This window comes from Streptomyces sp. Xyl84 (assembly GCF_059731885.1).
On record NZ_AP029182.1, the window covers coordinates 1 to 914048 of the forward strand.

Sequence of the window (914048 nt, forward strand, 5' to 3'; positions counted from 1 at the left end):
GCAGACACGACGCGCCGCCGCTACGCGGCGGTCCAGGGAATTGCTCCGCAATTCCGTATTCCGGCTCCGCCGGAATACCCGGCCAACTCCGTTGGCCGAGGTCCGAATTCGCTCCGCGATTCGGACTGGAATGGAATTCGCTCCGCGAATTCCATTCGGCTGGCCACAGGTGGGGTGCGGTCCTTCGACTCTCCCGCATTCCTGAGCTCCCGTCAATTTAGTCACGCCTTGGCGAAATTGACGGGCCCGGCCTCTCGGCCGGCCCTTTCCCGCGCCCGCTCTTCAATTTTAGAACACGGGAACCATAGCGCGCTCCTGCGGGCCTGCGCTACCCCTACCAGGGGCCGATCACTTCGACCTTGCGCCGCCGAGACGGGGTCTGACAGCCCCTCTGGCGACCTGCGGGAGTCGATGCCTCCAGGGGGCGCAGCGGCCTCTCCGGGGTCCTGTGGCCGGCGCAAGGTCAACTCACCATGCGCGGCATACCCCTGAGGACCTTTCATGTCCTGTTTCGTTGTGCAGCGCTACTCGTTGTCGAAATGCGATGTGTGAGTGCTGATTTCAGGAAGATTTTCACCGCCAACAACATCAAGTAACTGAATCGGCAACGCACCTCGCTATCCCCAGTGCGAGTGTCCCGGCACGGGAAACTGGCCACACTGATCGTGCCGGTATTCCTCGGCCCGGACGAGGATGAGAACGAAATGCTCACGTCGGACGCTTACGGGACCCTGGCGAAGGTCCTCGGGGGCTGCGGGCGCACGACACGGACACCGTGAAGCGCTGGCCGACCCGAGGCCGCGCAGCGGCCGGCAGGAGCCGGACTTACCGGTGACGAAGGCGAGTTGGGCGACGGGGGCGAGATCGGCGCTGAGGGCCAGGAGCAGGAGGACGAGGGGTCGGCGCGGGTGAGTGCGGCGGCGGCCGGTGTGCTGCGGTTCAGCACCGAGCGCGACCCCGCGACGGTGGCCGCGTTCGTACGGCTGCGCGTCATCGACCCCGAGCACGCGTACCGGCGGCGCGACATCGCAGCCGCGCAGCGGTGGCTGCGGGAGACGAGGTCGGTCATGTTGTCGGTGCCGGTCGCCTACTGGACCCCGCAGGCCTGGACAGGGCCCGGGCCCTCCTACCCGTTGGGGGCGTGGCTGGCGGATCAGCGCCGGTACTACGCGGCCGGGACGCTGGAAGCCGAGCGCGTGGTCGAGCTGGAGACGCTGGGCATGGTCTGGTCGGTCTACACCGAGTGGGACGGCATGCTCGCCGTCGCCCGCGCCTACGCCGCCGCGCACGGGCACTTCGTCCCTCCAGCCACCGCCGTGTGGGAAGGGCAGCCCATCGGCACGTGGGCGAAGAACCAGCGGCAGGCGGCCCGGAAGGCGGCTGTGAACGCCGCTCGGCGCGCGGCAGGGGAGTCGGGCGTGCCGAGTACGGGGGAGCTGCCAGAGAGCCGCAGGGAGGCGCTGGAAGCGATCGACGCGGGGTGGTGCCCGGTGTGGGATGCGGGATGGCAGCGGGCCTACCGGCTGTGTCAGGCACACGTCCGCGCCGGCGGCCCGCTCCCTGACGCTCCGGGCCAGGTCATCGTGCAGGGCGAAGACCTCGGAGCATGGACGGCAGGGCAGCGCACCGGGCGGGACCGGCTCATGCCCGCACAGCAATACCTCCTGGAGACCCTGGGCCTGGAGCCCGCGCCCGCCGGGGCCGAGGCGGCGGCGCGGCCGGTAGGCGGCGGGAGGCCGCCCGGGCGGTGAACCTCGCGGCGGTGCGGCAGTTCTACGAGCGCGAGGGACACCTGCGGGTGCCGCGCAAGCACGTGGAGGTACTGCCGGACGGGACGACCATCAAGCTCGGTGCCGTCATCGACAACACCCGCCGCCGCGCCGACAAGCTGACCGACGAGCAGCGCGCGGCATGGACCGCCCTCGACATGCACTGATAGACGGTCAGGGCACGAGACGAAGAGGGTCGGTCACCACCTGGTGGCCGCCAGGTGGTGACCGGCCCCCCTTTCGGCGTGCGGGGAGGGCTACCGCAGTTCCACGGGCGGCACGCGGCGGGCGGAGGTCATCCACCCGGCCCGCGCGTTCAGCGCGGTTTCCATCTCGGGGCCGGTGGGGTGGTGCAGGTGGGGGACCAGACCACCGCCATCTGCGCGCGCTGCCGGGCGAGATCCCACCACAGGGCCGGGGGGCTCGGGCAGCTCCGTCACGACGTGGACGGCCCCGTCCTCGCCCGGCTTGTTGAGCGCCAGGACCACGGCGCCGGCCTGGTCCTGCCAGAAGTGCCACGGCCCCCCGTCCGCAGAAGCCTGCCCGGTGAGCGGAGCGAGGGAGGCGTACTGCGAGAAGGCATCGATCCCGTCCTGCCCGGCGCCGGCTGTATGTCAGGTTTCTCCTGGTCCGCCGTGCTGGTCGTGGGGATGAGCTGGCTGCGGTCGAGGCCGAGCTGGGTGAGCTGACGCCCGTCCGTGGAACTGGAGTGGGGGGCAATCCGGGAGAGCTGCGCCCAAGGTGCGATCACCCATGCGGCGACTAGCGTGGGGTGCGTGAGGGGGCTGCCACGGAGGCATACGCGATCCGGCAGATTCCCTCCCACAACGCGGCCATCACAGCGCGGTCGGCGAAACTCGTACTGCGGGCCAGTGGCTCTATCGATCAGTAGTGACGTCGCTTGTCGATGAGTTTGGGAGGCGCCCCGTTCCACGGACGGGTGGTGTTGATGAGTTTGGGAGGCACCGCGCATCACGCAGCTGCTCGTCACCGCCGGCGGCGTCTACGGCCCGGAGACCGATGCCGTCGTCCAGGACGAGCTCACCGCCGACCAGCGTGCCGAGGAAGCCGAGCAGCAGCGCCTCCAGAAGCAGCAGCTCGCCGCCCGCGCCGTCGAACTCTCCGCGCACATGCGAGCCGGCCGACTCGACCGGGCCGTGGAGATCCTGCCGGGAGACGAGGCCGCCCGCGAGGTCCTGGTCCCGGGGCGACTACCACCTGGTGGTCGACGGCTGGCTGGTGCAGGCCTTCGCCGACCGCTCCGGTCACTACGCTGATCCGGCCTGTCGGCGTACACGTGAACGGCCCCAGCCTCGTACGAAAGAAAAGGGACAGTTGCTGATGCGGTGAGACCTGCGGCTCGACACTCTGCTGCTTGGCCGATTCGGGCGGCGGAGGGGGCTGGCAGCGGTCTTGGATCCGCAGCGTTGGCTGGAGCTCCGGCGCTTTCGCGGCCTGCTGGAGTCCGGGGCGATGAGCCTGTCGGAGATCACCAGGGAGACCGGCCTGGACCGTAAGACAGTCCGCGAGTACCTGTCGGCACCGGGTCCGGCGACGCCTCCGCGGCGGTCGTCGAGTGGGGGGTCGCGAGCGAGGGTGATCGACGAGTTCGGACCGCTGATCGGCTCGATGCTCCGGGCCGAGGTCCTGATGAAGGCCGCGGTCATCCACGGATGGGGTCGCACCCCCGAACTACCAAGAGCCCCTCCTTCGACATCGAGAATGAATCCTCAGGCATGCTCGCCTCCCCACTTGCCGCAGACTTCAACGAGGGGTTGCGGCAGAGCCGGGAGTCCGGAGCCTTTTCTTGCTGGTCAGTCAGTCGTTACGCGGGAGCTGCGTCTCGGCGGGGAACAGGATCGGGCTGAGCAGGTGGCGGGTGCGTTCCGGTGAGGGGCCGTGGCTCATACGGGCCGTGATTGCCTCGCGCATCTCGCCGATCATCTCGATGAGTTCGTCTCGGCTGAGCCAGAGTGCGTGCTGGCGGAAACCCACCAAGTCGGCGACCGGGTCGGCCCCGTCTCGGTCAAGGTAGGCGTTGAACTCGGCAAGCAAGGTGGCCATCGCCACGGCGAAGCCCCGCCGGTAGTCCTCCGGCGACAGCGACGCGGGCCGTTCCGGCGTCGATCACGGCCCGGTCGCGATGCAGCTGGTAGCGGCGCTCGACAGAGCCGCGCACCCGCTGTTCGCCCTCCACGGCCAACAGTCCACCGTCGGCCAGGAGGCCGACGTGCCGGTAGACAGTGGCCTTCGAGACGTCGGGCAGCAGGGCGCAGAGCTCAGTGGTCGTGCGTGTCCGCCCGTCGTGCATGGCGTGCACGATGCGCATCCGTACCGGGTGCAGAAGGAGCTCAACCGTGTCCATGGATGTATATTCTCAGTCTCAATACCTTTCTCAAAATTGAGACCCCCCAGAATAATGAGGTCACCGACCATGTCGCACTCGTCACCCACTCCCGGTCCCCAAGCCGCCCTGGCCGAGCCTCCGCTGGGGCACCTGTACGAAGTCGGGGGACGGCGGCTGATGCTGCACCGCACCGGTACCGGGGGCCCGGCCGTGGTGTTCCTGCCGGGAGCCGGGCAGGTCGGCCTCGACTACCTGAACATCCACGACCGGGCGGCGGAGCTGACTACCAGCGTGATCTACGACCGTGCCGGCACCGGCTGGAGCCAGGGGGCCCAACTGCCGCGCACCGCCGCGGAAGTCACCGATGAACTCCGCGACCTGCTGCGCGCCGCCGGCGTACCTGCCCCGTACCTGCTGGTGGGCCATTCCCTGGGCGGAGCCTACGCACGCCACTTCGCCCAGCGTTTCCCCGACGAGACGGCTGACGGCGGGGCGGGACCGCCGGCCGGGGCCTGGGCGCCAGACGGGTTCTGGGACACCTCGCCGTTGAGGCCGGACCGGAAGTCGAGCACCCAGGACCGCCGGCCGCGGTGAAGACGATGTCGTCCCGGGCGCTGGCGTCGGTGACGTCGCCGGTGCGCGGGTGGTCCTCCAGGACGTCGGCCAGGCGCACGGCCTCTTCGTCCACGGCGGTCAGGTAGCTCTTGTCGGGCCAACGGCAGGGGACCCCGGCGGTGGCTACTTACGGAGGTTTTCACGGCGGGGTCGGTGGTGTGAGGACGAGACCGGTGGCGGTGAGGCAGCTGTCGATCAGGTGGGGTCGAATGACCTACCAGTCCGTGGGACGCCTCGCCGCCTCGGTCGAGACGATGACGTTCGGCCGCCTTCGCGATCTCAACGACGGCGGTACGCAGCGCGCCGACTTCCACGTGCTTGCCGTCATCGACGCCGGACCCGGCTCAGTCACCGTCGTTTTCCACCGTCACCCGCTCGAAGACCGATCCGCGGCGTGGATTCCGCCCGGCGCCGTGCACCGATGGGGCGACTCGCCGGCGTGACAGGGCACCTGGTGCTGTCCATGCCGACCGCGCCGGTCACCCACGCCACCCGAGAGCTGGTCGCCTCCCCTGCCCCGGCCGCGCACTGGCGCATCCCCGACGCCGACTGGCCCTTCGTCGACACGGCGCGCAGCCATCTCCTCCTCGAAATATCCGCCCCGCCCAGTGACTCCCGGACAGAGAGTCCTTGGCGGCTTCTTCCACCAAGATTCGCTCAATGTGAACGAACCACTGTTCCGCCGGTGCCGGTCTTTGGTGCCGATGCTCAGGAAGCGGCGCGGCATGCGGGTCGTCCGGCCTCTCGTGCAGAACGCGCGTGAAGGCAGCCGTCATGCGCAGGTCGGCAGCGAGGCGGCCGACAAAGGCGGAGGCGGCTGATGTCCGCGGCCGTCAACCGGTCGGGCTGTCCGAGGGCTGGGGCTTGCCGAGCATCTGGCAGGTCGCGGCGTCGACGAGGGCCTTGTTCGTGGTAGCGGCCTTCCTTTCCTTGATGCCGAAGTTCGTGATGGTGAAGACGGCGACGCTGCGGGTGCCGGTGGCGTCGGTGTAGATCTCACTGGAGTAGCCGGGCAGGCCGCCGGTGTGCCCCCAGACCGTGCCGCAGGGAGTGTCCACCTTCATCAGGCCCAGACCGTAAGCTCCGCCTTCCTCGGGCGCGTCCACGGTGGTGCGCATCTGCTTCATCTGGGCCTCGGGCAGCAACCGGCCGGACATGAGCGCGGTGAGGAAGCGCTGCCAGTCCTGAGCGGTGGAGACCATACCGCCCGCCGCCCACGACCAGCTCGGGTCGATTGCGGCGGTGTCGACGTTGTGCCGGGGCGTTCGGGCCCGGCGAATCCGACGCCCTCGGGCAGGTCCACGGTCCCGGAAAGGAGGGCCTTCAGGCGCTTGGCGTCCGGCTCGTAGCCGGTCGCGTGGCGTTTCCCGGCGGGCCAGGCCGCGTCCGTGGCCAGGAACGAGTCCTTCATGCCGAGCGGCTCGGTGATCTTCTGCTCGATCAGCTCGGCCAGACTGCTTCCGGTGGCCTTCTCCAAGATCAGTCCGAGAGCCTCATAGTTGGCGTTGCTGTAAGAGTATTTCTCGCCCGGCTCGGCCGGCGGGTCCTGCTCGGGAGTGGTGGCGAGAAGTTCCTCCGGCTTCCACGTGCGCTGCTCCTGACCGGTGAGCGAGGGCAGGAACCGGGGCGTCAGCAGGAAGTCTCCCAGGCCGCTGGTGTGGTTGAGCAGCATCCGTACCGTGATGTGCGCACCGCCCTTGACCAGGCCGGGCAGCCACTTCTCGACCGTGTCGTCGAGGCTGATCTTCTGCTGGGCGACCTGCTGCAGGACGAGGGTCGCGGTGAGCGTCTTGGTGTTGGACCCGACTCGGAACCGGTCGCCGACGGCGAGGCGGTGGTCGTCCTTGGTCCAGGCGGCTTGCCTGGCGATCTCGACGGGCTTCCCGTCGCCGGAGTCGACCCGGACGATGACGCCCAGGGAGCCGGTGTCTGCCGCCTGCTGCGCGAGTCGGGCCAGCCGCGCGTCGGCCGCCGGGCTCGCCGCGACTTGCCCAGCCGCCGGTTCGGCCTCGTCCGAGCAGCTCGCGAGCGCCGCGGCCAGACAGGTCGTCAGGGCGACGGTCAGCGCTCCGCGCCGGATTCGGTGGCGGCGGGACAGTGTGGGTGCGGACATGGCGGTTCCCTTCGGCGCGTGACGATGTGCTGCGTGCGTCGAGGGACCGGACGATCGCCTGGTGGTCGGCCGTTCGGCGGGTCCCGCGCACACCATCCATTCAGTCAGCGGCGCGCCGCTGGTACATCGCTCGATGGCGGCTTCCCACCGGCGCGGGGTCACTCCAAGGAGTGACCCCGCAGGGGTACGGCGCCCCGCCGGCCCGCCCTCCGACGGGGGCAGGTCAGGACAGGGTGTTCCTGGCCAGCACCGCCGCCTGCGCCCTGCTCTGGCAGCCGGTCTTCGTGAGCACGCGGCTGACGTGCGTCTTGACCGTGTGCAGGCTCACCACGAGCCGGTCGGCGATCTCGGCGTTGCTCAGCCCGTCCCGGATCAGACGCAGCACGTCGACCTCCCGCTCGGTGAGGTCCCTCAGCCGGGCCAGTTCCTGGCCGTCGGGGCGGCGCCGGCCGCTGAGATGGCCCTCGATGATCCGCTGGGTCACCGCGGGGCTCAGCGCGCTGTGCCCGGCCGCCGCGGCACGCACGGCCCCGGTCAGCTCCTCGTACGAACTGTTCTTCAGCAGGAAGCCGGAGGCCCCGGCCGCGAGCGCGTCGTCGACGTACTCGTCCAGATCGAACGTCGTCAGCATGAGCACCCGGCTGCGCCCCGGCCCGAGGAGTCTGCGGCGGCCCAGCTCGGCCAGCGCCCACAGGCCGTTGCGGCGCGGCATACGGATGTCCATCAGCAGTACGTCCGGCCGCAGCCGCGCGCACGCCTCGACGGCTTCCTCGCCGTCGTCGGCGGTGCCTGCAACGGTGATGTCCGGCTGGCTGTCCAGGATCGCGCTCAGTCCGGCGCGGATGACCGGCTCGTCGTCCACGACGAGCACGCTGATCTGCTCATGCATCCGCGCGCTCCCACGGCATCGTGACCACGACTCGGAAGCCGCCGTCCCCGGTCGGGCCCGCGGTGAGTTCGCCGTCCAGTGCCCCCACGCGTTCCTCCATGCTGACCAGGCCGAGCCCGACACCCGCGCCGGCCGCGGCCTGCCGCACTCCGCGGCCGTTCACGATCTCACACCGCAGCTCTCCCCCGTCCTTGCCACGGACGCTCACCTGGACGGGCGCTCCGGGCGCGTGTCGACGGGCGTTGACCAGTGCCTCCTGCACGACGCGGTATACCACCAGCTGGACCGGCCCCGGCACGGACTCCGTCGCGACGTCCATCGTCAGCCCGACCGTCCCTCCCGCGGCACGGTGGCTGTCCAGCAACGCGTCCAGCTCCCCGAGGTCCGGCACGGGCTGGAGCGGGACGGCGTCCTCGGGGTGGCGCAGCATCCGCAGCAGGTCACGCAACTCGCCGCTGCTCTGCCGGGCCGCCGCCGCCAGGCCGTCGGCCTGGGCCCGGGCCCAGTCGGGCAGCTCGCCGCCGCGGGCCCGCAGCGTCTCCGCATGCACGACGAGCAGGGTCAGCGAGTGCGCGACCACGTCGTGCATCTCACCCGCGATCCTTGTCCGCTCGCGTTGTGTGGCCTGTGCCGCCTCCAGGACCTGTGCCCGGCGCGCGTCGGCCGCCCGACGCTCGGCCGCGGCCAGCAGTTCCTGCCGGGTCCGCGCGGCGAAGCCCATCGCCCACGCCAGCGGCATCGGGGCCAGCGCGGCGAGGACGTCCAGACCGCCCTGGAAGTCACCGGAGTCGGTCGTCACCCGGTTCAGCCACAGGCCGGCCACGCTCAGCACGATGCCGCCGACGACCGCCGACACGGTCCGCCGCCAGCTCGCGCCGTGGTGGCCCAGGTTGTAGAGCAGCACCGCCAGCGGCAGGAAGACCAGCGGCGACAGTTTGGCCCCCTCACCCGCACTCCCCCACCAGCGCCGCCAGAAGAGCCCCGAAACCCACGACGAAGGCGGTGGCCGGCAGCCGCCGCCGCAGCAGCAGAACCACCACGCCCACCGTCTCGTACGCCATGAGCGATACCCAGGCCGACCCGGAGGTGTCCACGTACGGCTGCGACAGCAGCGCCGGCACAAACGTCAGCACGACCAGCCCGGCATCGGCACCCCACCCGGGCCACCTGCCGTCCATCACTCTCATCCGCCCGACACTACGACCTCGCACACAGGTCATCGTCACTCCAAAGAGCCACTCGCACGCCAGCGTGGCCCGACCCGCCTCAGTCGTGGACGGGTTCGCGCGCCAGAGCGTCGACCATCTGATGGTGGTGACCCGCTTCCAATGAGTGGCCAGCGGCGACCTCTCCACGGTGGGGCAGGCGTTGCGCGAGCACGCACGCCTCTCCCTGCTCGGCGACGGTTGCGATCAGTGAGCCCAAGAACACCCCGCTGGGCACCGCATTTCCATCTCCGGTCGCATGGTGCTTCGCATGGACCCACCCCGCTCCCCGCGGCGCTGGGGCGGGCTCTCACAACCTGGGTCAGACCCACGTCCGGCCCGCCGCCCCCCTTCCCGAGGCTGCGGGTGAGGTCATCGTGCAGGGCGAAGACCTCGGGGGCATGGGTGGCGGCGCAGCGCGCCGGGCGGGACCGGCTCATGCCCGCACAGCAGTACCTCCTGGAGACCCTGGGCCTGAAGCCCACTCTCCCCGAGGCCGAGACGGCTGCGCGGCCGGCGGGACGGCGGGAGGCGGCACGAACCGTGAACCCCGCGGCGGCACGGCAGTTCTTCGAGCGGGAGGGACACCCGCGGGTGCCGCGCAAGCACCTGGGGGTACTGCCGGACGGGACAGAGATCAAACTCGGCAACGTCGTCGACAACGGCCGCCGCCGCGCCGACAATCTCACCGACGAGCAGCGGGCGGATTGAACCGCGCTCGGAATTCGCTGGTAGGGATCGGATGCAGGGCAGACGGAGGGGGCCTGTCACCACCTGGTGGTGACAGGCCCCCTCCGTCTCGTGCCTCAGACCGTCATCCGGGGGCGGTGCGGGCCAGGACGTCCGCCACCTCATCGGCGACGCCGAGCAGCAGGGCGGTCTGCTCCGGGTGGGAGTCCGCGGCCTCCCGGCCGGCGTAGAAGCTGAGCAGGGGCAGCACGCGCTAGAGTGCGGCTCGCAGGTCTGGGATGTGCTGCTACCGCGACCGGGTGCGCGCCGCGCGAGCCGGGTCGAAGCGGGCGGGAGGTTCGCGCTCAGCGAGGGCGGTTCCTGGAGATTGCGGCCAGGGCTTCCTGGACGGTGGTGAAGTTCTCGGTGCCTGCCTGCGTCAGGTCGACCAGGGATTCCGAACTGCCGGACACTTTTACGAACATCACGCCACGGGAGGGGTTGTACACGCCTGCCCTGTAGTGGCCGCGGTGGACGTCGCTGGGGATGACCTCACCCACCGCCTGGCGGGTCGTGGTGTCGACGGCGTAGTAGCAGCCGGTTCCGTCACCGCGGTCCACTGCGCTCAGCTGTCCCATCCCGGCCCTCCCTCAAGTCGCGGCTCCTCCTGAAGTACGTCGGATGAACCAGCGCGACTCGGAGGAGACTTGATGGGCCAGTCTACTTCCGACGTGAGCCACAGCCCCCCCGATGTCACTTCTCGGAGGTTTTACGGACTCGCCCGGAGCCGCGGACCGCACGACGGCGACCTGGCCGGCGCCGCCCGCTGAACCAACCCCGCGGGCGTGGCCTTTGTTGCTGCGGGGTTCGTCAGACGATGCCGCCGACCGCCGCCGGTGGCATCGGCCAGCAGACGGCATCCGGCGTGGTTGACCACTCCGCGAACGTCCGCAAACCTCACCTTCCCAGCTAAAGAGGGCGCTTTCACTTACCTGATCAAAGCTCTGCATGACAAGCGAGGAGGGCTTGGGTTTGCTCTGGTGCTGACCTCCGGCCTCGGGAGCGGGTCATAAGGGCTGTCGACCGGCCGGGGCTCCGCCGGGGTCGTCGGCTAGTACTGCGACGGTGCTTGTTCTGAGTGCTGGGCAGCTCAGGGGCTGTGGCCACGTCGTTTGTAGTGGCTGGTGCGGGCCTGGTGTTGTCGTTTGCGGCGCCAGGCCGACCAGTGCAGGACGTGCTCGACGGGTGTGGGCCGGCGGTCGGTGAGGCGGGTGATCAGCCGTCGTATCTCGGCGAGGCTGAGGTGGATGAGCTGGGAGGATCCGTTTCTGCTTTCCCGGCATCCAGCTGGCGGGCCCGCAGGACGGTCAGGCAGGCGTGGACGGCCATGGCCAGGGTCATGTGGCGGTGCCAGCCGGGGTAGCGGCGGACCTGGTAGTCGTCCAGGCCGCATTCCTGTTTCGCGCTCTGGAAGCACTCCTCGATGGCCCATCGGCTGCCCGCGACGCGGATCAGCTGGTCGAGTGTGGTCTCAGCGGGGCAGTAGGCGATGCAGTACGAGATCTCCTGCGGGCGGGGCGACGCTGCGGCGGGCGATCACCCAGTGACGGCGGTCGTGCCGGTGCCACGGCCTGACTTCGACGCGGGCCCAGTCGTAGATCCGCAGGCCGTGAGCTCCGCTGCCGCAGGAACGCCGCTTCCATTTCTGCCGGGCAAGGCCGTTGAACAGGTCGTGGACGGGGTGGTCGATCGCCCAGCGGGTGACCACGGTGTCGTGCCGGGTGGTGGCCATGACGTGGAAGACGTCGGCCCCTTCCAGCTCGGACCGCCAGCCCTTGGAGAAGCCGTAGGCGGCATCCGCGGTCACCCACCGGAACGGGATCTTGTCCTTGATGGCGCGGCGGACCATCGCCTTGGCCATGGCCACCTTGGTTGCGAAGGCGACCTCATCGCTGATGCCGGCCCGGCGGCATCTTCCGCGGTCGTCGGTCCAGGAGGTGGGCAGATACAGACGCCGGTCGATCAGTGTCCGCCCGCGCTCGGTTGCATAGGCCAGGAAGACGCCCGACCTGGCAGTTCTCCGTGCGTCCGGCGGTGCCGGAGTACTGCCGCCGCACCCCGGCCGACCGCGTTCCCCTCTTCAGGAAGCCCGTGTCGTCCACGACCAGGACGGCGTCGGGATCGCCGAGGTCGTCGACCACGTACTGACGCACGTCGTCGAGTACCTCGTCGGGCGTCCCACTCGATCCGGTTCAGCATCCGGTGGATGCGGTCCGGGCCCGCATGACCGGCTTCCTCCGCCAGCGTCCAGCCGTTCTTCCGCTGCAGCGGAGCAATCAGACCACGCATATAGGCCAGTGCCGACTCACGCGGCTCCGACCTGCTGAAACGGTGCACGAACCGCTCATGCACTGCGTCCAGTTCACTCGCCCACAACCTGACATCAGCAAGATCCCCACCCATAACCACACCAACGACCGACCCGGCCATCAGTCACGGCAAACACCGTTACAGTACTAGGAATCGAACCGTGTCGGTTCGCCCTGCTCTGTGTGGTGGTGGGTGAGTGATGCGTGAGGGTCTGTGCCGTGTGGGAGGTGGTCGGTGTGAACGGTGGCGGCGGTCAGGCGGGGGACGGCGTGGATGAGGGTGTGTTCGGCGGCCACCGCGCGGTCGTGAGCGGCGATGACGGTCAGGTGGGGATCGACGACGATGTCGGCTTCGGCGCGAAGCGTGTGGCCGATCCAGCGCATGCGGACCTGGCCGACGTCCAGGACGCCGTCGACGTTCCGGAGGGCGGCTTCGGCGGTGTCGACCAGTTCGGGGTCGACGGCGTCCATCAGCCGCCGGTAGACCTCGCGGGCGGCATCGCGCAGCACCAATCAGGATCGCGGCGGTGATGAGGAGGCCGACGACGGGGTCGGCCCAGCGCCAGCCGAGCCCAGCACCCCCGGCGCCCAGGAGGACTGCGAAAGAGGTGAAGCCGTCGGTGCGGGGCGTGCAGGCCGTCGGCGACCAGGGCGGCGGAGCCGATGCGTCGGCCGGTTGTGATGCGGTAGCGGGCCACGCACTCGTTGCCGGCGAACCCGACCAGGGCAGCGATGGCGACGGCCCATAGGTGGGTGATGTCGCGGGGGTTGAGGAGCCGGTCGACGGCTTCGTAGGCGGCCAGGGCTGAGGAGGCGGCGATCGTGAGCACGATGGCGATGCCGGCCAGGTCTTCGGCGCGGCCGTAGCCGTAGGTGTAGCGGCGGTTCGCCGCCCGCCGACCGAGTACGAACGCGATGCCCAGGGGAAGGGCGGTCAGGGCGTCCGCGCCGTTATGGATGGTGTCGCCCAGCAGCGCCACCGATCCGGACAGGGCCACGATCACCGCCCTGGACGACGGCCGTGGCCCCCAGGATGCCCAGCGACAGCCAGAGGGTGCGCATCCCTTCCCGCGAGGTCTCCATGACCGAGTCGACCTTGTCCATCGCCTCATGGCTGTGCGGCCGGACCAGGTGCGCGACCTCGTGCCGGGCCCTGGCCCACCACCCCGAACCGTGCCGGTGGCCGTGATCGTGGTCACCCGGGTTGGTGCGCCCCCCATGAGGGTGATCGCCGTGCGCGTCTGAGTGAGCGTGGGAGTGGTCGTAGTGGGTGTCCATCCGGCCACAGTGTCAGGTGAATCCCGTCGCAGCTACTACCGAAAAACCCCCGGTGACCAGGTGCGATGTCCTCGCAATTACGCAATGGCCGCCTGGTCGGCCGGGGGTGGAACACCCCCTGGAGACACCGCCGTGATCGCTACCGTCATCGACAAGTGGCGCAAGAGGCCTGCCCAGTCGGAGCGGCCCGGTCCGGCTGCGTACGGTGGTGGACATGTCGGCGCCTCCTGATCCGGCTGCGCCCGGCTCCGTGCCGGTGCGGGTCGTGCTGCCTGCCGACCCGGTCCTGGGGCATCCCGAGCAGGCGATCACGGCGCGGCTGTGGAGGCGGCAGACTGCGACCGGCTGGGTGTTTCTCGTCGGGTCTGCCGTCGTACGAGGGCAGTGAGGACGGCACCGTGCAGGCCGCGGAGTACCGGGTGTGAGTCCGCGCCCCCGAGCACGTGCGGCCGGTCGACGGCGTCGACTACGACCAGGCCCCCACCGACCGGCTGGAATCGCCGGCCCCGTAATCGTCGGCGCCACCCTCTCGCCCCTCGCGTCGGGAGGTCGACGATCAGTCTGGGGAGGCTGGGGCTAGTGTCCTGAGTCGTTGATTCGTGTGCAGTATGCGGCGAGGGTTGTCGAGGATGTCGTCGGCGGTCTTCGTCCAGACGAACGGCCTGGGGTTCTTGTTCCACTCGTTGATCCAGCCGCGGATGTCCCGTTCGAGTTCGACGACGCTTCGGAGGGCCGAGCGGCGGAGTTTGCGGCAGGTCAGCTCGGCGAACCAGCGTTCGACGAGGTTGAGCCAGGACGCCGAGGTGGGGGTGAAGTGCAAGTGGAAGCGGGGGTGTCGGAGCAGCCACTTCTTGACCGGTTCGGTCGTGTGGGTGGCGTAGTTGTCCAGGATCAGGTGGAGTTCGAGGTTCTTGGGGACGGCGGCGTCGATGACCTTCAGGAAGCGGAGGAACTCCTGGTGGCGGTGGCGGCGGCAGTGCTGGGCGATGACCGAGCCGGAGACGATGTCCAGGGCGGCGAACAGGCTGGTCGTGCCGTGCCGGACGTAGTCGTGGGTCATCTTCGCCGACGTGGTTGGTGCCATCGGCAGCACCGGTTGAGTTCGGTCCAGGGCCTGTATCTGCGACTTCTCGTCCACCGCGAGGACCAGGGCGTTCTCCGGCGGAGAAAGGTAAATACCCACCACGTCACGGACCTTGGTCACGAACTGCGGGTCGGTCGACAGCTTCCACGTCTCCACGATGTGCGGCTTGAGGCCGAACGCCCGCCAGATCCGCGAGACGGCCGACTGCGACATGCCCGCTGCCCCGGCCATCGAGCGCGTCGACCAGTGCGAATCACCCGTCGGCGGCGCCTGGCCGAGCGTCCTGGCGACCAGGGCTTCGACCTGCTCGTCCGTGATCTTCCGCGGGGCTCCCGGACGCGGCCGGTCCACCAGACCTTCCAGCCGGTCCGTGGCGAACCGGGACCGCCACTTGCGCACCGTCTCCCTCGAGACACGCAGGTCATCCGCGACCTGCGCGTTCGACAGGCCCTCCGCGCACGCCAGCACGATCCTCGACCGCAGCACCAGCGCCTGAGAGGCGGTCTGCTTGCGCAACCAGCCTCGCAGCACTCGGCGTTCGTGATCGGACAGTTCCAGCGGCAACGGCTTCGGGCCAGGCATCACCCCACCCTACAACCGCAAGCGAACTAACGACTCAGGACACTAGTAGTGCTTCGTTAGGTTCTGGGTCTCGTTCTGCTTCTGCTGGTCGGCAGGGGTCGGCCGCAGGTGGTGCAGGTGCCGGTCCAGCACCTCAGCAGGTCCTGGAGGACATCGAGGACCTGGTAGAGGGTCAGGCCGGCATCTGGGCTTTTGGGTCGAGCCGCCGCAGGGTGAGGAAGGCCTGGGCGGCGGTGACGAGGGTGACGTGGTGGTGCCAGCCGCGCCAGGTGCGGCCCTCGAAGTGGTCCAGGCCCAGACCGTGCTTGAGTTCGCGGTAGTCGTGCTCGATCCGCCAGCGCATCTTCGCCCATCGCACCAGGTCGGCGATCGGGGTGGTGGCGGGCAGGTTCGATATCCAGTAGCCCGTCGGGGCGTCGTGGCCTGCGGGCCACTCCACCAGCACGGTGCGTGTGGGCAGGACGCCGTCCCACCGGCTGCGGCCGCCGCCTGCCGCCTGAGCCGCGGCCAGGGCCTGCTTGCCCGCCGGCCTCACCGTCAGCACCGCGAACTGAGAGGTCATCGCGCCTTTGCTGCCCTGCCGCCAGGTCACCTCGGTGAGCCGGTCAGCGCCAGCCTCGATCGCGTGGACTGAGAGGGATCGTGGCTCGGTGCGGTAGCGGGGCAGGGTCGGCGGCCCGAGCCCGCCATAGGCAGGGCGGTGAGGGGCGACGTCACGGGCATGGGCGATCTCCTTGCCCGTCAGCGCGAGCACGTAGGACAGACCGCGTTCTTCCAGGCCGGCCCGGAAGGGTGTGCTGACCCCGTATCCGGCGTCGGCGACCACGACCGGCGCCTTCAACTGCCAGTCGGCGAGCGCGTCGAGCAGTCCGAGCGCGAGGCGCCATTTCTCCTGGTGGCCGGTGCCGTCCGGGACTCCGGCCCTGCGGCATCGGTCCGGCTCGTCCGTCCACTCCTTGGGCAGGAACAGCTCCCACTCCAGCGGGCAGGAGGCCGTGTCGGTGGCCCCGTGGACGCTGACCGCGACCTGGCAGTTCGCCCGTTTCCCCAACGCTCCGCAGTACTGGCGGGCCACCCCGACCGACGCCGTCCCGCACTTGGGGAACGACACGTCGTCGATCACCCACACCTCCGGGACGATCACCTCGCACAGCCGCCGGGCGATCCGCCGCCGCACCGGCAGCGGATCCCACGGCGACTGGTTCACGAACTGCTGCAGGGCCTGCATGTTGCCGTCCGGCAGCCGCTCGGCCATCGGCTGGATCGACTTCCGACGGCCGTCCAGCATCAAACCCCGCAGATAACACTCACCCCACCGCCGCTGATCCCGCCGCGGCAATGAACCGAACACATCGGCAACGAACTCCGATAACTCGCCCCGGAGCCGTTCCACCTCCCCCAGCCTCATACCAGAGAAGATGCCCACCACCAGCCGAGATCACCCAAGGTAACGAAGCACTACTAGAGGTCAGCACGATGACCGCACCTGACAGAGTGCGCCTTCACGCCCTCGCGGAAGACGACCTCGCCGCGGCGAGTACGCCGAGGTCGACCGCTGCCCCGCCACCGCCCCTCGGGGACAAGCTGCGGGTGGCGCGGCCCCTGGGCATCTCCCGGACGACGATCTACCGCAAGATCACGGCATATCGGATCCGGCTCGCCCCCGGCCACGACGACTCAGTCTGAGACACGGCGCCGCCCCTCACCCGGCGACGGGCTCCTGACGGCGCGTGTCCCCGAGACCGGTCCAGGTTGCCGCCAGTTTCGCGAGGTCGAGCATGTCGCTGAGGGAGCGGACACCCGGGACGTCCGCCTCGTCGGGCCGCGGACCTGGCCGATACCAGAGGACCGGCATGCCCGCGGCCGCGGCGGCCTCGACGCCGATGCGGCTGTCCTCGATCACCAGCACGTCCGCGGGATCGACCGACACCGCCTCGGCGGCGGCCGCGTACAGGCCCGGGTCGGGCTTCCACACCTTCAGCTCGTAGGCGGAGAAGTGCCTGTCCCCGAAGTAGCTGTCGAGCCCGGTCGTCCGCAGCCGGTCGCGGATCATCTGCAGCGGCGAGTTCGACACCACGTACGTGGGAAGGGTGATCGCGCGCAGCGCCTCCTCGACTCCGGGCACGGCCGTCAGGCGCCCGGCGATCAGCTCCTCGCCCCGGGCGCGCAGCACCCCGACCGGGTCCGGCGGCATCGGTTTCGTCGCGAGGCGGGCCAGGATGTCGACGCTGTCCTGGACGCGGCGTCCGTTGAACAATCGTTCCACGTCGGCCGCCGTCACGGGGGCACCGACGAGACGGGCCAGGTCGAGCAGGGCGTCGTTCTCGGCGTCCTGGCTGTCGACGAGGACCCCGTCGAGGTCGAAGAACACGACGGCCGGGGTCATCGGGCCACCACGTCCGCCCAGGCCTGGCGCTCGGCGAACTCGGCGTACTTTTCGGAGAGTTCACGCGCGAGCGGCAGCGCGTCCTCGACGAGCATCTCCGGGCAGTCGTAGCCGAGCAGGCGCTGCATGACGGACATGCTCTCCTTGGCGAAGACGATCCGCCCGCCCGGATGGACGGCGTCGATGCCGTCGATGCGCTGGCACTCCTCGTTCACGGCGACGGCCGCCTGCTCGGTCAGCCCGGCCGGCAGGTCGAGCCGGATGCCGGCCGCGGACACGGCGACGGGATAGCCGCCGACGCGGCCGTGCGGGGCCGGCGCGTGCAGCCGGCGTTCCTCGGCGGACGTCAGAGCCCGGACGACCTGGAGGGCCGAGGCCGAGGTCAGCTGCTGGCCCTGCGTGCCGCCCTGCCGCTTCAACGGCCCCGTCAGGTGGGCGAACATGCGCTCCGGCCGTGGGCACAGGATCTCGCCCGTGACCGCGTCCGACACCTCGAGCACGAACGGGACGCCGTCCGCTTCGCCGAACCGGTGCACGTGGTGGCTGAAGTAGTGGTGGGCCACCACCCGCACCCGCACGCTCGCCGGATCGCGGTCGAGTTCGAGGGCAGCCGCGAAGGTGAGCGCGGGGACGATGTTGCCGACGTTCCCGATGCCGATGTGCGGCGCCAGACCGATCGAGGCCAGGGCGGGACCGACCGCGTCGGGGTAGGCGGTGTTGACGGCGAGCGCGGCGGAGCCGGCCCGGCGCAGTGCCAGCATCAGCCGGTGGTTCAGCGCCAGGTGCATCGGGAGCCACGGGCCGAGCTGGGCCTCGTCGAGTTCCCGGAAGGTCTTGTCCGGGAGGTCCAGGATCGCGCGGGCGGCCTGGAGGGAAGCCGCGTTGACGACGATGTCCGGCCGGATCCCGGCGAGGGTCTCCGCGGTGCGGTCCACGTCCTCGAGGTCGATCTCCGCGCTGCCCACAGAGGTGACGCGGCCCAGATTCGCGGCTGTGTACCGGCCCAGGTTGGCGAACCGCAGGGCGCGTTCCCCGGAACGGGCCGCGACGACGACCTCGTACGGGGAACCGTGCTCGCCGACCAGCATGTGCAGCAGGCGTTGGCCCAGATCACCGAGGCCGATGATCAGTACTCGCGTCGTTCCTGCGTCGTCGTTCATCGTCAAGGAATCCCCCGTATCGGTGCCAAATGCGCCACGGAAAAGGCTGCCGAGAATGTGCGTGTTAGACGTGGAAACGAGCGGACGAATTCGCTTCGCGGGCCCTGCGTCTTTGCTCCCATAAACGGTTCAAGCGTTCGCGTAAGGACCGATCTCTGACTCGGAGCAGCGCTCAGCATAGTCACAAGTGCGGCGTCCTGTTGAGCCGTTCGGCAACGCCGACGCGCACTGCCTTCGCGTGGACATCGTCAAACCCCAATTTTCCGGGCGAGGGCTTGCGGGAGCCATTCCTTTTGCGGGTATTGGTCCCTTGACCCTTCCCTCGTGGGTGTGCAACTGTTCCCCCGTCCAGGACGGGGGGATACGCAATGGACCGATCGATGCCTGCCGTCTCCGGCTACTTGCTGGAGGAGGTCGGGGCCATCTGCCAAGGACGGTCGGGGAACGCCGTTCCCGGCGACTGCGCCCGGATAGCGGACGAGATCAACGCCCTCTTCGGCCTGCGGATCACCCCGCGAGAAGTCAACGGCGCGCGCTCCGTCCCCGAACTCTCCGCTCTCGTCCAGGCCGCCCTGTCGGGCCCGGCGAGCGCGCCACCGACCGACGACGCCGGCCGCGCCCCGCTCTCGGCGGCGCAACAGCGGATCTGGTTCATGCAGCAGTTCGCGGGCGATTCCGTGCTCTACAACGTACCGACCCGGCTGGAGCTGACCGGCCCCCTCGACGAGAACGCCCTGCGCGCCGCGCTCGCCGACATGTGGGCCACGCACGAGATCCTGCGCACCGTCTACCCCGTCGCCTCCGGCGTCCCGTTCGCGCGGGTCGGCGCGGCGACCGCGTTACCCCCGGTCCCCGTCGTCGATCTGACCCGCGCCGCCGACCCGACGGCCGCGCTCGACCGTCTCGCCGCGCACCAGGCGGCGCGCCCCTTTCTCATCGACCGAGATCCGCCCGTCCGCCTGCTGATGGCGCGCCTCGGCCCCGATCGCCTCACGCTGCTCGGCACGTTCCACCACATCGCCGTCGACTGGGTCGCGGTCAATCTCCTCGTCCGCGACCTCGGCGAGCGCTACACCGCACACGTGCGGGGCGTACCCGAAGCGCCTGTCCCACCGGCGTGCGAGTACTCCGACGTGGCGCGCAGCGAGGCCTCCCCACAGATGTCGGCGGCCGTCGACCGGGCCGTCTTCGAACGGAGCGCCGCCCTGGCCGACGTCCCACCTCTCGCCCTGCCCACGGACCTGCCGCGCCCGCGCTCCTCACGCTTCAAGGGTGCCGCCGTGCACGGCGGCCTCTACGCGGCCGACGTCGCCGCCGTGCGACGGCTGGCCCGACGAGTCAGGGCGACGCCCTTCGCCGTCCTGATGGCGGCCTTCGTGACCGTGCTCGGCCGGGCCGGCCGGCAGCGGGAGATCCTCATCGGCACCCCCGCGTCGGGCCGCGTCCGAGCCGAATGGCAGGACACCGTCGGCTGCTTCGTGAACGTCGTCCCGGTCGTCGCCCGCCTCGACGGATCTCCGTCGGGCGCCGACCTCGTCGCACGCGTCAGCGAGGCGGCCTGGCAGGCGCTGGACGCGCAGGACGTGCCCTTCGACCGCCTCGCCCGCGCCCTGGGCCGCCGCGCCGCACCGCTGGTCAACGTCCTCTTCTCCTACCAGCCGAACCCACCGCTCGTGCCGTTCGAGCACCTGGCAGAGACCGCACCGGCCTTCTTCAGCCCGCCCGGAACGGCCAAGTACGACCTCAGCCTGTACGTCATCGGCCGCGGCGCCGAGCTGCGGCTGGAGGTCGAGTACGACACCGACGTCTACGCACCGGACACCGCCGCGGCGGTGCTGCGCGCCTACGTCGACACGCTGCGCTCGCTCGTCGGGGATCCGGACGCCCCGGTGGACCGGTCGGCGACGAGCGGCTTCGAATCCGCCGCACGCCGCACCCGCGAGCGCACCGACGGCATCGAAAGGCCGGCATGGTGACCGCGCGGAAGAACCCCGGGCCCAAGGCGTGCCTGCACGACCTGTTCGCGCAGCAGGCACAGGCCCGCCCGCACGCCGTCGCCGTGACGCACGACGGGCGCCACGTCACCTACCGGGAGCTGGACCGGCGGGCCAACGCCCTGGCCCATCGGCTGCGCGCGGCGGGCGTCGGCCCCGACGTCCCCGTCGCTGTGCGCTTCCACCGCTCACCGGAAGCGGTCGTCGCCATGCTGGGCGTGCTCAAGGCGGGCGGTGCCTACGTGCCGCTCGACCCCGCCCACCCCACCGAGCGGCTCGCCTTCGTCTGCGCCGACTCCGGGGCGCGCCTGCTTGTCACCGACGAACCCGCGCGGCCGCTCGCCGCGCTGCCCGCCTTGGAGGTCGGCACCGCCGGACAGGAGACACCGGTGCCTGACACCGGCGTACGGCCCGACCACCTCGCGTACGTGATCTACACCAGCGGCTCGACCGGAGTGCCCAAGGGTGTCCAGGTCGAGCACACCAACGTCGCAGCCCTTCTGGACGCGACCACCGACCGGTTCGCCTTCACCGCCGACGACGTGTGGACGCTGTTCGCCTCCCTCGCCTTCGACGTGTCGGTGTGGGAGATGTGGGGCGCGCTGCTGCACGGCGCCCGGCTCGTCATCGTCGACGAGGACACCCGCCGGTCGCCATCGGGCCTGCACGCACTGCTGCGCGACGAGAACGTCAGCGTCCTGAACCTGACGCCCGCGGCGTTCCGCCAGCTGTCACGCCATGAGGAGGACACTGACGCGGCCGCGCTGCCCGACCTGCGCTGGGTCGTCTTCGCCGGGGAATCGCTCACGCCTGCCATGCTGCGGCCCTGGCTGCTGCGGCACGGCGACGAGCGGCCCGCGCTGGCCAACATGTACGGCATCACCGAGACGACGGTGCACTCCACCTGGCGCCGGATGACCACGGCCGACCTCGCCGAACCCGAGGCCAGCCCGATCGGCGTCCCGCTCGCGAACTGGACGGCGCACGTCCTCGACGAGCAGGGCCGGCCCGTCCCCGCGGGCACGCCCGGCGAGCTGTACGTCGGCGGGGCGGGCGTCGCCCGCGGATACGCCGGACGGCCCGAACTCACCGCGGCCCGGTTCGTGTCCGGCCCCTCACCGTCCGACGGGCGGCTCTACCGCTCCGGCGACGGCTGCCTGGTCCGCCCCGACGGCGAACTGCAGTACCTGGGACGCCTCGACCACCAGGTGAAGCTCCGGGGCTACCGCATCGAGCTCGGCGAGATCGACGCCGCGCTCTGCGGCCACCCCGCCGTCCGAGAGGCGGTGGTGGTCCTCGATCGGCCCGACGACTTTGAAGGCCGGCTGGTCGCGTACGTGGTGACCACGGACGCGGCCGAGATCGCACCGGACACCTTGCGCGCGCATCTGGGCCGCACCCTGCCCGAGTACATGCTGCCGGCCGTGTTCGTCACGCTGGACAGGCTGCCGCTGACGGTCAACGGCAAGGTGGACCGGGCCGCGCTGCCGGCCCCCGGGTCGCAGCGCCCCGCCCTCTCCTCACCCCTGGTCCTGCCGCGCACCCCGCTCCAGGAGCAGCTGGCCGCGGTCTGGGCCGAGGTGCTCGGCGTGGCCGAAGTCGGCCTGGACGACGATTTCTTCGACCTCGGCGGCCATTCGATGCTCGCCGTCCGGGTCATCGCACTCGCCCAAGAACGGCACGGAATCACCCTCTCGCTGCGCACCCTCTTCGACGCCCCGACCGTCGGCCTGCTCGCCGAACAGGTCGAGGGACGACCGGCATGACCCCTGCTTGGCCCCACCTGTTCCCGAGCACCGCCCTGGAGTCAGAAACGTGAGAGAACTGCTGCGCGACAAGGTCTACATCCGGTACTGGCTGGCGGTGGTCGTCTCCTTCCTGGGAGACGGCATCGCGAAGGTCACCGTGGTGTACGTGGCGGCCACTCTCACCGATGCCCCGGCTCTGTTCATCGCCGCCGTGGTCATCGCCCAGCTGGTCCCCTCCGGAGTCCTGGGCACCTTCATCGGGCCGCTGGTCGACCGCATGTCACCGCGCGTCCTGCTGGTCGGCGCCGACCTGGCCCGCGTCGTCATCGTGCTGGCGATGATCCCCGCGGTGCACAGCGCCGGACTGCTGCTCGCCCTGATCTTCCTGGAGGGCATCGGGAAGTCCGTCTTCGAGACGGCCCGGATGGCGGCCATCCCGAAGGTCGTCGGTAACCACAGCCTTCCCGCGGCGATCGGCCTGTTCCAGAGCACGGTGCAGACCCTGAACCTGGTCGGGCCGCTGATCGGCGGCGTGCTGATGGCGACGGCGGGGGTCCGTCTCTCGTTCGTCATCGACGCCGTCACCTTCGTCGTCAGCGCGCTGCTCCTCGGCAACCTCGCAGTCCTCAAGGGCGCCTCGGTCACGGCCACATCGCCCGGCCAGTACTGGAGCTCCCTGCGCAGCGGCGTCACCGGCGCCCTCAGCATCCCGACACTGCGGACCGTGGCGTGGATGATGGTGCCGGTCATGATCGCGATCGGTGTGTTCACGACGAACGTGAACACCCAGCTCCTCGTCTCCTTCGACCTCTCCGCCTTCGACTTCGGCCTGGCCCAGGCCATGCTCGGCGCGGGCGCGATCCTCGGGGCGTTCTTCGGCCCCGTGCTCGTCAAGCGGTTCGCGCTGGCGGAACTGCTGGCCGCGGCGGTGGGCCTCTTCGCCGTGTCCCTGCTGGTCCTGTGGCCGATCGACCGGTACGGGGAGTCCGGGCTCGCCGTGATCTGTGCCTGGTGCGCGCTGGCCGGCCTCGGCATGAGCCTGGTCCAGGTCCCCGTCGCGAACATCCTGCTGCGCGATCTGCCGGAGGACCTGCGGGGGCGGGGGATCGCGCTGCTCAACGCACTCATGGTCAATTTCACGATCGTCGGTGTGCTGCTCGGCGGCGCCATCGCCAACTGGGGCGGCACCGCCGCGTCGATCATCGTGACCGGCGCGATCCTGCTGATCCCCGCCGCGGCGCTGACGCTCAGGACGCGCCGCATCGACCGAGCCGACGATGCCCAGGAGGATGCAGTGAGGATTCGCCGATGACCGCGCGGACGACCGTCCCCGTGCCTCTGCCCCCGGCGCCCGGCGGCGCCGCCGACGACGCGACCGTCCTGGCCGCCTGGGCGATCGTCCGCGCCGCTGCCCTGCGCACCGGCACGGTCACCGTCCCGCTGAGCGTCGGTGACCGCACCGGCGTGGTGACGGTCGACCTGGATGCGCTCACCACCGGCGCCGATCTGCTGGCCGTCTGCGTGAAGCAACTGTCCGACCCGGACGCAGCGCAGGACGAGCCGCTCGACCCGTTCACCGTGGTGCTGGGCCCGGCCGGGGCGGCGCTGAGCTGGCGGACGTCGTCCGTCGACCCCGTACAGGGGGAACTGCTGGCGGCCCTGCTGGCGCGCACCGCCGGCCGCCTCGACGCGGAGCCGTCGGCACCGCTCGACACCCTGCGCGCGTTCACCGGTGAACGGACCGCTCCGCCCGACGCGTGGCGCCGGGCCGCCGAGCGCGGCGCCGCAGACGCGCCGCTCGACCGCCAGCGGGCCGTCCGCGCGTGGGCGCGCCGTGAACCCGGCCGTCTCGCCCTCGTGCACGGCAGCCGGCGGATGACCTACGCCGAACTCGACGAGCGGTCCGACCGGCTCGCGAACCTGCTGCTCGCGCACGGCGTGGGCCCCGACGTCCCCGTGGCCGTGTGCTTCCCCGCCGGGATCGACCTCGTGGTCGGGCTGCTCGCCGTCCTCAAGGCGGGCGGCTGCTACCTGCCCGTGGACCCCGGCTATCCGGCGGCCCGCATCGCCTACCTGCTCGACGACGCCGCCGTCCGCGTGGTGCTGGCCGGCGACGGCGTGCGCGTGCCGGAGGGTGAGCGGCCGGTGATCCGGCCGGGCACGACGGAGGGCGAGGCGCTCATATCCCGGTCCCCGGCCGCGGCCCCGGCCGATCCCGAGGACCCGCAGCGGCTGGGATACCTGCTCTACACCTCGGGCTCCACCGGCGAACCCAAGGGCGTCGCCGTCACCGAGGACGCGGTCGTCCGGCTCCTGAAGGCGGCGGGCCGCCACCTGTCCGTGGAACCCGGTGACGCCGTCCTGTTCAGCTCGTCGCCCGCCTTCGACATCTCCACCGTGGAGATCTTCCTGCCGCTGGTCAGCGGCGCCCACGTCGTGATCGCCGACCGCGACCAGACCCGGGACCCCGCCGAGCTGGTCCGCCTGATCGACCACCACGAGGTACGTCTCGTCCAGGCCACCCCGTCGGCGTGGTGGCAACTCGCCGAGGCCCTCGCGGCGGGCGGCCGCCGCGACCGGCTCCAAGCCGTCACCGCGGGCGAGCCGCTCGCCCCCGACCTCTGCGGCCGTCTGCTCGCCGTGGCGGGAAGCGTCGTCAACGGCTACGGCCCGACCGAGACGACCATCTACTCCACGATCGCCACCGTCACCGCACCGGACGACGTGACCGTGGGGACGCCGGTGGACGGCACGTCGCTGTACGTCGTCGACGCGCACGACCGCCCCGTGCCCGCGGGCGTGCCGGGAGAGCTGCTGATCGGCGGCCGCAACGTCGCCCGCGGCTACCTCAACCGGCCGGAGCTGACGGCCGAGCGGTTCGTGCCCGACACCTGGCGGGACCCGGCCGTGCCGGAGCCGTCTGCGGTGTACCGGACCGGAGACCTGGCCTGGTGGGCACCGGACGGGCGGCTGCGGGTGACGGGCCGCATCGACTCCCAGGTGAAGGTCCGGGGGCACCGCATCGAGCCCGGCGAGGTCGAGGCCCGGCTGAACGGCCACCCGGACATCACGGCGTCCGTGGTCCGGGCCCGCGCCTTCGGCCCGGGCGACACCAGGCTGGTCGCCTATCTGGTGACCGCGGACGAGCGGCCCTTCGCCCTCGCCGCGCTGCGCGACTGGTGCGCTCTCGCCCTGCCCGACCACCTCGTCCCCACGGTGTGCCTGACCCTGCCGCGACTGCCGCTGACCGGCAGCGGCAAGCTGGACGATGCCGCGCTGCCGGGCCCGGCGGAGATCCTCGCCCGCCAGAGCGAGGGGCCCGGCCAGAGCGACGCGGGACGCACCGCGCCCCGTACGCCCGCCGAGCGGGCGGTGGCCCGGATCTGGCAGAAGGCGCTCTGGGCCGACGATCTCGACGTGGACGACGACTTCTTCGCCCTGGGCGGCGACTCGCTCCTCGCCACCCAGGTCACCCGGGAGTTGCAGCGCGAGTTCCTGCTGGAGGTTCCGATCCAGGCGATCTTCCGGTTCCCGACCGTCGCGGAGCTGGCCGCCGCCATGGTCCGGGCCCGGACCACAGGCCGGGTGGACGTGAGCGGCGCAGCGCAGTCCCTCACCGCCGGGGCGGGGGAGGTGGCGGGCCGTGGCTGACCGTTCGACCCTCGTGGTCGTCTACGACCGCGGCAGCCTGGCGCCGACCCGGCTCGCCGAGGTCGCCGCCGAGGACGACGTCGAGCTGCTGTTCGTGGCCGGCGCCGAGGCCGCCACAATGGGCACCGCCGACCCGGCCACGACGGCGCACATCGAGGAGATGATGCCGGCACTGCGGATGGTCGGTGAGGTCGTGACGGCGCGGCCGGGAGAGGAGGACGACCTGCTCACCGCGATCGACGCCCACCGTCCCGCCGGGATCGTCACCTTCAGCGAGTTCCAGCTCGGGCCGACGGCCCGGCTGGCCGCCCGGCTCGGCCTGCCGCACCACGCACCGGACGACATCCCCGCGATCACGCTCAAGGACGCCCAGCGCCGGCGGCTCGCCGAACGGGACGTCGACGTGTTGCGGACGGCCGTCGTCACCGCGCCCGCCGAACTCGACGCCGCACTGGAACAGGTCGGCCTGCCCGCCATCATCAAGCCCGTTCGGGGAGCCTCCAGCCGCAACACGAGCGCCGTGCACACCGCCGCCGAGGCCCACGCGTTCGTCGCGGTCGCGCTGTCCGGCGCCGGGCCCGGTCCGCGCGAGAGCGCCCTGATCGTGGAGGAGATGCTGATCGGCCGCCCCACACCGGCCCCTTGGGGCGACTACATGGCGGTCGACTGCGCCGTGCGGCAGGGCCGGGCCGAAGCGCTGTTCACCAGCAGCAAGTTCACGCTCGCGGAACCGTTTCGCGAGCGCGGGGCCTTCGGCAGCCGCCCGGTCGAGGACGCCGCGCTCGTCGCCGAGGTCGAGGCCCTCGCCTGCCGCGCGGTCGAGGCTGTCGGCGTCACGGTCGGCATCGCCGACGTCGAGGTCAAACTGACCGCCGACGGCCCCCGGGTCATCGAGGTGAACGGCCGGCTCGGCGCCTGGGTCGACGACCTCGCCGTACGGTCCGAGTGCTCGGTCCCGGCGCGGGTGGCCGTCCGGGCCGCGCTGGGCCTGCCGTTCGAGGGGCGCAACGCGCCAATGCCGGACAGCCCGATCGCGTTCCACTACTTGCTCGTGCCGCCCGTCGGCGTCACCCGGGTCCGTGACATCCACGCCGTACCGGCCCTGCGTCGCGTCCCGCACGCCGACCGGGTCACGGTGCTGACCAGCCCGGGCAGCCCCGCCGGATGGGAGATCGGGGCAGCGGCCAACGCAGCCGCGATCTCCGGAACGGTCGCCACGCACACGGAGCTCGCCGACACCGTGGCCGCCCTGGAGGAGGTGCGATGGATCACCTACGAGTGAGCACGCCCTGGCTGCGTCCCCTTGTCACACCGTCGCTGCCGACGCTCCAGCTGATCCTGCTGCCCCACGCGGGCGGGAGCGCGCACGTCTACGGCGACTGGGCGTCGTTCCTGCCCGGCGACGTCGCGTTGGCGGCCGTCGAGTATCCCGGCCACGGCGCCCGCGTCACCGAGCCCGTGATCGACGATCCCGCCGTGATGGTCGCCGAGGTGACCGACGTGCTGAGGGAGGTGCGGGAGCGGCTCGACGGGCGGCCCCTGATCATCGGCGGGCACAGCCTGGGCGCGTTGCTGGCCCACGAGGCTGCCACCGTGCTCCAGGCGGCCGGCCGGCCCGTGGACGGGCTGCTGCTGTCGGGCGCGCTGCCCGCGCACCGGCGGACCGTGATCGCGGACCTCAGCACCCTGACGGACGACGCGCTGGCCGTCGCGCTCGGCGCCGACGGCGACATCCCCGCCGAGATCCTGGAGGACGCCGAGGCCCGCGCCTTCTACCTGCCGATGGTGCGGCAGGGGCTCGTCTTCGCCCGCGAACTGTGCCGGGCCGTAGTGAAGGACCCGTCGGGGCGGGAGCCGGTGCACGCCCCGACCGTCGTCATCGGCGGCGCCGACGACGCGCGGTGCCCGGCGGCCGGACTCGACGCCTGGGCCGAGGTCGTCGACGGCCCGCTGGAGACGGCCGTGCTGCCCGGCGGCCACTTCTTCTACCGCCAGGAGCTCGACACCGTCGGCCGGCTCGTCGGGGGCCTCGTCGACCGGGCCCGCTGTCGCCGGGTCAGGAGCTGACCGTGTCCGGACGCTTCAGGTCGCCGCACGGCGCAGGCTCGCCGGCCGCATGTCGGTCCACACCTGATCGACATGGGCCAGGCAGTCGTCCTTCGGGCCCCAGAAGCCGGTGGCCGCCCAGCCGGGCGGCAGGTCGCGATCGGCCGGCCAGACCGAATACTGCTCCTCGTCGTTCCGGACCACCTGGAAGATCACGTCAGCCATTCTTTTCCTCACCGGGATTACGGAGGCGGGACATTTCCACGGCATGCGCCGAACCGATTCGGCGCGCCCTCCTGATTATTACCATGACCGCTCCGAGGCGTGAGTCTTTTGAGCGATTGAAACGTGCACACATGAAGTTCAGGTATTGAAGTGGGTTCGCTGTCTTGGGTAGTGTCCTCACACGCGACGACCGTACGGCTCACAGATGTAAACAAGGGACATCATGTTGCGGACTGCTTTCTGAACAGCAGCCGTTTCGGCCCGATTCCTTTGTGATTGTGTGATTCCTGTGCTCTGCCGCGACGAGCTGATCCCGGCCGATTCCCTTCTTTACTTCCCGTGCGATCTCGGCAAAGCGCCCGGAAAAAGACCTGAAAGAGGACTGCATGGCTGAGTACGGTGACGACGGGCTCAGGATCGCGATCGTCGGCATGGCCGGACGCCTGCCGGGAGCGGCCGACCTCGACGCTTTCTGGTCCGCCCTGGTGTCCGGCGAGGAGGGCCTCACCCGGTGGTCCGCGCGCAGCCTCGAGGACGCGGGCGTCCCGCGCGAGGTGCGTGACGACCCGGCGTACGTCCCGGTGGTGGGCGCCCTCGACCGTCCCGCCCGCTTCGACGCCGACTTCTTCGGCTACACCCCGGCCGAGGCCGAACTCACCGACCCGCAACAGCGGCTGCTCCTCGAAACCGCCTGGCACGCCCTGGAGGACGCGGGCCACACCGCCGAGAGCGTCCGCGGCCGGGTCGGCGTCTTCGCCGGCGGCAGCACGACGGGCTACCGCTCGCAGCGCATCGACGCCGACCCCGAGCGCCGCCGCGGCACGATGCCGGTGCAGGCCGCCGTCAGCACCGACCCCGACATGCTGGCCCTGCGCGTCGCGTACAAGCTGGGCCTGCGCGGGCCCGGCATCACCGTGCAGACCGCCTGCTCCTCGTCGCTGGTCGCTGTACACCTGGCCGCCCAGAGCCTGCTGCTGGGCGAGTGCGACGTCGCCCTGGCCGGCGGCGCCGCCGTACGGCTGCTCGAACCGGTGGGCTACCACTACGACGAGGGCGGCATCCTGTCCCCGGACGGGCGGTGCCGGCCCTTCGACGCGGACGCCGCGGGCACCGTCGTCGGCGACGGCGTCGCAATGGTCGCCCTCAAACGGTTCGACGACGCCGTGCGCGACGGCGACCACGTGTACGCCGTGATCCGCGGCTCCGCGGTCAACAACGACGGAGCCGACAAGGCCGGTTTCACCGCGCCGTCGCCCCAGGGCCAGGCCGCGGTCGTCGCGGAGGCGCTCGCGGTGGCCGGAGTGGACCCCTCGACCGTGCAGTACGTCGAGGCCCACGGCACGGCGACACCGCTGGGCGACCCGATCGAGGTGCGCGCCCTGACCGAGGTGTTCCACCCCGCGGCCGCCCCGGGCAGCTGCCTGCTGGGCTCGGTGAAGGGCAACGTGGGGCACCTGGACACCGCGGCGGGCGTGGTCGGCCTGATCAAGACGGCCCTCGCCATCGAGCACCGGTACGTCCCGCCGACGCTGCACCACCGCACGGCCAACCCGGCGACCGGGCTCGACGGCAGCCCGTTCCGGGTGAACGCCACCGGCGAACCGTGGCCGGCCGCGCCGCACCCGCCGCGGGCCGGCGTCAGCTCCTTCGGCATCGGCGGCACGAACGTCCATGTCGTCCTGGAGGCGCCCCCCGAGCAGGCCGAGCACTCCGCACCGGAACCGGACGAGCGCCACGTCCTCCCGCTGTCGGCCCGCAGCGCGACCGCCCTCGACCGGGTCTGCGCACGGCTCGCCGACCGGCTGGCCGGCGACCCCGGCCTCCGGCTCGCGGACGTGGCCCACACGTTGCAGTCCGGCCGGGCCGCATTCGCCCACCGGCGCGCGGTCGTCGGCCAGGACACCGCCGAGGCGGTGCGGGCGCTGCGTACGTCCCGGCCGGCCACCCGGGCCGAGACCGCCGCCGCCGTCTTCCTGCTACCCGGACAGGGCAGCCAGTACCCGGGCGCGGGCGCGCAGTTGTACCGGTCGGAACCGGCGTTCCGCGCCGCGTTCGACGCGTGCGCCGCGGGGTTCGCCGACCGCCTCGGCATCGACCTGCACGGGGTCGCCTTCGCCGCCGGCGACGAAGACGACGGCGCGGCCGCCGAACGGCTGCGGCAGACCGTCCACACGCAGCCGGTGATGTTCAGTCTCGACTACGCTCTGGCGCGCGCCCTGACGGCCGCGGGCATCCGGCCCGCCGCCCTGCTCGGACACAGCCTCGGCGAGCTGGTGGCCGCGTGCCTGGCCGGTGTGTTCACCCTCGACGACGCGATCACCGTGGTGGCCGCACGGGCCCGCCTCATCCACGCGGCGCCGCCCGGCCGGATGCTCACCGTGGACGCCCCCGCCGGCACCGTCGCGCCGCTGCTCGGCGACGACGGCGTGGTGGCCGCCGACAACAGCCCTCTGTCCTGCGTGGTGGCGGGGGCCCCGGAGGAGATCGAGCGGGCCGAGCGCCTGCTCACCGCCGAAGGGCTGCGCCCCAGGCTCCTGGCCACCTCGCACGCCTTCCACACGGCGCTCGTCGAGCCCGCGCTGCCGGAGTTCGGCGAGGTGCTGCGCTCGGTCCGGCTCGCGGCCCCGCGCATCCCGTTCGTCTCGAACGTCAGCGGTACCTGGATCACGGACGAGCAGGCCACCGACCCCGAGTACTGGGTCCGGCACGCCCGTCGGCCGGTGCGGTTCTCGGAAGGACTGAGTACGGTCCTGGACCGCGGCGTGCTGGTGGAGGCCGGTCCGGGCGCCGCGCTGACCTCGCTGGCCGCGGCGCACCGCGTCGCCGGCCGTCCGGTCGAGGCGGTCGCCCTGATGCGGCGCCGCGGGGGCGTGCCCGCAGACGAGACGAGGACGTTCCGCGAGGGTGTCGCCGAGCTGTGGACTCGTGGCGTGCCCGTCGACTGGGAAGCGTGGCACGGCGCGTCCGCCGGCCGCAGGGTGTCCCTGCCCGGCTATCCCTTCGAGGGCGAGGACCACCTGCTGCCCCGGCCCGGGAACAGCGGCGCGCAGGGCCGACTCGACCCCGCGCGCTGGACGAGTGTGCCGGTGTGGCGACGCGCTCCGCGGCCCGCGACGGCGCAGCCCCGGCCTGAGACCTGGCTGGTCCTGCCCGACGAGGCGGGGCTCGCCAAAAGCCTGGTGCCGCTCCTTGAGGCGGCCGGTCACACCGTGGTCACCGCCCCGGCCGGGGAGAGCGGCGTCGACGGGGTACGGCCCGATCACGTCGTGGACGCCCGCGGCGTCGGCGGCGACGACCCCGCCGGCGAGGCCGCCCTGGACGCACTGTTGGACGTGGCGCGGCGCCTCGACGAGGCCGGCGACGGCAGGCCGGTCCGGATCGACGTCCTCACCGACGACCTGCACGACGTGGACGGCAGCGGCGCGACCCGCCCCGGCCGCGCCACCGTCCTGGGCGCAGCCCGGGTCCTCGGCCAGGAGTACGCGACCCTGCGCACCCGGTGCGTGGACGTCCGGCTCGGCGAGGCCGGGCTGCCCGAACAGCTCCTCGCCGAACTGTCGGCCGACGGCGACGGCGACGTAGTCGCCCTGCGCGGCGGGCGACGCTGGCTGCCCGCGTACGCGCCGCTGCAGCTCGCCCCCGCCGACGCGGCCACGGTCTGGAAGACCGACGGTGGCTATCTCGTCAGCGGAGCCGTGCACGAGCCCGGCCTGTCGTTCGCCGAGGACATCGTCGGGCAGGGCGCGCGCGCCGTACTGGTGGGTCCGCCGGACTTCCCGCCACCGGACCGCTGGGCCACGGCGGACCTGCCGACCGGGACCGCGGACCGGCTCGCCCGGCTCGTCGCGAGCGGGCGGGCGGCCTTCGTCAGCGCCGACCTGCGCCGACCCGACGAGGTCCGGCGCGCCGTCGACGCCGCCCGCGCGCACCTCGGGACGGTCCGCGGCGTCGTGCACACGGTCTCCGCGCGGGGGGCCGGGCTGATCGCGCTCAAGACCCGCGCACAGAGCGCCGAGGTACTCGACGCCTGGGTCCGCTCGACGCTGCTGCTCGACGAACTGCTCCCGGACGGTCTCGAGTTCTTCCTCACCATGTCCACCACGGTCGGCATGGTGGGCGGGATCGGCCAGGCGGAGAACGCCGCCGTGGCCACGTTCCTCGACGCGTTCGCCGAGACCCGCGCCGCCGCCGGACGCCCCGTCACCACCATCGACTGGGCGCAGTGGGCGTTCGACGACTGGCACGAACAGCAGGCCGGGACACCGCGGATGCGGGAGGCCTTCGCCCGGCACCGGCGCGCGTCCGGCATCCGCGCCGACGAGGGCGTGGCCGTCGCCCGCGCCGTGCTGGCCGCCGGCCTGCCGCGCGCCGTCGTGTCGGCCGTGGACCTCCAGGAGGTGCTCGCCGGCGGCGAGGCCCTCGGCGTCGACGCCGTCGCCGACGCCCTGCGGGAGGCGCCCGGCGCGCGCCCCGCCTGGGACGCGGCCGACGACTGGCCCGACGACGAGGTGGCGCGCAGCGTCGCCCAGGTGTGGCATGAGGTGCTCGGCCGCCAAGGCTTCGGCGCGGACGACGACTTCTTCGAACTCGGGGGCAACTCGCTGTTCGCCATCCAGATCGTCGCCCGGCTCCGCGAGCTGCACGGCGATCTGCCCATGAACGTCATCTTCGAGGCCGCGACGGTGTCCGGCGTCGCCGCGGCCATCCGCGCGCAGCAGGCCGAGAGCCTCGACGACGACGAACTCGAGGCGCTGCTGCGCGAGGTGGAAGCCCTGTCGGCCGACGAAGCCGCGGACCAGTTGGGGGAGGACCATGTCTGACATCGCCGGCACCGAGCGCGACCTGCGGCAACGGGTGGAGTCACTGGGCGCGCGACAGCGCGAACTGCTGGAGCGCAGACTCCAGGAGAAGCGCCGCACCCTGCCGTGGCTGCCGGCCCGGCCGGAAGCGGCGGCCGGGAGCGCGACGGCCCGTCCCGCGCGCGCCCGCCGCACCCGGCGGCCCACCAGCCGCATGGACTTCAGCCTGTTCTTCTTCTCCAGCGACGGCTCGGTCGAGGGCCCGGGCAAGTACCGGATGCTGCTGGACTGCGCCCGCTACGCCGACACCCACGGATACGACGGCATCTGGGTTCCCGAGCGCCACTTCGTCGACTTCGGCGGCCTCTACCCGAACCCGTCGCTGCTGGCCGCGGCGATCGCCGCGGTGACCGAGCGGCTGCCGATCCGGGCCGGCAGCGTGGTCGTGCCCCTGCACCACCCCATCCGCATCGCCGAGGAGTGGTCGGTGGTGGACAACCTCTCGGGAGGCCGGGTCTCCGTCTCCTGCGCCTCCGGCTGGCATCCGGACGACTTCGTCCTCGCCCCCGACCCGAGCCCGGAGCGCTACACGCAGCGCCGCGCCGAGATGTTCGACCAGATCGAGCTGGTGCGGCGGCTGTGGCGGGGCGAGGCCGTGCCGATGCGCCGGCCCGACGGCGAGACGGTGCACCTGCGCTCCATGCCGCGCCCCCTCCAGCCCGAACTTCCTGTCTGGATCTCATCGTCGGGGAACGTGGAGACGTTCATCCAGGCCGGGAAGGCCGGGGCGCACGTCCTCACCGGGCTTGTCGCGCAGCAACTGCCGGAGCTCGGCGAGAAGATCGCCGCCTACCGCGCCGCGCTGCGCGACAGCGGCCACGACCCGGAGCGCGGCAAGGTCGGCGCCATGGTCCACACGTTCGTGGGCACCTCCGACGACGAGGTGCGCGACCTGGTCCGCCGCCCGCTCATCAGCTACCTCACCACGTTCCTGGCGCAGCAGGAGAGCTTCGGCAGTACGTACTCCCAGATGGACGCGGCGGAACGGGAGGCCATGCTGAACGTCATGTTCGACCGCTACTTCGACACCATCGCGCTGCTGGGCACGCCCGACAAGTGCGAGACCCTGATCGAGGACCTGGTCGACATCGGCGTCGACGAGGTGGCCTGTCTCGTCGACTTCGGCGTGGACGACGACCGGGTGCGCGACAGCCTCGACCACCTCACCGAACTCAAGCGCCGCTACGCCGGTCCGCGAGGTGACGTGCTGTGACCGACATGGCGCAACGCCTCGCGAAACTGACGCCCCGGCAGCGGGCGCTGCTCGACCGGCGACTGCGGGAGCGCGGCGGCGCCGTCCCGACCGAACTGCCGATCCACCCGCGCGGCCATGACCGGCCGAGTCCCTGCACGGTCGACCAGGAGCGGATCTGGCTCATTCACCAGTTCGACCCGAGCGACCCCGTCTACAACGTCCTCTTCGGCTGGCGGCTGCACGGCCCCCTGCGCCTGGACGTGCTGCGGCGGGCGATCGCCGCGCTGGTGCGCCGCCACGAGGCGCTGCGCACGACGTTCCGCCTCGACGGACTGCGACCGGTGCAGGTGGTGCACGCCGATCTGCCGTACGAGTTCCGCGAGTTCGACCTGACCGGCCTGCCGCCCGCCGAGCGCGAGGCGCGGATGTGGGAGCTCGGCAACGCCGAGGTGCGGCGCCCGTTCGACATCGTGACCGGTCCGCTGGTGCGGATCTCCGTGATCCACCTCGCCGACGACGAGACGGTCATGGTCGGCACGATCGACCACCTCGTCTGGGACCGGCGCTCGTTGGGCATCTTCGGTGCCGAGGTGGCCGAGTTCTACACCGCGGAGATCACCGGCCGCGACCCGGTCCTTCCCGAACTCCCCCTTCAGTACGCCGACTACGCCGAGTGGCAGCCGCAATCGGTCGAGGAGCGGGTGAAGCGGCGTGAGGTCCCGTACTGGCGCGAGCGGCTCGCCGGCTCGTCGCTCGTGCTGGAGCTCCCGGCGGACAAGCCCCGGCCCCCGGTACAGACGTTCACCGGAGCCCGGTACGAGTTCCACCTCACCACTGAACTCACGCAGGCCGTACGTGAGTTGGCCGTGCGTGAGGGCAACACCGTCTACGTCGTCATGCTGGCCGCCTGGCAACTGCTCCTGCACCGCCTCACCGGGCAGGAGGACATCGTCGTGGGCACCACCTCCTCGACACGCAGCCGGTCCGAGGTGGAGAACCTCATCGGCTACTTCCTGACGATGCTGCCGCTGCGCACCGCCATCCGGACGGAGATGACCTTCCGGGAGCTGCTGCGCGCCGTGCGGCGGACGGTGGTGGACGCCTTCGACCACAAGGACATCCCGTTCGGGACGCTGCTCGACGAGCTCGACGTGGAGCGCGACCCGAGCCGCAACCCCGTCTACCAGACGTCGTTCATGTTCGTCGACTTCCACGAGGAGCCCGTGCGGCTCGCCGGCCTGCGGCTCGAAGCGCTCATCTTCGACAACCACACGGCGAAGGACGAGTGCATGCTCTGCGTCTTCGACGACGAGGTGCTGGCCGACCACCTCTTCGGGCTGTTCGAGTACAACACCGACCTGTTCACCGAAGAGACCGTCGCCCGCATGGCCCACTACCTGCGCCGGCTCCTCGAACAGGGCGTGGCCGACCCGGACCTGCCGATCGGCCGCCTCTCCCTGACCGACGACGCCGACCTGGCCACGATGCTGACGGAGTGGAACCGCACGGACGCGCCCCGGCAGGCCGGGCTCCCCCTCGACGCGCTGGTCCGCCGCCAGGCCGCGGCGACTCCGGACAGGGTCGCGGTGTCGAGCGGCGACGACCGGCTCACGTACGCCGAACTCGTGCGGCGCGCCGCCGAACTGGCCGCCTTCCTGCGCGAGCGGGGCGCGGGACCGGAACGCGTCGTGGCCGTCTGCCTGGAGCGCTCCTGCGACCTGTTGGTCGGCCTGCTCGGCGTACTGATGTCGGGCGCGGCCTACCTGCCCCTCGACCCGGTCCTTCCGCCGCTGCGACTGGCCGAGATGAGCGCCGACGCCGGGGCGGCCGTCCTGCTGACGGAGGCGGCCCTGCGCCCCGCCCTGGCACAGTGCGCCGGGGACGTGGTCTGTGTGGACCTCGACCGGGACGCCATCGCGGCGAGCGAGCCGTTCGCGGCGGACGCGACGGACGGGGAACTGGCCGACGAGCGCCTCGCGTACGTCATCTACACGTCCGGGTCCACCGGGCGCCCCAAGGGCGTCGAGGTCTCCCACCGCGCCCTGGTGAACCTGCTCCTCGGCATGAGCGACGAGACCGGCGTGGCGGCCGACGACGTCCTCGCCGCCGTCACCTCCGTCTCCTTCGACATCGCCGGCCTGGAGCTCTACATGCCGCTGGTGTGCGGCGCCGAGGTCGTCATCGTGCCGCGGGCCGTGGCCCAGGACGGGGGCGCCCTGCGCGGTCTGCTCGCCGACCGCGGTGTCACGGTCATGCAGGCGACCCCCGCGACCTGGCACCTGCTGACGGAGACGGGCTGGCGCAACACCGGCGGCCTGCGCGTCCTGGTCGGCGGCGAGGCCCTGCCCCCGGGCCTGGCCCGCATTCTCACGGACGGGCCCGCCCCGGTGTGGAACGTGTACGGCCCGACCGAGACCACCATCTGGTCGACGAGCTGGCCCGTCGAGCCACGAACCGACGAGGTCTCCATCGGCCGCCCGATCGCCAACACCCGCCTGTACGTCCTGGACGAGCACCTCGACCCGGTACCCGCCGGGGTCCCCGGCGAGCTGTACATAGGCGGCGCCGGAGTGGCGCGCGGCTACCGCGCCCGGCCGGGGCTCACCGCCGAGCGGTTCGTCCCCGACCACCTGGGCGGTCGCCCCGGCGCCCGGATGTACCGCACCGGCGACCGGGTCCGCTACCGTCCCGACGGCACGCTCGTCTACCTGGGCCGGGACGACGGCCAGGTCAAGCTGCGCGGCTACCGGATCGAACTCGGCGAGATCGAGACGCGCCTCGCCGAGCACCCGGGCGTGACCCGCGCCGTCGCCATGGTGCGCGAGGACCGGCCCGGTGACCGTCGTCTGGTCGCGTACGTACAGGTCCGCGCCGATGCCCCGCGGCCGGACCAGCTGCGCGACCACGTGCGCACCCACCTGCCCGACTACATGGTTCCGGCCGCCGTCGTCACGGTCGCCGGCTTCCCGCTCACCACCAGCGGCAAGGTCGACCGCAAGGCGCTGCCCGCGCCGGCCGTCGAGCGCGACAGCGCCGCCTTCGTCGCACCCCGCGACCCGGTGGAGCTGGCCGTGGCCGCGGTCTGGGAGGAGGTTCTCGGCACCCGGCCGGTCGGCCTGCACGACCGGTTCTTCGACCTCGGTGGCCACTCGCTCCTGGTGCTCAAGCTGATGACGGAGATCGAGCGGCGGTTCGGCCGGAAGCTGCCGGTCGCCGCGATCTTCCAGGGCGCAACCGTCGAGCGCTTCGCCCAGCTGCTGCGGGAGGGCTACCGCCCCCAGGAGGAGGCGCACCTCGTGGAGATCAGGGCCGCAGGCGCCGGCCGCCCGATCTTCTTCGCGCACCCCGCGGGCAGCGAAGTGGTCTGCTACATGCCGTTCGCGCGGCTGGTCGAGCCCGCCGACCGCCCGCTGTACGCGATCGCGCCGCCGCCACTGCGCGACGGATCCCTGCCGTACGCGACGTTCGAGGAACGGGCCGCCGTGTACGCCGAGTTGATCCGCGCCACGCAGCCGCACGGCCCGTACACGGTCGCCGGCTGGTGCTACGGCGGGACCAACGCCTACGCCATCGCCAAGGAGTTGGAGAGCCTGGGCGAGGAGACAGAGCTGGTCCTCTTCGACTCGCACCCGCCGGTGTACGTCACCGCCGAGGAGGAACCGGACCGCGCGGACATCGTGGCGGCACTGGCGCAGAACCTCCAATGGAACTACGGCGAGGGCCTGTTGACGGTCGACCGGCTGCGCGGACTCACCGACGAGGAGCACCTGGACTACCTGCTCGACATCGCGCGCCGAGGCGACTACCTGCCCCCCGACGCCGGACGCGAGCGAATGGCCCAGGTGATCGACCTGTGGATCGCGAACCTGCACCTCGTGTGGCGGTACCGGCCCGAACCACTGAAGGCGCCCTGCACACTGGTGCTCGCGCGCGACGAGGATCCCGAGCAGTACCGCAGGTGGGACGAGCTCGCCGCCGGCGGACTCACCGTCCGCACGGTCGAGGGCAACCACTACACGATGATGCGCGAACCGCTGGTCACCGCGGTCGCGGCCGTACTGAACGAGACGAAGGACGCACCCCGATGACCGCCGAGACACTGCCCGCGTTCGCCGCCCAGCAGCGACTGTGGTTCATGGCCGAGATGCGGCCCGGGGATCCGTTCTACAACATTCCCTTCACGGTGCGCCTCGACGGTGCCCTCGACCCCGTGGCGCTGCGCCGCGCCCTGACCGAACTGGCGCGGCGCCAGCCCGCGTTGCGCATCGCCCTGCGCGCCCGTGACGGCGTCCTGGAGCAGGTCGTCACTGCGCCCGCCCCCGTCGTGGTGGAGGACGCCGACCTCACCGGGCTGCCCGCGGCGGAGGCCGAGGAGCGCGCGGACGAGCTGGCCGCCGAGTTCACCGGCCGCGGCTTCGACCTCTCCGCCGGACCACCCGTACGGTTCCTGCTGACCCGGCTGGGCGAGGCGGACCACCGGCTGGTCGGGTGCGTCCACCACATCGTCTTCGACGGCGTCTCGCTTGAGCTGTTCCTCACTGAACTGACCGCCCTCTATGAGACGTTCGCGCGCGGCACGGAACCGGAGCCCCAGGAGCCGGCTGACTATGCCGGCTACGCCCGCCGCCGCGCCGCCGCCGTGGACGACACGTCGGCCCGGTTCTGGACCACGCACCTGACCGGCGCGCCGGAGGTGATGGACCTGCCGCTCGACCGCTCCCGCCCCGCGGTCACCTCGCACCGGATGGCGTACCTGAGCCGGGTGATCGGGCCAAAGACCGCCGACCGCCTCGCACCGGTGGCCCGGCGGCTGCGGGCCACCGAGTTCATGCTGACGAAGGCCGCCTGCGACGTCCTGCTGCGCCAGCACGGCGTGCCGGACGCGGTGACCGCCCTGGCCCTGTCCGGGCGCGACGACCCGGCGGTGGCGGGGCTGATCGGCTACCTGGCCAGGCCCGTCGTACTGCGCACCGAACTCTCCGGCGACCCGGGCTTCGACGAGGTGCTCGCGCAGGTGCGGGGCTCCGTGCTCGACGCGCTGGAACACCCCGACCTGCCGTTCGAGACGGTCCTCGGCAACCTCGGCGTCTCGCACGACGCCGGCTACTACCCCTACTACCAGGTGATGTTCGGTTACGAGGACCAGGTCGCGCCGCGCAGCGCGGGCGGGCTGACGTTCAGCACGTCGTACCTGCCCCTGCCGACCGCCAAGGTCGAGCTGGACTTCGCGCTGACGCGTACGGAGCAGGGCCTGCGGGTGCGGATCGGCTACCGCGAGGACCTGTTCGACACGGTCACCGCGGAGCGGCTCCTGGCCCGCCTGGAGACGATCCTCGGCCGGATCGCCGACGACCCGCGACAGCCGGTCTCGCGGCTGATCGCGGCCACCGACGCCGACGTGCGCCTGGTCCTGCACGACTGGAACGACACCGCGCGCGACGTACCCGACCTGCTCATCCACCAGCTCTTCGAACGGCAGGCCGCGCGGACCCCCGACGCGGTCGCGGCGCGCTGCGGCGACCGGGTCTGGCGCTACGACGAGCTGGAGTCCGCCGCGAACCGGATCGGCCACCTGTTGCGCGGCCTCGGTGTCGGCCCCGAGGACCGGGTCGGCGTGTGCCTGCCGAGGTCCCTGGAGATGCTCGCCACGATGCTCGGCGTGTTCAAGTCCGGTGGCGTCTGGGTGCCGTTGGACCCGACCCTGCCCCAGCGGCGGCTCGAACAGATCATGACGGACGCCGGCCTGTCGGTTGTCGTCGCGGCGCCGCAGTACGCGGACCTCGTCGCCGGACATCCGGCGCGCCGCGTGGAACTCGACGAGGGCGGGACGCGGGCGCTGGACGGCGTGCCCGACGGGCCGGTCGACTCACCGGTGCGGCCGGCCAACGCCGCCTACATCCTCTTCACCTCCGGGTCGACCGGCGGCCCGAAGGGCGTGGTCCTCGAACACCGCAACCTCATCAACCTCATCACCTGGGCCCACCGGGAACTGGGCGAGAAGACCTTCGCCTCGGTGCCGCTGATCAGCTCGATGACGTTCGACGTCTGCATGTGGGAGATCTTCACGGCACTCTCAGGCGGCGGGACCGTCGTCATCGCCGAGGACGCCCTCGCGCTGCCGCGCACCGCGGGATCCGAGACCGCTACGGTGGTCACCGCGGTGCCGTCGATCTGGAGCGAACTGCTCAAGATGGGCGGGGCCCCGGGTTCCGCCCGCACGGTCGTCTCCAACGGCGAGGTGCTGTCCCCGTCCGTGCTGCGCGGCCTGGCCGCGCTCCCCGGCGTGGAGACCGTCTACAACATGTACGCCCCCACCGAGACCACCACGTTCTCCCTCTTCAACATCGTGCACCCGGACGAACCGATCCCGATCGGCCGCCCGATGCTCAACACCCGCGCCTACGTCCTGGACTCCCTCAAGCGGCCGGTACCGCCCGGCGTGGTGGGCGAACTGCACCTGGGCGGCGCCGGGGTCACCCGCGGCTACCTGAACCGGCCGGGTCTGACCGCCGACCGGTTCGTCCCCGACCCGTTCTCGGCCGTGGGCGGTGAACGCCTCTACGCCACCGGCGACCTCGTGCGGCACGCCGCCGACGGCCGCATCCTCTACGTCGGCCGGGTCGACCACCAGGTGAAGCTGCGCGGCGCGCGGATCGAACTGGGCGAGGTCGAAGCCGTGATGCTCGCCCATCCGGCCATCGGCGAGGCGTGCGCCATGGTGCGGCGCGCACCGGGCGGCGACGAGCTGGTGGCTGCGGGCGCGCCCCGGCCCGGCGCGGCGGTGAGCGACGCCGAGCTGCGTGTCTTCCTCGCCGACCGGCTCCCCGGCTACATGGTTCCCGGTGTGCTGCGAGTGACCGACCGGCTGCCCCTGCTGCCCAGCGGCAAGCTGGACCGCAAGGCGGTGCTCGCCCTGCTGGCAGCCGAGCCGGTGACGCGCTCCAAGGAGGCGGCCGCCAGCGAGGCGGAGCACCGGGTCACCGCGTGCTGGAAGGCAGTGCTCGGCACCGAGGCCGGGGCGACCGACAACTTCTTCGACGCGGGCGGCAACTCGCTGCTCCTCATCCGCCTGCGCGAGACCCTGCGTGCCGAGTTCGACCGCGACGTGCACGTCGTCGACCTGTTCCGGCACCCGACCGTGCGTGCCATGGCGAGTTTTCTCGACGGCGAGGCCGCCTCCGCAACCGCCGCGGAGGGCAGCGAACGCGGCACGGCCCGGCGTGCGGCCCATCTCGCCCTGGCCCGACGGCGGGGCGCCACGCCCTGAATCCCGTCCGCCTTCGCGCCCCGACCTCAGGAGACACCTCACCATGCCCACGACCAGATCCGTCCGGCCCGACCTCGCGGCGGCCCGCGCGCGTACGCTCGCCGGCCTGCGCGACGCGATGTCCGCCGAAGACCTCGCGGGCGCCGAGAACTGCGCGCGGCGGCTGCACGCCGCGCTGCCCGCGCCCGACCGGCTCGGCGACAACGTCGTGCTCGTCGCCTACGGCGGCGGCAAGGACAGCACTTACACCCTGGCCTTCGTACGGATGGTGCAGCTGCTCCTTCGCGAGCGCCACGGCAGCACCTTCCGGCTCCGGTCGGCGACCAACCGTCAGGGCGGCATGACACAGGCCGTGATGGACAACATCGACCGCGCCTACCGCGCGCTGAGCCTCGCCGACGATCCGGACTGCACGGCGCTGTTGATCGACGACGAGGTGGTGCGGCCCTTCCGCCGGCAGGAGCCGATCCTGCCGCGGGTGCTGGCCCGCAACCGCCTGGACCTGCTGATGACCGGGCACCGGACGATGGCCGAGGCCCGCCCGACGTTCTGCAACTCCTGCAACCTGAGCATGGTCAACTCGTTCGGCATCGCCGCGGCGTACGACGGCGGTGTCGACCTCGTCATCACCGGCGACTCACCGGCCGAGCAGCGGGCCTACCACCTGTGGGTCAACCGGCTGGCTCGCGACCACGGCCGCACCGTACGACAGCGCGGCGCCACCGGGTTCGGCGGTTTCCTGCGTTCCGCCGACGCGATAGCGGGCGCCTACTTCACCGAGATCTTCGGTCCCGACGCACCCGCCGAGGTGGCCGCCCGCAGGGTCGTCTCCGACGTGCCGCAGGCGCTGCGGTTCTTCTCCATCTTCGAGGACACGGGATACAGCTCGTCAAACCACTGGCCGCTGCTCACCGGCTTCCTCGGCTTCGAGTTCGACGAGATCGCCTTCAGCTTCACCGAGTCCGACTGCGCCAACCCCACGCTGATGGCCCACCTGCGGGCCCTCAAGTGCGAGCGCCTGTACGGCCGGGACTACGGCGACGGACTGGCCGAGTACGTCGCCTTCGCCACGAAGCTGATGCGTGCCAAGGAGTTCCCCGAGTGGCTGATCGACCGGGTCCATCAGCGCTACGCCGGACCGGACGCGTCCGCGCTGATGCGGGAGCGGGCGGGCCGGTTCGCCGCCGAGGCGTACGGACTCAGCGAGGAACAGCTGATCTGCATGGTCCACTCACCCTTCTCGGGGAAGGGCGAGCGCCTGTCCGCGTACCTCTCCGCGGAACGGCCGCACCTGCTGCCGCGCCTCGCCGACGTCCACGACTTCCTGGCGGGCGGCGACGGCGACGGCGTGGCCGATGAGCTGTGCGAGATCAGCGGACTCGAACCGCACGAGCTGCGCGGCCTGTACCGCAGCCCGACGCTGCTCGGCACCGGCGAGGGGCCCAGGAACATCCTGCACGCCATCCTCGACGGGGATCCCCACAAGGAGATGATCATGACCCGCCGGTCGCCCGGCGGGCCGCTGGAACCCGAGCTGATCAGCGGCCGGTAGGCAGCAGGGCGATGAGCTCGCGCTCCCGGGCCCGGCTCAGACCGGCGCCGCGCTCGCGTTCGAGTCCCTGCGCACGCTCGAACTCCAGCGCGTCGGCGATCATTTCGGCGCGCGGGCGGTGGCGCAGGCCCACCCGCGTCGCCGCCGCGCCGTCGCGGGTGGACCAGCCCTCCCAGCCGGGCTCGACGAGCCACATGGCCAGGGAGTCGGCACCGGCCCACTGACCGACCTCCTGCTTGAGGAGCCAGTCCACCTCCGCGTACCGGACCGGGCCGGTGTGGCCGCCCGCGGCGCGGCAGAGGTCGATCCACTCGCCGAACGGCACCACCGGACCGACCGCGTTGAAGACGCCGGTGAGCCGCTGCTCGGCCGCGTCCAGCAGCCACGCGACGAGGTCGCGCACGTCGATGACCTGCGTGGGCACGGCAGGGGTGTCCGGCACCAGCATCGGTTCGCGCGGGGCCAGCGCCGCGCGGGCGGTCCAGGCCGCCGACCGGCCGGTCCTGTCGCCCGGGCCGCCGATGAGGCCCGGCCGCGCGATGAGCAGCCGGTCCCCGCAGGCGGCCGCGGACGCCTGCTCGCAGGCCACCTTCGCCGGCCCGTACTGCTCACCGTCCGCCTCGTCGCCGGCGATCGGCTCGGCCAGCGCGGCGGACTCGTCGGCGCCCGGGGTGTCGGTCGCCGCGTACGCGTTCACCGAGGAGACGTACGTCCAGTGCCGGGCCCGGCCCGCGAGCGCGGCGAGCGCCGAGCGGACCAGCCCCGGCTGCCAGGACACCTCGAGGACCGCGTCCCAGTCCCGGTCGGCGACCTCGTCGTACGCGCCGGGCTCGCGCCGGTCGGCGCGCACCAGCTCCGCGCCGTCGGCGACGTCACCGCTGTCGCCACGGGCCAGGCAGGTCACGTGATGGCCGCGGTCGAGGGCCTGCCGGGCGACCTCGCGGCCCACCCACGCCGTCCCCCCGAGGATCAGAAGATTCATGTGGTCATCGTAGCGAGACGGCCGGCGCGTCCGGGGCGCATGACGGATCACGTTGCGGACCAATTGCCGCTGTGCGCAAGGGGGTCGGTCGCGCGGATCACGTGGCGGGCCCTAGGATCCGGCGCCGCCGCCACCCGCTCTCCCAACGACGACGTGTCCGGCGCACGGTTCCCGGTGGTGGTCCGTCAGACCTCGGGTGTCGCGACGATCGATTGAGTCCGCCCTGGGCGGACTCAATCGGTCGTCGCAACTTGCTCCGCAGTCCGGCCGCTGCCCCCGGGATACCGTCGATGGATCGCGGCCGAGACGTCGCGCGGTCTCGCGGACTCCAATGTCCTGCGCTTGAGGATCGCGATCTCTTCACGCTCGTGAAAAGACACACCTCGCCGCCTGCGACGTCCTCGGCACCACCAGCGCGTACGCCGACCGGGTGCGCCAGGCCCGTGCCCAACTGCCGCCCATGAAGACCGGCGCCCTGGGGCAGCTGCAGGAGTGGCAGCAGGACTGGGACGCGGATGCGCCCGAGCAGCAGCACCGCCACATCTCCCACCTGCACGGCCTCCACCCCAGCAACCAGATCACCAAGCGCACCACCCCAGAACTCTTCCAGGGGGCCCTGAAGACTCTGCCCCGAGTGACCGTGAGATCCCACGTGCCGCGACCTGCACCAGCGGGGCGAGGGCGTGCGGGTTCACGGCGTCGGCGTGGGCGACGACCGAGACGGCCGCGACGACGGTGTTGTCCGGCCCGTACACGGGGGCCGCGATCGACACGGCGTCCATCGTCACCTGCCGGTCGCTGATGGCGACTCCGGTGCGGCGCACCCCGGCGAGGGTGCGGCGCACTTCGTCCGGGGTGCACAGGGTCTTCTCCGTGTGCCGGACGAGCGGCCGGGACAGCACCTGTTCCTGGACTTCCCGGGGCGCATGGGCGAGGAGGACGAGGCCGACGCCGGTGGGTGCGAGGTCGAACCGCCCGCCGACGCGGGTGAGGACCTTGACCGCGTCGCGGCCTGCGAGGCGCTCCACGTAGACGACGGACAGGTCCTCGCGGACGGCGATCTGCACGTTCTCGCGGGTGATGTGCCCGAGGTCGGAGAGATACGGCAGGGCGGCCTCGCGCAGGCCGAGGCCGCGCGGGGCGAGGGAGGCGATCTCCCACAGCCGCAGGCCGATGCGGTAGCCGCCGCTCGGCTCGCGTTCGAGAGCGCCCCAGCCGGCCAGTTCCCTCACCAGCCGGTGGGTGGTGGTGAGGGGCAGTCCGGTGTGGCGGGAGATGTCGGCGAGCCGCAGCACGGGCCGCTCCGGGGTGAAGGCTTCCAACACCTGCAGGGCCCTGGCCGTCACCGAGCAGCTGCCGGTCGGGGCTCGGCGCTGCATGCGGACCTCCTTGTCCGGGCCCCGGCCGCTCCACTGCGGGCTCGGGCACGTCACCGAAAAACTAGGCAGATCCCTGACGGCCGTCAATGCTCTGGTGAACATCACCGTTCCGCTGTCCGACGCCGTCCAGTGCGGGGCGATCGCGGCGGATGCACGGTCGATCAACGCGGCGGGGTCCTCGGCACCGTCGCCACCTGATCCCTGATGCCCGAAGCCGTCGCCGGTCCCCAGCACGCCGGCTGTCGAACCGGCGCGTCACGCCGGGCCCGCACCGCTCCGTCACGTGGGCCCTCGCGCGGCCGTCAGAGATCCAGGACGAGTCTGGGGCACGCAGCCCTGGAGACGCAGATCATCATCGTGTCGTGCGCCTCCTGCTCGGCGGGGGTGAGGAGGGAGTCGCGATGGTCGATCGTGCCCTCGATCACGGACGTCTCACAGGTGCCGCACGTGCCCTCCTGACAGGAGGAGAGGACCTGCACCCCGGCCTCCTCGACCGCCTGCAGCACGGACTTGTCCGGCGGGACGGTCACCGTGATGCCGGTCTGCGCCAGCTCGATCTCGAACGCCCGGTCCCTTACGGGGGCTTGAAGCTCCTTCGGCGCAAACCGCTCGACGTGGAGGGTGCCGGGCGGCCAGTCGGCGCACCGCTCCTCGACGCCCTTGAGGAGCGGTTCCGGACCGCAGCAGTAGACGAGCGTGCCGGGCCGCGGCGTCCCCAGGAGCGCGTCGAGGTCGAGGAGCCCGTACGCGTCCTCGGGCCGGACCCTCAACCGCTCCCCGTACCGCGTGACGAGTGCGTCGCGGAAGGCCATCGACGCGAGGGTCCGCCCTCCGTACACCAACTCCCACGCGGATCCCTGTCGTTCGGCCTGCTCCAGCATCGGGACGATCGGGGTGATGCCGATGCCGCCGGCGATGAAGAGGTACCGTTCGGCGCGCTCCAGGGGGAAGTGGTTGCGCGGGCCGCGCACCTGGACCGGATCGCCCTCGGCCAGCTTGTCGTGCACGTGGAGGGAGCCTCCGCGCCCGCCGTTCTCCCGAAGGACGGCGACGCGCCACACGTGGGCGTCCTCCGGCGAGGAGCACAGCGAGTACTGCCGTACCAGATCCGGGGCGAGCAGCAGGTCGATGTGTGCGCCGGGCGTCCAGGCGGGCAGGGGAGCGTTGTCGGCCCGGCGCAGGCCGAGGGAGACCACACCGTCGGCCTCGTCGGTGCGGCGGGCCACGACGAGGTCGAGTTCGGCCTCGGGTGCGGTGGTGCTTGTGGTCATCAGAGGGTCCTTGGGTACGCAAGTACGCGAGGTGCGCACGTACGCGAGTACGCGCGGTCAGGCGCCGACGAGTCGGCGAGGGGGCGGGGCGCGGGACCCGGGGCGGGGACGGTCCCCCGGCCCGGGTGCCCGTCGGGATGGGCGAGCAGCCACTCCCACAGCTCCACCGGGTCCTCGGACTCCCGGGATTCGCCGCACCAGCACCAGCCGCGCAGCCGGTCCGTGCCGGGGATCCACACGATCCGGTAGTCCGTGTCCCCGTCGAGCATCGTCGTGGGCTGCGGGCCCATCAGACGGCCGCCACGGACTCGGCCGCGCCGGCCTCGACGAGCCGCTTGAGAATGCGGCGGGCGGCCAGCCCACCGGCGTCGATGTTGATGCTGAGCTCCTGCGTCCCGGCCGGCTCGGAGGCGATGACCTGCTCCAGCTTGTTCAGGGCGACGACGTCCTGGAGGACGACGGTGCGGTTGTTGTCGTGCAGGAAGTCGGAGACCTCCTGGTCGTCCAGGGCGAAGTCGCGGGCCACGGCCCAGAAGTCGTGGGTGCTGTACTCGGTTTCGGGGGTGATGGCGTAGACGACCTCGACGTGGAAGGCGTCCGGGTCGCTGCCGTCGGCGCGGGGGCCGGGTGCGCCGACGGGGGCGATGCGCGAGTGCAGGAGGTACAGGCAGGGGGCGTGGTACTCGATGTCCTGCCAGCGCGTGATGCGACCGGTGATGCCGGTGGACCTGGCGTAGAACGGCGGGCAGGCCGCGTCGTCCATGTGCCGGCTGACGTACACGACGCCCGACTTCTCGTCGACCTCGGTGGTGATGGGGGTCTCGGCGACCTCGGGGGTCCCGATGTAGCCGCCGTGCAGGTACGTCTCGTGGGACAGGTCGAGCAGGTTGTCGACGAGGAGCCCGTAGCGGGCCGCGAGCGGTTCCATGCCGCAGACGGTGGTGTGGTCGGGCGAGTCCAGCCAGGGGGCGCGGGGGATCAGGGCCTCGTCGGCCTTGTCCTTCTCGCCGATCCACACCCACACGAAGGAGTCCTGCTCCTTGACGGGGTAGGAGGTGAGCCGGGCGGTGCGGGGCACGCGCTTCTGGCCGGGCACGCTCACGCAGACGCCGTCGGCGCCATAGGTGAAGCCGTGGTAGCCGCAGACGACCGTGTCGCCGTCCAGCCGGCTCGGCTTCTCGGAGAGCGGGAAACGGCGGTGTACGCAGCGGTCCGCCATGGCGGTGACCTCGCCCGCCTCGGTGCGCCAGAAAAGGATCGACTCGCCGCAGATCGTGCGGGTGAACAGCTCCCGCCCGATCTCGCTGCCGTAGGCGGCCACGTACCACTGGTTGCGCGCGAATGACGTCGTCGTCATCGTCAACTCCCTTGCGTTCGGGTGCGCCCGACGCATCGACGGACTGCGGACTGGGGGTGATGGGTTTCGGATTACGGGTCGGGGTTTGCGGGTTGCGGATGCCGGTTGCCCCGAGGGGCCGGGGTGGAACGCCGACGGTTCCCAGAGTGCTGCGGACACGGGCCTGGGAACAGGGCGCCTTCCGTTGAGCGGAAGGCCGAGGCGGGCCCCGTTCAGCGAGGCGGGCGGCCCATTGCCGCCGCCCTCGACGGTGAAGCTGGAGATCCAGCGTGCCTTGTCGCCGGCCAGGAACAGGGCCGCGTACGCCGGGTCCCAAGGCGTCCCCTCCGTGTTCGCCCGTATCCGCGAGCAGACCGGCCGGGACCCGGCCACCGTCCAGGCGGTCGGTGATCCTGCCCGTGGCCTGCGGCTCCGCCCGCCGGGAGTGGAGCCGCCACGCCGGCGTCGGACACCGCCAGACGGATCACCGCCTCAGCCGCCCGCCCCGCGCCGCAACGGGCACGGGGTGAGTACGTCGAGGCGGGGGCCGTCCAAGGCGCCGGCCGGCATCCGTCACTCTCGCAGCGGCACCGTCTCCAACAACTCCTCCGCCAGCGCCCGGGACGCCGCGTCCACACGGGCGTCGGCGCGGCGGAAGACGTCCTCGGCCACGGCGGCGGGCCAGTCGGCCGGGAGATGCTGGATCGGGAGGTGGGGGTCGGCGCGGACGATCTGGAGCCACTCCGTCAGCAGACGGAGTTTGACGGCGAGTTCGTCGACGTCCGAGGCGCCGCGGCCGTCCGCGAAGGCGGACCAGCGGTCGTGGAAGGCGGCGTAGCCGACGGCCGGGGTCGCGAGGTCCCAGGTCTCGTGCACCATGCGGGGGATGTCGGTGGCCGGGTCCGCGGTGGAGCGGAACACCCTGACGTGAGGGCCGAGTTCGGGGTCCTCCGTGATCGCGGTGACATCCGCCCGACCCGGCGCGATCCACAGGCCGCCGATGAGCGGGCCGAAGCCCGCCCAGGTCAGCTGGGAGCGCAGGTCGTGGCGCTGCCGCTGGCTGGCCTCGGGCAGGGAGAAGGCGAGCAGCGTCCACGTACCGTCCCAGTCGTCGTTGACGGCTCCCTGCTTCCAGATGCGGTGCTCGCCGTCGCGGAGGATCGCCGCCGCCCGGTCGGTGAGGCCGAAGTACATGCGGCGGCCCTCGCGGCGGCGCTGCAGCAGGCCGCGGCCCACCATGCGGGTCAGGGTGGAGCGGGTGGCGTGCTCGCCCACGCCCGTACGGCCGAAGACCTCGATGATGCTGCCGGAGTAGACGCAGACGTCGCCGCCCAGCACGAAGTTGCCGAGGAACGTGAGCATGAGGGACTGGGGGCGCAGGGTCACCTCGGATCCCGGACCCGTCCGGAGTTCGTCCCCCGTGGCCTCGTACACCGCGCTCTCGTCTCGCGCGGCGTCTCCGCCCGTCGCGCCACTGCTGCCGCCTGCCATGTCGCCCTCCCGCATCACACCACCGTCGTACGGACCGCATGTTACGCATTCTCTTGACCGTCGCAAGAAGAATGCCTAGCGTTGCGCAGGAATTGAACGAGCGGACGGGACCGGGCACGCCCCGTGGAACGGTGTCACCCCCGCCTCTTCCTCCCCCCGCTCCCCCCATCTCTCCGCCCCCCGAGGAGATACACCAATGGACCTTTCCGGCAAGGTTGCCGTCGTCACCGGCAGCGGGCGCGGCCTCGGCCTCGCCTACGCCCGCGCCCTCGCCGCCGCCGGCGCCTCGGTCGTCGTCAACGACGTGGACGCCGAGGCAGCCGAGGCGGCCGTCAAGCAGATCACCGAGGACGGAGGGCGCGCGGCCGCCGAGGTCGTCGCCGTCGGCACCAGCGAGGCCGCCGACGCCCTGGTGAACCGGGCCGTGGCCGAGTTCGGACGGCTCGACGTCCTGGTCACCAACGCGGGCGTGTTGCGCGACCGCGTCCTGTGGAAGATGTCGGACGACGACTTCGACACCGTCCAGCACGTGCACCTGCGCGGCACCTTCACCTGCGCCCGCGCCGCCGCGGTCCGGATGCGCGAGCAGGGCGAGGGCGGCCGTATCATCGTCGCCGGCTCCCCCGCCGGACAGCGCGGCAACTTCGGCCAGACCAACTACGCCGCCGTCAAGGCGGGCATCGCTGCGATGGTGCGTACCTGGGCCATGGAGCTGGCGAAGGCGGGCATCACCGCCAACGCCGTCGTCCCCAACGCGGCCACCGAGATGACGAAGACCATGCCGCTGTTCGCCCCCTACATCGAGGCGTACGAGAACGACGGCACGCCCTTCCCGGACTCCCTGCGCAAGGGCGTCGCCTTCGGCACCGCCGAGGACTGCGCGGGCCTGGTGGTCTTCCTCGCCTCCGACGCGGCGAAGGACGTCACCGGCCAGTGCGTCGGCATCGGCGGTGACAAGCTGTCGCTGTGGTCGCACCCGCAGGAGGTCTCGGCCGCGTACACCGACGGCGGCTGGTCGGCGGACGCGATCGCCGCCGCCTGGCCGACCTCGGTGGGCCGGCGTCCGGAGACGTACGGCATCCCCGCCCCGCAGCTGTAAGGAGGCCGCCATGACGGGCACCGACACCGGCATCGACATCGATGCGATCACCGCGATCGACGTGCACACCCACGCCGAGGTCTCCTCGCGTGGATGGGGCTCGCTCCCCTCCGAGCTGGAGGAGGCGTCCAGCAAGTACTTCAAGGTGGAGGACGGCCACCGCAAGCCGACGCTCACCGAGATCGCCGCGTACTACCGCGAGCGGAAGATGGCGTGCGTCGTCTTCACCGTCGACGCGGAGGCCGCGACCGGCGTCCCGGCCGTTCCCAACGAGGAGATCGCCGAGGCCGCCGCCGAGAACCCGGACGTCATCATCCCGTTCGCCTCGGTCGACCCCGCCAAGGGAAGGGCGGGAGCTCGGGAAGTCGGCCGCCTGGTACGGGACTTCGGGGTGCGCGGCTTCAAGTTCCACCCGAGCGTCCAGGCGTTCTACCCCAACGACCGGTCCGCGTACGTCCTGTACGAGGCGATCGAGGAGGCCGGTGCCGTCGCCGTCTTCCACACCGGCCAGACCGGCATCGGCGCGGGAGCACCCGGCGGCGGCGGCATCCGCCTGAAGTACTCCAACCCGCTGTACATCGACGACGTGGCCGCCGACTTCCCCGGTATGCCGGTCATCATGGCCCACCCGTCCTTCCCCTGGCAGGACGAGGCGCTGTCGGTGGCCACGCACAAGCCGCAGGTCTACATCGACCTGTCGGGCTGGTCGCCCAAGTACTTCCCGCCGCAGCTCGTCCAGTACGCCAACAGCTTGCTCAAGGACAAGGTGCTGTTCGGGACCGACTACCCGCTCCTCACCCCCGACCGCTGGCTCAAGGACTTCGCCGCGCTGCCGATCAAGGACGAGATCAGGCCGAAGATCCTCAAGGAGAACGCGGCCCGGCTGTTCGGCTTCGTCAAGGACTGATCCCGTCCGTCCCCGCAGCTCTCGGAGACGCACCCGCAGCTCTCAGGGACGCAAAGGAGCTCCCGCATGCGCAACCACGGCATCGGGTCCTGGACCGCACGACGCGCCCGCAAGACCCCGCACCGCCTGGCCGTCGTCCACCAGGGGGCCCGGTACACCTACGCCCAGCTGCACGACCGCATCACCCGCCTCGCCCACCACCTGCGTTCCCTCGGCGTCCGCCACGGCGACCGCGTCGCCTTCCTCGGCCCGAACCACCCCGCGTTCCTGGAGACCATGTTCGCGGCCGGCCAGCTGGGCGCCGTCTTCGTCCCGCTCAACATCCGCCTCGCAGACACCGAGCTGAGGCACTGCCTCACCGACTCCGGTGCGTCCGTGCTCGTCCACTCCCCCTCGTTCGGCGCGTTCGCCGCCACCTCCGGCACCGGCCGGCTCGTTGCCGTCGACGACACGTACGAGAAAGCGCTGGCCCAGGCTCCGAACTCCTCCGCCGACGAGGGCGTCGCCCTCGACGACCTCGCGATGATCATGTACACCTCGGGGACCACGGGCCGTGCCAAGGGCGCCGTGCTCAGCCACTCCAACCTCACCTGGAACAGCATCAACACACTCGTCGACGCCGACTTCGCCTCCGACGAGGTGACCCTGCTGTCCGCACCCATGTTCCACACGGCGGCCCTCAACATGACGTGCCTGCCTACGTTCCTCAAGGGCGGCACACTGATCCTCGAGGAGTCGTTCTCGCCCTCCCGCATCCTCGACCTGGTCGAGGAGCACGGCGTGACGGTCATGTTCGGCGTGCCGACCATGTTCCAGCAGATCGCCGCGGAGGAGCGGTTCGCGGCGGCCGACCTGTCGTCCGTACGGAAGATGATGTGCGGCGGCGCACCGGTTCCCCGGGCGCTGATCCGCACGTACGAAAAGCGCGGCCTGCGCTTCCTCCAGGGCTACGGCATGACCGAGGCCTCGCCCGGCGTGTGCCTGCTGGACGCGGAGAACGCCCTGGCCAAGGCGGGCAGCGCTGGCGTGCCGCACTTCTTCAACGACGTGCGGATCGCCGATCCCGACGGGCACGACGCCGAACGCGGCGAACTCCTCGTCGAGGGCCCCACCGTCATGTCCGGCTACTGGGGCCTGCCGGACGCGACCACGGCCGCCTTCACGGACGGCTGGTTCCGCACGGGCGATGTGGCCATCGCGGACGAGGACGGATACGTCACCATCGTCGACCGCGTCAAGGACATGATCATCTCGGGTGGGGAGAACATCTACCCGGCCGAGGTGGAGAAGGCCCTGTACGAACACCCGGCTGTCGCGGACTGTGCCGTGATTGGCGTACCCGACGAGAAGTGGGGCGAGGTGGGCCGCGCAGTCGTCGTCCTCGCGCCGGACGCGGAGGCCGGCGCCGACGAGATCCTGGCCTTCCTCGACGGCCGCCTCGCCCGCTACAAGATCCCCAAGTCCGTCGTCTTCGCCGACGCACTGCCCCGCAGCGGCGCCGGCAAGCTGCTCAAGCCCCGCATCCGGGAAACCTACGGACCCGCCAACTCTTCTGGAGCCCACGCATGACTGCCCTTCGTACCGCCACCGGCCTCGTCGAGATCAAGGCCCTCGCCGGCGCCGGCCTCGGCCGCACCGACTGGCTGGAGATCACCCAGGAGCGGGTGAACACCTTCGCCGACGCCACCGGCGACCACCAGTGGATCCACGTCGACCCCGAGCGCGCGGCGGCCGGCCCCTTCGGCGCCCCGATCGCCCACGGCTACCTCACCCTCTCCCTCGTCATCCCCCTCTTCAACGACCTGCTCGCCATCGAGGGCGTCTCGATGAGCATCAACTACGGCCTGGACAAGGTCCGTTTCCCCAGCCCGGTGAAGGTCGGAGCGAAGATCCGCCTGCACGGCGCCGTGGACTCCGTGGAGGAGGTCAAGGGCAACGGCGTAGAGATGCACCTGACCTTCACGATCGAGGTGGAGGGCTCGGAGAAGCCGGCGTGCGTGGCGTCGGCGATCTACCGGCACTACGCGTAGAACCGGCACTACACGGAGAACCGCCGCTATGCGGAGAAGTCCGCTCGCCCGCCCGAGCCGCCCGCTCCCCTGCCCACCGCATGCGAGGTCCTGTCCTGCCATCCCGTCTCTTCACCGAGGACCATGCCTTGGCCGGCGCCGGGTGACGCGGGATACCGGGCGCCGATGGTTGACCCGCCGCCCGTCTCACGGCAGGGCGAGCCCGCATCTTTAAGGTACCGGCCTACCGGGCACCTGCCGCTGCCGTCCGACGCTGAATACGAGTATGAATCATCGTAACAATCGCGGAGACTCTTTGGCGTCGCATTGGCCACCGTTGTCCCGCCGGTGAGTCCGACTATTGTCAGCGCGAGCACACTCTGGGCAGCAATAAGGCGGCCATTCCACTTTCGCACACTCACTGCGACCTATGACAGTGAATTTCATAGTAGGCAGCAGCGGCATGGATGTCGCTATCTCTGAGTGCACACCCGTTTGGCGATCCGTCTACTCCGCGATGCGTTGTGCTTGGTTCCGGTACTCCTTGGGTGGGACTCCGTAAACAGCGCGGAAGGCACGGGTGAAGTCGGCGGGGCGGGGGAAGCCCCAGCGGGCGGCGATGGCGTGGATAGGCGTGGTGCGCAGCGCCGCGTCGGCGAGGTCGCGGCGGGCGCGTTCAAGGCGCTGGTGGCGTATCCAGGCTGCAATCGTATCTTCCTCGTGTTGGAAGAGGCGATGCAGGTAGCTGGTGGAAATGTGGTGCGCGGCGGCGATGGTGCGTGGGGCCAGCTGCGGATCATACAAGTGGCTCCGGACGAAGGAACGGATGCGCAGGGCAAGAGTCAAAGTCTGACGGTGAGTTTCCGGCGTGAGCAGCTCCTCGGCCTCAAGGGCCTGAGCCAGGAACCCGGACAGCAGACCGAGCACGATTCCCCCTAACCGGGAGCCGTCGGAGGGATTGAAGGAGCCGGCGCCCGCCGTGATGCCGGCGAGGAACTGCGCCAGCAGAGAAGCAAAGCCTTCCCGTCCCGATATTGGGTGCCCGATCAGCTTGTTAACCGCGTTCCCGGCCGGTGCCAGCATTTTCTTGGGTACTACGACGCCCACTGATTCCACCGGACGCGCACGACCGATGGCGAGGCAGTCGAACGGTATCGAAGAGTCGAGCACACACAGGTCGCCAGGGCCGTATACGGCCTCCTGTCCACGCTGGACGATTCCCCTCCTCCCGTGGCTGACTACTGAGGTTGAACTCGTGGTGTCGTGGGTGCTGACGGGTCGACGCCTGTGCGGTATCACCGGTGCATGCGGTATCCACAAGGGGGCGGCCGGCCCCCGCGCGCCGCAGTCCGGCGGCGAACTGGTGCCGCCCACATCCAGTGGCTCGTGGGACGACTACGGCAGCGGCGACTACTACTACGTCGCCGGCTGCGGGACCAACTTGTACGCCCCCGTGTCGGCCGACTCGCTCACCGTCTACTACTGATCGGTAGTTCGCTGGGTCCCCGTGGCACACCGTGTCGCGGGGACCCAGCGCACAGAAGGGCTTCCCAATGCTGATGTCAAGCCGCTGCCGTGACAGGTGGTATGGCTTGGTAACACGCTCCGTCGCGGATCATGGCCCACAGGACATTGAGCCGACGGCGGGCGAGCGCCGGCAGCGCCTGCTTGTGTCCCTTGCCCTCGGCACGCTTGCGCGCATAGTAGGACTTCGAGGCCGACATGAGCACTCCTGCATCAGATGCCCGATGCTGCAGGTCTCACCACGCCAGCGGGCGCGTCTCGTCGAGATCATCCACAACCTCAACGACCGCATTGCCGAGGCCCGCATGAACGGGTGGCTTGGCGAAGTCCAGGGCCTCGAGGGCAGCCTGACCAAGGCCAAGGAGAAGCTCGCCGCTCTCGACAGGAGCCTGCGACGCATGCGCGGCAACGACCACGGTGTCACCGGTCTCGGTATGCCGAGCGTCGCGCGACCACGCTCATGACCACCACAGGACGGGTGCGAACCGCTGGTCAGGCAGGGCGCAATGAGGGATGCTGCCGGGCATGATCGACCGTGAGTACGCCAAGCGCGTAGCCCAGGAAGACCTGGACCGCAGATACTCGGGGCGCCTGATGGTGGCCGGGGTGGAGGCACATGAACTCGTCTGGATCGTCTACCAGACTGCGGAATACCTCCGAACCCGAGACCCAGGACAGTTTCTGGGCGGAAACGGGCCCTATCTGGTCGACCGCATCGACGGCGGTCCCCACCAGATCGGTCCGGTCTCCTACGCCACCGGAGAGTGGGAGGCCGACTACCGCCAGCGCATTCGAAAAATGCCCACACACACTGCCGTCGACAACCTGCACGACGAAGTCCGCCGAGCAGCGGAAGATCAAGGTCGGATCATCGCGATGCACCTGCTACGGCAGCGCGTCCCAAGCCTGGCTCACGGCGAAGTCATCGAGTACATAACCGCCTTGCAGACCGGTTCCGCGCCAGAGCATCTCGTTGCCATCGCCACCAGAGCCCTCGTTCCTCCTCTCCACCCGGTCCTCATGGTCGAGACGATCCAGCCCGGACGGAGCTGCGAGAGCTGAGCTCACATGGCCAGCCCGTAGTCCGGATAATCGTCACCCATCGCCTTGAATGCGACGCCCGGGCGGCGCAGCAGACCGCTGGCCACCTCGGCGGCGACGGTCTCGTCCCGGGTCAGCTCCTCGACCACCTTCACCTTGCCGGCGGGCGCGACCTTCGCGGCGACCGCGGGGCGCCGCAGGATGTCCGGAGCGATCGCTGCGGCGACCTCGTCCTCGCAGGACAGCTCCTCCACCGCCCTCACCTTGTCCGCGGGCTTGACCTGCGCGACCACAGCCGGACGGCGCAGCAGGTCCCCGGTCACAGTCGCCGCGACCTTCTCGTCCTTCGCAAGCGTGTGAATCTCACTGACCTTCTCCCGCGGGGTGACGGGCTTGACGACCTGGCGGCCCGCCCGCCGGTTCGCCTCGTCCGGCGTCCACCGCGACCACCCCTCCGGCGGGGTGCGGATCGCCTCGAACCGCTCCTTCTCGCCCGCGATCCCCGCCAGAATCCGGTGGACCGTGTAGCGCAACGGTCACCGTGCCCGTTCGCCGTACGTTTCCTTCCGGGCACGCCAGGCCCTCGGCACACACCGCCGCGAGCAGTAGACGGCGTTCGAGCGCCGGTCCACCCTCACCGCCCAAGTCGCCCCGCAGTCCGGTCGCACACCCGCCTTCCGGTCCGCCCGGCGCCCTCGGACACACGGCCAGCCTAGGCGCCAAGGCTACTGAACTTGATTGGATGATGTCGGTGCCGTTCGCCTGACAGCTGGCCGTCGGAGCCAGTAGCCGTGGGGTGTGAGGTACGCGCAGGGCGGCGGGCTGACCGACGCCGAGAGGACCACGCGGGAGCGATTGCGGCTCCAGACTGTGGAGCGTTTCGAGGGGGCTCCGTCGCGACCCCATAGTTCGACGGTGTACCGTCCGCTGACCGGGTCCTCGGGCAGTCGGCGTGCAGCACTGAAGCTGGGCAACGGCCCCAGGCCTGGGTCGCGTCCAGCCCTTCGGCTCGTCCTTGCGGCCCCGGTATTCACGGATCGCTTAGATCAGCCGGGACCGCCGGCCCGGCTTGTAGCAGGCCATACCCGCCATCGACACGCGTCCCGAGCCCCGGCCCCTCACCCTCACGACCGGGGACTATGGCGCGGAAGTGAGAGTCAGCAGGTGGGCGAGGCCTGTTCAGGCTTGGGGGAAGTCGGTGGTGGGGGCGGAGGCGGCGGTGGCGTCGAGGTTGGCTCGCAGGGCGTCGACCTTCGCGGTGGCGAAGGCGTGCGCGTCGGAGCCCAGCAGCTGACGCAGGGGGCCGTCTTCGAGGCCGGCGCGCTCGATGATGGCGGCGGCCGCCTTGACGGGGTCACCGAGCTGGTGGCCCTGAAGCCTGCGGTGGTCCTCGACCATGGCCCGAACGGCCGGGTAGTGCTCCGTGGTCTCGCTGGGCAGTGCCAGCGAGTCCGGAGTGAGGAAGGAGGTGCGGAAGTAGCCGGGCTCGACGACGGTGACCTTGATGCCGAAGTCCGCGACCTCGGCGGCGAGCGCCTCGCTCAGCCCCTCGAGCGCGAACTTGCCCGCGCAGTACAGCGCCCAGCCGGGCATCGTGGTCAGGCCCAGGATCGAGGAGACGTTGATGACGCGGCCCGCGCGCTGCTCACGCATGATGGGCAGCGCCGCGCGCAGCACGTTCCACACGCCGCCGACCTGGACGTCGAACATGTCTCGCACGGCCTTGTCGCTGGTCTCCTCGACGGCCGCGAGGTAGCCGTAGCCCGCGTTGTTGACGACGACGTCCAGCCGGCCGAAGCGCTCGGTGGTCCGGTGCACAGCACTTGCGACCTGGGTCTCGTCCGTCAGGTCCACGGTCAGCGCGAGGAGCCGGCTGGTGTCGACCGCGCTTCCCAGCGCGGTCGACAGGCGCTCGGCGGACCGGGTCGTAGCGGCCACGTTGCTGCCCTGGCCGAGCAGCTGCCGGACCAGTTCCAGCCCGATTCCGCGGGAGGTGCCGGTGACGAACCAGGTGGTGGGAGTGGTGGTGCCAGGCATGGGTGTTCCTCTTCCGTAGATGCCACGACGGGAAGCCGGAGCGGCTGCTGATCCGGCGCTGACTCGATCGTGGACCGCGGGACAGCGGTTGTGAGAGCCATGGCGGGCCCTGCGCACCCTAGGCCGCGCAGGGGTAGGACTGGCAGACCTTCCTTGGAGAGGCCGTCGTCGCTTTGTGCGGGACAGACTGTTCCTATGGCCTCCGTCAACCGCGAGCTCGCGGATTTCCTCAAGCGCTCCCGCGCCCAGTGCGATCCCGGGCGGGCAGGGCTGCCGCCGGACGACCGCGTCCGGCGCGTGCCCGGACTTCGGCGGGAGGAGGTCGCCCGCCTGGCGGGTGTGTCCGCTGATTACTACGCCCGCCTTGAACAGGGCCGCTCCATCAACCCCTCCCCCGCCGTGATCGAAGCTGTCGGGCACGCCCTGGGACTGGACGAGGCAGGCCTTGCTCACCTCAAGGATCTCGTCGGCGTCACCAGCAGCCGTCCCCCGTCGCGCACGCCCGGTGTCCAGCGCCTGCGCCCCGGGCTCCACCGGCTGCTGGACTGTCTGGACTCCGCTGTCCCCGCCCTGATCCTGGGGCGCCAGTCCGCCGTCCTGGGTGCGAACCAGATGGCCAGAGCCCTGTTCGCGGACTTCGATGCCATGCCGGCCGCCGAGCGCAACTACACCCGCTGGCTCTTCCTCGATCAGGACGCGCGCGACCTGTTCGTCGACTGGGACGTCCAGGCCCGCGCCGCGGTGGAGAACCTGCGTCTGGACGCGGTCCGCGAATCGGACCGGCAGGCCACGCAGGCGCTGGTCACCGAGCTGAGAGAGCGGAGCGGTGACTTCGGCCGCTGGTGGCAGCAGCACCGCGTGCACCAGCGCACTCATGGTTCCAAGCGGCTTCGGCACCCCCTGGTCGGTGAACTCACCGTGGAGTACGAAACGCTCTCGCTTCCCGGGGACAGCGAAACCACCCTGTTCCTCTACACCGCCGAACCCCGGTCGGCGTCCGCCCAGGCGCTGAGCCTGCTGGCCTCCTGGACGCTGGCGGGACCTTCGACAGCTCCGAGACGCTCGCGCGACTGAAACGCCGTTCATCGACGGTGATCCCACACCGAGACCGGCCAGGGGCCGTGCCGCCGCAGGCGACACCGACCGGACCCGCGGGTCAGGAGCGGCGGACGGCCACGACGCGGTAGGGCCGCCGCCGACCAGGCGGACCACGGTCGCGCCGTCCTGCACGCACGGGCGCCCTCCGCGTCCGGCGTGGGCCTGACGATGCGGCATCCGGTGTGTCCCGCGGGCCGGGTGCACTTCGCACGGTTCTCGAAGTCGATCGCGATCGAGGACGAGGTGGGGACCGGTAGGATGCCGTCGTCCTCGCGGCGTCCGCCTCGGGTGGGGGCCGGTCATGGGCGTCGGCGGTGAACGTCGACCGCGTCATTTCGCCCGTCACCGTCGCGGTCGCCCGTGCCTGCCGGGTGCCGCGGACCGTCACGAGACGCACCGCCGCAGCCGGCCCCGAGGGCTTGGTGGAGCGCCGGCACTGAGCAGTGTGTCCTGCGCCGACGGTTCAGAGCTGCGAACAAAAGTGGGCCCCGGCGCCCGGCACGCGCCCTCGCCGCGTTGCCGGAAGGCCCTGGTAGCTCCGCCACAAGGACCTTCCGGCGCCTTGCGACCGCACGCACCGGACACCGCCCGCTGACCGGAACCCACTTTTGTCCGCAGCTCTCAGACCGTGCCTGCCGGCTCCCCGGTGGGCTGGTGCTCGTCGAAATAGCGGACGATCGCGGGGTCGAGTGCGGGGACGTCGACCGGTGTGCCGTCGGAGCGCAGCGAGGTCGTCGCGGCGACCGCTGCGGCGACCGCCTCGCGGGCGGCCACGGGCGAGGTCTCCGTGGGGCCTCCGGCGGCGGCGAAGCGCAGGAACTCCTCGACAAGCGCCCGGTCCGCGCCGCCGTGCGTGTCCTCGGCCGGCGCCACGACCGGGACGGAGAGGTCGGCGTCGCCGCGGTAGCCGGAGCGGCGCCGGTTCCACACGTCGACCCGGGCGGGGTCGCCGTCGATGCCGTCGCCGAAGTTCTCCAGGCGGCCCTCGTCCCCGATGACCGTGTAGTTGCGCCAGTAGTCGGGCGTGAAATGGCATTGCTGGTAGCTGGCGAGCACGCCGTTGTCCAGCCGGGCCAGCATCATGCTGATGTCCTCGACGTCGACGACGGGGTTGAGGTCGCGCAGGGCGGACGGCGGCCAGATGTCCGGGTCGAACCAGTCGGGCATGCGCTGGCCGGGCGGTACGGTCTCGTGCGTGGCGCGGCGCGGGTTGTCGCCGTAGACGGCCAGGGCGCCCTGGGCGACGACGTTGCGGGAGTAGCCTCCAGCGAGCCAGTGGATGGCGTCGAGGTCGTGGGCGCCCTTCTGCAGCAGGAGACCGGTGGTGTTGGTGCGCTGCGCGTGCCAGTCCTTGAAGTAGAAGTCGCCGCCGTGGCCCACGAAGTGACGGCACCACACCGCGCGGACCCGGCCGATCGCGCCGTCGTCGATCAGGTCGCGCATCCGCCGCAGCATCGGCAGGTGGCGCAGGTTGTGACCCACGTAGAGCCGGGTGCGGGAGCGGAACGCGGCCTGAAGCAGCGCGTCGCAGTCGGGGACGGTGATGGTCAGCGGCTTCTCCACGAACACCGCCACGCCCGCGGCGAGGAAGAACAGCGCGGGCCGGGTGTGCAGATGGTCGGGGGTGAGGACGAACACGGCGTCCAGTTCGTCGTCGAGCATCCGCTCGTACCGGTCGTGCACCGCGACCTGGGCGCCGAACAGGCGCCTGGCGTCCTGCCGGCCCCTGGGGTCCGGATCGGCGCAGGACACGATCCGGGCGGTGTCCGAACGGTTCACCAGCGTGGCCAGGCCCGCGCGCTGGCCGACGCCGATCACGCCGACGCGCAGTTCCGGGGTCGCTGTCTGGTCACGGGTGCTCACTGGGTGGTCCCTTCGTTTCTGTTCACGTGACACGTACGGGCGCCGGCGCGCTCTGGTCCCACTGCTACCGGCGCGGCGCGGCCGGCGCGGCCAGGGCGTCGCTCAGCAGCCGCCTGTCGACCTCGTCGAGGGCCAGCCGCACCGCCCCCAGGGCCACGCTCTCGTCCCCGAGGGTGGAGGCGCGCAGCTCCGGCAGCCGCAGACAGTGCTTGGTGAGTTCGCGGCGCAGCGGGCCGAGAACGACGTCGGCGGATCGGGAGAACCCGCCGCCGTACACGACGACCTGGGGATCCAGGGCGAGTACGAGGGCGGCGACGCCGACCGCGAGGTCGCGGGTGTAGCGCCGGACGGCCGTGCGCGCGTTCCGGTCGCCGTCCCGGGCCGCCTGGAACACCCAGGCCGCCGCCTCGCCCGGCGCGGCCGTCGCCGGCACCCCGGGGCAGGACTGGAGATGGTTCGGCGCGCTGAGCCACCGTACGGCCTTGAGGGCGCCGATCTCTCCCGCGGCGCCGCCGTGTCCGCGGCGCAGGGTGCCGTCCAGGATGAGGCCGGCGCCGGTGCGCAGACCGGCGAGGAGGTAGACGATGTCGTCGGCGTCCTGCGCGACGCCGTTCCAGCGTTCGGCGACGGCTGCGAGCTTGCAGTCGTTCTCCACCTGGACGGGGCAGGAGAACCGGGCCGCGAGGTGGGCGGCCGGGTCGGCCTCGCTCCAGCCGGGCAGCGGGCTGGACAGCGAGGTCCTGCCGCTGCCGTCGACCGGACCGGTCACGCCGACGGTCACCGCCCAGATGTCGGCGGGGGCCATGCCCGCGCCGTGCAGCGCCTCGTCGATGACGCGGTCGACCGCGGCCAGCCGGGCCTCGGGCGGCGCTCCGGGATCGGCCGGGCGGCGCACGGTCCGCACCAGGTGGCCCTCCAGGTCGCTCAGGACGACGAGGATCTTGTGCACGCCGATGTCGATGCCGAGCACGTGCCCCGCGGTGGCGCGGAACCGGTAACGGCGGGCCGGCCGCCCCACCACGCTGCTGGCTTTCGGCTCCTCGACCTCCGCCCACCCGTCGGCGACCAGGCCCTGCACCAGGACGTCCACGGCGGGACGGGACAGCCCGGCCCGGCCGGCCAGTTCGGTGACCGTCGAGGGCGGGTTGCCGCGCAGTGCGCTCACGATCGACAGCTGGTTCATCTCGCGCATCCGGGACATGTCCGTTCCGGTCGTCGCCATGCTGGTGCTCCCTGGAGGTGTTGCCGTGACCATCGCCGGATAATGCTGAGCAGTTTACTAATAGGCGGCGGTCACCGTGTCCGCGTCCGGCGTCACGCGATCGGATACCGCTGCTCCGACTCCGGCGTCACGGCCGCGGTGAAGTCCACCTCCCGCCCGTCGAGCGCGAACCGGTAGCGGCCGAGTCTGCGCACCTCGGGGCGGGTGGTCAAGTAGGCCGTCATCGCCTCCAGTTCGTCGGGGTGCAGCCACCCCGGCGGGTCGGACACCGCCCGGAACCCGCAGATGTCGGCCAGGTCCCGCAGCAGGCCCTGCTGCTGCTCGGTCAGCAGGTTGAGGCGGCTGCGGAAGTACACGACGTCCGGGTCGACCTCCAGCAGCGGCGACTGCCACAGCCGGTGCAGGGTGTTGACGACGGCGTTGCGGGCGAGGGCGTCCGAGGGGTCCCGGGTGGCGTAGTGCTCCCACAGCGGGGCGACGTCCGGGCCGCTGCGGATGCCGTCGACCAGTCCCAGGGAGGGCAGCAGCGGGGCGCCGCTGCCGAGCAGGTAGGCGTCCGGTCCCGTCGCCTCCCGGATGATCTCCAGGCCGGTCCGGCAGGCCGCTTCGCGCCCGGTGTCCAGGGACCGGACGCCGGGTGCCGCGCCGGCGCCGACGAAGTCGAGCTTGAGATAGGTGTACCCCCACTCCCGGCTGACCCGGTGGATCGTCTCCCGCAGATGGTGCTGCGCCGCGGGCAGGGTGAGGTCGAGGGCGAAGTAGCCGGTGCCCCAGTTGTGGCCGGCCACCACCGGCTCCCCGGCAGCGTCGCGCAGCAGCAGCTCGGGCCGCTCCCGCGCGGTGCGGGAGCCGGGCAGCACGATGAACGGGGCGATCCACAGGCCGGGCCGCAGGCCGGCTTCCTTGATCCGGTCGGCCAGCGCCCGCATGCCGGAGGGGAACTTGTCGTTGGCCTGCCAGTCGCCCACCGCGCGCTCCCAGCCGTCGTCGATCTGGACGACGTCGAAGGGCAGGCCGCGCAGGGCGGCGATGTCTTTGGTGAGCTGCTCCTCGGTGATGTCCTCGTAGTACGCGTACCAGCTGCACCACACGTTGCCCGCGCGCTTGCGGCTGTGCCCCAGCCGCTGCCCGAGGTGCCGGGCGTAGGCGGCGAACACCTCCTGCTCGTCGCCGTGGGCGAGGAACCAGGGCGCCCCGTCGCGCTCGTACCAGCCGACGAGGGTGTCCCGGTCGGCGGTCAGGCGCGGGATGTCCGGGCCGAGCGCGCCCAGCAGCAGTACCCGTCCGTCGGGTCCCTGGAGGGCGGCGACGGCGGAGGAGTGGTGGCGGGCGGGGTCGTCCCACACGGTGTCGTCGGCGGTCAGCCGGCGCTCGGCGCTCTCGATGCGCAAGGGTGTCTCGGAGAGCCGGCGCCAGCCACACGGACTCCACGAGTTGTGTCCGTGCCGGTAGAACAGCGCGTCGCCGAGGCCGTGCAGGACGGCGGCGCGTCCGGGCGGCAGCAGCAGACCTCCGTCGACGGCCTGGGGCGGTGCGTCGCCTTCGAGCTCGACGGCGAGGGTGCGCCCGTCGAGTTCTACGAGCTGGGCCATGGATCTCCTTGGTGTGAGGGTGGGGCGGGCAGTGCCGGAGGCGCTACCGGGCTACCGGAGCAGGCCGTTGACCTTCTTGTTGGCCGATCTCAGCGCGGCCTCGGGGCTGTTTTGGCCGAGGATCGCCGACTGGATGGCGTCCTGCACGAGGGGGCCGATCTCGGTGCCGCGTTCGGTGACGGGCAGCAGGAAGGTGCCGTTCTTCGCCGTGGCGGCGTCGGTGAAGACGTGCACGTCCTCGCCCTTGGCCTCGTGTCCGGCGAGCGCCTTCCGGCTGGAGCTCTTGAGCGCGGGGAAGACGACGCCGTGTTCGGCGACGATGTCCTGGCAGTCGGCGGAGGCCAGGAACTTCACCCACTTCCAGGCCTCTTCCTTGTGCTTCGACCCGGCCCAGACGGCGTCCGACAGGCCGTTGATGGAAGTCTTGCGGCCCTCCGGTCCGATGGGCAGCGGGACGTAGGCGAACTTCCCCTTCAGCCGGGGGGCGAGGTAGGTGGACACGGTGAAGGAGCCCGCGACCGTCATCGCGCCCTTTCCGGCGATGAGCAGTTCGGAGTTGGCGAGGCTCGACTTCTGGTCCAGGCGGGGTGCGTACCCTTTGTCGATGAGCCGCTTGAACCAGGCGATGGTCTCGGCGAGCTTGGGGTCGTCGTACCGGTAGTGGGTGCCCCACGGGTTCTTGTCGAGGTAGGAGAAGCCGTTGGAGGCGGCGAGCAGGCCCCAGCCGTTCTGCCCCTGGGAGCCGTCGGCCCACTCGGTCAGGAAGCCGTAGGTCTTCACGTGGTTCTTGTCGAAGGCCGGATCGAGGCCGTTGCGGCCGTGGGTGTCGACGGTGGCCCGGGCGATGGTCTGCTCCAGGGTGCCGCCGTCGTCGGGGTTCCAGGTCAGGGAGTCGAGGCGGCCGGTGTCCACGCCCTGCTGCTCGAGCAGGTCGGTGTTGTAGACGATGGCCATGGTGTCCCAGTCCTTCGGCAGACCGTAGCGCTTGCCGTCCTTCACCCAGATGTCGGTGAGGCCCGGCTGGTAGGCGGACAGGTCGACCTGGTCCCGTTCGACGTAGGGCTGGAGGTCGAGGAGCTGTCTGCCGGCGGCGTACGTCGGATAGTAGGTGCTCTGGTCGGTCCAGACGTCGGGGGCCTCACCGGAGACCAGTTCGGTGGTCAGGTTCTGCCAGTACTGGGACCACGCGGTCTGCGTGATCTTCACGGTGATGCCGGGGTTGGCCCGCTGGAAGGCGTTCGCGCACTCCTGGTAGGCGGGCACCTGGAGGTCGTCCCACAGCCAGTAGTTCAGGGTCGTCCGCCCGTCGGCCGCGGTGCCGGAGCCGGCGCAGGAGACGAGGGTGGCGGTGGCGGTCAGGCACAGCAGGGCCGCGCCGACGCGCGAGTGTCTGGGGCTCATCGAGGGGCCTTTCCGGGACGTGCGGGGTGGGCGGCAGTCACTTCATGCCGGTGAAGTTGAGGGACTCGACCAGCCGGCGGCCGAGCAGCATCAGCAGCACCAGGACGGGCAGCACCGACAGGGCGGAGCCGGCCATCAGACCGGTCCAGTCCGGCTGGGCGTTGGGCGACTGCTGCTGGAAGATGCCGAGGGCGACGGTGAGCACCCGGGTCTGCTCCTCGCGGCCGGACAGCAGCGGCCACAGGTAGTCCTTCCAGGCCCACACGGTGGTGGTGAGCCCGATGGTGAGCAGCGGCCCGCGGGTCATGGGCATCACCACCCGCCAGAACAGCCCCCAGGGTCCCACTCCGTCCAGGACGGCCGCTTCCTCCACCTCGCGGGGCACGGACAGGAAGAACTGCCGCAGGAAGAAGACCGCGAACGGGGTCATCAGCACGCTCGGCGCGACCATGCCGACGAAGGTGTTCAGCCAGCCCAGGTCTTTCACCAGGACGAAGTTGGGCAGCACGGTGAAGATCGGAGGCACCATCAGCGCGGCGATCAGCACCCCGAACACCAGGTCCCGGCCGGGGAAACGCAGCCGGGCGAAGGTGTACCCGGCCATCGCGCAGAACAGCGTCTGCAGCACCGCGATCAGCCCGCTGTAGACGACGGAGTTGAGCAGGTAGCGCAGGAAGTCCACCTGGGCGCCCGACCCTCCGGCGGCCATCGCCTCCTTCTGACTGGTGAGTCCCAGCACCCGCAGGAAGTTGATCATCGTCGGATGGTCGGGGACGAGGCCGGTGGAGTCGGTGTAGAGGTCGGCCGCCGGGTGAGGGCGGTGCGGACCATCCAGTAGAACGGGAAGACGGTCAGGAACAGGGCGACGACGAGCACCGCCCACGCGACGACCCGGCCGGGCGAGAGCTTCTTGCGGGTGTGGGTACGAGTACGGCTCATGGTGTGCCTCTCCTCTCAGGCCAGGTCCGAGCGGGAGGCCCGCAGCAGGCGCATCTGTACGGCGGTCAGCAGGCCCAGGATCAGCGCGAGCACCACGGCGACGGCGGAGGCGTAGCCCATGTGGAAGTAGGTGAAGGCCTGTTCGTAGATGTAGAAGTAGATGACCTGCGTGGCTCCGACCGGGCCGCCCTTGGTGGTCACCGCGATCGTGTCGAAGATCTGGAAGGACCCGATGAGCGACACCACCAGCACGAGCGACAGCACCGGCCGCAGCAGCGGAAGGGTGACCTTGGTGAACATGCGCCACTCCCCGGCGCCGTCCAGTGAGGCACTCTCGTACAGGTACTGCGGGACCTGGAGCATTCCGGCGTACAGCAGCAGTGCCGTGTAGCCGGTGTACGCCCACGTGTTGACGCCGGCGACGGCCGGCATCGCCCAGTCCGGTGAGGTGAAGAAGCCGTTGGTGCTCAGGCCGAGCGCGCCGAGGACGTGGCTGACCAGGCCCAGGTTGGCGTCGAGCAGCCACATCCACAGCAGACCCACGGTGACGTTCGGCACCAGCCAGGGCACCAGCAGTATCGCGCGCAGCGCGACCGACCGGGTCAGCCGGTGCATGAGCGTCGCCAGGAGCAGTGCCAGCACGGTCTGCGAACCGATGTTGAGCACGACGTAGTAGGCGGTGACCTTCAGCGCGTTCCAGAACTGCTCGTCACCGATCAGCTCGCCGTAGTTGTCCGCGCCGACGAAGTCCGGTGCGGCGATCAGGCTGTAGTCGGTGAGCGAGTAGTACACGCCGCGCAGCGTCGGATACGCGTAGAACAGCGCGAATCCCACCAGTACGGGGGCCAGGAACAGCCACGCCGCCTTCCGGTCGTCGCGGGGGCGGCGGCTGCGGTCCGGCGCCCGGGGCGCCCCGCCCGGCGGAGGTCCGGCGTTCTCGTGCGGTGGCGGTCCGTCACTCTCGTGCGGTGGCGCAACTGCGGTCTCCGCGCCCATGGTTCCCTCCGAAGGGATCTGCGCCGCACCTCTTGCCAGTGGGGCACCGTGGACACATATTGATGAGCAACAGTGAAACTTTGTCAATGCTGCCGCATAACGAAGCGACACTGGGACGACATTCCCCTTCCGTCTCCGGAGGCCGTCACCATGCGCACCTTCGCACCCCGCGGCAGATCGCTGCTGGCCGCGCTCTGTTCGTCCGCCGTCGCCCTGTCCCTCGCCGTCGTGCCGTTCACCGCCGAGGCCTCCGACAGGGCCGGGACCGCCGCCGTGGCCGCGGCCGCCGCCCAGGGCGTGCCCGCCCGCCCGGCGCCCGGCCCGGCCCCGGACCCCTCCCTCCCGGTCCACGCCCTCACCCGCGCCGACGCGCCCCTGGACAACCCGCTCAAGGGATTCGCCCGCTTCTACCAGCCCGGCGCCGACCAGAACACCGGCTACCCGCACGCACTGACCTGGAGCTACTTCGGCCTGTCCGAGGTCATGACGGACCCGTCGGACTGCCGCAGTTACGACTGGAGCGTCCTGGACCGCGCCCTCGACGAGAGTGCCTCCTACGGCAACCAGACCGCGTTGCGCTTCTATCTGGAGTATCCCGGCGACCCGGGCAACCACCCCTCCAACGCGATTCCGCACTGCTTCGACGGGCACGTCGACTACCGCACCAACACCCGGTGGGACACCACCAGCCCCGACTACGACAACGCGTATCTCCTCGACGGACTGAAGGACTTCATCGCCGCGTTCGGCGCCCGCTACGACGGCGACCCGCGCATCGGCTTCATCCACATGGGCCTGATCGGCCTCTGGGGCGAGTGGCACACCTGGCCCTACGACACCGACACCAGCGCGGACTCCTACCCGGACTACATGCCCACCGACGCCCACGGCGCCGAGATCATACGGGCCTACACCGACGCCTTCCCCCGTACCAAGCTGGAGGTGCGGTACCCGGACTCGGCAGGCGGCGCCGCTGCCGGCCTGCCGTCCGTCGGCTTCCACGACGACTCCTTCTGCTTCCGCGAGGGCAGCCCGCTCGCCGGTGTCACCCTGCCCGGGTCGATGGGCGGCGCCTCGTACTCGCAGCTCCAGCGAGCCGTGGAACGAGGGGTGGAGAACCGCTGGACCACCGCCTCCATGGGCGGTGAGGTCCGCCCCGAAATCCAGTCCAGGGCGTTCAGCAACTGGCCCGCCGGCTCCGGTGACGTCGACGACATGAAGGCGTGCGTCGAACTGGAGCACACCACCTGGAAGATGAACGAGGGCAGCGCCGCCTACTCCGCCGGCGACCCCAAGGTGGGCGAGGCGGTCCGGCTGATGGGCTACGACCTCACCGTCGACCGTGCCTACTTCCACGACACCGCACAGGGCACCACCACCGTCGGCGTCCGCATCGGCAACGACGGTGTGGCCCCCTTCTACTACCCCTGGAAGGTCAGCCTCGGCCTCAAGGACTCATCAGGCAAAGTCGTCAAGACCTGGGACACCCCCTGGGACCTGCGCACGGTCATGCCGAAGAAGATCCGCGCCTTCCCCGACTGGGGCGTGGGCTCCGACCCCACCTACCTCGACTACGGCTACGACCGTTACTTCGACGCCGGCATCGACCTCACCGGGGTCACCACCGGCGGCTACCGGCTCGTCATGAAGGCCAGGAACCCGCTGGAAGGCATCAGTTCCAAGGCCAAGAAGCTGCGGTTCGCCGACGCCGGGCAGAACGCCGACGGCTGGCTGGACCTGGGCGCCATGACCGTCGGTGCCGGCGGCGGCACCGGCACCGCCTCCTACGAGGCCGAGGCCGCCGGCAACACCCTCACGGGCACCGCCGTGGTCGCCGACTGCGCGGGCTGCTCCGGCGGCGCCAAGGTCGGCTACCTCGGCAACGGCGCGACCCTCACCTTCCGGAACATCGACGGCGGCACCGGCGGCACCCGGCAGGTGACCCTGCACTACGCGACGGCACAGGCCCGCTCGGCCACCGTCCGAGTCGGCGGCGGCACCGCTCGGACCGTCTCCTTCAGCCCCACCTCCGACTGGACCACACCGGGCACCGTCACCCTCGCCCTCGACCTGGACAGCGGCACGGACAACACGCTCACACTCGCCAACGCCTCCGGCTGGGCACCCGACATCGACCGGATCACGGTGAGCTGACCGGCGCGGCGGCGCCGCTTGCCGCGGACACGCCCATCGCCCCGATCGGTCATGGAGGGTGAGGCGCCGCCACCCATCGCGAACTGCGGCGACCGTTCCTGGCCGTCGCTCGCCCAGAAGCAGGACGGCGGCCCTCCTGCCGCACCCGGATGCCGGCGAGTGAGAAGGGGTCGGATGTGACCTCGACGGCCGCGGCGGGGACCGATGCGGCGGAGGTCCTCACTCGGGCCGTACCAGGCTGCACGTCTCGCCCGGCCGGACGCGGACGGACCTGTCCCGCAGCCGGACTTCGATGGGTGAACGGTCGGAAGGCGGTACGGCGATCTCCAGCCGGTTCCAGGCGGAGCCGTACGCCCCAGTGCCCCCGGTAGCGCAGGCGGAATCCGTAGGACGACAGCTCCGGCAGCGGCACGGGGTCGAGCCGGACGGCGCCGTCGCGGGTCTCCAGGCCGGGCAGCCCCCGCTGGACGAGGTCGAGCGTGCCGGCCATGGCTCCCAGGTGGACGCCCTCACCGGTGGTGCCGCCCTGGACGTCGGCGATGTCACCGCGCAGCGCCTCCGGGAGGGGTTGGCAGGACGCGAGGGCGGGTCGGCCCATTCGGGCGTCCTGCGGCCCCTCGGCCCTGTGTGTGCCGGCAGTGCGGGCCCCGGTCCGCTGACCCGGTCCGCGGCGGGGATCCTGGCGGCACCGGGCCGGTCGGCCCCTCGTCCGTCCCGGGACGAGTCCGGTCGGCCCTTCGAATGTCACCTGACCGGCCCATGTGGCTCCTCCCCTGCCCTGGCACCTTCGCAAGGGTGGGGAGAGGCGGTGGAGGCCGATGAGCGGCAGGACGAGGAAGCGGCTGTGGCGGTGGCGCCGCAATCCCCTTCGACGCCACGACGACGACGTCGAGGCGTGGATCCTCCTGGTGGCGTGGGTGCTGATCCTCGCCGGTGGCGCGATCGTCTGGGCCGTGACGGCACGAGCCGTGGACCAGGACTTCTCCCGGCAGCGTGCCGACCGGCACGCGGTCGCGGCCGTCCTGCTCACCGACGCCCGGCCGGCCCTCTCGACCGCGAGCGAGACCTACCGGGCGTCGGCAGAAGTGCGCTGGACCGCTCCTGACGGCACCGCCCGCACGGCGCGGACGCAGGTGCCCGCAGGTCTGCCCGCCGGCACGGCGTTCACCGTCTGGCAGGACGGCCGGGGCACCCTGACCGGCGCGCCGGCCACTCCGGGCGAGGCACGCACCCAGGCCGCCCTCTTCGGCGCGGCGGCCGCCGGTGCCGTGACCGGTCTGGTCTACGGCACGGCCGCCCTGGCCCGGTGGCGGCTGGACGAGCGCCGCTACGCCCGGTGGGGCACGGAGTGGGAGACCGTCGGCCCGCGGTGGGACCAGAGGACTGGCTGACGAGCACCGGTCGAGCGGACGCGCCCCGTGGGCTCGGACGCCGCGTTGTCACCGGACAACAGGAGGCGGAACATGCGTTACGTGAACCGCGCGGACGCGGGACAGCGCCTGGCGCCGCACCTGGACCACCTGCGCGACTCGGACGTCGTGGTACTGGGCGTCCCCCGCGGAGGTGTCCGGGTGGCGTCCGAAGTGGCCCGCCACCTGGGAGCGCCGCTGGACCTGGCCGTCGTACGCAAACTGCACGTGCCCTGGCAGCCCGAACTGGGGTTCGGCGCTCTCGGTGAACACGGTGTGCGCGTCGTCGAACCGGACATCGTCCGGGAGAGCGGCCTGAGCACCGCCCAGCAGGAGTCCGTGGAGCGGACCGAGCGCGCCGAGCTGGAACGGTGGGTGCGCCGCTGGCGTGCGGACCGTACGCCGATCCCCCTGGTCTCGCGCAGCGCCGTGGTCGTGCACGACGCGGTGGCGACGGGCGCGGCCGCCGAGGCAGCCTGCCGGGTGGCACGGGCACGCGGCGCGGCCCGCGTGGTCCTGGCCGTGCCGGTCGCCCAGGAGGATTCCCTCACGCATCTGCGGGCGGTGGCGGACGAGGTCGTCTGCCCCCGGCCGGTGCACCACATCGGCTCCGCCGGCGCCTGGTACGAGGACTTCGCGCCGGTGGGCGACGCGGAGATCTCCGTCCTGCTCACCGCGGCCGCCGGGCCGGTCGCCGCCGCGGAACACGGTCTCCCGCCGAAGCGCCCGCCGCTCGGCCGGGCGGTGGAGGTACCGGCGGGCACGGTACGGATGCCCGCCCGGTTCACCCTGCCCCCGACGGCGCGGGGCGTGGTGATCATCGCCCGCGTCGGCGGCGGTGGCCCGGGCGGTGCACGCCACGACCCGAGCCACGGGCCGGGCCAGGACCACCTCGCCGGTGTTCTGCACCGGGCGGCTCTCGGAACGCTGCTGCTCGATCTGCTCACCGGGGAAGAGGGACGCACCCCGCACAACCTCTACGACATCACGCTGCTGGCACGGCGCCTGCACGCCGCGGCGGCCTGGCTCCGCAAGGAAACCGGACTGCCGGTGAGCTACTGGGCAGCGGGCACGGGTGCGGGGGCCGCGCTGGCGGCGGCCGCCGAGGACGGCGTGCGCGCCGTCGTCTGCGTCGGCGGCCGCCCCGAACTGGCCGGGCCCGCCGCGCTCGCCCGGGTGGACACTCCCACGCTCCTCGTCGTCGGCGCGCTGGACACACGCCGGCTGGGCTGCAACCGCCTGGCCGCGGACTGGATGCACTGCGAGCACCGTGTCGAGGTCGTGCCCGACGCCACCGACCTGGTCGCCGAGCCGGACGCGCTCCACGTCGTCGCGGAACTGACCCGCGACTGGATCACCGCCCATCTGTCCAGGACCGGCGCACAGGCGCTGCAAGGGACGCGCTGACCGGGCCGTGCGACGGAGACCGGAGGCGTCCGCGGGACCGGCCACGCCCGGCGCGGAGCCGCGCGGCGCCGTCACCGGCGCCCCGGCCGCCGCGTACGGCCGCCCGGGGCTGCGGTGAAGCGTCTTCGACGGCGGCGGTGTCCGCTCCGTGCGGGCCTTGCGGCCCACCGTGGGGGCCGGCGGTCCCTGTCGCTCGGGGGAGGGCACCGGCAGCCTGAAGGTGAGACCACCCACGCGTCCCGGCCGTGCTCGCCCGGTCTCCGCCGAAGGGCCCTCGGGCCAGGGACCCGAGGGGCGGCCGCCTGGACCGACTCAGGCGTGTGCCACCACGGCCACCGGCGCACCGGCGGGGTGCAGGACGGTGTGGGTGACGTGTCATGTGCGCGGCGGCAGGGCGGTGCGGCGAAGGCGCCGGCCCACCACCACGAGGGACGCGTGCCGGGAGGCCCCGACCAGCAGCTCGGCAGCGCTGCCCGACCGCGCCTTCCCGACGACCTCGACGTGCGGGTACCGCTGCCGCCGGGGGCGCGGCATGTCGGTCAGGCCGGCGGCCCGGCTCACCGTGAGGGGTCCGGCCGGCCAGGCGCCGGCAGGTGTGCCGTGGCCGTGGTGCGGCGGCGCGGACCAACCGTGCACGACGTGCAGCGCTGCCGCGGCGGCGGGCCGGCTCGAAGGCGAACCGGAGCGGTTCCTCGGCCGGGTGGCCGGTGTCGAGGCCCGGCACGACGGACCGGAAGGCGGTCCCGGCGGACGGGATGCCGACGGGGCACATCTCCCGTTCGTCCGTGGCCGGCTCCCCGAGACGGACCGGGACGACCGGCCCGGCCTCACGCGCCCTGTCCGGTCGTCGTGGTCCGCCGGGGCCGGGACGACGCGCGGTGACCGTTCTCGGCGGACGGCCGGTCCGGCAGCGGCCGGGGACCGTGTGAGCGTTCCGGCCGGGGCGCCGGACGGGCGGGATCCGGTGGCCGCCCGGCCTCACCCGTCGGCCGGTGTGATGCGGCGTCCCGTGAGGCGGGTGGGCACCACTCTCACCCAGAGGGTGCGTGCGCCGCCGGCCCACGGCCCGGTGCTGGCCCGCTCCCCCAGCCGCCGGGTCGTCTCCGGGTCGTCCACGGCTTCGGCGCGGCCCACCGCGAGCACGCTCCAGCCCCGGCTCATCGCCTCGTCGATGCGGTCCACCTCGAACGCGACCTCGTTGCCCACGGCCCCGGCGGGAGCGGAGCCGGCCGCGGTGCGGAAGAACACGGCGTCGTCCACCACGTCGTAGTTGACCGGGAACGCGGCGGGGCCCTGGGGGCCGGTGAACGCGATGCGTCCCACTCCGTGCGTGGACAGCAGCGCCCTGCACTCCTGCGGGGACAGGTCCGTCAGCCGGGGCCGCAGGAGTGCCCGCCCCTGGCCCGGTGGCAGTTCCTGGTCGTCGCCGCGCAGAGCGGCGAGTGTGGTGTCCAGTGCCTCGGCCAGGCGCAGGACGGTCGCGGTGCCCGGGTCGGACGGGCGCTGTTCCAGGTAGCGGAGGTACTGCGGGGACATCCGGGCCCGGGCCGCCGCCTCCTCCAGGCTGAGTCCGCGGCGCCGGCGGGCCACCGCCACCCGGCGGCCGAAGTCGCCCGGCCGCCCGGCCGCGGGTGCTTCGGGTTCGACGGAACCGGTCCCGCTCGCCGCCGCTTCTTCCCGTACCAGGTGCTGGACGTGCGCGTCCGGGCCGGGGAAGAGCAGCGTGACCTCCCCGGTGTCCGACCAGCGCACGTCGTACGGAGGTGTGCCGTCCTCGTGGTGCAGGCCGACGATCTCGCCGTCGCGGCGGGTGACGCCGGTGACCGGGCTTTCCACGAGCAGCCGATCGCCTATCTGAGCATGCATGGACGCGCCCTCCCTCATGGAGTCCGCTTCCCAGCATCACCCGGGTCCGGCGCCGGCACCAACGGCCGGAGGTCCCGGCCGGCGGGGACGTACGGCGGGGTTCCGGGCGCCCCTCCGGCACGCGGGGGCACCGGCGTCCCGCTGCGGTGCCCCGGCGGCTCAGCTCACGGCCGGGCCCTGCGCACCGGTGACCGGGGCGTGCCACGCCAGGGCGGTCCCGCCGCCCTCGGGCGTGGTGATGTCCAGCGCGCCGCCCGGTTTCCGGACGCGCTCGCCCAGGTTGGCCAGGCCGCTGCGGCGTCCGCCGGGCGGGATCCCCGTGCCGTTGTCGACGACGGTGAGGCCCACCGTCCTACCGTCGGTCTCCAGTACCGCTTCGCCGCGGTCCGCGTGGGCGTGCCGGGCCACGCATTCGAACGGTGGTGGCCTCTGGTGCTGCTCGTAGTCGTGAACATCCGCTGTCCGCTCTCGCGTGAACAAGGCCAACTCGTCCAAGGCCCGGGCCGTCCCCTTTCGTGCGTCGGCGGCCGCGGCCCCTGCGGGCTTCCGGGCGCGGCTGGTCCCGGACCATCTCCTGCGTCCGGGGCACGACCTCGGCGAGCAGGTCATCGGCTTCCGCCGGGGTGCACTGCCGCTCCAGGAACACGACCAGGCCCGTGGTGCCGCCCGCCCCCGCCGCCATGGTCACGCGCGGCCCGGCCGTGTCCGGGCGGGTCAGTGGGTGGCGGCCCTGGTGGAGGACCTGGCCAGCGCGCAGGACGGCGAGGCAGTCGGGTCCGGCTTCCGTGCCGGGTACCGCGGCGCGCCGGTCAGAGCGCTGTGCCCGCCGACCACCCGTCACCCTGTTCGATGTCCAGATGGATCGGACCGCGCAGAACGGGGCTGGGTCGGTACGGCGGCGGGTCGGTGACCAGCCTGGGGTGGTCGAGTCGGCGTACCAGCTCGGTCAGCGCGATCTGGGTCTCCCGGCGGGCCAGCGGGCCACCGAAGCACAGGTGGATGCCGCTGCCGAACCCCAGGTGCTGGTTGTCGCGCCGCTCCGGGTCGAAGCGGTCGGGATCGTGGAAGCGTTTCGGATCGCGGTTGCCCGAGGCCAACATGAGCATGATCCGTGACCCCTTGGGGATGACGGTGTCGGCGACGGTGATGTCGCTGTACGCCACCCGCCAGGGAATGATGTGCACGGGGGGCTCGTAGCGCAGCAGTTCCTCGACCAGCGGCACGACGAGATCCGGTTCGTCGCGCAGGCGCTGCAGCACGTCGGGGTGGCGCAGCAGTGTCAGCATGCCGTTGGTGATGAGGTTGACGACGGTCTCATGGCCGGCGACGAGAAGGAGTCTGGCGGTGGCGACGATGTCGGCGTCGGCCATCCGGCCGTCTGGCCCGTCATCGTTGGCCAGCCGTGACAGCAGGCCGTCGCCCGGTCGGCCGTGGCACTGTTCCACCAGCCCGGCAAGGCATTGGCGCAGCTCCTTGCGGGCCCGTACGCCCTTGTCCAGTTTCTCCTTCGGGTCGGTCTCGGGGTTGTAGTCGACCGAGTTCATGAGGTCGCTCACCCAGAGGTGGAACCTCGGTTCGTCCTCGGGGGGCACGCCGAGCAGGCGACAGGTCACGGTCACGGGGAGCGGGAAGGCGAAGTCGTCGACGACGTCGATCTGCTTCTTGCCCTCGAAATCGTCAATGAGCCTGCTGACGGTGGCGGTCAGGGCGTCTTCCATGCTGGTCACCAGGCCCGGGGTGTGCGGGGGGCCGAAGTGCCGCATCACCATGCGCCGCAGGCGGTCGTGCTCGGGCGGGTCCATGTGGATGAACGACGATGCGGCTGCTTCCCCGGGCGAGGGGACGGGACACGACAGATTACGCAGGTCGGAGCTCAGGTGCGGGTCGTTCAGCGTGTCGGTGATCTCACGGTAGGTGCTGATGACGTAGCTGCCGTCCTCCTGCCGGGCCACCGGTGTCTCGCGCAACTCGGCATACAGCGGGTAGGGATCAGCGCGGGCGGAGTGGTCGAAGATCCGTTGCAGCGTGCCGGACGTCTCGGTCGTGGCTGTCTGGCTTGCCACCTGCCGAGGCCGGCGCCGGCGCACGGCCGTGTCGCGGCATTCACCCGGGTCGTGTCCCGTGACGACCGCGGTGGCGCTCTGAGCGAGCAGGGCGGGGCCGGGGAAGTCGACGGGCACGGCTTTCATGTCGGTCGGCTGGTCCGGAGTGGGGCAGGGGGGCGGGAAAGGGGCGGCCCTCTCGATCAACCGTCGATAGTGGTCCAGCCACTTGGCGTTGTCGAAACTCACGGCAGCCGTGACGCGACCCCGGTATCCGTATGCGGCGACGAAACGGTGGTCCTCCAGCGACCCCTGGACGACGGCCACCTCGTCGGCGAAGGCCGGCACGCCGACGGACTTGATGTTGACGCCGAACTGGATCGACCAGAACAGTGGGACGGACACGTGGGGCCGGCGGTCCTCCGGGGCGCTGACCATGTTGTGGGCCGCCACCTCCGCCTGCTCAACGGCGTTGGCCCAGTGTTCCATCGAGACGAGCCGGTTTCCGTAGATGGGATTCGGGCAACGGGCCACGTCTCCCGCGGCGAAGACGTCGTCGGTGGCGTGGCCGTCGGTCTTGAGTGCGCGGCAGGTCCTGTCGCAGGTGATCCCCCACGCGCCGGATGCCAGTCCCGACTCCCGCAGCCACTCGGTGTTGCGGATGCTCCCGAGGGCCACCACCGCCATGTCGGCGTCGATGGTGGTGCCGTCGTCGAAGTGAGCACGGCGAAAGCGGCCTTGCGTGTCGCCCTCGAGCCGGGTGACCTTGACGCCGCAACGCAGGTCGACGCCGTGAGCGCGCTGAATTCCCGCCGTAACCTTGCCGATCACGGCACCCAGCGCCCCAGCCAGCGGGGCCGGCGCGAGTTCGGCGACGGTCACCGCGATCTCCCGCTCCCGGCAGACAGAGGCGATCTCGGAGCCGGTGAATCCCGCGCCGACGATCAGGACGCGGGAGGGCCCGGCCGCGAGGGCTCGGTGCAGGCTCTCGGCATGTTCGCGAGTACGGACGACGAACACCCCCTCCAGGGCCGCCTCGGACTCGACGAACCACGGCCGGGCCCGGACACCGGTGGAGATCAGCACCCGGTCGAAGGGGACGGCGCGTCCGTCGGCGAGCCGCACGTGATGCGTCGCGAGATCCAGCCCGACAGCGGGCACGCCCAACAGCCACTGCGCATCGATGTCGCGACGGCGAGGCAAGGCGGTGCTGTCGGCCGGTATCCACCCGGCCAGTACCTGCTTGGACAGGGGAGGCCGGTCGTAGGGCTCACCCGACTCGTCGCCGATCATGGTCAGTGATCCGGTGAAGCCCTCGTCGCGCAGCGCCTCCGCGGCCCGCAGTCCCGCCAGCGAGGCTCCGACGACCACGATGCGGCCATCTCGCCTGAGCGCCTTCACGTTGCCGGCACCGGTCATGGCGGTGACGCCTTCGGCGGTGCATGCCGTGCCTCGCGCCGGTCGACGAGGATCGCCGGGCCGGGGCGGACCGCCACGGCGCGCAGCACCTGGTCACGCCTGGTGTCATCGGCGTTCGGGTCGTACATGAGTGCTTCCTCAGCGTGCATCCGGTACACCTCCGGAGCCAGGAACGTGCAGTGCGCATACTTCGCGCGTCAGGAAAGATCAATGACAGCTTTTCACCCCGCCCCCCAGGGAATGGGAGCCGAAAACCGTCAAGCCGGCGCTCCCTGAGTCCGCAAGGGAAGATCCGGTCGATGCCCACCCTTGCAACGGATGTGAGGATGCGCTGCGCTCGTCGGGCTCCCATCAGAATGACTTGATCGTCGCGGCTCGGGCGATCGGCGTGTGCCTAGGGACGCAGTCCTGGTGTGGCGCATTCCGGTCAGACAAGCGGCGCCTCTTTTAGATTGCCGTTGGACGGAGCGGTACGCCGGAAAACCGTCCCGAAATCAGCGTAACAGCGGCGCCGGTACCGGGACCGGGACCGGCGAGTCTGATGGCCCAGGAGATGAACGCCTGATATGCAACGCTGAGAACAACGACGCGAGACAGTCGCGTACCTTCGCGGAGAGTCGGCGTACGCGGCACGGCAGCGAGACGCCGAGTCTGTAGAGGTCGGATCGAATTCTGGGGCTGGGGATTTTGTCCCTGGGGCCTCGACCCCGGATCCTGGACACGCTGACGATCGGCGGTGACACGGCGCACGGCGGGCGACGCCTGCCTCGGCGTGCCCGTCGGCGTCGCACGCGCCGCAGCGTGATCAAATGGGGCATGGCAACGTCCTGGACAGGCAATCGGGTACGCCTGCGCGCCGTCGAGCCCGACGACTGGACGGCGTTCGCGCGTTTCGCTGATGATGACGGGCCGCGAGCGGGTCGGCTGGAACTGCCGAGATCCGGCGAGAGCTACCGTGCCTGGGCCAAGGAACAGGCCGTTGCCGAGTGCGATGACGATCGCTTCCGGTTGGCTGTCGAAGCGACGGCCACGGGCGAGCTGGTCGGTACGATCGGTTCCCACCGCACCGGAGTTCGTTCAGGCTGGTTCGAGGTCGATGTCACCATCAGCGCCGGCCACCGGCGCAAGGGCTACGCGTCGGAAGCCGTGGTGCTCCTGCTGCGCTTCATGTTCGCCGAGCGGCGCTATCACAAATGCCTGGCGGCTGTTCTGGCCGGCAACGAGGCATCGCTGGCACTTTTCCGTGGGCTCGGCTTCACCGAGGAGGGGCGCCTGCGGGAACACGTCTTCTTCGCCGGACGGCACCACGACCTCGTCATGATGGGCATGCTCGTCAACGAGTTCGACCGGCTGCACACGATGAGCGAACCATGAGCCGGTGATCCGAGTGCGTGCGGAACTGCATTCGGACTTGATCAGCGTTCGCTCTTCGCGGCTGGAGTGGGCTGCCACCGGAAGCAGGACTGCCATCAGCCGCGCAAAGTGGCACGCAGGTGCAGGCCGGCGGTTGCAAGACCTTCGAAGGTGGTGACGCGGTAGCCGGCGGCCACGCCGGGCGGCTCGCTCAAGCGGTAGCGGCGGGCCGTCTGGGCGGTCATGAGCGTGAGCATGGCCATGGCCAGAGCGGCTCCCTCGCAGCCGTGCGGCCCGGTACCGAAGCCGAGGAAGACGCCGGGTTTCGCCGGCGAGCCCGCATCGTCGAGCCAGCGTTCGGGCCGGAACCGGTCCGGTTCGGGGTGTTCCCGTGCGTCGCGGTGGGCGGTGTACGGGCAGACGAGAACAGTGGATCCCGCGTCGATGGTGTAGTCGGCGAGCTGAGTCTGTCGCGGGGCGCGCCGGGTGAGCAGCCAGCTCGGGGGGTGCAGTCGGAGGACTTCGTGTACCAGTGCCTGGGTGTATCGCAGGTTGTCGAGGTGGGTGCTGGTCGTCGCGGCGGGGTCGGGAGGCAGCAGAGCGGCTTCGGCCGCCACGCGGTCCGCGGCCTGGGCGTATCGGGCCAGGTGGAGCAAGATCCATCCGGCTGCCCGGGAGGGTGTCTCGAAGGTGGCGACGGTGATTCCGGGGAAGGTGTCGAGGATGGCTTCTTCCGGCAGCGGGCCGTAGCGGGAGGAAGGCTGGAGCATCTGTCCCAGCACGTCGTCACCGAGCCGGCCCGATGAACGGCGCCGGCGGACGATGGGCCGCAAAGCGTCGGTGAAGGCGACTTGCCGCCGTGTGCGAAACCGCCGTGCCGGTGTGGGAACCCAGCGCGGCCACACCCAGCGCGAGGGGCGTACGAGCACCTCCCGGGCCACGAAGAGCTGCCAGGCGAAGGGCAGCAGGGCAGGAGCGTCCTCCGAGAAGAGATAGCGCACGCCGATCTCTGCCAGGACGGGCCGGACCAGAGGCAGAATCTCGACGTCCCGGCCCGTGGGCCACTGGTCGGCGAACCGAGCGGTCCCGGCCGCGATCTCGCCGATCCGGGCCGCAACCGCCTGCGGTCGCAGTCCGTGCATGCGGGCAGCGCGAGCGTGCAACCGTTCCTCGGGCACCGGCGCACCGCCGGTCCGCTTCAACGGCGGGAAGAGGGGTGATGACGGCTTGGGGAAGTCGTGCGCGCGGCGCAGGACCGCTTCACACACCCCGGCCGTAGCGGCCACGTAGACACCCGACTCCAGCTGCCACACGTCCCCGCACTCGTCAGCGCCCCGGCGCGCCAGTGCCAGCCGGTCGCGGCTCCAGGCCGCGAAGCTGCCTCCGGGCAGCCGCGGCGGCTCATTCACTCGGCCCATGGGCTTCCCCCTGACTTCTGGTACCAGTCAGGCCGATATCGGTCGGCAGCGTGGTCAGGAGTTCGGCGGGAGCCCGGGGCGCCCGCCGAGCATGTGGTCACACCCTCTCGTCGCCGGTGTGCGTGCCCCAGTCGTGAGCCCCGTACGCACCGTAGTTACGGGTGAAGGACAATTTGGCGAGCAGCTTCGCGATCATGAGGCAGTCCTCTCGCTTGCCTTCAGCACTATGTGCCGTACGTCCAATTTTTCTCGCATATGACACACGGATACAAGGCGTCGTGCTCGCGGGACGGCCCCGCAGCCGGCCAACGTCGCCCTGGATGTCGGCGCTCCGTGCCGCCCCGGCCGCGACGTGTGACGGCGCAGGGTGCCGGGGCTCGGGTCTCTCGCGGGCGGCCCCGATGCTCGCCGAGATCGGCGACGACCGATCGCGATTCACCGACGCGAAAGACCTCGAAAGGCCTTAGCCGGGGCCGCGTCGGTCACCCGGGCGTCCGGCATGAGCCTCGCGGTCCTGGCCCGCAGTTCAAGAACCAGCGTCTGGTCTCGGTCGGCTGTGTCTGGGCGTTCGCCGGCCTGACGTGGCAGTGGGGTGGCGGAGCGAGCGAGGGAGCGGAGCGAATCGGGGGAACGCCGTGCCGACGTGCCCGGCCACAGCGGGCCGGCCGGGTAGCCTCACGCCGGGCACAACTCCCGCCGCGCACACGGACGACAGGAAGCGGCCGATCCGTACAGGCCGACGACGGCGGCCGGCCCCACCCGCGCGGGAGGGGCCCGCTGATCTGCCCAGGGCACCGAGGCAGGGGAGCAGCGAGGAGGTCTGTGATGCCCCGACCGACCAGACGCGACGCCATTCCCCCGACCCCCGCCAACCGGCGTATGAGCCCTGTGATGTCCCGGACCGCCCGGCAGGAATCCCGGCTGCTGCGCCACCCTGCCTGGGGGATGGCGGTCGGTGCCCTGTGCGTGTCCGCTTCCGCGGTGCTGCTGGGACTGGCCCGGACCGACCCCGGGACGGCGTCGTTCTACCGTTGTGTTCTCGCCCTGCCCGCGCTGATGGTGCTGGCGGTGCCGGAGCGTCGCCGGCAGGGGCCGCCGTCCCGCGGACAGTACGGCCTCGCGCTGCTCGCGGGTGCCGCGTTCGCCTGGGACATGCTGCTGTGGACGCAGGCGATCGCCGAGGTCGGCGCGGGCCTGTCCACCGTGCTGGTCAACGTGCAGGTGGTGCTGGTCCCCTTGCTGGCCTGGGCGATCGACCGGGAGTGGGTGCCGCGGTCCTTCCTTCTCTGGGTGCCGGTCATCCTCTTGGGCGTTGTCCTGACCGGAGGGGTGGTCGAGGGCGGCGCGTCCGGCAGTGATCCGCGGGCGGGCACGCTGCACGCGGTGCTGGCGGCCGTGTGCTATTCGGTGTTCCTGTTCCTGCTGCGGCGCGGCGGCCACAGCGGGCTCGTCCGGCAGCGCTACGCCCTGGTGATCGCCTGCGCCGCAGTGGTGTCGCTGTTCGCCGGCCGGTTCGCCTACGGGCTGGATCTCACACCGGGCTGGAAGGTCATGGGCTGGCTGCTGACGGTGGCGGTCTCCAGCCAGGTGGTGGGGTGGCTGCTGGTCGCCTCGACCTCACCGATGCTGAGCAGTCACGTCGGCGCGGTCCTCCTGCTGCTGACTCCGGTGGGAGCTGTCGCGCTCGGCGCGGTCGTACTGGGTGAGCGGCCCACCCTGCTGCAATTGGCCGGCTGTGTCCTGATCCTGGTCAGCGCCTACTGCGCAGCCGTCCGCGAAATCCGCCCGCGTCACCGGCCTAACCGCGGCGCGGACGTGGGCGCCTCGGGTCCGGAGGGGACAGCGGACTGAAGCGTGTCCGATCCGGTCGCGGCTCGCTCGTCCGCGCGTCTCACATCACGACGCCGGTGTGCAGGGGGCCGGCGGTTATGTGGATGGTGGATGGTGCGGATCGTTCCGCTGTCGTCGAGGCGCTACGGGTGCATGAACGGAGCCCGGACGGTGGCGCACGGGTCGTTCCTCTTCGCCATGGTGGTCTCCCGGCGCAGGAACGGACCCCGTCGGGGCATCCCAGCACTCCAGGACGGTGTGACCGATGCGCAGCGGCCCATCGATCTCGGCGAAGAACGCCGGTCCCAATCGACTCCTGCCGTGCTGCCGCGCCAGGTCCCGTGACCGTCAGCCCTCTCGCGCCATGGCTGCCATCAACGCGTCCAGCAGGCCCGGTGCCGCTTCCTGGAGAGCGGTGCGGCGCAGGCGGTGTCCGCGGGAAGGGCCGACCATGACCGGGTGGAGGACGCCTGCCTCGACCAGAACCTTGAAGTGGTGGGTCGCGGTGGATTTGTTCAGGCCCTCGTAGAGGTCCGAGCAGGGGGCTTCGGCAGCGGGGTGTGTCGCCAGGCGGCGAACCATTTCCAGGCGTACGGGGTCCGCGAGCGCACGCAGCAGTTTCTGGACGGAGGCGACGGGCGGCAACTGGTCGGGCGGGGTCTCCCAGGACGGCATCAGACAACTCCACAAGTTTGACGTACGTCGTACTTCTCCCTAGTGTCCTCGAAGTACGATCCGCATCATACTTCAGGAGTCCTCGTGAAGGCACTCTCCCCGGACCGTCGTCCCCAGTCATGGAGCTACGCGGCCCTCCTCGCCCTGCTCATGCTGGGGCAGGCGACCTCCGCCATCCCCTCGCCGCTCTACTCCCTGTACGCCGAGAAGTGGGACTACCCGCCCTTTCTGACCACCGTCATCTTCGCCGCGTACGGGGCCGTGGCGGTCGTCGCGATCCTCGTCTCCGGGGCCCTGTCCGACCGGTACGGCCGTCGGCCCGTACTCCTCGTCGCCGTCATGCTGCTGCTTGCCGGGCTGGCCGTCTTCATCTTCGCCGCGGGGCCCGGCTATCTCGTCGTGGCGCGGATGCTCAACGGCCTGGGGATCGGCGCGGTTGTCGTGGTCGGCGGCGCCGCCCTGCTGGACGTGAGCCCGGAGCGGGCGGCGCGGAGCGGGACACTCACCGCCATCGCGTTCAACGTCGGCATCGCTGTTGCCGCGCTCGGCACCGCAGGCCTCGCCCAGACCGGCTTCCACCCCCTGCTCCTGCCCTATCTCGCCGACGCGCTCATCGCCCTCGTCCTGCTCGTCCTCCTCCTGGTGATGCGTGAACCGCATCCCTCGGCCGGTGCCGCGCCCCTCGGGATCCCGCGTCCGCAGGTGCCCAGGGAGATCCGCGGGCGCTTCGTCTTCGCCGTGATCGGTGCCGGTGCCGCCTGGGCCGTGCTCGGCGTCTGCTTCTCGCTGGAGCCATCGATCGCCGCCCACGCCGCGCACGTCGACGGGCCCTTCTTCGGCGGCGTCGTCATCGCTGCAGTGACTCTCTGCGCCGCGTTCGCCCAGGTAGCCAGCGCCCGCTACCCGGCCCGCACGGTCGCACTCGTCGGTGACACGGCGCTCGCCGTGCTCATGCTGGCCGGAGTGGGCGGCTTCGCGACCGGCAACGCCGCCGTCATCATCGTCACCGTCGCACTCCAGGGCGGCGCCTACGGGCTCTCCTTCGGCGGCTCCCTGCGCCACCTGACCGCCCACATCCCCGCCGAGCGGCGCGGAGCCGTCATGTCGATGTTCTACCTGCTCGCGTACGGTGCGCTCATCACGCCCACGCTCCTCGTGGGTATCGGCGCGACCGTCTGGGGCGGCACCGCGATCTTCCCCGTCTTCTCCGTGCTCGCGGCCCTTCTCTGCCTCTCCGCCGTGGTCGTCGAGCGCGTGCTGGGGCGTCGAGGAGGACACCTCACGGTGACGCGGACGTCGGCGGCTGAGGTGTCCCGGATGAGCGAGGTCGACTGACGGGCGATCCCTTGGCGCCCGGCACGCGTCCGTCGGGTAGGAGCGACCCGGCCGACCGCGTCCCCTTCTTCAGGGAGCCCGTATCGTCCACGACGAGCACGGTGTCACGGTCGCCGAGGTCGTCGACCAGGTCCTGACACACGTCATCGAGTACCTCGGTCCGCCACCCGCACAGCCTGACGCCCCCGCGCCATCCGGACCAGCAGCCGAACGGCGCGTCAGGTCACTTGTGAGCAGTGGCGGCGTGGAAGAGGAGGTGGGCTGTCTGGCTTCCGGCGCGTACGGCGTGGTCGGCGTGACCGGGTCGGCAGCGGCCGGACTCCGGGTCGTACTCGGTCATGATCACGCCCGCGTGGTCGGTGTCGGGCTCATCGAGCGAGGTCGGCCAGCCCCGGTGCTGAAGAGCCGCATGGAGTTGGCGTGACTGTCGGACGTCCACGACCGGATCAGCGGATCCGTGGATCAGCCGGACGGGGACGGCCGGCAGCAATTCCTCGGCGTCTGTCAGTTCGTCGATCGGGGCGCGGCCCGTCAGCGGTTCCGGTCGGGTGTATCCGCCGGCGATACCGACGACGGCACGAGGTCTCCAGCCGTCGAGTGCGCAGGGGTCCATGGCGGCGGCCATCGCAGCGTTGCCCCCCAGGGACCAGCCGGCCAGCGCGATCCGTCCGGTGTCCCCGCCGAATTCGGCCGCGTTCCGCTGGACGAACATGGCGGACTCGCGCAGGTGGGTTCGACCGCTGTCGTCGGCGTCCGGCCGCCAGTCCGGGACGAAACACAGGACACCCAGCGAAGCGGCGGCCCGGGCGAGCGGCGCGAGAACGTCCCGCTCCTCGGGACCTCTTCCGTGCCAGAGCAGCACGACCGGCGAAGCCTCCGATGCAGTCGCAGGCCGATACACGTCCAACCGCTGTCCACTGGCTCCGTACACGAGCCCGCTCACCACAGCGACATCAACTGCCAACACTGCCCGCCCCGTTCTCCATGACGTCCTGGCGCATCGCGCGCCAGGACCCGACCCTACCGATCAGGCTCCGCGCCCAGACGCTCACGGACACGGCGAACTCTGCCTGACGCGGCACTGGGTCGTGTCCCGCGACTTCGGTGGCGTACGGGGCCTGCGTTGATTCTCGTAGACTGATGACGTGGCATTCATGAGCACCCCGCACTGCTGCTTCCTGTGACCGGAAGGCGTTGAGGGCGATACCGAACGGCATCGCCCTCCTTGGTGTGCCTGCCGCGTGAACCACGCTCCGGTCGCTGCCCTTTCCTTCCTGATGCAGTGACCCGCTGAGCGCGCGTGCAGGCACGGACTCTTCCCTTCACCCTTGCCAGGAGTGCCTCGTGCCCGTGTCGATTCCCCCTGCCCTCGCACTGTCCCTCGACCTGCTGCGCTGCCCAACGTGCCGCGCGCGTCACCTGCGGCCCGACCGCGGTGCGCTGCGCTGCCCGGTGGGCCACACCTTCGACATCGCCCGCCACGGCTACGCCGGTCTGCTGACGGGCACCCGTCCCACCAGTGGCGACGACACCGCCATGGTCCAGGCCCGGGACCGATTCCTGTCGACCGGCGCCTACGCGCCCATCCGGGAAGTCGGGGCCCGCCTGGCGGCCGACGCCGTGTCCGAGCAGCCCACGGTTTTGGACGTGGGGTGTGGCACGGGCTACTACCTGGCCGGCGTACTCGGCCAGCTGCCCGGCGCCCGCGGTCTGGGTCTGGACACGTCGGTGCGCGCACTGCGATCAGCGGCCCGAGCCCACGACCGAGCCGCCGCGGTGGCCTGGGACGTCTTCCGTCCCCTCCCCCTGATCGACAAGGCGGCCGATGCCGTGCTGAACGTGTTCGCCCCGCGCAACCCGGCCGAGTTCCACCGGGTGCTGCACCCGACCGGCCGGTTGATCGTGATCCGTCCCACCGGGCGGCACCTGGCTGAGCTGCGCGGCCGGTTGCCCGCGATGGTCACGGTCGACCCGGCCAAGGAACAACGCCTGCACCGGGCGCTGGATCCCTTCTTCGAGGCCGCCGTCACCGAACAGGTGGAGTACCCGGCGCACCTGTCGAGGCCGGATGCCCTGGACCTGGTAGCGATGACACCGAGCGCACGCCACGTGAGCCGTGCGGACCTGAGTGATGGCCGGGTCCTGCCTGATCAGGTCACCGTCTCCGTGCTGGCCACCGCCTACCGGCCTCGGTGACCACGAGCGGGCAAGAGCCCGGCTCCTGCCACTGAGGGGCAGCACCTCCACGTCGTACGCCGGACAGCGGCGGCACCTGGTCGGCCGCCGCGGGCCGCGCCGAGGCAGGGGCGGGCGGGACCGCGTGGCGCAGCGGGACAGCCGCCGGGACCGGCGAGGCAGGGACGAGGTCGCGCGGGCGGCGGCGAGCAGCACGGCGGGTGGGCGCCGAGGGACGACCGCGCGGACCAGGGCCGGACGGCCCCCGGGGGCGGAGGCAGGGCAGCGGGCGGCCGGGACGGCGGGCGGGAGCGGGGGCGGCCCGGAACGAGCGCGCGGGACGGATCGGCGCAGCACGGCGGCGAGCCGGGCTCGATGGGCGGATCAGAGAGGTGAGCAGCAACGCCTCCCCCGGCACCCCGACCAAGCGGAGGCTTGGCACTTTTCCGTTGAAACCTGTCACTGGTGCCACTGGGCGATCATTGCGGCAGCCGGTTGACTTCGGAGCGTCCGATGGAAAACGACCCCGAAGGAACCTTCCATGCACATCCAGGTCGTCCTGTTCGACGGCTTCGACCCGCTCGATGCCATCGCCCCCTACGAGGTGCTGTACGCCGGCGGCTCGGCCTCGGACGGCGCTGTGACCGTCGAGCTGGTCACCGCGGAGGGCCCGCGGGAGGTGGTCAGCGGCACCGGAGGACTGGTGCTGCGCGCCGACGGCGCCCTCGACCTGGAGCGCGCGGACATGCTTGTGGTGCCCGGTGCCTCCGGCCGCGTGGGCGAACCCGGTGAGGTCCCGGAAGAAGAGGCAGGCGCCGGCGAGTGGAAGCAGGACGAGTTCATCCCGGTGCTGCTGGGCCGCACGCTGGTCACCGGGCTGCCCGCGCTCCTCAAGCAGGCGATGGACGACCCGGACATCACTGTCGCCACCGTCTGCGGCGGCTCGCTCGTCCTGGCCCTGGCAGGCCTGCTGGAGGGGCGTCATGCCACCACCCACCACATGGGCCTCGACATGCTGGACGCCACCGGTGCCCATGCGGTCCGCGCCCGCATCGTGGACGACGGCGACCTGGTCACCGGCGCCGGCGTCACTTCAGGGCTCGATCTTGGGCTGTACCTGCTGGAGCGTGAGGTGGGCCCCCGCGTCGCGCACGCCGTCGAGGAGCTCTTCGCCCACGAACGGCGCGGCACCGTCTGGCGCGCCCAGGGGCCGACGCCCAGCGCCTTGTGAACCCCGGCCCTTCGCCGACCCTCCGCTCACCATCCCCTCGCACAGGCAGGAAAACCCATCGTCATGTCCGTCGAAGGCACCTGGAACCTGTCCATCTCCACCCCCATCGGCAAGATCGAGGCTGTGGTCGAACTCCGTGACCAGGACGGCGTCCTGACGGGCGTCGCCCACGGAGCCGGCGAGAGCGTACCGCTCGCCGGCATCACCCTCGACGGCGAACGGCTCACCTGGAAGCAGGCCATCACCAAGCCCGTGCGGCTGAACCTGGCGTTCGACGTGACAGTCGACGGCGACACCCTCCAGGGCACCTCCAAGGCCGGCCGCCTTCCGTCCTCGAAGGTCACCGGCGAGCGCCGGACCGCCCCGGAACACCAGGCGTGAGCATACTCCTTCTGTCTCTGCACGTCCTCGCCGCCCTTATCGCCGTCGTCCCGGTCACCGTCGCCGCGAGCATGAGTCCCACGACGCTGCGCCTCGCTCTCGGCGACTTCGCCGACGGCGGCGTCCGCACCACCCTGGGGACCCTGCACCGTAACTCCCGGATCTACGCGGGCATCGGCACAGCGGTCCGGCGGTCCCCCTCTTCGGCCTCGCCACGGCCGCCGGTCCCCGTGTCCTCGGTGACGCCTGGCTGATCGCCTCGATCCGGCTGTCCGCGGCGGCCGCCGACGTACCGGCACCCCTGATCCTGCCCACCCAGGATCCCAGGACCGTTCTCCGGCGAGGCGACGGGCTCCGCCTCGCCGTTGCAAGCTCCCTCGACGCCGGGCCGTTTCGCCATGGTGACCGGCTTCTTCCACCTGCTCTGATCCACCGTCACCGTACTGATGACCATTCGTCCCGGCTCCACCACCGGAGTGTGACCATGCACCTGCGCTCTCCGCGCCATCTGCGCATCGCTGCTCACGCCGAGCTGATCTCCCTGATCGCGATGCTGGCCAACGTGTTCACCGTCCACCTCAAGCCCGTTTCCTCCTTGACGGGCCCCACCCACGGCTGCGCCTACCTGTTCGTCGTGTTCGCGACCTGGCGCCTCCCGCAGGCCCCGGCCGCCGTCAAGGTCCTGGCCCTCGTTCCCGGCGCCGGCGGGCTGCTCGCGCTACGGCGACTCGACCGCGGCGCTGCGGTCCGCGCCCGGGCGGAAGAAGAGGTCATCCCGTCATGAACTTCGTGTCACCGGTGGTCGTCGGCACCATCTACTGCCTGCTGATGTCCCTGATCGAAGAACCGCACCGGCGCCACTTCAACGCGATCATGGTGGGCGGAGCCGGCGCCGCCTATCTGAGCGGGGGCGGATTCGGCCCGTGGGAGCTGCCGTTCGTCGCGCTCATGGCCTACGTCGCCTACCGCGGACTGGAATCCTGGACCTTCATCGGCATCGGCTGGCTGCTCCACACCGCATGGGACGTGGCTCACCACCTCAAGGTCGATCCGATCCTGCCATTCGCCCACGACTCGTCCCTGGCATGTGCCATCTGCGATCCGGTCATCGCCCTGTGGTGCTTCCGCCAAGGGCCTTCCCTGATCGTGTTCGTCCGCCGCTGGTTCAGGCCCAGCCGGGCAGCAGAACACGCCCACGGCCGCGTCTCCAGTCCGTCCTCTCCCGACCGCACCGGCATCTGACCGTCGACCGTCGTCGAGCCGCTCCGGAGAATCATCCTGCAGCCCGCACCGGCCTGCCCCTGAACGCCCCGGTTTCACCCCGTCGAGCCGACGTCAGTCCGGGCGACCGCGCCTCCGGCATCGCTGTCGAAGGCGCGACCTGCCCGGGGTGCGGGTCTGCAGGAGGCGGCAAACCCCGACGGGACACCGGGTGCCGGAAGGTGCGTTCGGCCTACGGCACGCGTACGGCGTCACTGCCGTACAGCTCCCTGGTGAACGCGGAGACATCGGCGCTGCGGTCGGCGCCGTCCAGGTTGTACGTCAGGTAGACGCCGTACCCCTCCGCGACCGTGCGGCGGGCCAGGGCGGCCGCTGTGCTCTTCGAGGTCCCCCCGATCTCGACGGCCGCCGGCGAGAGCTTCGACTTGGGGAGTGCGATGCCGGGGACCTGCCAGGTGCCGTAGTACGGGTTCCATGCGTAGTCGAACATGGACGAGACGTCGACGCCGCCGTAGGACAGGCGCGACGCGGCCGGGCCGATGTTGTAGAGACTGATGATCTTGTCCGGCATGTTCGCGCGCAGCGCCGACACCAGGTACACGAAAGAGCTGGCGTTGGGCTGGCCGGTGCCGTTGTTGCCGTACTCGGCGTACTCGTCGTCGAAGTCGATGCCGTCGAGGCCGTACTTGGCCACAGCGTCCGAGAGTTGTTTCGCGAACGCCGAAGCCGCCTGCCGGGAGGGGAAGTTGGCGAAGCCCGCGCCCTGGTGGTTGCCCAGCACCGAGAGGACGACCTTGATGCCCTTCTGCTGCAACGGCCGTATCTGCGTGGCCGCGTTGTCGAGGACGCGTTGCACGTTCTCGTTGAAGTACAGGGTCCCCGCCTTCGTGCTCGTGTCGTAGTTGATGTTGGCCGCGAAGATCACGGCGATGTCGAAGACGTTGCCGCCGCCGTTGGCGAGGGTGTACTTGCCTACGTTGAGCATGCTGTTGTTGTTCACCTCGACATAGGCCACCGAGGTTGGTCCCTGTTTCGCGGGAGCGGGGGCCGCTGCCGCGCCGGTCGTGCCGGTCGCGCTGAAGGCGAGGGCCGTGACGGCCAAGAGCGCGAGCGCGGCCGTCCGCAGTCTGCTCCGCACCGGAGTGAACATCGTTGATCGGTCTCCCATCGCTTGGAGCGGCGCCCGGCCTGTCCGCAAGCGCCGAGTGCCCCGATCCTTCCGCTCCCGCGACGAAATCCCCAGAACCACGCGAGAGCTCTTCACGACTCCCACACCAACGGAAAACCACGGGGTATCGGCATGTCACAGGGGACGTGACCAAGCCCGTTACCGGTAATTGGTCAAATCCGGCGACAGGGGTCGATGCCGTGTCCGGTGGAGACCACGTCGATCAGTGACGCGCTCGCGGATCGGTGGAGGCTCTGTGCCTCGACTTTCAGCCGCCCGGTTCGGGCTGGTGTTGAGCGGAGTGGTCGCCCTCGTGCTCATGGGGTGAAGTCCAGTTCGGTCTTGTCCTGCTTCGCCCGACGCGAACCGCCGTCCCCCGTGGCCGACGTCGCCCTGGTGGCGCGCGCGGAGGCCGCACGCCGAACGGGCCCGGCACCGTGCCGCCGCAACCGGCATTCGTCACACCGAGATCGTTCCACGACCGAAATCAACATCCTCAAACGATCCCTAGGTCTTAACCATGGGTTCCCAAATTCCAGGGCAGCGCGCTGTTCCTGCCCCGCCAACCGTGACACGCTCCCTCCAGGGCCGTGCGCCCGCACGGTCCAAGGGGGAGGACTCGAAGCCTTGAAAATCCGCCACATCGCCCAGTTGGGCGTCGTCGCATGTCTCGCCTTCGCAGGTGTCACACTCGGGACCACCACCGCATCCGCCGAGGTCTGGGGTGGTGGCTGCCGCGCGTACGTCATGGAGCCGGGCGACGTCGAAATGGACTCCTGCGCCTACGCAGCGGATACCAGCAACAGCTGGAACAGCACGCGCATCTACCCGGCTGTCAGCACCATCGAGCATCAGTGGAACCCTGGTGACCCGGACCAGGTCGATCCGTGCGCACAGCTCATGCGCGTCAACCCCGACGGCTCGTTGACTCAGATCCACGACTTCGTGTGTGGAGGCTGGGTCGGGCCGGGGCAGGGCGGGCCGTCGCAGAACGAGTGGAGCGGTACGGACCGCGCATGGTCTGCCCCGGCCGGCGGCACCTACGTGGTGCAATCCGGATACTGGGCCACCGTCAACGGCCACTACGGCTACTACGGCAACGTGCAGTCTCCCCGCATCTACACCTGACACTCGTGGGTTGTCACGCCGAGTCAATCGCCACGTGCGAGGTTTCCGGCGCGGGACGGGTACGTCGGCGGCGTGGTGGGGGCGCGGTGTCAGGACAGGTCGATCTGCGCGGCGGCCTCTTCCAGGTCCGCGACGGTCCCCGACATGATCGTCCGTACGTGCCGGGTGATGTGCCGCACGGGCCAGTCCCACCACGCGGCGGCGAGGAGCCGGGCGATGTCCGCAGCGTCGTAGCGGGTGCGGATGAGCCGGGCGGGGTTGCCGCCGACGATGCCGTAGTCGGGGACGTCACCGGTGACCACGGCACCGGCGGCGATGATCGCGCCGTGGCCGATGCGTACACCGGGCATGACCGTGGCCCCGTGGCCGAACCACACGTCGTTGCCGACGACCGTGTCGCCCCGGCCGGGCAGGCCGGTGATCAGGTCGAAGTGCTCCGCCCAGGAGCCCCCCATGGTGGGGAACGGAAAGGTCGAGGGGCCGTCCATGCGGTGGTTGGCCCCGTTCATGATGAACCGGGTGCCCGCCCCCAGTGCGCAGTACTTGCCGATGACGAGCCGCTCGGGACCGTAGTGGTACAGGACGTTGCGCGTCTCGAACGCGGTCGGGTCGTCCGGATCGTCGTAGTAGGAGAAGTCACCGGCCTCGATCAGCGGCGACTTCACCAGCGGCTTGAGCAGCACCACGCGCGGGTGCCCGGGCATCGGGTGGAGCACCGTGGGGTCGGCGGGAACGGGCGGCATCGCGGGGGTCCCTCTCTGGTGGCACGCCTAGTGCGACAGATGTCGCGTTAGCATGCTGGCACGACCCTGCCGCCTTGATCAACCGGATACTGACTGCCGATGACAGAACCGCTGGAGACGACCTCGGACCGCCGTCCTGGCGGTCGCACCGCCCGCGTCCGCGCCCAGGTCCTCGACGCCGTGCGCGCGGAACTCGCCGAACGCGGTCACGAAGGACTCACGATGGAGGGTGTCGCGACGCGGGCCGGAGTGCACCGCGCCACGGTCTACCGGCGTTGGCGCGATGTCGGCGGCCTGCTCGTCGACGTCATCGACGCCGCCGGCGAGATCGACTGGCAGCCGCCGGACACCGGCTCCTGCACGACGATCTGACAGCCCTCAACCAGGAGATCCAGGAATCCCTGCTCGTACAGCCCTCGCTCGCCGTCGCCCTGATGGCCGCCTCGTTCCACTCCGAACAGGCCGCGCGGGCCCAGACACGGTTGTGGACGAACCGGTACGCCCAGTGCGAGATCCTCGTCGAGCGCGCCGTCGAGCGCGGTGAACTCCCCGCACGGCACGCGGACGCTCGAAGCCTGCTGATCGCCGCCACGGCGCCCCTCTATCACCAACTGGTGCTCCTGCGCGCCGGTCCGGACCCGCAGCTGCCGCGACGGGCCGCGAAGGCGGCGGTCCTGGCGGCTGCCGCGGGGGCCTTCTCGGTCCGCCGGGAAGAAAGCGCCTGAGCGAGGAGGCGGGGAGGGGACGCAAGCGCGGTCGACAGCGTGGCGGGACCTGGATCACCCTCCGGTGGCCGCCGCCCGCGCTGCGCACGGTGGCCGTCAACATTCTCCTGCGCCGCCACACCACGACGACCCCGGACAGCGGCGGTGCGGCTGAGTCGGCACCGAGGCACCCCGGCAGGCATGCCGAAAGGGGGGGGTGCCCTACCGGTTCAGAGCGCGGCGGGCTCGGCCCGCCCACACGAGTGAGGCGCGGGCGGCCCGGCGTGCCAGAGGTGCGGGGTAGGGGGACCCGGGCCGGGCGGGGGCGGTGCGGGCCCGTGCGGGGGCGGCGCCCTGGCGTCGGCGGCGGTGGTGGACGGAGAAGGCGCCGCCGATGCCGCCGGCGAGGACCAGCAGCTCGGCCGCGTGCTGAAGACCGAGGACGACGTCGTTGGAGGGCGAGCCCTTCAGCTCGGAGTTGTAGAGGTCGCCCTTCCACGGGCCGTACGAGACGACGAAGCCCACCTCGTAGGCGGGAATGAGCGGATCACGGTGGCCTGAGCAGAAGAAGGGGCCCCTTCGCCGCTCCTTGGTGAAAGGGTCCTTCCAGACGACTGTGCACGGGCCCGCCTTCGTCGAGCCGTCGACGACCGCGAGGTCGACCATGGGATCGTCGTCCATCCCCCACTCGCCCGCAAGGCCGAACCCGCCGGCGAGCAGGCCGGTCAGGAGGATCCACCGGAAGCACCCGCGACGGCGGGAGCGACGCACCCGGTGCCCGGCCGCAGGCCCACCGGACGGGCCGGCCCCCGCACCGCTGTCCGTGCCCGCCCCGCCGCCACGCGCCATCCGCGCCCCCGTCCCCGGTGGTCCAATTCCCCTGTGGCCAAGAATAGTTGGCTGGTCCACGGCCGTCAGGACCGGCCTCGGTCACCCTGCTGGCGAGCAGCCTGCCGCCGCCGTGCCGCCGGGTGGCGATCCTCGCGGTCGCGCCGGCATTCTTTTGAAACATCCTGGTCGAGCAGTACGGGGAAAGAGGGCACCTGGGGCAGCGAGGAACCGACCGGCGCCGCGTTCCTGCGGGCAGCGGCATCCCCGCCCCGAGACTGTTTCGTCCATGACGTCTTGATCCACTGCGCCGTGATGTCCACCGCACCTGCCCTTCGCTGAGAGCCTACGGTCAACATTTGCTTGACGTCGCCCGGGTTCCGGGGCAACTACCTGCTGCCAGTTCTCAGCAGCATTCCAGAGGGCCAGGGATCCAGACCGCTCTCCGAAACCGCCTGCAAGCGCTCTCCGATCACACCTGCGCAGCCAGAATGCTGCCGGGCGTGCTCCGCCCGCCGGGCCGGCCCCGAGCCGGCCCGGCGCGGCGGGCGGGCCACGGCGTCCAGCGGGACGAACGCGGGAGCCGCGCTCCGGGAACGGCAGCGTCGCCCCAGCTCAGGGCCGCCCCGGCCGGCTCGGCGCGCGTGATCGGCCGCGAGCTGATGTGCTGGATCGGGTGGGGGCCGTCGTACCCGTTCTCCGGAGAGACAGATGAGTACCTACCGAGTCGCGCAGGTGACCGCCCCGGACGGCGGCTTCGAGCTGGTCGAGCGCAAGGTCCCGCGGCCTGGTCCGGGTCAGGTGCGGATCGCCGTCGAGGCGTGCGGGATCTGCCACAGCGACGCCCTCTTCGTGAGTGGCGGACTACCGGGAGTGTCGTTCCCGGAGGTCCCCGGACACGAGATCGCCGGGCGCCTGGAGGAGCTGGGAGAAGGCGTGGAGGACCGCGGCTGGCGGACCGGCGACCGGGTCGCCGTCGGCTGGTTCGGCGGCAGCTGCGGCCACTGCCGGCCCTGCCGCGGGGGCGACTTCGTGGTCTGCCCGAACCTGAAGGTGCCGGGCTGGGCCTACGACGGCGGCTTCGCCGAGAAGGTGATCGCGCCCGCCGACGCCCTGGCCCGCGTCCCGGACGCGCTGGCCGCGTCCGACGCCGGGCCCATGGCCTGCGCGGGCGTCACCACGTACAACGGGCTGCGGCGCAGCTCCGCCCGGCCGGGCGACCTGGTCGCGGTGCTCGGCCTCGGCGGCCTGGGGCACCTCGGCGTGCAGTACGCGGCGGCCATGGGCTTCGAGACCGTCGGGATCGCCCGCGGCGCCGAGAAGGCCGACTTCGCCAAGCGGCTGGGCGCCCACCACTACGTCGACAGCACCTCCGGGACCCCGGTCGACGAGGCGCTGCGGTCCCTCGGGGGCGCCAGGGTCGTGCTGGCCACCGCCGGCAACTCCGCGGCCATCACCGCCACCGTGGACGGCCTGGCCCCCCGAGGGGAACTCGTGGTCATCGGCGCGGACACCGCGCCGCTCGGCATCAGCCCGGCCCAGCTGCTGATGACCGGCCGCGTCGTGCGCGGCCACCCGTCGGGCACCTCGCAGGACGTGGAGGACACGATGGCCTTCAGCGCCCTGCACGGCATCCGCCCCATGACCGAGACCGTCCCGCTGGACGACGTGGACGGGGCCTACCGCAAGATGCTCTCCGGCGGGGCGCGCTTCCGCATGGTCCTGACCCCCGGCTGACACGGCACCCGGACCGGCGCCGCGGCCCGCCGCGACGAAAGTCGGCGCTGTGCACACCGGTGAGTGCTGGGCAGCGGCCGAGAGCGGCTGCTGCCGGGTGGCCGGGCTGGCAGCAGCCGGTCAAGGCGTTGCGCCGGCAGGTTGCGGCGTGTGCCTACTGCCGCCCGGTACGGCCCTGGGCATCCTGGACCAGTACGCCACCGCCGCACGGTCACTGAAGGCGTGACCTTTCTGCACGCCCGCCGTTGGACACAGCGACGCGTACAGGACGTCTCCTCCCCGTGGACGCGTACGCAGGGGAGGGCCCGGCCGCACCCGGCTGGGCCCTCCCCCGCCCCGCCGCCGCTCCGGTCGCCGCCCGACCGCCCCCGGCGTACAAAGTCCTACTAGCGACGACAGCGGCAACGTGTTCCGCCCCGGCGAGATCGTGCCCGAATCCGGGATCTACGAGTGCGACTGCGGGCAGCGCCACCGGTACAGCACCGACGTGAAAGGGCACCGCTTCCCGCCCCCGCAGGACGGCTGCTCCGGCAGCGGCTGGAAACCGAAGGCGGCCTCGCACCCCAACCCCTGACCCCGCCCCCGGCCGGCAGGCGGCCACCGGCGGCCACCCCGAGCCACCCGGGTGGCCGGGCGGGCGCGGTGGAAGGCGGGGCCCCGTGACGTGGACGCTGCCAGACCCGCTACTCACCACCCCCTTACCCGGCCCTGCTCTGCTCTGCTCTGCCCGCCGGGTGGGCCGCCGAGCCGAAAGGGGACGACTACCGGGCTCAGCTCGCCGTGCACGCAGTCTCCCGATCTCCTGGTCGGGAGGCGCTGTCTGCCCGCCTGTGTCAGGTCCGTGATGAAACCGCATACCAGTTGTGAATATCACGGCCCCCTCCCGTGTTCTTCACCACAGCATTGCTGCAAAGCAACGCAGTCGAGGTGTGTCGATATGGTTGACCGATGTACTGATATGTGGCCCCGCATCCGCCGACAGGAGGGTTGAGCAGCTTCGACATCGGGTCGAGTCGCCTGCGCGTGGGGGGCTTTATGATCGTCGGCGAACTACTGGCTCCGCGTCCGTCCTCTCGTCGTCGACGGCTCTTGGCGACCGCGAACGTGTCCGACTCAGCGGGTCGCGTGACGGTGACGCAGGTGAAGAAGGGTGAACTCCATGGCTCTCGGGCTACTCCGTCGTCGGCGCTCCCGTGGTGCTTCCGGTGCCGGAGCGAGCATCTCGGTCCCCCTGCCGCCCGGCGCCGGAGCGTTCGGCTTCGAGGTCCTCGATCCCATGGGGCAGCCCATGGGCGGAGCCGAGGTCACCGTGACCGCCCGGGACAGCCACCGGGTTGCGACACGTGGCACCACGGATCCCCACGGCTACTTCATAGCGATGCTGCCACCGGGCTCCTACAGCGCGATGGTCGCGGCCGAGGGTCTGTCACCCGCCCGCGAGAACCTCGACATCACCGCGGGGGTGGCCCTGCCCCCGATGCGCGTCGCGCTCCAGACCGTCCGCCAGATGGAACTTCCGACAGCCGGAACCTGGCTGTTCGATCCTCCGCACACCGCGATCCGGTTCATCGCCAAACACGTGGGCATGGCCCATGTCCACGGGCGGTTCACCCGCTTCCAGGGCGGCATCCACGTCGCACCGGACATGGCCGACTCACACGTGTCGGTGCGCATCGACGCCTCCAGCGTCACCACGGGCAACAACACCCGCGACAACCACCTGCGTTCCGCCGACTTCCTCGACGTCGAACGCTACCCGCACATCGACTTCATCAGTACCCGGTTCGCCCACCGCGGCGGCTCCAAGTGGACCCTGCACGGCACACTCACCATGCACGGCACCAGCCGTTCCGTCGGCCTCGACACCACCTACCTCGGGACGGTCAACGGAGGCTACGACCAGGAACTGCGCTGCGCGGCCCTTGCGAAGGCCGAACTCCATCGGGAGGACTTCACCCTCAACTGGCGCTCCATGCTGGCCCGCGGTATCGCCGTCGTCGGTCCGACCGTCCAACTGGAGTTGGACGTACAGGCGATGTACCGCACCCACGACACGCCCACGCCACCGCAGTAGGCCCTCACACGGGGGCGTCTGACGCGGGTGCTGTCCGACAGGGGTGTCACGGTCATTCAGGGGGTGCTGATCGAGGCCGTCCGGCAGCGCACCTCCACATCGCGTCGCAGTTCCTCCGTCGGCCGCGCGCACCCCGGGCGGGACCACCGATCTCGCTGGGCAGCGCCCGGTGACTCCTTGACAGCACAGAGCGATCAGATGGGAATGGGCTCAGGATCATGGGTATCTTCAGCCGACGCCAGACCGCCCTCAGCGAACCGGCCCCCGCCGCCGGCACCGAAGCCTCCGCAGCGGAGGACACACCCGGGGCTGCCACGCTCGACCCGGCACTTCGAGCCTTGACCGGGCGATGGACCATCGACCGCCCGCACAGCCGCATCGGATTCTCCGTCCGGCACGCCATGGTCACGACAGTCCGGGGGGCTTTCACCGACTACGACAGCACGTTGTACTTCGACGGAGCCCGGCCCTCCGAGTCGCGGGCCGACCTCCTCATCCGGGTCGCCAGCGTCGACACGGGCGTGGAACAAAGGGACGCCCACATCATCGGCCCTGACTTCTTCGACGCGCGTCGCTACCCGGAAATGGTCTTCCGCAGCACCTCCACCCTCCACGAGGGCGGAGAGACTTTCCGCATGACCGGGGACCTGACCATCCGCGACGTCACCCGGCCCATCGACCTGCAACTCGACTACCTCGGCTCGGTCCTGGATCCTTTCGGCTACGAACGAGCCGGCTTCGACGGCACGACCACCATCGACCGCACCGAGTGGGGCCTGGTCTACAACCAGCGCCTCAAGACGGGAGGCACCATGGTGAGCGAGAAGGTCCGACTACAGTTCGACATCTCCGCGATCCGGTCGACGTCATAGGCGGCGTCGCAGTACCGACCCGGGGCGATGCCGCGATGCGCCGTCGTCCTTGGAGCTCCTCCAACCGCTTCTCTCAGTGGGGGCGTATGCCATTTCGGCGGCGGACCGAGACGGGTCAGTGAGCGAAGAAGTTGCCCAGGGCGGCGGAGAGCGGGCCGGGGGCTTCCTCGGCCACGTGGTGGCCGGCGTCGATGCCGTGGCCTTGGACGTCATCGGCCCAGTCGCGCCAGATGGTGCGCGGGTCGCCGTACAGGTCCTCCAGGTCGTCCCGAAGCGACCACAGAACCAGGACAGGGCAGTCGATCCGTGCGCCTCGGGCTCGGTCCGCCTCCTCGTGCCGGCGGTCCACGGTGAGCCCGGCACGGTAGTCCTCCAGCATGGCGCGGACGACGTCCGGATTTCTGGTGGCGGCCCGCCACTCGTCATGGTTCTCCTGCCCCATCACCTCTGGGTCGCCGCGGTACCAGGCATCGGGATCGGCGTTGATCACGCGTTCGGGGATCTCCGGCTGGGCGAAGAAGAACCAGTGCCACCACGCGGTGGCGAACCGGGCGTCGGCACGGACCAGGTGCTCGCTGAGAGGCAGGCCGTCCACGAACGCCACCCGGGTCACCGCGGAGGGATGGTCCAGCACCAGCCGGAGCGCCACTGCGACCCCGCGGTCGTGGCCGACGAGCCCGAAGCGCTGGTGCCCGAGCGCCCGCATGACCTCGACCATGTCCCCGGCCACGGCACGCTTGGAGTGTGGGACATGATCAGGAGCCGGCGCCGGGCCGCGCGAGCGCCCGTAGCCGCGCAGGTCGGGGCAGACGACGGTGAAGCCACGCCGCCCCAGGAGGGGAGCGACCCGGTGCCAGGTCGCCGACGTGCGCGGGTGGCCGTGCAACAACAGGAGAGGCGGGCCCTCGCCCCCGTACCGGACGAAGACGGATGCCTCACCGCTGCGCACCGTGCTGGTGGCGAACTCGTCGAACACGACATACCCCTTCCCGTTCCGAGGCCCGTTCCGCGGTACCCCGCCTCCCCGTGTGCCCCGGACGGGGCCCTGGCACCTCCTCTGAACGGTCGAGAAGGCAGAGCGTCCGCCTTGACACGGCCAAGGCCGGTGCTCAGATCGCCCCTCCCGTCCACGTCCCGCCGTAGGGGCTCAAACCCCCGAGCACTGGCCCCGCAAGCGAAATCGGCTTGCTCGCACCTTCGTCCCGTCAGGGAGGCCACTGCACTGGTCCGGCGCCCTGCACACGCGGGTCTTGCCCGTTCCCTCCGGCCCGCTGGGGAGAACTGGGTGCCGGCGCTGTGAGCGGTGTGGGTGGACGGTGTGAACTCACCTGGGGGCGGCGCACGTTGTGCAGATGACAGGATCAACCACCCCCCGTTCCTGGCCCAGGGCGGTGGCCGATGAGCCGCACCGACGCCGTTCCACTCCGGGGCGGCCGGTGCAGGCTCCGCCGGCCCCCCCCGGCCGGACAAGGAGAGTTCATGCGTAGCAAGCAGGGTCCGCGCCGGCGTTCCCTCATGGCGACGGGCGCCGTCGTCCTCGCCACCGGTGCCGCGGTCGTCGCGGCCGGGACCCCGGCCTCCGCGGCCATCAGCAACCACCGCGTCCAGCTGTGCGCCAAGGGTAATTATGACGCCGACATCACCTGGTCGGACGGCGTGCACTCCACAGCGGTCCGCCGCGGGCAGTGCCAGACGTTCGACATCTGGGCACCCGGCGGCTACACCATCGGCGGCTTCTACAACACCGGCGGAGCACACTTCGACATAGCCGGCATCGCCTCGCCCCGAGGCGGCTGGCAGGCCGGCACTCCCGGCCGCAAGTACGGCGCCGAGGGCACCACCAAGGCGCCCCGCATCGTGCGCTGGCAGTAGCGGTTCCCGGGACGCCGGTGCGCCGGTGATCCCTGCACCACGTACGCGGTCCTCCCGTGCTTCCGGCACGGGAGGACCGCGTACTCGACTCTGTCGAGATGCCCCGAGCAGCAGGGCGGCCTGCTGCCCGTTGGTCCGCCGCCTTCCGCCCGGCGCAGAAGGTGAGGTGCCACCCCGTGAGCGTGGCGAAGTCGCCCACGGGATGTGGCCGGCTGGTGAACCGCCAGGCGGGATGCCGATTCGCGGTCCGGGTGCCGGTCATGCCGTCAGACGCCAGAGGGACGTGGTTTCGGCGCTTCGTGCTGCGCGGAGTGGGTCGGTGGCGTCCGTGGCACGTGGGTGTCGGGGTTTGGTGTCGATCTTGTCCACGACGCGGAGGTGGGCTGTCCGGAGGGCGTCGAGCAGTTGCTGACGTGTCCGGAGGCCGAGGTGTTCTGCCAGGTCGGACAGGATGAGCCAGCCTTCGCCGCCTGGCCGGAGGTGGGCGGACAGTCCGGCGAGGAAGCTGTGCAGCATGGTGCTGTCCGGGTCGTAGACGCCTTGTTCGACGGAGTGGGTCGGGTGGGCGGGGAGCCAGGGCGGGTTGCACACGATGAGGTCGGCGCGGCCTTCGGGGAACAGGCCGGGGCCTGAGACCTCGATACGGTCGGTCAGTGCGAGCCGGAGGGCGTTCTCCCTGGCGCAGGCCAGGGCGCGTGGGCTGATGTCGGTGGCCGCGACGCGGTTGATTCCGCGGTGGGCGAGGACCGCGGCGAGGACGCCGGTCCCGGTGCCGAGGTCGAATGCTGTGCTGGTGGCGGGGCGGTTCCGGGTGGCCGGCGGGAGCGGCGTGTGGGCGACCAGGTCGACGTACTCACTTCTGACGGGGGCGAACACGCCGTAGTGGGGGTGGATGCGGGCGCCGAGAGCCGGAACGTCGATTCCTTTCAGGCGCCACTGGTGCGCGCCGATCACTCCCAGCAGTTCGCGCAGAGAGACCGCGATGGGTCCCTTCGAGGGGCCGTAGGCTTCCAGGCACGCCTGGCGGACGTCAGGAGCCCGGCGCAGCGCCAGCCTGTAGTCGTCGCCCAGCAGCACCAGGAGCTTTCCGAGGACCCGGGCGCGGTGACCGGTGGCGCGTCGGTGCAGGTGGAAGGACTCGCTCAGGGAAGTGCCGGGCCTGGGCGTTTTGCGGTCGATGCGGCGGCCCATCGCCTGGAGCAGTTGCCGGCCGTTGTGGAAGTCGCCCTGCCAGAGCAGAGCCGTTCCTTCGCACGCCCGGCGGTAGGCGTCGTTGGCCTTCATCCGGTCGTCGGCGACGACGATCCGCTGGGGAAGAGGGGCGGCGTTCTCGGAATGCCAGCGCGCGGACTGGCGGGTGTGGTTCTCGGTCCAGCGAATGGTGGACACCAGGTACTCCTCGTGGTCGAGCGTGCGGGGGCACGAAGAGCACTTCGACGAGGAGCAGGCTGAACCCACGCCTGTCCATCGGACAGGCGTGCGCGTCGAGGCAGGGGGCCGTTACCGCTCTCGCGTCGAAGCGCGAGAGCGGACGTCCCAGACAACCATGCCGAGCACCAGGTCAACCCTTCTGGAGGAGTGGCAGAAGGCTCGCACAGGTGCTGCTCCGCTGCAAAACGCACCAGTCGGGTCAGTCAGGCCAGGGCAACTGGCTGGGCTCCTCGTCCACTGGCTGGTCCGCGGGTTCTCGTGGGTGAGGCGCCTGTTCATCGTGGTGATGAGTGCCCTGTTCTTCAGGCGGGCTTCGCCGGGGTGACGTCAGGCGGCGCGCTTGACGTGGCGGGCCAGCCACGTCAGCAGGGCGTCGAGTTCGGTGGCGGCCGAGAGGACCCGCTCGACCGCGTCGGGAGTGTGCAGCCACTCCTCGCAGCCGAGGGAACGTGCGGCGATCAGCGAACGGTGGCGCAGCAGGTCCGCTCGGGAGTGGTCTGCCGGATAGCCGCGCGGGGGGCGTTGCATCACGTCCCCGGAGACGTCGTAACCCTTGTGTCGCAGGTCCTCGACGATGGGGGGCAGTTCGCGGCCGCTTCCCTCGGCGGCCACGGCCCTGCGGAACATGTCCACCTGGCCGGGGTCGGGGTACCACCAGGCACCCTGGATCCGCAGGCCGTCCAGGGAGAACCGGAGGCCGATCTCGACTTTGCGGCCGAGCCGGATCACCGCGCCCTGGTGCTGCCACCACCAGGAGCCGGTGCGGTAGTGCCACACGGAGAAGTCCTCGTACCGGGGGTCGGAGTCCGCGATCTCGTTGAGCAGGGCGATCATCGGCTGCCGGACCAGGCGTTCGCGGTCGGCTCGGCAGCGCTCCCTTGTCGCGTGGGTCGGTTCGCCCTGGAGCTGCCACAACACGTCCATGGCCTGCTCCGGCCAGCCGGTGAACTCTCCACGCATGCACGGAGGATAGCTCAGCCATGGCCCGGGTGACCGGAGCGGGAGACGAACAGGAGACGGCCCCCGGGAGGGGGGTGGGTGGCTCGGCTCGGAGGCGATCGTGCCGACGAATCCTCGCCGGTTTCGAGATCGACGTGCTCGAAGTCTGCGAGCCCTCCCCGGTCTACGGAGAGTCGGACCATGCGCTGAGGGTCCGGGGCACGGCGCTCCTGCGGACCACGCTCTTGGAGCACGCTGTGCAGCGCGACTCGCGCACCGTAGTGACCTCACCTCCCGTCAGGGGGCGAAGACGAGGACAGACGCTGCCCCCAGAAGTGAACGAAGCCGGCGCCGAAGGCCTGCCGTGCCCGATAATGGCGTGGTGATCAACAGGCGGCGTCTGCGCGTGGTACTGGCCGAGGACTCCGTCGTTCTCCGGGACGGCATGGTCGAACTGCTCGGCGCCCGCGGATGTGAGGTGGTGGCCACGGCCGGAACGGCGCCCGAGCTGCTCGCCGCGGTGGCCGAGCACCGGCCCGACGTGGCCGTGGTGGACATCCGGATGCCCCCCACACAGACCGATGAGGGCATCCGCGCCGCCGTGGAGATCCGCGCGAGGACGCCCGAGGTCGGCATCATGGTCTTCTCCCAGCACGTCGAGACCACCTGGGCCTCCCGGCTGCTGGCGGACGGCGCGGCGGGCATCGGGTACCTCCTGAAGGAACGCGTCGCCCGGACTTCCGAGTTCGTGGACGCGCTGTACCGGGTCGCCGACGGGGGCACGGCACTCGACGCGGAGATCGTCACCCAGCTGATGCGTGGTGGACGGCGCAGCCGGGTGGACGCCCTGACGCCGCGCGAGCGCGAGGTGCTGGAGCTGATGGCACAAGGGCACTCCAACCGCTCCATCGCCGCGCTGCTGGTGGTGTCGGAGCGGGCGGTGGAGAAACACGTGGCCGCTGTCTTCACCAAGTTCGGCCTACGGGCGACGGACACCGACAACCGCCGGGTGAAGGCCGTACTCACCTATCTGGCGGAGAACGGGAGTCAGCGGGCCGTCACAGACGCGTCGGCAGCTCGGCGGTGATGACCGTCGGTCCGCCGGGCGGGCTGTCGATCCGCAGAGCACCGTCCACCGCCGCGAGGCGTTCGGCCAGCCCCGTCAGGCCGGTGCCGACGCCGAGCGCCGCACCGCCGCGGCCGTCGTCGCGCACGGACAGGCGGACTCGGCCTTCGGCCACGCGCGCCTCGAGTTCGGCCGAGCGGGCATCGCTGTGCTTGGCAACGTTGGTGAGCAGCTCGGCGGCGCAGAAGTAGAGGGCCCGTTCGACCACAGGGTCCGGTCGTTCCGGCAGGTTCAGGCGGAGGGTGACCGGCACGGGCGAGGTGGCGGTAAGCCCTGGCAAGGCCTCGCCGAGGCCGCCGTCCAGCGCCACCGGATGAATGCCTCGGGTGAGCCGCCGCAGCTCGGTGACGGTGTCGTCGGTCTGGCTGCGGGCGCGGTCCACCAGGGTGCGCAGCCGGACGAGGTCCGGGCCGGAGTCGGGAGCGAGCGCGTCTTCGGCCAGCGAGAGGGTGATGGCCAGGGCGACCAGCCGAGCCTGGGTGCCGTCGTGCAGGTCACGCTCCAGGCGGCGGAGCTCGTCGGTGTTCTGCGCGAGAAGGGTGGCGCGGGCGGTCTCCAGCTCCCGGACGCGCCGCTGGGCACGGACCGGGCCGAGCAGCAGCCGGGCGAGCCGCCGGTTCACTCCGCTCAGCGCCCGGAGCGCGCTGGGCACTGCGGAAAGGATCAGCAGCCCGAGTGGTATGGACGTGGCGTCCAGCCAGGTGGCGTGCCGCGGGCCCGGTTCCAGCAGGCGTTCCCAGAGCGGGAAGCCGATCAGCCAGCCGCAGCCGAGGGGAAGCGCCACGGCGACGGCGAACCCGAGCACGCCGAGCGGCAACCGCAGCACCAGATAGAGCAGCGACCGCCAAGCGATCGGGTCGGTCAGGACGACACGGCCATGGGCGACCACGCCCACCGGGCGGGGCAGCCTGGCGGGCGCCTCGACGTGTTCGCCGAGCAGCCGGCCGACCAGTTGGCGGTGCAGCGCGCCGAGACCACGCGCACCCATCAACGCGGCGGCCACGAACGGCAGGCCGAATACGGTGAGCGAGAGCAGCGTCCCCGCGTAAAGGACAGCGAGTGCGTAGGCCCCGCAGAACAGGGCGAGCGGCAGTCCGACAACGGCGAAGGCCCATTCGCCGCCCCGGACGGAGAGGTATCGCCGCTGCTCAGCTCCGGTCGGCCCCGGGGATCTGAGCAGGCCCGCCCGAGGCGGGCGGCGCGCCCGCCACCGTTGCCGGATGGGCGCCTGTTCGCAGGCCGTACCGTCGGCAGCCGGCCCGTCGCCGCGCTCAGTCACGGCCGCCTGCCACCAGTTCCGCCGCCGGGCCGCGAACCGCTCGCAGGCCCGTGGCCAGGATGCCGGGAACGGTCAGCGTCGTCGCGCCCGCGGCGATCCACCAGCAGCCGGCCACCGGAAGGGACGGCATCGGCGATCCGGTCACCGCGGTGCTGAAGGCCGCCGACGCGGCGCCGGCGACCGCCGCGCCGAGCAGGAGCCCCACCGCCGTGGTCAGCACCGCCTCCACGGTCAGCATGCGCAGCAGTTGGGACCGGGTGGCGCCGACCAGCCGCAGCAACGCGAACTCGCGGCGTCGTTCGGCGGTCACGGCGACCAGGGTGTTGACGGTGGAGACGGCGGCGAAGGAGACGAGCAGCGCCAACTCGGCCTGGCGCAGCCAGGCGTCCCTGGCTGAAGTGACGCTGGACGCCACTGGGCCCGCAGCGTGCTCGGCAGTACTTGTCATGATCAGCATGGTGCCCGCCAGGCCCACGAGCAGCGCGACCGGGACGACGGCGGACGACAGTCGGCGCGCGTACCCGCGCAGGTTGGCGTCGGCCAGCCATCCCGCACCGGGTGCCAGCGCCCGTACCGGTGCGCCCAGCGCGGCCGCCAGGACGCGCGCCGCGAGCGGCCCCGCCAGAGCGACCGCGACCAGCAGCACCAGCGAGCCGAGCAACGCCGCCTGACCCGCCTTGTCCACCTGCTCCGCCGGCCTTGTCGCGGCCAGCCGCAGCAGCAGGCCGCCGCCCGCCAGCACGCCGGTCGCGGCGAGCAGACGCAGTGCACCCGTCCGCCCGTGCTCGGTCGAACTCGCCATGAGGGCGGCCGCAGGCGCGATCCGGGAGATCCGCCGCGACGCGACGGCCGAGGCCGCCAGGCCGACGGCCAGTGTGACGGCCAGCGCCACCAGCATCGGTATCAGAGTCCCCGGCACCCGCACGTCCGGCGCCGCCATCCCTCGCCGCTGCAACTCGGCGAGCAGGCCCTGGGCCGCCGCGGCGCCGGCGGCCCAGCTCGGCGCGGTCACCACCAGCGTGACCACGACGACCTGACCACGGACCAGCCGCCGCACCTGGCGGGGTGTCGCAGCGATGGTGCGCAGCAGGGCCAGCTCCCGGTGCTGCTGGCGGAGCGCGAAACCCGACGCATTGACCACCACGAAGAACGCGACCAGCACGGCGATCTCACCGAAGGCGCCGGCGATCACCACCAGGCTGGGCCCGGTGGTCGCCTTCCGGGCTGCTGCCGGGGCAGTGACGTCGGCGGCGAACAGCAGGCCGAACAGCGTCAGGGTGGTGACGGCGAGGAAGAGCGCGACCGCCAGACCGACGAAGGCAGCCGGACGGCGGCGCATCTGCCCGAGCGCGAGCAAGGTCACAGCTCTCCCCCGCCCAGCCGGCTCAAGCATGCGCCGACCTGGGCGGCAGTGGGCCGGTCGAGCTCGTCCACCACCACACCGTCGGCGAGCAGCAGCACCCGGTCCGCGTACCCGGCGGCCACCGGATCGTGAGTCACCATCACGCAGGACCCGCCGTCCTCGTCCACACCGGCGCGCAACAGGGCGAGGATCTCGTGCCCGGTGGCCCGGTCGAGCGCGCCGGTCGGTTCGTCGGCGAACAGCATCTGAGGACGGGAGACCAGCGCCCGGGCGATGGCCACCCGCTGCTGCTGCCCGCCGGACAGCTGCCCGGGCCGGTGCCGCTCGCGCCCGGTCAGTCCCACGCGGGCGAGTGCGTCCAGCACCCGGCCCCGGTCGGGCCGCTCGCCGGCCAGCCGGCCGGGAAGCTCGACATTCTGCGCGACCGTCATCGCGGGCATCAGGTTGAACGCCTGGAACACGAACCCGACCCGACTGCGCCGCAGCGCCGCGAGCCGCCGCTCCGGCAGCCGGGACACCTCGGTGCCGCCCCACCAGACGGAGCCGCGAGTGGGCCGGTCCATCCCCGCCAGGCAGTGCAGCAAGGTGGTCTTACCGGAGCCCGAGGGCCCCATCACCGCCGTGAACGTACCGGGCGCGAAGGCCACCGACACCCCGCGCAACGCTCGCACGGCGGCAGCGCCGCGTCCGTACTCACGGTGCAGATCCTCCGCCCGGGCGACTACGCCCGCCCCGATATCCGTCGCCGTCTCAGCCATGCCCTCATCCTCGGTGGGCGGAGCGCGGCGATCGATCGTGCCTGCCCCCGAATCGGGAGTTCGGGAAACCGCACCCCCGGTCGCCGGCGGACAGCCGAGCAGTCCGCCTCCGCTGGGGCCGAGGAGGCGCGCCAGCTCTTCCTGGATGCCTGATCGACCTGACCGACCTGACCGATCCCTGCGGGTCACTGGCCGGTTGGGCAGCTCAACACCCCCTGGACTAACCAGATATCAAGTCCACGGTCTGGTCGCGCGCCAGGCTGCGGAAGTCGTTGCGGGCCTGAGAGAGGCGGGCCAGGTACTCGGCGTAGAGGGCACGTCGTGCGCTGATGAGGCGGTCATCCTGCTCCCGTCGCCGGCGACTGCGGTCGAGTAACGCGGCGGAAGCGGCCTCGATCAAGGCGCCGACCACGACACCGGCCAGTGCTGTCCAAGGCATGGCCAGAGCGTAGGACGCGTGCCAGCATGCCGAAAGCGTGCTGGCCGCCGAACGCTCAGTCGGCCGACTCGACCGCTCACTCGGCCGGTGACGGGCAGTTACGACCGGTCTGACCGAGCACTCCGGTTGGTGGACTGAGCGCTTGAGTTGGCGGTCAGCTCGGGGCTCGTCCGCGCAGCACCTGGCCTGCAAGGACTCGTGGACCTTCCGGGAGCGGCCTCATGGAGATCACGTGGCGTCGGATCGATGGGCAGGATTTCCCGCTGTTGCGGAGGTGGCTTCAGCAGCCCCATGTGAAGCGTTGGTGGAACCACGAGACCACCGCGGAAGCGGTGGCGCGCGACTTCGGCCCCGCCGCCCGAGGTGAGGAGCCCTCGGAGGACCTGCTCGCATCCCTCGAAGGCCGCCCGGTCGGTCTCGTACAACGTTCACGCCTGTGCGACTACCCTGGCTACCTGGCCGATCTGGCGGCCGTCGTCCCCGTACCTGACGGCGCGATGACCATCGACTACCTGATCGGCGATCCCCGCCACACCGGCCAGGGCATCGGGACGGCGATGATCCAGTCGGTCATCGTGCGAACCTGGGCCGAGCACCCGGCCGCCCCGTGCATTCTCGTCCCGGTGGTGGCAGCCAATCAGCCGTCGTGGCGGACCCTCGAGCGAGCAGGACTGCGCCGGGTCGGGGTCGGAGAGCTGGAACCGGACAACCCGGTCGATGACCGGACCCACTACCTCTACCGCATCGATCGGCCGTGGAGCGGCGGCTGACGGACTCACCTGCCCGCCGACCAAGTTGCTCAGCCTCCCCAGTTCAGGCGCACGTCCGCCCGTCGGAGCGCTCAGTCACATTGATCTGCGTGACTGAGCACTTCAGTGGCCACTCTGAGTGCCACAGCCGGCTGGGGGCGGGGTCGATGGGGCGCACGGACGCCCCAGGTCCCGCCGCGTCACTGGCTGTCTGCGCACCGCCCTCACCATCGGACCCCCTTCTGGCGCCGGCGCTTCCGCCCCGCCGACTTCGTACACGAAGCCGGGACGACGAGCAGGACAGCCCGCAGCCGCGCAAGGTGGAGCCACCCCCGCGGGCACAGGGGCCACCCGGGCCCTGAGAGCGCCACGGTGAGTGAATCCGAGCTGCCCCCCGCGGGCGCATGGTCGCCATGCACGCCAGGGATCCGCAGCACCGGCCGGCCGAGCGCCCCACGCCCGCTACGGACGTGCCGGAGAGGCTTCGGGGTCAGGACCAGCGGCTCACCGCCCGGCCGGTCGATGACCCTGGGGGCGGCTGCCCCCAGGAAGCGGGATCGGCCGGGTCAGACTCAGCCGTCTGCGGAGGGCGGCTTGACTGCTTGGGCGAAGGTGAACAGTTCCTCGGGATCCCACACGGCCTTGACGCGTTGCAGCTTGTTACTCGCTACCCCTGGGTTCCCTGGTACGTCTGGCCGAAGCGGTCGAACCCTGACAGGGCGCACATGCCCCATGCCTCCGAATGTGCGTTAGAGCGCACCTCAACTCCTAGGTTCGGATGCATGCGATACATCAAACTCGGAACGACCGGGCTGGACGTCTCCGCCATCACCCTCGGCTGCATGAGCTTCGGCGAGCCGGACCGGGGCGGCGAGCCCTGGTCGCTGGGCGCGGACGCCAGCCGGGACATCATCAAGCAGGCCCTCGAGAGCGGCATCAACTTCCTCGACACGGCCAATGGTTACAGCGCCGGAAGCAGCGAGGAGATCGTCGGCCAGGCGGTCAAGGACTTCACCCGGCGCGAGGAGGTCGTTCTCTCCACCAAGGTCTGGATGCGGATGCGGCCCGGCCCGAACGGCGCCGGGCTGTCGCGCAAGGCGATCTTCGCCGAGCTCGACGCCTCACTGAAGCGACTGGGGACCGACTACATCGACCTGTACCAGATCCACCGCTGGGACTACGACACCCCGATCGAGGAAACCCTCAAGGCGCTGCACGACGCGGTCAAGTCCGGGAAGGTCCGCTACATCGGAGCGTCTTCCATGTACGCCTGGCAGTTCGCCAAGGCCCTGTATTTGGCTGACCTGAACGGCTGGACCCGGTTCGTGTCGATGCAGGACCACTACAACCTCATCCACCGGGAGGCAGAGCGAGAGATGCTCCCGCTCTGCGCCGACCAGGGCATCGGCGTGATCCCGTGGAGCCCGCTGGCGCGGGGCAGGCTGACGCGGCCCCAGGACACCGCCACCGCGCGTGCCGCGACCGACCCGGGCGGCAAGATCCTCTACCGCGACGGGGACCAGGCGGTGGCCGAGCGCGTCCACGAGATCGCGGGCAAGCGGGGTCTGTCCGCGGCCCAGGTCGCCCTGGCCTGGGTCATGCGCAACCCGGTGGTGACCTCGCCCATCGTCGGGGTCACCAAGCCGGCCCAGCTGGCCGACGCGGTCGCCGCGGTGGACGTCGAACTCGACGAAGACGAGGCCGCTTACTTGGAGGAGCCCTACCAGCCGCACGAGGCCGCCTACCTGGCGGAGTCCTTCTACAAGTCGCGGCCTGTGGCGGGCTCCCGGTAGCCCGGGCCACCGCCGGCCCTTCGACGAGTCCTTGGCCTCGGGCCTTCACAGCCCCGTGGTCGGCCCGGCGGTGCTTGCGGGCGCGGGCGGGGGGGGCGGGCGACTGCATGATCCGGCCGTTCCGACTGCCCGATGCCGATGCCGTGGTCGAACTCGGTCGGCCGTGCGGAGCACGCCGCTGAGCCACTGACGAAAGGGCCTGGAGAGTCGACGCGACGGGCGCCGCTCACGCCGGCAGCGGCCGTTCGTCGGGCTCGCACCGCGTTCGGCTGGTCAGCCAGATGCTCAGCACGGCGAGGGCGCTCGCCGGCCAGGTCGTGATGCTCAGCGGCCCGGCGAGCAGCGGGTCGACGAGGTGGCCCGAGACGGTGCGGGTCAGCGGCAGCGCGAACTCGTTGAGCGACAGGTGCGCCGCGACAGCCGCCCACACCGACCCGGTGGCCAGCCGGACGGTGGCGATCACCGTTCCGAGGAGCATGGCCGTCATCACGGCGACCGGTATGCCCAGGAGCACGGAATGGCCCGGGTAGCTGCCGCCGAGCGCGGTCATGGGAACGTGCCACGCCCCCCAGATCACGCCGCCGAGCAGGAGGCCGCGGGTCCTGCCGTAGCGCAGCAGACGGGGCAGCAGGTAACCCTGCCAGCCCAGCTCCTCTCCGAAGTACAGCGGAACGGACACCAGCGCGCTCACCGCGAGCGGTGTGATCGTCGCGGGCCCGGGCAGGTGCGCGGGGGTGTACCAGCCGACGAGCGTCGCCACGGTCAGACCGGCTGCGGTCAGGCCGAGCGGGACCGCGAACGCGACGGCGGCGAAACGGACTTCGTACCGCCACGGCCTGGCCCGGGCGAGCCCGAGGACCCGTAAGGTCTCGCGCGCCCCCCGGTGGCGCGCGGTGAGGCCGAAGGCGGTCAGCGCCGGCACCAGCATCATGAGGATCATGCACAGTGCCGCAAGTCGCGGGGTCCCCTGCGCCGCGCTCGTGCGACGCAGGCCGTCGATCCACAGGGGAATCATGGTGAGCCACGCGCCGACGAAGCTGATGACCAAGAAGGCGGCGAGACCGGGGCGGGAGCCGCCCGGTGGGTTCGTTCGTGTCATGGCCGTGACGCTACGAACCCCGCGGTGACCAGGTCGATCGTGCACACTCACCGGCCGATGGTGTAGCGCGCTCCACTGCGCTGCGACGCCGGAAGGGGAAGACTGGCCGCCGTGAACATGTTCTCGAAGGCCCGGGTGAGCGCGGCGCGTTCGGCCCGTGCGGCCGGATACTGCGCGGGTGTGTTCGCGCGCGGACCGGCCCTGCTCGTGCTGGTGCCCGTGCTGGTGTACTCGGCCGTGCTCTGCCTGGTCGGCGTGGGCCTGCTCGTCCTGCCGCTCGAACTGCGGCTGCTGCGCCGGCTGGCCGACCACGAGCGCGAGCGTCTGGGACGGTGGGCGGCGACACCCGCGGCACCGGCCGGACCGCACGCGCGAAAGCGCCTGATGGCGGTGTTGACGGACCCCGCGACCGGCCGCGACCTGCGCTGGGCGCCCTGCATGATGATCGCCGGCACCGTGCTCGGGTGCGTCGGCGCGGCGCTGTTCGTGTTCCCTGCGGCCGTGCTCGTGCTCGTGGGCCTGTGGTGGCTGTTCCCCGCGGACGAGCCGATCAGACTGATGCTGGACGTCCCGATCGACGGCTGGGGGGCCGTGGTCTACGCCGGAGTGCCTCAGTTCCTGCTGAGCGGGCTGCTCGCCCTGTTCGGGCCGCCCCTGTTCGCCAGGCTGCTGGCGGCCGTGAGCCGGTGGCTGCTGGCCCCCTCGGCCGCCGCGGTCCTCGCCGAACGCGTGTCGACGCTGGACCGGACGCGCGCCGGGGCGATCCACGCGCACGGCAGCGAGCTGCGCCGCATCGAACGGGACCTGCACGACGGCACCCAGGCGCGTCTGGTCTCCCTCGCCCTGCAGCTCGGGCTCGCCGAGCGGGCCCTCGGCTCCGACCCGGCGGCGGTGGGCCCCCTGCTGGCCCGGGCGCGCGAGGGAGCCGAGGAGGCGATGGCCGAGCTGCGCGACGTACTGCGCTCCGTCTACCCGCCGATCCTCGCCGACCGGGGTCTCGGCGGCGCGGTCTCTGCGGTCGCCGCCCGTTGCCCCGTCTCCGCCACCGTGGACGTCGGTGACCTCGGGGACCTACCGGCACAGGCCGAGGTCGCCGTGTACTTCGCCGTCACCGAGGCGCTCACCAACGCGGCCAAGCACGCCGACGCCCGTGCCGTTGCGGTGACCCTGGCGAGGGACGGAGACATCCTCCGCGCGGAGATCGCCGACGACGGCCGGGGCGGGGCGGCCGAGGGCGGCGGCACCGGACTGCGCGGCATGCGGCAGCGCGTCGAGGCGGTGGACGGCCGGGTGCGGGTGCAGAGCCCGCCCGGCGGCCCCACACTGATCACCGTGGAGTGCCCGTGCGCATCCTGATCGCCGAGGACAACGTGCTGCTCGCGCGGGGGCTTTCCGCGATGCTGGAGGCCCTGGGGAACGAGGTGGTCGCCACGGCAGAGGACGCCGATTCCTTCGTGGCCGCTGCCATCGCCCACCGGCCGGACGTGGCCGTCGTGGACGTCCGCCTCCCGCCGACCTTCACCGACGAGGGCATCAGGGCCGCACTGCACGCCAGGGAACGCGTCCGGGGCCTCCCGGTCCTCGTCCTCTCCCAGTACGTCGAGGCCACGTACGCCCGGGAGTTGCTCGCCGACGGCACCGGTGTCGGCTATCTGCTCAAGGACCGCGTCGCCCGCGTCGACGACTTCCTGGAGGCGCTGCACCGGGTGGCGTCCGGGGGCACGGTGCTGGACCCGGAAGTGGTGAGGCAGTTGCTCGTGACGCGCGGCAACCCCCTGGCCCGGCTCACCGACCGCGAACGCGAAGTGCTCGCGTTGATGGCCCAGGGGCACGGGAACTCCGAGATCGCCCAACGCCTCGTCGTGACCGAACGGGCCGTGCACAAGCACGTCGGGAACATCTTCCTGAAGCTCGACCTGCCGCCCGAGGAGAGCGGTCACCGACGCGTCCTCGCGGTTCTCACCTACCTCGGCGCTCCCCAGCGCGAACCCTGACGAGGCCGAGCACGTCGGAACGGCCGGAGGACGGCGCGGTGGCCCCGCGGCCACCGTCCCACGGGCAGGTCGTCGCCCCTGGGCCGCGGGGCGGACGACGCTCTCACCGTCGTCGACACCGGCAGGCGGCTCGACACTTGTACTCGACCGATGTGCGGTGGCGCATCGCCTCCGGGGCCGCTGGGTGACATCGCGGTCACCGCGTTCGACGTGGACGCGGCGGCGGCCACCCAGGGCGTGTTTCGGCAGCAGCGCCGTCCACCCGGAGGGCGGGCCCCGCAGGGTCCGGTACGTGCGATCGCGAGGCAGAGAGTCGTCCTCGTACGCGGGCGTACCGACGGTCCCCACGACTCAGCACGCGCTGGGGTGCGGCCCGCAGGTCTGCGATGTGCGGACGCGGGTGCCCCGGACGATCTCCTGTCCCCGGATTACGACCTTGGCGAGCACGTCATCGGCTTCCGGCAGAGTGCACTGACGCTCCATGACCACGGCGGCCCATCCCGTGGTGCCGTCCGCCCCCGCCGCCATGGTCAGTGCCTGACTCTGTCGGAGATCTTGCCTCCCACTCTGTACGTGAACCGTACGCAGTGGGAAGGTGGAAGGCCTGCGCCGGGGGGCGGGGGTCGGACCTCGGCCCTCACGTGTTCTACTCGCTCCAGGAGTCGACCGTGACCTGCGATCACGACGTGCTGTGGCGTCGTTGCGCGCACCTGGGCCGACTCCTGCTACCGGTGGTGGACGAGGAGGAATGGCGCCGGGGCCGCCGTCACGAGCGGCTGGATGCCTGGGGGATCGGCGTCGCGGAAGGCGAGCGGCTGATCGAGGTCCTCACGGCCCTGGCTGCCCATGCCGTCGCCGTCGATGCTTCCGTGTCTGCCGCCGAGCTTGACGTCCTGCCTCTGAGCACGGTGGCTGACGCCGCGACCGGTAAACACGACTTCGAGCTGCTCGCCGGGCTCCCGGACACCTTCGCCGACGGACGCGACGAACTGGCCGTCAACGTCATCCGGTTGTACACCTACAGAGACGGGCCCTACAGTCGTCGGCTTTCCCAACTGAGCGCAGAAGTGCGCCGTGCACTGAACGTCCTCGCCGAACGCTCGCGAATGCCCTCCCCGAGGTGCGGACACGTCTTCTTCCTGGCGGCTGCAGCAGGCCTGCCCCGTGGCCACGGAGATCCGGCGAACTGACAGTGCTTGCTGCTCCTTCACCACGATCGGCTCTGGCCGGTCCCCCCGCTCGGTAGCGTCACGCGCAGGCGTCAGCCGGTGGCGCCTGCGAAGTCCTGCCCATGTCCCCTGCCTCCCCCGCGCCCGCTTGGGCATCCCGCCTCGCCGGACGACAGGCCGACGCGCGGTCCGTTCCGGAAGTGGGCCCGTCGGGCGGGCGCCGCGCCGTCCACCGTGGCCGGTTCGTCCAGGTGGCGACGGACGGCACTCCCACCCGGTCGGGTGCGGCGGCCCGGTCCGCCGGGTGGGCGGTGGACGGCAGGCTCGGGCGGTGTGCGGTGCGCTGAGCGCTGAGCGCGGCGGCGGGGCGCGGCGGAAGCCCGGGGTGCCGGTGTCCGTCCCGCCGTGCGTCAGGGGCAGCCGCGGTCCCCCGTGACCGCTGCGCCGCACGCCTGAGCAGGGGGCCGGCGGAGGAGCCATCGACGCCCGCCGGCTCCCGCGCGTGCTGCGGGCTCCCGGCGCCGCGGGACCGTCACGCCCGCTGTGGGACCACCACCGCCGGACAGTTCGCGTGGTGCAGCAACGCGTGTGCGGTCCGGCCCAGTTGGAGTCCGAAGACCCGCGTCCTGTGCTGTGCGCCGACGATCACCAGATCGGCGGCGGCCGAGCGGCCCACGAGCACCCGGTGCGCCGGCCCCTCGACGGTCGCACGCCGCACCCGGACCGCCGGATGGTCGTTCATGGCCTCGCTCAGCAGCTGTTCCAGCAGTGCGGCGGCCCGTTCCTCGTGTCCCAGGGCGTCCCGGCCCGCCGGGGCGCCGCCGGTCGCGGGTGCCGGGCTGCGCCATGCGCGTACGACCTCGAGGACGCAACGGCGCGTCTCGGCCTCGCGGAAGGCGAACCGGACCGTCTCGCGGCCCATCCCGGCTCCGCCCGCGCCGAGCAGGATCCGCTCGTGCGTCCCGGCCAGGCCGGCGGCGTCCCCGCGGACCACGACCACCGGGCACCGTGCCCGGCCGGCCACCGCCAGGCTCACCGACCCCAGCAGCAGCCCCTTCAGCTCGCCGCGGCCCCGGCAGCCGGTGACCACGGCGAAGGCACTGTCCCCGGCGCCCAGCAGGGCGGAGACCGCGTCCTCGGGGAGGACGTCGGTGGAGACCTTCACCTCGGGGTTGCGGCGCTCTGCCCGCTCCCCGGCGGCGGTGACCACGTACTCCGCCATCACCTGCTCCGAGGGACGCCCGGGGCTCCCGTAGGGCACAGCCCCCTCGTAGTGCTCCCACAGGGAGCCGTACACCAGCCGCAGCGGCAGACCGTGCCGGGCGGCCTCGTCCACCGCCCAGTCGACCGCGGTCAGGCTCGGACCCGAACCGTCCACACCCACGACCAGGGGCAACTCCATCCTCACCACCGCCTCACACCGCAACGCCCGGGTCATGCGCCGGAACGTACTGCTGCCACCGTGGCACCCGACGCCGTCGTGGCGCGAGGGCCTACCGGCCCCCGGCACGGAGCACGGGGCCCGTGCTCCACGACGCCGTGCCGGCGGTCGGCACCGGCTCCGTGCTCCCGCACGGCAGCAGTCCCTATGCGACGGACGATGGCCGTTCGGCCCGCACCCGTGCCCGACCGGCCTCTGTGGCGCAGGGACGAGCGGCCGCGGGCTGGGGCCGGGAGCGCGGAGGGAGACGTACGCGATGACCGACACGGAGCAAGCACCGGTGCACGCGCTGCTGACCGACGGCACCACCATCCGGATCCGCCGCTCGAACCCCGGCGACCACGCCGGAGTACTGCACCTCTACGCGGAGATGTCCGACGCGAACCTGCGACTGCGGTTCTTCGCCATCAGCCCTGCCTCCGCCCGGCAGACGGCCGAACGCGTGGCCGCGGCGCCGCGCCCCGGCCACCGCGCCCTGGTCGCCGAGCACGCCGGCCGCCTGGCCGCGGCGGCGGCACGCCCACGAGGAGCGCTGGGCGCAGGCGTGGAGCGGATGCGCGGAGCGGATGCGTGGAGCGCAGGAGGGGCGCTGGGCGGATGCGCCGAGCGGAGGACGGGGCGTTTGGGGCCGAAGGGCCCTCGTCCCGGTCCGGGCGGCCCGTGGCGGCCCGCGTCCGGGCGACCGCACGCTGGAGGTGAGCCGCCCTCCCTACCAGGCCGGCACACGGAAGGAGCCGTCGATGACCTCCACCACCCTGGCCGCCGCCCTGCCGGCCGAACACCGGGCAGAGCTGATGTCCCTGGCCCACGACGTCTCCTTCCGTACGGGCACCCGCCTGTTCGAGGAAGGGCAGCACGCGGAGAGGTTCTGGATCATCCGGACCGGGACGGTCGCCCTCGACCTGCACGTCCCCGGCCGCCGCGCCGCCGTCATCGAGACCCTGGGCCACGGCGAACTGGTCGGCTGGTCCTGGCACTTCCCGCCGTACCGCTGGCACCTGGGCGCCGAGGCCACCAGCCCGGTACGCGCCCACGAGTTCGACGCGGCCACCGTACGGATGCTGTGCGAGCAGGACGCGGAGTTCGGACGGGCCGTCGCCCGCTGGGTCGGCCAGGTGGCCGCCCACCGGCTGCACGCGGCCCGGATCCGCCTCCTGGACCTGTACGCCCCCTACGGAAGCGGACCCCGGTGACACTCCGGCCGGCCCGGACGGGACAGCAGCACCCCGGCATCCCCGAGGAGGAGAACGAGACCATGCCCGCCAGCCCGCACTCCGTCAGCGACGTCATGACACAGACCGTCGTGGCCGTGGGGCGCGACGCCCCGTTCAAGGACATCATCAACCTCATGGAGCAGTGGAAGGTCAGCGCGCTGCCGGTCCTGGAGGGCGAGGGCCGGGTGATCGGTGTCGTCTCCGAGGCCGATCTGCTGCCGAAGGAGGAGTTCCGTGACAGCGACCCGGACCGCTTCACCCAGCTGAGGCGCCTGCCCGACCTCGCCAAGGCGGGCGCCCTGACCGCCGGGGAGCTGATGAGCACGCCGGCCGTGACCGTCCACGCCGACGCCACGCTCGCCGAGGCGGCCCGCATCATGGCCGTGCGCAAGGTGAAACGGCTTCCCGTCGTCGGCGCCGATGGCCTGCTCGAAGGAGTGGTCAGCCGCGCCGACCTGTTGAAAGTATTCCTGCGCTCGGACGACGACATCGCCGAGGAGGTGCGGCGTGAGGTGCTGTCACCCCTCTTCCACACCACCGGCGAGCCGGCCCGCGTCGAGGTCTCCGAGGGTGTGGTGACCCTGATCGGGCGCATCAGGGACACGTCGTTCGTGCCCGTCGCCGCCCGCCTCGTACGTGCCGTCGAGGGCGTGGTGGACGTCGAGTGCCGGCTGACGAGCGGGGCCGCCCCGGACGACCGGGACTGAGCCGCCGGCCCGGTCTGGCCCGGGGCTGAGCCGCCCAGGGCTCAGAGGCACGTACATCCTCCCGCGTGGTCGGCCGACCACTGGTCACGAGTCAGACCAGACCACTGGTCACGAGTCAACCACTGGTCACGAGTCAGAGGGAGGAACCGAGACCGTACAAGCTGTGACCACCGGTCAGTTCGCGGCCGGTGACCAGCTCCGGTTCGATGCGGATGAAGGCCTCCCGGGGCGAGGGCACCCAGGAGGGCGGCCAGTCCGTGACGAGGCGCCCCCGTTCGGCGGGGTCGGTCATCACGGAGGCGGAACCGGTCACGACGACGCTCCAGCCGGAGTGGGCCGCGGGGTCCACCTCGTCGGCCTCGAACGCCACGACCGCGCCGTCGATCGCGCGCGCCAGCTCGGAGGCGGCGGCGGTGCGCAGCAGCACCGCGCCGTCGCTGTCCACGCGGAAGTTCACCGGGAGCACCGCGGGCAGGGCGTGCCGCGTGTGGACGACCCGGCCCACCACGGCCGTGACCAGCAGCCGCAGGCATTCCTGCCGGTCCAGCTCCCGGAATCCGTCATTGCGGTACATCGGTCGATCCGCTCTCTCCGGTCCTGATCGAAGCGGCCGGCCGCTTCGGCATCGGCGCGCCGGCTCACTCGGCCGCCGTCACGGGGAGGACCTCGCTCCGCGGCGGCTCACCGAGGACGACCTTCAGAGCCCCGGTGTCGGCGGCCTGCGCGAAGACGTCGTACGCCTCCTGCATCTCCTTGAGCGGGAAGACGTGCGTCACCAGCTGGGAGGTCGGCAGCTTCCCGGCAGCGGCCATCTTCAGCAGGGTGGGCGTGGAGCTGGTGTCCACCAAGCCGGTGGTGACGGTCACGTTTTTGATCCACAGATCCTCCAGGTGCAGGGTCGCCGGCCTGCCGTGGACGCCCACGTTGGCGACCCGTCCTCCTGGCCGCACCATGCGGGTGCACATCTCGAACGTCTCCGGCACTCCGACCGCTTCGACGACCACGTCCGCGCCGAGCCCTCCGGTGAGGTCCGCGACCAGTTGCTCGGGAGCCTCCCGGGCATCCGCCACCGCCTCGGCTCCGAGTTTCCTCGCGGCCTCCAGCCTGGCCGGGGCGAGGTCCACCACGATGACGCGTTCGGGCGCGAACAGGCGGGCCGTGGCGACGGCCGCGAGGCCGACGGGGCCCGCTCCGACCACGGCGACGGTGTCCCCGGGCCGGACCCGGCCGTTCAGCACGCCGACCTCGTAGGCGGTGGGGAAGATGTCCGCCAGCAGCACGGCGTCCCTGCTCGCCACCGAGGCCGGCAGCGGATGCACGGACAGGTCGGCGAAGGGCACACGGACGTACTCCGCCTGAGTGCCGTCGATCAAGTGGCCGAGGATCCAGCCCCCGCCGCCCAGGCACTGGCCGTACACGCCCTCACGGCAGAAGCGGCACCGCCCGCAGGCGGTGATGCAGGAGACCAGCACCCGGTCCCCCGGCCGTACGCTCCGCACATCCGTACCGGTCTCGACGACCTCTCCGACGGCCTCGTGCCCCAGCACCGTGCCCGGGCGCACCTCCGCGACATCGCCCTTGAGGATGTGCAGGTCCGTCCCGCAGATCGTGACCGTGTCGACCCGGACGACGGCGTCGGTGGGCTCTTGGACGTCCGGGTCGGGCACCTCCTCCCAGGCCGAATGCCCGGGGCCATGGAAGACGTAGCCCTTCATACCGATCCTCACCCTCTCGGTGCCGGGTCCTGTCGCGGATTCGCCCGACGTGTCCAGGGTGGGCGGCGACGGCCGGGTCGCACATGGGCCGATCGGTCCCCCTCGGCCGACGGACCGGTGCCTGTTGGCCTGCACCGTGTGCCCGGCCCGGGCCGCGACGCGCTTCCCGCCCCCTCGGCCGCCCAGCGTCGTTCCTGACTGAAAGCCGCGGGTGCCGGGGTTTGTGTCGACGACTTCGACGTCGCTTCCGGGGCGGACGCGAGACCGATCGTGTCGGTGAGGATGCCGCGCTCGACGGGGCTGAGCGTCTGCTGTCGGCGAATACACCTGGCCGGGCGGTGATCCCGGTGCTTGGGTGCCGGTATGGAGATCCTGGTTCTGGGCGGAACGGCATGGGTGGCGCGGGACCTGTCGCGTCAGGCGATCGAACGCGGCCATGGGGTGACCTGCCTCGCGCGTGGCGAAAGCGGAGAAGTCGCGGACGGAGCGACACTGGTCGCCGCCGACCGGCGCGATCCGTCGGCGTACGAGCCCCTGCTCGACCGGGAATGGGACGCGGTCGTCGAGGTGTCGTGGCAGCCGGGCTTCGTCCGTGGAGCGCTCGATGCGCTGGGCTGCAGAGCCGGGCACTGGGTGTACGTCTCGTCCGGCAACGCCTACGCCTCCCACGCCGCGCTGGGGGCGGACGAGTCCGCGGCCCTGCTCTCCCCGACCGACCGGAGCGAGGTCGACCGCGAGTCGTACGGCGAGGCGAAGGTCGCCTGCGAGCAGGCGTCGACGGCCGCTGTGGGCGACCGCCTCCTCATCGCACGAGCGGGGCTCATCGGCGGCCCGGGCGATCACAGCGGGCGCTCCGGCTACTGGGCCGCCCGCGCGGCACGTGATCCGCGAGGGCCGATGCTGGTCCCCGACACACCGGCCATGCCCACCCAGGTGGTCGACGTGCGGGACCTCACCTCCTGGCTGCTCGACGCCGCGGAGAGGGGGACCACCGGCACATACGACGCTGTCGGCCCGGTCGTTCCGTTCGAGGAGTGGATCGAGTTGTCCCGCGCCTCCGGCGGGCACACCGGTCCGGTGGTCACCGCCGAGTCCGAGTGGCTGCTCGCCAACGGCGTGGCCCAGTACATGGGGCCGGAATCGCTGGCGATGTGGCTGGTGGAGCCGGGCTGGGAAGGGTGGTCGGCCCGGGACGGGTCCTCGGCGCGCGCCGCGGGGCTGCGTCACCGGCCCCGGGCTGAGATGCTGGCCGACACGCTGCGCTGGGAGCGCGAGCAGGGTCTGGACCGGGAAAGGCGCGCAGGACTCAGCGCGCAGCGCGAGCGCGAGTTGCTCGACGCCCTCGGTGGAGCGGGACGACGGCGGACGTGAGGCGGCGGCCGGCACGGTGCCGGCCGCCGCCCGACGGGAGGGACGCCCGGCCGGACACGCGCAGCGACGTGGGTGTCACCGGGTCGCGCTGCCCGCGACCCAGTCGTTCCACGACATGTTCCAGTCGCTGAAACCGTTGTCCGGGGCCGGCGTGGCCGTGTCCGCGGAGTTCTTGACGATCACGACGTCACCGATCAGCGAGTTGTCGAAGAACCAGGCGGCCGGCAGCGTGTCGTCCCCGCCACCCCTGAGATCCTTCAGCCCCACACAGCCATGGCTGGTGTTGGCCTTGCCGAAGACCGAGTCGGCACCCCAGTAGTTGCCGTGGATGAACGTGCCCGAGTCGGTCAGGCGCATGGCGTGCGGCACGGCCTGGATGTCGTACGCCGGCTTGCCGTCCTTGTTCGTGAGGCCGACGGTCGAGGCGTTCATGTGGATCTGCGGGTACTTCTCGGAGATGACCATCTGACCGTTGTACGTCGGGTGCTCGGGGCTGCCGGACGAGATCGGGACGGTCCTGATCGTCTTGCCGTCCCGTACGACGGTCATCTGCTTGGTCTTGGCGTCGACCGTGCTGATCTGGCTCCGGCCGATCTTCAACGTGACCGTCTTCTGCACACCGTGGGCGTTCATCCGCACGGTGACGGTGGAGCCGGGCTTCCAGTAGCTCTTCGGGCGGAAGTCCAGGCGGTGGCCGCTGAACCAGTGACCGACGACCTGCTGGCCGCTGCTGGAGCTGACCTGTATCTCCGACTGCACGGCGGCCTTGTCGCCGATCGCCTTGTCGAAGGTGAAGCTCACCGGCATGCCGACGCCGACGGTCGAGCCGTTCTCGGGGGTGAGGTGCCCGACGAAGTCGTTGGCCGGGGAGACCGTGGTGATCGTCGCGTTCTCGGTGACGGCGCGCCCCTTGGCGTCCTTGGCCTCCGCGGCGACCTGGTACCTGGTGGCCCGCTGCAGCCGGCCGGTCGCCTTCCAGGACGTGCTGTCCGCGGACAGCGTGCCCGGAACCTCGGTGCCGGCCGCGACCGCGGTCATGGTCACCTTGGTGAGCTTGCCGTTGCCGACGGTGACCTTGACGGGGGTGTCGGTTCCGACGTTGTGGACGCCCGGCCCGGGGGTGATCACTATTCGGGCGTCGGAGGCCTCCTGGGCGGGTGCCTGGGCCGTCGGCGCCTGCGAGGCCGACTGGCTCCCGGTGCCGTTTCCGCCGGTGGCAGCGCTGCTGGTGCCGCCGAGAGCGGTGAGGGCGACCACGCCGCCCAGCGCGCCGGCCGCAGCCACCATCCCGGTGCGTCGTTTACCTGCCGTGATCAAACGCTTCTCCCATGCCACTGGTCCTGGTTCCCTGGAGCAGGTCGCCCACAGGGAGCAACCAGCTATGAAACCAGCTATAGGCACTCATCCATCCTGAAAAGTCCAATTTGTGGCGAAGGGCACGTCTTCAGGGTGATCCCCGGCGTGCCGAGCCAGGACAGCGTCGGCCGGTTGCGCCTCCCGTCCGCGACGCGGCGATCCTGCTCGGCACCCTGGTGGACATCTTCGGCCGCGCCCCGGCGACCGAGGATGTGGCTGACGAGGGTGAGCGCATCGTGGTGCGGGCGCGGACTGCGCAAGCCGCTGCGATCACGCCGGGCGCCGCACCGCACTCGGACCATCGCCCGGCGGCCGTCCACCGGCACGTCGGCCGCTGTCCGCCGGCGGCAGGCGTGCGCCCTCCCCGCCGGTGCCCCGCACACCGGCCCCGCCCTGCGCGAGGTGAAGGCACACGGCAAAGGCCGAACATCGCTGCGGCGCCGTTTCAGCTCTGGGCGTCCGTGTCCCCCAGGCCCGCTTCGGCCAGCATGTGGCGCGCCACGACGCGTGCGCCCTCATCGCCCACGAGGATCGTGTAGTGGTTGACGCCGGGGACCAGCTTCGGCCGGACCAGGTGCGGGTCGAGGTGGGCGGCGGCGAGCCGCTGCTCGTCGTACAGGCCCTGCGGCTCGTCCATCAGACCGCGTTCGGCCCACAGCAGCACGGCCGGGCAAGGCAGCCGGTGGACGGCGCCGGACACCGCCCCGCCGAGCTGGTCGACACCGTCGGTGCGGACCGCCTCGATCCGGCAGGAGGACCGCAGTCCGGGCTCCTCCCCCACCAGGTCGCGCTGGATGTACGCGTCCACCCACGGCGACCACGCGGCGCGGAAGGCCGGGTGCTGCTGCCAGAACTCGCGGTAGGCCTGCCGGTCCGGGAAGGTCATCGACAGCCGTCGCATGGCCGGGCCGATCACCGAGGTGATCAGTTCGTCGGGGTCCAGGCCCTCCGGGACGGGGAAGCCCACGCCGCCGTCGACCAGCAGCAGCGCGGAGAGCAGGTCCGGGTGGCGCACCGCGGTGAGCGCCGCGGCGAAGGCCCCCATGGAGTGACCGGTCAGCACCACCCGCCCCAGGCCCAGCGTGTCCGCCACGGCGGCCATGTCGTCGGCGTGCGCCGCGATGCCGTACGGGCCGGGCAGCGTGCCGCTCGCGCCGCGGCCGCGCAGGTCGGGCGCGACCAGGGTGACCCGGCCCGCCAGGTGGTGGGCGACCCTGGCCCAGGTCAGGCCGTTGGCGGTGATGCCGTGCAGGGCCAGCACCGCCGGCGCGCCCGGGTCGGCCGCAGGCCAGCGCAGGACGGCCAGGTCACCGCCGGGCACCGGCACCCGCAGCTCCTCCGGCGGCACCGGGGCACCGCCCGGTTCCCCGGCTGAGGCGCCGCCGGCCGTCTCCTCGGACGGGGGTGTGCCGACGGCCCGGTCTTCGCTCACCTCGTGCTCGTCGCTCTTCGCTCGGTTCACGGGTTGGCCGCCTCCTTGTGAGCTGTGGTGGTGCGTGCGGCGCGCAGCCGCGCCGGCAGCCGGGCCATGCCGCCGGGCAGCAGGTATATCACCGCGACGAACAGCGCGCCGAGCAGGAACAGGGGCTGGGAGAGCGGTACCCGCAGCACGGCGGGCAGGCCGGCGACGGCACCGGAGTTGGCCAGGTCGCCGAGACGGTGGTCGGCCCAGGTGTAGAGGATGCCGCCGGCCATGGGGCCCCAGCGGGTGCCGGAGCCGCCCAGTACCACCATCACCAGCAGGGACAGGGTGAAGTCGGAGGTGGTGGTCTGCGGGGTGGCGCCGCCGGTCAGCAGCAGGTAGACGATGCCGCCGAGCGCGGCCAGAGTGCCGGCGAGGACGAAGGCGGTCAGTTTGAAGCCGTAGGTGTGCAGGCCGAGCACTTCCACGCGGCGCTCGTTCTCCTTGATGCCCTCCCAGACCCGCCCGGTGGGTGAGCGGACCGCCCAGTCGACGACGAGCAGCACCACTACGAGGTAGGCCAGCGCGATCCAGTACAGGTTCGCGGTGTGGTCGATGCCGACGAAGGCGCCGGGCATCTTGTCGGCGGGGGCGGCTCTGCCCTCCTCTCCGCCGGTGACGCCGCCGGGGTCACGCTGGACCAGGATCGAGCCGGCCTGCGCGAAGGCGAGCGTCACCATGGAGAATCCGATGCCGCTGACCCGCAGGCCGACCGCGCCCAGCAGGGCGGACAGCGCCACCCCGGCGAGCAGGCCGAGCAGTGCGGAGAGGGCGAACGGCAGGCCCGCCTCCAGCATCACGGTATTGGTGACGTAGGTGCCGGCGGCGAAGTAGAGGGCGTGGCCGAAGGAAAGCAGTCCGGTGCGGCCCAGCAGGAGGTCGTAGCCGGTGGCCAGGGCCCCGAAGAGCAGGCACAGGGCGAGGAGCTGGAGGTTGCCGGGGCTGCCGATGGGACCGTCCAGCAGGCCGGGGAGCGGCAGAGCGCTGTAGGGGGCGATGAGCAGGAGCGCCAGCAGCAGGGCCGGCCACCAGCGGGTGGCCCGGCGCAGCCGTTCGGTGCGGCCTGCGCGGGGGTGGTCCGCCGTGCGGGCCTCGCCGCGCGGCTGGGTGGCGGTGGTCATGCGAGTCTCCCGGTGAGCCCACGCGGCCGGACGAGCAGCAGGGCGGCGAGCAGGACGACGACGGCGAGGTCGCCGAGGCCTGCGGTGGTGTAGTAGTTGGCGAACTGCTGGACGAGGCCCACGGCGACCGAGGCCAGCGCGGCGCCGGTGAGCGAGCCCATGCCGCCCATCACGACGACCACGAAGGCGAAGATCAGCAGGGAGGTGCCCTGGCCGGGGTCGACCGAGCCGAAGTAGAGGCCGCCGATCGCCCCGCCGAGGGCCGCCGCCGCACCGCCGATGGCGAAGACCAGGGTGAAGGCCTTGCGTACGTCGATGCCGAGCGCGGTGACCATGGCGCGGTCCTCGACGCCCGCGCGGACCACGAGGCCGTGCCGGGTGCGGCCCAGGAACAGCTTGAGCGCGGCGAGGACCGCGAGGGCGGCGGCGATCAGCACCAGGCGGTTCAGCGGTACGTCGGCTCCCAGCAGCGCGAAGGTGCCGGACAGCGCCTCGGGCCCGGGGAAGGGCCGGGCGTCGGCGCCCCAGATCGCGGACAGCAAGGCCGGTACGGCCAGGCCGACGCCGACCGTGGCAAGGATCTGCTCCCGGGGGCGCATGTACAGCGGGCGGATGACGGCGAGTTCGAGCAGGACCGCGGCCAGGGTGCCGACGGCGGTGCCGAAGACCACCGCGAGGGCGAATCCGGCGCCTGCGCGTCCGGCGCCGGGCAGATGCCCGGAGGCGGCCCACCAGGTGCCGTACGCGCCGATGGACATGAGGGCGCCGTGGGCGAAGTTGAGCACGTCCATCAGGCCGAAGATGAGGGAGAGGCCCGAGGCGACCAGGAAGTACAGCGCGCCCAGGCCGAGTCCGGTCAGGGTGAGCAGGACGATGGTGGACATCAGGCGTCCGCCTCCGTGGTCCGGGCGGCGGGGTGTGCCGCGGTGTGTGCTGGTGCGGCGGGGGGTGACGTGCGGGCCTCGGCATGCTCTCGGGCCCCCTGGCCGCCTGCTGCGCCGTGTCCGACGCCGAGGAGGTTGCGGGTCGCCTCGGGGTCGGCGAGGAGTTCGGCAGCGGGACCGTGGTGCACGGTGCGGCCGTCCGCCAGTACCGCACAGTGCCGGGCGAGGCGGCGCACCACGGCGAGGTTCTGTTCCACGAGCAGTACGGGCACGGCCTCGGCGGCACGTTCCAGCACCTGGGCGACCTCGGTGACGACCTTGGGCGCCAGGCCCTTGGTGGGTTCGTCGGCGATGATCAGCCGGTTGCCGTTGAGGAGTGTGCGGGCGATGGCGACCATCTGCTGCTGGCCGCCGGACAGGGTGCCGGCGGCCTGCCGGGCGCGCTGCTTGAGCTCGGGGAAGAGTTCGTGCACCAGGCCGTAGGCGGGTTCGCCGGCTCCGGGGCGCTCGGCCAGGCGCAGGTTCTCGGCCACGGTGAGGGCGGCGAAGACGCCCCGGTCCTCGGGGGCGTAGCCCACGCCGCGGCGGACCAGGGCGTGGGTGGCGAGGCGTACCGTCTCCTGTCCGGCGAGCACGACGCTGCCGGTGCGCGGGACGAGACCGAGGATGCCGCGCACGGTGGTGGTCTTGCCGGCGCCGTTGCGGCCGAGCAGTGCGGTGGTTCCGCCGGCCGCCACGTCGAGGTCGACGCCGTGCAGGATGTGCCGGCCGCCGATGACGACGCGCAGGCCGCGCACGGTGAGCAGCGCTGTCGCCGGAGCGCTCGCGCGGGGTGCTGCGGGGGTGGTCACACCGCCTCCCCGAGGTAGGCCTGCTGGACGGTGGGGTCGGCCATCACGACGGTGGGCGTGTCCAGGGCCAGCAGCGTGCCGTGGTGCATGACGGCGAGCCGGTCGGCCAGGCCCAGCAGGACGTCCATGTGGTGCTCGACCATGAGTACGGTGCGGCCCTCTTCGCGGTGCAGCGAGCGGATCAGCTCGGTCAGGGCGGGCACCTCCTCGGCGCTCACGCCCGCCATGGGTTCGTCCAGCAGCATCAGCCGGGGTTCGCCGACGAGCAGGACCGCGAGTTCCAGTTTGCGTTTCTCGCCGTGCGAGAGGGAGTCGGCGGGGGTGTCGGCGCGGTGGGCCAGTTCGGTGCGTGCCAGCACCCGGGTGACCGGTTCGGCGTAGGTGTCGGCGCGCCGCCAGACGCGGTACGAGCCGCCTCCGGCTGCTTGGGCGGCCAGTCGCACGTGGTCGGCGACCGTCATGCCCGGCCACAGGCTGGAGGTCTGGAAGGTGCGGCCGAGGCCGCGGCGGGCGCGGGCGTAGGCGGCCTCCGTGGTGACGTCGGTGGCGTCCAGCTCGATCCTGCCGCGCGTGGCGGGGTTGATGCCGCTGATCAGGTTGAACAGGGAGGACTTCCCGGCACCGTTGGGGCCGATGAACGCGAGGAACTCGCCTTCGTGGACGTCGAAGGTGACGGAGTCGACGATGGTGGCGCCGCCGACGGTCCAGCCGACGTCGCGCAGTGCGAGGACGGGTGCGGGCGCCGGTGACGCGGTGGCCTCGCCGGCGGCCGGGGTCCCGTCGGCGCGCGGCGGCGCCGTGTTCGGGTCGGTCATCGGTTCAGCCCGCCGCCTTCTTCACGGGAGGTGCGACCGCCGCCATCTCCACGCTGTCGACCAGCTGCGGTTGCGCGGTGGCGCCTGCGCCCTTCAGCTTCGCCGTGAACATGGGCTGGAGCAGGGCGTGGTCCTCGGCGCGGATCTGCTCCTTGCCCTTGGGTCCGTCGAAGCTCCAGCCCTCCAGCGCCTTGACCATGGCGGAGGTGTCGGTGGCGCTGCCGGATTCGACGGCGTGGACGACCATCTGGGCGGCGGTGAAGCCGTCGGGGCTGAACAGGTCGGGGGTGCCGCCGGCCTTGGCGATGCCGTCGAGCATCGCCTTCTCCACCGGGTTGCCGCCGCCGGCGCCCGGGAAGTAGTGGGCGAGGAAGGAGACCTTGGCGCCCGCCGCGCCGAAGATCGGGTACGAGGCGGTGCCGGCGAGCCCGGTGACGACCTTTCCGGTGTCGAGCACGCCCTGCTGGTTCAGCGCGGTCCACAGCGCGGGTGCGGTGGCGCCCGCCCAGGCGACGAACACCAGGTCGGACTTGCCCGCCTTGGTCTGGCGGGCGAACGGAGTGAGGTCGGTGGCGCTCGGCGGAGCCAGCACGGAGTCGACCCGCGCGCCCTTCGCACCGAGCACGGCCTTCACCGCCGCCACGTTGGCCTGCCCGAACGCCGAGTTCTGGGCCAGCACGGTGACCTTCTTGCCCTTCGGGTCGCCGAGCAGCGAGCCGGCGGTCAGGGTGTCCTGGTAGGACTGGCGGCCGGAGCGGAAGGTGTAGGTGTTGACGCCGGTGAGCGCGTCGGTGGCGGCGGGGCCGCTGACGTACAGCACCTTGTTCTGCTCGGCCAGCGGCGCCATCTGCAGGGCCACACCGGAGTCGGTGGTCCCGGCGATGATCTTGTAGCCCTTGCCGACGAGTGTCTTGGCCGCGGCGACCGCCTTCGCCGGGTCGCCCGCGTCGTCCTGCTCGGTGACCTCGATCGGGTGACCGCCGGCCTTGTCGGTGCCGTGTGTGGCGTAGGCGAGGCCCGCTTTGAAGCCCTGTTCGTACTGCTTTCCGTAGGTGGCCAGCAGTCCGCTGCGGGAGTAGACCAGGCCGATCTTGACCGGGTCGGACGCCTTGTCGCCGGCGGAGGCGGTGCCGGCGGTGCCGGCCGAGGAGCAGCCGGTGACCAGGGCGCCCGCCGCGACCAGAGCGAGGATCGACACCGATCTGCTTCTGAGGGTGCCCGGAGTGTGAGAACGCATGATGGCCGGCTCCTGAGATGTGTCGCCCGCACGCGGCAGTCCGGGTGCCGTCTTCTGTCGAGGAGCGGCGTTCCGCGGTCCGCGGCGATGCAGTCGCGGTGGATGGTTGGCCGGAACGATAGGAGCGCTGTGCGACGGACGGCATGGTGTCGACCACCGTTGATGGAAGCGCAGTCATGGTGATGGCACACATGGCCGGGAGCGGCAACTGCCGCAAAGGTGAGGGCCACCGGTCTCCCCCGCCTGTCGGGCGGTGACCTGTCCGGCACACAGAACGGATCCCCGACGGGGAAGGGAACAGCATGGACAAGGTGGTGGACTCGGCCGCACAGGCGGTGGCGGACGTCCCCGACGGCGCGGTGCTCGCTGTGGGCGGTTTCGGCCTGTGCGGCATCCCGTCGACGCTGATCGGCGCGCTCGTCGAGGCCGGTACGTCCGGTCTGCGGGTGGTCTCCAACAACTGCGGCGTGGACGACTGGGGGCTGGGCCTGCTGCTGAGGGCGGGCCGGATCGCCCGGATGACCTCCTCCTACGTCGGCGAGAACAAGGAGTTCGCCCGCCAGTACCTCGCCGGTGAGCTGGAGGTGGAACTGACACCGCAGGGCACACTGGCCGAGCGGCTGCGGGCCGGCGGTGCGGGCATCCCGGCGTTCTACACACCGGCCGGCGTGGGCACGCAGGTCGAGTCAGGCGGCCTGCCCTGGCGCTACGCCCCCGACGGCAGCGTCGCGGTGGCCTCGCCGCCCAAGGAGGTACGGGAGTTCGGCGGCCGCCTCCATGTGCTGGAGGAGGCCATCAGGGCCGACTTCGGGCTGATACGGGCCGAGGTCGCCGACCGGCACGGCAACTGCGTCTTCCACGCGGCCGCACGCAACTTCAACCCGCTGTGCGCGATGGCGGGCCGGTTCACCGTGGTCGAGGCCGAACGCATCGTCGAGGCGGGCGAGCTGCCGCCGGACGCCGTCCATCTGCCGGGGGTCTACGTGGACCGGGTGGTCGCCGCCGACCCGTCGCTGGACAAGCGTGTCGAGCGCCGTACCGTGCGTCCCGCGCGGGCCGCCTCCGCGGGCGGCGCCGCTCACAGCCGTACGACCGCCACGCGCACCGCCACCGCCACCGCCACCGCCACCGCCACCGCCACCGCCACCGCCACCGCCACCGCCACCGCCACCGAGGAGAACTGACGATGCCGCTCGACCGGGACCAGCTCGCCGCCCGTGCTGCGCGGGAGCTGCGTGACGGCCAGTACGTCAACCTGGGCATCGGCCTGCCCACGCTCATCCCCAGTCACCTGCCCGAGGGTGTGCACGTGGTGCTGCACTCGGAGAACGGCATCCTGGGTGTCGGCCCCTACCCGCACGCCGGCGAGGAGCACCCCGACCTCGTCAACGCCGGTAAGGAGACGGTGACCACCGTTCCCGGGACGTCGTACTTCGACTCGGCGTTCTCGTTCGGCATGATCAGGGCCGGCCGGATCGACGTGTCGGTGCTCGGCGGCATGCAGGTGTCGGCCGGGGGCGACCTGGCCAACTGGATGATCCCGGGGAAGATGGTCAAGGGGATGGGCGGGGCGATGGACCTGGTCCACGGCGCGCGCCGGCTGATCGTGGTCATGGAGCACACCGCCAAGGACGGTTCCCCCAAGATCGTCGAGGAGCTGACCCTGCCCGCCACGGGCCGCCATGTCGTCCACCGGATCATCACCGACCTGGCCGTCATCGACGTCGTTCCCGGGGGACTGCGGCTGGTCGAGACCGCTCCCGGCGTCACGGAGGAAGAGGTCGCGGCCGCCACTGCCGCCCCGCTCCTGGTCCAGGACCATGCGGCCGAGGATCAGCCGGTGCGCGCGTAGACGTCTCGGCCGTTCGACGGAGCGCGGTCTGTCCGACGGAGCGCGGTCTGACGGGCCCGCACCGCAGCGAGCTTCCTCACGGGCACCGTCCATGAGGCGTGTCCGAGGTGTCAGTCGCTCCACAGCAGGTGCAGCCGGAGGGCGAGTTGCAGTTCCAGGGCTCGCTCGGGGCTGTTCCAGCCGGGTCCCAGCAGCGCCTGGATGCGGTCCAGTCGCTGCACGACCGTGTTGACGTGCACGTGCAGTTCTTCCTTGGCCCGGGTCAGGCTTCCGCCGCAGCCGAAGTAGGCGTGCAGGGTGCGGACCAGCTGGGTGCCGCGCTGGGCGTCATACGCCAGCAGCGGCCCGAGAGTGGCGTGGACGAACCCCTCCACATCGTGGTCCTTGCCCAGCAGCACGCCGAGGAAGCCGAGTTCGGCCGCGCACGCGCCGGTGCCGTCACGGGCCAGGACCCGCAGTGCGCGCAGACAGCGCGCCGCCTCGGCGTAGGCGTCCGCGATGGCCCTCGGTCCGGCGGCGGGCCCGGCGCCGGCCACCGTGACCGGGGCGCCGGTCAGCTGGGTGAGCTGCCCGGCGGCAGCGCGGGCGGCCTCGCCCGGCCCGTCGCCGTCGTGGGGAAGCAGCATCACCACCGCGCCGGCGTGTTCGGTGCTGACACTGCCACTGCCGAACACGTACTGCAGGGCGGCGCCCGCGAGCCGCTCCCGGACCGCGGCACCGGCCTCCGCGACCACCAGCAGATGGGGCCGGTTCAGTTCGACGCCCAGACGACGGCCACGGTCCACGAGGCCGACGGGGTCCCGGTCGGGCGCGTTGAGCAGATCGGTCATCAGGTCGCCGCGGACCCGGTTCTCGGTCTCGGCGACCGAGCGCCGCAGCAGGAGCAGCAGTGCCGTGACGACACCGCTGCGCTCGAACAGGCGCCTGTCGGGGCCGTCCAGGTCCGGCCGGCCGTGCAGCACCAGGCTGCCCAGCAACTCCTGCCCTGCCAGTACCGCACACACCCAGCGTCCGTCGCGCAGCACCGCGTGGGCCGTGGCGCGCGACTCCTCCGCGGCGGCCACCAGCGCGGCGGCCGTGTGGGCATCGCTCCCCTGGCTGCCGGCTTCCGCGCCACCGCCGCCCGGGCCGCCGTCACGGACGGTCGCGGTGAGCGGCCATCCGGCGCTGTCGTGGACGGTGACCTCCCCCTCCAGCAGACCGGCGACAGCGGCAGCCACGTCCGGGACGTCACCGCCCCGCAGCACCAGGTCGGTGAGCCGGTCGTGGGACTCCTCGGCCCGCTGCATGGCCGCGGAGTGCTCGCGGATCACGGCGTTGGCCTCGGCCAGTTCGGCCAGCGCGGCACGTGCGTCGGCCATGGCCTTGGCGGTGTCGATGGCGATGGCGGCGTGGTCGGCCAGCGAGCACAACAGGGCGACCTCGTCGGGCGAGAAGGTCCGGGGCGCGCGGTCGGCGGCGAAGAGCGCGCCGATGACCTTGCCGCCGCTGCCGGATCCCAGCAGCAGCGGCACGCCCAGGATGGCGACCAGACCCTCGTCCAGGACACCGGCGTCGATGCTGCCGGTGTGGCGGAAGCGCTCGTCGGTGCGGTAGTCCGGCGAGGCGTAGGGGCGCGCGGTCTGCGCGACCAGCCCGCCGAGGCCCTCGCCGAGCTGGAGCCGCAGGTTCTGGAACAGCTCGGACACCGAGCCGTCGGTGACCCGCATGTAGGTGTCCCCGGCCGTCTCGTCGGGGAGGGTGAGGTAGGCGGTGTCGGTGCCGAGCAGCATCCGGGCGCGCCGGACGATCGAGCGCAGTACGGCGTCCAGGTCGCGCAGTGCCGCGAGGTCCCCGGCGGTGTCGAAGAGGGCGGTCAGCTCCGCCTCCCGCCGCCGGTGCTGGCGCAGGGTGCCGCGCACGCGCAGCGCCGCGGCGGCGGCCTGCTCGACCTCCGTGACGTCCCGGGGGTCGGCGCCGCCGCTCCGCACCGCGGCGACGACGGCGCCGAAGTCGTCGGGCGGGGCGTCCGCGGCGAGGAGCTCGAACAGCCGGCGCAGGTGGGAGGCTGTGGAGGGGGTCTTGTCTGGCATGGGCGGACCGTCGGTAGGGGGTTGGCGGGGATGTGGTGCGGAAGGACGTCCGGGTGCCTGACCGGGCGGACGCAGTCCCTGGTCAGGCACCCTGCCCTCAGCTGTCAGCCGGCAGGGGAGGTCTGCCGGTCTCCGGCGGCTCGTGCGGTGTCCGCGTCCGGTTCGACGGCGGCCAGGTCGCTGCCCCGGGTCTCCCGGGCGACGGCGACGGCGACGACGGTGATCACGGCGGACAGGGCGACGTAGACCGAGATCGGGACGGAGCTGCCGTAGGAGCCGAGCAGCGCTGTGGCGATCAGCGGGGCGGGCGCGCCGGCGGCCACCGAGGAGAGCTGGGCGCCGATGGAGGCGCCGGTGTAGCGCATCCGGGTGGCGAACAGTTCGGAGAAGAAGGCCGCCTGCGGTGCGTACATGGCGCTGTGGAAGACGAGGCCGACGGTGACGGCCAGGACGAGCGCGGGGAAGGACCTGGTGTCCAGCAGACCGAAGAAGGCCCAGGACCATGCGCCGACGCCGACCGCGCCCACCAGGTAGACCGGCTTGCGGCCGATCTTGTCGGAGAGGGCGCCGAACAGCGGGATCAGGCAGAACTGCACGGCGGAGCCGATCAGAACCGCGTTGAGGGCGGTCTGCTTGCCGAGGTGGAGGTGCTCGACGCAGTACGTGAGGACGAAGGCGGTGATCACGTAGTAGGAGATGTTCTCGGCCATCCGGGCGCCCATCGCGACCAGGACGTCGCGCCAGTGGTGGCGCAGCACGGCGACGAAGGGCAGCTGGTCCTTCTTCTGCCGGGCCTTGCGCTGCTCGGCCTTGGCCAGTGCCTCTTTGAACAGGGGCGACTCGTCGACGGACAGCCGGATCCACAGCCCGATCATGACCAGCACCGCGGAGAGCAGGAACGGCACGCGCCAGCCCCAGGAGTCGAAGGCGTCGTCGCTGAGCGTTCCGGTCATCAGGGACAGGACGCCGACGGCGACCAGGTTGCCTGCCGGGGCGCCGCCCTGCGGCCAGGACGCCCAGAATCCGCGCCGCCGGGCGTCGCCGTGCTCGGACACCAGCAGCACCGCGCCGCCCCACTCGCCGCCGAGCGCGAAGCCCTGGACCAGCCGCAGGGTGGTCAGCAGCAGCGGGGCGGCGACGCCTATGGTGTCGTAGCCGGGCACGCAGCCGATCAGCGCGGTGGAACCGCCCATCATCAGCAGGCTGATCACCAGGAGCTTCTTGCGGCCGACGCGGTCGCCGAAGTGCCCGAACACCACGGCGCCGAGCGGCCGGGCGGCGAAGCCGATGGCGTAGGTGAGGAAGGAGAGCAGGGTCCCGGTCAGCGGATCGGAGTCGGGGAAGAACACGCGCCCGAAGACCAGGGCGGCGGCGGACCCGTAGAGGAAGTAGTCGTACCACTCGATGGTGGTGCCGATGAGGCTGGCCACGACGATCTTGGTCAGGCCGCCCGGTGTCCGGGGGGTGCCTGTTTCGTTCACGACGTTGTGAGCGCTGGGCATGATGTCACCGTTTCGGAGTGAGGGATGAGCGGACCCGGCCAGGGCGGGTGGAGCGGACCGGGAAAGGGGTGCGGCGCCGGGGCCGGCGGACGGACGCTGTCCTGGTGATCCGCCCGCCGGAGCCGGGTGACGCCGCCGGCGGCTCGCAGGCGGCTCGGGCCGGGGCCGTCAGTGGGCCGTCCAGCCACCGTCCAGGGGAAGGGAGACGCCCGTGACGTAACCGCTGCGTTCGGTGCACAGCCACAGGGCCGCCGCGGCGACCTCGGCCGGTTCGATCAGCCGCTTGATCGCGGTGCGCTCGAGGAAGACCTTCTCCATCACGTCCGCCGCCGAAATGCCGTGGGCCGCCGCCTGGTTGGCGATCTGGTCCTCCACCAGCGGGGTGCGGACGTAGCCGGGGTTGATGCAGTTGCTGGTCACGCCGTGCGGGGCGCCTTCCAGGGCCACCACCTTGCTCAGCCCCTCCAGGGCGTGCTTCGCCGTGACGTACGCCGACTTGTAGGCGCTGGCCCGCAGGCCGTGCACCGAGGAGATGTTGACCACCCGTCCCCATCCGCGGGCGTACATGTGCGGCAGGGTGCGTCGCAGGATGCGGAACGGCGCCTCCACCATCACTCGCTGTATCAGCGTGAAGCGCTCCGGCGGGAAGTCGTGGAGGGGAGCCACGTGCTGCAGGCCCGCGTTGTTCACCACGATGTCGGCATCGTCCGGCAGTGCGTCGACGGCATCGGGGACGGAGAGGTCGACGACCACAGCCGTGCCGCCGATCGCCTCCGCGACCTCCTTGGCGGCTTCCGCGGCCCGGTCCACGACGTAGACCTCGGCGCCGGCCGACGCGAAACCCTCGGCGCAGGCCCGGCCGATCCCACTGGCGGCGCCCGTGACCAAGGCCTTGCGGCCGGTGAGGAATCGGGTGGTGGCCGGGGCGGACGCGGCACCGGCGAGGGGTTCGGCGCACTGGGGCGAACTCTCGAGGGAGCTCTTGGTGCTTTCCATGGGGGAACACGGTAAGGAGGAACCCCTGGTCGAGACATGTGGGACGCAGACATATTTGCGAGGCCCGAAGTGGGTATCAGCGCCACGACTCAGGGATGTCTGCGCTGCCGGAGCCGACGGCTGCCCGGCCGGTCCGGGGTACGGGGGCCGTCCCCCGGATCCGGGGTACGCGGGCCGTCCCTGCGTTCGCGGAGCCTTCCGTCTGGCACGACCAGCTCGCGCACGCCATGTGCAGGCGCCCCACTCCCGGTGCGGTGCTGCTGGTTGTCCCTGCCATGTCGCGGGTCGGCGGCCGGTCGTACGGTCCGCTGTCAGCAAGCCGGTACGTCAGCCTGCCGGGGCACGGCATCGCGCCCTGACAGGCAGGGGACGAGCCCGGTCGTCCGTGTGCGCTGCCGTGGCATGACGGCGTGCCGCCCCCACCCCTCCCCACTCCCCTTCTTTGGAGCTGCCCCATGCCTTTCCCCACCGTGCGCAGGGTTCTCAGGCGCACCGCTGTGGCCGCCGCGCTCGCCGCCGGCGTCGCCGGCATGAGCCTCATGGCGCCCCTCGCCGGCACGGCCGCGGCCGCCGGCACCCTCCAGCAGGTCACCAGCTTCGGTTCCAACCCGGGCAACCTGGCGATGTACGAGTACGCCCCGGCCGGCCTGCCCGCCAACGCGCCGCTGGTCGTCGCCCTGCACGGCTGCACCCAGTCGGCGAGCGACTACCACTCCCATTCCGGCTGGCAGAAGTTCGCCGACCAGTGGGGCTTCGCCGTGGTCTACCCGCAGACCAGCCCGGCCAACAACAGCATGTCCTGCTTCAGCTGGTTCGACTCGGCCAAGGACACCCGCGGCAAGGGCGAGGCGGCGTCGGTCAGGCAGATGGTCGACACCGCCGTGGCCCAGTACGGCTCCGACCGCAGCCGGATCTTCGTCACCGGTCTCTCCGCCGGCGGCGGCATGGCGGCCGACCTGCTCGCCGACTACCCGGACGTGTTCGCCGGCGGCGCCGTCGACTCCGGACTCCCCGCGCAGTGCGCCACCACCCAGACCGCAGCGTCCGGCTGCCAGTACAGCAACCAGAACCTCACCGCGAAACAGTGGGGCGACAAGGTCCGCAACTCCTACCCCGGCTACACCGGACCGTGGCCGCGCGTCGCGATCTGGCAGGGCTCCTCCGACACCACCGTCGCCCCCGTCAACGGCACCGAACTGCGCGACCAGTGGACCGACGTCCGGGGCATCAGCCAGACACCGTCCGCCACCCGGAGCCTGCCCGGCAACACCACCGAGACCACCTACAACGACGCCACGGGCAAGCCCGCCGTCGCCCTCTTCACGGTCTCCGGCATGGCCCACGGCCTCGCCGTCGACCCCGGTTCCGGCGCGGACCAGTGCGGCAGCACCGGCACCTACTACCTCGACACCATCTGCTCCAGCTACCACACCGCGAAGTTCTGGGGTCTGGACAGCTCCGACGGCTCGGGCGGCGAAGGCTCGCTGCCGGCTCCTTCCGGAGTCTCGGTCACCTCGACCACCGACACCGGCACCTCACTGTCCTGGAACGCCGTGAGCGGCGCCGCCTCCTACAACGTCTACCGCAACGGCACCAAGGTCGCCTCGCCGACCGCGACCTCCTACACCGACACCGGGCTGTCCGCGGGCACGTCCTACAGCTACACCGTGGCCGCCGTCGACTCCGCCGGGGCCGTGGGCACCGCCTCCGCGCCGGTCACCGCGACGACCAGCGGCTCCGCCCCCGCGCCCGCGTGCTACACCGACGACAACTACCACCAGGCCAAGGCCGGCCGCGCCCACCAGAGCCTCGGCTACGCGTACGCCAACGGCTCCAACCAGAACATGGGCCTGTACACCCTGGCCGTCACCCACACGTTGAAGGAGACCGGCCCCGGATACTTCGTCATCGCCGACTCCGGCTGCTGAACGAAAGACGGACGGCCGGTCGCTCACGCGAGCCGTCCGACAGACCCTCGCTGGTGGCCACCGGCAGATCCGCCGGCCCACTGACCGCAGCACGGCACCGTGGCCGCCCGCCGGCCGGGCGGCCCCCTCATACCGGTCAGCTGCCTTCTGGAGTCCGCGGCTCTCAAGCGTCTCGTCGACCCCGAAGAGGTGGCCGGGGCGGTGGCCCTCCTGTGCGGTCCCCAGGCAGCCGCCATGACCGGCACGGACATCGTCGTCGACGGAGGCTGGAACGGCCCGCTGAGAAGGTCCGCCCAGGGATGACGGCCGGTCCGCCGCGGAACCACGACCGGCTCCCGGGCGCCCGCCGTGCCGCCCCGCCCGGGCCGGGGCCGGGTGCCGGCCCGGACCACCGCGATGACTGGATCTCCGCAGCACCGTCGGGCACTCTCGCCGGCCCCGGAACTCCGCTACGCGCGATTCGAGTGTGCAGACACTTGATTCGAGCGCTGGTACCCAGGATCATGCTTGAAACGAGCACGATCCTGCCGTTCGGGCAGGGGTGAGAGGTTGACCATGGACGACATCGACCGGGCCATCCTGCGGGAGCTGCAGGTCGACGGCCGGATTCCCTATGCCGAGCTGGGGCCGAAGGTGGGGCTGTCGCCCTCGGCGGCGAGGCTCCGGCTGCAGCGGTTGATCGACAGCAAGGCGGTGCAGGTCGTCGGCGTGACCGATCCGATGACCATGGGGCAGCAGGCGATGGCACTCCTCGGCCTGCGCGTGGACGGCGATCCCCGCGCGGTCGCCGATGAGCTGTCCCGGCACGACGAAGTCGTGTACACGGTCCTGACCTCCGGCAGCTTCGAACTCTTCGCGGAGGTCGTGTGCCGTCAGCCCCGTGACCTTCTCGACTTCATCAACGATGTCGTGCGGCCCGTCGAGGGCGTCGCATCCGTGGAGAACTTCCCTTACTTCGCGATCCACACGCACCGCTTCCTGTGGCACGTGGCCTGAAGGCACCGAACCGCCCGGCCCGCCCGCCCATCACACCAGCCGAGGAACGCGCATGCCGCACGACGAGCACCGCACCATCGACTTCTTCGCCGAGGGCGCTCTTCCCGCACCGCGGACGACCCGGGCCGAGGCCGAGCACATCGCTGCTCAGTGCCTCGGGATCGACGCACGAGCCGAAGCGCTGGGCAGCCAGCAGGACGCCAACTTCCTGCTCCGTGACGAGGCCGGGGCGACGGCGGCGATCCTGAAGATCGCCAACCCTGCCTTCGGCACTGCGGAGATCGAGGCCCAGGACGCCGCGGCGGACCTGGTCTCCTGCGTACACCCGGAACTGCGTGTCGCCACCGTACTGCGGCGTCCTGACGGTTCCCCGCGTCGTGCCGTGGTGGACACCGAGGGCGGGCCGGCCGTCGCGAGGCTGCTGCGGTACCTGCCCGGCGGGACCCTCTCGGGGCCCCGGCACCTGTCCCCCGGCACAGTGGCGGCCATGGGCGCGGTCGCCGGGAAGGTCAGCACCGCGCTGCGGGACTTCCGCCACCCTGGCCTCGACCGTGTTCTCCAGTGGGATCCGCGGTACGCCGATCGCGTCGTCGACCGTCTCGCCGGGCACATCGGCGAGCCCGAGCGGCGCGCCGCGGTCCGTGCCGCGACCGCCGATGCCTGGGCACACGTCCAGGAGGTGGCCGATGCGCTGCCGACGCAGGCCGTGCACCTGGACCTCACCGACGACAATCTGGTCCGTGCGCCCGAGGGGCATCCGCCCATGCCGGACGGTGTCATCGACTTCGGAGACGTGACCGAGAGCTGGGCGGTCGCCGAACTCGCCGTGTCGGTCTCCTCGATGCTCCATCACGACGGGATCGAGCCCCATCACGTGCTGCCGGCCGTCCGTGCCTTCCATGCCGTCCGGCCGCTCTCCCCGGTGGAGGCGGAGGCGTTGTGGCCGCTCGTGGTACTGCGCGCCGCCGGCCTGGTCGTCAGCGGGCGCCACCAGGCCGCTGTCGACGAGGACAACGCCTATGCCAAGGCGGCGCTCGGCCGCGAGTGGCGGATGTTCGAGCAGGCCACGTGTGTGCCCCTTGCGGTGATGATCCGCCTCGTCAAGGACGCGTCGGGCCTGACCGGCGTACCCGCCCGGGCCGTTGCACCTGCGCACCCTCTCGTACGGGACCTGGCCGCCGAGGACATCGCCCTCGTCGACCTGTCCACCGACGCCGATTCCATGGACTGCGGAGCCTGGACGGACTGCGGCACCGAGGCCCGGCTGGCGGCCACCGCGCTCGCGGGCGGAGCGGCTGCGGTCGCCACCCGGTACGCCCAGGCCCGGCTCACCAGGGCCCCGGCGCTGTCGGCCGTTTCCGCAGCCACGGTGCCCACCGGTGTCGACCTGTGGTTCGGCCGGGCCTGCCACGTACAGGCTCCCGCCGCGGGGGAGGTCCTCGTCGCCTCACCAGGACAGGTCGAGATGACCTGCGGCTCACGGGTGCTGTCCTTGTCCTTCCCGCGCACGGTCCGGCCGCTGGTCCCGGCCGGCTCGTCCGTCCGGGCAGGTGAGGACATCGCGCACCTCCCCGCCGGAGCGCCGGTGCGCGTCGCACTGCGCGAGTCCGCCGGCCCTGCCGTCCCTCCCCTGGTCCGTCCCGAGTACGCCGCAGGCTGGCTCGCGCTCACCGCCGACCCTGCCCCGCTCCTCGGGCTGCCCGCCACCAGCCACACGGGGCACCGTGACCTCCTCGACCGGCGTCAGGCGGCGTTCGCGACCGTGCAGGAGCATTACTACGCCGACCCTCCCCGTATCGAGCGAGGCTGGCGTCATCACCTTCTCTCCACCGACGGCCGCTCGTACCTCGACATCGTCAACAACGTCACTCCGCTGGGCCACGCCCACCCCCGCGTCGAGCAGGCAGCTTCCCGGCAGCTGCGGCGGCTCAACACCAACTCCCGTTTCCACTACGCGTCGGTGGTGGAGTTCACGGAGCGCCTGGCCGCCCTCCTCCCCGAACCCCTGGGCACCGTGTTCCTGGTCAACTCCGGTTCCGAGGCGGTGGATCTCGGCCTCCGGCTGGCGATGGGGGCCTCCGGACGGCACGACGTCGTGGCACTGAGAGAGGCGTACCACGGCTGGACGTACGCCTCCGACGCGGTGTCCACTTCGCTGCAGGACAACCCGAACGCCCTGGCCACCCGGCCGAACTGGGTGCACACCGTGGACTCGCCCAACTCCTACCGCGGCCGGCACCGTGGAGCGCACGCGTCACGCTACGCACCCGAGGCGGTCGCGGTGATCGACGCACTGGCCGCTTCCGGCCACCCGGCCGGGGCGTTCATCGGCGAGACCTTCTACGGCAACGCCGGCGGAGTCGCCCTGCCCGACGGCTATCTCGCCCAGGTCTACGCGGCCGTCCGCCGGCACGGGGGCCTGACCGTCGCCGACGAGGTCCAGGTCGGCTACGGCCGGCTCGGGCACTGGTTCTGGGGCTTCGAGCAGCAGCGGGTCGTCCCCGACATCGTCTGCGTCGCCAAGGCCATGGGCAACGGCCACCCCCTCGGTGCCGTCATCACTTCCAGGGCGGTCGCCGACCGCTACCGCGAGCAGGGCTACTTCTTCTCCTCCACCGGCGGCAGCCCGGTCTCCAGCATCGTCGGCCTCACCGTCCTGGACACCCTGCGCGACGAGGACCTCCAGGGCAACGCGGTGCGCGTAGGCGGTCACCTGAGACGTCGGCTGGAGGCACTGGCCGACCGCTACGGCATCGTCGGCGCCGTCCACGGCTCCGGTCTCTATCTCGGCCTCGAACTCGTCCGGGACCGCACCACGCTGGAACCCGCCACCGATGAGACCGCCGAGCTCTGCGACCGCATGCTCGACCTCGGCGTCATCGTCCAGCCCACCGGCGACCACCTCAACATCCTGAAGATCAAGCCGCCGCTGTGCATCGACACCCGTGCCGCGGACTTCTTCGCCGACATGCTCGACCTGGCCCTCACCCAACTCGGTCACGGCCGCACCTGGTGAGTCCGGACCCGGCGTCGGCGCTTCGCGGTCCGGCGCCGAGTGACGCTCCATCCGCCGGCCGGCGGCCCGCCGGGCGCACCGCCCTCGACCTCGCACACCGCCGATCTCAAGATCCTGGAGAAGAGAAGATGACGGACACCGTCGTCGTCGGCGCGGGAATCGCCGGCATCACCGCAGCGCGGCTGCTGCACGCCGCAGGACAGCGTGTGGTCGTGCTGGAGGCGCGGGACCGCGTCGGTGGCCGGATCCGGACCGACCGCACGGCGGGGTTCTCCGTCGACCGCGGCGCCTCCTGGATCCATGGCCTCACCGGCAACCCGCTCACACCGCTTGTCACCGCGCTCGGGATGGAGAAACGCGAGTTCACGGTGGGGAGCTTCCAGGCCGGCGGGCGGCCCATCGCCGACCACGACGAAGCGCGGCGTCTGCTGGACGACGTCGCGACACGTCGGTGGACCGACGACGTCGACACCGCAGACGGCCTGCTCCGGTCGGCCGTCGCGGCGTCCGGTCCCCACGAGAGCTACGCCGCTGTGGCCGAGCGCGCCCTTGCCTCGACGGGATGGGAACCCGAACGGGCCGAGCGGGTCCGGGCGTTCTACCGGCACCGCACCGAGGAGCAGTGCGGCGCAGAGATCGAACAGGTCGCCGCCCACGGCCTCGACGAGGACGCCGTGGAGGGGGACGAAGTGATCTTCCCGGGTGGCTACGACGTGCTCCCCCTGACGCTCGCGGAGGGCCTCGACGTACGTCCGGGAAGGGCCGTGACCGCCGTCACCAGGTCTGCCGCAGGAGTGCGAGTCGACACGGAGGACGAGTCCTTCGACGCCGCCCACGTGATCGTCACGGTGCCGCTGGGCGTCCTCAAAGCAGGGGCGATCGAGTTCACGCCCGCTCTGCCCGACGCCGTCGCCGGACCGATCGCCCGACTCGGAATGGGCGTGTTCAACAAGGTCTTCCTCCAGTTTCCGGACCGGTTCTGGCAGGACGACGTCTACGCGATCCGGCAGCACGGCCGCGCCGGCGTCCCCTGGCACTCCTGGTACGACGTCTCCGTGGTGAGCGGCCGGCCGATGCTGCTGACCTTCGCCGGCGGTGTTTGGGGACGGGAGATCGAGCAGAAGACCGACGAGGAAGTGGTCTCATCGGTGCTCGGCGCCCTGCGCGAGATCTACGGTGCCTCCGTCCCCGGGCCCGTGGCGCACTGGGTCACGCGCTGGGGCACCGACCCCTTCGCCCTCGGCTCGTACTCCTACGTCGCCGTCGGTTCCTCGCACGACGATCACGATGCGATGGCAGGGCCCGTCGACGGCGTTCTCCACTTCGCGGGAGAGGCGACCTGCGGGCGCGAGCCGGCCACCGTCCACGGCGCGCTCCTCTCGGGGCACCGGGCGGCCGAGCGGGTCCTCGGTTCGCCGATCTCCCTGGCCGGACTCACACGGGACGTGAGCCCTGCGAGGCGACACGGCCGGGGCCGGCGGTGAGGCTGACCGAGCGCCGCACTCGCAGCGGGCTGTCCCCTCACGCCCGGCGAACGGCAGACGGCGGCCCGGTCGCGGATCGAGGCGGATCAGCGGCATCCTCGCCCGCCCCGGCCTGCGGACGGTCGTTCAACAGCGGATGCGCCGCCTCGAGGTTGGTGACACGGTGGTGGTACGGCTCGAAGTCACGCCCTTGAGGGAGTGAGCCAGGCTCCCACCGCGGCAGCACGATGCCGTCTGCGCCGGCGCCCGGCCGCAGTGGCCCGGCAGCGCCGACAACCGCGAAGTCCCTCCGACCGGGCCGCAGCGGACGCTTCGACCCCTTTGGCACAACCGGTCCAGGGACACTCCCGGCCGGTCCCGCGCCGCTGCCCGGCCGATCACGCTGAAAGGTGCTGCCATGACCGGCGAGCACGGGAAGAACACCCTCACCGCACCCTCCGACATCCTGTGCGGAGACCCCGGCGACCCGGACTCTCTGTGGAAGATGGCCTGGGAGTGCCAGGAGAGGCCGGCCGGTACCTTCTGGCTCGTGTCCAAAGGGAAAAAGGGATACCTCCTCGTTCCCACCGATCGCGTCAGAGGTATCGAGTGCCCGGCCCTCATATCCGGCCCGCTCGCCAGGAACAACTACTGGCAGACAGCTGTGGAGCGAGCCGACTACTGGTTCAAGAAACCGCGATGGGGGACCGTCGGACTGGGCGTCAACGCGGCCGGGTCCCGCTCCCACGACCAGTTGCACATCCACATGTCCGCCGTACGCCAAGGGGTGAGAGCAGAGCTCGACAAAGCCCGTCAAGCGGGCACGGTCGCCGGTGATCTGAAGAGCTGGCCCAACCGGTTGACCACGGTGACCGGCTCCGACGAGGAGAAGAATCCACCGCAGCCGGATCCGCGGAGTTACCGCGTGGTCCACGTCGACAGCTTCCAGCTGTACAACCTCTTCATCGCACTGTACGACTCCGTCGTCACCCCCACGCACGAAGAGATGGGCGAACAGACGATGACCGTCATCGGTGCGGGATCCGGGCCGGCCGACGGGTATTACATTCTGAACAGCCGGAAAGACCTCCCGCACACCGCCCCCGCCCCCAAGGGGATCGGCTACTGCGACAGCATCCTCGTCTGCAAGTAGGAAGCCGTCCCATCCGGGGCGTCCGCGACAGCAGATCGTGCCGCTCGCATCCGCAGCGTGCTCAGCGCCGGTGGCCGCCGCCCTGCCGCGAGGTGCCCCGCCAGGTCGGGCCAGGTGTCCCCGGTCCACTCCGTGACCTCCGGCGCAGGTCGACGCCGTGCTCGCGGATCCAGGGGTGGTGGCGCAGCCGTACGCCCTCCGTGCGCCGGCGTACGGCTGCGGCGCGCACGGCGCGAACGGAGACTCGTTCGATGACGGCCAGACGAGGCGGCAGCGGTCCAGGTCGCCGCCGGCCACCATGTCGAACGGGGTGGTCGGGGTGCCGTTCTCCCTGCAGCCGCGCACGTGCAGGTGCCGGTGGCCACTGCGGTGGCAGGCCGGGCGGTGGATCAGCCAGGGGTAGCCGTGACAGCCGAGGATCACCGGCCTGTGCGCGATGAACAGCCCGTCGTACCCGAAGTCGGTCATGCCGTGCGGGTGTTCCTCCCGGGACAGCAGCCGGGCGATGTCCACGCCGTGCATGATCCGGCCCGACCGGACGCCCCTGCCCCGCCAGGGATGAAATCCAGCCGTTCGGCGGGCCCCTCCGGCCCGCTCGGCCACGGGCGGACCCAGGAGAACAGGAAGACATATCAGCATATCCCAAGGCCGCACATTGACCGGAAAGCGCCTTCTTTCGCATTGCACCCGTAGGGATCATGGACGGGAATTGCCTCAGACACCTTGAATTCCTATTGTGATTTTTCCGGTTTCCGGCGGTGCGGGGGATCATCGTGACGAATGAAGGCACCGAATTCGCAGGGCAAAGCGCAGCCGCAGCCGCCTTCGAACGGCATTCCATGATCGCACCGGAGCGGAGCGCGGTCCTGTATCAGGGGACCGTGATCCGCTATGCGGAGCTGAACCGGCGGGCCGAGGCGATCGCCGCGCGCCTGGCGGCCGCCGGGGCCGGCCCCTCGACGCTGGTGGCGGTGGTCCTGCCGCGCGATCCCGACCTCGTCGCCACCCTGTGTGCGGTGCTGAAACTGGATGCCGTGTGCCTTCCCGCCGACCCCCGCTCCCCGGCCGGGAGACTGCGCGAGATCCTCGCCGGCGCGGCTCCCGATGTCCTCGTCACCACCCGTGCCGCCGCTCCTGAATTCATCGGCGACGCAACCGTCTGTTTCCTGGACGACGAGCCGCAGACATCCTCCGTTGCCCCGTCGCGCCGCACCGCACGGACCGTGCCGGGAAGCGCCTGCATGCTTTATGCGGAACCCCCTGATGGAAGCACCGCTAATTCGGCGGTCTCCTATGCCGATTTGGCGCGCTATATCGACGATCCGGGCGCCGGGGTTCCGGCCGGGGCGGAGCTTCTCCACCTGATCGTGCCGCTCCTGTCCGGCAATCGCCTTGTGCTGGACACGGACACGGACGAGGTCGCACACCGGCCGGTCAGCCATGAGGCGCCACGCGATACGGTGGAGGAGGTCGTGGCGCAGGTCTGGTGCGCCGTGCTGGGCGTGGACCGGGTCGGTGTGCGGGACCGCTTCTTCGACCTGGGCGGCAAGTCGCTGCTGGCGGTCCAGGTGGTGGCGCGCCTGCGGAAGGTGCTCGGTGTCGAGCTGCCGCTGCGGGCCCTGTTCGACGCGCCGACGGTAGAGGAGCTGGCGGCCCTGGTGCGGGCCGAACAGGCCGGGGGTCAGGACGGCCGCGGGGAGCCGGCGTTCGGGCCGGTGGACCGCAGTGGGCCGCTGCCGCTGTCGTTCGCGCAGCAACGCCTGTGGTTCCTGAGCCGGTTGATGCCCGACAGCGCCTTCTACACGATGTGCGACGCCTTCCGCGTACGGGGACGGCTCGACCTGGACGGGTTGCAGCGGGCGCTGCGGATGCTGGTCGCACGGCATGAGACGCTGCGGACGGCGTTCGTCGAGCGGGACGGTGTGCCGTACCAGGTCATCGATGCCGCGGACGGCCCGGGCGCGCGGCGTGCGGCTGCCCTGACGCGGGTCGATCTGACATCGCTGCCGCCCGCCGGGCGGGAGGAGCCGGCGCGCAGGCTGGTGGCGGCGGAGGCGCAGACCCCGTTCCGGCTGGAGGACGGCGCGCTGCTGCGTGCGGTGGTGGCCCGGCTGGCGGACGACGAGCATCTGCTGGTGGTCACCATGCACCACATCGTCTCCGACGCATGGTCCGTGGGGGTGCTCGTCGAGGAACTCGGCCGGCTGTACCGCGAGTGCGTCACGGGCGCGCCCGCCGCACTTCCTCCACTCGACGTCCAGTACGCGGACTTCGCCGTGTGGCAGCGGGACTGGATGAGCGGCGCGGTGCAGGAGAAGCAGCTCGCTTACTGGAAGCGGGCTTTGGACGGCGCGCCCTCGGTGCTGCGGCTGCCCTTGGATCATCCGCGTCCCGCCGTCCAGTCCGAGCGGGGCGAGACGGTCGAGTTCGCACTGCCCGATGCGCTGGTCACCGCTCTGGAGGAGCTGAGCCGGGAGCAGGGCGTCACCCTGTTCATGACGCTGCTCGGCGCCTTCCAGGTCCTGCTGGCGCGACATGCCGGGCACGAGGACGTCGTGGTCGGTGTGCCGGCGGCGGGGCGCACCCGCACCGAGACGGAACCCCTGATCGGTTTCTTCGTCAACACACTCCCCCTGCGCGTGACCTGTGCCCCCGGTCTGTCCTTCCGGGAACTCCTGGAGCAGGTGCGTGAGGCCGCACTGGGTGCCTTCGCCCATCAGGACCTGCCCTTCGAGGCCCTGGTCGAGACGCTCGCACCCGAGCGCGACCTCAGCTACAACCCCCTCGTCCAGGTCACCTTCCAGCTGCTGAGCACGCCGGCGGCGCGGCCGGGGCTGCCCGGGGCGGAGGTGGAGCGGTACCCGGTCCGCGAGTCCGTCTCGCAGTTCGACCTGTCCTTGGACATCAAGCGGACCGACGACGGATCTTACCGGGGGATCCTGAACTACTGCCCCGATCTGTTCGACCGTCCCCGTATGGACGTGCTGGCCGGCCACTATCTGACGCTGCTCGGGGCCGCTGCCGCGGACCCGGGCCACCCGATCGGCGAGCTGCCGCTGTCCGGCGAGGCCGAACGGCACATGCTCCTCGGCCGGTCCGGGCGAGCGGAGGAGGTGCTCGGCGGGCCGGGCAGCGTCCCGGAGCGGTTCGCGGACGTGGTGCGGGCGACGCCGGACGCGCCCGCTCTGGCGTACGGGGACGCGACACTCACGTTCGCCGAGCTGGACGCTCGGGTGGCATCGCTGGCACGGACGTTGGCCGGCCTCGGGATCACCGCCGAGACGCCGGTCGCGGTGTGCCTGCCGCGCTCCGCCGACAGCATCGTGGCCCTGCTGGCCGTGATGCGGGCGGGTGGCGTCTACGTGCCCCTGGACCCGGAGTGGCCCGCCGACCGAACCGCCTACGTCCTGGAGGACACCGGGGCCCCCGTCATCATCACCCGTGACCTGCCCGCAGCCCCGGGCCGCGTCCACATCGACCCGCGGCAGCCCGTGGCCGACGGTCCGGTGCCCGCGCCGCATGTCCGCGCCGACCAGGCCGCCTACATCATCTACACCTCCGGCTCGACGGGCGCGCCGAAGGGTGTCGCCGTCCAGCACCGCTCCCTGGACCACCTCGTCAGCACCCTGCAGACCACCTTCCTCGGCCACGACCCGTATCCCGCCGGCGCCGACGGCGTGCCGCGCGAGGGCGGGAAGCAGCGCGTGACCCTCACCGCGCCCTTCACGTTCGACGCGTCCATGGAGCAGCTGAGCTGGATGCTGGCCGGACACGAGCTGTTCATCGTCCCCGAGGACGTGCGCCGCGACCCCTCGGCCCTGGTCCGGTTCGTCCAGGAGCACCGGATCGACGTCATCGACACGACGTCGTCGCAGCTCGAACTCCTGCTGGACAGTGGGCTTCTGGAGGGATCATGGGCGCCGTCCATGGTCATGGTGGGCGGTGAGGCGGTCTCGCCGTCGCTGTGGCAGGCGCTGCGCGGCCAGCGGCGTACTCGCTGTTTCAACCTCTACGGCCCCACCGAAGCGACGGTCGACGCCACCTGCCACGACCTGTCCCGCCCCGTCGACATCCCCGTCATCGGCACCCCCCTGCCCGGAGTCCGCCTCCACGTCCTCGACGAACGACTGCGACCCGCACCCGTCGGCGTCGCCGGAGAGATCTACCTCGGCGGCCCAGGACTCGCCCGCGGCTACCTCAACCGCCCCGCACTCACCGCACAGCGATTCATCGCCGACCCCTACAGCGACACCCCCGGCAGCCGCCTCTACCGCACCGGCGACCGCGCCCGCCGACGCCCCGACGGCACCCTCGAATACCTCGGACGCACCGACGACCAGATCAAACTCCGCGGCTTCCGCATCGAACCCGGCGAGATCGAAGCCGTCCTCACCCACCACCCCACCGTCAAGGAAGCCGCCGTCATCGACGACGAGCACGCGCGGCTGATCGCCTACGTCACGCCGGCGGACGCCGGCGGGGCCCGCCCCGCCGACATCCGCCGGTTCGCGCGGGGGCGGCTGCCCTCGTACATGGTGCCGTCGGCGGTGGTGGTTCTGGACGCGCTGCCGCTGACGCCGAACGGAAAGCTGGACCGCAGGCGCCTGCCGGTGCCCGAGGTGGGCAGGCCCGAGCTGGACGTCGGGTTCGTGGCGCCGCGTGACGTGGTGGAGGAGGTCGTGGCGCAGGTCTGGTGCGCCGTGCTCGGCGTCGACCGGGTAGGTGTGCACGACGACTTCTTCGACTTGGGCGGCCACTCGTTGCTGGTGATCCAGGTGGCGGCCCGGATCCGCAGGCTGCTGGGCGTCGAGGTACCGCTGCGGGAGCTGTTCGACGCCCCGACCATCGGACAGCTGGCTTCCCGCGTCCGCGCCGAACAGGCCAGGGGCCTCGGCGACGGGGCTCCGGCCCTTGAGCCGGTGGAGGACCGGAGCGGGCCGCTGCCGCTGTCGTTCGCGCAGCAACGCCTCTGGTACCTGGACCAGTTGATGCCCGACAGCGTCTTCTACAACATGTGCGACGCCTACCGGGTCCGCGGCCCCCTCGACCTGGACGCGCTGCAGCGGGCGCTGCGGATGCTCGTCGAACGGCACGAGACGCTGCGGACGGCGTTCGTCGAACGGGACGGCGTACCCTACCAGGTCGTCTCGGCCTGTGACGCGCCGGTCGCGCGGCGTGCGGCACAGGTGATGCGGATCGAGCCGGCCGAGCGGACCGAGGAGGGTGTGCGGGACCTGGTGGCGGCGCAGGCGCGCACCCCGTTCCGGCTGGAGGACGGCGCGCTGCTGCGCGTGGCGGTGGCCCGGCTGGCGGACGACGAGCATGTGCTGGTGATCACCATGCACCACATCGTGTCCGACGGCTGGTCGGTCGAGGTCCTGGTGGACGAACTGGGCCGGCTGTACCGGGAACACGTCACCGGCGCCCCCGCCGCGCTCGCCCGGCTGGACATCCAGTACGCCGACTTCGCCCTCTGGCAGCGGGCCTGGATGACCGGCCCCGTGCAGGAGAAGCAACTCTCCTACTGGAAAGGTGCGTTGGACGGCGCGCCGTCGGTGCTGCGGCTGCCCGCCGACCACCCGCGTCCCGCCGTCCAGTCCCACCGGGGCGAGACTGTCGAGTTCTCGCTGCCCGCGGCGCTGGTCGCGCGGCTGGAAGGGCTCGGCCGGGAGCAGGGCGTCACTCTCTTCATGACACTGCTCGGCGCCTTCCAGGTGCTGCTCGCACGGTACAGCGGCCAGGACGACGTCGTCGTGGGCGTGCCGGCGGCGAACCGCACCCGCGCCGAGACCGAACCCCTGGTCGGCTTCTTCGTCAACACCCTTCCGGTACGGGTCGGCTGTCCGCCGCAGGTGTCGTTCCGCGAGCTGCTCGACCGGGTCCGCGAGGCCGCGCTGGGCGCCTTCGCCCATCAGGACCTCCCCTTCGAGGCGCTGGTCGAGGCGCTCGCACCCGAGCGCGACCTCAGCCACACCCCTCTCGTACAGGTCACCTTCCAGCTCCTCGACGCTCCCGACGAGAAGCTCGTCCTGCACGGCACGGACTGCACCTCGCTCGGCTTCAGCGGCGTGACCAGCCGGTTCGACCTGTCCCTCGACATCGTCTCGGGCCGGGACGGGAAGCGGTGCCTGCTCACGTACTGCCCCGATCTGTTCGACCGGCCCCGCATGGAGGTGCTGGCCGGCCACTACCTGACACTGCTCGACGCGGCGGCGAACGACCCCGGCCTCCGCATCGGGGACCTGCCGCTGAGCGACGGCACCGAACACCTGCGCCCGCCGGCCGGGGCAGGGCCGCAGCACACGCCTGAAACGGACACGGGGACGGTTCCGGACGCCTTCGCCGCCCAGGTGCGGGCGACACCGGACGCGCCCGCTCTGGCGTACGGGGACACGACACTCACGTTCGCCGAGCTGGACACCCAGGTCACCGCCCTGACCGGGCAGTTGCTGCGCCTCGGCGTGGTGGCCGAGACACCGGTCGCGGTGTGCCTGCCGCGCTGCGCCGACAGCGTCGTGGCCCTGCTGGCCGTGATGCGGGCGGGTGGCGTCTACGTGCCCCTGGACCCGGAGTGGCCCGCCGACCGCACCGCCCATGTCCTGGAGGACACCGGGGCCCCCGTCGTCATCACCCGCGACCTGCCCGCAGCCCCGGGCCGCGTCCACATCGACCCGCGCCAGGCCCCCGCCGACGGCCCGCCGGCCGCACCGCGCCTCCACCCCGACCAGGCCGCGTACATCATCTACACCTCGGGATCCACCGGCGCCCCCAAGGGCGTCACCGTCCAGCATCGCTCTCTGCGCCACCTGCTGGGCCACGTACGGCGCATGGCGGAGGGCGGCCGCCGGCGCAATGTCGCGCACACCACCGCGATGACCTTCGACCCGTCGCTGGAACAGTTCCTGTGGCTGGTCGCCGGACACACCCTGCACGTCGCGTCCGAGAACGAGCGCCGCGACCCCGAGGCGCTGGTGGCTCTGGTGCGGCGGGCCGCGATCGACGTCCTCAACGTCACCCCGTCCCACCTGGACATGCTGATCCAGGCCGGGCTGCTGGAGGGCTTCCGGGTGCCGGAAACGCTCCTGGTCGGCGGCGAGGCCGTGTCCGCGGCCCTGTGGCGGACACTGCGCCACCAGGGCTCCGCCGCTCGCGCCTTCAACCTCTACGGCCCCACCGAAGCGACGGTCGACGCCACCTGCCACGACCTGTCCCGCCCCGTCGACATCCCCGTCATCGGCACCCCCCTGCCCGGAGTCCGCCTCCACGTCCTCGACGAACGACTGCGACCCGCACCCGTCGGCGTCGCCGGAGAGATCTACCTCGGCGGCCCAGGACTCGCCCGCGGCTACCTCAACCGCCCCGCACTCACCGCACAGCGATTCATCGCCAACCCCTACAGCGACACCCCCGGCAGCCGCCTCTACCGCACCGGCGACCGCGCCCGCCGACGCCCCGACGGCACCCTCGAATACCTCGGACGCACCGACGATCAGATCAAACTCCGCGGCTTCCGCATCGAACCCGGCGAGATCGAAGCCGTCCTCACCCACCACCCCACCGTCAAGGAAGCCGCCGTCACCGTGGCCGCCGACGACGGCACCGCCCGGCTGGTCGCCCTCGTCGCGCTCGGCTCCGGCTCCGGCTTCGGCTCCCCGCACGGCAGTCCCGCCGACGGCGACCAGGGTGCCCACGTCGAGGACTGGAACGCGGTCTTCGAGACGACCCACGCCGACGCCACCGACGGTGAACTCACCTTCAACATCAAGGGCTGGAACGACAGCCTCACCGGTGAGCCGATCCCCGTGGAGCACATGCGGGAGTGGGTCGACACCACTGTCGCCCGCCTCCTGGACCGGCCGGCCGGACGCGTCCTGGAGATCGGCTGCGGCACCGGGCTGCTCATGTGGCGGCTGCTGCCGCACGTCACCGAGTACACCGGCACCGACTTCTCACGCCCCGCCGTGGAGTGGCTCCGGGACGGACTGCGCCGGCGCCCCGCGCACCGGGCGCGGCTGCACCACCGCGAGGCCACCGACTTCACCGGTGTCGGCGCCGCGTCCACCGACCTCGTCGTCATCAACTCGGTCGTCCAGTACTTTCCCGACCGCGCCTATCTCGACGCCGTCCTGGACCGGGCCGTCGACGCCACGGCCGACCAGGGGCGCGTCTTCGTCGGAGACGTACGCAACCTCGCCCTCGCCCCGCAGTTCTACGCCCGCCAGGCCCTCGCCCACGCCGGCCCCGGTACCCCGGCGCAGGACCTGGCCCGTGCCGCGCGTGAACTCGCCGCCAGGGACAGCGAGTTGCTGATCTCGCCCGAGTACTTCACCGGGCTCGCCGCCCGCTCGCCCCGCATCACCGGCGTCGAGGTCCTGCCCCGCCGGGGACGGCACCACAACGAGATGAGCCTGTACCGCTACGACGTGGTGCTGCACGTGGGCGACCGCCCGGCCGCCCCGGAGGCAGAGGTGGTCGCCTGGGGCGACCAGGTGCACGACCTCGCGTCGCTGTCCGCCCGCCTGGACGGCGGGGGCCCGGACGCCCTGCTCGTGCGCGGTGTCCCCAACGCCCGCCTGACCCGCGACAACGAGCTGCTCCAGACGCCCGCGGACGCGACGGCCGTCGACCCCGAGCACCTGTGGGCGCTGGCGGACTCCACCCCCTACCGGGTGAGCGTCAGCTGGGCCGGCGCAGATCCGCGAGGCGCGATGGACGTCCTGCTGGTGAAGAAGGGCGTCCACGACGGCCGTCCGCTGCTCGTTCCCCACCCCGCGCCGGAGCCGTCGGCCCGGCTGACGAACACGCCGACCCGGCATCGGCGTACGACCGAGGAGGGCACGGCCGCCGAGGGACTGCGTTCCTGGCTCGCCGAACGACTGCCCGCCCACCTGCTGCCCGCGCGGATCATCGAGGTGGACGCGCTGCCCCGCACCGGCACCGGAAAGCTCGACCGCGGCGCACTCGGCGGGCTGGTCACCACAGGCCGAACCGCCGCGCAGAGCGACAACGCCGCCACCGCGCCCCGTACCGGCCTCGAACAGACCCTGGCCGACGCGTGGGCGCAGGTGCTCGGCCTCCCCGCAATCGGCGTGCACGACAACTTCTTCACCTTGGGCGGGGACTCGCTCCTCGCCGTCAGGGCCGTCGCCCGGTGCCGCCAGGCCGGCGTCCGGCTGACCGTCCGGCAGTTGCTGAGCCAACAGACCGTCGCCGCGCTGGCGGCGGCCCTCGACGAGGAGAACGATGACTGACCCTCAGCTGCGTACCGTCGCGCTCACCGAGGAGGAGAACGCGGAGGTCGAGGACCTGTTGCGCACCCTGTCCGGGGTACCGGTCGACTCCACCGTCGAGCTGCTGCACCGCACCCGCCTCGCAGCACAGCGGCTGCCGCTGCGCATCCGCACCGAACTGACCGCGATGCGGCTCTACGACAGCCCGCGCGCCCTGGTGGTCACCGGCTTCGGCATCGACGACGACCGGATCGGACCGACCCCCGCGACCCGCCCCGTCCCGGACCCCGAACGGACCCGGAACGAGGAACTGCTGCTCCTGCTGCACGCGGCCCTGCTCGGCGAAGCGTTCGGCTGGGCCACCCAGCAGAACGGCCGGCTCGTCCACGACGTACTGCCCGTCCCCGGCGAGGAGACCGAGCAGATGGGCTCCAGCAGCAAGGCCGAACTGCTGTGGCACACCGAGGACGCCTTCCACCCCCTGCGCTGCGACTACGTGGGCCTGCTGTGCCTGCGCAACCACCAGGGTGCCGCGACCACGCTGGGCTGGCCCGACCTGTCCCGGCTCACCGCCGAGGACCGGGCCACGCTCCTCGAACCGCGCTATCTGATCCGCCCCGACACCTCGCACACGCCCGAGCAGAACGCGGCGGCCGCACAGTCCTCCGAACGGTTCGCGGCGATCGCCGAGATGGACGACGCCCCGGAGCGCGTCGCCGTCCTGTTCGGTGCCCCCGACGCACCCTATCTGCGGATCGACCCGGCCTACATGAGCCCGGCGCCCGGGGACGCGGCCGCCCGGCGGGCGTACGACACCATCGCCGCGCTCATCGAGGACGGACTGCAGCACGTCACCCTGGACGCGGGCTCGCTGCTGCTCGTCGACAACTACCAGGCCGTGCACGGCCGCAAGCCGTTCGCCGCCGCCTACGACGGCCGCGATCGCTGGCTCAAGCGCGTCAACATCACCCGCGATCTGCGCCGTTCCCGGTCCGCCCGGCAGTCGGCCACCTCGCTGCTGGTGTGAGGGACGGCCGCCATGGACTTCCCGCTCACCCGCATCAACCGCTGGTACAGCGGCGGCTGCGACGGCCCGCCCCGGGTGCGGCTGTGCGCGCTGCCCTACGCGGGCGGCACCGCCGCCGTCTTCAAGGACTGGCCCGCCGCACTGCCCTCCGGAGTGGAGCTGCTCACCGCCCATCTGCCGGGCCGCGGCGACCGGTTCGCCGAACCGCCCCTGGCCACCCTGGAGGAGACCGCCGAGCAGCTGTGCGCGGCGCTGCCGGCCGGCGACGTGCCCACGGTCGTCCTCGGTCACAGCATGGGCGCCCTGCTGGGGTACGAACTGGCGGAGCGGCTCGCGGCCCTGGACCGGGCCCCGAGCCTGCTCGTCGCCGCCGGCTGCCGTCCCCCGAACGTCCCGCCGGACGCCTCGGGCCCCGCGACGCAGGACGAGCTGGCCGCCACGCTCCGGGAGGAACGACCGTGGGACGAGGCGCTGCTGAACGAGGAACTCAGGGAAGCGGTGCTGCCCACCCTCGTCGCCGACATCGCGGCCGGTGACCGCTACCACCGCCCGCGCCCCTGCGCGCTCGACCTGCCGCTGAAGGTCTACATCGCCGCGGACGACGACGGGACCGACTGGCGGACCACCCTGGGCTGGCGCGCCTGCACCACGCGGGACTGCGAGGTCGTCGTCCTGCCCGGCGGCCACTACTTCGTGGAGACCGAGCGCGCGGCCGTCCTCGCCCGCCTCGCCGTGGACCTCGCCGAGGTGGCGGCATGAGCACGCAAGCCGGCGCCCGGCCCACCTACCTCGCGGTGCTGGCCGTGCGCGAGGCCCGCTCGCCGCTCCTCGGCAGCTGCCTGGCCCGCATGTCCTTCGCCGTGCTGCCGCTGTCCCTGCTGCTGTCGGTCCGCGACGCGACCGGGTCCTTCGCCGTCGCGGGACTCACCTCCGGCGCGCTGTCGGCCACCCTCACCGTGTTCGCGCCCGCCCGCGCCCGCCTGATCGACCGCAAGGGCTCACGGACCGGACTGATCTGGCTGACCGTCCCCTATCTGCTGGGGCTCGCCACGCTGATCACGCTCGCCGAAGCCGGGGCACCCACCGCGGCCCTGCTCGTCGCAGCCGCCGCCGCGGGTGTCTTCGCTCCGCCGCTCGGGCCGACCATGCGCGTCCTGTGGGCCAAGATCCTGCACGGCCGCCAGCCCCTCCTGCACACCGCCTACGCCCTCGACTCGGTGACCGAGGAAGTGGTGTTCACCCTGGGTCCGCTGCTGGCGGGCGGTCTGATCGCGGTCGCCGCGCCCCTCGCTTCCATGATCACGGTCATGGTGCTGATCGCGGCCGGAACCGTCTGCTTCGTACTGTCCGCCGCGACCGCGGCCGCCCCCACCTCGGACCGGCCCGGCGAGGACCAGCCGCACGGCCGGCCCATGGCCCTGCCCGGGATGCGCACGATCGTGCTGTCCTTCGGCGGGGTGGGCCTGGTCGTCGGGGTGCTCCAGGTCGTGCTGCCGTTCATCGCCGACCGGGCGGGCTCGCCCGGCGCGGGCGGCGTCCTGCTGGCCCTGCTGTCCGCGGGCAGCGCGGTCGGCGGTCTCGCCTACGGGCGGATCGGCTGGCGCTCCACACCGGTGCAGCGGTTCGCGGTGCTCGTCACCGGGTTCACGCTGACGGTGCTGCCCCTGTGCCTGACCGGGAACCCGCTGCCGGCCGGGGCGTTCGCCTTCCTCGTAGGACTGTGTCTCGCTCCGCTGTTCACCACCGCCTACCTGCTGGTCAACGACCTGGTGACGGCGTCGAGGACCGCTCCGACCGAGGCCAACACCTGGGTGTCCACGGCCAACAACGGAGGGTTCGCCGCGGGCAGCGCCGCCGCCGGTGTGCTGCTCGACTCCCAGGGCCCCGCCCTCACCGTCACCGCCGCGTTCGCCGTGGCCGCCGCGACCGCCGTCACGACCGTGGTCCGCCGCCGGACCCTGGTCCTCGAAGCCGGCGACGCCGAACCGGCCGCCGCCGCATCCGTCGACCGCACCGCACCCGTCGAAGCCGAGGAGTGAACCGATCGTGTCCGAGAACGCGGCGAACTGGTCGCGCATACGCACAGGGGACGCACCCGTCGTGCTCGCCGTCGACTTCTACGGAACGGGCCGCCAGGAGGCCACCTTCAGCCACCTGTGCGACCTGCTCCCCGACCCGGTCGAGGTCTGGCACGCGGTCGCGCCCACCCCGGACGGCGACTGGTCCGCCGCCACCGGCGCCGGCTATCTGCGCTGGTGGACGGAAGGGCTCGACACGGTCCTGGCGGGGCAGCCGGCGCGGGCCGTCGTCGGCTACTGCGCCGGCGGCGTTTTCGCCTCGGCCCTCGCCGACGTCCTCGGCGAACGGGACGGCCGCCGGCCGCAGGTCGTGCTGTTCAACCCGGGCGCACCCGGCGTCGCCACGCTCACCCGTGATTTCCGCGGCCTCGTCGCCGGCATGGACGTCCTCACGGACGAGGAGCGCGCCGGTCTGCTGGCCGAGATGACCGCGATCCAGCAGGCGCACGCTCCCGACGCACTGGTCCCGGTCGCCGAGCAGTACGCCGCCCTGTACCGCAAGGGCTGCGACCTGCTCTGCGAACGGCTCGGGGTGGACGCCTCCCTCGGCGCCGAACTGGCCGCCATCCTCGACTCCTACCTGGCCTATCTGACGGCGGCGCTCGACGTGCCGCCCGCCCCGCAGTGGCGCACCGCCACCTCGCTCACCTCCCGTGAGCACCGGGGCGCCGGCTTCACCGACACCGAGCACGGCTTCGACGTCGCCCGCGCCGACCTGCTGAACTCCCCGCAGGTCGCCGACGCGCTGGCCGCGCTCCTTCACGAACACGAGGCGAGCCGATGACCCTGGCCCTGCGCGACGCCTTCCTCGACCAGGCCGCCCGGACCCCCGACGCCGAAGCCGTCGTCCACGGCGGCAGAGTATGGACGTACCGCGAACTGGAACGGCATGCCGGGCGCATCGCCCGGACGCTGGCCGCACGCGGCGCGGGCCCCGGCACGCTGGTGGCGGTGCGCCTGGCGCGCGGCCCCGAACTGGTCGCCGCGCTCCTCGCGGTCACGCTGACGGGGGCGGGCTATGTACCGCTGGCCGACGACGACCCGCAGGACCGGCAGCGGCACATCCTCGACGACTGCGCCGCCGCGCTGCTGCTGGCCGAGCGCCCCTCGGACGACGGACGCACCCTCACCCCGGACGAGGCGTCGGCGCCCGCCCGCCCGTTCGACGCGGCTCCCGTGAGGGCCGGTGATCCGGCCTACGTGATCTACACCTCCGGCTCCAGCGGCCGGCCCAAAGGCGTGCTGGTCGGGCAGGGCGCGCTCGGCACCTATCTGGCGCAGGCCCGCGCGCGCTACGACGGGTTGGCCGGACGGACGGTGCTGCACTCCTCGGTGTCGTTCGACATGGCGGTGACCAGCCTGTGGGGCCCGCTCGTGAGCGGCGGCGCGATCCACGTCCTGGACCTCAAGGCGATCGCATCCGGCGAACAGCCGCCGCCCGCCGACGCGGCACGCCCCACCTTCCTCAAGATCACCCCGTCGCACCTGCCCCTGCTGAGCCTGCTCCCGGACTCCTGCCTGCCCACCGGGCAGCTCGTGATCGGCGGCGAGGCGCTGACCGGCTCCGCGCTCGGGCACTGGCGCGCCGCGCACCCCGACGTCACGGTCGTCAACGAGTACGGGCCCACCGAGGCGACCGTCGGCTGCTGCGCACACGTCCTGCGCCCCGGCGACGCCGTGGGTCCCGGTGCCGTCCCCATCGGGCGGGCGTTCACGGGCACACGCCTGTACGTGCTCGACGCGCAGGGCGAACGCGTCGCCGCGGGCGCCGTGGGTGAACTGCACATAGCCGGACAGCAGTTGGCGCGCGGTTACCTCGGGCGCGCGGAACTGACCGACGAACGCTTCGTGCCGGACCCGTTCGCCGCCGACGGCTCCCGGATGTACCGGACCGGCGACCTGGTGCGCGAACGCCCCGACGGCGACCTCGAGTACCTCGGACGCGCGGACGAGCAGCTGAAGGTCTCCGGGTACCGGATCGAGCCCGGCGAGGTCGAGGCCGTGCTCCGCGGCCACGCGGGCGTGAGGGACTGCGCGGTCGCCGCGGTCGGCCGGGCGGACGCCCGTCGGCTCGTCGCCTACGTGGCTCCGGGCCCCGGCGCCTCGCCCGACGCCGCCGCGCTGGCCCGGCACGCGGCCGAGAAGCTGCCGCCGTACATGGTGCCGTCGGCGTTCGTCACGGTACCCGCACTGCCGCTCTCCCCCAGCGGGAAACTCGACCGTGCGGCGCTGCCCGAACCCCCTGCGCCGGACGTGGCGTCGGGCGCCCGCAGCCCGGCCGAGACCGTGCTGTGCGAGCTGCTGGCGCAGTGCCTGGGTGTCCCGGAGATCGATGCCGACGCCGACTTCGTGGCAGCCGGCGGGAGCAGCATCACCGCGCTGAAGCTGGTCGCCGGTGCCCGCAGGGCCGGGATCCGCCTCGAACTCACCACCGTCCTGCGCGAACGGACCGTGCGACGCATCCTCGCGGCCCAGCCGGACGCCGCCCCGCTCATCGCCGAAGGAGCGCCCAAGTGACCTGGCCAGTAACGCTCACTCCCCTCGGCGGGATCTCCCCCCGGCCCCGCGGTGAGGGACTCACCACCGGCGCCGAATACGACCTGGGGCCGCTCGGCGACGCGGGCCCCGACTGGGTGCGCTCCCACGGCCCGCAACTGCGCGAGCGTCTCGCCACCGACGGACTGATCCTGCTGCACGGCCTTCGCGCCGACGGCGACGGCATCGACGGCTTCCACGACGTGGTCGGGTCCGTCGGCGGCGACCTGCTGCGCTACACCGAGCGGTCCACCCCGCGCAGGGCGGTCAAGGGAAACATCTACACCTCGACCGAGTACCCTGCCGACCAGCCCATCCCGATGCACAACGAGAGTTCGTACGCGGCCAGTTGGCCGTCCACGGTGTACTTCTTCTGCCACACCGCGCCGGGCTCCGGCGGCGCCACGCCCATCGCCGACAGCCGCGTCGTCCTCGACCTGATCCCGGCCGGGGTCAGGGAGCGGTTCGCCAAGGGGGTCGTCTACACCCGTACGTTCCGCGCTGACATGGGACTGAGCTGGCAGGAGGCGTTCCAGACCGAGGACCGCGCCGACGTCGAACGCCACTGCCGCACGCACGGCCAGGAGTTCTCCTGGGACGGCGACGTCCTGCACACCCGCCACCACCGCCCGGCCACCGCCGTCGACCCGGGCACCGGGGCCGAGGTGTGGTTCAACCAGGCGCACCTGTTCCACCTGTCCAGCCTGGAACCGGACCTGCGCGAAGTGCTCCTGGAGACATACGGCGAGGACGGTCTGCCCCGCAACGCCCTGCTCGGTGACGGCAGTCCGATCCCCGACGCCGATCTGGCGGCCGTCCGCGCCGCCTACGACCGTGCCTCGCTCGCGCTGCCCTGGCGGCAGGGCGACATCATGCTCGTCAGCAACATGCGGATGGCACACGGCCGCGAGCCCTTCACCGGCGAGCGCCGCATACTCGTCGCGATGACCTGACCCGACCGTCCCTGGAGGACCTCCATGAGCAACCCCTTCGACGACGAGGACGGCACCTTCCTCGTGCTGCGCAACGAGGAGGGCCAGTACTCGCTGTGGCCGGACGACTTCGCCGTCCCCGCCGGGTGGAGCGTCGTGCACGGCCCGGACAGTCACCGCGCCTGCCTGGACCACATCGAACAGACGTGGACGGACATGCGCCCCCGGAGCCTGGCCGCGGCCCTGGACGGGGCCGACCGGGACACCCCTGTGTCCGGTGCCGCTGCACCTGAGCAGTAGGGCCACGGTCGCCGGGGCACCCACGGGAGGACGCCGGCGGCCAGCTCTGCTGTGAACGCGGGACCCGTCAGACGGTCCGCGGCTCGGCCGGCGATGCCGTGCGGGGGGATGCGTTCCGCGTGGCCTCCCGTCGCCCGGCGGGCCGCTGCGGCGGATGCCTCGACCGCACCGGCGGCGTGACCGGTTCGCCACCCCCGCGCGTACCCGGCCGGCTCGGCGTCCGCGGCTGGGCGGGTTCGCCAGCGACAGCTGGACAGCCGTTCTCGGGCCGCTCGCGGTGGGCAGGACCGGGCTCGCCCACCGTCCGGCCGCCGGGTGGACCGACCGGCTGAACTTCGGGCGTACGGGTGCGGCCCGCCTCGTGGCGTCCACCCCGTCGGCGGGCCACCGGGCCGTAGCGTGAGCGCATGGCACAGGAAGTATCGATCGTACGGCCGGGCGAGGGAGAGGTCATCGAGCTGGGGCCGATCCGGATCCGCGTCCTGGAGGACGGCGGCAGGACCGGACACCGGCTCGCGTTGTGCGAGGCGACCCTCGCACCGCGCAGCGGCGGGCCGCCCCTGCACCGCCACGCCGGGCACGACGAGGGCTTCTACGTCCTGTCCGGCACGGTTCGCTTCACCACCGGCGACCGCACATGGGACGCGCCGCCCGGGACCCTGGTCCTCGCGCCCACCGACGCGCCGCACACCTTCGCCAACCCGGGTGACGAACCGGCCTCCTTCCTGGCCACCTTCACCCCTGACCTGTTCGTGCAGTATTTCCGTGACCTGCGCGACGCCCTCGCCCGGGGCGAGGAACTCGACGAGCAGCTCGACCGCCGCATCTCCAGCCGGTACGCCACCGCCCCCGTCGACGGCCACGCCCCCTGATGAGGGCAGCGGCGGGCGCGGTCCCGCTCGCGCGGCTCCCGGGTACGGGAGGACAACGGCAGCCCTGCTGCCGGCCCGCACCGACAACCGGCAGGGCAGCTACGCCCTACGCCCTGGCCGCCTCTCCGAACGGCCGAGGCGGCGGACCGGGCCGTGAAGCCCCGCACAGGATCACCGGGCCGGTGAACTGTCATGTCCGTCGCGCCCCGGAGCCCGGCGTCTCCTCCGCAAGTGCCGGGTGGAGCGAGCCTTCTGCCCTGATGAGGGATGATCCCGTACGTGGCTGGAGAGGCAGGTGCAGATGCGGACGACGCCGGTGCATGGGCTGAGCGACTGGGTTGGGCGTTCGGGCTCATAGCGGAGGACCCCGCTGCGAGAGATGCGGCTCTCGTCCGTCTGGCGGAGGCCCGGAGGGAGGTCACGGACGCGCTCGCCCGGTCCAGGGAGACGTGGCTGCTGACGCGGCCCCTCGGGGCGGACGAGCAGTACCGGGAGCCGGCCTTCCTGCAGGCGCGCCGGAGGCATGAGGAAGCTCGGAGGCGTTCGCTGCCCGACGGGGTGTGGGGTGCTCCCGTGGACGGGGACCTGGCGGCGTGGCCGGGGCTGCCCTATGCGTTGCTCTTCCTGGAGTGGGAGGCGAGGTACCCGCTGGAGTGGACGCGGCATGCGAAGGCGTGGGGGACGAAGCAGAGCCTGATCCGCGAGGTGGCCCGTGCTCGCCGGGACGAGGCGGTCAGGGCGAAGCTCACCGACCTGGTCGAGATCGTCGTCCACCGGGCGTATCGCTGCAAGGACCGCGCATACGTGCGCGTCGCCCGGGCAGTCGACAGCGCTGACCTACGGGACAGGCTCGATCGGGCAGCCGATTCGGACAGTCCCTGGGCCCGGTGCCATGCCGGGTATGTGCTCTGGCTTCTCGACCGCCCTGACCTGCCGAACACCCGTCATGTCTGGCAGACCTGGGTGGCAGGCGAGGCCGCGGCGCTCATGTGACCGGCGACGCTGGGCAAGGTACCCGTGATCACGGGGTGCTCTACGCACCGTGACCTGCCTGGAAGGCCGTGCGTGCCGGCGCATCATCCCTGACCCCGTTGCCCTTGACCGGCTCCGCGAGCAGTCCGACCCCGGGCCTGGGGGGAGGTGCCCAGTCTGCCGGGTGCACGCGGGCGTGCGCTCGCTCACTCGGTCCCGAACCGGACGAGTACGCCGTTTCGCCTCGTGTCGGGCAGCGTCCTCTGCCACAGTGCACCACCATGACCAGTCAGCCGCAGCAGCAATCACCGCCGGACGACGCCCCCGCCGTCCGACCCGCCGCCCCGGTGGGGGTGACCGCTCCACTGACGGTGGGGGTGGAGGAGGAGTTCCTCCTCGTCGATCCCGTCACCCGAACCGTCAGTCCCCAGGGCCCGCAAGTCGCCGCCACGGCCGCCGGTCAGCTCGGCCACCGCGTCGGCACCGAACTGACCCGCTACCAGATCGAAGGCCGTACCGAGCCGCACACCCGCCTGAGCGAGGCAGCCGAGGAGCTGCGCGCAACGCGGGCGGTCCTGGCACGCGCGGCCGCAGGCCGCGGCCTGCGCATCGCCTCCAGCGGATCCCCCATCCTCGGCCTGGTCACCCCCGTGCCCCTCACGCCGGGCCCGCGCTACGCGGAAAGCCTGTCCCTCTTCCGCGCGCTGGACGACGAGCAGAGCGCGTGCGCGTGCCACGTACACGTCGGCGTGGCCGATCCTCGTGAAGCGATCGAAGTGAGCAACCACCTGCGGCCCTGGCTGCCCACGCTGACCGCGCTCACCGCGAACTCGCCGTACTGGGCGGGTCGCGACACCGGCTACGCGAGCTGGCGCACCACCACCTGGGGGCGGTGGCCGGTGGCCGGCCCACCGCCCTACTTCGAGTCCCCCGCCCATTTCCGGGACCTGGTGGAAGAACTCATCGGCACGGGGACCGTCATGGACCGCGGCGGCCTCTACTGGGACATCCGCCCCTCCCACCACCTGCCCACCATCGAGGTACGCGTCGCCGACGCAGGCCTCACCCCCGAGGACACCGTCCTGCTCGCCGCCGTCGTCCGCGCCCTCACCGCCACCGCCCTCACCGCCGTCCGCGCCGGGGATCCGGCACCCCGGCCCGCCCCCGAGATGCTGCGCGCGGCCTGCTGGCGGGCAGCACGCGACGGTCTGAGCGGACACGCCCTCGACGCCGTCACCCGCCGGCTGCTCCCTCAGACCACGCAGACCGAGCACCTGCTGCGCGCCATCTCCCCCGCCCTGCACCGCCACGGCGACCTCGACCTCGTACGCGCCCACTGGAACCGGCTGCGCACCCGGGGAAACGGAGCCGACCGGCAGCGCGCCGCCTACCGCCACCGCTCCAGCCTCCACGACGTCGTCGACCACGTCATCCACGCCACCTGCCCCCCGCAGGCTCACTGAACAAGTCGATCCGGTCCCGTTGCGCGCCTGGCTCAGTCCCGCCGCTCCCCCGTCCGACACGTGCCGGCGGCCGAGGCACCGACCGCCCGTACCGACGTCGCCGCCACCGGCGCGCTGTGCGCTCACGAGCGCGAGCACGCCCGGATGTAAGCAGACGGACGGCCCGTCGGCGAACCTGCGGCATCGAAAGCTTCCACCGCCTGCTCACCGTCCCCCGTCGAGGCCCGACAGCCAAGCCCTCTTGGCTGTCGGCGTCACTCACCGAACCGGAGGGCACAGATCCGGATCGTCGCGGGCGGAGGCGGGGCCGCCGGTGCCGCTCTGCCCGGACGACCGCCTCGTGGTTAGGGGGCAGGACCTCGGCCCGGGTCGGCGCGGAAGGCGATCAGGGCGATGTCGTCGCGGGCGTCGGAGAGGTTCTGCAGGTTGCCGAGCAGCTCGGGAAGAGGTTCGCCGCGGTGGTGGGGGGCGGCTCGCAGGAGGCACTGCTGCCCCTCGTCGAGGGAGGAGTTGGGAGTTTCGATGAGGCCGTCGGTGTAGTACAGGAGGGTGTCCCCGGGGGCGAGGGCTCGGGTGTGGGTGGTGCGGCGGGTTCTGGGGTCGACACACAGCGGGGGGTCCTCACCTGTGCCGGTGAGGAAGTGGGGCATCCCCCGGGCGGGGACGAGCAGGGGCGGTGGGTGTCCGGCGTTGGACCAGGCCATCCGCCAGGTGCCGTCGGGCCGCCGCCGGAGGTGGGTGTGGACGGCGGCGGCGAACGAGGCGATGGCCAGTCCGTCCGCGGCGTCGTCGAGCATGGCCAGCACGGTCCCGGGCTCGCAGCCGGGGCCCATGTTCCAGGCGAGGCCGCGGCACATACTGCGCAACTGGCCCATGGCGGTCGCCGCGGTAAGGTTGTGGCGGCGACGTCCTCGATGTCGAGGGCCAGGGTGCCGTCGGAGTGGACGATGGCGTCGTACCAGTCTCCGCCGATCTCGTTGGCCGAGCTGGCCGGCTGGTAGCAGGCGGCCAGGGACGCGCCGGGCACGGTCGGTGGCTCGATGAGATGGGCGCGCTGCAGGCGCAGGGCGATGCGGCGGGCGCGCTGGAGGTCGAGGACGCGGTGGATGGGCCGTTGTGCGAGGTGGAGGACCTTGCGCAGCAGTTCCACGTCGTCGGGGCCGGGCACCGGGGTGTCGCCGTTGGTGCTCGTGGCGGCGTAGCCGAGAACGATGCCGTCGACGACCAGCGGGACGAGGGTCAGGCTCGTGGCGCCCGCGGCGACCAGCCAGCGCTCGGTGACGGCCGGGAGCAGGCCGGCGGGGAACCGCCGCCCGGTGGCCGGGAAGCGGAAAGGCCGCGGGACCCGGCTCTCCAGCATCTCCCGGACCGTGCCCGTAACGGCGACGCTCTGCCCCGCAGTGCGGGGGCGGCCGGCAGTCCCGGGCGGATCGCGGAGGCCACCCGCCGGGCCGTAGCAGCCGACCCGGACGAAGCCCCGTCGGCCCGCGCATCCCCGCTGCCGCAGGAACTCCTCGCGGGGCCACCACGGTCGTGGGGCGGCCACCGCCGGCTGTCAGGCCGCTGTCTTCTTACGGCGACGCCTGCTGCCGGCCAGTGCGTCGATGAGCTGCTCGCGGCTCATCTTCGACCGGCCCGGCATGTCCAGATCGGTCGCCCGCTGGTACAGCTCCGCCTTGCTCAGCTTCCGCAACTCGCTCCTGCCGCCCGCACCCTGGCCGCGGGCCTGCACAGCCGCCCCGGCCTTCTTCGGCGGAGCCTTCCGCGCCCGCGTCTTCGCCGCCGTGTCTGTCGCCGAGGACCGGGTGGACGCCGCCTCACCGGGCGCGGCCCTTTCCCCGGCAGCGGGCTCCTTGCCGCCGCGGCCGGAGCGGGCGGCCTGGAGGCTGCCTTCGAGTACCTTCATCAGGTCGATCACATTGGTCGCCTCCGGCGGTTCCTCCGCCACGGCGATCTCCTGGCCCTCAGCCTTGGCCTCGACCAGCTCGCGGACCTTCTCCTGATAGGTGTCGTGGTAGCGGGACGGCTCCCAGTCGGAGCTGAGCGCGTCGACCAGTTGCAGTGCCATGTCCAGCTGCTTGCCGCGCCCCGCCCGGGCCGAGGGCAGCTCCGGCAGCTCCTGGCCCGGATCACGGACCTCGTCCGCCCAGTGCAGTGTCTGCAGGACCAGTACCTCGTCCTCGGCGCGCAGCGCGGTCAGGTACTGCTTGTTGCGCATGACGAAGGTGGCGATGCCGACCTTGCGCGCCTCCGCCAGGGCGGCGCGCAGCAGCTCGTAGACCTCGGTGTATTCCTTGCCGCGGGGGGCGATGTAGTAGGTGCGGTCGAAGTACACCGGCTCGATCCGGTCGAGGTCGACGAAGTCGGTGATGTCGACGGTCCGCGAGCGGCCCGGGGCGATGTCGTCGAGTTCGTCGGGTTCGACCACGACGTACTGGCCCTCGCCGAGTTCGTAGCCCTTGACGATGTCGTCGGTGCCGACCTCGTCGCCGGTGCGTTCGTTCACCCGCTTGTTGCGGATCCGGTCCGAGGTGCCGCGCTGCAGCTGGTGGAAGTGGAGGGTGTGGTCCCCGGTCGCGGTGTAGAGGCCGACGGGGACCGTGACGAGGCCGAACGTGATCACTCCTGTCCAGATCGCCCGAGCCATCGCCGTGCTCCATCCCGTCCGTGCCAGCTCCTGTGCTTGGCCTGTTGCCTTCCACGCTCGCACCACGGCCCGGCCCCCGCCCGCCGAGGCGGCACGCCAGGCACCCGAACGACCTCCGACGGCAGGCGCCGGCGCCCGGGACCCTCCCCATGGGGGCGTCGCGCGGGTACGGCTTCAGGAGCCGGGGCCACACCCCGCGAATGCCCTCGTCGCCGGCGGTGAGAAGGCGCGCGGCGGCACGTGGTCGCAGCCTGGTCGACGGCACTCGCCGCAGGGCCGGCGAGCTGAGCCACCGCAGCGGCGGAAGGGGGGCGGTACGGCGGAGCGGCGGCTCGTCGATCAGGTCTGGCGGGTTTCGCGGCCCGTGAGGGCGCCGTGGAAAATGGCCGCCGCCGTGGCCCGGTGGCCCTCGCTCAGGACGAGGACCGGCTTCGGCGGTGCACGGTGGCGACGGCCCCCAGAACCACGCCGACCGCGATGACACCCAGCCCGCGAAGCCACACCTCGGCCTCCACCTGTGTGGCAAGCACCACGCAGGACACTGCTCCGAGGACGGGGACGGCCGTGCGTGATCTGGTGAGAGCGGGATACCAGCAGGTCATGAGGTTGCTGACCGCAGTGCGCGAGATGGACCGCCGTCTGACCAAGCGGATGGCCTCCTGGCGGGAGCCCGCCCTTCACCGCACGCTGTCGGCGGTGGAGGAAGCCGCGGAAGGCAGCAAGTTGTGGTGCGGTGCCGCCGTGGTGATGGTCTGGGTTGGCGGACGGGAGCGTCGTAAGGGAGCGCTAGCGGGTGTGACGGCTCTGGCCTTGGCCCAACTGGTGTCCAACGGTGTGTGCAAGCAGGTGACTGACAGGCCGCGGCCGCCCAAGGAATGGATCCCGCACGACGAGGTCGAGGACCGCCCCGATTCGCCGTCGTTCCCCTCAGGGCACACCGCGGCTGCGGTGGCGTTCACCGCAGCGGTCGCCCCCTCGTGGCCGCTGGCCGGGACGGTCTGCGCGGTACCGGCCGCCCTGGTGGCCGTGGAGCGGGTGCAGTCCGGTGCCCACTACCCCAGTGACGTCGCCGCCGGTGCCGCTCTCGGTCTCGTCAGCGCGTGGCTGGTCAGGCACCTGCCGGAGCAGGCACTGCGCAGATGGCGGTGACAGGACCGGGACGGGTCCCGTCCCGGCCAGAGGTGACTGTCTCCAAGCCGCGGCCGATTCCTCCTCGACTTTCGCCGGCCAGGACGTACGCGGCGACGACCGCGCTTCCCGTGCCCATGCCGCCGATGGTGGCCCCGCAGGCGGCGTCACCGACGAGGCACACGCGCCCGGTGGACCAGGTAGCCACGTCCACCCGACTGATCGGGTCGAAGTACAGGTCGGGGGCCTGGTGCAGCGCGAGGAGCAGGCGGGGCACCTCCCGGCCGAGTCCGGAGAACGCATCGGAGATCAGACGCTTCTGCTGTTCGGGATCGTGGCGGTCGTACGACAGCTCCGGCGCCGCGAAGACGAAGAATGCCCCTGCCCGCGCAGGCACAGCGTTCGGGCTCTGCCGACACCTCGATGAACCGCTCCGGCAGCGCCAGCCGTTCCCCGCGCGGCGTCTCCGACAGGGCGATCTGCTGCCGTTGCTGTCAGAGCTGCGAACAACAGCGGGGTCCGGTCAGCGGGCGGTGTCCGGTGCGTGCGATCGCAAGGCGACGGAAGGTCCTCGTGGCGGAGCTACCAGGGCCTTCCGGCAACGCGGCGAGGGCGCGTGCCGGGCGCCGGCCGCCGGGGCCCACTTCTGTTCGCAGCTCTCAGCGCGTTCCGCTACCACCATGCGTGGTACAGACGCAGACGTCGGTGGACGAGGCCTCGCGCGGCCGGAGCTGCACGAGGTCGCCAGGATGCTTCAGTCGGGTCGCGCCTCAGCGGAAAGCAGCGACGTTGCGGGCGACCCAGCTGTCGAAGGGACGCGGGGCGCGGCCGAGGACTCGTTCCACGTCCGGACTGATCCGCAGTTCGGCCGGGTTCGGGGCGGAGGTGATGTCCAAGGTGTCGTCGGCGAGTTCCGCCGGTACGAACCGGGTCATCATGGCCTTGGCTTCGTCGCGGGTGAGTTCGTGGAACGCTACGGGCGAGCCGAGCGCGGCGGCGATCGTCTCCGCCTGCCGGCGTGGCGTGATCACCTCCGGGCCGGTCAGCTCGTAGACCTTGCCGGTGTGGCGGTCGTCCAGCAGGCAGGCCGCCGCGACCTCGGCGATGTCCGCCGGGTCGACGACCGGCACCCCGACATCGCCGAAGGACGCTGCGACCGTCTTTTGCGTGCGGACGGACTCCGCCCAGGCCAGGGCGTTGGACGCGAAGCCGCCCGGTCGCAGGACGGCCCAGTCCAGGCCGGACCTCCGCAGCGTGTCCTCCACCGCGCGCATCGCGACCCGTGACGGGCCGAGCGGCCTGGTCGCCACGCCCTGCGAAGACAGCAGGACGAGTCGGCGGACCCCACTGGCCGCGGCCAGGGCGATGATGTCGGACGGCCTGGCTTCGGAGGCGTGCAGGTCGCCGGACAGCAGGAGGAACAGCGCCTTCGCCCCGTCCAGGGCGGGTGTGAGGCTTGACGGCTCGGCCAGGTCGGCCGCCACATGCCGGACCCCGCCCGGCATCGCCCCCGTGTGCCGCGACACCGCCGTCACCTGCTCACCCGCGTCAGCCAGGGCCTGCGTCAAAGGTCGGCCCACATTCCCGGTGGCTCCGGTCACCACGATCATGTTCAACTCCTGGTCCGTTGTGAACTGCGCTGATCGACACTAGGAGCCGTTGTTACTTTTCGTAAGGACATACCCAGAGGTAAGCTCCCAACATGAAGGAAGGTGCGCAGTTGACGCAGGCCGAGGCGGGCAATCGGTATGAGGTGTTTCACACTGACTGCCCCGCGCGCGACATGGTCGACCACGTGACCAGCAGGTGGGGTATCTGGGTGCTGATCGCCTTGCGGAGCAACGACCTCCGGTTCTACGAGCTGCGCAACAGCATCCAGGGCATCAGCGAGAAAATGCTCACCCAGACCTTGCGCGCGCTGGTCCAGGACGGTCTGGTCCGGCGGGAGGTGGAGCCGACGACGCCGCCCCAGGTCACCTACGGACTGACCGAGTTCGGTCGGTACGTCAGCGAGCCGCTGACGGATCTGTTCAACCGGATCACACAGCGGCTGCCGCCGCACAGTCCGTGACGCGCCGCCCACCTGAAGTGTTCACTCGTCACTCTCCCCGGCCGTGCGGCCCGCGAGGAAGAAGCGCCCTCCCCCGGCTGGACGAGGAAGCCGGATATCGCCGGCCGGCCCCCCTTGCCAGGGGGACTTCCGGGTCTGCGGTGCCATAGGACGTTCTACTGGGCCTTGTAGCCGCCGTCGACGTTGAGGATGGTTCCGGTGACGAAGGACGCGGCCGGGGAGGCGAGCCAGGTGATGGCTTCGGCGACCTCGGTGGGGCGGCCTATCCGGTTGACCGGCTGGAGGGCGGCGATGGCGGCCTCGTCCCACGTGCCGGCCTCGATGGCGGTGCTGAGGATGTCGGTCTTGATCGAGCCGGGGGCGACCCCGTTGATGCGGATGCCGTCGGTGGCGTACTCCAGGGCGGCGGACTTGGTCAGGCCGACCACGGCGTGCTTGGTCGCGGAGTAGTTGGCCGCGTAGCGGATGCCGCCCAGGCCCGCGATCGAGGCAAGGTTGACGATGGCGCCACCGGGGTTGTCCTGGGCCAGCATCTGCTGGATCTGGTACTTCATGCCCCAGAAGACGCCGAGCACGTTCGTGGTGAGCATCTGCTGGAAGCGGCTGGTGGGCTCGTCGGCCATGCGACCGGTGTCGAGGGAGACTCCGGCGTTGTTGACCGCGACATCGAGGCGGCCGAAGCGCTCGACGGTGGCCGCGACCAGGGCGGCGACGGACTCTTCGGAGTCGACGTCGGCGGCGATGAATGCGGCTCGGCCGCCGTTGCCGCGGATCTCGCGGACGACGGCTTCGCCCGCTTCCTTGCGCCGGCCGGAGACGACGACGGCGTGGCCGGCGCGGGCCAGGGCCAGGCTGGCCTCCTTGCCGATGCCGGTGGTGGCTCCGGTGACCAGGGCGATGCGGGAGACGCTCATGACGGCGGACCTCTTCCTTGTACGAGTGGGCACGGCCGGCGGTGCGCTGTAGTCCCTTTAGGAGACCGCCGGTCTCTTGCGTTCGAGACTAAGAGACTGGCGGTCTGATGTCAAAAGACCGACGGTCTGTAACAAGAGGTGACGACCTCTCAGCGAGTACGCGGCGAAGGGCGCGAGACCCACTGGCGGGCGATCCTCGATGCCGCAGCGGCGATGCCCGCCGACGCGTCCGCGAGAGGGGAGAGAAGCAGGACTGCTGACCCGATGAGTGTCCAACGGGGACCGCTGGGGGCCTCCGTCATGTGACGCCGAGGAAGGCGACGGTGCGGACGATGATGCTCGGCGGTGTCTGCGGAGACATCTGTCAATCGACGTCAGGGAGGCGGCGGTGCTCACGGATGGAGTGCTCCGCCCCAGAAGCCGCCGGCCTCCCCCATCTGAGGACTACTGACGGTCCGATTTCAAAAGACCGGCAGTCTGTAACATGGGGGCATGACGACCTTCCAGCGAGCGCGCAGCGAGGAACAGCGCGAGATCCGGCGGCGGGCGATCCTCGACACCGCGGCGGCGATGCTCGAGGAGATGTCCGTGGGGGCACTCAGCCTGAACGAACTGAGCCGGCGCGTGGGCCTGGCGAAGTCCAACGTGCTGCGCTACTTCGAGTCACGCGAAGCCGTCCTGCTGGAACTGCTCGACCGCGACTGGCGGCAGTGGACCGCCGCCCTTCCCGAACAGCTCGCCCTCTCACTCACCCCCGACGCCCCGCCGACCCGGCGCGGTCAGGAGTTCGCCGCAGTCCTGGCCCGCTCCCTGGCGCAGCACCGGGTGCTGTGCGACCTGCTCAGCGCCCAGGCGGGCGTCCTGGAACACAACGTCTCAGCGGACGTGGCCGCCCGCAACAAACGAGCGGCCCTCGACAACGTCGCCGCTCTGGCCGCCCTCGCCCGCCGGCACCTCCCCGAACTCGGCGGCCACGCCGATCAGCTCTGCGCCCAGGCCGTCATGGTGAGCGGCGCGGTATGGACCCATGCCCGGCCCTCTGCCGCCATGCTCGCCGCCTATGAATCCGATCCCTCCCTCGCCGTCCTGCGGATGGACTTCACCACCACCCTGGAGGAGATGCTGACCACCCTCATCGTGGGCACTCTCGCCAGGGCAGAGGAATGACCACGCTCCCCTCCCCTCTGCCGCAGGCACCAGGGGCGAGAGCCGAGCACTGTCACGCCCCTGCCGGCGGAACGGGCGACTGCCCCTCGACTACGCGGAACCGCCATCGCAGCCCGCTCGCCGCGAGCGAGCACGCCGAACGACATCAACTACGCCACGCCGGCCGAAGCCGCGTGCCGCGTCTCCAGGATCGAGGGGCAAGGGCCGGGGTCCGGGGAGCCGAGTCCGCAACCGGCCGTTCGGACCGTTTGCCCTACGGCACGGCCCGGGTGGGCCAAGTCTTCGGGAAGGCCGGGGCGGGTCAGGCGGTGTCCGGCCATGTCAGGCGTCGGGCGTAGTGGACCCCTGCGGCAATGACCGTGAGGGCGGCTGTCATGCCGCCCAGGGTCATGACCGTCGAGGGTGAGCCGGCGTCGACGACGAGTCCACCGGTCAGAGCGCCCAGGGAGATCGTGGCCTGGAACGACGCGGTGAACATGACGGAAGCAGCTTCGGGGGTGTCGGGGCTCGCCTTGACGAACCACGTCTGGGAACAGACAGGGACTGCCCCGTATGCCACGCCCCAGACGATGAGGAGGGCGATCGTTCCCGCCTTCCCATCACCCACAACGGGCAGGAGCAAGGTGGCGGCGGCAATCCCGCCGGCGGCGGTGGCGAAGGTGGCCCGGGGGTGGCGCACGACCAGGGAGCCGCCCAGGAAGTTGCCGAGGATGCCCGCGGCTCCGTAGACGAGCAGGAAAACGGTGATGAGCCCCGAGCTGACGTCGGTGACCTGCTCGAGGAACGGTGTGACGTAGGTGTACGCGCCGAAGTGCGCCAGCACGACCAGAACCGTCAGGAGCAGGGCGAATCGGGTGGCAACGCTGCTGAGCATGCCGCGCAGCACGCGCAGGCGGGTGGTCCGGTGAGGTGGCAGTGGCGGCGTGACGATCAGCAGCATGATCAGGACGGCGACGGTGAGGCCGCCCATGGCGATGAATGCGGTGCGCCATCCGGCCAGGTCGCCAATGAGTGTGCCGGCCGGCACGCCGAGTACGGAGCCCAAGGGCACTGCGGAGAAGATCACTGCTGTGGCCCGGCCGACGGATTCGGCGGGTACCAGGCGTTCGGCCAGTGAGGCACCGATGGACCAGAAGCCGCCGATCACGATGCCGACCAGGACGCGGGAGACCAGGACCAGCCAGTAGTCGGGGGCTGCTGCTGCCAGGAAGTTCGCCGCGGCGAGCAGGACCATGAAGACGCACAGCATCAGGCGGCGGTCGATCCGCGCGGTCATGACGGTGACGACGGGGGCGGCGATCGCTGCGAGGAAGCCGGGCATGGTCATCATCAGTCCGGCCATGCCGTCGGAGACGGTGAAGTCGGCGCCGATCCTGGTCAGAAGTCCGATGGGGAGGATTTCTGTGGTGACGATGGAGAAGATGCCCAGCATGACCGCGACGACGGCCAGCCATCCGATCACCGGGGAGCGGGACGGTGAATCGGCCCCGCCGGGGTCGCGCCTGGTGGCGGTGGTGGATGCAGCCATGGATTCCGTCCTGTGATGGTGTGCTGTTGCACGATCAGTTCAGCAGGCGGAGCGGGGCACAGGCTGGCAGGTCTGCGACATCAATGCTGTCCGGAAGGGTGGTGTCGCAAATCTGCTCGTGCACGTCCCTACGGCCGGTCCGAGTAACGGGGTCGTGGCAGGAAACTGCCGACGGAACACAGGTCAAACTCGGCACCGTCATCGGCAACACCCGCCGCCGCACCCACAAGCTCACCGCCGAACAGCCGCGCGCACAGGCCGGCCCTCGGCATGCGCTGGTAGACCGCTTCGCATGGCGAACGTCCGGTCCGGTCAGTTCAGCAATGCGGCCGTGAACGCCTTGCGGTGGTCGGCCAGCCATGTCTGCACACGGTCCCAGCGCTCCCATCCACCACGCTCGGCCAACGCCCGGAGATAGAGAGGGTCACCGTCGGCCACCCGGCGGGCGACAAAGGCCCGGCAGACCCCCGTGGCCTGTTCGATGACACTGGGCAAGTCGGCGCGGTCCCCCGCCGAGAGGCCATAGCCGTCGGCAAGGATCCGCAGCCGTGCAGGCGCGTCGAGCGCCGAAGGATGGGCAGCGGCCGCGGAATCAGGATCCAGCACCGGAACCCAATAGCGGGCGCACATGGCGACGTCCCACAGGGGACGACCCGGGGCCGCCAGGTCGAAATCGATCAGGGCGGCGGCACGGCCGTCGCGGAAGACGACGTTCTCCGGGCACACGTCGTTGTGGCACAGCGTCGTTCCCCCCTCCGGATCGGCCAGATCCCGGGGCCACTCGGCATGGAGGTCGACCGCCACCGCCGCGCTGGTCTCATGCAGGCGCCGCAGCAGGCTCCCCACCGATCCAAGGGCGGTCTCGGTCATTGCCCAGTCCGGGTACGGCGGCAGAGCCACGTCACCCGGGACGAAGGTCAACTGCTCGCGACCGTCAGCGGTGAGACCGACAGGGGCCGGCGCAGCGTCGAAGCCGTGCTCCTGCAGTGCCAGGAGATAGGCGTGCAGGGCGGGCGCGTTGAGCGGTGCCGGACGCTCCACCAGTTCCCCCCGGCGGAAGACCGCTCCCGCGTTCATCATCCCGCCGACCAGCGCCTCGTCTTCAGCCGTCATGAGGATCACGCTACCGCCGGATCGCCCCGCGCGGGCCGGGCCGCGAACTCAGCGCGGACAAGCGCCCGAGGCCCACACACCAGACCATGGCCACCCGGGCCGACGTCTGTCACGGACACACTCGTGTACGCGCAGCCTGTGCTCTGACCGCATGGTTTCGCCGGGGCGGTGGTCGTCGTAGCGGCCTGAGCAAGACCCGGCGAACCCCTGTGCGCACAGCACTAGCCAGCCGAACTGACCAAGGTCTCGAAGCCTGAGCTGTCGCAGTAGGACACTGCACGACCCTCAGCCCCGACGTCGCCGCCGACCGCGTCGACGGTGTCATCGAGGATGTGGGTGTTACCGTGTTCCAAGCCTGCCTGGTCAAGCCTTTTCGAGGCCTCGATAACCGCGTGTCCTGCCGATTCGGTGTTGTCGAAGTCGGGCGACTGGGCACTCTGCCCTTCACCGGCATCGGCATCTGCCTCGCTGGTTGTTGTGGCGTGTGCAGCGTCCTGCCAGGACCCCAGCTTGGTGCAGTAATCCCGCTGCCACTCCTCGGCCTGCGCTGGATCGTCCGACGAACAACCATTCATCAGCACAGCGGCAACGACAACGGCCGCTGCTCGCTTGACTGCTCGTGTGATCCCACAGCTGTGCCGCATGTACATGCCCTCCCGACGCTGCCGACACAGAGTATGGATCACGCATGTGTCACCTTGCCGCCGGCCTCCACGCCGGCCCAGAGTCCGCGCCGAACAGCACACTGCTGCCGGACGGCCTGGAAACGGCGCATGCCGGGCCCTCTTTCACCGGCAGGGCGGCGGGCGATGCGGATACGGCACTCATCGGCCGCCTTCGGCCAACACGGCGGCGAGGAGTCCCGGGAAGCGGGTGTCGAGATCGGCGCGGCGCAGAGCCATCAGGCGTGCCTTTCCGATCCGTGCGGCACGCTCCTCGGCCACCCCGTGGCGTCCCGCGCTCGACGCGTCGACTCGGCAGGCCGGTCGTGCCACCGTGACCGGCGTGAGGATGCGTCTCGCGGGCACTTGAGTGTCATGAACGCGTTGATCAAGCGGCCGAGGAAGACATCGGACTCACCGTCACCGGGCCCGCACCCGTCGTGCGGCCGCTCCCGCCGGGGGAGGTGAGCATGCTCTTCCTGGTCGTCGCGCTGCTCCTGCTGGGGCTCCTGGTGGGGGCGGCCGCCTATCTCCCGTGGCCCGTCACTCTGGTGCTCGCAGCGGTCATTCTCGTCTGGCTCGCGGTCTTCACCGTGCGCGAACGCAGGCGCCGGCACGACCCGAGGAGGGCCCGGGCATGAGGCTGACCGCACCTGCCTCCCACGCGACGGGCCGCCGGGACACCGAGGGCATGGCGGTGGCCTCCTTCGTGCTCGGCCTCGTCGGACTGCTCGTCCTCAACGTCCTGCTGGGCCCGATCGCGATCGTCCTGGCCCTCGTCGCGCTCCGCCGGGGCACGCCCCGCCGCTTCCGCGCCCTGCTCGGACTGGGCCTGGGCATCGCCGACCTGGCCGTGCTGGGCATCCTGGCGTCCGTACACGGCTCGGCACCCTGGTCGGTGTGGGGCGGCTGACGGGAAGCGAGCAAGACCACGAGGACTTTCCGGCACCACCGCGAGCATGCGTGCCGGGCGTCGCGTGCCGGGCGCCGCTGGTGCCCGGGGTTCCAGATGCGGGGCGCGGCCCACGGCCTGTCTCGCGCCCCCCTCGACCCGTCGGGCTGCTCCGCGTCGGTCTCTGCGGGCCCCTCGGGCGCTCGGCGGCGGGGCCGGGCGCGTGCCGCCGCTGACGGTGCTCGCAACGACCGCCTCCTGCAAGTCAGTTGCCGGGGGCGCCCGGAACGTTCTGCGGTCATCAACGACGGCAAGACTCTGTCGCAGGTGCAGCCGGTGAACCGGTGGGCGGCCCGGGCGGCGTCCGTCCCGGTCCGCCGGCGCCCCGGGGTGCTCACCGTCCCGGGGCGCTCACCTCCCCTTCGCCGCCACTCGCCGCGCGACCACGACACCCTGCCCGCCCGCTCTCCCGTCATGACCGGCCTCACCGCGGGGCCGACCGCACCTGGACGGGCACGGGCGGCCACCGTTCGACGGTGGCCGCCCTGGATGCCGTGCCGCTTTGGGGCCCACTTCTGTCCGCAGCTCTTACTCGCAGGTGCCCGCGAACGTCGAGCGGGTCACGACGTCCGTCGTGGCGGCGGTGGTGTCCAGCCAGACGACGCGCTGGCCGTCACCGAGGGACGGAGCCAGCTGCGAGCCGGAGGAGCAGGAGACGCGGCTGAATGTGTTCAGCCCGGCCAGCACGTCGGAGGTGCGGGCGACCCGCACCTTGGTGGGGCCGCTCCAGGCGCCGAGGGCGCCCCAGAAGTCGTACGTCGAGTACGCCAGGTAGTTGTCGTTCACCGAGAACTGGGCGGCGTAGAGACTCGTGGGGAAGCGCAGGGTCGCCATCCGGGTCACGTCGTCGGCCGGCGCCGAACCGATGGTGGAGGACGGGAACAGGAAGCCGCCCGTGATGCGGTAGAAGACCCGGCCGGAGGTGAGCTGGATGTCCGAGAGGTAGTTGAACAGGAAGCCGGGGATGCGCTTGTTCTGCGTCCTGCCGGTGGCGATGTCGTGGACGTACAGGTACGTGCCGTCACCGCCGGCCCAGGCGATCGTGCCGTTCTTCATGGCGAGGTGGGATGCCTTGGTGCCGGGCTCGGGTGTCACGTCGACCGTGGTGCCGTCCGCCTTGCGGAGCATGACGTCCTGCTCGCCGTCGGGGGTGGTGCGGATGTAGGCGAGGGCGCCGTTCTCGGTGACCGGCTCGGTCTCGTCCACGCCCGGCTCGTCGACCAGCTTCTTGATCTCGCCCTGGCCCTTGCCGCCGGCCCGGTAGATGCCGACGCCGTCGGCGGTGATCCGGGTGAAGGCGATGCGGTCGTTGTCGAGGGACGGGTCGAGCAGGTAGGCGTCCTTCTGGGCCAGTTCGTGCCGCGGGTGCTTGGAGAAGCGGCCCACGGTGATGCCGAAGGCGGCGCTGCCCTGGTCCCAGGCGATGGCATCGCCGTGGGGGATGGCGTAGACGTCGCCGTTGATCTGGGCGGCCTGCTCGTCGACGCCGCCGTAGACCTCGTAGGCGGGCAGGACGTTGCCGGCGATGGTGGTGGCGTCGTGCGTGCCGCCCTTGTTCTCCCAGCCCTGCTCGATGCCGTGGGCGGCGAAGGCCTTGTCGATCGCGGCGAGGTCGGCGGCGGGGACCTTCATGGACTTCGCCGCGAGGGTCACCGCGTTGCGCATGTCGGTGAAGCCGGACAGCGGGGTGAGGTAGTTCTCCGCGGCCCGGTAGATGATCTGGTCCGCGAGCTTGGTGTCGATGCTCTTGCGGAGGTCCCACAGCGCGCCGCCGACGATGGTGGAGTTGGAGTGCACTCCGCCGTTGTCGATGTCGAGCGTGATGGGCAGGTAGTCCTTCTGCGCGTTGCGGCCGTCGTTCAGGTCGCGCAGGGCGCAGTCCTCGAGCGGCTTGGTGCCGTTGCAGAGGTACTCGCCGACGAGGCCGGACGTGGGGTCGCTCATGGCGATGCCCTTGTCGGCGGTCTCCATGGCGTTGCCGAAGTAGTCGGAGATCGCCTCGTTGAGGGCGCCCGACTGGTTGAGGTAGACCAGTCCGGCGGCGTGCTCGGTGACGCCGTGTGTCATCTCGTGGCCGACCACGTCCAGGCCCACCGACAGCGGCACGCCGTTCATGTGGCCGTACACCATCTTGGAGCCGTCCCAGAAGGCGTTGGCGTAGTCCTTGCCGCTGCTGGCGACGTTGACGACGGAGTAGATGCTGCCGCCCTTGCCGTCGACGCCGTCACGACCGAGCTGGTCCTTGAGGTACTCGTAGACCTTGGCGGCATTGACGTGGGCGTCGACCGCGCCGGAGGTGGTGTTCGCGCCGTCGAAGCGGTCGGTGGCGGACTTCACCAGAGGGATGTCGTCGGTGACCGGGCCGCCCGCCACGAGCGTGTAGTTCTTGCGCTGCGCGTCGTAGGTGCGTATCTGGCCGCCGGTCCGCGCGTACATGTCGCGGGTGGAATCGACCAGGGTGTACGAGCCGTCCGCCGCGTGATCGGCGTTCAGCCGCACCTCGGAGCCGTCCACGCGCACGCCCGTCCCCGTCGCGGGGGCGGCGTCGGCCGCGTCGATGTTGTTGTAGGACAGGGCTATGCCGCCGACGCTCGCGTCGACGTACACCTCCTGGCGCACGGGACTGCCGTCACCCCGGGCACCGGTCACGGTGAAGTGCCAGGTCAGTGTGCCGCCGTGGGAGTTGGGCAGGACGACGAGTCCGTGGCCGGCAGTCCGGGCGCCCCGGACGGCGCCCACGCGCGGGTCCAGGGAGAACATCCGCTGCCTGGCGGTCGCCTCGGTGACCTTCGGGGTGGTGGAGACGGTGAGGTCCGTGTACAGGGTGCCCGTGGCGGAGGTGACCTTCTGGCCGCCCTCGGCCGGCTCCGTCTGCACCGCGTACTCGGCGCCGAGGACCGGCACGCCGTTGTGCTTCTGCTGGAAGCGGACCGCGGACTGTCTGCCGGTCCTGGTGGTCTTCAGGGTCTGCAGGTCGGAGACCGGGACCTTGTACTTGTCCTGATGGGCCTTGAGGTGCGCGCGGGCCGCCTCGGCGGGAGTCCCCTCGCGGGCGGTCTTGTCCAGGCCCTCGGTCATGGCCGGGGCGACCGGTGTCCGGCCGGCCGTGACGTTCGCGGGCAGAGACACCTCGTCCTCGGCCCAGGCCGGCGCGCTCGGCAGCGCTGATACCGCGGCCGCAACCACCACTGCGGCGGCAACGGATCGGTGGAGCCGTCTTGTTCTTCTCGGGAACACAGGAACTCTCCCCATCTCACACGGGTACGTGGATCGGCACCGACACGCAGAGTCCGTGGTCCTGCGCGTTCGGTGGCTCGATGGTTCGGTATCAGGCGTTCCGCGGACAAGGGATCATCACAGGCGTGAATGCGCCTTGGCGCGAACACGCCCCAAGTCGTGCCGGACCTGCACCGGTTGGGCCGCTGCTGTCACCTTTCGTGGAGGAGAGTGCAGGCGGGTTCACCGCAGGGCCGCTCGACGAGGAGTGCGGGGGCGCGGTGGGTCCTCCGCGCGGATCGTCCGCTTCGCGGTGCCGGGTCGAGAGGGAGCGCTGACCGCGCTCCGGGGTCGTCAGGTACGCGGCTCGGCCGGCTGCGGTGAGCCGGTGTCCTCCGCCACCGGGTTCGGCGCCGGTGCGGACGTGGCGTCGTCGCCGCTCAGCCAGCCCGCGCGCACGGCCTGGCAGCCCAGCTGGAAGCGCGTCCGGGCGTCAGCCAGCTGCATCAGCCGACTGAGCCTGCGCTGCACCGTGCGATGACCGAGACCGAGCTGCCGGGCGATACTGACGTCCGTCAGGCCCACGTGCAGCAGCCCCAGGATCGACCGGTCCACCTCGTCGGGCCCGGCCTCGGGATCCGGGACGGGCCCTGTCTGCTCGGGGCCGACCAGCCGCCAGCCGCGCTCCCGGTAGGCGTGAAAGAGCGCCACCAGGGCTTCCAGCAGCCCAGTTTCATGGATGATCAGCGCTCCGGGATCGCGGCTGCCCGGCATGAGCGAGAGCCGGACCATGGCGATCTTGCCGTCCGCGATGGCCAGTTGTACGGGCACGGAGTCCACCACGGTGAGTTCCTGCCCGGCCCGCAGTGACTCCTCCACGAGGCCCCCGATCCCGGGCTCGTCGAGCCAGGCCCGTTCCAGGACCACCCGGTACCGCACGCCGCGCCGCATGGCCTCGGCTTCGGCGTCGTTCTCCTCCACCGGTACCACGGCGTTCCGCCGCCGGCTGACCGGCATCATCAGGCCGAGGACCTCGTGGTGCGCCGCGAGCTGCAGTTGCAGGAACCGGTGGCGCACCGCTTCCCGTCCGGACACCACCTCCACGGGCGCCCCAGGCTGGCTGCTCTGGGCCTCCTGGTACTGCTCGGTGAGCCAGGCTATGAGTCTCTCGGCCTGCCGCAGGCCGTCACGCCGGGCGGAGAGCAGCGGCTCCAGGGCGAGGGCCGGTGGCGTGGCCCGGTAGCGGGGTTCCTCGCCGGAGGCGGTGTCGGCGAGGGCCAGGCCGGTACTGACCAGCCGGTGCAGCACGTCGGCCACCCCGTGCTCCGACCAGGCGACGGCCCGGGTCGCGTCGGCGGGCGCGGCAGTCAGTGTCCGAGTGAGTTCGGCGGCCCGCACCCCCGGATGCGCGACGAGGACGCGGTAGACCGCGTCCTCCTCGTCCGCCAGTCCCAGCGCAGTCAGCACCCTCGGCCTCCTCGTCCTGGCGTCGGGCGACACCCCGCCCCCACCGCCGGATCCAGCCCTCCGGCTCCGGCATTCTCCCTCCCGCCGCAGGCCTGCCGCCAGCCTCACGCGGACGCGGCCCAGGGGCCTCCCCCTGAAGCGGCAGGCTCCAGGGCCGGCCCTCGCGGAGCGGCGCGGCGCCCTCGCGCCACCGTGCGGTGGGGAGTTCGGTTCGGTGTTCCCGACGGACGGCAGGTCTGTCCGGAATCGAACTCGGGCTCTGGGGGCCGGAGTTGACAGTCAAGGATGTGCGGTCAGGGTTCGACGGGAGGCTGACGAGGTGCCGCGAGTACGTCCTGGAGTACGTTCTCGAGCGTGACGCGGGCCAGTTCGCTTCTCAGGGTCTCCTCGATGCCCTCGTAGATGCCCTGCATCGCCGGCTGGATGCCGTGACCCACCACGCAGCCCTGGTCCGGGGTGGTGCGGTGCATCGCGAACAGCGGGCCGGGTTCCACTGCCTCGTACACGTCGAGCAGGGTCATCGACCCCAGCTCGCGCGCCAGCGACCAGCCCGCGCCCACGCCTCTGCGGGACTCCACGAGCCCGGCCCTGCGCAGTTCGCCGAGCAGGCGCCTGATCACCACGGGGTTGGTGTTCGCGCTGGCCGCGATCTGCTCGGAGGTGGCGACCTCATGGCCCTGGCGCTGGTAGAGGCCGATCCAGGTCAGCGCGTGGGCGGCGATGGTCAGCCTGCTGTTGGCACTCATGAACCCCTCCTCTCAGCCGCAGCGCTTCATGCTACGGCAGCGCAGTCGTAACAGCGAAGGTTGCATCAGACTGTCGTAACAATTAACGTTGCGACTGCCGGGAACGGTCAATCAACGAGGTGAGAAGAATGAGCAAGCCACTCACGGGCAAGGTCGCCCTGGTCACCGGAGGGTCGCGCGGACTGGGAGCCGCGACCGTGCGGCTGCTGGCCGAGCAGGGCGCCGACGTCGCCTTCACCTATGTCAGCTCCGAGAAGCAGGCGCAAACTGTCGTCGACGAGGTGCACGGCAAGGGGGCGAAGGCCGTCGCCTTCAAGTCCGACCAGGCGGACACAAGCCGGGCGCCGGCGCTGATCGACGACGTGGTCGCGCACTTCGGCGGCCTGGACATCCTCGTCAACAACGCGGCGATCTCGGTGGAGCAGGGCCGCAGGGTGGACGACCCGGACGCCGACACCGCCGCACTGGACCGGATGCACGCGACCAACTACCTCGGCGTGATCGCCGTCATCCGGGCCGCCTCCCGAGTGCTGCGCGCGGGCGGCCGCATCATCACGGTGAGTTCCGGACTGGGCTCCCGGGTGGGTGCCCCGGGTCTTGCCGACTACTCGGCGACCAAGTCGGGGATCGAGAGGTACACCATGGGGGTCGCACGGGACCTCGGGCCCCGGAACATCACGGCCAACGTCGTGGAGGCCGGACTGATGGAGGGCGGCATGGAAGGGCCGGACCCCGAGACCCTCAAGGCCCTGATCAGCTCGCTGTCCCTGCAACGCATGGGTCACCCCGACGAGATCGCCGCGGCGATCGCGTTTCTGGCGAGCCCCGCCGCGTCGTACATCACGGGTGCGGTGCTGGACGCCCACGGCGGCTACAACGCCTGAACCGGAACACCTGCCGCGCGCCCGGAGGACATCGCGCCTTCGGGCGCACCGCCGACGACCCGCGCGTGCGCGGACGGTCCCGCCTGCGTGCCAAAGGGGCAGCCGCGACCGGTCCGTCGCCGGCCGGGCTGCGGAAGACGGGCAAGCGGTCTTGCGGGACACCGTCCTCTTCCCGGCCGGAGGACGAGGCACTGCGTGCCGGAGGGAGTCACATGACCGCATGGGTCTCCAGCGGGCCCGCGGTGATGCGCAGTTCGCGGATGCGGAGCGGCCCCTCGTCCTCCGCCAGGTAGAAGATATGTGTGAACGGGGCGCGGACGACGCGGTCCGGTTCGCTCTTCTTGGCCATCGTGGCCTCGCCGCGCAGCAGCCTGACGCCGTTGTCCGCGCTCCAGAACTCCAGTACCTCGTGGGTGATGTCCAACGGCTCGTCGATCTTGACGAAGAATGCCTTGATGGCTTCGACGCCGCGGATGTGGGCGGTGCCGAAGTACAGGTCGGTGTCGTCGGTGAGCGGTGCGAAGCCTTCGTCGAACGACAGGGTGTCGATGGCGTCCATGAACTTCAGGACCCAGCCGGGGACGTTCGTCGGGTGTGCCGTGTTCGCCATGGCGTGGTTCACTCCGTCGTGGTCAGGCCGCGGTGGGCAGGGCGGCGAGAAAGGTGTCGATCTCGGCGTTGACCGCGGCGGGGTTCTCGCGCGCGGCGAGGTGGGCGGTGTGCTTGAGGACGCGGAAGGAGCTGCCCGGGATGGCGTCGGCCATCTTCCGGACCACGTGCACGGGGAACTGGCTGTCCTCCTCGCCGGCGATGACCAGGACGGGCACGTCCTTGATCGTGCCGAGGCGGCGGTGTTCGTCCTTGCGGCCGATCAGGATGCTGCGCAGTGCCCAGGCCACGGACTTCGGGTCGTCACGGAGCACCACCTCGGTGAACTCGACGAACTCGGGGTTCGAGGCCTCCGCACTGGGCCCGGCGAACGCGCGGCGCGCGGCCTTGGCGGCCAGCGCGGGCATCGTCGAGTTCAGCGACAGGAACGCGGCCAGAGCGGTGGCCCAGATGCTCTCGAACGTCGTGGGCAGCGAGGCGGTGCAGTTGATGCCGACCGCGGCCGCGGTCCGCTCCGGGTGGTAGGCCGGGAAGACGCCGGCGAGCATGCCGCCCCAACTGTTGCCGACCAGTACACACTTGCCGATGCCGAGCGCGTCGAGGATCTCGACGAGGACGGTGGAGCAGTCCTCCAGGTCGATGATCTTCCGCAGCGCGTCGGACTTGCCGTGTCCCGGGCTGTCGATGAGCACGACGCGGTGCGTCGGTGCGAAGTGCTCGTACTGGTACTCCCACATGGTGCCGTCCATCATCAGGCTCGGCCAGAACACCATGGGCGCTGGGTGGCCAGCAGGCCGCCCGCGTTCATCGCCGACTGCAGCAGGAACATCGCGCACGCCCCGACCGCGATCATGGACCACAGCTCCCAGCCGGTGAACACGGCGGCCAGACCGTGGGAATAGGTGTTCGTGACCGCCTTGATGAGTGCGGCGGTCAGCCCGAAGGCGCATCCGGTCGTCACTCCGAGCAGAGCGGCCCGGCGGGTGCCCGACGCCCGGCGCGCCCACAGGACACCGGCCACGATCAGCATCACGTTGGTTCCTCCGCCGATCAGCCAGGCGGTCCAGGAGACCGACGAGGACATGCCGTGACCGGGCCCCAGCGCGAGCAGCAGCCCGGCCACGCCCGCTGCCATGACCGCCGAGGCCGCCCACTCACGGCGGCCCAGCCGGGTCCCGAAGAAGAATCCGGAGAGGATCAGCGCCGCCGGCAGGTCCAGGGTGAGCAGCGGCTGCACCTCCGAGATCGGGCCCGACCCCAGAGCGACCGCCTGCAGCAGGAAACCCGCGATCAGCGACAGCACTCCGCCGAGCCACACGGGCCGGTGCAGCAGACGCCACACCAGGCGAAGGCGCAGGTTCTGCGTGGTGGACTCCTCCCGGGCGGCCTTGCGCTGGAGCGCGGACGCCAGGGCGTTCGCCAGGGAGGCCAGCACAGCGAGGAGGGGACTGAGCAAACCGGACCTCCTCGTCCAGCGGGTGGTGGATCACCGCGGTGGCCTCGCGGCTCTCACGTCCGGGCTGCTGTCCTGTCCGGTGAGGGACGCACCGGCCGTCCGGTCCCGGTCCCTCGTTCTCCGGGACGCCCCGGATCGGCGGCGTCCACACCGCTCCCTCCCGACCATGTCCCCTCCGCGCCTCCTGTCACTCATGGGGGTGCCGCCAGGCCGGTGGAGTCAGGCCGGTGCCTGGTGCGGGGCGCGGCCGGCGTCAGCGTGCCATGCGGTGGCGGACGGCGTCGCGGGCCCGGTCGAGGGGACCGAGGAGGGGCGCGGCCAGCTTGTTCGTCGCCTCGTTGTTGACCCAGCGGTGCGGCCGGGTCGGCGCGTAGGCCTGGGTGAGTTTCACCTCGGCGCCCAGCATCCGCAGCCGCTTCGCGCTCACCGCCTTGCGCAGGGCGGCGAACTCCTCGCGTTCCTCGCGCGCCGCGTGGCCGGTGACCGCGCGCCGGGCCTGGTTCAGCAACCGCAGGTATCCGCGTCCTTCCGGCCCGGTGCGCCACAGCGCCACCAGCAGTTCCTTGGCTTCCTTCTCCTCGTGCCGGCGGCGGGCGGCCAGCTCGCGGCCGTGCTCGAGGGCCCGGCGCGCGACCGGGTGAACGTGTGCCTCTTCCGCTGCTTCGTGGACGGCGAGCAGGCGCATGAGCCGGTCGAAGTTCCGGCGCCGCGGCGGTCCGGGCAGAGCGGCTCGCAGGAACCCGATCCTGATCTGCCGGTGCTGGCGGGTGAGCACGTCGACGGCGTCCTCGCCGCCCAGGACGCGTACCGCCTTCGCGGACCAGGCGGGGACGGTCTTCCCTGCCTTCGCGGCAGCCCTGGCGGTCCACAGGGGCTTGGTCGCCGTGGTCACGGCTGCCGTCCTGCCGAGCTTTCCCATGGTTGCCTCCTCACTCCCGGGTCAAAGGTGCTGGGTACCCCGGGCCGGGCGGTGTCACCCGCTGCCGGAGGGCTCGGCCGGTCCATCAGCGGCAGGCCGACGAGCGTGGGGAGCCGGGCCGCGCCGGCGGCGAGTCACACGAGGTGATCACCGGCGCGTCGGCGGTGGGGCCGGCGTGGTCCCGCCCTCACGGCCGGCGCCGAGCCCTGCGGCAGTCTCGGCCCGGGCGCGCCTCAGCGCGCGGTGCCGCGGCTCCCCGTCGAGGACGGGCTGCCCGGCCTGGACGTCCGGGCCCCGCTGGCACACGTCCCGCCGAGGAGCGCTTCCCGGACGGTCCCGAGGACCGCCTCGACGCGCTGCGCCGCGCCGCACGGCTGTCGGGCTACTGAATCAAGAAATCAGATCGCCTTCAACGGAAACATCTGTTGGACAGGTTTTCCGCCGGGCTCAAGGATGTCTCGTGCGGTAGCGCAGTCAACGCGACGCCGGGATGGACTACCGCCTGAGTGGAGGCTGAAGTGCCCAGTGAAGAAACTGAAGTAGTCGTCGTCGGGGCGGGCCAGGCGGGTATCGCGGTGAGTGAGCACCTCGGTGCCCACGGCATACCGCACATCGTCCTGGAGCGGCACCGTATCGCCGAGCGGTGGCGCTCGGAGCGGTGGGACTCCCTGGTGGCGAACGGGCCCGCCTGGCACGACCGGTTCCCGAATCTGGAGTTCTCCGGCGTCGATCCCGACGGTTTCGCCTCCAAGGAGCAGGTCGCGGACTACCTCGTCGCCTACGCCGAGAAGATCGGCGCCCCGGTGCGGTGCGGTGTCGAGGTCACCTCGGTGCGCAAGCGGTCCGGCCGGCCCGGCTTCCGGGTCGAGACCTCGGAGGGTGCCATCGACGCGCGCTTCGTCGTGGCCGCCACGGGACCGTTCCAGCGGCCCGTGATCCCGCCCATCGTCCCGGACGGCGCCGTCCCCGTGCAGATCCACTCCAGCGGGTACCGCAATCCCCAGCAGCTGCCCGAGGGTGCGGTCCTCGTGGTGGGGGCCGGTTCCTCGGGGGTCCAGATCGCCGACGAGCTGCGCCGGTCCGGCCGCCGGGTCCTCCTCTCCGTCGGCCCGCACGACCGTCCGCCCCGGCAGTACCGCGGACGTGACTTCTGCTGGTGGCTGGGCGTGCTCGGCATCTGGGACGCGCAGACGCCTCCCCAGGGTGCCGAACACGTCACCATCGCGGTCAGCGGCGCCCGCGGGGGTCACACCGTGGACTTCCGTGCCCTGGCCGGCACCGGCATCGAACTGGTCGGCATGACCGCGTCGTACGAGGACGGCGTCCTGCGCTTCGCGCCGGACCTCGCCGCGAACATCTCGCTCGGCGACGACAAGTACCTGGCGTTCCTGAAGGCGGCCGACGCCTACGTCGAGCGCAACGGGCTCGACCTCCCCGAGGAGCCGGAGGCGCATGTCCTCGGGCCGGACCCGGAGTGCGTGCGCAGCCCCCTCCTGGAACTCGACCTGGCCGCGGCCGGTGTCACCTCGATCGTGTGGGCGACGGGCTTCGCCACCGACTACGGCTGGCTGCAGGCCGACGCGTTCGACGAGAAGGGCAGGCCGGACCACCGGCGAGGAGTCTCCTCGGAGCCCGGCGTCTACTTCCTCGGCCTGCCCTGGCTGTCGCGCCGCGGGTCCAGCTTCATCTGGGGCGTGTGGCACGACGCCCGGTACGTCGCCGACCACATCGTCACCCAGCGGGGCTACCTCTCGTACGGCACCACCGACCGGCCCGGTCTCACGCCGGCGATCCAGAACAGCTGAGGAGCAGTCGATGACTTCCACGAACGAGGGCCGCGGCCGGGCGAAGGACCCGGTCGTCGCGGGCGGGCACACCCGGATCCGTCCGTTCAACACGCGTGACACGTATCCCGAGCAGAACCTCGACAACGACCTCTGCCAGGCCGTCGTCGCCGGCGACACCGTGTATGTGCGGGGGCAGATCGGCCAGGACCTGGACACCAGCGAGTCCGTGGGCATCGGTGACGCCGGGGCCCAGGCCGAGCAGGCCATGGCCAACATCAAGATGCTGCTCGAAGAGGCGGGCAGCCGCATGGAGCACCTGGTCAAGCTGACCATCTACCTCGTCGACCCGCGCTACCGCGAGGCGGTGTACCGCACCGTGGGCCGCTGGACCAAGGGTGTGCACCCCATCTCCACCGGCCTGGTGGTCTCCGCCCTCGCCCGCCCGGAGTGGCTGTGCGAGATCGACGCGATCGCCGTGATCCCCGAGGAGGACCGGGCATGACCATGTCCCTGGTGGTACGCGACGGCGCACGCTTCGGCATCGTGGCCTGCTCCTCGTCCCCGGCGGTCGCCGCCCGCGTCACCCATCTGCGGCCCGGCGTGGGCGCGGCGACCTCGCAGAACATCACCGACCCCACGCTCGGCACGGACCTGCTGGACGGGCTGGCGGAGCACGGTGACGCGCGACGCGCCCTGGCCGGCGTCACCGCCGCCGCGCGGAACGCGAAGACCATCGAGTACCGGCAGCTGACCGTGCTGGGCCGCTCCGGGCCCGGGTTCGCCCACAGCGGCGCGCGAACGCTCGGCACGTACGCCTCGGCCACCGCGGACGGCGCGGTGGCGGCCGGCAACCTGCTGTCCGGTGAGCACATCCCCGGCGTCCTCCTCGACGCCTACGCTGCGGCCACCGGGGAGCTGGAGGAGCGCCTGCTCGCCGCCCTGAAGGCCGCCGTCGCGGCGGGCGGCGAGGAGGGGCCCGTGCACTCCGCGGGCCTCGCGGTCGTCGCGGACGTGCAGTGGCGGGTGACCGACCTGCGGGTGGACTGGTCCGAGGACCCGGTGGACCGGCTCGCCGAACTCCTCGGCGTCTGGCTGCCGCAGCGGGACGACTACGTGCGGCGCGGACTCGACCCCGCCTCCGCTCCCTCCTACGGCGTCCCGGGCGACCTGTGAGGGGCGCGCGGGAAGAGCGGTCCGTGGAGGGCACGCCGGAAGAGCGGTCCGTGAGGGGCGCGCTGAAGGAGGCGGCCCGGCGGGCGGTCGGCCGGCGCGCCGAGGAGCTGGTCGCGCTGTCCGAGCGGCTGCACGCGGACCCGGAGACCGCCTGGGAGGAGCACCGGGCCGCCGCCGCCGTACCGGAGCCGCTGGAGCGCGCCGGGTTCGACGTCACCTCGTCCTACCTGGGTCTGGAGACCGCGTTCCTGGCCCGGTACGGCAGCGGGCCGGTGCGGATCGCGCTGTGCGCCGAGTACGACGCGCTGCCGGGCCTCGGCCACGCGTGCGGGCACAACCTCATCGCGGCGTCCGCGGTCGGGGCCGCGCTCGGCCTCGCGGCCGTGGCCGACGAGGCCGGCCTCACCGTCGAGGTCTACGGCACCCCGGCCGAGGAGGGCGGCGGCGGCAAGATCGAGATGCTGGAGCGGGGCGCCTTCGCCGGGGTGGACCTCGCGATGATGGTGCACCCGGCGCCGGTCGACGTCGCCGAGGCCCGCCCGTTCGCCGTCAGCCACTCCAGGATCTCGTACACCGGGAAGTCCGCGCACGCCGCGGCCTATCCGGAAGCCGGGGTCAACGCGGCCGACGCCTTCACCGTGGCCCAGGTCGCCATCGGCCTGCTGCGCCAGCAACTGCCGGCGTCGGCCAGGGTGCACGGGGTGGTGACCCACGCCGGGGACGCCCCGAACGCCATCCCGGAGCGGACGAGCGGCCGGTGGTACGTCCGCGCGGAGACGCTCGCCGAACTGGCCGAGCTGGAACCGCGGGTGATGCGGGCCTTCGAGGCCGGCGCCCTCGCCACCGGCTGCGAGCTGGAGATCGAGCCGGAGAGCAAGCCGTACGCCGAGTTCCGTACGGACGAGTCCGCCCTCGGGCACTACCGCGCCAACGCCCTCGCCCTGGGACGGGAGTTCGCGCCGCCCGGCCAGGCCGCCCGCATGAACCGCGCCTCCACCGACATGGGCAACGTCTCGCAGGTGGTCCCGGCCATCCACCCCTACATCGGCATCGGCTCCCTGCCCGCCACCAACCACCAGCACGAGTTCGCCGCGTACTGCGTGGGCGGGACGGCCCAGCGGGCCCTGCTCGACGGGGCGACGGCGCTGGCGTGGACCGGCGTGGACCGCGCCACGGCGCACGAGGGAGAGGTGGCATGACGGCAACGGACGGGTACCGCACCGAACACGACATGCTCGGTGCCGTCGACGTGCCGGCGGACGCCTACTACGGGGCCCACACCGCCCGGGCGGTGGTCAACTTCCCGATCACCGGGGAGACCGTGGCCGCCCGGCCGCACCTGATCGGCGCCCTGGCGGCGGTGAAGCACGCCGCGGCCCTCGCCAACGCCGAGGTCGGCGCCCTGGACCCCGCCCTCGCCTCGGCGATCGCGGACGCCTGCGCCGAACTGCGCAAGGGCGCGCTGCGGGAGGAGTTCGTGGTCGACCTCATCCAGGGCGGCGCGGGCACCTCGACCAACATGAACGCCAACGAGGTGATCGCCAACCGCGCCCTGGAACTGCTCGGCCACCCCCGCGGCGCGTACGCGGTCCTGCACCCCCTGGACCACGTCAACCTGGGCCAGAGCACCAACGACGTCTATCCGACCGCGGTGAAACTGGCGCTGGACGCGCACATCGCCGAACTGCTCACCGCCATGGCCCGCCTGCGCGAGGCGTTCGCCGCCAAGGGCGCCGAGTTCGCCGACGTGCTGAAGATGGGCCGCACCCAGTTGCAGGACGCCGTTCCGATGACGCTGGGTCAGGAGTTCGGCGCGTTCGCCGCCACTCTCGCCGAGGACGAGCAGCGGCTCGCCGAGGCCCGGGTGCTGCTGCACGAGCTGAACCTCGGCGGGACGGCGATCGGGACCGGACTCAACGCCCGTCCGGGCTACCGGGAACGCGCCCTGGAGCACCTGCGCCGGCTCACGGGGATCGGGACCCTCGTGTCCGCGCCCGACCTCATCGAGGCCACCCAGGACGTCGGTGTCTTCGTCCAGTTGTCCGGCGTGCTCAAGCGTATCGCGGTCAAACTGTCAAAGATCTGCAACGACCTGCGGCTGCTGTCCTCGGGGCCGCAGGCCGGGTTCGGCGAGATCAGCCTGCCCGCGCGGCAGGCCGGTTCGTCGATCATGCCCGGCAAGGTCAACCCGGTGATCCCCGAGGCGGTCAACCAGATCGCGTTCGAGGTCATCGGCAACGACGTGACGGTCACGCTCGCCGCAGAGGGCGGACAGCTCCAGCTCAACGCCTTCGAGCCGGTCGTGTTCCGGAGTCTGAGCGCCGGCCTCGCCCACCTCACCGCCGGGATCACCGTCCTCACCGAACACTGCGTACGCGGCATCACCGCCGACCGCGACCGGCTGGCGCGGACCGTGGCGGCCTCCGTGGGCCTGGTCACCGCGCTCAGCCCCGCCCTCGGCCACGAGACCGCCTGCGCCCTCGCGCTGGAGGCCCACCACACCGGCAGACCCGCCCTCGACCTCGTACGCGAGCGCGAGCTGCTGACCGAGGCGCAACTGCGCGAGCTGACCAGTCCCGCCTCCCTCACCGGCCTGCCCGTGCCCTGAAGGGCACGGCGTCGGCAGCACCCGCACAGCTCCGGCTTCTCCACCCATCCCCCAAGGAGGCGCGCATGCGCACCTACAACAGCGCCGGCCCGCACGACGGTGCCGGCACGACGACCGACGTCGAGGCGGCGACCGACGTCGTCGCACTGCGCAGGAGCGTCATCGCGGGTGCCGTCGGCGTGTTCGTGCACTGGTTCGACTGGGCGGCCTACGCCTATCTCGCCGGCACAGTCGCGACCGTGTTCTTCCCGGCCCAGGACCGTACGACCGGGCTGCTCGCGGTGTTCGGTGTGTTCGCGGTCTCGTTCGGCATCCGGCCCGTCGGTGCCCTGGTGTTCGGGCCGCTGGGCGACCGGATCGGCCGCAAACGAACCCTGTCGCTGGTCATCTTCATGATGTCCGGCGCGACCCTGACGATCGGCCTGCTGCCCGGCTACGCGTCGATCGGCATCGCCGCGCCGGTGCTCATGCTGGTGCTGCGCCTGGTCCAGGGGTTCGCGGCGGGCGGCGAGTTCGGCAGCGCGGCGAGCTTCCTCGCCGAGAGCGCGCCCCGGCGCCGCCGCGGCTTCGGGGTGAGCTGGCTGGAGGCCGGCTCCCTGCTGGGCTTCCTCGCCGGCTCGTTCGTCTTCCTGCTGCTGTCGGCCGGGCTCGACGAGAACCAGCTGACGTCCTGGGGCTGGCGCATCCCGTTCCTCGTCTCCGCGCCGCTGGGGGTCATCGGTTTCGTCATCCGCAGCAAGATCGAGGACACCCCGCAGTTCCGGGTGCTGGAGGCCGGCGACTTCGTCCCGCGCAGCCCGGTGCGGGAGCTGCTGCGCTCGCACAGGCGGCAGCTGCTGCAGGCGGCAGGCCTCATGGCGGCCATGCACGTGCCCTTCTACGCCGTGCTGACCTACCTCGTCACCTACGAGACGGACCACCTGGGCCACTCGGCCGACAGCGCCGCCCTGCTGTCCACGGTGATCTCCCTGCTGGGGCTGGCGCTCGTGCCGCTGTTCGGCATGCTGTCCGACCGGGTGGGACGCAAGCCGGTGTTCGTCGGGGCGACGGCGGCCCTGCTGGTCGTCTCCACCCCGGCGTTCCTCCTGATGCGGACCGGGCTCGCCGGGACCTGGGCCGCCGGTCTGCTGCTCGGCGTGATCCTGGCGGCGATCCTCGGCACGTACGCGGTGTGGTCGGCGGAGGCCTTCCCGACCCGGACCCGGCAGAGCGGCCTGTCCATCTCCTACAACATCACCGCCGCCCTGTTCGCCGGCACCGTGCCGTACCTGATGACCGTGCTCATCTCCGCGACCGGCAGCACTCTGGTGCCCGGCCCGTACCTGATGGTGTTCGCGCTCGCCGGCCTGGTCGCCGCCCTGACCCTGCGGGAGACCGCCGGGTGCGCGCTGCTGCACCCCGAGGACGTGGCCGAGGGGCCGGCCCGCGAGACCCCGGTGGACAGTGCCGCATAGGGTCGGCACCGGCACCGGTCACCAGGCGCGAGGGTCACGTATGACGGCACCAGTGGGTTTCACGCTCGTTCAGCTCCGCTACTTCCTCGTGGCGGCCGAACGCGGTTCGATGACGGAGGCGTCGGCACAGCTGCACATCGCGCAGTCCGCCGTCTCCACGGCCGTCTACAACCTGGAGCGGGACCTGCAGGTGCAGCTGTTCATCCGCCGGCGGGGGCGGGGCCTGACCCTCACGCCCGCCGGTGAGCGGCTGCGGCAGCAGGCGCGGGATCTGCTGGCCCGCGCCCGCGAGATCGAGCGGGAGGCCCGGGGAGACGGCGAGACCCTCTCCGGGCCGGTCGCCGTCGGCTGTTTCGTGACCCTGGCCCCCTCCTACCTGCCGCCGCTGTTCAGCGAGTGCACCCGGCGCCATCCCGGCATCGAGATCGACGTGGTCGAGGCGGAGACCGACCGGCTTGTCCAGGCCCTGGCGTCCGGGCGCATCGACTTCGCCCTCACCTACGGCCTCGGTCTGTCCGCCGATCCGGAGCTGCGCAGCGAGACGATCGCCCGTGCCCCGGCCTACGTCATCGTCGCCGCCGGCCACCCGCTGGCCGGCCGGGACAGTGTGGAGCTGGCGGAGTTGTCCGCGGAGCCCCTCGTCCTCCTGGACCTGCCCCACAGCCGCGACTACTTCCGCTCGCTGGTCGCCGCCACCGGCACCGCGCCCGACGTCCGCTACCGCACCCAGAGCTACGAGACCGTGCGCTCCCTGGTGGCCCGCGGACTCGGCTACTCGGTGCTCAACCAGCGGCCCGCGACCAGCCAGACCTACGGCGGCGGCGAGGTCGCGGAACTCCGGCTCCGCGACGGCGGCCCCGCCCTCGAAGTCAAGATCGCCACCCTCGGGGGCGTGAACCAGACCGCCCGCGCCCGGGCGGTGATGGACCTGCTGCGGGAGATCGCCGCCCAGGGCGGCGGGGCCTGAGCCGCCGGCCGCTCGCCGGACCCGCGGGGCCTAAGAGTTGCGGACAAAAGGGGCGCCCGGCTCGCGGCGCCCGGCACGCGCCCTCGCAAGGCGCCGGACACCGCCCGCTGATCGGAACCCACTTTCGTCCGCAGCTCTAAAGCCCGGCGCAGCCCGTCACCGCCCTCGCGTGGGCCAGGATCAGCTCCTGGGCCCGCTCGGGACGCAGCGCAGCGTTGCGGCTGACGACGTGCAGGCCGTACCCGTCCTCCAGGGCCACCAGCCCGTGCGCCAGGTCGTGCGCGGACGCGGCGAGCGAGAACGCCCCGGTCGCGGCGCCGACCTCCAGGGCGGTCGTGTAGAGCGCCACCTCCCGGGCGAACAGGGAGGTCATCAGCTCGGCGTGGCCCGGGCTGCGGCCGGCGCGCCGGTGCAGTTCGTACAGCAGCCCGTGGACGGGATCGTCCGTCATGGCCGGCAGGCCGCTGTGCAGCAGGGCCCGCAGCCGCGCCGCGGGCCCTGCCGCGGGTGCCTCGTCGTACGCCCGCTGCCGCGACTCCAGGTAGCTCTCGACCGCGCCCCGGTGCACCTCCAGGACGAGGTCGTCCAGCTCCGGGTAGTAGTACAGAACCGAGCCCTGTGAGACGCCCGCCGCATCCGCTATGTCCTTGATGCGCAGCCCTTCCAGCCCGCGCTCCGCGATGGCCCGTCCCGCGGCGGAGACGAGGGCCTGCCTGCGTGCCGTCTGGTTGCGTGGTCTGCCCGCTTTCCCCATGACGGCCCATTCTCTGCCACCAGAGTCAGTTTTCGCAACAAGTTGGTGCCGGGGGCATTGACGGTGGGTTCACCTATTGTTTGAATCTCGGCTCAAAGAAACCGAGGAAGCCGAAGAAGAGCCGGGGACCGCTCCGCCGGGCCCTGCCCCGCTCGCACGCCTCCGCCACCTCCGGGCGGCGCCCCCGGGACGGCCCGGCCGGCGCCGGCCCGCCCGCACCGGTTCGCCGCGGCCCGGCGTCCACGAAGCGATCGAAGGCCACAGCATGCAGACGTACGCCCACTGGCGGCAGCGCGCCGCCGACCTCACGCCCCGCACCCGTCTGTTCATCGACGGCGCGTGGGCCGACCCCGACGGCGACCAGTGGTTCCCCACCGTGAACCCCGCGACCGGCAAGACCACCGCCCAGGTGGCGGCCGGCTCGGCGGCCGACGTCGACCGGGCCGTGACCGCGGCCCGCGCCTCCTTCGAGGACGGCCGCTGGTCGCGCACCGCACCGGCGGAACGCAAGCGGGTCCTGCTCGCCCTCGCCCGCCTGATCGAGGAGAGCGGCGAGGAACTCGCCCTGTGCGACACCCTCGACATGGGCAAGCCCGTCGCGGAGTCGTACGGCACCGACGTGCCCGGCGCGGCCGGCGTCTTCACCTGGTACGCGGAGGCCGTCGACAAGCTCTACGACGAGGTCGCCCCGGCCCCGCCCGGCAACCTCGCCCTGGTGCGCCGCGCCCCGCTGGGTGTCGTGGGCGCGGTGGTGCCGTGGAACTTCCCGCTGGACATCGCCAGTTGGAAACTGGCGCCGGCCCTGGCCGCGGGCAACAGCGTAGTGCTGAAGCCGGCCGAGCAGTCCCCGCTGTCGGCACTGCTGCTGGCCGAACTCGCCTCGGCGGCCGGCCTTCCCGACGGCGTGCTGAACGTCGTACCGGGCCCGGGAGAGATCACCGGGCGGGCCCTGGGCCTCCACCCGGACGTGGACTCTCTGGTCTTCACCGGCTCCACGGCCGTGGCCAAGCGGTTCCTGGGTTACGCGGCCGAGTCGAACATGAAGCAGGTGTGGCCGGAGGCCGGCGGCAAGAGCCCCTGCGTGGTCTTCGCCGACGCGGACCTGGAGGCGGCCGCGGAGCGCGCCGCCTGGGGCTTCGTCTACAACGCCGGGCAGGTGTGCTCGGCCACCACGCGTCTGCTGGTCGAGGCGTCCGTCGCCGAGGAGTTCACGGCGAGGGTCGCCGAGCACGCCCGCACCTGGCTGCCGGGCGACCCGCTGGACCCGGCCACCCGCCTCGGACCGCTCGTCGACGAGGCCCAGGTGGACCGCGTCCTGCGGGCCGTGCACTCGTCGGGCGGCACCGTGGTGTGCGGCGGTACCCGTCCCGGCCGCGACGGCGCCTACCTCGACCCCACCGTCGTCACCGGCCTCGCACCCGGTGCACCGCTCGTCCGGGAGGAGCTGTTCGGCCCCGTGCTGACCGTGCTGCCCTTCCACGACGAGGCCGAGGCGGTCCGCCTCGCCGACGACTCCGTCTACGGGCTCGCCGCCTCCGTGTGGACCCGGGACCTGGGCCGGGCGCACCGCGTCGCCGACGCCCTGCGGGCGGGCACCGTCTCCGTCAACACCGTCGACGCGCTCAGCCCGTTCACCCCCTTCGGCGGCTTCAAGCAGTCCGGCCACGGCCGCGACCTCTCCCTGCACTCCTTCGACAAGTACACCGGCCTGAAGACGACCTGGATCACCCACTCCTGACCGCACCGGCCGCACCACCCGCCCACCGCCACGGACAAAGGACACAGCACTCATGACCCTCGGCACCGCAGATCTCACCCGTCTCGACCGGGCGCACATCATCCACCCCTACCTGCCGGGCAGCGCCACCGAGCGCGTCGTCATGACCGCCGGCTCCGGCTGCCGCCTCACCGACACCGAGGGCCGCGGCTACCTCGACGCCACCGGCGGCCTGTGGCTCGCCCAGGTCGGCCACGGCCGTACCGAACTCGCCGACGTCGCCCACGAGCAGATGAAGAAGCTGGAGTACTTCACCAGCTTCTGGGAGTTCTCCAACGAGCGGGCCATCGAACTCGCCGCCCGCCTGGCCTCCCTGGCCCCCGAGGGCATGGACCACGTCTACTTCACCTCCGGCGGCTCCGAGGGCAACGAGGCCGCCATCAAGATGGCCCGCTACCACCACCACCGGCGCGGGGAGAGCAGCCGGACGTGGATCCTGGCGCGCAGCAAGGCCTACCACGGCATCGGCTACGGCGGCGGCTCGGCCACCGGCTTCCCGGTCTACCACGAGGGCTTCGCCCCGATGATGCCGCACGTCTCCCACCTCACTCCCCCGTGGCCGTACCGCAGCGAGCTGTACGGCGAGCAGCCGCTGAGCCCCGAGCAGGTCACCGACTTCCTGATCCGCGAGCTGGAGGAGCGGATCGCCGAGATCGGCCCGCAGAACATCGCCGCGATGATCGGCGAGCCCATCATGGGCGTCGGCGGCATGCTCGTCCCGCCGGCCGACTACTGGCCCCGGGTGCGCGAGGTCCTGGACCGGCACGGCATCCTGCTGATCTTCGACGAGGTCGTCACCGCCTACGGCCGCGTCGGTGAGTGGTTCGCCGCGCAGTACTTCGGCGTCACCCCGGACATCATCGTCACCGCCAAGGGCATCACGTCCGGGTACGTCCCGCTCGGCGCGCTGCTGGTCGGCGACCACGTCGCCGAGGTGCTGCTGCGCGACCACGGCTTCCCGATGGGCTACACCTACAACGGGCACCCCGTCGCCACCGCCGTGGCCACCGCCAACCTGGACATCATCGAGAAGGAGGGGCTGCTCGCCCGCGCGACGAGCCTGGGCGCCTTCCTCCACGGCGAACTCCAGGCGCAGCTCGGTGAGTTGCCCGTCGTCGGGGAGATCCGCTCGGTCGGCATGATGCTCGCCGTGGAACTCGTCCAGGACCGCGCCACCCGCGCGCCCCTGCCGCTGCACCCCGACCGGATGCCGCACGACGTCATCCGCCGTGAGACCGGCGTGATCGTACGCGACTCCGCGCACAGCCTCGTGCTGTCCCCGCCGCTCGTGATGACCGAGGCCGAGGCCGGGGAAGTGGCCCGCGCGCTGCGCGGTGTGCTGGAGCGCACCGGGCCCACGGGCGAGATCCGCGCCGCCTGACGCCTGCGACGCGTCCGGCGCCTTCGGGGGCGGTCCGGCCCGTGACGACCGGGCCTCCCCCGCCGGTGCCCTGCCCCGCACCACCCGACACGGACCCCACACCGTAGCGGCGCCCGTCCATGCGCCTCCTCGCAGTCATTCCTCTCCCCTCCTAGGAACTGCCCGTGTCCTCCAACCTCTCGACGACCGGACCCCGAGCGTCGCGGCCCGAGACCGGCGGCGCCCTGCAGCGCAGCCTCAAGCGCTTCGACATCACCGCCATGGCCGTCGCCGCGGTCATCTCCTTCGACACCGTCGGGCAGATCGCCACCGGCGGCGGCGAGGCCGCCACCTGGACGGCGGTCATCGCCCTGTTCTTCCTCGTCCCCTACGCGCTGCTGTTCGCCGAGACCGGCGCCGCGTTCCCCCAGGAGGGCGGCCCGTACGTGTGGGTCAAGCTCGCCCTCGGCCGTCCGGCCGCCGCGCTGACGACCCTCATGTACTGGGTCACCAACCCCATCTGGCTGGGTGGTTCCCTGGTCTTCCTCGCCGCGCAGACCTGGGACGGCTTCGTCTTCCACCTCGGCTCGGGCACGGCGGCCGACTACGTCTTCAAGCTCCTCTTCGTCTGGGTCGCCATCCTCACGGCCGTGGTCTCCCTGCGGCGCGGCAAGTGGATCACCACGGCGGGCGCGGCGATGAAGGTCCTGGCCCTTGCCCTGTTCACCCTCACCGCGGTGCTCTACGGCGTGCGGCACGGCTTCCACGGCCTGACCGGCACCAGTTTCACCCCGACGACCGCCGGTTTCCTCGCCCTGGTGCCGATCCTGCTGTTCGCCTACGTCGGTTTCGAGGCGCCCAACGCCGCCGGTGAGGAGATGCACGACCCGCAGGCCGACGTGCCCGCCGCACTCGGCCGCTCGGCGACCGTCGCGGCCTGCTGTTACCTGCTGCCGGTCCTCGCCCTGCTGGCCGTCGTCCCCGCCCGCCAGGTCACCGGCATCGGGGGCTTCATGGAAGGCGCCCGCCTCGTCTTCGGCGTCTACGGCGCCGCCGCCGGCCCCCTGCTGAAGGTCACCGCCGTCATGTTCGTCCTCGCCCTGCTCACCCAGGGCAGCGCCTGGATGATCGTCAGCGACCGCATGCAGGCCATGGCCGCCGCCGACGGCGGCTTCTTCACCCGCGCCCTCGGCGCCTTCCATCCGCGGCTCGGCACCCCGGTGCGCACCAATCTGCTCTCCGGTGTCGTCGCCACGGTGTTCATGCTCGCCGCCATGCGGCTCGCGGACGGCGACGCGGCCGACGTCTTCGCCGTGGTGCTCACCGTCGCGGTCACCACCCTGCTGCTGTCCTACCTGGTGGTCGTGCCCGCCCTGGTCCTGCTGCGGCTGCGCCGGCCCGACGTCCCGCGGCCCTACCGCGTCCCCTTCGGCACCCGCGGCTTCCTGCTGTGCGCGGCGCTCGTGTACGCCTGGATCGTGGTCGGGTCCTGGTCGGCGCTCTTCCCCGGGGTGCTGGAGCACCTCTTCGGCATCGGCTACGCCTTCCATGACGTCTGGGGTGTCTCCCGCGCCTCGTTCGAGACCTTCACCCTGGGCACCGTCGCCGCGCTGCTGGTCGTGGGTGCCGTCGGGGTGGCGGTGGCCCGTCGGGAGGACGCCGTGGAAGGACGGTAGACGCAGGGGCACGTGACCGTGCCCGGCCGGGCGGCCGCCACCGCACCGTCCGGGCGTGGACGGTGCGGTGGCGGCCGCGGAGCCATCTCGCCGCGGCGCTCCCGGCCCGCCGGCACCCGGTGGCGCCTACGGAGAGGGAGTCTCGGCCGGGCGGTTCTGTGCGGGTGCCGGGGCCGCCGCCGTGGGGGCCGCGGGCGTCGCCGTGGGGGCCGCGGGCGTCGCCGTGCCGCGTCGTCCGACGTTCGCGGCGAGCGCGGTGAGAGCGCCGGCGAGCAGTCCCCAGAAGGCGGAGCCGATGCCCAGGAGGGTGACTCCGGAGGCGGTGGCGAGGAACGTGACGACGGCGGCCTCCCGCGAGTTCTTGTCGGACAGGGCCGTGGTCAGGGAGCTTTCGATGGTGGCCAGCAGACCGACACCCGCCGTCGCGAGCACCAGGGCGTGCGGCATCGCGGTGAGCAGGGAGGCGACGGTGGCGCCGAACACGCCGACGCAGAGGTAGAAGACCCCGGCCCACACGGCGGCGGTGTACCGCTTGTTCCGGTCCGGGTGCGCTTCCTCACCGGTGCAGATGGCGGCGGTGATGGCGGCGAGGTTCAGCCCGAACGCACCGAACGGGGCGAGCAGGACGTTGGCCGCTCCGGTCCACGTCATCAGTGGGGACACGGGGACGCTGTAGCCCGAGGCGCGGAGCACGGCGACTCCGGGCAGGTTCTGCGAGGCCATCGTGACGACGAACAGCGGTACGCCGACGCTGATCAGGACCTTCCAGTCGAAGTCCGGCGCGACGAGGACCGGTGTGGCGAGCGAGACCCGCAGCGTGTCCAGGCGCCATCCACCGGTGAGGACCGAGGCGAGGACGCCGCCGGCGAGGGCGAGCAGCACCGCGTACCGGGGAGCGAGGCGGCGTGCCAGCACGTAGAGCACGAAGACGGGGAAGGCGACCGTGAAACTGCCGTGCATCGTGCTGAACAGGCCGGTGCCGAACCGCAGCAGCACTCCGGCGAGCAGGGCCGAGGCGAGCGGTACCGGGATGCGGTCCATGGCGCGGGCGAACCAACCGGTCAGGCCGGTGAGGAGGACGAGCACGGCCGAGAGGACGAAGGCGCCGACGGCCCGCGCCATCGACACCCCGGTGAGGCTGGTGGCGAGGAGGGCCGCGCCGGGAGTGGACCAGGCGGTGACGACGGGTGCGCGATAGCGCAGGGAGAGGCCGACGCAGGTGAGGGCGAGTCCGACGCCGAGCGCGAGCATCCAGGAGCCGATCTCCCGGGGGCCCGCGCCGGCCGCCTTCGCCGCGGTGAACACGAGCGCGGCCGAGCTGGTGACGCCGACGGTCACGGCGATCAGGCCGGCCGCCACGGCCGAGGGCGGGGCAGCCGCGCGGACGCGGTAGGTGAAGGAGGGCATACGGGGCAACTTCCGGGGCGGGCGGGACGGCGGCTGACGGTGGGCGCCCGGCAGGGAGGGCCGGGCGTTCCGTAAACAGAACGTTCTGTTTGTGGAACACTAGGCAGGAGGGCCAAGACCCGTCAACCACGGCGACGGCGACGAGAGCGGGAGCGCGATCCGGCGATGGGGCTGAACGACGAAGTGGGGCGCAGGCTCCGCACGCTGCGCACCGCCCGGGGCCTGACGCTCTCGGAGCTGGCGCGGCGCTCCGGGGTGGGCAAGGGCACCCTCTCGGAGTTGGAGAGCGGCACGCGCAACCCCACGCTCGAAACCCTCTACGCGCTGACGACCGCGCTCAACCGGCCGCTGAGCGCGGTACTCAGCGACGACCTGCCGTCCGGCACCGGACAGCACGAGGCCGCCGTCTCCGGCAGTGCGGTCACGGCGGTCCTGATCGAACGGCACGAGTCCCCCGAGGCGGTCACCGACGTCTTCCGGATCACCATCGCCGCCGGTGCCACCCAGGAGTCCGCCGCGCACGTCGCGGGGACGACGGAGAGCCTGATGATCCTCAGCGGCACGGCCGTCGTGGGAGACCCGGCCGCGCCCAGCAGGGTCGGGCCGGGCGGGTCGGTGCGCTGGCCCGCCGACACCGTGCACCTCTACAGCGCCCCGCACGGCGACGTGCACGGCATCCTCTTCGTGCGCTACCCGGCGACCGCACTGTGATCTGAGGGCCGGCGGCGCGGGGCGGTGCCGCGCCCGCCCGGACACCGTCCGAGACTCCGGGCCCGGCTCAGTGCTCCGTGCCGTTGCCGGCCCAGACCGTGGGCGTCCGGCCCGACCACGGGCTCGCCTGCTCGAGCTGGCCGGCGAGGCGGAAGAGGAGGCCTTCCAGACCGAATCCGGCGGCGAACTGCATGCCGACCGGCAGCCCGGTCCCGGTGTCGGCCGTGACCGGCACGGACATGGCGGGCGTGCCCGCCACATTGAACGGCAGGGTGAACGGCGAGCGGCCGGCGACGCGGTCGATCCAGCCGAGGCCGTCGAGCGCCCGTGCGCCCTCGGTGAGGCTGCCGAGGAGCGCGGGAAGCTCCGGCAGGGTCGGGGTGAGCAGGAGGTCGTGGCCGGCGAAGAACCGCGCCAGGCTCCGGGCGACCTGGTTCCGGACGGCGAGAGCGGAGACGAACTGGGCGCCGCTGACCCGCTGTCCGTAGTGGTACCCGGCGAGGGTCACCGGTTCGAGGGTCGAGGAGTCGGCGGGCCGGCCGAAGGCGGCGGCCAGTTCGTCGACCGAGGCGGCGAGGTTGACCGTGAACACCCGCGCGACGGCCAGTACGAACTCCTCCCAGGTGGCCCCGAGGCCGACCGTGACCTCCTCCACCCGGTGACCGAGGGATTCGAGCAGCCGCACGGTGCGGGACAGGGCGTCCGCCACCGGTGCGGTGGTGCGGCGTCCACCCCACGCCTGAGCGAGGACACCGATGCGCAGGGAACCCGGAGGGAGGGTGACCTCCTCCGCGTAGGGCCGTGAGGGCCGCTGGGCGGAGTAGGGGTCACCCGGTTCCGGTCCGCCGATCCGGTCGAGCAGTGCCGCGCTGTCGCGTACGGTCCGGCTGACGCTGCCGTGGACGGCCAGGCCGTTGAAGGTCTCGTCGGCGTAGGGCCCCATGGAGACGCGGCCACGAGTGGGTTTCAGTCCGAACAGACCGGTGGCGGCGGCGGGGATGCGGAGGGAGCCGGCGGCATCGGTGGCGTGCGCGATCGGGACCACCCCGGCCGCGACAGCCGCGGCCGAGCCCCCGCTGGATCCGCCCGCGCTGCGCTCGGGGTCCCACGGATTGCGGGTGACGCCGTGCAGCACGGACTCCGTGCTGATGCTGTAGGCCAGCTCCGGTGTGGCGGTACGGCCGAACGTCACGAGGCCGGCGCTGCGGAAGCGCCGCATCAGGGAGGAGTCGGCCCCGGCGACGTTTCCGGCCGCGAGACGGCTTCCGAGCTCCATCCGCCGGCCGGCCATGGGGACTCCGATGTCCTTGACCAGAAAGGGAACCCCGGCCAGCGGCCCGCTGCCGGGGCTCGGCTCGTCGTCGGCCGCCCATGTCTCCACGACGGCGTTGATCCGCGGATTCACCGCCTCTACGGCCTGACGTGCCGCTGCTTCCAGTTCGGCCGGGGTCACCTCGCCCGCGGCCACCAGCTCCGCGAGCCCGACCCCGTCGAAGTTCACATACTCGGCTGTTTCCACTGCCACTCCTCATCGGACAGAACAAAGACGATACCGTTGGGTCCCAGACGATACCAGTCGGTATCACTCGGGCCTGAGTGGTATCGTGACGGAGGAGTCGGAGAGTGGGGCCGACCATCGACCGCAGTCCCGGAGTAGTCATGGCATCGACCGCCGGCAGGCCGACCCGGGTGGCGAAACTGCCGCCTCGTGAGCGCATCCTCGACGCCGCGGAAGAGCTCTTCCGCACGGAGGGCGTTCGTGGGGTGAGCGTGCAAGCGATCGCCGAGAAGGCCGAGACCACCAAAATGGCGATCTACCGGCACTTCGAGACCAAGGACGCACTGGTCGCGGAGTGGATGCGGATCGTCGCCGCCGAGTACCGGGCGGCCTTCGACCGGGTCGAGGCCGAGTACCCCGGCCGGCCCAGGGACCAGATCCTGGCTCTGGCCTCCTTCATCGCCGAGGGGCTGCCGGCGATCTCGCACCGGGGCTGCCCGTTCATCAACACCATCGCCGAACTGCCCGACCGTGCCCATCCGGCACGGCAGGTGATCGAGAAGCACAAGGCCGACCAGACGCGCCGGCTGGTCGGCATGTGTGCCGGGGCCGGGCTGCCCGACCCCGAGCAGGCCGCCGCCGAGATCACCTTCGCACTCGAAGGCGCGCAGGTCAGCACGCAGAACGGCAGCATCGACCGGACCGCGGACCGGCTGATGCGGATCGTCGGGGGAATCCTGGACCGGCATGGCACCGGAGGCGACGCATCACCGACGGGCGCGGGGTGACCAGCCCCGCACCACGCTCCTCACCAGGGCACCGGTGGAACTCGCGGCCGAGCCCGGTGGGCGACGGTGCGCACCGTCGGGGCCGCCCACGCGCCGAGTGCTGATGTCTTCCCCCCTCCCCCACCCCGGCAGGTCAGGTCACCCGGGGGTCCAGGGACGTGGACTGGGCAGCAGGTCCGGCTGCCAGATGACCCGGTGCGCATGGACGTGCGCCGTGGGGGACAGCTCGTAGGAACCGGCCGCGGAGTCCGCAGGAACCACCCAGCCCACCCCTTGATAGGCGATGTACACCGTCCGCCGGGGAACGGAACACCTCGCCGGGTCCGTGATGAACGTCCCGCGGGCCGGAACGGTGACGGCATAGGCGCCCGACGCCCGCGGGCACGCGTGGAACTCGCGGTGGTGGGCGTACTGCACACGCACCGTGGCGCCGACCGGGCGCGGTCCCGGATTGGTGATCTTGACGGCGAACGCGACGCGGTCGTCGGTGACCCGGGCGCACACCCGCCACACGGTCGGCTCGGGCCCCGCGAACGGGACGCTGCACCGGCTGTCGCTCCCCAGCGACCCTTTCTCGAGCGTCCCGGACGGAGCGGGCGCGGGCTGCGCGGGAGCCGCCGAGACGCGCCGGGACGGCACGGTGTGCTCCGCGACCGGCCGTTCGCTGTTCCAGATCGCGGCGCCGACGACCCCCAACGCGACGCCCGCCCCGAGGACCGCCGTCCGGGCTCGCGGCGCCGGCCGGCGCCGGCCGTCATGACGGGGTGACGAGCCGGTGTCCGCCCTGGCAGCGGCCGTACCGGGGACGGGACCGGTGGCCTCGCTCCGCGCGGTCCGCGGACCGGGCCGTGGCTCCGCCGGGTCCTCGGAAGGGGAGGCGGCCGGCCGGTCAGGGGCCGTCCGCTGGTACCGGCTGCGTCTTTGCGCACGGTGTGCCTGCTCGCGCAGCTCCTGCCACCGGGCGCTCTCCTCGGCCCCGACCTCGAACACGTCGGCCAGCGCACTCAGCACCGCCGCTGCGGGAAGCGCCGTCTCCGTCGGTTTCAGATAGCGGCTCAGGGCCGTGTCGCTGATCCCCCGCACCTTCTGCCCGCGCAGCAGGACCCGCAGCCGGTGCTCGACGCTCTGTTGCTTCAGACCCGACCGCGCCCATGCCGCGCGCAGGCCCTCGACGAGCTGCCGCCGCGGGTCCCCGTCCGCCGCGTCGGACCCGTCGACCGGTGCGGACCGCCCGCCCGAGTTCCCCGTCACTGTCCCTCCGTCATCCCGAACACGACGCTTCCTGCAGGCAGGAGCCGTATCGCGAGACCGGGAACGGAGCGGGACGTGAACGGGGCGAGGCGCGACCGCCACCCTCTGGTGTCCGCCCCCCGCCGCCCCCGACCCTGGGTGCCGTGGCGCTCGCACGGCCCGGCCCGATGCCACGACCTGACTCGATCCCTCGCGTACCGGCGTCCGCCGAGCGTAGCGAGGACGACCGGACGGGCCTCATCACGCATCTCCCCGGAAGGGTTCACCATGAGTGCTGTCATCACACGAACGGCGCGGTCCGCGACCGTTTCCCTCGTACTGACGTCCGCTGCCCTGCTCACCGGCCTGACGCCCGCGGCACAGGCCCAGGAGCCGGCTTCCCCCGCTGTGGCCGGCGCCGACGCGGCCGGCGCCGTCTCGTTGATGTTCGACAAGAACGGCAAGCATCCGACCTACTCCCGGCTGTCCGTCATCAAGGGGGGCAAGGTCTGGGCCGACTTCCGCGCGGGCTCGGGAATCACCCAGAACGAGTGCACGTCCGGCCGCGGTTGGCTGCCCAACGGCACCTACTCGGTCGGCTCGCACACCCGGACGTACAACGGCCGGCAGATCAAGGGCTATGCCATCCGCCTGGCCGACAAGCGCTGCCACAACGGCACCGGTCGGCTGCGCACGGAACTGTTCATCCACAGCGAGATGAACCGGGACGGCTCCCAGGGCCGCAGCGAGCCCCGCAAGTGGACCGACAACAACCCGAACGACTACCTCTCCAACGGCTGCATCAAGATGCGTCCCGAGGAGATCAAGAAGCTGTTCCGGCTGCTGGACCGGATCGGCTGGCCCAAGACCCTCAAGGTCGTCGGCTGACCGCCCGCGGCCGGTCCGACCGCTGAATCCGGCGGCGGGCGGGCCGCCCCCTTCTCCCCGCGGCAGCGGCGCCCGGCCGATGGACCGGGCGCCGCCTGCCTCGCCGCCGTCCTGCTCCGGACGCGTCTTCGCCGTTCCGCCACGCCAGTTCGTCGAGGGGGCAGCCGTGCTCATCGTCCCCCCGTGCGCGGGCGGCCCACTGCGCGCACGCCCGCCCCGCCCGGGGACCGTGGCCCGGACCGGGCTCAGGCGCAGGTGTTGCCGTCCGTCCAGGTCTTCGTCGTTCCTCCGCCGAGGTTCTGGAAGTGGATGACCGTGCACTGGAAGTTCTGGCGGATCTCGTTGCCCACCGTGTACTCGTAGCCGGTGGGATAGCCCGTCCATCCCGCCTCGCACCCCTGGCCGCACCAGTAGTCGCCGATGGCTCCCCACACCGGCCAGGCACCACTGCGCGCGGACCAGTAGACGGTTCCGTGCTCGAACTGCGATCGCCGGCCGAACCCGTCGGGGTTGACCAACTCGTCCGTGAGGGGGCATCCGAGTGCTCCGCCGGGACCGCCCATCCGGATGTATCTCTGCTCGATGTCGCCCACGACCTGGTGCGTCCCGCAGTAGGCCGTGGCCTGCGCGGGCACCGCGGCCGACACGAGGAGCACGTTCGCCAGCAGGGCCAGCGCACCCGCCACCGCGGCGATCCGGCCCCGAAGCCCCGGCAGGACAACCGCATCCCGACCCATCACACGTCCACCTTCCTCAGCTGAGCAGCCATTCCCCGAGTGCAACGAAGCACGGGCCAACCGGTCACGAGGTCGCACCGCTGCCCCGGTCCCGGGCGGCGGCTTTCGGACACGCGCCGAGTCGCAGGACGCCGCCGCGCGGTCTCACCCCGGCGAAGAACGGCTGGAAGCGGTTCCCCCGCCCGCGCCGCACACCGGCGGGCCTTCGCGGCCCGCTCGGCGATCTCCCGGGTGAGGGGGCGGCCCCTCGGGAACGGCTCCGGTCTCGGCGGCCGGGTTCCGGGTCTCTACTGTGCGCGGGGCCGCTGGGTGCGTTCGGCCAGTTCCGGGCTGAGCAGGGAGGTGACGGGTGCCATCATGTTGGCCACCCGGAGGAACGCCGTGCCCAGGACCGGGTCGATCGCGGCGGAAGCGCGGAACCGGTCGAGGTAGCCGTTGATCTCCTCGTCCTGCGGGCCGCGTTCGCCCTCGACCTCGGGGAAACGCAGGTCACCGCCGGTGGCGAGGGCCCACGGTTCGGCGAGCAGCGTGGCCGCCGCCTTGAAGAAGCGCGGCGCCAGGTCCTGCCGGTCGCCCTCCTGGAGCAGGGACTCCAGCAGCTCGGCCTCCATGACCGCCACCGTCATGCCCTGACCGTAGATCGGGTTGAAGCTGCACAGCGCGTCACCGACGACGAGGAATCCGCCGAGGTGACGGTCGAGTTCGTCGAAATGGTGGAGGGTGCTCTCCGGGTAGCGCATCTTGACGGCTTCGTCCACGGGTGTGGCGGAACGGAGCACGTCGGCGGCGTCCTGCCCCGCCAGGGTCGAGGCGAATTCGATCATCCCGGCGTCGTCCGTGGGAGGTTCCTCGCCGAGCAGCCCGGCCAGCAGCACCGCGATGCGGCCGGCTTCCTGCCGGATCACCACTCCGGCACGGGGCTGCCCGGGAAAGGGCACGACCGTCGTCCCGAGCCTTCCGTCCAGCAGGCCGGGCTCCTGCTCGTAGTGCCGCGTCACGTAGACGACGTTCGTCCTGACGGCCGTCCGCCGCGGGACCGGGTAGCCGGACTCGCGGAGCCAGGGCAGGGCGCGGGAGCCGCGTCCGGCGGCGTCCACCACCAGTTCGGCCGGCACGGCCTCCTCGGCGCCCGTGTGCCGCCGCACCCGTACCCCGGCCACCCGGCCGTCGTCGAGGAGGAGTCCGCCGACCTGGGTGTCGTCGACGAGGGAGACGTTCGGCAGGGCTCGGACGCGGTCCCGGATCATCTGCTCCGCCTGCGGCCTGCTCACGCCGAAGCCGCGCAGCCCGGACACCGCTCGGGCCATCCTGTGGCCGTCGAGGAACCAGGAGAAGTCCGCCTGCCCGTCACCACTGGGCACGCCGGCCGCGGTCATGGCGTCGATGAAGCCGGGGAAGAGGCCGTCCAGCCCGACCGCGCCGCGGGTGAGCAGCGCGTGCACCTGGCGGCCCTGCGGTACGCCGCGGCGGGAGACGGTCTGTGCGGGGAACGTGTCCCGTTCGAAGACGGTCACGTGCGTGAACGACGAACTCAGTGCGCGTGCGGCCAGGAGACCGGCGACGCTGCCGCCGATGACGACCGCGTGACCGGCGGCGGTGTGCGATTTCGTTTCCATGTCAAGGGGACGGGGATGAAGTGGATCTTTGTTCACCGATCGCCAGTGGCCTCCCTCACGTCCGGCGAAGACGGCCCGTCAAAGATGTTCGACGGGCCGTCGGCCAGGTCTCGGAGGAGCCGTCAGGCGTCGGTGATCGGGGCGGTGCCGAGGCGGACGTTGTCGATGGCCCAGAACCAGTTGTTGCCCGCGTTGAACATCCGGAACCGGACCTTCGCGGAGGTCGCGCCGGACGGCACGGGGCACGAGAGGCGCACCAGCCGGTTCTGCTGGTCCTGCCCCTGGTTGGTGTTGCCCGTGGAAGCGCCGCTGTAGTGGAGCAGCCGTACCGTCGCGCCGGAGTCGAACTCGACGCTCACCTCCGCCTCCTGGGGGCTCTCCTGCCGGTAGTGGGAGTCGAATCCCAGGTGCAGGGTGGAGGTGCCGGAGGGGATCGGCACGGGCGGGCTGGTCAGGGTCGAGTCGAAGCGGCCGCGGGCGGACGGGCTGCCGGTGTCGTCCCAGTCGTCGGGGTCGGCGACGGCGACGATGCCGAGGGAGCGGGTGAAGCCCGAGCGGTCCTGTCCGGCGGGGAACCAGAACTGCTTGGACAGGAAGGTCCAGCCCTGCAGTTCCCTGGTGCCCTGCGGCATGCCCGTCGCGTCGGTGACGGTCCACCCCTCGGGCGGGGTCCGGGTCCAGCCGAGCAGGCCGGGCCTGCTGAGATCGGCCGCCGGAGCGAGGGCGCCCACGACGGACTCGAAGTCCTCCGCGAGCAGGTATCCGGTCATCAGGGGACCGGTCCTGGCGGGCAGGGACGCCGACGCCGCCACGGGCCGGCCCTTCAGCTTCGCCGTGACATCGGCCTTCAGGCTGCCCGTGGTCCGGGCCGCCGAGGCGGGTGCGACGACGTCCCACGCCAGGGTCACGGACGAGCGGGCCGCGACGGACGTCGGTGCGGCGCCCTTCGCCGTGGCGCTCCAGCCCTCCGGCAGGGCCGGTGCGGCGGCCAGGCCGGTGAGCGGTGAGCTGCCGGCGTTGGTGACGGTGGCCGTCACCGTGGCGGGCCTGCCGGGTGAGAGCACGGTGCCGTCGGTCCCCGGCGAGCCCGCGGGCCCGGTCAGCGTGACGCTCAGGGCGGGGACGACCGTGGTCTGCACGCGCGTGTCGGCGAGCCTGAGCAGGCCGCCGCCCTCAGCGTGCGCGGCGACGGCCAGCCGGCCCGCGGTGGCGCCGTCCGCAGGGGTGACCGTGAAGCGCACGTCGGCCGAGTTCCCGGCACCGAGTTCGCGGGGGACCGTACCGGCCCGCTCCACCGACCAGCCGGTGGGAGCGAGCAGGGCGACGGAGAGTCCGTCGAGCCGACCGCTGCCCTGGTTCCGCACGGTGACGACGACCTCGGTCGGGTTGCCCTGCGTGAGCGGGGTGTCCAGGGGAGGAAGCGCGGCGGGCAGGGTGATCGCCGCGGTCAGCGCCGGTGCGGTACCGGTCGCCGGGTCGGTGACCCCGGGCTCGCCGTCGGCCAGCCGGCCGGTCGTGCGGCGCAGGAACGCCGGGTCGTCCCTGTCCAGGACCGCGATGTCGTACCAGCCGTGGTCCGGCAGGCGGAGCCGGACCGTACGGGACCTGCCGGGCGCGAGCGTGACGGTGCGGGCGGGTTCGCCGTGCCGGTGGGAGTAGACCGACTCGCCGACGAGGAGTGTGCGGGTGGTGGTCGAGGGGTTGGAGCACACCACGTCCACCTGGCCGGCGGCCGGATGCTCGACGAGATGCGCCTCGGCTCCCGCGCCGCGTCCGCGCACTTCCCAGGTGGACCAGCCGGGGCCATGGATCTGCAGGTCGTAGCCTTCGGTACCGTACTCGACCGTGGTGTCGGCGCTCTTGCGTGCGGGCACCGTCCAGGCGCGCGGCGCGGTGCCGTCTCCGGGATAGGCGGTGAGCGTGGCGGCGACGGTGCCCTGGTTGTCGAGCCGCAGGCGCACGGCCGAGCCGGTGACGTCGGTGCGCAGGCCGAGCCGGTAGGGCAGGGGGCGGGTCGGACGTGTGCCGCTCTCCTGCTGCGGCAGTGTCTGCTTCTGCGGCGGTACGGGGTTCCAGCGGGCGACCGCCGCGGGTACCGGTCCGGGCTGCCGGACCTCGGGCCGGCGGTGGCCGCGGTGGAAGTCGAAGGCCGAGGTGAGATCGCCGAAGACGCTGCGGCGCCAGGCACTGATGTTGGGCTCGTGGACACCGGTCCACTTCTCGAGGAACCGGATGACCGAGGTGTGGTCGAACGCCTGCGAGCTGACGAACCCGCCCGCGGTCCAGGGCGACACGATCGTCATCGGCACGCGCGGGCCGGGGCCGATGGGGCTGCCGTTGAACCAGTCGTCGCCGTTGCCGGAGGGCGGCTGGGGTGCGACCGGGGCGGGGACGTGGTCGAAGTAGCCGTCGTTCTCGTCGAAGTTGATGAACAGTGCCGTCTTGGACCAGGTCTCCGGGTCGCTCGCGATGGCGTCGAGGAGGTCGTAGACGAGGTTGGCGCTGCCGACGGGGGTGGAGCTGCTGGGGTGTTCGGAGAGCGCGGCCGTGGGAACCACCCAGCTGACCTTCGGCAGGGTGCCCTTGGCGATGTCGGACCGGATCCGCTGGACGAGCGTGTCCGGTTCGGAGCGGTAGGCGCCGCGCAGGAAGAGCCGGCGCTCCGCCTCGGTCAACGCGTCGACGCCCTGCTGGAACTCGGCGAGCGCGGACTCGCGCTGCTGCGGGGTCCTCTTCCAGAGGCTGTCGTAGAACTGCTCGGTGGTGGAGTAGGTGCCGGTGACCTTGGAGAGGATCTTCCGGCCGATCTCCTTCCACGGCCGGAAGTACTCGACCGCGTTGTCGGTGAAGTTGTCCCACTCCTGGTAGATCTGCCAGGAGACGCCCGCGGCCTCCAGGCGCTCGGGGTACGTCGTCCAGGTGTAACCGGGGTGGGCGTAGTCGTACGCGGCGTTGGTGACGGCCCGGTTGACGCCGTCCGCCTCGTAACCGGTCGTGCCGGACCACAGGTAGAGGCGGTTGGGGTTGGTCGAGCCGTAGACGGAGCAGAAGTAGGAGTCGCAGATGGTGAAACGGTCGGCCAGTTCGTACTGCAGCGGTATGTCGCGGCGGTCGTAGAAGGCCATGGTGCTCTGCGTCTTGGCGGCGACCCAGTCGTTCCACCAGCCCTTCGCCCGGGCCTGGTTGGCGTCGGAGAAGCCGTGCGCGAGTGACCCCAGGTACTGGATGTCGCTCTCCTGGCGGCCCGCGTCGACGGCCGCCCGGCGGGCGGAGAACGGCAGCACCTCGCCGCCCTGGCGCCGGGGCTGCTCGAAGACGCTCGCTCCGGTGGGCAGGCGCAGCGGGGTTCGGTCACCGAAGCCGCGGACGCCCTTGAGGGTTCCGAAGTAGTTGTCGAAGGAACGGTTCTCCTGCATCAGGACGATCACGTGCTCGATGGCGCGCATCCCGCCGCGCGGCATCGGCGCGGCCATCGCCCGGTGCAGCGACGGCGGAAGGAGGGAGAGCGCAGCGCCACCGGTGAGGGTGCCGAGGACCTTGCGACGGGAGACATCAGACATGCGCCGTAGGCTAGATCGTCTTCACCGCGCTCCATAAGCATGTGCGGCGGGATTTCTCCCGCCGTTCAGCCAACGACATCCGTCGTTCTCCTGCCGCCGGCGGCGGGCTCCGGGCAGGCGCTCCTCGCCGAGCCGATGGGGTCCACCGGGCCGCGCCGCCGCTGCCTCGGCATGCCCGGCCGTCACCTCCGCACCCGGAGCCGGCACCTCTGCGCTCCCGGCGCCGCCTCGGCGCCTGACGCGGACCGCCTCCCCGGGCCCCGGCGCTCGCCCGCCGGTCCATCACTCGGGTACCGGGGCCCGCCACCGGTTCCCGGGACGGATCGCGCGACACCCCGCAGGCGGCAGCCGGGGCGGCCCTCTGGCGGGAGGGGGAGCCAGGGGCGGGAGGGGGGCCAGGAGGCGGAGATATATACTTTCCATATGCACGTACCTTCCGACGCCCAGAGCGGCCTGCCGCCCGGGCAGCGGATCGAGAACGCCGCGCACGGCCTGTTGCGCGACCTGGGACGACTGAACCGGGCGCTGTTCCGCGCCGGTGACTTCGGGCTGACCCGCAGCGAAGTGTCCGTGCTCGACGCCCTGGCGGCCGGGCCGCTGCGCGTCACCGAACTCGCCGGGCGCACCGGGATGGTCCAGCCCCGTGTCACCGTGCTGCTCCAGAAGCTGGCGAGCCGGGAACTGGTCGTGCGCCGGCGGTGCGCGACCGACCGGCGCGCGGTGGAGACCGCCCTCACCCCCGCCGGACGGCGTCTGCTCGACCAGGGACGGCAGCGTATGGCCGAGGCCTTGCTGACAGCCCTGCGCACCACACCCGTCGACGACTGCGAAGCAGCCGTGTGCGCCGCCCGGCAGTCCGTCGCGGTGCTCGTCGAAGCCATGGAACCGGAGGCCACTTGACCAGCTCGGAAACCGCCCGCCGGCCACTGGGACAGGACACCGGAGCGGGCCCCGTCAGGGGTGGGCGCGCCGATGTCGCCCCACGACGGGTCACCGGTCCGCACCGATGGTGGGACCGGGTGCTGGTCGCCGATCCCGGGCTGGGGCAGCTGCAGGCCGGCTGGCGGACGCTGGTCGCCATGGTCACCTCCCTCTCGGTCGGCTACGGCATGGCCCACGCCCTCTCCGTGCCGACGATGACCGGCATGATGGTCGCCGGGATGATGGGCCTGATGAGCGCCTTCGCGGTGGCCGGGAACTCCTGGCTCCAGCTGGCCAGGCCCATCCTGTGGATGCCGTTCCCCTATACGGCGGTGCTCTGGCTCGCCGCGGCCCTGCACGACGACCGCGCCCTGGAGATCGGTCTCGACGCCGCCGCGCTCGCACTCACGTTCCTGCTGGCCCGGTTCGGCCCGCTGGCCCTGCTGACCGGCATGATGATGTTCAACGGCCTGATGGTCGGCATCATCGCGAAGATCCCCTCGGCGATGATGTGGCAGGCGTTCGTCGTCGCCCTGGTGTCCGCCGCGGCGGTGCTGGCCACGCGGCTGCTGCTGTGCTGTCCGATGCCGCGGGAGGACCTGCTGCGCACGCAGCGCGCCTTCGTCGTCGAGGCCCGCAGGCTGGCCGACACCATGGTCGAGGCGCTGGACCCCGACGCCGTCCCGGCCCGGGTCGAGCGCCGGACGAACCGCTCCCTGCGCCGCCTGAACATCGTGACGATCACCATCGACGGCCGTCTCGCGCAGCCCGAGACGGCCACCGATCCCGCGGTGGCCGAGCTGCTGCACCGGCACCTGTTCGACGCCGAGCTGGCCCTGCGGGGCATCGCCCAGGCGGTGCGGGTGCTGGCCGGCCAGTCGCCACCCGAACAACTGCGCCAGGCACTGACCGTGGGCATGCTGCTGGCGCGCGACACCCCGCCGGCCCGGGCCGGCGGGCTGCGGCCCGCGGTGGGGACGATCCGAGAGCAGGCCGACGCCATCCTGCGGGACCCGCGGGCCGACCCGCGGGCCGCCGAGTCCGCCGCGCTCGCCCGCAGGGTCGCCGAACTCCTCGACGCGCTCGCCGACTCGCTGGTCAGCTGGCTGGCCCTCGGCGAGCGGACGCCCGGGTCGCCCGGCGCGGTTCCCTTCCAGCCCGCCGTCGCGCTGGAGAACAACCGCATACCCGGCTCCGTCGCGCCGATGCGGCGCGCGCTCACCGCCCGGACGCAGAGCGGCTGGCAGCGTGCCGTGCCCTTCGTACGGGCTCCCCTGCACGCGGGGGTGGCCGCCGCGATCGTCTGCCCGATCGCGGACGCCATCGACCCCCAGCGTTTCTACTGGGGCCTGGTCGGCGTGATGATCACCCTGTTCGGCACGAACACGACGCACGAGCGGCTGCGCAAGTTCGGCCACCGCATGATCGGCACGGTCGCGGGCGCGGTGATCGGTGTGCTGCTGCTCCGTGTGACCGGCCACCACCACATCCTCTGGACGCTCGCCGTCATCGTCGCCGGTCTCTCCTTCGGCTCCTGGGGACTGCAGCGGGCCTACGCGCTGTGGGTGGTCGGGCTGGTCGCCGCGCTCGTGCAGCTCTACGGGCTGACCACCCCCGACAGCCGGATGGACCACCTGCTCGGTGAACGTCTGCTGGACAACGGCCTGGGCGTGCTGGTCGCGACGGCCTGCGCCGCGCTGATCTTCCCCCTGTCCACCCGGGCGGTCGTCCGCGAGGCCGAGCACGGGTACGTCCGGGCGGTGCAGAACCTGCTCACGCAGGTCTCCGCCCGCTGGGAGGAGCCGGACAGCCCGGTCCGGCTGCGCGGCGCGGCACGCGCCGTCGACGCCGCGCTGTTCCAGGTCGCGGAGGTGTCCCGGCCCGTGGTGCGGATGCCGCTCGGGGTGCGCGGGCGGGCGCCGCACGAACGCATGTCCCTGCTGAACACGGCCGCCGCGCACGCCCGGGCGCTGGCGGTCGCGGCGGACGTCGACATCGACCTCTCGTCCCCGTTGGCCGAGCGCGCCCGGCTCATCACGCGCACCCTCACCGATTCGCTGAGGGCGCTCGACCACCACCTCGCCAACGGCACCGCCCAAGGCGCCTGGCACCGCGTCGGCCCACTCGTACAGGAGTTCCAGAGAGAGCTTCGGCCCGCCGCGCCCGGCCCTCGCGCGCGGCGGCTGCAGACCGCCCTGCACGAGCTGGACGCCCTCGACGCGGCCCTGGCCGCCTTCGCCGAACGGTGCGGACTGCCGCCGGCCTCCGGCGCCGGCCAGGAGGACGGACCGGCGCCCGCCGCCCCGCCGCGGCAGACCCGCGCCTCGGCGGCGGACCGGGGCCGGCCGCAGCCGTCACGGCCCGCGGCCGCTCCCTCCGACGCGTACGCCCCCGGCCGCGGTGCGGACCGGACGGACGCCACGACAGGCGTGCCCGTGACCGGCGCGGTCTTCTGCGCCGCCCACCCCGGCGGCTGCTCAGCGCAGATCACCGTGGTGAACTCACGCGGCCGGCGCATCGCCCACACGTACACCGACGCGGGCCGCTACCGGCTCGCCCTGCGTCCGGGACACCACATCGTCGTCGTGTCGGCACCGGATCACTCCCCCCGCGCGGAACCCGTCACGGTGCACGCGGCACAGCCGGGGATACGCCTCGACGTCCGGCTGTAGTCGTCTGCCCGCAGGGCCGCTACGGCATCGGCCGCGAGGCGGGCTCGGCGGGCCGTCCCGGGGACGCGTGCGTGCGGGGCGCACCGATCGCCGGCCGGACGCGGTGCGCCGGTGGTGCGCCCGGCGCGGTTCCCGCGCGTTCGACGGGCGGCGGGCACGGCGCCCGCCCGGCTCCGCGGGGAGCGTTCCGCCGCCGCGGCCGGCCGGCGGAAGACGGGTGGCAGGGTCAGCTCGATCACCCGTCAGCGGGATCTGGAACCGGTGCGGCCGGCCGTGCAGGGCGAGCGAGAGGAGCCGGCCCGCGCCGGCACTCGCACGGAGCCGGTCGGCGCCCCTCGCCCCTCACGCTGACGCAGGCCGCGCCGTGTCCTTCGCGCGGACGCGCTGGGTGAGGAAGAGGGCCGCGCGGTCCAGTGCCTCGTCCGCCTCGTCCAGGACCCCGGCGAACGCCTGGAACACGTGCGGCACGTCGGCGGTGACGTCCAGGATGACGTCCGCTCCGGCCGCCCTCGCCCGCGCGGCGAGCCGCGTGGAGTCGTCCAGCAGGAGCTCGTTGGTGCCCACCTGGAGCAGCATCGGGGGGAAGCCGGTCAGATCGGCCAGGACGGCCGGGCTGAGCAGCGGCTGGTGCGGGTCGGCTCCGGCGAGGTACATCGCCCCGGTGTGGTCGAGGGCGCTGCGGGTGAAGACCGGGTCGATGCCTTCCTTGGTGTCCATGCTCTCGCCCGTCCGGGTCGCGTCGAGCCCCGGGGAGAACGCCACGAGGGCGGCGGGCAGCGGGAGGCCCGCGTCGCGTGCGGCCAGGCAGGTGGTGACGGCGAGGCCGCCGCCGGCGGAGTCCCCCGCGAACGCGATGGCCGAGGGGTCTTCCCCGCCGTCGAGCAGTGCGCGGTAGGCACTGAGGGCGTCTTCTGTCGCGGCGGGGAACGGATGCTCCGGGGCGAGCCGGTAGTCCAGCGAGTGCGCCTGGAAACCGGTCCTGACCACCAGGTGTCCGGTCAGCGACAGGGCGGTCTCCGGGGACCCGAACACCCAGCCGCCGCCGTGGAAGTACAGGATCGTCCCGGCCCGCCGCCCGGTCTCCGGCTCGACACGCAGCGCGGGCCGGTCGCCGAGCGTGGTGGGCGTGGTGCGTATGCCGCCGGGCACGGCCATCTGGGCCATCAGCGCCCTGAAGTCGGCGCGCAGCGCTTCGGCCGACCGGGGGCCCTCGGGCCGCGGCGTCCGCATCATCGCGTCCACCCGGGCACGCTGTTCCTTGCTCATGGGTGTGCTCCCCTCACTGAGTACCTTCCGATACACTATATGCCATGGAAGATAAATCAACGGGTGGCGCGGTCGACCTGCCGGTCCTCTTCTCCGACCTCGTCCGGTGCGAGACCCGTCTGTACAACGCCCTCAACGACCGCCTCCGTGAGCGGCACGGGATCGTCACCTCGCAGTTCGAGGCCCTGCGTCACCTGCGTGACCACCCCGGGGCCCGGGTGGCCGACCTCGCCGCCGAGTTCGCCGTCGGCATCGGGGCGACCAGCAAGAGCGTCGACCGCCTGGAGAAACAGGGGTGGGCCGCCCGGCAGCCGAATCCCTCCGACCGCCGGTCCTCCCTGCTGACCCTGACCGGCGCCGGCTCGCGGCTCGTCGACGCGGCGGAGGAGACGTTCAGCGACACGCTGGCCGAGCTGATCGGAGCCACTCTCGACGCCTCCTCGGTGGCCGCGGTCGCCCGGGCCCTCGCGACGCTGCGCTCCGCCCTCGAGGGCGGCCGGATCGGCGCGCCCACCGGCTGACCGCCTCCTGACGGTGGCACACCGGGGCGCGCGGGGCCGGGGCACGCCGGGCAGCCTTCGCGCCGGCCACCAGTCGCCGACCGCCCCTTGCGGATCACCGGTTGCGGCCACCGGTCGCCGGTCGCCGGTATCAACCCGCCCCGGAGGCAACGGATTCGGACCCCGAGGTCTACGACCAGAGCGGGCGGCACGACGACCCGACCGCCGTTCTCGTGCCCTCCGCCGTGGCAGGCGGGTCCACGGGCGAGCGCCGTGCGGAGGGGACGAGGTGGCCCGCCGGTGGAGGAGGACTTACCGTGGTGTCACGGAGCAGCGACCGGCGGCGTGACCGGCCGCCGGGTCACGACGGCAGCGGGCGGACCCCGGCGAGGGCACACCGCTGCGCCTGGAAGGACCACGCATGGCCGATGCCGCCGCGCGGCGCCCCGGGACCCGGCCGGCTCCGCTCCCCGGGGAAGCGGCCGCGCGCCGCCCGCCGCGTACGGGGATCGCCCTGACGGACGCCCGAGGGCGGGTGCACCACTGGGACGGCGGGGCCGAGGAGCTGACCGGGATCGGTGCGGGCGAGGCCCTGGGGCGGGAGCTGGCGGACGTGCTCGCGTCCTCGCACGGATTCCGCCACCGGCTGGCCCGTGCGCTCGACGGCGTCGCACGCTCGGGCGAGCCCGGTGATCCCCTGCCGCTCCCCCGCACCGCCGGACGCCGCGTCGTGCGGTTGCACCCGCTGCGTCCGCCCGGCACCGTGGCCGCCGTCTTCTCGGACGCCACCGGACCGGCGCGCGGGGACGAGCGCAGCGAGCTGCTGGCCGCGGCCTTCGAGAGGTCACCGGTTCCCACCGCCGTCTTCGACGCCGGCCTGCGCTACGTCGGCGTCAACCGCGCCCTGCAGGCGGTCAACGGCCTCCCCGAGCCGCCGCATCTGGGCCGGTCGATCACGGACATGCTGCTGTCCTTCGGTTTCACCGCCGAGCAGGCCGCCCGGGTGCAGGCCGTGGCGGCGGAGGTGAGGCGCACCGGCACACCGGCGCAGGACACCCTGTTCACCTCCGCACCGGACTCCGTGGCGCCGAGCGGCCGCTGGTGGAAGACCCGGTGGTACCGGCTGGAGGGCCCGCGGGACCGGGTCCTGGGCGTCGGTGTCGACGTCACCGACGTGACCGCACGCGAACAGGTCGCCGCCCAGGCGCGGGCCGGCCAGCAGCGCCTGGCGCTGCTGGCGGGCGCCGGCCGCAAGGTGGGGACCACGCTGGACCCGGACCGCACGTGCAGGGAACTGGCGGAGCTGTTCGTCCCCGCCCTGGCCGACCATGCCGCGGTCGACGTCGTCAGCTCGGCGCTGCGCCGGGGGCGGCCCCTGTCCGGCACGTGGGACGCGCCGCTGGAGCTGCGCAGGGTCGCCCTGCGCACGCACGGGCCGGCCGCGGAACGGCTGCGGGCCGCCGTCCACGGTGTCGGCCGCACGTTCACCGTGCCCGCCTCATCGGTGCTGCACCGGTGCGTGGCCGGGAACCGCCCGATCCTGCTGGCCGACCTGCGTGCCGCCGCACGGGACCGGGGTGTGCGCGATCTGCCGGCGATGAAGGCCGGCACGGACAGCGGCATGACCTCGATGCTGCTGGTGCCCCTGTACGCCCGCGCCACCCCGTTGGGCGTGGTCCTCCTCGCCCGGTACCAGGACCGTCCCGCCTTCGAGGAGGACGACCTCTCGCTGGCGGCTGAGCTGGCGGCGCGGGTGGCGGTGAGTCTCGACAACGCCCACCTGTACGAGCGCGAACGGGAGGTGGCCGCGACCCTGCAGCGCCGGCTGCTCCCGCAGGAAGCGGCGCACCGGCCGGGTGTGCACACCTGCCATCGTCACCTGGCCGATCCTCAGACGCCCGGTGCCGCGGGCGGTGACTGGCTCGACGTCGTGCCGCTGCCGGGTGTGCGGACCGCACTCGTCGTGGGCGACGCCATGGGCAAGGGCGTGGAGGCGGCGGCCCTGATGGGGCAGCTGCGCACCAACCTGCGCTCCCTGCTCACCCTGGGGATGCCCGCCGACGAGGCGCTGTGGAATCTCGACCGGCTGGTGTCCCAGGCCGAGGAGTCCCCGCTGGCGACGTGTCTGGTGCTGGTCTACGACCCGGTCAGCGGCCGGTGCACCGCCACCTCGGCCGGTCATCCCCCGCCGCTGGTCCGCTTCCCCGACGGCAGCACCTCCTACCTGGAGGTGCCCCCCGCCGTGCCGCTGGGTGTCGGCGGTGTGCCCTTCGACACCGTGGACATCGATCCCCCGGACGGAAGCCTTCTGGTGCTCTACACCGACGGCCTGGTGCAGGACGGCGGCTGCGACGTCGGCGGCGGCATGCGGTGGCTGCGGGACACGGTGCGCGGCCACCGCGGCGACGTGGCGGCCCTCTGCGACCGGCTGGTCGGCCCACCCGCCACCGGCCGGCGCGAGGACGACGTCGCCCTGCTGGTGGCACAGGTGCGGACACTGCCGCGCGGCGACGTCGTCTCCTGGGACCTGGCGGCGGATCCCGGCGCCCCCCGCCGGGCCCGGCACCTGGTCGGCCGGCAACTGGCCGCCTGGCACCTCGACGACCTCGTCGACATCACGGAGCTGCTGGTCAGCGAACTGGTCACCAACGCCGTACGCCATGGCACGCCGCCCATCACGCTGCGGCTGCTGCGTCTGGACCGGCTGCGCTGCGAGGTGTCCGACCACGGCCGGATGCTGCCCCACATGCGGCTGGCCGGGCCGGCCGACGAGGGCGGCCGGGGCATGCACATCGTCAGCATGCTGGGGTGCCGCTGGGGCGCGGACCGCACCAACGACGGCAAGACCGTGTGGTGGGAACAGGACCTCGGGACCGGCTCGGACCGGACGGGACCGGAGGCGCCGCTCAGGCCAGGAACTCCCCCAGCACCCGGTTGAGTCCGTCAGGCCGCTCGGTCGGGAGGGAGTGGTGCGAGGCGCCGGGCAGTATCCCGACGGTGGCGGCGGGGAGGAGACGTCGGGCCCGCGCGGCCACCCGTCGCGCGTCGTGGGCGCGGCTGCGCTCGGCCAGGAGTACCAGCGTCGGAACGGTGAAGTCCCTCAGATCCTGTGCCGCGGGCCGTCTCATGGCGACGACCTTCGACCGCCGGGCGGTGGCGGTGCTCTCCAGGAAAGCGGCCCACACCGGATCCTGCGGGTCACCTCCCGTCTCCCACCGGTGGAACGCCCGGATGCGTCCGGGAGCGGGCTTCAGCAGCATCGGCAGCGCCCGTAGGAGGTAGCGCGCCCCCAGACCGGCGAAGCAGCCGGTGGGATCGAGCAGCGCGAGCCGCCGGACCCGGTGGGGCGCGTGCAGTCCGTACATCAGGGCGATCCAGGCACCGTAGGAGTGGCCGCACATCTGGACGCCGTCCAGGCCGAGTTCGCCGAGGACGCCGTCGAGCCAGGCGGTCAGGTCGGCGGCGCCGCGCAGGGGTGCCCCGTCGTGCACGCTGCGGCCGATGTCGCCCATCAGGTCGAGGGCGTGGACCCGGTGGGTGCGGGCCAGGTGGCCGACGGCCGCGAACCACGCCACGGAGGTCGCACCGCCCCCGGGCAGCAGCACGAGGGGTGTGCCGTCCTCCGGCCCGCAGACGTGGACCCGGGTGCTGCCGTAGGCCGACGGCACCTGCCTGCTGAGCACCTCCACGGGCCACCGCCGCAGGACGGCGTCGTACGCCTCGGAGAAGTCCGGCACCCCCGTCACCTCCGAGTCGGCACCTTGACGTCCGGCACCTTCGACTCCGTCCTCTCGCCCACGGTCCCCACCCCCGACGCCTCGCCCCATGATTGCTCGACCTACGATAATCTCGATGCCCGAGATATTGAAGTCCGATCGGAGGAGACGGTGGACCACGACGCACCCGGTCTGCAACTGGTGCACCTGCTGCGCGCCGTGACCGTGGAACTGAACCTGTCCGCGGCGGAGTTCGCCGCGGACAACGGGCTGCACCCCACGGACGTGCGCGCGCTCATCCACCTGCTGGACGCGGACCGTGAGGGCGTCACCGCCACCGCCGGCCGGCTGGGTACGCAGCTGGGGATCAACTCGGCCTCCACCACCGCGCTCATCGACCGGCTGGAACGGCTCGGCCTGGTCCGCCGCGAGCGCGACACCCGCGACCGACGCCGGGTCCTGCTCACGGTCACCGACAAGGCCGTCGCCCTGGGCTGGTCCTTCTTCGGGCCGCTGATCAGGGAGATGATCGCCTCGATGGACTCCTTCGACGCGGCCGACCTGGCGGTGGTACGCCGCTTTCTGCTGGCCATGCGCGACGTCGCCGCCGCGGCGCGAGAGGCCGGGCGAGAGGACACCGCCGGGCGGTGAAGGCCGGACGGTGAAGACCGGGCGGTGAAGGCCGCGGCACCGGCCGGTGGAGACGGGACCGGGCGGTTAGGAGCGGCGCACGCGGCTGCCTGCGGGAGGCGCGCACGCGCCGTGGAGCCGATGATCGTACCCAACGGGCGGCATGCCGTCGGAGCGATCGGTGGGAGAGGCGCGCGTGGACACGGACTCGGAGCGAAGTGGTGAACGCCTGCACTGCCTGGTCACCGGGGCGTCCGGGTACGTGGGCGGGCGGCTGGTGCCGGAACTGCTGAAGGCGGGCCACCGGGTCAGGTGCCTGGCCCGGTCCCCCGGCAAGCTGCGCGACCATCCCTGGGCGCCGGACGTCGAGACGGTCCGGGGCGACGTCACCGACGCGGCCTCCCTCGCCTCTGCGATGCGCGGGATCGACGTCGCGTACTACCTGGTGCACGCGCTCGGTACCGGATCGGGGTTCGAGGACACCGACCGCCGTGCGGCCCGGACCTTCGCCGAGCAGGCGCGGATCGCCGGTGTGCGGCGGATCGTGTACCTCGGAGGGCTCACCCCGCAGGGCGTCCCGGAGCATGCCCTGTCCCCGCATCTGAGGTCCCGCGCCGAGGTCGGGCGGATCTTCCTGGAGGGTCCCGTCCCGGCCACGGTGCTGCGGGCGGCCGTCGTCATCGGCTCGGGCTCGGCGTCGTTCGAGATGCTGCGCTACCTCACCGAGCGGCTGCCGGTGATGGTGACCCCCAGCTGGGTGCACACCCGCATCCAGCCCATCGGGATCCGCGACGTGCTGCGCTACCTCGTCGGCTCGGCGGCCATGCCGCGGGACGTCGACCGGGCCTTCGACATCGGCGGCCCGGACGTCCTCACCTACCGTGAGATGATGGGCCGCTACGCGGCCGTCGCGGGGCTGCCACACCGGCTGATCCTGCCGGTGCCGGTGCTCACGCCGGGGCTGTCCAGCCACTGGGTCGGTCTCGTCACCCCGGTGCCCGCGTCGATCGCCCGGCCGCTGACCGAGTCACTGCGCCACGAAGTGGTCTGCGCCGAGCACGACATCTCCCGCTACGTGCCCGACCTGCCGGGCCGTCCGCTGCCCTTCGACGAGGCACTCGCCCTGGCTCTGCGCAAGGTGCGCGAGGCGCAGGTCGCCACCCGGTGGTCGTCGGCCGCGCTGCCCGGGGCACCCAGCGATCCGCTGCCCACCGACCCGGACTGGGCCGGTGGCAGCCTCTACGAGGACGAACGCGAGATGCCGGTGAACGCGTCCCGGCAGTCGCTGTGGAAGGTGATCGAGGGCATCGGCGGCGACAACGGCTGGTACTCCTTCCCGCTGGCCTGGGCCGTCCGCGGCTGGCTGGACCGCTTCGTCGGCGGTGTCGGCCTGCGCCGCGGGCGGCGTGACGCCGAGCGGCTGCGCGTCGGCGACTCACTGGACTTCTGGCGGGTCGAGGAGATCGAGCCCGGCCACCTCCTGCGGCTGCGTGCCGAGATGCGGCTGCCCGGCCTGGCGTGGCTGGAGATGCGCGCCGAGACGGACGAGGAGGGCCGCACCCGCTACCGCCAGCGCGCCCTGTTCCACCCGCGCGGCCTGCTGGGCCACGCCTACTGGTGGTCCGTCTCGCCCTTCCACGCCCTCGTCTTCGGCGGCATGGCCCGCAACATCACCCAGGCCGCCGCCAAGGGAATGAGCGCCCGGGGACCACGGCCGCCCGCCGGGCGCCTCCGCTCCTCCCGCTCGGGGCGGACAGGGCGGACAGGGCGAACGCGGCCGTAGGAGCGTCCACGGCGTGCCGTCAGGCGGCACCGGCCGGGAGCCGGGGTCACCTGTCGGCACACCCCGGCCCCGGCGACCCTCCGAAGGCTTCCGGGACAGCGGCGCCGAACCCCGCGTCACGCCTCCAGGGGACCGGGCCCGAAGGCCGCGCCGCCACCGGTCCGGCTACCGCCTGTCCGGGAGCTCGACGCCTGTCCGCTCCCAGGGCGCCGGTCCGGTGCCCTCGCACCACGCCCGCAGGTCACGGCCGTTGACGCAGATGATGCCGCACTGGCGTGCGTACTCCAGGGCGGGTGCGGTGAAGTCGCTGGTCGTCACCACCGCCGCGACGTCGGCCTCGTGGATGGTGAAGCAGGTCCCCCCGAACCGCTGCAGGTCCTGCGATCCGACCTTGTTCGCTTCCTCGTAGTGCTTGCACTGGATCACCACGCGCCGTCCGTCCGGTGCGACCGCGGTGACGTCCGCCCCCAAGTCGCCTGCGCCGCCGACCACTTCGGCCTCCCGGCAGGCGTCACGGGCGCACAGCTCGGCCACGGCCCGCTCGAAGCCGTCGGGGTCGAGCGCGGCGTGGACCGCCACCTGGTCGAGCGGAACCGTCCGCGCCTCTTCGTCCAGGTCCGGCGCGAAGGTGACCGCCTGCGCCGGGGCCTCTCCCGCGATGCTCTGCGTCCCGCCGCGGGCGGTCAAGGCGGGCTCGACGGCGTCCGGTGCGGCCGGCGCGCCGCCCCCCACGGCCGGCGGTGCGGCTTCCTCCACCGCCGTCTCGCCGAGGCTGTCGGACGCCCGCTCGGCCGCCTCCTCCAGCGCCCTCGCGGCCCGGCGCGCGCATCTCGCCGCGGAGAAGCGGCGCCACCGGGAACGGAAGAGCACCACGGCCACCGTGCCGGCCAGGGCCAGTTCACCGGCCCACAGCGGACGGCGCTCGACCACGCCCAGCAGGAGCCGTACCAGGAAGGCGAAGACGCACAGCAGGATCGCGAGCAGCAGGAAGAACAGGGCGGTCGTGCGCAGATCAAACCGTCGGTCGCGGCGCACGCGGGGTATGCGGCTCACGGGCTGGGTCATGCGGCTCTGCCTTCCTCCTGGGCGGCGGCGAAAGTCCTCCACGCCTGTCCGAGACGACGGCGGCCACGGCCGGCCGTGCTGCTGTGCGGGCGGCCCGGCGCCGCCTCACGCCTCGCCGGGACGGTCACCGCCGGACGGGTCCGGCGCCGGGGGCCGGAAGCACGCGGTGACCATCTTGCCGTCGGGGCACGGGTGGGCCTGCCAGGTGTCGGCCAGCGCGTCGACGAGGAACAGGCCGCGTCCACCGGTGCGTCCGGCACTGGGCGGGCGGGGCGTGGGCAGGTGCGGGGAGGAGTCGTGGACGCTCACGTGCAGGCACCGCTGGTCCCAGGTCATGACGAGCTGGGCACTGCTGCGTGCGTGGACGTGGGCGTTGGTCACCAGCTCCGAGACGGTGAGCAGGACGTCGTCCGCCGTCTCGGGCAGACCGGTGGTCCAGCCCAGGTCCTCCAGGTGGCCGCGGGCCCACTCCCGGGCCGTCCTGACCCCGCTCGAGACGGGCAGCGACCGTGCCCAGCCCACCGCGCGTACGGACGCTCCGCTCACAAGTTCCTCCTCGGTCGATCCATCCTGTGCCTGCGTGTGCCTGTTCCCGGCTCCTGCCCGGGAGGCGGTTCCTCCGCGCCCGGCCGGTGCTTCCGGGTGTCCTCACCGCCGGCGGTCGTCCTCACAGTCGACGCCAGCGCGCGTTGCACCACGAGAAGGCACCGAACGCGGCCAGCCCCAGAGCGATCAGGGCGAGCAGCCAGGGACCGGCCGGCAGGTCCCTGAACGAGCGCAGCGTGTCGTCCATCCCCCTGGCCCTGCCGGGCTGGTGCCGGACGGCGGCCACGACGGCGAACACCCCGGCGACGGCGAAGACGACGCCGCGGGCCGTGCCGCCCGCCACCCCGAGAAAGTCGGTGACCTGCCGGGCCCGGGGGGACATGGCCCCGGTGCGCAACCGCTCGCGGAACTTCTTCCGCACGGCCCGGACCGCGATCCACAGCCCGGCGGCCACCACGGCGGCGCCCGCCGCCCCGACGATCCACTGGCCGGTCGGCCAGCTCAGCACCGTGGCGGTGACGTCGTCGGTCCGCCGGTCGGACGATCCGCTGCCGCTGCCCTTGTCACCGGCCGCGTAGGAGAGCACGGAGAAGGACACGAAGGCGTAAAAGACGCAACGGGCCGCTGCCGCCGCCCGCTTGGCGGGCTTCGCGCCGTCCCGGCCGGCTCCGCCGACCACGGCCTCCGACAGCCGCCACAGCGCCATGCCCGCCAGCGCGACGCCCACGGCCCACAGCATCACCGAGCCGAGGGGCTTGCCGGCCAGCTCGCCCAGCGCGCCGCCGCGATCGGCCTGCCGGCCGTCGCCGTCACCGTGGAACGCGATCTGCAGCGCGATCACGCCCACGAGCACGTAGATCAGTCCACGGGCCGCGAACCCCGCCCGGGCCGCGACAGCCATCGCCGTGCTGTCGGCCGCACGGCGGGCCTGCCCCCGTCCACGCAACGCCATTGCCCCTGTGTCCATGGGTCCCCGATGCCCCCGGACCCGCGTGTGACACCCGTGCGCCCCGAAGTGCCCGGTGCACCGGCCTTCTTCGCGGTCCCGTCGTCGCGGCGCGCGGCCGGTCTCCGGCCCGGGGGTGCGTGAGGCCGCCCGAGCCGGCCGGAGGTCCGCCGCACGCGGAGCTGCGAACGAATGGGGAGCCGGGCGCCCCTTTCGTTCGGAACTCTCAGGCCGTGGCGGCGTCCAGGAGTTCCAGGACGTGCCGGTAGGGGCGGCCGGTGGCCCGGGTCATGCCCATCTCGCAGGTGCGGTTGCAGGAGGCGTACGCGTCGTGGGCGCGCGAGGTGACCTCGGCGGCCTGGGCGGCGGTGGCCGCGGCGGTGATCTCCGGGTGGAGCAGGCCGCGGTCGCCGGCGAACGCGCAGCAGCCCCAGCTGTCCGGGACGGTGACCTCCTCGCTCACGGCCGCGGCCACGGTGCGCAGGGCGTCGTCGGCGCCGAGGTGCACGGTGGAGCAGGTGGGGTGCAGGGCGAGGCTGCGCAGGCGGCGGGGCTCGGGCAGTGCGGGGAGCAGGTGCTCGGCGGTGAAGACGACGCTGTCGACGAAGACCAGGGCCGCGAAGCGGGACCGTTCCGGCTCCGTGAGGGCGCCGGCGAGTTGCCCGAGACCGTGCGTGCACGAGGAGGCGTCGCAGACCACGGGCAGCCTGCCGTGGCCGGTGGCCTTCCAGAGCGTGTCCAGGGTGCGGGCGGCCATGGTGCGGTGTCCGTCCGTGTACCCCTTGGACTGCCAGGGGGTGCCGCAGCACAGGCCGGACAGTTCGGGCACGGTGACGGGGACGCCCGCGCGCTCGCACAGCCGCAGGAAGGCCGCCGCCGAGCCCCCCGCCCCCTCGAACGCCCCTCCGGGAGCCCCCGGTGACGCCTCCTGCGACGCCGCCTGGGGAGCGAAGACGCTGCCGATGCACGCGGCGAAGAACACCGCCCGGGCGCCGGCGGGCCGCCGGGGGCCGGGACGGGCCGGGCCGCCGCGCGGGATGTCGTCGGCCCAGGCGGGCACCAGGTCCGACGCGCCGAGTCTGCGGGCCGCGCCGGTGGCGGCGCGCGCCGCGGGGCCGGGCACGGCATGGGCGGTGTTCAGCGCGGCCCGCACACCCTTGACGGCGCCTGCCCAGTGGCGGGCCACGGCGGTACCGGCCCGCTGCGCGGCGGCGCCGTGGCGCTCGGCGCGCAGCCTCTTCATGACCGCGCCGGTGTCGATGGTGACCGGGCAGGCGGTGACGCAGAGGCTGTCGGCCGCGCAGCTGTCGACGGCCGCGTAGGCGTAGTCGGCTTGCAGGGCCCGGCGCCGTTCGTCGTCGCCCGCGGCGGCGGCCAGCGCGATCTCGCGCCGCAGGGCGATGCGCTGGCGCGGTGTGGTGGTCGCGTCCGCGGTGGGGCAGACCGGTTCGCAGTAGCCGCATTCCACGCATGCGTCGACGGCCGGGTCGACCTCCGGGACGCTCTTGAAGCTGCGCAGGTGGGCGGTCGGGTCGTCCTCCAGGAGCACACCCGGGTTGAGCACGCCGTGCGGGTCGCACAGCCGCTTCAGCTCCCGCATGACGTCGTACAGCTCGTCGCCGTACTGGCGGCGGACGAAGGGGGCCATGGCGCGGCCCGTGCCGTGCTCGGCCTTCAGTGTGCCGCCGGCGTCCAGGACCAGATCGACCATGGCGTCGGTGAAGCGTGCGTAGCGCTCGATCTCCCGGGCGGAGTCGAAGTCCTGGGTGAGCATGAAGTGCAGGTTGCCGTCGCGGGCGTGCCCGAAGACCACCGCGTCCTGGTAGCCGTACCGGTCGAAGAGGCCGGTCAGGCCGTCGCAGGTGGCCGTCAGCCGCTCCATGGGCACCGCGATGTCCTCCAGCAGCGCGGTGGTGCCCGGACGCCGGGCCCCCGCGACCGCGGTGTACAGGCCCTTGCGCAGGTGCCAGAGCCGGGCCCGTACGCGCGGGTCGCGCACGAGCCGGGTGTCGCCGACGGCGGGCAGGCGGTCCAGGACCGGCCGCACGGCCGTCATCCGCTCCTCCAGCAGTTCGGCGCTGTCCTCGGCGAACTCGACCAGCAGGGCGGCGTGCCGCTCGACGCGCAGGCCGCGCAGCGCGTCGACGGCGTCCGGGGCGTGCTGCGCCACGCGCAGGGACGCCGCGTCCAGGAGTTCGGCGGTGCGCGCCCCCGCGGCCAGCAGCGCGGGCAGTGCGTCGGTGGCCTCGGCGAGGCCGGGCAGCACCAGCAGTCCGGTGGCGGTGTGCGGCAGCAGCGGTACGGTGCGGAAGACCGCCTCGCCCACGAAGCCGAGGGTCCCCTCGCTGCCGATCATCAGGTGGGCGAGCACGGCGGCCGGCTCGGTGTGGTCCAGGAACGCGTTGAGGCCGTAGCCCATGGTGTTCTTCATCGAGAACAGCCGCTCCACGGTGGCGCGGGAGGCGGCCGAGCCCCGTACGCGGTCGCGCAACCGCCGCAGCCCGGTGTGCAGTTCGGGCTCGCGGGCGCGCAGCGCCTCGTCCGCGTCGGGGGCGGCGGTGTCGACGACGGTGCCCGAGGGCAGCACGAACCGGAGGGACTCCATGGTGCGGTAGGCGTTGTCGCGGGTGCCGCAGTTCATGCCGCTGGAGTTGTTGGCGACCAGGCCGCCGATGGTGCAGGCGGACTCGCTGGCCGGGTCGGGGCCGAGCCGGCGCCCGTACCGGGCGAGCCGCGCGTTGGCCTGACGGACCGTCAGTCCCGGTTGCAGCCGGATGCGCAGGCCCTCGTCGAGGACCTCGGCCCCGCGCCAGTGGCTGCGTACGTCCACGAGGATGCCCTCGCCGCCCGCCTGCCCCGCGAGGCTGGTGCCGCCCGAGCGGAGCGTCAGGGGTACTCCCGCCGCGCGGGCGCCCGCCATCAGCGCGCCCACCTCAGCCGCGGTGGCGGCGCGCACGACGGCCTGCGGGGTGAACAGGTAGGGCGAGGCGTCGTGGGCGGCCGCGACGCGGCGGGGCACCTCGGTCGTCACCCTGGCCGGGTCGCCGACGCACCGGGCCAGCAGCGCTGCCAGCCCTTCGGCTCCGGTCAGCCCTCCGGCTCCGGCGGGTCCTTCGGCTCCGGTCAGCCCTTCGGTTCCGGCGGGTCCTTCGGTTCCGGCGCGGCGGGACGGGACGGCGGGGGGCGGGACGGCGGAGGTGCTCATGGTTCCTCGGGGGAAGGAGGTGGGCAGGGGGTGGCTCCGGCGGGTGCGCCGGGTCAGCCGGTGCGCGGTCGGCCGATCGCGGGGACGGGGCCGGTGATCCGCAGCCGGTGCGGTGGGCGGGACGCCGGCCGGGGCAGACGCAGGGGCCCGTGGCCGGGCGTGATGCTGCCGAGCAGCGTGGCCCGGCGGGCGCCGGTGGCCGACGGGAGCGTGCCGGGCAGGCCGTTGACGGTGAGATAGCCGAGGACGGCGAAGGCGAGGGCCTCCTTGGCGTCGGAGGGCACGCCCAGCTCGTCGCTGGGGCGCAGCCGCACGCCGGGCAGTTCTTCGGCGATCATGCGCATCAGCACCGGGTTGCGCAGACCGCCGCCGGAGACGACGAGTTCGGTGACCCCGTGGGCGCGGCAGGCGTCGGCGACGGTGACGGCGGTCAGCCGGGTCAGGGTGGCCAGGACGTCGTCGGTGCCCGGGGTGGGCGCCGCTTCCAGTGCGCGCCGGAGGTAGGGCAGGTGGAAGTGTTCCTTGCCGGTCGTCTTCGGCGCGGGCCTGCGGTAGTAGGGGTCGTCGAGGAGGACGCGGAGCAGTGCGGGGCTGGTGCGGCCGGCGGCGGCCCGGCGTCCGTCCTCGTCGTAGGCGGCGGCGCCGTCGGTGACGTGGCGTACGGCGGCGTCCAGCAGGGCGTTGGCCGGGCCGGTGTCGAAGGCCAGCGGTTCGGCACCGGGCGCGAGGACGGTGACGTTGGCGATGCCGCCCAGGTTGAGCGCGGCGGGTGTGCCGGCCAGGGCGCGCAGCAGCAGGGTGTCGGTCATGCCGACGAGCGGGGCGCCCTGCCCGCCCGCGGCCACGTCCCTGCTGCGCAGGTCGGAGACGACCGGGAGGCCGGTGGCCTCGGCGATCCAGGCCGGCCGGCCGAGCTGGAGGGTGCCGCGGACTATGCCGTCCTCGACCCAGTGGTGCATGGTCTGGCCGTGCGAGACGACGAGGTCCGCGGTGCCCTCGCACAGCTCGCGCAGGGCCCGGCCGGCGGCCTCGGCGAAGGCCCGGCCGACGCCGGTGTCCAGGGCGCAGATCGCCTGGGTCGTCGTGGCGGCCGGCGGCAGGGTGGCGGCGATCAGGTCCCGTACGTCCGCCGGGTAGGGGACGGAGAGGTGTCCCAGGGGCCGCAGGAGCAGGGTGTCGCCGTCCAGGGTGAGGTCGGCGGCGGCGGCTTCGATGGCGTCGTAGGAGGTGCCCGACATCAGGCCGATCACACGCACGGCGCCTCCCGGTGCACGGTGCGCCCCGGGGGCGGGGTGTGCTGCGGCATGGTCTCTCCCAGGAGGTCGTGGGGCCAATCGGGACGGGCGGCGCCCGGCGGTCGGGCGGCGGTGCGAGGGCGTCCGGGGACCGCCGGGGCGACCGGGGCAGGCGGGGTGGCCGGGGCGGTCCAGGTGGCCGGGGCCGTCGCTGCCGTCGGGGTGGCCCGGACAGTCGGGGTGGCCGAGGCGGCCGGGGCTGCGGCCCGGGCCGGGCGCGGGGCGCGCGCCGTCATTCCCGGCCCGCCGCGGCGGTGACGCGCTCGGGGCCGGCGCCCGGCTCGCCGTCGCCGGTGTCCGCCGCCGGGGCACGGTGCAGCAGGCTCGTCAGGCCGCCGACGGCCAGGGTGACCAGTACGCCGATGGGTACCAGCCACTGGGCGGCGATCCCGGTGGGCACGGTGACGCCGGCCACGGTGACGTCGATCTTCACCTCGCGCACGATGTACGTCATCACGCCGACCGTCACCAGGAACGCCACGACGGCGTCGGCCTCACCGGCCCGCCGGACGATCCGTCCGAGCAGGAACGCGCCGAGCAGCGCGCCGTAGGTGTAGCCCGCGATGGTGAGGCCGGTGAGGTAGACGTTGCCGGTGCTGGTGCTGAAGGCGCAGGCGAAGACCGCCATCAGCACCGCCCACACCAGCGTCATCACCCGGGCCAGCCGGAGCAGGAACTCCTCGGAGGGTGTGCCGCGGAAGAAGCTGTGGATGATGTCGGCGACCGTCGAGTTCGACATGGAGTTCAGCGCGGAGGACAGCGATCCCATCGCGGCGCCGAGGATGCCCGCCACGAGCAGGCCGGAGATCACCACGGGCAGCCCGTGCAGGATGAACTCGGGGTAGAGGTTGTCGGAGCTGCTCAGGCCCAGTGCCTTGAAGTCCTTGCCCTGGTTGTACGACCACAGCAGCGCGCCGACGAGGGAGAAGGCCGCGAACTGGAGGGTGACGAAGACACCCGAGGCGATCATGGCCTTCTGCCCGTCGCGCAGGGTCCGGGTGGCCAGGATGCGCTGCACCATCAGCTGGTCGGAGCCGTGGCTGGCCATGGCGAAGATGGCGCCGCCGATGATGGCGGTGGGCAGGGCGAAGGAGCTGGTGAGGATGTGCGCCGCGCCGAAGTCGGTGTCGAAGAGCTTGAACCGGCCGGCGTGCAGGGCGTCCGCGAAGCCGGCCCCGCCGACGTGGGCGGACAGCACGGCGATGGCGAGGACCGCGCCGCCCACGTACAGCGCCATCTGGATGGTGTCGGTCCAGATGACCGCCTTGATGCCGCCGAGGTAGGTGTAGACGACGGTGATCACGGTGACGGCGATGATGATGACCCGGTAGCTCGCGTGCACGCCGAACTCGTCGAGCAGCAGCTTGATCGGGATGGCCGAGGCGAACAGCCGTACGCCCTCGGCGAGCAGCCGGGTGAAGACGAAGGTCACCGAGGCGAGCCCCTGCAGTTTCAGCCCGAACCGGCTTCTCAGGTACTGGTAGGCGCTGACGAATCCGCCGCGCTTGTACAGCGGGATCAGCACGGCGGCCACGACGACGCGGCCGATCACGTAGCCGAGGGCGAGTTCGACGTTGCCGAAGCCCTGCCCGCTGTAGGCGCCGCCGGGGACGCTGATGACGGTGAGCACGCTGGTCTCGGTGGCCACCACGGAGAACGCGACGGTCCACCACGGCATGTGGCCCTCGCCGACGAAGTAGTCCTTCGCGGTCTTCTGCCGGCCCGCCAGTCTGAGGCCGATCACGGCGATCGCCACCAGGTAGACGACGACCACCACGAGGTCGAGTTGGCGCACGCTCAGCTCCTAGGCAACGACCGGCGGGGTCACCGGCGGGGTGGGGACGGTGGTGGAGGGTGCCGACCGCCGTACGCGGGCGACGTGGGGTTCGTGGGGTGCCGAGGCGTCCAGGGCCAGCAGGCGGGCGCCGTCCAGCGGGTCGCCGAGCGCGGGCCGCACGTCGAGGGCGAGCGGGGAGCCGGCGAGGGAGGCCCGCAGCGGGCCGAGCAGTGGTTCTCCAAGGCCGGTGAGCCCGCCGGTCAGGGCGACGGGCAGGGGGGCGGCTCCGGTGCCGGACGGGGGCGCGGTCGGGGCGAGCGGGGGCGTGCCGGGCAGCGGGCCGGACGGGGTGGCGGGCAGGGCGGTGGCGCCGCCGATGCGGCGGGCGGCGGCGAGTACGGCCTCGCCGAGTGCCGCGGCGGCCTCGCGCAGGACGGCCGCGGCGCTCTCGTCGCCCGCGGCGGCCACGCGGGCCACGTCGGGTGCGAAGGACGCGGCGGTACGGGCGGGGTTGCCGTCCCTGTCCAGGGCCGCGGGCAGCCGCTCGGGGTCGCCGAAGCGTTCCACGGCGGCGGCCAGCAGCGCGGTCGCCGGGCCGCGTCCGTCGTGGGCGCGCAGCGCGGCCCGCAGTCCGGCGGCCCCGATCCACGCGCCGCTGCCCTCGTCGCCGAGCCAGGGGCCCCAGCCGTCCACGCGGGCGTACGTTCCGTCGTCCCCGATGCCGAGCGCGACGGAGCCGGTGCCGAGCGCGAGCACGACACCGGGGCGGGTGCCGAGGGCGCCGGCGTGCGCGGTCACGGCGTCGCTGGTGACGGCCACCTCCTGCGCCGGCAGGTCCTCCAGGAGCCGCTGGGCCAGGTCGCGGGCGGCCTCCGGGGCGCTGGCGGCGCCCGCGGCACCCACGCAGAGGGCGTCGGGACGGAACGCGGGCACTCGTTCCAGGAGCGGGAGGACGGCGGCACGCACGGCGGCACGCGCCGCCGCGACCCCGTCGCCGGTGGCCAGGCCGGGGGCGCCGGGCACCTCGTGGACCCCGCCGAGCGGGCGGGCGGGAACGTCGTCGTCCCACAGCACGGCACGGCAGCCGGTCTTGCCGAGGTCCACCGCCACTGCTGATGTCATACAACACGCCTTCGTGTGCTCCGGGGATCCGTCGCGTCGGGCGGTCACGGCACGGCCGGGGACGGCCGGTGCGGTGACGGGCGCGGATCGCGGTCCAGTGAGTATCAGAACCCCGGCCTCCGCATGTCAATAAGTAACCTCTCGAAATTTGGTCCGTAACTTTTTGACGTCGCCCGCGCGGTGTGATTACCGTGTCGCTCACCCACCCAGGAGGGAACGGCCCCCATGCCCCAGCAGGAACCACCCCGTCCCGCCGCGCCGGCGCCGGACACCACCGCGGCCGGGACACTGGCGGGCATCAGGGCGGCGCTGCCCGCCCTGGCCCCCTCCGAACGACGGGTGGCCGAGGCCGTCCTGGCCGATCCGGCGCAGGCCTCGGAGCTGTCGATCAGCGCGCTGGCCGGGCGGGCGGACACCTCGGTGGCCACGGTGATGCGCTTCTGCCGGACCATCGGGATCGCCAACTACCCGCAGCTGCGCCTGGCGCTGGCCGCGGCGGCCGCCCGCGAGCACGCCCTCGGCGGGGAGCGCCCGGCACCGGTCACCGACATCAGCGCCACCGACACGCTGGACGAGATCGTCGGCAAGATCATCTACAACGAGGTGCACGCACTCCAGGACTCGGGGGCCGCGCTGGACACCGAGGTGCTGGGGCGGGCGGTGGACGCGGTCGCCCGGGCCCGGCGGATCGACATCTTCGGTGTCGGAGCCAGCGCGTTCGTCGGCCAGGACCTGCACCAGAAACTGCACCGCATCGGCCGTACGGCGTTCGTGTGGACGGACCGGCACGCGGCCCTCACCGCCACCGCCCTCCTCGGCCCCGGTGACGTCGCCCTGGCCATCTCCCACTCCGGGGAGACCGAGGACACCGTCGAACCGCTGCTGGCCGCCGCCGGACACGGTGCCACCACGATCGCCCTGACCAACGTGCCGCGCTCCACCCTGGCCAGGGGGGCGGACCTCGTGCTGACGACCTGCGCCCGGGAGACCCCCTTCCGCTCCGGCGCGACCGTCAGCCGCATCGCCCAGCTCGCCGTCATCGACTGCCTGTTCGTCGGTGTCGCCCAGCGGTCCTACGACGCCACGACGGCGGCGCTGGAGAAGACCTACGGAGCCGTCCAGCACCGCAGACGCTCCCCGTCGCAGCGCCGCTCCCCCGCCGGCGACTGACCCGGACCACTCCGTTCACCCCCCGCTCGCACCACCGCCGGCCCTCCTCACGCCCAGCCCCGCCCGCACCGAAAGGACGACCGCGCCGTGGACCTCAGCACACTCGGTACCGAGACCCGCAACGAGCGGACCACCGAACTGGACCGCATGCCGGTCCTCGACCTGCTCTGCGTGATGAACGCCGAGGACCAGAGCGTCGCCCTGGCCGTACGGGGCGCCCTGCAGGAGATCGCGGCGGCCGTCGAGGCGGTCACCGAGTCGCTGCGTCAGGGCGGCCGTCTGATCTACCTGGGCGCCGGCACGAGCGGCCGCATCGGCCTCCTCGACGCGGTCGAGTGCCCTCCGACCTTCGGCACCTCCCCCGACCAGGTCGTGGGTGTGCTCTCCGGCGGCCCGGGCGCCTTCGCCGTCGCGGTCGAGGGCGCCGAGGACGACCCGGCCAGGGCCGCCGCCGACCTGGACGAGATCGGCGTGGGCGACCGGGACACGGTCGTCGGGCTGGCCGCCAGCGGCCGTACCCCCTACGTCATCGGCGGCCTCGAGCATGCCGCCGCCAAGGGCGCCGTGACCGTGTCGGTCGCCTGCAACGCGAACGCGGCCGTCAGCCGCTACGCCGACATCCCCATCGAGGTGCCCACCGGCCCCGAGGTCGTCACCGGATCGACCCGGCTCAAGGGCGGCACCGCCGAGAAGATGGTGTGCAACATGCTCTCGACCGCCTCGATGGTGCGCCTCGGCAAGGTCTACGGCAACCTCATGGTCGACGTACGGGCCAGCAACGACAAGCTCGTGGACCGCGCCCGCCGCATGGTCGCGCAGGCCACCGGCACCGACCCGGACACGGCGGCCGAGACCCTGCGCCGGGCCGGCGGCCACGCCAAGACCGCCATCGTCATGCTCCTCGCCCGCTGCACCGCCGAAGAGGCCGCCCGGCGCCTGGAGCGGGCCGGCGGCGACACGCGGGCGGCCGTCGCCGCGGCCCCTTCCGGAGCATGAAGGGACGGCGCGCGGGCACCCGCCCGGCATGTCCCACACGCAGCAGTTCGCCGTCGGAGACCATGTCCGGTGGAATTCGGAGGCCGGACACGTCCAGGGCGTCATCATCGAGAAACACACGCGGGACGTGGACTGGAAAGGGCATGTGCACCGCTGCTCCGAGAGCGACCCGCAGTACGAGATCAAGAGCGACAGGACCGATCACATCGCCCTGCACAAAGGCGGCGCGCTGACGAAACTGTAGGGCGACGTCGGGGTGTTGCGGGCGAGGCGGCGGGACGACGGATGACGAACCGCATCTGCACGGTGGGGCACTCCACGCGTGGTTTCGGCGAACTGCTGGAGATGCTGCGCGGCAACGGGATCACCTGCCTGGCCGACGTCCGCTCGTTCCCGTCGTCGAGGAAGTACCCGCAGTGGAACCAGCCGGCGATCGTCGAGTCCCTGCCCGCCGACATCGGCTACCGGTGGATCCCTCGGCTGGGCGGCCGACGGCACACGCCGAAGGGGGTGGCGAGCGCGAACGGGGCGTGGCGGGTCAAGGCCTTCCGCGACTACGCCGACTACATGGCGACCGACGCGTTCGCGGAGGGGCTGGAGGAACTGCTCGGGCTGGCGGAGCACGGAAGACCGGCGATCATGTGCAGCGAGGCGGTGCCCTGGCGCTGCCATCGCAGGCTGATCACGGACGCTCTGATCGTCGCGGGCGCGGAGGTGGTGCCCATCATGTCGGCCACCACGGCGAAGCCCGCGGTGCTGAACCCGGACGCGCGGGTGCGGAACGGGCGTCTGACCTACCCGCCGGACCCGCCGGACCCACAAGATTCCCCGGATCCGCCAGGTCCGCCCGGCCCGTCGGTGAGGGCGCGATGAGCCTCGTCGAGGATGTCCGGGAAGCGGTCCTCGCCGTCCCGGCCGGGTCCGTCGCCTCCTACGGCGCCGTCGGCAGGAGGATCGGGGCGGGACCGCGGCAGGTGGGACGGGTCATGGGGCTGCTCGACGAAGGCGTCCCCTGGTGGCGTGTCGTCCACGCCGACGGGACCCCGGCCACCTGCCACGGCGGCCGGGCGCGGGAACTGCTCCTCGGCGAAGGCACACCGATGCGGGGGACGCGGGTGGACATGGCGCGGGCGCAGCACCGCTGGGGGCCCTGAGCGGGGGTGCTCCCGGGCGGTGACGTTCCGGACGCCCGTGCGGGCACGGTCTGCTCGGCCCTCCCCCGGGCGGGGAGGCGCTGGAACCGGTGGCGATGACGCCGAGCGCACGCCGTCCGCGCCGTGCGGACCGGGCCGACGACGGCCTCCCGTCCGGCCGGGTCACCGTCTCCATCCCGGCCACCGCCTGCCGGCCGCGGTGTCCGATCGGGCGTACGACGGGGGCGTACGTCTGCGGCCCACGCCCCGGTGAACGGCCGGGGGCGGGATGCCGGTCGGGGTCGTCAGGGGGTGAAGACCGGCGTTTCGGCCACCCGGGGCACCGCGGCAGCGGCCTGAGCACGGTGGCCGCGCGGCCGGGCCCTTGCCCTCCAAGGGGCCCAGGGCGTCCGAGACCGAGCGCGTTCGATTCACGTTCCTCCTCGTTGAGCCGGGCACCGCCGGGCCACGCGGGCGCGGCGCCGACCCACGAGGAGGAACCCGGATGTCCGCGACCGACGCCGGCGCACAGAGCGCTGAGACGCCGCCGCCTCCCCCGCCGGCCACCATCACCTTCGAGGGCCAGCACGGGAAGAACCCGCTGGCAGAGGCCAGTTTCGGCGCCCTGTGCCGGCGCCTTCCCGGGGTGCTCGGACGCACCGCGCGCATGGCCTGGGCCGTCGACAGGCCCGGTGTCGTCCTCCTCCTGGTGTGCCAGTGCCTCGGCGGTGTCACCGCCGCGCTCGTGCTGGCGTTCACCGCGCGGGCGATGACGCACATCCTCGGCACCGGCACGGTGCCCGAACGCCTGCACGGCGCCCTGCCCGCGCTGATCGTCGTCACGTCCGCCGCGGGCGTCGGCCGGATCAGCGGCGCCCTGTCCTCCTACGCGGACGGGCGGATCACCCCGCTGCTGACGACCGAGGCGGACATCGCCCTGGTCTCCGCCGTGTGCCGGGTCGAGGCGTTCGCCTACGGCGAGGACGGGTTCGCCGACCGGCAGGAGGCGGCCGAGGTGGGCGTCACCCGGACCCGGCTGATGGTCCAGGACGCGCAGCGGTTCATGGCCGCGCTGATCCGGATGACCGCCGCGGGCGGTGTCATCACCGCGCTGCACCCGCTGATGCTGCCGCTGCTCCTGCTGGCCGTGCTGCCGGCGGGCGCGGGCGCCGTGCTCACCGCGCGCGTCGACTACGAGACCCACTACCTGAACGTCGGTGACCGCAACGTACGCGGCATGATGCGCTGGTGGGCCACCTACTCCCGGCACGGGGACGAGGTCCGGGCCAACGGCATGACGGGCTACCTGATCCACTGGTACCGGGTCCTGTCGGACCGTATCGACGCCCGTGTGCTCGCCGCCGCGCCGCGCATGCTGCGCATCACCCTGGCGACGAGCGCCCTGGGCGGGGTGTTCCTGCTCGCCGCCTGGGCGACCCTCGCCTGGCTGGCGGCCACCGGGCGCGTGGCCCTGCCGGTCGCGGCGACCGCAGTCGTCGCCGTGCAGACTACGCTGGGCGCGCTCTCCCAGTTCGTCATGCACGGTGCCGCCATGTTCCACACCTCCCTGTACCTCGCCGACATGCGGTCCTTCCTCGACATGGCCCGCGCACGCGCCCCGCGCCGCGGCGAACTGGCCGTTGCCGAGCGCGTGGCGGAGATCCGCCTGGACGAGGTCACCTACCGCTACCCCGGTAAGGACGAACCCGCCGTGCACGGTGTGTCGCTCACGCTGCGCCGCGGTGAGATCCTGGCCGTCGTCGGTGAGAACGGTTCGGGCAAGTCCACGCTGGTCAAGCTCATCACCGGCATCCTGCTCGCCGACAAGGGCCGCGTCCTGTGGGACGGTACCGACCTCGCCGGCGCGGACCCGGACGCGGTGTGGCGGCGCACCGCCCTGGTCCCGCAGAACTTCGCCTGCTGGCCGTTGCGCGCCCGCGAGAACATCACCCTCGGCCAGCCGAGGACGTTCGACGACGGCCCGGTGTGGGAGGCGGTCGACGCCGTCGGCATGCGCGAGGCGGTCGAGAAACTGCCCCAGCGGCTCGACACGCTGCTCGCCCGGGAACTGTGGGGCGGGGCGGAGCTGTCCGGCGGCCAGTGGCAGCGGCTGGCCTGCGGGCGCGCGCTCTACCGGCAGACGCCGCTGCTGATCCTGGACGAACCGACCTCACAGATGGATCCGCGGGGCGAGCACGGCATCTTCGCGCGGATCAAGGCCATCGCCGCCGACCGCATCACCGTCATCGTCACGCACCGCCTGGAGAACACCAAGGTCGCCGACCACATCGTCGTCATGGAGCAGGGGCGCGTGACCGAGCACGGCAGCTACGAGGATCTCGTCCACGCGAGCGGCACCTTCGCCGCGCTCCTGCGCCTGTCCCAGGACCGCTGACCGACCGCCACCCCTGCCGCGCCCCGCCGGCGGCACCTGTCGTCCGGCGGGGCGTGTGTCAGAGGTTCAGCGGCGGCTGCCGGCGCGGCGGCCCCCCGACGAGCGCGGGGCCCTGGGGAGTTCGGCTCGCCGTACCGCGCCGGAGGCCAGGGTGACGGTCGCGCCCAGGGCGCCGAGGACGCCGCAGCCGACGAAGACCGGGGCGGCGCCCCAGGCGCCGACGGCGGCCCCGGCCAGCGGGTAGCCGAGGGGCGCGAGCCCGACCATGGTGAGCATGACGACGGAGGTGACCCGGCCGAGGAAGGCCGGGTCCGCCGCGGTCTGGATGAGCACGTTGTCCAGGCCGCCGAAGACTCCCGCGTTCAGCCCGATCACGGCCGCCAGCACCACCGCGGTCCACAGGTGCGGTACGAGGGCGATGGCCGCCGCTCCCGCCGAGCCCGCCAGGAGCGTCACGGACAGCACCAGGCCGGCCCGCGGCAGCCGCCCGGCGACGGCGAGCAGCAGCGCACTGGCGGCGGCTCCGGTTCCGAAGGCGCTGACGATCCAGCCGTAGCCGGAAGGGCCCCAGCCGCGCTCGGCGTTGAGGAGCACCAGGCCGACGTTGAGGGTGCCGGCCAGGCCGAGTTCGCAGATGGCGCCGGCGACGACGAGCGGGCCGATGAGGGGATGGCGGCGGATGTAGCGGAGGCCTTCCAGCAGGTCCGCCCGTGCGGTGCCGGGCTCCGGCCGTCGCCCGCCGCCCGGTTCCACGGGCCGTATGCGTATCGTCAGCAGCAACGGCAGGGACAGGGCGAAGAGCAGGCCGGCCAGGGCGAAGGCCGTGGCGGGTCCGCCGAGTGCCATGGCCAGACCGCCGGCCGGCGGGCCCGCGATCTGGCTCAGGCGCAGCGCGAGCGAGCGCATGCCGGCGACCCGGGCCAGCTGGTCCGGCCCGGTGATCCGCGGCGGGAGGGCGCCGACCGCGGGGACGAACAGAGCGTCCACGGCGCCGAAGAGGAGCGCCAGGGCGACGAGGATCCACAGGGCCGGGGCGGTCAGGGCGACGGCGGCGGCCACCGCCAGGATGAGCAGACAGCGCAGCGCGTCGCTGGCGAGGATCACCCGGCGCGGGTCGGTCCGGTCGGCCACCACTCCCCCGCCGAGCATGAGCAGGGCCCGTGGCAGAGCGCCCGAGGCCATGACGAGGCCGACCTCCGCGGGCCCGGCGGCCTTCTGGGCGGACCAGCCGAGGGCGACGAAGTACACGCTGTCGCCTACGAGGGAGACGGTGTACGCGCTGAGAGCTGCGAACAGAAGTGGGTTCCGATCAGCGGGCGGTGTCCGGTGCGTGCGATCGCAAGGCGCCGGAAGGTCCTTGTAGCGGAGCTACCAGGGCCTTCCGGCAATGCGGCGAGGGCGCGTGCCGGGCGCCGCCCGCCGGGGCCCACTTCTGTTCGCAGCTCTGAGCCAGCGCAGGACGTTGCGGTCGCGGTGGGCCGGTGCGGGGGCGCGTGCGGGCAGGGCTGTCTCTGCGGTGGCCATGGCGGGCTCCGTGGGCGTCGGGGAGGGCGGGGTCAGGGTCTGAAGGGGAAGCCGTACAGGTGCACGGAGACGTGCTCGCGTCCCTCGGTCCCGCCTGCCGCGCGAGCGGCCTTGCCGCGCTCGCGCCAGTGCCGGGCGAGCGCCTCGAACTCGTCGCTCATCTCGGCGAGTTCGTCCGCGGTCAGTTCGAGCAGCCACTCGGAGGCGAAGGCCGCGTCGGTCCAGGGCTTTCCCCAGGCGGCCTTCTGGTCGAGGTAGGCGCGGTACTGGGCGACGCGGGTGTCGAAGATGCTCCGGGTCACCGCGCCGACGGCGGCGGCTCCCTCGGGGGTGTCCGCGAAGTCCGAGTCGCGAAAGCCCCAGCCGTCCTCGGAGGCCACCTTCCACCACCGTTCCCGGCCGTCGGCGCCGCGGTCGCCCGCCTGTGTCACGAAGCCGTGCTCGGAGAGCTTGCGCAGGTGGTAACTGACCAGCGACGGCGTCTCGTCGACATGCTCGGCGAGCTGGGAGGCGGTCGCCGTGCCCGCGGCGTAGAGCAGCCGGTAGAGCTGCATGCGCAGGGGGTTCATGAACGCCCGCAGCCGCGCGAGGTCGGTGATCTGCTCGGGCTCGTGGTCACGCTTCGTCCGCCGCATGCCCTCACCGTAGATGTGAAGTGAAAACTTCGCAATATCGCCTTCAGATGTGCCGCCACGGGCGCGAGACGACTCCGAGAAGGACGACAGGGGGCTGGGGGCGGGAATCAGGGCAGCGGGCGGCAGGGGCATGCGCGGAGTGAGGGCCCGCGGGCTGCGGCACGGCGCGGGGTGTGCGGGACGTGCGGAGTTGTGGGGGGCGGGGGGTCACGGTCTGATCGAACCGGTGGTCAACGGCCGGTCTCCCGGGGCAGGATGGCCGCCATGACGGATGAAGGCCTCTCGATCGACCCCACCAAGCCGAGTATCGCGCGCGTCTACGACTACCTGCTCGGCGGCAAGGACAACTACGCCGTGGACCGCGGGATCGGCGACGTGTTCAAGCGCGACCTGCCCGGTTCGGTGGCCATCGCCTTCGCCAACCGGGCGGCCCTGACCCGCGCCGTCGCGGAGATCTCGACGTCCACCGGGGTACGGCAGTTCATCGACCTGGGCAGCGGCCTTCCGACCGCCGACAACGTCCACCAGGTCGCGCAGCGGCACGCCGAGGACGCCCGGGTCGTCTACGTCGACATGGACCCGCAGGTGCTGGTCCACGGCCGTGCGCTGCTCCAGGAGAACGAGCGGACCCGGGTCATCGCGGCCGACGTACGCGATCCCGAGGTCATCCGTACCCACCCGGACACGCTGGAGCTGATCGACTTCGACCGCCCCGTCGCCGTCGTGTTCAGCGCGATCCTCCACCACGTCAACGACGACGAGGACCCCGCGGGGATCGTCCGCTACTGGCGCGACCAGGTCCCCTCGGGGAGCTACTTCTTCGTCAGTCACTTCCGGTCCGGTCACAACGCGGAGACCGCGGAGGCCGAGAGGGTGCTCCAGCAGACGTTCGGCCGCGGCCGGTGGCGCACGGACGCGGAGATCGCCTCCCTGCTGGACGGCCTGGAGATCCTGGAGCCCGGGATCGTCCCGGCCTCCCTGTGGCGTCCCGGCACCACGGGCGGCCCCGGGGGGCCCGGCGGCGAGCCGGAACTCACCGTCTGGGAGCGGCTCATCGCCGCCGGGCTGGCCCGGAAGGCCTAGCGTCAGCGCTCGTCGGGACGTCCGCGCTGACGCCGAGGTGGTGCCGACGGGTGTCCCCTGCGGGTCATGGAAGGGTCCCGCCGGCGTCCCGAGGGGTCACAGAGGCGTGCCGCCGGTGTCACCCGGGGTGATCCGCCCGCGCCAGGCCCCGCTCTCGCCGCCGCGTTCCTCGATGTACTTCTTGAACCGCTTCATGTCGCCCTTGACGCGCCGGTCCATCACACCCAGCAGGTCACCGGCCTTCTCCGCCATGCCGCTGGGCTCGATGTCCATCACCAGCTCGACGCGCGTGTGCGAGTCGTCGACCCGCTCGAAGCGGACCGAGCCGCGCTGCCGGGTGTCGCCGCTGGTGGTGCGCCAGGTGATGCGCTCGTCGGGGAGCTGGTCGACGATCTCGGTGTCGAACTCGCGCGTGACGCCGGACACCTTCGTGACCCAGTGGTTGTGGCGGTCGTCCAGCTGACGGATCTCCTCCACCCCGTCCATGAAGTGCGGGAAGGACTCGAACTGCGTCCACTGGTTGTACGCGGTGTGGACGGGGACGTCGACTTCCACCGTTTCCTTGACCGTGCTCATATCCGTGCGCCTCCGGTTCTGCTGATCACTTCCTGCCGGTCACTTTCCGCCGATCAGGTCCTGCTGATCAGCTCCTGCTGACCAGGTTCCGCCTGATCGACCGCGGGGGACCCACGGCCCGCCCGTCCGGCATGGTCCGCGAGTACCCGGCCCGTACGGCTTTACGACTGCCCGTCGCACCGACCTGCCGTGCGTGACCGCCCGGAGCGGCCGCAGCGCGAGCCGTACGCCCCCGACGACCCGCCTCCCGGACCCCGCCCGGGCCTCCCATCCGTCCCCCTCCGCGGCGGTGGACCGCGGGCCGGAGGCGGGCGCCGAAGTACGGTGGGCGGGGGCGAGGTTGCGTGCCGCACTCGTGCGGTCTCCGGGCGGAGGCGCACCGCCCCGGGCGCGGCGGCCCGGGGACGCGACCTGCCGGCGGCCCGGCGCGGTGCCGCCGGAGACGGCCGGGACGGCCCACCCGGCACCGCGCCCACAATGCGGCTATGGCAGCAGATCGTCCGGTTCGCGGGCCTCTGACTCGTCTGTTCCGGAGAACCTCTTCGCCCCGGGGCCCGGCAAGCGGACTGCGCGCAGGCGGGCCGGCGGCGCCGAGCGTCGCCGGACAGGTCTTCGTCCTGCAAGTGGTGCTCGCGGCGCTGCCGGCCGTCGCGGCGGCGCTGTCCCTGATCCTCCAGGTACGGCGTGACAGCACGCAGGAGGCCCGGCAGCGGACCCTTTCGGTGGCGCAGACCTTCGCCGACACGCCCGGCACCGCGGCGGCACACCGGCGGGGCTGTCGGAGCGGTGACCGCCCCGAGTACCGCCTCCGCGGCGCCACCCGGTGACCTCGACGGCTTCTGTTATCGATGCCAAGCAAGGAGAGCGGCAGTCGTCATCTCCGCACGACCCCGATCAGACGGCCGCTCAGCGCACGAGGGAACGGGGTCACGGCCCTATTGTTATCGATAACTTTGCCTTACTGTCTTCCTCCCTCTCCCGTTCAGAGCCACGAGGAAGCCCCCAGGTGGATCCCATGCCCCTGCACCACTCCCCACGTCCGCGGCGCCGCGGACGCCCGAGACCCGGCGCCGCGACGGCCGCCGCGCTCATCGTCCTCGGCACGCTCTCGGCCGGCGCCCCGCCGGCCCGGGCCGGTCAGGCCGCGGTCCCGGCCACGGCCACGGCCGCGCCCGCTCCCCCGGACACCCCCGCGACACCGGTCGAACTCACCGGCCCGGGCCTGACCGTGCGGGTGGCCGAGGAGTTCCCCCAGGTCATCTCGTACACGATGGACGGCAGGACGCTCGGCGGCCAGGCACGCGCCCTGGACACCTTCACCGTCAACGGCAAGGCGCACACCGCCACCACGACCATGAAGGCGCACGGCGACCAGGCCGTCTACACCTCCACGTTCGCCGATCTGCCGGACCTGACCATCACCTCGACGATCACGGTGACCGACCGGCACACGGTCGTCTTCGCGGTGAAGAGCATCGAGGGCGCCGCCGCCCCGACCGTCGGCCAACTGGCCGTCCCCGACCAGTCGCTCGTCTCGGTCGACTCCTCCGCCGCGCGGGCGGCACTGGCCCGGACGCGGATCTCCGCGGACTCGACCACCACCGCCGACCAGTTCTTCCCGATCACCGCGGCGACGGCCCCCGACAAGACCCCCGTCGGAACGCCGTACGGGTTCGTGAGCGACGGCGCTCTGGCCGCCGGCGTCATCACCAACGCGACCGACGACTCCGCGCAGGACAACAACGACAACTGGAACACCCGTCTGCAGTCCCGGATCGTGGACGCCGGCAACGGCGCCCGCCGGGCCGAGCTGTCCGTCGGTTCGTACACCTACGCTCCCCGGGGCGCCACCGACCGGCGGGTGCGGACGTACGCGCTGCCCCGGGCCACCGTCGTGCTCTCCGGGGACGCCAACGGCGACGGGACGGCGGACTGGCAGGACGGCGCCATCGCCTACCGTGCCCGCATGACCCGCCCGCTCGGCGCGGACCGGGTGCCCGAGCGGGTCGTGCAGCACATCCCCTTCAACTTCGCCGGCCAGGCGACCAATCCGTTCCTGAAGACGCTCGACAACGTCAAGCGGATCTCGATGGCCACGGACGACCTCGGCCAGTGGGTGCTGGAGAAGGGCTACGCCGACGAGGGCCACGACTCGGCCCACCCCGACTACGGCGGCAACTACAACGTCCGGGCGGGCGGCCTCACCGACCTGAACAGGCTCACCGCGGCCGGTGCCGGCTACAACTCCGACTTCGCGGTGCACGTGAACGCCACCGAGGCCTACCCGCAGGCCCGGCACTTCACCGAGGCGCTGGTCAAGGGCCAGGCCGACGGCTGGAACTGGCTGAACCAGTCCTACCACATCGACCAGCGCACCGACCTGGGCAGCGGCGCGATCCTCGACCGGTTCGCGCAACTGCGCAAGGAGGCGCCGGGCATCAGGACCGTCTACCTCGACGCCTACTACTCCAGCGGGTGGCTGGCCGACGGACTGGCCGCGCAACTGCGGAAGATGGGCTTCGAGGTCGCCACCGAGTGGTCGTACAAGTTCGAGGGCAGCTCGGTGTGGTCGCACTGGGCCAACGACAAGAACTACGGCGGCGCCACCAACAAGGGCATCAACTCCCGCATCGTGCGGTTCATCGCCAACTCCGACCGTGACGTGTGGAACGTCGATCCGCTGCTCGGCGGCAGCAGCATCAAGGAGTTCGAGGGCTGGACCGGCCACGACGACTTCCAGGCCTTCTACCGCAACATCTGGACCGACAACCTGCCGACCAAGTTCCTCCAGCACTACCAGATCACCCACTGGGACCAAGGGAAGTCCGCCACCCTCACCGGCGGCGTGCGGGTCGGCCTCGACGACGGACGGCGCCGGGTGTCGATGGACGGCGCGGTCGTGCTCGACGGGGACACGTATCTGCTGCCCTGGGGCGAGGCGAAGGACGGGAACGGCACCTCCTCCCCGAGCCGGGCCGACAAGATGTACTACTACAGCGGGTCGGGCGGCACCCACACCTTCACGCTGACGAAACAGTTCGCCGCCACCCGCTCCTTCACCCTGTACCGGCTCACCGACCAGGGCCGCGTGAAGGCGGGCCGGGTGCGGGCCCAGGACGGGAAGGTGACGGTCACCGGCGACAAGGACCGGTCGTACGTCCTCGCACCGGACGGTGACCGGGCTCCGCACCGCTCAGCCCACTACGGTGAGGGCACCCCCCTGGCCGACCCCGGCTTCAACGCCGGGAACCTCGACGCCTGGAGCCCCCGGGGCACGGCGGCCCTCGCCCGTACCGGCACCGGCGACAACGTGGTGCGCCTGGGCAGCGGGGTGTCCGGCGTCTCCCAGCGGGTCAAGGGCCTCACACCCGGCAGGCGGTACACGCTGAGCGCCGACGTCGAGGTCGCCGCCGGGCAGCGCCGCGCCGTCGCACTCGGTGTGCAGGGGCACGGGGTGCGGGCCCGCAACGGTTTCGACACCACCCCGCTGCGCAACACGGTGGCCGCCGACGCCAAGCAGGGCACCTACGCGCAACGCGCGTCCGTCGCCTTCACCGCCCCGGCCGGCGGTCAGGTCACCGTGTCGGCCGGCGCGGGGGCCGGGGACGCGGCGGTCACGGTGGACGACGTCCGGCTCATGGCCGACACCTCGGCACCGGCGGCGGGCGGCGGCGTCATCGCCCGTGACGACTTCGAGGGCAACCGGCCGGGCTGGGGCCCGTTCGTGAAGGGCGACGCCGGAGGCGTCACCGACCCGCGCACCAGTGTGAGCCGCCTGCACGCGCCCTACAGCCAGAAGAGCTGGAAGAACACCCACTCGCCCTACGGCTCCGGTGCCCTCGCGGGGCAGGCGGTGGACGACGTCATCGACGGCGGCCACTCGCTCAAGGCGCACGAGGAGAACACGGGGCTGGTGTACCGCACCGTCCCCGCGACGGTGCCGTTCGTGGCCGGGCACAGGTACGCGGTCTCCTTCGAGTACCAGAGCAACGTCGACGGGCAGTGGGCCTGGGTGACGGGCGCCGACCGGGTCGGGGACGGCAAGGCCGTCTCCCGGGACATCACCCGTGACGCGCTCGCCCCGGCCCTGGACACCACGACGTACTCGAAGGAGATCGTGGCGGGCTGCGGCGACACCTGGGTCGGCCTGCGCAAGCTCGGCGGTGCGGCCGGTACGGACATGGTGCTCGACGACTTCCGGGTGACCGATCTCGGCCCGGCCGGCGGCGGCGCCGCCTGCGCGAGTGTGACCACGCCCGCCGGCACCGACCTGAGCCCGGGTGTGCCCGGCGAGTACGTCACGACGTTCACCGACAACGAGGAGACCGACGCCACGGACGTCCTCGTGCGGCTCGAGGGGCTGCCCGCCGGCTGGACGGCGGCGGTCAAGGACCGTGACGGCAACGCCTTCGCGCGTGTGCGGCCGGGCGCGACGGTCAGCACCACCTGGATCCTGACCCCGCCGGCCGGCGCGGCGGGCACGTCGGCGACGTGGAAGGTGACAGCCGCCTACACGGACTCCGGGGCCGCGAAGACGGTGTCGGCGCCGGCCAGGGCCGCGGTGGCGAGCGTGCCGGTCCTGTCCCCCGGCTCGATGCGGGCGAGCGCCGACTCGGAGAACCTCTCCTCGGGAGCGGCGGAGGGACCGGTCTCCAACGTGCTCGACGGCGATCCGGGCACCATCTGGCACACCGACTACACCGAGTCCGAGGCGCCCTACCCGCACTGGGTGACACTCCGGCTGGGCGGCCCGTCCGACGTGAACGGTCTCGGCTACCTGGACCGGCAGAGCGGCGGGCAGAACGGCCGCGTTGCGGGGTACGAGGTGGCCGTCTCCGACGACGGCAGCACGTGGACGACCGTGGCCGGGGGCTCGCTCGTCGACTCACCGCAGATGCAGCGGATCTCCTTCCCCTCGGTGCGCGCCTCCTACGTGCGCTTCACCGCGCTGAACGCCCTCAACGGGCAGCCGTTCGCGGCGGCCGCCGAGATGCGGGTGTACGGCACCGTGGCCGATCCGCCCACGGGCTACCCGCCGGCCGGCCGGGCCTAGCTAGGCCCTGTCGTGACCGACATCGGTGTCCGTCGGCCGCGGCCGGCCGTCCGGTGCGTGCCGCCGGCCTCGCGCGGGGTGACGTGAGGGCCCCGTGCCGCGCACTGCGGGCGGGCGGTGGGTGACGTGACGATCCCGGGCGTTGCGCGGCGGTCCTCCCGGACCCGGTCTTCCGCCGGATCCGGGAGGGCGTCCGTGTCAGTTCGCGTAGACCTCCGCCCGGTCGACGCTGACGTACGACGCCTGGGACTGCCCGTCGTGCTCGCCCGTCACCCGCACCCGGAGGGTGTGCTTCCCGTAGAGCAGGGCCGGGCTGAGGAACTGGAGCGTCTCGCCGGTGCGGATCGCGCCGTAGTAGTCGAGGCGCTGCTCGGGTCCGCCGTCGATGCTCAGGGCCGCGTAGCCGTTGCCGGTGTCACGGACGGACAGCAGGGCGATGCGGGTGCCGGTGAAGGTGAACGTGGCGGTGTTCCCGGCGGTCGCGCTCCAGTGGTCGTCGCCCCAGAAGCACTGGACGGCGCAGCCGGTGCCGGAATTCCAGGAACCGGTGTAGGTGACGGTCCCGGCGCCGCTGGAGCGGCCGTCGTCGTTGATCCAGTACGCGCCGGGCCCGGGGTCACCGGAGGGCAGGTCCTGGGTGGCCCCCGTCGCGAGCGGGACGCCGAGGGCGGGGCTGCCGTCGGCGTTCCAGCCGATGCGCTGCGCCCGCGTGGTGCGGTCGCCGTAGGTGTAGGCCGAGGTGGTCTTGGCGTGGTAGACGATCCAGTCCTGGGTGCCGTCGGGCGAGCGGAAGAAAGCGTGGTGGCCGGGCCCGAACACACCGTGGCCGTCGGCGCGGGAGAAGACCGGCCCCTGGTGCTGCGTCCAGTTGCCGGGGACGAGCGGGTCGGCGCCGGACGGCAGGGACATCATCCACACCTGGTAGTCGGGCTTGCCGGTGTCGCAGGTGGAGTAGGTCATCCAGGTGCGCCCGTTGCGGTACAGGAACTCCGGGCCCTCCCGGACCTCCGGGCAGCCGCCGGCCGCGTCGATGGCCACGGCGTCGCCGGAGACGGTGTAGGGATTCGACAGCGGCGCGATGTTGATGCCGTTGTGCTGGTACTGGTTGATGCCGCTGTAGGCGAGGTACAGGCGGCCGTTGTGCTGGAGGATGCCCGGGTCGATGGCGAAGTCGGAGGCGTGGTTGGGCGGTACGAGCTTCGCCTTGAAGTGCTAGGGGCCCGCCGGGTCGTCGCCGTCGGACTGCGCGACGTAGATCCGGTGGTGGTCGTCGGTGCCGTCGTCGGCGGTGTAGTACAGGTACCAGCGGTCGCCGAAGCGGTAGAACTCCGGTGCCCAGATGTCCCGGTCGCGAGAGCCGTCCGTGTCGGTCCAGACGGTCACGGGAGCGGTGGTGAGCAGCGTGCTCAGGGACGGCGAGCGCCACATGCGGATGCTGCCGCCCTGGGTGGTGGTGAGGTAGTAGTTGCCCTTCCAGTAGGTCATGAACGGGTCGGGGCCGGTGTTGAGCGGGTTGCGGAACGTGCCCGCCGCTGCGGTGCGCTGGGCCGCTCGGGCGGCGGCGGGGCGCAGGGCGCACGTACCGGCGAGGATCAGGCCGAGCACGGCGAGGACGCCGAGCAGGCGCAGGGCGAGAGGGGGGTACGGGGTTCGGCGGCGTTGCGTGTGCATCAGTTGCGTGGGCATCAGAGGCTCCTTCCGGGAGGCCCGTCCGCACGCCGGGTCGCGCCGCGCGTCGGGTCCCACCGCTTTGCATCGATGCAATGACGACGATGCGCCACCGTAGGGCTGGGCCGGCACACGGTCAAGAGGGCGTCAGCGGCAGCCGGCCGGAGTCTTCAGCCTGCTCCGCGACGCAGGGGCTTCCGCATCCCCGGGCACCCGCTCCGCTGTTACAAGACAGGGACAGAGCGCGGATGAACGCCCGCCCGCGCCGTGCCCTCATTTCCAGTGACTGCGCCAATCGGCACGTAGGTGCCCTTCGGCGCGAAAGACTCTTGTCACCCAGAAAGGGGCAGATCAGTGATGGTCTCGAAACGGGGTTCTCTGCGTACAGCCGTCGTCGGTGTCATCGGCGCGGCCTCCCTCGCCCTCGCGGGCACCGCGATGGCGGCCACTCCGGCGGCGCACACCGCGGCCCGCGGCGCCGTCACGCAGCAGGCCGCGCCCGCCAAGGCCGGCATCACCGCCAAGCCGTCGGTGACCTCGGTGCGTGCCTGGCAGCTCTTCCGGGTCACGGGCCGGACCACCGGTCTCAAGCCGGGCAGCAAGGTGACCCTCCAGCAGAAGCAGCACGGCAAGTGGGTCAGCCTGCCCGCGTCCGTGAACACCTCGCGCACCGGCTCCTACTCGCTCGGCGTCAAGCTGGGGCTCAAGGGCAAGAACGACCTGCGCATCGTCAGCGGCACGGCGGCCTCGGCCGTCTTCCAGGTGACGGTCCGCTGAGCCAGGGCGCGAACCCGGCGCCGCCACGGCGCGCAGACGCGCACGGGGCCCGGCCGTCACCGGCCGGGCCCCACCCGTCCGCGCATCCGCGCCAGGCCTACCACCGGTACCAGCGGCCCCTGCGGCCGCCGGTGCCGGCGGGCCTGACCACGAAGCCCAGCAGCCACAGCACCAGCACGATCACCGCGGCCCACCACAGGACCTTCAGGGCGAAGCCGGCGCCGAAGAGGACCAGGGCGAGAAGAAGAACCAGAAGCAGGGGAACCATCGTCATCGACCTCCTGGCCACCGGATGCCCTGGCTTCACCCGCGTACGCCCGCCCGACGCGGGCTGTTTCCACGCCGGGCAGGGCATACGCGCGGCCGACGTGGCCCCTCAAGGTGCGGACGGAGCGGCGCCGTGGTCCGGGCCCACGGAGAGGGTGGCGGTCCAGGCCGTGGGGGCCAGGCCGGTCTGGCGCCGGAAGAAGGTGGTGAAGTTTCCGGTGTCGGCGAATCCGAGGCGGTGTGCGCAGGCGCCGACCGGAAGGCCGGTGTGGGCCAGCAGCCGCTTCGCCTCCAGCAGGATGCGCTGGTCGAGGAACGCCTTGGCACCGGTTCCGGTGGCGGCCCGGGTCGCCCGGGTCAGGGTCCGTACGTCGTAGCCCAACGCCTGGGCGTACTCGGAGACTTGGTGCCGGTGGGCGAAGTGCTCCTCGACGGCGGTGCGGTAGGCGCGGAAGACCGCCGTCGCCCGGCCGCCTGCCGCCGGGAGAGCCGCGCGGCCGGCCGCGTCGCGGGGTGACGGCTCGCGGGGCAGGGGACGGACGCGCAGGACCAGCGCGGCCAGCAGGTGGGCGAGCAGTGCCGGGGAGGCCAGGCGCGGCGAGCGCACCGCGGCGCGGTGTTCGCGGGCGAGGTGCTCGGCGGCCAGCTCCGCCAGCGCGAGGACCTGCGGTGACAGGCGCCGGCAGACGGGCGCGGCGGCGTCCGCCGTCTCGAGGCCGGGGTCGGGCAGGAAGCCCGGCTGGAACAGGACCAGGGGGCCGTCCACTGCCTCGACGTCGCTCCAGCGGTGCACCGCACCGGGTCTGATCCACACGGCACTGCCCTCGCCCAGCTCGTGGCGTTCGAAGTCCGCCTCGTGGCTGCCTCTGCCCCGGGTGATCAGGGCGAGGACGTGGAAGTCGGGGCGCTGCAGCTGCGTGCGGCGCCGTGCGGTGTCCATCCTCCGCAGGGACTCGAAACTGAGGACCTCCACCCCGTAGGCGGCCCCGACGGCGGGGAGGTAGCGCAGCTGCCGCACGGCAGGCTGTCCGTTTTCCACAACCACTCGTTCTCTTTCCCGCAAGGAACACAGGCGCACCGGCATAGCGTCGTCCTCGTGAGCGAGGCAGGCAAGGCGCGCCGTTCGGGCCGGTTCCGGACGGGGCCCGTCTGCCGCGACAGCGGAAAGAGGACGTGAAGGTGTCGAATACTACAAGGACGGTGGCCGTGGCGGGCGGCTCGCTGCGGGTGCGGACCGGGGGCGGCGGCAGTGCGGTCGCGCTGGTGTTCACGCACTACTGGGGCGGCTCGGCGGGCACGTGGGACGAGGTGGTGCGGCGCCTGCCGCGGGAGCAGGCGACGGTCCGCTTCGACCAGCGCGGCTGGGGCACGTCGCGTGCGCTGCCGGGCCCGTACCACCTCGACCGGCTCGCCGACGACCTGATCCGGGTGGCCGGGGAATGCGTCGGAGGCCCCTTCGTCCTCGTCGGTCACTCGATGGGCGCGAAGGTCGCTCAACTGGCCGCGGCCCGGCGGCCGTCGGGGCTGGCCGGTCTGGTGCTGGTGGCGCCCGCTCCCCCGCTGCCGGCCGCCGCCGTGACGCAGGAGTACCGGCAGGGCCTGTCCCGCGCCTACGATTCACCGGAGTCCGTCGGCCATGCCCTGGACCACGTCCTGACCTCCGTCACGCTCCCCCGGGACACACGGGAGACGGTCGTCCGGGACAGCCTCGCCGCCGCGGACGACGCCCGCACGGAGTGGCCGCTGCGCGGGATCGCGCAGGACATCACCGCTCAGGCGCGGGACATCGAGGTCCCGGTGACGGTGCTGGCCGGGGAGCACGACGCGGTGGAGCCCCCCAGCGTGCTGCGTGAGTGTCTGCTGCCCTTCGTGCCGCACGCGGGCATGACCGTCGTCCCGGGCGCCGGGCACCTGCTGCCGCTGGAGGCTCCCGGGGCGGTCGCGGACGCGGTGGGCCGCTTCGTGGCGACCGTCCCCGTCCGGACCTGAGCCGCGCGTGGCACGTGCGGCGGGCGGCCGCCCACGGCGGCTCACGGTCGGTGCCGCCGGGCGGGACGGGCACGGGACCGCCTCGGGGCGGGCTCGCCGCAGGGGGCCGGAGGGCGGCCCTGCGGCGGCCGGTCCCGGCGGGTGCTCTCACCCGGCCGTGCCGTGGCCGGCGGCCGTGCCCGCGTAGGCCGCCAGGCCTTCGGCCATCCGTCGCATGTAGCGGGTCAGGTACCACTGCCACAGCCGCCCGGTGCCGGGCAGCCTCGGTTCGAAGTCGGCCGCCCAGGTGATGTCGGTTCCGCCGTGCGGTGCCTCGGCGAGTTCGACGGTGCCCCGGTAGGAGCGGAACGGCCCGCCCGCGTTCTCGTAGACGAACCGGCGGTCGGTGACCAGCTCGGTGATGCGTTCACGGGAGACGGCCCGGCCCGTGCGGAAGATCCGGGTGTCGCCGACGTCCTGGCGCTCGGCGGGGTCACCGCCGCCCTCGATCTCGACCGAGTCGATCGGTGACCAGGCGGGCCAGGTCACCCCGATCAGGAGCATGGTGTAGACGGTCCCGGGCTTCGCCTGCGAGCGCGCGGTGACGCGGTAGTGGTACGGCATTCCGTCACGCTAGTGCGGGCACGACGGTGGGGGGATGCGCGGGATTGCGCATCCGTCGGCCTCGTCTTGCGGTGCGCCCGTCCCGCCCCGGCCCGCCCTGCCTGACGGGATCCGGCCCCCTCACCGGCTCCGGATCCGGTTTCCTTGCCCGCCCTGTATCCGGCCTCCCTGCCGCCGCCGGCCCGCCGCCGGCACGGCACCTCTGCCGTCAGTACGCGACCGCCGTCGTCGGTACGGAAACACTGCCGTCGGCACGGACCCCGGGTACGGCACCTCCGCGGCCGGGAGCGGACGTGCGGCGCGCGCCTTGCCGACGTACCCGCGCCGGGCGTCCACGCCGGGCCGGGGCGCGGTTCCTCACGCCGGCGTGAACCGCACCGGTGTCCCCGCCGGGGCCTGGGCGGCCGATGCCAGGCCGGGCTCCGTGACGACCCCGATCACCGGATACCCGCCGGTCGTCGGATGGTCGTTCAGGAAGACGACGGGGCGCCCGTCCGGGGGGACCTGCACCGCGCCGAGCACCATGCCCTCGCTGGGCAGTTCACCGGGCCTCGCCCGCTGCAGCGGGGGCCCCTCGGTGCGCAGGCCGACGCGGTTGCTGTGCGGGGAGACGCGGTACGTCGCCGAGAACAGGGTGCGCAGCGCGGCCGCGGTGAACCAGTCGGCGCGGGGCCCGGGGCGCAGGGGCAGGACGAGTTCGCCGGGCGGGGCGGGCCAGGGTACGGCGCCGGGCAGCGCCGTCGGCCCGGTGGGGGCGCCCAGGGGGAGGACGTCTCCCGCGCGCAGGGGATCCGGGCCGAGCCCGGAGAGCAGGTCGGTCGAGCGGCTGCCGAGGACCGGTGCGACCGCGACACCGCCGGCGACGGCCACGTACGAGCGCAGTCCCGCCGTCACGGTTCCGGCGTCGAGGACCGCGCCGGCGGGCACGTGCACCGGTGTGCCCCAGGCGGCGGGGCGGCCGTCGACCGTCACGGGGCAGGGCGCGCCGCCGACCACGACGGTGACGGCCCGGCGGGCGCGCACGGCGCAGCCGGTCACCGTGGTCTCCAGGGCGGCGGCGTCGGGGTCGTTGCCGAGCAGGCGGTTGGCGAGGCGCAGGGCGGGCGCGTCCAGCGCTCCGGAGCGCGGGACGCCCAGGTGGGCGTGGCCGGGCCGGCCCGCGTCCTGGACCGTGGTGAGGGCGCCGGGGCGTACGACGGTGATCTCGGAACTCATGCCGTCCCGTCCTCGGCGACGAACCTCACCCGGGTGCCGGGGGTGAGGAGCGCCGGTTCGTCCCGGGTGAGATCCCACAGCCGGCCGGGGTCGGGCATGGTGCCGATCAGCTGCCAGCCGCCCGGGGTGGCGCGCGGGTACACGGCCGTGTAAGGGCCCGCGAGGCCGACCGCGCCGGCCGGTACCCGGGTGCGGGGGGTGTCGCGGCGCGGCACGTGCAGGGTCCCGGGCAGGCCGGTGAGGTAGCCGAACCCGGGGGAAAACCCGCAGAAACCGACGCGATAGGTGTAGGTGCAGTGACGGGCGGCGACCTCCTGGACGCCGATCCCCCACAGAGCGGCCACCTCGGCCAGATCGGGCCCGTCGTAGCGGACGGGTATCTCGACCACTCCCCCGGCGTCCTCCATCCGCGCGGGGACGTCCCAGTGGGCGAGGAGGCGGGCCAGCGCGGCGGGGTCGGGGACGCCGTCCAGGAGGACGGTCCGCTCTCCGGGCACGATCTCGCCCACCGGGGGCAGGGCGCCCGCCGCGCGGCGGCGCAGGAGTTCGGTGTGGAAGGCGGCGGTGCGCTCGGCGTCGGGCAGGTCGACGAGGAGGGCGTGCCGGCCGGCGGTGCGCACGGTCAGGAGCGGCTCGCCCGTCATGCGAAGGCTCCGACCTCCACGCCGGCGCTCTCCAGCGCGGCGCGGACCCGGGCCGCGATGAGGGCCGCACCCGGCGTGTCGCCGTGCACGCACAGGGAGCGCGCGGCGACGGTGACGCTCGTGCCGTCCACGGCCTGGACGACGCCGTCGACCGCGAAGGCGACCGCTCGGCGCACCACGGCGTCCTCGTCCGTGATGACGGCGTTCTCCCTGCGGCGCGGCACGAGGGTGCCGTCCGGCGTGTAGGCGCGGTCGGCGAAGGCCTCGGGCACGGCGGTGAGCCCCGCCTCTTCCGCGGCGGCGAGCAGGCGCGAGCCGGGCAGGCCGATCACGGGCAGGCCACCCCCCGCGAGGACCACCCCGGCCACGACCGCGGCGGCCTGCTCGTCGTCGTGGACGGTGTGGTTGTAGAGAGCGCCGTGCGGTTTGACGTAAGCCACGTCAGTGCCTGCCGCCTGTGCGAAGACGCGCAGCGCCCCGATCTGGTAGGCCGTCTCGGCCGCCAGTTCCTCGCCGGGCACGTCCATGGCGCGCCGTCCGAAGCCGGCCAGGTCACGGTAGGAGACCTGGGCCCCGATCCGTACTCCGCGTTCGGCGGCGAGGTCGCAGACGCGGCGCATCACCGAGGGGTCGCCGGCGTGGAAGCCGCAGGCGACGTTGGCGCTGGTGACGACCGACAGGAGGGCGTCGTCGTCGGTGAGGGTCCAGCGTCCGAAGCCTTCACCGAGGTCCGCGTTGAGATCGATCACGCCTCGAAAGTAGACGATTGTTGAACGATCCGACAAGGGGTGCCGTGGCCGCCCGGAGACAGCGACGTGAATTCACCCCTTGTTCGATCGTTCAACGATCGCCTAGGGTCCGTGCATCCCCCTGGAACCGGAAGCCCGGCTCCGCCCCTGCGGGGCACCCTGTCCCCAACGCCTGAAGAAGGCCGCGCATGATCGTTCTCCTCGGTGTGGTCGTGGTGATCCTCGGATTCGTCACACGCCGCAATCCCGTCCTGGTCGTGGGCGTCGCCGGGATCGTCACCGGACTGCTCGGCAGGATGAACCCGCTGGAGGTCCTCGCGGCCTTCGGCCGGTCCTTCGCCGACAGCCGCTCGGTCACCGTCTTCGCCATCGTGCTCCCCGTGATCGGCCTCCTGGAGCGCTACGGCCTGCGTGAGCAGGCCCGCAACCTCATAGGCCGTCTCGGCAGCCTCAGTGCCGGCCGCTTCCTCACCGTCTACCTGCTGGTCCGGCAGGTCACGGCGGCCTTCGGCCTCAACAGCATCGGCGGTCCCGCGCAGACCGTGCGGCCGCTCGTCGCGCCCATGGCCGAGGCGGCTGCCGAACGGACCACGGGCGCGGCGCTGCCCGAGCGCCTGCGCGAGAAGGTGCGCTCCTACGCGGCCTCGGCGGACACCGTCGGTGTCTTCTTCGGCGAGGACTGCTTCATCGCGATCGGCTCGATCCTCCTGATCACCGGTTTCGTGAACTCGACGTACCACCAGGAACTCGAACCGACCCAGCTGGCGCTGTGGGCGATCCCGCTCGCCGTCTGCGCCTTCCTCATCCACGGCGCCCGTCTGCTGCTCCTGGACCGGCAACTGGAGCGCGAGATGGCGCTCGCCGCCGCGGAGCACGACCTGCCGCTGCCGAAGGGAACCGCCAAGTGATCAAGGTCGAATGGCTCTACTGGCTGGTGGGCCTCGTCTTCGTCGTCATGGCCGTGCAGATGGCGGCCGACCGCAGCAACCCGAAGCGGTGGACGTCCGCGGCGTTCTGGGGGCTGCTCGGCCTCACCTTCCCCTACGGCACCGGCGTCGCCAACGGCGAGGCGCACAACGGCGGCTGGACCCTGCCCGCCGAACCGCTCGGTGTGGCGGTCCTGGTGCTGATCGTGCTCGCCGGGTTCAACTTCCTCGGCAAGGGCGTCCCGGTGACCACCACCGCCGAGCAGCGCGAGGCCTCCGCCGCCCGGCTGGGCAGCCGGATCTTCATCCCGGCCCTGACGATCCCGCTGGTCGCGATCGTGTGCGCCTCCGTGCTCGACGACTCCGGGCTGTTCGAGACGGGCAAGGCCACGCTGATCGGCCTCGGCGTCGGATGCGTCGTCGCCCTCGTCGTCGGCATGCTCGTCACGGGTGAGAAGAAGCTCTCCGTGCCGCTGCACTCCGGCCGCTCCATGCTGGAGGCGATGGGCTCCGCGCTGCTGCTGCCCCAGCTCCTCGCCGTCCTCGGGTCGATCTTCGCGCTGGCCGGGGTCGGCACCCAGGTCGGCAAGATCGTCGACGACGTGCTGCCGGACAACTCGAAGTACCTCGCGGTGATCGCGTACTGCGTCGGGATGTTCCTCTTCACGGTGATCATGGGCAACGCGTTCGCCGCCTTCCCGGTGATGACCGCGGCGATCGGCTGGCCCGTCCTGATCGAGCAGATGCACGGCAACGAGGCGGCCGTCCTCGCCATCGGCATGCTGGCCGGTTTCGCCGGCACGCTGTGCACGCCGATGGCCGCCAACTTCAACATCGTCCCGGCCACCCTGCTCGAACTGAAGGACCAGTACGGGCCGATCAAGGCGCAGATCCCGACGGCACTGCCGCTCCTGGTCTGCTGCACCGTGATCATGGCGGTCTTCGCCTTCTGAGCCGCCCGGCCGGCACCGCGCGCCGGGCCGCCGCGCCGGACCCGTCCCACCGTCGTCCCCCGTGAAGGAAGTCCCATGACCCGTGTGCTCGTCACCGGCTTCGCCCCCTTCGGCGGCGCGACAGTGAACCCCTCCTGGCAGGCGGCCTCCCTCCTGGCCGCCGAGCCGCCCGCCGGGCTCACGGTCACCGCCGCCGAACTCCCCTGCGTCTTCGCCACCTCCCTCGGCGCGCTGCGGGACGCCGTCCGCGCCTGCGCCCCCGACCTGGTCCTCTGCCTGGGCCAGGCGGGCGGCCGTCCCGGCGTCACCGTCGAACGCATCGGCATCAACCTCGACGACGCCCGCATCCCCGACAACGACGGCGCGCAGCCGGTGGACGAACCGGTCGTGCCCGGCGGCCCCGCCGCCTACTTCTCCTCGCTGCCCGTCAAGGCCTGCGTCGCCGCCGTGCGCGCGGCCGGGGTCCCGGCCGCCGTGTCCCACACCGCCGGGACCTTCGTCTGCAACCACGTCGCCTACGGCCTCGGCCACCTGATCGCCACCGAGTTCCCGCACGTCCGCGGCGGTTTCGTGCACGTGCCCTGGGCGCCCGAGCAGGTCACCGACGGCACCGCCCCGGCCCTGGAGCCCGCCACCGTCGCCCGCGGACTGCGCGCCCTGCTGGTCGCCGCCGCCACCACCCCGGCGGGCCAGGACCTGAAGACCACCGAGGGGGCCACCCACTGATGCCGCTCACCTCCTACGCGGAGCCCTTCGCCCGGCTCGCCCTCGCCAACATCACCCGCGAGTACCCCAACTTCCCCGCCCACCTGGTCACCTCGGCCGGACAGGACGTGCGGCCGAGCACCCTCCACCCGGCCTTCTACGGTGCCTACGACTGGCACTCCTCGGTCCACATGCACTGGCTGCTCGTGCGTATGCTGCGCCGTCACGGCGCGACGCCCGCCCTGGCCGGGACGGCGCCGTTCACCGAGGTGCTCGACCGGCACCTCACCCCGGACGCCCTCGCCGTCGAGGCCGCCTACCTCCTGGAGCGGCCCTCCTTCGAGCGGCCCTACGGCTGGGCGTGGCTGGTCGCGCTCGCCGCCGAGTGCCGGGCGTACGGGGGCGCCGCCGGCGCACGCTGGAGCGAGGCGCTGGCACCGGCCGTCGCCGCCGTCGACCGGCTGCTGGCCGACTGGCTGCCGAAGGCCACCTATCCGGTGCGCCACGGCAACCACCCCAACAGCGCCTTCGCGCTCGGTCTCCTCCTGGACACCGGGGAACTGTCGGCCACGACCACCGAGGCCGTGCGCGAACGCCTGCTGGCCTGGTTCGCCGACGACCACGACGCCCCCGCGCACTGGGAGCCCTCGGGCCAGGACTTCCTGTCGCCCGCGCTGAGCGAGGCCGACGCGATGCGCCGGGTGCTCGACGGGGAGCGGTTCGCGCAGTGGCTCGACCGCTTCCTGCCCGCGCTGCGCTCCGGCGCGCCCTGCCCGCTCCTGGACGTGCCCGTCGTCTCCGACCACGCCGATCCGCAGATCGGTCACCTGCTGGGCCTCGCCCTGAGCAGGGCCGCCGCACTGCGGTCGATCGCCGGGGCGCTGCCGGCCGGCCCGGTCCGCAGCCGCCTGGCGAAGGCGGCCGACGCGCACCTCGCCGCGGGCCTGCCCGCCGTGGAACGCGGCGACTTCACCACCGACCACTGGCTGGCCACCTTCGCCGTGCTGGCGCTCGACGTGCCGGACCCGGGCGAGGCCTGACGGCGGGCCGGGCTATCCTGGCGGCCGTACCTGGACACGGGGTGCCCCCGCAGGGGCTGAGATCACACCCGTCGAACCTGAACCAGTTAGGACTGGCGGAGGGATGTCACATGTCATGGCCGCATGCCCGCACCGAGCCGGCCGTCGCCGGCCCGCGGCACGTCTTCGACGGGCGGATGCCGACGGCACCCGGTGATCTGCGGATGGAGGCACGCGGCATCACGCCGGTGCCCGAGGACAGCCGCTACGGCGGTCCGGGACGGCTGTTCACCGTCTGGTTCGCCCCCAACCTGACCATGACCGGCGTGTTCACCGGCACCGTCGGCATCGCGCTCGGACTGGACGCCGCCACCGCTCTCGCCGCCGTGGTGCTCGGCACCCTGCTCGGCGCGGTGCCCACCGCCTACCTGGGCACCTGGGGAAGCCGTACCGGCGCGGCGCAGATGCCGCTGGCCCGGCTGGCCTTCGGCGGGGCCGTCACCGTGCCGGCCGCGCTGCAGTGGCTGTCGTCCATCGCCTGGGACGCGCTGATCGGCCTGTTCGGCGGGGAGGCGCTGGCCCAGTTGTGCGGCTGGCCGTTCTGGGCCGGCGTCCTGGTGATGATGGCCGGCCAGGGCGCCCTGGGCGTGCTCGGCTACGAGGCGATCCACCGGCTGCAGACGGTGATGACGTTCGCGCTCGCCGCGGCCTTCGCCGTCCTCGCGGTCAAGCTCCTGGACCACGCCCACCCGGCGGCCACGGCCGGCACCGCACACGGCGCCGACAAGGCCGGCGCGTTCGTCCTGACCTGCACGATCGCACTGAGTCTGGCCCTGTCCTGGGCCCCGTACGCCAGTGACTTCAGCCGTTATCTGCCCCGCTCGGCGTCCCGTCCGCGCATGTTCTGGTGCACCCTGCTCGGCATCGGCCTGTCCTTCGTGGCGGTGCAGGCGCTCGGCCTGTGGGGCGCCGCCGAGTTCACCGACCAGACCGCCCACGGTGTCGACGCACTGCTCGGCGGGGGCCCGCTGGGCGCCTTCGGACTCCTCTCGATCGCGCTCGCGGCCCTGTGCAGCAACGCCATGAACGACTACAGCGGGTCGCTGGCGCTGCAGACCATGGGCGTACGCCTGCCCCGGCCGCTCGCCGCCGCCCTCGCCGCGCTGCTCGGCTTCCCGCTGGTGCTGTGGATGCACGCGGCCGACACCACCGCCCGCTTCCAGAACGTCCTGCTGTTCGTCGGGTACTGGATCCCCGCGTTCCTCGCGATCGTCATCGTCGACTGGGCGGCCCGTGCCCGGGCCCGCGGCGGCCGCCCGGTCGAGCTGTCGCACGAGACGGCCCGCCCGCAGTCCTGGTGGCCGGCGCTCACCGCGTTCGTCGTCGCCTTCGCCGTGTCCGTGCCGTTCATGAACACCGGCCTGTACACCGGACCGGCCGCGCGGGCCCTGCACGGCGCCGATCTCGCCTACCCGGTCGGATTCGTGGCGGCCCTGCTCGTCTACGCGCCGCTGCGCGCACGGCGTCGGCGCTGAAGGCACGCGCGACGCGCTCGGGGCGGCGCGCCGGAGGGCGGGAACCGCGTTACCACCGCCGGGGGCGCCGCGCCACGGGAAGGCGCGGGAAGACGGCACCCTGGCCAGGACGCCCGGGACGCGGCACGGGCGCGCCGCTGCCGCCCCGGTCAGGGCCTCAGCAGTCACACCGGCAACGAAGTGCGCTTTAGCCCATTCGGCCCCACACTGAGAAGTGCCTCGCCGCGTGCGGCTCGCGGGGCCGGGTGAAGAGTCCGCCGGTGCTCCCCTCGGGAGGCTCCATGGTTCTGGTAGCGCTGTGCACTCCGATCGCGATGATGCTGCTCCTGCTGGGGATGGACGCCTTCGAGGAACTCCTGTCCCGCTGGTCGACCGATCCCGACGAGGAGCAGCCGGAGCCCTGACCCCGGCCGTCCTGGAGTGTCCTCAAGAGCTGCGGACAGTGATTCGTCGACACAGCGGAACAGCGCTCGGTAAGTCGTCCGGAGCGCTGTTCCGTCATGTGCGGGGCCGCGATGGAGCCGCCCTCGGGGGTCAGCTCTCCGGGGCCTCGGTGCTCAGTTCCGCCCGGTCGCGGTGCCGTCCTCGGGGGCCAGGAGGACGGCGATCCGGCTGGCGTGGGCGACGGCGTCGCTGACCCGCGGGCTGATGAATGCCTCCAGGGCGCTGCGGTGGTGGTGGCCGAGGACCAGGAGGTCGGCCTGGAACTCCTCGGCGGCGGCGGAGATGGCGGTGGCGATCTGCGTGGTCAGACCGCCCGCGACGGCGCCCTCGGCGTCGACGCCCGAGTCCCGCAGCGTGGTGACGGCCTCGTCGACGACGGTCTTGGCCTCCGCGTCGTTCTCCAGGGGGACGACGGCGGCGAGCGTGGCCGCGGTGGGGGCGACGTGCAGCACCCGGACCTTGGCGCCGGTCAGCCGGGCCACGTCACCGGCCAGCCGGACCGTGGCGTGGCGGGCGGGGCTCGGGTCGACGGCGACGAGAACGCGGTGGAACATGAGCTGACTTCCTTGTCTGTACGTGTTTCTGAGTGCTCTTCGGGTGTTTCTCCGGAAGTGTCTTCGGGTGTGGCCGCAGGTGTGCTTCCGGGTGGGGCCGTCCCGATCGCACCGGGGCCGGTGCGATCGGGACACGTCGTGAACAACGCGACAGCAGGGATCTGTTCCACGAGGCCGGCCCGTCTCGTCCCCCGCGCCGCCGCCCGGCCCGGTGGCGGGAAACGGCCACAGCGTAAAACCGCCTCGTCCCGTCCTCTCCCCCCAGCGGTCCGTCTGCCAGGGTGGTGCCCACCGCAGCACCAACCACCTTCCGCGATCCGGCTGTTCACGCATGCCCGCACGGGCGGATCGCGCAGACGTGACACCGGTACGCACGTGCCGGTGCACAGATTCGGGAGAGCGATGCGCTCGATATCGCGAACAGTCCTGGGGGTCACGACGGCCACGGTCCTGGCCGTCACCGCGGCCGTGCCCTCGATGGCCGCACCGCCCCGGGACACCACCGCACACGAGAGACCCGTCCTCGGCACCGCCGCGGCCGCGGCGCAGACCGCGCGCGGCACGGTCGTCACGCTCGTCACCGGCGACCGGGTCCTGGTCACCGGGGATCCGTCCGGACACAGTTCCGCGGTCGCGCTGCCCGCCGAGGACGGCAGCACCCCGCTCCTGCAGACCCGGCAGGTGGGCAAGGACCTCTACGTCTACCCGGAGAGCGCCGCCGCCGCCCTCGCCGCCGACCGCGTGGACCAGGAACTGTTCAACGTGAGCGGACTGGTGCGGCAGGGCTACGACGACGCGCACTCCGGCGTGCTGCCGCTCATCGCCGTCTACGACAAGGCCGCCGGCGTGACCCGCGAGGCCCCCGCCACACCGCGCGGGGCCCGGCGCGGACTCGTCCTGGACTCCATCGACGGCATCGCCCTCAAAGCCGGCAAGAAGAACGCCGCCGCCTTCTGGGCGGACATCTCCGCACCGCGCTCACGGGCGGCCCGGGGCCTGAAGAAGCTGTGGCTGGACAGCAAGGTGCAGGCCGCCCTGGACACGTCGACGCGGCAGGTGCACGCGCCGCAGGCCTGGGCCGCCGGGTACGACGGCAGGGGCACCAAGGTCGCCGTGCTCGACACCGGCGTCGACGCCGGACACCCCGATCTCCAGGGCCGTATCAGCGCCACGGAGAACTTCACCGACTCGCCCGACACGGACGACCGGCAGGGACACGGCACCCACACCGCCTCCACCGTCGGCGGCACCGGCGCGGCCGGCGGCGGCAGGCAGCGCGGTGTCGCACCGGGCACCGACCTCCTGATCGGCAAGGTCCTCGACGACTCCGGCTCCGGCGACACCTCGTGGATCATCGCGGGCATGGAATGGGCCGTCGCCCGGCACGCCGACGTCGTCTCCATGAGCCTGGGCAACCCGGCCCGCACCGACTGCTCCGACCCGATGGCCACCGCCACCGAGGAACTGGCCCGCACCAGCAGGAACACGCTGTTCGTCATCGCGGCCGGCAACACCGGACCGTCCCTCAATTCCGTCTCCTCGCCCGGCTGCGCGCCGAGTGTGCTGACCGTCGGCGCCGTCGACGGGAACGACGCGACCGCGTCGTTCTCCAGCCGCGGCCCGGCCTACGCCTCGCACACCCTCAAGCCGGAGATCGCCGCGCCCGGTGTCGGCATCCTGGCCGCCTCCGCCGGCGGCCGCGGCCTGTACGCGTACCGGGAGATGAGCGGCACCTCCATGGCGACCCCGCATGTCGCCGGTGCCGCCGCCGTCGTCCGCCAGCGCCACCCCGACTGGACCGCGCAACAGATCAAGGCCGCGCTGGTGTCCTCCGCGGACAGCACCGTCCCCGGGGACGTGCGCGAGACCGGCGGCGGCCGGCTCGACGTGAAGGCCGCGGTCGACGAGACGGTGCTCGGTGCGCCCGCCGTGCAGGGCGGCAGCTTCGACTGGCCGCAGACGGAGGCGGACCGCACCACCGTCGAGGTGCCCTACACCAACACCACCGGCCGGCCGGTCACACTCCGCCTCGGCGTGGAGCACGTCACCGGCAACGACGGCAGCGCCGTCCGCTCGGCCGTGGCCCGGCTGGACAGCGGGTCCGTCACCGTACCGGCGGGCGCGACCGTCGAGGTGCCGCTCCGGCTGGACCCGGCGGCCCCGCTCAAGGCGGGCCAGTACGGCGACGTCACCGGCCGCGTGACCGCCACCTCGGGCAAGGTCACCGTGTCCACGCCGTTCTCGCTCCACGTCCAGCCGCGAACCGTCAGCCTCCGCGTCCGGCTCGTCGACCGCGGCGGCCACCCCGCCGGCGGCTCCTCCTCCCTGGACCTCATCGGCACCGACGACGCCTCCGGCGAGCGCCGCTTCAACGACGGCGCCACCGAGCAGACGTACCGGATACGTCCCGGCAGCTACTTCCTGTCCTCCTTCGTCGTCACCCCCGACGGCGACGGCCCGGCGGCCGACTCGGTGACGTACGAGGGCCGCCCGCAGCTGGAGATCACCAAGGACACCACCGTCGTCCTCGACGCGCGCCGGGCGCACCGCCTCTCCGTGCGCACCGACCGGCCCACCGAGGACCGCGGCGCCACGCTGGCCTTCGCCCGGACCTGGGACAGCACCTGGCTGCACGCGGGCAGCATGAGCGGTGGCCGCGGCACCGCGAACTACTACGCGGACGTGCAGGGCCGCGCCCACGACGGCGGCTTCGAGTTCGGCAGCTACTGGCGCCGCTACGCCCCGCAGATCACGGACTTCGGCATCGCCGGCGGGCCGGACCTGCACCCGGTCACGGCCTCCACCGGCTCCGTGAACCTCGACGGCACCGGCCGGGCGGACGTGGTGGACGCGGGCGCGGGCACCGCCACCGAGCTGGCCGCGGCGCAGGTCAAGGGGAAGATCGCCCTGGTGCGGATCCCGGACGGCACCACCTCCGTGCTGGAACAGGCGCGGGCCGCCGCGGCCGCCGGAGCCGTCGCCCTCCTCACCCACCACGACACCACGGGCCGCTGGTACCCCTCGGTCGGCTACACCGGCGGCCCCCTGCCGGTGCTCGGGCTCCCCGCCGCGGAGGCGAAGGACCTGCGGCAGCGGCTGGCCTCGGGGCCCGTCGTCGTCCACTGGCGGGCCACCGCGGTCAGCCCGTACGTCTACAACCTCGCCCTCCCGGAGAGCGGCCCCGTCGCCTCCGACCGCACGTACCGCGTGCGGGACGCCCGCCTCGGCCGTACCCGGTCCGTCCTGCACGCCATGGGCGCGGCGGGTGACTACCTGTCCACCGTCGTCGCGCACCGTCCGGACACCGACATCGTGCTCGGCTCGGTCGACCCGGTCACGGCGCCCGGCGAGCGCACCGAGTACTACTCCGCGGGCGGCACCGGCTTCTCGCAGAGCGTCTCCAGCAGCTTCCCCTGGGGCGAGAGCATGACCAGCGCCGTCCGCACCCACCAGGCGGGCCGGCTGCTCACCGAGAGCTGGTACGGCGGTGTCCTGGCCCCGGCCACGCCGCGGGACGCCTCCGGCGGGGAACAGCTCGCCGCCGAGCGGCAGGGCGACCGGATCGGCATCGCGCCGGCCTTCTGGGGGGACAGCGACCACAGCGGCGTCCAGGGGTCCTTCGGCGACCTCGGGTCCATGACGCTGCGCATCGACGGCGAGGAGGCCGGCACCAGCTCCTACCCCTTCGGTTCCTTCACCGTCCCGGCGGCCGACTCCGCGTACGAACTGACCCTGACGACGACGAAGATCGGGCAGCCCGCGCAGGTCTGGAAGCGGTCCGTGGCGACCGAGACCACGTGGTCGTTCCGCTCCCGGCTGGAGGAGAACGTGTACTCGCGGGGGCTGCCGGTCCTCTTCCCGCGGTACGGACTGCCCGAGGACGGCATGAAGACGCTGGCCGCGCGGGACGGGCAGCGCATCACCCTGGGCGTCACCGGCCACGCCGGCTACCACCCCGGAGGGCTGCGCGCCGCTGAGCTGTCCTACTCCTACGACGGCGGTGCCACCTGGACCGAGGCGGCGACGGCCGAGCACGACGGCGTCTGGAGCGCGACCGTCGACCACGCCGGCGCATCGGGCCGGCAGGTCACCTTGAGGACCACCCTGACGGACACGAACGGCAACTCGGTCACCCAGACCGTGACCCGGGCCTACGACGTCCGCTGAACCGGGGCCCTCGACGCGGCGCCCGCCGGAGGAACTCCCCTCCGGCGAGCGCCGCTTGGCGCGCGGCGGCCGCGGAACGCCCGCGCCACAGGGCCCTTGCCCTGAAGCGGGCTCCAACTCGTAGGGTCACGCCCACCAGCGGACGACATCCAAGAGGAGAAGCGCATGCGCCACCGCGTTCTGGGCGGTACCGGCATCGAGGTCAGCCCCTACTGCCTCGGCACCATGATGTTCGGGTTCATCGGCAACCCCGACCACGACGAGTGCGCCCGGATCATCCACACCGCGCTGGACGAGGGGATCAACTTCGTCGACACCGCCGACATGTACTCGGCCGGGGAGTCGGAGACGATCGTCGGCAAGGCGCTGAAGGGCCGGCGCGACGACGTGGTGCTCGCCACCAAGGTGCACTTCCCCATGGGGGAGGGCCCCAACCGGGGCGGAAACTCACGGCGCTGGATCGTCCGCGCGGTCGAGGACAGCCTGCGCCGGCTGGGCACGGACTGGATCGACCTGTACCAGGTGCACCGGCCCGACCACCGGACCGACGTCGAGGAGACGCTCTCCGTCCTCACCGATCTCGTGCACCAGGGCAAGATACGGGCGTTCGGCTGCTCCACGTTCCCGGCGGACCAGATCGTCGAGGCCCACCACGTGGCCGACCGCCGCGGACTCCAGCGGTTCCGCACGGAGCAGCCGCCCTACTCGCTGCTGGCCCGGGGGGTCGAGCGGCACGTGCTCCCGGTGACCGAACGCCTCGGCATGGGGGTGCTGACCTGGGCCCCGCTCGCCTCGGGGTTCCTGACCGGCCGCTACCGCAAGGACCGGGCCGCCGATCTGAGCAGCGGGCGCCCGACCCTGCACCCGGACCGCTTCGACCCGTCGGCGCCGACGACCACGGCGAAGCTGGAGGCCGTCGAGCGGCTGGTGGCGGTGGCCCGGGATGTGGGCTGTTCGCTGCCGGAGCTGGCCGTCGCCTTCCCGCTCGCGCATCCGGCGGTCACCTCGGTGATCATCGGTCCGCGCACCCCGGAACAGCTGCGCGCCACCCTCAAGGGCCGCTCCGTGGTGCTCGACGACGCGGTGCTCGACCGGATCGACGAGATCGTGCCGCCCGGGACCGACGTGTACCAGCCGGACGGCGTGTGGGCTCCGCCGTCGCTCACGGTCCCGGCGCTCCGGCGCCGCCCGGCCGGTTCCCGCTCGGCGGCGTGAGCCGGGCGCCCATTTCGTCCGCAGCTCTCAGAGCGGGGAGGGCGTGGGCCGGACGGCGAGGACGGCGATGTCGTCCTCGCCGTCGGCGCCCAGTCTGATCAGGAGTTCGTCGCAGAACACGTCGAGGGGTTCGCGGGCCAGGGCCGCGGCGTGCCGGCTCAGCCGGTCCAGGGCGTGGTCCAGGGGTTCGCCGCGGCGTTCGACGAGGCCGTCGGTGTACAGCAGTACCGTCGCGTCGGCCGGGATCTCGTCCGACGCCCGGGTTCGTGGCACGCCGGGGTCCACGCCGAGCATCAGGCCCGAGCCGTCCTCCAGGAACCGGGTGGGGCCGCCCGGCACGGTCAGCAGCGGTGGCAGGTGCCCGGCCGAGGAGTGCACCAGCTCCCACCGGCCCTCCCCGAAGCTCCTGATCAGCCCGTAGACGCAGGTGGCGGTGGCCTCCCGGTAGAAACTGTGGTTCGCCGCGTCCAGACGGCGCAGGACCGTCTCCGGGGGCTCCTCCCGGCCCACGGCGATGCCGCGGAGCATGCTGCGCAGCTGACTCATGGCGATGGCCGCGTCGAGGTTGTGACCGGCGACGTCACCGATGACCACGGCCGTGTCGCCGCCGGGCAGCACGAAGCTGTCGTACCAGTCGCCGCCGACCTGCGCGGTGGTGGAGGAGGCCGCGTAGCGGGCGGCCAGCCGCAGGTTCGGCACCTGCGGCAGCACGGGCAGCAGCGAGCGCTGGAGGCGCTCGGCGATGTTGCGTGTCTCCTGGTGCAGGCGGGCGTTGTCGACACCCAGGGCGAGACTGCGGACGAGGTCGTCGACCAGGGGCAGGTCCGCCCGGGTGAAGGGCCTGCGCCGCCCGCTGCGGGCCACGGTGAGGGCACCGATGACCTCCCGGCGTGCCCGCAGCGGGGCGACGACGACGCTGTCGGCGCCCAGTTGGCGCAGCAGTCGCAGGTAGTGGACGTCCAGGGGGCTGCCGGCCTGGTCCGGCGGGGGCGGCTCGGTCAGCAGCAGGGGGCCCGCACCGCGCAGGGCACGCGCGAGCGGTCCGCGGGCGCTCGCGGAGACCGGCGGGAGCGGTCCCTCGTGCTCCTCGGGTGACACCTCGCCCGGGGCCCGGTGGACGACGCAGACGCGTTCCGCCTCCGCGTTCTCGGTGAACAGGTCGACCGCGCACCAGTCGGCCAGCCGCCGGGTGAGGATGCCGGCCACCCGCTGCAGGCCCGCGTCGAGGTCGGGAGCGCTGCTGAGCGCGGCACCGGTGTCGGCCATGAGGGCGAGCCGCTCCAGCGCCGAGACGCCCGCCGGGCCGCCGCCCCCCGCACGCGCGCCCTCATGGGCGGCCGGCTCCAGGGGCCCGCCCGGCTCCCGGGGCCACGGCGCGGAGCGCGGGCGGCCGAGCGGACTGACCGGTGCGACGGGCGCGGCCGCCCTGGGGGTGAGCTGGGCGACGAAGACGGTACGGCCGTCGGCGGTCTCCTGGGTCTGGATGAACAGGCGGACGGGGATCAGCCGGCCGTCACCGTGCAGGGCGGGCAGCGGCACGGAACGGCCCAGGATCCGGGGCTGTCCGGTGAGCAGCAGGGAGGTGAACGATCCGGTGTGGCGCCTGCGCAGGTGCTCCGGCATCAGCATGGTCAGCGGCTGTCCGAGGAGCTCGTCCGGGTGCCGGCCGAGCAGGTCCGCCGCGGCGCTGTTCGCGGCGATGATCACGTTCCTCTCGTCCGCGGCGATGGTCGGCACCCGCGCGGCACTGACCTGGCCGGCGTCCCAGGGCACCAGTTCGGACAGGCCGGCGCCCGGCTCCCGGGGCACCACGCTCCACGCCATGGGGTTCTCGCCGTCGAGCTGGCCGGCGATCTGGTCGAACAGCCAGTGGTGGAAGACGCGGTTGCGGGGCAGCGCCGGCAGGGTCAGCAGGCACTCCTCACGGGCCGCGTCCTCGGCCACGTCCAGCACCTCCCACAGGGTCCGCACGGCCGGCCCGGCGTCCGGCGGCATGCCCAGGCGCAGCGAGCGGAACCCGGCCTCGGCGGGCTGCTCGCGCAGCGCGGCGGTGATGCAGGCACTGATCACATTGCTGGTGTCGTGGGCGACGGCGAGGTCGTGCGCCGGCACGCCCACCAGGCCGGTTCCGGCGGCTGCGGCCAGGACGGCCTCGCGCAGCAAGGTGTTGCGGTGCTGCTGGGAGGCCGAGTACAGGGCCTCGGGCACGTCGATCAGTGTCACGGTGGCCCCGGCACGGCTGGACGGCGCGGTGACTTCCCAGCCGGCGGGCCGCGGCGGGCCGCCGCCGGGGCGCAGCTCGAACCAGACGCTCTTGTGCTCCTCGCCCGTGTCGACGCCGCAGCGGGAGGCCAGCAGCCCGACCAGGGCCAGGCCCTGGCCGGTGCCGGCGTATGGGGAACACTCGTGCGGTACGAGTCCGCGGTCCGGTCGCCGGTCGCTCACCCGCACCCGCACCGTGCCGCCCTCGGCGCAGGCGGTCACCTCGACCGGTGTGCAGGCGTGCAGCACCGCGTTGGTCACCAGTTCACTGACCAGGAGCTGAGCGGTCTCCACCAGGTCCGCGGCGACATGGTCGAGAGCGGCTCGTACGAACCGCCGGGCCTGCGGCACGCTCTCCGGCTCCGGGGGGAACCGCCGGGCGGATGCCCCCCGGGCATTGAGATCGCCCATGCACCCAGTGTGCCCCACCTGGGGCCCGCCCCGGCGTCTGCGTCCGCCTTCCGCCCGCCGGACGGGTGAGCGCCCGGGCCCGGCCCGCCCGGACGGCCCAGCGGACCGGCGCGGTGGCCGGCGCCGGCGGCGTGCACGCGGGGCGCACCGGCGCGTGGGCCGTATGCGGCGCACGGGCCGGCCGGCCGGGGGGCCGCCGTCTGCGGCAGGCGCCCGGAATCCTCCGGACGGTCGGGCACTGCCGTACGGTCGGGCACCTTCGTACGGTCGGACTTCTCCGGACGGGGTGCCTCCGTACGGTCGGACTTCTCCGGGCGGACCGGCTCCCTCGTACCGTCGGACTTCTTCTCCAAGCGGTCGGGCACCCCCGTACGGTCGAGGTTCTCCGGGCTGCGAGGACCGGATCCGCGGCGGGCTCCGGTTCTGCGCGGCGAGCGGCCGTTCCGTTCCTACGAAGTGAACCGCTGGGCGGCGGAGCCGTCGCAGGGCTGCAGGCGCAGCGGCTGACGGGCCGTCGTCTGGGTGAGGCACAGGCCGGTGGCGGCCGCCGGGCGGACGGTGGCGCCCTCGCGGACGAACTTCTGGTTGACCGCGCCCGAACAGTTCCAGATGATCAGCGCGGCGCCCGCCCGGTACTGGGCGCCGGGGACGTCCAGGCAGCGGTCCTGGGTGAGTTCGGTGTGGAAGGTCTGCCGTGCCGGGTCGTACCACCAGTCCTGGTTGCGTGTCCCGGCGCAGTCCCAGCCGAGGACGGCGGTGCCGTCGGCGCTCTGGGACGCCTCGACGTCCACGCAGCCCCCGGTCGCCTGGTTCTTCAGCGGCTTGAACACGTCGTCCCAGGCGTGCGGGAAGAGCGTGGGCGTGCCCGAGGAGGCGGTGTCGGCGCAGGACGCCTCGCGCAGCCCGGAGTCGTAGAACCGGGTGAGGCACTCGGCGAAGGCGGCGTGGCCGCGGGCGTTGGGGTGGAAGGACTGCCGGACGGAGTTCTCGTCCGGGAGCCCGGGCTTGGAGAGGTCGATGAAGAGTCCGCGGGCCCAGGTGTCCTCGGTGCACACCTCGTGCCCGTGGAAGAGGCGCGAGTTGTCGAGGTAGAGCGCACCGGTGCCGGCGGCGGCCTTGCGGATGCCGCGTTCGAAGGCGGGGACGGCGACGTCGCGGCCCCAGGCGGTGTCGGAGTCGTAGCCGAGGCCGCCGCAGGCGAGCTTGCCCGGGAATCCCGGGTTGTCGCGGAAGTCCGGTCCGATGGGGCTGGGGTAGCTCATGACGATCAGCTTGTAGTCGTCGTCGGCGTAACCGGCGTCGCGCATCACCGATTTCAGGTCGCGCACGGTCTGCTCGACCTTGGGGACCAGGGCGTCGACCCTGGCCTGCCAGCCCGGTGCGTACTTGGCCGCGCAGGGCCCCTGGGAGAGCAGGTACCGTTCGACGCAGTCGGTCATGACGGGGCCGAACTGGAGGTCGTCGTTGGCACCGGCCACCAGGAGGACCGCCTTGACGCGGGTGTTGCGCGCCTTGACGGCCAGGCTGTCGCTCTGGACGAGTTCGTCGGCGTACTGCTTCGAGCCGCCGGTCCTGATGTTGCCGGTGTAGGCGCCGGAGCAGGCGACGTTGAAGGTGAGGTCCGCGGGGATGCCGGTGCGGTGGACGGCGGCGTCGGGCGAGCGGTGGCACCAGTTGTCGGGGCCGTCGGTCGGCGGTTCGTAGGTGCCGACGCCCTCGCCGGAGATCTCGCTGTCACCGAGGGAGATCAGGGAGGTCCTGCGCTCGGCGGCCGGTCGTTCGGCGGGGTCGCCGTAGAGAGCGGTGGCCTCGGCCGCCCGGATCTTCTCCAGGCCGGGCGGGAGCGGGGCGGAGGACGTCTGGCGTGCACCGGTGGTGTCGGCAGCCGCCGCGGGGACGGCGGCGGGCGCCGTGCCGAGCAGGGCGGCGGTCGCGACGGCGGCGGTGACGGTCCACCGGAGTCTGTGCCTGGTGCGTCTCATCGGACCTCCTGGCCGAGTAGGGTCACCCACGGTTCTTACTGGCCGGTAAGGACTTTGGGAACACCCCGGACAGGACTTCCCCCTGAGCCCGGACCTCCTCGGGTCCGGAACCGGCCGTCCCGCCCCTGGGGTGCGCGGGCGGTCCCGTGCTCCGCCGGCCAGTGCAGGGTGGACGCGGCCGGGTCGGTGCCGGTGCCACCGGCCAGGCGCCCCGACTCCCGCCCGGTGGTGAGACGGGCGGGGGTCGGTGGTGAGACGGGCGGGGATCACGGCGGTGCGTCGCGCGGCCGGCCGCTGGCATAGTGCGGGCATGCTCCGACCCCTGCGTGCCGCCGGACGCCCGGCCGCCCCGGCCGCCGCCGTCCTCGCCCGCTCCACCACCGCGACCGCCGTCCTGGGCGCCGTCCTCGCTGTGGTTCTCGTACTGCTCCCGGCGCCCGCGGCGGCCGGCGGGAGCCAGGTCGCCTTGCGGTTCGAGGCCCCGGCGGTCTTCCGCATGTACGGCGCCGACGAGGGTGCCCGCGCCTCGAACAGCGGCTTCGCCGTGCCCGTCGCGGTCCCGGCCGGCGGCACGGGCCCGGCCCGCGACGTCCGGGTCGTCGTGGACACCTCGGGACTGTCCGGCGTCGCCCGGGCCGTCCGGGGCGGCGGCGGGAACTGCACGGGCGAGGGCCCGGTGTTCACCTGCGCGTACGGCGACGTGCAGAACGGCGACGGGGAGTCGCAGACGCCCTTCGTCCTGCACGGCGCGGACGGTGTCGAACCGGGCGACAGCGGGACGGTGACGTACACGGCCACGGCCGGCAACGCGGCCCCCGTCACGGGCTCCACGCGGATGACCGTGGGCGGCCCGGCGCTGCTCTCACCCGGGACGCAGACGACGGTACGCGGCGTGGAGCCCGGCGATCCCGTACCGCTGACCCCCCGGTTCGCCAACCGCAGCCGGTTCACCGCCGGGCGGGGCGTCGCCCTGCACCTCACCGCGCGGGACGGTCTGCTGCTGACCTCACGGCCGGGCAACTGCCTGTTCGACGCCTCCTTCACCTCCGCGTGGTGCACGTTCTCCACGAAGGCCGCGCCGGGCACCGCGTACCGCACCCGGTCCCCGCTCACCTTCACCGCGGCCCCCGGGAAGCTGACGGGCGCACTGTCGTACACCTGGTCGTCCGACCCCGGCGGACCGGACGGACCGGACGGACCCGGCGGTCTCACCGTGCGCGGCACGGGCGCCCCGCTGACGCTGGTCCCCACGGCCGGCCGCGGCCTCACCGGCGGCACCGGCCAGGTCGCCGTCGAGACCACCGTGCAGGACGACTACGAGCCCGTGACGGCGGCCGTGCGCGGCCGGGTCGGCGAGACGGTGACGGTGCGGCTCGGGCTGCGCGACCACGGCCCCGGCCGGCCCGGCACCCCCGAGTCGCTGGGCGGCTTCGAGGTGGTCCCGCCGGAGGGGACCACCGTCACCTCCGTCCCGTTCACCTTCGAGGACACGCACGGCACATGGGCGTGCGGGCGTCCGGACAGGCCCGGCGGGGCGTTCGTGTGCGACATCGGCAGCGAGAGCTTCTCCGAGGTGCGGCACGAAGGGGGCACGACGGTCATCGGGTTCCGCCTGCGCATCGACCGGCAGGTCCCCGGCGCCCACGGCACCGTCCGCACCCACAACCCGTACGACCGCACCCCCGGCAACGACACCGCCCTCCTCCCCCTCGACGCGTCGCCCGCCCTGCCCCGCCCGCCCTACCGGGACCCGCTGCTGTGGTGCGTGGCGGCCGGCACGGTGCTCGCCGCCGGGGCCACGGCCCGGTACCTGCGGCGCCGGCGCCGGGCCCCGGCCGGGGGCGGGCGGTGAGCCCGTGGCCGCGCGGGCGGCGGCCGGTGGGACACCGGTGAGCGCCCGGGAGGCGATGCGGTTAGCGTGGTCGCATGCGACATGAGGTGACCGACGCCGACACGGCGACGTCGGTGGGCAGTGGCGACGTGCCCGTGCTGGCCACCCCGCGGCTGATCGCCTGGCTGGAGGCGGCGACCGTACGGGCCGCCGCGCCGTTCACCGCGGCCGGCCAGACGACGGTGGGCACGGCGATCCGCGTCCAGCACCTGCGCGCCACCCGGGTGGGCGGCCGTGTGGACGTCGTGGCGGAGGCGCCCGCCGCCGCCGTGGGCCGTCGGCTCACCTTCCTCGTGCGGGCCGTCGACGGCGCCGGGGAACTCGTCGCCACCGGGGAGATCGACCGGGCGATCGTCGACCGGCAGCGGTTCCTCGCCACCGCGCCCGACCCTCAAGCGGGTGTGTGGCCCGCCAGGTAGTCCCGTACGGCACCGGGAAGGTCCGCCGGGACCGGCTCTTCCATGGGCACCCAGCGGATCCGCTCCGGTGCGAGCCGCGCCCCGGAGGAGGGGTCCTCGCTCAGCAGCTGGCACACCACCGCGGCCGGCTCCGTCCCCCTGGCCCCGCCCGGCGCACCGAGCGTCGCCGAACCGTCGACGAGGTACCCGGTGGACTCGTAGACGAGGCGTGCCGCGGTCGCCTGCGGTGTCTCGGCCTGCTCCGGGACGCCCGACGGCAGTCCCCAGCCGTCCTGGCCGTCTTCCGCCACCAGCAGCAGCCGCCCGTCGTAGACGACCACCGCCTGCACCGCGCACCCCGCGGCCTGCTCCGCTGTCATGGTCCAGCCCTCCCGCTGTGGTCCGTGCGGCCCTCCGGCAGGGCACCGTCGGTCGTCCGCCCCCCGGTTCTCCTGCCCCCTGCGCGGTGCGCCTACCCCTGGTCCGAGGCGCCGAAGGCGCCTGCCCCGGGGCGCCGTCGCCCGGCCCCGCACCCCGCCCGTCCCCATCCCCCCTCCCCCGTCCCCATGTTGTGTCACACCACGGTCACCGCGACGCCGGTGCCGGTGATCGCGGCGAGCGCGCCGGCGGGTGCGGCCTGGTCGGTGACGAGGTGGTCGATGTCCTTCAGGGAGCAGATCCGGGCGAAGGTGGCCCGGCCGATCTTCGAGTGGTCGGCGACGACGACGGTCCTGTCGCTGCTGGCGGCGAAGGCCCGGTCCGTCGCCGCCTCGAGCTGGTCGTGGGTCGTGCAGCCGTGCTCGGCGCTGATGCCGTCCACACCGAGGAACGTGATGTCGGTGTGGTGGTCGGCGAGCGTCTTCTCCGCGATGGGGCCCACGAGTTCGTAGCTCTCGGTGCGGGCGTAGCCGCCGACGACGACGAGCGTGACGTCGTGGTGCGGGACCATCTCGGCGGCGATGTTGACGGCGTTGGTCACGATGGTGACGGCGCCCCGGGCGGCCAGGACGCGCGCGATCTCGGTGACGGTGGTCCCGCCGGTCATCCCGACGACCGCGCCGCGGGGCACGAGCCGGGCCGCGGCCCGCGCGATGGCCTGCTTCTGCGGCCGGCTGCGCTCGGTGCGGTGCTGGACCGGGAGTTCGGGACCGGCGCTGCCCTGGACGGCTCCGCCGTGCGTCCGGCGCAGCAGGTTCAGCCGGCTCAAGTGCTGCAGATCGCGCCGGATGGTGGCTCCGGAGACGTTCAGCAACCGGGACAACTCGGTGACGTCGATGGCACCACGCGCGGAGACATGCTCAAGTATTCGCGCATGACGCTCAGTTTTCAGCATGCGATGAGCATAGACCGGACAGGGGCGGCACGAGGGCCGCGCGGCGGGGAGGCGTGACCGCCCGTCTGCGGGAACGAGGGGCGGCCCAGCCCCCTTGCCCATATGAACAAGATGCGCATCTTCGGTCTGTTGACATGGCGAAAGTTGCTCGCTTTACTCCTTCCAACGCCAGAGTTGAGCACCCGGCGTCAGAGGTACGCCCAGCCGGTAGCACGGTGCGCACACCGTAAGTCCGGACAAAGTCGCCAGGATCCGTCCGCACAGACGTGGGGTCCGAGGCGGGGACGTACCCTCGCATCTTCTGGAGCTCAAGATGTCCCTCTTCGATCGTGCCCGGCCGCACGGGCGTGCCACCGTGGCGGTGGCCGCCGCGGCGGCGGTCATCTGTCCGCTGTCCGCCTGCGCTTCGGCGAGTGCGGCCACATCCGCGGCCACCCCCGCGGCCACGGTGACCCTTCCTCCCGCACACGCCGCCTTCGACTACCAGATCGGCAAGGCCTATCCGCCGCCGTCCGGGGTGAAGGTCGTCACCCGCGACTACACGGCCGCCCCGGCGGCCGGTCTCTACAACATCTGCTACGTCAACGCCTTCCAGGCCCAGCCGGGCGCCGAGAGCCAGTGGGGCGACCTGCTGCTGCGGGACGCGAACGGCAAGGTCGTGTACGACGACAACTGGGGGGAGGCCATGCTGGACATCCGCACCGACGCCAAGCGGCAGCGGATCGCGGCGAAGGTGAACTCCTGGATCGACACGTGTGCGAGCAAGGGCTTCAAGGCCGTCGAACCCGACAACCTGGACACCTTCGACCGGACGAAGCTGATCAGCGAGGCCAACGCCAAGGCGTTCATCCGGCTGCTGTCCGCCCACGCGCACGACAAGGGCCTGGCGATCGCCCAGAAGAACACGTCCCAGTTCTCCACCGACCGCGCGGACACCGGGCTCGACTTCGCCGTCGCCGAGGAGTGCGGCGAGTGGGACGAGTGCGGCGACTACGTCGACGGGTTCGGTGACCACGTCATCGTCATCGAGTACCAGGAGAAGAACCTCAAGAAGGTGTGCGCCGCCTACGGTGACCGGCTCAGCGTCGTGCTGCGCGACGTGAACGTGACGGCTCCCGGCGACAGCGGTTACGTCCGCAAGACCTGCTGACGCGGCAGCGGCACGGCCCGCCCGGTGCGTGCGCTCCTGTCGCCGGCGCACCGGGCACCACTCCGGCTCCCGCCCCGCTTCCGGGTCGCCCGGCTTGCGGGGCACCCTCCCGTGAGCCGCGCCCTGATGAGCCGCTCCCCCGGCCGGGGCTCCCCGCCGCGCGGGAAGCGCGCTCCGGCGCACCCCGTCCTCCGCGGCGCACCCCGCCCTCCGCGGCAGGCGCCGGCCGCGCGTCCGGCGGCACCCTCCCGTGCCGCCCGCCCGGCGCGGCGGCACCCCTCCCACCGCACACCGTCCCGTCCGGCACCGGCCCGCCGTGCCGGCCCGTCCGTCCGGCGTGGCGTCCCGCGTCACGCGTCCTCCTGGGGGCTCACATGGCCGCAGCACACCGCCCGTCCGGCGCCGGCACCGGACTTCCGCGCCGTACGATCCTGCGCCGGGGCACCGCCCTGGCCCTCGGTGCCGCCGCGACAGCGGCGCTGCCCGGGTGCGGCGCGGCCACGGACGACGGCGTCGGCGCCGACGGCCGGGTCACCGTCGAACTCTGGCACGGCCAGACGGACACGGGCCGCGCGGCGATCGAGAAGCTGGTGGCGGAGTTCAACCGCACCCACCCCGGTATCCGGGTGGACCCGGGCGGCGGGGTCCTCGCCGACGCGATGCTGCAGAAGATCACCGCCGCGCTCGCGGCCGGTTCCTTCCCCGACGTCGCCTACGTCTTCGGTTCCGACCTGGCCAGCGTCGCCCGCAGCCCCTCGGTGGTGGACCTGACCGACACCGTGCGTTCGGGACCGACGCCCTGGAACGACTTCTGGGCGCCCGCCCGCACCGCGGTCACGCTCAACGGCCACGTCCGCGCCTCGCCCGCCCTGCTCGACTCCCTCGCCGTCGTCTGCAACAAGAAGCTCTTCCGTGACGCCGGCCTCCCGCTGCCCCGGCCCGGCTGGACCTGGGAGCAGTTCGTGGCCACGGCGGCCCGGCTCACCGACCGGCGGCGCGGGGTGTTCGGCACCGGCTGGCCCGGCGTCGGCGACGAGGACACCGTGTGGCGGCTGTGGCCGATGGTGTGGGACCTGGGCGGCGACGTCATCGGCCCGGACGGACGGCGCATCGGGTTCGAGGAGAGCGGCGTCAAGGCCCTCCAGACGGTGGCGGCCCTGGCCGGGGACAGGAGTGTCTACGTCGATCCGAAGCCGGGCAGCGAGCAGATGTACCAGGTCTTCGCGTCGGGCCGCATGGGCATGGTCGTCACCGGACCGTGGCAGCTGCCGGACATCCGCCAGGCCGGCATCGACCACCATGTGGTGCCGCTGCCCAGCTACAGCGGCCGCCCGGTCACCATCTCGGGCCCCGACACCTGGACCGTGTTCGACAACGGACCGGCCCGGGTCCGTGCCGCGCGCACCTTCGTGACCTGGCTGTCCCAGCCCGCCCAGGACGTCCGCTGGGACGTGCAGGCCGGCAGTCTCCCCCTGAGCCGCAGCACGCAGGCGCTGCCCGCGTGGCACGCGCAGGAGGCGCGGACCGAGGGCCTCGCGGTGTTCACCGAGGCACTGACCTCGGCCCGGGTGCGGCCCGTCCACCCGGCGTACCCGCAGATCTCGCAGGCCCTCGGCCAGGCGATCGCCTCGGTGCTCATCGGCCGGAGCACCCCCGCCAAGGCGCTGCGCGACTGCGCGCACGAGGCCAACGCCGCCCTGCTCATCCCGCGTTGAGAGGACCACCATGCCCCGCCTGCCCTCCCCCCTCACCCTCGCGGACCGCGGACCCGACCGGAAGACCCGCACCGGCCGCCGCCCCCCTGGCGACGACGACGGACACGGCACCGCCGCGGACACCCCGCCGCGCTCCGGGTCCGCGCGCCGCCGGGCCGGCCGGGAGTCCGCCACCGCCTGGGCGTTCGTCTCCCCCGCGGTACTGGTGATCCTGGGCCTGAGCGTCGTACCGGTGGCGTGGTCGCTGCTGCTGTCCTTCCAGGCCGACGACCTGGTCACGCCCAGCCGCTGGGTCGGCCTCGCCAACTACCGGGCGCTCGCGCAGGACCCGCACTTCAGCCAGGCGGTGCGCAACACCCTGCTGTACACGGTGCTGTACGTGCCGTTGAGCATCGGCCTCGGGTTGCTCCTGGCCCTGGCGCTCAACCAGCGGCTGCGGCTGGTCGCCCTGTACCGCACCCTCTTCTTCGTGCCGTTCGTCGTCTCGGCGACGGCCCAGGGAGTGCTGTTCTCCTTCATCCTCGACCCCGAGTTCGGCGCCGCCAACTCCGTGCTGCACAAGGTCGGGATCTCCCCGCAGGGCTTCCTCACCGACCCCGGCCAGGCGCTGCTCGCGCTCGTGGCGATCTCGCTGTGGAGCGGCACCGGCTTCTGCGTGGTGGTGCTGCTGGCCGCCCTCCAGGACGTACCGCCCTCCCTGGTGGAGGCGGCCCGGCTGGACGGCGCCGGCCGCCGCCACGTGCTGCGCCACGTGACGCTCCCGGCGCTCGCCCCGGTGCTGGTCTTCCTCCTGCTGTGGCAGACCATCAACGCCCTGCAGGTCTTCGACCTGGTGTACGTGACCACCAAGGGCGGTCCGCTCGGCTCGACCACGGTGATCGTCTACTTCATCTGGGAGCAGGCCTTCAAGAACTTCACCGCCGGTTACGGTGCGGCGGCGGCCTACGCCCTGGCCCTCGCCCTGATCCTGCTCGCCGCGGTCCCGCGGATCGCCCGGGCCGTACGGCGCCGGGCCCACGCCCACCACGGCACCGCCGGTTCCGCCGGTTCCGCCGGCCTGGAAGGAGCCGCACGATGACGGCCACGTCCCCCGCCCCGTCCTCGTTCCCCCCGGCCCCTGCCCCGGCGTCCCCGCACGGCCCGGCGGGTGCTCCCGGACGGCCGCGCAGGAGGCTGCCGTTCAGCCCCTGGCACCTGCTGCTGGCGCCGCTCGCCCTGGTGTTCGCGGTCCCGCTGATCTGGCTGCTGCTCAGCTCCGTCATGAGCGACGCGCAGATCAACCGGTTCCCGCCCGCCCTGTGGCCCTCCCGCATCGATCTGGGCGGCTACCGCTACGTCCTGGGCAACGCCATGTTCCCGCGCTGGTTCGCCAACTCGCTGCTGGTGTCGCTGGCCGCGGTGGTGTCCAACCTGGTCCTCGGCGCCCTGGCGGGTTACGCGTTCGCCCGGATGCGGTTCGCGGGCTCCCGGCTGCTGCTGGGGCTGATGCTGGCCACGATGGCGATCCCGTTCCAGCTGACGATGATCCCGACGTTCCTGGTGATGAAGCGGCTCGGGCTCATCGACACGCTCGGCGCGCTGATCGTGCCGTCGCTGGTCACCCCGTTCGCCGTGTTCCTGCTGCGGCAGTTCTTCCTGTCGCTGCCGAGGGAGCTGGAGGAGGCGGCCTGGCTGGACGGCTGCTCGCGGCTGCGGGTGCTGTGGCAGGTCGTGCTGCCGCTGTCGCGGCCGGCGCTGAGCACGGTGGCGGTGCTGACCTTCCTCACCACGTGGAACGACCTGAGCTGGCCCCTGATCGCCATCAACCACGACACCCAGTACACCCTCCAGCTGGGCCTGACCACGTTCCAGGGGCAGCACCACACCAAGTGGTCCGCGGTCATGGCGGGCAACGTGATCACCGTGCTGCCCGTGCTGCTCGCCTTCCTGCTCGCGCAGAAGTCCTTCATCCAGTCGATCACGTCGAGCGGCCTCAAGGGGTGACCGGCCTCCCGGCCGCCTCCCCCGTCCGCCGCTCCACCGCCGTCCGCCCGTCAGGGTCCTCACCGGGGCCCGTCAGGGTCCGCACCTCAAGGAAGACCGCATGCAGCACGCCTACGACCTCCTCGTCCTGGGAGACGCCAACCCCGACATCGTCGTCGGACCGCTGGAGGCGCCCCTCGCCTTCGGACAGCGCGAACGGCTCGTCGACAGCGGGACGCTCACCCTCGGGGGCTCCGCGTCGATCATGGCGTGCGGGGCCGCCCGGCTCGGACTGAAGGTGGCCTTCGCCGGACGCGTCGGCGACGACGACGCCGGACGGTTCGTGCGGGCGGCGCTGGAGGAGCGGGGCGTCGACACCTCCGCCCTGCGCGTCGACCCCGACCTGGCCACGCCGCTCACCGTCGTCCTGACCCGCCCCGACGGCGACCGGGCGATCCTCACCTCACCGGGCACCCTCCCGGCCACCGGGCCCGACGACGTGCCCGAGGCCCTGCTCACCGGCAGCCGCCACGTCCACGCCGCCTCCTACTTCCTGCTGCCGCGGCTCGCCGCCGCGCTGCCCGCCCTGTTCGCCACCGCCCGCGCGCACGGCGCCACCACCTCCCTCGACACCAACGACGACCCGGCCGACACGTGGGCGCCCGGCGCCCTGGCCGAGGTGCTCGCCGTCACCGACCACCTGCTGCCCAACGCGCGGGAGGCCACCGCCCTCGCGGCCGCCGCCGCCGGCGCTCCCCGGGACGCCGCCCCGGAGGCCGCGGCCGCCGCGCTGGCCGCCCTCGGCCCGCACGTGGTCGTCAAGGACGGCGCCCGGGGCGCCCTCGCGCACGACGGCCGAACGCTGCTGCGCACCCCCCGCCGTCCCCGTCCGGCCGCTGGACACGGTCGGAGCCGGTGACAGTTTCGACGCCGGTTTCGTCGCCGCCCGCCTGCGCGGCCTGTCCACCCCGCACGCCCTCGAGATCGCCGCGGCCTGCGGCGCCCTGTCCACCCGGGCCCACGGCGGAACGCCGGCCCAGCCCACCTGGGACGAGGCCGCGGCCGCCGTCACCCGCAACGGAAAGCACCTGTGATGACCACCCACACCTCCACGGCCGCCACGACCTCCCTCCCCTCCGGCTCCCCGAAGATCGCCTTCATCGGCGCGGGCAGCGTCGTCTTCACCCAGGGCCTCCTGGCCGACCTGCTGGCCTTCCCCGAACTCCAGGGCGCGCACATCGCCCTGCACGACATCGACGCCGAGCGGCTCGCCACCGCCCACGGCGCCGCCCGGTACATCGCCGACCAGCGGGCCGGCTCCGGCGGCTCGCGGGTGCGGGTCACCGCCCACGCCGAGCGGCGGGCGGCCCTGCAGGGCGCCGACTTCGTCATCAACATCGTGCAGGTCGGCATGCGCGCCGCGACCCGGACCGACTTCGAGATCCCCGCGCGCTACGGACTGCGGCAGACGATCGGCGACACCCTCGGCGTCGGGGGCATCTTCCGGGCGCTGCGCACCTTCCCGCTGCTCAGGTCGCTCGGCGAGGACATCGCCGAGGTGTGCCCCGACGCCTGGCTGCTCAACTACACCAACCCCATGGCGATGAACGTCCAGTACCTCACCCGTGCGACCGGGCTGACCCGCGTGGTGGGACTGTGCCACTCCGTGTACTGGACCGTCCACGACCTGGCCGAACTCCTCAAGGTCCCCCAGGAGGAGGTCGTCTACCGGGCCGCCGGCGTCAACCACCAGGCCTGGATCCTGAGCCTGGAGCACCAGGGGAGCGACCTGTACCCCCGGCTCGACGCCCTGATCGCGGACGACCCCCAGCTGCGGCGCCGCGTCCGCGTCGACATGTACCGGCGCCTCGGCTACTACCCCACCGAGACGAGCGAGCACTCCTCCGAGTACGTCCCCTGGTACCTGCACCACGCCGAGGAGGTGGAGCGCCTGCGCCTGCCGGTCGGGGCCTACCTGGACATCGTCGACGAGAACATCGCGGCCTACGAGCACACCCGCGACGCCCTCGCGCAGGGCGCCCCGCTCGCCGTCGAGGGCACCATGGAGTACGCCCCGCAGATCATCCACAGCATCACCACGGGCACGCCGCGCACGGTCTACGGCAACGTGCCCAACCACGGGCTGATCGACAACCTGCCGGCCTCGGGGACCGTGGAGGTCCCCTGCCTCGTGGACGCGACGGGTGTGCAGCCCACCCGGGTGGGTGCGCTGCCCGCCCAGTGCGCGGCGCTCAACCGCACCTACCTGAGCATGAACGACCTCGTGGTGCGGGCGGCCCTGGAGGACGACCCCCGTTCGATCCGGCAGGCGGCGATGACCGACCCGGCGACGGCCGCGGCGCTGCCCGTGGAACGCATCTGGGACCTGTGCGACGACATGGTCCGCGCCCACGCGGACCTGCTCCAGCCCTCGCTGCGCGCCACGCTCGGCCACTGAGGGATGCCGCACGCGCGACGCCCGGACGACGGGCACGGCCGTGGACCTCGCGGCCCGCGCGGGGCGGCCGGCTGAGGTGGGAGCCCGGCCGCGCGCCCGGTGGGCCGGTGCGTCCGTGCGTGCCCGCCGCGCTCGCTCAGGCGGCGGCGATCGCGGCGTCCGGGCGGACCCGGCCGCGTCCCCCGTCGCGACCGCGAGGACGGACCGGGCCCCGGCGAACGGGGCCCGGCACCGTCACATTCCGACGCCGTCACGTCCCCGCACCGTCACGTTCCCGACCGGGTGACGAGCATGACGACCAGGACGAGGACCAGCAGGGCCACGTACGCGGCGGAGTGGAGCCGGTCGGGGACCCGGCCCCCCAACCGCTTCACGACCGCGATGGCCGGCAGGGAACCGCACAGCAGCGCGGCGCCCGCGCCGAGATCGACGTAGCCGAGGCGGCCGGTGTGCGCCTGGGCGGCGGGGGCCAGGGCGTAGACGACGCTGCCCGCGAGGGCGACGGGGACACTGAGCGGGTTGGCCAGCGCGGTGGCGGTGGCCATGGGCAGCCCGCGGCGGCGCAGCAGCGGAACCGTCATGACACTGCCGCCGACACCGAGACTTGCGGCGACCGTGCCGATGCCGACGCCGCCGAGCGTCGTCGTGATCCGTCCGAGCGGACGCGGCGCGCCGTCGCCGGTGACCGCGAGGAACCCCTTGCGCAGCACGCTGTCGGCGATCGTGACCAGCAGGTACACGGCGAACAGCGCGTTGAGCAGGGTGTCGCTGATCCGGGTGGCGACGAGCGAGCCGAGGGCCGCGCCGAGCAGGACGTACCCGGCCAGCGGCCACAGGTACTCCCGGCGCAGCCGGCCGGCCCGGTGCTGGGCCACGGTGGCCCAGGCGGCGTTCACGACCATGACCGCGGTCGAGGTCGCGACCGCCACGTGCATGGCGCCGGCGCCGTCGCCGTGCGCGGTCGCGCCCAGGAAGCCGTAGACGACGGGGACGGTGACGAATCCTCCGCCGAAACCGAAGAGCACGGTCGTGACACCGGTCAGGCAGCCGAACAGCAGGAGGGTGAGGAACGAGGAGGTGGTGAGCACGGTGACGACGCTACGGACCCGCACGGGTGGCGGGCATTCGACTGTTCGCCAGCTTCTTACGCGCAGACGACAGCCGGGGTAGGCTCGTGCGGTGCGCAACATCTCCGTCGACGAGGTGGACGGCCTGGACCGTGCGGTGCTCGCCATCGGCACCGACTACCCGCACGACCATCTGCTGCCCTTCCACGAGCACCGGCGCGCCCAGGTGCTGTACGCGGCCACCGGCGTGATGGAGGTCGAGACGGCGGACGGCTCGTGGACGGTGCCCACGGCCCGCGCGGTCCTCGTCCCGCCGCGGGTGCGGCACCAGGTCACCATGACGGGCGTCAGCACGCGCAGCCTGTACATCGAGCCCGGCGCCGCGCCGTGGTTCCCGGACCGCTGCCGCGTGGTGGAGGTCTCCGCACTGCTGCGGGCGCTGATCCTCGATGCCGTCGACATGGAGCCGCGCTACGCCGAGCACGGGCGGGACGCGACGGCGATCGAGCTGATCCTGCACGAGCTGCGCACCCTGGCACCGCTCCCCCTCGACGTGCCGCTGCCCGCCGATCCGGGGCTGCGGCGGTTGTGCGAGGCGTTCCTGCGGGCTCCCGACATCCATGACCCGCCCGCCCGCTGGGCGGCGGCCCTGAACGTCAGCGAGCGCACCCTGGGGCGTCTCTTCCGGCGCGGCACGGGGCTCGGGTTCGCCCAGTGGCGGCAGCGGGCGTGCATCCTGCGGTCGGTGCACGCGCTGGCGGCGGGCACCCCGGTGACGCGGGTCGCGGTCTCGCTCGGCTACGAGAATCCGGCCGCGTTCACGACGGCGTTCCGCGGCCTGCTGGGCCGCGCCCCGTCCGCGTACCTGGCGCAGCCGCCGCCTGTGGCCGCCGGGCGGCGCGTCAGCGTGCGACCAGGCAGAAGGGATGGCCCGCCGGGTCGGTGAGGACGCGCCACTTGTCGCCGCCGGGCTGGTCCTGCGGCCTGCCCGCGCCCAGTTCGAGCAGCCAGGCCTCGGCCTCCTCCAGGTCCGCGACGGCGAAGTCGAGGTGGATCTGCTGGGGGACGCCCCGGCCGGGCCAGGACGGCGCCCGGTGGTCCTCGACCCGCTGGAAGCCGAGGCTGAGACCGTCGTCACCGGTGAGGCCCGCGAAGTCGGCGTCGGAGCGCGGGTGGAGGGCGTACCCGGTGGCCTGCTGGTAGAACGCCGCCAGGGCGAGCGGGTCGGGGCAGTCCAGGGTGACGGCGGTCGGTCTCATCCGCAGGGTCACGGCAACTCCGTCTCGTGCGCGGCCGGTTCGGTGCGGCTCAGCCTACGGGGCGCGGTCAGCCTGTGGGCCGGGGCTCAGCGCAGGCCCAGGCAGGGCAGCCAGGTGCGCGGGGCCGCCGCCGTGGCCGTCAGGAGCGCGCTCAGCACGCCGGGCAGGCCGTTCAGCAGGTCCGTGGTCCACTCGGCGGGCGGCTGCGCGGGGAGCCTGCCGCTCAGGTGGTGGACGAGGCGTCGCACGAGTGCGGCGGCGGCCGGCAGCCGGGCGTGGCGGTGCAGGGCGTCGGCGACGCACAGGACGCCCGCGGCACCGTGGCACAGTCCGAGGCGGTCGGCGGGGGTGTCACCGAAGAGGTGGAAGGTCTCGTCGTAGTGCTCGGCGAACCTGCGGAACACGGTGGCGGCCCAGTCGGCGGTCGCCGTGTCGCCGAGGGCGTCGCCCGCGTCCCACAGCGCCCAGGCGATCCCGGGGGCGCCGTAGCACCATGCCTGCCGCGGTTGCGCCGCCGCGGGCGGCGGCGCGTCGAGTCCCGCGCCGGGCCAGGTCCGGATGCCTCGGTCGTCGTCGTAGGCCTGGCGGACGAGCCAGCCGGTGGCGTGGGTGAGCGCCGTGGTCAGCGCCGGGTCCGGTCCGAGGCGGCGCAGCGCGGCGGTGAGCGCGGTGACGACACCGGCGACGCCGTGGCCCATGCCGGTGTTGATGCGCCCCTGCACCCAGGACAGGTACGGGTGCTGCGCGTACTGGCCGGTGCGCAGCCGGGGCAGTTCCGGTTCGTCGCACAGGAGGGCGAGGTGGGTGGCCAGGGGGCGCAGTTCCTCGGGGCCGGGGGTGCCTGTGCACAGGGCGAGCAGGGTGCCTGCGGGTCCGGAGATCAGGTCGTAGTCGGGGAAGGCGACGGCGTGCGTGCGGTACTTCGGCAGGCGCCGGCTCAGGGGGGCGGCGAGGCGGTCGCCGACGGGCCGGAGCGCCGGGTGGAGGCCTTCGCCCAGGCGCAGGCCGACGAGGGTCCCGGCGAGGCCGCCGTCGTGCAGGGCGGGGTGGGCCGGGCCGCGTCCGGCGGCGCGGGCCCAGACGGCCACGGCGTCACGGGCGGTGCCGCGGTCCGCGACCAGGTGTGCCAGTACGGGGATTCCGGGGTCGCCGGGGTGCCGGGCCGGGCGGGGCGCCGCGGTCCAGTCCTTGAGGTACCGGGCGGCAAGGGCGTGGACCTCGTCCCGGGCGGTGGCCGGTGAGGCGGTTTCGGGCGCCATCGGGCTCCTCGGATCGGCCGGGGCGGAGCCGCCCGCCGGGACGGGCGGCTCCTGTGGGGGGTGGTCAGGCGCAGATCACGACCGTGGCACAGACGATGATCGTGCACAGGCCGCTGCACCCGGCGGTGCTGGCGGACGACGACGGCAGGTCGCTGTCGCTGATCCGCTCGTCGAGGTCGCTGATGAGGGCGTCGAGTTCGGTGAGTTCGGTGGTGGGCATGGGACTTCCCCTTTCTCTCATCGGGTGATGGCCGCCCCGGCGGACCGCCTGGCGGGCGGGCCGGGGACGTCTTGCCGCTCGCCGCGGACCAGTGCGTCGGCGGCGGCCTCGGCGAGGTGGGCGGCGCCGCGGTCGTGCGGCAGGCGGAGCAGGACCTGCGCGGCGACGGCCGCTTGGCCGTGCACCGGGTCGCGCAGCAGCAGCTCGTCCGGGCCAGGGAGCATCTCCTCCACGAGCAGGGTGGTGCCCGCCTGCTGGGCGCACAGCCGCTCGACGAGGTGGAGGGCCGTCAGCGAGGCGAGGTCCACGGGCACCGGTTTGCCGCCGGGGGCGGTGCGGAGGAACGCGTGGCGGGGCAGTCCCGCGGCGCGGCGCAGCAGCGCGAGGGTGCGGACCTTGCCGAGCGTGTCGTCGCCGGGCTGCCACAGGCGGGAGCGGTCCACGCGCCAGGTGGCCGGGGCGAGGACGAGGTCGCCGCCCGCGGTCAGCCGCGGCAGTACGGGCCGGTCGGGCAGGGCCGCGTCGAGGGCGTCGAGGCGGAGCAGGTAGGAGGCGGCGGGGTGGCTCGCGGCGAGCAGGAGGCGCACCAGGGTGTCGTAGGGCGGCGCGGGTGACCGGGTGGCGTGGTACACGGGGACGATGCGCCGGCCGTCGGCCTCGGCGATGATGCGCCGGCCGCTGCGGCGCAGGCTGATGCGGTCCAGGGGGAGGTAGCGGGCGTGCCGGGTGTCCGGTCCGTAGTACGGGGTGGGGTCCGGGTCGCCGGTCCACCAGCGGGTGGTGACGGGCCGGCGTACGGCGTTCGCGGAGCGCTCGTTCAGGGGCGGTACGAGCAGGTCGACGAACCTGACCCCGGTGCGGCGTTCGACGGTGGCGAGGAAGTCGCGGTAGGCGTCGCTGTTGCCGTAGCCGCCGTACAGCGTGCGCAGCCCGTCGGCGAACCTGGCGTCGAGCACGCCCGCGGCCGAGGCCGTCTCCAGGACGGCGACCGGTCCTCGTCCCTCGGACGGGCCGAGCGGGCGCAGCAGGCAGTCGACGGGCCAGCACGGCAGGGCGGCTTCGGGCGGGGGCGCGCCCAGGTCGTCCAGCAGGTCGTCGTCCACGTCGACCTGCGCGGCGCCGGCGCGGGCGGCGGTGTCCAGGTGGCGCAGCAGGCGGGCGTAGGCGCCGGTGCGGTCGCGGGCCGGCACCCATCCGGTGGGCCGGCGCGGCGGGGGCTGGGGGGATTCGGCGGGCAGCCGGTCGGCGAGGAACTCGCTGACGGGGCGGGGCTGTTCGGTGAGGCCGGCCGGTTCCGCGCGCTGGGCGGGCAGGTCCGGGGGGCTGTCGGCGGCGCACAGGGCGGCGATGCGGGCCGCGGTCCGCAGGCCGCGCAGCACCCGGGCGGCGGCCCGGCCCGGAACACGGGTGGGGGCGGCCGGGCGGCGGTAGGAGTCGAGGAACCACTGGCCGCTGTCCTCGGCTCCGGGTGCCCGGGGAAGGGCGCAGTCGGGGGTGACGGCGCCGGGCGGGATCCAGTCGACGCGGTGCTGCCGGGGCGCCCGGCAGATCTGCAGGACGCCGAGGGCGAGCAGGTGCTGGAGGAAGCCGCGCAGCACGTCGGCGGAGGCCAGGGGCGGCCCGCCGGGCGGTGCCGCCGCGTGCGCCAGCGCCGCTTCGAGTTCGCCGAGCGGGCGGGGCCCGTCGGCGAGGAGGGCCAGGACGCCTTCGAGGGCGCGCGTGCGGCGCAGCACGATCTGCCGCAGCCGTCCGGGTTCGCGGGGGTCGACGACGTAACAGCGCACCTGGCCGGGGGTGTTGCCGGGGGTGGAGGCGGGGGGTTCGGTGAAGTGCAGGGGCGCCGGGGTCAGCAGGAGGCCGGGGTCGGCGGTGCGCAGTTCGGGCGGTGTCGCGCGGGTGCGGACCAGGTGCACGTTCTCCACGGCGACGGCGGCGAGCGCGCCGAGGCTGCCGCCGGGTTCCAGGAGCAGGGGGCTGCCGTCGTCCGCGGGGGCGACCGGGAGCGCGGCGATCTGCCCGGCCCAGCCGCGCGGCGTGGTCTTCGCCGCCGCCCGGCCCACGGCCCGCCACAGGTAGGCGGTGCGCTTGCGCAGTTGCCTGCCGGACCAGGACTGGCCCTCGTCGAGCCGCCTGCGGACGTCGTCGGCGAGTCCGGGCGCGGCGCTGTCGAGGAAGGCCCGCAGGAACGGGTTCGCGCAGGTGGTCCGCCAGGCCTGTGCGGCCAGGCGTTCCTGTTCGGCTGTGATCGCGTGCTCCAGTCCCGCCAGGGTCTTCGCGGCCTCCTCGTACCCGCGCAGCAGGTGGTGGACGTCGGCGGCGACGCCGGCGGGGACGGCGGGCGACCGCAGCAGAGTGGCGTGGTCGGCCGCGCGCGGCGGGAGACCGGAGTGCAGTCGTCGCCGCAGGGCGAGCACGGCGCCGCGGTCGGCGGCCCTGAGCGCCGGGTGCGGTACGACCTCCTCGCCCAGCCGGTCGGCCAGCAGCCGGCCCTGTTCGGCGAGCCGCCCGGTGGCGTCGGCGTGCCGCACCACGCTGTCGAACAGGCGGGGTGCGCCGGCCGCCGTCCAGGCGTCGCAGGGCATCCCCGCGATGCGCAGCAGCGCGGTGTTGCCGAGCGCCTGCCCGGCCGTGCCGGTGGTCCCGGGCGGGTTTGCGGGAGGCTGGCCCATGCTCAGTACGCCTCCTCGTGGCCGCCGGCGGCGAGCGCCTCCGTGAGCAGGCACTGCCGTGCCGTGGAGAGCCGGCCGCGGTTCCAGTGGAAGATCACGTGGTGTGCGGCGGCCCGGCGCGGGCCGACCGAGGCGTCGCCGGACGCGAAGTAGCGGTCGCGCCAGCGCTCGGCGGCCCGCCGCACGTCGTGCGTGTGCCGGCCGAGCACGTCCTGCCAGTCCTTCGGCAGCGCCGCGAGACGGGCGCCGGGCTCCTGCTCCCAGTACGCGCGGATGCCGTCGGCGGCGCGCCGGCGGTCCGGGTCGCGCAGTCCACCGGGCAGCCGGCGGCCGGTCTCGTCCCGTACGGCCTGCCAGACTCCGCGGTGTTCCCAGCCCACCACGCCGAGGCCGTCGAACACCGCGTCCAGCAGCGGCAGGGACACCCGCCAGTCGGCGGGGACCGGCGCGCCGGCGACGGCGGTGTGGACGTCCAGCCAGGCCAGGGAGTCCGCGGTGAACAGCTCGTGCACGTGGGGCATGGAGCGGGGACCGCCGAAGAGGTACGTCTCCGGCTCGTACACCTCGGCGACCGGCAGCGCCCAGGAACCGTCGGCCGCGGGGGCGAGCCGGCGGACCAGGGTGGCGCGCAACCGCGGGGCGCGGGCGGGTTCCGCCGCGTGGAAGCGGATGCGCAGTCCCGGCGGCTTGTGCATGAAGAAGAAGCCGCGGGCCGCTCCGGTGCCGAGCACCTCCCGGGCCGTCTCGGCGAGGCGGGCGTACAGGCGGGGCCAGCCGGCCGGCTCGGCCCGGACGTTGAGCTGGACCCATCCGGCGTCGGGCGCGTGCTCGCGCAGTGCGTGCAGCCCCGCCGCCAGGAAGGTCCGGCGAGCGTCCGCGTAACCGGCACCGTCGGCGTCCAGCGGGACCGCGCCCATCGGCCGGGTGCGTGCGTCGTCCAGGCAGTCGGCCAGTAGTCGCTCGACCTGCACCATGCGGCCTCACCTCGCAAGCGGCGGAAATCCACCGTGGTGATGTCCGTGCCGCGGCTACGACAAAGCCTGAAAAGACTTCTTCATATCATCAACAGAAGTGCGCGAGCGTACGTCGGGCCCCACGGGTGACAGCGGGATGCGCCCCGGCCCACCGGCGCCCCGGGGTACGCCCTCCCCTCCCTGCCGCTGCCCCTGTGCACCGGGGCAGCGCGGCAGCACGAGCGCCGTGTGGGCGGCGGGGCCTCACGGCCCACGGGTGGCCGGTCGCACAGGGCCGCGTGCCTGGCGTCCGGGACGTGCGGGCGGCGGGGTCAGGGCGGTGCCGCCCTCGGCCGCCGGGGCCCGTGCCGCCACGTCCGGAGGGTGGGTCGTGGCTCCACCGGGTCCGTGGGTCCCGCCGCCGCGGAAACCCTTCGACGGTCCCGCGGCGCTGAAGCCCTTCGACGGCCCGTCACGCGGCGCCGGGGATGCGTTCCTTCACCAGCGTGTACAGCGCCACGGACACCGCCATCACCCCGGCCGCGGTGAACACTCCCGGCGCCCAGCTCCCGGTGGCGTCGCGCAGGACTCCGCTGATCACCGGGCTGGCCACCGCACCGGCCTCCGCGACCAGGTTGAAGAGCCCGAACAGCGCGCCGCGGTCCTCCGCGTCCGCCAGGTCGCCCAGGAGGCTGTGCACGATGGGCTGGAGCGCGTTGAAGAAGAGGCCGGAGAAGAACAGGATCAGACCGAGCAGCAGCAGGGAGGGCCTGCCGTCCAGCAGGCTGAGCCCGAAGGCCGTCGCCAGCACCGTGTGGACGGCCGCGCAGGCGACGGCGAGCGGCTTGCGGCCCTTGCCCGCACGTACGCGGCGGTCGGCGATCCAGCCGCCGACCGGGAAGCCGATGATGCCGGCGCCTGCGTTGAAGGCGGCGGTCAGGGCCGCCGCGCCCAGGCTGCTGTGCGCGCTCTCCTTGACGATCTGGACCGACCAGAAGGAGAAGAACCACAGGTTCCACATCACCGCGACGAACGCGACGCAGACCAGCCACACATTGCGGTTGAGCAGCGCCGCCGAGCGCCCCTCGCGCACGATGCCGCGCACGACGACCGCGAGCATCCCCGCGAACAGCACACCGGAGCCCACCGCCGTCAGCCAGTCGGGCCAGCCGAAGGCGTCGGCACACAGGAAGAGCGCCACGATCACCGCGGCCGTGGGCAGGGAGTAGCCGATCAGCCGCAGCGTGGGGGGCCCGAGCCGCAGCGGGCGGTCTCCGCGCCCCCGGAAGAAGACCCAGGTGGCGGCGGCGATCAGCAGCGAGACGACACCGAACACGTACAGCGGCATGCTCCAGGCCCGGCCGCCCAGGCCCAGCGAGCCGCCCCAGTCGATCAGGTGCGGGGTGGCGAGGACGCCGACGGTCAGTCCGATCGACAGTCCGGACAGGACGATGCCGAGGCCGGCCGTGCGCCGGGCAAGCGGGGTGTGGGCGATCACGAGCACCCGGTCGTTGGAGTAGAAGACCCCCTCCCCCAGGCCGGTGAGGACCCGGGCCACGACGAAGGCGACGAGTCCGCCCGCGAGTCCGGACACCAGGGTCATCAGTCCGGCCCACAGCAGGGACACCACCAGCATCTCGCGGTGGCCGTAGCGGTCGCCGAGCCGGCCGCCCGCGTACTGGGTGAGCATGTAGCCGGTGAAGAACATCGAGCCGATCAGGCCGCCGAGGGTGGCGGGATGCGCGGCGTCCCCGATGAACCCGGCCTTGTTCTCGATCATCCAGGAGACGACCGGTCCGGTGACCGTGCGGTCGGCGTAGCTGATCAGCCAGCCGGCGAGCAGGAAGGCCCACAGACGGGTGTGCCGCCCGGAGAAGACCGGGCGCAGGTCGCCGGACCCCGGGACGGCGCCGGTCCCGGATCCGGCGACCTCGGGAGCTGCGGCTGCTTCCTTCATACGTCCCCCTCGACGTGAAGGCTCCCGGCGGGGCCGGGTGCTGTGCGGATGACCTGGGGAAAGCCCACTAGAAAGCGCTTGCTAACATGGCAGCGCGTTTCGGCCAAGTCAACCGTTGACTTTCCGCCGGACAAGCCGTAGGAGCGAGGGCCCCGGCGGGGTGACGACATGACAGGGTGACGGGGCCACAGGTCACGCGCAAGGGGGGCGGCTCCCGGCTGACGGGTCTTCATCGCCGCGCGTACCGAAACCGGGGCGCGTATCGAGGCGTGATCGCCGGCGGGCCGCGGTGGGCGGGACGGCAGGTCCCCGGGGTCCGGCCGCCCGCACTGCGGACCGGGCGGTCCACCTCCCGCCGTCGAGAAGGAGAGCGGTGTCAGACCCCGCCGATACGGTCGTGCCCATGAGAGCCACAGGAACGTTCACGGCCAAAGGGTTCGTCCCGGCCGAGCTGAAACCGGACCCGGCCGTGTCCACCGGGCTTCCGGTGGGTGCCGCGACGATGGAGAAGCACTTCGACGGCGAGGTGGCCGGCCGCTCGGCGACCCTGTTCGACGCTGACGGGACGCATCGGATCCGGTTCGACCACGGGTGGGGACCGGGCCGATGACAGACGACAAGCGGGAAGCAGGGGCTGTCGGCCTGCGCATGTACGAGGCATTCAACGGCCGGGACCTGGCCGGCCTGGACACGGTCCTCGCACCGGACTTCGTGAGTCATCCGCTGGGAACGACCGGTATCGGGGCCGTCGCAGACGCCTGGTCCAGGATGTTCGCAGCCCATCCCGGCGTTCAGGTCACCGTCGAGGACATGCTCGTGGACCACGACCGGGTCGCCGTCCGTTCCGTGCTGCGCGGGCTTTCGGCCTCCGTGCCGGACGGCGCGGAGCCTGCACCCACCATGATGGAGATCTTCCGAGTTCAGCACGGCCTGATCGCCGAGCTGTGGGGACTGTCCGGTCTCGGCCGACCGGCCGGCCAGGCCGCCCTTCCGGTCGCAGGCGATCCACGGGATCCGTCGTCACGGCAGGGCTGATCCGGTAGATCGTCTTGCCCGAGGTGCACGCAACTGAGCGACTCGGCGGGGAAGTTCATCGGTCCGTACCTGCCGATCGGCAGGTACGGACCGGCCCCGAGCGGTTGCGGCCGCAGTTCGAAGACGTGATCCGGCGGTTCAGGACCGGCGGCCGGTGGCGGGAGACACCGCAGCAGTTCGGCGCCTGGCCGACTGTCCATGCCCGCTTTCGGCCGCGGCGTGCCACGGGCGTCTTCGAGGCCCTGCCGGAGCGCCTGATCCCGGCAGCAGGACGGCGGGGCATCGTGGACCCGTCCCGGCTCCTCACGCGCCCTAGTAGGCTCCACTCCCCAGCGAAGGCCGCATCACACTCTCGTCCGGAGGCCCGTGTGACACGCACCCACCGCTCGTTCGTCCGCCGCGTCCTGACCGCCGTCGCGCTCGGCGCCGCCGTCACCCTCGCCGCCGCGTCCCCCGGGGACGCGGCGGCGCGGCCGGCGGCTCCGCCCGTGCCGTTGCGGGTGGCCACGTACAACATCCATGCCGGAGCGGGCGAGGACAACGTCTTCGACCTCGGCCGGACCGCGCGGGCCATCCGTGACCTGCACGCGGACGTGGTCGGCCTCCAGGAGGTCGACGTGCGCTGGGGTGCGCGCAGCGAGTTCCGCGACGAGGCCCGGGACCTGGCCCGGATGCTGCACATGCGGGTGTTCTTCGCGCCGGTCTACGACCTGCCCGCCGAGCCGCCGCGGACGGAGCGGCGCCGGTTCGGTGTCGCGGTGCTGAGCCGCCACCCGGTGGTGAGCGCCGAGAACCACGAGATCACACGGCTGTCCACCCAGTCCTCCGACCCGGTGCCCGAGCCCGCGCCGGGCTTCGCGGAGGTGACGGTACGGGTCCGGGGCGCCCTCGTGCACGTGTACACCACCCACCTGGACTACCGCGCCGATCCGTCCGTGCGGCGCGCCCAGGTCGACGACATGCTGGCCGTGCTGGCGGCGGACGCCGGGCCGAAGGTCCTCGTCGGGGACTTCAACGCCGAACCCGGTGCGCCTGAACTGGCGAAACTATGGGGGCCGCTGGCCGATGCCGCCCCGCACGGCGGCATGACCTATCCGGCGGCCGCACCGGACCGGCGCATCGACGTCGTGGCGGTCTCCCCGCGGATCGCGGTCGCCGGGGTGCGTGAGGCCGTCACCACGGCCTCGGACCACCGCCCCGTCGTCGCCGATCTCCTCGTCCCCCGGCCGCGCTCCTGACCCCCGCGTCCCGGTCGCCTCTCAGGAGCGGGAGCTGGATTCGAGGTGGGCGAAGACGACCACGTTGGACTCGTAGTCCTTGCTGGTGCGGTTGAACGTGCCGCCGCAGGTGATCAGCCGCAGTTCGGGCGTCGGCGTGTCTGCGTACACCTCGTCGTCGGGGAAGTCCGCCTTGCTGAAGGTGTCCACCGCGTCGATCTGGAACCGGGCGACGATGCCGTCCTCGCGGGTGATCTCCACGTGTTCGCCGGCCTTGAGGGCGTCGAGGCCGACGAAGACCGCCGGGCCGGTCGTGGTGTCGACGTGGCCGACCACGACCGACGTGCCGCGCTCGCCGGGCGAGGCTCCGCCCTGGAACCATCCGACGAGATTGGTGTCGTCGGCGGGCGGCGGGGTCAGGTGCCCGGTGGAGTCCAGGGACAGCTTGGTGAACGGCGCGTCCACGGAGATCGCCGGAATGGAGATCCGGGTGGGGGCCGACCGGGGCAGCGCTCCGTCGTCGGGCCCGGTGGACGTGGGCGGCGTGGCCTGGGGGGTCCCGGCCGCCCGGGTGGCGACCGTGGTCGGCCGGTCCGGCTGCCGGGGGCTGGTCACCGGCGCGGTGCCCAGCGATTGGTGAATGAGCACCAGTCCGAGCCCGACCGCCGCCACCGGCCACAGCAGGCGCAGCCGGCCGCGACGAGGTGCGGTCCCGGTCCCGGACTGTTCCGTCTGAGGCGGACGCTGGAAAGCCATGGACGGTGCCTTTCGTCAAGAAGGTGGTGCGGGCCCCGCGTGGCGGGGTGGGGCGCCGCCGCCGCGGCCCGCGCGTTCCTCACGGGGAGGGACGCAGGCCGCGGCAGCGCACCGACGGTGAACAGGTTCTGTTCAGGCCACGGGAGTGCCCGACGCCTTGCGGCGCCGCAGCATGTAGGCACCGGCTCCGACGCCGCCGAGCACGAGAGCGGCTCCCAGACCCATGGTGTTCGAGGACTGGGCCAGGCCGCCGCCACCGGCGTGGACACCACCGTGCGGCTTGTCGCCACGGTCACCACCGCGGTCGCCGCCACGGTCACCACCGCGGTCGCCGCCACGGTCCCCACCGCGGTCGCCGCCACGGTCGCCGCCACGGTCGCCGCCACGGTCGTCGTTGCCCTTCGACGAACGGTCGTTGCCGTTGTCGTTGCCGTTGTCGTCGGAGTCGTCACCGGTGGTGCGCAGCGCCAGCGCACCGCCACCGGCGTGAACCCCACCGTGCGGCTTGTCACCGCGGTCACCACCGCGATCACCGCCACGGTCGCCACCGCGGTCGCCGCCACGGTCACCGCCACGGTCCCCGCCACGGTCGCCGCCGCGGTCGTCGTTGCCCTTCGACGAACGGTCGTTGCCGTTGTCGTTGCCGTTGTCGTCGGAGTCGTCACCGGTGGTGCGCAGCGCCAGCGCACCGCCACCGGCGTGAACCCCACCGTGCGGCTTGTCACCGCGGTCGCCGCCACGGTCGCCACCGCGGTCCCCACCGCGGTCGCCGCCACGGTCCCCACCGCGGTCGCCGCCACGGTCCCCACCGCGGTCGCCGCCACGGTCCCCACCGCGGTCGCCGCCACGGTCGTCGTTGCCCTTCGACGAACGGTCGTTGCCGTTGTCGTTGCCGTTGTCGTCGGAGTCGTCACCGTGGACGACGGTGGCCGCCTGCGCGGGCGCCTGGGCGGTCACGCCCAGGGCGCCGGCGGCGGGAGCGGAGAACGCGACGGCGGAGGCGATCGCCGCCGAGACGAACAGAGTACGGGAGATACGCATGGTGATCCTTCCGTCGCGACTGCGAGAACGGGCACGATGCCCGCTCTTCGGGATCGCAGGTGCGACGTGATCACTGTCAGCGGGATGCGCGGCGCGCACCATCGGAGCGCCGCATTCGGACTACTGACGCCCCCTCGGCGCGTCCACGCGGGGGAACCGCGGGCGTGTCCGCGCCGAGGTGAGAGCGGGTCACCTGACGATCCCTACGGGGTCACTCCGGCGGCCCCGTGCCGCGCCGGTGACCGGGTCACGGTTTGCGGGCGAGGCCGCCGTGCTCCCCGATGGGCTCCGGGGCCGGGTCCGAGGGGTCCGGCCGCCACCGGTTCACCGGCACGACGCCGGGATCCACGAGGTCCAGGCCGTCGAAGAACGCCGTGATCTGGTCGACCGTCCGCAGGATGTAGGGGGCGGCGCCGCTCTCGTTGTAGGCGTCCTGGGCCTGCTCGAAGACCGGGTCGGTACCCCGGGAGCCGTCGTTGACGGAGAGGTAGCTGCCGGAGGGAAGCGCGTCCATCAGCCGGGTGACGAGGGAGCGCGCCCGGTCGTAGTCGGGGACGTGGCCCAGGATGTTGCTGAGGATCAGGGCGGTGGGGCGGGAGAGGTCGAGGGTGGCGGCGGCGGCCGTGAGGATCCGGTCCGTGTCCAGCACGTCGGAGTCGATGTAGGCGGTCGCCCCCTCCGGCGTGGAGTACAGCAGGGCACGGGCGTGGGCCAGGATCATCGGGTCGTTGTCGACGTAGACGATCCGGGCCTCGGGGGCGAGCCGCTGCGCGACCTCGTGCGTGTTGTCGGCCGTCGGCAGGCCCGTCCCGATGTCGAGGAACTGCCGGATGCCCGCCTCGGTGACCAGGTGGGTGATGTTGCGGCGCAGGAAGGCCCGGCTGCTGCGCGCGATGGTGACGATGCCGGGGAAGACGGCGGTGTAGGCGTCGCCGGCCTCCTCGTCGACGGGGTAGTTGTCCTTGCCGCCCAGCCAGTAGTTCCAGATCCGGGCCGAGTGCGGCACCGAGGTGTCGATCTTCGGGTGCGCCGCCGGCCCGGGAGTGTTCGCGGGGTGGGTCATGGATACCGTCCGTCCGTGTGCGGTGGAGATGTCGAGCAGTCGAGCGTGAAGCGTCCGCAGCACAAGATACGTGCCAACCGGCTTACGGTGCACACCAGTTCACCGGCGCATCGGTGCGGCGCCGACGGGTGTCCCACCGGCGCCCGGTCTGGCACCCCGCCAGGCCCTGCGGACGCACCACCGGGCAGGCCGGCCGACTCGCCGGGCGCGCGCCGGCAACCCGGGCCGGGGTCGCGGCGGGGTGCGGGAATCCCCCGCGCGGACCGGACCCGTACCCTGCTCGCGTGTCACCCTCTCGTCTGCGACGCGTCGCCGTCCTCGTGCTCGACGGTGCGAAACCCCTCGACGTCGGTATCCCGGCACAGGTGTTCACCACGCGCGCGAGCATGCCGTACGAGGTACGTGTGTGCGGCGCCGTCCCCGGGCTGGTCACCGGCGGTGACGGTCTGTCGTACCACGTCGCGCACGGCCTGGAGGCCCTGGTCTGGGCCGACGTCGTGTTCATCCCCGGCTACCGTTTCCCGGACCGCGACGACCCGCCCGCAGCGGTCGTCGACGCGCTGGTCGCCGCGCACCGGCACGGCACGCGGCTGGCCGCCATCTCCACCGGAGCCTTCGCGCTGGCCGCGACGGGCCTGCTCGACGGCAGACGGGCCACGACGCACTGGCACTACACACGGGCGCTCGCGGCGAAACACCCGCTCGTCCGGGTGGACGAGAACGTGCTGTTCGTCGACGAGGGCGGTGTGCTGACGTCGGCCGGGGCGGCCTCCGGCATCGACCTGTGCCTGCACATGCTGCGCGGCGACCTCGGGGTGGCCGCCTCCAACCACGCGGCGCGGCGGCTGGTCGCGGCGCCCTACCGCAGCGGCGGCCAGGCGCAGTACGTGCCGCGCAGCGTGCCCGAGCCGCTGGGTGAGCGGTTCGCCGCCACCCGCGAGTGGGCGCTGCACCGGCTGGGCGAACCGCTCTCCCTGGAGGTGCTCGCCCGGCACGCGGCGGTGTCGCCGCGCACGTTCTCGCGGCGGTTCGCCGAGGACACGGGGTACACACCGATGCAGTGGGTCATGCGTGCCCGCATCGACATGGCCCGTGAGCTGCTGGAGCGTTCGGAACTGAGTGTCGAGCAGATCGCCGCCGCCGTCGGCCTGGGCACCGGCGCGAACCTGCGGCTGCACTTCCAGCGCGTCCTCGGCACCACGCCGAGCGAGTACCGGCGCACCTTCGCCCGGGGCGAGTAGCGCCGGCGCCTGGCACGATCCTTGCGAACCGTGGCGCTCACGCCGCTGTCCGGGCCGGTCGCCGCTGGCGAAGCTGGTGGTGAACGGAAGGGATGCCACTCATGACGCGTATCGCCATCAACGGATTCGGCCGCATCGGACGCAACGTGCTGCGTGCGCTGCTGGAGCGCGACAGCGCCCTGGAGGTCGTCGCCGTCAACGACCTCACGGAGCCCGCCACGCTGGCGCGCCTGCTCGCCTACGACACGACGGCCGGCCGGCTCGGCCGCCCGGTGACCGTGGACGGGGACACCCTCGTCGTCGACGGGCGCCGCATCAGGGTGCTGGCCGAGCGGGAGCCTGCCCGGCTGCCGTGGGCGGAGCTGGGCGTCGACGTCGCGTTGGAGGCGACCGGCCGGTTCACCTCGGCCGGGGCGGCCCGTGCCCACCTCGACGCCGGTGCGCGCAAGGTCCTCGTCAGCGCGCCGTCGGACGGCGCCGACGTGACGCTGGCATACGGGGTGAACACCGGCGCGTACGACCCGGAGCTGCACACGGTCGTCTCGAACGCCTCCTGCACGACCAACGCGCTCGCGCCGCTGGCCTCGGTGCTCGACGAACTCGCCGGTATCGAGCACGGGTTCATGACGACGGTGCACGCCTACACCCAGGAGCAGAACCTGCAGGACGGCCCGCACCGCGACGCCCGCCGGGCCCGCGCCGCCGCCGTCAACATCGTGCCGACCACGACCGGCGCCGCCAAGGCGATCGGCCTGGTGCTGCCGGGTCTGGACGGGAAGCTGTCGGGCGACTCGATCCGGGTGCCGGTGCCGGTGGGCTCGATCGTGGAACTCAACACCACCGTCACCCGTGAGGTGACCCGTGACGACGTGCTGGCGGCGTACCGGGCCGCCGCGCAGGGCCCGCTCGCCGGGATCCTGGAGTACTCGGAGGACCCGCTCGTGTCGTCCGACATCACGGGCAACCCGGCCTCGTCGGTCTTCGACTCGGCGCTGACCCGGGTGGACGGCCGGCACGTCAAGGTGGTCGCCTGGTACGACAACGAGTGGGGTTTCTCCCACCGTGTGATCGACACGCTGGAACTGCTGGGCGGCCGCTGACGGCGCCGGACGCCCGCCCGGCCCGGCGGTGCGCGGCGGACGGCCCGGCCCCGCGGCTCACAGCTCGCGGCGGACGTGCCCCGGCCTCGCCGCTCGCGGTTCACGCCCGGGTTCCCGCGGTGCGCGGGGACCCGGCCGCAGACGCCCCCGCCCGCCGCAGGGCGGCGGGGGCACGTGACCGCCGGGGTCAGAGGTTGATCATGTGGCCCGCGATGCCTTCGACGGCCTCCTTCATGGCCTCCGACAGCGTCGGGTGGGCGAAGATGTTGCGGGCGACCTCGTCGGCGGTGAGGTCCCACATCTGGGCGAGCGTCAGCGCGGGCAGCAGTTCGGTCACTTCGGGACCGATCATGTGGGCGCCCACGATCTCATTGTGCCGGGCGTCCGCCACGATCTTGACGAAGCCGACGCCCTCTCCCATGCCGCGGGCCTTGCCGTTGGCGGAGAAGGGGAACTGCGCCACCTTGACGTCATAGCCCAGCTCCCGGGCCTGCGCCTCGGAGTAGCCGAACGAGGCGATCTGCGGCTGGCAGAAGGTCGCCCGCGGGATCATCGCGAAGTCGATCTCCTGCGTCTCGGCACCGGCGATGGTCTCGGCGGCCACGACGCCCATGGCCTCGGCGGTGTGGGCCAGCATGAGCTTGCCGGTCACGTCACCGATGGCGTAGACGCCCTCGACGTTGGTGCGGCCGCGGGCGTCGACCGCGATGGCGCCGCGCTCGGTGAGCTGGACGCCGGCCGCCTCGAGGCCGTAGCCCTCGACCCGGGGCGCGAAGCCGAACGCGGCGAGCATCCGGTCGGCCTCCAGGACGCGCGCCTCGCCGCCGCCGGCGGGGCTGACGGTGACCCGGACGCCCGAACCGGTGTCCTCGACCGAGTCCACCTTGGTGGAGAGCAGCACCTCGACGCCCAGCTTGCGGTAGTGCCGCAGCAGTTCCTTGGAGACGTCGGCGTCCTCGGTGGGCACCATGCGGTCGAGGAACTCGACGATGGTCACCTCGACACCGAAGTTCCGCAGCACGTAGGCGAATTCGACACCGATCGCGCCGGAGCCGCCGATGATGACGGAGCGCGGCAGATCCTCGTCCAGGATCTGCTCCTCGTAGGTGACCACGTTGGCACTGCGGCTCATGCCGGGCAGCATCCTGACCTGCGCGCCGGTGGCGATGATCAGGTTGTCGCAGCTGTACGACGTCATGGTGCCGTCGGCGCCCCTGACGTCCACCGACTTCGGGCCGGTGAGGGTGCCCCAGCCGTCGATCTCGGTGATCTTGTTCTTCTTCATCAGGTAGTGCACGCCCTTGGCGCTGGCCTCCGCCACGGAGCGGCTGCGCCGGTGGGTGACACCGAAGTCCATGGTGGCGTCACCGGTGATGCCGAAGGTCTTCTTCTCCTGGGTGAGGATGTGGGCGATCTCGGCGTTCCTGAGCAGGGCCTTGGAGGGGATGCACCCCACGTTCAGGCAGACACCGCCCCAGTACTTCTCTTCGACCACCGCGACCGACTTGCCGAGCTGGGCCGCGCGGATGGCGGCGACGTATCCGCCGGGGCCTGCGCCGAGGACGAGGACATCAAAGTGCGTCATGCCGTCAGCGTAGTACCCCGCCAGGGCCGCACGATCTTACGCCCGTCCCCGAGGGGTCACACCGTTCCCAGGTCGGAGGAGACCCAGTGTTCCGGCCGCATGCGGACGACGACCTGCTCCCCGTGGTTCTTCCAGGCGAAATCGACGTAGGCGTCGACCTTCCCGGCCGGCAGGTACCTGGCCGCCATCTCCCTGAGCTGCTCGACCGTGGCGGGCGAGGTGCCGGTGACCGGGCCCTCCACCGACACGTACCGGACGGTGGGTTCCACCCGGTCGATCATGAGCGAGAACCGGCCGGCCGCGCGGATCAGCCTGTTCTTGCGGGAGTCGAGCCCGGTCATGATCCACACCTGGCCGCCGGGCTCGTACTGGTACCAGATGGGAACGGTCAGCGGGCCCCTGCCCGCCTCGCCGTCGACCGCCAGCGCGGCCACGTGCGGCTCGGCGAGGAAGCTCTCGCGTTCTTCCCGGGTCAGCGCCATCTCGGTGTCCTCCGTGAGGTGTGGGGGTTCGTCGGACGTCCCGGTCATCCTTCCCCGTCCGGGGCGGACTTCGGCATCCCGCCGGTGTCGTCCACAGTTCCTGGCCGCCCTCGGCCTCCTGCGCGTCACCGGCGAGGGTGGCGAAACCCCGGCGGCCGGGGCACGGTCGGAGCGGCCCGGCGCCGCAGGACGGTCGCGACTGCGGCGGCAGCGTGAGGAGAACGGGCAGGACGATCTCCATGGGCCCACCCTGCGCGAGGGGGCGGCCCCGTTCCCGGCACGACACGGCAATACGGCAGCCGCTCCACCAAAATGGGCAATTGCGAAGCCATCGGCCGTTTCCAAGACAAGACCCGTCCCCGCTCCTGGATTTGCTGTTTCTTTACATGACCTTATGGTTTTGGCACACCCCCGGACGGTGATGATCGCAGCAGTGCGTGACGCGCCGGAAACGACGATCTCGGAGGCCGCAGGGTGACGTCGGGAAGCATGGACCGGGTCGCGGGAGACCTGGCGCGGGCCGACGGCACGACTCCGGCCTTCGACCCCGTGGCGGTCCTCACACCTCTGCTGCGGGAGCGGAACCGGGCTGGTCACGCGTGGCGCATCACCCGTGATCAGCTGTGGTGCCGGGTGTCGCCGGCCGGCGGGGACCTTCCCGGCCAGGGCTGGAAACTCCATGTCTCGGCCACTCCGGTGGCCGCCGCGGAAATTCTGGAAAAAGTCGCGCCGGTCCTTCTGCGGCACGGCCTGGATTTCAAGGTCGCGGCTTCCGCGGATCGCGTGCGGGAATTGGTTTCCCGGCAATACGACCGGGCTTCCGCGGGGAAATTCATCACGGTCTATCCGCGGGAGACGGAACACCTTCGGGCCATAGCGGCCGAGTTGCACGACGTGACGGCCGGGCTGCCGGGGCCGCGGATCCTGTCGGACCGGCCCTTCCGTCCGGGCAGCCTGGTGCACTACCGGTACGGAGGGTTCCGGCCGGTCCTGGTCCTCGGTGACAACGGTGTCTACCGGCCGACCCTCGTGGATGCCGAAGGCAGGCGGGTGCCCGACGTGCGCGAGCCGTGGTACACACCGCCGGCCGGGGTGGCCGACCCCTTCGAGACGTCCCCCGCCGCCGCGGACCGGCCCGCCTGCGCGGCGGAGAAGGACCGGCCGGCGCGGCCCGTCGTCATCGGTGACCGCTTCGTCGTGCAGGCCGCCCTGCGGCTCAGCACCAAGGGCGGTGTCTTCAGGGCGACGGACCGGAACACGGGCCGCCGTGTCGTCGTCAAGCAGGGCAGGGCGCACATCGACGCCACCGCGCTGGGCACCGACGTACGCGATCTGCTGCGCAACGAAGGGGAGATGCTCGACCGGCTCGCACCGCTCGGCCTGACCCCCGAGAAGGTCTCCTTCCTCACCGAGGACGGCCATGTCTTCCTGGTGCAGGAGCAGTTGGACGGCGTCCCGCTCCGGCTCTGGAACCTCCGTGCCCGCGCGCGCGGCGGGGCACCGGCGCAGGAGACGGTGCTGGACCTGGCCCGGCGGCTGACGGACCTGCTCTCCCGCGTGCACGCGAGCGGCGTGGTGCTGCGCGATCTGACCCCTGACAACGTTTTCGTGGCTCCGGACGGCGAACTCCGTCTCATCGACCTCGAACTGGCCGCGCGCGCCGGAGTTCCCGCCCCCGGCGGCGGCACGGCGGGCTACGGCGCCCCGGAACAGCTGGACCCGGGCCCCGGCCGCCGTGCCCTGCCCGACCCCTCGGCCGACCTCTACTCGCTGGGCGCCGTGCTCTTCCTCGTCGTGACGGGCACGGAGCCGCTGCTGGCGCCCGACCGGCCGGCCGGACGGCCCGCGTGGCGGCGCCTGGAGGGCCGGCTCGCCTCTCTGGCACCGCACAGCCCCGTCGTACGCCGTCTCGCGCCGCTCGTCCTCGGCCTGCTGCACGACGACCCGCGGCGCCGCTGGTCCCTGGAACGCGTGAGGACCTTCCTCACCGACGGCCCGGCCCCCGGCGCCCCCCGGTCCGTGCGCGCACCGCACGGACCGGCCGCCGCGCCCGGCGCGGACGCGGAGCGCCTGCTCCGCGACGGCCTGCGCCACCTTCTGGACACCCTGCGTCCGGACGACCCCGAACGGCTGTGGCCCGCCGAAGGGTTCGCGGCCACCACCGACCCCTGCAACGTCTACTACGGCTCGGCCGGGCTGCTCGGCGTGCTGACCCGGGCCGCGCGGACCCATCCGCGGGACGGGCGGCTGCGCGAGACGGTGGGCACCGTGGCCGCGTGGACGCTGGAGCGCGCCGCGCGCGAGCCCCGGCTGCTGCCCGGACTGCACTTCGGGCGGTCCGGTACCGCGTGGGCCCTGCTGGACGCGGGACTCCTGCTCGCGGACGACGCCGTCGTGGCCGCCGCCCGGGACATGGCGCTGCGTGTTCCGGTCACCGGGCCGGTCCCGGACGTCGTCCACGGAACCGCCGGCGCCGGACTGGCCCAGGCGCACTTCCTCGCGCGCACCGGGGACGAGCGCTTCCGGGAGCGGACGGCGCGCTGCGCCGACGCGATCCTCGCCGCCGCGGACGACCGGGCGGGTCCGCGCTGGACGGTGCCCTCGGAGGACGGCCCGGCGGCCCGGCCGGTGGTCCACCACGGGTTCGCGCACGGCGCGGCGGGCATCGGCACGTTCCTCCTCGAAGCGTTCCGGGCCGTCGGCGACCCCCGGTACCTGGCCACCGCCGTACGGGCGGGTGACGCCCTGACCGAGGCCGCCGTCGAGGACCGGGGCGCGCTGCGCTGGACGGCGGGACCGGACGACACCGTGGCCCTGACCAACTGGTGCAGCGGCTCCGCCGGCGTGGGCACCTTCCTGCTGCGGCTGTGGCAGGTCACCGGCGACCCCCGTCACCTGCGGGCGGCGCGCGGCGCGGCCGAGGCCGTGCACGCCGACCGTTGGATGCTGCCGCCCGCCGCCTGCCACGGCGTCTCGGGCAACGCGGAACTGCTGCTGGACCTCGCGGACGCCACGGGCGAGAACCGCCACCGGCGGCGCGCGCACCAGGCCGTGGAGGCGGTCCTGAGCCGCACGGCACTGCGTGACGGGCTGCTGCTGCCCGCCGACGACACCCTGCGCGGGGTGAGCACCGGCCACCACACCGGTGTGGGCGGAGTCGTCGGCTTCCTGCTGCGGCTCCTGCGCGGCGGCCCGCGCGCCTGGCTGCCCGACACCCTCGCGGCGGCCCCTTCGACCGCGGTACGCGCACCAGGGCGCGCACCGTGTGACGTCCCGCTCCCGACCGGGAAGTCCGGGACCCTCACGAAAGGAGATCGGCCATGACCGACAACCTCGACGAGCTGCAGCGCATGCCCCAGGAGACCGCCGCCGAGGAGGACACCCCGTGCATCCCCCGGGCCGCGGCCCAGGTCCCCACCTTCACGACGGTGTGCTGAGCGTCCTCTCCGGGCGCCGCTGACCGGGCGGCCCGTACCGGCCTCGGCCGGTACGGGCCGCCGTCACGCGCAGGGACGGGGAGGACGGTCGGCCGGACCGGCAGCCGGGCGCCGCACCCCCGCCACCTCCGGGGCCCGCGCGGCGAGGCACCGGGCGAGGAAGCGGACCGCGCTGCCGGCCGCGTACCGGGGCGTCGAGGGCTTGCTGGGCATCCGGGGGCGGACGGCTGCATGCCGACAGAGCGATCATGTTCTCGGCCAGGCGTTGTTCACCGGCCGGGCCTTGCGGCCGGGCCTTTTCCACCGGCGGACTTTCCACCGGCGGCGGAGTCACACTCCGGCGCGGAGCCATGTTCCGGGGGTGGGGTCACACTCCGGGGGCGGAGCCACGTTCCGGCGGCGGGGTCACACTCCGGGGGCGGACCGTACGGTGATGCCGTTGCGCTCCAGCAGGGCCGCCGTCACGCCGTCCCCCGGCACCAGTTCCCCGGCGAACGAGCCGTCGTACACCGTGCCCCGTCCGCACGACGGGCTGCGCGGCATCAGGAGTGCCTGGGTGCAGCCGGCGTGCCGGGCCGCCGCGAGGGCGCGCCGGGCACCGGCCACGAACTGCTCCGTCACGTCCCGTCCGGTGTCCTCCACCACCCTCGCCGTGCCGTCGAGCACAGCGTGCCCGTCGCCGCCCACCAGCTCCGCCGGCCGGCGCGGTGTCGCGAGTCCGCCCGCTACCTCCGGGCAGAAGGAGACGACGTGGCGGCCGGCCACCGCCTCCTCGGCCGCGGCCGACGCCTTGTGACGCGCGTCGAACCGGCAGGGCACCCCGCGCAGACACGCGCTGACCAGGATCGATTCCATGGCGTAAGCCTAGGTTGGGTCCTGCCGTCCCCGCCCGCCGCCCGGCCGTCGCCCGCGGGAGGGAGGCACTCGCGGCGTCAGGTGCGTACTCCGTACTCCGGGAGGAGACCCGACACCTGCTCGAAGAGCTCGGCGCAGGGCCGGGCACTCGCCCTCGTACCGGGTGCCCGTTCGCGTGGAATAGTGGAGGGGTGGGAGCCGGGCCCCGGTCCGGCGACCGGCCACGGCCGGATGTCCGGCCCCGCGGCGGCCGCAGGGTGGTGGTGCCTATGTGCGACGACTCCGCTGCGAACGGTGCCCCGGACGGCAAGGGCTCCCCCGCCGCCGACGCCCGACAGGGGCTCCAGGAGCTGGGCGTGTGCCTGTCCGGCGTGGTGTCGGGGCTCGGTGCGTACGGCGGCGGGGTGTACCTGCTCGATCCGGCCGGGGACGCACTGGCGCTGTCCGTGTACACCGGGCTGCCCCCGCAGTTCGCCGGGCCCTGGCGCCGGATCCGCCTGGACGCGCCGGTCGGGGCGGCCGAGGCGGCCCGCGAGCGGAAGCTGGTGTGGGTGGCCGACGCGCAGGAGATGGCCCGCCGCTATCCGCGGACGGCGCTGCTCCTGCCGTACCGCCTCGCGTTCGCCTGTCTGCCCGTCCTGACCGACGGCGCGGTGCACGGCACGCTCTTCGTGAACTGGGCCGGATCCCGCCCACAGCGGCTCGAGCGCTCCGAGCGCGACCGGCTGGAGGCGGCCGCCTCGGCGCTCGGCCGGATCCTCGCGCACGCCGAGGGCACCGGGCTGCCGGTCCGTCCGGCGGCGGAGCCCCTGGTGCTGCCCGGCCCCGCGCCCGCCACGGGCGGGCTCCTGGAGGGCTCGGCGCTGGCGCGCCTGCCGGAAGGGGTGTGCGTGCTGGGCGTCGACGGCCGCGTCCTGCTCGCCACTCCGGCCGCCGCCGCCCTGCTGGACGCGTCCCCGGACGACCTGGTGGGCCGGGTGCTGTGGCGGGCGCTGCCGTGGCTGGACCATCCGGTGTACGAGGAGCGGTACCGCGCGGCGGCGATGAGCCGGCAGCCGACCGCGTTCACGGTGCTGTGCCCGCCGGACCGTTGGCTGTGCTTCCAGCTGTACCCGGACGCCTCCGGCATCACGGTGCGCATCACCGGCGCCGGCCCCGACCCCCGTCCGGCCGGCCCGCCCCACCCGGCGGTGCCGCTCCACCGCCCGGGCGGGCCCCCGGCGCCCGCACGCCTGGACGGCGTCTACCACGTGCTGCACCTGGTGGGCGCCCTGGCCAACGCGACGGGCGTACGGGACGTGGTGCGTCTGGTCGCCGAGGAGATGCTGCCCGTCTTCGGCGCCGCCCGCGCGGTCCTGCTGGCCCTGGAGGGCGACGGACGGCTGCGGGTGATCGGCGCGCACGGCTACCCGGCCGACGTCCTGGGGCGCATCGACAGGCCGCCCGCGGGCGCCGAGACCCCCGGCACCCGGGCCCTGGCGGCGGGCGCGCCGCTCTTCCTGGAGAGCCGCCACGAGATGGCCCGGCTCTATCCGCGGCACGCGGCGCTCGGCCACGGCTGCGCCTGGGCGGTGCTGCCGCTGCTCGCTCCCGACCGGGACGTCGGCGCCTGTGTCCTGGCGTACGACCGGCCCCGCCGGTTCCTGCCCGAGGAGCGCGCCACGCTCACCGCCCTGGCCGGTCTCATCGCCCAGGCGCTGGCACGGGCCCGCCGCTACGACGACGCCAGCGGCCTCGCCCGCGACCTGCAGGACGCCCTCCTGCCCCGCCGGGTGCCGCGGATCCACGGCCTGGAGAGCGCGGTCCGCTATCTGCCGGCGGCCGAAGGCATGGCCGTGGGCGGCGACTTCTACGACCTCATCGCCCTCGGCCACCACCGGGCCGCCGCCGTCATCGGCGACATCCAGGGGCACAACGGGCCGGCCGCCGCGCTGATGGGCCAGATCCGCACGGCGGTGCGCGCCCACGCGGCGAGCGGCGCCGATCCCCGCCGGGTCCTGGCCCTCACCAACCGGCTGCTCACCGCGCTCGACACCGAACTGCTGGCCAGCGCGGTGTACTTGCGTCTGGACCCGCGCCGCCACCGCGTCCTCCTCGCGCGGGCCGGGCATCCCCACCCGCTGCTGCGCCACCCGGACGGCCGGGTCGAGGCCCTGGACCTGCCGGGCGGTCTCCTGCTCGGCATCGACCCGCGGGCCGCCTACCCGCACGTGCGGCTGTGCCTGCCCGAGGGGGCCGTCCTCGCGCTCTACACCGACGGGCTGACGGAGCTGCCCGGCGCCGATCCCGACCGGGCGCTGGCCGCGCTGGCCGGCCGTCTCGCCGCCGCCGGGACGCCGGGCGCACCGCTCGACGAGATCGCCGGTGCCCTGCTGCGCGACCACCGCCCGGGAGCCGACGACACGACCCTCCTGCTGCTCCGGGCCACGCACCGTGCCTCCGGTCCGCCGCCGCGGGCACCCGGGAGGCACCAGCGGGCCGTGCGGGAACAGGAGAGCACCGCGCTCGACGGGTGAGGGTCCGCCGCGCACCCGCGCGCGGGCGGGTGTCCCCGCCCCCGCGGTGCGTGCCTCAGCCCTCCCGTACGCGCCGTGCCGTGGCGAGCAGGCCCTCCAGGGCGAGTTCGAAGGCCTGGTCGGTGCGGCTGCCGCGGACCGCGCCCAGTGCCTCGGCCAGGCGCGGGGTGGCGGAGGCGTCGGCGATCTCCCACATGGCCTCCGGTGCGGCGAGGTCGAGCGCGGACCCGAGGACGACATTCTCCAGGGCGGTGATGACCCGCATGACGTCGGCGGTGGCGAAGCCCGCTTCGAGCAGGAGGGCGACGGCCCGTTCGTACTGTGCCAGTACCCGGGGGGCGCGCACCGCGTTGGCCATGAGCAGGGGGATGGCCCTCGGGTGCGCGGCGAAGGCGGCGCGGTAGGAGCGGGCCCAGCCCGCGAGGGCGGCGTCCCAGGGCCGCACGTCCAGGGTCGCGGTGTCGATGGCCTCGGCGATGCGCTCGCGCACCAGCTCCACGATCCCGTCCCGGCCGTCGACATGGTGGTACACGGAGCCGGTCTGCACCCCGAGGCGCCGGGCGATCTGCGGGACGCTGAACTCGCCCTGCTCGTCGAGGAGTCCGAGTGCGGTCGCGGTGATGCGCTCCTGGTCGAGCAGAGCCGTGCGCGGGCGCCCCATGGCGTGCTTCCCCCTTCAGGGTCTTCCCATCCGTACGAACGGAAGGTTACATTGCGGAAACCGAAAGCCTTTAGATTTACGGCTCCGGAGATCCCGCACGCCTGCCGTCCGCCGTCATCCCTCCGCGCCCGCCGCCAGAAGGGCTCTTTCCCCATGCCCGTCACCACCCCCAGCCCCCGCCCCTCCGAGAGCGCCGCTCCCCCGGCCCCGACCCTGCGCCCGGGGTCGCTCGGCACCACCGACATCGCCTTCTTCGTGGTGTCCGCCGCCGCACCGCTCACGGTCATGGCCGGGGTCGCTCCGCTCGCCATCATGCTCGGCGGGATCGGCGCCCCGGCCGGCTATCTCCTCGCCGGGATCACCCTGGCCGTCTTCGCCGTCGGCTTCACCACCATGAGCCGCCACGTCCGGGGCGCGGGCGCCTTCTACGCGTACATCACCCGCGGGCTCGGCCGCCGCGTCGGCATCGGCGCCGCGCTGCTGGCCCTGCTCGGCTACAACGGCATGGAGATCGGCGTCTACGGGCTCCTCGGCACCGCCACGCAGGACACCGTGCACGCGCTGACCGGCGGCCACGTCCCCTGGCTGCCGGTCTCCCTCGCGGGTCTGCTGGTCATCGGTTACGGCGGCTACCGGTCCATCGACTTCGGCGCAAAGCTCCTCGGCGTCCTGCTCACCGCCGAGACCGGCATCCTGGTCCTCCTCGCCGTCGGCGTACTGGCCAGGGGCGGGGCGCACGGACTGTCGGCGGCCTCCTTCGCCCCGGGCCACGTACTGGTGCCGGGCATGGCGGCGGTGCTGGCCTTCGCGTTCGCGGCGTTCACCGGCTTCGAGTCGACCGTCATCTACCGCCGCGAGGCCCGCGACCCCGCGCGCACGGTCCCGCGCGCCACCTACCTCGCCGTCGGATTCCTCGGCCTGTTCTACGCGTTCGTCGTCTGGATCGCGATCCAGGCCTTCGGGGACGCCCAGGTCGTGCGGGCCGCGGGCGGCGACCCCGCCGGACTGTTCTTCTCCGCGATCACGACGTACGTGGGCGGCTGGGCCGCCGACGCCATGCACGTGCTCATCGTGACCAGCGTCCTGGCCTCCCTGCTCGCCTTCCACAACGCCATCAACCGCTACGGGCTCGCCCTCGCCGAGGAAGGGATCCTGCCCAGGGCACTGGCCCGCGTCCACCCGCGCCACCGTTCCCCGTACGTCACCGGGGCCGTCCAGACCGTGCTGGGCGCCGCCGTCGTCCTCGTCTTCGCGGCCGCCGGCGCGGACCCGTACCAGCAGCTGCTGCTGTGGGTGAACACGCCCGGCATGCTCGGTCTGCTGGTGCTGCAACTGCTGGCCGCGCTGGCCGTTCCGCTGTACTTCCGGCGGGTGAGGCACCGCGAGGGCGTCCTGCGCACGGTGGTCGCGCCCGTGACCGCCGCCGTGCTCCTGGCCACCGCCATCGTGCTGGTCGTCGCGCACCTCGACCTGTTCACCGGTGCGTCCGCGACGGTGAACACCGTCCTGGCGGCCGTCGTCCCGCTCGTCTTCCTCGCCGGCCTCCCGCTCGCCCGGTGGCTGCGCCGCAACCGGCCCGCCGTCTACGAACGGTTCGCCGCGGAACCGGCCGCCGCCCCCGCGCCCGCCACCCACTGAGCAGCCCCCGGCAGCCCCCCGAGCCGCCCCTTGGGCCGGCCCTGGGCGTAACCACCTTGCCACCGGCCGGTGTTACGGCCGCCCCCCCTTCCAACCCGTTTCTCCCCGACCAGTGACCCGCCGACCAGACCAGGAGCCCTCCTCATGCCCGCAGCCGACCTCGTCCTCACCGGTGCCCGCGTCCGCACCCTCGACGCGGAACGTCCGCACGCCACCGCCGTGGCCGTACGCGACGGCCTGATCGCCGCCGTCGGCGACGAGGACGACGTACGGCACTGGCGGGGACCCGGCACCGAGGTCGTGGACCTGGCCGGCGCCCATCTCGTGCCCGGCCTGGTGGACTGTCACAGCCACCCCGTGATGGGCCTGGAGATGACCACCGGCGTGGACCTGTCCGCCGTGCGCGACCTCGACGGGCTGCGGTCGGCGCTCGCCGCGGCGGACCGGATCGACGGGTGGGTCGTCGGCTTCGGCCTGGACCACAACGTGTTCGGCGGCCGACCCGTGGACCGGGCCCTGATCGAGGACGTCCTGGAGGGGGCGCCCGCCTTCCTGCGCCTGTACGACGCACACTCGGCCCTGGCCACCGGAGCGGCGCTGAAGGCGGCGGGGATCACCGGACCACGCGCGTTCGCGCAGCGGGCGCACCTCGCGACGGACCCCGACGGGCGCCTGACCGGACACCTCGTCGAACACGCCGCGATGGACCTGGTCACCACGGTCATGCCACGGCCGTCGCGGGCCGCGCGGCGCGCCCGGCTGACCGAGCTGCTGTCCGCCATGGCGGCCACCGGGCTCACCGGGGCCCACGTCATGGACATCGGCGACCCGGACCTCGTCGGCTCCGTCGCCGAGGACACCGTCCTTCCACTGCGGCTGCGCTTCGCCCCGTGGTGCATGCCCGGGGCGGCCAAGGAGGACCTGGAGGAACTGGTCGCGCTGCAGGGGCGCGGCGGCAGGCACTGGGAGATCGGCGGGGTGAAGTTCTTCATGGACGGCACCGTCGAGGGCGGCACGGCCTGGCTCGAACACCCCGACTGCCACGGACAGGGAACCGAGGCGTTCTGGCCGGACCCGGCCGCCTACGGCGAGGCCGTGCGCTTCCTGGACCGCGCGGGAGTACGCACGGCGACCCACACGATCGGGGACGCGGCCGTGCGGCACGTCCTGGACACCGTGGCGGCGCTGGGCGAGGGCGCCCGCCTCACGCACCGGGTGGAGCACATCGAGTCCGTCCCGGACGACATCGTCGGCCGGTTCGCCCGGACCGGCGTCATCGCCTCGATGCAGCCGCCGCACACGGCCTACACCCGGGCCGACCGGTCCGACGAGTGGTCCGTGCGCCTGGGAGAGGAACGCGCCCGGCGGGCCTGGCGGCTGCGCGACCTGCGGGACGCCGGCGCGGTCGTCGCCCTCGGCTCGGACTGGCCCGTCGCCCACCATGACGTCCGCGCCGTCCTGGCCACCGCGCGGGCGCCCCGGGGAGCGGCCTCCGCCCGTGCGGGGCTCACCGGTGCCCAGGCGCTGGAGGGCTGCACCACCCACGCGGCCGTCGCCGCCGGTGAGAGTGCCGTCGCCGGGCGCATCAGGCGGGGGTTCCGGGCCGACCTGACCGCCCTGGGTGCCGACCCCGTCGAAGCGCCGGCCGACGAGGTCGCCGAGGCCCCGGTACGGCTCACGGTGACCGGCGGCCACATCGTGCACCGCGGGGCGTGAGTCTCCGCCGGCGCCCGCAGCGGTGAACGGCGGGCACCGCCGTGTCAGGGCCTCGTCCCCGTAGTCCCGGTCCTCGGGCCGGTCGGCGCCGGCCAGGCGGAAGGCCGCAGGGCCGGCGGGGACGCGGTCGGCGGTGTGCCGGCAGGGGGCGGCCGCGGCCCCCGGCGGGCGGCGACCGGCGCCGGGCGGGCTCGCGGGCGGGGGCGCGGGCTCCGGGGCGGAGCGGCCGGCCCGCCGAGTCGCGCCGGCCCACTCCGGCCGCCATGTCACGTCGGCCCACCGTTTCATGTCGTCAGGAGGCGGCGGACGGCCCGGGTGGTCCTGGTCCCGCCGCGACCAGGACCACGGGGGCACTGGCAGGCCGTCGGCGCCCGCGCGCAGGGTGGGACGGTCAAAGCCGTCGAGGCGTCCGCCTCACCTATCCCGTACAGGAGCCGTCATGAGCAAGCTCGCACTCGTCACCGGGGCCACCTCCGGCATCGGCAGGGCGTTCGCCCGGCGTCTCGCGGGCGACGGGCACGACGTGATCGCCGTCGGCCGCCGCGCCGACCGGTTGGCGGAACTGGCCGCCGGCTTCCCCGGCGACCGGGTCCGTCCCGTGGTGGCCGACCTGTCCACCGACGACGGTGTGGAGGCGGTCGCCGCCCTGTGCGCCGGCGAACCGCTGTCGATGCTGGTCAACAACGCCGGGGTGGCGCACTACATGCCCTTCGCGGACCTCCCCGCCGAAAAGGCGCGCGAACTGCTGCACGTCAAGGTGGCGGCTCCGACCCTGCTGACGCGCGCCGCGGTCCCCGGGATGCTCGCCCGCGGCGCCGGCGCGATCGTGAACGTGGCCGGCATGATCGCGTTCAGCGGACCCGCCCCGGCGGAGCAGATGCCGCGCCGCGCCGTCTACGCCGGAACACTCGCCCACCTCGTCACCATGTCCCAGGTGCTGCACGCCGAGCTGAGCGGGACCGGGGTCCGGGTGCAGGTCCTGTGCCCCGGCGTAGTGGCGACGGAGTTCCACGAGCGTCAGGGCCTCGACCTCAGCGCCGTTGCCCGTATGTCCGCCGAGGACGTGGTCACCGCCGGTCTGCGCGGTCTCGAACTGGGCGAGGTGGTCTGCGCCCCCGGTGTCGAGGACAGCCGGCTGCTGCGTGCCGTGTCCGAGGCCCAGCTCGCGGCGTTCGGCGCGCAGAGCCCCCGTCTCGCCGAGCGCTACCGGCACGCCTGAGCCCGCGGATCGCACCGCGCGGCGCCCCGGGGAGGACCGGAGAGGACCGGGGAGGGCCGGGGAGGGCCGGGGAGGGCCGCACGGTCCGGCCGCAGGGGCACCTCGCAGAACGCCGCGCCGACCCCGCCACGGGGGAACACCCCCGGCTCAGCCGGCCGCCGGCAGGCGGACCTCGAAGCGGCAGCCGCCGGGCACGTTGCGTACCGTGGCCCGGCCCCGGTGGGCCTCCACGATGCCGCGCACGATGGCCAGCCCCAGGCCCGCCCCGGCGGGCGGGGTCCGGGCGTCACTGCCCCGCCAACCGGTCTCGAAGACGCGCGGAAGGTCCTCGGGAGCGATGCCCCCGCAGCCGTCGGTCACCGACACGACGACGTCGTCCGCCTCCCTGTGGGCCGCGACGGCGACGGCCCCGTCCGCGGGTGTGCGCCGGATGGCGTTGACGAGCAGGTTGGCCAGGACGCGGGACATCTCACGGCCGTCGACCTCCACCGGCACCGGCTCCACGCCCTCCCCCACCAGCCGTACCCCGTGCTCCCTGGCCAGTGCGCCCGCGCCCGCGAGGGCGTCGCCGACGAGGTCGTAGACCGACAGGCGGGTCCGGTCCAGGGTGAGGACGCCGGCCTGGATGCGGGAGAGTTCGAACAGGTCACCGACCATGTCGCTCATGCGCTCGACCTCCCCGCGGATCCGGGCGTGGTACACCCGCGGGTCGTCGGCCAGGCCGTCCTCCAGCGCCTCGGTCATCGCCTGCAGACCGGCCAGCGGGGTGCGCAGGTCGTGGGAGATCCAGGCGACCAGTTCGCGCCGCGAGGCCTCCAGAGCCCGCTCCCGCTCACGCGAGGCGGCCAGCCTGGCGCTCGTGGCGGACAACTCACGGCTCAGTTCCGCGAGTTCGGCCACGGGCGGCTCGGCGGGCGGGGTGAATCCGCCGTCGTCACCGATGGCGCGGGCGGCCCGCGCGAGGGCCCGGCTGCCCTTGACGACGCCGCGGCCCAGGACGAGCGCCACCGCCAGCGAGACGACCGCCGCCATGGCGCACACGACGGTGACGACCCACAGGTCGTGGTCGGACAGGAGCATAGCCGACGACACCAGCAGGGTGCCCGCGAACATCGCCGTCACGGTGACGGCCGCGACCACCGCCAGCGACAGCGCGACCGACCGGTGGCGCAGCAACCTGAGTGCCACCGCGCCCGCCAGCCCGGCCGCCGCCGCGCCGATCGCCGCGTAGAGGGCGATGAGCAGCATGTCACCGGCCATCACGCGCCCCGCTCAGGTCCGGCCGGCGGCGCCGGAGGGTCGAAGCGGTAACCCACGCCCCACACCGTGCTGATCAGCCGGGGGCGCGCCGGGTCGTCCTCGATCTTCTCCCGCAGCCGCCGTACGTGCACGGTGACGGTGGACAGGTCGCCGAACTCCCAGCCCCACACCTCACGCATGAGTTCCTCCCGGTCCGTGGCCCGGCCGGGGTGCCGAAGGAAGTACTCCAGCAGGTCGAACTCCCTTGCGGTCAGCGGCAGTTCGGATCCGTCACGGGTGGCGCGCCGGGCGGTGCGGTCGAGGGCGAGCGGGCCCGCGCTCAGCCGGCCCCCGGCCGCTCCGCCCCCGGCCTCCGCGCCCCCGCTCGCTGCGGCGCGGCGCAGCACGGACGCCACGCGCAGCACCAGCTCGCGCGGGCTGAAGGGTTTGGTGACGTAGTCGTCCGCGCCGACCTCCAGGCCGAGGATCCGGTCCTCCTCGTCGCCGCGCGCGGTCAGCATGATCACGGGCAGCGGGCCGTCGCGGCGCAGCCGGCGGCAGACCTCCAGGCCGTCCATGCCGGGCAGCATGAGGTCCAGGACCACCAGGTCGGGCGGCCGGGTGGCGGCCCGTGCCACGGCGGCCGGGCCGTCGGCGGCCACGTCGACCGCGAAGCCCGCCCGGTTCAGATACCCGGCGACGACCTCGGACACGGTCGGGTCGTCGTCCACGACGAGTACGCGTTTCACACCAGCGAGTCTGGCACCGCTGCCGCCGCCCCGGAGACCGCGCGGTGACGGGCGTCAGCGATCCGTAAGGGACCGGCAGGGCGCTCGGCGCGCCGTGCGGTGCCGGTCGTACTCAGGAGTCCGCCCGGGCCGCGGAAGGCACCGCGAGCGAAGGCGAGCCCGCCGTCGGGCGGGCCGTCCGGGGTGCCGGCCCCGGCCCGCCTCCTCGCCGCCGCGCCACACCGGTCACGGCACACCGCCCGGAGCCCGGCGCACCGCCGCACACCGTCCGGCACACCGCCGCTCCGGCTACCGCGCCGGAGGCCGGGCCGAACGCCGGATCCGCGGAATCTCCCACGGTCCGGCCACCGGGGCGGCCGGCGAGCCGGTTCCCCCTGACGGACGCGTGCGCCGCACACCGCCGCACCGTCCCTGCCTCCCGGCCGTCGGCCTGCCCCCGGGTCTCCGCCTCCTCCCCGCCGCTCCCTCTCGCCGCCTCCCTCCCCAGCCTCTCCGTCTCTGCGCCTCCCCGCGCCCCGCGTGGTCGGAGCGGGCCGGTGGTGCGACGCTGGGGGGACAGGTGTCCGAGGAGGGGCAGAGTCGACCGGGGAGCGCCGATGGGACGGGACGTCCCGGCAATGGTCTTCACCCGCGAGGACCGCCGCCGGTACCGGATCAAGATGCAGGACTGTCTCGACGCGTTCGCGCAGATGCTGCGGGAGGCGCGGTTCGAGTCCGAGCGTCCCCAGGTGGGGCTGGAGATCGAGCTGAATCTCGTCGACGACCGGGCCGAGCCGACGATGCGCAACGTCGACGTGCTGGAGGCGATCGCGGATCCGGCGTGGTCCACCGAGCTGGGCCGGTTCAACCTCGAGACCAACATCCCGCCCCGGGCGCTGACGGCGGGCGGCCCCGACTCCTGGGAGACCGAGATCCGGGCCGCGCTGAATCACGCGGACCGGCACGCCAGGTCGGTCGGCGCGCATCTGATCATGATCGGCATCCTTCCCACGCTGCGGCAGGAGGACGTGGGCCAGGCGGCGCTGTCGGAGAACCCGCGCTACCGGCTGCTCAACGACCAGGTCTTCGCGGCCCGGGGCGAGGACCTGCACATCGAGGTGGACGGCGTCGACCGGCTGCGCACGTACGCGGACACGATCACTCCCGAGGCCGCCTGCACCAGCACGCAGTTCCATCTCCAGGTGTCCCCGGAGGAGTTCGCCGGTTACTGGAACGCGGCGCAGGCGGTCGCGGGGGTCCAGGTCGCGCTGGCGGCCAACTCGCCGTTCCTGTTCGGCAGGGAGCTGTGGCACGAGACACGGATCCCGCTGTTCGAGCAGGCCACCGACACCCGCCCGCAGGAGATCAAGGTGCAGGGAGTACGGCCGCGGGTCTGGTTCGGCGAGCGGTGGATCAACAGCGTCTTCGACCTCTTCGAGGAGAACGTGCGCTACTTCCCGGCCCTGCTGCCGCTGTGCGACGAGCAGGATCCCGCCGAGACGCTGGACCGCGGCGACATCCCCGAACTGGCCGAGCTGACCCTGCACAACGGCACCATCTACCGCTGGAACCGCCCGGTCTACGCCGTCGCCCAGGACAAGCCGCACCTGCGGGTGGAGAACCGTGTGCTGCCCGCGGGCCCGACCGTCGCCGACACCCTCGCCAACGGGGCGTTCTACTACGGGATCACGCGGGCTCTGGTGGAGGAGGACCGGCCGGTGTGGTCGCGGATGTCCTTCTCGGCCGCGCAGGAGAACCTCCACACGGCCGCGCGGCACGGCATCGAGAGCCGGCTGTACTGGCCGGGCACGGGCGAGGTCCCGGTGCCCGAACTGGTCCTGCGCCGGCTGCTGCCGATGGCGCACAAGGGGCTGGAACTCTCCGGGATGGACGAGGCCTGGCGCGAGCCGCTGCTCGGCATCATCGAGCAGCGGTGCGTCACCGGCCGCAACGGCGCGGTCTGGCAGAAGGAGATGTTCCACCACCTCGACGCCGCCGGCCGCACCGGCCGCCACGAGTCCCTGCGCCGGATGACGCAGTTGTACATCGACTACATGCACCTCAACGCGCCGGTGCACACCTGGCCGGTGGACTGACCCAGGGGACGTCCCGGCGGGCAGCACCGCCGAGATCCACGTCCCCTCGGCCGCCGGACGGCAGGCCGGCGCCCCGGCGGGTGCCCGGCCGCTGCGTCCGGCCGCCGGGGAGGCGGTATACCACGTGGGGTCGGGGCACGGGGAGTTCCGGACGGTGATGCCGGCCGGCTGACCGGCCCGCCCCACCGCCCGCCTCACCCGTCCTCTTCCCGAAGGCCCGTCCGGTTCGCCCGGTCCACCTCGGCCATGTGTTCCTCTGCCCAGGCCCGGACCGCGGCGAGCACGCTCTCCAGGGAGAGCCCGAGCGGGGTGAGCCGGTAGTGCACGGCGGGCGGGACGGACGGCTCGACCCGGCGTGCGACCAGACCGTCGCGCGTCAGGTTCCGCAGGGTGACCGACAGCATCTTGTGCGAGACACCCGGCATCCGGCGCTGCAGTTCACTGAAGCGCACCTCGCCGGGGTGCTCCCGCGCCAGCACCTTGACGGCCATCGACGTCCACTTCGTCCCGATGCGGTCGAGCAGCCCGCGAGTCGGGCACTGCGGGTCGAACAGGTCGCCGCGCCCCGGGGCGGGGGCGGGGACGTCCGTGACCTGGGAAGTCACCTGGAACTCACCACCTGATGCAGAAGTGCGGTCTTGGCCGGTCCAGATTAGTTTCCTACGGTTCCCTTGTCACCATTGGTTACTCAAGGGAGCGCACATGGGTACGACGAACACGACGGGACCGGCCGACGCCACGGGCGCCGCGGTCGACGTCGAACTGCGCCGGGTCACGGTGGGCGGCGTCGGGCTGAACGTGGCGCTGGCCGGCCGGGGCCGGGCCGTCCTGCTGCTGCACGGCTTCCCGCACACCTGGCGGCTGTGGACCGACGTCCTCGCGCCGCTCGCCGGCCGCCACCGCGTGATCGCCCCCGACCTGCGCGGCTTCGGGGACAGCGACCGTCCGGCGGACGGATACGACGCGGGCACCCTGGCGGCCGACGCCGAGGGCCTGCTGGCGGCCCTCGGCGTGACCTCCGCGGCGGTGGTCGGCATCGACGCCGGCACTCCGCCCGCCTTCCTGCTCGCCATGCGGCGGCCCGGCCTCGTGCGGCGGGTGGTGCTGATGGAGTCGCTGCTGGGCAGCCTGCCCGGCGCCGGGGACTTCCTGGCCGGCGGGCCGCCCTGGTGGTTCGGTTTCCACCGCGAACCGGGTCTGGCGGAGTCCGTTCTGGCCGGGAACGAGGCGTCGTACGTGGACTGGTTCCTCGATCGCGGCACCCTCGGGCGCGGCGTGCGGCAGGAGGTGCGCGACGCGATCGTCGCCGCGTACGCCCGTCCGGGGGCGCTGCGCGGGGCCCTGGGCTCCTACCGGGCGCTGCCGGACAGCGACCGGCAGATCCGCGCGGCCGTGGCCGCCGGCCGGCTGGCGGTACCGGCCCTCACGATCGGCGCCGACCCGGTGGGCCGCGCGCTCGAACAGCAGCTGCGGCCCCATGCCGACCGGCTGACCGGGCACGTCCTGGAGGACTGCGGCCACATCATCCCGCTCGACCGTCCCGCGGCCCTGCTGGACCTGCTGCTGCCGTTCCTCGCGCCCGCCCGCTGACCCTCCGGCCCCCGGCCGCCGGGCCGGTCACCGCGCCGGGCGCCGAGCCCGGTCGTCAGCGCGTGCCCGCCTCGCCGGCCGGCATCGGCGTGATCCGCTTCTCGAACCAGTGGTGGGCGTAGGGCTCGTCGTTGAAGGCGGCCACCTCCTGGAAGCCGCACGAGCGGTAGAGCGACCGCGCGACGGTGAGCGCCTTGTTGGTGTCCAGCCGGAGCAGGTCGCGGCCGTGCCCGGCGGCCCGCGCCTCCAGTTCGGCCAGGAAGCGGCGGCCGAGGCCGAGCCCGCGGGCCCCGGGGGCGACCCACATGCGTTTGATCTCCGCCGGGGCGCCCGGCGGGAGCTTCAGACCGGCGCAGCCGACGGGCTCGCCGTGCAGCCGCGCTACCAGGAACAGGCCGCGCGGCGGCAGGAGTTCCCCCGCGTCGGGCAGCAGACTGCGCGCGGGGTCGAAGCCGGTGTCGAAGCGCTCCTGCAGCTCGGTGAAGTAGGACCGCAGGCAGTACTGGGCGTCGGGGTGGCCGGGGGCGACCGTGTCGAGGGTGACGGTCGCCGCGGTCAGCAGCCGCTCGGTCTCGGCCATGGCGGCGACCAGCCGGGTGCGCTGGGCGTCGTTGAGCGGTGCGAGGAGCGAGCCGGCCAGGTCGTCGCTGCACGCGTCGAGCAGGGCGCGCTCGGCGCGGCCCGCCGCGGTGAGCCGGACCGTGCGCACCCGGCGGTCGCCGGGGTGCGGCTCCACCGTCACCAGGCCGTCCGCCTGCAAGGCGCGCAGGAGCCGGCTGGCGTACCCCGAGTCCAGACCGAGGCGTTCGCGCAGCCGTCGTACGTCCTTGCCCCGCTCACCGATCTCCCAGAGCAGCCTGGCCTCGCCGACGGGCCGGTCGCCGCCCAGGTAGTGGTCGTGGAGCACGCCCACCCGTTCGGCCACGGTCCGGTTGAAGCGCCGTACCTGTTCGATCTGTGCCGCGTCCATTCTCTGACACTAGTCAGAGAACGGACACGCGGCCAGTGGCCGGTGCGGTGCGCCCGTCGTCACTCGCCCGGGGCGAGGGTGCGTGCGACGACGCGGGCCGCGTCGGCGACGAGGGCGTTGTCCACGGCGGCGTCCTTCGCCGGCTTCGAGGTGAGCACCGCCAGCACGACGGGGGTCCCGCGGGTGGTCCAGGCGACGCCGATGTCGTTGGCGGACGCGTAGTCCCCGGTGCCCGTCTTGTCGCCGACGACCCAGCCGTCGGGCAGTCCCTTGCGGAAGCGTTCGCCGCTGGTGGTGTTGCCCTTCAGCCAGGTGACGAGCTGCTCCCGGTCACCGCCGGTCAGCGCCCGCCCCACGGCCACCCGCTCCAGGCTCGTGGCGATCGCCTCGGGCGTGGTCGTGTCCCGCGGATCGCCCGGTACGGCGGTGTTCAGGTCGGTCTCCCAGCGGTCGAGGCGGCTGACCCGGTCGCCGAGGGACCGGAAGAAGCGGGTGAGGCCGGCCGGTCCGCCCAGCTCGCGCAGCAGCAGGTTGCCCGCCGTGTTGTCGCTGTACCGGATCGCCGCCGCGCACAGCTCGCCCACGGTCATGCCGCTGTCGACGTGCTGCCCGGTGACCGGGGAATTGGCCAGGACGTCCGCCGGAGGGTAGTGCACGACCTTGTCGAGCGGCGCGCAGCGGCCGTGGTCGCGCAGGACGGCCGCGGCGGCGAACGCCTTGAACGTCGAGCACATCGCGAACCGCTCCCCCGCCCGGTAGGAGAGGGTTCCTCCGGTGCGTACGTTGCGGGCGTGCAGGCCGAGCCGGGCGGCGTAGCGCTCCTCCAGCGCGCGCAGTTCGTCCACGGCCGCGCGCGCTCCGCTCGCGAGGGGCGCACCGGCCGCGGCCGGTGCGGCCGTCGCCCGTGCGGCCGTCACGGCAGGGGCGAGCACGGCGGTGGAGAGGGCGAGGCCGGCCTTGAACAGGCCGCGCCGCCGCAGAGGGCTGTCACTCGTCATGCGCAGGGGTCTCCCGTCGTCCGTTCGCTGTCGCGTCGTTGAGCCGCCGGCCGTCCGGGCCGCCGACGGGGAACAGCGAAACAGCAGGGGGCCTCTCATGTCCAAGAGTGAACATTGAAGATCACATAACTTATTGCTATGAAAGAACCATGGACCTGCTCGCTCACCTGGAGGCCTACGTCGCGACCGTCGACGAGGCGAGCTTCTCCCGCGCCGCCGACCGGCTCGGGATCGCCCAGCCCCTCCTCAGCCGCCGCGTCAAGACGCTCGAGGAACACTTCGGCGGCCTCTTGTTCGACCGTTCGCGCCGCCAGGTGACGACCACCGAGTTCGGTGTACTGCTGCTGCCGTACGCGCAGGACGTGCTGGACCGGGCCGAACGGCTGCGGCAGGTCGCCCGGTCGGCCCGGCGCTCGGCGGTGCGTGTCGTCGCGGTGCCCCCGGACTGCGGCCCGGCGGCGCTGGCCCGCGTGATCCGCGCCGGCGCCGAGCACGGCGTCACGCTCGGCGTCCGGGAACTGGGCCCCGAGCCGCGGGAGGCCGGCCTGGCCGACGGATCGCTGGCCTACGCGCTGGTGCGCGTCCCGCCGGAGGACGCCCCGCTGCGGGTGCCGCTCGGTGTGGGTTCCGCGCCCGCGGCGGACGCACCGCGGGACGCGCCGGGCCCGGGAGCCGCCGGCGCCCCGCCCGGTCCCCGTCCCCGTGCGGTCCACCTGGAGGACCTGCGGCCCCGGCGGAGCCGGGACGCGGCGGGCGGACGGCCCGCGGGGCTCGCCCTGCTCACCACGGCGGAGGACCAGGTGCCCTTCGCGGCGGACCGGCTCGCCCGGGCCGTCGCGCGCGCGGGGCTGCCCGAGGGCCTGCTGCGCCCGGCCGGGCCGGTGGCGACCGCGCTCGCCGAGACCCTGGCCGGGCGGGTGCGGCTGCTGTGCACCGAACCGTTCGCGCGGCGGCACGGGGTCGACTGGGCCCCGCTGCACGACACCTCCCTGCACCGCGGCTACGCCCCCCGGGCGAGCCACCGGCAGCCGGGGACCGGCGGTGTGCCCCGGTGGCTGGTGTCCCTGCTGGCGGCCGGGGTCGGTGCCGGGACGGCGCCCCCGGCGGCGGGGCCGCCCCCGGGGGCGGACGAGGACGCGGCGGCACGGCTGGCGGCCCGCGGATGAGCGCCGGCCTGCCGCACCCGCCGGAGCACCGGCCGCACCGCCCCGCGCACCTCGTCGGTGACGGCGCGCTCCTCGACGTCGCCGAGGCGATCGCCGCCGACTGGGCGGCCATCGGTGTGCGCGGCTCGTTCCTGGCCCGCGACATCGACACCGGTGAGCAGCTCGGGTTCGACGCCGGCGTGCCGCTGCCGCTCGCCTCGGTCGTCAAGGTGCCGCTCGCCCTGGTGGTGCTGGACCGCATCGCGGCCGGCGACCTCGACGCCGGGCGCGGGGTGAGGGTCGACCCGGCCACCAGCAGTGTCGGGCCCACCGGGCTGGCGGCGTTCCGGTACCCGGCCACCGTCGCCGTCGGCGACCTGCTGCACCTGATGCTCACGGTCAGCGACAACGCCGCCGCGGACGCGCTCTTCGGCCTGGTCCCGGTGGCCGAGGCCGACGCCCGCCTGCGTTCCTGGGACTGCGGGGACCTGCGGGTGCGCCACCGTATGAACCGCATGTACGAGTGCGCCGCCGGGGCCGCGGGGAAGGACTTCTCCCTGGCGCTGGAGCTGGCCGTGCGTGACGACCGCTCGGGGCGGCACACCATCGAGACGCTGGATCCGGCCCGCGCCAACGCCGGTACCGCCGCCGCGCTCGTGGATCTGCTGCAGCGGGTCTGGCGGGACGAGATCTCCCGGCCTTCCGCCACCGCGGAGCTGCGCCGGCTGATGGGGGCGCAGGTCTTCACGCACCGGCTGGCGAGCGAGCTGCGCGCCGACACCCTCCGGGTGAGCGGCAAGACCGGCACGTTCCTGCACCTGCGGCACGAGATCGGGGTGGTGGAGGCCGACTCCGGTCACCGGGTGGCGATCGCCGCCCTCACCCGCTCCGACCGCAGGGCCGGCCTGGCACCGGACATCGACCTCGCGATCGGGACCGGCGCACGCGACGCGTTCGAGGCGCTGCGGCGCTGAACGGGGCGGGGCGGCACCGGCCGAGCGGTCCAGGGTCAGCGTTGACCAAAGGCTCGCTTTGAGGTTCTCAAAGTTCAAGTGTTAACGTTCCTGTCATGAAGACAGCAGCCGCGCACCGCGCCGACGCCTCCCCGGGCGTCCGCCGCGCCGTCACGGGCGTACCGCTCGTGGCGCGCCTGCACGTCGATCTCTGCCGCTGCATGTCCGCGGCTTGTCGCGCCTGATCGCGAACTCCCCGGTGCAGCGGCGCCGTTGACACTTCTTCACGGTCGCTGCTTCCTGTACGTACGTCCCGCTCGTCCCGCCCCCACGCGTTCCTACTGGAGTGTGTCCGTGTCCGCGAACACCGCTGATCCGAAGCCCGCGAAGTCCGGCTTCCGGATACCCGTCCCCTTCTGGGCCCAGGTCCTGATCGGCCTCGTCGTCGGCCTGGTCCTCGGTTTCGTCGCCCGCACCTACGACGTGTCCTGGCTCGCCACCACTCTCGACAAGGTGGGCGGCATCTTCATCCAGCTGCTGAAGCTGGCGGTGGCACCGCTGGTCTTCTTCGCGATCATGGTGTCGATCACCAACCTGCGGAAGGTCAACAACGCGGCCCGCCTGGCCGGCCGCACCCTGCTCTGGTTCATGATCACCTCGCTGATCGCGGTGGTGATCGGCCTGGTGATCGGCCTGGTCTCCAACCCCGGTTCCGGCTCGAACCTCACCGCGGCCGACGGCGCCAAGCCGGAGCACGCCGGCAGCTGGCTCGACTTCCTGACGGGCATCATCCCGACCGACGTCGTGACGCCGTTCACCGAGCTGAACGTGCTCCAGATCGTCTTCATGGCGGTCGTCGCCGGTGTCGCGATCCTCAAGATCGGCCCGAAGGCCCAGCCGATCCTGACCCTGTCCGAGTCCATCCTGGAGCTGCTGCAGAAGGCCCTGTGGTGGGTGATCCTGCTCGCCCCGATCGGTTCCGCGGGACTGATCGGCCGCGCCATCGTGCAGTACGGCTGGAACCTGCTGGGCAACTACGCCACGTTCACCGTGGACATCTACGTCGGCTGCGCCCTGGTGCTGTTCGGCGTGTACCCGCTGCTGCTCGCCACCGTCGGCAAGCTGAACCCGCTGCAGTTCTTCAAGGGTGCCTGGCCGGCCATCCAGCTGGCGTTCGTGTCCCGCTCCTCGGTCGGCACCATGCCGGTCACCCAGCAGTCGGCGATCCGCCTCGGTGTCCCCAAGGACTACGCCTCCTTCGCCGTGCCGTTCGGCGCGACGACCAAGATGGACGGCTGCGCGGCGATCTACCCGGCGATCTCGGCGATCTTCGTGGCGCAGATCTTCCACGTGCACATGGGCGTCAAGGAGTACCTGCTCATCGCGTTCGTCTCGGTGATCGGCTCGGCCGCCACCGCCGGTCTGACCGGAGCGACGGTCATGCTGACGCTCACCCTGTCCACCCTCGGCCTGCCGATGGAGGGCGTGGGTCTGCTGCTCGCGATCGACCCGATCCTGGACATGATGCGCACCGCCACCAACGTGGCGGGCCAGGCCCTCATCCCGGTCATCGTCGCCGCCCGCGAGAAGATCCTCGACCACGCGAAGTACGACAGCGCGTCGGCCTCCCCGGTCGACGAGGTGGAGAGCGTGTACAGCGAGCCGAAGCAGGCCGCGCCGGTGGCCGGCTGACGCCGCCCCTGCGCCCGGCCCGGGCGTACGTCCCCTCGGCCCCGCCGGATCCCTTCCGGCGGGGCCGAGGGTTTTTCCGGTCGGCTACGAGGGTGCGCCGGACGGCGATGTCCCGCGCCCGGGGCCCGGCCCGGCTGGTGGGCATACCGGATGCCTCCCCGGGGGCAGGTAAACGTACCGGGGCCCGGCCCGGCGGGTGGGCCCGGCGAGTGGGCCTGACGGATCCCACCCCGGGGGCGGGCAGGCCTACCGGGGCCCCGCCCCCGCCCCGGTCTCCCCGCCCCAGGGCTCCATGCCGCCGATGAGCCCGCGCAGACAGCGCGTGGCCAGGCCCACGGGTGAGTCGGGGCCCTCCGTACCGGCGTCGGTGGCCGCCCAGGTCTCCAGCGCGATCCGGATCGCGTCGGTGGCCGCGGCCGCCGCCAGCCGCACCTCCAGCGGCTGTGCCCGCGGCCCCGCGAGCCGGGCCAGCACGGGCACGAGCCGCTCCTCCGACTCCTGGTTCACGCGGTACCAGACCGCCCGCAGCGCGGGATCGTCCGCCGCCGCGCGCAGCAGCCCCCGCGTGCGCAGCAGCGCCCGCTCGGCTTCCTCGTCGGGCGTGGCGAGCGCCTGCCCGACCGCGTCCTCCAGCGCCCGCTGGAGCGGTGTTCCGGGCTCGGTCGCCTCCAGCAGGGCCCGCCAGCGGTCGGCGCCGTCGGCGAGCAGCGGGCTCACGGCGTCCTGCTTGGAGCGGAAGTACCGGTAGAAGGTGCGCAGCGCGACTCCCGCGCGCAGGGCGATCTCCTCGGCCGTCGTGCCGTCGGGGCCCCGCGTGGCGAAGAGTTCCGCCGCGGCGTGGGCGATGTCGAGCTGGGTGGCGGCCTTGCGGCGTTCGGTCAGGGTCGCGGACGGCTTGGTGCTCACCCGCAGAAGCCTACGCCCCGCCGCCATGGGTCGGCACGTCAGGACGATGTGGCAAAACGTGCCATGCGGGCGTACCGTGACGACATCGGGAGCGCCGGCGGGCAAGAGGGCCGGCGCCGCAGGGTCCCGTCGGTGACCGACGGGACCGGGTTGGAGACACACATGAACCGCTATGAAGGCCGCCGCGCGCTGATCACCGGCGGCGGCTCGGGCATCGGCCAGGCCAGCGTGCTGCGCGTCCTCGCGGAGGGCGGCACCGTCGTGGCCGCCGACGTCAGCGAGCGGGGGCTGCTGGACACCGCCGCGAAGGCGGGCGCCGACGCGGACCGGCTCACCACGGTCGTCGTCGACATCGCCGACGAGGCGTCGGTGCGCGACGGCGTCGCCGCGGCCCTCGCAGCCCTCGGGGGTCTGGACGTGCTGGTCAACGCGGCCGGGATCCTGCGCTCCTCGCACACCCACGAGACGAGCCTGGAGGCCTTCACCCGCGTCCTGCAGGTCAACCTCGTCGGCACTTTCCTGGTGATCCGCGAGTGCATACCGGCCCTGCTGGAGGGCCGGGACGCGGCGGTCGTCAACTTCAGCTCGACCTCGGCGATGTTCGCCCACCCCTACATGGCCGCGTACGCGGCGAGCAAGGGCGGCATCCAGTCGATGACGCACGCGCTGGCCGCCGAGTACGCGGGGCGCGGCATCCGGTTCACGGCCGTGCAGCCGGGTTCCATCTCCTCCGGCATGACCGACGGCAGCGGCGCCAGCGGGCAGAGCGCGGGCCCGGGGCTGCCCGAGGACGCCGACATGAGCCTGTTCGTGAAGCTGGCGCCGGCCCTCGGCCAGGGCTTCGCCGGCCCGGAGACGGTGGCGTCCGTGGTCGCGATGCTCGCCTGCGAGGACGGCCGGTTCATCACCGGCACCGAGGTCCGCATCGACGGCGGCACCCACCACTGACAGGCCGTCGGCCGCCCGCGCGGGCGCGCGTGCCCGCGCGGGCCACATCCAAGGAGCACGACATGAACGACCTCACCGGCAAGACCGTCGTCGTCACCGGCGCAGCCCGCGGCCTGGGCGCCGAGGCGGCCCGGCAGGCGGTGGCCGCCGGAGCCGACGTGGTGATCACCGACGTCCTGGAGAGCGAGGGCGAGGCCACCGCCGCCGCCCTCGGCCCGCACGCCCGCTTCCTGCGCCACGACGTCACCTCCGAACAGGACTGGCGACAGGTCGCCGACTTCGCCGTCGCGGAGTTCGGCGGCCTGCACGGGCTCGTCAACAACGCCGGCGTCTCGACCGGGCAGCTGCTGGAGAACGAGTCGGTCGAGCACTTCCGCAGGGTGCTCGACATCAACCTCACGGGCGTCTTCATCGGCATGCGGACCGTGATCCCCGCGATGAAGGAGTGCGGTGGCGGTTCCATCGTCAACGTCTCGTCGGCGGCGGGCCTGATGGGGCTCGCCCTGACCGCCGGGTACGGCGCGTCGAAGTGGGGCGTGCGGGGGCTGACGAAGATCGGTGCGGTGGAGCTGGGCACGGCCCGGATCCGGGTGAACTCGGTGCACCCGGGCATGACCTACACACCGATGACCGCCTCGGTCGGCATCGAGCAGGGCGAGGGCAGGTACCCGAACACGCCCATGGGCCGGGTCGGTGAGCCGCACGAGGTCGCGGGCGCCGTCGTGTACCTGCTCTCCGACGCCGCCTCGTACGTGACGGGCGCCGAACTGGCGGTCGACGGCGGCTGGACCGCCGGGCCGACGGTGAAGTACGTCATGGGTGGGTGAGGCACGTCCGGCGCGGTCGGTGAGCAGGCGCTGCGCGGGGCCGCGACGGTCCGTCAGGAACCGGTCGTGCGCGAGGGCGGACGGACGCACGGCCCGACCGTAGGGTGGACCGTCACTTGTGTCCGCTCCGAGGGGAACTGATGGTGCGCAGTACAAGGATGGTCCGCTACGCCGCCGCCTGCGCGTCGGCTCTGCTGCTCTGTGCCGGACTCGCCCCGGCGGCCTTCGCCGGCGGCGGTCCGGGCGGTCCCGACCCCGCCGCGGCCCGGCTCGACGCCTACTGGACCCCGGCCAGGATGGCCGCCGCCCTGCCCGGCGCCCCCGCCAAGGGCACCGAGTCCGGTCCGGACGCCGTCGCCGCCTCACCGGCGGTGGACGGTCCCCGGCCCGGCGAGTACATCCCGCCCAGCAGGAGTTTCACCGGCATACCGCAGGCCGGCACCTTCTTCTGGACCGACGCCACCGGCACCGGCCGCACCTGCAGCGGCTCCGTGGTCCGCAGCCCCGGCCGGTCGCTGGTGCTCAGCGCCGGGCACTGCCTGAAGAGTTACGCCGGCGCGTCCGCGAAGCGGCACCTGGGCTTCGTGCCGCAGTACCACGACGGGCTCAAGCCCTTCGGGATCTTCCCGGTCCGCGCCGACGGGGTCTACGTGCCGCAGCGGTACTACGACCTGGGGGCGCACGCCGGGGCCGAGTACGACGTCGCCCTCGCCGTCACGGAGCCCGACGAGAACGGGACGCTGCTGCAGGACGCGGTCGGTGCGGTGCGGCTGCTCACCGGGACCGGCTACCTCCACGCGCCCGTGCGGATGATCGGCTACCCGGCGGGGGCCGCCGAGCCGCTGGAGTGCTGGAGCTGGACGACGGCGTGGGTCAGTGACGACCCGGCCGAACCGGGCACGTTCCCGCGGATCGCCTGCGACGCGTTCGTCGGCGGGACGAGCGGCGGGCCGATGCTGGTGCCGTGGCCCGGCGGCTGGGCGGTGATCGGGGTGATCGGCGGCTACCACACCGGCGGCAACACCTCGCAGGTGTCCTACAGCGCCTACTTCGGCACCGCCGTCCGCGCGCTCTACGAGGCCGCGGTCACCGGCGAGCCGCCCGCGGGCCCGGCTTCCTGACACGCGGCCGCCCGGCCCGGCGGGCCGTCTGCCTGCCGGGCCGGGCACCGGCCTCCCGGCCCCCGGGCAGGGCACCTGCTTCCTGGAACGGCCCAGAACGGTGCTTCACCGCACGGGCAGGGCGCGCAGCCGTATGCCGTGCCGGGCCCGGAGGCGGCCGATCTCCCCGCCGCGACGGCGGTCGTGGTGAGCACCGCCCCTGCTGAATACCGCGCCCCGCGCGTCAGATGCCGGGGGCCCCGCGACGGGCCGCGTCGACCAGGGCGTGCAGACACTCCATGAACAGCCGGTGCGTCCCAACCGCGTCCTCGTTCTGCAGGACAGTGGCGAAGTACTGGCTCAGCGCCGCGCCGACGGCGGCTCCGACGACGGCGTTCACCGGATGGTCGCCGGGCAGTCCGGTGGCGGCGGCCAGGGCGGGCCCGGTGATGCGGACGGCCTCGGTGATCTGGCTGCTGCCGTGGGCCCGCAGCGCCGGGTTGGCCTCGTACATCGCGGTGAGCAGCGCCACGACCTCCGGGTCCAGGGCGTCGGCCTCGCCCCTGAGCCAGGTGTCGACGACGTCGAGGAACCCGGAGTCGGGCCGGTCCCTGAAGACGGCGGTGAGCCGGGCCGCGATCTCGTCGGGCACCGACAGGGCGATGTCGTGCTTGGAGGGGAAGTAGAGAGAGACCGTGCGGGGCGCGACGTCGGCCGCCTCGGCGATGTCGGCGATGGTCGTCCCGTCGTAGCCCTGCTCGGCGAACAGGCGCATTCCCGCCCGTCTGATGGCCTCCCGGCGTCTGGCCTTGCTGCGCTCCCGGTGGGACGCCCGCGTCTCGCCCGTCATGGCCGTAGCGTAGTCGCAGCGGCGAGCCGGACGGCCGGAGCGGGGCCACCGGCGGCCGCACGGGCGGCAGCGGATGCACGAACCGCACTGGCCGCTTGGACCGCAGTCGCCGCAGTCGCCGCAGTCGCCGCAGTCGCCGCAGTCGCCGCAGTCGCCGCAGTCGCCGCAGTCGCCGCAGGCAGGCTCCAGCCCGAACCCTGGCCGCAGCAAAAACCCCGCGCCTCACCGGCCGACGACAGCCTCACTGACCACCCGTCCCATGTCACCGGCCACCCGCCACCTCACCGACACCCACCACCTCACCGACCATTGGCCAACAGCCACCGACCATCAGCCACCTGACGCTTCGTCAGTCACCTCACCGACCTGCCGATCGGCCGGTCACCTGGCGGTCCGCCGGCACGCCGGGCCGCCCGCCCGGAGGCAGGGGGGCGCGGCACCGCCGCGCCCGCCGTACCGCCGCCTACTCCTCGGGCGCGATACGGACGCCGGTGTCGCGGTGCGTCACCAAGATGGCCTCCATGGGACAGGACTCCGCCGCGTCGACCACCTCCGGTGCCGGCTCGGTGGTCGGCGACGTCGGGTGCGAGGCACCGTCACGGACCTGGAACCGCCCGGGTGCGACGCCCGCGCAGATGCCGGTGGCCATGCACGCCTTCTCGTCGACCTGTACGCGCCAGGCTCCCTCGCCCGGCCCCGGGACCCCGCCGGGAGCGCGCCGGGTGGAGTCCTGGTCCCGGCCGGTCACGCCGCGTCCCAGGTCACCAGCATCTTCTGCAGCCCCTTCACCCCGGCCCCCGCCTTCCACACGAGGTCCTCGGCGGTACCGGCCAGACGCAGGCCGGGCAGGCGCTCCAGCAGCGTGCGCAGGGCCACCTGGAGTTCCATTCGGGCCAGTTGGGCCCCCAGGCAGTGGTGCGGTCCGTGGCCGAACCCGACGTGCGAGGCCTCCTGGCGGGTCAGGTCGAGTTTCTCGGGGCAGGTGTAGACGGCGGTGTCCCGGTTGGCCGACGCGTTCGAGGCGACGACCGGTTCGCCCGCGCGCACCACCCCGCCGCTCAGCTCGATGTCCTCCAGCGCGTAGCGCGCGACCCCGCCGCTGCCCAGCGGCACGAACCGCATGAGTTCCTCGACGGCCTGGGGCACCAGGTCCAGGTCGGCGCGGAGCCGGGTCAGCTCGCCGGGGTGCTCGAGCAGCGTGTACACGAAGTTGGGGATCTGGCTGGCGGTGGTCTCATGGCCCGCGACCAGGACGCTGACACCCATGGCGACCAGTTCGTCCTCGGAGAGCCGCTCCTCCTCGTCCCGCGCGGCCACCATCACTCCGAGCAGGTCGTCCCGGGGTTCCTTGCGCCGCTCGGCGACCAGTCCCGCCATGTAGGCGGACAGTTCGTCGGCGTAGCGTTCGACCTCCTCGGGGCGGAAGCGGGTGGTCGAGAGCAGGGCGTCGGACCACAGGCGGAACCGTGTCCGGTCCTCCAGGGGCACGCCCAGCAGTTCGCAGATGACCGTGACGGGCAGCGGCAGGGCGAAGTCGGCCACCAGGTCGGCGGGCGCGCCCCGGACCGTCATCGCGTCGACGAGACCGTCGGCGATGGCCTGGGCCCGCAGCCGCAGCTGCTCGACGCGGCGGGCGGTGAACGCCTTGGCGACCACCCGCCTGAGCCGGGTGTGCTCGGGCGGGTCGAAGGCCAGGATGTTGCCGCTCAGACCCCGGTGGTACCGGGTCCTGGGCTCGTCGCGGACGGCTGCCTCGGCGCGGCTGAACCGCGGGTCGCCGAGCACGGTCTTCACGTCCTCGTACCTGGTCACCAGCCAGGCGGGCTCGCCGTGGGCCAGGCGCACCGGGCACATCGGCCGGTTCGCGCGAAGCTCCTCGAACTCCGGCTCGATGAGCAGTTCGTCGGTCTCGTGGAACGGGAACGCCTGGGGATCGCTGATGGTCATGAGGTGCCGCCTCTCGTGGGGGAACCATCTGCAACGGGCTGTCCGCACGCTGCGAGCATCACAATTCGTCCATATCGGAACCGTAAGCAATCTTGCAGGACGCTGCAATATTGCTTTCGGACGCATTCCGGTTGGCGGTATATGAGCTGCCTGCGGGGCGGCGCCGGAGCGGCGCGTAGGGTGTGAGGGTCCCGATCAAGCCGTGACAGGCGGTGCGTCGCCGCGCGCCCCCGTCCGCCGCGGCAGGCACCGAGGAAGCTGGAGTCCCGTGACCGAGACCGAGGTCGTCACCGCGCCCCGTCCGCTGCTCCTGGACGACGGCCGGCCCGCCGCCGCGGCCTGGTCCCTGGATCCCGGCCTGCTGCACCTCAACCACGGGTCGTTCGGCGCCGTTCCGCTGGTCGCGCAGCGCCGGCAGAACGAGCTGCGGGCCGAGATGGAGCGCGCGCCGGTCGTCTGGTTCCCGCGGCTGCCCGCCCGGATCGCCGAGACCCGGGGCGCCGTCGCCCGCCATCTGGGGGCCGAGGCCACGGACCTCGCGCTGGTGCCGAACGCCAGCGCGGGCGCCAGTGTCGTCTACTCCGCCCTGACCGCGCGCCCCGGCGGCGACGTCGTCGTCACCGATCACGGCTACGGCGCGGTCACCATGGGGGCCGAACGCCTCGCCCGCCGCTGGGGCCGCCGGGTCCGCACGGCGCGGGTGCCGCTGGCCGCCGACGCGGACCGGGCCCACCAGGCCGTGATGGCCGAGGTGGACGACGACGTCGCGCTGGTGGTCCTGGACCAGATCACCTCCGCGACGGCCCGCAGGCTGCCCGTGGAACGGGTGGGTGCGGAGCTGGCCCGGCGCGGCGTCACACTGCTGGTGGACGGCGCACACGCGCCCGGCCTGCTGGCCGCCCCGCTCGACGGACTGGTCTGCGACGCCTGGGTCGGCAATCTCCACAAGTGGGGCTGCGCACCGCGCGGCACGGCGGCGCTGGTCGCGCGCGGGCCGCTGCGCGAGCACCTGTACCCGCTGATCGACTCCTGGGCCGCGGCCGAGCCGTTCCCCGACCGGTTCGACCAGCAGGGCACCCTGGACGCCACGGGTCCGCTCGCCGCCCCGGCGGCCCTCGACTTCGTCGCGGACACCTGGGGCTGGGAGACGGCCCGCCGCTACATGGACGAACTGGCGGACTACGGCGCCCGCGTGATCGCCGCCGCGTTCGCCGGATCCTCGGGCACGGCGGAGACCGCCGACGTCGGCATGCCCGTGCCCGGCATGCGCCTGGTCCGCCTGCCCGAGGGCCTGGGCGCCAGCCGCATCGCCGCGGACGCCCTGCGCGACCGGGCCACCGCCGAACTGGGCGCGGAGGCCGCCTTCACCAGCTTCGACGGGGTGGGGTACCTGCGGCTGTCGGCCCACGTCTACAACACCCCCGCCGACTACGACCGGTTCGCCGAGTCCTGCGTCCCGCTCGTGCGGGAGTGGGCACGGGCGGCCCGCGCCCGGAGCTGAGCGGCCGGCCCGCGCCCCGGCGGCCGCCCCGCGCCGCGTGCGTGGTCCGTCACGACCGGCTGTGGCTGACCGTGAGGCCGTAGAAGGCGACCCGGGCCCCCTTCGTGGTGCTGTCGGAGGAGGACTGGTTGTACGAACCGGCCTTGAAGTACTGCTTGTACTGCCGGAACGAGGACGGGATGGCGTAGTGGGTGGTGCTGCCGTCGACGGTGAGGTCGATGGTGTCGCCGCCGGAGACGGCGATGGTGTACCGCCACGTCTTGCCGGTGGAGACGTGCCCGACGGTGTGCGGCGTCTGGCCGCCGTCGGGTGAGTTCTCGGTGCCGAGGACGATGTCCCCGCCGGCCCGGTAGTACAGCTCCACCAGCGGCTTGGTGGAGGAGCCGCCGGTGCCCAGGTGGATCTGTCCCACGCACACGTTCGAGGTCACGGAGACCACGCGGAGCGTGGCGTTCAGCCGGTGGGTGCCGCTGAGCGGCCAGTCGGCGGCGCTGCCGTCGCGGTTCATCTCCCGCAGTTCGGAGCGGGCGTAGTGGGAGTTCGGCGTGGTGACGCCCTTCTCGGGTGCCCAGAAGGTCATCGCGCCGTCGCGGGTGTCGGTGTAGAAGTACGCGTCCTGGTAGCCGTCGGGCCCCTGGAGCCGTGCGGAGGGGATGGTGGTCGGGGACCCGGGTGAGCCGACCGGTTCCTGGAGCTGCCAGGTCGACAGGTCGAAGTTGCCGCCCGGTGCGACCTTCGGGTCGGCGGCGTTCGCGCCGCCCGCACCGAGGACGGCCAGGGTGCCGGTGAGTGCCACGACCGTCGCGACGGCGACGATCCGGGAGCGCTGGGAAGAGGTCATGGGGGGTCCTGCCGGGTGGGGGGAAGCGGTGCCGGACCGAACTGTTCAACCGGCTGAACGTCGAACGTGTACATGCACTGCCGGTGACCCGGGAACCTAAAGGTCTGAACCTGACACGTCAAGGGGTCCGGCGGGGTACGGCGGCGGGACAGCGGGGGCTACGGCGGCGGGAGGGTGTGCCGGCGGGGCGGCGGCGCCCCGCCGGCGGGCCGGGGCGCCGTCGCGCCCCGCGTCACCGGGTGAACCGCACCGGCAGACTGCGCGGGCCGCGGATCATCAGCCCGGGGCGCCAGGTGATCGCCGCCGGGTGGATGTCGAGGGCCAGGCCGGGGCAGCGTTCCAGCAGGGTCCGCACGGCGATGCGCGCCTCGAGGCGGGCCAGGGGCGCGCCCAGGCAGTGATGGATGCCGTGGCCGAACGCCACATGACCGCGGGCGTCGCGGAAGATGTCGAAGCGCTCGGGCGCGGCGAAGCGCGCCGGGTCGCGGTTGGCGTCGGCGATGGCGACGAGGACGAGTTCACCGCCGCCGGGCACGACGGTGCCGCCGATCGTCACGGGTTCGGTGGTGAAGCGGTAGGTGGGGGTCTCCAGCGGGCCGTCGTAGCGGAGCATCTCCTCGACGGCGGCGTCGATCAGGCCGAGGTCGGCGCGCAGGGCGGCCAGTTGAGCGGGGTGGGTGAGCAGGGCGAGGACACCGTTGGAGATGAGGTTGACGGTGGTCTCGTGGCCGGCGACGAGCAGCAGCCAGGCCATGCCGACGAGTTCCTCGTGGGAGAGGCGGTCGCCCTCGTCGTCCTCGGCGTGGATCAGCGCGCTCAGCAGGTCCTCGCCCGGCCGCCGCCGCTTGCCGCTCACCAGCTCCCGCATGTACCGGGCCATCGCGGCCGCCGCGGCCTCGCGCTCCGAGACGTCGGCGGCACCGATCGCGTCGTTCGACCAGGTCCGGAAGGACGCGCGGTCCAGGTCGGGGACGCCGAGGAGCTCGCAGATGACGGAGATGGGCAGCGGGAAGGACAGGGCCTCGACGAGGTCGGCCCGCCCGTCGGGGGCGGCGAGCATGCGGTCCAGGAGCGCGTCGGTGGTCTTCTGGACGCGCGGGGCGAGTTCCTCCACCCGGCGCGCGGTGAACTCGCGGGCGACCAGCCTGCGCAGCCGGGTGTGGTCCGGCGGGTCGGACCTGAGCATGTGGGGCCCGGAGGAGACCGACCCCAGGGGCAGCGCGGGCGACGCCTTCGCCCAGTCCTTGGTGAGCCGGGGGTCGGCGAGCGCGGCACGCCCGGCCTCGTACCCGACGACGAGCCAGGCCTCCGCTCCCCCTTCGGGCATCCGGATGCGGTGCACCGGGCCCTGCGCCCGTAACCGGGCGTACACCGGGTACGGATCACGGGTGAACGGCTCACCGAGCGCGGCGAGATCGACGATGCTCCTGCTCATGGACACAGCCCCCTCCTCACGGCCCCCGCAGCCCACCGACTGTAGTCCCTCTCCGGGCCGGGCCGCTGCCCTCGCGTCGGCCCGGGCGTGGCACCGGCGGGGTCAGCCGGGCCGCCGGCCGGGGCCGAGGTCGGCGCGGACGGTCGTGGCGCCGTCGCCGACGACGACCCCGGCGGTGAGCGGCGGGCCGTCGGCGGTGGCCACGGTGTAGGCGCCCGGGGCGAGGCCGCTGACCGTGTACGTGCCGTCCGGGGCGGTCGTGGCCGAGTCCACCGGTTCGCCCCCGGCGTCGAGCACGGTGACACGGGCGCCGGCGAGGGGCCGGCCGGAGTCCGGGTGGCGGACCGTGCCGTGCAGGACGGCGGCCCCGGCGGACGGGCCGTCGGCGGCCTCTCGTACATGCTCCCGCGGCGCGGGCCGGGTGCCGGGGACGGAGCCGGGACTCGCCGGACGCGGCACGGTGGCGGTCCCGGCGACGGGCACGGCCGGTGCCGGGGTGCCCGCGCGGCCGCGGACCAGCGAGGCCGCCGCGGCGGCCAGGGACATGGCGATGGCGAGCGAGAAGACGACGACGAGGCCGTGGTGGAACGGCTGCGCGATCAGGTGCGGGAAGTACTCGCGGCCGGTGAGGTGCGCGGCGGCGGACGGGGTGAGGTGGCCGAGGATGTCCGGTCCGAGCAGGTGCTGGATGGGGTTGTAGCCGAGGAACGCGGCGAACAGGACGCCGACCGGGGGCAGTTCGGCGACCGTGTGGGCGGCGCCCGCCGGGACGCCCTGGCCGGTCAGGCCCGAGGCCAGGGTGTGCGGAAGGGTGCCCGAGAGCCCGGCGACCATGAGCGAGAAGAAGACACCCATGGACAGCACCATGCCGGCGTTCTGGAAGGTGGCCCGCATGCCGGAGGCGGCGCCCCGCGCGTCGGCGGGCACGCTGGACATGATGACGGAGGTGTTGGGGGCGGCGAACAGGCCCCCGCCGAGACCGTTGAGGAGGATCAGTCCGGCGAAGACCCAGTAGCCGAAGTCGCTGGGCAGGACGAGCAGACCGGCGAACGAGACCGCCATCACCACGAACCCGGACGCGGCGAACAGCCGGGCCCCGAACCGGTCGGACAGCGCACCGGACACCGGCCCGGCGAGCAGGAAACCGATGGTCAGCGGCAGCATGTAGACACCGGCCCACAGGGGGGTGTCGGCGTAGTCGTAGCCGTGCAGGGGCAGCCAGATGCCCTGGAGCCAGATGATGAGCATGAACTGCAGTCCGCCGCGGGCGATCGCGCCCAGCAGGGTGGCCGCGTTGCCGCCCGCGAAGGCGGCGTCGCGGAACAGGCCGAGCGGGAACATCGGCTCGGGCACCTTGGTCTCGACGAGGCAGAAGAGGCCGAGCAGTGCCACCCCGCCGGTCAGCCCGGCCACGACCCACGGGCTGGTCCAGCCCATGGTGTGACCGCCGTAGGGCTGGATCCCGTAGGTGATCGCGGCGAGCAGCACCGTCAGCCCGGCGGCGAAGGTGACGTTCCCCCACCAGTCCATCCGTCCCGGCCTGCGCACACCGGTCTCGTGCAGCGACTTGTACGCCCACACGGTGCCGATCAGGCCGATGGGCACGTTGACCCAGAACACCGAGCGCCAGTTCCAGGTGACGAGCACGCCGCCCAGGACGAGGCCGAGGAACGAGCCCGCGATGCCGGCCACCATGTTGACGCCGAGGGCCATGCCGCGCTGCCGTGCCGGGAAGGCGTCGGTGAGGATGGCGGCGGAGTTGGCCATCAGCATCGAGCCGCCGACCGCCTGCACGATGCGCCAGCCGATCAGCCACAGCGCCCCGCCGCCGCCGTGGAAGGGGTCCAGCGAGAGGACCACCGAGGTGAGCGTGAAGACGAGGAACCCGGCGTTGTAGATCCGCACCCGGCCCTTCATGTCGCCGAGCCGCCCGAGGGCGACCACCAGGACGGCGGTGACGAGCATGTAGCCCATCAGCATCCACAGCAGGTAGCTGACGTTGGCGGGTTCGAGCGGGTCGAGGCGGATGCCGGTGAAGATGCCGGGCAGCGAGATCAGCACGATCGAGCTGTTGATGGTGGCGAGCAGCATGCCGACGGTGGTGTTGGTCAGCGCCACCCACTTGTAGCCGGGGTGGTCCACGCCGGTCCACGCCCTGCGGCCGCGCTGCTGGACGGTGGTCATCGTGTGCTCCCGGTGGGCTGGTGTCCGGGAGACGTGGGCTGCTCCGCGCGTTCCCCGAGCATCCGCCGTACGAGCGGCAGGGCGGTCCGCATCGCCGCGCCCAGCGCCTGCTGGTCCTCGGCGGGAAGGGCGGTGAGCAGCTCGGCCAGCCGGGCGTCGCGGGCCTGCCTGCGCTCGGCGAGGACGGCACGGCCGGTGCCGGTGAGGGTGACCAGGCTGACCCGGCCGTCGCCTGGGTCGCCGACCCGCGCCACGAGGTCCTGCGACTGCAGCCGCTGCACCAGTTGGGTCATGGACGGCTGGGTGACGCCCTCGGCGGCGGCCAGTGCGGTCAGCCGGGCCGGGCCGTCGCGTTCGAGCCGGGCCAGTGTGGCGGCGGCGGTCAGACTCAGCCCGCGCCGGTCCGTCAGTGCTCTGATCACCGCCGAGGCCAGGTCGGCCAGGGCCCGTGCGGTGTCCTGCGCGCCGGGTGCGGAGTGCGACTGGTCCACTCCTCTTTCGTATCACGCTCCTATATAGGTGTCCTATCAAATGACGGTAAGGAAAGGAGCGGGAACCGGCCCGCCCGGTGCTTCCGTCCGCCGGCGGGGCGTCCCCCGCCCTCCCGCCCCTATCGCGTCCCGCGGGTGGCGCGGTACAGCTCCTCGGAGGTGGAGAGCAGTTCGCGCTGCTCCTCCTCGGAGCCCACCATCGGCTGCGACCCGTGCAGCGGCACCTGCGCGCTCTCGGGCAGGAACTTGACGGTCACCAGGCCGATGACGCCGGCCAGCATCAGGTAGTACGCGGGCATCAGGTCGTCGCCGGTGGCGTTGACCAGGGCCGCGGTGACCAGCGGGGTGGTGCCGCCGAACGCGGCGACGGCGAAGTTGAAACCGATGCCCATGGCCGCGTAGCGGACGGCGGTGGGGAAGAGCGCGGGCAGGGTGGCGGCGCTGGGCGCGGCGAAGCAGGCCAGCAGGGTGGACAGGATCAGGACGCCCGCGATCGGCGGCCAGGTGCCGTCCATCTTGAGCAGCAGGAAGGCGGGGACGGCGAGGACGATCATCGCGGCGGCGGCGACGGCGTAGACCGGACGCCTGCCGACGTGGTCGCTGAGGCGGCCGATGAAGGTGATCAGCAGCACGATCCACACCATGCCCAGCAGGACCAGGAGGTCGGCCGAGCTGCTGGAGCGGTGCAGGGTCTCCGTCTGGTAGGTGGGCAGGTACCCGGTCACCATGTAGTTGGTGACGTTGTAGAGCAGCACGATGCCCATGCAGATGAGCAGGGCCGCCCAGTGCTTCTTGACGATGGTCTTGAACTCGCTGCCCGCCGACTTCTGCGCGAGGCTCTTCTCGTGCTCGTCGAGCTGCTGCTGGAAGGCGGGCGACTCCTCCAGTTTGAGGCGCATGTACAGGCCGATGACGCCTAGCGGGCCGGCGATGAGGAACGGGATCCGCCAGCCCCACGAGAGCATCTGGCCGTCGCTGAGCAGGAAGTTCAGAGCGGTGACCAGGGCGGAGCCCAGTGCGTACCCGACGAAGGTGCCGAAGTCCAGCCAGCTGGAGAGGAAGCCGCGGCGGCGGTCGGGCGAGTACTCGGCCACGAAGGTGGTGGCCCCGCCGTACTCGCCGCCGGTGGAGAAGCCCTGGACCATACGGGCGAGCAGCAGGAGCACGGGCGCGGCGATGCCGATCGTGCCGTAACTGGGGATCAGGCCGATGGCGAACGTGCCGGCCGCCATCATGATCATGGTGGTGGCGAGGACCTTCTGCCGTCCGAGGCGGTCTCCGAGGGGCCCGAAGAAGAGGCCGCCGAGCGGGCGCACCACGAAGGCGGCGGCGAAGGTCGCGAAGGAGGAGATCACCTGCGCGCCGGGTGAGGCGCCGGGGAAGAAGACCTTCCCGATGGTGGCGGCGAGGTAGCTGTAGACGCCGAAGTCGAACCACTCCATGCAGTTGCCGAGGGCGGAGGCCCCGACCGCGCGCCTGAGCAGGGGCGGCTCGACGACCTGCACGTCCTCCTTGCGCAGCGCGCGCCGGCTGCGCCTCAGTCTGCGGGTCAGCTCGTCGCGGACCTGCTGGGGCAGGTGCGCGACGGTCTCCCGAAGGCGCTCCCCGCTGGAGGGGCCGGCCTGTCCGTCGGGTGTCACATCCATGACCACGCCACCTTGCCCGTTCACTCGCCGTTCGTCCGTTTTCCGCTGTTTGTAATGTATTGGCATTTCGCTGAAGATCGGCAATCTCTGTGGTGGGTCGGCTGCCCCGATGTGCGCTCTTCACGCACCGCCCGGCGCGCCCGTCGCGGTCCGCCCGGCGCGCCGTTCGCGGTCCGGGGCGGCACTGCCGTGCGCACATACGGTGACAGATCTCTCACTGTCTGCGACGCTCGGAGTCCGCCCCCGGGACGGGCCGCTCCCCGGTCCGTTGCGGGGCGGACCGCCCGGGGCCCGGCCCGGGGCGGAGGGCCCCGGGGTCGCCGTCCCGCGCCGGGCGGGGCGCCGTACTCGCCGCACAGCTGTTCGTCGAGTGTTCCCCGCGCCGTCACCGCCGGGAGCAGCGGTTGCTGCGCCCGCCGGTTCTCATCGGTCGGAACAGGCGGCGGCACGGCACGGCCCGGGCGGCCGCGGCCGTCCCAGCCGGCACAGCCATCGGAGAGGGAGGACGTCATGGGTCTCCAGCACAGGTCCGCCGCACGGGTGCGAGTCCTGCTGAGCACCGCCGCGGCGCTCGCCGTCGTCACGTCGGGCGGGCTGTGGGGAACGGCCCGGGCCGCGGTGCCCGGCACCGCCGCCGGCGGCCCGGCCGCCTCCGCGGTCAGGTGGACGGCCACCGCACTCGCACCGGGCGTCGAGGTGCGCAGTGCCGCCCTCGGGCACACCGGCGCCGAGCCGGTGTGGACGGTCACGGTCCAGGCGCCGGCCACCGGCCGCCTCAGCGGCGCAGCGACCTGGGCGCCGGTGGGCACGCGGTACTGGGCCGACGACACCGCCGCGCGCCTGCGGGCGGCCGGCCACCCGCCGCGGGTGGAGAAGGTGTACTGGCCCGTGTACTCCGACACCCCGCACGGCGTCATGGGCCTGCGGGTCAGGATCGGCACGTACGCCACCGAGGCCGCCGCACGCACCGTCGCGCGGGCGGTGACGGCCGCGGGCTTCCACACCGCCGTCGACTGGACGGGCTACGACGCCGACCAGCCCGCCGACCGGCAGAACGTGCACGTCGCCGTCATCGACCCGCGCAGGTTCACGGGCACCGTCCGGGGCACCCACGACGGCAACGTCGCCCAGCGCGCGACCACCTCGTCGGTCGCCGCGAGACTGGGCTCCCTGGTGGGGGTCAACGCAGGGTTCTTCGTCACCTCCGACGCCGACGGCGTCCAGGGGACGCAGTCGGGCCTCAGCGCGGACGACGGTGTCCTGCAGTCCATGGCCGCCGGCTCCCGGGCGGCGCTGATCGTCGAGGGCGGGGGGAAGCGGGCGCGGGTGGCGGACCTGACGACGGCCGTCACGGTGTCGGCGGGTGCGCGCCGCCACGACGTCCAGGGCATCAACCGGACACCCGGGCTCGTCCGCGACTGCGGGCGTCCGGGGGTGACGCCCAGCGAGCGGCCCTGGCAGGACGTGACCTGCCACATCTCCGACGAACTCGTGCTGTTCACCGACGAGTTCGGCGCTCCGCTGCCCACCGGTCCCGGCGCCCAGGCCGTGCTGGACGCGGCGGGCCGCGTGGTGTCGGCCGGCGCCCGGGGCGGCTCGGTCCCGGCGCACGGAACGGTCGTCCAGGGAATCGGCCCGGCCGCCGGCTGGCTGACCGCTCACGCGCACCGGGGCGAGCGGATCGATGTCCGCGCGGACGTCCGCGACACGGCCGGCCGGCCGGTGCGGCTGGGGCGCGGCGACAGCATCGTCAGCGCCGCCCCCACCCTGGTCCGCCGCGGCCGTACGGACATCGACGCGGCGACGGAGGGGGTCGTGGACCCCCGGGACCTGTCGTTCGGCTACGCCTGGGCGAACGCCCGCCAGCCGCGCACCATGGCCGGGGTCGACGCCCGGGGCCGGCTGATCCTGGCGACGGTGGACGGCCGCCGGACCGGCGGCGGCAGCGAGGGCTTCACCCTGCAGGAGGCCGCTTCGTTCATGCGTTCGCTCGGCGCCGTGGACGCGCTCGCCCTCGACGGCGGCGGCTCCACCGCCATGGCCGTCGGCGGTGTCCTGGTCACCCACCCCTCGGACGCGACGGGCGAGCGCGCGGTCGGCGGCACCCTCCAGGTGCTGCCGTCCGCGCCCCGCCGGTGACCCGCGCCGGGGCGGGCCCGGTGCGCAGCGCCCGGCCCGGAGCAGTTTCGCCGTAGGGGTCTCGGCCGGGTCACGCGGTCCGTGCGGCCGGGCCGCCCGCGCGGCCGGTCACTCCCCCTGCGGCGCGGCGGGGGCGGCGGCCGCCGGGTCGGTGGGCGCGAGCGGGCGGCGCGTACCGCCGGCCGCACCGGACGCCTCCGCCGGGCTGCCGGAACCGGGAGCGGGCGCCGGGCGGTTCCGCCGTGCGCCGAGGAACCGGTAGAGCACGGCCGGGACGACCAGGCCGACGATCCAGGAGATGTCCGCGCCGCCCAGCGGGCCGACGAGGGGACCGGTGTAGAAGCTCGTGGACAGGAACGGGAACTGGGCGGCCAGTCCGATGCCGTAGACGAGCAGGGCCTCCCAGCGCCAGCCGCCGTAGCGGCCGTGCGGGTCGGACAGGGCAGGCAGGTCGTAGCGTTCCTTGGAGATGAGGTAGTAGTCCACCAGGTTGATCGCCGACCACGGGGTGAAGAACGTCAGCAGGAAGAGCAGGAAGTCGGCGAAGGAGTCCAGGAAGGAGTTCCGTCCGGCGAGCGCGACGGCCGTGCCCGCGACCATGATGGCCGCGATGTAGGCCGTACGGCCGCGCTGCGACAGGACCCGCCGGCCGCGGAATCCGCTCACGCTGGTCACGATCGACATGAAGCCGCCGTAGGTGTTGAGCACGTTGACGGTGAGCTTGCCCAGCGCGATGACGAAGTACAGGAAGGACGCGATCAGGCCCGCGCCGCCCAGGCTCACGACGTAGCCGACCTGGTCGTCGAGGAAGGCCGTGCCGGCGGTCGCGGCCACCACGACGCCGAAGGCCATCGACCACTGGGCGCCGAGCACGGTCCCGGCGAGCGTCCAGCCGAAGGTCGCCCGGGGCGAGGTCGTCCGCGGCAGATAGCGCGAGTAGTCCGCCACGTAGGGGCCGAAGGCCAGCTGCCAGGACGCCGACAGGGACATGGCGAGCAGGAACATCGGCAGGGTGAAGTGGTGCTGGTGCGCGACGTGCCCGAGGTCGATCCTGCTCAGGAGCCTGCCGCCCAGGTACAGGAAGCTCAGCGCGCACACGACGCTGGCCACCCGGCCCAGTGCATGGATGACGCGGTAGCCGACGGTCGCCATGACGGCGGTGACCAGCGCGAACAGGATGATGCCGGGCACCGGGCCGAGATGGGTCAGCTTGCCGACGGCCTGACCGGCGAGGACCGACCCGCTGGCGAAGAAGCCGACGTACATCACGACGACCAGCGCCAGGGGGACGACCGCGCCGCGCACCCCGAACTGTGCCCGGGAGGAGATCATCTGCGGCAGCCCGAGCCGGGGCCCCTGGGCGGAGTGCAGGGCCATCACCCCGCCGCCGAGCAGGTTGCCCGCCAGCAGGCCGAGCAGCGACCAGACGACGTCGCCGCCGAGGACCACGGCGAGGCCGCCGGTGACCACCGTCGTGATCTGGAGGTTGGCCCCCAGCCAGAGGGTGAACTGCGAGAACGCCGTACCGTGGCGCTCCTCGTCCGGGACGACGTCGATGGATCGCCGTTCCACAATTGCCTGGGCCATGTACTGCTCCGTCCTGGTAGGCGCTGGACGATGTCGCTTGGCCGGGCGAGCGCTCGGACCGACTGCATATGGCTATGCAGACTATGGGCTGATGAATGGATTGCCAATAGTCCGCAGGCAGATCGGTCCGGTGGCCGGGAGGTCCGCCTACTCGTCACCCCGGTCGGCGGCAGCCTGGGCGCCTCGGCCGGTGACCCGCTCCGCGCCGGGAGCGGGTGCCTCGGCGGGCCGGGAGGCGGCCCGGGGGGCGGAGGCGGACGCGGTGATCCGGGCGACCGCGTCCGCGGTCAGCGCCCGGTCGTGCGGTGCGGTGTCCAGCGCCCGGTGGATGGACAGGCCCTCGATGAGCGCGTCGAGCTGACGCACCGTCACGGGGTCGAAGTGCCGCCCCAGGACCCGCCGGCTCGCCTGCATCCAGGCTCGGGTCAGCTCCCGGAACGCGGGCTGCCGGGCGGCCAGGGTGTACAGCTCGTGGGTGAGCACCAGGTCCCGCTCGTCACCGTCCGAGATCCGGTGCACCAGGTCGGTGACCGCCGCCCTCGCCTCGTCGGGGGTGGCGGCCGCGCCGAGGTGCTCCTCGAAGCGGGCGACGGCCCCGGCGGTGAAGCCGGCGAACGCCTCGCGCAGCAGTTCGTCCATGTTCCGGAAGTGGTACGTCATCGACCCGAGAGGGACGCCCGCGCGGGCCGCGACCTTGCGGTGCGAGGTCCCGGCGACGCCCTCCTCGGCGATGAGGTCCAGAGCGGCCGCGATGATGCGCTCGCGCCGCCGGGGGTCGGTGTGTCCGGTCGCCACGGAGCCTCCTAGAGCGTGCGGGTGATCCGGGCGGGGTTGCCGACTGCGACCACACCGGCCGGAATGTCCTTGGTGACCACGGCGCCGGCGCCGACGACGCTGTCGTCCCCGACGGTCACTCCCGGCAGCACGATCACGCCGCCGCCGAGCCAGACGTTGTCGCCGATCGTGATCGGGCGGGCCGCCTCCAGCTTGTCGCGGCGGGGCCGCGGCTCCAGGGGGTGGACGGGGGTGAGCAGCTGGACGTTCGGCCCGATCTGGCAGTCCTCGCCGATGGTGATGGGCGCGACGTCGAGAGCGGTGAGGTTGTGGTTGACGAAGGTCCGCGCGCCGACGGTGATGTGGCTCCCGTAGTCGACGCACAGCGGCGGCCGGACATGGGCGTCGGGGCCGAGACCCCCGAGCAGCTCCTCGATGAGCGGACGGGCCGCTTCCATGTCCTCGGCGTAGGCGGCCTGGTACGCCGCCACCAGACGTACGGCCCGCTGGGCCTGGCGGGCCAGTTCCGGGTCGTCGGCGATGTAGAGGTCACCCGCGAGCATCCGCTCACGGTGGGTGCGGGGGTCGTCGGCGAAGTAGGCGTCCATGCGTACGATCGTACGCTCCGGAGTGTACGTCCGTACGCTTCAGCTCCGGCGGGTGTGTCGCGCAGGTGGTCGCACCGGCCGGGACGGGGCTCAGTCGCCCCCGCAGGACGCGCGGACCTTCAGCTCGGGAAGCAGTTCCACCCGGTGGACCGGGAGGGACGCCCCGTGGCGCAGCCGCCGCAGCAGGAGGTCGACGGCCGCGGCGCCGACGGCCCTCTTGGGCGGGGCCACGGCGGTCAGCGGCGGCGCGCCGAGGGCCGCGAAGACGTCGTCGTAGCTGATCAGCGCCAGGTCCTCGGGGACGGACAGGCCCCGCGCCCGCAGCAGTGCCGGGAGCTGGATGGCGTCCTGGTCGTTGTGCACCAGTGCGGCCCGCACCCCCTTCTCCGCCCCCTCGGCGAGCTTCCGGCTCACCAGCTCCGGAGCGGTGGCGGGGTCGTCGATGTCGATCACCGGCTGCGGTGTCAGCCCCAGCGACTCGCAGGCCTCGGCGTAGCCGCTGCGCACCTTCATCGCGGTCCAGGTGTCGCGGCGGGCGGCGAGAACGACCGCCTCGTGGCCCAGCGCGGACAGGTGGCGCAGGGCGAGCAGCACTCCGTGGTGGTGGTCGGAGCTGACCGAGTCGAGTTCCGCGGCGGGCGTCCCGGTGGCGGCCCGGCGTTCCACCAGCACGGTGGGGACGGGCAGTTCGTGGAGCCAGCGCCAGTCCTGGGGGTTGTCCGTCGACGTCCAGTTGGGCGTGAGCATGAGCCCTTCGGCGCCCGACCTGAGCAGTTGCTCGGCCTGGGCGCGGTCCGCGCCGGGGTCGTAGGAGTCGTAGGAGGAGATGCCGAGCACCAGATGGGCTCCGGCGTCGGCGGCGGCCGCACGCGCCCCGGCGATCACTTCGTCGAAGTACTGACTGACCGTGTGGCTCACCGCAGGCACGACCAGACCCAGGGTGCGGCCGTCGACCGGCACGCCGAAGCGCTCCTCGGGCACCGACACCGAGCCGTGCGCACGGCGCAGCAGTCCGCCGTCGGCGAGGGCGGCGACATCGCGGCGCACGGTGACCGCCGGCAGGTCCAGACGGGCCGCGAGGTCCGTCACCCGGACCGTGCCGAGCTTGCGCACGATCTCCAGGATCCGCGTCCGGCGCTCGTCCGCCGCGATCGACATGGCGGTCCCCTTCTCATCGGTCCGACGTCCCTCGAAGAATATCATTCGATCTCAGAGTGATCTACTGCTCAAGCAGCCGGGAGGATCATTCGTTAGATCGATTTTTGATCGAAATTCGATCACCTGGTTCATTTGTATTGACGCGGTCATGCCGTGCTCCTAGCTTCTGGGCCCCCGACCAGCGCAGGAGGAGCCTCTCCATGAGCATCAGATCCCTGGGCACGGGCCTCGTCGCGGCCGCCCTGACCGCCGCGAGCGCCCTCATCGCCTCCCCCGCCACCGCCTACCCCGCCGCCCCGGCGCCCGCCCCGGCCTCCGCCGTCTCCCCCGCCGCCACCGGCACCGGCACCGGCACCGGCACCATCGTGCACCTGGACTGCTCGCGGGCCGCCGACGGCACCGGCACGCAGGACGCTCCGTACAACTCCCTGGCCTCCGTCAACGCCCTCACCTTCGGGCCCGGGGACACCCTGGCCGTCGCCTCGGGCACGACGTGCCACGGCACGCTCGCGCCGCGGGGCAGCGGCACCGCGCAGGTACCCGTCACCATCGCCCCCTACGGCACCGGCCCCGCCCCGGTCATCGACGCGGACGGGGCGGAGAACGCCCTCCACCTGACCAATCAGGACCACTGGAGCATCAAAGCACTCGAACTGACCGATCCGGCCGGTGCTCCCGCGCAGCGGCAGGGGCTGCTCATCGAGTCCACGGACGGCCGCACGCACTCCGGGTTCGACGTGGACGGTCTGATCGTCGACAAGGTGGCGGGCGAGACGGACAAGGCTTCCCACGCGACGGCGTTCTCGCTGTCCGCGTGCATCCGCACGGGCGCGTCCGGCACGGGGTCGCTCCTCAGCGACGTCCACGTCCACGGCACCCGGGTCGCCAACTGCGGCGGCGGCGGCATCAAGGTCCGTGTCGGCTCGGTCAACACCCGCCTCGGCCAGAACGTCCTCGTCGACCACAACACGGTCAGCGCGGTCGGCGGCGACGGCATCATCGTCTCCTACGCCGAGTCACCGCTGATCGAGTACAACACCGCGGCCGGTCTCGGTACCGGCGCCTACCCGTGGACCGGCGGCAACTTCGCCGGGATCTGGGTGCTCGGCGACCACGACGCGGTGATCCAGAAGAACGTCGTGTACGGAAGCGTCATGTCGGCCTACGACAGCGAGGCGTTCGACTGCGACTGGGGCAACACCGGCCACTGCACGGTGCAGTACAACTTCAGCCGCGACAACGCCGGCGGGCTCTTCCTGGACTGCGACGGCTGCGGCACCGTGGGCGGGGCGACCGAGGTGGTCCGCTACAACGTCTCCCAGAACGACTGCCGCATGGTGGGTGCCGGGGGCGGCCGTTCGGCGCTGCGCTTCTACAACAACGTCGTCTACTGCCCGGGCAGGAAGCTCGACGTCTCCGTGCCCGCCGACAGCCTGCTGGAGAACAACATCTGGGTGGGCGGCGCGGACTCCCGGCTGCCCACCGGACCCGGCGTCTCCTGGCAGTGGAACGTCTTCCAGGGTGTGCCGCGGCCCACCGCCAACGGCATCGCGGGCGACCCGGGCTTCGTCACCCCCGGCACCGGCGGCGACACCCTCGCCTCCGCCGACGGCTACCGTCTCAAGGCCACCTCACCCGCGCTGCGCAACGGCGGTGTCGTCGCGGACAACGGCGGCCGCGACTACTGGGGCACCCCGGTCTCGGCCACGGCCAAGCCCGACCGCGGCGCCTACGACGGGCCGGGACTGTGACCCCCGGACGCCGCTCCTGACCCTGGCCGTCACCTCAGCTGTCCCGCTTGCCGGGCCCCGCCCCGGGCCGGGGTGACGGTCACCGCGCCGGCGCGGAAGAGCGCCTCGCGGTCGCCGCCGGGCAGGCGGACGAGCAGCCGGTGCCCCTGCGGCACGGCCTCGGCCGTGATCCGCACGGCGGGCGGCGCGGCGGTGTCCGTACCGGTCAGCCGCATCGCCGAGACGAACAGGCACTGCTCGCCGGTGACCGTGCCGGTCAGCACCGGCACCGCCGCCGACGGCCCGAAGGCGGTTCCGGCGGGCAGGCGCCGTGCCCGGGCGGTGTGGAAGCCGTGCAGCGCGACGCCCTCGGACAGCAGCGCGGCCCCTTCTCCGCGCTCGGCCCGGGCCCGCGCCCGCCCGCCGTCGGACGTGGTCCGCACCGCGTGCCCGGCCACGGCCCACCCGGTGTGCCGGACCCCGGTACCGGTGGCGGCGCCGCGGACCAGGTGCGCGTGCACCTCCAGGTCGCCGGCCGCGAGGACGAGGGAGGTGACGGTGACACCGGGCAGTTCGGCGCCGGCGACGCGGGGCCGGTGGCTGGAGGCGGCCCAGCCGGGACCGGCACCGAGCGGGCGGATCGGGCCCCGTTCGCTCGCCTCGTCGCCGGCCAGCAGCGCGAAGTGGTTGTCGGCGGTGCCCTCGAGGACGGGGCCGGTGGCGGTGGAGTACGCCAGGCGGGCGTACAGCGGATCGTCCGGCAGCACTTCGCCGGCCGGCTGGTCGTCACTGCCGTGGTTGTGCACGCGTACGAGCCCGTCGGCGGCGGTGGACTGGACCAGCCAGCCCGGCGCGGGCAGCGCGAGGACGGTGTCGGCCCGCTGTGCCGGGGCGGGTTCCTCGGCCGCGGTCCACACCGGGTGGCAGGCCGGCAGCAGCAGGCCGAGGAAGCCCTTGCTCGCCCAGTACGGCGAGGCGGGCCCCGAGTAGGGCTGCACCAGCGGCGGGCAGGGGCCGTACCAGCCGAGCGTGAGGAGGCCGTCCTCGTCCGTGGCACCCCGGTCGAGGAAGTGACGCAAGGCGCCGGAGGCGAGGCGCCGGGTGGTGCCGGGGGTCAGCGGACTGTGGTCCGTCAGGGCGCCGGCCCACAGCGCGGCGGCCGAGGCGAACCGGTAGACGAGGGAGCGGCCCTGGTGCAGCGGGGCCCCGTCGGCGCCGAAGGTGTGCGCGTACCCGCGCAGGTGGGCCGCGAGCCGTGTGCCGTAGTGGTCGAGCAGGTCCGTGTCGCCCGACAGGTGGGCGTGCAGGACCGGGTAGAGGTGGAAGGCCCAGCCGTTGTAGTGGTCGACGGCGCGCGGGCGGCCGTCGGTGTACCAGCCGTCGCCCAGGTACCACCGTTCGATGCGGGCCAGGCCCTGCTCCACGGCGCGTTCCGCGGCTTCGGTGTGGTGGCCCGCCTCGGCGAGGAAACCGCCGACGGTGACCTGGAAGAGCCACCAGTTGTTGTCGACGGGCGTGTGGCGCAGGGCGCCGGCGAGCCAGTCGGCCGCGCGGGCGCGCTCCGGGCCCGAAAGGCGGTCCCATAGCCACGGGCGGGTCAGGCGCAGGGCGAGCGCGACCGAGGCCGCCTCCACCATGGCCTGTCCCCGGTCGGTGACCGCCGGCCAGCTCACCGGGTCGCGTCCGGTCAGTTCCCGGTCGGTCGTGGGGCGGCGGGTGCCGGCGGTGAGGCCTTCGGCGTACCGGCCGAGCAGTCCCAGCGGGTCCCCGCCGCCGGCCCCCGCGACGCGGAACGCGGCCAGCAGGAACGTACGGGCGTAGCCCTCCAGCGCGTCCGAGCGCGGGCCGGACCAGCTCGGGCGCGGGCCCGGCAGTGCCAACAGGGCGTGCTCGGGGCCGGCGTGCCGCAGCGCCGCGCCGAGGAGCCGGTCCGCCGCCGTCTCCCAGTGGGCACGGGTCCACCCGGTGTACGGGCTGAGTGCGCGGTCCTCGGGCGGGAAGGGCGGGTGCGGCATGGCGAGGGCTCCTGGCTCGGGGATGCCGAATGTAGGAGGCGTGCGATCGATCGTCAATGCGGACGATCGAATGATCGGATGGCAGGGTGGTGAAGTCCAGAAAAGCGAGGAATGAACCGTTATGTTCCCCTGACACCACTGATCAGACTCGATCGTTCGATCGGAAGGTATTGACTTCGATCGGATGTGTTCTCAAGATGTGCCTACCCGGGCCCGACGGCCACGGAGCCCGGCAGGTCTCGTCGCCGCCGGTTCCCACCGGGTACCTTCCACCCGTCTCGTTCCCCAGGAGCCGAGCCATGTCCGCTGCCCCTGCCCGCAGTCGCAGAGCCCTCCGCGCCGCCGCCGCCTTCACCGCCGCCGCTCTGTCGGCCACCCTCCTCGCCGCCTGCGGCGGGGGTGACGACGGGCCGTCGGCCGGTGCGGGCAAGCCCGCCGACATCACCTTCTGGGGCTGGGCCAAGGGGACCAAGCAGGTGGTGGACGCCTTCAACGCCTCCCACAAGGACGTCCACGTCACCTACGAGGAGATCCCCTCCGGCGCGGCCGGCGGCTACGCCAAGCTGTCCAACGCGGTCAAGGCGGGCAACGCCCCCGACGTCTTCAACGTCGAGTACCCGCAGCTCCCCGACTTCGTCAGCCAGGGCGCCATCCAGGACATCAGCCAGTACGTCGGCTCCGACCTGAAGGCCAAGTACCTGCCGCAGGCCGTGCAGTTGACCACGCTCGGCGGCGCCACGTACGCGCTCCCGCTGGACGCCGCGCCGCAGGCCTTCTACTACCGCAAGGACCTGTTCGCCAAGGCCGGCATCAAGGCGCCCACGACGTGGGACGAGTTCCGCTCGGCCGCCCAGAAGCTGAAGAAGGCGGAGCCGGGCAGCCGCATCGCCACCTTCTTCCCCGACGACCCGACCACCTTCGAGGCGATGGCGTGGCAGGCCGGCGCTCCCTGGTTCGGCACCTCGGGCGACACCTGGCAGGTGGGTCTCGACGGGGCGGACACCCAGAAGGTCGCCGCCTACTGGCAGAAGATGATCGACGACGACCTGGTCCGGGTGCAGCCCTCGTTCAGCCAGCAGTGGACGGCCTCGCTCCAGAAGGGGCAGACCGCCGGCTACCTCGGTGCCTCCTGGGGCGGCGGCGTGCTGAAGGGCACCCTCCCCCAGGACCAGTCCGGCAAGTGGGCCGTGGCCCCGCTGCCCTCCTGGAACGGCACGCCGGCCAGCGGGATGCTCGGCGGCAGCACCTTCGCCGTCTCCAAGGACAGCAAGAAGGCGAAGGCGGCCGTGGAGTTCGCCACCTGGGCCACCACGACCGCGCAGGGCATCCAGGCCCGGATCTCCTCCGGTGACTCCTCGGCCTACCCGGCCGACCCCGAGCTGGTCCCCGTCGCCGCGAAGGCCTTCTCCACCGGCTTCTACGGCGGCCAGGACATCTACGCCGTCTACAAGAGCGCCGCGCGGTCCATCGGGCAGAAGTGGACCTGGGGACCGGCGATGGGCGTCACCAACAACTCCCTCAAGGACTCCTTCGGCAAGCTCTCCTCCAACTCCGGCACCATCGCCCAGGCGCTCGCCGCCGCGCAGAAGGACACCGTCGCCGAGATGAGGACCCGCGGTCTGAAGGTCTCCGCCCGATGACGCCCACCGCTCCCACGGCCGCCCGCGCGGCGGCCGCCGCGCCCGCCCGTACCGCTGCCGTCCGGCGGCGGCGGTACGGGGCACCCGCCGTACTGCTCGCCCCGTTCTTCGTGCTCTTCACCGCCGCCACCCTGGTGCCGATCGGCTACGCCGTCTACCTGAGCCTGTACACGGAGCACCGCTCCGGTCTCGGCTTCGGCGGCAGCGAGACCGTCTTCACCGGCCTCGGCAACTACACCCGGGCCCTGGGCGACAGCGCCTTCCGCGGCGGCTTCGCCAACCTGCTCCAGTACTGCCTGCTGTACATCCCGCTGATGATGGCGCTGGCCCTCGTCCTCGCCCTGCTGCTGGACTCCGCGCTGGTGCGCGCCCGCCGCTTCTTCCAGCTCGCGCTGTTCCTGCCGCACGCGGTGCCCGGCACCATCGCCGCACTGGTCTGGGTGTACCTGTACACCCCGGGCATCAGCCCCGTCATCGGCGCCCTGAACTCCTTCGGCGGCCAGAGCGATCTGCTGGGCCACCCCCTGCCGGCCGTCGTCAACATGGCGGTGTGGGAGTGGACCGGCTACAACATGGTGATCTTCTTCGCCGCGCTGCAGGCCATCCCGCGCGAGGTCCTGGAGGCCGCGGTGGTCGACGGCGCCGGGCCGCTGCGCACCGCGCTCAGCATCAAGATCCCCCTGATCCGCTCCTCGCTCACGGTGGTCGGCCTGTTCACCGTCATCGGCTCGCTGCAGCTGTTCACCGAGCCGATGATCCTGCACGGCACCACACCCAGCGTCGTCTCCACCTGGTCCCCCAACATGTACGCCTACACCGCGGCCTTCGAGCGGCACGACTACGGCCTGGCCGCCGCGTCCTCCGTCCTGCTCGCCCTGGCCGCCGCCGCGCTCTCCTTCGTCGTCACCCGCGCCACCCGCGGCCGCGGCGAGCGGGCCCGGTCCCAGCACGCCACGGAGGCCGCCGCATGACCACCGCCACCGCACAGACCGGTGCCGCCCACGGGCGCGGCCGCCCCTGGTCCCTGTCCAGGACCGCCGTCAACGGCGCCCTGGTGCTGGCCACCGCCTACACCCTGCTGCCGCTCGGCTGGCTGCTGACCGCCGCCGCCAAGAACACCGGCGACCTGCTCGGCGGCCGTTCCCTGTCCCCCTCCACCTGGCACCTCGGCGCCAACCTGCACGCCCTGGCCACCGCCGGGGACGGCATCTACTTCCGCTGGTACCTCAACTCCCTGCTCTACGCCGGGATCGGCGCCGTGCTGTGCGCGCTGGTGTGCGTGTGCGCGGGATACGCCTTCCACGTCTACGCCTTCCCCGGCAAGGAGAAGCTCTTCGGCCTGGTGCTGCTCGGCGTGCTGGTGCCGACGACCGCGCTGGCGCTGCCGATGTACCTGCTGGCTTCCGAGCTGGGCGTCGTCAACACCTTCTGGGCCGTCTTCGTCCCCAGTCTCGTCAACCCCTTCGGGGTCTACCTGGCCCGTGTCTTCTGCGCCGGGTACGTGCCGGGCGAGGTGCTGGAGGCGGCCCGCATCGACGGCGCCGGGGAGCTGCGGACGTTCTGGTCGGTGGGCCTGCGCATGGTGATGCCCGGTTTCGTCACGGTCTTCCTGTTCCAGTTCACCGCCATCTGGAACAACTTCTTCCTACCCCTGGTGATGCTCTCCGACAACCGGCTCTTCCCGGTCAGCCTCGGCCTGTACAGCTGGAACACGCAGTCCCACGCCTTCCCCGAGTACTACCCGCTGGTCGTCACCGGCTCCCTGCTCGGCATCGTCCCGCTGGTCATCGCCTTCGTCGCCCTGCAGCGCCACTGGAAGGCCGGCCTCACCGCAGGCAGCGTCAAGTGACGTCAAACCCTGCCGCACACGTACCGGAGAACCGAGTGTCCAACCCCCCGACCGCACCCGCCGCCCAGCCGGCCCCGGCCCCCCGGCGCCCGCGCACGCTGCTGGCCATGCACACCGATCTCGCCGCCCGGCTGATCGACCCGGCCACCCTGGCCCGGCTCACCACGCTCGCCGACCTCGACCCCGGCCTCGTCGTCGACGACTTCACGGCCGAGCGGGCCGCCGCCGCGCTGGGCGAGACGGAGGTCATCGTCAGCAGCTGGGGCTGCCCCCCGCTGGACGAGGCCGTCCTGGACCGGGCGCCCGCGCTGCGTGCCGTCATCCACGCCGCCGGTTCGGTCAAGCACCACATCACCGAGGCCTGCTGGCGGCGCGGGATCGAGGTGACCTCGGCCGCCTGGGCCAACGCGCTGCCGGTCGCCGAGTACACCGTGGCCGCCGTACTGCTCGCCAACAAACAGCTGCTGCGCATCCGGGACGACTACCGCACCCGGCGCGCCGACCACGACTGGCAGGCGGCCTACGCCGGCGCCGGCAACTACCGGCGCACGGTCGGCGTCGTCGGCGCCTCCCGCATCGGCCGCCGGGTCCTGGAACTGCTCCGCCCCCACGACCTCGACCTGCTGCTGCACGACCCCTACGTCGGTGCCGCCGAGGCCGCCGCGCTCGGTGCCCGCGCGGTGGAGCTGGACGAGCTGTGCGCGGCGAGCGACGTGGTCACGGTGCACGCCCCCGAACTGCCCTCCACCCGGCACCTCATCGACCGCCGCCGCCTCGCCCTGTTCCGCGACGACGCCACCTTGGTGAACACCTCCCGCGGCTCCCTCGTCGACCAGGACGCGCTCGTCGCCGAACTGCGCACCGGCCGGCTCAACGCGGTCCTGGACGTCACCGTCCCCGAAGTCCTGCCCGCCGACTCGCCCTTGTACGACCTGCCCAACGTCGTCCTCACCCCGCACGTCGCCGGCTCCCTCGGCGGCGAGCTGCACCGCATGGCGGCCGCCGCCGCCGACGAACTGGCCCGCTACGCGGCCGGACTGCCCTTCGCGCACGCCGTCCGCCGCGAGGACGTCCTGCGCTCCGCCTGACGGGGCCCGGGCCGAGGGCGCGAGCGAGGGAAGCGGCCGGCCCGGACCGCGGGGCCTCGCGGCGGTCCGGGCCGGGCGGCTCGCAGGCCCGCGGGGCAGCGTCGACAGCTGCCTGCCGAAAGACCGGCGGACAGCCCGCGCGGACAGCCGACGCACTGTCAAGCAGCCCCGGCCGCAGGCCGGTGGGCGAGGGGCCGGGACGGATCCGCCACGTCCCGGCCCGCCCTCGCCCACGCGACCGACCCCGGCGACCGCCTCCGCCCACGGCGCCTGCACCCACTCTTGACGAGTACACGCACAGGACGAAGAATGAGCGCCGCTTCTGACAACGTTGTCCGGTTGCTCGCGGAGAGGGGCTGACGCCCATGAGATGGATCCAGCGCATACGCCGCGCGGGAACGGCCGTGACGGCGGCGGCGCTCCTCGGCGCCGCCCTGGCCGCGCCGGCGGCCCAGGCCGCCGGCGTCCGGGACACCCCGCTCACCGATCTCGTCAACCCGTTCATCGGCACCGAGAACGAGGGAAACACCTACCCGGGCGCGGCGGTGCCGTTCGGGATGGTGCAGTTCTCCCCGGACACCGGGCACAACACCGGCTACGACCACTCCCAGAACCACATCCGGGGCTTCTCGCTCGTCCACCTCTCCGGGGTGGGGTGCGGCCTCGGCGGCGACCTGCCGGTGCTGCCCACCACCGGGGACGTCACCGAGACCGACTACGCCAAGTACCAGGCGGAGTTCAGCCACGACACCGAGAAGGCGAGCCCCGGCTACTACAAGGTCGGGCTGAAGAACGGCATCGACGCCGAGCTGAGCGCGACCGCCCGCACGGGCGTGCAGCGCTACACCTTCCCGGCCACCGACAAGGCCAACGTCCTGCTCGACGCGGGCCAGTCGCTGCACCGGACGCTCTCCACCGAGGTCGAGGTGCTCGACAACCGGACCGTGCGCACCGCCATCACGGGCAGCGGCTTCTGCCAGGACACCAAGCCGTACACCGTGTACACGATCACCCGCTTCGACCGGCCCTTCACCGCGTACGGCACCTGGAACGGCTCCACCGTGACCGCCGGGGCCCGGACCGGGCAGGACGGTGCCTACGTCCGCTTCGACACCACCCACGACCGCACGGTGGAGGCGACCACCGCGCTGTCCTACGTCGACGCGCGCGGGGCCGCCCTCAACCTCCGTGCCGAGGGCGGCCGTTCCTTCGAGAAGGTGCGCGAGGCCGCACAGCGCGCGTGGGAGGACCGGCTGGACGACGTCCGGGTGCGGGGCGGCAGCGACACGCTCCGCCGCACCTTCTACTCGTCCCTGTACAGGTCGTTCCTCGCGCCCAACGTCGGCAGCGACGCCGACGGCCGCTACACCGGCTGGGACCAGCGCGTGCACCGCGCGCGGGGCTTCACCTACTACCAGAACTGGTCGCTGTGGGACACCTACCGCACCCAGTCGCAGCTGCTGTCGCTGCTCGCGCCGCGTGAGGCGCGCGACATGGCGATCTCCGTCATCCACATCGACGAGGAGAGCGGCTGGCTGCCCAAGTGGGGCTACGGCACGGTCGAGACGAACATCATGACCGGCGACCCGGTCACCCCGTTCCTGACCAACGCCTACCAGCAGGGCCTGCTCAAGGGCTACGAGGACCGCGCCTACCGGGCCCTGAAGAAGAACGCCGACGGCGTCCCGCCCGCCGGCTCCCCGGCCGTGGGCCGCGAGGCCAACAAGGAGTACCTGGCCGACGGCTTCGCGCCCTACGTCAAGGGCCGCCCGCACGCCAAGCCCGGCGACTCGGACTACGACCACGGCCCGTCCGCGACACTGGAGTACGCCCTGTCGGACGCCGTGCTCGCCGAGATGGCCCGCGGTCTCGGCCATGACGCGGACGCGACCCGCTATGCCGCGCGGGCGCAGAACTACCGGCGGATCTTCGACGCCTCGACGGGCTTCTTCCGGGCCCGCGACGCCTCCGGCGCCTTCACCGGACCGGCCGATCCCGCCCGGAGCGAAGGGTTTCACGAGGGCACGGCCTGGCAGTACCAGTGGCTGGTGCCGCAGGACCTGCCCGGCATGATCGGCCTGATCGGCGGCAAGCAGGCGGCCAACGACCGGCTGGACTCGTTCTTCGCCTACGACCAGCTCGTGAAGGACCCCGCGAAGACCGCCCGCGAGGTGTGGGTGAACGGTCCGTACGACTACTACAACGCGGACAAGTACAACCCGCAGAACGAGCCCGACCTCATCGCGCCCTACACATACCTGTCGACCGGGCAGCCGTGGAAGACGACCGACGTGGTGCACGCCGCCCTGACCCTGTTCACGGACACCCCGACCGGGATGACCGGGAACGACGACCTGGGCACCATGTCCGCCTGGAACGTGCTCTCGTCGATCGGTGTCTTCCCGGTGCAGCCCGGCTACGGCACCTGGGGCCTGTCCACCCCGGTCTTCGACCGGGTGGACCTGACCCTCGACCGGCGCTACTACCCGCACGGTTCGCTGACCATCACGGCGCCGGGCACCTCGGACGCCCGGCACTACATCCGGTCGGCGCGTGTCGACGGCTCCGCGTACGGCCGCACGTACCTCACGACGGACGACCTGCGGCACATGCGGTCGCTGGCGTTCACCGTGGGCGGCACACCGTCCGCGTGGGGCACGGATGCCCAGGCCGGTCCTCCCGCGCTGAACTGACCGCCCGCGCGGCCCCGCCACCGGCGGGGCCGCGCCCGCGGCACACCGGCCCTACGGCACACCGCCCCGCGGCACACCCGTCCCGGTGGCGCACCGGTCCGCTGTCGGGGCCGGTGGAAAAGCGGGTGCGGCGCCCGGGCCGCTGTGCCAGTGTGGCGGGCCGGCCGCCCCGCCGGGGGGCGGCCCGCCCACCCAGGAGTGTCCCGTGGTCCCGCCCCGCCTCGTCCCCCTGCTGGCACAGTTCGACTTCGCGCGCGAGCGTCTGAGCGCCCGGCTGACGGGTCCCGTCATGGACAGCGGAGACGGGACCGGGACCGAGGTCTCGCCCATGACCGACGAGGAGTACTTCTGGGAACCGGTGCCCGCCTGCTGGTCGGTGCGCCGGCGGCCGGACGGGCCCGGACCGCGGGCCACGCTGCTGGCCGGCGCCGGCGCGTGGGGGCGTGACGCCGCGCCGTACCCGCACCCGTGGCCGCCGCCGTTCACCACCATCGCCTGGCGGCTGAGCCACCTCGGCGAGATGCTGGCGCTGCGCGCCGATCACACGGCGGGCTCGCACACCCTGGACCGGGACGTCCATCCGGTTCCCGGCAGCGCCCGGGAGGCGGTGGCGGCCTTCGACGCCGCGGCCGCGGCCTGGCGGCGGGCACTGCTGAGCGTGGACGACGACGCGCTCGACACCGTGGGGTACTGCACCTACCCGCACGGCAGCGATCCGCAGGAGCCGTTCATCGACATCGTGTGGTGGGTCAACCAGGAAGTGCTGCACCACGGGGCCGAGATCGCCCTGATCCGCGATCTCCACCGCGCCCGGCGGAGCTGAGCCGGCGGCCGGGGCTCCCGCGTCCCGGCCCCGGGGTCACTTGCTCACGGCGAAGCGCATCAGGGCGTGCTCGTCGCCCTGCTTGATCTTGCCGGTCACGTTGATCACCTCGAGCTTCCACGAGCCGCCCACGCGCACCGCCTTGGCCACGGCGCAGCCGTTGTCCTGGGTGAGCAGGCTGGGCCAGATGTCGGCGACCTGCTGGGAGCTGCCGCCCGTCGCGTCGTACACCTTGAAGCTGATGTTGCGCGCCTTCTGGAAGGAGCTGCCCTTCTTGAAGGCGGCGGCCACGAAGACGATCGAGGTGATCTGCTGCGGGATCCGGGCGAACTCCACGGTCACCGTCTCGTCGTCGCCGTCGCCCCGGCCGGTCTGGTTGTCACCGCTGTGCACCAGGGACCCGTTGCCCATGGGGTCGAGGGAGTCGAGACCCGCCAGCCGCACCGGGTCCCCGCCCTGCATCGCGATGGCGATCAGGTCCAGGTCCGTGCCCGTCTTTCTGCGGAGCATGCCCATCACGCCTCCGCTGGCGCCCGCCGTGGGGTCCCAGGACACTCCGATGGACAGGTGCGTGACACCGTCCAGGTCCGCCGGGCCGTCGTCCTTCGTCAGCGTAATCATCCGTTGATCATCCTCTGGTCAGGGGAGTGCGACACCCAAAGTGTGCCCGGGGCGCCCGGTGCGCTCCACGGCGGGTCCGCCATGCCTCCCTTCGTCCGGGAAAATCCTTCCCCGCCGGTGCGCTGCCGGCCCGGCCGCCGGAAAAGCGGATGCGCCGGGTCTGCGGCCCGTGTCACGCTCCGCCGGTGAACCGTGCCCAGATCTCGCTGCTCGCCCACGCCGGCCATCCGGTCGCCGCCCCGCTCGACGACGACTCCGTGTGCCTGCTGCTGGACCGCGTCCTGCCCCGCGAGGACGCGCGGGTGCTCGACCTGGGCTGCGGCGGGGCCGAGTGGCTGCTGCGCGCGCTCGCCGCGCACCCCCGGCTGCGCGCCGAGGGGGTGGACGTCTCCGAAGTCGCCCTGGCCCGCGCCCGGGAGGCCGCACACACCCTCGGTGTGCAGGACCGCCTGGTGCTCCACCACGAGGACGCGGCCGGCTTCACCGCCGCGCACGCCTTCGACGTGGTGCTCAGCGTGGGGGCCACGCACGCCTTCGGCGGACTGCGCGCCACCCTAAAGGCGGCGCGCCGCCATCTGGCACCGGGCGGACGGGTCCTGATCGGGGACGGCTTCTGGGAGCGGGCGCCCTCCCCCGAGGCCGTGGAGATGCTCGGGGACCTCGGCGGACTCCCGGCCGTCATGGACACCGTCACGGCCGACGGCTGGACACCCGTCGGCGGGCACATCAGCTCGCGCGCGGAACTGGACGCCTACGAATGGGCGTGGACCGGTTCGCTGGCCGCGTGGGCGCTGGACCACCCCGCCGACCCCGGCAGCGCCGAGGCCCTCGCGGTCGCCGACGCCCACCGCGACGAATGGCTGCGCGTCTACCGGGACTGCTTCGGCTTCGTGTGCCTGGTCCTGCGTCCGACGTCGGGATGAACGGGCTGCCGGTGCCTCAACCGAGCCGCCGGCAGCGCAGGAAGAGCTGCACCTCGGGCGGTGCGCCCGGGCCGTCGGCGGGGTCCGGGGCGCTGGGCGCGTACGAGCGGGAGGACTCCTCCACGACTTCGAAGCCGGCCCCCTCCACCACCGCGCGCAGCTCGCCCCGCGGGTGACCGGAGACGCGGATCGTGCTGCCGAGGAACGCGACGGGCAGGTCGTCCGCGTCGGCCTCCACCATCGAGAGCGCGAACAGACCCCGGGGCACGAGCAGTTCACGGACCGAGGACAGCACGCCCGGGATCTCCGCCCGGGGCAGCATGAGCAGGGAGAAGAAGGCCGCGACCGCGTCGAACCGGCCCAGGTCGAGGGGGCCGTGGGGTCTCACGTCCGCGAGGTCGCCCTGATGGAACCGCGCCCCGGGCACCTGCGCACGGGCCAGCGCGACCATCCTGGCCGACAGGTCGACGCCCACGACGTCCAGGCCCGCTTCCGTCAGCCGCCGGGCGGTCGGCACGCCCGTGCCGCACCCGAGGTCCAGGACCCGGGCCCCGGCGGGCAGGGACGCCACGAGCCAGTCCGTCGCCTCGATCTGGCCGTCCTTGTGCGGGAAGGCCGCGTCGTAGCGCTCCCCGATGGAGTCGAAGGCCTCGGCCTGACCCGTGCGGTCGCGCGGCCCGGTGTCCTGGCCGCTTCGGCCGGTCGGACTGCTCATGCGGTGTCTCCCCCTCGTGCCTCGTCGTGCGACGTGCGGTGCGGTGCGGGTGCGCGCGCCGCCTCGGACGTGCACCGCTCTCGGCGCCGCCCCGCTGCGGAGCGTGCGCCGTGCCCGCCCGCACCGTCGGCGGGCCCGCACGGTGCGACAGTACCGCCGGGACCGAGCGCGGGAGGGGCGGTGGCCGGAACACGCCGCGCGGACCGTGGCCGGGCCACGGTCCGCGCGGGTCGTGCGGGGCCGGCCGCCGCCGGGCGTCAGCGCACGCTGACGGCCTTCTCCAGCGCCTTGGCCAGACCGTTCGCCCACAGCTGGTTCACCCGGGAGCGTTCGGTGGAGTTCGGGTAGCGGTTGGTGCAGGACGGGCCGGGGCCGCCGCCCGACATCAACTCGCTGCACGGGCCGCTGTAGTGGTCCGGCAGCCCGAGCACGTGCCCGGTCTCGTGCGCGACGACACGGATCGAGTCGTACTGCTGGTTCTGCGAGTAGTCCAGGAAGATGTAGCCGCTGCCGTGGCCGTCGGTGGAGGCGTAGGACCCGTTCGACGGGTCGTTGCCCTCGTAGTAGGCGAAGTCGCCCTGGCCCGAGGTCGCCGCCAGCTTCACGTTCGAGACGGAGCTGTTCCAGATGGAGGCGGCGCTCGATATCTGCGAGCGGAAGCTCGGCGCCTGGGAGGCGTTGTAGTAGACGGTCACCGACTTGAGGTTCGGGTGGGCGGCCTGCTTCTCGGCGACCGACTTCAGCACGGCGTCGAAGAACGCCTGGTTGTCGGCGGCGTGCCCGGCCGAGCCCGTGTACCGGGCGACGGCGGTGGTGGAGGCGGCCGACCCGGTGTCCGGGGCCGCACTCGCCGGCATCGCGGTGCCCAGCGCGGCGGACGCCAGGCCGAGTCCGAGCGCGAGGGCCACGAGTCTCCTGGAGGACTTCGCGGACTTGGCGGTCGTGGAACGCGACATGATGGGGGGCTCCTACTCGTTCGATGTGGGGTGAACGATCGGTTGCGCACGAGTCTCGGGCAGGCCAACGCCCGCGGGATGATGGCAAGTGGGGATAGCGCGGAGCTATCGGGGGCCGACTCGTACGGTTCCGTAGGGGTTTGAACATCTGGTGCGGTCCGGCCGCACCGCCCTACGCTCCCCCTCATGGAGCTCGAGGTGAGGCACCTGCGCGTGCTCTGCGCCATCGCCGACACCGGCAGTCTGCACAGAGCGGCGCGCGAACTCGGCATGGCACAGCCCTCGTTGAGCACCCAGTTGCGCCGCATCGAGCACACGCTCGGCGGTCAGCTCTTCGTCCGCGCGCGCACCGGCTGCCGGCCCACACCGCTGGGACACGCGGTCCTGAGCCGGGCCCGGCCCCTGGTCACCGAACTGAGCGCGCTGGTCACCGAGACCCGCGCGGCCGCCGCCCGCGCGGTCGGCGGTCCCCGCCTGCGCATCGGCGCCACCGCGAGCCGCGCCCTGCCCGGCTGGCTGCGCCGGCTGCGTGCCCGTACGCCCCGGACCGAACCGACGCTGCAGATGGACGTCTCCGCGAACGCCCTGCTGGGCATGGTCGCCTCGGGCCGGCTCGACACGGCGTTCGTGCACGAGGTCGAGGGCAGTCCGCTGCGCGTGCCACCCGGTCTGCGCGTGCGGGTGCTGGTGGAGCGCGAGCCGCAGTTCGTCTGCCTGGCCGCCGACCATCCGGCGGCGGCGCGGCGCGAGGTGCGGCTGTGCGATCTCGCGGCGGACCGCTGGATGGTCGACTCGACGGTCGACGGCGAGTGGGACGCCCTGTGCCGGGTGCTGCGCGCGGCGGGACTGCAGCCCGACGTGCTGCACGGGGACTACCTCACCGCCTACTCCCTGGCGGCCACCGGGGAGGTGGTGACGGTCAGCCAGCCGACCGCGCTGCCCCGCGCGGACCTCGCCATCCGGCCGCTCCAGGGCGACCCGATCGGGGTGCGGCTGCTGCTCGTGGCCCGCGCGGAGGAGGAACTGGAGGGCAGTTACGCCGAGTTGGAGGAGGCGTACTGGGAGGCGGCCTTCCAGGCACCGGCGTACCGCGAGTGGCTGAGCCGCGCGGACGCCGCCCTCACCGCCGCGGCTCCCCCGCCCTCACCGAGTACGGCCGCACCGGCGGCCGGGGCCCCGGAGCGGGTCGCGCACCCCGCCCGGTGACACCCCCGCGGCCGGGCCGGCGCCGTCCGGCCAGTGGCTCGTCCCGCGTCGTCAGCCGGGTGATCGACGTGCCGCCCGGCATCAGCGGACTGTCTCCAGGACCTGGCTCTCGGAGGTGGGTGCGGGGCGTCGACCGAGTGCCGGACCGTGGGGTCTTCAGCGGTGGTCCCACCACCAGGAGATGCTCGGGTAGGGCAGGGGGCTGGTGTCGGTGGTCGACAGTGAGGGTGCCCAGCAGGAGGGTGTCCTGACGACGTCTTCCGGGGCCATGCGGGGTGCGGGTGGCGGGTTGTAGCGTCGCGCGCACAGGGTGACTTCGGTGTTGGCGATGATCAGCTGCCCGAGTCGGTCGATGAGGTAGTGCAGGGGCGGCGCGGCCGTGGGCAGCAGGCGCTCGCGCAGGCGGAGGAAGAGGAGCATCAGGCGGTCGCGCGTCTCGATCGCCGCGGTGACGGCCTGGTCGAAGGAGAGTCCGCGGGTGGCTTGCAGGACGCCCACGAAGTTCGGGGAGGTCTGCCCTTCTGCTTTTTCCTTGTGGTAGGAGACGACATCGTTCTCCACTCCGACGAGCAGAGTCGTGCAGCCGATCAGGGCCCGGACCGCCGGTGCGTTCCAGTCCTCGTCCGGGATGGGAGCGGGGCCGCACATCTCGATCATCGTGGCGTACGCGTAACCTCCGACGTCGTGAATGCGCAGGGCGAGGTATTCGTCTTCGTCGGGTTCGTCCATGTGGATCTTGTGCACGCCGCTGGTGAGGATGCACCTGAGTCCGGTGCTCACGCGGGCCACCTGTGTGGGTGTGCACTCCGCGCGCAGTTGCTCCATCACGTCATGGATCGCCGCGGTGAGGGGGACTGCGTTCTCCGGTACTCGGTATCCCGGAGATTCCATCACGTGCATGATCTGGCTCACGAGTCGGATGACTTCGCCGGACCGGCTGCGGGCCTCCGGGTGGTCGAGCACATCGTCGTCGATGGCGAACGACCATTCCAGCAGGCAGCCGATGGCGTGGAGCACTCCCTCACTGGTCTCGGGGGTGGAGAACCTCCCGAGGCACCAGCCCATGGCGATTCCGGCATCGGAGTGGGGTTCTGTGACCGGTTCGGTCCACCCGTACGACGCCTTCCACACTTGGGCCCGGGCCGCGACGTCCCTGGGGACGTGGGAGGGCTGCGGCATCGGCAAGGGGTAGTGGAAGCGCGGCCGTGGACCCCGCTGGGCCGGAATCGCCGTCTGGTCCACGCCTGATGTGCTGCTCATGCATGCTCCTTCGTCGGTGCGGAGTCGCGGGGGTGAGGGCCTGAATGCGTGCCCGCACTGCGACCAGCCGGAGACGGCGTTGATGCCGCCCGCCCGGGTGAGTGCGGCGGACACCAGTCACGGGGAGCCCGGCGCGGAGTTCTCGCTGGTGCCCGCTGGGCGCCGGGGGGACACGGCGCCGCGTGGTTCCGCGGTCGCGGACCAGTCGTGACGGCCCGGCCGGGGCAGGGCGTTGCGGGTGCGGTGGTGGAAGGCCAGCAGCCCCAGGAACGCGGCCGCGACGCACCACAGCAGCTGCACAGCGAGGTACGCGGGCACGGAGGTGGCGGAGAACCCGGCCGCAGTGGCGGCCTGGACCGAGCCGTAGGTAGGCAGCAGGCGTGTCAGCGGGCTTCCGGCGCCGGAGCTGACCATGGGATTTTGCAGGGCGACGTCGATGACGCTGGTCATCACCAAGGCGAACATGCCCTCGACCTCACGGCGCAGCAGGGAGCCGAGGACCACGCCGATGGCTCCGTAGGTCAGCGCGGCGCAGAACAGTGCGGCGGCAAGCAGGAAAGGCTGTTTCGGTGTCCAGGCGATGCACATGGCCGCGGTGGCGTAGGCGGCGAGAAGGGCGGAGGCGAGCATCAGGGAACCGGCCTTGGCCAGGACGAGATGGGTGCGGGGGTAGCCCGCCATGGCCAGGCGCCGGTCGAAGCGCCCGCCGGAGAAGGTCGACGCGAACATCATGAACCCGGTCACCAGGGTGACGGCGTTGAGGGCACCGGTGATCTGCGTCAGTTCATTGCCGGCAGGCGCCAGCTTCTCCCCGGTGGAGGCCAGCTGGAACGGGGCCGCTCTGCCGGGAATGGTGAGGTAGACCAGGCCGGCCCAGGTGGGGACGAAGAAGACGACCAGCAGCATGGCGAACCGGTTACGGGCGTGCTCGATGAGGTCGTACCGGGTGGCTGTCGTGAACAGGTTCAGGTGTCTCCTCATGCCGCTGCCGTCGTCTCCGGGCGCAGCGTGCCCGCCTCCAGACGCCACAGCTCGTCGAGGCGTTCGGTGTCGTAGGCCAGATGGGAGACGACCAGGACGGAGCGGCCGGCGTCGCGCAGTCGGGCGGCCAGTTCCCAGAACCGCTGGTAGGTGTCCCAGTCGAAACCCTGGTACGGCTCGTCCAGCAGCAGAACCTGCGGGTCGTGCATGATCGCGAGCGTGAGGTTCAGCTTCTGCCGGGTCCCGCCGCTGAGCACCCCGGCGCGCACATCGGCGTACTCGGAGAACCGCAAAGCCTCCATGACCCTCTCGGCATGACGCAGATCGTCCAGCGCGAGGGCCGTCCTGAAGAACTCCAGGTGCTGCCGGACGGTCAGGGCATCGTTGAGGACCACGTCCTGCGGACAGTAGCCAAAACGCCCCCGGTGACGCACCGCGCCACGATCCGCCCGCAGTTCACCGGCAAGGATCTTCAGCAGGGTCGTCTTGCCCGTGCCGTTCTCGCCGACGATCCCGGCCAGCACACCGGCACCGAGGTCCAGGTCGACACCCCGGAGGACCACCCGTCGGCGGTAGGCGTGTCGTACCCCTCTCACCTCCACCGCGCCGCCCCCACCCCATCCAGAAAGTACTGATGCCATGTCATCTGGAAATTTGACGGCACGGACACGGCCTGGCCCACAGCCTCATCGCCAAACCGCTCGAAACGGTGAAACAGACGCACCACGTAGCTCGATCCGTCGCGTGACTGCACCTGCGTCGGGACCAGCTCTGCCACGAGTGCCTGACACGGACTGACGGCCGGGGTCCGCAGTTCTGCCGGCGCGACCAGGCACGAGGTCGGATCACTGCCGGGGGCGTGCGCTGATCCGAGCGCCTGATCACGTGGGTGAACGTGTTCGCGAACCGCGGCCGGACCGCCGTCCGCGCGCGAGTTCTCGCCCCGGCACCGTCAGGATTCCGCGGCCCCGTGCGGGCGTTTCGCCAGCGGATGCAGGCGGCGACGGCGGCGCTCTGCTCCTGGTGGGTGCGGTGGCCGGTGCCGTTCGGCGGGAAGCAGCGCAACAATGCTCGTGATCAATACACCTAGCTCCGGGCCGGTCCCCCGGCGGCCATGGCCTCGCGCATCGCCTGCGCGGTGCCGGCCGGGTCGTAGTCCTCGGGAACGCCCGGGACCAGGATCAGGTCGCCCTCGATGTGGCGGGAGCGCAGGGGTGCGATCTCCTGGTAGGCGGGCGAGTCCCACCAGGCCCTGGCCTCGGCGATCCCGGGGAACCCGATGACGACGACGTGACCGGGCCAGGCGCCCTCCTTCACCTCGTGCTGCGTGGCGTGCACCAGGAAGCGGCCGCCGTACGGCGCGAAGGTGGCGGTGATCCGCTCGATGTACTCGGCGATGTCCGGGTGCGGGGCGGCGTCGCGCAGGTGGGCGATGGCGTAGGCGGTCATGGCGTCCTCCGGTCGGTCGGCCCTGCGGGCTGTGCTGTGTACGGCCACGATCCTCGCACCGGGGCGGAGCGGGGTCGATGACCCGTCAGGTAAGCGGCGCACCGGGCGGCCGGTCCGCCGGCCAGCCGCGTGTGCCGGTTCCGGGCCGCCGGCCTCTCCCGTGCACCGGATCCGGGCCGTCAGCCGGCCGCGTGTCCCGGTCCCGGGCCGCCGGCCGCTCCCACGCACCGGATCCGGGCCGTCAGCCGGCCGCGTGTGCCGGGCGCGCCTGGCGGCCGCCGGGGTGGCGGTGGCGCCAGCCCCAGAAGACGGCGCAGGAGACGACGGCCCAGGCCGCGAGGACGAGGAAGGGGAAGGCGTGCTGGTGTCCGGCGAAGTAGACGGCGGTGTGCTGGGCGTTCACCGAGGCGCCCGGCGGCAGCCAGCGGCCGATCTGGCCGAGGGGCGAGGGCAGGAGGGGCCAGGAGACCGCGCCGCCGGAGGAGGGGTTGCCCAGCAGCACCATCAGCCCCCACGTCGGCAGCATGGCCCAGCGCCCGAAGAGGGTGTTGAACATGGTGAAGACCATGCCGGAGGCGAACATGGTCAGCGCCAGGATCAGCCAGGACTCGACGAACGGCAGGTTCAGGGCGCCGAGCATCCAGTCCACCACCGCCGCGATCACGAAGCCGCCGAGCAGGGCGTAGCCCACGGTGAAGGCGATGCGCTCCAGGGGGTTCAGCGCCCGGGCGTGGACACTGAGCTGGATGGCGCCGACGAAGCCGATGATCACGGCGGCGAGCGAGATGTAGAAGATCGCGAGGCCGCGCGGGTCGCCGTGCTGGAGCGGGTTGAGATCGCGGACGGTCACGGGGATGCCGGTGGCCCGGCCCACCTGCTGCGCCGATTCCGTCAGGACCTGGGCGACGGTCGCGCCCGAGGCGCCGGACACGTCGAGGACGACGGGCCCGCCGCCGGTGGGGACCTCCAGCACGGCGAACACCTTCTGGTCGTCCACGGCCGTCCGGGCCGCGGGCAGGCTGCCGTAGGGGCGCAGCTTCAGCGAGGCGGCGAGCGCCTCCTCCATGCCGGTGATGAAGCGCCGGCCCTTCGGCTGGTCGTAGGCGCCGACGACCGCGGTGGGGATGGTGTGCGGCGTGGGGTTGGCCATGGCGTACGTGTAGGAGCCGGCGAAGAGCCCGGCCGCGGCGGCGAGGATCAGTGCGAGGACGGTCGCGGGCAGGAAGGGGGACTTCCGGAAGGCGGCCCAGCGCTCTCCGGGTGTGGGCGGACGACCGTGCTCACCGTGCGGCAGTTCGGACATGGCGACCACGCTAGGTCATACCGCCACCACTCCTCTCGCCGAGCGCGCCCGGCCCGCCCTCCTGAGCGCACCGCTGGAGGCGGCCCGCCCTTCTCGGGCCCCGGAGGCGACCCGTGCCTCCGGGGGCACGTCTGGAGACGGCCCGCACTTCGCGGCCGGGCGCGCCCCGGGAGACCGCCCGCACTGCCGGGGCGCTTTTTGAGGCGGCCCGCACCTCTGGGCGCACGTCCGGGGGCCGCGCCGCGCCTCCGCCTACGTCCCGGCGGCGGCCCGCGCTTCATTTCCGAGCGCCCCCCGGGAAGCCCTCCCGTACGATTCCCGCCCCGAAGTGCGCTGGGGTGCACTTTTTCCGGCACCAGACGGGCTCATACCGGACAAACCCGTGTGATTTGGAGGAAGGCCCGATCCTGCCCGACCATGGGGCGTGCCCGGCGATCCCGGGCGCTGTCCGACGAGAGGCGCACCACCCCATGCACGTCCCCGGGACCGCCCCGCAGCCGGCTACGGCCCCTGGGGAGAACCCCACGGCCGCCGCCGGCCCTGCCGGGAACACCCCCGCCGGCGCACCGGACCCCGCCGCCGGCAGGCACGCCCGCCGCTTCGGGCTGCCCGTCGCCACCGCCCTGGTCATGGGCAACATCATCGGCGGCGGGATCTTCCTGCTCCCGGCGTCCGTCGCCCCCTTCGGCACGGTCAGCCTGGTCGCCTTCGGCGTCCTGACCGTCGGCGCCATCGCGCTCGCGCTGGTCTTCGGACGGCTCGCCCAGCGCGATCCGCGCACCGGCGGCCCCTACGTCTACGCCCGTGAGGCCTTCGGCGACTTCGCCGGCTTCCTGGCCGCCTGGGCGTACTGGATCACCACCTGGGTGTCGAACGCCGCGCTCGCCGTGGCCGCCGTCGGCTACCTCGACGTGCTGATCCCGGTGAACGGCCACCGGTGGAGCGCCTGCCTGGCCGCGCTCACCATCCAGTGGCTGCCCGCGCTCGCCAACTTCGCGGGCACCCGGTACGTGGGCGCCGTGCAGGTCGTCTCGACGGTGCTGAAGTTCGTGCCGCTGCTGCTGGTCGCGGTCGGCGGGCTGTTCTTCTTCGACCCGCACAACCTGGGCCCCTTCAACGCGAGCGGCACCAGCGCGGTCGGCGCCGTCTCCGCCTCCGCGGCGATCCTGCTCTTCTCCTACCTCGGCGTGGAGTCCGCCGCCGTCAGCGCGGGCGAGGTGCGCAACCCTCGGCGCAACGTCGGACGGGCCACCGTCATCGGCACCGCCGGCGCGGCCCTCGTCTATCTGCTGGGCACGCTGTCCGTCTTCGGCACGGTCGCGCACAGCCGGCTGGTCGGGTCCTCGGCGCCCTTCTCGGACGCCGTGAACGCCATGTTCGGCGGCGCCTGGGGCGGCTGGGCCGTCGCGCTCGCCGCGCTGGTGTCGATGACCGGCTGCCTCAACGGCTGGACGCTGCTGAGCGCCCAGACGCCGTACGCCGCCGCTCAGGACGGCCTCTTCCCCGCGGCCTTCGCGCGGCGGCGGCGCGGGGTGCCGACCGTCGGCGTCGGCGTCACCGTCGTCCTCGCCTCCCTGCTCACCGTCTACAACTACACCTCGGGTTCGGCCAAGGTGTTCCAGGTCCTCGTCCTGGTCACCACGTTCACCGCGACCGTGCCCTACCTGCTGGCCACCGCGGCGCAGATCTTCCACCTGGTCTCCGGGCGCCGCCACCTGGTGGACCGGGCGCGTCTGGTGCGGGACTCCGTGGTGGCGGCGGTCGCGGCGGCCTTCTCGATGTGGCTGGTGGCGGGCGCGGGCTACGCGGCCGTGTACCAGGGGGTGCTGTTCCTGTTCGTCGGCGTCCTGGTGTACGCGGTGATGGCGGCCCGGCGGACCAGGACCCCGTGAGGACGGCCGCCGCACCGCCGACGGGGTGAAGCCGACGGGAGCGGGCGTGGTGGCGTCGGCATTCCGAGGCGAAGATCGTTATGTATCACGGTGTGACGATCGCGGCCCATCTCGACGAGTCCGGCATCCCCTTCCCGACCGGTCCGGCCCGGCGGCCCCTGCCCCGGCCGGCGCCGCGGCCCCCTGCCCCGCGCTGGCTGCAGCGTCCGCCGGCCGCGTCCGGCGGGCCGCCGCTGAGCGGGGTCACCGTCGCCGTGGTCGGGCTCGGCTACGTCGGGCTGCCCCTGGCGCTCGGCCTGTGGGAGGCCGGCGCCCGGATCATCGGCGTCGACCGCAGCGAGGAACGGCTCGCCGACATCCACGCCGGACGCGTGGACGTCCTGCCCGCCCAGCAGGCGGCACTGGCGTGCGCCGAACGCGACGCCGCCTTCGCCCTCACCGCGCGGCCCGACTCCCTCGGCGAGGCGGACGCCGTGCTGGTCTGCGTGCCGACGCCGGTCGCCGCCGACCGCACCCCCGACCTGGGCCCGCTGCGCCGGGCGTGCGCGGACGTCGTGGAGCGGGCCCGCGAGGGGCAGCTGATCGTGCTGACCTCGACGAGTTACCCGGGCACCACCCGTGACCTGCTGATCGAGCCGCTCGCGGCGCGCGGGCTCACCCCCGAGGAAGAGGTGCTGGTCGCCTTCGCGCCGGAGCGCATCGACCCCGGCAACGCCGGGCACGCCCCCGAGGGCACCCCGCGGGTGGTCGGCGGGGCGGGTCCGGTCAGCGCGCGGGCGGCGGCGGCCCTGCTCGCCCCGACCGCCGCACGCGTCCACCTGGCCCCCGGTCCCGAGGCCGCCGAGATGGCCAAGCTGTGGGAGAACACGTTCCGGGCGGTGAACATCGCCCTGGCCAACGAACTCTCCGACGCGTGCGTCGCCCTCGGCCTGTCCCCGCTGGACGTGCTCGACGCCGCGGCCACCAAGCCGTACGGCTTCATGCCGTTCCGCCCCGGTCCGGGCGCGGGCGGGCACTGCATCCCCTGCGATCCGCACTACCTGCTGGCCCGGCTGCCCCGGGGCGCCGAGGACGCCCCGCTGACGGGCGCCGCCATGTCCGCGCTCCACGAGCGGCCCGCGCAGGTGGTCCGCACGGCCCTGCGGACGCTCGGCGCCGACGGCGTCGCACCCGAGCGGGCCAGGGTGCTGGTCCTGGGCGCGGCCTACAAACCGGGGGTGAGTGACGTGCGGGAGAGCCCCGCGCTGCGCATCCTCGGGCTGCTGGCCGCCGAGGGCGTCCAGGTCGCCTACAGCGATCCCCGCGTCCCGGTGCTGGCGCTGGCGGACGGCTCCGTGCTGCACTGCGTGACGGCGCCGCAGGAGCAGCACTGGGACCTGGTGATCGTGCACACGGTCCAGCCCGGTACCGACCTGGCCTGGCTCGACGAAGGACACCGGGTGCTCGACCCGGGCTTCCACCGCCGCGCCGCCGCACCCGTCGCGGGGGTGACGCCGTGAACGGCCCGGCCGCCCTCGGCCGGGCGACGGCCGCCCCGCCCGGGGACGCCGCCGACGACCTCCGCCGTCTGCTTCCCCCCGCGGCCACGTCCCCCGAGGGCTCCGCCCTGCGACGCACGGTCTCGGCCCGCCTGGGGGCTCCGCTGCGCAGGGCGGAGCGGCCCGTGCGGCACGGCCTGGTCCGTCTGCTGACCCTGACGGCGCTGTCGCCGCTGCTGCTCCTGCTGGCGGGGCGCGCGGTGCGCCTGCCGCACGGCACGGGCGTCACCGCCCTGTACGGGGTGGCCGTCCTGACCGGCACCCTCTGCCTGCTCTACTTCGCCTACACCCGCTACGACGACCCCGCGGTGTGCGAGATGCGTTCCCGCGCGCCGGGGCACGCGGACTTCCCGGCGCTGCCCGAGCGGCCGAAGGTCACCTTCCTGCTCGCCGTCAAGGACGAGGCCGGGCACGTGGAGGCGTGCGTGCGGTCGATGGCCGCCTCCGACTACCCGCACCTGGAGATCGTCGTCGTCGACGACGGCTCGCGGGACGGCACCGGGGACGTCCTCGATGCCCTGGCCGGGGAACTCGGCATCACGGTCCTGCGCCTGGAGCACAACGTCGGCAAGAAGGCCGCGCTGGTGCGCGCCTGCGCCCACGCCGACGGTGACGTCCTGGTGTTCACCGACTCCGACTGCCTGCTCGCCCCCGACGCCGTACGCCTGTGCGTCGAGGCCATGGTCCGCCATCGCGACCTGGGCGCGGTCAGCGGTCACTGCCGCGCGCTCAACACCTCCTCCGGGCTGCTCGCCCGGATCCAGGACGTCTGGTACGAGGGGCAGTTCCGGGTGGCCAAGGCGGCCGAGTCGGCGTTCGGTTCGGTGTGCTGCGTCTCCGGTCCGCTGGCCGCCTTCCGCCGGGAGGCCGTGGTCAACTACCTGCCGGCCTGGGCCGAGGACCGGTTCCTGCGGGCACCGTTCCGCTTCGCCACCGACCGGCAGCTCACCGGCTACGTACTGGGCCAGGCGTGGTGCGGGCAGGCCCTCAAGCGGCGGCACGCCGGCTCCCCCTTCGTCCGCGACGAGGACCATCCCGAGCGGCGCTGGCAGGTCGGGTACAGCCGGGCGGCCAGGGTGTGGACCCAGGTGCCGGCGCGCTGGGGTCCTTTCCTGCGCCAGCAGATCCGCTGGAAGAAGAGCTTCCTGCGCAACCTCTGCTTCACCGGCCGGTTCATGTGGCGGCGCGGCCTCGCGCCGGCCACCTTGTACTACGGACGCGCCCTGTGGGTGCTGGCCGCGCCCGCGCTGGTCGCCTACCACCTGCTGTGGGCGCCCGCGCACCGCACGCTCGCGCTGAGCGCGCTGTACCTGGCCGGAGTCCTCCTCAAGGGCTGCCTGTGGGGACTCGCCTACCGGCTGGACAACCCCGGTGACCGCCGCTGGCGCTACCGGCCGCTGATGAGCCTGCTGTCGTGCTGCGTGCTGGCCTGGCTGCTGCCGTACGCGGCGCTCACGCTGCGCCGCGGCACCTGGACGAGGAGCCCCGTGTGAGGAAGCCGCTGCCGGCCCTGGGCCGGCTGACCACCACCGTGCTGACCCTGGCCTGTGTGGCGCTGCTGTACTACGCCGTCCTGACCAGGGGACGCCCGCTGTGACGGCCACCGGACGGCCCGGCCGCTGCCGTTCCCTGCGCCGCGCCCTGCTCAAGGGCCTGCTGGGCACGCTGAGCGCCGGCGTCCTCAGCGCCCCGTTCGCCGTCGCCTGGCGCTACGGGGACCACGGGCCGGCCGGTGTCTCCGCGCAGGCCGAGCCGCCGGCCGGCCCGGACGACGCCCGGCCCGCGGCCCTGCCCCCCGGGCCCGGCGCGGCGCCGGTCGTGCTCACCTACCACGACGTCGCGCCGCACCCGAGGAGCCGCTACGCCGTCACCCCCGAGCGGTTCGCGGCCCAGCTGACCGCCCTGCGCGCCGCCGGCTACCGCACCCTGTCCACCGCCGAGTTCACCGGCTTCCTGGCCACCGGCCGCACCCCGGCCCCGCGCACCGTCTACCTCACCTTCGACGACGGGACCCGCGGCCTGTGGAGATACGCCGACCCGATCCTGGCCCGCCACCGGATGACGGCGGCGGCCTACCTCATCACGGGGGCCGTGGGCACCCACCGCCCGTACTACCTGTCCTGGCCGGAGGTGCGGCGGATGGCGGACTCGGGCCGCTGGGACTTCCAGGACCACACCCACCTCAGTCACCGGCGCGCGCCGGTCGACGCCACCGGCCGCCTCGGCTCCGTGCTCGCCCACCGGCTGTGGCGGCCGGAGCTGCGGCGCACGGAGACACCCGCCGAGTACCGGGAGCGGGTCCGCCGCGACCTCGGACAGTCGCTGGCGGCCTTCCGCGACCACGGCCTGCCCGCGCCACGCCTGTTCGCCCACCCCTTCTCGGAATCCGCCGAACAGCACAACGAGGTGCTGCGGCAACTGCTGCGCGAGCACTTCACGGCCGCCCTGACCAACACGGCCTCCCCCCCGCTGCCGCCCGGCAGGCGGGCGGCGGCCGCCGGCCAGGTGCAGCGTCTGGAGGTCCTGGGGAGGACGACGCCGGACGAACTGCTGCGCCTGATCGGCTCCTGGCGCACCGCCGTGCCGGGCGACGTGCCCGACCCGCTCGGCCACAAGAAGCTGTGGGAGTCCGCGGGCGGCCCGCCCGGCACCCGCCTCGACGCGCTGACCGGGCACGGCCCGCTCCGGGGCACGTACGCGGCGGCCTCCTACCGGCCCGTCGCCACGGCGGACTGGCGCTCGTACCAGGTGCAGGTCACCGCCGACCGGCTGGAGGGCACCCGGGACAGCGTGTCCGTGACCGTGCGCGACGGCAGCGCGTACCCGTGCGTCCTCACGGTCGGTGCCCGCACGGTGCGGACGACCGAGCGGATCCCGGGCGCCCCGGCCCGTACGACGGTGCGCCGGCTGGCGTCCGCCGGGGCGCACCGGGTCCGGCTGGAGGTGTCGCCCGCGGCCGTCACCGTCACGGTGGACGGCGCGGTGACGTTCACCCGGCCGGCGCCCTCGCGGGACGCGGGCCTCACCGGCGGCGGCGTCGCGCTGGCCGTGCGCAACGAGGACCCCGGGCGGCCGTGGCCCCGGGTGGCCGCGCTGCGGATCCTGCCGTGAGGGGCGCGGACCGGCCCGCTTGCCGGCGTCCGGTCCCGGCGCCCGGTCTCAGCGCCCGAGAAATTCGAGCAGGTCCTGGTTGAAGCGCTGCTTGTCACCGTCGACCATGGCGATGCCGTGGCTGCCGCCCTCGTAGATCTTCAGTTCGGCGCCGGGGACGAGCTGCGCGGCCTTGCGGCCGGTGGCGTCGAGGGGCACGACCTGGTCGTCGTCGCCGTGCACGACCAGGGTGGGCACGTCGAACCTCTTCAGGTCCTCGTGGAAGGGCGTGGTGCCGAAGGCGTCGACGCAGGCGACCGCGCCCTCGATGGTCTGGGCCATGGCCATGTACCAGAAGGCGTCCCGGTTGCCCTGGGTGACCTTGTTGCCCGCGCGGTTCGCGGAGAAGAAGCCCTCGGCGGTGTCCTTCCAGAACTGTGAACGCTCCTTGAGGATGCCGGCCTTGATGTCGTCGAAGACGCTCTGCGGGACCCCCTCGGGGTTCTCGGGACCCTGCAGCATCAGCGGTGTGATGGCAGACAGGAGCACGGCCGAGCGCACCCGTCCGGTGCCGTGCCGGCCGATGTACCGGGCGAGTTCACCGCCGCCCATGGAGTGCGCGACCAGCGTGACGTCGCGCAGGTCGAGGTGGGTGAGCAGGTCGTCGAGGTCGTCGGCGAACGTGTCGAAGTCGTAGCCGTCGTAGACCGGGGTGGAGCGGCCGTGGCCGCGGCGGTCGTGGGCGACGGCCCGGTACCCGGCGTCGGCGACCGCCTTGAGCTGGTCGTACCAGGCGTCGCCGTTCAACGGCCAGCCGTGGATGAACACCACGGGCCGGCCGCGGCCCCAGTCCTTGTAGAAGATCTCGACACCGTCTCGCGTGCTGCACACGGGCATGCCCGACACCTTTCGCCGCTCTGGCCCCCCGTCCATCGTCCCCGCCCCCGCGGGCACCGCAATTCGACGGCCCGTGACCGGCGGGACCGGGCGCTGGCTATGGTGACCGAGCGGTACGTCCCGGCGGCGGCGCCGGCCGCGAGCACCGGAAGGTGGCACGATGCCCAGCAGTGCGTCCCCGCACCCCGACGTCCACGAGGTCCCCGACTTCCGGGATCTCGCCGGTCTCTACCGCGACCTCCACGCGCACCCCGAACTCGCCTTCTGCGAACACCGCACCGCGCAGATCGTGGCGGAGCGGCTGCGGGCCACCGGGTACGAGACCACCAGCGGCGTCGGCGGCACGGGCGTCGTCGGCGTCCTGCGCAACGGCGACGGGCCCACGGTGGCGCTGCGCGCCGACATGGACGCGCTGCCGGTGGAGGAGCGGACCGGCCTGCCCTACGCGAGCACCGCGCGGGCGGCCGACGGCGACGGCAACGCCGTGCCCCTGATGCACGCCTGCGGCCACGACATGCACGTCAGCTGTCTGCTGGGCGCCGCGGCGCGGCTCGCGGCGGCCCGCTCCGCGTGGCGCGGCACACTGCTGCTGGTGTTCCAGCCCGCGGAGGAGGTCGGCCGGGGCGCCGGTGCGATGATCGACGACGGTCTCTTCGAGCGGTTCGCCCGCCCCGACGTCGTGCTCGGCCAGCACGTCGCACCGCTGCCCGCGGGACACGTCGGGCTGCACGGCGGCCCGTCGTTCGCCGCCTCCGACTCCCTGCGCGTGGTCCTGCACGGCAGCGGGGGTCACGGTTCGCGGCCCGAGGCGTGCGTCGACCCGGTCCTCATGGCCGCCGCGACGGTCCTGCGCCTGCAGGGCATCGTCGCCCGCGAGGTCGCCGGCACCTCCACGGCGGTGGTCACCGTGGGCGCCCTGCACGCCGGGAACAAGCCCAACGTCATCGCGGACCGCGCGGAACTCCTGCTGACGGTACGCACCTTCGAGCCCGCGGTACGGACGTCCGTGCTGCGGGCCGTGGAACGGATCGTACGGGCCGAGGCCGCCGCCTCCGGCGCACCCCGCGATCCGGAGATCACCGTCACCGAGTCGTTCCCGGCGGTCGTCAACGACCCGGGGGCGTCCGAGCGGACGCGGCGGACGCTCGCCGAAGTGCTGGGCGGGGCACGGGTGGTGGACCCCGGGCCCGCGACCGGCAGCGAGGACGTCGGCATGCTGGCGGAGGCCGCCGGGGCCCCGTGCGTCTACTGGCTGCTGGGCGGTGCCGACCCGGCGGACTTCGCCGCGGTCCGCACCCCCGAGGACTTCTCCCGGGTGGCCCGGGCCCTGCCGTCCAACCACTCTCCGCTGTTCGCCCCGGTCGTCGGGCCGACGCTGCGTACGGGCGTCACGGCGCTCACCGCCGCCGCCCGGTCCTGGCTGGGCCGGACGGACGCCACGGACGGGTGAGCCGCCCCGCGCCCCGCCCCACCGCCCTCGGCCCCGGCGGACCGAAGGCCGGAGGACGAGGGACGGAGCACCGGTCCCCGGCCTTCGGCCACCGTCCCCCTCCGGCCCGCTCCCCGGTCCCCTTCGCGGGCCGGGGAGCGGCCCGAGCCGGGTCAGACGACCTCGATCAGCAGATCGCCGCCTTCCACCTGCTGGATGCGGTTGATGGCCAGCCGGCCCACCCGGCCGGCCTTCGGGGCCGTGATGGCCGCCTCCATCTTCATGGCCTCGATGGTCGCGACGGTCGCCCCGGCCGCCACCTCCTCGCCCTCGGCGACCGCCAGGGTCACCACACCGGCGAAGGGGGCCGCGACGTGGCCGGGGTCGGCCCGGTCCGCCTTCTCCGTGACCGGGACGTCGGAGGCGGCGGCGGTGTCCCGCACCTGGATGGGGCGCAGTTGGCCGTTGAGGGAGGACATCACGGTGCGCATGCCCCGTTCGTCGGCCTCGCCGACGGCCTGCAGCTCGATCAGCAGCCGTACCCCGGGTTCGAGGTCGACGGCGTACTCCTTCGCCGGACGCAGACCGTAGAAGAAGTCCTTGCTGTCGAGCACGCTGGTGTCGCCGTAGGCCTGGCGGTGCTGCTCGAAGTCGCGGGTCGGGCCGGGGAACAGCAGCCGGTTCAGGGTGGAGCGCCGGGACTTGTCCAGGCCCTCACGGTCCTCGGCGCTCAGCTCCGTGACGGGCCTGGCCTCGGCGCGGCCCTTGAGCGCCTTGGTGCGGAAGGGCTCCGGCCAGCCGCCGGGCGGGGTGCCCAGCTCGCCGCGGAGGAAGCCGATGACGGAGTCGGGGATGTCGAACCGGTCGGGGGTCTGCTCGAAGTCCTCCGGTGCGACGCCCGCGCCCACCAGGTGCAGGGCGAGGTCACCGACCACCTTGGAGGAAGGGGTGACCTTCACCAGGCGGCCCAGGATCCGGTCGGCGGCGGCGTACATCGCCTCGATGTCCTCGAAGCGGTCGCCGAGGCCGAGGGCCACCGCCTGGGTGCGCAGGTTGGAGAGCTGCCCGCCGGGGATCTCGTGGTGGTAGACCCGGCCGGTCGGCGAGGCCAGGCCCGCCTCGAAGGGGGCGTAGATCCTGCGGACGCTCTCCCAGTACGGCTCCAGGTCACCGACGGCCTTCAGGTCCAGGCCGGTGGAATGCTCGGAGTGGTCGGTGGCGGCGACGAGCGCCGACAGCGACGGCTGGGAGGTGGTGCCCGCCATCGAGGCGACCGCCCCGTCCACCGCGTCGGCGCCGGCCCCGACCGCGGCGAGGTAGGTGGCGAGCTGACCGCCCGCGGTGTCGTGGGTGTGCAGGTGGACCGGGAGGCCGAACTCGCGGCGCAGCGCCGAGACCAGTGTGGCCGCGGCGGGCGCCCGCAGCAGTCCGGCCATGTCCTTGACGGCCAGGACGTGCGCGCCCGCCTCGACGATCTGCTCGGCCAGGCGCAGGTAGTAGTCCAGGGTGTACAGGCGCTCGGCGGGGTCGGAGAGGTCGGCGGTGTAGCACAGGGCGACCTCGGCGACGGCCGTGCTCGTCCCGCGTACGGCGTCGATGGCCGGGCGCATCTGGCCCACGTCGTTGAGGGCGTCGAAGATGCGGAAGATGTCGACGCCGGTGGCCGCGGCCTCCTGCACGAAGGCGTCGGTCACCTCCGTCGGGTACGGCGTGTACCCGACGGTGTTCCGGCCGCGCAGCAGCATCTGCAGGCAGATGTTGGGCACCGCTTCGCGCAGGGCGGCCAGGCGCTCCCAGGGGTCCTCGGCGAGGAAGCGCAGTGCGACGTCGTAGGTGGCGCCGCCCCAGCACTCCAGGGAGAGCAGTCCGGGCAGGGTGCGGGCGACGACGGGGGCGACGGCCAGGAGGTCTTTGGTGCGCACCCGCGTGGCGAGCAGGGACTGGTGGGCGTCGCGGAAGGTGGTGTCGGTGACGCCGAGGAGGGGCGACTCGCGCAGGTGCCGGGCGAATCCCTCCGGGCCTAGTTCGACCAGCCGCTGCCGGGAGCCGGCGGGCGGCTCGCCGGCGGGCAGCGGCGGGAGTTTGGTGACCGGGTCGACGGTCTCGGGCCGCTCCCCGTGCGGCTTGTTGACGGTGACGTCGGCGAGGTAGGTGAGGAGCTTGGTGCCGCGGTCGGCGGAGGAGCGGGCGGTGAGCAGGTGCGGGCGCTGCTCGATGAACGACGTGGTGACCCGCCCGGCCTGGAAGTCGGGGTCGTCCAGGACGGCCTGCAGGAAGGGGATGTTGGTGGCGACGCCGCGGATGCGGAACTCGGCGACCGCGCGCCGGGCCCGGCCGACCGCGGCCTTGAAGTCCCTTCCGCGGCAGGTGAGTTTGACGAGCATGGAGTCGAAGTGGGCGCTGATCTCCGTACCCGCGTGGGTGGTTCCGCCGTCCAGGCGGATGCCCGAGCCGCCCGGTGAGCGGTAGGCGCTGATCCGTCCGGTGTCGGGGCGGAAGCCGTTGGCCGGGTCCTCGGTGGTGATCCGGCACTGCAGGGCCGCGCCGCGCAGCCGTACGGTGTCCTGGGACAGTCCGAGGTCGGCCAGGGTCTCGCCGGCGGCGATGCGCAGTTGCGCCTGGACCAGGTCGACGTCGGTGACCTCCTCGGTCACGGTGTGCTCGACCTGGATGCGCGGGTTCATCTCGATGAAGACGTGGTTGCCGTCGCGGTCGAGCAGGAACTCCACGGTGCCCGCGTTGCGGTAGCCGATCTCGCGGGCGAAGCGGACCGCGTCGGCGCAGATCCGCTCGCGCAGCGCCGGATCCAGGTTCGGCGCGGGGGCGAGTTCGATGACCTTCTGGTGGCGGCGCTGGAGCGAACAGTCACGCTCGAAGAGGTGGATGACCTCCCCCGTGCCGTCGGCGAGGATCTGCACCTCGATGTGGCGGGGTTCGACGACGGCCTTCTCCAGGAAGACGGTCGCGTCCCCGAACGCGGAGGCCGCCTCGCGGGAGGCGGCCTCGATGGACTCGCGCAGCGCGGCCGGGTCCTCGACCCGCCGCATCCCGCGTCCGCCGCCGCCCGCGACGGCCTTGACGAACACGGGGAAACCGACGTCCTCGGCGGCCCGGACCAGTTCGTCGACGTCGGTGGAGGGGGCGCAGGAGCCGAGCACCGGCACGCCGGCGGCGCGCGCGGCGGCCACCGCGCGGGCCTTGTTCCCGGTCAGTTCGAGGGTGCCGGCGTCCGGGCCGACGAAGGTGATCCCGGCCCGCTCGCAGGCCCGCGCCAGTTCCGGGTTCTCGGAGAGGAACCCGTAGCCCGGATAGACGGCGTCGGCATCGGCCCGGAGCGCCGCGGCGACGATCTCCTCGACGGAGAGGTAGGCCCGCACCGGGTGCCCGGGTTCACCGATCTCGTACGCCTCGTCCGCCTTCAGCCGGTGCAGCGAGTTGCGGTCCTCGTGGGGGAAGACGGCGACGGTGCGCGCGCCCAGCTCATATCCGGCGCGGAACGCGCGAATGGCGATCTCGCCGCGGTTGGCGACCAGTACCTTGCGGAACATCCTGGATCCCTTCGGCCTGCCGGTGACGAGGACCATGGTGTCGGTCACGTTCCCGGCACGCCATGTGAACCGGGCCACTCGTCGCGCTCACGGGTGTGCGGATGCGCCCGACGGGCCGTCAGGAGGCGTCTGCCGGCGCCGGACTGTCGCACGTCGTCCGCGGAATTGTCAGTGATCCGTAACAGCGGGATCCCGAGCGGCGGTTTCGTCGTCATCAGGAGTGCACGACAACACGGAAGACTGCGAGAAGCGGGGCGGGACATGGTGCGGCATGGCGGCGGACGGGGTTGGCACGGACGGGTCCTGGCAGCGGCGCTCGGGGTGACTGCGGTGGCCGCCGCGACCTCGGTGTGGACCGCGCAGGCCGATCCCTCCGGAGGGGGCAAGGCACACGGGGACGCGGCGGCGAGCGCGTCCGCGGCGGGAGCCGGCGCGCAGGGCTCCGCCGCGAAGGTGGACGTGACCATCGCGCACTCCTCGGACAAGGGGGCCCGGGGCGTCAACATCACGATCGACGACGGGCCGGACCCCACCTGGACGCCGAAGGTGCTCGAGGTGCTGCGGGAGAACGGGGTGAAGGCCACGTTCTGCATGGTGGGCACGCAGGCCAAGGCGCACCCCGACATGGTGAAGGCGGTGCTGGCCGCCGGGCACCGGCTGTGCGACCACACGGTGTCCCACGACACCGCCATGGACCACAAGTCGCAGGCCTACCAGTCGCAGCAGATCCTCGACGCCGAGAAGATGATCACGGAGGCTTCCGGCGGCGTCCGGCCGATGTACTACCGGGCGCCGGGCGGGGCGTTCACCCCGTACAGCCGTCAGCTCGCCGCCTCCCGCGGGATGCGGCCGCTGGGCTGGAACGTGGACACCAAGGACTTCGAGCGGCCCGGCACCGCGGCCATCGTCGCCACCGTCAAGCGGGAGATCCACAACGGGCCGACCGTCCTCTTCCACGACGCGGGCGGCGACCGCACCCAGACCGTGGACGCCCTGCGCGAGATCCTGCCCTGGCTGAAGCAGCAGGGCTACTCCTTCGGCTTCCCGGTGCGCTGAACCCACCCGCCCGGCCGGCGCCCCCGGATCGGGGCCGCCCAGACGGCCGGGACCGTCCAGGCAGTCGGGCCCGTCCCATCCGCTCGGGGCTCACAGCCCATCGGGCACGTCCCGTCTGCCGGGCGCGCCCAGACCGCCGAGGCGCCCAGACCCGGGCGCGCCCGGATCACTGAGCGCACGTCGGTCCGCTGAGCCGCCCAGACCACGGACGCACTCATTCCGCCGGGTGCGTCCAGGCCGCCGGGTACGTCCAGATGGGGGGGCGCGCCCAGATCGCCAGGCGCTCCCCCGCCCGCCCGCCGGGCACCCAGACCGTCGGCGCGCCAAGACCCGGCGCGCCCAGACCCGGGCGTGCCTCAAGCGTTGCGCGCACCTCCGTCCGCCGACGTGCTCGACCTGCCGGGTGGCTCGGGTCACCGGGCGCCTTGAACCACCGGGCGTGCGCCCGACCGGACCGCCCGCCGCCAGAAGTGTGCCTGGGGCGGGTGGACCGCCCGGCCGCCGGCACTGTGCCCCGACAAGGCGGGCCCCACCGCCGGTTGAGGGCGGCCGGCCGCCGACCGTCAGTGGAGGGCCCGCCGCAGGTGAGGCCGGCCGCCGGGTGAGGCCCGGTCAGCTGCGCCCGCACCGAGGGGCGCTGCGGCCGGACGACGGGCGCCACGGCGCCACCTGCCCCGCGGCCGAGCGGACGCACCGGAACACACACCAGCGCGCGCTGGCGCGGGCCCGGCGCACCGAGCCGCCGACACAGCCGACCGAACATGCCCGGGTCGGGTCCCAGCCGGCCGAACAAGCGCGGGTCGGGTCCCGGCGCGCCCCAGCCGCCGGCTCCGCCGGCCGAACATGCGCGGTCCCGGCGCGCCCCGGCCGCCGACGCAGCCGACCGAGCAGCTACGGGTCCCGGGACAGCCCCGGGTCGGCGTGGCGGCCCGGCCCCCGGGCGGGCCGGGCCCAGCCCACCCGCGGTCGTCCCGGCCCGGTGCGGCGCCCCGCCCCCCTCCGAACGGCGCCGGCGACCGCACCCCTCGCGACCAGCGGCTCACCCCGCGTGGACGCCGGCCACGCCGTCGCGGCCGGCCGCCATGCCGCCCCGTCCGGCCGCCGTGGCACCCCCGTCCGCCGCCCCGACGTCCCGGCTCGCGGCCAGGGCCGCCGCCGTGAGGGCGGCCCAGCCCAGCGCGGTCACGACCGTGCCCGCCCGGCGTACGCGGCCGGTGACACCCGTCCCGAACAGCACGGCGTCCCCCAGGTCGGAGGCGATGCGCACGGCCGTCGCGGTGACCAGGGCCGGGCCGCGGGGGGCGAGCAGCATGGCCAGTCCGCTCGCGGCGTCGCGCCACGCCAGCGGGCGCAGGGCCATGGCCGTGTGCGGCCGGGTGGTCCCGTCCGGGTCGACCAGACCCACCGGACGGGCCAGCCAGTTCGGCCGGTACGCCGCCACGGCTCCGTACACGGCCGTCGCCGCCCCGACCGAACGCAGCAGTCCTGTACGCACCGACGCACCTCCACTGGAAGGAAACCCTGGATGAGAGAGAGGACCGTGAAGATCCCCTCATGACCGACTGACACCAGTTGGTCAGTTTTCCGTATGTACATACCCACTTGCCGCTTTTTGGGTGCACAGTGGAGGAAGTACTACCCCCTTCAGGAGGCGGCCATGATCCTCCTCGGCGTCATTCTGCTCATCGTCGGTTTCGTCACCGGCATCTCGATCCTGTGGACCATCGGCATCATCCTGGCCGTCATCGGCGCGGTGCTGTGGGTGCTGGGCTCCATGGGGCACGCGGTGGCCGGTCACCGCCACTACTGGTGACCGACCCGGAGGTCGCCCCACCGTCACCGCCCTTCCGGCACACGCACACGACACCCCGTCCCGCACCGGTTCGCCGAACGAACCTGCCTATTCCGTGCGGGGCGGGGTAACCGGAGAAACGGAAGAGCAGTAACACAATGTGACAGTTTGAGGCAACCGTATGGCCATCCCGCTTAGGCAGAAGGCGTCGGATGAGCCGGACCGGGACAGGAACACGCCCGCCGTGCTGCGCTGGGACGCCCACTGGGACAGCGGGGCGATCACCGCCGCGGAGGCACGGGCAGCCGTAGGCAGGTTCCTGGACCGAGTCCGTGTCACCGGCCGCACTCACGTCCCCGACCGCGTGGCACAGGACGCGCAACTGGTGGTCAGCGAGCTGATCACCAACGCAGTACGGCACGCCCCCGGTCCCTGCGGGCTGCGCCTGGAAGCGCTGCCGGAGAGCGGACTGGTCCGGATCAGCGTGTGGGACACCTCGCCCCAGCCGCCCCGGCCCCGCCCCCGCGACGGGCGCCGCGTGGGCGGGCACGGGCTGGAGATCGTCGGCGCGCTGAGCGGCAGCCTGACCGTCACCGACCGTGACACCGGCAAGGAGATCACCGCCCAGCTGCGGCTGCCCACGCCTTCGACGGGCGGGTAGCCGCGCCCCCTTCCACCCGGCTCCGCCCCTTGTCGTGGATCTTGACTGCGGCACCGCCGCGGCTTCAGCGTTCCCGCGGTTTCGGCGGGGCCGAGATCGCCGCCGTCCACCACAGCATCAGCGACAAGTCCGTCCTGGACACCGCCCGCCACGGCTGGGGCAGCCGGCCCTGGCGCGACGGCGTGGAGGCGTCGCTGCGCCGGGCCGCGCGGCGCGGGCTGACCATCGACCTCACCCTGGGCCCGAGCCGGCCCACCGCCGTCCCCGGGGTCCGGCCCGACGACGCCCGACGACGAGGCCGCCGCCACGGAACTGGCCCACGGACGCGCCGACCTCGCCGCCGGAGCGACCTTCGACGGCCCGGTCCCGGCGAACGGTCCGCGCGCCTGCGCCCTCCGTCACCGGGAGCGGCTCCTCGCCGTGCAGGCGGCCCGGGTCGACCCGGCCGACTCCACCCGCAAGGAGACGGGTCTGGACGCCGGCTCCGTGACCGACCTGACCCCTCTGGTCAGCGACGGCACCCTCACCTGGACGGCGCCCGCCGACGGCGACCGGGTGATGCTCTCGTACTGGCAGCGCGGCTCCGGCGGGCAGCCTGAGCCGGGACCGCACTCCTCCACCGCAAGGCCCTGTTCCTCGAGGGCGACTTCTTCCACGGCTCCTCCCCCACGCTGGCCCTCGCGCATGCGCGCAAGCTGCTGGAGTTCGCCGAGGCGGGCCTGCCGACCGTGGTGCTCGGCGCCTTCGACCAGGCCCTGACACCGGGGGTGCCCGCGCCCGGGGAGACAGCCGCGCCGCGGGACGTGACGGCCCGGCTGTTCGCCCTGCCTCACGTACGGCGGGTCGCCGACAAGCCCCTCGTCGGCGACCCGCTCGCCGGTCCCGGGGTGCGGCCGGACGTACGCCACGCCGTGCCGTCCACGAGGTCGCCACGCCTCCGCCGAACCGGCTGCGGGTCGCCCGGCCCACCGTGTTCGGCGCCGCCGCCCGCCAGGCGTACGGGCTCCTCGGACCGGTGCGCCTGGTGCCCTACCGGCAGGAGCGGATGCGCTGACCGGCCCCTTCCGGCGCGGTTCCCCCGGCCCCCTTCGGGGGGCCTCGGCCGGCCCGCTCCACCGCTGCGCCTGCGGATGCGTCCCCCGGACGGGCGGGCCATGCTGGAAGGGAACCACGCCGTGAAGGAGTACGCGATGAGCATGATGGACAAGCTCAAGGGGCTGCTCAAGGGGCACGAGGAGCAGACCGGCAAGGGGATCGACAAGGGCGGTGACTACATCGACGAACGCACCCAGGGCAAGTACCGCGGCCAGGTGGACACGGCTCAGGACAGGCTCAGGGAGCAGCTCGGCGACCAGGACCGGGGCACCGGCACCGACCAGCCGCCGCGCTGACCCGGGCTCACCCTCTGAGGACGTTCATCACCGTTCGACGGCCGGGGCGGCGGCGCCCTGTCAGGGGACGCGGGCGACGCCGGCGTAGATGCCGCTGCCCTCCGGCCGCGGCGCCGGGGACTGCTTGAACCACTCGGTGGCCGTCACCAGGCCGGGCTCGACGAGTTCGAGGCCGTCGAAGAAGTGCGAGACCCCCGCGCGGGTGCGGAAGCCGAGGCGGATGCCGCCCTTGGCGTACTCGGCGGTGACCTGCTCCGCCAGCTCGGGATAGAGGTCCGAGGCGGCGTGCGACAGCACGAGGTAGCTGCCGGACGGGAGGGCGGCGCGCAGCTCGTGGACGATGCCGTGGGCCACCTCGTCGTCGGGGACGAAGTGCATCAGCGCGATCAGCGAGAGGACGACGGGGCGCTCGAAGTCCAGTATCTCGCGGGCGTGTTCGAGGATCTGAGCCGGGCGGCGCACATCGGCCTCGATGTAGTCGGTGACCCCCTCGGGGTGACTGACCAGCAGCGCCTCGGCGTGCCGCAGCACGATCGGATCGTTGTCGGTGTACACGATCTTGGCGGTCGGGACGGCGCGCTGCACGATCTGGTGCAGGTTCGGCTCCGTCGGGATGCCCGTGCCGACGTCGAGGAACTGGTCCAGGCCGCGCGAGGCGAGCCAGGCCGCGGCGCGGTTCATGAAGGCGCGGTTCTGCCGGGCGGCGTCGTGGGCCTCGGGAGGCAGTTTGCGGCCGACGGCCTCGTCGACGGGGTAGTTGTCCTTGCCGCCGAGCAGCCAGTCGTACACCCGGGCCGGGTGGGCCTTGCTGGTGTCTATCTGCGGGGACGGCAGGTCGGGGCTTCCGGTCGCCATGGCGGACTCCGTCGTGCGAGTGGATCGGGCGGGCTGTCGATCACCGCAGTCTCGCACACTGTTTCCCCTGCCCGTAAGCGAGTTGGCGGCGCCCCGGCAGGCCGGGGCGGCGGTCAGGCTGCGGCCGGCCGCGTCCCGTACACCCGGTGCGGTTCGGCGTCGGCCCACTTGACGTCCAGGCCGAGGCCGGGCCTGGACGTGTCGGGCCGCAGGGCACCGCCGTCGGGTGAGAGGGTGCCCTCGAACACCAGGTGCTCGAAGCGGACATGGTCGTGGAAGTACTCCAGGTGCCGAAGCCGCCGCACGGCGCAGAAGGCGTGGGCGGAGACGGCGGGGGCGCAGTGCGCGGAGAGGTCGAGGTGCCGGGCCGCGGCGAGTCCGCCGACCTCCAGGACCGCGGTGATGCCGCCGCAGCGGGTGACGTCCGCCTGGAGGCAGTCCACCGCGCCCCCCTCGACGAGGTTGACGAAGTCGCGGCTGGTGTACGCGTACTCCCCCGCCGTGATCTCCAGCCGTGCCGGACCGTGCTCCCGCAGGCTCCGCAGCCCCTCGATGTCCGCGGAGCTGACCGGCTCCTCGAACCACCGTACGTCCCACTCGTCGTGGAACCGGCGGGCCCAGTACAGGGCCTCCTTGCGGCCCAGCGCGCCGTTGGCGTCGGTGAACAGTTCGGGGTCCTCCCCGATCGCCCGGCGCACCGCGGCCAGCCGCCGCGGGTCGCTCTCGGGGTCGCGGGAGGTCTTGAGCTTGACCCGGGGGATGCCCTGCTCGACCCAGCCGGCGAGCTGGTCGGCCAGGCGCTGCGGGGGGTAGTTGGTGAAGCCGCCGCTGCCGTAGACCGGGACCCGGTCGTGGTAGGCGGGCAGGAGATGGACCAGGGGCAGGTCCAGCAGCCGGGCCTTGAGGTCCCACAGGGCGATGTCGGCGGCGGAGACCGCCATGGCGCCCACCCCGGGACGGCCCGCGTTGCGGATCCGCCGGCCCATCAGCTCCCGCAGCGCCGGCGGCGAGGTGGCGTCCCGGCCCGTCAGCAGCGGGGCGAGGGTGCCGGACAGGAAGGCGGCGGCCGACACGTCCCCGTAGGTGTAGCCGAGGCCGGTCCGGCCGCCCGCGTGCACCCGGACGAGCACCATGGTGGTGGAGTCCCACTCCAGGGTGCCGTCCTGTTCCGTGCCGCCGGGCCCGTCGGTGGGCAGTTCGAAGGCGTGGACGTCGACGGCGTCGATCCGCGCGCACTCCATGGCTGACTCCTTCGACGACGGCACTGCCGTCCTGCGTGTGACCCGGGAGCCGGGTGCGTAAACGGCACGGCGGTGCCGGTCACCTCGGTGGCCCCGGGGGACGCGGCGGAACGGGCCGGCCGACACACCGGTGGATCACCCCTGGGGCGGAACGTGCGCGGCAGGCGGGGGAAGTCCTGCATGGACGACTCGCGCAGCGGGTCCGAATGAAGCACTCGTGCGCCTGCCCCGGCCCGTCCTGGACGCCGGGCGCAGCCGTCCACCGATGGGAAACCTGCCGTGCAGACCTCCACCAGCGTCCCGGGACGCGGTGCCCGCCGCACCCTGCCCTCCCGGCACTCCGGCACGTCCGAGGACCAGGAACTGGTGTACCGGATGGCCTCCTGCCCGCCCGGACCGCAGCGTGCGGCGCTGCGTGAGCAGGCCATCCGCGCGTTCCTGCCGATGGCGCGCAGGATCGCGCGCCGGCACAGCACGCACGCCGAGGGCGAGGAGGACCTCTACCAGGTCGCCTGCATGGGGCTGGTCAAGGCGGTGGACCGGTTCGACCCCCGGCGGGGGCACGCCTTCCTGGCGTACGCGGTGCCGACCGTGGACGGCGAGGTGCGGCGCCATCTGCGCGACTGCGCGTGGGACCTGCGGGTCCCCCGGGCCCTGCAGGACAAGCACCGGCGGTTGCGGGCGGCCCAGGAGACGCTGCGCCGTTCGGGGCACGGCGACGGCGGCAGCGCGGCGGAGCTGGCGCGGGCGACCGGGATGGCCGGGGAGGACGTCCGGCTGGCGCTCCAGGTGGAGGGCGCCCGGCGTCCGGCGTCGCTGGACGAGGAGCGCGGGTTCGGCCGCGCCGGGCCGCTGGCCGAGACGCTCGGCGCCGAGGATCCCGCGCTGGACCGGGTCACCGACCGGGTGGCGCTGCGGGCCGTGCTGCGCGCCCTGCCGCCCCGGGAACGCAGGGTGCTGTGCCTGTACTTCCTGGAGTCGCTGACGCAGCAGCAGGTGGCCCAGGCGGTGGGCCTGTCCCAGATGCACGTGTCCCGGCTGATCTCCCAGAGCTGCGCGCGGCTGCGGGACCGTCTGGCGGAGCGGTGAGTCCCGGCCCCGGCACGGTCGGGCCCACGCCCGCACAGGCCAGGCCCGGCACCGGCGCTCTCGGGCCCACGCCCGCAAGGGTCAGGCCCGGTACCGGCTCCCTCGGGCGCACGCCCGACGAGATGAGGCGCGACGTCGGCACTCTGGGGCCCAAGCCCGCGCGGGCCAGGCCCGGCGCCGGGTCCCTCGGGCGCACGCCCGGACAGGTGAGGCCCGGTGTCGGCTCCCTCGGGCGGCCCGGGCCGGTCAGGTGCGGCGCCGGGGCGCGGGCGCCCGCCCGCACGGGCCGCTGCGCCACACGGCTGACGCCTGTTTACGCCCACCGGCGGGCGGTCACTCCCCCGCTCCCGCCGCGGAACCCGAGGTGATCCATGCGTGTGCTGCTCGTCCATCCCAGTGCCTTGATGTACTCGGAGATCTTCCTCCGGCTGGAGCCGCTCGGTCTGGAGCGGGTGGCCGCCGCGGCCCGTGAGGCCGGGCACGAGGTGCGGGTGGTCGACCTCCAGGTGCTGCGCCACCGGGACCTGCGCCGCGTGGTGCTCTCCTTCCGGCCGCAGGCGGTCGGTTTCGGGCTGAACTACCTGGCGAACATCCCGGAGGCCATCGGCCTGGCGGGCGCCGTCAAGCAGGTGCTGCCGCAGTGTTTCGTCTTCTTCGGCGGGCACAGCGTCTCCTTCGTCGCCGACGACGTGCTGCGCCAGGCGGGCGGCGCCGTCGACGCCGTCGTGCGGGGCGAGGGGGAGCCGGCGATGGCGCCGCTGCTGCGGGCGGTGCGCGACGGTGGCCTGCAGGAGGTCCCCGGCATCGTCACCACCGCGGGGCACGGCCCGGCGCCGCTCATGATGCACGGCATCGACGAACCGCGCCCGGCCCGGGACCTGATGCGCCACCGCCGCCGCTACTTCATCGGCGAGCTGGACCCCTGCGCCTCGATCGAGTTCACCCGCGGCTGCCCGTGGGACTGCTCCTTCTGCTCCGCGTGGACCTTCTACGGCCGCAGTTACCGCAAGGCGAGCCCGCGCGCCGCCGCGGACGAACTGGCCTCCATCGCCGAGCCGAACGTGTTCATCGTCGACGACGTCGCCTTCATCCGGCCCGAGCACGGCGACGCCATCGCCGCCGAGCTGGAACGCCGCCGGGTCCGCAAGCAGTACTACCTGGAGACCCGCGCCGACGTGCTGCTGCGCAACACCGAGGTGTTCGAGCGCTGGACGCGGCTCGGCCTGCGGTACATGTTCCTGGGCATGGAGGCCCTCGACGCCGAGGGCCTGGACCTGTTCCGCAAGCGGGTCGACCCCGACGACAACTTCCGGGCGCTGGAGACCGCGCGGCGGCTCGGCATCAACGTGGCCATCAACCTCATCGTCGACCCGGCCTGGGACGAGGAGCGTTTCCGTCTGGTGCGCGAGTTCGCCCTGTCCGTCCCGGAGATCGTGCACCTGACGGTGATGACCCCCTATCCGGGCACGGAGATCTGGCACACGGAGGCCCGGCGGCTCACCACCCGGGACTACCGCCTGTTCGACATCCAGCACGCCGTGGTCCCCACCACCCTGCCGCTGCCCCGCTTCTACGAGGAGCTGGTGCGCACCCAGTCCGTCATCAACCGCAAGCACCTGGGGCTGCGCACCGCGTTCGGCGCGGCCCGGGTCCTGGCCGGCCGGCTGGCGCACGGCCAGACCAACTTCGCCCGGATGCTGTGGAAGTTCAACCGCGTGTACAACCCGCAGCGCCAGCTCGCCGACCACCGCCGCAGCGTCCGCTACCGGTTGCCGCTCCCGCCCGGGGTCCCGGTCGGCGACCGGCGGGAGCTGTACATCCACACCAAGCCGGTGCCGCGTTCGGGGCCGGGGACCGCCCGTCCCCTGGACGGCCCGGCCGACCGGACCCCGTGAGGCGCGTGGAGGACGTTCATGTCACAGACACATCCCGGCGTGGGAGCGTCGCGCAGGAGCCCGCGTCCGGCCCGGCCCAGCACCGGTGAACGGATCCGGGACTACCTGACCACGACCGACCACAAGAAGATCGGCAACCTGTACCTGGTCACCGCGTTCGGCTTCTTCCTGGCCGCGGGCATCATGGCGATGCTGATGCGGGCCGAGCTGGCGCGCCCGGGCCTGCAGTTCCTGGACGAGAACCAGTACAACCAGCTGTTCACCATGCACGGCACGATCATGATGCTGCTGTTCGCCACCCCCACGTTCGCCGGGTTCTCCAACGCGATCATGCCGCTGCAGATCGGTGCCCCCGATGTCGCCTTCCCCCGGCTCAACGCGCTGACCTACTGGTTCTTCCTGTTCGGCGGGCTCACGGTGCTGTCCGGTTTCCTGGTCGACGAGGGCGCGGCGCCGTTCGGCTGGTTCGCCTACGCGCCGCTCAACAGCGCCGAGCACAGTCCGGGGCACGGCGGTGACCTGTGGGCCCTGGGCCTGGCGATCGCCGGTCTGAGCACCACGCTCGGCGCCGTCAACTTCATCGCCACGATCCTGTGCCTGCGGGCGCCGGGCATGACGATGTTCCGGATGCCGATCTTCACCTGGAACGTGCTGTTCACCTCGATCCTGGCGCTGCTGGCCTTCCCGGTGTTCACGGCGCTGCTGCTGGCGCTGGAGGCCGACCGCAAGTTCGGCGCGCACATCTACGATCCCGCCAACGGCGGCTCCCTGCTGTGGCAGCACCTGTTCTGGTTCTTCGGCCACCCGGAGGTCTACATCGTGGCGCTGCCGTTCTTCGGCGTGGTCACGGAGATCATCCCGGTCTTCAGCCGCAAACCGGTCTTCGGCTACGTCGGCATGGTGGGGGCGACGATCGCGATCACCATGCTGTCGGCCACGGTGTGGGCCCACCACATGTTCGCCACCGGCGGGGTGCTGCTGCCGTTCTTCTCCCTGCTGTCGTTCCTGATCGCCATTCCCACGGGGGTGAAGTTCTTCAACTGGATCGGCACCATGTGGAAGGGCAGTCTCTCCTTCGAGACGCCGATACTGTGGTCGATGGGGTTCATGGTCACCTTCCTGCTCGGCGGGCTCAGCGGCGTCCTGATCGCCTCCCCGCCGCTGGACTTCCACCTCACCGACAGCTACTTCATCGTGGCCCACCTGCACTACGTGCTCTTCGGGACGATCGTCTTCGCGACGTTCGGCGGCCTCTACTTCTGGTGGCCCAAGATCACGGGAACGCTGCTGGACGAGCGGCTCGGCAGGATCCACTTCTGGACGCTGTTCGTCGGCTTCCAGACGACCTTCCTCGTCCAGCACTGGCTCGGCGAGATGGGCATGCCCCGGCGCTACGCCGACTACCTCGCGGCCGACGGGTTCACGGCCCTGAACACCGTGTCCTCGATCGGCGCCTTCCTGATCGGCCTGTCCACCCTGCCGTTCCTGTACAACGTGTGGAGGACGAGCCGGGACGGGACGAGGGTGGAGGTGGACGACCCGTGGGGGTTCGGCCGCTCGCTGGAGTGGGCGACGTCCTGTCCCCCGCCCCGGCACAACTTCACCGCGCTGCCCCGCATCCGGTCCGACTCCCCCGCCTTCGACCTGCACCATCCGGACATGCTGCGGGAGTTGCCGGCGTCCGGGCACGGAACCGTGGAGCCCACACCCGACACCCTGGGGACGCAGAGCGAATGAAATCCGAGACCTACCTCTTCGCCGGCGTGGCCGTGTTCTTCCTGCTCACCGACGTGGCCTACATCTGGTTCGCGCGGGAGCCCGCGGGCATCGCCGCCCTGACGGTGTCCTGCTTCATGGCGTCCGTGATCGCCTTCTTCTGCCTCGTCAACCACCGGCGCAAGGGCGAACGCCCCGAGGACCGGCCGACGGGTGAGATCCACGAGCGCAGCGGCCGGGTCGACTTCTTCCCGCCGCACAGCGGGCACCCGGTCGTCACCGCGGCGGCGGTCACCATCTGCGCCGTCGGCATCATCTACGGGTTCTGGCTCTTCATGATCGGCATCGGTGTCCTCGCCGTCGGGCTGATCGGCATGGTGCTCGCCTACGTGGGGCGTCAGGACGGCTGACCGCCCTGACCGGGGGTGAAGGTCCCGGCATCCTCCGCGGGCGAGAATTCTGGATAAAAGGTGCATAAGTCACTCCGACGGGGGAACCCTTGCATAAGGCAAAGGAACCCCCTTTTGGAGAGGAGACGACAGAAATGTCGTATCCACATCGCTCCAGTGACGTGGGCGCCCATCCGGAGATGATGGGCTCGCATCCCGAGATGGCGGAGATGCGGGAACGGCTCGAGCGCACCGCATCGAGCGCCCCGGCGATCGCCATAGAAGGCCTGGTCGTCCTGGCCGGCCTCTACGCCGCGATCTCACCGTGGGTCGTGCACTTCGCGATCCAGCCCGCCATCACCGTCAACAACCTGATCGTCGGCATCACCATCGGCGTGATCGGGCTCGGCCTGGCGCTGGCCCCGGAACGCATGTTCCGGCTGGCGTGGGCGCTCGTGCCGCTCGGCGTGTGGCTGTTCATCTCCCCGTGGGTGGTCACCCTCACACACGGCGCGCGGGCGGGCATCATCTGGAACAACTGCTGGGTCGGTGCGGTGACCGCCGCGCTGGGTCTGGCGGCCATGGGACTGACGATCGGCGTGGCCCGCCGGGGCCGTACCCACCAGCGTTGACACACCACCGACCCACCGCTGACACAAGGAAGCGCGCCGTGCCCGCACACCCCGTGCGGGCACGGCGCGCTGTCACTCGCGGGAGGATCCGGCGCCGCCCGCCACCGGATCGGCCGTACGCCCGCCGATCTGGAGGCGTTCCTCCGCCGTGGTCGGCATGTCCACGCGCTCGCCGTAGTACCAGGCGCTGAGCGAGGCCTGCAGGCGGTGGCGCAGCGGGGCTCCGGGCCCCGGGTGCTTCAGCGGCAGCGGGATCTCCCTGACCAGGAGCTTGTAGCGGTGCCGCGGGCCGATGCCCGCGTGGCTCTCCGACATGCCCCCGGGCAGGTCCTGGTACACCACGCCCGTCTCCTCCCCCTCCTGGAGCAGGTGCCGTTCGTGCCGTTGCAGCGCCAGGCAGACCCGTCTGGTGATCAGGTAGGCGAGGACGGGCGCCAGGAAGAACGCCACCCGGAAGATCCAGGTGAGGCCGTTGACGGAGGTCCTGAAGGTGACCGCGAGCACGTCGTTGCCCCCGGCCAGCAGCAGGACGGCGTACCAGACGACCGCGGCGACGCCCAGTCCGGTGCGCACGGGCCGGTCACGCGGACGGTCGCACAGGTGGTGCTCCACCAGGTCGGCGGTGATCCAGCGTTCGAAGAACGGATAGCTGTAGAGCACGAGGAACAGCAGGGCCGGAAGCACCACCGCGGGCAGCAGGACGTTCCACATGAAGGTGTGCCCGGCGACGTTCCACTCCACGCCGGGCATCAGCCGCAGCGCCCCCTCCAGGAACCCGACGTACCAGTCCGGCTGGGCGTCGGTGGACACCTGGTCGGGGATGTAGGGGCCGAAGTTCCAGATCGGGTTGATCTGGGCGATGCCCCCCATGACGGCGAGCACGCCGAAGACCATCAGCGACAGGCCGGCCGACTTGCCGATGAAGGACGGGAACATGGGCTGCCCGACCACGTTGCGGTTCGTCTTGCCCGGCTCCGACCACTGGGTGTGTTTCAGGTACACGACCATGAACAGGTGGAGGGTGATCAGGGCGATCAGCAGACCGGGCACGAACAGGACGTGCACGATGTACAGCCGCCTGATGATCGCCTGCCCCGGGAAGGGGCCGCCCCAGGCGAAGAACGCGAGGTAGGTGCCGACCACCGGGATCGACTGCACGATGGAGTTGGCGGTGCGCAGCCCCGTGCCGGACAGCAGGTCGTCGGGGAGGGAGTAGCCGCAGAACCCCTCCAGGAGGGACAGCAGGAACAGGGTCACGCCCACGAACCAGTTGATCTCCCGCGGTCTGCGGAAGGCGCCCGTGAAGAAGATCCTGAGCATGTGCACCCCGATGGCCGACACGAAGACCAGCGCGGCCCAGTGGTGCATCTGGCGCATCAGGAGCCCCCCGCGCACCCCGAAACTCAGGTCCAGGGTGGTCTCGTACGCCTTGGAGACCAGTACGCCCCGCAGCGGGGCGTACTGCCCGTGGTAGGGCACCTCGGCCAGGCTGGGATCGAAGAAGAGCGTCAGGAAGCTCCCCGTGAGCACCAGCACGGCGAAGCTGTACAGCGCGATCTCGCCCAGCAGGAAGCTCCAGTGGTCGGGGAAGGCCTTGCGCAGCACCTGCCCGGCCAGTTCCGAGACCGGTGCTCTGCGGTCCGCGACGACGTACGCCTGGAACGCGGCCTGCCGCGCCCTCGCCTGCACCCGTTCCCTGCGCCGCCGCATCAGCACGCCCGCATCACGCTCCTTACGCGTCGTCACGTGTCACGTGGGGTCTCCGGCGTCCGCCGGGCGGCCCCGGTGGCGCGGCGGGCCGGGGACGCCCGGCTGCCAGGTGCTTCAATCTTGGGTGTGCGGTCCGGACGCGTCGCGCAGGCGTGCCGGGAACACCCCCATTGCCACACGGCCGAGCCCGCGGGGCCGGTCGCCACGCACCGGTCCCGGCGGGGCGCCGCGCGGCCCGGCGGCTCAGCGAGGAGCAGGAGTGGACAGTCGCAGCGGCATCGTCGACGAGCTGACGCGGGACCACCAGCGGATCCAGGGCCTCTTCGACCGCATCCGGTCCGTCCGCCCGGACACCGGCGAGCGGCCGGCCCTGGTGGAGCAGGTCTGTGCGGCGCTGGTCCGCCACGCGGTCGTGGAGAAGGCCCATCTGTACCCGGCGGTGCGCCGGTACCTGCCGGACGGTGACCGGTGGGCGGAGCGCGAGCTGGCCGCGCACCAGGAGCTGGAGGAGCTGCTGGTGTCCCTGGAGGCCGCGGAGCCGGGCGGCGAGGAGTCCGGGCGGCTGCTGCTCGCGGTGGTCACCCTGGCGACGGAGCACATCGTCGGGGAGGAGCAGCTGCTCTTCCCCCGCCTGCAGGCCCTGTGCCCCGCCGAGGCGCTGCGGGACCTCGGGGACAAGGCCCGGGCCACCGCCGCGTCCGCCCCCACCCGCCCCCGCTCCACCACCCCGGACTCGGCCCCCCTGGTCAGGCTCACCGCCCAGGTGTGGGGCCCCTGGGACCGCCTCCGGGACCTGACGACCCGCCGCGGACGCCGATGAGACCCTCCGCCGGGCGGGCGACCGCGGGCCGGGCGCGGCCGGCGCCCGGCGGGCCGTGTGCGGGAGGGCCGTCGCGTGGACGCGGCCGTGGGACGACGCGCCGGCGGGGGCCCGGCGGCCCGAGGCGGAAGGACGTGGTCGATCCGCGCGTCGGTGGGCGCCGGGAGGGGTACTGCGGAGCTACGGACCGCAGCGCCCCTCCCCCAGGGGGGCCGGGTCGTCTCTTCGCGCTCCGCCCGGTGGGGGGCCGCGCGGTACGCCGGAGTTCACCGCCGTATCCCGCCGCAGTGCCGGATCCGAAGGAGTCCGTCCGTGAACGTCGATCGCGAACTCGCGCGGATAGAGAAACAGTTGGTGGCACAGGACCCGCTCCTGGCGTCGAAGCTCGAGACCTTCGAGCAGATCACCGCCCCGCGGCCGAGAGCCCCGGGCCGGCGGCACGTGTACCTGCTCGCCGCCGTCGTCATGACGCTGCTGGCCCTGACGACCGCGCTCGCCGCCGGCACGGCCGACGAACATCCCAGACCTCCGCAGGTGGTCCGGGAACAGGGGCCCGGTCAGCGGAGCGGTGACCGGTGAGGGCTCCGCCGGCCGGCCGCCCGCGCGTTGCGGCCGGGCGTGCGCGCGTGCAGAGTGGCGGTCGTGAAGCGCCACGTGCCGCGGGTCCGGCAGGCGGTGCTCGGCCTGGAGCACCGGCTCGGCGCCTACGCCCTGGTCCGGCGCGGCCGCGACCTCGAGCTGATGCACCGGGCCATGGGGTTCGCCACCCTCTCCCTCGTCACCCTGGCGCCCCTGCTCATCGTCGTGGCCGCCGCCGATCCGCTGGGCGAGGGCGGCTTCGCGTCGTGGCTGGTCGACGGCATGGGACTGTCCGGCCGCTCCGCCCGCGTGCTCACCGACATCATCACCCCGCCGGTGAAGGTGATCGGCACCACGAGCGTCTGGGGCGGCATCCTGCTCGCCGTGTTCGGCGTCTCCTTCGCGGGCAGTGTCCAGAACGGCTACGAACGGATCTGGGGCCTGCCTCCGGGGCCGTGGCACCGGGTGTGGCGGCAGGTCACCTGGCTGGGGGTGCTGACCGCGTACCTGTACCAGGAGGTGCTCAACGGGCACCAGTTCCACGGGCTGCCGCGGATCGCGGTGTCCGCGACCACGGGGGCGCTGTTCTTCTGGTGGGGCCAGCACTTCCTGCTGGGCGGCCAGCTCCGCTGGCGGACGCTGCTGCCGGGCGCCGTGGCCACCATGATCGGCCTGGGCGGTCTGCGCGTCTTCTCCTACCTGGTCTTCACCCCGCTCATCGTCGACAACGCGATCAGCTACGGAACCGTCGGCATCGTCCTCGTCGTGGAGTCATGGCTGACCGGGGTCGGTTTCGTCGTCTACGGCGGTGCGATGTTCGGCCGCTGGTTCTGCGAGCACCACTGGACGCGGCACCGGAAGTGAGACCCGCCGGGCCGCGGACACGTTTGGTGACGCGGGCGCCGGGATACTCCGTGTCCGCCCAGCCCGTCCGAACCGCGGGGTGCCCGCAGCCCGGCTGCGCCGCCCCGGGGTTCCCGTCGCAGCCGAGGTCGGTCGCCGTGTCCCACGCCCCTGCCCGGTCCCGCCCCCTCGCCGCGCCGTGCCCGTGCGGCGCCGCACGGGCCGGCCGCGCCGGTCCGCTCCGGTGCGCGCCCGGGCACCGCCCGGCCGACGGGCGGCCGACGGATCCGGGCGAGTGCCGGTGAGCGCTCTGACGATCGTGCTGGCCCTGTTCGCGGCGCTGTCCAACGCCTCGGCGTCGGTGCTGCAGCGGCGGGCCGCGACGGACGAGTCCGCGAGCGGTTCAGGGCTGCGGCAGGCGCTGCGCTGGCTCGTGCGGGTGCTGCGGCGGCCGTACTGGCTCGCCGGTGCCGGACTGCTGGCGCTGTCCACCGTGCTGCAGGCGGCGGCACTGGCCGTCGGCAGTCTGTCCCTGGTCCAGCCGCTGCTCGCCAGCGAACTGCTGTTCACGCTGGCCGTCGGCAGCGTCGTCTTCCGCCGCCCGCCCGACCGGCGGACCTGGCTGGCGTTCGCCGCGCTCGCCGTGGGGCTCTCCCTCTTCCTCGGCGCGGCCTCGCCCTCCGAGGGCCGGACCACCGCCGAGCCGCACCTGTGGCTCCTGGTGGGCGCGGTGGTGCTCGGCGTGGTGGCCGCCGTGGTGGCCGTCTCCCGGCTGGTCCGCGGTGCCGCGCGGGCCGCTCTGCTGGGGCTGGCGTCCGCGGTGTCGTTCGCCGCGACGGCGGCGCTGATCAAGGAGGTCATGGGGCGGCTCGGCCAGGGCGTGGGCGCCGTCCTGACGCAGTGGCCCCCGTACGCGGCCCTCGTGGTCGGCGCGCTCAGTTTCCTGCTGCTGCAGAGCGCGTTCCGCGCCGGGAGCCTGACCGCGTCCCAGCCCGCGCTGACCCTCGGTGACGCGCTGACCAGCGTGGCGCTGGGCTGGGTGCTGTTCCAGGAGTACATCGGGCTCGGGGTGCGGGTGGTGCCCGAGGCGATCGGGGTCGCCCTCATCGGGGCGGGCAGCGTGGGGCTGGCCCGCGCCACGGCCACCGACGGCGGCTGGGACACCACGCCGGACGAGCGGGACGGGTCCGGCCCCGACGCCCAGCGGTCCGCCTCCCAACGGTCCTGACCCGGCCGCCGCGGCACCCGCCCGCTCTCCGGCTCCCCCGGCTCTCCGGCTTCCCGGACGGGCGGGTTTCCCGCCGCCCCGCCGTGCCACCGCCGCCCGGCCGTGCCACCGCCGCCCGGCCGTCAGGCCACCGCGGCGCGGCCGTCGGCCGTCACACCTCCGCCCGGCCGCCGGCCGTCACGCCACGCCCGGCCGGCCGCCCGGCCGGGTCCGGCGGGTTCACTCCTGCGCCAGCAGGGCCTCGACCGCGGCGTGCAGCTCGGCGGGGGTGGTGCCGCCGACCGCGCGGACCACACCGCGGCCGTCGACGAGCACGTTGGTGGGCACCCCGCGGATCCCCAGGCGGGCGGCGTACTCACCCGTGCCGTCCAGGAGCACCGTGGCACCGATGTCCCAGACGGCGGCGAAGTTCGCGGCCTCCTGCCGGGGATCGGCGTTCTCCCAGATATTGATCATGACGACGTCCAGCCCGGACCGGGCCGTACGGCGGCGCAGCTCCTCCAGGACCGGCGCCTCCGCGTTGCACGGGCCTCACCAGCTGGCGAAGAAGTTGATCACGTACTTGCGTTCGGCCCACTCGCGGGAGGTACGGATCCGGCCGCCGCGCAGGTCGGGCAGTTCGAACGCGGGCAGCGGCCGGCCCACCAGCGGGTGCACCGCGGGCTGTACGGGGCCGGGCAGCCAGGGGCGGTCCACGCAGCTGAGGGTGCCGCTGCCCGCGTTGGACACCAGCAGGGCGCCGGAGACCGGGTCCAGGGCGCAGTCGCCGGGGGCGTTGCCCACGGTGATGCGGTGCGTCTCCCGGCCGGCCGCGGTGTCCAGGACGCTCACCGTGCCCGCGCCCCGGTTGCAGACGTAGAGCCGCTCGCGCGCCGCGTCCACGCACATGCCGACGGGGGCCCGCTCCACGGTCATCTCGTCGAGTACGGCGCCGGTGCCGAGCGAGATCCGGGTGACCGTGCCGTGCAGGGAGCTGGCCACGTAGAGGTGTCCGGCGGCCGGGTGGGCCACCGCCTTGCAGGGGCCCTCGCGCACGGCGATCCGCTCCAGCGGCCGCAGCGAGGCGGCGTCGAAGACGGTCACCGAGCCCGCCATGAAGTTGGCGCAGTAGCCCCGGTCCCGCTCGGTGTCGACGGCGATGCTGCCCGCGCCGAGTTCCGCGGGCACGGTCCCGACCACTTCCAGGCGGTCGGCGTCGATCGCGGTGACCGTGCCGTCGGCGGTGTCGCCGCAGTACACCCGGCGCAGCCCCGGATGGTGGCCGAGCCCGGCGGGGTAGGCGCCGACCGGGAGCTGCGCGAGGCGGTCGCCGGTCGCGGCGTCGAGCACGGTCACCGTGTCGGAGCGCGCGTCCGCCGAGAAGATCCGCCCGGTCGGCCGGTCCAGGACGATCGGGATCGGCTCCCGTCCGACCTCGGCCCGCCACACGGGGCCGGCCCGGTCCCCGTCCAGGTCCAGCGCGACGACCGCGTTGCTGCGGGAGCACGCCACGTGGACGCGCCGCCGGTCGGGGTCGACGACGACCGCCTCGGGGCCCTTGCCGACGGGGCGGTGGGCCCGTACGCGATGGGAGAGGTCGACGGAGCAGGCGGGCCCCTGCTCCGGCCGGTCGCGGTCCTCCATGTCTGAGGGGTGCACGGATGGAGGCGGATTCAAACAGGGGTCCACCCCTGACGGGGTCAGGTGGGCCGTCCGGACAGCCCACCTGGGGTGTTCCGTTCCGCCAGGCCCTACGCCAGGTGGGCCTCCAGCGCGGCGCGTACCCCGGACTCGACGGCACCCTCGATCCAGGACGGCTTCACCGAGGTGTGGTCCCCGGCGAAGTGCAGCGGCCCCTCGGGGGCGCGGATGTGTCCGAGCAGTTCGGTGTGCTGGCCGGGCAGCAGTACGGACGCCTCGCCGTAGGCGTAGGGGTCGCGCAGCCAGCTCTGGGTGCGGCCGGCCCCGGTGTAGAACACCTCGATCCGCTGCCCGTACACCTGCTGCAGTCCGCGCAGGGCGTACGGGTAGCGGGCCTCGTCCTCGAAGGAGTCCCAGCGGGAGGCGTCGTCGGCCCAGCTGTAGGAGGCCAGGACGACCCCGCCCTTGCTGCCGGGCACCGGGTGCGAGGGGTTGATCATGAAGCGGTTGGAGTTGTCGGAGACGGATCCGCCACCGGTGATGTGCGCGGCCTCCGGCTGGTCGCGGCCGGCCCAGCGGGTGGCGGCGTAGTGGGCGCGCTGTGCCGGGCTGATGTGGCCGCGCGGCACCGAGGGGTGCGCCCCGAGCAGGCTGCCGTCGGCGGGGGCCTTCCCGCGCCGGTACTCGTCGTGGAGCCCCGGGCGGACGGCGTCGAGTTCGCGCTTCCAGTCGGCCTCGGTCATCTCCCACCAGCGGCGGCTGAACTCCAGGAGCACCTTGGTCGCGCTGTCGTAGTGCAGTTCGGCGACGGCACGGCGTTTGCCGTACGACATCAGCGGGCTGATCTGCACCTGCCGCAGCCCGGAGAACGGCACGGTGACGACGGCCAGGTCGCCGGTGAACTGCTCGCGCACGACCTTGCCGTCGCGGCCTTCCGAGACGGTGTCGATCCACACGTGGGGGCCGTCCCGGCGTACGTGCGAGATGTCGTCGGCACCGGGCTCCCGCTGCCGGCCGGTGTCCCAGTACTCGATGCGGGTCGCGCGCCGGTCGCGGCGCAGCACATCGGACACCTGGCGCAGCAGCGCGTCCGGGAGCGTCGCCGTGCCGCCGGTCAGCTCCCAGAAGGCGGTGTCGGGGCTGATCAGGGACTGGCTGATGAAGCTGTGGATGAAGGACAGCGGCAGCCGTGAGGTCAGGTTCTCCAGGGTGCCGATCAGATCGATGGTGTGCTCGTCGAAGCCGGCCTGCTCGGTCAGGAACCGGTACATGGACCAGTCGCCGTAGCGCTGGACGACCCGCGCCCAGCCCTGGACCCGCTCGGGCATGGGTTTGTCGATTCGTCTGCCGTCCGGTCCGACCGTGCTGAACTCGTCGCGTACGGGGTCGAGGGCGCCGGCGAGGATCTTCGAGGAGGGCGTGTCCCAGTACTCGCGCGGTACCCCGAAGGACTGGTTGACGCGGCGCGGGGACCTCGCGTAGTCGGAGCGGCGCACGCGGATGCCGTTGACGTGCAGCCAGGCGTGGTTGACCGGCTTGCCGGAGGCGTCGACGTCGACGAGGTGGAACGGGCGCTTCTTCAGGCCGAGCCGGTCGATCAGGTGCATCACCAGGGGGTGGCTGCCGGGGATGCGCATCGCGCCGGCCTCCGCGTACTGCCGCGGATCGGCGAACGGCTGCGCGGCGTGCTCATGGCCTCCGGTGCGGAAGGTCTTGATGCGCCCGCCGACGCGGTTGCCGTTGGCCTCCAGCAGCGTCACGTGGTGTCCGGCGCGCTTGAGCAGCCAGGCGGCGACGAGCCCCGCCGGTCCGGCGCCCACGACCAGGATCTTCTTGGCTGCTTTGGTGCCGGCGCGGGGCAGTCCGGAGCCGAGGATCTTCTCGTACCCCGGTACGAGGGGCTTGTCGTGGGCGTCGACGACGAGCAGCGCGCGGGCGACCGCGAGGCAGGTGTCCCAGTCGGCGGTGGAGCGGGGCGCCGAGGGGGCCTGCCCCGGGTCGGCCGGTGCGGCCGGTGCGGCAGGAGGCGCGGCGGTGGCGGGTCCGGCGGCGCCCAGGCCGAGGGCGCCGGCCCCGGCGGCCGTCCCGGCTGCGGTCGTGAACCGCCGCCGGGACAACGGGGGTCGGCTGGCTGCGGTGCTGAGTTCAGGCATACGTCCTGGATAGGGCAGCGCCGGGGTCCCCCGAGCGGAGATGATCACCGGTCACCTGAACGAGCGAGCGCGTCGGTCGACTCGCCCTCGCGCACGGCTCATTCGAGAGGGTGCGCGCTTCCGTACGCCCCCGGGGCGCGTCCTGCGCCCGGCGCGAGCCGGTTTGTCTCCCGCAGTTCCTCGTCCAGGCACACCTCGACCCCGCCCGCGCAGCGCGCCACCACGTTGTAGAGGAAGGTGCACAGGGTGGTGAACGCGGTGACCAGCACGACGGTGCCGACGGCGCACACCGCCAGCCAGCTCGCGGACGGCCAGGGGTCCTGGCCCAGCAGCCGCAACAGGATCCACACCGGGGGCATCGTGACGGCCGCGCACAGGACCAGTCCGACGGAGAGCAGGAAGCTCGAGACCATCAGCGTCCAGGGTTCGGCGGTGTCCATGCGCAGCCGCGCGTCCCGGACGTTCAGGGGCCACGGAAGGTCCCCGGCCGCCGGCCGGGTCTCTCCGTCCGTGCCGGCGGGCGCGTCCGTGCCCGCCTCACCCCCGGCGGCGTCCGGACCGGTGTCCTTGCGGGCGTCCTCGGGGGTGTCGGCGTCCGCCATCGTGCGGGTCTCCGCGTCGCCGCCGTTCTCGGTGCCGGTGCCGGTCCCGGCACCGGTCCCTGTGCCGGTTCCCGTGCGGGGCCCGGTGGTTATGCCGGCGTCGGCGTCGGTGCGCCTGGGGCCTCGGCCCATGTCCGTCTCCTCCGCGGGGTCGCGTCACGGCACGGGACCCGGCGGTAGCCGCCCCACGCCGTTGCGGTGAACGGGCGCGGGCGGGTCGGGACCGTGGGATCCGTGGGGTTCCGACGCTAAGCGCGGCGGCGGCGGCCCGCACCCGCGGTTCACCCGGACGGCCTCGGCGCTTTGGGAGGGGGGACCGCTTCCGGACGGTCGAAGGGGATCGACTCGCCCACCCGGCGGCAGGCGGCCTCGCTGCCGTCCACGCGGAAGCCCATGAACGCGCACAGCCGGCGGGCCGGGCGGGGGTGCCGAGGGGCGTGGCGCACCATGATGTCGCCGCCCTCCTGCGGCGGCGGGAAACGCGCCGTCACCCGGTGGCGGCGGTCGCCGGCCTGGATCGACGTCTCCGGCCGTCGGCGCGGGTTCTGGTACCGGTCCGCCTCGGGCCCGAAGCCGGACACGATGGTCCAGCTTCCGCCTGCCGGGTCCCTCGTGACCACTTCGAGGACCACGGTGCGGTCCAGGCCCGACGTCCGCCCCCTGTGGTGCAGCAGGAGCATCCGCTGCCCGGGCAACGGGCCCGGTCCCGCCCGGTACAGGCGCAGGGGCAGACGGGCGACGGCCCGCTGCCGACCGGCGGGCGGCGGACGGCGGCTGACCGGTTCGCACTGCTCCCCCATGGCGGGGAGTCCAGGGGAGCACGCCGCCCGCCGGCAGGGGTCAGCGCCGATGCCGGGAGCCTGGGCGGAGACCGACCATCCGCCAGATCCGCACCTCGCGGACGATCCCGGGCATCTCCCGGGCCAGCAGCACCAGCAGGAGTGCGCCGAGCACACCCGCCTCCGCCGCCAGTACCTGCCTGCCTGTCATCCCGGCTCCTTCCGTGCGTCGCCCGGCCCTTCCGGTCCCGCCCGCCTCGCGCTCCCCGCGCTTCCCTCGCTTCCTGCGCCCCGCGGTCATCCGGGCGAGATGTTGGGCATGATCTTCAGGATCGCGTTGTGCTTCTTCCAGTGGATGCCGGTGGACCGGCGGGCGTCGGACGTTCCGTCCTTGTGATGGCCCGGCTGACGGTCGTAAGGGCCCTTGTTGCCCTGGTGCAACCCGGTGACGTGGCCCGGGGTGTCGGGCCGCGCGTCGGGCCTGCCGACTCTGATCCTGCCCATGGTCCGCTCCTCACGGTCGCTCGGTCAGCTGCGCGAAGAAGTCGTCGACGGCGCCCCACACCCGGTCGCCCCCGGACAGGCCGCGCCATTCCCGGCGTACGACGGCGACGAGGCGGAAGCAGTCGTCGACGGGCACGATCCAGTGGTGCCGGGCGCCGCGCGCCGTGTGGACGAGCAGGGCCTCGACGCCGGGTTCCAGCGTCGCCAGCACCGGGCAGTCCTCGGTCAGCCGCCGCCAGGCGCCGGGATCGGCCTCCCACCGGGTGGCGCCGGCGGGGCTGGGCCAGTGCCCGGCGGGGGTGCCGTCCCGGCCCGTCACGAAGAACGCCAGACCGACCGGTGCCCCGAGCGCCGCGGTGTCCACCGGGGGCAGCCGCAGGCGCCGGGTCGGAACCGGCCGGTACCGCCCGCCGGCCGCCCCGTCGTCGACGAAGAGCAGCGAGCAGGCCCGGCAGGCGCACAGCAGGTCCTCTCCGTCGCCCCCGCCCGTGTCGAGCAGGTGCCGGTGGTCCCCGGGCACCTGCTCGCCGCACAGGTCGCAGCGTTCGGCGGTCCCCGCGCGCGCGTCGGCGGCACCGCGGATCAGGCGCGCCAGCGCACCGGTCATGTCCTTGGCTCCCGTTCCGTGTTCACGCACGCCAGTAGGGGTCGTAGCCGCTGGTCAGGCGGTCTTCGTTGTGCCGCCACCTCGGTTCCTTGTTGACGGCCATGCTGGTGATGCCGCGCATCCGCCGGATGAACGCGCCGTACGGCCTGATGAGGACGGCGGACAGGCTGCCGCCCGTGGGCTCGTCCATGAAGGGCATGAAGGCGTCGGGGAATCCGGGCATCGTGCAGCCGATGCAGATGCCGCCGACGTTGGGGCAGCCGCCCACGCCGCCCATCCAGCCGCGTTTGGGCACGTTGCAGTTGACCACCGGCCCCCAGCAGCCCACCTTCACCTGGCACTTGGGCGAGTTGTAGTCCTTGGCGAAGTCGGCCTGCTCGTAGTAGGCGGCCCGGTCGCAGCCCTCGTGCACCGTCTTCCCGAACAGCCACTGCGGGCGCAGCATGTGGTCGAGCGGCGGGGGCGGCGCGGAGCCCGCGGCGTGCTGGAGCACCCAGGTCAGGGTCTCCATGAAGTTCTCGGGCTGGATCGGACAGCCGGGGACGTTCACGATGGGCAGGGCGCCCTGCGACCTGAAGTCCCAGCCCAGGTAGTCCGCGAGGCCCATGGCACCGGTCGGGTTGCCGGCCATCGCGTGGATGCCGCCGTAGGTCGCGCAGGTGCCGGCCGCGACGACGGCCCAGGCCCGGGGCGCGAGCCGGTCGATCCACCAGTTGAGGGTGAGCGGCCGGCCGGTCTCCGGGTCGTTGCCGAACGAGGTCCAGTAGCCGTCGCCCTCGATGATGTTCTGGTTGGGGACCGAGCCCTCGATGACGAGGATGAACGGGGTCAGTTCGCCCCGGGCGGCGGCCCGGAAGGGGGCGAGGAAGTCCTCGCCGCCCAGGCTCGGCGAGAGCACCTTGTTGTACAGGTGCACCTTGGGCAGTCCGGGGACGAGCCCGAGCACGACGTCCTCGATGGCGGGCTGGCCCGACGCCGTCATGGAGACGGTGTCGCCGTCACAGCTCATGCCCTCGGAGATCCAGAGGATGTGGATCTCGTCGAAGCCGTGCCGTTCACCGGCGCCTTCGGGTGTCTGTCCTGTGCGGGTGGTGCCGCTCTCGGCGGTCATGTGCTCGGCCTCCCCTGGAGACGGTCACGGAGCCGGTCGTAGGCGGCGGCCACCGGGGCCACCGCCGTCAGGGCCGGGGGCCGGTCGGGCGCGTGCGGGTGCGGCCGGGTCGGGGCGCCCCGCTTGGACTGGTCGAGCAGCCGGCCCAGTTCGTCGAGATCCTGCTGGGCGACGTGTTCGCGCAGTGCGGGCATCAGCTCCGTCTCCTGCGCGCGTACGTGTGCTTCGGCCTCCCGCCCGAGCCGGGCCATGAGGTCGCTCTCGCGCGGGTCGTCGGCGGGCAGCCTGTCCAGGGCCAGCAGCAGCTTCTTGACGGCCATGTCCTCGCCCAGGTGCTCGTCGGCCCGGCGCGCGCCGTCGGGCAGCGCCTTCCTGGCCAGCGGGTAGACCATCATCTCCTCGAGCGCGGCGTGCTTGGACAGTTCGCGCACCGTCAGCTCGATCACGCCCCTGCGCTGGGCCGGGGAGGCCGCGGCGTGGTAGTCGCGGAACAGTTGCTCGACCATCCGGTGGTCGTGCTGCAGCAGCTCGATCGCGTCCATCGCATCTTTCCTCGTCCGGGGCGGCGATCCGCGGCACGGCGGGCGGGCTCGGCTCGGGGCCTGGGCGGACGCCGCCCGGAGCACGCGGGACGGTCCGTCCCTGCCCCAGGCTCACACAGGTCGCCGCCGACCGCGCGTTCTGCGCGGCCGCTCCCGTGTGCCGCGGCACGCGCGGCCGCCGCCCGCCCCGGCGGCGCGGTCCGGTGACCGGGTGTGTCCGCGCCCTGTGCGGTGGCACCCGGACACCTCGACCAGGGCAGGAGACGCGTGGGGGACGCGGGCCTCGGACGGACAGGAGACGCGGAGACGGGAACACCGGGTGAGGGCGCCTCGTCGGGCGCGGGCCGGATGGGTGACGCCGCGGCCCGGCTCGGCCAGGACGCCGCGGAACTGGCGCGGGACGAGGTCAGGGCCGTACGGGACGACCCGCCACGCCTGGTGAGGGCCCGCGCCCTCCCTGCGCATGAGCCGCCCCCGCACCCTCGAAGCGCCCCGCACCCGCCCGCCCGGACCGGCGCACCCCGCACCCCGGTACCGGGGTGCGCCGCGCCCACACCGCCCGTACGGGCGTGCACCGCACCCACACCGTCCGTACCCGCCCGCGGCCGAACGCACCGCCCATACCCGCGTGCACCGCACCGGTCCCGTCCGTACCGCCCGCGCCGGAGCACACCGCCCGTACCGGCGCGCCGCACCTCCACCGCCGGTGCCGGCCCACGCCGCCGCCTCACACCTCCCGTTCCGGCCAGCCGAGGAGGCGGGCGCCGATCACCGCGGTCTGCAGGGTGTAGCGGTGCACGGGGTCGGCAGGGTCGGCGCCGGTCAGTTTGTGGATGCGTTCCAGCCGGTAGGTGAAGGCCCGGACGCTGAGGCTGAGGCGGCGCGCCGCCTCGGCGGCCGTGCAGCCCGCGTCGAAGTACGCGGTGAGCGTGTCCAGGAGGGGCTGGGCACCGCCGCGGGCGGCGCGGAGCGGGCCGAGCGTGTCGCGGACGAGGTCGGCCATGGCCTGCCGGTCGCGGGTGAGGACGGGGTAGACGAGGAGGTCGGCCGCCCGCAGCACCGGTTCCCGGAGTTCGAGGCGGTGGGCGAGGTCGAGGGCGTTGAGGGCCTCCTCGTAGGAGTGGACCACTCCCCCGGCCCCGGGGTGCGGACGGCCGATGGCGACCCTGCCGCCGTCCGTGGCCGCGTAGGCGTGCTTGGCGAAGAACGCCAGGACGTCGTCCTGGTCGCCCGGGGCGACGCAGACGAGCCGGCCGTCCTTGGTGGTGAGCAGCACCCGGCGTTCACCGAACCGGACGAGCAGCGAGGTCTCCACGTGCCGGGTGGCCGGGTGCGTGTCGTCGACGGGCTCGGTGCCCTGGGCGACCGCGACCGCGTGGGCGCGGGAGAAGAGCAGTCCGTAGCGTTCGGCGCGTTCCGCGAGCCGGCCGAGGTCGCTGCGGCCGTAGAGCAGGTCGTCGATGAACTCGCGGCGTGCCGCCTCCTCCTGGCGCATGGCGAGCTTCTGGGCGCGTTCGTGGCCCTCGGCGAAGGCGTCCATGGCCTGTTCGACGGCGGCCAGGACCCGGTCCACGCCGGCGGTCTGCAAGGCGGCGGAGACCGCGCGGGTCTCGGCCAGGTGCCGGTGGACGAGCCGGCGCAGGCCGTGCCCGGCCTCCGCCGCCCGCTCGCCCTCGGCCCGCAGCAGCTCCAGTTCGTCGCGGGTCAGACGGCGGCCGGTGACGCACACGTCGGCCAGGATCCGGGTGTAGCCCCTCAGATACGCGTCGGGCAGCTCTGGCCGTGTCACGGACCCTCCCCAGCCTTGATCGGACAGCCTTGGTCGACAGCCTCGATCGGCCGCTGACGCTTTCTAACCCACGGCGAACAGCAGTGCCAAACCCCGTCTCCCCCGCCTCCCGTGGGCGGCCCGGCCCCCTCCCGCCGCGCCCTCCCGCCCGGTCCCGGGGCCGACGGACGCCACCGGGCACCCCCTGAAGGGCGGAATCCCCGTCGGGTTAGCATATGAGCGCTGCCTAGCTCGAAAGAGAAACCTGTGACTGTCAACGACGACTCGTTCACCAACTGGAAGCACCGCGAGGAGATCGCGGAGTCGATGATCCCGATGATCGGGAAGCTGCACCGGGAGCGGGACGTGAACGTCCTGCTGCACAGCCGCTCCCTGGTGAACAAGTCGGTGGTGAGCATCCTCAAGACCCATCGGTTCGCCCGGCAGATCGCCGGCGAGGAGCTGTCGGTCACCGAGACGCTGCCCTTCCTCGAGGCCCTCACCGCGCTGGACCTCGGTCCCTCGCAGATCGACATCGGCATGCTGGCGGCGACGTACAAGGCCGACGACCGGGGCCTGTCCGTGGCCGAGTTCACGGCCGAGGCGGTGGCGGGCGCGACCGGCGCGGACAAGGCCGAGCGCCGCGAGGGACGCGATGTCGTCCTCTACGGCTTCGGCCGCATCGGCCGCCTCGTCGCCCGGCTGCTCATCGAGAAGGCGGGCTCGGGCAACGGGCTCAGGCTGCGCGCGATCGTCGTCCGCGGCGGCGGTGAGCAGGACATCGTCAAGCGCGCCTCGCTGCTGCGCCGCGACTCCATCCACGGCCAGTTCCAGGGCACCATCACGGTCGACGAGGCGAACAGCACGATCCTCGCCAACGGCAACGCGATCAAGGTGATCTACGCCGACGACCCCTCGTCGGTGGACTACACGGCGTACGGCATCAAGGACGCCATCCTCATCGACAACACGGGCAAGTGGCGCGACCGCGCAGGCCTGTCGAAGCACCTGCGTCCCGGGATCGAGAAGGTCGTCCTGACCGCGCCGGGCAAGGGCGACGTCCCCAACATCGTGCACGGCGTCAACCACGACACCCTCAAGCCGGACGAGCGGATCCTGTCCTGCGCCTCGTGCACGACGAACGCCATCGTCCCGCCGCTGAAGGCGATGGACGACGAGTTCGGCGTGGAGAGCGGTCACGTGGAGACCGTCCACTCCTTCACCAACGACCAGAACCTGCTGGACAACTACCACAAGTCCGAGCGCCGCGGCCGCAGCGCGCCGCTCAACATGGTCATCACCGAGACCGGTGCCGCCTCCGCCGTGGCCAAGGCGCTGCCCGACCTGAAGGCGCGGATCACCGGCAGCTCGATCCGGGTGCCGGTGCCGGACGTCTCCATCGCGATCCTCAACCTGCGGCTGCGGCGCGAGACCAGCCGCGCGGAGGTCCTCGACCACCTCCGCGAGGTCTCCCTGACCTCGCCGCTCAGGCGGCAGATCGACTTCATCAGCGCGCCCGACGCGGTCTCCAGCGACTTCATCGGCTCGCGCCACGCCTCGATCCTCGACGCGGGCGCCACCAAGGTCGAGGGCGACAACGCCATCCTCTACCTCTGGTACGACAACGAGTTCGGCTACTCCTGCCAGGTCATCCGGGTCGTCCAGCACGTCTCCGGGGTCGAGTACCCGACCTACCCGGCGCCCGCCCTCTGACCGGCGCCCCCCGCTCCGCCCGGCGGCCCGGCCCTCCCTCCCACACCTGCGGAGGGGGTGCCGGGCCGTCCCGGTGTCCACGGCGGGCACCCGCCCGGTGCGCGGCGCGGGCGGTGTGTGAGACTGCGGCCATGATCCGTGCCGCGACCCTCGCCGACGTGCCCGTCATCCACGCCCTGATCCGCGATCTGGCCGAGTACGAGAAGGCGCTCGACGAGGCGCGGGCCACGCCGGAGCAGCTCGCCGAGGCCCTGTTCGGGGAACGCCCCGCGGCCTACGCGCACGTCGCCGAGGACGCGGACGGCGAGATCGTGGGCTTCGCGCTGTGGTTCCTCAACTTCTCCACCTGGCGCGGCGTGCACGGCATCTACCTGGAGGACCTGTACGTACGGCCGCAGGCCCGCGGCGGCGGCCACGGCAAGGCCCTGCTGACCGAACTGGCCCGCATCTGCGTCGCCCGCGGTTACGAGCGCCTGGAGTGGTCGGTCCTGAACTGGAACCGTCCGTCGATCGACTTCTACGAGTCCCTGGGCGCCCGCCCGCAGGACGAGTGGACGGTGTACCGGCTGACGGACGACGCGCTGGCCGCGCTGGGCCGGCCGCGGTAGCGGGCCCGCCGGCGCGGCCGTCCCGGGCGGCGCGACAGGGCGCCCGATGCGAAAATGTGCCCGTGGGGTCCTGCCCGTGGATGGGGATGACAGCATGGGCGTCAGCGGTGCCGGCAGCGCCTTTCCGCGCGATCCGCTCGACATCACGTCCACGGCCGTGGCGGTCGTCGACGCCGGAGGGCTGATCGTCCGCTGGAGCCGCGGCGCCCAGGAGCTGCTCGGCCGTCCGGCCGCCGAGGTGCTGGGGCGGTCCGTGGGGGGCCTGTTCGCGCGGGGTGACCCCGCCGCGGTGGTGTCCGGGCTGCGCCGGGTCCGCCGGGGCTGGCAGGGCGTGGTGCCCCTGCGCCACGGGGCCGGCCACACCGTCCGGCTGGTCGTCCGGGTGTCCCCGCTGACCGCCGCGACCGGGGCGCCCGAGTGGCTCGTCGCCGGGTGGGACGCGGCGGACCTGCGCCGGCGGGAGCTGTACGCCACGGTGGCGCGCGGGCTGCTGGAGCAGTCGCCGTTCGGCGTCGCGGTCCTGGACACGGGGATGCGGTACCGGTGGGTCAACGCCGCGCTGGCCGCCATGGAGGAGGGCCCGCCGGCCCGGCCCGGGCGACGCCCGGCGCAGGCATCCCCCGGCCCCGCCCCGTCCACGGGTCCGGCCCTCACGGAGACGTCCGCCGCGCACACGGCCCCCGCGGACCCGGCCCCCGCAACCACGGCCTCCCCGGACACAGCTCCCACGAACGCGGCCCTCGCGGACCCGCCTCCCGGGGGCGCGGCCCCCACACGCGAAGGCCCCCCGAACGCAAGCACCGGCGCAACCTCCGCGGACCCGGCCCCCGCAGCCCCGGCCTCCCCGGGCCCCGCCCGCACGAGCCCGGCCCCGACGGACACGGCCCCCACGGGTCCGGCCCCCACCGACACCCCCCACACGGGCCCGGCTCCCCCGCCCACCGGTCCCGGGGACGGTCACGGTGCCGCCCCCGGCGAGCGCCTCCGCCCCCGCGCGGCCAGGGCGTCACCGGTGGTGAGCCGACAGGCCCGGCAGGCCCTGCTCTCCGGCCGCTTCCGCATCACCCTGGAGCCCGTACCGTCCCGTCCCGGCGCGCCGGGCCCGCCGCAGCCGGGCCGCGCCCGGCTGCGTGCCTTCTTCCCGCTGAAGGACGCCTCCGGCCGGACCCTCGGCATCTGTTACGCCGCGCTGGACCTCACCGGCCAGGACCCCTCGCGCCAGCGGCTCGCGCTGCTCAACGCCGCCGGCGAGCACATCGGGACCACGCTGGACCTCGACCGCACCGTACGGGAGCTGACGGAGGTCCTCGTCCCGCAGGTCGCCGACTTCGTCACCGTGGACCTGCTGGACGTCGTCCGGGCGCGGCAGATGCCGGCCGCGTGGCCGGAGCGCGGTGCGGCCACGCTGCGCCGGTCGGCCCACCGGTCGGTCCAGGAGGACGAGCCGGACCGCGTCGTCGGGGTGGGCGACCCCACCCGGTACCCGGCCGGTTCGCCCCAGCGGCGGTGCCTGGCCACCGGCGAACCCGTACGGGTGGCCGCGGTCGGCCTCACGACGCCCTGGGTCGCCGACGACCCCGCGCGCTGGCACCGGCTGATCCGGCTCGGCGTGCACACCCACCTGGTCGTGCCGCTGCGGGCGCGCGGCATGACCATGGGCGTCGTCACGCTGATGCGGTGGAAGAACCCCGACCCCTTCGACGAGGACGACGTGCTCCTGGTGACGGAGCTGGTGGCGCGGGCCGCCGTGTGCGTGGACAACGCGCGGCGCTACGCCCAGGAGCACCGGGCGGCGCTCACCCTCCAGACCAGCCTGCTGCCGCCCTCCCTGCCCGCGCACAGCGCCGTCGAGGTGGCCCACCGGTATCTGCCCGCCGACGCGGAGTCGGGCGTGGGCGGTGACTGGTACGACGTGATCCCGCTCTCCGGTGCCAGGGTGGCGCTGGTGGTGGGCGACGTGGTCGGCCACGGGCTGCACGCCGCGGCCAGCATGGGCCGGCTGCGGGCCGCCGTACAGACGCTGGCCGATCTGGACCTGGCCCCCGACGAGCTGCTGGCGCGCCTCGACGACCTCGTCGTGCGGCTGTCCGACGAGGCGGAGGCCGCCGACGAGGGCCCGCCGGTGGTCGGGGCGACCTGTGTGTACGCCGTGTACGACCCCATCGCCCGCAAGATCGCCGTGGCCCGGGCCGGCCATCCCAGTCCGGCGATCGCGCACCTGAACGAGCCGGTCGAGTTCCCGGACATCCCGGCGGGGCCGCCGCTCGGGCTGGGCGGGCTGCCGTTCGAGTACGCCGAGGTGCCGGTGGAGGAGGGCAGTGTCATCGCCCTCTACACGGACGGCCTGATCGAGGCGTCGGACCGGGACGTCGACGTCGGCATGGAGCGGCTGTGCTTCACGCTGGCCCATCCGGACCGGCCGCTGGAGGAGATCTGCGACATCATGGTCCGCACGCTGCTGCCGGACCGCCCGCGCGACGACGTCGCGTTCCTGATCGCCCGGACCCATGTGCTCAGCTCCGACCGGGTGGCCTACTGGGAGGTGCCCCCCGACCCGGCCGCGGTGGGTGTGGCGCGCGGCGACGTGGCCGGGCAACTGGCCCGCTGGGGCCTGGACGAGGCGGCCTTCAGCACCGAGCTGATCGTCAGTGAGCTGCTCACGAACGCCATCCGGCACGCCTGCGGTCCGATCGGTCTGCGCCTGATCCACGAGCGGACGCTGATCTGCGAGATCTCCGACGGCGCCAGCACCTCGCCGCACCTGAAGCGGGCGCGGAGCACGGACGAGGGCGGGCGCGGCCTGTTCCTGGTCGCCCAGGTCGCCCAGCGCTGGGGCACCCGTTACTCGGGCTGCGGCAAGACGATCTGGGCGGAGCAGCAGCTGTCCCGCCCAGGGGGGTGACCGCACCGCCGCCGGGGCGGCGCGGTCACCCGCCGGCCGCGGCGCGCTGCGCCTGCCGCGGCCGGTCCGTTCAGCGTTCCTCGCGGAACAGGACGTGCCGGGCGGCCACCGGGTCGTACTTGCGCAGGACGAGCCGGTCGGGGTCGTTGAGGCGGTTCTTGCGGGTGACGTAGGTGACGCCGGTTCCGGCGGTGGACTTCAGCCGGACGACGGGGCGCACGGTGGTGCGTGCCATGTGTTCCTCCTTTCGGCCGCATCCCCGGATTGATCCAGACATGCCAGCCGGGTGCGTCAACAGCGCGGGCACGGGCCGCATTCCCGGCCGGGCGGGGCCCCACAACCCGAGCGAAACCGACATACCGGTCGCCCGGCGGGCGAGCGCAGTGCTAGAACTGGGAGCATGATCGGACGTTCCCGCCGGTCCCGGTCGAAGGCGGCAGCGCCGCAGGACGGCCGGCGGTCCGCTGATCCCTCGCGCCGCCCGGGACCGCGCCGCTTCGCCGGGCGGCGCCCGCCGGTGCCCTGGGGGCCCGGCACACTGGCCGGACAGGTGCTGCTGCTCCAGGTCATCGTGGTCCTGGTGCTGGTCGCGGCGGCGGCCACCGCCCTGGTCCTGCAGGGGCGCTACGACGGCGAGAACGACGCCCGCAAGCGTTCCCTGGCCGCGGCCGAGGCCTTCGCGCACGCCCCCGGCACCGCCCTCGCGTTCAAGGCCCCGGACCCGACCAAGCTGCTGCAGACTCCGGTCATACAGGCGCAGGCGGGCGCCGGCATCGACTTCATCTCCGTCATCGACGTCCACGGGGTGCGGCTCGCCGACACACAGCCGCGCCTCATCGGCACCAAGGCCACCGACGTCAGCCGGGCCATCGCCGGGGAGACCTTCACCGACACCTTCCGCGGCGAGCCGGCCGACGCCGTGCGCGCCGTGGTGCCGGTGATGGACGCGAGCCGCCGGGTGGTGGGCGTGGTCACGGCGGGCATCCAGGTCGTGAACCTGGGGCACCTGCTGGACCAGCAGGTGCCCATGGTGCTGGGCTCGGCCGCGCTGGCCCTCGCGCTCGCCACGGCGGGCACCGCCCTGGTCAGCAGGCGGCTGCGCCGGCAGACGCACGGTCTCGGGCCGGCCGAGATGACCCGGATGTACGAGCACCACGACGCGGTGCTGCACGCGGTGCGCGAGGGCGTGCTCATCGTCGGCGCGGACGGCCGGCTCCTGCTGGCCAACGACGAGGCGCGCCGCCTGCTGGACCTGCCGGCGGACGCCGACCAGCGGCACGTGACAGAGCTGGGGCTCGCCCCGGAGCTGACCCGGGTGCTGGTGGCGGGCGAGGTCGTCTCCGACGAGGTGTGCCGGGCCGGCGACCGGCTCCTCGCCGTCAACACCCGGCGTACCGCGCCGTACGCGGACGCGCCGGGCCTGGTGGCCAGTTTCCGCGACACCACGGAGCTGCGGGCTCTTTCGGGGCGCGCGGAGGTGGCGCGGGAGCGCCTGACCCTGCTGTACGAGGCGGGGGTGCGCATCGGCACGACGCTGGACGTGCGGCGCACCGCGGACGAACTGGCCCAGGTGGCGGTGGACCGGCTGGCGGACGTGGTCACCGTGGAACTCCTGGAGGCCGTACTGCACGGCGAGGAGCCCACCGGTGCCATGCACCGGATGCGCCGCACGGCGCTGCGCGGATCGCGCAACCCGCTGCAGCCGGTGGGCGATCTGATCCGGTTCGTGGCGGCCGACACGCCGATGGTGGCGGCGCTGCGCCGGGGCAAGGCCGTACGGGTGCCGGATCTGCGGGCCGCCGAGGACTGGCGGGCCCAGGACCCGCAGGGCGCCCGCCAGGTGCTGGCCGCGGGCATCCACTCGCTGATCGCCGTGCCGCTGAGGGCACGCGGAGTGGTGCTGGGCATGGTCAACTTCTGGCGGGGCGCCGGCTCGCCGCGGTTCGAGGAGGAGGACGTCGCCGTCGCGGAGGAGCTGGGGGCCCGGGCGGCGGTCGCGATCGACAACGCCCGCAGGTACTCGCGCGAGCACGCGATGGCCGTCACGCTGCAGCGCAGTCTGCTGCCCCGGGACCTGCCGGAGCAGGACGCGCTGGAGGTGGCCTGGCGCTACCGCCCGGCGCAGTCGGGGGTGGGCGGCGACTGGTTCGACGTCATACCCCTGCCGGGGTTCCGGACGGCGCTCGTGGTCGGCGACGTGGTGGGCCACGGGCTGCACGCGGCGGTGACCATGGGGCGGCTGCGGACGGCGGTGCTCAACTTCTCCTCGCTCGACCTGCCTCCGGACGAACTGCTCGGCCACCTCGACGAGATGGTGGCCCGGCTCGACACCCCCGGGGAGGGGGCGGGCGACGAGGGTTCCCTGGTCACCGGGGCCACCTGCCTGTACGTGATCTACGATCCGGTCGGCGGGCACTGCACCTTCTCGCGCGCCGGTCACGTCACGCCGGCCGTGGTGGACCCCGTGGGCCGGGTGGTCTTCCCCGACCTGCCGCTGTCGCCGCCCCTGGGCGTGGGCGGGCACCCGTTCGAGACGGGCGAGCTGGTCCTGCCCGAGGGCAGCCGCCTCGTCCTGTTCACCGACGGCCTGGTCGAGGACCGGCGGCGCGACATCGACGAGGGGCTGGCGATGCTCGCCGCGGCGGTCGCCCACCCGGACCAGACACCGGAGGACACCTGCCGGGCCCTGATGGAGACGATGCTGCCGGAGCACCCGAGCGACGACGTGGCCCTGCTGGTGGCCCGCACCCGGCTGCTCGACCCGTCCCGGGTCGCGGTGTGGGACGTGCCGTTCGACGTCAGCGCGGTCTCCCGGGTGCGGACCCAGGTGAGCCGGCGGCTGTCGGAGTGGGAGCTGGAGGAGTCCGCCTTCGCCACCGAGCTGATCCTCAGCGAGCTGCTCACCAACGCGATCCGCTACGGCGCTCCCCCCGTGCGGGTCAGGATCCTGCTGGGCTCCACCCTGGTCTGCGAGGTGTCGGACGGCAGCAACACCTCTCCGCGGCTGCGCCGCGCGGCCACGACCGACGAAGGGGGCCGGGGCCTGTTCCTGGTCTCGCAGTTCGCGGACCGGTGGGGCACGCGCTACGTGGCGAACGGCAAGGTGATCTGGGCGGAGCAGAGCCCCGGCGGCGCCCGGCAGCCGGACGCGTCCGTGCTGCTGGACCAGATGGCCTGGTGAGGGGCGGAGCCCAGCGGGCGGGGCGGCCTCGGAGCGGCACCGGCTGACGCGCGGTGACCCCGGCGGCGCAGTATTGGACGCCGAGTCAAGTTACTGAACCGTAACCTGCCACCTGCTACCGGCGGTAACAGCAGGTGGGTACGGTCGCGTTCACTGTTCTCCGCCCGCGTGCCCGGCCTCATCCCAGGAGGTTCCCCATGCCCGCGTCCAGACGGCTGCTCGCCGTGGCCCTCGCCGCCGCCTCGTGCCTCGGCGTCCAGGCGCTTCCGGCCGCCGCGGCCGGCGGCTCCGCTCCCGTGGTCTCCCGCGGCGTCACGATCCCCGAGTTCTACGACCCGCCCGCCCAGCTTCCCGCCGCCGACGGCACCCTCGTGCGCAGCGAACCGCTCCCGCTCGCCCTGAGCCTGCCCAGCCTGCACGGCCCGCTGCCGGGCCGGGCCACCCGCCTGATGTACAAGTCGACCGACGCGAACGGCGCGCCCGTCGCCGTCACCGGCGCCTACATCGAGCCCACGGCACGCTGGACGGGCGCCGGAGCACGCCCGCTGGTCGTCGTCGCGCCGGGCACCATGGGTCAGGGCGACCAGTGCGCGGCCTCGCTCGGCCTGGAGCACCCGCTGTCCCTCAACGGCCAGACCGTGTCGGTCGGCTACGAGGACCTGTCCGTCTACCGGCTGCTCGCCCAGGGCACCGCGGTCGTCGTCACAGACTACGTCGGCCTGGGCGCCACGGACCGGCTGCACACCTATGTCAACCGCGTCGACGGCGCCCACGCCGTCCTCGACGCCGCCCGCGCCGCACGCACCGTCCAGGGAGCCTCGGTCACCGCCGCCTCACGCGTGGGGCTCTTCGGCTACAGCCAGGGCGGCGGAGCGACCGCGGCCGCCGCCGAACTGCAGCCTTCCTACGCTCCCGACGTCCCGCTCGCCGGCACCTACGCCGGCGCACCGCCCGCCGACCTGACCGAGGTCACCAAGGGCATCGACGGCAGCGAACTGGCCGGCGCCCTCGGCTGGTCGCTCAACGGTTTCCTGCAGACCGACCCGGAGCTGCGCCCGATCGCCGACGCCCACCTCAACACCGCCGGGAAGGCCGCCCTGGCCGATCTGTCGACCATGTGCGTGGGCGACGCGATCCTGCACTACGGCTACGCCAGGAGCAGCAGGTGGACCACCGACGGGCAGTCCCTGAGCGACATCATCGCCGCGAATCCCACGCTCAAGGCCTTCCTCGACACCCAGCGCATCGGCAGGCTGAAGCCGGCCGGACCGGTGCGGGTGGCCACCGGCGTCAGCGACGACCTCGTGCCGCACGGCCAGGCACGGCAGCTCGCCGTCGACTGGTGCCGCAAGGGTGCCGACGTCAGCTACGCGCCGGTCGTCCTGCCGGACGTCGTCAGCCCCCTGCTCAACCACTTCGGGCCGCTGCTCGCCGACCAGGGCACCGCGGTCTCCTGGCTCACCGACCGCCTGTCCGGCAGGCCGGCCCCGTCCAACTGCCTCACGCTGCCCGTACAGCCCTGACCGGCCCGCACGCGCGACGGCCCACGACCGCGAGAGCGGCGGACCACGACGGGCCGGGCCGCCCCGCCGAAACGACGGGGCGGCCCGGCCCGTGCGGACACCGCGCGCGGGTCACAGGGCGCCGCGGCTCCTGCGGCGCCAGGTGAGGTACGTGCCCGTGGCACCGGCCGCCAGCAGCGCGCCCGCGCCGACGGCCACCGCGAGCACCGTGGAGGAGGGGCCGGTGTCGCTGGTCGCGGCCGCGCTCTCGAAGGCCGGGCCGGGCGTGATGGACGTTTTCACGGGCGCCACGGAGCGGATCGGTCCCACCGACCTGACCGAGCCGTCGCGGTTCAGCAGCACCTGCTTGCGGTTGGGGTGACGGAAGTCGAACATGCCGGTCAGCGGGCCCGCGGTCGCGTCGAAGGAGTGGTCACCGATGCGCCCGGTGTGCCAGTTGTCCTCGATGAAGCGGATGATCGACGCCTGGTCGGTCTGGGTGTGGTCGACGTTGTTGACCTTGCTGTACGGGGAGATGACCAGCAGCGGCTGGCGCGTGCCGGGGCCGCACCGGTCCTGGTAGCCGCCGGCCGCCTTGGGGCCGGCCTGGCAGGCGGGGCTGTCGGTGGCCTTGCCGTTGGAGCCGACCGAGGTGTCCGTCGAGCCGTTGCGCACCTGGGCGTAGGCGTGGTCGTACCAGCCGTCGGAGTCGTCGTAGGCGATGACGATCGCGGTGGACTTCCACTGCGGCGAACGCTGGATCGCGTTGATCTGGTCGACCAGGAAGTGCTGTTCGTCGATCGGGTCCGAGTACCCGGCGTGGCCGTCCTGGTAGGAGGGGGCCTTGACGAAGCTGACGGCCGGGAGCCTGCCCGCCTTCAGCGCGGCGGAGAGGTCGGTCAGGTCGTAGTTGTGGTTGGCGCGCCCGTCGTGGCCGATCTCGGCGACGTCCCTGGGCGGCAGGTGGTGCGGGTTGGCCGTCGACTTGTAGTACGCGAACGGGTTGTGGTGCGGGCTGTAGTCGACGACCTGGGCGCCGCCGACGTTGGCGTGCGCCGTCTCGCACCTGGCGTACTCGCCCTGCTCGCCGCTCCACGCGGTGGAGGGCCGGAAGCCGCCCTGGAACCAGCCCCAGCTGACGTGCTTGCGGTTGAGGAGGTCGCCGATGTTGCGGCCCTTCATCACCGCGAGCGCGTTGCGGCTGGTGTGGTTCTTGCCGGCGCAGTCGTCGAAGGCGGGGTCCGGGTCGTTGATCATCGTGCCGACGCCGTTCGCGTCGGGCGACTTGACGGTGTACGGGTCGGGCGTGGACGTCTGCTTCGGGTTCTCCGTGCCGGAGGCCGGGTCGACGGAGATGATGCCGTGCGTCTGGCCGGAGGCCAGGTTGATGGCGCCGGGTGTGGAGGGGCCGTAGTTCGAGCCGAAGGAGCGGTCGCTCAGGGCGTAGTGCTGGGCGTAGTTCCACATGGCGGTGACGGTGTTGCCGTCGTAGTAGTCCATGACCAGGCCCGGCTCGCCGAACAGGCCGCCGCTGCACTTGCCGACCTCGGTGTTCTGCACGAACTGGTCGGCCCTGCCGCCGTTGTAGGCGTACTGCTCGGGCCCGTAGGAGTGGTTCTGGTCGCAGGTCACGGCCTGCTGCGGGGTGAGCCTCTTGGGGGCGTACTGGTTGGGGTTGTTCTCCAGCAGCCCGGCGTGCGCCAGGGTGTCGATGTCCTTCGGTGTCTTCTTCGACGCGGTGAACTTCGTGCCGTCGGTGTTGGCGGCCTTCGGATAGGTGGCGAAGTAGTGGTCGAAGGAGATGTTCTCGTCGAAGAGGACGACGACGTGCTCGATGGGGGTCGCGGTCACGCCGTGCCCGTCGTGTCCGGCGGGCACGGCGGCCCAGCCGGGGGCGGCCGCGCCCAGGACGGTGAGCGCCGCGGCGCCGGCCAGCGCCCCCAGCCTCCGCGTCGTTGCTCGTCTTCCCCTGCTGGCCATGTGGGTCCACCTTCCGGGCAGGATCGTGCTGCGGTCTACGGGCCGGGACGCGCCGCCGGCCCGGCGGAGGGGCCATGATGACGCCCGGATGAACACCGGGTCAGGCAATCCGAGTCAATTCTTGACCGTGTATTGACCGAATGGGGGAGCAAATCACGCCTAATCGATCAGGGATCAGCTCAGGAGTGCGCGTCCGTACCAGTCCTCCGCATCGCGGACGCCAGGCAGGGCGAAGAAGTACCCGCCGCCGAACGGCTTGATGTAGTCGGTGAGCGGCTCGCCCTCCAGGCGCTTCTGCACGGTCTCGAACTGGCGGGCGAGGTCCTGCTGGTAGCAGCAGAAGAGCAGGCCCATGTCGAGGTTGCCGTTGGTGTCCATGCCGCGGTCGTAGTTGTAGGCGCGGCGCAGGATGCGCTGGTCGTCGGTGGCGGCCGTGCGCGGGTTGGCGCGGCGGATGTGGGCGTCCAGCGGGATGACGTCGCCCTTGGGGTCGTCTGCGTAGTGCGGTGTGTCGTGCTCGAAGTCGCCGTCCAGCGGCGCGCCGGACTCCCGGGCCCGGCCGAACATGCGCTCCTGCTCGGTGAGGGAGACCCGGTCCCAGAACTCCACCAGCATCCGGATCAGCCGGACCACCTGGTAACTGCCTCCGGTCGCCCAGGCCGGTTCACCGCCGCCCCTGCCGACCCACACCAGGCGGTCCATCTCCCGGGCGTCACCCGCGTCCGGGTTGGCCGTGCCGTCCTTGAAGCCCATCAGGTTGCGCGGGGTGCCGGCGGGGCGGGGCGGTGAGGAGAAGCCGTCCAGCCGCCAGCGCACCTGGAGGCCGCCGCGGGTGTGCCGGGCGATGTCCCGCAGCGCGTGCAGGACGGTGTCCGGGTCGTCGGCGTGCAGGTGCAGGCTGAGGTCGCCGTGGCACCAGTCGGGTCTGAGGTCGTCGTCGGGGAAGGACGGCATGGCCGTGAGCCGGCGGGGGCGCAGGGCGCTCAGGCCGAAACGGTCGTCGAAGAGCGCGGCACCGACGCCGACGGTCACGCCCAGCGCGCCGGAGGGCAGCCGGCCGCCCAGGATCCCGGAGTCGGCGGGCGGCCCGGTGATGCCGGCCGGTTCGGGCGTACCGCCACAGGCCAGGAAGCGGGCGCGGTCGGTCAGGGTGTGCAGGAGGTCGGTCAGCTCCCCGCGGCCGTCGGCGGTGACGTCGAAGGCCACGAAGACGGTGGTGCGGCGGGGGGCGGCGAGCACCGACTGCTGGTGCGGGCCGTGGAAGGGGACGGCGGCGGGCAGCGCGGGCCCGGCCGGCCCCGCGGCGAGGTCCGCGCCGGTGCCGGACGCCGCCGCGCCCCCGGAGGCGAGTCCGGCGCCGGCCAGCGCCGCTCCCCGCAGGAACCGGCGCCGGGCCACGCCGCCCCGGGGGGCGGCCGGCCCGTCCGCCGCCGCAGGCTCGCCCGGCGCCGCGGGGCGGCGGCCGTCCGCCTCGGGAGCCGGTGCGGCCCTCCCGTCCCTGTCCCGCTCGCCCCGGCCCCGACTCTCGGACACCCGTGCCTCCTCGCTCCGGTCCCGTCCCCGCACCTGCTCCGCCCGCTCCCGTGACACCTGCTCGGGTCCCGTGTGTCCGGCCGGGCTCACGACGTCCTCCGGGGGTCGCAGAGCGTGGCCACGGAGGCCAGCCGCTCCACCAGGTCGCCCAGCACGGCGTCGGTCCGCTCCCGCTGCGTGCGGCTCAGCCGGTCCAGAGGCGTCCACCGCTCCCCGTGCCGCGCGCCGTCGAGCAGGATCCGGGCGCGTTCCGTCATACGGTCCAGCTCCGGCAGACCGGCGTAGCGGGTGGCGAGCAGCGGGCGCAGCCGGGACAGGACCGCGCGGGTGCCGTCGAGGTTGGCGCGGGCGGTGGCGAGGCTGGTGCCGCTGCCGTAGTCGGTGCGGCCGGTCAGCTCGAACTGGACGGTGTTCTCCAGGATCTCGTGCGCCCGCAGGCCGAGCTGGGCGGGGTCCATGCGGGCCTGGGACCAGGTGTCGCGCAGCGCGGTGAGCGCCCGTACCAGGGCGGCCGCCGGGGCCCGCAGGGTCCGCGCGCTCTCGCCGTGCCACAGCCCGTACTCGATCCGGTGGAAGCCGGTGAAGGACGGGTCGTGGACGCCGCCGGGCAGTCCGGCGTCGGTGCCGTTGATCCGGGCGTCGGCGTCGCCGAAGGCGTCGTAGGCCGCTCCGAGCCGCTCGTACTGCAGGTGCGCGGGCAGCCAGGCCGTACGGGCCCGGCCGAGGTCGCCGCCGTCGACCGCGTCCCGCAGGCGGCCGGTCAGCCGCACCGCTTCGTCCAGGCCGCCCGCCACCCACTTCTGGTAGTCGATCGCCGGGGGGATCAGGTCGTGCTGGGTGACCGCCGCCGCGGCCGGGCCGCGGGCCCCGCGGCCGACCCGGACCGTCGGTCCGGTCACCGCGTCGGCGTCCTCGGGCACGCACCGGAACGCGTACGCGCCCTTGCCTACGCGGACGGTCAGGGGCCGGGTGGTGCCCGGGCCGATGCCCTCGACCTCCCCGTACACGGCGTGGCTGCCCGGGTCCTCCAGGTAGACCTCGACGGCCCGGTCGGAGACGTTGTGGAGGTCGAAGACGCGCAGGCCGGGCGCCGGCTCGTCCCAGCCCCGTCCGCAACGGCCGGTCGACACCTCGACGGCGGTGTGCGGCACCGCTCCGGCCGCGGTGCCCGTGCGGCCGGAGGTCCGCGTGAACGCCAGCACCCCGGCGGCCCCGAGCACCAGCGCCAGCAGCACCACCCCGAGCGCGGCCACCGGCCTGAGCCGTCGTACGCCCGAGCCGGGCACCCGCATTCCGGTCCTCCCCAGGTCGAACCCCGCGTGATCGCGTCCGGGACCGCAGCATGCCGGACGACGGCCACCACCCTGGCAGACGGCCGGGAAAACCGGTACCCGCGGGTTTCCCGAGGTGCGCGGGCGTGTCGCCGCGGTGCAGTGTGGAGGCGTGAGTGCCGGGCAAGGAGGCGTCAGCGGTCGCGGGCAGCCGCGGCAGTCGGGTCATGTGCTGCTGTTCGTCGCGGCCGTGCTCGTCGTCCTCATCACCGTGTCCGACATCGTGACCCCCACCGACATCCACCTCGGGCCGCTCCTGGTGATCGCTCCCGCGATCACCGCGTGGGCCGAGGGCCCGTGGACGACGGGGTGCGTGGGGGCGCTGTCGGTGGCGGCGCAGGCGTTCATCGGCTGGCACTCCCACGCGCTCCTGTCGCGGAACGTGATCGTGCAGGTGATCTCGCTGGCGGTGCTGTCCGCGCTGATCGTGGCGCTGTCCGTGGTCCGCGACCGGCGCCGCCGCGAACTGGCGCAGGTCCGGTCGGTCGCCGAGGCCGCGCAGCGCGTCCTGCTGTGGCCGCTCCCGGACCGGCTGGGGTCCTTGGAACTGGCCTGCCTGTACCTGGCCGCGGAGGACGAGGCGTCGATCGGGGGCGATCTGTACGCCGCCGCCCGGACCGGGCGGGGCGCCCGGCTGCTCATCGGTGACGTGCGCGGCAAGGGCCTGCCCGCGGTCGGCGAGGCGGCCCTGGTGCTCGGAGCGTTCCGCGAGGCCGCCCACCACCACACCGCCCTGCCGTCGCTCGCCGCGTCCCTGGAGCGCAGCGTCATCCGGTATCTCGCCGACTTCGAACCGGAGGAGGAGTCCGGGGAACGCTTCGTGACCGCGCTGCTGCTGGAGGTCCCCGACGACGAACCGGTCGTGCGGATGACCAGTTGCGGCCATGTGGCGCCGCTGCTGCTCGCGCGGGACGAGGGACGCGTCGGCGTCGCGGACCTGAATCCCGCTCCCCCGCTCGGGATCGGGCTGACCGACGCCGACGGCTCCACCGTCGACGAGCTGCCCTTCGCTCCCGGCGACACCCTGCTGCTGTACACCGACGGCGTCATCGAGGCGCGTGACCGCCACGACGTCTTCTACCCGCTGGCGGAACGCACCTCGCGGTGGGCCGGCTGCGCCCCCGACCTGCTGCTCGACCACGTCCGGCGCGATCTGCTCGCGCACACCGGCGGGCGCCTCGGTGACGACGTCGCCCTGGTGGCGGTCCGCCGGCTGCCGCCCGCGCCCGCCGGCTCCCGCGTCGCCCGCGCCCTGCGCGGCGCCCGCCCGGACGGCGCACCCGCCGTACGGGCCCGAGCCCGGCGGAACGGAGCGGCCGCACCCGCCGTACGGGCCTGAGCCGGCGCCCCCGAGGGCCAGCGGGCGCTGTCACGGGCCGGAGCGGACGTCCGCCCGAGCCGGCTCGGGCGTCTTCCCTGGCCGGAACAGGCAGCCGTGACGCACCGGAGCCGGGCGGAGGGGAAAGGACCGGACGCGGTGGTCCCGCCGGGCGGTCTCCTGGTCCGGCAGAACCGCCCGCCGGTGCGGGCGATCGAACCGGGCCTTTCCAATATGATCACCAAAGCTCGTATAGTGACCGACAGTTGACCGCACGTGTCACCTGCCACCCGCCAGGCCCTGCCCAAGGACCCGACCGAGGGCCGCTCTCGACCGAGCGGCGGCCGCCCGAGGACCCGATTGATGACCGCGCCCACGCCTCACGGCGAGCGACCCACCGTCCGCAAGCTCCTCCCCCTCCCCGCTCTCACCGCCGTCGTGTCCGTCGCCGCGGTCGCGGGATCGGTCTCGGCGGCGCCCGCCTCGGTACGCACCCCGCTCGCCTGGGGGGCGGGCGCGGCGGCCGTCGTCCTGGTGGTCACCGTGTTCCTGGCCGTGCGCGCGGCGCAGACCGCGCGGATCGCCCGGCGCCGGCTGCACACGGCGGCCCAGGACGTCGAGCGCCTGGCCCAGGAGCGCTACCGGGTGGTGGAGGAGGCGCAGCGGGAACGGCAGCACCTGGTCGACGAACTGGCCCGCCAGCGTGCCGAGTTCGCGCAGTCCTTCGCGCAGGAGAGGGCCCGGCTCGAAGACGCCGCCGCCCGGGAGGCGGACCGCCTCCAGCAGGAGAACGCGCGGCTGAGCGGCGAGCTGGAGCGGGCCGGCCGGGCCCGGGACGCGGCGATCTCCGCGACCTCCAACGCGGCCGGCCGCATGCAGGCGCTGACCACCGCCATGCTCGCCGACCTGCGGGCCATGGAGGAGCGCCACTCGGACGAGGAGGTCCTCGCCGACCTGCTGCACCTGGATCACCGTACGGCGCAGGCCGGCCGTCTCGCCGACTCGGTCGCCGTGCTCACCGGTGCCCGTTCGGGGCGGCGCTGGGCGCGGCCCATCGCGATGGAGTCGATCCTGCGCGGCGCGCTGGGCCGCATCAGCGCCTACCGCCGGGTGCGGGTCCACGCGACGAGCGAGACCGCGGTCGCGGGACACGCCGCCGAGGGTGTGATGCACGCGCTCGCCGAACTCCTCGACAACGCCGCCAACTTCTCCCCGCCGACGTCCGAGGTGCACGTGTACGTCGAGGAGGTGCCCGCCGGGGTCATCCTGTCCGTGGAGGACAGCGGGCTGGTGATGGGCGAGATCCAGCTGCGCCGTGCCGAGCAGGCCGTCTCGGGCGACGTCTCGGAGCTGGGCGGCCTCTCCGGCACCCGGCTCGGGCTCGCCGTCGTGGGCCGTCTGGCCCGCAAGTACGGCCTCAAGGTGTCCTTCCGGCCGTCCGCGCGGGGCGGCACGGGGGTGCTGATGCTCGTCCCCCAGGACATTCTCACCAGCCCCGTCGCCTCCTCCGCACGGCCCGCGGGTCCCCCGGCGCAGGACCCCCGCGAGGACACCCGGGACAGCGCCCGGGACGCCGTCCAGGACGGCCCGCGGGCGCTGCCCGCCGGAACCCGGGCCGCCGCGCCCGCCGCCGGTTCCGGCGGCCCCGCGCCCGTGCACGAGAGCGTTCCCGACGGCACGGACGGCGAGACGGCCGAGCGGCCCGTCGCGGGGCTGCCCAAGCGGCGCAGGGGCCGCACCCTGGCCGAGGCCGAGCGGGCCCGGTCGGCGTCCCACACCCCCGTCCCACGGCCCGCGCCCGCCGCCGAGGACGCCAAGGCCCGCGTCGCCCGCTTCAGCAGCTTCCGGCAGGCCGTGCGCCCGAACACCGGCGCGGCCGCCGCGACGCCGCCCGACCCGACCACCGGGCCGTCGTCCGCCCAGGGCGACGCCGCCGCCCCGGCCGCACCGGCCGGCTCCCCGTCCCACCTCACCGCGCACCCGGAAGGCGACCCCACTTCATGACCGGCCAGACCACCGCCGACGACCAGCTCACCTGGCTCCTGGAGGGCCTGTTGGAGCGGACCCCGGGCGCGCGGCACGCGCTCGTGCTGTCCCGCGACGGGCTGAAGCTGTGCCGCACCCCCGAGCTGACGGTCGACCAGGCCGACCAGCTCGCGGCGATCGCCGCCGGCATCCAGTCGCTCTCCCACGGCGCGTCCGCCGAGTTCGGTGACGGCAGCGGGGGCGTGCGCTCGGCGATGACCGAGTTCTACGGCGGTGTGCTGTTCATCGTGGAGGCCGGTGAGGGCGCTCATCTGGCGGTCGTCACCACCGAGGACGCCGACGCCGGACTCGTCGGGCACAACATGAGCGAGCTGGTGGAGCAGCTCGGCGAGTACCTGACCGCCCAGCCCCGCACGTCATGAGCAGGCCCGGCAGGGACGACGCCCCGGACCGCCTGTACACCATCACCGGCGGGCGCACCAGCTCCGGCCCCGACAACCCCTTCGACCTGGTCACGCTGGTCGTGGCGGAGTCGCAGCCGGCGCCGGGGATGCAGTCGGAGCACGCCGCGATCCTGCGGCTGGCCGAGTCCCCCACGGCCGTGGTGGAGATCGCCGCCGAACTGCGGCTGCCCGTGAGCATCACCAAGGTGCTGCTGTGCGACCTGCTGGCCGCGGGCCGCGTCAGTGCCCGCCATCCGCGCAAGGCCGCCGTTTACGACCCCGACATCCTGGAGCAGGTGCTCGTTGGACTCCGCAACCTCTGACGCCCGGACCCCGTTGGGTGCCTCCGCCGACAACGGTCTGAAGATCGTGGTCGTGGGCGGTTTCGGCGTCGGCAAGACCACCCTGGTCCGCTCGGTCAGCGAGATACGTCCCCTCAACACCGAGGAGACCATGACGCAGGCGGGCGAGGCGATCGACGACGTCAGCGGGGTGCGCGGCAAGACCGCCACGACCGTCGCCTTCGACTTCGGCCGCATCACACTGGACGCGCACAACGTGCTGTACCTGTTCGGCGCCCCCGGCCAGGAGCGGTTCTGGTTCCTGTGGGACCGGCTGTTCTCCGGGACGCTGGGGGCGGTGGTGCTCGTCGACACCCGCCGGATCGGGGACTCCTGGTACGCGATCGACCGGCTGGAGCACCACGGCACCCCCTTCATCGTGGCCTGCAACGACTTCGGCGGACCTGCCCACCCGCACGCCGAGATCCGCGACGCGCTCGACCTGGATCCGCAGGTGCCGCTGGTGGACTGCGACGCCCGCTCCCGGGAGTCCGGCAAGCAGGTGCTGATCACCCTCGTGCAGCACCTCAAGGACCACTACGCCGGACAGGCCGCCGGGCCGGCGGCCCTGCCCCGACAGGAGTTCGTGTGACGACCCCCGACGCCGTCCCGCTCAGCGGCCCCCGGTTCCAGACCGAACCCGCCGTCCTGTACCGGGAGATGCGGCGCGACCACGGCGCCGTGACACCGGTGCTGCTCGACGGGGACGTCCCTGCCTGGCTGGTGCTGGGCTACCGCGAACTGCACCAGGTGACCGGTGACCCGGTGCTGTTCAGCCGGGACTCCGACCTGTGGAACCAGTGGGAGAACATCCCCGCGGACTGGCCGCTGCTGCCGATGATCGGCCGCAGGCAGCCCTCGATCCTCTACACGGTCGGTGAGCGCCACCGCGAGCGCGCCGCGATGATCAGCAACGCGCTGGAGGCCGTCGAGCCGTCCGAACTGCGCCGCCACTGCGAGCGGTTCGCCGACGAGCTGATCGACGCGGTGTGCGCCGAGGGCGCCGCCGACCTGATCGCCGACTACGCGATGCTGCTGCCCGTCCGGGTCCTGGCGCGCCTGTACGGGTTCTCCGACGAGGAGGGCCCGGCCCTGGTCACCGCGCTCAACGACATGATCGACGGCCGGGAGCGGGCGATCGCGGGCCAGACGCACCTGGCCCGTTCCATGGCCGCCCTGCTCGCCGAGCGGCGGGAGCGGCCCGCCGACGACGTGGCCTCGCGGATGCTCGCCGACACCGGCGGGTTCAGCGAGGAGGAGGTCGCGCAGGACCTGATGGTGATGATGGCGGCCGGTCACCAGCCGACCGCCGACTGGATCGGCAACTCCCTGCGTCTGATGCTGACCGACGAGCGGTTCGCCGCCTCCCTGTTCGGCGGACGCAACAGCGTCGCCGAGGCGATGAACGAGGTGCTGTGGGAGGACACGCCCACGCAGAACGTGGCCGGGCGCTGGGCCACCCGCGACACCCAGCTCGGCGGGCGCCGGGTCCGCGCCGGCGACCTGCTGCTGCTCGGCCTGCAGGGCGCCAACTCCGATCCCCAGGTGCGCACCCACGGTTCGGCGCTCACCGGCGGCAACAACGCCCACTTCTCCTTCGGCCACGGCGAGCACCGCTGCCCGTTCCCCGCGCAGGAGGTCGCCGAGGTGATCGCGCGGACGGGCATCGAGGTGGTGCTGGACCGGCTGCCGGACATCGACCTGACGGTGCCCGCCGCAACCCTCACCCGTCGTCCCTCGCCCTGGCTGCGGGGGCTGACCGAGTTGCCCGTGCGGTTCACTCCGACCCCTGCTCTGGGAGGCACGTGACGATGACGACCGGCACCGAAGAAACGACAGGCACCGACAGCACGCGCATCGCCCTCGACCCCTTCGTCAGCGATCTGGACGGGGAGAGCGCCCGGCTGCGCGCCGCGGGTCCGCTGGCCGCCGTCGAACTGCCCGGTGGTGTCCCGGTGTGGGCCGTCACCCGCCACGCCGAGGCCAGGGCCCTGCTCACCGACCCGCGTCTGGTGAAGGACATCGAGGTGTGGGGGGCCTGGCGGCGTGGGGAGATCCCCGCCGACTGGCCGCTGATCGGCCTGGCCAACCCGGGCCGTTCGATGCTCACCGTGGACGGCGCCGAGCACCGCCGGCTGCGCACGCTGGTGGCGCAGGCGCTCACCCCGCGCCGGGTGGAGCGGATGCGCGAGCGCATCGAGAAGCTCACGCAGGACCTGCTCGACGAACTGCCCGCGGACGGCGGGACGGTCGACCTGAAGGCCGCCTTCGCCTACCCGCTGCCGATGTACGTCGTCGCCGACCTGATGGGCATCGAGACGGCCCTGCTGCCCCGGCTGAAGGTGCTCTTCGAGAAGTTCTTCTCCACGCAGACCCCGCCCGGCGAGGTCGTCGCCACGCTGGCCGAACTGGCGCGCCTGATGGTCGAGACGGTGGCCGCCAAGCGTGCGGCGCCGGGCGACGACCTCACCAGCGCCCTGATCCTGGCGTCCGAGGACGGCGACCGCCTCACCGACGAGGAGATCGTCTCCACCCTCCAGCTGATGGTGGCGGCCGGTCACGAGACGACCATCTCGCTCATCGTCAACGCGGTGGTCAACCTCTCCACGCATCCCGGGCAGCGCGCGCTCGTGCTGTCCGGCCGGGCCGGCTGGTCGGCGGTGATCGAGGAGACCCTGCGCTACTCGACGCCCACCTCGCACGTGCTGATCCGGTTCGCGACCGAGGACGTGCCGGTCGGCGACAAGGTGATCCCCGCCGGGGACGCGCTGATCGTCTCCTACGGCGCGATAGGCCGCGACGAGCAGGCGCACGGGCCGGGCGCCGGCGACTTCGACATCACCCGCGAGTCCGGGGCGCGCCACATCTCCTTCGGCCACGGCCCGCACGTCTGCCCGGGCGCGGCGCTCTCCCGTCTGGAGGCCGGTGTCGCGCTGCCCGCGCTGTACGCCCGTTTCCCGCGCCTGGAGCTGGCGGTGCCGGCGTCCGAGCTGCGCAACAAGCCGGTGGTGACCCAGAACGACCTGTTCGAGCTGCCGGTCCGGCTGGGCTCGTAGGGTGGTGGCGTCCCGCCGGCCCCGGCGGGGCGCCCGTCACCGCACCACCCGGAGAAACACCCGATGACCCATGTCGCGGACCCTGAGCGCTACAACGGCACGATGCGTTACCGGCGCACCGGACGCTCGGGGCTCGACCTGCCCGTCCTGTCCCTCGGCTACTGGCACAACTTCGGCGACGACCGGCCGTTCGAGACGCAGCGCGAGATCGCCCTGCGCGCCTTCGACCTCGGCATCACCCACCACGACCTGGCGAACAACTACGGGCCGCCCTACGGTTCGGCCGAGACCAACTTCGGCCGCCTGATGCGGCAGGACCTCGCGCCCTACCGGGACGAGCTGGTGGTCTCCACCAAGGCCGGCTGGGACATGTGGCCGGGCCCCTACGGGCAGGGCGGCGGCTCCCGCAAGTACCTGCTCGCCTCGCTGGACCAGTCGCTGAGGCGGACGGGCCTGGAGTACGTCGACATCTTCTACTCCCACCGGCTGGACGCGAGCACGCCGCTGGAGGAGACGATGGGCGCCCTGGACACCGCCGTCCGCCAGGGCAAGGCCCTGTACGTGGGCATCTCCTCCTACGACGCCGAGCGCACCCGGCAGGCCGCCGCGATCCTGCGCGAGCTGGGCACCCCGCTCCTCATCCACCAGCCGTCGTACAGCATGGTGAACCGCTGGATCGAGACGGAGGGCCTGCTGGACGCCGCCCGGGAGGAGGGCTTCGGGGTCATCGGCTTCACCGCCCTGGCCCAGGGGCTGCTGACCGGCCGCTACCTCGACGGCGTCCCCGAGGACTCGCGGGCCGCGCGGGGCACGTCCTTCGACACGGCATGGCTGTCGGACGACATGCTGCGCCGGCTGCGCGCCCTGAACGGCCTCGCGGCGCGCCGCGGGCAGAGCCTCGCCCAGATGGCGCTCGCCTGGGCGCTGCGCGACGAGCGCGTCACCTCCCTGGTCATCGGCGCCTCGCGGGTCGACCAGCTGGAGCAGAACGTGGCCGCGCTGGAGAACATGGACTTCAGCGACGAGGAGCTGGCGGAGATCGACGAGTACGCCACCGACGGCGGCGTGGACCTGTGGCGCGAGGCCCGCACCGGCACGCTCGCCTGAAGCACGGCGAAGGCCCCCGTCCCACACGGCGGATTCCAGGGGCCTTCGCCCTGGAGCGTTGGGCAGGCCTTGCACCTGCATCTCCCCGCGGGAAGCGGGGTGTCTTTCCTTGGACCACCAACGCACGGCCGGGGGCCGGGAGTTGCGCGCTCCGGCGGCCTGCTCGTCTCCACGGTAGCCGAGGTCCGCCGGCGCCGCCTCACGGGGCGCGTCCCGGTTCACCCGAACGCGCGGACGCCGCCGGCCGGCGCCCCGTTGCCGACCGCGGCCGGGGCCGCGCGCCGTCCAGGGCGAGGGCGACCAGCCGGCCCACGTACGCGGCGTCCAGCGGGGCGCCGCTGAGCAGCACGCGGGTGAACAGCGGCCCGCTGACGGCCTCGACGAGCAGGCCCGGGTCGGTGCCGGCGGCCAGCTCTCCCCGCTCGACGCCGCGCCGGACCATGACGGCGGCGCGTTCCAGGCGTTCGCTCCAGTAGGGGCCGCGGCGGTCGTCGAGCGTGTCGTCGTGCTCGACGCTCAGCCGCAGCAGGGCCTGTCCCTGCGCGGTGGACAGCAGCCCGGCCAGTGCGGTGAAGAAGCCCTCCATGTCCGCGCGCACCCCGCCGGTGTCGGGGATCGGCAGCGCGCTGTCCAGTTCGGTGGTGAGGGCGTCCAGGATCAGGTTCTCGCGGGTCTTCCAGCGCCGGTAGACCGATGTCTCGTGCACCCCTGCCGCGCGGGCGACGGCGGCGACGGTCGCGCCCGCCAGTCCGTGGCGCGACAGCAGGTCCACGGCGGCGGCGAGCACGGCCTGCCGCATGGGTTCGCCGCGGCGCCGCAGGGGCTCGGCGGCGGGTCCTTCCGGGGACGCGTGCGAGGTCATGCCCCCATGCTACGTCCAACGCAGGTCGTCTTGCGTTGACCGGGACGGCGCCGTACGGTGCAAAGCAAGGTGACCTGCGATAGGAGTGCCGGTCGCCCCTACCGAGGAGGTCACCGCCCATGGACCGGATGCTCGCCGCCCGCCTGCACGTGCCGAGCCGCACCCTGCGGCTCGAGGAGGTGCCCCGCCCCCAGCCCGGTCCGGGCGAGGTGCTGGTGAAGGTGGAGGCGGCCGGGGTGTGCCTGTCCGACGTGCACCTGATCGACGGCACGCTCAGCCCGCTGCTCCTGCGGGGCGACACCGTGACCCTGGGCCACGAGGTGGCGGGCACGATCGCAGACACCGGAGCGGGGGTGACCCGGTGGACGGCCGGCGAGCGGGTCGTGCTGTACGCCGGGGAGACGCGCGACGGCGTCACCTACACCCGGGGAGTGGACTACGACGGCGGCTGGGCCGAGTACGCACTGTCCTCGGCCGACGCGCTGACGCCGCTGCCCGGCACCATCCCCTTCGAGCAGGGTGCGATCATCCCCGACGCCGTGTCCACGCCGTGGGGGGCGATCACCGCCACCGGTGCGGTACGCCCGGCCGAGGCGGTCGGCGTGTGGGGCGTGGGCGGTCTCGGGGTGCACGCGGTGCAGCTGCTGCGCGCCGTGGGCGCGTACCCGGTCGTCGCGGTCGACCCCAACCCCGTCGCCAGGGAGCGCGCCCTGGCCGCCGGGGCCGACCTCGCGCTGGACGCGGCCGACCCCGAACTGCGCACCCGGATCCGCACGGCCACCGGCGGGGCGGGCGTCGCGGCGGCCTTCGACTTCGCCGGTGTGCCCGCCGTGCGCGAGCAGGCCCTGTCCGTACTGGCGCCCCAGGGACGGCTCGTCCTGGTCGGCCTGACCGACAAGCCGCTCAGCGTCGGTGACGGCATCCGCTTCAGCTACCTGCAGCAGCGGATCCTCGGCCACTACGGGTCCGACATGCCGGTCGCCCTTCCGCAGCTGCTGCGCCTGGTCGAGGGCGGCCGGCTGGACTTCTCCGCGTCCGTCAGCGGCGTGCTCCCGCTGGCCGAGGCCGCGCGCGCGGTCGAGATGCTGGAGAAGAAGGAGGGCAACCCGGTGCGTCTCATCCTGCGCCCCTGACGGTCCGTCCGGCGGGGCCGCCCGGCCTGCCGAGCGCGGGCGGCAGTACCGGCGTCAGGTCGTGGGCGGCGGCCGGGACCGCCGGCGCGGGTCCCTGGGGAGCGGGCGCGGCCCCCGCGTCACCCGCCCCGGCGGCACTCCCCCCGCCCGCCTGGGACGGCAGGACCGGCCCGAGCAGCAGGCCGCCCCCCAGTGCCAGTACGGCCACCACCTGCCGCCCGCCGATACGCCCGACATGACCGGACAAACGCCACCTCCCGCTGTCGGCCGGGCCGTTGCGCCCGGCACAGGGAGGCTGGCAGACGCGGTGATCGCCGCGCCGGCGTGTCCCGCCCGGCTCCCACGGAAGAGGGACGCCCCGGCACGAGGGTGACGGACCGGCGGACCGGCGGACCGGCGCCGCGGCCGTCCGGGGCCACCTCCGGCCGCGGTGCCCCGGCGGCGGGCCGCCTCGGCACACCCGGCCGCACCGCCCCCAGGGCGTCCGCACCCACCGGTGCAGCCGCTCCGCGTGTCCGCCACCCGCGGGTCACCGGCCCGCGCCGAACCCCCGCTTGGTGTAGGCGCACTCGGTGTAGATGTACCCGGACCGCAGCTCGGCCTTGTCCGAGCCGGGGGACGAAGCGCTGCTGCCCCGCGGCTTGTGCAGGAAGTACGTCGTCCCCGGGGGCAGCGAGACGGTGCGCTGCGGGTAGTCCTTGCCGCTGTCGCTGCACGGGTGGAACCCGCCGAGGGGCAGGGTGGCGCCGAAGCTGTAGGCGGAGCAGCTGCCGCAGCCCTTGATCGTGACGCTGCCGGTGACCGGACCCGTGTACAGGACCTCGATGTCGTCCGGGCTGTCGTTCTTGATCGTCACCTGGATGCTGCCGCCGGAGTCCGTCGTCGGCAGGTGCTTCCCGGCGGCGGGGACCGTCTGCGCGATCTCCGCCGCTATGGCGATCTTCCGCGCCCTCCCCCGGTTCCGGTCGTGGGGGTGGTCCCGGACGAAGTCGTTCATGCTGGTGCGGGCCGCGGCGAAGTCGCCGTCCCGGTACTGCTGCACGCCGCAGGCGTAGACGCCCGAGTCGGCGCCGCGGCCGGCCCGCTCGGCGTCGGAGACCAGGGCGTCGGCGACGGCCGGCGCGGTGGCCGCGATCCCGCGGATCTGCGTGCCGAGGCCGCGCAGACGGCGCACCGCGGTACAGGGTTCGTCGCCGTGGACGTCCCTGGCCGCGCTGTCCACGGCGGACCTGACGGCCGGCTCGGCTCTGGCGGCCTGCCCGGAACCGGGGAAGACGGTGAGCAGTTCACCGAAGTGCCCGGTCCAGCCGTCCTGGCCGCCCGTCAGCTCGTTGGAGCCGCAGGCGTACAGCGCGTCGGCCAGCCGTGCGTCCGGCCAGGTGGCGAGGGCGCCCAGGGTCTGCTTCGGCATGCGGTCGGGGACCGTCCGCAGGTACTTCAGCGGTTCGACGGCCTCGCAGTACTTGCGCTGCTCGTAGGCCGCGCCGACCGTGCGGTAGTAGGCCGCCATCCGGTCCGGCAGGCGACGGGCCGCGCGGGAACCGGGGTGGTCGCGGCCGAGGCCGGCGTAGACGCCCAGCGCCTCACGGAAACCGGGCTGCGCGGTGTCGAACGGCTGGTCCGCGCGGGCCCGGACGAGGTCGTCGGCCCGCTGGAGGCGGTCCAGGAGCATCTGCTCGGTGGCCTCGTCGCGTGCCCTGTCGTAGAGCACTCCGCCTCCGGCCGGCACGGCCAGCAGCACCAGGCCCAGTACCGCCGCCAGGGGCGGCCGGCCCGGCCAGGACAGCCGCGTGCGCAGTCCCGCGGCCGCGCCGTGCGCGGCCGCGATCCCGAGGAGCACGGCGTAGCCGACGAGCACGGCGGACGGCACCCCGTCGGGGTCGGCCGGGAGCGCAACCGCCAGCAGGACGGCGCTCGCGGCCCAGCACACCACCGCCGGCGCCCAGCGGCGCAGCAGCACTTAGCCCAGGCCGAGGCCGGTGAGGTTGAGCAGTGCCACCGCCAGCGCGCGCACGGCGTCCGGCTCGGCGGGCGGTACGGCCGGTGGTCCCGGCGGCATCGGTGGTACCACGAACGCGTCGGCCGCGCCCGGAACGTCCCCGGACATGTCGGCTCCCCCCGTCACTCTCGTCCCGCATGTCGGCGGAGTGAAAGTGTACGGCCAACTCACAGGGCGCGGACAGGGAGTTAGGCCGCCGGCGGCCCGGCCGGGAGGGCCCAGGACGGCCGGTCAGGGTGCCGCCACCAGAGGGGGTTCGCCCCGGTCCGCGGTCCGCCCCTGCCGCAGCGAGCGCACCCCCGCGGCGCCGATGCGTTCGGCGAGCACCGACTCGACGACGTCGATGGTGGCCTGGGCCCGTTCGTGCACGCGCTGTCCCTCGGCCGTCCTGCGGATCAGCCGGCGGCGCGCGGACCGCGGGTCGGGGACCTGTTCGAGCAGTCCCATGCCGATGAGCCCGTGCGCCGCCTGCTGCGCCGTCTGCCGGGTCACGCCCATGCGGCGGGCGAGTCCGGACACCGTGGTGCCCTCGGTGTCGGGCATCGCGAAGACGGACGCCTGGGCCGTCGTGACCGGCTGCTCCCCCGCAGGAGAAGCTGCTCACCTCCGGCGACTTCGGTTTCGTCCCCAAGAACTGCCCGCACGCCCCGACGCCGGTGCGGGCGTCCCGGCCGACGCCGGTGACGGGGGTGGTGCCGGTGACTGGGCAGGAATCGGGTGAGCGGGACGGCGCAGGTGGCCGGTCCGGGCTGTTCACAGGGCCGCCAGGAGGACCTGTCCCAGCAGCATGCCGAGCAGTCCGCACAGGGCGGCCGGGGGCGGCGCCGGGCGTGGTCGGGCAGGAAGGTCACGTCGTACTGCCGGGGCAGGTGGCGAACTTCTCCGGCGCGGGGACGAACGGCCGGGCGGGGGGCGTGAGTCCGTCGGTCGGCGTGCCCAGTTTCTCGAAGAACCGCTCGAAGGTCCCGCCGGGCCCGGCGGCGACGCCGGCGAGCTGGGTGTGGTGCCGCTCCATGCGGCAGGGCGGCCGAGCTCGGCCAGCCATGTCAGGCTACCTGACATGGCTGGCGGCGCCGCCCCTTGCGCCGGCCCTCTTCACGACTCCCCCTCTCATGAGCCGTGCGCATGATTTCCTGAATCTTCAGGCATTGGACGCATGTGTCCCGCGTGATCGACCCTGGGGGGACAAGACATCTGCCCCCTCCCCCGCAAGGAGTCGATCGGTCCATGAAGGCGTCGCGCCGCGTCCCGCTCACCCCGCTGCCCGTCGCGGCGGCTGCGCGGGGTGCCGTCGCGCTCGCCCTGCCGTTGCTCGTCGGGGTGGCCGCCGGGCACGTGGTTCCCGCGGTGCTCGCGGGCATCGGTGCGCTGTGGGGAGTGAGCCAGGACGGCGAGGACCCCTACCGGCTGCGGGTCCGGCGGCTGGCCTGCACGGGCGCGGCCGCCGCCCTCGGCCTGCTCGCCGGTGAACTCGCGCTGCGCAGCGGCCGGCCGGGCGCCGTCACCGTCTGCCTGGTCGCCGTCGCCCTGCTCGCGGGCTCCGTCAGCCTCCGCGGGCCGCTCGCCTCCGTGGCCGGGCTGCACCTCCTGCTCGGCGCGACCGTGGGCGGCGGCATCCCGGTGCCCGGCCCGTGGTGGCAGGCCCCGCTCGCCCTGCTCGCCGGGGTCGGCCTCGTGGTCGTCCTGTCCACGGCACCCTGGCTGTGGCGGCGGCACGCCATCGAGCGGGCGGCCGTCCGCGCCGTGTACCGGGCCGCCGCCGACGCACTGGCGGCCGCGGGCTCCCCCGGGGCCGAGGCCGCGCGCAGGCGGCTGACCTCGGCCCTCGACGACGCCCACCGGGTGATGGACCGCCACCTGACCGGCCGCGTCCGTCCCGGTACGGAGCTGAGCGCGCTGCGCACCGCCTTCGACACGGCGGTGCGGCTCGGCGAGGTGACCTCGGCCCTGGTCTGGGAGGGGCGCCCGCTGCCGCACTGGGCCGTACAGGTACCGCAGGCGACTGCCGCCCGGCTGCTGCCGCCCGCGGGGAGGACGGCGCCCCGCGAACCGGGCTCGGCCCCCGCACCCGCCCCGCGTCCCGACCCGGCCCCGGCCCAGGTCGCCGCCCAGGCGTGCGGGCCGGACGGCGGGCCGGACTCGCCGGGCCTGCGGGCGCTCGCCGGCCTGTGCGCGCAGACCGCGCCGCCGGCCCGTGCGGAGGGGACGGCGGCACGGCTCCCGGCGCAGCCCTGGCACGGCCGGGCGGCCCAGGTGCGCTACGCCGTGCTGCTCACCGGCTGCGTGCTCGTCGCCCAGCTGTGCGCGGTGCTGCTGCACGGTCCGCGCGGGTACTGGCTGCCGATGACGGTGGCCTTCGTGTACAAGCCCGACTTCGGCCCCGTCCTGCGCCGGGCGCTGCACCGCTGCGCGGGAACGGTCGCCGGGGTGGCCGCCATCGGCGCGGTGACGCTGCTGACGACCGACACCCACGTCCTCATCGGCGCCGTGGCCGCCTTCGGCGCGCTCATGGCCGTCGGAGTACGCCACCACTACGCGCTCGCCACGACCGCTCTGACGGCCGTCGTCTTCGTCCTGGTCGACCTGCTCGGCGACCACCGGGCGCTGTACTCGGCCCGCATCCTCGACACCGCCCTGGCCGCGGCCGTCGTCCTCGTCGCCCACTTCGCGCTGTGGCCGCACTCCGCGCGGGGCCGTGCCCTCGCCCGGACCGAGGCCGCCCTGGCCGCCGCCCGCCGGTACGCGGATCTGGCACCCGGCGCCGCACCTGCCCAGCGGCACGCGCTGCGCCGCGGCGCCTACCACCGGCTCGCCGAGGCCCGGCGGGCGCTCGCCCACGCCCGGTTCGAGCCGGGACGGCCCGGCCGCGGGCCGGCCGCCCTGGCCGACCTCCCCGGCCTGGAGGACGCCGTGACCGAGGCGGAGCGGCTCTGCGACGCCGTCAGCGCGCGCAGCCTCGGTTCCGCGACGGCCGCCTCCGCACTCCGTGCTCCTCGCTGCACAGCGGCGGGTGCGATGGGAGGATGAGCACGATGGATCTCCAGGTGCTGCGCGCGTTCCAGGCGGTGGCCGAGGGCCTCACGGTGACGGAGGCCGCCGCCGACGCCCGTGTCACCCAGCCCGCCCTGTCGCGGGCACTGCACCGGCTGGAGGACGAGGTGGGCGCGGAACTGCTCCAGCGGGTCGGCCGGGTACTGCGGCCGACCCCGGCCGGGCGCGTGTTCAAGGAGTACGTCGACACCGCCCTCGACGCCTGCGACCGCGGGCGGCGGGCGGTGGCCGAGGCCGTCGACCCGGAGGCGGGCGTGGTGTCGCTGGCCTTCCTGCACACGCTGGGCACCTGGCTGGTGCCCCGGCTCGTCACCGGGTTCCGCGAGGCGCTCCCGCAGGTCCGTTTCGAACTGCACCAGCACGAGGAGAACGGCCTGGTGCAGCACCTGCTGGCCGGCACCGCGGACCTGGTGATCACCAGCGGGGACCCGGAACACCCGCTGATCGCCTGGCGGCGGCTGCTGGTCGAGCCGCTCTGGCTGGCCGTGCCCACCGGGCACCGCCTCGCCCGGCGCGGCCGGGTCCGCCTTGCCGAGGTCGCCGAGGAGCCCTTCATCCTGCTCAAACCGGGCTACGGACTGCGCAGCGTCACCGAGTCCCTGTGCCGTCAGGCGGGTTTCGTCCCGCGGGTCGGCTTCGAGGGCGAGGAGGTGCACACCCTGCGCGGGCTGGTCGCGGCCGGCCTCGGCGTGTCCCTGATCCCGTCGTCGCCGGACGCGGCGGCGACACCGGACTTCCCCATCCGGTACCTGGAGATCACCGATGTGCACGGCGCCCGTGACATCGGCATCGCCCGGCTCACCGGCCGCACCCTGCCGCCGGTGTCGCGGCGCTTCCTCGACCACGCGCTGCGCTCGACGGCCGCCGCGGACGGCACGGAAAAGTGAGGGGCGTCCCGTGGCCCGGCGCCGGTCGCCCCACCCGGCCGGCCGTTCCGCCCGGGCGGCCGCCGTCCGTACCCGGGTCCGCGCGGCGGCCGCCGTCCGTGCCCGGGTCGGTCCCGCGGCCGCCGTCCCTGCCCCCGCCCGTGCCGCGGACATGCCCTTGCCCGGAGCAATGGGCCGCACGGGGCGGGGCCGCCCAGCACGCTGGTGGTCCGGTCGAGCCCGTCGGGAGTTCTCGTGAACAGGCCGCCTGAGTCATGGCGCGTGGACCGCCGCCCGCGGGCGGCCCGCACGTTCGTGCGTGCCTGCGTGCGCGCGGCCGGTCCTTGCGCGCGCCGCCGCCCGGCGGCCGGGCTGTGCGGGAGCGAACGGTGAGACGGCTTCTCCGCGGCGGGCACGGCGCCTCCCGCTCGGCGCGCGCGGAGGCCGAGCGGCCCCGCCTGCCCGCGCCGCCGCCCTGGCTGCGCTGGCTGCCGGTCGGGTACCTCGCGGTCGTCCTGGCCATCGAACCGGTCACCCCGGTGGACTGGCCGGTGAGCTTCCTGCTCATCGCGCTGCCGCTCGTCGCGGCCTACGCCTACGGACCCTGGGCGGTGGCCGTCGTCACCGTCTTCGCCATCGTGTTCGAAGGCGTGCTGGCGGGCACCCCGTGCTGCGCCGGCCGGTCCGTGGGCTACCTGTGGGACCGCCACTACGTCGCCAACTACGTCTGCACCTCCCTGGTCGGTGTGCTGGGGACGATCCTCGCGGTGCACCGCACCCGCCGTGAACGCACGCTGGCCACGGTGCGTACGGTGGCGGAGACCGCGCAGCGGGTGTTACTGCGCCCGGTCCCCCGCCGGCTCGGCCAGGTCGCCGTGGAGACCCTCTACCTGTCCGCGGCGGCGGAGGCGCGCATCGGCGGCGACCTGTACGAGGTGGTGCCGACGGCGTTCGGGGTCCGGCTGCTGGTGGGCGACGTCCGCGGCAAGGGGCTGGTGGCCGTGGAGACGGCGGCCACCATGCTGGGCGCCTTCCGTGAGGCCGCCCACGACGAGCCGGACCTGACCGGCGTCGCCCGCCGCATGGAGCGGAGCATGAGCCGCCACGCGGCGCAGTTGCCCGGCGGTGAGGCGGCGGAACGCTTCGTCACCGCGGTGTTCGCGGAGATCCCCGACCACGAGCCGGTCATCCGCATCGTCAACTGCGGTCACCCGCCCCCGCTGATCATCAAGGAGGGCGGGGTGGCCGAACTGCACGCGACCGACCCGTCCCCGCCCATCAACCTGGGGGTGCTGATCGGCGACGGCTACCACCAGGACGTGGAGCCGTTCCGGCCCGGCGACCAGTTGCTGCTCTACACCGACGGCGTCACCGAGACCCGCGATCCCGGCGGGGCCTTCTACCCGCTCGCCGAGCGGGTCGGTCCCTGGGTCGGCCTCGCGCCCCGCGAACTCCTCGACCGCCTGCACGAGGACCTGCTCGCCTACAGCGGAGGAAACCTCGACGACGACATCGCCGCGCTCGCCGCGTACCGCCTGCCCGGCGACTCCCGTTCCTGAACCGCCCGGCCCGCCGGGCCGGGCCGCGGGCGCCTGTCCGGCGCCCGCCCCTCCTGAGCTGCCCGGCCCGCGCGGCCCGGCCGGACCCGAGCCGCGGGACGCCCGTCCGGAGCCGCCCGGTCCCGCCGTCTCCCGGCAGCCGGAGGCCGGTGCCGTCCAGCGGTCAGCCGGCGTCCGGTGCCGTGCGGTGGCCCGCCCGGTCCCGGTGCGCCAGCGCCCGCTGGGCCCGGGACAGTCCCGGCGGCAGCCGGCGGCGCAGGGCGGCGCGGGCCGCGTTGGCGCCCGGCGCGCCGTGGACGCCGCCGCCGGGATGGGCCCCGGCGGAGGCGAGGTAGAGACCCGCCACGGGTGTCTCAGGGCGCCCCGTGCCGGGGACCGGGCGGAACACGAGCTGCTGGTGGAGGGCGGTGGTTCCGCCGTTGATGGAACCGGTGTCGAGGTTGCTGTCGAGCGCCTGGAGCGTGGGCGGGGCGAGGATCCGGCGGGCGCGGACCTTGGCGCGGAAACCGGGCGCGAACCGTTCGACCTGCCGTTCCATCCGGTCGGCCATGATCTCCTGCTCCCGGGTGTCCCAGGTGCCCGTCAGGCCCTCGTCCGCCGCGTCCCCGGTGATCTCCCGGGGGACGTGCGTGTACGCCCAGGCGGACTCGGTGCCGCGCGGTGAGCGGGTGGGGTCCGCGGTCGTCATCTGGCCGAACAGCGCGAACGGCCGGTCGGGGACCTGGCGCATGGCGATCTGGGCGGCGAACCGGGTGAGTTCGTCGAGGCCGTCGGCCAGGTGGACGGTGCCCGCCCCCGCGGCCTGCCCGGTCCGCCAGGGCACCGGCCCGTCCAGGGCCCAGTCCACCTTGAAGGTGGCGAAGTCCCACTGGAAGCGCCGCAGGTCGGCGAGGAGCTGGGCGGGCAGGTGCCGGGGATCGACGAGTCCGCCGTACAGGGCGGGCACGGACACGTCGGCGAGCACGGCGCGGTCCGCGGGCACGGTGGCACCGCCCGCGGTGCGCACGGCGACGGCGCGTCCGCCGCGCACCACCACGTGGTCGACCCGCTCGCCGCAGCGCAGGGTGCCGCCGTGCGCGCGCAGCCGCCGGGTCAGGGCCTGTGTCAGGGCGCCGGCCCCGCCGACCGGGACGGGGAAGCCGTTGCTCTGCCCGAGCATGGACATCAGCCAGCCGAACCCGCCGCTGCCGGCGGACTCCGGGGCGAGGTCCGCGTGCAGCGCGTTGCCGGCCAGCAGCAGCCGGCCGCCCTCGCCGCGGAACTCCTCCTCCCCCATCCGGCGTACCGGCAGCAGCATGGTGCGGGTCAGTCGCAGTCCGCCCGCGCCGCGCAGCCGGGCGGCCAGCCGGGCCCCGGCCCTGACGGGCGGGAACGGCGCGAACAGGGCGTCCATCAGGTCGGGTCCCAGCCGCTGCCAGATCTCGTGCAGGCCCCGCCAGGCGTCCCCGTCGCCGTCGCCGAACGTGTCGAGGGAGGCCGCGGTGGTGTCGATGCTGCGGTCCAGGACGGCGCACCGGCCGTCGGTGAGGGGGTGGGCCAGGACGTGCGGGGCGTGGCTCCAGCGCAGGCCGTGGTCCTGGAGCCGGAGCCGGGCCAGCACGGGCGAGGCGGCGGCCAGCGGGTAGAAGGAGCTGAAGAGGTCGTTGACGAAGTCGGGATCGACGCCCCGGTCGTGGCGTACGGCGCCGCCCGGCTCGGGCTGCTCCTCCAGGACCTCCACGCTCCAGCCCGCGTCGGCCAGCAGGTTCGCGGCCACCAGGCCGTTGGGGCCGGCCCCGATCACCACGGCGTCAGGCATGGCCGCCTCCGGGCGCGGACGGCCCGACGGGGTGCGGCGTGTCCGGCCCCCGCGCCTCGTGCGCGCCGTCGGCCTCGCACACCTTGGCCAGGCGGGCGAGCATGGCGCGGTGCCGGATCTGGATCAACGACTCGACGCCCACGTTGTGCACCAGGCCGCCCGCGCCCTGGAGGGGGTGTTCGTCCACGATCACCAGGCAGTGCTCGCCCCAGGGGCGCAGTTCGATGGCGATGCGCGCGGTGCCCAGGAAGCCCGCGTTGGCCTCGAGTTCGAGGAGTGTGCCCTCTTCGCAGTTGCGCACGATGGTCTGGTTGGTCAGGCGCAGCGGTCCGAGGCGGACCTGGTACTCCAGGGCGGAGCCGAGCTGCGGCCACCGTCCGCGCACCGGCTGCGAGCGCTCGGTGCCCACGACCCACTCGGCGTAGCGGGTGCCGTCGGCGAGGAGGGCCCACACGGTCCGGGGACTGGTCCTGATCAGACGGTGACGTACGGCCACGCGTGCCTCCGGGATCGGTTGTGGTGCGGTCGGCCGACCGAGTGCCCCCTGCGGCCCTGGCCAACCGGGTGCCCCTCGCGGCGCGGTCCGGCCGAGCGCGCCCCGCGGCCCGGGCCGGTCCGGAGCCCGGGCCGTGTGCGCTCCGGACCGGCCGGCTAGCGCCGCTCGTGCCCGTCCCGTTCACGCGCGGGCGCTTCGTCCCCGCCGGAGCCGGGCGGGGGGCAGGGGGCGCCGGGTGCGCCGGGTGCGGGGGGCAGTGCCAGGTGGGTGAGGTCGCCGGGGGGCGGGGTCGTCACGGGCCACAGCGGTGCGGGGGTGCCGTCGGCCACGGCCGCCGGGGCGTCGGTGAGGTTCATGCGCTCGCGCAGCCGACCGTAGAAGTCCATCGGGCCCAGGCGTACGGCCCGCAGCCGGCGCGGGGCGGCGTAGACGCCGATCCAGTCCCCCGGGTCGAGCACGCCCCGCAGCTGCCCGTCGATGCTGACGGCGGCCTGCCCGGACCGTTCCAGCACGCGCAGCGCGACGGGTTCGTCCGGCGCGGCCACGACCGAGCGGTCGAACACCATGTGCGGGGCGACCGGGGTGAAGACCAGGGCGTCCGCGCGCGGGGAGACGACGGGACCGCCGGCGGCGAAGCTGTAGGCGGTCGACCCGGTCGGGGTGGCGACGAGCAGGGCGTCGGCGGAGTACGACGCCAGGAGCCGGCCGGCGATGTAGACGCCGACGGACACCTGCCGGTCCCGGGCGAGTTTCTCCACGACGATGTCGTTGAGCGCGGTGACGTTCAGGGCGATGCCCCAGTCGTCGCCGGCCTCGCAGTCGGTGCGCACCCGGGGCGGCGGGAGCAGTGGGCGGCGGCCGTAGCGCATCAGCTCCTCGATGCCCGCGGGCACCTCCAGGCGGCGGGAGGCGCGCAGGGTGAGCAGCATGCGGTTCTCGACGGTCAGCCGGCCGTCGACCACGGCGTCCAGCGCGGAGCGCACGAACGCGGCGGGCACCTCGGTGAGGAAGCCGACCCGGCCGAGGTCTACGCCCAGTACCAGGGCGTCGTGTTCGGCGGCGAGCCGTGCGCCGCGCAGGAAGGTGCCGTCGCCGCCCAGGGTGACGATGAGGTCGGGGTCGCCCGCGGCCTCCACCTCCTCGCCGGCGCTGCGCCGGCCGCCGTCGTGCCACACGTCGATGTCGGTGCAGCGTACGGCGCGCTCCTCGCACCAGGCGTGCACGGTCCGCTGGGCGGCGACGGCCTCGGGCCGTCCGCCGTGCACGACCAGGCCGATGCGATGCACTGTCACAGCTCGGCCGGGTTCCCCCGAAGGCGTCGGACCAGCACAGGACCCAGGTAAAGGAATCTTATGGTCTAGTCCAAAGAATCGTCTGGTCCAGACCAATCCATTGACGTGCTCGCAACAGCGTCAGGAAGCTGGGGCCGCTTCCCCACCACCTCCCCTCCCCTGGAGGCACGCAGTGAGACGTCTTCGCGCATGTCTGGGCGCGACCGCCGCCGTCGGGCTCGCCGCCCTCGGCACCACCGCCCTGGTCGCGGGCAACGCCTCGGGCGCGCCGAGCGCGCTCGGCAACCGCTGGTACGCCGCGGCCCCCTACCTCATGCCGCTGGACAACGACCCGCCGGACGCGGGCGCCATCATGGACGCCACCGGTCTGAAGGCCTTCCAGCTCGCCTTCGTCCTCGCCCCCAACGGCGGCGGCTGCTCACCCACCTGGGACGGCACGGCCGCGGTCTCCTCGGACACGGCCGTGAAGTCCGTGATCGACGGCATCCGCGCCAAGGGCGGCGACGTCTCGGTCTCCATCGGCGGGTACGGCGGCACCAAGCTCGGGCAGGCCTGCTCGGACCCGGCGGCGACGGCCGCGGCGTACCAGCAGGTCATCACCAAGTACGGGCTGCACGCCATCGACTTCGACCTGGAGGAGCCGGAGTACGAGAACACGGCCGCCATCAGGAACGAGATCGGCGCGGCGAAGATCCTGCAGCAGAACAACCCGGGGCTGTACGTCTCCGTCACCACCGCCGGGACGGCGGACGGCACCGGCTGGTTCGGCAAGCAGATGCTGCTGGAGGCCAAGTCCCAGGGGTTCACCCCGAACAACTTCTCCATCATGCCCTTCGACGGCGGCTTCAACGGCGCGGCCTCGCAGACCGCCGCGCTGACCAAGTTCAACCAGGTGCTCCAGTCCACGTTCGGCTGGAACGAGGCGACCGCCTACGCCCACGAGGGTTTCTCCGGCATGAACGGCCGCAGCGACACGGGCGAGATGTTCCCGCAGAGCGACTTCCAGACCGTGCTGGACTTCGCCACCGCCCACAGCATGGACCGCTTCACCTTCTGGTCGCTCAACCGCGACCGGCAGTGCTCGCCGCCCGACAACGGCGGCCGGACCTCCGGCACCTGTTCCAGCGTGCCGCAGAACTCCTGGGACTTCGCCAAGTACTCGGTGAAGTTCGCCGGGGCGACCCCGCCCACCACGCCTCCCACCACGCCCCCGCCCACCACGCCGCCGCCGGGCACCGGCTGCAGGACGGCCTGGGACGCGGGCACCGCGTACACCGGAGGCAGCGAGGTCTCCTACGGCAAGCACAACTGGAAGGCCAAGTGGTGGACGCAGAACGAGACGCCCGGGGCCTCCCAGTGGGGACCGTGGCAGGACGAGGGCGCCTGCTGACGCCCTGAGAGCGGCGACGGCCGGCCGCGGCGCGGGTGTTCTCCCGCCGCGGCCGGCCGTCGCCGTGCGTTCAGGGCCGCTTGGCGACCGTCAGCAGCGCCGCGGCATCCTCTAGGGCCTCCAGGCTGTGCCGTGCCCCGGGCACGATGAGCAGGTCCCCGGCCATGCCGTCCCAGGAGGCGTCGCCGCTGCGCAGCCGGACCCGTCCGCGCAGCACCAGCACGGTCGCCTCGCCGGGGTTCTCGTGCTCGGTCAGGGCGGTTCCGGCGCGCAGGGTGATGAGGGTCTGCCGCAGCACGTGCTCGTGGCCGCCGTAGACGGTCTCCGCGCTGCGGCCGTTGGAGGAGGCCTCCGCCCGTTCCAGGTGCTCACGGGCGCGGGCGTCGAGGGAGATCTTCTGCATGGCTCGCTCCTCAGCGGGACGGTGGGTGCGGACGGGGCGGACGCGGCCGCCGCGCCGGGCCGCGGCACTCGGGCCTCAGTAGCGGACCCCGATACGGCGCCAGCGGCGGCCACTGGTGCCCGGCTCGGCGGGGTGGGCGGGTACCCGGCGCCGGTAGAGGACGTACGGACGCCACAGATACCACAGCGGGACGCTCCAGGCGTGCACGAGCCGGGTGAAGGGCCACACCGCGAGGATGGCCCAGGCCGCGCTCGCGTGGACCTGGTAGATCAGCGGCGCGTGCGAGATGGCCGCGACGTCGGGGTTCCCGGCGAACAGGCCGCGGAACCACAGCGCCACGCTCTGCCGGTAGTCGTAGCCCGCGCCGAAGAGGTTGACGCCCATCGTCGGGATGATGCCCAGCACGATCACGATCGCCAGCAGCACCAGCGCCAGCCAGTCGACCGGGCTGGTGGCCGCGCGCACCCGGGGCACGGTGGTGCGGCGGAAGGCCAGGAGCCCGACCCCGGCGATCACCGCGAGCGCGGCGACGGTGCCGCCGACGGTGGAGAACCAGCGGTAGGTGTTCTCCGGGATGCCGAGCCACCGGGTGAAGGACTCCGGCACGAGGATGCCGAGGACGTGTCCGGCGATGGCCGCGAACGTGCCGTAGTGGAAGAGCGGTCCGCCCCACTTGAGCAGGCGCCGCTCCTGGAGCTGCGTGGAGCGGCTGGTCCAGCCGAACTGGTCGTAGCGCCAGCGCCACACGTGGCCGACGACGAAGGTGACGAGCGCGAGGTAGGGCAGGATGACCCACCACCACAGGTCCCAGGAGTTCATCGGCTCTCTCCGGTCGGGGCGGGGACGGACGTGGGCACGGGCGCCGGGTGCGGCGCGGGGGCGGAGGCGCCGGCCATGTACTCGGGCGGGGCGAAGGGATCGAGTCCGACCTGTTCCGCGGGCGGCCCGTCGGCGGCCAGCCGCTGCCAGGTGTCCCGCTCGCGGCGGCCCGGGCGGGGCAGTCGCCCGCACACCGTCTCCAGGACGGGCGTGTACGGGTCGCACCGTTGCGCGAGCGCCCGGCGGAGCAGTTCGAGCCCGGCCCGGCACTGCACGAGGACGCGGTGTCCCGGTTCGGGGGCGAGCGCGGCGAACTCCAGTACGAGCGGCAGGAAGTCCGGCAGTTCGTCCTCCGGGGGCTCCTGGCCGGCCTGCCGGTAGGTGTGCTTGAGGGCGAGCAGCGCCATGCCCCGCGCGCGGGTGTCGCCGTGCCGGTAGTAGGTCAGGTGCAGGGAGCGGCGGCGGGTGTGGTCGAAGGTGGCGACGTAGTGCTGGGCGGCCTCGGTCGGTGTCAGGGCGCGCAGGTGCGCCGCGACGGCGGCCAGCCGGGCCCGGTCGGTGGCGTCGGTGACGGCGGGCAGGGCCTCGGTGACGTCGTCGAGGCAGGCGAGCGTGGCGGGGTCCGGGTAGCGCAGCAGGACGGCGGCGACACGGTGCACGACCGGGGTGTCGGCGGCCCGCTGGGGGCCGCGGCGCGGGGCGAGGCGCGGGCTCACGAGGCGTCCCCCGGGGCGCCGAAGAGTCCTGGTGCCGGGCCGTCGCCGTTCCAGCCGAGGAGGTTGAAGCGCACCTGTCCGTCACTGTCGTGGAACTGGCTGCCGCCGCCCGGTGCCGTGAGACCGGGCAGCGGGGGCGGCGGCACCGGACCGAGCGGGTCGTCCTCGCGCGCCCCCGGGTCGCTCCCGCCGCCCGGACGGTCCAGGGAGCAGTGCTGGGCCAGCAGCGCGCCCGATCCCTCGGCGTGCGCCTTGGGGACGACGTAGCGCTCCTCGTACTTGGCGACGGCGAGCAGCCGGTACAGGTCCTCGATGTCGTCGTCGCTCGCACCCACGCGGTCGAGCAGTTCGCGCGGGGCGGGGTCGCCCAGCTGCCTGGCCCGCATGTGGGCGCGCATGGTGGTGAGTCTGCGCAGCACGCCCTCGACGACGGCGGTGTCCCCGGCGGTGAAGAGGTTCGCGAGGTACTCGACGGGGATGCGCAGCGCCTCGATGGCGGCGAAGATCCGGTCGGGGTCGTCGTCGTGGTGGCCGGTGGCGTGCACGGCGTCGGCGACCGGGGAGAGCGGGGGGACGTACCACACCATCGGCAGGGTGCGGTACTCCGGATGCAGCGGCAGCGCCACCCGGTGCCGTTTGATCAGGGCGTACACCGGTGAGCGCTGGGCGGCCTGGATCCAGTCGCGGGCGACGCCGTCGCGTTCGGCGGCCTCCTGGACCCACGGCTCGTGCGGGTCGAGGAAGACCGACAGCTGGGCCTCGTAGAGGTCCTTGTCGTCCCTGACGGAGGCGGCGTCGAGGACGGCGTCGGCGTCGTAGAGCATCACTCCCAGGTGGCGCAGCCGGCCGACGCAGGTCTCGGAGCACACGGTGGGCTGCCCGGCCTCGATGCGCGGGTAGCAGAAGGTGCACTTCTCGGCCTTGCCGGTGCGGTGGTTGAAGTAGACCTTCTTGTACGGGCAGCCGGAGACGCAGAACCGCCAGCCGCGGCAGCGGTCCTGGTCGACGAGGACGATGCCGTCCTCCTCGCGCTTGTACATCGCGCCCGACGGGCAGGAGGCGACGCAGGACGGGTTGAGGCAGTGCTCGCAGATGCGCGGCAGATAGAACATGAAGGTGTGCTCGAACTCCATCCGCACCCGTTCGGCGAGCCCTTTCAGGTTCGGGTCGGCGGCGGCGTACTCACCGGCGCCGGCCAGGTCGTCGTCCCAGTTCGGGCCGTGCACGGGCCGCATGTCCCGGCCGGTGAGCTGGGACTTGGGGCGGGCGCTGGTGAAGCTGTCGGACAGCGGCGCGGTGGTCAGGCTCCGGTAGTCGTACGTCCACGGCTCGTAGAAGTCGTCCAGCGAGGGCAGTCCGGGGTTGTAGAAGAGGCTGAGCAGCTTGCGCACCCGGCCGCCGGACCTGAGCGTCAGCCGGCCCCGGCGGTTCAGGGTCCAGCCGCCCTTCCACCTCTCCTGGTCCTCGTAGCGGCGCGGGTAGCCGGCGCCGGGCTTGGTCTCGACGTTGTTGAACCAGATGTACTCGGAGCCCGGCCGGTTGGTCCAGGTCTGTTTGCAGGTCACCGAGCAGGTGTGGCAGCCGATGCACTTGTCGAGGTTCATCACCATCGCGACCTGGGCCATCACCTTCATCAGAAGTCGACCTCCTGGGCGCGCCGGCGGATCACGGTGATCTCGTCCCGCTGGTTCCCGGTGGGACCGATGTAGTTGAAGCCGTAGCTGAACTGGGCGTAGCCGCCGATCAGATGGGTGGGTTTGATCATCAGGCGGGTGAGGGAGTTGTCGCCGCCGCCGTGCAGCCCCGAGGTCTCGGTGCGCGGTACGTTCAGGTGGCGGTCGATGGTGTGGTACATGAACACGGTGCCCTCGGGCATGCGGTGGGTGACCACGGCGCGGCAGGCGACCACGCCGTTGCGGTTGTACGCCTCGATCCAGTCGTTGTCGGCGGCGCCGATCCGCTCCGCGTCCAGCGGGCTCATCCAGATCACCGGGCCGCCGCGGAACAGCGTGAGCATGTGCAGGTTCTCCTGGTACTCGGAGTGGATGGACCACTTCGAGTGCGGGGTGAGGTAGCGCACCACGAGTTCGGGGTGCCCCCGCACGTCCCGGCGGGGGTCGCCGACATGGGCGAGCATGTTCAACGGCGGCCGGTAGACCGGGAGTTGTTCGCCGAACTCGGCCATCCAGTCGTGGTCGAGGAAGAAGTGCTGGCGGCCGGTGAGGGTGTGCCAGGGTTTGAGGCGTTCGACGTTGACGGTGAAGGGCGAGTAGCGGCGCCCGCCGGACTCGGTGCCGGACCACTCCGCGGAGGTGATGACCGCGCGCGGCTGGACGCGGGTGTCCTCGAAGGTGATGCGGTCGCCGGAGCGTTCCTCGGCCAGGTCGGCGAGGGGGACGCCGGTGCGTTCCTCCAGCGCGTGCAGCGACTGCACGGCCACCCGTCCGTTGGTGGTGCCGGACAGTGCCAGGACGGCCTCGCAGAACTGGTCGTCGCGGGCGATGGAGGGCCGCCCGTCGGCGACGCCGCCGCGGACCGTGCCGTTGCGGGCGCGCAGGTAGGCGATCTCCTGTTCGGGTCTCCAGGTGAGGCCCTTGGTGGAGGTGCCGAGGGTGTCGATGAGCGGCCCCACGGCGGCCATCTTCTCGGCGACCTTGGTGTAGTCGCGCTCGACGACGGTCAGCCTGGGCATGGTGCGCCCGGGCACGGGCGCGCACTCGCCGGCCCTCCAGTCGAGCACCCGGCCGTGCGGCTGGGCCAGTTCGTCCGGGGTGTCGTGGGCGAGCGGGGCCGCGATGACGTCCCGGCGCACGCCGAGGTGGGTGGCGGCCAGGCGGGAGAACTCGGCGGCGAGGGTGTGGAAGATGTCGAAGTCGCTGCGGGTCTGCCAGGGCGGTGCGATCGCCGGGTTGAAGGCGTGCACGAAGGGGTGCATGTCGGTGGAGGACAGGTCGTACTTCTCGTACCAGGTGGCCGCGGGCAGGACGACGTCGGAGAACAGGCAGGTGCTGGTCATCCGGAAGTCGACGGCCACGGACAGGTCGAGCTTGCCGACGGGCGCCTCCTCGCGCCAGGTGACGTCCTTGGGGCGCAGACCGGGCGGCGTCTCGGGGGCGGTCACCGCGTCGTCGGTGCCGAGCAGGTGGCGCAGCATGTACTCGTGGCCCTTCATCGACGACGCGAACAGGTTCGCGCGCCAGATGAGCAGGACCCGGGGGAAGTTGGCCGGGTCGTCCGGGTCCTCGGCGGCAAACCGCAGCCGCCCGGCCTTCAGTTCGTCGACGACGTGGTCGGCGACCTCCTTGCCGGCCCGCTCGGCCTCGTCGCACAGGTCGAGCGGGTTGCGGTCGAACGCCGGGTGGGAGGGCATCCAGCCCAGCCGGGCGGCGAGCGCGTTGCAGTCCGGCAGCGTCCGGCCCGCGAGCCGGCCCTGCCCGAGCGGGCTGGTGAGCACGTCCGCGGAGAAGGCCTCGTAACGCCACTGATCGGTGGCCAGCCAGAACAGCGGGGTGCCCACCATGTGCCGGGTGGGCCGCTGCCAGTCCAGCCCGAAGGCGAGGTGGAACCAGCCGGTGAGCGGGCGGACCTTCTCCTGGCCGACGTAGTGCGCCCAGCCGCCGCCGTTGACGCCCTGGCAGCCGGTCAGCATCACCAGGGAGAGGAAGGACCGGTAGATCTGGTCGGAGTGGAACCAGTGGTTGGTGCCCGCGCCCATCGCGATCATGGACCGGCCGCCGGTGCGTTCGGCGTTGCGGGCGAACTCCCGGGCGACCCGCGCCGCCGCCGCCGCGGGCACCGAGGTGACGGCCTCCTGCCAGGCGGGGGTACAGGGCACGCTCGCGTCGTCGTATCCGGTGGGCCACTGGCCGGGCAGGCCCTCGCGGGCCACCGCGTACTGGGCCATGACGAGGTCGAAGACGGTGGTGACCAGGTGGCCGCCGACCCGGGTCGCCGGCACCCCGCGCCGCAGCACTCCCCCGGACTCCCCCGGCCCGGCGTCGAAGCGCGGCAGGTCCACCGCCACCGCCTCGCCGCCGGGTCTGCCGTGCAGGGACAGCAGCGGGTCGGTGCCGTCGAGCCGCAGGTTCCAGCGGGGGCCGCCCTCGGGGGCGGTCCAGCGGAAGCCCAGTGATCCGTTCGGCACGACCGGCTCGCCGGTGCGGGCGTCCAGGAGGACGGTCTTGAACGCGGCCGCCTCCTCCTCGCCCGCCCCGGGCAGGTCCGCGGCGGTGAGGAACTTGTCGGGGACGTGGGCGCCGGGCGCCCCGTCGCGCTCCCGCAGCCGGACCAGGAACGGCAGGTCGGTGTAGGTCTTGGCGTACTCGGTGAAGCGGGGCACCTGCCGGTCGCGGTAGAACTCGGTGAGGATGACGTGGCCCATGGCCATGGCGAGCGCGCCGTCGGTGCCGGGGGCCGCGGCGAGCCAGTCGTCGGCGAACTTGGTGTGGTCCCCGTAGTCGGGCGAGACCACGACGACCTTCTGTCCCCGGTAGCGCGCCTCGGTCATGAAGTGCGCGTCCGGTGTGCGGGTGATCGGCAGGTTGGTGCCCCACACGATCAGGTACCCGGCGTTCCACCAGTCGGCGGACTCCGGCACGTCGGTCTGGTCGCCGAACACCTGCGGCGAGGCCATCGGCAGGTCGGCGTACCAGTCGTAGAAGGAGGAGATGGTCCCGCCGATCATCGACAGGTAGCGGCTGCCCGCCCCGTAGGAGGCCATCGACATGGCCGGGATCGGCGAGAAGCCCACGATGCGGTCCGGGCCGTAGCGCTTGACGGTGTGCACCTGCGCCGCCGCGACCAGTTCGACGGCCTCTTGCCAGGTGCAGCGCACGAAGCCGCCCTTGCCGCGGGCCCGTTTGTACGCCGCGTGGCGCCCGGGATCGGAGGTGAGCCACTCCCAGGCGGCGACCGGGTCGGCGGTGCGGGCGCGGGCCTGCCGCCACAGGTCCAGGAGCGGGCCGCGCACGTACGGGTAGCGGATGCGGGTGGGCGAGTACGTGTACCAGGAGAAGGAGGCGCCCCGCGGGCAGCCGCGCGGCTCGTACTCGGGCGAGTCGGGGCCCACCGAGGGGTAGTCGGTGGCCTGTGTCTCCCAGGTGATGATGCCGTCCTTGACGAACACCCGCCACGAGCAGGAACCCGTGCAGTTCACGCCGTGGGTGGAGCGCACCTCCCGGTCGTGCCGCCACCGCTCCCGGTAGAACTCGTCGGCCGCACGGCCCCCGTCGCGGTAGAGGACCCGCCGGTCGGGCGACTGCTCGCCGGGGAAGAAGTACTGCGCCGAGCGCATCAGACGGTCGAGGGCCTCACCCGGGCGGTCGGTGCTCACACTCTCGCCTCTCTCGCGTCAGGACCCGGCCGGACGCGGCCCGCGCGGGCCGGGGATCCGGCCCTCGCCAGTCTTGATCGTGACCGGCGCGGCGACAAGCGGCCAATCGCGCGAATCATCGGAAGAGCCGCCTTCCGGGCGGCGGCGTAAGGTGATCGTGCGGGGGGCCGAGGGGGAACGAAACGGGGCTCCGGTCCTTGGCGGGAGGTGCCTGGCGTGTCCGACGATCCATGGCTGCCGGAGCCTGCGGACGAGGCCGCCGGGCAGGTGGCCGCCGCGCTGGAGGAGATCGGCCGCCGGACCGGGCCGGGGTCCTTCGAGGAGCTGAGCGCGCAGGTGCGCCGGCTGGCCCTCCGACAGGGCAGGCTGCGCCGGCTGCTGGACGCGGTGGTGGCCATGAGCGCGGACATGGACACCAGGGCCCTGCTCCAGCACATCGTGGACGCGGGCACCGATCTCGTCGCCGCCCGCTACGGGGCCCTCGGGGTGCTCGGCGAGGACGGCGACTTCACCGACCTGATCACCGCGGGCGTGGACGCCGAGCAGCTCAAGGCCGAGTCCGGGCTCCCGCAGAGCCACGGGCTGCTGGGCAGCCTGATCGCGGACCGCAGGCCGCTGCGCGTGGACGACGTGGCGGCCGACCCCCGCTCGGTCGGCTTCCCCGAGGGCCACCCGGTGATGCGCACCCTCCTGGGCGTGCCCCTGACGGTGCGCGGCACGGTGTACGGCAACCTGTACCTCGCCGACAAGGAGGACGGGACGCCGTTCCGCGACGACGACGAGGCGCTGCTGACCGCGCTGGCCAGCGCCGCGGGCGTCAGCATCGAGAACGCCCGGCTGTACGAACGCCTCAAGGGGGCCACCGAACAGTTCCAGCGCCGGATGCTGCCCGTCCTGCCCGATCTCGCGCCGCTCAGTGTCCAGGCGCGCTACGAACCGGCCTCCGAACTGCCCCGGCTCGGCGGGGACTGGTACGACGCCACGCTGCTGCCGGACGGTGCGGTGTTCGTCGTCGTCGGCGACGTCACCGGTCACGACGTGGAGGCGGCGCCGCTGATGGCGCAGATCCGCAACATGCTGCGCGCCCTGGCCTTCGACCGCTGCGGACCGCCCGGTCTGGTCGTCGACAGGCTCGACCGGGCCCTGGCCATGTACGGCGAGCCGACGGCGGCCACCCTGGTCGCGGCCCGCATCGAGCACGAGCCGGGCGCCCGCTACACGGTGCGCTGGACCAACGCCGGGCATCCGCCGCCCCTGCTGGTCACCGCCGACGGCGCCGTCGACGTGCTGGCTCCCGAGGAGCACGGCATCCCGGTCGGCGTCGATCCCGCGCTGCCGCGCCCCGACCACAGCGTGGCCCTGCCCTGGGCGAGCACCCTGCTGCTGTTCACCGACGGTCTGATCGAACGCCGCGGCCAGGACATCGACGCCGGCCTGCGGCAGCTGGCCGCGCGGGCGGCCGCCCTCGCCACCGCCCCGCTGCACGCGCTGTGCGACGCGCTGATCACCCGGCAGGACGCGTACGACGACGACGTGGCCCTGCTCGCGGTGCGGTTGCCCGCGGCGCCGGAAGGGGGCCGCGGCCCGGCTCAGGAAGGGCAGCCCGGGTCGTGATCCCCCGGTCCCGGGTCGTCGTCGGCGCGCGCGTGCGGGGGCGGGTCGAAGTGGACGGTGATCTTCTCGAACCCCTTGAAGGACTCGGTGGTCGCGTAGGACCGGTAGGCCCGCTGGTCGCCCGCGCTGAGGTGGACGCGGTCGGTGAACGGGCTGAGCAGGCTGCGGGGCCACAGCCGCATGCACCGCACGGCGCCGACCTCGGCCGTCAGGACGTAGACCAGCGAGCCCAGGTAGATCCAGGCGAGCAGGCCGAGCACGATGCCGAACAGGCCGTACGTCGCCGTGGCGCCCCGCAGCACGTGGCCGACGTAGTAGGTGCCGACCCACAGCAGTCCCTGCCAGGCGCACCCCGCGCCCAGCGCCGGACCGGCCAGCACGCGCAGGGGCAGCCTGCGCCGGGTCAGCAGCCGGTAGCTGGCGACCAGCAGCGCGGCGTACAGGAGGACGGCCAGCACGTCGGCGGCGACCCGGACCCCGACGGCCAGCCGGGCGCCGAACAGGCCCGACGCCCACTCCTCGACGGTGGACAGGGCGGTCGTGACGCACAGGCCGAGCGCGAGCAGCGACAGGAACTTCAGGCCCTTCAGACGTGAGCGGAACGGGTCGGGCCGGGCGTGCCGGGGCACGGCGAAGATCTTGTTCAGGGCGTGCTGCGCGGCCTGGGCCACGTTCAGCGCCCCGTAGACACTGCCCACCACACCCACCGCGACGGCGAGCACGTTGCCCTGGAACGAGTGGATGTTGTGGGCGATCTGGTCCCCGATCACGGGGAACTCGCTGAGGGCCGAGTTCAGTACCGCGTGCTGCAGGTGGGGGCTGCTGCTGAGGACGGCGCTGAGCACCGCGACGAGGAAGAGCAGCAGCGGGAAGAGCGCGAGGAAGCCGTAGTACGTCAGCAGGGCCGCCAGGTAGGCCGCCTGGTCGTCGTAGAACTTGTAGACCACGGCCAGCGGCAGCCCCGCCCAGCGGTGGCGTCGCTGGTAGGAGTCCACCCGGGCCAGCACTCCCATGCGCTCTCCCACACGGTCGGCCGCAGCTCCGCTGCCGCGTACGCCGCCCGTTCCAGGTGCCCTGGCCAGGGCGTTCCATGCGGGAGGGCTACGGGGCGGCCTCCCGGTCCGAGGCCGGCCACACGTACGGCAGGTCGTCCGGCACCCCCGGGAACAGGTCCGCGTAGTGGTCCGGGTCCTTGCGCACCAGGGCCGAGCGGTGGCTGCGGTGCAGGGCCTCGTCGCCCAGCCAGGGCGGCAGCTCACCGGCCGCGGCCAGCTCCGGCTGCTCGCGCACCCGCAGGCCCGGGCGGTGGGCGGCGAGGTCGGCGACGAGGGTGGCGGCACAGCTGTCCTGGTGGCCGTACTCGCGCCAGACGCGGCAGACGTCCAGTCCGTAGCGCACCAGGGCTTCCTCGTAGCCGGCCCACATCCGCACCGCCGGATGCCGGCGCCAGCCGTAGCCGGGGACGGTCAGCCCGCGCAGCACCTGAAGCGCCTCGACCCGCTGCTTGCCCAGTCTGCGGCGGTCGAGCACCCGCGCCGACTCGGCGAAGACGGGGTAGGGCAGGAAGGTCTGCATGGCACCGTCCGCGGGTGGTGGTCGTGGGGCTCCTCGTCGCCCCGGCAGTCTGCCGTGTCCCGGTGGCCGGCGAGGGGCGGGTTCCGCCGGACGGCGCAACGCGGTGAGCCGCAGGGGCGGACCCCGGGTGAGGCGGGGGCGGGTGGTGGAAGAGATGCGGCATACACGACCCCAGGAGGCCGGATGCCCGATGCCGTGGCCGAGGACGGCGCTGCCCGCGCCGGTACCGCCGGTGGTGCCCCGGGCTCCGGCCCCGACGACGGGTGCGGTTTCGCGCGGCTGGGCGCGGTGGCCGACGCCGTCCTGTACGAGGGCTACCTGCTCTACCCCTACCGCCGATCCTCCCCCAAGAACCGGGTCCGCTGGCAGTTCGGGGTGCTGCTGCCCCGCGGCCGGGCGGAACGCGACGGGCCCGTCACGGCCGGCCCGTCCGGCTCCGCCGACTCCTGGTACCAGCAGACCGAGTGCCTGCTGCGCATCCGGCGGCCGGACGCCGTGCTGCGGGTGCGCGTGCGCTACCTCCAGGTGCGGCACAAGCAGGTGGAGGCGGCGGGAGCGGACGGCCGGCACCGCCCGGTCGGCTCGCTGCGCACGGACGACGGCGCGACGCACCTGACCTTCGACGAGGCGGTACCGCGCGAGAGGGACCTGACCGTCGCGCCGGCCGGCCTGCTCGGCGGCGGCGGGTTCACCGCCGAGGTGGGGGCGCCGGCCGGTACGGAGACCGAGCCGCTGCCCGGACGGGCCGGCCGGGTGGTGCGCCGGTGCGAGGAGGTGCGGGCCCGCACCACGATCACGGCGCGGCGGGCCGGACCGGGACTGGTCCGGCTCCGGGTGCGCACCGAGAACACCGGAGCGGACCCGGACCCGAAGGCGCCGCGGGAGGAGGCGCTGCGCCGCGCGCTCGTCGCCACCCACACGCTCATCGGCGGTACGGGGGTGGAGTTCGTGTCGCTGATCGACCCGCCCGCGGAGCTGGCGGACCTGGCGGGCGGCTGCCGCAACGCGTTCACCTTCCCCGTCCTCGGCGGCGCGGAGCCGGCCGGCGACCGCCCCGAGGGCGTCGGGGAGATGATGCTCTCCGCCCCCGTCATCCTCCCCGACCGGCCGCGGGTGGCGCCCGAGAGTCCGGGTGACCTGCACGACGCCGCGGAGATCGACGAGATCCTCACGCTGCGGACGATGCTGCTGACGGACGAGGAGAAGGCCGAGGCGCGCGCCACGGATCCGCGTGCGGCGGACATCCTCGACCGGGTCGACACCATGCCCCCGGAGGTCTTCTCCCGTCTCCACGGCGCTATCCGCTCCCTGGCCCCCGCCGGGGAGCGTGCGGTCACGGCCGCACGGCAGGAGCCCGCACCGCAGGAGCCCGCTCCGGGTGGCACGTCCGGTGGGCCGGGGACCGGCGCCGGGCGGCCCGTGTGGTGGCGGGAGGGCGGCGACGACGGTCTGTCGCCGTCGACGGACACCGTGCTGGTCGACGGTGTGCCGGTGGGCGCCGGCAGCCGCGTGCGGCTCCGGCCGCGCCGGGGCGCCGACGCGCAGGACATGTTCCTCGCGGGACGCGCCGCCCGCGTCGCCGCGCTCTTCCACGACGTGGACGGCAGCGTGCACCTCGCCGTCACCGTGGACGACGACCCGGCGGCCGAACTGCACACCTGGTACGGCCGCTTCCACTACTTCCGCCCCGACGAGGTCGAGCCGCGTCGCGCGGACGACGAGGAACGAGGTTCACTGACATGACGGCGACCGAGGCGCACGGGGCGGGGCGCAGACCCGCTCAGATCGTGGACATGTCCTGGGACCCGATCACCCGGATCATCGGCAACCTGGGCATCTACACCAAGATCGACTTCGCGAACAGGGAGGTGGTGGACTGCCGTTCCACCTCGTCGCTGTTCCGCGGGTACTCGGTGTTCATGAAGGGCAAGGACCCGCGGGACGCCGGGTTCATCACCTCGCGCATCTGCGGCATCTGCGGCGACAACCACACCACCTGCTCCAACTACGCCCAGCAGATGGCGTACGGTGTCAAACCGCCGCCGCTGGCCGAGCACATCACGAACCTCGGCGAAGCGGCCGAGTACATGTTCGACCACACGATCTTCCAGGACAACCTGGTCTTCGTGGACTTCTGCGAGGCCATGGTCAAGGCCACCAACCCGTCCGTCCTGGCCCGCGCGGAACGCACCCAGGCGCCCCGCGGCGACATCCACGGCATGCGCACCATCGCCGACATCATGCGCGCCTTCAACCCGTTCGAGGGCGAGGTGTACAAGGAGGCGCTGAAGGTCTCGCGGGTGACGCGGGAGATGTTCTGCCTGATGGAGGGCCGGCACGTGCACCCCTCCACCCTCTACCCGGGCGGTGTCGGCACCGTGCCCTCCCCGACCGCCTTCACCGACTACCTCTCCCGGCTCCTGCACGTCGTCGACTTCGTCAAACAGGCCGTCGCCATGAACGACGACGTCTTCGACTTCTTCTACGAGGCGCTGCCCGGCTACGAGGAGGTCGGCCGCCGGCGCGTCCTGCTCGGCTGCTGGGGCGCCTTCCAGAACCCCGGCGTGTGCGACTACCGCTACGAGACCATGAACACCTGGGGCCGGGCGATGTACGTCACCCCCGGCATCATCGTCGACGGCCGGCTGGTGACCAGCGACCTCGTCGACATCAACCTCGGCCTGCGGATCCTGCTGGGCTCCTCCTACTACGAGGACTGGACCGGCGAAGAGCCCTTCGTCACCCACGACCCGCTGGGCAACCCGGTCGACATGCGCCATCCGTGGAACCAGACCACCGTCCCCGTCCCGCAGAAGCGCGACTTCGACGGCAACTACAGCTGGGTCATGAGCCCCCGCTGGTACGACCGGAGCAGCGGCGACCACCTGGCCCTGGACACCGGCGGCGGCCCGCTGGCCCGGCTGTGGTCCACCGCCCTCAACGGCGTCGTCGACACCCCGTACGTCAAGGCCACCGGTCACAGCGTCCGCATCACCCTGCCCAGGGGCGACACCCTGCCGGAGTCGACGCTCGAATGGCACATCCCCAAGTGGTCCAACACCCTCGAACGCGACCGGGCCCGCCCCTACTTCATCGCCTACGCCGCCGCCATGGCCTTCCAGTTCCTCGACGAGGCGATGACGCTGGTGCGCGCCGGCGAGACGAAGGTCTTCGAGAACTTCGAGGTGCCCGACGAGGCGATCGGCTGCGGTTTCCACGAGGCGGTCCGCGGAGTCCTCTCCCACCATCTCGTCGTCAAGGACCGGAAGATCGCCAACTACCACCCGTACCCGCCCACCCCGTGGAACGCCAGCCCCCGCGACCACTACGGCACACCGGGCCCCTACGAGGACGCCGTCCAGGGGCAGCCGCTCTTCGAGGAGAACGGCCCCGACGACTTCAAGGGCGTGGACATCATGCGCACCGTCCGCAGCTTCGACCCCTGCCTGCCGTGCGGCGTCCACATGTACACCGGCAACGGCAGGACGCTCACCACCCTGCACAGCCCCACCTACGGCGCCTCCCATGGCTGAGGCGGCGGAGCAGTCCCCCGCGGCCCGGCTCACGGACGCCGACGCCGAGGCACGGCTGGCCCGCATCGACGGGCTGCTCGCCGAGCTGGAGGCCGCACCGGGCCCCACGGTGCGGCGCGCGCTGGAGGCGGTGCGGCTGCTGAGCGAGGTCTACGGCGAGGCGCTGGCCCGGCTGCTCGGACACGTGGGCGGTGAGCCGGACGGGCGGCCCGCTGTGGCCGAGGACGAGCTGGTGGGGCACCTGCTGGTGCTGCACGGCATCCACCCCGAGCCCGCCGAGCGCCGGGCCGCGCGCGCCGTGGAACGGCTGCGGCCGGCCGCGCGCGAGCGCGGCGGTGACGTGGAGTGGGTGGGACTTGAGGGACGGGTGGCCCGGGTGCGGGTGAGCGAGGGCGGCGGCGGGTGCGGTGCGGGATGCGGCGCCGCGGCCTCCGGTCTCGTGGAGGCGGTCCGTGAGGCGGTGTTCGCGGCCGCCCCCGAACTGGCGGGGGTGGAGCGGCTGCCGGAACCGTCCGGGCGGCGGGCGGCTCCCGCGTTCGTCCCGCTGGACGCCGTGGCCCGCCCGGCCTCCCGGAGGTGACGGTGCACGAGGTGTCGATCGCCGCCGCGCTCGTGGAGCGGGCCGGGGAACTCGCCCTGGCCGAGGGCGCGGACTCCGTCTCGGCGGTGACCGTGCGGGTGGGTGAGCTGTCCGGAGTGGTGCCCGACGCGCTGGACTTCGCGTTCGAGGTGGTGCGGGCGGGCACCGCGCTGTCCGGCGCCCGGCTCGTCGTCGAGCAGGTGCCCGCGCGGGCGTACTGCGGTCCGTGCGCGGCCGAGTTCGCGGTGGGCGTGCCGCCGTTCTTCTGGTGCCCGCGCTGCGACCGGCCCTCGCAGGACCTGCGCAGCGGACGGGAACTGGCCATCACAGCGATCGAGACGGCGCCGCAGGCGGCCACGTGACGGGTCCACCGGTTGCGGACGGAGCGGTGGCCCGCGGGTGCGCGGTGCACCGGCGGTCCACCGCTCCGTCCGGACGGGTCAGCAGATGCGGGGCAGTTGCTCCCCCAGCGGCAGGTCGACGACCCGGGTCCCGCCGAGGCCGGTGGAGACGACCACCATGCCGGGGTGCTCGGCGACGCACTCCCCGACGAGCGCGGCGCCGGTGCCCTGCGGGTGGGCGCGCATCGCCGCCAGGACCGCCTCGGCCTCGCCGGCCGGCACGAAGGCGACGAGCCTGCCCTCGTTGGCGACGTACAGCGGGTCCAGGCCCAGGAATCCGCAGGCGTTGGCGACCGCCTCCGGGACGGGCAGGGCCCGCTCGTGGAGCCTGACCCCGGTGCCGGAGGCGCGGGCGATCTCGTTGAGGGAGGCGGCGAGGCCGCCACGGGTCGGGTCGCGCAGTACGTGCAGGTCCGGGGTGACGGCGAGCATGGTGGCGACCAGGTCCGCCAGGGGCGCGGTGTCGCTGGCGATCTCGACGCCGAACTCCAGGCCCTCCCGGACGCTCATGACCGCCACGCCGTGCAGGCCGATCGGGCCGCTGACCAGGACCGCGTCGCCCGGCCTGGCGCGCTGCGGCCGGATGTCCACGCCCTCGGGGACGAGCCCGACACCGGCGGTGGTGACGTACACGCCGTCGCCGTGCCCGGCCTCCACCACCTTGGTGTCGCCGGTGGCCACGGTGACCCCCGCCGCCTCGGCCGCCGCGCCCATGGCGCGGGCGATCCGGTCGACGACGTCCAGTGCGACACCCTCCTCCAGGACGAACGCCGCGGACAGGTAGGCGGGCCGGGCGCCGCTCATCGCCAGGTCGTTGACGGTGCCGTTGACGGCCAGGTCGCCGAGGCTCCCGCCGGGGAAGAACAGCGGACGCACCACGTAGGAGTCGGTGGAGAAGGCCAGCCGCGCACCGCCGAGGTGGAGGACCGCGGAGTCCCCCATGGCGGCGAGCACGGGGTTGCCGTAGGCGGGGGCGAAGACGTCCTGGATCAGTTCCGCGGACAGGGCGCCGCCCCCGCCGTGGCCCATCACCACGACCGGCTGGTCGCGCAGCGGGGCGGGGCAGGTCCAGTTCGCGGGGTCGACGGCCGCGTCCGGGCTCGCGAGGTCAGCCAACGGTGTTCAACTCCTCCTGCGGGGCGGGCGATCCCTGGGGGGCGGTACCGTTCATGCGGCGGTACAGGTAGTAGGCCGCGCAGGCGCCCTCGCTGGAGACCATGGTGGCGCCCAGCGGGGTGCGCGGGGTGCAGGCGGTCCCGAACGCGGCGCACTCGGTGGGCTTGATCAGGCCTTGCAGGACCTCGCCCGCGCGGCACACGGCGGGCTCCTCGGTGCGGATGCCGGTGACGTCGAAACGGTGCTCGGCGTCGTAGGCGCGGTAGGCCTCGGACAGCCGCCAGCCGCTGGCGGGGATCCGGCCGATGCCGCGCCAGGAGCGGTCGGCGACCTCGAAGACCTCCTGGAGCATCCGCAGGGCGGCCGGGTTGCCGCTCTCGCGCACCGCGCGCGGGTAGGCGTTGTCCACCCGGTGCTCGCCGCGCTCCAGCTGGCGCACGGTGCGGCGGATGCCCTCCAGGATGTCGAGGGGCTCGAAGCCGGTGACGACGATGGGGACGCGGTGCCGTGCGGCCAGCTCCGGGTACTCGTCGGTGCCCATGACGCTGCACACGTGCCCGGCGGCGAGGAAGCCCTGCACCCGGCAGGCCGGGGCCGTCATGATCGCGTCGATGGCCGGGGGGACCCGCACGTGGGAGACGAGCAGGCTGAAGTTGTCCAGACCGAGACGGCGGGCCTGGTGCACGGCCATGGCGTTGGCGGGCGCGGTCGTCTCGAAGCCGATGGCGAAGAACACCACCTGCCGGTCCGGGTGCTGCCGGGCCAGCCGGAGCGCGTCGAGCGGCGAGTACACCACCCGGACGTCTCCGCCCTCGCCCTTGACGCGGAACAGGTCACGGTCGGTGCCCGGCACCCGCAGCATGTCCCCGAAGGAGCAGAAGATCACCTCGGGGCGGGCGGCGATCTCCAGTGCCTTGTCGATGACCTCCAGCGGGGTCACGCACACCGGACAGCCCGGCCCGTGGATCAACTCCACCTCCTCGGGCAGCAGTTGGTCGATGCCGTGCCGGATGATGGAGTGGGTCTGGCCGCCGCAGACCTCCATCAGCGCCCAGGGCCGGGTGACCGTCGCCCGGATCTCGTCCAGCAGCCGCCGGGCCAGGGCCGGGTCGTTGAACTCGTCGATGTACTTCATCGGGCCTCGCTCCCGTTCTCGTCGCGCGCCGCCGGGGCCGCCCAGGCGGACGGGGCCGCGCGTCCGGCCTGCTGCGCCGCCTGCTCCCAGGCGTCGCCGAACTCCTCCTCCAGCAGCCCCAGTTGTTCGAACAGTTCCAGCGACGCGCGAGCCGACGCCTCGTCCAGCCGTTGCAGGGCGAACCCGACGTGGACGATCACGTACTCCCCCACCCGCAGATCGGGCAGGTACTCCAGGCACACCTGTTTGCTCACCCCGCCGAAGTCCACCAGTCCGGTGAGCGGGTCGGCGCGGTGGTCGATGGACACGACCTTGCCGGGCACTGCCAAGCACATGGGTCACTCCGTCTCGTCGCTGTCAGTGAGCCGCCCGGCGACCATGAGCTGGCCGAGGGCCAGACCGCCGTCGTTCGGGGGGACCTCGCCGTGCCGCAGGACGGTGAAGCCGTCGCCGGCCAGCAGCACGGCGCACTCCTCCTCCAGCAGCCCGTTGGCGAAGACGCCGCCGCTGAGGACGACGGTGGTCAGGCCGGTGGCCCGGCGGGCGCGCCGGCAGATCCGGGCGACGGCCCGCGCCACCCCCCGGTGGAAACGGGCCGCCAGCACCGCCGCCGGGGTGCCGCGCCGCCGGTCGGCGAGGAGGGCCTCCAGCATCGGTGCCGGATCGCAGCCCACGGGCCCCGGTCCCGCGGTCAGCCCGAAGGGGTACGCCGCGGTCTCCGTCTCCCGGGCCTCGGTGGCCGCCGCCTCCAGTTCCAGGGCGGCCTGCGCCTCGTACGCCGCCCGGTGGCAGATGCCCGCCAGGGAGGAGACGGCGTCGAAGAGGCGTCCCATGCTGGAGGTGGGCACACAGGCCAGGCCGCGTTCCAACTGCCTGCGCAGCACGGCGCGTTCCGCGTCCGTGCAGGCGGTGACGCTGGGCAGGTCCGGCTCCCAGGGCAGTCCCGCCGTCCACAGCCGGGCCAGTGCCAGGCGGCACGGATTGGCCACGCCCGCGTCGCCGCCGGGCAGCGGTGCGGGGGTCAGGTGGGCGAAGCGGCGGTGGCCCGCGTAGTCGGCGAGCAGGAACTCGCCGCCCCAGACGGTGCCGTCGTCGCCGTAGCCGGTGCCGTCGAAGGCCACGCCGATCACGGGCGTCGTCCCGTCCAGGCCGTGCTCGGCCATCGCGGAGGCGATGTGTGCGTGGTGGTGCTGGACGAACACCGGTCCACCCGCGCGCAGCCGGGCGGCGCGGTGCCGGGCCCAGCGGGCCGAGTGGTAGCCGGGATGCCGGTCGGCGGCGACGAGCGCGGGCGCCACGCCGGTGAGGTTCAGCAGGTGCCGCTCGGCCCGCCGGGCGGCGTGCAGGGTGGCCAGGTCGCCCATGTCGCCGATGTGCGGGCCGAACCAGGCCTGCTCGCCGTCGCCGACGCACAGGGCGTTCTTCAGGTCGCCGCCGACCGCGAGCGTGGGCCGTACGGGCACGGGGAGCCGCAGCGGGCGGGGAACGTAGCCGCGGGAGCGGCGCAGCACCTGCTCGGTGCCGTCGGGGCGGACCCGCAGCAGCGAGTCGTCGCACGGGGAGGCGACGGGCCGGTCGTGGATGAGCCAGGCGTCGGCCAGTCCGGCCAGCCGGGTCAGTGCCTCCCCGTCGTCCGTGACGATGGGTTCACCGGAGCGGTTGCCGCTGGTCATCACCAGCACCCGGGGGCCGGGCGGGTCGCCCGGCAGTCCGAACAGCAGGGAGTGCACGGGGGTGTAGGGCAGCATCACGCCGATGTGCGGGCTGCCGGGGCACACCGCCTCGGCGAGGCGCGGGCCGTCGGGGCGCGCGCACCGGCGCAGCAGGACGATGGGGCGGCGCGGGCCGGTGAGGGCCTCTCGTTCGCGGTCGGTGGGGGCGGCGATCCGCTCGGCGGTGGCCAGGTCCGCGCACATCACGGCGAACGCCTTGCCGCCGCGTTCCTTGCGGGCGCGCAGGGTGGCGACGGCGTGCGCGTCGGTGGCGTCGCAGGCCAGGTGGTAGCCGCCGACGCCCTTGACGGCGACGATCCGTCCGGCGGCGAGCAGCGCCCGGGCGCCCGCCAAGGCCTCCGCGTCCCGGGCCGGGCGCGGGCCGCTGCCGTCGGCGGGCACCAGGGTCAGCCGTGGCCCGCAGTCGGGGCAGGCGACGGGCTGGGCGTGGAAGCGCCGGTCGGCGGGGTCGGCGTACTCCCGCGCGCAGGCCGGGCACAGCGGGAAGCCGGCCATGGTGGTGGCGGCGCGGTCGTAGGGCATCGCGGTGGCGACGGTGAAGCGGGGGCCGCAGTGGGTGCAGGTGATGAACGGGTGCCGGTGCCGGCGGTCGGCCGGGTCGGCCAGCTCCCGCAGGCAGTCGGCGCAGGTCGCGGTGTCGGGCGGGAGCTGGGTGCGGCCCGCGCGCTGCTCGGTGGGACGGATGGTGAAGGGGCGGGCGGCGCCGGTGGCGGGGATGTCCTCGTGTCCGATGCCGGTCACGGCGGCCAGCGGCGGCGGCTGTGCGGCCAGCCGGTCGCAGAACCGGGTGACGCCGTCCGCCGGACCCTCGACCTCGATCAGCACGCCGTCCGCGGTGTTGCTCACGAATCCGGCCAGGGCCAGGTCGGCGGCGAGGCGGTGCACGTAGGGCCGGAAGCCGACGCCCTGGACCGTGCCGCGCACGGTGAGGCGGCGGCGTACGGCGCCGGTGGCGGGTGCGGTCACGGGGCGGGGGTGGTCGCCGGGTGCGGGCCGGCGTGCCCGGCGGCGGGAGCGTGCTCGTGCGGTCCGTGGTCGTGGTCGTGGCTGTGGGGGCGCGGGGCGAGGGGCGGGTGGTGCGGCGGGGCCTCGTGGCGGACGGCGAGCGCGCGTTCCAGGACGCTGTCGACGCCGTCGCCGGTGCGTGCGCAGGTGCGGACGATCTCCACCCCGGGGTTGACCCGCTGCACGTGGGCGCGGAAGGTGCCCTCGTCGAAGCCAGCCGGCTCGGCCAGGTCCGTCTTGGTGAGGACGACGAGGTGGGCGGAGCCGAAGGCGGTGGGGTACTTCAGCGGCTTGTCCTCGCCCTCGGTCACCGCCATCAGCACGATCCGCAGGCTCTCCCCGAGGTCGTAGGAGGCCGGGCAGACGAGGTTGCCGACGTTCTCGACGAACAGCAGCGCGGTGTCCGCGGGCAGCCAGCCCGCCAGCCGGGTGCGCAGCTGGCGGGCTTCGAGGTGGCAGAGGCCGTCGGTCAGAACCTGGCGCACGGGCGCGCCGGAACGGGCGAGGCGGCGGGCGTCGTTCTCGGTCGCCAGGTCCGCGGTGAGCGCGGCCACCGGGATGTCCAGGGCGACGGCGCGGGCCAGCACCCGTCCGAGGAGTTCGGTCTTGCCGCTGCCGGGACTGGACAGCAGGTTCACGACGCCCACGCTCCGCCGGGCGAGGTCTTCGCGCAGGTCCCGGGCCAGACGGTCGTTCTTGGCGAGTACGGCCTGCTCGACGTCGAGGGACCGGCACATGGCACTTCTCCTCACGTTCGGTTCAGGAGGGGGCCGCTCGTGCGGGACGAGCGGCGCCTGACCGATCGTGGACGCCGCCGGCCGCGCGGTACGGCAGCGCGGCCGTGCGCGGGACCCCGGATTGGTCCGGGCGGCTCAACGGGAGGGCGCCGGCGGGGGCGGCGGGGTCCGCGAGCAGGGCCGGGACGAGGGTGTGCAGGGCGTCCACCGCGTGGCCGACCGCCCGGCGCACCGGGTCGCTGAGTCCGGGCATGACGTCCTCCTCGCCGGTGGGCCGGACCGCGGGTTCGCAGGCGAGCACGAGGACGCGGGGAAGCGGCCCGTCGTCCAGGCGGGCGGCCAGGGCCAGCACCCTGGCCGGGTCCATGCCGTGGGCCTCGGGCGGGGCGGCGGCCGGGCCGGCCGGGCCGGGCAGGTCGGCTTCGACGAGGGAGAGGGTGCCGGGCCGGTGCCCGCGCGGGGCGGCGTCGACGAGGACGGCGGTGGCGTAGCCGTCCAGGAGTTCGTAGGCGAGGTCCAGGCCGCGGATGCCGAAGTCGCGTGCCCGGACGCCGGCGGGCAGCGGCCGGGCGGCCAGGGCCTTCAGCACCTCGGGGCCGAAGGCGTCGTCGGCGAGGAAGATGTTGCCGACGCCCGCGACCAGCAGCCGGGCCGGGGGCGGCGCCGTCACCGGGGGCTCCCGGTGAGCGGGTCGGCGGCCGGGGCCAGGGGGCGGGCGGTGCCGGAGGGCACCTTGCGGACGAACGCCGAGCGCAGCGCGTGGTAGGGGGCCCCGGGGTCGAAGAAGATGGCGTGCATGCGGGCGAGTTCGGCGCTGCGGTGGTCCGCGAGCGGCCGTGCCGCCTCGTCGCGTGCGCGCGTGGCCGCCTTGGCCTCGATCCGCCGGCCGAGCCCGGGGGCACGGGACATTTCGGCCGCGAGGCGGTCCACCTCGGCGGTGAACTCGGCGGCCGAAGCGGGGACCGGACGGTCCACCAGGCCCAGCCGGTGCGCGGTGGCGGCGCTGACCGGCAGGGCGTCGGTGGTGAGCCGCTCGGCGGCCCGCGCGCCGGCCCGGCGCGGCAGGCTGTACGTCCAGTACTCCGAGCCGTACAGGCCCATCCGCCGGTAGTGCGGGTTCAGGACGGTGCCGGTGCGGCACCACACCTCGTCGGCGGCGAGCGCGAGCATGACGCCGCCGGCGGCGGCGTTGCCGCCGAGCGCGGCGACCACCAGCCGGTCGGTGGTCCGCAGCACCGCCTCGACCAGGTCGTTCATGGCGTTGAGGTTGGTCCAGGACTCGACGGCCGGGTCGGGGGCGGCCTCGATGACGTTCAGGTGGATGCCGTTGGAGAAGAAGTCGCGGGCGCCGCCGAGGACCAGCACGGAGGTGGGGCGGGTGAGGGCGTGGCGGTAGGCGGCGAGCAGCCGGCGGCAGTGGTCGGTGCTCATGGCCCCGCCGGGGAAGGAGAAGGTCAGGAAGCCGGTGTCGCCGTGCTGCCGGTAGCGGATGTCGGTCCAGGTGCGGCGGCCGGCGGGCAGTTCGAGGGGGACGGGGTCCTCCTGCGGCGCGTCGGGGCCGAGCACGGAGGCGGCCGGGCGTTTGAAGGGCGCGGGGTCGCCGGAGTTCTTGCGGGGCCTGAGTTCCGGGATCCACACGGCGCCGTCCGAGGTGGCCCGGCACACCGCTCCGGCGCGGGTGGCGAGCAGGTCGCCGGGGCGTCCGCGCAGCCGGTCCTCGGGGTGACCGCCGTGCAGGAAGACCTCACGGCCGAGCATCTCGTCGAGCACGCCGGGCTGGGAGTCGGCGCCGCGGAGCTTGCGCAGCACGGTGGCGGTGCTGTCCGCGGCCCAGTCGATGCGCCGCCGGGTCTGACGCAGGGCGTCGCGCCACACCACGCGCACCTCCGGGTCGCTCTGCGGCCGCGGCTTGAAGGAGCCCTCCTCGAAGCGGCGTACGGCCAGCAGGACCGCGGCCACCGCCGCGTCGGAGGCCTCGTTGCGGTACAGGTCGCTCTTGCCCACCTGCTCCGTCCTGAACGGCACCGACGCCCAGATGTCGCCGGCGTCCATGCCGGCCTCGGCCCGCAGGACCGTGACGCCCCAGTGCTGGGCCTGCTCGGCGATGGCCCAGTCCAGGGAGGACGGGCCGCGGTCCCCCTCGGGTCCGGGGTGCACGATGAGGCAGGTGTGCTCGCGCCACAGGTCTTCGGGCAGCGCCGTCTTCAGCATCGGCGCGATGATCAGGTCCGGGCGGGCGCGCGTCACCGCGGCGCGGACGGCGTCGGGGCCGTGCGAGGCGAGGACGGCGTCCACGCGGTGTCCGTGGTCGGTGAGTTCGGCGTAGACGCGTTGGGTCAGGCTGTTGAACGCGCTCGCCACGAGCAAAATGTCCATGACATGGCATGGTGTCCGTTTCGCCGTTCGCCGGGAAGGACCGGGACGGCGTTTCGTCCGCACCGGCCGGCCGCGTGCTCCATCCGGGCCGCGGGTGCGGGAGTGCGCCCAGAGCGCGGGCGCGGGAGTACGTGCTCCATCCGGACCGCGGGTGCGGGAGTACGTGCTCCAATCCAGACCGCGGGCGCGGGAGTACATGCTCCATCCGGGCCGCGGGCACGGGGCGGCGAAGGGGACATCGGCTCGTCCCGGCGTGGCGCTGCAATACTTTCTGCTTATCTGATGTAACAGTCTGCACATGATCTGGCAGCAGAGCATCGACAGGGCCCCCGTCCGATGTGACCGGGCCGCCGTTCGTCACCCTCGTCGCCTCACCCTGCGCGGAGCACTGCTGGTCGCGGCGACCACCGCCGCGCTGGCCGGCGGACCCGCGGCCACGGCGGCGCCGGCCGGCGCCTTCACCGCCGACTGGGACTCCATCGCCGCGTGCGAGTCCGGGGGCAACTGGCAGGCGAACACCGGCAACGGCTACTACGGCGGACTGCAGTTCGCCCAGTCCAGCTGGATCGCGGCCGGCGGACTGCAGTACGCGCCCCGGGCCGACCTGGCCACCCGCCGGGAACAGATCGCGGTGGCCAGGCGGCTCGCCGCCCTCCAGGGGATGCAGGCCTGGGCCTGCGCCTGACGCCGGACCGTCAGAAGGGGTAGTGCGCCTGCTGGGTGGCGAGGGTCATCCAGCGGGTGTTCGAGAAGGCCTCGATGCCCCACCGGCCGCCGAAACGCCCGTACCCGGAGGCCTTCACCCCGCCGAAGGGCGCCTGGGGTTCGTCGGCGACGGACTGGTCGTTGACGTGCACGATGCCGGTACGGACCCTGCGGGCGACGTTGAGCCCGTGGGTGGCGTTCTCGGTGATGATGCCGCAGGTCAGTCCGTTCTCGGTGTCGTTGGCCAGGGCGACGGCGTCGGCGTCGTCCGCGAACGTCTCGACGACGCACACCGGTCCGAACACCTCCGTCCGGTACACCTCGGCGTCCTCGGGCACCCGCGTGAGCACGGTGGCCGGGTGCACCGCACCCTCCGGCTCACCGCCGCCGGCCAGGACCTTCGCCCCCCTGGCCACGGCGTCGCGCACCAGCCCGGCCACGCGCCGCGCGGCGTGCTCGCCGACCAGCGGGCCGATGACGGTCTCCGCACGTGCGGGGTCACCGGACGGCAGGGCGGCCACCTTCGCGGTGAACCTGGCGGTGAACTCCTCGGCCAGTGACTCGTGGACGAGGACGCGGTCACCGGACATGCAGATCTGGCCGGCGTTCATGAACACGCCGAAGCAGGCGGCGTTCACGGCGTGTTCGACGTCCGCGTCGTCCAGCACGATGATCGCGTTCTTGCCGCCGAGTTCCAGGACGGCGGGCTTCAGGTGCCGGGCCGCGTGTTCGCCGATCACGCGGCCGACGCCGGTGGAACCGGTGAAGTTGACCGCGCGCACTCTCGGGTCGGCGATCAGCGTCTCGGCGACCTCGGCGGCGTCCTCGCGGGCGTTGGTGACGACGTTGAGCACACCGGCGGGCAGTCCCGCCTCGCGCAGCACGTCCGCGACGAGCAGTCCGCAGGCCAGGGGCGCGTCCTCGCTGGGCTTCACCACCACGGTGTTGCCCGCCGCCAGCGGTGCGGCCACCGCCCGCACGCCCAGGATGACCGGGGCGTTCCAGGGCGCGAACGCGGCGACGACGCCGAGCGGTTCACGCACCGCCAGGCTCAGCACGCCTTCCTCCTGGGCGCTGAGCACCTCACCGCGCGGCGCCGTGATCGCGGCTGCGGCCTCGCGCAGGATGCCGGCCGCGAGCATCACGTTGAAGTGCGCCCAGGGCCGGGTGGCGCCCACCTCGTGCGCCATCAGGTCGGCCACCTGGCCGGCGCGGGCGTCCAGGAGGTCGGCGGCCCGGAGGAAGACCGCCCGGCGGGCGAAGGGCGCGAGGGCCGCCCACTGCGCGAAGGCCGCGTCGGCGGCGTCCACCGCCCGGGTCACGTCCTTCGGTCCGGCGGCGGCCACGGTCGCGTAGACCTCCCCCGTGTACGGACTGACGTCCGTCTCGGTCCGCCCGGAGGCGGCGGGGACGTCCTCACCGCCGATGAACAGCTCGCGGGCTATGGGCATGATCGCGACCCTTCGTGCGGACCGGCTGGACGGGCTGGACGGAACGCCGCCGTTGTTCGTCCAGTGAAATTTCCTTCGCATCGTCGGCGGGAATGCTGCTCCGCTTCCACGGCTACGTCAAGGGTCGCCCGCCAGGACGTTCCGCACAGCCGGAGCGCGGCTCGGTCGGGGGTGGGTCGGCGAGGGCGGGGTGGATCGGTGGAGGCGGATCGGTGGAGGTGAGCCGTCGGGGCCGGACCGGCCGGGCGGTCGGCCGTTGCGGACGGGGCGGCCCGGTCGGCGGGCTGGGCAGGCCGGCGGGGCGACGGCGGGGTGGTCAGCACAGCACGGCGAGGGCGCCCGGCAGGACGCGGGCCGTGACGGGCAGCGCCGCGTCGACCTCGCCGTCGGCGCCGTAGGGGATGTCGCGGTCGGCCTCGACCCGGACCTCCCTGCCGCGCAGGATCCGCACCTCGGGCCGGCGGGCGTGGCCGCCCGACTTCAGCTCGTTCATGAGCGTGAAGAAGAGCCGGCGCGGGGCGGCGCGGATCAGCACCACGTCGAGCAGGCCGTCGTCGACGCGGGCGGCGGGGGCGATCATCCGGCCGGAGCCGTAATAGGCCGAGTTGGCGGCCACGACCGTGTAGCCGCGGTGGACGTGCTCCTCGCCGTCGACGGTGACGTGGTAGGTCGCGGTGCGCCAGGTGGCGACGGCCCGCAGCCCGCCGGCGTAGTACGAGGCGGCACCGCGCAGCAGCCGGGCCCGGTTGGCGTGCCGGTTGGCGAGTGCGTCGACACCCGCGTACACGCTGCCGAGGACGACGGTGCGGGGGTGGACCGCCGACTCCACCTCGATGGTGTCGACGCGGCGCGGGGCGTGGTGGAGCAGCACGCGCGCCAGTGCGGCGGGGTCGGCGGGCAGGCCGAGGGCCCGGGCGAAGTCGTTGCCGCGGCCGGCCGGCACCAGGCCGAAGAGGGTCTCGGTGCCGCTGAGGGCGCCGCCGACGCCGCCCGCGATGCCGTCGCCGCCGACCGCGAGCACGGCCCGGCCGCGCTCACCGGCCCGCCGGGCCAGTTCCCGGGCGTGGTCGAGGCTGCGGCTGTACTCGGTCTCCAGCCCAGCGCCCGCCTCCCTCAGTTCCCTGCCCACCTGCAGCAGCGCGGCGGCGCCGGAGGCTCCGCCCGCGGTCGGGTTGACGATGGCGGTGAACTGACGCATCGGTGGGCCTCCGGGCGGAGTGAGGGCGCGGACGGGGTGTAGGGCGAGGCGGAGCGGGGCGAGAGGGCGGCGGGGGGGCGATGGGGCGGGGCGGGAATCACGGGGCCGGGAGCGGGGGCCGGGTGTCCGGCGGGCGGGGACGGGGACGGTGGGAGGTGGGCCGCCGGTTGCCGGACCGGCGGCCCGTCCGGACCGGCTGCCCGTCCGGCGGGGGGACGAGGACGAGTGCGCGGGCCTCGGGCGGCGGGCGGCACAGTGCTGTACGCCGTGCGCCGCGCACTGCCTGCCGTCCGCCGTCCGCCGGAGGCGACCCGGCGGGCGGGCCGTGCCGGGTGTCAGCCGTCGGCCGGATCGTGGGGCAGCAGCACGCCGGGGTTGAGCAGACCGGCCGGGTCCAGGCACCGCTTGACCGCCCGCAGTGCCTCGACGCCGAGCGGTCCGGCCTCCCGGACGTACGCGTCGCGGTGGTCGGTCCCCACGCCGTGGTGGTGACTGATGGTGCCGCCCGCGGCGAGGACCGCCTCGCTCGCGGCGTGCTTGGCGGGCGCCCAGTGCGCCACGGGATCCTCGCCCTGCGCGCTGACCACGGTGAAGTACAGGGAGGCGCCGTTCTCGTAGACGTGCGAGATGTGGCACATGACGAGCGGCGGAGTGCCCGCGTCGGTGAGGGTGACGGTGAGCGCGTCGCGTACGGCGGCGTACAGGCCGGGCACGCGCGACCAGAAGGCCGCGGTCTCCAGGGTCTCGGCGAACGCGCCCACGTCCAGGAGCGCGTCCCGCAGGTAGGGGGCCGAGTAGCGGCCGTGGGCCCAGCGTTCGCCGGGTTCCTCGCCGAGGGGGGTTCCGCCGCACGCCCGCAGGACGGCCGCGGCCCGTTCCCTGCGGTGGGCGACGTCCTCGGCGGTGCCCTCGTAGCCGGTGATCGCCTGGCAGCCGGCGGACCCGTCGGCGAGCGAGGCGCCGATGGCGTCGGGCTGGGCGAGTCCGATCAGGGTCTCCGTCTCGTCGGACAGGCGCAGCACGGTCGGCAGCGGCCCGTCCTGCGCGAGCCGGCGCACCGCGTCCGTGCCCTCCTCGAACGAGGCGAACCGCCAGCCCTCGTAGACGCGGGTCTGCGGCAGCGGGCGCAGCCGCACGGTCACCGCCGTGATGACGCCGAACGCCCCCTCGGAACCCAGGACGAGCTGGCGCAGGTCGGGACCGGCGGCCGAGCGCGGGGCCCGGCCCGCCTCCAGGGTGCCTTCGGGGGTGGCGAGGGTGAGGCCGAGCACCATCTCGTCGAAGCGGCCGTAGCCCGCGGACGCCTGGCCGCTGGAACGGGCGGCGGCGAACCCGCCGATGGTGGCCCACTCGTAGGACTGCGGGAAGTGACCGAGGGTGAAGCCCTGTTCGGCGAGGAGCGCTTCGGCGTGCGGGGCGCGCAGGCCGGGCTGGAGGGTGGCGGTCCGCGAGACCGGGTCGAGGGCGAGCAGCCGGTCCATACGGCGCAGGTCCAGCGCGACGAAGGGGCGCCGGCCGGGCGCCCGGTGCTCGGGAGCGAGGCCGCCGACGACGGACGTGCCGCCGCCGAACGGCACGAGGGCCACGTCATGGGCGGCGCAGGCACGCAGCACGGCGAGCACCTCGTCGTGGTCGGCGGGGAGCACCACGGCCGCGGGCACGTCGGTGAGGTCGCCGCTCCGGATGCGGAGCAGGTCGGGGGTCGACTTGCCGCGGGTGTGGCGGATCCGTGCGTCGGCGTCGGTCCTGACGTGCTTCTCGCCGCCGACCGCCTCTTCGAGAGACCGGCGGGCGGCGGCGGTCAGCGGGGACTCCGGGACGCGCAGTTCTTCCCGGCCGACCGGTGCTGCACCGGCGGGCCTGACGCCGAGCAGGTCGCGCAGCAGCCCGGTCACCGGGGCGGGCAGCGGTGCGGCCTCGGCCGGGTCGCCCCAGCCGCTCCACAGCATGTCCATGGGTCGTTCCTCACCGGTCGCGTCGAAGGGGCGTTACACTGTTACACATGACGCCTATTCGTCACAACGGCTCGGACCCCGGAAGCGGCGGAAGCGCCTCGAGCGGCGCGGAGGCCATGCGCGGCTCGGCGGGCGCACGCGCCGCGGACGGTGGGAAGGGCACGGGTACCGGTGCCGCGGGTTCCGACTCGCCGTCCGGTGATCCCGTGCTCGACGCCGTGCGCGACTGCGTCCTGGCCGTGGGGGTCCGCCGTACGACCCTGACGGACGTGGCCCGGCGGGCGGGCGTCTCCCGGATGACGCTCTACCGGCGCTGGCCGGACGTCCGTTCCCTGGTGGGCGATCTGATGACCCGGGAGTGGATCGGCGTGGCCACCGGTGCGATGCCCGAGCGGCGGCCCGGCACCGCCACCCGCGCCCTGATCGTGGACGGTCTGGTGGCGGGGGTGGCGGCTTTCCGCGCGCACCCCCTGTTCCGGAAGATCGTCGACGTGGATCCCGAGCTGCTGCTCCCCTACGTGCTCGACCGGCGCGGAGCCAGCCAGGACGCCCTGCTCGAACTGGTCACCGACGCCCTGCGCGAGGGCCACGCCGACGGCTCGGTGCGCCCCGGCCATCCCGCGCGGCAGGCGCGCTCGCTGCTGCTGGTCGTCCAGTCCTTCACGCTGTCGCTGCGCACGATGGCCGACGAGGACGACCCCGAGCTGTCCGCCCAGGCCTTCCTCGGGGAACTGCGGACCCTTCTGGAGAGGACCCTGACGCCATGAGCCCCGCCCCCTCCCGTCCCGGCCCGGCGGACTGCGCCGGGCCGTCCGGCACCCCGGCCGGCTCGTCGCTGAGCGCCGCGCGGCGGGCGCGCGAACTGGCGCTGACCGTCGGCGGTCCGGCCGTGGACGTGCTGGTGGTCGGGCTGGGCGCCACCGGCGCCGGCGTGGCGCTGGACGCCGCGGCCCGCGGGCTGTCCGTGGCCGCGGTCGACGCCCACGACCTGGCCTTCGGCACCTCCCGCTGGAGTTCCAAGCTCGTCCACGGGGGCCTGCGCTACCTGGCCTCCGCCCAGCTCGACGTCGCCCACGAGAGCGCGGTGGAACGCGGGGTGCTGATGGAACGCACCGCACCCCATCTGGTCGGCGCGCAACCGTTCCTCCTGCCGCTGACCCCCTTGGTCTCCCGGGGCCAGGCGGCCCTCGCCTGGGCGGGCTTCCGGGCGGGCGACGGGCTGCGCCTGGCCGCGCGCACCGCCCGCACCACCCTGCCCGCGCCGCGCCGGACGTCCGCCGTGGAGACCCGCCACCTCGCCCCGGCGCTCCGCGGGGCCGGGCTGCGCGGCGGCCTGCTGTCCTGGGACGGCCGGCTCAGCGACGACGCCCGCCTGGTCACCGCCGTCGCGCGGACGGCCGCCGCACACGGAGCGCGGATCCTGACGCGGGTACGGGCCCTGGAACTGACCTCGTCCGGTGCCCGGGTACGCGACGAACTCACCGGGGAGGAAGGGGAGATCCGCGCCCGCTCGGTGATCAACGCCACCGGTGTGTGGGCGGGCGGTCTGGTCGGCGGCGTGCGGATCCGGCCCTCCCGCGGCACCCACCTCGTGCTGCGCGCCGCCCGTCTCGGCCCGCTGCCCGCCGGGCTGCACATCCCCGTGCCGGGTGAGACCAACCGTTTCGTCCTGGTGCTGCCCCAGGGGGACGGCCGGGTCTACGTCGGACTCACCGACGAACCCGTCGACGGTGAGATCCCCGACGTTCCCGAGGTCCCCGAGGCGGACATCGGCTTCCTGCTGGACGTCCTGGGGTCCGCCCTGGAGACGCCGGTCCGCCGCGAGGACGTGGTGGGGGCCTTCGCGGGCCTGCGACCGCTCCTCGGCGCCGGGTCCGACGGTCCGTCCGGTGCGGCTTCCCGCACCGCCGACATCTCGCGCAGGCACGCGGTGCTCACCTCACCGGAGGGGGTGGTCACCGTGGTCGGCGGCAAGCTCACCACCTACCGCCGGATGGCCGAGGACGCCGTGGACGCAGCCGTGCGCACCCGCCGCCTGGCCGCGGGGCCCTCCCCGACGGCCGCGCTGCCCCTGGTCGGTGCAGCCTCGCCCCGGGCCCTGGCCGCGCTGCCGGCGCCCCGCCGTCTGGTCCGCCGCTACGGCACCGAGGCCCCGGCGGTGCACGCGCTCGGCGCCGCCGATCCGGAGCTGCGCGAACCCGTGCTGGAGGGGCACCCCGTCACCCGCGCCGAGCTGGTGTGGGCCGTGCGGCACGAAGGGGCGCTCGACGAGAGCGATCTGCTCGACCGGCGTACGCGGATCGGCCTGGTCCCGGCCGACCGGGCAGCGGCGCTGCCCGCCGCCAGGAACGCGGTGGGCCAGGCGCTGGAATCCCGGTGAGGCGACGGCGCCGGCATCCCCGGTGAGGCGACGGTCCGGTACCGGGACCGGGCCTGTACCGGGGGCGGGGCTGTCACCGGGGCGGGGCTGTCACGGGGAGGGCGAGCGGCGGTGCTCGCCCTCGCTCGTGTCCCGGCGGACGAGCACCCGGTCTCCGCGCGGCGGCGCCTGCGCCCCGCGGCAGCCGCGCGGCACAGGGTCAGGCCGCCAGGGTCTCGTCCGGTTCCAGGCGCTCAAGGAGCTGGGCGCGGTGCAGGGCGGCCACGGGGGCGAGCAGGTCGGGGTGGCGCAGCAGGGCCGCCGCCGAACTGTCCCGCTCGTCCGGGGTGAGCAGGCGCCGGAACTCGACCGGAGTGTGTGCCGCACGGCCGTCGCCGGTGAGCGCGTCCTCGGCGAGCGCGGCGACGGCGCGGCCGGCCAGGGCGGGATCGGTGAGAAGGCAGGCCGCCCAGCTCGCCACGACCTCGTCCACCCAGGTGCGCCAGGCGTACGTGTCGGGGTCCCCGGCCCCGGCGCCGTCCGCGCCGGCGACCCAGTCCAGGCGGGCGGAACCGCCGGGGCCGGCCATGCCGACCAGCGCCGCGTCCATGGGCGTCGGGTAGCGCAGCCAGGCCGCGAGCGCCACTGCCTGGCGCGCCTGCACCTCGCACAGGGCGGAGGCCAGGGCGCCGCCGGATGCCGGGTACGCGGCGGTCAGCCACTGGGCGGTCGCCGCGATGAGGGGGGAGAGATCTTCGAGCACTGCCGGGCCGTTCGCACTGGTTCACGGACACAGGGACTACCTGGAACCGTAGTGCGCGGCCCGCGCCCCGCCTATGGCGCGGACCTCCTCCGGGGCGTGGCCTTGGCCACAGCGCGAGCGCTGCGGCGGGCCGTCCCGGAGGAGGTCCGGAGCCGACGGGACGGGGGCGGGTCAGGCCTCCGCGGGGAACCGCTCCCAGACGCGGTGCGCGCCCAGGAGGCGGGTGATCTGCTCCAGTGTGGCGGTCCCGCTGTCCCCGAGGACCACGCCGGGCGCGTCGGTCGGGACGCCCGCCGCCTCCAGCGCGGCTTCGGCTCCCTTCCAGGCGCCGATCGCCTTGCCGTGCCGGAACGCCTCGGACAGCAGCAGGCTGACGCGCGGATCGTGGCTCGCCTGGCGCGGGGAGGCGAGGCCGGACTTCGCGTCCCGGGCGCCGTAGGCGTCGGCGCCCACGCCCGGCGTCCCCGACACCAGCACGGCGTCGAACTCCACGGACCGGGCGGTGGCGTAGGTGCGCTGCACGGACAGCGGGTCGGCGCCGTCCCCGAGCGTGCCGCCGGCGGGCGCGACGACGAGGGGCACCATGCCGCCGGCGAGCACGGCCTCCCGCACGGCCCGTACGCCGTCCAGGTCGCCGTCCGGACCGGCGACGATCCCGATCACCCTGCCGTCCGTGGGCCAGGTGTGGCCGACCTGGGACAGCGCGGGGCTGGGCTGCACGTCGGCCAGCGGCACGGTCGCCTCCGGCGCGGGCAGGCCGAGCCCGGCGGCGACCTCGGCGCACAGTTCGGGGTCGATGTTGGCCAGCACCTGCAGGCCTCGCTCCTTGACGGCCTGCTCGTAGCACTTGCCCAGTTCGAAGGTGTAGGCGCCGATGATGTGCTCGCGCTCGACGGGGGTCATGCTGAGCCAGAACCGGCGGGGCTGGCTGAAGTGGTCCGCGAACGTCTCGGGAGCCTCCCGGACCTTCTTCGCCTCCGGGATGCGCACGGGTGCCTCGATGAACGCTCCCGTGTCCGCCCCCGCGGTGAACGGGCAGCCGCCGTCGAGGGAGTTCGGCCGGTAGGGGGCCACGCCCCGGTGCACGGCCGTCTGGTGGAAGCCGTCGCGCAGCATGTCGTTGACGGGGGCGTGCGGGCGGTTGATCGGGATCTGCGCGAAGTTGGGGCCGCCGAGCCGGGTGATCTGGGTGTCCAGGTAGGAGAAGAGCCGCCCGGACAGCAGGGGGTCGTCGGTGATGTCGATGCCGGGCACGAGGTGGCCGGGGTGAAAGGCGACCTGCTCGGTCTCGGCGAAGAAGTTCGACGGGTTGCGGTTGAGGACGAGCCGTCCGACGGGCTGCACGGGGGCGAGTTCCTCGGGGACGATGTTCGTCGGGTCCAGCAGGTCGATGCCCTCGAAGGTCTGCTCGGGGTTGTCGGGGAAGGTCTGGATGCCCAGCTCCCACTCGGGGTAGGCGCCCGCCTCGATGGCGTCGGCCAGATCCCGCCGGTGGAAGTCGGGGTCGACGCCGCTCACGATCTGCGCCTCCTCCCACACCAGCGAGTGGACGCCCAGTTTCGGCTTCCAGTGCCACTTCACCAGCGTGGTCCGGCCCTCGGCGTCGACCAGGCGGAAGGTGTGGATACCGAAGCCCTCCATCATGCGGAACGAGCGCGGGATGCCCCGGTCCGACATGTTCCACAGGACGTGGTGGGTGGCCTCGGTGTGCAGGGTGACGAAGTCCCAGTGCGTGTCGTGGGCGCTCTGCGCCTGCGGGATCTCCCGGTCGGGGTGCGGCTTGGCGGCGTGCACGATGTCGGGGAACTTGATGGCGTCCTGGATGAAGAACACCGGGATGTTGTTCCCGACCAGGTCGAAGACGCCCTCGCTGGTGTAGAACTTGGTCGCGAACCCGCGGGTGTCCCGCACGGTGTCGGCGGATCCGCGGGATCCGAGCACCGTGGAGAACCGTACGAAGACCGGGGTCTCGACGTCCTTGGCGAGGAAGGCGGCCTTCGTCACCGAGGACGCGGTGCCGTAGCTGGTGAAGACGCCGTGCGCCGCGGCGCCACGGGCGTGGACCACGCGCTCCGGGATGCGCTCGTGGTCGAAGTGCATCACCTTCTCGCGCAGATGATGGTCCTGCAGCAGTACGGGACCGCGCGGCCCCGCCTTGAGCGAGTGGTCGGTGTCGTACAGCCGCGCCCCCTGCGCGGTGGTCAGGTAGCTCCCGCTCTGCGCCATACGGGCCCGGTCCGCGCCGGTCGGCTGCCCGGTGGGCGAGACGGTGTCCGGGCCGCTCTGGTCGGGCTTGGGCGGCAGCGGGTCGCGCGGCTGTGTCGGCTCGGCGACGGAGGGGGACTCGGAACCCGGCTTCCCCGGGATGCCCTCCTCCGGCCCCGCACCGTCACCCTGGAGCGCGTCGGCCACCTTGTGGGCCGCCTGCTTGATGGGGTTGGCCTCGCTCATGCGTACCGTTCCTCCACTCCTGGCCGCCACCACGTGCGTGTGCGGCGGCCGTCACTGTCCGATCGCCGGTCGCCCCGACGGGGCCCCTCGCCTGCGGCTGCCACCGGTCCTGCCGTTCGGTCCGAGAGATCGAAAAATACGGGCAAACAGCCCTTTACGGACATCGGCCCTGTCAATCTCTCACGGCCCGGAGGGCGGCGCACGGGGCCCGCCACGACGGGGTGAACCCCCGGGCGCCGTGCCGCCCCGCCCCCTTCCCTCCGCGGTCGCCGCCACCCCGGCCGGCTGTCACCCCCACGTACCCCGGTCGCGCCGGTCAAGCCCTGTGGAAAACGCGCCGGCCGCGGTGACCGGCCCCCCGGGGAGGGGAGGGAGCGGACCGCACGGCTGCCGGACCCGAGCCGCGTCGTGTCGGTGCGGGCACGGCGGGTACCCGTCCGGGCGCCGGAGAACAGCGGAAACCGTCCGGTGCGCCGGCGACGGCCCGGCCGAGGCGGTCCGGCGGCCGAGGCGGTCCGGCGGTTCAAGGACGAGGACGGAGGGAGCGGGCATGGCAGGGGACGGAGGGGGCACGGCGCCCGCACGGCGGGGCGGACCGGCGGGTCTTCGCCTGGCGGCGGGCGCAGCCGAGCGGCCGGCGCCGCACGCCGCGCAGGACCTGACGCCCCAGGCTCCGCAGGGCCCCGCACCACAGGCCGAAGGGGGCCTCACGGCGCGGGAGCACCCTCCCCAGGAGCCGCAGCAGCTGCCCCGGGACCGCAACCAGGCGATCCTCGAGGCGACCAAACAGGTCGGGGCCCTGCTCAAGCGGAAAGGGCACGCTTTCGCCCTGGCGGGCAGCGTGGCGGTGTACGCGCACGGCGGCAGCGAGAACCTGCAGCACGACGCCGACTTCTGCGTCCTGCCCGACGACGCCCGGGCGGTGGCGGCCACCCTGCGGGAGAGCGGCCTCACGGTCTACGAGCCGCCGGAGGACTGGCTCATCAAGGCCAAGTGCTTCGACCAGGACATCGACGTCATCTTCGTCCTCGCTCACCAGCCCGTCTCCCGGGAGATGCTCGGCCGCGCCGAGGAACTGTCGGTCGACTCCGTGCGCATGCCCGTCCTGGCCCCGACCGACCTGCTGTGGAGCCTGGTCGCCGCGTTCTCCGAGCACCACTGCGACTTCGGCGCCGTGCTCCCCATCGCCCGCGCCCTGCGCGAGAAGGTCGACTGGGACCGGGTCCGGCGTGCCTGCGGGGACGACCCCATGCCGGCCTCCTTCTTCTTCCTCCTCGAACGCCTGAACGTCATCGCCCCGCCGAAGGAGCCGTCATGAACCACCACCCCGGAGAGCGGGCATCCGGCCCTCCTGCCCCCGGAGACAACCTGGAGTACCGCGTCGCCCATCTCAGGGAGCGGATCGCCGGCGGCCCGCTGGGCGAGCTGGGGGTGCGGCTCGAAGTGCGCGGCGAGGCGGTGCTGCTCACCGGCACGGTCCCCTCGGCGCACTGCCGGGACGAGATCTGCGGCCTCGTCGGCGCCGAACTCGCCGGCCACCGCGTCCACTGCGACGTCGTCGTCACCGACGCCTCCTCCCCCGACCACGCGGAGGACCTCGCATGATCCGGATCGCAGCGGTCGGGGACATCCACATGGCCCCCGAGACCCAGGGCACCCTGCGGCCCGCCTTCGAGACCCTGCCCGAGTGCGCCGACCTCCTGCTGCTGGCGGGCGACCTCACCCGGCACGGCACGCCGGAGGAGGCACGGGTGGTGGCGCGGGAGATCGAGGGCCTGGGGGTGCCGGTCGTGGCGGTCCTCGGCAACCACGACCATCACGACGAACGGCCCGAGGAGGTCGCCGCCGTCCTGGAGGACGCGGGCGCGCAGGTACTGGAGGGGCGCGGGGTCGTCATCCGGTGCGGCGGGGCGCGGGTCGGCGTCGCGGGGACCAAGGGCTTCGGCGGCGGCTTCCTCGGCCGCAGCGCGGGCGAGTTCGGCGAACCGCTGATGAAGGAGTTCGTGCGGTGCAGCCGCCGCTGTGCCGAGGGCCTGCGCGCCTCCCTGGAGCACCTGGCCGAGCAGGGCTGCGACGCGCGCATCGCGCTGACGCACTACTCCCCCGTACCGGAGACGCTCGCCGGTGAGCCCCTGGAGATCTACCCGTTCCTGGGCAGCTACCTGCTGGCCGAGGCCGTCGACACGGCGGGCGCCGACCTCGCCGTGCACGGGCACGCGCACGCCGGCACGGAGAACGGGATGACGAGCGGCGGCGTGCGCGTGCGCAACGTCGCCCAGCCGGTCATCGGGCGCGCGTTCCACGTGTACCACCTGCACGACGGCGACGACGGAGGGCCAGGAGAAGAATCGGGGCGGTGACGGTGCGTTCGGCAGCCGGGCGGCGGCCGTGAGTCCGAGGGCTGCCGCGTGCGGGCCCCCGCGCGGGCGGGGCGGGGCGCGCGCCTCCCGTTCCGTACCCTGGGGTCCGTGCACATCTGTTTCGTCTGCAGCGGGAACATCTGCCGGTCGCCGTCCGCCGCCCTGGTGTTCGCCGAGCATCTGCGCCGGGCGGGGCTCGCCGGCCGGGTGCGGGTCACCAGTGCGGGCATCGGCCCCTGGCACGCCGGGAAGCCCATCGACGAGCGGGCCGGTGACGTACTGGTCCGGCACGGCTATCCCGTGGAGCACGTGGCCGCGCAGGTCGGTGCCGAGCACCTGGACGCCGACCTGTTCCTGGCCATGGACCGGGGTCACGAGAAGGCGCTGCGCCGTCTGGTCGAGGACCCGTCCCTGGTCCGCATGCTGCGCTCGTTCGACCCGGACGCGGACGCGAGCGCGCATCTCGACGTCCCCGACCCGTACTACGGCGGCCCGGAGGGTTTCGAAGAGGTGCTGGCCATGATCGAGGCCACGATGCCGGGCCTGCTCGCCTGGGTACGGGACCGCCTGACGCCATGACCGCCCGGCCGGCCGGCGTCGCCGCCGCGACGAACGGTGTCGCCCGCCGGATCGGCCCGCCCCGCGGCCCACGCCGGGAAGGGTGACCGGCGGCCCTCGCGCCGGTTCCGCCGACGTGGCGAATCTCGCTCTGTACCGACGGCCCGTTTGCGCTCGCCACGTGTGAGCAGGCGGTCTCCTGGATGTCTGTGCGTCGGCAGAGAGGAGCCCTCATGGCGGGCAACGGAGACGGCCTTCGGGAGAACGACGCCGATCGGGGTGCCCTCAGACGTCACCGCGCGCTGTTCCGCGCGGCCGAGCGCCGCAGGAACCCCCCGTTGCGGCGGACCGACATCACCGTCACCGACGAGCGTGCCGTACGGCGCGCGGTGAAGGCCGCCTCGCTGGGCAACGCCATGGAGTGGTTCGACTTCGGCATCTACAGCTACCTGGCCGTCACCATCGGGCACGTCTTCTTCCCGTCCGGGAACGGCACGGTCGAGCTGCTGGCGTCGTTCGCGACGTTCGCCGTGTCCTTCCTGGTGCGTCCGCTCGGCGGCATGGTGTTCGGACCGATGGGCGACAAGATCGGCCGCAAGACCGTCCTGGCGATGACCATGATCATGATGGCGATCGGGACGTTCGCGATCGGGCTGATCCCGTCGTACTCGGCCATCGGTTTCTGGGCCCCGGCCCTGCTGATCTTCTTCCGGCTGGTGCAGGGCTTCTCCACGGGCGGTGAGTACGGCGGTGCCTCCACGTTCATCGCCGAGTACGCGCCCGACCGGCGCCGGGGCTTCTTCGGGAGCTTCCTGGAACTGGGCACGCTCGCCGGGTACGTCGGCGCGGCGGGCCTGGTGACACTGCTGACCACGGTCCTCGGCAGCGGCGGGATGGAGTCCTGGGGGTGGCGCGTGCCGTTCCTGGTGGCCGGGCCCATCGGACTGATCGGTCTGTACCTGCGGCTGCGGCTGGACGAGACGCCCGCCTTCCAGAAGCTGGAGGACGCCTCGGTGCACCGGGCGTCCGAGGCGGCGTCCGCGGTGGAGACGACCGCCAAGGGGGACATCGCGAAGATCTTCCGCCAGTACTGGCCGTCCCTGGTGCTGTGCGTCTGCCTGGTCGGCGCCTACAACATCACCGACTACATGCTCCTGTCGTACATGCCCACCTATCTCTCCGACGAGCTGGGCTACACCGAGACGAACGGCCTGCTGATCCTGATCGGCACCATGGTGGTCCTGATGCTGCTGATCAACCAGGTCGGCAGGCTGTCCGACCGGATCGGCCGCAAGCCCGTCCTGATGACCGGCATGCTGGGCTTCCTGCTGCTGTCGGTGCCCGCCTTCCTGCTGGTCGGCCAGGGCGGCGCGGTCGCGGTGAGCGCGGGGATGCTGATGCTGGGGCTGTCCCTGGTGTGCATGCTCGGGACGATGTCCGCGGCGCTGCCCGCCCTGTTCCCGACCGAGGTGCGCTACGGCTCCCTGTCCATCGGGTACAACCTGGCCACCTCGCTCTTCGGCGGAACGACCCCGCTGGTGATCACCGCGCTGATCTCGGCCACCGGCAGCGAACTCATGCCCGCCTACTACGCCATGGCCGCCGCGCTGGTCGGCGTGGTCTCCGTGGCGTGCATGAAGGAGACCGCGCGCAGGCCGCTGGCGGGCTCCCCGCCCGCCGTGGCGACCGCTGAGGAAGCGGCGCGGATGGTGGAGAGCCAGGCGCCCGCGCCGAAGTTCTGAGCCACCGCGCGACCGCCGCGGGCGGCGGCGGACCGGGACCCGCGCGCCGGCCCTCGCACCGTCGTGCGCCGACCGTCCCGGACCAGTCGGCGCGCGGGTCCGGGACGGTCCCCGGCTCACAGTTGCGGCCGGTGACCCCGCTCCTGGTGCGGGATGGTCTGCTCGGCGCCGGGCAGCACCGGCTTCGGCGGCGTCGCCCCCTCCTCGCGTCACGGTCGGACCGGAAGCGGCCCGGCCGCCGGCCCCTTCCTGCCCACCTCGGTGGGCGTGTCAGGGGCGGCGGGTGAAGAAGTGGCCGACACCTGGGAGGAGGTTGGCCGGCCCGTGCCCCGGCGCCCCGTCCGCTCACGGCCCGGCGTCCCGACCGCCGGGACACCGCCCGGGTTGCCCCGCAAATGTTCCGGTTTGGTCACCAAGTAGCACTGTAGTCACAGTAGTTGCTTTCGCGGCTCTCGTCCGTGTTAGGAAATACGGCGTCACTGACCGGCGGGCCGCCTCGGCGGGCTTCGCGGGTCATGTCGTACCGGCCCGCGAGGGCCGCAGGGGGAAGAGGTAACACCGCAATGAACCGCACACGCACGGCCGTCGCGGCCCTGGTGGCCACCGGCGTCCTCACCACCGCCCAGGTGGGACTGGCCGGTGCCGCCTCGGCGGCGACCGTCACACAGAAGAGTGCGGGCTGCCCGCTCGACATCGTCTACCCGACCCGGTTCTACGTGGACCACCAAGGCTGGGTAACGGGCGGTGGCCTGTACTTCGGCATCAGGAGCAAGACCAGCCGGAGCTACAAGAACGTCACCTTCACCGTCACCGACGTCAGGAACCTCCGGTTCGGCTCGGCGACGGCCACGGGCGGCCGGATCAGCCACAGGACGTCGAAGACCGTGTCCGTCTCCACCCGGACCTTCAAGGGAAGGGCGAGCCTCGGCTTCAAGGTCCGCACCCACCTGCTCAACACCCGCAACTACAAGCTGAAGTTCACCCTGCACGGTTCCGGCTGGCGGTGCGCCGTCAACCAGGGCACCTGGGGGTCCTGACCCCGGCCACGGCCTGCCGCTCCTGAACCGTCCACCCGGTGCCCCGGCCCCCGGCCGGGGCACCGGCATGCCATGATCGCCTTACCCGGGTGCCACGACGGTCGGGGAGGTACGCTGCGAGGACCGCAGTCCGCGGGCGACGACACCCCCGGAGCGGCACACGTGGCCGGGAGAAGGGTGGTGTGCGGGATGGACTGGCGCGACTTCGCCGAGAAGATGGCCGATCTCGCCCGGCGTCTGCTGGCCCAGCCGTCCCCGGCGGCGACGCTCGAGGAGATCGCGGCCGCGGCGGTGGAACTCATCGACGGGTGCGAGGCCGCGGGGATCCTGGCCGTGCGCAAGGGACGCGCCGTGAGTCTGGCCGCGACCGCCGGCATGGTCGAAGAGTCCGACCGCCTCCAGGGCGAGCTGGGCGAGGGCCCCTGTTTCGACGCCGCCCGCCGGGTGAACGGCGACCGGGTGTTCCGCATCACCGACCTGACCCGGCCGCAGCCCGAGTGGCCGCTGTACGCCCCGGCGGCCCGGGACCTCGGCATCGGCAGCATGATGGGCTTCCTGCTGTTCACCGACGAGCAGGACTTCGGCGCGCTGGACTGCTACTCCAGCCGTCCTGGTGCCTTCAGCCAGGACAGCGAGACGGCCGGCTGGCTGCTCGCCTCGCACGCCGCCGTCGCCCTGGCCGGTGCCAGCGCCGTCGACCAGCTGGAACACGCGCTGGAGACCCGGCACGCGATCGGCGAGGCGATGGGCATGCTGCGCGAGCGGCACCGGCTCAGCGAGGAGGACGCCTTCGCGGTGCTGCGCCGCATCTCCCAGCACCACAACGTCAAGCTCCGCGACGTCGCCCAGAACATCCGCGGGCAGGGCCCCCACAAGACCTGACGGCGGTACGGCCGCGCCACCCGGACGGCCGTACCGGGGTCCACGGCCTCCCCGGCGGGCGCCGCCCTCGCACCGGACGCCGGCGCGCCCGCCACCGGGCCGGCACCGCGTCCGCCACCGACGCTCCCCGTGCGCCGTCCCGTACCCGCGCCCTGAGCGGTGGCCGCTCGGCGGGTGTACGGCCGCGGGAAAGGGGCCCTGCCGCCGGCGGTGAACCGGCCCGGCGCACAGGCGTGACGGGCCTCGCCACGAGGGGCCCGGCAGTGTAGACATGGCACATGGTCCGACTCCCGGGTCGAGCCGGTACCCGGTCGACCCGCCGTTCCGGCGGTCAGCGTCTTCAGCCGGCGCCCGGTTCCGCTCGTCGAGCGCGTGAGCACGCCGAGCGGAACCGGGCCGCGGGCGGCTGGTTCGCGCGGCGGTGGGCGGCCCTGCGCGGCCGCACCGTCGCCGGACAGGTGTTCGTGCTCCAGGTCGTCGTGGTGCTGCTGCTGGTCCTGGCCGCGGTCGTCGCCCTGGTGCTGCAGGTGCAGCACGACAGCACCCAGGAGGCCCGCAACCGGTCGCTGGCGGTCGCCGAGACGTTCGCCAACGCGCCGGGGACCGCGGCGGCACTCACCGGGCCCGATCCGACCGCCGTGCTGCAACCCCGCGCCGAGGCGTCCCGCGCGGCGGCGCACGTCGACTTCATCGTCGTGATGAACACCGACGGGATCCGCTACACCCACCCCGTGCCGGGCCGGATCGGCAAGAAGTTCGTGGGCACCATCGCGCCCGCGGTGCACGGCACTCCCGTGGTGGAGGAGATCAACGGGACCATCGGGCGCCTGGTGCAGGCGGTGGTGCCGGTCAAGGCGCCGGACGGCACGGTGGTGGGGCTGGTGGCGGCCGGTATCACCACGCGCAACGCGGGGGGCCTCGCGGACCGGCAGCTGCCCGTCGTGCTGGGCGCGGCCGCCGTCGGCCTCGCCCTGGCCACCGCGGGGACCGCCCTGGTCAGCAGGCGGCTGCTGCGTCAGACGCACGGCCTGGGGCCGGGCGAGATGACCCGCATGTACGAGCACCACGACGCGGTGCTCCACTCGGTCCGGGAGGGCGTGATCATCGTCGGTGACGACGGCCGGCTGCTCCTCGCCAACGACGAGGCGCACCGCCTGCTCGGCCTGCCCGAGGACGCGGAGGGCCGCCGGGTGCTCGACCTGGGGCTGGATCCGGGCACGGCGGCGCTGCTCGCCTCCGGGCGGATCGCCACCGACGAGGTGCACCTGGTCGGCGACCGGTTGCTGGCGATCAACCAGCGGGCCACCGACCTGGAGGGCGGCCCCTCGGGCAGCGTGGCCACCCTGCGCGACTCCACGGAGCTGCGCTCGCTGTCCGGACGCGCGGAGGAGGCCCGCGAGCGCCTCAGCCTGCTCTACGACGCCGGGGTGGGCGTCGGCACCACCCTGGACGTGACCCGGACCGCGGAGGAACTGGTGCGGGTGGCCGTGCCGCGCTTCGCGGACTTCGCCACGGTGGACCTGTACGACGCCGTGCTGCGCGGCGAGGAGCCGGAGCAGGGTGCCGCGCTGCGCCGTGCGGCGGCCGGCGGCATCCGCGACGACGCTCCGCTGCTCCCCGTGGGCTCGCAGATCCGCTTGGCGGCGTCCTCCCCGCAGGCGCGCAGCCTCAGCACCCGCAGGCCGGTCCTCGAACCGCGGGTCGAGGGCGTCCCCGGCGGGCCCGCGCAGGAGACGGAAGGTACCGGGCAGGTGGCCCGGTACGGCATCCACTCGCTGATCACCGTCCCGGTGCGGGCGGGCAACGTGATCCTCGGTGTCGTCGACTTCTGGCGCTCGCAGAAGGACGAACCGTTCGACGCCGAGGAGCTGGCCCTGGCCGAGGAGCTGGTGGCGCGGGCCGCGGTCTCCATCGACAACGCCCGGCGCTACACGCGCGAGCACGGCATGGCGGTCACCCTCCAGCGCAGTCTGCTGCCGCGCAGCCTGCCCGAGCAGGGCGCCCTGGAGATCGCCTACCGCTACCTGCCCGCGCAGGCGGGGGTGGGCGGGGACTGGTTCGACGTGCTGCCGCTGTCGGGGGCGCGGGTGGCGCTGGTCGTCGGGGACGTGGTCGGTCACGGACTGCACGCGGCGGCCACGATGGGCCGGCTGCGCACCGCCGTCCACAACTTCTCCGCCCTGGACCTGCCGCCGGACGAACTGCTGGGTCTGCTGGACGAGATGGTCGACCGGATCGACCAGGACGAGAGGACTGGGGCCGCCGACGGTGCCGGCGCGCCCGTGATCGGCGCGACCTGCCTCTACGCGGTCTACGATCCCGTCTCCCGGCGCTGCGCGATCGCCCGCGCCGGCCATCCGCCGCCGGCCGTGATCGCCCCCGACGGCGAGGTGACGTTCGCCGACGTGCCCGCCGGCCCCCCGCTCGGACTGGGCGGTCTGCCGTTCGAGACGGCCGAGCTGGAACTCGCCGAGGGCAGCCGCCTGGTGCTGTACACCGACGGGCTCGTCGAGGACCGGACGCTCGACATCGACGTGGGCCTGGAGGAACTGCGCGGCGCGCTCTCCTCGGCAGGCCCCTCGCCCGAGGAGACGTGCCGCGCCATGCTGGACTCGCGGCTGCCGTTGCGGCCGGGGGACGACATCGCGCTGCTCGTCGCGCGGACGCGGGCGCTGGGCGCCGACCGGACCGCCGAGTGGGAGGTGCCCGCGGACCCGGCGGCCGTCGGGGACGTGCGGGCCTCGGTGAGCCGCTGCCTCGCACGGTGGGGGCTGGAGGAGGCGGCGTTCACCACGGAGCTGATCCTCAGTGAGCTGGTGACCAACGCCATCCGGTACGGCAGCCCGCCCATACGGGTGCGGATGCTGCGCGACACCGCCCTGATCTGCGAGGTCTTCGACAGCAGCAGCACCTCGCCGCACCTGCGGTACGCGGCCTCCACCGACGAGGGCGGCCGGGGACTGTTCCTGGTCGCGCAGCTCGCGGACCGCTGGGGCACCCGCTACACACCCACCGGGAAGGTCATCTGGGCGGAGCAGTCCCTGTCCTGAACCCGGCATCCGCCCGTCTCCTCCTCCCTGCTGCTCCCCCAGTGCATCCCTCGTTCGTTCCTACGAATTCGTGCACGACGGGTGCCCACCTGTTCGAGCCTCTGGTAGGAAACCTTCCTATCAGTTGGTCCTCCGGACCAACTCCCCACCCCCCACTCCCCCTTGGAGCCCATGGTGCACCCGAACCCCGACACAGCCCGTCCGGCCGGTGCCTCCCGCCGTACCGTCCTCGCCCTCCTCGGCGCCGGCGCGGTCGCCGTCCCGCTGCTCGGCACCGTTGCGCAGGCGACGGCAGCCCCGGCGGCGGCGCCCGGCCTGGACGACCCGGCGAAGAAGGAGATCGCCATGAAGCTGGTGTCGAGCGCGGAGAACTCCTCGCTCGACTGGAAGGCGCAGTACAAGTACATCGAGGACATCGGCGACGGCCGCGGCTACACCGCCGGCATCATCGGCTTCTGCTCGGGCACCGGCGACATGCTCGACCTGGTCCAGCTCTACACCGACCGCAAGCCCGGCAACGTGCTCGCCAAGTACCTGCCCGCCCTGCGCAGGGTCAACGGCAGCGACTCGCACTCCGGGCTCGACCCCGACTTCACCAGGGACTGGCGCACCGCGGCCAAGGACAGCGCCTTCCAGCAGGCCCAGAACGACGAGCGGGACCGGGTGTACTTCGACCCGGCGGTCGCCCAGGGCAAGGCGGACGGACTGCGCGCGCTCGGCCAGTTCGCCTACTACGACGCCATCGTCATGCACGGTGACGGCGACGACCCGACCAGCTTCCGCGGCATCCGCAAGCGGGCGCTGCGCAGCGCCCAGCCGCCGGCGCGGGGCGGTGACGAGGTGGCGTACCTGAACGCGTTCCTGGACGCGCGGGTGTGGGCCATGAAGCAGGAGGAGGCGCACAGCGACACCAGCAGGGTCGACACCGCGCAGCGGGTCTTCCTGCGCAAGGGGAACCTGGACCTGAAGCCGCCGCTGGACTGGAAGGTGTACGGCGACTCGTACCACATCGGCTGACCGCCGGGCGGGCCCCGGGGCCGGCGGACGGTCCCGGGGTCAGCCGAGGGCACGGTCCAGGTTGTAGGCGGCGCTGATCAGGGACAGGTGGGTGAAGGCCTGCGGGAAGTTGCCCTGCTGTTCGCCGGTGCGGCCGATCTCCTCCGCGTACAGGCCCAGGTGGTTGGCGTAGGTGAGCATCTTCTCGAAGGCGAGGCGGGCCTCGTCCAGGCGCCCGGCGCGGGTCAGCGCCTCGACGTACCAGAAGGAGCAGATCGAGAAGGTGCCCTCGTCGCCGCTCACGCCGTCGGGGCTGGTGCGCGGGTCGTAGCGGTAGACGAGGGAGTCGGAGACCAGGTCCTCGGTGAGCGCGTCGAGGGTGGCCAGCCACTTGGGGTCGGTGGGGGCGATGAACTTGGCGAGCGGCATCATCAGGACGGCGGCGTCCAGCACGTCGCCGCCCTCGTACTGGACGAACGCCTGCCGCCGCTGCGACCAGCCGCGGTCCATGATGCGGCGGTAGATCGCGTCCCGGCCGCACTGCCAGCGGGCCAGGTCGGCGGGCAGGCCGCGGCGGTTGGCCAGCCGGATCGCGCGTTCGACGGCCACCCAGCACATCAGGCGCGAGTACAGGAAGTCCCGGCGCCCGCCGCGGGTCTCCCACACACCCTCGTCGGGCTGGTCCCAGTGCGCGCAGACCCAGTCGACCAGTGCGCACACGTCGTCCCACTGGGCGCTGGAGATCGGCTCGGCCCACTTGTCGTAGAGGTAGATGGAGTCGATCAGGGCGCCGTAGATGTCGAGCTGGAGCTGGTCGGCGGCGGCGTTGCCGACCCGGACGGGGGCGGAGCCCTGGTGCCCCTCCAGGTGGGTCAGCTCGCGCTCGGGGAGGTCGGTGCGGCCGTCGATGCCGTACATGATCTGCAGCGGGCCGGTCGCCCTGCCGTCGCCCGGGCTGATGTGCCGGGTCACGAACCGCATGAAGGCCGCGGCCTCGCCGCTGAAGCCGAGGCGCAGCAGGGCGTAGACGGCGAAGGCGGCGTCGCGCACCCAGACGTACCGGTAGTCCCAGTTGCGCTCACCGCCGACGCGCTCGGGCAGGCTGGTGGTGGGCGCGGCGACGATGGCGCCGGTGGGCGCGTAGGTGAGGAGTTTGAGGGTGAGGGCGGAGCGGTGCACCATCTCCCGCCAGCGGCCCCGGTAGCGGGACTGCGCGATCCAGCGCCGCCAGTACGCGACGGTGGCCGCGAACTGCTCCTCCGCCTCGGTCCGCGCGCACCGGCGCGGGGCCACCTCGCCGCCGACCTGGTCGAGGGCGAAGACGGCGGTCTCGCCCTCGGTGAGCTTGAAGTCGGCGCGCACGTCGGGTCCCTCGGTCTCCAGCGGCACGGTGGCCGTGAGGGCGAGGGCCAGGCGCGCGGACTCGAACAGGGTCATGCAGCCCTGCGTGCGCACCGTGTGCGGGTCGGCGCCGTAGCCGAAGCGCGGGGCCACGCGCACGCGGAACGGGACGGTGCCCCGCACGCACACCACGCGCCGGATCAGCCGGTGCCGTTCGGCCTCGCCCAGGCCGCCCGAGACCGGCATGAAGTCCTGCACCTCCCCCACGCCGTCCTCGGTGAAGAACCGGGTGATCAGCACATTGGTGTCGGGGAAGTAGAACTGCTTGGTGCGGGCTCCCTGGGCCGCGGCGAGTTCGAAGCAGCCGCCCCGCTCGGCGTCCAGCACGGCGGCGAAGACGCTGGGGGCGTCGAAGGCGGGGCAGCAGTACCAGTCGATGGTGCCGTCGGTGCCGACCAGGGCGACCGTGCGCAGGTCGCCGATCAGACCGTGGTCGGCGATGGGCACGTACCGGCGTGCGCCCGCCGGCGGCGGGCCTGAGCTGTCGGTCATCGCTGCGGCCTCCCTGTCGGGTCGCGCGGTCCCCGCGTCTGCCGCCCCGGCGGCTTGCCCGGGTCCTTCCAGCTTACGGAGCGGGCCGGCGGAACGGAGGTTTCCGGACGGGACGGTCCGGTACTCCTGGAGCGGGCCGGGGCCGGCCCGCTCGGTGCGGCGGCCCTTCCGGATGCAGGGTGCGGCGCGGCGGGCAATCGTAGGAGGAGGTCCCGGTCCCGCGGCACGGGTGGCGCAGTCCGGACCCGGGCGGGTACCCGGCCGGACCCGAGGAGGACACATGTCGACGTCAGAGCCCGACGCATCCCGTTCGCCCGAAGCATCCCGTTCGCCAGGCAACCGTTGCACGCCGGACAGCGTGCTCCACGCCCGTACCGGCACCGACGTCTCGCCCGAGGACGTCGTGCTGGCCGCGGGCCGTGACATCACCCCGCGCAACCTGGAGTGGGCCAAGCGCAAGATCGAGACGGAGGGGCCTGCCGCCCTGGACAAACTGCTGCCCTAGCTGAGGGAGCTGAGGGCGGACCGTGGGGTCCGCCGGCGTGACGGGGACCGGAGCCGTGGGCTGCGGTCCCCGTCCGTGCCACGCCGTGCCGCGCCTTCGGCGAGTCCGTGGGCCCGCACGGCCGGGAGAACCGCCCGCGGGGCCGCGCCGGCCCCGCAGGGCGCGGCGGATCCGTCTGCCGCGGCGCCGGCTGTACGGCGGCGATGGCGGAGCCGTGCGCGGCGGTGCCGTCAGCGCCCGGTGTCCTCGCCGGGCAGGGTGCTGTCGTCCTCGACGACGTGCACGGCGGCCTCCTCGGCGCCCGCGGCTCCCCCGTCGATGCCGGCGTCGAAGGCGACCTCCTCCTTGGTGGTGTCGGCGTGCGCGCCCTCGTCCGGGGCGACCAGGCGCCCCGCGCGCTCGTCCCCCGCCTCGGGGTCGACCGGCTCGCCCTCGCCGCCGGGCAGGTCGCCCGTGCCGTCGCCCTCCTGCTCGCCCGTGTCGGGCTGCTCCTGGGCCAGCCGCTGGTCGAGGCTCTCGCCCTCGTGCTGCTCGGCGGCCGTGGTGCCGTACTTGTCGACGCCGAGCGGCTTCTCGGGCGGTGAGTAGCCCTCGTCGAGGGTGTCGTCGTAGGTCCGCTCGCCGATCGCGTCCTGCATGTCCAGCGGCGCGGCGTCCTCCTGCTCCTCGTTGTTCCCGGTGGGCTGGTAGGCGTCGTCGGCCATCGGATCGGTGCTCACGGGTGCCTCCCTCGCGGCGGCTTGCGGTCGCGGTGTCGTGCTCCGCGTTTCCCGCCGCGGGCGCTCCAATCCCCCGGGCCGCGGATTCCCCCGGTCAGGGACGCGCCGGGCGCCCCGTGCTCACTCGCGCCCGGATTCGGCGGAGGCGGCCAGGCCCGCCGTCCACTTCTCCTCGATCCGGCCGAGCTTCCACACCGCCAGGGCGAGCACGCCATGGCACGGTCGTGCCGGTCCGGCGCCGTGACCGGGCGCGGCCGGTCAGACCGCCGGCCGCATCCGTCATGGACCGTGGCCGGGCCGGTCAGGACCACCGGTCGGGCCGGACAGGCGCCGTGGCCGGCCGGTCAGGCCGCCAGCAGACCGCGGCCGAACCAGTCGGCGGAGTCCCGCACTCCGGGCAGGACGAAGAAGTAACCGCCGCCGGTCGGCGAGATGTAGTCGACGAGCGGCTCGTCGATCAGCCGGGTCTGGGTCGCCTCGAACTGGCGGACGACGTCCTGCTGGTAGCAGCAGAAGACCAGGCCCATGTCGAGGTTGCCGACGTTGTCGACGCCCCGGTCGTAGTTGTAGCCGCGGCGCAGCAGACGGGAGGCGTCGGTGGCGGCCGTGCGCGGGTTGGCGAGCCGGATGTGGGAGTCCAGCGGGATCGCGGTGCCGTGCGGGTCCCTGGCGTACTGGGGGACGTCGGTCTCCCGGGCGCCGTCCAGCGGGGCGCCGGTGTCCTTGCGGCGGCCGAACATCTTCTCCTGCTCGGTCAGGGAGACCCGGTCCCAGAACTCCACCAGCATGCGGATGATCCGGATGACCTGGTAGCTGCCCCCGGTCGCCCAGGCGGGCTCGCCCTGGCCCGCGCCCACCCAGATCAGGCGGTCGGTCTCCCGCGCGGAGGTGACGTCCGGGTTGGCGATGCCGTCCTTGAAGCCGAGCAGGTTGCGCTGTGTGCCGGTGGGGCGCGGGGTGTTCTGGAAACCGTCGATGCGCCACTTGATCTGCAGGGCGCCGCGGGTGTGCCGGGCGATGTCGCGCAGGGCGTGCAGCACGGTGTCCCGGCGGTTCGCGCAGATCTGCAGGGACAGGTCCCCGTGGCACTCGGCGGCCCGGAGGTTGTCGTTGGGGAAGGTGCGCATCGGGGTGAGCCGGCGCGGCCTGGCACCGGCGAGGCCGTAGCGGTCGTCGAAGAGGGATGCGCCGACGCCCACGGTGACGGTGAGGGCGTCGGCGGGGACCTCCGGGCCGAGGATGCCGCTGTCGGACGGCGGGGCGCCGACACCCAGGTCGGCGGGGGTGCCGCCGGTGGTGAGGAGACGGGCCCGCTCGGTGAGGGTCTTCAGCAGGTCGGCCAGTTCCCGGCGGCCGTCGGCGATGACGTCGAAGGAGACGAACGCGGCGGCGGCCTGGGCCGGGGTGACGACGCCCGCCTGGTGGACGCCGTGGAAGGCGATCTCCCTCGGCTCGGAGGAGTCGGCGGCGTGCGCCTCGGCGGTGCCGGCCCGGCCCAGCGCGAGTCCTCCGCCGGCCAGGACCGCGCCCGCGGCCCCGGCCCCGAGGGCCGTACGGACGAAGGCCCGGCGGCCGTGACCGGCGGGGCAGCCGCCCGAGGGGGCGGGCGTGGCGGCGGACGGCATGGAGGGGTTCCCTTCGGGGTCGGCGGTGGTGGCGGGGCGGACGGGGGCTGCCGCGCGGTCCGCGCGGGGTGCGGGCATCAGGCGGACTTCCTGATCTCCAGCAGGTCCGGCACGGGGGCGAGGTCTTCCAGGAGCTGTCCGGTGGCACCGTCCAGGCGGGCCCGGGTGTGCGCGTCGAGCCGGTCGACCGGCGTCCAGGCGGTGCCGTGGCGGGCCGCGTCGAGCAGTGCGCGCAGCCGGGCGATGTCGCTGTCCACGACGGGCAGCAGGTGCGGGGCGCGGCTGGTCAGCAGCGGCTTCAGTACGGTGAGCAGCTCGCGGGTGCCGTCGAGGTTCGCGTCGGTCGTGGCCAGCTCGGTGCCGCTGCCCTGGTCGGCGTCGCCGGTCAGCTCGAACTGGAGGGTGTTCTCCAGGATCTCGTGGGCGCGCAGCGGCAGGTCGCCCGGGTCGAACTCCTGGCGGGGGAAGGCCTTGCGCAGACCGGCCGCGTCGGCGGCGAGCTGCCGGGCCGACGCCTCGAGCCGGTCGGCGTCCTGTCCGTGCCACAGGCCGTACTCGATGCGGTGGAACCCGGTGAAGTCCTTGTCCTCGACGCCGTCCGGGAGCCCGTCCGGCCTTCCGTCGATCTTCTTGTCGAAGTCCTCGAAGGTGCCGTAGGCGGCGCCCAGGGAGGAGTAGGTGCGGTGGGCGGTGAGCCAGTCGGCGCGGGCAGCGCCGAGGTGACCGCCCCGGATGTCGTCGTCGAGCCTGGCGGTCTGGGCGGCCAGGGCGGCCAGGCCCTGGCCGACATACTGCCGGTACTGCGCGAGCGGTCCGGCCAGGTCCTGCTCGGAGACGGGGACGACCGCCTTCGCCCCCGCGCCGCCGCTCACCCGCACGGCTCGGGAGGTGACCGCGCTGCCGCCGGTGGGCACGCAGCGCCAGGCGTAGCTGCCGCCCGCGACGGTGGCGACGAGGTCGCGGGTGGTGCCGGGGGCCAGGCCCTCGATCTCGCCGTAGACCGCGTTGCTCGCCGGGTCGATCAGGTAGACCTCGGAGGTCTTCGAGCCGGTGTTGTGCATCCGGAAGGTCTGCCGGCCCGTCCGGGGCGCGGTGAAGCCCTTGCCGCAGTCCTTCTCGGAGACGGCGACGGTCTGCGTACCGGCGGGCTTGGACCGCCCGAGGGCGACGACGAGCCCGGCCACCACAGCGGGCACGGCCACGACGGCGACGGGAACGACCCAGGCGGGACGCCGGCGACGGAGCCGACCGCCGGCGCCGTGCGCGACGGGCGCGTCGGCGCCGGGGGCGGCGGCCGCGTCGGCGCCGGAGGCAGAGTCGGGACCGGGGGCAGAGTCGGGGGGCGTGGACTCGGAGGCCGCTGTGGGCTCGGGAGCGAGGGCAGGCGTCGACGCGAGGGCGGGGGCGGCCTCGGCCGCCCCCGCCAGGCTCGCCGCCGCGGCCGGCTTCGGGGCCGGCGCGGCATTGCTCGCACCCGCGCTCGCGCCGCCCGCCCGGACGCCGCGCACGAACAGGGTCATCACCACGGCGAGGTAGCCGGCGTAGGCGACGACCTGGACCCATGTCATCGTCGGGGTCAGGTTGAGGACGCCCTGGACCAGGGTGCTGTACCAGGAGCCGGCGTCGACGCTGCCGCTGAGGTCGACGGCGTAGGCCGTGCCCCCGGGCAGGAGGCCTCCTTCCTGGAGGTCGCGCAGGCCGTAGCCGAGGACACCCGCCGCGATCACGATGAGCACGGCTCCGGTGGCGGTGAAGAACTTGGTGAGGTTGATCTTCAGGACCCGCCGGTACAGGCCCCAGCACAGCCCGGCCGCCAGGACCAGCCCGATCCCGGCGCCGGCCAGCGGCCCTGCGGACTCCCCGGCCGCGCGGGCGGTGGTCCACAGGAACAGGGCGGTCTCCAGGCCCTCGCGGCCCACGGCGAGGAAGGAGGTCAGGATCAGCATGCCCGCGCCCATGGCGAGCGCGCCGGTCACCTTCTGCTTGATCTCGCCGGAGAGGCTGCGGGCCGAGCGGCGCATCCAGAAGACCATGGCGGTGACGAACGCCACGGCGACCACGCTGAGCGCGCCGCCGAACGCCTCCTGAGCCGTCGCCGAGAGCGAGGCCGCGGTGAAGGTGAGGACCGCGCCGAAGCTGAGCGCCAGCGCGACGGCCGCCAGGACGCCGGTCCACACCTGCGGCAGCCGGGACCTGGCCCCCGCCCTGACCAGGGTCGCGACCAGGATGGAGACGATCAGCCCGCCTTCGAGTCCCTCTCGCAGCCCGATCAGGAAACTCGGAAACGCGTCGTCCCACATGCCGTGCGGCCCTCCCGGCACACCGCCCCGGCCTCGCTGGGACCGACTTAGAGAAGGCATGCCTTACTTAGGCACCCATCATGACTACACGCATGTAGTCGATCGGTCACGAAGCGGCAATGCGCGGGCAAAACCCACAGCGGTCCGGCGCACGGAGTGGTCCCGATGGCGCCGCCCGCGCCGCCGCCCGCACCGATTCACCGGCCGGTTCACCCGTTGGGCCGATCACGGGAACGTCGTACGAGTCGTTTTCGTCTACAGTGCAGTAGACGGTCTACAGGGATGTAGTCACTCCGGACCGTCGCTTCGCGCGTCCCCCGCCCTCCCCCGACGGAAAGAGTCCGCGCCGATGATCACACCCTCGCTCCTGTCCTCACAGCTCGCGGTCAATGTGCTGGACGCCCAGTCGCTGCTGGCCGCCTTCGGCGTGCTGGGCGTCGGCGTGGTGCTCTTCGCCGAGACGGGTCTGCTCGTCGGCTTCTTCCTGCCGGGCGACTCGCTGCTGTTCACGGCGGGACTGCTGTGCACGGGCTCGGCCGACCGGGGGGTGCGGCTGTCGCTGGCGCCGCTGCTGCTCGCCGCCGCCGTGGGCGCGCTCGCCGGGTCCCAGTGCGGATACCTGCTGGGCCGCAAGGCCGGGGGCGCCCTGCTGGCCCGCAGCCGCTCGCAGCGGCTGCACGAGGGCGCGCGGCGCGCCGAGGAACTCCTGGACCGGTACGGGTTCGCCAAGGCGATCGTGCTGGCCCGCTTCGTGCCGGTGGTACGGACGGTGCTCAACCCGATGGCGGGCGCGCTGGGCGTGCCGGTGCGGACGTTCACCCTCTGGCAGGTGGCGGGCGGCCTCGTGTGGAGCATGGGCCTGACCCTCGCGGGGTACGCGCTCGGCTCCTCGGTGCCGGACGTGGACAAGTACCTGCTGCCGGTGATCGCGCTCATCGTGGTCGTGTCGCTGATCCCGCTCGCCGCCGAGGTGCTGCGCTCCCGGCGCGCCGCGAAGGCGAAGGAGGCACGCGGATGATGCTCGCCCTGTCGGGCGCGTCGGTCGACGGGTCCCTCTACACGGACGTGGTGGACCTGGCCCGCCGCTCCCCTGCCTGGCTGGACGACACGGTGTCGGTGTGGTCGGCGTACGGTCTCGCCCTGTTCGCCGTGCTGATGCTCGCGGGCTGGTGGCGGGCGCGCCGGGTGGACGCGGCGGCGGCCGTGACCGCGCTGGCGGTGCCGGTGGCCGTGGTCCTCGCCTACCTCGTGAACTCGCTGGTGAAGGCGGCCGTGCACGAGGTGCGGCCCTGCCGGACCCTGCACGCGGTGACCCTGGAGGCCTGCCCGGCGCGCACCGACTGGTCCTTCCCGAGCAACCACGCGGCGATCGCCGCCGCCGCGGCGGTGGCCCTCTTCTTCGTGTCGCGGCGCCTCGGGGCGGTCGCCGTCGTCGCCGCCGTGGCGATGGCGGCCTCCCGGGTCTGGGTCGGCGCGCACTACCCGCACGACGTGGCGGTGGGGCTCGTGGCCGGCGCGCTGGTGGCCTTCGCGGTGATGCGGGTGGTGCTGCGCAGTCCCGAAGGCCTGGCCCGGCGGATCGCGGCGACCCGGCTGCGCCCGCTGCTCGTCTCATGAGGCGCCGGGACACGGCCGACCTGGCGGGCAGTACGGCGCTGGGCGCCTGGGCCGCCTTCACCGTGATCGCCCTGGTCGTCGTGGGCGGGCACGGCGCTCCGTTGCGGGTGGACCGGACGCTGCTGTCCTGGTCGGCCGGTCACCGTCCCGAGGTGGCGGTGGCCGTGGCCCGGGCGCTGACCGCCACGGGGACGGGCGCCGTCCCGTACCTGCTGGTGGCGCTCGCCGGGGCGCTCCTCGGCCGCACGGCACGGCAGCGTACGGCCGCGGCGGCCGTGTGCGTGGCCTGCCTGGCCCTGGGGCAGGCGGCGCGCCAAGGAGTGATGGAGCTGATCAGCCGCCCGCGTCCGCCGCGGCAGGACTGGGCGACGCACGCCACGGGCTGGTCGTTCCCGTCCGGTCACACGACCACGTCGGCGGTGACCGCCGCGGTGGTGATCCTCGCGGTGGTCCTGCGCGCTCCGCGCGGCCGGGCGGCGCTGTGCCTGGTGACGGGCTGCTGGGGCGCGCTGGTGGGGCTGACCCGGGTCTACCTCGGGGTGCACTGGTTCACCGACGTCGTCGGCGGCTGGCTGTTCGCCGCGGGCTGGTTCGGGGTGTGCCTGTGCGCGGCCGTCAAGTGGCTGCCCCCGCGGTTCGTCGCCGCGCTGACGAGGCACGCCCCGGACCCGGCGGACACCGCCCTGCCGCCGGGCCGGGATCCTTCCGCCGGGCCGGGCCAGGACCCTCCCGGCCGGCCGGAACGGTCCCGCTCGGCCTGACGCCCCGACCGCACCCCTCCGCCCCGGGACCGCCCTCGCCCGCCTCCGCCCGCCTCGCCCGGGCCCGGCGGGTTGGTGGGCACCCCTGTCTCACACCGCCCTGCGGCGGATCAGGACGCCCAGCACCAGCAGGCCCGGCACCAGCGGCAGCCAGACCGTCAGCAGGCGGTAGCCGAGGACGGCGGAGGCCGCGGCGGCCGCCGGTGCGCCGGAGGCGGTCAGGGCGAAGGCGAGCGCCGCGTCCAGGGAGCCGAGCCCGCCGGGCGTGGGCAGCAGGGCGGCGGCACTGCTGGCGGCGAGATAGAGGAGCGCCACCCGGACCGGCGGCAGGGGCAGGCCGACGGCCTGCACGACGGAGACGAGGACCAGGCAGTGCGCCGCCGCGAAGGCGAGCGAGCCGCCCCACAGGGCGGCGGCCCGCTGCGGCCGGCGGTGCACGGCCCGGATGTCCGTCCCCAGCGTCGCGACGGCGCGGCCGCACCGGGACCTGAGCGGGCCGCGCAGCAGCACCGTCACCAGGACGACGACGGCCAGGGCCCCGGCCACCGCGGTGACCGGGACGTGCGGGAACCGCAGGACGCCGGGGCAGGCAGCGGCGAGCACGGCGATCAGCGCCGCGCGGGCCAGCGCACCGGCCGCGGCCTTGACCGCGAGGGCGCTCGCCGAGCGCGAGGCGGGCAGCCCGCAGCGCATCAGGAACCGCAGGTTGACCGCCCCCGCGCCCAGTCCCGCGGGCAGCACGTGGTTGGCGGCCGAGGCGGCGAACTGCGCGGCCAGCAGCCGGGCCCGGGGCAGCCGTTCGGCCACGGCTCCCTGCTGCGCCAGGGCCGCGCACCCCCAGGTGGCCAGGGCGGCGCTCGCGCCCACCAGCAGCCATCCCTGGTCGGCGACGGCGAGCCGGTCGGCACCGGACTCGAGGACGGGCCAGTGCCGCTGCCCGAGGTACACGGCGCACAGCAGCACCGCGAGCATGGCGCCGGTGTGCCACCAGGTACGGCGGCGCAGGGCGGCGGGGCGGGTGAGCAGCGGTGAGGTCATGTGGCGGGGCCCTTCTGCGCCGTCGGCGCGACGTACAGGAGGAGGCCGCCGAGTCGGTGGGCCGGCCAGCCGCGGGCGTACGCGGGCGGGGAGCCGCCCGCCGGGGTGAGTGTGGCGACCGGGATCCGTCGTGCGCTCTCCTCGATGGCGGCGCGGGTGGAGTTGGCGTTGTGGCCGTCCGTCGCGGCGGAGCCGCAGCCGGCGTAGAACGCGACGGGGATGGCGTCCTGACCGGTCAGCAGGCAGGGCGGGCGCACCCCGAGGGCGTGCAGCGCCGCGGCGGTGCGGTGCCACGCGCGGCGGTCGGCGGTGGTGCGGTCGACGGTGTGGGCGAGGACGGCGTACTGGACCGCCAGGTGCACGGCGAGCGCGAGGACGGCGAGGCCGAGGGCGGCCGGCCGCCAGGTGCCCCAGGGGGTGGTGACGAGGTGAAGGACGGCGTCGGCGGCGGGGAGGGCGAGCAGGGCGTAGGCGGGCAGGAGGAAGCGGGGGGCGGCGTAGCCGATCAGGAACAGGTACGGGAAGACCGCCGCGGCGGCGCAGGCGAGCGCGGTCCGGGTGGGCCCGGAGCGCCGGGCGCGCCGGGCGAGGAGCAGGCCCAGCAGGGCGAGCACGGGCAGGACGTACCACCAGGCGGTGACCAGGGGGCTGGGCAGCGACCCGGTGCAGGGGCGGCACAGCGTCCGCCCGCCGAGGCTGCGCAGTTGGTCGGGGACGGCGAAGTGCAGGCCGAGGCCGTCCTGGATGGCGGAGGCGTCGGCGAGCCGCCGCAGCGGGCCGCCGTGGCCGGCGTAGGCCTCGGCCGCCCATTCGCCGCAGCCGGCGGCCAGACCGGCCAGGAGTGCGGCGAACGCTCTCCAACGGCGTCCGGGGACGGCGAGGACGAGCAGCGGGAGCGCGATCCAGACCGCGTCCATCGGGCGCATCAGGGCCATCAGGGCGGCGGTGCCCGCCAGTCCGGCGTGGGCGGGGCGGTCGTGCGGGTCCGCGCGGGCCCGCACGAAGCAGCCCGCGCAGGCGAGCGCGCCGACGGCCACCCAGTAGTTGGGCATGGCCTGCGGGCCGTAGAAGAGGGTCACCCACAAGGAGGCGAACAGGGCGCCCGCGAGGGCGAGGACGCGGGCGGGGAAGAGCGTGCGCCACACCCGCAGGGCCAGGTACAGCGCGAGGCCCGACAGCAGGGCGAGACAGATCCGCAGCAGTGCGGTGGAGGACGACCAGGAGGCGACGGGCGCGACCAGGAGCGGGACGCCGCGGGCGCGGGGGGCGCTGAAGAAGGCGGCGGGGGCGTGCGGGCTGACCTGGCTGACGTAGACGGTCTCGTCCCAGCCGAGGCCCATGCCGGGGCGGACGAGGAGGACTTGCGCCACGGTGAACGCGGCGGCCACGGCCGCGAGGGGCAGGGCGCCGGTGCGGCGCCCCGCCCTGCCGGGGCCGGGCGCCGGTGCGGGTCGCCGGATGCCGGCGAGCAGGAGCTGCGAACGAAAGGGGAGGCCGGTCGGCTCGCGGCGTCCGGCGCGTGCGCGCGCGAGGCGCCGGAAGGTCCTCGTAGCGGAGCTGCCGGCGCCTTCCGGCAACACCGCGAGCGCGTGTGCGGGACGTCGCGAGCCGGGCGCCCGTTTCGTTCGCAGCTCCAAGGCGTGCGTGTGGTCGGCCATCTCCACCCCTCGTCCCTACGCACTGTAGGGTTTCTGACTTCACAGTGTGCGGGAGCGGTGCGGGAGTCGGGCAGGGCGCCGGGGAACCGCGGGGAAAACGTCGCGGAAAATCCGGCGAACGCACGGGGCACCACCGGCAGGAACGCGCCGGCGGCCGGGACGGGAGAGCGGGCACGAGCGACGGATCACGGACAACGTACCCCGTCTCGGGGCGTTCCGCCGGGCGGGACACCGCCGGACACGGGGCATCCCTACGCGCTGTAAGGTTGAGGGCATGGCTGGCAGAGGGCCTCACGGCAGGACGGAACGGCGCAGTCCGGGCGAGTTGGAGAGCGAGGTCCTCGCCGCGCTGTGGTCCACGGAGCGCCCGCTGACACCGGCCGAGATCCAGCTGGAACTCGGTGGCGACCTGGCCTACAACACCGTGCACACCATCCTCAAGCGGCTCTACGACAAGGGCCTGGTGCTGCGGGAGGTCGACGGACGGCGGGGCGCCTACCGGCCCGCGAAGAACGCCGCCGAGCTGACCGCCCAGGCCATGCACGAGGCGCTGGACCGCGGCCCCGATCCGATCGCCGCGCTGCAGCAGTTCGTGACCGGACTGAGCGCCGAGGAGGAACGGGCCCTGCGCGAGCTGCTCGCGGGAGGGGCGGCGTGAGGATCGACGTCTACACCCCGCTGGCGCTCTCCCTGCTGCTCTCCTCGATCAGCCCCGCCGTCGGCCGCCGGGTGGCCCCCGCGCTCGCCGCGCGGGTGCTGACGGCCGCCGCCGTGGTGACGGCCTGTGCCACCGTCTGGTCGCTCTCCCTGCTCGCCCTCACCCTCGCGGACGACGGACCCGCCGCCCTCCTCGCGGCCCCGGCAGGCGGCCGGCGGCTCCCGGAACCGGTGCCGGAGGCGGTCGGAGTGCTGGCCGCCGTGGCCCTCGGGGCCGTCGCCCAGCGGCTGTGGCGGGCGGTGCGCGCCGTCTACGGCACCCGGCGGGCGCTGCGGCGGCTGTGCGCGGCGCATCCGGGCGACACCGAACTGATCGTCGCCACCTCCCCGGTGCCGCGCGCGTTCGCCATCCCCGGCTCCCCCGGCCGGATCCTGGTCACGGCCGCGCTGCTCGGCGCGCTGCGGCCGCAGGAGCGCCGGGTGCTGCTCGCCCACGAACGCGCCCACCTCACCCACCGGCACGCGCTCGTGGTGACCGCCGCGACGCTGGCCGTGGCGGCCGACCCGCTGCTGTTCGGGGTGCGGCCCACCGTCGCCTTCCTCGTCGAGCGCTGGGCGGACGAGCGGGCCGCGGCGGCGGTCGGCGACCGCACGGCGGCCGCACGGGCGCTGGCCCGGGCGGCCCTCACCGCCGGGCCCGCTCCCGGACCGGCCGGCACCCTGCCTCTCACCGACCGTGCCGTCACCCGCCGGGTCGCGGCCCTGCGGTCGGCGCCGCTGCCGCCCCTGCGGCCGGTGGCCGCCGCCGTGCTCGCCCTCGGCGTCCTCCCGGTGCTGGGCGCCGCCGACGCCACCGGTGACCTGCTCCACCTCCTGTCGGACGCCGTCCTGCGGGTCCCCTGAGCCCGGCGGGAGGAGCGGACCGGGTCAGCGCACGCCCGGTGTGCGGTGCGGGGGCTGCTCCGGGGCCGGCAGGTGCCGCGGCGGCGGCACCGGGCGGACCTCGGGCGTGCCGGGCCGCAGCGGGACCTCCTCACCGTGGTGACCGACCGTCAGGGCGGGCCCCGACGCCAGGGTGTACGTGGCGCTCTGCTGGGTGATCTCCACGCGCAGCCGCCGGCCGCGGAACTGCAGGGTGAAGGCCAGACGGCTGAACTTCTCCGGCATGCGCGGCGCGAACTCCAGGGTGTCGCCGGACCTGCGGGTGCCGCCGAAGCCCGCCACCAGCGCCATCCAGGTACCGGCCAGCGAGGCGATGTGCAGTCCGTCGCGGGTGTTGTGCTCCAGGTCCTCCAGATCCATCAGGGCCGCCTCGGCCGCGTAGTCGTAGGCCAGCCGCAGGTGGCCCGCCTGCGCGGCGATGACCGCCTGGACGCACGCCGACAGCGAGGAGTCCCGCACGGTCAGCGGTTCGTAGTAGGCGAAGTTGCGGGCGATGTGCTCCTCGTCGAACTCGGCGCCGCAGGTGTACATCGCCAGCACCAGGTCGGCCTGCTTGACCACCTGCTTGCGGTACAGGTCGAAGTAGGGGAAGTGCAGCAGCAGCGGGTACTGGTCGGCCCGGGTGCCGGCGAAGTCCCAGCGCTGGTAGCGGGTGAAGCCCGCGTGCTGCTCGTGCACGCGCAGTTCGCCGTTGTACGGGATGTTCATGGCCTCGGCGGCGTCCCGCCAGGTGGCGCTCTCCTCGTCGTCGGCGCCGAGCAGTTCCGCCTCCTTGGGATGGCGTTCGACGACGTCGGCGGCGGCCAGCAGGTTCGCACGGGCCATCAGGTTGGTGTACGTGTTGTCGTCGGCGATGGCGCTGTACTCGTCGGGGCCGGTGACGCCGTCGATGTGGAAGGTGCCGCGGTGGTCGTGGTGGCCGAGCGAGCGCCACAGCCGGGCCGTCTCCACCAGCAGTTCCATCCCGGTGTCGCGTTCGAAGTCCTCGTCGCCGGTGGCCGCCACGTACCGCACCACGGCGTGCGCGATGTCGGCGTTGACGTGGAAGGCGGCCGTACCGGCGGGCCAGTACGCCGAACCCTCCTGGCCCTCGATGGTCCGCCACGGGAACGCGGCGCCGCCGAGCCCCAGCTGGGCCGCCCGCTCGCGGGCGGCGGGCAGGGTGTTCTGCCGCCAGCGCAGCGCCTCGGCGACCGCGTCGGGCGAGGTGTAGGTGAGCACGGGCAGTACGAACATCTCGGTGTCCCAGAAGGCGTGCCCGTCGTAGCCCGAGCCGGTCAGCCCCTTGGCCGGGATGGCCCGCTCCTCGGCGCGGGCCCCGGCCTGCAGCACGTGGAACAGCGCGAAGCGGACGGCCTGCTGGATCTCCTCGTCGCCGTCCACCTCCACGTCGGCGCGGGCCCAGAAGTCGTCGAGGTAGGACCGCTGCTCGCGGACCAGGCCCGACCAGCCGCCGTGCGCCGCGGCCGCCAGGGCGGCGTCGACCTGGTCGCTCATCGCGGGCAGCGAGCGGGCCCCTGACCAGCCGTGCGCGACCAGCTTCTCCACGCGCAGCTTCTGCCCCGCCTCCAGGACGGCGGCGACCGTCAGCCGGGCCAGGTCCGGGTGGCTCTCGCTGCTGGTGGTGGTCCGCTCGGGGCCCGTCACGACGTGGTCGGCGGCGACGGCCACGCGCAGACCGCTGCGCCGGGTGCGGTGCACCAGGCGCAGCCGGTGGCCGGAGGCGAAGTCCTCCTCCGGCTCCAGCGGGGCCTGCAGGGCCATCGCCGCGCGCGGGTCGCCGTTCGCCTGCGGCAGCTGCTCGTTGGCGACGAGTTCCGACTGGATGACGACACGCGCCTGGCAGTCGACCGGTTCCACCTCGTAGGCGACGGCACCGATGGAGCGCTGGGTGAGGGAGACCATCCGGGTGGCGCGCACGCGGACCCGGGTGCCGGCCGGGGAGATCCACTCGCAGGTCCGCTCCATCACGCCCCGGCGCAGGTCGAGGACGCGCTCGTGGGAGACGAGCCTGCCGTAGCGCAGGTCGAACGGTTCGTCGTCGACGAGCAGCCGCAGTACCTTGCCGTTGGTGATGTTGATGACGGTCTGGCCGGACTCGGGGTATCCGTAGCCCGCCTCCGCGTACGGCAGCGGGTGCACCTCGTACACGCCGTTGAGGTAGGAGCCGGGCAGGCCGTGCGGTTCCCCCTCGTCGAGGTTGCCGCGCCAGCCGACGTGGCCGTTGGAGAGCGCGAAGACCGACTCGCTCTGGGCGAGCACGTCCAGGCTCAGCTCCGTCTCGCGCACGGTCCACGGCTCGACGGCGTAGGAACGGTGGGTGATCACGCGGCGCCTCCCTGGCGGGTGGGTCCGGGGCCGGTCCCGGTGAGGAGTTCGGCGAGGTCCTTGACGACGACGTCGGCGCCGTGGGCGTACAGGGCGTCCTGCTGCCCGACGCGGTCGACGCCGACGACGTACCCGAAACGGCCCGAGCGGCCCGCGTCCATGCCGGCCAGGGCGTCCTCGAAGACGGTGGCCCGCCCGGGTTCCACCCCGAGGTCGTGGGCGGCGGCGAGGAAGGTGTCGGGGTGCGGTTTGCCGGGCAGCCCGCGCTCGCGGGCGACCACGCCGTCCACGCGCACGTCGAACAACTGCTCGGCGTCGATGGAGCGCAGCACGTCGAGGGTGTTGGCGCTGGAGGACACGATCGCGGTCTTCAGGCCCGCCGCCCGGACCGCCGCGATGTAGCGCAGGGTGCCGTCGTAGGGTTCCACTCCGTCTGTACGGATTTTCTCCAGCACGAGTTCATTCTTGCGGTTGCCCACCCCGTTGACCGTCGGCGCGTCCGGCGGGTCGTCCGGGGTGCCCTCGGGCAGTTCGACGCCCCGCGAGGCGAGGAAGGTGCGCACCCCGTCGGCGCGGGGCCGCCCGTCGACGTACTCGTCGTAGTCGGCGACCGCGTCGAAGGGGCGGTAGCCGGCGCCGTCCCGCTCGCGCAGGAACGCGTCGAACGTCTCCTTCCAGGCGGCCGCGTGCACCACCGCCGTCTTGGTGACGACCCCGTCGAGATCGAAGAGGCAGGCCAGGATTTCTTCGGGCAGACCGAGCTGTGTCATACAGGCACCCTTCCCCACGACGGGGCGTTGAGGGGGTGGCGCACGCCACATCGGGCGTACTTCGCCGGATCTCCGTACGCCTTTCCCTCCCCCCGCCCGTGCGGGCCGGGACGGCGGAGTCCTTCCGGCCGCCGGCCGGCGCCGTCGGCCGGGTGGCACACTGGCGCGTGTGCCGCCGACCTTCGACGACCTCCTCGCCCGTGCCCGGGCCCTCCCCCGCGACGGACACCGCGCGATCCTCGGCATCGCGGGCAGCCCCGGCGCCGGCAAGTCCACGCTGGCCGAGCATCTGGTGCGGGCCCTGAACGGCACGGGCGACCCGTGGGTCGCCCACGTCCCGATGGACGGCTTCCACCTCGCCGACGCCGAACTCGACCGCCTCGGCCGCCGCTCCCGCAAGGGCGCGCCGGACACCTTCGACGCGGCGGGGTACGCGGCCCTGCTGCGCCGGCTGCGCGAGGAGTACGCGGCCGGCAGCGAGGAGACGGTCTACGCCCCCGGTTTCGAACGTGTCCTCGAACAGCCGCTGGCGGGCGCGGTCCCGGTGCCGCCGTCGGCCCGGCTGGTCGTGACGGAGGGCAACTACCTGCTGCTGGACACCGGCGCCTGGGCGCGGGTACGACCGCACCTGGACGAGGTCTGGTTCTGCGACCTGCCCGAAGAGGAGCGGGTCCGCCGTCTCGTCGCCCGGCACGAGGAGTTCGGCAAGGGCCACGACCAGGCCGTCGCCTGGGTCCTGGGCACCGACCAGCGCAACGCGGACCTGGTCGCGGCGACCCGGCACCGCGCGGACCTGATCGTCCCGGCCACCGCCCCGCCCGTCCGCTCCCCGCTCCTGCCGCCGCCCTCCGCCCCGCCGCCGGGCGCGGGTCGCGCCGTGTCCGGATCCGCTCCCGCGCACCCTGCTCATGACAGTGAGTGAGCTATGTTGAAACGCTGTGGGAGACAAAGCAGGCGCCTCGGTGCCATCGCCGCAGCAGGCTCGCGCCCAGGCGTCCGCCATCACCTCGGGCACGCCGGCCACGGGGGCCGAGGCCGCTCCGGCCTCGCAGCTCAGGGCGCTCTTCGACCGGCCCCAGCTGTCTCCCGGGCAGCGCCGCATCGCCCAGTACCTGATCGAGAACCTCGCGGAGGCGGCGTTCCTGCCGATCACCGAACTGGCCGACCGGGTGGGTGTCAGCCAGCCCTCGGTGACGCGGTTCGCCGGCGCGGTCGGCTTCAGCGGGTACCCGGCGCTGCGGGAGAAGCTCCAGTCCATCGCGCTCAGGACCCTCGCGGGCGGCCCCGGCACGGTCGAGGAGGACCGGGGCAACGAACTCCAGGCCGCGGTCGACGCCGAGATCGAGAACCTGGAGAACCTGCGCCGGGACCTCGCCGATCCCGGGCAGGTGATCGCGGTCGGGCGCGAGCTGTCGCGCTCGGCGCCGCTGACCGTGCTCGGACTGCGCATCTCGGTCTCGCTCGCCGAGTACTTCGCCTACGCGGCCCGGCGCATCCACCCCGACGTACGGCTGGTGACCCTCGGCGGCAGCGTCGCCTACGACGCTCTCCTGCAGTCCCGTGAGGCCGGCGGCACCTGGGTGCTGGCCTTCTCCATGCCCCGGCACGCGCAGGAGACCCTGACCGCCGTCCGGGTCGCCCGCCGCGCCGGGCTCAAGGTCGCCCTGATCACCGACCTGGCGCTCGGCCCGGTGGCCGACGAGGCCGACGTCACCTTCGCCACCGGCACCGGCTCCCGGCTGGTCTTCGACTCCTACGCCGCGCCCGGCATCGTCTGCGCCGCCCTGCTGCAGGCCATGACGGACGCCGACCCGGAGCGGACCCAGGCCCGCCTGGAGGAGTACGAGCAGATCGCCGACCAGCACCAGTTCTTCCTCAAGGAGTGACCTGGCGGCCCCTGCGCGGCACCCGCGCGAGTGGTCGGAACGCAAGCGGACCAGGCACCGCAATCCGGACATGAATGTTTTCATACGTCTTGCCAAGCGGATGGCATATATAAATACTGCTCACGGATCGCGGCCCGGCGGCTCCTCCGTCGTCCGCCCTCCACGACGCCGCACACCCGGAAGCGATGATCCATGCCTGTGACGACCACGCGCGTCAGCCCGGACTGGCCCTGCCAGGTCAAACCCCCCGGCAGCTACGACTGGGAGCGTTCGGCGGCCAGGTGGCTGCGCGAACTGGTGCCCGCCCGCTACGCCAGTTACCCCGTGCTGCTGCGCCACCCCGTGCTGCTCGCCCGGCACGCGCAGATCCAGGTCCAGCAGGAGGTCCGGGTGGCCCGCACCGCCCTGCAGACCGCGCGCGCCGACCTGCCCCGGCTGGGACTGCCCGAGTCCGTCATCGAGCACACGATCAAGCTGTACGCCGCGGAAGTGCTTCAGCTCCAGCACATCGCGCGCAGCGTACGGGCCGTGACCGAGGCCCTGATGGAGCGTGGCACGGGCCGCTGAGGGCGCAGCGGCGCGGGGCGGGTGGCGGGGAGTCCGTCAAGTTCTTGATCGGACCGGGATCGGACTGGGCCACATGTGCGATGCTCGTCGCGTGACCGGCGATTCCGTTTGCCCCAGGGACCCCGGCGCCGCACCCGGCACGGCGGCGCCGGCCGGTGGTGCGTCCCGGCGGCAGGGCGAGCCCGGCCGGCCCCAGGAGCCGGCGGAGGACGCGGCCGTCGTCGAGCGGGCCAAGGGCGCCCTGATGGCGCTGACCGGCTGTTCCCCCCAGGCCGCGCACGAGGATCTGGCGCGCCGCGCCAAGGCCGCGCGCCGCACGCTGGTGGAGGAGTGCCGCATCACCCTGGGCACGCTGGTGCCCCCGCTGAGCCATGCCACGCGCGCCGGCGAGGCGGACGGCGTCGCCGTCCTCGCCGCGCTCGGCCGGGCCCTCGTCCGGGTGGAGTCCGCGCAGGACCTCGCCGTGTGTCTGCTGGAACACCTCGCGGCTCCCGTCGGCGCCGACGCCGTGCTGATCTACCGGCCGCTGCCGGCGGGCGGGCTCACGCTGACCGGGTACGCCGGCTCGGACGGGACACCGGCCGACCCCTCCTGGCGGCACGTGCCCCCGGGAAGCCGCAGCGCCGCACTGGACGCCCTCACGGCCCGGGAACCCCGCTGGCTGGAGAACACCGCCGCGGACGGCGAGCGGCACCCGCCGACCGGTGACCCGGCCGGGCGCTGGCCCTCCCGCGCCTGGCTGCCGGTGACCGGTGCGGGCCCCGCGGACGCCGCCATCGGCGTCCTGCGCGCCCGGCCGGGCCCGTTCACCCGGCGCGACCGCGAACTCCTGCACGACGTCTCCTGGCTCTGCGCGGCCCGGCTGCGCGCCGTCACCCCCCGGCCGCAGCCGGCGCCGGACCGGGCGCCCGAAGCGGTGCGCGCCCTGCTGGAGGCGCTGCCCGGCGCGACACTGCTGCTCACCCCGCTGCGCTCGCCCGCGGGCGACGTCGAGGACTACCGCGTCGACGCCGCCACGGCGCAGAGCGCCGGCGTCCTCGGCCGCGACCGGAGCGATCTGGTCGGGCGGCGGCTCCTGGAGTGCTGGCCGGCCGCCGCGCAGGAACCGCTGCGCCGCGGCTGGCTGAGCGTGCTGGAGACCGGGGAGCCGTACGAGAGCGAACCGTTCGCGCAGCAGGAGACGGGGCCGCGCGGTCAGGGGCCGTCCACGTACGCGGTGCGGGCCGCCCGGCTGGGCGACGGCCTGGTGGTGTCCTGGCTGCGGCACGACACCTCGAACCGGCAGGAACAGCGTCTCGCCGATCTCCAGCGCCTCGGCCGCCTGGGCTGGGCCACCTGGAACCTGGTCACCCACGAGGCGGCCTGGTCCGCCCAGGCCTACCAGCTGTGCGACCGCGACCCGGGGCTCGGACCGGTCCCGCTGGAGCGGCTGACGGACCTCGCCCTGCCCGAGGACAGGCCCGCGCTCGGACAGGCCGTGCGCGAACTGGTCACTAAGGGCACCCCGTTCGACGTGACGTTCCGGACCGCGGCGACGGCCGGACCGCGGCATGTGCGGGCGGTGGCCGAGGCCGTCCTGGACACGAGGGGCACGCCGGTCGAGGTCCACGGCTTCCTCCAGGACCTCACCGCGCAGCGCAGCGCGGAGCTGGCCCTGGTGGAGAGCGAGCGGACGATGCTCGCACAGGACGGCGTGCTGCGGGCCGAGCGGACGCTGGCGGGACGGCTCCAGCACGCACTGCTGCCGCTGCCGCGCCGCCCGGTGCGGCTGGCCGGTCTGCGGGTCGACGTCGCCTACCTGCCCGCCGAGTCGGGCACCCATGTCGGCGGCGACTGGTTCAGCGCGATCGAACTGCCGGACGGTGACGCGCTGTTCGTGGTCGGTGACGTCGCCGGGCACGGCATCGACGCGGTGGCCACCATGGCGCAGCTCCGGTTCACCGCCAAGGGCATGATCTTCACCGGGTCGTCCCTGACCGGCGCGCTGCAACGCCTCAACACACTGCTGCTGCACTCCCGGGACACCCAGGGCACCGCCACCGTCGTCCTGGCGCGCTACCGGGCGGCCGATCGCCGGCTCGTGTGGGCACAGGCCGGCCATCTGCCGCCGCTGCTGCTGCGCGGTGGCGAACCGCGTTACCTGCAGCGTCCGTTCGGGGTGCTGCTCGGCGCCACGGAATCACCGGTCTACGAGGAGGCCGAGATCGTGCTGGAGCCCGGCGACCGGCTGCTGTTCTACACCGACGGCCTCGTCGAGCGGCCCGGCGAGGACATCCACCGGGGCCTGGACCGCCTCGCCCGTACCGCGGGCACCCCGCCCTGCGACGGGCCCGGCTCCCTCGTGCCGCTGCTGACCGAGATGCTGGAGACCGAACGGCGCGACGACGTCTGCGTATTGGACATCCGCGCGCCGGGAGATCCGGCGTGACCGCCACCGCCGCGTCCGCCGGCCCCTGCGCAGACGCCTGCCGGCTGCTCCCGGGCCGTTCGGCGCAGGCGTCCGCGGACGGCTGACGGCTGACGGCTGACGGCTGACGGCTGACGGCTGACGGTTCCGGGCACCCGCTGACTGCTGACGGCATCCGCTGACGGCTCCTTCGGCGGGGGCGGGCCGGTCCCGCCGAGGCTCACTCGGCCGGGTGGCCCGGGGAGATGTCCAGCGCGTCCGACAGGCGCAGCAGCGCCCCGTCCGGACCGCCCCGGCCGCCCGAGTCCACCGGGTCGAGCACGAAGCCCACGTGGTCTCCCCCGTCGGCGCGCAGGAGGACACGTCCGACGAACCAGGCGGGCGCCTCGTCCAGGACGACGGCTCCGTCCGGCCGCACCGTGCAGCGGACGTGGGCGAACTTGTCCACGCCGTCGTCGCCCGTGCTCCCGCCGAACAGCTCGGCCAGCGGGTGCTGTTCGCGGGTCAGCACGTGCACGGCGAGCCGGTCCGCCCGTTCCGCCACCCGGAAGGTCCGGTTCTCCTTGGACAGCCACACCACGAACCGGGGCGGGGCGATGGAGCACTGCGAGGCGAAGCCGACCAGGCAGCCCGCCCGTTCTCCGTCCGCGGCGGCCGTCACCACGTACATGTCGGGGTCCAGCCTGCCGGCGAACGCGTCCAATCCCTTCATCCCTCACCACTTCCCCGCGCCGCCCCCGTGTACCGCGCGTCCGTCCTCGCCTGCGAGGACACCAGCTCAGCACACCTCGGGCCCGCGTGCCCGGGGGGACGCGCGGGCCGGGAGAGCCGGGCGGACGGGACGGGAGGCACCGGAAGGGTACTCAGTTCCCTCCTGCCACTGCACCCGGTGCCTTTACGCCGGTCGCGGGTGCTACGTTCCCCTCCATGAGCTCCAGGAGCGCGGCGCCCGGCCGCGGCGAGAAGGCCTCGGCGGCGGGCGCCAGGCCGCCCATGCGGGACGCCCTGGTGGCGGCCGCGTTCCACCTGTTCATGGAGCGGGGGTACGAGCAGACCACCGTCGACGACATCGTGGCCCTCGCCGGGGTCGGGCGGCGGTCCTTCTTCCGCTACTTCCCGTCCAAGGAGGACGTGGTCTTCCCCGACCACGAGCGGTGCCTGGCCGACATGACCGCCTTCCTCGCCGCCCCGGACCGGCACGGCGACCCGGTCCGCCGGGTCTGCGACGCGGCCCGGCTGGTGCTGCTGATGTACGCGGAGAACCCCCTCTTCTCGGTCCAGCGGTACCGGCTGACCAAGCAGGTGCCCGGGTTGCGGGCGTACGAACTGTCGGTGGTGTGGCGCTACGAGCGGGCCCTCGCCGGGTATCTGCGCGACCGGTTCGCCGGGCGGGACGACGGCACGCTGCGGGCGGACGTGATCGCCGCGGCGGTGGTCGCCGCGCACAACAACGCCCTGCGCTCCTGGCTGCGTTCGGACGGACGCGGTGACGCGCGCGCGGCGGTGGACCGGGCGCTGGACCATGTGCGGGAGGTGTTCGGGCCCGCCTCCTCCGCCCCGGAGGCACCCGCCGCCCCCGGCGAACCCGCCGCCCCCGCCCCGGCCGCCGGCCCGGGAAAGGCGGGGGGTGAGGACACGGACGGGGACGGGGGCCCGGCCGGGGCCGCCGAACGGGCGGCGCGGGAAGGGGAGGTGGTCGTCGTCGCGGCGCGGCGGGGGGCTCCGCTGTGGCAGGTGGTGCGGGAGATCGAGACGGCGTTCGGCGAGGAGCCCCCGGGCCGGACCGACACGAGATGATGGTACGCAGTGCCTTTACGTCTGGCACTGAGTGCCATAACCTGTCGCCGTGCACGGTGGCACCGCGGACCGCGCACGGGCGTGCACGGGTTCCCCGCGCGCGCCGGATTCCGGCCCAGTGCAGGGAGTTGACCAGCGTGTACCACGCTTCAGGAAACGCGACGCGTCCGGCAGCCGGTTCCGCGACCGGCCTCCTCGAACCGGGGGCCGGGGACCGGGAAGCGCTCTGCTTCCAGCGCTGCACCTGGTGCGGCACGGCCATGTACCAGCGGCTGCTGTGTCCGGTGTGCCGGGGCAGCGACCTGCGCACCGAGCGCAGCGCGGGCACCGGCACGGTACGGCACGCCACGGTGGTGCACCGCAACACACCCGCCGCGCGCAACGTGTCGCTGATAGAGATGAGTGAGGGGTTCGTCGTGCGCGGCAGGGTCATGGGCCCGCTCATCGGCATCCACGGCGGTGACCGGGTCCGGCTGACCACCGCGCAGGATCCGGTCCGCGGGGAGCCGGTCTTCCAGCTGCTGGACGAGCCGTTCCGGGCCTGGAGCTGACCGCCGCAGGCAGGCCCGGCGCCTGCTCCGCCCCGGCGGCACCGCGGCCCCCTGCCGCACCTCCACCGCCCACCGTCCGTCCCGCGCCGTCAGGGCAGCGCCGTCCCTCCCGCCCCGTCAGGGCAGCGGCGAGCCGTCGGCCCGGGCCGGGGACCGCCCGTCGGCGCGGACGGGCTCGTCCCGGTCCGGGGGCCGGGTGCCCCGGGCCGTGCGGGCGAGCGCGAGGAGCGTGAGCAGCGCGCAGACGACGTAGACGCATCCGGGCCAGGCCAGCGGCCAGGGGTACGGGCCGGGCAGGGCCAGCCGGTCCTCGACGCCGGTCAGGCGGGGCACCAGGCGGGCGCCGGTGGCGGCCGCCCACAGGACGAGCGCGAGCCGGCTCAGCGTGTGTCTGCGGTGCGGTCCGTGCGCCAGCCAGATCATGGCGGGCAGGCACCAGATCCAGTGGTGGCTCCAGGAGACGGGACACACCAGCAGCCCGTACAGCTCCACCGTGACCAGGACTCCGAGCGGGTCGTCCCGCCGCAGGGCGGCGCGCAGGGCGCCGGCCGCGGCCAGGCTGACGAGGGCGAGCGCCGCCCACCACAGCGCCGAAGCGGTCACTTCCGGTCCGAGCAGCCTGGTGAGCGCGCCCCGCAGGGACTGGTTGCGCACCGACCACACCGGTCCGACGCGCCGGGTGTCCGTCACGAGCGTCGACCAGTAGCGCACCGACTCGCCCGGGGCGAGGCACCAGGCGAGCCCGGCGGCCGCGGCACCGGCGGCGACCGCCCACGCGGCGGCCCGCCACTGCCGGGTCGCCAGCAGGTACAGGCCGCCGACGGCCGGGGTCAGCTTGAGCGACGCCGCCAGGGCGACGGCGCCTCCCCGGGCCGCCGTGCGGCGGCAGTGGACGAGTCCGCCGACGACGACCGCGCCGAGCAGCAGGTTGATCTGGCCCTGGTCCAGGGTGTGGCGCACCGGTTCCAGCCAGGGTGCGGCGGCCGCCCACAGCAGCGCGCGCTCGCGGATACGGCCCCCGGGGCGCGGGAACAGCAGCCGCAGGGCGCCCGCAGTGATGACGGGCACGGCGGCCAGGGACGCCGCCCGCCAGAGCACGATCGCCGCCGTCCAGGGCAGGTGCGCCAGCGGCAGCAGGACCAGCGCGGCGAACGGCGGGTAGGTGAAGGGCAGTTCCGGGATGGGCGGCCCGGTGCGCACCACGTGGTCGTAGAGCCCGCCCGAGAGCACGTACGGTGCGAGCCGGCGGTAGACGCTCAGGTCCAGCGGCTCGGCCGGACGCACCAGGGCGGTCAGCACGTACAGCGCCAGGGATCCGGCCAGGCAGCGGCCCGCGCGGGCGGTCAGCCACTCCCCCGCCGCCCGGCCGCGGTCCGCGTACCCCTTCCCCGCCGCCCGGCCGCGCTCCGCGAACCTCTTCCGCGCCGCCCGGCCCGCCAGTTCCTTCACGGCATCAGCCCCGTCCCGCCCGGTTCCGGCTCCGCTCTTCCGTCTCCTCCCAGGAACGACCGGCGGGCGCGGACGTCACCGACCAGTACCCCGACTGGCGTGATCGCGTCAGGCGGGCGCGGACGGCACCGCGCGGTGTCCCGACTGGCGTGATCACGTCGCTGCCGCCGGCCGGCCGCGTCGCACAGGCAACCCACAGCCGGCCGGCCCCGTCCTCCGGGACACGAGTGGCCCCCGGGACCGACGGGGCGCCCGAGTTCACGTAGTGGAGGAAGTCCGTGTTCCGAGGAGGGGACCATTGATCCGTGCCCGGCGAATAGGAATCACCGCCGTGGCGTTGCTCGCCATGGCGGGGGCCGCGCCCGCGGCGGCCGGAGCGGCACCGGCCCGGCAGCCGTCCGCCGCACGGCCGTTCACGGCCGCCGGTGACAGCGACACCGGGCTCCCGCCCGGCTGGCGCGTCACCGGCTCCGGCCCGGCACGGCAGTTGGAGTGGCACTCGGAGAGCGCGGTGCCCATGGGGGACGCGCGCGTCGAGTTCTACGCGGGCGACCGGCTGCTCGGCCGTCCGCGGCCCGGCGACGACGGCCGTACGTTCCGTCTCGGCCTGGACGACGTGCCGGCCCGCGGTCTGAAGGACCTTCAGGTACGCGCGGCCGGACGCAGGCTGGACGCCCAGGGCTCCCCGGGCACCGCGCACGTGCCCGGGCGCGGCGCCCTGACCGCGGCGCGGCCCCCCGCCCCGCTCCCCGCCGGCGAGGTGGACCCGGGCAAGCCGGGTCCGTACCGCACCACGAGCGGTGAGTACCAGCTCAAGCCGGTCCGGCTGCCCGGCTTCCCCGCTCCCGTGGAGATGCAGGCCGTGGTGGTCTCGCCCCAGGGTGCCACCGGCCGCCGCCCGCTCGCGCTGTTCCTGCACGGCCGTCACGCGCCGTGCTACAAGCCGCACAGCGACGAGGTCGGCGGTGACTGGCCCTGCCCGGCCGGCATGCTGCCCATCCCGAGCCACCGCGGCTACCTCCAGGACCAGAAGCTGCTGGCCTCCCAGGGCTATGTCACCGTGTCGATCTCGGCCAACGGCATCAACGGGCAGGACTGGTCGGCCGAGGACGGCGGCGCCCAGGCCCGTTCCTCGCTGGTCCGGCAGCACCTGGCGCGCTGGGCGGAGTGGGCCGCGCAGCCGGCCTCCGCCCCGGACGCCGTACGCCGCGGACCGCGCGCCGACCTGTCGCGCGTGCTGCTCGTCGGGCACTCGCGCGGCGGCGAGGGCGTCAACCGCGCCGCGATGGACAGCCTCTACCCGCCGCCCGCCGACCAGGACGGCTACCACGGCAGGACCCGGTGGCACATCAGCGGCACCGTGCTGATCGGCCCGACGATCTTCGGCCAGAATCCGGTCGCCGACGTCCCGTCCACGACGATCCTGCCCGGCTGCGACGGTGACGTCTCCGACCTGCAGGGCGAGGTCTACGTCGACGGCACCCGCGGTGTCAGCCGCGGCACCGCCCTGCACAGCGCCGTGTACGTGGTCGGCGCCGACCACAACTTCTTCAACACCGAGTGGACCCCGGGCAAGGCGCAGGCGCCCGCCGAGGACGACTTCTACGACGACCCCGACCAGCGTGACGCGGTCTGCTCCCCCGGTGCCGCCACCCGCCTGACCGCGGACCAGCAGCACCGGGCCGGCGCGACCTACATCGCGGCCGCGGCCCGGCTGTTCGTCGCCGGGGACGACCGGGTGCGTCCGCTGCTGGACGGTACCGGCGTCCGGGCGCCCTCCGCCGACCCGGCGCGGGTGCTCACGCACGCCGTGGGCGCCGGCCGCGCCGGCGGTGTGCTCCCCGACGGCCCGGTCACGGTGACCGGCGCCGGCCGGCTGTGCTCGGCGGTGGACCCGTCCCCGTCCGCCGCCTGTCTCCCCGAGAAGACGCCCGGTGGCTCCCCGCACTTCGCGCAGTGGGAGACCGACCGCGAGAGCGGTCGCCGCGCGGTGGCGCTGCGCTGGTCCGCCGCCGGTTCGGCCGTGCGGATCCGGCCCGGCTCCCCCGTGTCGCTGAAGGGCGCCGAGCAGCTCGCGCTGCGCGTGTTCGTGCCGCCGAACACCACCGGCACCCAGCTGGACGTGGCCGTCACCGACGCCTCCGGGCACCGGGCGGCGCTCGGCCGGGTCCGCGTCGACGGTCTGCCCGGCACCGGCCGCACGGCCTCCTTCTGGGCGCGCGAGGTGCGCGTCCCGCTGACCGCGGCCGTCCGGGGCAAGCTGGACCTGCGGCGGATCGCGACGCTGGAACTGACCCCGCGCACCCGTGCCGGGCAGGCCTGGCTCATGGACGCGTGGGCCTGGCGGCCGGGGACGGCGCCGGTCCGCCCGGCCGCGCTGCCCCGCGTCGACATCGGCCGGCTCACCGTCAAGGAGGGCGACTCGGGCGTGCGCACCTACCGGGTGCCGGTGCGGGTGTCGGGGCACGGCAGCGGGCAGGTGCGGCTGTACGTCATCGACCCGCTGACGTACAAGGCGACGGACCGGCTGGTGACGGTGCGGCCCGGCGGACACGACATCGACGTCCCGGTCCGGGTGCGGGGCAACACCCGCTACGGCCAGGACCTGCCGAACGACATCGCCGTCAAGGCGGTGCACGGCGCGGTGGTCGGCGCCCACCGGGGCGGGGTGACGGCCGAGAACGACGACCCGCAGCCGACGGTCACGGTGACGCCGGTGGCCGACCGGGTCACCGAGGGCGAGCCGCTGCGGTGGCGGGTGAACCTGTCCGCGGTGGCCGACTCCGACATCGGGGCCGTGTTCGCCGTCCGCCCCGTGACGGACGGCCCGGAGCTGTCCACCAAGGACGTCGACCCGCGGTGGCTGGAGGAGACCACGGGTGAGCCTGCCGACCCGGAACGTCCGCTGTCCGCCCTGGACGGTCTGTACCTGTGGGTCGCCGTACCGGCGGGCCAGCGGAGCACCGAGGTGATCCTGCCCACGGTCAGGGACCAGGTGAAGGAGCAGCCCGAGAAGGTCCGCTTCCAGCTGACCGACGACGACGGGGAGGTGCACGAGGGCGCCCCGGTGCTGACGGGCACGGTCCTCGACGCCTCGTAGGGCGGTCCTCGACGTCTCCGAGGGGCCGTCGGGTCCACCACCGGGTGGTTCCCGCGCGCGGGTCAGCGCGTGGGGGTCACCCGGATCCCGACGGTCCCCCGCTCGCCCCGGCGCAGCCGGCTGCCGAACAGGGTGAGCCGGCCGATCAGGCCGTACTTGCGGGCGATGAGGCCCCGGTAGCGCGCGGTGGTGGCCCGGTCGCAGATCTCGGCGGTCGCCGGCACCTGGTCACCGGTCGGGTTCCCGCGCACATCGCACGGTCCGACCAGCACGTCGGCGCGGTCGCGGATCCGCTTGACCTTCCAGGAGCCGGCGGCCGTCCACACGCCGAGCGCGGCACCGTCCCGCACGACCCACACCGGGGTGGCCACGGGGGTTCCGTTCCTGCGGTAGCTGGTGATCAGCACGTACTTGCCGGCCCCGAGCCGAGCCACCAGGTTCTCGTCCATGCCCGGCATCCTAGGGCGTGCCGGGAAACACTCCCCAGGCGCACACGCGCCGCCGAACCCCGCGCGGGATGCCCGGCCCGCCTCCTCCCCCTGGACACCGTGCCACCCCGGCGCCTGGCTCGCGCGGCGCGCCCGGGCTGGGGGCGGGAGGCAGGACAGGGCGTCCCGGCACCGGACGGCCGGGAGGTGAGACAGAGGCGCCCCGGCACGGACGGCCGGGGCGGGGAGGGACGGAAAGGCAGGTCACGGAAGACCGCGGAGGGGGGCCGGTGCCCAGTGGGCCCAAGGGCACCGACCGGGACGGGTGGCGGGTCAGGCCGCCTGGTCCGAGTCCGGAGCGGCCATGGCCCACTCCAAGACGAGGCGCTGGTACTCCTCGCGCTGCTCGGTGGTCAGTGTCCCGCCCGACCGGCGCCACAGGGCACGGATCTCCTCGTTGACCTCCGCGGCCGATCGCTCGGAGGCGGCTTCAACAGTGGTGGACATGCTGTGAAGCATATGCCGCTGGACGTGAAGACGTTGTGAGTAAGCAGGACCGATTCGGACATACCGGACCGTGTTGCTCATCACGTCGGCCGGAGCCGGCCCGCCCCTCCCGCACCGTTTCCTCTCAGGTGCCGGGCTTGCGGCCGTAGACGAAGACGTCGTCGCCCTTCCGCAGCAGCGACCAGTACTTCTTGGCGTCCTTCGACGTCATGTTGACGCAGCCGTGCGAGCCCGGCGGGTTCCACATGCTCACGCCCACGGAGTGGAACGCCTGACCGCCGTCGAAGAACTGGCTGTAGGGCATCTTCACGTGGTACAGCGTCGAGACGTGGTCGATGTGCCGCCAGTAGATCTTCTTCAGGCCGGTGCGGGTCTCGTACTTGTCCCGTCCGGTGCGCACCGGCACGGGACCGTACACGAGCCGCTTGCCGTCCTGGATCCAGCTGAGCTGGAGCGTGAGGTTCACGCAGGCTATCCGGCCCTTGTCGGTCGGGCACCTGCCGTCCTTGTTCGGGTTCTTCCCGACGGCCTTCTGCTTGTTCATGAGATCCATCACGCCCCACGTGACCGGGCCCGCGTACCCGATGGTGGGCGTGATGCCGTGCTTGCTCTGGAATGCCTTGATCGCCTTGCAGTCGGCGGCCGACTGCCGGCCGTCGACGGGACGGCCGAGGAACTTCTCGACCTTCTTCTGGTACGGCCCGGTCGACGTCGTGCAGCTCGTCGCCGCCTGCGCCGGAGCCGTACCGAGCGCGAGCGCGAGCGGCGCCACCAGTCCGGTGACGCCGAGCACGACGGCTCCTCGTCTGGCCATGTGCCTCATGGCGGGCTTCCCCCTCGGTTGGTCCATATGTCCGTGGTGTCGGAGAGCTAGACCGCGGGGCGGACGTTCCGGTTGTAGAGCGGCTCACTTCGAGACGGAACGGTGACACTCGACGGGCGCTCAGCCGGTGCGGCGGGGTGCGTGCAGTGCCGTGTGGAACCCGGTGTTGACCGCGGTGAGACCGCCGTCGACGGTCAGGGTGGTGCCGGTGATCCAGGCCGCGTCGCGCGAGGCGAGGAAGGCGACGGCGGCGGCGATGTCCTCCGGTTCACCGACCCGGCCCAGCGGGTACAGGCCGCGGACCCGCTCCAGGTCGTCCTCCCGGCCCTCCCAGGCCGAGGTGCGGACGGTGCCGGGCACCACCAGGTTGACGCGGACCCCGCGCCCGGCGGCGTGCCCGGCGAGGGTGCGGGTGAGCGAGACCAGGCCCGCCTTGGCCGCGCTGTAGGCGTGATTGCCGAAGTCCTGGAGGCTGTTGACCGAGCCGATGCCCACGATCGCGCCCCGGCCGGAGGCGGCCAGGTGGGGCAGCGCGGCGCGCCAGCAGCGGTTGACGCCGGTCAGGGTGACGTCGAGGTCGCGCTCCCACGCCTCGTCCGTGCCGTCCTCGAAGAGGGGCGTGTCGGGCGTGCAGTGGGCCGCGCACGTGACGAGGACGTCGAGCGCTCCGAAGGCGTCCACCGCGTGGGCCACGGCCGCCTCCACCGCGGCCCGGTCCGCCACGTCGCACGCCGACGCCCGGACGGCGAGCCCCCGTTCGCCCAGGGCCGCCGCGGTCCTCTCCGCCCCGGCCCCGTCCGCGTCGGTGACCAGGACCCGCGCCCCCTCCTCGGCCAGCCGCCGCGCGACGGCCGCGCCGATGCCGCGCGCCGCCCCGGTGACGAGCACCCCGTGCCCCTGGAAACGCCTCGTGTCCGTCATGGGCCAGAACCTACTGCCCTCGCGTCCGGCCCGGCAGATAGCGTGCACCGCATGTCGGCGTTCATGCAGCAACTCCCCGCACTCATAGGCGTCGTGATCGGCGCGCTCGGCTCGTACCTGGCGGTCGTGCGCAGCGACCGCGTCCGGTCCGAACGGGAGCGCGCGACGCGCTGGGAGGAGCGGCGCCTGGCGGTGTACTCGGACTACGCCCGGTCGCTGAAGGCGTCGGTCACGCTGACCTACCGGGTGGCCGCCCACCTCGGCAACGACCCGCACCCGCATCCGCTGCCCCTCTCCGACGCCGAGCCGCTGCTGACGGAGGCCGTCCTGGCCCGCGATCCCGCCGGTGAGGCACTGATCATGCTGGGCAGCCCGCAGGTCGTGGAGAAGGCCCGGGGGTGGGTCCTTGTGGTGATGGAGATGGAACGGTTCCTGCGCGAGGAGCGGCGCGAACCCGAGGCGTGGCAACAGCTGCTGGAGCGCCAGCGCGCCGCGCGCCAGGAGTACTACGCGGCCGTACGCACCGATCTCGCGCTGCCGCCGGGTCACTCGGCCCGCTGGCCGGTGACCGCGGGCCAGCCGCCGGCGACGGCCGGCGGCCGGTGACGGGGCGTACTGGCGCCGGTCAGCGGTAGCCGGTCGTGTCCGCCGGTCTGCCCGCGTCCTGGACCTCCACGAGGTAGCGCCAGGCGTCGGGGCGGCTGCCGTCCAGGTCGGTGAAGCCGTACTCCCGGGCGAGGGCCCCGCTGGACAGGGACCGTCCGTTCCAGCGGGCCACGCGGGGATCGGCGGCGAGGGCGGCGACGGCGCGGCCCACGTAACGCGGCGTCTCGGAGATGGCGAAGTGCGGCACGTGCTCCAGGGCGTCGCGCCAGTTCTCCTCGGAGACCTGGAAGTGTTCGAGCATCAGTTCCGAGCGCATCCAGCCGGGCGTCAGCGCGAGCGCGGTGGCGCCGCGCGGCCCGAGTTCGTGACCGAGGGCGAAGGCCATCCGCAGGACGGACGCCTTGGCGAGGTCGTAGAAGAAGTTGACCCGGTAGGTGTCCCGGTTGTACTCGGCGGTGCCGTCGGTCATCTCGACGACGAGGCCGCCGGGCCGGCGCAGCAGCAGCGGCAGGGCGTGGTGGCTGGTGACGGCGTGCGTCTCCACGGCGAGCCGGAGCAGTCTGAGGCCGTTGTCGAGGTCGTGCTCCCACACGGGGGTGTCCCACTCGAAGAGTTTCTCGCCGCCCCAGATGTCGTTGACGAGGACGTCGAGGCGGCCCTGTTCGCGGGCGATGCGGTCGACGAGCGCGCGCACCCGGCCGGGGTCCAGGTGGTCGGTGGGGACGGCGATGCCGTGTCCGCCGGCCTCGGTGACCAGGTCGGCGGTGTCCTCGACGGTCTCGGGGCGGTCGTACTCCGAGCGGTGGGCGCGGGTGGTGCGCCCGCTGACGTAGACGGTGGCCCCGGCGGCGCCGAGTTCCACCGCGATGCCGCGGCCCGCTCCCCGGGTGGCGCCCGCGACGAGCGCGACCCTGCCCTCCAGTGGACGTGACATGTCCGGCCTCCTGTGGTTCTCGTGACTCTCGTGTGCGGTGTGCTCGTCGAGCGTCGCGTGGAAGCCGGACATCTCCTGTCGCCTTTCGGCGCGGGTTCACCCGGGGGCGGTGCCGGGCGTGTCAGTGACCGCGGTCGATCCACTCCTGCAGGTGCGGGGCCTCCGCGCCGATGGTGGTGCCCTCGCCGTGGCCGGTGAGGACCTTGGTCCCGGGCGGCAGCGTGAGGAGGCGGTCGCGGATGGAGTCGATGATCGTCGGGAAGTGGGAGTAGGACCTGCCGGTGGCGCCCGGGCCGCCCTGGAAGAGCGTGTCGCCGGTGAACACGACGCCGAGGCCCGGGTCGTGCAGGCAGACCGCGCCCGGCGCGTGGCCGGGGGTGTGCAGGACCTTCAGATCGGCTCCGGCCGTCTCGATGACCTGTCCGTCGAGCAGGTGCTCGTCGGGCTCCCGGCCGGGGTGGGTCATCCTCCACAGCGGCAGGTCGTCGCGGTGCAGCCAGATCGTCGCGCCGGTGAGGTCCGCGAGGGCCGGGGCGGCGTTCACGTGGTCGTTGTGGGCGTGGGTGCAGACGATGGCGGTCAGCCGGCGCTCGCCGAGGGCGGCGGCGATGGCCTCGGCGTCGTGGGCGGCGTCGATGACGATCGCCTCGTGGTCGTCGCCGACGATCCACACGTTGTTCTCGACGTCCCAGGTGCCGCCGTCGAGGGTGAACTGCCCGCTGGTGACGAGGCGTTCGATGCGGGCCGCCATCAGAACACCACCACCGAGCGCAGCACGTCGCCGCGGTGCATCCGCTCGAACGCCTGCTCCACCTCGTCGAGCCGGATGGTCTCGGACACGAACTTGTCCAGCGGCAGGCGCCCTTGCAGGTGCAGGTCGATGAGCATCGGGAAGTCGCGGGAGGGCAGGCAGTCGCCGTACCAGCTCGACTTCAGCGCGCCGCCGCGCCCGAAGACGTCGAGCAGCGGCAGCTCCAGCTTCATCTCCGGGGTGGGCACGCCGACCAGGACGACGGTGCCGGCCAGGTCGCGGGCGTAGAACGCCTGCCGGTAGGTCTCCGGGCGGCCGACCGCCTCGATGACGACGTCGGCGCCGAAACCGCCGGTGAGGTCACGGACGGCGGCGACCGGGTCGTGGTCCTTGGAGTTGACGGTGTGCGTGGCGCCCATGGTGCGGGCGGTCTCCAGCTTGCGGTCGTCGATGTCGACGGCGATCACCTTCGCGGCGCCCGCCAGGTGGGCCCCGGCGACGGCCGCGTCCCCTACGCCGCCGCAGCCGATGACGGCCACCGAGTCGCCGCGGCCGACGTTGCCGGTGTTGATGGCGGCGCCGATGCCGGCCATCACTCCGCAGCCGAGCAGTCCGGCCACCGCCGGGGAGACGGCCGGGTCCACCTTGGTGCACTGTCCCGCCGCCACCAGGGTCTTCTCCGCGAAGGCGCCGATGCCGAGGGCCGGGGAGAGTTCGGTGCCGTCGGTGAGGGTCATCCGCTGCCGCGCGTTGTGGGTGTCGAAGCAGTACCAGGGCCGCCCGCGCAGACAGGCGCGGCAGGCGCCGCACACGGCACGCCAGTTGAGGACGACGAAGTCGCCGGGCGCGACATCGGTGACGCCCTCGCCCACCGACTCGACGATGCCCGCGGCCTCGTGGCCGAGCAGGAAGGGGAACTCGTCGTTGATGCCGCCCTGTTTGTAGTGCAGGTCGGTGTGGCACACGCCGCAGGCCTGGACCCGTACGACGGCCTCCTGGGGCCCCGGGTCCGGCACGACGATCGTCTCGACCCGTACGGGTTCGTTCTTCCCGGGTGCGATCACGCCGCGCACTTCCTGCGCCATGGTGGTGGTCCCTTCCGTCGGCCGTTGTCCGTCCCTGCGACCCTACGCCGTGACCGGACGGCGGCGGCACACGGTCCGGTGCCGCCGCCACCCGGTCGCCGCACACCGGCGCGTGGCTCAGTACTGGACCGCGGGAACCAGTCCGAACAGCGGGGAGACGAGGCCGGTGACCGCGTTCAGCCGGCTGAGCTGGTTGAGGTCCTGGACGTGGTGGAGCGAGGACAGCTGCTCGGAGACCGGGGGCACCTCGCCCTGCCGGCCGGCGGGGATGCCGGTGCGGCCGAGGGAGTCGAGCAGGCCGGTGGGGACCGCCCGGCCGACCACCGGGACGGCCGAGTCGGCCGCGCTCGCGGGCAGGGCGGCGAGTCCCGCGACCGAGACGGCGAGGGAGGCGACGGCGACGATACGTCGAGTGGAGATCATGCCCTCAGCAACGCCACCGGGCCCCGGCCGGACACGGGCCCCCGCCGCCGCTCACCCGTCAGGGCGAGCGGCCGTCCGCGCGCAGTGATGCCGGGGCGGGCGGGGTGCCGGGCATCGCGCGGGCGGCCGCGCTTGCCGGGTGCGGCGTGCCGGAGGAGGCTCGAAGGAGAGGCCCGTGAAGGGCCGCTGTCCGGGGCCCGGAGGCCCCGGGGCTCCTCCCAGGAGGCCACCATGGCGACCACGGCAGGTCCCGCCTTCGACACAGGTGCGCTGCGCCGGGGCATCGAAGGGCACACGGCGTCCACTCTGCTGTCGCTCTACGCGGACGACGCCGAGATCCGCATCGTGGACCGCGACTCCCAGCCGAGCCACCCCAAGGTCCTCAGAGGACGTGCGGAGATCGGCTCGATGCTGGAGGACGTCTACGGCCGCGACATGACGCACCGGCTGGAGCAGTGCGTCGTCCAGGGCGACCGCGCGGCGTACGCCGAGTCCTGCGCGTATCCGGACGGCGTCCGGGTGCTCGCCGAGTCCATGGTCTCGCTGCGCGACGGCAAGATCACCGACCAGATCATGATCCAGGCATGGGACGAGTGACGAGGAGGACCGCGAGGTTCCAGGTCAGCTCCCGGCTGACCTGGTCCTTTTCGGCCCGGGCCGGACTGGGGCAGGCGCGTTCCCCGCTGCTTCGCCGCACCGGCCCGGCCGGTACGGCGGCCAGGTCCGTGCCGGCGGTCCTGCTGCGGTCGCTGCTGCGCGCGGCCCGGCACCGTACCCGTACGCCGGTGGCGCGTACCCCTGTGGCGCGTACCCCGCGCGCCCGCCACGGCCGCCGCCGGTGAGGGTCCGCACCCCGGGCGCGGTCCGCGGCGCCGCCCGGCCCGCCTCCCCCGCCGTCTCCCGGTCCCTCCTGGCATAGGGTGGGGCCGGGCCGTGACTGGCGCTGAGGTGGAGCACCACCGGGGAGCGGCCCCAGCCGAAGTCACAGCCGCGCGCCTGGGCGATCCGTCGCACGCTCAGGAGTGGACATGTCCCAGGCCCGCCTCATGGACGGCACCGCGCTCGCCCGGCGCATCGTCGGCGAGACCGCGCGCAAGGCCGCCGAGATCACCGCCCGCACGGGCACCCCGCCGTGTCTGGCGACGGTGCTGGTGGGCGAGGACCCCGCCTCCGTCACCTACGTCCGGATGAAGCAGAACCGGTGCCGCACGGCGGGCATCGCCTCCCGGCACGTGGAACTGCCCGCGACGACCGGCACCGACGAGCTGGCCGGCACGCTGAGGTCGCTGTCCGCGGATCCGGCGGTGCACGGCATCCTGCTGCAGCACCCCGTCGGCGACCACATCGACGAGCGGGCCGCGTTCGAGGCCATCGCGCCCGAGAAGGACGTCGACGGCGTCACCTTCGCCTCGTTCGCCGCGATGAGCTTCGGGCTGCCCGGGTTCGTCTCCTGCACACCCGGCGGGATCCTGCGGCTGCTGGACGCCTACGAGGTGGATCCGGCCGGGAAGCGGGCGGTGGTGGTCGGGCGCAGCGCGATCCTCGGCAAGCCGGTGGGCATGCTACTGCTGGCCCGGGACGCGACGGTGACGTACTGCCACTCGCGGACCCGGGAGCTGTCGTCGGTGGTGCGGGAGGCGGACATCGTCGTGGCGGCGGTGGGCAGGCCGCGGCTGGTGCGCGGCGAGGACGTCAAGCCGGGCGCGGTGGTGATCGACGCGGGCTACAACGCGGGCAACGTCGGGGACGTGGACTTCGACTCCGCGGTGGAGCGGGCCTCGCTGATCACGCCGGTGCCGGGCGGGGTCGGCCCGATGACCATCGCGACGCTCCTGGAGCAGACCGTGGACGCCGCCGCCCGGCAACTGGGGGTCTGAGCGCTCGTCCGGGCGCCCCGGGCCGCCTGCCGCCCGGCGGCCCGGGGTCTCACGGGGACGGCCGGGCGCCCGTGCGCGCCGGTGGTGCCCCTGCGGCTGCGCGGGTGGGCGCGCCGACATGGACGGGTCGTTCGCCGGTGGCGGGCGGCGGCGCGGCCATACTGGCCGACGTGCGCGTAACGATCATGACGGCGGGTTCCCGGGGAGACGTGGCCCCCTTCACCGGACTGGGGCACGGCCTGGCCCGCGCGGGCCATGCGGTCACCGTGGTCACCCACGCGTGCTTCGAGCCGCTGGTCGCGGGCTCGGGCCTCGCTTTCCACCCGCTTCCGGTGGACCCGCGGGCCGAACTGGAGTCCACGCGCGGGCGGGGCCTGCACCGCAGCGCGACGGACGCGGGCAAGATGCTGCGGGCCGTGGGGCTGGTCCGGGCGGCGCTCGCCCGGATGACGGACGACCTGGTCGCCGCCGCCGAGAAGAGCGACGTCCTGCTGCTGTCGGGGTCGCTGGGGCCGGTCGGGCACGCCATCGCCGAGGCGCTGGGCCTGCCCAGCATGGGCACGCACCTGCAACCGCTCTCCCCGACCCGCGAGTTCGCCCCGCCGCTGCTCGGCGGCGGTCACTGGGGGGCGGCGGCGAACCGCCTCGCCGGCCACGGGGTGAACCTCGCGATGGAGCGGGTCTTCTCGGCGGCCGTGCCGACCGTCCGGGCCCGGCTGGGGCTGCCGCCCGCCCGTCTCGGCACCACCCGCCGGATCCGGGCGGGGCTGCGGCTTCCGGTGTTCCACGGGTTCAGTCCGCTGGTGGTGCCCCGGCCGCGTGACTGGCGGCCCGGGCTGCGGGTGTGCGGCTACTGGTGGCCGTACGACCGCGACGACCGGCTTCCGGCGCGGGTGCGGGAGTTCCTGGACGCGGGGCCGCCGCCGGTCTTCGTCGGGCTGGGCAGCGCCACCGTGCCCGACCCGGCCCGGCTGAGCGGGACCATCGTGCGGGCGCTGCGCCTGGCCGGGCTGCGCGGGGTGGTGCAGCGGGGCTGGGGCGGCCTCGCGGCGGCGGGCGAGGACATGCTGACGATCGGTGAGGTGCCGCACGCGGCGCTGTTCCCGCGGACGGCTGCCGTGGTACACCACGCGGGAGCGGGCACGACCGCGGCCGGGCTGCGCGCCGGGGTCCCGGCGGTGCCGCTGCCGGTCCAGTTCGACGAGGGCTTCTGGGCCGAGCGCCTGGTCTCCCTCGGGGTGGCCCCGTGCGCGGTCCCGCTGCGCGGCGTCACCGCGGACGGACTGGCCGCGGCCCTCACCCGGGCCACCCGCGAGACCGCGCACCGGCGGCGGGCGGAGCGCCTGGGTGCCCGGATCCGCGCGGAGGACGGCGTGGGCCCGGTGCTGGAGGCGGTCGACCGGCTGGCACGCTGACGGGCCCCACCCGAGGACCGGCCGGCACGCTGACGGGCCCCACCCGAGGACCGGCCGGCACACCGGCGCGGCCCGCCCGGCGACCGGCGGCACCCCCACGACCGCCGGGGCGGCGGCCGCCGGCGGGCACAGGCGGGCAGCGTCCGCCCGCCGGGCCCCCGGAGGCGGCAGCCCGTGCGCCGGGGCGCGGTGGCCGCCTGATCACCGTCCCGCGTGGGCGGCCAGGTGTTCGATCGTGCGGAGGGTGCGGGACACCGCGTCCTCGGCCGCGAGGTGGCGGGCGGCGGTGGCCGCGGCGCGCGCGTGTCCCGTGTCCCCCACGGCGCGGCCGAGGGCGTCGGCCAGCCGTTCGGCGGTCAGCGCCGCGTACGGCACGGGCCGGGTGGCGGCGCCGAGCGCGGCCAGCCGGGCGGCCCAGAAGGGCTGGTCGGCCGCCACCGGCACCGGCACGGAGGGCACCCCGGCGCGCAGGGCCGCCGCCGAGGTTCCCGCGCCCGCGTGGTGCACGACGGCGGCGACGCGCGGGAAGAGCAGGGCGTGCGGCACCTCCCCGACGGTCAGGACGTCGTCCCCGGCGGCGTCGAGCCCCGCGCTGCCGGACTGGAGGACGCCGCGCAGCCCCGCCCGGCGCAGTGCCCGTACGGTCAGCTCGGTCAGCCGCGGGCCGTCACCGCCCGCCATGGAGCCGAACCCGACGAACACCGGTCGCGGCCCGGCCGTGAGGAAGTCCTCCAGGTCCGCGGGCAGCCGCGCCTCCGGGTCGAGGTACGGCCACCAGTTGCCGACGACCTCCAGCCCGGCGCGCCAGTCGGCCGGGCGGGGTACGACGTGCTCGCTGAAGCCGTGCAGGACCGGCCCGCCCGCGGCCTCCTGCCGGCGGCGCGCGGCGGCGGGGCCCAGCGGGGGCAGGCCGAGGTCGCGCCGCAGCCCGGCGACCGCCTCGGTGTAGAGGCGGTCGGCCATCCGCAGCCCGAGGCGTCCCGCGGCGCGGTTGCCGAGGCGCCCCAGGGAGCGGGTGCCGCCGACGACGGGCGGGAAGTCGCCGGTCGGGGTGGTGGGCTGGAGGTGGGTGTCGAGGCTCGGGATGCCCGCGGCTTCCGCGAGGTGCCGGCCGAGCGGGGCGGTGGTGGTGGACAGCACGAGCAGGTCGGTGTCGTCGTCCACCACGTCGGCGAAGCCCCGCGCGAGCCCGGTGACGAACGCGGCGGCGCTGCGCATCAGTCCCCGCCGGCCCGCGACGTCGCCCCGGGCCTCGGGGCGGGCGGGCAGACCGCGGAACTCCAGGCCGGCGCGGCGGACCAGCGGCGCGAAGGCGTCCGGGGCGGCCAGGGCGACCTCGTGTCCGGCCCGGCGCAGTCCGGCGCCCAGGCCCGTGTAGGGGTCGACGTCGCCCCGCGATCCGGCCGCGGCGATCAGGATCCTCATCGGTTCTCCCCGGGTCCGGTGCGGCGGGCCGCGTTGGCGTGCACGGCCTTGCCCAGGTAGGCGGCGAGCCCGGGACGCTGCTGGGAGGGCGGGACGACGAGGGCGAAGGCGCGCGGGTCGGCGACGATGTCGTCCGCGATGCGCCGGTGCATGGCGGGCGGGCACGAGGTGAACCAGCGGGAGATGTGCAGGCGGTGCTCCTCGGCGAGGTCCATGGCCCGTTCCCCGTCGGCGCTCTCGCCGTCGTCGAAGGCGGCGAGCAGTTCCGCGCGCCAGGCGGCGGCCTCGCGCATGAGCTGCCGCCAGTCCTCCTTGCTGTGCGCGGCGGCCCGGGCCATCGACTCCCGCTGTCCGTCCGAGTCGGCCCACTTCAGCTGGGCCTCGGTGGCGTAGCTGAGGTCGAAGGTGATCTCGCCGAAGACGTCGAAGCGTTCCTCGGGGGTGAGGGACACGCCGGTCTGCTGGACCTCGATGGCGCGCTCGGCCACCTCGGCCAGCCGCCGCAGCCGGGCGATCTCCTCACCCAGCGCGCGCTGCCGTGCCCGCAGGTGCTCCAGCGCGTTGGCCTGCGGGTCCTTGAGGATGTCGGCGATCTCGTCGAGGGAGAAGCCGAGTTCGCGGTAGAAGAGGATCTGCTGGAGTCGTGCCAGGTCGGCGTCGTCGTACAGCCGGTACCCGGCGTGGCTGCGGCCGCCCGGCGACAGCAGCCCGGCCCGGTCGTAGTGGTGCAGCGTGCGCACCGTCACCCCGGCGAACGCCGACACCTGGCCCACGGAGTAGCTCATTCACCTGCCCTTTCGTCGGCGTACAGACTGAAGCCTGACGTAGGGGCAGGGTCAACCGCCCCGCGCCGGCGCAAGAGCGGACCGCTGTCCCGTGCCCGCCGCACGGGCCGCCCGCCCACCGCTCCGCGCCCCCGCGCGAGGGCAGGTCCGCCCCCCGCATCACGCGCAAGGGCAGGCCCCTGTGCCCCCAGGCGAGGCCAGGCCCGTCCCCCATCCCGCGAGGCAGACCCCCCGTGTCCCCACGCAGGGGCGGCCCCGCCACACCGCGTCCCGCGCAAGGCGGGGCGCCGTGTCTCTGCGCAAGGGCGGCCCGCCGCCCGGCGCCCGGTCTGCCGGGCGGGTCGGCCGCGGTCCCGCCCGCCGGCGCGGCGGGTCAGGATCAGCAGGTGCTCCCGGACCCGGGCGCCGTCGCGGCGTCCGGTGAACCGCGTCGCACCACTCGCCCTGCCTGGAGCCCGGCCATAGAGTGACGTACATCACGCTGGTCGCTGATTTCCCTCACGTACGCCCATTCGGTCTCTGGAGGGCCCATGACCCACATCTCGGTCACGGTGGACGGCACGACGTACGAGGACGAGGTCGAACCCCGTCTGCTGCTGGTGCACCACCTGCGTGACCGGCTCGGCCTGACCGGTACGCCGATCGGCTGCGACACCTCGAACTGCGGTGCCTGCACGGTCGAGCTGGACGGTATGACCGTGAAGAGCTGCACGGTGCTGGCCGTCCAGGCGGACGGCGGCGAGGTCACCACCGTGCAGGGACTGGCGAAGGACGGCGAGTGGACGCCGTTGCAGCGCGCCTTCCACGAGCGGCACGCCCTCCAGTGCGGCTACTGCACCCCGGGAATGATCATGGCGGCGCGTGATCTGCTGCGCGAGAACCCGCACCCGACGGGCGAGCAGGTGCGCAAGGCGCTGGAGGGCAACCTGTGCCGGTGCACCGGCTACCAGAACATCGTCCGCGCGGTGCTGGCCGCCGCCGAGGCCGGGGACGCCGGCTCCGCACGTGCGCAGGAGGTGACGGCATGAGCGGCCAGGCCGTCGGGAAGGAGGTCGGCCGGGCCCGGCTGCGCAAGGAGGACGCGCGGCTGATCACGGGCCAGACCACCTGGACCGACAACATCTCCGTCACCGGGCTGCTGCACCTGGCGTTCCTGCGCAGCCCCATGGCCCACGCGCGCATCGCACGCGTCGACGTCTCGGCCGCCCTCGAACGCCCCGGCGTGGTGGCCGCGTTCACCGGCCGCGACCTCGCCGGCGGTCTGGGCTCGCTGCCCTGCGCCTGGCCGGTCACCGAGGACATGGTGCTCCCGGACCATCCCCCGCTCGCCCTGGACGAGGTCCGGCACGCCGGTGACCCGGTGGCGGTCGTGGTGGCCCGCGACCGGTACGCCGCCGCCGACGCGCTGGAGGCCGTCGAGGTCGACTACGAGCCGTTGCCGCCCGTCCTGGACCTGGAGGCCGCCCTCGCCGAGGGCGCCCCGCTGGTCCACGCCGGCGAGGGCACCAACCGCGCCTACGACTGGACGCTGCGCGCGGGCGAGGACTTCGAGTCGGTCCGCGAGCGCGCGGACGTGGTCCTGGCGCGCCGCTACCGCCAGCAGCGGCTCATCCCCAACGCCATGGAGCCGCGCGCCGTCGTCGTCACCCCGCTCGCCGCCACCGGCGAGTACACGGTGTACTCCGCGACCCAGATCCCGCACATCCTGCGGATCATGCTCTCCGTGGTCACCGGCGTCCCCGAGCACAAACTGCGCGTGGTCGCCCCGGACGTGGGCGGCGGCTTCGGCTCCAAGCTCCAGGTGTACGGCGAGGAGGCCGTCGCGCTGGCCGTCGCGCGCGAGCTGGGCCGGCCGGTGAAGTGGACCGAGTCGCGTTCCGAGGGCTACCTGGCCACCCACCACGGCCGGGGCATGATCCAGGACATCGAGCTCGCCGCGACCCGCGAGGGCAGGCTGCTCGGCCTCAAGGTCCGCCTGCTCGCCGACATGGGCGCCTACCTGATGCTGGTCACCCCCGGCATCCCCATCCTGGGCGCGTTCATGTACCCGGCGATCTACAAGGTGGGCTCCTACGCGTTCGACTGCACCGGCGTGTTCACCACCCGCACCCCGACCGACGCGTACCGGGGCGCCGGACGCCCGGAGGCCACGTACGCCATCGAGCGGGCCATGGACGAACTGGCCGCCGAGGTCGGGCTGGACCCGGTCGAGGTGCGCCGCCGCAACTGGATCCGGCACGAGGAGTTCCCGTACACCTCCGTCGCGGGCCTGACCTACGACAGCGGCGATTACGAGGCGGCCACCGAGAAGGCGCTCGCCCTGTTCGGGTACGAGGAGCTGCGCGCGGAACAGGCCGAGCGCAACGGGCGCGGCGACACCGTGCGCCTGGGCATCGGCGTGTCCACGTACACCGAGATGTGCGGGCTGGCGCCGAGCCGGGTGCTGCGCGACCTGAAGTACTCGGCCGGCGGCTGGGAGGCGGCGAGCATCCGCATGCTGCCCACCGGCAAGGTCGAGGTGGTCACCGGGACCAGCCCGCACGGGCAGGGGCACGTGACCTGCTGGAGCCAGATCGCCGCGGACGTGCTGGGCGTGCCGTTCGAGGACGTCGAGGTGGTGCACGGCGACACGCTGGTGGCCCCGCAGGGCATGGACACCTACGGCTCGCGGTCGCTGGTCGTGGGCGGGTCGGCGGTGCACCGGGCGGCCGAGAAGGTGGTGGAGAAGGCGCGCAGGGTCGCCGCCCACCTGCTGGAGGCCAGCGAGGGCGACCTGGAGTTCAAGGACGGCGTGTTCTCGGTGAAGGGCTCACCGGACGCGCGCCGGACCATCCAGGAGGTCGCCTTCGAGACGTTCACCTCGCACGACGTGCCCGACGGCATGGAACCCACCCTGAACGCCGAACACGTGCTCGATCCGGAGAACTTCTCCTACCCGCACGGCACCCATCTGTGCGCGGTCGAGGTCGACACCGAGACCGGGCGGACCCGCATCCGGTCCTACGTCTGCGTCGACGACGTCGGCCGGGTGATCAACCCGGTAATCGTCGAGGGCCAGGTGCACGGCGGCCTCGCCCAGGGCATCGCGCAGGCGCTGTACGAGGAGGCGGTGTACGACACCGAGGGCAACCTGGTCTCCGGCACCATGGCCGACTACCTGATCCCCTCGGCGGCGGACCTGCCCGACTTCGTGACCGACCGCACCGAGACGCCCGCGGCCTCCAACCCGCTGGGCGTCAAGGGCGTCGGCGAGGCGGGCACGATCGCGTCCACCCCGGCCGTCGTCAACGCGATCGTGGACGCGCTGCGCCCGCTGGGCGTGCACGACGTGCCGATGCCCTGCACACCGGAGAGGGTCTGGGAGGCGGTCCGGGGCGCGCGGCCGTCCGGGACGGCGGACGAGGAGGTCCCGGCATGATTCCCCCCGCGTTCGACTACGTCCGGCCCGCCACGCTCGACGAGGCGGTGCGCGTCCTCGCCGACGCGGGCGAGGATGCCAAGGTCCTGGCGGGCGGGCAGAGCCTGCTGCCGCTGCTCAGGCTGCGCCTGGCCTTCCCCGAACTGGTCGTCGACGTCGGACGGATCCCGGGACTGCGCGGGGTCCGCGAGGAGGGCGGCACGCTCGTCATCGGCGCGCTGACCACCCATCACGAGGTGGTCCACGACCCGCTGGTGCGCCGGTACGCCGGGCTGCTGGCCCAGGCCACCGAGACGGTCGCCGACCCCGCCGTACGCCACCGGGGCACCCTGGGCGGCTCCCTCGCCCACGCCGACCCGGCCGGCGACCTGCCCGCGGTGGCCCTGGCGCTGGACGCCGAGCTCGTCGCCGTGGGGCCGGGCGGCCGGCGCACCGTCCCGGCGCGCGACTTCTTCGCCGACTACCTGCAGACCGCCCTCGCACCCGACGAGGTGCTGGCCGAGGTGCGGGTGCCCGGGCGCGAGGGCTGGGGCTACCGGTACGAGAAGTTCCACCGGGTCGCCCAGTCCTGGGCGATGGTCGGCGTGGCCGCGCTCGTCCGCCGCGACGGCGGCCACATCGCCGAGGCACGGATCGCTCTGACCAACATGGGCGCGACCCCGCTGCGGGCCGCGGCCACCGAGGAGGCGCTGACCGGCGCCGGGGACGCCGGCGCGGTGGCGCGGGCGGCCCGGTCGGCGGCCGACGGCACCCGGCCCTCGCGGGACGCCTCCGCCTCACCCGAGTACCGGGCGCACCTGGCCCGGGTCCTCACCGAGCGGGCGGTCCTGGCCGCCACCGGGGCGAGGTGAGCGCCGATCACCCCCATCGACAGCCCCGAGCAGGCGCGCGCCCGCCTGGAGCAGACCGGCTACCTCGTCGACGACGGGCTCGCCGTCGCCTGCTTCCTGGCGCTGCGCCTGCACCGGCCGGTCTTCTGCGAGGGGGACGCGGGCGTCGGCAAGACGGCGCTCGCCACCGCCCTGGCCGAAGCCCTCCACGCACCGCTGATCCGGTTGCAGTGCCACGAGGGCATCGATGCCTCGCAGGCCCTGTACGACTGGGACTTCCCCCGGCAGCTGCTGCACCTGCGGGCGGCCGAGGCCGCCGGTGTCAGGGACGCCGACCGGCTGGAGCGCGAGCTGTACGACCGGCGGTTCCTGGTCGCCCGGCCGCTGCTGCGCGCGCTGCAGACCCAGCCGTCGGTGCTGCTGGTCGACGAGATCGACCGGGCCGACGACGAGTTCGAGGCGTTCCTGCTGGAGGTGCTGTCGGAGTTCCAGGTGACGATCCCCGAGCTGGGCACGCTGCGGGCGGAGGTGCCGCCGGTGGTGGTCCTGACGTCCAACCGCACCCGTGAGGTGCACGACGCGCTCAAGCGGCGCTGCCTGTACCACTGGTTCGACCATCCCGGCTTCGCCCGTGAACTGGCCATCGTGCGCCGTCGGCTGCCCGGGGTGTCGGCACGGCTTGCGGAGCAGGTGACCGCCCTGGTGCAGGCGCTGCGCGCCGAGGACCTGCTCAAGCCCCCGGGCGTCGCGGAGACCCTCGACTGGGCGCGTGCCCTGGACGCGCTGGGCGCGGACGAGGTCGACGCGGAACTGGCGGTGGCCACCCTGGGTTCGGTCCTGAAGTACCGCGAGGACACGCACCGCGCGCGCGGCCTGGACTTCGCGGCGATCCTGGCGTCCCGGGGAGCGGGGCCGGCGTGACGGGGAACGGAAGGGGCGCGGGGACGGGCGGAGCCGGCCCGGACGGCGGGAGCCGGCCCGGTGGTGACGGCCGTCCCGGTGGTGGTGACCGCGCCGGCGAGGGGACGGGGGCGCCGCGCGCGGACGCGGTGCTGCTCGGCTTCGCGCGGGCGCTGCGCGCGGCCGGGGCGGCGGTGAGCAGCGAACGGGTCCACGCCTTCCTGCGGGCGATGGACGCGCTGCGCCCGGGGATGCGGGCGGACGTCTACTGGGCGGGCCGGCTGACCTTGTGCGGGGACCTGGACGATCTGGAGCGGTACGAGCGGGTGTTCGGCGCGTACTTCGGCGACGCCCCCGGGCAGCCGCCGGGCGGGCCCGTGCGGACCGCTCCGCCGCCCCGGCTGCGCCCCGTGGTGCGGCAGGCGCCCGCCGGGCGGCACCGGGACGACACGGACGAGCGGCGGCACGGCCCGCCCGTCGCCTCGCTCGCCAGTTCCGCGGAGGTGCTGCGCCACCGTGACTTCGCCGGGCTCGACGCCGCCGAACGCGCACAGGTGCGCCGGCTGCTGGCGGCGTTCGCGCTGCGCGGTCAGTCACGGCGCACCGCCCGGCGGCGGCCGGCCCGCCACGGGGCGGTCGATCCGCACCGCACCGTGCGGGAGATGCTGCGGCGCGGCGGCGAGCCCGCTCTGCTGCGGCGGTACGCACGGGTGGAGCGGCCCCGGCGGGTGGTGCTGCTCGTCGACGTCAGCGGATCCATGGCGCCGTACGCGGACGCGCTGCTGCGGTTCGCGCACGCGGCGGCCCGCGGCCGGCGCACGGAGGTGTTCACCGTCGGCACCCGGCTGACCAGGGTGACCCGGGAGCTGTCCCACCGCGACCCGGACCTGGCGATGGCGGCGGTCGCCGAGGCGGTGCCCGACTGGCGCGGCGGCACGCGGCTCGGCGAGCTGCTGCGGGAGTTCCTGGACCGCTTCGGCCGGCGCGGGATGGCCCGCGGGGCGGTCGTGGTGCTCCTGTCCGACGGCTGGGAGCGGGGTGATCCGCACCTGCTCGCCGACCAGATGTGCCGCCTGCACCGGCTGGCCCACCGGGTGGTGTGGGCCAACCCGCGCAAGGCCCGCCCCGGCTACGCACCCCTCGCCGCCGGCATGGCGGCGGCGCTGCCGAGCGTGGACGCCTTCGTCGAGGGCCACAGCCTGGCCGCCCTGGAACGGCTGGCCGCGGTGGTGCGCGGCGCGGACACGGGCGGGACGGAGGCGGGCGGGCGACAGGACGGCGCGGACGGTGCCTGCCGGCCGGCGGCCCCGCAGGCACCGCCGGGCGGTCGGCGGCCGGGCGCGGCACGGACCGCTGCGGACGCCGTGGGCCGTGCGGCACGTCCCGCGCCCGGCCGCCCGCCGGACAGCCCCGCGCGAGGGCCCGAGGGCGGCGGGGAACGCCGGAACAGGGAGGAACGGAAGCGTGCGTGACATCTTTCCCGTGCTCGAACGGTGGTACGCGGCGCGCGTGCCGTTCGGGCTCGCCACCGTGGTGACGGTGAGCCGCAGCGCACCGCGTGACCCGGGTGCGGCGATGGCCGTGGGACCGGACGACGAGGTGGTGGGCAGCGTGTCCGGCGGCTGTGTGGAGGGCGCGGTCTTCGACCTGGCCCAGGAGGTCGTGGCGAGCGGCGAGGCACGCCTGGCGACGTTCGGTTACAGCGACGAGGACGCGTTCGCGGTCGGGCTCACCTGCGGGGGTGAGATCGGTGTGCTGGTCAGGCCCGTGACGGTCGAGTCGGACCCGGCCTTCGGTGCCGTCGCGGCGTCGGTCGCCTCCGGCGAGCCGGTGACCATGGCGACCGTGACCGACGGGCCCGCACCGCGCGGGGCGACCCTCGCCGTGTGGCCGGACACGGTGGCGGGGACGCTGGGCGAGCCCGGTCTGGACGTGGCGGTCACCGCCGACGCGCGCGGCGAACTCGCCCTCGGTGCCACGGGGACACGCCACTACGGGCCGCGCGGCGAGCGCCGCGAGGACGCGGTCTCGGTGTTCCTGAACTCTTTCGCGCCGCCCCCGCGGATGCTGGTCTTCGGCGCGATCGACTACGCGGCGGCGGTCGCCCGGATCGGTGCCTTCCTCGGCTACCGGGTCACGGTGTGCGACGCCCGCCCGGTCTTCGCCACGCCGAAGCGGTTCCCCGACGCCGTCGAGGTGGTCGCGGACTGGCCGCACCGCTACCTGCACGCGACCGGCACCGACGAGCGCACGGTGATCTGCGTCCTGACGCACGACCCGAAGTTCGACGTGCCGCTGCTGGAGGAGGCACTGCGCCGGCCCGCCGCCTACATCGGTGCCATGGGCAGCCGCCGTACCCACCACGACCGGGTGCAGCGTCTGCTGGAGGCCGGTGTGACCGAGGCCGAGCTGTCCCGGTTGCGCTCCCCGGTCGGCCTCGACCTCGGGGCCCGTACCCCCGAGGAGGTGGCGGTGTCCGTCGCGGCCGAGATCATCTCGCTGCGCTGGGGCGGCACCGGGGCCCCGCTGACCGCGACGGCGGGAGCCATCCACACGAACGGTTCCGCCTGAGCCCGCACGCGAGGAGGAAGACATGGAACTGCACCACGGGTTCACCGTGCTCGTCCCCGTCGACGACGCCTGGCGGGCGCTCCTCGACATCGAGCGGGTCGCCCCGTGCCTGCCGGGGGCGGTGGTGGAGGCGTACGACGGCAGGACCGTCACCGGCTCGGTCAAGGTGCGGCTGGGGCCGGTCACGGTGACGTACAAGGGGACGGCGGTCTTCGAGGAGCAGGACGGGACGGCCCACCGCCTGGTGCTGGTCGCCGGCGGCCGGGAGACCCGGGGGCAGGGCACGGCCCGGGCCACGGTCACGGGCACGCTGCGCGAGCACGACGGCGTCACGGAGGTCTCCGTGCGGACGGAACTGACCGTGACCGGGCGGCCCGCGCAGTTCGGGCGCGGGGTGCTGGCGGAGGTGGGTGACCGGATCGTGGGTCAGTTCGCGGACTGCCTGGCGGGACGGCTGGCCGCCGCGGCGCCGCAGGAGACGGAGGACGCCGTGACCCTCCCCGCCACCAGTCCCAGCACCACTCCCCCCAGTCCCAGCCCGGCTCCCCGTCCCAGCGCCACTCCCAGCAGCCCGAGTCCGGACGCGGGCCCGGGCCCCGGCCCCGGTGGAACCGCCCCGGGCCGAGGCGTCCCGCCGGCCACCGCCGCGCGGGCCGCGGCGGGCGACGAGCCGGTCGACCTGCTGCGCGTCGCGGCCCTGCCGGTCGCCAGGCGTGCCGCTCCGGTCGCCGCCGGGGCGGCCGTGGCCGTGGCGCTGCTCGTCCTGGGCGTACGACGGCTGCGGCGCGGGCGAGGCTGCTGACGCAGCACACCGACCGACGCCACGCACAGCCCACGACCGCCACGCACAGCCCACGACCGACGCCCGACCTCCCCTTTTTCCTCTGTTTCCGGAATCTCCAGAATTTTTCGGATTGCGGTGGTTCACCCCCGACGAACGGGGTAGGCGGCTCACAACGGATGAGGCGTGCACGCCTCTGTGGCACATGTGCTGCACACACCCCTCTGGAAGGAGGTCCGTGACAGCGCGTACTCGCAGCTGCCGGGCCGCTTTCGCGCACGGAGCGGCCCGGATCTCGCCGAGAATTCGGAAACGAGAAAGGGAAGTGTGACCTCGGGGCGGCCCCTCTCAAGGGGCCGCCCTCCGGTGTGCCACCCCGGGCAGCAGGGCCAGCACGAGGACGACGGCCGCCGCGTACAGGCACGCCGAGCCGAGCGCCACCGCGTGGAGGCCGGACAGGAAACGGTCCGGGTCGTCGGGCTGTCCGGCGACCGCCCCGGCCACCGCGATACCGATCGCGCCCCCGGTCTGACGGGCGGTGTTGTTGACGGCCGAGGCGAGTCCGGAGCGCTCCCCCGGCACGGCAGCGACGGCCGCCGCCACGACGGCCGGGGTCAGTACGCCCAGGCCGACGCCCCACAGCAGCAGCGCCGGCAGCAGTACGGGAACGGGCGAGTGCGGTGCGGCGCGGGCCAGCAGCGCGAGCCCCACGGCGGCGCAGAGCAGACCGGCCGCCGCGGGCAGCCGTGCTCCCGTCCGGCTGGTGATCCGGCCGCCGAAGGGGGCGATCACCGCGAGCGGCGCGAACAGCGGGAGCAGGACCAGCCCGGCCTGGAGGGCGGAGCGGCCCTGGACGGTCTGGAGGAAGAGCGTCAGCACGAACAGGGTGCCGAGTGTGCCCAGGTTCATGATTCCGGCGGCGGTGTTCGCCGCGGCGAACGCGGGCCGCCGCAGCAGCACGGTCGGGAGCATGGCGCTCTCCCCGCGCCGGGTCTCGGCGATGCCCAGGGCGGCCAGGGCGAGCAGGGCGATCACCGCGGCCGCGACGACCCGCGGCGCGCCGGGGCCCGAGCGGCCGCCCTGGATGAAGGCGTACGTCGTCGCGCACAGCAGCAGCCCGCCGAGCAGCATGCCGGGCAGGTCGAGCGGCGGGACCGCGCTCTCGCGGCTCTCGTCCAGGACCGCGGCGGACCGGACCAGGGCCACGAGCACGATCGGCACGTTGACCAGGAAGACGGCGCGCCAGCCGAGGCCGTCGACGAGCACGCCGCCGAGCAGCGGCCCGGCGGGCAGGGCGAGGCTGCCGACGCCCGCCCACAGTCCGATCGCCCGCGCGCGGGCGGCGTCCTCGGGAAAGGCACGGCCGACGACGGCCAGCGTGCCGGGCAGCAGGAGTGCGGCGCCCACGCCCTGGACGATCCGGGCCACGACGAGCACCGGCACGTCGGGGGCGAGGCCGCAGGCCAGCGAACCTGCCCCGAAGACGGCGAACCCGGCGAGGACGACCCGCCGGTGCCCGTAGCGGTCACCCGCGGTGCCGCTGGTGAGCATCAGGCAGGCGAGCGCGAGCGCGTACCCGTCCACCACCCACTGGAGCCCGGCGACGCCGGTGCCCAGGGCCGCGCCGATCCGGGGCAGCGCCACGTTGACGACGGTGACGTCGAGCAGCACCAGGAAGTAGCCGGCGCACATGACGAGGAGGACGGTGCGCGGTGAGCCCGTCCGGCGGGCGGGCCGCACGGCTCGGCGCAGGGGTGCGGGCGGAATGTCGGCCATGGGCTCACCAGTACCATCCGGACCGGGCCGTTCCGCTCAGGCCGGAGCCCGGCACGGGCCGTTCGGGCGGGCCGCGTCACCCGGTCCGGCGGCGGCTGCCGGCCGGCCCGGTGCCTTCGCCGTTCCGCGGCGCCCTCCCGGTCACCCGGTCCGGCGCGGCGGCAGGCGGTGCAGCTCGACCCGGGTGAGGCGGCCGTCGGCGACCGTGGCGGTCATGTAGGTGCAGTGGGGCTGGCGGCGCCGGTCGGTCGGGGACCCGGGGTTGAGCAGCCGCAGCCCGGAGGGCGCCGTGGTGTCCCAGGGGATGTGACTGTGCCCGAAGACCAGCACGTCCAGGTCGGGGAAGCGGGCGGCGCAGCGGGCCTCGCGGCCCTGGGCGGGCCCGGTCTCGTGGACGGCACCGAACCGCAGCCCGCCCAGCTCGGCGTGGGCCACCTCCGGGAGCCTGGCGCGCAGGTCGGGGCCGTCGTTGTTGCCGTACACGCCGATCAGCCGGCGGCTGCGGCTCTCCAGCAGGTCGAGGGTGGCGGTGTCGACCCAGTCCCCGGCGTGCAGGACGACGTCGGCGCGCGGGAGTTCGGCGAGCAGCTCGCCGGGCAGCTCCCGGGCGCGCTTGGGGAGGTGGGTGTCCGACATCAGGAGCAGACGCACCTCGTCAGCGTACTGCGCGCGGCCCGGCCCCCGCCCTCCGCGGCCGTCCGCCCTGCTCCAGTCGGTCGGCAGGTGAAACTGTTCAGTTCAGACTGGACAGTTTCACCTGCCGGATCTACGGTGGCGGCATGGATCAGCAGCGCAGCGAAGAAGTGCCCGAGGGTGTCTCCGCCTCCGCCGCGCGGGCCGCACGCGACCTGCGGGTGGTGTTCAGCCGGCTGCGGCGGCGGATCCGTGAGGTCGCGCGGGACGAGGACCTGACGCCGTCCCAGGTGTCGGCGCTCACCCTGGTCGGCAAGCACGGTGCCGCCACGGCGAGCGCCCTCGCCTCCGCCGAGGGGGTCCGCCCGCAGTCGATGGCCACGACGCTCTCCGCCCTGGAGCAGCGCGGGCTCATCCGGCGCCGTCCCGACCCCGACGACGGCCGCCGCCAGCTCGTCACCCTCACGGAGGGCGGCCGCGAGCGCATCGAGGGCGACCGGCAGATCCGCGAGGAGTGGCTCACCCGCGCCCTGGAGGACCGGTTCACCGAGTCCGAGCGGCAGACCCTCATCGAGGCGTTCACACTGATGGAACGGCTGACGCGGTCGTGAGGTCCAGGCTCGTCCGCCGGCCGGGCGGCGACCGCGCCCCGGTGGGCGCGGCCCCCGACGCCTTCGACCGCCGGCTGATCGCCCCGATGATCCTGGGTTCGGTGCTGAACCCGGTCAACTCGTCGATGATCGCGGTGGCCCTCGTCCCGATCGGCACCGCCTTCGGGGCTCCCCCGGCGCAGACCGTCTGGCTGGTCTCCGCGCTGTATCTGGCAACCGCCGTCGGACAGCCCGTCATCGGCCGGCTGGTGGACATGTACGGCCCCCGCCGCCTCTACCTCGCCGGTACGGCCCTGGTCGGGGTCGCGGGCCTGCTGGGAGCGCTCGCGCCGTCGCTCGGCGCGCTCGTCGGGGCGCGGGTGCTGCTCGGTCTCGGCACCTCCGCGGCGTATCCGGCGTCCATGCAGCTCACCCGGCGCGAGGCCGAGCGCACCGGGCGGGACAGCCCGGCCGGCGTCCTGACCGCGCTCGCCGTCGCCAACCAGACGGTGGCCGTGATCGGCCCGGCCCTCGGCGGTCTGCTCATCGGCGCCGGCGGCTGGCGGACCGTGTTCACCGTCAACGTGCCGCTGTCCGCGGCCTGCCTGGTCCTCGGCGCCCTGCGCCTGCCCGGCGAACCCGGGCAGGACCGGCACGCGGAGGCCGGCGGGACGCGGGAGACGGGCGCCGTGCGGGACACGCACGGAGGGCGGCCGCGGCGGGACGTCGACCTGCCCGGCATGGTCCTGTTCGCCGGCACGCTCGTGTCGCTGATGCTGTTCCTGATGCGGCCGCGGGCGGACCACTGGTACCTGCCGGTGCTCGCCGTCGCGGCCGGTGCCGCCTTCGCCGTGCGGGAGCTGCGGGCCGCCGAGCCCTTCGTCGACCTGCGGGTGCTGGGCGGCAACGTGCCGCTGCTGACCACGTACGTCCGCCAGTTGCTCGGTTACACCACCACCTACGCCTTCATGTACGGCTACACGCAGTGGCTGGAGGAGGGGCGCGGGCTCAGCGCCTCCACGGCGGGGCTGGTGCTGCTGCCGCTGTCCGGTACCGCGCTCGTCGTCTCCACCCTGACCGGTCGCCGCGAGGCCGTCCGCGCCAAGCTCGTCGTCGGCGCGGCCGTCCAGGTCGCCGCCTGTGCCGTCCTGCTGCTCATCGGCGCCCGCAGCCCGCTGTGGCTGCTGCTGCTCGCCGGGGTCGTGATGGGCATACCCCAGGGCCTGATCGGCCTCGCCAACCAGAACGCGCTCTACCGGCAGGCCGATCCCGCCCGGATCGCCTCCGGCGCCGGGCTGCTGCGCACCTTCATGTACCTCGGCGCGCTGGGCGCCTCCGCGGCCACCGCGGGGTACTTCCCGCACCGCGCCGACACGGGCGGGCTGCACGGCCTGGCCCTGTTCATGGTCGCCGGATCGGTGCTGCTCCTGGTGAGCAGCGTGCCGGACCGGTCGCTGTCCCGCCTGACCCCCCGAAAGCCCTGACAGTTCCGCAAGCCCTGAAAGGCCCCTATTCCCATGGCACTCACCGCTCTCGACCCCCGTACCGCCCTCGTGGTGATCGACCTCCAGGCGGGCATCGTCGCCGCGCCGACCGCGCCCCACACGGGAGGCGAAGTGGTCGCCCGCAGCGTCGAGCTGGCCGAGGCCTTCCGCGCCCGTGACCTGCCCGTCGTCCTCGTCCGGGTCTCCTTCGCCGCCGACTTCGCGGACGCCGTGCCCGGCCGTACGGAGGCTGCTCCGGGCGGCGGCAGCCGTCCCGAGGGCTGGGACGTGATCGTGCCCGAACTGGGCGGCCACCCCGGTGACATCACCGTCACCAAGCACAACTGGGGCGCCTTCCACGGCACGGACCTCGACGTGCAGCTGCGCCGCCGCGGGGTGACGCAGATCGTGCTGACCGGCATCGCCACCAGCATCGGCGTGGAGTCCACCGCGCGCGCCGCCCACGAGCACGGCTACCACGTCACCCTGGCGACGGACGCCATGGCGGACCTGGACGCGGAGGCGCACCGCTCCAGCGTGCAGCGGATCTTCCCGCGGCTGGGCGAGACGGGCACCACGGCCGAGGTCCTCGAACTGCTGGCCAAGACGCACGGCTGAGCCCGCACACGCAGGTGGGGGTGTCCGGCGTCTGCACGCCGGACACCCCCACCTGCGCGGTACGGGCTCTCCCGGAACTCTTCCGGCCGGACGGCCGCCGGTCAGTCCTCGCCCCGGACGATGTTCCACTCGCCGCCGTCGCCGCGCCCGCGCTCCCGCCGCGTCCCGCCACGGTCCTCGACCGCCGGGAGGCACGTGCGCACGTGCCTGTCCCTGAGCCGCCGGGCTCTGGCCCAGCCCGACTCGGCGGGCTGGACGGCCGGTTTCTCCATGGTGTGCGCGAGCACGGGTCCTCATCTTCCTTCTGCGTCGGTGGGGTGGTGGCGCGCCGGGCTTCGGGTCCCGGCCGCCGGCCGCGGTGTCCGGTGCGGCCTTCTCGGTCCTGGCGGTCGGGTCCCCGCACGGACCGGACGCAAACCGCCGGCCGGGGCCCCGGCGGTCATCTGCCGCCGGAGCCGCCGCTGCCGAAGGAACCGCCGGAACCGGGGTCCCAGCGCGGACGGGACTGGTCCTCGCTGCGCCGGCTGCCGGACGAGCCGAGTTCGTGCGGGGTGAGGCGGCGGCCGGTCTCCTCGGCGCGCGGGACCTCGTCGGGCTCGCGTCGCTGCCGGGTCTCGTGGACCGGCCCGGAGTCCGGGAGCGTCGGGTGCTCGCCGCCCCGCGGGGTCCTCGGCTCGCGCTGCTTGACCCGGATGCCGAGCCGGACGGCCCAGATCAGCGCGCCGACGATGACGAGGGCGCCCACGACGATGACGACGATCCCGAAGACCGATCCGGCACCGGAAGCTGCTTCGTAACGGGAGGTGTCCATGGCGCGCGGGTACCCGCACCCCCGGCGAATACGTCACCGCTCCCACGTCCCGCTCCGCACGGCCGGCCCGGCGCTGCCGCGGGTGCCGGGACCCGCGCCCGGCCCGGCGCGGTCACGGATGCCGGGGCCGCCGCCCGGCCCGGCGCGGCGGCGCTCAGGTGACGTCCTGCCCCTCCGGGCGGGCCGCCCGTTCCACCTCGGCCTCGATCTCGGCGCGGGGCCTGGCCTCGTGGTTCGCGTACTCGTTCAGGGCGGTCTGCAGGTCCCTGGCCAGGTCGCGCCAGGCCCGCAGGGCCGTCTCGTACGTCTCGCTCTGCATCCCGGTCCACCGCTCCTGTGCGGGCGGTCCGTAGGCCGCCCGGAGCTGTTCGACCCGGGTGTGCGCCTCGTCGGCGGCGCGCTGCTTCGCCACGAGCTCTTCGAAGGTGTGTGACACAGCCCAGGACCCTAAGCACGGCGACCGTGCGCGCGGCTCAGACCTGCCGTGCCGGCGGCGCGGCGCACCCGTGTGGCGGGGTCGGCGGCCGGGCGGTGCGCTCACCGCCCCAGGAGCAGTTCGCTCCAGACCTGCTTGCCGCCGCTGACGGGCAGCGCCCCCCAGGCCGTCGAGACGGCCTCGACGAGGAGGATCCCGCGTCCGCCGGTGGCCGCCCACCCGATGTCCGTCGGCTTGACGGGCGTACGGGGCGAGGCGTCGGCGACGGCGATGCGCAGCCGGTGGTGGGCGAGGGTCAGGTCCAGGCGCACCGGGCCCTCGGTGTGCACGAGCGCGTTGGTGACCAGCTCGGAGACGACCAGGAGGGCGGCGTCTGCGTCCTCGCCCACGCCCCAGGAACGCAGGGTGCGCCGGGTGAAGCGGCGGGCGTGCCGGACCGCCTCGGGCACCCGCCACACCGTCCAGCTCTCCCTCAGCGGGCGTACCGCCAGGCCGTCGTAGCGCACCAGGAGCAGGGCGATGTCGTCGTCGCGGCGGGCGCCGGTCAGGAGCGCGTCGGCGACCGGGCCGAGACGGCCCGGGTCGACGGCGGCGAGGCGGCGGGCGAGCCGGTCCATGCCGGTGTCGATGTCGGCGTCGGGCGACTCCACGAGTCCGTCGGTGGTCAGGGCGAGCACGGTCCCCGGCCGCAGCCGCAGCGGGGTCATCGGGAAGTCGGCCCGGGACAGCACGCCCAGCGGGGGGCCGCCTTCCACCTCGGTGATCTCCGCCGCGCCGTCCGGGTGGCGCAGCACCGGGGGCAGGTGCCCGGCGCGTACGCACCAGGCGGTGCCGGACTCCAGGTCCAGGTCGACGTAGGCGCAGGTGGCGAACAGGTCGGTCTCCATGCCGAGCAGCAGCCGGTTGGCGTGGGAGACGACGACGTCCGGCGGGTGGCCCTCGGCGGCGTAGGCGCGCAGTGCGGTGCGCATCTGCCCCATCAGGGTGGCCGCGCCGGTGCTGTGCCCCTGGACGTCGCCGATCACGAGGGCCACGTGGTTGTCGGGCAGCGGGATCACGTCGTACCAGTCGCCGCCGACCTCCAGTCCCGCGGTGGCGGGCAGGTAGCGGGCGACGGCCTCGGCGCCGGGGAGCCGGGGCAGCCTGCGGGGCAGCAGGCTGCGCTGGAGCATGCCGACGAGTTCGTGTTCGGCGTCGAAGGCGCGGGCGCGCATGAGTGCCTGCCCCGCCAGTCCGGCCGAGGCGGTGAGCAGGGCCCGCTCGTCGGGTCCGAAGTGGTGGGGGCTGTCCCAGCCGATCAGGCAGGCCCCCGCCGTGCGGCCGGCCGCGGACAGCGGCAGCACCGCGAGACCGCCGGGGCCGACCTCGGCGAGCGCGGGTTCCATGGGGGTGCCGGCGGGCCAGATCCGCGCCCGGCCCTCGCGCAGGGCGGCGGCCAGGGTGGGCATGGCCCGTACCGGCGCGTCCGGCCACTCGGTGCGCCACTCCAGGCGCCACAGTTCGGGCCACGACTCCGGCTCGGGCGGGTCGAGCACCGTGACGACGAGCCGGTCGTTCTCCAGTTCGGCCAGGGCGATCCGGTCGGCCCGCAGGGGTGCGCGCAGCGCGGCGACCACGGCGTGGCTGACGTCCCGGACGGTGCCCGCCGTCGCGAGGGCGGAGGCGAGCCGCTGGACGCGGGCGACGTCGGTGACGCCCGGGCGCAGGGCGGAGGCGTCCGCGACGGTGCCCACCAGGCGCGCCGGGCGGCCGTCCCCGCCGGGCAGCAGGCGTCCGCGCAGCCGCAGCCAGCCGGGCGGCCCGGCCGGCCGCAGGACGCGGAACTCCAGTTCGCGCTCGCCGATGGACATGTGGTCGGCCTCGACCACGGACATCAGGGACGGCAGGTCCTCGGGCACGGTCAGCGCGAGCAGGGTCTCCACCTTGCCGTCGAAGCCGGCCCGGTCGACGCCGAACAGGGCGAGGACGTCGTCGCCGGCCTCGACGCGCCCGCTGTCCATGGCGAGCGCGAAGGCGCCCGGCGGCAGTTCCCCGCCGGGCACCGGGACGGCGGCCACGGGACACGCCGAGGCCTCGGCGACCAGTTCCAGGCAGGGTCGGTCCTCCCTGTCGAAGCCGCCGGGGGCGTCGGTGACGGCGAGCAGGCAGCCGCCCCGGGCACCGCCGAACGGCAGCGCCGCCAGGGACACGTCGCCGGCGGGCATCCGGCGGGAGTCGGCGTGGTCCGCCACCTCGTCGGGGCCCAGCCACACGGCCCGCCCGGTGCGGCGGGCCTCGGCCAGCGGCGAGCGCCCGGCCAGGGGGTAGGTGTCGCGCAGCCCGTACAGCGTGCGCGGCACGCCGGCGGACTCCGCCAGGCAGAGCGCGTCGCCCGCGGGGCCGCCGGGGACGTAGACACCGGCGAACACGGCCGAGGTGAAGACGAGGGCCTGTTCCAGGACGCGGCGCGGCCGGTCGGGCGCGGCGGGGTCCTCGGTGAGCGTGCTCAGGGCGAGTTCGGCCTGCAGCGTCCTCGATCTGCGTGCCGTAGCGCCCTCATTGACCACGTTGGCCATTACAGCGCGTATGAGTCGTTCGCGCAGCCCCTGTGACGGTTCGCGCGCCCTCGGGCGGTTTCGCGCCCCGCGGCCGGCCGGCACCGGAGCGGACACCGCGGTCCGGCAGCTCCTCCGGATCTTTCGAACAGGTCTCTGCGGTCTCTTCGAACGGTTGTTGACGCGTGCGTTCCGCACGGCGGGCTCGTGACAGACGTGACTGTCGGCGGCCCCCGCCCGGCTGGAAGGCTCGGTGCCGACCAGGGAGGGGGGACGGACATGGACCAGCGCTACGAGGTGTACGCGCTCGCCGATCCGCACTTCTACGAGACACCCGACCGGCTGTCCCAGGGCGGGCGGTCCGGAGCGCAGCTGTACGGGACGGCCCGGCGCGCCGTGCCGCAGGGGTGGGACGCGACCCGCACCGGCGACTGGCTGACGCTGACCCCGCTCGGCGCGGACGGCGCCGCGGCCGCGGGCCCGGCCCAGGGCTGGAAGATCCACGCCTCGGCCACCCGGGACAACGCGGACGAGATCGCCGCGATCGTCTGGGACTACTGCGTGCCGCGCCGGATCCCCTTCAAGTTCGTTCCCGGCCCGCACCTGCTGCACCTGCGGAACACGAAGTACGCCGCCCGCGACACCAGCGGCAAGTTCGTCACCGTCTACCCGGACGGCGAGGAGCAGCTGCACCAGGTGCTGTGCGAGCTGGGCGGGCTGCTGGAGGGCTTCGAGGGGCCGTACATCCTGACCGATCTGCGCTGGGGCCAGGGCCCGCTCTACGTCCGCTACGGCGCGTTCGCGCGGGCCTTCGTCGTCGACGAGCGCGGCTCGCTGATGCCGGCGGTGCGCGACGGCGAGGGGCGCCTGGTGCCGGACCGGCGGGCGCCGTCGTTCCAGGTGCCCGACTGGGTGACGCTGCCCTCGTTCCTGGAGCCGCACCTGGCGGCGCGCAACACCACCACGGTCGGCGAGCTGCCGTACCGCATCGAGAAGGCGCTGCACTTCTCCAACGGCGGCGGCGTCTACGCGGGCACCGACACGCGCGACGGCCGGCGGGTGGTGCTCAAGGAGGGCCGGCCGCACGCGGGGCTGGCCGCGGACGGCGCCGACGCGGTCACCCGCCTGGAACGCGAGAGAGCAGCCCTGGAACAGCTCGCCGGGACCGGGGTCGTGCCGGAGGTGCGGGACTGGTTCACCCTCGGCGACCACCGCTTCCTCGTCATGGACTTCGTCGAGGGACGGCCGCTCAACTCCTACTTCGGCGACCGCCACCCGCTGCTCACCCCGGACCCCGACCCGGGGGCCGTCGCCGCGTACACGGCGTGGGCGCTGCGCGTGCACCGGGCGGTGGAGCAGGCGGTGGCCGCGGTGCACGCCCGCGGGATCGTCTTCAACGACCTGCACGTGTTCAACATCGTCGTCGGACCGGACGACGAGTCGGTGCACCTGCTGGACTTCGAGGCCGCCGCGCCGGCCGGGGAGGGCGGCCGGCAGGTCGTCGCCCACCCGGGCTTCTTCGCGCCGCCCGACCGCACCGGCCCCGACGTGGACCGCTACGCCCTGGCCTGCCTGCGGCTCGCCCTGTTCCTGCCGGTGACCACGCTCTTCGTGATCGACCGGGGCAAGGCGGCCCACCTGGCCGAGGTGATCGCCGAGCAGTTCCCCGACGTTCCCCGGGAGTTCCTCGACGAGGCCGTCGCGGAGATCACCCGCGACGGCGCCGGCCCGCGGGGCGGCACGCCGGGGCGGGGCGACGGCACCCTCTTCACCGGGCGCGGCGGCCCCGCGTACCCGGACCCGGCCGACTGGCCCGCGAGCCGGGACTCGATGACCAAGGCGCTGCTGGCCTCGGCGACGCCGGACCGCGCCGACCGGCTCTTCCCCGGCGACATCGCGCAGTTCACCGACGGCGGCGGCCTCGGCGTCGCGCACGGCGCGGCCGGTGTCCTGTACGCGCTGCGGGCCTCGGGGGCCGGGCGTTACGAGGAAGGCGAACGCTGGCTGCTCGCGCGCACCGCGGCCGCGCCGCCGGGCACCCCGTTCGGCCTGTACGACGGTATCGCGGGCGTCGCCCACGTCCTCGACCTGCTCGGCCACCGGCAGCGCGCCCTGGACCTGATCGGCGGTGTCCTGAAGGAGCGCTGGCAGAAGCTCTCCTCCGACCTGCGCGGCGGGCTCGCCGGGCTGGGTCTGGTCCTCGGGGCGCTGGCCCGCGCGACGGGCGAGAGCGAGCTGCGCGAGCGGGCCGGCGAGGCGGCGCACCTGCTCACCGCCCGGCTCGCCGAGCCCCTCCCCGACGTCCCCCGGAGGCGGGCCGGGCTGCTGCGCGGCGCGAGCGGAGTGGCGCTGTTCCTGCTGCGGCAGTACGAGTGGACCGGCGAACGCGCGCTGCTGGACGCCGCCGCCGTCGCGCTCCGCCGCGACCTGGAGCAGTGCGCCGTCCAGCCGAGCGGCGGCGGCCTGGAGGTCGACGAGGGCTGGCGGACCCTGCCCTACCTGGGCGACGGGAGCGCGGGGATCGGCATGGTCCTGGACGACTACCTCGCCCACGCGCCCGACGAGGAGTTCGCCCGGGCCCGCGACGCCGTCCTCACCGCCGCCACCTCCCGCTTCTACGCACAGCCGGGCCTCTTCCAGGGCCGCGCCGGAATGATCCTGCACCTCAGCCGCAGCACGGCACCCGGGGCGACCCCTCAGAAACTGGCCGGGCAGGTCGGCGCGCTCGGCTGGTACGCGATGGCGTACGAGGGCCAACTGGCCTTCCCCGGCCACCAGATGATGCGGCTGTCCATGGATCTCGCCACCGGTACGGCCGGATGCCTGCTCGCCCTCGCGGCGGCGCTGGACGGCGCGACCGGCGCGGCGCTGCCCTTCCTGCCGCCCCCTGCCGCCGCCCAGGCGGCCCACCCAGACGCGGCTCCGCGACCCGCGGAGTCGTGACACCACCCCCGTCCCCGACGTGGGAACCGACCGGAGTCCCGGCACCGTCCGGGGCCGACCGAAAGGACACGGCATGGCACTGCTCGACCTGCAGACGATGGAGTCCGACGAGAACAACGGCGGTGGCGGCGGCGCCAGCACGGCGAGCCTGCTGTCGTGTGTCAGCGCGGTGAGCGTCCTGCTCTGCCTCTGACCCGCACCGTCCGTCCCACGGCTCCGGGCGGCCGCCTCCCCTGTTGGGGAGCGGCCGCCCGGGGCCCGTTCCGGGCGCGGACGCGAGACCACGGCACAGGATGCGAGGCGGCAGCCGTATGACGACCCTCTCCGACCAGGCCCGCGGCACCCCGCCGGTGACCGCCCGCTCGCTCCTGCGCGCCGCCGTGCGGCACGGCGCGGTGCGCTGCGCCGCCCTGTGCCTGGTGAGCACGGCGGCGACCGGGGCCGGGCTGCTGCTGCCCGCCGTGCTGGGCCGCACCCTCGACCTGCTGCTGGACCGGGCGCCGGCCGGCCGCTGGGTCGGGTACTCGGTCGGACTGCTCGCGCTGCTCACCGTCCTGGACATGGCCGAGACCGTGCTCGACACCGCCACCGGCGCCCGTGCGACCGCATGGCTGCGGCTGCGGCTGACCGGGCACGTCCTGGCCCTCGGTCCGCGCGCCACGGCCCGCTTCGGACCGGGGGAACTCGTCGCCCGGCTGGTGGGCAGCGCCGCCCAGGCGGGCAGCGCGCCCGCCGCGGTGGCCGCGGCCGTCGCGGCGGTGGCCGGGCCGGCCGGCGCGGTCGTGGCGCTCGGGCTGCTCGACGTGTGGCTCGCGGTCGCCTTCCTGGCCGGGGCGCCCCTGCTCGCGCTGCTGCTGCGGGCGTTCGCCCGGGACGCCTCCCGGTGTGTCGCCCGTTACCAGGAGACACAGGGGCGGATCGCCTCGGCGCTCGCGGAGGCCGTCGGCGGTGCCCGCACGATCCGGGCGGCCGGTACGGCGGACCGGGAGACGGCACGGATCCTGCGCCCGCTGCCCGAACTGTCGCGGGCGGGGCACCGTATGTGGCGCGCGCAGGCCCGGGCGGCCGCCCGGGCCGTCGCCGTGGCCCCGCTGCTGCACCTGGTGGTCGTCGCCGTCGCCGGGACGCTGCTCGCCCGGCACCGGCTGACCGTCGGCGACGTACTGGCCGCCTCCCGCTACGCGGTCCTCGCCGGCGGGGTCGGCGCGCTGGTCGGACAGCTCTCGGCCCTGGTCCGGGCGCGCGCGGCGGCCGGACGCCTCGCCGAGGTCCTGGCCGAGCCGGCCCCGGTCCACGGCGGCCGGCGGCTGCCGCCGGGCCCGGGGCGCCTGGAACTGCGCGGCGTCACGGCGCGGCGCGGTGGCCGTACGGTGCTGCACGGCGTCGACCTCACCGTGCCCGGCGGCACGACACTGGCCGTGGTCGGCCGCTCCGGCTCCGGCAAATCCCTGCTCGCGGCCGTCGCCGGACGCCTGTGCGACCCGGACGCCGGGGAGGTGCTGCTGGACGGGGTGCCGCTGCGCGAACTGACCCACGACGCACTGCGTGGCGCGATCGCCCACGCCTTCGAACGGCCCGTCCTGATCGGGGCGACCGTCGAGGACGCCATCGGCCTCGGCCCGGCCGCGCCCTCCCCCGGCCGCGTCCGGGAGGCGGCCCGCACGGCCCGCGCCGACGACTTCGTGCGCCGGCTGCCCGACGGCTACGCGACCCCGCTGGCCGCCGCGCCCCGCTCGGGCGGCGAGTCCCAGCGGCTCGGGCTCGCGCGCGCGTTCGCCCACGGCGGCCGGCTCCTCGTCCTCGACGACGCCCTCTCCAGCCTGGACACCGTCACGGAGCACCGGATCACCCACGCCCTCGCCCAGGGCGGCGCCCGCACCACCCGCGTCGTCGTGGCCCACCGCGCGGCGACCGCGGCCCGCGCCGACACGGTCGCCTGGCTGGACGGCGGCCGCGTACGAGCGGTCGGCACCCACGCCTCGCTGTGGCGGCAGGCGGGATACCGCCAGGTGTTCGGGGAGGAGGGCGGAGACGGCCGCGGGGGCGGGCCCGCTTCGGGCAAGGGCCGCGGGGACGGCACCGCGGCGGGAGAAGGCCCTGGTCCGAGTGCGGGCGCCGCACGCCCGGCCGGGGACCCGGGCCGTCCGGCGCAGGGGGCACGGCCGTGAGCGAGGAGGACCGGCGCCGGACGGCGGCGAGCGGAAGCGGGACGCACGGGCCCGGTGCGGGGCGGTCAGCCGGCCCGGCGGAGGACCACGGAGGACGGCTACCGGCCGCGCCCGGCCCGGCCCTTCCGCCCGGCTCCGCCGCACAGGGACGTGCTGAGGGGCACGCGGAGGGTGCGGCCGCCGTCGGTCACGGGACCGGCATGCGGGGTGCGGCGACGGACGGGACGGGAGCCGGCGGGGTGGCGGACGGGGGCGGGGCTGCGCGGCGGTGGCGGCGGACGGTGACCGGTGCGGGACGGTCTGGGGACCCGGCGCCGGACGCAGGACAGCAGGCAGACCCGGCGCCCGACGCGAGACAGCAGGGGCACCCAGCATCCGGCACAGCACAGCAGGGGGGCCGAGCGCCCGGCACAGCGCAGCAGGAGGACGGGGCACCCGGCGCAGGACGGCCGCGGGGCGCGGCGACCGGTGCGGGGCGGCGAGGGGACGGGGCGCCCGACACAGGACAGCAAGCGGACCCGGCGCCCGACGCAGGACAGCAGGCGGACCCGGCGTCCGGCGCAGGACGGCCGCGGGGCGCGGCGACCGGTGCGGGGCGGCGGGGGCTGAGGTTCCTGCGTGCCCGGTGGCGGGTCCTGGTGCGGCTGGGCGGGTGGTCCGTGCTGGAGACGGGGCAGACGTTCCTGCTCGGTTACGCCCTGGCACGGTCCCTGGACTCCGGGTTCCTGGCGGGACGCGCCGCGGCCGGGCTGGCCTGGCTGGGCGTCGCCGGGGCCGGAGTCGTCCTGGGCGCCGTCGGGACCGGGCGGGTGTACCGGTCGGTCGCCGCGCTGGTCGAGCCGCTGCGGGACCGGCTCGTGGAGCGGGTCGTGGCACGCGGGGTGCGGGAGGCGGACGACGGCGCGCTCTCCCGGCTCACCCAGCAGGTGGAGATCGCCCGCGACACCTTCGCCGGGCTGGTGCTGGTCTCCCGGTCGTTCGTGGTCGCCGCGGCCGGCGCTCTGATCGGCCTGTTCTCGCTGGCACCGCCGCTGGCGCTCGTGGTCGTCGCGCCGCTGGCCGCCGCGATCACCCTGTTCGCGGTGACGCTGCGGCCGCTGGCCCGGCGCCAGGAGGCGTACCTGGCCGCGGACGAGGCCCTCGCGGAGCGGCTGGGCCGGGTGGGCCCGGGCCTGCGGGACGTGACGGCCTTCGGCGCCGAGGCCCGGGTCGCGGCCGGTGTCGCGCAGTGCGTGGAGGCCGAGCGGCGGGCCGCGGGCGCGCTGGCCCGCTGGGGTGTCCTGCGGGTGGCGGCCCTCGCCGTGGGCGGTCACGCACCGGTCGTCCTGCTGCTGGTGGCCGCGCCGTGGCTGCTGGACCACGACGTGTCGCCCGGCGCGCTGGTGGGCGCCCTCTCCTATGTCACCCAGTCGCTCCTGCCGGCGCTGCAGAACCTGATCCACGGCCTGGGGGCCGGCGGCGCCCGCCTGACGGTGGTGCTGCGCCGCCTCGCCCCGGCGGGCGACGAGGACGGCCGGACCGGCCGGACTGCCACGCCCGCCCCCCAACCGGCGCCCCCTCCCCCGTCCACGCCCCGTCCTCCGTCCGTCCCCGCTCCTCAGCCCGCGCCCCCTTCCCCGCCCGCGCCTCCTCCCGCGGCCGCGTCCCCTTCCCCGGCCGCGGCCGCGTCCCCTTCCCCGGCCGCGCCCGCTCCCCTTCCCGCCCCCGGCGCGGCCCCCGCCCTCGCCCTGTCCGGCGTCACCTTCGCCTACGGTCCGCACAGCGAACCCGTGGTCCGGGATCTCGGCCTCGTCGTCCCGCACGGCGGCCACCTGGCCGTCGTCGGGCCGAGCGGGATCGGCAAGTCGACGCTCACCGCGCTGGTGGCGGGGCTGCTGGAACCGGCGGCCGGGGAGATCAGGGTGTGCGGGCGGCCGGTTCCCGGGCCCGGTGCGGCCGCGTGCCGCGTCCTGATCCCGCAGGAGGCGTACGTCCACACGGGCACCCTCGGCGAGAACCTCACCCAGCTGCGCCCCGACCCGGTGCCGCCGCACGAACTGCTCGCCGCGGCGGAAGCGGTCGGACTCGCTCCGCTGCTGCACCGCCTCGGCGGCCCCGGCGCGCCGGTGGACCCGGCGGCGCTGTCGGCGGGCGAGCGCCAGCTGATCGCGCTGACCCGGGCGTACCTGTCGCACGCCCCGCTCGCCCTGCTCGACGAGGCGACCTGTCACCTGGACCCGGACGCCGAGGCCCGCGCGGAGCGCGCCTTCGCCGCCCGGCCCGGCGGAACCCTGGTGGTGGTGGCGCACCGGCTCACTTCCGCCCGCCGGGCCGACCGCATCCTGGTCATGGACGGCCGGGACACGGCGTACGGGACGCACGAGGAACTGCTGCGGGGCTGCGGGCTCTACCGGGAGCTGTCCGGCGGCTGGGCACCGCCCGGTTCACAGCCACCCCTCCCCCTGGGAGATACGGATGGCGTCGATCCGGTTGCGGGCCCCGGTCTTGCGGGTGATGGCCGCCATGTAGTTGCGCACGGTTCCGTGGGACAGGTGCAGGCTCCCGGCGATCTCGGCGACGGAGGCGCCCTCGGCGGCCAGTGACAGCACGCTCAGTTCGCGCCGGGTCAGGGGCATCTCGGCGGCCTTGAGGAAACCGAGGCCCAGGGACTCGTCGACGAAACGTTCCCCCTCGGCGACACGGCGTATCCCGCGTACCAGACGCTCCGGCGATCCCTTCTTGTCGACGTACCCGAGCACCCCGGCCTCGATCGCCTGCCGTAACAGTCCCGGCCGGTCCGCCGTGGCCAGCACCAGTAAGCGGGGGGCCCGCCGGCCGGGTTCGCGCGGACACAGCTCGTCCAGCGGGACCTGCTTGCGCGCCCTCGGGTGGTCGAGATCGACGGCGCACACGTCCGGCCGTACCCTCCGCACCTGCCCCGGCGCACCGCGCCACGGCGTGTCGTGCACCCCGAGGTCGGGCTCCCGGCGCAGCCACTCCGCCATGACCGATCGCACCAGACACGCGTCGTGCACCAGAAGTATCCGGATCACTGCCGCCCCTTCGGTTCGCCCCGCGCGCCGGTTCCGTGCCGGTCCCCGCGCCGGTTCTGTGATGGTGGTGTGCGCGTGCCCCATTCTTGGGCGCGTGTACGGCCCCGTGGCGCGGAGAATTGGCCAAGGGGAGGCGCGGGGGCGCACACGCGGCGGCCGTCCACCGCAACACGCCCCGCCCGCCCGGGCATGGGCGGCGCCCGGCGGGGTACACGGGGCGCCCGCCTGGGCCACCCGTGCGAGCCGCCGGCGCCGCACTCACCGCGCGGGCCGCCCCGCCGCTCACCGTGCGCGGCGGCCCGCCGAGGGCGGTTCCGGGTCCCGGAAGCTGTGGCGCGGCCCTGCGAGGAGGTGGTCGGCGTGTCGGAGCGGCCGAGGTCCGCACAGCCCCCGACGACCGCCTCCGGGCCCGTCGGCCGCCCGCTGCTGTCCCTGGCGCTCGCCGCCATGCTGGACGAGGTCCACGCGCACTCGGGCGCGGTGTACCTGCTGGCGCCGGACCAGCCGGTCCTGGAGATGGCGGTGATGGCGGGCATGCCCCGGGCGTTCGCCGCGCCCTGGGAGCGGGTCGGGCTGAGCGCCCCCATCCCGGTCGCCCAGGCCGTACGGGAACGGCGGCTGATCTGGGTCGGCGGCGAGGAGGAGATGGCCCGCCGCTATCCGCGCATCGCCGTCGTGCTGCCGTACCCCTTCGCGCTCGCCGCACTGCCGCTGGCCACCGGTGCCACCGTGTACGGGGCCGTCTTCGTGACCTGGCCGGACGCCCACCCGCCGGTGCTGTCCGACTGGGAGCGCGAGCACCTGACCGCGGCCTGCGACCGGCTGGCGGTGCGTCTGGAGCGGGCCGCGGCCGAGCGCCGCCCGGTGCTCCCGGAGCCCGACCTGCTCGCCGCGCCCCCGGCCGGTGGCGTCGCCGGCACGCTCGGCTCGGCCGAGGCGGCCCGCATGGCGGCCCGGCTGCCGTACGGGCTCGCCTCGCTCGACCTGCACGGCCGGGTCTCCTTCGCCAACGCGGCCGCGGCCGGCCTGCTCGGACTGCCCGTCGCCGAACTGCTGGGCACCCGGCTGTGGGCCTCCGTGCCGTGGCTGAACGACCCGATGTACGAGGACCGCTACCGGGCCGCCCTGCTCAGCCAGCACGTCACGTCCTTCGTGGCGCTGCGCCCGCCCGGGGAGTGGCTGTCCTTCCGGATGTACCCGAGCACCACCGGGCTGAGCCTGCGGATCAGCCGGGCCCGCGCGGTCGCCGAGCTGGGCCGGACGGCGCCGCACTCCGGAGGGACGTCGTCACCGGCCGGCCTGGTGACCATCTCGCGGGTGCTGGGGCTGGCCGGGGCGCTGACCGAGGCGGTGGGCGTGCAGGACGTGGTGCGGCTGGTCGCGGACGAGATCGTGCCGGCCGTCGGCAGCCGGGCCCTGATGATCCTCGGCTCCCAGTCGGGGCGGCTGCACGTGCTCGGCCACCGCGGCTACCCCGATCCGCGGGCCGTCGAGGAGTTCCACGGCACGCCGCTCGGCGCGCCGACCCCGAGCACGCGGGTGCTGTCCACCGGAGCGCCCGCCTTCTTCGAGTCCCGGCAGCAGCTGGAGCGGCTGTACCCGGTACGGCAGGCGGTCCGCGACGGCTTCGCCGCCTGGGCGTACCTGCCGCTCATCGCGTCCGGCCGCCCGGTGGGCACCTGCGTGCTCTCCTACGTCCGTCCGCACCCCTTCCCGGCGGACGAGCGGGCCGTCCTGACGAGCCTGGGCGGCCTGATCGCGCAGGCACTGGAACGGGCCCGGCTCTACGACACCAAGCACCGGCTGGCCCACGGCCTGCAGCAGGCGCTGCTGCCGCGCTCACTGCCCCGGCTGCCGGGCTTCGAGACGGCCGCGCGCTATCTGCCGGCCACGCAGGGCATGGACATCGGCGGCGACTTCTACGACCTCGTGCCCACCCGCCCGCTGGCCGCGGCCGTGATCGGGGACGTGCAGGGGCACAACGTCACCGCCGCCGCTCTGATGGGCCAGTTGCGTACGGCGGTCCGCGCGTACACCACGGTCGGTCAGGAGCCGCAGGACGTCATGGCGAGCACCAACCGGCTGATGATGGAGCTGGGCGTCGAGCTGTTCGCCAGCTGCCTGTACCTGCGGCTCGACCCGGCCGCAGGCTGTGCCGTGATGTCCCGGGCCGGGCACCCGCCGCCGCTGCTGCGCCGCCCGGACGGGCGGGTGCGCGTGCTCGACCTGGCCGGGGGCCCGCTGCTGGGCATCGACCCGGCGGCGACGTACCCGACGACGCGGGTGGGCCTGCCCCCCGGCTCGGTGCTGGTCCTCTACACCGACGGGCTCGTCGAGTCGCCCGGCACCGACATCGAGGAGGCGCTCGCCGACCTGGGGCGGCAGCTCGGCGAGGCCGGGGACGTGCCGCTGGGCCGGCTGGCCGACCTGCTGGTGGAGCACAGCGCGGCGGCGCGGGAGCGGATCGACGACGTGGCGGTCCTGCTGCTGCGCGTCCGCGGCGACGGCTGACACGGCGGCCGGCACGGGGCACCACCCGCGTGGGAGCCCGCCGTCCGCCGCTCCCCGTCCGGGGTGCGCCGTGCACCCGTGCGCGGCCCCGCCCGTCCACCACCGGACGGAAACAGTCCGCTACCGGTCGGTCACGGTCGGTCGGCGAACCCGCGCGGCCAGGAAGCGGAACCCCTGCTTCAGCAAATCTGCACAGCGACTGCCCAGCGGGGTCACCGGGCGGCGCGGATCTGCACAACCGCGCGCCCCCGGCGGCGCGTTTGGCGCGGAGTGCCGGATTCCGCGGCGGCCCGGCAAGAGCCGTGGTGAGCCGATGCCGTGCGCCTTGTGAAGAAGTGGCCGACAACTCGTGCCCGGGCATGCACGGATGAGCCTCCTGGAGCGAGAAGTTCCCTGGTGAGAGGCCTGCTTGAGTGGAGGAGCCGGTTCGTGCCGTGCTTTGATCCATCGCACCGCGGGGCCCGCCGGACGCTTGCGACAGCGACGGCCGGCTGCCCCGCCCGCGGCCGTCCCTCTGCCCCCCGGAGGGGGCCGCTCCCCGTTGAGAAACCCCATACGAAGGGAAGTTCCACCATGAACTCCACCCCCCAGGTCGAGACCGCCGAGATCTCCGACGCCGACCTCGACAACGTCTCCGGCGGTCTGTCGCTGAACGCCGTCGGCACCGTCACGGGCCTGGTGGACAGCGTCGCCCCGGTGTCCGGCCTGGTCGACACGGCCGTCGGCACCGTCGAGGGTGTGACCGGCCTGAACACCGCCCCGGTCACCAACCTGGTCGCCGGTCTCTGAGCGCATCGCGCCCCGAGGCGTCCCGGAGCCGTACGCCGGTTCCGGGACGCCCGGATGCCCGCCCGGTCCTGCCGGGCCCCGTACCTCGAAAGACCGCCCCGCACAGGCCTCAGCCACAGGTGAGGGAAGTTCCGTGCAGTTCCGCCAACAGGCCCTCGCCAAGCTCCAGTCGCCCGAGGAACTCGACCTTCCGGTACACCTGGCCCGCCCGCGGGGATGGCTCGTGCTCTGCGTCACCCTCGTCGCGACGGCCGCCGCCTGCGTGTGGGCGGTGACCGGTTCGGTGGCCTCCACGGTCACCGCGCAGGCCGTCCTCACCCACGGGCAGGGCAGTTACGTCCTGCAGAGCCCGGTCTCCGGGCAGGTCACCGCGGTCCTCGCCGAGGAGGGCGAACGGCTCGCCGCCGGCACGCCCGTGCTCAAGGTCCGCACCGGCTCCGGCGCGACGACGCTCGTCCGGGCCGTGGCCGCCGGCCGGATCAGCACGCTGGCCGCCGCCCTCGGGCAGATCGTCTCCCCCGGCACGGACGTCGCCGCCGTCGAGAAGGCGGCCCACGCCTCCGACCCGCTGTACGCGACCGTCTACGTGCCCGCGCAGAACGCCGCCGCCGTTCCCGCCGGGGCCCCCGTCGACCTGACCGTCTCCTCCGCGCCCCCCGAGCGGTACGGCGTGCTGCGCGGCCGGGTGGCGTCGGTGGACCGCTCGGCGCAGTCCGCCCAGCAGATCGGCGCGTTCCTCGGGGACGCCCGGCTGGGCGGCCAACTGGCCGGGAAGGGCCGGCCGGTGGCCGTCCGCGTACGGCTCGACGCCGCACCCGGCACACCGAGCGGGTACCGCTGGTCCTCCGCGGACGGCCCGCCGTTCCGGCTCGAGTCCATGACCCTGGCCACGGCCTCGATCCGCCTGGCCGACCAGCGTCCCGTCGATTGGCTGCTGCCGTGAGCACCGCACCGCAGACCCGCGGGCGGCGACGCGCCGCCCCGCCCCGGCGCCCGGTGCCCCGGGGCCGCACCCGCACGGTCCGTACACCCACCGTTCTCCAGATGGAGGCCGTGGAGTGCGGCGCCGCCTCGCTCGCCATGGTCCTCGCCCACTACGGCCGCCACGTCCCGCTGGAGGAACTGCGCATCGCGTGCGGGGTCTCGCGGGACGGCTCGCGGGCGAGCAACCTGCTGAAGGCGGCGCGCGGTTACGGCCTGACCGCCAAGGGCATGCAGATGGACACCGCCGCCCTCGCCGAGGTGGCGGCACCGGCCGTCCTGTTCTGGGAGTTCAACCACTACGTCGTCTACGACGGCATGGGCCGCCGCCTGGGCCGGCGCGGGGTGTACGTCAACGACCCGGGCAAGGGCCGCCGTTTCGTGCCCATGGAGGACTTCGACAGCAGCTTCACCGGGGTGGTGCTGGTGCTGGAGCCGGGCGAGGATTTCACGCGCGGCGGGCGCAGGCCGGGTGTGCTGGGCGCGCTCCCGGCCCGGCTGCGCGGCACCGCGGGCACGCTGCCCGCGGCGGTCCTCGCGAGCCTGCTGCTGGTGGTGGCCGGCGCGGCGGTGCCCGCGCTCAGCCGCACCTACATCGACTCGTACCTGATCGGCGGACAGACCTCGCTGCTGGGCGTGCTGTTCGCGTCGATGGGTGCGTGCGTGCTGCTCACCGTCGTGCTGACCTGGCTGCAGCAGACGAACCTGCTGCACGGCCGCATCGTCTCCTCCACGCTGTCCAGCGCCCGTTTCCTGCGCCATCTGCTGCGGCTGCCGGTGACGTTCTTCGCCCAGCGCAGCCCCGCCGACCTGGTGCAGCGGCTCCAGTCCAACGACGCCGTCGCCGAGACCCTGGCCCGCGACCTGTCCGCGGCGGGCGTCGACGCGATCGTCGTCGTGCTGTACGCCGTGCTGCTCTACACCTACGACCCGCAGCTGACCGTGGTCGGCGTCGGCGTGGCGCTGCTGAACGTGGTGGCGATGCGGGTGGTCGTACGGCTGCGCGCGACGCGGACGGCGAAGCTGCGCGCGGACACCGCCCGGCTGACCAACACGGCGTACACCGGCCTGCAGTTGATCGAGACGATGAAGGCGACCGGTGGTGAGGACGGCTACTTCCGCACCTGGGCCGGGCAGCACGCCACCACGCTGGAGGAGCAGCAGCGGCTCGGGGTACCGAGCGCCTGGCTGGGCGTGGTCGCGCCGGCGCTGGCCACGCTGAACAGCGCGCTGATCCTGTGGATCGGCGGGATGCGGGCGGTCGAGGGCCATGTCTCGGTGGGCCTGCTGGTCGCCTTCCAGGCGCTGGTGACCCGTTTCACCGCGCCGCTGACCCGGCTCAACGGGGTGGCGGGCCGCATCCAGGACTTCGCGGCCGACGTGGCCCGGCTGAAGGACGTCGAGAGCTTCTGCACCGACCCGCTGTACTCCCGGCCCGGCACCGGCGACTCCACGCGCCGGCTGCGCGGCCACATCGAGCTGCGCAACGTCTCCTTCGGTTACAGCCCGCTGGACAAGCCGCTGCTGACCGGCTTCGACCTCACGGTGGGACCGGGGCAGCAGGTGGCGCTGGTCGGCGGCTCGGGCAGCGGCAAGTCGACCGTCTCCCGGCTGATCTCCGGGCTGTACACGCCGTGGGAGGGGGTGATCCGCGTCGACGGTCAGCACCTCGCGGACATCCCGCGCGGCGCGCTGGCCTCCTCGGTGTCCTTCGTCGACCAGGACGTGTTCCTCTTCGAGGGCACGGTCCGCGACAACGTGACCCTGTGGGACCCCTCGATCCCGGACGACGCCGTGGTGGAGGCGCTGCGCGACGCCTGCCTGTACGACGTGGTGGCGCGCCGCCCCGGAGGCATCCACAGCCGGGTCGAGCAGGACGGCCGGAACTTCTCCGGCGGGCAACGCCAGCGCCTGGAGATCGCACGGGCGCTGGTGCGCCGGCCGAGCATCCTCGTCCTGGACGAGGTGACGAGCGCGCTGGACGCGGAGACCGAGCAGACCGTCATGGACAACCTGCGGCGGCGCGGCTGCGCCTGCGTGGTGATCGCCCACCGGCTGTCCACCGTGCGCGACAGCGACGAGATCGTCGTCCTGGAGCACGGCACGGTCGTCGAACGCGGGCGGCACGAGGAACTGGTGGCGCGCGGCGGCGCGTACGCCGCGCTGGTCGGGGAGCGATGAGATGACGGCCGTCGGCGAAGGCGACCTGGTCGTCGGGGCGCTCGCGTCCCTGGGCACGCCGCTGGACTGCACGGGACTGTCCCGGCTCGGCCTGGAGGGCCCGCAGGTGCTGTGGCTGGTGGCAGCCGGTGCGGTGGACCTGTTCGCGGTGGACGCGCAGCAGGAGGGCCAGTGGCACCACCTGGGGCGGCTGGAGGCGGGGTCGCTGCTGCTCGGTCCGGTGGCGGGCCCCCGGCACACCCTGGTGGCGCGCCCGCTGCGCGACTGCGTGGTGCACCGGATCGGGCTGCGCGAGCTGTACCAGCAGGCGGACACCCGGACCTGGTCGTACGACGAGTACGGCAACCCGCAGTACGTGCCGCCGGCCGCCGGCCCCCTGGAGTACGCGCTCGCGCTCGGGATCGGGCGCAGCCTGTCCGTCCTGTTCCAGGCGCCGACGGCCGGGCAGCGCGGTGCCGCGCCCGCCGACGACGACGTGTTCTGGATGCAGGTGCCGCCGGGCAGTGTGCAGTACGGCTCGCTCCACGGCGCCGAGGCCGCGGCCGACCTGTTGATGGACCCGGCGCTCTGGCAGAGCGTGGTGGACCAGCAGTACCGACTGCTGACGGCGCTGGACCGCTGGATCGAGGAGCTGGAGCGCGGCCACGAGATGCGCACGGCGGCCGGTATCGAGGCCGGTGAGGCGGTCCGCGCCGAGGCCGACCGGACGCTGCTGGCCGCCCTGGGCTCCTCCTCGGCGCGGCGCGCCACGGCCGCCGACGCGGACGCGACGTACGCGGCCTGCCGGCTGGTCGCCCGGGCCGCGGGGATCACCCTCGCCGCGGCCCCGCGGCCCGGCAGCGAGGGCGACCGGCTCGATCCGGTGGAGCGGGTCGCCCTTGCTTCCCGGGTGCGCACCCGCACCGTGCGCCTCGAAGGCCGCTGGTGGCGGCAGGACGCAGGCCCGCTGGTGGGTCACCGGGCACTGTCGGGGGCGCCGGTCGCGCTGCTGTGGCGGCGCGGCGGCTATGTCGCGGTGCATCCGGCGACCGGGCGCGAGACACCGGTCGAGAAGGCCAACGCCCGGGAGTTCGAGCCGCGTGCGGTGATGTTCTACCGCCCGCTGCCCGACCGCCGCCTCTCCCCGCTCGGGCTGCTCCGCTTCAGTCTGCGCGGCACCGCGGGAGACCTGTTGAACCTTCTGGTCAGCGGGTTGGTGACGGTCGCCGTCGGGGCGCTGGTGCCGGTCGCGACGGGCAAGGTGCTCGGGCAGTACGTGCCCAGGGCCCAGGAGGGGCCGATCGCCCAGGTGTGTCTGGCGGTGATGATCGGCAGCGTGGTGGCCGCGGCGTTCACGCTGCTGGAGAACCTGACCGTGCTGCGTCTGGAGGGGCGGATCGAGGCGACGCTCCAGCCGGCCGTGTGGGACCGGCTGCTCAGGCTGCCCACGGCGTTCTTCGCCGCGCGCTCCACCGGGGAGCTGGCGAGCGCCGCGATGGGCGTCAGCGCGATGCGCCGGCTGCTGGCCGGGATCGGCCCGGTGGTCGCCCAGTCGGTGACCGTGGGCACGATGAATCTGGCGCTGCTGTTCTGGTACAGCCCCTCGATGGCGTGCGCGGCGCTCGGCATGCTCGTGGTGATCGCGGCCGTGTTCCTGGGTCTCGGGCTGTGGCAGGTGCGCTGGCAGCGGCGGCTCGTGGTGCTCGGCAACAAGCTGAACAACCAGGCGTTCCAGACGCTGCGGGGGCTGCCCAAGCTGCGGGTGGCGGCGGCGGAGAACTACGCGTACGCGGCGTGGGCGCGGCAGTTCGCGCGCAGCCGTGAACTCCAGCAGAAGGTGGGCTGGATCAAGAACCTCACCACCGTGCTCGGCGCCGTGTACCTGCCGGTGTGCACGCTGGTGATGTTCATGCTGCTGGCGGGACCGGCGCGCGGCTCGATGTCGGCGGCGGCGTTCCTGACGTTCAGCACGTCGGTGACGATGCTGCTGACCTCGGTGACCCAGCTGACCGGGGCGTTCGTGTCGGCGGTGGCCGCGCTCCCGCTGTTCGAGGAGATCAGGCCGGTGCTGCGGGCCACCCCGGAGGTGCGCACCGGCAGTACCCGGCCGGGCCCGCTGTCGGGGGCCGTCGAGGCGCGGCGGCTGTCGTTCCGGTACGCCGAGGACGGGCCGCTGGTCCTGGACGACGTGTCGTTCCGGGTGCGGCCGGGCGAGTTCGTGGCGGTCGTCGGGCCGAGCGGCTGCGGCAAGTCGACGCTGCTGCGGCTGCTGATCGGCTTCGACCGGCCGCTGTCGGGCAGCGTCCTGTACGACGGTCAGGACCTGGCCGCGCTCGACCAGTCGGCGGTGCGCCGGCAGTGCGGGGTGGTGCTGCAGCACGCGCAGCCGTTCACCGGGTCGGTGCTGGACGTCATCCGGGGCACCGAGCCGTGCTCGCCCGAGGAGGCGATGGCGGCGGCGGAGCTGGCGGGTCTGGCGGAGGACATCCGCCGGATGCCGATGGGGCTGCACACCATCGTCTCGGGCGGCGGGGCCGTCTCGGGCGGCCAGCGGCAGCGCCTGATGATCGCGCAGGCCCTGGTCAGGCGGCCGCGGATCCTCTTCTTCGACGAGGCCACCAGCGCCCTGGACAACGAGACGCAGCGCACGGTGATCGAGAGCACCCGGAAGCTGAACGCGACGCGCGTCGTCATCGCGCACCGGCTCTCGACGGTGCTGGACGCCGACCGGGTGATCGTCATGGAGGAGGGCAGGATCGCCCAGGAGGGCACGCCCGCCGAACTGCTCGCGGACACGGGGGGCCGGCTGCACGAGCTGGTGCGGCGGCAGCTGGCCTGACGCCGCACCCCTCCCCCGGCACCACGGTCCTCGCAGCGCACGCGCCGACGGGACCGCCGGCGGGTCACGCGTCGGCGCGGCCCCCGCGAAGGCAGGGCTCGGGCTGCGCGTCACCTGGACGTGACCCGGGGTGAACCGGCCGTTGTCCCGCTGTTCGTGCGCCGCAGCCGCCGGTGACAGGCGTAGGAGATCACCGGGCCGGGTACCCACCGGCCCATGCGAATCAGCGTGGTGGACGTGGGGTCGAAGACGGTACGGCTGGTGGTGGCGGACGCCGTGGGCGGGGCGCCGCTGCCGGTGCACACCGCCAAGTGGCGGCTGCGCCTGTCGGAGCAGGTCGCGCCCGGCCAGGAGATTCCGCAGGAGGCGGTGGAGCGCATCGTCCGGGCGGTCTCGGAGGCCGGCCGGACGGCGGCCCGGTGGGGCGCGGCCGGACCGCCCGCCTTCGCGACCGCCGTGGTGCGCGGGGCCCCGAACCGGCTGGACGTCCTGCGCACCGTCCGGGCGCGCACCGGCATCGCGCTGTGCACGCTGCCCGGGGAGGTCGAGGCCGAACTGACCTTCCTGGGCGCCCGGCGGTGGATGGGCTGGCGGTCGGGACCGCTGGCGCTGCTCGACATCGGCGGCGGCTCCCTCGAAGTGGCCTTCGGCCGCGGCCGGCTGCCCGACTTCGCGGCGTCGCTGCCGCTCGGCGCGGGACGGCTGACCCACGAGTTCCTGGCGGAGCAGGACCCGCCGTCCCCGGAGCGGCTCAAGGAACTGCGGCGCCACGTCCGGCACCAGCTGCGGGACGTGGCGGCCCGGATTCGCTGGGAGGGGCCGCGCACCGCCGTGGCGACCTCCCGCACCTTCCAGCAGCTGGGCCGGCTGTGCGGGGCCGCGCCCGGCCGGCACGGGCCGTTCGTGGAGCGCCGGGTGCACCGCGCGGCACTGCGCCGGGCGGTCGGCGAACTGGCCGCGCTGCCCGCCGCCGAGCGCGCCGCCCTGCCGGGCATCTCCGCGCCGCGCGCCGCGCAGAGTCTGGCCGGCGCGGTGGTCGGGCACACGGCGATGAAGCTGATGGGCCTGAAGACGGTCACCGTCTCCCCCTGGGCCATCCGCGAAGGGGTGCTCCTGCGGCAGATCGAGGAGGGGGCGGCCGGGGCGTCCTGGTGGGAGCGGGTCTCCCGGCTCGGCGAGGACCCCGCGCCGCCGGACCCCGTACCGCTGCGCCTGGCGGCGGCGACGGCCACGGCGACGGCGCGGGACTGAGGGGCCGGCCGGCCCGGGACGGACCGGCAGTCCCGATCCCGGGCACTCGGTGTGCCCGGCGACCGTACGGCGGAGGTCCGAGGAGCCCCGCGGGACCGGCACGGAACATGACAGGAAACGACGAGAAGGAGGTACCGGCCATGCCGGACGAGGAGCGCAAGCAGCACCAGGACAAGCCCGACACGGCGCTCGGCGAGGTCCTGCGCGAGTTCGAGAAGGCCGAGACCGACGTCGGCGACCGCCGCGGGCGCCGGCACCGGGGCGAGGCCGGCGAGGCGGTCACCCCCAACAGCCGGGCCCAGGAGGAGGCCCGGAAGGACGCCGCTGACGAGGCCGACGGAGACTGAGCGGGTGGCCGGGGGCGTGCCGGGTACCCGCGCCCCATGAATCACGTTCACCTCGGACCCGGCCTGCCCCCCGCCCGCGGACCCGTCAGCGCCGCCGTACGGGAGTACCTGCGGGGCACGGGCCCGCTGCCCCGCGCCGAGGACGCGGACGCCGCGGCGGTGTACGGCGACGACCTCCAGCTCGCGCTGTACCTCTGCTACGAGCTGCACTACCGCGGCTTCGCCGGGGTCCCCCCCGAGCGGGAGTGGGACCCCGGCCTCCTCGGCGTCCGGGCCGCGCTGGAGCGCCGCTTCCTGGCCGCGCTGCGCGCCGACGCCACGGTGCACACCCGTCTGGACGACGCGCTCGCGGACCTGCTGGTGGAGCCGGTGGACGGCGCCGGGGTCTCCCACTTCCTGCGCGACGAGGGCGAGCTGTGGCAGGTGCGCGAGTACGCCGCCCAGCGCTCCCTCTACCACCTCAAGGAGGCCGACCCGCACGCCTGGGTGCTGCCGCGGCTGTGGGGCCGGGCCAAGGCGGCGATGGCGGCGGTGGAGTTCGACGAGTACGGCGGCGGCCGGGCCGAGCGCGTGCACGCCCGGCTCTTCGCGGACCTGATGCGGGACCTGGGGCTGGACACGGCGTACGGCCGCTATCTGGACGCGGCCCCTGCGGAGACCCTGGCCACCGTGAACCTGATGTCCCTGTTCGGGCTGCACCGGGAGCTGCGCGGCGCGCTGGTGGGCCACTTCGCCGCCGTCGAGATCACCTCCTCGCCGGGCTCGCGGCGGCTGGCGGAGGCGATGCGCCGCACGGGCGCCGGGGCGGCCGCCGCGTTCTTCTACGACGAGCACGTCGAGGCGGACGCCGTGCACGAGCAGGTCGTACGGCACGAGGTCATCGCCGGTCTGCTGGAGGAGGAGCCGCACCTGGCGGCCGACGTGGCCTTCGGCATCGACGCCACCGGCCATCTGGAGGACCGGCTCGGGGACCGGCTGCTCGCCGACTGGCGCGCCGGCCGCTCGTCGCTGCGCGTGCCGCTCGGCACGGTGCCGGGCGTGCTCGTCGGTGAACCGCGTTAGCCGACAGCACCGGTGGGCGGCACTATTCAAGGGGCGACGGGGTACTCGCGTGGCGTGAGCCGACTTCTGCTACCGGGCGTGTACGCCCCCCAGGACGACACCGCGCTGCTGGCCGAGGCCCTGGCCGGCGAGGCGCTGCGGCCGGCCGCCACCGTGCTCGACGTGGGCACCGGCAGCGGAGCCCTGGCGCTGGCGGCGGCCCGGCGCGGCGCCCGGGTGACCGCGGTCGACGTGTCACGGCGGGCGGTGTGGACCACCCGCCTGAACGCCCGGCTGAACCGTCTGCCGGTCCGTGCCCTGCGCGGGAACCTGTTCGGTCCGGTGCGCGAGCGGACCTTCGACCTCATCCTGGCCAATCCGCCCTACGTGCCCGCCCCGCAGGCCGGGCACGCCCCGCGGGGCAGGTCCCGCGCCTGGGACGCCGGACGCGACGGGCGCCTGGTGCTGGACCGGATCTGCGGGGAGGCGCCCGCGCTGCTGCGGCCCGAGGGCGTGCTGCTCATGGTGCACTCCGCGCTCAGCGATCCCGGCCGCAGCCTGGAACTGCTGCGTACGGCCGGTCTCAAGGCGGCCGTGGTGCGCCGCCGCTGGATCGGCCTGGGACCGGTGCTGCGCAGACGGCAGGACTGGCTGCGCGCCCACGGTCTGCTGGGGCCCGCCGACGAGAGGGAAGAGCTGGTGGTCATCCGTGCCGAACGACCCGTGTGACGAGGTGCCGGGCGGCGCCCCGGCTCCCGGCCCGCCCCGCCGGGTGACGATGCAGCGGCAGGGCCCGATCCTCGTGGAGGGCCCGGTCGAGGTGGAGCTGGAGGACGGCACCACCGTGGTGTCCGACCGGTTCCGGGTCGCCCTGTGCACCTGCCGCCGCAGCCGCCGCTATCCGTGGTGCGACACCAGCCACCGCAAGCGGGTCCCGGACTCGTCCGGCGGCGCGGCCGGAGGCCGTGGCCGCGCCGCGCCGGACGGGTCCGGATGACCCACCGCGATGCAGGGGCCGGCGGGAGGCCCCACTCCGCCCGCCGGCCCCTGGGCGGGATCGCCCCGGTCCCCGTGCCGGGCCCGCACTCCCCAGTCACGGGACCCTCGTGCTGCGCGGGGACCGCGCGATCCCGGTCTCAGAAGGCGAAGACGCTCGTGAGGGAGGCGTTCTTCGCGCACTCGTTGGCGAAGGTGTGCCGGAAGGAGACGCGCCGGCCCTGCCAGACGCCGTCGGCGGTGACCACGACCGGGTTGTACTCCCTGGTGCACAGCACGTCGCCGCCGCCCGTCAGGGCCTCCATGTCGCCTCCTGCCGCACGCAGCTCGGCGCAGGCGTCGAGGGCGGCCGGGTGCGTGCCGGAGGCCGTCGGGGCGCAGGTGAGGGTGACGGCGCGCTCCGGTACGGCGGTGGCGGCGCTGTCGCCGTGGCCCACGGTCAGCACCAGGGCCGAGGGGGCGTAGAGGGAGGCGGGGGCGGTGGACGGGGTGGCGAGGGCGGCCCCGGTGAGGGGTCCGCAGACGGCGGTGGCCGTCAGGCCGAGGGTCACGGCCCAGCGCGCGGTGTTCCGCATTGTGTGCTTCCTTCCGCAGGAGGTCGAGGGTGGTGCCGGCCGCGACACGGTCGGTGCCGGACCGGCGAGCGGGAGTCTGCCGAGTCCGCCGCCGAAACTCACATCGGACCCACTGGTTTCGGTAACCTTGCGTATTGAATCAGTGGCGCGAAGTCACCAAGTCCCGGCCGGACGACCCCCGTACCACGGGGTTGACGATCACCGGGTCCGGCCGGATGGCCTGATCACCCCCGCTGCGCAATCGTCCGGAAACATTCCGGGCGACCCCGCCGGCGACCGCGTCCGTTCACCCTCCGCTCACCCGCGCGCCCCGCGCCGTCCCCGCGCCGGGGACCGCGTCCCGTGGTCGACCCCGCCCCTACTCGCCAGTATGGTCGGCGGGTGCACGCGGTGGGGCGGCGAGGAAGGCGGGACGCACGGATGGCGAAGCACTGGGCGGATTTCCAGTACGAGATCTATCTGAACGGCATGACGGGCGCGGTGCCGCGGCTGCCCACCGATCTGAGCCGCCTGGAGGAACTGACGGAGCGGCGGCTCGGGCCGGGACCGGTGGGCTATGTGGCGGGCGGCGCGGGCGACGGCAGCACGGCGCGCGCCAACCGGGCGGCCCTGGAGCGGCGCCGGATCGTGCCCCGCATGCTGCGCGACGTGGGCGAGCGCGATCTGTCGGTTCAGGTGCTGGGCCGGGCATGGCCCGCGCCGGTGGCGCTGGCACCGGTCGGGGTGCTGTCGATCATGCACCCGGACGCGGAGACGGCGGCGGCCCTGGCGGCCGCGGCGCAGGGCGTGCCGTTCGTCCTGTCGTCGGCCTCCAGCACGCCCATGGAGGAGGTCGCACGCGCGATGGGGGACGCCGAGCGCTGGTTCCAGCTGTACTGGGCCAAGGACCGCGAGGTGACCCGCAGTTTCCTGCGGCGGGCGAAGGCCTGCGGCTTCAGCGTCCTCGTCGTCACCCTCGACACCCCGCTGCTGGCCTGGCGCCCCCGCGACCTCGACCAGGCGTATCTGCCGTTCCTGCGCGGGGTGGGCACCGCGAACTACTTCACCGACCCGGCCTTTCTGTCCACGCTGGCCAAGCCGGTGCACGAGGACCTCGACGCGGCGGTGCTGCGGTTCGTCGGCATGTTCGCCGACCCCGGCAAGACCTGGCCCGACCTGGCGTTCCTGCGGGAGAACTGGGACGGCCCGATCGTCCTGAAGGGCGTCCTGCACCCGGACGACGCCCGCCTGGCCGCCGAGGCCGGGATGGACGGCGTGGTGGTGTCCAACCACGGCGGGCGCCAGGTGGCCGGTTCGGTCGCCGCCGCCGACGCGCTGCCCCGGGTGGCCGAGGCGGCCGGCGACCGGCTGACGGTCCTGTTCGACAGCGGTGTGCGCACCGGCGACGACGTCTTCAAGGCGCTCGCGCTCGGCGCGCGGGCGGTGCTGCTGGGCCGGCCGTACGTCTACGGGCTCGGCCTGGACGGCCGGGCCGGGGTGGAGCACGTGATCCGCTGCCTGCTCGCCGAGTTCGACCTGACCCTCGCCCTGTCGGGCCACGCCACGCCGGGCACCGTCGGTCCCGCCGACCTGGTGGAGGACGTCCGGTGAGCGGGCGGCGGGGTCAGATCTCCCAGGAGCGCAGCCGGTCGGCGGCGCCGTAGACGTCGGTCTTCCCTGACATCAGGTCGCGGGCGAGGTCGACGAGTGCGCCGTAGGGCGGGTCGATGCCGACACCGCTGACGTACATGTAGGCCACGGCGGTCGCGCAGGCGAAACGGGCGTTGGCCGACGGCAGCGGTTTGAGGACCGCGAGGGTGTGCAGCAGCGCGGCGGCCCGCCAGGCGGGGTCGGAGTCGACGCCCAGGCGCGGCGGATCCACGCGATGGCGGGCGACGGCGGCCACGAGGGCGGAGAAGTCGTTGACGGTGGGCTGGTCCGGCAGCACTTCCTCGTGGCGCTGGAGCAGCCAGGGCACGTCGATGTGGAGGACGGGGGTCATCGGTCAGGCGGCCCGTCCCTGGCTCCTGCCGGGCCGCTCGTCCTCGGGGAAGGCCGCGGCGAATTCGTCGGCGTGGGCGGAGAAGAACCGGCGGAAGGCCTCGGCGCCCTCCTGCAGGGCGCGGTGCCGGGCTATGTCGGCCGCGGCGGCCTCACGCACGAGCGCCTTCATCGACGTACCGCGTTCCTTGGCGATCTGCCGGAGGTCCTCCAGCTCGCGGTCGCTGAACTCCACATTGAGCGCTGGCATGGACCATACGGTACCGCGATGGTACTGGCGCGTAAATAGCCCCAGGTCAGGGCGGTTTCGGGAGGTACCGCGACGGGAGTGCGCCGGTCGGCGGACCGATCCCCCCTGAGAGGTGCGTCACATTCCTTGCCGTCGTGTCACACCCGCGTCCGCGTCCGCCCGTCCCCGTCTTCCCGGATCCTTCCCCGGCCCTTCCCGGGGCGGCCGACCGCACGGAGGCGGTACGCACTACGCTGGAACGCGAGTGACACACCTGATCACTGTGAGTGTGCGCGATGGAGTGACGAGGATGAGTCCGGTCTATCCGTTCGACGACGCCGCCACGGCGCGGGCCGTCGTCGACGAGCACGGCGACCTCGTCGAGTGGAACGAGGGCGCGCGCCGGCTGCTCGGCTGGGCGCCGGACGAGGTCCTGGCCAGGCCTGCCGCGACCCTGCTCGCGGACGGCATGCCGACCGCCCTGCCCGCGGGACACCGCTGGAACGGCACGCTCAGCCTGCGCCACCGCGAGGGGCACGCCGTGTCCGTCTGGGTGCTGGCGCACCACCGGCACGCGCGGGACGGCGGCGACTGGCTGGTGGTCACCCCGCTGGAGGGCGGCGACCGCGAGGCGCCGGACGACCCGCTGGCCCGGGTGGAGCTCGTCCAGTCCCCGTGCGCCGTCGCGATCTACGACGAACGGCTGCGGCTGCGCGCGGTCAACGATGCCATGGCCGAGGTGCTCGGCGTCCGCGGGGAGCGGCTGCGCGGGCTGCGGCTGTCCGAGATCGGCGGCGGGCGGCAGAGCGAGGACGTCGAACGGCACATGCTCCAGGTCCTCGACACCGGCCGCGGGCACGACGTGCGGACGTACGCCCCGGTCGGCGGCGACGGGCGGGTGAGCGCCTGGATGGCCCGCATGTCCCCGGTCACCGACCCCTCCGGCCGGGTGCGCGGCGTCTGCGTCGCCGCCCACGACTTCACCGAGCAGTACCGGGCCCGCGAGCGGCTGCAACTGGTGAACGAGGCCAGCGTGCGCATCGGCACCACCCTCGACGTCACCCGGACGGCACAGGAACTCGCCGACGTCTGCGTCCCCGCGCTCGCCGACTTCGTCAGCGTCGACCTGGTCGATCCGCCCGAGCACGGCGGTGAACTGCCCATCGGCACGCTGAGCGTGCCGGCCGCGCTGCGGCGCGTCGCGCACCGCTCGGTCACACCCGGCGAACCCGAGGCGGTGACCCCTCTCGGGCAGAGCGAGGTCTACCCGGCCGCCTCGCCGCAGGGCGCCTCCCTGCTGTCGGGGCACGCGATCGTGGTGTCCGAAAACTCCGGTGACCTGGAGAAGTGGCTGGCCTGGAACCCGGTGCGCAGCCGGCGCGTCGGCCGGCTCGGAGTCCACTCGACGATGTCGGTGCCGATCCGTGCCCGGGGCATCACGCTCGGGGTCGCCGTCTTCACCCGGTTCGCGCAGACCGCCCGGTTCCTGCCCGACGACGTGCTGCTGGCCGAGGACGTCACGGCACGGGCCGCCGTCTGCATCGACAACGCCCGCCGCTACTCCCGCGAACGCGAGACGGCCCTCGCCCTGCAGCGCAGTCTGCTGCCGCGCACCCTGGCGCGCACGGCCGCCGTGACGGCGGCCTCCCGCTACCTCCCGGCGGCCCGGGCCGGTGTCGGCGGCGACTGGTTCGACGTGATCCCGCTGTCCGGCATGCGGGTCGCCCTGGTCGTCGGGGACGTCATCGGGCACGGGGTGGGCGCCTCGGCCACCATGGGCAGGCTGCGCACCGCCGTGCGCACCCTGGCGGACATCGACCTGGCCCCCGACGAGCTGCTGACCCACCTCGACGACGTGGTCGCGCGGATGTCCGCGGAGGCCGGCGGCGAGGAGCGGGGGCGCCCCGGCGAGGTCGGCGCGACCTGCCTGTACGCGGTGTACGACCCGGTCTCGCGGCGCTGCACGCTGGCCCGCGCGGGGCATCCCGTCCCGGTGCTGGTGCCGCCCGACGGCCCGCCCCGCCGGATCGAGCTGCCGCCCGGCCCTCCGCTGGGCCTGGGCGGGCTGCCGTTCGAGTCGGCCGAGCTGGACCTGGCCGAGGGCAGCGTGCTGGCGTTCTTCACCGACGGGCTGGTGGAGAGCCGTGAGCGGGACGTGGAGGCCGGTCACCGGCTGCTGCGCGAGACGCTGGCCGAGCGGGGGGACTCCCTGGAGGAGACCTGCGACCGTGTGCTGCACGCGCTGCTGCCCGCGGGCAGCCCGTCGGACGACGTGGCCCTGCTGCTCGCCCGCACGCGGGGACTGCCCCCCTCCCAGGTGGCCACCTGGGACATCCCGGCGGACCCGTCGCTGGTGGCGCCGGTCCGCAAGCAGGTCCTCGAACAGCTGGAGGTCTGGGGGCTGAGCGTGGTGGCGTTCACCGCCGAGCTGGTGGTGAGCGAGCTGGTCACCAACGCCATCCGGTACGGCACCCCGCCGATCAGGCTGCGCCTCATCCATGACGACACGCACCTGATCTGCGAGGTCTCCGACACCAGCAGCACCGCCCCGCACCTGCGCCGGGCCAAGACGTGGGACGAGGGCGGACGCGGACTGCTGCTGGTCGCCCAGCTCACCCGGGGCTGGGGAAGCAGGCACACCACCGAGGGCAAGACGATCTGGGCCGAACTGAGCCTGCTCGACGACGAGTGAGGAGTGACGAGTGGGCCGAGGGCGGGCCGGCCCTGCGGGACGCGGCCGGCCACCGGGGCGGCGGACGTGACCGGGTACCGCGCAGGCCCGGCGAGACCGACAGCCCGCGCGGCCTGAGACGGCCCGTACGGGGTGGCCGGTGCTGCCGTGGGCGGCCGGTGCCGGCTCAGGGCGTGTCCGGCGCGCCGTCCGACAGCCAGGGCCTGACCTGGCGGCGCGCCGCGTGCAGCCGCGACTTCAGCGTGCCCAGCGGGATCCCCGCCCGTTCGGCGGCCTCCGCGTACTCCAGCCGGCAGATGTCCCGGTACACCAGCGGCGCCACCAGGTGGGGGTGCTCCCGCTCCAGCCGTTCCAGCGCCTCCAGGAGGTCGATCCGGGAGCCCGCGATGACACTGGTGGTGCGCGGGTCGACGTGCTGGGCCGGTTCGATCGCGGCGGGCTGCTCGGCGGCGCGGCGCCTGAGTTCGCGGTACTTCTGGCGGCAGCAGTTGGCGACGACCGTGTAGAGCCAGGTGCTGAACCGGCTGCGGCCCTCGAAGGTGGTGATCCGCCGGGCGAGCTGGAGCAGCACGTCCTGCGCGGCCTCCTCCGCGTCCTCCCGGCAGGGCAGGAAACGCCCGCAGCGCCGCACCACTTCCGGGCGGATCTCCCGCAGCAGTTCCTCCAGCGCCCCGCCGTCGCCGGCCGCGGCGCGCCGGGCGAGTTCTTCGGTCGGCGCCGCATCGGGCACGACGGACCTCCTCGGAGTCGATCTCGCAGCAGGCATGATAGTGCCATGCACTCCGTCGGACGGATCGGCCGCTACCGGCTCGAACGGCGCCTGGGTACCGGCGCCTTCGGCACGGTGTGGCTGGCCCACGACGACGAACTGGACGCCCCGGTCGCCGTCAAGGTCCTCGCCGAGAACTGGTCGCACCGTCTGGACGTGCGGGAACGGTTCCTGTCCGAGGCCCGGCTGCTGCGCAAGGCGGCCTCGCCGCGCGTGGTACAGGTCCACGACATCGGGGAACTGCCCGACGGAAGACCGTACTTCGTCATGGAGTACGCCGACGGCGGCACCCTCGCCGACCTGCTCGCCGCGGGCCCGCTGCCGCTCGCCGAGGCACTGCGGCTGACCGCGCTGGCCGCCCGGGGCGCGCAGGCGCTGCACGAGGCGGGCGTCGTGCACCGGGACATCAAGCCGAGCAACGTGCTGCTGCGCACCGCGCCGGACGGCACCCGGCGGGTGCTGCTCGCCGACCTGGGGCTCGCCAAGAGCCTGGCCGAGGCCTCGGGGCTGACCCTGGCCGCCGGCTCGGCCGGGTACCGGCCGCCCGAGCAGGCGGAGCCGGGCGCGGGCATCGACGCGCGGGCCGACGTCTACAGTCTGGGCGCGGTCGGCTACGAGCTGGTCACGGGCACGGTTCCGGGCGCGCCGGGCCGGATCGTGCCGCCGCGGCGGCTGCGGCCCGGTCTGGATCCGGGCGTGGCGCGCACGCTCCTGCGCGCGCTGGAACCGGACCGTGAGCGGCGCTGGCCCGACGCCGGGGCGTTCGCCCGGGAACTGGAACGGGCGGCTGCGACGACGGCCGGGGCGGAAGGCGGGGCGGAGGAGGCGGAGCGGGCGGAGCCGCCGGCCGCCCGGCCGCGCGGGCGCCTTGCGTGGCGCGGACGGCGCGCGGCCGTGACGGCGGCGGCCGTCGTGGCTGTCCTCGCCGCCGCGGGCGTCGCCCTGGCGCTGGTGCTGCGGCCGCCGGCCCCGTCCGGGGTGCGGGTGACGGACGCCACCGGCCGCATCGAGCTGCGGGTGCCGGACGGCTGGGGGCGGCAGCTGCTGGACTCCGGCTGGGACCCGCGGTCGCTGGGGCTGCCCGCCGGGCACGAGCCGGGACTCGCCGTGGCCGACGACCTGACGCGGTGGCAGGACCTCGGCACCGGGGTGCGCGGCGTCTTCGTCGGGCTGAGCGGGCCGGGCGACGTCACCGCCCGGGTGGACGCCGTGGACCATCCCGGCTGCCACTACGACGGGAGCCGTTCCTACACGGGTGACCGGTGGCACGGCCGGATGCGCACCTGGAGCGGCTGCCCCGCCGGGAGCCGGCTCACCGAGGCGGCGCTGGCCCCGGCCGGCTCCGCCCGCCTGCCCCGGGTGTACGTGCAGATCCGGCAGCGCGACGGCGACGACGCGACCGACCGCATAGTCCGCTCCCTGCGGGTCACCTGACCCCGTACGAGTGAACGTGGCGCGGGCCGGAACGGGAAGAACGCTTCGGGAGGAATTCCCCGGAACCGCGAACTTTCCGCCCGGTCCGCGCATCGGACCTCATGTCGGCGCACCAGGCGCCGGACGCACGCCCCGAGCGCGTGCGACGAAGACGAGGAGCGTGGAACATGGCGCACACGTCCCCTGCCCACCGCCGCGGTGCCCTGCTCGCGGGTTCGGTGGCCGTACTGGGTCTGCTGACCGCCTGCGGCAGCGCGGACGGCACGTCGGCCGGTCCGCAGAAGGTACCGGGCCCCGCCGCGCCCGCGACCGGCGGCACCACGAGCGGCGCGGCACCCGTCACGAGCGACACGCCCGGCCCCGCCACCACCGCACCGGGCAGCACCGCCGCCACCCGGCCGGGCTCCTCCCCCGCCACCACCGCCCCGGGCCGCGGCACGGGCACGCGCGAGGGGAGCGGGACGGGCACGACGGCGCGGAGCACCCGCTGTCACACCTCGCAGCTGAGGGCGACGGTGGGCCGAGGCGACCCGGGCGCCGGGCAGGAGAACTTCCCCTTGGTGCTCACCAATACCTCCGGCCGCACCTGCACCGTGCACGGCTATCCGGGCGCCGCCTTCGTGGACGCCGCCGGCAGGCAGCTGGGCCCGGACCCCAGGCGGGAGACGGGCTCGCCCGCCACCGTGACGCTGCGCCCCGGGCAGAGCGCGTGGGCCGGCCTGACGTTCTCCAACCCCGAGGTGAGCGAGGCGAAGACCGCGTCGCCGGCGGCGCTGATCGTCACCCCGCCCGACGAGCGCGACCACCTCACGGTGCGGTGGACGGCCGGCCGGATCCCGGTGGGCGGGAACTCGTCCTCGGTCTTCCTGACGGTCCTCAGCCCCGGCACCGGCCCCTGAGCCGCCGCCCGCCGGTCCCCGGCCCGCCCGGGACCCCGCACGTGCGCGCGGAGCCGGCACGCGGGTTTGCTTTGATGTGCGAGCACCGCTGACCGCCTCCGGAGGACCGAGCCCTGAACACCGCGTTCGCAGAGACACTGTCCGTCGTCCTGCTCGTCGCCGTCCTCGCCTGGGCCGTGGTGCGGCCCTTCGGATGGCCGGAGGCGGCGCTCGCCGTCCCCGCGGCCTGCGTGGCCGTCGCCACCGGGGCGATCTCGCTCGGCCACGCGCGCGAGGAGGCGCAGCAGCTGGGTCCGGTGGTCGGGTTCCTGGCGGCGGTGCTGGTCCTCGCCCACTTCTGCGACGTCGAGGGGCTGTTCCAGGCGTGCGGCGCGTGGATGGCCCGCCGGGCGCGGGGCCGTCCGGTGCGGCTGCTGACGGCGGTGTTCGCGCTGGCGTCGGCGATCACGGCCGTGCTCAGCCTGGACGCCACGATCGTGCTGCTGACCCCGGTCGTGTTCGCCACCGCGGCGCGCACGGGCGTGCGGCCGAAGCCGCACGTGTACGCCTGCACCCACCTGTCCAACACGGCCTCGCTGCTCCTGCCGGTCTCCAATCTGACCAACCTGCTGGCGTTCGCGGCGAGCGGGCTGAGCTTCACCCGGTTCGCCGTGCTGATGGCGCTGCCGTGGCTGGTGGCGATCGCCGCCGAGTACCTGGTCTTCCGCGGGTTCTTCGCCCGTGACCTGGCGGCCTCGGCGCCCGCCCCGGACACCGGCGAGGCCCCGGCGTTCCCGGTGTTCGCGCTGGTCACCGTGGCCTGCACGCTGGCCGGGTTCGTGGTGACGTCCACGTTCGGTGTCGAACCGGCGTGGGCGGCGCTGGCCGGGGCGCTGGTGCTGGCCGGGCGGGCGCTGGTGCGGCGCCGGGCCACGCCGCTGACCGTGGTGCGGGCGGCGGCGCCGGCCTTCCTGGCGTTCGTCCTGGCGCTCGGGATCGTGGTCCGTGCGGTGGTCGACAACGGGCTCGCCGACGCGCTCGGGCACCTGCTGCCCGGTGGGACGGGGCTGCCCGCGCTGCTCGGGATCGCCGCGCTCGCGGCGCTCCTGGCCAACCTGATCAACAACCTCCCGGCGGTCCTGGTCCTGCTGCCGCTGACCGCCCCGGCCGGGCCGGGCGCGGTCCTCGCCGTGCTCCTCGGCGTCAACCTCGGCCCCAACCTGACGTACGCCGGTTCGCTGGCGACCCTGCTGTGGCGGCGGATCGTGCACCAGCACGAGCACGAGGTGGACCTCAAGGAGTTCACCCGCCTGGGTGTGCTGGCCGTGCCGGCCACGCTGGTGCCCGCGGTGGTGGCACTGTGGGGGGCGCTGCAGATCCTGTGAGACACCCGAACGGCTGAGGAGGCCGTCGTATGCGTGTGATCGCCTGGCTCGTCGAGGGCACCTGGCCCGCCTGCGTGGACGCCGTGCGCGGCCATGCGCCGGACTCGTCCGAGGTGGTGCTGCTGCACGTCAGCGGGGCCGAGGTCCCGGCCGTGGCGCACGGTGCGTTCGCCGGGCTGCTCGGCCGGGGGCATCCGGAGCGGGATCCGGGGGACCGGCTGGCCGACCTCGGCGGGGCGTCGGCGGCCGGGCTGCTGGAAGCGGCGGCGGCCCGGCTCGGGCGGCCGTGCACCCGGCTGGAGCGGGCGGGGCGGGCCGAGCGCGAGGTGGTGGCCGCCGCCGGGGACGCCGACCTGCTGGTGCTGGCCCGTGACGGCGACCGCGACCGGCTCGGGCCGCGCAGTCTGGGGCCCGCCGTGCGGTTCGTCGTCGACCACGCACCGTGCCCGGTGCTGCTGGTGTGGCCGGAAGCCGCACCGGACCTCACGACGCTGCCGCCGCCCCCGCCGCACGCCGGACCGCGGCACGGCGAGCCGGGCCACCCGGGACCGGACCGCCCCGGACCGCCGCCCCCGAAGCCGCCGCACGGCGAACCCCCGCACCCGGGCGGGCCGCCCCGGCACCGCTGAATCCGCCGGGCGGCGCCGCTCAGTGGCCGCTGACCTCGTGCGGCGTGTAGGGACGCGCCAGCTCGTCGAGTTCCTTGTCGCTCAGTTCGAGTCCGACCGCGGCGACCGCGTCCTCCAGGTGCCCGGGCCGGGCCGCGCCGACGATCGGTGCCGTCACCGTGTCCTGGTGGAGCAGCCAGGCGAGCGCCACCTGGGCGCGCGGGACACCGCGCTCGGCGGCGATGCGGGTGACGGCCTCCACGATGGCCCGGTCCCCCTCCGGGTAGAGGGTGCTGCCGAAGTTGTCGGTGGCGCTGCGCCCGGTCTCGACGCCCCAGTCCCGGGTGAGGCGGCCGCGGGCGAGCGGGCTCCAGGGCAGGACGCCGACGCCCTGGTCCGCGCAGAGCGGCAGCATCTCGCGCTCCTCCTCGCGGTAGAGGAGGTTGTAGTGGTTCTGCATGGAGACGAAGCGGGTCCAGCCGTGCGCCTGCGCGGTGTACTGGGCCTTGGAGAACTGCCAGGCGTACATCGAACTCGCCCCGATGTAGCGCACCTTGCCCGCCCTGACCAGGTCGTGCAGCGCCTCCATCGTCTCCTCGACCGGCGTGTACGGGTCCCAGCGGTGGATCTGGTAGAGGTCGACGTAGTCGGTGCCGAGGCGGCGCAGGCTGTGGTCGATCTCCGTCATGATCGCCTTGCGGGACAGGCCGGCGCCGTTTGGTCCGGGCCGCATCCGGCCGTGCACCTTGGTGGCGAGCACGATGTCGTCGCGGCGGGCGAAGTCCCGCAGGGCCCGGCCGACGATCTCCTCGCTGGTGCCGTCGGAGTAGACGTTGGCCGTGTCGAAGAAGGTGATCCCGGCCTCCAGTGCCTGCCGGATCAGCGGCCGGGACGTCTCTTCGTCGAGGGTCCACTCGTGCGTGCCGCGCTCGGGCACGCCGTACGTCATGCAGCCCAGACAGATCCGCGACACGTCCAGGCCCGTCGAACCGAGCTTCACGTACTGCATCGTTGCTGCTCCCGTCTTCGGGGTGGTTGCCAGGGAGAGCGTAGGGCGCATTCGATCATGACGGTCGGCCGGACCGGATGCCGGACGGGGTGGGCCGGGCCGGGGGCGCGGGAGGTCAGGGCCGCAGCCGGTCCGCGTCGAGCAGGTCGAGGGCCTGTTCCCAGGGGAAGTCCGGCCGGGTGCCGTCCTCGCGGAGTGCGCCGGTGTACCGGTCGGCGATGCGCACGCCCATGCCGCGCAGGCGGGCCAGACTGTCACGGTAGGCGGGGTGGACGGCCAGCGCGTCGGCCACGCAGGGCAGGGCGGCGACCGGGACGCCGAGGCCGTGGGCCTCGCACAGGGTGGCCACGGCGAGGGTGTCGGCGATGCCCGCCGCCCACTTGTTGACCGTGTTGAAGGTGGCGGGCGCGACGGCCACGGCGTCCGGCGGCGGGAAGGGGCGCGGGTCGGCCGGGGTGCGCCACCGGGAGCGGACGGGGCGGCCGGTGCGCTCCCGGACGTCCTCGGTGTCGAAGAAGCCGCCCATGGCGGTGGGCGTCGCGATCACGCCCACCGCCCAGCCGCGCGCTCGGGCGGCGGCGACCAGCGTGCCGACGCCCGCGGCGACACCGGCGGCGCAGACGACGACGTAGAGGAAGGGTTTCGCGGGTGTCTCCCCGGCCGGTTCGGTCACCCGCGGCACCCTACCGCCGCGCGGCCGGGGCGGGCCGGGGCCTGCCCCGGCCCGGCTGCCCCGGCCCCGTCGTTCCCGTCACCCCAGGGGCTGGGCGCCGTCCTTCTCGGTCACGGTGATGGCTCCGACGGGACAGGCCCGCGCGGCCTCCCTGACCATGGGGTCGCCGCCGCCGTCCTCCCTGCCGGGGAGCAGGGTGCTGAAGCCGTCGTCGTCCTGGGTGAACACGCCCGGGGCGGCCAGGGCGCACTGGCCGGCGCCGATGCAGCGGTCCTTGTCGATGTCGATGCGCATGGGAGCAGCCTCTTACCAGGTCACGGGGAGTTCCAGCATTCCTTGGATCGTGTCGCCGGGTTTGAAGGGGATCTCCTGCGGCGGGGCGGCCAGCCGCAGTCCGGGCAGCCGGGCGAACAGGGAGCCGAGGGCGATCTCCAGTTCGGTGCGGGCGAGGTTCTGGCCGAGGCACTGGTGGATGCCGAAGCCGAAGGCGACGTGGTGGCGGGTGGGCCGGTGGAAGTCCAGCTCGTCCGGGGCCTCGTAGAGGGTCCGGTCGCGGTTGATGACGGAGGTCGAGAAGATCACGCCGTCCCCGGCCCTGATGGTGGTGCCCGCCACCTCGATGTCCTCGTCCGCCTGGCGCAGCAGTCCGTCGGCGATGGAGAGCATCCGCATCAGCTCCTCGACCGCGACGGGCAGCAGCGCGGGGTCGGCGCGCAGCTCGGCCAGCCGGTCGGGGTGCTGCAGGAGGGTGTAGGTGCCCAGCGAGATCATGTTGGCGGTGGTCTCGTGGCCCGCGATGAGCAGGATGATGGCCAGGGAGACGACCTCGGCGCGGTCCAGTTCGCCCTCGCCGAGCCGCTGCTGGACCAGGTCGTCCAGGACTCCGTCGCCCGGTTCCTTGCGCTTGTGGTCGACGAGGTCGCCCAGGTACGCCTCCAGCCGGTCGCGCGCGTCCAGCACGTCGGCCACGTCCGGGCCGCGCAGCAGCCGGCGGGACTGCTCCTCGAAGAACTCGTGGTCGGCGTAGGGGACGCCGAGCAGTTCGCAGATCACCATGGAGGGCACGGGCAGGGCGAAGTCCCGCACGAGTTCGGCGGGCGGTCCCTGGTCGGTCATCCGGTCGAGCAGGCCGTCGACGATCCCCTGGATCCGGGGCCGCATGGTGGTGGCGCGCTTGAGGGTGAAGCTCGGGATCAGCATGCGCCGCTGTGTGCGGTGCTCGGGGTCGTCGACCCCGAGGAGGGCGGTCCTGCGGTCGCGCACCCCCGCGAGACGGGCGGTGGTCACCGGGAATCCGTCGCGCGTGCGGTCGCTGGACAGGCGCGGGTCGGCGAGCAGCTGGCGGGCGAGGGCGTGCCCGGTGACGAGCCAGGCCGGGCGGCCGTCGTAGAGGGTGATGCGGGCGAGCGGGCGGGTCTCGCGCAGGGGGGCGTAGCCGGTGGGCGGGTGATAGGGGCAGGTGCGGTCCTGCGGGAAGGCCACGGCCTGGGCGGTCCCGGCGGAGTGGGGGGTCTCGGCGGTGCGGGGGGTTTCGATGGTCGGGTCCGGCATGGAAGACCTCGCAGACGAAGGGTGCGTCGTGCCGATCTTCATTAGATGCCTGGGGCATCTATAGGGCGACGCGAAGTTCGGCCACATCGGCGATCTGCCGGATCTGGCCGGGAAGCGCCTCTTCCGCTTCGTAGTCCGATTGTCCCCGAGGCGGCCCCGGCCGCACGATCCGGCCATGTCCGCCCGCACCGTGTCGCCGCCCCTGTCCGCCGCCGCCCTCGGGCCGCTGCGCCGGCAGCGGCCGGGCGCCGTGATCCCGGCACGGGCGGTGCGGACGGCCTGGTCGGCAGGCCTACGGGGGTGGTGGGCCGGGCCGAGGGCGCGCGCGGTGGGCGCACCGTCCGCGCGGACGTGGTGACGCAGGACCGGGCCGCACCGCGCGGTGAGGTGCGGCCGCGGAACCTGGCGCGATACGGCCGTCCGGCGGACCCCGGCACCTGCCGGATCTCGCCGGGCACCACGGCGCCCTCACCGTCGGCCGGATTCCGCGCTCCCTGGCAGACGACGGCACGGGCCGCGCATGGGCGAGGGGGAACGCGGTAGGGATGAATCGTCCGTGCGCCGGTGTTGCAGCGCGGTGGACGGCCGGAGACCTGCCGGAGACGGATCAGGACCGACGGATCAGAACCAGCGGATCACCGGCCGACGGATCAGGACCGACGGATCAGGAGAGGACGGACGTCATGCCTCTGGAGGGCGAGTACGAGCCCAGCCCCGCCGCGTGGGTGCGGGAACAGGTGGAGTTGTACGAGAAGTCCGGCGGGACCGAGGGAACCACGCTGATGGACACGGGGCTGCCCGTCATCGTGCTGACCACGCGCGGTGCGCGCAGTGGCCGGATCCGCAAGACGCCGCTCATGCGGGTGGAGCACGAGGGGCGGTACGCCGTGGTGGCCTCGCAGGGCGGCGCGCCCAAGCACCCGTTCTGGTACTTCAACCTGCTGGCCGACCCGCGGGTCGAGCTGCAGGACGGCCCGGTGAAGCAGGACATGACGGCCCGTGAGGTCACCGGCGAGGAGAAGGCCGAGTGGTGGGAGCGGGCCGTCGCCGCGTTCCCGCCGTACGCCGAGTACCAGGAGAAGACCTCGCGGGAGATCCCGGTCTTCGTGCTGGAGGCGACCGGCGCGCACTGAGACCGGCCCGGGACCGCGCCCGGTGCGGCCCGGGACGGCCGGGGACCGCCCGGGACGGCAGGGGGACCGTCGGGGGCGGCCGTCGTGGATGTACGTCCGTTGCGGGCGGATGCCGGACCGGCAGGCATGGACCGGCCGTGCGGCGGGCACCCGTCTCTCAGGCCCCGCCGCGTTCCCCCGTCGCGGCGGGGCTCTTTCGTGCCTCCTCGGCCGGGCGGTCGGTCACGTCGAGGAAGATCTGGTCCGCGACGGGGACGGTGCGGGCGATCGACTCCTTGATGCGCACCGCGACCTCCTCGACCCGCTCGCTGTCCATGCCGGGCGCCAGGTCGACCCGGGCGGCCACCAGGACGGAGTCGAGGCCCAGTTTCATGGTGAGCAGCGCCTCCACGCTGTCGATCTCGGGCTGCGCCCGCAGCAGACTGCGGATCCTGCCGCTGAGTTCGGGGTCCGCGGCCTCCCCGATCAGCTGGTCGCGCGCGTCGCGGCCCAGCCGGTAGGCGACGTAGACGAGCAGCGCGCCGATGGCGAGTGAGGCGGAAGCCTCCCACACGACCTGGCCGGTGGCCATGTGCAGCGCCATGCCGGCGAGGGCGAGCGTGACACCGAGCACCGCGGTGCCGTCCTCGGCGACGACCGTGCGCAGCGCGGGGTCGCGCAGGCCGCCCGCGCCGCCCTGCCCGCGCACCTGGTGCACCGCCCGCAGCAGGGAGGTCCCCTCGGCCAGCAGAGCGACACCGAGGACGACGAGACCGACCACGTAGCCGGTGAAGTCCTCCTCCGCGCCGTCGCGCAGGGCCTCGACGCCCTGGAAGAAGGAGAAGCAGCCGCCCATCACGAAGATGCCGACGGCCGCGAGGAGCGACCAGAAGAACCGCTCCTTGCCGTAGCCGAAGGGGTGGCGCCGGTCGGCGGGGCGGCGGCTGCGGCGCAGCGCGGCCAGCAGGAAGATCTCGTTGAGGCTGTCGGCGACGGAGTGGGCCGCCTCGGACAGCAGGGCCGGCGAGTGCGTGACGAGGCCGCCCACGGCCTTGGCGACCGCGATGACCAGGTTGGCCGCGAGCGCCACCAGGACGGTGACCCGGGTCTTCCGGTCTGCGGCCGGTCCCGGGTCCGGTCCGGAGGCGCCGGTGGCCTTGGAGGTCCCGGCGGCGCCGGTGGCCTCGGAGGTCCCGGCGGCGCCGGTTTGCCCGGCATGCTCCGCTCTGTCGGCGGTATCGGCACCTCCGCCCGTGCCGGCGGTCTCGGCGGTGTCCACTCTGCTGGCTGCGCCGGGCGTCTCGGCCGGCTCGTCGGGTGTCCCGTCCACGTTCGCCGACTGCCCCCGTCGGTGCGGATCACACCGTGCCGCCGGCCGATTTCGGGGAACGCGTTCACCAGCGCACCTCACCGGTGTGCCGCGACGGCAGGGAGGAACGGGCATGGGCGACGGAGACGACCGGGACGACGGCAACCGCTCCTACGGCCACAAGTCATTCAAACGTTCGAAGAGCCATTTCGCCGACCGGATCACCGCGGACGGACGGGACGGGCACCCGGTGGCGGCCGGGCGGTACCGGCTGGTGGTCAGCCGGGCGTGTCCCTGGGCAAGCCGGGCCCTGGTGTCACGGCGGCTGCTCGGGCTGGAGGACGCGCTGTCGCTGGCCGTCGTCGACCCGGTCCAGGACGACCGCAGCTGGCGGTTCACCCTGGACCCCGGCGGCCGGGACCCGGTGCTCGGCATCCGTTACCTCAGCGAGGCCTACGACCGGCGGGAGACCGGCTACCCCGGCGGGGTGAGCGTCCCGGCGGTCGTCGACGTGTCCAGCGGTGAGCTGGTCACCAACGACTACCAGCAGATCACCCTCGACCTCGCCACCGAGTGGACGGCACTGCACCGGCCCGGGGCGCCCGACCTGTATCCGCAGGCCCGGCGCGACGAGATCGACACGGTGATGGCGCAGGTCTACGAGGACGTCAACAACGGCGTCTACCGGGCGGGTTTCGCCACCGGCCAGCAGGAGTACGAGGTGGCGTGCGAGGGCGTGTTCCGCCGGCTGGAAGCGCTGGCTCAGCGGCTGGAACGGCAGCGCTACCTCGTCGGCGACACGATCACCGAGGCGGACATCCGGCTGTTCACCACGCTGGTCCGCTTCGACGCCGTGTACCACGGGCACTTCAAGTGCAACCGCTGGAAACTGACGGAGAACCCGGTGCTGTGGGCGTACGCCCGCGACCTCTTCCAGACGCCGGGCTTCGGGGACACCGTCGACTTCGACCACATCAAGCGGCACTACTACCAGGTGCACACCGGCATCAATCCCACCGGCATCGTGCCCCTCGGGCCGGACCTGTCCGGCTGGCTGACGCCGCACCGGCGCGAGGAACTCGGCGGCCGGCCCTTCGGTGAGGGAACTCCGCCGGGCCCTGTGCGCGACGCCGAACGGGTGCCGTCCCGGGGCAGGCCCTGACGCCCCGGCGGCGACGGCGGCGTCATCCGCAGGCGTCGTCGCACCCGCCGTACCCGCCCTTCCCCCCTTGACCGCAGTGCCGGCCGTGACCGCACTGCCCGCCGTACCCGCCGTATCCGCTGTCCCTGCGAAGGAGGACCCAGGTGGCCAAGAAGAAGAACAAGCTCCCGCTCGTCTACCAGCCCGTCGGTTTCGTGCTCGGCTGGGTCGGCGGCGCGCTGGCCGGAAAGGCGTTCCGCACGACGTGGAAGGCCTTCCGGCACGAGGACGACGCCCCGGACGCGCTCGACGAAGACCGCCGCTGGGGCGAGATCCTGCTCGCCGCGGCCGTGCAGGGCGCGCTGTTCGCCGTGGTGCGCAGCGCGGTGGACCGCGCGGGCGCGGCGGCCATCGCGCGCTCGACCGGGGTCTGGCCCGCCAAGAGCGCGGACGGCCGCGACTGACCCCGAAGGGCAGCGACCGACCCCGACGGCCGGGCCCCGCGCGTCCGGGAGCGGGACCCGGCACGGACGACGGCCGGGACACCGCACCCCGCCGCGTCGCCCGCCGCCCCCTGCCGCCCCCCGCGCGTCCGGGCCCCGCTCCCGGACGCGCGGGGGGCTCAGTCGTCTCCCCCGGCCGCCTCCCGGAGTACGTCACCGCGCTGGACGCCCTGGGTTTCCAGTGCCGCTTCCACGCGCTGGGAGGCGGGGCGGTACGGGACGCGCTGGACGCCGTCGAGGCCGCGCGCGGCGAACGGGCCGAGCGACACCCGGCCGCACCTGGCACACCTCCAGGTGGTGCACCCCGACGACGTCCCCCGGTTCGCCCGGCTGGGCGCGACGGCCAGCATCCAGCCACTGCAGGCCGCGCCGGTCAGCAGCCCCGATCCGCTCCGGGGCATCCACGTGGCGGTCAACCGGCACGAGCCCGCCCGCCGGGCGCCGGTGTTCCTGCCCGCCGAGCGCATCGGCCTGGCGGAGGCGGTCAGGGCCTGCACGGCGGGCCCGGCGCGGGTGAACCACCTGGACGACACGGGCGAGGTGCGCACGGGGGCGCTCGCGGACCTGGTGGTGCTGGACCGTGACCCGTTCGCCGGTCCGCCGGAGGAGATCGCGGACACGAAGGTGCGGGAGACGTACGTGGGCGGGGTGCGAGTGTCCGCCGCCGAGTGAGGCGGGACCCCGCCGGGAGGCCAACGGCAATTCACAGACATATGTCAATCGAACATGCTGGAATTCACTCCAACGAGGGTAACTTGCAGGACGAGGGCGGGCAGTGCGCTCCCTGAGCGCGCCCCCCGCCGCAGCGAACCCACCGGTTGGAGGCGAAGTCGTCGTGGCGAACGCACCCGCACCCGCGCCACCCGCCCGGCAGCTGCGCGTCCGCAGGCACCGCGGGTACACCGTGCTGGAGCTCCACGGGGAGATCGACATCGCCTCCGCGCTGCGGATCCTGCCGCGCCTCGACCGGGTCACCGCCCGGCCGGGGGCGCGGGTGGTGATCGACCTGAGCGGAGTGGAGTTCTTCGACTGCTCCGGGCTGCGCCTGCTGCACCGGGCCCGGATCCGCGTCCTCGGACAGGGCGGGGAACTGCTGCTGGTGTGCGCGCACCCGCTGACCCTGCGGGTGCTCGCCGTCACCGGCCTGTCCCGGCACCTGCCCCCGAGGCCGACCCTGGACGCCGCCGTGGACGCCGCCCCCGCCCGGCCGCCGGCCCGCTCTACTCGTCCCGCGGCGCGTCGAAGAGCGCGCTGACCGATTCCCCGTTGTGGATCCGGCGCACCGCCTCGGCGAGCGCGGGGGCGATGGACAGCACCCGCAGCTTGTCCCCGTGGGCCCGGTACTCCTCGTGGCCCTCCACCGGCACCGGCACGGTGTTGGTGCACACGATCTCCAGCACGTCGCTCTGCTCGGTGAGCCGTTTCAGGGCGCCCGCCGCGAACAGACCGTGCGTGCAGGCGATCCGGATCGAGCGCGGCCCCGACTCGCGCAGCCGGTCCAGGAGTTCCAGCACCGTGCTGCCCTTGGCGATCTCGTCGTCCAGCACGATCACGTCCCGCCCGGCGACATCGCCGATGACCGAGCTGATCGTGACCCGGTCGTCGGCGTAGCGCTGCTTGGCGCCCGCGGCCACCTGGGCGCCGATCATCCGGGCGAAGGCGGCGGCCTCCTTGGCGTTGCCGAGGTCGGGCGAGACGACCGTGGTGCGTGTCAGGTCGTACTGCCTGAAGTGCGCGGCCAGTTCGCGCAGCGCGTGCAGGTGGTCGACCGGCACCGTGAAGAAGCCGTGCACCTGCGGCGCGTGCAGCGTCATCGCCAGGACCCGGCTCGCGCCCGCCGCGACCAGCAGGTCGGCCACCAGCCGCCCGCCCAGGGAGATGCGCGGGGCGTCCTTCTTGTCGGAGCGGGCGTAGGAGTAGTGCGGCATGACGACGGTGATGCGCCCGGCGGAGGCGCCGCGCGCCGCGTCGCACATCAGGAGCAGCTCCACCAGGTGCTCCTGCACCGGCTTGACCAGGGGCTGGATCAGGAACACGTCCCGTTCCCGGCAGTTGGCCTGCAACTGCACCTCCAGGCAGTCGTTGGCGAACCGGCTGACCCGGGTGGGACTGAGCGGCACACCCAGGTGCGCGCAGACCTCCGCCGCCAGGTCGGGATGGGCACTGCCGCTGAACACCGCGATGTCTCGCACGATCCGCTCCTCGCATGATCATTCCGGACTGCCGGGGCTCATGCTACTGACCGGGCGGCAGGGGTCACCCGAGGACGCCGGGCAGGGCCAGCGCACCGAGCAGCGCGGCCCCGACCAGCAGCCAGGCCACGTAGTCGCCGACGTGCCCCGACTGCAGGCGCCGCAGCGGCAGCGCCCAGTCCGGGGCTGCCAGCAGCCCCGGGCGGGCCACGGCCACCGCGGCGAGCGCGACCGCCAGCAGGGTGGACAGCAGGTCCAGCAGGACACCGCCGGCCGTCCACTGCACCGAGGAGAACACCCCCCAGGTCCCGGCCTCGTCGACGGCGTGCCCCACCCGGCCGGCGAAGCCGGGGACCGCGCCGACGGCGAGCGCGGCGGCGAGCAGCACGGCCGGAACCGTGCGCATGGTCATCGGGACCTTGTCCAGCCGCTGCCTGGTCTCGGGCTCCTCGCCGGAGCCGGACGTCTCGTCCTCGTCGCGTTCCCCGCCGTCCCGCCCCTCGGGCCGGGGTCCGAGCCCGAAGAACACCCGGACGGCGACGCGCAGCACCGCTCCCCCGGTGAGGGCGGAGGCAGCGACGTAGAGCACGGTGAGCGGGCCGCCGACGGCCTCCTCGCTCACCGCCTTGCCGAGGCCGGTGCCGAACGGCGGCAGCCCGGCCAGGGCCAGCGCCCCCACGGCGAACATGACCCCGACACCGCGCAGGCGCCGGGCGCGGCCGTGCAGAGAGAACTCGTCGACGCTGCCGTAGCGGTCGAGCAGGATGCCCGCGCAGGCGAACAGGGCGGCCTTCACACCGCCGTGGGCGAGGACGTACAGGGCGGTCCCGTCGTCCGCCTCGGCCTTCAGTACGCCGATGCCGACCAGGAAGAGGCCGGTGTGGGAGATGGTGGAGAAGGCGAGCAGTCGCTTGATGTGGCGCTGGTACCAGCACATGACCGAGCCGACGGCCGCGGTCAGCACGCCGAGCACCACCAGCGCCCGCGTCGCGTCGGCGGCGGGGACGCCGCCCGGCCCGGAGAAGACGGTGCCGTACACCCGCCAGACGCCGTAGACGCCGAGTTCCACCATCACCCCCGACAGCAGCATGCACACGGGGGTGGGCGCGACGGCGTGCGCGTCCGGCAGCCAGAACTGGAAGGGCACGGCGGCGGCCTTCACCAGCAGGCCGGTCAGGAACAGCACGAAACCGGCCAGGACCAGCGCGTCGGGGCCGTGATGCCCGGCGGCGGCCAGTCCCCGCCCGATCTTCGCCATGGCCAGTTCACCGGTGCGGGCGTAGAGCAGGGCGATGCCCATGAGCATGAAGTAGGCGCCGAGCGAGTTGACGACGCCGAAGGTGAGGCCGCCCTGGACGGCCTTGGCCTCGTCGATGCGGTAGCCGGTCAGCGCGTAGGCGACGACGCTCATCAGCTCGAAGAACACGAAGGCGTTGAACAGGTCGGCGGCGATCGCGAACCCGCACATGCCGCCCTGGAAGAGCAGCATCAGCGCGGGGAAGGAACCGGCGTGGCCGCGCGGCGGCTCGTCGAAGTAGTGCCAGGAGTACGCCAGCGCGGCGAGGGTGAGCAGCGAGACGAGTGCCGCCATGCCGAGGCTCGCGCCGTCCCCGGTCACGACGATGCCGACGCTCTCGCCGCCCACCGGGAACCAGCCGCCCACCCACTCCGTGAGCGGCGGCGAGGAGCCGGTGAGCAGCCAGATCGCCAGCGCGGCGGTGGCGGCGCAGACCAGGGAGGCGAACGCCTCGGCGGCGGGGCGGGGCAGGCGGCGCCCGCCGGCGACGAGGAGGGCGGCGCCCAGCAGCGGGACGGCGGGCAGCAGCGGCAGCAGACGGTGCATCAGCCGCGCAGCTCCCTCAGCTCGTCGGGGTCCACCGTGCCGTGCCGCTTGGAGATCTGCACGGTCAGCGCGAGCAGCAGCGCGGTGACCGTGGCGCCGACGACGATGTCGGTCAGTGTGAGCGCCTGCACCAGGGGGTCGACCACGGGCCGCGAGCCGGGCTTGATGTCGGAGAAGACGGGCGCCGTGCCGCCGTCTCGGTACCCGACGGCCAGCAGCAGGATGTACGTCGCCGACTGGCACACGGCCAGGCAGCCCACGGCGTGGATCAGGTTCCGGCTGGTGGCCAGGCCGTAGCAGCCGGCCAGGAACACGTAGGCGGCCACCAGGTACGGAAGGACGTGCATGACGTCGCTCACGGCGCGCTCACTCCCCCTTCTCCTCCTCGATCTCGACGGCCTGGTCCAGGAAGCGGGCGAGCAGCACGACGACGGCGCAGGCGACCTCCATGCCGATGGCCGCGTTCAGCAGCGGGACGGTGCCCCCGGAGGACAGGGTGTTGAACGTGCCGTACGGCAGCAGGGTGTTGGCGAGGAACGCGGTGCCCGTGAGGACTCCGGCGAAGCCGAGGACCAGGTACGCGGAGGCCGACAGCGCGTCGCCGATCTCGTACGCGTCGACGGGGCGTACACGTTCGAGGGCGGCGTAGTCGGCGCCCAGGTACATCAGGTGCAGGGCGGTCGCGGCGACGACCCCGCCCTGGAAGCCTCCGCCGGGGCTGAGCTGGCCGTGGGCGACGACGTAGAGGCCGGTGACCAGCGCGACGGGCAGCACGGCCAGGGCCCAGCGGCGTACGGGGGCGGCGACCTCGGAGGGCAGGGGCGGATCGCGGTGTTCGTCGCGGGCCTGGCGCAGCAGGACGACGCAGCCGAGGACGGCCGCGAAGAGGATCGTCATCTCGCCCATTGTGTCGAAGGCCCGCTGGTCGAAGTTGACGGAGGCGATGGTGTTGGCGATGTGCCGGGTCAGGGAGGCGCCGACCGCGCGGTCGCCGTAGGGGTGCCACGGACCGCCGAAAGCGGGCAGCCGCAGACAGGCCGCGACGAGCAGCGCGGCCAGAGCGCCGCCGCCGAGGAACACCAGCCACAGCCGGGCGCGCGGGGTCACTGCCTGCCGTTCTTGCCGTGGGCGGAACGCCGCCGGACCTTGCGGACGGTGAGCATGACGAGCAGCGGGGTGAGGGCGGAACCCACGGCGAGCTGGGAGAGACCGACGTCGGGCGCCTGCAGGACGGTGAAGAGCACGGCGAGGGCGGTGCCGAGGACGGACAGGACGAGCGCCTGGCGCGCGGGGTCGCGGTTGGCGACGGCGGCGGTGGCGCAGCCCGCGACGGCGAGCAGGGCCAGGACGACGAGTGCGTCAGCCACCGTTCACCCCCGGGAAACCGCCGGACAGGGCCCGGGAGGCGAGGAGGTTCCCGCCGACCAGCAGCGCCCCGACGATCAGGAGCTTCACCGTGGCCCGGCCGGGTCCGGTGACCACGCACAGCACCAGCACGACGGCCGCGCCGGCGAGGGCGCAGGCCCAGGTCGCCGCCCAGGCCTGCGGCGGGTCCTCGGCGAGTTCGTCGGCGAGCAGACGGGCGAAGACAAGGGTGCCGACCGGGCCCAGCAGGGCCAGGAGCAGGGCGAGATCGACGTAGGAGGTGCGCCCGTAGCCCTGGGAGAGCAGGAGCAGGCCGGGGCAGACCAGGGCGGTGGAGAGGTTCTGCGCGACGACGCGGCGCCCCAGCGGGCCGGTGGCGACGCCCCACAGGGTCGTGCCGAGACCGACGGCCAGGACGGCCGTCGCCGCGACGAGCCACCCGTTCACCTGCGGCTCACCGCCTGCCGTCCGGCCCGTGCGACCAGCGCGCCCACGCCCGCGGCGCAGGCGCCGACCACCCACTCCAGGGTGTAGACGGTGCTGATGAGCATGAGCCACAGCACGACGAGCGCGGCCCACCAGGCCAGCACCTCGCCCACCGCGAGGAGTGTCGTACGCGGGTTCAACCGGCACCTCCCCGGGCTGGTTCCGCTGCCGTGCTCTGCCTTGCCGTGCGCCGGCTCGCTGCGCACCGCCTCGCCGTGCGCTGTTCCGCTGTACTGCCGCGTTCCCTGACGCCGCTTCCCCGGCATCCAAGCACCGCCCCGGCCGTGGGGCGCGCGGCGGCGCGCGGGTCCGCTGCCCGGATGCCCCGACAGCAGCAACGGAAACCGGCGGCCCGGCCGGGCCGCCGGGGCCGCCGGTCCTGCATCCCGGGGGCGTTCGCGGGTAACCGGCCCAGCAGCAGGCCGAGTTGGCGTACGGAGGATGACATGAGCAGGATCGCGTTCCACCCGCTCACCGTGTTCCGGTCCCGCACGGCCAGGTCCCGGCCCGCCGCGCGGAGCGGGGAGGCGCGGGACGCGAAGGCGCGGGACGCGCGGGAGGACCCGCACGGCCGCAGGCCCCTGCCGTGGCCGCTGCGCCTTCCCGCGATGGCGTGCGCCTTCGTGTTCATGGTGGCGTTCGCCGTCGTCCTGGCCCGGCTGACGCTCCAGCCGTCGCCCTCGTCGGTGTCCTTCGTGCACACGAACCTGCACCCGGGCCGGTCGCTGCGGGCCTATCTGAACGAGCCGGGACTGCGGGACGCGGTCCAGCAGATCGGCGGGAACCTGCTGCTCGGGGTGCCGTTCGGCGTGCTGGTACCGGTGCTCGCGCCGCGGGCGCGCGGGCTGCTGCGCGTGCTGCTGCTCACCGCGCTCGTCATGCTGCTGGTGGAGTTCGCGCAGGGGGCGCTGATCACCGGGCGGGCGTTCGACATCGACGACGTCATCCTCAACACGACGGGTGCGCTGGCCGGTCACCTCCTGCTCGGGCGGCGCATGGGCCGGGCCGTGCACGCGCGCAGGCGGCACGGGTGACGCGCGGCACGGTGACAAGTGGCACGGGTGAGACGGGACACGGCTGACACGAGGACCCGGCGCGGGCCCCGCCCCCGGGCACCGACCGCTCTGTCCCGGAGTATTGACGCCCCCTTAATTCACCACTTGAATCAAGGGGCACCCCTCTCCTCGTCCCCCCACGACCGCGGCACGCCCGCGCACGGGCCGCCGCACGGAAGGGAGTTCCGTGACCTCCCCACGCCTGCTCCGCAGATGCCTCCTCGCCGCCCTGTCCGCCGTGCTCGCCGGCGCCGCCGCCGTCGGCCCCGCACGGGCGCAGGATGCGGGCGTCTCGGCCCGCCCCGGGGCCGCCACCGCCGCCTCGACCGCCGCCGTCACCGCGTTCTCCGACACCTTCGACGGACCCGCGGGCGCCGCCGTCGACCCCGCCAAGTGGCAGACGGAGACCGGTGACAACGTCAACAACCACGAACGGCAGTACTACACGGCGGGTACGCGCAACGCCGCCCTGGACGGCCAGGGCCACCTGGTCATCACCGCCCGGCGCGAGAACCCGGCCAACTACCAGTGCTGGTACGGAACGTGCCAGTACACCTCGGCACGGCTGAACACCTCGGGGAAGTTCACCGCGCAGTACGGGCACGTCGAGGCGCGGATGAAGATTCCGCGCGGGCAGGGCATGTGGCCGGCGTTCTGGATGCTCGGCACCCCGGTGAACTGGCCGGACTCGGGCGAGATCGACGTCATGGAGAACGTCGGGTTCGAGCCCTCGACCGTGCACGGGACCATCCACGGCCCCGGCTACTCCGGTTCGGGCGGCATAGGCGCCGCCTACACCCTGCCGGGCGGCCAGGCCTTCGCCGACGCCTTCCACACCTTCGCCGTGGACTGGGCGCCCGGCTCGATCACCTGGTCGGTCGACGGCACCGTCTACCAGCGCCGCACGCCCGCCGACCTGGGCGGGAAGACCTGGGTGTTCGACAAGCCGTTCTTCCTCATCCTGAACCTGGCGGTGGGCGGCTACTGGCCCGGCGACCCGGACGGCTCCACCGGCTTCCCGCAGCAGCTCGTCGTGGACTCCGTCTCGGTCACCACGGGCGGCACCTCCGCCGGCGGCGCCATCCGCGGGCTCGCCGGCAAGTGCGTGGACGTGGCCGGGGCGAACTCCGCCAACGGCACCCCGGTCCAGCTCTACGGCTGCAACGGCACCGCCGCCCAGCAGTGGACGGTGGGATCCGACGGCAGCCTGCGCGCCCTCGGCAAGTGCCTCGACGTCACGGACAACGGCACCGCGGACGGCTCCACCGTCCAGCTGTGGGACTGCACCGGCGGCCCGAACCAGAAGTGGGCGGTCTCGGCGGCCCACGACATCGTCAACCCGCAGGCGGACAAGTGCCTGGACGTCACCGGCAACTCCTCCGCCGACGGCACCCGCCTGCAGATCTGGACCTGCACGGGCGGCGCCAACCAGAAGTGGACGGTGGGCTGAGAACCGCGGACAAAAGCGGGTTCCGGTCAGCGGGCGGTGGCCGGTGCGTGCGATCGCAAGGCGCCGGAAGGTCCTTGTAGCGGAGCTGTCAGGGCCTTCCGGCAACGCGGCGAGGGCGCGTGCCGGGCGCCGGCCGCCGGGGCCCACTTCTGTTCGCAGCTCTGAGTCCGGCGCGGCCGGAGGCGGTGGGAGGTGCGCGGCTACACCGGGCGGCGGCCTCGTCAGTGCCAGGTGAACTTGTCGCCGCCCACCCAGCGGACCACGTCCGGGTCGTCCAGGTCGTGGACGGTGATGCCGAACGCGGCCGCGGCCTGGAGGACGTCGGTGACGCTCTTCGCCTCGCCGATCACCTCGCCGTCGATCTCCATGATGCGGAACGGCGGGTCGGCCCGCTGGACTCCGAGCACCATGATCCGCGGTCGGGAGATGTAGGGACTCGCGCTCTCGGTCATGTCTTCAAGCCTAGATCGTGTCGGGTGCGGGCGGGGCCCGGACCGTTCCGGGTGCGGGCGGCGGCCACGGGCCGTCTCAGGGGCGCCGCCAGTCGTCGCCGGTCAGGTGGGAGCCGGCCATCGGGCCCATGCGCAGCATCCCGCCGTCCACGCTCCAGGACGCCCCGGTGACGTAGGAGGCGTCGGGACCGGCGAGGAAGGCGATCACGGCGGCGACCTCACGGGCGTCGCCGGGGCGGCCGAGCGGCACGCCCGGGCGGTGCTCGGTCCGTACGTCCGTGTCCTCCTGGCCGGTCATGGGCGTGGCGATCTCACCGGGCGCCACCGCGTTCACGGTGATGCCGTGCCCGGCCAGCTCCAGGGCCATCACCTGGGTGAGCAGTCCGAGGCCGCCCTTGGCCGCGCAGTACGGGGCGGCCCCCACCCGGGGCTGGTGCTCGTGCACCGAGGTCACGTTGACGATGCGGCCGCCGCCACCCTGCCGGATCATCCGCCGGGCCGCCTTCTGCCCGCACAGGAACGGGCCGACGAGGTCCACGTCCAGCACCTCGCGCACGTCCTCGAGCCGCAGGTCGACGAAGGGCGTGGCGGTGCCGGTGCCCGCGTTGTTGACCAGCACGTCGATCCGGTCGCCGAGCGCGCCGGCGAGTTCGTCCAGGGCGTCCGCGGCGGCGGGCAGCCGGGTGAGGTCCATCCGGGCCACGGCGGCCCGGCGCCCGTGCGCGCGGACCTCCTCGGCGGTCTCCTCGGCCCCTTTCTCGTCGCTGTGCCAGGTGATGCCGATGTCCAGCCCGGCCTCGGCCAGGCGGACGGCGGTGGCACGGCCGATGCCGGAGTCGGCGCCGGTGACGACGGCCACGCGGGCGGGCTGCGACGAAGCTGCGGACATGAGACCTCCTGCGGTACGGGATCGCCGTAGGGACCCGAACGCCGTGCGGGCGGTTCCGTGGGGTAAGGGATCGTCGTGCGGACGGGGCATCGCAGTACCCGGGGACGTCCGGGGCAAACGGGATGGGCCGGGCGGTGCCGGTGCGGGTGCGGGTGCGGCCGGAGCGGGCAACGCTGGGGGTGGAGGTGGTGATGGACCCCGTCGAGGCGCTGGACCGGATCGCCTTCCTGCTGGAGCGGTCCCGGGAGCCGACCTACCGCGTGCGCGCTTTCCGCACGGCGTCGCGGGTGCTGGCCGCACTGCCCGCCGGGGAGGTGGCGCGGCGGGCCGCGGACGGGTCGCTGGAGTCGCTCAAGGGAGTCGGGCCGAAGACCGCCCAGGTGGTGCGCGAGGCGCTGACCGGTGAGGTGCCCGGCTATCTGCGGAAACTGGAGGGCGAGGCGGACCGGCCGCTCGCGGAGGGCGGCGAACGGCTGCGGGCCCTGCTGCGGGGCGACTGCCACCTGCACTCCGACTGGTCCGACGGGGGCAGCCCGATCGAGGAGATGGGCCGGGCCGCCGCGGCCCTCGGACACGAGTGGGCGGTGCTGACCGACCACTCGCCGCGGCTGACGGTGGCCCGCGGGCTGTCGCCCGACCGGCTGCGCGAACAGCTCGACGTGGTGGCCCGGCTGAACGAGACCTGGGCGCCCTTCCGGCTGCTCACCGGCATCGAGTGCGACATCCTCGACGACGGCTCCCTCGACCAGGAACCGGAACTGCTCGAACGGCTGGACGTGGTGGTCGTCTCGGTGCACTCCAAGCTCCGGATGGACGCCCGTTCGATGACACGCCGCATGGTGGCCGCCGTACGCGACCCGCACTCCGACGTCCTGGGGCACTGCACCGGGCGGCTGGTGACCGGGCGGGGGCGGCCCGAGTCGGAGTTCGACGCGGACGAGGTGTTCGCCGCGTGCGCCGAGACCGGCACCGCCGTGGAGATCAACAGCCGCCCGGAGCGGCTGGACCCGCCGCGCCGGCTGCTGCGCCGCGCGGTGGAGGCGGGGGTGCTGTTCTCCGTCGACACCGACGCGCACGCGCCCGGGCAACTGGACTGGCAGATCCACGGCTGCGCGCGGGCCGAGGAGTGCGGGGTGCCGCCCGGACGCGTGGTGACCACCTGGTCCCTGGACGAGCTGCTGGCCTGGGCCCGGGAGCGGCGGACGCCGCCCGGAGTGAGGGACGGCTGACGTGGTACCCGGACCGGTGCCGCCGGCCCGCCGACCGCGGGCTCCGCCGGCACCACCGACTCTCAGGAGATCTCCCAGGAGCCCTCTCACCAGAAGGGAACACACCGGATGGACCGTGCCGCCGTCTTCGATGTCGACGGAACGCTCGTCGACACCAACCACCTCCACGTCACCACCTGGTGGGAGGCGTTCCGGCAGGCGGGCCACCGGGTCCCCATGCACGCCATCCACCGCTCCGTCGGCCTGGGCTCCACCGACCTGATCGCCCATCTGCTCGGCGACGACCGCGACGAGGAGCAGGACGCGGCCCTGAGCGACGCCCACAGCACGCTCTACGCCCAGTACTTCGACCGGCTGCCGGCCCTCGAGGACGCCGGCCGGCTCCTGCGCCACCTGCACAAGGGCGGCTGGACGGTGGTCCTCGCCACCTCGGCCGGCGGCGGGGAACTGGGCGCGCTGCGCCGGGCGATCGACGCGGACGACGCCATCGCGGCCACCGCGAGCGCCGACGACGTCGAGGCGGGCAAACCGGCGCCCGAACCGGTGCAGCACGCCCTGGAACTGGTGGGGGTGCCCGCGGAGCGCGCGGTGTTCGTGGGCGACACCGTCTGGGACATGCGGGCCGGCAGCCGGGCCGGGGTGCGCTGCGTGGGGGTGCTGTGCGGCGGCATCCCGCGCGCCGACCTGGAGCAGGCCGGTGCGCAGGCCGTCTACGACGACCCCGCGCACCTGCTCGCCTCCCTCGCCGACAGCCCGCTGGCCTGACGTGCCCGGACGGCACGGCGGGCCGCCGCCCGGGAATGTGACGTACGCCCCGCATGAGACACCGCGCCGCGCGGATACCCGGGCACGATGACGGGCGTACCGGAAAACCCAGCACCCACTCCCCCGCCGGCCCGCCGCTCCCCGCGCCGGAGCGCGCGGGGAGCGGCCCGTGCCCCCGGCGGGCGGTTCGGCGCCCGCTGCTGCCGCGCCGTCGGCGAGGAGGCGCGCCGCGTCGGCCGCTCCCTGCGGGCCGTGGTGCGCGGCCCCGGCCGGGAACGCGACCTGGTCGTGCAGTCGCTCAAGGCCGCCGCGGCGGCGCTGCTGGCCTGGGTGGTGGCCAAGGTCTGGCTGGGCGACCCGATGGCCCTGATGGCGCCGTGGGTGGCGCTGGTCATGGTGCAGGCCACGGTGTACAGCTCGCTGCTGCGGGCGGGGCAGCAGTGCGCGGCGATCGGCGCGGGGACCCTGCTCGCCTCGGGCGCGCAGGCGGTCACCGGTGACACCCTGTCCGCGCTCGCGCTGTCGCTGCCGGTGCTGATGCTGCTGGCCAACTGGTCACGCTTCGGCGACCAGGGGATCTACGGCGCCACCACCGCCGTGTTCACCCTGGCCACCGGCAGTGTCTCCGTCGCCTCGGTGGGGCACCGGCTGTGGCAGACGGCGCTCGGCGCGGTGATCGGCCTGGCCGTCAACGCCTTCGTCCTGCCGCCCATCCATCTGCGGGACGTGCGGGAGAACCTCGCGGCGGTCGCGCGGGAGGCGGGCGACGTGCTGTGCGCGGTCGCGGGCGGCCTGCGCGGCGGCGACTGGGACGGCGGGACGGCGGCCGAGTGGTCCCGTGGCTCCGCCCGGCTCGAACGCCGCCTGGAGACGCTGCACTCGGCCCGCCGCTGGAGCCGGGAGAGCCTGCGCCTGACCGCCGGTCCGCTGCGCGCGCTGCGCCGGCCGCCGTCGCCCGTGCCGCCCGAGACGGAGGACGAGCGCTGGAGCCGGGTCACCGGGCACGTGCGGGCGCTCACCCGTACGCTCGCGGTCGCGGCCGACCAGGACCGCGCTCCCGAGCCGCCGGACCCGGCGGTGCTGCGGACCTACGCCGACCTGCTGGAACTGATCGCGCGGGCGTGTCACGCGGAGAGCGGCCGGCTGCTCGGCGCAGACCCCGCCGGCGAGAGCGGCAGCGGCGGGGAGCCGGAGGCGAAACGGTGGGAGCTGCACCGGCGGCTGCAGGACGGCCTGCGGGAGCACGCGGGCCGGGCGGCGGCCCCGGTCACGGTGCTGGGGTCGCTGCTGCTGCAGGCGGAGAACCTGTGGGCGGAGACCGTCCCGGGCGCCGCGTCCGGGGCGGCACCCGGCCGGGCGCGGGACCCGGAGGGGGAACCCGGACCGGCGCGGGACGCGGAGGCGGAACCCGGGCCGGCACGGGACGCGTCTCCCCCGGACCCGGGGCCGGGTTCGGCACCCGACCCGGCATCGGGACCGGTGTCCGGCCCTGTGTCGCGTACCGCCGCGGAGTGAGCCGGATCACCACAAAACGCGGCAGAGTCAGGAACACCGGGCGCCCTTGCGCCGTTGAACCCACCGTGGGTGCGGATGGGACAGTGTCCCCGGGCCTCACCTATTGCCCAGAGGGACGATCGTTCGGCTGAAGCCCTGTGGAGCGTCTCGCCGAGAGGCGACCGCCATGCGTGCCCACACCAGGTCCGCCCCGGCCGTGATTCCCCCGTCCGGCCGGGGCTCTCCCCTGCCCGCCCCCGGCCGGCCGTGACTCGCCGGGTGCGCCCTTGACTTCGAGAGCACTCCAATCCGTAGCGTTCCGCGCATGAGCACTACGCCACAGCACAAGATCGGCTCCGGCTTCGGGGCGACCAGCACCGCCGACGACGTCCTGCGCGGCATCGACCTCACCGGAAAGCTGGCGATCGTCACCGGCGGCTACTCCGGCATCGGTCTGGAGACCACCCGGGCACTGACGAAGGCGGGCGCCCGCGTTCTCGTCCCCGCCCGCCGTCCCACCGCCGCGCAGGAGGCGCTGAACGGGATCGAGGGTGCCGAGGCGGACACCCTCGACCTGGGCGACCTGGACAGCGTCCGCGCGTTCGCCGAGCGGTTCCTGGCCTCCGGCCGCACGGCCGACCTCGTCATCGACAGCGCCGGGATCATGGCGTGCCCCGAGACCCGGGTCGGGCCCGGCTGGGAGGCCCAGTTCGCGACGAACCACCTCGGTCACTTCGCCCTGGTCAACCGTCTGTGGCCGGCGATCGAGGCCGGCGGCGGCCGGGTCGTCTCGGTCTCCTCCCGCGGCCACCAGTTCTGCGGGATCCGCTGGGACGACGTCCACTGGCGCACCGGCTACGACAAGTGGATGGCCTACGGCCAGGCCAAGACCGCGAACGTCCTGTTCGCCGTCCATCTCGACCGGCTCGCCCGCCACGCCGGTGTCCGCGCCTTCGCCCTGCACCCCGGCGCCATCATCACCCCCCTCCAGCGTCATCTGTCCCACCAGGAGATGTTCGAGCGCGGCTGGGTGGACGAGCGGGGCGTCCCGCTGAACCCGGAGGGCTTCAAGAGCCCGGAGCAGGGCGCGGCCACCCAGGTCTGGGCGGCGACCTCCCCCCGGCTGGACGGCCTCGGCGGCGTCTACCTGGAGGACTGCGACATCGCCGAGCCGGCCCCGGACGAGGGGTCCCACCCCAGCGGCGTCAAGCCCTGGGCGACCGACCCGGAGCAGGCGGCCCGTCTGTGGGCGCTGTCGGCCCGGCTGACGGGCGTCGACGCGTTCGCCGGCCGCTCCTGAGCGCCCCCGCGCCGTGACGGCGGCCCGGCGGGCCACCGCCGGGCCGCCACGCCGCCGCCGTCACGCCGTCCGGCAAGCGGCCGCCCTGGAAGCCCCGGTCGCCGCCAGGTCCGCCGTCCTCGCCGGGTCCGCCGTCCTCGCCGGGTCCGTCGGGATCGCCGGGTCCGTCGTGCCGGCCGTCTCCGTCCCGCCCGTCGTGCCGGTCGTCCCGGTCGTCCCGGTCATACCGGTCATGAAGGAGTACAGGTCCTCGGTGAGGCGGTCGGCGTGCGTGACGTACAGGCCGTGGCCGCCGCCGTCGTACACCTTCAGGGTGCTGCCGGGCACCAGGGCGGCGGTACGGCGGCCCGTGGCGGAGAGCGGGGCGGACGTGTCCTGGTTGCCGTGCACGACGAGGACCGGCAGGTCGAGCCTCGCCGTCTCCGCGGCGACGTCCACGGTGGCGACCAGCTCGTTGACGGCGTTCGCCGCGTGGGCCGTGCACACCAGGGCCTGGTCGACGACGTGGCGGACGTACTGCGGCGACACCTCGTTGCCGGGCCGGCCGAGGGCGAAGTAGGGGGCCGCCCCCTCCTCGTAGAACGCCGCCCGGTCCCTGCGGAAGACCTCGTGGGAGGCCCGCATGACGTCCGGGTCCCAGCCGTCGGGGTGCCCGGCCGAGCGGACGACGCCCGGTGCGATGCCGGCGACGAAGGCGGCCCGGGCCACCCGGCCGGTGCCGTGCCGCGTCAGGCAGCGCACGATCTCCGCGCTGCCCAGCGAGTGCCCGACGAGCGTCGCTGCGCGCAGGTCCAGACGGTCGAGCAGGCCGTGCAGATCGTCGGCGAGGGTGTCCAGGTCGAACCCGCCCCAGACGTCGTCCGACCGGCCGTGGCCGCGCCGGTCCAGGCCGACGCAGCGCACGCCCCGGCGCGCCAGCGGCAGCATCTGGAACTCCCACATCCCGGTGCCGAAATAGGCGCCGTTCACGAAGACGACCACGGGGCCGTCGGCCGGTCCGTAGTCGACGAAGTGCAGGCGGGTGCCGTCGGCGGGGCTGGTGAAGTACGGCATGCGGACCTCCCGGAGAGGCGGTTGCGGGGCGGTTGACGACGTTCGGTGATGACGTCCCCCATCGTCGTGGCGCGCCCTGGGCGCGTCGATTACCCGCGGGGTCATGCCGGGTCGACCCGCGGGGAGCGGGTACTCGGGCCCCGCACTCGACCGTCCCCGGAAGGAGCCGAACGTGAGCAGCGTGTCGGGCAGCACGATCGTCGTCACGGGCGCCACCGGCAATGTCGGGACGAGCGTCGTCCGTCTGCTCTCCGAGGACCCGGAGGTGGCCTCGGTACGGGGCCTGGCCCGCCGGATCCCGCGGTGGTCGCCGCCGAAGACGGAGTGGGCGCGGGTCGACATCGCCTCGGAGCAGGCGCCGCTGGCCGCGCAGTTCGAGGGCGCGGACGCGGTGGTCCACCTGGCGTGGGCGTTCCAGCCGACGCACGATCCGGCGACGACCTGGCGCACGAACGTCCTCGGCGGTATCCGCGTCCAGGAGGCCGTGGCCGCCGCCCGGGTACCGGTGCTGGTGCACGCCTCCTCGGTCGGGGCGTACTCGCCGGGGCCCAAGGACCGCGCCGTCGACGAGTCGTGGCCGACCCACGGCTGGCCGGACGCCGCGTACACCCGGGAGAAGGCGTACCTCGAACGGGCCCTGGACACGTTCGAACGGGACCACCCCGGCGTCCGGGTGGTGCGGATGCGGCCGGGCTTCCTGTTCAAGGCCGAGTCCGCGAGCGAGCAGCGGCGCATCTTCGGCGGCCGGTTCCTGCCGGGGCCGATGGCGCGGCCCGAGCTGCTGCCGTTCCTGCCGGACATCCCCGGCCTGCGCGCCCAGGTCCTGCACACGGACGACGCCGCCCGCGCCTACCTGCTGGCGCTGCGCCACGAGGTGCGCGGTGCCTTCAACCTGGCCGCCGACCCGCCGCTGGACGCGCGGGTGCTCGGCGAGCTGCTCGGCACCCGGCCCCTGCGGCTGCCGCGCACCGCCGCTCGCTCCGCGATCGCCGCGGCCTGGGGCCTGCACCTGCTGCCGGCCTCCCCGCACCTGTTCGACGCGGTGCTGCGGCTGCCCCTGATGGACTGCACCCGGGCCCGTACGGAACTCGGCTGGCGCCCGCAGCACACGGCGACCGAGGTCATGGAGGAGTTCCTGCGGGGCCTGCGGCGCGGCGAGGGCGCGGACACGGAGCCGCTGCGCGGCCGCAAGGTGGGGTGAGCCGGGTGGGGCGAGCCGGGGCGGGCGCGGGGTGAGTCCGGCGGGCGTGCGCGGGCGGGGGGCGCCGCGTACGCGGGCGCGCTGGGCTGGCGTACGCGGGCGCGCTGCGCTGGCGCGGGGACACCGAAAACACCCGCCCGCTCGCCCACCGGCCCCGTCGGTCGGCTCGTCGGCTCTCCCCTCGCGGGCCCACGCGGGTCGCCCTCGCCCGCCCCGGGACGACGCCACCGACGCCGCCGGGTGCGGCGGGTGGAGGGCGGGTGCCGACGGATGTGGAGGGCGGGTGCCGTCGGAGGGTGTCAGGCGGAGGGTTCGTCCGGTACGGGATGTTCCTCGTCGGCGCCCGGGACCTCGTCGCGGGCGGTCCCGTGGGCGGGCCGCTCCTCGCGGGCCGGTTCGGCCGCGGAGGTGCGCGCCGTCTCCCAGGGGTCCTCGTCCACGTCCGCCTGCTGGTCCGGCATGTCCCGCGGAACGGGCGAGCGGTGTCCGGTCACGATGTACTCCTTCGCGGGTCGGCGCGTGGCACTGCGGCCGGCCGCACGGCGTGCGGCCGACGCGCGGGTACCTCCCCGGTGACCTGCGAAACCTTCGGTGCCCGCCCCTTTCAGCCGCGCAGCCGCAGCGCCCTCATCTGTTCCTCCATCGGTCCGAGCCCCACGTCCTGGCGGCGCTCGTCGAGGCTCCCGGGCAGGCGGACGGGATACGGGCGCAGCGTGGCGGGGTCGATCCGGGTTCCGTAGAACTGGGGTTCGCCCAGGTCGACGGCGCAGTGGTCGGCGATGTAGGCGAAGTGGACGGCGGGGCAGCGGCCGTCCGCCGTGGCCTGGGCGATCAGGTCCCGGCAGCGCAGCCGCAGGTCCAGTCCGGGAGCGTGCAGCAGGATCATCAGCGCGGCGGTCGACGCCCGCGTGCCCACGGTGTCGGCGGTCGGCCAGCCGTGGCGGCGCACGATCTCCTCCAGGGCGGCGGCGTTGTCGCGGTGGCAGCGGGCGACCTCGTGCCGGCGTTCCGGCGTGGGCGCGGCGCCCGCCTCCCGGGTCAGCCTGCGGTCCTGGTCGGCCCGGCGCAGCAGCTCGGCGGCCAGCGAGGCGTTCTCGGCGGTGCCGGCCGGGACTCCGCCGGCCGCGTACATCGCCGACAGAGCCCGCCAGAGGTGTCCGTCCGGCGTACCGCCGGTGCGGGCGCCCGCCGTCCCGCGTTCCGCCTGCCCGTGCCGGGTCCGCTCGCAGTCGGTGCGGCCGTGCTCCGGCCGCTCCGCGGGCGCGTCGCCCGTCCTGGGGCCGCGCCCGGCGGCCGGGGCGGTGCGGGCCGAGGCCGCTTCCCTCGCGTACATGGCGGTCAGCGCCTGCCGCAGCCCCTCGTGCCCCGGTGCGTTCCCCTGCGGGCCGTACGCCGTACCGGCCGACGCGTCTCCCGCCGGGCCCGGGGTCCGCTCACCGGCCGCCGGAAGGCCGGCCGCCGGGCCGCCGCCGGTCCCCGGACCACCGGGCGCCGGACCGGGGCGGGCCACGGTGTCCACTCCCGCGGTGCGCAGGGGGCTGTCCGTCATGACGCGGCACCTCGCAGGCTCAGGGTGAACCAGACTCTCTTGCCGGGGGTGCCGGGTTCGGGAGGCGCGAGGCCCCAGTCGTCGGCGAGCGCTGCCACGATGGCCAGTCCGCGGCCCGACTCGGCGGCGGCGTCCGCCGCCCGGCGCCTGGGCAGCAGCGGCGAACGGTCGGCCACCGTCACCCGCAGGGTGCGCGCGGTGCGCTCGACGGTGAGGGTGACGGTGTCGCGCGGGCCGCGGCTCGCGTGCCGGACGGCGTTGGCGAACAGTTCGTCCGTGGCCAGGACCGCGCTGTCGCACTGGTCGGCCGACAGCCGCAGCCGGGCGAGGTGCTGGGTCACCATGCGCCGGACGGCCGAGGCCCAGGAAGGGTCGGCGGGCACCGTGGAGCACAGGCGGGCCGGCTCACCGCCGTGCTCGGGCGCACTGCCCGGCGGGACGGTCTCCCCGAGGGACGCCGCGGCGTCCTCCTCGTGGCGTGCCGGGGCGGACGAAGGAGCCCGATGCGGGGCCCGGGAGCCGGTCATCGCCACCCCTGACACAGTGTCGGGCGAGGGCCGTCGCAGCGGCCGGGCCGGTGCGCACCACCCGCCCCGACCGAGGTTCTGTCGCGGCTCTCCGACGGTCCGTCGGTCACGGTGGTCATCCAGCTCTCGCCTCGCAGTCCCGTACGGCCGCATCGCCGTACCGCACCTGTCGGAACATCAGTTCCCATACCAGCACCCGGAGTTGACCGTCACGAAGGCCTTCCGGGTGAGGGCTTCCCGGATCACTATGATGTGGCACACACTCGGCTCGCAACCTGCGTTCTGATAATTTCAGCCAGCCCGGCATCACCCTGTCGGGGTCGCCGGGAGCGTGGCACACTGCACGCTGTGACAGCCGCTCCGGGAGGTCAGAGGTGAGTGAGAACCGCTCCGGCGGCAGCGCACCCACTGTCCTGCGGATGGTTCTCGGCAAGCGTCTGCGGCAGTTACGGGAGCGGGCCGGGATATCCTTCGAGGACGCCGCGCGGGCCATCGAGGTGACCCCGCTGACCGTCCGCCGCATGGAGAAGGCGGAGGTCGGCCTCCGCATCCCGTACGTCAAGGAGTTGCTGCGCACCTACGGCGTCCCGGCCCCGGAGATCGACGACTTCGCCGCCATGGCCAGGGAGGCCAACAAGCCCGGGTGGTGGTACACGTACCGCGACGTGCTGCCCGAGTGGTTCAAGGCCTACGTGAGCCTGGAGAGCGAGGCCAGCGTCATCCGCCTGTACGAACCGCACTACGTTCCGGGCCTGTTGCAGACGTTCGACTACGCCGTCGCGCTGCTGCGCGTCGGTTTCCCCAACGAGTCCGAGGAGGAACTCGCCCGCCGCGTGGACCTGCGCCTGAGACGGCAGGACCTGCTCGCCAAGCCGGACGCCCCGGCCGTGTGGGCCATCCTGGACGAGACCGTGCTGCGCCGTCCCGTCGGCGGCGCCGAGGTGATGCGCGCCCAGGTGGACCGGCTGCTGGAGGCCGTGCGCAGGCCCAAGGTGCGGATCCAGATCATGCGTTACTCCGTGGGGGCCCACCCGGGCGCCTACGGCCCCTTCCACCACTTCCGCTTCGGCTTCTCCGAACTGCCCGACATCGTCTACGCCGAGAACCTCACGGGCTCCGTCTACTACGACCGGCGGCAGGACGTCGGCGCGTATCTCGAAGTGCTGGACCGGATGGCGGTCCAGGCGGAGCCGGTCGCACGGACCGAGGACATCCTGGCCGAACTGCGTAAGGAGTTGTGATCCCATGGCATCCACCGCGTCACGGACCCCCGAAGGCCCGGCGCCCGAGGGACCGGTCCGCAACGGCATGCCCGCGGGCGAACTGGGCACCGAGGGCTGGCACAAGCCCTGGAGCGGCACCAACGGCGGCTCCTGCGTCGAGGCCAAGCGCCTGCCCGACGGCAGGGTCGCCGTGCGCCAGTCCACCGACCCAGAGGGACCCGCGCTGATCTACACCCGCGACGAGATGCTCACCTTCCTCCAGGGGGCCAAGGCCGGCCTGGCGGACTTCCTGGTCGACTGACCGGGCCGCGGTCCGCACCGCACCGCCCCTGCGCGCCGGTTCCCGCCACCGGACCCGGGCCGCGGCGGTCCGGGTCCCGGCCGAACCGGACCCGGGCCGCAGACCGGCCCGACCCCCGGGACCGCCCGCACGCCACCTCCCGCCGTGCGGGCGGTCCCGCCTGCGCGGGGTGCCGCCCGGGGCGCCCGCACACGGCCCGGCCCTGGGCCGCCTCGCGTGCGCACCGGCGCCCGGTGCCGCGCCCGCGCCCGTCGCGCGGCGCGAACTACGGGCGCGCGCACGCACGTTGGCGGTATTTTGATCCCCCCGCGCGACGCACGGCAGGAGACCCCCCATGACTGACGGCCGGCCCACCCCCGACCAGGACGCGTTGTCGAAGATCGACACCTCGGTCCCCCACTCGGCCCGCATCTGGAACTACTGGATGGGCGGGAAGGACAACTACGAGGTGGACCGGATCGCGGGCGACGCCTACCGCGAACACGCGCCCACCATCGAGACGATGGCCCGCGCCTCCCGCCAGTACCTGATCCGTGCCGTGACGCACGTGACGGGCGAACTCGGCATCCGCCAGTTCCTCGACATCGGCACCGGGCTGCCCACCTACGACAACACCCACCAGGTCGCCCAGCGCATCGCCCCCGAGGCGCGCATCGTCTACGTCGACAACGACCCGCTGGTGCTCCGCCACGCCCAGGCGCTGCTCACCAGCACCCCCGAGGGCGTCACCGAGTACATCGACGCGGACCTGCACGATCCCGACCGGATCCTCGAACGGGCCGCGAAGACGCTGGACTTCGGCCGGCCGGTCGCCCTCATGCTCATGGGCATCCTCGGCCACGTCCAGGACCACGAGGAGGCGAAGTCGATCGTCCGCCGCCTCCAGGCCGCCCTGCCCTCCGGCAGCTGCTTCGTCCACTACGACAGCACCGACACCGACCAGGCGCTCAAGGAGGCCCAGCAGGGCTACGACGACACCGGCGCGGTCCCGTACGTGCTGCGCAGCCCGGAGCAGGTGGCCGCGTACTACGAGGGCCTGGAACTGCTGGAGCCGGGCATCGTCTCCTGCCCGCTGTGGCGCCCGGAGCCCGGCAGCACGCCGCAGCCGACGGACATCTACGGCGGCGTGGCCCGTAAACCGTGACCCGGTGAGCCGGCCGGCCCCCGGCCTCGCCCGGGTGCGGCGCGGCGCACGCGACCACGGCCGCCGGGGCCGCTGAGAGCTGCGGACAAAAGTGGGTTCCGGTCAGCGGGCGGTGTCCGGTGCGTGCGGTCGCAAGGCGCCGGAAGGTCCTTGTAGCGGAGCTACCAGGGCCTTTCGGCAACGCCGCGAGCGTGCGTGCCGGGCGTCGCGAGCCGGGCGCCCCTTTTGTTCGCAGCTCTAAGACCTGCGCTCCTCCAGGGCCGCCTGCCAGGCCGGGGGCCGTGCCTCGGGAACCGGTTCGGCGCGGCGGCCACCTCGGGCGAAGAAGCCGGCGAGCGGCAGGATCGCGGCGCCGACGGTGACCGCGTCGGGGCCGAGGCGGCCCAGTTCGACGGTCACCTTCTCCGCCGGGTGGCGCAGCGCGTACGCCGTGGCGTGGCGGCGCACGGCGGGCAGGAAGCGGGCGCCGAGCTGGAGGCCCGCCCAGCCGCCGATGAGGATGCGCTCGGGCTGGAAGAGGTTGATGAGGTCGGACAGGCCCGCGCCGAGGTACTCGGCGGTCTCCTCCAGGACGGCGAGCGCGACCGGGTCGGCCGCGGCGCCGTCCGCCGGGTAGGCGGCGGCCAGCATCGCGGTCAGCGCGGTCTCCTCGTCGGTGCCGCGCGGCGGCTGCCCGCCCTCCTCGCGCCAGCGGGCCAGCAGCGACTCCGCGCCCGCGTACGCCTCCAGGCAGCCGAGCGCGCCGCACCGGCAGCGGCGCCCCCGTACGCGTACCGTCAGGTGTCCCCATTCGACGGCGCGGCCCCGCTCCACCTCGGGTGTGACCAGGCAGGCGCCGACGCCCGAACCGAAGAGCACCACGACCGCGTTGCCCGCGCCGCGCCCGGCGCCGAACCACATCTCGGCCTGCCCCAGGGTCTTGGCGCCGTTGTCGATGAGGCAGGGCACGCTGTCGGGCAGCCCGCAGGCGGTGCGCAGCAGCGTCTCCAGGGGCACCGCGTCCCAGCCGATGGTCTGGCCGTGCACGACGGCGCCGCGGTCCGGGGTGTGCTCGACGATGCCGGGGACGCCGATGCCGACGCCCAGGAGGCGTTCCGGGACGAGTCCGGTCGCCTCCAGGACCTCCGCGACGCCGTCCCGGATGTGACCGGTGATCACCTCGACGTCGTAGCGCTGCGCGGCGAGCGGCCGTTCGGTGCGGGCCAGTTCGGTCAGGGTCAGGTCGAACAGTTCGACGCGGACGCGGGTCTCGCCGACGTCCACGCCGATCATGTGCCCGCTGCCCGGGACCACCCGCAGCAGGGTGCGCGGGCGGCCGCCGTCGGAGTCGACGCTGCCGGCCTCCTCCACCAGGCCGTCGGCGACCAGGTCGGCGACGACGTTGCTGACCGAGCCCGAGCTGAGGCCGGTCGCCGGACCGAGTTCGAAGCGGCTGAGGGGGCCGTCGAAGTACAGCCGCTGCAGCACGGCCGTGCGGTTGGCCCGCCTGAGATCGCGCACCGTGCGCCCGTTCCGCCCCGCCATGTGGCTCCCTCGTCCGACACCCGGCGTTCCGCCCCGCCATGTCCGACCTGCAACATACCTCTGCCGCCTGTCCGGGCGCGACTTCCGCACCCACTTAGGTCAGACAATAAATTAAGGTGTGGACAGCTCTGGGGCGGTGGGACCGGCCGCGGCGAGGCCCGGTGCGGCGGAACCGGGCAGAGCCGGACCGGGCGCCGCCGGAGCCGGGACGCCGGACGCCGCCCCCGAGCCGGGGCCGCGCGGGACGCGTGCCGTCCCCGCCCCCTCGGGGGCCCCGTGGCGGGCGAGGATGTGCCACACCATCTTCAGGTCCTGCGTCTCGTGGCGGCCGGTGCGGGCCGCGTCACCGATGATCCGCGGGTCCAGGAGCCCGTCCTGCGCGATGCGCGCCCCCAGCGCGGTGTACTCCTCGCCCCGGAAGTCGTCGTGGCGGCGCAGTTCGCCGACGGTGAGACGGTAGCCGGGGTGCCACTCCAGCCGGCACGGCAGCTCCCGGGCGTCGGCCTCGACGGGCGTGCCGCGGTAGCTCGCGTCCAGGACCAGCGCCTCGACGTCCCGGGCGAGGTCGACGCCGCCGTGCACCTGGGCCTCGATGTAGTCGTCGAGCGCGTCGCGCTCGTCGGCCTCGGCCAGGGCGATCAGCGCCATGGCGGAGGCGGTGCCGAAGTCGGCGGGCTCGGCCGCGCTGTCGGGGTAGCAGAACGTGGCGCGGGCGAGGGCGGCCGCGGTGAGCCGGAAGTGCGCGGAACCGAACCTCGGGGCGGCCCCCACCACCTGCCGGCGGAAGTCCAGCGCGCCGTAGACGGGCCGGTCGGCCGCGGGGGCGTCGTCGTAGGCGCCGCCGAAGATGCGGCTCTCCCAGCGCCAGCGGTCCCCGCCGGGGTGGGCGGTGAGCCCGCCGTTGCTGGTGCCGGTGACGAACTGCGAGTGGTACGCGCCGTCGCGGGCCAGGGCCCGCAGGACGGGCACTTCCCCGCAGAGCCGGTCGGGATGGAGATTGAGGGTGATGCGCAGGCCCGCGTCGAGGGCCGGTCCCGTGGAGCGTGCCGTCACGTGGGCGAGCGCCGCCCTGGCCCGCGGTGATCGTACGTCGCCGAAATCCATTGGATCCCCTCCCGGAACCTGCTTACCCTAGCCATGAAACTAACACTATTAGGCAACCGGCCCCCCGGGGTCCTGGTCGCCGTGATCCACCCGGAGCCTTTCATGAGATCACTGTCCGAGCAGGAGATCCGCGCCTCCTTCGTGAACTGCTCGAAGGGCGAGGCCAAGCGCCTGGCCGTCCCCCGCGACCTCACGGAGCGCCCCTGGGACGATCTCGACTTCCTGGGCTGGCGCGACCCCGGCGCGCCCGACCGCAGCTACCTGGTCACCGAGCGGGAGGGCCGGCCGGTGGGCATAGCCCTGCGTTTCCCCTCCTCCCAGCGCGGCTTCCTGCACCGCAGCATGTGCTCGCTGTGCCTGACCACGCACCCCGGCGGCGGCGTCTCCCTGATGACGGCCCGCAAGACGGGCACGGCCGGCCGGGAGGGCAACTCCGTCGGTCTGTACATGTGCACCGACCTGGCCTGTTCCCTGTACGTGCGCGGCAAGAAGGTCCCGGCGTCCGGGACCCGCTTCGAGGAGAGCCTGACCCTCCAGGAGCAGATCGCCCGGACGACCGCCAACCTGGCCGCGTTCCTGGACAAGCTGTACGCCTGACACCCGGCGCCGAGCCCGGCACGGATCGCACGTGACCGCCCCGGACCGTTTTCGACCGGACATGACCGGGTTCGATGCACGTGTGAACGGGGAAGAGCGCAAGGGATGCACGAGGTAAGTGAGTCGATGTCGTCCCTTGTCCGGCTGGTCAAGCGGCACCGGGACCCGGTGGTCGTCCAGGCGCTGCGCTCGACGGTCGCGGCGACGATCGCGTATGTGATCGCGAAGTGGCTGAGTCCGGAGCCCGCCCCGCTCACCGCTCCCCTGACGGCCCTGCTGGTCGTCCAGGTGACCCTGTTCGCGACGCTGAAGACCAGCGTGCGCCGGGTGAACGCGGTGGTGGCGGGCGTGGTCGTCGCCATCCTCTTCTCCCTGCTGGTGGGGCTGACCTGGTGGAGCCTGGCCCTGGTGATCCTGGCCGGTCTCGGCGTGGGCCACCTGGTACGGGTCGACGAGTTCGTGGCCGAGGTGGCGATCAGCGCGATGCTGGTCCTCGGTGTCACCACCGTCGGCAGCACCGCCTGGGCGCGGATCGTGGAGACCCTGATCGGCGCGGTGGTCGGCATGGGCTGCAACCTGCTGCTCGCGCCCCCGGTGTGGACCGAACACGCGGGCGAGTCGATCGAGGGGCTGGCACGCCGGATGCGGCAGCTGATGCTGCACATGGGCGAGGAGGTGGCCGACGGCACGCCGGTGGAGCGCGCCGCGGCCCGGCTGCACGAGGCCCGCCGGCTGGACCACGACATCTCGGACGTGGACGCGGCCCTGCGCCAGGCCGAGGACAGCCTGCGGCTGAACCCGCGCGTCCGCGAGGGCCTGCTGCACCGGGTGGTGCTGCGCACCGGTCTGGACACGCTGGAGATCTGCACGGTGGTCCTGCGGGTACTGGCACGCACCTTCACCGATCTGACCAAGGCGCGGGAGCCGGAGCCGCTGTTCTCGCCGCAGACGGGAGCGCTGGTGCAGCAGCTGCTGTGCGAGATCTCCGACGCGGTGGTCAGTTACGCGGTGCTGGTGACCACCGACGTCAGTGTGAGCGCCGAGTCCGCCGAGTCCCGGCTGGCGGCGGAGCTGCGGCAGGCCTCGGCCACCCGCGACAAGCTGGCGCAGCAGTTGCTGGCGGAGGTGCAGCGGGACGCGGGCCAGTGGCAGCTGCAGGGCGCGGTGCTCACCGAGGTCGACCGCATCATCGACGAGATGGACACCGAGCACCGCTCCCAGCGGCTCCTGGAGGAGCTGGACCGGCACACCCGCGCGCAGCGCGAACGCCGGTCGCGGCTGACCCGGATCGGGGACCGGCTCGGGGCCCCGGTGCGCAGCCGCCGCAACCACGAGGACGCCGCACGGCGTTCTCTGTGAGGGCCCGGTGACCGACGGCGGACGGCGGTCGCGCCGGGCGCACCGTCCGTCGCCCCTCTTGCCCGCCGCGGGCGGTCCGGGCCAAGGTGACCGTGACGACCGAATCGGACCGTCGTGACGACCGAATCGGACCGGACGACGATCTGGGGTGGCGGCATGGACAGTGGTGGGCGGGCGTCGGGCAGCGCACCGGGCGGCAGGTGGAGCAGGCGGCGGTTCGTCGGGGCCGTCACCGGAGCCGCCGCGGTGGCGGCCGTCCCGGCCCCGGCCTCCCTGCCGTCACCCCCTGCGTCCCCGGCTTCCGGGCCGCCCGCGCCGGTGGCGGCCGCGGGCGGCGGGGAGGGCGCGGGCGCGTCGCCCCGCCTCCGGCCGCTGTACCTCGGCACGTACACCTCCGCCGAGGGCGGCGGCACGGGCATCGGCCTCGCGGTCTACGACCCGGTCTCGGGCGCCGTGGCGGGCCGGGGCACGCTGACCGGCGTGGCGGACCCCTCGTACCTGGCCGTGCACCCCGACGGCCGCACCCTGTACGCGGTCGACGAGGGCCGGGAGGGCCGGGTGAGCGCCGTACGGCTCGCCGACCGCCGGCTGCTCGGCTCCCGTGGCACCGGCGGGGCGGGCCCCTGCCACCTGTCCGTGCACCCGGGCGGGCGCTGGCTGCTGAGCGCCGACTACCAGTCCGGCAGCGTGGCCGTGCACCCGATCGACGGCTCGGGCGCGCTCGGCGAGCGCACCGACCTGGTCACGCACACCAGCCCGCCGCCCGGACCGGGGCAGCAGGGCCCGCACGCGCACCAGATCGTCACCAGTGCGGACGGCGGCCATGTGCTCGCCGTCGACCTCGGTACGGACACCGTGTACACCTACCGCCTGGACCCGCGGGCGGGCAGGCTCACCGAGGTCTCCCGGGCCCGGACCCGGCCCGGCGCCGGGCCGCGCCACCTGACCTTCCACCCGGGCGGCCGGTACGCCTACCTGGCCAACGAGGTCGACGACAGCGTGGCGGTCTGCGCCTACGACCCGCCGACCGGCCGGCTGACGGTGGGGAAGGAGCAGCCCACCGGCTCGGGGGCAGGCACGAACTATCCGGCGCAGTTCGCGGTCACGGCGGACGGCCATTTCGCCTACCTCGCCAACCGGGGTGACAACACCCTCGCCCGCTACTCCGTGGAGGCCGGCGGAGCCCGGCTGCGGCTGCTGGACACGGTGCCGGTCGCGGGTGACTTCCCGCGCCAGATCGCCCTCTCCCCCGACGGACGGCTGCTGTTCGCCGCGAACCAGAAGTCGGGCACGGTGAGCGTCTTCCACGTGGACCGGGCGAGCGGCGCGCTCCGCTTGGCGGGCGAGCCGTTCGCGTCACCCGTCGCCGTCTGCGCGCTGCCGCTGTAGGGCGCGGGGGCAGGAGGCGGCGCTCGCCTGGGCGAGGAGCGCGCGCATCCGTTCGGAGAGCTGGGTGACGTCGTCGGCGGGCGTGTGGAAGGGCAGCCGTACGTCGCCGTGGGCCCACGCCCGTTCGATGCGCAGGGTGAGGCCGTGCCGGTCCACGGCGAGCGGCCGGACCCGCACCGCCCCGTGCAGGACGTCGGGTCCGACCAGCCGGGTGAGCCGCTGCACCGCGTCGGGGTGGGCGTCGGCGAGGTGGGTGAGCAGGCGGGCCTCGGCGGTGGCCAGCGGGTCGGGCACGGCGGCGGCGAACTCGTCCGGGTCGACGACGACGGAGCCGGAGGCCTGGCGCAGCACCACACGCTTCGGCCGGAACTCCAGGTGGTCGTCGGTGCGGGTGAGGCGTCCGGCGAGCCACAGCCGGGCGCGGACCCGGTCGCGCACGGGGACGGGCGCGGGGTCGGCGAACTCCAGCACGGCGGGCAGTTCCCCGCGCGGTGCGCACAGGGCCGCGGCGCCCAGCGCGCTGTCCTCGGGCGGCCGCAGGAGCACCCGGCCGTCCGCCGTCACGGTGTGCGCGCCGGTGAGCTCCTCCCGGCCGCCCTGCGCGGTCGCCGCGCAGGACCAGGCGAGCGCGAGCACCGTCCGCGCCCGCTGCGCCGCCCCGGGCACCGCCGTCCATGTGTGACCGCCACCCATCGGGGAACCTCCTCGCTAGCCCATTAGGTAAGGCTTGCCTAACCTATCGGAGATCGGGGCGCGCGCCAACCAGGCCGGGCGGGGGCCCGGGAGCCCGCGGGGGGGCGTACGGAGGCACGCGGGAGTCCGCAGGGGCGCGGACCGCCGCCGGGCCCGGGGTCACAGGGTGACGACGGAACCTACGGCGTCAGGACACCCAGCAGCGCCCGCGCGCACAGCTCGCGCACCTGCGCGCGCGTCAGCTCGGAGCCGCGCAGCCACTCCAGGCAGACGGCGGTGGTGAAGGCCAGCCAGCCCCGGACCGCGAGCCGCACGTCGGCTCGGCGGGCGAGCGGTCCGAACTCGGGGTCGGCGTCGAGCGCCGCCAGGATCTGCCGCTCCTGCGCGGCCAGGGCCCGCCGGTAGACCTGGCGCACGGCCTGGTCGCCCGCCGCGTCGGCGCGGTGGAAGGCCCGGTAGCCGTGCGCGTGGGTGCTGACGTACTCCAGATAGGCGTCCAGGCCGGCCGTGAGCTGCTCGCGCAGCGGCACCCCGGGGACGGCCTCGGTCATCCGCAGCATGCGGGCGCTCTCGCGCTCCACGACCGCCGCGAAGAAGTCCCGCTTGGTCGGAAAATAGTGGTACAGCAGTCCGCGCGAGACACCGGCGATCTCGGCGACCTGCTCGATCCACACGTCGTCGTAGGGGCTCTCCGAGAACAGCCGGGCCCCGACGGAGAGCAGTTGTTCCCTGCGTTCCCCGGTGCTGAGCCGGCGGCGCGTGCGCTGCTGCCCCTGGTTCGCGGCCATCCCCGCACTCTACTTGACGCCGGTTCAACAACGGGACCAGACTGGGAACCGCTGTTGAACCCACATCCAACACGTGCCGCCGGACCGGTACGGCGCCTGCTCGGCGGTCCGGTGGACCCAGGGAGACCCCGGGAGCGCGCGGCATGGCGGAGACAACGACCGGAACCGGACTGCCGAAAGGATTCCGCAGCGCGGAGCTGGGCTGGCCCGAGCTGCACCGGCTGCCCCACCCACCGCGCCGGGTCCCCTTCCTCGGCGATGTCCTGGGCGTCGACCGGAGCACCCCGGTGCAGGACTCGATGCGCTCCGCCCGCTCGCTCGGTCCGATCTTCCGCCGCAAGGTGTTCGGCAGGGAGTTCGTCTTCGTCTGGGGCGCGCGCCTGGTCGCCGACCTCGCCGACGAGTCCCGCTTCGCCAAGCACGTGGGCCTGGGCGTGGCCAACCTGCGGCCGGTCGCCGGGGACGGGCTGTTCACCGCCTACAATCACGAGCCGAACTGGCAGCTGGCGCACGACGTCCTGGCCCCCGGCTTCAGCCGCGAGGCGATGGCGGGCTACCACCTGATGATGCTGGACGTGGCCGGGCGGCTCACCGACCACTGGGACCGCGCCGAGGCCGCGGGCCGCTCCGTGGACATACCCGGTGACATGACCAAGCTGACCCTGGAGACGATCGCGCGCACCGGCTTCGGCCACGACTTCGGTTCCTTCGAACGCCCGCGCCCGCACCCGTTCGTCACCGCGATGGTCGGCACGCTCTCCTACGCGCAGCGCCTCAACACCGTCCCGGCCCCGCTCGCCCCCTACCTGCTGCGCGGCGCGACCCGCCGCAACGCGGCCGACATCGCCCACCTCAACCGCACCGTCGACGACCTCGTGCGCGCCCGGCGCTCGGGCGGCGCCACCGGGAGCGGGGACCTGCTCGACCGGATGCTGGAGACCGCCCACCCCGTGACCGGCGAACACCTGTCGGCCCAGAACGTACGCCGCCAGGTGATCACCTTCCTGGTCGCCGGTCACGAGACCACCTCGGGCGCGCTGTCCTTCGCGCTGTACTACCTGGCCCGGCACCCCGAGGTCGCCGCGCGCGCCCGGGCCGAGGTGGACCGGGTGTGGGGCGAGACGGCGGCACCCGGCTACGAGCAGGTCGCCAAGCTGCGGTACGTGCGACGGGTGCTGGACGAGTCGCTGCGGCTGTGGCCGACCGCGCCCGCCTTCGCCCGCGAGGCCCTGCGGGACACGGTGCTCGCCGGGGAGCACCCCATGTGGCAGGGGGCGTGGACGCTGGTGCTGACACCGATGCTGCACCGCGACCCCGAGGTGTGGGGCGCGGACGCGGAGCGGTTCGACCCGGACCGGTTCGACGCGGGAGCCGTACGGAGCCGTCCACCGCACGTCTTCAAGCCGTTCGGCACCGGGGCGCGGGCGTGCATCGGCCGCCAGTTCGCCCTGCACGAGGCCACCTTGGTCCTCGGTCTGCTGCTGCGCCGCTACGAGTTGCGGGCGCGGCCCGACTACCGGCTGAAGGTGACCGAACGGCTCACCCTCATGCCGCAGGGGCTGCGGCTGCACCTGGAGCGGCGGACGGCGCCCGCCCGGACCGGTGCCGTGCCGGTGCCCGACGAGGGCGGGTCAGCCCCGCGCTGTCCAGTGCGCGGGGCGGGTGACTGACCCGGGCAGCCGGGTGCCCGCGCTGCCCCGGGCCGCTGCGAGCTGCGGCTGGGTCAGGAAGAACGCGCCCGTCAGGTCCGCGTCCGTGAGGTCGGCGTCCCGCAGGTCCGCCCCGATCAGATCGGTGCCGCGCAGGTCCGCGCCGGTGAGGTCGGCCGCGATCAGGTAGGCGCCGCGCAGGCTGGCCCCGCGCAGGTCGGCGCCCCTGAGCCGGGCGCCCATCAGGTCCGCGCCCCGCCGGTCCTTCTTCCTGCCGCGCACCGCGGCCCGGGCCAGTTCGCTGGTGCGCAGCAGCAGCACGTTGACCTCCTGCCGGTGGGCGGCGACGTCCAGCGCGGCCAGGCCCTCGGGCGGCAGCAGGGTGAGCTGCTCGGTCCGCTCCAGGGCCCGGCGCACCTCGGCGTGGACGGGCCGGGCGGCGGGCAGGGTGAGCGCCTCGGTCAGGTACCAGAGCAGTTCGTGCAGCTGCCGTACGACCGGGAACACGTCGGACATCTGCCGCAGCGCCCCGGCGCCTCCCCTGCGCCAGTCGCGGCCGCCGAAGGTGACCTGGGAGACCTTCTGACCCGCGCCGAAGCAGTCGTAGACCGTGCAGCCGGTGTAGCCCTCGTCCCGCAGCCGGGCGTGGATGCCGCAGCGGTGGTCCTCGCGCAGGTTCGGGCACGGCCTGCCCGCGGGCTTGTCACGCGCGAAGTCCGCGGAGGCCGTGAAGGGCAGGGCGACGCAGCACAGCCCGAAGCAGTTCGCGCAGTCACCGCGCAGTCCGGGCCGCGCGCCCGGCTCGCGCCGTCCGGCTGTCTGATCTGGCATGTCCCCACCCTACCGACCCGCGCGGCAGGCCCCGGACCGCCGGGTCAGCGCAGGAACCCGGCGGTGACCGCCACGAACCGGGCCGGGTCGTCCAGCCAGGGGAAGTGTCCCGCGCCGGGCAGGACGGCGAGGTCGCCGTGCGGGAACAGCCCGGCGTACTCCGCCATCGCGGGCGGCGGTGAGTTCAGGTCGGCCTCGCCCGCGAGCACCAGCACGGGTGCGGACAGTGCGCCGAGCGCGGCCCGGGTGTCCTGCGGGCCGTACGCGCCCTCGGACCCGTACACCGCGGCGGCCTCGGCGTTCTTCTCCTCGGCGTCCGCGGCCTCCAGCGCCCGCGCGGCGTCGTCCCAGCGGCCGTGCAGGAAGGGGGCGATCGCCTTCCAGCGGACGTCCGTGGCACGGCCGGCCACGACGTCCTCCAGGGCGGCGTACGCCTGCGGGTACCACGGTTCGTCCGCGCGCAGGCGTGCGGTCGCGAGCCGGACGTCCGCCGTGACGGTGATGCCGACCGCCACCACGCTCGGTGTGATCAGCGCGAGCCGTCCGACCCGCTCGGGGAAGCGGCTCGCGTAGAGCGCCGCCAGGTTCGCGCCCGCGCAGTGCGCGAGCAGGTCCATCCGTTCCAGGCCCAGGTGCTCGCGCAGCGCCTCGATGTCGCCGACGAGCCGGTCGCAGCGGTACGTCGCCGGGTCCCGGGGCGGCTGCGAGGCGCCGGTGCCGCGCAGGTCGAGGCGGACCAGCCGGCGGTGGGCGGACAGGCCGCCGAGGTCCCCGAGGTAGGCCGAGGCGCGCATCGGCCCGCCGGGCAGGCAGATCAACGGCGCGCCCGCACCGCTCTCGTGGCAGGCGAGGCGGGTTCCGTCGTGGGCCGGGAAGACAGACATGGCGATGACCATGTCAGCGCCGTCCCGGCCCCGCAATCGCTTTTGCGGCGGCCGAAGTTCAGCCCGCCATGGCCTCGCGCAGCCCGAGGTGAGCCAGCCGGCCGGGGTCGGACAGGATGTAGAGGTGGGTGATCCGGCCGTCCGCGACGGTGACGCCCATGACCGAGTGCGGGCCGTCCTCGGGGGTGTTGGCCAGCCCGACCGCGCCGTTGACCAGCACCAGGCGCGCGGTCGGCGCGTAGCGGGAGAAGGTGAGCGCCTGCGCCGCCACCGTCCGCGCGCCGTGCACCACCTTGGACCCGGCGGCGCCGCGGACCAGGGCGCCGGCGTCGACCCGCAGCACCACATCGGGGTGCAGCACGGCGACCAGCGCCTCGAAGTCACCGCCGCGCGAGGCGGCGAGGAACGCCTCCAGTACCTGCCGCTGCCGTCCGAGGTCGGTCTCCGCCGAGGGGGCGGCGCCCTGGACCCGGCGGCGGGCCCGGCTGGCCAGCTGCCTGGTCGCGGCCGCGGTGCGGTCCACCACCGGCGCGATGTCGTCGAACGGCACGGCGAACAGGTCGTGCAGCACGAACGCGAGCCGCTCGTCGGGCTCCAGGGTCTCCAGCACGACGAGCAGGGCGAGCCCCACCGAGTCGCCCCGCAGCGCCTCCTGTTCCGGGTCGGCCGTCGTCAGGGGACGCACGAGGGGGTCGGGGACGAACGTCTCGTCCATCGGTTCCTCGCGCCGCGCGCCGCGCGTGCGCAGCAGGTCCAGGCAGACGCGGCCGGTCACCGTGGTCAGCCAGGCCGCCAGGTTCCCGATGCCGGCGGTGTCGGCGCGGGTGAGCTTGAGCCAGGTCTCCTGGACGGCATCCTCGGCCTCCGTCAGCGAGCCGAGCATGCGGTAGGCGACCGCGCGCAGCCGGCCCCGGTGCTCCTCGAACCGCCGCGCCAGGGCTTCCTCACCGGCCGCCGTGCCGGTCGTACCGTCCACCATGTCCCGTTCCCCGTCCCGCGTCCCGGGCCCGGATGTCCTGTCCGCGGCCGGCTCGCCCCTGCGCCCTGTCCGTCGGCGCGGTGTCCCGCCGCCTCCGGTCGATCATCCTAGGCCGAGGACGGCGTCACCGGCCGGCCGATGCGAACGTCACCGCCGGTTCACCCCCGAACCGGCCGGCCCCCGCCTCGGCGCTCGCGGTCAGGAAGGCACGGACGCGGCAGGGCCCGTCCGGCGGCCGGGACGAGGTTCCCGCGGGTCAGGGTCAGCTCGAAGGAGTGCGCGGCGGCGGTGCCGACGGGCCGCCCGTCCCGCGTCAGCGCGAGCAGGCAGCGGTCCGTCTCGAGCGCCGGCCACCGGAGTCCGCCGCCCTCGACGGGGGTTTCCGGGAAGCGCCCGAACGCGGCGTGGACGGTGTGGCGAAGACGCCGAGATCCCTGTCGGTCGTGGGACAGATGTCCATCGTTGCCGCTGCCTCCCCGGGTCGCCGGCGCCACGACGCGCGGTGTCCGCCCACGGTGCGGCGTCGGCGCGGGACCGGGGCAGGTGGATGACGGCGGTGGGTGGGGACCGGCCCGGCGGACGCGGGCCGGGTCGCGGGGGTGGAGGCCCGTGGACGGCCGGCTCAGCGAAGCCGGCCGGACTCCGCCGGCCGGGCGGGGGTGGCCGCGAGATCGCCGGCGGCCGTCTGGGTGACCGCCCCCACACGGTGACCGCCGCCGCCGCGGGCGCCACCCTCCTGCTGCTCGCGATCGTCCTGCTGGCCGGCTCCGCCCCCGTCGCGGTCGTCCTGGTCGCTCTGCTCGGCTTCTTCGGCCTGGGCGCCAATCCGGTCCTGATGGCCCTGGCCGTCCGGTACGCCGGCAAGGCGCCCACCCTAGCCTCCGCCCTGACCGTCTCCGCGTTCAGCCTCGGCACCGCGGCCGGCTCCGGGACCGCCGGCCGGGCCCTCGGCTCCGGCCCGGGCCCCACCGGCCCCGCCGTCGTCGGCACCGCCATCGCCGCTCTGACCCTGATCCCCACCACCGTCCTCGCCCTGAACCGCCGCCGCGCCACGGCGGCCGTCTCGGGGGAGCTTCCGGGTGCGCCCGCCGACCGTGCCCGTCAGGGTTGAGAACGGCCGGGGCGCGCACTCGCCCATGAACCACCGACCAGCACCTTCGAAGCACACGATTCCCCGCACTGGAGAGCACCTCATGCGCGCGACCCTCATGTACGGCGCCGGCGACGTCCGCGTCGAGAACGTCCCCGACTCCGCCGTCAAGCTGCCCACCGACGCCCTGGTCCGCATCACCGCGTCCTGCATCTGCGGCAGCGACCTGTGGCCCTACGGCTCGATGAAGCCCGAGGACGGCCCGGCCCGCATGGGCCACGAGTTCATCGGCATCGTCGAGGACACCGGACCGGAGGTCACCACCGTGAAGTGCGGCGACCTCGTCGTCGCCCCGTTCGCGATCTCCGACAACACCTGCGAGTTCTGCCGCGAGGGGCTGCACACCTCCTGCGCCCACCCGCAGGCCGGCTTCTGGGACGGCGAGCCGGAAGAAGGCGGCCAGGCCGAGGCCGTCCGTGTCCCGCTGGCCGACGGCACCCTGGTCAAGCTGCCCGTCGCGGCGGACTCCGCCCTCATCCCGTCCCTGCTGACCCTCTCCGACGTCCTCGGCACCGGCTACCACGCCGCCGTGGCGGGCGGTGTCGGCGAGCGCACCCGCGTCACCGTGGTCGGCGACGGCGCGGTCGGCCTGCTCGCGGTCCTCTCCGCCGAGCGGCTCGGCGCGGAGCAGATCATCCTCATGGGCCGCCACCAGGCGCGCACCGACCTCGGCCGCGAGTTCGGCGCCACCGACGTCGTCTCCGCCCGCGGTGAGGAAGGCATCGAGGCCGTCCGTGAGCTGACCGGCGGGCACGGCACGCACGTGGTCCTCGAATGCGTCGGCAACATGCCCGCCTACGAGCAGTCCCTCGGGGCCGTCCGCCCCGGCGGCGTGATCAGCCGCGTCGGCGTCCCCCAGTACGAGGAGGCGCCCGTCGGCTTCGGCAGCCTCTTCCGCCACAACGTCCGCCTCGCCGGAGGCCCCGCGCCCGTGCGCGCCTACATCGAGGAACTCATGCCCGACATCCTCGACGGCACCATCCGGCCCGGGAGGGTCTTCGACGCCACGACCGGCCTCGACGGCGTCCCGGCCGGCTACCAGGACATGGCCGACCGCAAGGCGCTCAAGGTCCTCGTCAAGCCCTGACCCGCCGGGCCGGCGGGGGGCCGGCCCGGCCGGCCCCCCGGCACCCGGCGTTCTCGCCCGCGGCACGCCGTCACCGGGCGTTCTCGTCGCGGCACCCCGGCGCCCGGGCGGCGGGCCGGTGTCAGGCGTCGTCGCGGGCGAGGGCGAGGAGCCGGTCGAGGACGCGGGGGCCGCCGGCCCGCACCCCGTCGTGCTCGAACTCGTCGGTGACCCAGGTGCGCAGACCGCGCACGGCGCGGGCGGTGGCCAGGGCGTGGCCGGTGTCGACGTACATGTCGTCGTGGTAGACGGCGGCGGCGACCGGGACCTCGTTGGCGGCGAGCCGGGCCGGGTCGTACAGGGGCTGCCAGTCGGTGCGGGCGGCGAGCAGGTCGGCGCACTCGCGCAGCGGGCGCAGCGCGGGGTCGCAGTCGAACGTCCAGGGGTGCACGGTCTCGCCGGTGAACAGCAGCGGCCCGTCCCCGGCGAGCGCCTTGGCCGCGTCGAACTGGGGGAACTCGGCGCGCACCCGCTCGGCCGACCAGGCGGTGGGCCGGCTGTCCTGGGCGTAGATGGCCTCGTGGACGAGGGCGTAGAGCGGGTGGGCGGCGTAGGACAGCGCGCCGCGGACCTCCTCCTGGAAGGCGTCGGAGAGGGCCGGCCCGCCGGGGGTGGGCACGAACGCCTGCTCCAGCAGGAAGTGGAGGCGGTGGCTGCCGTCCGCGCCGCCGAGCATGATGCCCAGGGACTGGAAGGCCTCGGCGGTCAGCCGGTGTCCGCCGGGGAGCACCACGTCGTGGGTGAGGAGGTGTTCGGCGATCTCGCGGGCGCGGGCGACGTCCTGCGGGTAGCGGGCGTAGTGCGCGGCGACCTTGCGCTCCATGCGCGGGTAGGCGGCGCGGTAGACGTCGTCGGCGTGTGCGTCCAGGGCGGGCAGGCCGCCGGTGATCAGGGCGGTGTCGAGGCCTTCGGGGTGGGTGGAGAGGTAGTGGACGGCGCAGAAGCCGCCGAAGCTCTGGCCCAGGACGGTCCAGGGCGCGCCGCCGGTGACCTCGGGGCGGATCGCCTCACAGTCGCGGACGATGGAGTCGGCGCGGAAGCGGGTGAGGTAGTCGGCCTGTGCGGCCGGGCCGCCGCGCAGCGGGAGGGTCTGGCGGTTGGCGGGGGTGGAGCGTCCGGTGCCGCGCTGGTCGAGGAGGAGCACGCGGTACTCCTGCAGGGCCCGGCCGAGCCAGGCCTGCCTGCCGATGAACCGGTTCGCCCCGAAGCCGGGGCCGCCCTGGAGGTAGAGCAGCCACGGCAGGTCGCGGTCGGCCTTGTCACGGGCGGCCACCGCACGCGCGTAGAGCTGGATCGTCTCCCCCGCCGGGTCGTCGTGGTCGAGCGGCACGGTGAAGAAGCGGTCGGTGAGGACGACGCCGGGCTGGTGGTAGCTGACGGTCAACGGTTCTCCCAGGACGGAGGTGCTACGGCCGCGTCCCAGTGGAGCACATGCCGCCGGGCCCCCGGGCCGGCGGGAGGGGGAAGCGTGCTGAACGGCCGGTCAGCGGCCGGGGAGGGTGGAGCTGCGGACCACCAGTTCGGGATGGAGCACCACCCGCCGGTGCTCGTGCGCCTCGGGGCCGCCCCTGGTCTCCGTCTCCTCCAGCAGCAGTCCGGCCGCGAGGGCGCCCAGGGTGACGGCGGGCCGGCGGACCGAGGTGAGCGGGACGGCCGCCGCGGCGGCGAACTCGATGTCGACGCCGGCCGCGTACATGGCCTGCAGGACGCCCAGGGCGAGCAGGTCGTTGGCGCAGAAGACGGCGGTGGGCCGGTCGGCGAGGCCGAGCAGCCGTGCTCCGGCGTCCCGGCGGCGGCGACGTCGAGGCGTTCGGTGGGCAGTTCGCGCAGCACGTCGGGGCCGAGTCCCGCCTCCGCGAGCGCGTTCAGGGCGCCGGTGCGGCGGTCGCGGACCTGGTTGAGGCCGGGCGGCCCGCTGACGTAGGCGATGGAGCGGTGCCCGGCGTCCACGAGGTGCCGTACCACCGCAGGGCCGTCGAGCAGGCGCAGCGTCTGGCCGGCCGTGCCGTCGACGTGGTGCACGTCGTCGGCGGCGGCACCCGCAACGCGCTGCTGTGCCGGCTGACCGCCGGCGCGTGCGGGCTGCCGGTGGTGGCCGGGCCCGCCGAGGCCGCCGCCTTCGGCAACGTGCTGGTGCAGGCCCGGGCGCACGGGCTCGTCGGTGACCGGGCGGGGATGCGGCGCCTGCCGGCCCGCACCCGGTCGCTGACGCGGTACGAGCCGCGCGGCGACGCGGCGGCGTGGCGGCGTGGCGGGCGGCCGGGGCCCGGCTCGGCACCGCACCGTGAGGTCGCCCGGCCAGGGCCGGGCCGGCAGCGGGGCAGCCTGCCGCCCCGCCGGGACCGGAGCCGGCCGCCGCCTCCGGGAGCGGAGCGCCCGGACCGCCACGCCCGGAGCGGTCCCGGGTCTCCCGCCCCGCTGCCCGCCTGACTACGCTTCACCCGTCCGATGACCGACGACAAGGAGCCGCGATGCGTGTCGCCCTGTTCCTGACCTGCGTCAATGACACGCTCTATCCGGACACCGGCCGCGCGGTGGTGAAACTGCTGGCCAGACTGGGCGTCCGGGTGGACTTCCCGCTGGGGCAGACGTGTTGCGGGCAGGCCCACTACAACACCGGGTACCGCCACGAGGCGGAGCCGCTGGCCCGGCAGTTCTCCGATGTCTTCCGGGACTACGACGCGATCGTCACACCGTCCGGGTCCTGCGGGGCGATGGTGCGGGAGCTGTATCCGCGCATGGGCGAACGGGCGCGGGCGGAGGGGCGGGGGGACTCGCTGGCCCGGGCGCTGGCGCCCGTGGTGCCGAAGACGTACGAGCTGACCGAGTTCCTGGTCGACGTGCTGGGCGTGACGGACGTGGGGGCGTACTACCCGCACACCGTCACCTACCACCCGACCTGCCACGGGCTGCGCGCGCTGGGTCTCGGGGACCGTCCCCGGCGGCTGCTGGAGGCCGTGAAGGGGCTGGAACTGGTGGAGCTGCCCGGCGCCGAGGAGTGCTGCGGCTTCGGCGGCACCTTCGCGGTGAAGAACTCCGACGTCTCCGCGGCGATGGGCGCCGACAAGGTGCGCGGCGCCGAGTCGACCGGCGCCGAGGTGCTGTGCGCGGCCGACAACTCCTGCCTGATGCACATCGGCGGGACGATGACCCGGCTGCGCAGCCGGATGCGGCCGGTGCACATCGCGGAGATCCTGGCGAGCACGGAAGAGGAGCCCCTGGCATGAGCGGTACGTTCGTCGGCATGCCGGCGTTCCCGGCGGCCGCGCACGAGGCTGTGCGCGACGCGACGCTGCGCGGCAACCTGCGCCACGCCACGCACACCATCCGCGCCAAGCGGGCCAAGGCGGTGGCCGAGGTCTCCGACTGGGCGCGGCTGCGCGAGGCGGGACGGCGCATCAAGGACCACACGCTGCGCCACCTGGACCGCTACCTGGTGCAGGTGGAGGAGGCGGTCACCGCGGCCGGCGGCACCGTCCACTGGGCGGTCGACGCGGCCGAGGCGAACCGGATCGTCGCGGGCCTGGTCCGGGCGACCGGCGAGAGCGAGGTGGTCAAGGTCAAGTCGATGGCCACCCAGGAGATCGGGCTCAACGAGGCACTGGAGGCGGAGGGCATCCGCGCCTACGAGACCGATCTCGCCGAGCTGATCGTGCAGTTGGGCAAGGACCGGCCGTCCCACATCCTGGTGCCCGCGATCCACCGCAACCGCGGGGAGATCCGCGACATCTTCCGCTCCGAGATGAAGGAGTGGGGACGCCCGGCCCCCGAGGGCCTGACCGACACGCCGGCCGAACTCGCCGAGGCAGCCCGGCTGCACCTGCGGGAGAAGTTCCTGCGCGCCAAGGTCGGCATCTCCGGCGCCAACTTCGTGGTGGCCGAGACCGGCACGCTGGTGGTCGTGGAGTCCGAGGGCAACGGACGCATGTGCCTGACGCTGCCCGAGACGCTGATCTCGGTCGTCGGCATCGAGAAGATCGTGCCGACCTGGCAGGACCTGGAGGTCTTCCTGCAGACCCTGCCCCGCTCCTCCACCGCCGAGCGGATGAACCCGTACACGTCCACCTGGACCGGCACCACCGACGGGGACGGCCCGAGCACCTTCCACCTCGTGCTGCTCGACAACGGGCGCACCGACACCCTCGCCGACGAGGTGGGCCGGCAGGCCCTGCGCTGCATCCGCTGCTCGGCCTGCCTGAACGTGTGCCCGGTCTACGAGCGGGCCGGCGGGCACGCGTACGGCTCGGTCTACCCGGGACCGATCGGCGCCATCCTCAGCCCGCAGCTGCGCGGCACCGGCAGCGCGATCGACGCCTCCCTGCCGTACGCGTCCTCGCTGTGCGGCGCCTGCTACGAGGTGTGCCCGGTCGCCATCGACATCCCCGAGGTCCTGGTGCACCTGCGGGAACGGGTCGCACAGGGCGGCGGGGCGACCCGCGAGGGCAACAAGGTGGTGCTCAGGCCCGCCCGGGGACACCGGGCCGAGCGGGCGGCGATGCGCGCGGCCCGCCTCGCCCTCACCCACCCGGCCCTGCTGCGCGGCGGCCAGCGGCTGGCGTCGCGCACCCGCCGTCTCCACCCCCGCACCCTGCCCGGTCCGGGCCGGGCCTGGACGGGGTCCCGGGACCTGCCGGCGCTGCCCGCGGAGCCGTTCCGGGACTGGTGGCAGCGGACGCACGGCGGCGAGGAGGGAACGAAGTGAGCAGCAGGGAACGGATCCTGGGCCGGGTGCGGCGCGCGCTGGCGGACGTACCGCCCGACGACCCGCCCTACGAGCAGGCGGTCGCCCGGGACTATCTGCGCCGGCACGGCGACCTGGACGTCCCGGCGACGGTCGAGCTGCTGGCCGCGAACCTGGCCGACTACCGGGCGCTGGTCCACCGCACCGACGCGGCCGGGCTGCCCGCCCTGATCGCCCGGCTGCTCGCCGAGCGGGGCTCGGCGACCGTCCTGGTGCCGCCGGGCCTGGAGGAGGCGTGGACGGCGCGGGCCGGGGTGACGCGGGTCGAGGACCGGCCGGACAGCTCGCCGCGCGAACTGGACCGCGTCGACAGTGTGGTCACCGGCTGCGCGGTCGCCGTCGCGGAGACCGGCACCATCGTCCTGGACGGCTCCGCCGACCAGGGCCGCCGCCGGATCACGCTCGTCCCCGACCATCACGTCTGCGTCGTCCGCGTCCCGGGCCAGGTGGTCTCCTCGGTGCCCGAGGCCCTGGCCCGCCTGGATCCGCGGCGCCCGCTGACCTGGATCTCCGGCCCCTCCGCGACCAGCGACATCGAGCTGGACCGGGTGGAGGGGGTGCACGGACCGCGCACCCTGGAGGTGGTGCTGGTGAGCGGGGAGTGAGGGGCGCGGCTAGCGTGAATGCATGATCCGGTTCGAGCAGGTCACCAAGCGGTACCCGGACGGGACCACGGCCGTGGACGGCCTCGACCTGGAGGTGGCCGAGGGCGAACTCGTCACCCTGGTCGGGCCGTCCGGGTGCGGGAAGACCACCACCATGATGATGGTCAACCGGCTCGTCGAACCGACCTCGGGCCGGGTCCTCGTGGACGGCGAGGACGTCGCCGCCGTCGACCCGGTACGGCTGCGCCGCCGGATCGGCTACGTCATCCAGCAGGTCGGTCTCTTCCCGCACCGCACGGTCCTCGACAACACCGCCACCGTGCCCGCGCTGCTCGGCTGGAAGCGGGCGAGGGCGCGGGCGCGGGCCGCCGAGCTGCTGGAGCTGGTGGGCCTGGACCCGGCGACGTACGGGCCGCGCTACCCGGAGCAGCTCTCGGGCGGTCAGCGCCAGCGGGTCGGCGTGGCGCGGGCGCTGGCCGCGGACCCGCCGGTGCTGCTGATGGACGAGCCGTTCGGGGCGGTGGACCCGGTGGTGCGCGAGCAGTTGCAGGACGAGTTCCTGCGCATGCAGGCCGCGGTGCGCAAGACGGTGCTGCTGGTCACGCACGACATCGAGGAGGCGGTGCGGCTCGGCGACCGCATCGCCGTGTACGGGCAGGGGCGCATCGAGCAGTTCGACACGCCCGCCGCGGTGCTGGGCACCCCGGCGAACGGGTACGTCGCCTCGTTCGTGGGCGCCGACCGCGGTCTGAAGAGGATGTCGGTGACGGCGGTCGAACGAGGCGATCTGGAGCAGCCGCCGATCGCCCGGCTCGACGAGCCGGCCGCGCGCGTGGCCGGGCGGCTGCGGGCCGCGGGCGCCCGCTGGGCGGTGGTCCTCGACACCTTCGGGGACCTGCACGGCTGGGTGGGTCTGGACGCGCTGGGCGCGGGCGGCGCGGTCGGTGACCTGGCGCACCGGATGAACGCGTGGGTGCCGGTGGGCGCCCCGCTGAAACAGGCCTTCGGGGTGATGCTCCAGCACGACGCGGGCTGGGTCGCCGTGCTGGACGGTGCGCGTTTCCTCGGCGTGCTGACCCCGGCGAAGCTGCACGAGGCGCTGCGCCGTTCGGTGGACGCGGACGCCCGCGGGGTGCCGCGCGGGCAGGTCGGCTTCGACTCGGTGGCGGACGCCTGACCCGCGCGCCGGGCGGCAGGCCGGGGGCGAAGGCGCGCACCGGTCACGCCGGGCGCGTCGAGGACGTCCGCGCCGGGTCACTTCAGCAGGCCCTTCTCCTTCAGGTAGCCGCGGGCCACGTCGGAGGGCAGGCGGCGCCGGCTGTCGACCCGCTGGTTCAGCGCGGCGAGGTCGGCGGTGGTGAGGACGGCGTTGAGCCTGCCGAGCACCTCGGTCACCGCCCGGCCCCCGGCGCGGGCGCGGTTCACGACGGGGACGACGTAGTCGGCGTTCTGCAGGTGCTTGTCGTCGGCGAGGAGGACGAGACCGAAGGCGTCCAGGGTGGCGTCCGTGGTCGTGGTGAGCACCAGCTGGTCGCGGCCGCTCGCCACCGCCTGTTTCGCGGGGACGGTGCCGACGCCCTTGGGGTCGACGCCGGTGACGTCGATGCCGTACGTCTTCTTCAGGCCCGGTGCGCAGTACGGCCGCCGCACGCACTCGTCGCCCGCGGCGAGCCGCACCTTCAGGCCCGAGGCGCCGAGGTCGCCGAGGGTCTTCAGGCCGTGCGCGCGGGCGTAGGCGCGGCTCACCGCGAAGGCGTTCTGGTCGACGGCCCGGCCGGGGTCGAGGACGGCCAGGCCGCGGGGGGCGGCCAGCGCGCGCAGGGCCTTCATGGTGGCGGCGAGGTCGGGCGAGCCGGCCGGGGGCGCGTCGGCGCCGTGGGTCTTGGCGTTCAGCCAGTCCGCGAAGGTGGCCGCGTACTCCGGGACGACGTCGATCTGGCCGGACTCCAGGGCCGGTTCGTACAGCTCGCGGTTGGCGACGCTGATCAGGGACGTCGTGTACCCGGCCTGGTCCAGGAGCAGGGCGTACATCTGCGCGAGCAGGTCGCTCTCGGTGAAGCCGGCGGACCCGACGGTCAGGTGCCTGCTGTCGCCGGGCGGTGCGGTGACCCGGCCGCGGTTCTCCAGGGACGGGCCGGTGGCGCAGGCGGCGAGCGGGCCGAGCAGGAGCAGCAGGAGCAGCAGGGCCGGCGGGCGTACGGCGGGGGCTGTCACCGGGTGCCGCCCCGGCCGCGTCGGGGGGCCAGCCGCTCGGCGGCCTCGAAGGCGGCCTCGACGGCCAGCGCGAACGCGGCGACGAGGGCGGCGCCCGCCACCACCTGCGGTGTGTCGGCCAGGTTGAAGCCGGCCGTGATGATCCGGCCGAGGCCGCCGCCGTCGGCCAGGGCGGCGATGGTGGCGGTGGCGACGAGTTGCACGGCGGCGATCCGCACGCCGTTCAGGACCATCGGGAGCGCGAGGGGCAGTTCGACGCGCAGCAGGCTCTGGCCGCCGGTCATCCCCATGCCGCGCGCCGCCCGCACGACGTCGCGGTCCACCTCCCGCATGCCGACGTAGGCGTTGGTCAGCAGCGGTGGCACCGCGAACAGGACGAGGGCCACGACCGTGGGTCCCTCGCCCCACCGGCCGACCGGGGTGAGCAGCAGCAGGACGAGGACGGCGAAGGTGGGCACGGCGCGGCCGGCGTTGGAGATGTTGACGGCGAGGGCTCCACCCTTGCCGAGGTGGCCGAGGACGAGCGCGACCGGCAGGGCGATCAGGCAGCTGACGGCCAGGCAGACGACGGTGAGCAGCAGGTGCTGGAGCAGGCGGTGCGCGATGCCGTCCTCGCCCGTCCAGTGCGCGGGGTCGGTGAGCCATCCCCAGGCGTCGGTGAGCGTGCTCATGGGCGCGGGACCCCCTCCCCCGCCGCGCGGGTCACGGGCGCGCCGCCCGGGTCCATGGGGTGACCGCCCGCTGGACGCCGAGCAGGAGCAGGTCGGCGGCGACGGCGATCACCACGCACAGCACGGAGGCGGTGAGCACCTGGGCCTTGAAGTAGGTGTTCATGCCGGCGTAGATGAGGTTGCCGAGCCCGCCGAAGCCGACGATCGCGCCCACGGTGACCAGGGAGACCGCCGAGACGGTGGCGATGCGCAGTCCGGCCATGGCGGCGGGCAGGGCGAGCGGCAGTTCGACGGCGAGCAGCAGCCGGACGGGACCGTATCCCATGCCGCGGGCCGCCTGCCGGGTCTCCTCGGGCACCGCGCGCAGCCCGGCGAGGAGGTTGCGGACGAGCACGGTGAGCGAGTACAGCGCCAGGCCCGCGACGACGAGCGTGGCCGACAGCCCGTACAGGGGCAGGAGCAGGGAGAACATGGCCAGTGAGGGGATGGTGTAGAGGACGGTGGTGAGGGCCAGCACGGGGGCCGCCGTCCAGCGCAGGCGGCGGGCGAGCACGGCCAGCGGGAGAGCGACGACGAGCCCGATGAGCACGGCCAGGGCGGTCAGGCGCAGGTGCTGGAGCACGGCGTCGAGCAGCACGTGCCGCCGGGTGCTCAGGTAGGCACCGCAGATCCATTCGTTGCGCGCGAGGCAGTCGTCCGGGGGCGCGGTCACCCGTCCATTGCAGCGGGTGCCCCACGGGTCGGCTCGTCGGGATGACCCGTCCGGGGTGCCGCCGGGTACCCGGTGACCAGGAGCCCCGGCGGCGACGGCGGGTGCCGTTGCGGTGGCGGGAGGGGCTCTCGCTCGGCCCGGAGTGCGGAACGTCCACCGCTGTGACGGATCCTTCGGGGCCGGGCGGATGGGCTCAGCCGCGGGGCGCGGCCGGGCGGCGGGACCGTGAGGGGACGACGGTCCACAGAGCTGACGCAGCTGATGGAGCGTCAGGTGGTGCGTGCGCCGGCCGTGGACGCGGGGGGCCGCCCCGGCGTGAGGCCGCTGGTCCTGCGGTGCGGCACCGAAAACGTGTTGACCGCCGGGCGGCCGCTCTCGTTTGCTTGCCGACCATGTGCGCCGACACCGACACCCCCGCCCTGCACCCCGGCGAGCCGGTCCTCGACGTCCCGCGCGTGCGCCGGCTGCTCGCCGGGCAGTTCCCGCGCTGGGCCGGGCTCCCCCTCGCCCCGGTCGCCTCGGCCGGTACCTCCAACGTGATGTACCGGCTGGGCCAGGACATGGTGGTACGGCTCCCCCGGACCGCCGGTTCGGCCCTCGACGTGGCCAAGGAGCACACCTGGCTGCCCCGGCTGGCGCCCGCCCTGCCGGTGGCGGTCCCCGTACCGCTGGGCGCGGGCGCCGCGGCCGGCGGATTCCCGTGGCCGTGGTCCGTCTACCGGTGGCTGGAGGGGCGGCCGCCGGGGGACGACGACGGCGGCGACCCGGCCCGGCTCGCCGTGGACCTCGCGGGGTTCGTCACCGCCCTGCACCGGATCGACACGGCGGGCGGGCCGCCCTCCTACCGGAGCGAACCCCTCGCCGACCGGGACACGGACACCCGGGCGGCGCTGGCCGCGCTGCGCGGCGAGATCGACGCCGGCGCGGCGGCCGCCGTCTGGGAGGAGTCCCTGCGGGCTCCCGGGCCGGCCGGAGCGCCGGTGTGGATCCACGCCGACCTCCAGCCGGGGAACGTCCTGCTGTCCGGCGGCCGGCTCACCGCGGTGATCGACTTCGGCTGTCTGGGCCTCGGCGACCCCGCCGTCGACCTGATCGCCGCCTGGTACGTGGTGGCGGACGGGGCCCGCGACGTCTTCCGGGCGGCGGCCGGCGCCGACGCGGCGGCCTGGGCGCGCGGCCGCGGCTGGGCGCTGTCCACCGCCCTTCAGGAACTGCGCCACTACCGCGGCACCCATCCGTACATGGCCGCCGTCGCCCGCCGGGTCATCGGCGCGCTGACCCGCGATCACCGGGCCCGGCAGGCGGCCCGCCCGACCCGGTGAGCCGGGCTCACGTGTCCGGCGGGGCGGCCGGGTCCAGGGCGTCGTCCACGATGCCGCGGTCCCTGTGCGCGTCGTCGTAGGCGTCCACCGCCGTCTCCCCCGCCGCCTCCGTCAGGGCGTGCAGGGCGGGGACCAGCGCGGCGCGTTCCTGGGCGGGCAGCCGCTGCACCAGGCGGCGGATCTCGGCGCGGCGCTGGGCGAGGACCCGGGTGACCAGTTCGTGGCCGCCGCCGGTCAGGCTCAGCACGACCTCGCGCCGGTTGGCCGGGTTGGTCCTGCGGTCGACGAGGTCGAGCGCCTCCAGGCGTTCCACCATGCGCAGCGCGGTGGACGGGTTGACGCCGAGGGTGGCGGCGAGCACGACCAGCTTGACCGGTCCGCAGGTGTCCAGCACGACCAGGGCCCGCAGCTGGGGCAGGGTGAGCGAGTCCGCGGTGGACGCCAGGGCGCGGGCGGAGATCGCCACGAACAGCCGGGACGCGGCCATCACGGCCACGCTCAGCTCCTCGGCCTCACGGTCGAGCGCGGCCTGCCCGAAGCGGCCACCGGCTCGGGCCCGTCCCCGGTCGGTGTCACGCTGTGCCATGGTGTCCCCCTTCCGCCACTCCGCCCGGACGGGCGGAAACGATCAGGCGCGGAGCATCATTGCAGAGGACAACGGCGCCCGGCAGGGATTGTCCCAAGGTCCCGTCCCCTCGCGCACCGCCCTCGTGTCAGCGGGCCGGTCCGGGGGCCGGGGCGCCGCGCCCGGTGTCGAGCTGGTGTCTCAGCTCGTGCAGCAGGTCGGCCGGCAGCCGTCCCGACGTCGCCCATTCGACGACGAGTTCGGCCACGTGCTGCTCCTTGATGCGGGTGTGCGCGGCCATCGCGCGCAGTACGGCACGGGCCCGGCCGCGGGTCACCCCGCCCACGAGGGCCACGATGTCGGTCGCCTCGTCGAGGAGGTGGTGCGGGCGTTCGGTCAGGGTCATCGCGGTCTCCTCACGCGGCGTCGGGGCGGGCGCCCCTGCCCAGCGCCGCCCTCGCGGCCACGGCACCGACGGCGCCGACGGCGATCACGGAGGCGACGGCGGCGGGGTGGCGGGCCAGGGCGGCTTCCAGGGAGCGGCTGTGCGCGGAGCCGTCGAAGGCGCCGTGGGCGCCGCGGTCGTCGCCCCCGGGCCGGTCCAGCGGTTCGAAGAGGTTGCTCTCGCCGGTCGGCGGCACCTGGTCGGTCTGCTGGGAGTCGAAGCCGGTGCGGGCCAGGTAGCGGTCGAGGAGGGCGGGGGCGAGCCGGTTGGCCCAGACGGTGGCCACGGTGCTGGCGCCGATGTAGTACTGCTTGCGGCCGGGGTGGTCGGCGGCGTGCACGACCCCGCGGGCGGCGACCTCCGGCTGGTAGATCGGCGGCACCGGCTGGGGGTGCTTGGGCAGCCGGGAGCGGACCCAGGAGAACTGGGGGGTGTTGACGGCCGGCATCTGGGCGACGGTCACCCGGACCTTGCTGCCGCGGTGCAGGAGTTCGGTGCGCAGCGAGGAGGTGAAGCCGTTGATGGCGTGCTTGGCGCCGCAGTACGCCGACTGCAGCGGGATGGCCCGCTCCCCGAGCGCGGAGCCGACCTGCACGATGGTGCCGCGGTCGCGGGGCAGCATCCGCTTCAGCGCGGCCCGGGTGCCGTTCACGAAGCCCAGGTACGTCACCCGGGTCACCCGCTCGTACTCCTCGGCGGTGATCTCGTCGAACGGCGCGAAGACGCTGCTGAACGCGCAGTTGATCCATACGTCGACGGGACCGAAGGCCTCCTCGGCGGCGTCGGCGGCGGCTTCGACCTGCCCGGCGTCGGAGGTGTCGGTGACCTGGACGAGGGGCCGGCCGCCGAGCGCCTCGATCTCCTGGGCGGCGGCGTCCAGGCCGGCCCGGCCGCGGGCCAGCAGCACGACGTTGGCGCCGCGCCTGCCGTACAGGCGGGCGGTGGCGCGGCCGATGCCGGCGCTGGCACCGGTGATGACGACGGTCTGGGGCATGGGTGGGCTCCTTACCCGGCGGTGTGTGCCGGTGAACTCGGTTCCTCCGGGAGGCGGGCGGCGGCCTCCAGCAGCAGGGCGTGGACGAAGGCCTGGGGGAGGTTGCCGCGCAACTGCCGCTGGGCGACGTCGAACTCCTCCGCGTACAGTCCCGACGATCCGCAGGCGCCGCGGTTGCGTTCGAACCAGCGGTAGGCGTCGGTCTCGTTGCCCTGCTGGTGCTCGGCGAGCGCCATGGCGAACCCGCACAGCAGGAAGGCTCCCTCGGCCTCTTCCAGGGGCCGGTCGTCGTGCCGGAAGCGGTACATGAAGTGGTCCTGGGCGAGCTGGTCGCGGCAGGCGGCGAGGGTGGCGCGGGTGCGCGGGTCGTCGGCGGGCAGGGCGCCGCGCAGCGGGGGCAGCAGCAGCGCGGCGTCGGCCTTGGGGTCGCCGGGGGTGCGCTGCCAGTGGCCGTCGGGGTGGACGCTGGTGGCGGCGGTGTGGGCGAGCAGGGTGTCGGCGAGCCGGTCGCAGGTGCCGGTCCCCGCGGTGCGCGGTGCCGCCGCGGCCAGGGCGCGCAGCCCGGCGACGCAGGTGAGCCGGCTGTGGGTCCAGTGCTCGGGGTCCAGTTCCCAGATGCCGGCGTCGGGTTCCCGCCACCGTTCGGCGATCGCCCGGACCGCGACCTCGGCGGCCCGCCGCCCGTCGGCGTCGAGGCGGCCGGCGCGTTCGGCGGCCGCGAACAGCAGCAGCGCCTCGCCGAAGCAGTCCAGCTGGAACTGCTTCTCGACGTGGTTGCCGATCCGGCTGGAACCGCCGGGGTAGCCGGGCAGGTCCAGCTCGCGCTGGCCGGGGACCGGCCGGCCGTGCACGGTGTAGGCGGGGGCGAGGCCGGGGCCGTCCTCCAGCAGCCGTTCGCGCACGAACCGGACGGCGGCGTCCAGGAGTTCGGGGGCGCCCGCGGCGGCCGCCGCCTGCCCGGCCAGGCTCTGGTCGCGGATCCACACGTACCGGTAGTCGTAGTTGCGGCCCGCCTCGGCGCGTTCGGGCAGGCTGGTGGTGGCCGCGGCGACCATGCCGCCGCCGTGCGTGGTCAGCCCGCGCAGCAGGGCGTAGGCGCGGCGGGCGTCGCCCGGGGCGACGGTCCGGTCCAGGGCGGGCACGCTGCCGCGCCAGGCCTGTTCGGTGGCGGCCCAGGCGTGGCCGGCCCGGGGCGGGGTGCGGGGCAGCGGCGCGTCGGAGCATTCGAGGACCAGGTCGTGGCGCTCGCCGGGTGCCAGGACCAGGTCGGCGGTCAGGCCCTCGGCGCGGACGGTCGCCGCCGGGGCGCCCTGCCAGCGCAGCCGGTGGCGGCCGGAGTCGAGGTGCCAGACGCCGTCGTCGTCCCGGTGCGGGACGGCGGAGGGGGCGCGGCCGTAGTCGGCGTGCGCGTCGAGGACGACGCGCACGTGCGCGGTGCCGTCGACGGCCATCAAGCGGCGCAGCAGGACGAGGCGGTCCCGCTCGCCGGGGAAGGCGAGGGCCTCGCGGCACTCGATCACCCCGTCGGTGGTGATCCAGCGGCTGCGCCGGATCAGGGTGCCCTCCTCGTAGTAGCCGCCGGGCACGTACCGGCCGCGCGGGGTGACGGCGTAGACGCCCCGGCCGCCGATGAGGGAGGCGAAGACGGCGTCGTCGTGCCAGGTGGGCGCGCACAGCCAGTTGACCGCGCCGTCCTGGCCGATGAGGGCGCCGCGCTCGCCGTCGGCGAGCAGCGCGTAGTCGTGCAGCGCGTGCGGGGGGAAGGATGTGGTGCTCATGTCCGCGGGGCCTCACCGTGTGTCGCGGGGGTCTGCGCGGCGGGGGCGGGCACCGCGGCGCCCGCCCCCGCCGTCACCGGACCGTGCCTCACCGGCCCTCCTCGGCGCCCGGCCGGTCCGAGCGGTGCCGGCCGCCGGGCAGGAACTCCTGCACCTTGGCCTTGAAGCCCTGGCGGACCATGCCGGCGCGGTCGCTGTCGCCCTTGAGGACGGAGGTCGCGGCGGCCTCGATCTGGTCGAGGGTGGCGTGCGGCGGGATGGGCGGCACGGCCGGGTCGGTGACGAAGTCCAGTACGCAGGGCTTGTCGCTCCTGAGCGCCGTCTCCCAGGCGCCGCGGACGCCGTCCGGTTCCTCGATCCGCATGCCGTTCAGGCCCAGCGAGCGGGCGAAGTCGGCGTAGGCGACGTCGGGGATCGACTGGGAGGGCAGGAACTGGGGGGCGCCGGCCATGGCGCGCATCTCCCAGGTGACCTGGTTGAGGTCCTGGTTGTTGAGGACGGCGATGATCAGGCGCGGGTCCTGCCACTCCTGCCAGTACTTGGCGATGGTGATCAGCTCGGCCATGCCGTTCATCTGCATGGCGCCGTCGCCGACCAGGGCGATCGCCGGGCGGTCGCCGTGCGCGAACTTGGCGCCGATGACGTACGGCACTCCGGGGCCCATGGTGGCGAGGGTGCCGGAGAGCGAACCGCGCATGGCGCCGCGCAGCTTGAGGTGGCGGGCGTACCAGTTGGCGGCGGAGCCGGAGTCGGAGGCGAGGATGACGTCGTCGGGCAGCAGGTCGCTCAGGGCGTGCGCGACGTACTCGGGGTTGATGGGTTCGGCGTCGACGGCGGCCCGCCGCTGCATCACCTCCCACCACCGCGCGACGTCCTTCTCGATGGTCTTGCGCCAGCTCTTGTTCTTGTTCGTCTTGAGCAGCGGCAGCAGCCGGGTCAGCGTCTCGCGGGCGTCGCCCACGAGGTTCACCTCGAACGGGTAGCGCAGGCCGACCATGTGCGGGTCGATGTCGATCTGCACGGCCCGCGCCTGCCCGAACTCCGGCATGAACTGGGTGTACGGGAAGGAGGAGCCGATGACGAGCAGCGTGTCGCAGTTCTCCATCATCTCGTACGACGGCCTGGTGCCGAGCAGGCCGATCGACCCGGTGACGTAGGGCAGCTCGTCGTCCAGCACGTCCTTGCCGAGCAGCGCCTTGGCGACGCCGGCGTTGAGCCGGTCGGCCACCGCCATGACCTCCTGCCGGGCCCCGCGCGCGCCCTGCCCGACGAGGATCGCGACCTTCTCGCCCGCGTTGATCACCTCGGCCGCGCGGGTGAGGTCCTCGTCGGAGGGGACCGGCGCGTAGTGCGGCATGCCGAGGCTGGAGGGGACCATCTTGAAGGCGTGCTCGGGCGGCGAGTAGTCGAGTTCCTGCACGTCGGCGGGGATGACCACGGCGCACACCGAGCGGCGGGCCATGGCGGTGCGCATCGCCCGGTCCAGCACGTTGGGCAGCTGCTCGGGGACGGTGACCATCTCGCAGAAGTCGGAGGCCACGTCCTTGTACAGGCTCAGCAGGTCGACCTCCTGCTGGTAGGAGCCGCCCATGGCGCTGCGGTTGGTCTGGCCGACGATCGCGACGACCGGGACGTGGTCGAGCTTGGCGTCGTAGAGGCCGTTGAGCAGGTGGATGGCGCCGGGGCCGGAGGTGGCCGCGCACACGCCGACCTTGCCGGAGAACTTGGCGTAGCCGACGGCCTCGAACGCGGCCATCTCCTCGTGCCGGGCCTGGATGAACCGGGGGTTGTCGTCGGCCCGGCCCCAGGCGGCGAGCAGCCCGTTGATGCCGTCGCCGGGGTAGGCGAAGACATACTCCACACCCCAGTCGCGCAGACGCTCGAGGAGGTGGTCGGAGACTTTCTTCGACATGTGCGGAAAACCTTTCCGGAGGGTGCGTTCTCAGGGCTCGGTCAGGGCGCCGGGTCAGGGGCGGCGCAGGGAGCGGACGGCTGTCCGGCCGGCCGCGGTGACGGCCGCCGCAGTCAGGGCCGCGACGCCCGCGGTGGCCGCCCACCGGGCCGCGCGGGACGGTTCGGCGGGCCGGGTGGCCAGCCGTTCGGGCTGCTCCTGGGGCAGGTTCCCGTCCAGGCCGAGGGCAAGCACCTCGGCCAGGTGCAGGGCGCGGCGGCCGGTGCCGCCCTGTTCGATCTGGGTGCGGCAGCTGAAGCCGTCGGCGAGGACCAGGCTGTCGGGGGCGGCCGCGCGGACGGCGGGCAGGACGCCCTGTTCCGCGACGGCCATGGAGACCTCGTGGTGGCCGCGTTCGAAACCGAAGTTGCCGGCCAGGCCGCAGCAGCCCTCGTCCAGGACGTCGGCGTCGAGGTGGGCGCGGCGCATGAGTTCCCGGTCCGCGTCGAACTTCATGATCGCGTGCTGGTGGCAGTGGGTCTGCACGGTGGCCTGCCGGGCCAGCTTCGGCGGCTGCCAGCCGTCGGGGGCGTGGTGCACCAGGTGCTCGGCGAAGGTGCGCACCTGCCCGGCCAGCCGCTTGACGTCCAGGTCGGCCGGCATCAGCTCGGTCGCGTCGGAGCGGAAGACGGCCGTGCAGGAGGGTTCCAGGCCGATGATCGGCGTGCTCGCGTCCAGGTAGGGGCGCAGCACGTCGAGGGAGCGGCGCAGCACCTTCTTGGCGGTGTCGAGCTGTCCGGTGGAGATCCAGGTGAGGCCGCAGCACACCGGTTCGGTGGGGACGGCGACCTTGAAGCCCGCGTCGCGCAGCACCCGTACGGCCGAGATCGCGATGGAGGGGTGGAAGTAGGTGCTGAAGGTGTCGGGCCACAGCACCACGGTCCGCGGGTCGGCGGGGTCGGGTTCCTCGGCGTCCTGCTCCCGCCACCACTCGAGGAAGGACTGCCGGGCGAACACGGGGGCCTGCCGCTCCTCGGCCACCCCGGCCAGCGCCTTGCCCGCCCGGGACAGGCCGGGCGCGTGCAGGAGCGTGTTGACCAGGGAGGGGGCGAGGCGGGAGAGACGGGCCCACAGCGGCAGCCAGCCCATGGAGTAGTGGGCGGGCGGACGCAGCCTGCCCTCGTAGTGGTGGGAGAGGAACTCGGCCTTGTAGGTGGCCATGTCGACATTGACCGGGCAGTCCGACTTGCAGCCCTTGCAGGCCAGGCAGAGGTCGAGCGCGTCCTTGACCTCGGTGGAGCGCCAGCCGTCGGTGACCGTGGAGTCCGCGTGGCCGTCGAGCATCTCGAACAGCAGCCGGGCCCGGCCCCGGGTGGAGTGCTCCTCCTCCCAGGTGGCGCGGTAGGAGGGGCACATCACGCCGCCCTCGTGGCTGCGGCAGTTGCCGATGCCGACGCAGCGCATCACCGCCCGGGTGAAGGAGTGGTCGTCCTCCGGGTAGCCGAAGCGCGTCTCGGGTGTGGCCGGCCGCCAGTCGGCGCCGAGGCGGAGCCGGCTGTCGACGGGGTTCGGGCCGACGATCTTTCCGGGGTTCATCCGGTTGCCCGGGTCGAACAGCCTCTTCAGCTCGCCGAACGCGGTCACCAGGCGCGGCCCGAACATCCGTACCAGCAGCTCGCCCCGGGACTGGCCGTCGCCGTGCTCGCCCGACAGCGACCCGCCGTAGGAGGAGACGAGGTCGGCGGCGCGCTCCAGGAAGCGCCGGAAGTCGGCGACGCCCTCGGCCGTCTTCAGCCCGAAGGGGATCCGGGTGTGCACACAGCCCTGACCGAAGTGCCCGTACAGCGAGGGGTGGTCGTAGTCGAACTCCTCGAACAGCTTCTTCAGGTCGCGCAGGTAGTCGCCGAGGCGCTCGGGCGGCACGGCGGAGTCCTCCCAGCCCTCCCAGGTCTCCCGGTCGTCCGGGGGCCGCGCGGTCACGCCGAGCCCGGCCTCGCGGGCCTTGAGCATCTCCTGCTCGCGTTCCGGGTCGTCGGAGAAGGCCACGTCCGGGTCCTTCTCGCCCCGGCCGAGGGCGCGCAGCAGAGCGTGCGCCTGCTCGTCGACTGCCTCCTGGCTGTCCCCGCTGAACTGCACCAGCAGCCAGCTGTCGCCCTTCGGCAGGACCCGCAGGGAGTCGAGGTAGGCGCCCTCCTCGCGCATCAGCTGCGCCATCCGCCCGTCCAGGGCCTCCAGCTGGCTGGGCGAGCAGTGTTCGAGCAGCCGGGAGACGTCGTCCCCGGCCTGGCAGATGTCCTCGTAGCCGAGGACCAGGATCGACTGGTACGGCGGCACCGGCACCAGTTCCAGTTCGGCCCGCAGGACCGTCACCAGGGTGCCCTCGCTGCCGACCAGCGCGCGGGCGACGTCGAAGCCGTTCTCGGGCAGCAGCGAGTCGAGGTTGTAGCCGGAGACCCGGCGCGGGATCTTCGGGTAGCCGCGCCGGATGTCGGCCAGGTACTCGGTGGCGATGCGGTCGAGGCCGGCGTAGATCTCGGCCTTGCGGCCGCCCTCGGCGGCGATCCGGGCCCGCTCGGCCTCGGAGGTGGGACCCACCCACGTCCGCAGGCCGTCATAGGTGAGGATCTCCAGCCGGCGCACGTTGTCGACGGTCTTGCCGTACGCCTGCGCGGACGCGCCGCACGAGTTGTTGCCGATCATGCCGCCGAGCGCGCAGTGACTGTGGGTGGAGGGCTTGGGGCCGAACTGGAGACGGTGGTCGGAAAGGCGCCGGTTCAGCTCGTCCAGGACGATGCCGGGTTCGACCACGCAGGTGCGGGCGTCGGGGTCGACGGAGATCAGCGCGTGGCAGTACTTGGTCCAGTCAATGACGACGGCGGTGTTCGTGGACTGCCCGGCCAGGCTGGTGCCGCCGCCGCGGGAGAGGACCGGGGCGCCGAACCGGGCGCACACCGCGACCGCCTCCGCGCCCGCCTCCACGGTGCGGGGCACCACCACGCCGAGCGGCACCTGGCGGTAGTTGGAGCCGTCCGTGACGTACGCGCCTCTGCTCCCGGCGTCGAACCGGACCTCGGCGTCCACGGACTCGCGCAGCGCCGCCTCCAGGGCGGCGACGTCCACCGCGGGGGCGTCGAGCGGGGGTGTACGACTCATCAGCGGCAACCGCCTTCCTGGACCGTGCGAGGCGTCCCCGGCGACCCGGGCCTGCCGGCTCCGTGGCCGGTCGCCGGCCCTGCCGGGGCGGCGGGCCCGTGCCGCCGACGCTCCCCCGGGTACCCGCCCTTGCAGTGTGCAAGGGTGCCTTTTCCGGCGCGCGCCGGACCGGGGGCGCCGGACGCCTTCACGCACCTTGCGCGGGCGGGGCGTACGCCCCCCGCACGCACGCGGCGCCGCGCGCCGGCCCGGGCGGAAGCCACCGCGCCGGACCGGCGGGCCGGGCCCACCGGCGACGCGGCCCACCGGCCGGCGCTGGGCCGATCGGGTGAGGGGGCGGGGCGGGAGCGGCACGAGGACGGGAGCGGCACGAGGACGGGAGCGGCACGAGGACGGGAGCGGCACGAGGACGGGAGCGGCACGAGGGCGACGGCTTGTGCGGGCGCCGGGCGGGGAGCGGCGCGCGAACGTGCCGAGAGAGGGTGCCGCCGGGAAGGAGGCGGAGATCGTCGGCACCCTCGTCACCGCGCTCGACGCCCTCGGCCGCCCTCGGCGCTCGGCGACGGCGCCCCACGTCGCGGGGTCCGGCTGCTACAGGCTTTCGTGAACGGGGTCACCGCGGTGGCCGGGTCGTACGACGGCTCCGCGGCGGTGCGGCCGCGCGGTCCGTCCGCCTCACGGCCGCGGTGGCGTCACCCGGGGGGCCGTGACGGCTCAGCGGTCCCCGTGCTGGCGGCGGATCCGGTCGGCCACCTCGTTGTGCTCGGTCTCCCACCAGGGGCGCACCCGCTCGGGCGCGGGCGGTTCGGCCGGGCGCGGCGCCGGAGCACCGTCCACCGAGCCGGCGGCCGAGGCGCCCGCCGTCGCGAGTGCCGTGCCCCGCTCCTCGTCCAGGCGCCGGTCGAGTGCCGCGTTCTGGAGGCGTTCGGCGCGGGCCCACTGCGCGAGGACGGCCAGCAGGAAGGGCAGCGCGACCAGTTCCGCGATGCTGAGCATGGCCCCGCCGCCGATCTGCTGGTCGTGGCGGACGTCGGGGGCCCAGGCGGGAGCGTGGTGGAGGTACCAGGCGCCGGCGATCAGCGTGCCGTGGGTCATCACCACGACGCCCGGCACCGCGTCGACGAGGCCGTCCAGGAAGACGAGCGCGGCGCGGACCGGGTGCGTGCACCAGGCGGGCAGGGTCTGCTCCCGGGTGAGCACCGGAACGACGAACAGGCACCCGGCGGCCAGCAGGTGCAGGTACATCAGCTGGTGCAGCCAGCCCACCCGCAGTGCGGTGGCGAAGTACGGCGTGAAGTAGACGACCAGCTCGGTGGTGAGCACCAGCGCCGTGCTGACCAGCGGAAAGGTCAGCACGCGCACGACCCGGCCGGTGACGGCCCGCCGGACCCGGGCCGCCCGCTCCCCGGGCAGTGCCTCGACGGCGAGCCGCAGCGGGTCACCGAGGGCGAGACCGAGCGGCGCGAGCAGGTCGAGCAGGACGTTCTGCACGGCGGCCGGCCAGAACAGGACGTGGTCGTAGACGGCCAGCGCCGACATCGTGGCCACCACCAGCGCGCCTAGCCCGAGCAGCACGAACGCGGCGAGCCGGGCCACCGGCCAGGACCCGCCCCGCCGGCGCAGCCGCAGCACGCCCCACCCGTAGAGTCCGCCGAGGACGGCCACCAGGACCAGGGCGGGCACGTCCGGCTGCCACGAGGTGAGCAGCCTGCCCACCGTCGGCTCCGCCAGGTGCCCCGTCGGCAGCGACGTGCCGGTCATCGCGTCCGCCGTCATGCGTATCGGTCTCCTTCGCCCACCGGGGGACGAGTCGGTACAGGTCCCCCGGGACGGTAGCGCCCCGCGCCCCCGGGTCCGGCGGCGGGGTGCCGCCGGACCCGGGGGCGCGCGGCCGGTGCGGAGCCGCGGGGCGCCGCGCCGGTGTGACGTTCTCGCCGCCGAAGGGGGCGGGGGGCGGCCGTCCGCGGCGAAGGACCAGCCGCATCGCGCGCTCGCGGCGAGGGGCGCGCAGGCGCCGGCAGGGCGACGGGACTGCCGTGGGCGCGTCACCGGTCAGGTCGGAGGCGTTCATTCATGACATGAACGAAACGGAGCGCGGCGGGGAGCGCGGGAGCCGGGGCGCGGCGGGGCCGTACTCAGGCGGGCCGGGGCGGGACGCGTCGCACCTGGGCGGCCGGGGGCAGTTTCGCCCACCAGTGGTCGTACCGGCCGTACACCCGCGCCTCGCGGGCGGCCAGCAGGTCCAGGAGGGAGCGGGCCTCGGCCTCCAGCGCCTCCCAGGCCGCCGCGGGGAGTGCGTGGAAGGCCTTCATCTCGACGGCCCCGCCGTCCGCCGTACGCCACACGCCGGCCACCCGGCCGTCCACCAGCAGGGTCGGCAGCACGTCGCCGTTGACGCGGATCACGTGCGGGCGGTAGGCCGGGGGGATCACCCGGCTGCGATCGGCGTGGGCGAGCAGGACGCTGTCCCACATCGCCATCAGGCGGGGCGGTGCGGGAGTGTCCGCGGGCGGGCGCGGAGCGCCGGGAAGGTCGAACAGGACGGTGCCCCCTGGGCCCCGGAGTTCCTCGACGGCGCCGTCGAGCGAGCGGAGCGCCTGCCGGACGAAGGACCGGCCCACCAGGGCGAACCGGGCCATGTCGGCCACCGAGGCCGGGCCGAATCCCGCCAGGTGGCGCAGGAGCAGCGTGCGCAGCGCCTCCTGGTCGGGCTCCTTGCCCATGGGCCCGGGCTCCGGCTGGGCGGCCACGTAGGAGGCGGGGTCGCCGAAGGACCAGGGCGCGCCGGTGACCGCGTGCAGCAGCGGCGCGTACCCCTTCATCCCCCACCACGCACCCTTCTTCCGTTCACCGCCGAGCCGCTGTCCGAGCCACGCCTCCAGCTCGCCCGCGGTACGCGGCTGTTCGGCGTACCGCAGCAGGTGGGGCAGGAGTTCCCCGGCGTCCGCCGGGGTGAGCCCGGCCGCCGCGAAACGGGCGCCGAGCCGGGAGGCGTACAGCGTCGGTTCCAGGGCCCTGCGGAACACCGGGCGGTCCTCGGCGTGGACGGCGTGCAGGGTGACGCGCATCAGGGTGGCCTTGACCACCGTACGGCCGGTGAAGGCGGCGTCCAGCGACTCCGGACGGAACCCGTCGAGCCGGTTCCACAGGGCGACGTACGGCGAGGCGGCGTGCTGGGCCTGCAGCGCGACCACCCGGCGTACGGCCTCGGGCACCTCCAACGGCTCCCGGCGCAGCAGCAGTTGGCGGGCGAGCGTGGCCCGGTTGAGGTCCCCCGTGGTCAGCGTCACGGGGGTGATTCTGCCCGGCCGCCCATCCTGGCCGCCATCGCGCGGTCACGCCGGACGGGACGGCTGGACTGCGAGTCGGCGAGACGGCGAGACGGCGGCAAAGAGGTCCCCGGGCCCGGCCGGTCGCACCGGACAAGCCACACGCCGTCCGTCACACCGGCCGTCCGTCACACCCCGCCCGTCGGCCCCTCCGGTCACGCCCCCTCGGCTGCGGCGAGGAGGTCCGTGGTCTGGCCGCGGACCTCCTCCCAGGCGGCGGCGGACAGGTCCCCGAAGGCGGTGGTCGTCCGCAGCGCGTCGAGCGCGGGCGCGGCGCCTGCGTCGCACACGACGCTGTCGTCGCGTACGTCGTAGCCGTCGCGGACGGCGACGTGGAGACGACGGCCTCCCCCCGCCTCGGCGTGCAGGGCCGACGCGACGACCAGGGGCGGCGGTCCGCCCGCCTCGCCCGGCAGTTTGCGGTACGCACCGGCGAGCGGGGTACGCCAGTGGAGGCTGAGGAGGAGGGGCCCCTTGGCCGTGACCTCGGCCAGGCCGGCCTCCCGGACGCCCTCCGCGTCCAGCACCGTGGCGCGGGCCCGCAGGACGAGGGCGGCGGGCAGCAGGCAGCGCAGCGAGCTGCCCACGAGGTTGCCGCCGACGGTGGCCGTCCGGCGCACGGCCCCGGTGCCGACGGTCGCTGCGGCCCGGCGCAGCACCTCCGGGACCCGTTCGTCGATCCGGTGCAGCACCACCGCGGCGCCCAGTGTCTCCGGACCGATGACGTTGGCCTCGGGCAACTCCCGCAGGGACATGGCCTGTTCGGGGAACCCGTCCCGTTGCCAGGTGGCCCACACCAAGGTCGCCCCGCCTATCGGGACGGCCCCCTCGGCCACGCAGCGCCGCGCTTCGGACACGGATGTGGGCAGAAGCAAGAGCACCGCGGCCGACCTGCCTTCCTGGAATTGGGGTGCCGGGCGGCCGGGCCCTCGGTCGACCGCCCGTCCGGCACGGCGCATTCTTGCCGCGCGGACGGGGGGCGCGTACAGGGCTCACACGAGCATGCCGGGCGCCGCACCGTCCCCGGCCTGGTGCCCTCGCGCCTCACCGCCCCGCCTGCCCACGTTGCCGGTGGTCCCCGAGGGACCTCCGGAGCGGTCCTCGACCAGGCCGGGCACTTTGTACGTGCACGGGCCCCGGAGGAGCACGGTCACCGGCGCGGGCGGGGCGGGCGTACCGCCGTCGGTCCGCCCCGCCGCAGCCGCGGGCCGGGTCAGTCCTCGCCCTCCAGGTGTCCCTCCGTCTCCAGGTACACCTGCCGCAACTGCTCCAGCACGGCCGGGTCGGGTTTCGCCCACATCCCCCGCGACTCGGCCTCCAGGAGCCGTTCGGCGATGCCGTGCAGCGCCCAGGGGTTGGCCTGGCTCAGGAACTCGCGGTTGACCGGGTCCAGGACGTAGGCCTCGGTGAGCCGGTCGTACATCCAGTCGGCGATCACGCCGGTCGTGGCGTCGTAGCCGAACAGGTAGTCCACCGTGGCGGCGAGTTCGAAGGCGCCCTTGTAGCCGTGGCGGCGCATCGCCTCGATCCACTTGGGGTTGACGACGCGGGCCCGGAAGACCCGGGAGGTCTCCTCGGTCAGGGTGCGGGTGCGGACCGTCTCGGGGCGGGTGGAGTCGCCGATGTACGCCTCGGGGGCGGTGCCGCGCAGGGCGCGGACGGCGGCGACCATGCCGCCGTGGTACTGGAAGTAGTCGTCGGAGTCGGCGATGTCGTGCTCACGGGTGTCGGTGTTCTTCGCCGCCACCGTGATGCGCCGGTAGGCCGTCTCCATCTCCTCGCGGGCCGGGCGGCCCTCCAGGCCGCGGCCGTAGGCGTAGCCGCCCCATACCGTGTAGACCTCGGCCAGGTCGGCGTCCGTGCGCCAGTCGCGCGAGTCGATGAGCTGGAGCAGGCCGGCTCCGTAGGTGCCGGGCCGGGAGCCGAAGATGCGGGTGGTGGCGCGGCGTTCGTCGCCGTGGGCCGCCAGGTCGGCCCGGACGTGCGCCCGGACGTGGTTGGCCGCGTCCGGTTCGTCCAGGCTCGCGGCCAGCCGTACGGCGTCGTCGAGGAGAGCGACGGTGTGCGGGAAGGCGTCGCGGAAGAAGCCCGAGATGCGCAGGGTGACGTCGATGCGGGGACGGCCCAGCTCCTCGGCGGGGACGGGTTCCAGGCCGGTGACGCGGCGGGAGGCCTCGTCCCAGACCGGCCGGACGCCCAGCAGGGCCAGCGCCTCGGCCACGTCGTCGCCCGCGGTGCGCATCGCGCTGGTGCCCCACAGGGACAGGCCGACCGAGGCGGGCCACTCGCCGTTGTCGGTGCGGTAGCGCTCCAGGAGGGAGTCGGCGAGGGCCTGGCCGGTCTCCCAGGCGAGGCGGGAGGGGATGGCCCTCGGGTCGACGGAGTAGAAGTTGCGGCCGGTCGGCAGGACGTTGACCAGGCCGCGCAGCGGGGACCCGGAGGGGCCCGCCGGGACGGAGCCGCCGGCCAGCGCGTGCAGGACGTGGTCGATCTCGGCGGTGGTCCCGGCGAGGCGGGGCACGACCTCGCGGGCGGCGAACTCCAGGACGGCCCTGACCTGTTCGCCGTGGGAGGCGGGGACGGCTGAGGGGTCCCAGCCGGCGTCCTCCATCGCCTGGACCAGGGCGCGGGCCTGTTCCTCCGCCGCGTCCGCGGCCGTCCGGGTGGGGGCGGACTCGTCCAGGCCCAGGGCCTCGCGCAGCCCGGGCAGGCTGGTCGTGCCGCCCCAGATCTGCCGGGCGCGCAGCACGGCGAGGACGAGGTCGACCCGCTGGGGGCCCTGCGGGGCCGCGCCCAGCACATGCAGGCCGTCGCGGATCTGGGCGTCCTTGACCTCGCAGAGCCAGCCGTCGACGTGCAGCAGGAAGTCGTCGAAGCCGTCGTCGTCCGGGCGGTCCTCGAGGCCGAGGTCGTGGTCGAGCCGGGCGGCCTGGATGAGAGTCCAGATCTGGGCGCGGATCGCCGGGAGCTTGGCCGGGTCCATGGCGGCGATCTGGGCGTGTTCGTCGAGGAGTTGTTCCAGGCGGGCGATGTCGCCGTAGGAGTCGGCGCGGGCCATCGGCGGGACCAGGTGGTCGACGAGGGTGGCGTGGGCGCGGCGCTTGGCCTGGGTGCCCTCGCCGGGGTCGTTGACCAGGAAGGGGTAGATGAGCGGGAGGTCGCCGAGGGCCGCGTCGGGTCCGCAGGACGCCGACAGTCCGGCGTTCTTGCCGGGCAGCCACTCCAGGTTGCCGTGCTTGCCGAGGTGGATCATCGCGTCGGCGCCGAAGCCGCCCTCGTCCCGGGCGGCGGCGATCCAGCGGTAGGCGGCGAGGTAGTGGTGCGAGGGCGGCAGGTCCGGGTCGTGGTAGATGGCGACGGGGTTCTCGCCGAAGCCGCGCGGCGGCTGGATGAGGATGAGCACGTTGCCGAAGCGCAGGGCCGCGAGGACGATGTCGCCCTCCGGGTTGCGGCTGCGGTCGACGAACATCTCGCCGGGTGCCGGGCCCCAGTGCTCCTCCACGGCGGTGCGCAGTTCCCCGGGGAGGGCGGCGTACCAGCGGCGGTAGTCGGCGGCCGGGATGCGCACCGGGTTGCGGGCCAGCTGTTCCTCGGTGAGCCAGTCCTGGTCGTGGCCGCCGGCCTCGATGAGCGCGCGGATCAGTTCGTCGCCGTCGCCGGAGGCCAGCCCGGGGACGTCGCCGTCCCCGAGGTCGTAGCCGTCCGCGCGCAGGCGGCGCAGGAGGGCCACCGCGCTGGCGGGGGTGTCCAGGCCGACCGCGTTGCCGATGCGGGAGTGCTTGGTGGGGTAGGCGGACAGGACCAGGGCGAGGCGCTTGTCGGCGGGCTGGATGTGACGCAGCCGGGCGTGGCGTACGGCGATCCCGGCGACGCGGGCGGCGCGCTCGGGGTCGGCGACGTAGGAGGGCAGGCCGTCGGCGTCGATCTCCTTGAAGGAGAAGGGGACGGTGATCAGCCGGCCGTCGAACTCGGGGACGGCGATCTGGCCGGCCGCGTCCAGCGGGGAGACGCCCTCGTCGTTCTCCTCCCAGGCGGAACGTGCGCCGGTCAGGCACAGGGCCTGCAGGACCGGTACGTCCAGGGCGGCGAGCGCGCCCGCGTCCCAGGACTCGTCGTCGCCGCCGGCGGAGGCGGTGGCGGGCCTGGTGCCGCCGGCGGCCAGCACGGTGGTGACGACGGCGTCGGCGGCGCGCAGTTCCTCGATCAGTTCCGGTTCGGGGGCGCGCAGGGAGGCGACGTACAGGGGCAGGGGCCGCCCGCCCGCCTGTTCGACGGCGTCGCACAGCGCGTGCACGAACGCGGTGTTGCCGCTCATGTGGTGGGCGCGGTAGTAGAGCACGGCGACGGTCGGGCCGTCCGCGGGCGGGGTGCTCTCCCGGGGCAGCGGTCCCCAGCTCGGGGCGGGCGCGGGCGCGTCGAACCCGTACCCGGTGAGCAGGACGGTGTCGGAGAGGAAGCGGGCGAGGTGCTCCAGGTTGGCGGGGCCGCCGTGGGCGAGGTAGGCGTGGGCCTCCGCGGCGATGCCGACGGGTACGTTGGAGGCGGCCATCAGCTGGGCGTCGGGCGCCTGTTCGCCGGTGAGGACGACGACCGGGCGGCCGTCGGCGAGCAGCAGGTCGAGGCCGTCCTGCCAGGCGCGGACGCCGCCGAGCAGGCGTACGACGAAGAGGTCGGCCTGCGCCATGAGGGCCGGGAGGTCGGCCAGGGCCAGGCGGGCCGGGTTGGCGAAGCGGTACGTGACGGGACCGCCCGCGGCCCGCGCGCTGAGCAGGTCGGTGTCGGAGGTCGACAGGAGCAGGATCCGCGGGGACGGCGGCTGGTCTCCGGCTGGGTGCGGCATACGGCGTCCTGCCTTCCTCGGGGTGTCCACGCCCCGGGTGGTGTCGGAATGGGGGTCTCCGCTGCTCGGGCGGGCCGAGAGCCGGAGAAAGGGAGTTCCTGACTCACCCGGTTCCTTCGGGAACCGGGCTCACAGTGGCGGGACCGCGCCGGAGTCGCACCGGGCTTCCTCCCCTGTCGCCGTCGTGGCGATGACGGACCGGATGATCCGCCGAGAAGCATAGTAGGGGCCGTCGCAGCAGGGCAGGACATGTGTGCGATGTGATGGTAGGTATGCTCGCCGCCATGTCCTCGGCTGCCCTCCCCCCGCCGTCCCGGCCCGCACCGGCCGGGCGCGACCGTGACGACGCGTGCCCGGGAACGCTGCGGCTGCACGCGGCGGACGACGGCGCGGTGGCCCGTGTGCGGATCCCCGGCGGTGTGCTGAGCGTGCGGCAGGCCGAGGCGCTGGCCGAGGCGGCGGGCCGCCTGGGCGACGGCGACCTCCACCTGACCTCGCGCGGCAACGTGCAACTGCGGGCCCTGCGCGAGGAGGACGGCCCGGCCCTGGCCGAACTGCTGGACGAGGCGGGTCTGCTCCCCTCCCGCGGCCACGAGCGGGTGCGCAACGTCGTCGCCTCCCCGCTGTCCGGTCTGGACGCGAACGGCCTGCGGGACGTGCGCCCGTGGCTGTCCGGCCTGGACGCGCTGCTGTGCGCCGGTGAGCCCGCGCGGGCGCTGTCGGGGCGGTTCCTGTTCGCCCTCGACGACGGCCGCGGCGACGTGGCCTCGCTCGGCGCCGACGTGACGGTACGGGCCCTCCCCGGCGAGGGCGCGCAGCTCGCCCTCGGAACGGCGGGCGAGGCGCTGGGCCTGTCCGCCGGGGACGTGCCCCGGGCGATGGTGGCGGCCGCCGAGACGGTCGTGGCGGCGGCGCGGGAGCGGGGGACGCGGGCCTGGCGGGTGAGTGACGTACCGCTGCCCGCGGACGCCCTGCTGCGCCTGGTCGCCGGCCGTCTGACCGCCGAAGGCCTGGCGTGCGCGCCGCAGCCGCGCACGACCGCGCACCGCCCGGGCCCGCCGCCCGGGCCCGCCGGCCGTGCCCTGTCGGTGCACGTCCCGCTCGGCCGGCTGACGCCGCCGCAGTGGCGGGAGCTGACCCGGACCGCCGCCCGCACCGGCGGGGAACTGCGTCTGACGCCGTGGCGCGGGGTCGTCGTCCCCGTACCGCAGGAGGCGGCGCGGCACGCGGCACTGGAGGCGCTCGCCGCCACCGGACTGGTCACCGGCCCCGGTTCGGCCTGGCCGCGGGTGGGCGCCTGCGTCGGACGGCCCGGCTGCGCCAAGTCGCACGCCGATGTGCGGGCGGACGCGACCGCCGCCCTCGGTGCGCTCGGCCCGGGCGGCCTGCCCGTGTACTGGTCCGGCTGCGAACGCCGCTGCGGGCGGCCCGCAGCCGACCACGTCGACCTGGTCGCGGCCGAGGGCGGCGGCTACCGGCTCTCGCTCGCCTCCTCCTCGCCGTCGCCGCACACCCGTACCGTCCTCCTCGACGCCCCCTCCCGACTCGCCGCCGCCCTGGCGGCGTTCACCTCATGATCCGTACGACCCCCGAGAGCAGCGAGAAGAACACCGTGACGCCCTACGACTACGAGAAGGACGGCGCCGCGATCTACCGCCAGTCCTTCGCCACCATCCGCGCGGAGGCGGACCTCGCGGGTCTGCCCGCCGACGTCAGCCAGGTGACGGTCCGGATGATCCACGCCTGCGGGATGGTCGACCTCGTCCGCGACCTCGTGTACACGCCCGCCGTGGTGGCCCGTGCGCGCGAGGCCCTGCGGGGCGGGGCACCCGTCCTGTGCGACGTGCAGATGGTGGCCAGCGGTGTCACCCGCAAGCGGCTGCCCGCCGGCAACGAGGTGCTGTGCACCCTCTCCGACCCGGCCGTCCCCGGGCTGGCGCAGAAGCTGGGCACCACGCGCAGCGCCGCTGCCATGGAGCTGTGGCGGGACCGGCTGGAGGGTTCCGTGGTCGCCGTCGGCAACGCGCCCACCGCCCTGTTCCGTCTCCTCGAGATGATCGAGGAGGGCGCGGGCCGGCCCGCCGCCGTCATCGGTGTGCCCGTCGGGTTCGTGGGGGCCGCCGAGTCCAAGGACGCGCTGGCCGCTCACCCCTCGGGGCTGGAGCACCTGGTGGTGCGCGGACGGCGGGGCGGCAGCGCCCTGGCCGCCGCCGCGCTCAACGCGATCGCGAGTGAGGCGGAATGAGCGGGCGGCTGTACGGGGTGGGGCTCGGCCCCGGTGACCCGTCCCTGATGACCCTCCGGGCGGTGGAGGTCATCGCCGGGGCGGACGTGATCGCGTACCACAGCGCACGCCACGGGCGGTCCATCGCCCGCTCGATCGCGGGCCGGCACATCCGCGCCGACCACGTCGAGGAGGCGCTGGTCTACCCGGTCACCACGGAGACCACCGACCACCCCGGCGGGTACCGGGGCGCTCTGGAGGAGTTCTACGAGCAGGCGTCGGCGCGGCTGGCCGCGCATCTCGACGCCGGCCGCAGCGTCGCGGTCCTCGCCGAGGGCGACCCGCTCTTCTACGGCTCCTACATGCACCTGCACAAGCGGCTCGCCGACCGCTACGAGACGGAGGTGGTCCCCGGGGTCACCTCCGTGTCGGCCGCCGCGGCCCGCCTGGGCGCCCCGCTCGTGGAGGGCGAGGAGGTGCTGACCGTCCTTCCCGGCACCCTGCCCGAGGAGGAGCTGACGGCACGGCTGGCGGCGACGGACTCGGCGGTCGTCATGAAGCTGGGCCGTACGTTCCCCAAGGTGCGCGGCGCCCTGGAGGCTTCGGGCCGGCTGGCGGAGGCCCGGTACGTCGAGCGGGCCACGATGCCCGGAGAGCGGGTCGGCGCGCTGGCGGACGTGGACGCCGGGTCGGTGCCGTACTTCTCGGTGGCCGTGCTGCCCAGCCGCGTCGACGCCGAACGCCCGGCGCGGGAGCGGGGCGAGGTCGTCGTGGTCGGCACGGGTCCGGCCGGTCCGCAGTGGCTGACTCCCGAGACGCGGGGTGCGCTGGCCGCGGCCGACGACCTGGTCGGCTACACCACCTACCTGGACCGGGTGCCCGAGCGCCCCGGCCAGGTCCGGCACGGTTCGGACAACCGGGTGGAGGCCGAGCGCGCGGAGTTCGCCCTGCAACTGGCCCGGCGCGGGCGCCGGGTTGCCGTCGTGTCCGGCGGCGACCCCGGGGTCTTCGCGATGGCCACCGCCGTCCTGGAGGCCGCCTCGCAGCCCGCTTACGCCGATGTGGCGGTGCGGGTGCTGCCGGGCGTGACCGCCGCCAACGCCGCCGCCGCCCGGGCCGGCGCCCCCCTCGGCCACGACTACGCCACGCTCTCCCTCTCCGACCGGCTCAAGCCCTGGGAGGTCATCGCCGCACGGCTGCGCGCGGCGGCCTCGGCGGACCTGGTGCTGGCCCTGTACAACCCGGGCTCGCGCAGCCGCACCTGGCAGGTGGCCAAGGCCCGGGAGGTGCTGCTGGAGCACCGGGCCCCGGACACGCCCGTGGTGGTGGCCCGGGACGTGGGCGGCCCCGGCGAGCGGGTGCGGATCGTGCGGCTCGCCGGCCTGGACCCGGCCGAGGTCGACATGCGCACGATCCTGCTGGTCGGCTCGTCCCAGACCCAGGTGGTCCGGCGGGGCGACGGCCAGGAGATCGTCTGGACACCCCGCCGGTACCCGGAGGCGTGAACGGGGGCGCGGGGCCGGAGGGCGCACGCCGTGGCCGGGACGGAATCCCGGCCACGGTCCCGCGCCCCGCGTCCGTGGCGCGGGGACGGGTTCAGCCGGTGGACCCGGGCCCGGGCCGGCCGGGAAGCCGCCCGGCGAGCCAGTGGGCCGCCTCCTGCGGGGTGGCCACGGACGGGACGCCCTCGGGCACGGGCGGTCGCCGGACCATGACCACCGGCAGTCCGGCCTCGCGGGCCGCCGTCAGCTTGGGCGCGGTGGCCGCTCCCCCGCTGTCCTTGGTGACGACGACGTCGATCCGGTGGCGGCGCAGCAGTTCGCGTTCCCCGTCCAGGCCGAAGGGACCCCGGTCGAGCAGCACCTCCATGGCCGCCGGGTGCGGCGGCTCGGGCGCGTCGACGGACCGTACGAGGAACCACAGGCCGTCCAGGCCGGCGAAGGCGGCCAGGCCGGTCCGCCCGGTGGTGAGGAACACCCGCCGCCCGAGCCCCGGCAGCAGCCGTGCCGCCTCCTCCAGCGAGGCCGCCTCGTGCCACCGGTCGCCCGCGACGGGGACCCAGCCGGGGCGGCGCAGGGCGAGCAGGGGAACATGGGCGGTGGCCGCGGCCCGGGCCGCGTGGAAACTGATCGTCCCGGCGAAGGGGTGGGTGGCGTCGATGAGCGCGTCGACCGCGTGCTCGCGCAGCCACGCCGTCAGTCCCTCCGTCCCGCCGAAGCCGCCGACGCGGACCTCCCCCGGCGGCAGCCGGGGGCCTGCGACCCGTCCGGCGAGGGAGCTGGTCGCTCTCACTGCGGGCGTGCCGTGGAGCAGTTCCGCGAGCCGGCGGGCCTCGGTGGTGCCGCCGAGGATCAGGACGTGCATGGGATCCGGTCCGTTCATGAGTGGCAGTGAGCAGTGAGGAAGACGACGTGGGCAGGGCGAGCGGCGGGAGCACCGCGGGCACGGACGGCCGGGACGTGCCGCGGGCGGAGGGCGGCGCACCGGCGCCGGCCGTCAAGGGCGGGCGGCGCGGGCAGCTGGAGCACAGCGGGCTGCGGCCGGGCTGGACCACGGGTGCCTGTGCGACGGCGGCCACGACCGCCGCGTACACCGCGCTGCTGACCGGCGAGTTCCCCGACCCGGTGACCGTCACGCTGCCCAAGGGGCAGACCCCGTCGTTCGCGCTGGCGGTGGAGGAGCTGACCGGCGCGTACGCCATGGCGGGCGTGGTCAAGGACGCCGGGGACGATCCGGACGTCACGCACGGGGCGCTGGTGCGCGCCACGGTCCGGGCGCTGCCCGCCGGTTCGGGGGTGGTGTTCAGGGCCGGCCCCGGGGTCGGCACCGTCACCCGGCCCGGCCTGCCGCTGCCGGTGGGTGAGCCCGCCGTCAATCCCGTCCCGCGCCGGATGATGCGTGATCACGTCGCCGAGGTCGCCGCCCGGCACGGGGGCGGCGGGGACGTCGAGATCACCGTCTCCGTGGACGACGGCGAGGAGATCGCCCGCTCCACGTGGAACCCGCGGCTCGGCATCATCGGCGGTCTGTCCGTCCTCGGCACGACGGGCATCGTCGTGCCGTACTCGTGCTCGGCCTGGATCGACTCCATCCGCCGGGGTGTGGACGTGGCGCGGGCGGCGGGGCGCGAGCACGTCGCCGGGTGCACCGGGTCGACCTCGGAGAAGACGGTCGTCGCAGAGTACCGCCTCCCCGAGGACGCGCTGCTCGACATGGGCGACTTCGCGGGCGCGGTGCTCAAGTACGTACGCCGTCACCCGGTCCCCCGGCTCACGGTCTGCGGCGGCTTCGCCAAACTGTCCAAACTGGCGGCCGGCCATCTCGACCTGCACTCCGCGCGGTCCCAGGTGGACAAGGGGTTCCTGGCCGCCCTGGCCCGGCGCGGCGGCGCGGACGAGGCACTGGCCGCGGAGGTGGCCGCGGCCAACACCGGCCTGGCCGCGCTCCAGTCGTGCCTGGCGCGCGGGGTGCCGCTCGGCGACCTCGTCGCCGGGGCGGCCCGCGACGAGGCGCTGGCCGTGCTGCGCGGGGCGCCGGTCGCGGTCGACGTCATCTGCATCGACCGGGCGGGCGCGATCGTGGGCCGCAGCGCGGTGGCCGGCCCCGGCGGCGCCTCCCGGTGAGCCGGTGGCACGGTCCGGTGGACCCGTGCCGGCGTCCGACGGTCCCGCGGTGCCCCGCGCTGACCCCGCACCGCCGTCCGGTGGTCGCGTGACGGCGCACGGTGACCGCCCCGCCGCCTCACCGCCTCCCCGCCACCGTCCGCAGATAGGCACCGAGCCGGGCGATCGCCGCCGGGTTGCGCGGGCTCTCCACCAGGTCGGCGTAGTCGAGGACGAAGATCCTGCGGTGCCTCACGGCGGAGACGTCCCGCAGCGGGGCGTAGGAGAGCAGGAACCGCTTCTTCTGCTCGGCGCCGACGTCGCCGTAGTCGCAGACGACGATGACGTCGGGGTCGCGTGCGACGACGCTCTCCCAGCCGACCGTGGTCCAGGAGTCCGCTGCGTCCTCCATCACGTTGACGCCGCCCGCCTCGGTGATGATCTGCTGCGGCGCGGCGTAGCGGCCGGAGGTGAAGGGCTGGTCGCGGCCGCTGTCGTAGAGGAACACCTTCGGGCGGGCGGCGCCCCGGGGGGCCCGTGCCCGGACGCCGGCGACCTGTTCGCGGAAGCCGGCGATCAGCTTCGCCGCGCGCTCTTCGGCCCCGAAGAGGCGGCCGAGGTTGGTGAGGTCGGCGTAGAGGGCGTCGAGCGGTGGCATGATGCCGCGGGAGGTCGTGGTGCGGCCGTTGCGGCAGGACTCGGTCAGGACGTACGAGGCGATCCCCAGCTTCTCGAGCGCCTCGGGGGTGAGGCCGCCGTCCTCGCGGAAGCCGTAGCCCCAGCCGGCGAGGACGAGGTCGGCGCGGGCGTCGAGGACGTTCTCGCGGGTGAGCTGGTCCTCGGAGAGCCGTCTCACCTTGCGGTAGGCGTCCTTCCACGGCACGCCGGTCAGGTCGCCCTTGTCGTCGGGCATGGCGTAGCCCGCCACGCGGTCCTCCAGGCCGAGGGCGAACATCAGCTCGGTGATGCCCACGTCGTTGGTGACGACGCGCTCGGGGACCTTGTCGTAGGTGACCTTCCGGCCGCAGTTGGTGAGGGTGACCGCGGTGGCGGAGGCGGCGTCGCCGGCCGGCTCGACGCGGGCGCCGCAACCGGTGAGGGCGGCGGTCAGCGCGGCGGCCAGGCAGAGGGCGGCGGCGGGCACGAGGCGCATGGGGGCGTGTCCTTACGTGGTGGGCGGGAGCAGGTCGAACAGCAGCCGGACCGCGCCGGTCTCCGGGTGCCGCACCCGGTGGGCGCGCACCCCGAACACCTCGGCGAGCAACTGGGGGCGCAGGACGTCGTGCGGCGGCCCCGAGGCCACGATCTGCCCGGCGTGGATCACGTGGAGCAGGTCGCAGTGGGCGGCGGCGAGGTTGAGGTCGTGCAGCGCGGCCAGCACGGTCAGGCCGCTGTCGCGGACCAGGGCCAGCACGTCCAGCTGGTGGGCGATGTCGAGGTGGTTGGTGGGTTCGTCCAGGACCAGCACCCGGGGCTGCTGGGCGAGGGCGCGGGCCATGAGAACCCGCTGTCTCTCGCCGCCGGACAGGGCGAGCAGGCCGCGGTCGGCGAGGTGGGCGACGCCCGTGCGGGCCATGGCCCGCTCGCAGATCTCCCGGTCCGCGGCGGCCGTCCGGTCGCGGTGCGGTGTGCGGCCCATGGCGACGACCTCGGCCACCGTGTAGTCGAACTCGGCCGACGACTCCTGCGGCAGGGCGGCCAGCACCCGGGCGGCGCCGCGCGCGTCCCCGGCGTGCAGGTCGTCGCCGTCGAGCCGGACCGTGCCCGCGGCCGGGCGCAGCGCCCGGTACACGCAGCGCAGCAGGGTCGACTTGCCGCTGCCGTTGGGGCCGACGAGTCCGACGAACGTCCCCGGCTCCACGGTGAGCCGGACGTCCTCGACCAGCCGGCGGCCGGCCGCCTCGACCGTCACGTCCTCGATGTCGACGCGCATCTCAGCGGCCCGGGAACGCGTAGCCACCGCGCCGCATCAGCAGCAGGAACACGGGCACGCCGACCACCGCCGTGACGACCCCGACGGGCAGTTCGGCGGGGGCGAGCAGCAGCCGGGACACCACGTCGGCCCAGACCAGCAGGACGGCCCCGGCGAGCGGTGCCACGGCGAGGACCCTGCGGTGGTCGGCGCCGACCGCCATCCGTACGACGTGCGGCACCATCAGGCCGACGAACCCGATGGCGCCGCTGACGGCGACCACGGTCCCGGTGACGGCCGCGGTGACGACGAAGACCTCCCGGCGCAGCCGTGCGGGCGGCACCCCGAGCGCCGCGGCGGTCTCGTCGCCCATGGCCAGGGCGTTGAGCGCCTCGGCGCGCCGGCGCAGCCACGCCCAGCCGGCCGCCACGGTGCCCGCGGCGAGCGGCACCTGGGCCCAGGTCGCGCCGCCCAGGCTGCCCAGCAGCCACATCATCGCCGACCGGGCCGCCTCGCCGCGGGCCGCGCCGAACACCATGACGGTGGTGAGCGCCTCGAAGCCGTACGCCAGGGCGGTTCCGGTCAGGACGAGCCGCAGCGGGGACAGGCCGCGCGGCGAGCGGGCGACGGCGTAGACGAGGACCATGGCCGCCAGGCCCGAGGTGAACGCGGACACCGACAGCGCCCACACGCCGAGGCCGGCGAACGCCCCCATCAGGATGACGGCGTTGGCGCCGACCGCCGCTCCCGAGGAGATGCCCAGCACGAACGGGTCGGCCAGCGCGTTGCGCACCATGGCCTGGACGGCGACGCCGACGGTCGCGAGCCCGGCTCCGACGACGGCGCCGAGCGCGACCCGCGGCAGGCGGATCTCCCAGACGATGGTGTACGCGGCGGCGTCGCGCGCGGGCACGGTGCCGCCGGTGAGCCCTGCCGCCAGGTGGCGCAGGACGTCCGGCCAGGCGACGGAGGCGGCGCCGAGGCCGACCCCGCACACGAGCGAGACGAGGAGCAGCAGTCCCAGGCCGGCGGCGAGCGGCGGCAGGGGTGTCCGGCTGGGAGTCGTCCTTCGGCGCACGAGGGGGCCGTCCTTCGGCTGGGCCGCCTGCGGGACGGGAAGCAGGAGATCAGCCCGTACGGCCCGCCGGGCCGCGCGGTCCCCTCTCGCAGTCCGCGGCGAGCAGTCAACGGGTCGCACCACCCACGGGCGATCGGGCTCGCGCGAGGGGCCGTCAGGCCCTCGCGCACACCGTTGCGGGTCAGCGCCGGACTCTCACCGGACTTCCCCCGCGGGAGGCAAGGGGAGCCTAACAAACGGCGCGTGGGGTCCGCCGCGGGGCCCGGTCAGCACACGTGCCGCTCCCGCTCGGGCGAGTACAGGTGGCTGTCGCCGAACTGTTCCGCGCCCAGTGTGCGGCCCACGACGATCACGGCGGTGCGCAGCACTCCGGCCGCCTTCACCTGCTGGGCGATGTCGTCGAGGGTGCCCCGCAGGACCAGTTCGTCGGGGCGTGAGGCGTAGGCGACGACCGCGGCGGGGCAGTCGGCGCCGTAGTGCGGGAGCAGTTCGCTCACGACACGGTCGACGTACCGGGTGGCCAGGTGCAGCACGATGAGGGCGCCGCTGCGGCCCAGCGTGGCCAGGTCCTCCCCCGGCGGCATGGCGGTGGCGCGCTGGGCGATCCGGGTCAGGATGACCGTCTGGCCGACGGTGGGCACGGTCAGTTCCCGCTTGAGGGCGGCCGCGGCGGCGGCGAAGGCGGGCACGCCGGGGACGATCTCGTAGGGCACCCCGGCCGCGTCGAGCCGCCGCATCTGCTCGGCGACGGCGCTGAAGACGGACGGGTCGCCGGAGTGCAGCCGGGCCACGTCGTGGCCCTCCTCGTGGGCGCGCACCAGTTCGGCGGTGATCTGGTCCAGGTCGAGCTGTGCGGTGTCGACCAGACGGGCTCCCGGCGGGCATTCGGCGAGGAGTTCGCGGGGGACGAGGCTGCCCGCGTACAGGCAGACCCGGCAGGCGGCGAGGGTGCGGGCGCCGCGCACCGTGATGAGGTCCGCGGCGCCGGGGCCCGCGCCGATGAAGTACACGGTCATCTGTCTGCTCCTGTGGGTTCTTCGACGGTCTTGCGCACGGCCCACTGGGTCACCGGCATCGCCTGCCGCCACCCGGTGAAGCCGCCCACCGGCACGGCGTGCGCCACCGCGAGCCGCACCAGTTCGCCGCCGTGGCGCCGGTAGGCGTCGGCGAGCAGCGCCTCGGACTCCAGGGTCACCGTGTTGGCGACGAGCCGTCCGCCGACGGGCAGCGCCGTCCAGCAGGCGTCGAGGAGGCCGGGGGCGGTGAGTCCGCCGCCGACGAATACCGCGTCGGGGGGCGGCAGTTCGGCCAGCGCCCGGGGGGCCGTCCCGGTGACCACGCGCAGGTGGGGCACTCCGAGCCGTTCGGCGTTGCGGATGATGCGCGCGGCCCGCACCGGGTCCCGTTCGACGGTGACCGCCCGGCAGGCGGGGTGGGCGCGCATCCATTCGACGGCGATGGAGCCCGATCCGCCGCCGACGTCCCACAGCAGTTCGCCGGGGCAGGGGGCGAGCGCGGCCAGGGTGGCGGCCCGGACGTGCCGCTTGGTGAGCTGTCCGTCGTGCTCGTACGCCTCGTCCGGCAGCCCCGGCACGACACCCAGGGGCACGGCGCCCGGGGTGCCTTCGCGGCCGGCGGCGGGAGTCGGTCGTCCTGGTCGGGCGGGCTTCACGTGCTGGTACCTCGGGGTCGGGCGGCGGACGCGGGCACTTCGGCGTGCGGGGGTGCTTCGCCGGGTGGCGCACTCGGGGGGCAGGGGCGCACTCTACTGGGCGGTGCCGTCCCGGGTCACAGGGGGCTCGGCGGCGCGGTGCCGGCCCCGGCCGCAGGGGGCGGGGAGCGTGGTGCCGGCAGCACGCGCCGCAGCCGCCGCAGGCCGGGTGGCGCGGTGCCGGCCGCAGGTTGTCCGCCGCGGGCGCCCTCACCCCGCCGGCCGGGTCTCCGGCCCGGGCAGGGCTTCCGCCCTGGCCCGGATCTGTCCGGCGCGGGCGACGCGCAGGGCACCGAACAGGTCGGCCGACCGGGTCCAGTTGACCCGGGCCGTCTCGGTGTCCCCCTGTTCCAGCTGGGCGGCCGCGAGGTGGTCGAGCACGTCGGCCACGTTGTAGTCGTCCAGGACCTCCTGGTAGAGGTCCAGCGCCGCGCGGTAGTGCTCGATCGCGGCGGTGAGGTCGCCCGCGCGCTGCCAGGCGTAGCCCATGTGCCTGCGGGTCGCCGCCTCGTCGTGGCGGTTCCCGGTCTCGCGCAGCAGGGGGATCACCTCCTCGCAGGTGGCGACGGCTTCCTTCGGGTCACCGTGGACGGAGAGGAAGTAGGCGACGATGGCGAGGGCCCGCGCGATCTCGTACGGCTCGGCGAGAGCGCGGGCGAGCGCCAGGCTGTTGCGCGCGTGCCGCAGCCCTTCCGCGTGGCGTTGCTGGTAGTGACGGATGCGGCTGGCGTGCCGCTCCGCCTGGAGCTGCTCCTGCGGGGGCAGCCGGGGCATCTGGCGCAGGATCAGGCCGAGCAGGTCGTCGGCCTCGTCGATGCCCCCCGTCTCGACGAGCGCCCGCGACAGGTGGGCGGCGGTCCTCGCGACGGCCACCGGGTCGTCCAGGGCGAGAGCCGCTTCGAGCCCGATGCGCGAGGCGGAGATCTCCTCGGCCCAGCGCCCGGTGACCGAGTTGTAGGCCACCCATTCCACCGTGACGTCGATGCGGTGGCGCCGCAACCGTGCGTCGTTCAGGGTGCGCAGCGCGGCCGCGGCGGTGGTCTCCTCCTGGCGGTACCACTCCAGTGCTTCCTCGCGGTCGTCGATCGTGACGCGTGCCACGCCGGGCACCGGGTCGCCGGCCGGGGCGGACGGGAAGCGCCAGACGAACCGGTTGGCGGCGCGGGCGTTGTGGCGCAGGTAGTCCAGCAGGCGCATCTCGGCTCCGAGGCGGTCCTCCTTCTCCTGTTCGAGGAGTTCTGCGCCGTAGGCCCGTACCAGGTCGTGCAGGACGTAGCGGCCCTCCGTGTCCCGGGTGAGGAGGCTGGCCGCGGTCAGTTCGCGCAGATGACGGCGGGCCTGGACCGTCTCGACACCGCCGAGCGAGGCGGCGGCCTCGGCGGAGACCGCCGGACCTGGGTGGACGGCGAGGTACCGGAAGAACCGTGCCGTCGCGGGTGTGAGCGCCTGGTAGGACCACGAGAAGACGGCGCGTACGTCGGCCTGCCCGTCGGCGGCCGACAGCGCGTCCAGCCGCGATCGCGCCTCTCCCAGCTCCCGCACGCCTGTCCGCAGCGGCATCCCGGGCGCCGCGTTCAGCTGCGCCCCCACGACGGCGACCGCGAGCGGCAGGCAGCCGCACAGCGCGACGAGTTCGGCGGCGGCCGCAGGCTCCGCCGCGCACCGCTCCTCTCCGATCCGGGCGGCGAGCGCCGCAAGGGCCTCCTCGCGGCTCCACACGTCCAGGCTGACCAGCGAGGCCCCCTCCGTCGCCGCGAGGCCGGACAGCCGGTTGCGGGAGGTGATGATCGTGAGGCAGCCCGGGGCGGCCGGCAGCAGCGGCCTGATCTGGTCGGCGTCCCGCGCGTTGTCCAGGACGACGATCAGCCGCCGCGACGCGCTCCGCTCCCGGAACAGGGCGCTGCGCTCCTGCACGCCGGCCGGGATGTCGCTGCTGGGCACCTCCAGCGCCCGCAGGAACCCGCCGAGCGCCTCCCCGGGGTCCAGGGGGCGGGCCTCGGCCTCGAAACCCCGCAGGTTCACGTACAGCTGGCCGTCGGGGAAACGGTCCGCCACCTGGTGCGCCCAGTGCACCGCCAGCGCCGTCTTGCCGACTCCGGCCATGCCGCCGATCGCGGAGATGACGACGTGGCCGCCCTGTCCGGCCACCCGCGCGGTGAGCCCGTGGACGGCCGCCAGCGCCTCCGTGCGCCCGCGGAAGGCCGTGAGGTCCGGCGGCAGTTGCCGCGGGACCCGCCGGGTGCGCCGGGCGGACGCGCGCACCAGGCGGCGCCGCTCGTCCTCCTCCAGCTCCAGGGCGTCCAGCAGCTCGCCGAGAGTGGCCTGGCGCGGCAGGCTCCGTCCGCGCTCCATGTCACTGATCGCGCGGACACTGACTCCGGATGCCTCGGCGAGGCTCTCCAGGGTGAGCAGGGATCGCTGCCGTGCCTCGCGCAGCAGCCCGCCGAACGTACCCTTGTCCATCCCCACCTCCGGCGACCCGCCCGGCGCGCCTGTCATGGCCGGATGTCACCGCTTCGGAATCGGCATGAACCTAGCAGTTGTGGATCGGGCACCACAGTTGCCGTCTCACCTGGTGGGCCCGGGGCGGGCACCGGGCGGCGGGGCGGACGCCCGCCACTGGCTGGGCGAGCAGCCGTGGACGGACTTGAAAGCACGGCTGAAGTGCGCCGCGTTGCGGAATCCCCAGCCGCGGGCCACGGCGGAGATCGTGCGGCCCTCGTGTCCGGGGCGCAGCAGCTCGCGGGCGCACTCCTCGATCCGCCGCCGCTGGATGAGCCGGTGCACGGTGGTGTCCTCGCTCTCGAACAGCGCGTGCAGGTAGCGCAGCGAGATGCCGTGGTCCTTGGCGACGAGCGCCGGGGAGAGCCTGGGATCGCGCAGATGGGCGTCGATGTGGGCGCGGATGTCGTCGACGGTCCGCGCGCGGGGGGTGAGCGGCGCGGTCCCGTCCGGCCGGCGGGCCTGCTCGTCGACGAGGGTGGCCAGCAGGTCCGCGAGACTGCCGGCGAGGCGGTCCCTGACGTGGCCCGCGAGCGCCGCCGCACCGGAGGCCATGTCCGCGGCGAAGGGCCGCAGCAGCGCCGCCACGCCCTCGGTGGCGGGGATGGCTCGGCCCGTGACCTGCCGGGCGCGTGCCGCGGAGGGGCCCAGGGCCTGCTCCGGGAGCCGCAGCGCGTACAGGTGGAACGGCGTGTGCTGGTCGAGGGAGAAGGGCCGGCGCAGGTCCAGGAGTGCCAGTTGTCCGGCGCCGAGGACCGCCTCGCGTCCGTCCTGCCGTACGGCGGCGGTGCCCTCCTCCTGGAGAAGCAGGACCAGCCGGTCGTCCCGGACGGCCGACACCAGCCGGGCGGTACGGCTCAGCCGCAGCGGCGCGGCCCGCATCGACAGCAGCCGCAGGCAGCCCGCGTCGCCCGTGGTGAGCGTGCCGCGGAAGTCCGCGGGCCCCGGTCGTGGCGTGACGTCGACGGGGGCCAGTCGTCGGCGGACCGCGCTCTCCCAGTGTCCGGCACGGTCGGCCGGCGGTACGGATGCCGTGCTGACCTCGTCGTGCATGGTGACTGCCCCCTCTCGGCCCGGTCCCGGCGGCGGGACGGACACGTGTGCCTGTGCGTCTCTCCAGCCTGGGCGGCGGCGCCGCGAGGGCGGTAGGTCATTTGACCCGCGGAGAGGGGGGGAGGCTCGGCCGGTCACCGCGCCGGCGTGCCGCCGCGGGCCGGAGGGTGAGGGATGCGGTGCGAGCAGCGGGGACCCCGGGCTCCGGAGCGCAGGCACGACTCGACGGTGCCGACCCGTGCGGAAGAGGTACGAGGCCGTCCGGACCCGCAGGCCCACCACTCACGGGAGAGACATGGGGCCGTCCCGGCCCGCAGCGCGCCGTCACCGGTGCCGTCCCCGTCGGTCAGCGCGGGCGGTGGGCCCCGCGCGCTTTCACGCGCCCGTCCCCTCCAGGGCCCGGGCGAGCGCGGCACGCGAGGCGATCCCGAGTTTGGGGAAGGTCTTCGCCAGGTGGCCGCCGACGGTCCGCGGGGACAGGCCCAGCCGGGCGCCGATCTCCTTGTTGGTCAGCCCGTCCGCCGCGAGCCGGGCGATCCGCAGTTCCTGCGCGGTGAGCGAGGCCGGGCCCTCGGTCCGGGTGCGGGCGGCCCGCAGTTCCCGTTCGGTCCGCTCGGCCCAGGGCCGGGCGCCCAGCGCGCGGAAGGTCTCCAGCGCCTGTTCCAGCACCTCCCCCGCGCGCGGGCGCCTGCGGTCGCGCAGCCACGCGCCGTGCGCCAGCCGCAGCCTGGCCAGTTCGAACGCCCACTGGCCCGCGCCCGGTACGGCGTAGGCGGCCTCGTAGAGCGCGTCGGCGTCCTCGTCGGCGGCGGCGAGGGCGCGGGCGGCGGCCAGCAGGAACGCGTGGTGCGGGGAGATGTCCCCCATCCGTGCCGCGCCGCCCGCCGCCACGTGCGCCCGTGCCTCGGCCGTCCGCCCGGTGCGCAGGGCCGCCTCCACGAAGTCGAAGAACGGCAGGTGGAACCAGGGCAGGGCGGCCGGCAGCACGCCGGGCGGGGTCAGAGCGGCCAGCGCGGAGTACGCCTCCTCGTCCCGGCCGTGCGCGAGGGCGGCCAGGGCGCGCAGGTGCGTGAGGTGGTCCTCCACGAACGTCATACGCGCCCGGGCGGCCGGCGGCCGGATGGCGCCCTCCACCGCGAGCAGCCCCTCCTCGTCGCCGCGGCCGGCCAGGAAACGGGCGTAGTGGTTGCGGAAGAGCAGGGCGTTGCAGTGGTACCCGAGGGCGTCGGCCGCCTCGGCCTCGCGCAGGCACACCTCGGCCCGGTCCCACTCGCCCCGCAGGTAGGCCTGGTGGGCGCCGGCCTTGGCGATGCTGCCCTGGGTGGCGTAGGCGTGCTGGCCCAGGAACCGGCGCCACAGGGACGCGTCGGCCATGTCGAGGGCGGTGGCGGTCCACAGCAGCAGCCAGGCGGCTCCGGCCTGTTGCTCCTGGCTCATGGTGCGGGCCGTGGCGTGCAGTTCGGCGCCCGCGCCGTGGGCGGTGCGGGCGGGGTCGGACCAGGCCCGGCGGCACAGGTCGGCCAGCGGCGAGACCTGGTGCCGGTGGGCGCGCAGCACGGCCCAGCCGCGGGCGTCGCCGGTGTAGACGGACGCCAGCAGCAGTTTGAAGTAGACCTGTTCGGCGAGGTCGTCGAAGGGGCCGGCCCCGGCTCCCGTCCGGGCGAGGGCGTCGAGGGCCTGGGGAAGCAGGGTGAACGACGACGCGAAGTCGACGTGGTGGCTCTGGTCGACGTAGACGACGGCGTAGGCGTGCAGCGGCGCGCTGTCGGCGGGCACCGGCGCGCGGCGCAGCTCCTCCACGAGCCTGGCAGCGTACGGGAGCCGCCCGCCGCGGGCCGCCATGGCCGCCGCCCAGGTCAGGCGGCGGGCGCGGGTCTGGGCGCCGGTGCTCAGGACGGCCGCGCGGTGCAGCAGCAGCGCGCCTTCGGCGTCGCCGCCGCGCAGCGCCAGGCGGCGGCCGGCCTCCTGGAGCCGTCCGGCCAGCTCGTCGTCGGGCAGCAGGGTGGCGTCGGCCTCGTGCCCCAGCCGGCGGGGGTCGTCGTAGGGCAGAGCGGCGGCGAGCGCGCGGTGCGCGGCCCGCCGTTCGGGGCCCGAGGCGCGGGCGACGACGGCGCCGCGCACCAGCGGGTGCCGGAAGGTGAGCCGGCCGTCCGGCTCCAGGCGTGCCAGGCCGCTCGACTCGATCTCGTCGAGCACCTCGTCGGCCCGGTCGGGGGCGAGCCCGGCCGGCCAGGCCGGTATCGCCCACATCGCCGCCGTGCCGCCGAGAGCGGCGTGCAGCAGCACGCGGGCGGCCTCGCCGGACAATTGGTCCAGCCGGGGTGCGAACAGCCGCTCCAGCCGCCCGCCGAGCGGGAACCGCCTCGGCAGGGGCATCACGCCGCGTGCCTGGTCGGGATGGAGGTGCACGGGCAGCTCGACCAGGGCCAGCGGGTTGCCCGCCGCTTCCTGCAGGATGCGGTCGGCCGTGGGGAGCGACAGGTGCGGGTGCCGGGTCCGCAGCAGCGTGCGGGCGTCCTCGCCGTCCAGCGCGGTCAGGTCGACCACCGTGCCGGGCCTGCCCTCGGCCGCCGGGCCCTCGGGGCGGCCCGCGCTGACGAAGGCCAGCGGCACCTCGCCGGTCCTGCGCTGCAGGAAGGCGAAGACGGCCGCGCTGGAGGAGTCCACCCACTGCAGGTCGTCCACGAGGACCAGTACGGGGCGCATGCGCGCCTCCCCGGCGAGCAGGGCCAGTACCGCCGCGCCCACCAGGAAGCCGCCCCGCGCCGGTTCCGCGTCCTCGCCGAGGGCGAAGGCCAGCGCCCGGCGCTGCGGTTCCGGCAGCGCCCGCATACGGTCCGTGAGGGGCCAGAGCAACTGGTGCAGCGCGCCGAACGGCACCCCTGCCTCGGCCTCGGAACCCACCGCGCGCAGCACGGTGAACCCCAGGGCGCGTGCCTCGGCGTGCGCCCAGTCCAGCAGGGCCGTCTTGCCGATCCCGGCCTCACCCTGCAGCAGGGTCCCCGTGCCCCCGTCCCCCGACCGTGCCTCGCGCAGCACCCGGCGCAGCAGCTCCTGCTCCGGGCCACGGCCGGCGAGCGCGACGCGGTCCTCCCGGGAATCCGGGCCGCCGGACAGGCCGGCGGCGTCACGCTCGGCGGGTGCTCCGCGCCTGCCGGGTGCGCCGGGCTCGCCGAGCGTGCCTCGCTGACCGGATGCGCCGGGTCCCTGCGAGGGCCGCGCGGGGCCGGCCCCGGCGGTCTCGGGACGTGCGGCGACCGGCCGGGGTCGCGCGGTGACAAGCTCGGGGCCTGCGGTGAGGGGGCCAGGCGGCGTGGCGAGGGAACCAGGCGGCACGGTGACCGGCTCGGGCCCTGCGGCGACGGGTCGGGACGGCCTGGTGACGGACTCAGGCCGAACGGTGACCGGCTCTGACCGTCGCCTGCCGGGTTCAGGCCGCACGGTGACGGATTCAGGCCGCACGGGAGGCGCTCCGGCCGTCGCCGTCGTGAGCCGTCCGCCGGGCACGTGGCCCCACCTCGGCGTACGGCGCCCGCTCGGGGTGCGGCACCCGCTCATCAGGGTGCGGCACCCGCCCCGCTGCGGCTTCCGGGGCCCGGTCGCCGTACCGGCCGTACGGGTCCTGCGGGGGCGTGCCCGAGGTCGCGAGCCGGCGCCATTCGCTGGGCGTGTGCCCGTACATCCCGCGGAAGACCCGGCTGAAGTGGGCGGGGTTCACGAAGCCCCAGCGGTGCGCGACCGCGGCGACGGCGGGCGCGGCCCGGCCGCCGCGTGCCAGTTCGCGCGCACACTCCTGCAACCGGCGCCGCTGGATGAGCCGGGCCACGGTCACCCTCTCGTCCTCGAACAGCCGGTGCAGGTACCGCACGGAGATGTGGTGGGCGGCGGCCACGGTCTCGGGCGCCAGAGCGGGGTCCTCCAGATGGCGGTCGATGTGGTCGCGGATGCGCAGCACCAGCTCCTCCCGTCCGGTTCCGGCGCCGCCGAAGGGGCTGCGTTCGGCGGCGAGGGTGGCGAAGAGGTCGACGACGGTGGCCGCGAGCCGCGCCCCGACGGCCGGTGCGTAGGAGTGGGCCGAGGCGAGCAGCCGGGTGAGGAAAGGGCTGAGGACGGCACCGATCCCGTCGGTGGGCGCGACGGCCGTCACCGCGAGCCCGCGCAGTTCCCCGTCGGAGACGTCCAGTTCCCGGCGGGGCAGGTGGAGGATGTGGCAGGCGAACCGCGCGGGGAAGTCCAGGGTGTACGGCCGTGAGGTGTCGTGGACCAGGAGGTCCCCGGCGCCCGCGACGGCGTGCCGGCCGTCCTGGAGCAGGGACGCCGTGCCCGCGGTCAGGACGAGGACCCCCACGGCGGCCTCGTCCGCCGTCCGCTGGTGCGCCGCCGTGCGGCTGATGCGCTGGGCGTCGGACTCCAGGGTGCAAAAGCGCAGGCGGCCGAGGCGGCCACTGGTGATCCGGCCGGTGAGGGGGCCGCTGCCGCGGGGCGTGACGGCCATCGGGAGGAGGGCCGAGCCCAGCGCGGCCCGCCAGCGGTCGAGCCGGTCCCGGCCGGGCACCGCGTCCGTCGACGGGGCAAGCTCCACGTGGTTCTCCTCCTCTTTCTTTCCGACAGGAGAAATCAACCAGCCGGGCAGGTCGCTGACCAGGCACTCTCCAGGCAGAAAACGCGGTGCCGGACGGAAGGGCACACACCGTCCCCGCGGTACCGGCGCACGTCCGTGCGCGCAGGGAACAGCTCCGTGCGCGCACGGAAAGGAACGGTCGCCGCCGTACACGTATCGTGAGGACCGGTTCTCCCCCAGGAGCGATGTCCCGGCCGGCACCGGGGTGTGCGGTCGCTCGGTGGGTGCGCCGGGGTCAGTTCAGGTGGGGCGCAGGTCGGACCGGGGCGGGGTCGGCGAGTCGGGAGCGGGCCACGGCGACCCGCTGGGGGTCGGCACCCGCGCCGAGCGCGACGCACCGCTCGAACGCCTCGTGCGCCTCGGCGGTCCTGCCCGCCGCGAGGAGGGCGTCGCCGAGCGTGATGAGGTAGCGGCTCTCCAGCGCGGTGTTGCCGTCCGCGTGACAGAGGTCGACCGATTCCCGCAGGTTCTCCACCGCTTCGTCCCAGCGCCCCAGACGGCTGTAGCTGATGCCCAGCCCTGCCAGCGCGTTGACCCGTGCGAAGGCGGCGATGTGGGGTTCGATGCGCTCGCCGGCCGCATCCAGCCGGGTCAGAACCTGCCGGCTGGCCTCGATCGCCTCCTCGTGGCGCTCGGTCGCCCGCAGTGCCAGCGCGCGGCCGAGCAGGGCCTGGAGCATGCCGTGCAGGTCCCCGGCGGCGTCGAAGAGGGCGACGGCCCGGGCGTTGTGCCCGGCGACCTTGTCGTTCTCGCCCATGAGGCGGTGGGCCCAGCCGGCGTACTGGTGGGCCCATGCCTGCTGGGCGGGGTCGCCGGCCCGCCGGGCCGCGTCCAGCGCGCGGGCGGAGTACCGGAGGCTGTCCGCGGGTCTGCCCTCGCACAGCAGGACGGCCCAGGCGTAGTAGTTGAGCTGGGTCGCTTCCACGAGCGGGTCACCGAGCGCCTCGGCGGAGCGCACGGCGGTGCCGTAGACCTCCGGCCAGTGCCCCCAGAAGATCCACTGGTCGGAGAACCAGTGCAGGGACTCGGCCACCTCGACGACGGTGGCGTGGTCGCCGTCCTCCGCCGCCGCGTGCAGGGCCGCCAGCCAGTTGGCCGCCTCGGCCTGGAGCCACTCGCGGGCCTTGTCGGCGCTGGACAGGTCCACCGTGCCCCGCCAGGTGGGAGGCGGGGCGCCGTGGTCGGGTTCGTACCACCGGCCGGCGACGACGGCCGTCTCCAGCAGCCAGCGGAACATCGCCCGGCGGGCCCGCTCGGCGTCCTCGGGGTTCTCCTGCGCGGTGAGGCGGTCGCGGCCGTACAGGCAGAGCAGGTCGTGGAGACGGTAACGGTCCCCGGTGACGCCGAGGAGCCCCGCCTCGACCAGTTCCTCCAGGGTGTCCTCGGCGTCGTAGAGGTCCTGGCCGGTGAGCCGGGCGGCGCAGGCGGCGCCGACGTCCGGACCGGGGACCAGGGACAGGCGCCGGAACAGCCGTGCGGCGGCGGGGGTGAGCTGCCGGTACGACAGGTCGAAGGCGCTCGCCACCCGTATGTCCCCGGCGGCCAGCGCGTCCAGCCGCCGCTCCTCGCGCGCCAGCCGGTCCGCGAGCCGGCGTACGCTCCAACCGGTGCGCGTCGCCAGCCAGTTGCCCGCCACCCGCAGGGCCAGCGGCAGGTGTTCGCAGAGCCGGGCGACCTCCTCCAGAGCTTCCGGTTCGGCGCTCGCCCGGTCGGCGCCGACGAGCGCGGTCAGGAAGGCGGCCGACTCGGCGGGCTCGAGCGTCCCGAGCGGCAGCCGGACCACGTCGTCCAGACCGGTGAGCATACGGCGGCTGGTCACCAGGACGAGCGTCCCGCCGGAGCCGGGCAGCAGGGGGCGTACCTGCGCCTCGTCGCGGGCGTTGTCGAGGACGAGCAGGCAGCGGCGGTCGGCGAGGACCTGCCGGTAGACGGCGGGGTGGGCCTGCGGGCCGGCCTTCGCCAGGTCGCGGTCGGGCACGCCGAGCGCCTTGAGCACCTGGACCATCAGCTCGGAGGGGGCGGGCGGGGTGTCGTCGGTCCCCCGCAGGTCCACCATGAGCTGGCCGTCGGGGAACCGGCCCGCCAGCCCGCGGGCGGCGCGCAGGGCGAGGGTCGTCTTGCCCGTGCCGGGCGCCCCGTGGACGGCGACGACGACGGACCGGGTGTGCGCGGCCCCGGCTCCCCCGTCGGCGCCGCGTTCCGCGGCGCCCTGGTCCGCGGACGGTCCGGCGAGTGCCTCCAGGCGGGCCAGTTCGTCGGCGCGGCCGACGAAGTCGTCGATACCGCGCGGGAAGGAACGGACGCCGACGGGGCTGTACCCGGGAGCACGTCCGGTACGGGCGGCGGCGAGCAGCCGTTCCCGGCCGGTGTCGTCGAGTCCGAGTCCGTCCGCGAGCGCGGCCACCGTCCGCCGTTGCGGCGCGGCCCGCCGTCCGCGTTCCAGGTCGCCGATGCCGCGCACACTGACGCCGGACGCCTCCGCCAGCGCTTCGATGGTCAGCGACTTGGTCTGACGCATCTTTCGCAGCAGGGCGCCGAACGCCGCCTCTTGTGCGGACACGTCCGCCCCTTTCGCCCTGGATATTGAAGATTCTAATAGAACGGGGGAAGTGCTGGTCACAGGGCCGATGAGGGGGTGCGCTGCGGGGTCCGGGCGGTCCACATCCGGCCGCGGCGCGGCCCGCCGGTGTCCCGGCCGCCGCCGGGAGGGCCGCACGCCGCGCCCCCCGTCACGACGAAGGCGCCTCCTGGCCGAGAGCAGGGCGGCCTCCTCGTACGGGGACGGGGCGCGCGCGGGGCGGGTGCCACCGCCCCCCTCGGCGCATCCGCCCGGCCCCTGGTCCCCCGCCCGGAACGCCTCCTCGCCGACCCCCGAGAAGGCCCCCGCCGCCGCGCTCGCCGTCACCGTCACCGGCCCCGGCGTCGGCCGGCTCGCCGAGGCCGCCTGCCGCGCCGCCGAAGCCGGAAGGGACGTCGCCGGCGCCTGCGAGACCTTCCAGGCCCGCGGCGCCACCGCCCTGAGCGCCCAGCAGCGGCTGCGCCTCACCGGGCTCACCGAGGGCGACCGGCGCCTCGGCCGCTCAGGACTTGCGGACGACATCACCCGCGAGGACGAACGGCCGCGCACCGTCCTGACCGCCCTCCGGTCCCGGGACCGGGGCGGGCCGGCGAACCCCCGGGCACCGTCCCGGCGGCACACCCGCCACGGACGGCCGTCGTTCATCGCGCAGGGACGCGGAACTCGAATTCGGGACGGTCCCACGGCACGGCGGGCGGGTTCGCGAGCGCGGTCCCGGTCCGCACGGCACCGACGCGGTGGTAGAAGTCCGCGGCGGGAAGATGCGACACGACCTTGACCCGGTCGAGCCCGGCGGCACGGGCCTCGCCCTGCATGTGCGCGACGAGCAGTCGCCCGATGCCCCGCCCTTGCGCGTCGTCGGCGACGAAGAGCAGATCGAGTTCCGGTGGGGCCAGGACGAGCGAGTAGAACCCGAGGACCCGGCCTCCGGGCTCGTCTGCGCCGACGGCTGCGAAGGCCCGGTGGGCCTCGAGGTAATCGGGACCCACCCGGTAGCCCGCGACTGCCGCCGCGTACTCACCCCGGTAGGCGCCCGAGCCGCGCACGATGCGCGTGAGCCGTCTGGCGTCCCCCGCGACGGCCCTGCGTATCGTGACCGGCGGGCTGACCGGGGACGTGCGTGAACTCATCGGGAGAGTAAACCAGACCGGCGCCGGTGTCCGACGTGCCGCCGGGCCGGCCGGGACGCTCCTCGCCGGGCACCGCGCGGACGAAGGCGGCCGGGGCCGCCGGACACGGGCCGTCCCGGGGCCGGGGACGGGGCCGCCGGGCGCGGCGCTCCCCCGGTAGCGGGGAGCGTGGTCCGCCAAGGAGGCCGCACCCCGGGAAAAGAGACCACGCAGACATGGATCACGCAGGCGATGGATCATCCCGCCCCCCTCTGCGGGTACCGTCAGGGTATGAGTCATCCCCACCCCGACCTCAAAGCCGCCCCGCCCCTTCCCGACGGAGGGCTGAGGGTCATCGCCCTGGGCGGCCTCGGTGAGATCGGCCGCAACATGACCGTCTTCGAGTACGCCGGCAAGCTGCTCATCGTGGACTGCGGCGTGCTGTTCCCCGAGGAGACCCAGCCCGGTGTGGACGTCATCCTGCCGGACTTCACCTCCATCCGGGACCGGCTGGACGATGTCGTCGCCGTGGTGCTCACCCACGGTCACGAGGACCACATCGGCGGCGTGCCCTACCTGCTGCGGGAGCGCTCCGACATTCCGGTCGTCGGCTCCAAGCTGACGCTGGCGTTCCTGGAGGCCAAGCTCAAGGAACACGGCATCCGGCCGCGCCCGGTGCGGGTGCGGGAGGGCGACCGGCGCGGCTTCGGGCCCTTCGACTGCGAGTTCGTCGCGGTCAACCACTCCATCCCGGACAGTCTCGCGGTCGCGATCCGTACCGGCGCCGGGATGGTGCTGCACACCGGCGACTTCAAGATGGACCAGTTCCCACTGGACGAGCGCATCACCGACCTGCGCGCCTTCGCCCGCCTCGGCGAGGAGGGCGTGGACCTGTTCCTGACCGACTCCACCAACGCCGAAGTGCCCGGCTTCACCACGTCCGAGCGTGAGCTGAACCCGGCGATCGAGCAGGTGATGCGCACCGCGCCGCGCCGGGTCATCGTGTCCAGCTTCGCCAGCCACGTGCACCGCATCCAGCAGGTCCTGGACGCCGCCCACCAGCACGGCCGCAAGGTCGCCTTCGTCGGCCGCTCGATGGTCCGCAACATGGGCATCGCCCGTGACCTGGGCTACCTGAAGGTCCCGTCCGGTCTGGTGGTGAGCACCAAGGAGCTGGAGAAGCTCCCGGACCACAAGGTCACCCTGGTGTGCACCGGCTCCCAGGGCGAACCGATGGCCGCGCTGTCCCGGATGGCCAACCGGGACCACATGATCCGCATCGGCAAGGGCGACACCGTCCTGCTCGCCAGCTCCCTCATCCCCGGCAACGAGAACGCCATCTACCGGGTGATCAACGGACTCACCCGGTGGGGCGCCCACGTGGTCCACAAGGGCAACGCCAAGGTGCACGTCTCCGGGCACGCCAGCGCCGGCGAACTCGTCTACTGCTACAACATCGTCAAGCCGCGCAACGTCATGCCCGTGCACGGCGAATGGCGCCACCTGCGGGCCAACGGCGACCTCGCCATCCGTACCGGCGTCGACCCGGACCGGGTCGTCATCGCCGAGGACGGCGTCGTCGTCGACCTCGTCGACGGGCGCGCGTCCATCACCGGGAAGGTTCCGGCCGGCAACGTCTACGTGGACGGCATGGAGGTCGGCGGCGCCACCGAGGCCTCCCTCAAGGACCGCCTCACCCTCGCCGCCGAAGGCGTGGTCACGGTGGTGGCGATCGTCGACGCGGACACCGGTGCCCTGGCCGAGGCCCCCGACTTCCTGGCCCGTGGTTTCGTCCACGACGAGGCCACCTTCGAGCCGGTCGTCCCGGTCATCGAGAAGACCCTGGCCACCGCGGCCGAGGAGGGCGTCGGGGACGCGCGCCAGCTCGAACAGCTCATCGCCCGCGCCGTGGCGAACTGGGCGTTCCGCACCTACCGCCGCAAGCCCCTCATCATCCCCGTCATCATCGACGCCTGAGACACGGCCCCGGAAGCGGCCGGGGCGGCGCGCCGGCCGCCGCCCCTCGCCGTCCCCGGGCCGGCCGGGTTCGAGGACGGCCGGGACGACGAGGGCCACCAGGACGACGACCGCGCCCGCCCTCCGGAACGTCCGGGAACCGCTGCGTTCAGGCGGGCCCGGTGCTCGTGCGCGCGGGTGACGGCGTCCCGCGGCCCCCGCCCGGTGCCGGGTCGGCCGGTCCCGGCAGCACGCCGGTGCCGGCTCCCGGGACCGGGCTTTCGAGGGCCGCCTCGGCGCTCTCGCCGAGGAAGCCGCCCGACTGGTGCCGCCACAGTCGGGCGTAGGCCCCGTCCGCCGCGAGCAGTTCCTCGTGGGTGCCCTGCTCGACGACGTCTCCCCGGTCGAGGACGACGAGACGGTCCATGCCGGCGACGGTGCTCAGACGGTGGGCGACCACGAGGGCCGTACGGCCGTCCATCAGCCGCCACAGGGCGTCCTGGACGAGGAGTTCGCTCTCCGAGTCCAGGGCGCTGGTCGCCTCGTCGAGCAGCAGGACCGGGGCGTCGCGCAGGATGGCCCGGGCGAGGGCGACGCGCTGGCGCTGGCCGCCCGAGAGTTTCACTCCCCGCTCCCCCACCAGCGTGCCGAAACCGTCGGGCAGCTGGCAGGCGAACTCCGTGACGTGCGCGGCCGCGGCCGCCGCGTGGATCTCCTCGTCGGTGGCGCCGGGCCGGGCGAAGGCGATGTTGTCCCGCAGGCTGCGGTGGAACAGGGCGGGTTCCTGCGGGACGTAGGCGATCAGTGAGCGCAGGTCGCTCTGGCGCAGCCGGCTGATGTCCTGACCACCGATCAGGATGCGTCCGCCGTCGATGTCGGACATCCGCAGCAGGAGCCGGGTGAGCGTGGTCTTGCCGCCGCCGGACCTGCCGACCAGACCGATCCGTGCGCCCGCGGGCACGTCCAGGGTCAGTCCCCGGAAGATCGGCTTCGCACCCGCGTGGGCGAAGGTGACCGCCTCGAAGCGGATGCCGGTGTCGTCCCGCCGCGCGAGCGGTTCGGGTTCCGGCGGGTCGAGCACGGTGGGCGGGTCCAGCAGCAGCTCCGTGAACTGCGCGGCCTCCGTCATCGAGCTTTCCAGACGCCGGTAGATCTGGTTGAACTCGAACATGATCTGGGTCGCGTTGGAGTAGTAGGTGAACGCGACGACGACCTCCTCCACTCCCTGGCCGGAACCGCCGAAGGCGACCGCGACCAGCAGCCCCAGCACGTTGGTCAGCACGGACATGGGGGCGATCAGGACGTCCACGCGCAGATTGCCGTAGTCCCACGACCTCAGCGTCAGCCGCCGGGACTCCGCGACCCGGGCGCGGTGTTCGGCGGCCTCCCGCCGCTCGGCCGCGAACGCCCGGACGGTCTCCATGTTCATGAGGCTGTCGGCGACGTGGCCGGAGACCCGGGCGATCGCCGCCTCGCGGTCGTCGACGAGCCGTTGCCGGCGACGGATCAGGGGTGCCGCGGCCACCACGGTCAGCGCGATCATCACCAGGAGGCCGAGGACGAGCATCGGTTCGTAGCTCCACAGCACCGCGGCACCGAACACCAGGGGGACGAGACTGCCCACGACCCGGTACGTCACCGTGTCGACGAAGTCCTCGAAGCGTCTGCCGAAGCTCAGGACCCGCTTGGTCAGGGAGCCGGCGAAGTTGTCGTGGAAGAACGCCGCGTCCTGGGCGAGGAGTTCGTCCATGCCCCTGACGTACAGGTGTTCCGAACCGAGGGCGTCCACGCGGTTCAGGCAGTGCTGGCCGACCCGCCACACGGCCTCGGCGAGCAGCAGCGTCACACCGAACCCCAGCACGTACGGCAGCGCCGAGGTGAGCGTGAGACCGCTGTGGCCGGCGGCCTGTCCTGCCAGTTTGGCGATCAGCAGGGGGGCGACGTAACGGATGCCGATGTTGCCCGCGGCCGGCAGCAGCATCGCGGGCAGGGCCAGCCGGTGCAGTCGCAGCAGTTCCCGGCCGTAGTACCGCGCTGCGAGCAGGACGGCGCTCCTGCCCGGCGCCGGCCCTCGCTCTTCTGTGTTCCCCATCACACTCCCGGAGGTTCGGAAGTCGGCAGTCTCCCGCCGGGGAAGGCGTTCAGTCCAGGCATTTACCGCGGATAGGCGATAACCGGACACCTGCGGACTCGGGGGGCGCGGCGGCGCATCCCGAGCCGGGCTCGGCGGTGGTGGGTGCCCGACGGACCGACGGGCCCGCTGCCGCCGCCGAGGGCGGTCGCACCGGGCCCACGCCTGCCCCGGCCTCACCCACGGTCCTCGTCCCTGGGGGGCAGTCCGGCCCCGACCCGCGCCGCCGTCTCGCGCAGCCAGATGTGGGCCGCGTCATGGGTGTGGACCGGGTGCCACCACAGGGCCTCGCGCAGCGGCACCGCCTCGTAGGGCGGCTCCACCACCCGGACGGCGGCGACGGGCGCCAGCATGCGTGCCGGCCGCGCCTGGATCAGACCGATGCGCGGCAGCTGGACGATGTCCGGGACGCGGACCTGCCCGGCCTGACGGGCCGCACGATGACGATGCTGCGGGAGCTGCCGTGAGCACGGCCCCCACCGTGGACGTCCACGCCCATGTGCTGCTGCCCGAGGTGGAGGCCCTGGTGTCCGGCCTGCCGGGGCTGGCGGAGGCGAAGGCACTGGACGCCCGGCGCAACGGTCCCGCGGCCCTGGCGCCGTCAGCGGACCCATGGTGCGCGAACGCGTTCCCCGGCTGACCGACCCCGCCGTGTGCCTGGCCGCGATGGACGCCCAGGGCGTGGACGTGTGGTCAGTCCCTCCCCCTCGCACGACCACCACTGGGCGGGCGAGGAGACGGCGGAGAAGGTGTACCGGCTCGCCAACGAGGCGACCGCTGCGCACTGTTCGGCCGGACCCGGCCGGCTGCGGGGACTCAGCCTCGTGCCCTTGCAGCATCCTGACCGCCCGGTGCGCGCCCTCGATCACGCGCTGGTCCAGGGCCTGCTGGGCGTCGGCTCCGTTCGCGGCGGCAACGCCTCCGCCCTCCTCTTCAAGGAGTGACCCCATGCGTCTTCTCACCCATCTGCGGCACGTCGATCTCGCCGTGCCCGATTACGACAGGCCTGCTGCGGGAATCCGGCGGGCTGCCCGGGCTGCTCACCGCGGGTGCCACCGCACTCGACGTACCGCCCGGCCCGCACGTGTCCCAGGTCCGGCTGCTGCCGCCCCTCCAGCCCGCCTCCGTCCGGGACTTCGTCACCTTCGAGGAGCACGTCGAGGGCGTACGGCGCTCGGTGAGCGGCGCCGTCGGCGTCCCGGAACAACGGTACGCCGCTCCCACGTTCTATTGCACCAACCCGCACGGCGATCTACGGTCCGCACGACGACATCCCCGTCCCGCCCGGTTCGACCGTGCTGGACTTCGAACTCGAGGTCGCCGCCGTCGTCGGCCGCGAGGGCCGCGACCTCACCCCCGAGCAGGCCCGCGACCTCACCCCCGAGCAGGCCCGTGACCTCACCCCCGAGCAGGCCCGTGACCACATCGTCGGCTACACCGTCTTCAACGACTGGTCGGCCAGGGACCTGCAGTCCGCCGAGATGACCGTCGGCCTCGGCCCGTGCAAGGGCAAGGACACGGCCACCACCCTCGGCCCGTACCTGGTCACCGCGGACGAGCTGGAGCCGTACCAGGACGCCGGCGGATTCCTGCGCCTGGCGCTCACCGCGGAGGTCAACGGCGAGACCGTCGGCACGGACCTCCTGTCCAACATGAGCTGGACCTTCGAGGAGCTGGTCGCCTACGCCTCGCGCGGTACGCGGGTGCTGCCCGGCGACGTCCTGGGCTCCGGGACCTGCGGCAACGGCGGCTGCCTCGCCGGACTGTGGGGCGTGCACGGCGAGCGGAAGCCACCGCCGCTGAAGCCCGGTGACACCGTCACCCTCACCGTGGAAGGGATCGGCAGCGTGTCCAACACCGTCGTACCCGGTGCCGCTGCCCGCCGGCCGGCGCCGGTCCCGGGAGCGGCCGTGAACGCCCCGCGCTCCGAGGGGCTGCGGGGCACGGTGGCTGCGGTCACCGGCGTGGCACGCGGCCGGGGCGCCGCCGAGGCGGAGGCGCGTTGAGACGGGAGGGCGCGCGGGTGACCGCCACGGCCGCTGGGTAGTGTCGGGACTCACCGAGCGGAAGGGCAGTTGCATGGCCAGCGACATCGTGATCGCACAGACGACCATCGACGACGAGGAACAGGCCCAGACCCTCGCCCGCGGCGCGGTCGAGAGCCGGTTGGCGGCCTGCGCCCACATCGACCAGCCGATCACCGCGACGTACCGGTGGAAGGGGGCCGTCGAGACCGCGCAGGAGTGGCGGATCTCGTACAAGACGACGAGAGAGCGGCTCCCAGCGCTGGAGGCCTGGGTCGCGGAGCAGCACAGCTACGAAGTACCGGAATGGATCACCCTCCCGGTGACGGGCGGATCCGTGGCCTACCTGAAGTGGGTGGTCGACGAGACCTCGCCGCAGTCCGCCGAGTAACTGCTCACACGGCGAACCACGGCGGGCGCCGGACGAGTTCACGCCCTGGAGGCGGGGCGGCGGCCCCGTCCCGCCATACGTACTGCGCCGTACCCGTTGACTCCCGCCCGGACGACTGTCGAAAATGCTGCCTTGACAACGTTGTCCGAACGGAAGGCCTCGCCGTGTCGCACCTCCCCGCCCAGGTCGGCCGCCGACGTTTCCTCCAACTCATGGCTGCCACCGGCGCGTTGACCGCCCTGCCTGTCGGCACCGGGGTGGCACAGGCGGCTGACGCGCCCGCCGCCGGGACGGCCACGGCCTCCGACGACATCGCCGCCACCTACCTGCGCGTCCTCGCTCAGCACACCCGCTGGTCCGAGACCCGGTGGGACGCGGCCCGCGGCTACTACACGGACAAGGACTTCGGCTTCGCCGTCGTCCTCGGCCATGCCGTGCTGCTCACCCACGGCAGCTACGACAGCGACCTGACCGGCATCGACCGCGACACCCTGCGGACACGCACCCTCGCCACCATCCGCCACTTCGCCGCCTCCAACCGGCTCACCGGCGGCGACCAGTGGGGCCGCACGCTCTTCTTCGACACCACCTTCCAGTCGTACTTCGTCATGGCCGCGAAGCTTCTGTGGACCGAGCTGGACGCGACGACCCGCGGCCACGTCGACGCGCTCCTGCGCGGCCAGGCGGCCTACACCGACGGTCTCGGCACCGGCGACGACCCGGCGTCGGGCTCCTGGACCCCGCACGGGCTGACCGGCGGCTTCCAGGGCGACACCAAGCTGGAGGAGATGGGCGTCTACGCGCAGTCCCTCGCCCCCGCGTTGGCCTGGGCCGGCGACGATGCCCGGCACGACGCGTGGCGGGAGCGCTTCGGCACCTGGTCGCGCAACGAGGCCGGGCTGCCGCCCGCCGACCTCGCCAACCCCGCCGTGGTGGACGGGGTGCCGGTCTCCCACAACACCGCGCGCAACCTCTACGACACGTTCATCGTCGAGAACCACGGCTCCTTCGGCCCGCACTACCAAGAGGAGTTGTGGCGCACCTCGGGCCGTAACTCCTCGCACTTCCTCGCCGCGGGCACTCCGCTGCCGGAGGTGCTGACCAAGCAGCCCAACGCCGCCCCGTTGTGGCGGACCCTGCTCGGCGTCATGAGCGACGCGGGCGAGCCGTTGATGCCGATGGTCAACGACCGCGAGCACCTGTACGGACGCGACGTCATCCCGCTCGCCTTCCTCGCACGGGTGCTGGGGGACCGCGCCGCGGCCCGCGCCGAGACCGAACTGGCCGCCCGCCTGGAGGCGTACCAGCAGTACGCGCCGCGCTACCGGCTCGCGAAGTTCTCCGGCGAGCCGAAGTACGAGCCCGAGGCGCGCGCCGAGATCGCCTTGAGCTACCTGCTGCACGTGTGGACGGCGCACACGCCCGTGGAGCCCCTCTCGCTCGAGGAGTTCTTCGCGCGGGCGGCCGGGGTGACGGACTTCGGTACCTGGCCCGGGCTCGTCTCGCACCAGTCCCCCGCGGCGTGGGCGGCGGCGGTCAGCAAGCCGGGCTTCGTGAAGTTCGCCTGGCAGCCGGCGCACGACGACTGGCTGTTCAAGCTGAGCGGCGGCACCCCGATGTTCCTGCCCTCGACGGCGGGCACGGTCGCGGGCCGCGCGGTGGAGACCTGGACGACGGTCCGCGACGGCTTCGACGGCAGCGCGACGCTGCTGCGTCTCGACACCGGCTGGGCCGGGTTCACCACGCTGGGGTCCGGCGCCGTCGTCTACGCGAGCAGCGGTACGGCTGCGGGCGAGGGGCACTTGGAGGTGTACAACCTCACGATGCCGGGAATGCCCGGCCTCGGCGGATCCCGCACCTTCCGCTTCGCGGAGGGCTCGGTGCGGGTGGCGGCGCAGGACGGGGCGAGCGCTCCGGCGGCCGGCGGGCGCGTCGACACGCTCGACGTGCCGCGCACCACCGTGCGTCACCTGCGCCTGCAGGGGGTGCGGCCTGATCCGGCGTACGGCTATTCACTGTTCGCCTTCGAGGCGCGCGCGTTGGCCGGTGGCGAGGACCTCGCGCGCGGCGGCGCGGCGACGGCCTCCTCGGCGGCCCCGGGCATGGGCCCGGAGCTGGCGGTGGACGGTGACGGGGCGACCCGCTGGGCGGTGGCCACCGCGGACCGCAAGCGTGCGGACAGCTGGCTGGCGGTCGACCTCGGCGCCGCGCGGGAGGTCGGGGAGGTGACGCTGCGCTGGGAGGCCGCGGCCGGGCGCGCCTACCGCGTGCAGGGCTCGGCGGACGGGGAGCGGTGGGAGGATCTCGCCGTCTATCCCCTGCCGCGGGCCCGCAGCCACGGCGGCTGGCTCGACGTGGACGGCCGCGCCGGTCTCGTGGTGCGCGGCGCGGACCGGGACCACCCCGTCTCCGTCTACGACGACGCGCTCGTCCTCAGTGACGGCCCCGCCGCCCCGGTCGTGATCGAGGGGTATCCCGCTGCCTCGCCCGACCGGTTGCGGGCGCTGGCGGCGCGGAAGGCGCCGTCGGCCGAGCACCCGCGGGTGCGGGCGGCGTACGTGGAGGAACACCTGAGTCTCTTCAATCTCTCCGCCGAGGAGGTCCGCACTCGTGTCTCGGTGCCGCAGGACGGCGCCGAGCGGTATGTCTTCGCGGGGACGCAGACCGTGACCGGGGACGGGATCGTCCACGAAAGCGAGTTGCCTGCGGCGCGGGCGCTGCTGCTGGCGCCGCGGTTCACGCTCGCCCCGGTCTCGGGTCGTTCGCTGCCTGCCGGGCTGCGGGTGAGTGTCGAGGACGGTGCCACGCTGCGGCTCTCGGGGGCCTCCTGCCGGGTGCGGGTGCGCGCGCAGGGCCGGACCGCGGTGGTGTCGGTGCGCTCCGGCGGGCGGCCGGCCGTGGTGCGGCTGCACGGGGCGAGACCGTACCCGGTGAACGATCTGGCGCTGGGTCGCACGGTCTTTCCCACCAGCCCGCTGCCCGCGGGCATGTCGGAACCGTCCGCGGCGGTCGACGGGGACCCGGGCAGCTCGTGGCGGCCGGGCAAGGACGGCCGCCTCGTCGTGGACCTCGGCACGGCGCTCCCGGTGCGGGAGATCGAGACCGAGTGGACCGACGGCGACATTCCCGGCCTGCGAGTCGAGGGCAGTACCGACGGCATCGGCTACCAGGCCTGGGGGCGCGCCTCGGGGCGCGGCCGCACCCGCGCACTGCGCGTCCGCGCGACGGCCCGTTACGTCGCGGTGCGGGTGGAGGGCGGCGACGGGCACCGGGCGGCGCGGCTGGTACGGCTTTCGGCGCGCTGACGGACCGCTCCGCGTCCCATGCCCCCCGACGCACCGGCCGCACGATCGCCCACGGACGCCGCCTGACGAAGGCAGGCGTGCTCGCACCGCTCTGGTACACCGCCCTGACCAGACAAAATGGGGGAAATATGTGAGGTTGCAAAGACTCGGGGAAGAAGGTGCGGCAACCGACAGGAGGTTGCTGTGAGGGGTGGAGACCTGGAACTGGGCGAGTTGCTGGCCGCTGCGGAAGCGGCCCCGCCCGGTGAGTCCGTCGACGTGGTGGCACACGACCTGCGGAAGCGGTTCGGTGCGGAGGCCGTGTCCTTCCTGTTCGTCGACCTCATCGGCCAGCGGCTGGTACGCCTCGCCGCGACCGGTGACAAGGCCGCCGATCCGGGCGATCTGATCGACCTGCGGGGCAGCGTCTACGACAGCGTCCTGCAGAGCCAGCGCCAGTATGTGGAACCGGACGGCCAGGGCGGACGACGCGTCATCACGCCCGTCACCAACCGCGGCGACTGCATCGGCGTCCTGGAGGTGACCCTGCAGTCCGCAGACGACACCGTGCTGCGCCAGGTCCGCCACGCGGCCCACGCGCTGGCCTACATCATCGTCACGGACCGCCGCTTCACCGATCTGTACCACCAGGGCCGGCGCACCACCGAGACCAGCCTGGCGGCGGAGATCCAGCACCAGTTGCTTCCCTCGGCCTCCTGCTGCGAGGCGGCCCAGTTCACTCTGGCCGGCGGACTGGTCCCCGCCGACGACATCGGTGGCGACACCTACGACTACACGCTCGACCGCGACACTCTGCACCTGTCGATCACCGATGCCATGGGCCACGACACCAACTCTGCTCTGCTGGCCACCTTGCTGGTCGGCGCGCTGCGGCGGGCACGTCGCAGCGGTTGTGACGCCCTCAAGCAGGCACACCACGCCCACGAGGCCCTGCTGAGCCACAGCCGCGGCCTGGCCACCGGCCAGCTGCTCTGCGTCGACCTCGAGACGGGCCGGTGCGAACTGGTCAACGCCGGCCACCCCCGTCCCCTGCTGCTGCGCGGCAACGCCGTCGAAGAGGTGAAACTCGCCGTCAACCTGCCCTTCGGTGTGGCGGCACCCACCGCCTACCGTCTCCAGGAACTACTCCTGAGACCCGGGGACCGCCTGGTCCTGCTCACCGACGGAATGCAAGAACGCGGTGCCGCGGCCGTCGACCTGGCCTCGGTCGTTCGCGACACCCGCGCGCTGCACCCGCGAGAAGCCGTCCGGACCCTGACAGCCGCGGTGTCCGACGCCTGCCACGGCAACCTCAAGGACGACGCCACCGTCCTGATACTGGACTGGCACAGCAATCGCAGCCGTCCGGCCGGACCGAGCCCCGACCCCGCAGCCACGACGGCCTCCTCCTGAGTCCCTGCTGGGAGCGGGTCTGCTCGACGGTGGGGCGGCGGCGGACGAGCACGGCGACGGCCAGTCACCTTTGAGCGTCACTCACATGCCCGTCAGCGGTGGGGAGGATGTTGATCGGTAACGCTCTCGGGGGTGCTTGATACGTGGCCCGGCGCCCGGTCGTGATGCGGTGTCGCGCCAGCGCCGCCGTGGACCTCGCAGGCGATCCGGTCGCTCTCGGCCCGGATCCGCAGCGCACCCGAGCCGGCACCGCGGACGGCGCTGCCGGTGGTCAGCTCCGCCACCGCGCTCAGGAGTCGAGGCCGGGTTCGGTCCAGACCGTTTTGCCGGGGTGACCCGGGGGACGCCCCGGCGTCGGGCGAGTCGGTCGAGGAGTTGCATGCCGAAACCGCCGGGCTCGGTGTTCGCAGCGGCGCGCCCGCGGGGCCGACGGTCGCTGGAATCGCTGACGGCTATGCACAACCACCGCCCGTCCCAGGTGAGCTGGGGTCCCGCCGGGGAGGTTCGTAAACTCGGCCCGAGTCGCACGTTGTCGCGCCGCTGTACACCTCCTCGAAGGCGGCGCCGACGATGTCGACCACGCAGTACGCCAAGGGGCTCAAGGGCATCCGCGTCAACGCCGCCGACCCCGGCTGTACCGCGCCGAGCAGTGAACGGGACGGGGATCGCCCGTTCGACCACTCGGCATCGGGACTGATCCGTCTCGGACGGTGTCAGAGGATCTCGAGACTGAGGGCGCCCGAGACGGTGGTGAGTCCTTGTTCGGTGAGGCAGTCCAAAGGCTGCGTCGGGCCCGGGGAGAGAATGAACTCGACCACGACCGTGGATCCCGTGAAGTCACCCGATGCGACCTCACCGGTCATCACGATGGCCGAAACACCGCCAGGCCTCACGCTGATCGCGGTGGTGAACGCGAAGGTGCTGGAGCTCTTCCGGGGATTCGTCCAGTCGATTCGGCCGCTGCCCTCCGCGTCTTCCAGAACACAGGACAAAATGCCATGGCCGGAGAAGCTGACGGTGCCGGTCGTGTGGTCGAGCGGTAGTCCCACGCAGGGGCCTATCGCTCCGGAAGCGGACAGGGCCACCTGCCGCGGCAGGAGGGTCAGACCGGGGTTGTACGTGCTGGTTTCGTAACCGGGGCACGTCAGGACGGCTTGAGTCTGAGGTGCCGTTCCCCGGACGGCGGTCTGAGCTGCGGACGCTCCTGCCCCTGCGGTGGTGGTGGCTGCTGAGGCCGCAGGGGCCAGCGGCGAGGCAGCACACAGAGCGAGGGACATCAGAGCGGTGGTGAGTACTCGGCGCATGGAGCGCTCCTGCTTCTGGTACTGGGTACCTGACGTCTCAGTGCGGGGACAGAGCCGTTGTGCAATCGACCGATCCGTCGCCGCGCACGAGAATTTCGTGATGAAGGTGTGGCCGCTTGTGGTGTTCGCGTCCTGCTCCACCCCCGACGTGCCATGTCGGGCACGCGGCCGGCGCCTCCACGCACCGGCCGGCCTGCTGCCGTGCGCTTCCCGCTTGGACCGACGCCTCACAGGGGAAGGATGACGAGGGTGACGTCCCCGGAGGTTTTGGTGACACCAGGAGGTGCCGGACACTGCAGGACATCGGGGGCGGCAACGACGGTGGTCTGGACGACCTCGTGTCCGGCGTAGAGGCCGGACAGGACGTTGCCGGTGCCAGTGCCGGCGATGGCGATGGCGATGGCGATGGCGATGGCGACGGTACCTGCGGCGATGACACGGGCCTCGGACACAGACAGGGTGTAGCCGCCGCCTACCCACGTCGCGTAACCGACCGACGAGCTGAAGTGCACCTGCTGTGGCGTCAGTAGCAAACCCGGGACCGTAGGACTGCTCGACGGCACCAGTGCACACCTGCAGAGGCGCGTCGTCGGTCTGGCCGTGCCGGCCGCGGTGAGCAGACTCAGCAACAGGTCGTCAACACACCACTACAGAGAATTACTCATGCGTTCCTCTCCCCGGCGGGTTCTGGGCGCCGCTCTCACCGTGCTCCGATGCCTCTGCCGAGTGCCGGTACCCGCAGTATGTGGCCGACGCGTGGATTGAACTGTGGCGCGAACAGGCCAAACTCCCCCCTACTAATAGGGCAGTTACCGCACTCGGCCTCTCCCGGACGAGGCGGAGGGCGGCTGCCATCGCACCGATGTGTATGCCGTAGGACGTGCCGGTCCGGTCGGTGCGGTCCATGTCGCCCCGCAGGGCTTGCCTGACGAAAGCTTCGGCGTCGGGATGCCCGAGATCGCTGAGCACCCGTGCGTGGGCAGCGGCGCTGAGCGTGGACCCGTGGGCGGTGCGGGACAGACAGTAGTCGACGGTGCGCGGCGGTATCCCTCGTACTCCCACACCCATTCGCTGTCCTTTCCCAACCGTCACCTGCTCCTTTCCGGTTCTCGCCCCGCCGGTTCGAGGAGTTCGCAGAGCACCTCGTCGAGCATCACGGGATCCTGGGCGGCCCTGCCCAGCGCCACTCCGTCCCAGGGAGCCAGCCGGCGCAGTGAGGAGTAGGTTCCCGCGGTGACGGCGCCGCCGTAGACCAGAGTGAGGGCGATCCGGCCGGGTGCCGCATGGTGCAGAGCCTCCAGCACCGCCGCGGCTTGATGGGGCTCGGCGCCTTGATCGGAGCCTATGGCCCACCCGGGCTCGTAGAGGATGACGGCCGCCGCGTCGGGGGGCAGGGACTGGAGGGCGGCCGAGGCCTGTCGGCTCACCTGGGCCGTGGTCTCGGCAGGGCCGAGACGTTCCTCCTCACCGACGCATATCACCGGCGTCAGGCCGACGAGTGAGGCTGCCCGTGCTTTGCGGCCGATGAGCCGGTCGTCCTCGAAGAACAGCCGACGCCGCTCCGCGTGTCCGACCATGACGTGCGTGCAGCCGATCTCGGCCAGCAGGCCGGCGGAGACCTCTCCGGTGACCGCTCCGGCCTCGCACCACACGTTCTGGGCCCCGATGCTCATGCCGGTTCCCTCGGTGCGACGCATGCCGAGGGGCAGAAGCGGGTGGGGCAGGCAGACGCAGAAACGCAGTTGCCCCAGGGCGTCGGCCCTGGGCAGGAGGACGTCGTCGATCCATTCCTCGGTCTGCCGCAGACCGAGGTTCATCTTGGTGCTGGTCAGTGAGACTGGTGTGGTCATAGGTGTTCCTGTTCCGTACCTATTCGAGGTTGGTGTGGAAGGCGAGCATTTCCTGCGGGTCGACCTCGTGCAGCCGTTCGTAGGCGAGGACAAGCGAGTCGAAGTACAACAGGGCGCCCTGTTCGAAGAGGGTGCCGACGAACTGGATCGATCGGCCGGTCTCGTGATCCTGGCTGTACTCGGCCAGATGAACCACCAGATCGGCCCCCCGCGCCAGCCGCGAGTCGGCATTCGCCGTCACCGCGACGACCCGGGCCCCTGCGGCGGCGGCGTTCTCCGCCATCACCACCGATGTGGGTGTCTCGCCCGACCCGCTGCACACCACCAGCAGGTCACCGGGGCCGACGGCGGGAGTGGTGACGTCACCGGCGACGTGAACGTTGAGCCCCAGATGCGTCAGACGCATGGCGAACCCTTCCACGGAAAGCTTGGAACGGCCTGCCCCCGCGACGAAGATCCTGTCGGCGTCGCGGAGCTGGGTGACGAGGACGGCGGCGGTCCGGTCGTCGACATGGGAGAGCATCGCGTCGAGTTCCCGGACGACGAGACGCCGGGCCGAGGCATAGGGACCGTCGACGCCCACGGCCGCCTCAGCCGGGGAGACGTGTTCGATGGGCTTGTTCTGGTCGACCATGTGGTGTCAGTCCTGTTCAGAGTGGTGAGCGGTTCGAGGAGCCTGCCGGGCAGGTCAGCGGCCCGGGCGCCAGAAGTCCTGGTGCAGCACTTCTTCGATGTTCTTGCGCCGCGCCGGGCGAAAGGAGGTGCCCGTCGGGTGCGCCACGGCCAGGAGACCGGCCTGGGTGACGTGATCCGGGAGCCGGAGCACCTCCGCGGCCTCCTGAGCACGGGCGACGTGCAGGGCCGTCACCGCGCAGGCCAGACCGCGCAGCCGCAGAGCGAGCATCAGACTCCACATGGCGGGCCAGATCGAGCCGTAATAGACAGAGTGCGCGACGTGATCCACCGGAGCCGGGAACCCCAGACTCGTGAACCTCTCCTCGAAGTCGCCAGGTGACGCGTTCAGGCAGGGCACCACGAGGACGGGCACCCGGTGCAGATGCTCCGACAGATGAACCGACGCGTGCCAGACGCCTGTTCGCTCCGGTTCTCCGGCCGCCTGGTCCGCCATCGCCTCCAGGTAGGGGCGGGCGGCCCGCCGGTAGCATTCGGCCAGCCGACGCCTGCGCTCGGCGTCCGTCACCACGATCCACTGCCACGGCTGGTCATTGGAGCCGTTGGGCGCCTGCAACGCGTCCGACAGCGCCTCGCGCACCAGCCGGATGTCGACCGGCCGCTCGAGATCCAGACGCCGGCGTACGGAGCGGGTCGTCGTCAGGAGTTCCTCGCCGCTCAACTGCCCGGCCGCCGGGGCGGCCTCGTGTCCCCCGGTTCCCCCGGTTTTCTCTTCCCGCACGGAATCCACCCTCCTTCTTCGGGTGAGGCGGAGCGTCAGCCATGCACCGCAGGTCACTCGTGTCGATCAGGTCTTCTCGCCGGACCACTCGCCTTCAGAGGTCCCGCAGGCCGTCGGTGCGGCGACGGTGTGCGACCGGCGCCCGGAAGGGGCACGGGACCACAGGCCGGCTCCCGGCGGTCTTGCCCCTCGGCTCTCCTGGAGCAAGCTCCTCATACCTCGGCGCGCACGGAGATCCGTGAACACGTTGAACGACGTCGGTGGTCCGGGTGCCGCCCGCGTACCCCTCGCCCGGTTCTCAGACCGATCCTGACGGTGCGGCAAGGTGCGAGATCCTGCTCAGCAGGCCGGCCGCCTCCGGGACGCGCGGGAAGCGCCCCAGCCCTGCCTGTAACTCCTTGAGCAGCAGCACGGCTCGGTGGGAACGCAACAGCAGGCACTGCTCGGTGAAGTACCGCCCGTGGACGCAGGCTTCGTCGACTCGGCCCAGATCGAGCAGGACCAGTGCCATGCGTGCCTGGCTGATGGCCTTCCTGCGACGTTCATGAGGGGGGCGTTCCTCGGCTGCGCACCTCAGCGCCTCCAGGGCCGCTTGTGCGTCCCCCAGCCGATGCAGCACCTGTCCCTTGCGGTAGGCGAATCCGGCCCTCGGATAGGAGGTGAAGAGGCCTGGACCGGGTGTGCTCCGGTCCAGGCATCTCTCGGCCGTGTCCAAGTCCTGGTATGCGGTGCGGCGTTCTCCCGTGAGGGCCCGTACGTGGGCACGCTGTGCCAGCACGAACGCCCGTAAGTCGTCGCTGTCCCCGGCGCCGACAGCGGTGACCGCTGTGTCGGCGAGGGCCACCGCATAGCGCAGCGCTCCTGACCGGACCGCCTGGACGCTCAACGCTCGGAGCGTGATGGCGCGCGCTCGGTGGTCTCCGTTTTCAGCCGCGGTTCGCAGCGCGGCGTAGTAGTAGCGTTGCGCCAACCCCTGATGGCCCGCATCTGCGGACATGTCACCTAATATATGCGTCATTTGGGTGGCTGCTGACAGAAGTTCCCGACGTACGGCCGGTGATGCCGGTCCGGTCAGCAGGCGTCCGATGTCATCACCGAGGTAGGAGGCGGGCAGGGCGCGGGCGTGCGCGCCCCCGAACCGGGACCAGTTCGCGGCGATCTGCTCCAGCATGAACTGAGCCCTTTTCACGTCGGCGCCGCCGACCCTGCCGCGTTGTCCGCCGCCGCCGGCGTCCAGCCTCGCGGACGACGGCTCGTCACCTGGCAGCGGCAGCTCCCGGAACACCGAACGCAGCAACTGCGGGCGACGGGTGGGATCAGCATCGGTCCTGGCCAGGGCGACGAGGCTGCCGATGGGGTCCTCGCGCTGCCCGCTCGCCGCCTCGTCGGACTCGTCCGCGCCGGCATCCGCGACCAGTCCCGTCTCCACGGGGGTGACCAGGCGCCCCGTCCTGCGGGTCAGCACCTCAGCCACCAACTCGGGAACCGGACCCCTGGGTCGGGAGCCGTCGAGCCAATGGGCCACCGCCGTACGGTCATACCGCAACGGCCTCCCCTCGGTGGCGGCCAGGCGGTTGACACGCCTCGCCAGTTCCGCGGCGCTCATGTCTGCCTCAGCCAGTAGCTCCGCGAGTGAAGCGTTGTATCTGCGACGGCGTGGCACCCTTTCCTCCTCCGCATCGGCCTGTCTGTGGGCATGGCGGGAACCGCTCTCGGTGACGAACAGCGCCCATCCCGATGTGCTCCTGACGTCGCGCGGGCCCGCCTCCTGCCGAGGCTGGACCGGACGGAGCGCTCTCCATCGTGCTTGTGCCGCGGGCTGTGCCAATGACCCCGACGGGGCAGTGCGCGTACTGCCCCGTGCGGCGAACACCCGTCTGCGACGGGCACACCCCGTGTGCGCGACCGCGCTCCCGCTCAGCAGGGCAGACGACCACAACCGGATGGGCTGTACGCACCTTTGAGGAACCGGGAGAGCGGTGCGCCGCCCGGTTGACCGGCGATCTCATTCAGGCATGACGGCAGCGGTGTCCACTTGGAGTGCTTGTTGTGACAGAGGCAGTTCGAATCGCTCGCTCGCGCATGCGCTCACTTCACGTGTTCTCCACTTGTCGCCCATTCATGCTCAAACTGGCGAGCATGGCATGTTCCTACTGCCATCGGGTTGTCACCGCAGCGGCGATGTGGGCTAATCGTGGCCACAGGACCTCCGACGGGGACTGCGGGACTGGACTCCGTCCCCGAACTGAGCCTTCGGCCCATCCCTACCGGACCGACCGCAGCTCCGGTCTCCTCCCTGCCGGAGTCGTCGTGACGGCATCGGCCAAGAGCTTGTGCCGTCGCACCACCTCTCTGCGCATGCAAACCTCGTCCCTCGTCCATGGCGTGAGGTCCGCGCCGAAGGAGGCACCGATGTACACGATCCGAGCCGGGCTCGCTGTCGCAGCAGCGACCCTGACGGCAGCAGTCGGCCTGATGGCCGCGCCCGCGTCCGCCGCCGCCGGTCACGCGAGCGGCACCTTCTTCTACACCGACCTGCTCGGCGGCAACCAGCAGGTGGTCAACCCCGAACTCGACACCTGCAAACTGGTCTCCACCCTCGGTACCAGCGTCGACAACCAGACCGACGCCACCGTGGTCCTCTACACCGACACCAGTTGTGCGCTTCTGGCCAACCCGGTCTCACCGGGCAGCACCATCACCTTCGCCTTCAAGTCCTACCGGTTCATCCGTTCCTGAGCCCTGTGAGCCCCGCCGGCGCGGTCGGTCCGGGTACGCCGGCTCCGGTCCGGCGTACCCGAGGCACCGCGCCGGCTGCCCCGGAGAGAGGACGTCAAGACACCCGTGGCGGGACGAGCGGGGCCCACGTCCGGGAGACGCGTGCCATCTCGTGTACACGGCGAGGCGCGCTGACACGGAGGTCGCACGGCGTAGGGCTGGGCAAAGGCCGGCGGCGTCGAACCGGACCGGCCGGCGCGCCGCCTGCCGCGGCGAAGAGGACGCGCCGGAAACACAGCTGCCCCTGCCCAGGCGACTGCTTGAGGCCACCATCGACCTGTCCGAAGGAACAATTCATGCGAGTTCTGAACTCACCGGGCGCCGTACGGCGCCTGTGCGCAGCCACAGCGGTGTTGTGCACCGTCGCAGCAGCCCTGTCGTTCAGCGCTGGGCCCGCCTCCGCGGCGACCCTGGTGACTTGCGGTGGCACCCAGAACATCCAGTACAACCCGGGGCTGACGAACACCCCGCGGACGGTGACAGCATCGGGTAGCAACCACCTGGCGCCCTGTGTCGCGCCGGGCACCTCCATCACCGCCGGCACGATCACCTTCGCGTCCACCGGTAGCTACTCGTGCCAGGACCTGCTTGCCTCCTCACACGTCGTCAACGTCGTCCAGTGGTCGGACGGCACATCCAGCACGCTCGACATGACCCGTACCGCGACCAAGGTCTCGGGAGAACTGGTGAACACCTTCACGGGAACGGTGACATCAGGCACGTTCCAGGGCGCGGCCGTCACCTGGACCATCACCAACCTCACGCTGGATCTGCTGGCCTGTGACACCCCTGGGGGTCTGACCTCGCTGACCGGCGTCGACGTCTTCACTCTCCTCCAGCTCTGAGGCCGAACTGCTCGGAACCGAAAGGCAGTCGTCGCTCCGGCGGCGGCTGCCTGCTCCTGCGCGTGCGGGACCAGGGCGTGTTCCGAAGGGGACGCTGTCCGCCCGAAGGGCGGGCTCCGCGGCGTCCGGTGCGTGTGATCGCAAGGCGGAGGGTCGTCCTCGTACTGGGCGTACGTGGAGATCCCGACAACGCGGCGAGCGCGCGCCAGGCGTCGCGGGGCAGGCGGGATTTTCGGAACAGCCCTGGGCAGGGAGCATCTCAGGGACAGGGCGGTCGCACCTGCGCCGCTCGTCGGACCTCTGCGTGACTCGGGGACGAGCAGCGGAACGACCGGCCCGCCAACACATCGCCGGCGGCTCCCCTTGAAGGCAGCTAAGCTCCGGACGATGCCCGCCGGCCGTCTGCGCGCGCTTCGATCGCGTCTGCGTCGCCCGGTCTGTTGCGGATCTGCGGCGGCAACCGCGTCAGGGTACGAACGTGATCCTGCGGACGGCCACGGCTCAGACCGAGCCGGCCCGGCCCAGTGACCGAGCCCGCCGAACCGGCTTCGCCGCCTCCGTGAGGCTGCTGGGGATCTCGTCTGTCCGGAGCGCTTCCTCCTGTCGGGCCGGGGCCCGGGGAAGCCTCCGCCCTGCGTCCGGACGTCACCCCCTGCGCCAGGAGGCCTTCCCCCGTTGCTCCGTCGCGCGGAGCGGACAGGCCGTGAACGCCCTCCGGCAGGCAACGGAGCGATTCTCCCCGCCCCACGCCGTGGAAGGTGCTTCGGCCGAGCACACCGGCGCCGGTGCTGCTGGAACAGGGCTGAGCCGGCGAAGCCGACGGCTACGGCCTGCGCCTCGACGAGGAGCGCTCCACCCTGCACCTTCGCCGGTGCGCGGTCATGCTGCGGGCAGGGCTGCTGCTGCGAGTCCGACGGGTTCCTGACGAGGCAGCGGATCCGACAGGAAGGATCTCGGCGCCGGCTTCCGAGAGGCAACCGACGGAGCGGCCGTCCGGTCACGGGCATCCGCGCGCTGCGTCGTCCCGGACGCGCGACGGACGGCGAGGGCGGCAACCTGATCGAACAACGGATCGTTCATGGGCCCATCGTCGAGCCCGCCGTGCGAAGCCGCCACCCGATCCGCCGTTCCGGGTGACCGGCGCGCGCGGTCGGCGGCTCGTCCCCGCGTTCAACACGTTCACACACCGCCGGTGCGTCCGCGGGTGTGTGCTCCGTACGCGGGGAGAGACGCAGTACGTCGCCGGCGGGTGAGACGGTCACCCGGTGGAAGGGGCAGATCCGCGTGCCGCTCGCCCGGCGTGCGAGGTGGCCGGCCGCACGGCGAACCAGCCGCCCCTCTTTCGCATGTCCCGATTTTTTTTCGGATCGAAAGCTACAGTCGGACGCAATTCCTGCCGAGCGATAACAAGGCCCTTCCCATACTTCCGGAGAATCAGTAACGTGAAGCCACCGGCGCTGCTCCTGATCGCGGTTTCCCGCATTCTCTGCGCCGTTTTCTGGCGAGTGCCATCTCCCTTGTTTCCCGATCCACCCGACTCCCTCGGATCGGCGTACGGGTGTCCGGAAGGAGAGAATTTCATGATTGCGGATCCCGCGTGACAACCGCGGACAACACACCGCCGGAGTCGTCGGAACCGCCTTCCGCCCGCCGAATTGCGGCGGCCGTGGCCGGCGAGGAAGCGGTTCAGGGGTTCCTCGACGCGCTCGGCCCGGTCGGCGGGTATGTGGCCGACCTGGTGATCGATGTGGTCTTCGGCAGACTGCACAGTCGGCCGGCGATGAGTCACGAGGAGCGGGAGATGATCACGCTCGCGGTCATCGCCGCACTCGGAGGAGCCGAGGAACAGCTGACCACTCACCTCCGCATTTCTCACCGCTTGGGGATTTCCCCGGAGAAGGTCATCGAGATCTTCGCGCACACCGGCGCCTATGCGGGTTTCCCGCGCACGCTGAACTCCGTCGAAACGGCCAGGCGATTCTATGAGGAACTGGGCGCCCTCCCGCTGGGAGAAGGTCAGTAGCCAGCGCCCGATTGCTCCCGACGCATCATCGAAAGGAATTCTTCATGTCCTTGAGGACCGCGGTTCTGTTTCCCGGCCAAGGCGCCTACCTGCCCGGGGTTCTCGCCGAGCGGGCGAGCCATGTCCCGAAGGCCGCCCAGGCACTGGAGGCGATCGACGAGGTGGTGACCGCCCAGGGCCACGAGCCGGTCACGCCCCTGGTCATGGACCGGGACGCGCCTTCCCTGCAGGACCTCCTGGAACACGACAGCGACCGGCTGGATCTGGCGATCTACGCCACCAACGCGGTGGCGGCCGAACTGCTCGTCGCAGTGGGGGTGCGAGCCGACGTCCTGGTGGGACACAGTTTCGGTGAATTCGCCGCACTGTCCGCCGCCGGGGCGGTCTCCGTCGCCGACGTCGCACGCATGGCCTGCGCGCGGATCGAGGCGTTCCGCCGCGCCGCCCCGGAGGAGGGAGGCCTCGTGGCACTCGACGTCCCCGCCTGGCGGGCCGACCATCTGGTCGGCGCCCTCGACGAGCCCGGTCTGCGGACCGCGATCGACAACGGCCCGGCTCAGACCGTCGTCTCGGGACCGGCGGCGTCCCTCGAGAAGGTCGAGAAGATCGCGATGGACCTGGGGATCCGGGCCACACGGCTGCGGGCCAGGTACGCCTTCCACAACCCCCTGCTCCACGACGCGGCGGACCACTTCCGGCAGTCCACGGCGGACGTGGCCGTCGGAACTCCCCGGGTGGCCGTCTTCTCCCCCGTCCTGGGGCGGTACGTCTCCAGCGCCGCGGCCGCCCGGGAGGTCGTCGAACGGAACATGATCGCACCCGTTCCCTTCTACGACGCGTTGCTGACCCTGTTCCGGCAGGGCGCACGTGTTTTCATCGAGGCCGGCGCGCGGCAGGCGCTCACCGGGATCGTGCGCTCCTCCCTTCCTCCCGCTGTCACCGCGGTCCCGCTGCTGGCGAGCCGTGGTGACATGGAGGCCGTCGTGGCGCCCCTGGGAGCTGCCGGTGTGCAGGCCCGGTGGCGGTCCGGGACGGGCCGCACGGCCCACGAGGACCAGGTGGCAGACAGGCCGCAGGACGACACCGCGCCGGCGGCCGACGATGCCACGGACGGCGGGCGCGCCGGGCTGCTGGCCGAACTGACCACCCTGTACGCCGACGACCTCGGTTTCCCGGCCGAGATGCTGACCGGTGAAGTCGACCTCGAAGCGGATCTGGGCGTTGACTCGGCGAAACAGATAGCGCTCTTCGAACGCGTCCGACGGCAGTACGGTCTGCCCGCCGTCCCCGGCGAACGACGCAACGAGGCGACCACCCTGGAGCGCATCGCCGACCTGGTCGAGGAACTGCGCCGATGACGACACCGGACACCACCGAGGAACTCGTCGCCGTGGTGGGCATCGGGCTGGCAGTGCCCGGAGCCGGCAGCCCCGCGGAACTGTGGCGCCTGCTGAACGGAGGCCGTGACGCCTTCAGCGAACCGGGAGAACGCTTCCGCCTCGACCACTTCTGGTCCCCTGACCCGCACGAGGAGGACAAGACCTACGCACGCCGGGCAGGATACCTGCACGGTTTCCGCCCCCACCCGGACCCGGCGGACGAGGAGAGCGCGGGCACCGGCCGCGACGACGCGTCACGGTGGCTGTGGCACGCACTCCTGCAGGCGCGCGAGCATGTCCGCACGGGCCCCGGCCGCCGGTGCGCGGCTTACGTCGGGGCCTGGCCAGGAGGCAGTCAGAGCCTCGTCGAATCGGTACTCGTGGACGTTCTCACCCGCCCCCTGCCAGACGGAGGGGAAGCAGAACAGGTTCGCAAGGCGCTGTTCGAGCACTACCGGCACGCGCTGCCGGCAGGCGAAGCGGCCACACCCGACGCCGTCGTCCGGGAGGTGTTCTCGCGGCTGCCCGAGCCGGTGACGGAGTCGTGCGTCGTGGACACCGCGTGCGCTTCTTCGCTCTACGCGGTGGATCTCGGTGTCAAAGCCCTCCTGGCCGGCGAATGCGAGATCGCCTACTGCGGCGGCATCACGGTGGTGGATCCCACGATGGCAGTGATGTTCGCGAAGCTGAACGGCCTGTCGCGGCACGGACGCGTCCGTGCGTTCACGAAGGCGGCGGACGGGACCCTCTTCAGCGACGGCGCCGCAGTGGTAGCCCTCAAGACGCTACGACAGGCGGTACGCGACGGGGACACGGTGCACGGGGTACTGCTGGGATTCGGAGGAGCCGCGGACGGGCGCGGCAAGTCGATCTCCGCGCCCAACCCCGCCGGGCAGCGCCGGGCGATAGAGCGCGCCCGCGCCGTGAACTCCGTGACGCCGGAGCAGGTCGACTGGGTCGTGGCGCACGGGACCGGGACGGCTGCGGGTGACCGCGTGGAGTCACAGGTACTGTCCGCTCTCGGGCCGTCCTCGGGACAGCTCTGCACCAGCAACAAACCGGTGTTCGGGCACACCGGGTGGACGGCCGGTGTCGTGTCCCTCATCCACGCGCTGCTCGGACTCCGGCACGGCTGGGTCCCGGCCCAGCTCGGCGCCTGGGAGAGCCCGGACGAGCCGGCCGGCGGCCTCGTCGTGCCCTCCGGACCCGTCCGTCTGCGTCCGCGCCACGACGGGCGCCGGACCGTCGGTGTCTCCGCGTTCGGCTTCGGCGGAACCAACGCCCACCTGCTGGTGGCCGACCGCTGCGACCGTCCCGGTCTGCGCTCCGCGCCCCCTCGGTCCGCCGACGAGGACATGGTCCTGGTGGCCTGGTCCGCGCACCTGCCGGGTGCTCCGTCGCGCGACGCCCTGCGGAACTGGCTTCGCGGGTCAGCTCCTGCCCCGGCGGCGTCGTTCCCGGATGACTACCCCGCCCCACAGCCGTCCGAAGTGAGGCTGTCCGCCCGCACCCTGCCCGTCGTCGACCCCAGCCAGCTGATGGGCTTGCAGGCCGCAGCACGCTTCGTCGACGAACACGGCGAACTATGGGCGGAGCTGCGGGACACAACCGGAGTGATAGCCGCGCACACAGGCATGCCGCGCGGGCTCGTCGGCACCGCCGTCCGCTGCTACGCCGATGACGCGACCGCGGCTCTGCAGGCGCACGCCGGCGAGCCGGGCTTCACGACCGCCGCCGTGCACCTGGAGACGACACGCAAGGCTTTTCCCGCGTGCACGGAGGACTCCCAGGCGGGTGTACTGCCCAATGTCATCGCCTCCAGGCTCGCCGCCCGCTACGACCTGCACGGGCCCACCATGGCCGTGGACGCCGGCGTCGACAGCACGCTCACGGCGCTCCGCGTGGCCCAACGCTACCTGCGCACGAGTGAACTGGACCTGGCCCTGATCCTGGCCGTCAACGGCAACGCCACGGCCACCAACGCGGCACTGGCGCCCACCGGAGCCACCACGCTCGCCGAAGGCGCCTTCCTCCTCGCAGTGACCACCGGACGCCTGGCCGAACGCCACGGATGGCAGGCACTGGCGCGGCTGTCCTGCGGGAACCAGACCCGGGCCGCGACGACGGCCGTCCCGGGAACGCCCGAACGCAGTTACCTCGCGGCCGACCACGCGGTCGCCCTGCTGCGCGCCGTCGAGTCGGACGGGACGGCCGTCCGGCTGCGCGCCCGCCACTACGACGCGGCACTGGGCGTCGAGCCCGTCCGCGCCGGACACTCGGCTTCCCCCGCCCCGCAGGCCTCCCGCCTGACCACGCGGTACGCGCGGACCTTCGTACGCGAACCCCTCTCTCTGCTCTCTGACCGCTCCTCATGTGCGCCCCTGCCCCGGCGGGGACTCGTGCTGGCCGGATCCGACGAAGTCGCGGCCCGGCTCAAGGCCGACGCGGAGGCGACCGAATCCACGGTACTGACCCTGCCGGCCGGCGACGGCGCCCACACGGCAGCCCGGGACCGAGAGGCACTGCTGGCTGCCGCCGACCGGGCCGCGCCGCACCTGACCGTGGCCGGCGACCTCTCCGCCCTGACCCTGAACCGTGCCCTCGCCCTGCACGAGATGACCTTCCTGGCCGTACAGCGTCTGTGGACACGCCCGGAGCCGGACGGTTCCCTGGCCGTCGTGCTGAGCGGGGCGGCGGACTCGGGTCCGGCCTCGGAGATCCCGGCCCTGTTCGAGGGGATGGTCAAGAGCCTGCGGTGGGAACGCCCCGGCTCCGTGGCGATCACCGCGACCGCGGACGAGGTCCCGATCAGCACCGTGCTCGCCCGGACGGCGGCAGAACGCTCCTCCCGGCCGGGCCCTCCCCCAGTGGTGCGCTACCTGCGCGGCGAGCGCTGGGTCGAAGCCGTGCTTCCCGCCCCACTGCCCGCCTCGGTGCCCGCCGCCGGTCTGCTTCCGGACGACTGTGTGGGCCTGGTCACGGGAGGAGCGAGCGGTATCGCACAGGCACTGCTGGCGGCACTGCCGCAACACCTGCGCCCCCGCCTGTGGCTTCTGGGACGCACCCCGGCGGACCGCTCGGAGCGGGCCGCCGGAACCGGCGACGGGCCGGGGCAGCGCACACGGGCCGCCCTCGTCCGGCAGGTCCGGCGGGAACATCCCGACCTGCCGGTGCGAGCCGTCGTGGAACGGGTGGACGCCATTCTCGGGCAAGGCAAGGTGCACGAAGCCCTGCAGTCACTCCGAGCTCGGTTCGGAGACGATCGCGTGCATTACGCGACCTGCGACGTGACCGACGAGGGATCCGTCCACGAGGTGATCCGACGCGTCCTGCGCACCGAGGGCCGGGTCGACTTCGTCCTCCACGCCGCAGGGCAGGTGGCCTCCACCCTGGTGCAGAACAAGTCACTCGATGCGTTCCGCGCGGTCCGGGACACCAAGGTGCTCGGGCACCGTCATATCGCCGGCGCGCTGGCATCCCGTCCGCCCCGGTGGTGGTGCAACATCGGCTCCTACTCCGGCACCGCCGGCGCGCCCGGAGACACGGACTACGCCTCTGCCAACGCCTACCTGGCCGCCGTGGCCGAGACAGCGACAGGGGCCGCTCAGACGACCATCGGGTTCACCATGTGGGGGCAGACCGGCATGGGCGCCGGTGAACTGTTCCAGGAACACGTCGCGCGCCAGGGCCAGTTCACGCCCATCACCACCGAGGAGGGCACCGAGCAGTTCGCGGCCGAGATGCGGGCGGCAACGTTTTCCGGCGGCTCATCGGTCTACCTCGGCCCGGCGGAACGTGAGCGACTGCGTCGGCACCGGCCGGGCCTCGTCCACGACGAGCGGCCCCGGGCCCTCACGGTCCGCCGACGGCCGCCCTGGTGGACACCGCGCCCGGAAGCCGCCGACGGCGCCGAGTGGGCACACCTGGTCGACCCGCATCTGGAACGGCACCTCTTCGACCACCTGGTCAGCGGAAAACCGACCATACCGGCGACCTTCATACTGGACCTCGCCGCGCAAGCGGCCGAGGCCCTGGTCCCCGACGCCATCACCACCGGATTCCGCGACGCTCGTTTCGACACCTTCATCCGCCCGCTCAACCGCAAGACGCCCTCACCCCTGCGCATCCGGGCGCGGACGGTGGCCGCCCCAGCCACTGAAACCGGCACGTCACGGTCCGCCGTCCAGGTGAGCGTCCACTCGGACACCCTCGACCCCCGGGGCGGAACGCGGCCGGGTGCGCTGCGGCACTTCCAGGCCCTCGTACTGCTGGACCGGCAACCGCGAGGGCAGGCCCCACGACAGGACCTCCCACCTCTGCGCCCTGCGCTGCCGGCCCAGGACGCCTACGCCTGCCCGCACGTACCGGTATCCCTGCGCGGCCCCTTCCGCAACCTCTCGGACTGCCTGGTCAACGCAACGGCCGCGCGCGGCACCTGGACGCCCTCACTCGCAGGTCACCCCGGGCTGCGCACCATGACCACGCCGGCGCTCTTCCTGTGCGCCGCGCTGCGCGCACTCGCTCTCAGGCCCGGCTCCGCCGACCACCAACCGCTCTTCGTACCCCGGTCGATCGGACACATCGAGCTGTACACGGACGGAGCCAACGACCACGACCTCCTGCTGCGGTACGGGCACAGCCTCAGCGTGTCCGTCGACGGCACAGGAGTGTGCACGGGGGCCACACCCGACGGACGCGTGCTGACGCGACTGTCGGAGGTGGAACTGGTCGACATCGCGGATCCACCGCCGATGGCGGACGCAGGCTCGCAGGCCCTCACCCACAGGCCGGGTTCACCGGGGCGGTCGGCCGGGCGCGCTCGCCGGCCCGCGGGAAACAGCGGGACGGCGTCATGAGGGACTCGCACTGCGTCGTCACCGGAGCGACCTCCGGTATCGGCAGGCAGATCGCCCACGGACTCGCAGCCGCGGGAGCCAGACTGGCCCTGGTGTGCCGCAACCGCGGCCGAGGCGAGGCCGCGGTCGCCGAGCTGACCGCCCGCTGGCCGGGCGCGGACGTCCGGCTGTTCGTCGCCGACCTCGCCGCGTTGGACGACGTGCACTCCGCCGCACAGCAGATGCGCCGTCACTGGGGACACGTGGACGTCCTCGTCAACAACGCCGGCACGCACGAGCTGCGGCCCTCAGTGAGTCCCGAGGGGTTCGACAGGATGATCGCCACCAATCACCTGGGACCGTTCCTGCTCACGCAGCTCCTCCTCGACCCGCTTCGCCGGGGAGCTCCCTCACGGGTGGTCACGGTGGCGTCCGAGGCGCACCGCAGCGTCCTGCGCCTCGATCCGTGTTCCTTCGCCGAACCCCGGCCGTACGGACCGATCGGCTCATGGACCGTCTACGCGCGCTCCAAACTGCTGAACGTGCTCACCACACAGGAGATGGCACGCAGATGGGCCGAGCACGGGATAGTCTCCCACGCCTACTGCCCCGGTCTGGTGTCCACGGGCCTCGTCAGGAACATCCCGCTGGCGCCCCGCCTGCTCGCCCTCGCCGAGCACACCCCCCTGGTGCACAGCTCCGCGCAGGGAGCACAGCCGGCTCTCCGGCTGGCCGGTGACCCGGAGTTCGCCCACTGCGGCGGCGGCTTCCACTCCTGGATGCCCGGTGTCCGTCTGCTCCCGCCCGCCCCCCTCCGCTTCCGTCCCGGCCTGCAGCGCGAAGTGTGGGAGCGCTCGGAGGAACTGGTGGGGCTGCGCCGCACCGACGCCTGCACCATGCACCGCGCACCCGTTCACGGAGAGGTCACCCCCGATGAATGATCCCCGGCCCGAAGGCGGTTGGACCTCGCCCGGTCCCATGAACGGTACCGACACCCTCTTCTGGCGGCTGAGCGGCCAAGCGCTGACCCGCCCTCACGTCACCTGGGCCTGGCTGCTCGAAAGCGCTCCGGACTGGGAACTGTTCGTCCGTGCCTGCGAGGACGCCGTCAGCCGGCTGCCCCGGCTGACTCACCGTGTGGCCGACTCGCCGCTGCGGACAGGACCGCCCTCATGGATCGCGGACCCGGACTTCCGGCTGACCAGGCACGTGCACCGCATGCGGCTCCCGGCCCCCGGAGGACTGCGCCAGCTCCTGGACACGGTCGAGTGGCGAACCTCAGCGACCTTCGACCCCCTCCACCCGCCGTGGGAAATCACACTCGTCGAAGAGTACGAGAACGACGGTGCCGCCGTGATCCTCAAGTGGCATCACAGCCTCGGCGACGCGGTGGCCGTCGTCGCCGCGGTCCGCCGGCTCATGGAGAGCACGCCCCCGGCCGCCTCGCCGAAGCCCGCGGCGCAAGCCGCCGGAGAACCGAGCGGGGCCCGGCCAATGAACGGTGCCGGCGTGCAGCAGGCGATGGGCGCCCTGGGCGAGGCCACACGCACGGCGCTGCGGGCGAGCGCCCGTGTCCTGTCCCAACCGGGTCATGCCGGCCAGGGAGTGCGGTCCGCCGGCCGCGCCGCCTCCCGTCTGCTTCAGACGGCGTCCCCCTCGCCTCTGCTGGTGAAACGCAGCTGTGCGATGCACTGCGGCATGGTGACGGTGCCCCTGGCCGGGATCAAGGCGGCGGGGAAATCCGTGGGAGTATCCGTGACGTCCGCGTACGTGGCAGCGGTTCTGGGGGCCTTCCACCGTTACCACGACCACCATGGTCTGGTCCGGGACACCATGCCGGTCCTCGTTCCCGTGAGCTTCCGGGAGGCATACGAGACGGGCGCTGGCAATCTGATCGCCGGAGTACTGATCGCCGGACCGATCGGTGACTTGTCTGCGCAGACCCGCATGCTTTCCGTGCATACCGCGATCGCGGAAGCACGCGGCTCGGTGGCCAGAGGGACCTACACGGTGATGGCCGACTGGGGCGCCCTGGTCCCCGAACTGCTGTACAGGCGTCTCGCGCCCCCGTTACTGCGGAGAATCGACGTCGTGGTCACCAGCGTGCCCGGACTGCCGCGCACCGCACAGGTCGCCGGATCGCGCGTGGTGAACGCCGTCCCCTGGGCGCCCCGGGGTGGCGCCGCGGCCAACATCTCCATGGCCTCGCACGGAGAGCTGTGCGGCATCGGCACGAACCTGGATCCAGCGGCGATCACCGACCCGCAGCTCTTCCACCAGTTCCTGGACGACAGCTTCGAGGAAACACTCGCGTGTGCCCGACGCCCTCACGAACCACCTCGCTCCCACAGCCCCGGTCCGTCCGGGCAGGGCGCACCGCGGCCACGGCACGACGACTAGGAGGAGCAGTGCGACTTCCTCTGGAAACCGAACTGCGGGCGGAGAGAAGACGTCTGCTGCGTACCTTGGACGCCCTGCCCGACGACGTCTTCGACTCGGGCCCCACGCTGTGTGCCCCATGGTCGCCTCGAGACGTGCTGGGACACCTCATCGGCGTTGACCACCCCCTCAGCTACTACCGCCCGTGGCGGAGCCTCGCAGCGGCCAACGGACGGCAGGTGCGCCGCGCCCGCCACCTGTCACGGCGCCGGCTCATGGCACAAGCCCGGGAATGGGCTGAACGCCCGGCTCTCGAGAGCCGACTGGTCACGCTCATCTCCCTGGGTGACCTCTCGGTGCACCACCAGGACATCGTGCGCGGCCTCGGCCTCGAGCGGGACATACCCCCGTCCGTTCCCTCGTTCATCCTCTGGGACGGTGCCATGCTCAGCTCCCACTCCAACCTGCGGATTCTCCGGTACCGCGTGATCCCGACAGACGGACACCCCCCACTCGGTCTGCCCGGCTTCCTGCGCCCCCCAGAAGTCATGGGCACAAGAGAGGCACTGGGCATGTGGCTGGCCGGACGTGACGCCGTGACCGAGGAGCTGCGTTTCACGCCGGCCGGTTCCTCTCGGGAAGCCGACGGCCACGGAACGCATCGGAGGGCAGGCTGGTGAAGACTCAGCAGCCCACGGCCCGGCGCGTACTGGTCGACGGGATATCCACCCTCTACTACGAGTACGGCGAGGGGCAGCCGGTACTGCTGCTGTCGGGCGCCGCCTCCAGCGCCCGCGACTGGTTCCCGGTGATGCTGGACCTCGGTGACACGTGCCGGGTACTCGCCCCCGTGCTGCCCGGGTTCAACGGCACCGGTCCTCTTCCCGGCGTGAAGCCGGTGCGTATGGCAGTCTTCCTCGCCGGATTCCTCGACGCGCTGGACATCGACGGCGTGATCGTCATCGGACACTCCTACGGCGGTTGCGTCGCCGCAGAACTGGCCATCGCACATCCGGAACTCGTGCGGCGTCTCGTCCTGGTCGACGCCAGCGGACTGGGCCGCGCGGCCCATCCGGCAGCCATCGCACTGAGCATGCTGCCGTCCCGCGCTGCCGACCTGCTGTCCGCCTTCACCTCCCTGCCCGGTAGCGAGGTCGCCCTGGCGTTCTCCGCGCTGCTGCTTCTCCGGCAGCCATGGCGTGTGCCCCTGCAGACGTGGCTGGCCCAGGCGCGGCTGACCCGTTCAAGGCAAGCATTGCGCACCTCCTTGGCGATCTTCCGGGAATGTGCGGAGCTGACCGGTCAGCGTCGCGACGTTCTCGTCGTGGACCGGCTCGCCCGGCTGCTCACCCCGGTGCTGATCGTGTGGGGCGACACCGACACCCTCCTGCCCGCCTGGCAGGGACGGGCAGCGGCCCGCAGGATGCGAGCCGGAAGGTTCGTCCAGCTCACGGGCGCGGGCCACGTCTCGTACCTGGACCGCCACACGGACTTCATGGACGCCGTCGGTCCCTTCGTACGCGACAGCGCCGACCGCCTGCCACAACCGCCGCTGTCCGCGGGGGAAGAAGGGGAATGCACGTGACCGAGAAGGACCCGGGCGACTCCGCGCGAACATCCCAGGGCGCGACCGCCGGAACGAGCAGCACACCAGCCGCGAGGGTCCGGTCGTCACCGACCGGCGCCCGACCGGACCGCGAAGAACGGCACGACGTGGTGATCGTGGGCGCCGGCCTGGGCGGAAGCATCGCCTCGTACCGGCTCTCCGAAGCCGGCGTACGCAATGTAGTACTGGAACGCGGACGACGCTGGCCCGTCGATCCGGCAGGCGGCACCTTCCCGGCCTTTCCCTCGGCGGACAAGAGGCTCATCTGGCTCGACGACGACGCGGCCCCCCTGCCTCCACTGCGTTCGACACCGTGGGCGCACCTCGTCGAAGCGGTGGAGGCGGTCCTCCCGCGCTCCACCGGTCTCCTGGACGTCATCACCCAGGACGACGCGGTCATAGTCTGCGGCGCCGGCGCCGGGGGCAGCACACTCGTCTACGGCGGAGTACTGGCCCAGCCAGGACGTGAGGCGTTCCAGCGGATCTTCCCGGCGGGGCCCGACTACGAGGTGCTCGACCGTGTCCACTACCCCAGAGCACGCCGCCGCCTGGGCGGAGCACTGTTCCCCGCAGACCTCCTGGACCGCAGGCCCTATCAGGCCCACCGGCTGTGGAACGAGGCGGTGCATGCCTCTGACCTGCCGGGGGAGACGATCTGCAGCAGCTTCGACTTCGACGCCCTGCGGGACGAACTCCGCGGCGACCGTCCGGCGGCCGCCATCATCGGTCAGTACCATTTCACCGGATGCAACAGCGGGGCCAAGGTCAGCGTGGACCGCACCTACCTGGCCCGGGCGGAAGCCACCGGAAGAACCTCCGTGCGACCGCTGCACAAAGTGACGGGCCTGTCCCAGGACCGGTCCGGCCGATACCGAGTACTCACGGAACACCTGGCCGAGGACGGCACGGTACGCGAACGCGTGGTCTTCTCCAGTGACCGGCTCGTACTCGCCGCGGGAGTCCACACCCCCCGTATGCTGCTGGCGGCCCGGGAAACCGGCAGTCTGACACACCTGCACGCCTCCGTCGGGGAGGGCTGGAGCGCGAACGGCGACCACATGACCGTGCTGAGGACGTCAGGCCTGTCGGCGAGTACGCCCCAGGGCGGTCCGTCCTCCACCATGGTGCACAACGTCCCCGGCACGATAGGGGTCATGCACTCGCCCCTCGCCCTCCCTCTCGGCGGCAGTGAACTCATGTGCCTCGGCATGAGCATCCCGGACCGCTTCGGCAAGTGGCTGTGGGGCTCGGACGGCCGCCTCCGGCTCGAGTGGAGCGCGCACTACGACGCCGGAGCACGGCCCCAGGTCGAGGAAGTGACGCGTCAGGTGACCCGGCACCTGCCCGACGCCACCATGATCGACCTGCCGAAGTTCCGGCCGCTCGTCGCGCACCCCGTGGGCGGTGCCTGGCTCGGCAGGGCCACCGATCCGTACGGCAGGCTCCACGACTGTCCTGGACTGTACTGCCTGGACGGAGCGCTCATGCCGGGAAGCACCGGTGCCGTCAATCCCGCCCTGACCATAGCGGCAGTCGTGGAGTACTGCCTGGACCACATCGTCTCCGACTTCCTGGGCGACACCTCGTGAACGTCGCCTCTTCCCGACGTGGGAATGGCAGCCCTGATCACCGGCGGCGGCGCGTCGGCGCCGAGAGCCGCTGACACCGGTCCTGCGAACCCGACGACTCCACAGGCCTCATCAGCAGAGCGCTACGGGGCTGAGAACGCCTCGCGAGGGACTCGAACGCGGAAGACACCTCGCGCTCACCCACCTGATGCATCGTCAGGAAAGTCGGCAAAAGGTCAGCATCGGTACAGCTGAAGCTGCCCGCGGATTCCCTGCCCTGGAACTCGCAGACAGCTTCAGAGGCGCCCATGCGGCTGGTGCCGGACGCAGACGCCTTGGCTTCCCGCGTCGCCCGACGGGCGCAGGAGCGCTTACGGCTTCTTGGCGTCCGGTCCCTGCTCTCCCAGGTCAGCGCTTGCTTCCTCGTGGTTTCAAGGGGGTGTTCGGCAGCTCGGGTGCGGGCAGGGGGGACCCGTCGTAGCCCCGCACCTCACCGAAACGGTCGCCCTTCGTCCAGTCCTCGCGCGCCTGCACGATCTCGTCGTGGGACCGCCCGATGAAGTTCCACCACATGATGATCTCCTCGCCGAACGGGGGTCCGCCCAGCAGGACCAGTCTCGCCGTTTCGCTCCCCCGGTTCATCAGGGTCAGGGCGGTGCGGCCGGGAGCCGCGTAGCCCAGGTCGGCCGGTTCGAGGGTGGTGCCGTCGAGGACGATGCCGCCCCTGTCGACCAGCACCCCGTGCTCGAAGGCGGGGTCCACGTCGAGGGTGACGGTGGCGCCGGGGGCCACGGACAGCTCCGCTCCCAGCAGCGGCGTGAAGGTGCGCACCGGGGAGGTGTCCCCGGCGAGCGAGCCGAGGAAGACGCGGGCCTCGCCGCCCTCCAGCGGCACGGCGGCGGGGACGTGGTGCTGGAAGTCCCTGGCCGTGTCGCGGTGCTGTGCGGGCAGGGCGACCCAGAGCTGCACGCCGTGCAGGACGGTGGTGGCGGGGGTGGACACCTCGGAGTGGCTGATGCCGTGGCCGCTCGTCATGAGGTTCAGCTCGCCGGGCCGGACGAGGGCGTGGGTGCCGAGGCTGTCGCGGTGCTCGATCTCGCCGCTGAAGAGCCAGCTGACCGTCTGGAGGCCGATGTGGGGGTGCGGGGCGACGTCCATGCCGCCGGTCGACGCCACGTCGTCGGGGCCGTAGTGGTCGGCGAAGCACCAGGCGCCGATCAGCGTCCGGGCCCGCTGGGGCAGCGTCCGCCGCACCCGCATGGCACGGGGCCCGCCCAGCGGGACGTCCCGGGGGCCGAGGACCTCGATGTCCGCCGGGGCCGGGCCGCCGGGGGCGGCCCCGGTGTCCGGGCCGGCCTCGGTGGCGGTGCCGCAGATGAGCTCGGCGGGCCGGGTCTCGGTGTTGCTCACCGTTCGGCTCCTTCCCCTCGGAGAAAGTTCGAGTTTCAACATTAACGCCATGATGATAGGACGTACACCGGAACACCGCCCGATGAAGGAGACCACGTGTCCGAGACGGCGCCGACGACCACCCGGGCACGGGTCTTCGTCGACAAGCAGAGCCCCAGCGCCTACCGCGCATTGTCCGCGACGGCCGAGGCGGTCCGCGCGGTAGCGGCCGACGCCGGACTCGACCGCCGGCTCGTCGAGCTGGTCAACATACGTGTCTCGCAGCTGAACGCCTGCGCCTTCTGCCTCGACCTGCACACCCGGGCCGCCCTGCGGGCCGGCGAGACCACACGGCGCCTGGGCGTACTGCCCGCCTGGCGCGACACCCAGCTCTTCAGCCCGCGTGAGCGCGCCGCACTCGCCCTGGCGGAGGCCACCACGCATCCGGCCGACGCCGACGCGCAGGACAGCGCCTACGGCCTCGCGCGTTCCGTGCTGTCGGACGACGAGATCTCCGCCGTGGTCTGGATCGCCATCACCATCAACGCCTTCAACCGGGTCTCCGTCCTGAGCAAGCACCCGGTACGCGAGCTGTCCGGCACGCCCGCCGGCTCCGACTCCGCCGGGTCCGCCGCCCGCCCGGTCTGACAGCGCTCCGCCGGGTGCGGCACGGGGCGGCCCGCGACCGGGCCGCCCGCCTGTGCGCTCAGGCCCGGACCAGGGGAGTGTCGACCAGGTGCTCCGCCAGGAACCACGTCTGCAGTTCGCCGGTACGGATCACCTGGGAGACCAGCAGGTCGTTGGTGCCGTCGTCGCCCTGCTCGGCGGCCCGGGCGGCCGCGTCGTGGGCGTCGGCCAGGATCGTCTCGTGCGCCTCCAGCAGACGGGACAGCATGGCGGGCACCTCCTCCACACCGTCCGGCGGGCGCGGCACCGACGTGATCTCGGCGACATGGCGGGGGTCCCCCACCGCCACGCCGCCCAGCGTCTGGACGCGCTCGGCGAGCGTGTCGACCAGGGCGAGCTGCTGCGTGGCGTGCTGGTCGAGCACCAGGTGCAGCTGGTAGAAGGTCGCGCCCCGCATCAGCCAGTGGTGCTTCTTGTAGAGGCCGTAGAGGATCTGCGTGTCCGCGAGCACCTGGTTGAGCCGCTGGCAGGAGTACATGCGTGCCTCGAAGGACAGCGCCAGCGGAAACTGCTTGACGGTGCCGAACTCCTGGATGACGCGGCCCTTCTGGTGCAGCCGGGGCTGGCTGCCGGCCTGCGCGTGCGAGGTGTCAGTGGTCATGTTCCGCCTCCTGCGGTTCGTTTGCTGCGTACCCGTCTGACGCTAGACGCCCTGGTCAGGGGTGCCTTGCCGCAGAGCGCACAGGCGCGTGCCCGACAGCGCAGACACCCGCCGCCCGGCCCGCCGCGGCCCCTTTGCCCTCCCCCGCCGAGCCTTCGGTGCGCGGCGTACGCCGGCCTCCGCGCACCGGCCGCCGTCCAGGTTCCGCCGCCCGTCCGCCCCCTCTCCCGCGCTGCTCTTCGGGACCGCATGCCGAAGGGCCGCGCGGACGAGGAAGTCGTCCGCGCGGCCCCGGCACGGCGTGGGTCAGCCCGTCGCGACGACCGCCTCGCGGATCACCTCGGCGACCTCGGCGGCCCGGGAGACGGCGACCGCGTGGGAGGCGCCCTCCAGCTCGACGATCGTCGCTCCGGCACGCTTGGCACCGAAGCGCTCGACCTCCGGGTCGATCGCCCGGTCGGCGGTGGCCACCACGGCCCAGGACGGCTTGGTCCGCCACGCGGCGGCGGAGGCTGTCTCCTCGAAGGCCGCCGCGGCGAGCGGACGCTGCGCCGCCGCCAGGACCTTCGTGGTCTCGGCCGGCACATCGGCGGCGAAGACGGCGGGGAAGGCGTCCTCGGCGATGGTGACCTCGACGGCGGGGTCACCGCCGGGCACCGGGTACGTCCACTCCTTGAGGTTGCTCACCAGCGGGGAGGCCGGGAAACGCCCCTGCAGCTCGCCGAGGCTCTCCCCTTCCTCCAGGACGTAGGCGGCGACGTAGACGAGGCCGACGACGTTCTCGGTGGTGCCGGCCACCGTGATGAGGGCACCGCCGTAGGAGTGGCCGACCAGCACGACGGGCCCGTCGATCTGGGAGGCGACCGAGGCGACGTAGGCGGCGTCGGCCGCGAGGCCGCGCAGCGGGTTGGGCGGGGCGATCACCGGGATGCCGTGGCCCTGGAGGTGTTCGATGACACCGCTCCAGCTGCCGGCGTCCGCGAACGCGCCGTGCACCAGGAGGACGGTGGGGGTGGATGCGGGTGTGGTCATGATGAGGGTCCGGTTCCGTTCAGGGCGTGCGCAGGGTGGTTCAGGGCGTGCGCAGGGTGGTTCAGGCCTGGTGCAGGGCGGCGCGCAGGGTGCCGACGGCCATCGTGATGGCGGCCTCGGCCGCGTGGGTCTCGCGCAGCGCGTTGAGCATCACGAAGTCGTGGATGATGCCCTGGAACCGCACGGCCGTCACGGGGACACCGGCCTCGCGCAGCTTGTTGGCGTAGGCCTCGCCCTCGTCGCGCAGCACGTCCGCCTCGCCGGTGATGACCAGGGCCGGGGGCAGACCGGTGAGCTGCTCGGTGGTGGCGCGCAGCGGGGAGGCGGTGATCTGCGCGCGCTCGGCCTCGTCGGTCGTGTACTGGTCCCAGAACCACTGCATGCCGTCGCGGCGCAGGAAGTAGCCTTCCGCGAACTGGTGGCAGGAGCCGGTCTCGAAACTGGCGTCGGTTACCGGGTAGAACAGCACCTGCTGGAGCAGCGGGAGGCCGCCGCGCTCCTTGGCCATCAGGGTGAGCGCGGCCGTCATGTTGCCGCCGACGGAGTCACCGGCGACCGCCAGCCGCGTGCCGTCCAGGCCCTTGGCGGCGCCCTCGTCGACGACCCAGCGGGCGACGGTGTAGTTCTGCTCGATGGCGACCGGGTAACGGGCCTCGGGCGAGAGGTCGTACTCGGGGAAGACCACGGCGGCACCGGCGCCGACGGCGAGTTCGCGCACCAGACGGTCGTGGGTGTGGGCGTTGCCGAACACCCAGCCGGCACCATGGATGTAGAGGATCACCGGCAGGGTGCCCTCGGCGCCGGCCGGCCTGACGACGCGGGCACGGACGCTGCCGGTGGGGCCGCCCTGGACGGTGATCCACTCCTCGTCCACCGCCGGCTTGGCGATCTCGCCCGACTGCACGTCGTCGACGGCCTTGCGGCCTTCGGCGGGCGGCAGGTCGAAGAGGTAGGGCGGGTTGGCGGTCGCCTCGGCGAACGCGGCGGCCGCGGGTTCCAGTACGGGCTGCACGGGCTCTGCGGCCTGCGGGACGTCGGACATGTGCTTCTCCTGGCTTGTTCGTGTTTCCGGTACGCCGGTGAGCCACGTTAGGAACACGGGGAGCAGGAGGGTTGCCGAAGCGCGCACGGCCACTGTCCCGACAGCGCACCCACACCGCGCGGACGACGCGCACCGCCGGGACCGGCCCGGTCACCCTCCCGATTGACTTCTTGCACATTGATTGCAATAGCATGTCTGTGGCATCAAGAGGGCCGGGGAGAGCGGGGAAGGACGGGGATGGGTTCACCGATCGTGCTGGGCATCGAGTCGTCCTGCGACGAGACCGGCGCGGGCCTCGTCCGGGACGGGCGGCTGCTGGGCCACGCGGTGGCGTCGAGCATGGACGAGCACGCCCGCTACGGCGGTGTCGTCCCGGAGATCGCCGCCCGCGCCCATGTCCACGCCCTGCGACCGGTGATCCGGCGGGCACTGGAGCAGGCGGGGCTGGGGCTCGCCGACCTCGGCGCCGTGGCCGTCACCACCGGCCCCGGCCTCTCCGGCGCCCTTCAGGTGGGCCTCGCGGGCGCGAAGAGTCTCGCCTACGCGCTGGGCCTGCCGCTGTACGGCGTTCACCATCTGGCCGGTCACGTCGCCGCGGACACTCTCGCGCACGGCCCGCTGCCCGACCCCTGCGTGGTGCTGATCGTCTCCGGCGGCCACACCTCGCTCCTGCTCGTCCGTGACCTGGCCCGCGACCCGATCAGGCATCTGGGCGACACCCTCGACGACGCCGCGGGCGAGTGCTTCGACAAGGTCGCGCGCGTTCTCGGGCTGCCGTATCCGGGCGGTCCGGCCATCGACCGGGCAGCGCGCGCGGGGGATCCGCGCGCTGTCCCCCTTCCCCGCCCGCTGCCCGGCTCGTACGACTTCTCCTTCTCGGGACTGAAGACGGCGGCGGCCCGCTGGGCCGAAGGGCACGCCGGGCGCGAACTGCCCGTGCCCGACGGGGCCGCCTCGCTCCAGGAGGCTGTGGCCGACGTCCTGACGCGCAAGGCGGTGGCGGCGTGCACCGAGCACGGTGTGGGCACGCTGGTCGGGGTCGGCGGGGTCGCCGCGAACTCGCGGGTGCGGTCGCTGGCCGAGGAACGCTGCCGGGCCGCCGGTGTCACGCTGCGGGTGCCGCCCCTGAAGCTGTGCACCGACAACGGCGCGATGATCGCCGCCGTCGGTGACCTCCTCGTACGGGCGGGAGCCCGGCCGGCGCCGCTGGACGTGTCGACCGACCCGTCCGCGCCGCTGGAGCACGCGGCCCTGCACCCGGTGGCACCGGACCGCTCCCGCGCCGCCCGCCCTCTGTGATCCGCCGGGTCGCCTCGGCGGGCACCGCCGGGACCCGCCGACGCTTCCTCGTCCTCAGTCCCGCGCCACCACGCGCAGCGTGCGGACCGAGGGGTCGGCCACGTCCGGGATCAGGACGCCGTGTTCGACACCGCTGCGCAGGTAGTCCAGCACCTCGTCGGTGATGACCTCACCCGGGGCCACGACCGGCACCCCCGGCGGGTACGGGCTGATCGTCTCCGCGGAGACGCGTCCCGCGGCACGCTCGGCGGGGACGTGCTCCACCGGGGCGAAGAACGCCTCACGCGGCAGCAGCGCCTGCTCCAGTTCGAGGGCCGGGGGGTGGGGCAGGCGGACCGGCGGCTGCTTCTCGATGGACTCGGCGCCCCGGGTGAGCGCGCTCAGGGCGTCCAGCAGCACCTTCTCGGTCTCGTCGTCGTCGGCGTGCGTGATCGAGGCGCTGATCCGGCAGCTGTCGGAACCGCCGACGTCCACGTGGCAGTGGGCGCGCAGCCACTCGGCGGCCTGCATGCCGGTGATGCCGAGTTCCCGTACGTCGATGACGAGCTTGAGCGGGTCCAGGTCGGCCGCGCAGCCTTCCTTGACGACCTCCCGGCCCATCGGCCGCAGGCCGGGCAGGTCACCGACCGCCGCCCGGACGCGTTCCGCCCGGTGCTGCGCGGCCTCCAGGAGAGCATGCCCCTGTTCGGCCATCTGGCGGCGCCAGCCGTCCAGGGTGGCATAGACCAGGGACGAGGCACTGGTGGTGCCCAGCAGGTCCTCGCGCTGCTTGAGCACCTCCGGCGACACCCGGTCGCCCTGGAGGTGGAAGACGGAACTCTGCTCGATCGCACCGCCCATCTTGTGCACGCTGGTGACCACCAGGTCGGCCTCGGCGTCCATGCCCCAGGACGGCAGCTCCGGGTGGAACGGCAGATGGGCGCCCCACGCCTCGTCCACGATCAGCGGGACACCGAACTCGTGGCACACCCGGGCCACGCCCGCGATGTCCGCGCAGGTGCCCCACTCGGTGGGCGTGATCAGCAACATGCCCTTGGCGTCCGGGTGTTCCTCGAGGCGGCGGCGCACGTCGTCGGGCTCCGGCGGGTGCGCGAGGTGCCGTTCCGCGTCGAACTTCGGGTGCACCCAGATCGGTTCGACCCCGTTGACGACGACGGCCGCGATCACGGACTTGTGCGCGTTGCGGGACAGCAGCAGCTTCTCCCCCGGCCCGGCCACCGCCAGCATGGCTGTCTTCACCGACAGGGAACTGCCGCACGTGGAGAAGAACGTCTGCTCGGCGCCGACCGCGTCGGCCATCAGGTCCTGCGCCTGACTGAGCACGCCCTGGGACTGCCGGCGGTCGTCGAGGCCGTTGAGCGACAGGACGTCGGAGCGGAACACGTCGAGCCCGACGATCTCCGCCACCCGCGGGTCCGCTCCGCGGCCCTGCTTGTGCCCCGGTGGGCCGAAGACCACGTCTCCACGGCGCCGGAACTCCTCCAGCGCCTGCAGCACGGGCACCCGTGAGTGATCCATCGTTCCTCCCAGCCGGTTGCGGTTCGCGCTCCCGCGCCGCCGTGCGGGCGCCTCCGCGTCCGCCGACGTACGGGAGACACCGAGTCCGACGTACGGAGAAACACCGAGTCCGCCGCCGTGCGGGAACACCGGTCGTGTTGCACCGCTGCCACGATCGAAACCCACGGGCCGGCCGGAACCCACGGGTGTCGCCGCGCCGGAAGGTGGCACCCGGTCTCCGCCACGCGGTGCGGGTGTGCCGGCCGGTGGCACGCGCAGGCGCGGACGGCGGGGCCCCACCTGCGGTGACGTCCGCACCCCCGCACGAGGAGGCCAGGTGGCGCGTGCGTCCGACCGTGCCGGCGTCGACACCCGCGACGGGCTCGGCGCCGTCCACGACGGGACCGGTGCCGTCCGTGACGGGTCCCACGCCGTCCACGACCGGCTGCGCGCGGCGGTCGCCGAGCGGGCGGAGCTGCTGTGGGAGACCGCCCGCGCGCTGCACGCCGACCCGGAGAACGCCTTCGCCGAGCAGCGGGCCGCGGCCCTGCTCACGGCCCGGCTGGAGGAGGCCGGTTTCGCGGTGGAGCGCGGCACGGCGGGGCTGCCCACCGCGTTCACGGCCCGTTCCGGTCAGGGGCGCCCGGCCGTGGCCCTGCTGCTGGAGTACGACGCCCTGCCCGGCCTCGGTCACGCCTGCGGACACAACCTCATCGCCGCCGCCGGACTGGGTGCGGCGCTCGCGGTCGACGCGGTGCTCGGCGGTTCGGCGGGGTGCGTGATGGCGGTGGGCACCCCGGCCGAGGAGGGCGGCGGTGGCAAGGTCACGGAGACGGAGGCCGGGGTGTTCGACGGTGTCGACGCCGCGCTGATGTTCCACCCCGGCGTGTACAACTGGTCGCGGGCGCCGCTGACGGCGCAGGTGCAGTACCGGGTGGCCTTCCACGGGCGCGCCGCGCACCCCACCGGCAACCCGACCGAGGGCGTCGACGCGCTCGCGGCGCTGATCGAGCTGTTCAACGTCCTGGCCGGGCTGGGCCGGCGCCTGCCGCCCGCCTCCCACGTCCAGGGCATCATCACGCACGGGGGCACGGCCACCAACATCGTGCCGGAGTACGCGGAGGGCCGGTTCGGTCTGCGCGCGGCCACGACCGGCGCGCTGGAGGACCTGACGGGCCGGCTGCGCGACTGCGCCGAGGGGGTCGCCCTGGCCACGGGGACCAAGGCGGAGATGGTGCGTGCCACGCCCCGCTACGAGCACTTCCGGGACAGCGGCGTCCTGTCCGGCCGGTTCGCCGGGCACCTGGCCCGTGCCGGCATCACGCTGACCCCGCCCGTCCCGGGTGTCCAGCTGGGCTCGTCGGACATCGGCAACGTCAGCACACGGGTGCCCGCCATCCACCCGTTCGTCGCGATCACGGACGACGGGTCGGACCACACCCCCGAGTTCGCCGCGGCCGCCGCCTCCCCGCGCGCCCGAGACGTGCTCCTCGCCGTGACCGGCGCACTCGCCTGCACCGCTGCGGACGTGCTGCTGAGCGCGGACCTGCGCGAGGAGGCGTGGGAAGGGCACAGGCGGGAGGAGGACTGACGGCCGGAAGGACCGACGGCGGGCAGCCCGTCGCGGCCGGCGCGGCGGGGGCAGCCCCTCGTCTCGGGCGACGCGGGAGGGGGCGGCGGTCAGCGCGCGGGGGGGGGCAGACGGTGCGTGGCGGGAGGCTGACTGCGGGCGGCTGACAGCGGAAGCCGGCTGCGGGCGGCCGGCGCGGGTCACCGGGGCCGCGCGGCCGGCGCCGGTCACCCGGCCCCGCGGCCACCGCAGCGTCGGTCACCCGGCCCCGCGGTCACCGCAGCGTCGGTCACCGGGGCCACGCGGTCACCGCTCGCTGTTCACCACTCAGCGCTCACCGCGGGCCCCGCCCGGCGGCCGCGTCGAGCAGCAGGCGCGCCGCCACCGCCGCCCCGTCGGTGCAGATGGTGCCGGCCACGGCGCCGGCCCGCGTCCGGGTGGCGGGCGTCAGGGCCGTGCCGAGCGCGGCGGCCAGGGAGGCGGCGGTGGGCGTCCGGCCGTAGTGGGCCGCGCCGATGCCCAGTTCGGCCACCCGCTCCGCCCAGTACGGCTGGTCCGCGATCCGCGGGACCACCACCTGCGGTGCCCCTGCGCGGGCCGCGGCCGTCGTGGTGCCCGCGCCGCCGTGGTGCACGACGGCGGCCACCCGGCGGAACAGCGCCTGCTGGTTGACCTCGCCGACGACGAAGCAGTCACCACCGTCGTCGACCGGGGCGAGGCCGGCCCATCCCCGGGCGAGGACCAGGCGGCGGCCGTGCGCGCGGCTCGCCTCGGCGGCCACCCGGGCGATGCCCTCGGGGGCGTGCGCGGCCATGCTGCCGAAGCCCACGTACACCGGCGGTTCACCGGCGTCCAGGAACCTCTCCAGCTCTGGTGGCAGCGGGCGTTCGTCGGGCAGGAACCATGCGCCGGTCTGCTCCAGGGCGAGGTCCGTCATGCCCTGCGACGGGCACAGCAGCGGGTCCGCCGCCAGCCACGGCCGGTCGCCGAAGACGTGGTCGCGGACGTTGTCCACCGGGGGCAGGCCGATCGCGGCCCGGCCCCCTCCGAGCGCCCGGCCGTACAGCGCGTCCACCCGCTGGGCGTCCTGCTCCCACAGTTTCCGGTGGTCGCTCTCGTGCGGCGAGGACGGCGTGCCTGGACGCGCACCGGGGCGGAAGTGCGGCGAGGGCAGCCCGAAGACGTGGAAGCACGCGTACACGTAGGGGATGCCGCGCTTCTCGGCCACGTCCCGCGCGCCGGCCGGCAGCAGCCCGGCCGCCAGCAGCGCGTCGCATTCGCGCGCCGCCTCGGCGAGCGTGCGGAACCGCGCGGCGACCAGGTCGGGGGCGAGCCGGAAGGCGTCCCGCGCCGTCGGCGGCCTGGGTCCCGAGACCACCGGGCGCACCGCCGGGCCGAGCGGCACCAGCGGCACGCCCGTACGGGCCAGCAGCGCCGCGAACTCCTCGTCGGGCGGCGCGCACACCGTCACACCCGCGCCGAGTCCGCTCAGTTCCCTCGCCAGTCCCGCCAGTGGTTCGACATCTCCGCGTGACCCCCATGCCGTCAGCAACACCCGCACTTGGCGACTCCCGTTCCCGCAGGTTCCGGCTTTCGGCCGCCGATTGTGCGGCACGGGCGGGGCCTTGCCGCAAGCCCCCCGGTGCGCTATACGTTGAGAGTGGCAAGGAGTGGCTTCCTCCTTGCCTTCGCTTTTTCCGCCGTCGGCCGGCCCTCCGCCGCGCCGGGAACCCCGCGCCGGCCGCGCAGCCCCCCGCCCCGCATCCGGCGTACCGCCGGTCCCACGGCGCGCGGCGCCGGGACGGTGCCCCGGGGTCCGTCGAGGGGGCCACCGCGTGAGTCTCCTGGCACCCTCGCCCCGTCTTCCCATCCGCCGGGGCGGTGACCTGCCGGAACTCGCGCACCGGTCACAGCGGCGGGACCGCGCCGGATGCCCACCGGCTTCCTCGCACCGCCGTCGCCCGATGTCGCCCGGTCGTCATCCGACCGGGCGTTTGAGTGTTCAATCCAGAACTGTTACGTTCGGGGCTTTCCGGGACACAGGCACAGCTCGCGCACTGGACGCCGGCCAGGGCACAGCGGGGTGGAGATGGACAAGAGGACGTTCGGCCGGCTGCTGCGCGAGGCGCGGCAGCGGTCCCTGCTGACGCTGGAAGGTCTCGCCGAGGCCTCCGGGGTGAGCGTCCGGGCCATCAGCGACATCGAGCGCGGCCACAGCCTGCCCCGGCAGTCGACGCTGAACGAACTGATGGACGCGCTCGAACTGGACGAGGACGGGCGGCGCCGGCTGCGCCAGGCGGTCAGCCGCCGCTCGGAGCCCGTGGCGGTCCCGAGGCAGCTTCCTCCCGACCTCGGGGTGTTCCGCAGTCGTGAGGCGGCACTGACGGCGGCCCACGGCATCACCAACCGCGTCACGGCGCAGGGCGGCCGCGTCCTCGTCTGCGCGGTGGGCGGCATGGCCGGTGTGGGCAAGACGGCGCTCGCGGTGCACTGGGCGCATCAGGTCGCCGACCGCTTCCCGGACGGTCAGCTCTATGTGGACCTGCGCGGATTCGAGGCGGCACAGCGGCCTGTGGACCCCGGCGAGGCGTTGGGCGGATTCCTGCGCGCGCTCGGGGTTCCCAGCGGTGACATCCCCTCCGGCACCGGGCAGCGCAGTGCTCTGTTCCGGGAGAAGACCGCGTCGCGGAGGCTGATCGCCGTCCTGGACAACGCCAGGGACGCCGAGCAGGTCAGACCGCTGCTGCCCGCGTCCTCGGGCTGCCTGACCATCGTCACCTCCCGCAATCAGCTCTCGGGGCTGGTCGCCGCCGAGGGGGCAGGCGTGATCACCCTGGACGTGTGGACGCCGCAGGAGGCACTCGCGGCGCTCGCGGCCAGGATCGGCCCCGAACGGTGCCGGGCGGAGCCGGAGGCCGCGGCCGAGCTGGTGGAGCTGTGCGGGTTCCTGCCGCTCGCGGTCGCCGTGGTCGGCGCCCAGCTCAGCGCGGTGCCCCGGATGGGGCTGCGGCGGGCGGCGCGCGAGCTGCGGGAGGCCAGGCCGCGCCTGGACGCCTTCACCGCCGACGACCGGCGGGCCGACGTCCGCGCCGTCTTCTCCTGGTCCTACCAGGCGCTCACGCCCGGGGCGGCCCGGTTCTTCCGTCACCTGTCCCTGCACCCCGGGCCGTCGGTGACCGCCGCCGCCGCTGCCTCGCTCGCGGCCGTGGAGATGCCGGTGGCCCGGCGGCACCTGCGGGAGCTGACCGCGGCCAGTCTGCTCTCCCGCGACGCCGAGGGCCGTTACGTCCTGCACGACCTGGTACGGGCCTACGGCCGCGAACTGGCCGACGAGCAGCAGGACGACCACCTCGGCGCCCAGGCGCGCCTGCTCGACTACCTCCGCCACCACGCCCACACCGCCAACCGCCACGTGTCGCAACTGGAGCCCGAGCCGGCGTACCCGCCGGCGGAGGGCGTCGCGCACGTCGCGATCGACAGCCGTGAGGACGCGCTGGACTGGTACCAGCAGGAGGAACCGGCCGCGGGACCCGCCGTGCGGTTCCTGGAGGACCCGCGGCTGCTGCGGCTGCGCGGCGACTGCGCGCGCGAGTGGATCGGCTACAACGTGATCATGGGGCGCTGGGCCGAGGAGACCGCCGCCGCGCGGGTCGGGCTCGAGGCGGGTCTGGCGCTCGGCGACCCGGTCGCCACCGTGCGCAGCCGCTCCAACCTGACGCGGGCGCTGCTGGAGACCGGGCACACCGTGGAGGTCGACGAGTCGATCGACGTGATCCTCGGCGAACTGGACGCGCTGCCCGCCGAGTTCCGGGCCCGCATCGAGTGCGAGATCGGGTTCTTCCGCATCCGGCAGGGCCGGTTCGCCGAAGCCCTGGAGCATCCGCGCAGGGCGCTGGAGCTGTACCGCGCGGCCGGGCGGAGGGACGGGGTCGCGAGCACGCTCAGCAATGTCGGCTGGGTGCTGGCCCACACCGGTGCCTACGAGGAGGCCATCGCCACCTGCGAGCAGGCGCTCCCGCTGCTGCGGGAGACCGGGAACCTCCTGTTCGAGGCCGGCGCGTGGGACGCGATCGGCTTCGCCCGGCAGGGACTGGGCCGTCTCGACGCCGCGATCGAGGGGTACGAGAGGGCGCTCGGGCTGTTCGCGGACCTCCACGACGACTACAACCGGGCCGACGTCCTGGACCACCTCGCCTCGGCCCAGCTGGAGCGCGGGCAGCACGAGCGGGCGCGGGCCAACTGGATCCGCGCGGCGGAGCTGTTGAGCGCCCTGCGGGTGCGCCGCGCCGCGGACATGCGGGCCAAGGCCGAGACCCTGGCGCTGCCGAAGGTCCGTCCGGCCCGCTGACGCGCGGCCGGCCGCTCCACCCCTCCCTGCGCCGGCGCACAGCCGGTCGCACCCCCCTCCCGACGCGGGTTCCGGCCGCCGGCTGTGCCCACCTGCCCGCCCCCCTCGGCCCTCTTCTCCTGACGGGCCCTCACCCCGTCCTCACCCAGCCCAACCTGCGTAATTGACAGCTCACTTGACTTGATATGACACACGCTGTTGAATCTCTCACATCGACAAGTCGGCTCGGAGGGCGGGACAGGCGATGGGGGACGACAGCACAGTCGGCATCATCCTGGCCGGCGGGCGGGGCGAGCGGGCGAAGCCCATCACCCTGCAGTCCGCCGACTACATCCGCAGCAAGGCGCTCATTCCGTTCGCCGGCAGGCCGCTCATCGAATGGATCGTCGAGGCCTGCCGTGACCAGGGCATACGCCGTTTCCATGTAGTGGCGCAGGGGGTGGAGAACCGCAGCCAGATCAAACTCGTGCTCGGCCACGGCGAGCGCTACGGAGTGGAGATCGACTACTCACGGGCCCGCTTCGACCCGTACAACGTGGGATCGGGCGCGGCCACCCTGCACAACCTGGAGCAGTGGAACCTGACGGGCACCGCACTGGTCCTGCCCGTCGACTCGCTGTTCGAGTTCTCGCTGGACAGGCTGCTCGCCGCCCAGCGGGACACCGGCGCGGTGGTCACCGTGGCCGCCGTCTCCCGTACCCCCGAGGAGATCGCCGGAAAGTACGGTGTCATGCGCACCACCGCGGCGGGCCTGGTGTGCGGCTTCCTGGAGAAGCCCCGACTGCCCGTCATCGAGCGGGAGTTCCCCGAGATCACCCAGCCGCAGGGGCCGCGCACCCTGGCCACCAACGCCGGGATGTACCTGATCGACTGCGCCCGGCTGCGGCTCGCCGCGCGCACCCCCGAACTCATCCGCCTCGCCCAGCAGCGCCTCGACTGGGGCAACGACCTGCTCCCCCGCCTCGTCGGCCTCGGTCACCCGGTGGCCGTCGAACCCATCGCACGCCTGGGCGACCTCGGCAACATCCACGACTACCTGGGCACGCTCGGCGACGCGCTCAGCGGCCTGTACCCGCAGATGGACCGGGCCCTCGGCACCCCGCTCAGCGCGGACCCGCGGTACTGGATCCACGAGAGCAGCCTGCGCGCCAAGGACCACATCACCGGGACCACCCTCGCCCAGAAGATCGCCGAGGGCAGCGTCGTCATCGGTCCCGGCGTCCGCATCGGCCGGCACGTGGAGATCGGCGCGGGCGTGCGGCTGCGGGCCACGGACGTGGGTGACGGCGTCGACCTGCACGAGGGCGCCCAGGTGGAGGGCAGTGTGCTCGGCGACTCCGCCGTCATCGGAGCGTACGCGCACATCAGCGACTCCTACGTGGGCCCGATGGTGCAGGTGCGCTCCGACGCCCGCGCCCCGGTACGGCTCGAAGCCCTGTCGGCCGTCGGCGACGGCGCCCAGCTGTGGTCGGGGACGCGGCTCTCGGGCGTCAGCGTCTATCCGCGGCTGCGCGTGCCGGCCGTCTCCGGCGTGCCCAGCGGCACCCAGCTCACCAGCTCGGACGACATCCTGCAGTGGGTGTGACCCGCCCCCTGCACCTCTTGAGGAGAGGTTCCAGTGAACACTGCCATCGCCGTGATCGGCGGCACCGGCCGGGTCGGACGGATCGTCACCCGCAAGCTCCTCGACCGTGGTGAGTCCGTCCGCGTCATCGGCCGCAGCACACAGCGCGCCCGCCGCCATCTGCCGCCCCGCGCGCAGTTCTTCCTCGGTGACGTCCGCGACCCCGAGTCCCTGTCCGCCCCGCTGGACGGCTGCTCGGCCGTCGTCTACACCGTGGAACCCGGCACCGACCCCGCGGGCCCCGACAGTCCGCGAAGCACCCTGCACGCGGGGGTGCTCAACACCCTGGACGCGCTCCAGCGCCACAGCGCCCTCGGGCGCGCGCAGTTCGTCCTCGTCAGCCAGCGGCACGTGACCCGTCCCGAACATCCGATGAACGCCTACGGGCGCATGCTCGACTGGCGGCTGGCCGGTGAGAACGCCGTCCGCGCCTCCGGCCTCGACTACACGATCATCCGCCCGGGCTGGCTGACCGACCGGACCGAACTGGCCGACGACGGCCGCGTCCACCTGGAGCAGGGCGACCGCAGGGACGGCTACGTCGCCCTCCAGGACGTGGCCGAGGCCTGCGTCCAGGCCCTGTACTGCCCGTCCGCCAAGGGGCTGACCTTCGAGATGCGCAACGGCGCGGGCAGCCCTCCCGGCGACTGGGAGGACCTGTTCTCCGGGCTCAGCGCGGACGAGTCCGTCCCGCTGCACGCCCCGGCCTGAACACCCCGGCCCCCGCACCTCGGCCCCTCGTCACCACGGCACGTGCACGCCCCCCTTTGACGCGAAACCGGAGACCACCATGACCGAGACGCCGCAGATCTCGGCGGGACGCCCCCAGCCTCTGGGTTCCACCGTCGTCGACGGCGGAGTCAACTTCTCCGTCTTCTCGGAGCACGCCACCCGTGTCGACCTGCTGCTCTTCGACAAGTGCGACGACCCGCGGCCCTCGCGGACCATCCACCTCCACCCCGACAAGCACCGCAGCTTCCACTTCTGGCACTGTCACGTCGCCGGCATCGGTGCCGGACAGGTCTACGCGTACCGGATGGACGGACCGCGCGACCCCAAGCGGTCGGGCACCCGCTTCGACCACCGCAAGGTGCTGCTCGACCCCTACGCCCGCGCCAACATCAACTCCCGCTGGAACCGCACGCTGGCGATCGGGCTGCAGGACAACGTCGAGACGTGCATGCGCAGCCTCGTCGTCGACCTGGACGACTACGACTGGGAGGGTGACCAGCCGCTGCGCACGCCGATGGAGGACACGGTCATCTACGAGATGCACGTGCGCGGTCTGACGGCGTCGCCCACGTCGCGGGCGGCGAGCCCGGGGACGTTCTCCGCGGTGATCGAGAAGATCCCGCACCTCAAGCGGCTCGGCGTCACCGCCGTCGAACTGCTGCCCGTCTTCGACTTCGACGAGACGCACGTCCTGCGCAACGGTCCGGACGGGACCCCGCTGCACAACTACTGGGGCTACGACCCGTACGGCTTCTTCGCGCCGCACACCGGCTACTGCACCTCGCCCCATCTGAACACGCACATCGCGGAGTTCCGGGACATGGTCAAGGCGCTGCACGGGGCCGGCATCGAGGTGATCCTCGACGTCGTCTTCAACCACACCAGCGAGGGCAACGAGTTCGGTCCGACCATCAGCTTCCGCGGCCAGGCCAACGAGGCGTACTACCACCTGTGGCCGCAGGACCGCAGCCACTACATGGACTTCACCGGCTGCGGCAACGCGGTCAACGCCAACCACCCCTTCGTCGCCAAGTTCATCGTCGAGTCCCTGGAGTACTGGGTCACCGAGCACCACGTCGACGGCTTCCGCTTCGACCTGGCCTCCGAGCTGTCGCGCGGCGACCAGGGCTACGAGATGCCGGTGCCGCCGGTCCTGTGGGCGATCGAACTGTCCAAGGTGCTCGCCGAGACGAAGATCATCGCCGAGCCGTGGGACGGCGGCGGCCTCTACCAGGTGGGCCGCTTCCCCGGCAAGCGCTGGGCCCAGTGGAACGGTCCGTTCCGTGACGACGTGAGGCGCTTCGTGCGCGGGGACGCCGGGGTGGTCGGTGACCTCGCCAAGCGGCTCGGCGGCTCCGAGGACCTGTTCGGTCCGCAGAAGGAACTGCCGACCAACAGCATCAACTTCGTCACCTGCCACGACGGCTTCACCCTCAACGACCTGGTGAGCTACGACCACAAGCACAACTACGCCAACGGCGAGGCCGACACCGACGGGGCGGCCGAGAACTTCAGCTGGAACTGCGGGGCCGAGGGCCCCAGCGACGACCCGGAGGTGGAGCGCCTGCGCGTTCGGCAGATCAAGAACCTGCTGTCGGTGCTGATGCTCAGCAGGGGCGTGCCGATGCTGCTGGCGGGTGACGAGTTCCGCAACAGCCAGAACGGCAACAACAACGCGTACTGCCAGGACAACCCGACGTCCTGGCTGGACTGGGACCAGGCCGACAAGGAGGAGGAGACCTTCGAGTTCGTCCGGCGCCTGATCGGGCTGCGGCGCCGCTTCCGCACCTTCCGTGCACCCCACTTCTACACCGGGCACCTCAACTCACGGCAGCTGCCGGACGTCACCTGGCACGGCACGCGCCTGGAGCAGCCCGGCTGGGAGGACACCAACGCCCGCGTCCTGGCCTGCACGCTCGGCGGGTTCGACGGCGATCCCGACCTCCACCTGATCCTCAACATGTACCACCTGGGCCTCGACTTCGAGCTGCCGCACATCCGCGGCCACCGCTGGCACCGCATCCTGGACACCGCCCAGGCGGGCCCGCGCGACCTCCTTCCGGCCGGCCAAGAGGAGCCGCACGACGACCACACCTTCCACGCCCACGGCCGCAGCGTCGTGCTGCTGGCGGCCCTGTCTGACGCGAAGGACAACCCCCGATGAGTGGATCCGCAGCACGTCGCCGCACGTTCTCCGACACGCTCGCCGGTTACGTCACCTACTTCAGCCCCACCGGTCGCCGCTTCGGTCTGCGCACCTCGGACGACCGTGAATTCACCGTGCACCTGCCCCGCAACGTCGCCTCGCGCATCGTGCGCAACCTCGGCGACGACTACCGCGACACCACCGACGCCACCGTGGACATGCTCGCCGAAGGCCGCTACCTGTTCGCGTACGGCATCTGCTACGAGTGGGAGGACGGCGAGCGGTTCGAGGCGAAGGAGATCACCTTCCCCGAGGAGCACCGCGGCGCCTACGTCTTCGAGCACCCCTCCTGGTGGGTCCAGCAGGCAACCGCCGTCGCCGACTTCTACCTGCGCGGTCACTTCCCCGACGGCAAGTACGACTGGCGCAACTTCCGCACGCACCTGACCCTGCACGGCACGCACCTGCCGGACTTCGACGGCACGGACGTGCGCCAGGAGACCGACACCATCTCGCGGCTCGTGTACGGTCTGGCCACCGCCTACCTGCTGACCGGCGAGGACCGCTTCCTGGACGCGGCCGAGTCGGGCACGGAGTACCTGCGCGAGCACATGCGGGTCACCGACGAGCAGGACGGGTTCGTCTACTGGTACCACGGCATCGACGTCACCCCGACCGGCCAGCGCAAGGTGTACGCCTCGGAGTTCGGCGACGACGTCGACGCCATCCCGATGTACGAGCAGATCTACGCGCTCGCCGGCCCCACCCAGACGTACCGGATCACCGGTGACCCGCGGATCCTGGAGGACATCGACGGCACGGTGAACCTGTTCGAGCGGTTCTTCAGGGACCCGGAGCACGGCGGGTTCTTCTCGCACATCGACCCGATCACGCTCGACCCGCACGCCGACGCGCTCGGCCCCAACCGGTCGCGCAAGAACTGGAACTCGGTCGGCGACCACGCCCCCGCGTACCTCATCAACGCCTACCTGGCCACCGGGCGCCAGGACTTCGCGGCGCTGCTGGAGGAGACCGCGGACACCATCGTCGAGCGCTTCCCCGACGAACCGGACAGCCCGTTCGTGCAGGAGCGGTTCCACGCCGACTGGTCGCCCGACCGCACCTGGGGCTGGCAGCAGGACCGGGCCGTCGTCGGCCACAACCTGAAGATCGCCTGGAACCTGACCCGTATCAAGTCCCTGATCGACAAGGACGGCTACGGGGCGCTCGCCGAACGCATCGGCGAGATCATGCCGGCGGTGGGCAGCGACCAGTTGCGCGGCGGCTGGTACGACGTGGTGGAGCGCAAGGCCGACCCGGACAGCGGCATGCACCGCATGGTGTGGCACGACCGCAAGGCCTGGTGGCAGCAGGAACAGGCGATCCTCGCCTACCTGATCCTCGCCGGCACCACCAACGACCCCGAGCACCTGCGCCTGGCCCGCGAGGCCGCCTCGTTCCACAACGCGTTCTTCCTCGACTACGACGACGGCGGCGTGTACTTCAACGTGCAGGCCAACGGCATCCCGTACCTGCTCGGCACCGAACGGCTCAAGGGCAGCCACTCCATGGCCGGCTACCACTCCCTGGAGCTGTGCTACCTGGCCGCCGCCTACACCGGCCTGCTCATCAGCAACGACACCCTCACCCTGCACTTCCGTCCGCGCCCGGACGACCTGCCCGACCGCGTGCTGCGCGTCGCTCCCGACCTGCTGCCCGCCGGTTCGGTGGAGCTGACCGGGGTGTGGGTGGACGGCGCCCCGTACCACAACTTCGACGCCAAGGAGCTGACCGTCCGGCTGCCCCACGGGGACACCCCGGTGCGGGTGCGCGTCGAGCTGGAGCCCGCGCAGATGCGGCTGCGGATGCGGACCGAGTTCGACGGCGACACCGCGCACGTGCGCTGCGCCGGCGTCATCGACACCGCCGAGCTGGAGAAGTTCCGGCGGATCCTGGCCGAGGTGATGGCGGCCGAGCCGCAGCGCGTGGAGTTCCACCTGTGCGAGGTCACCGCGATGAGCCGGCCGGCCATCAACGAACTCCTCTTCCAGCGCACCAAGGCCGGGCTCGACGTCGACTTCGTCATCGTCGGCTGCGCCCTGCCCGACGTCGCCGACGCCCTGCTCGCCACCGATGCCTTCCTCCTCGAGGGCGGGGACGCGTGCGCCCATGACTGAATCCCTGTTCCAGCCGAATGTTCCGCACCGTCCTGGGAGCACTGTGTCCTCTCCGACTCTCCTCTCCCCGTCCCTGCCCCTGTCCTTCCAGGCCTACTGCGGCGACCTGTTCCGTGAACTGGCCCGCTCCGACCAGCGGCGCTGGGGAGAGGTCTATCTGCGGGGCCTGCTGTCGGTGCCGGGCCGCAAGACGCCCACCCGGATCTCCGAGCACGTGCTCGGGCGGCCCGCCGTGCAGCAGCTCCAGCAGTTCGTGCACCAGAGCCCGTGGGAGTGCGGGCCGGTGCGGCGGCAGACGGCGCTTCGTCTCGCCGGTGCTTTCCCGGTCGAGGCCTGGTCGGTGGACGAGGTCGTCTTCGTCAAGAACGGCGACCGTTCGGTGGGTGTGGCCCGCCAGTACGTGCCGTCCCAGGAGCGCACCGTCAACTGCCAGCTCGCCTGCGCGGTGTCCCTGGTGGGCGCCGGCGGGGGCCTGCCGGTGAACTGGCGGCTGCTGCTCCCGCCCCACTGGGACCGTGACGAGGAGTTACGGCGAGCCGCGCACCTGCCCGCCCACGAGCAGTCGCGGCCCCGCTGGCACTACGTCCTGGAGGCGGTCGACGAGATGACGGAGGAGTGGCTGCTCGATCCGCGTCCCGTGCTCGCGGACTGGCGCCACGAGTCCGAGACCGATCCGCTGCTGTGCGGTCTGGAGGCGCGGGGCCTCGGTTACCTGGTGCAGGTGTCGCCGCGCACCGCCGTCACCATGCCGCGGCCGCACTCGGCGCTGCCCGCGGTGCGCGGCACGGTCGCCGACCTCGCCGCGCACGTGGCCCGGCGCACCGAGCGCACGCCGGTCAGCTGGCAGGACCCGGTGACCGAGCGCAGGCACCGCTCGCAGTACCTGTCCACGCCCGCGCTGCTGTGCGCGCGGCCGGTGGCCGGCCGGGCCGCGACCGCGCACCGGCCGACCCCGCGGCACCTGGTCGCGGACTGGCCCTTCGGGCGGCCCGAGCCGCGCGCCTACTGGCTGACGAACCTGCCGGCCCGGCGGCTCGCCGAGGCGCTGCCGCTGGCCCAGCTGCGGTCCCTGGCCGGTGCGGGGCTGCAACGGCTGCACGAGGACTTCGGCCTCGGTGACTTCGAGGGCCGCTCCTTCCGCGGCTGGCACCACCACGTCACGCTCGCCTCGGCCGCGCTCGGCTTCGCCGCGCTGCGGGCGGCTGCCGCGCCCCGGCCCGAACGGGTGCTGAGCGGGTCCGCGGTCTGAGCGGGCCCGCGGTCCGATCCGCTCGCGGCACCTGTCCGGTGGCGGTCCGCCCGCCACCGGACAGGTGTGTCCGCCCCCGCGCGTCCGGCCGCGCCGCACCCCGCACCGCCGCGTCCGGCGCCCGCACGTACGGCGGCCTCGCACCGGGCACCCGCACATCCGGCTCCACGGTCTTCGGCACCGCCCGCCCCCGGCCTACCGCGTCCGCTCCGCCTCCTCCGTCTTCTGCCTCCTCCTGGTCCTCGCCTTCGTCTCCGCCTTCGTCCAGCCGACCTTCGTCCAGTCGATGTCGCCGAGTCCGGGGACCCCGTAGTTCGCAAGCCCGGTGCGGACCGCCATCACCTGCGGGCGCTGGTACAGCTCGATGTCGTGCCCGATGCGCCAGATCTCGGCGTCCGCCTGGTTGTACAGCGCGGTGGCGCGCTTGTTGTCCAGGGTGCCCGCGGCCTGGCGCAGCAGCCTGTCGACGGTGGCGTCACCGACCCTGCCGTAGTTGAGGAACGACTGTGCCCCGCGCGGCTGTTGGTAGATCGACAGGACGCCGCTGGGGTAGGTGAGGCCGACGAAGCGGAAGATGGCCAGGTCGAAGTTGCCCTGGTCCAGGTACTTCGCGGTGTAGTCGTTGGTGGGGACCTTCACGATGTCGACCTCGACGCCCGCCCGGGCGAGCATCGACTGGACGAGCTGGGAGAGATCGAGGCCCAGGCGGTTGGTGGCGGTGCTGATGACGAACCGGAGCCGCAGCTTCTTGCCGTCCTTCGTGCGCGGTCCGCCGCCCCCGTGCCGTTTCCAGCCCGCCCGGTCCAGGATGCGGCACGCCTCGGCGAGGTCGTAGGAGCCCCAGGGGGCGGAGTGGTCGGCGTACCCGGGCTGGTTGGTCATGAAGATGTGGTTGCCGAGCAGGGGCACGCCGACGGGCAGTCCCCGGGCGGCGACGCCGGCCAGTGCCTGTCGGTCGACGGCCCGCTGGACGGCATGCCTGACCTCGACGTCCGCGAGCGGCCCGGCGGCACCGTTGAGGGCGATGTGCACCTCGTCCCAGGCCGAGCCGGTCCGTATCACGCTGTCCTCGGCGCCCTTCAGCTGGGCGTAGTCCTCGGTGCTGCCTGCGTTGACGGCGTCGATCTCACCGTTGCGGTAGGCCTGCAGGGCGGCGGCGGGCAGCAGGGTGCGCAGTACGATCTTGTCGAGCCGGGGCCGGGCGCCCCACCAGTGGGGGTCGCGGACGACGGTGGCGGTCTCGGTGGTCCTGTCGAGCGAGCCGATCGTGAACGGGCCCGCGGTGACCGGGACCCGGCCGATCCAGCCCTGGTTGAACTGCGCGGGAGTGGTGATCGCGGAGGCCGGGTACAGCGGCGTGAACAACCGCTGCCAGTCGGTGTAGGGGGTGCGGAAGACGATCTTCACCTCATGGGCGCCGTCCGGGCCTTCGCCCACCGAGGCGATCTGGTCGTAGCCGGTGGGGTCGGCGACGTGGTAGCGGTCGTCACCGCGGCCGACGGCCCGCCACTGGGCGGCGAAGTCGGCCGCCGTGAGGGGCCGCCCGTCGGACCAGCGGGCCTTGGGATTGAGTTGGTAGAGGACGGTCTGCGGTGCCGTGTCGGTGACCTTCGCGGACAGGAGGTAGTCGGTGTCGGGGTGCGGGACCCCGGTGGCGTCGCGCCGGAAGAGGCTGGGTTCCACCAGCTGCGCGAGCTGCCACACCCCGTCGGTGGCCCCGTCGACCTGGTGGAAGTTGAGCTGGGTGGGCCAGGCGGAGATGCCGAGGGTGAGCGTCCCGCCGTCGCGGAGCCGGGCGGCCGGCGCGGCGCCGATGCTCTGGGAACCGTACGTCGCCGCCGCGGCGGGCCGTCCCCTGCCCGGTGGGCCGCCCGGACCGCTGCACCCCACGAGCACCGCCGCCACCAGTAGTCCGATGAAGACTGCTCCGACGCGACGTAATCGGCTCACAGGGCCCTCCTGGTCAATGCAAAAGATCACCAAAGGATGCGAACTGACCTACGATTTCGGTCAGTTGAATTTATCATCGACGGGTAACGCGCTCACCAAATCAGCCCGCCGCCCGTCCACCGAGGAGGCTCATGGCCGGCCGTGCGCTCGCGCGCATCGCGCGCAGCGGCGCCCTCCTCCTCGTCTCGGTCCTCGTGTCGTACGTGATCGCCTCGGTGGCGCTCAGCCCGCGCGCCCACTTCGAGAACCGCACCCCCCGGCCGCCCGCCTGGGCGGTCGACCACGAGCTGGCCGCGCTCGGCCTCGACGACCGCACTCCGGTCGTCGTCCGGTTCGGGCACTGGTCGTGGCGGGCGCTCCACGGTGACCTCGGGCGTACGCTCGACGGGGGCTCGGTGAACGCGGAGTTCGGGCGGCGGGTCGGCGTCTCGGTGCGGCTGCTGCTGGCGGGCACGGTGGTGGGGACGGGCCTCGGCGTGCTCGCGGGCCTGTGGGCGGCCGTGCGCAGGGGCCGCCTGCCGGACCATGCGCTGACGGTCCTCTCCTTCCTGGTCCTGTCCGTCCCCACGTTCGTCCTCGCCCTGCTGCTCAAGGACGGCGCGCTCTCCTTCAACCACGGCGTCGGCCACACGGTGATCCGTTACACGGGCGAGTCGACACCGGGCCGCAGGGGCGGCCGGCTGTCGCAACTCGCCGACCACGCCTCCCACCTGGTGCTGCCGACCGCGACGGTGGCGCTCGGCACGATCGCGTCCTTCAGCCGCTACCAGCGCGCCGCGACCCTGGACGTGCTGGCCGCCGACCATCTGCGGGCCGCGCAGGCCAAGGGCCTCACGCCCGGCCGGGCGCTGCTCCGCCACGGTCTGCGGGTCTCGCTCGTGCCGATGACGACGTTCTTCTCCTTCGGCTTCCTCGCCCTGTTCACCGGTTCGGTCTTCGCCGAGCAGATCTTCGGCTGGCCCGGCATGGGGTGCTGGTTCCTGGACGCGGCTCAGGAGGGGGACGTCAACTCGGTCGTCGCGGTCTGTCTGTTCGCGGCCGTGGCGGTGCTCCTGGCGGGGCTGCTCGCCGACGCGCTGGTGCTGGTGCTCGACCCGCGGGTACGCCGGTGACCCGCGCCCTGACGCGGTCCCCGGCCGCGCTCGTGGGCCTCTTCCTGATCGCGTCGCTGTGCCTGTACGCGGCCGTCGGGCCGTACGTGTCCGCCTGGTCCCCCACCGACGTCGACTACGCGGCGCTCAGCGCGCCGCCGGATCCGAGCCACTGGTTCGGCACCAACCGGATCGGGCAGGACGTGTTCGCGCAGACCGCGCGGGGTCTGCAGAAGTCGCTGCTGATCGGCCTGTTCGTGGCGCTGGCGGGTACGGCGTTCGCCGCCCTGGTCGGTACCTGCGCCGGGTACTTCGGCGGCTGGACCGACCGGGCCCTGACGTTCCTGGTGGACGTGTTCCTCGTGGTGCCGGGCTTCCTGGTGCTCGTCGTGGTGGCGCCCGCGCTGCGCCCGGCGGGCTGGGTGGCCTACGCGGGGGCGCTGGCCGCGCTCGGCTGGATGCTCACGGCGCGGGCGGTCCGCGCGATGGCGCTCTCCCTGCGTGAGCGCCCGTACGTGACGGCGGCCCGGCACATGGGCGTACGTCCCCCGGTCATCGTCCGCCGGCACATCCTGCCGCACATGACGTCGTTCCTGATCACCCACGCGACGGTCTCGACGGCCGGTGCGGTGGTCAGCGAGGCGGGCCTGTCCTACGCCGGTTTCGGTGTGCAGCCGCCCGACGTGTCCCTGGGCACGCTGATCGCGGACAGCACGGAGGCCGCGCTGACCTACCCGTGGATGTTCTTCTTCCCCACCGGCATGCTGCTCTGCTTCGTGCTCGCGGTGAACCTGGTCGGTGACGCGCTGCGCCTGGCGCTCGACCCGTCGGCCGCCCGGGCCGGGGTCCCGGCATGAGCCCGGTCCTCGAACTCCGGGACCTGTATGTGGAGTTCGGCCCCGGACTCGTCGCCGTGCGTGGTGTCGACCTCACGCTGCGCCGCGGCGAGGTGCTCGCTCTGGTCGGCGAGTCGGGCGCGGGCAAGTCCCTCACGGCGCTCGCGGCACTCGGTCTGCTGCCGCGCGGGGCGCGGGTGCGCGGCTCGGTGCGGCTGCTCGGCACCGAGCTGGTCGGCCTTCCCGAACGCGACCTCGCGCGGCTGCGCGGCAACCGGATCTCCCTGGTGTTCCAGGACCCGCTGGCCGCGTTCACGCCGGTGCACCGCATCGGGGACCAGATCGGCGAGGTGCTGCGCATCCACGAACGGCCGCGCCCCGGCCGCCGTTCGGCGCGGCGCCGTGCGGTCGAGCTGCTGACCGAGCTGGGCGTCCCCGAGCCGGAGCGGGTCTGCCGCGCCTACCCGCACGAACTCTCCGGCGGTCTGCGCCAGCGCGCCATGATCGCGATGGCGGTCGCGGGCCGCCCCGATGTCATCGTCGCCGACGAACCCACCAGTTCCCTCGACGTCAGCGTGCAGGCCGAGATCCTCGCGGCCCTGCGGCAGGCGCGCGCGGCCACCGGGGCGGCCCTGCTGCTCGTCAGCCACGACCTCGGCGCGGTCGCGGGCACGGCCGACCGGGTGGCGGTGATGTACGCGGGCCGGGTGGTGGAGACCGCCCCGGCGGACACCCTGTTCGCGGGCCCCCGGATGCCGTACACGGTGGGGCTGCTCGCCGCGGCCCCGCGCCTGGACGCGGCCCACGCCCTGACCCAGATACCGGGCAGGCCGCCGGCGCCGGGCGAAGGGAACGAGGGGTGCGGGTTCGCCCCGCGCTGCCCGGTGGCGGGCCCGGGGTGCGCGAGTACCGTGCCCGAGCTGGAACTCGTGCCCGCCGGTGCGCCGCCGGCCGCGGGAGCGGAGGCCCCGGTGCCCCGCCCGCCGGTGCACGCCCGGCCGTCCGCGGCGGGCGGCCACCTGGTGGCCTGCCTGGACCCCGGGGCCACGGCCGCCCGCACTGCGGCGGACCTCTACCCCACCTCTCCCCCGCCCGGCCCCCGCCCCCGCACCCCGGTGCAGGCCTCGCCCCTGAGCGGCAACCCGCCCCTGGACGCGCCGGCCCTGCGGGTCACGGCCCTGGGGGCCACCTACGGCGCCCACCGTGCCGTGCACCACGCCGACCTCCAGGTCCACGGGGGCGAAACCGTCGCGCTGGTCGGCGAGTCCGGCGCCGGGAAGTCGACGACGCTGGCCCGGATCATCGCCCTCTGCGCACCGGAGTCCGGCCGCATCGAGGTCCTGGGACAGGACACGGCCCGGCTCACCCGGTCCGGGGCGCGGCGCCTGCGCGGCCGGGTGCAGATGGTCCTCCAGGACCCCGCGGCGAGCCTGGACCCCCGGATGACGATCGCCCGGATCATCGCCGAACCGCTGGAGGCCCAGGGCGCGCCAGCGGCCCACGTGGCTTCCCGGACGGCCGAGTTGCTGGCCCAGGTGGAGCTGGACCCGCGGACCGCCGGACGGCTCCCGCACCAGCTCTCCGGCGGCCAGGTGCAGCGCGTGGCCCTGGCCCGCGCCCTCGCCGTCCGTCCCGAACTGCTCCTGCTGGACGAGCCCGTCTCGGCGCTCGACGTCTGCGTGCAGGCCGGCATCATCGCCCTGCTGCGCCGCCTGACCTCCGCGCCGGGAAGTCCGGCCTGTCTGCTCGTGTCGCACGACCTCGCGGTGGTGCGGCAGCTCGCGGACCGGGTCGTGGTCATGTACGGCGGCCGGACCGTGGAGTCGGGCACCGTCGACGCGGTGTTCGACCGTCCCCGGCACCCTTACACACGCGCGCTGCTGTCCGCCGTGCCCGTCCTCGGGCCGCGCGCGCGGCGGCCCCGGCCGGTCCGGCCGCTCACCCCCTGGCAGGACGTCGACACGTCCACCGGCTGCGCCTACCGGGGGAGCTGCCCGGTCTACCGCCGGCTCCCGGCGGAGCACCGTCTGCTGTGCGAGCGTGACCTCCCCGCGCCCCCGGCGGCGGACGGCGCCGCCTGCCACTTCCCCCGGACGGACGAGGGGCTGCCCCTCCACAGCCGGCCGGCCCCGGAGGAACACCCCCCTGCTGCCCAGTGATCCGGCAGGGCGTCCGGTGCGCCGGGGCCGGGCCCCGGTTCCCCCCGGGCGGCTCACCGGGACGCCGGTGAGCCGCCCCGGACGCCGGTCAGCAGCAGGCTCCGCCGATCGACGCCTCCTTGCTGACCGGGACCGGCCGGCCGGCTCCGGCGGAATCGATGCGCCAGCCGAGGACCGCGCCTCCGCCCACGCACAGAACCAGGAGGAGTACCAGCAGACTGTTCCTCATCGTCGAGCCCCCCAATCGTCACGCTCTCCTGTGAGTTGACAAGCTGAGTCAAGTATCAGTCACTTCTTTAGTCAAGTAATAGCACGGCAAAGCCCACTGGCCGATTCGGCCGATCTCCCTACTCCCCTCGGGTAAAGGAGACTTGGCACACACCCCTAGGCTTCACAGAGTCACGCTGGTAACTTTGAGTTGTCACACAACTAGTCATAAACTCCGGAAGGAGTCCCCATGGATCACGCCAAGGTGGAACAGGCAGAGGGCCTTGGGGGCCGTATAAGGACCCTTCGGACACGGCGCGGACTGAAGCAGCAGGACCTGGCCTCGGCCGACGCCTCGACGAGTTACATCTCCCTGATCGAGTCCGGCAAGCGGGTGCCGTCACCCGCGGTGCTGGCCGCCATCGCGGAGAAGCTCGGCACCTCGACCGACTACCTGCTGACCGGGGTCGACGACCGCCGCGCCGAGGAGAACCGGCTGAAGCTGGCCTTCGCGGAGATGGCGCTGCGCAACGGGGACAACGGCGAGGCCCTGCAGTCCTTCGGTGAACTCCTCTCCCACCGCTCGACCCTGGACGGTGCCATGATCCGGCGCGCTCTCATCGGCCAGGCCGCCGCGCTCGAGAAGACCGGCCGCCTCGAAGCCGCACTCTCCGTCCTCGACGGCCTGCACCGCGACCCCTCGATCGCCGTCGGCTCCGACGAATGGTGCCGCATCGCCGTCGCCCTGTGCCGCTGCTACCGCGACGCCGGGGACGTCGCGCTCAGCATCGACATCGGTGAACGGGCGGTGGCCCAGCTCGACGGACTCGGCCTCGAGACGACGATGGACCACATCCAGCTCGGCGTCACCCTCATGGGCTCCTACCACATGCGCGGCGACCTGACCCGCGCCCAGCTCCTCGGGGAGCGTCTGCTGCCCGCCGCCGAGACTCAGGGCTCCCACGGAGCGCGCGGCGCCGTCTACTGGAACGCGGGACTCGTCGCGGGCTCCCAGGGGCGGCTGAGCGAGGCGATCGCCCTGACCGAGCGGGCGCTGGCGATGATGGCCGAGGGCGACAACGCGCGCCACGCGGCCATGCTCAGGATGAACTACGGCTCGATGCTCCTCCAGCTGGACCCGCCCAGCCCCGAACGGGCCCTGGAACTGCTGGAGTCCGCGCAGGAGACGCTGGCCGAGGTCGGCAGCGCCAGCGAGCTGTCCCGCTGCGAGCTGAACCTGGCCAAGGCGGAGAAGCAGCTCGGCCACTGGGACACGGCCGCCGCCCACGCGGAGCGGGCGCTCGGCCTGCTCGGCTCCGACTCCCGGGTGCTGTCCGCGCTCGCCCGGACGTACCTCGCCGAGATCTGTCTGCTGCGCGGCGCCCCGGAAGAGGCCGTCCAGCACCTCCAGTCGGCCGCACGCCAGTTGCGGCAGCTGCCGGCCTCCCAGGACTCCGCGCAGACCTGGCGCCACATCGGTGACCTGTGGCGCCACCACGGCAACACCGACGAGGCGCTCAAGGCCTACGACATGGCGCTCACCACCGCCGGCCTGGCCCGCACCCGCGCCCCGGAGGCCGCCCTCACCGACCGGCGCTGACCACCACCTCCACCACCCGGTCCCGCAGCCGTTCCATCGCCGCGACCGTCCCCGCCTCCACGTTCACCCGGACGACGGGGCCGGTCCCCGGTACGCGCACGTTGAACCAGGCGCCGTCGGCCAGCTCGCCGGTCACCCCGTCGAGGTGGTCGAGCGCCGTGCCCTCGGCGGCGAAGTGACGCACCACGCGCTGCAGGGCGGCCAGCGGGTCGGGCACGCGGACGTCGAGCGTCCCGGAGCAGGCGTACCGGTCGTGCCGGGCGGCCAGCTCCGACAGCTCGAGGCCGGACTCGCCGAGTTCCGCCAGCAGGTGCAGCGCGGCCAGCATGCCGGTGTCGGCGTACCAGAAGTCACGGAAGTAGTAGTGGCCGCTGTGCGCCCCGCCGAACGCCGCGTCCTGTTCGGCCATCAGCGCCTTGACGGCGGCCGGCCCGGTGCGCGAGCGCACCGGGATGCCGCCCGCCTCCTTGATGGCGTCGATGGCGGAGGTGCCGGTCAGCAGGTCGTGGACCACCGCGGCGCCCGGCCGGCGGGCCAGTTCCCGCCCGGCCACCAGCGCGATCACCGTGGCGGGCGGCACCGGCTCGCCGCGCTCGTCGACGGCGGCCATCCGGTCCCCGTCGCCGTCGAAGGCCAGCCCGGCGTCGGCCCCCGACTCGCGCACCTTCTCCCCCAGCGCGCCCACGTCGGCCAGGTACGGCGCCCAGTGCGGGAACGGACCCGTCAACTCGAAATGCAGCGGGACCAGTTCGATCGACGGGTGACCGAGGACGAGCGGCGCGGTGCGGGCCGCCGCCCCGTGGCCGGCGTCGACGACGACCTTCAGCGGGCGGATGTCCGCGAGGTCGACGAGCGTGCGCAGGTGCCCGGCGTAGTCGGGCAGCAGGCGGGCGGGCAGCACCGAGCCGGGGCGGTCGGCCAGCGGCGGGCGCGGTCCGCGCAGGCGGCGGCGGAGCAGTTCCATGCCGGTGCCCTCGTCGACGTCGACGGCGCCCGCGTGGCACAGCCGGATCCCGTTGTACGCGGCCGGTGCCCGGTCGGCCGTGATCATGGCGCCGGGGACGTCCAGGCGGCCCGAGACGTAGGACAGGTAGTCGGTGGAGCCCAGGCCCGCGTCGACGACGTCGGCGCCCTGGTCGAGGACGCCCTGGCCGAACGCGTCGGCGAGGCAGGGCGAGGACGCCCGCGCGTCGTGGGCCACGGCGACCGTGCCCGCGCCGGTCAGCTCGGTGAAGGCGGCTCCGGCACGGTAGGCGAGGCCGGGGTCGACCTCGGCGCGGAACAGGCCCCGGATGTCGTACGGGGTCACGATCCGGTCGTACAGGTCGTCCTCGGGTTCAGTGGTCATCGAGGCAGTTCTCCTCAAGGTCGGGGACGGGGCCGCCGGCCGGCTCCGGCCGGTCCGCCCGGCGCCGTCGTCGCGCGGGTTCCCGGCGGGCGCGGCCGGGTGCGGCGTCCCGTCACGTACGGGCCAGCCGGTGCACCGCCTCCAGCGGGATCGGCAGCCAGTCCGGGCGGTGCCGGTGCTCGTAGACGGCCTCGTAGACCGCCTTGTCCGCTTCGAACGCCCGGAGCCGGAGGGGGTGGCAGTGCGGGTCCGTGCCGCCGGCGTCCGCGTAACCGGCCAGGAACGCGCGGCGGTTGCGCAGCGCCCAGGCCCGCGCGCGGCGGGCACGGCGCAGACGGGGTCCCGGGGCGTCGTCCGGATCGCGTGCGCGCAGCGCCCGCAGGCCCGCCTGGGCGGCGTAGTCGAAGGAGCGGAGCATGCCCGCCAGGTCCCTCAGCACCGGCTGCGGGGCGGCGCGTTCGGCGGCGGGACGGGCCGGTTCGCCCTCGAAGTCGATCAGCCGCCAGCCGGACGGCGTGGGCAGCGCCTGGCCCAGGTGCAGGTCGCCGTGGACCCGCTGGGCGAGGACCGGGCAGCCGCGCGCGCCGGCCCGGGCGTAGTCGTCGTAGAGCCGGGTGATCGGGGCTCGGTGGCGGGCCAGCGCCGGCACCTCCCGCATCGCCCGGTCCAGGCGCGCGGTCATCTCGGCCGCCTGGCGTGCGATGTCGTCGGGGGTGAGCAGCACCCGCGGGAAGACGTCGGCCAGCGCCGTGTGCAGCTCGGCGACGGCTGCGCCCAGGGCCCGGGCGTGCGCGGTGAAGCCGCCGGTCGCCGGGACGGTGGGGCAGGTGCCGTCCACGCAGTCGGTGACCTGGCGCACCGCGGCCTGCCAGCCGTCGCCCTCGGCGGGCAGGAGGTCCTCCATGAGCCCGAGGACCAGGCCGGTGGGTCCGCCGAGCAGGGTGCCGTGCAGCCGCGGGGTGCGGGCGCAGCGCGCCTCGGTGAGCGCGCGCAGCGTCTCGACCTCCAGGTGGGGGCCGGGTTCGGGGCGCCGGTAGATCTTGAGCAGCAGCCGGTCGCCGTAGACGACGGCGCTGTTGCTCTGGTCGGCGGTCAGCGGCCGGGGCACCAGGCCCACGGGCAGGGGCATCCGGGTGGCGCGCTGCAGGCGCAGTCCGCCGTCGGTGCCCTGCGCGAGGTGGCGCAGGAGCACCCCCATGAGGGCGGCGTCCTCCGTGGCCTCGTACAGGGTCCAGCCGCGCCGGTCGCCGTCCGGCACCTGTCCGATGGCCGCGCCCGCGAGCCGCCGGGGCAGGTCGGGGCGCAGCCCGAGCAGGAGCTGGTACAGCTGTCCGTCCTGGGTGCGCAGCACGGTGTGCACCAGCGCGGGTGCCTGTTCCCGTACGACGTTCACCACGACCGGGGTGAGGGCCCCGGCGGGGGCGGGGCCGGCCGCGTACCAGCGGCGTGTGCGCAGCCAGGGGCCGAGCAGCGGCAGCAGCGGCGCGAGGTCCTGCCGCGGCCCGGCCTCCGCCGGGGCGAGGGTCATGGCGTCTCCCCCACGGGAACCAGCAGGTGGGCCGGGGTGCGGCCGGGTTCCAGGCGGAAGTACGTCTCGCGGCGCCAGGCGTGGATCTCGCCGGTGAGTTCGTCGCGCATCTTCAGGGAGCCGTCGTCGGGCAGGCCGAGCGCGGCCAGGTCGAAGGCGACGGTGCCCTCGGCCGGGTGGTGCGGGTCGAGGTTGACGACGGCGAGGACGGTGTCGAGCGAGCCGTCGGGCAGCCTGACCTGCTTGGAGTAGGCGACGACCTGCGGGTGCGGCACCGGGTGGAAGCGGAGGTTGCGCAGCTCCTGGAGGGCGGGGTGGGCGCGGCGCAGTTCGTTGAGCCGGGTGATCAGCGGGGCGATGGAGCGGCCCTGGGCCTCGGCCGCGGCCCAGTCGCGCGGGCGCAGCTCGTACTTCTCGGAGTTCTTGTAGTCCTCGGTGCCCGGTTCGAGGACCTCGTTCTCGCACAGTTCGTAGCCCGCGTACATCCCCCACGTCGGGGCGAGGGTGGCGGCGAGCACGGCACGCGTCTCGAAGGCGGGGCGGTCGCCTTCCTGGAGGTAGGCGTGCAGGATGTCCGGGGTGTTCACGAAGAGGTTGGGGCGCAGGAAGTCGGCGCTGTCGTGGGCGAGTTCGTGCGCGTACTCGGTCAGCTCCTCCTTCTCGTTCTTCCAGGTGAAGTACGTGTACGACTGCTGGAAGCCGGCTTGCGCCAGGGCGTGCACCATGGCGCGCCGGGTGAAGGCCTCGGCGAGGAACACCACGTCGGGGTCGCGGTCGTTGACCTCCGCGATCACCCGCTTCCAGAAGCCGACGGGCTTGGTGTGCGGGTTGTCGACGCGGAAGATCCTGACGCCCTGGTCCATCCAGAACCGCAGCAGCCGCACGCTCTCGGCGACCAGGCCCTCGAAGTCCCGGTCGAAGGCGAGGGGGTGGATGTCCTCGTACTTCTTGGGCGGGTTCTCGGCGGGGGCGACGGAGCCGTCGACGCGCTGGGTGAACCACTCGGGGTGCTCGGTGAGCCACGGGTGGTCGGGTGAGCACTGCAGGGCGAAGTCGAGCGCCACCTCCAGTCCCAGCTCCTGCGCGTCGGCGACGAAACGGCGGAAGTCGTCGAGGGTGCCGAGGTCCGGGTGGACGGCGTCGTGGCCGCCTTCCGCGGAACCGATCGCCCATGGCGAGCCGACGTCGTGCTCGCCGGCGACGAGGGCGTTGTCGGGACCCTTGCGGTGGGTGCGTCCGATGGGGTGGATCGGTGGCAGGTAGACGACGTCGAAGCCCATGGCGGCGATCGCGGGCAGCCGCAGCGCCGCCGTGGCGAACGTGCCGCCGACCGGTGGTCCGCCGTCGGTCAGCCGGGCGCCCTCCGAGCGCGGGAACATCTCGTACCAGGCGCCGACCAGGGCCCTGCGCCGCTCGACGAGCAGCGGCAACGGCCAGGAGGAGGTGACGAGTTCACGCAGCGGGTGGCGGCGCAGCGCGGCGACCGCCTCAGGGGCGGCGCTCGCGGCGAGCCGGCGACCGGCCGGGTTCGCCCCGTCGCGCAGGGCACGCGCCACCGCGCGCACCGCGTCCCGGCGCCGGGCGTCCGGGATCCCGAAGGCGGCCCGCTCGTACAGCAGCGCGCCCTCGGCGAGCATCACGTCGACGTCGACGCCGGCGGGGATCTTCACCTCGGCGTCGCGGCGCCAGGTGGCGACGGGGTCGGCCCACGCCTCCACGCTGTACGTCCACCTGCCCGGCGGGCCGGCCACGACGGTGGCCTCCCACCGGTCGGCGTCCGGGTCGACCAGCCGCATCGGGGTCCAGGCCGCGGGCAGCCCCCGCGCGTCCCGCAGTACGAGGTTGGCCCCGATCTCGCCCGAGCCCTCGCGGAACACCGTGGCGCTGAAGGTGAGGGTCTCCCCCGTGACGGCCTTCACGGGCGCGGCGCCGCCGCGCACCTGGGGGCGGACGTCGCGGATGGGTATGCGGTCGCCTACGGGGACGCGGGCGCCGGGGTCCATGACGGCGGTCATCGCGCGCCTCCCAGGGCCGCGGTCCGTGTGGTGCCGCGCGCCCGCGCCGCCCGTTCCCGGTCGCGGGCGGCGATCAGGTCGATGATGGTCCGGGCGAAGAGGTGGCAGTGCGCCCCGGTGCGCCCGGTGACCAGGTCGTCGTCGACGACGACGTCCTGGTCGACGTACCGGCCGCCCATGTTCCGCAGGTCGCCGAGCAGGTTGTTGTGGACGACGGCGCGGCGGCCGCGTACCAGGTGCGGCACCGGTGCCGTCAGCCACATGCCGTGGCAGATGATGCCCTTGACGATGGCCGGGTCCTGGAAGGCGCGGCGCAGGAACCGTGCGGCGGGCGGGAGTTCGTCCGGGTCCTCGGTGTAGCGCAGGCGGTCGGAGACCATTCCGGAGGGGACGATCACCGCCGAGAACTCCTTGAGCGCGAACTCGTCGATGTCCTCGAAGGACTCGCGCACGACGAACGGCATCCGGTGCTCGTGCCCCTGGAAGGTGATCTCGTCCTGGCCCCACATCCGGGACAGGAAGTGCACCTCGGCGCCTTCCTCGGGGAAGCGGTGCTGGTAGTAGAGGATCTCGGGTTCGTAGAAGTCGCTCTCCAGCAGGATCGCGATCTTGTGCCCCTTCAGTCGCACGGCTCACTCCTGCCTTCCGCGTCCGGTGACCAGGTCGACCAGGAAGGGGCCGGGGGTGCCGAGCGCCTGCTCGACGGCCGCGGCGGCCTGGTCGGGTTTCTCGACCCGGACGCCGGGGACGCCCAGGGATCGTGCCAGCGCGACGAAGTCGATGGCCGGCGTGGACAGGTCGAACATCTCCGGCTGTTCGTGCGCGGTGACGCCGACGCTCTTCCAGTACTCCTCGATGTTGAGTTCGAGGAGCCTGTAGCTGCTGTTGTTGCAGATGACGAACTTGGCGCCGATGCCGTGGCGGGCCGCGGTCCACAGCACCTGGATCGTGTACAGGGAGCCGCCGTCACCGGTGAATCCGACCACCGTGCGCTCCGGGTGGGCGAGCCGGGCGGCGATGGCGCCGGGGATGCCGACGCCGAGGGAGCCGCCCCTGGTCTGGTGCCAGTGGCCGGGCCGCGTCGGCGGCAGGTGGCGGCTGAGGTCGGGGGAGGCGGTGAGGGCCTCGTCGAAGACGACGGCGTCCTCGGGGAGCCGGCGGGCCAGCTCCTGGAGGAAGGCCGCCGTGGGCAGGGCGTCCGGGGCGAACGCGGCCGCGTCGCCGCGCCGTGCCTCGGCCAGTTCGCGGGAGCGCTGCGCCGACCGCCGGGCGAACCACTGCTCGGCGCGCGCCCGGGCCCGCGGGTCCATCCGCCGTTGCAGCGCGTGGGCGAGGCCGTCGAGCGTGCGCTTCGGGTCGGCGGCGATGCCCAGGCCGACGGGGAAGTTCTTGGCGATGGCGTCGGTGTCCAGGTCGATGTGGACGACCGGGACGCCGTCGGCGAAGACGCCGTCGAGGGCCGGGTAGACCTCGGGCAGCGCGTAGGTGCCGACGATCAGGACGGCGTCCGCGGCGGCGGTGACCTTGCGGCTGCTGTCGCCGAACATGTGGCCGAGCTGTCCGGCGTAGGCGGGGTGGGCGGCCGACAGGTTGACCTCCGCCCAGTCCGCTCCCCACACCTCGGCGCCCCAGGTCCTGGCGAGCCGGCCCAGTTCCTCCTGGGCGCCCGCGAAGTGGACGCCGTCGCCGGCGATCACGATCGGCCGCTCGGCCGCCGCCAGGAGCCCGGCCGCCCGCTCCAGCACCTCGGGGGCGGCCGTGGCCGAGACGTCGACGTAGGAGGTGGGCACGGCGGGTTCACCGGTGTGGCGGTCCATGACGTCGGCCGGCAGGACGACGAGGACCGGTCCGTACGGCGGGGTCGCCGCCACCTTGAAGGCGCGGCGCAGCACCCGCAGCGCCGACTCGGGGTCGACCACCCGCGTCGCCCACTTGGTGACGGGCTCGGCCATGGCGACCAGGTCGACGGCCATCTGGGCGTCCATGGCGTCGTAGCGCAGGCCCGCCTCGCCGGCGACGGCCACCAGCGGGGCGTGCCCGCGCCGTGCCTGGTAGAGCATGCCGACCGCGTTGCCGACGCCGACGCCGGTGTGCAGCTGCATCACGGCCGGGGTGCGCGTGGCCCGCGCGTAGCCGTCGGCGAGGCCGACGACGCTGGACTCCTGGAGCGCGAGGATGTACTCGATGTCCGGGAAGTTGCGCAATTCGTCGAGGAAACCCTGCTCGACCGTGCCGGGGTTGCCGAACATGTACCGCACCCCGTCGGCTCGCAGCTGTTCGAGGATCGCGACCCGCGCGGGCCTGCTGACCATGACGTGCACCTTTCTGCGAAGGCTTACGTGGCTGCCGTGCGGTCGGGGTCAGTCGTCGGCCCGGAAGCCCCACTGACGCAGGCCGTCCTCCAGGACCTCGACGAGCTTCTGGCCCGTCAGGTAGGAGTCGGGCGTCGAACGGCCCGTGATGAACGGGTAGTCGACGATGACGGACGTCTCCTTGCCGAAGTTGCCGTGGAAGGCGCCGCCGGGCGCGGTCGCGTCGCGCAGGATGTACTCCAGCGGGTAGGGCGGCGGGCCGATGACGAAGTCGGTGCCCATGAAGCCGGTGCCGTCCTTGTAGTCGTACTCGATGCAGTGCCCGGTGACGTGCTTGCCGCGGATGATGGAGACGCGGTCCTCCTGGTCGCGGGCGAAGGCGAGCGGCGCGACGCCGTAGCACTCGGCGGCGATCGGCATGTCCAGGGCGTGGAAGGCGAGGATCAGGTCGTGCACCCGCCAGTTGTTGGCGAGGTCGACGATGGGTCCGGAGCCGCCGACGATGAGCAGGGCGTCGTAGCGGTCGGCGATCTGGTCGCGGATCTGCTCCAGGCGCGTGTTGTACGCCTCCCAGTCGCGCAGGAAGTACGGCTTGGAGCGGTAGGGCCGGTCGGGCAGCCAGGACGACAGGTCGAGCGGGCCGTCCAGGCGCGGGGAGCTGTCGATCGCGCGGACCTTGGCGGCCATCTCGGGCGTGGTGACGGAGCGGCCGAGCGGCGGGTCCACGTAGTCGGGGTCCATGCTCGGCGGCAGGGCGACCGGACGCTTGCCGGTGGGCGTGGCGAAGGTGACCTGGTAGCCGGCCTTGTCGAAGGTCTCCAGCGGGCCGATCAACTCCTCGCCCCAGTAGCCGTATTCGGACAGGACGACGAGGATGCGCTTGCTCATGGGGTGTCCTCTCGTGCGACGCGGGTCGGATGGGACCGGTCGAACTCATGTCTACGTTCCGCGGGCCGGGCCCGGCACGGGCGGCCGTCCCGGTCGCCCCACATCCCGAAGTGGGTGCGTGCACTACGCCATTTCGCCCGCCGACGTCGGCAAGCCCGCCGGCCGACCTCACGCAATGCGCGCGCCGGGCGTCCGGGCCGGGCGGTGGCCCCGGCCGCCGTGGCCCAATCGACCGGGACACCTCCGGATGACACCGGACACTCCTTCAGCGAGAGGGACTTGGCATGACGACCGCACAGAGCCCGCGGACGGAGCCCGGCCAGGACGTCGCCGCGTTCGTCCAGCACTGGTACGACATCCTGAGCAGCCACGAGCCGGTCGAGGACCTGCTGCCGCACGTGATCGACGACGGCCTGGAGATGGCCTTCCCCGAGCGCACTCTGCGCTCCCACGCCGACTTCCGCGACTGGTACGCGGCGGTGGGCGAGAGCTTCGGCCCGCAGAGCCACATCGTGGAGAAGCTGCGCACCCACGAGCACGACGGTCTCGTCGACGTCGAGGTGACCGTCGTGTGGACCGCCAAGAACCTCTCCGACGGCAGTGTGTCGGCCCTGCGCATCGACCAGACCTGGCAGCTGGTGCGCGAGGGTGCGGGCGGTGCCTTGCGCATCCGCACCTACCACGTCGGCGCCCTGAACCCGGCCTGAGCCGGCGATGCGGGAGGTTCCCATGTCGTACGACTACGTCGTCGTCGGCGCCGGCAGCGCGGGCTGCGCCGTGGCGAGCCGGCTCAGCGAGGACCCGGACGTGACCGTGCTGCTCCTGGAGGCGGGCGGCTGGGACGAGCGGCCGGAGATCCACCGCACCGACGCCGCTTCCCTGCTCGCCCTGCTGAGCAGCGAGTGGAGCCCCACGATCGACTGGGGCTACGCGACCGAGCCGGAGTCCGCTCTCGGCGGCCGCCGCGTCCCGGTGGCCCGCGGCAAGGTGGCGGGCGGCTGCAGCTCCGTGAACGCTCTGATGTGGGTGCGCGGCAGCCGCCACGACTACGACGGCTGGGCGGCGCTGGGCAACCCAGGCTGGTCGTACGCGGACGTCCTGCCCGCCTTCCGCCGCGCCGAGGACTACGACCGCGGCGGCGACGCGCTGCGCGGCAAGGGCGGCCCGGTGCGGGTGCGCGACCACACCGCTCCCACGCCGGTCGCCGAGGCGTTCGTCGCGGCCACCCGCCGGCTCGGCTTCGACGCGCCGGGCGACGACTACAACGGCGAGCGGCAGGACGGCTACGGCTTCCTGTACCAGACGACCCGCACCGACGACGGGACCCGCGCCTCGACCGCGACGGCCTACCTGCGTCCCGCGCTCGACCGCCCCAACCTGACCGTGGCCACCGGCGCGCACGCCACCCGGCTGCTGCTGGACGGCACCCGTGCCACCGGTGTCGCCTACGTGCGGGACGGGCAGCGGCAGCAGGCGTGGGCGGACGAGGAGGTCGTGGTCTGCGCGGGCGCCTTCGAGACGCCGAAGCTGCTGATGCTCTCGGGCATCGGGCCGGCCGCGCACCTGCGCGCGCACGGCATCGGTGTCGTCCAGCACCTGCCCGGTGTCGGCGGCAACCTGCAGGACCACCTGTTCGTGCCGGTGTGCTACCGCTCCCGCGAGGAGCACCCCGAAGGGGCACTGCTGGCCGAGGCGGGCCTGTTCACGCACACCCGGGGGGACGGGGAGGACCGGGCTCCCGATCTCCAGTTCACGTTCGGGCCGGTCAAGTTCCTCGCCCCCGACGCGCCCGCCGGCCAGCACGCCGGGCCCGGCTTCACGTTCGCGCCGATCGCGCTGCTGCCCGAGAGCCGCGGCCGCCTGCGGCTGCGCTCCACCGACCCGGCGGCCCCCGCCGTCGTGCAGGCGGGCTACCTGACGGCGGCGGCCGACGTGGACGTCCTGGTGCACGGGGTGCTGCTGGCCCGCGAGCTGGCGCACACCGCGGATTTCGACCGGCTGCGCGGCGAGGAACTGGGGCCCGGTGCGGGCGTGCGCGACCCCGGTGAGCTGCGCGCCTACGTCGCCGATCGGGCGACGACCCTGTGGCACCCGGCCGGCACCTGCCGCATGGGCACCGGGCCGGACGCGGTCACCGACCACGAACTGCGCGTGCACGGCATCACCGGGCTGCGGATCGCCGACGCCTCCGTGATGCCGGTGATCGTCGCGGGCAACACCAACGCGCCCAGCGTGATGATCGGCGAACGCGCGGCCGAGCTGATCAAGGACTCCCACCACCGACGGACCGAGGAGACCCACCATGCCCACCTCTGAGAGCACCGCCGAGAACTCCCCGAGCGTCGCGCTGTACCGGCGCTTCCTCGACGCGTTCAACGCCGCCGACTACGACGCCGTGGCCCAGGTCATCGGCGAGGACTTCACCGACCACCACCCCGGATTCGAGATCAAGGGCCTGGACGACTACCTGGCCGCGCTGCGCGCCGCCCACGCCACCTGGGGCCTCAAGGGCGAGCTGCAGGAGGCGCTGCCCGTCGGCGCGGAGGGCGGCGACAAGGTCGTCACCCGGGTCAGGCTGACCGGGACGCACGGGGCCACGGTCTTCGGCTTCCCGGCGACCGGACGCCCGGTGGAGTGGACCACCACGGAGATCTGGCGCGTCGAGGACGGCCGGTTCGTGGAGCGCTGGGCCCAGGACGACCTGCTCGGCCTGCGCGAGCAGATCTCCACCGACGCGGCGAACCTGGCGACCGTGCAGGCGGTCAGCGACGCCGTGAACGAGCGCCGCTACGACGACCTGGACGAGCTGTTCGGCCCCACGTTCCGGGACAACAACCCGGCCTGGGACGTGGCGAGTCTGGACGAGCTGAAGGTCATCATCAAGGCCGCGCACGACGCCCTGGACTTCACCGTGCACCTGGACGCCCTGTACCCGGCTGCGCCGGACAAGGTGATCATGCACATCACCTTCCACGGCAAGCACGTCGCGCCGTTCTTCGGCCAGGAACCCGACGGCCGCGAGGTCTCCTGGACCAGCCTGGAGGTCTACCGCCTGGAGGACGCCAAGGTCGTCGAGCGCTGGGTGCAGGCCGACACCGCGGGCCTGATGCGCCAGCTCGGCGTGGAGCTTCCGTGACCCGCGCAACCCGCCGATCCCGTACGCCGAGGAGGCCGCGATGAACACCCGAGAGATCGTCGACACCTACTACCGGCTCGCCAACGCCGGTGACTGGGACCCCTGGTGCGACCTGTTCGCCGTCGACCAGACGATGGACGAGCAGCTCGCCGGGCACGTGGAGGGCCGCGAGACGCTGCGGGACATGATGAAGGGGTTCCCGCAGATGTACGCGTCCTTCTCGAACGTCCCCGTGCACATCGTCGTCGACGGCGACCAGGCCGCCGTCGTCTCGCACATCTCCGCCCGCACCCCGGGCGGCGAGTCCGTCGAGGCGGACGTGTGCAACTACTTCCGGATCGCCGGCGGCGAGATCGTCTACATGACGAACGTGCACGACACGGTCCCCTTCGCCGCCGTCACCGGTGGGGCGTGAGGCCCGTGTCCGCACCCGCCGGCGCCCGCTGGGCGCATGTCGGTCTCAACTGCCGTGACCAGCGAGCCACGGAGGAGTTCTACCGGCGCTGGTTCGGCTTCGAGCGGGCCCGCGTCGTGGAGGCCGACGGCAGCCGGGTCGTCTTCCTCAAGGCCGGCCCGGTCTACCTCGAACTCTTCCCCACCGGATCCGAGCCCGCCTTCGCCACCGCCAAGGACGGCCCGGACAACCCCGGCGCCGTCCGTCACCTGGCCTTCCAGGTCGACGACGTGGACGCGTTCATGGCGGCGGCCGACGGGGAGCTGGAGGTGCTGCTCGGGCCGCTGGCCTTCGACGCGTTCATCCCCGGCTGGAAGACGGTCTGGGTGGCCGACCCCGACGGCGTCGTCGTCGAGGTGAGCCAGGGCTACACCGACCAGAGCCCCGAAGAACTGCGGTCCTACGCGTGAGCGCGTGATCCGCGTACGCCCGCACCGGGCACGGCCGGTCGACCTCGACCGGCCGTGCCTTCCACCATGTTCCGACGCACACGAGGAAACTGGACACCATGAGCCCTGTCAGCGAACAGACCATCCTCATCACCGGCGCGACCGACGGACTCGGCCGCGCCCTCGCCCATGAACTCGCCGACCAGGGCGCCACGCTGATCCTGCACGGCCGCAGCGCCCGCAAGGGGCAGGAGCTGCTGGAGGAGCTTCAGGCGAAGACCGGGGCGGACCGGTTCCGCTACGAGCTGGCCGACTTCTCCTCCCTGAAGGAGATCCGCGCCCTGGCCGACCGGATCGTGGCCGGGTACGACCGGCTCGACGTCCTGGTCAACAACGCCGGGATCGGCGTGGAGCTGGCGCGCCAGGAGAGCCAGGACGGCTACGAACTCACCTTCCAGGTGGACTATCTGGCGGGGTACGTCCTCAGCTGCAAGCTGGCGCCGCTCCTGGTGCGCTCGGCACCCGCCCGCATCGTCAACGTCACCTCGGCCGGGCAGGCCCCCCTCGACTTCGACGACGTGATGCTGGAACGCGGCTGGGACGGCGGGCAGGCGTACTGCCAGGCCAAGCTCGCCCAGATCAGCCTCACCAAGGACCTGGCCGAGCAGCTCGCCGGCACCGGGGTCACGGTCAACGCCCTGCACCCGGCCTCGTACATGCCGACGAAGATCGTGGTGAACCTCTTCACCCCGCAGAGCACCCTGGAGGAGGGCACGCGCAACACCGCCCGCCTCGTCACCGACCCGGCGCTCGCCGAGGTCAGCGGCGAGTACTTCAACCGGGCCACCCCCTCGCGGGCCGGCGCCCAGGCGTACGACCCGGCGGCCCGGGCGCGGCTGCGGGAGCTGAGCGAGTCGCTGACCGGCGTCGCCCTCCCGCCGCTCGGCTGACGCACCCGGCAGCGCGCGGCCCCGCCGCCCCGGTCCGGGGCGGCGGGGCCGCGGTGTCTCACCGGCAGGCCGTGACGGACAGCGCGTGGTGGAAGACGTCGCGCGGGTCCCACTTCTTCTTCACCGCTTGCAGGCGCGGGTGGTTGCCCTTCCAGTACAGGGTCTGCCAGGGCACCCCGGAGGTGTTCCACCGCGGGTCGGTCAGGTCCGGGTCGGGGTAGTTGATGTACGACCCGTCGGCGTCGCCGTCGGGCAGCGGCACGCCCCCGGTGGCGGCGTAGAAGTCCCGGTACAGGGCGCGCAGCCAGGCGACGTGCCGGTCGTCCTCGGCCGGGTCGGTCCAGTAGGTCAGGAAGTTGGCCTTCAGCATCGAGTCGCGCTGGGCGAGGGCGGTGGCGTCGGGGGCGACCTTGGTGACCTGGGCCCCGTAGGAGAAGAGGATCGCGCCGCCGTGTCCGGTGTACGCCGGGTCGCTGAGGTTGCGGTACAGGACCGCGAGCTGCGCCTCGGACCAGCCCTTGCGCAGGTAGGCGCCCTTGAACTTGCCGCGGTTGTACAGCCCGGTGTCGTAGTGGTCCTTGAGGGACTCCTTCAGCCAGGGGGTGCTGTGCACGGTGGTGGTGTGCGGGGCGCTCACGCCGTCCGCGACCGCGGCGATGTAACTGTCCAGCAGCTGACGGGAGTTCGGCAGGGATCCGTCGAGCTGGGCGGTGAGGGAGACGGCGCCCTGGACGTAGTTGTAGAGCAGCAGGGCGCTGTTGAGGGTGTCGTAGTCGGTGCCCGGTTCGTTGTGGGCGGCGTGCCAGGCGTTGTGGTTGCGGACGATGCGGGTGAAGTCCGCCTCGGTCAGGTCCGTCCACTTCCAGCTGGTGGAGGTCTTGAGCAGGCTGTGCGGCGGCTTGGGCAGCAGGCCCGCCGGGTCGGTGCCGGTGGCGCCCGGGGAGCGGAACCAGAACCGGGTGACGATCCCGAACTGGCCGCCGCCACCGCCGGTGTGGGCCCACCACAGCTCCCGGTTGGGGTCGTCGGCCTCGCGGGTGGCGATCACGGAACGGGCGGTGCCCGCCGCGTCGACGTACACCACCTCCACGGCGTAGAGGTGGTCGACGACCGCGCCGTACTTGCGGTTGAGGGGACCGTAGCCGCCGCCGGTGACATGGCCGCCCACACCGACGGTGGGGCAGTCGCCGGCCGGTATGGTCACGCCCCACTCCAGGTAGAGGGTGCGGTAGACCTGGCCGAGGGTGGCGCCGCCCTGGACGCTGAAGGCCCGCCGGGACGCGTCGTAGCCGACGGCGTTCATCTCCGACAGGTCGACGAGGATCCGCACCTCCGGGTCGTCGACGAGGCCGTCGAGGCAGTGCCCGCCGCTGCGCACCGTGATCCGGGCGCCGGCCGTGACCGCCTCCTGGACGGCGGCGACGACCTGCTCGGTGGAGTGCACGAGGCGTATCGCGTCGGGTCCGGCCGTGAACCGGGCGTTGTACCCGCGCTGGGTGAGGTCCAGGTAACGCGGGTCCGAGGCGGTCACGGTGACGGTGTCGACGACGGCGGGGACGGCCGAGCCGGCGGCGGCCTGCCCGGCCCGCACGGGCTGGGCCGCCTGTGCGGCCGGGGTGCCGAGGACGGCGGCGCCGCCGACGCCGGTGGCGGTGCCGAGGAAACCACGGCGGGTCAGTCGAGCCATGTCCGCTCCTTCGGGGAAGCTCTTCGGTGAGCTGGGTGGGTGACTGCTTGAGGTGGACCGCGTCGGGTGAGCTGCGTGCGGCGCGGCGCGGCCCGGCCGGCCGGGCCAAAAAGGGCTGCCGCCCCTGGAGCGGACTCCGGGAACGGCAGCGGGGGTGGGGGCGGGTGTCAGCCGGTGGCGCGGGCCGGGTTCTCCGCCGCGACGGCCGCGCGTGCGCCGCCCGCCACGGGTGTCTGCCCCGGCGTCTGCCGCGCCACGAGCAGTCCCGCGGCCACGGCGGCCGCCAGTCCGATCAGCGGCACCACGGCGAGCACCCCGATCGCGGTGGACAGGCTCATCGCACCGACCATGCCGCCGACGGCGGCGGAGCCGAGCGAGCCGCCCGTGATGAACACGAGCTGGAACACACCGGCGGCCACGCCGTGCACGGAGCTGTCGACCAGGTGCGGCACCGCGGCCATCAGGGCGACCTGGCCGGCGCTGAACCCGGACACGCAGGCGGCGACCGCGACGACCAGGGCGACGGGCTGGCGCCCGGCGAACGCGGCGAGCAGCAGCCCGGCGGCGCTGAGCACGGTGAGCGCGGTGACCAGGCGCAGCGGGCCCACCTTGTGGGCGAGGCCGCCGGCCGTCCGCGAGAGGACCGCGCTGACCACACCGGTGGGCAGCAGGATCAGGCCGATCTGGGTGACGCTCAGGTCGTGGTCCATGAGGATCAGCCGGGGCGCCGCGAACTGGATGATGAGGTAACCGGCGAAGAGGGTGAACCCGGCCGCGGCGGCCAGCACGAAGCGGGCGTTGCTCACCACCAGGCGCGGCAGGAACCCGTCGGGCACCCGGCGCACGTGCCACACGGTGGCCGCGGCCAGCGCGACGGCGAGCACCGCGAGCACCAGGACGAGGGTCTCCTTCAGGTGGGTGGTGCGGGCCTGGAGGAGGACCGCCAGGGCCGCGGCGAGGGCGAGGCAGAGCACGGCGCCGCGTGCGTCAAGGCGTTCGGGGCGGGGCTGGGTGGCGGGGGCGATGCGCAGCACCCAGACCGCGGCGATCGCCGAGAGCCCGGGCAGGGCGAGCGCCGCCTGCCAGCCGATGAGGTCGGTGAGGGCGCCCCCGAGCAGCGCGCCGCCGCCGGAGACGATGCCGACGACGGCGCCCATCGTGCCGATGGTGCGTCCGCGTTCGCCCGGTTCGGTGAAGAGCCGGTTGGCGACGCCGAAGGAGAGCACGGCGGCGACGCCTCCGCCGATGCCCTGGAGCATGCGGCCCGCGATGACGGCCGGGAACCAGGGGACGGCGACGACGAGGACGGTGCCGGCGAGCAGCAGCACCATGCCGGTGACGATGGGCATGCGCAGACCGCGGATGTCGGCGAGGCGGCCGGCGAGAGCGGAGGCGACGGAGAGGGTCAGCGTGTAGCCCGCCAGCACCCAGGCCGTCGCCCCGGAGGCCACCGAGAGGCTGTCGCCGAGCGCGGGCAGCGCGATGGGCGTCGCGGACATTCCGAGCGCGCTGGGCGCCAGGAACGCGCCCAGCACGAGCCCGGCGGAGAGGGCGCCGGGGCGGGTTTGGTCGGACATCTCTACCTCAATCGACATTGACGTACACGGTCTTGTACTGCAGGTACTCCTCGATCCCCTCGGGGCCCAGCTCGCGGCCGTAGCCGGAGGACTTGTAGCCGCCGAAGGACGTGGAGTTCTCGAACGCCGCCCAGGTGTTGACCCAGACGATCCCCGCCTGCAGCCGGGCGGCCACGGTGTGGGCCCGGCGCACGTCGCGGGTGTGCAGGCCCGCGGCGAGCCCGTAGGGGGTGCCGTTGGCGATCTCGACGGCCTCGTCGTCGGTGTCGAACGGCAGGACCGTCACGACCGGGCCGAAGATCTCCTCCTGGGCGATGCGCATCTGCGGGTGCGCGCCGGTGAAGAGCGTGGGCTGGTGGAAGTAGCCGGGCCCGTCGTGGCCGCGCTCACCGCCGTAGGCGACGGTGGCGCCCTCGTCGCGGCCGATGCCGACGTACTCGACGACCTTGTCCAGCTGCTGGCGGTGCGCCAGCGGGCCGAGCACGGTGGTCTCGTCCAGCGGGTCGCCGACCGGTATCGCGCCCAGGACGCCGGTCAGCGCCTCCACCACCTGGTCGTGCACGGAGCGGTGCACCAGCAGCCGGGAGCCGCTCATGCAGAACTGGCCGGTGTTGAAGAAACCGGCCTGGAAGGCGGCCTGTACGGCGGCCTCGATGTCGGCGTCGCCGAAGACGATGTTGGCGCCCTTGCCGCCGAGTTCCACGGTGACCTTCTTCAGGGTCGCGGCCGCGGCCGCGATCAGGCGCTTGCCGGTGGCCGTGGAGCCGGTGAAGGAGATCTTGTCGACGCCGGGGTGTTCGACGAGCGCGCCACCGACCTCGGGGCCGCCGCCGGTGACGACGTTGTGGCCACCTTCGGGCAGGCCGGCCTCGGCCATGATGCGGGCGAGCGCGAGCGCCGTCAGCGGGGTCTGCTCGGCGGGCTTGTGGACGATCGTGTTGCCCGCGGCGAGCGCCGGGGCGATCTTGTTGACCGCGAGGTTCAGCGGGAAGTTGAACGGGGTGATCGCGCCGACCACGCCGAGGGGCTCGCGCCGCGTGTACTGCATCGAGCGGGCGCCCGCCGGGCGGGCGGCGCCCTCCAGCTGCTCGACCATCCCGGCGTAGTAGCGGAAGATCTCGGCGGCGGCCCGGACGTCGAAACCGCGGGTGAACGTGATCGGCTTGCCGACGTCGAGCGTCTCCAGCCGGGCCAGTTCCTCTCCGGCGGCCTCGATGCCGTCGGCCACGCGCAGCATCAGGCGGGCGCGCTCCTTGGCGGGCATCGCGGGCCAGGGCCCCACGTCGAAGGCCCGCCGCGCCGCCTGCACGGCCCGGTCGAGGTCACTCGTCCCGGCCCAGGCCACCTCGCATATCGGCTGCTCCGTCGCCGGGTTGATGTCCTGGACGGTCTTCCCGGAGTCCGCGGGCTGGAACTTGCCGTCGATGAACAGGGAGCCGTCGCCGACGGCCTGGGTCGTTGGGATCGTCATCGGACCACTCCTTCGCGAACGGATGCAGGACTGCCGCGCACCGCGCGCCGCGGCCGGTACGCAAGAAAGCTAGGGGCGGCCGCGAGGCGGCCGCCGGACGGCGGGGCGGGGTCGGCACACTGCGTCAAGTCGCCGTGTGGACCTGGCCACTTGGCGGTGGCGCGGGCCGGCCCGCCCGCGCCCGCCTCAGTGCTTGACGAAGATCAGCGGGACGTGCCGGCCGCCGGTCAGCAGCCAGTGTTCGAGGCCGTTGACGGCGACGAGCACGAACGCCACGGCGCCCAGCGTGGCCAGGCCCGGTACCAGGGGTGCGGCGGCCGCCACGCCGAGCAGCACGAGCCCGCCCGCGAAGCGGGTCACGGAGGCGGCGCCGAACATCCGGCGGCGCGTGTAGCAGAAGGTGAGCGTGAACAGGGCGGCGCCGAGGGGCAGCAGTCCCGCGGCCAGCCGGTACGGCGTCACGGTCGGCGCCGCGACGATCCGCTCGGCGCCGACGGCCACCAGCAACAGCCCGCAGACCAGGACGAGGTGGCCGTAGCTGAGGACGTCGCGCACGACGACGGCGGGGGTCGGGTGGGAGCGCAGGGCGTAGGCGACGGCGGACGCGGCGAGGTGGAAGTAGAGCCACCACAGTCCGCACCCGGTGAGGAACGCGAGCGCCACGGCCGCCAGTTCCGTGGACCCGAGGTGGCGTCCGCCCACCCAGGCGCCGACGGAGACGACGTTCTCTCCCAGGGCGATGATGATGAAGAGGCCGAAACGTTCCGGCAGATGGTTGACGCCGAAGGCGAGTTGCCGCAGATGGCCGCTCAGGACGAGCGGAGCGAGGATCTCGGCGACGACGGCGACGGTCCATCCGGCGGTGCGCATCTGGTCCGGCAGCGCGGTCACCCCGAACAGGGCCAGCGCGAAGGCGAGCCCCGCCCGGTAGGGATGGATGGTGTAGACGGCGCACTCACGCCGTATCGCCTCGCCTATCAGCAGCCGCAGGGCGAGGTAGCTTCCGGCGTACAGCAGCGCCTCCGGCCTGCTCTCCAGCGCGTGCTGGGCGGACATGCCCATCCCGTAGGTGGCGAGGCCGGCCAGGAGCAGGAACACCCGCTGCAGGGTGGTCTCGTGCACGGCGTTCATCGCCATCACGACGTCGACCCACGCCCACCACAGCGGCACGAGGACGAGCAGGCAGCCGCCCAGCCGGGACCATCCGGGGTGCAGCGCGAGCACGTGGGCGACCTGACTGACCCCGAAGGCGAGCACCAGGTCGTAGAAGAGTTCCGTCCATGTGGCCCGGTCACGCACGTCGACGCGCGTCCGGGCAATGACTTCGGCCACCGCTGCACCAGCTTCCTCTCGGCGTACGGACCTGCGACAGGAATCACGGATTGCAGCACTGACTGTGTACAGCGGCCGGGTGCGCGGCGGACCGGCGGGCGGTGGGCGCGGGGCATTGCGGGAAGTCGGTGGGCCGTCTGTCCCAACTCACCAGGGACGGGCAAGGGCGCGCCAAGGGTTCCGCCGGCCCTCGCCCCCGGTGCGGCCCTGCCGGTCCTCGCCCAGGGGGCGGCCTCCCGTCGGCCGGGTGCCCCGGCAGGGGCCGCGCGCGCCACCGCCGGCGAGTTCTCGGCTCGCCGGCGGTGGCTGTGCGCGGGTGCGGCTCAGACGATCAGGACCCGGCGCCCGCGCGTGTGACCGGCCTGACTGTCGGCGTGCGCCGCCGCGGCGTCGGCGAGCGAGTACGTCTTCTCGACGGGGATGTGGAGCCTGCCCCGCTCGATCAGGGAGACGGCCTCGGCGAGCGCGTCCGGCACGCTCCCGGCCACGCCGGAGAAGCGGACGCCGTACTGCGGGGCGTCGAGGTCGGCGATGGAGATCACCTTGTTCGGGTCCCCGGTCAGCTCGACGAGTTCGCGGATCACGCCCGAGCCGGCCAGGTCGAGGGCCGCGTCGATCCGGCCGAGCCGCCGCACCCGCTCGGTCCACCCCTCGCCGTACGTCGTGGGGAGGGCGCCCAGGCCGCGCAGATAGTCCTGGTTGGCGGCCCCGGCGGTGCCGATCACCGTGATGCCGCGGTCGCGGGCGATCTGCAGGACCGCCGATCCCACTCCCCCGGCCGCACCGCTGACCAGCAGGGTCTGCCCGGGCCGCACACCGACCTCACGCAGGACGCGCAGCGCGGTCTCCACCACGGAGGGGTACCCGGCCGCCTCCTCGAACGTCAGGCCCTCGGGCATCCGGGCCCAGGCCGACAGCACCGCGGACTCGGCGTAGGTGGAGGCACCTTCGCCGAACACGTGGTCGCCCACCTCGACCCCCACGACACCCTCGCCGACCTCGTCCACCACACCGGAGGCGTCCAGCCCGACTCCGGAGGGCAACTCGATCGGATGGGCCTTGAGGACCTGCCCTTCACGGATCCTCCAGTCGACGGGGTTCACGCCCGCCGCCCGCACGGCGATGCGCACCTGGCCGGGGCCCGCGTGGGGCTCCTCGGCATCTTCCAGGCGCAGGACTTCCGGACCGCCGAACTCGGCGAAGCTCACTCTCTTCATGCGACCGAACATAGCACTAACGGTTATGGTTTTGAAACGGCTATCCTTCTGTAGCAGTTATTGTTACGTATCTGCTAGCATCAGCTCATGACCGAGCCGCTCGGACGCCGAGAGCGCAAGAAGGCCGCCACCCGCCAGAAGATCGCCGACACGGCCCTGCGGCTCTTCCTGGAACGCGGGTACGACGCGGTGGGCATCCGGGACGTGGCCGCCGAGGCCGACGTCGCCGTGACCACGCTCTTCTCCCACTTCGCCTCGAAAGAGGCCCTGGTGTTCGAGCAGGACCAGGACTTCGAGTGCCGTCTCACCGGGGCGGTCACCGACCGGGCGCCGGGGGAGCCGGTCATGCCTGCGCTCCGCCGCGAGATGCACGCCCTGGTGCGCCACTGCACGGCGGACGGCGCCGCTCCGATCTGGCGCATGATCGACGCGTCGCCCGCCCTGCGGCAGTACGAGCAGTCGATGCGGCTGCGCCACGCGGAGTCGCTGGCAGCGGCCGTCGCCGCCGATCTCGGCCTGCCGCGGACCACCACGGCGTGCCGGTCGATCGCGAGGTTCGTGATCGACGCCTTCTCGCTGGCCCGTGACGCGGACGATCCGCAGGCCGCGGTGGACGAGGTCTTCCGGATGATCGAGGCGGCCTGGGAGACCACGGGCCTCGCAGCGGCCGGCGCCTCGACCGAGACCTGACGCTCCGGCCTCGGCGTCACCTGCCCCCCTCCGCCCGGCTCCCGCACACCTCGACCAGGCGTCCCTGCCGCCCGCCCCGGCCGTGCCCCACCCGTGCCCCAGGGTGCGGCCGGAGGCGATCCAGGCCCTGAACGACCGCGAGCGGCCCACCTGGACGACCGCGCCCGCCTCGCTGCCGAACCGGGCGCGCACCGTCCACCGCCCGCTCGCCCGAGCACCTTCACGCCGGGGAACATCCACGCTTTCTTCCCGACACCCCCCGTGCGTCCGTCCCCGCGTCCGACAATGCAGGTACTCGCTCGGCCGGTTCCGGGGCTCGCTCCCGGCCCCGGCCCGCTCCTGTCCGTGCCTGTCGAGAAGGGACCCCGTCGTGTCCACCACGCAGCACGAAGGGAACACCGGTGACGAGGACGGCCGCCGCTGCCGCCCGCTCGGCGCCGGGGAACGCACGCTCCTCTCCGGCCGCGTCCCCGCCCCGCCCGGTGGACGGGCCCTGGACGTCGGGCGCGGCACCGGCGAACTCGCCGCGTACCCCACGCCACCGTCCGCCACCGCCGCCGCGGTGACGGACGGGACACGGCACCGGCACATGCGTCTGCTGCCCCGCTTCTACGGCCAGGTGGAGGCCGGGCGCAAGACGATCGAGGTCCGCGTGGGCACACCCGCGAAGCGGGCCGTCGCCGAAGGCGACACGATCGTCTTCCACGACCGGGGCAGCGACCGCGAACTCGACGTCGTCGTACGGCGGATCACGGAGCACAGGGACTTCGAGGAACTGCTCGCCGCCCACGACCCCCGGCGCATCGACCCCGACGCGGCACCCGCCGACCTGCTCGGCACCCTCCGCGGCCTCTACCCGCCCGCCGAGGAACAACGGGGCGTCCTGGCCTTCGAGTTCGACCACCGTCCCGGTCGCCCCGGCCGACCGCTGCCCATGACACCGGCCGAGTACGTCACCACGGTGCCGCACCACACGGTGTACGCCGCCCTGTACGTCCGCGACGAGCACGAGCGGCCCGTCCAGTTGCGCTCGGTGTACGGCGACCGGCTGTGGCAGTTCCCCGGCGGCACCACCGACGCCGGGGAGGACCCGCTGGAGACCGCGCGCCGGGAGGCGGCCGAGGAGACCGGCCTCGTCCTCGGCCAGGGCCTGCCCCGCCTCCTGCTGACGCACTACATGCACCCCGGCCCCGGCCGGCCGTTGGGCAAGATCGGGTTCATCTTCGACGGAGGCGGTCTCACCGCGGAGCAACTGCGCCGCATCCGCCTCGACCCGAGCGAGCACGACCTGTGGGCCGTCCACGATCTCGGCGCCTGGCGGCGCCTGATGGGCGAGGGACCCTTCGCCCGCCTGGACGCCGTCGAGCGGGCCCGTACCGGCCACGGCCCGCACTACCTCGTCACCGACCCCGTCTGATGCCCGTTCCCCTCCCGCAGCAGGAGTTCCCGTGTCCGCCGAGGATCTCAACGCACACGCCTGGACCGTCTACGGACAGCGCCAGCTGACCCGCGCCTTCATGCCGCCCGTCCCCCGGCAGATGAACTGGTCCCCGTGGGACGGTGTCGGCCCCGGTGACGAGATCCTGGGGCCGCTGGCCGGCCGGCGGGTCCTGGACATCGGCTCCGGGGCCGGTCACCACGCCGTGCACCTGGCCAGGGACCACGGCGCACGGGTCACCGGGATCGACCTGTCGCCCACTCAGCACGAGCGGGCCGTCACCGCCCACGCCGACGCGCCGGGCGTGGAGTTCGTACGAGGTGACGTGGTCGAGTACCTGCGGGGCGCCGAGCCCTTCGACGCCGCGTACGCCGTCGGCACCCTCGCCTTCGTCGACCCGCACCGCGTCCTGCCCGCACTCCGCGACGGACTGCTCCCCGGAGCACCGCTGATCCTGTCGCTCCTCCACACCGACCTGCACGGCCACGGCCCGTCCACGACGGTCCGGCCGCGCGAGCAGACGGTCCTGCGTGGGGACGACCCGCCGCTGTCGACGCGGATGTGGGTCCTGGCACCCCGGCTGTGGGAGGACCTGCTCACCGGGTACGGCTTCCGCGTCGAAGCCGTCGAGCTGCTGCGCCGTCCCGACCGCAGCACGCCGGTCGTGCAGCAGCTGATCCGGGCGCGCCGCCTCCCGGACCCGCCGGCGCGCCTCTCCAGCCGCCCCCGCACCGCCCGTCCGCCCGCGCCGCACGCGGCCATCGGTGTCGGTGCCGTCGTCCTGAGCGAACGCGGCGTACTCCTGGGCCGCCACCGGCACGGCACGCTCGAACTCCCCGGCGGCACCGTCGAACCCGGCGAATCCCTCGAACAGACCGTGGTCAGGGAACTCGCCGAGGAGACCGGGCTGCGCGCCCGGAGTGAGGACGTCACCCTCCTCGGCACGCTCGTCGACCACGTCGACGACGTCGTCCGCCTCACCGTCGGCGCCCTGGTCGACGTCTGGCAGGGCACGCCGTCCACCCGGCCCGACGAGAGTGTCGGCGACTGGGCCTGGTACCCGCTCGACCGCCTGCCCGACGGCCTGTTCGTGTGCAGCGCCCAGATCCTCACCGCCTGGCGCCCTGATCTGCCGATCGACCACACCCCGGCCCACTTCACCCCGTTCCGGCCGCCTCCCGGCACCGGCACCGCTCCTTGAGCACCGGCCGACTCCCGCCGGGCCGTACAGCCTCCCCGACGACGGCCGGGGCGGCGGGGGCGGCCCTGGGCCGCCGGACCCGACGCGGGCGAGCGTCCCGGGGTTCTGGCACTCCGGTACGGCCCCGTGCCGTGCCCGCACGCCCGGGGCGGGCGGTCACCTCTTCTGCGTGCTGGTCTGTGCCGGGCAGGGACCGGAGCCTGTGGTGGCCGGGCGGGCGGGCAGCGGTTGCAGTGGCGTGCAGACAGGTGTGGCGGCCCCGACGATTTCCACCAGGCCGGTGCCGCCTCTGGGTGGTGCGAGCTGGGACCAGTTGTTGGCCACCCAGACGTTGCCGGACTGGTCGAGCTGGACGGCGGTGAGGTGCTGGATGGACGCGCTGCGATAGCCGCCGGGGGGCGAGAGTACCGAGCCGGTGGTGGAGCCCGGCGGGCAGGCGCTCGTGTCCGCACCGCAGAGGACGGAGACGGAGGGGGCCCCGAAGCCCGCGACCCACACACGGTCGGAACCGTCGACGGCGATGGACCACGGAGCGATGGCGGTGGGAAGCCTGTGCACGCCCGCGACCTTGCCGCTGGGGCTGATCTCGGTCACCGAGTTGCTGATGAAGTCGGGCACCCAGACGTTGTTCCTGGAGTCGACGGCGAGTGCGAGGGGCCAGTCGAGCGATGCGTCCTTGACCGGCGAGAAGGCGGTCGGTCTGAAGTCGGGCCCGATCACCGTGATGCTGCCGCCCGCATGGCCCTTCGGGTCTCGCGTGTCCAGGAGTTTCGCCCCGTTGGCACGGGCGTTGGAGACCCAGGCCCGGCCGAGGCCGTCGATCTGGAGGGAGAAGGGGTGGTCGAGACCGCCGCCGGTGATGGTGATCGCCTTGGACGGGTCGCCATGGGGATAGACGACCACGTTCCCCTTGCCCGGATTTCCCTTCAGGCCGTAGAAGTTGGCGATCCAGATGTTGCCCTTCTGGTCGACGGCGGTTCCCTGCGGGTGGTTCAGGCCGCCCTCGGTGAATCCTGTACCGGGCGAGAGCGGTTTCCCGGCCGGCGAGTACTTCGCCATGGCGCCGCCCGCGTAGCTGGGTGCCCAGACGGCGCCCCGGTGGTCGATGGCGATGCCCCAGGCGCCCGCTTTCATGCCACCGCCGCTGATGGGGCTGTTGAGCACGGGTCTCCCGACAGGGTCCTGCACCGTCACGTAAGGGCTGGGGTCTCGCGTTCCGGGCAGCCAGTTGTTGGTGGCCCAGACGTTGCCCTTGGCGTCGATGGCCATACGGCCGGGGGCGTAGACCTCCGGGGCGGCGTAGTGCAGGGCCAGCACCCAGGCCGCCGGGGCGGCGGTGAGCGCGGGACCGAAGGTGTGCGCCCGCCCGGCCAGGGCGTGCAGCCCGGCGGTGGACAGTCTGGGGTGGAGGGCGAGGTTGAGCACCGCTTGTGCCGTGTCGGCCGGTGCGCTCCCGTGCTCAGGAGTCGCCAGGCGCAACATGGCCCGGCAGGGCCCTGCGTCCGCGCCGGGCGCGCAGAGCGAGACGAGGTTCGCCAGGGAGCCGAGGGTCGCGAGGGTGTCGTTCCTGCTCCCGTTGTTCTGGTCGGTGACCACCTTGCCGGGCTTGCCCGACACCGGGTCGGCGAGGTTGTACGACGTGGCCGCCGCGTTCTGCAGGCCGGGGGCCGGCCCGAAGACACCGCGCCGGCCGGTGAACTGCGCCAGCGCGTAGGCGGCGGCGACGGTGGTGAACTCGTTGACCGTGACGGAGGACTCGGAGCGCTGTGCCACCGCGCCGCCGGAGTCGAAACCCACGACGGAACGCATACGCAACGACTTGTCACCCCTGGGGGCGGCTTCCACGTACTGCACGGAGCCCGAGCGCCGACCGGACGCGATCCGGAAGGCTCCGCGGGCGTCGGTCGTCGCGTGCCCCAGTACCCGGACGCCGCTGCGGTCTCCGGCGAAGAAGGTGACGGTGGCCCGGGACAGCGGCTTTCCCGCACTGGTGACGGTTCCCTGCAAGGAGCCCTGCGGGCCGGAGGACGCGGTCACGGGCAACCCCATCAGGGCCAGGGCCACACCGGCCGACACGGCGGCGGCGGTTCCGGAACGGCACCGGGGGAGCTTCCTCCCTCCCGCGGTGCGTCCGTGCCGTCGTGCCGTCCTGCGGGAGCGGGGAGTGAGCGGAAGCATGGTCGGACCTTTCGTCATGGTCGTCACGGTGCGGTGTCGGTGCCGGTGGCCGGCGAGCTGACGTGACGACGGTCTTGCCGAGCGCGCACGGCAGGGCCGCGCGCCGATGACCGGCACGTCCCTGGGCACCCCCGTGACCGGGACTCCGGCGTCTTCCGCCTCAAGCGTCGGCGTCGTTCGGACCGCGCAGCGTGAACCATCCGATCTTGCGGCCGAACAGCCAGATCAGTCCCAGATACAGGTGCGGACCGACCTGGCGGATCTCGTCGCGCACCCCACCGAAGGCCAACGACGTGCGGGAGTAGTCGATGACGGTGCATTCCTGGTCGTCCAGACGGCTGCGTCCGGGCGCGACCATGGCGACGATGGACAGGATGTCCAGGGGAGTGAGCCGGTTGCTGAGGTAGCCGTCCGGACTGAAGACCTTGCCTCGCCACCAGAACAGGTGCACGAGATTCCCGAGCAGCCACGCGCCCGTGGGCCCTGCCGAGGGAAGGACCGCCCGGCCCTCCATCGGGCCCCGGGGGATCTCACCGGCCGGACTCCCGCGGAACAGTTCGTCGAGCCGGTGGTCGTCGGCCTTGAGCAGTTCAGCCTCTGTAGTCATCAGAATCTTCCTCGAACTAACGACCCCTGTGCGGTGGACTGTGCTGTGAACGGCTGGTTCCCCAGGGACACTCGGGGGTCGTCGGCTCGGGGCGCGCCGTGGGTGAGGGAACCAGAGCGGGCAGCGGGAGGACGGTGCGGAGGGGGAACGACGACCGGTCCAGCCGGACGGTCACCGTACGGCTCACTCTCACGCTGCTCATCCCATCGTGCCCCGTCCCGACGCAGGTCACCACCGCTTGCGGTGGCCCGGGAGCGGGTGATGCGGGCGGGACGGCGGCGGGCTCCGTGAAATGGGCCCGGAAGATGCCGCTTTCACGCGCCGTCACTGCGATCGGCCCGTCCCCGCACGCCCGGTCCACCTGACCTGCACAGCTCTCCCAGTCCGGCACATGCCGTTCCTCGCCCGGGAATCGGAGTAGTTTGGAACTACCTCGCATGGGTCGCGGTCCCGAATCCACGGTGCCGTGGGTCCGGGACCGTTGGATGCCCCTCGGGGATTCCGCCCGGTGGTCAGGAGCTCGTACCGCCCCGCAGCGTCGTGTCGTGGCGTCCCGCACCCCGCCCCTTGTTCTCACGGCCCTGCCCGGAACGTGCGCCGGGGCCTGTGCCCGACGGACTGAGTTCACGCCGCGGCCGTCGTGCGTCCAGGCGTCGCCGCCCGCAGGAGCGGGCAGCCTGTGGCACCGGGCCGAACTCACCGTGGCTTCCCGGTTCTTGTCTTCCTGGTCTTCCTGGACGCGCCGGGGTCGGTGCTTCCTCACGGTCCCTGGAGCCTGTGACGGACGAACGCGACGCCCCGCTCCGCGCGTCAGAGCGCGGGGAGCGGGGCGTGCCGGAGCCGGTTCCGTTCCGAAGGTCTGTCACGCGCGCAGGTGTGCGTCCTCACGACGAGGGCGCACACCGCGCGTTCACCGGTTGGGGTCAGTGGCCACCGCCCCCGCCGCCACCGCCGTGGCCGCCGCCACCGCCACCACCGTGGCCGCCACCGCCGCCGTGGTCACCGCCACCGCCGTGGCCGCCACCGCCGCCGTGGTCACCACCGAAACCGCCGTGGTCACCGCCGAAACCGCCGTGGTCACCGCCGAATCCGCCGTGGTCACCGCCGTAGCCGCCGTGGTCACCGCCGTAGCCGCAGTCGTCGCCGCCCCAGCCGCAGTCGTCGCCGGAATGGTGGGAATACGAGGACACGTGGGCCGTGGGGGCCGCCGCAGCGGTCCCGGCCGCGCCGATCGCGCCGCCGCCTGCCAGCAGGACGCCGGCCGCGGAGACGGCGAGCAGCCGCTTGGTGCGCTGCACGTTCATGGGAAATGCCTGCCTTCCGATGCCTCGCTCAACAGACTGAGTGGGAAGGCCGCGCGGTGAGGCACAGGAGTTGGCTGCGCGGCCCCCAGCCGTGCCGCATAGGGTGCGAAGCGCGTCTTACGGCCCGGGTCTCCGTACGCCTTCCCGCATGACGGGGGCGGCTCGGTGACCATGGCCCCGACGATGGAGCCGGCCGGACGGGGCGTGTTCCACATCACGACACTGCCGCATACGCAAGTCTGGTCGGCAGCCGCCGCCACCGCAAGCGGGACGACAGACCCTGCCGGGGGCCGACCGGCCCCCGAGGACCTGAACCGGTCAGCCCCGGGACGCGTCTTCGCTGAGAGGCCGCCGTCACGGGACCTCCGCGTCAGCGGCACCGTGGTCCGGCCGCCGACGGAGGTGTCCGGGGCGCGGTGCCCTGCCCGTTCCGGTGAGCTGCTGCCCTTGCGGCGCGCCGCCTGTCCCGGTGGACGCGCGGGTCCTGAGCCCGCCAGGGCAGACGGGCCCGCGCGAACCGGCCCACCGCCCGGCCGGCCCCCCGGCTCTCCCGTGCCCCGGCGCGACGGTGCCGCCGGCAACGCCTCCTGACGGCGGCGGCTCCCTCCTGACGGTCCCGCATCCCGTGGCAGCCGAGTCGCACAGGGCGGACAGTGGAGTGGAGGCCCCGGAGAAGCGAGATGATCATGGACCGTTACCCGCCCATCGCCGACCACGGTCTCGTCGGCGACCTGCAAACAGCCGCTCTGGTCTCGTCCCGGGGCGTCGTCGACTGGTTCGCGGCGCCCCGGTTCGACTCGCCCAGTGTCTTCGCCGCCCTGCTCGACCACGACCGCGGCGGGCACTTCCTGTTCGCGCCGGAGAGCGAGAACACCACGTGCAAGCAGCTGTACTACCCCGACACAGCGGTCCTGGTCACCCGTTTCATGTCGCCGGACGGTGTCGGTGAGGTCTTCGACTGCATGCCACCGGACCGCACCGGCATCCCCGCTGACGAGCATGTGCTGATACGCGGTGTGCGGGCGGTGCGCGGCACGGTGCGCTTCGCGCTGGAGTGCCGCCCGCGCTTCGACTACGGCCGCGCCACCCACCGTCTCGACCTGCGCGACGGCACCGCCACCTTCCGCACGCCCGACGTCACGGCGCACCTGCAGGGCACCTTCCCCCTGGAGCGCGACGGCACAGACGTGCGGGGCGCGGTGACGCTGAGAGCGGGCGAAATGGCCGCGGCGGTCTTCACCGTCGGCGGGGCCCGTCTCGCCACCCCGCCGCCGCTCACCGCGGACGAGGCGATGGACCGGTTCTGGGACGTCGTGGACTTCTGGCACCGCTGGGTGCGCTCCTCCCGGTACCGCGGCCGGTGGCCGGGGGTGGTGCACCGCTCGGCGATCACGCTCAAGCTGCTCACCTACGCCCCCACCGGGGCTCCGGTCGCCGCGGCCACCATGGGCCTGCCCGAGCAGGTCGGCGGCGAACGCAACTGGGACTACCGCTACACCTGGGTCCGGGACGGCTCCCTGTCCGTGCGCGCCCTGCTCGACCTGGGGTTCGCCGAGGAGGCGGCCCAGTTCACGCGCTGGATGGGCGATCGCCTCCAGGCCCGGGAGGGCGTGGACGGCGAGCCGCTGCAGATCATGTACCGCGTCGACGGCGACCCCGACGTGCCCGAGGAGATCCTCTCGCACTGGGAGGGGTACCGGGGTTCGTACCCGGTGCGGCTGGGGAACGCGGCGGCCGATCAGCTGCAGCTGGACATCTACGGGGAGGCGCTCTACGCCCTGTCGGAGGGACACGACGTCGCCCAGGGGGGCAGCTACCACGGCTGGAAGAACCTCGCGCGGACGCTCGACCGGCTGGCCGATTCCTGGGACCGCCCCGACGAGGGCATCTGGGAGACACGTGGCGGGCGCAAGGACTTCACCTTCAGCCGGGTGATGGAATGGACGGCCTTCGACCGGGGCCTGCGCCTGGCCAGAGAGCAGAGCCGGCCCGCCGACGTGCCGAGATGGACCGCCGCCCGCGACGCCATCCTCGAACAGGTGATGGAGCGGGGCTGGAGCGAGAAGGAGCAGGCCCTCATGCAGCACTACGGCGGCGAGGTGCTCGACGCCTCGCTGCTGCTCATCCCCCGCGTCGGCTTCCTGGCGCCCAGGACGGCCAGCTGGCTGTCGACACTGGACGCGATGGACCGCACGCTGGTCTCGGACAGCCTCGTCTACCGCTACGACCCCACGGCCTCCCCGGACGGGCTGCGGGGCTCCGAGGGGACCTTCAGCCTCTGCACCTTCCTCTACGTCGACGCACTCGCCCTCGCCGGCCGGACCCGTCCGGCGCGCTACGCCTTCGAGAAGATGCAGACCTACGCCAACCACGTCGGCCTGTTCGCCGAGGAGATCGGACCCAGCGGCGAGCAACTGGGCAACTTCCCGCAGGCTTTCACGCACCTGTCGCTGATCATGGCCGCCACCACCCTGGACGACGCCCTGGACCAGCAGCGGGACTGAGACCGCGGGTCGCGGCGGGACCGGGACGGCGGGTCCCTTCCCGGCCAGGGCGCGAAGCCGCTCAGCCGCCGGTCGCGAAGCCCGGGAAGAGGGTCATGCCGCCGTCCACGAAGAGGGTGGTGCCGACCACGTAGTCCATGAGGTCCGAGGCGAGCCCGACCACCGCGTGGGCGATGTCCTCCGGATCGCCCACGCGTCCGTAGGGGATCAGCCGCAGCAGTTCCTTCTCGGCATCGGCAGTGGTCCAGGCGCTCCGGTTGATGGGCGTCTTGATGGCTCCCGGAGCGACCGCGTTGACCCTGATCCGGTGCGGCGCGAGTTCCTGGGCCAGCGTCTCCATCATCATCTGGACACCCCCCTTGGAGGCCGCGTAGTTGACGTGACCGGCCCAGGGGATGAGCTGGTGCACCGAACTCATGCAGATGATCTTCCCGGCCGCACGCGACACCTCGGGGACGACTCCCCTCCTGAGGAACTCCTTCGTAGCTTCCCGGGCACACAGGAACTGGCCGGTGAGGTTGACGTCAAGCACCTTCTGCCACTGCGACATCGTCATCTCGGTGAACGCGGCGTCGCGCTGCAGCCCGGCGTTGGCCACGAGGATGTCGATGGTGCCGAACTCCGCCACCATCCGTTCGGTCATCGCGACGACCTGGTCCTCCTGGGACACGTCCGCCTCGTACGCCATCGCGCGCACGCCGAACCCGGTGATCTCCTCGACCACCTGCTCGGCCTCCTCGCCACCGGCGACGTAGTTGACGACCACGTCGGCACCGGCACGCCCCAGACCGATGGCGGTCGCCTTGCCGATGCCCGAGTTCGCACCGGTGACGAGGGCCTTCTGGCCCTTCAGCAGGTGTGAGGGTATGACCCCCCGAGGGGCTCCCTGAGTCACGCTCACGCCGGTTCTCCTTCTCGACTGACCGCCCGCGGCCTCGTGGGGCCCTGCCGGCTCCTGTCGACACCGAACCATCACCGGACCCACCGCACACGCCGGGGCGGGGGCCGATTGCGCCGAACGGTCGAACGCTGCCGGGCCGGTGCCCCGAGCCACGTGACCGGTTGCCCGGAGTGCGGCCGGCGGACGGCCGCGCTAGGCTTTTTCGCAGTCAGGTCAGTGTTTCCCAGGCGGTTTCACCCGCCGGTCGCCTTGTACGCGATGACCATGAGCATCCGCGGCGACCCGACGATCGCGGTGCAACTGATCGCTTCCGCGGAGCCGAGCCATGGCTGCACCCCCTCGCTCTCGCCGTCCCGCGCCTCTCGCCCGCGGGCCGTGTGCTCGTCGCCCGAGGGCACCGGTTTCCGGGGCCACGGCTGCCAGTTCCTGCGGAGGTCGGGATGAGAGTCGTCGTCGATCTTTCTCGATGCGAAGGATACGCACAGTGCGCCTTCCTGGCTCCGGACGCGTTCCGGATGCACGGCGAGGAAGCGCTGATGTACGACCCGAACGCGGACGACGCCCGGCGCGAGCAGGTCCTGCGCGCTGCCGCGGCCTGCCCGGTCCAGGCGATTCTGGTCGACCGGCTGGAGGGGCGTGGCGCGTCGGCGGAGGCGTCGACGCCATGACCAGCGCCGACAATCTGCAAGCGTTCAGGCGGGACGGCCGCATCGTGGTCGTCGGGGCCTCGCTGGCGGGCCTGCGGGCCGCCGAGGCGCTGCGCGACGAGGGGTTCACCGGGTCGCTGACGATGATCGGGGACGAGCTGGGCGAGCCCTACGACCGGCCTCCCCTGTCCAAGCAGGTGCTGACCGGGTGGGTGCCGGCCGGGAACACCGCCCTGCCGCGCCGTCGCGACATCGGGGCGGAGTGGCTGCTGGGGGTGCCTGCCAGCGGCCTGGACCTGGCGACCAACCACGTGCGTCTCGCCGACGGACGCGCCGTCCCCTTCGACCGGGTGCTGATCTCCACCGGCGTCCGGGCCCGGCCGTGGTTCGTGGAGAGCGAGGCGGCGCTGGACGGGGTCTTCGTCGTCCGTACCCGCGAACACGCCGCGGGCCTGCAACGGGCCCTGGCCGCCGGCCCCTCGCGGGTGCTGGTCATCGGCGCGGGATTCACCGGGTCCGAGATCGCCTCCATCTGCCGCGAGCGGGACATCCCGGTGACCGTCGCCGAACTCGCGCCGGCCCCGCTGGTCGGTGCGCTCGGTGCCATGATCGGTCAGGTCGCCGCGGACATGCAGCGCGACCACGGGGTCGACCTGCGCTGCGGTGTCAAGGTGACCCGGCTGGAGGGTGACGCGCAGGGGCGTCTTCGCCGCGCCCACTTCGACGACGGCACCACCGTCGACACCGACGTGGCGGTGGTCGCCCTCGGGGGCATCCGCAACACGGAGTGGCTGCAGGGATCGGGGCTCGCGACGGGCGTCTGGGGGATCGCCTGCGACACCGGCTGCCGCGCCCTCGACCTCAACGGCCTGGTCACCGACGACGTCTTCGCCGCCGGGGACGTGGCACGCTGCCCCAACCCCATCTATGAGTACCGGCTCATCTCGTTGGAGCACTGGGCCAACGCGGTGGAGCAGGCGGAGGTGGCCGCGCACAACATGGTCAGCGGCCAGGCGGACCGCTGGCCCCACCTGTCGATCCCGCTGTTCTGGTCGATCCAGTTCGGGGTCAACATCAAGTCCGTCGGTGTGCCGACCTTCGCCGACGAGGTCGTCGTCACCCAGGGATCGGTGCGCGACCGCCGCTTCGTCGCCGCGTACGGCTATCACGGCCGCGTCACCGCGGCGGTGAGTTTCAACAACGCGAAGTGGCTGGACCACTACCGCAGGCTCATCGAGACGGCCGCGCCCTTCCCGCCCCCCTCCCCCACGCCCGACCAGCCCGCCGACACCGAACCGGTGCCCGTCGACTTCCCCGGCCCGACCCTGCTCGCCCAGGGCGCCACCGTGGTCGTCACCGGACACAACCCCAGTGAGCGGCGCGTCACGGCCGCGTACCAGCACCGGTAGGAGGGAGAGCGAGATGACCACGACCGAGACGACCGCAACGCTCCGGCGGATCCTCGACCACTCCTCCCGCGCCGACCCGTACCCCCTGTACGCCGAGCTGCGCGAGACGCCCGTGGCCAGGCAGGAGGACGGCAGCTACGTGATCAGCACCTACCGTGAGATCGCGGACGTCCTGCACAACCCCCACCTGAGTTCGGACACCCGGAGTCTGTGCCGTCCGCCGGCCGGGATCGAGGCGCAGGCCACCCCGGCGTTCATCAACCTCGACCCGCCCGAGCACGACCGCCTGCGCCGCATGGCGATGCGCCACTTCGGCCCCCCGCACACGCCGAGGCTGGTGACCGGCATGGAACCGGCCCTGGAGGCCATCGTCGGCGGGCTGATCGACGACTTCGCCGGCAAGGAGCGGATCGACATCGTCGACGACTTCGCCTACCCGTTCCCCGTCGCCGTGATCTGCCGTCTGCTCGGCGTGCCCCGCGAGGACGAACCGAAGTTCCACGTCTGGGTGGACGACCTGATCAACTCCATCGACTACGACCCCCGGACCGACCCGAAGGAAAAACTGGACAAGGGCCAACAGGCCCGCAGGGACCTGCGCGAGTACCTCGGCGGGCTGCTGGAGCGACGTCACGGCCGGCCCGGCGACGACCTGCTCTCACGGCTGGCCCACGACGACGGACCCGACGGCCGGATGACCGACGACGAGATCGTCGCCACCGCGAACCTGCTGCTCATCGCCGGCCACGAGACCACCGTCAACCTCATCACCAACGGCATGCTGACACTGCTGCGCCACCCCGACGTCCTGCAGCGCCTGCGCGGCGATCCCGGCCTGGTCGTTCCCCTGGTCGAGGAACTGCTGCGCTACGAGCCGCCCGTGCACATCATCCCCTGGCGAGCGGCGTACAACGACATGACCGTCGCCGGCACGAGCATCCCCAAGGGGTCGCAGATCATGCTGATGCTGGCCTCGGGCAACCGCGATCCGGACCGCTTCCCCGATCCCGGCCGCTTCGACCCGGACCGGCGGGACAACCAGCACCTGGGGTTCGGCAGCGGCATCCACCTGTGCTTCGGCGGGCCGCTGGCCCGGCGGGAGACGCAGATCGCGCTGACCGAACTGGTGCGCCGCCTGGACCGCCCCACGCTGGTGACCGATCCCCCGCCCTACCGGCGCAGCCCCGTGCTGCGCGGGCCGGTCCACCTGTACGTCGAGCAGGGCGGTGCTCAGCTCGCCTGACCGGTGCCCCCCTTCTCTGCGACCGGGGAGAGGCCGCCGTGGGTCACGCCGAGGGAGTCGCGCGCGAACGTCCTGCCCGCGTGGGAACCGGTGGCCGCCGCCACCGGGACCCCCCTGACCGCGGTAGTGGAATTTTCAATCACCTGGTTCCGTTGTGGGCCTCGAAGGAGGTCACCAGTGGACACCATGTACTACGACCACGGGGCCCCGGCGGAGCGCTGGGACCGGGCGCGGATGTTCTTCGACGCCAGGGACTACGCCGGTGCCGCGCGCGTGCTGAACGGGCTCGTCGAGGAGGTGCCGGAGCAGACCGGCCCGCGGCTGCTGCTGGCGCGCGCCTACTACCACTCCGCCCAACTGCGCCGCGCCGAAGCCGAGTTGCGCGTCATCGTGGAGCGCGACCCGGTGGAGCACTACGCCCGGCTGATGCTGGGCCGCACCCTCCAGCGCCAGGGGCGGCACGAGGAGGCCGCCACCCACCTGCGGGTCGCCTCGGCCCTCGCCGGGGAGTTCGACGACGGGTCCGCCGACGAGACCGGCGGTGGGGTCTCCGGAGGGTGACGCAACCCCCGGCGGGTGACGTGCCTGCCGGCGGGTGACCCGGGCCGCGCCGGCGGGGGGACCCGGTCTGCGGCCGTGGGCCGGGCCCGCCGGTGCGCGGCCGACGGCCCTGATGCTCCCCTGGTCCTACAGCGGCGTCGCCGTCTGCAGGACCAGGAACAGGGTGACCGCCGAGTTCGCCGAGGACATCGCGGACACCACGGTGCCCGCGGCCGCCCCCCACGCGGCGGCGCCGGCCGCCGTGAACGCCGGCGGCCAGTCCCGGACGGCGGGCGCGGGTGCCAGCAGCGCCGCCACCCGGCGCGGGACCGGGCCGGTGGCGGCCAGCGCCGCGAGCGTGGGCGCCGGCGCGGTGGCCGACAGCAGCGCCGCCCTGCCGATGGCCCGTGCCACGGTCCGCCGGTCGCCGACCGCGCGGGCGGCCTCTTCGTCGGCCCACCGTTCGGCGGTGTAGGCGACGGCGGAACGCAGCGGGCGCAGGAACGGATTGGCGCGCGCCGCCAGGTGGACGGCGAGCAGATGGCGGTGGTGCCGGGCCGCCAGGTGCGCGCGCTCGTGCGCGAACAGCGCGCGCCGCTCGGCCGGCGCGAGCCCGTCGAGCAGGGCCGTGGTGACGACGATCCGCCCGCGCGCGCCGGGCAGGGCGTACGCGTACGGGGTGCTGTCGGGGAGTACCGCGACCGTGGAGCCGCGCAGCCCGGTCAGGGCCCGGCGGGCGCGCCGGGTCACCCGCCGGTGGCGCCACAGCGTACGGGCGCAGGCCGCCGTGACCGCGGCCAGGGCCGGGATCGCCGCGCGGCCGGCGACGCCGTCGTACGGCACGGCGGCTCTGACCTCGGGGTCGGCCCAGCCGTCCGGCAGCGGGTTGCCGGGCAGTTGCGCGGTGCCGACCACCATGAGCAGGACGAGGCAGAGCGTGCTGCACGCCGCCATCACGACGGCGACGGCGGTCAGGAGCCGGGTGGCGGTGCGCGGGTGAAGGTGCAGTTCGGCCAGCCGGGCGACCGGCCAGGCGGTCAGCGGCAGCACCAGCGGCAGGAAGACGAAGACCCCCATCAGGTGTCAGTCCCTTCCGTCCTCTCCGTCCCCTTCTTCCGCTCCGCCGGCTCCCCCCGGCTCGCCCCCTCCGCCGTGCCCGTCCTCGCGGTCCGGATCTTCCTCGCCGCCCCGCTCGTCCTCGTCCGCCGTCTCCAGCAGCGCGCGCAGGACCTGCTCGTCGCCGGGCGGCAGCGCGGTGACGAAGCTGGCGAGGACCGCCTCGCGGTCGCGTTCCCCGTCCAGCAGGCGGCGCATCCGGAGTGCCGCGAGCCGGGCCACGTCCGCCGTCGGCGTCCAGACGAAGGAGCGGCCCCGGCGCTCGCGGGAGACCACGTCCTTGGCGAGCAGCCGGGTCAGGATGGTGACGACGGTGGTGTAGGCCAGGTCTCCGCCGAGCCGCTCCTGCACCCAGGCCGCGGTCACCGGGCCGTCCGCCTCGCGGAGCGCGGCGAGCACCTGGCCCTCCAGTTCCCCCTGCCTTCGCCGGGTCCGCCGGTCCTGCGGCGCCATGTCCGTCTCCCTCCGGCGTCGGCGTGCCGGACCACGCTACTTCACTCCGTGGCATGCTGGCGCGATGGCTTCTCCCAGTGCGCCCATTCCCCTCGCCGAGCGGGTCGAGGAACTCCTGTCGGCCGACGGTCCGTTGCCCATCGTCGCGGCCGGTGATCCGGTGCTGCGGCACCCCGCCGAGCCGTTCGACGGCCAGTTGGAGCCCGCGCTGCTGGCCCGGTTCACGCGGGCGCTGCGCCTGACCATGCGCGCGGCGCCGGGTGTGGGCCTGGCCGCCCCGCAGGTCGGGGTGGGGCTGCGGATCGCGGTCGTCGAGGATCCGGCACCGGTACCGGAGGAGGTACGGGTGGCCCGGGGCCGGGTGCCGCTGCCGTTCCGGGTGCTGGTCAACCCCTCGTACGAGCCTGTCGGCGCGGAGCGGGCCGCGTTCTTCGAGGGGTGCCTGAGCGTGCCGGGCTGGCAGGCGGTGGTGGCCCGGCACGCCGAGGTGCGTGTGCGGGCGCTCGACGAGCACGGGCACCCCGTGGACGAGCTGTTCACCGGCTGGCCCGCCCGCATCGTGCAGCACGAGACCGACCACCTCGACGGCACCCTCTACCTGGACCGCGCCGAGTTGCGCTCGCTGGCCTCGAACGAGGCGATGGCGGCGCGCTGGGCGCAGCCGACGCCCGAGGAGGCCGCGCGCGCCCTCGGCTTCCCCCTGCGCTGACCGGGCCCGAACGCCTGCCGCGGCCGGTTCAGCCGCGGTAGGCCTCCAGCAGCCGCAGCCACACCTCGCTGATGGTCGGGTACGAGGGGACGGCGTGCCACAGGCGGTCGACGGGGACGCGCCCGGCGACGGCGACGGTCGCCGAGTGGAGCAGTTCACCGACGCCGGGGCCGACGAAGGTGACGCCGCGCAGGATCCGTTCGTCTTGGTCGACCACCATGCGGGCGCGGCCCCGGTAGCCCTCGCCGTACAGCCCGGCGCCGGCGACGGAGGTGAGGTCCACGTCGACGGCGCGGACCCGGTGGCCGGCCTGTTCGGCCTCCGCCAGCGACAGCCCGACGGCGGCCGCCTCGGGGTCGGTGAAGACGACCTGGGGGACGGCGTGGTGGTCGGCGGTGGCGGCGTGCGGGCCCCAGGGGGCCGGTTCGCCCGAGGCGGTGCCGGCGGCGCGGGCGCCGATGATGTCGCCCGCGATCCGGGCCTGGTACTTGCCCTGGTGGGTGAGGAGTGCGCGGTGGTTGACGTCGCCGCAGGCGTAGAGCCAGTCGGTGCCCTCGACCCGCAGGGTGTCGTCGACCGTGAGCCAGGAGCCCGGTTCCAGGCCGACGGTGTCCAGGCCGATGTCGTCGGTGCGCGGGGCGCGTCCGGTGGCGAAGAGGATCTCGTCGCCCTCGATGCGCTCGCCGGTGCCGGTGACGGCCACGACGGTGCCGTTCTCGCGGGTCACGGACTCCACGGAGGTGCCGGTGCGCAGGTCGGCGCCCGCCTCGGTGAGCGCGTCGGCGACGAGTTCACCGGCGAAGGGTTCCATGCGGGGCAGCAGTCCCTTGCCGCGCACCAGCACGGTGACCTGGGAGCCGAGCGCCTGGAAGACGGTGGCCATCTCGGTGCCGACCACACCGCCGCCGACCACGATCAGCCGCCGCGGCACCTTCTCGGCGCTGGTGGCCTCCCGGCTGGTCCACGGCCTGACCTCGTCGAGACCGGGCAGGCCGGGCAGCTGGGCGCGGGTGCCGGTGCAGACGGCGACGGCGTGCCGGGCGGTCAGGGTCTTGAGTGCGCCGTCCGGACCGGTGACCGTCACGGTGCGCGGGCCCGCGAGCCGGCCGTGGCCGCGGTGCAGGTCCGCCCCGATGCCGTCCAGCCATCCGACCTGCCCGTCGTCGTGCCAGTGCGAGGTGTACTCGTCACGGCGGGCGAGGACCGCGGCGGTGTCCAGCGGTCCCTGCACGGCCCGGCTCAGCCCGGGCAGGCGGCGGGCGTCGGCGCGGGCGATGACCGGACGCAGCAGGGCCTTGCTGGGCATGCAGGCCCAGTACGAGCATTCGCCGCCGACGAGTTCGCTCTCCACGATCGCGGTGGACAGGCCTGCGGCGCGGGTGCGGTCGGCCACGTTCTCGCCGACCGGGCCGGCGCCGAGCACGACGACGTCGTACGTGAGGGTTTCCGTTTCCGTCATGGGGTCAGTCTGGTGGGTGGTGTGCCCGCAGGCCACATGGGTACGCGCGCGGAGCAGTGCGTTGCGCGCACGGAATAGCCCGTAGGGTCGGCCGTGTTGTGCGGACGGCTCAACCCGACACCAGGAAGAGGACACGCCATGAGCAGCACCGTGGAGCTGACCAAGGAGAATTTCGACCGGACGGTCACGGAGAACGAGTTCGTTCTCATCGACTTCTGGGCGTCCTGGTGCGGGCCGTGCCGTTCGTTCGCCCCGGTCTACGAGAAGGCGGCCACGGACAATCCCGACCTGGTCTTCGGCAAGGTGGACACGGAGGCGCAGCCGGAGCTGGCGGCGGCCTTCGGGATCCAGTCCATCCCGACGCTGATGATCGTCCGTGACCAGGTGGCCGTGTTCGCGCAGCCGGGCGCGCTGCCCGAGGCCGCTCTGGCGGATGTGATCGGGCAGGCCCGTGAGCTGGACATGGACGAGGTCCGCAAGGCGGTCGCCGAGCAGCAGGCGCAGGCGGGGCAGTCCGGCGAGTAGACGCCGGTGACCTGCTCCGGCGGCGGTCATGGTGGCGGACGGGGCCCTTCCCGGTGCGGGAGGGGCCCCGCCGCCGTTCCCGGACATCGCCGTCCGAAGCCGCTACCGGGGCGGGGCGGGCACCCGGCAGGGCCAGGGGGGCGGGGCTACGGGGCTCAGCCGGGCCGCCCGGCACCCGTCAGGCGGTCGACCAGGTCGTACCAGCCGGCGTGGAGCCGCTCCATCGGCATCTGGCACTGCCGGGTCAGGTGGTGGAGCAGCGCGGCTTCCAGGTAGCCCATCAGCGCCTGGGCGAGGAGTTCGGCGTCCGCCCCGGGGACCGCCTGGCGCAGCAGCATGACGACATGGGCGTGGCGCACCCGGCGGGCCGGTACGAGGAAGCGGCGGTCCGGACAGGGTTCCGCGGCGAGCTGCAGTTCCAGGTCGTCGGCGGCGCGGCGCAGCGCGGCACAGCCGAAGGCCCGCAGCCGCTCCACGGGCGGCGCGCCCGGGCCCAGGGGAGGCGGGCCGCTGAGGAAGGACGCCTGGAACTTGCTCTCGGAGTGGTCCAGCAGGGCGGTGAGCAGGCCGGTGCGGTCGCCGAAGCGGCGGAAGACCGTGCCCTTGCCCACCTGGGCGGCCGCCGCCACCGCCTCCATCGTGACGCCCGCCGCGCCGTGCTCCGCCACCAGGCGGGCTGCGGCGTCCAGCAGCCGGGCGCGGTTGCGTGCCGCGTCGGCGCGCAGGCAGGGCTCGTCCGAACCGGCGCCGAGTTCGAGCAACACCGGTTTTTCTGAGGGCTCTTGAGGCGTGGGGAAGGGCGGCAGAGCGCTGGACATGAAGACAGCGTAAAGCATGGGGAAGACAACTGGACCGCGGTCCGTTTAATCTGGTAGAAAATTAAACGGACCTCGGTCCGGTTGGTTACGGCAGTGTTTCACCCCTTGGAGTCCCCCATGTCTGTTCGCATTCTCGCGCTCGTCGGCAGCCTTCGCGCCGGCTCGCACAACCGCCAGCTCGCCGAGGCTGCCGCGAAGCTCGCCCCCGAGGGCGCCGAGGTCCAGGTGTTCGAGGGCCTGGCCGACGTCCCGTTCTACAACGAGGACCTCGACGTCGAGGGCAGCGTGCCGGCCGCCGCCGTCAAGCTGCGCGAGGCCGCCCTGGCCGCGGACGCCTTCCTGCTCTTCTCCCCCGAGTACAACGGCACCATCCCGGCCGTCCTGAAGAACGCCATCGACTGGCTGTCCCGTCCGTACGGCGCCGGCGCCTTCGGCGGCAAGCCGGTCGCCGTCATCGGCACCGCGCTCGGCCAGTACGGCGGCGTGTGGGCGCACGACGACACCCGCAAGGCCGTGGGCATCGCCGGCGGCAAGGTGATCGAGGACATCAAGCTCTCCATCCCGGGCTCCGTGACCCGCTTCACCGAGACGCACCCGGCGGACGACGCCGAGGTCGCCGGCCAGCTGACCGAGGTCGTCGCCCGCCTGCGCGGCCACGCCGACGAGGTCATCGCCGCCTGAGCGAGCCGTACCACCGGGAGGGCCGGAGCCGTGCGCGGCTCCGGCCCTCCTTGCCGAGGGCACCCGCCCGGGCGGGTACACGGGGGGCGGCGCGTCCGCGAGCGGGCGTGCCGCCGTACCCGTCGTGCCCCGGCAAGGAGACGCCATGAAACCGGTCCCGCCCCCGTTCGACCCGGAGCTGGCCGCCGCTCTGGAGGAGGCCGGCGACCTGGCCCGGCCAGGGCTCACCCCCGAGGACGTCGCCGCCGCCCGGCGGGACGGGGACGCGGCCTCGGAACTGTCGGCCGCGCTGGACCTGACGCTGGGCGGAGCCTTCGAGGCGGCGGACCGGACGGTCCCCGGCCCCCCGGGCGCCCCCGCCGTCTCCCTGCTGGTCTGCCGCCCCACGGCGGCGGCGCCCGGCACCGCACGGCCCGTGCTGTACCACGTGCACGGCGGGGGCATGGTCCTCGGGAACAACCGGCTCGGCGTGAACACGGCCCTGGACTGGGCTCAGGAGCTGGACGCGGTCGTGGTGTCGGTGGAGTACCGGCTGGCACCGGAGCATCCGCACCCCGCGCCCGTGGAGGACGTGTACGCGGGGCTGGTGTGGACGGCCGAACACGCCGCGCGCCTGGGCGGCGACCGGGAGCGGATCGTGCTCCTGGGCGCGAGCGCGGGCGGAGGCCTCGCCGCCGCCCTGGCGCTGCTGCTGCGCGACCGCCGGGGCCCTCGTCCGCTCGCGCAGATGCTGCTGTCCCCGATGCTCGACGACCGCAACGACACGCCGTCCGCGCACCAGATGGCGGGCATCGGCCCCTGGGACCGCACGGCCAACGAGACGGGGTGGTCGGCCCTGCTGGGCGAGCGGCGCGGTGGCCCGCACGTGTCGCCGTACGCCGCGCCGGCCCGCGCCGGGGACCTCGCCGGCCTGCCGCCGGCCTTCCTCGACGTCGGCTCCGCGGAGACCTTCCGTGACGAGGTCGTCGCCTACGCCTCCCGCCTCTGGCGGGCCGGGGGCGCCGCGGAACTCCACGTCTGGCCGGGCGGCTTCCACGGCTTCGACGGCCTCGCCCCCGGGGCGGCCCTGTCCCGCTCGGCGCGCACCGCCCGGCTGGACTGGCTGCGCAGGGTGCTCGCGACGGGGTGAGACCGCACCCGCCAGGCATCCACGACGGCCGGTAAGGAGCCCTGCCCCGCCCCGGATTCGGGCACACAACTGTCACCGGCCGCGGTTGTCTGCCAACATCGTGCAAAGGCGGAGCGAACGGGGCGCGTGGTGTCGCAGTCGATCGAGGACTCATGGCGGGTGCGGATTCTCGGCTCGGACAACACACCGGTGGGATCGGGTGTTCTGGTGGACGGGGGGCGGGTGCTGACGTGTGCTCACGTCGTGCAGGGCGCGCTGGAGCTGGCGGAGCACGAGTCCCCCGAGGGGCTGAGCGTCACGGTCGACCACCCGGGTTCCCTCAGCCGTGAGGTGTCCTGCGCCTCCGTCCTGCCGCAGGGCTGGGCCCCGCCCGACCGGGAACGCGCGGACGTCGCGGTCCTGGAACTGACCGGCGCGCCGCCCTCCGGCTGCGTCCCGGCCCGGCTGCGTGCGTGCGGCCCGGTGCGGGAGCGGACCGTACGGGTCTTCGGCCAGTCCTCGGCCGCCGCACCCGGCGTCTGGGTGACGGCGCGGCTGCTCGGCGCGGGCGGGCTCAGCCCGGACTGGGTGCAGCTGGAGAGCCCGGAGGGGTCCGAGGAGCGGGTGCGGGGCGGATACAGCGGGGCGGGCGTCGTGGACGCGGACGGGTACGTCATCGGCGTCGTCGTCGCCGTGCGCCGCCCGGCCGGCTCCCGCACCGCGTGGATGATCCCCGTCGAGGCCGCCGTGCGCTACTGCCCGCTGCTGGCCGGTGCCGTGCACGGCGGGCCGGCGCCGGCGCCCGCCTGGCCGCGCGGCGCGGACCGGGAGCTGACCACCGCGCTGGTGAAGCTGCCGAGCATGCGCGACCCGCAGCGCCGCGAGAGCGTGCTGCGCGACGCCGGGGACGAGATCTTCGACCTGGCCGAGCGGTCACCGGTCCTGGTCGAGGACGTACGCGGGGTCGTGGCGCTGTGCCTGCAGTACGCGGACGGCATCGACCGGCTCGCCGCCGCGCTGCGCTGGTACGAGCGGGGGTCGCTGCCGATGCGCGAGTTCGAGCGCGTGGTCCTGCGGCTGCGCGGCGACGCGGGGACCGCACCGTGACCGGCACCGCCGGCACACCGCGCACGGACCTGTTCTGGGACCTGGCGGGCCTCATCGCCCACATCCCCGGGCTCGGCCACCCGCTGCCGCTGCGGCGCGCCGCGGAGGCGTTCGCCGAGCGGTTCGGACCGGTGGACACCGAACGCTCCGGCATGCTCAGGGAGGACCTCTACGCGACGCTGCGGGCCTGCGACACCTACCCCGAGGGGCTGCGGTTCTACCTCGACCGGCTGGGCAGCGGCCGTACCGGGACGCTGGCGTGGGCGGCCGTCGAGCAGATGTACCTGCGGCTGTACCCGGAGCGGCTGCTCACGGCCGCCGAACGCGACGAGCTGTGCGCGCTGCTCGCCCAGTGCCCCGCCGCCACGCCGCTGGAGCCGCTCGCCCGGCGCTTCCTGCCGTTCCTGCCGCGGCCCGCGGGCGGGGAGGCCGGCGGGCCCGGGGCGGTCGCGGAACTGCTCGACGCCCTGGAGGACGCCCTGGTCCTGGCGGACGAGGCGCATCCGCTGCTCTCCTTCGTCGAAGCCGTGGCGGCCTGCCAGCAGCGGCCGCTGGAGGCCGGTCTGCAGGCCTGGAACGACAAGGCGGCGCACCGCATCGGCTGCCCGCCCCAGCTGCTGCGCAGGGTCCGCTTCCGGGAGCGGGCCCGGCTCGGGCGGCCGGCCGAGCCGTACCGGCTGCTCGTGGAGATCGTGGCGCATCCGGCCGCCCCCGACGAGTACCACGTGCGGGGCTGGCTGCTGTCCCCCGCCCAGGGACCGCACTCCCTGCTCGCCGACTGCCGGGTGGCCTCCCGGGCCGCGCTGGAGGAGACGGTCGCCGCTGTGCACCAGAGCGCGCTGGAGCGCCTCGGGGAGCTGAGCGCCGGACTGAAGGTGGAGTTCCTGCTGCCCCGGCCGCTGCTGTGGCTGGACGTCGACCAGTTCCTGGTCCGGCCGGCCGGTTCGGTGGCCCGCCCCATCGGCGCCGACCACACGGTCCTGGTGCGCAGCCGTGACCGGTTCCACAAGCGGTACTGGTGGCCGGCGCTGCACCGCCGCCTGGCCTGGCTCGAGACCCACCCGGACGGCGTCTTCGAGGCCCCGGCCGTACGGTACGTCGCGCACGGCCGCGCCCCGGCGCCCTACGACCTGCTGAGCGAACTGCGCGACGGGGAGACGCCGTTCTGCTTCGTCCTGCTCGACCCCCCCGCCTACGACGGCGATCTGGCGGCCGACCCGGTCTACGTCCTCCTGGAGGTGGGTATTCCGGCCATCGTCGCGCTGCGCCGCCAGGGCCACCACGCCGAGGCGCGGCCCCAGTTGTGGAATCTGCTGGCCGGAAGGTTGGATGCGCTGCCCGACCGGGTACGACATCTGCGGGGCGTCGGTCCGGGCGGCGGTGGGTCAGCGGTGACGCTGGACCTGCATCGCCACGTCACCCTAGTGTGGGACAGCCAAGACGGACTGGAGGGGGCGGAGGCCGCGCTCGGGCATCCGCGGACCGGGGGTGGCCAACCATGACCGGGGAGACGACCGATCAGCGTGAGGCACGGCAGCCCCGTCCTCCCGCCTGGTGGGTGTTCCGGGACAACGGCGCGCAGCACGCGCCGTCCGAACCGCTGCCCCCGCTGCCCGCCCCGCCGCCCTGGCGGCGCTTCCGGCCGGACACCGACAGTCCGCCGCTGGACATCCCCGACCCCGGCGACCACTGGGACGTGGAGCGGAAGCTGGGCTCGCGCCGGGCGGGCACCCTGGACCACGCCGTCGTCGACGTCATCAACGCCGCGATCCAGCTGCGCCGCCCGCTGCTGGTCACCGGTCAGCCGGGCACCGGCAAGTCCAGTCTGGCCCACCAGATCGCCGCCGAGCTGGGTCTGGGCCGGGTGCTGTGGTGGCCGGTGGTCAGCCGTACGACGCTGCGCGACGGCCTGTACGACTACGACGCGATCGGCAGGGTGCAGGACGCGCCCGTCGGGACGGGCCCCGGCCTCAAGCGCGAGCCGCTGCCCGACGTGGGCCGCTATCTGACGCTCGGTCCGCTCGGCACGGCGCTGCTGCCCTGGAAGCGGCCCCGGGTGCTGCTCATCGACGAGCTGGACAAGAGCGACATCGACCTGCCCAACGACCTGCTGCACATCTTCGAGGAGGGCGAGTTCCGCATCCGCGAGCTGGAGCGGCTGGGCCAGTCCCGGCGCGAGGCGAGCGTCGGCACGGCCGACCACGGCTCGCCGGTCGTGGTGCGCGACGGGCGGGTGCGCTGCTCGGAGTTCCCGGTGGTGGTGATCACCAGCAACGGCGAACGTGCCTTCTCGCCCGCCTTCCGCCGCCGCTGCCTGGAGGTGGAACTCGCCGCTCCGGACGAGGCACGGCTGGCCGCGATGGTCGAGGCCCACTTCGGTGCCGGACGGGACCCGCGGGCGGCGGAGCTGGTCCGCGCGTTCCTCCGGGAGCGCGGGGACGGCTCGCTCGCCGCCGACCAGCTCCTGAACACGGTGCACATGCTCACGAACGGCGCCGCCGACGCCGACGAGGCGTCCTGGACGCAGTTGCGGGCGGCCCTGTGGCGCAGCCTTGCGACGGACGCCTCGCCATGACCGGCGAGGCGGCCCGGTCGCCGTCGGCGCGCGAGTGGGCGGAGGCGATCTGGCTGGCGGAGCGCGTCGGGACGGCCGGGGGCGTCCTGCCGGACCGGGCCGTGCCGCCCCGGGCCGGCGGGCCCGGCGACTTACCGCCCGCGGAAGCGCCCGGGGCGCGGGAGGCACCGCGCGCCGACGCCGACGCCGATGCCGCGCCGGACGCCGCCGGCGCCCGGCACGCGGGGCCCGGGACCCGGGACGCCGGTCCGCCCGCCGGCCGCTCCCCCGCCGAGAACGCTCCCTCCGCGGGGTCCCCGGCCACCGGTTCCCCGACCGCCGGTTCCTCTTCCGGATCCGACGCGGACGGCGTGCCGCCGCACGCCCCGGAGAAGCCCGCGGCTCCTGCGGGTGAGGGGGAGGACGAGGCGGAGTCCGGCGCACCGTCCGGGCGCCTGGTCCGGGGGCCGCTGACCGACATGGGGTCCCCGGTGGGCGCGCCGCAGCTCTCCGTCCCGCTGTTCGACTCCGACACCCGCCCGGGGGTGCTGCGCGACCCGCTCCGGCTGGCCCGCGCCCTGCGTCCCCTCAACCGGCGGATCCGCTCGCGCCGCAGGTTCACCCTGGACGAGGAGCGGACCGCGATCCGGTCGGCGGAGCTGGGCCGGTGGAGTCCCGTGCCGGTCGACGTGCCGGACCGGTGGTTCGAGGTCGCGCTCGTCGTCGAACAGAGCGTGTCGATGACCGTGTGGCGGGGCGTCGCCGACCGGTTCGCCGAACTGCTGCGCCGTCAGGGCGCGTTCGCCGACGTACGGGTGTGGTGGCTGGACACCCGCGGTGGGAAGGCGGCGCGGCTGCGCTCCCACCACGGCGGCCCGGCCCGCGCCCCGGACGAGCTGTTCCACCCGCAGGGACGCCGGCTGGTGCTGCTGATGAGCGACTGCGTGGGGGACGCCTGGGCGTCCGGCAGCGTGCCCCGGCTGCTGCACCGCTGGGCGCGGCACACCCCGGTGGCGGTGCTCCAGCCGCTGCCCAGCCGTCTGTGGGACCTGTGCGAGGCGGTGCCACGGGACGTACGCGTGCGGGCCCTGGCGCCCGGGCTGCCGAACGCGCTGCTGCTCCTGCGGCACGGCGCGCGCTGGGTGCGGCCCGGCGCGCTGCCCGTGCCGGTGCTGGAGATGGAGGCGTCCTGGTTCACGGGCTGGGCCCGCATGGTGGCCGGTGAGGCGCCCTCGCACAGTGACGTGGCGGCCCTGCTGGTGGACGAGCAGGGTCTGGCCCCGGAGTGCCTGCCGCCGCTCGCCCCCGAGCACCGGCCCCGTCCGGTCACCCCGGAGCAGGCGGTAGGGCGTTTCCTGCGGCACGCCTCCCCGCAGGCGCGGCGGCTCGCCGCCCAGCTGGCGATGGTCCCGTTGCGGCCGGAGGTCGTGGGGGCGGTGCAGCGCCTGCTGGGGCGGGCGGGCGGCCCGCTGCCGTTCGCGGAGATCCTGCTCGGCGGTCTGCTCGCGGCGGACAGCGGCCCGCGGGCCGGCCGGCCCGGGGGCGCGGGAGCGGGCGGCGGGGCGCGGGACGACGGCCCGCGCTTCGAGTTCCTGGAAGGCGTACGCGACCGGCTGCTGTTCGGCCTCGGGCGCACCGAGACCCTGCGCACGCTGCAGGAGGTCTCGCAGATCGCCGGCCGGGTCATGGGCGCCCGCTCCGGGCTGCTGGGCACGCTGGTGGCCGCGCCCGCCGAGCTGGACGGGGCCGTGCTCGGACCGGCCGACCAGGAACTGCTGTCGGCGGCCGCGCCCGCCCTGGCCGCCCTCGGACCGGCCTACGGAGGCGCACTGGCCCGCGCACGGGCGCATTCGTCTTTGGGCGGGCCCGCCGGCGGGGAGGACAGCGGGCGTCGGCCCGCCTCGTCCGGCGCGGCGGCACCGCCCACCACTCCACCTCCCAGGGAACCGGCTCAGCGCATGGAGGACGTGTCGATGGACCCCGCCCCTTCCCGTACGACGCCACCGGCCGCGGGCGTCGAGCGGCCCGGCCCGCCCGTGGGAAGCACCCACACGCCGGCGGCCGGGACCCCCCTGCCGGCCCGGCTGCCGCGGACCATGCCGCTCCCCCAGGCCTCCTACTTCACCGGCCGGGAGGAGGAACTCGACAGGCTGCAGGCCATGCTGCACGCGGGCGACCAGGTGGCCGTCCTGCCGTACGCCCTGTACGGGATGGGCGGGGTCGGCAAGACCCGGCTGGCCGTGGAGTACGTGCACCGCCACCACACGGAGTACGAGCGGATCTGGTGGATCGACGCCGAGCAGCCCGCCGTGATCCGCCAGCAGCTCGCCTCGCTCGTGCCGGACTTCGGCGCGGCGGCCGAGGGCCCCGGCGACCCGGTGGACCGGGTCCTGGCGGCGATGTCGACCGGGGAGCCGTTCCGCCGCTGGCTGCTGGTGATGGACAACGCGGGGGCGCCCGAGGACGTCGTCCCCTACATCCCGTCGCTGCTCGGGGTGGCGCAGGGCGCGGGGCACGTCCTGGTCACCTCGCGGCACTCCGGCTGGGCCGACCGGGTGCACGCGCTGCACGTGGACGTGTTCTCCCGGCAGGAGAGCATCGGCTTCCTGCGCCGGCGCACGCCCTGGGCCACCCAGGAGGAGGCCGAACGGCTCGCCGAGTCGCTGGGCGACCTGCCGCTGGCGCTGGAGCACTCGGTGGCGGCGCAGGCCCAGTCGGGCATCGGCACCGGCGCCTACCTGGACCTCCTCGAGAACCGCCGCCAGGAGCTGCTGGCGGAGCCCCCGTCCTCGGGTGTGCGGCCGGTCGCGGCGACCTGGCGGGCCTCGGTGGACCTGCTGCGCGCGCAGAACCCGCAGGCGCTCGAACTGCTGCGGCTGCTGGCCTTCTTCGGACCCGAGCCCGTCGCGCAGTCGTTCCTGCGCGACGCGCGGCTGCTGAACCTTCCCGACGACCTCGCCCCGGTCGCCCGCGACGAGCTGGCCCGCGGCCGGGCGGTCCGGGCCATCAACCAGTTCTCGCTGCTGAGCGTCAACGCGGCCACCGGCACCCTCCAGGTGCACCGGCTGCTCAGCGGCGTCCTGCGGGACGAGCTGTCCGACGAGGAGGCCACCAGGCTGCGGCACCTGGTCCACGAGATCATCGCCGCGCACGACCCCGGTGACTCCCAGCGCCCGGAGAACTGGCGCAACTACGCCGACATCCTGCCCCACCTCGAACCGTCCGGCCTGCTGGACTGCGGGGACGCCGAGGCACGTGACACGGCGCTGAGCATCCTCGGTTACGTCATCGCGCGCGGTGACTTCCGCGGTGCCGTCCAGATGGCCGGGAAGGTCGCCGGCATCTGGCACACGACGCTGGGCCCCGACCACGTGCAGACGCTGTGGGCGCGCCGGCAGCAGGCGAGCGCGCACTGGCAGCTGGCCGAGTTCGAGGACTCGCGGCGGATCAACGAGGACGTCCTGGCCAGACTGCGCGCCACGCTGGGCGACGATCACGAGTTCACCCTCACCGTGGCCGGGGCCACCGCCGCCGACCTGCGCGCGGCGGGCCGCTTCCCGCAGGCGCTGGCCCTGGACCGCGACGCCTACGACCGCAGCGTCCAGCTGCACGGCGAGCAGAACCCGCACGTCCTGACCGTGGGGCACAACTACAGCGTGAGCCTGCGCGTCAACGGCCTGTACGAGGAGGCGCTCGCCCTCGACCAGCGCATCCACGACGCCCGGCTGGAGATCCTGGGCCCCACGGCCCGCTCCACGCTCTTCTCCATCAACAACGTGGCGCGCGACATGCGCGAGTGCGGCCGGTACGCGGACGCGATGATCCTGCAGAGCAGCACGGTGGCCCGCTACCGCGAGCAGTACGGCGACCGGCACCCGCACACGGCACGCGCGATCAAGAACTTCTCGGTGACCTGCCGCAAGGCCGGCGACTTCGAGCAGGGACTCGCCCTGGCCCAAGAGGCGCTGGAGCTGTACCGGACGCTGTTCGGCCAGGACCACGTCGACACGCTGGCGGCGCTGACGAACATCTCCAACGACCTGAGACTGACCGGGGACCCGGCGGCGGCGCGCGAGCACAGCGCCGAGGCGCTGCGCCGCTACCGGTCCGTGCTGGGTCCGGTGCATCCGCTGACGGGCGCGGCCGGTGTCGACCACGGGGCGGCGCTGCGCGCCTCGCAGCAGCACGCGGAGGCCCGCCGGGTCGACGAGGAGACGGTGGCGGCGCTGGCGGCGGCGCTCCCGGACGACCATCCGTGGCTGCTGCTGGCCCGGGTCAACCTCGCCACCGACCTGGCGCACGGGGGTGAGCCGGAGGCGGCGCGGACGCTGGGCGAGCAGTGCGCCCGCGCGCTGGAGGCCCGCTACGGCGACCGTCACCCGGCGACGCTGGCGGCGCTGACCAACGTGGCCCTGGACACGGCGGCCACCGGCGACGAGGAGGCAGCCGAGGAACTGCTGGCGTCGGTGCGGCGCCGTTATCTGGCGACCCTCGGCCCCGACCACCCGGAGAGCCGCGGCGCCGCCGCCGGGATCCGCGCGGAGTGCGACATCGAGCCCCCGCCGATCTGACCCGCCCCCGCCCGCCGGCCCCGGGGTGCCGGGCGCCCCCGGGCGGGCGCCGTCCGCCGCGCGCGGGCGCGGCCCGGGTCACGTCGGTGCGTCGTCCCACTCGGCGAGGACGTCGCGCAGGGCGCGCAGGAGCAGGTGCCCGTTCCCGGTGAGCCAGTCGCCGCGTTCCAGCTCGTCGGCGGCGCGGCGGACGGTGTGCCGCCACCGCTCGTAGGGCGCGTGGGCGGCCCGGTCGCCCAGGGCCGCCTCGGTGCGCCAGAACGCGGCGGTCACGAGGAACGCCGAGGCGCCCTGGAGCAGGGCCGAGGGCGGCCGGGGCCGTTCGCTCCAGGGGGCGTGGCCGCGGGCGCCGGGCGGGGCGTCGAGCAGCCGGGTGAGGTCCTGCAGGGCGTACAGGAGCGAGTGCTGCGTCTCGTGGACGAGCGCGGCGGCGAGTTCGGCGGGGTCGTCGAGCGGCGCGAGGGCGACGAGACCGTAGGCGTCGCTGAAGGAGGCGCTCAGCCAGCGGCCGGAGGTGCCGGCGGGGGCCCGCGGGGGCAGCGGGACGACGGCGCGGACGGTGCCGCGCACCGCGTCGGCCCGGTCGGGGTGGCGGGCGGCGAGGTGCCGCCAGGCCGCGCCGAGCCGCTCCCGCCAGCGGGCGGGTTCGCCGGCCTGCGGCAGCCCCGGGTCGTCGAGGGAGGGGTGGGAGTCCAGGCGCAGGCGCAGTCGCGGGCCGGGGCCCGCGAGGGTGAGGTGCGGCAGGGGCGCCCAGCCGGGCGCGGCCCGGTCGGGGGCGTCCGGCACGGTGACGGTGACGGTGGTCCCGGGGCCGTGGGCGGTCACGGTGGTGCCGTGCGGGCCGCCCGCGACGCGTGCGGCGCGCGTGTGGGGGGCCAGGGCGGCGCGGCCGAGTCCGGGCAGGCGGAGGATGCCGTCGTGGACCGGGACGTCGAGGCGGAAGGTGAGGCCGGCGCGGTGTCCGGCGGCCGCGGCGAGGGCGCCGACCGGGTCGGGGCGGCCGTCGCGCACGGCCTCGGCGAGCGCGGTTCCGGCGGCCGGGTCCGTGATCAGGGCGTCGAAGACGGCGGGTGCGCGGTGGCGTACGGCGGCCAGGAGGGCGACGGCCTGGGCGCGGGCGGGTCCGCCGCGCGGATCCTCGTGCAGGGCGCGCAGCAGCAGGAGGTTGCGGCTCGCGCGGGCGGTGCGCAGCAGGCGCACGGTGGCACCGTCCGGCGTGCCGCGGGCGAGCTGGTGCCACAGGCCGCCGGGCAGGGGCAGCGGGGGCGCGGGCGCGGCGGCCCGGTGGTCGTGCGTCAACGGCGGGCCCCGGCGGCTCGGTCGAGGTCGGCGCGCAGGACGTGGGCCACGTGCCGGATCAGGGCCATCAGGTCGGGGCAGTACACGGAGGGGTTGAGGTAGCCGTTGTCGGCGCGGTAGCGGTGGGGGTAGTGGCCGCCGCCGCAGACGGTGCCGACCGGGCAGGCGCGGCAGGTGGCGGCCAGGGCGCGGGCACCGAGCTGGCGGGCCACGGCGCCGGGGTGGTCCAGGAGGGCGTCGAAGGAGTGGCGGTGGACGTCCAGGCCGCTGCGGTCGGCTCCCTCGTAGGCGGACTTGAGCTGGTCGGAGAGGGTGAGGGCGCCGTCCGTGTCGACGACCGCGAGCTGGCAGGGGGCGCCGCCGATGGTCTCGGTGCGGGTGACGCCGCCGAGGAGGAGGTCGAGGACCGACTCGAAGAACGCGATGCGCACCGGTGGTCCGGGTGTGCCGTACCAGCGGTCGAAGACGGTGGCGAGCCACTGGCCGTAGGGGGTGTGTCCGGGGTCGGCGGTGCGTCCCGGCGGGCGGGTCGTCCAGTTGCCCAGCGGCAGCAGCAGGCGCAGGGCGGGCGGGTCGTAGGAGAGCAGGTGCTCGTAGGTGGCGAGCGGGTCGGCGGTGACGTCGACGGTGCACAGGATGCCGGCCCACACCTCGCGGTGGCCGGGGGCGGCGAGGCGGCGCAGGGCGGCGGCGACGCGGGCGTGGCTGCCGCGTCCGGCGTGGTCGAGGCGGGCGCGGTCGTGGGTGCGCGCGGTGCCGTCGAGGCTGACGGCGATCTTGATGTCCTCCTCGTGGCACATGCGCAGGACGTCGTCGTCGAGGAGGGTGCCGTTGGTCTGGACGACGACCTCGGCCGTGGTGCCGGCCGGGAGCCGCGCGCGCAGGGTCCGGGTGAGGGTGCGCAGCAGGGGGGTTCCGGCGAGCAGCGGTTCCCCGCCGTGGAGGATGACGCGCACGGAGCCGGGGCGGTGGTGTGCCGCGTGTTCGGCGATCCGGTGGCACACCTGTACCGCCGTGTCCGGGGACATGGTGTGCGGCTGGGTCCGCCAGTGCCGGTCCGCGGCCTCGTACACGTAGCAGTAGGTGCAGGCGAGGTTGCAGCGGCTGTGCACCTTGACGACGAACTCCCGGAAGGGCAGCGGGCGTTCGCCGGCGGCGCGCAGGGCGGCGACGTCGAGGAGGTCGTCGGGCCACCGGCCGTGCGGGGCGCTGCCGGCGGGGGTCACGGGGCGGGGGTGGTGAGCCGGCGCGGGCCCTCGGAGGTGTCGCCTCCGGAGTCGTAGGCGGCCACCGGCGCTTCCTCGCCCGCCAGGTGGCGCAGGACGCGGCTCAGGGCCGCGGACAGCGCCGAGTCGGTGCCCTCCAGAATCTCCTCCAGGGGCAGCCCTGTCAGATCCGGCATGTCCGCCGTGCGCTCACCGGCCCCGCTCGGCATCGGCCTCAGCCCCCTGTCGCCACTGCCCGCTGACTGTCTGTTGATCCGGCTTTGAGGATAACCAGATGAACGTAGGCAGGTCAGCCCGTGATTCGGGCGCGGCCGACCGGTTCCGCTGGGGTGTATTGGACGGTTGTGCGATGGGGTGTCAGTATGCTGATGATCCGTCATCCCCCGTTCGGAGCTGCGCGGTTGACCTTGCGCCGGGTCGGCCGTCACCCTGGCCGAGGGGGACGGTGCCGGGTGGCGGGAGTATGCGGGTGACAGCGGGGGCGCGTGGTACGGAAGAGCGTTCGCGGCGCTGGTCCTTACGGTCTTCGACCGCACGGTTGCTGCCGGTGGACGGCGCTGACGACTCACAGGCACGCTGGGTGGTGCCCGCCGTCCTGATCGGCGCCGTGGCGGGTCTGGGCGCCGCGGCGCTGTTCGGGCTGCTGCACCTGTGCACCGGCTGGCTGCTGGAGTCGGTGGCCGGTTACCGGCCCTACCGGACGACGGCGGAGGGCGGATTCCTGGAGCTGGAGGGCTCCGACCGGCCGTGGCTGGTGCCGCTGGTGGCCGGCGGCGGCGCCCTGGTCGCCACCGCGTTCGCGCTGTGGCTGGCCCCCGAGGCGCGCGGGCACGGCACGGACGCGGCCATCGCGGCGGCCCACCACGACCCGACGGGCATGCGCGGCCGGGTGACGGTGGTGAAGCTCGTGGCGTCGGCGCTGACGCTGGGTTCGGGCGGCTCGGGCGGCACGGAGGGGCCCGCGGCGCAGATCTCGGCGGCCTTCGGTTCCGTCATCGCCAGGCGGACCGGCATGTCGCGCGAGCAGGCCCGGACCGCCCTGGTGATCGGGCTGGCCTCGGGGGTGGGCGCGATCTTCCGTGCGCCGTTCGGCGGGGCGCTGCTCGGGGCGGAGATGCTGCACCGGCGGGGCATGGACGCGCGGGTGCTGCCGAAGGCGCTGATCGCCTCCGTGGCGGGCTGGCTGACGTTCGGCGCCTGCTTCGGGTTCACGCCCGTACTGGGCCACCACGCGGGCGCGGCGGTCAGCGGCGTCGGGGAGTTCGCGCTGGTCGCCGTGGTGGGTGTCGTGGCGGGCGGCGCCGGACGGCTGTACACGGCGTGCTTCTACGCGGTGCACCTGCGGGTGGAGGCCCGCGCGCGCGGGCTGCTGTCCCGGATCGCGGCGCCGACGGTCGGGGCACTGCTGGTGGGCGGGCTCGGGCTGCTGGTCCCGGGGGTGCTGGGGACGGGGTACGGCCTCATGGAGGCGGTGACGCAGCGGCAGTTGCTGCTGGACCTCCCGCTGGCCGTGGTCCTCGCGCTGCCCCTCGCGAAGATCGTCGGTACGGCGCTGACGGTGGGGTCGGGCGGGTCCGGCGGGATCTTCGGGCCCGGCATGGTCGTGGGCGCGGGGGTGGGCGCCGCGCTGTGGCGGCTGGCCGAGCCGCTGGGCATCGCCCCGCACAGTCCGCTGGTCCCGGTGGCGGTCGGCATGGCGGCCTGTCTCGGCTCGGTGGCCCACGCCCCGCTCGGCGTGCTGGTGATGACGGCGGAGATGCTCGGGGACGCCGCGCTGCTCGGGCCCGGCATCCTGGCCGTGCTGTGCGCGCAGGCCGTCACCGGCGGCACGACCCTGTACCGCAGCCAACTGGAGCGGGTCGGTGACGTGCCGGACCTGGTGAAGGATCCGGTGCCCCCGGTGGGCGTGGCGGCTCAGGCGCAGCGCACGGTGGTGGCTCCCGTGCGCCGGGAGCCGCCGGACGCGGATCCCGTGGCGGTCAGGTCGACGGACCCGATGTCCCAGTGACGCCCGGCGCCGGGCTGTCACCGGCGCCCGTACCGGGTCCGGCGTCCGGGCCGCCGCCCGCGCCCTCCCCTCCGCCCCCGCCCCGGTCGCCGTCGCCGCCGTCTTCCTCGTCCCCGTCCTCGTCCTCGTCCTGCGGAAGTCGTTGTCCGGGAGTGGTCCGCTCCCAGACCACCTTGACCTTCACGTGCCCCTCGACGCCCGTCCGTGCGATGACCGCGCCCGCCTCCACGCTGAACTTCACCCCGAACTCCAGCTCGACCGTGGACGGCGGGGACGGCATCGCGGTGATCCGCCGCAGGGTGCGGCCGGCCACGTCCCGGATCTGGTCGAGGCCGGCCTCGAACCCGTCCACCGCCTCCTGCCGGGTGCCGCCGACGCGCCGCCGGGCACGCTCGACCCCGGGGTCCTCGTCCGCCATCTCGACGTAGACCCCGGCGGATCCCCCGCCCAGGTCGAAGCGCACCAGTTCGCCGCTCATGAACTCCCCCTCGCCCCACCGCGTCCGGCACCGCACCGCACGGGCGCCAGGGCGGGCACCTACCCCTTCGGTGCCCGTCCGAAGCATGCGCGAGCCACGCCTGTCAGACCGTCAGCAGGGCGATGCCCAGGGCGATCAGGACGGCGACCTTGACGATCTCCAGGGCCACGTAGACCAGGTGGTCGTGCGACCGGGGGCCGTCCACGGCCTCCGCGCCGGACAGGACCCGGTCGGACCTGCGGTTCAGCCGGGGGCGGACGAGGACCAGCTGCACCAGCAGGAGGACGGCGACGGCCGCGGTCAGGGCGGTGACCGCGGCCGGGGCGCGGCCCAGGGCCACCGCGACGACCACCACGACGGCCAGCGCGGCCTCCACCAGGTTCAGCGCCCGGAAGACCATGCGGCCGATGCCCAGGCCGATGGGAATGGTCACGCCCGGGGCACGGAACTTCAGCGGAGCCTCCAGGAAGGAGATGCCCAGCACCATGCCGAGCCAGACGAAGGTGACCGCGCTCGCCGTCGCGGCCGACGTGGTGTTCATCGATGTGCTGCCTTTCTGTCCGGGCGGACGGGCCCGGGCCGTTCTCCGCCGGGGCCGCGAGGGTCCGGGCCTGTTCACGTCATCCGGAAGGCGTCCCGGCGGGCGCAGGGGCGGCCAGGTGCGCCAGACAGGAGCCGGGGGCGGCGAACGGCTCCAGGCCGCTCACGGTCAGCGGTGCGTCCAGCTCAGCCGACGCGCCCTGCATCAGCCCCAGGTGGAGCGGGCACACCAACTGGCCGTACTCCTCGGCCAGTTCCAGGAAGGGGCAGTGGCGCAGTCGGATCCGCTCCGGCATGCCGCCCTGGCCGCCCCCCTCGGGGACCGGGTCGAAACCGAGATCGTCGAGCAGACCGACCAGCCGGTCGATCGGCCCCGCTGCCGCCGGCCCCGCTGCCGTCGTCCCCGCACCCGCCGGGTCCGCGGCCGCCGACCGCGTCGCAGACGGGAGTGGCGAGGTGCCCGGCCACGAGAGGGGCGGCGGAGGCAGCGGAGACTTCGCGAGGCGGCGGCCCCATGACCGGCCCGTCTCGACGGCGGCGGTCCGCGCCTCGGGCCCGCGCGAGGCCAGTTCACCCAGCAGCATCCGCGCCAGCAGACCGTAGCCGCGGGCGCCGTCGCGGTCCATGCCCGGCCGGGCGGCGTACACCGTGCGGGGACGCCCGGGGCCCGGGCGGCGACGCCCTGAGCCGTCCATGTCCTCGGCCCGCCGTTCGGCCAGCCCCTCGGCCACCAGGGCGTCCAGGTGGAAACGCACCGTGTTGGGGTGGACCCCGATCCGCTCCGCGGCCTCCACGGCACCCAGCGGCCCGGGGGCCGAACGCAGCATGTCCAGCACCTCGCGCCGACGCGGGTTGCGCCGCCTCTCGGACACTCGACTCACCCCTTCCCACCTGCGGTGATTTTTTACGAGTCGAACATGGAACAATCGTAGGCGATGCATCGGAGCCACAGGGAAGAGGGGTGCACCATGGCGTCGTCCGCCGCGCACGACACCGGTCCGGACGGGGCCGGGCCGCCCGAGCCGCGCGTGCTGTGCGACGCCCGCGCGCTGGCCGGGAATCCTCCGGCAGCGGCGGGCGTGCTGTGGAAGCTGGCGGAGAGCGGGCGTCAGCTCGACGCCAATCTGGTCCGCCTCGCACCGGGCGCGCGGGTCGCACCGCACGCCGAACCCGACCTGGACGTGCTGGTGTACGTCGTCTCCGGCGGCGGGACGCTCGGCGCGGGCCCGCAGGACGAGCCCCGGGAACTGGCCGAGGGCGCCACGGTCTGGCTGCCGCACGGTTCGACGCGCAGTCTCGGCGCCGGCCCGGACGGGCTCGTCTACCTGACGGTGCACCGCCGGCGTCCCGGCATGCAGATCCGGTCACGGAAAGAGGGTTCCTGACGGGAGGTCAGGATGCTGGGGGGAGGTCAGTGTCGCCGAGGCACGCAGCGGGTACGCGCCGGCGCACAACGGCGCCGAAGCCGCCGGCGCCGGCATCGGCATCGGCATCGGCATCGGTGCGGACAGAAGCGGGTTCCGGTCAGCGGACGGTGTCCGCCGGGGCCCGCTTCTGTTCGCCGCTCTAAGCGAACGCGCGCGCGAAGGCCGCCCGGACGACGTTCCCCGGCGTCCGGTCCAGCACCCCGAACACCACGTGCTCGAACGCGTCCGAGAACCGCCCGCCCGGCCCCAGGAGCGCCCGGAAGGCGCCCGCCACCTGCGCGGGGTCGTTGCGGAACACCCCGCATCCCCACGCGCCGAGCACCAGGTGCCGGTAGCCGTGGGCGGCGGCCGTCTCCAGCACCCGCTCGGCGCGGACGGCCAGGGCGCCCGGCAGCCGGGCGGCCCGCTCGGGCGTGTCCCGCAGCACCACCCCGGCGTTCGGGGCGGCCGCGGTCAGGAAACCGGCGGTGTACGGCTCGTCCAGGAGCCGGCCGCGGTCGTCACGGAAGACGGGGACGGCCGGTGAGTGAATCACCCGGTCGGAGTAGAACGGGTCGCGGTGGGCGCGGTGGTGCTCGTAGAACTCCCTGGCCCCGAGCAGACAGGTGTACAGCGCCGAGGCACGGCACAGGGCCTCTTCCTGGGCCTGTGCGCCGTTGAGGTAGCCGCCGCCGGGATTGCGCGCCGAGGCGAAGTTGAGGACGGCCACCGGCCCGCCGAGCCGCCGGGCGGCCTCCAGGCTGCTCTCCCCCGTGACCTCGAAGGAGGTCTCGGCCGGCGCCCACGGCGGTACGGGCACCGGCCCGGGCCCGCTCATGCGCGTCCCGGCCCGGGCGGCCTCGACGGCCGCCGCCAGGCTCACCTCGCGCCCGTCCTCCCGGCGATAGCCCCCGGCCATCACGATCTGCTCGGTCTGCTGTGCGATGCCGCGCAGGCGCGCGCTCATGGCGCCACCCCCGTGGGCGCCATGACCGCGCACCGCGCGGCGTCCCCCGTGTTCATGCACGCATCGTGGGCGATCCGCGAGCCCGGGTGCAACGGAGTTTCCGCCTCCGGCAGCCGCCGAATCCGCCCTCGCGAGCCGTGGGCAGGCACCGTGAAGGTGCGGGAAACATCGCGGAAACGGAGATTTCGGGGCACGATTATCCCGTTCTGCACCCTTGTGCGAATCGGCCCGAGGGTTTTGGGTGGGGACGGTGCGACCCCGTCCCGGACCACGGAACCCGGGCCGGTGGCATGGTGGAATCTCAGGAGGATCCCGACATGTCCGATTCGGCAAGTGGCTGTACGGAGCCCCGTACCGCCGTCACCGAAGCCGAGGTCGAGGCTCTGGTCAGCGGCATCTGCTTCAAGACCGGACCGCCCCGTACCGTCGGCGTCGAAGTGGAATGGCTGGTCCACGAGCTGCGCGCGCCGCGGCTCCCCGTGACCCCCGAACGTCTCGAAGCGGCCTACGCCGCCCTGCGGACCGTGCCCCTGGGATCGGCGCTCACCGTCGAACCCGGCGGCCAGCTGGAACTCAGCTCGCCGCCCGCCGCCTCCCTGACGGAGTGCATCGGCACCGTCTCCGCCGACCTCGACCGCGTCCGCGCCGTACTGGCCGGGGACGGGCTGTGTCTGGTCGGCCTCGGGCACGACCCCTGGCACACCCCCCGCAGGTTCCTGCGGGAGCGGCGTTACGACGCCCTGGAGGCCTGTCTGGACCGCGACGGCCCGGCCGGCCGGCACATGATGTGCACCTCCGCCTCCGTGCAGGTGTGCCTGGACGCCGGCCACGAGGAGCCGGGGCCGCTCGGCCACGTGCGGCGCTGGTGGCTCGCGCACCAGCTGGGCGCGGTCCTGGTGGCCGCGTTCGCGAACTCCCCGCTGCTCGGAGACCGGCCCACCGGATGGCGCTCCACCCGGCAGTTGCTCTGGACGGAGATCGGCCCGGGCCGGGCGGGCGCACCGCCACTGGACGGTTCCCCCCGCACCGCCTGGGCCCGGCACGTCCTGGACGCGCCGGTGATGTGCGTACGGCGTGACGACGGGCCGTGGCACGTGCCCGAGGCGCTGAGCTTCCGGGAGTGGATACGCTCCGGCCTCCCGAGACGGCCGTCCCGCGAGGATCTCGACTACCACCTCACCACCCTGTTCCCGCCCGTCAGGCCGCGCGGCCACCTCGAACTGCGCATGATCGACGCGCAGTCCGGGGACGACGGATGGATCGTGCCGCTCGCGGTGACGGCGGCGCTCTTCGACGACCCGGAGGCCGCCGAGAACGCGTACCGGGCCGTGAAACCGCTCGCCGAGCGGACCATGGGCCGGCCCGCGCCGCACAATCCGCTCTGGACCGAGGCGGCCCGCTCCGGACTCGCCGACCCGGAGCTGCGCGACGTGGCGGTCACCTGCTTCGAGGCCGCCCTGGCGGCCCTGCCCCGGCTCGGTGCCACCGCCGCGGTCCAGGACGCCGTCGGCGCGCACCTGGACCACTACGTCCGCAAGGGCCGCTGCCCCGCCGACGACCTGCTCGACCGGCTGGACGGCCGGGACCGCCGCACCCACGGGAAGGACCTCCGCTCATGACCGACCCCGCGCTCGACCCCGCGCTCGAGGCGGCGCCCGGTCCGACGCCCGGCGCCGGAACCGACCCCGAGGCGCTGCGCGCCCGCGCCCTGACCTCGCTCACCGCCGCACGGGAGCGCACCACGCTGCTGACCAGCTGCGTGGAGGAGCCCGACCTGACCGCTCAGCACTCCCCGCTGATGTCCCCGCTGGTGTGGGACCTCGCACACATCGGCAACCAGGAGGAGCTGTGGCTGCTGCGCACGGTCGCCGGGCGGGAGGCGATGCGCCCGGAGATCGACAGCCTCTACGACGCCTTCGAACACCCGCGCTCCGAACGCCCCTCGCTGCCGCTGCTTGCGCCCGCCGAGGCCCGCGCGTACGCGTCCGAGGTGCGCGGCAGGGTGCTGGACGTGCTGGAGTCGGCCGCGTTCCACGGGACCCGGCTGACCGAGGCGGGCTTCGCCTTCGGCATGATCGCCCAGCACGAACAGCAGCACGACGAAACGATGCTGATCACCCACCAGCTGCGCCGGGGCCCGCGCGCCCTGACCGCACCCGACCCCGAACCGGCACCCCCGTTCACCGGACCGCCCGAAGTCCTCGTCCCCGGCGGCCCGTTCACCATGGGCACCTCCACCGAGCCGTGGGCGCTGGACAACGAACGGCCCGCGCACGTACGCGAGGTGGCGCCGTTCTGGATCGACACCACCCCGGTGACCAACGGCGCGTACCAGGCGTTCGTGGAGGACGGCGGGTACGACGACGCGCGCTGGTGGGCGCCCGAGGGCTGGGACCACATCCGGCGCCAGGGCATCACCGCGCCGCTGTTCTGGCGGCGCGAGGGCGGACAGTGGCTGCGGCGGCACTTCGGCGCCACCGAGGCCGTACCGTCCGGCGAGCCGGTGCTGCACGTGAGCTGGTACGAGGCCGACGCCTACGCCCGCTGGGCCGGACGGCGGCTGCCCACCGAGACCGAGTGGGAGAAGGCCGCGCGGCACGACCCGGCCACCGGCCGCTCGGCCCGCTACCCGTGGGGGGACGCGGACCCGTCGCCCGCACACGCCAACCTGGGCCAGCGCCACCTGCGCCCGGCCCCGGCGGGCAGCTACCCCGCCGGCGAATCACCCCTGGGCGTGCGGCAGTTGATCGGCGACGTGTGGGAGTGGACGGCGAGCGACTTCCTCCCCTACCCGGGGTTCGCGGCGTTCCCGTACAAGGAGTACTCCGAAGTGTTCTTCGGACCGGAGTACAAGGTCCTGCGCGGCGGCTCGTTCGCCGTGGACCCGGTGGCCTGCCGCGGCACCTTCCGCAACTGGGACTACCCGGTCAGGCGGCAGATCTTCTCCGGTTTCCGCACCGCACGCTCGGCCCGGCCGGGAGAGTCCTGATGTGCCGTCACCTGGCCCGGCTGGGCCCCGAGGAGCCGCTCGGCCGCGTCCTGGTGGAGCCGCCGCACAGCCTGTACCGCCAGTCCTGGGCGCCCCGGCAGCAGCGGTACGGCACGGTCAACGCCGACGGTTTCGGCGTCGGCTGGTACGCCGCCGGCGACCCCGTGCCCGCCCGCTACCGCCGGGCCGGGCCCGTCTGGGCGGACCTGTCCTTCGCCGACCTCGCCCGGGTCGTGCGGACCGGGGCCCTGCTCGCCGCGGTGCGCGACGCGACGCTTTCGGGCGCGGACGCGGAGGCCGCGGCGGCGCCGTTCGCCGCGGGCCGGTGGCTGTTCAGCCACAACGGCGCCGTCACCGGCTGGCCCGGCTCGCTCGCCGGGCCGGCCCGGACGCTGCCGCCCGAGGACCTGCTCGCGCTGGAGGCCCGCAACGACTCCGCCCTCGTGTGGGCGCTGGTGCTGGCCAGGCTGCGCGCCGGGGACACCCCGGCGCAGGCGCTCGCCGACACGGTGCTGGAGGTGGCCGCGGCGGCCCCCGGCTCCCGGCTGAACCTCCTGCTCACCGACGGCGACACGATCACCGCGACCGCCTGGGGCGACACCCTGTGGTACCTCGCCGCCCCCGGGCCCGGCTCGGTGGTGGTGGCCTCCGAGCCCTACGACGACGATCCGCGCTGGCGCCGCGTGCCCGACCGCACACTGCTGGCGGCGCACCGCACGGACGTCCTGCTGACCCCGCTCAAGGACCTCACCCTCAAGAACGCCGCCGAGGACCTGACGTCCGCACCCCCCGAGGAGCCCCGTACGTGAGCCCGTTCCACGTCACCCGCATCCTGCCCGAGGACGCCATGGCGGCCGCGCTGCGCGCCGACGTCCGGCACGGGCTGACCAGCGACCCGAAGGCCCTGCCGCCGAAGTGGTTCTACGACGCGCACGGCAGTGATCTGTTCGAGCGGATCACCGAACTCGCCGAGTACTACCCGACCCGCGCCGAACGCGAGATCCTTGCCGGCCGGGCCGCCGAGATCGCCGCCGCCCTGCCCGCCCGCACCCTGGTCGAACTGGGCTCCGGTTCCTCGGAGAAGACCCGCTACCTCATCGACGCCCTCACCGGCCTGCACACCTATATCCCCGTCGACGTGAGCGAGAGCGCGCTGCGCCAGGCCGGGCGGGCGCTGACCGGCGAGCGCCCCGGCCTGACCGTGCACGCGCTGATCGCCGACTTCACCGCCGGGCTCACCCTGCCCGAGGCCCCCGGTCCGAAGCTGCTGGCCTTCCTCGGCGGCACCATCGGCAACCTGCTGCCCGCCGAACGCGCGGAGTTCCTGGCCGGGGTGCGCGCGCTGCTCTCCCCCGGCGACGCGCTGCTCCTCGGCACGGACCTGGTCAAGGACGAGGAGGTGCTGGTGCGGGCGTACGACGACGCGGCCGGGGTGACCGCCGCGTTCAACAAGAACGTCCTCGCCGTCGTCGACCGCGAACTGGGCGCCGACTTCGACCCGGACGCCTTCGACCACGTCGCGCTGTGGAACCCGGACGACGAATGGATCGAGATGCGGCTGCGCTCCCGCGCCGCGCAGACCGTGAAGGTGCCCGCCCTCGACCTCGCCGTCGACTTCGCCGCGGGCGAGGACCTGCGCACCGAGGTCTCGGCGAAGTTCCGCCGGGAGGGGGTGAGCGCGGAACTGGCGGCTGCCGGACTGGAGCTGACCCGGTGGTGGACGGACGCCGGGCGGCGCTTCGCGCTGTCGCTCAGCGTGGTGCGGTGAACGTGCCGCGCTGAGCCCCGTGTGCCGGGCCGAGCTCTGTGTCCGGGCCGATCCGCATGGGCCGGGGCGAACCCCGTGCGCGGGCCGAACCGCGTGTGCCGGGCCGAGCCCCGTGTGCGGGCCGAGCCGCATGTGCCGCGGTTCGTGCCGTCGCGGCGGCTCGGCTCTGGCCGGAAGTCAGCCCCGGCCCGGGGCCCGTCCGGGCCGGGCGGCGGCCCCGGCCAGCGGGTCGGCCCGGGCCGGGCAGTCAGCCCAGGCCGGGTGCCAGTTGCTCGGTGATCCGCCGGGAGGCGCGGCGGGCCTCGGTGCGCGGGTCGCCGCCGCCGAGCACCTTCGTCATGTACCGCTTGATCGGGTTGTCGGCCTCCACGGCGGCCCACTGCGGGGTGCTGGGCGTCGCCCGGCCGTGCGCGGCGCCCGCCGCCATGGCCGCGACCCCCTCCTCCCCGGCGACCGCCGAGGCGAGCGTCGTCTTGTTGGGGACGTAGTTCATGGTGCGGGCCAGCTCGGTGTCCCACTTCGCGCCGGTGAGGGCGGCGACGACCGCGACCGCCGCGTCCCGGTCGCCGGTGTTGCGCGGCACGATGAGGTCGGAGCCGCCGGTGAAGACGGCGCCGGGCCGTGCGGCGGTCTTCCCCGGCACCGGGAAGAACCCCAGCTTGCCCCGCAGGCCGGGGTTCTTCTGCACGACGGCCTGCGCCACGCCGGGCACGGCCACGATCTGCGCGACCTTGCCCGCGGCGAACACCCCGGCCTGCGGCGGGTGTTCCTCGTCGGAGCCCGCGGGACCGTCGCCGAGCGCCTGCAGCCGCTGGTAGAAGTCCATCCCGCGCAGGGCGGCCTGCGTGTCCAGGGTGCCCTTCCAGACGTTGGCGCTCTCCTTGGCGAGGTCGCCGCCCTCGTCCCAGATGAACCCGGAGAGCGTGTACCAGTCCTGACCGGCCAGGTAGATGCCCTGGTTGCCGCCCTTGTCGAGCTTCTCGGTGGCGGCGAGCCACTCGGCGCGGGTGCGCGGCGGGGCCTTGACGCCCGCCTGTTCGAAAAGGTCCTTGCGGTAGACGACGACACGGTTTGCCGCGTACCAGGGGATGCCGTACTGGGCGGAGTTGTCCTGGCCCGGCTCGGCGAGGCCCGGCACCCAGTCCCGCATGCCCCAGTCCCGCATCGACTCCAGGGTCAGGTTGGTGAGCCGGCCGCCCTCGACGTACTGGGCGACCTGGGTGTTGCCGACCTCGATGACGTCCGGCCCGCCCTCGCCGTCACCCGAGAGGGCGGCCTGCACCTTCGGGCCGATGCCGGTCCACTCCTGGATGCGGATGTCCAGGCGCAGGTCCTTGTGGCCGCGCTCGAAGTCCTCGGTGAAGCGGTGCAGGAAGTCCTGCGAGGCGCTGTCCTTCATCAGCCAGACGGTGACGGTGTGCCGCCCGCCGGTGCTGCCGGGCAGCGCTCCGCAGGCGCTGGCCAGCGCGGCGGACACACAGACGAGGGCGAGGAGGCGACGTCTCACGAGGGGTCCAGTTCTGTCAGGTGCACAGGAAAGTTCCCGACGTGGGGGGCCGAGCTGCGGGCTCGTACGGGCGTGCTGGGATTTTGGTATGGACCAATACGGAGGTCAAGTGTCCGTCCGGTCACGATCCGCACATCTCGCGCGCGGGCCGCGGATGCGGCACCGTGGAGTGACGTGTGACGCCCGCTTCACGGGGTGTCACCGTCCGACGTGACATCCCGTCGTCCGGCGCCCCCGCGGCGCCGCCCGCGAGAGGAGCACCCGCACCATGAGCGACCACGTCTACCGGGTCACCGAGATCGTCGGCAGTTCGCACCAGGGGGTCGACGACGCCATCCGCAACGCCATCACCCGCGCCTCGCAGACCGTGCGCAACCTGGACTGGTTCGAGGTCACCCAGGTCCGGGGCCAGATCGAGAACGGCCGGATCGAGCACTACCAGGTGGGGCTGAAGGTCGGCTTCCGGATCGAGGACGCGGGCTGAGGCCGGTACCTCTGCATCGAGGACGCGGGCTGAGGCCCGTACCGCCCCCTCTCAGGTCCGCCCCTCCCGCTCCTGTGCCTGTGCCAGCTCGGCCGAGGGGGCCGTCCAGCGGGCACGCAGGACACGGAACCCCGCCCGTTCGGCGTCCTCGCACACCAGCTCGTCGTCGTCCACGAGCACCCGGATCTCGCGGTCCCCGGCGAGCCGCCGCAGGATCTCCAGCTTGGTGATCCGGGCGGGCCTGCGGTCGCCGTCGGGCCGCATGTGCACACGGCCCTCGGGCAGCCCGTGGGCGGCGAGCCAGTCGAGCGTGTCCTGTCGGCACCGCTCGGGCCGCCCGGTGAGGTAGACGACCTCGCACTCCACCGCGCTGTCCCGGGCCAGCCGTACGCCCTCGGTGATCGGCGGGTCCTGGGGCGCGGCGGCGAAGAAGGCGTCCCAGTCGCGGGGCCGCCGCTGCAGGAAACGCTGCCGGTGCGCCGTGTCGGCGAGGGTGTTGTCCAGGTCGAACACGGCGAGGGGCCGCTTGCTGGTGTCCGTCACGCGGACCACCCTAGGTCCTGCCGTTCGGACCGGAACCGGCCCGGTGCGAAGGGGAGGCGCTGGTTCCCTTCCGGCGCGGGGCCGCCGCGGGGAGTTCGGAGCGGCCGGGCGGAGCGGTCCGGATGCGGTGCGGGGCCCCGCACCCGATGCTGGGTACATGTCCGGAGCACTGCCCGTGACCGTGCACCCGCCCTCCCCCACGGGCGGCCGGCGCGTCCGCGTCAACGGCGAGATCCTGGGGCTGGCGTACAGCGTCGCGGACGTCGCCGAGTTCCTGCGCCGCGCCGGCCTCGACGTCGACCCCGTGGAGGTCTCGGTCTCCCCGCTCATCGACTGGCGCGGGGTCGGCCCGGAGTACTGGGGACCGGAGCCCTCGGCCCCGACCGTCTGAGCGCGCCCGTCCGAGCCGGGCCGCCCGCGCGGGGCGGCCCGGCTCGGGTCCGCCCCCACGGGAATCATGGGCGCTGTCCCGCGTTGAACCGGGTGTGAGTGCCTTGATCGAGTCCACCCGTTTCTCCGTCCTGGACCGCTCCCGGACCCGGGAGGGCCGTCCGGCCGCCGAGGCCCTGCGGGACACCGTGCGCCTGGCCGAGGAGGCGGAGCGGCTCGGTTACCACCGGTTCTGGGTCTCGGAGCACCACGGCGTGCCCGGGGTCGCCGGATCCGCGCCGACCGTGCTGGCCGCCGCCGTGGCGGCCGCCACCCGCACGATCCGGGTCGGCACGGGCGGGGTCATGCTCCCCAACCACCGTCCGCTGGTCGTGGCCGAACAGTTCGGGGTGCTGGAGTCGCTGTTCCCCGGCCGCGTCGACATGGGCCTCGGCCGCTCCGTCGGCTTCACCGACGGCGTACGCCGGGCGCTGGGCCGCGACAAGGACGACGCCGAGGACTTCGCGGCCCAGTTGGCCGAACTGCTCGGCTGGTTCGAGGGCACGTCCCCGACGGGGGCGCACGCCCGTCCCGCCGAGGGGCTGCGTGTGCCGCCGTTCGTGCTGGCCATGGGCGAAGGGGCCGTGATCGCCGCGCGGGCGGGCCTGCCCATGGTCATCGGCGACCTGCGCGACCGCGAGAAGATGCTGCGCGGCATCGACCGCTACCGGTCGGCCTTCCGCCCCTCCCCCTGGGCGCCGGAGCCCTATGTCGTCGTCTCCGGCACGATCGCGGTGGCCGCCACCGAGGAGGAGGCCCGCCGTCTGCTGGTCCCGGAGGCCTGGTCCATGGCGCACGCCCGCACCCGCGGCACCTTCCCGCCGCTGCCGCCGGCCGAGCGCGTCGCCTCCCTGGCGATGACCGCCAAGGAGCGCGGCTTCTACGAGACCGGTCTGCGCGGCCACCTCGCCGGCACGGCTGAGCAGGTCGCGCGGGAACTGGGGACGGTGCTGAAGGAGACGGGCGCCCAGGAGGTCCTGGTCACCACGAGCACGTACGACCGTGCGGCGCTGGTGGACTCCTACCGGCGGCTGGCGGGGCTCTTCACGGCATAGGCCGGAACACCCGGGTCCGGCGTCCGGCGGCGCCTGCGGCGGCAGGGCCCCGCAGGGCCGCCCACCCCGTCACGGCGTGGCGGGCTCGCGGCGCAGGGCCCGGTCGACGTTGTCCTCGACCCAGGCGCGCAGCGCGTTGAGCGGGACCGCCGCGCTGTGGCCGAGGGGCGTGAGGGAGTACTCGACGTGCAGGGGCACAGCCGGGTAGACGGTGCGGTCGAGGATCCCGGAGTCCTCCAGGCGGCGGAGGGTCTGGGTCAGCACCTTGGGGCTGATGCCCTGGAGCTTGCGCTGCAGTTCTCCGAAGCGCTGAGGCCCCTCCTCCAGGGCGCCGATGGCCAGGGCGGACCACTTGTTGGCGAGCAGGTCGAGCAGGGCGCGGCACGGGCACTGAGCGGCGTACACGTCATGGTGCGCGTGCTGGCCGCTGGGGCAGGTGGTCGTCATGCTCACTCTCCTCACCAGGACACTTCCCGATGGGAAGTAGTGGACCTTGAAGGTAAGTATAGCTCTGGGGATAGCGTCATCGACGTCGACGGGAGGGCCGCGAACGGCCGTTCCCCAGGATGCTTCACAGGAGATGACACATGTCCGGAGAGACGATGCGTGCGGTGGTCCAGGACGGTTTCGGCGGTCCGGAGGTGCTGCGGGTCCAGCAGGTGCCGCGTCCGGTGCCGCTGCCCACCGAGGTGCTGGTCCGGGTGCACGCGGCCGGGATCAACCCGGTCGACTGGAAGAGCCGGGCCGGCGGCGGTATGGCCGGGGTGCTCGGTGAGCCGCCGTTCACCCTGGGCTGGGACGTGTCGGGCGTGGTGGAGGAGGCCGGCTTCGGTGTCACCACGCTGAAGCCCGGCGACGAGGTGTACGGCATGCCGTGGTTCCCGCGCGCCGCGAACGCCTACGCCGAGTACGTGACCGCCCCGGCCCGGCAGTTCGCCCGCAAGCCCGCCGCCCTCGACCACGTCCACGCCGCCGCGGTGCCCCTGGCCGCGCTCACCGCCTGGCAGGCCGTCGTCGACACCGCCCACGTCCAGGCCGGTCAGCGGGTCCTGGTCACCGCCGCGGCGGGCGGGGTCGGCCACTTCGCGGTCCAGTTCGCACGGCAGCGGGGCGCGCACGTGATCGCGACCGCCCGCGCGGCCCGGCACACCTGGCTGAAGGAACTCGGGGCCGACGAGACCATCGACTACACCACCACCCCCTTCGAGGACGCCACCGCCGGCGTCGACGTCGTCATCGACCTGGTGGGCGACGGCCACGACCGCACCAGCACGCGTTCCCTGAAGGTCCTGCGCCCCGGCGGTCTGCTGGTCGCGATCCCGGCCGGGGTCTCCCCGGAACTGGCCCGGGCCGCCGAAGCGGCCGGCGTCCGGGCCACCCCCTTCCTGGTCGAGCCGGACGGCGCCGCGCTCACGACGATCACCGGCCTGATCGACGCCGGCCGCGTCGCCGTGGAGGTGGAGGAGACCTTCGCCCTCGAAGAGGCCGCCGAGGCCCACACCCGCGGCGAGGCCGGCCGCACCCGCGGCAAGCTCGTCCTCAGCGTCACCGGCTGACCGCGTCCGCAAGCGGCTTCGAGGAGCACCGTGTACTACGAGATCCGCCGCTACCAGGCGCGGCCCGGACGCCGCGGCGCATGGGTGCGCTACATGGAGGACGTCGTCATCCCCTTCCAGGCCTCACTGGGCATGGACGTGACCGCCTCGTTCGTCGACGACCAGGACCAGGACGGCTGCGTGTGGATCCGCCGGTTCGAGGACGAGGCCCAGAGCGAGGCCCTGTACGCGGCCGTCCACCAGCACGACCGGTGGACGAACGAGATCGGCCCGGTGGTCCGCAGCCTCCTGGACACCGAGAAGACCGTCGTCACCCGCGTGGTCCCCACTCCCGCCTCACCCCTGCGCTGACCCCGGCGCCCACCGCCATCACCTCGCCACCCACTCGCCCTGGGTGTTCTGTCTCGGGAGGTTGTGGACGGGTGAGCCAGGTCTCGGCTGAGGGATCTTGAACAGGTGAGGGCCTTCCGGTTCGGTGTGGATTGCGACGTCTACACCTGACAGAAAGGCCCTCGTGCCCCACCGTAATGCACCCCTGACCGAGACCGGCCGTCTGCGCCTGGCCCGCAGTTACGCCTGCTCACTGCCCGTCCGTCATTTCGGGCATTCCTCCGCACCGAGGCGCGTGGAGGTGCTCCCGCGTGCCGGATCGCCACCGCGCGCGGGCGTGCGGAGGTCTCCGTGCTCCGAACGGACCCGGTCCGGCGTCGGGGACCGTGAGGGGTACGGCGGCCGGAGGGCGACCTCGGCCCGGGCCGAGCGCGGACGACGGGCTCGGACAGGGCGTCCGGACCGCCCCCCGGGGTCCGCCGGTCCGGCGGGACGTCTGACCGGCGTGTTCCGGAGCGGCCGCGTAGGATCGCGTGGTTCACCCCCTGCCGTCGCCCCTGTCCGCCGGAGCTCCTGCATGCACACCCCCCACGACCCGTACGTCCGCGTCCGCGGCGCCCGTGAGCACAATCTCCAAGGCGTGGACGTCGATGTGCCGCGGGACGCGCTCGTGGTGTTCACGGGGGTGTCCGGGTCGGGGAAGTCGTCGCTGGCGTTCGGGACGATCTACGCCGAGGCGCAGCGGCGGTACTTCGAGTCGGTGGCGCCGTACGCGCGCCGGCTGATCCACCAGGTCGGGGCGCCGAAGGTCGGGGAGATCAGCGGGCTGCCGCCCGCCGTGTCGCTGCAGCAGCGGCGGGCGGCGCCGACCTCGCGGTCGTCGGTGGGGACGGTGACCAACCTGTCCAACTCGCTGCGGATGCTGTACTCGCGGGCCGGTGACCATCCCCCGGGCGCCGAGCGGCTGGACTCGGACGCCTTCTCGCCGAACACGGCGGCCGGGGCCTGCCCGCAGTGCCACGGGCTGGGGCGGGTGCACCGCACGAGCGAGGAGCTGCTGGTCCCCGATCCGTCGCTGTCCGTCCGTGAGGGGGCGATCGCGGCGTGGCCCGGTGCCTGGCAGGGCAAGAACCTGCGGGACGTCCTGGACGCGCTCGGCCACGACGTGGACCGGCCCTGGCGCGAGCTGCCCGCCGAGCAGCGGGAGTGGATCCTGTTCACGGACGAGCAGCCGGTGGTGACCGTGCACCCGGTGCGGGACGCCGGCCGGATCCAGCGGCCCTACCAGGGCACGTACATGAGCGCCCGGCGGTACGTGATGAAGACGTTCGCCGAGTCGAAGAGTGCGGCGCTGCGGGCGAAGGCGGAGCGCTTCCTCACCTCCGCGCCCTGCCCGGCCTGCGGCGGCAGCAGGCTGCGGCCCGAGGCGCTGGCCGTCACCTTCGCCGGCCGCACCATCGCCGAGCTGGCCGCTTTGCCGCTGACCGAGCTGGCCGGGACGCTCCAGGGGTCGTCCGGGGCCGCCCGGCTGCTCACCGACGACCTGAAGTCCCGTATCGCGCCCGTCGTGGAGCTGGGCCTCGGCTACCTCTCCCTGGACCGGTCCACGCCCACCCTCTCGGCGGGTGAGCTGCAGCGGCTGCGGCTGGCGACACAGCTGCGGTCGGGGCTGTTCGGCGTGGTGTACGTGCTCGACGAGCCGTCGGCGGGCCTGCACCCGGCGGACACCGAGGCACTGCTCACGGTGTTGCAGCGGCTCAAGGAGGCGGGCAACTCGCTGTTCGTGGTGGAGCACCACCTGGACGTCGTGCGCGGCGCGGACTGGGTCGTGGACGTGGGTCCGCTGGCCGGGGAGCACGGCGGGCGGGTGCTGCACAGCGGGCCCGTGGCCGGGCTGGCGGAGGTGGCCGGCTCGGCCACGGCCCGGTTCCTGTTCGGCGGCCCCGCCGGACCGCGGCGCCGGGTGCGGCAGCCGCGCGGCCGGGTGACGGTGGGTCCGGTGACCCGGCACAACCTGCGCGCGGTGACGGCCGATTTCCCGCTGGGTGTGTTCACCGCCGTGACGGGGGTCTCCGGGTCCGGCAAGTCGACACTGATCGGCGAGATCACGGAGGAACTGCCGGGCGTGGGGCGGCTGGTGTCGGTGGACCAGCGGCCGATCGGGCGGACCCCGCGCTCCAACCTGGCGACCTACACAGGGCTCTTCGACGTCGTGCGGAAGGTGTTCGCGGGCACGGAAACGGCCCGCGAACTCGGTTACGGGGTGGGGAGGTTCTCCTTCAACGTGGCCGGCGGGCGGTGCGAGACCTGCCAGGGCGAGGGGTTCGTGAGCGTGGAGCTGCTGTTCCTGCCGAGCACGTACGCGCCCTGCCCGGACTGCGGCGGTGCCCGGTACAACCAGGAGACACTGCGCGTGACGTACCGGGGGCGCACGATCGCGCAGGTGCTGGACATGACGGTGGAGGGCGCGGCGGAGTTCTTCGCCGACACCCCGGCCGTCGCCCGCAGCCTGGAGACCCTGCTCGACGTGGGACTGGGCTATCTGCGGCTGGGGCAGCCCGCGACCGAGCTGTCGGGCGGTGAGGCCCAGCGGATCAAGCTGGCGAGCGAGTTGCAGCGCGGCCGCCGCGGACACACCCTGTACCTCCTGGACGAACCGACGACGGGCCTGCACCCGGCCGATGTCCAGGTGCTGATGCGGCAGTTGCACGGGCTGGTGGACGCCGGGCACACGGTGATCGTCGTCGAGCACGACATGTCCGTCGTCGCGGACGCCGACTGGGTCCTCGACCTCGGCCCGGGCGGTGGTGACGCGGGCGGCCGGATCGTGGCGGCGGGGACACCCGCCGAGGTGGCCGGGGCACCGGGCAGTGCCACGGCTCCCTACCTGGCCCGTGCCCTCGCGGACGCGTCGCCCCCGGCGGCCGGGGAACGGGACTGATCCTCCGTGCAACGGGGCTTTCTCCAAGGGTGCTTGGGGTGAGCACCAGGCTCGGCGGCCCGGCCGCCGGGTCCGCTCTCCCGTGAACCGGGCCTTCACCCGGGGCACTCGGGGTGAGTACGCGGCTCGGCGGGCCGGGCCGCCGGGACGTACTCGATCATGGGGGCATGACACACACCTCTCGTCGCGGTCTGCTGACCGCACTCGCCGCCTCCGCCGCCGTTCCGCTGGGCGCCCTGGCCGCAGCTCCCGCCCGGGCCGCCGCCTCCGGCGCCGCGGGCGCGGCCGTGGACCCGCTGCCCGCACCGGCCGGGCTGACCGCGGCCCGTTCCTCGGTGACGCTGCCGCCGCTGGACGCCTCCTGGTTCACCCCGGTGACGCTCACCGCCCCGCTCACCACCGCCGTGCTCCCCGGGACACCGGCCCGTACGGAGGTCACCTCGGGCGGCAGACGGATCGCGCTGCTGACCCACGGCGCCCGGACCGTGCTGCTGCCGGGCCCGCGAAGAACGTTCGCGGAGAACAAGCGGCCCTTCACCGACGATTTCGGCCGCACGCTGCCCGACACATCGCTGCCGGTGGAGCAGCGCACGTACTGGGGGACGTCCCCGGGCGGCGGCAGCTGGTCCACGCTCGGCCCCGACGCGACGGACTACTCGGTCGTGCCCGGCAGCGGGGTGATCACGCTGACCACCGACTACGCCAGCCGCCACGCGACCCTGCGCGACGACGAGATCACCGACGTCGACGTGCGGTCGGTGGCCCGGTTCGACAAGGTGCCCACGGGCCAGGCCTGTTCGTACGCCCTGTCCTTCGGCTACCAGGACACGCACAACAACTACCGGGCCCGGCTGTCCTTCCTGACCACCGGCGCGGTGGAGCTGCGGGTGGAGAAGGAGGTCGCCGACACGGTCACCCAGCTCGTCCCGGCCGTGGTGCTGGCCCCCACCGGCGCGGCGGGCACCGACTGGACGATCCGGGTGCGCCGCGAGGGGTCCCGGATCCGCGTCAAGGCCTGGCGTACGGACGCGGCGGAACCGTCCGGCTGGGCCGCGGACGTCACCGACAGCACCTTCGGCAAAGGCCGGGTGGGCCTGCGCGCGCTGGCGAACAAGGGCTGCACGAACCTCCCGGTCACGCTGACGGTGAGCCGTTTCCAGGTGGACGCCGCGAACTGGGCCGCCCCGCCCACCGTCACCCACGGCGACTGGGTGCGGGTGCTGCCGCGGCCCTTCGACGGCACGTGGACGGCGGAGCTGGAACAGACCGTGCGCGGCTGGGCCGGCTCCACCGCGCCGGACGTCCTCGCCCACGCCGCGATGTTCCTGGCCGGGGCGCCCGCGCTCACCGCCGGGGACGGCCCCGCGCGGGGCAAGCAGGTGCTGGGCGAGGCCGGTTACGGCTACCTGGACCCGCACGGCTACCGCTACGAGGGCGCCGACTTCCACGAGTACATGAACGTCGGCTGGACCTTCCCCGACGGCGCCTACACCGGCCCGTCGAGCAAGCAGGCCGGCAACCTGGACTGCTCGGGCTACACCCGCATGGTCTACGGCTACCACATGGGTGTGCCGATGGCGGCGGGCGCGGACACCTCCGGGGAGCGGATACCGCGCAAGTCCCGGGACATCGCCGAACACGCGCCCGGTGTGCTGGTCGACCGCACCGACGGCACCGCGCCGCCCGCCGCGACCCAGCTCCAGCCCGGCGACCTCGTGCTGTTCAACGCCGACTCCGGCGACGACGACCCCGCCGGGCAGACCGTGACGGTGGACCACGTCGGGATCTACCTGGGCACGGACGCGGCCGGCGGGCGCCGCTTCCTGTCCAGCCGCAAGACCGTCGACGGGCCCACCATGTCCGACCTCGGCGGCGCCTCCCTCCTGGACGGCACCGGCACCTACGCCCGGTCGCTGCACACGGTACGGCGCATCTGAACCGGCGGTGCGGCACGACGGGCGCCGGGCCGAGGTCCCGCCCGGCCGTGCCCAGCTCCTCCCGGGCATGCGCCCGCACCGGCGGGCGCGCGTGCCGGTGCGGCGCCACGCGCGCCCGCCGGTGCGGCGCTACGCCACCAGGGCGGCGTGCGTCCAGTACGGCTCCACCGTCCGGCCCGGTTCGGCGGCCCGCGCCAGCGCGCGCCGGTCGCGGTGGCTGCCGGGCGGGACGACGGGCCGCACGGACACCTCGGCGACCAGCCCGCGTGCCCGCACCACCCGCCACAGGGAGGCGGCCAGCGTGTCCTCACCGACGAAGGCGGGGGCGGTGCTGGTCGCTCCCCCGGCACGGCGGTAGCGGATGGTGACGGGCTGAACCGGTACCCCCGCGTCGAGGGCGGCCTGGAAGACGGCCCGGTGGAAGCGGCCCTGGCCGCGCCCGCACCACGTGCTGCCCTCCGGGAAGGCCGCGACCGCGGCCCCCGCGCGCAGCGCCCCGGCGATGCGCGCGACGGTGCCGGGCAGGGCCCGCAACCGGTCCCGTTCGATGAACAGGGCGCCGCCCCGGGCGGCGAGCGGACCGGCCAGGGGCCAGCGGCGGACCTCCGCCTTGGCGAGCACCCGGGCCGGGCGCACCGCGGCCAGCAGCGGGACGTCCAGCCAGGAGATGTGGTTGGCCACCAGCAGGAGGCCGCCGGCGGGCGCGGCGGTGCCCGAGATCCGTACCCGTACGCCCGCGGACCGCACGAGCGCACGGCACCACCGTGCGACCCAGTGGGCGGGGATCCGCCCGCCGAGCGGACAGAGCACGATCCCGGCGAGCACCAGCGCGGCGAGAGCGACGAGCCGCAGGACGGCCCGCGGCAGGGCCGCCGCCGGTTCCGTGGACGCCACACACGCCCCGGGGGTGCAGGGCGCGCCGGGCAGCCAGCCGCTCATCAGGCCGGTACGAGCGAGAGGAAGTGCCGCAGGTAGCGCGGGTCGACCCGGCGCATCGGCAGCAGGACGTACAGGTCCGCGACGCCGAAGTCGGGGTCGTGGGCGGGCTCGCCGCACACCCAGGCGCCCAGCCGGAGGTAGCCGCGCAGCAGGGCGGGCAGCTCGCCGGGGGCGGCGGCGGGGGCTTCGCCGCCCGGCGTCCAGGGCAGCCGGGGGCGTACCCGGTACTCGGGCGGTGCCAGGTGCCGGGTGCGCACCCGCTGCCAGGTGGCGCCGGCCAGGGCGCCGCCGTCGGCGAGCGGTACGGAGCAGCAGCCCGCCAGCCACTGGTGGCCCCGGCCGGTCATGTAGCGGGCTATGCCGGCCCAGATGAGGCCGATGACGGCGCCGTCGCGGTGGTCGGGGTGCACGCAGGAGCGGCCGACCTCGACCAGGCCGGGCCGGATCGGGGCGAGCGCGCTCAGGTCGAACTCGCCCTCGGCGTAGAGCCGTCCGGCGGCCTCGGCACGTTCCGGGGGGAGCAGCCGGTAGGTGCCGACGAGCTGGCCGCTCACGGTGTCGTGCACGAGCAGGTGGTCGCAGTACGCGTCGAACGCGTCGATGTCGTGACCGGGTTCGGGGGTGCTGAGCACGGCGCCCAGCTCGGCGGCGAACACGTCGTGGCGCAGGCGCTGGGCCGCGCGGACGCCGGCCTCGTCGCGGGCGAGGGTGACGGTGTAGCGGGCGGGGGCCGTGGGCTGCGGCGGGCGGTCGAGTGCGGTGACACCGGTCATGGCTCTCTCCATGGTCGCGGGCCGGGATCGGCGGTGCGGGCAGCGGGAGCGGTCCCAGGCTGCCGGTCCTGTTCTTCCGATGCCGGTTGGCGGGCGCGTGTCCGGTGCCGGGAGAGGGGATGTGGGGTTGCTGAACGGCGTGGGTGCGCGGCAAGCAGACGGGGCCGGGGATGAGCACCACTCCCGGCCCCGCCCGTCCGCCCCCTCGGCGAACGTCCTGGAGGTTTCGCAGCTCTTGTGCCGCCGGCTACCGCCTGGCCGCCTTGCGGGTGGCGCGCAGCCACTCCTTGTTCATGCCGGTGATCGACACGAGCGGGATGCCCTTGGGGCAGGCGGTGGCGCACTCCCCGGTCAGGGTGCAGCCGCCGAAGCCCTCCTCGTCCATCTGGGCGACCATGTCGAGGACGCGGGTCTCGCGCTCGGGCGCGCCCTGCGGGAGGACGTTGAGGTGGTTGATCTTGGCGGAGGTGAAGAGCATCGCCGCGCCGTTGGGGCAGGCGGCGACGCAGGCGCCGCAGCCGATGCACTCGGCGTGCTCGAAGGCGAGGTCGGCGTCGGGCTTGGGCACGGGGGTGGCGTGTGCCTCGGGCGCGGCGCCGGTGGGGGCGGTGATGTAGCCGCCGGCCTGGATGATCCGGTCGAACGCCGAGCGGTCCACGACCAGGTCCTTGACCACCGGGAAGGCGGCGGCGCGCCACGGTTCGACGTCGATGGTGTCGCCGTCGCGGAAGGACCGCATGTGCAGCTGGCAGGTGGTGGTGCGCTCGGGGCCGTGCGCGTCGCCGTTGATGACCAGGCTGCAGGCGCCGCAGATGCCCTCGCGGCAGTCGTGGTCGAAGGCGACGGGGTCCTCGCCGGAGAGGATGAGCTGTTCGTTGAGGACGTCCAGCATCTCCAGGAAGGACATGTCGGGCGAGATGCCGTCCACCTGGTAGGTGGACATGGTGCCATCGGCGTCGGCGTTCTTCTGCCGCCAGACGCGCAGGGTGAGCTTCATGCGTAGCTCCGCTGGGTGGGGTGGACGTACTCGAAGACCAGGTCTTCCTTGTGCAGGGTGGGGGCCTGACCCGTGCCGGTGAACTCCCAGGCGGCGGCGTAGCCGAACTCGTCGTCCTTGCGGGCGGCCTCGCCGTCGGGTGTCTGGGACTCCTCGCGGAAGTGGCCGCCGCAGGACTCGGCGCGGTGCAGGGCGTCCAGGCACATCAGCTCGGCCAGTTCCAGGTAGTCGACGATGCGGTTGGCCTTCTCCAGGGACTGGTTGAACTCCTCGCCCGTGCCGGGGACCTTGATGCGCCGCCAGAACTCCTCCCGGATCTGCGGGATGCGCTCCAGTGCCTTGCGCAGTCCGGGCTCGGTGCGGGCCATGCCGCACAGCTCCCACAGGAGTTCGCCCAGTTCGCGGTGGAAGGAGTCGGGGGTGCGGTCGCCGTCGACGGCGAGGAGCAGGTTGAGCCGGTCCTCGGTCTCGGCGAGCACCTCCTGGACGACGGGGTGGCCGGCGGTGACCGGGTCCTGGCGGGGGTGGCGGGCCAGGTAGTCGTTGATGGTGGCCGGGAGGACGAAGTAGCCGTCGGCCAGGCCCTGCATGAGCGCGGAGGCGCCGAGACGGTTGGCGCCGTGGTCGGAGAAGTTGGCCTCGCCGATCGCGAACAGGCCGGGGATCGTGGTCTGCAGGTCGTAGTCGACCCACAGGCCGCCCATCGTGTAGTGCACGGCGGGGTAGATCCGCATGGGCACCTCGTACGGGTTCTCCGCGGTGATCCGCTCGTACATGTCGAAGAGGTTGCCGTACTTCTCCTCGACCTTGTCGCGGCCCATGCGCCCGATGGCGTCCGCGAAGTCCAGGTAGACGCCCTGGCCGCCGGGGCCGACGCCCCGGCCCTCGTCGCAGACGTTCTTCGCGGCGCGGGAGGCGATGTCGCGCGGCACGAGGTTGCCGAAGGAGGGGTAGATGCGCTCCAGGTAGTAGTCGCGCTCGTCCTCGGGGATCTGGTTCGGCGGGCGGGTGTCGCCCTTGGCCTTCGGCACCCAGATGCGGCCGTCGTTGCGCAGCGACTCGCTCATCAGCGTCAGCTTGGACTGGTGGTCGCCGGTGCGCGGGATGCAGGTGGGGTGGATCTGGGTGAAGCAGGGGTTGGCGAAGTACGCGCCGCGCCGGTGCGCCCGCCAGATCGCGGTCGCGTTGGAGTTCATCGCGTTGGTCGACAGGTAGAAGACGTTGCCGTATCCGCCGGAGGCGAGGACGACGGCGTCCGCGAAGTACGTGTCGATCTTCCCGGTGATCAGGTCGCGGGCCACGATGCCGCGGGCCCGGCCGTCGACGACGATCAGGTCGAGCATCTCGGTGCGCGGGTGCATCTCGATGTTCCCGGCGGCGATCTGCCGCGACAGCGCCTGGTAGGCGCCGAGGAGGAGCTGCTGGCCGGTCTGGCCGCGGGCGTAGAAGGTGCGGGAGACCTGGACGCCGCCGAAGGAGCGGGTGTCGAGCAGGCCGCCGTACTCGCGGGCGAAGGGGACGCCCTGGGCCACGCACTGGTCGATGATCTCCACCGAGATCTGGGCGAGGCGGTGCACGTTGGACTCGCGGGAGCGGAAGTCGCCGCCCTTGACGGTGTCGTAGAACAGGCGGTGGACCGAGTCGCCGTCGTTGCGGTAGTTCTTGGCGGCGTTGATGCCGCCCTGGGCGGCGATGGAGTGGGCCCGGCGCGGGGAGTCCTGGTAGCAGAACTGGACGACGTGGTAGCCCTGTTCGGCCAGGGTGGCGCCGGCCGAGCCGCCGGCCAGGCCGGTGCCGACGACGATCACCGTCTGCTTGCGCCGGTTGGCCGGATTGACCAGCTTGGCCTCGAAACGGCGCTTGTCCCAGCGCTCGGCGACCGGACCGGCGGGGGCCTTGGTGTCGGCGACCGGCTCGCCGGTCGTGTAGTCCGCGTAGGAGGTCATGTCAGCTCACCACTCCGGTCATCACGCCCACCGGGACGGCGATGAAGCCGGCCGTGAGCAGCACTGCGAGGACGTTGGCGACGGTCTTCAGGACGCGGTCGCGCCTGCGGCTGCCGACGCCGAGGGTCTGGGCGGCGCTCCAGAAGCCGTGCCGGATGTGCAGGCCGAGCGCCAGCATGGCGACGATGTAGATGACGTTTCCGTACCAGGTCGAGAAGGTGTCCACGACGTTCTGGTAGGGGTGGCCCTCCTGGAAGCCGCCGGAGTGCACGGTGCCGGTGGTCAGGTCCAGGATGTGCCAGACGATGAACAGGCCGAGGATGATCCCGCCCCAGCGCATGGTGCGGGTGGCGTAGCTCGCGCGGGGCCTGGCGTGCACGTACTTGGCCGGGCGTGCCTTGATGTCGCGGCGGCTGAGCTGGTACGCGGAGACGGCGTGGGCGACCACCGCGACCACGAGGACGACCCGGATGAGCCAGAGCGTCCACTCGTAGTGCATGAACGGTTCGCCCACCGTGCGCAGCCAGTGCGCGTAGTGGTTGAACTCGCCCGCGCCGAAGTAGATCTTCAGGTTCCCGATCATGTGGGCGACCAGGTACAGCAGCATGATCAGGCCGCTGACCGCCATCACGGTCTTCTTGCCGACGGTCGAGTGCCACACGGTGCGTGCCATGGACGGCCGTCGGTCCGTCCGCGTTGCCAGAGCCATGCCCATGACGCTAGAGCCGGTCGGGCCCATCGGTCCAAGACATGGTCCGGCTCGTTTCGATAGGGTCCGGCTATCATGGCTGGGTGCAGTTCCAGCAGCTCCAGTACTTCGTGGCGGTGGCCGAGACCCGGCACTTCACCCGCGCCGCCGATCTGGTCCACGTCGCCCAGCCCTCGCTCTCGCAGCAGATCAAGGCGCTGGAGCGGGAGCTGGGCGCGGACCTGTTCCTGCGGGCGCGGGGCAACATCACGCTCACCGACGCGGGCGAGGCGCTGCTGCCGCTGGCCCGGCGCATCCTCGCCGACGCGGACACCGCCCGGCACGAGGTGCAGGAGCTGGTGCAGCTGCGCAGCGGCCGGGTGCGGCTGGGTGCGACGCCCAGTCTGTGCACGGGCCTGCTGCCGGACGTGCTGCGCGCCTTCCACGACCGCTACCCCGGCATCCGGCTGCTGATCGAGGAGAGCGGCTCGCACGACCTCGTACGGGAACTGGCGCGCGGAGCCCTGGACCTCGCGCTGGTCGTGCTGCCGCTGCCCACCCCCTCCCCGGCGCTGACCACGGTGGAGCTGCTGCGCGAGGACCTGGTCGTGGTGTCGTCGCCGGAGGCCGCCCCACCCGGTGCCCCGGGGCGGCGCACGGTCCGGATCGCGGACCTGGAGGGCGCGCGGCTGGTGATGTTCCGGCACGGCTACGACCTGCGGGAGCTGACGGTCGCCGCGTGCCGCGCCGAGGGCTTCGAGCCGGACTTCGCCGTCGAGGGCGGCGAGATGGACGCCGTGCTGGGCTTCGTACGGGCCGGGCTGGGCGTCGCGGTCGTACCGCGCATGGTCGCCACCCGCTCCGGGCGCGGCCTGCGCGTCACCCCGCTGGCCCGCCCCGGCCTGTACCGCACGATCGCCCTCGCCCACCGCAGCGACGTGGCCCCGCCCAGGGCGGCCAGGGAACTGCAGCGGATGCTGCTGGAACGGTGAGGCGCGCGGGGCGGGGCGGCCGGAAACTCCCCGGGCTGGGCGGTGGGCCGCTCCCGGGCACGGGGTGATCGGACCGCTCCCGGGCACGGGGCGGCAGCCCGCTCCAGGGCTGGGCAGTGGGCCGCTCCGCCGCCAGGTGGCAGGACGCTCCCAGGCTGGGTGGCAGGACGCTCCCGGGCGCGGGGTGATCGGGCCGCTCCGCGGCTGGAGGGCAGGCCGCTCCCGGCGCTCGGGTGGCGGCCGCTCCCGGGCGCGGGGGCCCGGGGGCCCGGGACTGTGCGGCGGCCATCCCGGACGCCGGGGTGGCCGGTCCGGGGCGGTGCGGCCCGCCACGCCAGGACACGGGCAGGCGGGCGGGCAGCGGCCCGGACGACGTGCCGGGCCGCCCCGGTTTCAGCCGCGGACCGCGGGCTTGAGCACCTCTTCGCACCACTGGCGGAAGGACGTGGGCGCCGTCTCGGGGGTGCTCGGGGCCGCGGCACCGTAGAAGCCCTGTTCGGTGATGGCCCGCGCCATGTCGGCCATGCCCCGCGCCACGGACTCGCTCGCCCCCCGGCTGAGCAGCGCCCTGCGGTAGTCCTCGATGCCGGTCAGCTCCATACGGACGGACCGGCCCAGCACCTCGGAGACCACCTCGGCCATGCCCTCGGGCGTCAGGGCGTCGGGCCCGACCAGCGGGACGTCCTCCTGTCCGGTCCAGGAGCCGTCGAGCAGCAGCCGGGCCCCCGTGGCGGCGATGTCGCCGGTGGCGCAGGTGCGCAGGACCTGGGTGCTGTCGGCCGCCATGCGGAACACACCGCCGTCCCGGATCGCGGGCGCCTGGCCCAGCAGGTTCTCCATGAGGAACGGCGGACACAGCGCGCGGTAGTGCACGCCGGTGGCCATGATCTCGTCGTCCATGGCCAGGGACGCCGAGATCTGGCCGGCGTTCTCTGCGACCTTGCGGCCCAGCGTGGAGACGGCGACCACGCGCTGGACGTCCTGCGCCTCGATCACCTGGCACAACGGCTCGGTGAAGCTGCGGAAGTGACCGTCGACGCTGTCGGCGGCGAAGGTCGGGGGCACCAGCCAGAAGACCTGGTCGGCGCCCGCACAGGCCGCCCCGAGCACGTCGGGGTCGCTGTGCGAGCCCTGGAACACCTCCACCCGCTCCCGCGCCTGCGGCGCGAGGCGCGCCGGGTCTCGGACGATCACCCGCACGGGGCCGGCGTCCGGGGCGTCGAGCAGACGGTCGAGGAGCGGCCGGCCGATCTGGCCGGTCGGGGTGGTCACGACGATCACGGATACTCCAGAAAAAGGGGAGGGATGGACACCGAGGGCATCACCCGGCGGTGCGGACGGCGGACGCCGGGCCGGACGGCCCGAGTTGCCGACGTGGTCGATACTCCGCCCGGGGCCGCCCGGACTGAAGGACCGATCCGCTCCCGCTTGTTACCGTAGAGGTAATACCGACGGCAGGGGGAAACCATGGGAGCAACGGAAGCCGCGCGAACGACGGGGCCTGGGGCGGCCGTACGGACCGTGGGGCCGGGACGACCCGAGGGGACGGAGGAGGCCGCGGGGGCTCTGGAGTCCCGTCCGCTGCGCTATTTCGTCGCGGTCGCCGAGGAACTCAACTTCGCCCGCGCCGCCGAGCGGCTGGGCATCTCACCGCCGCCCCTGTCGCGTGCCGTGCGCCGCCTGGAGTCGGACCTCGGCGCCACCCTGTTCGAACGGACCACGCACCGGGTCGCGCTGACCCCGGCCGGTGAAGTGCTGCTCAGGGAGGCCCGGATCGCGCTGGACGCGCTGGAGGCGGCCGGCCGCCGGGCGCGACGGGCCGCGGCGCCGCAGACCGGGCTGGTCCTGGCGATGAAGGCGGACGGCGACGCGGGACTGCTGGAGCCGGTCCTCGAACGCTTCGCCGCCGACCCCGACGCCGTCCCGGTCACGGTGCGCCTGTGCGACCTGCGCGAGGCCCCCGCGCTGCTGCGCCGGGGCGAGGTCGACGTGGCGCTGACCCATGAGCCGTACGACAGGACCGGCCTGGACAGCGAGACACTGGCCGCCGAGACGCGCGTGGCCGCCGTGGCCGCGGGGCACCCGCTCGCCGCCCGCACCCGTCTCGCCCTGGACGACCTGGGGCTGGGCCGGCGTGAGGGGGACCTCGAACAGTACATCGACGAGGTCAGGCGCGAGGGCCAGGATCTCGCCCAGCTGCTGACCCGGGTGGCCCTCGGTGAACTGATCGCCGTCCTGCCGGCCTCGGTGATCCGGAGCTATCCGCGCCCCGGCGTCGCCTACCGCCCCCTGGTGGACGCGTCCCCGGTCGTGCTGACGATCGCCTGGCCGCAGCAGTCGCGTTCGAGGGCCACGGCGGCACTCGTCCGCGCCGCCACCGACGTGGCCGCGGAGCGGGCGACGGCTGCGGCCACCGCCCCGGCCGAGCACGGGCCGGCCGCAGGCATGCAGCCCGTGGGGCGCTGACGCCGCGAGGCCGCCCGCCACGCCCCGGACCTGCCTGCCCGGTCTGCCTCTTACGGCCGGGGCCTGCGGGCGGCCCCGCCCCCTTCCGGCACAACGGTCCGTCCCGCCCCGCCCCCTGTCGGCACAGGGGTCCGTCCCTCAGCCCGTGGCGTCCGCCAGGGCCAGTTCGTGCAGCCGGTCCGGCGGGCCCGGGCGGGCGTAGTACCAGCCCTGGGCCGTGTCGCAGCCCAGTATCCGCAGCTGTTCCGCCTGGGCGCCGGTCTCCACGCCCTCGACCGTGACGGCGAGGTCCAGGCTGTGGGCCAGGGCGACGATCCCCTCGACGATCTTGAGGTCGACGGGGTCGGCCGGGAACTGCTGCATGCCCTGGGTGAAGGAGCGGTCCAGTTTGAGGACGCTCACCGGCAGCCGGCGCAGGTTGGCCAGGTTGGAGTAGCCGGTGCCGAAGTCGTCCAGGGCGATGTCCACGCCCATCTCGGCGAGCCGGCGCAGCGGTTTGAGCAGGTCGTCGTCCGCGCCGATCAGGGCGGACTCGGTCACCTCCAGGCACAGCGCGTCCGGGGCCACGCCCGCGCGCTCCAGGATGTCGACGGTGTCCTGGACGAGCCCGGGATGGGTGAGCTGGCACGGCGAGAGGTTGACGTTGATGCGCAGCGGTCCGGCCGCGCCGTCACCGTGCAGCTCCCGCCACTCGCGGGCCTGGCGCACCGACTGCTCCATGACCCAGCGGCCCAGCGGGACGATCAGCCCGGTGTGTTCGGCGAGCGGGATGAACCGGTCCGGGCCGAGCACCCCGTGCTGCGGGTGCAGCCAGCGCACCAGCGCTTCCGCGCCGCGCACGCTGCCGTCGCCGAGGTGCACCAGCGGCTGGTACTCGATGAAGAACTCGCCCCGGTCGAGGGCGGTGGGCAGCGCCGTGGTGAGCCCGTGCCGGGTGATGGCGCGGGCGTCGGCCTCCGGGTCGGCCAGCTCGAAGCGGTTGCCGCCCGCCGACTTGGCCCGGTACATCGTGATGTCGGCGCTGCGCAGCACCTCCGCGGCGCTGCGGCCGGTCACCGGCCCCTCGACGACGCCGATGCTGCCGCGTACGGTCAGCTCCCGGCCGTCGATGCGGACGGGCGCCAGCAGCGCGTTCATGATGCGGGCGGCGAGGTCGTCGACCTCCCTGCGGCTGTCGGGTCCGGTGGTCAGCGCGACGAACTCGTCGCCGCCGAGCCGGGCGACCATCTCGCCGGGCGCCGTCGCACAGGCCTGGAGCCGGTCGGCGACCTCCACCAGCAGCCGGTCGCCGGCGGCGTGACCGAGGCTGTCGTTGATGGTCTTGAAACCGTCCAGGTCCAGGTAACACAGGCCGAAGCGGCGGTCCTCCCCCGCGTTCAGCGCCTTCTCCAGGCGTTCGAAGAACAGGGTGCGGTTGGGCAGGCCGGTGAGCGCGTCGTGCGTGGCCTCGTAGCGCAACCGCAGGTTCAGCAGCCGCCGTTCGGTGGTGTCCTCCATGAGGGCCAGCTGGTACTGGGGGTTGCCGTCGGGGTCACGGAGCAGGGAGACGGTCAGGTTGGTCCACAGGACCGTGCCGTCGGGGCGGTAGAAGGCCTTCTCGACGTGGTAGTGCTCGCGCTCGCCGCGCACCAGTTCCTGGTAGAGCCGCCAGATCTGCGGAGCGTCCTCGGCGTGCGTCCACTCCCGGACGTTGCGGACGCGCAAGTGCTGTTCGGAACCGCCGAACATGCGCAGCAACGCGCCGTTGACCTGCAGGACGTTGCCCTCCAGATCGGCGATGCCGATGCCTATGGCCGCGCCTTCGAACACGGCCCGGAAACGGGCCTCACTGGCGTGCAGCGCCTGGGCGACCACGCCCTGGGCGCGCAGCGCGGCCTGGGCGATGGCCTCCTGCTCGGTGAGGGTGCGCTCGCGCAGCGCCCGCGCGAACCCGGCGGCCATGGCGTGCTGGAGGCGCGCGGAGCGGGCCCGCAGGTCCTCCGGATCACCGTCCTCGCCGCAGTAGAGAACGAGATAGGCGTCCACGCAGTCCAGTGAGCGGCTCAGTGCCTCGGGCGCCGTGCAGTGCGCCCCGATCAGCGCGGCGCCGACCGCCTCGCCCTCCGCCGCGTCGAACGCCCTGGCGCGCAGCGCCCGGCTCAGTCTGCGGGCCAGCGGCAGGAGTCGCTCCTCGAACTCCGGCCGGGTCAGCGATGTGGAGGTCACCGGGAAGACGGCCCTGCTCCAGATCGTGGTCAGCCGCCGCAGTCTGTCCTCCGGGCCGTCCGGCTGCGTGCTCACGCCGTGCGTCCCACGCCGGCGAAACCGGAGAAGGCATAAGGATCCTCGTCCTCCGGCGCCGTCTGAGGCCGCCAGCGCGCCATCGGCACCAGTCCGGGTTCCACCATGTCGTACCCCTCGAAGAACCGCGCGATCTCCTCGCGCGAGCGCATGATCAGCGGATTGCGGATGCCCTTGTATACGTCGACCGCGCCCTCGCTCCGCTCCGGCGGCAGCGGGATTCCCTCGTACGAGGCATGCGTGAGGATCAGCAGGCTGCCGGGCGCGAGCGCGTCACGCAGTTCGGCCACCGCGGTGTACGGGTCGTCCGAGTCTTCCACGAAGTGAAGTATGGCAACGAGAAGCAGGGCCACCGGCCGATTCAGGTCGATCAACCGCTGCAACTGGGGGCTCGCGAGGATCTCATGGGGCTTGCGCAGGTCGGCCGCGACCACGTCCGCGTCGTCGTTGTCCGCGAGGACGGCCTGGCTGTGGGTGACCGCCACCGGGTCGTGGTCGACGTAGACCACCCGCGCGCCGGGCCGGGCGGCCTGGGCGACCTCGTGGACGTTGCCGAAGGTCGGGATGCCGGAGCCGACGTCCAGGAACTGGGTGATGCCCTCGTCCACGGCGAAGCGCACGGCACGGCGCATGAACGCCCGGTTGGCCTGCATGACCTTGGGCAGCCCCGGCATGAACTCCATGGCCCTGCGGGCCGCTTCGCGGTCGATCTCGAAGTTGTGCGAACCGCCCAGGTAGTAGTCGTAGATCCGGGCGACACTCGGCATCGAGATGTCGATGCTCCGTGGGGCCCAGGCGGGACGCTCCATCTTCTCTCCACAACGTAGGCGATCCGGTGTTCGAGCTGAGGCTACTGATCGCCCGCCAAAGGGGCGAGTGGAAACGGAAATTGACCGTCCGTTCCCGGTCACCACCTGCGGCGCACGTGCCCGCCGGACGTCCGCAACAAGGTGGATTGCGCCGATGTGCGGGCATGGTGAGGGTCCCCCGGTGTGCGCACCGGCACACGAGGACCGCCCCTCCGGCGTGGCGGCGGTACGAAGGGAGCGGTGGGGCCCGGAAGGCTCGCCGGGGACGCCTTCAGGCCGTCGGCGCCAGGGCGTACCGGGTGCCGCCCACCCCCTGGGCGTCGACCTGGCCGGCCTCGGTGTCCTCGGCGTAGCCGGGGGCGGGCCGTCCCACGATCGTCAACTCTCCGGTGCCGTCGGTGCGTGTGACCTTGCCGAGGAGGGCCTGGTCGATGCCGGGACCGGCCGTGGCGCCGGCCGCGGGGGGTGCCTCTATGTCTTTCGTCAAGCGAGTCGAGGGTTCCTCGGTTCGTAGAAGGTTCCGTCGCGGAGCATGGCGAACAGGACGCTGATGCGGTGGCGGGCGAGGCGGAGGAGGGCCTGGGTGTGGGTCTTGCCGCGGGCTCGGCAGCGGTCGTAGTAGGTGCGGGAGGCGGGATCGTGGAGGGCTGCGAACGCGGAGAGGAACATCGCCCGTTTCAGCTGCCGGTTCCCGCCTCTGGGGGCGTGTTCACCATGGATCGACGTGCCGGACTGCCGGGTTGCCGGGGCGAGGCCGGCGTAGGAGGCCAGGTGGGCGGCGGTGGGAAAGCTGCTGCCGTCACCGACGGTGGTCAGGAGGACTGCGGCGGTCCTGACTCCGATGCCGGGCATCGACGTCAGGACCTCGGAAAGAGGGTGGGCCTCCAGCAGGGCTTCGATCCTGGCCTGAAGGGCCCGGCGTTGTTCGTGGACGGCGGCCAGCGACTTCGCCAGCGACGGGACGATCACGTCGAGAGTGCCGGTGCCCGGGACGACGACGGTCTGTTCGTCGAGCGCGGTGAAGATGTCGTCGACCAGCCGCTCGGCCATCCGCGGTGCCCTCGGACGGACGATCTCGACCAGCCTGCGGCGGCCTGCCTTGCGCAGGGCCTGCGGGGATCCATAGCGCTCGAGGAGCCAGGTGACGGCCGGGTGGTCCAGGCGGGGGCCGAGGACACGTTCGAGGCTGGGGTGGAACTGGGTGAGCAGGCCGCGGATGCGGTTGGAGGTGCGGTTGGCCTCGCCGGCGAGGTCCTGGTCGAAGCCGACCAGCACGGTCAGCTCGGCGGTGGCCTCGTCGGTCAGGACGAGGGTGCGCAGGGTGTGGGGCATGGTGCGGGCGGCGTCCGCGATGACGGCGGCGTCCTTCGCGTCGGTCTTGGCCTCGCCGGGGTAGAGGTCGGCGATCCTGCGCATCGCCAGGCCGGGCAGGTAGGCGACCTGGCAGCCGGTGTCCCGGGCGACGGTCAGCGGCAGGGCGCCGATGGAGGCGGGCTGGTCCACGACCACCAGGACGGTGCCGAACTTGGTCTTGAGCTTGTCGAAGACGGCCCGCAGCTTTGGTTCGCTGTTCGGCAACGCCTTGTCGAAGACCGTCTTCCCGGCCGGGGTCAGACCGTGTCCGTGATGCGTCTGCTTGCCGACGTCCAGGCCCAGGAAGACGTCCACCCCGTCGATGCTGATCACCGTGCCCCCACATGCGTCGATGCGTGCCGGCCCCAGGGTCGGGAGCCGTTCTCGCGCAGCCACGTTATGCAGACCTGCCGCCCGCGAGCGGCCGGGCATTGCGCCCGGCAGGACGGTGGTCGGACCTCTGATCAGCGTCTCCGACGGCACCCCTCGGACCCGGTGACACCACCCCCCAGGTCATCCGATCGACAGGGGGCAACAGTCATGCCGGGCCCGGAGGCCAGCGGCCCTCTTGCAGGACCGCGAAAAAGATAACGGGGCGGGAGCCAGGGCCCGGGCCGTGGCGCGGTCGCCGTTGCCGCGCGACGCGGGCGGCCGCGCGGTGTCCCGGTCGCAGCGGCAGAGGGCCGTCGCGGCACCGTCCGTCAGCGCCTTGCCCGGTCCGGAGTGGTTGGTGACGCCCGGCCGCCCGCCGGAGCCCGCAAGCCCGTCCGTGGCCGCGGGTCCGTCCGTGGCCGCGGCACCGGCGTCGGGGGCGTCCGCCACGACGTCGGCCACGGCGTCGGCGGATCCCGCCCGGTCGCCGGCACCGTGGCCGCCGGACCCGGCGGCCGGGGCCGCCGCTCCGACGTTCCGGTTGCCCGCCGGGGGCGCGCCGCCCCGGCCCCACGCCCTCGTCCGCGCCGGTACGGCCGCGGCCGTCGGCACCAGAGAGGGCGCTCCGCCAGGAGGTGTTCGTCGTCGGCTCCCGTGGTCTGCCGCGCGGTGCGGAGCCCTGCCGCGCCGCCGCACGGCACTGGGTACGCGCGCCGAGGACGCCCCCGTTCCGTCGCGGCCCGGCCTTGTCCGGACGCGCAAGGCTGGGTACGGGGCCGGGTACGAGGGCGCACTCGCGCCCACGAGAGCACGTGTGCGTACCTCTACGTACAGGCGTGCGCATCGGCGACGGCTGGGGAAATGCCCGGCCAAACCCGCGCACGCCCTCTTTCCCCCCTTCGGACCAATCCACCGGCGCGTCGGCGTGCGGGGGCCCGTCAAGGCTCATGATCTCCGTCGTGCATCGACCGAAACCGACCCGATTCGCCCTGGTCCTGCGGGTGTTGGCCCCGGCGACCGTGGCGTGGACGTGCGTGGGCGCACCCGCCGTCCCGGCCGCCGCCGACGCCTGCGCGTACGCCTCCACGGGACCGGGCGGAACGGTGGCGGTGGCGGTGGCCGGAGGCGGCTCCTGGCCTCCGTTCCCCCTCTGCCCGAAGCCTCCGCCCACACCCACGCCGTCCCCCACCCCGACCCCGACGCCACCACCCCGCCCGACCCCCACGCCGACACCGACGCCACCGCCGCCTCCTCCCCCGCCCCGGCCGACGCCACCGCCCAAGCCGCGGCCCACACCCCCGGCCCGGCCGGCCCCCGCGGCCCCGGCCCCCCGCCCCACGCCGCCGCCCGCGCCCCCTCCGCCCCGTACACCGCCGCCCGAACCCACCCCGGCACCGACCCCGGCGCCCCGGCCCCGCCCCTCGGTGACTCCCGTCACCTACCCGCGGTACCACACCCAGCCGCACCGACACGCGCCCCGGCGCGCCCCGTCACCGATCACCTACGTCCTGCTCATCGCGGTGCCCGCCCTGGTCGCCGTGGCCGCGCTCCGTCCGCGCTGACCCCTGGAGGCACCCGTTGTCGGAATGGCTTGTTCTCGTCCTGGCGATGCTCGCCGCCTGCGCCGTGGTCGTCGTCATCACCCTCGTACGCCACCGCACGGTGACCGAGGACGACGACCCCAGCGAGACGCCCGACGTCATCGAGTACATGACGATGTGGATCGGCGTGGTGTACGCCATCGTGCTGGGCCTGGCCATCGCGGGCGTCTGGGAGGCCCGGGTCGCCGCCCAGGACCACGTCCAGGCGGAGGCCCAGGCCCTGCACGAGATCTCCGAACGGGTCCGGGTCTACCCGCCCGAGGTGCGTGACCGGATCCGGTCCGATGTCAACGCCTATGTCGGACACGTCGTCACCACCGAGTGGAAGAGCATGGTGGACCACGGCCAGGTCACCAAGCGGGGCGACGAACTGCTGCAGAAGATCCGCGCCGACGTCTCGGACTACCAGCCCAAGTCGGACTTCGAGGCGCAGGCCTACCAGCCGCTCGTCGACCAGGTCACCGCCGCCGACCAGGCCCGCGCCGCACGCTCGGACTCCACCGGGGCGACGATGCCGGGCGTGGTGTGGTTCGGGCTGATCGCGGGGGCCGTGGTCACCATCGGCATGGTGTTCGTGCTGCAGATCCGGCGCACCCCGAGAGAGCTGGTCCTCGCCGGACTGTTCTCCGCCCTGATCGCCTTCCTCCTCTTCCTGATCTGGGACTTCGACGCGCCCTACAGCCGGGGGCTCGCGTCGTCGACGGCGCCCTTCCTGGACATGTTCCCCGGCATCACCCGCTGACGGGCGCTCACCCTCCCGGCGCCGCCGGGGCCTGACGCGCCTTCACGCCCACGTCCCCCGGCCGCAGGAACGCCGTCCCCTGTGCGGCCCACACGGTTGCCCCGTTCGCCCGGGTACGATCGCGCCCCGCTGCACATCTTCCTAGCGTTTCGATCATCGAGGTGCATTTCAGGCGCACGCGGAAGAGGTCCGCAGCTGCTCCTCGGGGACCGGAGGATTGACGATGCGCGTAATACGCGTTGTTTCGGCGGCACTGCTGGGGCTCAGCGCCCTCACCCTCTCCGCACCCGCGGCCGTCGCCAGCGGCGGCGACAGCTCCTACGGCGGGGGGAGCGGTGAGAGCCGCTCCTACGGCGGCGGCGGTGGCGACGGCCGGTCGTACGGCGGCGGCGGTGGCGAGGGCCGCTCGTACGGCGGCGGAGGCGGCGGCAGCCGTTCCGAGGACGGCGGTGACGACGAAGGGGGCCGCGGCGGCCGGGGCGGGGGCAAGCCGGAGCACTTCCAGCACGGCGTCCGCGCGGGCGAGGGCGGCACCATCGCCGGCTTCGACCTGAAGGAGGTCGGCATGGGCACGGCGCTCATCGCCGGCTCGGTCGGGGCGGCGTACTACCTGTCGCGCCGCCGCACCGGCGAGGAAGGCGTCGCCTGACGCCGCCGACCGTCGGCACGTGTCTTCGCCCCGGACCCGCGCGGGTCCGGGGCGAAGACATGTTCACGAGACGGGAAGGGGAAGGCGGGGCGAGAGAAGGAGGAGGGGGACGGACGCCCAAGGGGGCAGTGGGCGGAGGGCAGAAGACAGAAGGCAGAGGAACACGGAGAGCGCCAGGTGGGGGCGGCTCGTCCCCGGGGCCGCCGGTCCCGGCCTGCGCACCGGGCGGAGACCGGGACCGGCGGCCCCGGGGCGGGAGCACCGGCGACGGCCGTGCCGCACGGAGTCGCAGCGCCGGCCGCGCTTCTGAGCCCCCTCCGGGCCCTCTCCGAATCCTCCCCGGGCTCTCTCTCCGCCCTCTCTCAGAACCCTTCTCGGAACACTTCTCGAAACAAGAGCCGGCCGCACTGCACTTCGCCGCCGGACGTCAACCGACCCCTGGAACCAAGGCGTCGGCAGCGCACCTGCCGCGTCGGGCGTCAGTCATCCCCTGGAACCACGGCGTCAGCCGCCCCGCACCTGCCGCGTCGGGCGTCAGCCGCGCCTCTGGGGGCGGCGGCGCGTCCAGAAGACGCCGCCGCCGATGGCGCCCGCGGCCAGCAGCCCGCCGCCGATGGCGACGTCCGTTTTGGTGGCGCCGGTCTTCGAGGCGCCGCCGAGCCCGCCGCGGACGCCGCCGACCACGGTGAACGCCCCGGGGCGGGTCAGGGTGCGGCCGGCGCACTCGACCGTGATCTCGTAGGTGCCGGGCCGGACGTCCTGACGGATCGTCGCCACGACCCGTGCGATCTCCCCGGCGCCGTTGAAGGGGCGCAGCGGGGTGCGTGCGAAGGCGCCCGACACGGCGGTCCCGCCGGTGCGGCAGCCCTGCACCGTGATCGCCAGTTGCCCGCCGCGGGCGATCGCACCGGGCAGGGCCTGGATGTTGCGGATGCCGTCGGCGCCACCGCCCGGACCGCCACCGGGGCCGCCTCCCACTCCGCCGAACCCGCCCCCCGGACCGTTGCCCGGCCCGCCGCCGCGGCCGAACTCGCCACCGTGGCCCTGACCGAACTCGCCACCGTGGCCCTGACCGAACTCGCCGCCGTGACCACGGCCGAACTCACCGCCGTGGCCATGGCCGAACTCACCGCCGTGGCCGTGCCGCGGCCCCCGGTCCGGCCCCCGGCCGAAACCACCGACCTGGCCGTTGCCCGGCCCGCCGCCCACCTGGCCGTTACCGAACCCGCCCCCGGGCCCGTTGCCCGGGCCACCCCCCGGGCCACCTCCGGGACCGCCGCCCTGACCCCCACCCGGACCGCCGCCGGGCCCCCCTCCGACGCCGCCGAACCCGCCCCCCTGCCCGTTGCCTGGACCACCGATCTGCCCGCCGCCGAACCCTCCCCCCGGGCCGCCGACCTGACCGTTGCCGAACCCTCCCCCCGGACCGCCGACCTGACCGCCCCCCGGACCGCCGACCTGACCGTTCCCCGGACCACCGACCTGACCGTTCCCCGGACCACCGACCTGACCGTTGCCGAAACCGCCGACCTGACCGTTCCCCGGACCGCCGACCTGGCCGCTGCCCGGCGCGACGTCCCAGCCGCCCGGGGCGTCGCCGCCCTTCGCTGCAGCCACCGGGGCGGCCAGCCCTACGGCGGCGACGGCGGCCACCAGGACCGCCAGAGGGGTGCGAGTGATGGACATGTGTTCCTCCGCGGAAGGCGCCCCGGGGGCCCGTACCCGGTCGATCGGCGAGAAAGCACCTCCGGGAAAACCCTCGGATGCCCAGTTCAGGGACGCATTTCGGCGCTCGTCCGACCCGGTGAGCCATTCCCCCGGTGAATTCACCCCGTTGGATATCGCCGCAGGTCACCGGTTGTCATAAAGCCCCCGTACGGCGCGACTCGGATGGCGCACGGAAATACGGCCCGCCACCCGTTCGCGCCCTCCCCGTCGCCGGTTCCGTACACGGGACTTAGCGTGCTGCTGTGCGCGAACGACGCGGTGGCGGCCGCATCGAGAGGGGATGGCGAATGTCTGCGAGCGGGCTGTCCGGAATCGTGGAAGAGGAGGAGCCGCAGCCGCGGCGGAAGCGTGCCCCGTGGGGCGTGATAGCGCTGGTCCTGCTCGCCGGGCTCGCCCTCATCCGCAACGGCTCCGGAGAGTTCGACGCCGGTCCGCCGCAGCCCGCGAAGGCGGCGGCCCCGGAGGTCAGCCGTCCGCCCAGCGCCGCGCCGGCCGTGGACCCGACCGCCGGGCCGTCGCTGCCGGAGTCGGTGCCCGACCGGGTCCGGATCCCGCTGATCCAGGTCGACGCGCCCATCACCCCGGTCGGGGTGGACTCCGACGGCTGGGTGGCCGCGCCCCCGCCGGACGACCCGAATCTGGCCGGCTGGTTCAACGGCGCCGTCACGCCCGGGGAAAAGGGAACCGCCGTCGTGGTGGGACATGTCGACAACAAGATGGGCCCGGCGGTCTTCTACGGACTGGGTGCCCTGAAGAAAGGGAACCACGTCGAGATCCACCGGGAGGACGGAAAGACGGCGGTCTTCGAGGTGTACGGCGTGGAGGTGTTCGAGAAGAGCGACTTCCCCGGCGACCGCGTGTACGGCTCGAAGGGCACCCCGGAACTGCGGCTCATCACCTGCGGCGGCGACTACACCAAGCAGACCGGATATCAGGGCAACGTCGTCGTCTTCGCCCGCCTGGCCGAGGTCCGCTGAACGCCCCGGGCCGGCCCCGGCGCGGCGGCGTCCGCGGCCGGGCGGGCCCGTTCCGCGTCAGGTGTACGTGCGGCGCGGCACGGTGAAGCGGTAGCCCTCGTCGAGCAGTCTGGGCAGGTACTTGCGCAGGGCGCGGACGGTCTGCGACCGGTCGCCCCCGGCGTCGTGGGAGAGCACCACGACGCCGGGGGCGGCGCCGCGCTCGACGCGGCGCACGATGGTGCTGGTGCCGGGGGTGGTCCAGTCGAGGCTGTCCACGGTCCAGGCCAGCGGCTCCATGCCCATCTCGGCGTTGAGCTGGAAGACATTGCGGTTCCACGCGCCGTAGGGGGCGCGGAACCACAGCGGCCGCTCGCCGTAGCCCTTCTCGATGACGTCGCTGGTGCTCTCGATCTCGTCGCGGATCTCGCTGCGGCTGAGCTGGGTGAGCAGCGGGTGGGTCCAGGTGTGGTTGCCCACGACGTGGCCCTCGTCGGCCATCCGGGCCAGCAGGTCCCGGTTCCAGTCGGCCATCTCGCCGCACACCATGAACGTCGCCCGGATGTCGTACTTGGCCAGGGTGTCCAGGACGTGCGGGGTGTAGTCGGGGTTCGGGCCGTCGTCGAAGGTGAGCAGCATGGTGTTGCCCCGGCCGGAGAAACGCAGGATGGGGGCGGTGCGCATCGTGGTCGGCAGGGGCCGGGCGCGCTGGGGGACGTCGCCGGTCAGCGGGCGGAGCCGGTAGGCGGAGGGTTTGAGGGCGCTGCGCGCCTGGGGGCCCGCGGCGGGGGCGGGGGGCGCCGCCGGGGTGCCGGAGGAGCCGGAGAGCAGCAGGCCGGCGGCCGTGCCGGCCGCGCCTGCCGCACCGAGGGCGGCGGCCCCGGCGAGCAAGGCCCGGCGCCGCGTGAACAACTGATCCTTCTGCATGACTCATCAGTGACCGGACGGTCCCGACGGCACCGGCACGGCGGCACGAAAGCACCCGCCCGGCCCAGTTGGCGGCGGCCGGGGTCCCGTCCGGTCCGATCGGCGGAGTCCGGTGACCCGCCCGGCCGCCGCGCCGCCCCGCTCGGCGGCGGCGGCGCACCAGGGGAACGGCGGCGTCCGACGGTCTTCCACCGCACGCGCCCCACGGCAGGGGCCTGCGCCGCAGGCACGCGGCGGGTTTCCGGGGTCCCCCGGGAAGGCCCCGGAGGAAGACGTTCCGATAAGCTACTCAGCGTGACGGAACAGCACGAGGAGCACGAGCGGCACGCGCACCGGTTCGAGCGGGGAACCGACGGGCCGAAGGTGATCGTGACCGGGGTGGACGGCTCCGACTCCTCCATGCGGGCCGCCGCCTACGCCGCCGGTCTGGCCCGCCGTCAGGGCGCGCGGCTGGCCGTCGTGTACGTGCAGCCGGTGATGTCGGCGGGGGCCGCGATGGGCGCGCCGGTGGCCGAGACGACCGACGAGATCGCCGAGGACCTGGTCCAGCAGATCCGCGAGTCCGCCGAGCGGCTGAAGGGGATATTCGAGGTGCGCTGGGAGTTCCACACCTTCCGCGGCGATCCGTACAACGGCCTGGTGAAGGCCGCCGACGAGCTGAAGGCGGACGCGGTGGTCGTCGGCGCCTCCGAGCAGGCCGGCCACCGGATCATCGGCTCGGTGGCGGTGCGCCTGGTGAAGGCGGGAAGGTGGCCGGTGACGGTGGTCCCGTAGCGGGGCGCGCCGTGGCCCTGCGGCCCGTGGGGCGTGCGTGGCGTCTTCCGTACCCGGCGGCGCTGGGCCATCATGATCCGCCGTCAGCCGTTTGCCGTCTGCGAAGAGGTGAGGCGCATGGCCGGGCTCCGTATGGGCGAGGGCATTCTCCGCCGTAAACCGATCGAACACATCGAGGAGACGGAAGCCGGCGAGGGACCGAAACTCGAACGTTCGCTCGGGTTGTGGCAGCTCACTGCCATCGGCGTGGGCGGCATCATCGGCGCGGGCATCTTCACACTGGCCGGCACGGTGGCCAACGGCACGGCCGGTCCGGCCGTCCTCGTCTCGTTCCTGATCGCGGGCGTGGCCAGCGCGTGCGCCGCGCTGTCGTACGCGGAGTTCGCCGGGCTGATCCCGAAGGCGGGCTCCGCCTACACCTACGGGTACGCGGTCCTCGGCGAGTTCGCGGGCTGGTTCATCGGCTGGGACCTGCTCCTGGAGTACACGGCGATCGTGGCGGTGGTCGCCATCGGCATCTCCGGCTACTTCAGCTTCCTCGTCGAGGACATGGGCGCGCACCTGCCCGCCTGGATGCTGGGCGCGCCCGGCACCGGGTCCGGGCACCGGGTCGATCTGTTCGCGGCGGTCCTGTGCCTGCTCATCGCCTGGCTGCTGAACCTCGGTATCCGCAACGCGGCCCGGTTCGAGATGATCGTGGTGGTGCTGAAGGTCATCGTGGTGCTGGTGGTGATCGTGGTGGGTGTGTTCCACATCCACAGCGCGAACTACCACCCGTTCTTCCCGTACGGGGTCAGCGGGGCGTTCACCGGCGCGGCGACCGTGTTCTTCGCGGTCTTCGGGTACGACGCCATGTCGACGGCGGCGGAGGAGTCCAAGGACGCCCAGCGGCACATGCCGAAGGCGATCATCTACTCGCTGGCGATCGCGATGGTCCTGTACGTGGCGGCCTGCCTGGTGCTGACCGGGATGCAGAAGTACAAGGACATCGACAAGGAGAGCGGCTTCGCGACGGCGTTCAAGTCGGTGGGTCTGAACCGGCTGGCGGACGTGATCGCGGTGGGCGCGATCATCGGCATCCTCACGGTGATGTTCACGTTCATGCTGGGCGTGACCCGGGTGTGGTTCTCGATGTCGCGGGACGGGCTGCTGCCGCGCTGGTTCGCGAAGACGCACCCCACCCGGCACGTGCCGACCCGGGTGACGTGGATCGTCGGGGCCGCCTCCGCGGTCATCGCCGGGTTCCTGCCGATCGCCGAGGCGGCCGAGCTGACCAACATCGGCATCCTGCTGGCGTTCGTGGTGGTGTGCGCGGCGGTGATCGTGCTCCGTTACAAGCAGCCGGATCTGCCGCGCGCCTTCCGCACCCCGTGGATGCCGTTCGTGCCGGCGCTCGGGATCGTCTTCTCGATCTGGCTGATCACGTTCCTGCAGTGGCAGACCTGGGTGCGGTTCGTGGTGTGGTTCCTGATCGGCTGCGTGATCTATTTCGGCTACTCGTACAAGCGGTCGGCGCTGGCCCCGCGCCGCGACGAGAGCGCCTGACCGGCAGCGCGCGTCCCGCACGGCGGCGGGAGCGCCTGACCGGCGGCGCGGGCAGGCCCGACGGCCGGGCACCGCCCCGACCGGCGGGCACGGCCCTCACTGGCGGGCACGGTCCCACGGGCGGAGCGCGACCGCGTGCGGGCGCGGCCGCGGACGGGGCATGCCCCGCGGGCCGGTGTCCGTCCCCACGTGCCCGGCCGTCACCGGCCCATGACCAGCCCGTCCCTGGCCGCGCCCCGGGCGAGCACCGCGTCGCGGATCCGGTCGCGTACGGCCTGCAGTCCGGCGCCCCGGTCGATGGCGTCGGCGACGTCGACCACCCGGCCCGCGTCGGGGTCGAACCACGCGGGGACGAACTCGGCCCGGGTCACCTCCCAGCGGCCGCCGGGCCGGGTGGGCGGCGCGAAGGTGAAGCGGGCCAGGGTGCTCTGGCCGGTGCGCGGATCGCGCGGGGTGCTGCCGGGCGCCGGGTCGCTGATCTGGTCGCCGGTGCCGTAGACCACCCACGTTCCGCCGACCTTCTCGTAGGGCTGCGGGAGGGGGGCGCCCGTGCCGAGGATCAGGTCGATGTCGGGGCGGCTCCCGCTGCGTGCGGCGGTCAGCAGGCGCACCAGGTCCGTCTGCTGCCGGTCGGGGCCGGCGGACCGCCCGCGGCCCCAGTGCAGGGACACGACGACGACGTCGGCGCCCGCCTGCCGGGCGGCCCGGGCGTCGGCCACGATCCGGTCGGGGTCGATCAGGCGGAGGGCCCACGGCTGTCCGGCGGGCAGCGGCCGGCCGGTTTCCTGGCTGTAGGCCAGGTGGGCGACGAGCGCGGGACCGGCGCGCAGCAGGGCGCCGCGGGCCTCGGCCTCGGTGCGCGCCGATCCGGCGTGCCGCAGACCGGCGCGGTCGAGGGCGTCCAGGGTGCGGCGGACCCCGTCGGCGCCGTCGTCGAGGGTGTGTCCGGAGGCGGTGGCGCAGCCGTCGTAGCCGGTCGCGGCGAGGTCCCGCGCCAGCTCGGGCGGGTAGGTGCCGGGTGGGACTCCGTTCGGTACGCCGTCGGCACCCTGGACGGCGTCCAGGTGACACAGCGCCAGGTCGGCGCGCCGGACGGCGGGGGCGACGCCGTCCAGCATGGGCCGGAAGTCGTGGCCGCCGCCGCCCGCGTCGAAGCCGGTCCGGTCGAGGACCGCGGCGTCGGGCAGGATGCCGCCGGAGGCGATCAGGGTGAACCCGGCGGCCCGCCGGGTTCCCGGGGCCGCGGGCGCCGGGTGCGCGCCCGGAGCGTGCCGCTGCTCCCGGTGGTCGGCCTGGCAGGAGGCCGCCGCGGTGAGCAGGGCCGTGACGGCCAGGGCCACCTGGTGTCGGCGTGAGAACATCGGTCGGTTCACCTCGTTGCGGTCGCACCCGCGCCCTGCCTCACCGGCGTTCGGAAGGCGGAGGGGAGTGCGGTCGTATCGGCGGACATGTGACAGTCGGACAGGTGATAGTCAGATGGGTACGAAATCGGCCCGCGTCGCAAACGGCGGCGGTGGCCCGATTGGTCCGTCCGGTGCGCACCGGGCGGACGGCGGCGGCTGACGGACCGTTCGTCGCACCGTTCGTCGACGCGATCGACCGTCCGCCGCACAGCGGTGCGCGCGCCCTGTCGCCGCCCGGCCCCCTGCGATGCGATACGGCCATGACGGCCGGAACCACCCTCCCGCCCGCGACGACCGCCGAGCACGAACTCGCCGCGCTGCAGCGCGAGCACGCCCGCCCGCTGTTCGCGCTGCTGCTGCGGCTGTGCGACGGCGACCGGCAGCGCGCCGAGGACCTGCTCCAGGAGACGCTCGTCCGTGCCTGGCAGCACCCGGAGGCGCTGCGCGCCGACGCCTTCGACTCCGTACGGCCCTGGCTGCTGACCGTCGCCCGGCGCCTGGCCATCGACGCGCGCCGGGCCCGGCAGGCCCGGCCGCCCGAGGTGGGCGACACGGTCCTGGAGAACGCGCGGGTCTGCGCCGACCACGCCGAACGGTCCACCGCCGCGCTCGACGTGCGGCGCGCTGTGAAGACACTCACTCCGCACCACCGTGAAGTCCTGGTGCTGGTGTACTTCCAGGGGGCCAGCGTGGCGGAGGCCGCCGACATCCTGGGCATTCCGCCCGGTACCGTGAAGTCCCGTGCGTACTACGCGCTGCGCGCGCTGCGCAGGGTGCTCCCGGGGTACGCGGCCGACCTGCGGTGAAACGGATCCCCGGGTCAAGCCTCCGTAAAGCGCCTTGCCGTGGACCACGGTTGAGTAATCGGGTGTTCTCATCCGTGTTCCGCTGGGGCCGTGTCCCAGGAGCCGGGGCCGGGCCACGCGCACCCACCGGAGGAAGGCAGGAAGGGATGCTGCACAGAGGTCAAGAGAGCACGGACGGGGACGACGGGGACGGCGGCGGTGAACTGGTCGTCCCGATGGCCTGGTTGTACGCCGAGTACATCGCCGACGAACTGCTGCGCACCGGTGATCTGATGCCGCCCTCGTCGGTGGAGTTCCGCGCCGGGCGGGACGCGCTGGCGCTGACCGTCTTCCTGTCCGACACCGACGGCGAGCTGTCCGGCATCCGGGTGATCTCGCAACTGGAGACCTGGCTGTCGCTGACGGCGTACGACCAGCCATGGCAGGACTGGGTGCGCGAGCGGATGGACTGTCTCGCGGCCGACGCGCACGCCCGCGGCGTGCCCTCCCCCGATCTGGCGCTGGCCGAGGCGGCCTGGCGCTGGCTGGAGGAGACCGAGCTGCTCGCGCCCGACCTGGACGCGGTGCCGGACGGCGCCGCGGCGGTGGGCGAGGACGAGGGGCCGAAGGTGTGGACGCCCGCCTGGCAGCTCGGCCTGCCGCTGGGGCACCTCGCCATCCACCTCTTCTGACCGCGCTCCCGCGCCCCCGGCCGCGCCCCTCGCTCCCGGCCGGCGCGCGGCGCGTCGCCCGGAAGGCGCCCGGTCCCTGGTAGTGCTTCGTTACCTTGGGTGATCTCGGCTGGTGGTGGGCATCTTCTCTGGTATGAGGCTGGGGGAGGTGGAACGGCTCCGGGGCGAGTTATCGGAGTTCGTTGCCGATGTGTTCGGTTCATTGCCGCGGCGGGATCAGCGGCGGTGGGGTGAGTGTTATCTGCGGGGTTTGATGCTGGACGGCCGTCGGAAGTCGATCCAGCCGATGGCCGAGCGGCTGCCGGACGGCAACATGCAGGCCCTGCAGCAGTTCGTGAACCAGTCGCCGTGGGATCCGCTGCCGGTGCGGCGGCGGATCGCCCGGCGGCTGTGCGAGGTGATCGTCCCGGAGGTGTGGGTGATCGACGACGTGTCGTTCCCCAAGTGCGGGACGGCGTCGGTCGGGGTGGCCCGCCAGTACTGCGGAGCGTTGGGGAAACGGGCGAACTGCCAGGTCGCGGTCAGCGTCCACGGGGCCACCGACACGGCCTCCTGCCCGCTGGAGTGGGAGCTGTTCCTGCCCAAGGAGTGGACGGACGAGCCGGACCGATGCCGCAGGGCCGGAGTCCCGGACGGCACCGGCCACCAGGAGAAATGGCGCCTCGCGCTCGGACTGCTCGACACGCTCGCCGACTGGCAGTTGAAGGCGCCGGTCGTGGTCGCCGACGCCGGATACGGGGTCAGCACACCCTTCCGGGCCGGCCTGGAAGAACGCGGTCTGTCCTACGTGCTCGCGCTGACGGGGAAGGAGATCGCCCATGCCCGTGACGTCGCCCCTCACCGCCCTGCCTATGGCGGGCTCGGGCCGCCGACCCTGCCCCGCTACCGCACCGAGCCACGATCCCTCTCAGTCCACGCGATCGAGGCTGGCGCTGACCGGCTCACCGAGGTGACCTGGCGGCAGGGCAGCAAAGGCGCGATGACCTCCCAGTTCGCGGTGCTGACGGTGAGGCCGGCGGGCAAGCAGGCCCTGGCCGCGGCTCAGGCGGCAGGCGGCGGCCGCAGCCGGTGGGACGGCGTCCTGCCCACACGCACCGTGCTGGTGGAGTGGCCCGCAGGCCACGACGCCCCGACGGGCTACTGGATATCGAACCTGCCCGCCACCACCCCGATCGCCGACCTGGTGCGATGGGCGAAGATGCGCTGGCGGATCGAGCACGACTACCGCGAACTCAAGCACGGTCTGGGCCTGGACCACTTCGAGGGCCGCACCTGGCGCGGCTGGCACCACCACGTCACCCTCGTCACCGCCGCCCAGGCCTTCCTCACCCTGCGGCGGCTCGACCCAAAAGCCCAGATGCCGGCCTGACCCTCTACCAGGTCCTCGATGTCCTCCAGGACCTGCTGAGGTGCTGGACCGGCACCTGCACCACCTGCCGCCGCCCCCTGCCGACCAGCAGAAGCAGAACGAGACCCAGAACCTAACGAAGCACTACTAGGTCCTGTCGTCACATTCCCGTCGTCCGCCCGGAGGGCGGGCCTCGCGGCGTCAGGTGCGTGCTCTCGGCGTGCCGGGCCCTGACCCTCGTACTGGACGTACTCGGGTCTGGGTCCGGTGCGGCGAGAGTGCGTGCATGGCGTCGCGAGGCAGGCGGGAATTCGACGACAGGGCCTACTAGCACCTGACGGCGACCAACGGACGCGCAGGGGTGCGGGCCGAGGCCGGCGCCGCGGGCACGCGCGGGGGAAGCGAGGCGCCGCTGCGGATCCGGGACGCGGCGGACCCGCACACGGGCCGGCTCGTCGCGGTCGGGCGCGACGGCTCGGAGCGGACGGTGACCCGCTGCTCCGTACGGCCGCACGACGCGCGCACGGCCACCGTGGCCGGCGGCGCGGCCCCGGGCCCCAGCCGGATCGCCCGCTTCGAGGTGCGCACGGCGGACGGACGGCGCCCGGTGACGCTCGGCGCGCCCTGATCTGCGGGGGCCTGCGCGGCCCCGCGCCCCGCCTCCCGCGGCCTCGCGGACGCCGCACCGGCCCCCGCGCCCGCGCCCGCGTCATTTGAGCAACCGGGAGAGCCTGCGGTCCGCCAGCGGCTTGCCGCCCGTCTGGCAGGTCGGGCAGTACTGCAGCGAGGAGTCGCTGAAGGAGACCTCGCGGATCGTGTCGCCGCACACCGGGCAGGGCTCCCCCGTGCGGCCGTGCACCCGCAGACCGCTCTTCTTCTCGGCCTTGAGCCGGCCCGCCGCGACGCCCCTGGAGCGCTCCACCGCCTCGGCCAGAGTGGTGCGCAGCGCCTCGTACAGCGTCCGGGTCTCCTCGGGCGTCAGCGAGGCGGCCAGTTTGAACGGGGACATCTTCGCCGCGTGCAGGATCTCGTCGCTGTAGGCGTTGCCCACGCCGGCGATCAGGCTCTGGTCGCGCAGGGCGCCCTTGAGCTGCCGCCGCTCCCCCGCGAGCAGCCGCGCGAAGCGCTCCTCGTCGAAGCCGTCGGCCAGCGGATCGGGGCCGAGCCGGTCGATGCCCGGCACCTGACGCGGGTCGTGCACGACGTACACCGCGAGCCGCTTCTGGGTGCCGGCCTCGGTGAGGTCGAAGCCCGCCCCGGTCTCCAGGGCGACGCGCAGGGCGAGGGGGCCCTTGCCGGGGCGCGGCACCCCGTCGGGCAGGCGGTCCTTCCACTGGAGCCAGCCCGCGCGGGCCAGGTGGGTGACGAGGTGCGGGCCGCCGCCGGTGGCCAGGTCGAGGAACTTGCCGTACCGGCCGACGGCGGCGACCTCGTGGCCCTCCAGGGCGGTGACGGGCGGGTCGTAGGTCTTCAGGACGCTGATGGCGACGGGCAGCACCCGGACCACCTCGTGACCGACCAGGTTCTCGGTCAGGAAGTCCTTGAGCGCTTCCACCTCGGGCAGTTCCGGCATGGTTCCAGCGTGCCACCGGCCACTGACACCGCCACACGGCACGGCACGGACCCTCCCGTCCCGGCCCCCGCAGGCTCACTCGGAGTCGCCTATCACGAACTCGCTCCACAGGCACTTGCCGCCGCCGCGCGCCTCCACGCCCCACACGTCGGCGAGCCGGTCGACGAGCAGCAGCCCGCGCCCGGAGACGCCCTGCTCCCCCGGTTCGCGGCGGCGCGGCAGGGCGCTGGAGGAGTCCTCGACCTCGACCCTGAGCCGCCGGTCGGTGCCGCTGAGCACGCGCAGGGTGACCACGGCGGCGCCCTCGGTGTGCATCAGGGCGTTGGTGATCAGTTCGTCGGCCACGAGTTCGATCTCGTCGGAGCGTTCCCGCGCGCCCCAGGAGCGCACGGTGGAGCGGATCATGTGCCGGGCCCCGGTGAGCGCCTCGGGGTCGCCGGGGGCGACGTGCTGCTGGAGGCGGCCGAGGGGCCGGCGTTCGGTGAGCGCGCGGCGGCGCAGCACCAGCAGGGCCACGTCGTCGTCGCCGCCGCGCTCCTCGGCCATCGCGATCAGCCGGTCGGCGAGGTCGCGCACGTCCTCGGGTCCCGCGGCGATGGACTCGGCCAGGGCTCGCATGCCGTCGTCGAGGTCGGCGCCTGGCTGTTCGACGAGGCCGTCGGTGCACAGCACCAGGGACTGGCCGGGGTCGAGTTCCATGGCGCAGACCGGGTACTCCAGGCTGCCGAACTCCGCGGACAGGCCGAGCGGCAGTCCGCCCTCGACGTCGACCCGGCGGCAGGTGCCGTCGACGTGCCGCACCAGGGGGTCGATGTGGCCGGCGCGGACGACCTGGACGACACCGGTGGACAGGTCGGCCTCCGCGTACAGGCAGGTCGCGAAGCGGTCGGTGTCCAGTTCGTGCAGGAAGATGGAGGCGCGGGCCATCACGGTGGCGGGGGTGTGGCCCTCGGCGGCGTAGGCGCGCAGGACGATGCGCAGCTGGCCCATGACGGCGGCGGCGTGCGTGTCGTGGCCCTGGACGTCGCCGATGACCGCGCCGACCCGGCCGCCGGGCAGCGGGATCAGGTCGTACCAGTCGCCGCCGATGTCCCGGCCCAGGGAGCCGCCCGCGTACCCGGAGCGGTAGCGCACGGCGACGTCGGCGCCGGGGACGCTGGGGATGGTGCGGGGCAGCATGGCCTGCTGGAGGCCCTGGGCGAGGTCCTTCTCCTGTTCGTAGAGCATGGCGCGCTGCAGGCTCTGCGCGATGCTGCTGCCGAGGGCGACGAGGAGGTTGCGTTCCTCCTGGGTGAAGCCGTGCCGGCCGCTGTAGAGCAGGCCCATGCCGCCGATCGGGCGGCCCTGGGCGACGAGCGGCAGGTAGGCGGCCGAGGTGATGCGCAGCCCGGTGATGTGCGGCCACAGGATGGGGTAGCGCTCGGCGAAGTCCTCCGGGGACTCGATGAAGCGCGGGCTGAGGGTGCGGACCGCCTCGCTCATCGGGTAGGGCTCGTCGATCCGGGTGACGAGGGTGCCGGGGACGGAGCTGCCCTCGGGTCCCTCGGCGACGAGCCGGATGCGGCCGGCCTCGACGAGGCCGAGGACCAGGCTGGTGGAGCCCAGCAGGGCGAGGCCGTGGCTGTCCTTGACGACCTCGATGACGTCCTGGACGGAGTGGGCGTGGGCGAGGGCGGCGGTGGTGGCCTGCACGACGTTGGTCTGCTCGCGGCGGGCGGCGGCCCGGGCGACCCGCTCCTGGCGGCCGGCGACGTCGTCGAGTTCCTCGGTGGCGTCCCGGATGATGCCGATGATCCGGTGCGGGCGACCGGTGCCGTCCCGGCGGATGTAGCCCTGGGTGTGGATCCAGCGCAGGGTGCCGTCGCGGCGGCGCAGGCGCATGTAGGTGCCGTAGTTCTCGCTGCCGTCCTTCAGGGCGCGGGCCACCATGGCCTCCAGGCGGCGCCCCTCACCGCCGGGGACGCGCCGGGCCAGGGTCTCGGGGCGTCCGTCGTACTCCTCCGGGGTGAGGTCGAAGATCTTGTGGGTCTGCGCGTCCATGCTGAGCAGACCGGTGTCCAGGTCCCAGTCGAAGCTGCCCATGCGGTTGAGTGCCAGGATCGGGTCCGGGTGCGCGGGCCAGTCGTCCGGGAGTGACAGGGCGTGCGCTCCCTGTTCAGCCATGGGGCCACCTTGCCAGGATTTGCCCGATTCTTCGAGTGGGGACCCGGGGAACCCGGGAGCGAGGGGATCGTGTCGGGAGAGGAGCGTGCACGGCGTGGGATGGTTCACCGCACCGGACTACTGGCTGACCCGCCTGGTGTTCCAGCGGGCGCTGGCCGCGGTCTACCTGGTGTCGTTCCTGACGGCGGCCCTGCAGTTCCGGGCGCTGCTGGGCGAGCGGGGCATGCTGCCGATCCCCCGGTTCGTGGCGCGGGTGCCGTTCCGGCGGGCGCCGAGCCTGTTCCACCTGCGCTACTCGGACGGGCTCTTCGCGGCGGTCGCCTGGGGCGGCTGCGCGGTGTCGGCGGTCCTGCTGGCGGGGCTGGACGGGTGGCTGCCGCTGTGGGGCTGCATGCTGCTGTGGCTGGTGCCGTGGGCGCTGTACCTGTCGATCGTGAACGTCGGGCAGACGTGGTACGGCTTCGGCTGGGAGTCCCTGCTGCTGGAGACCGGGTTCCTCGCCGTGTTCCTGGGCAACGGCGAGGTGGCCCCGCCGGTCGTGGTGCTGTTCCTGCTGCGCTGGATCCTCTTCCGGGTGGAGTTCGGCGCGGGACTGATCAAGATGCGCGGTGACGAGTGCTGGCGGAGACTGACCTGCCTGGACTACCACCACGAGACCCAGCCGATGCCGGGTCCGCTGAGCTGGTTCTTCCATCATCTGCCCGCCCCGCTGCACAAGGTGGAGACGGCCGCGAACCACGTCACGCAGCTGGCGGTGCCGTTCCTGCTGTTCACGCCGCAGCCGCTCGCCACGGCCGCCGCCTCGCTGATGATCCTCACCCAGTTGTGGCTGGTGCTGTCGGGCAACTTCGCGTGGCTGAACTGGATCACCGTCGTGCTGGCCCTGTCCGCCGTCCGGTGGCCGGGCACCGCGCCCTCCCCGGTGCCCGCGACACCGCTGTGGTACGAGGTGGTGGTCCTTGCCGTCGCCGCGCTGCTGGCGTTCCTCAGCCACCGCCCCGTGGCGAACATGGTCTCCCGCCGCCAGGTCATGAACCGCTCTTTCGACCCGCTGCACCTGGTCAACACCTACGGGGCCTTCGGCAGCGTCAGCCGGGTCCGCTACGAGGTGGTCGTCGAGGGCACGCTGGACGAGGTGCCGCGCGAGGACTCCGACTGGCGGGAGTACGAGTTCAGGGGCAAGCCCGGGGACGTACGGCACTGGCCGCGCCAGTTCGCGCCGTACCACCTGCGCCTGGACTGGCTGATGTGGTTCGCCGCGCTCTCCCCGGCGTACGCGGGGCCGTGGTTCGGCGCGCTGGTGGAGCGGCTCCTGGAGAACGACCGCGACACCCTGCGGCTGCTGCGCCGCTCGCCCTTCCCGCCCGGCCGGCCGCCGCGTTACGTCCGCGCCCGGCTGTTCCGCTACCGCTACACGACCTGGCAGGAGCTGCGCGCCACGGGGGCCTGCTGGGACCGCACCTATGTGCGGGAGTTCCTGGCGCCGACGCGGCTGGCGGGGACGGCGGGACGCTCCTGACGGGTCCGTTGCCCGACCCGCCCGCTACGGTCGGTGACATGAGAGCCACAGGAGGTCCCGCCGTACGGTCCTTCGAGCCGGCCGGGGTGGAGCCGGGCGCCGAGGCCGCCACCGGCCTCCCGGTGGGCGTCGCCGCCCTGGGCGAGCGGTGCGAGGGCGAGCCGGCGCCGGCCGCCCGGCGGTCCCGTCAGCTGGAGCGGGCCGGCCCGTAGACACGGGTGGCCGTCCCCTCGAAGACCGCCGTGCGTTCGCTCTCGCCGAGCCCCGCCGTCAGGTCGCGGGCGGTGGCGAGCACGTCGGAGTAGGACGCCGCCAGGGTGCACACCGGCCAGTCCGAGCCGAACATCAGCCGGTCCGGGCCGAAGGCGTCCAGCACGGTGTCCGCGTAGGGGCGCAGGTCGGCGGGGGCCCGGCGGGCGGGGTCCGCCTCCGTGACCATGCCCGACAGCTTGCAGACGGTGTTCGGCAGGGCGGCCAGCGCCCGGACGGCGTCCGCCCAGGGCTGCGTGCCGCCCGAGGCGATGGGCGGCTTGCCCAGGTGGTCGAGGACGAAGGTCAGCCCGGGGTGGCGGGCCGCCGCCTCGGCGCAGGCGGGCAGCTGGTGCGGGACGACGACCAGGTCGTACACCAGTCCCGCCTCCGCCACGGCGGCCAGGCCGCGGCCGACGTCCGGGCGCAGCAGCCAGCGCGGGTCGGGTTCGGACTGGACCTGGTGGCGGACGCCCTTGAGGTGGCGGCCGCCGGGCAGGGCGCGCAGGCGGGCCAGTTCGTCGGCGACGTCCGGGCGGGTGAGGTCCGTCCAGCCGACCACGCCCCAGATCAGCGGATGCGCCTCGGCGAGGGCCAGGAGCTCCGGGGTCTCCTCGGGCACGGTGACGGTCTGGACGAGGACCGTGCGGTCGACCCCGGCCGCGCGGGCCTGGGGTTCCAGGTCGCCGACCGTGAAGTTGCGCCGCAGCGGGCGCAGTCCGGGCCCGGTGATCCAGTCCTGGTCGCGGACCGACAGGTCCCAGACGTGGTGGTGGGCGTCGACGGTCACGGCAGCTCCCAGACGACGGGCAGGCCCGCGTCGGCGCCGTCGCAGGAGTAGTCGTGCACGACGTCGAGCAGTTCGGCCATCCTGGCCTGCCAGGCCACGTTGACGGGCAGCTTCTCCAGCTCGGCGAGGAGACGGGCGTAGTCCTCGCACTCCAGGAGGTGGAACAGGTCCGTGCCGCTGCGCCAGATGGTCCAGGAGGTCGCCCCGGCGGCGCGGATGGCCGTGGTGAGTTCCGGCGGGACCTCGCGGTGGGCGGCCTCGTAGGCGGCGACGCGGTCGGCGCGGACCTTGGTGTGCAGGGCGACTCTCATGACGGCTCCTCGCGGGGCAGCAGGCCCGCCTCGCGCAGTTCCTGCCAGAACGCGGCGGGGACGGGGACGGCGAACTGCTCGGCGCAGTCGCGGACTTCGGCGGCCGAGCGGGCCCCCACCAGGACGCTCGCGACGGCGGGGTGCGCGGCGCAGTAGGAGAGGGCGGCGGCGCGCAGGGTGATGCCGTGGGCGGCGGCGGTCTCCTTGATGCGCAGGGCGCGGTCGAGCAGCGGTCGTGGGGCCCGCGCGTAGTCGTACCTCGCACCGGGCCCCGGGTCGGCCAGCAGGCCGGAGTTGAAGGCCCCGCCGACGACGACCGGGACCCCGCGCTCCAGGGCTGCGGGCAGCAGGTCGGCGAGGGCGCCGTGGTCGAGGAGGGTGTGGCGGCCCGCGCACAGCACCACGTCGACGTCGGTGTTGCGGACGAAGCGGGTGAGCATGGCGGACTGGTTCATGCCCGCGCCGATCGCCCCGACCACGCCCTCGGAGCGGAGCTTCTCCAGCGCCGGGTAGCCCTCGCGGAAGGCCTGCTCGGCGTGGTCGTCGGGGTCGTGCAGGTAGACGACGTCGACGCGGTCCAGACCGAGACGGTCCAGACTCGCCTCCAGGCTGCGGCGGACGCCGTCGGCGCTGAAGTCCCAGACGCGGCGGTGGGAGGCGGGCACCGCGAAACCGGCGGCCAGGTCGTCGCCGGTGCCGTCGCCCGTGCCGTCCTCCGTGGTGGCGGGTTCGAGGCGGCGGCCCACTTTGGTGGAGAGGGTGTACGACGCCCGGGGGCGGGCGCGCAGTGCGGCGCCCAGGCGGCGTTCGGACAGGCCGAGCCCGTAGTGCGGGGCGGTGTCGAAGTAGCGGATCCCCGCCTCCCAGGCGGCGTCCACCGCCTCGTGGGCCTGCTCCTCGGTGACCTCGGTGTACAGGTTGCCGAGGGCGGCGGCGCCGAAGCCGAGCGGGCCGGCCTCGACGCCGCCGCGGCCGAGGGCGGTCACTGTCCCACCGGGCGCAGCCGCAGGCCCTGCATGCCGCCGTCGACGGCGAGGGCCGTGCCGGTGGTGGCGCCGGAGTGCGGGCCGGCCAGGTAGGCGATGGCGGCGGCCACCTCGGCCGCGGTCACCAGACGGCCGGTGGGCTGGCGGGCGCTCAGGGCGGCGCGCTCGGCGGCCGGGTCGGGGGCCGCGTCCAGCAGTCTTCCGACCCAGGGGGTGTCGACGGTGCCCGGGTTGACGCAGTTGACGCGGATGCCCTCGCGGACGTGGTCGGCGGCCATGGCGAGGGTCAGGGAGTACACGGCGCCCTTGGTGGCGCTGTACAGCGCGCGCTGCGGGAGGCCGGCGGTGGCCGCGATCGAGCAGGTGTTGACGATCGCGGCACGCTCGGAGGCGCGCAGGTGCGGCAGGGCGGCGCGGGCGGTGCGCACCATGCCGAGGACGTTGACGTCGAAGACGCGGCGCCATTCGTCGTCGTCGTTGTCCTCGACGGTGCCCTGGGCGCCGATGCCCGCGTTGTTGACGAGGATGTCCACGCCGCCGAGGGCGCCGGCCGCCGAGGCGACCGCCGTGCGCACCGACGCGTCGTCGCTCACGTCGGCGCGGAAGGCGTGCAGCGGCTCGTCCACGGCCGACGGGTCCAGGTCCAGCACGGCGACCCGGGCCCCCCGCCCGGCGAGGAGGTCGGCGGTGGCCCGCCCGATGCCGGAGGCACCGCCCGTCACCAGTGCCCTCAGTCCGTCGAAGTCGTTCATGCCGCGTGTCCCTTCTGCCGCTCGTGACGCCTCTGCCGGTCCTGCCCGCCCGGTCCGTCCTGCCCGGTCTGCCCGTCGTTCCCGTCCTGCTCGTCCCGCCCGGCCCGCTGTGCCAGGTCGGCGGCCCAGAAGGTGCCGCCGGGGAAGGTGTAGCGCTCGATGGACCCCGGTCGCAGGGCGGCCGAGAAACCGGGGGCGGCGGGGGCCGTGTAGTGGCCGTCGCGGATCACCACCGGGTCGAGGAAGTGGTCGTGCAGGTGGTCGACGTACTCGATGACGCGGTCCTCGGTGGTGCCGGAGACCGCGACGTAGTCGAACATCGACAGGTGCTGCACCAGTTCGCACAGGCCGACACCGCCCGCGTGCGGGCAGACGGGGACGTGGTACTTGGCGGCCAGGAGAAGGATGGCGAGGTTCTCGTTGACGCCGCCGACGCGGGCCGCGTCGATCTGGAGCACGTCGAGGGCGCCGGCCTGGAGCATCTGCTTGAACACGACCCGGTTGTGCACGTGTTCGCCGGTGGCGACCTTCACCGGGGCCACCGCCTCGCGGATGGCCGCGTGGGCGAGGACGTCGTCGGGGCTGGTGGGCTCCTCGATCCAGTACGGGTCGAACTCGGCGAGCGCCCTGGTCCAGCGGATCGCCTCGGCCCTGTCCCAGCGCTGGTTGGCGTCGATGGCGATGCGGATGTCCGGTCCCACGACCGCGCGGGCGACCCGGCAGCGGCGTACGTCGTCGTCGAGGTCCGCGCCGACCTTCAGTTTGATCTGGGTGAACCCGTCGGCGACCGCCCGGGCGGCGAGCCGGGTCAGTTTCTCGTCGTCGTAGCCGAGCCAGCCGGCGGACGTGGTGTAGCCGGGGTAGCCGCGCTCCAGGAGGCGGGCGGTGCGCTCGGGCGCGCCCTGCCTGCCGCGGCGCAGGATCTCCAGCGCCTCGGCCGGGGTGAGGGCGTCGGTGATGTAGCGGAAGTCGATCTGCCGCACCAGCCACTCGGGGTCGGCCTCGGCGAGCAGCCGCCACAGGGGCAGGCCGGCGCGTTTGGCGGCGAGGTCCCACACGGCGTTGACGACGGCGCCGATCGCCATGTGCATCACGCCCTTCTCCGGTCCCAGCCAGCGCAGTTGGCTGTCACCGGTCAGGTCCCGGAAGAGCGAGCCGGGATCGGCGCACACCTCGTCGACGGACCGCCCGACGACGTGGTGGCGCAGCGCGTGGATCGCGGCGACCTGGACGTCGTTGCCCCGCCCGATGGTGAAGGTGAAGCCGTGTCCCTCCGGGCCGCCCGCGGCGTCGGTGCGCAGCACGAGGTAGGCGGCCGAGTAGTCGGGGTCCGGGTTCATCGCGTCGGAGCCGTCCAGCTCGCGCGAGGTGGGGAAACGGATGTCGTAGGTGTCGACCGCGGTGATGCGGGCGGGCGTCGGGGACACGGATGGCCTTTCGTTCGGTGGCGGGGTGACCGGCGTGGTCAGTCCTGGGCGCGGCCCGTGGTGACGCGGGCGATCATGAGGGCGACCAGGATGATCCCGCCGTAGATGGCCTGGATCCAGAACGACGGCACCTGGGCGAGGGTGAGCAGGTTCTGCACCACGCCGAGCAGGAGGACGCCGGTGAGCGCGCCGGACATGGTGCCCCGGCCGCCGTCGAGGCTGATGCCGCCGATGACCGCCGCCGCGAACACGGTGAAGATCATGTTCTGGCCCTGGTTGGCGCTGATCGCGCCGACGTAACCGGTCTGCATGATGCCGCCGACGGAGGCGAGGACGCCCGCGACGACGAACACGCCGAGCATGACCCGTTCCACGCGGATGCCGGCGGCACGGGCCGCGTCCGCGTTGCCGCCGATGGCGTACAGGGCGCGGCCGACGCGGTGGTACTTGAGGACCAGGCCGGTGACGGCGAAGGCGACGGCGGCCAGCCACACCGACAGGGGGATGGTCAGGAAGGTGGTGGTGGCCAGGGAGTAGAAGCTGTCGGGCATGCCGAACAGCGTCTTGCCCTTGGTCGCGCCGACCAGCAGGCCGCGCAGCACGATCAGCATGGCCAGCGTCACGATGAACGCGTTGAGCTTGAACTTGACGACCAGGACGCCGTTGAAGGCGCCGACGACCGCGCCGGCCACGAGGACGGCGAGCAGGGCGAGCGGCGCGGCCAGTTCGGTGCCCCAGCCCGACTGCGCCGCGGGCAGGACGAGGAGGGCCCCGACGGCGGGGGCGATGCCCACGACGGATTCCAGGGACAGGTCGAACTTGCCGGTGATGAGCACCAGTGACTCGGCGAGGACCACCATGGCGAGCGCGGCCGACGAGCCGAGGATGGAGATCAGGTTGCGTTCGGTGAGGAACGAGTCGTTGACGGCCGTGCCGAGCACCATGAGCAGCAACAGGGCGGGCACCAGGGCGAGTTCGCGGGCGCGGCGCAGCAGGACGGTCCGGGCCGGGCCGGCGCCGGCGGCGGCGTGCGGGGGCGCGAGCGGCGGGGCGGCTTCGGTGTCAGCCATGGTCCACTCCTTCGATGGAGGCGATCAGCTCGTGGTCGCGCCAGCCCGCGCGGTGTTCGGCGACGATCCGGCCGTGGAAGAGGACGAGGACGCGGTCGCAGCGGCGCAGGTCGTCGAGTTCGTCGGAGACGACGAGCACGGCGGTGCCGTCCTCGCGGGCGCTGTCCATACGGGCCAGCAGGGACTCCTTGGACTTCACGTCGACGCCGGCGGTGGGGTTGATGAGGACGAGCAGTCGGGGGTCACCGGCGAGGGCGCGGGCCATGACGACCTTCTGCGCGTTGCCGCCGGACAGGTCGGACACCGGCTGTTCGGGGCCTTCGGTGTGGATGCCGAGGCGGTCGATCAGCTCGCGGGCGAAGCCGCGCCGGGCACCGGTGCCGACGAAGCCGTGGCGGCCGAGGCGGTCCAGGACGCTCAGGGTGACGTTGTCGCCGACGGTCATGCCGGCCACCAGACCCTGCTCGTGCCGGTCGCGCGGGACGCAGCCGACGCCCGCCGTCAGCGCGGCCCGCACGTCACCGAACGGCAGGGCTCGGCCGTCGAGCCGGGCGCTGCCGCCGGTGGGGGTGTGCAGTCCGGCGAAGGTCTCGGCCAGTTCGATCTTGCCGCTGCCGCTGGAGCCCGCCAGCCCCACCACCTCGCCGCCGCGCACGGTGAGGTCGATGTCCTGGTACGCCCCCGAGCCGAGCCCGTGCGCCTCCAGGACCACGGGGGCGTGGGCGGCGACGGGCTCACGCCCGAGACCGCTCTCGGTGACCGATTCCCCCGCCATGGCCTCCACCAGGGCGGCCCTGGGCAGGTCGGCGACGGGGGCGGTGGTGATCCAGCGGGCGTCGCGCAGCACGGTGACGGTCTGGCAGACCTCGTACACCTCCTGGAGGTGGTGGGAGATGAACAGGAAGGTGACCCCGGAGTCCTGCAGGGCGCGCATGCGGGTGAACAGCCGATCGATCTCGCGGTTGTCGAGCTGGGCGGTGGGTTCGTCCAGGACGATGAACCGCGCGCCGAAGCTCAGCGCCCGCGCGATCTCGACCATCTGCCGGTCCTCGACCTTGAGTTCCGAGGTGCGGGCGCCGGGGTCGACGCGCACGTCCCAGGTGGCGAGGAGGCCGGCGGCCTCCTGGCGCAGCCGCCGCCAGCTGATGAGCCCTCCGCGTCCGGTCGGCTGCCGGTTGATGAACAGGTTCTCGGCGACGGTGAGTTCGGGGACGACGGTCGGCTTCTGGTAGACGCAGGCGACCTTGCGGCGCCAGGCGTCGCGGTCGGTGAGCGGCGGGGCGCTCACGCCGTCGAAGCGGACCTCGCCCTCGTCGGGGGCCTGGAGGCCGGTGAGGAGGGTGACGAGGGTGGACTTGCCGGCGCCGTTGCGGCCGACCAGGGCGTGGGACTCGCCGGACCGTACGGTGAGGCGGCCGTCGGCGAGGGCGACCGTGGCGCCGTAGCGTTTGGTGACGCCCCGCGCCTCCACCAGCGGGGCGGTGTGGGTGGCGCTCATCGGACCGTGTTGCCCCACAGCTTGGGGTCGTCGACGTTGTCCTTGGTGACCAGGGGTGCGGGCAGCTGGTCCTCCAGGGTGCCGTTGGGCAGCTTCACGATGGTGGAGCCGTGGTCGGTGGGGCCCGGCGTGAACGTCTTTCCCTGCATGGCCGCCTTGACGTAGTACATGCCGTACTTGGCGTAGGCGTCGGCCGGCTGCGAGACGGTGGCGTCGATCTCGCCCTTGCGGATGGCGTCGAACTCCTGCGGGATGCCGTCGTTGGAGACGATCGCGATGTGCCCGGCCGTCCCGGCCTTCCTCAGCATGTTCTTGGACTTCAGGGTCTGCAGGGTGGGCGCGAGGTAGACGCCGCCGGCCTGCAGGTAGATGCCCTTGAGGTCGGGGTTGGCGTTCAGGAGCGTGTCCAGTTTGGCGGCGGCGGTGTCGGACTCCCACTTGGCGGGGATCTCCAGGACCTTCAGCCGCGGGAAGCTCTTCTTCACGCAGGCGCGGAACGCCTCCGAGCGCTCACGGCCGTTGACGGAGGCGAGGTCGCCCATGATCTGCACGACCTTGCCGGAGCTGATGTGCGCGCCGAGGTACTGGCAGGCCTTCTCGCCGTAGGCGACGTTGTCCGCGCGCACGACCATGGCGACCTTGCCCTTGTCGGGCGCCACGTCGACGGCGACCACGGGCACGCCCTTGCGTTCGGCCTGGTCGAGGCCGGCCTGGATGGCGGCACTGTCCAGCGGGGCCACGACCAGGCCCTTGACGCCCTGGTTCAGCTCGTTGTTGACGTCCGTGATCTGCTGCGAGGGGTCGCTGTTGGAGTTGACCGTCTTCAGCGCGTCGACGCCTTGGGACGTGGCCATCTTGGGCACGTAGTCGTTGTACGACTGCCAGAACGGCGAGGTCAGCAGGGGGAGGATCACTCCGACCTTGCCGCTGCCGTCGCCCTTGGCTCCGGTGGCGCCGGTGTCCTTGGTGCTGCCGCAGGCCGTGAGCGCCAGGGCGCCGCAGGCGGCCGCGGCCGTCGCGCGCACCGCCCAGCCGAAGGCCCGCCCCTCGTTCCGCCACCTGCTGTGCCGCCGCCTGCCTTGCCGTCCGTTCCGCACTTCTGTGCCGGCCATCTGTCGGCTCCTCATCGAGCGAGATCGAGCAGTTGCCCGCATACTTATCAGACCACTTGGCGCGGACAACACCCTCCGGAGCCAGGTTTTCGCGCCGCTCGGCCATAGTGGTCGGACCACCTCGGTGATTAGACTGCGGCGCACGGCGACAGGAGGAGTGGCGTGGACGAGATGCCGACCGGCCCGGCAGGGCAGACGGAGGCGGAGAGCGCCGTGAGTGCCTCACCCGCCGGTGCCGGGCCGAAGGGCACGGTGACGCAGCGCGCCATCGACCAGGTCAAGGCGATGATCGCGGAGGGCCGGCTGGAGCCCGGCCAGCGGCTGCCCACCGAACGCGACCTGGCGGCCGGACTGGGCATCTCCCGCAGTTCGATGCGCGAGGCGATCCGCGCGCTCACCGTGCTCGGCGTGCTGGAGGCCCGGCACGGCTCCGGCATCTACGTCACCCAGCTGGAGGCCGGGGACCTGCTGGAGACGTTCGGTGTGGTCGCCGACCTGACCCGCGGCCCGGCCCTGGTCGAACTGCTGGAGGTGCGCCGGGTCCTGGAGTCGACGGCGACCGCGCTGGCGGCGGCCCGGATCACCCCGGAGCGGCTGGCCGAGGTCGAGAAGCACCTGACGGCGATGAACGCCACCGACGACCCGGAGGAGATCCTCGCCCACGACCTCGCTTTCCACCGGGAGATCGCGGGGGCGGCGGGCAACGAGACGATGGCCGCGATCCTGGACGGCCTGTCCTCGCGCACCTTCCGCGCCCGGGTCTGGCGCGGCTACCAGGAGGAGGGCGCCTTCGCCCGCACCCGCCGCGAACACGCCGCGATCTTCCGGGCGTTGACCGCCCACGACCCGGAAGCGGCCCGCGCGGCGGCGGCGGCCCACGTCGGCGAGGTCGAGGAATGGCTGCGTACGCAGACGGGGCGGTAGGGGCGGCAGCCCGGTGGTACGGGACGGATGCGTCCGCGCGTGAAACGCCGCAGGGCGGCCCGGCGATCGCTCGCCGGGCCGCCCTGCGCGGCAGGCTCAGGCGCGCCGCAGCCGCAGCGTCACCAGCTCGAAGGGGCGCAGCCGTACCGCCACCCGCTCACCGTCGCGCTCCACGGGCGCCGCGTCGGCCAGGGGCCGCTCCAGCAGGTCCGTGACCGTCGCGTCGGCGACCTCGAACCCGGCCGTCAGCGTGGCGCGGGCCCGGCCGCCGTGGGCCTCGTGGAAGCGGACGACCACGTCACCGCTGCCGTCGTCGGCCAGCTTCACGGCGGTCACGACGACCGCGTCGTCGTCGACGCCCACCAGCGGCGCGACCTCGCCGGCACCGGTCAGCCGCCGCTCGGGGACGTTGATCCGCCAGCCCTCGCGCACGGCGTCGGAGATCTCCGCGCCGGGCACCAGGGCGTGCCGGAAGCGGTGGAGTCCCTGGTCGGTCTCCGGGTCGGGGAAGCGCGGCGCGCGCAGCAGCGACACGCGGACCGTGGTGGTCGTGCCCAGGTCGCCGTCGGTGCGGACGGCGCGGGTCACGTCATGTCCGTACGTCGAGTCGTTGACGAGGGCGACGCCCCAGCCCGGCTCGGCGACGTGCACGAACCGGTGGTTGCAGGCCTCGAACTTGGCCGCCTCCCAGGAGGTGTTGGTGTGGGTGGGCCGGTGGAAGTGCCCGAACTGCGTCTCCGACGCGTACCGTTCGGCGTGCACGTCCAGCGGGAAGGCCAGCTTGAGGAACTTCTCCGTCTCGTGCCAGTCGACCTCCGTGTCCACGACGAGCCGTCGCTCGCCCGCCGCCAGCGACAGGACCTGGGTGACGCGGGAGGAACCGAAGGAGCGCACGATCCGCACCGAGGTGCCGTCCTCGCCGGCCGCGACCGAGTCCGCGTCCGTCAGGTCGGTGACGGTGTTGCGGTAGAACTCGTCGACGTCCCAGGCGTCCCACATGTTGGGGAAGTCGGGGTGCAGCTGGAGGAGGTTCGCCGCCCGGCCGGGGGCGACGGTCTCGCGGTCGGCCGCGATGTCGTAGGCCGAGACGACCAGACCGCGTCCGTCGATCTCGACGCGCAGCAGGCCGTTGTCCAGGACGTGGCCGCCGCCCGCGCGCGGGGTGAGCCGGGTCGTGCCCTGGACCGCCGGGGCGGCGGCGCCGCCCGCCGGGACACCGGCACGGGTGTGCGGAGCCGCGTTGAAGACGAGCGGTGTGCCGCCCTCGCCCGCCAGCGCCCGCTGCGCGCCCTCGATGATCTGGTCCAGCTCGGCGGCGACCCGCTCGTAGGTCGCGCGTGCCTCGCGGTGCACCCAGGCGATGGACGAGCCGGGCAGGATGTCGTGGAACTGGTGCAGCAGCACCGTCTTCCAGATCCGGTCCAGGTCCTCGTAGGGGTAGGGGAACCCGGCGCGCACGGCGGCCGTGGCCGCCCACAGCTCGGCCTCGCGCAGCAGGTGTTCGCTGCGCCGGTTGCCCTGCTTGGTCCTGGCCTGGCTGGTCAGGGTGGCGCGGTGCAGCTCCAGGTACAGCTCGCCGACCCAGACGGGCGGTTCGGGGTACTCGGCCTCGGCCTTGTCGAAGAAGGCCTCGGGGGTCTCCCACACGACCTGCGCGGAGCCTTCGAGGTCGCGCAGCCGGGCGGCCTTGGCGACCATCTCGCGGGTGGTGCCGCCGCCGCCGTCGCCCCAGCCGGTGGGTGCCAGCGAGTGCCGGGCGACGCCCTTGTCCTTGAAGTTGCGGGCCGCGTGCGCGATCTCGCTGCCCTTCATGGAGCAGTTGTAGGTGTCGACGGGCGGGAAGTGCGTGAAGATGCGGGTGCCGTCGATGCCTTCCCACTGGAAGGTGTGGTGCGGGAACTTGTTCGTCTGCGACCAGGAGATCTTCTGCGTCAGCAGGCGCTTGGAGCCGGCCGCCTTGATGATCTGCGGCAGGCCCGCGGCGAAGCCGAAGGTGTCGGGCAGCCAGGCCTCGTCGTTCTCGACGCCGAACTCGTCGAGGAAGAACCGCTTGCCGTGCACGAACTGGCGGGCCATGGCCTCCGAGCCGGGCATGTTGGTGTCGGACTCCACCCACATGCCGCCGGCCGGGACGAACCGGCCGTCCGCCACGGCCTTCTTCACCCGCGCCCACACCTCGGGCCGGTGCTCCTTGATCCACGCCCACTGCTGCGCCTGGGACATGGCGAAGACGAAGTCGGGCTCGTCCTCCAGCAGGGCGGTCATGTTGGACGTCGTACGGGCCACCTTGCGCACGGTCTCGCGCAGCGGCCACAGCCAGGCGGAGTCGATGTGCGCGTGACCGACGGCGCTGATGCGGTGCGCGGAGGGCACGGCGGGCGCGGCCAGCACGCCGGTGAGCTGGGCGCGGGCCCGCTCGGCGGTGCCGTTGACGTCCTGGAGGTCCACCAGGTCCAGCGCCCGGTCCACGGCGCGCAGGATCTCGTAGCGGCGCTGGGAGTCGGCGGGCAGCTCGGCCATCAGCTCGCCGAGCACCTCCAGGTCGATGACGAGCTGCCACACGGTCTCGTCGAAGACGGCGAGGTCCATCCGGGTCAGCGTGTACTGCGGGTCGCTGCCCGCGGTCTCCTTGTCGCCGAGCCGGGTGGGCAGGAAGGGATGGTAGTCGAGGATGACGGGGTTGGAGGCGGCCTCGATGTGCAGGCGCACCTCCTCGCCGCCCTCGACGGGGGCGCCGACGCGCACCCACTGGTTGCGCGGGTTGAGGCCCTTCACGGGGGTGCCGTCGGGCCGGTAGACCAGGCCCTCGCACTGGAAGCCGGGCATGTTCTCGTCGAAGCCCAGGTCGAGCAGGGCCTCGACGGTCCTGCCGGCCCACGCCTGTGGCACGGTGCCGGTCACCCGGAACCAGCTGGTGCCCCACGGAGCACCCCAGCGGGCGCCCACCTCGATCGGCTCGGGCGCGGCGGCCAGTCCCTCGGCCACCGGCACGGGCTCCCCGGGCGCGTGCCACACGGCCACGTCCAGCGGGACGGACTCGGGGTACACGGCGGGGCGGATGCGCTCGTCGAGAACGCGCTTGAGGCGGGCTTCGACCAGGCTGCGGTCGTCATGCATGCGGGATGCTCCGTAGGTCGTACGTCAGCGGGTGGATCGGCGGGTGGTTACCAGGGGTGGGTGACGGTGGCGGCGGCCGAGGAGGTGTACAGCTCCCCCACCGCCCGTACCTCGAACCGTACGGCCCGCTCGCCCGGGGCGGGCGTCAGGCCGGTGACGAAGTGGGCGCGCTGGCCGGTGGCGCCGAGGAAGCGGCGGCCGCCGTCGGGCAGCACGCGGTGCACGGTGTAGTGGCGGACCGTGCCCGGTGCCCGGTGGTGCCAGGCGAGCCGGAGGTCGCCGCCCGCGGCGGCGGTGACGCGGACCCTGTGCGGGGCGGTGGGGGTGACGGGCTTCTCGCGGACGGCGAGGGCGCCGAGCCGCCAGCGCACCGGGCCGCCGCCGGTGGCGGTCAGCCGCACCCCGAGCGCGTGCACGGTGCCGGACAGACCGGTGAGCCGCACGGCTGTGGTCCGCCAGCCGTCGCCGCCCGCGGCCGGCAGCGGGAGGTACGTGTACGGCGGCGCGGCCCCGGCCGCGTCCGGCTCCGCGGTCGCCACGGCCAGCTCCACCCGTACGTCGCCCGCGTCCGCGCGGTGGGTGAGTTCGACGACGGTGTTGCGGCCCAGCGGCAGCCGCGTCGCGTACAGGTCCAGGACGGCGGGCCGGTCGAGCGCGCCGTCCACCAGGACGCTGCTGCCGCCGTGCCAGGCGTCCGCGAAGTCGAAGGAGACGGCGGGCCGCTGCCCGTCGGTGCGCACGCTCCAGCGGCGGGAGGGCAGCCGGTCCTGGAGACCGAGGTGGTTCCAGGGGGCGTCGGAGGTGGTCACGCCCCGCTCGTACCAGCGCAGTCCGTGGCCGGTGTTGAAGGTGGAGGCGAACGGCAGGGAGGTGACCGTGGACCGGTCGGCCACGGACACGGCGGGCGCCCGCCAGGTGTCGGCGGGGTCGGGCCGGGACGGGTCGAGGGAGCGGCCGGTCCAGAACCGGTCGTCGGCGGCGTGGAACTGCTCCGGGGTGTGCCCGGCGGGCAGGTGGTTGCGGGTCCACTCGGGTCGGTAGAGGCCGAGGGAGGTGGTGTGCGCGGCGCCCGCGGGCACGATGGCGTCCCAGTCGACGGCGGTGTCGGAGCCGCCCGACTCCACGTCGACACCGGCCCACAGCTCGTAGCGGCTGCGGCCGAGCTGCTCGGCCCTGCGTCCGGAGGAGGCGAGCGAGTCCGGGCTCCAGCGGAAGTCGACGAACATGTCGTCGGCGGCCTGGAACAGCGGCTGGTTCTGTTCGTCGAGCGCGCCCTGCCAGCTCACCGAGCCGGTGACGGTCATCGCGTCGTACCAGGTGATCCGCTGTCCCTCGGCGGCGGCGAGCTGCTTCAGTTCGCTCACGAAGCCGAGCATGGCGGCACCGAGCGCGCTGTCGCCGCCGCCGGTCTCGGCGTTCACGAACCAGCCGTCGAAGCCGTACGCCGCCGCGACCGCCACGAGCTGGGAGGCCAGCGGGTAGTGGCCGGACGCGTCCTGCTGGACCAGGTCGCGGGTCCACCGGAGCTGTCCGCCGTAGGCGGCGGGCGGCAGGAAGACGTTGCCGAGGACGGGGACGCCGTGCCGGTGGGCCGCGTCCACGATCGGCGCGTTGGGGGCGAGGATCAGTCCCTCACCGGACGAGCCGCCCCAGAAGACCAGTTCGTCCAGGTACGCCCAGTGGGTGAGGGCGTAGTAGTCGGCGGTGGCCGATCCCTGGGAGGGGTTGCCCGCGGTGGGGCCGAAGGAGACCAGGGACTGGATCCTGGCCTGTCCGCCGCGGGCGGTGGTGTTCGCCGGTACGGGGGTGAAGCGGGGGGCGAGCGGCACGGAGGCCGCGTTGAAGGCGAGGTCGGTGTCGGTGGCGGCGCGCCAGTCCTTCAGGCTGCGCCAGGTGATGCCGGCGCCCGGGCTGCCGGCGGGCAGCGAGTCGGGGTACCAGTAGGAGGCGTACGGCTGGAGGGACGCGGCGGCACCGGAGGCGGCACCGGCGTGCGGCGCGGCCGCGGCGGCCCGGGCCGGCGGTGCGGCCGGCACCGGCAGGAACGCGGATGCCGCGCCGGCCAGCAGGACGGTGCGCCGGGCGGGCCGGCCGTCGGGACGGCCGGTGCGCCGGACGGGGTGTGTGCTCACGAGCGGGTGCCTCCTGGTGGGTTGGGGAGTACCTGGTCGGGCGTGACGACGTGCGTGATGCCGCGGGCGGCCAGGTGGTCCTGGTCGGCCGCGCGGGTGTCGAGGACGGTGGCGGGGCGGGCGCCGTCGGCGGTGAGCCGGAAGAACGCCTCGAACACGTCACCGCCGGGCGCGCAGCGGGAGCGGGACGCCGGGTCGGCGGGGACGGTGAGCGCGGTGGTGCGCGGGGCCGGGGCACAGGTGTGCTCGCGGGCGGCGCGGGCGAGGGTGCGGGCGATGTCCTTGGGCCGGCGGTCGTTGGTGAGCAGGCCGAGGCTGTACTCGAGTTCGGGGAAGTCGGCCAGCTCGCGGGAGACGTCGTGGGAGCACCACCAGGTGATGCCCCACAGGTCGGGGCAGTCCAGGGCGTTGGCGACGGTGGCCTCGGTGAAGGCGGCGGCGTGCTCGGCGGGGATCAGCGGGGCGGGGGCGCCGACCTCCTGGAGCCAGACCGGGCGGTGCGCGTCGCCGGCCCAGGCCTTGCTGAGTTCGATCAGGTAGGCGGCGTGGTGCTCGGTGGGCACGGAGGTGCGGCCGTGGCGCTGGGCGGTGCCGTTGAAGACCCAGGAGTGGACGGCGGTGAGGGCGCCGTGCCGGGCGGCCTGGGCGGGGGTGAACGGCATGTCGTCCTGGTACCAGGTGGCGTCGTACTCGGCGTGCAGGTGGAGCTTGCCGGGGGCGCCCTTCTCGCAGGCGGCGAGCATGCGCTCCAGCCAGGCGTCGATCTGCTCGGCGGTGGCCCGGTCGGGGTCGGGGTGGGGCCCGGCGGAGAACTGGTTGACCTCGTTGCCGAGGGTCATGCCGAGGAAGTTGGGGCGGTCGGCGAGGGCGGCGGCGAGGGTGCGCAGGTAGGCGGCCTGACCGTCGAGGACCTCGGGGTCGGTGAAGAGGTTGCGGCGGTGCCAGGTGCGGGTCCAGGCGGGCAGGAAGTCGAAGCTGGACAGATGTCCTTGCAGGCCGTCCACGTTGACGTCGAGCCCGCGTTCGCCGGCCGCGTCGACGAGCCGGACCAGCTGTTCCACGGCGCGGGGGCGGATCAGGGCGCGGTCGGGCTGGAAGTAGGGCCACAGCGGGAAGACGCGGATGTGGTCCAGGCCGAGCGCGGCGATGGAGTCCAGGTCGGCGCGTACGGCGTCGAGGTCGAAGTCGAGCCAGTGGTGGAACCACCCCTGGCTCGGGGTGTAGTTGACGCCGAAGCGCACGGCAGAAGGCATGCGGGGGTCCTTGCGGGTGGGGGTGCGGTGTTCAGGCCTGGGAACTGCGGTGGCACGGGGCCGGGGACGGCCCCCGGTGGGGGCCGTGCCCGTCAGCCCTTGACGGCGCCCTCGCCGACCCCGCGGAAGAAGTAGCGCTGGAGGCAGGCGAAGAGGGCGATCAACGGCGCCACGGCGATGACGGTGCCCGCGGCGACGAGCCGTTCGTCGTTGGCGAAGGTGCCGTGCAGGTAGTTGAGGCCGATGGTCAGGGTGAACCTGGACGGGTCGCTGAGCACGATCAGCGGCCACAGGAAGTCGTCCCAGGCGCCCATGAAGGCGAAGATCGCGACGACAGCGAGGGTGCCCTTCACCGACGGCAGCGCGATCCGCAGGAACCGCTGCCAGACGTTGGCACCGTCGACGTAGGCGGCCTCCTCGATCTCGTAGGGCAGGTTGAGGAAGGCGTTGCGCATCAGCAGCACGTTCAGGGAGGCGACGGCTCCGGGCAGCAGGACGCCGATGAGCGTGTTGTTCAGGCCCAGTTCCCGCATGGTCGTGAACTGGGCGATGATGATGCCCTCGGCGGGCACCAGCATGGCCAGCACGAAGACGAGGGTGGCCACCCTGCGGCCGCGGTAGCGCAGCCGGGCCAGGGCGTAGCCGGCGAGGGCGGAACCGACGCAGTTGGTGACGACGTTGGCGGCGGCGACCTTGAGGGAGTTGAAGGCGTAGTCCCACACCGGGATGGTGTCGGCGACCCGCTCGTAGTTGTGCAGGGTGGGGTGGCCGGGCAGGAACTTCGGCGGTGAGCTGAAGATGTCCTCGGTGGGGCCCTTGAGCGAGGTGGACAGCTGCCACACGAACGGGCCGACGGTCAGGGCGAGGACGGCGAGCAGCAGCACGTAGCGCAGGACCAGTTCCCACACCCGGTGGCGGCGGCCGTTCTCGTCGGTGAAGCGGGGCTTGCGGGGGCGCGCCGGCGTCCTGCCGGCCGGGGTCTGCACGGTGCTCACGCGTCCTCCTTCCGGTCGGCGCGCAGGACGAGCAGCATGAGGATCACGGTGATGACGAAGACGACCAGGGAGATGGCGGAGGCGTAGCCGACACGGCCGGTCAGGCCGGTGCCGGTGCGCTGGATGAGCATCACGAGGGTGGTGTCCTCGCCGGCCGGGCCGCCGCTGGGACCGGCCATCAGGTACACCTCGGAGAACACCTTGAAGGCGGCGACCGAGGAGAGCGCGGCGACCAGGACCATGGTGGAGCGGACGGCGGGCACGGTGACGGTGAAGAAGCGGCGCACCGCGCCCGCCCCGTCCACGGCGGCGGCCTCGTGCAGTTCGCGGGGCACGTTGGCGAGCGCCGCGAGGTAGACGATCATGTAGTAGCCGAGGCCCTTCCAGACCGTGACGGCCATGGCGCTGACCAGCAGCAGCCACTGGTCGCTGAGGAAGCCGACCTTGCCCAGCCCGACCGTCTCCAGGAGCGAGTTCACCAGGCCGCGCTCGTCCAGCATCCACACCCAGATCAGGCCGACCACGACGATCGAGGCGACGACCGGGGTGTAGAAGGCGGACCGGAAGAAGGTGATGCCCGGGATGTTCTTCTGCACCAGCAGGGCGAGCAGCAGCGGCAGGATCACCAGTGCCGGAACGACGCCGGCCATGTACAGCGTGCTGTTGCGCAGGCCGATCCAGAAGGCGTCGTCGTGCAGCAGCTCGCGGAAGTTGGCGAGGCCGACGAAGTGGCCCGGGAGCAGGGTGCGGCGGTCGGTGAAGGCGTTGATCACCGTGGAGACGAACGGGTACAGGATGAAGGCGCCGGTGACCAGCAGTCCAGGGGCGGCGAACAGCCATGGACTGGTGGGCAGTTGACGTCGTACCCGGGTCGCCGGGCGGCCTGTGGCGCGGCGGCCGGGACGCCCGTCCGGGCGCGCGGCGGGCGCCCGGGAGACGGTCGAGGTGGACATGGTGCGTTATCCCTGCTGCTTCAGAAGCTGGTCACACGCCTTGACAGCGTTGTCGAGGGCGTCCTTGGGGCTCTGCTTGCCCTGGAGCGCCTTGGCGACCTCGTTGCGCAGCGCGGTCTTCATCTGGTCGCTGAACTGCACGGGCGTGTAGTTGACCGCGGTCTTCAGGGACTTGGCGGCGGCGATGCGGACGCGGGTCACGTCCGTGCCGTCCTCCTTGGTGAAGTACGGGTCGTTCAGCGAGCCGGCGGTGCTCGGGAAGATGGCGACCTTCTTGGCGAACGACATCTGGTGCTCGGCGTCGGTGACGAAGTGCGCGAAGGCGACCGCGGTGGGCGTGTTCTTGGTCTTCGCGTTCACCATCAGGCCCTGGACGTACATGTTGACGTGGCCGGTGCTGGTGATCTGGTCGGTGATGCCGATGTTCTTGTACAGGTTCGGCGCCTGCTTCTTGAAGTTGTCCAGGTCCAGGGCGCTGCCCGGGTTCATGGCCACGGCACCGGTGAGGAACTTCTTGCCGGTCGACTCGGGGGTGGCGGTCAGCGCCTGCGGGTCGAGGGCCTTGGCGTCGTACAACTGCTTGTACTTGGTGAGGAGTTCGACGCCCTTGGCGTCGTTGAAGGCGAAGCCGGTGCCTTCCTTGTTCGTCAGGGTCGAGCCGTAGCGGCCGAAGTCCTCGATCGTGGGCACGTTGGCGAGGGTGGCGACCTTGCCGCCGGACTTCTGCGCCAGCTGGAGGGCGTCCGTGAAGAGTTCGTCGTACGTCTTCGGCGGCTTCGCGGCGTCCAGGCCGGCCTGCTTGAAGAGCGCCTTGTTGTAGAACAGCGGGCCGGTGTTCAGGTACCAGGGGAAGGCGTACGTGCCGGGCAGACCGGGGACCTGGTGGCTGGCCCAGGCGCCGGGCAGGTACTCGCCCTTGTACTTGGCGGCGGCCTTGTCGAGGTCCATCGCGAGGCCCGCCTTGGCGAGCGGCGCGACCAGGTCCGGGGCGACGTTGACGACGTCGGGCAGGGTGCCCCCGGCCGCGTCCGCGCTGATCTTGTCGGGGTAGCCCTCGGCGGGCTGGTCGACCCACTTGACGTGCGTGCCCGGGTACTTCTTCTCGAAGTCGCCGATCACGCCCTCGAAGTAGTCCTTGAAGTTGGCGCGCAGGTTCCAGGTCTGGAAGGTGATGTCGCCCTCGACCTTGCCGGAGGCGTCCGTCGAACCGGCGTCGTCGCCGCCGGAGCCACAGGCGCTCAACGGCAGGACGAGGGCGGTGACGGCGGCGGCAAGTGCTCTGCGGGATATGGGCACGGTGACACGGCTCCCTTGCGGCGTCGGCGGCTGGTGTCGGCAGTGACGATGCATGCCGAGTTCGTGAAAAGTCAATGGATTCGGCCCTGCTAATGCAACCTCGGCCACATTAGTGCAGGTCAGGGGCGTATGGGAAGGGACTTGCCAGCGAGGACTAATGCGCTTTAGGGTGCTTCCACTCAAGCGCTTTAGTGATCACCGCTGAGAAATGAGGGGGACCATGCCGGCCAAGCGCTCTCCGGCGCGCCGTCCGACGATGAAGGACATCGCGCGCCGCGCCGGTGTCTCGGAGAGCGCCGTCTCCTTCGCGCTCAACGGCCGGCCCGGCGTCTCCGAGGTCACCCGCGACCGGGTCCGCCGCGTCGCCGAGCAACTGGGCTGGCGGCCCAGCACGGCGGCCCGCGCACTGTCCGGGGAGGGCGTCGCCACCATCGGCTTCGTGCTGGCCCGGCCCGCCGACACGCTGGGCGTGGACTCCTTCTTCCTGCAACTGGTCTCCGGCATCCAGGAAGTGCTGGCCGAACGCCATCTCGGGCTGCTCTTCCAGGTGGTGGAGGACGTGCCCGACGAGTGCGACGTGTACCGCAGGTGGTGGGCCGAGCACCGGGTCGACGGTGTGCTCGTCGTGGACCCGCGCACCGACGACCCGCGCCCCGACCTGCTCGACGGACTCGGCCTGCCCGCCGTGGTGATCGGCGGCGCCCCCGACGAGCGGCACCCCGGTCTGTCCACGGTGTGGGCGGACGACGCGGGCGCGATGGCCTCGGTGGTGGACGGGCTGTACGGGCTGGGGCACCGGCGGATCACGCACATCGCGGGCCTGTCCGGCCTCGCCCACACCGAACGCCGGATCCGGACGCTGCGGGCCGAGGCCGAGCGGCGCGGGCTGACCGGCGTGCAGTCGGTGACCACCGACTACTCGGACGCCGAGGGCGCCGCCGTCACCCGCCGGGTGCTCGGCTCCCCCGCTCCCCCGACGGCGCTGATCTACGACAACGACGTGATGGCCCTGGCCGGCGTGGCCGCGGCGGGCGAACTCGGCTTCTCCGTACCGGCGGACGTGTCGGTGGTGTCCTGGGAGGACTCGGCCCTGTGCCGCATGGTCCGGCCGTGGCTGTCCGCCCTGTCCCGCGACAGCATGGAGTTCGGCCGCACGGCGGCCCGGGAGCTGACCGCCCTGCTCGACGGCGGCCCGGCCCGCACGGTACGGGTCCCGGTGCCCCGGCTGATCGAACGGGAGAGCACGGGGGCGGCGCGGGACGCCTGAACGGCGTAGGAGCTGCGGACACAAGGGGAGCCCGACCAGCTCACGCGGACCGGCCCCGGACCGCCACCGGCCGCGAGCGGACGGAGGCGGGGCGTGCCGTCCGGTGCGCGCGACCGCGAGGCGCCGGAAGGTCCTTGTGGCGGAGCTGCCAGGGCCTTCCGGCGACGCGGTGAGAGCGCGTGCCGGGCGCCGGGGCCCCCTTCTGTCCGCAGCTCCCAGCGCGACGGCGTCCGCCGAGGGGCGCCGGCCGAGCGGCCGGGCCGGGAGCCGGGGCCGCGGCGGTGCGGGGCCGGCCCGGTGGGGCCCCCTCCCGGTCAGCGGCGCGGTGCCAGGTGCAGCAGCGGGGCGCCGGCCGGGAACAGGTACTTCGCGGCCAGCACGGGCCGGCCGGACACGGCGACCGTCTGGGTGACCAGGAGCGCCGGGGTCTCCGGCGGACGCGAGGTGGCCGCTCCGCGCTCCTTGCCGAGCATGGTGGCGCCCAGGGTGCTGCGGGCCGTCATCGACGCGGGCCCCACGGCGAGGAAGGCGGCGAGCATGGTGGTCGCCGGTCCTTCGGCCGCGGCGTCGAACACGGCGGCCAGAGCCGGGTCGACGGCTTCGAGGTCCGTGCGGTCGGCCGCCCACTCGTGGGCGAAGCAGGCCGCGGCGCCGTCGACGTCGACGACCGTCTCCCAGAAGGGCACCCGCGCGGAGGGCGCCAGGCGCAGGTGGTAGCCGGAGAAGTCGGTGGGCTCCTCCAGGTCGGTGCCGAGCCGCCGGCAGCGCACGGCGCCGGGGCCGAGCAGCTCCTCCACGGGCAGCAGCCGCTCCAGACCGGGCGCGGGAGGCAGTTGGTTCACGGTGCTGCCGGAGCCCTGGCGGCGGGTGATGACCCCGTCCTCCTGGAGCAGGATGAGCACCTCGCGCAGCGCCGGACGGCTGACGCCGAGCCGTGCGGCGAGGACCGGTTCCGAGGGCAGCCGGGCCCCCGGCGGGAAGGTGCCGTCGTCGATCGCCGCGACGATGCGCTGGTACAGCTCGACGCGGGGTGAGTGGCGGCGGTCTCCCTGCCGAGGCATCGAGGCTCCCGTTATATGTCTGACATTTATGGCGGCACCGGCATCCGGCCCGGTCCAGAATAGCCCCCCGTCCGACGGGCCGTCCGGGCACGTCTTCGAGGCCGCCCCCTCCCCGCCCTCACCCCTCCGCACCGCGTACGCCCCTATGAAAACGGCTCGGAGGGGTGCCGGGTCCGGTCCACAGGTGTGCGCGGGATCACTCTTGTGCCGGGCGCGACGGCGTGCGTACCCTCTCGCCAGCTCACCGAAAGTTGTCAGACAAATTACGGGGCTTGTTCCTCCGGCCGTCGCCTACCCCGCGCCGGCCCCGCCAGCCTGAAAGAGACGCCATGCCCGTCACCGCCTCCCGTCCGCTGCTCATGGACTGCGACACCGGCATCGACGACGCCGTCGCGCTGCTGTACCTGTGCCAGACCCCCGGAGTCGACCTGCGCGCGGTCACCACCGTCGCGGGCAACACCAGCGCCGAGCGGGCCGCGCTCAACACCCTCCAGGTGCTGGAGGCCGCCGGACGCACCGGCGTCCCGGTCTCCTCCGGCGCCGACGCCACGCTGCGCGGTGCCGTCAACGCCGACGCGAGTTTCGTGCACGGCGACGGCGGCCTCGGCGGCGTACGCCTGCCCGCGCCCGCCGCCGCGCCCGATCCCCGGCACGCCGTGGACCTCATCATCGACACCGCCCGGGAGGCCGGCGGGGACCTGCACATCCTCGCCACCGCCCCGCTGACCAATCTGGCGCTGGCCCTGCGCAAGGAGCCCCGGCTGCCGGAACTGGTCTCGCACGTCACGGTGATGGGCGGCGCCGTGCACCACCCCGGCAACATCAGCCCGGTCGCCGAGGCCAACATCGGCAACGACCCCGAGGCCGCCGCACTGGTGCTCGCCGCGGGCTGGGACCTCACCCTCGTCCCGCTCGACGTGACCATGCGGGAGAACCTCACCGAGGCGCACCGGCAGCGGCTGCTCGCCGCGGGGACACCGGTGAGCACGCTCGCCGGTGAGATCCTCGACTTCTACTTCGCCTTCCACGAGCAGACGGCGCTGCCCTTCCGGGGCTCCGCCTGCCACGACCCGCTCGCGGCCGGCATCGCCGTCGGCGAGGTCATCCCGAAACTCGCGCCCCGGGTGCACGTCACGGTCGACACCGCGGACGGCGCGGCCCGCGGCGCCCTGGTCGCGGACACCCGCGGTCTGTACCGGGGCTACCCCGGGCAGAGCGGGGCCAACGCCGTCGTCGTCCTGGAGACCGACGGCACCTTCCCCGGCCTCCTCGTCGACCGGCTGTGCCAGGTCCGGAAGTGAGACGGCGCGATGACCACTGACCTCACCACCCGGCCGGCGAGGACGGCGGCCGGGACGGCGGCGCTGATGACGGCGCTGCTCGCCGCGTGCACCGCCTTCCAGCTCAACGCCAGCATGCTCAGCCCGGCCCTGGTCACCATGGCCCGGGAACTGCACACCGGCGAGGCGGACACCGGTCTGTCGCAGACCGTGTTCTTCACCGCGTCCGCGATGTTCTCGCTGTTCCTGCCCCGGTTCAGCGACATCGTGGGCCGCAAGCGCGTGCTGCTGTGGATGCTGGTGCTCATGGCGGCGGGGACCGTGCTCGCCGCGCTGGCCCCGAACATCGCGGTCCTCGACGTCGCGCGGGCCGTGCAGGGCGCCTGCGGGCCCGTCGTGCAGATCTCCCTGCTGATGCTGCGCTCGGAGGTCACCGATCCCAAGCGGTTCGGCACGCTGATGGGCGTGGTCGCGGCGGTCAACGGCGGCATCGCCGGGGTGGACGCGCTGGCCGGCGGCTGGCTCGCCGGTGCGTACGGCTTCCGCAGCGTCTTCTGGGTGATCGCGGTGGTCGCCGTCCTCGCGGCGGTCCTGATGCGTGCGGGCTGCCCCGAGTCCCGGCCGTCGGCCGGGACCCCGATGGACTGGGCGGGTGTGGCCCCCCTCGTGGTGAGCGTCGTCGCCCTGCTGGTCGCCGTGGACGAGGCGGAGAAGCTGGGCGCGGCGAACCGGCCGCGGGCGATCGGCCTGCTGGTCGTCGCCGCGGCGGCCTTCGCGGTGTTCTGGCGGGTGGAGAAGCGGCAGGCGCAGCCGCTGGTGCGGACCGACGACCTGCGCCGGCGCGCCACCTGGGCCCCGCTGCTGACCACCCTGCTGACCCTCGTCGGCGTCTTCGCCACCGTCAACGGCGTCCTGATGTCCCTCGCGCAGAACGGCACGGTGGGCTTCGGCATGGGTTCCAGCCTCGCCTCGGTGGTCTTCCTGACCCCGTTCGCGCTGGTGGGCTGGCTGGTCGGCCCGTTCACCGGGCGGCTCGCGCCGGTCCTCGGCTACCGGCGGGTGCTGCGCTGGGGCCTGGCCGCCGGCGCCGTGGTGATCGCGGTCATGGCGCTCGCCGGAGTGCACTCGCTGCCGGTGATGGTCGTCTGCACGGTCCTGCTCGGCGTGGCGTACGCGGGTGTGGCCAACATCGTCCTCAACCTGCTCGGTGTGGTCCTCGCCCCCAAGGAGAACCCCGGGTTCCTGCCCGGGCTGATCTCGGCGGCGTTCGGCCTGGGCGCCGGGCTGAGCTTCGCCCTGCTGTCGGCGGTGCAGGTCGCGGGCAGCCCGGCGGGCAGCGACTCCTCCGCCGGTTACACGGCGGCGATGCTCACCGGCCTGGCCGTCGTCGTGGCGGCGTTCGGCGCCTCCTTCTTCATCCCCCGGCCCGAGGGCGCCGAGGTCTCCTCCTGAGCCCCTGCGGCCCGGCCTTCAGGGAGAAGGCCGGGCCGTGGGTGTCCGTCTCTCAGGAGGTGCGCCGGGCCGGGCCGTCCCCCTCGCCCGGGCGGCCGTCGCCGTCCGGCTTCGCCGCCGAGGGTCCCTGGAGTTCGAGCCGGCCGTCGCCCTGCTCCGCGCGGCCGCCGCCGCTCGGGCGGTCACCGCTGCCGTTGCCGTTCAGGTTCTGCCGGACCGAGTCGAGGATCGTCAGGCCCTGCGCGACCAGGCCGGCCGCGATCTCACCGAGCCCGTCCGCGCCGTTCAGGACGTTCACGTTGGCGCCGGCCAGGCCGCCCGCGGCCTCCTTGACGATCTGCGGGAGCTGGTCGATCAGCATCCGGTCCAGGGCGACGCGGTCGTACGACGCGGCGGCCTCGGCCTGGATCTTCATCCGCTGCGCCTCGGCGGCGGCGAGGATCCTGACCCGCTCGGCCTCGGCCTCGGCGGGCTTGACGATCTCGGCGACCAGTTCCTGCTGGCGCAGCTTGGCCTGCCGCTGGGCCAGCTCGGTCTGGGCGGCCAGCACCTCCTGCTGGGCGTGCGCCTGCGCCAGCGGGCCGGCCTGGGCGGCGTGCGCCTGCGCCCGGTCGACCTCGGCGGAGTACTCCGCCTTCACCACGGCGGTCTGCCGCGCGTACTCGGCCTGCCGGCGCGCCGCCTCCTGCTCCGCCTCGGCGGCGGCCTGGTTGGCCTGGGCCTGGGCGATCTGCGCCTGGCGCTGGATGGCCGCCTTGTGCGGCGCGGACATGGCGTCGATGTAACCGGTGTCGCCGTCGTCGATCGACTGGATCTGCAGCGAGTCCACGATCAGGCCGATCTTCGCCATCTCCGTCTTGGAGGTGTCCAGGACCTCGGCGGCGAGCTTCTGCCGCTCGGTGACGATCTCCTCGACCGTCATCGAGCCGATGATGGCGCGCAGGTGACCGGCGAAGATCCGGCCGGTCAGGACGGACATCTGGTCCTGGTCGGAGAGGAACCGCTGGCCCGCGTTGATGATGCTCTCGGTGTCGTTGCCGACCTTGAAGGCGATGACGGCGCGCACGTGCAGCGCGATGCCCTGCTTGGTCACACAGGTCTCGACGACCTCGGACTCGCACATCGACAGGGTGAGGAAGCGGACCTTGCGGAAGACCGGGAGCACGAACTTGCCGTGCCCCGTCACCACCCGGAACGGCGCGCCCCCCAGTCCCCGCCTGCCGCCCGAGATCAGCATCGCCTCGTCGGGGGCGGGAACGCGGTAACCGAACATGGTCTGTTCTCCTTAGCCTGCGTCGGCCGCATCGTCGCGCAACCTGTCCAGGGGGTCGCCCCACTCGATGACGTCGACCTGACGGCATCCACGGGAGTCCACCACGAGGACCGTCGCACCGATCGGCAACGGTTCCTGCGACCAGGCGAGGAAGGTCTCGGATCCGCCTCTGACCCGCACCAGGATCTCGCCGGGACCGGCGGATCCGCGCGTGCCGATGAGAAGCTCCCCCGTGCAGCCGATCACGGCCTCGTCCTGCGCCATCGCCGACTACTTCCCCTCGTGCTCGTCCTGTTCTTCCGACCTTAGACCCACCCGGGCGAGCCGCCTACGCGTCGGACGCACCCGGACGGCCCCCGGCGGCGGGTTCGGCCCCTGACCGCCGGGGACCGCGGGCCCCGGCCCGGGTCCGGGCGGCTTCCCGGCTCAGGTGCGCGGGCGGTGCGGGCCGAACTCGCCGTGCCGCGGGCCGGGGTGGGACGCGACGGAGGCGGAACCGCTCCGCCGCGGCCGTGCGGGCGGGCTCAGCCGTGCCACTCGATCTTGAAGACCCACGCGTACCGGCCTGCCCGGCGGGCGGCCTCGGGCACGTCGACGACGAGCGCGCCGCCGCGCACCGTCCACGTCAGCGGCCGGTCGTGACCGAGCATGGTGACCTTGTCGCCGGGACGGATCGGCACCGGGGCCTCCACGGTGAGCTTCGCCCCTGGGCGGGCCAGCGAGTGGATGTAGAAGGCCTCGTCGGGGCGGACGGTGAAGCGCAGGTCGGCCCCGAGCTGGGCCGTCCGCGACCAGTAGGTGGTGTCGTAGACCGCCTCGCCGTTGGTGCGCAGCCACCGGCCGGTCTCCCGCAGCCGGGCCTGCATGATCTCAGGGATGGTGCCGTCGGCGCGCGGGCCGATGTCCAGGAGGAAGTTGCCGTTCTTGGAGACGATGTCGACGAGGCTGTGCACGACCTCCTCCGCGGTCATGTAGGCGGCGTCGGGGGTGGCCCGGTTGTAGCCGTAGCTGAAGGGGTCGAGGCCGCGGCTGGCCTCCCACTTGGCGACGACGGTGTTGTCGTACGTCGTGTACTCGGGCGTGGTGAAGTCGTGGAAGGCGATGCCGGAGCGGTCGTTGACCGTGACCTCGGTGGGACGGGCGCGGTTCTTGGCGTGGTTGAAGTACTCGGCGAGCACGTCGAGGCTGTCGTTGGCGCCGCCGATGTCGCACCAGATGACCGCGGGGTCGTAGCCGTGGACCAGCTCCAGCATCTGCCGGGCCTGGTAGTCCTTCACGTAGTCCTTGCCCGCGGTGTAGCCGGTGTAGGGCACGGGCCGCAGGGTGTAGGGGTTGCGCGGGCCGTGGCCCGTCCAGGGGTTGTCCGGGTTGAACCACTCGGGCATCGAGAAGTACAGGCCGCGGTGGAGTGCGGGGGCGTACCGCCGTGAGGCCTCGAACAGCTCCCCGACCAGGTCCCGTCGCGGGCCCATCCGCACGGCGTTGCGGTCGGAGACCTTGGTGTCCCACAGGGCGAAGCCCTCGTGGTGCTTGGAGGTCAGCACGTGGTACTGGGCGCCGGCGTCGCGGAACAGCTCGACCCAGGACCGCGGGTCGAACTTCTCGGCGGTGAAGCGCGGGATGAAGTCGTCGTAGGCGAAGTCCTCGCCGTAGGTGTCCCGGTGGTGGGCGTACACCGCGTTGCCCGGGTCCTGGAGGTGGTGCCAGTACCACTCGGCGTACTGCTTGCCGACGGGGGACCAGGCGGGTACCGAGTAGACGCCCCAGTGGATGAAGATGCCGAACTTGGCGGAACGGAACCAGTACGGCGCCTGGTGACGGGCGAGGGAGTCCTCGGTGGGCCGGTAGTCCGGGACGCCGAGGGTCAGCCGGCCGGTGCGGGCGGCCGCCGTGGTGCCCCGGCCGGTGACGCTGACCGTGCCGTCCCGGACGGTACCGGACGCGGTTCCCGGACGGTTGCGGATGCCGACGCGGACGCGGACCTCCTCGCCGGGGTCGAGCCGGCGGATGCGGGCGGGATCGACGGTGCGGGCGCCGTCCACGTCGACCCGTACGGACAGTGCGTCGTCCGTGAGGAGGGCGACCGTGCCCGCGTTGACGACGGTGGCCTCGACGCTCTGCGCTCCGGACGCCTCCAGCAGCGAGGCGGTCGAGCGGGCGTCGCGCAGGATCAGCGCCCGGCCCCGGGCGACCGGTTGCAGGGTGAGGGCGAAGACGTGCAGGGCCGTCGTGCCCTCCTGGGCCGGGCCGGTCACCGGCAGGGTCAGCGCGACCGCCTCGCGGGCCGGGTCGAGCCACAGGTTCGCCGTGCCGATGCCGACCGGGTGGTCGTCCCTGGTCCCGTCGGGCCGGTAGCGGTAGGGGGCGGAGAGGGTGCCGCCCGCGCCGTACCAGTCGGCGCCGCCGAGCCCGGCGGTCGTGGTGGTCCCGTCCGCGTAGTGCACGGTGGCGGTGCCGGAGGCGTTCCCGTAGCTGCCCGCGGTCAGGAAGGCGGCCGACAGGTAGCGGCCCCTGGGGAGTTCGACGCGCTGGCCGCGGGCGACGACGTTGTCCGCCGCCCCGGCGGCCGCGGACGGGAAGCGGAAGGGGATGCCGTCGACCTCGGTCGGCCCGGCCGGGAGTGCCTCGCCGGGGAAGGTGTAGCCCGAGCCGTCGAAGTCGCCGCCCCGTGCGGCGGCGGTGTCGATGCCGTCGTTGTCGTACAGGGCCTCCAGCGGGACGGGCACCGGGTCGGGGACGGGCGCCCACGGGTTGCCGGGGCCGTCCGCCCGGCGGCCGGCCTGTGCGCCGTCCGGTCCGCCGGCTGTCCCGGCGGCCTGTGCCCGCGTCGCCGCCGCGAGCGGCAGGGCCGCCGCCGCGGTGGCGCCCGCCGCGGCCCCCAGGACGTGACGTCTTGGATACGTGCTCATGAGCAGCCTCCGATTCATCGGATGTCTGATGATTGAGCGGCCGCCATGGGCTGTCAATGGGGCATACCAGCAAGGAAGTTGAGCCATTGATCGGATGACGGTGCCCGCCCTCTCGACGGAAGAGGCGGGCGCGGGCAGAGTTCGCCCTGCGTACCCGCGCGTACGAACCTGCCCGCCCCCTGCCGGGGAGCCCCCGTGACCAGCTGGGCCGGCCCGAGCGCCGCCGAGATCGCCGCCGCCGTGCGCGAGAAGCGGGTCACCGCCCGCGAGGTGGTGGCCTCGCACCTGGCCCGCATCGAGCGGCTGGACGGCCGGATCGGCGCCTTCCGCACCGTCCGCGCCGAGGCCGCGCTCGACGAGGCCGACGAGGTCGGCGTCCGCCCGGACCTGGCCGGGCTGCCCCTGGCGGGGGTGCCGGTGGCCGTCAAGGACAATCTGGCGGTGCGCGGCGAGTCCAGCCGGAACGGGTCCGCGGCGACCTCGGACCTGCCGAACACCCGGGACCACGTCACCGTCGCCCGGCTGCGGGCGGCGGGCGCGGTCGTGGTGGGGCTGACCAACGTGCCCGAACTGTGTGTCTTCGGGACCACGGAGGGCGTGCACGGCACCGCCCGCAACCCGTGGGACACCGCGCGCTCCGCGGGCGGCTCGTCGGGCGGCAGCGCGGCCGCGGTCGCCGCCGGGATGGTGCCGCTCGCGCTCGGCAACGACGGCATGGGGTCACTGCGCATACCCGCCGCCACCTGCGGCCTGGTCACCGTCAAGCCCGGCCACGGCGTGGTCCCGGCCGGCATCGGCAACGGCGACTGGTTCGGGATGTCGGAGAACGGGCCGCTGACCACGACGGTGGCGGACGCACGGCTGATGCTCGCGGTCCTGGCGGACACGGGGGCGGCCGCCGCGGACCCGTCCGCGCTGTCGGTCGCCGCCTCCGTGCGCTCTCCCCTGCGCGGGGTGACGGTCGGCCGGCCGTACGCGGCGGCCGTGGACGCCGCGGACCTGGATCCGCGGCGGCTGACCCGGCGCACCCGGGTGCAGGCCGCCGTCGGACGGCGGTTCGTGAACGGGGTCCGGACGGGCGACGCCCGGGAGCGGCTGCGGGCCCGGCTGGAGCCCTTCTTCGCCGAGCACGACGTGCTGCTCTGCCCGGCGCTGGCCCGCCGCTCCCCGCGGGCCGCGCCCTGGCACGAACGGGGCTGGCTGCGCAACGTCCTGGTCAACGGGGCCTGTTCGCCGATGACCGGGCCGTGGAACCTGACCGGCCGGCCCGCCGCGGTGGTGCCGTTCGGGACGCTGCCCTCCGGTGCCCCCTGCGCGGTGCAACTGGTGGGCCGCCCGGGCTCGGAGGGCGCCCTGCTGGACCTCGCGGAGCGGATCGAGCGGCTGCGGCCGTGGCCGCGTACGGCCCCGCTCACGTGAGTTCCTGCCTGCCGGACGCGATCCGCCCGGTGCGGCTCAGCTCACCGCCTGCTGCACGAGGGCGGCGATCCGCGCCTCCACCTCGGGTGTCACCTCGGTCAGGGCGAAACCGGCGGCCCACATCGTACCCTCGTCCAGATTGGCCTGGTCGCTGAAGCCGAGCGTCGCGTAGCGCGCCTTGAACTTCTCCGCGCTCTGGAAGAAGCAGATGATCTTGCCGTCCCGCGCGTAGGCGGGCATGCCGTACCAGAGCTTGGGGGCGAGGACCGGGGCGGCGGCCGTGACGACCGCGTGGACGCGCTCGGCCATGACGCGGTCCGAGTCCTGCATCTCGGCTATCTTGGCGAGCACGTCCCGTTCGGCCTCCGCCGCCTTGTCCGCGCGCGACCTGCGCCGTACCTCCGCCTTCATCTCCCGCGCGTGGTCCTTCATCGCCGCCCGTTCCTCGGCCGTGAAACCCTCGTACGCGGTGCTGTCGGTGGTACCGGTGCTGCCCATGGGACAGGCCCCCCTCGGTGATCTTGGCGTGGAGATCGTGGAGATCTTGCGGGGGACCCTATCCCGGACGGAGCGGCCGGAAGGCGCGTTTCGCCGGACCGGCCCGGCGGCGGGCCCGATCGCCCGGGCGGGCCGCCGCGCCGGACCGGTCAGTCGACGCTGGGAAGGATGTGCGGTTCGGCGAGGTCGTCCTCGTAGCCGGCCAGGCGGATCGGGGCGGACCGCGCCCACACGTCGAGACTGCCGAGGTCTCCGGGCCGCCGGCCCGGGCGCTCCGAGAGCTCCTGGGGGCGCTGGTCGCGATTCGTCTTCTCCGGTGTCACCGCGCACTCCTTATGTGTCGGTCACCCTCGGGGCGGTCACCGGCAGTCTGCGCTGCGGCACCTGACGCCCGCTCGGGTCTGGGTCGAAACAGGTCGGACGCGGTGGCGCCGGGCAACTGAGGTCCGAGCGGGCCGTTGGGCACCGTCTCACCCCGGGGCGGACCGTGGGTGTGGTGGGAACCCTTTGGTGCTGTCCGCCTACTCCAGATTAACCAAATGAGCGACCCCCTGCTCGATGGGGCTGCAAAGAGCAGGTAACTATCTGAAGTCAGGCGTGTTCATTGAGCCGTGTACAAGGTGATTTGTCGCTTTGTGGAGCGGCGGGCGATTCACCCGTTCGGTCTACGTCACGCAGTTCAGTTCCCGTTGGCCGCGCCGCAAGGTCGCCGTGATCTGCTGAGGTACCGCACCGGCCGTCCCGCGGGAGGACTGACGCATGGAGCTGCGCAGTGTCGAAGAGCTGATGGACCTGCTGTACGCCGGACGGGGTACGGCAGAACCGGGTACGGCAGGACCGGGTGACGCGGGGCGGGGCACCGCCGCGCCGGACCGGCCCCGGCGCCGCGCGGATCCCCACGAGCACGCGCTGCGCACCGCCGCGCTGCTGCGCCGGCGCCGCCCGGCGGACAAGGAACTGCAGGTCGCGGGCCTGGTCCTGGGGATCGGCGCCCTGCTCGGTCCGGGCGGCGGCGCCGATCCGCAGGCCGCCGCCGTCCGCGCGGCCCGCGCCGCGGACGCGGTGCGCGGCCTGCTCGGTGAACGCGTCTTCCGGCTCGTGCGGCAACAGGCCGCCCCGGCCGGCGACCGCCCCGCCCGCCCCCTGGACGAGGACGCCCTGACCCTGCGCCTCGCGGACGAGGAGGCCCGCTCCCGCGGCGCCGGCGACACCGCGGGAGCCGGGGTCCTGGAGGACTGGCGCACCGTCCTGGAGCTGGTCGCGGCCCGCAACGCCCGTCTCGGCGCCGTCGACTGACGCACCGTCAGGGCTCAGGCGCGGCCGTTCACCACTTGCCCGGCGCGTAGTCCTTCAGGAAAACGCCGTACAGGTCCTCGCCCGCCTCGCCGCGCACGATCGGGTCGTAGACGCGGGCGGCGCCGTCGACCAGGTCCAGCGGTGCGTGGAAACCCGCCTCGGCGAGGCGGACCTTGTCGGGGTGCGGGCGCTCGTCGGTGATCCAGCCGGTGTCGACGGCCGTCATCAGGATGCCGTCCTTCTCGAACATCTCCTGGGCGGCGGTGCGGGTGAGCATGTTCAGGGCGGCCTTGGCCATGTTGGTGTGCGGGTGGCCCGCACCCTTGTAGCCGCGTTCGAAGACGCCCTCCATGGCGGAGACGTTCACGATGTAGGTGCGCCGGGCCGCCGCGGCGGCCATCGCCGGGCGCAGGCGGCTGATCAGGATGAACGGCGCGGTGGAGTTGCACAACTGCACCTCGAGCAGCTCGACCGGCGTGACCTCGTCGACCGTCTGGATCCAGCTGTTGGTGTCGTGCAGGTCGGGCACCAGACCGCCCGCGTCGATGGCCGTGCCGGCGGCGATCCGCTCCAGGGAGGCGGAGCCGGAGACCAGGGCGAGGCCGGTGACGTCCTCGGCGGTGAGCGCGCCGGAGCCGGCCACCGGCAGGGCGGCGACCGCGCCGGAGCCGAAGGTGCCGATCACCTCGGCCGCGGGCAGCTCACCGGCGGGCAGCGGGGCCGACTCGGCGGCGACCAGCTCGCTGTAGGCCTGCGGGGAGCGCCGTACGGTCTGGGCGGCGTTGTTGATCAGGATGTCCAGCGGGCCCTCGGCGGCGACCGAGTCGGCGAGGGCGACCACCTGGGCGGGGTCGCGCAGGTCGATGCCGACGATCTTCAGCCGGTGGATCCACTCCGCGCTGTCGGGCTGGGCCTTGAAGCGGCGGACGGCGTCGTTGGGGAAGCGGGTGGTGACGGTGGTGTGCGCGCCGTCACGCAGCAGCCTGAGCGCGATGTACATGCCGATCTTGGCCCGGCCGCCGGTGAGAAGGGCGCGCTTGCCGGTCAGGTCGGCGCGGGCGTCGCGGCGGGCGCGGTTCTCGGCGGCGCACTTCTGGCACAGCTGGTGGTAGAAGTAGTCGACCTCGACGTAGCGCTGCTTGCAGACGTAGCAGGAGCGCGGGCGCCTGAGTATCCCCGCGATCTGGCCCTCCCCCGTCGCGGAGGACGGCAGGATGCCCTCGGTCTCGTCGTCGATGCGCTGCGCCGAGCCGGTTGCCGTGGCCTCCGTGACGGCCTTGTCGTGGGCGGTCTTGGCGGCCCGGCGCTCCTGGCGGCGGCGCTGCTTGACCATGCGGTAGATGTGCGAGGTGGCCCGGCGCACGGCGACGGCGTCGGGGTGGTCGACCTCGATGCCGTCCAGCTCCCGCAGCACGTCGAGGCAGACGGCGAGGCGCTCCGGGTCGATGCCGGGCCCGTACGCGGCCTCCTCGCCGGGCGCGTACACGACCTCGTCCATGGTCGTGGAGCCCTCGTCTGTCACCGTCATCGCGCTGCCGCTTCCCTGGTCCTTCGTGCGGCGCTCCGACTCGCGACCGCTTTCGAACGGGGGATTTTACGGCAGCGCCGGGCGCTCCCGCCAAACGCGTGACGATCAAGGGCCCGCGGGGGCGGCGGGTCAGGGCCCGCAGACGGTGATGAGGGTCTCCACCTCCTCGGTCAGGGCGCGGGCCAGCCGGTTCAGGTCCGGTACCGCCTTGGCGTCGGCGACGAGGCCGTAGTGGACCTGGCCGCGGTAGGTGGAGACCGCGACGGCGAGGGACTGGCCGCGGGCGAGCGGCGCGAAGGGGTAGACGGCGGTGAGCGGGTGGCCGCCCAGGCGCAGTCCGAAGCCGGGCAGCGGGACGCTGGTGACCAGGATGTCGAACCAGAGCCGGGCGGCCTGGCCGACCAGGGGGCCGCCGAGCCGGTGGCCGAGGGCGGGCACGTGGTCGGCGAGCAGGGCGACGGCGCCGGCGCCCCGGTCGGGTCCGGCGTCCTTGTTGCGGTCCATGGCGGTGCGCACGGCGGCGAGGCGGCGCAGCGGGTCGGGGACGCCGACGGGCAGTTCCATCAGGTAGCCGGAGAGCCGGTTGCCCGGCGGCTGGGCGGTGCGCGGGCGGCGCCGGGAGACGGGGATCAGGGCGCGCGGGGCGATGCCGTCGCACGCTTCGCCCCGCTCCTCCAGCCAGCGGCGCAGGGCACCGGCGACGACCGCGATCAGGACGTCGTTGACGGTGCCGCCCACGGCCTTGCGCACCAGGTGCACGTCGTCGATGTCGACGACCACGCCGGCGGTGCGGCGGGTGCCGGTGGGTTCGGCGGTGAGGGCGGGTGTGGTGCGGGCGACGAGGGTGGAGCGCGCGACGCGGGCACCGATGTCCAGGGCCCGTCCGACGTCGAAGAACGCGCCGCGCAGGAGTCCGGGCAGGCTGCGTACGTCGGGCAGCGGGCCGCGCGGCGGCTGTGCGGGCCGCGGGCGCCGCGCGGGCAGGTCGACCGGGTCGAGGACGGCCGCGGCCAGGGTGAGGGCGCGCAGCCCGTCGGCGAGGGCGTGGTGGAACTTGAACAGGACCGCGAAGCAGGTGCCGTCCTCGCCGGGCAGCACGTGGGCCTCCCACGGCGGCCGGTTGCGTTCCAGGGGGCGCTGCATGAGCCGTCCGGCGGCGGCGTGGAAGTCGGTGGCCGGGGTGTGCAGCCGCACGTGGTGGAGCGGGTCGAAGCAGGGGTCGGGTTCGCGGGCGGCGCCGCCGAAGCCGAGCGGCCGGCGCAGGCCGTCGGCGAGCGAGTGGCGCCGGCCGTCGGCGGAGGGCTGCCGCGGGCCGAGGGGGCGCCACACGTCCCGGATGCGCAGGCGCAGCCCGGGAACGCCGGCGGCGCGGGCGGCGAGCAGGTCGGCCGCGTGCGCCCCGGCGGTGGACGAGGTGGCGGAGAAGATCCCGAGCGCGCCGAGGTGCATGGGGTGGTCGGCGGACTCGATGTTCCAGAACGCCAGGTCGAGGGGAGCGAGCAGGTCAGGGGTCAAGGCTTGCCTCCGTCGACGGTGGGTGAGTCTGCAGTCAACAGCCTGCGGCTGATTACGGTCAAGCACGATCAAGTTACGCACAGTTAACGTCAGATGAAGTCCCGCCCCGGCGGGCGGGGCGGGACACGGCGGTCACGGGACGCGGGGCCCCGGGCGTCAGCCGAGTGCGGGCGGCGCCGCCTGCGCCGATGTGCCCCAGGACGAGGGCCGCGGGCCCACGGTGTAGCTGAGCGTCCTGGTCCGGCGCAGGTCGCCGGTGGTCAGGTAGGTCCGCTCGTGGGTCACCCCGTCGGCGCTGACCGTCTGGGTGTAGCGGTCCTCCGAGGAGGTGCCGGGCGCCTCGATCGTGAGGGCGCCGCGGGGGTGGTAGCGGGGGTCCAGCCGCAGGTCGACGCGGTCGAAGACCGGGGTGGACAGGCCCCAGGTGCCGTAGCCGGGCTGCACCGGGTAGAGGCCGATGGACGACAGCACGTCCCAGGCGGACATGGTGCCCAGGTCGTCGTTGCCGGTGATCCCGGTCGGTTCGTCGGTGAACAGGGTCAGCGCGGCGTGCACCACGTCGCTCGTCTTCCACGGCTGCCCCGTCGACAGGTAGGTGTACGGGGCGAGCAGGTCGGGCTCGTTGAGCGGGTTGTAGCGGTCGGTGTCGTAGTAGGCGTACGGATCCTTGACCCACACCTCGCGGGCGGTGCGGGCGGGATCCGTGAGGAGCTGGTCGTAGGCGAAGAACTCGTCGAGCCGGTCGTTGGTGAGCCGCTTGCCGCCGATGAGGTCGACCACGCCGGGCAGGTCCTGCGGCACCAGCCATTGGTACTGCCAGGCGGTGCCCTCGTGGAACCCTTCGCTCTGCGCCGGGCTCCACGGCCCGGCGAAGGCGCCGGAGGCGTCGCGGGCCCGGAAGAAGCGCGTAGAGGGGTCGAACAGGTGCCGGTAGCTGCGGGAGCGGGCGGCCCACCGGGCGGCGTCCTCGCGGTGGCCGAGGGACCGGGCCATCTGGGCGAGCACGGCGTCCGACAGGGCGTACTCCAGGGTCGCAGAGGCGCCGAAGGCGTAGTCCGAGTGACCGGCCTTGGCCGGCTCGTGTCCCTTGGCGTAGGGGGCGAAGCCGCGGGTGATGTAGTCCTCGTTGGCGTCGCGGCCCACCGCGGGGGAAGCGGCGGGCGGGACGCCGTCCGCGTTCCTCTTCAGGGCGCGGTAGGCCCGCTCCTCGTAGCCCTTGAGCAGGCCCTGCTGGAAGGCGTTGGTCAGGAACGGGGTGACCGGGTCGCCGGTCATGATGTTCGTCTCGACCGTGCCGTAGCCCCACTTGGGCAGCCAGCCGCTCTCCTCGGCCACCCGGATCACGGAGACGGCCATGTCACGGGACTCGCGGGGCGCGAGCAGGGCGAGGAGCTGCGCCTGGGTGCGGTAGGTGTCCCACAGCGACCAGTTCTGGTAGTAGGTGAAGCCGTGGCTGCGGTGGACGCGCCGGTCCCAGCCGGTGTAGCGGCCGTCGGCGTCCTCGCCGACGTTGGGCGCGACGAAGGACCGGTACAGGGACGAGTAGAAGGTGCGCCGGCGGGTGCTGTCGCCGCCGCTCACCCGCACGTCCGCCAGCCGCCTCTCCCAGGCCCGCCGGGCCGCCTCGCGCACGGCGGCGAAGGAACGGCCGCCCTCGGCGCGCAGGTTGCCCGCCGCGCCGGCCGCGTCGACGTAGGACAGCGCGGTGGTCGCCTCCACCGTGCGGTCGTGGGTGGTGTCGAAGCGGAGGTAGGCGCCGCCGCGCCCGGTCCGCGCGCCGGGGGTGACGGTGGTGCCGTCCCAGGTGCCGTACGCGGTGAAGGGCCGGTCGAAGCGGGTGATCGTGTAGACGGTGTACGGGAGGGTGTCCTTGCAGAAGCCGCGGCCGGTGATCGCGGTGCGCACCGTGCGCTCGTCCAGGATCTCCACCGAGGAGGCGACCATCCGGTGCAGCGCCTGGCCCGCGTCGAGCAGGACGTTGGCCTTGTCGGTGGCCGGGAAGGTGTAGCGCTGGACGCCGGTCCTGGTCGTCGCGGTCAGTTCGGCCTCGATGCCGGAGTCCAGCGCGACGCGGTAGTAGCCGGGGCTCGCCCGCTCGTTCTCGTGGCGGAAGCCGGTCGCGTACTTCGCGTAGTCCGTCCGGGTGACGTCACCGGTGGTGGGCAGCACCGGCAGGTCGCCGCCGATGCGGCAGCCGACGCCGGAGAGGTGGACCAGGGAGAAGCCGCGGACGCGGCTGTGGGCGTAGTCGTAGCCGGTGCTGTGACCGGTGTCCGGCGAGAACTGCACCATGCCGAAGGGCACGGTCGCGCCGGGGAACGTGTTGCCTTCGTTCGCGGTGCCGATGAACGGGTTGACCAGGTCGGTCAGCCGGGCGTCGCGGGGTGCCGCGGCCTGTGCGGGGGCGGGGGCGGTGGACAGCGCGGACGCCGCCACCGCCGCCGCTCCCACGCACAGGCGCAGGCTCCGGGTCCAGCTCATGCAGGAAGACCTCCGAGGGAGACGTCATTGCCTGCATGATCACGTCTGATGGTCAGTCAGCCGGGCATCCGGCGGGTGTCGCGCGCGACGCGTCGCGGATCAGCGCCTGCTGGGCGGCCCGTACCCGGGCCGCGTCGGGCTTGAGCACCCGCCGGTCGTAGGTGAGCAGACCGTTGAGTTCGCCCTCCACATCGCTGATCTGGGTGTAGACCGCGCCGTTGCTGCCGCGGCAGGCCAGCGACCGCACCTCGCCGAGCTTGGTGAGGTAGTCGTCGGTGTAGGCGGCGGGGTCGACGTCGACGTAGCTCTGCTGCACCGGCCAGGCGTGTCCGGGCACCGCGAGGCCGAGGCCGCCGTACTCGCCGCTGACCAGGGCCCGCCTGCCGTCGGGGTGCGGCGGCAGCGCGGGAGAGGGGTAGCCGTGCTCGTCGATGATGTCACCGGCCCCGCCGTCGGTCCCCAGGTTGATCCCGGACATGCCGTTGACCAGGCGCGTCGGGTCCCAGCTCTTGGCCTGATCGGCGACGCGGGCCTCGTCGTACTGGCCCCAGCCCTCGTTGAAGGTGACCCACATGACGACCGACGGGCTGCTGATGTGCTCGTCGATGACCTCCTTCATCTCGCGCTCGTACTCGGTCCGCGCGGCGGCGGAGGGGTTCACCCCCGCGGTCATGGCGGGCATGTCCTGCCACACCATCAGGCCCAGCCGGTCGGCCCAGTAGAACCAGCGGTCGGGCTCGACCTTGATGTGCTTGCGCACGGCGTTGAAGCCGAGCTGCTTGTGCACCTTCAGGTCGTACGCCAGGGCCTCGTCGGTGGGCGCGGTGTACAGGCCGTCGGGCCAGAAGCCCTGGTCGAGCGTGGCCATCATGAAGACCGGCTTGCCGTTGAGGACCGTGCGCGGGACGCCGTCCACCTGCTCCACCGCGATGGAGCGCATGCCGAAGTAGCTGCCGACCTCGTCGGCGCCGACGCGCACCTTCAGGTCGTACAGGAAGGGGTCGTCGGGCGACCACAGGCGCGGGTCGTGGATCGTCAGGGTGAGCGGCGAGCCGGTGCGGCCGTGGGCGGTGGCGACCTTGTGCCGTCCCGCGTACGCCGTCGCCGTGACCGGTACGCCGTCGCGGACGCCCTCGGCCCGGACGGTGAGGCGGCCGTGCGGGACGTCGGGGGTGAGCTCGAGGGAGTCGACGTGGTCGGGGGCGACCGGCTCCATCCACACGGTCTGCCAGATGCCCGAGGTCGGCGTGTACCAGATGCCGCTCGGGTCCAGGCGCTGCTTGCCCAGCGGCGGGTTCTCTCCGCCGGCCGCGTCGGTCGGGTCGTAGACGCCGACGATCAGCTCCTGGGTGCGGCCGGGCTTCAGCGCGTCGGTGACGTCGGCGCCGAACTTGTCGTAGCCGCCCTGGTGCGCGGCGACCTTCGTGCCGTTGACGTAGACCTCGGCCCTCCAGTCCACCGCGCCGAAGTTGAGCCGCAGCCGCTTGCCGTGGCCGACGTGCCAGTCGGCGGGGACGGTGAAGGTGCGGCGGTACCACATGCGGTCCTCGTGCCGTTCGATCCCGGAGAGCTGGGACTCCACCGGGTAGGGGACGAGGATCCGCTCGGGCAGCGTCGTGCCCACGGGCGGCTGCTCGCCCTCGTGGGCGGCGGCGAACTGCCAGCGGCCGTTGAGGCTGCGCCAGTCGGAGCGGGTCAGCTGCGGACGCGGGTACTCGGGAAGGGCGTTGTCCGGCCCGACCTGCCCGGCCCACGGCGTGCGCAGTTCGTACGTCGACCGGTTGGGTCCGCTGCTCCAGAACGCGCCGACCGCCTTGGCGTCGGCGCCGGTGAGCCCGCCGAGGCCGTCGTAGCGGACGTCGGCGGTGCCGCGCGCGGTACCGCTCTTGTTCCCGACGACGGGCTGCTGGAGGCTCACCAGCAGGGCGCGCGGGTCGGCCGGGTCGGTGCGGGCGGTGCCGAGCGGCCAGGCGGCGCCGCCGATCACGGCCTTCAGGTGGCCGGCGAGGCCGGCCGGGGGCGCGGCGAGCCGCTGCGCGAAGCCGAGTCTCAGGGTGCGGCCGTCCCCGAGGACGGTGCTGCTGAGCGCGCCGTCGTAGGCGTAGCCTTCGGGCAGGCGGAACGCGGACTGCGGCACCGCCTCCTTGGTTCCGCCGGGCTCGGTCCAGCGGACGTGGAGGTTGGAGCCGCCGTAGTGCTCGAAGTACTCGACCTTGATGTCGTAGGCCGTGCCCGCGGTCAGCTGCACGGGGGCCGAGTTCTGTTCGCGGTCCCAGTCGTCGACCCAGTGGTCGATGACGAGGTTGCCGCCTATCCAGAGGCGGAAGCCGTTGTCGCCGGTGATCGAGAAGGTGTGGGCGCCGGTCTTCTCCGGGACGATGCGGCCGGTCCAGCGGACGCTGACGTCGTCGGAGCGGCCGGTGGTGGCGGCCAGGCGGGGTTCGAGGTTGTCGAAGTCGAGTGCGGGGTCGAACGCGGTGGCCTTCAGCTGGTCGAAGTCGAAGGCCCCGGGGGCGGACTGGGTGTAGTAGTCGCCCTTGAGGCCGTGGGCCTCCACGGGGTCGTCGGCGGGGGTGGCGGTCGCGGTGGGGGCCGCGGTGAACGCGGCGAGACCGAGCGCTGCGGCGAGCAGCAGCGCGAGTCGGTCCCTGAAGCGGCTGGTGCGCACGATCCTCCTCGTGACGAGGGAAAATGGCGGCTCTTGTGCACTGCCCGGTTGCGGGATTGTTCGGTCCGGTGTGGAACAACGTTGTCAAGGCAGCCGACGGCATGACAGCACGGATCGGCTTCATAGTCCAGGGACATGACAAAAGGTCGGATCACCCGGCGCCGCCGCCGTCCGCGTGCGGATCTCCGGCGGGGGCGAGATCCAAGTGGACCGTACGCCCGCGGGGCGCGCACCATGGGGGCGTCGCTCCCGTGTCGTGCGGGGCTCCCGCGCGGCTCCCCTCTCCTGCGGAAGGGAAGTGAACCGGATGCCCAAGGTCTCCCGGCGCACCGCCACCCAGGGCGGCGACTACGGACCCGTCGTCGAGCAGTCCGAGGACCTCGACCCCTACACGGTGGACTTCCGCGTCTTCCGCGAGGACGTCGACCTCACCCCGCTGCTCAGGGAACTGCCGGACGGCCGCTGCCAGTGCCCGCACTGGGGTTACGTCTTCAAGGGCGAGCTGCGGCTGCGCTACCCCGACCACGACGAGGTCTACCAGGCCGGAGAGGCGTTCTACGCGCCCCCGGGCCACGTCCCCGTGCACACGGCGCCGGGCACCGAGTACGTGCAGTTCAGCCCCAGCGAGGACGCGCGCCGGGCGAGCGCGATCACCCTGAACCACTTCCCGCCGCTGATCGGCTGAGCCCGCCCGCCGCCCCGGGGCCGGGAGACGGAGTCCCGAGCCGTCCGGGGCCCGAGCCGGCCGGGGGGCGGCCGACGGCGGGCGAGGGCGGGCGAGGGACCCTAGGGGACGCGCTGGCCCTTGCCCAGGGCGATCACCCCGCCCGTGGAGACGGTGTACAGCGCGGCGTCCCGCTCCGGGTTGACGCCGATCGTCGCGCCGGGCGGCACCTCGACGTTCTTGTCCAGGACCGCGCCGCGCACGACCGCGCCCCGCCCGACGTGGACGTTGTCGTGCAGCACCGAGCCCTGCACCACCGCGCCGGGATCGACCCGCACGCCCGGGGAGAGCACGGACCGCGTGACCTGTCCGCGGATCAGGCAGCCGGCGCTGATGATGGACTCCCCCGCGATGCCGCCCGCGTTGAACCGGGCCGGTGAGAGCTGGTTGGAGTGGGTGTAGACCGGCCAGTCCCGGTTGTAGAGGTTGAAGGCGGGACGCTCGGCGATGAGGTCCATGTGGGCGTCGTAGTACGCGTCGAGCGTCCCCACGTCCCGCCAGTAGCCCTGGTCCCGGCTGGTCTCGCCGGGCACGTGGTTGGCGCTGAAGTCGTACAGCTGGGCCTCGCCGCGCTCGGTGAGCGCAGGCAGGATCGAGCCGCCCATGTCGTGCACGGATCCCTCGTCCTCGGCGTCCCGGTGCAGCGCCTCGACGAGCGCCTTGGTGGTGAAGATGTAGTTGCCCATGGAGGCGAAGACGTGGTCGGGGTCGTCGGGCAGGCCCGGCGGATCGGCGGGCTTCTCCAGGAACCGCTCGACACCCTGCCCGTCCGAGGCCGGGGTGATCACGCCGAACGACGAGGACTGCGTGCGCGGCACCCGGATGCCGGCGACGGTCACCCCCGCGCCGCCCTCGATGTGCTGCCGGAGCATCTGCCGCGGGTCCATGCGGTAGACGTGGTCGGCGCCGAAGACCGCCACGTACTCGGGCTGTTCGTCGTGGACCAGGTTGAGCGACTGGAGGATCGCGTCGGCGCTGCCCAGGTACCAGCGCGGGCCGAGGCGCTGCTGGGCGGGCACCGGGGTGACGTAGTTGCCGAGCAGGCTGGACATGCGCCAGGTGGTGGTGATGTGCCGGTCCAGCGAGTGCGACTTGTACTGGGTCAGCACACAGACGCGCAGGATGTCGCCGTTGACGAGGTTGGACAGGACGAAGTCGACCAGGCGGTACGTCCCGCCGAAGGTCACCGCCGGTTTGGCGCGGTCCGCGGTCAGGGGCATCAGACGCTTGCCCTCACCGCCCGCGAGGACGATTCCGAGGACCGAAGGTCCACCACGACGCATGGCCGCTCCCCTCACCCGGTTGAACCACTACTGCCCTGGTGCGAAGTGGCCTAAGCCTGACCGAGGATCTCCTCGTACAGCCCCGCGGTGCGCCGGGCGACGGCGTCCCAGCCGAACTCCGCCACCGCCCGCAGCCGTCCCGCCTCGCCCATGCGGCGCGCCGCCGCCGGGTCGGCGAGCACGGCGTCCAGGGCCCGGGCCAGCCCCGCCTCGAACGCCTCGTCCGGGCCGCCGTCCTTCCTTTCTTCCCGGCTCCCGCCCGGCTCTTCGTCCCGGCCGCCGTCCAGGTCGACGAGGATCCCGGTGCGGCCGTCGTCGACCACCTCCGGGATGCCGCCGACGCGGGAGGCGACGACGGGCGTGCCGCAGGCCATCGCCTCCAGGTTGACGATGCCGAGCGGCTCGTACACCGAGGGGCAGACGAAGACGGCCGCGTGCGTGAGCAACTGGACCACCTCCGGGCGGGGCAGCATCTGCGGGATCCAGTGGACACCGTCGCGGACCTGGCTCAGCTCCCGGAACAGATCCCGGAACTCCCGGTCGATCTCCGGGGTGTCGGGGGCGCCCGCGCAGAGCACGACCTGGGCCGCCGGGTCGATGTCCCGGGCGGCGCGCAGCAGGTGCGGCACGCCCTTCTGCCGCGTGATGCGGCCGACGAACAGCACGTAGGGGCGGTCCGGGTCGAGGCCGATGCGCGTGAGGACGTCGGTCCTGGGGTCGGGCCGGTACAGGGCGGTGTCGATGCCGTTGTGGATGACGTGGACGCGGGCGGGGTCCAGGTCCGGGTAGCAGCCGAGGATGTCGGCGCGCATCGCACCGGAGACGGCGACCACCGCGTCGGCGGCCTCCATCGCGGTGCGCTCGGCCCAGCTCGACAGGGTGTACCCACCGCCGAGCTGCTCGGCCTTCCACGGGCGCAGCGGCTCCAGGGAGTGCGCGGTCAGCACGTGCGGCACGCCGTGCAGCAGCTTTCCGAGGTGGCCGGCGAGGTTCGCGTACCAGGTGTGCGAGTGCAGCAGGTCGCAGCCCTGGGTGGCGGCGGTCATGGCCAGGTCCACGGAGAAGGTCCGCAGGGCGTCGTTGGCTCCGTCCAGCGCGGGCCAGGGGCGGTGGCGCACGACACCCGCCGTCCGCTCCGCCGAGGATGCCTCGCCCCAGCAGTGCACCTCCAGGTCGACCAGCGGCCGCAGTTCCCGTGCCAGGAACTCGACATGGACGCCCGCACCGCCGTACACGTCCGGCGGGTACTCCCGGGTCAGTAGTCCCACGCGCACCCGCAAACCCCCTGAGTCCGGCGGCAAGTCCCCTTCATGGTCACCCGGATGCGGCCCGGGGGGAAGGGGCCGGGGCACGTGAGAAACAACAGTCCCCGCAGACACCGCCGCCGGGCACGCGGTAGTAGAGGCAGCAACTGCGCCGCCGGAAGCCGGTGGCGCCCAGGGTGCCCGCCCCCGCGAGCGCCGGGTGGGCGAGCAGGCGTACGGCCAGGTCGTGGGCCAGGTCGCCGGCCCCGGGCCGGCCGTCCTGGCGGGCCCACCCGCGCACCTGCCGCGCCGTCGCGGCCAGCGCGGAGGCGGCGTTGCCCCGCAGCAGGCCCGGCGCGAGGCGGTACCGGGCACGCAGGGCGGCGGCCAGGGGCTCCAGATGGGCGTGCAGGACGGCGCGGGCGACGGCGGTGGCGACGGCGTCGGTGGCGGGGTCGGCGTGGGTGTCGGTGGCGGGCTCGGGGGCGGCGAGGGCGTCGGTTTCGGTGGCCGCTTCGGGGTCGGTGGCGGCTTCGGGGGCGGCGACGGTGTCGGTGGCGGTGGCCGCTTCGGGGTGGGTGTCGGTGGCGGGGTCGGTGCCGGTCGTGGTCCCGCCGGCGGGGCGGGCGGCGGGCAGCGGGCGTACCTCCGTGAGCCACAGGTCGTCGGGGGCGCTGCCCGTGGGGTCCCAGCGGAGCAGGTCCGGGGCGAGGTCGGGAAGTCGGCCGTACCGCACGGCACAGCCCAGCGCCACCGACCACAGGCGGGCGGCGAGCCCCTGGTGGGCCACCGAGGCGGCGACCCGGGGTTCGGGGGCCCGGATGCCGTCGGCGACCCGGCGCACCCGCACGGTGAGCGGGTCGGCGGCGTGCCCGGAGGGAGCCTGGGCGTAGGCCTGCGCGAGGGTGGGCAGCGGCCCTCGGGGCGGCTCGCCCGTGCGCAGGGCGAAGAAGCCGCCGAGGGGGCGGAGGGCGGCGAGTCGTGCGTCGGGTTCCACGGGGAGCAGTAGTAGCAAGTCCTGGGGACCGACGCTCCCAGGGGGCGGGCGCGGGCCGCTCGTCAGGGGTGCTCCGCCGTGTGTCGCCCACCTTGGGGAGGACACCGCGGGACGGCTACTCCATCGGCAGTATGACCCATTGACTGCTCAGGGACGACGACGGGAAGAGATCGGCACGGCAAGGTGTTGGACCATGGAAGCCGCCTGTTCGCCGCGCCGGGCCCGACGCGCCCGCCTCCCGCAGAGGACCAGCTCATGAGCGCCCTCGCGCTGTCCGTGCTGCTGTCGCTCGTGTCCGCCGTGGCGTACGCGGGCGGCGCGATCGTGCAGGAGCAGGTCGCGGTGTCCGCTCCCGGCGAGCAGTACGCGCCGCTGCGCCGGCCGGCCTGGTGGGCGGCGGTCGGTCTGAACGGTCTGGGCGGCCTGCTGCACGTGGTGGCGCTGGCCTGCGGCCCGCTCAGTCTGGTCCAGCCGCTGGGCGCCCTGACGATCGTGTTCGCCCTGCCCATGGCCGCCCTGCTGGTCGGCCGCCGGGCGGGCGCCGCCGCGTGGCGCGGCGCGGTCATGGCGACGGCCGGTCTGGCGGGCCTGCTGTCCCTGGTGGGCGCGTCCCACGCGCAGTCGCTGAGCGGGGCCCAGCGGGTCGCCCTGGCGGCCTTCACGGGCGGCGCGGTGGTCGCGCTGACGGTGGCGGGGCGTACCGCGCACCGGCACCCCGCCGTGCGCAGCGTGCTGCTCGCCACGGGTGCCGGCGTCGCGTTCGGCATGTCCTCGGTGTTCACCAAGGCGGTCGCGGTGGACTGGAGCGACGGGATCACGCCGGCCGACCTGCCGTCGCTGGCGGCGATCGCCGTCCTGGCCACGGCGGGCATGCTGCTGTCGCAGGCGTCGTACCGGGGCGGTGGCCTCGCGGCCCCGCTGGCCACGCTCACCGTGGCGAACCCGATGGCGGCGGCCGCGGTCGGCATCACCATGTTCGGCGAAACCTTCCGCTACGGGGCCACGGGCACCGCGCTCGCCCTGGGCTGCGGTGTGGTGGCCGCGGGTGGCCTGATCCTGCTGACGACCGAGCGCATCGGACGCACGGCGGCGGGTCCGGCGCAGGCAGCACCCGGCCAGGACGCGACGCCCCGGCGAACTCCCCCGGCGCCCGCCGGCCCCGCGGCACCTGCCGCTCCCGCGGTGCCTGCCTCCCCTGCCGTGCCTGCCGGTCCCCCGGCGCCCGCGGTGCCGGCCGCTCCCGCCGTGCCCGCCGCTCCCGCCGTGCCCGCCGCTCCCGCCGTGCTCGCGTTGCCCGCTCTCCCGGCACCGCGTGAGGCGGCCTCCGGAGCCGGGCCGGAGCAGGGCGGACCGGCGACGGCGGACGACCCGGGGCCGGAGACGGACATGTTGTACAGCGGCCCGTTCTGCGGCCTCGTCCACGGGGTGGCGTACGTCCCCATGCCCGTCCTCGCCCGGCACCGGCCCCGGGTCGGATCCTGACGCCGCCCGGCCGGGGTCAGATGTCGGCCCCGCCCGCCCGGAGATAGCCGACCGGGTCGATGTCCGAGCCGAAACCGGGCCCCGTCCGCACCTCGAAGTGCAGATGCGGGCCCGTGACGTTCCCGGTGGCCCCGGAGCGGCCGATGCGCTGTCCGGCGGTGACCGACTGGCCGGCCCGGACCGAGATCGCCGACAGGTGCCCGTACTGGGTGTAGCGGCCGTCGGCGTGCCGGATCACCACCTGGTACCCGTACGACCCGCCCCAGCCCGCGGTGACCACCCGGCCCGCGCCGGCGGCGTGCACGGAGGTGCCGGTGCCCACCAGGAAGTCGACGCCCGTGTGGTAGCCCTTGGACCAGTGGGAGCCGGACGCCCGGTAGCCGGTGCCGACGGGGCCGTGCACGGGGGCGACGAGGGTGTGCGAGGCGGTGTGCGGCCGGCCGGCCCTGCCGCTCTCCGTGCGGGTGGCGGGCTTCGGCGCGGGCTTCGTCTTCTGCTGCGCGGCCGGCCGGCGGGCGGGTGCGGAATCCTGGTGCCGGGCGGGCGCCTGCCGCGTCGGGTGCACGGAGAGCCGCTGGCCGGGCAGGATCAGGTCCGGGTCGTCCCCGACGACGGTCCGGTTGGCCGCGTACAACTGCCGCCAGCCGCCCCGGACATGCCGGTCGTCGGCGATGCCGGAGAGGGTGTCGCCGCGGACCACCGTGTACATCTCGGAGGTGCCCGCGCGGGACTGCGGCGTGGTCTGCGGTCTGACGTCGTGCGCGGGGGCCGCCGCGCGGTCCGTCCGGCCCCCGGTCGCCCCGCGGGACGCGGCCGCGCTGCCCGTACGGTGCGCGGACTGCGGCACGGCGGTGGTCAGGCCGGCCCGCGCCGAGCACACCGGCCACGCGCCGGGGCCCTGTCCGCCGAGCACCTTCTCCGCCACCGCGATCTGCTGCTCGCGCGTGGCCAGATCGGCGCGCGGCGCGTACCTGGTCCCGCCGAACGCCGCCCAGGTGGACCGGGTGAACTGCAGCCCGCCGTAGTAGCCGTTGCCGGTGTTGACGCTCCAGTTGCCGCTCGACTCGCAGGCGGCCACCTTGTTCCAGGTGGCGGCGTCGGCCGCGTACGCCGTGCCGGCGCCGATCAGCGGGATGGCCATGCCCGCGCCGCCCACCGTGACCGTCAGTGAGGCGCGGTTGATCCTGTTCGGCTGGTACCGGCGGTGCCGGCCGCGTGCGGCCATGTCCGTTCCCCCTCGCCATGCGTCAGGAGCGGCAAAAGTAGATGCCCCGAACGAGCCATGACAAGACGGCAATCGGCCGCTTCCGAGTCTCAAGTGGCCGGTAGCGCTCGTACGTTGGCCGGAACGGCGGCGTCAGGCCGGGAGAGCCTGGGGACGGGGCGCCTCCGGTCGCGTATGGGATGGAGATGGGGCGCATCCGGTCGCGTAAGGGACCAGGGCGGGAGGGGAGCGGCCGTGGGGCAGGAGGCGAGGCGGGGCGGGAGGCGAGGCGCGGGGGGCCGCGCGGGACGGGAGGTGACACGGTGGGCGGAAACCTGATCGCGCCGGGGCGGAAGGGCACACGCGGCGGGAGGTCACAGCGGGCGGAAGGGCACGCAGGGCGGCACGGATGTGCGGTCGGCGTACCGGCGGGCCAGGATGGTCGCAAGGCGGGAAGCCCGACAGTTCCGGGCGGATCAGGCGGCTCGGGAAGCCCCACGGACCGACGGCAGGACCCGGCGATCCATCGGATCTTTGAGGAGCAGGCGGTATGAGCACTACAGCCCAGATCGGCGTCACGGGACTCGCGGTCATGGGCCGCAACCTCGCCCGGAACTTCGCGCGCAACGGCTACACGGTCGCGCTGCACAACCGGACGGTGTCGCGGACGAGGTCGCTGGTGGAGGAGTTCGGGAAGGAAGGCGACTTCGTCCCGGCCGAGACCGCCGAGGAGTTCGTGGCGGCGCTGGAGCGCCCGCGCCGGCTGGTCGTCATGGTGAAGGCGGGCGAGCCGACCGACGCGGTGATCCAGGAGTTCGCGCCGCTGCTCGAACCCGGTGACATGATCATCGACGGCGGCAACGCGCACTTCGCGGACACCCGGCGCCGCGAGCGGGAGCTGCGCGAGCGGGGGATCCACTTCGTCGGCACGGGCATCTCCGGCGGGGAGGAAGGCGCGCTGCACGGCCCGAGCATCATGCCGGGGGGTTCGGCCGAGTCGTACGGCTCGCTCGGCCCGATGCTGGAGAAGATCGCCGCGAAGGCCGGCGACGGCGCGCCGTGCGTGACGCACGTGGGTCCGGACGGCGCGGGCCACTTCGTGAAGATGGTCCACAACGGTATCGAGTACGCCGACATGCAGCTGATCGGCGAGGCGTACCAGCTGCTGCGCGACGTGGCCGGGTACTCCCCCGCGCAGATCGCGGAGATCTTCCGCACCTGGAACACCGGGCGTCTGGACTCGTACCTGATCGAGATCACGGCGGAGGTCCTGGCGCATGTGGACGCGGCCACCGGCAAGCCGTTCGTGGACGTGGTGGTCGACCAGGCCGAGCAGAAGGGCACCGGACGCTGGACGGTGCAGATCGCGCTCGACCTCGGCGTCCCGGTGTCGGGCATCGCGGAGGCGGTCTTCGCGCGGTCGCTGTCGGGGAACGCCGCCCTGCGGGAGGCCTCCCGCCATCTCACGGGGCCGAAGGCGTCGACGCTGTCCGAGTCCGAGGCGGCGGCGTTCGCCGACCGCGTCGAGCAGGCGCTGTACGCCTCCAAGATCGTGTCGTACACCCAGGGCTTCCACGAGATCGCGGCGGGCAGCGAGGAGTACGGCTGGGACATCGACCTGGGCGCCGTCTCCTCGATCTGGCGCGGTGGCTGCATCATCCGGGCGGCGTTCCTGGACCGCATCCGGACCGCCTACGACGCCCGACCGGACCTGCCGAGCCTGCTGTCGGACGACACGTTCGCGCAGGAGATCGCCGCGGCCCAGGACGACTGGCGCGAGGTCCTGGTCGCGGCGACCCGTCAGGGCGTGGCCACCCCCGGCTTCGCGGCGGCCCTGGCCTACTACGACGCCCTGCGCGCCGAACGCCTGCCCGCCGCCCTCACCCAGGGGCAGCGTGACTTCTTCGGCGCGCACACCTACCGGCGCGTGGACCGGGACGGCACCTTCCACACGCTGTGGGGGGGCGACCGCTCCGAGGTGACGGCGTAGGCCGCACACGGGGACCACTGCCGGTGGCCGCCCGGGCCGCCGCGCCCTGACGGCGTGCGGGCCGCCGTCAGGACAGGGGCGGCCCCGGCTCGGGGTTCGGCACCGGCTCCGGGCCCGGCGGGATCGGGGACGGGGAAGGCTCCGGCGGCCCCGGGGGCGGCGGCGTGGGCACCGGCCCCGGCGGCGGCCCTGGAGGGGACGGGTCGGGCGGCGTCGGTCCGGGGCCGGGCGGCGCCGGGACCGGGGGCGGCTGGGGCGCCGGGTGCGGCTGGGGTGTGGGCACCGGGTCCGGGCCGGGTCCCGGGCCCGGAGCGGGGTCCGGACGGGGGCCGGGAGTGGGCGGCGGTGCTACGGGGTCGGGGTACGGGTCGGTCATGGCGTCCTCCGGCCAGTCGGTCGACATCGGCTCTGGACTACTCCCCCGCCTACCCTGCCCCCGCCCCGCCAGTCACCCGGGGGCAGGACGGCGAGGACCCGGCTGGGCTCACCCGGCCCCGTCGGCCCGGCCCGCCCGGGCCTCCACCGTCCCGGACACCCTCCGGCCCGGACGTCCGCCCCTCCGGACGTCAGCGCGTCCAGGAGCAGCCGGCCCCTCCCTCCGGTCACGCCGGGGCTGCCGCTCCCGCGGCCCGTGTCGCGGCCCGTGCCGCCGCCGCGAGGCCGGGACGCGGACTGGACAGGACCGGCACGGATGTCGTCGTCAGGTTCCGCGCCGGGGCCATGGAGGCCTGGGCGAGGACGACGGCGTCGGCTTCGTCACCGGTGACCGAGTCGGCGGCTTCCGCGACCGCACGTACGTACCCGTCGGTGTCACCGGCCTCGAACCGCGCCCAGGCACCCGGCACGAGCAGGGGGCGCACCTGGAGGCGGCGCCCGGCGCGTTCGGCCTCCTGAAGAAGCAGTGCGGCGGTCGGGGCGAGGGTGCTCTCCACCGCCGCGACGACCGCCACCCGGGGACCCGCGGCCACCGCCTGGGCCGCCATCGGCCGGTCGACGCGCAGCACGGGCAGCGCGCGACCGGCACCGGCGGCCTCCGCGACCGCGCCGATGGTCGAACAGGTGCACAGGACCGCGCCCGCGCCTTCGGCCACGGCCCGCTCCAGCACCGCCGCGACGTCGTCGGCCACCGTCCGAGGGCCGTCCCTGCGGGCCCTGCACAGCAGGTCCTCGTCGACGAAGTGCCGCAGCCGCAGCCGCGGGTGGTCCTGCTCGCGCAGGGCGTCGAACACCGGGACGTGCACGGGCGAGGTGTGCAGCAGCGCGAGCACGGCGGCCGCGGCCGGAGCGCGCGGACCGGCCGGTGCGGACGGCACGGCGGGCTCCCCGGTCGTGCTCAGAACCGCCCCGGGTGCGCCGCCAGCCACGCCTTGGCGGCCTGCCGCATCCCGGGGGCGGGCGCGGGGGCCTCGTCCGGGTGGCGCTCGGCCCACTTGATGACGTACGGGCACAGCGGGGCCACGGCGACGCCCTCGCGCTCCGCCGTCGCGTACAGCTCGCGCGCCAGGGAGCCGGCGATGCCCTGGCCCTCGTGGGCCGGTTCCACGATCGTGTGGACCGGAACGAGGGCACGCCCGGGCGCTTCCAGGACGAAGTACTCGATACGGCCGACCACTTCACCCTCCGCGACGGCCTCGAGCCGGCCGGCCTCCCGGTCGTCGCGGATCTCGATGTCGCTCATGGGCAATCTCCTCGCAGTGCCCGGACGTCCGCCGCCCGGGGTGGGCGTCGGGTCAGGCGGGCACGGACCGCGGGCTGCGCTCCTGGTCCGAGCCGGGCACGGGGGCGGACGGGTCGGCGCCCAGCTCCACGATCCGGTTGTCCGCGTCCACGTGCACCACCCGTGGCACCAGGGCCCGCGCCTCGGTATCGGTGACCTGGGCGTAACTGATGAGGATCACCAGGTCCCCGGGGTGCACGAGATGTGCCGCGGCTCCGTTGATCCCGATGACCCCCGACCCGCGCTCGCCCTCGATGACGTACGTCTCCAGACGCGAACCGTTGGTGATGTCGACGATGTGGACCAGCTCTCCGGGCAGGAGATCGGCGGCGTCGAGCAGATCGGCGTCGATGGTCACCGAGCCGACGTAGTGCAGGTCGGCGTGGGTCACGGTGGCGCGGTGGATCTTGGACTTGAACATGGTGCGCAGCATGTCTGGACTCCTGGAAGACGGCTCCCTGCCTGCTTTGTGCAGGTCAAGGGCGGTGTTCACTCTACACGGGGGCGCGTCGGAGTCGAAGATACCGAGAAACATCGACTTCACTCGGGTAAGAAGGCTCCTCACCTGCACTTTCGTGTTAACCGGGCTGTTTCTCCATCGCCAACCAAGCACCTGTTCGAACACCCGTCCCCGGATGTGTGAGGACTAATGCTGACCGGATGCTGACTTACCTGACTATACGTCAGGTAAGGCACGGAGTCGCCTTCGGCATCGTCCTGGAAATCGTTCACCGCACTCCTGGCATTGCCGGGCTGCACCCCGACCCCAAAGCTTTAGGCGGTCGAGCGGACCTACGGATGGTTGATGCTCCACCGGTGTCTGGTCTGCGGATACGAGACGCTCCCGGCCCGATAAGAAGCCGTGATCCACCTGACCGTTATCGACCCCATGGCTCGCCACCTCAACAGGGAGCACACGGTCTGCAGCCTTGTGGTTCATCCCGGCCGGGCTCACGACTGTGATCGATCGATCACAGTCGCTACCACTTCGTGGGCAGCTGAGTTCCGGCCGTCTGCCCAGACTGCTACTTCCAAACAGGAAGGCAACGAAGAGGAGGAAGACAGTGGAAGCATCCAAAGCGCAGCCCGGCTCTGTGGCGCATCGTCCTGGATCCCCTCTCCTCCTGGCGTGCGCTTCGCCTGCGCCGCCAAGCAGGCGGCCACCTGTCATTCGTGGGGTCTGGCGGCAGGCACGGATGCTGGCTGCGCCAGACGAGACGGTCTATCGGCTGCATGGCCACCAGTTCCCCGTCGAGGACGAGGGAGGCCCTGCGCAACCGGACGGCGAGACGTACCGCGTTCTGTAAGCACCTGTCAGGGTTTCTGCTGACCATGCACAACGAGCACGACGAGTAGCGGATCCGGCCGTGTGAAGGAGTGCAGGAGGCCACGCTCCACTGCGGGGTATCGCTCGGCTGCCCTGCACATCCGCCGTGCCGGGTGGCCACCCATCGTGGACGGCTCCGGGTTGCAACTACTGGCTACTCCGCATCCTCTCGTTGCAACGGCGGTAGAGGCGGGATGGGCACGATGTCCGCTCTCAGGCGTTCTCGTCATGGATCCGCGCACCCAGATCCTCCGCCCACTCCAGTGCCCACGCCTTGAGTTCGTCGATCTGGCGGGAGGTGAGCCCGTACGCGGTGTAGTCCTCCTCCTCGTACCAGTCCGCGCCGATGAGCCGGTCCCGGAGGTCTTCGAGGCTGAACTCGTCGTGGGCACGACGGCGGCCCAGGGATTCGAGGTCGGCGGTGGAGCGGTGGCGGGAGGCAGCCTGGACGTCGATGAGGTCGCGAACGGTGCCGCGGTCGGCGAGAGCACGGACCTTGGTGCCGATCACGTCATCGAGGGAAAGAACAGGGCCGTAGGGGGTCTGAGCGGGAGGGGCCCAGAACGCCTCCTTGAGGACGTCGACCTCGCACTCCTCGCCGGTGTCCGGATCGGTGACGAGGAAACGGCCGCTGAGCGGATCGGTCTGGACGTGCGTGGTCCGCCATCCGCGCTCGCTGAGACCCGCTGTGAGTGAGGCGACGATCTCCTGCATCGGAGCGGGGTTCTCGGTGGCGACGTCGAGGTCGCGGCTGAAGCGTTCGACCAGGCCGTGGGCCTGCACTGCGTATCCGCCGGTGAGGACCAGAGGGTAGGGGGAGCCGATGTCGAGGATGTCGGCGAGGAGACGCTCTTGGAGCGGAGTGAGCTTCACGCGGCGGTCGTGTCGGCCGGAGCGGTGCGGAGCAGCTCGGGGAAGGCGTCCTCCCAGACCTCGCGGATGTAGGGACTGATCAAGCGCCGCAGCACGGGCCACTGCTCGGTGAGCAGCCGGTGGTGCAGGAGGGCCGCCAGGTCCTCACTCAGTCCTTCGGCGAGGACGGTCCGGTAGAGCGTCATGCGGGACTTCGGACGGTCCAGGCTGTAGCTCGTCCGCCCGGACCAGACGATGTGAAGCGGCAGGTCCACGTTGCCCTCGACGGGGCCGGCCAGCTCCTGCAAGCGCTCGGGCAGTCGGCTGCGGTAGCGGTCTCGCAGCACCTCGGCGCGGGGGGCGGTGATCGTCGGGTCCATGCATCCAGTATCGCTGCTGGGAGGCGCCGGCATGGCGGAAACGGAGCTCCGCTGTCATATGTACGGGTCGGGCGCCGCCCGCCCCTCCTCGGACGCTCATCATGACCTACCCGTACAACCCCAGGGGGCGTAGCAACCGGCTGCCCTGGCGGCCTAGGACCAGCCCCGCTCGCGGGCGCGGGTGATCGTGGCACAGCAGGTCACGCGGAGGACCGCCGCGATGGAGTCGGCTGCGGCTTCCGTCTCGGCGTCGCGGGCGACGGTCAGGACACCCGCTCGCGGTGTCGCTGACCGGCGGTAGCCGTGGGCGACGTCACCCAGTTGCCGCCTCTGCTCGACAAGATCCCTCGGGTAGCGGGACCGGTCGGCCGCCCATGCGACGGCCTGACGCCCTGCTCGCGGACCGCGGCTACGGCCATGACAAGTACCGCCGTCTTGTGCGGGCTATCGGCATCACACTGGTGATCGCCGAGCGGGGCGAGGACCACGGCAGTGGCCTGGACGTCTTCCCGTGGGCGGTCGAGCGCACGATCGCCTCCCTTTTCGGCACGGCTTCCAGAGAGTCCGTTTCTCCAGTCCTCCCTGCCGCGCATGTCGCGTTCCCATGTCGGAGAAGGAAACGGGAAACAGCATCGATCGTCTTGTCCGCCCCGGCCAGACTGCCGCACGCTACGTGCAGCGCCGACTCGGCCGATGGCGGGAGGAGTTGGAGGTTTCCGTGCCACAGCCGTCCACCGGGTTCGGCGAGGAGTTGAGGAAGCGGCGTCTGGAGGCAGGGCTCAGTCTCACCGCCCTGTCCGGCTCCGTGCACTACAGCAAGGCGCAGTTGAGCAAGGTGGAGCGGGGCCTGAAGGCCCCCAGCCGTGATCTCGCCCGCCTGTGCGACGCCGCCCTCGGGGCCGGCGGGGCCCTGCTGGCCCTGCTCGCACCAGAGACCACCGACCCGCCCGTCGATCCGGCGCCGGGCCATGTCCACGAGGAGGACTGGATCATGCAGTTGTCGCCGGACAGACCGAACACCTTCCAGCCCTTGAGCCGACGGGAAGTCATGGGTGCCGGTGCCGTCTCGATGATGGCGTGGCGGTCCGACAGCGGCGTGGGCCTGGCCTCGCCAGCCGCGGGCGCGGAAATGCTGGAAGCCTCCCACTCACTGTTCACCCACTACCGCAGACTCGGCCAGGCGGTGGCGCCCGGTCTGCTCCTGCCCGTTCTGATCGCCCAGACCCATACCCTGCGGGAACTGTCCACCCACTGTGACAGCGGCACGCGTCGCCACCTGCTGGCCCTCGGCTCCCGGTACGCCGAATACGTCGGCTGGCTGGTGCAGGAGACCGGAGACGAGCGAGCGGCTCTGTGGTGGACGCAGCGCGCGGTCGACCTGGCGGCCGCCGGCGGCGACCGGACACTGGCGGGTTACGCACTGGTCCGCCGGGCCCTGATCACGCTGTACCGGGACGACGCCGAGCAGACGGTCGCTCTGGCCCGTTGCGCGCAGAGCGGGGCCTTGCCCCCGCGCATCCGCGGGCTCGCCGCACAGCGCGAAGCCCAGGGTCACGCCCTTGCGGGTGACCACCGGGCCTGTCTGGAGGCGCTGGACCGCGCGCGCGCACTTCTTGCTCTCCAGGACGAAGGGGCTGACGAGCCGGTGATCGGCACCATGCACCTTCCTGATCCGGTCGGCATGGTCACCGGCTGGTGCCTGGTCGATCTCGGGCGGGCGCGCGAGGCGAGCGAAATACTGGACCGACAACTCGCCCTGGTGGGCGGGGACGCGGTCCGCACACAAGTCAGGTACGGCGTCCGCCGCGCACTCGCCTATGCGTCGGCCGGCGAGATCGACCACGCCTGCGACCTGGCGGCGCACCTGCTCGACGGGGTGGAGGCCGTGGGTTCCGCCACCGTAACGACAGACCTGAGGCGACTCGCCCGCGCCCTGGCGCGCCACGCGAACCATTCCTCTGTACGCCGGCTGGGACCGCGACTCGGCACGTTGTCGCGCCCGTCCACCATCTGAAGGAGTCACTGGCATGCCCCACGTCTTCATCAACTACCGCACCGGCGACGGCGAGCGGACCGCGGCCCTCCTCGACCAGGAGCTGTCACGTCGCTTCGGCCAGGACCGTGTCTTCCGCGCGTCCAAGTCCATCACCCCAGGGGACGCCTACCCCGAGGCTCTCCAGACCGCGTTACGCCACAGCTCCGTGCTGCTGGCCGTCGTAGGACCGGACTGGACGAACTTCCGCAGTCGGCTGCAGGATCCCGACGACTGGGTGCGCAAGGAAATCGAGGCCGCGTTCGAGTGGGGGCTCATCGTCGTTCCCGTGCTGGACGGCCGCAAGACCGACCGGCTGAGCAAAGCAATCCTGCCCCCGGAGCTGGCGCGGCTCGCCGATCTGCAGTCCGTACCGTTCGACAGCACCCACGACACCGAGGCCGGCGTCCGTCGTATCGGTGATCTGGTCGCCGAACTGGTGCCCGAGCTGCGGGACCTGATCGAGCCCGGCGAGCCGTCGCCGGCGTCGACCACCGTGCACAACTCGATCGGGGACGTGAGCGGAACGTCCGTCCAAGCGGGCGACTTCAGCGGTGACGTCGGCGGCACGATCGTGAAGAACTCCCACGGCACGGTCCACACGGGCAGCGGCAGCATCTACCAAAACTCACGCCACGTGTCGGGCGACCGCTACATCTCGGGCACCGGGACGACATACACCGAGGGCGACCACCACGGGGACGTCCACCAGCGGTTCGGGGAGCCGGAGCGGCCCCAGGACGACCGACGGTGAGCACAGAACACACTACCCGGGTCGAGAGCACGCGGGGCATCATGCACACGGGCAGCGGCCACTTGTTCGTCAACCTCGGCGCCACTGCCCAGGAACCCCGAAAGCCGGTCTTCCGGCAACTTCCCGATGACCAACTTCGCTGGGTCCGGCGGGTGTTGGTCGCTCCGGTCAATATGGGAAGAGCCCGGACGACGCTCGGAGAGACGGGCACCGTCATCCTCGACGGTGCTCCCGGCAGCGGCCGCTCGGCTACCGCTCGCGTACTGTTGCGCGAACTCCAGCGTCCCGGCGGGGCCTTCCGCGAACTCCTGCCCGACGAGCTGGACGAGCTGCCGCGGCACGACCCGGCTTTCGTCGATCCGGGCGACCGGCTGCTGCTCGACCTGTCCACCGCGAAGGCCGGTCCGTGGAATGCGGCGCGGGGCATCCTGCCCGCCCTGCGCCAGACGGTGCACGAGCGGCGGGCCCATCTCGTCGTCGTCATGCCGCACCACGGGGCCCTCGATCCCGACCTCCAGCACTACCGAGTCGAGATCGGACCGCCGGCCCTTCCCATGGAGGTTCTCAGACGCCACCTGCGCGCCCACGGCGTGCCGTGCGAGCAGTTCCTCCGGAACGACGTCACCGTCGACGAGTTCCTGAGCGAACGCAAACCCATGCGGGAGATCGCCGACTTCGCCGACCGCATACGCCGGGCCTGCGAGACGTCCGGGCCCGGCGAGGGGTTTCCCGAGTGGTGTACGGCCGCGAAGCGTGCGCGCGCCGGGCGCCGCGCCGAAGTCGCCGACCACGTCGCCGGTTTGCCCGACGCCTCCCAACGCGCCCTAATGATCGCCGTGTCCATGCTCCACGGCGCGCACGCCGACGTCGTCCACCGGGCGGCCGCGCTTCTGCTGAGCACGGTCGGGGCCCCCGAGGAGGAGACTCCGCTCCTCCAGCGCAAGGACCTTGCCCAGCGGCTGTCGGAGATCTCGGCCCGCTCCGGGCCGGACGGTCGCGTGCGGTTCACCGAGCTGGACTACGACTCCGCCGTCCGCGCCCACTTCTGGGACCACATGCCCGACCTGCGACCGCACCTCGGCGCGTGGGCCGCACGGGTCGTCGGGTCGAGCGACCCGCATCTCGTGGCGGACGTCCGTGACGGACTGGTGGCCCGGCTGGCCGGTGAGTACCTGCGGACCGGGCGGGCGGACGCGCTCGCCGCGCTCGCTGAGCGGTGGAGCGCGCAGGGAGCGGGCAGAGCCGGGTCGGAGGCCGCGGTCCAGGCGCTCACCTGCGGTCTCGCGGACCCCGCCCATGGCAGGGACTTCCGCGAACGGATCTACAACTGGTGCGCATACGGCCGGCTGACCGATGAGTTCGCCGGGGTGCTGGTCCAGGTCTGCGCCGACGTCCTCGCACTGGACCATCCGGACCACGCCCTGATCCGGCTGCACCATCTCGCCCGGCGTGAGCGCGGTACGGCCCATGCGCTGCAGTCCCTGTGCGACCTGGTGGCCGGCAGCCGACGACTGCGCCGAAGGCTGCTCGACCGGCTGACACGCGGCAACCTCGCACCGGCCGACCTGGCCGTCTTTCTGCACGTCAGCGATCCGGAGCCGCTCACGGACCGCTCCGTCACCACCCGCGCCCTGGTCGACGAGGACGGGGTACGACACTCCCTGATCACGTGCTGGCGCGCCGTGCTGGCCCACGCCGTGTCGCGGACGGAAGGACCACGCCTGGCACCACGGGCGGAGATACAGAGCTGGCTGCAATGGGCGGCCGAGGGCGCCGGTGACCGGAGGGAGGTCCTCCTCGACCTGCTGGTCGCTGCCGCCGACCGGTGCGGGGAGGACCGGGGCGCGGCGTTCGCCGCGTTGTACGCGTCCGCGCGCCGGGCGGAGTGCGCTTCTCCGGGCGAAGGCTCCCACTCCGCCGAGACGACCGACCTATTGCTCCTCAAGATCGGTGTGGCACAGAACCTCGGTACTGCCGCCCCGCCGGCATCGGCCAAAGGGGGTCGATCATGACGACCGCACGCAAGACGACGACCGTGTTCCTCACTGTTCTGTGCGGCCTGCTGCTCACCATCGTCGGCCTGGTGCAGCGATGGCCCGGCTGGACCTGGCCGGTGCTGGCCGCGCTTCTTCTCGTACTGCCCGCTGCAGCCTTCCGGGTGGCATCGCAGCGCCGCGGCCCGGTGCCGGTCAGCTTCGAGGAGCAGCACACGGCCGCCCCCGTGGAGCGGACCGAGTACCGCGTCAACCGAGTCGCGCTCCCGAGCCTGTGGGACGACTACCACTTCGTCTTCTCGGCGACCGTGCGATGGTGCTTCACCGATGATCCCGGGCGCGGCGCGGTTGTCAACCCGGCCGGCCTCGCCATGGACGCGGTCCTGAGCCGGGCCCGCGCGATCGCCGAGAAGCGGGACCCCAGCCACGCCTCGCTCCTTCAGCACGAACTCGGCGGCGCCCTCAGCCGAATGTGCCCGGATTCCACGGGCCACCTCCGGGCGATGGCGGAGGACATCAGCCTCACGCTGCCCGACGAGGACCAGGAGCGTCTGAACCGGCTCGCCGGCGTGCGCAAGGACGAGGCGGTGTGGGAGCACCAGCGCAAGTACGAGCAGAGTAAGCGCCGGTATTTGGGCGAGGACGTCCTCAAGGACACCGGCAGCGCCGTCGTGTGGTGGCTCACCAAGAACGACGAGCAGGTGGCGAAGACCGTGGCCGACCTCCCCTTGCTGGCGCAGCTGGCCTCCGCTGCCAACGACACCGACATCCCCGAGCGCCTGCTCGAGATGCTGCCGAACCGGCCGGGAGGACCCGGGACGACGGACGTCGGCACGGAGTCTGCCGATCTCTCGGCCCGTGAGCCCTCGGCTGCAGACCACCTGTCGAGGTTCTTCGAAGCTATGGGCTTCACGGAGGACGACGACCGGCGGGCGATGCTGGCCCGACAGTTCTCGCAGCTCGTCGAGCAGCACAACCGCCACGAGACAGCGGAGGACCTCCTACGTCGATTCGATCCGCCGAGACCTCCCGCTCCCGAGACCGGAGCGGAACCGGCGCCCGCCCCCGGGCCGCCGGCCGACACGGTCTGACCGTCGACCGGGACTTTCATCCCTGCGCATCCAGGAGGACGCGATGGACGCAGAACTGGCCGCGATGGCGGCATCGGGGGCCACCACCCTGGTCTCCCTCATGGTCACCGATTCTTGGACACACGCCCGCGCACTGATGGGCCGGTTCCTCGCACGTGCGGGCGCGGACACCGTCGCGATCACCGGCCTGGACGACGCGCGTGCACGGCTGCTCCTCACGGGCACCGCGGTGGACGAGCGCGCCGCGTCCGGCATCGCGGCCGAGTGGCAGACTCGTCTCTGCGGGCTGGTGGAAGCCGGGGCGCTCACCGGCGAGGAACTGAGTGCTCTCGGGGCGTCGCTGCGCCGACTGGCGGCCGCCGCAGCGGGCCGCCCAGCAACGGTGCACAACATCGTCTCCGGTGGCACCCAGCACGGCCCGATCGTCCAGGCCGGCACCGTCACCGGCCTCGCCTTCCCATCGGATCCGTCCCCGCGCCGGGAATAGTCGCAGGGCGGGGCAGCAGGCCCCCTGCCGTGGTACAGGTCAGGAAGCCGGAAACCGTCCGGTCTGATGCTGACCTTTTGCTGACCCGAAGGCGATGATCAGGGCTCTGACCTGCAGAAACACCCAAACGCTAGATCTTGGACTTGAACATGGTGCGCAGCATGTCTGGACTCCTGGAAGACGGCTCCCTGCCTGCTTTTTACAGGTCAAGGGCTGTTCACTCAGCCTACAACGGCTCCCTCTCCGGTCGGCGCCCGTCACTCGTCGTGGAGCGACGCCGGCCGGTTGCCGAGTTGCCTGCCGGGTCACCAGTGACGGATGGCGCCTTCATGATCTTCCGTTTTCCCAGCGACCGGCAAGCGCGACCAGAGTAGGGACTGATACTCCGGACTGGGGCGAGATCCCTGTCACGTCTCATGGCGGCCGGAGGAAGCCAAGGCACTGAAGGCCCGACGCACCGGACCCGGACCTCTGCGGAGGTCCGGGTCTTATGGGCGGTGTTATGCAGTCGTACCGTGCGCCAGCGCACGGGCCTTGGCCGCCCACTCCTCCATCCTCGCGATGGCGGAGGTCAGTTGCCTCACCGCGGCCGAGATATGACGACGGTGCCGAAGCCCAGGCCCATTGCGCCGGCGCAGTGGACGAGAAGGTCACCGGGGAGGGCGAGGCCGCGGTAGCGGCCGGAGGGCGCAGGCGGCATCCGTAGGGCACGCCGCTTCGGCCCCCGACGTGGCCCACTCGCTCAGGACCCACGCCGCCGACGAGCTGTCGAGCCACGCAGCGCACCTCCCAGGCGGGAGCCAGACACCTGTGTCCAGGCCTCCGTCATGGTGGCCACCAGGTCAGCAAGCTGGGGCGCTCTCGTGCCCAATGCTGACCGGCCGGTGGAGAGCAAGGCGGTCGGTCGCACCTTTCGGAGCGACGAATGGTTCCACGCGGTCGGCTCCCACCAGCAGAACGTGTCGGGGATGGTCACCGTCACTCCGGGGGCGGACGGCAAGCCCAAGGTTTCGCTCGAATACCAGGCCAACGTGTGGGACCGGTACAAGTGGGACGCCGGCAAGTCGACCGCCTTCCCCGGAGGCGTGGTGATCCCGGACTCCGAGATGGGACGGTTGCACAAGACCGGACTTGCTCAGGAGTTCGACATGCGAGGCAGTGGCTCCACGTACACGTACGACCTGGACAGCGATGCGAAACCGGCGGTGAACCCGCCGGACCAAGGACGAGAAGGAACCCGCGGCGACGTCTCGCGCGGTGACGAGGAGAACCGGTGACGACCAGACGAGGTGCCCTTCTCATCGCGGCAGTGGCAGCCGCTCTTCTGCTTTCCGCCTGCTCCAGCCCGGACACGGACGATCGCCGTGTGACCGACGGACGGACCGCGCGGTGGGACGAGAACGCCGGCGCACCCGAGGCGTCGGCGTTCATGCACGTGACGGCGCCCAGGGGTGCGACCGAGGTCAAGGGAGCCGTGCAGATCAACCCCCGGGAGGACATCTATCTCCTCTCGTTCGTCACGAGCGAGAAGAACGCCGAAGGCATCGCGGAGGACCTTCGTCCCGAAGAACCGCTGAAGGTGAAGAAGGCCGACTTCGCCCCGGATGGTGAGCTGTTCCGGCACCTCGGGCTGTCCGAGCCGCAGACGCTGAAGGGAGCCCGCTCGGCCGGTGTCTGCCCTCCGTGCGTAAAGGACGACCGCCGCAAGAAGGTGCAGTGGATCGACATCTACGTCCAGGCGCTCAAGGACGATCGGGCCAGGGTCTATCTGAAGGCGTTCTGACCTCCGTTTCAGCCGAACCCGGCATCGGACCCGAGGCGGACGTTGACGGCCGCTCCGGCCAGCGCCGGCGCGGGCATCCGGCGCGCAGGGCGCCGGGGCTGCTGAAGGTGTTGCGCGAGCGGACGTGCTCAGGCCCTCGGCAAGCGGTGCGCTCGCCGAGGGCCCTGCGTCTGTTCAGAGTGCCGCGAAGGCGACGAACTCGGTCCAGGCCGTGGGGTTCACGGCCAACGGGGCGCGAGTTGCGTCCTTCGAGTCGCGGACGTGGATCCTGGCGGGGGTGGCGGCGACCTCGATGCATTCGCCGCCTTCCTCGCTGCTGTAGCTGCTCTTGTGCCACGTCCACTCGTCTATGGGCACCTGATGTGCGTGTGCGTTCATGGCTCTCCCAGCAACTTCTCTACGTACGCCAATGATTCACAAGGAGTCAGGGCCTGCGCCCGCATGATTCCGTACTTCGCCTCCAGCGCACGGACGCGTTCCCGCTCCGTCTGCAGGCGGCTCACGTTCTGCACCTCGGCGTACGCGATCCTCCGCCCTTCCTTCGTCTCGATCAAGGTGAAGGGACCAGCCATACCGGCGTTTTCCTCACGGTCGAGCGGCATCACCTGGATCTCGACGTTCCGCTGCTCCCTCTTCAGGAGGATGTGCTCAAGCTGGCCACGCAGGACTCCGCGCCCTCCGATCGGACGCCTCAACACTGCCTCATCGATGACAAAGCTGGCGAGCGGCGCGTCGCGGCTGGACAAGATCCCCTGCCGGGCCAGGCGTGCGGACACTCGCTGTTCGATCAGCTCGTCAGCCATGGGCGGTCGCATCATCATGAAGATGGCTCGCGCGTATTCCTCTGTCTGCAAGAGCCCCGGTACCGCTTGGTTTGCGTACACATGAAGCTCAACAGCCTCAGCCTCCAACTTGGCCGCGTCCCGGAAGAACGCCGGATACTGAGCCCGAGCCACCTCCTCTTTGCTCGCGCTCAACACCCCACCCGCCGCAAGCACTTCGTCCGTCTGGTCGATGAACTTCGGCGGCGGGATACGTCTCCCCTGTTCGAACGAGGCGATCGTCGAGGCCGAGTACCCGGTCAGCGATCCGAGCCTCGCTCGGTCCATCCCCGCCCGGTCCCGTAACAGCTTCAACTGCCGCCCGAATACGCACAACATGCCCGTCCCGACCTCGTACTCCGGCTGCTGAACCTCGTCGTCCACGCCGTAGCTCCTCTCACACACCAGCCCCGTCAGCCAACTCGGGTCCCGGGGACCGGTCACGCCCACCACCACGTACAAGCGCACCGCCCGCGTGTACAGCCCGCACCCGTCAGCTCATCGCTCCTGGTCAACGCTACGCAGAGACCGTCACGGTTGACTCTATGAAGTCAGCAACTCCCCCGAACGGGCATACGCCGCAGCACCTCGCACCCGCACGCGAGTTCACCATGCGCTTCACGTCCACGCCGCGCGGTGCCCGCCTCGCCCGACGGCTCGTCTCGCACCGCCTGGACGACTGGGGCCACCCCTACACGACCCCCGTCAACGAGACGCTCACGCTCCTTACGGCGGAACTCACCGCCAACGCCGTACGCCACGGCCACGTCCCCGGCAGGGACTTCCACGTGCGACTCACCCTGGCCGAGGGCACCTTCCGTATCGCGGTGACCGACACCCGCGCTGAGACACGGCCTCCGGCCAGTCCCCCGGCGACCGACTCGCTTTCCGAGTCCGGCCGGGGCCTGCTTCTCGTCGCCGCCCTCGCGGACGACTGGGGCGTCAGCCCTCGCCGGGCGGCCCCGGGCAAGACCGTGTGGGCGGAGCTGCACGTGCGGACGAAGGGCCACCCGCTCACGCACCGAGTGGCCCCTGAACCGACGGATGTCGATCTGCTGCTGGCTACGTCTTCGCTGCTGCGCGACGGCCTCGGGCCGCGGCCGGAGGACGCCGGCCACGGAGATCGTCGTCGGTGAGTCCGTGCTCACCTACCCTGCTTCTGCCGACGGTGACCGGCGAAGAAGGCCGCCGGGGAACCGCTGTGGAGCATGTCGGACTCGTTGTACCGAAACATGACGGCCGCAGGACGAGTCGCTCCTCGGGAGCGCTTGGAAGTGGGCGACCACCGGTACCGCCACATCCATGGCCCCTCCCGCGGGCGGGACCGCCGGCCGCGCCCCGCCCGCAACGCGCACACGGACATGCGCACGTTGCGGGCCGTGGCACCGGGCGCGCGAGTGGACGGCGCGCGGAGTGCCGGTGAGGCGGCCGGACCGCGGGACTGATCGGCTCAGCCGCCGCTCTTGCGCCGGAACGACCGCTGGCTCGCAGCCGGGCCGTGCGCCGCACGCACCTTGGACGCGTCCGGGTTGGCGGCGACGTCGGCCGCCTCCGCCTGCGCACCGCGCTTGCGGGCCAGGGCTTCGCGGAACTTGCGCTTCAGGTCGTAGTTGCCGTCGTCGTCCGGCGCCAGAGGGGACGTCTCGGCGCCGTCCGGCTCCGAACCTTCCGTGGTGACGGGCTCTGCGGTCATGGTGACCTCCTGGGTTCGGGGGTGGGCAAGCACAGCTTGTCATGCCGGGCGTGGTGCGGGACGCCGGCCACCTCATCCTGCTGCGTTTTCTGCGGGTGTCCCCGGCGTCGTTGAAGGCGTTCGCTTCGCGAGTGGGGGGACGGGACGGGCTGCGGGCCGGGCCGAGGACGGTCGAGCCGTCGGCCCCGGACACTCACTGCCGGGACAACGGTTCTCAGCCGTTGCGACGTACGAGGGCGGCCCTGCGGGCCTCGGCGAGCTTGCGGGCCTCGCCGGCCTTCCGGGACTTGCCGCCGGCGCCGCGGGAGGGGTCCTTGGTGGTGCCCAGGCCGCGGAACGGAGTGTTGGTGTTCTTGGGCCGGGGGACGGCTGGACCGCCGTCCAGCGGGGTGCCGGAGGGAACCTTGGCACCGGTGATCCGGCTCAGCTCCGCCTCGCCCGAGCGCACCTTGGTGACGGTCGGCTCGATGCCGGCCGCGGCCATCATGCGGCTCGTCTCACGGAGCCGGCCCGTCAGTACGAGCGTGACCACGCTGCCGGACTCACCGGCGCGGGCGGTGCGGCCGGCCCGGTGCACGTAGTCCTTGGGGTCGGTGGGCGGGTCGACGTTGACGACGAGATCGAGGTCGTCGACGTGCAGGCCGCGGGCCGCCACGTTGGTCGCCACCAGAACCGTGATCTGGCCGTTCTTGAACTGCGCCAGGGTCCGCGTGCGCTGCGGCTGGGACTTGCCGCTGTGCAGGGCCCCGGCGTGCACCCCGCAGGCCCGCAGATGGCGGGTGAGCTGGTCGACGGCGTGCTTGGTGTCGAGGAACAGCAGTACGCGGCCGTCGCGGGCGGCGATCTCCGTGGTGACGGCGTAGCGGTCAGGGCCGTGGACGACGAGAAGATGGTGCTCCATCGTCGAGACCGTGCCCGCGGACGGATCGACCGAGTGGACGACGGGGTCGTGGAGGTAGCGGTCGACCAACTGATCGACGTCGCCGTCCAGAGTGGCCGAGAACAGCATCCGCTGGCCGTCGGGGCGCACCTGGTCGAGCACGTCGACAACCTGCGGCAGGAATCCCAGGTCGCACATCTGGTCGGCCTCGTCCAGCACGGTGATCCCCACCCGTCCCAGGCGGCAGGCGTTGCGCTCGATCAGGTCGTGCAGGCGTCCGGGGGTGGCGACGAGCACCTCGGCTCCCTCGCGCAGCGCGGCGATCTGCCGGCCGATCGACATGCCGCCGACGACGGTGGCCATCCGCAACCGCAGCGCTTCGGCGTACGGCGCCAGCGCCTGGGTGACCTGCTGGGCCAGCTCCCGCGTGGGCACGAGGATCAGGGCGAGGGGCTGCTTCGGCTGGGCGCGCCGCCCGGCCGTACGGGTCAGCAGCGGCAGGCCGAAGGCGAGCGTCTTGCCCGATCCGGTGCGTCCGCGCCCCAGGACGTCACGGCCCCGCAGGGCGTCGGGCAGTGTGGCGGTCTGGATCGGAAAGGGTGCACGCACCCCCAGTCCGCTCAGTGTCCGCAGCACCTCCGCCGGCAGTTCGAGACCGGCGAAGGAGGGGGCCGGGGCCGGCGCCGGAGTCCCGGCCACGGGCTGAGCGGGACCGCCGTGAGCGATACCGGAGTCGTCGGGGTGCTTCATGAACAGCCTTCCGCAGGGAGACGTACCGAGGAAGGCCCGGCAGGATGGCACAGCTCACGCACGAGCGGAACCGAACAAGCAGAATCGCCCACCGCGACGACCACGCAAACGCATGACACTAACACGAGGCACGACGTCCCGTCGGAAGACCGATCTTCACCTGGGACGAGGCGGTCCCTGTCCGCGGAACTGCGGCGTCAGAGCGTGAGCACGACCTTGCCCTGGTCCCAGTAGGTGCCGTGGTTCGTACGGACCGCGACTCTGCCGTCCTTGGTGAGGACGAACAAGTCGGCCTTGCCGTCGCCGCCGGCGTCACCGAACTCCAGGACGCCCAGCCCGGTGCCGTCGATGAAGCGGTCCCAGCCGCCGGACCACTGCTTGCCCTGGTCCCAGTACGTGCCGTGGTTGGTGCGGACGGCGATGTTCCCGTCCGTGGTGTGGACGATCAGGTCGGCCTTGCCGTCGCCGTCGACGTCGGCGAAGTAGAGGCGGCCCAGGTCCTTCCAGGTCACGAAGCGGTCCCAGCCGCCCGACCACTGCTTGCCCTGGTCCCAGTACGTGCCGTGGTTGGTGCGGACGGCGATGTTCCCGTCCGTGGTGTGGACGATCAAGTCGGCCTTGCCGTCGCCGTCGACGTCGGCGAAGTACAGCCGCCCCAGATCACTTCCGTCGATGAAGCGGGCCCAGCCGCCGGACCACTGCTTGCCCTGGTCCCAGTACGTGCCGTGGTTGGTGCGGACGGCGATGTTCCCGTCCGTGGTGTGGACGATCAAGTCGGCCTTGCCGTCGCCGTCGACGTCGGCGAAGTAGAGGCGGCCCAGGTCCTTCCAGGTCACGAAGCGGTCCCAGCCGCCGGACATGACCTTGCCCGGGGCGAAGGTGTCACCCTGGTTGCGGTAGACGACGACGTCGCCGTTCGTGCGGAGGACGACCAGGTCGGCCTTGCCGTCACCGTCGGCGTCGGCCGAGTAGCTCCGGTCGCGGTTGCGGACGTCCTTCACCCAGTCGGCCAGGCCGTCGACCCTGGCGTCCACCGCACCGGTCCGGGTCTCCGTCTCACCGAGGCACCCGCCCTGCCAGGACACGCTGTGGACGGCGGTCAGCTCGACCGCACTGCCGGCGCCGCGCAGGGCCGGGCCGCCGGCGTCACCCTTGCAGACCGACGCTCCGTCCTGACCGGTCAGCGCCACGGTGGTGTCGGCCGTCGAGTCCACCCGGAACTCACCGGTGTGCAACTGGTCCGGGACCCACTCGGTGCCGGTCCGCCCGAATCCGGCACCCAGCAGGGTCTCCCCCGCTTCGGGGGCGTCGGCGGCCAGTGCCACCGGCGTGACCGTGGTGACGGGCTCGGCGAGCCGGACCATGGCCACGTCCCGGTCGTCGCGCGGTACCACCTCGACGACGTCGAGGGTCCGCTCGCCCACGGTCGCCCTGGTCTTCAGTGCGGGCTTGCCCGGCTTGACCACGGCACCGGGGGTGGGCGCGAAACAACTCGTGGCGGTCAGCAGCCACTGCTGGTGCACCAGCGCGGCGGAGCAGGAGCGCATGGAGTCGCCCTCGCCGATGACGAGCCGGGCGGTGAAGGCCTGGTCACCCGCGGTCGCGGGCTTGCCCGCGAGTGCCTGCGCGGCCGGCGCTGCGCTGAGCACGCCCGCGGCGACCGCCAGGACGACGCCGGCGGTCATGGCGCCGCGAGCCCGCCGGGTGCGGATTCCTGTGGTGCGCAAGGTACTTCCTCCTGGGGTTGATCGTGCGGGTGGCCGGACGACATGAGCAGGCCGTCCGCCACTGTCGCGGGCTGGTCCGCCACGGTCGCGCGCCGGTCCGCCGCGAAGTGGGCAGGCCGACGCGGGCGGTGAGGGCGCCGTCACGCCGGTCCTGTCACGTCGGCCTCGCCGACGCCTGGCGGACGCGCCTTGCCGCGGCCACGGCTGCTGCCTGGTACGGCCGCGCAGTGGGTGTGCATGCCAGGACGGGCCGGGAAACGCCGTGCCGGCCGGCGCCGGGCAGGGGCGGTGCCGGCCGGTGTGCCTCGGTCTCCGCCGGTGTCGGCCGGCGTCTGCCGGTGTCCTTCGGTCTCCGCCGGTCTCCTTCGGTGTCTGCCGGTCTCCGCCGGTGCCTGCCGGTCTCCGCCGATGCCTGCCGGTCTCCGCCGGTGCCTGCCGGTGTCTGCCGATGACACGACGATCGGGGAACGCCGAGGGAACCCCGTGCCCGGCTCACCGGCCCGGCACCCGTCGAGATCGCCGGGGCGGGATCACTGTGCGGTCTGTACGCCGGACCGAAGACGCTCCCGGGCGCGGCGCCCGGTGTCGGCGGCACCTCGCCGCGCGTCGCGGGGAGCGTGGCGAGGCGGCGACGTCCGGGCAGCCGCGTGTGACCGGGGAAGACCCCGGCGCGGGGGGCGCCGAGGACGGGTTACTTCGAGGTCCTGATCTCCACGAGCATGTGGTCGCGGCCCTCCGGGTCCGCGGACTCGCCCACCGGCGTCCAGCTGTTCTTGTCGATCTCGTAGGACTTCTCCTCGCTGCCCACGGTCATGTCGACCGTGGTGGAGTAGTCGTTGCCCCTGATCGAGAAGACGGCGGGGATCTCCAGGGTCAGCCAGCCCTCGTTGCCGACCGTGTCGAAACAGATCTTGTCGGCCTTGTCGCGGGCCAGGAGCTCCAACTGCCCGGTTCCGGTGACGCAGTCGGCGAGCGTGATGTGGCCGTCGCCCCGCTTCAGGACGATGTTCCGCTCCGCCAGGATCTTGTCGGCCTGGGGGTAGTCGAAGTCCTCCACGGCATAGCCGGGCGCGTCCCCCGCGACCAGCGTGGCGGTGTCGGCGGCCTCTGCGGTGCCCGCACCCGAGCCCTGCGCGCCGCCGGCCACCGCGGTCCAGGCCAGCGCGCCGCCGACGGTGGCGGCGGCGAGTACCCGTACCGTGAGCCGCATTCTCCGCGACTTTCCGGAGTTGGTGCTGATTTCCTTCATCGCATCCCCAATTTCGTAGCCACCGCCCGGGCCTGAAAAAAACCACCGGTCCCGAAACCGGTCGCCCCAACCCGTCGCGAACAGGGGAAGCCGCACACACGGAATGAAAGCCCCCCCTCGCGCGCCCTCGGCGCGTCTCCGCGACGCACTGTCCGAACCCCCGGTGATCGTCGTCGGCCCTGGCATCCCAGCACGGCGGCGCACCCACGTCCAGCGCCGTGAACTGCCCATACCCGGACATTGAAAGCAAGCTCGCGGTGACCTGCGTCACGCCGTGAAAAGGCCGCGGGGACTGACGTCACGATTTCATCGAGAAAGGTGCCTGTTCGTCACATCCGCATGATTCGGTGCACTGTTGACGTATTGGTGGGCACAACTCCCCCGTGTTTTCGAGGATGTTGATACTGTCCACGAATTGTGGCGGGGGCCGGTCCACGGATCCGCCGTCCGTCACGGCGCGAAATCCGACACGTCACCGCATTACTCGTAGAAGGGCAAGTCCCGCATGCAGACAGCTTTCTGGAGCAGACGCCGCGTCCTCGGCGCGCTCGCGGCCGCGACCGCTGTCGCCGCCGCTCCCCCGGTCCTGCGGCCGGCCACCGCCGCGGCCGCCGAGACGGGAGGGGCCGACCCGGTGCCGCTGCCGGACACCGAGCGCGCCAAGGCCGTCCGCGCGTGGCTGACCGGCGGCAAGGGTGTGAAGGCCGCCGCCACCACGGCTCTGTGCGGGACCGACACCGAGATCCGGACCTTCCTCGCCGAGACGCTGCCGCAGCAGACCGTGCAGGACAACCGGGTCGCGATCGTCCGCAGTCTGGACCGTGCGGGCAAGGGCCTGCGCCGTGAGGCCGTCGCCGCCCTGGACAACGGCGACGAGGCGATAGCCGGGTTCCTCTCGAAGGGCTTCGCCCCGGCCATCCTGGAGGATTTCCAGGTCGCCACCAGCATCGTCGCGTCCACCGGTGACAAGGGCGTGGTGCGCGCGGCCAACGCCGCCCTCGACGCCGGCACCGAGCCGGCCCTCCTCGCCTTCCTCGCCGACAAGCAGTACGACGCGCGGCTGGAGGACACCCGGGTCCAGGTCAGCGTCATGCTGATGACCGGCGGTCCGGAGGTGCAGAAGTACGCGGACCGCGCGCTCAGCGGCACCGCGAAGGACGTCGAGTGGTTCATCGAGACCGGCCAACACATCGCGCGCGCCCGCGACCAGGAGTCGGCGACCATCGAGGAGCTGGTGGCCGTCGTCGAGCGCGAGGGCAAGCGCGCCGAGCGCGAGACGAACCTGGCCGTCGAGGCCGGGGCGCGCGCCGAGACCGCCGCCACCAAGGCGAAGGAGGCCGCCGAGAAGGCTGCCGCCGAGGCCGCCGCCGCCCAGAGCGACGTGCAGAAGTCGGGGGCCGCGGCCCGCAAGGCGGCGAGCGCGGCGAAGGGCGCGGCCGACGCGGCCCGCAACGCCGTCAACGCCTCCAACGCGGCCGTGCAGGCCTCCCGGCGCGCCTCCTGGGCCGCCGCGGGCGCCGCCCAGGCCGCCGCGAAGGCCGGCAACGCCGCCGCCCGCGCCTACAACGCCGCGATCGCCGCGTCCAAGGACGCCGGCAAGGCGCAGGACGCCAAGAACGCCGCGGTCGCCGCCCGCAACGCCGCCTCCAAGGCCCGCAGCGCCGCCGCAGCCGCCGCCAAGGCGGCCCTCGCCGGCGACGCGGCCTCGGACGCCGGCCTGGCCGCCGCCTCCGCCGCCCGCAACTCGGCCGCCGCCGCGACCGCCGCCGCCCAGGCCGCCGTCTCCGCCGGTGCCGCCCAGGCCGAGGCCGCCGAGGCCAAGCGCCAGGCCGCCATCGCCACCAGCGCCGCCAACCGCGCCACCAACGCCGCCTCCGCCGCCCAGGCCCTGGCGACCGCCGCCGCCAAGGCGGCCCGTACCGCCCGCGACGCCGCCAACTCCGCCGCCGACCACGCCGACAAGGCCGCGGACGCCGCCGAGGAGGCCGTGAAGTACGCGGGTCAGGCCGTCGACTACGCCAACAAGTCGACCGCCCACGCCGCGGAGGCCGTGAAGGCCGCCAACACGGCCACCCAGGCCGTCAGCGACGCCCTGGAGGTGGAGAAGAACGCCCGCGCCGCCGAGGCGCAGACCCTGGAGCAGGACAAGCAGCAGGCCATCGAGGAGGCCCGGCAGCTCGCCGCCATCGAGCAGACCGAGCTCTCCGACGTCCGCGAGAAGCGGCTGATGGCGGAGCGCACCGACCAGGCGACCAAGGACCTCATCGCCAAGGCGGAAGAGGCCCTGTACTCCGGTGACATGACGGCCGCCGCGACCCTGGGCCGGCAGGCCGCGGTCGCGCTGATGGACGCCCGCGGGGCCAACACCCGGCAGGCCGCCCAGCACGCCCTCGCCGGCTCCGACGACGACGTCTACGCCTGGATCGACCTCGACCGGGCCCTCGCCCTGGCGCAGGACGACCGTGAGACCGCCCTCCACGTGGCGACGGTCGGCGGACCGAAGGTCGCCGCGGCCGCCGCGGCCGCGCTGGAGAGCAGCGACTCCAAGGCCGTCGGCGACTTCCTCACCGGCGGCATGAAGCGCGCCTCGGACGAGGACCTGCGCGTCGCCATCAACAAGATCATCGACGATGACGCGGGCAAGGCCGTCAAGGAGGCCGCCAACAAGGCGCTCGACGAGAACACCACCGAGTCCCTCAACTACTTCTTCGACCACGACTACCCGCTGGCCGTCCAGGAGGACGACCGGGTCCGGGCCACCGAGCTGATCAACACCGCGGGCGCCTTCACCAAGGCGTACGCGGAGGTCGCGCTCGAAGGACCGGCGTGGATGCTGCGCAACTTCATCACCGTGATCCAGTACCGCACCGCGCAGCTCGACTTCGACACCGCCACCCACGTCGCCGCGATCCGCGGGGCCATCGCCGCCGCCGCGAAGATCGCGGAGAAGGCGCAGGAGGACGCGGCCCTCGCCTCGAAGGCCGCCGCCGACGCCCGCAAGGCCGCCGCCGAGGCCCAGGAGTGGGCGCAGAAGGCGCTGGACTCCGCCGCCAAGGCCGAGGACTACGCCCAGCAGGCGCGGGACAACGCCGACGCCGCCGACAAGTCGGCCGCTGCGGCCCAGGCCTCCGCCAACACGGCGAAGAACGCCGCCGCCACCGCCCGCAGCGCCGCCCGCTCCGCCAACTACTCGGCCAACAAGGCCGTCGACTCGGCGCGCGCGGCGCTCGCCTCCTCCGCCGCGGCCCAGCGCTCCGCCGCCGCGGCCCGCGCCGCCGAACTCGCCGCCTCCGCGGACGCGAAGGCCGCCGCCGCCGCGTACGCGCAGGCCAAGCAGATCGCCGCCGACAAGAAGCGGGCCGAGGACATCGCGAAGGCCAAGGAGGCCGCGGCCCAGGCGCAGAAGGATCGCGACGCCAAGCAGGACCCGGCCAACAGCGACAAGAACAACCAGGTCAACCCGAACGGCACCGCGGACGGCGACGCCGACGAGTGGTGGAACGACGCCCAGTTCTACGCGGACGCCGCCAACGTGATCAGCGTCGGCGCCGGGTTCCTGGCGGCCGGCTGCGCCCTCGCCGCCTTCGTCTTCCCGCCGGCCCTCGCCGCGGCCGGCTTCTTCGCCGGCGTCTCCGCGGGCGCGGGCGCCCTCGGCACCCTCTTCACGGGCATCGAGCACGGCTTCACCAGCAGCGCCTTCTGGGAGTCCGCCGCCGGCACCGGCCTGAGCCTGGTCTCCTTCGGCGCCTACAAGTGGGTCGGTGCCGCCGACAAGGCGCTCGGCGGCGGCCTCGTCAAGCCCGTCGTCAGCAAGATCACGGACACCGGCGAGGACCTGGTCTCCGGCATCACGAAGGGCCTCAGCGACCTGTGGGGTCTGGCGGCCTGATCGCGCCCGCCCTCTCTTCCGGGGCGCCGCCGTCGGGCGGCGCCCCCTTCTCCCCACCTCTCACGGAAAGTTCCTGTCCCCATGCATGGAATACGTGGCGGGCGCGCGGCAAGGAGACGCGCCCGCTCGACGGTCCTGACCGTCCTCACCGCCCTGACCCTCCTCACGACGGCCGCGACGAGCCAGGCGGCCGAGCCGCGCGCGACGGCGAAGGCCCCGTCCGCCGCCAAGTCCGCGGCGCCCGGCGCGAAGTCCGCCGGGTCCAGCAGGTTCGCGGCCGGCTCCGGTGAGGACTGCACCCCCACCGCGCCGGGCTCCGAGGAACGCCGCGCCGGCGCCGTCGAGTCCTGTGTGACGGTCGCCCCCGCACCGGTGCGGGCGAAGACCCGCACCGGTGCCGCCGCACCCGCCACCACTCTGGCCGCGGCCGCCGGCGGCTGCGACCTCACCAGCCCCGGCAACTACAGCTACGAGCGCTTCTCGTACTGCGTGACCGGCATCAACGTCACCTACATCCTGCGCGACAGCAACGCTCGGGAGATCGGACGTGGCACGCTGGCGGTCTCCACCAGTGCCGGCCTCTCCCCGACCGCGACGACCTGGAACGAGCAGGTCACCGTCACCATGACCAGCGCCGAAGGCGACGTCGCCGCGCTGAACGCCAAGTTCCGCGCCTCCTGCGACGCCGGCTGCACGGCCACCAAGACCGCGCCCTGGTACGGCGGAGGCCTCACCCTCGGCCAGACCCTGACGGGTACCGTCACGTACTCCTCGCCCCAGACGGCGGGCTCCTCCGCTTCCTTCTACACGGCGTACGCGATGTACGTGACGTCCCCGGGCGCGACGGCGACCGACCCGAACGCGTCGTGGAAGAACGCGCGCCAGATCAGGTGCGACGACGCGGTCGGCGGCACTTCCGTGGCGGGCTGTGCCGTCCCCTCCGTCACGGCCGTCGTGCCGCTGAAGGCGACGAGCTCGGACGCGGGCGGCGCCGTGGCCGCCTACGGCTGGGCCCAGAAGAACCTCGACGGCGCCTGGGGGACGAAGGCCAGCCCCCTGACCCGGTCGACGAGCGGCGTGGCCGCCCGCACCGCCGCCACGTGCACAGGCTTCACGGCCCAGACCGATCTCGTCGACGCCGACAGCTGCGGCGACTTCCCGTTCGGCGAGGCGAAGGAGGGGGGCACCGCCGGCAGCCAGTGCGTCGAGGTGATCCCCAACCTCGGCAACGGCGAATGGGACACCTACATCCTGAACGACGGCCATGTCCTGGACCGCTCCTCACCCTGCGTGCAGGCCCACGTCACACCCACCGAGAAGCAGTTCGCCGACACACAGCTCGCCGACGGCTTCGCGGCCCAGCGGGTGATCGACGCCGACCGGTTCGAGCTGACGGTCTCGACGCCGGACACCGGACCGCAGGCCAGCTGCCTGAACGACCCGCCGCCGGCCGGCGCGCTCCCCAACGGCGACGGCTGGTTCAAGAACACCACCGAGCCGGTTCCGCTCGTCAACCAGAGCGACCCGGCGAGCGGGCCCGGACAGCGGCCGACCCAGGCGCAGGCGTGCCTGGGCCGGAACACCGGCAGAGGGACCGGGACCAGCGACCCCATCACCGGCATGAAGGACGCGGAGGCGTTCAAGAAGGCGAACAACGTCACCTATCAGCTGGCCCGGTGCCATCTCATCGCGAACATCCTCGGCGGACAGGGCACGAGTGCGCTCACCCGCTACAACCTCGTCCCCTGCTGGCAGTCGGGGATGAACACGGGCACGCCCAGCATGCGGACGTTCGAGACCAGGGCGCAGGACCTGATCAAGGGCCCCATCGCCGCCTTCGGAGCGAACGACGCGCTCTTCTACCAGGTGACGCCCGTCTACAAGGACGCGAACAGCACCATCCCGACGGGTGTCACCATGAACGCGACGATCCAACGGGCGGACGGGACGACCGAGGAACTGTTCCCCAACGTCTACGTCACCAACACCTACCAGAACACCGGATTGCTCAACCTGGGTAACTGACCCGCCCAGTTCGCGCCAACGGGAGCCTGCATGAGTATCACCACCCCACCGCGGCCGTTCGACGTCACCGCGCTCTTCCCTCAACTGGCCCCGCTGGCGCGCATCGCGACCCGGCTGCACCCGCGGCCGGCGTCGCCGACCGTGCACGACAGCTCGGTCGGCGGGCCGCTGCTGTGGCCCGCCGACGAGCCCTGGCCGCACTGCGCCGAGCCGCACGACCGGCACGCGGCGCCGGTGGTCCACTCCCCGGACGACGTCCGGCTCCTGCGCCGCGACCTCGCTGCGTCGACCGAGCGGCTGCGCCTCGACCCCGAGGCACCCGAGGTCACCCCCGAGGAGCGGGAGAACTGGGAGCGGACCAAGGCGGGCCGCCCGTGGTTCGACGGCCCGATCCCTCTTCTCCCCGTCGCCCAGCTCTACGCCCGCGACGTCCCCTTCCCGCGCCCCGCCGGCGCGGACCTCCTCCAGGTCCTGTGGTGCCCCTTCGACCACGCGGAACACCCCCACCCCCGGACCACGCTCTCGTGGCGCTCCGCCGCCACCGTCACCGACGTCCTCGACGCGCCGCCCGAGCCGCCGGTCGTCCAGTCCGCGCACTACCTCCCCGAGCCGTGCCTGTTCTCACCGGAGCAGGTCACCGAATACCCCCACCCCAGGGAGCTGGACAAGGAGATCCGGGACCAGTTGGACGACCTCAGCCGCTGGGAGACGGTCGATCCCGCGCGGTACGCCACGTACGCGTACGACCCGGGCGAGCTCTACCTCGGCAGTCTCTCCACCGCCCCCGGCTGGAAGACAGGAGGCTGGTCCCGCTGGGACCCCACCGACCCCGTCGACCGCTCCTGCCCCGAGTGCGGCACCGAGGAGGTCCCGCTCCTCACCATCGCCTCCTCGGAATGGGACGGCATCGGCAGGTCCTGGATCGCCGAGGAGGAACCGGCGAACCCGGGCCCGCCTCCGCTGGGCGCCCGGGACGGCAACTTCACCTTGCTCGACATCGCCGGCGGCTACAACCTCCAGCTCCACGCCTGCCCGGCCGACCCCTCCCATCCTCACATCGAGCTGGTCCAGTGACCGGCACGAGCCCGTAGCGGACCGTCCGAGCGGGAGGCGGGCGGCCGCCCCGAGCCAGGGGGTACGGGCCGTGGCCAGCACCGCCGGCGTCGCGGCGAAGACCGCCGCCCCTGCCGCGAGGGTGCCGCCCGCGCCCGTCCTGCGGCGGCTCACGGGCAGTGCGAAGGCGCCGCCCGCCGCACCGGTGCTGACGGCCCCCGGTTCCGTCTCGGAGCCAGGCAGCACCGCCCCGGCCCGCCCGCGCCGTACAGCGAAGGCGCCTTGGTGCTCCTCGCACCGCCGGGCCGCCGCCCAGGTTGAACGCGGGGTCCGCCGATAGAATGTGACCGGGCCGGCCGCCGGCTCACGCGACGGGAAAGGTGCCGTCATGACCGGACGCATCAGCTACCGGAGGATCTACGAGGACGCGTCGCCGCGGGACGGCAAGCGGGTGCTCGTCGACCGGTTGTGGCCCCGTGGCGTGAGCAAGCAGGACGCGCGGCTCGACGAGTGGCTGCGGGACGTCGCCCCCTCCACCGATCTGCGCCGCTGGTACCACCACGACCCCGAGCGCTTCGCCGAGTTCCGCCGCCGTTACCTCTCGGAGCTGGACGACCCCGACCACCACCCGGCCGTCGAACGCCTGCACGACCTGATGGCCCATGACGACGTCACCCTGCTCACCGCGACCAAGGACGTGGACCGCAGTGAGGCCGCGGTGCTCGCCGCCTGGCTGAACGGTGCGGACGGCCACGGCTCCTGACCGTGAGCCGTACGGCGGGTGCGGATCCGTCGTGAGGACGAGCCCGCGACGCCCGCCCCGAAGGCGCCCGCGCTCCGGAAGCCCATGACCACGCGTCACCGTGCACACCGAGCCTGGAGGCATGCTTCGTGGCCGAGTCACAGTCCGTGATCGCCCCGCCCGCCCGTTCCGCGCTGTTCCTCGTCTGCACCGTCGCCCCCGGCGGGGAGGCCGCCGTCCGCGACCTGCTCCCGGACGTGGCCGGGCTGAGGCGATCGGTGGGCTTCCGGGCGCCGGACGACGCGCTCACCTGCGTCGTCGGCATCGGCTCCACCGCCTGGGACCGCCTCTTCGACGGGCC

751 protein-coding genes, 31 pseudogenes and 4 riboswitches (1 of these 786 running past the window's edge) are annotated in these 914048 nt (G+C 73.5%); of the genes and pseudogenes, 391 read left to right on the forward strand and 391 right to left on the reverse strand.

The features are described from left to right. Positions 1-845: 845 nt before the first annotated feature. Together AC6I72_RS00005 and AC6I72_RS00010 are read left to right on the forward strand one after the other, a co-directional pair. Positions 846-1751, forward strand: coding sequence for a helicase associated domain-containing protein (locus AC6I72_RS00005; RefSeq protein ID WP_497998428.1), 906 nt, complete (start codon positions 846-848; stop codon positions 1749-1751). Then, entirely contained in the window at positions 1748-1936 is a 189-nt protein-coding gene (locus AC6I72_RS00010; protein WP_497998430.1) for a helicase associated domain-containing protein, read from the forward strand. Before AC6I72_RS00005 ends, AC6I72_RS00010 begins: the two co-directional genes overlap by 4 nt. 90 nt (positions 1937-2026) lie before the next feature. Here AC6I72_RS00010 and AC6I72_RS00015 read toward each other — a convergent pair whose 3' ends face one another. The 3 genes from AC6I72_RS00015 to AC6I72_RS00025 form a co-directional block, all read right to left on the reverse strand. Then, positions 2027-2257, reverse strand: coding sequence for a hypothetical protein (locus AC6I72_RS00015; protein ID WP_497998431.1), 231 nt, complete (start codon positions 2255-2257; stop codon positions 2027-2029). 1330 nt (positions 2258-3587) lie between these two features. Next, complete coding sequence (locus AC6I72_RS00020; protein ID WP_497998433.1) at positions 3588-3833, reverse strand: hypothetical protein; 246 nt, start codon at positions 3831-3833, stop codon at positions 3588-3590. Then, a complete protein-coding gene (locus tag AC6I72_RS00025; RefSeq protein ID WP_497998435.1) occupies positions 3796-4134 on the reverse strand; it encodes a helix-turn-helix domain-containing protein in 339 nt (112 codons plus the stop codon). Before AC6I72_RS00025 ends, AC6I72_RS00020 begins: the two co-directional genes overlap by 38 nt. A gap of 69 nt (positions 4135-4203) precedes the next feature. Here AC6I72_RS00025 and AC6I72_RS00030 point away from each other — a divergent pair, with 69 nt between their 5' ends. Together AC6I72_RS00030 and AC6I72_RS00035 are read left to right on the forward strand one after the other, a co-directional pair. Continuing rightward, the gene (locus AC6I72_RS00030) at positions 4204-4710 is read left to right on the forward strand and encodes an alpha/beta fold hydrolase (RefSeq protein WP_497998437.1); all 507 of its coding nucleotides are present in this window, start codon (positions 4204-4206) and stop codon (positions 4708-4710) included. Positions 4711-4940: 230 nt separating this feature from the next. Further along, positions 4941-5383 (forward strand): annotated as a pseudogene (locus tag AC6I72_RS00035) (helix-turn-helix domain-containing protein); the annotation flags it as partial. 181 nt (positions 5384-5564) lie between these two features. Here AC6I72_RS00035 and AC6I72_RS00040 read toward each other — a convergent pair. The 4 genes and pseudogenes from AC6I72_RS00040 to AC6I72_RS00055 form a co-directional block, all read right to left on the reverse strand. Beyond that, positions 5565-6844, reverse strand: a pseudogene (locus AC6I72_RS00040) (serine hydrolase domain-containing protein). 223 nt (positions 6845-7067) lie between these two features. Beyond that, positions 7068-7733, reverse strand: a complete 666-nt coding sequence (locus AC6I72_RS00045; RefSeq protein WP_497998439.1) for a response regulator — start codon at positions 7731-7733, stop codon at positions 7068-7070. Then, positions 7726-8637 carry a sensor histidine kinase gene (locus AC6I72_RS00050; RefSeq protein ID WP_497998441.1) on the reverse strand — a complete coding sequence of 304 codons (912 nt, stop codon included), beginning with the start codon at positions 8635-8637 and terminating at the stop codon, positions 7726-7728. Before AC6I72_RS00050 ends, AC6I72_RS00045 begins: the two co-directional genes overlap by 8 nt. 40 nt (positions 8638-8677) lie before the next feature. Continuing rightward, the gene (locus AC6I72_RS00055) at positions 8678-8920 is read right to left on the reverse strand and encodes a hypothetical protein (protein WP_497998443.1); all 243 of its coding nucleotides are present in this window, start codon (positions 8918-8920) and stop codon (positions 8678-8680) included. A 456-nt stretch (positions 8921-9376) separates the two neighbouring features. On the opposite strand from AC6I72_RS00055, the gene AC6I72_RS00060 reads away from it, so the two are divergent. Then, the gene (locus AC6I72_RS00060; protein WP_497998445.1) at positions 9377-9649 is read left to right on the forward strand and encodes a hypothetical protein; all 273 of its coding nucleotides are present in this window, start codon (positions 9377-9379) and stop codon (positions 9647-9649) included. Positions 9650-9752: 103 nt separating this feature from the next. Here the strand turns inward: AC6I72_RS00060 and AC6I72_RS00065 are convergent, their stop codons facing one another. The 6 genes and pseudogenes from AC6I72_RS00065 to AC6I72_RS00090 all read right to left on the reverse strand — a co-directional run bounded on the left by AC6I72_RS00065 (position 9753) and on the right by AC6I72_RS00090 (position 16328). Next, a complete protein-coding gene (locus tag AC6I72_RS00065; RefSeq protein WP_497998446.1) occupies positions 9753-9878 on the reverse strand; it encodes a hypothetical protein in 126 nt (41 codons plus the stop codon). 94 nt (positions 9879-9972) lie between these two features. Continuing rightward, entirely contained in the window at positions 9973-10245 is a 273-nt protein-coding gene (locus AC6I72_RS00070) for a hypothetical protein (protein ID WP_497998447.1), read from the reverse strand. A gap of 637 nt (positions 10246-10882) precedes the next feature. Further along, positions 10883-12070, reverse strand: a pseudogene (locus tag AC6I72_RS00075) (IS701 family transposase). Between the two features lie 53 nt (positions 12071-12123). Next, positions 12124-13254 (reverse strand): annotated as a pseudogene (locus AC6I72_RS00080) (cation diffusion facilitator family transporter). A gap of 576 nt (positions 13255-13830) precedes the next feature. Next, positions 13831-14920: pseudogene (locus tag AC6I72_RS00085) on the reverse strand (IS630 family transposase). 172 nt (positions 14921-15092) lie between these two features. Next, entirely contained in the window at positions 15093-16328 is a 1236-nt protein-coding gene (locus AC6I72_RS00090) for an IS701 family transposase (protein ID WP_497998448.1), read from the reverse strand. Between the two features lie 68 nt (positions 16329-16396). Between AC6I72_RS00090 and AC6I72_RS00095 the strand changes: the two genes are divergently transcribed. Further along, positions 16397-16606 (forward strand): helix-turn-helix domain-containing protein, encoded by a 210-nt coding sequence (locus AC6I72_RS00095; RefSeq protein WP_497998449.1) that lies wholly within the window; start codon positions 16397-16399, stop codon positions 16604-16606. A gap of 16 nt (positions 16607-16622) precedes the next feature. Here AC6I72_RS00095 and AC6I72_RS00100 read toward each other — a convergent pair whose 3' ends face one another. Then, entirely contained in the window at positions 16623-17306 is a 684-nt protein-coding gene (locus tag AC6I72_RS00100) for an HAD family hydrolase (RefSeq protein WP_497998450.1), read from the reverse strand. Continuing rightward, positions 17303-18466, reverse strand: a complete 1164-nt coding sequence (locus AC6I72_RS00105) for a saccharopine dehydrogenase NADP-binding domain-containing protein (protein ID WP_497998452.1) — start codon at positions 18464-18466, stop codon at positions 17303-17305. The genes AC6I72_RS00100 and AC6I72_RS00105 overlap by 4 nt, the downstream gene beginning before the upstream one ends. A 380-nt stretch (positions 18467-18846) precedes the next feature. Here AC6I72_RS00105 and AC6I72_RS00110 point away from each other — a divergent pair, with 380 nt between their 5' ends. From AC6I72_RS00110 to AC6I72_RS00135, 6 genes are read left to right on the forward strand one after another with little or no spacing between them, the layout of a single operon-like run. Then, the gene (locus AC6I72_RS00110) at positions 18847-20442 is read left to right on the forward strand and encodes a condensation domain-containing protein (RefSeq protein WP_497998454.1); all 1596 of its coding nucleotides are present in this window, start codon (positions 18847-18849) and stop codon (positions 20440-20442) included. Then, positions 20436-22226 carry an amino acid adenylation domain-containing protein gene (locus AC6I72_RS00115; protein ID WP_497998456.1) on the forward strand — a complete coding sequence of 597 codons (1791 nt, stop codon included), beginning with the start codon at positions 20436-20438 and terminating at the stop codon, positions 22224-22226. Before AC6I72_RS00110 ends, AC6I72_RS00115 begins: the two co-directional genes overlap by 7 nt. A gap of 49 nt (positions 22227-22275) precedes the next feature. Beyond that, on the forward strand, positions 22276-23520 hold the full coding sequence (locus AC6I72_RS00120) for an MFS transporter (RefSeq protein WP_497998457.1): 1245 nt from the start codon (positions 22276-22278) through the stop codon (positions 23518-23520). Further along, positions 23517-25859 carry a non-ribosomal peptide synthetase gene (locus AC6I72_RS00125; RefSeq protein WP_497998459.1) on the forward strand — a complete coding sequence of 781 codons (2343 nt, stop codon included), beginning with the start codon at positions 23517-23519 and terminating at the stop codon, positions 25857-25859. The genes AC6I72_RS00120 and AC6I72_RS00125 overlap by 4 nt, the downstream gene beginning before the upstream one ends. Beyond that, positions 25852-27141 (forward strand): ATP-grasp domain-containing protein, encoded by a 1290-nt coding sequence (locus tag AC6I72_RS00130; RefSeq protein WP_497998460.1) that lies wholly within the window; start codon positions 25852-25854, stop codon positions 27139-27141. The genes AC6I72_RS00125 and AC6I72_RS00130 overlap by 8 nt, the downstream gene beginning before the upstream one ends. Next, positions 27123-27926 carry a thioesterase II family protein gene (locus tag AC6I72_RS00135; protein WP_497998461.1) on the forward strand — a complete coding sequence of 268 codons (804 nt, stop codon included), beginning with the start codon at positions 27123-27125 and terminating at the stop codon, positions 27924-27926. Before AC6I72_RS00130 ends, AC6I72_RS00135 begins: the two co-directional genes overlap by 19 nt. A gap of 15 nt (positions 27927-27941) precedes the next feature. Here the strand turns inward: AC6I72_RS00135 and AC6I72_RS00140 are convergent, their stop codons facing one another. Next, a complete protein-coding gene (locus AC6I72_RS00140) occupies positions 27942-28130 on the reverse strand; it encodes an MbtH family protein (protein ID WP_497998463.1) in 189 nt (62 codons plus the stop codon). A gap of 386 nt (positions 28131-28516) precedes the next feature. Here AC6I72_RS00140 and AC6I72_RS00145 point away from each other — a divergent pair, with 386 nt between their 5' ends. From AC6I72_RS00145 to AC6I72_RS00165, 5 genes are read left to right on the forward strand one after another with little or no spacing between them, the layout of a single operon-like run. Continuing rightward, positions 28517-32950 carry a type I polyketide synthase gene (locus tag AC6I72_RS00145; RefSeq protein ID WP_497998465.1) on the forward strand — a complete coding sequence of 1478 codons (4434 nt, stop codon included), beginning with the start codon at positions 28517-28519 and terminating at the stop codon, positions 32948-32950. After that, positions 32943-34202 (forward strand): MupA/Atu3671 family FMN-dependent luciferase-like monooxygenase, encoded by a 1260-nt coding sequence (locus AC6I72_RS00150; protein WP_497998467.1) that lies wholly within the window; start codon positions 32943-32945, stop codon positions 34200-34202. Before AC6I72_RS00145 ends, AC6I72_RS00150 begins: the two co-directional genes overlap by 8 nt. 5 nt (positions 34203-34207) lie before the next feature. Continuing rightward, positions 34208-38272, forward strand: a complete 4065-nt coding sequence (locus tag AC6I72_RS00155; protein WP_498004535.1) for a non-ribosomal peptide synthetase — start codon at positions 34208-34210, stop codon at positions 38270-38272. Beyond that, complete coding sequence (locus AC6I72_RS00160) at positions 38269-41451, forward strand: non-ribosomal peptide synthetase (RefSeq protein WP_497998468.1); 3183 nt, start codon at positions 38269-38271, stop codon at positions 41449-41451. The genes AC6I72_RS00155 and AC6I72_RS00160 overlap by 4 nt, the downstream gene beginning before the upstream one ends. Before the next feature lie 43 nt (positions 41452-41494). After that, entirely contained in the window at positions 41495-43003 is a 1509-nt protein-coding gene (locus tag AC6I72_RS00165; protein WP_497998470.1) for a PqqD family protein, read from the forward strand. Here AC6I72_RS00165 and AC6I72_RS00170 read toward each other — a convergent pair. Both AC6I72_RS00170 and AC6I72_RS00175 read right to left on the reverse strand, forming a co-directional pair. Next, positions 42990-43985, reverse strand: coding sequence for an NAD-dependent epimerase/dehydratase family protein (locus AC6I72_RS00170; RefSeq protein ID WP_497998471.1), 996 nt, complete (start codon positions 43983-43985; stop codon positions 42990-42992). The genes AC6I72_RS00165 and AC6I72_RS00170 overlap by 14 nt on opposite strands. A 276-nt stretch (positions 43986-44261) precedes the next feature. Beyond that, positions 44262-44371, reverse strand: a pseudogene (locus AC6I72_RS00175) (helix-turn-helix domain-containing protein); the annotation flags it as partial. 44 nt (positions 44372-44415) lie between these two features. Between AC6I72_RS00175 and AC6I72_RS00180 the strand changes: the two are divergent. Next, positions 44416-44556 (forward strand): annotated as a pseudogene (locus AC6I72_RS00180) (glycosyl hydrolase family 95 catalytic domain-containing protein); the annotation flags it as partial. Between the two features lie 7 nt (positions 44557-44563). On the opposite strand, the gene AC6I72_RS00185 reads toward AC6I72_RS00180, so the two are convergent. The 5 genes from AC6I72_RS00185 to AC6I72_RS00205 form a co-directional block, all read right to left on the reverse strand. Continuing rightward, entirely contained in the window at positions 44564-45364 is an 801-nt protein-coding gene (locus AC6I72_RS00185) for an IclR family transcriptional regulator (protein ID WP_497998473.1), read from the reverse strand. A 302-nt stretch (positions 45365-45666) separates the two neighbouring features. Next, complete coding sequence (locus tag AC6I72_RS00190; protein WP_497998474.1) at positions 45667-46635, reverse strand: PDR/VanB family oxidoreductase; 969 nt, start codon at positions 46633-46635, stop codon at positions 45667-45669. Further along, complete coding sequence (locus AC6I72_RS00195; RefSeq protein WP_497998476.1) at positions 46635-46925, reverse strand: hypothetical protein; 291 nt, start codon at positions 46923-46925, stop codon at positions 46635-46637. The genes AC6I72_RS00190 and AC6I72_RS00195 overlap by 1 nt, the downstream gene beginning before the upstream one ends. Then, positions 46925-47992 carry a Rieske 2Fe-2S domain-containing protein gene (locus tag AC6I72_RS00200; RefSeq protein WP_497998477.1) on the reverse strand — a complete coding sequence of 356 codons (1068 nt, stop codon included), beginning with the start codon at positions 47990-47992 and terminating at the stop codon, positions 46925-46927. The genes AC6I72_RS00195 and AC6I72_RS00200 overlap by 1 nt, the downstream gene beginning before the upstream one ends. Before the next feature lie 552 nt (positions 47993-48544). Next, positions 48545-49477 carry a PaaX family transcriptional regulator gene (locus tag AC6I72_RS00205; RefSeq protein ID WP_497998478.1) on the reverse strand — a complete coding sequence of 311 codons (933 nt, stop codon included), beginning with the start codon at positions 49475-49477 and terminating at the stop codon, positions 48545-48547. Between the two features lie 181 nt (positions 49478-49658). Between AC6I72_RS00205 and AC6I72_RS00210 the strand changes: the two genes are divergently transcribed. The 4 genes from AC6I72_RS00210 (at position 49659) to AC6I72_RS00225 (ending at position 53498) form a co-directional block, all read left to right on the forward strand. Further along, positions 49659-50561: an SDR family oxidoreductase gene (locus AC6I72_RS00210; RefSeq protein ID WP_497998479.1), complete on the forward strand. Its 903-nt coding sequence runs from the start codon at positions 49659-49661 to the stop codon at positions 50559-50561. Between the two features lie 10 nt (positions 50562-50571). Continuing rightward, positions 50572-51468, forward strand: a complete 897-nt coding sequence (locus tag AC6I72_RS00215; RefSeq protein ID WP_497998481.1) for an amidohydrolase family protein — start codon at positions 50572-50574, stop codon at positions 51466-51468. A gap of 66 nt (positions 51469-51534) precedes the next feature. Further along, positions 51535-53037 (forward strand): acyl-CoA synthetase, encoded by a 1503-nt coding sequence (locus tag AC6I72_RS00220; protein WP_497998483.1) that lies wholly within the window; start codon positions 51535-51537, stop codon positions 53035-53037. Continuing rightward, complete coding sequence (locus AC6I72_RS00225; RefSeq protein WP_497998485.1) at positions 53034-53498, forward strand: MaoC family dehydratase; 465 nt, start codon at positions 53034-53036, stop codon at positions 53496-53498. The genes AC6I72_RS00220 and AC6I72_RS00225 overlap by 4 nt, the downstream gene beginning before the upstream one ends. A 486-nt stretch (positions 53499-53984) precedes the next feature. Here the strand turns inward: AC6I72_RS00225 and AC6I72_RS00230 are convergent, their stop codons facing one another. After that, positions 53985-54851, reverse strand: coding sequence for an AraC family transcriptional regulator (locus AC6I72_RS00230; RefSeq protein ID WP_497998487.1), 867 nt, complete (start codon positions 54849-54851; stop codon positions 53985-53987). On the opposite strand from AC6I72_RS00230, the gene AC6I72_RS00235 reads away from it, so the two are divergent. After that, positions 54745-54963: a hypothetical protein gene (locus AC6I72_RS00235; RefSeq protein ID WP_498004874.1), complete on the forward strand. Its 219-nt coding sequence runs from the start codon at positions 54745-54747 to the stop codon at positions 54961-54963. The genes AC6I72_RS00230 and AC6I72_RS00235 overlap by 107 nt on opposite strands. Positions 54964-55039: 76 nt before the next feature. Here AC6I72_RS00235 and AC6I72_RS00240 read toward each other — a convergent pair. Continuing rightward, positions 55040-55195 (reverse strand): annotated as a pseudogene (locus AC6I72_RS00240) (IS110 family transposase); the annotation flags it as partial. Positions 55196-55225: 30 nt separating this feature from the next. Here AC6I72_RS00240 and AC6I72_RS00245 point away from each other — a divergent pair. After that, positions 55226-55465 (forward strand): hypothetical protein, encoded by a 240-nt coding sequence (locus AC6I72_RS00245; RefSeq protein ID WP_497998488.1) that lies wholly within the window; start codon positions 55226-55228, stop codon positions 55463-55465. A 61-nt stretch (positions 55466-55526) separates the two neighbouring features. Continuing rightward, positions 55527-56063, forward strand: a complete 537-nt coding sequence (locus tag AC6I72_RS00250; RefSeq protein WP_497998490.1) for a YrhB domain-containing protein — start codon at positions 55527-55529, stop codon at positions 56061-56063. A gap of 29 nt (positions 56064-56092) precedes the next feature. On the opposite strand, the pseudogene AC6I72_RS00255 reads toward AC6I72_RS00250, so the two are convergent. Next, positions 56093-56569, reverse strand: a pseudogene (locus AC6I72_RS00255) (DUF6192 family protein); the annotation flags it as partial. A gap of 652 nt (positions 56570-57221) precedes the next feature. Next, positions 57222-58079 (reverse strand): SDR family NAD(P)-dependent oxidoreductase, encoded by an 858-nt coding sequence (locus tag AC6I72_RS00260; RefSeq protein ID WP_497998491.1) that lies wholly within the window; start codon positions 58077-58079, stop codon positions 57222-57224. A gap of 195 nt (positions 58080-58274) precedes the next feature. On the opposite strand from AC6I72_RS00260, the gene AC6I72_RS00265 reads away from it, so the two are divergent. Then, positions 58275-59153 carry a helix-turn-helix transcriptional regulator gene (locus AC6I72_RS00265; RefSeq protein ID WP_497998492.1) on the forward strand — a complete coding sequence of 293 codons (879 nt, stop codon included), beginning with the start codon at positions 58275-58277 and terminating at the stop codon, positions 59151-59153. A gap of 645 nt (positions 59154-59798) precedes the next feature. Here the strand turns inward: AC6I72_RS00265 and AC6I72_RS00270 are convergent. The 6 genes and pseudogenes from AC6I72_RS00270 to AC6I72_RS00295 form a co-directional block, all read right to left on the reverse strand. Then, a complete protein-coding gene (locus tag AC6I72_RS00270; protein WP_497998493.1) occupies positions 59799-61040 on the reverse strand; it encodes a Gfo/Idh/MocA family protein in 1242 nt (413 codons plus the stop codon). Positions 61041-61104: 64 nt separating this feature from the next. Continuing rightward, complete coding sequence (locus AC6I72_RS00275) at positions 61105-62262, reverse strand: ROK family protein (protein ID WP_497998494.1); 1158 nt, start codon at positions 62260-62262, stop codon at positions 61105-61107. 92 nt (positions 62263-62354) lie between these two features. Beyond that, positions 62355-63854, reverse strand: a complete 1500-nt coding sequence (locus tag AC6I72_RS00280; RefSeq protein WP_497998495.1) for a glycoside hydrolase family 36 protein — start codon at positions 63852-63854, stop codon at positions 62355-62357. Positions 63855-63905: 51 nt separating this feature from the next. Next, a complete protein-coding gene (locus AC6I72_RS00285) occupies positions 63906-65255 on the reverse strand; it encodes an ABC transporter substrate-binding protein (protein WP_497998497.1) in 1350 nt (449 codons plus the stop codon). A gap of 37 nt (positions 65256-65292) precedes the next feature. Beyond that, positions 65293-66194, reverse strand: a pseudogene (locus AC6I72_RS00290) (carbohydrate ABC transporter permease). 15 nt (positions 66195-66209) lie between these two features. Next, positions 66210-67190, reverse strand: a complete 981-nt coding sequence (locus AC6I72_RS00295; protein ID WP_497998499.1) for a carbohydrate ABC transporter permease — start codon at positions 67188-67190, stop codon at positions 66210-66212. Between the two features lie 150 nt (positions 67191-67340). Here AC6I72_RS00295 and AC6I72_RS00300 point away from each other — a divergent pair, with 150 nt between their 5' ends. Beyond that, positions 67341-69344: a carbohydrate-binding protein gene (locus AC6I72_RS00300; protein WP_497998500.1), complete on the forward strand. Its 2004-nt coding sequence runs from the start codon at positions 67341-67343 to the stop codon at positions 69342-69344. 219 nt (positions 69345-69563) lie between these two features. On the opposite strand, the pseudogene AC6I72_RS00305 reads toward AC6I72_RS00300, so the two are convergent. Further along, positions 69564-69903 (reverse strand): annotated as a pseudogene (locus AC6I72_RS00305) (glycosyl hydrolase family 65 domain-containing protein); the annotation flags it as partial. A 259-nt stretch (positions 69904-70162) separates the two neighbouring features. On the opposite strand from AC6I72_RS00305, the gene AC6I72_RS00310 reads away from it, so the two are divergent. Beyond that, a complete protein-coding gene (locus AC6I72_RS00310; RefSeq protein WP_497998501.1) occupies positions 70163-70735 on the forward strand; it encodes an Rv1733c family protein in 573 nt (190 codons plus the stop codon). 72 nt (positions 70736-70807) lie between these two features. After that, positions 70808-72160 (forward strand): phosphoribosyltransferase family protein, encoded by a 1353-nt coding sequence (locus AC6I72_RS00315; RefSeq protein ID WP_497998502.1) that lies wholly within the window; start codon positions 70808-70810, stop codon positions 72158-72160. A 375-nt stretch (positions 72161-72535) separates the two neighbouring features. On the opposite strand, the gene AC6I72_RS00320 is transcribed toward AC6I72_RS00315, so the two are convergent. The 6 genes and pseudogenes from AC6I72_RS00320 to AC6I72_RS00345 all read right to left on the reverse strand — a co-directional run bounded on the left by AC6I72_RS00320 (position 72536) and on the right by AC6I72_RS00345 (position 77636). Further along, positions 72536-72721 (reverse strand): hypothetical protein, encoded by a 186-nt coding sequence (locus AC6I72_RS00320; RefSeq protein WP_497998504.1) that lies wholly within the window; start codon positions 72719-72721, stop codon positions 72536-72538. A gap of 417 nt (positions 72722-73138) precedes the next feature. Further along, positions 73139-74026, reverse strand: coding sequence for a pyridoxamine 5'-phosphate oxidase family protein (locus AC6I72_RS00325; RefSeq protein ID WP_497998505.1), 888 nt, complete (start codon positions 74024-74026; stop codon positions 73139-73141). Between the two features lie 159 nt (positions 74027-74185). Continuing rightward, complete coding sequence (locus AC6I72_RS00330) at positions 74186-74434, reverse strand: hypothetical protein (RefSeq protein WP_497998507.1); 249 nt, start codon at positions 74432-74434, stop codon at positions 74186-74188. 401 nt (positions 74435-74835) lie between these two features. After that, positions 74836-75828 carry a cytochrome P450 gene (locus AC6I72_RS00335; protein ID WP_498004536.1) on the reverse strand — a complete coding sequence of 331 codons (993 nt, stop codon included), beginning with the start codon at positions 75826-75828 and terminating at the stop codon, positions 74836-74838. Between the two features lie 294 nt (positions 75829-76122). Continuing rightward, positions 76123-77487: pseudogene (locus AC6I72_RS00340) on the reverse strand (NAD(P)/FAD-dependent oxidoreductase); the annotation flags it as partial. Further along, positions 77484-77636 (reverse strand): ferredoxin reductase, encoded by a 153-nt coding sequence (locus AC6I72_RS00345; protein ID WP_497998508.1) that lies wholly within the window; start codon positions 77634-77636, stop codon positions 77484-77486. The gene AC6I72_RS00345 and the pseudogene AC6I72_RS00340, both read right to left, overlap by 4 nt. Positions 77637-78303: 667 nt before the next feature. On the opposite strand from AC6I72_RS00345, the gene AC6I72_RS00350 reads away from it, so the two are divergent. Then, positions 78304-78861, forward strand: coding sequence for a GNAT family N-acetyltransferase (locus tag AC6I72_RS00350; RefSeq protein WP_497998509.1), 558 nt, complete (start codon positions 78304-78306; stop codon positions 78859-78861). A gap of 95 nt (positions 78862-78956) precedes the next feature. Here the strand turns inward: AC6I72_RS00350 and AC6I72_RS00355 are convergent, their stop codons facing one another. Further along, a complete protein-coding gene (locus AC6I72_RS00355; RefSeq protein WP_497998510.1) occupies positions 78957-80258 on the reverse strand; it encodes a cytochrome P450 in 1302 nt (433 codons plus the stop codon). 891 nt (positions 80259-81149) lie between these two features. Between AC6I72_RS00355 and AC6I72_RS00360 the strand changes: the two genes are divergently transcribed. After that, positions 81150-82109, forward strand: coding sequence for a DMT family transporter (locus tag AC6I72_RS00360; RefSeq protein WP_497998511.1), 960 nt, complete (start codon positions 81150-81152; stop codon positions 82107-82109). Positions 82110-82436: 327 nt separating this feature from the next. Here the strand turns inward: AC6I72_RS00360 and AC6I72_RS00365 are convergent, their stop codons facing one another. Further along, complete coding sequence (locus tag AC6I72_RS00365; RefSeq protein WP_497998513.1) at positions 82437-82763, reverse strand: ArsR/SmtB family transcription factor; 327 nt, start codon at positions 82761-82763, stop codon at positions 82437-82439. A gap of 84 nt (positions 82764-82847) precedes the next feature. Between AC6I72_RS00365 and AC6I72_RS00370 the strand changes: the two genes are divergently transcribed. Beyond that, entirely contained in the window at positions 82848-84098 is a 1251-nt protein-coding gene (locus AC6I72_RS00370) for an MFS transporter (protein ID WP_497998514.1), read from the forward strand. A 223-nt stretch (positions 84099-84321) separates the two neighbouring features. On the opposite strand, the gene AC6I72_RS00375 is transcribed toward AC6I72_RS00370, so the two are convergent. Further along, on the reverse strand, positions 84322-84960 hold the full coding sequence (locus AC6I72_RS00375) for an alpha/beta hydrolase family protein (RefSeq protein ID WP_497998516.1): 639 nt from the start codon (positions 84958-84960) through the stop codon (positions 84322-84324). 482 nt (positions 84961-85442) lie between these two features. On the opposite strand from AC6I72_RS00375, the gene AC6I72_RS00380 reads away from it, so the two are divergent. The 6 genes from AC6I72_RS00380 (at position 85443) to AC6I72_RS00405 (ending at position 89127) form a co-directional block, all read left to right on the forward strand. Next, complete coding sequence (locus AC6I72_RS00380) at positions 85443-86294, forward strand: methyltransferase domain-containing protein (protein ID WP_497998517.1); 852 nt, start codon at positions 85443-85445, stop codon at positions 86292-86294. 520 nt (positions 86295-86814) lie between these two features. After that, positions 86815-87504 carry a DJ-1/PfpI family protein gene (locus AC6I72_RS00385; RefSeq protein ID WP_497998518.1) on the forward strand — a complete coding sequence of 230 codons (690 nt, stop codon included), beginning with the start codon at positions 86815-86817 and terminating at the stop codon, positions 87502-87504. Between the two features lie 63 nt (positions 87505-87567). Further along, positions 87568-87885, forward strand: a complete 318-nt coding sequence (locus AC6I72_RS00390) for a hypothetical protein (RefSeq protein ID WP_497998519.1) — start codon at positions 87568-87570, stop codon at positions 87883-87885. Further along, positions 87882-88139: a hypothetical protein gene (locus tag AC6I72_RS00395; RefSeq protein ID WP_497998520.1), complete on the forward strand. Its 258-nt coding sequence runs from the start codon at positions 87882-87884 to the stop codon at positions 88137-88139. Before AC6I72_RS00390 ends, AC6I72_RS00395 begins: the two co-directional genes overlap by 4 nt. A gap of 230 nt (positions 88140-88369) precedes the next feature. Continuing rightward, entirely contained in the window at positions 88370-88669 is a 300-nt protein-coding gene (locus AC6I72_RS00400; protein WP_497998522.1) for a DUF3817 domain-containing protein, read from the forward strand. Further along, positions 88666-89127 carry a DUF6010 family protein gene (locus AC6I72_RS00405; protein WP_497998523.1) on the forward strand — a complete coding sequence of 154 codons (462 nt, stop codon included), beginning with the start codon at positions 88666-88668 and terminating at the stop codon, positions 89125-89127. The genes AC6I72_RS00400 and AC6I72_RS00405 overlap by 4 nt, the downstream gene beginning before the upstream one ends. Before the next feature lie 211 nt (positions 89128-89338). Here AC6I72_RS00405 and AC6I72_RS00410 read toward each other — a convergent pair whose 3' ends face one another. Continuing rightward, complete coding sequence (locus tag AC6I72_RS00410) at positions 89339-90256, reverse strand: endo-beta-N-acetylglucosaminidase H (RefSeq protein ID WP_497998524.1); 918 nt, start codon at positions 90254-90256, stop codon at positions 89339-89341. A gap of 645 nt (positions 90257-90901) precedes the next feature. Between AC6I72_RS00410 and AC6I72_RS00415 the strand changes: the two genes are divergently transcribed. Next, positions 90902-91402 carry a hypothetical protein gene (locus AC6I72_RS00415; protein WP_497998526.1) on the forward strand — a complete coding sequence of 167 codons (501 nt, stop codon included), beginning with the start codon at positions 90902-90904 and terminating at the stop codon, positions 91400-91402. Between the two features lie 89 nt (positions 91403-91491). On the opposite strand, the gene AC6I72_RS00420 is transcribed toward AC6I72_RS00415, so the two are convergent. Beyond that, positions 91492-92145: a CatB-related O-acetyltransferase gene (locus tag AC6I72_RS00420; RefSeq protein ID WP_497998527.1), complete on the reverse strand. Its 654-nt coding sequence runs from the start codon at positions 92143-92145 to the stop codon at positions 91492-91494. Positions 92146-92244: 99 nt separating this feature from the next. Between AC6I72_RS00420 and AC6I72_RS00425 the strand changes: the two are divergent. Then, a pseudogene (locus tag AC6I72_RS00425) lies at positions 92245-92870 on the forward strand (TetR/AcrR family transcriptional regulator). Positions 92871-93071: 201 nt separating this feature from the next. Here the strand turns inward: AC6I72_RS00425 and AC6I72_RS00430 are convergent. Next, positions 93072-93530 carry a hypothetical protein gene (locus tag AC6I72_RS00430; protein WP_497998528.1) on the reverse strand — a complete coding sequence of 153 codons (459 nt, stop codon included), beginning with the start codon at positions 93528-93530 and terminating at the stop codon, positions 93072-93074. An 858-nt stretch (positions 93531-94388) separates the two neighbouring features. On the opposite strand from AC6I72_RS00430, the gene AC6I72_RS00435 reads away from it, so the two are divergent. From AC6I72_RS00435 to AC6I72_RS00450, 4 genes are all read left to right on the forward strand, one after another. Continuing rightward, entirely contained in the window at positions 94389-95414 is a 1026-nt protein-coding gene (locus tag AC6I72_RS00435; RefSeq protein ID WP_497998529.1) for an alcohol dehydrogenase, read from the forward strand. Positions 95415-95820: 406 nt separating this feature from the next. Next, positions 95821-95988: a hypothetical protein gene (locus tag AC6I72_RS00440; protein WP_497998531.1), complete on the forward strand. Its 168-nt coding sequence runs from the start codon at positions 95821-95823 to the stop codon at positions 95986-95988. Between the two features lie 585 nt (positions 95989-96573). Further along, positions 96574-97488 (forward strand): YceI family protein, encoded by a 915-nt coding sequence (locus AC6I72_RS00445; protein ID WP_497998532.1) that lies wholly within the window; start codon positions 96574-96576, stop codon positions 97486-97488. 218 nt (positions 97489-97706) lie between these two features. Then, complete coding sequence (locus AC6I72_RS00450) at positions 97707-98360, forward strand: YceI family protein (RefSeq protein WP_497998534.1); 654 nt, start codon at positions 97707-97709, stop codon at positions 98358-98360. Positions 98361-98475: 115 nt separating this feature from the next. Here the strand turns inward: AC6I72_RS00450 and AC6I72_RS00455 are convergent, their stop codons facing one another. Further along, a complete protein-coding gene (locus AC6I72_RS00455; protein WP_497998535.1) occupies positions 98476-99336 on the reverse strand; it encodes an alpha/beta fold hydrolase in 861 nt (286 codons plus the stop codon). A gap of 503 nt (positions 99337-99839) precedes the next feature. Here AC6I72_RS00455 and AC6I72_RS00460 point away from each other — a divergent pair. Further along, positions 99840-100232: a hypothetical protein gene (locus tag AC6I72_RS00460; RefSeq protein ID WP_497998536.1), complete on the forward strand. Its 393-nt coding sequence runs from the start codon at positions 99840-99842 to the stop codon at positions 100230-100232. Positions 100233-100490: 258 nt separating this feature from the next. Here the strand turns inward: AC6I72_RS00460 and AC6I72_RS00465 are convergent, their stop codons facing one another. Then, the gene (locus tag AC6I72_RS00465; RefSeq protein ID WP_497998537.1) at positions 100491-101621 is read right to left on the reverse strand and encodes a methyltransferase; all 1131 of its coding nucleotides are present in this window, start codon (positions 101619-101621) and stop codon (positions 100491-100493) included. A 369-nt stretch (positions 101622-101990) separates the two neighbouring features. Continuing rightward, a complete protein-coding gene (locus tag AC6I72_RS00470; RefSeq protein ID WP_497998538.1) occupies positions 101991-102623 on the reverse strand; it encodes a DUF2461 family protein in 633 nt (210 codons plus the stop codon). Positions 102624-102987: 364 nt separating this feature from the next. Between AC6I72_RS00470 and AC6I72_RS00475 the strand changes: the two genes are divergently transcribed. Next, positions 102988-103689, forward strand: a complete 702-nt coding sequence (locus AC6I72_RS00475) for a response regulator transcription factor (protein WP_498004537.1) — start codon at positions 102988-102990, stop codon at positions 103687-103689. Here the strand turns inward: AC6I72_RS00475 and AC6I72_RS00480 are convergent. From AC6I72_RS00480 to AC6I72_RS00495, 4 genes are all read right to left on the reverse strand, one after another. Then, a complete protein-coding gene (locus AC6I72_RS00480) occupies positions 103661-104908 on the reverse strand; it encodes a sensor histidine kinase (RefSeq protein ID WP_498004538.1) in 1248 nt (415 codons plus the stop codon). The two genes, AC6I72_RS00475 and AC6I72_RS00480, sit on opposite strands and share 29 nt — an antisense overlap. A gap of 91 nt (positions 104909-104999) precedes the next feature. Continuing rightward, positions 105000-106370 carry an FtsX-like permease family protein gene (locus tag AC6I72_RS00485; protein WP_497998539.1) on the reverse strand — a complete coding sequence of 457 codons (1371 nt, stop codon included), beginning with the start codon at positions 106368-106370 and terminating at the stop codon, positions 105000-105002. Then, positions 106367-107128: an ABC transporter ATP-binding protein gene (locus tag AC6I72_RS00490; protein ID WP_497998540.1), complete on the reverse strand. Its 762-nt coding sequence runs from the start codon at positions 107126-107128 to the stop codon at positions 106367-106369. The genes AC6I72_RS00485 and AC6I72_RS00490 overlap by 4 nt, the downstream gene beginning before the upstream one ends. Positions 107129-107348: 220 nt before the next feature. Continuing rightward, entirely contained in the window at positions 107349-107567 is a 219-nt protein-coding gene (locus AC6I72_RS00495; protein ID WP_497998541.1) for a hypothetical protein, read from the reverse strand. Positions 107568-107788: 221 nt separating this feature from the next. Here AC6I72_RS00495 and AC6I72_RS00500 point away from each other — a divergent pair, with 221 nt between their 5' ends. Then, positions 107789-108337 carry a GNAT family N-acetyltransferase gene (locus AC6I72_RS00500; RefSeq protein WP_497998543.1) on the forward strand — a complete coding sequence of 183 codons (549 nt, stop codon included), beginning with the start codon at positions 107789-107791 and terminating at the stop codon, positions 108335-108337. A 551-nt stretch (positions 108338-108888) separates the two neighbouring features. Here the strand turns inward: AC6I72_RS00500 and AC6I72_RS00505 are convergent. After that, the gene (locus AC6I72_RS00505) at positions 108889-109050 is read right to left on the reverse strand and encodes a BBE domain-containing protein (protein WP_497998545.1); all 162 of its coding nucleotides are present in this window, start codon (positions 109048-109050) and stop codon (positions 108889-108891) included. 48 nt (positions 109051-109098) lie between these two features. On the opposite strand from AC6I72_RS00505, the gene AC6I72_RS00510 reads away from it, so the two are divergent. Then, on the forward strand, positions 109099-110109 hold the full coding sequence (locus tag AC6I72_RS00510) for an aldo/keto reductase (RefSeq protein WP_497998547.1): 1011 nt from the start codon (positions 109099-109101) through the stop codon (positions 110107-110109). Positions 110110-110335: 226 nt separating this feature from the next. On the opposite strand, the gene AC6I72_RS00515 is transcribed toward AC6I72_RS00510, so the two are convergent. Further along, on the reverse strand, positions 110336-111208 hold the full coding sequence (locus AC6I72_RS00515; RefSeq protein WP_497998549.1) for a CPBP family intramembrane glutamic endopeptidase: 873 nt from the start codon (positions 111206-111208) through the stop codon (positions 110336-110338). A 117-nt stretch (positions 111209-111325) separates the two neighbouring features. On the opposite strand from AC6I72_RS00515, the gene AC6I72_RS00520 reads away from it, so the two are divergent. From AC6I72_RS00520 to AC6I72_RS00530, 3 genes are all read left to right on the forward strand, one after another. Beyond that, positions 111326-112564, forward strand: coding sequence for a sensor histidine kinase (locus tag AC6I72_RS00520; RefSeq protein WP_498004539.1), 1239 nt, complete (start codon positions 111326-111328; stop codon positions 112562-112564). After that, a complete protein-coding gene (locus AC6I72_RS00525) occupies positions 112552-113202 on the forward strand; it encodes a LuxR C-terminal-related transcriptional regulator (RefSeq protein ID WP_497998550.1) in 651 nt (216 codons plus the stop codon). Before AC6I72_RS00520 ends, AC6I72_RS00525 begins: the two co-directional genes overlap by 13 nt. 668 nt (positions 113203-113870) lie before the next feature. Then, on the forward strand, positions 113871-114392 hold the full coding sequence (locus AC6I72_RS00530; protein ID WP_497998552.1) for a hypothetical protein: 522 nt from the start codon (positions 113871-113873) through the stop codon (positions 114390-114392). A gap of 511 nt (positions 114393-114903) precedes the next feature. Here the strand turns inward: AC6I72_RS00530 and AC6I72_RS00535 are convergent. After that, on the reverse strand, positions 114904-115773 hold the full coding sequence (locus tag AC6I72_RS00535) for a universal stress protein (RefSeq protein WP_497998553.1): 870 nt from the start codon (positions 115771-115773) through the stop codon (positions 114904-114906). Between the two features lie 779 nt (positions 115774-116552). Here AC6I72_RS00535 and AC6I72_RS00540 point away from each other — a divergent pair. Together AC6I72_RS00540 and AC6I72_RS00545 are read left to right on the forward strand one after the other, a co-directional pair. Next, positions 116553-117005 carry a cyclic nucleotide-binding domain-containing protein gene (locus AC6I72_RS00540; protein ID WP_497998555.1) on the forward strand — a complete coding sequence of 151 codons (453 nt, stop codon included), beginning with the start codon at positions 116553-116555 and terminating at the stop codon, positions 117003-117005. A gap of 62 nt (positions 117006-117067) precedes the next feature. After that, positions 117068-117733: a CBS domain-containing protein gene (locus tag AC6I72_RS00545; protein WP_498004541.1), complete on the forward strand. Its 666-nt coding sequence runs from the start codon at positions 117068-117070 to the stop codon at positions 117731-117733. Between the two features lie 133 nt (positions 117734-117866). On the opposite strand, the gene AC6I72_RS00550 is transcribed toward AC6I72_RS00545, so the two are convergent. Both AC6I72_RS00550 and AC6I72_RS00555 read right to left on the reverse strand, forming a co-directional pair. Then, a complete protein-coding gene (locus tag AC6I72_RS00550; RefSeq protein WP_497998556.1) occupies positions 117867-118307 on the reverse strand; it encodes a pyridoxamine 5'-phosphate oxidase family protein in 441 nt (146 codons plus the stop codon). Positions 118308-118371: 64 nt separating this feature from the next. Next, on the reverse strand, positions 118372-119448 hold the full coding sequence (locus AC6I72_RS00555) for a zinc-dependent alcohol dehydrogenase family protein (RefSeq protein ID WP_497998558.1): 1077 nt from the start codon (positions 119446-119448) through the stop codon (positions 118372-118374). A 363-nt stretch (positions 119449-119811) separates the two neighbouring features. On the opposite strand from AC6I72_RS00555, the gene AC6I72_RS00560 reads away from it, so the two are divergent. After that, the gene (locus AC6I72_RS00560; protein ID WP_497998559.1) at positions 119812-120819 is read left to right on the forward strand and encodes an NAD-dependent epimerase/dehydratase family protein; all 1008 of its coding nucleotides are present in this window, start codon (positions 119812-119814) and stop codon (positions 120817-120819) included. Between the two features lie 75 nt (positions 120820-120894). On the opposite strand, the gene AC6I72_RS00565 is transcribed toward AC6I72_RS00560, so the two are convergent. From AC6I72_RS00565 to AC6I72_RS00595, 7 genes are all read right to left on the reverse strand, one after another. Next, positions 120895-122106, reverse strand: coding sequence for a L,D-transpeptidase (locus AC6I72_RS00565; protein WP_497998561.1), 1212 nt, complete (start codon positions 122104-122106; stop codon positions 120895-120897). A gap of 514 nt (positions 122107-122620) precedes the next feature. After that, positions 122621-123523, reverse strand: a complete 903-nt coding sequence (locus AC6I72_RS00570; protein WP_498004542.1) for an alpha/beta fold hydrolase — start codon at positions 123521-123523, stop codon at positions 122621-122623. A gap of 110 nt (positions 123524-123633) precedes the next feature. After that, entirely contained in the window at positions 123634-124758 is a 1125-nt protein-coding gene (locus tag AC6I72_RS00575; protein ID WP_497998563.1) for a branched-chain amino acid ABC transporter permease, read from the reverse strand. Next, positions 124755-125642: a branched-chain amino acid ABC transporter permease gene (locus AC6I72_RS00580; protein WP_497998565.1), complete on the reverse strand. Its 888-nt coding sequence runs from the start codon at positions 125640-125642 to the stop codon at positions 124755-124757. Before AC6I72_RS00580 ends, AC6I72_RS00575 begins: the two co-directional genes overlap by 4 nt. Next, the gene (locus AC6I72_RS00585) at positions 125642-126439 is read right to left on the reverse strand and encodes an ABC transporter ATP-binding protein (RefSeq protein ID WP_498004543.1); all 798 of its coding nucleotides are present in this window, start codon (positions 126437-126439) and stop codon (positions 125642-125644) included. Before AC6I72_RS00585 ends, AC6I72_RS00580 begins: the two co-directional genes overlap by 1 nt. Before the next feature lie 50 nt (positions 126440-126489). After that, positions 126490-127308, reverse strand: coding sequence for an ABC transporter ATP-binding protein (locus AC6I72_RS00590; RefSeq protein ID WP_497998566.1), 819 nt, complete (start codon positions 127306-127308; stop codon positions 126490-126492). Positions 127309-127312: 4 nt separating this feature from the next. After that, positions 127313-128545: a substrate-binding domain-containing protein gene (locus AC6I72_RS00595; RefSeq protein ID WP_497998567.1), complete on the reverse strand. Its 1233-nt coding sequence runs from the start codon at positions 128543-128545 to the stop codon at positions 127313-127315. 302 nt (positions 128546-128847) lie between these two features. Between AC6I72_RS00595 and AC6I72_RS00600 the strand changes: the two genes are divergently transcribed. Then, positions 128848-129729, forward strand: coding sequence for a CoA transferase subunit A (locus AC6I72_RS00600; protein ID WP_497998568.1), 882 nt, complete (start codon positions 128848-128850; stop codon positions 129727-129729). Positions 129730-129731: 2 nt separating this feature from the next. Next, positions 129732-130397: a 3-oxoacid CoA-transferase subunit B gene (locus AC6I72_RS00605; protein ID WP_497998569.1), complete on the forward strand. Its 666-nt coding sequence runs from the start codon at positions 129732-129734 to the stop codon at positions 130395-130397. 110 nt (positions 130398-130507) lie between these two features. Here the strand turns inward: AC6I72_RS00605 and AC6I72_RS00610 are convergent, their stop codons facing one another. From AC6I72_RS00610 to AC6I72_RS00620, 3 genes are all read right to left on the reverse strand, one after another. Beyond that, positions 130508-132469: a helix-turn-helix domain-containing protein gene (locus AC6I72_RS00610; RefSeq protein WP_497998570.1), complete on the reverse strand. Its 1962-nt coding sequence runs from the start codon at positions 132467-132469 to the stop codon at positions 130508-130510. Between the two features lie 104 nt (positions 132470-132573). Beyond that, positions 132574-133971: an MFS transporter gene (locus AC6I72_RS00615; protein WP_497998571.1), complete on the reverse strand. Its 1398-nt coding sequence runs from the start codon at positions 133969-133971 to the stop codon at positions 132574-132576. 168 nt (positions 133972-134139) lie between these two features. After that, entirely contained in the window at positions 134140-134967 is an 828-nt protein-coding gene (locus AC6I72_RS00620; RefSeq protein WP_497998572.1) for a 3-hydroxybutyrate dehydrogenase, read from the reverse strand. 455 nt (positions 134968-135422) lie between these two features. Between AC6I72_RS00620 and AC6I72_RS00625 the strand changes: the two genes are divergently transcribed. The 6 genes and pseudogenes from AC6I72_RS00625 (at position 135423) to AC6I72_RS00650 (ending at position 143523) form a co-directional block, all read left to right on the forward strand. Further along, the gene (locus tag AC6I72_RS00625; protein WP_497998573.1) at positions 135423-136895 is read left to right on the forward strand and encodes an extracellular catalytic domain type 1 short-chain-length polyhydroxyalkanoate depolymerase; all 1473 of its coding nucleotides are present in this window, start codon (positions 135423-135425) and stop codon (positions 136893-136895) included. Between the two features lie 144 nt (positions 136896-137039). Beyond that, positions 137040-137198, forward strand: a pseudogene (locus tag AC6I72_RS00630) (SDR family oxidoreductase); the annotation flags it as partial. Between the two features lie 252 nt (positions 137199-137450). Continuing rightward, a complete protein-coding gene (locus tag AC6I72_RS00635) occupies positions 137451-137891 on the forward strand; it encodes an Lrp/AsnC family transcriptional regulator (RefSeq protein WP_497998574.1) in 441 nt (146 codons plus the stop codon). A gap of 52 nt (positions 137892-137943) precedes the next feature. Next, positions 137944-140907, forward strand: coding sequence for an aminotransferase (locus AC6I72_RS00640; RefSeq protein ID WP_497998575.1), 2964 nt, complete (start codon positions 137944-137946; stop codon positions 140905-140907). Positions 140908-141035: 128 nt separating this feature from the next. Then, positions 141036-142391 (forward strand): flavin monoamine oxidase family protein, encoded by a 1356-nt coding sequence (locus tag AC6I72_RS00645; protein ID WP_497998576.1) that lies wholly within the window; start codon positions 141036-141038, stop codon positions 142389-142391. A 397-nt stretch (positions 142392-142788) separates the two neighbouring features. Beyond that, positions 142789-143523, forward strand: a complete 735-nt coding sequence (locus tag AC6I72_RS00650) for a CDP-diacylglycerol diphosphatase (RefSeq protein WP_497998577.1) — start codon at positions 142789-142791, stop codon at positions 143521-143523. 116 nt (positions 143524-143639) lie between these two features. Here AC6I72_RS00650 and AC6I72_RS00655 read toward each other — a convergent pair. Further along, positions 143640-144051, reverse strand: a pseudogene (locus AC6I72_RS00655) (phosphoketolase family protein); the annotation flags it as partial. A gap of 311 nt (positions 144052-144362) precedes the next feature. Between AC6I72_RS00655 and AC6I72_RS00660 the strand changes: the two are divergent. The 11 genes from AC6I72_RS00660 (at position 144363) to AC6I72_RS00710 (ending at position 162932) form a co-directional block, all read left to right on the forward strand. Further along, on the forward strand, positions 144363-152774 hold the full coding sequence (locus AC6I72_RS00660; protein WP_497998578.1) for an amino acid adenylation domain-containing protein: 8412 nt from the start codon (positions 144363-144365) through the stop codon (positions 152772-152774). Then, positions 152767-153780, forward strand: a complete 1014-nt coding sequence (gene gntD / locus AC6I72_RS00665) for a guanitoxin biosynthesis L-enduracididine beta-hydroxylase GntD (protein WP_497998579.1) — start codon at positions 152767-152769, stop codon at positions 153778-153780. Before AC6I72_RS00660 ends, gntD begins: the two co-directional genes overlap by 8 nt. A gap of 12 nt (positions 153781-153792) precedes the next feature. Next, positions 153793-154539 carry a thioesterase II family protein gene (locus AC6I72_RS00670; RefSeq protein ID WP_497998581.1) on the forward strand — a complete coding sequence of 249 codons (747 nt, stop codon included), beginning with the start codon at positions 153793-153795 and terminating at the stop codon, positions 154537-154539. After that, positions 154536-155819 carry an MFS transporter gene (locus AC6I72_RS00675; RefSeq protein WP_497998582.1) on the forward strand — a complete coding sequence of 428 codons (1284 nt, stop codon included), beginning with the start codon at positions 154536-154538 and terminating at the stop codon, positions 155817-155819. The genes AC6I72_RS00670 and AC6I72_RS00675 overlap by 4 nt, the downstream gene beginning before the upstream one ends. A 7-nt stretch (positions 155820-155826) precedes the next feature. Then, entirely contained in the window at positions 155827-156642 is an 816-nt protein-coding gene (locus tag AC6I72_RS00680) for a hypothetical protein (RefSeq protein WP_497998584.1), read from the forward strand. Continuing rightward, complete coding sequence (locus tag AC6I72_RS00685; RefSeq protein WP_497998586.1) at positions 156639-158375, forward strand: non-ribosomal peptide synthetase; 1737 nt, start codon at positions 156639-156641, stop codon at positions 158373-158375. Before AC6I72_RS00680 ends, AC6I72_RS00685 begins: the two co-directional genes overlap by 4 nt. After that, complete coding sequence (locus AC6I72_RS00690; protein WP_497998588.1) at positions 158372-159346, forward strand: TauD/TfdA family dioxygenase; 975 nt, start codon at positions 158372-158374, stop codon at positions 159344-159346. The genes AC6I72_RS00685 and AC6I72_RS00690 overlap by 4 nt, the downstream gene beginning before the upstream one ends. 24 nt (positions 159347-159370) lie before the next feature. Further along, positions 159371-159625, forward strand: a complete 255-nt coding sequence (locus AC6I72_RS00695; RefSeq protein ID WP_497998590.1) for an MbtH family protein — start codon at positions 159371-159373, stop codon at positions 159623-159625. 407 nt (positions 159626-160032) lie between these two features. Next, positions 160033-160497, forward strand: a complete 465-nt coding sequence (locus tag AC6I72_RS00700) for a cupin domain-containing protein (RefSeq protein ID WP_497998592.1) — start codon at positions 160033-160035, stop codon at positions 160495-160497. 573 nt (positions 160498-161070) lie between these two features. Then, positions 161071-161490, forward strand: a complete 420-nt coding sequence (locus AC6I72_RS00705) for a hypothetical protein (protein ID WP_497998594.1) — start codon at positions 161071-161073, stop codon at positions 161488-161490. A 260-nt stretch (positions 161491-161750) separates the two neighbouring features. Beyond that, positions 161751-162932, forward strand: a complete 1182-nt coding sequence (locus tag AC6I72_RS00710) for a carboxylate-amine ligase (RefSeq protein ID WP_497998596.1) — start codon at positions 161751-161753, stop codon at positions 162930-162932. Between the two features lie 344 nt (positions 162933-163276). Here AC6I72_RS00710 and AC6I72_RS00715 read toward each other — a convergent pair whose 3' ends face one another. The 3 genes and pseudogenes from AC6I72_RS00715 to AC6I72_RS00725 all read right to left on the reverse strand — a co-directional run. Continuing rightward, the gene (locus AC6I72_RS00715; RefSeq protein ID WP_497998598.1) at positions 163277-164425 is read right to left on the reverse strand and encodes a PP2C family protein-serine/threonine phosphatase; all 1149 of its coding nucleotides are present in this window, start codon (positions 164423-164425) and stop codon (positions 163277-163279) included. A 62-nt stretch (positions 164426-164487) separates the two neighbouring features. Then, a complete protein-coding gene (ku, locus tag AC6I72_RS00720; RefSeq protein WP_497998600.1) occupies positions 164488-165579 on the reverse strand; it encodes a non-homologous end joining protein Ku in 1092 nt (363 codons plus the stop codon). Between the two features lie 413 nt (positions 165580-165992). Beyond that, positions 165993-166154 (reverse strand): annotated as a pseudogene (locus AC6I72_RS00725) (amino acid permease); the annotation flags it as partial. A gap of 25 nt (positions 166155-166179) precedes the next feature. Here AC6I72_RS00725 and AC6I72_RS00730 point away from each other — a divergent pair. Next, on the forward strand, positions 166180-166728 hold the full coding sequence (locus AC6I72_RS00730) for a phosphatase PAP2 family protein (protein WP_497998602.1): 549 nt from the start codon (positions 166180-166182) through the stop codon (positions 166726-166728). On the opposite strand, the gene AC6I72_RS00735 is transcribed toward AC6I72_RS00730, so the two are convergent. Beyond that, positions 166688-167104: a hypothetical protein gene (locus AC6I72_RS00735; RefSeq protein WP_497998604.1), complete on the reverse strand. Its 417-nt coding sequence runs from the start codon at positions 167102-167104 to the stop codon at positions 166688-166690. The two genes, AC6I72_RS00730 and AC6I72_RS00735, sit on opposite strands and share 41 nt — an antisense overlap. A 373-nt stretch (positions 167105-167477) precedes the next feature. Beyond that, positions 167478-168317: an SDR family oxidoreductase gene (locus tag AC6I72_RS00740; protein WP_497998606.1), complete on the reverse strand. Its 840-nt coding sequence runs from the start codon at positions 168315-168317 to the stop codon at positions 167478-167480. A gap of 92 nt (positions 168318-168409) precedes the next feature. On the opposite strand from AC6I72_RS00740, the gene AC6I72_RS00745 reads away from it, so the two are divergent. After that, positions 168410-168778 (forward strand): winged helix-turn-helix transcriptional regulator, encoded by a 369-nt coding sequence (locus tag AC6I72_RS00745; RefSeq protein ID WP_497998608.1) that lies wholly within the window; start codon positions 168410-168412, stop codon positions 168776-168778. A 155-nt stretch (positions 168779-168933) separates the two neighbouring features. Here AC6I72_RS00745 and AC6I72_RS00750 read toward each other — a convergent pair whose 3' ends face one another. Next, entirely contained in the window at positions 168934-169692 is a 759-nt protein-coding gene (locus tag AC6I72_RS00750) for an SDR family NAD(P)-dependent oxidoreductase (RefSeq protein WP_497998610.1), read from the reverse strand. A 492-nt stretch (positions 169693-170184) separates the two neighbouring features. On the opposite strand from AC6I72_RS00750, the gene AC6I72_RS00755 reads away from it, so the two are divergent. Continuing rightward, on the forward strand, positions 170185-170859 hold the full coding sequence (locus AC6I72_RS00755) for a TetR/AcrR family transcriptional regulator (RefSeq protein WP_497998612.1): 675 nt from the start codon (positions 170185-170187) through the stop codon (positions 170857-170859). A gap of 301 nt (positions 170860-171160) precedes the next feature. Here the strand turns inward: AC6I72_RS00755 and AC6I72_RS00760 are convergent, their stop codons facing one another. The 3 genes from AC6I72_RS00760 to AC6I72_RS00770 form a co-directional block, all read right to left on the reverse strand. Further along, on the reverse strand, positions 171161-172387 hold the full coding sequence (locus AC6I72_RS00760) for an MFS transporter (RefSeq protein WP_497998614.1): 1227 nt from the start codon (positions 172385-172387) through the stop codon (positions 171161-171163). 312 nt (positions 172388-172699) lie between these two features. After that, positions 172700-173500, reverse strand: a complete 801-nt coding sequence (locus AC6I72_RS00765) for an aminoglycoside phosphotransferase family protein (RefSeq protein WP_497998616.1) — start codon at positions 173498-173500, stop codon at positions 172700-172702. A gap of 221 nt (positions 173501-173721) precedes the next feature. Further along, the gene (locus tag AC6I72_RS00770) at positions 173722-174186 is read right to left on the reverse strand and encodes a hypothetical protein (protein WP_497998618.1); all 465 of its coding nucleotides are present in this window, start codon (positions 174184-174186) and stop codon (positions 173722-173724) included. Positions 174187-174632: 446 nt separating this feature from the next. Between AC6I72_RS00770 and AC6I72_RS00775 the strand changes: the two genes are divergently transcribed. Further along, positions 174633-174803: a hypothetical protein gene (locus tag AC6I72_RS00775; protein WP_366724757.1), complete on the forward strand. Its 171-nt coding sequence runs from the start codon at positions 174633-174635 to the stop codon at positions 174801-174803. Further along, a complete protein-coding gene (locus AC6I72_RS00780) occupies positions 174800-175075 on the forward strand; it encodes a DUF4190 domain-containing protein (RefSeq protein ID WP_497998620.1) in 276 nt (91 codons plus the stop codon). The genes AC6I72_RS00775 and AC6I72_RS00780 overlap by 4 nt, the downstream gene beginning before the upstream one ends. A 567-nt stretch (positions 175076-175642) precedes the next feature. Here the strand turns inward: AC6I72_RS00780 and AC6I72_RS00785 are convergent. From AC6I72_RS00785 to AC6I72_RS00795, 3 genes are all read right to left on the reverse strand, one after another. Continuing rightward, positions 175643-178243 carry a M4 family metallopeptidase gene (locus tag AC6I72_RS00785; RefSeq protein ID WP_497998622.1) on the reverse strand — a complete coding sequence of 867 codons (2601 nt, stop codon included), beginning with the start codon at positions 178241-178243 and terminating at the stop codon, positions 175643-175645. A gap of 441 nt (positions 178244-178684) precedes the next feature. Beyond that, on the reverse strand, positions 178685-179797 hold the full coding sequence (locus AC6I72_RS00790) for a hypothetical protein (RefSeq protein WP_497998623.1): 1113 nt from the start codon (positions 179795-179797) through the stop codon (positions 178685-178687). Positions 179798-180090: 293 nt separating this feature from the next. Then, positions 180091-180543, reverse strand: coding sequence for an Rrf2 family transcriptional regulator (locus AC6I72_RS00795; protein WP_497998625.1), 453 nt, complete (start codon positions 180541-180543; stop codon positions 180091-180093). Positions 180544-180671: 128 nt separating this feature from the next. Between AC6I72_RS00795 and AC6I72_RS00800 the strand changes: the two genes are divergently transcribed. After that, complete coding sequence (locus AC6I72_RS00800; RefSeq protein WP_497998627.1) at positions 180672-181427, forward strand: SDR family NAD(P)-dependent oxidoreductase; 756 nt, start codon at positions 180672-180674, stop codon at positions 181425-181427. Between the two features lie 208 nt (positions 181428-181635). Here AC6I72_RS00800 and AC6I72_RS00805 read toward each other — a convergent pair whose 3' ends face one another. The 4 genes from AC6I72_RS00805 to AC6I72_RS00820 form a co-directional block, all read right to left on the reverse strand. Beyond that, a complete protein-coding gene (locus tag AC6I72_RS00805) occupies positions 181636-182037 on the reverse strand; it encodes a nuclear transport factor 2-like protein (protein WP_497998629.1) in 402 nt (133 codons plus the stop codon). A 22-nt stretch (positions 182038-182059) separates the two neighbouring features. Further along, positions 182060-182809 carry an alpha/beta fold hydrolase gene (locus AC6I72_RS00810; protein WP_497998631.1) on the reverse strand — a complete coding sequence of 250 codons (750 nt, stop codon included), beginning with the start codon at positions 182807-182809 and terminating at the stop codon, positions 182060-182062. Next, positions 182788-183492 (reverse strand): DMT family transporter, encoded by a 705-nt coding sequence (locus AC6I72_RS00815; protein WP_497998633.1) that lies wholly within the window; start codon positions 183490-183492, stop codon positions 182788-182790. The genes AC6I72_RS00810 and AC6I72_RS00815 overlap by 22 nt, the downstream gene beginning before the upstream one ends. Positions 183493-183745: 253 nt before the next feature. Continuing rightward, a complete protein-coding gene (locus AC6I72_RS00820; protein WP_497998635.1) occupies positions 183746-184411 on the reverse strand; it encodes a hemerythrin domain-containing protein in 666 nt (221 codons plus the stop codon). A 518-nt stretch (positions 184412-184929) separates the two neighbouring features. On the opposite strand from AC6I72_RS00820, the gene AC6I72_RS00825 reads away from it, so the two are divergent. The 7 genes from AC6I72_RS00825 to AC6I72_RS00855 all read left to right on the forward strand — a co-directional run bounded on the left by AC6I72_RS00825 (position 184930) and on the right by AC6I72_RS00855 (position 192400). Beyond that, entirely contained in the window at positions 184930-186216 is a 1287-nt protein-coding gene (locus tag AC6I72_RS00825; RefSeq protein ID WP_497998636.1) for a flavin-containing monooxygenase, read from the forward strand. 10 nt (positions 186217-186226) lie between these two features. Continuing rightward, the gene (locus tag AC6I72_RS00830; RefSeq protein ID WP_497998638.1) at positions 186227-186700 is read left to right on the forward strand and encodes a RidA family protein; all 474 of its coding nucleotides are present in this window, start codon (positions 186227-186229) and stop codon (positions 186698-186700) included. Then, positions 186697-187371 carry a DUF1028 domain-containing protein gene (locus tag AC6I72_RS00835; protein ID WP_497998640.1) on the forward strand — a complete coding sequence of 225 codons (675 nt, stop codon included), beginning with the start codon at positions 186697-186699 and terminating at the stop codon, positions 187369-187371. The genes AC6I72_RS00830 and AC6I72_RS00835 overlap by 4 nt, the downstream gene beginning before the upstream one ends. Before the next feature lie 50 nt (positions 187372-187421). After that, positions 187422-188570, forward strand: a complete 1149-nt coding sequence (locus AC6I72_RS00840) for a M20 family metallopeptidase (RefSeq protein WP_497998642.1) — start codon at positions 187422-187424, stop codon at positions 188568-188570. After that, a complete protein-coding gene (locus tag AC6I72_RS00845) occupies positions 188567-189979 on the forward strand; it encodes an aspartate ammonia-lyase (protein ID WP_497998644.1) in 1413 nt (470 codons plus the stop codon). The genes AC6I72_RS00840 and AC6I72_RS00845 overlap by 4 nt, the downstream gene beginning before the upstream one ends. Positions 189980-190044: 65 nt before the next feature. Then, positions 190045-191433 (forward strand): MFS transporter, encoded by a 1389-nt coding sequence (locus AC6I72_RS00850; RefSeq protein WP_497998646.1) that lies wholly within the window; start codon positions 190045-190047, stop codon positions 191431-191433. A 40-nt stretch (positions 191434-191473) separates the two neighbouring features. Further along, positions 191474-192400, forward strand: coding sequence for a LysR family transcriptional regulator (locus tag AC6I72_RS00855; protein WP_497998648.1), 927 nt, complete (start codon positions 191474-191476; stop codon positions 192398-192400). A gap of 136 nt (positions 192401-192536) precedes the next feature. On the opposite strand, the gene AC6I72_RS00860 is transcribed toward AC6I72_RS00855, so the two are convergent. Next, positions 192537-193154, reverse strand: coding sequence for a TetR/AcrR family transcriptional regulator (locus AC6I72_RS00860; protein WP_497998650.1), 618 nt, complete (start codon positions 193152-193154; stop codon positions 192537-192539). A 265-nt stretch (positions 193155-193419) separates the two neighbouring features. On the opposite strand from AC6I72_RS00860, the gene AC6I72_RS00865 reads away from it, so the two are divergent. From AC6I72_RS00865 to AC6I72_RS00875, 3 genes are all read left to right on the forward strand, one after another. Beyond that, positions 193420-194892, forward strand: coding sequence for an aldehyde dehydrogenase (locus AC6I72_RS00865; protein WP_497998651.1), 1473 nt, complete (start codon positions 193420-193422; stop codon positions 194890-194892). A 52-nt stretch (positions 194893-194944) separates the two neighbouring features. Beyond that, complete coding sequence (locus AC6I72_RS00870) at positions 194945-196312, forward strand: aminotransferase family protein (RefSeq protein ID WP_497998653.1); 1368 nt, start codon at positions 194945-194947, stop codon at positions 196310-196312. Positions 196313-196476: 164 nt separating this feature from the next. Further along, a complete protein-coding gene (locus tag AC6I72_RS00875; protein ID WP_497998655.1) occupies positions 196477-197967 on the forward strand; it encodes an APC family permease in 1491 nt (496 codons plus the stop codon). Positions 197968-198093: 126 nt separating this feature from the next. On the opposite strand, the gene AC6I72_RS00880 is transcribed toward AC6I72_RS00875, so the two are convergent. Beyond that, positions 198094-199374 (reverse strand): benzoate/H(+) symporter BenE family transporter, encoded by a 1281-nt coding sequence (locus AC6I72_RS00880; protein ID WP_497998657.1) that lies wholly within the window; start codon positions 199372-199374, stop codon positions 198094-198096. Positions 199375-199539: 165 nt separating this feature from the next. On the opposite strand from AC6I72_RS00880, the gene AC6I72_RS00885 reads away from it, so the two are divergent. After that, entirely contained in the window at positions 199540-200085 is a 546-nt protein-coding gene (locus AC6I72_RS00885) for a helix-turn-helix domain-containing protein (RefSeq protein ID WP_497998659.1), read from the forward strand. A gap of 67 nt (positions 200086-200152) precedes the next feature. Here the strand turns inward: AC6I72_RS00885 and AC6I72_RS00890 are convergent, their stop codons facing one another. Continuing rightward, complete coding sequence (locus AC6I72_RS00890; RefSeq protein ID WP_497998661.1) at positions 200153-201604, reverse strand: amidase; 1452 nt, start codon at positions 201602-201604, stop codon at positions 200153-200155. Between the two features lie 140 nt (positions 201605-201744). Between AC6I72_RS00890 and AC6I72_RS00895 the strand changes: the two genes are divergently transcribed. Continuing rightward, complete coding sequence (locus AC6I72_RS00895; protein ID WP_497998663.1) at positions 201745-202371, forward strand: TetR/AcrR family transcriptional regulator; 627 nt, start codon at positions 201745-201747, stop codon at positions 202369-202371. A 138-nt stretch (positions 202372-202509) separates the two neighbouring features. Here AC6I72_RS00895 and AC6I72_RS00900 read toward each other — a convergent pair whose 3' ends face one another. Then, positions 202510-203622, reverse strand: a complete 1113-nt coding sequence (locus AC6I72_RS00900) for a hypothetical protein (RefSeq protein WP_497998665.1) — start codon at positions 203620-203622, stop codon at positions 202510-202512. Positions 203623-203889: 267 nt separating this feature from the next. Between AC6I72_RS00900 and AC6I72_RS00905 the strand changes: the two genes are divergently transcribed. Then, positions 203890-204489 carry a L,D-transpeptidase gene (locus AC6I72_RS00905; RefSeq protein ID WP_497998666.1) on the forward strand — a complete coding sequence of 200 codons (600 nt, stop codon included), beginning with the start codon at positions 203890-203892 and terminating at the stop codon, positions 204487-204489. Positions 204490-204734: 245 nt separating this feature from the next. On the opposite strand, the gene AC6I72_RS00910 is transcribed toward AC6I72_RS00905, so the two are convergent. From AC6I72_RS00910 to AC6I72_RS00920, 3 genes are all read right to left on the reverse strand, one after another. Continuing rightward, positions 204735-205226 (reverse strand): LGFP repeat-containing protein, encoded by a 492-nt coding sequence (locus AC6I72_RS00910; RefSeq protein WP_497998668.1) that lies wholly within the window; start codon positions 205224-205226, stop codon positions 204735-204737. 287 nt (positions 205227-205513) lie between these two features. Then, entirely contained in the window at positions 205514-206842 is a 1329-nt protein-coding gene (locus AC6I72_RS00915; protein WP_497998669.1) for an FAD-dependent oxidoreductase, read from the reverse strand. A gap of 122 nt (positions 206843-206964) precedes the next feature. Further along, complete coding sequence (locus tag AC6I72_RS00920) at positions 206965-210402, reverse strand: phosphocholine-specific phospholipase C (protein WP_497998671.1); 3438 nt, start codon at positions 210400-210402, stop codon at positions 206965-206967. Between the two features lie 423 nt (positions 210403-210825). Between AC6I72_RS00920 and AC6I72_RS00925 the strand changes: the two genes are divergently transcribed. Next, complete coding sequence (locus tag AC6I72_RS00925; protein ID WP_497998673.1) at positions 210826-211302, forward strand: MarR family winged helix-turn-helix transcriptional regulator; 477 nt, start codon at positions 210826-210828, stop codon at positions 211300-211302. Continuing rightward, entirely contained in the window at positions 211299-213995 is a 2697-nt protein-coding gene (locus AC6I72_RS00930) for an FUSC family protein (protein WP_497998675.1), read from the forward strand. Before AC6I72_RS00925 ends, AC6I72_RS00930 begins: the two co-directional genes overlap by 4 nt. A gap of 342 nt (positions 213996-214337) precedes the next feature. Here AC6I72_RS00930 and AC6I72_RS00935 read toward each other — a convergent pair whose 3' ends face one another. Continuing rightward, entirely contained in the window at positions 214338-215261 is a 924-nt protein-coding gene (locus AC6I72_RS00935) for an alpha/beta hydrolase (protein WP_497998677.1), read from the reverse strand. Positions 215262-215305: 44 nt separating this feature from the next. Between AC6I72_RS00935 and AC6I72_RS00940 the strand changes: the two genes are divergently transcribed. Next, on the forward strand, positions 215306-215782 hold the full coding sequence (locus AC6I72_RS00940; protein ID WP_497998679.1) for a MarR family winged helix-turn-helix transcriptional regulator: 477 nt from the start codon (positions 215306-215308) through the stop codon (positions 215780-215782). Positions 215783-216182: 400 nt separating this feature from the next. Then, on the forward strand, positions 216183-218699 hold the full coding sequence (locus AC6I72_RS00945) for an ATP-binding SpoIIE family protein phosphatase (RefSeq protein WP_497998681.1): 2517 nt from the start codon (positions 216183-216185) through the stop codon (positions 218697-218699). Here AC6I72_RS00945 and AC6I72_RS00950 read toward each other — a convergent pair. Beyond that, positions 218668-219507 carry an alpha/beta fold hydrolase gene (locus tag AC6I72_RS00950; protein ID WP_497998683.1) on the reverse strand — a complete coding sequence of 280 codons (840 nt, stop codon included), beginning with the start codon at positions 219505-219507 and terminating at the stop codon, positions 218668-218670. The two genes, AC6I72_RS00945 and AC6I72_RS00950, sit on opposite strands and share 32 nt — an antisense overlap. Positions 219508-219648: 141 nt before the next feature. Here AC6I72_RS00950 and AC6I72_RS00955 point away from each other — a divergent pair, with 141 nt between their 5' ends. Beyond that, positions 219649-220128 carry a MarR family winged helix-turn-helix transcriptional regulator gene (locus AC6I72_RS00955; RefSeq protein WP_497998685.1) on the forward strand — a complete coding sequence of 160 codons (480 nt, stop codon included), beginning with the start codon at positions 219649-219651 and terminating at the stop codon, positions 220126-220128. A gap of 142 nt (positions 220129-220270) precedes the next feature. Further along, entirely contained in the window at positions 220271-221890 is a 1620-nt protein-coding gene (locus AC6I72_RS00960; protein ID WP_497998687.1) for an SDR family oxidoreductase, read from the forward strand. Positions 221891-222055: 165 nt separating this feature from the next. On the opposite strand, the gene AC6I72_RS00965 is transcribed toward AC6I72_RS00960, so the two are convergent. The 7 genes from AC6I72_RS00965 to AC6I72_RS00995 all read right to left on the reverse strand — a co-directional run bounded on the left by AC6I72_RS00965 (position 222056) and on the right by AC6I72_RS00995 (position 231846). Beyond that, a complete protein-coding gene (locus AC6I72_RS00965; protein ID WP_497998689.1) occupies positions 222056-222955 on the reverse strand; it encodes a restriction endonuclease in 900 nt (299 codons plus the stop codon). A 105-nt stretch (positions 222956-223060) separates the two neighbouring features. Beyond that, entirely contained in the window at positions 223061-223501 is a 441-nt protein-coding gene (locus AC6I72_RS00970) for an ATP-binding protein (RefSeq protein WP_497998691.1), read from the reverse strand. A gap of 121 nt (positions 223502-223622) precedes the next feature. Beyond that, positions 223623-224402: a DUF1206 domain-containing protein gene (locus AC6I72_RS00975; RefSeq protein WP_497998693.1), complete on the reverse strand. Its 780-nt coding sequence runs from the start codon at positions 224400-224402 to the stop codon at positions 223623-223625. A gap of 271 nt (positions 224403-224673) precedes the next feature. Further along, on the reverse strand, positions 224674-227652 hold the full coding sequence (locus AC6I72_RS00980) for an FAD-binding and (Fe-S)-binding domain-containing protein (RefSeq protein WP_497998694.1): 2979 nt from the start codon (positions 227650-227652) through the stop codon (positions 224674-224676). Between the two features lie 53 nt (positions 227653-227705). Further along, positions 227706-228908 carry an anhydro-N-acetylmuramic acid kinase gene (locus AC6I72_RS00985; protein WP_497998696.1) on the reverse strand — a complete coding sequence of 401 codons (1203 nt, stop codon included), beginning with the start codon at positions 228906-228908 and terminating at the stop codon, positions 227706-227708. Positions 228909-229179: 271 nt separating this feature from the next. Further along, positions 229180-230742, reverse strand: coding sequence for a sodium:solute symporter (locus AC6I72_RS00990; protein ID WP_497998698.1), 1563 nt, complete (start codon positions 230740-230742; stop codon positions 229180-229182). A gap of 9 nt (positions 230743-230751) precedes the next feature. After that, positions 230752-231846: an N-acetylglucosamine kinase gene (locus AC6I72_RS00995; protein ID WP_497998700.1), complete on the reverse strand. Its 1095-nt coding sequence runs from the start codon at positions 231844-231846 to the stop codon at positions 230752-230754. Between the two features lie 225 nt (positions 231847-232071). Between AC6I72_RS00995 and AC6I72_RS01000 the strand changes: the two genes are divergently transcribed. From AC6I72_RS01000 to AC6I72_RS01025, 6 genes are all read left to right on the forward strand, one after another. Continuing rightward, positions 232072-233016, forward strand: coding sequence for a MurR/RpiR family transcriptional regulator (locus AC6I72_RS01000; RefSeq protein ID WP_497998703.1), 945 nt, complete (start codon positions 232072-232074; stop codon positions 233014-233016). An 87-nt stretch (positions 233017-233103) separates the two neighbouring features. Next, complete coding sequence (gene murQ, locus AC6I72_RS01005; protein WP_497998704.1) at positions 233104-234012, forward strand: N-acetylmuramic acid 6-phosphate etherase; 909 nt, start codon at positions 233104-233106, stop codon at positions 234010-234012. A 28-nt stretch (positions 234013-234040) separates the two neighbouring features. Then, a complete protein-coding gene (locus tag AC6I72_RS01010) occupies positions 234041-234256 on the forward strand; it encodes a hypervirulence associated TUDOR domain-containing protein (protein WP_497998706.1) in 216 nt (71 codons plus the stop codon). Between the two features lie 41 nt (positions 234257-234297). Continuing rightward, positions 234298-234885: a DUF488 domain-containing protein gene (locus tag AC6I72_RS01015; RefSeq protein WP_497998708.1), complete on the forward strand. Its 588-nt coding sequence runs from the start codon at positions 234298-234300 to the stop codon at positions 234883-234885. Then, complete coding sequence (locus tag AC6I72_RS01020; RefSeq protein WP_497998709.1) at positions 234882-235166, forward strand: MGMT family protein; 285 nt, start codon at positions 234882-234884, stop codon at positions 235164-235166. The genes AC6I72_RS01015 and AC6I72_RS01020 overlap by 4 nt, the downstream gene beginning before the upstream one ends. Positions 235167-235650: 484 nt before the next feature. Then, positions 235651-237540, forward strand: a complete 1890-nt coding sequence (locus AC6I72_RS01025; RefSeq protein ID WP_497998711.1) for an ATP-binding cassette domain-containing protein — start codon at positions 235651-235653, stop codon at positions 237538-237540. A gap of 66 nt (positions 237541-237606) precedes the next feature. Here AC6I72_RS01025 and AC6I72_RS01030 read toward each other — a convergent pair whose 3' ends face one another. Continuing rightward, entirely contained in the window at positions 237607-238836 is a 1230-nt protein-coding gene (locus AC6I72_RS01030; protein WP_498004544.1) for an MFS transporter, read from the reverse strand. Between the two features lie 260 nt (positions 238837-239096). Further along, on the reverse strand, positions 239097-239699 hold the full coding sequence (locus AC6I72_RS01035; protein WP_497998712.1) for an ArsR/SmtB family transcription factor: 603 nt from the start codon (positions 239697-239699) through the stop codon (positions 239097-239099). A 255-nt stretch (positions 239700-239954) separates the two neighbouring features. Between AC6I72_RS01035 and AC6I72_RS01040 the strand changes: the two genes are divergently transcribed. Beyond that, the gene (locus tag AC6I72_RS01040) at positions 239955-240782 is read left to right on the forward strand and encodes an SAM-dependent methyltransferase (protein WP_497998714.1); all 828 of its coding nucleotides are present in this window, start codon (positions 239955-239957) and stop codon (positions 240780-240782) included. A gap of 96 nt (positions 240783-240878) precedes the next feature. Here AC6I72_RS01040 and AC6I72_RS01045 read toward each other — a convergent pair whose 3' ends face one another. Next, positions 240879-241358, reverse strand: coding sequence for an SRPBCC family protein (locus tag AC6I72_RS01045; RefSeq protein WP_366724705.1), 480 nt, complete (start codon positions 241356-241358; stop codon positions 240879-240881). 623 nt (positions 241359-241981) lie between these two features. Between AC6I72_RS01045 and AC6I72_RS01050 the strand changes: the two genes are divergently transcribed. Together AC6I72_RS01050 and AC6I72_RS01055 are read left to right on the forward strand one after the other, a co-directional pair. Next, positions 241982-242185: a hypothetical protein gene (locus AC6I72_RS01050; protein ID WP_497998716.1), complete on the forward strand. Its 204-nt coding sequence runs from the start codon at positions 241982-241984 to the stop codon at positions 242183-242185. A 188-nt stretch (positions 242186-242373) separates the two neighbouring features. Continuing rightward, positions 242374-246411, forward strand: coding sequence for an endo-alpha-N-acetylgalactosaminidase family protein (locus AC6I72_RS01055; protein ID WP_498004545.1), 4038 nt, complete (start codon positions 242374-242376; stop codon positions 246409-246411). Positions 246412-246609: 198 nt separating this feature from the next. Here AC6I72_RS01055 and AC6I72_RS01060 read toward each other — a convergent pair. After that, a pseudogene (locus tag AC6I72_RS01060) lies at positions 246610-248082 on the reverse strand (family 43 glycosylhydrolase). A gap of 354 nt (positions 248083-248436) precedes the next feature. Between AC6I72_RS01060 and AC6I72_RS01065 the strand changes: the two are divergent. Then, a complete protein-coding gene (locus AC6I72_RS01065; protein WP_037854909.1) occupies positions 248437-248856 on the forward strand; it encodes a hypothetical protein in 420 nt (139 codons plus the stop codon). 97 nt (positions 248857-248953) lie between these two features. Here AC6I72_RS01065 and AC6I72_RS01070 read toward each other — a convergent pair whose 3' ends face one another. Further along, the gene (locus tag AC6I72_RS01070) at positions 248954-249124 is read right to left on the reverse strand and encodes a hydrophobic protein (protein WP_498004546.1); all 171 of its coding nucleotides are present in this window, start codon (positions 249122-249124) and stop codon (positions 248954-248956) included. A 108-nt stretch (positions 249125-249232) separates the two neighbouring features. Continuing rightward, entirely contained in the window at positions 249233-250162 is a 930-nt protein-coding gene (locus tag AC6I72_RS01075) for a helix-turn-helix domain-containing protein (protein WP_497998718.1), read from the reverse strand. Between the two features lie 167 nt (positions 250163-250329). Here AC6I72_RS01075 and AC6I72_RS01080 point away from each other — a divergent pair, with 167 nt between their 5' ends. Continuing rightward, on the forward strand, positions 250330-251112 hold the full coding sequence (locus tag AC6I72_RS01080) for an alpha/beta fold hydrolase (protein WP_498004547.1): 783 nt from the start codon (positions 250330-250332) through the stop codon (positions 251110-251112). A 147-nt stretch (positions 251113-251259) separates the two neighbouring features. Here AC6I72_RS01080 and AC6I72_RS01085 read toward each other — a convergent pair whose 3' ends face one another. From AC6I72_RS01085 to AC6I72_RS01100, 4 genes are all read right to left on the reverse strand, one after another. Continuing rightward, positions 251260-251715 (reverse strand): SRPBCC family protein, encoded by a 456-nt coding sequence (locus AC6I72_RS01085; RefSeq protein WP_497998720.1) that lies wholly within the window; start codon positions 251713-251715, stop codon positions 251260-251262. A 357-nt stretch (positions 251716-252072) separates the two neighbouring features. After that, entirely contained in the window at positions 252073-252930 is an 858-nt protein-coding gene (locus AC6I72_RS01090) for a 5-oxoprolinase subunit C family protein (RefSeq protein WP_497998721.1), read from the reverse strand. Beyond that, positions 252927-253574, reverse strand: coding sequence for a 5-oxoprolinase subunit B family protein (locus AC6I72_RS01095; RefSeq protein WP_497998723.1), 648 nt, complete (start codon positions 253572-253574; stop codon positions 252927-252929). Before AC6I72_RS01095 ends, AC6I72_RS01090 begins: the two co-directional genes overlap by 4 nt. After that, on the reverse strand, positions 253571-254323 hold the full coding sequence (locus tag AC6I72_RS01100) for a LamB/YcsF family protein (protein ID WP_497998724.1): 753 nt from the start codon (positions 254321-254323) through the stop codon (positions 253571-253573). Before AC6I72_RS01100 ends, AC6I72_RS01095 begins: the two co-directional genes overlap by 4 nt. Before the next feature lie 188 nt (positions 254324-254511). Here AC6I72_RS01100 and AC6I72_RS01105 point away from each other — a divergent pair, with 188 nt between their 5' ends. The 6 genes from AC6I72_RS01105 to AC6I72_RS01130 all read left to right on the forward strand — a co-directional run bounded on the left by AC6I72_RS01105 (position 254512) and on the right by AC6I72_RS01130 (position 259865). Further along, complete coding sequence (locus AC6I72_RS01105; protein WP_037854922.1) at positions 254512-255231, forward strand: DUF969 domain-containing protein; 720 nt, start codon at positions 254512-254514, stop codon at positions 255229-255231. After that, complete coding sequence (locus AC6I72_RS01110) at positions 255228-256202, forward strand: DUF979 domain-containing protein (RefSeq protein WP_366724697.1); 975 nt, start codon at positions 255228-255230, stop codon at positions 256200-256202. The genes AC6I72_RS01105 and AC6I72_RS01110 overlap by 4 nt, the downstream gene beginning before the upstream one ends. Positions 256203-256277: 75 nt before the next feature. Next, complete coding sequence (gene pcp / locus AC6I72_RS01115; RefSeq protein WP_497998727.1) at positions 256278-256928, forward strand: pyroglutamyl-peptidase I; 651 nt, start codon at positions 256278-256280, stop codon at positions 256926-256928. Continuing rightward, complete coding sequence (locus tag AC6I72_RS01120) at positions 256928-257947, forward strand: DUF2891 domain-containing protein (protein ID WP_497998728.1); 1020 nt, start codon at positions 256928-256930, stop codon at positions 257945-257947. Before pcp ends, AC6I72_RS01120 begins: the two co-directional genes overlap by 1 nt. 27 nt (positions 257948-257974) lie before the next feature. Next, a riboswitch (TPP riboswitch) is annotated at positions 257975-258068 on the forward strand. Then, on the forward strand, positions 258058-259461 hold the full coding sequence (locus AC6I72_RS01125; protein WP_497998730.1) for a purine-cytosine permease family protein: 1404 nt from the start codon (positions 258058-258060) through the stop codon (positions 259459-259461). (Overlaps the previous riboswitch by 11 nt.) A 281-nt stretch (positions 259462-259742) precedes the next feature. After that, on the forward strand, positions 259743-259865 hold the full coding sequence (locus AC6I72_RS01130; protein WP_366724693.1) for a hypothetical protein: 123 nt from the start codon (positions 259743-259745) through the stop codon (positions 259863-259865). A 153-nt stretch (positions 259866-260018) separates the two neighbouring features. On the opposite strand, the gene AC6I72_RS01135 is transcribed toward AC6I72_RS01130, so the two are convergent. After that, positions 260019-260459 (reverse strand): universal stress protein, encoded by a 441-nt coding sequence (locus tag AC6I72_RS01135; protein ID WP_497998732.1) that lies wholly within the window; start codon positions 260457-260459, stop codon positions 260019-260021. A 402-nt stretch (positions 260460-260861) separates the two neighbouring features. On the opposite strand from AC6I72_RS01135, the gene AC6I72_RS01140 reads away from it, so the two are divergent. Continuing rightward, positions 260862-264626, forward strand: a complete 3765-nt coding sequence (locus AC6I72_RS01140; RefSeq protein WP_497998734.1) for a S8 family serine peptidase — start codon at positions 260862-260864, stop codon at positions 264624-264626. A 165-nt stretch (positions 264627-264791) separates the two neighbouring features. Beyond that, the gene (locus AC6I72_RS01145; RefSeq protein WP_497998736.1) at positions 264792-265841 is read left to right on the forward strand and encodes an aldo/keto reductase; all 1050 of its coding nucleotides are present in this window, start codon (positions 264792-264794) and stop codon (positions 265839-265841) included. 27 nt (positions 265842-265868) lie between these two features. Here AC6I72_RS01145 and AC6I72_RS01150 read toward each other — a convergent pair whose 3' ends face one another. Together AC6I72_RS01150 and AC6I72_RS01155 are read right to left on the reverse strand one after the other, a co-directional pair. Continuing rightward, positions 265869-268514 carry a SpoIIE family protein phosphatase gene (locus AC6I72_RS01150; RefSeq protein WP_497998738.1) on the reverse strand — a complete coding sequence of 882 codons (2646 nt, stop codon included), beginning with the start codon at positions 268512-268514 and terminating at the stop codon, positions 265869-265871. A 449-nt stretch (positions 268515-268963) separates the two neighbouring features. Beyond that, complete coding sequence (locus tag AC6I72_RS01155; RefSeq protein WP_497998739.1) at positions 268964-270496, reverse strand: ricin-type beta-trefoil lectin domain protein; 1533 nt, start codon at positions 270494-270496, stop codon at positions 268964-268966. A gap of 310 nt (positions 270497-270806) precedes the next feature. Here AC6I72_RS01155 and AC6I72_RS01160 point away from each other — a divergent pair, with 310 nt between their 5' ends. Together AC6I72_RS01160 and AC6I72_RS01165 are read left to right on the forward strand one after the other, a co-directional pair. After that, a complete protein-coding gene (locus tag AC6I72_RS01160; RefSeq protein WP_497998741.1) occupies positions 270807-272348 on the forward strand; it encodes a hypothetical protein in 1542 nt (513 codons plus the stop codon). Between the two features lie 74 nt (positions 272349-272422). Beyond that, positions 272423-272806 (forward strand): thioesterase family protein, encoded by a 384-nt coding sequence (locus AC6I72_RS01165; protein ID WP_497998742.1) that lies wholly within the window; start codon positions 272423-272425, stop codon positions 272804-272806. Here AC6I72_RS01165 and AC6I72_RS01170 read toward each other — a convergent pair. Continuing rightward, complete coding sequence (locus AC6I72_RS01170) at positions 272779-273165, reverse strand: NUDIX domain-containing protein (protein WP_497998744.1); 387 nt, start codon at positions 273163-273165, stop codon at positions 272779-272781. The two genes, AC6I72_RS01165 and AC6I72_RS01170, sit on opposite strands and share 28 nt — an antisense overlap. Before the next feature lie 194 nt (positions 273166-273359). Continuing rightward, positions 273360-274118 (reverse strand): DeoR/GlpR family DNA-binding transcription regulator, encoded by a 759-nt coding sequence (locus tag AC6I72_RS01175; protein WP_497998745.1) that lies wholly within the window; start codon positions 274116-274118, stop codon positions 273360-273362. Positions 274119-274431: 313 nt separating this feature from the next. Here AC6I72_RS01175 and AC6I72_RS01180 point away from each other — a divergent pair, with 313 nt between their 5' ends. From AC6I72_RS01180 to AC6I72_RS01205, 6 genes and pseudogenes are all read left to right on the forward strand, one after another. Next, positions 274432-275268: an endo alpha-1,4 polygalactosaminidase gene (locus AC6I72_RS01180; protein WP_497998747.1), complete on the forward strand. Its 837-nt coding sequence runs from the start codon at positions 274432-274434 to the stop codon at positions 275266-275268. 374 nt (positions 275269-275642) lie between these two features. Further along, positions 275643-276983, forward strand: coding sequence for an ABC transporter substrate-binding protein (locus AC6I72_RS01185; RefSeq protein WP_497998748.1), 1341 nt, complete (start codon positions 275643-275645; stop codon positions 276981-276983). Positions 276984-276993: 10 nt separating this feature from the next. After that, on the forward strand, positions 276994-278061 hold the full coding sequence (locus AC6I72_RS01190) for a carbohydrate ABC transporter permease (RefSeq protein ID WP_497998750.1): 1068 nt from the start codon (positions 276994-276996) through the stop codon (positions 278059-278061). Continuing rightward, positions 278058-278966 (forward strand): carbohydrate ABC transporter permease, encoded by a 909-nt coding sequence (locus AC6I72_RS01195; protein WP_497998751.1) that lies wholly within the window; start codon positions 278058-278060, stop codon positions 278964-278966. The genes AC6I72_RS01190 and AC6I72_RS01195 overlap by 4 nt, the downstream gene beginning before the upstream one ends. Before the next feature lie 100 nt (positions 278967-279066). Next, positions 279067-280039, forward strand: a pseudogene (locus AC6I72_RS01200) (carbohydrate kinase family protein). Next, positions 280039-281403: an alpha-glucosidase/alpha-galactosidase gene (locus AC6I72_RS01205; protein WP_497998753.1), complete on the forward strand. Its 1365-nt coding sequence runs from the start codon at positions 280039-280041 to the stop codon at positions 281401-281403. Before AC6I72_RS01200 ends, AC6I72_RS01205 begins: the two are co-directional and overlap by 1 nt. A gap of 266 nt (positions 281404-281669) precedes the next feature. Here AC6I72_RS01205 and AC6I72_RS01210 read toward each other — a convergent pair whose 3' ends face one another. Further along, positions 281670-282491 carry a sulfite exporter TauE/SafE family protein gene (locus AC6I72_RS01210; RefSeq protein ID WP_497998754.1) on the reverse strand — a complete coding sequence of 274 codons (822 nt, stop codon included), beginning with the start codon at positions 282489-282491 and terminating at the stop codon, positions 281670-281672. A gap of 91 nt (positions 282492-282582) precedes the next feature. On the opposite strand from AC6I72_RS01210, the gene AC6I72_RS01215 reads away from it, so the two are divergent. Then, complete coding sequence (locus tag AC6I72_RS01215; protein ID WP_497998756.1) at positions 282583-283416, forward strand: AraC family transcriptional regulator; 834 nt, start codon at positions 282583-282585, stop codon at positions 283414-283416. On the opposite strand, the gene AC6I72_RS01220 is transcribed toward AC6I72_RS01215, so the two are convergent. The 6 genes from AC6I72_RS01220 to AC6I72_RS01245 all read right to left on the reverse strand — a co-directional run bounded on the left by AC6I72_RS01220 (position 283373) and on the right by AC6I72_RS01245 (position 290787). Then, positions 283373-283729 carry a VOC family protein gene (locus AC6I72_RS01220; protein ID WP_497998757.1) on the reverse strand — a complete coding sequence of 119 codons (357 nt, stop codon included), beginning with the start codon at positions 283727-283729 and terminating at the stop codon, positions 283373-283375. The two genes, AC6I72_RS01215 and AC6I72_RS01220, sit on opposite strands and share 44 nt — an antisense overlap. Positions 283730-283815: 86 nt before the next feature. Beyond that, entirely contained in the window at positions 283816-284988 is a 1173-nt protein-coding gene (locus tag AC6I72_RS01225; RefSeq protein WP_497998759.1) for a lanthionine synthetase LanC family protein, read from the reverse strand. A gap of 64 nt (positions 284989-285052) precedes the next feature. After that, the gene (locus AC6I72_RS01230; protein ID WP_497998760.1) at positions 285053-285208 is read right to left on the reverse strand and encodes a hypothetical protein; all 156 of its coding nucleotides are present in this window, start codon (positions 285206-285208) and stop codon (positions 285053-285055) included. Positions 285209-285225: 17 nt separating this feature from the next. After that, positions 285226-287877 carry a lantibiotic dehydratase family protein gene (locus tag AC6I72_RS01235; RefSeq protein ID WP_497998761.1) on the reverse strand — a complete coding sequence of 884 codons (2652 nt, stop codon included), beginning with the start codon at positions 287875-287877 and terminating at the stop codon, positions 285226-285228. A 2-nt stretch (positions 287878-287879) separates the two neighbouring features. Beyond that, entirely contained in the window at positions 287880-288851 is a 972-nt protein-coding gene (locus tag AC6I72_RS01240; protein WP_497998762.1) for a thiopeptide-type bacteriocin biosynthesis protein, read from the reverse strand. A gap of 451 nt (positions 288852-289302) precedes the next feature. Then, on the reverse strand, positions 289303-290787 hold the full coding sequence (locus AC6I72_RS01245) for an MFS transporter (RefSeq protein ID WP_497998764.1): 1485 nt from the start codon (positions 290785-290787) through the stop codon (positions 289303-289305). Positions 290788-291190: 403 nt separating this feature from the next. Between AC6I72_RS01245 and AC6I72_RS01250 the strand changes: the two genes are divergently transcribed. The 4 genes and pseudogenes from AC6I72_RS01250 to AC6I72_RS01265 all read left to right on the forward strand — a co-directional run bounded on the left by AC6I72_RS01250 (position 291191) and on the right by AC6I72_RS01265 (position 293060). Continuing rightward, on the forward strand, positions 291191-291397 hold the full coding sequence (locus AC6I72_RS01250; protein WP_497998765.1) for a hypothetical protein: 207 nt from the start codon (positions 291191-291193) through the stop codon (positions 291395-291397). Next, the gene (locus AC6I72_RS01255) at positions 291394-291822 is read left to right on the forward strand and encodes an ester cyclase (RefSeq protein WP_497998767.1); all 429 of its coding nucleotides are present in this window, start codon (positions 291394-291396) and stop codon (positions 291820-291822) included. Before AC6I72_RS01250 ends, AC6I72_RS01255 begins: the two co-directional genes overlap by 4 nt. A 23-nt stretch (positions 291823-291845) precedes the next feature. After that, positions 291846-292055: pseudogene (locus AC6I72_RS01260) on the forward strand (transposase); the annotation flags it as partial. 135 nt (positions 292056-292190) lie between these two features. Beyond that, complete coding sequence (locus AC6I72_RS01265; RefSeq protein ID WP_498004548.1) at positions 292191-293060, forward strand: endonuclease/exonuclease/phosphatase family protein; 870 nt, start codon at positions 292191-292193, stop codon at positions 293058-293060. A gap of 21 nt (positions 293061-293081) precedes the next feature. Here AC6I72_RS01265 and AC6I72_RS01270 read toward each other — a convergent pair whose 3' ends face one another. The 3 genes from AC6I72_RS01270 to AC6I72_RS01280 all read right to left on the reverse strand — a co-directional run bounded on the left by AC6I72_RS01270 (position 293082) and on the right by AC6I72_RS01280 (position 295899). Then, complete coding sequence (locus AC6I72_RS01270; protein WP_497998769.1) at positions 293082-293795, reverse strand: class F sortase; 714 nt, start codon at positions 293793-293795, stop codon at positions 293082-293084. A 132-nt stretch (positions 293796-293927) separates the two neighbouring features. Further along, positions 293928-294836: a hypothetical protein gene (locus AC6I72_RS01275; protein ID WP_497998771.1), complete on the reverse strand. Its 909-nt coding sequence runs from the start codon at positions 294834-294836 to the stop codon at positions 293928-293930. Positions 294837-295083: 247 nt separating this feature from the next. Beyond that, positions 295084-295899: an SAM-dependent methyltransferase gene (locus AC6I72_RS01280; protein ID WP_497998772.1), complete on the reverse strand. Its 816-nt coding sequence runs from the start codon at positions 295897-295899 to the stop codon at positions 295084-295086. A gap of 284 nt (positions 295900-296183) precedes the next feature. On the opposite strand from AC6I72_RS01280, the gene AC6I72_RS01285 reads away from it, so the two are divergent. Continuing rightward, on the forward strand, positions 296184-297140 hold the full coding sequence (locus AC6I72_RS01285) for a GlxA family transcriptional regulator (RefSeq protein WP_497998774.1): 957 nt from the start codon (positions 296184-296186) through the stop codon (positions 297138-297140). Between the two features lie 101 nt (positions 297141-297241). Further along, positions 297242-298240 (forward strand): type I glyceraldehyde-3-phosphate dehydrogenase, encoded by a 999-nt coding sequence (gene gap / locus AC6I72_RS01290; RefSeq protein WP_497998776.1) that lies wholly within the window; start codon positions 297242-297244, stop codon positions 298238-298240. A 187-nt stretch (positions 298241-298427) separates the two neighbouring features. Here gap and lpdA read toward each other — a convergent pair whose 3' ends face one another. Both lpdA and AC6I72_RS01300 read right to left on the reverse strand, forming a co-directional pair. Further along, positions 298428-299825 (reverse strand): dihydrolipoyl dehydrogenase, encoded by a 1398-nt coding sequence (lpdA, locus tag AC6I72_RS01295; RefSeq protein WP_497998778.1) that lies wholly within the window; start codon positions 299823-299825, stop codon positions 298428-298430. A gap of 56 nt (positions 299826-299881) precedes the next feature. Continuing rightward, positions 299882-300307 (reverse strand): pyridoxamine 5'-phosphate oxidase family protein, encoded by a 426-nt coding sequence (locus AC6I72_RS01300; protein WP_498004550.1) that lies wholly within the window; start codon positions 300305-300307, stop codon positions 299882-299884. A gap of 489 nt (positions 300308-300796) precedes the next feature. Between AC6I72_RS01300 and lanL the strand changes: the two genes are divergently transcribed. Then, positions 300797-303631, forward strand: a complete 2835-nt coding sequence (gene lanL, locus AC6I72_RS01305) for a class IV lanthionine synthetase LanL (RefSeq protein WP_498004552.1) — start codon at positions 300797-300799, stop codon at positions 303629-303631. Positions 303632-304149: 518 nt separating this feature from the next. Here lanL and AC6I72_RS01310 read toward each other — a convergent pair. Continuing rightward, positions 304150-304599, reverse strand: coding sequence for a 2-thiouracil desulfurase family protein (locus tag AC6I72_RS01310; RefSeq protein ID WP_497998779.1), 450 nt, complete (start codon positions 304597-304599; stop codon positions 304150-304152). 269 nt (positions 304600-304868) lie between these two features. On the opposite strand from AC6I72_RS01310, the gene AC6I72_RS01315 reads away from it, so the two are divergent. Further along, a complete protein-coding gene (locus tag AC6I72_RS01315) occupies positions 304869-307115 on the forward strand; it encodes a SpoIIE family protein phosphatase (protein ID WP_497998781.1) in 2247 nt (748 codons plus the stop codon). 55 nt (positions 307116-307170) lie between these two features. Here AC6I72_RS01315 and AC6I72_RS01320 read toward each other — a convergent pair whose 3' ends face one another. Continuing rightward, positions 307171-307776: a TetR/AcrR family transcriptional regulator gene (locus AC6I72_RS01320; RefSeq protein WP_497998783.1), complete on the reverse strand. Its 606-nt coding sequence runs from the start codon at positions 307774-307776 to the stop codon at positions 307171-307173. A 153-nt stretch (positions 307777-307929) separates the two neighbouring features. On the opposite strand from AC6I72_RS01320, the gene AC6I72_RS01325 reads away from it, so the two are divergent. From AC6I72_RS01325 to AC6I72_RS01335, 3 genes are all read left to right on the forward strand, one after another. Beyond that, positions 307930-309414: an APC family permease gene (locus AC6I72_RS01325; RefSeq protein WP_497998784.1), complete on the forward strand. Its 1485-nt coding sequence runs from the start codon at positions 307930-307932 to the stop codon at positions 309412-309414. A 144-nt stretch (positions 309415-309558) separates the two neighbouring features. Further along, the gene (locus tag AC6I72_RS01330; RefSeq protein ID WP_497998785.1) at positions 309559-311130 is read left to right on the forward strand and encodes an amidohydrolase; all 1572 of its coding nucleotides are present in this window, start codon (positions 309559-309561) and stop codon (positions 311128-311130) included. A gap of 439 nt (positions 311131-311569) precedes the next feature. Next, complete coding sequence (locus AC6I72_RS01335) at positions 311570-312349, forward strand: SDR family NAD(P)-dependent oxidoreductase (RefSeq protein WP_497998787.1); 780 nt, start codon at positions 311570-311572, stop codon at positions 312347-312349. A gap of 147 nt (positions 312350-312496) precedes the next feature. Here the strand turns inward: AC6I72_RS01335 and AC6I72_RS01340 are convergent, their stop codons facing one another. Both AC6I72_RS01340 and AC6I72_RS01345 read right to left on the reverse strand, forming a co-directional pair. Then, positions 312497-313609: a sensor histidine kinase gene (locus tag AC6I72_RS01340; protein WP_497998789.1), complete on the reverse strand. Its 1113-nt coding sequence runs from the start codon at positions 313607-313609 to the stop codon at positions 312497-312499. Next, positions 313609-314337: a response regulator transcription factor gene (locus AC6I72_RS01345; protein ID WP_497998791.1), complete on the reverse strand. Its 729-nt coding sequence runs from the start codon at positions 314335-314337 to the stop codon at positions 313609-313611. The genes AC6I72_RS01340 and AC6I72_RS01345 overlap by 1 nt, the downstream gene beginning before the upstream one ends. A gap of 596 nt (positions 314338-314933) precedes the next feature. Here AC6I72_RS01345 and AC6I72_RS01350 point away from each other — a divergent pair. Next, positions 314934-316412 carry a glutamate-cysteine ligase family protein gene (locus tag AC6I72_RS01350; RefSeq protein ID WP_497998792.1) on the forward strand — a complete coding sequence of 493 codons (1479 nt, stop codon included), beginning with the start codon at positions 314934-314936 and terminating at the stop codon, positions 316410-316412. Positions 316413-316606: 194 nt separating this feature from the next. Here the strand turns inward: AC6I72_RS01350 and AC6I72_RS01355 are convergent, their stop codons facing one another. Next, positions 316607-317017, reverse strand: a complete 411-nt coding sequence (locus AC6I72_RS01355; protein WP_497998794.1) for a winged helix-turn-helix transcriptional regulator — start codon at positions 317015-317017, stop codon at positions 316607-316609. 97 nt (positions 317018-317114) lie between these two features. Between AC6I72_RS01355 and AC6I72_RS01360 the strand changes: the two genes are divergently transcribed. Continuing rightward, the gene (locus tag AC6I72_RS01360; RefSeq protein ID WP_497998796.1) at positions 317115-318002 is read left to right on the forward strand and encodes an alpha/beta hydrolase; all 888 of its coding nucleotides are present in this window, start codon (positions 317115-317117) and stop codon (positions 318000-318002) included. 55 nt (positions 318003-318057) lie between these two features. On the opposite strand, the gene AC6I72_RS01365 is transcribed toward AC6I72_RS01360, so the two are convergent. Next, entirely contained in the window at positions 318058-318972 is a 915-nt protein-coding gene (locus tag AC6I72_RS01365; RefSeq protein WP_497998797.1) for a bifunctional helix-turn-helix transcriptional regulator/GNAT family N-acetyltransferase, read from the reverse strand. 59 nt (positions 318973-319031) lie between these two features. Beyond that, positions 319032-319970: a class A beta-lactamase gene (bla, locus tag AC6I72_RS01370; RefSeq protein WP_497998798.1), complete on the reverse strand. Its 939-nt coding sequence runs from the start codon at positions 319968-319970 to the stop codon at positions 319032-319034. Between the two features lie 149 nt (positions 319971-320119). Here bla and AC6I72_RS01375 point away from each other — a divergent pair, with 149 nt between their 5' ends. The 3 genes from AC6I72_RS01375 (at position 320120) to AC6I72_RS01385 (ending at position 323760) form a co-directional block, all read left to right on the forward strand. Then, a complete protein-coding gene (locus tag AC6I72_RS01375; protein WP_497998800.1) occupies positions 320120-321136 on the forward strand; it encodes a LysR family transcriptional regulator in 1017 nt (338 codons plus the stop codon). Beyond that, positions 321133-322089 (forward strand): serine hydrolase, encoded by a 957-nt coding sequence (locus tag AC6I72_RS01380; RefSeq protein ID WP_497998802.1) that lies wholly within the window; start codon positions 321133-321135, stop codon positions 322087-322089. The genes AC6I72_RS01375 and AC6I72_RS01380 overlap by 4 nt, the downstream gene beginning before the upstream one ends. Positions 322090-322422: 333 nt before the next feature. Next, positions 322423-323760, forward strand: a complete 1338-nt coding sequence (locus tag AC6I72_RS01385; protein ID WP_497998803.1) for a dicarboxylate/amino acid:cation symporter — start codon at positions 322423-322425, stop codon at positions 323758-323760. A 246-nt stretch (positions 323761-324006) separates the two neighbouring features. On the opposite strand, the gene AC6I72_RS01390 is transcribed toward AC6I72_RS01385, so the two are convergent. Then, the gene (locus tag AC6I72_RS01390) at positions 324007-324666 is read right to left on the reverse strand and encodes a TetR/AcrR family transcriptional regulator (protein ID WP_497998804.1); all 660 of its coding nucleotides are present in this window, start codon (positions 324664-324666) and stop codon (positions 324007-324009) included. A 162-nt stretch (positions 324667-324828) separates the two neighbouring features. Here AC6I72_RS01390 and AC6I72_RS01395 point away from each other — a divergent pair, with 162 nt between their 5' ends. The 3 genes from AC6I72_RS01395 (at position 324829) to AC6I72_RS01405 (ending at position 327562) form a co-directional block, all read left to right on the forward strand. Then, the gene (locus tag AC6I72_RS01395) at positions 324829-325614 is read left to right on the forward strand and encodes an SDR family NAD(P)-dependent oxidoreductase (RefSeq protein ID WP_497998805.1); all 786 of its coding nucleotides are present in this window, start codon (positions 324829-324831) and stop codon (positions 325612-325614) included. 62 nt (positions 325615-325676) lie between these two features. Next, on the forward strand, positions 325677-326441 hold the full coding sequence (locus AC6I72_RS01400; RefSeq protein ID WP_497998806.1) for a glucose 1-dehydrogenase: 765 nt from the start codon (positions 325677-325679) through the stop codon (positions 326439-326441). Positions 326442-326581: 140 nt separating this feature from the next. Beyond that, entirely contained in the window at positions 326582-327562 is a 981-nt protein-coding gene (locus AC6I72_RS01405; protein ID WP_497998807.1) for a trypsin-like serine peptidase, read from the forward strand. 223 nt (positions 327563-327785) lie between these two features. On the opposite strand, the gene AC6I72_RS01410 is transcribed toward AC6I72_RS01405, so the two are convergent. From AC6I72_RS01410 to AC6I72_RS01420, 3 genes are all read right to left on the reverse strand, one after another. Continuing rightward, complete coding sequence (locus tag AC6I72_RS01410; protein ID WP_497998808.1) at positions 327786-328391, reverse strand: TetR/AcrR family transcriptional regulator; 606 nt, start codon at positions 328389-328391, stop codon at positions 327786-327788. Positions 328392-328854: 463 nt separating this feature from the next. Then, the gene (locus AC6I72_RS01415) at positions 328855-329139 is read right to left on the reverse strand and encodes a ferredoxin (RefSeq protein ID WP_497998809.1); all 285 of its coding nucleotides are present in this window, start codon (positions 329137-329139) and stop codon (positions 328855-328857) included. Then, positions 329136-330338 (reverse strand): cytochrome P450, encoded by a 1203-nt coding sequence (locus AC6I72_RS01420; protein WP_497998811.1) that lies wholly within the window; start codon positions 330336-330338, stop codon positions 329136-329138. The genes AC6I72_RS01415 and AC6I72_RS01420 overlap by 4 nt, the downstream gene beginning before the upstream one ends. A 268-nt stretch (positions 330339-330606) precedes the next feature. On the opposite strand from AC6I72_RS01420, the gene AC6I72_RS01425 reads away from it, so the two are divergent. Continuing rightward, positions 330607-331839, forward strand: a complete 1233-nt coding sequence (locus AC6I72_RS01425) for an aminotransferase class V-fold PLP-dependent enzyme (protein ID WP_497998812.1) — start codon at positions 330607-330609, stop codon at positions 331837-331839. A 49-nt stretch (positions 331840-331888) separates the two neighbouring features. Here AC6I72_RS01425 and AC6I72_RS01430 read toward each other — a convergent pair whose 3' ends face one another. The 5 genes from AC6I72_RS01430 to proP (AC6I72_RS01450) form a co-directional block, all read right to left on the reverse strand. Beyond that, the gene (locus AC6I72_RS01430) at positions 331889-332680 is read right to left on the reverse strand and encodes a polysaccharide lyase family 7 protein (protein WP_497998813.1); all 792 of its coding nucleotides are present in this window, start codon (positions 332678-332680) and stop codon (positions 331889-331891) included. Between the two features lie 232 nt (positions 332681-332912). Beyond that, complete coding sequence (locus AC6I72_RS01435) at positions 332913-334115, reverse strand: cytochrome P450 family protein (protein ID WP_497998814.1); 1203 nt, start codon at positions 334113-334115, stop codon at positions 332913-332915. 102 nt (positions 334116-334217) lie between these two features. Further along, positions 334218-336299 (reverse strand): MFS transporter, encoded by a 2082-nt coding sequence (locus tag AC6I72_RS01440; protein WP_497998816.1) that lies wholly within the window; start codon positions 336297-336299, stop codon positions 334218-334220. Then, positions 336296-336790 (reverse strand): MarR family winged helix-turn-helix transcriptional regulator, encoded by a 495-nt coding sequence (locus tag AC6I72_RS01445; RefSeq protein ID WP_497998817.1) that lies wholly within the window; start codon positions 336788-336790, stop codon positions 336296-336298. The genes AC6I72_RS01440 and AC6I72_RS01445 overlap by 4 nt, the downstream gene beginning before the upstream one ends. 119 nt (positions 336791-336909) lie before the next feature. Next, positions 336910-338436 carry a glycine betaine/L-proline transporter ProP gene (proP, locus tag AC6I72_RS01450; protein ID WP_497998818.1) on the reverse strand — a complete coding sequence of 509 codons (1527 nt, stop codon included), beginning with the start codon at positions 338434-338436 and terminating at the stop codon, positions 336910-336912. A 510-nt stretch (positions 338437-338946) separates the two neighbouring features. Here proP (AC6I72_RS01450) and AC6I72_RS01455 point away from each other — a divergent pair. After that, positions 338947-340575: a phosphodiester glycosidase family protein gene (locus tag AC6I72_RS01455; RefSeq protein ID WP_497998819.1), complete on the forward strand. Its 1629-nt coding sequence runs from the start codon at positions 338947-338949 to the stop codon at positions 340573-340575. 108 nt (positions 340576-340683) lie between these two features. Here the strand turns inward: AC6I72_RS01455 and AC6I72_RS01460 are convergent, their stop codons facing one another. From AC6I72_RS01460 to AC6I72_RS01475, 4 genes are all read right to left on the reverse strand, one after another. Continuing rightward, on the reverse strand, positions 340684-342162 hold the full coding sequence (locus tag AC6I72_RS01460; protein WP_497998821.1) for a purine-cytosine permease family protein: 1479 nt from the start codon (positions 342160-342162) through the stop codon (positions 340684-340686). 147 nt (positions 342163-342309) lie between these two features. Continuing rightward, on the reverse strand, positions 342310-342957 hold the full coding sequence (locus AC6I72_RS01465) for a TetR/AcrR family transcriptional regulator (RefSeq protein WP_497998823.1): 648 nt from the start codon (positions 342955-342957) through the stop codon (positions 342310-342312). 8 nt (positions 342958-342965) lie between these two features. Then, entirely contained in the window at positions 342966-343544 is a 579-nt protein-coding gene (locus AC6I72_RS01470) for a sugar O-acetyltransferase (RefSeq protein ID WP_497998824.1), read from the reverse strand. A 90-nt stretch (positions 343545-343634) separates the two neighbouring features. Further along, entirely contained in the window at positions 343635-344702 is a 1068-nt protein-coding gene (locus AC6I72_RS01475) for a LacI family DNA-binding transcriptional regulator (protein ID WP_497998826.1), read from the reverse strand. A 200-nt stretch (positions 344703-344902) separates the two neighbouring features. Here AC6I72_RS01475 and AC6I72_RS01480 point away from each other — a divergent pair, with 200 nt between their 5' ends. Then, positions 344903-346453, forward strand: coding sequence for a right-handed parallel beta-helix repeat-containing protein (locus AC6I72_RS01480; protein WP_497998827.1), 1551 nt, complete (start codon positions 344903-344905; stop codon positions 346451-346453). A gap of 29 nt (positions 346454-346482) precedes the next feature. Here the strand turns inward: AC6I72_RS01480 and AC6I72_RS01485 are convergent, their stop codons facing one another. Next, entirely contained in the window at positions 346483-348447 is a 1965-nt protein-coding gene (locus tag AC6I72_RS01485) for a DUF2264 domain-containing protein (RefSeq protein WP_498004553.1), read from the reverse strand. Between the two features lie 299 nt (positions 348448-348746). On the opposite strand from AC6I72_RS01485, the gene AC6I72_RS01490 reads away from it, so the two are divergent. The 6 genes from AC6I72_RS01490 (at position 348747) to AC6I72_RS01515 (ending at position 356540) form a co-directional block, all read left to right on the forward strand. Then, complete coding sequence (locus tag AC6I72_RS01490) at positions 348747-350087, forward strand: ABC transporter substrate-binding protein (protein WP_497998828.1); 1341 nt, start codon at positions 348747-348749, stop codon at positions 350085-350087. Next, complete coding sequence (locus AC6I72_RS01495) at positions 350084-351058, forward strand: carbohydrate ABC transporter permease (protein WP_497998829.1); 975 nt, start codon at positions 350084-350086, stop codon at positions 351056-351058. Before AC6I72_RS01490 ends, AC6I72_RS01495 begins: the two co-directional genes overlap by 4 nt. Next, positions 351055-351936 carry a carbohydrate ABC transporter permease gene (locus AC6I72_RS01500; RefSeq protein WP_497998831.1) on the forward strand — a complete coding sequence of 294 codons (882 nt, stop codon included), beginning with the start codon at positions 351055-351057 and terminating at the stop codon, positions 351934-351936. Before AC6I72_RS01495 ends, AC6I72_RS01500 begins: the two co-directional genes overlap by 4 nt. A gap of 107 nt (positions 351937-352043) precedes the next feature. Continuing rightward, on the forward strand, positions 352044-353024 hold the full coding sequence (locus tag AC6I72_RS01505; RefSeq protein ID WP_498004555.1) for a hydroxyacid dehydrogenase: 981 nt from the start codon (positions 352044-352046) through the stop codon (positions 353022-353024). Positions 353025-353389: 365 nt separating this feature from the next. Next, a complete protein-coding gene (locus tag AC6I72_RS01510; RefSeq protein ID WP_497998833.1) occupies positions 353390-355717 on the forward strand; it encodes a GH92 family glycosyl hydrolase in 2328 nt (775 codons plus the stop codon). A gap of 205 nt (positions 355718-355922) precedes the next feature. Continuing rightward, a complete protein-coding gene (locus AC6I72_RS01515) occupies positions 355923-356540 on the forward strand; it encodes a DinB family protein (protein WP_497998835.1) in 618 nt (205 codons plus the stop codon). A 36-nt stretch (positions 356541-356576) separates the two neighbouring features. On the opposite strand, the gene AC6I72_RS01520 is transcribed toward AC6I72_RS01515, so the two are convergent. Beyond that, positions 356577-357161, reverse strand: a complete 585-nt coding sequence (locus tag AC6I72_RS01520) for a TerD family protein (protein ID WP_497998837.1) — start codon at positions 357159-357161, stop codon at positions 356577-356579. Positions 357162-357346: 185 nt separating this feature from the next. Between AC6I72_RS01520 and AC6I72_RS01525 the strand changes: the two genes are divergently transcribed. Further along, positions 357347-358084, forward strand: coding sequence for an SAM-dependent methyltransferase (locus AC6I72_RS01525; protein WP_497998839.1), 738 nt, complete (start codon positions 357347-357349; stop codon positions 358082-358084). A 16-nt stretch (positions 358085-358100) separates the two neighbouring features. On the opposite strand, the gene AC6I72_RS01530 is transcribed toward AC6I72_RS01525, so the two are convergent. Next, positions 358101-358799, reverse strand: coding sequence for a class I SAM-dependent DNA methyltransferase (locus AC6I72_RS01530; RefSeq protein WP_497998841.1), 699 nt, complete (start codon positions 358797-358799; stop codon positions 358101-358103). A 257-nt stretch (positions 358800-359056) separates the two neighbouring features. Continuing rightward, on the reverse strand, positions 359057-359755 hold the full coding sequence (snpA, locus tag AC6I72_RS01535) for a snapalysin (protein ID WP_497998842.1): 699 nt from the start codon (positions 359753-359755) through the stop codon (positions 359057-359059). 186 nt (positions 359756-359941) lie between these two features. Here snpA and AC6I72_RS01540 point away from each other — a divergent pair, with 186 nt between their 5' ends. After that, entirely contained in the window at positions 359942-360961 is a 1020-nt protein-coding gene (locus tag AC6I72_RS01540; RefSeq protein ID WP_497998844.1) for a LysR family transcriptional regulator, read from the forward strand. 156 nt (positions 360962-361117) lie between these two features. Here AC6I72_RS01540 and AC6I72_RS01545 read toward each other — a convergent pair whose 3' ends face one another. The 5 genes from AC6I72_RS01545 to AC6I72_RS01565 all read right to left on the reverse strand — a co-directional run bounded on the left by AC6I72_RS01545 (position 361118) and on the right by AC6I72_RS01565 (position 365954). Beyond that, positions 361118-362221, reverse strand: coding sequence for a terpene synthase family protein (locus AC6I72_RS01545; protein WP_497998845.1), 1104 nt, complete (start codon positions 362219-362221; stop codon positions 361118-361120). 117 nt (positions 362222-362338) lie between these two features. Then, on the reverse strand, positions 362339-363202 hold the full coding sequence (locus AC6I72_RS01550) for an ABC transporter permease (protein ID WP_497998847.1): 864 nt from the start codon (positions 363200-363202) through the stop codon (positions 362339-362341). Beyond that, the gene (locus AC6I72_RS01555) at positions 363199-363804 is read right to left on the reverse strand and encodes an ATP-binding cassette domain-containing protein (protein ID WP_497998849.1); all 606 of its coding nucleotides are present in this window, start codon (positions 363802-363804) and stop codon (positions 363199-363201) included. The genes AC6I72_RS01550 and AC6I72_RS01555 overlap by 4 nt, the downstream gene beginning before the upstream one ends. A 484-nt stretch (positions 363805-364288) precedes the next feature. Continuing rightward, complete coding sequence (locus tag AC6I72_RS01560; protein ID WP_497998850.1) at positions 364289-364651, reverse strand: DUF1330 domain-containing protein; 363 nt, start codon at positions 364649-364651, stop codon at positions 364289-364291. Between the two features lie 241 nt (positions 364652-364892). After that, positions 364893-365954, reverse strand: a complete 1062-nt coding sequence (locus tag AC6I72_RS01565) for an ABC transporter permease (protein WP_497998852.1) — start codon at positions 365952-365954, stop codon at positions 364893-364895. 470 nt (positions 365955-366424) lie between these two features. Between AC6I72_RS01565 and AC6I72_RS01570 the strand changes: the two genes are divergently transcribed. The 4 genes from AC6I72_RS01570 to AC6I72_RS01585 all read left to right on the forward strand — a co-directional run bounded on the left by AC6I72_RS01570 (position 366425) and on the right by AC6I72_RS01585 (position 372495). Then, complete coding sequence (locus AC6I72_RS01570) at positions 366425-367846, forward strand: amino acid permease (RefSeq protein WP_497998853.1); 1422 nt, start codon at positions 366425-366427, stop codon at positions 367844-367846. 92 nt (positions 367847-367938) lie between these two features. Beyond that, entirely contained in the window at positions 367939-369345 is a 1407-nt protein-coding gene (locus tag AC6I72_RS01575; protein WP_497998855.1) for a nucleotide sugar dehydrogenase, read from the forward strand. Beyond that, positions 369342-370877: a glycosyltransferase family 2 protein gene (locus AC6I72_RS01580; RefSeq protein ID WP_497998857.1), complete on the forward strand. Its 1536-nt coding sequence runs from the start codon at positions 369342-369344 to the stop codon at positions 370875-370877. The genes AC6I72_RS01575 and AC6I72_RS01580 overlap by 4 nt, the downstream gene beginning before the upstream one ends. A 100-nt stretch (positions 370878-370977) precedes the next feature. Then, positions 370978-372495 (forward strand): polysaccharide deacetylase family protein, encoded by a 1518-nt coding sequence (locus tag AC6I72_RS01585; RefSeq protein ID WP_497998859.1) that lies wholly within the window; start codon positions 370978-370980, stop codon positions 372493-372495. Between the two features lie 48 nt (positions 372496-372543). Here the strand turns inward: AC6I72_RS01585 and AC6I72_RS01590 are convergent, their stop codons facing one another. Further along, positions 372544-373371 carry an alpha/beta fold hydrolase gene (locus tag AC6I72_RS01590; RefSeq protein ID WP_497998860.1) on the reverse strand — a complete coding sequence of 276 codons (828 nt, stop codon included), beginning with the start codon at positions 373369-373371 and terminating at the stop codon, positions 372544-372546. 160 nt (positions 373372-373531) lie between these two features. Between AC6I72_RS01590 and AC6I72_RS01595 the strand changes: the two genes are divergently transcribed. After that, complete coding sequence (locus tag AC6I72_RS01595; RefSeq protein WP_497998861.1) at positions 373532-374821, forward strand: amidohydrolase; 1290 nt, start codon at positions 373532-373534, stop codon at positions 374819-374821. A 152-nt stretch (positions 374822-374973) separates the two neighbouring features. Here AC6I72_RS01595 and AC6I72_RS01600 read toward each other — a convergent pair whose 3' ends face one another. Then, entirely contained in the window at positions 374974-378348 is a 3375-nt protein-coding gene (locus tag AC6I72_RS01600; RefSeq protein ID WP_498004556.1) for a pyruvate carboxylase, read from the reverse strand. 261 nt (positions 378349-378609) lie between these two features. Here AC6I72_RS01600 and AC6I72_RS01605 point away from each other — a divergent pair, with 261 nt between their 5' ends. Continuing rightward, positions 378610-379404 (forward strand): polysaccharide deacetylase family protein, encoded by a 795-nt coding sequence (locus AC6I72_RS01605; protein WP_497998862.1) that lies wholly within the window; start codon positions 378610-378612, stop codon positions 379402-379404. Positions 379405-380443: 1039 nt separating this feature from the next. Here AC6I72_RS01605 and AC6I72_RS01610 read toward each other — a convergent pair. Next, the gene (locus AC6I72_RS01610; protein ID WP_497998863.1) at positions 380444-380899 is read right to left on the reverse strand and encodes a hypothetical protein; all 456 of its coding nucleotides are present in this window, start codon (positions 380897-380899) and stop codon (positions 380444-380446) included. A 162-nt stretch (positions 380900-381061) separates the two neighbouring features. Between AC6I72_RS01610 and AC6I72_RS01615 the strand changes: the two genes are divergently transcribed. Next, a complete protein-coding gene (locus tag AC6I72_RS01615; RefSeq protein ID WP_199811576.1) occupies positions 381062-381217 on the forward strand; it encodes a DUF6131 family protein in 156 nt (51 codons plus the stop codon). Positions 381218-381377: 160 nt separating this feature from the next. Continuing rightward, complete coding sequence (locus AC6I72_RS01620) at positions 381378-381857, forward strand: ATP-binding protein (RefSeq protein ID WP_497998865.1); 480 nt, start codon at positions 381378-381380, stop codon at positions 381855-381857. A gap of 64 nt (positions 381858-381921) precedes the next feature. On the opposite strand, the gene AC6I72_RS01625 is transcribed toward AC6I72_RS01620, so the two are convergent. Beyond that, complete coding sequence (locus AC6I72_RS01625; RefSeq protein ID WP_497998867.1) at positions 381922-382083, reverse strand: hypothetical protein; 162 nt, start codon at positions 382081-382083, stop codon at positions 381922-381924. A gap of 964 nt (positions 382084-383047) precedes the next feature. Here AC6I72_RS01625 and AC6I72_RS01630 point away from each other — a divergent pair. Next, entirely contained in the window at positions 383048-383248 is a 201-nt protein-coding gene (locus tag AC6I72_RS01630) for an antitoxin (protein WP_037855187.1), read from the forward strand. Positions 383249-383308: 60 nt separating this feature from the next. Here AC6I72_RS01630 and AC6I72_RS01635 read toward each other — a convergent pair whose 3' ends face one another. Continuing rightward, positions 383309-384103 (reverse strand): SAM-dependent methyltransferase, encoded by a 795-nt coding sequence (locus AC6I72_RS01635; protein WP_497998868.1) that lies wholly within the window; start codon positions 384101-384103, stop codon positions 383309-383311. A 113-nt stretch (positions 384104-384216) separates the two neighbouring features. Continuing rightward, a complete protein-coding gene (locus AC6I72_RS01640) occupies positions 384217-385344 on the reverse strand; it encodes an enolase C-terminal domain-like protein (protein ID WP_497998870.1) in 1128 nt (375 codons plus the stop codon). A 279-nt stretch (positions 385345-385623) separates the two neighbouring features. Here AC6I72_RS01640 and AC6I72_RS01645 point away from each other — a divergent pair, with 279 nt between their 5' ends. The 5 genes from AC6I72_RS01645 to AC6I72_RS01665 all read left to right on the forward strand — a co-directional run bounded on the left by AC6I72_RS01645 (position 385624) and on the right by AC6I72_RS01665 (position 391065). Further along, complete coding sequence (locus AC6I72_RS01645; protein ID WP_497998871.1) at positions 385624-386433, forward strand: sigma-70 family RNA polymerase sigma factor; 810 nt, start codon at positions 385624-385626, stop codon at positions 386431-386433. 371 nt (positions 386434-386804) lie between these two features. Further along, on the forward strand, positions 386805-388328 hold the full coding sequence (gene hpnR / locus AC6I72_RS01650; protein ID WP_497998873.1) for a hopanoid C-3 methylase HpnR: 1524 nt from the start codon (positions 386805-386807) through the stop codon (positions 388326-388328). An 18-nt stretch (positions 388329-388346) separates the two neighbouring features. Continuing rightward, positions 388347-390065: an aa3-type cytochrome oxidase subunit I gene (gene ctaD / locus AC6I72_RS01655; protein WP_497998874.1), complete on the forward strand. Its 1719-nt coding sequence runs from the start codon at positions 388347-388349 to the stop codon at positions 390063-390065. Then, on the forward strand, positions 390062-390454 hold the full coding sequence (ctaF, locus tag AC6I72_RS01660; protein ID WP_497998875.1) for an aa3-type cytochrome oxidase subunit IV: 393 nt from the start codon (positions 390062-390064) through the stop codon (positions 390452-390454). Before ctaD ends, ctaF begins: the two co-directional genes overlap by 4 nt. Positions 390455-390588: 134 nt before the next feature. Then, a complete protein-coding gene (locus AC6I72_RS01665; RefSeq protein WP_199811577.1) occupies positions 390589-391065 on the forward strand; it encodes an SPW repeat protein in 477 nt (158 codons plus the stop codon). Positions 391066-391137: 72 nt separating this feature from the next. Here AC6I72_RS01665 and qcrB read toward each other — a convergent pair whose 3' ends face one another. Next, positions 391138-392775 (reverse strand): cytochrome bc1 complex cytochrome b subunit, encoded by a 1638-nt coding sequence (qcrB, locus tag AC6I72_RS01670; protein ID WP_498004558.1) that lies wholly within the window; start codon positions 392773-392775, stop codon positions 391138-391140. 259 nt (positions 392776-393034) lie between these two features. Between qcrB and AC6I72_RS01675 the strand changes: the two genes are divergently transcribed. The 4 genes from AC6I72_RS01675 (at position 393035) to AC6I72_RS01690 (ending at position 396245) form a co-directional block, all read left to right on the forward strand. Next, on the forward strand, positions 393035-393595 hold the full coding sequence (locus AC6I72_RS01675; protein ID WP_497998877.1) for a hemerythrin domain-containing protein: 561 nt from the start codon (positions 393035-393037) through the stop codon (positions 393593-393595). Positions 393596-393907: 312 nt separating this feature from the next. Beyond that, the gene (locus AC6I72_RS01680; protein ID WP_497998878.1) at positions 393908-394174 is read left to right on the forward strand and encodes a DUF3040 domain-containing protein; all 267 of its coding nucleotides are present in this window, start codon (positions 393908-393910) and stop codon (positions 394172-394174) included. A gap of 63 nt (positions 394175-394237) precedes the next feature. After that, the gene (locus tag AC6I72_RS01685; protein WP_497998880.1) at positions 394238-395038 is read left to right on the forward strand and encodes a ribonuclease BN; all 801 of its coding nucleotides are present in this window, start codon (positions 394238-394240) and stop codon (positions 395036-395038) included. Positions 395039-395318: 280 nt separating this feature from the next. Then, positions 395319-396245 carry a DMT family transporter gene (locus tag AC6I72_RS01690; RefSeq protein ID WP_497998881.1) on the forward strand — a complete coding sequence of 309 codons (927 nt, stop codon included), beginning with the start codon at positions 395319-395321 and terminating at the stop codon, positions 396243-396245. 219 nt (positions 396246-396464) lie between these two features. Here AC6I72_RS01690 and AC6I72_RS01695 read toward each other — a convergent pair. From AC6I72_RS01695 to AC6I72_RS01745, 11 genes and pseudogenes are all read right to left on the reverse strand, one after another. Next, positions 396465-396764: pseudogene (locus AC6I72_RS01695) on the reverse strand (TlpA family protein disulfide reductase); the annotation flags it as partial. 12 nt (positions 396765-396776) lie between these two features. Continuing rightward, positions 396777-397868 (reverse strand): hypothetical protein, encoded by a 1092-nt coding sequence (locus AC6I72_RS01700; RefSeq protein WP_497998883.1) that lies wholly within the window; start codon positions 397866-397868, stop codon positions 396777-396779. 107 nt (positions 397869-397975) lie between these two features. Further along, positions 397976-400018 carry a flavin monoamine oxidase family protein gene (locus AC6I72_RS01705; RefSeq protein ID WP_497998885.1) on the reverse strand — a complete coding sequence of 681 codons (2043 nt, stop codon included), beginning with the start codon at positions 400016-400018 and terminating at the stop codon, positions 397976-397978. 98 nt (positions 400019-400116) lie between these two features. Continuing rightward, the gene (locus AC6I72_RS01710) at positions 400117-400752 is read right to left on the reverse strand and encodes a DUF3566 domain-containing protein (protein WP_497998886.1); all 636 of its coding nucleotides are present in this window, start codon (positions 400750-400752) and stop codon (positions 400117-400119) included. 149 nt (positions 400753-400901) lie between these two features. Beyond that, a complete protein-coding gene (locus AC6I72_RS01715) occupies positions 400902-401420 on the reverse strand; it encodes a nitroreductase/quinone reductase family protein (RefSeq protein ID WP_497998887.1) in 519 nt (172 codons plus the stop codon). Positions 401421-401460: 40 nt separating this feature from the next. Continuing rightward, positions 401461-401610, reverse strand: coding sequence for a hypothetical protein (locus AC6I72_RS01720; protein WP_497998888.1), 150 nt, complete (start codon positions 401608-401610; stop codon positions 401461-401463). 86 nt (positions 401611-401696) lie between these two features. Next, the gene (locus AC6I72_RS01725) at positions 401697-401903 is read right to left on the reverse strand and encodes a hypothetical protein (RefSeq protein WP_497998889.1); all 207 of its coding nucleotides are present in this window, start codon (positions 401901-401903) and stop codon (positions 401697-401699) included. A 10-nt stretch (positions 401904-401913) separates the two neighbouring features. After that, positions 401914-402510 (reverse strand): DUF5947 family protein, encoded by a 597-nt coding sequence (locus AC6I72_RS01730; RefSeq protein ID WP_497998891.1) that lies wholly within the window; start codon positions 402508-402510, stop codon positions 401914-401916. A 22-nt stretch (positions 402511-402532) separates the two neighbouring features. Beyond that, entirely contained in the window at positions 402533-403621 is a 1089-nt protein-coding gene (locus tag AC6I72_RS01735) for an NADH-quinone oxidoreductase subunit B family protein (RefSeq protein ID WP_497998893.1), read from the reverse strand. After that, positions 403618-404163 (reverse strand): hemerythrin domain-containing protein, encoded by a 546-nt coding sequence (locus tag AC6I72_RS01740; RefSeq protein WP_497998894.1) that lies wholly within the window; start codon positions 404161-404163, stop codon positions 403618-403620. The genes AC6I72_RS01735 and AC6I72_RS01740 overlap by 4 nt, the downstream gene beginning before the upstream one ends. 727 nt (positions 404164-404890) lie before the next feature. Next, positions 404891-405952, reverse strand: coding sequence for a PucR family transcriptional regulator (locus AC6I72_RS01745; protein ID WP_497998895.1), 1062 nt, complete (start codon positions 405950-405952; stop codon positions 404891-404893). Positions 405953-406198: 246 nt separating this feature from the next. Between AC6I72_RS01745 and AC6I72_RS01750 the strand changes: the two genes are divergently transcribed. The 3 genes from AC6I72_RS01750 (at position 406199) to AC6I72_RS01760 (ending at position 411154) form a co-directional block, all read left to right on the forward strand. After that, positions 406199-407644: a glyceraldehyde-3-phosphate dehydrogenase gene (locus AC6I72_RS01750; RefSeq protein WP_497998896.1), complete on the forward strand. Its 1446-nt coding sequence runs from the start codon at positions 406199-406201 to the stop codon at positions 407642-407644. A gap of 131 nt (positions 407645-407775) precedes the next feature. Then, positions 407776-408252, forward strand: a complete 477-nt coding sequence (locus AC6I72_RS01755) for a GNAT family N-acetyltransferase (protein WP_497998897.1) — start codon at positions 407776-407778, stop codon at positions 408250-408252. Between the two features lie 94 nt (positions 408253-408346). Further along, entirely contained in the window at positions 408347-411154 is a 2808-nt protein-coding gene (locus AC6I72_RS01760) for a SpoIIE family protein phosphatase (RefSeq protein WP_497998898.1), read from the forward strand. 70 nt (positions 411155-411224) lie between these two features. Here AC6I72_RS01760 and rpmG read toward each other — a convergent pair whose 3' ends face one another. Next, positions 411225-411389 carry a 50S ribosomal protein L33 gene (gene rpmG / locus AC6I72_RS01765; protein ID WP_037855128.1) on the reverse strand — a complete coding sequence of 55 codons (165 nt, stop codon included), beginning with the start codon at positions 411387-411389 and terminating at the stop codon, positions 411225-411227. Positions 411390-411554: 165 nt separating this feature from the next. Between rpmG and AC6I72_RS01770 the strand changes: the two genes are divergently transcribed. Further along, a complete protein-coding gene (locus AC6I72_RS01770) occupies positions 411555-414335 on the forward strand; it encodes a SpoIIE family protein phosphatase (RefSeq protein ID WP_497998899.1) in 2781 nt (926 codons plus the stop codon). Positions 414336-414532: 197 nt separating this feature from the next. Next, positions 414533-415858 carry a lipase family protein gene (locus tag AC6I72_RS01775; protein ID WP_497998901.1) on the forward strand — a complete coding sequence of 442 codons (1326 nt, stop codon included), beginning with the start codon at positions 414533-414535 and terminating at the stop codon, positions 415856-415858. A 111-nt stretch (positions 415859-415969) separates the two neighbouring features. Here AC6I72_RS01775 and AC6I72_RS01780 read toward each other — a convergent pair whose 3' ends face one another. From AC6I72_RS01780 to AC6I72_RS01790, 3 genes are all read right to left on the reverse strand, one after another. Beyond that, a complete protein-coding gene (locus AC6I72_RS01780; protein WP_497998902.1) occupies positions 415970-417817 on the reverse strand; it encodes a phospholipase C in 1848 nt (615 codons plus the stop codon). A gap of 174 nt (positions 417818-417991) precedes the next feature. Then, positions 417992-419215 carry an iron uptake transporter deferrochelatase/peroxidase subunit gene (efeB, locus tag AC6I72_RS01785; protein ID WP_498004559.1) on the reverse strand — a complete coding sequence of 408 codons (1224 nt, stop codon included), beginning with the start codon at positions 419213-419215 and terminating at the stop codon, positions 417992-417994. Positions 419216-419436: 221 nt separating this feature from the next. Beyond that, positions 419437-420642 carry an EfeM/EfeO family lipoprotein gene (locus AC6I72_RS01790; RefSeq protein ID WP_497998904.1) on the reverse strand — a complete coding sequence of 402 codons (1206 nt, stop codon included), beginning with the start codon at positions 420640-420642 and terminating at the stop codon, positions 419437-419439. 151 nt (positions 420643-420793) lie between these two features. Here AC6I72_RS01790 and AC6I72_RS01795 point away from each other — a divergent pair, with 151 nt between their 5' ends. The 8 genes from AC6I72_RS01795 to mgrA all read left to right on the forward strand — a co-directional run bounded on the left by AC6I72_RS01795 (position 420794) and on the right by mgrA (position 428932). After that, entirely contained in the window at positions 420794-422020 is a 1227-nt protein-coding gene (locus tag AC6I72_RS01795; protein ID WP_497998905.1) for a PP2C family protein-serine/threonine phosphatase, read from the forward strand. A 342-nt stretch (positions 422021-422362) separates the two neighbouring features. Continuing rightward, entirely contained in the window at positions 422363-424003 is a 1641-nt protein-coding gene (locus tag AC6I72_RS01800) for a sensor histidine kinase (RefSeq protein ID WP_497998906.1), read from the forward strand. Beyond that, the gene (locus tag AC6I72_RS01805) at positions 424000-424407 is read left to right on the forward strand and encodes a roadblock/LC7 domain-containing protein (protein ID WP_037855134.1); all 408 of its coding nucleotides are present in this window, start codon (positions 424000-424002) and stop codon (positions 424405-424407) included. Before AC6I72_RS01800 ends, AC6I72_RS01805 begins: the two co-directional genes overlap by 4 nt. After that, positions 424404-424751, forward strand: coding sequence for a DUF742 domain-containing protein (locus AC6I72_RS01810; protein WP_037855135.1), 348 nt, complete (start codon positions 424404-424406; stop codon positions 424749-424751). The genes AC6I72_RS01805 and AC6I72_RS01810 overlap by 4 nt, the downstream gene beginning before the upstream one ends. Then, positions 424732-425361, forward strand: coding sequence for a GTP-binding protein (locus AC6I72_RS01815; RefSeq protein ID WP_497998908.1), 630 nt, complete (start codon positions 424732-424734; stop codon positions 425359-425361). Before AC6I72_RS01810 ends, AC6I72_RS01815 begins: the two co-directional genes overlap by 20 nt. After that, positions 425358-426578: a cytochrome P450 gene (locus tag AC6I72_RS01820; RefSeq protein ID WP_497998910.1), complete on the forward strand. Its 1221-nt coding sequence runs from the start codon at positions 425358-425360 to the stop codon at positions 426576-426578. Before AC6I72_RS01815 ends, AC6I72_RS01820 begins: the two co-directional genes overlap by 4 nt. 2 nt (positions 426579-426580) lie before the next feature. Next, positions 426581-427825: a cytochrome P450 family protein gene (locus AC6I72_RS01825; protein WP_498004560.1), complete on the forward strand. Its 1245-nt coding sequence runs from the start codon at positions 426581-426583 to the stop codon at positions 427823-427825. A gap of 63 nt (positions 427826-427888) precedes the next feature. Beyond that, complete coding sequence (gene mgrA / locus AC6I72_RS01830) at positions 427889-428932, forward strand: L-glyceraldehyde 3-phosphate reductase (RefSeq protein WP_497998912.1); 1044 nt, start codon at positions 427889-427891, stop codon at positions 428930-428932. Positions 428933-429131: 199 nt separating this feature from the next. On the opposite strand, the gene AC6I72_RS01835 is transcribed toward mgrA, so the two are convergent. After that, the gene (locus AC6I72_RS01835; protein ID WP_498004561.1) at positions 429132-429731 is read right to left on the reverse strand and encodes a TetR-like C-terminal domain-containing protein; all 600 of its coding nucleotides are present in this window, start codon (positions 429729-429731) and stop codon (positions 429132-429134) included. Between the two features lie 182 nt (positions 429732-429913). Here AC6I72_RS01835 and AC6I72_RS01840 point away from each other — a divergent pair, with 182 nt between their 5' ends. Continuing rightward, positions 429914-430927, forward strand: coding sequence for a zinc-binding dehydrogenase (locus AC6I72_RS01840; protein WP_497998913.1), 1014 nt, complete (start codon positions 429914-429916; stop codon positions 430925-430927). Between the two features lie 529 nt (positions 430928-431456). Here the strand turns inward: AC6I72_RS01840 and AC6I72_RS01845 are convergent. The 4 genes from AC6I72_RS01845 to AC6I72_RS01860 all read right to left on the reverse strand — a co-directional run bounded on the left by AC6I72_RS01845 (position 431457) and on the right by AC6I72_RS01860 (position 433971). Beyond that, positions 431457-432887, reverse strand: coding sequence for a hypothetical protein (locus tag AC6I72_RS01845; protein WP_497998915.1), 1431 nt, complete (start codon positions 432885-432887; stop codon positions 431457-431459). Beyond that, positions 432888-433034, reverse strand: coding sequence for a hypothetical protein (locus tag AC6I72_RS01850; protein WP_497998916.1), 147 nt, complete (start codon positions 433032-433034; stop codon positions 432888-432890). It abuts the gene before it with no gap. 123 nt (positions 433035-433157) lie between these two features. Then, positions 433158-433469 carry a MarR family transcriptional regulator gene (locus AC6I72_RS01855; RefSeq protein ID WP_497998917.1) on the reverse strand — a complete coding sequence of 104 codons (312 nt, stop codon included), beginning with the start codon at positions 433467-433469 and terminating at the stop codon, positions 433158-433160. A gap of 304 nt (positions 433470-433773) precedes the next feature. Further along, a complete protein-coding gene (locus AC6I72_RS01860) occupies positions 433774-433971 on the reverse strand; it encodes a hypothetical protein (protein WP_497998918.1) in 198 nt (65 codons plus the stop codon). A 182-nt stretch (positions 433972-434153) separates the two neighbouring features. On the opposite strand from AC6I72_RS01860, the gene AC6I72_RS01865 reads away from it, so the two are divergent. The 3 genes from AC6I72_RS01865 (at position 434154) to AC6I72_RS01875 (ending at position 438402) form a co-directional block, all read left to right on the forward strand. Continuing rightward, positions 434154-435953, forward strand: coding sequence for an FUSC family protein (locus tag AC6I72_RS01865; RefSeq protein ID WP_497998919.1), 1800 nt, complete (start codon positions 434154-434156; stop codon positions 435951-435953). Further along, positions 435950-436864, forward strand: a complete 915-nt coding sequence (locus tag AC6I72_RS01870; protein WP_497998920.1) for a LysR family transcriptional regulator — start codon at positions 435950-435952, stop codon at positions 436862-436864. The genes AC6I72_RS01865 and AC6I72_RS01870 overlap by 4 nt, the downstream gene beginning before the upstream one ends. Positions 436865-437232: 368 nt before the next feature. Beyond that, entirely contained in the window at positions 437233-438402 is a 1170-nt protein-coding gene (locus AC6I72_RS01875) for a PP2C family protein-serine/threonine phosphatase (protein WP_497998922.1), read from the forward strand. 163 nt (positions 438403-438565) lie between these two features. On the opposite strand, the gene AC6I72_RS01880 is transcribed toward AC6I72_RS01875, so the two are convergent. From AC6I72_RS01880 to AC6I72_RS01890, 3 genes are all read right to left on the reverse strand, one after another. Continuing rightward, positions 438566-440200 (reverse strand): phytoene desaturase family protein, encoded by a 1635-nt coding sequence (locus AC6I72_RS01880; RefSeq protein WP_497998924.1) that lies wholly within the window; start codon positions 440198-440200, stop codon positions 438566-438568. Beyond that, positions 440193-440696: an SRPBCC family protein gene (locus tag AC6I72_RS01885; RefSeq protein WP_497998926.1), complete on the reverse strand. Its 504-nt coding sequence runs from the start codon at positions 440694-440696 to the stop codon at positions 440193-440195. Before AC6I72_RS01885 ends, AC6I72_RS01880 begins: the two co-directional genes overlap by 8 nt. A gap of 155 nt (positions 440697-440851) precedes the next feature. Further along, a complete protein-coding gene (locus tag AC6I72_RS01890; RefSeq protein WP_497998927.1) occupies positions 440852-441988 on the reverse strand; it encodes an NAD(+)/NADH kinase in 1137 nt (378 codons plus the stop codon). Between the two features lie 172 nt (positions 441989-442160). Here AC6I72_RS01890 and AC6I72_RS01895 point away from each other — a divergent pair, with 172 nt between their 5' ends. Beyond that, complete coding sequence (locus tag AC6I72_RS01895) at positions 442161-443378, forward strand: carbohydrate-binding protein (RefSeq protein ID WP_497998929.1); 1218 nt, start codon at positions 442161-442163, stop codon at positions 443376-443378. 70 nt (positions 443379-443448) lie between these two features. Here AC6I72_RS01895 and AC6I72_RS01900 read toward each other — a convergent pair whose 3' ends face one another. From AC6I72_RS01900 to AC6I72_RS01920, 5 genes are all read right to left on the reverse strand, one after another. Beyond that, positions 443449-443781 carry a cupin domain-containing protein gene (locus AC6I72_RS01900; protein ID WP_497998931.1) on the reverse strand — a complete coding sequence of 111 codons (333 nt, stop codon included), beginning with the start codon at positions 443779-443781 and terminating at the stop codon, positions 443449-443451. A gap of 75 nt (positions 443782-443856) precedes the next feature. Beyond that, complete coding sequence (gene narI / locus AC6I72_RS01905; RefSeq protein ID WP_497998933.1) at positions 443857-444600, reverse strand: respiratory nitrate reductase subunit gamma; 744 nt, start codon at positions 444598-444600, stop codon at positions 443857-443859. After that, a complete protein-coding gene (gene narJ, locus AC6I72_RS01910; RefSeq protein WP_497998935.1) occupies positions 444597-445316 on the reverse strand; it encodes a nitrate reductase molybdenum cofactor assembly chaperone in 720 nt (239 codons plus the stop codon). The genes narI and narJ overlap by 4 nt, the downstream gene beginning before the upstream one ends. Then, positions 445313-446950: a nitrate reductase subunit beta gene (gene narH, locus AC6I72_RS01915; protein WP_497998936.1), complete on the reverse strand. Its 1638-nt coding sequence runs from the start codon at positions 446948-446950 to the stop codon at positions 445313-445315. The genes narJ and narH overlap by 4 nt, the downstream gene beginning before the upstream one ends. Next, positions 446950-450609, reverse strand: coding sequence for a nitrate reductase subunit alpha (locus AC6I72_RS01920; RefSeq protein WP_498004562.1), 3660 nt, complete (start codon positions 450607-450609; stop codon positions 446950-446952). Before AC6I72_RS01920 ends, narH begins: the two co-directional genes overlap by 1 nt. 255 nt (positions 450610-450864) lie before the next feature. Here AC6I72_RS01920 and AC6I72_RS01925 point away from each other — a divergent pair, with 255 nt between their 5' ends. Then, a complete protein-coding gene (locus tag AC6I72_RS01925) occupies positions 450865-452262 on the forward strand; it encodes a PP2C family protein-serine/threonine phosphatase (protein ID WP_497998938.1) in 1398 nt (465 codons plus the stop codon). Here the strand turns inward: AC6I72_RS01925 and AC6I72_RS01930 are convergent. Together AC6I72_RS01930 and AC6I72_RS01935 are read right to left on the reverse strand one after the other, a co-directional pair. Further along, positions 452238-453275, reverse strand: coding sequence for a YhjD/YihY/BrkB family envelope integrity protein (locus tag AC6I72_RS01930; RefSeq protein ID WP_497998939.1), 1038 nt, complete (start codon positions 453273-453275; stop codon positions 452238-452240). The genes AC6I72_RS01925 and AC6I72_RS01930 overlap by 25 nt on opposite strands. Before the next feature lie 88 nt (positions 453276-453363). After that, the gene (locus AC6I72_RS01935) at positions 453364-453837 is read right to left on the reverse strand and encodes an MSMEG_6728 family protein (RefSeq protein ID WP_497998941.1); all 474 of its coding nucleotides are present in this window, start codon (positions 453835-453837) and stop codon (positions 453364-453366) included. A 183-nt stretch (positions 453838-454020) separates the two neighbouring features. On the opposite strand from AC6I72_RS01935, the gene AC6I72_RS01940 reads away from it, so the two are divergent. Genes AC6I72_RS01940 through hypA form a run of 4 tightly spaced genes read left to right on the forward strand, consistent with a single transcriptional unit; the run spans position 454021 to position 458312 of the window. Then, positions 454021-455580, forward strand: a complete 1560-nt coding sequence (locus AC6I72_RS01940; RefSeq protein ID WP_497998942.1) for a hypothetical protein — start codon at positions 454021-454023, stop codon at positions 455578-455580. Further along, positions 455577-457370, forward strand: a complete 1794-nt coding sequence (locus tag AC6I72_RS01945; RefSeq protein WP_497998943.1) for a nickel-dependent hydrogenase large subunit — start codon at positions 455577-455579, stop codon at positions 457368-457370. Before AC6I72_RS01940 ends, AC6I72_RS01945 begins: the two co-directional genes overlap by 4 nt. Then, positions 457363-457950, forward strand: a complete 588-nt coding sequence (locus AC6I72_RS01950; RefSeq protein WP_497998945.1) for a NifU-related iron-sulfur-binding protein — start codon at positions 457363-457365, stop codon at positions 457948-457950. Before AC6I72_RS01945 ends, AC6I72_RS01950 begins: the two co-directional genes overlap by 8 nt. A gap of 2 nt (positions 457951-457952) precedes the next feature. Then, complete coding sequence (gene hypA, locus AC6I72_RS01955) at positions 457953-458312, forward strand: hydrogenase maturation nickel metallochaperone HypA (protein ID WP_497998946.1); 360 nt, start codon at positions 457953-457955, stop codon at positions 458310-458312. A gap of 78 nt (positions 458313-458390) precedes the next feature. Here the strand turns inward: hypA and hypE are convergent, their stop codons facing one another. The 7 genes from hypE to AC6I72_RS01990 are packed head-to-tail and all read right to left on the reverse strand — an operon-like array spanning position 458391 to position 466453. Further along, positions 458391-459467: a hydrogenase expression/formation protein HypE gene (gene hypE, locus AC6I72_RS01960; RefSeq protein WP_497998947.1), complete on the reverse strand. Its 1077-nt coding sequence runs from the start codon at positions 459465-459467 to the stop codon at positions 458391-458393. Continuing rightward, positions 459460-460602: a hydrogenase formation protein HypD gene (gene hypD, locus AC6I72_RS01965; protein ID WP_497998948.1), complete on the reverse strand. Its 1143-nt coding sequence runs from the start codon at positions 460600-460602 to the stop codon at positions 459460-459462. The genes hypE and hypD overlap by 8 nt, the downstream gene beginning before the upstream one ends. Beyond that, complete coding sequence (locus tag AC6I72_RS01970; RefSeq protein ID WP_497998950.1) at positions 460599-460937, reverse strand: HypC/HybG/HupF family hydrogenase formation chaperone; 339 nt, start codon at positions 460935-460937, stop codon at positions 460599-460601. The genes hypD and AC6I72_RS01970 overlap by 4 nt, the downstream gene beginning before the upstream one ends. 3 nt (positions 460938-460940) lie before the next feature. Further along, the gene (gene hypF / locus AC6I72_RS01975; protein ID WP_497998951.1) at positions 460941-463301 is read right to left on the reverse strand and encodes a carbamoyltransferase HypF; all 2361 of its coding nucleotides are present in this window, start codon (positions 463299-463301) and stop codon (positions 460941-460943) included. Beyond that, positions 463298-464077 (reverse strand): hydrogenase nickel incorporation protein HypB, encoded by a 780-nt coding sequence (hypB, locus tag AC6I72_RS01980; protein ID WP_497998952.1) that lies wholly within the window; start codon positions 464075-464077, stop codon positions 463298-463300. The genes hypF and hypB overlap by 4 nt, the downstream gene beginning before the upstream one ends. 22 nt (positions 464078-464099) lie before the next feature. Beyond that, a complete protein-coding gene (locus AC6I72_RS01985; protein WP_497998953.1) occupies positions 464100-464747 on the reverse strand; it encodes a hydrogenase maturation protease in 648 nt (215 codons plus the stop codon). Then, on the reverse strand, positions 464744-466453 hold the full coding sequence (locus AC6I72_RS01990) for an enoyl-CoA hydratase-related protein (RefSeq protein ID WP_497998955.1): 1710 nt from the start codon (positions 466451-466453) through the stop codon (positions 464744-464746). Before AC6I72_RS01990 ends, AC6I72_RS01985 begins: the two co-directional genes overlap by 4 nt. Positions 466454-466751: 298 nt before the next feature. Here AC6I72_RS01990 and AC6I72_RS01995 point away from each other — a divergent pair, with 298 nt between their 5' ends. After that, positions 466752-467138: a transglycosylase family protein gene (locus AC6I72_RS01995; RefSeq protein WP_497998956.1), complete on the forward strand. Its 387-nt coding sequence runs from the start codon at positions 466752-466754 to the stop codon at positions 467136-467138. A gap of 10 nt (positions 467139-467148) precedes the next feature. Here the strand turns inward: AC6I72_RS01995 and AC6I72_RS02000 are convergent, their stop codons facing one another. From AC6I72_RS02000 to AC6I72_RS02010, 3 genes are all read right to left on the reverse strand, one after another. Beyond that, a complete protein-coding gene (locus AC6I72_RS02000; protein ID WP_497998957.1) occupies positions 467149-468609 on the reverse strand; it encodes an aldehyde dehydrogenase family protein in 1461 nt (486 codons plus the stop codon). A 316-nt stretch (positions 468610-468925) separates the two neighbouring features. After that, positions 468926-469807 carry a YegS/Rv2252/BmrU family lipid kinase gene (locus AC6I72_RS02005; RefSeq protein ID WP_497998958.1) on the reverse strand — a complete coding sequence of 294 codons (882 nt, stop codon included), beginning with the start codon at positions 469805-469807 and terminating at the stop codon, positions 468926-468928. Positions 469808-470142: 335 nt separating this feature from the next. Next, positions 470143-471762: an FAD-binding oxidoreductase gene (locus AC6I72_RS02010; RefSeq protein ID WP_497998960.1), complete on the reverse strand. Its 1620-nt coding sequence runs from the start codon at positions 471760-471762 to the stop codon at positions 470143-470145. 206 nt (positions 471763-471968) lie between these two features. Between AC6I72_RS02010 and AC6I72_RS02015 the strand changes: the two genes are divergently transcribed. Both AC6I72_RS02015 and AC6I72_RS02020 read left to right on the forward strand, forming a co-directional pair. Continuing rightward, a complete protein-coding gene (locus AC6I72_RS02015) occupies positions 471969-472529 on the forward strand; it encodes a TetR/AcrR family transcriptional regulator (protein WP_498004563.1) in 561 nt (186 codons plus the stop codon). Beyond that, positions 472526-474142, forward strand: a complete 1617-nt coding sequence (locus AC6I72_RS02020) for a glycerol-3-phosphate dehydrogenase/oxidase (RefSeq protein ID WP_497998962.1) — start codon at positions 472526-472528, stop codon at positions 474140-474142. Before AC6I72_RS02015 ends, AC6I72_RS02020 begins: the two co-directional genes overlap by 4 nt. Before the next feature lie 199 nt (positions 474143-474341). Here the strand turns inward: AC6I72_RS02020 and AC6I72_RS02025 are convergent, their stop codons facing one another. Both AC6I72_RS02025 and AC6I72_RS02030 read right to left on the reverse strand, forming a co-directional pair. Further along, complete coding sequence (locus AC6I72_RS02025; RefSeq protein WP_497998963.1) at positions 474342-474884, reverse strand: hypothetical protein; 543 nt, start codon at positions 474882-474884, stop codon at positions 474342-474344. A 171-nt stretch (positions 474885-475055) separates the two neighbouring features. Beyond that, on the reverse strand, positions 475056-477335 hold the full coding sequence (locus AC6I72_RS02030) for a catalase (protein WP_497998964.1): 2280 nt from the start codon (positions 477333-477335) through the stop codon (positions 475056-475058). A gap of 550 nt (positions 477336-477885) precedes the next feature. Here AC6I72_RS02030 and AC6I72_RS02035 point away from each other — a divergent pair. From AC6I72_RS02035 to AC6I72_RS02075, 9 genes are all read left to right on the forward strand, one after another. Continuing rightward, positions 477886-478653, forward strand: a complete 768-nt coding sequence (locus tag AC6I72_RS02035; RefSeq protein ID WP_497998965.1) for a nucleotidyltransferase family protein — start codon at positions 477886-477888, stop codon at positions 478651-478653. Continuing rightward, on the forward strand, positions 478650-478940 hold the full coding sequence (locus AC6I72_RS02040) for a hypothetical protein (RefSeq protein WP_497998966.1): 291 nt from the start codon (positions 478650-478652) through the stop codon (positions 478938-478940). The genes AC6I72_RS02035 and AC6I72_RS02040 overlap by 4 nt, the downstream gene beginning before the upstream one ends. Beyond that, a complete protein-coding gene (locus AC6I72_RS02045; RefSeq protein ID WP_497998967.1) occupies positions 478937-479695 on the forward strand; it encodes a metallophosphoesterase family protein in 759 nt (252 codons plus the stop codon). The genes AC6I72_RS02040 and AC6I72_RS02045 overlap by 4 nt, the downstream gene beginning before the upstream one ends. 108 nt (positions 479696-479803) lie before the next feature. Continuing rightward, a complete protein-coding gene (locus AC6I72_RS02050) occupies positions 479804-480274 on the forward strand; it encodes a low molecular weight protein-tyrosine-phosphatase (protein WP_497998968.1) in 471 nt (156 codons plus the stop codon). Between the two features lie 212 nt (positions 480275-480486). Then, entirely contained in the window at positions 480487-481995 is a 1509-nt protein-coding gene (gene proP / locus AC6I72_RS02055) for a glycine betaine/L-proline transporter ProP (RefSeq protein ID WP_497998970.1), read from the forward strand. 563 nt (positions 481996-482558) lie between these two features. Continuing rightward, complete coding sequence (locus tag AC6I72_RS02060) at positions 482559-483032, forward strand: hypothetical protein (protein WP_497998971.1); 474 nt, start codon at positions 482559-482561, stop codon at positions 483030-483032. Positions 483033-483221: 189 nt separating this feature from the next. Then, positions 483222-483914: a GAF and ANTAR domain-containing protein gene (locus AC6I72_RS02065; RefSeq protein ID WP_497998972.1), complete on the forward strand. Its 693-nt coding sequence runs from the start codon at positions 483222-483224 to the stop codon at positions 483912-483914. A 278-nt stretch (positions 483915-484192) separates the two neighbouring features. Continuing rightward, positions 484193-486964, forward strand: a complete 2772-nt coding sequence (locus AC6I72_RS02070; protein ID WP_497998974.1) for a SpoIIE family protein phosphatase — start codon at positions 484193-484195, stop codon at positions 486962-486964. Between the two features lie 171 nt (positions 486965-487135). Further along, entirely contained in the window at positions 487136-487981 is an 846-nt protein-coding gene (locus tag AC6I72_RS02075; protein WP_497998976.1) for a chitosanase, read from the forward strand. Between the two features lie 39 nt (positions 487982-488020). On the opposite strand, the gene AC6I72_RS02080 is transcribed toward AC6I72_RS02075, so the two are convergent. Beyond that, positions 488021-489853: a glycoside hydrolase family 15 protein gene (locus AC6I72_RS02080; RefSeq protein ID WP_497998978.1), complete on the reverse strand. Its 1833-nt coding sequence runs from the start codon at positions 489851-489853 to the stop codon at positions 488021-488023. Positions 489854-490133: 280 nt separating this feature from the next. On the opposite strand from AC6I72_RS02080, the gene AC6I72_RS02085 reads away from it, so the two are divergent. Next, positions 490134-490358, forward strand: a complete 225-nt coding sequence (locus AC6I72_RS02085) for a hypothetical protein (RefSeq protein WP_497998980.1) — start codon at positions 490134-490136, stop codon at positions 490356-490358. Positions 490359-490588: 230 nt separating this feature from the next. Here the strand turns inward: AC6I72_RS02085 and AC6I72_RS02090 are convergent, their stop codons facing one another. From AC6I72_RS02090 to efeU, 3 genes are all read right to left on the reverse strand, one after another. Continuing rightward, positions 490589-491077, reverse strand: a complete 489-nt coding sequence (locus tag AC6I72_RS02090) for a DUF5709 domain-containing protein (protein ID WP_497998982.1) — start codon at positions 491075-491077, stop codon at positions 490589-490591. A 344-nt stretch (positions 491078-491421) separates the two neighbouring features. Beyond that, on the reverse strand, positions 491422-492702 hold the full coding sequence (gene efeB / locus AC6I72_RS02095) for an iron uptake transporter deferrochelatase/peroxidase subunit (protein WP_498004564.1): 1281 nt from the start codon (positions 492700-492702) through the stop codon (positions 491422-491424). 77 nt (positions 492703-492779) lie between these two features. After that, a complete protein-coding gene (gene efeU / locus AC6I72_RS02100) occupies positions 492780-495002 on the reverse strand; it encodes an iron uptake transporter permease EfeU (protein ID WP_497998983.1) in 2223 nt (740 codons plus the stop codon). 349 nt (positions 495003-495351) lie between these two features. On the opposite strand from efeU, the gene AC6I72_RS02105 reads away from it, so the two are divergent. The 3 genes from AC6I72_RS02105 to AC6I72_RS02115 are packed head-to-tail and all read left to right on the forward strand — an operon-like array spanning position 495352 to position 497380. Beyond that, on the forward strand, positions 495352-496020 hold the full coding sequence (locus AC6I72_RS02105; protein WP_497998984.1) for a DedA family protein: 669 nt from the start codon (positions 495352-495354) through the stop codon (positions 496018-496020). Further along, entirely contained in the window at positions 496017-496619 is a 603-nt protein-coding gene (locus tag AC6I72_RS02110; RefSeq protein ID WP_497998985.1) for a phosphatase PAP2 family protein, read from the forward strand. The genes AC6I72_RS02105 and AC6I72_RS02110 overlap by 4 nt, the downstream gene beginning before the upstream one ends. Further along, positions 496616-497380, forward strand: a complete 765-nt coding sequence (locus AC6I72_RS02115; protein ID WP_497998987.1) for a phosphatase PAP2 family protein — start codon at positions 496616-496618, stop codon at positions 497378-497380. Before AC6I72_RS02110 ends, AC6I72_RS02115 begins: the two co-directional genes overlap by 4 nt. Positions 497381-497470: 90 nt before the next feature. Here AC6I72_RS02115 and AC6I72_RS02120 read toward each other — a convergent pair whose 3' ends face one another. Both AC6I72_RS02120 and AC6I72_RS02125 read right to left on the reverse strand, forming a co-directional pair. After that, positions 497471-498418, reverse strand: coding sequence for a lysylphosphatidylglycerol synthase domain-containing protein (locus tag AC6I72_RS02120; protein WP_497998989.1), 948 nt, complete (start codon positions 498416-498418; stop codon positions 497471-497473). Continuing rightward, the gene (locus AC6I72_RS02125; protein ID WP_497998990.1) at positions 498415-499806 is read right to left on the reverse strand and encodes a glycosyltransferase family protein; all 1392 of its coding nucleotides are present in this window, start codon (positions 499804-499806) and stop codon (positions 498415-498417) included. The genes AC6I72_RS02120 and AC6I72_RS02125 overlap by 4 nt, the downstream gene beginning before the upstream one ends. Before the next feature lie 544 nt (positions 499807-500350). Between AC6I72_RS02125 and AC6I72_RS02130 the strand changes: the two genes are divergently transcribed. Then, positions 500351-500734 (forward strand): BlaI/MecI/CopY family transcriptional regulator, encoded by a 384-nt coding sequence (locus tag AC6I72_RS02130; RefSeq protein ID WP_037851039.1) that lies wholly within the window; start codon positions 500351-500353, stop codon positions 500732-500734. Continuing rightward, positions 500731-501636 carry a M48 family metalloprotease gene (locus tag AC6I72_RS02135; RefSeq protein WP_497998992.1) on the forward strand — a complete coding sequence of 302 codons (906 nt, stop codon included), beginning with the start codon at positions 500731-500733 and terminating at the stop codon, positions 501634-501636. The genes AC6I72_RS02130 and AC6I72_RS02135 overlap by 4 nt, the downstream gene beginning before the upstream one ends. A gap of 24 nt (positions 501637-501660) precedes the next feature. On the opposite strand, the gene AC6I72_RS02140 is transcribed toward AC6I72_RS02135, so the two are convergent. Continuing rightward, positions 501661-504003: a glycoside hydrolase family 65 protein gene (locus tag AC6I72_RS02140; protein ID WP_497998994.1), complete on the reverse strand. Its 2343-nt coding sequence runs from the start codon at positions 504001-504003 to the stop codon at positions 501661-501663. After that, complete coding sequence (locus tag AC6I72_RS02145) at positions 504000-504773, reverse strand: beta-phosphoglucomutase family hydrolase (protein WP_497998995.1); 774 nt, start codon at positions 504771-504773, stop codon at positions 504000-504002. Before AC6I72_RS02145 ends, AC6I72_RS02140 begins: the two co-directional genes overlap by 4 nt. 169 nt (positions 504774-504942) lie before the next feature. Here AC6I72_RS02145 and AC6I72_RS02150 point away from each other — a divergent pair, with 169 nt between their 5' ends. The 4 genes from AC6I72_RS02150 (at position 504943) to AC6I72_RS02165 (ending at position 509654) form a co-directional block, all read left to right on the forward strand. Next, the gene (locus AC6I72_RS02150; RefSeq protein WP_497998997.1) at positions 504943-505695 is read left to right on the forward strand and encodes a nucleoside/nucleotide kinase family protein; all 753 of its coding nucleotides are present in this window, start codon (positions 504943-504945) and stop codon (positions 505693-505695) included. 40 nt (positions 505696-505735) lie between these two features. Beyond that, the gene (locus tag AC6I72_RS02155) at positions 505736-506659 is read left to right on the forward strand and encodes a MurR/RpiR family transcriptional regulator (protein WP_498004565.1); all 924 of its coding nucleotides are present in this window, start codon (positions 505736-505738) and stop codon (positions 506657-506659) included. Positions 506660-506851: 192 nt separating this feature from the next. Continuing rightward, positions 506852-507226 (forward strand): hypothetical protein, encoded by a 375-nt coding sequence (locus tag AC6I72_RS02160; RefSeq protein WP_497998999.1) that lies wholly within the window; start codon positions 506852-506854, stop codon positions 507224-507226. Between the two features lie 73 nt (positions 507227-507299). Further along, positions 507300-509654 carry a SpoIIE family protein phosphatase gene (locus AC6I72_RS02165; protein ID WP_497999001.1) on the forward strand — a complete coding sequence of 785 codons (2355 nt, stop codon included), beginning with the start codon at positions 507300-507302 and terminating at the stop codon, positions 509652-509654. 199 nt (positions 509655-509853) lie between these two features. Here AC6I72_RS02165 and AC6I72_RS02170 read toward each other — a convergent pair whose 3' ends face one another. Next, the gene (locus AC6I72_RS02170) at positions 509854-510345 is read right to left on the reverse strand and encodes a flavin reductase family protein (protein ID WP_497999003.1); all 492 of its coding nucleotides are present in this window, start codon (positions 510343-510345) and stop codon (positions 509854-509856) included. 215 nt (positions 510346-510560) lie between these two features. Between AC6I72_RS02170 and AC6I72_RS02175 the strand changes: the two genes are divergently transcribed. Both AC6I72_RS02175 and AC6I72_RS02180 read left to right on the forward strand, forming a co-directional pair. Continuing rightward, a complete protein-coding gene (locus tag AC6I72_RS02175) occupies positions 510561-511430 on the forward strand; it encodes a TetR family transcriptional regulator (protein ID WP_497999005.1) in 870 nt (289 codons plus the stop codon). 137 nt (positions 511431-511567) lie between these two features. Further along, positions 511568-511981: a Zn-ribbon domain-containing OB-fold protein gene (locus AC6I72_RS02180; protein WP_497999006.1), complete on the forward strand. Its 414-nt coding sequence runs from the start codon at positions 511568-511570 to the stop codon at positions 511979-511981. A gap of 117 nt (positions 511982-512098) precedes the next feature. Here the strand turns inward: AC6I72_RS02180 and AC6I72_RS02185 are convergent, their stop codons facing one another. Continuing rightward, entirely contained in the window at positions 512099-513430 is a 1332-nt protein-coding gene (locus tag AC6I72_RS02185; RefSeq protein ID WP_497999008.1) for a glycosyltransferase 87 family protein, read from the reverse strand. Positions 513431-513728: 298 nt separating this feature from the next. On the opposite strand from AC6I72_RS02185, the gene AC6I72_RS02190 reads away from it, so the two are divergent. Next, entirely contained in the window at positions 513729-516530 is a 2802-nt protein-coding gene (locus AC6I72_RS02190; protein ID WP_497999010.1) for an alpha/beta hydrolase, read from the forward strand. 62 nt (positions 516531-516592) lie between these two features. Here AC6I72_RS02190 and AC6I72_RS02195 read toward each other — a convergent pair whose 3' ends face one another. The 4 genes from AC6I72_RS02195 to AC6I72_RS02210 form a co-directional block, all read right to left on the reverse strand. Continuing rightward, the gene (locus tag AC6I72_RS02195; RefSeq protein ID WP_497999012.1) at positions 516593-516979 is read right to left on the reverse strand and encodes a PPOX class F420-dependent oxidoreductase; all 387 of its coding nucleotides are present in this window, start codon (positions 516977-516979) and stop codon (positions 516593-516595) included. Positions 516980-517291: 312 nt separating this feature from the next. Then, entirely contained in the window at positions 517292-517477 is a 186-nt protein-coding gene (locus tag AC6I72_RS02200) for a hypothetical protein (protein WP_366725867.1), read from the reverse strand. A 112-nt stretch (positions 517478-517589) separates the two neighbouring features. Then, the gene (locus tag AC6I72_RS02205) at positions 517590-518288 is read right to left on the reverse strand and encodes a L,D-transpeptidase family protein (protein WP_037851072.1); all 699 of its coding nucleotides are present in this window, start codon (positions 518286-518288) and stop codon (positions 517590-517592) included. A gap of 120 nt (positions 518289-518408) precedes the next feature. Continuing rightward, the gene (locus AC6I72_RS02210; protein WP_497999013.1) at positions 518409-519209 is read right to left on the reverse strand and encodes an SDR family NAD(P)-dependent oxidoreductase; all 801 of its coding nucleotides are present in this window, start codon (positions 519207-519209) and stop codon (positions 518409-518411) included. Positions 519210-519260: 51 nt separating this feature from the next. On the opposite strand from AC6I72_RS02210, the gene AC6I72_RS02215 reads away from it, so the two are divergent. Then, the gene (locus tag AC6I72_RS02215) at positions 519261-519815 is read left to right on the forward strand and encodes a hypothetical protein (RefSeq protein ID WP_497999015.1); all 555 of its coding nucleotides are present in this window, start codon (positions 519261-519263) and stop codon (positions 519813-519815) included. A 19-nt stretch (positions 519816-519834) separates the two neighbouring features. On the opposite strand, the gene AC6I72_RS02220 is transcribed toward AC6I72_RS02215, so the two are convergent. The 4 genes from AC6I72_RS02220 to AC6I72_RS02235 form a co-directional block, all read right to left on the reverse strand. Continuing rightward, positions 519835-520749, reverse strand: coding sequence for an SDR family oxidoreductase (locus tag AC6I72_RS02220; protein WP_497999017.1), 915 nt, complete (start codon positions 520747-520749; stop codon positions 519835-519837). Between the two features lie 121 nt (positions 520750-520870). Continuing rightward, positions 520871-521500: an MBL fold metallo-hydrolase gene (locus tag AC6I72_RS02225; RefSeq protein ID WP_497999018.1), complete on the reverse strand. Its 630-nt coding sequence runs from the start codon at positions 521498-521500 to the stop codon at positions 520871-520873. Beyond that, the gene (locus AC6I72_RS02230; protein WP_497999020.1) at positions 521500-522585 is read right to left on the reverse strand and encodes an S-(hydroxymethyl)mycothiol dehydrogenase; all 1086 of its coding nucleotides are present in this window, start codon (positions 522583-522585) and stop codon (positions 521500-521502) included. The genes AC6I72_RS02225 and AC6I72_RS02230 overlap by 1 nt, the downstream gene beginning before the upstream one ends. 117 nt (positions 522586-522702) lie before the next feature. Continuing rightward, entirely contained in the window at positions 522703-523008 is a 306-nt protein-coding gene (locus AC6I72_RS02235) for a hypothetical protein (protein WP_497999022.1), read from the reverse strand. Between the two features lie 231 nt (positions 523009-523239). Between AC6I72_RS02235 and AC6I72_RS02240 the strand changes: the two genes are divergently transcribed. The 4 genes from AC6I72_RS02240 (at position 523240) to AC6I72_RS02255 (ending at position 526300) form a co-directional block, all read left to right on the forward strand. Then, positions 523240-523605: a nuclear transport factor 2 family protein gene (locus AC6I72_RS02240; RefSeq protein WP_497999023.1), complete on the forward strand. Its 366-nt coding sequence runs from the start codon at positions 523240-523242 to the stop codon at positions 523603-523605. After that, a complete protein-coding gene (locus tag AC6I72_RS02245) occupies positions 523593-523850 on the forward strand; it encodes a hypothetical protein (RefSeq protein ID WP_497999024.1) in 258 nt (85 codons plus the stop codon). Before AC6I72_RS02240 ends, AC6I72_RS02245 begins: the two co-directional genes overlap by 13 nt. Positions 523851-523931: 81 nt before the next feature. Further along, positions 523932-524017: riboswitch (ZMP/ZTP riboswitch) on the forward strand. 19 nt (positions 524018-524036) lie between these two features. Beyond that, entirely contained in the window at positions 524037-524885 is an 849-nt protein-coding gene (locus AC6I72_RS02250; protein ID WP_497999026.1) for a bifunctional 5,10-methylenetetrahydrofolate dehydrogenase/5,10-methenyltetrahydrofolate cyclohydrolase, read from the forward strand. Positions 524886-525070: 185 nt separating this feature from the next. Next, positions 525071-526300: a glycosyltransferase gene (locus tag AC6I72_RS02255; RefSeq protein ID WP_498004566.1), complete on the forward strand. Its 1230-nt coding sequence runs from the start codon at positions 525071-525073 to the stop codon at positions 526298-526300. A gap of 201 nt (positions 526301-526501) precedes the next feature. On the opposite strand, the gene AC6I72_RS02260 is transcribed toward AC6I72_RS02255, so the two are convergent. Both AC6I72_RS02260 and AC6I72_RS02265 read right to left on the reverse strand, forming a co-directional pair. Further along, on the reverse strand, positions 526502-527725 hold the full coding sequence (locus AC6I72_RS02260) for a glycosyltransferase (RefSeq protein ID WP_497999028.1): 1224 nt from the start codon (positions 527723-527725) through the stop codon (positions 526502-526504). Next, on the reverse strand, positions 527722-528510 hold the full coding sequence (locus tag AC6I72_RS02265; protein ID WP_497999030.1) for a MerR family transcriptional regulator: 789 nt from the start codon (positions 528508-528510) through the stop codon (positions 527722-527724). The genes AC6I72_RS02260 and AC6I72_RS02265 overlap by 4 nt, the downstream gene beginning before the upstream one ends. A 530-nt stretch (positions 528511-529040) precedes the next feature. Here AC6I72_RS02265 and AC6I72_RS02270 point away from each other — a divergent pair. The 7 genes and pseudogenes from AC6I72_RS02270 (at position 529041) to AC6I72_RS02300 (ending at position 537031) form a co-directional block, all read left to right on the forward strand. Continuing rightward, complete coding sequence (locus tag AC6I72_RS02270; RefSeq protein WP_497999032.1) at positions 529041-529538, forward strand: (2Fe-2S)-binding protein; 498 nt, start codon at positions 529041-529043, stop codon at positions 529536-529538. Continuing rightward, on the forward strand, positions 529535-531928 hold the full coding sequence (locus AC6I72_RS02275) for a xanthine dehydrogenase family protein molybdopterin-binding subunit (RefSeq protein ID WP_497999034.1): 2394 nt from the start codon (positions 529535-529537) through the stop codon (positions 531926-531928). Before AC6I72_RS02270 ends, AC6I72_RS02275 begins: the two co-directional genes overlap by 4 nt. Further along, positions 531925-532779, forward strand: coding sequence for an FAD binding domain-containing protein (locus tag AC6I72_RS02280; RefSeq protein WP_497999035.1), 855 nt, complete (start codon positions 531925-531927; stop codon positions 532777-532779). The genes AC6I72_RS02275 and AC6I72_RS02280 overlap by 4 nt, the downstream gene beginning before the upstream one ends. Before the next feature lie 6 nt (positions 532780-532785). After that, positions 532786-533679: an AAA family ATPase gene (locus AC6I72_RS02285; RefSeq protein WP_498004567.1), complete on the forward strand. Its 894-nt coding sequence runs from the start codon at positions 532786-532788 to the stop codon at positions 533677-533679. Between the two features lie 128 nt (positions 533680-533807). Further along, positions 533808-534902 (forward strand): annotated as a pseudogene (locus tag AC6I72_RS02290) (vWA domain-containing protein); the annotation flags it as partial. Between the two features lie 220 nt (positions 534903-535122). Beyond that, entirely contained in the window at positions 535123-536229 is a 1107-nt protein-coding gene (locus AC6I72_RS02295) for an XdhC family protein (protein ID WP_497999037.1), read from the forward strand. A gap of 22 nt (positions 536230-536251) precedes the next feature. Continuing rightward, positions 536252-537031, forward strand: coding sequence for an SRPBCC family protein (locus tag AC6I72_RS02300; protein ID WP_497999039.1), 780 nt, complete (start codon positions 536252-536254; stop codon positions 537029-537031). 327 nt (positions 537032-537358) lie between these two features. Here the strand turns inward: AC6I72_RS02300 and AC6I72_RS02305 are convergent, their stop codons facing one another. Continuing rightward, positions 537359-538786, reverse strand: a complete 1428-nt coding sequence (locus AC6I72_RS02305) for an MFS transporter (protein ID WP_497999041.1) — start codon at positions 538784-538786, stop codon at positions 537359-537361. Positions 538787-538927: 141 nt separating this feature from the next. Beyond that, the gene (locus tag AC6I72_RS02310) at positions 538928-539437 is read right to left on the reverse strand and encodes a metallophosphoesterase family protein (RefSeq protein WP_497999043.1); all 510 of its coding nucleotides are present in this window, start codon (positions 539435-539437) and stop codon (positions 538928-538930) included. Positions 539438-539565: 128 nt separating this feature from the next. On the opposite strand from AC6I72_RS02310, the gene AC6I72_RS02315 reads away from it, so the two are divergent. The 3 genes from AC6I72_RS02315 to AC6I72_RS02325 are packed head-to-tail and all read left to right on the forward strand — an operon-like array spanning position 539566 to position 542111. Then, positions 539566-540030, forward strand: a complete 465-nt coding sequence (locus AC6I72_RS02315; RefSeq protein WP_497999045.1) for a MarR family winged helix-turn-helix transcriptional regulator — start codon at positions 539566-539568, stop codon at positions 540028-540030. Next, positions 540027-541493 carry an MFS transporter gene (locus AC6I72_RS02320; protein WP_497999046.1) on the forward strand — a complete coding sequence of 489 codons (1467 nt, stop codon included), beginning with the start codon at positions 540027-540029 and terminating at the stop codon, positions 541491-541493. Before AC6I72_RS02315 ends, AC6I72_RS02320 begins: the two co-directional genes overlap by 4 nt. Positions 541494-541526: 33 nt before the next feature. After that, positions 541527-542111 carry a hydrolase gene (locus tag AC6I72_RS02325; protein WP_497999048.1) on the forward strand — a complete coding sequence of 195 codons (585 nt, stop codon included), beginning with the start codon at positions 541527-541529 and terminating at the stop codon, positions 542109-542111. A gap of 101 nt (positions 542112-542212) precedes the next feature. Here the strand turns inward: AC6I72_RS02325 and AC6I72_RS02330 are convergent, their stop codons facing one another. The 4 genes from AC6I72_RS02330 to AC6I72_RS02345 form a co-directional block, all read right to left on the reverse strand. Next, on the reverse strand, positions 542213-542398 hold the full coding sequence (locus AC6I72_RS02330) for a hypothetical protein (protein ID WP_498004875.1): 186 nt from the start codon (positions 542396-542398) through the stop codon (positions 542213-542215). 152 nt (positions 542399-542550) lie between these two features. Continuing rightward, positions 542551-542922, reverse strand: coding sequence for a DUF6479 family protein (locus tag AC6I72_RS02335; RefSeq protein ID WP_497999050.1), 372 nt, complete (start codon positions 542920-542922; stop codon positions 542551-542553). 154 nt (positions 542923-543076) lie between these two features. Continuing rightward, the gene (locus AC6I72_RS02340) at positions 543077-543358 is read right to left on the reverse strand and encodes a hypothetical protein (RefSeq protein ID WP_497999051.1); all 282 of its coding nucleotides are present in this window, start codon (positions 543356-543358) and stop codon (positions 543077-543079) included. A gap of 101 nt (positions 543359-543459) precedes the next feature. Next, complete coding sequence (locus tag AC6I72_RS02345) at positions 543460-545913, reverse strand: SpoIIE family protein phosphatase (RefSeq protein ID WP_497999053.1); 2454 nt, start codon at positions 545911-545913, stop codon at positions 543460-543462. Between the two features lie 258 nt (positions 545914-546171). Between AC6I72_RS02345 and lanKC the strand changes: the two genes are divergently transcribed. From lanKC to AC6I72_RS02365, 4 genes are all read left to right on the forward strand, one after another. Then, complete coding sequence (lanKC, locus tag AC6I72_RS02350) at positions 546172-548835, forward strand: class III lanthionine synthetase LanKC (protein ID WP_497999054.1); 2664 nt, start codon at positions 546172-546174, stop codon at positions 548833-548835. 73 nt (positions 548836-548908) lie between these two features. Beyond that, positions 548909-549028 (forward strand): SapB/AmfS family lanthipeptide, encoded by a 120-nt coding sequence (locus tag AC6I72_RS02355; protein ID WP_366726585.1) that lies wholly within the window; start codon positions 548909-548911, stop codon positions 549026-549028. Positions 549029-549146: 118 nt separating this feature from the next. Continuing rightward, positions 549147-551003 carry an ABC transporter transmembrane domain-containing protein gene (locus AC6I72_RS02360; protein WP_497999056.1) on the forward strand — a complete coding sequence of 619 codons (1857 nt, stop codon included), beginning with the start codon at positions 549147-549149 and terminating at the stop codon, positions 551001-551003. A gap of 605 nt (positions 551004-551608) precedes the next feature. Continuing rightward, entirely contained in the window at positions 551609-553585 is a 1977-nt protein-coding gene (locus tag AC6I72_RS02365; protein ID WP_498004568.1) for an ATP-binding cassette domain-containing protein, read from the forward strand. On the opposite strand, the pseudogene AC6I72_RS02370 reads toward AC6I72_RS02365, so the two are convergent. Beyond that, positions 553511-554119, reverse strand: a pseudogene (locus tag AC6I72_RS02370) (LuxR C-terminal-related transcriptional regulator); the annotation flags it as partial. The gene AC6I72_RS02365 and the pseudogene AC6I72_RS02370 sit on opposite strands and share 75 nt — an antisense overlap. Before the next feature lie 267 nt (positions 554120-554386). Between AC6I72_RS02370 and AC6I72_RS02375 the strand changes: the two are divergent. The 10 genes from AC6I72_RS02375 to AC6I72_RS02420 all read left to right on the forward strand — a co-directional run bounded on the left by AC6I72_RS02375 (position 554387) and on the right by AC6I72_RS02420 (position 566951). Next, positions 554387-556546 carry a PP2C family protein-serine/threonine phosphatase gene (locus tag AC6I72_RS02375; protein WP_497999058.1) on the forward strand — a complete coding sequence of 720 codons (2160 nt, stop codon included), beginning with the start codon at positions 554387-554389 and terminating at the stop codon, positions 556544-556546. Between the two features lie 573 nt (positions 556547-557119). Continuing rightward, the gene (locus tag AC6I72_RS02380; RefSeq protein ID WP_497999059.1) at positions 557120-557335 is read left to right on the forward strand and encodes a type A2 lantipeptide; all 216 of its coding nucleotides are present in this window, start codon (positions 557120-557122) and stop codon (positions 557333-557335) included. Positions 557336-557468: 133 nt separating this feature from the next. Then, complete coding sequence (locus AC6I72_RS02385; RefSeq protein ID WP_497999060.1) at positions 557469-558278, forward strand: hypothetical protein; 810 nt, start codon at positions 557469-557471, stop codon at positions 558276-558278. Continuing rightward, positions 558275-560497: an NHLP family bacteriocin export ABC transporter peptidase/permease/ATPase subunit gene (locus AC6I72_RS02390; RefSeq protein ID WP_497999062.1), complete on the forward strand. Its 2223-nt coding sequence runs from the start codon at positions 558275-558277 to the stop codon at positions 560495-560497. The genes AC6I72_RS02385 and AC6I72_RS02390 overlap by 4 nt, the downstream gene beginning before the upstream one ends. Before the next feature lies 1 nt (position 560498). Continuing rightward, entirely contained in the window at positions 560499-563315 is a 2817-nt protein-coding gene (locus AC6I72_RS02395; RefSeq protein ID WP_497999063.1) for an NHLP bacteriocin export ABC transporter permease/ATPase subunit, read from the forward strand. Between the two features lie 216 nt (positions 563316-563531). Further along, positions 563532-564566, forward strand: coding sequence for a Ppx/GppA family phosphatase (locus tag AC6I72_RS02400; RefSeq protein ID WP_497999065.1), 1035 nt, complete (start codon positions 563532-563534; stop codon positions 564564-564566). A gap of 107 nt (positions 564567-564673) precedes the next feature. Beyond that, positions 564674-564913, forward strand: coding sequence for a hypothetical protein (locus tag AC6I72_RS02405; RefSeq protein ID WP_497999067.1), 240 nt, complete (start codon positions 564674-564676; stop codon positions 564911-564913). Between the two features lie 36 nt (positions 564914-564949). After that, positions 564950-565975, forward strand: a complete 1026-nt coding sequence (locus AC6I72_RS02410) for an iron-containing redox enzyme family protein (protein ID WP_497999068.1) — start codon at positions 564950-564952, stop codon at positions 565973-565975. Positions 565976-566029: 54 nt separating this feature from the next. After that, on the forward strand, positions 566030-566683 hold the full coding sequence (locus tag AC6I72_RS02415; protein WP_497999070.1) for a HemK2/MTQ2 family protein methyltransferase: 654 nt from the start codon (positions 566030-566032) through the stop codon (positions 566681-566683). Beyond that, on the forward strand, positions 566664-566951 hold the full coding sequence (locus tag AC6I72_RS02420) for a CDGSH iron-sulfur domain-containing protein (protein WP_497999072.1): 288 nt from the start codon (positions 566664-566666) through the stop codon (positions 566949-566951). The genes AC6I72_RS02415 and AC6I72_RS02420 overlap by 20 nt, the downstream gene beginning before the upstream one ends. 139 nt (positions 566952-567090) lie before the next feature. On the opposite strand, the gene AC6I72_RS02425 is transcribed toward AC6I72_RS02420, so the two are convergent. After that, positions 567091-567525, reverse strand: coding sequence for a protease inhibitor (locus AC6I72_RS02425; RefSeq protein WP_497999074.1), 435 nt, complete (start codon positions 567523-567525; stop codon positions 567091-567093). A gap of 420 nt (positions 567526-567945) precedes the next feature. On the opposite strand from AC6I72_RS02425, the gene AC6I72_RS02430 reads away from it, so the two are divergent. Further along, positions 567946-569115, forward strand: coding sequence for a lactate 2-monooxygenase (locus AC6I72_RS02430; protein WP_497999075.1), 1170 nt, complete (start codon positions 567946-567948; stop codon positions 569113-569115). Positions 569116-569128: 13 nt separating this feature from the next. On the opposite strand, the gene AC6I72_RS02435 is transcribed toward AC6I72_RS02430, so the two are convergent. Together AC6I72_RS02435 and AC6I72_RS02440 are read right to left on the reverse strand one after the other, a co-directional pair. Beyond that, a complete protein-coding gene (locus tag AC6I72_RS02435) occupies positions 569129-569506 on the reverse strand; it encodes a toxin Doc (RefSeq protein WP_037851140.1) in 378 nt (125 codons plus the stop codon). A gap of 3 nt (positions 569507-569509) precedes the next feature. Next, positions 569510-569755, reverse strand: coding sequence for a hypothetical protein (locus AC6I72_RS02440; RefSeq protein ID WP_497999077.1), 246 nt, complete (start codon positions 569753-569755; stop codon positions 569510-569512). A gap of 289 nt (positions 569756-570044) precedes the next feature. Here AC6I72_RS02440 and AC6I72_RS02445 point away from each other — a divergent pair, with 289 nt between their 5' ends. Next, positions 570045-572426: a SpoIIE family protein phosphatase gene (locus tag AC6I72_RS02445; RefSeq protein ID WP_497999078.1), complete on the forward strand. Its 2382-nt coding sequence runs from the start codon at positions 570045-570047 to the stop codon at positions 572424-572426. A 166-nt stretch (positions 572427-572592) separates the two neighbouring features. On the opposite strand, the gene AC6I72_RS02450 is transcribed toward AC6I72_RS02445, so the two are convergent. Then, entirely contained in the window at positions 572593-573156 is a 564-nt protein-coding gene (locus tag AC6I72_RS02450) for an RNA polymerase sigma factor (RefSeq protein ID WP_497999080.1), read from the reverse strand. A 45-nt stretch (positions 573157-573201) separates the two neighbouring features. Here AC6I72_RS02450 and AC6I72_RS02455 point away from each other — a divergent pair, with 45 nt between their 5' ends. The 4 genes from AC6I72_RS02455 (at position 573202) to AC6I72_RS02470 (ending at position 577521) form a co-directional block, all read left to right on the forward strand. Beyond that, a complete protein-coding gene (locus tag AC6I72_RS02455; RefSeq protein WP_497999081.1) occupies positions 573202-574629 on the forward strand; it encodes a serine/threonine-protein kinase in 1428 nt (475 codons plus the stop codon). A 167-nt stretch (positions 574630-574796) separates the two neighbouring features. After that, on the forward strand, positions 574797-575528 hold the full coding sequence (locus AC6I72_RS02460) for a DUF4232 domain-containing protein (RefSeq protein WP_497999082.1): 732 nt from the start codon (positions 574797-574799) through the stop codon (positions 575526-575528). 113 nt (positions 575529-575641) lie between these two features. Then, on the forward strand, positions 575642-576892 hold the full coding sequence (locus AC6I72_RS02465) for an SLC13 family permease (protein ID WP_498004569.1): 1251 nt from the start codon (positions 575642-575644) through the stop codon (positions 576890-576892). Positions 576893-576921: 29 nt separating this feature from the next. Then, the gene (locus AC6I72_RS02470) at positions 576922-577521 is read left to right on the forward strand and encodes a universal stress protein (protein WP_497999083.1); all 600 of its coding nucleotides are present in this window, start codon (positions 576922-576924) and stop codon (positions 577519-577521) included. Positions 577522-577540: 19 nt separating this feature from the next. On the opposite strand, the gene AC6I72_RS02475 is transcribed toward AC6I72_RS02470, so the two are convergent. The 4 genes from AC6I72_RS02475 to AC6I72_RS02490 all read right to left on the reverse strand — a co-directional run bounded on the left by AC6I72_RS02475 (position 577541) and on the right by AC6I72_RS02490 (position 580733). Beyond that, on the reverse strand, positions 577541-578509 hold the full coding sequence (locus tag AC6I72_RS02475; RefSeq protein WP_037851150.1) for an aldo/keto reductase: 969 nt from the start codon (positions 578507-578509) through the stop codon (positions 577541-577543). 115 nt (positions 578510-578624) lie between these two features. Next, positions 578625-579182 (reverse strand): flavoprotein, encoded by a 558-nt coding sequence (locus AC6I72_RS02480; RefSeq protein WP_497999085.1) that lies wholly within the window; start codon positions 579180-579182, stop codon positions 578625-578627. A gap of 78 nt (positions 579183-579260) precedes the next feature. Further along, positions 579261-579476, reverse strand: a complete 216-nt coding sequence (locus tag AC6I72_RS02485) for a ferredoxin (protein WP_497999086.1) — start codon at positions 579474-579476, stop codon at positions 579261-579263. Between the two features lie 12 nt (positions 579477-579488). After that, positions 579489-580733, reverse strand: coding sequence for a cytochrome P450 (locus AC6I72_RS02490; RefSeq protein ID WP_497999088.1), 1245 nt, complete (start codon positions 580731-580733; stop codon positions 579489-579491). A gap of 683 nt (positions 580734-581416) precedes the next feature. Here AC6I72_RS02490 and AC6I72_RS02495 point away from each other — a divergent pair. After that, positions 581417-581866, forward strand: a complete 450-nt coding sequence (locus AC6I72_RS02495; RefSeq protein WP_497999089.1) for a nitroreductase family deazaflavin-dependent oxidoreductase — start codon at positions 581417-581419, stop codon at positions 581864-581866. Between the two features lie 157 nt (positions 581867-582023). On the opposite strand, the gene AC6I72_RS02500 is transcribed toward AC6I72_RS02495, so the two are convergent. Next, on the reverse strand, positions 582024-582938 hold the full coding sequence (locus AC6I72_RS02500) for a cation diffusion facilitator family transporter (RefSeq protein WP_498004570.1): 915 nt from the start codon (positions 582936-582938) through the stop codon (positions 582024-582026). A gap of 349 nt (positions 582939-583287) precedes the next feature. Here AC6I72_RS02500 and AC6I72_RS02505 point away from each other — a divergent pair, with 349 nt between their 5' ends. The 4 genes and pseudogenes from AC6I72_RS02505 (at position 583288) to AC6I72_RS02520 (ending at position 586053) form a co-directional block, all read left to right on the forward strand. After that, complete coding sequence (locus tag AC6I72_RS02505; protein WP_497999091.1) at positions 583288-584316, forward strand: glutathione S-transferase family protein; 1029 nt, start codon at positions 583288-583290, stop codon at positions 584314-584316. Positions 584317-584459: 143 nt separating this feature from the next. Beyond that, positions 584460-584759 carry a DUF4235 domain-containing protein gene (locus tag AC6I72_RS02510; protein ID WP_497999093.1) on the forward strand — a complete coding sequence of 100 codons (300 nt, stop codon included), beginning with the start codon at positions 584460-584462 and terminating at the stop codon, positions 584757-584759. A gap of 131 nt (positions 584760-584890) precedes the next feature. Beyond that, a pseudogene (locus tag AC6I72_RS02515) lies at positions 584891-585470 on the forward strand (amidohydrolase family protein); the annotation flags it as partial. 163 nt (positions 585471-585633) lie between these two features. Then, a complete protein-coding gene (locus AC6I72_RS02520) occupies positions 585634-586053 on the forward strand; it encodes an anti-sigma factor antagonist (RefSeq protein WP_497999095.1) in 420 nt (139 codons plus the stop codon). Here the strand turns inward: AC6I72_RS02520 and AC6I72_RS02525 are convergent. From AC6I72_RS02525 to AC6I72_RS02555, 7 genes are all read right to left on the reverse strand, one after another. Beyond that, complete coding sequence (locus AC6I72_RS02525; protein WP_497999096.1) at positions 586019-586990, reverse strand: ribose-phosphate diphosphokinase; 972 nt, start codon at positions 586988-586990, stop codon at positions 586019-586021. The genes AC6I72_RS02520 and AC6I72_RS02525 overlap by 35 nt on opposite strands. A gap of 64 nt (positions 586991-587054) precedes the next feature. Then, positions 587055-588833, reverse strand: coding sequence for a complex I subunit 5 family protein (locus AC6I72_RS02530; protein WP_497999097.1), 1779 nt, complete (start codon positions 588831-588833; stop codon positions 587055-587057). Then, entirely contained in the window at positions 588833-589180 is a 348-nt protein-coding gene (locus AC6I72_RS02535) for a sodium:proton antiporter (RefSeq protein ID WP_498004571.1), read from the reverse strand. The genes AC6I72_RS02530 and AC6I72_RS02535 overlap by 1 nt, the downstream gene beginning before the upstream one ends. Positions 589181-589199: 19 nt before the next feature. Beyond that, positions 589200-589940 carry an MnhB domain-containing protein gene (locus AC6I72_RS02540; RefSeq protein WP_497999099.1) on the reverse strand — a complete coding sequence of 247 codons (741 nt, stop codon included), beginning with the start codon at positions 589938-589940 and terminating at the stop codon, positions 589200-589202. Continuing rightward, on the reverse strand, positions 589937-590200 hold the full coding sequence (locus tag AC6I72_RS02545) for a Na(+)/H(+) antiporter subunit B (protein ID WP_366726556.1): 264 nt from the start codon (positions 590198-590200) through the stop codon (positions 589937-589939). The genes AC6I72_RS02540 and AC6I72_RS02545 overlap by 4 nt, the downstream gene beginning before the upstream one ends. Then, positions 590193-590645, reverse strand: coding sequence for an MrpF/PhaF family protein (locus AC6I72_RS02550; protein ID WP_497999100.1), 453 nt, complete (start codon positions 590643-590645; stop codon positions 590193-590195). The genes AC6I72_RS02545 and AC6I72_RS02550 overlap by 8 nt, the downstream gene beginning before the upstream one ends. Next, positions 590642-590824, reverse strand: coding sequence for a hypothetical protein (locus AC6I72_RS02555; protein ID WP_497999102.1), 183 nt, complete (start codon positions 590822-590824; stop codon positions 590642-590644). Before AC6I72_RS02555 ends, AC6I72_RS02550 begins: the two co-directional genes overlap by 4 nt. Before the next feature lie 306 nt (positions 590825-591130). Between AC6I72_RS02555 and AC6I72_RS02560 the strand changes: the two genes are divergently transcribed. Next, positions 591131-591718: a VanZ family protein gene (locus AC6I72_RS02560; RefSeq protein ID WP_497999104.1), complete on the forward strand. Its 588-nt coding sequence runs from the start codon at positions 591131-591133 to the stop codon at positions 591716-591718. Positions 591719-591926: 208 nt separating this feature from the next. Continuing rightward, positions 591927-593189: a ricin-type beta-trefoil lectin domain protein gene (locus tag AC6I72_RS02565; RefSeq protein WP_497999106.1), complete on the forward strand. Its 1263-nt coding sequence runs from the start codon at positions 591927-591929 to the stop codon at positions 593187-593189. Positions 593190-593410: 221 nt separating this feature from the next. Here AC6I72_RS02565 and AC6I72_RS02570 read toward each other — a convergent pair whose 3' ends face one another. Continuing rightward, complete coding sequence (locus tag AC6I72_RS02570) at positions 593411-593641, reverse strand: hypothetical protein (RefSeq protein WP_037851184.1); 231 nt, start codon at positions 593639-593641, stop codon at positions 593411-593413. 76 nt (positions 593642-593717) lie between these two features. Then, the gene (locus AC6I72_RS02575; protein WP_497999108.1) at positions 593718-594530 is read right to left on the reverse strand and encodes an SDR family oxidoreductase; all 813 of its coding nucleotides are present in this window, start codon (positions 594528-594530) and stop codon (positions 593718-593720) included. 191 nt (positions 594531-594721) lie between these two features. Here AC6I72_RS02575 and AC6I72_RS02580 point away from each other — a divergent pair, with 191 nt between their 5' ends. The 4 genes from AC6I72_RS02580 (at position 594722) to AC6I72_RS02595 (ending at position 599318) form a co-directional block, all read left to right on the forward strand. Then, entirely contained in the window at positions 594722-595759 is a 1038-nt protein-coding gene (locus AC6I72_RS02580) for a PHP domain-containing protein (RefSeq protein ID WP_497999110.1), read from the forward strand. A gap of 108 nt (positions 595760-595867) precedes the next feature. After that, entirely contained in the window at positions 595868-596524 is a 657-nt protein-coding gene (locus tag AC6I72_RS02585; protein ID WP_497999112.1) for an HAD family hydrolase, read from the forward strand. Positions 596525-596611: 87 nt separating this feature from the next. After that, positions 596612-598039 carry an FUSC family protein gene (locus tag AC6I72_RS02590; RefSeq protein ID WP_497999113.1) on the forward strand — a complete coding sequence of 476 codons (1428 nt, stop codon included), beginning with the start codon at positions 596612-596614 and terminating at the stop codon, positions 598037-598039. Positions 598040-598343: 304 nt separating this feature from the next. Next, positions 598344-599318: an SDR family NAD(P)-dependent oxidoreductase gene (locus AC6I72_RS02595; RefSeq protein WP_497999115.1), complete on the forward strand. Its 975-nt coding sequence runs from the start codon at positions 598344-598346 to the stop codon at positions 599316-599318. A gap of 60 nt (positions 599319-599378) precedes the next feature. Here AC6I72_RS02595 and AC6I72_RS02600 read toward each other — a convergent pair whose 3' ends face one another. Continuing rightward, the gene (locus AC6I72_RS02600) at positions 599379-600371 is read right to left on the reverse strand and encodes an alpha/beta fold hydrolase (RefSeq protein WP_497999117.1); all 993 of its coding nucleotides are present in this window, start codon (positions 600369-600371) and stop codon (positions 599379-599381) included. A 172-nt stretch (positions 600372-600543) separates the two neighbouring features. On the opposite strand from AC6I72_RS02600, the gene AC6I72_RS02605 reads away from it, so the two are divergent. Next, a complete protein-coding gene (locus AC6I72_RS02605; protein ID WP_497999119.1) occupies positions 600544-601572 on the forward strand; it encodes an SDR family oxidoreductase in 1029 nt (342 codons plus the stop codon). Positions 601573-601871: 299 nt separating this feature from the next. Here AC6I72_RS02605 and AC6I72_RS02610 read toward each other — a convergent pair whose 3' ends face one another. The 3 genes from AC6I72_RS02610 to AC6I72_RS02620 all read right to left on the reverse strand — a co-directional run bounded on the left by AC6I72_RS02610 (position 601872) and on the right by AC6I72_RS02620 (position 603648). Continuing rightward, positions 601872-602066 carry a hypothetical protein gene (locus tag AC6I72_RS02610; protein ID WP_497999120.1) on the reverse strand — a complete coding sequence of 65 codons (195 nt, stop codon included), beginning with the start codon at positions 602064-602066 and terminating at the stop codon, positions 601872-601874. Between the two features lie 110 nt (positions 602067-602176). Then, positions 602177-603121: a DUF6624 domain-containing protein gene (locus AC6I72_RS02615; RefSeq protein ID WP_497999121.1), complete on the reverse strand. Its 945-nt coding sequence runs from the start codon at positions 603119-603121 to the stop codon at positions 602177-602179. After that, the gene (locus AC6I72_RS02620) at positions 603118-603648 is read right to left on the reverse strand and encodes an ATP-binding protein (RefSeq protein ID WP_497999122.1); all 531 of its coding nucleotides are present in this window, start codon (positions 603646-603648) and stop codon (positions 603118-603120) included. Before AC6I72_RS02620 ends, AC6I72_RS02615 begins: the two co-directional genes overlap by 4 nt. A 374-nt stretch (positions 603649-604022) precedes the next feature. Here AC6I72_RS02620 and AC6I72_RS02625 point away from each other — a divergent pair, with 374 nt between their 5' ends. The 3 genes from AC6I72_RS02625 (at position 604023) to AC6I72_RS02635 (ending at position 606316) form a co-directional block, all read left to right on the forward strand. Continuing rightward, positions 604023-604889, forward strand: coding sequence for a Sco1979 family transcriptional regulator (locus AC6I72_RS02625; protein WP_497999124.1), 867 nt, complete (start codon positions 604023-604025; stop codon positions 604887-604889). A 4-nt stretch (positions 604890-604893) separates the two neighbouring features. Then, a complete protein-coding gene (locus tag AC6I72_RS02630; protein WP_497999126.1) occupies positions 604894-605172 on the forward strand; it encodes a DUF397 domain-containing protein in 279 nt (92 codons plus the stop codon). Between the two features lie 334 nt (positions 605173-605506). Continuing rightward, on the forward strand, positions 605507-606316 hold the full coding sequence (locus tag AC6I72_RS02635) for an SAM-dependent methyltransferase (protein WP_497999127.1): 810 nt from the start codon (positions 605507-605509) through the stop codon (positions 606314-606316). A 237-nt stretch (positions 606317-606553) separates the two neighbouring features. Here the strand turns inward: AC6I72_RS02635 and AC6I72_RS02640 are convergent, their stop codons facing one another. Both AC6I72_RS02640 and AC6I72_RS02645 read right to left on the reverse strand, forming a co-directional pair. Beyond that, on the reverse strand, positions 606554-607840 hold the full coding sequence (locus AC6I72_RS02640; protein WP_497999128.1) for an ROK family protein: 1287 nt from the start codon (positions 607838-607840) through the stop codon (positions 606554-606556). 111 nt (positions 607841-607951) lie between these two features. Then, positions 607952-608944, reverse strand: a complete 993-nt coding sequence (locus AC6I72_RS02645; RefSeq protein ID WP_497999130.1) for a DUF3626 domain-containing protein — start codon at positions 608942-608944, stop codon at positions 607952-607954. 102 nt (positions 608945-609046) lie between these two features. Here AC6I72_RS02645 and AC6I72_RS02650 point away from each other — a divergent pair, with 102 nt between their 5' ends. The 3 genes from AC6I72_RS02650 to AC6I72_RS02660 all read left to right on the forward strand — a co-directional run bounded on the left by AC6I72_RS02650 (position 609047) and on the right by AC6I72_RS02660 (position 612289). Continuing rightward, positions 609047-609541, forward strand: coding sequence for an FBP domain-containing protein (locus tag AC6I72_RS02650; RefSeq protein WP_497999132.1), 495 nt, complete (start codon positions 609047-609049; stop codon positions 609539-609541). Between the two features lie 105 nt (positions 609542-609646). Continuing rightward, positions 609647-610900 carry an FUSC family protein gene (locus AC6I72_RS02655; RefSeq protein ID WP_497999134.1) on the forward strand — a complete coding sequence of 418 codons (1254 nt, stop codon included), beginning with the start codon at positions 609647-609649 and terminating at the stop codon, positions 610898-610900. A 156-nt stretch (positions 610901-611056) separates the two neighbouring features. Beyond that, positions 611057-612289 (forward strand): lactonase family protein, encoded by a 1233-nt coding sequence (locus AC6I72_RS02660; protein WP_498004572.1) that lies wholly within the window; start codon positions 611057-611059, stop codon positions 612287-612289. Here the strand turns inward: AC6I72_RS02660 and AC6I72_RS02665 are convergent. Both AC6I72_RS02665 and AC6I72_RS02670 read right to left on the reverse strand, forming a co-directional pair. Further along, entirely contained in the window at positions 612257-612982 is a 726-nt protein-coding gene (locus AC6I72_RS02665; protein WP_497999136.1) for a DUF2470 domain-containing protein, read from the reverse strand. The two genes, AC6I72_RS02660 and AC6I72_RS02665, sit on opposite strands and share 33 nt — an antisense overlap. A 179-nt stretch (positions 612983-613161) precedes the next feature. Then, the gene (locus AC6I72_RS02670; protein WP_497999138.1) at positions 613162-613770 is read right to left on the reverse strand and encodes a TetR/AcrR family transcriptional regulator; all 609 of its coding nucleotides are present in this window, start codon (positions 613768-613770) and stop codon (positions 613162-613164) included. A 143-nt stretch (positions 613771-613913) separates the two neighbouring features. Here AC6I72_RS02670 and AC6I72_RS02675 point away from each other — a divergent pair, with 143 nt between their 5' ends. After that, positions 613914-615440, forward strand: a complete 1527-nt coding sequence (locus AC6I72_RS02675) for a cytochrome P450 (protein ID WP_497999139.1) — start codon at positions 613914-613916, stop codon at positions 615438-615440. On the opposite strand, the gene AC6I72_RS02680 is transcribed toward AC6I72_RS02675, so the two are convergent. The 4 genes and pseudogenes from AC6I72_RS02680 to AC6I72_RS02695 form a co-directional block, all read right to left on the reverse strand. Next, a complete protein-coding gene (locus tag AC6I72_RS02680; RefSeq protein WP_497999141.1) occupies positions 615402-616250 on the reverse strand; it encodes a pentapeptide repeat-containing protein in 849 nt (282 codons plus the stop codon). The two genes, AC6I72_RS02675 and AC6I72_RS02680, sit on opposite strands and share 39 nt — an antisense overlap. Before the next feature lie 44 nt (positions 616251-616294). After that, positions 616295-617134, reverse strand: a complete 840-nt coding sequence (locus AC6I72_RS02685; protein ID WP_497999143.1) for an alpha/beta fold hydrolase — start codon at positions 617132-617134, stop codon at positions 616295-616297. A gap of 58 nt (positions 617135-617192) precedes the next feature. Further along, positions 617193-618113, reverse strand: coding sequence for a sigma-70 family RNA polymerase sigma factor (locus AC6I72_RS02690; protein ID WP_497999144.1), 921 nt, complete (start codon positions 618111-618113; stop codon positions 617193-617195). 182 nt (positions 618114-618295) lie between these two features. Next, positions 618296-618573, reverse strand: a pseudogene (locus AC6I72_RS02695) (GNAT family N-acetyltransferase); the annotation flags it as partial. A gap of 246 nt (positions 618574-618819) precedes the next feature. Between AC6I72_RS02695 and AC6I72_RS02700 the strand changes: the two are divergent. Together AC6I72_RS02700 and AC6I72_RS02705 are read left to right on the forward strand one after the other, a co-directional pair. After that, positions 618820-619224 (forward strand): hypothetical protein, encoded by a 405-nt coding sequence (locus AC6I72_RS02700; protein ID WP_497999145.1) that lies wholly within the window; start codon positions 618820-618822, stop codon positions 619222-619224. An 82-nt stretch (positions 619225-619306) separates the two neighbouring features. Beyond that, complete coding sequence (locus AC6I72_RS02705) at positions 619307-620350, forward strand: zinc-binding dehydrogenase (RefSeq protein ID WP_497999146.1); 1044 nt, start codon at positions 619307-619309, stop codon at positions 620348-620350. 121 nt (positions 620351-620471) lie between these two features. On the opposite strand, the gene AC6I72_RS02710 is transcribed toward AC6I72_RS02705, so the two are convergent. Next, positions 620472-621773: an alpha/beta fold hydrolase gene (locus tag AC6I72_RS02710; RefSeq protein ID WP_497999147.1), complete on the reverse strand. Its 1302-nt coding sequence runs from the start codon at positions 621771-621773 to the stop codon at positions 620472-620474. A gap of 99 nt (positions 621774-621872) precedes the next feature. Next, positions 621873-622438 (reverse strand): annotated as a pseudogene (locus tag AC6I72_RS02715) (substrate-binding domain-containing protein); the annotation flags it as partial. On the opposite strand from AC6I72_RS02715, the pseudogene AC6I72_RS02720 reads away from it, so the two are divergent. From AC6I72_RS02720 to AC6I72_RS02740, 5 genes and pseudogenes are all read left to right on the forward strand, one after another. Further along, positions 622352-622636: pseudogene (locus tag AC6I72_RS02720) on the forward strand (FGGY-family carbohydrate kinase); the annotation flags it as partial. The pseudogenes AC6I72_RS02715 and AC6I72_RS02720 sit on opposite strands and share 87 nt — an antisense overlap. A 224-nt stretch (positions 622637-622860) precedes the next feature. After that, on the forward strand, positions 622861-623616 hold the full coding sequence (locus tag AC6I72_RS02725) for a (Fe-S)-binding protein (RefSeq protein WP_497999148.1): 756 nt from the start codon (positions 622861-622863) through the stop codon (positions 623614-623616). Beyond that, complete coding sequence (locus AC6I72_RS02730; protein ID WP_497999149.1) at positions 623613-625091, forward strand: lactate utilization protein B; 1479 nt, start codon at positions 623613-623615, stop codon at positions 625089-625091. Before AC6I72_RS02725 ends, AC6I72_RS02730 begins: the two co-directional genes overlap by 4 nt. Then, entirely contained in the window at positions 625088-625735 is a 648-nt protein-coding gene (locus tag AC6I72_RS02735; protein ID WP_497999151.1) for a LutC/YkgG family protein, read from the forward strand. Before AC6I72_RS02730 ends, AC6I72_RS02735 begins: the two co-directional genes overlap by 4 nt. Positions 625736-625757: 22 nt before the next feature. Further along, complete coding sequence (locus tag AC6I72_RS02740) at positions 625758-626912, forward strand: ABC transporter ATP-binding protein (protein WP_497999152.1); 1155 nt, start codon at positions 625758-625760, stop codon at positions 626910-626912. 77 nt (positions 626913-626989) lie between these two features. Here the strand turns inward: AC6I72_RS02740 and AC6I72_RS02745 are convergent, their stop codons facing one another. The 3 genes from AC6I72_RS02745 to AC6I72_RS02755 are packed head-to-tail and all read right to left on the reverse strand — an operon-like array spanning position 626990 to position 629332. Next, complete coding sequence (locus tag AC6I72_RS02745; protein ID WP_497999154.1) at positions 626990-627949, reverse strand: ABC transporter substrate-binding protein; 960 nt, start codon at positions 627947-627949, stop codon at positions 626990-626992. Next, positions 627946-628620: an ABC transporter permease gene (locus AC6I72_RS02750; RefSeq protein ID WP_497999156.1), complete on the reverse strand. Its 675-nt coding sequence runs from the start codon at positions 628618-628620 to the stop codon at positions 627946-627948. Before AC6I72_RS02750 ends, AC6I72_RS02745 begins: the two co-directional genes overlap by 4 nt. Before the next feature lie 31 nt (positions 628621-628651). Next, the gene (locus tag AC6I72_RS02755) at positions 628652-629332 is read right to left on the reverse strand and encodes an ABC transporter permease (RefSeq protein WP_497999158.1); all 681 of its coding nucleotides are present in this window, start codon (positions 629330-629332) and stop codon (positions 628652-628654) included. Positions 629333-629724: 392 nt separating this feature from the next. Between AC6I72_RS02755 and AC6I72_RS02760 the strand changes: the two genes are divergently transcribed. Next, positions 629725-630654 carry an aminoglycoside phosphotransferase family protein gene (locus AC6I72_RS02760; RefSeq protein WP_497999160.1) on the forward strand — a complete coding sequence of 310 codons (930 nt, stop codon included), beginning with the start codon at positions 629725-629727 and terminating at the stop codon, positions 630652-630654. A gap of 7 nt (positions 630655-630661) precedes the next feature. On the opposite strand, the gene AC6I72_RS02765 is transcribed toward AC6I72_RS02760, so the two are convergent. The 6 genes from AC6I72_RS02765 to AC6I72_RS02790 all read right to left on the reverse strand — a co-directional run bounded on the left by AC6I72_RS02765 (position 630662) and on the right by AC6I72_RS02790 (position 639480). Further along, positions 630662-631240 carry a MarR family winged helix-turn-helix transcriptional regulator gene (locus AC6I72_RS02765; RefSeq protein ID WP_497999162.1) on the reverse strand — a complete coding sequence of 193 codons (579 nt, stop codon included), beginning with the start codon at positions 631238-631240 and terminating at the stop codon, positions 630662-630664. 127 nt (positions 631241-631367) lie between these two features. Beyond that, positions 631368-631625, reverse strand: a complete 258-nt coding sequence (locus tag AC6I72_RS02770; RefSeq protein WP_497999163.1) for a hypothetical protein — start codon at positions 631623-631625, stop codon at positions 631368-631370. A gap of 10 nt (positions 631626-631635) precedes the next feature. Next, positions 631636-632658 (reverse strand): SDR family oxidoreductase, encoded by a 1023-nt coding sequence (locus AC6I72_RS02775; RefSeq protein ID WP_497999164.1) that lies wholly within the window; start codon positions 632656-632658, stop codon positions 631636-631638. A gap of 11 nt (positions 632659-632669) precedes the next feature. Further along, on the reverse strand, positions 632670-634436 hold the full coding sequence (locus tag AC6I72_RS02780; RefSeq protein WP_497999166.1) for a glycoside hydrolase family 15 protein: 1767 nt from the start codon (positions 634434-634436) through the stop codon (positions 632670-632672). Between the two features lie 88 nt (positions 634437-634524). Further along, positions 634525-636348, reverse strand: coding sequence for a thiamine pyrophosphate-requiring protein (locus AC6I72_RS02785; RefSeq protein WP_497999168.1), 1824 nt, complete (start codon positions 636346-636348; stop codon positions 634525-634527). Positions 636349-636402: 54 nt separating this feature from the next. Beyond that, positions 636403-639480, reverse strand: coding sequence for an FAD-binding and (Fe-S)-binding domain-containing protein (locus tag AC6I72_RS02790; RefSeq protein WP_497999170.1), 3078 nt, complete (start codon positions 639478-639480; stop codon positions 636403-636405). A gap of 469 nt (positions 639481-639949) precedes the next feature. On the opposite strand from AC6I72_RS02790, the gene AC6I72_RS02795 reads away from it, so the two are divergent. Next, the gene (locus AC6I72_RS02795; protein WP_497999172.1) at positions 639950-640087 is read left to right on the forward strand and encodes a hypothetical protein; all 138 of its coding nucleotides are present in this window, start codon (positions 639950-639952) and stop codon (positions 640085-640087) included. Between the two features lie 107 nt (positions 640088-640194). On the opposite strand, the gene AC6I72_RS02800 is transcribed toward AC6I72_RS02795, so the two are convergent. From AC6I72_RS02800 to cobN, 4 genes are all read right to left on the reverse strand, one after another. After that, positions 640195-641256, reverse strand: coding sequence for a cytochrome c oxidase assembly protein (locus AC6I72_RS02800; RefSeq protein WP_497999173.1), 1062 nt, complete (start codon positions 641254-641256; stop codon positions 640195-640197). Between the two features lie 359 nt (positions 641257-641615). Further along, a complete protein-coding gene (locus tag AC6I72_RS02805) occupies positions 641616-642770 on the reverse strand; it encodes a winged helix DNA-binding domain-containing protein (protein ID WP_497999175.1) in 1155 nt (384 codons plus the stop codon). A 194-nt stretch (positions 642771-642964) separates the two neighbouring features. Then, positions 642965-643690 carry an FAD binding domain-containing protein gene (locus tag AC6I72_RS02810; RefSeq protein ID WP_497999177.1) on the reverse strand — a complete coding sequence of 242 codons (726 nt, stop codon included), beginning with the start codon at positions 643688-643690 and terminating at the stop codon, positions 642965-642967. 332 nt (positions 643691-644022) lie between these two features. Then, positions 644023-647649: a cobaltochelatase subunit CobN gene (gene cobN / locus AC6I72_RS02815; protein ID WP_497999179.1), complete on the reverse strand. Its 3627-nt coding sequence runs from the start codon at positions 647647-647649 to the stop codon at positions 644023-644025. A 72-nt stretch (positions 647650-647721) separates the two neighbouring features. After that, positions 647722-647857: riboswitch (cobalamin riboswitch) on the reverse strand. Positions 647858-647921: 64 nt separating this feature from the next. Here cobN and cobG point away from each other — a divergent pair. Genes cobG through AC6I72_RS02830 form a run of 3 tightly spaced genes read left to right on the forward strand, consistent with a single transcriptional unit; the run spans position 647922 to position 651378 of the window. After that, complete coding sequence (gene cobG, locus AC6I72_RS02820) at positions 647922-649226, forward strand: precorrin-3B synthase (protein ID WP_497999180.1); 1305 nt, start codon at positions 647922-647924, stop codon at positions 649224-649226. Continuing rightward, positions 649223-649894 carry a precorrin-8X methylmutase gene (locus tag AC6I72_RS02825; protein ID WP_497999182.1) on the forward strand — a complete coding sequence of 224 codons (672 nt, stop codon included), beginning with the start codon at positions 649223-649225 and terminating at the stop codon, positions 649892-649894. Before cobG ends, AC6I72_RS02825 begins: the two co-directional genes overlap by 4 nt. After that, positions 649891-651378, forward strand: coding sequence for a precorrin-2 C(20)-methyltransferase (locus AC6I72_RS02830; RefSeq protein WP_497999184.1), 1488 nt, complete (start codon positions 649891-649893; stop codon positions 651376-651378). The genes AC6I72_RS02825 and AC6I72_RS02830 overlap by 4 nt, the downstream gene beginning before the upstream one ends. 91 nt (positions 651379-651469) lie before the next feature. On the opposite strand, the gene AC6I72_RS02835 is transcribed toward AC6I72_RS02830, so the two are convergent. Further along, positions 651470-652237, reverse strand: coding sequence for a cobalt-precorrin-6A reductase (locus tag AC6I72_RS02835; protein WP_498004573.1), 768 nt, complete (start codon positions 652235-652237; stop codon positions 651470-651472). Between the two features lie 95 nt (positions 652238-652332). Between AC6I72_RS02835 and AC6I72_RS02840 the strand changes: the two genes are divergently transcribed. Continuing rightward, positions 652333-653496, forward strand: a complete 1164-nt coding sequence (locus tag AC6I72_RS02840; protein ID WP_498004574.1) for a cobalt-precorrin-5B (C(1))-methyltransferase — start codon at positions 652333-652335, stop codon at positions 653494-653496. Between the two features lie 118 nt (positions 653497-653614). Here AC6I72_RS02840 and AC6I72_RS02845 read toward each other — a convergent pair whose 3' ends face one another. From AC6I72_RS02845 to AC6I72_RS02895, 11 genes and pseudogenes are all read right to left on the reverse strand, one after another. Then, positions 653615-654628 carry an ABC transporter substrate-binding protein gene (locus AC6I72_RS02845; RefSeq protein ID WP_497999186.1) on the reverse strand — a complete coding sequence of 338 codons (1014 nt, stop codon included), beginning with the start codon at positions 654626-654628 and terminating at the stop codon, positions 653615-653617. Positions 654629-654640: 12 nt separating this feature from the next. After that, positions 654641-655408 (reverse strand): ABC transporter ATP-binding protein, encoded by a 768-nt coding sequence (locus AC6I72_RS02850; RefSeq protein ID WP_498004575.1) that lies wholly within the window; start codon positions 655406-655408, stop codon positions 654641-654643. A 1-nt stretch (position 655409) separates the two neighbouring features. Further along, positions 655410-656465, reverse strand: a complete 1056-nt coding sequence (locus AC6I72_RS02855) for a FecCD family ABC transporter permease (RefSeq protein ID WP_497999188.1) — start codon at positions 656463-656465, stop codon at positions 655410-655412. Between the two features lie 266 nt (positions 656466-656731). After that, on the reverse strand, positions 656732-657481 hold the full coding sequence (cobM, locus tag AC6I72_RS02860; protein ID WP_497999189.1) for a precorrin-4 C(11)-methyltransferase: 750 nt from the start codon (positions 657479-657481) through the stop codon (positions 656732-656734). Next, positions 657478-658122: pseudogene (gene cbiT / locus AC6I72_RS02865) on the reverse strand (precorrin-6Y C5,15-methyltransferase (decarboxylating) subunit CbiT); the annotation flags it as partial. The gene cobM and the pseudogene cbiT, both read right to left, overlap by 4 nt. A 264-nt stretch (positions 658123-658386) precedes the next feature. Next, entirely contained in the window at positions 658387-660639 is a 2253-nt protein-coding gene (locus tag AC6I72_RS02870) for an ATP-binding protein (RefSeq protein WP_497999191.1), read from the reverse strand. A gap of 105 nt (positions 660640-660744) precedes the next feature. After that, a complete protein-coding gene (locus tag AC6I72_RS02875) occupies positions 660745-661731 on the reverse strand; it encodes an AraC-like ligand-binding domain-containing protein (protein ID WP_497999193.1) in 987 nt (328 codons plus the stop codon). Positions 661732-662106: 375 nt separating this feature from the next. Next, a complete protein-coding gene (locus AC6I72_RS02880) occupies positions 662107-665067 on the reverse strand; it encodes an ATP-binding protein (protein ID WP_497999194.1) in 2961 nt (986 codons plus the stop codon). 115 nt (positions 665068-665182) lie between these two features. Then, positions 665183-666313, reverse strand: coding sequence for an AraC-like ligand-binding domain-containing protein (locus AC6I72_RS02885; protein ID WP_497999195.1), 1131 nt, complete (start codon positions 666311-666313; stop codon positions 665183-665185). 274 nt (positions 666314-666587) lie between these two features. Then, a complete protein-coding gene (locus tag AC6I72_RS02890; RefSeq protein ID WP_497999196.1) occupies positions 666588-668912 on the reverse strand; it encodes an ATP-binding protein in 2325 nt (774 codons plus the stop codon). 659 nt (positions 668913-669571) lie between these two features. After that, positions 669572-670060, reverse strand: coding sequence for a GNAT family N-acetyltransferase (locus AC6I72_RS02895; RefSeq protein ID WP_497999198.1), 489 nt, complete (start codon positions 670058-670060; stop codon positions 669572-669574). 270 nt (positions 670061-670330) lie between these two features. Here AC6I72_RS02895 and AC6I72_RS02900 point away from each other — a divergent pair, with 270 nt between their 5' ends. Next, positions 670331-672016, forward strand: a complete 1686-nt coding sequence (locus AC6I72_RS02900) for a ribonuclease J (protein WP_497999200.1) — start codon at positions 670331-670333, stop codon at positions 672014-672016. 148 nt (positions 672017-672164) lie between these two features. Here AC6I72_RS02900 and AC6I72_RS02905 read toward each other — a convergent pair whose 3' ends face one another. Both AC6I72_RS02905 and AC6I72_RS02910 read right to left on the reverse strand, forming a co-directional pair. After that, complete coding sequence (locus tag AC6I72_RS02905) at positions 672165-674087, reverse strand: ABC transporter ATP-binding protein (RefSeq protein WP_497999201.1); 1923 nt, start codon at positions 674085-674087, stop codon at positions 672165-672167. A 215-nt stretch (positions 674088-674302) separates the two neighbouring features. Beyond that, positions 674303-674512, reverse strand: a pseudogene (locus tag AC6I72_RS02910) (LysR family transcriptional regulator); the annotation flags it as partial. Between the two features lie 77 nt (positions 674513-674589). Between AC6I72_RS02910 and AC6I72_RS02915 the strand changes: the two are divergent. The 6 genes and pseudogenes from AC6I72_RS02915 to AC6I72_RS02940 form a co-directional block, all read left to right on the forward strand. Further along, positions 674590-675022: pseudogene (locus AC6I72_RS02915) on the forward strand (amidohydrolase family protein); the annotation flags it as partial. A gap of 44 nt (positions 675023-675066) precedes the next feature. Further along, positions 675067-676040: pseudogene (locus tag AC6I72_RS02920) on the forward strand (fumarylacetoacetate hydrolase family protein). Positions 676041-676205: 165 nt separating this feature from the next. Then, positions 676206-676541 carry a divalent-cation tolerance protein CutA gene (gene cutA, locus AC6I72_RS02925; protein WP_497999202.1) on the forward strand — a complete coding sequence of 112 codons (336 nt, stop codon included), beginning with the start codon at positions 676206-676208 and terminating at the stop codon, positions 676539-676541. A 212-nt stretch (positions 676542-676753) separates the two neighbouring features. Further along, the gene (locus AC6I72_RS02930) at positions 676754-679846 is read left to right on the forward strand and encodes a discoidin domain-containing protein (RefSeq protein ID WP_497999204.1); all 3093 of its coding nucleotides are present in this window, start codon (positions 676754-676756) and stop codon (positions 679844-679846) included. Between the two features lie 183 nt (positions 679847-680029). After that, entirely contained in the window at positions 680030-681238 is a 1209-nt protein-coding gene (locus AC6I72_RS02935; RefSeq protein ID WP_497999205.1) for a PP2C family protein-serine/threonine phosphatase, read from the forward strand. A 513-nt stretch (positions 681239-681751) separates the two neighbouring features. Continuing rightward, positions 681752-681880, forward strand: a pseudogene (locus tag AC6I72_RS02940) (short-chain dehydrogenase); the annotation flags it as partial. 71 nt (positions 681881-681951) lie between these two features. Here the strand turns inward: AC6I72_RS02940 and AC6I72_RS02945 are convergent. From AC6I72_RS02945 to AC6I72_RS02975, 7 genes are all read right to left on the reverse strand, one after another. Then, positions 681952-682287, reverse strand: a complete 336-nt coding sequence (locus tag AC6I72_RS02945) for a hypothetical protein (RefSeq protein ID WP_497999207.1) — start codon at positions 682285-682287, stop codon at positions 681952-681954. A gap of 482 nt (positions 682288-682769) precedes the next feature. Beyond that, the gene (locus AC6I72_RS02950) at positions 682770-683075 is read right to left on the reverse strand and encodes a hypothetical protein (RefSeq protein WP_497999209.1); all 306 of its coding nucleotides are present in this window, start codon (positions 683073-683075) and stop codon (positions 682770-682772) included. 124 nt (positions 683076-683199) lie between these two features. After that, positions 683200-683610, reverse strand: coding sequence for a hypothetical protein (locus AC6I72_RS02955; protein ID WP_497999210.1), 411 nt, complete (start codon positions 683608-683610; stop codon positions 683200-683202). Between the two features lie 20 nt (positions 683611-683630). Continuing rightward, entirely contained in the window at positions 683631-684392 is a 762-nt protein-coding gene (locus tag AC6I72_RS02960; protein WP_497999212.1) for a triose-phosphate isomerase, read from the reverse strand. A 19-nt stretch (positions 684393-684411) separates the two neighbouring features. After that, positions 684412-685026, reverse strand: a complete 615-nt coding sequence (hxlB, locus tag AC6I72_RS02965; protein WP_497999213.1) for a 6-phospho-3-hexuloisomerase — start codon at positions 685024-685026, stop codon at positions 684412-684414. A gap of 54 nt (positions 685027-685080) precedes the next feature. Further along, positions 685081-685806 (reverse strand): nitroreductase family protein, encoded by a 726-nt coding sequence (locus AC6I72_RS02970; protein WP_497999215.1) that lies wholly within the window; start codon positions 685804-685806, stop codon positions 685081-685083. Between the two features lie 298 nt (positions 685807-686104). Next, positions 686105-687679 (reverse strand): NsdA family TPR-like regulatory protein, encoded by a 1575-nt coding sequence (locus AC6I72_RS02975; protein WP_497999217.1) that lies wholly within the window; start codon positions 687677-687679, stop codon positions 686105-686107. A gap of 539 nt (positions 687680-688218) precedes the next feature. Between AC6I72_RS02975 and AC6I72_RS02980 the strand changes: the two genes are divergently transcribed. The 10 genes from AC6I72_RS02980 (at position 688219) to AC6I72_RS03025 (ending at position 703240) form a co-directional block, all read left to right on the forward strand. Beyond that, on the forward strand, positions 688219-688545 hold the full coding sequence (locus tag AC6I72_RS02980) for a hypothetical protein (RefSeq protein ID WP_497999218.1): 327 nt from the start codon (positions 688219-688221) through the stop codon (positions 688543-688545). A 335-nt stretch (positions 688546-688880) separates the two neighbouring features. Next, the gene (locus tag AC6I72_RS02985; protein WP_497999219.1) at positions 688881-689429 is read left to right on the forward strand and encodes a hypothetical protein; all 549 of its coding nucleotides are present in this window, start codon (positions 688881-688883) and stop codon (positions 689427-689429) included. A 1597-nt stretch (positions 689430-691026) separates the two neighbouring features. Continuing rightward, the gene (locus AC6I72_RS02990; protein WP_497999221.1) at positions 691027-691452 is read left to right on the forward strand and encodes a carboxymuconolactone decarboxylase family protein; all 426 of its coding nucleotides are present in this window, start codon (positions 691027-691029) and stop codon (positions 691450-691452) included. Positions 691453-691496: 44 nt separating this feature from the next. Next, positions 691497-692810 carry an acyltransferase domain-containing protein gene (locus AC6I72_RS02995; protein WP_497999222.1) on the forward strand — a complete coding sequence of 438 codons (1314 nt, stop codon included), beginning with the start codon at positions 691497-691499 and terminating at the stop codon, positions 692808-692810. Next, positions 692807-697687: an SDR family oxidoreductase gene (locus AC6I72_RS03000; RefSeq protein ID WP_497999224.1), complete on the forward strand. Its 4881-nt coding sequence runs from the start codon at positions 692807-692809 to the stop codon at positions 697685-697687. Before AC6I72_RS02995 ends, AC6I72_RS03000 begins: the two co-directional genes overlap by 4 nt. Next, a complete protein-coding gene (locus AC6I72_RS03005; RefSeq protein WP_497999226.1) occupies positions 697684-698607 on the forward strand; it encodes an SDR family NAD(P)-dependent oxidoreductase in 924 nt (307 codons plus the stop codon). Before AC6I72_RS03000 ends, AC6I72_RS03005 begins: the two co-directional genes overlap by 4 nt. 37 nt (positions 698608-698644) lie before the next feature. Then, positions 698645-700066 carry a wax ester/triacylglycerol synthase domain-containing protein gene (locus AC6I72_RS03010; protein ID WP_497999228.1) on the forward strand — a complete coding sequence of 474 codons (1422 nt, stop codon included), beginning with the start codon at positions 698645-698647 and terminating at the stop codon, positions 700064-700066. Positions 700067-700074: 8 nt separating this feature from the next. Then, positions 700075-700725, forward strand: a complete 651-nt coding sequence (locus tag AC6I72_RS03015) for a maleylpyruvate isomerase N-terminal domain-containing protein (RefSeq protein WP_497999230.1) — start codon at positions 700075-700077, stop codon at positions 700723-700725. Continuing rightward, entirely contained in the window at positions 700722-701630 is a 909-nt protein-coding gene (locus AC6I72_RS03020; protein WP_497999232.1) for an alpha/beta fold hydrolase, read from the forward strand. Before AC6I72_RS03015 ends, AC6I72_RS03020 begins: the two co-directional genes overlap by 4 nt. Before the next feature lie 128 nt (positions 701631-701758). Continuing rightward, a complete protein-coding gene (locus AC6I72_RS03025) occupies positions 701759-703240 on the forward strand; it encodes a GMC oxidoreductase (RefSeq protein WP_497999233.1) in 1482 nt (493 codons plus the stop codon). 387 nt (positions 703241-703627) lie between these two features. Here the strand turns inward: AC6I72_RS03025 and AC6I72_RS03030 are convergent, their stop codons facing one another. Beyond that, positions 703628-704629, reverse strand: coding sequence for a pirin family protein (locus AC6I72_RS03030; RefSeq protein WP_497999235.1), 1002 nt, complete (start codon positions 704627-704629; stop codon positions 703628-703630). 96 nt (positions 704630-704725) lie between these two features. On the opposite strand from AC6I72_RS03030, the gene AC6I72_RS03035 reads away from it, so the two are divergent. Further along, a complete protein-coding gene (locus AC6I72_RS03035) occupies positions 704726-705256 on the forward strand; it encodes a carboxymuconolactone decarboxylase family protein (protein ID WP_497999236.1) in 531 nt (176 codons plus the stop codon). Between the two features lie 58 nt (positions 705257-705314). On the opposite strand, the gene AC6I72_RS03040 is transcribed toward AC6I72_RS03035, so the two are convergent. The 3 genes from AC6I72_RS03040 to AC6I72_RS03050 form a co-directional block, all read right to left on the reverse strand. After that, positions 705315-705896: a Dps family protein gene (locus AC6I72_RS03040; protein WP_497999238.1), complete on the reverse strand. Its 582-nt coding sequence runs from the start codon at positions 705894-705896 to the stop codon at positions 705315-705317. Between the two features lie 306 nt (positions 705897-706202). Continuing rightward, positions 706203-706928 (reverse strand): alpha/beta fold hydrolase, encoded by a 726-nt coding sequence (locus AC6I72_RS03045; protein ID WP_497999240.1) that lies wholly within the window; start codon positions 706926-706928, stop codon positions 706203-706205. A 61-nt stretch (positions 706929-706989) separates the two neighbouring features. Beyond that, complete coding sequence (locus tag AC6I72_RS03050; RefSeq protein WP_497999241.1) at positions 706990-707970, reverse strand: alpha/beta hydrolase; 981 nt, start codon at positions 707968-707970, stop codon at positions 706990-706992. Positions 707971-708207: 237 nt separating this feature from the next. Between AC6I72_RS03050 and tsaD the strand changes: the two genes are divergently transcribed. Continuing rightward, positions 708208-709269 carry a tRNA (adenosine(37)-N6)-threonylcarbamoyltransferase complex transferase subunit TsaD gene (tsaD, locus tag AC6I72_RS03055; protein ID WP_497999242.1) on the forward strand — a complete coding sequence of 354 codons (1062 nt, stop codon included), beginning with the start codon at positions 708208-708210 and terminating at the stop codon, positions 709267-709269. 54 nt (positions 709270-709323) lie between these two features. Here the strand turns inward: tsaD and AC6I72_RS03060 are convergent, their stop codons facing one another. Beyond that, positions 709324-710787 carry an aminotransferase class I/II-fold pyridoxal phosphate-dependent enzyme gene (locus AC6I72_RS03060; RefSeq protein ID WP_497999244.1) on the reverse strand — a complete coding sequence of 488 codons (1464 nt, stop codon included), beginning with the start codon at positions 710785-710787 and terminating at the stop codon, positions 709324-709326. Positions 710788-711211: 424 nt separating this feature from the next. Between AC6I72_RS03060 and AC6I72_RS03065 the strand changes: the two genes are divergently transcribed. Continuing rightward, complete coding sequence (locus tag AC6I72_RS03065; protein ID WP_498004576.1) at positions 711212-712357, forward strand: amidohydrolase; 1146 nt, start codon at positions 711212-711214, stop codon at positions 712355-712357. 313 nt (positions 712358-712670) lie between these two features. Here the strand turns inward: AC6I72_RS03065 and AC6I72_RS03070 are convergent, their stop codons facing one another. After that, positions 712671-713897 (reverse strand): glycosyltransferase, encoded by a 1227-nt coding sequence (locus AC6I72_RS03070; protein ID WP_497999246.1) that lies wholly within the window; start codon positions 713895-713897, stop codon positions 712671-712673. Between the two features lie 277 nt (positions 713898-714174). Next, positions 714175-714283, reverse strand: a riboswitch (cobalamin riboswitch). Between the two features lie 142 nt (positions 714284-714425). On the opposite strand from AC6I72_RS03070, the gene AC6I72_RS03075 reads away from it, so the two are divergent. From AC6I72_RS03075 to AC6I72_RS03100, 6 genes are all read left to right on the forward strand, one after another. Continuing rightward, positions 714426-716684 (forward strand): ATP-binding protein, encoded by a 2259-nt coding sequence (locus AC6I72_RS03075; RefSeq protein ID WP_497999248.1) that lies wholly within the window; start codon positions 714426-714428, stop codon positions 716682-716684. Between the two features lie 244 nt (positions 716685-716928). Further along, the gene (locus AC6I72_RS03080; RefSeq protein WP_037859256.1) at positions 716929-718269 is read left to right on the forward strand and encodes a nucleotidyltransferase family protein; all 1341 of its coding nucleotides are present in this window, start codon (positions 716929-716931) and stop codon (positions 718267-718269) included. Between the two features lie 33 nt (positions 718270-718302). Next, positions 718303-719019, forward strand: coding sequence for an SDR family oxidoreductase (locus tag AC6I72_RS03085; protein ID WP_497999250.1), 717 nt, complete (start codon positions 718303-718305; stop codon positions 719017-719019). A gap of 79 nt (positions 719020-719098) precedes the next feature. Continuing rightward, positions 719099-721204, forward strand: coding sequence for a glycogen debranching protein GlgX (gene glgX, locus AC6I72_RS03090; protein ID WP_497999252.1), 2106 nt, complete (start codon positions 719099-719101; stop codon positions 721202-721204). Then, positions 721201-723363, forward strand: a complete 2163-nt coding sequence (locus tag AC6I72_RS03095) for an AGE family epimerase/isomerase (RefSeq protein WP_497999253.1) — start codon at positions 721201-721203, stop codon at positions 723361-723363. The genes glgX and AC6I72_RS03095 overlap by 4 nt, the downstream gene beginning before the upstream one ends. 43 nt (positions 723364-723406) lie before the next feature. Next, positions 723407-724612, forward strand: coding sequence for an IS701 family transposase (locus tag AC6I72_RS03100; protein WP_497999255.1), 1206 nt, complete (start codon positions 723407-723409; stop codon positions 724610-724612). 195 nt (positions 724613-724807) lie between these two features. On the opposite strand, the gene AC6I72_RS03105 is transcribed toward AC6I72_RS03100, so the two are convergent. Further along, positions 724808-726562: an ABC transporter family substrate-binding protein gene (locus AC6I72_RS03105; protein ID WP_497999257.1), complete on the reverse strand. Its 1755-nt coding sequence runs from the start codon at positions 726560-726562 to the stop codon at positions 724808-724810. Between the two features lie 131 nt (positions 726563-726693). Here AC6I72_RS03105 and AC6I72_RS03110 point away from each other — a divergent pair, with 131 nt between their 5' ends. Genes AC6I72_RS03110 through AC6I72_RS03120 form a run of 3 tightly spaced genes read left to right on the forward strand, consistent with a single transcriptional unit; the run spans position 726694 to position 730648 of the window. Next, the gene (locus AC6I72_RS03110; protein WP_497999258.1) at positions 726694-727674 is read left to right on the forward strand and encodes an ABC transporter permease; all 981 of its coding nucleotides are present in this window, start codon (positions 726694-726696) and stop codon (positions 727672-727674) included. Then, on the forward strand, positions 727671-728510 hold the full coding sequence (locus AC6I72_RS03115) for an ABC transporter permease (protein ID WP_497999260.1): 840 nt from the start codon (positions 727671-727673) through the stop codon (positions 728508-728510). The genes AC6I72_RS03110 and AC6I72_RS03115 overlap by 4 nt, the downstream gene beginning before the upstream one ends. Continuing rightward, positions 728507-730648 carry a dipeptide ABC transporter ATP-binding protein gene (locus tag AC6I72_RS03120; protein WP_497999262.1) on the forward strand — a complete coding sequence of 714 codons (2142 nt, stop codon included), beginning with the start codon at positions 728507-728509 and terminating at the stop codon, positions 730646-730648. The genes AC6I72_RS03115 and AC6I72_RS03120 overlap by 4 nt, the downstream gene beginning before the upstream one ends. 88 nt (positions 730649-730736) lie before the next feature. On the opposite strand, the gene AC6I72_RS03125 is transcribed toward AC6I72_RS03120, so the two are convergent. Next, positions 730737-730877: a hypothetical protein gene (locus AC6I72_RS03125; RefSeq protein ID WP_497999264.1), complete on the reverse strand. Its 141-nt coding sequence runs from the start codon at positions 730875-730877 to the stop codon at positions 730737-730739. 228 nt (positions 730878-731105) lie between these two features. Between AC6I72_RS03125 and AC6I72_RS03130 the strand changes: the two genes are divergently transcribed. Then, positions 731106-732455, forward strand: a complete 1350-nt coding sequence (locus tag AC6I72_RS03130; protein ID WP_497999266.1) for a helix-turn-helix domain-containing protein — start codon at positions 731106-731108, stop codon at positions 732453-732455. Here the strand turns inward: AC6I72_RS03130 and AC6I72_RS03135 are convergent. The 6 genes from AC6I72_RS03135 to AC6I72_RS03160 form a co-directional block, all read right to left on the reverse strand. Next, positions 732439-733803 (reverse strand): phosphohexomutase domain-containing protein, encoded by a 1365-nt coding sequence (locus tag AC6I72_RS03135; protein ID WP_497999268.1) that lies wholly within the window; start codon positions 733801-733803, stop codon positions 732439-732441. The two genes, AC6I72_RS03130 and AC6I72_RS03135, sit on opposite strands and share 17 nt — an antisense overlap. A gap of 112 nt (positions 733804-733915) precedes the next feature. Continuing rightward, positions 733916-735331, reverse strand: a complete 1416-nt coding sequence (locus AC6I72_RS03140; RefSeq protein WP_497999269.1) for a maltokinase N-terminal cap-like domain-containing protein — start codon at positions 735329-735331, stop codon at positions 733916-733918. Next, positions 735328-737346, reverse strand: a complete 2019-nt coding sequence (locus AC6I72_RS03145; RefSeq protein WP_497999271.1) for an alpha-1,4-glucan--maltose-1-phosphate maltosyltransferase — start codon at positions 737344-737346, stop codon at positions 735328-735330. Before AC6I72_RS03145 ends, AC6I72_RS03140 begins: the two co-directional genes overlap by 4 nt. Further along, on the reverse strand, positions 737343-737975 hold the full coding sequence (locus AC6I72_RS03150) for a DJ-1/PfpI family protein (RefSeq protein ID WP_497999272.1): 633 nt from the start codon (positions 737973-737975) through the stop codon (positions 737343-737345). Before AC6I72_RS03150 ends, AC6I72_RS03145 begins: the two co-directional genes overlap by 4 nt. A gap of 3 nt (positions 737976-737978) precedes the next feature. After that, entirely contained in the window at positions 737979-739658 is a 1680-nt protein-coding gene (locus tag AC6I72_RS03155) for a thiamine pyrophosphate-binding protein (RefSeq protein WP_497999274.1), read from the reverse strand. A 48-nt stretch (positions 739659-739706) separates the two neighbouring features. Next, the gene (locus AC6I72_RS03160; protein WP_037859226.1) at positions 739707-740546 is read right to left on the reverse strand and encodes a type 1 glutamine amidotransferase domain-containing protein; all 840 of its coding nucleotides are present in this window, start codon (positions 740544-740546) and stop codon (positions 739707-739709) included. 284 nt (positions 740547-740830) lie between these two features. On the opposite strand from AC6I72_RS03160, the gene AC6I72_RS03165 reads away from it, so the two are divergent. The 6 genes from AC6I72_RS03165 to AC6I72_RS03190 all read left to right on the forward strand — a co-directional run bounded on the left by AC6I72_RS03165 (position 740831) and on the right by AC6I72_RS03190 (position 745475). Continuing rightward, the gene (locus tag AC6I72_RS03165) at positions 740831-741253 is read left to right on the forward strand and encodes a nuclear transport factor 2 family protein (protein WP_497999276.1); all 423 of its coding nucleotides are present in this window, start codon (positions 740831-740833) and stop codon (positions 741251-741253) included. 22 nt (positions 741254-741275) lie between these two features. Next, complete coding sequence (locus tag AC6I72_RS03170; protein WP_497999277.1) at positions 741276-742862, forward strand: GMC family oxidoreductase; 1587 nt, start codon at positions 741276-741278, stop codon at positions 742860-742862. Beyond that, positions 742849-743682, forward strand: coding sequence for an ester cyclase (locus AC6I72_RS03175; RefSeq protein ID WP_497999279.1), 834 nt, complete (start codon positions 742849-742851; stop codon positions 743680-743682). Before AC6I72_RS03170 ends, AC6I72_RS03175 begins: the two co-directional genes overlap by 14 nt. A gap of 40 nt (positions 743683-743722) precedes the next feature. After that, positions 743723-744097, forward strand: a complete 375-nt coding sequence (locus tag AC6I72_RS03180; RefSeq protein ID WP_037859218.1) for a nuclear transport factor 2 family protein — start codon at positions 743723-743725, stop codon at positions 744095-744097. A 5-nt stretch (positions 744098-744102) separates the two neighbouring features. After that, positions 744103-744546: a VOC family protein gene (locus tag AC6I72_RS03185; protein ID WP_497999280.1), complete on the forward strand. Its 444-nt coding sequence runs from the start codon at positions 744103-744105 to the stop codon at positions 744544-744546. Positions 744547-744644: 98 nt separating this feature from the next. Further along, positions 744645-745475 (forward strand): SDR family NAD(P)-dependent oxidoreductase, encoded by an 831-nt coding sequence (locus AC6I72_RS03190; RefSeq protein WP_497999282.1) that lies wholly within the window; start codon positions 744645-744647, stop codon positions 745473-745475. A gap of 58 nt (positions 745476-745533) precedes the next feature. On the opposite strand, the gene AC6I72_RS03195 is transcribed toward AC6I72_RS03190, so the two are convergent. From AC6I72_RS03195 to AC6I72_RS03215, 5 genes are all read right to left on the reverse strand, one after another. Further along, a complete protein-coding gene (locus AC6I72_RS03195; RefSeq protein WP_497999283.1) occupies positions 745534-747162 on the reverse strand; it encodes an FAD-binding oxidoreductase in 1629 nt (542 codons plus the stop codon). A gap of 167 nt (positions 747163-747329) precedes the next feature. After that, positions 747330-748739 carry an MFS transporter gene (locus AC6I72_RS03200; protein WP_497999285.1) on the reverse strand — a complete coding sequence of 470 codons (1410 nt, stop codon included), beginning with the start codon at positions 748737-748739 and terminating at the stop codon, positions 747330-747332. 7 nt (positions 748740-748746) lie between these two features. Further along, positions 748747-750210: an aldehyde dehydrogenase family protein gene (locus AC6I72_RS03205; RefSeq protein WP_497999287.1), complete on the reverse strand. Its 1464-nt coding sequence runs from the start codon at positions 750208-750210 to the stop codon at positions 748747-748749. A gap of 186 nt (positions 750211-750396) precedes the next feature. Beyond that, a complete protein-coding gene (locus AC6I72_RS03210; RefSeq protein WP_497999288.1) occupies positions 750397-751542 on the reverse strand; it encodes a low temperature requirement protein A in 1146 nt (381 codons plus the stop codon). A gap of 323 nt (positions 751543-751865) precedes the next feature. After that, entirely contained in the window at positions 751866-752759 is an 894-nt protein-coding gene (locus tag AC6I72_RS03215; RefSeq protein WP_497999289.1) for an NADP-dependent oxidoreductase, read from the reverse strand. Between the two features lie 87 nt (positions 752760-752846). Here AC6I72_RS03215 and AC6I72_RS03220 point away from each other — a divergent pair, with 87 nt between their 5' ends. From AC6I72_RS03220 to AC6I72_RS03230, 3 genes are all read left to right on the forward strand, one after another. Further along, a complete protein-coding gene (locus tag AC6I72_RS03220; RefSeq protein ID WP_497999291.1) occupies positions 752847-753449 on the forward strand; it encodes a TetR/AcrR family transcriptional regulator in 603 nt (200 codons plus the stop codon). Positions 753450-753819: 370 nt separating this feature from the next. Further along, entirely contained in the window at positions 753820-754866 is a 1047-nt protein-coding gene (locus AC6I72_RS03225; protein ID WP_497999293.1) for an NUDIX domain-containing protein, read from the forward strand. Positions 754867-754897: 31 nt separating this feature from the next. After that, entirely contained in the window at positions 754898-756088 is a 1191-nt protein-coding gene (locus tag AC6I72_RS03230; protein WP_497999294.1) for a bifunctional class I SAM-dependent methyltransferase/NUDIX hydrolase, read from the forward strand. A gap of 156 nt (positions 756089-756244) precedes the next feature. Here the strand turns inward: AC6I72_RS03230 and AC6I72_RS03235 are convergent, their stop codons facing one another. The 3 genes from AC6I72_RS03235 to AC6I72_RS03245 all read right to left on the reverse strand — a co-directional run bounded on the left by AC6I72_RS03235 (position 756245) and on the right by AC6I72_RS03245 (position 760177). Next, positions 756245-758125, reverse strand: a complete 1881-nt coding sequence (locus AC6I72_RS03235) for an NHL repeat-containing protein (RefSeq protein WP_497999296.1) — start codon at positions 758123-758125, stop codon at positions 756245-756247. Between the two features lie 301 nt (positions 758126-758426). Beyond that, positions 758427-758873 (reverse strand): hypothetical protein, encoded by a 447-nt coding sequence (locus AC6I72_RS03240; protein ID WP_497999297.1) that lies wholly within the window; start codon positions 758871-758873, stop codon positions 758427-758429. Between the two features lie 923 nt (positions 758874-759796). Then, on the reverse strand, positions 759797-760177 hold the full coding sequence (locus AC6I72_RS03245) for a hypothetical protein (RefSeq protein WP_497999298.1): 381 nt from the start codon (positions 760175-760177) through the stop codon (positions 759797-759799). A 686-nt stretch (positions 760178-760863) separates the two neighbouring features. Here AC6I72_RS03245 and AC6I72_RS03250 point away from each other — a divergent pair. Then, a complete protein-coding gene (locus AC6I72_RS03250; protein WP_497999300.1) occupies positions 760864-762681 on the forward strand; it encodes a glycoside hydrolase family 15 protein in 1818 nt (605 codons plus the stop codon). Between the two features lie 61 nt (positions 762682-762742). Here AC6I72_RS03250 and AC6I72_RS03255 read toward each other — a convergent pair whose 3' ends face one another. Further along, positions 762743-763582: an SDR family oxidoreductase gene (locus tag AC6I72_RS03255; protein WP_497999301.1), complete on the reverse strand. Its 840-nt coding sequence runs from the start codon at positions 763580-763582 to the stop codon at positions 762743-762745. 233 nt (positions 763583-763815) lie between these two features. Beyond that, a complete protein-coding gene (locus AC6I72_RS03260; protein WP_497999303.1) occupies positions 763816-763980 on the reverse strand; it encodes a hypothetical protein in 165 nt (54 codons plus the stop codon). A 42-nt stretch (positions 763981-764022) separates the two neighbouring features. Between AC6I72_RS03260 and AC6I72_RS03265 the strand changes: the two genes are divergently transcribed. The 4 genes from AC6I72_RS03265 to AC6I72_RS03280 all read left to right on the forward strand — a co-directional run bounded on the left by AC6I72_RS03265 (position 764023) and on the right by AC6I72_RS03280 (position 767442). Continuing rightward, a complete protein-coding gene (locus AC6I72_RS03265) occupies positions 764023-764250 on the forward strand; it encodes a ferredoxin (protein ID WP_497999305.1) in 228 nt (75 codons plus the stop codon). Beyond that, positions 764247-765638, forward strand: a complete 1392-nt coding sequence (locus AC6I72_RS03270; protein WP_497999307.1) for an NAD(P)/FAD-dependent oxidoreductase — start codon at positions 764247-764249, stop codon at positions 765636-765638. Before AC6I72_RS03265 ends, AC6I72_RS03270 begins: the two co-directional genes overlap by 4 nt. 13 nt (positions 765639-765651) lie before the next feature. Next, on the forward strand, positions 765652-766881 hold the full coding sequence (locus AC6I72_RS03275; RefSeq protein WP_497999308.1) for a cytochrome P450: 1230 nt from the start codon (positions 765652-765654) through the stop codon (positions 766879-766881). 177 nt (positions 766882-767058) lie between these two features. Beyond that, positions 767059-767442 carry a tetratricopeptide repeat protein gene (locus AC6I72_RS03280; RefSeq protein ID WP_497999310.1) on the forward strand — a complete coding sequence of 128 codons (384 nt, stop codon included), beginning with the start codon at positions 767059-767061 and terminating at the stop codon, positions 767440-767442. Between the two features lie 126 nt (positions 767443-767568). Here AC6I72_RS03280 and AC6I72_RS03285 read toward each other — a convergent pair whose 3' ends face one another. Continuing rightward, on the reverse strand, positions 767569-768498 hold the full coding sequence (locus AC6I72_RS03285) for a M56 family metallopeptidase (protein ID WP_037859201.1): 930 nt from the start codon (positions 768496-768498) through the stop codon (positions 767569-767571). Positions 768499-768504: 6 nt separating this feature from the next. After that, a complete protein-coding gene (locus tag AC6I72_RS03290) occupies positions 768505-768990 on the reverse strand; it encodes a BlaI/MecI/CopY family transcriptional regulator (RefSeq protein ID WP_497999312.1) in 486 nt (161 codons plus the stop codon). A gap of 64 nt (positions 768991-769054) precedes the next feature. Here AC6I72_RS03290 and AC6I72_RS03295 point away from each other — a divergent pair, with 64 nt between their 5' ends. Next, entirely contained in the window at positions 769055-769699 is a 645-nt protein-coding gene (locus AC6I72_RS03295; protein ID WP_497999314.1) for a peptide deformylase, read from the forward strand. Positions 769700-769727: 28 nt separating this feature from the next. Here the strand turns inward: AC6I72_RS03295 and AC6I72_RS03300 are convergent, their stop codons facing one another. After that, on the reverse strand, positions 769728-771158 hold the full coding sequence (locus tag AC6I72_RS03300) for a dihydrolipoyl dehydrogenase family protein (protein ID WP_497999316.1): 1431 nt from the start codon (positions 771156-771158) through the stop codon (positions 769728-769730). Positions 771159-771296: 138 nt separating this feature from the next. Here AC6I72_RS03300 and trxA point away from each other — a divergent pair, with 138 nt between their 5' ends. Further along, a complete protein-coding gene (gene trxA / locus AC6I72_RS03305; RefSeq protein WP_037859194.1) occupies positions 771297-771683 on the forward strand; it encodes a thioredoxin in 387 nt (128 codons plus the stop codon). A gap of 155 nt (positions 771684-771838) precedes the next feature. On the opposite strand, the gene AC6I72_RS03310 is transcribed toward trxA, so the two are convergent. Continuing rightward, entirely contained in the window at positions 771839-772519 is a 681-nt protein-coding gene (locus AC6I72_RS03310; protein ID WP_497999318.1) for a TetR/AcrR family transcriptional regulator, read from the reverse strand. A gap of 99 nt (positions 772520-772618) precedes the next feature. On the opposite strand from AC6I72_RS03310, the gene AC6I72_RS03315 reads away from it, so the two are divergent. The 6 genes from AC6I72_RS03315 to fxsT all read left to right on the forward strand — a co-directional run bounded on the left by AC6I72_RS03315 (position 772619) and on the right by fxsT (position 782522). Continuing rightward, positions 772619-773182, forward strand: coding sequence for an NAD(P)H-dependent oxidoreductase (locus AC6I72_RS03315; RefSeq protein ID WP_037859189.1), 564 nt, complete (start codon positions 772619-772621; stop codon positions 773180-773182). A 145-nt stretch (positions 773183-773327) separates the two neighbouring features. Beyond that, positions 773328-774311 (forward strand): alpha/beta hydrolase, encoded by a 984-nt coding sequence (locus tag AC6I72_RS03320; protein WP_497999319.1) that lies wholly within the window; start codon positions 773328-773330, stop codon positions 774309-774311. 126 nt (positions 774312-774437) lie between these two features. Further along, the gene (locus AC6I72_RS03325; RefSeq protein WP_497999321.1) at positions 774438-775397 is read left to right on the forward strand and encodes an effector-associated domain 2-containing protein; all 960 of its coding nucleotides are present in this window, start codon (positions 774438-774440) and stop codon (positions 775395-775397) included. Further along, the gene (locus AC6I72_RS03330) at positions 775394-776899 is read left to right on the forward strand and encodes a VMAP-C domain-containing protein (protein ID WP_497999322.1); all 1506 of its coding nucleotides are present in this window, start codon (positions 775394-775396) and stop codon (positions 776897-776899) included. The genes AC6I72_RS03325 and AC6I72_RS03330 overlap by 4 nt, the downstream gene beginning before the upstream one ends. Further along, a complete protein-coding gene (locus AC6I72_RS03335; protein WP_497999324.1) occupies positions 776896-777972 on the forward strand; it encodes an AAA family ATPase in 1077 nt (358 codons plus the stop codon). The genes AC6I72_RS03330 and AC6I72_RS03335 overlap by 4 nt, the downstream gene beginning before the upstream one ends. Continuing rightward, complete coding sequence (gene fxsT / locus AC6I72_RS03340) at positions 777969-782522, forward strand: FxSxx-COOH system tetratricopeptide repeat protein (protein ID WP_497999325.1); 4554 nt, start codon at positions 777969-777971, stop codon at positions 782520-782522. The genes AC6I72_RS03335 and fxsT overlap by 4 nt, the downstream gene beginning before the upstream one ends. Positions 782523-782600: 78 nt before the next feature. Here the strand turns inward: fxsT and AC6I72_RS03345 are convergent, their stop codons facing one another. The 3 genes from AC6I72_RS03345 to fxsA are packed head-to-tail and all read right to left on the reverse strand — an operon-like array spanning position 782601 to position 785223. After that, positions 782601-783821 (reverse strand): aKG-HExxH-type peptide beta-hydroxylase, encoded by a 1221-nt coding sequence (locus AC6I72_RS03345; RefSeq protein ID WP_497999326.1) that lies wholly within the window; start codon positions 783819-783821, stop codon positions 782601-782603. After that, on the reverse strand, positions 783818-785047 hold the full coding sequence (locus AC6I72_RS03350; protein ID WP_497999328.1) for an FxsB family cyclophane-forming radical SAM/SPASM peptide maturase: 1230 nt from the start codon (positions 785045-785047) through the stop codon (positions 783818-783820). Before AC6I72_RS03350 ends, AC6I72_RS03345 begins: the two co-directional genes overlap by 4 nt. Then, the gene (gene fxsA / locus AC6I72_RS03355; protein WP_497999329.1) at positions 785044-785223 is read right to left on the reverse strand and encodes an FxSxx-COOH cyclophane-containing RiPP peptide; all 180 of its coding nucleotides are present in this window, start codon (positions 785221-785223) and stop codon (positions 785044-785046) included. The genes AC6I72_RS03350 and fxsA overlap by 4 nt, the downstream gene beginning before the upstream one ends. A 371-nt stretch (positions 785224-785594) precedes the next feature. Here fxsA and AC6I72_RS03360 point away from each other — a divergent pair, with 371 nt between their 5' ends. Continuing rightward, on the forward strand, positions 785595-787055 hold the full coding sequence (locus tag AC6I72_RS03360; RefSeq protein WP_497999331.1) for a chloride channel protein: 1461 nt from the start codon (positions 785595-785597) through the stop codon (positions 787053-787055). On the opposite strand, the gene AC6I72_RS03365 is transcribed toward AC6I72_RS03360, so the two are convergent. From AC6I72_RS03365 to AC6I72_RS03375, 3 genes are all read right to left on the reverse strand, one after another. After that, positions 787027-787533, reverse strand: a complete 507-nt coding sequence (locus AC6I72_RS03365; protein ID WP_497999333.1) for a CU044_2847 family protein — start codon at positions 787531-787533, stop codon at positions 787027-787029. The genes AC6I72_RS03360 and AC6I72_RS03365 overlap by 29 nt on opposite strands. Positions 787534-787636: 103 nt before the next feature. Further along, positions 787637-788074: a hypothetical protein gene (locus AC6I72_RS03370; RefSeq protein ID WP_497999335.1), complete on the reverse strand. Its 438-nt coding sequence runs from the start codon at positions 788072-788074 to the stop codon at positions 787637-787639. A 79-nt stretch (positions 788075-788153) separates the two neighbouring features. Further along, positions 788154-788900 carry a helix-turn-helix transcriptional regulator gene (locus AC6I72_RS03375; protein WP_498004577.1) on the reverse strand — a complete coding sequence of 249 codons (747 nt, stop codon included), beginning with the start codon at positions 788898-788900 and terminating at the stop codon, positions 788154-788156. A gap of 141 nt (positions 788901-789041) precedes the next feature. On the opposite strand from AC6I72_RS03375, the gene AC6I72_RS03380 reads away from it, so the two are divergent. Beyond that, positions 789042-789458 carry a cupin domain-containing protein gene (locus AC6I72_RS03380; protein WP_497999337.1) on the forward strand — a complete coding sequence of 139 codons (417 nt, stop codon included), beginning with the start codon at positions 789042-789044 and terminating at the stop codon, positions 789456-789458. Positions 789459-789639: 181 nt separating this feature from the next. Here the strand turns inward: AC6I72_RS03380 and AC6I72_RS03385 are convergent, their stop codons facing one another. Then, entirely contained in the window at positions 789640-790446 is an 807-nt protein-coding gene (locus AC6I72_RS03385; RefSeq protein ID WP_497999339.1) for a TIGR02452 family protein, read from the reverse strand. A gap of 317 nt (positions 790447-790763) precedes the next feature. Between AC6I72_RS03385 and egtA the strand changes: the two genes are divergently transcribed. From egtA to egtD, 4 genes are read left to right on the forward strand one after another with little or no spacing between them, the layout of a single operon-like run. Next, positions 790764-792065, forward strand: coding sequence for an ergothioneine biosynthesis glutamate--cysteine ligase EgtA (gene egtA, locus AC6I72_RS03390; protein ID WP_497999341.1), 1302 nt, complete (start codon positions 790764-790766; stop codon positions 792063-792065). Next, positions 792062-793435 carry an ergothioneine biosynthesis protein EgtB gene (gene egtB / locus AC6I72_RS03395; RefSeq protein WP_497999342.1) on the forward strand — a complete coding sequence of 458 codons (1374 nt, stop codon included), beginning with the start codon at positions 792062-792064 and terminating at the stop codon, positions 793433-793435. Before egtA ends, egtB begins: the two co-directional genes overlap by 4 nt. Then, positions 793435-794244, forward strand: coding sequence for an ergothioneine biosynthesis protein EgtC (egtC, locus tag AC6I72_RS03400; RefSeq protein ID WP_497999344.1), 810 nt, complete (start codon positions 793435-793437; stop codon positions 794242-794244). Before egtB ends, egtC begins: the two co-directional genes overlap by 1 nt. Continuing rightward, on the forward strand, positions 794241-795203 hold the full coding sequence (gene egtD, locus AC6I72_RS03405; RefSeq protein WP_497999346.1) for an L-histidine N(alpha)-methyltransferase: 963 nt from the start codon (positions 794241-794243) through the stop codon (positions 795201-795203). The genes egtC and egtD overlap by 4 nt, the downstream gene beginning before the upstream one ends. A gap of 247 nt (positions 795204-795450) precedes the next feature. On the opposite strand, the gene AC6I72_RS03410 is transcribed toward egtD, so the two are convergent. After that, the gene (locus tag AC6I72_RS03410; protein ID WP_497999348.1) at positions 795451-796710 is read right to left on the reverse strand and encodes an extracellular solute-binding protein; all 1260 of its coding nucleotides are present in this window, start codon (positions 796708-796710) and stop codon (positions 795451-795453) included. A 268-nt stretch (positions 796711-796978) separates the two neighbouring features. Between AC6I72_RS03410 and AC6I72_RS03415 the strand changes: the two genes are divergently transcribed. Beyond that, positions 796979-797194 (forward strand): dodecin, encoded by a 216-nt coding sequence (locus AC6I72_RS03415; protein ID WP_497999350.1) that lies wholly within the window; start codon positions 796979-796981, stop codon positions 797192-797194. Between the two features lie 51 nt (positions 797195-797245). Here AC6I72_RS03415 and AC6I72_RS03420 read toward each other — a convergent pair whose 3' ends face one another. Then, complete coding sequence (locus tag AC6I72_RS03420) at positions 797246-797737, reverse strand: phosphatase domain-containing protein (protein ID WP_497999352.1); 492 nt, start codon at positions 797735-797737, stop codon at positions 797246-797248. 157 nt (positions 797738-797894) lie between these two features. Between AC6I72_RS03420 and AC6I72_RS03425 the strand changes: the two genes are divergently transcribed. Further along, positions 797895-798128 carry a hypothetical protein gene (locus AC6I72_RS03425; protein ID WP_497999354.1) on the forward strand — a complete coding sequence of 78 codons (234 nt, stop codon included), beginning with the start codon at positions 797895-797897 and terminating at the stop codon, positions 798126-798128. Between the two features lie 94 nt (positions 798129-798222). Next, positions 798223-799221, forward strand: a complete 999-nt coding sequence (locus AC6I72_RS03430; protein WP_497999356.1) for an LLM class flavin-dependent oxidoreductase — start codon at positions 798223-798225, stop codon at positions 799219-799221. Positions 799222-799290: 69 nt separating this feature from the next. Here AC6I72_RS03430 and AC6I72_RS03435 read toward each other — a convergent pair whose 3' ends face one another. Then, positions 799291-799668, reverse strand: a complete 378-nt coding sequence (locus AC6I72_RS03435; protein ID WP_497999357.1) for a winged helix-turn-helix transcriptional regulator — start codon at positions 799666-799668, stop codon at positions 799291-799293. 140 nt (positions 799669-799808) lie between these two features. Between AC6I72_RS03435 and AC6I72_RS03440 the strand changes: the two genes are divergently transcribed. From AC6I72_RS03440 to AC6I72_RS03455, 4 genes are all read left to right on the forward strand, one after another. After that, the gene (locus AC6I72_RS03440) at positions 799809-800777 is read left to right on the forward strand and encodes an NADP-dependent oxidoreductase (protein WP_497999359.1); all 969 of its coding nucleotides are present in this window, start codon (positions 799809-799811) and stop codon (positions 800775-800777) included. 30 nt (positions 800778-800807) lie between these two features. Beyond that, positions 800808-801128, forward strand: a complete 321-nt coding sequence (locus AC6I72_RS03445) for an NIPSNAP family protein (protein ID WP_497999360.1) — start codon at positions 800808-800810, stop codon at positions 801126-801128. Between the two features lie 556 nt (positions 801129-801684). Continuing rightward, positions 801685-804048 carry an ATP-binding cassette domain-containing protein gene (locus tag AC6I72_RS03450; RefSeq protein WP_497999362.1) on the forward strand — a complete coding sequence of 788 codons (2364 nt, stop codon included), beginning with the start codon at positions 801685-801687 and terminating at the stop codon, positions 804046-804048. A 167-nt stretch (positions 804049-804215) separates the two neighbouring features. Next, entirely contained in the window at positions 804216-805985 is a 1770-nt protein-coding gene (locus AC6I72_RS03455) for an NlpC/P60 family protein (RefSeq protein WP_497999363.1), read from the forward strand. A 129-nt stretch (positions 805986-806114) separates the two neighbouring features. On the opposite strand, the gene AC6I72_RS03460 is transcribed toward AC6I72_RS03455, so the two are convergent. The 5 genes from AC6I72_RS03460 to AC6I72_RS03480 form a co-directional block, all read right to left on the reverse strand. Further along, the gene (locus AC6I72_RS03460; RefSeq protein ID WP_497999364.1) at positions 806115-806924 is read right to left on the reverse strand and encodes a lysophospholipid acyltransferase family protein; all 810 of its coding nucleotides are present in this window, start codon (positions 806922-806924) and stop codon (positions 806115-806117) included. Further along, entirely contained in the window at positions 806924-807697 is a 774-nt protein-coding gene (locus AC6I72_RS03465) for a GNAT family N-acetyltransferase (RefSeq protein ID WP_497999365.1), read from the reverse strand. Before AC6I72_RS03465 ends, AC6I72_RS03460 begins: the two co-directional genes overlap by 1 nt. Positions 807698-807944: 247 nt before the next feature. Further along, on the reverse strand, positions 807945-808694 hold the full coding sequence (locus AC6I72_RS03470; protein WP_497999366.1) for a succinate dehydrogenase/fumarate reductase iron-sulfur subunit: 750 nt from the start codon (positions 808692-808694) through the stop codon (positions 807945-807947). Further along, positions 808691-810640 carry a fumarate reductase/succinate dehydrogenase flavoprotein subunit gene (locus tag AC6I72_RS03475; RefSeq protein ID WP_497999368.1) on the reverse strand — a complete coding sequence of 650 codons (1950 nt, stop codon included), beginning with the start codon at positions 810638-810640 and terminating at the stop codon, positions 808691-808693. Before AC6I72_RS03475 ends, AC6I72_RS03470 begins: the two co-directional genes overlap by 4 nt. A gap of 1 nt (position 810641) precedes the next feature. Beyond that, positions 810642-811313, reverse strand: a complete 672-nt coding sequence (locus tag AC6I72_RS03480; protein ID WP_498004578.1) for a succinate dehydrogenase — start codon at positions 811311-811313, stop codon at positions 810642-810644. 119 nt (positions 811314-811432) lie between these two features. Here AC6I72_RS03480 and AC6I72_RS03485 point away from each other — a divergent pair, with 119 nt between their 5' ends. Next, positions 811433-812320: a LysR family transcriptional regulator gene (locus tag AC6I72_RS03485; protein ID WP_497999370.1), complete on the forward strand. Its 888-nt coding sequence runs from the start codon at positions 811433-811435 to the stop codon at positions 812318-812320. 393 nt (positions 812321-812713) lie between these two features. Here the strand turns inward: AC6I72_RS03485 and AC6I72_RS03490 are convergent, their stop codons facing one another. Then, positions 812714-813601: an NAD(P)H-binding protein gene (locus AC6I72_RS03490; protein ID WP_497999372.1), complete on the reverse strand. Its 888-nt coding sequence runs from the start codon at positions 813599-813601 to the stop codon at positions 812714-812716. A 285-nt stretch (positions 813602-813886) separates the two neighbouring features. On the opposite strand from AC6I72_RS03490, the gene AC6I72_RS03495 reads away from it, so the two are divergent. Continuing rightward, on the forward strand, positions 813887-814786 hold the full coding sequence (locus AC6I72_RS03495; RefSeq protein WP_498004579.1) for a LysR family transcriptional regulator: 900 nt from the start codon (positions 813887-813889) through the stop codon (positions 814784-814786). Between the two features lie 138 nt (positions 814787-814924). On the opposite strand, the gene AC6I72_RS03500 is transcribed toward AC6I72_RS03495, so the two are convergent. From AC6I72_RS03500 to AC6I72_RS03515, 4 genes are all read right to left on the reverse strand, one after another. Next, positions 814925-817066: a putative bifunctional diguanylate cyclase/phosphodiesterase gene (locus AC6I72_RS03500; RefSeq protein ID WP_497999373.1), complete on the reverse strand. Its 2142-nt coding sequence runs from the start codon at positions 817064-817066 to the stop codon at positions 814925-814927. Then, on the reverse strand, positions 817063-817875 hold the full coding sequence (locus tag AC6I72_RS03505; protein ID WP_497999374.1) for an SAM-dependent methyltransferase: 813 nt from the start codon (positions 817873-817875) through the stop codon (positions 817063-817065). Before AC6I72_RS03505 ends, AC6I72_RS03500 begins: the two co-directional genes overlap by 4 nt. A 271-nt stretch (positions 817876-818146) precedes the next feature. Further along, positions 818147-818362: a hypothetical protein gene (locus AC6I72_RS03510; protein ID WP_497999375.1), complete on the reverse strand. Its 216-nt coding sequence runs from the start codon at positions 818360-818362 to the stop codon at positions 818147-818149. Beyond that, a complete protein-coding gene (locus tag AC6I72_RS03515; protein ID WP_497999377.1) occupies positions 818359-819561 on the reverse strand; it encodes an IS110 family RNA-guided transposase in 1203 nt (400 codons plus the stop codon). Before AC6I72_RS03515 ends, AC6I72_RS03510 begins: the two co-directional genes overlap by 4 nt. Before the next feature lie 1463 nt (positions 819562-821024). On the opposite strand from AC6I72_RS03515, the gene AC6I72_RS03520 reads away from it, so the two are divergent. From AC6I72_RS03520 to AC6I72_RS03530, 3 genes are all read left to right on the forward strand, one after another. Further along, positions 821025-821162, forward strand: coding sequence for a hypothetical protein (locus AC6I72_RS03520; RefSeq protein WP_366724514.1), 138 nt, complete (start codon positions 821025-821027; stop codon positions 821160-821162). Between the two features lie 16 nt (positions 821163-821178). Further along, a complete protein-coding gene (locus AC6I72_RS03525; protein WP_497999378.1) occupies positions 821179-821943 on the forward strand; it encodes a bestrophin-like domain in 765 nt (254 codons plus the stop codon). Positions 821944-822166: 223 nt separating this feature from the next. Beyond that, on the forward strand, positions 822167-822592 hold the full coding sequence (locus AC6I72_RS03530; RefSeq protein WP_497999379.1) for a hypothetical protein: 426 nt from the start codon (positions 822167-822169) through the stop codon (positions 822590-822592). Positions 822593-823126: 534 nt separating this feature from the next. On the opposite strand, the gene AC6I72_RS03535 is transcribed toward AC6I72_RS03530, so the two are convergent. Further along, on the reverse strand, positions 823127-823570 hold the full coding sequence (locus tag AC6I72_RS03535) for a hypothetical protein (RefSeq protein WP_497999380.1): 444 nt from the start codon (positions 823568-823570) through the stop codon (positions 823127-823129). 60 nt (positions 823571-823630) lie between these two features. Between AC6I72_RS03535 and AC6I72_RS03540 the strand changes: the two genes are divergently transcribed. Both AC6I72_RS03540 and AC6I72_RS03545 read left to right on the forward strand, forming a co-directional pair. After that, positions 823631-824416: a hypothetical protein gene (locus tag AC6I72_RS03540; RefSeq protein WP_497999381.1), complete on the forward strand. Its 786-nt coding sequence runs from the start codon at positions 823631-823633 to the stop codon at positions 824414-824416. 191 nt (positions 824417-824607) lie between these two features. Then, positions 824608-825297 carry a class F sortase gene (locus AC6I72_RS03545; protein WP_497999382.1) on the forward strand — a complete coding sequence of 230 codons (690 nt, stop codon included), beginning with the start codon at positions 824608-824610 and terminating at the stop codon, positions 825295-825297. A 57-nt stretch (positions 825298-825354) separates the two neighbouring features. On the opposite strand, the gene AC6I72_RS03550 is transcribed toward AC6I72_RS03545, so the two are convergent. After that, positions 825355-826203, reverse strand: coding sequence for a polysaccharide deacetylase family protein (locus AC6I72_RS03550; RefSeq protein ID WP_497999384.1), 849 nt, complete (start codon positions 826201-826203; stop codon positions 825355-825357). 294 nt (positions 826204-826497) lie between these two features. Here AC6I72_RS03550 and AC6I72_RS03555 point away from each other — a divergent pair, with 294 nt between their 5' ends. After that, the gene (locus tag AC6I72_RS03555; RefSeq protein ID WP_497999385.1) at positions 826498-826977 is read left to right on the forward strand and encodes a universal stress protein; all 480 of its coding nucleotides are present in this window, start codon (positions 826498-826500) and stop codon (positions 826975-826977) included. A gap of 117 nt (positions 826978-827094) precedes the next feature. Next, positions 827095-828522 (forward strand): amino acid permease, encoded by a 1428-nt coding sequence (locus AC6I72_RS03560; RefSeq protein ID WP_497999387.1) that lies wholly within the window; start codon positions 827095-827097, stop codon positions 828520-828522. A 200-nt stretch (positions 828523-828722) separates the two neighbouring features. On the opposite strand, the gene AC6I72_RS03565 is transcribed toward AC6I72_RS03560, so the two are convergent. Then, on the reverse strand, positions 828723-829883 hold the full coding sequence (locus AC6I72_RS03565; protein WP_497999389.1) for a CapA family protein: 1161 nt from the start codon (positions 829881-829883) through the stop codon (positions 828723-828725). 302 nt (positions 829884-830185) lie between these two features. On the opposite strand from AC6I72_RS03565, the gene AC6I72_RS03570 reads away from it, so the two are divergent. The 4 genes from AC6I72_RS03570 (at position 830186) to AC6I72_RS03585 (ending at position 833378) form a co-directional block, all read left to right on the forward strand. After that, positions 830186-830731 (forward strand): sigma-70 family RNA polymerase sigma factor, encoded by a 546-nt coding sequence (locus AC6I72_RS03570; protein WP_497999390.1) that lies wholly within the window; start codon positions 830186-830188, stop codon positions 830729-830731. A 146-nt stretch (positions 830732-830877) separates the two neighbouring features. After that, positions 830878-831402 (forward strand): hypothetical protein, encoded by a 525-nt coding sequence (locus AC6I72_RS03575; RefSeq protein ID WP_497999391.1) that lies wholly within the window; start codon positions 830878-830880, stop codon positions 831400-831402. 133 nt (positions 831403-831535) lie between these two features. After that, positions 831536-832771: an IS701 family transposase gene (locus tag AC6I72_RS03580; RefSeq protein WP_497999393.1), complete on the forward strand. Its 1236-nt coding sequence runs from the start codon at positions 831536-831538 to the stop codon at positions 832769-832771. Positions 832772-833111: 340 nt separating this feature from the next. Further along, positions 833112-833378 carry a hypothetical protein gene (locus tag AC6I72_RS03585; protein ID WP_497999394.1) on the forward strand — a complete coding sequence of 89 codons (267 nt, stop codon included), beginning with the start codon at positions 833112-833114 and terminating at the stop codon, positions 833376-833378. An 81-nt stretch (positions 833379-833459) separates the two neighbouring features. Here the strand turns inward: AC6I72_RS03585 and AC6I72_RS03590 are convergent, their stop codons facing one another. Together AC6I72_RS03590 and AC6I72_RS03595 are read right to left on the reverse strand one after the other, a co-directional pair. Beyond that, positions 833460-834323, reverse strand: a complete 864-nt coding sequence (locus AC6I72_RS03590; RefSeq protein ID WP_497999396.1) for an Fpg/Nei family DNA glycosylase — start codon at positions 834321-834323, stop codon at positions 833460-833462. Between the two features lie 75 nt (positions 834324-834398). Then, on the reverse strand, positions 834399-836486 hold the full coding sequence (locus AC6I72_RS03595) for a SpoIIE family protein phosphatase (protein ID WP_497999398.1): 2088 nt from the start codon (positions 836484-836486) through the stop codon (positions 834399-834401). Between the two features lie 94 nt (positions 836487-836580). Here AC6I72_RS03595 and AC6I72_RS03600 point away from each other — a divergent pair, with 94 nt between their 5' ends. Then, the gene (locus tag AC6I72_RS03600) at positions 836581-838005 is read left to right on the forward strand and encodes a lipase maturation factor family protein (RefSeq protein WP_497999400.1); all 1425 of its coding nucleotides are present in this window, start codon (positions 836581-836583) and stop codon (positions 838003-838005) included. A gap of 38 nt (positions 838006-838043) precedes the next feature. Then, positions 838044-838217: a hypothetical protein gene (locus AC6I72_RS03605; RefSeq protein ID WP_497999402.1), complete on the forward strand. Its 174-nt coding sequence runs from the start codon at positions 838044-838046 to the stop codon at positions 838215-838217. Here AC6I72_RS03605 and AC6I72_RS03610 read toward each other — a convergent pair. From AC6I72_RS03610 to AC6I72_RS03645, 8 genes are read right to left on the reverse strand one after another with little or no spacing between them, the layout of a single operon-like run. Beyond that, positions 838193-839044 carry an amidohydrolase family protein gene (locus tag AC6I72_RS03610; protein WP_497999403.1) on the reverse strand — a complete coding sequence of 284 codons (852 nt, stop codon included), beginning with the start codon at positions 839042-839044 and terminating at the stop codon, positions 838193-838195. The genes AC6I72_RS03605 and AC6I72_RS03610 overlap by 25 nt on opposite strands. Further along, entirely contained in the window at positions 839041-839355 is a 315-nt protein-coding gene (locus AC6I72_RS03615) for an L-rhamnose mutarotase (RefSeq protein ID WP_497999404.1), read from the reverse strand. The genes AC6I72_RS03610 and AC6I72_RS03615 overlap by 4 nt, the downstream gene beginning before the upstream one ends. After that, positions 839352-840341, reverse strand: coding sequence for an aldo/keto reductase (locus tag AC6I72_RS03620; RefSeq protein ID WP_497999405.1), 990 nt, complete (start codon positions 840339-840341; stop codon positions 839352-839354). Before AC6I72_RS03620 ends, AC6I72_RS03615 begins: the two co-directional genes overlap by 4 nt. Continuing rightward, positions 840338-841093, reverse strand: coding sequence for an SDR family NAD(P)-dependent oxidoreductase (locus tag AC6I72_RS03625; protein ID WP_497999406.1), 756 nt, complete (start codon positions 841091-841093; stop codon positions 840338-840340). Before AC6I72_RS03625 ends, AC6I72_RS03620 begins: the two co-directional genes overlap by 4 nt. Beyond that, positions 841090-842520 carry an L-fuconate dehydratase gene (locus AC6I72_RS03630; protein WP_497999407.1) on the reverse strand — a complete coding sequence of 477 codons (1431 nt, stop codon included), beginning with the start codon at positions 842518-842520 and terminating at the stop codon, positions 841090-841092. The genes AC6I72_RS03625 and AC6I72_RS03630 overlap by 4 nt, the downstream gene beginning before the upstream one ends. Positions 842521-842558: 38 nt before the next feature. Continuing rightward, entirely contained in the window at positions 842559-843590 is a 1032-nt protein-coding gene (locus AC6I72_RS03635; protein WP_497999409.1) for an ABC transporter permease, read from the reverse strand. Then, positions 843583-845088, reverse strand: coding sequence for a sugar ABC transporter ATP-binding protein (locus tag AC6I72_RS03640; RefSeq protein ID WP_497999410.1), 1506 nt, complete (start codon positions 845086-845088; stop codon positions 843583-843585). Before AC6I72_RS03640 ends, AC6I72_RS03635 begins: the two co-directional genes overlap by 8 nt. Then, a complete protein-coding gene (locus AC6I72_RS03645) occupies positions 845085-846200 on the reverse strand; it encodes a sugar ABC transporter substrate-binding protein (protein WP_497999412.1) in 1116 nt (371 codons plus the stop codon). Before AC6I72_RS03645 ends, AC6I72_RS03640 begins: the two co-directional genes overlap by 4 nt. Positions 846201-846362: 162 nt before the next feature. Between AC6I72_RS03645 and AC6I72_RS03650 the strand changes: the two genes are divergently transcribed. Then, on the forward strand, positions 846363-847124 hold the full coding sequence (locus AC6I72_RS03650) for a FadR/GntR family transcriptional regulator (RefSeq protein WP_497999414.1): 762 nt from the start codon (positions 846363-846365) through the stop codon (positions 847122-847124). Between the two features lie 96 nt (positions 847125-847220). On the opposite strand, the gene AC6I72_RS03655 is transcribed toward AC6I72_RS03650, so the two are convergent. The 6 genes from AC6I72_RS03655 to AC6I72_RS03680 form a co-directional block, all read right to left on the reverse strand. Then, positions 847221-850241, reverse strand: a complete 3021-nt coding sequence (locus tag AC6I72_RS03655; protein WP_497999415.1) for an alpha-mannosidase — start codon at positions 850239-850241, stop codon at positions 847221-847223. Between the two features lie 47 nt (positions 850242-850288). Then, on the reverse strand, positions 850289-852373 hold the full coding sequence (locus AC6I72_RS03660; RefSeq protein ID WP_497999416.1) for an endo-beta-N-acetylglucosaminidase: 2085 nt from the start codon (positions 852371-852373) through the stop codon (positions 850289-850291). Next, positions 852370-853626, reverse strand: coding sequence for a glycoside hydrolase 5 family protein (locus AC6I72_RS03665; RefSeq protein ID WP_497999418.1), 1257 nt, complete (start codon positions 853624-853626; stop codon positions 852370-852372). The genes AC6I72_RS03660 and AC6I72_RS03665 overlap by 4 nt, the downstream gene beginning before the upstream one ends. 92 nt (positions 853627-853718) lie before the next feature. Beyond that, positions 853719-854621: a carbohydrate ABC transporter permease gene (locus AC6I72_RS03670; RefSeq protein ID WP_497999419.1), complete on the reverse strand. Its 903-nt coding sequence runs from the start codon at positions 854619-854621 to the stop codon at positions 853719-853721. Beyond that, a complete protein-coding gene (locus tag AC6I72_RS03675; protein WP_497999420.1) occupies positions 854618-855574 on the reverse strand; it encodes a carbohydrate ABC transporter permease in 957 nt (318 codons plus the stop codon). Before AC6I72_RS03675 ends, AC6I72_RS03670 begins: the two co-directional genes overlap by 4 nt. Positions 855575-855580: 6 nt before the next feature. Continuing rightward, positions 855581-856870 (reverse strand): ABC transporter substrate-binding protein, encoded by a 1290-nt coding sequence (locus AC6I72_RS03680; RefSeq protein ID WP_497999421.1) that lies wholly within the window; start codon positions 856868-856870, stop codon positions 855581-855583. Positions 856871-857090: 220 nt separating this feature from the next. Here AC6I72_RS03680 and AC6I72_RS03685 point away from each other — a divergent pair, with 220 nt between their 5' ends. Further along, entirely contained in the window at positions 857091-858137 is a 1047-nt protein-coding gene (locus AC6I72_RS03685) for a LacI family DNA-binding transcriptional regulator (protein ID WP_037861688.1), read from the forward strand. Between the two features lie 314 nt (positions 858138-858451). Here the strand turns inward: AC6I72_RS03685 and AC6I72_RS03690 are convergent, their stop codons facing one another. Next, a complete protein-coding gene (locus AC6I72_RS03690) occupies positions 858452-859198 on the reverse strand; it encodes a GntR family transcriptional regulator (protein WP_497999423.1) in 747 nt (248 codons plus the stop codon). A gap of 329 nt (positions 859199-859527) precedes the next feature. Between AC6I72_RS03690 and AC6I72_RS03695 the strand changes: the two genes are divergently transcribed. Then, positions 859528-860499, forward strand: coding sequence for a nucleoside hydrolase (locus AC6I72_RS03695; RefSeq protein ID WP_497999425.1), 972 nt, complete (start codon positions 859528-859530; stop codon positions 860497-860499). A gap of 9 nt (positions 860500-860508) precedes the next feature. After that, the gene (gene uriT / locus AC6I72_RS03700; protein WP_497999426.1) at positions 860509-861930 is read left to right on the forward strand and encodes a uridine transporter UriT; all 1422 of its coding nucleotides are present in this window, start codon (positions 860509-860511) and stop codon (positions 861928-861930) included. A 52-nt stretch (positions 861931-861982) separates the two neighbouring features. On the opposite strand, the gene AC6I72_RS03705 is transcribed toward uriT, so the two are convergent. The 3 genes from AC6I72_RS03705 to AC6I72_RS03715 form a co-directional block, all read right to left on the reverse strand. Next, positions 861983-863203: an SPFH domain-containing protein gene (locus tag AC6I72_RS03705; RefSeq protein ID WP_497999427.1), complete on the reverse strand. Its 1221-nt coding sequence runs from the start codon at positions 863201-863203 to the stop codon at positions 861983-861985. Positions 863204-863215: 12 nt separating this feature from the next. Then, positions 863216-863467: an NfeD C-terminal domain-containing protein gene (locus tag AC6I72_RS03710; protein WP_497999428.1), complete on the reverse strand. Its 252-nt coding sequence runs from the start codon at positions 863465-863467 to the stop codon at positions 863216-863218. 260 nt (positions 863468-863727) lie between these two features. Then, complete coding sequence (locus AC6I72_RS03715) at positions 863728-866112, reverse strand: alpha-L-fucosidase (RefSeq protein ID WP_497999430.1); 2385 nt, start codon at positions 866110-866112, stop codon at positions 863728-863730. A 195-nt stretch (positions 866113-866307) separates the two neighbouring features. On the opposite strand from AC6I72_RS03715, the gene AC6I72_RS03720 reads away from it, so the two are divergent. Further along, positions 866308-867531: an amidase gene (locus AC6I72_RS03720; protein ID WP_497999432.1), complete on the forward strand. Its 1224-nt coding sequence runs from the start codon at positions 866308-866310 to the stop codon at positions 867529-867531. A 36-nt stretch (positions 867532-867567) separates the two neighbouring features. Here AC6I72_RS03720 and AC6I72_RS03725 read toward each other — a convergent pair whose 3' ends face one another. Both AC6I72_RS03725 and AC6I72_RS03730 read right to left on the reverse strand, forming a co-directional pair. Continuing rightward, positions 867568-868029 (reverse strand): iron chaperone, encoded by a 462-nt coding sequence (locus AC6I72_RS03725; RefSeq protein WP_497999434.1) that lies wholly within the window; start codon positions 868027-868029, stop codon positions 867568-867570. 149 nt (positions 868030-868178) lie between these two features. After that, positions 868179-868352, reverse strand: coding sequence for a hypothetical protein (locus tag AC6I72_RS03730; RefSeq protein ID WP_366724548.1), 174 nt, complete (start codon positions 868350-868352; stop codon positions 868179-868181). A 436-nt stretch (positions 868353-868788) separates the two neighbouring features. Here AC6I72_RS03730 and AC6I72_RS03735 point away from each other — a divergent pair, with 436 nt between their 5' ends. Beyond that, the gene (locus AC6I72_RS03735) at positions 868789-869325 is read left to right on the forward strand and encodes a hypothetical protein (RefSeq protein WP_497999435.1); all 537 of its coding nucleotides are present in this window, start codon (positions 868789-868791) and stop codon (positions 869323-869325) included. A 28-nt stretch (positions 869326-869353) separates the two neighbouring features. Here the strand turns inward: AC6I72_RS03735 and AC6I72_RS03740 are convergent, their stop codons facing one another. From AC6I72_RS03740 to AC6I72_RS03755, 4 genes are all read right to left on the reverse strand, one after another. Further along, positions 869354-870853: an SDR family NAD(P)-dependent oxidoreductase gene (locus AC6I72_RS03740; protein WP_497999436.1), complete on the reverse strand. Its 1500-nt coding sequence runs from the start codon at positions 870851-870853 to the stop codon at positions 869354-869356. 129 nt (positions 870854-870982) lie between these two features. Continuing rightward, positions 870983-872368: a wax ester/triacylglycerol synthase family O-acyltransferase gene (locus AC6I72_RS03745; protein WP_497999437.1), complete on the reverse strand. Its 1386-nt coding sequence runs from the start codon at positions 872366-872368 to the stop codon at positions 870983-870985. A gap of 156 nt (positions 872369-872524) precedes the next feature. Continuing rightward, positions 872525-874849, reverse strand: a complete 2325-nt coding sequence (locus AC6I72_RS03750; protein ID WP_497999438.1) for a GH92 family glycosyl hydrolase — start codon at positions 874847-874849, stop codon at positions 872525-872527. Between the two features lie 52 nt (positions 874850-874901). Continuing rightward, entirely contained in the window at positions 874902-877517 is a 2616-nt protein-coding gene (locus AC6I72_RS03755) for a PA14 domain-containing protein (RefSeq protein WP_497999439.1), read from the reverse strand. A 307-nt stretch (positions 877518-877824) separates the two neighbouring features. On the opposite strand from AC6I72_RS03755, the gene AC6I72_RS03760 reads away from it, so the two are divergent. Continuing rightward, a complete protein-coding gene (locus AC6I72_RS03760; protein ID WP_497999440.1) occupies positions 877825-878202 on the forward strand; it encodes a cupin domain-containing protein in 378 nt (125 codons plus the stop codon). A gap of 101 nt (positions 878203-878303) precedes the next feature. Here AC6I72_RS03760 and glgC read toward each other — a convergent pair whose 3' ends face one another. The 3 genes from glgC to AC6I72_RS03775 are packed head-to-tail and all read right to left on the reverse strand — an operon-like array spanning position 878304 to position 881765. Then, on the reverse strand, positions 878304-879524 hold the full coding sequence (gene glgC, locus AC6I72_RS03765; protein WP_497999441.1) for a glucose-1-phosphate adenylyltransferase: 1221 nt from the start codon (positions 879522-879524) through the stop codon (positions 878304-878306). Between the two features lie 50 nt (positions 879525-879574). Then, complete coding sequence (gene glgA, locus AC6I72_RS03770; RefSeq protein WP_497999442.1) at positions 879575-880798, reverse strand: glycogen synthase; 1224 nt, start codon at positions 880796-880798, stop codon at positions 879575-879577. Positions 880799-880838: 40 nt separating this feature from the next. Next, positions 880839-881765, reverse strand: a complete 927-nt coding sequence (locus AC6I72_RS03775; RefSeq protein WP_497999443.1) for a (2Fe-2S)-binding protein — start codon at positions 881763-881765, stop codon at positions 880839-880841. Positions 881766-882020: 255 nt separating this feature from the next. Between AC6I72_RS03775 and AC6I72_RS03780 the strand changes: the two genes are divergently transcribed. After that, positions 882021-883247, forward strand: a complete 1227-nt coding sequence (locus AC6I72_RS03780; RefSeq protein ID WP_497999444.1) for a DMT family transporter — start codon at positions 882021-882023, stop codon at positions 883245-883247. Positions 883248-883263: 16 nt separating this feature from the next. Here AC6I72_RS03780 and AC6I72_RS03785 read toward each other — a convergent pair whose 3' ends face one another. Further along, positions 883264-884472 (reverse strand): transglycosylase family protein, encoded by a 1209-nt coding sequence (locus AC6I72_RS03785; RefSeq protein ID WP_497999445.1) that lies wholly within the window; start codon positions 884470-884472, stop codon positions 883264-883266. A 529-nt stretch (positions 884473-885001) separates the two neighbouring features. On the opposite strand from AC6I72_RS03785, the gene gnd reads away from it, so the two are divergent. Further along, complete coding sequence (gene gnd, locus AC6I72_RS03790; protein ID WP_497999446.1) at positions 885002-886441, forward strand: NADP-dependent phosphogluconate dehydrogenase; 1440 nt, start codon at positions 885002-885004, stop codon at positions 886439-886441. 602 nt (positions 886442-887043) lie between these two features. Here the strand turns inward: gnd and AC6I72_RS03795 are convergent. From AC6I72_RS03795 to AC6I72_RS03815, 5 genes are all read right to left on the reverse strand, one after another. Then, a complete protein-coding gene (locus tag AC6I72_RS03795; RefSeq protein ID WP_498004580.1) occupies positions 887044-887709 on the reverse strand; it encodes an aspartate/glutamate racemase family protein in 666 nt (221 codons plus the stop codon). A gap of 65 nt (positions 887710-887774) precedes the next feature. Continuing rightward, positions 887775-888119 (reverse strand): GNAT family N-acetyltransferase, encoded by a 345-nt coding sequence (locus tag AC6I72_RS03800; protein WP_037862194.1) that lies wholly within the window; start codon positions 888117-888119, stop codon positions 887775-887777. A gap of 52 nt (positions 888120-888171) precedes the next feature. Continuing rightward, a complete protein-coding gene (panD, locus tag AC6I72_RS03805) occupies positions 888172-888591 on the reverse strand; it encodes an aspartate 1-decarboxylase (protein WP_497999447.1) in 420 nt (139 codons plus the stop codon). A gap of 1107 nt (positions 888592-889698) precedes the next feature. Continuing rightward, positions 889699-890358 carry a nucleotidyl transferase AbiEii/AbiGii toxin family protein gene (locus tag AC6I72_RS03810; protein ID WP_497999448.1) on the reverse strand — a complete coding sequence of 220 codons (660 nt, stop codon included), beginning with the start codon at positions 890356-890358 and terminating at the stop codon, positions 889699-889701. Beyond that, on the reverse strand, positions 890355-890717 hold the full coding sequence (locus tag AC6I72_RS03815) for a hypothetical protein (protein ID WP_497999449.1): 363 nt from the start codon (positions 890715-890717) through the stop codon (positions 890355-890357). Before AC6I72_RS03815 ends, AC6I72_RS03810 begins: the two co-directional genes overlap by 4 nt. 604 nt (positions 890718-891321) lie before the next feature. Here AC6I72_RS03815 and AC6I72_RS03820 point away from each other — a divergent pair. From AC6I72_RS03820 to AC6I72_RS03850, 7 genes are all read left to right on the forward strand, one after another. Next, positions 891322-892731: a helix-turn-helix domain-containing protein gene (locus AC6I72_RS03820; protein ID WP_497999450.1), complete on the forward strand. Its 1410-nt coding sequence runs from the start codon at positions 891322-891324 to the stop codon at positions 892729-892731. 13 nt (positions 892732-892744) lie between these two features. Beyond that, positions 892745-893503 (forward strand): toll/interleukin-1 receptor domain-containing protein, encoded by a 759-nt coding sequence (locus AC6I72_RS03825; protein WP_497999451.1) that lies wholly within the window; start codon positions 892745-892747, stop codon positions 893501-893503. Between the two features lie 173 nt (positions 893504-893676). After that, positions 893677-895515, forward strand: a complete 1839-nt coding sequence (locus AC6I72_RS03830; protein ID WP_497999452.1) for a DEAD/DEAH box helicase family protein — start codon at positions 893677-893679, stop codon at positions 895513-895515. After that, positions 895512-896588, forward strand: coding sequence for a hypothetical protein (locus AC6I72_RS03835; protein WP_497999453.1), 1077 nt, complete (start codon positions 895512-895514; stop codon positions 896586-896588). The genes AC6I72_RS03830 and AC6I72_RS03835 overlap by 4 nt, the downstream gene beginning before the upstream one ends. Positions 896589-896631: 43 nt before the next feature. After that, positions 896632-897075: a hypothetical protein gene (locus AC6I72_RS03840; protein WP_497999454.1), complete on the forward strand. Its 444-nt coding sequence runs from the start codon at positions 896632-896634 to the stop codon at positions 897073-897075. 863 nt (positions 897076-897938) lie between these two features. After that, on the forward strand, positions 897939-898352 hold the full coding sequence (locus AC6I72_RS03845) for a hypothetical protein (protein WP_497999455.1): 414 nt from the start codon (positions 897939-897941) through the stop codon (positions 898350-898352). 89 nt (positions 898353-898441) lie between these two features. After that, positions 898442-898858, forward strand: coding sequence for a hypothetical protein (locus AC6I72_RS03850; RefSeq protein ID WP_497999456.1), 417 nt, complete (start codon positions 898442-898444; stop codon positions 898856-898858). Between the two features lie 174 nt (positions 898859-899032). Here the strand turns inward: AC6I72_RS03850 and AC6I72_RS03855 are convergent, their stop codons facing one another. Together AC6I72_RS03855 and AC6I72_RS03860 are read right to left on the reverse strand one after the other, a co-directional pair. Continuing rightward, on the reverse strand, positions 899033-899236 hold the full coding sequence (locus tag AC6I72_RS03855) for a DUF397 domain-containing protein (RefSeq protein ID WP_497999457.1): 204 nt from the start codon (positions 899234-899236) through the stop codon (positions 899033-899035). Continuing rightward, on the reverse strand, positions 899233-900063 hold the full coding sequence (locus AC6I72_RS03860) for a helix-turn-helix domain-containing protein (protein ID WP_497999458.1): 831 nt from the start codon (positions 900061-900063) through the stop codon (positions 899233-899235). The genes AC6I72_RS03855 and AC6I72_RS03860 overlap by 4 nt, the downstream gene beginning before the upstream one ends. 161 nt (positions 900064-900224) lie before the next feature. Here AC6I72_RS03860 and AC6I72_RS03865 point away from each other — a divergent pair, with 161 nt between their 5' ends. Then, positions 900225-900815, forward strand: coding sequence for an ATP-binding protein (locus AC6I72_RS03865; RefSeq protein WP_497999459.1), 591 nt, complete (start codon positions 900225-900227; stop codon positions 900813-900815). Positions 900816-901129: 314 nt separating this feature from the next. Here the strand turns inward: AC6I72_RS03865 and AC6I72_RS03870 are convergent, their stop codons facing one another. The 4 genes from AC6I72_RS03870 to AC6I72_RS03885 form a co-directional block, all read right to left on the reverse strand. Continuing rightward, positions 901130-901372 (reverse strand): DUF5302 domain-containing protein, encoded by a 243-nt coding sequence (locus AC6I72_RS03870; protein WP_497999460.1) that lies wholly within the window; start codon positions 901370-901372, stop codon positions 901130-901132. A 214-nt stretch (positions 901373-901586) separates the two neighbouring features. Beyond that, positions 901587-903002, reverse strand: a complete 1416-nt coding sequence (locus tag AC6I72_RS03875) for a DEAD/DEAH box helicase (RefSeq protein WP_497999461.1) — start codon at positions 903000-903002, stop codon at positions 901587-901589. 197 nt (positions 903003-903199) lie between these two features. Next, positions 903200-904729: an FG-GAP-like repeat-containing protein gene (locus tag AC6I72_RS03880; protein WP_497999462.1), complete on the reverse strand. Its 1530-nt coding sequence runs from the start codon at positions 904727-904729 to the stop codon at positions 903200-903202. Positions 904730-905420: 691 nt separating this feature from the next. Beyond that, positions 905421-905978: a hypothetical protein gene (locus tag AC6I72_RS03885; RefSeq protein WP_497999463.1), complete on the reverse strand. Its 558-nt coding sequence runs from the start codon at positions 905976-905978 to the stop codon at positions 905421-905423. A 505-nt stretch (positions 905979-906483) separates the two neighbouring features. On the opposite strand from AC6I72_RS03885, the gene AC6I72_RS03890 reads away from it, so the two are divergent. From AC6I72_RS03890 to AC6I72_RS03910, 5 genes are all read left to right on the forward strand, one after another. Continuing rightward, the gene (locus AC6I72_RS03890) at positions 906484-909867 is read left to right on the forward strand and encodes an ALF repeat-containing protein (protein WP_497999464.1); all 3384 of its coding nucleotides are present in this window, start codon (positions 906484-906486) and stop codon (positions 909865-909867) included. 81 nt (positions 909868-909948) lie between these two features. Beyond that, a complete protein-coding gene (locus tag AC6I72_RS03895) occupies positions 909949-911892 on the forward strand; it encodes a DNA/RNA non-specific endonuclease (RefSeq protein ID WP_497999465.1) in 1944 nt (647 codons plus the stop codon). Positions 911893-911922: 30 nt separating this feature from the next. Then, positions 911923-912966, forward strand: a complete 1044-nt coding sequence (locus AC6I72_RS03900) for a hypothetical protein (protein WP_497999466.1) — start codon at positions 911923-911925, stop codon at positions 912964-912966. A gap of 367 nt (positions 912967-913333) precedes the next feature. Continuing rightward, a complete protein-coding gene (locus AC6I72_RS03905) occupies positions 913334-913708 on the forward strand; it encodes a DUF488 domain-containing protein (RefSeq protein WP_497999467.1) in 375 nt (124 codons plus the stop codon). Between the two features lie 128 nt (positions 913709-913836). Further along, positions 913837-914048, forward strand: partial view of a Dyp-type peroxidase gene (locus AC6I72_RS03910; RefSeq protein ID WP_497999468.1) — the beginning only. It continues 775 nt past the right edge of the window; 212 of the gene's 987 nt are visible here — the first part of the coding sequence; it begins with the start codon at positions 913837-913839; the stop codon falls past the right edge of the window.

What these genes read in the sequence shown, in the direction of transcription:
- AC6I72_RS00975 (WP_497998693.1), bottom strand. Translation starts at nt 224,402, where the DNA reads ATGGCTGTCGCGGCCCGGGCGGGGTTCGCGGCCCGTGGACTGATCTAC.
- AC6I72_RS00580 (WP_497998565.1), bottom strand. Translation starts at nt 125,642, where the DNA reads ATGTCCACCATCGTCCTGCTCACCCTGACCGGACTCGGCCTGGGCGCG.
- AC6I72_RS03695 (WP_497999425.1), top strand. Translation starts at nt 859,528, where the DNA reads ATGCCCGTCACCGCCTCCCGTCCGCTGCTCATGGACTGCGACACCGGC.
- AC6I72_RS00355 (WP_497998510.1), bottom strand. Translation starts at nt 80,258, where the DNA reads ATGGGCCGAGTGAATGAGCCGCCGCGGCTGCCCGGAGGCAGCTTCGCG.
- AC6I72_RS03635 (WP_497999409.1), bottom strand. Translation starts at nt 843,590, where the DNA reads ATGGCTGACACCGAAGCCGCCCCGCCGCTCGCGCCCCCGCACGCCGCC.
- AC6I72_RS03480 (WP_498004578.1), bottom strand. Translation starts at nt 811,313, where the DNA reads ATGGCACGCACCGTGTGGCACTCGACCGTCGGCAAGAAGACCGTGATG.
- gnd (WP_497999446.1), top strand. Translation starts at nt 885,002, where the DNA reads ATGAGCACTACAGCCCAGATCGGCGTCACGGGACTCGCGGTCATGGGC.
- rpmG (WP_037855128.1), bottom strand. Translation starts at nt 411,389, where the DNA reads ATGGCACGCACCACCGTGCGCCCCGTCGTCCGGCTGAAGTCCACCGCC.
- AC6I72_RS01015 (WP_497998708.1), top strand. Translation starts at nt 234,298, where the DNA reads ATGACGAACCGCATCTGCACGGTGGGGCACTCCACGCGTGGTTTCGGC.
- AC6I72_RS02765 (WP_497999162.1), bottom strand. Translation starts at nt 631,240, where the DNA reads ATGGCACAGCGTGACACCGACCGGGGACGGGCCCGAGCCGGTGGCCGC.
- AC6I72_RS01540 (WP_497998844.1), top strand. Translation starts at nt 359,942, where the DNA reads ATGGAGCTCGAGGTGAGGCACCTGCGCGTGCTCTGCGCCATCGCCGAC.
- AC6I72_RS02300 (WP_497999039.1), top strand. Translation starts at nt 536,252, where the DNA reads ATGGAACTGCACCACGGGTTCACCGTGCTCGTCCCCGTCGACGACGCC.
- AC6I72_RS01395 (WP_497998805.1), top strand. Translation starts at nt 324,829, where the DNA reads ATGAACCGCTATGAAGGCCGCCGCGCGCTGATCACCGGCGGCGGCTCG.
- AC6I72_RS00745 (WP_497998608.1), top strand. Translation starts at nt 168,410, where the DNA reads ATGAAGGAAGGTGCGCAGTTGACGCAGGCCGAGGCGGGCAATCGGTAT.
- AC6I72_RS02485 (WP_497999086.1), bottom strand. Translation starts at nt 579,476, where the DNA reads ATGCGCATCGACATCGACAAGGACCGCTGCATCGGCGCCGGCCAGTGC.
- AC6I72_RS01710 (WP_497998886.1), bottom strand. Translation starts at nt 400,752, where the DNA reads ATGGGCCGAGGCCCCAGGCGCACCGACGCCGACGCCGGCATAACCACC.
- AC6I72_RS03290 (WP_497999312.1), bottom strand. Translation starts at nt 768,990, where the DNA reads ATGGCGCCGCAGGACCGGCGGACCCGGCGAAGGCAGGGGGAACTGGAG.
- AC6I72_RS00155 (WP_498004535.1), top strand. Translation starts at nt 34,208, where the DNA reads ATGGCGCAACGCCTCGCGAAACTGACGCCCCGGCAGCGGGCGCTGCTC.
- AC6I72_RS00285 (WP_497998497.1), bottom strand. Translation starts at nt 65,255, where the DNA reads ATGAGCCCCAGACACTCGCGCGTCGGCGCGGCCCTGCTGTGCCTGACC.
- AC6I72_RS00170 (WP_497998471.1), bottom strand. Translation starts at nt 43,985, where the DNA reads ATGAATCTTCTGATCCTCGGGGGGACGGCGTGGGTGGGCCGCGAGGTC.
- gntD (WP_497998579.1), top strand. Translation starts at nt 152,767, where the DNA reads ATGACTGACCCTCAGCTGCGTACCGTCGCGCTCACCGAGGAGGAGAAC.
- AC6I72_RS01880 (WP_497998924.1), bottom strand. Translation starts at nt 440,200, where the DNA reads ATGCCTGACGCCGTGGTGATCGGGGCCGGCCCCAACGGCCTGGTGGCC.
- AC6I72_RS03160 (WP_037859226.1), bottom strand. Translation starts at nt 740,546, where the DNA reads ATGAGCAAGCGCATCCTCGTCGTCCTGTCCGAATACGGCTACTGGGGC.
- AC6I72_RS00850 (WP_497998646.1), top strand. Translation starts at nt 190,045, where the DNA reads ATGCGCACCTACAACAGCGCCGGCCCGCACGACGGTGCCGGCACGACG.
- AC6I72_RS02800 (WP_497999173.1), bottom strand. Translation starts at nt 641,256, where the DNA reads ATGACGGCGGACGCGATGACCGGCACGTCGCTGCCGACGGGGCACCTG.
- AC6I72_RS02830 (WP_497999184.1), top strand. Translation starts at nt 649,891, where the DNA reads ATGAGCGGGCGGCTGTACGGGGTGGGGCTCGGCCCCGGTGACCCGTCC.
- uriT (WP_497999426.1), top strand. Translation starts at nt 860,509, where the DNA reads ATGACCACTGACCTCACCACCCGGCCGGCGAGGACGGCGGCCGGGACG.
- AC6I72_RS03800 (WP_037862194.1), bottom strand. Translation starts at nt 888,119, where the DNA reads ATGAGCGACATCGAGATCCGCGACGACCGGGAGGCCGGCCGGCTCGAG.
- AC6I72_RS01225 (WP_497998759.1), bottom strand. Translation starts at nt 284,988, where the DNA reads ATGGCGCCCGAAACCGCCTCACCGGCCACCGCCCGGGACGAGGTCCAC.
- AC6I72_RS01725 (WP_497998889.1), bottom strand. Translation starts at nt 401,903, where the DNA reads ATGGGCAGGATCAGAGTCGGCAGGCCCGACGCGCGGCCCGACACCCCG.
- AC6I72_RS01340 (WP_497998789.1), bottom strand. Translation starts at nt 313,609, where the DNA reads ATGGCCGGTGACATGCTGCTCATCGCCCTCTACGCGGCGATCGGCGCG.
- AC6I72_RS00685 (WP_497998586.1), top strand. Translation starts at nt 156,639, where the DNA reads ATGACCCTGGCCCTGCGCGACGCCTTCCTCGACCAGGCCGCCCGGACC.
- AC6I72_RS01085 (WP_497998720.1), bottom strand. Translation starts at nt 251,715, where the DNA reads ATGCCGTACCACTACCGCGTCACCGCGCGCTCGCAGGCGAAGCCCGGG.
- AC6I72_RS00165 (WP_497998470.1), top strand. Translation starts at nt 41,495, where the DNA reads ATGCCCACGACCAGATCCGTCCGGCCCGACCTCGCGGCGGCCCGCGCG.
- AC6I72_RS01570 (WP_497998853.1), top strand. Translation starts at nt 366,425, where the DNA reads ATGCACGTCCCCGGGACCGCCCCGCAGCCGGCTACGGCCCCTGGGGAG.
- AC6I72_RS03315 (WP_037859189.1), top strand. Translation starts at nt 772,619, where the DNA reads ATGTCTGTTCGCATTCTCGCGCTCGTCGGCAGCCTTCGCGCCGGCTCG.
- AC6I72_RS03060 (WP_497999244.1), bottom strand. Translation starts at nt 710,787, where the DNA reads ATGGATCACTCACGGGTGCCCGTGCTGCAGGCGCTGGAGGAGTTCCGG.
- AC6I72_RS01300 (WP_498004550.1), bottom strand. Translation starts at nt 300,307, where the DNA reads ATGGCGCTGACCCGGGAAGAACGCGAGAGCTTCCTCGCCGAGCCGCAC.
- AC6I72_RS02575 (WP_497999108.1), bottom strand. Translation starts at nt 594,530, where the DNA reads ATGTCCGCAGCTTCGTCGCAGCCCGCCCGCGTGGCCGTCGTCACCGGC.
- AC6I72_RS03140 (WP_497999269.1), bottom strand. Translation starts at nt 735,331, where the DNA reads ATGACCCTCGCCCCGGCGGAGGCCGGGCCGCGGCAGGACCTCGCGCCG.
- AC6I72_RS01410 (WP_497998808.1), bottom strand. Translation starts at nt 328,391, where the DNA reads ATGACGGGCGAGACGCGGGCGTCCCACCGGGAGCGCAGCAAGGCCAGA.
- AC6I72_RS02440 (WP_497999077.1), bottom strand. Translation starts at nt 569,755, where the DNA reads ATGCCAGCGCTCAATGTGGAGTTCAGCGACCGCGAGCTGGAGGACCTC.
- AC6I72_RS02240 (WP_497999023.1), top strand. Translation starts at nt 523,240, where the DNA reads ATGGCGACCACGGCAGGTCCCGCCTTCGACACAGGTGCGCTGCGCCGG.
- AC6I72_RS00280 (WP_497998495.1), bottom strand. Translation starts at nt 63,854, where the DNA reads ATGGCCCAGCTCGTAGAACTCGACGGGCGCACCCTCGCCGTCGAGCTC.
- AC6I72_RS01620 (WP_497998865.1), top strand. Translation starts at nt 381,378, where the DNA reads ATGGCCATCCCGCTTAGGCAGAAGGCGTCGGATGAGCCGGACCGGGAC.
- AC6I72_RS02905 (WP_497999201.1), bottom strand. Translation starts at nt 674,087, where the DNA reads ATGGGGAACACAGAAGAGCGAGGGCCGGCGCCGGGCAGGAGCGCCGTC.
- AC6I72_RS00760 (WP_497998614.1), bottom strand. Translation starts at nt 172,387, where the DNA reads ATGGCTGCATCCACCACCGCCACCAGGCGCGACCCCGGCGGGGCCGAT.
- AC6I72_RS01170 (WP_497998744.1), bottom strand. Translation starts at nt 273,165, where the DNA reads ATGACAGCGGAGCAGGCCGCGGGGTGCGCGGTGCAGGCGGTGGTCGTC.
- AC6I72_RS02570 (WP_037851184.1), bottom strand. Translation starts at nt 593,641, where the DNA reads ATGACCGAGAGCGCGAGTCCCTACATCTCCCGACCGCGGATCATGGTG.
- egtA (WP_497999341.1), top strand. Translation starts at nt 790,764, where the DNA reads ATGTCCGATTCGGCAAGTGGCTGTACGGAGCCCCGTACCGCCGTCACC.
- AC6I72_RS00610 (WP_497998570.1), bottom strand. Translation starts at nt 132,469, where the DNA reads ATGCCAGACAAGACCCCCTCCACAGCCTCCCACCTGCGCCGGCTGTTC.
- hpnR (WP_497998873.1), top strand. Translation starts at nt 386,805, where the DNA reads ATGCGTGTGCTGCTCGTCCATCCCAGTGCCTTGATGTACTCGGAGATC.
- AC6I72_RS01860 (WP_497998918.1), bottom strand. Translation starts at nt 433,971, where the DNA reads ATGGCTGGCCGAGCTCGGCCGCCCTGCCGCATGGAGCGGCACCACACC.
- AC6I72_RS01310 (WP_497998779.1), bottom strand. Translation starts at nt 304,599, where the DNA reads ATGGAATCGATCCTGGTCAGCGCGTGTCTGCGCGGGGTGCCCTGCCGG.
- AC6I72_RS03665 (WP_497999418.1), bottom strand. Translation starts at nt 853,626, where the DNA reads ATGCCTTCTGCCGTGCGCTTCGGCGTCAACTACACCCCGAGCCAGGGG.
- AC6I72_RS03465 (WP_497999365.1), bottom strand. Translation starts at nt 807,697, where the DNA reads ATGACCGGTGTCACCGCACTCGACCGCCCGCCGCAGCCCACGGCCCCC.
- AC6I72_RS00260 (WP_497998491.1), bottom strand. Translation starts at nt 58,079, where the DNA reads ATGCCTGGCACCACCACTCCCACCACCTGGTTCGTCACCGGCACCTCC.
- AC6I72_RS03205 (WP_497999287.1), bottom strand. Translation starts at nt 750,210, where the DNA reads ATGACGATCCCAACGACCCAGGCCGTCGGCGACGGCTCCCTGTTCATC.
- AC6I72_RS02170 (WP_497999003.1), bottom strand. Translation starts at nt 510,345, where the DNA reads ATGAAGGGATTGGACGCGTTCGCCGGCAGGCTGGACCCCGACATGTAC.
- AC6I72_RS00775 (WP_366724757.1), top strand. Translation starts at nt 174,633, where the DNA reads ATGCTCTTCCTGGTCGTCGCGCTGCTCCTGCTGGGGCTCCTGGTGGGG.
- AC6I72_RS01325 (WP_497998784.1), top strand. Translation starts at nt 307,930, where the DNA reads ATGCCCGTCACCACCCCCAGCCCCCGCCCCTCCGAGAGCGCCGCTCCC.
- AC6I72_RS01790 (WP_497998904.1), bottom strand. Translation starts at nt 420,642, where the DNA reads ATGCGGGTGCCCGGCTCGGGCGTACGACGGCTCAGGCCGGTGGCCGCG.
- AC6I72_RS03335 (WP_497999324.1), top strand. Translation starts at nt 776,896, where the DNA reads ATGACCGGGGAGACGACCGATCAGCGTGAGGCACGGCAGCCCCGTCCT.
- AC6I72_RS01545 (WP_497998845.1), bottom strand. Translation starts at nt 362,221, where the DNA reads ATGAGCAGCACATCAGGCGTGGACCAGACGGCGATTCCGGCCCAGCGG.
- pcp (WP_497998727.1), top strand. Translation starts at nt 256,278, where the DNA reads ATGACCCGTGTGCTCGTCACCGGCTTCGCCCCCTTCGGCGGCGCGACA.
- AC6I72_RS02470 (WP_497999083.1), top strand. Translation starts at nt 576,922, where the DNA reads ATGCGTGTGATCGCCTGGCTCGTCGAGGGCACCTGGCCCGCCTGCGTG.
- AC6I72_RS02175 (WP_497999005.1), top strand. Translation starts at nt 510,561, where the DNA reads ATGAGCTCCAGGAGCGCGGCGCCCGGCCGCGGCGAGAAGGCCTCGGCG.
- AC6I72_RS02260 (WP_497999028.1), bottom strand. Translation starts at nt 527,725, where the DNA reads ATGAGGATCCTGATCGCCGCGGCCGGATCGCGGGGCGACGTCGACCCC.
- AC6I72_RS02730 (WP_497999149.1), top strand. Translation starts at nt 623,613, where the DNA reads ATGAGCGGTACGTTCGTCGGCATGCCGGCGTTCCCGGCGGCCGCGCAC.
- AC6I72_RS00965 (WP_497998689.1), bottom strand. Translation starts at nt 222,955, where the DNA reads ATGACCCAGCCCGTGAGCCGCATACCCCGCGTGCGCCGCGACCGACGG.
- AC6I72_RS02165 (WP_497999001.1), top strand. Translation starts at nt 507,300, where the DNA reads ATGTGCGATGCTCGTCGCGTGACCGGCGATTCCGTTTGCCCCAGGGAC.
- AC6I72_RS00940 (WP_497998679.1), top strand. Translation starts at nt 215,306, where the DNA reads ATGGAAGATAAATCAACGGGTGGCGCGGTCGACCTGCCGGTCCTCTTC.
- AC6I72_RS00535 (WP_497998553.1), bottom strand. Translation starts at nt 115,773, where the DNA reads ATGGAGTTGCCCCTGGTCGTGGGTGTGGACGGTTCGGGTCCGAGCCTG.
- AC6I72_RS00750 (WP_497998610.1), bottom strand. Translation starts at nt 169,692, where the DNA reads ATGAGCGTCTCCCGCATCGCCCTGGTCACCGGAGCCACCACCGGCATC.
- AC6I72_RS00945 (WP_497998681.1), top strand. Translation starts at nt 216,183, where the DNA reads ATGGCCGATGCCGCCGCGCGGCGCCCCGGGACCCGGCCGGCTCCGCTC.
- AC6I72_RS03785 (WP_497999445.1), bottom strand. Translation starts at nt 884,472, where the DNA reads ATGGCCGCACGCGGCCGGCACCGCCGGTACCAGCCGAACAGGATCAAC.
- AC6I72_RS00740 (WP_497998606.1), bottom strand. Translation starts at nt 168,317, where the DNA reads ATGATCGTGGTGACCGGAGCCACCGGGAATGTGGGCCGACCTTTGACG.
- AC6I72_RS00650 (WP_497998577.1), top strand. Translation starts at nt 142,789, where the DNA reads ATGACCGGCGAGCACGGGAAGAACACCCTCACCGCACCCTCCGACATC.
- AC6I72_RS00845 (WP_497998644.1), top strand. Translation starts at nt 188,567, where the DNA reads ATGACGGCAACGGACGGGTACCGCACCGAACACGACATGCTCGGTGCC.
- AC6I72_RS00225 (WP_497998485.1), top strand. Translation starts at nt 53,034, where the DNA reads ATGACTGCCCTTCGTACCGCCACCGGCCTCGTCGAGATCAAGGCCCTC.
- AC6I72_RS00200 (WP_497998477.1), bottom strand. Translation starts at nt 47,992, where the DNA reads ATGACGACGACGTCATTCGCGCGCAACCAGTGGTACGTGGCCGCCTAC.
- AC6I72_RS03900 (WP_497999466.1), top strand. Translation starts at nt 911,923, where the DNA reads ATGAGTATCACCACCCCACCGCGGCCGTTCGACGTCACCGCGCTCTTC.
- AC6I72_RS00800 (WP_497998627.1), top strand. Translation starts at nt 180,672, where the DNA reads ATGAGCAAGCCACTCACGGGCAAGGTCGCCCTGGTCACCGGAGGGTCG.
- AC6I72_RS00575 (WP_497998563.1), bottom strand. Translation starts at nt 124,758, where the DNA reads ATGACCACCGCCACCCAGCCGCGCGGCGAGGCCCGCACGGCGGACCAC.
- AC6I72_RS03300 (WP_497999316.1), bottom strand. Translation starts at nt 771,158, where the DNA reads ATGACGGAAACGGAAACCCTCACGTACGACGTCGTCGTGCTCGGCGCC.
- AC6I72_RS03050 (WP_497999241.1), bottom strand. Translation starts at nt 707,970, where the DNA reads ATGTCCGACGTCCCGCAGGCCGCAGAGCCCGTGCAGCCCGTACTGGAA.
- AC6I72_RS01505 (WP_498004555.1), top strand. Translation starts at nt 352,044, where the DNA reads ATGCACACCGATCTCGCCGCCCGGCTGATCGACCCGGCCACCCTGGCC.
- cutA (WP_497999202.1), top strand. Translation starts at nt 676,206, where the DNA reads ATGGCCAGCGACATCGTGATCGCACAGACGACCATCGACGACGAGGAA.
- AC6I72_RS02635 (WP_497999127.1), top strand. Translation starts at nt 605,507, where the DNA reads ATGACTGACGGCCGGCCCACCCCCGACCAGGACGCGTTGTCGAAGATC.
- AC6I72_RS02205 (WP_037851072.1), bottom strand. Translation starts at nt 518,288, where the DNA reads ATGAGGCACATGGCCAGACGAGGAGCCGTCGTGCTCGGCGTCACCGGA.
- AC6I72_RS00245 (WP_497998488.1), top strand. Translation starts at nt 55,226, where the DNA reads ATGCTGCAGGTCTCACCACGCCAGCGGGCGCGTCTCGTCGAGATCATC.
- AC6I72_RS00195 (WP_497998476.1), bottom strand. Translation starts at nt 46,925, where the DNA reads ATGGGCCCGCAGCCCACGACGATGCTCGACGGGGACACGGACTACCGG.
- AC6I72_RS03275 (WP_497999308.1), top strand. Translation starts at nt 765,652, where the DNA reads ATGACCACGACCGAGACGACCGCAACGCTCCGGCGGATCCTCGACCAC.
- AC6I72_RS00605 (WP_497998569.1), top strand. Translation starts at nt 129,732, where the DNA reads ATGCCGCTCGACCGGGACCAGCTCGCCGCCCGTGCTGCGCGGGAGCTG.
- AC6I72_RS03560 (WP_497999387.1), top strand. Translation starts at nt 827,095, where the DNA reads ATGGCCGGGCTCCGTATGGGCGAGGGCATTCTCCGCCGTAAACCGATC.
- AC6I72_RS03170 (WP_497999277.1), top strand. Translation starts at nt 741,276, where the DNA reads ATGTCGTACGACTACGTCGTCGTCGGCGCCGGCAGCGCGGGCTGCGCC.
- AC6I72_RS00855 (WP_497998648.1), top strand. Translation starts at nt 191,474, where the DNA reads ATGACGGCACCAGTGGGTTTCACGCTCGTTCAGCTCCGCTACTTCCTC.
- AC6I72_RS02265 (WP_497999030.1), bottom strand. Translation starts at nt 528,510, where the DNA reads ATGAGCTACTCCGTGGGCCAGGTGTCGGCGTTCGCCGGGGTGACGGTG.
- mgrA (WP_497998912.1), top strand. Translation starts at nt 427,889, where the DNA reads ATGACCCATGTCGCGGACCCTGAGCGCTACAACGGCACGATGCGTTAC.
- AC6I72_RS03470 (WP_497999366.1), bottom strand. Translation starts at nt 808,694, where the DNA reads ATGAAGCTCACCCTGCGCGTCTGGCGGCAGAAGAACGCCGACGCCGAT.
- AC6I72_RS03285 (WP_037859201.1), bottom strand. Translation starts at nt 768,498, where the DNA reads ATGGGGGTCTTCGTCTTCCTGCCGCTGGTGCTGCCGCTGACCGCCTGG.
- AC6I72_RS00360 (WP_497998511.1), top strand. Translation starts at nt 81,150, where the DNA reads ATGTCCCGGACCGCCCGGCAGGAATCCCGGCTGCTGCGCCACCCTGCC.
- AC6I72_RS02225 (WP_497999018.1), bottom strand. Translation starts at nt 521,500, where the DNA reads ATGGCGGCCCGCATCGAACGCCTCGTCACCAGCGGGCAGTTCACCCTC.
- AC6I72_RS00640 (WP_497998575.1), top strand. Translation starts at nt 137,944, where the DNA reads ATGCCGCACGACGAGCACCGCACCATCGACTTCTTCGCCGAGGGCGCT.
- AC6I72_RS02825 (WP_497999182.1), top strand. Translation starts at nt 649,223, where the DNA reads ATGATCCGTACGACCCCCGAGAGCAGCGAGAAGAACACCGTGACGCCC.
- AC6I72_RS02985 (WP_497999219.1), top strand. Translation starts at nt 688,881, where the DNA reads ATGCGAGTTCTGAACTCACCGGGCGCCGTACGGCGCCTGTGCGCAGCC.
- AC6I72_RS01855 (WP_497998917.1), bottom strand. Translation starts at nt 433,469, where the DNA reads ATGCCCGACACCGAGGGCACCACGGTGTCCGGACTCGCCCGCCGCATG.
- AC6I72_RS02040 (WP_497998966.1), top strand. Translation starts at nt 478,650, where the DNA reads ATGAACCACCACCCCGGAGAGCGGGCATCCGGCCCTCCTGCCCCCGGA.
- AC6I72_RS03190 (WP_497999282.1), top strand. Translation starts at nt 744,645, where the DNA reads ATGAGCCCTGTCAGCGAACAGACCATCCTCATCACCGGCGCGACCGAC.
- AC6I72_RS03890 (WP_497999464.1), top strand. Translation starts at nt 906,484, where the DNA reads ATGCAGACAGCTTTCTGGAGCAGACGCCGCGTCCTCGGCGCGCTCGCG.
- AC6I72_RS03595 (WP_497999398.1), bottom strand. Translation starts at nt 836,486, where the DNA reads ATGGCTGAACAGGGAGCGCACGCCCTGTCACTCCCGGACGACTGGCCC.
- AC6I72_RS03740 (WP_497999436.1), bottom strand. Translation starts at nt 870,853, where the DNA reads ATGACGGTGACAGACGAGGGCTCCACGACCATGGACGAGGTCGTGTAC.
- AC6I72_RS01490 (WP_497998828.1), top strand. Translation starts at nt 348,747, where the DNA reads ATGTCCGCTGCCCCTGCCCGCAGTCGCAGAGCCCTCCGCGCCGCCGCC.
- AC6I72_RS02675 (WP_497999139.1), top strand. Translation starts at nt 613,914, where the DNA reads ATGGCGGAGACAACGACCGGAACCGGACTGCCGAAAGGATTCCGCAGC.
- AC6I72_RS01805 (WP_037855134.1), top strand. Translation starts at nt 424,000, where the DNA reads ATGACCGGCCAGACCACCGCCGACGACCAGCTCACCTGGCTCCTGGAG.
- AC6I72_RS01500 (WP_497998831.1), top strand. Translation starts at nt 351,055, where the DNA reads ATGACCACCGCCACCGCACAGACCGGTGCCGCCCACGGGCGCGGCCGC.
- AC6I72_RS02220 (WP_497999017.1), bottom strand. Translation starts at nt 520,749, where the DNA reads ATGTCACGTCCACTGGAGGGCAGGGTCGCGCTCGTCGCGGGCGCCACC.
- AC6I72_RS02200 (WP_366725867.1), bottom strand. Translation starts at nt 517,477, where the DNA reads ATGCTTCACAGCATGTCCACCACTGTTGAAGCCGCCTCCGAGCGATCG.
- AC6I72_RS01040 (WP_497998714.1), top strand. Translation starts at nt 239,955, where the DNA reads ATGGCCGCCATGACGGATGAAGGCCTCTCGATCGACCCCACCAAGCCG.
- AC6I72_RS00310 (WP_497998501.1), top strand. Translation starts at nt 70,163, where the DNA reads ATGAGCGGCAGGACGAGGAAGCGGCTGTGGCGGTGGCGCCGCAATCCC.
- AC6I72_RS02270 (WP_497999032.1), top strand. Translation starts at nt 529,041, where the DNA reads ATGACCCACATCTCGGTCACGGTGGACGGCACGACGTACGAGGACGAG.
- AC6I72_RS03385 (WP_497999339.1), bottom strand. Translation starts at nt 790,446, where the DNA reads ATGAGCGCGCGCCTGCGCGGCATCGCACAGCAGACCGAGCAGATCGTG.
- AC6I72_RS03075 (WP_497999248.1), top strand. Translation starts at nt 714,426, where the DNA reads ATGGACAAGAGGACGTTCGGCCGGCTGCTGCGCGAGGCGCGGCAGCGG.
- AC6I72_RS03095 (WP_497999253.1), top strand. Translation starts at nt 721,201, where the DNA reads ATGAGTGGATCCGCAGCACGTCGCCGCACGTTCTCCGACACGCTCGCC.
- AC6I72_RS02360 (WP_497999056.1), top strand. Translation starts at nt 549,147, where the DNA reads ATGACGACCCTCTCCGACCAGGCCCGCGGCACCCCGCCGGTGACCGCC.
- AC6I72_RS02490 (WP_497999088.1), bottom strand. Translation starts at nt 580,733, where the DNA reads ATGCCGGACCCGACCATCGAAACCCCCCGCACCGCCGAGACCCCCCAC.
- AC6I72_RS02195 (WP_497999012.1), bottom strand. Translation starts at nt 516,979, where the DNA reads ATGGACGAGAACCTGGTGGCTCGGCTCGGGGCCGGCAAGTACGTGCTG.
- AC6I72_RS02105 (WP_497998984.1), top strand. Translation starts at nt 495,352, where the DNA reads ATGATCACACCCTCGCTCCTGTCCTCACAGCTCGCGGTCAATGTGCTG.
- AC6I72_RS02535 (WP_498004571.1), bottom strand. Translation starts at nt 589,180, where the DNA reads ATGCACGTCCTTCCGTACCTGGTGGCCGCCTACGTGTTCCTGGCCGGC.
- AC6I72_RS00070 (WP_497998447.1), bottom strand. Translation starts at nt 10,245, where the DNA reads ATGGGACAGCTGAGCGCAGTGGACCGCGGTGACGGAACCGGCTGCTAC.
- AC6I72_RS01560 (WP_497998850.1), bottom strand. Translation starts at nt 364,651, where the DNA reads ATGACCGCCTACGCCATCGCCCACCTGCGCGACGCCGCCCCGCACCCG.
- AC6I72_RS03615 (WP_497999404.1), bottom strand. Translation starts at nt 839,355, where the DNA reads ATGAGAGTCGCCCTGCACACCAAGGTCCGCGCCGACCGCGTCGCCGCC.
- AC6I72_RS00210 (WP_497998479.1), top strand. Translation starts at nt 49,659, where the DNA reads ATGGACCTTTCCGGCAAGGTTGCCGTCGTCACCGGCAGCGGGCGCGGC.
- AC6I72_RS01245 (WP_497998764.1), bottom strand. Translation starts at nt 290,787, where the DNA reads ATGAAGGAAGCAGCCGCAGCTCCCGAGGTCGCCGGATCCGGGACCGGC.
- AC6I72_RS02020 (WP_497998962.1), top strand. Translation starts at nt 472,526, where the DNA reads ATGAGCCCCGCCCCCTCCCGTCCCGGCCCGGCGGACTGCGCCGGGCCG.
- AC6I72_RS00420 (WP_497998527.1), bottom strand. Translation starts at nt 92,145, where the DNA reads ATGCCGCCCGTTCCCGCCGACCCCACGGTGCTCCACCCGATGCCCGGG.
- AC6I72_RS02690 (WP_497999144.1), bottom strand. Translation starts at nt 618,113, where the DNA reads ATGGTGGACGGTACGACCGGCACGGCGGCCGGTGAGGAAGCCCTGGCG.
- AC6I72_RS03825 (WP_497999451.1), top strand. Translation starts at nt 892,745, where the DNA reads ATGCCCCACGTCTTCATCAACTACCGCACCGGCGACGGCGAGCGGACC.
- AC6I72_RS01230 (WP_497998760.1), bottom strand. Translation starts at nt 285,208, where the DNA reads ATGCCCACCACCGAACTCACCGAACTCGACGCCCTCATCAGCGACCTC.
- AC6I72_RS01720 (WP_497998888.1), bottom strand. Translation starts at nt 401,610, where the DNA reads ATGACAGGCAGGCAGGTACTGGCGGCGGAGGCGGGTGTGCTCGGCGCA.
- AC6I72_RS00905 (WP_497998666.1), top strand. Translation starts at nt 203,890, where the DNA reads ATGAGTGCTGTCATCACACGAACGGCGCGGTCCGCGACCGTTTCCCTC.
- AC6I72_RS00625 (WP_497998573.1), top strand. Translation starts at nt 135,423, where the DNA reads ATGCCTTTCCCCACCGTGCGCAGGGTTCTCAGGCGCACCGCTGTGGCC.
- AC6I72_RS02065 (WP_497998972.1), top strand. Translation starts at nt 483,222, where the DNA reads ATGGACTGGCGCGACTTCGCCGAGAAGATGGCCGATCTCGCCCGGCGT.
- AC6I72_RS03870 (WP_497999460.1), bottom strand. Translation starts at nt 901,372, where the DNA reads ATGACCGCAGAGCCCGTCACCACGGAAGGTTCGGAGCCGGACGGCGCC.
- AC6I72_RS00090 (WP_497998448.1), bottom strand. Translation starts at nt 16,328, where the DNA reads ATGAGGCTGGGGGAGGTGGAACGGCTCCGGGGCGAGTTATCGGAGTTC.
- AC6I72_RS01480 (WP_497998827.1), top strand. Translation starts at nt 344,903, where the DNA reads ATGAGCATCAGATCCCTGGGCACGGGCCTCGTCGCGGCCGCCCTGACC.
- AC6I72_RS01840 (WP_497998913.1), top strand. Translation starts at nt 429,914, where the DNA reads ATGGACCGGATGCTCGCCGCCCGCCTGCACGTGCCGAGCCGCACCCTG.
- AC6I72_RS01025 (WP_497998711.1), top strand. Translation starts at nt 235,651, where the DNA reads ATGTCCGCGACCGACGCCGGCGCACAGAGCGCTGAGACGCCGCCGCCT.
- AC6I72_RS00660 (WP_497998578.1), top strand. Translation starts at nt 144,363, where the DNA reads ATGATCGCACCGGAGCGGAGCGCGGTCCTGTATCAGGGGACCGTGATC.
- AC6I72_RS00550 (WP_497998556.1), bottom strand. Translation starts at nt 118,307, where the DNA reads ATGTACCGCAATGACGGATTCCGGGAGCTGGACCGGCAGGAATGCCTG.
- AC6I72_RS02835 (WP_498004573.1), bottom strand. Translation starts at nt 652,237, where the DNA reads ATGCACGTCCTGATCCTCGGCGGCACCACCGAGGCCCGCCGGCTCGCG.
- AC6I72_RS01045 (WP_366724705.1), bottom strand. Translation starts at nt 241,358, where the DNA reads ATGAGCACGGTCAAGGAAACGGTGGAAGTCGACGTCCCCGTCCACACC.
- AC6I72_RS02895 (WP_497999198.1), bottom strand. Translation starts at nt 670,060, where the DNA reads ATGAGTTCACGCACGTCCCCGGTCAGCCCGCCGGTCACGATACGCAGG.
- bla (WP_497998798.1), bottom strand. Translation starts at nt 319,970, where the DNA reads ATGACGAGTGACAGCCCTCTGCGGCGGCGCGGCCTGTTCAAGGCCGGC.
- AC6I72_RS00250 (WP_497998490.1), top strand. Translation starts at nt 55,527, where the DNA reads ATGATCGACCGTGAGTACGCCAAGCGCGTAGCCCAGGAAGACCTGGAC.
- AC6I72_RS02030 (WP_497998964.1), bottom strand. Translation starts at nt 477,335, where the DNA reads ATGAGCGAGGCCAACCCCATCAAGCAGGCGGCCCACAAGGTGGCCGAC.
- AC6I72_RS01090 (WP_497998721.1), bottom strand. Translation starts at nt 252,930, where the DNA reads ATGAGTTCCGAGATCACCGTCGTACGCCCCGGCGCCCTCACCACGGTC.
- AC6I72_RS01250 (WP_497998765.1), top strand. Translation starts at nt 291,191, where the DNA reads ATGAGAGCCACAGGAACGTTCACGGCCAAAGGGTTCGTCCCGGCCGAG.
- AC6I72_RS03425 (WP_497999354.1), top strand. Translation starts at nt 797,895, where the DNA reads ATGTCCGGAGCACTGCCCGTGACCGTGCACCCGCCCTCCCCCACGGGC.
- AC6I72_RS01485 (WP_498004553.1), bottom strand. Translation starts at nt 348,447, where the DNA reads ATGCCGCACCCGCCCTTCCCGCCCGAGGACCGCGCACTCAGCCCGTAC.
- AC6I72_RS00140 (WP_497998463.1), bottom strand. Translation starts at nt 28,130, where the DNA reads ATGGCTGACGTGATCTTCCAGGTGGTCCGGAACGACGAGGAGCAGTAT.
- AC6I72_RS01235 (WP_497998761.1), bottom strand. Translation starts at nt 287,877, where the DNA reads ATGGGCCAGCCTCCCGCAAACCCGCCCGGGACCACCGGCACGGCCGGG.
- AC6I72_RS01205 (WP_497998753.1), top strand. Translation starts at nt 280,039, where the DNA reads ATGACCACCCACACCTCCACGGCCGCCACGACCTCCCTCCCCTCCGGC.
- AC6I72_RS01475 (WP_497998826.1), bottom strand. Translation starts at nt 344,702, where the DNA reads ATGTCGATCGCGGCGGACGAGCGCCGGACGCGGATCCTGGAGATCGTG.
- AC6I72_RS00060 (WP_497998445.1), top strand. Translation starts at nt 9,377, where the DNA reads ATGCCCGCACAGCAGTACCTCCTGGAGACCCTGGGCCTGAAGCCCACT.
- AC6I72_RS01760 (WP_497998898.1), top strand. Translation starts at nt 408,347, where the DNA reads ATGGGCGTCAGCGGTGCCGGCAGCGCCTTTCCGCGCGATCCGCTCGAC.
- AC6I72_RS02760 (WP_497999160.1), top strand. Translation starts at nt 629,725, where the DNA reads ATGTGCGCCGACACCGACACCCCCGCCCTGCACCCCGGCGAGCCGGTC.
- AC6I72_RS02505 (WP_497999091.1), top strand. Translation starts at nt 583,288, where the DNA reads ATGGGCGACGGAGACGACCGGGACGACGGCAACCGCTCCTACGGCCAC.
- AC6I72_RS02495 (WP_497999089.1), top strand. Translation starts at nt 581,417, where the DNA reads ATGCCTCTGGAGGGCGAGTACGAGCCCAGCCCCGCCGCGTGGGTGCGG.
- AC6I72_RS03080 (WP_037859256.1), top strand. Translation starts at nt 716,929, where the DNA reads ATGGGGGACGACAGCACAGTCGGCATCATCCTGGCCGGCGGGCGGGGC.
- AC6I72_RS00620 (WP_497998572.1), bottom strand. Translation starts at nt 134,967, where the DNA reads ATGGAAAGCACCAAGAGCTCCCTCGAGAGTTCGCCCCAGTGCGCCGAA.
- AC6I72_RS00205 (WP_497998478.1), bottom strand. Translation starts at nt 49,477, where the DNA reads ATGCGGGAGGGCGACATGGCAGGCGGCAGCAGTGGCGCGACGGGCGGA.
- AC6I72_RS03855 (WP_497999457.1), bottom strand. Translation starts at nt 899,236, where the DNA reads ATGAACGCACACGCACATCAGGTGCCCATAGACGAGTGGACGTGGCAC.
- fxsA (WP_497999329.1), bottom strand. Translation starts at nt 785,223, where the DNA reads ATGCCGGATCTGACAGGGCTGCCCCTGGAGGAGATTCTGGAGGGCACC.
- AC6I72_RS03145 (WP_497999271.1), bottom strand. Translation starts at nt 737,346, where the DNA reads ATGACCGCCGTCATGGACCCCGGCGCCCGCGTCCCCGTAGGCGACCGC.
- AC6I72_RS00675 (WP_497998582.1), top strand. Translation starts at nt 154,536, where the DNA reads ATGAGCACGCAAGCCGGCGCCCGGCCCACCTACCTCGCGGTGCTGGCC.
- AC6I72_RS02080 (WP_497998978.1), bottom strand. Translation starts at nt 489,853, where the DNA reads ATGACCGACAGCTCAGGCCCGCCGCCGGCGGGCGCACGCCGGTACGTG.
- AC6I72_RS03215 (WP_497999289.1), bottom strand. Translation starts at nt 752,759, where the DNA reads ATGAAGAGAGTGAGCTTCGCCGAGTTCGGCGGTCCGGAAGTCCTGCGC.
- AC6I72_RS01705 (WP_497998885.1), bottom strand. Translation starts at nt 400,018, where the DNA reads ATGCCTGAACTCAGCACCGCAGCCAGCCGACCCCCGTTGTCCCGGCGG.
- AC6I72_RS00390 (WP_497998519.1), top strand. Translation starts at nt 87,568, where the DNA reads ATGTCCGTCGAAGGCACCTGGAACCTGTCCATCTCCACCCCCATCGGC.
- AC6I72_RS03270 (WP_497999307.1), top strand. Translation starts at nt 764,247, where the DNA reads ATGACCAGCGCCGACAATCTGCAAGCGTTCAGGCGGGACGGCCGCATC.
- AC6I72_RS00695 (WP_497998590.1), top strand. Translation starts at nt 159,371, where the DNA reads ATGAGCAACCCCTTCGACGACGAGGACGGCACCTTCCTCGTGCTGCGC.
- AC6I72_RS03135 (WP_497999268.1), bottom strand. Translation starts at nt 733,803, where the DNA reads ATGACCACTGAACCCGAGGACGACCTGTACGACCGGATCGTGACCCCG.
- AC6I72_RS00870 (WP_497998653.1), top strand. Translation starts at nt 194,945, where the DNA reads ATGACCCTCGGCACCGCAGATCTCACCCGTCTCGACCGGGCGCACATC.
- cobN (WP_497999179.1), bottom strand. Translation starts at nt 647,649, where the DNA reads ATGCCGCACCCAGCCGGAGACCAGCCGCCGTCCCCGCGGATCCTGCTC.
- AC6I72_RS02035 (WP_497998965.1), top strand. Translation starts at nt 477,886, where the DNA reads ATGGCAGGGGACGGAGGGGGCACGGCGCCCGCACGGCGGGGCGGACCG.
- AC6I72_RS01775 (WP_497998901.1), top strand. Translation starts at nt 414,533, where the DNA reads ATGCCCGCGTCCAGACGGCTGCTCGCCGTGGCCCTCGCCGCCGCCTCG.
- AC6I72_RS02070 (WP_497998974.1), top strand. Translation starts at nt 484,193, where the DNA reads ATGGTCCGACTCCCGGGTCGAGCCGGTACCCGGTCGACCCGCCGTTCC.
- AC6I72_RS00185 (WP_497998473.1), bottom strand. Translation starts at nt 45,364, where the DNA reads ATGCAGCGCCGAGCCCCGACCGGCAGCTGCTCGGTGACGGCCAGGGCC.
- AC6I72_RS02325 (WP_497999048.1), top strand. Translation starts at nt 541,527, where the DNA reads ATGGCACTCACCGCTCTCGACCCCCGTACCGCCCTCGTGGTGATCGAC.
- snpA (WP_497998842.1), bottom strand. Translation starts at nt 359,755, where the DNA reads ATGTCGCGTTCCACGACCGCCAAGTCCGCGAAGTCCTCCAGGAGACTC.
- AC6I72_RS02960 (WP_497999212.1), bottom strand. Translation starts at nt 684,392, where the DNA reads ATGACCACACCAGTCTCACTGACCAGCACCAAGATGAACCTCGGTCTG.
- AC6I72_RS02395 (WP_497999063.1), top strand. Translation starts at nt 560,499, where the DNA reads ATGACGGCCGTCGGCGAAGGCGACCTGGTCGTCGGGGCGCTCGCGTCC.
- AC6I72_RS01140 (WP_497998734.1), top strand. Translation starts at nt 260,862, where the DNA reads ATGCGCTCGATATCGCGAACAGTCCTGGGGGTCACGACGGCCACGGTC.
- AC6I72_RS03320 (WP_497999319.1), top strand. Translation starts at nt 773,328, where the DNA reads ATGAAACCGGTCCCGCCCCCGTTCGACCCGGAGCTGGCCGCCGCTCTG.
- AC6I72_RS01175 (WP_497998745.1), bottom strand. Translation starts at nt 274,118, where the DNA reads ATGCTGAAAACTGAGCGTCATGCGCGAATACTTGAGCATGTCTCCGCG.
- AC6I72_RS03705 (WP_497999427.1), bottom strand. Translation starts at nt 863,203, where the DNA reads ATGTTCGGTTACCGCGTTCCCGCCCCCGACGAGGCGATGCTGATCTCG.
- AC6I72_RS01460 (WP_497998821.1), bottom strand. Translation starts at nt 342,162, where the DNA reads ATGGCCCAGGCAATTGTGGAACGGCGATCCATCGACGTCGTCCCGGAC.
- AC6I72_RS03120 (WP_497999262.1), top strand. Translation starts at nt 728,507, where the DNA reads ATGAGCCCGGTCCTCGAACTCCGGGACCTGTATGTGGAGTTCGGCCCC.
- AC6I72_RS01590 (WP_497998860.1), bottom strand. Translation starts at nt 373,371, where the DNA reads ATGCCCGTGTGCAGCACGCGAGACGGTGTCGAGATCTTCTACAAGGAC.
- AC6I72_RS00350 (WP_497998509.1), top strand. Translation starts at nt 78,304, where the DNA reads ATGGCAACGTCCTGGACAGGCAATCGGGTACGCCTGCGCGCCGTCGAG.
- AC6I72_RS00400 (WP_497998522.1), top strand. Translation starts at nt 88,370, where the DNA reads ATGCACCTGCGCTCTCCGCGCCATCTGCGCATCGCTGCTCACGCCGAG.
- AC6I72_RS00795 (WP_497998625.1), bottom strand. Translation starts at nt 180,543, where the DNA reads ATGAGTGCCAACAGCAGGCTGACCATCGCCGCCCACGCGCTGACCTGG.
- egtB (WP_497999342.1), top strand. Translation starts at nt 792,062, where the DNA reads ATGACCGACCCCGCGCTCGACCCCGCGCTCGAGGCGGCGCCCGGTCCG.
- AC6I72_RS00335 (WP_498004536.1), bottom strand. Translation starts at nt 75,828, where the DNA reads ATGGACCCGCCCGAGCACGACCGCCTGCGGCGCATGGTGATGCGGCAC.
- AC6I72_RS00600 (WP_497998568.1), top strand. Translation starts at nt 128,848, where the DNA reads ATGGACAAGGTGGTGGACTCGGCCGCACAGGCGGTGGCGGACGTCCCC.
- AC6I72_RS01165 (WP_497998742.1), top strand. Translation starts at nt 272,423, where the DNA reads ATGCGACATGAGGTGACCGACGCCGACACGGCGACGTCGGTGGGCAGT.
- AC6I72_RS02435 (WP_037851140.1), bottom strand. Translation starts at nt 569,506, where the DNA reads ATGACCCCCGTCCTCCACATCGACGTGCCCTGGCTGCTCCAGCGCCAC.
- gap (WP_497998776.1), top strand. Translation starts at nt 297,242, where the DNA reads ATGACGCGTATCGCCATCAACGGATTCGGCCGCATCGGACGCAACGTG.
- AC6I72_RS02645 (WP_497999130.1), bottom strand. Translation starts at nt 608,944, where the DNA reads ATGGATTTCGGCGACGTACGATCACCGCGGGCCAGGGCGGCGCTCGCC.
- AC6I72_RS01270 (WP_497998769.1), bottom strand. Translation starts at nt 293,795, where the DNA reads ATGGCTTTCCAGCGTCCGCCTCAGACGGAACAGTCCGGGACCGGGACC.
- hypD (WP_497998948.1), bottom strand. Translation starts at nt 460,602, where the DNA reads ATGAAGTACATCGACGAGTTCAACGACCCGGCCCTGGCCCGGCGGCTG.
- AC6I72_RS00055 (WP_497998443.1), bottom strand. Translation starts at nt 8,920, where the DNA reads ATGAGAGTGATGGACGGCAGGTGGCCCGGGTGGGGTGCCGATGCCGGG.
- AC6I72_RS02410 (WP_497999068.1), top strand. Translation starts at nt 564,950, where the DNA reads ATGAATCACGTTCACCTCGGACCCGGCCTGCCCCCCGCCCGCGGACCC.
- AC6I72_RS02875 (WP_497999193.1), bottom strand. Translation starts at nt 661,731, where the DNA reads ATGCACGACGAGGTCAGCACGGCATCCGTACCGCCGGCCGACCGTGCC.
- AC6I72_RS03220 (WP_497999291.1), top strand. Translation starts at nt 752,847, where the DNA reads ATGACCGAGCCGCTCGGACGCCGAGAGCGCAAGAAGGCCGCCACCCGC.
- AC6I72_RS01145 (WP_497998736.1), top strand. Translation starts at nt 264,792, where the DNA reads ATGCGCCACCGCGTTCTGGGCGGTACCGGCATCGAGGTCAGCCCCTAC.
- AC6I72_RS00410 (WP_497998524.1), bottom strand. Translation starts at nt 90,256, where the DNA reads ATGTTCACTCCGGTGCGGAGCAGACTGCGGACGGCCGCGCTCGCGCTC.
- AC6I72_RS03125 (WP_497999264.1), bottom strand. Translation starts at nt 730,877, where the DNA reads ATGAGGAACAGTCTGCTGGTACTCCTCCTGGTTCTGTGCGTGGGCGGA.
- AC6I72_RS00220 (WP_497998483.1), top strand. Translation starts at nt 51,535, where the DNA reads ATGCGCAACCACGGCATCGGGTCCTGGACCGCACGACGCGCCCGCAAG.
- AC6I72_RS01420 (WP_497998811.1), bottom strand. Translation starts at nt 330,338, where the DNA reads ATGACCATCAGCGATCCCCAGGCGTTCCCGTTCCACGAGACCGACGAA.
- AC6I72_RS03895 (WP_497999465.1), top strand. Translation starts at nt 909,949, where the DNA reads ATGCATGGAATACGTGGCGGGCGCGCGGCAAGGAGACGCGCCCGCTCG.
- AC6I72_RS01335 (WP_497998787.1), top strand. Translation starts at nt 311,570, where the DNA reads ATGAGCAAGCTCGCACTCGTCACCGGGGCCACCTCCGGCATCGGCAGG.
- AC6I72_RS03605 (WP_497999402.1), top strand. Translation starts at nt 838,044, where the DNA reads ATGAGAGCCACAGGAGGTCCCGCCGTACGGTCCTTCGAGCCGGCCGGG.
- AC6I72_RS03530 (WP_497999379.1), top strand. Translation starts at nt 822,167, where the DNA reads ATGCGCGTAATACGCGTTGTTTCGGCGGCACTGCTGGGGCTCAGCGCC.
- AC6I72_RS01155 (WP_497998739.1), bottom strand. Translation starts at nt 270,496, where the DNA reads ATGAGACGCACCAGGCACAGACTCCGGTGGACCGTCACCGCCGCCGTC.
- AC6I72_RS01350 (WP_497998792.1), top strand. Translation starts at nt 314,934, where the DNA reads ATGGGACGGGACGTCCCGGCAATGGTCTTCACCCGCGAGGACCGCCGC.
- AC6I72_RS01825 (WP_498004560.1), top strand. Translation starts at nt 426,581, where the DNA reads ATGACGACCGGCACCGAAGAAACGACAGGCACCGACAGCACGCGCATC.
- AC6I72_RS02215 (WP_497999015.1), top strand. Translation starts at nt 519,261, where the DNA reads ATGTCGGCGTTCATGCAGCAACTCCCCGCACTCATAGGCGTCGTGATC.
- AC6I72_RS02600 (WP_497999117.1), bottom strand. Translation starts at nt 600,371, where the DNA reads ATGCCGTACTTCACCAGCCCCGCCGACGGCACCCGCCTGCACTTCGTC.
- tsaD (WP_497999242.1), top strand. Translation starts at nt 708,208, where the DNA reads ATGGGTTCACCGATCGTGCTGGGCATCGAGTCGTCCTGCGACGAGACC.
- AC6I72_RS02445 (WP_497999078.1), top strand. Translation starts at nt 570,045, where the DNA reads ATGAGTCCGGTCTATCCGTTCGACGACGCCGCCACGGCGCGGGCCGTC.
- AC6I72_RS02245 (WP_497999024.1), top strand. Translation starts at nt 523,593, where the DNA reads ATGGGACGAGTGACGAGGAGGACCGCGAGGTTCCAGGTCAGCTCCCGG.
- AC6I72_RS03380 (WP_497999337.1), top strand. Translation starts at nt 789,042, where the DNA reads ATGGCGTCGTCCGCCGCGCACGACACCGGTCCGGACGGGGCCGGGCCG.
- proP (WP_497998970.1), top strand. Translation starts at nt 480,487, where the DNA reads ATGGCGGGCAACGGAGACGGCCTTCGGGAGAACGACGCCGATCGGGGT.
- AC6I72_RS02580 (WP_497999110.1), top strand. Translation starts at nt 594,722, where the DNA reads ATGGACCCCGTCGAGGCGCTGGACCGGATCGCCTTCCTGCTGGAGCGG.
- AC6I72_RS03750 (WP_497999438.1), bottom strand. Translation starts at nt 874,849, where the DNA reads ATGAGCTGGACCCGGAGCCTGCGCCTGTGCGTGGGAGCGGCGGCGGTG.
- AC6I72_RS01315 (WP_497998781.1), top strand. Translation starts at nt 304,869, where the DNA reads ATGTGCGACGACTCCGCTGCGAACGGTGCCCCGGACGGCAAGGGCTCC.
- AC6I72_RS01715 (WP_497998887.1), bottom strand. Translation starts at nt 401,420, where the DNA reads ATGGGGGAGCAGTGCGAACCGGTCAGCCGCCGTCCGCCGCCCGCCGGT.
- AC6I72_RS02790 (WP_497999170.1), bottom strand. Translation starts at nt 639,480, where the DNA reads ATGAGTCGTACACCCCCGCTCGACGCCCCCGCGGTGGACGTCGCCGCC.
- AC6I72_RS03180 (WP_037859218.1), top strand. Translation starts at nt 743,723, where the DNA reads ATGAACACCCGAGAGATCGTCGACACCTACTACCGGCTCGCCAACGCC.
- AC6I72_RS03735 (WP_497999435.1), top strand. Translation starts at nt 868,789, where the DNA reads ATGGAGCTGCGCAGTGTCGAAGAGCTGATGGACCTGCTGTACGCCGGA.
- AC6I72_RS00470 (WP_497998538.1), bottom strand. Translation starts at nt 102,623, where the DNA reads ATGCGTGGAGAGTTCACCGGCTGGCCGGAGCAGGCCATGGACGTGTTG.
- AC6I72_RS00445 (WP_497998532.1), top strand. Translation starts at nt 96,574, where the DNA reads ATGGCTCTCGGGCTACTCCGTCGTCGGCGCTCCCGTGGTGCTTCCGGT.
- AC6I72_RS02010 (WP_497998960.1), bottom strand. Translation starts at nt 471,762, where the DNA reads ATGGACATGCTGTGGAGCGGCTGGGGCGACCCGGCCGAGGCCGCACCG.
- AC6I72_RS02115 (WP_497998987.1), top strand. Translation starts at nt 496,616, where the DNA reads ATGAGGCGCCGGGACACGGCCGACCTGGCGGGCAGTACGGCGCTGGGC.
- AC6I72_RS00710 (WP_497998596.1), top strand. Translation starts at nt 161,751, where the DNA reads ATGACCAGTCAGCCGCAGCAGCAATCACCGCCGGACGACGCCCCCGCC.
- AC6I72_RS00880 (WP_497998657.1), bottom strand. Translation starts at nt 199,374, where the DNA reads ATGCCCTCCTTCACCTACCGCGTCCGCGCGGCTGCCCCGCCCTCGGCC.
- AC6I72_RS03250 (WP_497999300.1), top strand. Translation starts at nt 760,864, where the DNA reads ATGGACCGTTACCCGCCCATCGCCGACCACGGTCTCGTCGGCGACCTG.
- AC6I72_RS02230 (WP_497999020.1), bottom strand. Translation starts at nt 522,585, where the DNA reads ATGGCGCAGGAAGTGCGCGGCGTGATCGCACCCGGGAAGAACGAACCC.
- AC6I72_RS03200 (WP_497999285.1), bottom strand. Translation starts at nt 748,739, where the DNA reads ATGTCCGACCAAACCCGCCCCGGCGCCCTCTCCGCCGGGCTCGTGCTG.
- AC6I72_RS02345 (WP_497999053.1), bottom strand. Translation starts at nt 545,913, where the DNA reads ATGGCCAACGTGGTCAATGAGGGCGCTACGGCACGCAGATCGAGGACG.
- AC6I72_RS02655 (WP_497999134.1), top strand. Translation starts at nt 609,647, where the DNA reads ATGCACGAGGTAAGTGAGTCGATGTCGTCCCTTGTCCGGCTGGTCAAG.
- AC6I72_RS00555 (WP_497998558.1), bottom strand. Translation starts at nt 119,448, where the DNA reads ATGAAGGGCTACGTCTTCCATGGCCCCGGGCATTCGGCCTGGGAGGAG.
- AC6I72_RS03265 (WP_497999305.1), top strand. Translation starts at nt 764,023, where the DNA reads ATGAGAGTCGTCGTCGATCTTTCTCGATGCGAAGGATACGCACAGTGC.
- AC6I72_RS01520 (WP_497998837.1), bottom strand. Translation starts at nt 357,161, where the DNA reads ATGATTACGCTGACGAAGGACGACGGCCCGGCGGACCTGGACGGTGTC.
- AC6I72_RS03460 (WP_497999364.1), bottom strand. Translation starts at nt 806,924, where the DNA reads ATGAGCGGCTGGCTGCCCGGCGCGCCCTGCACCCCCGGGGCGTGTGTG.
- AC6I72_RS00325 (WP_497998505.1), bottom strand. Translation starts at nt 74,026, where the DNA reads ATGCATGCTCAGATAGGCGATCGGCTGCTCGTGGAAAGCCCGGTCACC.
- AC6I72_RS01440 (WP_497998816.1), bottom strand. Translation starts at nt 336,299, where the DNA reads ATGACCACCGTCCAGCAGCGCGGCCGCAGGGCGTGGACCGGCGTGGAC.
- AC6I72_RS01365 (WP_497998797.1), bottom strand. Translation starts at nt 318,972, where the DNA reads ATGGACGCGGCACAGATCGAACAGGTACGGCGCTTCAACCGGACCGTG.
- AC6I72_RS03815 (WP_497999449.1), bottom strand. Translation starts at nt 890,717, where the DNA reads ATGGACCCGACGATCACCGCCCCCCGCGCCGAGGTGCTGCGAGACCGC.
- AC6I72_RS02380 (WP_497999059.1), top strand. Translation starts at nt 557,120, where the DNA reads ATGAACTCCACCCCCCAGGTCGAGACCGCCGAGATCTCCGACGCCGAC.
- glgC (WP_497999441.1), bottom strand. Translation starts at nt 879,524, where the DNA reads ATGCGTCGTGGTGGACCTTCGGTCCTCGGAATCGTCCTCGCGGGCGGT.
- AC6I72_RS03155 (WP_497999274.1), bottom strand. Translation starts at nt 739,658, where the DNA reads ATGGTCAGCAGGCCCGCGCGGGTCGCGATCCTCGAACAGCTGCGAGCC.
- AC6I72_RS01530 (WP_497998841.1), bottom strand. Translation starts at nt 358,799, where the DNA reads ATGAGCAGTCCGACCGGCCGAAGCGGCCAGGACACCGGGCCGCGCGAC.
- AC6I72_RS02585 (WP_497999112.1), top strand. Translation starts at nt 595,868, where the DNA reads ATGGACCGTGCCGCCGTCTTCGATGTCGACGGAACGCTCGTCGACACC.
- lanL (WP_498004552.1), top strand. Translation starts at nt 300,797, where the DNA reads ATGGACCGGGTCGCGGGAGACCTGGCGCGGGCCGACGGCACGACTCCG.
- proP (WP_497998818.1), bottom strand. Translation starts at nt 338,436, where the DNA reads ATGGATGTGACACCCGACGGACAGGCCGGCCCCTCCAGCGGGGAGCGC.
- AC6I72_RS02355 (WP_366726585.1), top strand. Translation starts at nt 548,909, where the DNA reads ATGGCACTGCTCGACCTGCAGACGATGGAGTCCGACGAGAACAACGGC.
- AC6I72_RS03435 (WP_497999357.1), bottom strand. Translation starts at nt 799,668, where the DNA reads ATGACGACCACCTGCCCCAGCGGCCAGCACGCGCACCATGACGTGTAC.
- AC6I72_RS01940 (WP_497998942.1), top strand. Translation starts at nt 454,021, where the DNA reads ATGCCCGATGCCGTGGCCGAGGACGGCGCTGCCCGCGCCGGTACCGCC.
- AC6I72_RS02620 (WP_497999122.1), bottom strand. Translation starts at nt 603,648, where the DNA reads ATGACCGGCTCCCGGGCCCCGCATCGGGCTCCTTCGTCCGCCCCGGCA.
- AC6I72_RS00670 (WP_497998581.1), top strand. Translation starts at nt 153,793, where the DNA reads ATGGACTTCCCGCTCACCCGCATCAACCGCTGGTACAGCGGCGGCTGC.
- AC6I72_RS01605 (WP_497998862.1), top strand. Translation starts at nt 378,610, where the DNA reads ATGGTGCGGCATGGCGGCGGACGGGGTTGGCACGGACGGGTCCTGGCA.
- AC6I72_RS01010 (WP_497998706.1), top strand. Translation starts at nt 234,041, where the DNA reads ATGTCCCACACGCAGCAGTTCGCCGTCGGAGACCATGTCCGGTGGAAT.
- AC6I72_RS01730 (WP_497998891.1), bottom strand. Translation starts at nt 402,510, where the DNA reads ATGACCGGTGCGCTGGCGCGCCTGATCCGCGGTGCCGCCGACGCGCGC.
- AC6I72_RS00615 (WP_497998571.1), bottom strand. Translation starts at nt 133,971, where the DNA reads ATGCCCAGCGCTCACAACGTCGTGAACGAAACAGGCACCCCCCGGACA.
- lanKC (WP_497999054.1), top strand. Translation starts at nt 546,172, where the DNA reads ATGGACCAGCGCTACGAGGTGTACGCGCTCGCCGATCCGCACTTCTAC.
- AC6I72_RS00450 (WP_497998534.1), top strand. Translation starts at nt 97,707, where the DNA reads ATGGGTATCTTCAGCCGACGCCAGACCGCCCTCAGCGAACCGGCCCCC.
- AC6I72_RS01470 (WP_497998824.1), bottom strand. Translation starts at nt 343,544, where the DNA reads ATGGACGCCTACTTCGCCGACGACCCCCGCACCCACCGTGAGCGGATG.
- AC6I72_RS02455 (WP_497999081.1), top strand. Translation starts at nt 573,202, where the DNA reads ATGCACTCCGTCGGACGGATCGGCCGCTACCGGCTCGAACGGCGCCTG.
- hypB (WP_497998952.1), bottom strand. Translation starts at nt 464,077, where the DNA reads ATGTGCCGGTCCCTCGACGTCGAGCAGGCCGTACTCGCCAAGAACGAC.
- AC6I72_RS02085 (WP_497998980.1), top strand. Translation starts at nt 490,134, where the DNA reads ATGTCGACGTCAGAGCCCGACGCATCCCGTTCGCCCGAAGCATCCCGT.
- AC6I72_RS03580 (WP_497999393.1), top strand. Translation starts at nt 831,536, where the DNA reads ATGAGGCTGGGGGAGGTGGAACGGCTCCGGGGCGAGTTATCGGAGTTC.
- AC6I72_RS01125 (WP_497998730.1), top strand. Translation starts at nt 258,058, where the DNA reads ATGTCATGGCCGCATGCCCGCACCGAGCCGGCCGTCGCCGGCCCGCGG.
- AC6I72_RS00935 (WP_497998677.1), bottom strand. Translation starts at nt 215,261, where the DNA reads ATGAGCAAGGAACAGCGTGCCCGGGTGGACGCGATGATGCGGACGCCG.
- lpdA (WP_497998778.1), bottom strand. Translation starts at nt 299,825, where the DNA reads ATGACGCACTTTGATGTCCTCGTCCTCGGCGCAGGCCCCGGCGGATAC.
- AC6I72_RS01495 (WP_497998829.1), top strand. Translation starts at nt 350,084, where the DNA reads ATGACGCCCACCGCTCCCACGGCCGCCCGCGCGGCGGCCGCCGCGCCC.
- AC6I72_RS02235 (WP_497999022.1), bottom strand. Translation starts at nt 523,008, where the DNA reads ATGATCTCCACTCGACGTATCGTCGCCGTCGCCTCCCTCGCCGTCTCG.
- AC6I72_RS01330 (WP_497998785.1), top strand. Translation starts at nt 309,559, where the DNA reads ATGCCCGCAGCCGACCTCGTCCTCACCGGTGCCCGCGTCCGCACCCTC.
- narH (WP_497998936.1), bottom strand. Translation starts at nt 446,950, where the DNA reads ATGAAGGTGATGGCCCAGGTCGCGATGGTGATGAACCTCGACAAGTGC.
- AC6I72_RS00510 (WP_497998547.1), top strand. Translation starts at nt 109,099, where the DNA reads ATGCGATACATCAAACTCGGAACGACCGGGCTGGACGTCTCCGCCATC.
- AC6I72_RS02250 (WP_497999026.1), top strand. Translation starts at nt 524,037, where the DNA reads ATGTCCCAGGCCCGCCTCATGGACGGCACCGCGCTCGCCCGGCGCATC.
- AC6I72_RS01435 (WP_497998814.1), bottom strand. Translation starts at nt 334,115, where the DNA reads ATGAGCAGGAGCATCGTCGATCTCGCCGCGCTCGGTGAGCCGTTCACC.
- AC6I72_RS01595 (WP_497998861.1), top strand. Translation starts at nt 373,532, where the DNA reads ATGCCCAGCAGTGCGTCCCCGCACCCCGACGTCCACGAGGTCCCCGAC.
- AC6I72_RS00150 (WP_497998467.1), top strand. Translation starts at nt 32,943, where the DNA reads ATGTCTGACATCGCCGGCACCGAGCGCGACCTGCGGCAACGGGTGGAG.
- AC6I72_RS02145 (WP_497998995.1), bottom strand. Translation starts at nt 504,773, where the DNA reads ATGACACAGCTCGGTCTGCCCGAAGAAATCCTGGCCTGCCTCTTCGAT.
- AC6I72_RS00980 (WP_497998694.1), bottom strand. Translation starts at nt 227,652, where the DNA reads ATGAGCACCTCCGCCGTCCCGCCCCCCGCCGTCCCGTCCCGCCGCGCC.
- AC6I72_RS00565 (WP_497998561.1), bottom strand. Translation starts at nt 122,106, where the DNA reads ATGGTGGCTGCGGCCGGCGCGCTGGGCGGCGTGGTCGCCCTCACCGCT.
- AC6I72_RS02335 (WP_497999050.1), bottom strand. Translation starts at nt 542,922, where the DNA reads ATGGACACCTCCCGTTACGAAGCAGCTTCCGGTGCCGGATCGGTCTTC.
- AC6I72_RS00495 (WP_497998541.1), bottom strand. Translation starts at nt 107,567, where the DNA reads ATGCCTTGGACAGCACTGGCCGGTGTCGTGGTCGGCGCCTTGATCGAG.
- AC6I72_RS03450 (WP_497999362.1), top strand. Translation starts at nt 801,685, where the DNA reads ATGCACACCCCCCACGACCCGTACGTCCGCGTCCGCGGCGCCCGTGAG.
- AC6I72_RS02845 (WP_497999186.1), bottom strand. Translation starts at nt 654,628, where the DNA reads ATGCGCCTCGTGCCCGCCGCCGCCCTCTGCCTGGCCGCCGCGCTGACC.
- AC6I72_RS02980 (WP_497999218.1), top strand. Translation starts at nt 688,219, where the DNA reads ATGTACACGATCCGAGCCGGGCTCGCTGTCGCAGCAGCGACCCTGACG.
- AC6I72_RS03675 (WP_497999420.1), bottom strand. Translation starts at nt 855,574, where the DNA reads ATGTCCACCTCGACCGTCTCCCGGGCGCCCGCCGCGCGCCCGGACGGG.
- AC6I72_RS00145 (WP_497998465.1), top strand. Translation starts at nt 28,517, where the DNA reads ATGGCTGAGTACGGTGACGACGGGCTCAGGATCGCGATCGTCGGCATG.
- AC6I72_RS01835 (WP_498004561.1), bottom strand. Translation starts at nt 429,731, where the DNA reads ATGCGGCAGGCCGTGCTCGCCGCCGCCGTGGACCTGCTGTCGCGCCAC.
- AC6I72_RS03885 (WP_497999463.1), bottom strand. Translation starts at nt 905,978, where the DNA reads ATGAAGGAAATCAGCACCAACTCCGGAAAGTCGCGGAGAATGCGGCTC.
- AC6I72_RS00910 (WP_497998668.1), bottom strand. Translation starts at nt 205,226, where the DNA reads ATGGGTCGGGATGCGGTTGTCCTGCCGGGGCTTCGGGGCCGGATCGCC.
- AC6I72_RS01800 (WP_497998906.1), top strand. Translation starts at nt 422,363, where the DNA reads ATGACCGCGCCCACGCCTCACGGCGAGCGACCCACCGTCCGCAAGCTC.
- AC6I72_RS02590 (WP_497999113.1), top strand. Translation starts at nt 596,612, where the DNA reads ATGACGGGCGTACCGGAAAACCCAGCACCCACTCCCCCGCCGGCCCGC.
- AC6I72_RS01700 (WP_497998883.1), bottom strand. Translation starts at nt 397,868, where the DNA reads ATGGAGGACCGCGACCGGCCGGAGCAGGGGCCCGCCTGCTCCGTCGAC.
- AC6I72_RS02400 (WP_497999065.1), top strand. Translation starts at nt 563,532, where the DNA reads ATGCGAATCAGCGTGGTGGACGTGGGGTCGAAGACGGTACGGCTGGTG.
- AC6I72_RS01945 (WP_497998943.1), top strand. Translation starts at nt 455,577, where the DNA reads ATGACGGCGACCGAGGCGCACGGGGCGGGGCGCAGACCCGCTCAGATC.
- AC6I72_RS03640 (WP_497999410.1), bottom strand. Translation starts at nt 845,088, where the DNA reads ATGAGCGCCACCCACACCGCCCCGCTGGTGGAGGCGCGGGGCGTCACC.
- AC6I72_RS01020 (WP_497998709.1), top strand. Translation starts at nt 234,882, where the DNA reads ATGAGCCTCGTCGAGGATGTCCGGGAAGCGGTCCTCGCCGTCCCGGCC.
- AC6I72_RS00045 (WP_497998439.1), bottom strand. Translation starts at nt 7,733, where the DNA reads ATGCATGAGCAGATCAGCGTGCTCGTCGTGGACGACGAGCCGGTCATC.
- ctaD (WP_497998874.1), top strand. Translation starts at nt 388,347, where the DNA reads ATGTCACAGACACATCCCGGCGTGGGAGCGTCGCGCAGGAGCCCGCGT.
- AC6I72_RS02705 (WP_497999146.1), top strand. Translation starts at nt 619,307, where the DNA reads ATGCGCGCGACCCTCATGTACGGCGCCGGCGACGTCCGCGTCGAGAAC.
- AC6I72_RS00020 (WP_497998433.1), bottom strand. Translation starts at nt 3,833, where the DNA reads ATGGCCACCTTGCTTGCCGAGTTCAACGCCTACCTTGACCGAGACGGG.
- AC6I72_RS03455 (WP_497999363.1), top strand. Translation starts at nt 804,216, where the DNA reads ATGACACACACCTCTCGTCGCGGTCTGCTGACCGCACTCGCCGCCTCC.
- AC6I72_RS03130 (WP_497999266.1), top strand. Translation starts at nt 731,106, where the DNA reads ATGGATCACGCCAAGGTGGAACAGGCAGAGGGCCTTGGGGGCCGTATA.
- AC6I72_RS03505 (WP_497999374.1), bottom strand. Translation starts at nt 817,875, where the DNA reads ATGGAGCGTCCCGCCTGGGCCCCACGGAGCATCGACATCTCGATGCCG.
- AC6I72_RS00830 (WP_497998638.1), top strand. Translation starts at nt 186,227, where the DNA reads ATGACTTCCACGAACGAGGGCCGCGGCCGGGCGAAGGACCCGGTCGTC.
- AC6I72_RS03440 (WP_497999359.1), top strand. Translation starts at nt 799,809, where the DNA reads ATGTCCGGAGAGACGATGCGTGCGGTGGTCCAGGACGGTTTCGGCGGT.
- AC6I72_RS01615 (WP_199811576.1), top strand. Translation starts at nt 381,062, where the DNA reads ATGATCCTCCTCGGCGTCATTCTGCTCATCGTCGGTTTCGTCACCGGC.
- AC6I72_RS01665 (WP_199811577.1), top strand. Translation starts at nt 390,589, where the DNA reads ATGTCGTATCCACATCGCTCCAGTGACGTGGGCGCCCATCCGGAGATG.
- AC6I72_RS02160 (WP_497998999.1), top strand. Translation starts at nt 506,852, where the DNA reads ATGCCTGTGACGACCACGCGCGTCAGCCCGGACTGGCCCTGCCAGGTC.
- AC6I72_RS01280 (WP_497998772.1), bottom strand. Translation starts at nt 295,899, where the DNA reads ATGACCCACCCCGCGAACACTCCCGGGCCGGCGGCGCACCCGAAGATC.
- AC6I72_RS03645 (WP_497999412.1), bottom strand. Translation starts at nt 846,200, where the DNA reads ATGGCCGGCACAGAAGTGCGGAACGGACGGCAAGGCAGGCGGCGGCAC.
- AC6I72_RS00110 (WP_497998454.1), top strand. Translation starts at nt 18,847, where the DNA reads ATGCCTGCCGTCTCCGGCTACTTGCTGGAGGAGGTCGGGGCCATCTGC.
- efeU (WP_497998983.1), bottom strand. Translation starts at nt 495,002, where the DNA reads ATGTGGGACGACGCGTTTCCGAGTTTCCTGATCGGGCTGCGAGAGGGA.
- AC6I72_RS00190 (WP_497998474.1), bottom strand. Translation starts at nt 46,635, where the DNA reads ATGACCACAAGCACCACCGCACCCGAGGCCGAACTCGACCTCGTCGTG.
- AC6I72_RS01935 (WP_497998941.1), bottom strand. Translation starts at nt 453,837, where the DNA reads ATGCAGACCTTCCTGCCCTACCCCGTCTTCGCCGAGTCGGCGCGGGTG.
- AC6I72_RS02750 (WP_497999156.1), bottom strand. Translation starts at nt 628,620, where the DNA reads ATGAGCACGCTCACCGACGCCTGGGGATGGCTCACCGACCCCGCGCAC.
- AC6I72_RS00635 (WP_497998574.1), top strand. Translation starts at nt 137,451, where the DNA reads ATGGACGACATCGACCGGGCCATCCTGCGGGAGCTGCAGGTCGACGGC.
- AC6I72_RS01640 (WP_497998870.1), bottom strand. Translation starts at nt 385,344, where the DNA reads ATGGAGTGCGCGCGGATCGACGCCGTCGACGTCCACGCCTTCGAACTG.
- AC6I72_RS00920 (WP_497998671.1), bottom strand. Translation starts at nt 210,402, where the DNA reads ATGTCTGATGTCTCCCGTCGCAAGGTCCTCGGCACCCTCACCGGTGGC.
- AC6I72_RS03365 (WP_497999333.1), bottom strand. Translation starts at nt 787,533, where the DNA reads ATGAGCGGCGAACTGGTGCGCTTCGACCTGGGCGGGGGATCCGCCGGG.
- AC6I72_RS03820 (WP_497999450.1), top strand. Translation starts at nt 891,322, where the DNA reads ATGTCGGAGAAGGAAACGGGAAACAGCATCGATCGTCTTGTCCGCCCC.
- AC6I72_RS00560 (WP_497998559.1), top strand. Translation starts at nt 119,812, where the DNA reads ATGGAGATCCTGGTTCTGGGCGGAACGGCATGGGTGGCGCGGGACCTG.
- AC6I72_RS03905 (WP_497999467.1), top strand. Translation starts at nt 913,334, where the DNA reads ATGACCGGACGCATCAGCTACCGGAGGATCTACGAGGACGCGTCGCCG.
- AC6I72_RS00115 (WP_497998456.1), top strand. Translation starts at nt 20,436, where the DNA reads ATGGTGACCGCGCGGAAGAACCCCGGGCCCAAGGCGTGCCTGCACGAC.
- AC6I72_RS02725 (WP_497999148.1), top strand. Translation starts at nt 622,861, where the DNA reads ATGCGTGTCGCCCTGTTCCTGACCTGCGTCAATGACACGCTCTATCCG.
- AC6I72_RS00700 (WP_497998592.1), top strand. Translation starts at nt 160,033, where the DNA reads ATGGCACAGGAAGTATCGATCGTACGGCCGGGCGAGGGAGAGGTCATC.
- AC6I72_RS02075 (WP_497998976.1), top strand. Translation starts at nt 487,136, where the DNA reads ATGGTGCACCCGAACCCCGACACAGCCCGTCCGGCCGGTGCCTCCCGC.
- AC6I72_RS01600 (WP_498004556.1), bottom strand. Translation starts at nt 378,348, where the DNA reads ATGTTCCGCAAGGTACTGGTCGCCAACCGCGGCGAGATCGCCATTCGC.
- AC6I72_RS00105 (WP_497998452.1), bottom strand. Translation starts at nt 18,466, where the DNA reads ATGAACGACGACGCAGGAACGACGCGAGTACTGATCATCGGCCTCGGT.
- AC6I72_RS02560 (WP_497999104.1), top strand. Translation starts at nt 591,131, where the DNA reads ATGAGCAGGATCGCGTTCCACCCGCTCACCGTGTTCCGGTCCCGCACG.
- AC6I72_RS01380 (WP_497998802.1), top strand. Translation starts at nt 321,133, where the DNA reads ATGAGCGCCGGCCTGCCGCACCCGCCGGAGCACCGGCCGCACCGCCCC.
- AC6I72_RS02640 (WP_497999128.1), bottom strand. Translation starts at nt 607,840, where the DNA reads ATGGCGGGGCGGAACGGGCGCACGGTGCGCGATCTCAGGCGGGCCAAC.
- fxsT (WP_497999325.1), top strand. Translation starts at nt 777,969, where the DNA reads ATGACCGGCGAGGCGGCCCGGTCGCCGTCGGCGCGCGAGTGGGCGGAG.
- AC6I72_RS02430 (WP_497999075.1), top strand. Translation starts at nt 567,946, where the DNA reads ATGGCGAAGCACTGGGCGGATTTCCAGTACGAGATCTATCTGAACGGC.
- AC6I72_RS01190 (WP_497998750.1), top strand. Translation starts at nt 276,994, where the DNA reads ATGCCCCGCCTGCCCTCCCCCCTCACCCTCGCGGACCGCGGACCCGAC.
- AC6I72_RS03865 (WP_497999459.1), top strand. Translation starts at nt 900,225, where the DNA reads ATGAAGTCAGCAACTCCCCCGAACGGGCATACGCCGCAGCACCTCGCA.
- AC6I72_RS00515 (WP_497998549.1), bottom strand. Translation starts at nt 111,208, where the DNA reads ATGACACGAACGAACCCACCGGGCGGCTCCCGCCCCGGTCTCGCCGCC.
- AC6I72_RS02740 (WP_497999152.1), top strand. Translation starts at nt 625,758, where the DNA reads ATGATCCGGTTCGAGCAGGTCACCAAGCGGTACCCGGACGGGACCACG.
- AC6I72_RS03830 (WP_497999452.1), top strand. Translation starts at nt 893,677, where the DNA reads ATGGGAAGAGCCCGGACGACGCTCGGAGAGACGGGCACCGTCATCCTC.
- AC6I72_RS01105 (WP_037854922.1), top strand. Translation starts at nt 254,512, where the DNA reads ATGATCGTTCTCCTCGGTGTGGTCGTGGTGATCCTCGGATTCGTCACA.
- AC6I72_RS00025 (WP_497998435.1), bottom strand. Translation starts at nt 4,134, where the DNA reads ATGGACACGGTTGAGCTCCTTCTGCACCCGGTACGGATGCGCATCGTG.
- AC6I72_RS00265 (WP_497998492.1), top strand. Translation starts at nt 58,275, where the DNA reads ATGGCCTCCGTCAACCGCGAGCTCGCGGATTTCCTCAAGCGCTCCCGC.
- AC6I72_RS01375 (WP_497998800.1), top strand. Translation starts at nt 320,120, where the DNA reads ATGGACCTGCTCGCTCACCTGGAGGCCTACGTCGCGACCGTCGACGAG.
- AC6I72_RS02615 (WP_497999121.1), bottom strand. Translation starts at nt 603,121, where the DNA reads ATGACGGACAGCCCCCTGCGCACCGCGGGAGTGGACACCGTGGCCCGC.
- AC6I72_RS00135 (WP_497998461.1), top strand. Translation starts at nt 27,123, where the DNA reads ATGGATCACCTACGAGTGAGCACGCCCTGGCTGCGTCCCCTTGTCACA.
- AC6I72_RS01065 (WP_037854909.1), top strand. Translation starts at nt 248,437, where the DNA reads ATGGTCTCGAAACGGGGTTCTCTGCGTACAGCCGTCGTCGGTGTCATC.
- qcrB (WP_498004558.1), bottom strand. Translation starts at nt 392,775, where the DNA reads ATGCGGCGGCGCAGGGAACGGGTGCAGGCGAGGGCGCGGCAGGCCGCG.
- AC6I72_RS01220 (WP_497998757.1), bottom strand. Translation starts at nt 283,729, where the DNA reads ATGAGACCGACCGCCGTCACCCTGGACTGCCCCGACCCGCTCGCCCTG.
- AC6I72_RS00215 (WP_497998481.1), top strand. Translation starts at nt 50,572, where the DNA reads ATGACGGGCACCGACACCGGCATCGACATCGATGCGATCACCGCGATC.
- AC6I72_RS03840 (WP_497999454.1), top strand. Translation starts at nt 896,632, where the DNA reads ATGGACGCAGAACTGGCCGCGATGGCGGCATCGGGGGCCACCACCCTG.
- AC6I72_RS00125 (WP_497998459.1), top strand. Translation starts at nt 23,517, where the DNA reads ATGACCGCGCGGACGACCGTCCCCGTGCCTCTGCCCCCGGCGCCCGGC.
- AC6I72_RS00925 (WP_497998673.1), top strand. Translation starts at nt 210,826, where the DNA reads ATGCACGTACCTTCCGACGCCCAGAGCGGCCTGCCGCCCGGGCAGCGG.
- AC6I72_RS02930 (WP_497999204.1), top strand. Translation starts at nt 676,754, where the DNA reads ATGGCTGCCACCGGCGCGTTGACCGCCCTGCCTGTCGGCACCGGGGTG.
- AC6I72_RS03045 (WP_497999240.1), bottom strand. Translation starts at nt 706,928, where the DNA reads ATGACCACACCCGCATCCACCCCCACCGTCCTCCTGGTGCACGGCGCG.
- AC6I72_RS01970 (WP_497998950.1), bottom strand. Translation starts at nt 460,937, where the DNA reads ATGTGCTTGGCAGTGCCCGGCAAGGTCGTGTCCATCGACCACCGCGCC.
- AC6I72_RS02680 (WP_497999141.1), bottom strand. Translation starts at nt 616,250, where the DNA reads ATGCCAGATCAGACAGCCGGACGGCGCGAGCCGGGCGCGCGGCCCGGA.
- narI (WP_497998933.1), bottom strand. Translation starts at nt 444,600, where the DNA reads ATGAACTCCTGGGACCTGTGGTGGTGGGTCATCCTGCCCTACCTCGCG.
- AC6I72_RS03240 (WP_497999297.1), bottom strand. Translation starts at nt 758,873, where the DNA reads ATGACTACAGAGGCTGAACTGCTCAAGGCCGACGACCACCGGCTCGAC.
- AC6I72_RS03000 (WP_497999224.1), top strand. Translation starts at nt 692,807, where the DNA reads ATGACGACACCGGACACCACCGAGGAACTCGTCGCCGTGGTGGGCATC.
- AC6I72_RS03415 (WP_497999350.1), top strand. Translation starts at nt 796,979, where the DNA reads ATGAGCGACCACGTCTACCGGGTCACCGAGATCGTCGGCAGTTCGCAC.
- AC6I72_RS03165 (WP_497999276.1), top strand. Translation starts at nt 740,831, where the DNA reads ATGACGACCGCACAGAGCCCGCGGACGGAGCCCGGCCAGGACGTCGCC.
- AC6I72_RS00885 (WP_497998659.1), top strand. Translation starts at nt 199,540, where the DNA reads ATGGGGCTGAACGACGAAGTGGGGCGCAGGCTCCGCACGCTGCGCACC.
- AC6I72_RS01865 (WP_497998919.1), top strand. Translation starts at nt 434,154, where the DNA reads ATGAAGGCGTCGCGCCGCGTCCCGCTCACCCCGCTGCCCGTCGCGGCG.
- AC6I72_RS02060 (WP_497998971.1), top strand. Translation starts at nt 482,559, where the DNA reads ATGAACCGCACACGCACGGCCGTCGCGGCCCTGGTGGCCACCGGCGTC.
- AC6I72_RS03590 (WP_497999396.1), bottom strand. Translation starts at nt 834,323, where the DNA reads ATGCCGGAACTGCCCGAGGTGGAAGCGCTCAAGGACTTCCTGACCGAG.
- AC6I72_RS03550 (WP_497999384.1), bottom strand. Translation starts at nt 826,203, where the DNA reads ATGCAGAAGGATCAGTTGTTCACGCGGCGCCGGGCCTTGCTCGCCGGG.
- AC6I72_RS03010 (WP_497999228.1), top strand. Translation starts at nt 698,645, where the DNA reads ATGAACGGTACCGACACCCTCTTCTGGCGGCTGAGCGGCCAAGCGCTG.
- AC6I72_RS02665 (WP_497999136.1), bottom strand. Translation starts at nt 612,982, where the DNA reads ATGGGTGGCGGTCACACATGGACGGCGGTGCCCGGGGCGGCGCAGCGG.
- AC6I72_RS01740 (WP_497998894.1), bottom strand. Translation starts at nt 404,163, where the DNA reads ATGGACGCGATCGAGCTGCTGCAGCACGACCACCGGATGGTCGAGCAA.
- AC6I72_RS02995 (WP_497999222.1), top strand. Translation starts at nt 691,497, where the DNA reads ATGTCCTTGAGGACCGCGGTTCTGTTTCCCGGCCAAGGCGCCTACCTG.
- AC6I72_RS02785 (WP_497999168.1), bottom strand. Translation starts at nt 636,348, where the DNA reads ATGTCGAAGAAAGTCTCCGACCACCTCCTCGAGCGTCTGCGCGACTGG.
- AC6I72_RS02630 (WP_497999126.1), top strand. Translation starts at nt 604,894, where the DNA reads ATGGCATCCACCGCGTCACGGACCCCCGAAGGCCCGGCGCCCGAGGGA.
- AC6I72_RS00430 (WP_497998528.1), bottom strand. Translation starts at nt 93,530, where the DNA reads ATGGACGACGATCCCATGGTCGACCTCGCGGTCGTCGACGGCTCGACG.
- AC6I72_RS00345 (WP_497998508.1), bottom strand. Translation starts at nt 77,636, where the DNA reads ATGCACGCTGAGGAAGCACTCATGTACGACCCGAACGCCGATGACACC.
- AC6I72_RS00365 (WP_497998513.1), bottom strand. Translation starts at nt 82,763, where the DNA reads ATGCCGTCCTGGGAGACCCCGCCCGACCAGTTGCCGCCCGTCGCCTCC.
- AC6I72_RS02275 (WP_497999034.1), top strand. Translation starts at nt 529,535, where the DNA reads ATGAGCGGCCAGGCCGTCGGGAAGGAGGTCGGCCGGGCCCGGCTGCGC.
- AC6I72_RS01455 (WP_497998819.1), top strand. Translation starts at nt 338,947, where the DNA reads ATGGGTCTCCAGCACAGGTCCGCCGCACGGGTGCGAGTCCTGCTGAGC.
- AC6I72_RS00960 (WP_497998687.1), top strand. Translation starts at nt 220,271, where the DNA reads ATGCCGTCGGAGCGATCGGTGGGAGAGGCGCGCGTGGACACGGACTCG.
- AC6I72_RS00835 (WP_497998640.1), top strand. Translation starts at nt 186,697, where the DNA reads ATGACCATGTCCCTGGTGGTACGCGACGGCGCACGCTTCGGCATCGTG.
- AC6I72_RS02475 (WP_037851150.1), bottom strand. Translation starts at nt 578,509, where the DNA reads ATGCAGTACGTGAAGCTCGGTTCGACGGGCCTGGACGTGTCGCGGATC.
- AC6I72_RS03715 (WP_497999430.1), bottom strand. Translation starts at nt 866,112, where the DNA reads ATGAGCACGTATCCAAGACGTCACGTCCTGGGGGCCGCGGCGGGCGCC.
- AC6I72_RS02530 (WP_497999097.1), bottom strand. Translation starts at nt 588,833, where the DNA reads ATGCACCGTCTGCTGCCGCTGCTGCCCGCCGTCCCGCTGCTGGGCGCC.
- AC6I72_RS02405 (WP_497999067.1), top strand. Translation starts at nt 564,674, where the DNA reads ATGACAGGAAACGACGAGAAGGAGGTACCGGCCATGCCGGACGAGGAG.
- AC6I72_RS03655 (WP_497999415.1), bottom strand. Translation starts at nt 850,241, where the DNA reads ATGCATGACGACCGCAGCCTGGTCGAAGCCCGCCTCAAGCGCGTTCTC.
- AC6I72_RS01180 (WP_497998747.1), top strand. Translation starts at nt 274,432, where the DNA reads ATGTCCCTCTTCGATCGTGCCCGGCCGCACGGGCGTGCCACCGTGGCG.
- AC6I72_RS01195 (WP_497998751.1), top strand. Translation starts at nt 278,058, where the DNA reads ATGACGGCCACGTCCCCCGCCCCGTCCTCGTTCCCCCCGGCCCCTGCC.
- AC6I72_RS01185 (WP_497998748.1), top strand. Translation starts at nt 275,643, where the DNA reads ATGGCCGCAGCACACCGCCCGTCCGGCGCCGGCACCGGACTTCCGCGC.
- AC6I72_RS01120 (WP_497998728.1), top strand. Translation starts at nt 256,928, where the DNA reads ATGCCGCTCACCTCCTACGCGGAGCCCTTCGCCCGGCTCGCCCTCGCC.
- AC6I72_RS01625 (WP_497998867.1), bottom strand. Translation starts at nt 382,083, where the DNA reads ATGGTCAGCCCGCGCCGCGCGGCCCGGCGCAGCGACGCCTCCACGCCG.
- AC6I72_RS00645 (WP_497998576.1), top strand. Translation starts at nt 141,036, where the DNA reads ATGACGGACACCGTCGTCGTCGGCGCGGGAATCGCCGGCATCACCGCA.
- AC6I72_RS03625 (WP_497999406.1), bottom strand. Translation starts at nt 841,093, where the DNA reads ATGAACGACTTCGACGGACTGAGGGCACTGGTGACGGGCGGTGCCTCC.
- AC6I72_RS00500 (WP_497998543.1), top strand. Translation starts at nt 107,789, where the DNA reads ATGGAGATCACGTGGCGTCGGATCGATGGGCAGGATTTCCCGCTGTTG.
- AC6I72_RS02685 (WP_497999143.1), bottom strand. Translation starts at nt 617,134, where the DNA reads ATGTCTGTCTTCCCGGCCCACGACGGAACCCGCCTCGCCTGCCACGAG.
- AC6I72_RS00435 (WP_497998529.1), top strand. Translation starts at nt 94,389, where the DNA reads ATGAGTACCTACCGAGTCGCGCAGGTGACCGCCCCGGACGGCGGCTTC.
- AC6I72_RS02955 (WP_497999210.1), bottom strand. Translation starts at nt 683,610, where the DNA reads ATGGGTGTGGGAGTACGAGGGATACCGCCGCGCACCGTCGACTACTGT.
- AC6I72_RS01095 (WP_497998723.1), bottom strand. Translation starts at nt 253,574, where the DNA reads ATGACGGGCGAGCCGCTCCTGACCGTGCGCACCGCCGGCCGGCACGCC.
- AC6I72_RS02255 (WP_498004566.1), top strand. Translation starts at nt 525,071, where the DNA reads ATGACGGCGGGTTCCCGGGGAGACGTGGCCCCCTTCACCGGACTGGGG.
- AC6I72_RS00540 (WP_497998555.1), top strand. Translation starts at nt 116,553, where the DNA reads ATGACCTCCACCACCCTGGCCGCCGCCCTGCCGGCCGAACACCGGGCA.
- AC6I72_RS02305 (WP_497999041.1), bottom strand. Translation starts at nt 538,786, where the DNA reads ATGGCCGACATTCCGCCCGCACCCCTGCGCCGAGCCGTGCGGCCCGCC.
- AC6I72_RS02850 (WP_498004575.1), bottom strand. Translation starts at nt 655,408, where the DNA reads ATGCGCGTCGACATCGAGGACGTGACGGTCGAGGCGGCCGGCCGCCGG.
- AC6I72_RS03475 (WP_497999368.1), bottom strand. Translation starts at nt 810,640, where the DNA reads ATGACCTCCTACGCGGACTACACGACCGGCGAGCCGGTCGCCGACACC.
- AC6I72_RS03725 (WP_497999434.1), bottom strand. Translation starts at nt 868,029, where the DNA reads ATGGGCAGCACCGGTACCACCGACAGCACCGCGTACGAGGGTTTCACG.
- AC6I72_RS00595 (WP_497998567.1), bottom strand. Translation starts at nt 128,545, where the DNA reads ATGCGTTCTCACACTCCGGGCACCCTCAGAAGCAGATCGGTGTCGATC.
- AC6I72_RS01995 (WP_497998956.1), top strand. Translation starts at nt 466,752, where the DNA reads ATGATCTGGCAGCAGAGCATCGACAGGGCCCCCGTCCGATGTGACCGG.
- AC6I72_RS00810 (WP_497998631.1), bottom strand. Translation starts at nt 182,809, where the DNA reads ATGGTGTTCTGGCCGAGCCTGATGATGGACGGCACCATGTGGGAGTAC.
- AC6I72_RS01930 (WP_497998939.1), bottom strand. Translation starts at nt 453,275, where the DNA reads ATGGGAGTGCTGGCCCGGGTGGACTCCTACCAGCGACGCCACCGCTGG.
- AC6I72_RS02000 (WP_497998957.1), bottom strand. Translation starts at nt 468,609, where the DNA reads ATGCCCATAGCCCGCGAGCTGTTCATCGGCGGTGAGGACGTCCCCGCC.
- AC6I72_RS02425 (WP_497999074.1), bottom strand. Translation starts at nt 567,525, where the DNA reads ATGCGGAACACCGCGCGCTGGGCCGTGACCCTCGGCCTGACGGCCACC.
- cobG (WP_497999180.1), top strand. Translation starts at nt 647,922, where the DNA reads ATGCTCGCCGCCATGTCCTCGGCTGCCCTCCCCCCGCCGTCCCGGCCC.
- AC6I72_RS03685 (WP_037861688.1), top strand. Translation starts at nt 857,091, where the DNA reads ATGCCGGCCAAGCGCTCTCCGGCGCGCCGTCCGACGATGAAGGACATC.
- AC6I72_RS02315 (WP_497999045.1), top strand. Translation starts at nt 539,566, where the DNA reads ATGGATCAGCAGCGCAGCGAAGAAGTGCCCGAGGGTGTCTCCGCCTCC.
- AC6I72_RS00860 (WP_497998650.1), bottom strand. Translation starts at nt 193,154, where the DNA reads ATGGGGAAAGCGGGCAGACCACGCAACCAGACGGCACGCAGGCAGGCC.
- AC6I72_RS02130 (WP_037851039.1), top strand. Translation starts at nt 500,351, where the DNA reads ATGGCTGGCAGAGGGCCTCACGGCAGGACGGAACGGCGCAGTCCGGGC.
- AC6I72_RS01070 (WP_498004546.1), bottom strand. Translation starts at nt 249,124, where the DNA reads ATGGTTCCCCTGCTTCTGGTTCTTCTTCTCGCCCTGGTCCTCTTCGGC.
- AC6I72_RS01130 (WP_366724693.1), top strand. Translation starts at nt 259,743, where the DNA reads ATGGTTCTGGTAGCGCTGTGCACTCCGATCGCGATGATGCTGCTCCTG.
- AC6I72_RS00100 (WP_497998450.1), bottom strand. Translation starts at nt 17,306, where the DNA reads ATGACCCCGGCCGTCGTGTTCTTCGACCTCGACGGGGTCCTCGTCGAC.
- ku (WP_497998600.1), bottom strand. Translation starts at nt 165,579, where the DNA reads ATGGCTCGGGCGATCTGGACAGGAGTGATCACGTTCGGCCTCGTCACG.
- AC6I72_RS03040 (WP_497999238.1), bottom strand. Translation starts at nt 705,896, where the DNA reads ATGACCACTGACACCTCGCACGCGCAGGCCGGCAGCCAGCCCCGGCTG.
- AC6I72_RS00095 (WP_497998449.1), top strand. Translation starts at nt 16,397, where the DNA reads ATGACCGCACCTGACAGAGTGCGCCTTCACGCCCTCGCGGAAGACGAC.
- AC6I72_RS01255 (WP_497998767.1), top strand. Translation starts at nt 291,394, where the DNA reads ATGACAGACGACAAGCGGGAAGCAGGGGCTGTCGGCCTGCGCATGTAC.
- AC6I72_RS01870 (WP_497998920.1), top strand. Translation starts at nt 435,950, where the DNA reads ATGAGCACGATGGATCTCCAGGTGCTGCGCGCGTTCCAGGCGGTGGCC.
- AC6I72_RS03875 (WP_497999461.1), bottom strand. Translation starts at nt 903,002, where the DNA reads ATGAAGCACCCCGACGACTCCGGTATCGCTCACGGCGGTCCCGCTCAG.
- AC6I72_RS00765 (WP_497998616.1), bottom strand. Translation starts at nt 173,500, where the DNA reads ATGACGGCTGAAGACGAGGCGCTGGTCGGCGGGATGATGAACGCGGGA.
- AC6I72_RS03245 (WP_497999298.1), bottom strand. Translation starts at nt 760,177, where the DNA reads ATGAACGTGCAGCGCACCAAGCGGCTGCTCGCCGTCTCCGCGGCCGGC.
- AC6I72_RS00780 (WP_497998620.1), top strand. Translation starts at nt 174,800, where the DNA reads ATGAGGCTGACCGCACCTGCCTCCCACGCGACGGGCCGCCGGGACACC.
- AC6I72_RS02775 (WP_497999164.1), bottom strand. Translation starts at nt 632,658, where the DNA reads ATGCCCCAGACCGTCGTCATCACCGGTGCCAGCGCCGGCATCGGCCGC.
- AC6I72_RS03295 (WP_497999314.1), top strand. Translation starts at nt 769,055, where the DNA reads ATGGCTTCTCCCAGTGCGCCCATTCCCCTCGCCGAGCGGGTCGAGGAA.
- AC6I72_RS01360 (WP_497998796.1), top strand. Translation starts at nt 317,115, where the DNA reads ATGGGTACGACGAACACGACGGGACCGGCCGACGCCACGGGCGCCGCG.
- AC6I72_RS01550 (WP_497998847.1), bottom strand. Translation starts at nt 363,202, where the DNA reads ATGAGGAGACACCTGAACCTGTTCACGACAGCCACCCGGTACGACCTC.
- AC6I72_RS01400 (WP_497998806.1), top strand. Translation starts at nt 325,677, where the DNA reads ATGAACGACCTCACCGGCAAGACCGTCGTCGTCACCGGCGCAGCCCGC.
- glgX (WP_497999252.1), top strand. Translation starts at nt 719,099, where the DNA reads ATGACCGAGACGCCGCAGATCTCGGCGGGACGCCCCCAGCCTCTGGGT.
- AC6I72_RS01055 (WP_498004545.1), top strand. Translation starts at nt 242,374, where the DNA reads ATGCCCCTGCACCACTCCCCACGTCCGCGGCGCCGCGGACGCCCGAGA.
- AC6I72_RS00160 (WP_497998468.1), top strand. Translation starts at nt 38,269, where the DNA reads ATGACCGCCGAGACACTGCCCGCGTTCGCCGCCCAGCAGCGACTGTGG.
- trxA (WP_037859194.1), top strand. Translation starts at nt 771,297, where the DNA reads ATGAGCAGCACCGTGGAGCTGACCAAGGAGAATTTCGACCGGACGGTC.
- AC6I72_RS01275 (WP_497998771.1), bottom strand. Translation starts at nt 294,836, where the DNA reads ATGCGTATCTCCCGTACTCTGTTCGTCTCGGCGGCGATCGCCTCCGCC.
- panD (WP_497999447.1), bottom strand. Translation starts at nt 888,591, where the DNA reads ATGCTGCGCACCATGTTCAAGTCCAAGATCCACCGCGCCACCGTGACC.
- AC6I72_RS01565 (WP_497998852.1), bottom strand. Translation starts at nt 365,954, where the DNA reads ATGTCCGAACTGCCGCACGGTGAGCACGGTCGTCCGCCCACACCCGGA.
- AC6I72_RS01035 (WP_497998712.1), bottom strand. Translation starts at nt 239,699, where the DNA reads ATGCGGCGGACGAAGCGTGACCACGAGCCCGAGCAGATCACCGACCTC.
- AC6I72_RS01920 (WP_498004562.1), bottom strand. Translation starts at nt 450,609, where the DNA reads ATGCGCTCGGCGCAGTACTTCTTCCCCGGCGAGCAGTCGCCCGACCGG.
- AC6I72_RS02460 (WP_497999082.1), top strand. Translation starts at nt 574,797, where the DNA reads ATGGCGCACACGTCCCCTGCCCACCGCCGCGGTGCCCTGCTCGCGGGT.
- AC6I72_RS00820 (WP_497998635.1), bottom strand. Translation starts at nt 184,411, where the DNA reads ATGGGAAAGCTCGGCAGGACGGCAGCCGTGACCACGGCGACCAAGCCC.
- AC6I72_RS02005 (WP_497998958.1), bottom strand. Translation starts at nt 469,807, where the DNA reads ATGCGTCAGTTCACCGCCATCGTCAACCCGACCGCGGGCGGAGCCTCC.
- AC6I72_RS03780 (WP_497999444.1), top strand. Translation starts at nt 882,021, where the DNA reads ATGAGCGCCCTCGCGCTGTCCGTGCTGCTGTCGCTCGTGTCCGCCGTG.
- AC6I72_RS03835 (WP_497999453.1), top strand. Translation starts at nt 895,512, where the DNA reads ATGACGACCGCACGCAAGACGACGACCGTGTTCCTCACTGTTCTGTGC.
- AC6I72_RS00995 (WP_497998700.1), bottom strand. Translation starts at nt 231,846, where the DNA reads ATGACATCAGCAGTGGCGGTGGACCTCGGCAAGACCGGCTGCCGTGCC.
- AC6I72_RS01755 (WP_497998897.1), top strand. Translation starts at nt 407,776, where the DNA reads ATGATCCGTGCCGCGACCCTCGCCGACGTGCCCGTCATCCACGCCCTG.
- AC6I72_RS01950 (WP_497998945.1), top strand. Translation starts at nt 457,363, where the DNA reads ATGGCTGAGGCGGCGGAGCAGTCCCCCGCGGCCCGGCTCACGGACGCC.
- AC6I72_RS03375 (WP_498004577.1), bottom strand. Translation starts at nt 788,900, where the DNA reads ATGCTGCGTTCGGCCCCCGGGCCGCTGGGTGCCGTGGAGGCCGCGGAG.
- AC6I72_RS03575 (WP_497999391.1), top strand. Translation starts at nt 830,878, where the DNA reads ATGCTGCACAGAGGTCAAGAGAGCACGGACGGGGACGACGGGGACGGC.
- AC6I72_RS00915 (WP_497998669.1), bottom strand. Translation starts at nt 206,842, where the DNA reads ATGGAAACGAAATCGCACACCGCCGCCGGTCACGCGGTCGTCATCGGC.
- AC6I72_RS01510 (WP_497998833.1), top strand. Translation starts at nt 353,390, where the DNA reads ATGAGATGGATCCAGCGCATACGCCGCGCGGGAACGGCCGTGACGGCG.
- AC6I72_RS00755 (WP_497998612.1), top strand. Translation starts at nt 170,185, where the DNA reads ATGACGACCTTCCAGCGAGCGCGCAGCGAGGAACAGCGCGAGATCCGG.
- AC6I72_RS01405 (WP_497998807.1), top strand. Translation starts at nt 326,582, where the DNA reads ATGGTGCGCAGTACAAGGATGGTCCGCTACGCCGCCGCCTGCGCGTCG.
- AC6I72_RS01240 (WP_497998762.1), bottom strand. Translation starts at nt 288,851, where the DNA reads ATGGTGCAGGTCGAGCGACTACTGGCCGACTGCCTGGACGACGCACGC.
- AC6I72_RS03545 (WP_497999382.1), top strand. Translation starts at nt 824,608, where the DNA reads ATGTCTGCGAGCGGGCTGTCCGGAATCGTGGAAGAGGAGGAGCCGCAG.
- AC6I72_RS01810 (WP_037855135.1), top strand. Translation starts at nt 424,404, where the DNA reads ATGAGCAGGCCCGGCAGGGACGACGCCCCGGACCGCCTGTACACCATC.
- AC6I72_RS00590 (WP_497998566.1), bottom strand. Translation starts at nt 127,308, where the DNA reads ATGACCGACCCGAACACGGCGCCGCCGCGCGCCGACGGGACCCCGGCC.
- AC6I72_RS01150 (WP_497998738.1), bottom strand. Translation starts at nt 268,514, where the DNA reads ATGGGCGATCTCAATGCCCGGGGGGCATCCGCCCGGCGGTTCCCCCCG.
- AC6I72_RS03710 (WP_497999428.1), bottom strand. Translation starts at nt 863,467, where the DNA reads ATGGCGCAGGACGAGGCCGTGATCGGCTGCACGGGGGAGCTTCTCATC.
- AC6I72_RS02120 (WP_497998989.1), bottom strand. Translation starts at nt 498,418, where the DNA reads ATGACCTCACCGCTGCTCACCCGCCCCGCCGCCCTGCGCCGCCGTACC.
- AC6I72_RS02595 (WP_497999115.1), top strand. Translation starts at nt 598,344, where the DNA reads ATGAGCACTACGCCACAGCACAAGATCGGCTCCGGCTTCGGGGCGACC.
- AC6I72_RS02780 (WP_497999166.1), bottom strand. Translation starts at nt 634,436, where the DNA reads ATGAGCACCACATCCTTCCCCCCGCACGCGCTGCACGACTACGCGCTG.
- AC6I72_RS02660 (WP_498004572.1), top strand. Translation starts at nt 611,057, where the DNA reads ATGGACAGTGGTGGGCGGGCGTCGGGCAGCGCACCGGGCGGCAGGTGG.
- AC6I72_RS03110 (WP_497999258.1), top strand. Translation starts at nt 726,694, where the DNA reads ATGGCCGGCCGTGCGCTCGCGCGCATCGCGCGCAGCGGCGCCCTCCTC.
- AC6I72_RS02280 (WP_497999035.1), top strand. Translation starts at nt 531,925, where the DNA reads ATGATTCCCCCCGCGTTCGACTACGTCCGGCCCGCCACGCTCGACGAG.
- AC6I72_RS02870 (WP_497999191.1), bottom strand. Translation starts at nt 660,639, where the DNA reads ATGGACAAGGGTACGTTCGGCGGGCTGCTGCGCGAGGCACGGCAGCGA.
- efeB (WP_498004564.1), bottom strand. Translation starts at nt 492,702, where the DNA reads ATGCCGTCCGCCGCCACGCCCGCCCCCTCGGGCGGCTGCCCCGCCGGT.
- AC6I72_RS01780 (WP_497998902.1), bottom strand. Translation starts at nt 417,817, where the DNA reads ATGGCCAGCAGGGGAAGACGAGCAACGACGCGGAGGCTGGGGGCGCTG.
- AC6I72_RS02110 (WP_497998985.1), top strand. Translation starts at nt 496,017, where the DNA reads ATGATGCTCGCCCTGTCGGGCGCGTCGGTCGACGGGTCCCTCTACACG.
- AC6I72_RS00520 (WP_498004539.1), top strand. Translation starts at nt 111,326, where the DNA reads ATGTTCTCGAAGGCCCGGGTGAGCGCGGCGCGTTCGGCCCGTGCGGCC.
- AC6I72_RS01735 (WP_497998893.1), bottom strand. Translation starts at nt 403,621, where the DNA reads ATGACCGCCGAGAGCGGCACCACCCGCACAGGACAGACACCCGAAGGC.
- AC6I72_RS01635 (WP_497998868.1), bottom strand. Translation starts at nt 384,103, where the DNA reads ATGGCGACCGGAAGCCCCGACCTGCCGTCCCCGCAGATAGACACCAGC.
- AC6I72_RS03175 (WP_497999279.1), top strand. Translation starts at nt 742,849, where the DNA reads ATGCCCACCTCTGAGAGCACCGCCGAGAACTCCCCGAGCGTCGCGCTG.
- AC6I72_RS01900 (WP_497998931.1), bottom strand. Translation starts at nt 443,781, where the DNA reads ATGCAGAAGATCTCCCTCGACGCCCGCGCCCGTGAGCACCTGGAACGG.
- AC6I72_RS00385 (WP_497998518.1), top strand. Translation starts at nt 86,815, where the DNA reads ATGCACATCCAGGTCGTCCTGTTCGACGGCTTCGACCCGCTCGATGCC.
- AC6I72_RS03195 (WP_497999283.1), bottom strand. Translation starts at nt 747,162, where the DNA reads ATGGCTCGACTGACCCGCCGTGGTTTCCTCGGCACCGCCACCGGCGTC.
- AC6I72_RS02210 (WP_497999013.1), bottom strand. Translation starts at nt 519,209, where the DNA reads ATGACGGACACGAGGCGTTTCCAGGGGCACGGGGTGCTCGTCACCGGG.
- ctaF (WP_497998875.1), top strand. Translation starts at nt 390,062, where the DNA reads ATGAAATCCGAGACCTACCTCTTCGCCGGCGTGGCCGTGTTCTTCCTG.
- AC6I72_RS01850 (WP_497998916.1), bottom strand. Translation starts at nt 433,034, where the DNA reads ATGTCCGGGGACGTTCCGGGCGCGGCCGACGCGTTCGTGGTACCACCG.
- AC6I72_RS00505 (WP_497998545.1), bottom strand. Translation starts at nt 109,050, where the DNA reads ATGGGGCATGTGCGCCCTGTCAGGGTTCGACCGCTTCGGCCAGACGTA.
- AC6I72_RS03310 (WP_497999318.1), bottom strand. Translation starts at nt 772,519, where the DNA reads ATGCTTTACGCTGTCTTCATGTCCAGCGCTCTGCCGCCCTTCCCCACG.
- AC6I72_RS00895 (WP_497998663.1), top strand. Translation starts at nt 201,745, where the DNA reads ATGGCATCGACCGCCGGCAGGCCGACCCGGGTGGCGAAACTGCCGCCT.
- AC6I72_RS00315 (WP_497998502.1), top strand. Translation starts at nt 70,808, where the DNA reads ATGCGTTACGTGAACCGCGCGGACGCGGGACAGCGCCTGGCGCCGCAC.
- AC6I72_RS00300 (WP_497998500.1), top strand. Translation starts at nt 67,341, where the DNA reads ATGCGCACCTTCGCACCCCGCGGCAGATCGCTGCTGGCCGCGCTCTGT.
- AC6I72_RS03370 (WP_497999335.1), bottom strand. Translation starts at nt 788,074, where the DNA reads ATGAACACCACGTCGGCCGCGACGGCGAGCGCGGTCACCTTCGTCTGG.
- AC6I72_RS01430 (WP_497998813.1), bottom strand. Translation starts at nt 332,680, where the DNA reads ATGACCTCTTCCCAGCGCTCCCGGATCGTCGCCGTCGCGACGGTCGTG.
- AC6I72_RS02650 (WP_497999132.1), top strand. Translation starts at nt 609,047, where the DNA reads ATGAGATCACTGTCCGAGCAGGAGATCCGCGCCTCCTTCGTGAACTGC.
- AC6I72_RS02900 (WP_497999200.1), top strand. Translation starts at nt 670,331, where the DNA reads ATGAGTCATCCCCACCCCGACCTCAAAGCCGCCCCGCCCCTTCCCGAC.
- AC6I72_RS03760 (WP_497999440.1), top strand. Translation starts at nt 877,825, where the DNA reads ATGCCCAAGGTCTCCCGGCGCACCGCCACCCAGGGCGGCGACTACGGA.
- AC6I72_RS03005 (WP_497999226.1), top strand. Translation starts at nt 697,684, where the DNA reads ATGAGGGACTCGCACTGCGTCGTCACCGGAGCGACCTCCGGTATCGGC.
- AC6I72_RS02670 (WP_497999138.1), bottom strand. Translation starts at nt 613,770, where the DNA reads ATGGCCGCGAACCAGGGGCAGCAGCGCACGCGCCGCCGGCTCAGCACC.
- egtC (WP_497999344.1), top strand. Translation starts at nt 793,435, where the DNA reads ATGTGCCGTCACCTGGCCCGGCTGGGCCCCGAGGAGCCGCTCGGCCGC.
- AC6I72_RS01320 (WP_497998783.1), bottom strand. Translation starts at nt 307,776, where the DNA reads ATGGGGCGCCCGCGCACGGCTCTGCTCGACCAGGAGCGCATCACCGCG.
- AC6I72_RS00490 (WP_497998540.1), bottom strand. Translation starts at nt 107,128, where the DNA reads ATGGCTGAGACGGCGACGGATATCGGGGCGGGCGTAGTCGCCCGGGCG.
- AC6I72_RS03570 (WP_497999390.1), top strand. Translation starts at nt 830,186, where the DNA reads ATGACGGCCGGAACCACCCTCCCGCCCGCGACGACCGCCGAGCACGAA.
- AC6I72_RS00460 (WP_497998536.1), top strand. Translation starts at nt 99,840, where the DNA reads ATGCGTAGCAAGCAGGGTCCGCGCCGGCGTTCCCTCATGGCGACGGGC.
- AC6I72_RS01000 (WP_497998703.1), top strand. Translation starts at nt 232,072, where the DNA reads ATGCCCCAGCAGGAACCACCCCGTCCCGCCGCGCCGGCGCCGGACACC.
- AC6I72_RS01135 (WP_497998732.1), bottom strand. Translation starts at nt 260,459, where the DNA reads ATGTTCCACCGCGTTCTCGTCGCCGTCGACCCGAGCCCCGCCCGCCAC.
- AC6I72_RS00030 (WP_497998437.1), top strand. Translation starts at nt 4,204, where the DNA reads ATGTCGCACTCGTCACCCACTCCCGGTCCCCAAGCCGCCCTGGCCGAG.
- cobM (WP_497999189.1), bottom strand. Translation starts at nt 657,481, where the DNA reads ATGACCGTGTACTTCATCGGCGCGGGCCCCGGCGCCGCGGACCTCATC.
- AC6I72_RS00715 (WP_497998598.1), bottom strand. Translation starts at nt 164,425, where the DNA reads ATGCGCGGGCCGACGGGGCTTCGTCCGGGTCGGCTGCTACGGCCCGGC.
- AC6I72_RS01990 (WP_497998955.1), bottom strand. Translation starts at nt 466,453, where the DNA reads ATGGACATTTTGCTCGTGGCGAGCGCGTTCAACAGCCTGACCCAACGC.
- AC6I72_RS00865 (WP_497998651.1), top strand. Translation starts at nt 193,420, where the DNA reads ATGCAGACGTACGCCCACTGGCGGCAGCGCGCCGCCGACCTCACGCCC.
- AC6I72_RS00730 (WP_497998602.1), top strand. Translation starts at nt 166,180, where the DNA reads ATGAGGTTGCTGACCGCAGTGCGCGAGATGGACCGCCGTCTGACCAAG.
- AC6I72_RS00805 (WP_497998629.1), bottom strand. Translation starts at nt 182,037, where the DNA reads ATGGCGAACACGGCACACCCGACGAACGTCCCCGGCTGGGTCCTGAAG.
- AC6I72_RS00275 (WP_497998494.1), bottom strand. Translation starts at nt 62,262, where the DNA reads ATGGCGACGACCGGAACGGACATGTCCCGGATGCGCGAGATGAACCAG.
- AC6I72_RS03690 (WP_497999423.1), bottom strand. Translation starts at nt 859,198, where the DNA reads ATGCCTCGGCAGGGAGACCGCCGCCACTCACCCCGCGTCGAGCTGTAC.
- AC6I72_RS02770 (WP_497999163.1), bottom strand. Translation starts at nt 631,625, where the DNA reads ATGACCCTGACCGAACGCCCGCACCACCTCCTCGACGAGGCGACCGAC.
- AC6I72_RS00545 (WP_498004541.1), top strand. Translation starts at nt 117,068, where the DNA reads ATGCCCGCCAGCCCGCACTCCGTCAGCGACGTCATGACACAGACCGTC.
- AC6I72_RS03565 (WP_497999389.1), bottom strand. Translation starts at nt 829,883, where the DNA reads ATGTTCTCACGCCGACACCAGGTGGCCCTGGCCGTCACGGCCCTGCTC.
- AC6I72_RS00295 (WP_497998499.1), bottom strand. Translation starts at nt 67,190, where the DNA reads ATGGGCGCGGAGACCGCAGTTGCGCCACCGCACGAGAGTGACGGACCG.
- AC6I72_RS02045 (WP_497998967.1), top strand. Translation starts at nt 478,937, where the DNA reads ATGATCCGGATCGCAGCGGTCGGGGACATCCACATGGCCCCCGAGACC.
- AC6I72_RS01770 (WP_497998899.1), top strand. Translation starts at nt 411,555, where the DNA reads ATGATCGGACGTTCCCGCCGGTCCCGGTCGAAGGCGGCAGCGCCGCAG.
- AC6I72_RS00405 (WP_497998523.1), top strand. Translation starts at nt 88,666, where the DNA reads ATGAACTTCGTGTCACCGGTGGTCGTCGGCACCATCTACTGCCTGCTG.
- AC6I72_RS01630 (WP_037855187.1), top strand. Translation starts at nt 383,048, where the DNA reads ATGAGCATGATGGACAAGCTCAAGGGGCTGCTCAAGGGGCACGAGGAG.
- hxlB (WP_497999213.1), bottom strand. Translation starts at nt 685,026, where the DNA reads ATGGTCGACCAGAACAAGCCCATCGAACACGTCTCCCCGGCTGAGGCG.
- AC6I72_RS01160 (WP_497998741.1), top strand. Translation starts at nt 270,807, where the DNA reads ATGCTCCGACCCCTGCGTGCCGCCGGACGCCCGGCCGCCCCGGCCGCC.